Raw genomic sequence first — 922,746 nt, 5'->3', positions numbered from 1 at the left:
CCTGGATAGGCGGTGCAGCGATATACCAGATGATAAGGGTATGGAGTCCTTCGTTGCCTGAAATTGATGCGTCCGCCTTATTCCCACAGGCTGTACCATTCATATGCTTTTTAGGTTTCTGGGCTTTGAATATGTTCATTGTTTATTTAGGTGTTGAAAGCATTAGAAAACTGTTGGTGTTCAAAGCCATCTTTTTACCCGTGGCCGCATTAGCTTTATTATTTTGGGCTATTAATGCATCCAATGGATTAGGCCCTATTCTACAACAACCATCCAGGTTTACTACGGCGGCACAGTTCGCTGATTTTTTCTTTCCGGCACTAACGGGAATGGTTGGGTTTTGGGCAACCCTTTCGCTTAATATTCCTGATTTTACCCGCTATGCCAAAAGCCAGCAGGCGCAAATAAAAGGTCAGGCCATTGGCTTGCCACCCTCTATGACGCTTTTTGCGTTTATTGGCGTGGTGGTTACATCGGCCACAACTATTATTTATGGCAATACCATTTGGGACCCTGTTGTACTGGCCGGCAGGTTCGAGAATAAAATTCTTGTAAGCCTGGCCATGATCGCTGTGGCTATTTCAACACTTGCTACTAATATTGCTGCAAATATTGTTAGTCCGGCCAATGATTTTGCCAACCTGGCGCCTTCCAAGATCTCGTTTCGCAAAGGTGGTTATATAACCGGCGTATTAGGAATACTCATTTTTCCCTGGAAGCTGATCGCCGATCCTACGGGTTATATTTTTACATGGCTTATTGCTTATTCAAGTTTGTTAGGCCCGGTTGGTGGTATTATGATCGCCGATTATTATTTTATTCGCAAGCAACAACTTTCAACTGCCGATCTGTATAAGGTAAGCGGGCAATACACTTTTAAGAACGGCTTTAATTATCGCGCCATCATTGCCTTGTTGTTAGGCATAGTGCCTAATATTCCGGGTTTTCTCACTACTATTAAAGTGATGCCGGCAGATAGTGTGCCTGGCTGGATCTCACATTTATATAACTATGCCTGGTTTGTTGGCTTCTTTATTTCCGGATTTACTTACCTGCTCATGATGCGTAAGTATAAGCCGCTGGTATCTGATTCTCTCACTGCAAAAGAAGAAACATTTCATGTCGCTATTGATTAAAAACGGACGGATCATAACTGCCGACGCCGATTTCACTGCCGATATTTATGTGGAAGGTGAAACCATACAGACTATAGGAAAAAACCTGAACGTAGAAGCAGAAACTGAAATAGATGCTTCGGGCAAACTGGTTTTCCCGGGTGGTATTGACCCCCATGTGCACCTCGATATGCCATTTATGGGCACATTCTCAAGCGACAATTACGAAACAGGCACCCGCGCTGCTTTGTTTGGCGGCACCACTATGGTCATTGATTTTATTCTGCAAAAGCAGGGTAATTCATTGCAGAGTGCCCTGGATGAATGGCGCTCACGAAGTGACAATAACTGTGTAGGTGATTACAGCTTTCATATGGCTGTCACCGATTTTAATGATAACACGCGTGCCGAAATAAAAAAGATGATAGAGCAGGAAGGCATTGTTTCCTTTAAAACCTTTATGGCATATAAAGGCGCGCTGATGATCGACGACCGGCAAATGATTGGCCTTATGGAAGAAGTAAAGGCAAATGGCGGTCTGATAAATGTACACGCCACCAATGGCGATATGATCGATTACCTGGTAGCAAAACATCGTGCCGAAAAGAAATTATCGCCTTTGTATCATTATTTGTCGCAGCCCGAGATAACGGAGGCCGAAGCTTCAGAGCGATTTGTTGATATGACCTGGTACACCGGTTGCCCCGGTTATATAGTACACCTTACCTGTGAAGGCGCGCTGAATGCGGTGCGTAATGCAACCCGGCGCAATCAGAAAGTGTTTGTTGAAACCTGTATTCAATACCTGATCCTCGACGCCTCTTTATATGAAAAAGATTTTGATGGCGCTAAATGGGTGATGAGCCCGCCGTTACGTCAGCCAAAAGATCAGGAAACATTATGGGCCGGCATTAACCAGGGTCTGGTGCAGGTAGTGGCAACAGACCATTGTCCGTTTAAGTGGGAGCAAAAGCTGATGGGTAAAGATGATTTTTCAAAAATTCCCAACGGGCATCCGGCTATTGAGAACCGGATGGAGTTATTATTCAGTGAGGGTGTGCATAAGGGAAAGATCAGTTTGAATAAGTATGTAGAAGTAGCCTGTACCAACCCCGCAAAAATATTTGGCATGTTTCCCCGCAAGGGAACACTGGCGCCGGGCAGCGATGCCGATATCGTGATCTTTGATCCCAATGAAGAACATGAGCTGTCGGCCGCTACGCATCATATGAATGTTGATTATTCGGCGTATGAAGGCTGGCCCATTACCGGAAAAGTAAAAACAGTTGTGCTGCGCGGAAAAGTTGCAATAGATAATGAACAGTGTTTTATTGAGAAAGGATATGGGAAATTCATTAAGCGTAACAAAGTTCAACAAAAAATATAATACCAAAAATCTCAAATCATAAGATCCAAGAACCAAATAAAATACAAAAACTCAATACCAAAACCTATGTCAAGAATAACAAAATCGGGTTTAATACAAATGAGTTTGCCAAAGACAGAAGGGGAGGGCACAATAGAAGAGATAAAGGAAGCGATGGTGCAAAAGCATATTCCATATATTGAACGGGCTGGTGAGCAGGGCGTGCAAATACTTTGCCTGCAGGAGATCTTTAATACGCCGTATTTCTGTCCGGGCCAGGATAGGGCCTGGTACGAATCGGCTGAAACAGTACCGGGGCCAACAACGGAACGTATGGCTGAATACGCTAAAAAATACAATATGGTGATGATTGTTCCTGTATATGAAAAGGAACAGGCCGGTGTGTTATATAATACCGCAGCTGTGATAGACGCCGACGGAACCTATCTTGGAAAATACCGTAAGAACCATATACCACATACATCGGGCTTTTGGGAGAAGTTTTTCTTTAAACCAGGTAATTTGGGTTATCCCGTCTTTCAAACCAAATATGCAAAAATAGGTGTGTATATCTGTTATGACCGGCATTTTCCCGATGGGGCCAGAGTACTGGGTTTGAATGGTGCAGAGATCGTTTATAATCCCTCTGCCACCGTTGCAGGTTTATCGCAATACCTATGGAAGCTGGAGCAACCGGCTCATGCTGCTGCAAATGGATATTTTATGGGTTGTATAAATCGTGTAGGTGAGGAGAAGCCCTGGAACCTGGGTAAGTTTTATGGTTCCAGTTATTTTGTTGATCCGCGCGGACAAATATTTGCGCAGGCTTCAGAAGATAATGATGAACTGCTGGTGGCCGAGTTTAATCTCGACATGATTGAAGAGGTAAGGAGTATTTGGCAGTTTTACAGAGACAGGAGACCTGAGACATATGGGAAGTTGGTTGAGTTATAATGATACTGTTACAAGTTGCAGGTTGCATGTTGCAGGGCGCTAAGTGCGGCGGGCTGAAAGGTATCGGGTTTTGCGATTATCGGAACCCCTGAAACCTGAAACTTGTAACCTGCAACCTGAATCTTGCGACCCGAAATTGAAACTGAAATCTGGAATAAAACATGTCTATCAAAAACAACCGGTTAACGGCTGAACAATACGATCAAAATTTCAGCGATATTCACCCACCGTTCGATAGTAGAGAATCGGCGCTGGTTGAAGCCAATCGTTGTTTGTTTTGTTATGACGCCCCCTGTACTAAAAGTTGTCCTACCAGCATAAACATACCCAAGTTCATCAAGCAGATCAGTACAGATAATGTAAAAGGATCGGCACACACTATTTTTGTTTCTAACATTATGGGGGCTGGTTGTTCGCGGGTTTGTCCGGTTGAGAAATTATGCGAAGGCGCCTGTGTATATAATTTGTTGGAAGAACCACCCATACCTATTGCCCGCCTGCAGCGCTATTCAACCGAACAGGCTATGGAAAAGAAGTGGAAGCTGTTTGAGCGCAAGCCTTCAATTGGTAAACGTGTGGCAATAGTAGGAGCAGGGCCGGCCGGATTGAGTTGTGCGCATGTATTAAGCCGCGAAGGTGTTGATGTAACTATTTATGAAAAAGAAAGCAAGGGCGGTGGTTTAATGACATATGGTATTGCTGCTTACAAGGTAACACCGCGGTTTTGTGAAGATGAAGTGAATTACATAACATCGCTGGGTGGCATTGATATTAAATACAACCAGGAGTTGGGTAAGAATATATCTCTCCAGGAATTGAAGAATAATTATGATGCGGTATTCCTGGGGTTTGGTGTTGGGCTGGCCCGGCAACTGGATATTCAGGGTGAAGAACTAATGGGTGTTGTGGATGCCATTAAATTCATTTATAACATACGTGCCGGTGTATACGAAGAGGTGCCTGTAGGTGATAAGGTAGTGGTAATAGGAATGGGTATGACGGCCATCGATGCCGCCACACAAGCCAAACGCTTAGGCGCCAAAGACGTTACCCTGGTGTATCGTAGAACACAGGAAGAAATGCCTTGTACTGAAGAAGAATTGAATATTGCCAAACTGGATGGGTGCCGCGTTATTTGGCTGGCGGCGCCGGCAGTATTAAATGGTGCAAATGGAAAAGTAACACATCTTGTATGCAACCTGATGCAATTGGGCGAACCAGATGTGAGCGGTCGCCGGTCGCCCATAGAAACAGGGGAGACGTTTACATTGGATGTTGATATGGTGATAAAAGCGGCCGGACAAATTCCTTTTTCTGAATTGGTAAACAACAGCCAACTGCAGCATTCAAATGGAAAGATCGTTGCGCAAAAGGATGGCGCTACCAATATAGCCGGTGTTTTTGCCGGCGGCGATTGTGTGAATGGTGGAAAAGAAGTTGTTGATGCTGTACAGGCAGGTAAGGATAGTGCGGCTTCTATTCTTAAATATTTAGGTTTATAAACGTAGCAACTAAAAACTTTTTTATGGCAGATATATCTGCGAACTTCCTCGGCATAAAATCACCAAATCCGTTTTGGCTGGCAAGTGCCCCGCCAACCGATAAAAAGATCAATGTGCTGCGGGCCTTTGAAGCCGGCTGGGGTGGAGTGGTATGGAAAACATTGGGTAGCCAGGTGAAGAATGTATCGAGCCGTTATTCTGCTGTGAACTATAATGGCTCCAAGGTAATGGGGCTTAATAATATTGAACTCATCAGCGACCGGCCATTGGAACTTAACCTGCGCGAAATAAAAGAGTGTATTAAGTTATTCCCCGATAGAGCCATGATCGTTTCGCTGATGGCCGATAATACCCGCGAGAAATGGCATGAGCTTATAGCGCAGGTAGAAGATACCGGTGCACATGGGCTGGAACTGAATTTCGGTTGTCCGCACGGAATGACCGAACGCGGTATGGGGGCAGTGGTAGGGCAGGACCCTGAAATAGCCCGCCTGGTAGTGGAATGGGTTATGGAAAAAGCAACCATTCCTGTTATTACCAAACTTACACCCAATGTACATTCGGTGGTGCCAACTGGTAAGGCTGCTGTTGAAGCCGGCTCCAATGCCCTTTCATTAATAAATACCATACAATCGGTTACAGGTATCGACCTCGATACCTTTGTTCCTAATCCATACGTGGCGGGTAAATCTGTATTTGGCGGCTATTGCGGTCCGGCCGTAAAACCCATTGCGCTAAAAATGCTGGCTACTATTAGTCAGGACCCCGTTACAGCTAAAGTACCGGTATCGGGTATTGGTGGTGTAAGTACCTGGAAAGATGCGGTTGAATTTATGCTCTTAGGTGCTACTACCGTACAGGTATGTACGGCAGCAATGAAACATGGTTTTCGGATTGTGGAAGATATGTGCGAAGGCCTGAACAACTGGATGGATGAAAAAGGATTTAAGGCCATCGATGATTTTATAGGTAAATCGGTGCCGCATCTTACGCATTGGGAAGAACTGGATATTAATTATCATATTGTTGCCAATATAGATCAAACAAAATGTATCCACTGCGGGCTGTGTTATATTGCCTGTGAAGATGGATCGCATCAATCGATCAACCTCATTTATGGTAAGCCATACAATACATATACCATTAAAGAAGATGAATGTGTAGGTTGTAATTTATGCAAGCTTATTTGTCCGGTTGATGATTGCATTACCATGGTTGAGCAACGCAAAGGACCCGATTATGTAAACTGGTTAGAGTTTCAAAAACGCGGCCTGCCATTGAACGATCACTAAGATATATACGAAGGAACTTATGTGAATAAAAATATTTCCCACCGGGGCAACCTTTTTATTGGCCCGTACTTGCTAAACAAGGTAAATTAGTATTGTCATAACGCACAAGTAAAAATCAGAAAGGCCCACTCCCTGTAAAGGCTATTTGTACCACTCAGATCAATTTATTGAATAGGAAAAGTATGCTGTTCCTGTAAAAGGAGCATCGGTGATCTTTTGCTTTCACTCAAAGCACAAAGCACCGAAACGGGTTTGTATTGCACTACCAAACTGAACAACTCAATAACTAATAAACTTTAACTATGAAACAAATCGTTTACACTTTATTTCTAAGCATTCTTCTGCAAACGGCATTAGCTCAAACTCCCCCGGCAACCTGGCAGGAGCATTGGTTTGAACACAATCAGCTGCTTAATCGTAAGTTCTTTGATAATGATGTAGCTGTGTATTACGACAATGATGTTAGCAGTTCCGTTACCTGGCCTTATACATATATGGGTGATGTGTGGCGTTATACAAAAAATGTGTATGGCAGCTTTGGTACCGACCCGCACCTGTTCGCTATTTTTCATACCAATAAATACAGTGGCGGCCATCCCTCTACTTATTTCGATGCCAGCCACGACAACCGTAATGTAATTGATGTAGGCGCCGGCCCCTGGACAAGTGGTACCGGTGGCGATCTTGATATAACCACACATGAAGTGGCGCATATTGTAGAAGGCGCCAGCAAAGGCATTCATGGTTCGCCCGCATTTCCCATTTGGGGCGATAGCAAATGGGCCGAGATCTTTATTTATGATGTATACCTGGGGTTGGGCAAAACAAGTGAAGCAACCCGCTGGTATAACCAACTGCAAAATACAACCGATAATTTTCCGGTGGCCGGCACCCATTGGTTCCGCGATTGGTTCTACCCAATATATCACAATTATGGCGGCACGCAGGTGTTGAACCGTTTCTTTCAATACTTAGCTCAGTATTTTCCTAAAAGCGGTAACAGCTATAGCCGCGATATGAACTGGGGCGAATTCATTCATTTCTGGAGTGGCGCTGCCGGGATAAGCCTGAAACCATTAGCTACGGCAGCTTTTGGCTGGACCACCACCTTTGAAACACAATTCAACCAGGCACGTAATGATTTTCCTTTCGCATATGGTACCGGAGTAGTAAGTGTGTATAAAAATTGTAATTATGGCGGCTATGTATCTGCTCTCGGTGTTGGTAATTATACATTAAACCAATTACAGAACATGGGCGTGTTGAATGATGATATTTCATCGGTAAAAGTGAACAGCGGTTACCAGGTGCAATTGTATTGGGACGATAATTTCGGCGGTACTGTGCTTACCCTTACTGCCGACAATAGTTGCCTGGTGGCCAATGGATGGAATGATAAAGCTTCTTCGTTAAAAATATCAGCAGCAAGCGCTGCTACCGCAAGGTCTGCAACGGAGGTGCCTGTTAATAAAGAACTGCTTATTTATCCCAACCCGGTTGCACATGAATTACGGTTCAATACTTCACAACCGTTGGCCGGAGCAACCATTAAGGTGCTTGATGTAACAGGCAGAGAAGTATTAACCACAAGGTATACGTCGAACAGTATTGATGTGCGACGATTAACCGCAGGGGTTTATACCCTGATGGTAATAAACAATGATAAGCGTGTAGTAAAAAGGTTTGTGAAACAATAACAGTTACAATTATGAAATACATAATAAACGTTTGCCTGCTCATATGTTTAACTCAATCATTACTGGCTAATTCAGGAATTTACGCTGGTGGTCCTGTATACAAGAACCGGAGTTATTCAATAAGTGAGTTAAAAGGTTCGGGTTATACATGTGTAGTAGTATGGACCATTCACATAGATGCCAGTGGTAATTTTAATTTTAATGCCGAGTTCCCATTGGTGCAGAACGGCGCTTATGTAGGTGCGTCAGCTTATCCCAATTTTGCCGGTGATATTGCGTCATTGAAATCGGCGCCCACCAGCATAAACCGGGTTGAGTTTTGTTTAAGCGCCTGGGGCTCTTCTACCTTTGCCAACATACGGAACCTCATCAATTCGCAAGGCACTGGCTCTACCAGTATTCTCTATCGCAATTTTCAGGCATTGAAAAATACCTTTCCGGCACTTGATGCTATTGGGTTCGACGATGAAAGCACTTACGATGTAACATCGGCCACAGCCCTGGCAGTAATGCTTAGTGATCTGGGCTTTAAGGTATCGTTGGTGCCGTATACGGCTTCTTCCTTTTGGACAGGCGTTGCCACCAATACCAATAATCAACGCCCCGGTACCGTTGACCGGGTTGATCTGCAATGCTATGCTGGTGGGGCAGGCAACAATCCCTGTAACTGGAATTTCGGCAGCATACCGGTGTATGCCGGTTTGTGGGATGCTGAAAAAACAACCAGCCAGGTGCAAAGCCAGTTAACTACCTGGAAGAACAATTGCGGGGTTGACGGTGGTTTTATGTGGTTGTACGATGACTTTGATAATACTACCGGCACAGAGGCATATGCTGCCGCTATCAATAAGGTATTTGGCGGTGGGGCCGTAAATACTGCGGCTGCCCGGTTCTTTAAAGATTGTAATTATACAGGGTATGCGGTTAGCCTGGCCGCTGGCAGCTACACGCTTACCAAACTGCGGTCATATGGTATTTTAAATGATGATATCTCCTCACTGACGGTAGAAAGCGGTTATTCGGTTACCTTATACTGGGACGACAATTACGCCGGAAGCACCCTTGGCAAAACAACCAGTGACGCCTGTTTGGTTGATGATGGCTGGAACGATAAGGTGTCTTCCCTGGTGATAGGTTCCGCAACAGCGCGGGTACAAACTACCACCGAAAGGATCTCGAACCAGCCGGGGCAGCAGGAGATCAAATTCTTTGAAGCGCAGGGGCTGGCCGGTGTTCCGATACGGATATACGATATTACGGGGCGGCAGGTGTTGCAGCTTAGGCCGGGTTCGAACCGGATTGATATTTCTTCTTTAAGGCCCGGCGTGTATATATTGGCTTATGCGAAGGATGGCCACCAGGTTGTACAAAAGTTTGTTAAGTGAGTAAATGAAAGGTCTGGAATTTAAGAATATGAAGTAGGATGTAAGAAGTAGGAAATACAAAGGCGGAAGTAGGAGGGTTCAAAATTAGGGATCTTCTTACTTCCTACTTCTTACCTCTTACTTCGGTATTTTATCCCCCGTTACAATTTTTTTCAGGCATTTGCTTTTAAAAAAGCGGGGGATAAAGTACTTTACAACCATGGCGCCAATATCAAAAGGTACTTTTAACAACCGGCAATGGCTTTTGATCCTCATCCTTTTTGCCATGATGTCGGTTATTTCGTTTTTTATTTTCCGGCATGCGTTTGCGTTCAGGCATGTGCAAATTGACGTATTGGTAGCCGCTACCAGCCTTTCACTTTTCTTCTTTTTTATTCTGCTGGTAACCATGCAAGGCTTTAAAGCCGTTGATATTTATGAAGATCAGCTTACTATAAAATGGCGTTTTTCTGTTCGTATGGTCAATAAGGACGATATAACCGCGTTTTCAGAAACTACCCGCAAACAGATCAATTATTTAATTCTTAAAACATCGGCTGAAGATGTGGTGTTGCCCGAACCGCTGATCAACAATTATGCTGACCTCGTACAGCAATTGCTAAAATGGAAAATAAAACGCAAGTTCGATCTGCCCATTACTCGCCATTCAAAATATGAGAACAGAGGGGTGGGGGTGTTGCTGATGGTAGCAGGCGCTTTTCTGTTTGGTTTTACCATCAAATCAATCATCTTACCTGAATTTTCGATAGACGGAAGCAAGTTGATAACCTTAACCGGCCGTTTGAGCATGCCGCCGGAAATAAAAGGACCTACCAACAGGAATGCATATAGTTATATGCAATTGTATTTGCTGGAATATCCCGGTATTAACTTTCATATAGATGGTGTGGGTTTTAATTCTATCAGTCAAAATAAATTGAAAGAAGCAACAAAGGGAACACCGGTTGAAGTGAGCATTCTTAAACATGAATACGCGGTAAAGATCACAAAAACCGAAGTACCGGGTTATTTTGAAAAACACTACGAGTGGACAACCATCTACACCTATAGCCTTACCATGAATGGTGAACAATTATTAACGGTTGACAGGTATAACGATAGCAAACATTCGCTTGATAACAGCAGCAAAAAATGGAGTGTGCTTATTGCCATTGTGGCCCTTTCTATGTTTGCCTATGGTTTTATATTATACCGCCAGCGGAATAAAATACCAGTAACCGCACCCGTAGTGGAAGCGCCGGTAAAACCAGTGCCCAATAAAGTGTGATGTTCTTCAATACTGAACAGCAGTTGTATCAAAATCGCTATGTTGAATCCTGTTATAAGCCTGAAACAGGAGTAAATTATTTAGCGCCTGGTAACAAGTGTGCGGGCATTGGAATATCTACACTCAACTCATCGGGTTGCGGATCGCGGCGAATGGTTTCAATAGGAATAATGCCCGACCAAATGGGTAATGGTTTGTCTTCCGCTTCATCATTGGGCATACCTGTGCGTATTTTTGCAGAGGCTTCATCAATATCAAAAGCGATCACAGTTGTTTTCTTCACTTCATTTTCTTTCATCGGCCGCAGGTAATCCCAGCTGTTAGGTACTATTTTATTAGTAAGCCATTCCAGTACATCGAATTTCAATTGTGGTTCTTCAATTTTAACGCCTTGTGAAAAAAGTACCACCGAGCGGTAATTTACCGAATGAGAAAAGGCCGATTTGGCAACCACCAGGGCATCGAGCAGCGTTACCGAAATGCAAACGGGTATGCCTTTTTCCAATTCCCAAATAAAATGACTGCCCACCGAACCGTGGATGTACAATTTGTTCTCATATCGCACAAAAGCGGTGGGAATTGAAAATGGTTTGTTTTCATATACATAACTAATTGTGCAGAAAAGCGCTTCGTCTAAAATGGGGTAAATGGTCTCTTTATCATAATGCGCTCTTTTGGCCGACCTGCTGGGAATAAGATGAGATTGTGGAGCCATGGTTGCTTGGTTTTTTTACAAAATTGTACCTTTATTGGATGGGGATAATCATCCGGTTTTTATAAAGCCGGTAGTCCACTTTTTACCATGCAGGCACTTTCAACCCTTATTTCGATAGATAAAGACAGTATACAACCTGTATACCTACAGATTGCCAACCAGTTAATGGTATTTATAAAAGAAGGCAATTTACAGGCAGGGCATCGCCTGCCCAGCACACGCCAAATGGCCAACTGGGTGCAGGTGCATCGCAAAACTGTAATTCAGGCTTATGATGAACTGCTGGCCCAGGGCTGGCTCGAAAGCCGTACCGGCAGCGGTACTTATGTTGCCAAACACTTACCGGAAATACATCCGCGCAGTTTGCTGAAGGGGGCTACCAAACCCATTAACCCAGCGCATGTAGCCGGGTTTGAGTTTGATGCGGCACCGCATCTTGAAAAACCGACAGTATGGTCGAAGCACAAATACCATTTGGATGATGGGTTTCCCGATTCGCGGCTTGCGCCTTTGGAAGAACTGGCGCGCGCATACCGCAGTCAACTGCTTACCGGCAATCCTTATGTTCGTTTAGGTTATGGCGATACATTGGGCTCGCTGTGGTTGCGCCAGGTACTGGCCGATTATTTGAACGATACCCGCGGGTTAAAGGTAACGGCAGAGAATATCATAATTACCCGTGGTACGGTGATGGGTTTGTATCTTTCGTGTACCGCTTTTTTACAACCAGGCGATATTGCAGTAGTAGGGGAGTTGAATTACAACGGCGCCAATATGAATTTTTTGCAGGCTGGCACCCAACTTATAAAAATACCGGTTGATGAGCATGGCATTGTTGTAGAAGCGCTGGCAGATATTTGCCGCAAACAGCGGGTACGTATGGTGTATGTGACCTCGCATCATTTCTACCCAACAACTACAGCTTTAAGGGCCGACCGCCGCATTGAACTACTTCGGTTGGCCGAGCAGTTTGGCTTTATCATCTTCGAAGATGATTATGATTACGATTTTCATTACCTCAGCAAGCCGCTGTTGCCATTGGCCAGTGCCGATAAAGCGGGTATGGTGTTGTATTGTGGTTCTTTTACAAAAAGTATTTCACCGGCTTTTCGGGTAGGCTATTTGGTGGCTTCGGAAAATGTGATCCGTCACCTGGGGCAATTGCGTCGCATCATTGACCGGCAGGGTGATAATATGTTAGAAAATGCCATTGCCGAGTTGTTGCAGAATGGTATTATACAGCGATACCTGCGAAAGAGTATGCGTACCTACCGCCAGCGGCGCGATGTGTTTTGTGAGTTGTTAAAGAATGAACTCAGCGAGCATATACAATTTCAGGTGCCGGTGGGTGGTATGGCAGTGTGGACACATTTTGATCCATCGATTGATTTAAACATCCTTGCTCAAAAGGCCCTGAAGTATGATCTGTTCTTTTCGCCCGGCTATAGAAATGATGACGTGTTGCCGGTACTGAATGCTACGCGATTAGGATTTGCGTCTTCAACGCCTGATGAGTTAGAAGATTGTGTTGAAATTTTGCGGAGGGTATTAAAGGACTGTGGTTATTGAGTTATTCAGTTATTCAGTTGTTCAGTTCATAGTTCTCAGTTCTCAGTTCTCAGTTCTCAGTTTTTAGTTTTTCCGCCTGCGCTGACGCTTAGCGGCGAACAGCCTGATAAAAACTGATCCCGCCAAAGGTGGGATCAGTCATGTAATTTATCAATAAGTTGTATTCTACCTCTATCAACTCTATCACCATTATCAACATATCAACCATTAACCATTACTCAATCTGTTGCACATAGGTAACTTGTCAACGTGTTAACCTGTCAACTCGTCAACCTTCATCTACTCTTCCCACGGCGACTTATACTCCTTCTTAAACTTCTCGTGCACCTGGCTGATGGCTACAGAATCTTTTTTCAGGTAGGCATCATAATAAGGCACAACCAACTGTGTAGTCTTTGCAGAAGGGTACTTTTCTTTCAAATACGACCAGGTGGTGTTGAAATATTCTGATAACTGAATGGCAGCAGGACCAGTGCTATCGCTGATATAATCAGCCACAGGAGTGTTATCCATACCTTCCATTACTGTGTACAACATGTACCTGGCCTGGTTAGCCGCCTCTTTTGCATACAGGAATCTGGTGTTCTCAATTGATTTGGAAAAGTTCTCCCACCAAATAGCTCGCTCTGCCAGTTCTTTTGCTTCAATGGTTAAGCCGGCATCATTCTCAAATCCGCTTATCTGTTCTTTACCTAATTGCGTAATGTATTGCTTCATGGGTGCAGAAACGTACTTGCCAAAGTTCGTTGCAGTAAATTGCTGATCGGGGTCAATAAATATCTGGCCTTCTGACGAGGCAAGGAAAAAGCCATTTTGATCAAGTGCCTTTTTGCGGGCTATTTGTTTTTGCGAAAGCTTATAAGGTTTACCGTTCTCATCTTTTTCATACAGGATCTGCTCATAGTTTAATGAGTCGGCTTCCATATGTTCGTATGTATATATTGCCAGCCGTTGGTGAAACTGTTTGAAAATATACAATGCGGTATCGCAAACTTCGGCAGGCTGGTTTTTGAAAAAGCTTTTAAAAGTATCCACTGCCTGCATGCTCATCTCAACTAACTGGGTATCGAGCCCGTCAACATAGCGGTCGTATTGCAACAAAACGGGGTTGCCGTATTGAAATAATGGTGGTTTGTTGGTAGCATTGGCCGATTTTTTAGGAGCATCTTTTACGGGGTCCTTTGCATCGGGCCCGCCACAACCAAAACAAACAACTGCCAGCAGCAGTGCGCAAACTGTTTTTTTCATTGGGATGGGGTAAATATTTGGCGTGAAGATAATAAAGGAAATTTCAAAATGGAATATTTGTTAATAGGTGACTAAATGGCTTGTTTTATGCAGTAATTGATTTGGGCTATGAAAAAGCTATGCTTTAACCATTAATGCCATATGGCAGGTGTAATATTCAAGTACAGCAAATTCGGTTAAGCATATAATACAGCAGATGTGATTGTATTGATCCTGAACAATTCGGTTATACCGGAAAATAAATAGAAGTATTTAGCTGTGTAAAAAATATAAACATTTTAATAATTACACACATCCATATTTGTTAGTCTTGCAATTATTAAATTAATTTCGCATGCAAACCGAAAGGCGTTGATATGTTGTTAAAACGCGATTAACATTACTTCTGCCTGTTGATTCTTTCACCCTTAGAATACTTGTATTGCCGGTCGTTTGTGGCAACCCTATACTAGCCCTGAACCGGTTTATTTAATCCCTGGTGTAGTCTATTCTTTTTTTATTTACAGTATACACATTACTACCATTGATATTTATCAAATGGTAAGCAGGGTTTTAATTGCCTTAATAAATTATTGAAGTGTAGCTATGGAAAATGCAAAGTTGAACACAATTGCTATTATAGATGATCATTTGATGTTACGCCAGGCAATGTCGTTACGGTTGACATTACTGGGGTATAAAGTGGTACTTGATGCAGAGAACGGGAAAGACTTCCTTGAACAATTGCCTAAATTACCTGCACCGCCCGATGTTGTTTTGCTCGATATCAATATGCCGGTGATGGATGGATTTGAAACGGCTGCTAACTTAAAAAAGGACTGGCCTCAAATAAAGATCGTTTTTTTCTCCATGCATAATAGTAAAGCGTTTATAAGTAAAGCCAAACAAATTGGTGCAGATGGTTTTCTTTCAAAAGATGCTACCGTTGATCAATTGAAAAAAGCGTTAGTAGTAGCATTGGAGGGTAGGTAACCTTATCGTTTTAAAAAGATGAATATGGCGCCTATCAGTGTGAGCACGATCACCACCTGGCGGTACAGATCGTCTTTTATGCGGGCCACCAGTTTTATACCGCACCAGAAACCGAGTACCAGAAATGGCACCAGTGCCAGATCAGTTAACAGGGAGCTGGTGGTAATGTTCTTCCAGTAAAATACCTGAAAGGGTAGTTTAAACAGGTTGATGATAAGAAAGATCCAGGCGCCGGTGCCAATAAAATCATTCTTGGGCAAACGCATGGCCAAAAAATAGATATTGGAAAATGCGCCGGCCAGGTTGCCCAACATGGTGGTAAACCCCGAAACAAGACCCATACCTGCTGTAAATAATTTGTTGCCCGGCACCACCATTGTTTTGCGGAACTCTATTATAAGTATGATCACCACGGTGAGCACAATGATGGTGGCCATTACTTTTCTGAAAATGGCTTCATTCAGATCTTTTCCCACAAACACCCCCACCAGAATGCCAATGACCATCCATGGCATCAGCTTTATTACATGCGGCCATTGTGCATGGCGATGGTAATATTTTACGGCCAGAATATCGGCCACACATAACAAAGGCAGCACAATACCGGTTGAGGCCTTTCCGCCAAACACAATGGTCATTATGGTTACGTTCAGCATATCGATGCCTTTAAGCCCGGCTTTTGAAAGTCCGATAATAAAAGCCGACAGCGCTATCAGTATCAGGCTGGTGAAGGAGTACGCATCAAACAATCCCATGTGTGATTGGTATAATTATAAAAAAAGCCAAATATAACAATCGCCCCCCTTATTATAAACATTTCACTACCCTCATTGTGGTGGGGGGTGAGTATATTCATAGAAGGCAGCAAACGTGAAACGTGAAACGGCAAACGTGAAAGCTCAATGCTCTGCCTCATAACTAAATTCGGTCCCACTAAATCAGCCATCAGCTTGAACTTCTGGCAGCGCAAGATCAGGTATTAGTTAGAAAATTCGCGAGCTATTTCACGTTTCACGTTTGCCGTTTCACGACAGATTAACCAACACAACAAAAACTAACATCATATGAATATTGTTTCTTTTCAATTTCAAAACCAATAAATTTTATCAAATGAATCGGAAACTAACGATTGCGCTGGCATGCCTTGCCGTATCGCTTACCAATTGTAAAAAAGACAAATCTGTACCTGAGCCTGAAGTTCAGGCTGCGTGGTCGAGCAGCGCCCAATGGGGTACCTGGACTAACGGTGGTTATACGCTGTACAATAATATTTGGGGCAGCGGAGCAGGTTCACAAACCATTTGGGCAAACAGCTATAGCAATTGGGGCATATGGGCCAACCACCCCAACACCGGTGGAATAAAAAGTTACCCCAACAGTACCCGTAATGTGAACCGCGTGCTTGGTTCGCTAAACTCACTTACCAGCAGCATTGGCGTTTCTTCACCCGCCGGCGGTGCCTGGACGTCGGCTTTTGATATTTGGGACAATAACCACCAGCATGAAATTATGCTTTGGATGAACTACACCAGCAACAGTGATGGTTCGGGCAACATTAAACCCATTTCGTACAACTGGAATGCTGCGGGCAACCCGGTACCGGTATTCACCAATTTATCGGTAGGTGGGGCTACCTGGAATGTTTTCCGTGGCAGCAACGGATCAAATAATGTGTATTCGTTCCTGCGCACTACCAAAACCAACAACACCACTGTTGATATACGGGCCATTGCCAACTGGATCAGGAACCAGGGCTGGTTTGGCAATATCACCATTGGCGATGTGCAGTTCGGGTACGAGATCACCTCGAGCTATGGAAACAATGGGGCCGGACTACAATGGACCACCAACAGCTATTCTGTAAGCTTTAACTAATGTGTTCGATGTATAAGAACTGGTTCATACTTATTGCAGCCATAACGCTTTCGCCGGCGTGTAAAAAGGAAACAAATATCGAACGCGATATCAAAGAATCCATGCTGGCAGCAGTAAATACATTGCGACAATCGGGTTGCATCTGCGGTTCTTCCCAAATGCCGCCGGTAAAGCCATTGGTGTGGAATGACAGGTTGGCTGCTGCTGCGTTGGCGCATGCCCGCGATATGAATGCTAACAATTATTTCAGCCATATATCGCCGGGCGGTACATCGCCCATACAACGCGCTATTGTAAAAGGGTATACCGGTAAGTATGTGCTGGAGAATATTGCCAAAGGGTATTCATCAATAGAACCATTGATGCAGGCCTGGCTACAAAGTGAAGAACATTGTAAAGCCATGATGGATAGTTTGCAAACCGAAATGGGTGCGGCCAATGTGAATACTTATTGGGTGCAGGAGTTTGGGCACTAACGTGCAGTTGACGAGTTAACGAGTTGACGAAGTTAAGCAACCTATGTTTTTCTTTTCTGTTTGCTGTATGAAAAAAGCCTCCCGGTTTATTGGGAGGCTTTCCTTTATTATTGTTTTACGATCTTAATCGGTTGCTTGCTGGCAGTAATAAGGAAATAAGTGCCTGCTGGCAAACCGGTCATATTAATTGATTCCCTTACATTATTAATAGTGAACTGGCGCAACACATTGCCTTGCATATTCACCAAACGGGCTTGTGTACCTAATAGCGCTGCATTCTTTAGCTCAACTGTAATATTACCTATGGCAGGGTTAGGGTGTACCGAAACCTGGGCCGTTACACCACATGTTTTTGATACAGCAACCGATCTTGAATATACAGCCTGACCATCCTGTGCAATTTCTTTCAGCTTGAAATAATTGGTACCCTGGGTTAGCCCTGTATAGTTATATGAATAGGTGGTTGCTGAGGTGGCTTTTACTGTGCCAACTGTTTTCCAATTGCTGCCATTCGGGGACCATAAAATTTCAACCTGGTGATTGCTGGCATCGCCGGCAGTTTGCCATTGCAAACGGGCCGTATTACAATCGGTGCTGCCTGCTTCAAAAGAAGCAAAGTTAACAGGGAGGGTTACTGAAAGGTATGATTGTACTGTACCATCGTTGCCCACAGACCAGCCATACATGCCGTTAACAAAGTATACACTGTTTATTGAACTGTTGTAGTTACTGTATTGTTGCGTCCAGGTTGTGCCGCCATTGGTAGTAAATAATATGGTACCATTGTTCCCTACTATCCAGCCGGTGGTAGCTGAAATAAAATGTACTTCCATGTAACGTTGGTTGTCTACAGGGTCTGGGCCACTCTGGTCGGTCCAGGTGGTGCCGCCATCGGTTGTTTTACGAATGGTACCGCTGTTGCCAACTGCCCAGCCGGTATTGGCATCAACAAAATAAATGCCATATAAAGTTTGTCCGCTGGTTGATTGTGCGGTCCAGGTGGCGCCGCCATCAGTTGTTTTGCGAATGGTGCCATTTTGCCCAACTACCCAGCCTGTATTGTTATTTACGAATTGGATGTCATAGATATCGCGGTTTGTGATGCCTATATCCTGTTGAACCCAGGTGTTTCCGCCATTGGTAGTTCTTATTACAATACCATCGTTACCGGCTATCCAGCCTCTTGTAGAACTGATAAAGAATACACTGCGGAAGGTCACATCATCATCATCATCATCGAGGTCATTATCCTGATCGTTCCAATCGTTGCCGCCATCGGTGGTATATACAATAGTGCCATCGGAACCTACGGCCCAGCCATGCGTAGCATCAGCAAAATAAACGCTGTTTAGGTTTTCTCCATTTGCTCCGCTGGTTTGTGAGTTCCAGTTAATACCTCCATTGGAAGTGTTACGAATTACGCCGTCGTTACCTACCATCCAACCGGTTGTTGAACTGGTAAAGAAGATGTCGTTCATTTGCCGGTCGCTGTTGCTTTGTTGTTCGTTCCAGGTAAAGCTGCCCGAGTTGCCGGTTTTTATAAGCACCCCATTATTACCAATTGCATAGCCGGTATTGAAGTTGGCGAAGAACACGCCATATAATGTTTGGTTAGTAGCGCTTGTTTGTATGCCCCAGGTAGCGCCGCCATCGATGGTAGAAAGAATAGTGCCGCCCTGGCCAACAGCATAACCCGTGTTGGCATTGGTAAAGTAAATACTGTAAAGGTCGTCGTTGGTATTGGTGGTTTGTTGTGTCCAGGTGGTGCCGCCATTTGTTGTTTTCAGAATAACACCATTATCGCCCGATACCCATAGTGTATTACTATTAAGCATAAAAATGCTCAATAATCTTTCATCGGTAGGCGTGCCCTGAATATTCCAGTTGTTGCCGCCATCGGTAGTTTTGGCAAGCATATCGTCTTCACCAACCACCCAGCCAATAGCGTTGGAATAGAATTTTACATCGTGTAATCGCTGGTCATAAGGACTGGGGCGGCTTGTCCAGCTATTACCATCGAGGGTTCTGCGAATGGTTCCTTCTTCACCAACTGCCCAGCCTGTACTTGAGTTGAGAAAGTAACAGGCATTAAAGTCAAGGTTGTCTACGGTTTGAATGGTCCAGTTGGCGCCGCCATTGGTAGTTTTAAGAATACGGCCTGTATTTCCAACAACAAAGCCGTTGTTATTATCTACAAAGAATACGCTGTTTAATTGTTGGGTGGTTAAGCCGGCGCCCTGGGTGTTCCAGTTGTTGCCACCGTCGGTGGTTTTACGAATAAGACCGCTTTGACCTACAAACCATCCCATATTGGGGCTTCTAAAAAATACGCCTTTGAGGTTTGTGGTGCCAGCGCCGCTGGCTATGGGTTGCCATTGGGCTAATGAAGCTGAGGTCATTAATAAGGTTGTAAACAGGGCATAGAACGCCCTGCATTTTACGAAAAGAGCTGTTTTCATAACGGTTGGGTACTAGGAATTACGGTTTCAAATTAGGGATACAGGGTATAAAAGTAAGTGTTTTTCCGCAGCTACGCTAAGGTAATACCCTTGATAGTTTTGCAAAATATTGATTTGTAATTAAATAGGAGAAAGTAAATGTTTAAACGGTTCCCGTTTTAGAATTTATTCCATTTATGGGTGGGAAAAGGGTGGCGGGGTTTTATAGATAAAGAACGAATAATTCAATTACAAGTCTTTTGAATTGAAAAAAAGGAACTGTTTGTTCAATTGGAGGTTCTCTTAATTAAAACGAAGGAATTGTTTTTTCAATTAGAAGTTCTTTCAATTGAAAAAGAAGAACAGTTCTTTCAATTGGGAGCCCAATCAATTAAAAAGAATGTACAGATTTTTCAATTGCATGCGCATCCAATTAAAAAGAATGTGCAGTTTTTTCAATAAGATGCGCTTCCAATTAAAAAGAATGAGGAATTTTTTCAATTAGAAGTTCTTTCAATTGAAAAATAATTACATTCTTTTCAATTGAATAAGCTTCCCTTTAATGCAAATGAATTGATTTTTAGGTAGTTGATTAATTCGAGGCTGGCGATTAATTACGGCGGACAGGGGAATGGCCTAAAAAGAAAAAAGGTCCTCTGTAGAAACAGCCGACCTCTAACGATTGCTTGCCATATGAAAAAAAAGGTAAAATCTCTTTTGGGTGAAGCTTTCTGCTTCGTGGTAGCTTTCTTCTTCGGCCGCCGTAGGTGGCTTTTTCTCTCTTCACTTACCGTGCTACCGTTGTTGATGATGTAAAAGTACATTGCGCCGGGTTCACGGCATAACCATGTTTTACGCGATTTTATTATGCCAAACCTTATATTGAATTGTTAAAACCCGCTACCAGACTGCGTTTCAAGAGGTAAGTGCTATGATCTTTAACCGTGTTGGGCAGGATAGGGCAGGACAGATGCAGTTCTTAGTTTTTAGTTCTTAGTTCACAGTTCACAGTTCACAGTTCGCAGTTCGCAGTTCGCAGTTTGTTTATTGATGACCCACGATTGTTTATACTAACAGTAATATGCAACGAAATTATAACTGGCTTAATAAAAAAATAGATCCGGACAGAAACTGCCGGATCTATCGTCGCACAAAAAACTACAGAGGATAAGAACGTTCTTTGTGCTGTTTGATGCCTAAAAAAAACTGATGCCTAAAAAATATACTTGAAATACCAATTGCATCGGGTGAACACTTGACAACCTCACCCGACCGAACTGATACTAATATACGAAGAAGATATATATTCAGTTACCATTCGCTTAGTTTATGAAGTTTTTTTGATTAATGTCAATTCTCTGAAACCTGCCTGGAGCTTAATGTTGCAAAGATATAAGTGTAAACATTAGTATAGTTGGTTGTGCTAAACCGTGTTATCTAATTAAAGTGTATAAACATCGCAAACCCCTATTGAAAACTAAACCTCAATCAAGTATTTATTGATAAGTTAAAACTATGACGGTCGTCATGGTTTGGGATGTTTATTTGACATATCTTAATGTAAGCATATCAACTTCCTCTTCTAAGATATCCTTCGAAATTCCCACTTCTAGTAGCTGTTAAAAAATTCGTTATGACATTACAAACTAAAAATGGGTATCCCGAAGTTGTATTGGCCTCGCAATGTGAATCCGCTACGTTTTATACTACCGCAGATTGGTTAAGGCATGAAATAGGCATTTCGTTTTGCAATAAAGAAAAGCAGGACAATATGATCTACTGGCAATTTTATTTTGGAACAGGCATCGCTGTGCTGAAGTATGACCCATCAACAGGCATCTCTGTTTGTCCTGCAGGCTTTGGAAAAGCAACTGTTGAAGAAAAAGCTGCTTTTAAAATGCTTTCTGATACGATGGCCTATGGCCAATATGCTAATTTGATAATTTGCTAATGTGCAAATGAAAATACTATGTCTGTTTACGTTATCCAATCAGCACATTATCTCATTATCACATTAGCTAATTATTTCTCTTTACACCGTATGCCATAAATCACTCAACGGTATCATTTTAAAAACCTTCTGTACCTACGTATATTTAAAATATATATTATATTTGTTAAGCGGTTGATTGGAAATAGGCAACTAACGTTAACACACGATTTTTTAATCCTCATTGGTTGCGCCTATCCGTTGATTTTCCCTGAAAACCAATCATTAATCAATATGTCCTTGTAACATGCAGTGTTACCTGCTGCGGTCCTGAAATTCTCTGAAAACACTAGAAACCAGTTTGTAACCCATTTATTCCGTCGCCGGTCTTATATCGCCATGACCATTTTAAAACTTACCAAAATGAAAAGACTGCTTGCTGTAGAAAATAACAAGGAAAGCCATAACGTAATGGAAAGCATTCACCATTATGATAATGGCACCAGTACTTACTCTCGTAAACAGCCCGACAAGCTGATGAATTCATTTAATCAAACTGCCAACCTGCAGAAGTTTAAAAAGAAGCAGGTAATATATGCAGAGGGTAATCATCCATCGCAGCTTTTCTACATAAAAAAAGGTATTGTAAAAACATACAAATGTAATTCTGAAGGTAAGGAACTTATAACCGGTATTTATGGCGAAGGTGAGTTTCTCGGTTACGTGGCCCTGCTTGAAGAAACCGTATACCGAGACGTTGCCGTTGCTGTTGAATATGCCGAGCTGGCGGTTATTCCCAAAGATGAGTTTGACTATTTAATGGAAAGCGACTGGCAGGTGGCCCGGCAATTTATCAATATGCTTGCCAAGGATATATCAGAAAAAGAGAAGTTGTTGGTGGGGCTTGCCTATAATTCACTTCGCAAGAAAGTAGCCGAAGCATTGATCTTTTTAAGTAAGAAATATAAAGATGCCATCAAGATCAGCCGCGATAACCTGGCCGCCATTGCAGGAACTGCTACCGAGTCGTTGATAAGAACACTGGGCGAGTTCAGGCAGGAAAAGCTGATTGAGATAAGCGAAGGCTATATTACCATAGTGAATGAAGCAAAGCTAAAGACAATGTTGAATTGACTTATTGTTTTTTTTGTTAGAACGGGACAAGAATCGGAGCGGGTGCAGCCGCTTCGAGTGGAATGAGTCCTCCCGATACAACGGGAGGGCTTTTTTTATTTACCCTATCGGAATACTAATAGCGATCTCTGTACCCTTGCCAATGCCCGTATCAATAAAGCAGGTAGCATTTAATAGCAAACACCGGTTGGTGATGTTCTTAAGGCCATTACTGTCGGGGTAGGTGCTCGACATATCGAAACCAATACCGTTATCGCGGATCTTTAGAATGATTTGTGTGGTAGTAAAAATTATGGAGGCGTTTACCACTGTAGCGCGGGCATGTTTTATAATGTTCTGGGTTATCTCCTGCAGTATTCGAATAACAATGGCTTGTTTGGTGTTTTCCATATCGGGTATTTCACCATCCATATTCAATTCCACTTTAAAGGCGCCCGTTTTTTCTATTTCATGGAACAGCTCCTTTATTTTGTCGGCCATTTTTCCACTATGCTCCGGATCGTTCTTCATAACCCGCGATAAGCCACGCAGGTCAATAATAGTTTTGCTTATCAATTTAGTGGCGTCTTCTAATTTTGAAGCAGCGGCTGCTTCATCTTTTAAATTAATGGTTCGCAGGTGCAGGTTGGCGAGGGCTAATGTTTGTCCAACATTGTCGTGAATTTCTTCCGAAATATCGTGCAGGGTTTGAACCTGTATTTGGGTTTCTCTTTCGCGTTGCTTTTCACGTTCGCTCCAAAAACGGTATATAAGTGCTACGGTTATTATAAAGGTCTCTGTTATAATGCCGAGATGAAAGGTAGTGGGCGGAAACAGGAACGACAAGGTGCTGGGGTAGAACAATCGCTGTACCGAACCAAACATAAATATAAACGATCCGGTAAGAATGAACCAGGCGCTTTTTTGTCCTTTGTAGATACAGTAAATACAATCGATGATGATAAAACAAATAGCCAACAGGGTGCTGATGCGTGCCCAGTTAAAAACAGCGGTTTCAATACGGTAATTGGTGCCTATATAAAAAATTACAGCATGTACGGCTGCACTGATCACTACGTTCATTTTTAAAATGGTTGAAAAACGGTACAGTCGTTTGTTGTGCGAGAGTACCGGTTTTAAGAACCGTTGTGCCACATGCATCAATACGGCTATGGCCAAAGCGCCAATGGTCATATATGGAGTAAGGCGGAAGGCCAATTCAGAATCAAGCCACAGGAATTGCTGATCGAGCAAATCGTTTTTCATTACCACAAGGAATAAAAGGAAAATATACAACGCATACCACAGGTGCAATTTTTCCTTAAGTGAGAAAAATAAAGAGATATTCAACACAAAAAATAAGATCAGTAAACCTACAATGATGCCAAATACAAAATAGATCTTGTTCTCAAACATCTTCAGCTCTCTGGGGTTTAACAGGGCAAAGCCAAAATACTTGTAGGCATTGCTGGCATCTATACTCAGGTACAGGGTGTCAATGCTGCCGGCTGCTGCATCGAACGGAAATACGTGATGCGTAAATTGGTACGTGCGGTCTTCAAACCGGTACTTCAACCCGGTATGTGCTACCTTTTGCCATTGCCCCGCTTTTTTCTGGTACAAACCACCTTCATACAATCCGAACGGGGCCATTAGCAACATAAGGCGCCGGGCTTCGGGCTGCCGGTTTTGTACAATGATCCTAAGCCAGTAATAGTACGGGTCGTACTTAAATTCGAGTACGGGCTGGTTATCTGCTTTTGTGAATGTGTCTTTCGATCGTAATACCGAGTCGATGGTTATTGGCGAAGTACTTCGCAAAAAGCAGGTTTGTGATGTTATAGGAAAATGAAGGTCCCGGTCGCAAATGCCGGCGTCAATTATTTGCGACAAGCCAGGCACTGCGGTGCCTGTTAATGCAATGAACAGAAGCACACGGATGGTTATGCGCATAGCTTATTGAATGATCTCGGTGGCCTTGTTCTGATGATCGGGCTGGTTATGTTGTTGTTCTTTCAGCCTGTCTTTGGCCAGTTGTTCGTATACTTTTTTTCTTACCATATTTATGCTGCCCAGGGGTGTATGTTCGGGTATGGCATTACCGGGTGAAAAACTTATTCGCTTATCTTCCTCCATTCTTGCTTCGTTATCTATTTCCTGCCTGGGCAGGGTAATGGTTGCTACTTTGTAAAAAGGCGTTTTCCAGGCTACGGTAGCGTCGTCTATTGGTTCTTTTTCGTTATTTGTTTGAAACTGTACAAACAGCGCAAAGGATATTTCTTCTTTCGGTTGTTTGAGGTCCTGTATCAACCGTTGCCGTAAAAAGTTGCGGGCAGCTTTTCGGGGCATCGTGCTGGTAATGGTCTTAAGCGGTCTTACGTGCCATTTAATGGCTTTTTTATCACCGAATAAATAGGGCGTACCTGAGTAATACACTTCTTCCAGCACATTCGGTGTTTTAATAAATGTACGGAAAAACCTGAAGGCGCCCCCAAAACCGGTAAATAAAAGTATGAGACCGCTAATGAGCTTTTCGAACCAGCTTCCCAGGGCAAGTTTTATTGCGGTAAGTTGCTGGTTGGCGTTGGCTGTGCCAAATATGGGGCTGGTGGTTAGTATAATATCCTGCGGCTGGCCTTTATCGTTCGCATCTAACACTTTTATGGCCATTCCCCGCACACCTCTTTTTTTGTCTTTGGTAATGTTGGGGCTGGCGTTTGAAAAACGGATCCAGGCATTGAAGGTCTTTTCTTCTTTAAATAAGCCAACCCTCAGCTCGGGCCTCAGGTCTTTATTAACTGTGAGGGTGGCTTTTACAAGGCCAATTGTCTTTGTATGGAATGCTTTTTTCATTGGTTGGTTCCCATACTTTTTTTTCAAAATGCCTCTAATGTAAACGATCACTTTCTGACTAACATCGTTCAAATTCGCCATAGGGCATCCACTTGTCATTTCTTCAGGAATCATAAGTTGGGATTTGGTTTTAATTATGAGATCAGCTGGCCCCATTGGCCATACTGTATTTGACTATATATTTTAATGCTTTCATTCCCGGCATAAAGAAGTAAGCGCCGCCTACAACCGTAGTAAATTCCGGAATGTTCTTATAGCGGTTCCTTGTCATTTCCTGTGGCGTGGTGAACTCGTGGCAATCTGGTTGCTCTGGTGTTGGGCGGGGCGACATAATGGGGTCTACTTCATTATGCAATGCAGCAAATGATGACGTATTGGCCCAAACGTTCTGCACAAATTCAAACTGGCGCGCAATATCCGATACCAGGCACATAAAATGAATGCCACGCACCGCATTTTCATTTTCTATACCAATACTGGTTGTTACGGGTTTCTTTGTTGTATTGTTACAGGCATGACTGCCGTTTAAGCTATGATGATGTATTATGTTGTCGATATTGAAATCTTTATCAACTGGTTCACCATATATACGGCCCCGGCGAAGCATGCGGTGTTTTTTCGACAGATCGAGCGAATCTTTTGGGTTACGGCCGGCATGTATATGATCGCGGGGATTGGCTCGCCTTATATGCGCGCCTAACGGGCACATTAAACCGTCTTTGTCTGTATCGGCATAAGTAAAGTCGTTCAATGTAGCATCGGTTACCGGGCAGCCAGAACCTGGCGCCTGTACCAGTGGGCGCCCATCGGGCCAGCGGCCAACCATTTTGGCGCCCAGCTTTACAGCCTGTTCCGTTTTACTTGCTGCTATTTCTTTTGTATGGGTGTACATGTACTCCCAAAATGCCTCAACAAATTGTTCAATTTGCCTGAACACGAGGTAGGTGCCATTCTTCCCCAGATCGTTTTTTTCCGGATCTGCAGGATGCGCATCCATGCCCTCGCTGATGGTGTTCCTGTCAACGAACGGACTGGGTGAAAAGCTGTTGTATTCGTTTTCGTAACCTAAGATGAACTCACCCGGGTTTATATGTGTGCGTTTATCTTCCACTTCATTTTCTTTACTAAACCCTTTAATGGTAGGTTGCGAAATGCCGTCCATAAAACCAAAATGTTCTCGCGGGTTGTCGGGATTGTATTCGTAGGTGCTGGCTAAATAAACGATCTCCACGCCCTGGTGGTGATTAGTGAAGATGTTGGTGGTGAGTTCCTCGAGCGCATGTTTGTTTTTTGCATAAACCATCAGCAAAACATCAACAGGTTTATTCTCATTCCCCCAGTGCCAGTTGCTGGGATGGTTTTTGCCCCGGTCGCCCAGCATCATAGGCCGTTCTTCCGGTTCTGCGCTTTCAATTCCCTCACCACCCGACATCTTCGTGTTTTGGTCCCGTTTTTTATCAGCTCCTTGTCGAAAGCTCATTCCTTCTATAAACTCCCTGGAAAAAGTATTGAGGATATCGTCATTTAATAGCCGGGCAATCCCTGATCTGGTAAATGCGATATTCACAGCCTCTTCCTTTTTTAGTTTTTCACCGGTCGTTATATGATTGACCGCGAGGAAATCGAAATATTTGGTAGCTGCTGCTACATCGGTTATTTTTAAAAGTATATAAGTGGCGGCGGTAAGGGTTTTATATCCTCTTACAATAAGCCCCTGCATATCGGAGGTTTGAAGGCCCATGGTATTTTCGTTTATTGATGAATGTTTATAGTAGTTTTAGCCATTCCCTGGCATCCTCTTCTGTCATCCATTTAAACAACCCGTTCCTTATTTTCCGGTTCTTGTTTATAATATCGGCTGTAAGCAATTTTTCATGTGCATACCAAAGTTCAGTTACATGCTGGCCGGTATGTACTGCATGCATATACCCTTCGGGGTCGCTGATGATCCCTTTTGTTTTAAACATCCATTTGGCATCGGGAAAACCCTGGCCATGGGTGAACATAAAGTTTACGCCTTTGGCTGTATCACCGACTATAAAATCGCGCACATAGAAATCGGTGGTGTTTGAAAAACAGGACAGAAAGACCAACCTCTTTTTGTTATCGATCACCAGCCAACGAATGTTGCTTACCGTTGGGATCTTTGATGTGATAGAGCTGACCAGCCCCAACACACGTAAGATAAATGCATACAAATGCGGGCGCAGAAAACCTCTTTTCAATGGGGCCGCTGCAGTCATTTCATTAAGCACAGGGTTAAGCTGGGTGGCCGCCAGTTCCTTGATCCGGCTGTCGGGTGGCCGGGTAGCCGTTTTGGTTTTCAGGGTCATGAGGTTGCCAAGTACGATGCCAATGAAAACGAGGGGTATACATCCTGATAAACAAAGGGTAAGGTTATATTTATAACCAAACAACGCCGCAATGGTAAGAACGAGTGGGGCCACTAACGCGCCAACCAATGCAAGACCGGTAATTTTAAGCAGTTGATAGGTAATATACACCCGTACAATTTCCAACCATTCGCGCCAGTTCTTTTTACATGGTTTCAATGCCCAGGCATATTTATCGCCGCAGGCCATAATATGCCGCTGAATAAGTTTCCTTATTTGCATGGCCGAAAGACCCTTAAAGGCACCCTGCGTTTGCGCACTGTCTATATAATCTTCGATCTCGTTCTTTAAAGCCTTTTCATTTTGGGTATCCTGCTTTGAAATAAAATTGCATCTTGAGTTGAAGTTGGAATGATAACTATGTTTTTTTAAGAATGCATATATTTCATCGTCGGGGGCATCATAACCACCATTAAAGTTTTTACAAAACATCAAAAGCTTTAACAGAATGTTTTTGTTGGTGGCTATCAGATCGCGTAAATGTGTTTTTAACGGACCGCAATATGTAGTAGCCAGCACAAAAGTGGGCGGCAGTTTTTCGGTTTTATAATATTGTTCCGGTAGTACAACGCCCGATACAAACAGGGTTGTTTGTGATAGCTCAAAGTTGGCGGCGCCAGGGCCGTTATTGTTGTGCAAGAACTTAAGCATATTGCTTAAACTTTTGACTTCTGGCCCTTCTTTGATGGGGAAAGCTGCAGTGAAGCCTCCATGGATCCTGTGCATATAAAAGGCATTTATTAAGGAATAAACTGGTTAAGCCTATTGATCAACCTGGGTGATCAGATCTGTGCACGTTTCCAAAAGGGTGAATTAAATAAAAGGATCATTCAATTTGAGCAATGCCATTTCTAAGTGCAAACAGCACCAGTCCAACCCTGCTTTTTAATCCCAGTTCTGCAAACAGTTCATCACGGTAGCCATCGATGGTCCTTGGGCTAAGGTTCATATGTTCAGCAATTTCTTTATAGGTCATTTCTGTACAGATCAGTTTCAGGAAATGAATGTCTTTGGGTTTCAGGTTATGCTCTTTGAGTACATCAGTATCTGCTGAAAGTTTTGCCGTGTGTATGAGGTTGCCGGTAACATGTTCTGAGTAATGATAACCGGTTGTTGAAACCGCATCGATGGCTGCTTTTAACTCAGATGGTTTAATGTCTTTCAAAATATAACCCTGGGCGCCGTTCCTGAGCATTTTGATGATCGATCGTTCATCGTCGCGCATGCTTAGCGCAATGACATTGATAAGCGGATAGTTTTTCTTTAGCCATAAGGTTGTTTCAAACCCATTCATTTCGGGCATGTTAATGTCCATGAGTACCAGGTCGGGCAATTCGCGGCCATCAATTTCATTAACCAGCTGCCGCCCGTTGTCGCACTCATAAAGTACCTGGTACCCAAGGTCGGCCACAATACCTGCCAAACCGCTTCGCAACAGTGCATGGTCGTCAACAAGCACAACTTTTATCATTAGGTAACATTTAATTCGTGAACAATATTATTTCATGCTGTAAAGAAAATGGGGGGTGAAAACACGGTATTTTACACAATAAAAAACCATCCCGAAAATTATCGAGATGGTTGCAAAATATGTAGTGCACTGATTCTGTTGGGTTTCTTAGCTTAATCCCAGTGCTTTTGATTTTATAGTGGCAATTTCATATTTAACGCTGATGCCTCTTTTGGTATCGGGTATTTTATGGGTTGCTTTTGAGTTGGGTTTAATAGCGTGAAAATCTTCATATTTAACTTCGTGCACACTGCCGTTTGCTTTTATGTACATGATCTTGACCCGCACTTTGTCGATAGGATAGTCTGAGGCATTGTTCACACTGATCTCTAAATTGGAAATACCGCCCAATCCTCTGCGATCGTACTCATTGCTACCGGCATATACATACATTTTAATGTTTTTCCTGATCTCCTTTTTTTCTGATGATTCACTGCCTGTAGTTGCCGTTTGTTTACCTGATTTGTTATCGTTGGCATTGGATTCGTCCTGACGCACGATGGCAGCCATTACGCCCAGTACAATTACGAAGGGAATAAGAATGATCCAACGAAGGGAGGAGGAAGGCTTTTTGGGCCCTGCGGTATCAGTAGGTTTTTTCATAATGTCGGATTTTATCAGGGATAACAACGCTTACAAGCCGCTAAAATAAAAAACGTGCGCCACTCCTCCAAGGTGTGGCGCACATAAGATGGAAAATAAATATTATGCTACAACTAAATTATTTATTTGGCCTGCCAGCTCTACTGTCAACTCTGCCAGCCTGTTAGAGATGCCCACCCCATTGTCGTACCAGGAAACGATTTTTACCAGTTTATTAATAGAACGGGTCAATGTGCCATCTACGATAGATGAGTGGGTATTTCCCAGTATATCGGCCGGTTTTCAGAAGCGGAAGAAGTTTCTTCTTTCGTTTCGGAAGCGGGCTTGTCGGTTTTGCCGACTGTAACATCGTCAACTTTTTTATTCACTTTCTCCTTTGATTTATCGAGTATCTTTTTGCCAAACTGAGCCTGTATTGTACCTGTGATGACCAGGAAGCTGATAAGCAGAAGTAGGTGTCGCATATAGAAACGATTTTTAAATAAAGCATATGGGGACAGCTTAAGTGTAATAGGAAAAAGCCAGGATCAGATATGCGAATATGATAGGGAGGAGGAATTGTAATCGTATTATAAATTTACCATTATTCTATATATGCTGCGGGTTTATTTAGCTGATATAGGTCAATGAGGGATTGGTTAAAGCCCTCCCGGTAATTGGGGAGGGCTGTTGGCTATTTAACCGGCATTATCAATATTTTTAGATTTTACCATTTCAGAAAAGCCGCGGGCGGCAGCTGTAAACTCAGAGGGTAGTAAAACGATGGTTGAGGTGTTGTTGTCGATCCCAATTTCAGATAACATTTGCAGTCTTCTTAGTTCAAGTGCAATGGGGCTGCCTTCCATTTCTTTTGCACCCTGGGTTAATTTAAGGGATGCTTCCAGTTCGGCTTCCGCTTTTACAATACGGGCTCTTTTTTCTCTTATCGCTTCTGCTTCTCTTGCCATGGCTCTTTGCATGCCTTCGGGAATTTCAACATCTTTCATTTCTACCATTTCTATTTGTATGCCCCAGGGTTCGGTAATCGTATCAACAATTTGTTGAAGTTTACCATTGATTTGTTCCCGTTCTTTTAAAACTTCGTCGAGGGAGTGTTGACCAATGATATTTCGCAAAGCAGTGACCGAAAACTGATACACAGCTTTGTGAAAATCGGCCACCTTGATAATTGCTTTTTCGGGATCGGTTACCCTAAACCACAGAACAGCATTCACTTTTATGGTTACACTATCTTTTGTAATGGTTTCCTGTTGCTCAAGATCAACGGTTTTTGTACGCATGTCGATCGTTTTCCTTTTGTCGACAAAAGGAATTATCCAATACAAACCAGGGCCTTTAATACCGTGAAACCTGCCAAGCCTGAAAAGGATTGCCCGTTCAAATTCCTTGGCAATACAAAGTCCGAGAATAACAAAAAGGAGCACAAGTGCTCCAATAACAGGAAGTGTCATTGTTTTATATTTTAAAGTATGTTAATTCAGATCAATGCAAGCAAAACGCTGAAGTAAGGGGGTATACAGAGGTAAGAACACTTGGGTGTAGATACGTCTCTGATTTGTTAGTATAACAACGCCGAAAAATATTACAGGCTTGCAAAAAAATATTACCGGTGCGGTTAGCCTGTTTAAAGGAGTGGACCAGTTAAGATAATTTTATATATTGCTAAAGATTCCCCCCTAAACCCGAAATTTTGTAAAGCCCATGTTCCGTACTGCTTCGTTTCATGAATTTACCACCAGAGCCTATATGGCGCCCCCCGAATTTCATGGTTATATAAAACACATTGGAGAATTTGAAGGAATTCCTCTGCATCAAACTTTGCGGTTTCATAGGAGGAATATAAATAGGAGGTAGGCTGTTTGAGATGTCAAACAGCCTTTACTTTTGTGCTCTAACTGGTGTTATTTCAAAATATATTTAAACCATCTGCCGGCTGCTTTTCTTATGTCATTGCAGTTGGGTTCCTTGTCAGTGGCCCAGGCGATAATTCCATCGGGACGTATAAGTGCTGCAGTTATACCTAAGCGTTCTTTTATACTGCCTGAAATATATTTTAACTGGTTACCGTATTCATCGGCCAATGCTTTAATGGAAGCATTCATAGTAAGATCAAGTAGTATTCCTTTACCATCGTGCATTAATTCGCCAAGTGGTGTACCGTTCTCAAATTCAAAATTAGGAACACTATGGCCAATCAGTGGGTGATGGCCATCGAGATTGTAATGCGTGTGAATGCCCCACACCCGGCCGGCAATATAAGTGGCGCCATCGCGTGTATTTATAAGGTCGCGAACAATGGCATTTAACGCCCGGGCATCCGGGCCCGGTTTCATAATGGCCACCTGTGCGCGTGACCAATTTAATACCTCGGCACCAATAGGGTGCCGCTCTGATTGATAAGTATCCAACAAGCCTTCCGGCGCTGTCGCATGAATGGTTGCGGCGAGTTTCCAGCCGAGGTTCATGGCATCGCCTAAACCAAGGTTAAGCCCCTGGCCACCCAATGGAGAATGAATATGTGCGGCGTCGCCGGCTAAAAGTATACGTCTATTGCGGTAGGTCGTGGCCTGACGTGCGCGATCCGTCCAGGTAGTGGCAAGATGCAAGGCGCTGATGGTAACATCGGTGCCCGAAATGCGGCGTAGTACTTCCTGCACGTGTTCACGCGTAATGGGTTCTTCAGAACTATGAAAGGCCCCGCCATCAAAATCCTGGATCATTATATAGCCGGGTTGCGATTGCAGGTACATACCTGTTGGTGTAAGATTACGGCCTGGCTTAAGTTTTTCGGGATCGGCAATAGTAACCTGAGTAGAATAACCAGTGAATTCAGGTTCTGTTCCTGCAAACTCAAAACCGCCTGTTTTGCGAACAACACTGCGGCTACCATCGCAGCCTACGAGCCATTTACCTTTAAAAGACCTGTCGCCTAACTGAACAGTTACTTCATCCGCTGTTTGATGCACGTTAGTAATGGCCTGTCCACGTGTGATCACTACGCCCAGGGCTTCAGCGCGGCGGGTGAGCACTGTTTCAATTTCTTTCATTTCAGACATCAGGCTGGTTTCGGTAGAACCGGGCAGTCGATACGCCCATTGTGTGGTGTCAATATTGTCTTCGTAGAGTGGAATGCCGGCAAAATGCCCTGCCTGTTTGCGTTGTGCCTGAGCTATTGTTGAGTGCGGGCTTTTAAGACGTTTATGAAGTTCCAGTTCCTGTAACAAACCACGACGGTAAAGCGCTTCAATAGAAGGAGCCGAGAGGCCGCGGATACCGAAAGGAAATTGTTTTAATGGGGAGTGGGGGCTTTCTGCCTTTTCAATTATCAGCACTGAGCATTTGGCCAGGGCCAGTTCACAGGCGAGAAACAGGCCTACGGGACCGGCCCCCGAAATAATTACATCGTGAATAAGGTGATTTTGTGTTGCTTTCATAAAGTAATGATTGAAACACAAAATTCCGGAATGCTGTTGCTTTAAGCTTGTATAAACGCGACAAATTCGCTGCTTGCGGCTTGTTTCGCTTTTTTCGCTTTTCGCGCAAATGCCGCCGGTGTGGTGCCGCTGTAGCGTTTGAATTCCCTGCTAAGGTGGGGTTGATCGGTGTAGCCCAACTCATGGGCCAGGCCGGCAATATTGGTATCGGGAGTAAGCCATAATTGGTTTCGAACCTGTTCAAAACGCATCAGGGCTGATACGTCTTTAACGGTATGGCCGGAAGATTGTTTGAAGTTTCTTTCCAATGTACGAACTGTTGCATGAGCCGCTGCTGCCACCTGGCTTACGGGTATGGAACCATTTGCCTTAAGCATAGCAACACCTGCTTTATAAAGCATACTATCAACCGCAATGTGCGACCGTGCATTTAGGAAATACTGTTTTACCAGGGCTATTGCTTCAGTTATGTTACCTACATGAATGAGATTATTTAACTCAGTGTGAAGCTTGGCAATAGGGTGCTCAAAGATGTGCACACCATCTTTACCCGATGGTAAATTAAGCAGGTCGAATACCGTCCAGGGAAAGCACCTGATAGCAATGATCTCTAAAAAGTTTGTTGAGTAAAAAGTGACAGGTTGGTTGAGCAAGCCCATCATAAACGGTGATGGCAATGGTTGTAAAGTACCATTATATATAGTGCTACAGGGGCTGCCGAAATGAAAAATGATCTCAGCATAGCCATCGGGGAGAACCTCAAGGCTCGATTGTTGAGCGCCATAGTTCTTCTTATCGTACCAAAAGCATTTTATGGTATCGCGCAATTCTTCGGGTGGTTCAAATTCCTGATGCATTTATCTTATTAAAATTTTGCCGGGTCTGCCACTGTTCTTTACTGATCGAGTATTCAAAATTTAACCGGGTTGGTTCGCCAAAGTAGGCAACTTCCTGTTCCCCTATTTTTTCAGCACCCAAACGCCCGATGGCAATTTGCGATCGAACATTATTGGCTCCGATATGGAAATGTACGTTTGGCACAAATTGGAAAATGTGGTCCAGCATTAGCTTTTTTACTGAATGATTAATACCGGTTCCCCAATATTTTGTGGCATAAAAGGTATAGCCTATGAATATTTGCCTTTTTTGACCATCGTAATCGTAAAACCTGGTGCTGCCAATGGTAATTCCGGTTTCTTTTTCAACGATCTTAAATGCACCATGGCTTTGCATTGCGCCATCAAAAAATGTCTGAAATATGTCTTTTTGCCAACGGTCTTTATTGGGGTGCTGTTCCCATATTTTAGGGTCTGAAGCGGCGGCATATAGCTCATCAAAATCAGTTTCCTTTAATGGGTAAAGCACAACTTTTTCGTTTTGCAATATAGGCTGAATATTAAGATCCATGTAAGTTAGGTTTTATTAATTGCAAATTTAATCTGTTAGTGAAATATGCATGTAGACCGATAGCTAAAAGGTGGGTAGTCCGGTTTGAAAACAACATACAAGTAATTGAAAACATACATCTGGTTTTTTTATTTCGAAAGGGATATATACTTTTATAGGCAAATAGCAGTGCGTAGGAATAAAACCATACAACTAAAAGCAATCTTTTTATTAATAATATTTAGTTTAAATAATATTATCGGATTTGCTTGTGCTATAGGGATGGATATGGGGTTTAATTCAAAGCACCATCATGAAAAGCCGCATGCCCATAACGGAAAAGCCCATCACCACCATAAGGGAACGCATGCTCACACTACTAAGTCCCGGCATCATCATAATGAGATAAAAGTAAGTGGTGCGGCTGAAAAGGAAAATTGTTGTACTGATGAGGCTACCCAGCTTTCCAAATCAGACAAATTACTTGTTACAGTAGTTAATTCAGGCATTGAAATGCCGGTAGCATTAATTGCACTTCACTTTTTATACTTATCATATTTCTCTTCTTTTAAGCCTGAGAGTAAGAAAATTCAGGAGGTTCGACCCTATGTTGTCAACTCATGTGGGATACGTGTGTCTATTCAGTCCTTCCAAATTTGATTTTGAACCCGTTCGATAGTTTTTTCGCTATACAGCCCATTGTTGTATAGCCGGCAATGATTTATACATACTATAAAAAATAAAACAAATGAAATATTTCTTATTAATAGCCGCCTTCAATACCATTATTTTAATAGCCTGCAACAATGCCAATAGTACTACATCAAAATCAGAGAACAATGTAGAAACAAAAAAGGAAACACCGGTGCAGGAAACAAATACAACTACACCTGTGAAGGACATTCTAACCGGTTATATTCAATTGAAGAATGCGTTGATTGCTGATAACGGTAGCGATGCGGCTGCCGCAGGTAATTCAATGGTAGGTGCTTTTCAAAAATTTGACAAATCTATTCTTGCAGGCAACCAGAAAAAAACATATGAGGATGTGGAAGACGACGCCAGGGAACATGCAGAACATATTGGTAAGAATGGTGGTAATATTACGCATCAGCGCGAACACTTTGACATGTTAAGCAAGGATGTATATGAGTTGGTAAAAGCATTTAATGCAGGACAAGCATTGTATCAGGATTCCTGTCCTATGTATAATGGCGGAAAAGGTGCTACCTGGTTAAGCGAGACAAAGGAAATTAAAAATCCTTATTTCGGCAAAAAGATGCCATCATGTGGCATGGTAACAGAAGAACTAAAATAAACGACAAGCCATGAGCCTGATAAAAAAGATACTATTAGGGTTTCTCATAGTGATGATGGCCATTCAGTTTATACAACCTGCCCGTAATAAAAACGGGCAGGTTATGCCAACAGATATTTCAAAAACGGTTAATGTGCCAGGGAATGTGTTGGCTGTTTTTAAAACTGCCTGTTACGATTGTCACAGCAATAATACGCGCTATCCATGGTACGTGAATATACAACCGGTGGGGTGGATGCTGGCCCATCACGTAAAGGAAGGAAAAGAAGAATTGAATTTTAGCGAATTCGGATCTTACTCTGCAAGGAGGCAGATCAGTAAGTTGAGGTCAATTGAGAACAGTATTCGTGATGGTTCCATGCCATTGGGTTCTTACACTATCATTCACAGAAACGCACAGTTGACAAAAGAAGAAAAAGCTTTGATCATAAACTGGGCGAGGCTGGCAAAAGATAGCCTTTTTAACAGAAAATAAAAGCCCGTGATTGTATGTTGTAAAAAAAATAGCGTATAATAGCGGAGGGTATCCAAATTCACCTACTATGAAAATTAAACTTGTATTACTGTGTGTTATCTTTTCTAAGATCACCCTCTGTCAAACCATAGCAGACGTAAAAAAACAACTAGACGAAAAAGATTTCTCGCAATTCAAACAAAGTGTAGAGAAGCTTAAGTCGGATCATTGCGCCCCCGCTGAAGGAATTACAACCCGTGAAATTTTGAAAGGATATAATGAAGTAGTTACCAGTGTCGTAATATTTATACCAACTCCGAATGGGAAATATGAGGGGAATTGCGAGGATTACCAGGTAAACCTGGTTACAAAAGATAATCTGATAATTAAGTATTCACTTTATGCAAAACACCATAACGACAATTACAAGAAATTCGAATTACTGAAAAGCTATTCAAATGATACCGAAGTAAAAGCTTTTCAGGAACTATATGAAAAGGCATTTTATAGAAAGTTAAGTATGAAAGAACTCTTCGATATTTCGATAACTTATGGTGAACATTGCGGGTTTGCCGGTATAAGCCCGGAGGGCAGGGATATATTAAACAAATATGTTACTACAGGAAATCGTAACAAGTTGTTTTACTGGCTTACTTCGCCAAGTTTCGAAAGAAAATTGTACGCGTATGAAGGTTTTAAAGCATTAGAAAGTAAAGGGTATAAATTAAACCAAAAAGAAAGTGCAATTGTAAATTATCTTAAAAATTTCAAAGGTACTGTTAGGATTTGCAATGGATGCCTTTATAGTAATGCGGAGTTTTCCGGAATGATCGATCAACTTGATGGGAAGGGGTTTGGTACTGTTTTAAAAGATTAACTGTTGAAACGGAAAAAATATGAAAGACTTTGAGCAAATTAACTTTAGACTTCTTGAATCTGATAACATACATGTAGAATTGGCGAAGACCGATATCTAACATCCTATGTTTTATAATTACTCATTAACAATGAAAATGTATATCTTAATAAAAGAGAGTGTTCCAAATAAATTAGTACCTGTAATTGCTGCACATGCCTCTTTAGCTTGTTACAAAAAGTTTGAAACAGATAGTGATTTGGAAAAATGGATCAACTCAATATTTAAAAAAGTTGTGTGTAAAGTAAATAATATCGAGTTTGAAAATTCAAAAACAGAGCCTAAAAACCTGACACTAACAGAAAGTGCATTGAATAATGAAGAGGTGTGTATAGTATTTTGCCCAAGAAATGAATACTCAAAACAATTTAAATATTTCAGAATGTGGACGCCTAACGTAGAATAGCGAAAACAAATGTTGTCCCTACCGTTTTCCTGATATTTCTAACTTAGCGTTTTTTAAATCAGTAATAAATTGGGAATTATTCATCCAAAACTTAATCAAATTCCACCCAATAATCCTCGATGCTTCATTATCGCTTGGATAGTGAATGCCCATCAATTCTCTTGACCATTGAACCTCGGCAGCAACTTTTAAAAACGCCGCTCTTTTTTCTGGAAAAAGCTCACTAAAAATAAATGCCTCTGTATACGCCCAAAGTGAATGACCGCTGGGAAAAGAGGGTGAATTGATTCGGGTCAATGGTTTCAATGCAGGCTCTAAATGGTAAGGCCGGGGTCTTTTGAAGTGTTGTTTCAGCCGGAACTCAGTAACTCGTATATCCTGAATACAGTTCATTAACAAAGTGGTAGTTGCCGGATAATCCGCATAATCATATTTTTTACCCAATGCGGTATTTAGAATGTAATACAGTTGCTGTCTGTTCTCGACATAATCAGGATCTGTAGGATTAACAATGTTAGGCCAGGAACCAATATTTGCAATGTATTCAGCCCGATCAGTCTCCTGTTTAGTACGGTTGTTTTGAAGGTTAAGTAAGTAATCGAGATCGCCTCTTGTTTGATCGGAACTATTTGCCGGAAGCGTTATTAATCCAGATAACTTTGCTTCGTCCTGCGGAGACAGATAAACGGTTCTCCATAAAGCATTCCCCAAGGCTCCTTTACTATATTCAGCCCAGGGATATTGAATTGTATCAAGAGCCTGGCGTTCCTTAGTTGGTAGTGTGCTTTTTTCTTTTAATGGCTTATAGGTAATGCTAATAGGTTCTAATGCCTGGAGCTTTTGGGCATTTAGTCCTCCGGCTATCAATGAAAGAACCATGTATAAAAAAAGAAATCTGCGGTTTGTTTTAATCGCTTTCATATCAATATGCTTTTTTGATACGACGGAGCATTTAAAAAAAAGACACAGATTTTGTTAATTTATTTTTTGCAACAGTTAGATGGATTGCATTCTATTATGTTGCCATATTTATCAAAGTCGTAACTACAGCATTGCATAATAATATCCCTTAATTTCTCCTTAGCCCGTTGTACACGCACTTTTGCATTACTTAACGATATGCCGGCCTTTTCTGCGTAATCTTTAAGTTTCATGTTTTCCAACTCTGTTGCAACCAAGGCATCCCTATATATGTCAGGTAAGGACTCAATCATAGGTCGCAAGCAGCAATCTGCCAGTTGAAGGGATTGATCTTTTATAACATCATCACCGGGAATTCCATTCTCTGTTATATCAGTATAAGCGACCGGCTTAGATTTCCTGAAATGATCAATAACCGTATTGTTAGTTAACGTCACCAGGTAGGCTGCCATGTTATCTGCTTGTTCAACCTTATTAATATTGAGCAAAATCTTTAAATAAACTTCCTGCATAATATCATGACAATCGTCGTGGTGTGCAATCTTTTTACAAACAATATTATGTAATTGTCTGCCAAATGTTTGATAAATGAAGGTTAAGGTTGTTACCATATTTATGCCAGAAGTACTATTACTTCATATCTTTTAGTAAGGAGAACGCATATAAAATTTCTGTTGCTATCTGTTTGCAACGTTCGTTGTACACTTCGTCCTGGTTTGGTTTGCCATCTGCCTTTTTAGGGTCTTCGTATGGTATAGCTATTTTGGTATTTGCGCCCTGAACAATAGGACATGTTTCATCTGCATGCGTACAGGTCATTATTGCGGCAAAATTGGTAGTAGGATTTGGTGCATCCATATATTTCTTTGAAAACAGGGTTACTGCAGGCTCGTCGGTCGCATATTTTACATCATATTTAGGATTAGAACCTTCTGATTGTTTTGTAATTGAAAAACCGGCAGCTATCAATGCTTTAATTGCATTCGGATTGAAGGTTGTTGCTTCCGTACCTCCTGAGTAGCTGGATATACCTTTAACCCCATAATAACTGGCAGCTGCATAGGCCCACAGTTGACCCATATGGCTTCTTCTACTATTATGGGTACAGATGAAAATTAAATTGGCTTTCTTTTCTTCGCCCAATTTAGTGTGCACGAACAATGCTATTTTCTTCAGGTGTTCTTTTCTGTCAGCCGGAATTTTATCGAAATCCTTAATAGCACTTTCAATGTATTCATTAAGAACTGGGGTTAAATTGTTATCCATAGTGTGTCTTTTAGGTAAAAAGGAACAAAGCAGAAAAAATCCTACTAATACAATTATTGGCTTCATTTGCTAATGTTATGGAGTTGATTAAGATCGTTAAATTGTTTTTAGTTCAGTAGGATTAACATTCATGGCTTCAAATTTTTTTGTCATAAAGACTTTTTCATGACTATAGCACTGACCGGACAAACACTGCTGAACTCCGTGGATTGCTTTATTGCGTCAGGCACTTCAGTACGTTCAACCCGTTGATAGTTCTTTGTATCAAACCAGGTCGATGCCGTTTCAGTCAGCAGGTATATGGAGTGGACATTTAAACCGGTAGCGTGTTTCTCCAGGGCTTGAACCAGCGCGGCGGCAATCTTTTGATTACGATAATCTTTATGAACTATCATAGAACGCAATAAACCCAAAGGCGGGTAATGTTCCAATCCGATTGCCCCAACTACGACATCATTTATTATCGCAACAAAAAAATGATCAAGATTACCAGGCAAATCATCTACCGGTAACTTTTCAGTTTTAAGTAGTTCAATGATAGCATACCGATAAGATTGATTTGCCTGGATAATTTTCATGGCTATATTTTTATTAGTTATTAATTGCAGCAATCTGGACCACAGCAGGATTTTGCAGCTTGTGGTTTATCTGCATACACCGTAATGCTATAAATACCTGTATTGCTGTCTCTGAATTGCTTAACTTCTTCAGCTGATAAATAATTTAAAAGTATATCGTCTGGTATATGAATGGCTTTTTCCTTCTGAAGCGTAATGTTTTCAAATCCGTTTTCTTTGATCAGCTTCAGGTATTGCTGCTTTTGAATAGCGCCAGATACGCATCCTGCATACATTTCTGCGGCCTGCTGAATGTTTGCGGGTAAAATGCCTTCCAGTACTATATCAGAAATACTAAAATGACCACCTGCTTTTAATACCCTGAATATTTCTTTAAAAACATTGTCTTTATTAGGAACCAGGTTGAGAACGCAATTACTTACTATGACATCGGCTATATTGGAAGTAACCGGCATATTCTCAATGTCGCCCTGTCTGAACTCTACGTTATGAAAGCCCAACTTTTCGGTGTTCTCCCTGGCTTTGGCAATCATAGCAGGTGTAAAATCAATACCAATAACCTTTCCGGTTTCGCCGGTTTCTGCTCTTGCTACAAAAGCATCATTACCAGCGCCAGAACCAAGATCAATTACAACGTCCCCCTTTTTTATTTTCGCAAATTGGGTAGGTAATCCGCAGCCCAATCCTAAATCGGCGTCTGGATTATACCCTTCCAGTTTACTATAATCGTCGTTCATAATGTTATATACATCTGTTGAACAACAGCCAGAACCGCAGCAGGACGATTGGTTGGTTTCTTTATCCTGAAGAGCGATCTCACTATACTTCTGTTTAACTATATCTTTCAGATCTTGATCAGTTGTCATAAAAAGTGTTTATTGTTTTATTGCAATATTGCGATTAATGAGAGCAAAAAAATATTAACAGCAGTTATCCTTGTTTTTATAAGCCACAAAGAAGGTATCAAAAGCTTCTTTGTATTGTTTCCAAACTTTTGGATCAATACAGTAGCAAACACTTGTACCTTCAATGGTTCCCTGGATCAAACCAGCATTTTTGAGTTCCTTTAAATGTTGGGAAATGGTTGCCTGGGCAAGTCCCAGTTCGTCTACCAAATCACCACAAACACAAGCCTCAGCCTTTATTAAACTTTGAATGATGGCTATGCGAGCAGGATGAGCCAACGCCTTCATCATTTGCGCCAACTTGTTCTGCTTATCGGTAAATATTTCTGATTTTGTAAGTCCCATATCTATCGCAATATTACGATTATTCTGGGATCTCCAAAAATTATTTTTAATAAAGGCCCACAAATTTGGGAGCCTTTACAAGATTACAAGAAAAAAGCCCCGTAAGGTCAATTACGGGGCTCTTGAAATAAATGCCTTCGTTGAATACCTTTCGGATTGTTATGAGCCCGAAAGGCAAAGCACCGCATGCCTGTTGCGATTTATAAAAGGCGTTACCCGGTTTACCTGAAACTGTTGTGTTTTCAGGAACCAGAATTCGGGTACCACCTTGTTATTATCTGAAACATATTCAAGATGGAATGTTTTGACGGCTGTTCTGATCTCCACAGATGACTGCGGGCCATTTATTCGGTGCGATGTATGGATCAGGACCTTTTCTGTAAGAAAGGTAGTGTTATCTGCTGTGGTAACAAGAAAACCGTTTTTTGAGTACCGGAGGTTAATGATCTCACGGCTGTTCAACTGGCGGGCAGCCAACGGAAGATCGTTAAATACACCCGATACATGTGAAGGCGTTGTTCCCTCATCGTGTATGATAATCATTTCGGCATTTACCATTTTTTGTGATGCCAGCGCCAATGACGGTGATGCCAACAGCGCAGGAAACAATAAACCGGTGTTATATAAAAAATCGCGACGGCGCATATGAAATGTTTAGTCTGTTTAAAGTAAAAGGCATTGTCACACCCGGAGTATGACAATGCTGTTTTTTATTTTACTAATTTATACGTGTGAACCTGTCCATTAAATTGTACAGTAAGAACATAGATCCCCCGAACAAGGTTGCCAACTCCGGTAAAAGGAATTATAAATTGTCCTTTCGGAACGTTCACATATTCGGTTTTCAACACCTGTCCTCTAATATCACTAACCCTGATGGCAACGCGTGCCGCTTCAGGTAATTGTATCGTCACCTTTAACTGGCTTGTAAATGGATTGGGGGTTACATTCACAATAGGTGAAGTGGATGTTTGTAATGGGATCGATACGATATTGCTGTATTCCGACTCGCCGGTTGTACTTATTATTTTAAGGCGGTAATAAATCCGTGACGTGTTTAACAGGGCAGCGTTTTGATCGATCAGGCTGTAATGCTGAATACCAGTTCCGTTATTACCGGTTACTTTACCGATGGTTGTAAACGTTTGTCCATCGGTACTTCTTTCTACCTCGAAATAATCGTTGTGCATTTCGCCTTCTGTGCGCCATTGTATATGCGCATTGCTATTGTTTAACGAGGCGGTGAAGGAAATTAAATTAACTGGTAATGCGCCGAGTGCTGTTTGTACAATAAATCCGCTAAAGCCGGTAACGTCAAACGTTATTTCCCAGCGGCTGGCTGTTGAATTCCACACAATATTTGCATCTGCAGGATCAATAACCATTACTCCCGCAGTATAAGAACCGGGTAATCCTGTTCCGTTATTGCTGCTGCCTGAATATTTTCCAATGCGTAAATTGGTTTTACCGAGATTGTCGGTTGGCCCTGTAGGTAAATTGAGGGTACTGCCGGGGGCGGCATTGAACGCATCAAATTCAGCCTGCGTAAAGTATAGCGTAACGGTTCCTGTTGCTGTAGATGTGTTTGTTGCAGGTGTAATTTCATAATGCCTTGCAACAAAAGGCTGGCTGGCATATGTAGGAACGGCGCCTTCGATCCAAACGCGGCTGGTTACATTGCCGCTAACTGCACTGGCTCCTGAAGGAACTATTTTGGAAATCAGCGCACAGGAATTGAAGAATACGTTGTTGCCGGTACTTACAGATTGAGTAGATGAAACGCTGCTGGCTGCTAATGTACTGGCATTGGCAGTAAGCAATGCGGCATTGCTGTTCACAGAGCCGCAGGTGTTAGAAATAATTGCTCTGTAATAACGTCCGCTCAAACCTGTATTATCGGAGATGGTAAGGCTCGCTGTATTTACACCACTGTACACGCCTGTGTTGGTAAGGGTTACAGGTGTAGTAAATGAGGCATTCGTACTTTCCTGCCATTGATATGATAAGGTGCCAGCGCCTGATGCGGTTACATTGAAAACAGCCGGGGAACCACTGCAGGTTGTTGAATTTCCGGGAGCAACTGAAACGGCTACCGGATTAATAAACGTATATGTTAAGTGGTTCGATGTACTGCCGATAGCAAAGGCGGTGTTTTGAAGCGTCCAGTTGCTGTTGGTATTTACAGTGGTGTACAAACCTGATGTGCTACAGGCCGAAGCATTGGAGGTCAATTTGCCATTATCCAATTCGGCTGTACCGCTTGAAGCTGTGGGAAGTGTTGCCTGTGATAATAAAATAGCGGTGGTGCCATTGCTTAAACCGGGAGGAACATTACTTTGATTAGGGCCGGTGTTTGATGCACCATCCCAGGTGGCATAAGTAGTAACGTTAGCTTCAATATTGGCATGAATGGCCGTAATAAAACGGCGGGTTGCATTATTAAAGGCGCCCGCTGGCCCGGCTGCAGGCCCGGTTTGGTAGGCGAGTATCTGATCACCGGCGGTAGCGATCTCCATATAGTCGGCGCCACTTTCGGTAGTTACCGAACCGGCAGCGGTAGTACCATTTTCGCTTGTATAAGCAGCCCAGCTTACTACGGGATCCACAAAACTACTGATAAAATAAATTTCCGTTCCAAATGCAATGCCTCCGGCAGGGACTGTCCATTTTATAGTACCCTCCGTAGAAGCAATAAAATCGTTGGTGGTGGTGCTCCAGCCTCTGTCGGTAAAATAAATAACCGTACCGGCTGCCAGTCCGCCGCTTTTTAATACAACGATGGAGAATCGGTCTTCCCAATTTGTTGTACCGCCAAACGCAGAATTGGTCATGTCCAGATCGCTTTGATAACTTGCAAAGGCAATATCTCCGGCTGATAGGTTATTTTGCGCCCGGGCACCGGCTGCCGTAAATAAAAGGATAGGCAGGCAGAAAGTTATGATTTTGTAAATCTTTTTCATCTATAAGGTTTTATTAGTGCTAATAGGTTTAGATACATAGATAGGTGTTTTGCCAGGCAGAAAATGCAGCATCGGGTACCTGAGCCATCATCTCCTTCCAGTCCATGCTCACATCTTCAACAGTTTCTTCGATTTCTATATTCAAATCATCCGTGGCGTTTACCAGGTAAGCCGGACCAGTAACCGCATAATTGTCATTTATCCGCAGGTTACCCCTGGGGCTTTGCAGTGGCTGCCGTTGTAAGTGAGCAACAGCTTCCATTACCGAAGCGCCGGCGGCCAGTTGTTGTAAATAGTGGTTTACGAGTAATGCCGTTTCCCATCCTTGTAACGAGAAGAGGTTGGCCTCCCTGTTAAATTGTTTTTTGTGACAGGCGATGAAATCTTGGTTCTGTAAGTTTGGTAACGTTGGCGTCCACCCCAAATACCCTTTAATATGTTTTACAAAGGGTTTAACCCCGGCAAAGTCACCCGGTGTGTTATCGAACAGCATCGGCGAGCCAAACAATTGCAGGTTGTGTTGTTGTTGCAAAGGAGCTATCTGTTCGTAAAAAGAACGGGCCATATCGCCGCTATAGAGGCAAAGCAATGTATTTATTGCCGGGTTGTTTTCGATGAAAGCAGCCAGGGACTTAATATTGAATGTTTCCTTCGAAAAAGGGCTTATAAAGTTGAAGCATATTTCGCCCCCGCCCATTTCATGCGCATTTACCATGGCATGGCAATGCTGGTAACCAGCATCATAAAACGAAGTGGCCATTATGGCTTTTTTGTGTTCCGGTGAACGGCTGCATAATTGCCCTGTCATAAATGAATACAGGCTGTCGTTCAATGAATGAAACAGGGTGTTGGTAAAATTGTCTGATGAGCCCGGATAGTTTGCGCCTGCATTGGTGATCACCAATAACTTTCCGGCTGCTGCAAATAGGGGAGAAAGTCTTTTGGCGATGTTGTCGCCTGCATAGGCGATCACTACATCAACATCATCGGTTAACAAAAATTTTTCTGCCTGTTTGTAAATATCATTTTCATTGAGGCCATACCCAATGGGAAAATTATGCAGCGCCAGGTCGTTCATGCCATTATTTTTAAAATACGAACGAATGCCCTGACTAAAATCTATTCCAATGGAGGGATACAATGTTGATCCCGGTAAAAGCATTCCGATAGCCGGCATAATGTTTTGGTTGGGTGCTCAGGTATTTATTTTATGGACGCGGGGGGTAAATACCTTGCATACAAATAATATAGTTCAATGCCAGAACGGGTTGCATATTGTTTATAGCCTGCGAAGCTCCTGTTGCAGATACGCTCAGGTTGTGCTGCATGGCGGGCATTACACTTCCGTTCGTAGAGGTTGCATACATATCTGTGCCAGGCAGTCTGGCGGGATAATTGTTGTGAGGCGTATCGCTGTTTCCTGCACCTGTATAGCATAGCATGTTAATGGCTCCTGATACGGCATGATTATGTGCAGGAAGATTATTGGCTAAAAGGGTAATGGTTTCAGAGCCGCCCAATTCACCAATCGGGTGTGGCGTTAACCCGGGCCCTTGTCCCTGCCCGATAGCAACCCGGCCTCTTAGATCGGGTAGAGCAAACGTAGTTTGTCCATTGCCCCCATACATAGTGCCTAACAGCGAAAATAAAGCTGTATTCTGGGATATAGAAAGCAGTTGACCCTGGCAAAATGCCCAGCCGCGTGGCGCAAAGTTGCCGGCAAATAATCTTATTTCTGCAAGTATATCTTCATCCATGATAGTAGTTGTTAATTTGGTGTTGGATAAATACCTTCCAGGCAAATTATATATGATATAGCAAGGTAGGGTTGCATATTGTTAACAGGCACGGGTGATGGAGTTCCTGCGGCGCCTGTTGTCAGGTTAAAAGAGGCGTTAGCCATCTGGGTATCGGCAACGGTTGAATAAATATTTTCGCCGTTAACTGCAGGAAAATTATTCAGGGGCGAAACCTTCCGGCCATCTTCACCAGAAACATACACTCCTGCGGTACCTGTAATAGCGTGGGTATGAGAAATATTGTTGCCGGTAAGCGTATTTGCTTCGGTTCCGCCTGTTTGGCCTAATAGATAATTGGGAAGGCCGGGACCCTGGCCCGGATTAATAGGCGCGCGACCACGAAGATCGGGTAATGCAAAGGTTGATTGTCCGTCACCACCATATATAGTACCTAATAAGGTAAATACGGTATCGTATTCGGCTATTGATAACAGCTGGCCATTGCAAAAAGCCCAGCCAACAGGGGCAAAGTTCCCGCCGAACATGCGGATCTCTCCTATATATGGCATAATGATATTTTTAAGTAGTAATATTAATTGCGTGAAGGAAAAATTCCAGTTAAACAAATAATGTAATTGACGCCCTGATATGGCATCATGTTATTGATTGCAGAAGAACCGCCTGCATTTGCAAGAAGGTTCACATTAATCGGTTTCATGGTAACATTATCGTGTTGCCCGCCGAATCTTGTGCTGCCATCATTGGCAAAATAATTGTTGTTGGGCATTTCGTTAACTGCCGCATTATTGGTAGTAAGCATACTAATAGTACCGGTAATTGAATGGGTATGCTGCGGAAGTTGGTTGGCTAATAATACAGTAGAGGGACTGCCTGTTTGCTGGCCTAAGATATAATTTGATAAACCGGGCCCTGCACCTGCACCAATAGCCGATCTTCCCCGCAGATCCGGCAGGGCAAAAGTAGTGGAACCATTACCGCCATACGTGGTTCCCAGTATGGCAAATAATGCCTGATTTATATTGATGGCTAGAATCTGGCCATTGCAAAAGGCCCAGTTCTTGGGTGCAAAATTGGGTGCGAATAAACGAATTTCGCCTATGAATCCTTCCATAAGAACAGGTTGTTTTGGCTGTTTATTAGAAATGGTTACAAATGTATACTTTTATTTTCTCATGTTTATTAGTTATGCGTAACCGTTACCAGTTCAGCTGTCAAATTATGCGTAAAAATAGTCATATTGCTTTTTTTACTATGGATTTTGAGGGTGAACAACAGGAATTTGTATGTGAATGGCGCCGTTTCGATGATGGACAACCGACCCCGATAAATACCCAGAAACCATAGGCGTGAAAAGAAGGCCAGAAACAAGTGGACTAAATAATCTTTAAGTTATCGATTCAGACGCCGGTAATCCATAGGAGTTAATCCGGACGCTTTTTTAAAAAACTTGTTAAAATGCGTTGGTTCGGAAAAGTGCAGCTTATAGGAGATCGTAGAAATATACTCATGTGTGTATTTCAGTAAATATTTCGCTTCATCGTAAAAAAACGGTTGACAAGGTATTGATGCAGCCTCTTTCTATCATACCAATTGGGAAATGTATTTTAAGCCAGGTTTTTTATTTGATTATTATCTGAATTCAAAAGACAGGGCGTCTGCCCCGGTGATGGCAACTGACTAATTGCTTCCGTTTGGTTTTTCGGCCTGTACCAGATCAGTAGTAGTATGCCCCATCAAGTATGCAACGGTTGCATTATCAACATTTTTATCCTGCAATAAAACAGAGAAGCTCAAACGCGCACAGGACCAGGTTATATGCTTTTCTATTCCCGCAGCCTTAATCCAACCATCCAACACTTTGTTTGAGCTATCAGCATCGGGTAAAAGAAACACCTTGGTGGGCTGCTTAGCTAAATATAAATGCGGCACGAACTTCTTCATTAAAGCTAGGCGTACCCAGTAAGGATAAATAATCCTCAACCTCGGCAATCTCTTTTAGTTTTGTCGATGGTTTAGATTTCGCTTTAATTTCCTCTATAGGTTTCTTTTGAAAATACCCATCACTCCTGCTGCACTAATTACTTCTTTAAATCGAGCAAAGTAATTAAGGGGCGTTAACCCGTTATATTTATCTAAAAGATATTGACTAAAGCGTTTGCCGTTCCTATTGCCTGCTGTTCTAAAGTTGACTGGCTCTTTTTTACATCCAGGAGTTTTAATGCCTCCTTATTATGGTTCTTTTGTATTTGATCTTTGGGATGGGCATATATGAATATACCAGTTGAAGGGCGTTGTCCTTTGCCACGACCATAATCATGGTGGAAAAATAGTTTATCGCCTTTTCTGTTAGGGACTTTTAAAAAATTCATAGGGTAGAGATTTTAGAGGTGATAAAATTGAAGCTCAAGGAATATGCCATGCCAATAATATCTGTCAGTTTGTAATCTACCGTTTGGCTGCACATGGTAAGAAGGGTAGAAGCTGGAAAAACGGGGAAGAAAGAAATTTTGTTAAAAAGGTGTGCAAGCCTTGTGCAACCTGCCATTCCGGCTAAAAGTTGACAGTCAAAAATGCTTGTTATTTTGCCTGTCAAACTGCTTGTCAATTGGACCTTTTGGAGGCCTTTTTTAGGGGTTTTTGAGGTGATTTTTAAGGCCGTTTTTAGCCATCGGTTCAAGTCGCATTCAAGTTTTGGGCGACTAAAAGTGCTTGTCATTCTGCTTGTCATTTGCTTGTCAAAAATGGTGGCAGTAAGCGGAAAAAAGTGACAGTTATTTGACAAGCGCCTAAAGAAAAATGTCTGTAAATCAATGACTTACAGACCTTTTAGTGTGCCCCACGTAAGAGAATTATCGAACCAAGAGAAAGAGGATTTAAGTCTTATTTTTAAACTTAAATTTTTGATAGTTAATTAAATAAGAATCGGCTTGTTGACTTCATACTATTGTCTACCGTCTATGAAAAAGGGTTAAAATACCCTTTTATATTGCTTCAACTTTCAGTAATCTCGATGCCAGTATTGAGAAATCCTTTCAATGATTTATGGGGTAGTGGAACGAACTGCTGGCAATATGATTTGTTGTATTTGCACCATAATAATGAAAAAGGCGAATGCTACTATTTTGATTATCAATGCTATTTTTTTAGGCTAACAGTGTTTAATGGAATATATCTAAGCGTTAAGCGCAATTGATTCAGATATCTAATTCGCTGAGGGATCTTATGTAATAAACTACTGCCGACCTTATTAAAGCTTATCGACACAATTATCCTGAGTAATTTATTTAAAGAAGAATTATGCGGAAACTAACTGTAATAATTTATTTTTTATCTGTGTTTCTTTGCGGATGCACAAACAATCAAAGCTCCAAAGTTCTTTTTCATATTGACTCCTTAAAGTCCAAAACACAGCAATCTGCGCTATATCTTTCATATTTCTACAAAGATACCCTAAGGCCTTTAGCCATTTATAAAATTAATGAGAGTCTTGTTTACCGCTTAAACGTTAAGCCGTTATCTTTTTTTCGGGATAGAAGAGGGAACGATTCTTTAGTTAGTCAATTACTACTTGATAGTACGAACAATGGTGGTAAAACTTGGTCAAATCCAATTGAGATATTCAAAGTCCGACAAGACGTTTATAATAGAGATTTACAATTTCATTTCGGTGAAAGTAGCAATAATAATTTCGTGGGGAATTTTTTTATTGGCCGAGACTTCACTAAATACATCTTCTTAGATGATATATCAGGAAATAAGATTTACATAGTCAAAGGTGATCAAATAAAAGTGCTAAATCCAAATGAGGGTGAAAGAATTGTAGACACATATTTTGACCAGAATGCAAATGGTTTTGCTTTTATAAGCCAAAAAAGGGGAGGGCTTATGAGTTTAGTACGTCCAAAACTATACTACAATTGGCATAATGATTACCATTCCAAAAAACATATGCTGTCCCTTGATTCAAATTACAATGACTATCTTTTTAGCTTTTCAAAAGACACTTTATATATGGTGTCGGTCATCAGTCAAAATTCCGAGTACGCCGGCTCAAGAGGTTTCTTAGTGCAAAAGATAGATACTGCCGGCAATATTGTCGAGACCGACTCATTGCCAAATAAATGGATGGCAAGTATTACGGACAGCTGGCTTTTCGAAATAAACGAGAAATACCATTTGATAGGTGACGTTGTTAACTTCGACGACTCTTTAGCTAAAGAACAGCAGGTAATTTTTTCATCGGATAATTTCGGTAAAAGTTGGTCTACGGTAGTTATTACAAACGATAAAGAATCGGAACCCTTAAAACATGATCTATTCTTATTATCTGCTGGTTATTCCAAAAAAGATAATTTAGTTATTTCTGATCATTTTGGCTCAATCGCATTAATGCGAGGTTTTGATGGTAATATAAATACTTTTTCAGATTCGACTGTATATTCGGATTCTATCCAAAAACTAGATATTATTCAAGTCGCAAATGCACCCTATTTAATGGGGGGTAAAGAAAATGATACGCTTGATCGATATCATTATGTCTTTAACTCTAAGATTCTAAGTTCATCATCTTTTGGAAAATTGACTTACTACAAGATCGATGAAAGTTTTAATGATATTGAAGTAACCATTTTTTTTACAAAAGGTACAGTTCCCGATAATAGATTTAATTTTCGGTTATACAATTTAATGGATGGTTCTCCTAAACAGATAAATGTTCGTTTTCAACCAGTAAATGTTGATTCCACAGAATGGAAATGTTCTTTTTCTCCCTCTGCAATTGGACTAACTGAGGGAGAATTATACCAATTTCAGTTATATTTTGCCAACCATACTAGAGAAGAACGCTATAATCTGCCTAAAAGAAAATACACTCCTATAAGGTTTTATTCAAAACATCAATTGCTATTAAATATTTTAATAGGGTTAGGCGCAGTTCTCTTTTGTTTATTTCTACTTTTTCTCTTTGCACCATACGTGTTATACAAGATTTATAAGAAAACTTATATATTGGAAGGTATTGCATCTGTTAATAGCACCTCAGAGAAAGTAATTAGCGTGATAAATAAGATAACAATCGTTCCGCTTTTTGTACTTCAACCCAGGATAGCGGATACATGGGCAAAACGACACCGAAAAGCATTGATTGAAAGTTTTCAAAACCAAAAGACCGTCCAAATACATAATTCTTATGTTCCTATACCTGTTAGGCTACATTCACCAAATGGGGAACTGATTAAGGAGCCAAGCCCGAAATCACTATCAAAGCTTTTTAAGGGCAGCCGCCTTTGTTTAGAAGTTATCGGACCTGGTGGCGTTGGCAAAACTACATTGGCGGTGCAAATTGGATTATGGACTTCGCAATCATTCAATACCGGCGAATTTGGAAATCACCTTTGGCTACCTGTTTTGATTGAAGAGGAAACAAATGATGTATTTGCAACCATCAAAGGAATAATCAACACATATACGAATGATGAAGTTAATGATGAGTTTCTGCGCTACCTTCTACGCAAGCAGCGTATTTTAGTTATTGTGGATGCTTTGTCAGAACGCTCTTCCGAAATGCAGCTGTATATTCGAACGATCTACAGAAAAACTCCAGTTAACGCAATGGTGCTTACTTCACGAAAGTCGATCGATGTCTATACAGGAGAAAATATTCTTCTTTACCCTCAAAAAATGGACTTTGTAAAAGTTGCTGAATATGTTAAGACAGTTTTGTATAATAGGAAAGAAAAAGTTTTCGAGCAAGAGGCTAATAAGTCTAAGATATCTGATAAGATAGTTTCACTTTTTAAAATAGATAACAAAGACAAAGAAGTACCTATACTGGCAGTTTTGCCAGTATTAGTAATGCGCAGAGCTATTTTATTAGCAGAAGAGTCAGGGGATGTCAGTATTGAATTTATTATCAAAAATCTTCCTTCTTCCATTCCTGAAATTTTTATTGATTACATCACAAGTGTAAATCCAAAATCAGGTGACAATATCTATAGTGATGAGCACGTCTTGGCGTTTTGCAAAAAAATAGCGATCATTTGCTTGGGTAAGGATTTTAGGCCTACGGATTTTTTAAAAAGTTCTGTTGATACCATTCCTGTAACAGAGACAGGAACAATAATCGACCGCTTAATAGAAAATGGAATTCTACTTCCCATGAAGCGGTTTGGAGATGACTATTTACTTCGATTTACCCTTGATCCAATTGCAGAATATTTGGCTGGAATCACTAAGGCGAAGGAATGCGGAAGTGACGCTGATAAATGGAATGAATTACTTAGTGAAATTGAAGCAAAAAATGCATTAGAGTTCAAAGCAGCATTGGAGATTGTTCAAGTTACATACGCTGAAAGGTTTGGCTGGTGGAACAAACATGCGGGTAAAGATATTTAAGAGACCTCATATTGTGCCTAATAGTGCATTGGCAATATGACGGGGCGATGAATAATTAAATTTACTCATCTTGAACCCGAAGACTAATAGTAGCGCAACATGGAGTTTGTGCTATGCTGGCTTATAAATATTACACTTTGATACCTGTATCAGGAATCGAACCACATAAACGCTTCCTTTACAAGAACTTAAAACATTCAGTCAATAAAAGCGAAATTAACTTAAACTAAAAAAGCCTCAAGTTCAACAACTTAAGGCTTTTTATTCTTGGGTGCCCAGAACAAGATTCGAACTTGCACGCCGTTTCCAGCACCACCACCTCAAAGTGGCTTGTCTACCAGTTTCAACATCTGGGCACTTTTAATTGGGGTGCAAATCTAATTGATTTGCTGATAAATAGAAAGTTTTTCTGAAAAATGCTTTTTTTAGGCATGTTTTTCCTTTAAAACGATCCTGAAAGTAGTGCCTTTTCCCAGCTCAGACTGCTTCACAAACAATTGTCCCTTGTGGTATTGCTCAATAATTCGTTTAGAAAGACTTAGCCCCAGCCCCCAGCCACGTTTTTTTGTGGTGAACCCCGGTTTGAATACCTTGCTGATATTCTGTTTGGCAATGCCCTTGCCGGTATCGGTAACATCAATAAAGGTTTCACCTTCCTGTTGCCAGATGTTGAGGGTAATAGAACCCTTGCCCTCCATGGCATCGAGCGCATTTTTCAGCAGATTTTCAATAACCCAGTCGAACAGGGGCGGGGAGAGCATGGTATAGATCTCATTAATATTACGGGTATTCAGCACAAACTGCACTTTACCCGGGGCGCGTTTGCGAATATATTCTACCATGCTTGATACCTGGGCAACTATATTATGCTTTTCAAGATGCGGTGTGCTGCCGATCTTACCAAACCGGTCGCTCACCAGTTTCAACCGGTCCACATCCTTCTCCATTTCATGAACGATCTTTTCACCCGGATTGGCATCCTTCAAAATTTCTACCCAACCCTGTAGCGACGTTAATGGCGTGCCCAACTGATGCGCTGTTTCCTTCGCCATTCCTGCCCAAACCTGGTTTTGTGATGATCGAAAACTGGTTGTAAGCGCCAGGATAGTAATTATAATAAACATACTTACTATAAACAACTGCACAAGCGGGTAGTACCTTACCTGGTTTAACAAGGAGGTATGACCGTAATTATAAAGATTCTTTTCTTCTGGCTTTAGCGGATCGACCCATTCTATTGTAGGATTTTGCGAGCGGAACTCCAGTAATTTTTTTTGAATATAATTGGTATCACTGGCAACACTGGCCGAATCGAGATTTACATGATCGAGGATATGCCCCTTTTCATCAGTAACAATAATGGGTACGGTTTTATTTTCCGCAATAATGATACTTACCAGTTTATCGCTAAGGCCGGTAGTATCATATAATAACAGTTTTGTTGCCTCTACCCATTCTTCTACTTTCTGACGTTCTTCACGGGCAATTTTACGGGCAAGGTATTGCGAATAAAATATAGTTCCGCTTACAATAGCTATGGCAATGAGGGCTAATCCGGTTCTCCAGTTAAAAAGCGGTTGAATCATTCAACTAATTTATAAAAACCGTTCCTTTGCATCCTTTATTTCGTTGAATTATTTTTACACTGCATGGCAGCACCACTTGTATCGATTGTGATCCTGAACTGGAACGGACAGAAATTTCTACAGCAATTTTTGCCGTCGGTTTTGGCTACTACCTATAATAATAAGGAAGTGGTGGTTGTTGATAATGCCTCAACCGATGATTCGGTGAAGTATTTACAGCAACACTGGCCAACAGTGCGAATAATTCAAAACAAGGGCAATTATGGTTTTGCGCAAGGATATAATGAGGGTTTAAAGCAAATTCAGGCCGACTATTACGTGTTGCTGAACTCCGATGTTGAGGTTACGCCCAACTGGCTTGAGGCAATGGTTGCGCTTCTTGAAAAAGACCGAAGCATTGCAGTCTGCCAGCCCAAGATCAAACAATACGAAAATAGGGAGTTGTTTGAATATGCCGGGGCGGCAGGTGGCTGGCTCGATTACCTGGGGTATCCCTTTGCCCGGGGACGTATTTTTGATGTTTGCGAAAAAGATGAAGGTCAGTATGATACGGCGGAGCCAATTTTTTGGGCCAGTGGCGCCGCTATGTTCGTAAAGGCGAATGTGTATCATGCACTGGGCGGATTGGATGAATACTTTTTCGCTCACCAGGAGGAAATTGATTTTTGCTGGCGGGTGCAATTAGCAGGGTATCAGGTGTATGCTTGTCCTCAATCGGTTGTATATCATGTAGGCGGGGGAACTTTGCCAAAGGGCAATGCACGCAAGGTGTTTTTGAATTTCAGGAACAATTTGGTGATGATGGCAAAAAATCTACCGAGGTGGGAGGCAATATGGAAGATAAGTTATCGTTTTTGGCTAGATTATGTTTCTGCCTTTAAATCATTGCTTTCGGGACAGAAGACCTATTACCGGTCGGTGATGAAGGCGCATGGCGAATTTTTAAAGTGGTTGTTTGTTACGAGGGAGAAAGGATTGTTTCGGCCAAAAAAGAAAGGAAAGCTGCATGGATATATGCACAAAAGCGTTGTATGGAGTTATTTTGTAAAAGGAAAAAAGACTTTTACAGAAATTGTTGATAAGAAAAGGTGAATTTTTAGATTGAACTATTATTTTTGCACTGCAATCAAATGAGTTATGGCAACACTGGAAAAACATCCCCTCGATAAAGATTTTAAACGTAGCTGGGTAAATTCATCCGTATTTTTGTTTTACCTGCAAGTATTTTGTGTTCTGGCGTTTGTACTGGGCGGCTGCTACAGTTTATATACGCATAGATATAAAGGGAAGCCGAAGGTGGAAGTACCTGCGAATACCCAATACACACCGCAGTACAAATAAGTAGAAAAAAATTCGAAAAAAATTTGCTCGGTATCACAGAAATCCTATCTTTGCACTCCCAACACGAACAACGCTAATCACAAGAAGATCAGCGGGTTAAAGAAGGAAAAAAGTTCTTTTCAAAATAATTGATCGCCTTTAAAAAAGGCGGTTATATGCGGAAGTAGCTCAGTTGGTAGAGCGCAACCTTGCCAAGGTTGAGGTCGCGGGTTCGAGCCTCGTCTTCCGCTCAAAGATTCCATCCAAAAGGTGGAATTTTTTGTTTCGAATAGATCCTAAGGTTATGTACCGGGATCAGGTATTTGGTGTAGATTTAAGATACGGTATACCCGGGTGGTGGAACTGGTAGACACGCAGGACTTAAAATCCTGTTCCCCGCAACGGGAGTGTGGGTTCAACTCCCATCCCGGGTACTGTTAAAGGTTAGAAGCCTCTCGATATTTCGAGGGGCTTTTTTCATTAACTTAGCCCAATCACAAAACCCATCCAATGTTCAAAAACCTGTTTCAAGGCCTGGCGCACGCGAAATTAATTCGTGCGATCAAAGACGATAATTACAAGAACTGGGAACGTCACTTTGATAACTACAATAATGAAAACAGCAAAAAAGCCGATCCGGTTAAAATGCAATCGTTCGGATTGGAAATTTATGAAAAGAACCTGCAGAATGTAATTGAGGATTATGCTATTACCGATGGTGAAAAAGAAACACTAAAGAAAATAAAAGAATACTTTCAGCTGGCTGATGCCGATATCAATGCTATTAAAAGCAAATACGCCAAAACCGCCCTTACCAATCTTTCGAAACAAAAACTGGCCGATAACCATTTGTCGGAAGAAGAGCTGCAAGAGATCGGACTGTTTGCAAAAGAATTGAATATTTCGGATGAAGAAGTAAAACGAATAAATCATAAGAATGCTGCCGAGTTATATGAGATTGCAGTTAAAGATGTGCTTTCCGATAAAATGGTAACGCTCGATGAGCAGCAGGCGTTGAAAAAAATGGCGCAACAACTGGGCATCAATATGCGTGAAGCCAATATTGATAAAAAGCTGCGCGAAGAATATTATTACCTCACCTTATTAAATGCACTTGAGCAGGGATATTTGCCTGAATGCAAACCAGCCTCTATTGTAACACAAAACGACGAAGTGGCTTATTGGGAAATTAGTTCAAACCTGGTGTTTGCCAGAAATAATGTTTCTCAACATTTAACCCAAAGCAGCCCTGTGCGTTTAAAGGTTGGAAAAGGTATAGCCTACCAATTAGGATCGAGTAGAAATACACCCATTAGAGAAGAAGTGTTTTCCAATCAGCCGGGCGTATTTGCAGTTACCAATAAAGGCGTTGTATTTTCAGCCAGTCAGCATTCGTTCTCTATACCCTATACTCAATTGCATTCTTTTGATACCTATGCCGACGGTATAGGTTTGCAAAAGAACAATACAGAGTTGCTTTTGCAATTTTACGATAAGCAAATGTCTGAGGTAATATTTAAGGTGTTAACCAATGCCATCAATAAAAATACCTAAAAAGCAAGGTAAAACAGTACGCTATTTTGTAAATAGCGTACTATGATATTCACCGGTTTTATTATCTATCAGTTTTATTGCAAAGGCTCCTTTTGGTAAATCACTTACGTTTAGTTTTAACCGGCTGCCGGCATCATTCACTTTTTGTTTTTTCAATACCGCGCCAGCCATATTAACGAGCAATATTTCTTTATTCAGAAGATCATTGCCTGGTAGACTTACATATACATAATCCTGAGCTGGGTTGGGGGTAACCGTAATGTTATAAGTTTGTTCATTGGTTTTAATGCCTATGATCCTGGAATAAGAACCTTTATTAGCCGATTCAACCGATTTAATACGATAATATAGTACAGCGCCTTTCTTGTCGTTATCGGTAAACTGATATTTTACAGTTGTTGCACCTGAAGCTGTTTTGAAAGGGACCGTAGCAATCTTGCTGAAATTATTACCACCTGTGCTTTTTTCAATTTCAAAATATTCGGCTACGTCAGTGTTGGTTTCCCATTCAATAACATTACCGCTTTCAGTTTGCCAACCCTTGAACGATAAAATTTCCAATGGAAGTATAACGGAAATATTCTCTGCAATGCCTGCATCAGGAACACCGCCAAAGGGAACTGCCTTACCGTAAAAGTCTTTAACAATGCCGATGTTCTGGCCAAAATCAACAGCAGCTGAAGCTGGCTGCAGATCATAGTCCCATGAAACAGGGTTACTTGAAGAAACAATGTCTTTAAACAATGATATTCCTGGTTGAAGATTTTTTTCTGATACATCCATTGTATATCCCAGGCTTCCGCCAACCATATGGAACAGGTTATTCTGGTGAACAAGTTGGGGACCATTAAATGGTTGTACGTTGGGATCTGTTATGTTGATAGGGGTTGAAAGCCAGAAGATATTATTCTTCATCGTCAATACATTTGAAACAGAAGGCGTAGATGCGATGCCAATCAAATTTCTTACATCTGACAAACGATGCGGGTGTGTTTCTACAATGTTGTTATTAAGAAATTGCAGATTGCCTACATTGACGCCATAACCGTTGTTGGTATTGATCCAGAATACATGCCCATTGTTGATCAAAAGATTGTAGGCAATTGTATTATTGAGCGCCCATGCACCTGATGCGCTGCCAAATTCCATAAAACCCAGGTTTTCACTTGCGGTGTTATACATGATCTTGTTATTACTAACAGCGCCATACATTTCTATAGCGCCGCCATCTATTTGGTAGTCGTAGCTGTTGCCATAACAATCATGGATCTGATTATAGGTAATGGTATTATCTGAACCGCCCACCATTATACCCATGGCGCCGAAATCGTCCCATTCAACATCAGGTGTATTGAGAATGATGCGTAAGTTACGGATGGTGCAATTGGTAATGGTGTTGTTATTACTTTGATCGATAGATACTCCGGAACCCAGCTTTGTAATGGTAAGGTTTTTTATGACATTGTTGCTTCCTTTATAGATGTACACGCCATAGCCTACATTAGCTGTTAATGTATGATCTGCATCGGGCATGGTAGCGTCAGTAAGCTCAAAGCCGTCGATCACAATATTATTGCACTGGTTCAACCTGATATGTACCCGGTCATAAATGTTCGACTCGGTATAGCGAGCGGGGTCGTACTGAAATACAGGTGCATTGCCTGTACCATAGGGCATTAGCACAATAGGTGCACCATTACTGCCAGAACTGTTTAATGAAAGTGTGCCGGTAAAATACTGTCCACGTTTGAAGAAAATTGTATCGCCGGGTGAGTAATAATTAATGGCCCAGGGAATGTCTGCTATCGATTTCCAGGGATTATTTGATGTTCCCTGATTTGATCCGGTTGAGGAAGGATCTACATAATAGTTAGTTGCACGTACGCTAAGGTTAGCCAATACAAATAGCATGGCCAGGCACAAGGACATTGTGGTTTTCATCAGATTAAATAGGTTTTCTTAGGTCTTGAATTATTGGTAAAACAAAACTAGGAATTTCAGCAGGAAGTGCGCGTTAAATAAATGTACCACCTACAAGTTTATGCTTAGAAATTTCCAACTGCGACTATTTAGTGATTTAAAAAAAATGGGGAATTTGCAAGGTGACTATAGCGCATAAGGAACCCTGTTGAAACGTTATTTTTTAGCTACCTTCTTTTTTACAGTACTTCCGGTTTTCCAGCCATTATAATAGGTACAAACTTTCTTCATTAAACAAATGGGGCATTGCGGTTTTGGGCGGCAGATCTCCCGCCCCAGAAACGACATAGCCATGCCGGCATCCCATTCTTTTTTGGGAAGTATTTCCATCAATTCCTTTTCAATCTTTTCGGGAGTTGTTGTATTGACAATTCCTAATCTATTGGCAACGCGAATGGTGTGCAGATCAACAATAACTCCTTCAGGCGATGCTTTGGCGCCCCGCCTGATCACATTGGCCGATTTGCGGCCGATGCCCGGCAATTCAACCAGCGAGTCAATATCAAGTGGAATATTACTGTCGTTTTTTATCGCTTTTGCCGTTTTTACCAACCACTGCGCTTTATGTCTGAAGTTCCTGATCTTACTTATATAAGGGAACAACAACTCCGCTTCTGCTTTGGCGAGGGCCCGCATATTAGGGAATGCTTTAAAGAATTCAGGAGCTATTAAGTTCACCACATGATCAGTTGACTGTGCCGATAAAACCACCATTACTATCCATTGATAAAGATTGGCAGCCTCAAGCGGATGTTGGGTGTTTTTATATTTCTTCAGCAATGGCTTTACGGCAGCAGGCCAGTCGATGGTTGGCTGTTTCATATGGAAGTAAAATGAAATATAAATTTAATTAAATTATATCGTAATTGATTGCTATGGTTTTAGATAGGTTTATGTAACAAATAGCTGGCAAATGACACTAATTCGGCAAAATTGGAGTTTTGCTTATTAACCCCTAACCCCTTGAATAATGAAAAAGCTATTGGGCCTTATTGCATCTTTTCTTGTTTGCTCGCTCGTTGTGAAGGCACAAAATCGTATGGATTTTGCGAAAGTGAATGGTCTTCTTGAGCCTGCGGAAATTAGTATTGGCGATAAATTATATAGCTATAAAAGAATTTCCCCTGCGAAGCTGAAAGAAATGCGTACCTGGGAAGCGGGTGACTATTTGCTGAATGAGCAATATAAAAAGTTAAGTAGGGATATTGATCATTTATGGACCTGTCTTTCTATGGTGGCCCAGGATAACTCCCGTTCTGTACAGGAGTCAATGTTAATGAACTTCAGAAATATCCTGGACGATTTTAAACAGCGTTATCCCCGGTTTGAAGCACGTACTTATGAAATGATCTATTGGGAAGCCTTAAGACAAATGGGTACTGCACAGGAGAATGAAGACATTGAGGAGATCAAAAACAAAAAAAGAGAAGCGGCCGAACGACAATATGAGATCGAAAAAGCAAAAAGGGAAGAAGGCGATGCGGAGAAGGCGGTTGTTGATGAAAAAGTAAAAGACAGCCTGGATGCCATTACCATGTATACGGTTGAAGAAAATGGAACGGAGTACGAAGTTGGCTATGAGAAAGAGCTTGCAGAGCAAAAAAACTATAAGTATCACCAAAAATTACACGATTACCTGTGCCGGTTTTTGGGATTCAAATATTACTGGGTGTTAAATATTCCGAAGGCTTTAATGACAGCAGAAACATTTAATCTTGAAAGCGCTGAATTGGGCGATAATAGCCTTGTAATAAAAATGGGCCCCAGCCTGAGGCTTGAACATTTGTACGGAAAATTTACAATCAATGCGAAACTGAATAAAGAGGGGAGAGTAACGTCAATGGTCATTACCGGAAACAAGGCAAGTCTTACCTACCTGTTCCTGTGGTTCTGGCCCCCTGGACCAGGATTGTCAAATACGGCTAAGCTGAACGAAAGTGGTGTTTATATAAAAGGAATGTTTATTGAAGACGTAGTACTGAACAGAGGCGCATCAACAATTACCATCAGACCGTCTACTTCTATAAAAATGGCAGGTTCATCCTTAGGTAGTTCCACAAAATCAGGTAAATCCACCACCGCAAAACCAAAAAGTTCAACTGCTTCCGGCTCTAAGCAAAAAAAGGTTGCGGGAGCGTCTTCCGGGTTCTAAAGAATTCAGAAGCCAGCACTAAGTAATAAAAAAGCAGGACCCGGAAAATGAATTCCGGTGTCCTGCTCACCCTTTCATGAAAATTGCCAGTCTATCTTGCGTAAATCCTAGCTAGTTTACACAGCGTGTACGGGAGTGAATCCATCTTCGCTTTCGGCGGGTACGAATTCCTCAACCATTAATTCGTCTATAGTCTTTTGTTGTTTTTTGTTTTTTCTGCGTGTGGTCCAATGATCGAAGATGGCGTAGATCACGGGCACAATGATCAGGGTTAGGAACAGCGAACTGATCAAACCACCGATAATTACCCAGGCCAGTCCATTCTTCCATTCTGCACCCGGGCCCGTTGCAATAGCTATGGGTAACATCCCAAACACCATCGCAATGGTTGTCATAAGGATTGGACGAAGCCTTGCATGGTTTGCCTGTATCAAAGCGTTGAAAGTGTTTTCACCTGCTTGTTTCCGGTGATTGGTAAAGTCAACGATCATGATGGCGTTTTTACAAACCAACCCGATCAACATGATAATACCAAGGATGGTAAAGATGTTCAATGAGTTGTTGGTTAAACCCAGTGCCAGCAATGCACCAATGAACGATAACGGTACAGAGAACAATACCACCAGTGGCATTACAAAGCTGTCGTACAACAGTACCATTACCAGGTACACCAGTAAGATGGCTGCGAGCAATGCCACACCAAGAGTACCAAAACCTTCCGACTGGTTTTCCATATCACCACCCCATACATAACTTACACCAGCGGGTTTTCTTATTTTTTCAAAGGCTTTCTGCCACTCGCCGGCAACAGTACCCGAAGGGCGGCCAACGGTTTGTCCCTGAACAGTTACAGAAGGGCTTTTATCTCTTCTTTCCAGCAAGCTGGGGCCAGAAGATTCGACGATATTGGCGAACTGTGACAATTTGATACGTTGACCCTGATCATTGGTAAACTCCAGGTTACGTACATCGTCGATGTTCGATCTGTTGAAGCTGTTATACCGGATGTTGATGTCGTATTCATATTCACCGGCCCTGAATTTACCATCGGTATTGCCGTTAAAGGCGGTTTGCATGGTTAAACCAACGGTTTGCAGGCTCAGACCCAGACTGGCCATTTTATCGCGGTCAACCTTAACGTTGATCTCAGGGTTACCCGCTTCAACGGTGAGTTTTGTTTCAGTTGCGCCTCTTATTTTTTTCAATTCTTCATGAGCGGCATTGGCAAATACCATGGCGCTATCTAAATCGGGCGCCATTACTATCAACGCCAGGGGCGCCTGGTCGGCCGTACCTAACATACCTATTGGTGTTGTTTTTACCTTAACACCTACCAGCACATTTTGTAATTCTCGTTTTATTTTAGCGGCGTACACATACGAATCATCAGCGCGCTCTTTTTGATCAACCAGCCTAACCCTGATCTCCGATTTATAAGCGGTTGACTGACTACCGGCAAAACCTTCACTAGTTTGACCAACAGCCGTTACCTGGCTTACGATCTCTGGCTTTTTGCTTAAATAAGCTTCGGCTTTTTGTGTAACCTGGTTGGTTTGTTCAATAGAAGCGTCTTTAGGTAGTTCCATTTGTACCAGGAATTCGCCACGGTCGCTCTTTGCAAAGAACTCACCACCAATGTAACCACCACCAAGCATATACAGTGAGCCAACAAACATTACTAATACAATAGCCAGCGTAATACGTTTATGTTTCAATGACCATTTTAAGATTCCGGTGATCCAGTGTGTGAAAGAGGTAAGTCCTTTTTCAAAACCCAGGATAATTCTACCAAAGATCGATTTGTTGCTAAGATGTTCCAGTTTACCAAAGCGCGATGACAACCAGGGCACAATGGTAAACGATGATAACAATGATAACAGCGTTGCAATAATTACGGTTACGCAGAACTGTTTAATGATATTCGATACCAGGCCGGTACTTAAGGCAATTGGTAAGAACACCACCACAATTACCATGGTAATGGCGGTTACGGTAAACCCAATTTCCTTGGTGGCTTCGAATGCTGCGCGTACGCGGTTCTTACCCATTTCCATATGGCGGTAAATATTCTCCAGAACCACAATGGCGTCATCCACAAGTATACCAACCACCAGCGACAGACCCAGCAAACTCATCAGGTTCAATGTATAGCCCAACAGCGCCATACCAATAAAGGTTGCTATCAGTGAGGCAGGAATAGACACCATTACGATGAGCGAGTTCCTTATGCTATGCAGGAAGAACAACATCACAAATGCCACCAGTACTACCGCCAGCAACAGGTCATGTACTACTGAATCGGCAGCTTCGAGGGTGAACACGGTACTATCGTTGGCAATTTCAAGTTTCAAACCATTGGCTGCATATTGTTGCTCCAGTGAGGCAACCCGTTTTTTGATCTCATCTGCAACCGCTACTGCGTTGGCATCGCTTTGCTTTACGATCTGAACGGCGATCGCGTTCTTTTGGTCGACCCTTGAAATTTTCTCTACTTCTTTTTGCGAATCCTGTACATCGGCTACATCACCCAACCGAACGGCTATGCCATTCTTTGAGGTAAGTACCAGGTTACGCATTTCTTCTACGTTCTTGTATTTACCCGATAACCGCACCAGAATGCTTTGCTCACGGGTTTGTACATTGCCGGTAGGGAAATCGAGGTTACTGCTAAGAATGATCTGTTGTACCTGAGGTACTGATAAACCATAGCCTTTCAGTTTCTCGGCATCAAGGCTTACCTGTATCTCTCTTTCCTGACCACCCACCAGGGTTACCTGCGCCACACCATTTACACGGGAAAGAGCCGGACTGATGCGTTTGTCGATCAGATCGAAAAATTGTGCTTCATCCATTTTGGCTGAGGCAGAGAAGGTAAGAATAGGAAGATCGCTTAATGAGAATTTATTCAAAGAAGGCGGATCAACATCTTCGGGAAGATCTTTCAGAATAGCATTGATCTTACGCTGCGCATCGTTCAATGCATAATCTGCATCGGCGCCGCTGTTTAGCGAAATGGTTACCAATGAAATACTTTCATAAGATTTCGATTCCAGCTTTTTAATGTTTTCAAGGGAGGCTACGGCATCTTCAATTTTTTTGGTAACCGTATTTTCCACTTCCGCAGGCGACGCACCGGGGTAAACCGTTGTAATGGTCACCGCGTTACTGTCGAACTTCGGTATCAGTTCATAGCCCAATAGAGAGTAACTAAACAAACCACCCAATGTGAGGATCGTAAACAATACGATCACCATGGAAGGCCGTTTTATGGATATTTCAGCTAATTTCATTTATAATAATTTTACATTGATGGTTGTACGGGCGCTTATCGAATGATGCTTACTTTGCTGCCGTCAACAAGATTGATCTGTCCGCTGGTAATTACAAAAGCACCTTCCGTAAGTCCGTTCAGCACTTCTACTTTTTCACCCAGTACGCGGCCGGGGGTAACGGTTTTTAATTTAGCTACATCGCCTTCGGCTACAAATACCTGTTTGTTGTTCACACTACCCACAAAGGCAGTACGTGGTATCATGATCACTGATGACTGATTAGGGAAGTCGAAAACGGCGGTTCCATACATGCCTGCTCTCAACTGGTTGGCTGCATTGTTGGTGATAGTGATCTCTACAGGGAAGTTCAATGCTTCATCGGCTTTAGGGGCAATGAAATTGATCTTGCCTGTGAAAGTTTTTTCAGGGAACACGCTTGCTTTCACCTGTACCTGTTTACCAACGCTCAGGTAGGGGATCTGTGCTTCGTTCACCGTAACGTTCAGTTTAAGGGTTGAAACATTTACGATATCGAATAAAGCGGTGCCGGGTGAAACCACGCTACCGGGTTCAATATGACGTTTGTTTACAATACCGCTGATGGTAGCGCGAATATTTGCATCGCCCAGGTTGATCTTTGATTGCTCCAGTTTGGTTTTTTCATTTTGTACTTTTAACCGGGCATTATCGAGTTGTTGTTGGGTAACACCGCCTGTTTTAAAGGCATTCTCATATCTTTCCAGATCGGTTTGAGCACTTTGATAATTGGCTTCTGCATTGTGCAAGTCAACCGATAACTGATCAACGCGAATGGTGGCAACACTTTGTCCATTATGTACATAGCTACCTTCATCAACCAGCACATTTACTACACGGCCCGCTTTTTCTGAAGACAGTTTCAATTCCTGTGCAGGTGCAAAGTTGCCGTTGGCAATTACATCGAGGTCGGGTACTGCACGCTTTACGGTATCTATGCGTACTGAAACAGATGCATTTGTTTGGGCTACGATCTTGGTTTTTTCTTCCGATTTCTTTTTGTTGTTCGAGAGTACTTTAGCAATAGCTCCTAAAGAGACTATGATTACTACGATTGTTACAATGATCTTAGCGATCTTCTTCATTGTATGTTAGTTTAAGAGTGATTTTAAATTTCCCTGTGCTTTTATCAGTTGAATCTCTGCTATTCTATAATCGAGCAAAGCAGCGGTATAGTTGTTTTGTGCAGTGGTAAGCGAATTTTCCGCATCAAGCAGGTCGGTCAGTGGCGCCAATCCCTGTGTATAGTTGTTCTGCGTATTGGTATACACCTCTTCTGCCAGAGCAACGTTTGTTTTCTGATTGTTCAGGGTTATGATGCTGTTGCCAAGCTGTGTTTTCGCATTTTGATAGGCGAGGTTCAGCGATAGTTCGGTGTTCTTTATATCTGCCTGTAATTTTCTGATGTCAATATCGGCCTGGCGCACTTTTGAGCGGGTTGAAAATCCATTGAAGATCGGGATCTTCAGGTTCAGCCCTACCGATGCATAGTCGAACCAGTTAGCACCGGTACCTATAGGGAATTTATTGCTCATGCCCATGTAACCGTAATTACCCGAAAGCGATAATGATGGATAGTATGCTGCGTTGGTGGCATCCTTTTGTAACACCAGCAGTTCTTCCTGTTTCTTCAACACCTGGTAGTCTGTTAACTTTTTTACATCAGGCGTATTGTCCATCATGGCCAATTGAGGTTTAATGCCATCCAGTGCCGACGTTGGAACGGTGATGGCTGTTTCAATAGGAACGCCCATGTAAAACTTCAACGTGTTTTCCTGCAGTTGAACGGCGTTGCTCAATTGTGAACGTTGAGCCTGCAGATTGCTCAGGTTTACTTTACTTCTGTCAACGTCGATCTTTTTAGCCAGGCCATTCTTAAATTGGCCTTCTATTACATTAAATATCCGGGACGTAGTGGCAATATTGCTATCGATAACTACCAGCTGCTGGCGTTGAACCAATACCTGGTAATATTGTGTGGCCACTTTTTCAATTACCTGTTCATCGGTAAGACCGCTTACCAGTTGGTAATACTGTTGGGTGGTTTTTGCTGCCTTCAAACCGGTGAATACCGATTTATCGAACAAAGTTTGTGAAAGCGATACCGAGGCACTACTGTTCCATTTTTGTCCAAACGCTACCAGCATTGTTTTGCCAGGTTGGCCTGCTAACTCGCCTGGTATGGCGCTTAATTGAAGAATAGGATTAAAGGTAATACCGGCGTTGCCATTTATTTGCGGCAGCGCCTGTGACCGGGCCTGGTCAATTTTATTCTGGCTGTTCTCTTCATCCAGTTTGGCCTTAATTGCTTCCGATTTGTTTTTCAAAGCTTGTTGTAATGCTTCTTTTAGGGTAAGCGGCGCTGTTTGAGCGTTTGCCAGCGATATCATACTTACTCCGGCCACAAGCAAAACCAAACGTTGAACAAGGGTTCGAAGCGATTGATTGTGTTTCATTAACTATGTATTTAATTGAGCTGTTTGATTAAAGTGATTCGTTCTATTCCACATGCGCCATCCTGTTAGGCAAACTGTATTGTTTTAATTCATTTTCAAGAAGGGGAATAGCTTCCGGTGCTATAATGCCATACAGGAACAGATATGTTGCCTGCCTGAACACTTCATCTTTTGAATAGTCGTTCACCAGTTCGGCAGCGAATTCAAAATCTCTTTTTCTATGTTGTAGTAAAATGGTAACTACCAGCTTTGGGTGCAGGCTGCCGCGAAATACACCTTCCACAATTCCCTGTTCAAGTACGCGCAGCAACAGTTGCTCTGTGATGGTATTGAGTGCTGTAGTGAGGGTTTGATATTCTGCCGGGTAATGTTTTTGCAGGTCTGTAAAAAATACCACACTGGTTTTTTTGCAGAAATCAACATTGGCTGCCATAAACCCAAGCACTCGTTGCAGGTTGTGTGCTTTATCATGTTCGACTCTTTCCATGGCGTGGTTGTAGTCGTTGGCCACCAGTTGGCAAACCTGCTGAACCAGGTGCTGGCGCGAAGTAAAGAACCGGTAAAGGGTCTTTTTCGAGATCGCCAGTCGCGACGCAATTTCATCCATCGTGTAGAGCTGTATGCCCTGCGTGGTGAATAAGCGGTAAGCTGTTTCTAATATGATTAATTCAGTCATTAAATTTTCGACCAATTTGGTTTGTTGGTCAAAGGTAATGTGACTTTTCGACCAAATTGTAAAAATGGTCGAATTAAATTGTTAAAGGAATGTGAAAGCGCTGCGGGTAAGCGTAGGAAATGCCGGCATTTATAGATGAGAAATAGGTTCAATTTGTTGAAATCCAATGTTTATTGAAATTAAACATCTGAAACGCCCGTTTTTTCTGGCGTTTCTGTTTTACCAGAATAAGTAGTAGCGAAGGATTACGTATATTTGTATAAACACGTTTAAATCGACCAAAAATGTCGAATAGTCAAGATTTGAAAGATCCGTTTAAGGAAGATATACTAAATGGCGCCCGGGAATTGTTTGAAAGATTTGGGTTTAAAAAGACCACCATGGAGGATATTGCCCGCCAGGTAGGTAAGTCGAAAAGCGCCCTGTATTATTATTATAAAACGAAGGAAGAGATCTTTGAGGCGGTCATATTACGTGATATAGCTACAACCGAAGCATTGGTAGCCGAAGCAGTAAAAAAAGAAGAATCGGCCACCAGCAAATTCAGGGTATTGTTCACCACCCTGCTTGAAGGGGTAAAACAAAAATCCAATCAGTTTTCCGTTTTCAAATCGGAGCTGCATGAAACCCATTTTTTGTTCGATAGTATTGTTAAGAAACGCGACCTATACATCGAAGAAATGATAAAAGACATTCTTATATTGGGCATCAGCCAACGCGAAGTAAAAATGTTGAACAATGCAGAAATGAGTTTGTGGGCAACCATGACCAACATAACAGTGAAGGCTACTGCCCACAAACTTTTTCTGGAAGACGACTTTAATTTAACCAGCAGCCAACTTGTATTTATGGCTGATTGTTTATTTAACGGCTTAAAGGCTTAATCATCCATCTTAATTAACGTCTCACCAAACATGCTCGTAAACGGGCAGGCGTTCTGTTATAGCCGATTCCTTCCAAATATAGCCCCTCGTATCAGTGCTATTATTAATGTAAAGACTGCCGACCCCACAACTGCCCAAACGATAGGGAAAGTTTTTCCGCCTACATGAATGGCAAATATTTCGGGCAAGCCAAATTTTCCCGCTATCCATAAACCAATATATGCGCCAATAAACCCTACCACAATGGAAACCAGGCAACCGCCCAGGTCGTACCCGGCAAGTGATTGACCAACTGCCCCGCAAATGGCGGCAATAACAAGAAGTATTAATAACTCTGTGAGTGTCATAGTGGAATATGTTTTTCAATGTTTATTGTTGCAATTTAAATGCCGGGTTCGGGTTCATTGCAATTTTGCCGAGTTCAGCTGTACGCCAATTAATTTGTATCCATTATCGGTACGTAAGAATTCAAAATGGTCCTGCGTCAATCTTTTTTTGTTATTATAGCTGATAACGAACCTCTTCACAGGGTAGCGATCGTTTTTCGGTTGACCGCAGTTGCCAAAATACTTTTTGTATTCAGCTGTTTCGTAAATGTAGGGGTTAAGGCTTTCGTCAACGATATAGTAATCACATTTGGTTGAATTAAGAGCAAGCAATATCTTTTTTATTGTTTCAAAGTTTTTCTCAGCGAAACGGGTTTTGGGTATGGGTGTGGCTATGCCAAATGATGCCCCGCAGGTAACCAATGGCGCGCGTTTGGAGTACGCCTGGGATGGAAGATTTGGCTGGCCATATACAAGTTTTACCGATCAGTCGAAGGGGGGCAACCAGCCCCATATGATCACTTTCGATATGGGTATAACAGCCAGGCTAAGCCGGGTGTGGATACGACCGTACCCCGAAGGCAGCAGGTGGTATTATCTCACTACCATGAAGCGCTTTGAGTTGTATGGTTCAACCAATCCAACTTCCGATGGATCGCTTGATAATAGCTGGACGTTACTTGGTACCTACGAAGTCGTAAAGCCATCGAACCAGCCGTACGGAACTGATAATGCATTAGACCAGGCTACGGCCACTGCCGGTTTTAATTTTGAAATGCCCCTTACGGCTCCGAGGGTACGGTACATTCGTGTTCGCTGCCTGGAGAATTTTGCAGGCGGTACTGCACAAAGTATAAATGAGATAAGTGTTTATGGCGATCCCCGATAAACAAAAAATAAAATAATTATGAAAAAGCTAATTCAATATATAAACAGGCGCATGCTTACCGTATTGCTGCTATTCACGATGCTCACTGTTGTTTCCTGTTCCAAATGGGATGAATATAAAAAGTATACGCCCGGTGGTGAAATTATATATCCCGGCACGCTCGATTCCTTAAAGGTATTATCAGGTAAAGAAAGGGTTCGTATTTCTGGTCTATTAACTGCCGATCCTAAAGTGGCGACTGTTAAGGTGCTCTGGAACACCAATAAAGATTCGCTGGTGTATGATATAAAAAGAAGTGTAACGGGAAATAAGTTTGAACAAACAATTCCCCTGCCCGAAAGCGTTATCACATTTACCGTTTATACATATGACCTCGAAGGCATCAGGTCGGTGCCGGTATATGTGGTGGGCAGGTCATATGGCGACATTTATCGCAAATCGTTGACAAACCGTTACCTTACTTCTGTTACTTATACATCTGCCAGCGATAGCACAACAATTAATTGGGATGCTGCTTTGGCAACCACTTTATATACAGAGGTGTTGTATCCTAAAAATCCTTCGGGTAATATGGTTAAGATAGATGTGCCTGTTAAGGATATGAAGACCGGTTTAAATGGTTTTGATTTTCAGAAAGCGAAATTCTCTTATCGCACATTTTACCGGCCCGACTCAACCTGTATTGATACGTTTGCCACCCAATACATTACACGTTAATGGTTGATGAATACTATATAGTCGATTGTTATGTACATGGGGCCGCCAAGCGGCCCCATTTGTATTAATCAGAAAAAGCTGTATTTTTGCACTCAATTCAAAACAAGGTAAACCTTGTGTTATGTAATCGCTCCCACATATCATCCCTTTCTATTTGATGCTCTTCACTAAGAGTGTTACCGATTTTCTTTTAATCTTACTCACGTATTACTTTGTTTATGCAATCAGAGAAATACGGTCGCACATATCATTATCCCTTTTCGCCGGGAACAACCAGCGATGACAGGATCAATTTTGATTACTGGAGCGACCTTCAACAAATAAAAACGGTAGTACATACCGAAAAGCTCGATGGTGAAAATAACTGTTTGAGCAAATGGGGCGTATTTGCACGTTCGCATGCAGCGCCCACCACCTCGCCCTGGACTGCCACGTTGCGCGAATTTTGGCAGCGGGTAAAGAATGACCTGGGCGATCTGGAAATTTTTTTAGAGAACCTGTATGCCGTTCATTCCATCAGGTACCAACAACTCGATCATCATTTTTATGTATTTGCTGTTCGGGAACAGGGTCGCTGGTTAAGTTGGGAAGAAGTGAAATTCTATGCAGCTATGCTCGATCTGCCAACAGTACCGCAGATTGAAATAGAGCCTACACCCCACGACCGGCATTTGTTCGAGCAAAAGATAATGAACGTTGTTGGTACGGCCGGTGCGTTCGATCCGGTTGATACGGCTACCGGAAAACCCTGTACGCTGGAAGGTATAGTAAGCCGGAATGCAGCTGCTTTTCACCGCGAGGAATTTGCACACAATGTATTTAAATGGGTGCGCAAAGGGCATGTAAAAACAAACGAGCACTGGACGCGGAACTGGAAACGTGCTGGTTTAAAATACGAAGGAGGGCAGTATGTGGACTTTAACAATCAATAAAGACTGGGATAGTTTGCAGGCTCAGTTCAGTTGGGTACGTGATATGGAAACTGTTCCGCAAGACCCTGTGCATCATGCCGAAGGGAACGTGGCCGTTCATACGCGCATGGTGCTGGAGGCCTTGCAGCAACTGGAAGGATATAAAAACCTGCCGGCACAGGAACAGGAGATACTATGGGCGGCTGCATTGTTACACGATGTAGAAAAGCGGTCCACTACCGTACATGAACCTGATGGAAGCATTACCTCAAAGGGGCATTCGAAAAAAGGTGCTATGACTGCACGGCAGCTCTTATACACCGAACTGCGGGCGCCATTTCATATTCGGGAACAAATAGTGCAACTGGTGCGGCTGCATGGACAACCCATTTGGGCCATTGAAAGGCGGGATCCGGCAAGAACGGTTATAGAGGCTGCGTTGGTAGTTGATACGAAGCTACTTTCCCTGCTGGCAAGGGCCGATGCATTGGGAAGGGTATGTAACGACCAGCAGGAACTTTTATATCGTATAGATCTGTTTGAGGCTTTGTGCCAGGAACATGACTGTTGGGGAAAGACAAAGGCGTTTAAAACGCCACATGCCCAGTTCCATTATTTTAATAAAGAGAATAGCTCACCGGGGTTTGTTCCTTTTGATGAATTTGGTTCTACGGTCATTATACTTTGCGGATTACCTGGTTCGGGCAAGGATACGTATGTACGGCAGTATTATACCGATTGGCCTGTTATTAATCTGGATGAAATTCGCCGGGCAAATAAAATTGCCCCCACCGATAAAAGCGGTAATGGTACCGTGGTGCAACTGGCAAAAGAACAGGCCAGGGAACATTTACGCAAAAAGCGACATTTTGTTTGGAACGCCACCAATATAACCAGGCAAATGCGGTCGCAATTGATTGACCTGTTTATTACTTATAAGGCCTATGTAAAAATTGTGTATATAGAAGTACCTTATAATAAATTGCATGTGCAGAATAAAAACCGCGAAGCGGTTGTGCCGAAAAATGCAGTAGATAAACTGGTTGGCAAACTGGAAGTGCCCGCGCCCTGGGAAGCGCATGAAGTGGTTTACTTTATCAAAGACTGATGTTTATTGAACGCCTCCGTTTTTAGGGGGCGTTCTTATTTCCGGTACAAACTCAGTTCCATTGGGGCGGCGAACCCTTTCAATCACAAAAATGTATTTGATATGTTTGAACGGCACCCACAGATCATCGTAACCCGCAGCCGGGTTATAGCTGTGAAGGCAAAGCTGGTCAACACCGGTATTTTCGTCGGCAGTTTTTATTTGAGAAGGGCTTTTCAGCAAACAAAACCGTTCGCCATTGTATTCAATTATAAACACCATGGGCCGGTGCAATGGTATTTTGGCAATGTCATTTACGGTTAACAAGCGGCCAAGGGTAAGACTGCCGCCAGGAATGGCGCCCGGTGTGTTATCGTTCATGCTATCGCCCTGGTTGGGGAACCAGTAGTATTGCTCACCCGGTATTTTATCCGGTGCATCTATATAGTATTTAGGTTTGCCCAATGTAGCCTCCAGCTCCTGCAATCCTTTGTTGTTACTATTTTCCATGCACACCTGTTTGTAATATAAAGATACGATTCCTCTTTTTTTTAGAAGAAGTTACCTGTAAGCTTTATATACATTACGTATATAACAAAGAACGACAACACCAAACTGATCCACCTGGTCCTTTTAGTTTTGTAATCTATGTTCTTACTTTTCTGCGCCTGAACAAAATTATACACGGTGAGTCCCAAAAACAGCGTTCCGCCAATGGCAACAACGGTCTTATTCAGGGATACGTTCACTGTTATCAATAATGCCATGGAAGCAAGACCTAACAACGCCTGCCATTTTAGTTGATCGGCTGCTTTACCCTTTGATACAAGCGGTTTTATTTTCTCCAACGCAATTTCCAGTTGTTCCGGGTTTTCAATTTGTTTTGGCACTATAATAAGATCGCGGGCTTTTTCACCTTTTATGTAAAAGCCGCCTTTTTTGCGTTTAATTATTTCCTGAACCTCACTTATATAAATGGAGATGGTAGGGGTGTTTAATTGTTCCCGCGCAATGAGGTTATCAGAGATGGTCAATTCATAGCTATCAAGTGTCTTTTTCGTTTTTTTCAGCATCCGGTTAAGTCCAAACCCAAGAATTGCAATAAAGATCACAATGGGCAAGTAGGTAGCGAGGTCAATAAGCTGCATTGAATGATCAGGAACATACCCGGGTGTTACATCATTCCTCCGGTTCATGGTACTGGTGTAAAGAGAGGTACCCGTAAAAACAGCACCTATTACGAAACCGGGAATACTAAAAAGCAAGATCTTCTTTCTGATCTCTTTAAATCCGTTGGGTTTTATTTTGAATGTTAACATAAGTCCAGTACGGTTTGGTTACAGCGAATTTAATCGGAATTTATAGATTTCTGTAATTCAGCTAAAAAACGTAAAAGAGGAATAATAATTTACATATAACAGTTATTTTTTGCGTAAACGAATAATACATCAAAAAAATAGAATATTCCATTTTTAACCGTTGCCAGGCTAACTAATTTGCCATACGCGATTGCATTGCTATTTACTGCTACATTATAGCTCTGCCGCCCCACTGTACGAATCAATTTCACATTTATTGTTTATAACTCAACCTGGAGGTTGTTCCGGCTATATGCTTGTTTTTAAGCCGGGAATGCGCCTTCGTGGCTTTTTCATTTTACTGTTCCATAAAACCATTTAAAACTAACGTATGCGTTGCTGTTTACGAACAAGGAAGTGTGTGCGCACTTCAATTCCGTTCCTTTTATTTATTTGCTGCTTTTTCAATGCTTCGGCCCAAACCCCTGTAATTAAGATCGACCTGAACCAAACCGGCCGGCCCGATGCTGAGGTACTTGAACCGGGTTATACCGGCTGGGCTTTGCCTGCTACTACAGTTGATACCGCAACTCTTTCATTAAGCAATGGTGTTACCATAAAGCTCATCAGGAAAGGGCCATATGGCGATAAACTAAACACCAACTGGTATAAAGCTGGTATACAAACGCCCTATTTCGCCTGTTTGGTGTGCGATGGGGTACGTGTAAATAATGGCACCAATGGCGCCCAGATAGAAATGCGCATCAGCGGTCTTCCTGCCGGTACGCATAGCATACTTACGTATCATAATAATGTCGATAATCTGGCGGCCGGTACATACGCACCAATTGATGTGTATTTAGATGGCGCCATGAAATACGATAACCTTATGCCTACTGTTCGTTCAACGGTTACCTCCGACGTACCAACCGCCTATGTGTTTGCCAATGCGGTGCCCGGGCAGGATGTGGTGATGTTGTTTGTAGCCGATACAACAACCGGCGCCACGCATAAAAACTTTATGCTTAATGGTATAGAGATCAATGTAGGTAATCCGTTGTACCAGGCAAAGTTGCCATACCCTGCACATGGCGATGAACATGTTGATGCTGATAATGGCACGTTGAATATGAGCTGGACGAATGCAGCCAGTGCCGTGGCCAGCCATGTTTATATAGGTATCGATTCTGCTTCTGTTGCTAATGCAACACCAGCTTCATCGCTTTACAAAGGCCGCATTACTTCAACTGCTTATACAGCAACTGCACAATACAGTATGAACAGTTACTACTGGCGAATAGACCAGGAGGATGTGAATGGCAATGTAACCAAGGGAAATATCTGGTATTACCGTCCACGCCAACTGGCATTCAGAGATGCAGAAGGTTATGGCCGTTTTGCACGTGGCGGCCGTGGAGGTAAAGTGGTGCATGTTACCAACCTCAACGATAATGGCCCCGGTAGTTTGCGCGAAGCCGTTACCAATGATATTGGCCCCCGTACCATTGTATTTGATGTATCGGGTATCATTACACTTAACTCAAGATTGACCGTTGGTCAGAATTATATCACCATTGCCGGGCAAACCGCTCCGGGCAAGGGCATTTGTATAAGGAACAATCCGTTTGGTACCGGTGCTAAAGATATTGTGATGCGCCATTTGCGCGTACGGGTGGGGGCGCCTGTTACCACAGATGGTATGGGTAATGTAGGTGATTTTAGTATCGTTGACAACTGTTCCATTAGCTGGACGATCGATGAAGCCTTCAGTTCAAGAAATGCCAAAAATGTTACACTGCAACGAACGCTTATCTCAGAAGCGTTGAATGTGGCCGGGCATCAGAACTATCCTGCGGGTACGGCACATGGTTATGCGGCAACTATTGGTGGTTATATTGGCAGCTTCCACCACAATTTGCTGGCGCATTGCGAAGGCCGCAACTGGAGTATGGGCGGTGGCCTCGATGGCAATGGCTATTATTCAGGTAAGCTCGACATCCGTAACAACGTTGTATATAACTGGGGCGGTCGCACTACCGATGGCGGCGCCCATGAAGTGAACTTTGTAAACAACTATTACAAACCAGGTGCTGCTTCCCGTAAGTTTGTTGCACTAACGGCCGATCATGAAGGAGTAGGCCTGGGTACCCAGCGGTATTATTGCGAGGGTAATGTAATGCCTGGTTATTTCGATGAAAGTACACAATCGCTTGGGCGCAACGAAACCTGGGCCAGCGGGGAAGCCGTGCATTATCCAAGCTTTGTAGCGGCGCCTTTCTTCGACTCATATGTAGCAACACAAACCGCAAAAGACGCATACAAACGGGTGCTTTCAAATGTGGGAAGTAACCAGCCGGTATTTGATGATCATGACGTTCGCATTATAATTGAAACATTGAATGGAACAGTCACTTATTATGGAAGCTACAAGGGTACGCCTGGTTTGGTTGATAAAGTAAGCGATGTAGGCGGCTGGGAAGATTATCCCGAACTGCACCGTGCCGCAGAATTCGATACCGACGGTGATGGCCTGCCCAATTGGTGGGAAACACTTAAAGGATTAAATGCAAACTCCGCTGCCAATGATTTTTCCGATGCCAATAACGATGCCGACCTGGATGGCTTTACCCAGCTCGATGATTACCTCGACTGGATGGGTGGACCGCATTACTTTATTCTCCCCGGAACCGCATTTTCACTCGATCTTAAACTGCTGGCCCGCGGTTATACCAATAGCCCGATGTTTACAACCGGCAATGCGGTAAATGGTTTTGTAATGGCCGATCCCCTAACACCCGGCACCGTACTGTTTACTCCAACTGCCAACGGACTGGCCGCATTTGATTTTACCGTTACCGATGCAGAAGGCGCTACCATGACGCGCACGGTGAATTTGCGGGTAACGCCTGATGCCGCACTGCCTATATCACTGGTAAATTTTAAAGCAAAAAGAAAAGATGCTGCAACGGTTGCTGTAACCTGGGAAACCGTGCAGGAAGAGCACAATGATTATTTTGAAGTACAACGCACCTTCGCACCCGGAGCTCCTTTTGTTACTATAGCCAAAGTTGATAGTAAAGCAACGAATGGCAGCAGTTCTGAAAAACTGGAGTATGCAATGCAGGACCAGAACGATCATACCGGCGTAACCTATTATCGCCTGGTGCAAAAAGATCTGGATGGCAAGTCAGCTGTTTCTGAAATAAGAACGGTGAACGGTAGCGATGCTACGCCACAGGTCAAAGTATGGCCGGTACCGTCAAAAGGAAAATTCAATGTATTACTTACCAATGCCGGGGCACTTACTGTTGTGCGGGTATACCATGTTGATGGAAAAATGATAGGTAAGGAAGAAACGCTGGCAAGTGGTGTAATTAAACAATTCAGTATTGCAACATCAGGAACTTATTTTATTAAAGGAATAAATAAAATAACCGGGGAGGTTCTCTTTACAAATAAAGTAGTTATAGAGTAACCTTTTTGGGTTTCAACGTATTTAATTCTGTGCATTTATAGATGGTTCACACTTTTAGGCAATTACGGGACGGTCATTTTTGGCTGTCCCTTTTTTATTAACCTTTTGGCTGCCATTGCCCGGTTTCATTATCTTTGATCGAAAGTTCTGTAGCCCCGTACCCGCCAAATTATGGGTATGATGACACTAACTGTTTCTGAAAATATTTTGAGAATGGTTCTCGGCCTGGGTGTTCTGCAAGGAATGCTATTGGCTGCGCTTATCTTCTTTCACCCCCGGGGCGATAAATCGGTTAACTTATTTCTGGCCTGTTTTATCATGAGCGTTTCTGCAGTAATGTCGTTGCCGATCATTGTTCATTTTGTTGGCTGGCAAAATAGTTTTTTTGTACAGTCACTTCCCCTTCTCCCTGGTCCTTTTTTATATCTCTACATTCGAAGTTTTAAAGAAACGATCACTTTTCGAAAGGCCTGGCCGCATTTTATAATATGTGTTTTGTGGGTGATACCAACCTACTTTAATCTTTTAAAGTATTCAAAGCTTTATCCCGATGCCGGAATGGTGCCCATTGGTGTGTTGGGTAGCCCTACTACTATACTACTTGTAATGGGGCGGCCTGTTTTACAGGTAGTGTATTATTTCATGGCCCGCAGTCAGTTAATTTCTTATCAACGGTCTATACGCCAGCTCTTTTCCGAAACAAGCCGCATCGATCTTAACTGGGCCCGGTATCTTGTGAATGGGTTCCTGGTTTTAATTGGGGTATTTTTTGTGGCCTTTCCGCTCATGTTTGTTTTTCCTAACCACATCAGCCTGATACTGCTTATTAATATGTCGGTAGGTGCTCCTTATATATATGTAGCTACCTGGCTGGGTATAAAACAGTATACGGTTTGGCAGGTTCAACCTGGTGTAAACAAGGAAGCTACCGAGGCAACCATACAGCAAGCGGCTGATATTGAAATAAATGGCTCAAACGGTAAAAAGCCCAAACCCGCCAAAACCGTACAAAGCGATGACCGTATGGAGGTACTTGTAAAGAAGATCATTGTTTTAATGGAAGAAGAAAAGCTATACCAGGAGGCGGAACTAACCCTTCAACAGGTGGCCGGTAAACTGCAGGTACCTGCTTACCAGGTTTCGCAGGCGCTGAATGAAGGCATGATGAAAAGTTTTTATGAGGTGGTAAACAACTACCGGGTTGAAGATGCCAAGCGCTTGCTGCTCGATGAAAAAAGCAGTAACCATACCATTCTTTCCATTGGGTTCGAAGCGGGGTTCAATTCTAAAACCACATTCAATACCGTCTTTAAGAAATTTACGGGTCTTACGCCTACCGAGTTTCGCGAAAAGCAAACTTCCCTCACTACAGCGTCCTGATCTGTTCATTTTTTGCAGCCGAACCGTTCGGATTTATTAATCGGAACGGCGTTCGGAGAAATCACTGCTTACTGATCGTCAACTACTTATTGGTTCCAACTTTTAAATAACGAAATACGAACAGGTATATGCTGTTCGCATTGGCCAAACGGAACCGTATCGCCTTTTGTACGTCGCAATTTTGACTTGTCAATCAAATTTTATTAAAAAGTCAAAACCAATTTTATGAGCAAAAGGCGGAGATGGTTAACCAGTTTGCCGGTATTATTACTGATCGGCGTTCTGCGAAGCGAGGCACAATCGCCAACCACATCCATTGATATTAAACAGGCCATTGATATGGCGCTGGCTAACAATTATTCTTTAAAGGCCGACAGCCTTAATAACCCAATAGCAGGTTATGGCGTTCGCGTTGCAAAGGCAGCCTGGTTACCTCAGCTAAATTTTAGCAGCAAAGCCGAGTATAATGCCGCGCTGCCATCTCAAATGTTACCCGGTAAGTTTATCGGCGAACCCGATAAAGACCTTATCCCCGTTCAATTTGGAACACGCTATTCAACAGGTGCCAGTATTGAAGCTACCCAAACCCTTATTAGCAAAGCGGCCAGGTTGCAGGTTGATGCCGCTGAAATGAATACCGGTATTGCAGAAACAAAACACCTGCTTAGCCGCGAGGAGCTGGTGTATCAGGTGGCCACGGCCTATTATGATCTGCTGGCTACCACAGAAAAGATCAATACCACAAATAAGGATTACAAAAACATCCGCGAAATTGAAAGCATTGCCAAAGCCCAATATGAAAGCGGGGTGCTGAAACGCATCGATTTTGAATCGTTACAGATCAACGCCGCCAACATTCAATCACAGTTAGATCAATGGCAAACAAAGTACGATCAGCAGTTGGTATATTTTAAATACCTGTTGGGCGTACCAGCCAATGCCACCGTTACCATTACCAATGAGCTCGCCGGCGGACCTCAATCATTACAAAGTGGCGGCACCCGTTTGTATGAGCGTGAAGATGTACACCTGTACCGCCAGTTGATCGCTTCAAAAGAACTGGAGTTGAAAATGATAAGGGCTGAAAAATTGCCAACGGTAAATGCATTCGCCCGGTTCAATTATCAATCGCAGTACAATAAAATGAGCGATGCGCTGAAAGGCGATTATGGTTATAAAAGCTCAACGATTGGTATCACTACTTCCATTCCCCTGTTCGATGGCCATAGAAGAAAGAACCGGTTAAACATAGCGCAGGTAGAATTACAACAATTGCAATTCCGTAATGAACAGCAGCAGCAACTGGCAAATATGGAATGGGTATCGGCCAGCGAAACGCTTCAGAATAATCGCAAACAAGTGCTCATAACACAACAGAACCTTGAGCTGGCAGAAAAAGTATTCACCTCCCGCAAAGCGCTGTATACCGAAGGCATAACCACGCTCATTGAATTGCTCGATGCCGAAAGAGAGTTAAGCCAGTCGCGAAACTTATATACCCAGGCGCAAATAAATGTACAAACCAGCCTGGTAAATGCTCATAAAGCAAACGGAACATTATTAACTGAATACAGAAATTCATTATAACATGAAAAAGAAGATCATTCAAATAACAGTAGTTGTATTAATTGCCGGTAGCATTGGTGTGGTGCTGGCGAATAACAAAGCAAAGATCGATCTGGCTGCACAACCGGTTAAAGACAATGCGGTGATACCGGTAAAAGCTGCCATTGTAAAAGTTGATTCATTCAATACCGCTTTTACTATTAATGGAACTACAGCGCCCGCTAAAGAAGTAAAGATAGCATCGGAAGTACAGGGCAAGCTGGTTGGGTTATATATAAAGAATGGTGATGTAGTGCGTAAAGGACAGGTAATTGCACAACTCGATGCGGCTGTGCTGCATGCACAACTGGGCAGTATTGAATCGTCGCTGGCAAAAGCAATGCTCGATATTAACCGGTACACAAAGTTGATAGAAATGGGCGGTGCCACATCTATGCAACTGGAAAGTGTAAAACTGCAATACGCATCGTTACTGGCGCAGAAAAAAGAAATGCTGCAACAGATAGCACACATGCAAATTAGTTCGCCCTTTACCGGTAAAATAGAGAACGTAACAGTAGAAGCCGGCTCTTATGTTTCATTTGGTACCGTTCTGGCTCAACTGATAGACAATGCTTCATTGAAGATAAATATTTACCTGAGTGAACAGGAAGCCGTAAAGGTAAAGACAGGGCAGGCAGTAACAGTGAACAGCGTTGTATTAAATGCACCACAACCTGCCCAAGTAAGTATGATCAGTGATAAAGCAGATGCTGCCGGAAAATTTTTAACCGAGATCGATCTGCCCAATAATGGTAAAGAAAAGCTGAAAGCAGGTATTCTGGCCGATGTCACTTTCTCTGGTGGTATTGCCGAAACCGGTTTGTCAGTTCCTGTAAGCGCTTTGCTGGCAGGTACAAAACAGGCAACTGTATACGTAGTAATTAATAATAAGGTGCAACAGCGGGTTATTAAAACCGGAAAGATAACACCTGCAAAAGTACAGGTGCTCGAAGGATTACAGACCGGCGACCAGGTGGTTACCTCCGGCCAGTTGAACCTCGAAAACGGAAAGGCAGTGAAAGCTGAACAGTAAACGCAAGCTGCAAGCTTTAAGCTGTAAGCAAATACAAATACAGCCGAAAGCCAAAGGCCTAAAGCTGAACGCAAATACAAATACAGCTGAACGCTAAAGGCTGAGCAGTATGACTGCTGAATATAAACGCAAGTCTCAAGCTTACAGCCCTCGTCAACTCGTTCCCGATTGCATCGGGATTAACTCGTCAACCAACAACATATGTCATTAACAGAACTATCAATAAAACGACCCACACTCATCGTAGTAATATTCACGGTGCTGGGTCTTATAGGAATAGTAAGCTATTTCTCTATCGGGTACGAACTGCTGCCCAAGATGTCGAAACAAATAATAACCATAAGCACCTCATACCCGGGTGCTGCTCCTTCCGAAGTAGAGAACTCGGTAACGAAGGAGATAGAAGATGCGGTTTCTTCATTGGAGAAACTGGATAATATAAAATCAAAATCGCTCGAAGGCCAGTCGAATGTGATCATCGAGTTCAAGGCCGATGTAGATATCGATCAGGCGATGCAGGATGCGCAACGAAAGGTAAATGCCATCGCTTCGCGTTTGCCCGATGATGCAAAAGATCCGGTGGTATCAAAGTTTTCGGTAGATGAAGCGCCGATCATGAAAATGTCGATAGCCGCCAAAACCGACAACCGCGCATTGTACGATGTGGTAAAACAAAGGATCGTGCCTTTATTGTCGAAACTGGAAGGCGTGGCCAACGTAGGTATAATGGGTGGTGAAGAACGCCAGGTGCGCGTTAATATCGATCGTAAGAAACTGGAACTATATGCGCTGGATGTGCAACAGGTATTAAAAGCAATTGAAACTTCCAATCTCGATTTTCCTGCGGGTTCAGTTAAAAATACCCGGGGTGAAACCACCATTCGCCTGGCCGGCAAATTTAAAAAGCCTGAAGATATAGAAGATGTGGTGATCGCCAATCGCGATGGAAGGGCCATTCACCTCAATGATGTAGCTGTTGTTATCGATGGCGTTAAAGAAACCGAGACGGTAAGCCGCTACAACGCCAATACCGCCATAGGTTTACTGGTATACAAACAAACCGATGCCAATGCGGTAGAGGTAAGCAGGCAAATGCATGAAGAGATCGAAAAGCTGGAAAAGGAATATGCCGCTGATGAATTAAAGTTTGCCATTGCACAGGACTCGTCGGAGTTTACCATGAAAGCTGCCGAAGCTGTTAATCACGATCTGATGCTGGCAATTGTATTGGTGGCCCTGGTGATGCTGGTGTTTTTGCACAGTATGCGCAATGCGGTAATTGTAATGATCGCCATTCCGGCATCGTTGGTTTCTACATTCATTGGTATACATCTGTTTGGGTTTACTTTCAATCTTATGACCCTGTTGGCCCTGTCGTTGGTAGCGGGCATATTGGTCGATGACAGCATCGTTGTATTGGAGAACATTCAACGGCATATGGAAATGGGGAAGGACAAGCGAAAAGCAGCCCTGGATGGAAGAAATGAGATCGGTTTTACGGCCATGTCAATTACCCTTGTTGATGTGGTTGTGTTCCTGCCTATAACAATGGTTGATGGTATGATAGCCGATATCCTTCGTCAGTTCTCCATGGTTGTGGTGGTATCAACCCTTATGAGTCTTTTTGTTTGTTTTACGTTGACGCCATTGCTGGTTTCGCGCTTTGGTAAGTTAACACATCCCAATAAAAAGAAACCGGGCGGGCGTATTATTCTTTGGGTAGAGCAACGCATTAACCGTCTTACCGAAAGTTATACTGTGTTGTTGAAGTGGAGCCTGGCCCATAAACGTTGGGTATTGATCACTACGCTGGCATTACTGGTTGGTTCTTTTTCACTGGTTGGCGGTGGTTTTATAGGCAATGAATTTGTGAATATGGGCGATCGTGGTGAACTGGTGGTGAAGGTTGAATTACCTAAAGATGCCACTATTGAACAAACCAATTTGAAAACGCAGGAAGTAGAGCGGTACATTCTTTCAAAACCCGAAGTGGTAAATGTGTTTTCTTCTATGGGTAAAAACGATAACCAGTTTGCGGCGCAGGGCGAAAGGCATTTGGCCGAAGTAAGTGTGAAACTGGTTGATAAAAGCGAACGTCCATTTAGTACAGAGCAGTTCTCGCAGGTGATAAAAAAGGAATTGCAGGAAAAGATCACGGGCGCCAAGATCAGGATCGCTAACGTAGATATTATGGGTAGCACCAGCGAAGCGCCTATACAGGTAGTGTTAAGCGGTAGTAATGTAAACCAGTTGTTATCCTTTGCCGATACGGTGTTGCAAAAGATAAAATCGGTTCCCGGTGCTGCCGATGCAAAGATCTCTATTGAAAATGATAAACCTGAGGTTAGTATCCGCATCGATAAAAACAAAATGATGGCGCTGGGTCTGCGAATGGACCAGGTTGGAAATACCATAAAGCTGGCATTCAGTGGTAACAGTGATGCCCAGTTATCGGAAGGACAGTATGACTATGATATCACGGTTAAGCTCGATGCATTTGATAGGGGCTCGGTAAATGACCTGCAACAGTTATCATTTGTAAATACAACCGGTGAGGTGATCAGGCTCAACCAGTTTGCTGCTATAGAAAAAACAATCGGTCCGGCCAAGCTAGAGCGTAAAGATCGTATCAGTTCTGTAACGGTTTCAAGTGAAGTGAGTGGCCGCCCGCAGGGTACGGTAGGTGCTGAAATAAAAGCAGCGATAGAAAAAGATCCGTTGCCTGCCGGTGTATCAATAGAGTATGAGGGTAACATGAAACAACAGGCCGAAGCTTTTGGAAGTATGGGTTATGCCCTGATCGCCTCTATCATTTTCGTATACCTCATCATGGTGGCATTGTACAATTCCTATATCTATCCGTTTGTGGTATTGTTCTCTATTCCTGTTGCCATTGTAGGTGCATTGCTGGCGCTGGCATTGGCCATGCAGTCGCTCAATATTTTCTCACTGCTTGGTATTATCATGCTCATAGGGCTGGTTGCAAAAAATGCGATCCTGCTGGTTGATTGCGCCAACCAATTAAAACAACAGGGGTATAAAACAGTAGATGCCCTGATAGAATCAGGCCGCACCAGGTTACGTCCCATTCTAATGACAACCATCGCTATGGTAATTGGTATGCTGCCGCTGGCGTTGGCTAGTGGGGCAGGGGCCGAATGGAAAAATGGTATGGCCTGGGCGCTTATTGGCGGGTTAACCAGCTCTATGTTGCTTACGCTGGTAGTAGTGCCCGTTATTTATGTTATCGTTGACAAAATAGTAAGCAGGTTCAATAAAAAGGCGGCTGCGGTTCAGCCATCACCGGTGCTTATTAATGCTTAATATTTAAAATTAGTATATGGAGGTTTTAGTTGCTTTACCAATAATTGCGCTGCCATTTTTCTTTCCCCTTGTAACGGGTTTAATGGCAAAGACCGTGGGTAGAAAATTCTGGTTATGGTTTTGGCTGGGCTTACCGCTGCCGTTTGTTGCCTGTGTTATACTGCTTTGTTTGCCAGTGCGCCAGCGTAATGAAGACAATGAGTTCAGGATCCATTAAAACTTGTTATCATGAAAGTTCTTTTCGGCGAAAATATAAACGAGGTATTGTTGCTGCATGAAAAGCGCAGAACGTTTATTTTGATCATATTGTTTGCTGTGGGTATTGGTTATCGCTTTCTCGATCTGTTTGTGTTGAAGACAACAGAGTCCGGTACGCCAAATGTTGATCTCAATTTAACCTGGTTATTCCCGGTAACGATACTACTTTTCGAGGTAGTATCGTTCATTGTTATTAGCAAACATTTGCGATCGAACCGTAAACACATACCATTGGGCGCACGGTATGTAAATACTGTTATTGAAGTGTGTTTGCCTTCATGTATGATCTTTATCATTGCAAAACAGTATCCGCAATTCAATGTGCTCAATTCACCTGTGGTGTATATCTACTTTGTTTTTATTATTCTTTCCACCTTGCGGTTGAATTTCTGGTTATCATTTTTCTGTGGTGTGTTTTCAGCGGCATCCTACTTTACGTTCAGTTATTTTTTGTATGAACACTTTTATGCTTCAGATGGAGTAAAGGTAGCCATACTGGTATTTTCAGGTATTGCGGCAGGGCTGGTTGCTCAACAGATAAGAAGTGGTATAAATAAATTACTGGTAGAAGTGGAAAAGCGGCATCTGGCCGAACATCTTTTTGGCCAGCAGATCTCTATGGAAATAGCCGAAAAGATGCTGGAGAATAATGGCGCCATCGAAAGCAAACGCATGCAGGTGGCAGTGATGTTTGTCGATATCCGCAACTTTACCCAATATGCTTCTGATAGAAGTCCCGAAGAGATTGTGCAATACCAGAATGATTTTTTTAAGATCGTGATCGATACGGTTACAAAGAACAACGGCATCATCAACCAGTTTTTGGGTGACGGTTGTATGGTTACATTTGGCGCGCCGGTAAAACTGGGAAACCCATCGCAGCACGCAGTGGCGGCAGCAGTTATGTTGTTGCACGAGCTTAACAGGTTATTACCTGCAACCCGGGTGGGTATTGGTATACATGCCGGTGAGGCGGTAACGGGTAATATTGGTACTGCTCAACGCCGGCAGTATTCTATAACCGGAAGTGTGGTGATACTGGCATCGCGTATAGAACAATTGAATAAACAGTTTGGATCGCAGTTACTGGTTTCGGAGGAGGTGATACAATCAATAGAAGGTGATCAAACCGCAGTCGATTCTTTTGGTTATGTAGCGCTTAAAGGCTGGCATAAACCGGTGGGGGTGTATAAGCTGGCGTAATGGAACAAAGGCTTATACAGCAGATTATTAATTTAATAACACAGAAAGGGGTTTTGCCAGCCAGAATCGCTTTCCCGATGTATAAGTTCAAATTCCTGTGCATCGAAACGCATCCCTTTTCCCTGGTCGAGAATCAGTTTGTGCGTTTTGTTACCAGATGTTGTAAGCTTGAGAATGTTGGTGGTGGGCAGGGCAAAGCCTGAGTGGGGAAAGAAATTCTTTTCTCCCCGGGGACCTGCAATAACCCCTTCGCGTAAATGCGCCTTTACCGTGTCCCAGTTTTTTTTCAGGGCATGTGGTAATATTTCTTTCCAGATAAGGCCGGCCTCATAACCAAGCAGTGAATAGATATTGGCGGGTTGTTTGGCTAAATTTTCAAACCTTTTTACAAATAGTTGGTTGGGCTTACTTTCTGCTTCGCGTATCCATTGCTGCGCAGTGTAAAGCTCCAGGTCAATATGTTTTATATCGGCAATGATATCTTCGTAGGCCATGGTTTCCTGAACCAGCAACGGTATCTTTTTATGGAAGCCACTGCCTAACCATTTTTTAAGGAATACAATACCCCGGTTGCCACTAAAGATGGCGTGTACATAAGGCGGTGGGTCTTTGGCCAGCCGGTCGAAAAAGCCGCTCAGTTCCATACGGTTGGGGTCGTTGGGGTCGAAGGGAACTACCGTTACCTGCATTTGTGTGCCGCCGGCTGCGCCTACGCCCTGTTGAAAAGTGCTGTTCAAATGATAACCGGCTTCATAAACGGGCATAATAATATGACCGCCGTTGCCATACGTTTTTTGCGCCCAGTAACCCAATGCATATTGTGATTGCCATAACTGGTGCGATGCATAAAAAATATCGGGGTGCAGCATGGGGAAGTAAGGCACATGTTCGCCCATATCGAAAAAGAAAGCCGGTTTTCGCTCGCGGTCTATTAGGGGAGTCATATCGGGAATGGCTTTATAGCTGATCAAGCCCGATATAACATCAACCCGGTTGAAGAAAAGCAGCTTGCGCGCTGCAGTTTCTGTATCGCTCGTACTGCCCAGGTTGGTATATTCCTGCACAAACTGTATGGTGCGTTGACGCACCGGATCAAGTTCCATACCCAGCAGCCAGCCCGTGAACAGGTGCTGCGCATAGTACGGATAGGTGCTTGAGTAGGGGGTGAGGAAACCAACGGTAAGGGGGGCGGTCATGCGCTTATAATGATTGTACGGTTAAAGATCGATTTTAGGGTCTGCTTGGAAAAATGCCCTGTACGGCAATGATATAGTTCATGCCCACATACGGTGGCATAATTGAAAAGGGCTGACCTTCGCCGGTAGTGTCTGTTGTTAAGGTGCCACTCACCTGGCTCGATGCCAGGGTTGTGCTATTGTCCTGGGGTGCATACCCTTTAATAGGAGTAGCGCCGGGGCCGCTGCCTATTAAAGGCAGTACAGCAGGCACCAGGGTATTACCAGGAATGTTTGTAGTACCAGCGGTTGTGCTTGCCGATTGTGCTACTGTTAATCCATTACCATTGGCTGTGTGGCTATGCGCAGGAATATTAGTAATGAGCAGGGTAGTGGTTGCGGCACCTGAAGTTTCGCCTACGTTGATATTGGGTAAACCGGTACCCTGACCAGCACCAATAGGAAAACGGCCACGCAGGTCGGGCAGTGCGAAAGTGGTTGAACCATTTCCGCCATAGGTAGCTCCCAATAAAGAGAACAGCGCGGTATTTTGGGCTACTGACAATACCTGGCCGTGGCAAAACATCCAGTGTCTTGGTGCGAAATTACTGGCGAACATTAGAATCGCGCCTAATAATGGTTGATCCATGCTAAAAAATTAAGGTATGAATAACAGGGTTTAACAAATATGCTGAATGCATCAGGCCGAGTGCCGGATGCGACAGTATATATACTTTGGGGTTATGAATAAAAGTTTGGGAATTGAATGGTTGTGCCATGCTGCCGGGCCGACATAGTCGCCAGCGTTCCTATTACACTGTTGGTTGCAGCTACGCATACTGGTGGGTGCCCGGTAGCAGGCTGTTGCACGGTTTTCACAAAATCGTTCAACATCAGGGCTACGTTTTCCTGACCAGGCGCCTGTTTATATTGGGCAAGGCTGTTAATCAGGTAAGGATGATTGTCACCCAGATCAAGGCGAACTGCATTTCCACCGGTTACGTTTACCCATTCCCAAATATCCTTCCAGCTACCGCCGGTTGCCTGTAACCAAAATCCGGTTGAAATGTGTTGCTCTGTATTGAAATTGGATTGTAATAAAACCGATTGACCATTGCTGGTTTCCAGGCAAATGGTGCTTGCCAAACCGGAGGTTACAAACTGATAAGAGGTTTTGGTTTTGGGATTCACTTTCGTAATAACACAATCCTGCTGATGCTGTTGTATACGCATAGAAGTATATCGATTCGCTGAAGATATACCTAACAAATTAGCGGTGGCAGTTGCGGGGTAAACAGGGTAGGGAGTAGCACCCTGCTCTGCCTGTAGTGGCGAATAGCCTGCACCGGCATGAATGGTTTTCAGCTCGCCCAGCTTACCTTCCGTTATCATGCAGGTAATAGCCATCAGATCGCGGCGATAGCTTTGCTCATCGAGCGTTACATATTGTTTACCGGTTTGTTTACTGGTGTTTACAATATCCCAATGTTCTTCAATAGTGCTGCCCATAATGGGGCCACAGGCTACGTGTTTGCCGGCCAGTAAGGCGGCTTTGGCTATTTCGTAATGTATATGCCAGGGTGTGGCAATAATCACGGCATCTACATCGGTGCGGGCAAGCAGCTTTTTATAGTCTGCCGAACCCTCATTATAAAAAGCAGGTAACGCAATACCTGCTTTATTAAAGATTTGTTTTATTTGTTGAATGGCCGCAGCATCGTGCTCGCAAATGGCGCTTACATAAATTTCTTTATGTTGTAATGCTGCCTGCAGGTATTGCTGTCCCCACGCACCGGCGCCAATAAGCGCTATACGTAGCCGTGAACCATTTGATGCGGTTAACCACGATGGAAATAATGTAATAGTCGGTACCAGAATTGCGGCATTCTTAATGAATTGCCGGCGGGCAGTAGTTGTTGGTTTGGGGTTCAAAAGTCAGGTTATTAATTAAAAAAGAAGCAAATATAAAAGAGATATTTTATTGTGTCATACTATCACGTGAATTTGTGGTTAAGAATTTGAATTTTTTGTTGCTTCTGGTACTTCGTTCTTTACACCTCATTCATATTAAACGGCAATTTTCGTATTCGCTTTCCTGTTAAATCATAAATAGCATTACACAATGCAGGCGCAAAGGGAGGCAGCCCCGGTTCGCCCACACCACCCGGTTTTTCTTCGTTTTCCATTATGTAAATTTCAATATCCGGCACATCGTTTATACGTGGCATACGGTATTGATGAAAATTTGTTTCAACAGCTTTTCCATCGGCAAAATTGGTAGCATGTATTGTGGCTGCGCCCAACGCCATAACAATGCTGCCTTCAACCTGTGCTTTTATAATATCGGGATTCACATACCAGCCGCAATCCATAACGGCTACTATACGATCGATCTTTAATTTGCCATCGGCCTGTTTCGATACTTTTACCGCTTCGCCCACAATGCTTTTAAAACATTCGGTAAGGGCCAGGCCCCAACCCGAATTTTTACCCTTTGTTTTCCAACCGGTTATTTCTTCCAGTTTATCAAGAATGGCCAGGTGGCGTTCATCGCGCAGGTGTACGCGTCTGAAATCGATGGGGTCTTTTTCGGCTGCCAATGCCAGTTCGTCAATAAAACTTTCATAGGCAAATGCGTTGGTCGATGAATATACCGAACGCCACCACATAACAGGAATAGTTGATTCGGTAGGAACATCTGAAAAACTATAATGATCAATTGAATTGAAATATGGTTCGGGCAATCCTTCGGTGGTGCTGTCGTTAAAACTGCTTTTATCGGCGCCCGGATTTTGGTGGCCCATATTCTGCGCAGCCATCTTTGTTTGAAAGGCGGCAATGCGGCCGTTGTTCAACCCGGCTTTGCATTCATACATAGCGCCGGGCCTGAAAGGCCCCTGTGTTAAATCATCTTCACGCGTCCATACTACCTGAACAGGGGCTTTTATTTCCTTACTTATCAGCGCCGCTTCGGTGGTATAATCGGTAAACGCCTTGCGGCCAAAACCGCCGCCTAAAAAGGTCATATGCACGGTTATATTATCTATGGGCATTTTCAACCGGTCGGCCAGGTCGCGTTGTATCCAATCGGGCCCCTGAATGGGGCCCCATATTTCACAGGTATTATCTTTTACATCGGCTACACAGTTCAGTGGTTCCATACAGGCGTGTGCTTCATAGGGCGTTTCATAAATGGCCTCTACTTTTTTTGAAGCTTTGGCAAAGGTTGCTTCAAAATTGCCGCCGGTACGTTGCGAAAGACCCGGCTTTTTCAGGTCTTCTTTCATGCGGTTGAACAATGCGGCGGTATCCAGGTGTTCGAAACCGGTGATATCCCATTCTACTTTCAATGCTTTACGGGCCTGCATGGCGGCCCAGGTATTATCCGCAATAATGGCTATACCTTCCCTAACAGTATTGAACACCGGCATTTGCACTTTGATAACGTGTTTCACCCCGGGCATGTTCTTTACGGCGCTGTCGTCATAACTTTTTACTTTACCTAAAAAGTGCGGACTGCGTTCTACCACGGCATATAGCATTCCCGGTAATTTTTTATCGAGACCAAATTCTGCTTTACCATATACTTTGGCCGGCGTATCCTGCCGGGGCAAAGGTTTACCTATAATGGTGTAATCTTTTCTTGCTTTTAATGTTACCTGTTTGGGCGGCGTAAGTTTTGCGGCTTCTTCTACCAGTTCGCCATAGCCGAGCTTTTTGTTGCTGGTGCGGTGAATGACCTCGCCGTTCTTTGCATAACATTCTTCTTTTGGTACGCCCCATTTTTTAGCGGCTGCTTCAATAAGCATTTCGCGGGCAGTAGCGCCGGTCCTTAATAAATGTTTATAGGCGCCACGAACGGTACTACTGCCACCGGTGATTTGACTGCCACCGTACTTGCTTTGATGGCCCGGGCCAAATACGATCGATACCTGGTCGAGCGACACTTCCAGTTCTTCAGCTATCATTTGCGGCACTGCCTGAAAAGCACCCTGACCCATTTCGGCGCGGTGATTTACAAGCGATACTTTACCTGTTTTATCAATAGTAATAAATGCGTTTAATGCAATGCCCAGGTTGTTGGCAGTTGCTGCTGTAACAATGGAGGCATCTTCAGCTGCCAGTGCAGGAAAATAAAATCCTATGGTAAGCGCTGCGCCGGTAAAACTGCTTAGTTTAAGAAAGGCGCGGCGGTTGATTGAATTTGATGGTTGCATAACACAGATTGGTTAACTTTTAAAAACTTTTTGCCGGTGGTTGTTTCATCATGGCGGCGGCTTTATGAATGGCTTTGCGAATGCGCGGGTAAGTTCCGCAGCGGCAAATATTGCCCAGCATGGCCAGGTCAATATCGCGATCGGTTGGGTTGGGATTGCGTTTCAGCAATGCCGCGGCCGACATGATCTGTCCGGTTTGGCAATACCCGCATTGCGGCACCTGTTCTGCTATCCAGGCCTGTTGTACGGCATTGGAGTTATCGGTGCTTAACCCTTCAATGGTGGTTATTTTTTGATTGCCAACTGCCGAAACGGGCATGGAGCAGGAGCGAATGGCATTACCATTTAAATGCACGGTGCAGGCGCCGCATTGCGCCATGCCGCAACCATATTTTGTGCCGGTTAAATTCAACAGATCGCGCAGCACCCATAACAGGGGCATTTTGGGATCAGCTTCTACTGCGTAGGAACCGCCGTTTATACTGAGTTTGTAGGAAGCCATAAAAAAGGGTGATTTTAAAGTGGGTATTAAGTTACGACGGCGCCGGTACGGCTTCCTAATAATTTATTCTAATTGTGATCAAAATCAGTCCAACGCCGTTGGTCGAATTTGCGTTAAATTATGTGTACCAACTGTTGTAACTTTAATGAAGAAGTTGTAGTAAAAAGAATTTTATATGAAAGAAATACAGGCCATTATACAGGCCTTTGAGGAGGCGCAACAAAAGGGAAAGCAAACGGCACTGGCCACAGTGGTGCATGTGCAGGGCTCATCGTACCGGCGGCCCGGCGCACGTATGCTCATTACCCAGGACGGACAACTGACCGGCGCCATCAGTGGCGGTTGCCTGGAAGGCGATGCTTTACGCAAGGCCCTGCTGGTGATGGAACGGCAGCAGCCCATGCTGGTAACCTACGATACAACCGATGAGGATGATGCCAAACTGGGTGTTGGCCTTGGGTGCGAAGGCATTATTCATATTGTTATAGAACCTATATTACCGGCGCAGACCAATAATCCCATACAATTATTAAAGACCATCAGCAGCCAACGGCAACACGCCGTGCTGGTAATGCTTTTTTCACTAAACGACCGGCGCGAAGTGCAGCCCGGTACCTGTTTATTGCAATTGCCTGGTGAAACTATAACGGCCCGCATGAACAGCGATGCATTGCAACAGGCACTCACCACCGATGCCCGCACCGCTTTTATAAACCAGGTGTCGGCCACCAAAACATACATTGCAGAAAACAAACAATACACGGCGTTTATTGAATTGATAAAACCTGCCGTTTCACTGGTGATCATTGGCGCAGGCAATGATGCCATACCGGTGGCGCAAATGTCGCATTTACTCGGCTGGCAGGTAACGGTAGCCGATGGACGGCCGGCTTATGCAACAGCAGCACGCTTTCCTACAGCCAACCAGGTGCTGGTTGCAAAATCAGATGCGGTGCTGCCGCAGATCACTGTTGATGCGCAAACTGTTTTTGTGTTAATGACGCATAATTATAATTACGATCTTAAAATATTTCGTCAGTTGCTTACGCAACGTATTACCTATATTGGTATGCTGGGACCACGTAAAAAACTGGTGCGGATGTTGGATGAATTAAAGGCCGAAGGTATTGAACCAACACCCGAACAATTGACCGCGGTATATGGACCTGTTGGCTTAAATATAGGCGCCGAAAATGCGGAAGAGATCGCCCTGGCCATTGTTTCAGAAATAAAGGCAGTGATTGCCGGCCGCAATGGCGAATCGTTACGCAATAGTGCCGATACCATTCATCCGCGGGTGGAAAAGGAGATTGAGGAGGTGAAAGTTAGTTAACGAGTTGACGAGTTGAATAGTTGAAGAGTGTGTTTTGCCGGTTGATTTATCGATTTCAGTTAGCCATTTGGTGATTTGAGTAGTCTGTTTTTCGAATTCTATAATGCTTTTATCAAATTTAGAAGTGCTTTTGCTGATTTTAGTAGTCTATCGCCTGATTTCAGTTGCTCATTTGACAAATTCAGTAGAACATTTAGCAAAAGTAGTAGTGCACTCAGCACTTTTTATATAGAATTCGCTCAATTGCTTATAGAATTCTGTACATGTTTAATAGAATTTAGCGAATTGCTTTTAGAAAACTGCAAATGTTTAATAGAATTCGGCGAATTGCTTATAGAAAATAACGAATGAGTAATAGAATTCGCTCAACTGCTTATAGAATATTGCAAATGTTCAATAGAATTCAACGAATGGTTTATAGAAAATGACGAATGATTTATAGAATTCGCTCAACTGCTTATAGAATATTGCAAATGTTCAATAGAATTCAGCGAATGGTTTATAGAAAATGACGAATGAGCGATAGAAATTGCAAAATGATTTATAGAAAGGGGGTGAAAAATGATCACGGTCAGGTTTTGGTTGAGTGAAGAATGAGAATTTAGTGGTTTAGTTGAAGAGGAAAAGCCCCATGAACCAAAAACTGAGAACTAAGAACTTGAAATTGATTCTTAAAAAGAGTTAGACAATAACTAATACAATGCAAAGTTCAAGTACCATTTACCATACCGACATTATCATTCTCGCCGCAGGCGCCTCTACCCGCCTCGGGCGGCCCAAACAATTGCTGCCCTGGCAGGGTAAAACATTGTTGCAACATGCGGTAGAAACGGCGCTTACCATTACCACGCAACCGGTAGTAGTCACCGGTTGTAATGCCGATCAGCTGGCAGCGGGGATTGATCATACCCAGGTGCATGTTGTTTTCAATCCTGAGTGGGAGCAGGGCATTGCCTCCTCTATAAGGTGCGGTTTGCAGGCGCTGCTCAACCGCACGCCGTCGCCCGACCAGGTGATCTTTATGGTTTGCGATCAGCCCTATGTTTCACCCGGTTTGCTGCTCGATCTCATCAATGAACGGCAAAAAAGCCATAAGTCGATAATCGCCAGCTCCTATGCCGGCACGCTGGGCATTCCAGCCCTGTTCTCTGCAACCCATTTCGCACAACTGCTTGATTTGCAGGGCGACACAGGGGCGAGGAAGATAATACAGGGGGCTCCTGAGGAAGTGGCTTCAGTGCCTTTTAAGGGAGGGGAATTGGATATTGATACAGAAATGGAATATAACAGGTTGATAAGTTGATAGAGTTTATAAAGTTGATAAAGGTAAAACAGCCATTAAAGTTATTAGTCTGCAATTACTTAGACTTTTCGAATTGAGGACCTTTATCAACACTATCAACTTGTCAACTTATCAACTTTAAGCTAACTTTACGGATAATGATACTTGATCAGTTTAACAGGGTGCACGACTATTTGCGGATTTCATTGACCGACAATTGTAATTTTCGCTGTTTCTATTGTATGCCGGAAGAGGAGTATGAGTTTACGCCCGCTTCAAAACTGATGCAGGCAAACGAAATTGAGGCAATAGCGAAAACATTTGTGAGCATGGGGGTGAAAAAGATCCGCCTTACCGGTGGCGAACCGTTGGTACGGAAAGATGCCGCTGACATCATACTGGCCCTGTCGAAACTGCCCGTTACATTAACGCTCACTACCAACGGCGCCCGCCTGCATGAATTTATGCCAACCTTAAAACAGGCAGGCATCACTTCACTCAATGTTAGCTTAGATACCTTACAGGCCGATAAATTTCAACTCATCACCCGCCGCGATCAGTTCCAACGGGTGTACGATAATATTCAACTGTTGCTCCAAAACGACATTCGCGCCAAAGTGAATGTGGTAGTAATGAAAGATTTCAACGATCATGAGATCAATGATTTTGTTGCCTGGACAAAGAACAGCCCCGTTCATGTTCGCTTTATTGAGTTCATGCCGTTTCAGGGCAACCGGTGGACGAGCAACAAAGTACTCACCTGGCAACAAATATTACAAATAGTAGGAGCAGAGTATTCCATTCTCCCATTAAAAGGAGAACCAAACGACACTGCTAAAAAATACCTGGTTCCGGGCCACGCCGGCACTTTTGCTGTTATCAGTACTATGAGCGCACCTTTTTGCAGTACCTGCAACCGCATGCGCCTGACCGCAGATGGCAAAATGAAAAATTGTCTTTTTTCACAGGAAGAAACCGATCTGCTTACCACTTTACGCAATGGGGGCGATATTGCTCCGTTGATCCGCCAAAGTATTCATGCCAAGAAGAAAGAACTGGGCGGACAGCTCACGACCGACTTTGAGCACCTGGAAGCCAGTGCTATTCAAAACCGTAGCATGATCACCATCGGAGGTTAATACCAGCAACATGATTTCTGTAACAGAAGCAAAAAATATGATCCGCGCCAATGCCACTGCATTGACGCCGGTTACCATTCCATTACAACAGGCCGTAGGCCGCGTGCTGGCCGCCGATGTAACGGCTTTCACTGATATTCCTGCATTTGAACAATCGGCCATGGACGGCTATGCCTTATCGTTTGCCGGTTATGAATTGCATAAAACCCTTACCATACAGGGCGAAGTGCCTGCAGGCGCTCCTGAATCATTGGTATTACAGGCTAACCAGGCAATACGCATCTTTACCGGCGCACCTGTACCTGCCGGTGCCGATACGGTTGTGATGCAGGAAAAGGTAGAAGTGAAGAATGGCCAGCTGCATATTGCAGATGATCAGTTGAAACCAGGCCTCAACGTGCGGCTAATTGGTTCTGAAATAAAAGCCGGTGAGCTCATGCTGGCTAAAGGCGATAAACTAACGCCGGCGGCTGTGGGTTTTTTGGCAACTACCGGTGTATCGGAAGTGTTGGTGTATCCTACACCGGTAATGAGCATTATAGTTACCGGCAATGAGTTGCAGCAACCGGGCAAGGCCTTGTTGCACGGACAGGTATATGAATGCAATTCCTTTCAGTTGCGTGCTGCTTTGCAGTTATTACAAATTGTAGAGGTGCCGGTGTTTGAAGCAAAGGACGATTTGCAGGTAGTAAAGGATACTTTGAAATACGCATTAGACAATAGTGATGTAGTGTTACTGACGGGTGGTGTAAGCGTAGGTAATTATGATTTTGTACCCGAAGCGGCGGCTGCCTGTGGCGTAGTCACCCTGTTTCATAAATTAAAACAACGGCCGGGTAAACCTTTGTTTGTTGGTACCAAAGGAAAAAAATGGGTGTTTGGTTTACCGGGCAACCCCTCATCGGTGCTTACCTGTTTTTACGAATATGTAATACCTGCGCTGGAACAGTTGATGCAATTGAAACCGGTGGTGCCCGGCATAAAAGTACCACTGTCAAAAGCCTGGTCAAAAACGGCTGCGCTCACTTTCTTCTTAAAGGGATATTATGATGGGCAAACCGTTGCGCCGCTCGATTCGCAGGAATCGTACCGGCTAAGGTCTTTTGCCATGGCTAACTGTTTGGTGGTTTTGCCCGAAGAAAAAATGGAATATGCAGTTGGGGAAGAAGTAGAGGTTCATTTGATCTCATAATTCTGAGTTCTCAGTTCTCTGTTTTTAGTTCTTAGTTTTAAGTTATTCAGTTGTTCAGTTATTGAGTTTTGAAATTTGAGATTTGTATTTTATTTGGAACTTGAGATTTGGAATTTGAGATTTTTTTATTTGGAACTTGAGATTTGGAATTTGGGATTTAGCCAGGTAACAGATGGTACATATACCCTTTTATAGGAATTAAGTAAATTTGTAGTAATAAATCATATTGTATGGCCGTACAGGTAATTGTGTTTGGACAGCTAACAGATATTATGGGACATAATCCCGTAACCATTGATAGTGCTGCAGATACCAGCGATTTGATTGAACAATTGAATCAACGATATCCCGCGCTGGTGAATAAGCCATACATCATTGCCGTTGACAAGCAAATTGTAACGGGGCATACCACATTATCGGGCAACAATACGGTGGCTTTATTGCCACCATTCGCCGGTGGGTAAATAAGTACATACAAAAAAAAGTTACTCATGATCACAGAACGCAAACCAAAGAACATATTCACCCAGGGGCCTATTGCACCTTCGTTTATTGCCGATAGCATACAAAAGCACAATACAAAAACAAATATTGGCGGGCATAGCATTTTTCTGGGGCAGGTGCGTGCCGATGTAATAGAGGGCAATACGGTAAAGGCAATAGAGTATACCGCCTATGAGGAAATGGCGCTGGAAAAAATGCATGTGATACGGGAAGAGATCTTTGCCAAATATCCACTTGTATGTATGCATGTGCATCATAGCTTAGGTAAAATTGCCGCCGGTGAAATTTGTTTGTTTGTGTTCACCTCATCGGCACACCGAAAAGCAGCTATTGAAGCTTGTAATGAAATAGTTGAAAGGCTGAAGGCGGAGCTTCCCATTTGGGGGAAAGAGGTTTTCGAAGATGAAAGTTATCAATGGAAAGAGAATAAGTAGTTAACAAGTTAACAAGTTGACGAGTTGACGAGTGAACACTAATAACAACAGATCGATTACAAAGAATGAATAGTATTACTAATAAAGTCTCCAGTTTACGCCAGGCAACAGCTACTGCTATAGTTAAGGTAAGCAAGCAGGAAACCATTGAAGCCATACAACAACGCAAAGTGCCCAAGGGCGATGTGTTTGAGTTTAGCCGTGCGGCAGGTTTGCTGGCCATAAAAAAAACAAGTGATGTAATTCCCGATTGTCATCCTTTACCGGTAGAATATGCAGCTGTAAGCCATGCTATCGATGGGTTAAATATAGTTGTAACGGTAGAGGTACATACAATCTATAAAACGGGTGTTGAAGTGGAAGCCATGCATGGTGCATCGGTAACTGCTTTAACCATGTACGATATGCTGAAACCAATTGATAAAGAAATTGAGATCAGCACTATAAAACTCCTGAATAAAAAAGGCGGCAAAACCGACTTTAAGGATTCATTGATCAGGAACTTTCTTTGTGCCGTTGTTGTTTGCAGCGATAGTATTTCCGCTGGTGATAAAGAAGACCGCGCCGGTAAAGTGATCCTGAATAAACTAAAACAGTTCAACCTCAACGCCGGTTTGTATAAGATCATCCCCGATGAAATAGATGCTATTCAGTCAACCGTAAAACAACTGGTAAGCGAAAAATACAACCTCATTTTATTTACCGGTGGCACCGGTTTAAGTCCCCGCGATGTAACACCTGAAGCCATCGGTCCATTACTCGATCGTACCGTGCCCGGTATTATGGAAGCGGCACGCCAGTATGGCCAGCAACGCACACCGTACGCCATGTTATCGCGTGGTATTGCCGGCTTTGTTGAGAACACGCTGGTGATCACCCTGCCCGGTTCAACCAAAGGCACCGAAGAATCGATGGATGCCTTGTTCCCTTACATCTTTCATATTTTTAAAGTAGCCGAAGGCATGCGGCACGATTGATCAATAGTCAATAGGAAATGGGCAATATGAAATATTCAATTGGCAAACAGTCAGCGTGCTTAAAATTCGGGAACCATTGCTAATTGCCAATTGTCAATTGCCTATTGGTTTAGATATTCCTGCCAATTACCTGTTGTCAATTGCCCATTTATATATAGCTGCCCGCAAAAACTGGCAGATGTTTTTAAATAACACCACTGTTAGAATATAAATTGGCTTCCATTTTCAGTATTTACGTATCTTTTGCAGGTATGCATACTCGAAATTTAGGCCTATGAGAATAGTTTCACTTGTATTCGTTATTGTTATCATGATCGCAACAGGGCTCGCCGCCCAGCCCGTTTATAAACTCACGGGGCAGGTTGTTGGTAATGAAGAAAAACAACTACCACTGGCAACGGTTGCGTTGCTCGGTAAGGATAATAAACAGGTGATTGTTGCTTCGGCCGATAGCAGCGGCTATTTTTATTTTTCTTACAGTATACCAGGTACTTACTCTTTATTGATAAGCCACACAGGTTATAAGACATACAGCTCCGAAGTGTTTTCGCTAAGCTCCAAAGATTTTGGTAAAATAAAGCTGCTGGTAGCCGGTAAGGAGTTGGAACAGATAGTGGTACGGGCAAAACCCAATTTAATAGAACTGAATGGCAACAACATCGTATACAATGTAAGTAAAAGCATCGATGCGCAGGGAATAAGTGCGCTGGAGGCACTGAAAAAGGCGCCGGGCATTTCGGTAAACAATGATAATAATATTATGCTCAATGGCAGGGGCGGGGCTTTAATTACCATTGATGGCAAACAAACCTATCTCTCCGGCAAAGAAATAGCAGATCTGTTAAAAACAATGCCGGCTGCTGAAATCAAATCAATAGAAATAATAAACAGTCCAACCGCTAAATATGACGCTGCGGGTACTGCCGGCATCATCAATATAAAAACATTGAAGTCGCAGGTAAAAGGTTTTAATGCTACTGTAACTACCGGCCTGGCCTATGGCGTTTCAACTAAACAAAATCTTGATGTTGCATTTAATTACCGCAGAAACAAATACAATATTTACGGTGCTTACAACCATTATTTAGGGAACTATAATTATATATACGGGTCAAACAGGTTGCAGAACAATAAGGGCTACAACAGTGCTACCGATGATACCGATAAAAGAAAAAAAATGGGCGGCCGTATTGGCCTCGATTACAACCTTGACAAAAAGAATACGATCGGTATTTTATTAAATTCCAATTTTGTTTTTGGCGGTGGTATAACCGATACCCGTACTAATATTTCGGCTCCCGACTCAGGTCTTGTGCAAAAGCTTACCGCGGTTAATGATTATTATTTTCAGCAAACCAGCCGTTATAATGCAAATGTGAACTACAGGTATGAAGACGCTTCGGGCAAAATGTTCAACTTTGATGCTGATTATGGGTATTTTAAAAAAGACAACAGTAATCTTCAGTCAAATATTTATACCGATAAAGGCGATCAAATATTAGATCAGAATTTATATCGTTCATTGAACGGCATCCGCATCAACCTAAAAGCGTTTAAGTTTGATTATACCACCCCGTTGGCAAAGGGAACATTTGAGGCCGGGGCCAAATATTCAGGGATCAGGTCCGATAACAATGCCGGTTTTTATCATGTGCTGGCTGGTAAGGATAGTCTCGATGATCGCCGCTCAAATACCTTCCGGTTCAATGAACAAATAAGCAGTGGTTATATAAACTATAAAAAGGAAATAGGTAAGTGGGTTATACAGGGTGGTGTGCGGGTCGAAAACACTTCGGCCAACGGCACCTTGCGTTTTACAACGAATGGTAAAGATTCTGTACAAGCAATTGATCGCAACTACAGCAACCTGTTCCCTTCTTTTAGTGTTTCGGTAAGGCCACGGCAAAACCATAGTTTTTCTTTGTCGTATTCAAGACGTATCGACCGGCCGGCCTACCAGGACCTGAATCCTTTTGTATACTTATTGGATGAGCTTTCTTTTTGGCAGGGCAATCCGTTTTTGCAACCACAACTAAGCCATCGCGCATCATTGCAATATGTTTTCAAAAGTGCAACAATTATTAGTTTGAACTATGCCCATACCAGTCAGTATAGCAGCAGGATCACAGATACTCTCAACGTTACAAAAATTGTAATGATACCCAGGAACCTGGGTGTGCAGCAAAGTTTTTCATTAACAGCTACCCAAAATGTAACGCCGGCAAAATGGTGGGACATTACTTTTAACGGCACCCTGTTCCATATTTACAACAAAGTATCTTTTGATAGTTATAGACACCTGCAGTTAAAACAGCTGGCTGCCAGAATTAATTTGCAGCAACGGTTTAAATTACCTTATGGCTTCACTGCTGAACTTTCGGGCTATGTGAATACAAAACGTTTAACAGGAGCCAATGAAGTTTACAGGGGAACAAGCCAGGTTGATGTCGGCTTGCAAAGGTCTTTCCTGAAGAACAAAGCAATAGTACGGTTGGCAGTTAATGATATATATAAAGGTACCAAAGCCTGGTCGATACAACGCTTTGATGGTTTTAGCATGGAAAGCTACAGCTATTGGGAAACAAGGCAGATAAGAATAAACTTCACCTATAAATTTTCCGACAACAGCAATGTGAAAGGGCCGCGCAGCAGAAGTTCAGCGCTTGAAAATGAGAACGGAAGGATAAAACAATAGGCAATAGGCAATGAGCAATATGCAAACAATTGGGGTGTTCAACATTGGTAAGCCCTTGCCAATTGTCTATTGTCAATTGCCAATTGATTCCCTTTGTAGAAAAAAGGCCACAATTTACTCCCTCAGGCAATATAGGTAACGCTTGTACCCCCAAGTTGGGTGGTATAGTATTTTGATGCTTAATGCTATTCAATAATACTATCCACTTAAAATTATACTTATGCACACCAATCGCGACAAATTAATGAGCGCAGCTACCTGTCAAAGGGTGGCTTCCGTAGCTGGAGGAATTATGTTAATAGGCAGTGCATTTAACCGAAATTCTTCCAATCGTTTTTTAAAAGCTGCTGTAGGTTGTTTCCTTGCCTATAAAGGCATCGCCGGCAAACGTACATTCGGTGAAATGTATCAGTCTATTGAAAAAGTAGCAGCGGGCCGGTCACTCAACATCAGGGTGTCAATGGTGGTAAATAAGCCACGGGAAGAAGTGTATGCTATGTGGCGCAACTTATCGAACCTGCCTTTGTTTATGCGGCATTTACAACGGGTAGAAGAACAGGATGAACTGTACTCCAACTGGGTAATGGAATTGCCTGGTAAGGTAGGCACTATACAATGGCATGCAGAGATCGTAAAAGAAAGAGAAGGTGAAATGATCGCCTGGCAAAGCCTTCCCGGCTCATCTATCGATAATGCCGGTAAAGTAGGTTTTCGCGATTCATTGGGCGGCCAAGGTACAACAGTTGATGTTGTTTTAACATATCATGCACCGTTAGGAAGGGCCGGAGAACAGGTTGCCCGGTTATTTACACCTGTATTTAAAAGAATGTTAGAAGAAGAGATAAGAGGGTTTAAGGATTTTGTTGAAACGAACAGTATGGTCAATGTACCGGGCTCTATGCAAGGTTATAATTCCTAAATTCCAATCTCAAATCACAAGAACCAAATCACAAGAACCAAATAAAATTCAAAAGCCAAATTCCAAATCGAAAAGTTTTTGAGATTTGGAATTTGGCTTTTACTTGAGATTTATTTGGAGCTTGGTGCTTGAGATTTGGAATTTATTTTTTGGATCTTGGAACTTGAGATTTGGAATTTAATTCGGAACATACTCTTTCAGGTGCACAGAGTCTTCAAAGAAAGAAGTAAGTATCATTATATCTTCTGGCCCGCACATCATCATCTTTTGTTTATCATACACCGGCGCAACAACTACGGGTGGGGCCGCTACCGGTAACATATTATGCAGGTTTTCCAACAACTGTTTTTCGCTTACTATATTGATATCAGCTGGTTCATTGCTTTGTTTAGGCCAAATGTTATTATACATTTCTTCCTCATATGTTTTACCAGAAAGGAAAACAATAGGCACTAATTTATTTACCTGCCTTATCTTATTTGCCAGTAAAAAATTGGTCCGGGCAGCCGACTGATTATTGTCCAACAACACCAGGTCGGGATTTTTATCAGCGTAATATTGCCATGCGTCAGCCGTATTCATACAGTACCAAACCCTGTAGCCAGCCTGTTGTAATACGCGTTTTACAAATAGGCCCAATACCAAATTATCTTCTGCCAGTAATATAGTCACCATTTTCATAAACTGTTATAATGACGTTTGCATACAATGATTAATTGTGTTGAATAACAAATAATTTTAAGTACGGTTCCCTCATATAAAGGGAAACCCGTACTTATATAAGTTATTTAACATTACTGTAAGATATATCCTTGAAGTAGCTTACCAGGCCCTCCATATTCGACTGCAACACAATTGTTTTGTTATTGTTCGATAGTTCTATAAAATAAGTGTCAATATCGTCAAACGGATTGCCATACAATACCATATTACTTTCGTTGTATTCATTGTCGTCGAACATAATTACCTGTTGCGGCGAATAGCCTTTGTAGTGTTTCTCTATATAAGTGCGGGCTGCCTTGGGAAGTGTATTATAATCTACAGGTGTTGTAGTGCCTATTAGCTCATTATCAAAATCATAAAAGGCTTTCATCTCTTTTCCATCTAATGTAAAAGAAGCCTCTTCAAATCCTGCTTTTTTCCAGCTTACATTGGTTGCATTGGGGAAATCGGTTTGAAAATGTTGTTCGGTAATATAATTAGGTGTAATGGCTGATTTCTCTCGTCTTATGATGCGGTTCTCTTCCCGTTGCTCTTTACTTACTTTGTGGCCTGTAAATGAAATTGGTTCATTCAATGAGATCAGTTCTTGTGAGAACGCGGTTGTTGTGGTAAATACCAACACACTGCCGATAATTAATACGTTTTTCATATCGTATATTTTTTGCGTGAAAAGTTTATTATCTACGATATGACGACAATTTTGTTCAAAGTTTACTTCATAAATTCTCGTTAACAGTAGAATAACTGGTGTTAATAAATCGCAAAAGGAGTGCCGTAGCACTCCTTTAATAAGGTAATTAGCCCCTTTAATCGGGTATGTAAGAGGTTCTATCTATAAATGATCAAGGTGCGGCATCAAATGCTTGCGCATCGCATTCGGATACGCTTCTGCATTATTGCTATAAAGGATCTTAACAAGATCGGCATGTGTTACCGAACCAACCGAAGTATGATCAAGTTTTGATTCATATTCTACTACATATTCAAATACCGGCATTAAAATGTCCTGAAAACGTTTTAATGTTTCATTGCCGGCCATTTCATATAAAGTAGAGTGGAAGTCAACCTCACAACGTATGCGTTCAATTTGAGTAGTGGCTTTATTCTCGCGCTCAACAATGGCATCCAGCTTTTTCAGGTGCTCATCCGATTTACGTCGAAACAAAAGATCGCCCAAACCTACCTCCAGTACCAAACGCAATTCAAACAATTGCTTGCGAACATGTTCGTCGAGTATAGTAGGGTGAATGATCAATTCAAGTCCCTTCATTACATCGGGTTGCGTAAGTATCATACCACGCTTTTTGCGCGACTCAATCATTCCCAGCATCCGCAAACGGCTCAAAGCCTCCCGTACCACATTTCTGCTTACGCCCAATGCCTGAGCAATTTCAGTTTCTTTCGGAATAGGGTCTCCCGGTTTAATAGAACGCTTAATGATGTACTCACGCAGGTGGTTCTCCACCTGGTCGGCCATCGTAGTATAAGCGATAGGCTTCAGTTTAAAAAGGTCTTTTTCTAAGCTCATATGTTCAAAAGTAATAAAAATTAGGCGAATATGTAATACTTAATAAGAGTGGCTTTTTTAGGTCGAAAATGACGGGCTATAAAGCGATCATATAGTGAATTTTATTTACACAATCGATTGCGTAACATAGGGCAGAAACGGCTTTTACGGATGTGGTCCGGGACTAAATCCACTACTCCCGCGCTCGGTGCTTTAGATACTTAAACTATTGAAAATACGCACACTGTACGGTTTTTTGAGAAGAGAATATTGTACAGCTCCTGCTCGCCTCATATTGCGTAGAACAGCTACAAAGTTATCATGGCCAAATTGCCGCCCAAATTTATTTGGATTAAATGAGGATAGTTCTATATTTGTATTATGTAGTACATAACTACGTATTGCAAAACTAACGATAAGCCATTTATGAAAATTCTTCTTACCTGGTTCCTCATTGGCTGCTGGTTACTGATTAGTGCCGTTGGCTTTGGGCAAACCAATACGACAGTTTCGGGTACCGTAACAACGGCCGCCACTTCAGAAAAATTAAGTAATGTAACAGTTACCGTAAAAGGCACCAGCCGGGCCACTGTTACCGACAACAACGGGCGGTTTGTGTTAAAAGTGAACTCGTTGAACGATACCCTGGTTTTTTCTTACATAGGTACGCAACCAAAGGAAGTGGCCATTAACGGCCAAAACATGCTGAATGTATCGCTCAATACCGAAGCCATTGCAATGACCGATGTGGTAGTGGTGGGATACATGACGCAAACAAGGAATAAAACAGCGGCAGCTGTATCAAAGCTGGCTGCCGAAGAAATGGTAAACACCCCAAACCCAAACCCGGTGCAGGCCATTCAGGGAAAACTGGCCGGTGTTTCGGTGCCTATTGTAAATGGGCAACCGGGCAGCGGGGCCAATAATATTTTAATACGTGGCGGTACCAAGCTCAATTCATATGGTACCGGTTTGGGTACAAGCGATGGCAAAGCCAATAGCAATGTCGATGTATCGGACCCGCTGGTGGTGATAGATGGGGTGTTTCGCTCAATGAATGATATTAACCCCGATGATATTGAATCGTTGCAGGTAATGAAAGATGCCGCTTCCACAGCTGCTTACGGCGCCCGGGGCGCAAATGGCGTAATTGTCATTAAGACCCGGGGCGGAAAGTTTGGTGCAAAACCAACCATAACTTTTAACTATCGCCGTAACTGGGACACTCAGATGCGTGATTATGATTATTTAAGCGCTAAAGATTATCTCACCCTGGCCCGCACTACCGTAAAAAATACCGCCGATGCCCTTAATAAAGATAACCTGTTGAATAAGGGCGGTTTTTCTGCAGGCACAACGGTGTTCACAACAAAAGGACAGTACAGCAACTCAATTAACCTTACCGCGCTGTATGATAACATAGTTGCTGTTGAAGGTCAGGCATACGTCGATGACCTGCTTACTAAAGGATGGCAGGTAATGGATGATCCTATAAACCCGGGCACCAAACTGTTGTATGCTGATAATAATTATCAGGATATGTTATGGAATACCGGTATTTCAGACAACTATAACGCAAGTGTAAATGGTGGTGGTGAAAGTGCCAACTATAACCTGTCCATGGGTTATGTAAACCAGCAGGGTATTTTTGTTGGCACCAATTATAAACGGTATAACGTACTGGGCAATTTCGGGTTTAAAGTTACCAGCAATTTCAAGCTCGATGCCATGGTAAACTATCAGAATGTAATACCTAACTATGTTGAGTCATATACCAATGATCTTGTACGCGCTACCCGCATAACGCCGCTCATTCGCATTTTCCGCGACGATGGTACGCCCACCTTTGGCGAAGTAACATCTACCCGCAATCGTTTTCATACGCTTAAATACGACGATACCCGGGTGAATACCGAACGCATTATAAGTCGTTTGGCCGGGGATGTAACTATTGTAAAAGGACTTCATTTCAGACCGGCTGTTTCTTATGTGATGGATGATAACCGCAGCATGCTGTTCAGAAAAGCCTATCCTGGCTCAATACAGTTATCAACAAGCCGTCAGAAGTCTGAGAACACCACCAATATGCGGCAGTTGATGATTGACCAGATCTTACAATATGACCATTCTTTTGGTAATCATAACCTTAGTGTACTGGCAGGTTTTAACTATACCCGCTACCAGGAGAATGTTGTAAAAATTGGATCGCAACGTGCAACAAACGATTACATATATACTATTGAAGAACCAACAACGGCGCTGGTAAACGATCAGCTGGTTACCAATGTGACCGAGTTCAGTACCAGTTTGGAAGACAAACGTTCTGCCAGTTATTTTGGTCAGTTCAGTTACGATTATGATAGCAGGTACCTGTTGAGCGGTTCACTGCGGTATGATGGGTTCTCTTATTTTGCGCCCGGTAATAAATACGCCCTGTTCCCGGCTTTATCAATAGGCTGGAACCTGCACAATGAATCTTTTTGGAATAGTAAATATGTAAGCACCTTAAAATTACGGGCAAGTGTGGGCAGTGCAGGTTTGAATGACCTTAAAGTAGGGGATACCTATGGAAGTTATTCCGGTACAACCTATGCGCAAACAAGCGGTATCGTACGCGAAAACCTGGCTAACCGTAATCTCATTTGGGAAACTACACAAACCACCGATCTGGCTATTGATGCAGGATTTCTGCAAAACCGTATTATGTTAACGGTCGACTACTACAATAAGTTAACCAAAAACAGACTGGCTTCACGTCCATTACCATTGGAAGGGCCATTCCCAACAATGGTATACAACAACGGATCATTGCGTAACAGGGGTGTTGAAGTAGAACTATCAGCCACTGTTTTAAAATACAAGGCATTTACATGGAAAACCAATTTCTCGTTTGCATTGAACCGTACCCTTGTTGTTGACCTGCCGGATAATGGCCGCGATAAGAACCGCCAGAACGGAGGTGTTATATATGATCAAGGTTCAAAGAGTGAAATAGAAGTAGGTGGTATTGCTGAAGGTGAAAGGCCTTACAGTTTGTATGCATTCAAAGTAGATGGTGTTTTTTCAACCGACGCCGAAGCGGCTGCCTGGAATAAAAAAGACCTGATGGCTTCACCTTCAGGGCAAACCGTAGGCAAACGTGCCGGTGATTACATTTGGGCCGATTTAAATGATGATAACATTATTGATAGCCGCGATATGGTGTTCATGGGCTACAGGGCGCCCGACAAAATAGGAGGTATGCAAAATACCTTCACCTATAAGAACCTCACATTACGTTTTGCCATGGACTATGCCCTGGGGCATGTGATCAGTAATGGCGCATTGGCCAGATCGTTAGGCCAGGGCAGGGCCTTTAATGAAGGAGCTCCTGCAGAAGCCCTGGGTAATGATATTTGGAAACAACCAGGTGATGTAGGAAAGAAATACGCCCGCTTCTCTTTTGCCGATTATGATTTTGGTCAACGCAATTATATTCGCCAGGTTACTACAGTAGGTACCAACAACTCGTATGGTGTTGATGTAAGCACTATGTTCGAGAAAGGCGATTTTCTTGCCTTCCGCGAAATTTACCTGGGCTATGAATTACCGAAAGAGCTGGTGAAAAAAGCACGTATTGCCGGACTGAATATATTCGGTAGCATATATAATATAGGATACTTAACTAAATACAAAGGTGTGAACCCCGAAACCTATAGCGGTTTTGATGCTATTGGTTATCCGCGTCCCCGCCAGTTTTCTTTAGGCGCTTCAGTGCGGTTCAGGTAAACCTATTCATAACGATTGTAATAACAGAATATGAAAAAAACATTTCTTCTGATTATAGGCTGCTGGTTGCTGTTGGTGCAAACCGGTTGCGAGAAATTGCTGGAAACAAAAACAGAATCATCGATCACCGATGATGAGTATTTTAAAACTGAAAGTGATTTTGAACCATATGTAGTGGGTATTTACATGTACCTGCGCGGATCTGCAAAAATAGGCCCGCAGAATATTACCGGCATAGCAAACAGTTTAACCTACGGTACCGAAAGAAGTGAGGAACTGGTATCTGCACTTAACTCACGTTTTACGCAGGCCTGGACACACAACCTGTCGCCAACCTCCGGCACTTTCGACTACACCAACTGGTATAAGGCCATTGGTAACTGTAACCTGTTATTGTCGAAGATCGAAGATTTTCCTTTTACCACCGAAAGCACAAAGAAAAGAGTGATGGCAGAAGCCTATAGTTTACGTGCTTATATTTATTTCAGCCTTATTCGAATTATTGGCGACACACCATTGATGCTCGATGCCATCAGCGATGAGAACATACCTAAGCTGCCCCGTTCAAAGGCCGTTGATGTAATGAAACAGATCATTGCCGACCTGGATAAAGCAATCGGTTTGTACCCCGCAAAAACAATCTCAAGCCGGTATCGCTTTTCGTATGCAAGCGCCCAGGCATTGAAAGCAGATGCCAAATTGTGGAGCGCAAAAGTACTGGGTGGTGGCGATAATGATTTTAATGATGCCATAACTGCATTGGCCGAAGTAGAAAAAACAACCGGCGTTAGCTTACGCTCCGACTTTAAGGAAGTGACCACTACCCGTGCCAATAGCGAGATCATACTTGCCGCCTTTTTCAATCGCGATGAAAGCGGTGCTAATTACGGGCTCAATGCACTGCCTTATCTTACCGGTATTACAGGTGCAAGCAATCTCGACAGTTTGCCATATTGCCAAACTACTTCAAATGGTCAGGGCGCATATCAAATAAGTGCCAAATCAAAAGCTTTATACCCCACTGGCGATAAACGTATTCCCTTTACCTGGGTTACCGAACGCCAGGGGTCAACGCTTAAGATCTCATGGATCACCAAGCTGCCCGGAAATAAATACACCGACGACCGGGTTTCGGACAATGATGTAATTCTGTACCGGTTGGGTGAAATATATCTGATGGCAGCTGAAGCCTACGCTGGTATAAGCAATACCACAAAAGCAATTGAATACCTGAACAAAACCCGTGTGCGCGCAGGTATAGGCAATTATGCCGGCGTTGCCGATAAAGCAAGTGTTGAAAAAGAAATACTCGATGAGCGTGGCCGTGAATTGTTCTTTGAGAACAAACGCTGGTACGATCTGGTTCGGTTTCATAAAGGTGGTACTATTGATATATACACCTATGTGCCCAACCTGGTAGGAAAAACCACACCATTGTATTGGCCCCTCGCTGCAAATGTGCTTGCGAATAACGATCAGTTAAAACAAACAGACGGATATTAAGAATAATGTGATAATTAGCTAATATGCTAATGTGCTAATGAGAACAGCCAATACAAAAACGATAATGAAACCATTATTAGCATCTGAGATTAGGGGCAATTGGGGCACATTGTTATTACCCATTAATAACGATGACAGTATTAATTACCATAACCTGGAAGATGAAATAGATACCCTTATCACCATGCAGGTGAATGGGATTTACTCAAATGGCACGGCCGGTGAGTTTTATAATCAAACCGAAGAAGAGTTTGATACTATCAATACCATGCTGGCCGAAAAATGTAATGCGGCCGGTATGCCTTTTCAGATCGGCGCCTGCCATACCAGTCCGGTTATGGCGCGCGAACGGGTAAAACGTGCCGCTGCATTACAACCGGGAGCTATACAGGTTATTCTGCCCGACTGGTCGGTACCGTCCATGCGTGATGTGATCAACTACCTGAAAGAGTTAAGCGCAGTAGCAGGGCCGGTGGGCCTGGTTTTATATAATCCTCCTCATGCCAAAAAGCGATTGATACCCGAAGAATTTCACCAACTGAAAGAAGCCGGTATCAACCTCGTTGGTTGTAAAGTTGGCGGTGGTGATGCTGAGTGGTATATAGCCATGAAAAAATATGCGCCCGGTATTTCGGTTTTTGTACCGGGCCATCATTTGGCAACAGGTATAAGTTTAGGGGCGCATGGTGCCTATTCAAACGTTGCCTGTTTGCACCCTGCGGCAGCACAGCAGTGGTACGAACTAATGCTTACAGATATGCCACGTGCATTGAACCTGGAGCGTTGGATCCAGTTGTTCATGAGCCAGCATATTGCGCCTTATATCACTACTAAGGGCTACACCAATCAGGCTGCAGATAAATTACTGGCAGCTATTGGTGGGTGGGCGAATGTGGGTACCCGTTTGCGCTGGCCTTACTGTGGCATCAATGAAAGCGAGGTGGCCAGCCTGCGCTCCATTGCCCATGAAATGATGTCTGAGTTTTTTATTTTAAGTGAAGTAAATACTTATAGATAGGAACTGACTATGCAAAGAATACTTCTTTTACTCATTGTTTTGGTTACGCTTACATGGCTACCGTTTCCCGTTCGTGCACAGGAACAAAAGCCCGATACCCTTGCGCTCTTTGTATCTGGCACGGACGGTTATAAAAGCTATCGCATACCCGCCATGGTAACAACAAACAACGGCACGCTGCTGGCTTTTTGCGAAGGCAGAAAGAATAATGCCGCCGATGCCGGTGATATAGATATATTATTGAAACGCTCAACCGATGGTGGCCGCACCTGGAGCGCCCAACAGGTTATTTGGGACGATAGTATCAATACCTGTGGTAATCCGTGTCCTGTTGTGGATGCCGTAACCGGCACCATATGTTTATTAATGACCCACAACTTAGGCGGCGACAAAGAAAGTGATATCATAAAAAAGCTCAGTCGCAGCACCCGTACCGTATGGATAAGCCGTAGCACCAATGATGGTGTTACCTTTAGTGCCCCTGAAGAAATAACAGCCACTACTAAAAAGAAGGAGTGGGGTTGGTATGCTACCGGGCCGGGCATTGGCATTCAAATAAAGAACGGGCCCAATAAAGGCCGGCTGGTGGTCCCCTGCGATTTTAGTTACGACGACTCAACCACTATTCCAAAGCAGGGCCACCCGAACATGGGCTCACATAGCATTTACAGCGACGATCATGGCGCTACCTGGAAACTGGGCGGCACCATTACACCAAAGATGAATGAATGCCAGGTGGTAGAAGTGGCCGATGGCAATGGTACCCTGCTCATGAATATGCGCTCGTACTTTCAGCGCAATTGTCGCGCTCATGCCATTAGTTATGATGGCGGCATTAGCTGGACGGGCCCTGTTGACCAGCCTGTATTGGTTGAACCCGTTTGCCAGGCAAGCATACTTCGATACGCATGGCCGGGCAAAAAGTCAAAGAGTTGTATGCTGTTCCTGAACCCGGCATCGGCCAAACGTATTAATATGACCATTAGGGCAAGCTTTGATGAAGGCCAAACCTGGCCGGTTATCCGTACCCTTTATACAGGCCCATCGGCCTATTCAAGCATGGCGTTATTGGCCAATGGCATTATTGGTTGTTTGTACGAAGCTGGAACAAAGAACCCATATGAAACTATCATTTTTCAAAAACTGACAGCGAAAGAATTGTTGAAACAGTAATAAATCAATATAAATGAACACACCTAGTCACATTAGCGGATTGTTAGCTGCTCCTTTTACACCTATGTATCCTGATGGAACTATCAATTTCAGTAAAGTACCCGATGTTGTAAACCTGTTAATTGATAATAAAGTGAAGGGTATGTTTGTGTGCGGAAGCACAGGTGAAGGTCCGTCCCTTACCACTGAAGAAAGAAAACAACTGGCCGAAGCATTTGTAAAAGCTGCCGGTAAGCGGCTGCTTGTTTTTGTGCATGTAGGGCACAACAGTATTACCGAAGCACGCCAGCTGGCAGAACATGCACAACAAATAGGCGCCGATTGTATTTCTGCAACACCTTCCACTTATTTTAAGGTTGATTCAGTTGATCTGTTGGTACAATGCCTGCAGGAGATTGCCAAAGGTGCACCTTCATTACCGCTGTATTATTATAATATTCCGGCGTTAACGGGCATCAGTTTGGATATGGTGAAATTGCTTGAGAAAGCAGGGGAGGCCATTCCTTCATTCGCTGGTATAAAATATACCGCACCGCTGATCCACGACTACCAGGCTTGTGTTAACTTCAGTAATAATAAATACGATATTCTATACGGTACCGATGAAATGTTGTTGGGTGCATTGGCAACCGGCGCCCGGGGCTTTATTGGCAGCACGTATAATTTTGTAGCGCCATTGTACAATGCTTTAATGGAAGAATTTAAAAAAGGCAATGTAAAAGAAGCACAACGTTTGCAATATATTTCAGTAGAAATGGTGCGGGTGATTGTAAAATATGGCGGTTTAAGAGCGCAAAAAGCCATGATGAAACTAATTGGGCTCGACTGTGGCAATGTGCGTTATCCGCTAAGTCCCTTCAAAGAGCATGAATACAAATTGCTTGAAGCCGATTTGAGAAGTGTTGGTTTCTTTGATTGGATTTGTAAGCCGAGTGCAGTGAGTGTTGTATCTTAAATTGTCAGTGGTGAGTGGTGAGTTGTCAGTGGTGAGTGGGCTCGCTATATTTTAGCACGCTGAACAATAGCGAGGCTCGCGAATGCTCAGTTTTCCGAAGGTTCGGAGGCTCACTCACCACTCACCATTCACGTAACGAAAATGCAATATGAAAAAAGGATTTCTCTATCTATATATATTCCTGCTAAGCATAACCAGCTTCGGCAACGACTCCACCAAACCCTACCTAAACTGGTCGCAGCTGCCGGCCATACCCGATGAAACAGGATTTGCCGGTTCATTTGCAGGCGTATCGAATGGCGCCCTGCTGGTAGCCGGTGGTTCAAACTTTGGTAAAGGCGGCACACCCTGGAATGGTGGTGCTAAAAGCTGGTACGATAAAATATTTGTACTGGAGCAGGCCAATGGCCAATGGAAAGAAGCGGGTAAGTTACCACATCCGCTTGCTTATGGTGTATCATGCACCTGGCAGGATGGAGTGATCATTGCGGGGGGCAGTGATGCTACGCAACATTATAGCGATGTATTGATGCTGCGTTATAAGAACGGGAAAATTGAAACAGAAAAACTTCCTTCATTACCAACGCCTATTGCCAATTCGTGTGGCATTGTCATCGGTTCTAAGCTATATATTGCGGGTGGAATAAGATCACCCACCGCACCCCAGGCAGAGAAGAACTTCTGGGTGCTTGATCTGGCGCAACCTGCCACCCAACGTGCATGGGTATCACCCGGCGCATGGCCTGGTGAAGGCCGAATGTTTGCAGTAGCCGGCACACAGGAAGGCGCTTTCTATTTAATAAGTGGCGCTGCTATTTCAAAACAGCCTGGCGATAGCGCAGTGCATAGAACATTTTTAAAAGATGCTTATAAATATACCGCCGGTAAAGGCTGGGCGCGTATTGCCGATCTACCACAATCAGTAGCAGCGGCGCCATCACCTGCATTTACAACAGGGCAAACGCATTTGCTGGTGTTGGGTGGCGATAATGGTAAATACTTCGATCAGAATGCCACGCTACAACAAAAACATCCTGGCTTTTCACCCGAAGTATTAATGTACAACTCTATAACAGATTCATGGAGCACAATAGGTAAATTGATAACCGAAAAACTGGCAGATGCAGCTGGCAACCCCAATGCCAGTACCTGGGCGCCGGTTACCACTACCAGTGTTGTCTGGAACGGTAACCTGGTGTTGCCAGGAGGCGAAGTACGTCCTGGTACCCGCACCAACCGCGTATTGATGGCAACACCGGTGCAACCGCCGGGCGGCTTTCGTATACTCGACTGGACCATTGTAGGCATTTACTTCTTATTGGTAATAGCCATCAGCGTTATAGTATCGCGCAACATGCAACGTACTACCAGCGGCTTCTTTTTGGGCGGAGGTAAAATTCCCTGGTGGGCTGCGGGCCTTAGTATCTTCGGTTCTAAACTAAGTGCTTTAACTTTTATCGCTATTCCTGCCAAAGCATATGCCACCGATTGGGTGTATCTTCTCAACAACGTAATGATCGTTGTAGTAGCACCAATAGTAGTGTATTTCTATCTGCCTTATTTCCGCAAACTAAAGCTGACCAGTGTATATGAATACTTAAACATCCGGTTCAACCGCAATGTAAAATGGCTGGGCAGTTTAACCTTTGTACTGTTTCAGGTAAGCCGTTTAGGTATTGTTATTTATTTACCCGCACTGGTATTAAGTGCTGTTACCGGTATAGATATCTTTCTTTGTATCATTGGCACCAGTGTTATCACTACTGCGTATAGCGTATCGGGTGGTATTGAAGCCGTAGTATGGACAGAAGTAATGCAGGTAGGCGTGTTGTTGGGCGGTGCATTGGCAACCTTGTTCTTTATTGCCAACTCCATGAATGGCGGTTTTGGGCAATTGTATTCCGAAGCCATGGCGCACGATAAATTTCGGCTGGCCATTTTAGACTGGACCATTACCGAACCGGTATTATGGGTAGTGTTTGTTGGCGGGTTCTTAACACAACTGGTAACTTACTCAAGCGATCAGGTTGTGGTGCAACGTTACCTTACAACTTCTACTGAACAGGAGGCCAAAAAATCAATTTACACCAACGCCATACTGGTAATACCGGCATCGCTTATCTTCTTTAGCGTGGGTACAGCTTTATGGGTTTATTACAAACATCATCCGGCGGCACTGAATCCACATGGCCGTACCGACGATGTGTTTCCGTGGTATATAAGTAATCAATTGCCATCGGGTTTGGCGGGGCTGGTAATTGCCGGGTTGTTTGCTGCAACCATGTCAACCATCAGCAGCAGTATGAATTCTATCGCCACTGTAATTACTACCGATTTTTATACCAGTGTAAAACCTGCAAGCAGCGATAAACAGCGTTTTGTATTTGCCCGCTGGACCACCGTATTGTTGGGCGCCCTTGGTTGTTTAATTGCTATTTACATGGTATACCTGCGCAACGCTTCTATCTGGGACCAGTACATAAAGATCATCGGTTTGTTTGGTGGTTGCCTGGCTGGTATGTTTGTGGCAGGTATTTTCTTCCCACGCATTCACAGCGTGGGTATCATTACCGGGTTTATTGTGAGTGCTGTTTGTTTGTACTTTATACAGGCGGCCGGCATCATCAATTTCTTTTTGTACCCCGCAGCAGCGGTGCTTATATGTGTGCTGGTAGCATACATTACCAGTATACTGGTGAAGCCCCAAAATAAATAATACATTTATTCGTATATGTATTATGGCAGACTACGCACATATCGATAGCAAAGAGAAGGCGCAACGCGCATACGCAAATAAAGAACTGGTAAAGCTACATTTAATGCCGCTCGATTGGGGTGGTGAAGATGTGGCGCTGAATATTATATATATTCCTGAATTTGTAGTGGAGCAAAAAGCAGCAATAGATGGAATGATAGAAAGTTTTCTTACCGCCGGTTTAAGTATCACTTATTCCTGCCGGCCCCAATATAAAGGCAACAGCTTTATTCCCGGCTCGCTTGTTATTAGCTATAGCGGCGATATGGAAGATACCCGAACGATAGAGATATGGTAATTGAATAGGCTAGTGGTAAATAGCGAGTGGCGAGTAGGTCTCCTACTCGCCACTCGCTATATTTCAGACATCTCTATATTTAAATTTCCATCTCTCTGGCTGTTCCCACTAGCCATTCACCAATAACCACTAGCCTGTTTAAAATTTATAACTATACTCGATTTTACCAATAAGCATCTTATTCTTACTATAACACTCATCTTTTACTTTCAGTCCTTTTTCATCATACCTGTAGATCCACTTTTGGTAATCGGCGCCGCCGGCGGTGGTTACCAGCATCATGGCCGTACGGCCGGCATCATCATATTCGAAAATATAATCAGGTAATAATCTTTTAGCGCGGGTGTTATATCTCACCACATCGGTTAAGCGGTTTTTATCATCGTAGTAATAATAAAAAACCGATTGCTCACTGCCGTCATGAACACTTCTTTCTTCACCAATATTTCCTTTTTCATCGAGCTTAAAGCTCACCACCGTGGTATCGGTTGTGTTCTTTACTTTCAGCATCCTTTCGGGTTTACCGGTTTTGTTATAAAACCACAGGTGTTGCTCCCGGGTACTGTAACCACCAGGCGAAAACGACATATTAGTAATACCAGCTATTTGATTGTTGGCATCATAGCTATATTGAATGATCACCTTGTTGCCATCGGTGGTATCTATACTTTGTGTCAACTGTCCCTTGTCGTTAAAATAGTGGGTGATCTCATCCTTACCGCTAAGGCTATTTGAAGTTTCGGTAGTGATGGTGGCAAAGTTACCCGCTACAGCCTGTGCACTGTTAAACCCCTCAATGAGTTGGTTATTACCATCGAAGCTGGTCATTTTTACGGTTTTCACTTTATTGGCCTGGTAAACTGCTCTTTTTTTAGCAATTTCTCCAGTCATCACCAGGTCATTATAGTAGTGTTGACTATATGCCGTATGAGCAATAAAACTAATAACTATGGATAACCCCAAGATTTTGGTCATATTATAAACAGCTTATTTTTTTAGCGCTTTAGTAACGAATAATTTGATCCAATAATACAACCTAACAGTGAATTTTTCGATAAAATAACCTGTTTCCTTATTTTTAGTTAAAATTTACTGCTTTGTCACATAGTAAAGAACGTCACGAGAAAATCTGCCTGAATTGTAATGCAAATGTGGTTGGACGCTACTGTCATGTGTGTGGTCAGGAAAATATTGAGCCAAAAGAAACAGTATGGAGTCTGATCAGTCACTTTTTTTACGACATTACCCACTTTGATGGTAAGTTCTTCAGCACCACTAAATTCCTTATTACCCGTCCCGGATTTTTACCCAAAGAATACATTGAAGGCCGGCGCGCCCGTTACCTTCACCCCATACGGATGTACGTTTTCTCCTCGGCCCTGTTTTTTATATTTTTTTATTCCTTATTCCATATTCCTGTGAATGACGGCGGCGAGAAGGATAGAATATTAATTAAAAAAGCCAAACAGGCAAAGTCCATCATTGATTCGGCCCGCCGGGATGCAATGTTAAAAGCTACAGGTAGTCAGGATTCAGCTATTATTGACCGGGCTTTTGGTATTGCTGCTTTACCCTACGTTAAAACAATAGATTCTATAAACGATTGGGAGGTGAGGACCGATACCGCAGGTACTACCGAAAAGTTCAAGGCAAAGTACATGAGAAAAAGGGAGAAGCGCATGGCGACAGAGGATGTCGAAGAAGATTATAATATCAATATTGTTGGGGGCGATAGAAAATATACTTCTATTCAGCAATACGATTCGGTACAAAAGGCCCTGCCAAAAAACGAACGCGATAATTGGCTGGAACGCCTCATCAGACACCGCGAAATAGAACTGAACAAGCGGTATGAGGGCAATCCAAAGGCCATGGTGAAAGACCTGATCGAAAAATTCATACATACTTTCCCTTACCTGCTGTTTGTATCGCTGCCCCTGTACGCCTGGTATTTAAGGTTATTGTACCGGAAACAAAAACTGCAGTTCCCGTACGTTACACACGGAATATTTTTAATATACCTGTATATCTTTACCTTCATTGATCTAACGTTGTATTTTATTTTAAACAAAGTACACGAATCGATGGACTGGGGCTGGATGGCCTGGATAGAAACAGCGGTATTGTTATATGGCGTATATTATGCCTATAAGGCCATGCGTAAGTTTTATGGGCAGAAGAGGGGAAAAACAATCCTTAAATTCATAATACTGAACTTCTGCGCCTTCTGGTCCATCATTTTGCTTTTTACAGTGTTCTTTTTATTTGCAGCGTTTAAATTTTAACAAATTTGGTGATATATGGCACAACAACAAGCGGTGGCGGATGCATTCATTCGCCTGGTTGGTATTATGGACGATCTGCGGGAAAAATGTCCCTGGGATAAAAAACAAACAGAGCAAACCTTACGGCCTTTAACTATTGAAGAAACGTACGAACTGGCCGATGCCATTACCGATAAAGACTGGAAGGGGATAAAGGAAGAACTGGGCGACCTGATGTTGCATTTGGTGTTTTATGCTAAAATAGGCGCTGAACAACAGCAGTTTACCCTCGAAGAGGCCATTCATGGCGTTTGTGAGAAACTGATCCACCGTCACCCGCATATTTATGGCGATGTGGTGGTGAACAATGAAGAAGATGTAAAGCAGAACTGGGAAAAGCTAAAGCTAAAAGAAGGAAAGAAATCGGTGCTGAGCGGCGTGCCCGTATCATTACCAGCCGTTGTAAAAGCCACCCGCCTGCAGGAAAAAGCCAAACAGGTTGGCTTTGAATGGGACAACCGCGAACAGGTTTGGGATAAAGTAACTGAAGAAACCCAGGAACTGCATGAAGCGGTGGCTGCCAATGAGCCCGATAAAATAGAGGAGGAGTTCGGCGACCTTATGTTTTCACTGATCAATTATGCACGATTTTTGCAGATAGATGCCGAGAACGCACTCGAAAGAACGAATAAGAAGTTTATTTCCCGGTTTACTCGTATGGAACAGGCGGCATCACAACAGGGTAAACTCCTGGCCGATATAACCCTGCAGGAAATGGATGACATCTGGAACGAGATAAAAAAACAAAACCCCGATACTTGAAGAATTTGCAGCACAAATTATTGAACAGGTATACCTATACATTGTTGGCTGCCATAAGCCTGTTCACCTTTGCTTATATTTTGAATAAGTACGTTACCAATGTTACCTCACCACGGTATTTTGCACGCCTTATTCAAAACAGAATTCAGAAGCTGGAGAAAGACTTTCAACAAACCACCAGCGATACAACCTTAATGGGTTCGCTCGTTGATCAAACATATAGTGAACCTACGCTGCAAAAATTGCTCGATAATAGAAAAGGGTATGGGTTATACATCTATGATGAAACCGATATGTCGATAGATGTATCGCCGGCCCTGCTTTTCTGGAATACACAATTAATACACCCCATTAAACAGGTTCCCAACGATACGGCAAACAGCCGTATGGAACGACTGTCGAACGGACTGTATATACGCGAAGACAGTACGCGCAGTAAGCTGGAGCGGTTGTCGAACGGATTGTATGTGCATACCTCGCGGGTTTTATTAATGCGTAATGACCGCCGTCTGGTGGCCGATGCATTGATACCCGTTATGCGCAAATGGCAATTCAATGTAGAGACCGAGAACCTGCAAAAAGAGTTTGTGGGCCTTAAGAATGCCACCCGGCAGGTTGATATTTCAAACACGGTAACCGATTTCCCCGTAAAAAGTGTTACGGGCGAAGTGTTGTTCTACCTGCAGCAAAATACCATGTATGGCCGGCCGCATAATATCTGGGTGATCTTTTTTGTTATAGCCGGTTTTTCTTTTCTCTTTCTATTCCTGCACCAGCTGGCCGACTACATTTGCCGCACGCAGGGTAATTGGTATGGCTTTGCTTTATTGGCTGGTACAGTAGGCGCCATGCGATTGATCGTGTATGGTTTTCCCGATATACTGGCGTTGCGCCAGTTTGAATTGTTCGACCCCGCTATTTATGGTTCCAGTTATGTGTTAAGCTCCCTGGGCGACCTGCTCATTAATGCCCTGTTGCTATGCTGGATCATTATTTTTATAAACCGGCGTATAAATATCTCGGCTATACGCCAGTATGCCGAGCCCTGGCAAAACTGGCTGGTGCTTACAGCTTCTATAGGTGTTCTGGTGATCATCACCTTTATGTATGCCGGCATTTTGCAAACCATGGTATCTGATGCCAAGATCTCTTTTAACGTTACCAACTTCTTTAGTTTAATAGCCTCACCATATAGTTTTGTTGGGTTTGTGGTGCTGGCCACGCTGGCGCTTAGCTATTTCTTCATGTCGCAGATACTACTTACTGTGGCGGGGAAAATGGTAGGCGACCGCAATTATTTTATGTTCATTATTGCCGCTGCGGCCGGGTTAATGATCCTGACCTTCACAGGCAATAATAGCATAGTAGAATTGAACCTGTATGTATTGCCCTGGCTGCTGGCGTTTATGTGGTTGATGCAACAACGCATTTTTGCGGGGTTGAACTTCAGGTTGAATGTATCGGAAGTGCTGTTCTGGTTATTTGTTTTCTCTTTATCTATGTCGGCCGTTATCATTTTTGAGAACGGTAAAATTGAACTGCTCGACCGTAAACGTTTTGCCGAAAAGCTGGCACTACAAGCAGACCCTACCAGTGAGCACCTGCTGAGTGTTGACCTTGCTTATATCGACAGCAATTTTGTGGTGCATAATATGGACCGGTTAAGCAATTCGAAATTAAACGGCATCCTAAAAGACAGCATTGTACGAAAAAGCATTCAGCTCAACTATAAATATAACATCAGGATCTTCACGTTCGACTCCACCGATACGCCGTTGTATAATGAAGAGCAGGCTTCGTACGATACGTTAAATACCATCTTTCAGATCCAGGGTAAAAAAACAGCTATCCCGGGCATGCGCTTTTATGAACAGTCATTCGACAGGTTCTCTTACATCTTTAAACGGGAGGCCCGCATCGGAAAACAAAAGCTGGGTTCATTATTTGTACTGGCCGATCCCCGGCGAAATAAGAATGAGGCACTCACGCCGGAGTTGTTCAGGCAAAACAGTGTTTTACTGCCCGAGCAGTATTCCTCGGTATATTCATATGCCATTTACGATAGTACGCGTAACCTTATACAGAATTATAACGATTACGCTTTTCCCACCCATTTGGCCAACTGGCTTATACCAACAAACGAATTTGAACGCCGCCGTAATGAGAGTTTTGAAGAATTATGGTACCGGCCTTCGTCAGATAAGGTAGTGATCATTGCCCGCAAGCGCAATTCGTTCATTGAAGCTATTACGTTGTTCGCTTATTTGTTCAGCACCTTCCTGTTTCTGCTGGCCTTTTACCGGGTAAGCTCAATGATCATCCGCAGCCGTTTTCACTGGCCGGTATTGAAACAGTATATGCAATTAAGCATCAGGTCGCAGATACATAGTACCATTCTTATGGTGAGTTTGTTGTCGTTCGTTGTAATAGGGGTGGCAACCATTCTGTTCTTTATAAACCGGTATCAGCGTAATAACCAGGACAGGCTTACCCGCGCCATGCAGATCATGGTGAACCAGGTACAGGCGCATATAAACCAAAATCATCCATCAGGTTCCGATTCATTGTTTTACGAACCGGTGTTCAATGAGCGCATGGAACAGTTGATACATGAGATTTCTGAAGTACATGGTATGGATGTGAACCTGTACGACACAATAGGCGATTTAAGGGTACTCAGCAACCCGGATATGAATATTTATAGAAGCGGTGTATTAAGTACAAAAATGAACCCGCTGGCTTATTATAGATTGTACAACCTGCAACAGGTGCAAACGGTTACCAATGAACAGGTGGGCCGGCTCGATTACCTGAGTGTTTATTCTCCAATAAGGGATGAACGCGGTCATGCCGTTGCATTCTTAAATATACCATCGTATACCACACAAACGGAGTTGAAGCAGGAGATCTCGAACTTCGTTGTAACTGTTATCAACCTGAACGCATTCATATTTTTAATAGCGGGTGGTATAGCATTGTTGATCACAAACCGCATCACCAAATCGTTTACCATCATTAGCCAGAAGATGCGGGAAGTAGGCCTGCGAAAAATGAATGAAGCCATTGAATGGAAACGCGATGATGAAATAGGCGTGCTGGTGAAGGAGTATAACAAGATGGTGGAGAAACTCGATGAAAGTGCCGAAGCATTGGCTAAGAGCGAGCGTGAGGGCGCCTGGCGGCAAATGGCCCGGCAGGTAGCGCATGAGATCAAGAACCCGCTTACGCCCATGAAGCTAAGCATTCAGTATTTGCAAAAAGCCATTGATAATAATTCAACCGATGTTAAAAAGCTTACTACCAGTGTGGCCCGTACGCTGGTTGAGCAAATAGATCACCTGTCGAAAATAGCTTCCGACTTTTCGCAATTTGCCAATATTGGTAATCCCAAGAACGAGGTGTTCGATTTGCATGAAATGCTGCAATCGCTGGCATCGCTGTACAATACCGGCGGCAACCTCGATTTTGAATGGAAACCGGTTGATAACAAAGTGCTGTTGTTTGCCGACCGTACCCAATTGAACCGCCTGTTCACCAACCTGCTGCAAAATGCGGTGGAAGCCTGCGCTAACCGCGACCAGCGCATTATACGAATGAATGAACAGTTGAATGGGGAGTTTATTACGGTAAGTGTAACAGATAATGGCGAGGGTATACCCGAACAAACACAGTCGCGCATTTTTACGCCAAACTTTACTACTAAAACATCAGGAACGGGGCTTGGCCTGGCAATGAGTAAAGGTATTGTTGAACAGGCTAAAGGGGAGATTTGGTTTGTGACCAAGGAAGGGGTTGGTACTACGTTCTATGTGAAAATCCCTTTGTTGAGAGTTAGCTCTTAGTTTTAAGTTTTTAGTTCACAGTTTACAAATAAAGCTCAAAGTGCGTAGCACTTTGAGCTTTATAATGTTTAGAATTGATAGGTTATTAAAAAGTAGGGTTACTCGAATATAAAAAACTAAGATCTGTGAACTTGTTTTCTATATTCCTCTGGCTTTTCTTCTATCAGCCAGGTAAGTTTCAAACTCAATCAAACTGAAACTACTTAAGTTCTGCTGTTTCGTTAATCCACCTTTTTGTGCAGCCAATACGCCATAACGGCAATCGTAACCCTCAATGGAGTGCGCATCGGGGTCAATGGAAATAAGTACACCTTTTTCAATGGCATAGTCAATCCAACGCCAGTCCATATCAAGGCGGCGGGGGTGCGCATTCAGTTCAATCACCACCTTGTTTTCCAAACAGGCGTCAATAACACTCACATGGTCAACCGGGTAACCAGGGCGGCTTAACAACAGGCGGCCTGTCATATGACCCAATATAGTAGTATGGGGGTTACGAATGGCATTCAGTAACCGCATCATGGCTTTTTCTTCGGTCATTTTCAGGTTAGAGTGTACCGAGGCTATTACCAGATCGAAGGTAGAGAGCACGTTGTTGCTATAATCGAGGGCGCCATCGCCTAAAATATCACATTCAATACTTTTAAATATTTTAAATGGCTTTAGCTTTTCATTCAGCTCGTCGATGTAGCGATGTTGTTCGCGAATACGTTCTTCGGTGAGGCCATTGGCATATGCCGCGCTTTTACTGTGATCGCTTATAACCAGGTATTCATAACCCTGATCAATACAGGCTTTTGCCATTTCTTCCACCGTATGCACGCCATCGCTCCATTGGCTGTGGCTGTGAATAATACCCTTTATGTCGCCAGGTTGTATCAGGTTAACCGGATTGTTCTTTACCGTAGTAAGCACCTTTGCCTTTTCTCGCAGGGCGGGGGCAATGGCTGGTAATTGCAATGCGGTGAATATCTCTTCTTCCGATTGATAGGCGGCGCCACTGTTCCAACCAGGCAAAGCTGCACAGGCAGTAACAAACTCTTCACTGCCACTGGTTTGAAAAAGAACGGAATAGAATGATTCGGGTGTAGCGCGATAGAATTTCAACAATACATTCTCGGGGCCCATTACGCTAAAAATATCTTCCAGTGTTTCCTGTGTAGTGTAATTGTTGGCGCCCAGGAAAGCAAGCAATTCGGTATCGGTGGCTGTTGTTACCCATTCTAACCGGTCAATGATCTCAATCTGGCGTCTGAACTGGCCCGTAAGAGCAAACAGTTTATCGGGGAATTGCTTTTTCAGGGTTGCGTCAATTACCACTGCATAGGCTTCTGTTTCAGCGTACAGGTGGCTGCCCTGGTTCTTCATATAAAATTCAATGGACTCCTGTACGTTCTGTTGTGTTTTTTGTCCGAACCCTTTGTATAATAACAAACGGTTCTCATTACAGGCGTACAACAGTTCCCCAACCGATTCAACGCCTATTTCTTTCCAAATGGTGGCTATTTTTTTAGGGCCCAGTCCTTTTATGTTCATCATCTCCAGCACACCGGGCGGGGTTTTGGATACTATTTCTTCAAGGGCGCCCAGTTTACCGGTGCGGAGTATTTCAATTACTTTTTTGGCAACGGAATCGCCAATGCCTTTTACCGTTACCAGTTTATCTTCAGGCATTTCTGCCAGTGGTGTGGTTACTTTTTCAATAGCAAAGGCAGCGCTGGAATAGGTACGCGCCCTGAACGAATTTTCCCCATGCATTTCCATCAGTTTGGCCAGCAGGGAAAATTGGTCGGCAATGAAGTAGTTGTCGATCATAGTTGGTGATTCTTATTAGAACTGGGGGCTAAATTAAGGAAATAGTGGTGAGTTGTGAGTGGTGAGTGGATTCCCGGATTTCCAGGACCCTGATAATTTGCGGGCTTTGGCCTATAGCTGGTGAGTTGTGAGTGGTGAGTGAATCTCCGAGTTTTCAAAATGCCGAGCATTCGTGAACCTCGCTTTGTTCAGCGTGCTAAAATATAGCGAGGCCACTCACCACTGACCACTCACCACTGACCACTCACCGCTCACCATCAGCCTATCATACCACTTAATATTTTAAAGTTTTTCACAATGAGTCCCCCTAACAGTTTAAGTTCGTCTGGAGATAAATATGATAATTTATGAGCAATGCCAATGGCGCTGTCAATTTCGATAACTGAACCTCTGGCCATCTCATAATACCGGCTCCTTTCTCTTTTCGATTTCCTAGAACAACCTTCCGAAACATTCAGATGCACTGATAAGGCTGCTCTTCTTATTTGTTGAACCATCGAAAACCTTTCGTCAACGGGAAATGTTTTGGTTATTCTATAACATTCCAGAACCAGTTCCTGCGAAAATCGGAATACATCCAATTTTGTATGGGCAAGTTGTAAAAACATATGATTGGTTTAAGGTTAATGTGTGAGTTGTAAGTGGTGAGTGGTGAGTGGATTTCCGAATTCCCAGGAACTCTGATAATTTGCGGGCTTCGTCCTATAGCTGATGAGTTGTGAGTAGGTTTCCGAATTTTCAAAGAAACCGACTATTCGCGAGCCTCGCATTTGTTTAGAAAGCCAAAAAAATCGCGAGCCCACTCACCATTCACCACTCACCATTCACCACTCACCATTGACCACTCACCATCAGAATTCAATCACTAAATCATCTTGTTCAACGAACACTCCCTCTATAAGAGCCACATTCCTAACCTCCCCCTCACCAGGAGCTACAATGGTCGATTCCATCTTCATGGCCTCAATTACAAACAGGGGCGTGTTCTTTTGCACTTTGTCGCCGGCCTTTACCAGTATTTTTGAAAGCTTGCCCTGCAGCGGTGCGCCAATTTCATTGGCGGCGCTTACTTTGCGATGTGAGGGCTTTGTTGATGTAAAGCTTCTGTCCTTTACAAAAATGGAACGGGTTTGTCCGTTCAGTTTAAAAATTATTTGTTTATAACCATTCTCATCAACCCCGCTCATATGCAGGAATTTTATCAAAATGCTTTTGCCGGGCGCCAGCTCTATCAGCGTTTCTTCGTTTGGCTTCAGCCCATAAAAGAAAACAGGGGAGGGCACATAATACACTTCGCCAAACGTGCTTTTAAATTGATGGTACTCATCAAACACCTTGGGGTAAAAAAGGGATGACAGCAGATCGAGCTGTGTATATTGTTTGCCATATTTGGCTTCAAACTTTTCCCAGGCGGCAGGGAGGTTCAGCGGTTGTAAATGCGCGTTGGGCCTGTCGGTAAACGGCTTTTCGTTTTTGAGGATCACTTTTTGTAAGGCTTCGGGAAACCCGCCCGGGGTTTGACCAAGATCGCCCCGGAACAACCCAATTACCGAATCGGGGAATGAAATGCTTTCGCCTTTTTCAAAAATATCCTGTTCGGTATAGTCGTTGGCCGTCATAAACAGCGCCATATCGCCCACTACTTTCGATGAAGGCGTTACTTTTACAATATCGCCAAACAGTTTATTCACTACCACATAGTTCTTCTTGATATTCGTGAACTGATCTTCCAGCCCAAGCGAACGCGCCTGCGGGCGCAGGTTACTGTATTGTCCGCCCGGTATTTCATGATCAAACACTTCGGCAGTGCCCGCCTTTAATTGCGATTCGAATGGATAATAAATTTCCCGTACATCTTCCCAGTAATTCGATAGCTCATTCAGCTTATGCAGGTTTATGGGTAATTCGCGCGGGTGGCCCTTCATCATGGCCACAATGCTATTGAAATTGGGTTGGGAGGTAAGGCCGCTCATGGATGCCAGTGCTACGTCAATAACGTCAACACCGGCCTCTATGGCTTTTAAATAAGTGGCTGCCTGTATAGAGGAGGTATCGTGTGTATGCAGGTGAATGGGAATGTTGATCGATTTCTTTAACTCACTAACCAGTATGCCGGCCTGCATGGGTTTTAATAATCCGGCCATATCTTTTATTGCAAGAATATGTGCGCCCGCATCTTCAAGGCGTTTGGCCAGGTCGAGATAGTATTGCAGGTTGAACTTGTGATTGCGGTGCGGATCAAGGAAGTCGCCGGTATAACAAATACAGGCTTCGGCAAGGCCGCCTGTTCTTTCCCGAACGGCATTAATACTTACCTGCATACCCTCCAGCCAGTTGAGCGAGTCGAAAATGCGAAAGATATCGATGCCGTTCTTCCAGCTTTCTTCAATAAATGTTTCTACCAGGTTATCGGGGTAGGCAGTATAGCCTACTGCGTTAGACCCGCGAATAAGCATCTGGAACAAAATATTGGGTATGCGTTCACGCATCAGCTGCAATCGCTGCCAGGGGCATTCATGTAAAAAGCGCAGGGCTACGTCGAAGGTGGCGCCACCCCACATTTCAAGGGAGAATATTTCCGGGTGGTTCTTAGCTACCGTTTCAGCTACCTTCAACATATCGGTGGTGCGTACCCGCGTTGCCAGCAGCGACTGATGCGCATCGCGAAAGGTAGTATCGGTATATTGAATGCGGCCGTTGTTTTTCAGCCAGTCAATGAATTTATCGCGACCCAGCTCGGTAAGCCGGTCTTTGGAGCCTTTGGTAATTTCCTGTTGCACGGCGTCGGGCACAACGGGTGTGCGAAAGGTTATGTTTGGATTGATCTCTGCTATATAGGGATTACCGTTCACAATGATCTCGGCCAGGTATTGCAGGGCCTTGGTGCCCCGGTCCATGCGTGGTTCAAAATGAAACAGCTCGGCATGATTGTCTATAAAGTCAACGGTGGCAAGGCCATTTTGAAAGGTAGTATGTTGTAAAACGTTTTCAAGAAAAGGGATGTTGGTCTTTACACCACGAATACGAAACTCCTTTAATGTACGTACCAGTCTATCGCAGGTTTCGGCAAGGTTACGCCCGCTGGCAGTGATCTTAACCAGTAATGAATCAAAGAAGGGGGAAATGCTAACGCCGGGGTAGGAGCTTCCTTCATCTAACCGTATACCCGGGCCGCCGGCATTGCGATAGGCTATAAGAGTGCCGAAATCGGGTTTGAAATTATTGGAAGGGTCTTCTGTTGTTACCCGGCATTGAATGGCAACGCCGGAGATCTGTAACTGCTCCTGCGATTTAATATTGATGGGAGCGTCGGTAAGCGCATAGCCTTGTGCTACCAGCAGCTGGCTTTTTACAATGTCGATGCCGGTTATTTCTTCTGTTACGGTATGTTCAACCTGTATGCGAGGGTTCACTTCAATAAAATAGATGTTCTCGGCTTTATCAACCAAAAATTCAACCGTGCCCGCGTTGTTATAGCTTACCTGTTTGCAAATGCGAATGGCATACTCGTGTAGTTTTTGCCGGGTTTCGTGTTTTAAAGAAATGGCAGGCGCTACTTCAACTACTTTTTGAAAGCGGCGTTGAACAGAGCAATCGCGTTCGAACAGGTGAATGATATTGCCATGATGATCGCCCAGTATTTGCACTTCAATATGTTTGGGCGATTCAATAAACTTTTCAAAGAACACGGTATCGTTGCCAAATGCTGTTTTGGCTTCATTACGGGCCTCCAGAACCGTTTTTTCAAGATCTTCCTCATTGCGTACCACCCGCATGCCTCTGCCACCACCGCCGGCTGCAGCTTTAATGATGATGGGGTAACCAATACGGCGTGCTTCCTGTAATGCAATGTGGGGCGATTGAATATTGGCCTTACTGTCTTCTATCATTGGCACACCGGCTTGTTTGGCTACTTTCTTGGCGGCAATTTTATCGCCCAGTTGCTCCATTATGTAAGCAGTGGGGCCAACAAAGGCAATCTTTTCTTCGGCACATCGCTGGGCAAAGCGGGCGTTTTCTGACAGGAAACCATAACCGGGGTGAATGGCATCTGCCTTTTCGCGTTTGGCAACGCGAATGATCTCTTCAATATCGAGGTAAGGCTTTAAAGGATCATCATTCTTACCAATTTGGTAGGCTTCATCGGCTTTGTAACGATGCAGTGAATACCGGTCTTCAAAAGTGTAAACGGCAATGGTCTTAATATTTAATTCAGTAGCAGCACGCAGTACCCTGATAGCAATTTCGCCACGGTTGGCAACAAGGATCTTTTTAAACATGACAAGCAGTTGTAGTTTTTTGTTTTTTATTTCGAGAAATCAATTAGCAATAAGCAATGGGCAATAGGCAAAGTCAATAGCTTAAGCACCAATGTGCATTTGCCTATTGCTTATTGTCAATTGCCTGGTGGCTACATGTGACTGTAATAACGGTGCCAGGGTGGTTGGAGGTAACAGGGTTTTAGATAGGCTTATCAAAAAAAATCAGAGATGGGAATGCTATGAATGCGGATGTAAAAGTAAGGCATCAATGGCAATCGGCAATCGTGAATTGATAACATGCCAACTATGCGGTATAATTAGTTAATAGTAGCCCGGGTAACATGTTGCGTTTGTTATGACGGCTTGTAATGCAGTGTGGGAGCGGGTTTCAGCAGATTGGTAAAGTAAGGGTGTTAAAGATGCAGGATTGGTGCTGCGTTGAGGTGTTAAGTAGGTAAGGTTAGGCGTTTGGTATAGCTATAATTAAAAAGTCCTCCCGAAACCGGAAGGACTTGATATTTTTTGCTTTCCAAGAAGCCGAAGTTATTTCTTCTTTGCAGCTTTCTTTTTCTTTGGAGCAGCTTTCTTTACAGCTTTCTTAGCGGCTTTCTTTGCAGCTTTTTTCTTAGTTGCCATGTTTTTGTGAATTTAACGGTTAGTAAAAAATAGAATTTAACTGATGTAAAAATAAAAACTAATTTCAAACCGCCAAAACTTTTTTCACTTTTTGTGAAAAAAAATCACTATACACTTAACATGCTTATGCAACCGTAGCTACGCTGATGATCGTTTTATCACCTTTGGTCTTTCTGAATTCAACAACGCCATCAGTTAAAGCAAAGATGGTGTAGTCTCTTCCGATACCAACATTTTTTCCGGGATGATACACAGTACCGCGTTGACGAACGATGATGTTACCTGCAATAGCAGACTGACCACCGTAGATTTTAACGCCAAGGCGTTTGCTCTGTGAGTCGCGACCGTTCTTTACACTGCCTTCCCCTTTTTTATGTGCCATGGTAGATTGTTTGAAAAATGTTTTAGAATAATACTTTATTTGAAATCACAAATCTCAAATCTCAAGCTCCAAATAAAATTCAAAAGTCAAATATCAAATCCCGGTTTAACCAATTCACAACTTGTCTGAATTTGGATCTTGGGATTTGTGATTTGGAATTTTATTATGCGATAGCCGTTACTTTGATCTTAGTGTAGTGTGTGCGATGACCGTGCTTCTTGCGGAAACCTTTTCTTCTTTTCATTTTAAAAGCGATTACTTTATCGCCTTGTACCTGGTCGAGGATCTCAGCCTTTACAGCACCTTTTACTGCACTGCCTACTGACAGTTTACCTGAATCATCTAACAGGAGAATTTCTGAAAATTCCACTTTGTCTCCGGCTTTGCCGTCCACACGCGGTACAAATAAAGTTTGGTCCTTTTGAACCTTAAATTGTTGTCCGGCGATTTTAACTATTGCAAACATAGGTTTCCAAAATTAGGAGTGCAAAGGTAAGGGTTTGAAGTAGATTAAGAAGTCTTTAACGGCATTTTTTTTACAATTTCACCCTAAAAATGCCCGATTTTTAGGCAAAATAATGAGAAATGTTGATTGTGAAGTATTTATAATAGTAGCCACATTCGCCAATGATGGTGCCTATATATAATATAAGAGGCTGGTGCCGGTTAACGGGCTCCGGTTGCCTGGTTTGCGGCGCTCAGGGGTTTCAGGTTACAGGTTTCAGGTTACACGGTTCGCGGCGGCCCCCTCCCCAGCCCTCCCCCAACGGGGGAGGGAGAATATATCACGGCCAGTTACTGGTAACCTGGCCTACATCAGTGAATTAAAAACTGAGAACTAAGAACTGGTGCCCGGAAACCGGTAACTTGTAACACACAACTATTTCTACGTAGTTGCCCTTATTCTAATCGTTTTTTAACAGAACGAACTCCGAACAATCACACTTTGAATGAGTTAATAATAGCTTTACAGCATTAAACCTAAATCAGTCTTTGCGCATTTCACTAATTGACGTAGGTTTGTTTTTCCTAACGATGGAATACGGGATTCAATGAAAATAAAATCGTTTCTGGCAAAACCATTTGCCCATTACGTATATAAAGGCATTAAAAAAGGCATGACCACCGCAGTAGCCGACCAGGAAAACATCCTGAAAGAGCTACTCAAAATAGGTAAGGCTACTGAATTTGGTAAAGATCACCATTTACAGGATGTTAATGTGCATGAGGAATATGTTCAGGCCGTACCTGTACGCGACTATGAACAGTTTAAGCCCTATATTGAGAAAATAAAGGAAGGCAAACACAACGTATTGTGGAAAGGCCTGCCTATATACCTGGCTAAAACCTCAGGCACTACCAGTGGTGTAAAGTATATTCCCATTAGTAAAGACAGTATCGATAACCATATAAACACGGCACGCAATGCCCTGTTGTGTTACATTGCCGAATCGGGCAATACCAACTTTACTGAGGGTAAAATGATCTTCTTATCGGGTTCGCCCGAGTTAACGCGCGTTGGTGGTATACCTACAGGCCGTTTAAGCGGTATCGTAAACCATCATGTGCCCAGTTACCTGCGCAGTAATCAATTGCCTTCCTACGAAACCAATTGTATTGAAGAGTGGGAAACCAAACTCGATAAAATTGTTGCCGAGACCATAAATCAGGATATGACGCTTATTAGCGGCATTCCACCATGGACGCAAATGTATTTCGATCGCCTTATTGAGAAGAGTGGTAAAAAGATCAAAGATCTGTTTCCTAACTTCTCGGTACTGGTGCATGGCGGCGTAAACTTTGAGCCTTATAAGAACAAGCTGATGGAAAGCATTGGTGGTAAAATAGCCACTATTGAAACATTCCCTGCTTCGGAAGGCTTTATGGCATTTCAGGATTCACAGGATGCCGAAGGTTTATTGCTGAACACCAACAGCGGAATATTCTTTGAGTTTATTCCTGCCGGTGAAATATTCAATGCCAACCCAACCCGTTTATCGTTGAAAGATGTGAAGGTAGGCGAGAACTACGCTTTGATCATTAACAATAATGCCGGTTTGTGGGGTTATAATATTGGCGATACGGTTAAGTTTGTTTCAACCAACCCATACAGGCTGGTAGTAACAGGCCGCATCAAACATTTTATTTCGGCATTTGGCGAACACGTAATAGGCGAGGAGGTAGAGCATAGTCTTATTAAAGCGGCCGAAGAAGAAGGAGTGCATATTACCGAGTTTACCGTAGCGCCCATGATAAACCAGGGAAAAGGCAAATCATACCACGAATGGTTTATTGAGTTTGAGAACAAACCCAATAACCTCGAACGTTTTGCTGAGAAGGTTGACATAAACCTGCGCAAAAAGAACATTTATTACAACGACCTCATTACAGGAAATATATTGTTACCATTGCATATTCGCCCGGTTAAAAAGAATGGGTTCATTGATTATATGAAGTCCATTGGTAAATTAGGCGGTCAAAATAAAGTGCCCCGGTTAAGCAATGACCGTAATATAGCATCGGCACTTGAAAAATATGTAGAGTAGTTTTAACGTTAAGGCTGTCTGATTAAGCTTACTTAACAAATTATTGAAACCGGAACATGTCGAACAGTTTTCCAAACAGGCGTATAGCAATATTTGGCTCAACAGGCTCAATTGGCTGTCAGGCGTTGGAAGTGATAGCCGCCAATCCCGATAAATTTACTGCTGAAGTACTCACTGCTTTCAGTAATGAGGAGTTATTGATAAAGCAGGCATTGCAGTTCAACCCCAATATTGTTGTCATTGGCGATGATAGAAAATATCCCATTGTAAAAGAAGCTTTATCACACACCGATGTAAAAGTATTTGCAGGCGAGAAAGCCCTGGAAGATGTGGCTGGCATGGATTGTTACGACATGATGCTGGCTGCCATTGTAGGGTTTGCCGGCTTACGCCCTACGCTATGCGCGCTGGAAGCCGGTAAAGCCATTGCGCTTGCCAATAAAGAAACGTTGGTAGTGGCTGGCGATATCGTAATGCAAAAGGCCATCGAAAAACGTGTGCCTGTTATTCCCGTAGATTCAGAACATTCAGCAATATTCCAGTGTCTTGTAGGCGAAACCCGCAACAAGATCGAGAAAGTTATATTAACTGCCAGTGGCGGGCCTTTCCTTGGAAAAAAGCCCAATTACCTGGTGAATGTAAAGCGCGATCATGCGCTGCAACATCCCAACTGGCAAATGGGCGCCAAGATCACCATTGACTCAGCCACCCTTATGAACAAAGGACTTGAGATGATTGAGGCCAAATGGTTGTTCGACCTGGCGCCCGATCAGGTACAGGTACTTGTTCACCCCCAAAGTATTATACATAGCCTTGTACAGTTTGAAGATGGCAGCATTAAAGCCCAAATGGGTTTGCCCGATATGAAACTGCCTATTCAGTATGCCTTGGCTTTTCCGCACCGTATACCCAACCAGTTTCCCCGGTATAATTTTAGAACGCCCAGCCAGCTTACATTTGAGGAACCCGATACCAAAACCTTCCGCAATTTGGTACTGGCTACTGAAGCCCTGTTTAAGGGTGGAAACCAGCCATGTGTGTTAAACGCGGCCAATGAAATTGCCGTATTTGCATTTTTGCGTAATCGGGTTGGCTTTTTAGATATGACCGACCTCATAGAGCGTACCCTGCAACACGTGCCGTTTATTGAGAAACCCACGTTGGAGGAATATTTTGAAAGCGATGGGGAGGCCCGTAACTTCGCTGCCTCGCTGCTTAAACTCTAGGCAAAAGCTAAAAGCTGAAAGCCAAAAGCTGCAATCAATTTTTTGGCAAAATGTATTTGCTTTAAGCTTTAGGCTTTGACCTTTAGGCTGTCTTTCGGTTAATAATTCCGGAAATTTTGTGAGCGGTTAACCGAATTGCGGGATTATTCGATATTTTGAGCGTATTTTAAAATAAACACACCGCGTATTTAGCGTTAATATGATCACATTGTTAGCAATAGATTGGGCAGTAGTAGGTATAAAAGCCGGACAATTAATATTATGCTTATCCATACTTGTTGTACTACATGAGATGGGCCACTTTCTGCCCGCCAAATGGTTTAAATGTAGGGTTGAAAAATTTTATCTGTTCTTCGATCCCTGGTTCTCCATTGCAAAAAAGAAGATTGGCGATACCGTATATGGTATCGGCTGGCTGCCGTTGGGTGGTTATGTAAAGATCTCGGGCATGATAGATGAAAGCATGGATAAGGATGCAATGAAATTACCACCCCAGCCCTGGGAGTTCCGCAGTAAGAAACCCTGGCAACGCCTTATCATTATGATAGGTGGGGTTACGGTAAACCTTATACTAGGCTTCTTTTTATTTGCCATGATCCTTTGGCATTGGGGCGAAGAATACCTGCCTGCAAAAAATGCCACCTATGGCGTTTATGTAGATAGCCTGGGTAAAAGCATTGGTTTGCGCGATGGCGATAAAATTGTTGCGGTAAATGGCAAAGAGGTAGAGAACTTCAGCCGCCTGAGCACCGATATTATCTTAAACGAAGCCAAAACCATTCAGGTTACACGTAATGGGCAGAATTTAGATATACCAGTACCGGAAGGTACCATCAGTCAGCTTATTAAACGTAAAGGTGATCCGCTGGCTTATCCTAAATTCCCGGCTGTGGTTGATAGTGTGAATAAGGATGCCAAATTCACTTCGGGCAGTTTGCAAAAAGACGATCAGATCATTGGCCTGAATGGTATGCCTGTAGGCTCTTTCTTTGAGTTGAGCGATCTTAAAAAGAATATGAAGAACCAGGAAGTAGCTTTAACCGTGTTGCGTAATAAAGCAGATACGGCACTGGTTAAAGTAAAACTCGATGGTAATGCAAGCATTGGTTTCTTCTTCCGTCAGCCCCAAAAATTCCTCACATTCGCAGTAAAGAAATACAACTTCTTTGAATCATTACCTGCAGGCGTGGCCAAAGGCTGGAGCATGCTGGTGATGAACGTTCAAAACTTCAAACTGCTGTTTACCAGCAAGGAAGTAAAAGCAAGCGAATCGCTCGGAAGCTTTTTAACCATTGGTAACATGTTTGGTGCCGAGTGGGATTGGGAGCGTTTTTGGTCAATGACCGCGCTGTTGAGCATTGTGCTGGCGTTTATGAACATTTTACCAATACCAGCCCTCGATGGCGGCCACGTATTGTTCACGTTGTATGAGATCATTACCGGTCGCAAACCAAGTGATAAATTCATGGAGTATGCGCAAATGGCGGGTATGATCTTATTGCTGGGTGTAATGGCTTATGCACTGGGCCTCGACTTCTGGCGATATTTATTCAAGTAGAAATAAAGAATAGAATTTATAGCATAACCCCGCAATAGCGGGGTTATTTTTTGCCTGTTACTCACTCTATAAATATGGGTCCCAGGTATAAGCTGTTCGACCGGGTTAGCCTGTTGGCCGAAACAAATGCTATATACACGTGAAGCGTTCTGTTTAAACCCCGCTGCACATTTACTGTATCGCTGCCATTCATGCGCAACTGGCCGGCTAATCTGGTGTACGCATACCCACCTTCAATATCATAGGCAAGGAGCATCACCTGATCGTACCTGTTAGCAAATTCAATATCATTGGCATCCCAGGTAAACTGAAGTTCTTTATTTGTATTCAGCGTAACATTTATATGCTGCGGCAAAGACAATTCACCGAAGCTAACTTTCACTAATGCCGGGTTGATGGTTAATTCGGGCGCACTACCTTCAAAAGCATTCTTTAATAAGTAAGATTTGGCGGCAATAAACCCCTCTATGGTATCGGAATAGCCTTTAAATCCTTCCCGCACAAATTCTGTTACCGGCTTAAGCCAGGCATGGGCCATGGCCCATTTTTTACGATTGGCCATCTCTTTTGGGGTTGGCGGTACGGTGCGTTCGCCGGGGGCCGACTTTACATATGGTTTTCCTTTCCAGGAAGAGATAACGAGGTTGCCCACTTTACCGTTGATTGGCCCCAGCGAGCCGAATTGAATACGTCCCATAGCAGTGAGTTTTTGTTAACTAAATATAGTATTTAAATTATATTCAAGAAAATATCAAACTATGACAGTAATCAGGGAAAACAAACACCAAACAAAGGAAATATTCTTGTGTAGTCTTTGTTTGGTCTTTGTTAGGTCTTAGTTTGGTCTTTGTTAGAATATATTTAAAAGGCAGGGGAAAGTAAGGCAGACACCGTGATATGTTATTGAAAAACCGGGAAATAGCATTAATTTTGCCAGTTCTCAGCTGTTTTAACATCAACTGAAATGGGGGTGTATGGTTTTGACAGCGTAGATCTTTGAAGGTGTAAGCATGTCGTGCGTTGGATAATTAGCACGTAAATCTGAATATTCAAAACACAAATGGCAACAATACGTATGCCATGGCTGCCTAATCAGTGATTAAGTAGTCATTAGGGCCGCCGGGCAGGTTGTTCTGTTACCACGCCCCGCCGCCGACTTAAAAACAAAACAGGATGCTGCGACTGTAGGCTGTGCCGGTTGCTTAAGACTATTCAGCTAAGGAAGTAATTGGTGTGTCCGGTTCCTGCTACTTCCCGACAAATAATGCCGGAATAAACATGTAGAAAGCTTTTGGAGAATATGTTTGGACACCGGTTCGAATCCGGTCACCTCCACACTTTATTAAGCCGCTGACAATCAGCGGCTTTTTTGTTTATAGCTCACCGGACGATCGAATCATTTCAAGCAAAGGCTGAATATTGATACATTACTTTCATTCACTTTTGTTACGGAATGCATTAGCTTATTAGATAGCTTAATAATGAAAAGTGAGGTGGGTCGATTTAGCCGGACAGTTAAGTCTCTTAGTTAATAAATATGCTCCAGTAGTAGAACTCATGTTATCAGATCAGATTTCAACGGCTATCGGCTTGATTTCAACTGTGTATACAGGTTGTTCTTAGGGTGAAAATGTGTTTTCCAACAGCCACATTTGCTTTTATTTAAGAGTAGCTCACTTAAGGTTATAAAAATTCATGAGTTAATTTGAAACGATTGTTTCAAAATGTTTATCTTTGTACTGATATGGCCAGAAATGTTGAATTTAACGAAGCAGTTGCGATCCAGAAAGCAATGGAAGTTTTTTGGAAGAAGGGGTATAACGGCACTTCGCTCCGTGACCTAACCGATGCCATGCAGATTAACAGCAGCAGCCTTTACAATACCATCGGTGATAAGCACGAACTTTTTGTACGTTGTGTGCAGCATTATACCGACCTGCGAAAACTGGATTGGGAAAAGCGCCTGAAAAGTAAAAAGTCACCGCTTGCTATCTTGGTAGACTATATCCATGAAGCGGTGGGTATTATAATAAATGGTAAAGACAGTTGTATGGCCGTTAAAAGCGCATTTGAAGTGGCTACCAATGACCAGCGCGTAAAACAAATCCTTGTGGCCGACGATCAGCGATCATATCAATTTTTGCATGACCTGATCAGCAAGGCAATGGATCAAGGTGAGATACGTGCCGAAGAGGATCCCGCATTGCTTGCCGATTACTTTAACAGCACCTGGACGGGTTGGTATGAAAGCTATATCCTTCACAAAGACCCAATGAAGATCAGGCGTATGGCAGAGTATTTTATTAAACAATTATCAAAATAAATTTTTTAACCTTTTCTGAAACATTTGTTTCAGAATAATTCTTCTAAAACATGACAACACAAAATTTAAAAGGTAAAATAGCATTAGTAACTGGCGGCACCAAAGGGATCGGCAAAGCCATAGCCGATGAATTGGCGAATGCAGGTGCGCACGTCATTGTCAGTGCGAGAACAAAACCGCAAGAAACCCCACATCATTTTATTGCAGCGGACCTTACCAATGCCGGTGATGTAACCCAGCTTGCCAAAGAAATTGAAGATACTTTAGGAGGTATTGATATCCTGATCAATAATGTAGGTGGGCTGACTACGCCGGGTGGTGGGCACAGTACACTAAGCGATGCGCATTGGCAGCAGGAATTAGACCTGAACCTCATTTCTGCCATTCGCCTAGACAGGACCTTGCTGCCAAAAATGATAGAAAAGCAAAGCGGTGTAATCATCCACATTTCTTCGGTCGCTGGAAAACAAGCATTATGGAACCTGAATTTAGCTTACGCCGTCTCCAAAGCGGCGCTGAACAGTTACAGTAAAGCGTTGGCCACCGAGCTGGCCAGTAAGGGAGTGCGCGTATTAACCGTAGCGCCTGGCGCGACCAAAACAGGTCCCATGGTAAAATTCGTGGAAGATTATGCCGCCTCTGCTGGTATAAGCCCAGAGGAAGGCATGAAACAATTGATGGCGCAGATCGGCGGCATTCCAATGGGCCGGATGGCAGAGCCGATAGAAGTTGCCCAGCTTGTCCATTTCCTGGTTTCACCTTCTGCCGCTTACCTTACCGGAACTATCTACGCCATAGATGGCGGATCTTTGCCGGTTGTCAATTAAACGTAAAAGTGAATATTGCTTTGTACGAAAGCCTTTAAGTGATTAGGTCTTGTGCTGTAGAGCTGTTCAAGATTCATAATGTTTATGCTGAACAAGTTGTTTTAAGCATATTTAATTGATTGAATAAAAGACAAAAAAGAGAATAGGGGTTCGATTGAACTCCGGTCACCTCCACTAAATTGCAAAACCCGCTCTGGTAGCGGGTTTTTGCGTTTAAGGAAAACAGATTGTTCTTTCCAAGATGTTTTATGTCTTTGGAATGAACTGCTTTCAGGTTTGAATCCGGCAGGATTGCTTTGATATGAATGTGGGCATGAAAATGATCCTATTCTATATTAATCTTTGCTCCAGAAAACCTTTCCATACGACAAATCCCTTTTGGGCAGCAGTATAGTCATGCATGATCCTGCTAAAATTTTGATGATCTTTGTTAAGATAATCCTGTTTGCCTGTATTCTTGATTTCATTTAGCACTTCTTCGATTTCACTTAAACCGTTTCGCAAGGCATCCATTGTTTTTTCGAAATGCCATATATAAGTGGCTTCTTCGCTATTTAGCGTCTCCCATACGATATGGTATTTCTTGTCGCCCTGTAATAGAAACAAGAATGAAAAAGGCTGTAATACAAATCTTATTTTCAGTACCGATGAAAGGTGTTGTGTTGCAAGGTATTTAAGATGGTGATAATGTTTTGAATCTTTTACGCTTAAGATATCATCAATTAAATCCTTGTCGGATTTAAACATTTTTCTTAGTGATGGTTGATCTAGCAATGTGTCGGTCGTATGGATGATTGAGCTTTCGTTGTATTGTCCTTTAAAAAGCAGGATTCTCTTTTTTACAAATTCAAAACGAACGCTATCGATAATACCACTGTTAATTTTATTGATGTCTTCAGAGGAGGCAATTGCAGATAATACTTGATTTTCATTGTAACGAATTTCAATTTTCGTGACGATCAATTTCTTCTTCAGAATTTTTATAAAGTAGTCTTTGATTGCTTCAAACTCGGGTCGTATATCAGAGTTTTCAATCTGAAATTTGATGTCCTGACCAAGTTCTTCAATAAACATGGTAAATACTACACAGGCATTTGAAAATTGAATCTTTGAAATGGGTACTTTCATGATTTTTTGAATTACCCATTCAGCCGGTTTCGTTACTGGTTTAAAAATATGTTGCGGAACATTGTCGCTAGATTCCTCTGGTATTTTAGTTGTTGAAGTAATTCTCTTTAGTTCAACAGCGTGCAATAGCCTGGCTGTATCGAGAGATCGGAAGCTTATTTTATCAATAGGCTGGAATTGCAGAGAAATTTGATTACTGTTGCTGAATTCCGGATTGGCTGCATAGTCTATTATTTCTGCTCTGATTTCGCTATTTTCCTCATCATAATTCAATACTCGTATTTTCCATGCTACCTCTGTTTTAAATCTTTCTACTTGTATAGGAAGATCAAGTTGATCTATCCCCAATATAGTGGCATCCGTATTTATAAAAACTTTGTCCTCATTGAAAATAAGCATCAATTCATCTATTCGATGTATTGCTCCTGTTTGTAATAGTTTTTGATAGTACCGGCTTCTTTGTTTGAATAGTTTTTCTAAATAATCCACATGTATGTCCTGGTAATCATAAATAACCGGAACGGCTTCCATGCGTTGAACCCGGCCAAGATATTGAATCATTTTTCCCTCAAATGAAAATGGATATGCCAACACTAAACAATCAAGACTTGGTATATCTGTACCTTCACCCAAAAATTGTCCAGTAGAAATTAGTACCTGAAAATTCCCGGAGTTGATTTGACTGAACTTGGTTTTCTTTACCGATTCAGGATCGTCACCTGAAATGGTAATAACCTCAAATTTAGTTTTGAGGTATTGGTAGAGTGTTTGGATATGTGCTTTCCGTTCAGTTAATACCAGGACTTTTTTCCCGGTATTTACTTCGCTTATGATATCATCTATAATAAGGCGGTTTCTTGATGAATCGTGAATAAGTATCTGGAGCAATGTTTCTGCTTTATCAGTCTTATAATCGAATGGAACCAATAGTTCCGTTTCCCGGATTATTACCGAAACTTTTTTGGAAGCAGCGTTGCTTTGGGTGGGTAATTTCATTTCATGAATTACGTCCCCGATATGAATGAATATTAACTTCTCATCATTATTTTTTCTGATGGGGGTCGCTGTTAATCCATACAAGTAATAACATTGGAAATTTGATATCACTTGTCTGAATGTTTTTGCAGGAACGTGATGACATTCGTCAATAATAATGGTTCCAAAGGATTTAAAAATATCATTAGATGCATTTATACCTGCAAAGCTTTGGATCATGGCAACAGTAATATGTGTTCCTATTTTCTGTTGTCCTTGCGTAATTTTGCCAACGAAAGGTGCTGCGATTCCTAAAAACGACTGAATCCTTTCAACCCATTGATCAAAAAGCTGTTTTCGGTGTACAATTATTAGTGCTGGCTGTTCTTTTTGAGCTATAATAGATAATCCAATGACGGTTTTTCCCGAACCTGGTGGTGCCACAATAACTCCCATTTCTATTTTAGTCGTTGTATCAATCGCCGCTTTCTGATAATCATACAATAATCCTTTAAATGAATATTTTACTTCATTAAGTTTTTTTCGTTCGTCATTTAAGTGATAAGGAATACGCTTTTCTTTGCAGTACAGAAGTAGTTCTCTAACAAATCCTCTTGGAATAAAAATATAACCATCCCGTTCTTCAAGCATTCTGAAGTACGTTTCTGTGCCAAACGTATTTTTACCCAGCTTCTTTTTTATGATATATTCAGCATTGACGAAGTTGAGACTATTTCTTAAAAAATTTACCAGATCTGGACTTAAATGTGCTCGCGGAATTTTTATATTGTTGTTTAACGTGATTTGCAGGTCTGCTGAATTTGATGAAACCGTTTGTATATGTTTATGATCTGAGCCTGTTAATGAATTGTATATCTGTTCTAACTGCAGAATATCCACTTTCTTTATAGTTCGCAAAAATGACCGTTGGTCTGGATAAGGCATATAACTATCCGGATCTATAAAACAGGAATTATTATTATCCACAGCTTTTTTTTGCAATGGTAATGCAATCAGATTGCCGATTCCCTTGCCGGAATGTGAATCCTGGTTAGGAAAAAGCCGATCATAATTAGAGTTTTTATCGAAAGGAGAAATTATGCCCGTTGATTCAAGAATGTGAAGCATGATCTTTCTGCTTTTAAATGCAGGATAGCTATTTTCAAAAAACATCCATACGTGGGCGCCTCGCCCGCTTCGGGAACGTTCAAGATATACAGGTAGCTTATATCTTTCACAGGCATCCATAAATAGCTTCACTTCATCCTGCCAGCTTATTTTTCCAGTTTCGGATTCATCGAAATCAGCTGCTATGAACCACGAATAATTATTTGGTAAAAGCGGATAAAGACCAATCACTTCCTTGCCTGACAAGTGATTCAATAATCTTAATTCAGTTAACTGTGAATAGGACTTATTGGGAAAGTCCTTAAGCGTACCGCCATTTGCTTTATGAATGGCAAATTCATCCCAATTCAAATCATAAGCTGGCATATAACCACTTCGGCCATCTCTTTCCCAACGAATAGCAAACACATCTTGTCTACCTTTGAAAAGAGACATGAAAACATTCAATAATTCATTTGACAATGGTGTCATCATTATTTAGATCGTAAATGCTTTTCGGCTAAATTTAATGTAAACTATCTATTTGCTATTAAGTTGTTATTATTGCTTGTTAAGTTTTTGATTTTTAATCGATTAAATGCTGTTTTGTTTGTTTTAGCCGATTTTTCTTATTATTGCCTAAATGATCTCAGATGAAATCCGTCAAAAACTTCAAAATATCGTTAGAGGAGATGTCCTTGAAGGGCAAGAAGATCATTGCACAGCAATCAGAAATCTCATTTGCCAAAGCTTTGGCTCAAATCCAACTATTAAAAAGGAATTCGAAAGTCGCTCAATTGTCAAAGAAGAACAGGCTCGCTTCATAAAAGCTTGCGCTGAAGATAAAGGACTTTGGATGCAATCCTTGCCAGCAGGTTCTCAATATCTGACGGAGGGAGGATAGTCTAAAATTTATCTGGCCCCAGATCAATTGCATGTTATTTAAAATAATGATGCGGTGTACTATGCCACTTGGCTTGAATACTTTAACAGCCTGGTAATATATAATCTGTTGTTTCCAAATACTGCTTATGAACTTGTCGGTTTTACTGTGGGAAAAGAAGAAGAACTTCGAGCTGTAGTTCTCCAACGTTTCATTGAAGGGGAACAAGCTGACCTGGCCGACATCAAAGATCATTTAATTTTTAATGGATTTGCACACACCAAGCGCCAGGACTACTTTAATACGGAGTTTGGATTGATATTAGAAGATATGCATGATGAAAATGTGATAGCCAGAAATGATGTACTCTTCTTTATTGATACTGTCTTTTATATCACCGAAAGAAAGTAAATCTCATGAAACGATTGGTATTGTAGAAATTTTATCTATCAAATGCTTTTCAATATTCATACGCTTAAGAAATTCCTTTAATTGGTTCGACAATCTGCCGGCGGACTCCACGAAATTGAAGCCTCTGAATTTTCAGGGGCTTTTTTGTTTATAGCTGGGGGGAAATCGAACCTATGTCGATCGTTCTAATAAAAATTATTAGCTTACACGCCATGAAAAAAAATATTGATGTAGTAACCCGTCTTCGTACAACACTGCCTGTTTCACCTCCTGCACTCACCGCAACACAACCCGACCACTTTGATGATCTTCGGAATGTTCCTGGCGGCCAGGCGAATTTTATCAGGGGCATTGATATCTCGCATCATAATGACATTACCGATTGGACTGCAATAAAAAAAGCTAATGTACAGTTCGTGTATATAAAGATCTCTGAAGGCGTAGGTACCCCCGATGAAAAGGCGAAAGCGAATGCGCTTGCTGCCAAAGAAAATGGCCTGCAAATAGGGTATTATCATTTTGGAAGACCCGATAAAAAGAATGACAACACCATTGAGCTTGATGCTACCGCCGAAGCCGCAGAAGTTAAAATCCTGCTCACAGACCTACCAGCTGCCGATCTACCTCTAATGCTTGATCTGGAAGATACCGCTGGTTTTGATTCGTCATTGGCACCCAAAGAATACCTGATATGGGTTGAAACATTCCTGAGTTTTTTCTTAGATCCTGCTAATCCTTCAACAAATCCATTGATCTATAGCAGAAAAGAATACCTGGAAAGAAAATTACCACCCACTCATACACTGGGCACCCGGTATAAATTATGGCTGTCAAGGTATACAGACGATCAAAGCAAAGCAATACCAGCCAAAGGTTGGAACAAATGGCACATCTGGCAATTTTCTGAGAAAGGTGTTTTGGGTACCAACGGCAATCTTGACCTGAACTTAAAAAGGGTCACTGATTGAAAGCTGCTTAAAACACCTCGCGCAACGAAAGATAAATACCGGTAAAGTTTTTGCTTATTCCAACATCTACACAGATATGGTAGGGGAGGTTTTATTGAATTTTTATCCGCAAGCCTGTGTAATGTTTATAGGGTGTTAGTAACGTTTAGTAATAATATTGTAACTTATAGGTTAGAAAAATAAGATCAAGTATAATCTTGATCTGGTGTACGCCATCTGGGTGGTTCTAACGAACTGCCCCTTTTTATGCCTTAAACGCATATTTTGTCGGACAATAGTGATTTTGAATTGTAAAATTTTCTCTTTTATTTAGCGCCTGCTAAAGCAGTTGGGTTAACAGGTTAAAAAGTTGATTCCTTAAAAAGGAAAGACAGGGACCTGTTGACCATTCGATATGTCATTAAAAACAAAAATAGATTCCGTACCTATGAAAAAGCATTTTCTGCTCGCCGTTTCGTGTATAGCGCTTGGATCTGTTTCCCAGGGTCAGCAAACTGTCCTGGAAACCAACAAAAGAAACAATGAATTAATAGAGCCCGCCAGGTTCAAAACTGTATTTCCCTTTTCTTTTACGGAAGGCAGCCAGATAACCGTCACTACTTATTGGGGTAAAGAACGCAAACCTGTACAATTAATATTCGATAATGCGGCGCCCACCTCAGTAGATTCCTACACCAAAAGCAACTTAGCGGATGTACAAGAGACTGGTGAAGGTGATAAAGACCGTTTAATGCCTACCGGCCAGAAGATAACCACTCATTTTTTAGTAGCGCCCAATGTCCAGTTTGGAGATATCAATGTCAGGAACGTAGCATTCCTTTCTACGCCCTATGTTCGTAAAACAGCTTCGGGCCTGCTGGGCAGAAATATCCTGAAGAAAGGGGTATGGAAAATTGACTTTGAGAATAAGATGATCACTTTTGCCAATAGCATCGACTCCATCGGGCCGTTAGATAAAACGGATGAATTACCGGTGAAATTCGACTATTTCGACCGGATTACTGTAAAGATGACAATGGAGAAAAAGATGACTGATGTTTTTGAAGTTGACTTTGGATACAACGGTGCTGTTACTTTGCCTTACAAACAGTTCTCCAAACTGGCGAAGGATGGTTATGTACAAAAAGCGTCAGGCACCGCTACCACTGCTGCCGGTGCAGTAGAAACCAACTATTATATGCTGAAACATGGCGTTCTGACCTTTAAAGATGAGACTTATCTCGACTTCACCATTACTTCTTCTGATGTAATCAAAGACAATTTACTGGGCTTGGGCTTTTTCTCCCAGTTCAAGTATGTGATCATCGATTATGTAAATAAGGCGCTCTACCTGTCACGTGAAAAAGTGGCCAGTTATTATAAAACCAAATTGTAATTGAATCAATCAATAGGCAATTAATTAATATTGTCCGACAAAAATCGGATTAGCTGTAAACCGGAGATCCATAAGGTAATACAGTATAAAATCAATTTATCCGCTATAATTTCATGAATTACCCTACAATATCATTTTTGACTTTATTTTTTGTAGCCTGTTCAACGCCCTATAAAAAGGAAAATAAAAAGATTCAGGAAGACACTGTCTCTATAAATGTAGCTCCCCAGGCAAATAATGCCATTGAAGCAAAATGGCTAACTTATATTGACACTATAAATATGGGTTTCGTGGTTAGTTATAAGTATCCCAAAAACTATGTGTCAGAACATTTTGAAAATGCAGAGTGTATCGGAAAGCAAATTAAACCTATAGATGACGGACCAATGAATACAATGGACTGTAGCATGTGGATGGACGACATAGCAGATGGTAATCTTAGACCAATTGACACTCTTATTCAATATTCGATGGATCAGCTTCATCAAAGTGTTCAGCAATCAAAGGACTCTATCATAATTGCAGATGTAAAAGGCCTTAGCGTATTATTGACTGGTAAAAGCGACAAAAAGAAAGTTTTAAAACAAATGATATACTTTACTAAGTACAACACATTTTTTGAACTTATTAACGACAGCCTTTCAGAACAAGATTTTCAGATGTTCATAAACAGCCTGAAAATCGAAAAAGTGAACTTAATTCAGTAATATTACTTGTATCAGTAAGCCATTCGCTGTACTTTTCCGGCTTAATCCTGTTCTATGAACGAAACTCGTTTTTCCTGGTTAAAAGTATTACCCCTTATTTTCCTTACTGCCCTGGTAACTGCGGGCATTCAAATGTACCACGATCTGTATTACGACTTTAATGCCGGAGCTACCCAATTCGACGGGCTGCAATTCCTGGTCTTCCTTATAAAAAATGCAGTTTTATGGGCTGCTATAGGGCTGGCTTTTCAAGCAGTAAAACCCGCAACCATCGCTTTGGGCGTTTCCCTGGTTATGTATTTTACCGATTTCTTCCTGAATAAGTATTATATCCCGGAGGGATCAGTGGTATTGACCAACCTGCATGCCTTGTTTTTCAATACCGAATTTTTACCAGCGCTGGTATTCGCTTTCATCTGTTTCAAAAAACAGGGTCTCCGGTACTTTTGGCCTGTGTGGGTATTCGCTGTTATTACATCACTGCTGTTTTTTGGCAGTGCTTACCTCGACCGTTCACCTTATAATATATTGTTTCGCTTTATTCGACTGGATGACCTGTTCAGCGTACCTACCGGCGAAAATACGCACCGCGTTTTGAATGTACTAACGTATGTATCTCACCCGGCTATGCAATGTGGTACATATATACTTTATGCAACATGTTATATGGCTGCCATAAACAGAAGTGGCTGGGACCAATTATTTCGCATCGATCTTTCTAACAACTATACCAAACCGGCCGCTCTTATTATTTTCTACGCCTTGCGTTTTCTTATTAACCTGCTGATAGTTGGTTTATTCTCCCATCCGGCAGTCTTTTTATTTCAGAAATACGAGGGGCATTTTAATGGCCATTACGTGTTCATAATGATCCTGGGTATTGTTGGCGCACTGGCTTTTCTGGTGGCCGTAACCCTATATTACCGAAAATTTCTGTTAGAATATTTTAGCAGCAACCAGATAAAGATCTCCTGGTTATATTGGATCGTCAACCTCCCTATTGTGGGCATGCTGGCGTTTCCCTTCGTGTTTCTGTTTGCCCAAACTATTTCAAAGGTGGAAGACAGGACCCGTTTCTTTTATTACGAAGCTCAGCAGGAACAGAAGGAAGGCCCCATCATGTTCATAATGCTGTTATTGAGTTTCATAGGTATGTTGATAGGGGAAGGCTTAGATGTGCTCTACTCATCCTGGACAGTGTGGCTAATTGATTCAGCCATACTGGTAATGTATTGCGTTTCAGTCAGGGGCTATTATTTCCTTCTGGGTACGGGCTGGGTGGCCATGTTGCTTTATTCTGGAATATTAGCAGTGTCAGCCCTGAAGGGTGAAAATTACTTTGGCTCAGCATCGCCTTTTACCAGCAGCAATGCGCCCATGTGGATTACAAGCGCTTTTACTTTCGTACAGTTTGTTGTAATGCTGCCTATCTTCCATATAGAAGTGATCAAAACAGAACAAACCCCCGAAGTAATTGATGAAGCTGAAGGAGAGGCGGAAATGGGTTCGATAGAATTCCCCCCGACTACATGAAATTTAAGCCTCTGATTTTTCAGGGGCTTTTTTGTTACAGCCAAGAAACTAATTGAGCGAATGCCGGCACTCATTATCTTTGTACCACTTAGGCAAACAATATGACATACGAAGAACTGGTAAAAAAGCATCCTGGCTCCCTGGTGGAGAAGATCGTGACAGAAGTATTAAGCAAAGATTCCGTTGAGGTTCACTTTGAAGAGGAGGTGGACGAACAGTGGGCTGTAATAAAAGTGCATATATATGAGGAAGACAAGGAGATGGCGCTCCGGTTACTTTCTGATAACAGATGGATATTGCAGTTCGGATATTACGATGACGAAGATGAATTCATTGAGCTGCTTCAGCCGCTTACTCAGCAGGAAATAGACCTGATTCCCAAAGGGCTTCAAAAGGTTATGCTCAAGGTGGTTGTAAGTGAAGAAGGCATGCGGCTTCCAGGAAATTTTTTGTCCAGGTAGAACTGAGGCGAACGAAAAAAACACTCAGTTTTTTAAGTATCTATTAAAAAACGGTAGCATTTCAGTATATAATCTTCCTTCAAAACCGCCGAGTTTGTTACCGTGGGTACCTAAGTATTCTTCTGCGAAATGATTGATGCCATACGCTTCCAACTTTTTGCTTAGCTCTATGCAGGTGGTGGAAATAAAAGGAATTTCATCATCTCTGCCCCAATCAAGTTTTAGCGCTGTTAGTCTTTTCAGAGCTGCAAGGTGTGTATCGATCATGTTATAAGGGAAGTTAGCTTCCCATTTTTTTAGAATATCAACATTTACTACCATGCTGTCCCCTACATAATGTACAGGTAAATCGATATAAAAAGGCGGTTTCTTTTCATTCGGGGTAAAAGCCCTTGCTAAAACCGTAAATAGAAATGCATAAAAATCTTTGTTGGTTGCAAAATAAGCCCAGGGTAAACTGTCGAAACGGTTAAACAGCTCTTTCTCGTTTTTCGTTTGTTGTATGGTTTTAAAGCCGGGGCTGCCAATATTAAAATAAGGCCCCCAATTTAAGCCGCCGGGGCTCAATGCATATACAGCGCTAAATATATCACTGTACAGCATTCCAATTTTAAGTGCCCCATGTCCACCCATTGAATGCCCCGACAGCCCTCTGCTCCTTCGATCGGCTATTGTTCGAAATTTATTATCTATAAAGTGAACAACATCTTTTGCAATATAATCGGCCCACTTTCCGGTTAATGATGAATTGGTATAAACACTTCCCATGAAACGTGTATAACTGTTTGGCAATACTAATATCATAGGGTTCATTTGGCCCGTAGCAATAGCCGAATCAAATAAATCCTGTAAACGAAATTCAGCCATACAAATACTATCATCTATGGGAAAGCCATGCAGGAAATATATTACCGGGTAACGTTTTTTACTATTGTCGTAACCCGGGGGCAGGTAAATGGTAAGCCTGCGTATACTGTCTTCGCCACCGCGATTACCTTTGATAGACACAGCCAGGAATGTTTCAGTTATAACTTTTCCCCTGGGAATCACTTGTGCAATACCTCTGTGTAGAACAAAGAGACAAAGAATAAGTAAGTATTTCATATGCTGGTATATTCGGAGGGCAGCAAGTATCAATTTATTACTTTTTAAACAATAATTCAAAAAGGTTGCTTTATATCAGTTTTTTATATGTACACCAATTGAACGGGATGTATTATTTTACAGATAATAACCTTGCCATTTATGTACCAACGTTCATTCCTATCCGTTGTCGTCATTGTAATCCTTCTTGCCTTTCAACCTGCCAAACTACGGTTCCGGGTACTGGCGCTGGCAGAAAATGGTGGCCATCATATAGCCTATTCAAAAGCAGCGAAGGTTTGGCTCAATAAGCTGGCGGCCGATAGCAATTTTGCGATCGATTATATTGATAATACCGATAAAATAGATAGCGCTTACCTGTCAACGTATAAGCTGTTCATACAACTCGATTATCCGCCTTATGCCTGGAAACCTGCTGCGGTTAAAGCATTTGAACAATATATAAATGAGGGTAGGGGAGGATGGATAGGTTTTCACCACGCCAGTTTGCTGGGAGAATTTGATGGTTATAAGCTCTGGCCCTGGTTTTACCAGTTTATGGGACAGGTTCTTTTCAAAGACTACATAGCTACATTTGCAGCTGGTGATGTACATGTGGAAGATAGCACGCATCCTGTTTTAAAAGGTGTACCTGCGGTTTTTACAGTGAAAACAGAAGAGTGGTATACCTATGATAAAAGCCCACGCCCTAATGTGCATGTGCTGGCCAATGTAAATGAACGATCTTATGTTCCTGCTTCTAATAAAACAATGGGCGATCATCCTGTTATTTGGACCAACCCTGCATGCAAGGCAAAGAATGTTTACATCTTTATGGGGCACTCACCCGATCTTTTTGAAAATGCTGCTTACCTCACTCTTTTCAGAAATGCGATCTTCTGGGCTGCACAATAAAAAACTTCCCGGCACCTATGCAACGCCGCCTTCATTGAAAGGAAGTAATCCTGCCCCGGGTTTACCAACGATCGGTTGATCCTGCACCGCCGGCGCTACCGCCACCAAAATCAAAACCTTTTTCAGGTTCAACCGGTGTTGCCTGGTTAAAGGTTTCCGTTACTATCAACGATTCAAGATTAAGCAGTCCTTTTAGTTTGGGATCGTTTGGTTCGGCATGTGTAAACCCATGTTTGGGTGGTGTAAGATATTTGGTAATGAAATACGCCAACAAGATCATAATAGTACCGCCTACGCTCAAAGCAATTTCAAGCGGAGCAACATGATGATAGTAGCGAACGGTGAACACAATAGCTGCAACCAGTATTAAACCTGTTCGCAGTAAAATAACATCCCGCTTCTGTAATCCTTTAAGTATATATACAAGGGGAAGTAAAGCAGTGATCACCCAGAATATCCAGCCGCCGGGTATAGATTCGCCCTCTTTCAACTGAAGATCAAACATGCTGTTACTAACTTCTCTCACTACAAAATAATTGCCGGCAACGTACAGTATGATCAGCGCCAGTATTTCAATAAATGTAAAGCAGGGCTTATAATGTCTTAACCTGTAGCTTTTCTTACTTTTTCTTACTGACAGGTATATAAAAAGTGAGAGTGCCATAAGTAAAAAGGGCATCACGTATTTTGCAACATCACCCAGCCTCATAAACCCAAAAAATACAATGCTAAGGAAAGAAAGTAATGCAATACCTGCCATAAGTACGTTCCCGAATCGTAGCAGGAAATAAAACGCGGGTATGAAAACCAGGATCGATTGACCTAAATTGGATGAAACAGGGTCTGCTATTAAGTTAACACCGGCTATAATGAACCCAAGACTAAATAACATCAGACCATCGTCAATACCTGATCGAAAATGTTTTTTATCGTGAATAATAAACTCCAACCCGCCGTAGACCAATAGCCCATAAATAATAGTCATTACTCCAAACCCTTTATCTGAACTGTTCAGGATCATCAGGCAAAATAGGCCATAACCCATAAGAGAAATTACTGCTATAAGCAGAAGTAGTCCTATTCTTATAAATAAATTGGGTGAGTATAGGTTTACCGGATATTTAGCTTGAATACCGGCCACCTCTTCTTTTGAAATAAGATCATTTTGCAAGGCGGTTTTCACCTCCTCCTGTATTAAAAGATTGTCGAGAGATGTATGGTTATAGGCTATCATTATGCTTTAATTTTTTGTTCATCCTAATGAGGAATACAGCTACCCCGGTGGCGGAGAAAATATAATAGAACAGTAAAAGGAATACAAGCCCCATGTCCAAGCCCCTGTCTATAAACATTAATATTCTGGTAATTACATAACTAATGCCTATATACCCGTATATAGTTAGCATCAACAAAAAATAAAAGGAATCGGTTGATAACGCCTGTTTGTAGAAATAGAATACAATGGCTGCCAGGGGCAACAACCAAAGCAAATAGAAGTCATCAAAGACAAACATTCCGGCCAGGCATGCAATGAACAATATATTCATACCGAAGTTGGTATACGTAAAGGCGAAGTGTGCTTTTATGTCTTTCTGTTTGCTGCCCCACGCTATAACTGCAAGCGCCACACCCAAAAGTAATCCGGAGAAAATGATCTCAGGTTCTGCAAAATTATTTGCATGCAGTATATTAAGTGGGGTTATAGCAATACCAGCCCAGGCGGCAAGATTGGTTATTGCCATACTTAAAATACCCAAATGGTCGAAATAATAAGCACAAAAGAACAAAATAACCATAGGGATGAATGTAGCCAAACCGTATGCTGTCCCAAACACAGTGTATTGCACCTGCAGGTAGGTGATAAAGGTTATTAGCGTAAGGCATCCTAATAGGAGAATATAATCGAAAAAGGAATTAGGGGCAGGCACTCTGGTTTTTGCAAAGGGAAGCTTTTTTCGTTCACAATAAAAGAAGCATCCTATGCAAATAAGTCCTATTGCTGTGAGTATAACCTGGTGCCCGATGGTATCGATATTTTTATAGATCAGTATTCCCAGGCCACCTGTTAGCAATAGAATACCGAGATATAAGATCGTTTTCAGTTCCCAATGCAGGGAAAAAAGACCGGAGCGAGCCTTTTGTTTTACTTTTTGAAGAGACCCTTCTGATATCAGGCCTTCCTGTTGTAGTTGTTCAAATAATGGAATGTTCACATGTAAGGGGTTTGGTCAACAACGTAATATATTGTTTTTTATTGATAACGGTTACAAAAGAAAGCGGCTACAAATGCGAGTTTGTAGCCGCTTCTAATAATTCTATCATTGAGTTATTTCGCTGTTAACGCCTGCCCTTCAAAAGCAATACCTGCCCAGCCATTGGCCATAAACTGTCTGATGTTCTGGTGATCGGTTCCAACCGGCGTATTTAATACTGCCCGGTAATGTTCTGCAAATAAGTAAAGGGTATCTTCCTTGCTCAGGTTATTCAACTGCGCAAAAGAAAATACTTTAGCGCTGCCCTGGTTTTGTGTGGCTTCATTGTATACCTCCCCATTTTTAAAGGCAGTAGGTTGATGTGTGTAATACGTTTCTATAAATTCGATCACCTCTTTAAATGTGATGGTATTTGCTTTTAGCTTCGCTATCAAACTGGTCAGTTGCTCTTTCATTGAATTATCCTGATTTAATGCCGCAAAAATAGCCATTTATTGTATGTAAATGCTATTGGCAGTGGCAGGCGTATTCCCATCGGTAAGTTTAAACTCCACACCGTTTTTCCACCATGTTGCAATATAATTATCAGGCACTGTCCATGAATAACCAGCTATATAAACATCGTTTCCCCATACAAAAATGGCATTGGCTACCGAACTCTTTTTTTCTGAAGCAAGTATAGTGGGTAACCCGTTTTTCCAGTACATGGCATGGGAATAGTTGTCGATGTTTTGGTATCCTGCAATATGAATATCGTTTTTGGTAACATAAATACCCCTGGCTTCAGAGCCGCTTATTGAATCGGGAGTAAGGAAGGTAGCCTCACCGTTTTTCCAGAAAATAGCGGTTGAACCGGTAGCGGTTACCTGATAACCCGAAACATATACGTCGTTGTTAGAGGCGAATATGCCAGTGGTAATGGGATAACAAAATCTACCATTTGAGGCTTTATATATCAGCCCTTTTAACAGATCGTTGCGCACCCCATTCTTCCAGTACATTGCAGTATACTCAATATAATGGCTGCCGCCTGCCACGTACACATCGTTGCCGGTAACATGCATGGCACTTACGTAATCGGCATATGTGTTCACCGCGTTGCCATTGTTGAGTAAACCTATACCGCACTGACCGCCGGATAAGGTTTGAGGAAGGCCATTCTTCCATAACGTGGCCACATTACCCGATTTAGGGTATAAGACCGTTGGCGTTGTGTATGGCACATGCGAGGTATCGTTTATGAACCTGCAGGTGCCGGCAACATATACATCATTGTTAGATACAAAAAGAGTATTGACAACTGCATCACCGGTTGAATCGGGTAGAACAACAGTTTCATCGTTTCGCCAGTATACCGGTAATGAACTGTTTGTAGTTGTATTTCTGATCTTATTACCTATAACATATACATTGTTTCCCGAAGCGAATATAGAAGGAGTACCAATGCCATAAATAAACCGCGACTGTTTGTATAAAAAGTGAGGCTCGCCGTTTTTCCAATACATCAGTGAATCACCAACTTTTCCGAGAATATATACATTTACATTCGACGCGTGGCCATCATCCTTACCGGAGTGTTTTTTGCAGGCCGCAAGCGATATTACCAGGCCCCAGGTTATTAATATGAAATATATGCCCTTCATTGGCTAACAGCCTACCCTTACCAAATATACAACTAGGAAATGTTAACGAATTTAAAATTGAAACATTGAGGATAATCGTTATGTTTATTGTAATAAAAACGAAAAGGGCATCTAACCCGGCAGGAGTAGATGCCCTCTTCTCTATAGATCTGTCGGGTTCTTATTATTCTTTTATAAAGCGTTCGGTATAGCTGCCGGCGCTGCTAACTACCTGCACTACATATATTCCCTGAGCCAGTGTATTGGCTGGTACCGTGTATTGGTTAACACCAGTTTGAGCCGATAAGCTGCTTTGATAAACGAGGCTTCCTTTGCTATTGAATATGCGAACGCTTAGGTTTTCAACACTATTGGCATTGCATGTAAGCGTAAAGGATGACTTAACCGGGTTGGGGTATATTGACACTGTTGCGTTTGGCTGTTGCATGTTCACGTGTGCAATATTGCCAAGTGTTGAAGTTCCGTCTGCATCAACCTGTTTTACCCTGTAATAATTCAAGGCCGATAATGGTGAATTATCATTCAATTCATAATCAAAACGGGCAGAACCATTCTGTGCAGCAACAGTTCCAACCAGTTGGTCGAAAGTGCTGTTGTTTGCCGAACGCCATATTTCAAAATAGCTGATCTTTTCTGATGCAGTGGTAGCCCATTTCAGTTTTACGGTGGTTCCGTTTTTGTAAGCAGTTAACGGTAGCAATTGTGACGAAAGTACTGCGGTAATTGTTACCTGTGTGCTGTTAGCGCTTACATTTCCGCAAAGCGTTGTCGGGTTATATAACAATGCGTTTCTGAATGCTGTATACGTTCCACCCACATAAGCGTTTAGCGAAGCAGCAATAGCATTTGAATAAGAAAGCCCGTAAACCGAATAAGTTGTACCAACCGGGTAGTTCGTTGCATTGCTAAGGTCTGAGCTGGCATCAAAAGCCTTAATTAGACCGGTAGCATTGTCAACGATCACATAGGTATAACTAAATCCTGCACCGGGTCCTGCTGCTCCGGAAAGCAGTGTGCCGGGGCCGCTTACGCTAACTGAAAAGGCGCTTGGCAGCGTTGGACTGCCTGTATCGAATGTACCAACCGCCATGGTATAGGTTTGGCCTACTGTTAACGTAGCTGTATAGTTATGTGGGAAGTTTGCGCTGCTTGGCGGATTGAACCAACCACTGGAATTAATGAAGCCGGTACATGGGCTGGCAGGTACAAAGTTACCCGTGTACAGGTTAAAAATATTGTATGCGCTGCCTGAACCGTAGCTAAATGTATAAGAACCGGTTGCAGTTGGCGTAAACTGAAAGGTTTGGTATTGGAATACATTGCTAAATTGCGAACATGTACCTGTGCTTGTGTTGTACAGGGTAAGATTGGCGCTGGGGTTGGCAGCAGTAATTGAACCACTAATAGTAACAGGTGAGCCGAATACAGGTGAAAGGCTTAAGTCCAGTACCGAATTACCTGCTACACCGGTTACCGATGCACCAGGCGTAATGGTTGCACCATTGGCTATACAAGTACTGGTGATGGTAATAGCTGCTGCATTTACGTTAAAGAAAATATTTCCGCGCGCTTTTACCATTATACGGCCGGTAGTTGTTGGCAGGTTTGGAATGATGATGTTTTCAGTACCATCGTTGGCAGTATTTTTTGCGAGGGTATCGGTAAAGGTTACGCCTCCATCTGTAGACAATATAATGTCAACATTTGAACAGCTTACAGGTGCAGCAGTGGTATTTGCTACGTTCCAGCTGATGGTTGCCGTATTGCTGCCGTTTGCAGTCCAGCTCGATGCTGTAGTTTGCGAAGTAACTGTGAAAGCGCCTCCGGAAGCATTGGTATTCACCACTACTGATTCTTGTGCGGTACAGCCGCCACCGCTTGCTGCATCACGTACCAATACCATAAAATTCAGCGCCCGGTTTACACTTGGCAACACTTCATATGGGGTGGCACTGCCACTTATTATAGCTGCCAGATTGGGAAATACCCGTGTGCTGCTTGTTGTATATGGAAATGAACGAAAGAGCGGTCCTATGGCTTTGGAAGAGGAAGGTAGGAATGAAGATGTATCTGCATCCATTTGCTCCCAGTTGTAGTATAATGTGTTATGATTTGCATCTGCACCTGTTGCAGTAAGCATAAATGGTGTTGATACAGGAATGGTATATGAGGTGCCCGGTACTGTTACTGTAGGGGCCGTATTGCTCAATGTACTAATGGTGCCACAGGTGGCAAAATTTATGGCATAATTCATCATCTGCAATATACTGCCGCCATGAAAGTACAGGTCGCTATAGGTTTGGTAAGCGGTTCCGGAACAAACGCCTGCATAGGCCATAATGGTAGAACCGCCGCCTGGCTCCCACGACGTAGGCACATTTTCATTACCACCACAGCCGCCGGTGATAGAGGACATGGTATGCTGTACATCGAATTGGTGTGCCATTTCATGGGCAACTGTATTTACAAAAATGGGTCCTTGCGGGCCGGCGGTAGGATTAGCGCCATTGCCAAAACTAAGACCTGCAGCTGCCATGCCCTTCCAGGGGTTATAACAGGTAGACTGCAAAGCGGCCACACCGCCATTCCAGCCATTATGAAATACAATACCCAAATCGTAACCGCCGCTTGTGTACACGGCGTTCATAGTATTGTGGTTATCGGTCAATGCACCACCGGCGCCGCCGCCGGTATTATAAGGATCGGTAGTTGCATCGGTATAAACAGTGCTGCTATTACTTACCAGTGTAAAGGTAATGGCTGCATCACGCTGATATATAGTGTTAACATCATTTACCGTTATGCCTATATAGTTAAGCGCCTGCGTCTGATTGCCTGCCCACGCTGTATATTCACCGGTGGCAGCAACAGCTAACCGGTAAGTACGTAACTGGCAATCGCCAACCGCCGTTTGAATACGGCTGCCGGAATTGTTTCTGCGTGCTGCAACTAATTCTTTCGTACCACACGCTACTGGTAAGGTAAAAGGAATGTCTTTTACATAATGAACCATATGTACATCCGGGTAGTCGGGACTAACAGGATAGATATATGCAGTTCCTTTTTCTGTAAAAATTAAACCGGTAACACCTTGCGCTGTTACGCTAAGGCGGCCTTGTAAACCACGGGTAACCGGGTCTTTTAATTCGTAGGTCTTAAAACCGGTCATTTGTTTTGCAAGTGCATCAGATAAAATTGGCGATTCGGTAAATGCACTTGATATAGATTGATTGGCAATTGGCAAAGGCACTGAGATACGAACCGGCGACAGGGTGGAACGTGTGCCTGGCTTTACCAATGGCGCCTGGTTTTGCAAAAGTTGTAGCTGGCTTCTGTTTAGTTTCACCAGTTCATAGCTGGTGGGCAGTTGCGAAACTGCAGAACGGCCATTCAGGAAAGTCTTTAAGTTATCTTTGGATACCGGGGACCAAAGGCCATCTTGTGCTGTAGCATGCAAGATAGGCAGAAGGGTTGCTAACGACAGCAGCAGTCTTCGCATAGAATATGGACGTTTAATGAAATTTTAACCTAAACGAATTAACAAGACATCTATTGTAATATTTTAGAATATGTTTAAGCCAATGACGATTTTAATGTCACATTTACCTGTTATTCGGTATGTATAGTGAATTGCCTCGTGTTGTGTAGTTGCCATACAAGCAAAATGTCGATAGATAAGGACGGGTTTATACAGATCTTCAATGGTAAAAACCTTAATAATTGGATAGGGGATTCAACCTATTGGCAGGTAGATGATAGTATATTTACAATTCCAAGACCGTTTCTATATGATGAAGTATAAAACAGCGATTGCATGCCTCTGTTTATTATTTATAACCTTTCAATCTTTTGCGCAGCATAAGCTCAATTGGAAAAAGCTTTCTGTGTTGGTATATACCAAAAACGGAAAAGGATATGTGCATGCCAATATTCCCGCAGCTGTAAATTGTATTCAACAACTTGGCCGGCAATATGGTTTTCGGGTCGATACTTCGAGCAGTGTTTCTGTTATGACTGAAGAAAATTTAAAGCAATACAGCCTGCTTATTTTTACCAGCACCAATAACGATGTGTTTGATACCGACGTACAACGCCTGGCATTCAGACGTTATATAGAAGCAGGCGGTGGTTTGGTTGGAATACATTCTGTATTGGGTACAGAACGCAATTGGAAATGGTTTAAGATGATGCTGGGCGGTTCCTTTGTGTGGCATCCGAAGTTTCAAAAACTTACAGTAAAAACAATCGATGCGCATCATACTTCTATAAAGGGCCTGCCAAAAGAATGGGTAAAAGAAGATGAATTATATTTTGCCAAAGATCTGTATCCGGGGCCAAAGGTGTTAATGGCTTTTGATATTACCTCTTTAAACACTTCCGATACTGCACAAAACGCACTTGTAAAACAACATGCCGGTGGTTATGTAGAATTGTACCCTGCTGTTTGGACTTATGATTATGATGGCGGTTATACCTGGTGCACGGTGCTGGGGCATGATATAAAAGATTACAGCAATCCTGTATTTACCCAACATATACTGCAGGGTATACGCTATATAGCCGAACGAGTTGGAACAATTGATTATAAAAAGGCGTATGCTGTTAAATACGATGAGCCGCTTCAATATTAATCTTTGGCATATTGAAGAACATGAAGAAAAGAACGATCATTCATTATTTACCGGTTTATGGTTGCATGGCAACCGGTATCATATATGCCGCAATAGGTGTAATTGCCATTCTTTCTTTTTTAAAGGTGCGATATGGCGGTGCCGATGAAGCCAGTATGATGGCTATTTTGGCTGAGTATGTAGTGGGCAAAATAGTTATTTACATGATCTTGCTGGGTACGCTTTGTTATATTGTATGGCGGTTTTATGAAGCCATCACCGATCCGTATGAGTATGGTGGCAATTTTAAAGGCGGTATTAAAAGGGTGGGTATTGCATTAAGTACTATTGCCGATGTGCTGATTGTTTATGCAGCGGTACGTGTTTTGTTGGGCATCAGCCATTTTCAATCCAATGGCCAGCCACAGGAAGAACGCGCCATGGTGCATAGCATGCTAAAACATCAGGGCCAGTGGCCGGTTATAGCAATCGGCCTGGTGTACGTATGCACAGCCATTATTCAGCAATGGTATGGCATTACCAGGGGGTACAGGGAAAGAGTGGATATAGAACGTTTTTCAGTGATCTTTCGTCATGTGGTTCATATACTTGCCTGGGTAGGTTATGCAGCCAGGGGCATCATCCTCGGCATTATTGGTTTTTTCTTTTTAAAGGCCGGCATAAAAGAGAACGCCCAATATATAGTGAACACCGATAAAGCTTTTGACTTTATCGGTGACCACGTAGGGCATGTATATTTCATTCTTGTTGCCATTGCAACAACCTGCTACGGAGTTTTCATGTTTATACAGGGAATAGCATATGACACAGATAAAGACTGACGTTAAAGACTGACGTTGTTAATTTGTAGGCACCGTCCATTTGTAATCACGCATATAGCTGTAAAGCTCATCTATTTTGCCTTTATTTTTTGAGATCCATTTTTTAACGTCCTTTTCATCAGCAGACGTGCACATAATATAGCAGGCAGTTTCAAGGTAACCATTATCTTTCAGGCTCTTAAAAAAAGGAATATAAAAACTAGTATAGAAGCCTGTTTGGTTGCTATCCTTTCTTTCGCTTATAATGCCGATGATCATGCTTAGTTTTTCACTCAGCTTTTCTGCCACATTCTTTTTACTGTTCTTTTTATCAAAGTCAAGAGCAGCTAACATAGACATAGCTACTTCGGTAGAACGAAAATCATCTTCCATTTTTACTGTACTATCAACCAGTTTGGACGGCAATGAAATAGTAATATTTTTTTCATCTTTTTTCTCAACGTTTGAACCTGCTAAATTTAATAACTGTGGAAGTGCACGTGCCGCCCGTTGTCCTTCCGGTTCAATCATCAAAAATGCACTCAGGCTCATCATAGCGGCTATTTTATTTGAAGAAGACATAAGCAGGCCCAGGTACAAATGTGAGGTGGTATGCGAAGGGTTCAGGCTAACTGCTTTTTTAAGATCAGCTATAGCGTTATCGGTTTGTTTGTAGATGTTTTCAGTAACCGCACGGTTAAAATACAACAGGTAATGGTTGGGATATTTATTTATTCCTTCGGAATATACTTTAATAGCTTCTTCGGGCTTTTTCAAATGGTCTAACGCGGTACCGTAATTAATGTAGGTGCCTTTGTTAAATTCATTATCAGGAAAGCGTTTAAGGATGTCCTTGCACAGATCAGCGCATTCCTGGTAGCTGCCCTGTTGCATAAGCGAAAATGTTTTTTCATAAAGCACCTCGGTATTGTCGGGTTCTTGTTTTAAGATCTCATCATATATTTTGATGGCGCCGGCATAATCGCCTTTGTCGTGTAAGGCAATACCTTTTTTCAACAATGCTGTTGGGTTATCGCCCACCTGGGCAAGGGTTGTAAAAAAGAAGAACAGGGGTAATAAAATAGCTCCAAGGGTTCGCATGGTTCGTTTGTTTGGTTTGGTATGCGAACGGCGAAAACGACATTTTAGTATATTTCTGAATATGTTATTCCACACCCTTCACTTTCATCTCCAGCACATATATTGCCTCTGAGGCCGTTATAAATAATGTATTGCGTTTTTTACCGCCGAAAGCTACGTTGGCTGTCCATTTTTCGGGAATGGGAATATGAGTTATCTGTTGGCCGTGGCTGTTAAAAACAGTAACGCCTTTACCGGTAAGGTATACATTGCCTTTATTGTCGAGCGTAATACCATCGGAGCCCATATTTACAAATAGTTGCGCCTGGCTTAACGTTCCGTTTTTGTTGATGGCATAACGGTACGTTTTATTGCCTTTAATATCGGCTACGTACAGGTATTTGCCATCGGGCGTACCCACAATACCATTGGGACGCTGCAGGCTGTCAACCACAGCTACAGGTGTTTTACTTCCACGGGTAAGCACATACACTTTTTCAGCTTCCAGCTCGGGTTTGGTCCGTGCCCACCATTTGCGTTGATAATATGGGTCAGTGAAATAGATATCACCACGGGGCGATACCCACAGGTCGTTAGGTCCGTTTAGCTTTTTATTATTCAGGTCGTTTATCAGCACCGTTATTTTTTTGTGTTTGTCTATTGACCAAAGCTGCATTTGTTCATCGGCACAGGAAAGCAGGTTGCCTTTTTTGTCGAAGTATAAGCCGTTCGATCGGCCGGCGCTATCGAGAAAAAGCGTTAGGCTACCATTGGTGTTATAGATCCAGATCTTATTATTAGGCTGATCGGTAAAATAAATATTACCTGCTTTGTCAGTTGCCGGGCCTTCGGTGAATTTAAATTCGCGGGATATCAATTGTGGCGTAGCGCCATCTGCAATGATGCCGGTATCGGTTTGTGCCTTTAGCACAAGCTGGGAACAACAAATAATTGCAAGTATGAATGAGGTGCGAAGATGATTGTTCATATGACAAGTTTATAGCGGCTCATGGCCCGAATGTCGGAAAAAATAACAATTAGCAATAATTTATGAAAATAAGGGGAGATGCTTTTACGTTGGTATGGCAATTTTCGGTTTTTTACCCGCACCTTTATACTAACCTTAAAACCCATGCACAAAAGAATTGCTGAGATCCAATCGTACCTGCAGCATAATGACCATTCGTTAGCAGTAAGAAGGATTTTGGATGCCTCCCTCGATACGGCGGATTTGTCGTTACTGAAAGAAGCCATACAGGTTAGCCAGTTGTACCGCCAGTATAAAGAAGCGGGTTTACCACCGTCATTCTTTGAAACGGCCAATACCCTGCTTAATAAGATAAACAATGTAACAGAACGCTTTACCGAAAGTACCAGGTTGCTGGTAACGGCTACGGAGATCGGTAAAACTTATGGCTCGGGCAATTTCAGTCTGAAGCCCATTAGCTTACAGGTTAAAACCGGCGATGTGCTTGGCATAGTGGGAGAGAATGGTAATGGAAAAACAACCTTGTTACGTTGTATGGCCGGGCAGCTGGCCCTCGATTCGGGTGAGTTACATTTCCCCCAGTTACAAAACCCCGATCATTACGAAATAAAACACCAGCTGGCTTTTATTCCGCAACGGATACCCAAGTGGTATGGCCAGTTAAAAGACAATCTGCATTTTTCGGCTGCTATTTCAGGCGTAAAAGGTGAAGAGAATACGGTGATGGTCGATTTTATGCTGGAGCGGCTCGATCTTACACCATATGCACACCTTACCTGGAACCAGATAAGCAGTGGTTACCGTACGCGGTTCGAAATAGCCCGTATCTTGTTACAGAAACCCAAGCTGCTTATCCTCGATGAGCCGTTGGCCAATCTCGATATCAATGCCCAGCAAAGTATTCTTACCGATCTGCGGTTCATGGCAAAATCGGTGCACAACCCCATGGGTATCTTGCTAAGCTCGCAGCAATTACATGAAGTGGAAAAGATCGCCGATACGGTACTGCTCATAAAAAAAGGTTCCTGTTTGTTCAGAACAGGCGAACAGGAGAAAACAGCCACTGCCTTTGTGATAGAATTGGAAACAACAGCCAACAGAGACCAGTTGCTTACCGTGCTGGCTGCCCAGGGTGAGCTGCAGTTTAATGGTGGATTTTACACTATTAACTCCGCTACATTACCGGCACAGGAAATATTAACAAAACTGGTAACCGCCGGTATTCCCATTTCCTATTTCCGCGACATTACCCATTCTACAAAACGATTTATTTAATATTACTACCCATGAATATAAAAAGACCCCTGATGCCAGGGTTTCTTAAAAGAGTTGACCAAAAACTATTGCTGAACAAACCTGGTATTTGGAGCACGCGCATCCATTTGGTAGTGTACTATGGTATATTATTTCTTCTTGTACTGGGGGTAATTTGCTTTTTGGAACCCAATGATCCCAGGGCCAATTCCACCACAGAGCCCTGGGTTGGATTTGTTTCATTGATTGCCGGTATTGGTTTTATTGTTTGGATGATCTATTTACTACGGTTCAATGTGTTTAAGAAGTATGGCATTATACATCCTTTGCATGCACTGGTAACGTTCTTTTTATATTTTATTTCCACAGGCATCATTGTAAGTTTTGGCTATGTTCATCCAATAGTGGAAACGGCGAAGGCGAACATGGCATACAGTACCAAAGAAATAGTTGATGATGTAAATAATATCAACATAAAGATCTATCAACTTGAGTATAATCAGTTTCAGGGTAAATGGGACTATGATACGGTGGAGCTGGTAAAAAAAGATACTGCTGTTGCAGCCCCGGTGTATGATGATGCTCAAACATTTGTTGATACCATAGCTGCGCCAGTGGAAGCGGTATCGCGGAATGAGTACGATCACTACCAGTATGATTCAACCGGGTTTAGTAATAAGATCAATGCTGCCGACAGCCTTATTAAATTAAAGGACTCGTTGTACCTGGTATATCAAACGCCGCAATTGCAATTTCTTGATCCCTATTTATATAATGTAGGTATTAAAGAGCATTTGTTAAGCGATTTTGAATTGTTCAGAAAAGTACATGGGCATCGGTCTACATTGGCACAGCAGGATACTATTTATAAGGAATTAAGTTTGCTGCTTAAGAAATATGAATATCCTGTGTATGCCAGTTATCCGACGGTGGAGGTGGGAACCAGTGATTCGCGTTGGGAAATAATTCAAAAGAAATACCGGCTTCCAGGTATAGAAAGCAGCATTTCGCATGTGCTTAAAAAGAAATACCGCTGGAACGGTAATGATCTGCAGGTTTACATCCGCATATTTTATTACCTCACCCTGGGCTTTACTTTATTGATCTTTATATTCAGGCATACTACTGTACGTACATTTTTCCTGAGTATACTGGCTGGTGTATTAATAACAATATTCACCGTATTGATACTTTCTTTTGCCAGGGCCGAGGCCATTCAGGTTTTAGTTTGTTTGAGCGCATATGTGGTCTTGTTTTTATTTTTGGCATCAACGGTATTCTGGGCCAAAAAGAGAAGCGCCATAAGCGGTATTGCGCTTAATATCTTTACATTAATAGTAGCAGCAGTTCCAATATCTTTACTTGCTTTGTATTATGAGTACAGGCATCGCCAGTTACGTCTCAATAACATTTACGACGTTGAACCATTCGATTTAGAGAAATATGCAATTTATGCAGAAGTGGGCGGCTCTGTATTATTGCTGGTTTTAATATCAACTTATTTAAGCAAAGCATACCGCCGCTGGTATGCGTTACCCGAAAATTAATCCAAACTCATGAAAGGTATTTTAACAGTTCCAATGTTTGCAGCCTCTGTGTTTTTAATTTCCAGCTGCGGAAACCAGGCATCCGTAAATAAAGATGATAAGACTATTCTTGCCGAAGAACATACCAGTGCGGCACCAGCGAATAACCAGGATAGTATTGATTTAACCAAACTGGTGCGTGCAGTTTATAAATGGGAGGATACGGAAGGCCAGGGCAATGATTTTGATCCTAAAGAAGTGGAGGGCGATTCGTTGTACCGGGGAATTGACTGGGAGGCGTACAACAAGCGGGTTAAAAAGCTTAAAGCAACCAATTATTTCGATCAACGTTTCTTTGATGGTCATAAGCAAATAGCCCAGTATCTTGATACGGCATTGAAAAGCGGAAGAGAAGAATGGCCTAAAGACGAGATCCCTTCATTTGGGTATGATCAAAGCCCCTGGTGTAATTGTCAGGATGCACCTTATGAAAATGCCTGGGACTCTATTACCGTTACGAACCTGAAGATAGATAATGGACAAGCCGATTTTAGCTGGACATGGGGTAATACTTCCTCCTATAAGACAAAAGCCGTGAAAGAAAATGGTGCCTGGAAGATCAGTTATCTGGAAGGGTTTAAGCCGGAGAACTTTAGATCAAAACCATGATGTTGAATGAATAAGTTTGTAGAAGCAATTTTGAAGACTGTGATACCGGTAGTGCTTGCAACGGCAATACCGGTATATATTTTTTGGATACAGGTAAAACCACAAGACAATATTGAATATGAGTGTGGGGTTGGCCTGCCAAATGCTAGCGATTTCTTATTTTTCTTTTATGCAGTAGCTGCGGTGGGGATAATTTATCAATTATCACTAGGGAAATTTCTACGGCATAAAATTAAAACCGGTAAGGCGGTAGAGTTGATAATTGATGTTGTTGCTTTTGCCACTTTGTTTGCGCTACTTTTCTCTTGTTATTATTTAGTGATGGATAGTGAACTGTTGGCAATAGAGGGAATGATGACAGGAATTATATTTGGTTTGCTGCATGAAGCTTTAATTTCAATTTTCAAAAAACTATATGAATACAGTAGAATTATTGGCAAAACAAACCGATGATGCATATAGCTGGACGAACAAATTATTGCATTCAATTCCACCGCAGAAATGGGATGTTTTGCCAGAGGTGGCCGGAACAACGGTGACCTGGCAGGCAGGCCATCTCATCATGAGCCATTACTTTCATTCAGTTATGGTGATCGTTGGCCACCTGAAAGATGTATTTCCCGTTGTGCCGTTGCAACAGTACGATAAGCTGTTCACCAATGCAGACCCTAAAGATTCTATAGGCGTTACAAAACCACAGGAGCTGCACGATAAACTGATGTTTATTCAAAAAAGATCAATAGAGGTTATCAGTTCGCTTACTGATGCCGATCTGGAGCAACCGCTTGTTCCTTCGCCAACGCCGCATCCCATTGCAAAAACAAAATACGAAGCGCTCGACTGGAACATTAAACACACCATGTACCATTGCGGGCAAATTGGAATGATAAAGCGAATTGTAGACCAGCGTTACGATTTCGGATTACGTAAAGGAAGTTAAGGGGGATGACCTAGCCCCGGTATTTCTCAATTTGAAATGATTTAGCCATTCGCAAATAGAAAATATCAGTAATGAGTTTGTTCAGGTGATTTACCTCCCTGAACAACTCATTTACTCTTTTTCTTCTGTCTTCTTCTGTAAAAAGATTTTCGTCGATGCTTACTTCGTCGCGTATAAGTTGTTTAAGCCCTTCAATATAATGTGTCTTTTGTTTTGATATATCGTACGGTCTTTCAAAAAACTCCGGGGTATGGTTATACCAGTAAACAGCAAACTCGGCATAGCCTTCTATCCGGGCATATTGATGGCCAAAATAAGTTCCACCATAATTTAACCGCCCAAAAATGTGGTTCAATGTTCGGTACACGTCGAGCAGCTTTTTTCTTCTTACTGCATATTTAGCAATGCCCTGTTTGTTCTTAAGGAACCAGGCATATAAAATATAATATCGGTCCTGGCCCTGTTCAGAGCCAAACGTAATAGTCTTATCATTACCAAGTGAATCAATCAGGTTGACCCATATTTTGCCGCTGGCAAATGTTGAATCGGGATTGGTCACTTCAGGTGAATACAGTTCAGGAAAATTATCAATGATGTCATTGAATTGTTCCCGTGAATAAATGATTGTATCACCATACGATGTACGTATATAAACCGTATCCTTATCGATATGGTATTTATTCCGTTCAACTTTTGATGCAGGTAGTGCAATTTTAGTTTTAACCGGTTGTTTGGTTGTATCAACCGGCGAAGTATTTTGCGGGGCTAATGGTTTATGTTTACAGCCGAATAACAGTATTACGGTTAAACAAAGGAGGGGCTTCATATATTTGGCGGGCGTGTTTGCACTAAAATACGACGCCTATTTTGTATATTTCGCCCGTTTTTGAATAGAAGCTACATTGGCTAAACATTGCCGGTAATTTTAACGTTCCATTAATAAATATTTAAGACGACAGTAATACAAAAGAGAATGAACGACAGTACCATAAATAGTTTACGGGAAGCCCTGAAACATTCGCCCGGCAATACGCCCCTGAGGATGCTGCTGGCCGATACCCTGCTGGCGATGAACCGGTTGGAGGAAGCCGAAGCGGAATATACGCAGGTGTTGAAATATGCAAACGATACAATGGCCAAGATCGGGTTGGCAAAAGTGTTCTTCCACAAGGGTAATTATTCAGCCTGTAACGTGATACTGGAAGAATTTATAGAACATCACAGTGCCAATATCGATGCCCTTACATTATACGCAAAAGGGTTATTGAAAGAAAACTCAATAGCCAAGGCCATTGAAACATATAAAAGGGTTTTATCAATCGACCCTAATTTTTATGATGAAGAGCTCGACAGCCAGCTTAGGGTAAAAGGCGGCCGCCCCACCAGCGAACCCGAAGAAGACGAAGAAATGTATGACAGCCGTTTTCTGCAAAAGCCTTCCATCAACTTCAGCGATGTGGGTGGTATGGACGCAGTGAAAAAAGAGATCGAATTAAAGATCATAAAGCCGTTGATGCATCCTGAATTGTACAAGGCTTATGGCAAAAAGATCGGCGGCGGTATCTTATTGTATGGCCCGCCCGGCTGCGGTAAAACCTTTTTGGCAAAAGCAACGGCCGGACAGGTGAACGCCAAATTCATTAGCGTTGGCTTGAATGATATTCTCGATATGTGGATCGGTAACAGCGAAAAGAACCTGCATGAGATCTTTGAGCTGGCCCGGTACAACACACCCTGTATTTTATTCATTGATGAAATAGATGCATTGGGCGCCAGCAGAAGCGATATGAAACAATCTGCCGGCCGGCATTTGATCAATCAATTCTTACAGGAGCTGGATGGTATCGACAAAAGCAATGAAGGTGTGCTCATCATTGGCGCTACCAATACACCCTGGAACCTTGACCCTGCGTTTAGAAGACCGGGCCGGTTCGACAGGATCGTTTTTGTTCCACCGCCAGATGAAACCACCCGCCAATCGATACTGCAATTAAAGTTGAAGAATAAACCAACTGATGCTATCGATTATTCGCAGCTGGCTAAAAAAACAGAACACTATTCGGGCGCCGATATAGATGCCATCATCGATATCGCCATTGAATTGAAATTAGAATCCTCTTTCGCAGACGGCGTTCCAAAGCCAATTGAAACAAAAGATCTGCTGAATGCGGTAAAAAAACATAAAGCCAGTACACAGGAATGGTTCACTACGGCAAAGAATTTTGCCATGTTCGCCAACGACTCCGGTTTGTACGATGATATTCTATCCTATTTAAAAATAAAAAAGTGACATGACGGAGCACAGTCTTTCGAAAGTTGGCATTCTCATTCAGCAAAAAAAATACGACGCAGCAGAGAAGATCCTGCGGCAGTTACTGGCACAGGAACCCACTAACATTCACTACCTGGCATTGCTGGCAGAACTGAATCTTCAACAGGATAGAATAGATAAAGCAGAAAGCATTATCGAAGATGCCATTGGGCTTTCACCCGATACCGCTCATTTATACTTTATGAAATCGAGGATCGATATTCAGAAAGACAAGTATGATGATGCGGAAAAAAGTATTCAGCAATCTATTTCGCTTGACCCATACACCGCCGATTATTTTGCCTGGTTTGCCAATATTAAATTAGCCCGCAAGCAATATGAGGAATCATTAAACCTGGCCAACCAGGCATTGGAAATTGATCCCGAAGACCTGCTGGCATTGAATGTGCGAAGCACGGTATTGATAAAACTAAATAGAAAGGAAGAATCTTTTCAAACCATAGAAGGTGCATTAAGACAGGACCCCAACAATGCATATACCCATGCCAACTATGGCTGGGGATTGTTGGAAAAAGGCGATCATAAAAAAGCGCTGAAGCATTTTAAAGAAGCGTTGAAGAACAATCCCAATTACGACTATGCGCAAAAGGGAATGATAGAGGCGCTAAAAGCAAAATACCTTATTTACAGGTTGTTTTTAAGATATGCTTTTTGGATAGGTAACCTGTCGGCCAAATACCAGTGGGGTGTTATCCTGGGGCTTTATTTTGGCACCCGGGCATTAAATCAATTGTCTAAATCGAACCCTGCCCTTGAACCTTTTTTATTTCCGATAATAATTGCGCTAACGATCTTTGCATTTTCAACCTGGGTAATACGGCCATTGAGTAATTTATTCCTGCGGTTCAATCCGTATGGTAAATTCATGCTCAACAAACAGGAGAAAATAAGCTCCAACTTTGTAGCAATAAGCCTGGCCATTTTGGTAGGCGGTTTAATAGCGTATGCGTTATTGGGTGATGAACGATATCTTTTCGTTGCGGCTTATGGGTTTGTTATGATGATACCGCTTGGGGTAATGTTTATGCCTGCAAAGTATAATGCGTTTATGATCTATACCATTGCCATGGCGGTGATAGGGCTTGGTGCTCTAGGTGCTGCATTTAACGGTAACCTGGCATTGTTCGAGAACCTGGCAACGGTATTCCTGATTGGTTTTGTTGCCTTCCAGTTTATTGCCAACTTTTTGGTAATAAGAAGTAATAATAGATAATTTTATTTTAGGAGAAAGTACTTACCCCCCCCGCATTGCGGGGGTATTTTTTTAATATTTTGATCAGCAATAATACTTAACAGACTACTATACCGTTATGGGGGTTGCCGGTTGCATTTCCGGTTTAACGTTTAACCCCTAACCACACCTTTGTATGAAACGGTATTTGTTTTCTGCATTGACAACCCTTGTCATTGCAAGTTCCTGTCAAAAAGAAGGCTCAATTGATAATCCTGACGGTACAACGCCTACGATCCCTGGTAATCCATCAAACCCATCTACATCTACGCTTACCATCAGCCGGCCGGCTATGGAGGTAGGCACTATTGCCGGTTTTGTTGATACATTCACTGTTCAGTCGGGCATCGATTGGGCAATCACACTTTCTGCAGGTGCTGAAACCTGGTTGAAGTTAGATACATTGAAAGGAGGTTCGGGTGCCACGGTTGTTAAGCTATCGGTAATAGCCGATAATACAAGCGCAACGAAAACAGGTACTATAACCATATCGCCTGTAGGTTCATCTACTGTAACGCCAAAGGTTATAACAGTTAACCAACAGCTTTATACCATGCTTTGGCAAAAGGCATTTACTGCCGGCACTTACAGTTCCATCGAGAGTGTAATGGTGGATACCGATGGTGGTTATGTATTTTCCGGATCTTGCCAGGTTCCGGGAGCAAGCCTTGGCAAATGCTGGGTATTTAAAACGGATGCCAATGGTAACAAGGTATGGGAGACGCTTGCCAATGCAATGGGCTTTCTTTTTTCAATTACAAAAACGCCGGATGGCGGATATATAGCAACGGGAAATAGAAATGTTCTCAACGCCCAGGGTGCTTATATTGGTTCTGATTTAAGCGTTATCAAACTGAATGCGGATGGTAGTATAGCCTGGGAAAAGTTTTTTGGCGGTTCGGGTAATAAGGTTTTAAATACTGCTGATGGCGGCTATCTGATAGCAGGTATAGCCGGGCAGGATATTTTATTGTTTAAGTTAGACGCCAGCGGCCAGGAGGTATGGAAAAAAACATTTGGTGGTTCTGCTTATGACGGGAATGGTACCTTAACCACAACCGCCGATGGTGGTTATTTGCTTGCGGGATATTCAAGCAGCAATGATGGCGATATCAGCGGTGGACACGGAAGTGCTGATGTGGTTGTATTCAAGCTAGATGCCAGCGGCAATAAGATCTGGACCAAATTATATGGCGGCTCACAAAGTGATGGTGCTGACGACATCATTGCAACAAAAGATGGCGGCAGCATTTTAATTGGCAGTACTAAAAGTAACGATGGCGATGCAAATGGCCTGCATGGCAGTGATGATGATGTATGGGTGTTGAAATTAGATAACAATGGTCAAAAAACGTGGCAGGCTACTTTAGGCAGTGGTCGCTGGGATGAAGGATATTCAATAACTCAATTAGCTGATGGCGGTTATATAGCTTTAGGATTTTCTAATGGCAGTGACGGTGATGTTACCGGTAATCATGGCGATAAAGATCTTTGGGCTGTAAAGCTAACCAATACTGGTAAAAAATTATGGCAACGCTCCTTTGGCGGTCCGGGCCAAGAGTTGCCAGGCGCAGTTGTTTCTTCCGCTGATGGCAGTTTTGTAATTGCCGGATATGCCTCAGCCGATGGCGGTGATGTAACAGGCATCAACGGCATTTCAAAAGGCTGGGTTGTAAAATGTAAATAATAAAAAATAATGGTAGTAAGGCTCTCCAACACAATGGGGAGCCTTACTATTTTTATTTAAAGAATCCCGCACGGTAAGCCTCCAGGTAAAGCTGATGATCAGTTTTTACCTGGCTGGCATATTGTAAGGCATAATTGATGATAGGTTCTACCCACGAACCATTCCGCCCAAATTCAATCAACTCATCGGAGACAGCAGCCCCCTGCCGGCCCGAACTTCTTAAATGGGCCGAGGCTGCCACCAGGGCCATGTTACTCAATACATCTTCAATATGGTTGTACCTGTTTTCCAGTGCAGCAAAGTTTATTTTATCGGCCGTGGGCTGCATCTCTTTTAGTACGTATGATTCATTTTTAAATATGCCAACACCCAATAATGCGGGTGAAATGTTTTGCATTCGTTCCTGAATGGCCACTATGCGTTCAGCTTCTGATGACCATTGGGGTTGTTTAACAGATAGCTGTGATTGCAATACAGGTTGTTGGGCATGTTTCATATCGAGCAACAGGTATTTACGTTCACCGTTTACCCGTTCCAGTAAAAAAAGGTAACGCTTTTGGCCAATGCTGCCTGTACCGGCTAACCGAAACCCGGCATCTATTACCTGAAACTGGTGTTGATGCGCGCTGTTATGCATCCAGGTAAAAGCGAAGTCACATAAGGCCGATCTTAACGATCTGTCTAATTTGAAAAGCCGCTCGTTATCTATATAAAGAGCCAGTTGTCCGTCTTTTTTAATAGTGCGTTCTTTTACCAGTTCTTTTTGCCTGCGTTCGCTCACTTTTAGTAAAAAGCTGCGTACAATGCCGCTGGCGGTTTGCGGTTCAATATACCGGCTCCGGCCTTTGGCTAATACCGCTGAATATGTCTTAAGAAAGTGGAGCGCCATGTTTTTAGCCGCTGTATTGGTGGCGCCCATTACAACAAGCGCAACAACAATACTTGTTGCCATTCGGGTAAGGTCAAAGGCTACAGGGGCCAGCAGGGATTCATCAAAATCGTTGATGTCGAAGTAAACCAGCCTGTTATCACCTTTGTAACTGCCAAAATTCTCAATATGCAGATCACCGCAGATCCAGGCGAGCGGCGATGCAGGCAACGGGTTTACATGCAGCAGATCATCGTAAAATACATGGGCTGTGCCCCGGTAAAAGGTAAATGCATCTTTGGCCATTGCCCGGTATTTGAAGGCGGTATATTGGGGCTGGCGATTACTGTTAAATTGTTTTATTCGTTCGGCTACAGATGGCAATAGGTATTTTTTAATGGGTAGTTAACGCAGGTTTTGTGTGGTTTTTTGGGTTTACATTTGAATATTAAGTTAAACAAAAAGTAACAGTTATGAAAAAGATCCTGGTTATTCTTTGTATGTTATTTGCCTGTACAGGTATTGGCTTTGCCCAAACCGCGCCGGCTAAAAAAGATGTTGCTAAAAAAGAAACTAAAAAAGCACCGGCTAAAGATGCAACTGCCGGTCCCGTAAAAAAAGATGGAACGCCCGATATGCGTTACAAAAAGAATCAGGCTGCAGCCGATACTACTGTTAAGCACAAGAAAAAAGACGGAACCCCCGACAAACGGTTTAAAGAAAATAAGAAAAGTTAATGCCTGTGGTATAAAGTATGAACAGAAAGGCGCTCTAAATTATTGGGGCGCTTTTCTGCATTACAAACAAATGCCGGCCAACATTGTTATAAACCCACAATCAGCCACCCATGAGCAACATCCTGCGTAAACAAATAGAACAAATAGTACCATTAACCGATGAAGAATATGAGCTGGTGCTTTCGCATTTCTCATCCATAAAATTTAAAAAGCATCAGAATATCATCAGGGAAGGGGAGTATGTGCATAATGAATATTTTCTGCTCAGTGGCCTAATGAAAGCATCGCATATAAATCCCGAAGGCAAAGAGCACATTATTCAATTCGCCATGCAGGAATGGTGGATCACCGATCCCAAGGCTTATCATGATAAAACCCCTGCCAAATTGCAGGTTGATTGTCTTGAAGATTGCGATACCCTCTTTATTACTTTAGAGAACCGCGAAAAACTTTGCCGGGAACTGCGTAAGATGGAATACTTCTTTAGAAAGAAAACAACTGCTGATCTTATCGAACTTCAACATAGAACATTATGCCTTATAAGCGGTACAGCAAAAGACCGCTATGAAAACCTTCTAACCCAATACCCCGGGTTGTTTCAACGTGTTCCCAAATCCCTCATCGCATCTTACCTGGGTGTAACCCGCGAAACGCTTAGCCGCCTGACAGGCGCGTGATGTTTATCACACCAAATACGTGATATATGTCCTTTATAGCCTTTTGCCGGTTTGTGAGTTTTGTGATAACAAAATTCACAAAAAATGGAATACAGGAATTTAGGAAGATCAGGATTAAAAGTACCAGTATTAAGTTTAGGCACAGGCACCTTTGCCGGCACCAATGAATTCTTTAAGCGTTGGGGCGATACCGATGCCAAAGAAGCTTCGCGCCTCGTTGATATTTCACTGGAAAGAGGCATTAATTTTTTTGATACGGCCAATGTGTATTCACAGGGGGCATCAGAAGAAGTGTTGGGCCAAGTCATAAAGGGCCGGCGCAATAAAGTGATCATTGCTACTAAGGCAACATACAGCATGGGCGAACATCCCAACGATAGAGGCAGCAGCCGGTACCACCTTATAAAAGAAGCCGAAGACAGTTTGAAACGCCTGGGTACCGATTATATTGATGTGTTCTTTATGCATGGCCCCGATGATGAAACGCCCGTAGAAGAAACCCTGCGAACATTAGACTACCTGGTTACTAGCGGCAAGGTGCGGTATATTGGCGCTTCAAACTTTACTGCCTGGCAGCTGATGAAATCGCTGGCTGTTTCGGAAAGGAATAACCTGGAGAAGTACATTATTTACCAGGGATATTATTCGCTCATAGGGCGCGATTATGAGCAGGAATTGATGCCTATGTTGCAAGACCAGGGACTGGGCCTTATGGTTTGGAGCCCGCTGGGCTGGGGTAGGTTAACTGGCAAGATCAAACGTGATAGCCCATTGCCAGAGGGCAGAATAAAAGCGGGCGGACTGGTTGGTGCGCCCCCGGTAGCCGATGAACTTTTGTACAACGTAGTTGATGTGTTAGTACAAATAGCGGGAGAAACAGGTAAAACCGTTTCGCAGATCGCCATCAACTGGCTGCTGCAAAATAAAACGGTATCAAATATTGTAATAGGCGCCCGTAATGAAAAACAATTGTTGGAGAATATTGAAGCCACAGGCTGGAACTTATTGCCTGAGCACTTATTGAAACTGGATGCAGTAAGCGAACAGGTGCCTATTTATCCGCATTGGGTTGGAAAACGCTAGGCTATTTTTTTTATAACCGGTTAATGCAATTTTAATTGATATTTTTGGTTTTATTTTTGTTAGTTCAGAAAAGAAACAATATCTATTATGAAGAAAGTCTTACTTGTTATTTGTTTATTAGTTGCATTTACCGGTTATAATTTTGCGCAAAATCCCCACGCTAAAAAAGAAGTAGCTAAAAATCAGGGTGCTTTTAAAAAGAACCAGGCGCCGGCTGGCGATACTACAAAACGTTGGAAAAAAGATGGCGCAGGCGATAAGAAATGGAAAAATAACGGGGCTGCCGGTGATACTGCAAAACATTGGAAGAAAGATGGTGCAGCTGATAAGAAATGGAAAGGCAATGCTGCTGCCGGTGACACTGCAAAGCATTGGAAAAAAGACGGCGGGGCCGACAAAAAATGGAAAGCCAATGCAGCTGCCGGCGACACTGCAAAACGTTGGAAGAAAGACGGTGCAGTTGAAAAGAAATGGAAAGCAAATGCCGTCGCCGGTGATACCGCAAAGCATTGGAAAAAAGACGGTGCAGCCGACAAGAAATGGAAAGGCAATCCTGCTCCGGCTGGCGACACTACCAAGCGTTGGAAAAAAGATGGCGAACCCAAAAAATGGAAAGCTAATGCAGCTCCGGCCGGCGATACCACAAAACGCTGGAAGAAAGATGTAGCTGCTGATAACAAACGTTGGAAAGCCAACCAGGCACCTGCCGGTGATACTACAAAACGTTTGAAAAAAGATGGTATACCCGACAAGCGCTTTAAAGAAAATAAAAAGAAAGCCGCTTAAAAAATGATTGACTGTACTGCATTTGCTAAACACCTACCTTCATGCAAATGAAAAGCATGAAAAAGTTATCATACCTGTTAACAATAGCAGCCTGTATGCTGGGTGGTGTAGCAGTTGCACAAAAAAAGTCAAAGGGATTTGTATCGCTGTTCGACGGCAAAACGCTTAATGACTGGAAGGTGGGCGATAATGCAGCATCTTTTACTGTAGATAGCGGAATGATCATAGCCCATGGTGATGTAGCACACCTTTTTTACGATGGCAAGGTAGGTGATCATAACTTCACCAATTTCCATTTTAAAGCTGAGGTAAAAACAACACCCGGCTCCAATTCAGGCATTTATTTTCATACCGCTTTTCAGCAGGGCGGCTGGCCTTCGAAAGGCTATGAAGTTCAGGTGAACAACTCACATACCGACTGGCGCCGTACAGGCAGCCTGTATGCGGTGCAGGATGTAAAAGAGGTTTTTGTAAAAGATAATGAGTGGTACACCGAAGAGATCATTGTACAGGGTAAAAAGGTGACCACTAAAATTAACGGTAAAACAGTGGTTGAATATACCGAGCCTGATAATGTAAAACGTAGCGATGATATGAAAGGCCGCGTACTTTCAAGTGGCACGTTCGCTTTACAGGGGCACGATCCCAATAGTAAAGTGTATTACAGGAACATCCAGGTGAAGATATTGCCTTAATAAAGGGCTCAATCTCAATGTAAAACGCTCAGCACGTGACTCGTGTTGGGCGTTTTGCGTTAATGATTTGGCAGCAAAACAAAAAAGTGTGTTGCACAGCAGTCTTGCTGCGTAACTATGTTCTTCTGGTGCGTGATTACAGCCAACTGGTGCTAACCTCTCAGCTAAAGTGCATGATCCCGTTCATCAGGTGCTACGCTTCCTGCTATAAGTGTCACACTGTTGTGAACAACTGCAGCACTTAATAATAAAATCACGCAGCAAAACAGGTAAGTGTCGCAGCAAAACACCTTTGTGCCGCACCAATGAAGTGGAGCTGCGCACTTATGCCATAAAGTTGCGCAGCAGGTGTCTAAAGTGTTGCAGTAATGGGGCGGGTTACGCAGTTAGCAAGGGAAGTCACTCACCGGGGCAGAAAAGTCACCCACTGCCGTTGCAAAATGAGGCAGCAAGAGCTTCAAGTGTTGAAAAGAAGCATTCGGGTTACATATTTATACTCCTGCGTTTTTATGCACCCCTCGTTTAATATCCTTCATTGACCGTTTTGTATTGTATGTTCACCGTTTCGCATTGCGTGTTACACCTAATTGTTATATTTTTAGCGCTTCTGTAAATTAAAAAAGTACTTTTCTATTTCTATGGTTAATAGGTTTTTCCTGTTTGTGGCAAGCTGCCTGTTGGTAGTTACATTGTATTCATGTCGTCACTCAAAAAAAGTAACAGTTACAACAACAGCTGTTCCGCCAAAAGGAATTGTTGAGCCCGAAAGGCAGGGGCCAAAAGCGGCAACAGAGTTCAGGGCAGCATGGGTAGCAACAGTAGCCAATATTAACTGGCCGGGTAAAAGAGGTTCTTCAACAGAACAGCAAAAAAAGGAAGCCATTCAACTCCTCGATTTTTTAAAGGCGCATAATTTCAATGCCGTGATCTTCCAGGTACGGCCACAGGCCGATGCTTTGTATGAAAGCAAGCTGGAACCCTGGTCATACTTTCTTACCGGTAAACAAGGCAAAGCGCCATCACCTTTTTATGATCCTTTACAATTTTGGATTGAAGCCGCGCACGATCGCGGGCTCGAACTGCATGTATGGTTAAACCCATACAGGGCACATTCGCCTGCCGGCGGTGAAGTGTCGGAAAACTCGATGGTGAAAAAAAGAAGTGACCTTGTAGTGAAATTAAAAGACGGTCACTGGTGGTTCGATCCATCATTAAAAGGCACCAGCGAACATGCCAATGCAGTAGTGATGGATATTGTTAAACGATACGATATAGATGGAGTGCATTTTGATGATTATTTCTATCCGTATCCTTCATATAACGGTAATGCAGATTTCCCCGATTCGGCAAGCTGGACTGCTTATGTTAGCAGTGGTGGTAACCTTAGCCGGGGCGACTGGCGCCGCAACAGCGTAAATGAACTTATTCAACAGGTATATACAAACATTAAGGCCGAGAAGCCACATGTGAAATTCGGATTGAGTCCCTTTGGCACCTGGCGACCCGGGTATCCTTCCATTGCAGAAGGGCTCGATCAGTACAATCAATTGTACGCCGATGCACGCCTTTGGTTGAATCAGGGCTGGATAGATTATTTTACGCCTCAATTATACTGGAAAATAAATAGTTCAACCCTCAGCTTTCCTATTTTACTTGGCTGGTGGATAAATGAAAATAAAATGGACCGCCATTTATGGCCGGGTATAAGTGTTGGTGGCGATACAACTGCCACAAATGCAACAGAAGTAGTAAACCAGATCATGATCAGCAGAGGCATGTTGCCTAAAAGCAATGGCGATGTACATTGGAGTATTGGTTCGCTTATAAAGGATGCAACCCTGGCTAAAGCTGTTATCAATGGGCCGTATAAAAAACAGGCCCTGGTGCCTTCCAGCACCTGGCTTGATAAAGAGGCGCCCGAACCGCCCCACATTACTGCTGTAACTGTAGATGACTCTTTAAGAATTAATTGGACACACCCCAATGAAAGCGACGTGTTTCATTATGTAGTATATTATCAGTATGCCGATAAATGGAATTACATTATCCTCAATCGTAATGATCGCACTTTGTCATTAGGTCTTGCTTCAGGAAAGAATAAGTTAAATGGTATTGCTGTTACTGCCGTTGATCGTACTGGTAATGAGAGTGTGTTGGAGGTGAGTAGTAAGTGGTAGGTTGACGAGTTGACTAGTTGAAAAGTTGATAGAGGCGATAAAGTTGATAAAGGGCTGCCGCGCTTTGAGATTAATAACTGATCTTACGCCGCTCGAATTTTATTGCCGATTGCCGACGATTGCCGCCTCACGATTACAGAGGCGAGCTTCAAAATTGAACAGCCGTTTCACGTTTCACGATTCGCCGATTCACGGTCCTCCTGGGTCAGTTCTTTTAGTTTAGCAACTAATTCACTACTGACCCCATCAGGATGCGATTCAATAAACTCCTGTAACCGGAGATCGTTGTTCATGGCGAGATAGCAGGCAAAATTATCGGTGATGATCTCGTTGCTGTTTTCAGTAAGCAGTTTGTCGATGAATTTTTTGTTATCAGCTATATCAAGCTGCTCGGCAATGTACTTATCGATCTTTAAAATAAGGTCGAGAAAGAAATCAACGGTGGCGCCATAAATATTCTGAAAACGGAAATCGTATTTGGTAGGTCCGTAAATATATTCATTGCGACCGGTCTTATTTGTTTTGATCCATTTTTTTAATTTTTTGGAACCAACGTAGGGCAGTATTTCCAACCCAACGCTACTGCCCGCCATATTGCTACGGCTGCTCCAAAAATTGATCTCTACAAAAAGGTCGCGCGATTCAATTTTAACCTTAGGACGGCTTCTGGTGTACTTATAACCTTTCTGTTGGTAATAGTAACCAATGGCCTGACAAAATTCATCGAAGATCTCACCAGGCGGGGTGGTTTCATTTTGATTTGTAAGGATGCTATTTTCAGTCCAGAATGTTGTCATAAACTAACCGGAACCGTTTTGATTTCGATAGTAATTTACCGATTATTATTACTTCAATTGTACTTGTAACGATTTTAGTGCGCCGCTTGTTCACAAGAAAATGCAATTGAGTGATGATTAAGCAGATACAAATTAAATAAGTAGCACGATATTGATTGAGATCATTCAAAAATGTGCCGCCGGGGAATAATTTTTTGGGGTATGATGACGGTCATTGTTTCTGCTTTATACAAATAGTAAATTTATATCAGATTAATCAAAAGGCGATCGGTTAAGCAGGAAGATAGAAAAACTGTTTCAAATTGTTTGTAAAGAGGCAAGAACGGGAGCAGAAAACTATATTCCGGAAAGCAGAATAAATCTGTTATCTTAACCCGAAAACCTGAATTTGGTTAAGCAAACGCTGATAGCATAAAGCAAGCTACCAACGTTAGACGGGGGCGGTTCGTTAAGACGAACCGCTCTTTTTTTTCACACACCGCCTGCGGCGGGTGTGAAAAAAAAGAATGACGAATGTTGAATTACGAATGTAAAATGAAGAAGTAATTGAGCGGCCCCTTTCACGTTTCATCCGCCAGCTGGCGGACCGTTTCACGATAGCGGCCATAAACTTCGGCAACCATTGCCGATTCACGATTGACGATTGCCGGCATCCTACTTAATAATAATCTTAATCGTCCTCATAGGCACCACAATAGAATTAATGTTGTTATTCAACGCATGATTCAGATCATTCAACGATTTCTCCAATAAGAACGTTTGGATCATTACCCTGAAATCGCTTCTGTCAGTTGGAACAAACTGGCTGCCTGCTACCGCATCGAGATATGCCTTCATAAAAAAGCCACCCATATAATGCGCCCACAACCTTAAAAAAGGCGTATACTTCGGTCGGTTCTCATCCAAAATATGATGGTTCTCCTGAAATCCTTCATATGCAGCATTATGCAGCGAGCGCAGCATGGTGGCTACATCATGCAGGGGCGATCTTTTCAACCGCCTTTCACTGTACGGCCGCAACGGATCGCCACCATAACCCTGAATGGCAATGTCCTTCCCTGTTAGCAATACCTGGCTTAAGGTATAAAACCCATGGATCCTTATTTTTAGTACATCCAGCTTTTTGGTGTAGATCTTTTTAAATACGTTCAATACATCGTCACGATGTTTTAGTAATTCCTCTGCTTCTGCCTGCAGTTCCTGTGGCAATTTGTTAAGGCTCCTTTTCAGGTTCTGAAATACTTCCCGTACCAGCGATACCATGGCCGAAAACAGGGAACGTTGATAGTGGAGTGAAAATTCTTCTGGTTTAAAATCCTTGATCTCTTTACCCGCTGCCAGCGCCAAATGCATTTGTCCGGTTCGGGTGCCTATCAGCTTTGCCTGTTCGGCTGCACGGCTTCCTAATAAATCTTTAAGTTCATTGGGCAACTCTTCAAAAGACGCTGGTTCGGTAAGGCTGCCCTGCATTTCCCAGGTGGGCAGGTTATCCTGGTTCAACGCCAGAATTCTTTCAATGTAATTGTACACGCGTTCCTTCATATAACTGTAGCCGCTGCCGTGGTTTTCAACCATTACCTGTAACATGCCTGTGGTGATCATGCCTTTGTCGGTGCTCCATTCAATAGCGCCCAAAAAGGCGGGTACATATTCATATTTTACCGTTTCGCTAAGGAAATGGGTTATTTCTGTATCGGGATTTACAAAATAATCAACCCGCCGGTAAATGGTCAAAAAGAAATTGTTATCATATGTAATGGAACCATTGTACCGGTCACCCTCAAACTTTTTTGATTTTATGTCTTCGTGTTGTGCCGCGTAATTGGTCAATGCACTGTTGTTATGAAACCATATGAGGTTATTGTCGCCATCGGTAAGTGATTCATTGCGCACCAGGTTATGTAAAAGCCATTGTTGAAAAGTGGTTACGAACAATGCATCGCACAAAATACCTTCCTGCTCACCCATATGAATATAGGCAATAATGGATTGCGGAAAACTATTTGCCAGTTTGCGGGCAACCGGGTCTTGTGCAAAAGTTACCATCAGTTGGTACATTTCGGGCAGTCCGCTTTCATAGGTTACTTCAATCAGTAATATTAAGGCGTTCGCCGTTGAATCAACGTGAACATAATTTATGACCTCCATATTGTGCACCTGACGCGCCCGGCCGGTAAACCATTTGCATTGTTTAAGATAGCCGGGTAGTACGGCATTCTCCAGCTCGGCCCTGGTTGATTTATTTGCAACAACATCCTGCAGTTTATTTACCGTCAACAACGGAATAGCCTTCTTATCATCAATTTCAGGATGCGCTTTTTCGAGCGAGAACCATAACCATGTATGCGGACCAAGCGTAAAGAAATAGGTTTCGGCCTTACCTACAGCCGGGAATTTATTCCTGCTCATCAGTTCTATCAACGCATAGCCTTTATAACCTTCCAGCGGCACTTCCGATACCTGTGCAAACTTCGACAGGTTTACAACGATCAACAGCGTTTCTTCTTCATACCTGCGTAAAAAGGCCAGCACTTTCGGGTTGTCGACATTTAAAAAAGTAAGATCGCCACGGCCAAATGCTTTGTGTTTCTTTCGCATGTTTATCATGCGTTTCATAAACCAGAAAAGCGATGAGGTATTACGGCGCTGCATTTCTACATTCACCGACTCGTAATGATATTCAGGATCGAGTATTAGCGGCAGATATAGTTGGTGCGGGTTGGCATGTGAGAACCCGGCATTACGGTCGGGCGACCATTGCATAGGGGTACGTACGCCGTCGCGGTCACCTAAATAAAAATTATCGCCCATGCCAATTTCATCGCCGTAATAAATTACAGGTGTGCCGGGCAGTGAGAACAACAGCGAATTGAGCAGCTCTATTTTCTCGCGGTTATTTTCCATCAATGGCGCCAGCCGGTGACGAATACCGAGGTTTATACGCGCCTTGGGGTCCTTTGCATACACTTTGTACATATAGTCGCGCTCTTCATCGGTAACCATTTCAAGCGTAAGTTCATCATGGTTACGCAAAAAGATGGCCCATTGGCAGTTGGGTGGTATAGTAGGGGTTTGATCAAAAATATCGGTAATAGGGTAGCGGTCTTCCATTTGTAATGCCATGAACATGCGGGGCATTACAGGGAAGTGATAGTTCATATGGCATTCATCACCGTCGCCAAAATACGAAGCTGAATCTTCGGGCCACATATTGGCTTCGGCCAGTAGAACGGTGCCGGGAAACTTCTCGTCTACATGCGCGCGTAAGCGTTTCAGAAAGGCATGCGTTTCGGGCAGGTTCTCGCCATTGGTGCTTTCGCGTTCGTACAAATACGGCACGGCATCGAGCCTGAAACCATCAACCCCCATTTTACACCAGAAATCAATGATGTTGAATACTTCTTTTTGCACCTGTGGGTTGTCGTAATTGAGATCGGGCTGGTGGTGAAAAAAGCGGTGCCAGTAATATTGTTGCGCAACGGGGTCCCAGGTCCAGTTGCTGGCTTCAAAGTCCTGAAATATGATGCGTACGTCTTTATATTGAGTAGGGTCGTCGGTCCATACATAGAAATTTCTTTCGGGTGACCCTTTTGGGGCATTACGGGCCCGTTGAAACCAGGGATGCTGGTCAGAGGTATGGTTTATGACCAGCTCGGTAATGATCTTCAGGTTGCGCTGATGGGCCTCATCGAGCAGTGTTTTCAGCTGCGCAATATTGCCATAGGTTGGGTTTATTTTATAATAGTCGGCAATATCGTAGCCATCATCGCGCAGGGGCGAGGGGTAAAAGGGCAATAGCCAAATGGTATTTACACCCAGTTCCTGCAGGTAATCGAGTTTTTCGAGCAGGCCGCCAAAGTCACCAATACCATCGCCATTGCTGTCGCAAAATGCTTTTATATGCAGTTCGTAAATAATGGCGTCTTTATACCAATGCAGCTTATCGTTGAAAATGTGTTTTTTATTTTCCATATACCCCGGGTTGTGTGTAACCAATATCTCACATAATTATTATGCCAGATTGGGGTTAGAAGGCGTGCTGCGGAGTAGTTTTGATTAATATCAAATGTGTGTTAATTTTTTTCGCCGTGTATACCTGAAAGTTGTAAATTAGCCCACCCTTTACAAATGAGCATATAGTAGAGGTGTCTATAATATATTGGAAAGGCATTCTGATTGGTAAGCCGAGCCGTTATTGGCAAAACTTGCACGTTTGGTTTTTACACCAGGCGGGTATTAAATGAATCATGGTATGGCCTTTATTCCACAAATCTCCGTTACTGCTCAAAAAACTAAAGTTACCAGAACACATGTAAGGTCTAAAGCACTTCCCTGTTTCAGTAAGATACAGGACGAAACCAGGCCATTTTTTATACAATGGCATATTAGTGCAATAGATGTTTCCAGAATTATGTCAATAAGTTATGACGACGCGCGGCAGAAGATGCAGCAAATGCGTAGTTATTATGGTAAGCAACAACGTGCGCTTATTACCATAGAAGAATTTTGTACATATACCAATATTGAGAAAAGTTATGTGCACATGCATGTGGTATCGCGCAAAATGGAAATTGAGATGATCAAAACGCTCAGGATCTCAAACTTAAAGGAACTGAGAACAGTTAACTGTGAATTATGAACTAGTTGAACAACATTTGTGATTCACGGCTTTGCAGTGAAGTTTCCCACTCCAACAACATATCAAGCGTTGCTTCTATATTGATGATCATTTTTTCTGTGCAGGTGATCAGGGTATCGAGGTAATAAGATACGTGCGACATAACCGTAACGCGGTTCTTATTTTCTGTCTGCTCCGATTCTTTTTGAAGCAACAGATGAAAGTACTGATAGTACTCGCCCACCTGGTACAGGAAGTCTTCAATAATACGGTGCATGGTAGCCACTTCTTCACTGTCAACCGACTGGTTAACGGCAAAGCTGGTTTCATTAAAATAGCAGGCATTTAAATTACCCATTAATAATTCCTGTCCATTCATGTCGTACTCATCCAACAACTCCTGGAAGGACGTGAGCAATTCAATTAGGTGTTTATAGTATTGCGCAGTGAAAGGTTCCGCACTGGCGTGGTTGCTTAGTTCCTGATGGGTGTCTTTTACAAAAGCTGTTAAGCGGGCTGCATCTCTTATATCATTTAAGGTAAGCTTTGTAAGAAGGCGGTGAATGATGGCGTTATCAAACAATTGTTCGTTAAGCGATTTACCTAAGGCATTTACTTCTGTATCGTTCATGCGGCTGTAGGTGCTTAAAACGAGCTGTTGAACCGGTTTTTCTTCAGCACAGAATGTCACGGGTTGTTCCTGTCTGAATTGCTTAGTGAAGCTTGCATTGAAAGGATAGCTGGACATAACAGTGATTTTTTTAGTGAAGAGAAGTAAACCACATCACAATAATACAACTGCTGCACTGCGGTTTGCAAGTATATCAACTTGTAATCCATCTGATTACTGGTTAAAGTACATGCTCCTAATCATTATTATGTATGACGTAGGGGTTATGGGTAGGTTTAATGGAGGGAACCGACTGAACTTTGTTCGGGCGGGCGGGCATTTGTGTATATATAACGGTTAAAAGGGAAAAGTTATTGAATGAAGCAGGTCAAATTGTTGTAGCTAATTGACTTATAGCAATGAATTACCCACTCGCCTTATTGCGGCCGTCACAACAATGTGTGATCATCGTCATTGTTAAAGTTTTGTAAGGACGTTACATTTGGTTATACGCTGAATTAAACACCAAACTATATCTAAAGTATAGCCATGAAATTTACCACCGCCGATATTTCAGCCCGACAAACCTTTCGCAACATTGCCGCTCTGCATATCAGCAGTACCGAGTTTGAGACCAACGGGTTTATTCCGCCGCGGTTTACCTGCGATGGGGCCAATGTTAATCCGCCGATAGATATTTATGATATTCCGCCCACGGCCAAAAGCCTGGCGCTTATAATGGATGACCCCGATGCGCCCATACGCGCCTGGGTGCACTGGCTGGCCTGGAACATTCCGGTGTCTTCGCACATAAAGGAGGATATATTATTTAAAGAGCAGGGAATCAATGATTTTAGAGAGAATAAATATGGAGGCCCCTGCCCGCCATACGGCATTCACCGCTATTATTTTAAGGTGTATGCGCTGGATGCGCCGCTTACGCTTTCACCCGATACCAACCGGAATACACTGGAGAAGGCGATGGAGGGACATGTGTTGGCATATGGGGAGTTGGTGGGTCGCTATAAAAGAAGGTAAATTAACTAGTTAAATAAATGGTTTAGTAGTACTAAGTTTTAGGGTTATGGAAGGTTAGTTTTACAGGGTTCACCTTCAGGGTTGCGGGGAGACTGGTTTAATAGGTTTAAACTGGTTTCTTCGCGGCCTTTTTTGGCTCGTTTATATGCAGGCTCGCTATCGTGAAACGTGAAACGGCAAACGTGAAAGGGGCCTCCGAATTTCCAGACTCGCTTTTCGTGAATCGGCAATGGTGAGCGGCAACAGCTCGGCCAATACTTTTGAATCCCGAAAAGAACTGTGAACTATGAACTGAATAACTGAACAACTTCTAACCTACATTCTCATAAGTTACCAGCTAAACAGAAGCCTTCTTAACAGTAACAACTACAGCTTTTGAAACAGGCGTGTTACTTTTTTTGGCCACACTATTCACAGGAACTAACACATTGGCTTCTGGAAAATAGGTGGCCGTACATTTAACCGGAATAGGGTAGGGCACAACAATAAATTTATGGGCTACCCGCTCAACCCCGCCATGATGATTGTAAATGTCTACCACATCTCCCTGCTTTAGTTCACGCTCATTCATATCCTGCTGGTTCATGAGTATTACCCGCCGTTCTTTATAAATACCACGGTAACGATCGTTCAAACCATAAATAGTGGTGTTGAACTGGTCGTGGCTGCGAATGGTCATCATCAATAATTCATTAGCGTGCAATTTTATGGTAGTGATGGGCGCAATATTGAAATGCGCTTTTTTACTTACCGTATTGAATGAACCTTCGCGGTTACAATTAGGCAAATAAAAACCGCCTGGTTCGCGAACCCGTTTATTGTAATCGCTAAACCCGGCAATAGTGCGCTCAATATCGGTACGTATATGATCGTAGTGTTGTAAATATTTATCCCAGTTTACCTGGCTGCTATTACCCAGGGTGGCTTTGGCCAACCGGCAAACGATCACCGGTTCGCTTAACAACTGGTCCGATACGGGTTGCAAAACCCCTTTCGATAATTGAATTACGCCCATGGAGTTTTCGCACGATACAATTTGTTCTTCGCCATTAAGCATGTCTTTATCGCTACGGCCCAGACAGGGAAGAATAAGCGCTTCTTTACCATGCACCAGGTGACTGCGGTTAAGCTTGGTTGATACATGTACGGTTAACGAACATTTACTTAATGCTGTAGCTGTGTAATTGGTATCGGGTGTGGCCGATAAAAAGTTTCCACCCATGGCAATAAACACCGTTGCTTTGCCGCCATGCATGGCTTTAATGGCTTCTACCACATCGTACCCATGATGTTGCGGTGGCTGAAAATTAAAATTGCCGGCTATATTGTTCAGGAACTGCTGACTGGGTTTTTCATATATTCCCATGGTACGGTCGCCCTGTACATTGCTATGCCCACGTACGGGGCAGGTGCCTGCGCCCGGTTTACCAATGCTGCCTTTCAGCAACAACAGGTTCACAATTTCTTTAATGGTATCAACGGCGTTCACATGCTGTGTAAGCCCCATAGCCCAACAGGCAATAATGCGGGTTTTGTTCTTTAACAGCTCTGCTACTTCCGTTATTTGGGCAATAGAAATGCCGCAAGCTTGTGATAAATGTTCCAGGTTCTGCTGTTGCAGATCGCTGATGTATTCGTGGAAGCCTTCGGTATTTTGCTTTATAAATTCATAGTCGAGCACTTTACCGGGTTGCTGTTGTTCGTATTGCCATAACAGGTAGGCAATGGCTTTTATTAACGCCATATCGCCGTTAATGGTTATGGGCAGAAAGATATCGGTAAGATGCGTATCCATTCCCAACAAGCCTTTAAGCTGTTGTGGATTGTTGAAACCCATAAGTCCGCTTTCGGGTAATGGGTTCACTGCAATGATGCGGGCGCCGTTGGCTTTTGCTTTTTGCAAAGCGGTTAACATACGGGGATGATTGGTGCCGGGGTTTTGACCCAGTATGATGATCACCTCAGTTTCATAAAAATCTTCCAGCTTTACCGAACCTTTGCCAATACCCAGCGATTCGCCCAGGGCTACGCCACTGCTTTCATGACACATATTACTGCAATCGGGCAGGTTATTGGTACCATATTCACGTACAAAAAGTTGGTATAGAAACGCGGCTTCATTACTTGTTCTGCCCGAGGTATAAAAAATAGCTTCATCGGGGGACGACAGTTTATTTAATGCTGAACCTATTTTATGAAAGGCGTCGTCCCAGCTGATGGGTTGGTAATGGGTACCGCCGGCAGGTAAAAACATAGGCTGGGCAATACGGCCTTTGCGGCCAATTTCATAATCGGTAAGTGCGGCTAACTCCTGCACTGCATGTTGTGCAAAGAATTCGGTTGTTAATTTCTTTAAGGTAGCTTCTTCAGCAATGGCCTTAGCGCCGTTTTCGCAATACTCACCCAGTGATGAGCGATCATCATCAGGATCGGGCCAGGCGCAACCGGGACAATCGAAACCATCTTTTTTATTCATGTGGTTCAGGGCTTTAAAGCCGCGGGCAACACCGGCTTCGCCAACCACCTGTTTTACGGTTTCAATAATGGCTGGAATACCGGCTGCCGATTTCTTCACTTCACCCACCTGTAAACCGGTAAATTTTTCCGGGTTTTCAGCACCGGGAATATGATTGTCGCTCATTGTTTTTTTACTAAAAGTTGTTTTAAAAAACGGGCCTTTAATGTCTTAGGTCTACTTACTTCTCAAACTTTTATCCTGCCCGCCCCACTATACACATTAAATCTATCCGCTCTAAGAAACCCTATCAACGTAATATCATGCTCCGTGGCCAGCTCCACTGCCAAACTACTTGGCGCGCCTACAGCAGCAATAATGCGAATACCGGCCATTACGGCTTTTTGTATCAATTCAAAACCGGCCCGGCCGCTCAATAACAAAATATGTTGGTGCAGGGGGAGTAACCTGTTTTGCAATGCGACGCCAATTACTTTATCAACCGCATTATGGCGGCCCACATCTTCACGCAACAGCAGGCAATTACCCTGTACATCAAAAAGGGCGGCGGCATGCAAACCACCGGTAGTTTCAAAAACTACCTGTTGTTGCTGAATAGTGTTTTGCAAACCGTAAAATAAAGCGGGAGGCACTACCAGTTCCCCTGTTTGTTTGGCAAAAACCGATACCGTTTTAATGGCATCTATGCTGGTTTTACCACAAACGCCGCAGCTGGAAGTTGTGTAAGAGTTCCGTTCAGTTTGCTGCAATTTCGGCACCACTCCTTTAGCCAGGCCCACCAGCACGGTATTTTGCCGGGGTAGAATATGCTGTATTTGATCAATATGTTCAACAATGCCTTCGCTAAACAAAAAACCGGCAGCCAGTTCGGCATCATTGCCCGGGGTACGCATGGTAACGGAAATGTTTTTTTGCACAAACCCCGTGGCATCCTGCCAGGCCAGCTGTATCTCAAGCGGTTCTTCCACCGCCAGCTCATCATCCACCTCCATTTGCCCGTTGGCATTGATCTTTTTTATTCTAATATGGGCCACTGATTGTTGCATTGTGTAAAGTTAGTGAAAAGGCTAGTGGTAAGTGGTAAATGGCTAGTGGGCCAACAATCGGCAATCGGCAATCGGCAATCGGCAATCGGCAATCGGCAATCGGCAATCGGCAATCGGCAATAAAATTCAGGCGGCGCAAGATCAGTAATTAATCCCAAAGCGCGTCAGCTCTGTATTCCCACTAGCCACTCACTACTTCCCGCTTGCCTTTTTCTGCATTCCCTTTATCACCTTTATCAACTATATCACCTTTTCAACTACAACTAGTCAACTCGTTAACCAGTTAACTCGTCAACTATCCCCTTTTTGTAAAAAAAATATAAACGTAAAATTGACATATATGCCTATTTTACTTAGTTTCACGGTCCCAAAGGTTCCTCCAGAACCCATTTTTCTTTTTTAATAAAATTAACGATTACCATGCTGCCAGTTCTCGCTGTTGCTATAAACTACCAATTTGTTACATTTATTAATTATTCATCTTAAAGCTCTTACATGAAACGCTTTGCTTTGCTTTTTGCTTGTTCAACGCTGATCGCTGCTCGTTCGCTTGCCCAAAACAACCTTGTATTTAAAGTAGATGATGCAAAAACTACCATAAACAAGAATATTTATGGTCATTTTGCCGAGCATTTAGGCCATTGTGTGTATGGTGGCTTTTATGTGGGAGAAGGAAACACAACTATCCCCAATAGTAATGGGGTACGCAATGATGTTATAGATGCGCTCAAAAAATTAAAGATCGCCAATCTGCGCTGGCCCGGCGGTTGTTTTGCCGACACCTACCATTGGAAAGATGGTATTGGCCCCAAAGACAAACGTCCATCCATGGTGAATGCCTGGTGGGGTGGCGTTACCGAAGACAATAGCTTTGGTACACACGATTTTTTAAATATGTGTGAGCTTATTGGCACCGAACCCTACCTGGCGGGTAATGTGGGTAGTGGTACCGTACAGGAACTCATCGACTGGGTGCAATACGTAAGTTTTGAGGGCAAAAGCCCTATGAGCGACCTGCGCCGTCAAAACGGCCGCGAAAAACCCTGGAAGGTGAAGTTTTGGGGCGTTGGTAATGAGGCCTGGGGTTGCGGTGGCAATATGAAACCCGAGTATTACTCCGATGTATACCGTAAGTATGCTACGTTCATGACCGGCTGGTCGAACGAAACAAAGATCTTTCGCATAGCTTCGGGCGCCAATTCAAAAGATTATAACTGGACAGAAGTGCTTATGAAAAACATTCCGTTAAACATGTTAGGCGGTTTGGCATTGCATCACTATTCTGTTATAAACTGGAATAAAAAGGGACCGGCTGTTGATTTTAGTGAAGAGCAATATTTTGCTACCATGAAGCAGGCGCTGTTTATGGATTCGCTGGTGACAAAACATTCAGCCATCATGGACAAATACGATCCTAAAAAACAGGTAGCCCTGGTAGTGGATGAGTGGGGTGGCTGGTACGATGTAGAGGCTGGTACCAATCCCGGTTTCCTGTATCAGCAAAACACCATGCGCGACGCTATGATCGCCGGCGCTACACTTAACATTTTCCATAACCATGCCGACAGGGTGCGTATGGCCAACCTGGCGCAAACCATTAACGTGTTACAAGCGGTAATTTTAACCAAGGACGAAAAAATGATCCTGACGCCTACCTATCATGTAATGGAAATGTACAATGTACATCAGGATGCTAAACTGATCCCTCTTACCATCAAGAGCAACGATTATGTGTTTGGTAAAGAAAAATTACCGGCTGTTTCAGCTTCTGCCAGTAAAGATTCAACCGGACTGGTGCATATTTCATTGGTAAATATCGATCCCAAAGCCACGCAAGACATTTCAATTGACCTGCAGGGTGGTAATTTGAAAACCGTTACCGGCCGCATACTGGCAAGCGCCAAATTGCAGGACTATAACAGTTTTGAAACCCCTGCTAAAATAAAACCAGCTCCTTTCACCGGGGCTGCACTTAAAGGTAAATCGCTTAGTGTGAAAATGCCCCCATTCTCAGTAGTAGTGCTTGAGTTAAAATAGTGTGTTTAGCAGAAAAAAATACCAGATATTTGACAAATTTTCAAAAAACCATTTGTTAACTCACTAAAGGATTACCATATGAACAGATTGATTTGCCACGTTGCCCTGCTGTCCCTTATCACCGGCATGGTTGCATGCGGCGGCGAAAACCAACAAACTTCACAAGAAAATTCTGAAACAATGATCAAAGCAGGTGTAACTACAAAAGATTGGGGTGAAACAGATGGAAAAAAAGTGCAGTTGTTTACCCTTACCAATAAGAACGGTGTAACTGTAGGCATCACCAATTATGGTGGTATTGTTACTTCATGGGTTACCCCCGATAAACATGGTAACAAATCGAGTGTGGTAGTAGGTATGGAATCGCTTGACGAATACCTGAAAAAGCCACCTTATTTTGGCGCGCTCATTGGCCGTTATGGTAATCGTATTGGCGATGCCAAATTCAAACTCGATGGCAAAACGTATACGCTGGCGGCTAACAATGGAAAAAATAACCTGCATGGCGGTAACAAAGGATTCGATAAAGTGGTTTGGGATGCAGCCCCTGCGGCCGATAGCAGCTCTTCACTTACTTTAACTTATTTGAGCAAGGATGGTGAAGAAGGTTTCCCCGGCAACCTGAAAGTAACTGTTGTGTATACTTTAACTGATGCCGATGAACTGAATATCGAGTACACTGCAGAAACTGATAAAGCTACCCCGGTTAACTTAACCAACCATAGTTATTTTAACCTTACCGGCAGCACCGAAAACACTATTTTGAACCACACCCTGCAAATAAACGGCGATCATTTTACACCGGTTGATACTACGCTTATTCCAACCGGTGAGATCAAAGCAGTTGCTGGTACACCGTTCGATTTTACTACACCGCATACCATTGGCGCCCGTATTGATTCTGTGCCTGGTGGTGCTCCCGGTGGTTACGATCATAACTATGTGTTGAACCGTAAAGACAGCACTTTGCAACTGGTAGCTACTTTGTCAGACACTACCAGCGGCCGTAAGCTGGAAGTATATACCACTGAGCCTGGCATTCAATTCTACAGCGGTAACTTCCTCGATGGTAAATTTAGCAGCGGCGGCAAACCGGTGAATTTTCGTACAGCATTGTGTCTCGAAACACAACACTTCCCCGATTCACCTAACAAGCCAAAGTTCCCTTCTACCATTTTACAACCGGGTCAAAAATACCATACTGTAACAAAGTATAAAGTTTCGTTACAGTAAGAGAAGAATAAATTAAATGATAGGGCGGGTCCCCCTTCAAGGGAGGCCCGACCTTTTTTTTACCTCTGTACTGGTGGCAAGGCCGTTATTTAGCGTATTCTAATACATGAAGCATACGCCCGCATTTAAAATTGGTTTGTTTGGGATTGGACTGGATACTTACTGGCCGCAATTTGAAGGTTTAAAAGAACGCCTCGAAGGCTACCTGAACGACGTACATACCCGCATTGCCGAACTGCACCCCCATATTGTGAACGCCGGTTTGGTTGATACTGCCGATAAAGCGTTTGAAGCCGGTCACCGCTTTAGGACCGAAGGCGTTAATATAATTTTCCTCTACGTAACTACCTATGCACTGTCATCGACTGTATTGCCTGTTGTGCAACAGGCCAAAGTACCAGTGATTGTGCTCAACCTGTCGCCCGAAGCTGCTATCAATTATACCACCTTCAATAAAATGAACGACCGTACCCGCATGACGGGTGAATGGCTGGCCTGGTGTTCTGCCTGCCCGGTTCCTGAAATAGCAAATGTGTTCCTGCGTACCGGTGTGCAATTTTACCAGGTAACGGGTATGTTGCGTAATGATGTGGAATGTTGGAAAGAAATACTGGAATGGGTAGAAGCTGCTAAAGTAGCACACACCATGGCCTTTAACCGTCTGGGCTGTATGGGACATTATTACAGCGGAATGTTAGATATATATTCAGACCTCACGCAACAATACCGCTTCTTTGGCGGGCATATTGAGTTGATAGAAGTGGACGAACTGGCTGCCTTACGTCGTGAGGTAACCGATGAGGAAATTGAAGGCCGCGTGCAATTGTTTCATGCTAAGTTTGATGTACAGTCAGATTGTTCAGAAGCTGAACTAAAACGCGCTGCCCGCACATCCGTTGCGCTTGATCGTTTAACGGCCCAATACCAGTTAGGCTCCATGGCGTATTATTACAAAGGCACAGGGAACCATGAAAATGAAGATGCCATCAGCTCTATTATTCTTGGTAATTCACTGCTTACCGCCAATGGTATTCCGGTGGCGGGCGAGTATGAGATCAAGAATGCACAGGCAATGAAGATCATGGATAGTTTTGGCGCCGGCGGCTCATTTACCGAATACTATGCTATGGATTTTAATGAAGATGTGGTGCTGATGGGCCACGATGGTCCCGGCCATATTGCTATTGCAGAAGGAAAAACAAAAGTGCGCCCCCTGTATGTGTATCATGGTAAAGTAGGGCGCGGACTGTCGGTAGAAATGTCTGTAAAGAATGGCCCTGTTACTTTATTATCGGTTGTGCAACAGGGAAATGGTAAGCTTATGCTGTTGACAGCTGAAGCTGATTCCGTTGCCGGCCCTATATTGGAAATTGGTAATACCAACAGCAGATATAAATTCTCCATTGGCGCCCGCCGCTTTGTGAACGACTGGAACAGCCATGGCCCCGCGCATCATTGTGCGGTAGGGGTGGGGCACATAGTTTCTAAAATAAAGAAGCTTGGTTTACTACTAGGAATGGAAGTGGTGCAGGTTTGTTAGTTACCGGGTGCCGGTTTCCAGTTGCCGGGCTTTATGTGCGGCATGCTGATAACTTATCAGGAACTCCGCTAATCGGATCCCTGGCAACCGGTACCTGGTAACTGGTAACCCGTTATTATTTGATAGCAACAATCTCCCAACCAGCAGGTTTCTTCAAAAGATGAATTCCTATATCATGCTCATACTTCACCAGGTCAAGCTCAAATACCTCATCACCAAAGCGCAGGTTAGAGATCTTTACCTGTTTTATATAATCCGGGAATACAGGTTTATATAATGTGAGTTTCTTATTATGGCCATCAAAAGAAATACGCAGGCATGCCTGTAATAACAGGAACACGGCGGCTACCGACCATGCCTGGGGCGAACAGGCAACCGGGTAGGCGGTGGGTGATTCGCCGCGCCGGAATGGAAATCCACAAAACAATTCAGGCAGCCGTTGTTGTTCTATGAATAATGATGCATCAAACAGTCCCTGCATTATACGTAACGATTGGTCCATTAATCCGTAACGGGCCAGGCCATAAGCGCAAATGGCAGTATCATGCGGCCATACCGAGCCGTTATGGTACGACATAGGATTATACCGTGCCTCTCTCGCCGACAGGGTACGAATGCCCCAGCCATTGAACATATCATCTCGCATAAGCACTTCGGCGGTCTTATGCGCCCTTTCTGGAAGCACAATGCCTGAGTATAATAAGTGCCCGATGTTTGATGATACAACCCGGCAGGGCTTTTTATTGCCATCCAGCGCCAGCACGTAAGCACCTAATTCATCATCCCAAAAAACTTCGTTGAAGTGCTGCTTCAATTCGGCAGCTTCTTTTACTAACTGTTCAGCCATTTCTTTATGACCTAAGCGGTGTGCTATATAAGCGGCTTCATTTTTAGCGTCGTATACATAGCCTTGTACTTCGCACAGGGCAATAGGGAAATTGGCCAGGTCGCCGTTCTTGTGTGAAATAGAGTCATGCGAATCTTTCCAACCCTGGTTGGCCAAACCACTTTCTGCCTTGCGCTGGTATTCAACAAACCCATCGCCATCGGCATCGCCATAGGTCTTTATCCATTCCAGCGCCCGCAAAATATTATTCCATATTTCTTTTATGGTGTCCAGGTCATCTGTGCGTTTTAAATAATTCCCTGCCAGTACAATGAATAGCGGCGTAGTATCAATGCTGCCATAATACAGTTTAAAAGGAATTTCACCTGTCTCGGCCATTTCGCCCGATCGAATTTCGTGTAAGATCTTTCCGGGTTCTGAATCCTGTAAAGGTTTTACCTCGGTGGCCTGTCGTGCGGCCTGATACAACAATACGCCCCTGGCAATATCGGGCGCTACCCATAATGTTTCCAATGCAGTAAAGGTGCCATCGCGGCCAAATACGGTATTGTACCAGGGAACACCCGCGTAAGGATAACTGCCATAAGGTGTTTGTACAAGTAGCGATAATAAGTCGTTTTTTGAGCGGTTGATCCAGTTATTGAATTGTTCGTTGTCGGTAAAGATCTCGGCAATCATTTCCCGGCTTTTGTCCATGCCTGTCTTTAGCTTGTTATAGGCTGCGGTGTATGGTTCAAACTCAACCGGGTTTTCTTTTACAGTAAAAATCGAAGTACAGTTTATGGTAAATCCTTTCTGGGGCGCGATCTTGATTTTATAATGTACTTTGTTTTCTTTTGCCGCAGCAGGTGCAGGATCAAAATGCAGATTGGTTTGCCGTTCAGTACCATCGAGCCCTTTATAGGATAACGTTATCTGGTTTTTAGCAGTAATAACAGGTATCTGTTGTTTACCGCGTTGTTTTCTTTCCATACCCCGCACTTCAAATATATCTCTGAAGTCGGCATCAAATGTGATCTCCAGTTCTGTTTCGTACGTATGCGAACCATAATTGAACAGCACGATCAGTTCATGACAAATACCGTTCTGCAAAAACTTACTGCGTGAAATGTGCAAGGTGCCTTTGGGAATTACAATGTCTTTGTCGTTACTGATATCGGGATTGGTAAGGTCAACCGATAACATTTCGTTTTCGTTTTTGATATTCGAGCTCAGCAACATGGGGCGGTAATGATTTATCTCCAGTTCCATATCGCTCAGGAAGCGGGTGCCCTGGTGATAAATGCCCTGTACACAGATGCCAAATTGTTTAATATCGCCCCAGCGGTCGAAGATGCCAAAAGTATCGCCATAATTCAGGGTAAGTACACGATCATCGGCATACGAAGATGATGCCAGGATGTAATACTTATCATCATGTAGTTTTACCAGGGTGTCATGCTTTTTCATAAACCGAATTTTTGAGTTCCGAAAGCTATTTTCTAAACGCTGGTGTTAAGTGTATTGCTCTGGCTGATTGTTTTGGTAATGTTCGTTCATACAAACGCATATAGTTTTGGGCCATTACTATATCGCTGAATCTTTTTTCGAAAATGGCCCGGCATTCTTCCCGGCTTATTAAATGAATGTTGCGCAACGCTTCCACTGCTTTATCCATATTATTTACAATAAAACCGGTTTTCCCATGTTCAATGACCTCCGGTACCGACCCATGCGCATAAGCGATAATGGGAGTGCCACAGGCCATGGCTTCTATAAGCACCATGCCAAATGGTTCGGGCCAGTCAATTGGGAATAACAGTGCTTTTGCATTCGCCAGCAACGGACCTTTTTCCTTTTCGCCTATTTCGCTCAGGTATTCAACATGTGGTTCATCGAGCAGGTGACGGATCTCCTTATCAAAATAGTGTTCATCGGCTTTATCAACTTTAGCTGCGATCTTTATTTTCATGCCGGCGCGTCGTGCTATTTCTATGGCCCTGTCGGCCCGTTTTTCGGGTGAGAACCTGCCCAGGAATACCACATAATCGCCTTCGCCGTTACCGGGTTTGTACAAATCGAGTGGTAAACCATGATAAACGGTAGCCACCCAGTTGGCCATGGGTAACGGTTTACGTTGAGCGTTGGAAATAGAGATCACCGGCACGTCATTGAACTTTTGATACAATGGTTTTAGTTCCGGTATATCGAGCCGCCCGTGCAATGTGGTTAAGGTTTTTTTAGTGCAATAACGGGTAACGGGAAAATGTAAATAATCGGTATGGAAATGTAACAGGTCAAATTCGTTTGAGCGGTCCATCACTTCCTGTAATTGTAGAATATTCCCGGCCATTTGATCAACGCAATTGCTCAATCGCAATGATGTAGGGCTAACTGATATTAATTTTGCTTTTGTAACAGAGTCGCCGGATGCAAATAAAGTTACATCATTACCCAATTTAACCAATGCATCGGTTAAATAAGCTACTACGCGCTCTGTGCCACCGTAAAATTTGGGTGGAACTGATTCAATAAGCGGTGCTATTTGTGCAATTCTCAACATAACCAATAATTTCTGTTTAATGAATCATTTTAAAAAAAGGATGTTGAGGCAAGTATAGGGATGGGAATGAATTACCCCGGTGGGGTAAGTTACCTAGGTGTACGCAATTTAAATACCAGGCTGAATAAAGAATGTCGAATGGTGAATGTAGAATGTTGAAGTTAAGACAGGGAAATTAAAAATGAAGAATGAAAAATGAGAAATGAAAAAGTAAATACAGGAATATTGAATGTCGAATAACGAATTTTCAATGTAGAAGTTAAAATACATAACCAAAAACTAAGAACTGTATTTCCTTGTCAACTTGTTAACATGTCAACTTTTAAGATGCTTATTTCTGAAATCTCCAGGCGTCATACCCACCTTCTCTTTAAATAGTTTTGAAAAATAGAAATTACTTTCAAAATTCAATTCAAAAGCAATCTCTTTAACTGATTTATTGGTATTAGTAAGCAGTTCTTTCGCTTTGTGTATTTTTAACTGTATCTGAAACTGTCCGGGTGCGAGACCGGTATAGGCTTTAAATATTTTTCTGAACCTTGAATAACTGATCTGTAGTTCCTGCGCCACATCTTCAGGAGAAAAGTGTTGATCGATGTTTGACCGGAACAACAATCGTGCTTTATTTACAATGGCATCAATGTCTTGTCCGCTGAATTTTTCCTGTTGCGATAAAGAATAAATATAACCAAGTAAATGTAGAACGGCGCCGGCGATCAGCGGCTGATAACCTGCTTTTTCTTCTTTTGTTTTATCAATGATCTCTTCAAACAGGTTTAATAATGGTTCATGATAACCAACAGGAATTACAGGGTTGGCGGGTGTAAAGAATTTTTTGCTAAGCAGGTTGTTTACAATATTGCCATTGAACCCTACCCAGTATTCATTCCAGCCTGTTTTTTTATCGGGTTTGTAACGATGCCGTTCGTTAGGAAATAAAAATAATATGGAGCCTTCGGCAATGGTTTGTTTGCCACCGCTTTTCGATTCAAAAATGCCACCGCCTTTTGTTATATAAATTACCTGGAACTCGTGTAATACACGGCCTTTTTCCCAATTGAAGTAATGATGTTCGGGATGCGTTGTATAAGGGTAGGGCGAGCCGGCATCAATTTTTGTACAACCGGTATTCAGCACACTCAGTCCCCAGCTTTCATCCGCCTCACTAACCGGCAGGTATTTATAGTAGTTCACCATATGGCTGCATTAATGTCAAAAAGTACAATGCAAATATCAAATCAGGTAAAAAGCCAGCGCAATAATAACAATAATTTTAATGGCTTCAATGATTGTAAACCATTTGATATGAATGTGAATACCTCAGACAGCTGCCTGATTGAGCTATGGCGCACCGGTAATGAAAAGGCCTATCGTACTTTATTCGAGAAGTATTTTTACAGGTTGTATAATTATACGTTGAAGCTGATACCCGATAAAAATGTTTCAGAAGAAATAGTGATGGACGTTATGCTGGCCGTTTGGCAAAAGAAAGATATGTTGAACAGCAACCTGTCGTTATCGGCGTATTTATACCGGTGTGTAAAGAACCGGCTTATTGATCATTTGCGTAAACAGCATGTACCAACGATTTCGTTAGATCAAACTGCGGTAGAGCCGCCTTCCTCATTTGTAACTGATAGCCGTTTATTACATAAAGAACTGGAAGGTTTGTATAGGACCTCATTGAACCGGCTGCCGCCGCAAAAGAAACGCATCTTTACTATGAGCAGGGAAGAAGGCAGTTCGTACAAGGAAATTGCCGATAGGCTGCGCTTATCGAAAAACACCGTAGAGAACCATATGGTAGCGGCGATACGGTTAATGAAGGAGAGTATGCGTGTAACGAACTAATACAAGTTGTTCAGTTTGTGAGTTATTCAGTTGGGGGTAAAAGAACAATGAACAGTGAACTATGAACTTCGAACTGAACAACTGAACAACTCAATAACTGAGAAAGCTTATTAGAACGGCACAGTTAGTTATTTTATACAATAGTCACTTCAATTCCACGACTTTCCAACTGAGTAACAAAGTGCTCCGAAATACCACTATCCGTAATTATCTGATCAATTTCCTCTAACCCACATATGCGGCCAAAGCCGCGTTTACCAAACTTGGTAGAGTCAACAAGTACTATTACTTTTTGCGATACCTCAATCATTTGGCGGTTAAGGTGTGCTTCCGTTACACTGGTAGTGGTAAGACCAAACTCCAGGTCAATACCATCAACCCCTAAGAATAATTTACTGCAAAAGAAATCGGTGAGTATTTTTTGCGCATAGGGGCCGGTTACTGATGATGAACTCTTTCGCAGAATGCCACCCAGCTGCATGATCTCTATATCGGGGTGTTTTATTAATTCTTGCGCCACCTGCAAAGAAGCGGTGATAACAGTAAGATTCAATTTCGGCGGCATGTTCTTCGCCAGCGCCAGTACCGTAGTACCTGAGGCGATAATGATGGAGTCGTTATCGGCGATCAGTTGTGCCGCGGTAGACCCGATCTTCATTTTTTCGGCCGATTGTAATTTCTCCTTTTCATTTACCGGCCGGTCAACCGTATACGGGTTATTGATGGTGGCCCCACCATGTGTGCGGAATAAAAGGTTTTTATCCTCCAAAAGTTTCAGATCCTTTCGAATTGTAACAGATGAAACATCCAGCTCTTTACAAAGCTCCAGTACGTTAACGAAGCTTTCCTTCGTCAGTTTGTTCAGTATGAATTGGTGGCGTTCGGTTTGTGAGATCATAATGGCACAACAAATTAAATGAAAATTTGGCAGATAGAGAGAGTGAAAGTTTGGGAAATCTTTGGTTCTCAGGTGTTCCGGGGTAGGTTGTCGAGTTAATCCCGATGAAGACGAGACAAGCGCTGCCTCGCTTCACAATTCCTTCCATAGGTACCCGGGTGCCGTTTGGGTTTTGTTTGTGTATCCTTCGGCAATTGTTCGGGTTTACCTGGGAGAAGCCCGAAGAATGCCGAAGAAACCCCGAAGAAAATTCAACTAAATCTGTCAGCAAATCCGAAGACTATTCGAAAATTTTTCCGTTGTCTTATAATTCAATCCTTCATAAAACGCGACAAAAGCGTCAAAAAGGGACGTAAGTTGGTATAAGTTGGCCTAAGTTGCCCTAAGTTGGTAAACAAGGAGAGCGTTATTTTTTGTTGAAGTATGTTTGCCATGGAAACCGGTATCAACATTCTTTGACATAGTTGAATTGTCTATAGCTCCTGGTTATCGTAGCCAGAAGCTACAGGCTGTAAAAAGGCAGATTAAGTCCTCGAAGGGGCCTGGTACTTTGTTTGTGGCCGGCTCCTACGAGGCTTTTAAACCCTTACATTCGTCCGTAGGCCCGGGACTGCTATCTGACTTCCAATTAAACCCCAAAAATGAAACCTGGCCGCTCCAAAATGAAACCTGAGTTAAATTATCAACCACTCTAGTACCTGCACTCACTCCAGAGCGTCAATTATGGGGCTGAAGCCCTGATGTTCAACCTCAGAAGAGAGAAGTTTACCCATTAACCGTGCAAAAAGGTGCACCTTGGGTAATTGTGATGATGCTAAAAAGGGTTTTGCAATCTTTCGAAACATTTTAATTCACGGTTTCAAATTGTTTCACTATTATTGCTACTGAAATAAATTGAAATAAAACGAAAGTTTTCGATACAGAATGGAAGCAGGAACCGTACAGAGTCGTAACGCCTTGATTAACAGGCTTGATACTCAAAAAGAATGGGATCTGATTGTGATTGGCGGCGGCGCAACCGGTTTAGGTATTGCCCTCGAATCAGTAAGCAGAGGATATAGTGTTTTGCTTGTTGAGCAGGCCGATTTTGCAAAAGGCACCTCAAGCCGCAGTACCAAACTGGTGCATGGCGGTGTAAGGTACCTGGCGCAGGGCGATGTTCAACTGGTGCGCGAAGCCAGCATAGAACGTGGACTGCTTTGGCGCAATGCCCCGCACCTGGTAAAGAACCAAACATTTATCATTCCTATTTATACCTGGTTCGACCGGTTGAAATATACCATCGGGCTTAAATTATACGATTGGATCTCGGGCCGGCTGAGCCTGGGCTCTTCTGTTTTTATTCCCCGGTCAAAAGCTTTGCAAAAACTGCCCAATATAAAATCGGAAGGTTTGGTGGGCGGTGTGTTGTATCACGATGGTCAGTTCGATGACTCGCGCCTGGCCATCAACCTGGTGCAAACAATTATTGAACATGGCGGTGTTGCACTCAACTATGTAAAAGTAACGGGGTTGGCAAAAGACAATGGCCAGCATATCTCAGGTGTGCAGTTGAAAGATGCAGAAACCGGTAAAACATATTTCTGCAAAGCAAAAGCAGTAGTGAATGCAACCGGTGTATTTGTTGATGAGATCTTGCAAATGGATAATCCTACCGGAACAAAAAGTATAACCGCCAGCCAGGGTGTACACCTGGTGCTTGATAAAAAATTCTACCCGGCCAATGATGCATTGATGATACCTGCTACCAGTGATGGACGGGTGTTGTTTGCCGTACCCTGGCATAACAAAGTAGTGGTGGGCACTACCGATACACCGGTGAGTGAAGCTTCGTTGGAGCCGCATGCGCTGGAAAAAGAAATTGCATTCATTCTTGAAAATGCAAGCCGCTATTTTGTAGAGCAACCGAAAAGAAGCGATGTATTGAGTGTTTTTGCCGGCTTGCGTCCGCTGGCAGCGCCGCAAAAAGATAATGCAAAAACAAAAGAAATTTCGCGCAGCCATAAGATCATGGTAACGCCTTCGCATCTCTTTACCATCCTTGGTGGTAAATGGACCACCTTCCGCAAAATGGGTGAAGATATGGTTGACCGGGTTGAGAAAGAATTACAATGGCCGCATAAGAAAACAGCTACCCGCCATTTGGCCATTCATGGCTCCATTGCCAATGTTGATTTAAACGATCCGTTGTATTTCTATGGCAGCGACCAGCCAAAAGTAAAAGCGTTGATGAATGGTCATTCAAACGAATGGCTTAGTAAAAGTTTACAAATACATGAAGCGCAGGTGATATGGGCCGTACAACATGAAATGGCAAGAACGGTTGAAGATGTGTTGTCGCGCCGAACAAGGGCTCTGCTGCTCGATGCAAAAGAAAGTATTCGCATGGCCGAATCAGTGGCCATCATTATGGCGAAAGAGTTGCGGAAAGACGAAAGTTGGATAAAGGAGCAGGTATCCTCGTTTACGAAGTTGGCCGAGGGGTATATATTGAGGTAGAGTTGACGAGTTAACAAGTTAACGGGTTGACAAGGAAAATGCAAACGTTTGCTTAATTCAATTGTCCACGTACTTGCAACTGGTGGCGGAGTGTTGCCGTCATAAGGGCTGATAAAATTAGAAAACTAAAGCTGTTATTGATCTAAGCGTGAGGTTGCGCTGTCGTGAACTATTTCACGTTTGCCGTTTCACGTTTCACGATTAAAGTAATCTGTATAATGAAAAGACGCAAATTCATTGCCTCGCTTGGTTGGCTTACTGCAGGATGGGCATTTTCGCCTTTGGCATCTGCAAAAACATTCGTACCCGTTGAAAGGAAAGTAAAAGGCGCCGTACTTTCTAAAGGCAAAGGTTTGCCGGGAGTAGTGGTGAGTGATGGTTTTACCGTAGTGCAAACCGATAAGTCGGGAAAATACCAACTGGAAATACATCCCAATGCCATAGCCGTTTTTGTTTCTACCCCCGCCGGCTATGCGTTCAATCATGAAAAAGGACTTTCACGCCATTACCGCATGGTAGAGGATATCAGCAAACGCAAGGGCTTCAATTTTGAACTTGAACCGCTGAATGTAGACGATACCAATCACCAATTTATTATATGGGCCGATCCGCAGGTGAAATCGGAGAAAGATGTTGATCGTATGATGGCCGAATCGGTACCTGATGTTCAAAAGTTTGTAGCGGCGGCCAATGGCGCTTTGTTGCATGGCATAACGGTAGGCGATATTGTATGGGATAACCATGCATTGTTCCCAAGTTATAATACGGCTGTTGAAAAGATGGGCATTCCTTTCTTCCAGTGTATTGGTAACCACGATATGGATTATAACCAGGGCGGTGATGACAAATCTGACGATACCTTTCAAAAACACTATGGTCCTACCTGGTACTCTTTTAACCGGGGAAAGGTGCACTATGTAGTGCTCGATGATGTGCGTTACCTGGGTAAAGACCGTGAGTACGATGGTTATATTTCGGAAGAACAATTGGAATGGTTGCAAAAAGACCTGGCCTTTGTTCCTAACGACAGCCTCGTTATTGTATGTCTGCACATTCCGGTGCACAACGAGGTAAAAAATAATGATGCATTGTATGCGGTGCTGAAAGGACGCAATGTACATATCATGTCGGGCCATACGCATTACCATCGCAATGTAATAAAGAACGATATATTTGAACATAACCATGGCACGGTATGCGGCGCCTGGTGGACGGGCCCCATCTGTGGCGATGGAACACCATCGGGTTATGGTGTATATTCGGTAAAAGGAACTGAGTTGAGTTGGTATTATCAGTCAACCGGCAGAGAAGCCGATCATCAGGTAAGCATCTATGTGAATGACAATGATGCTGCCAGCAAAAAGCTGCAGGTGAATGTTTGGAACTACGATCCTGCCTGGAAACTGGAGTGCTGGGTTGATGGCGCTAAACACGATGCGCTGAAACGGGAAAAAGGTTTCGATGCCATGGCGGTGCTGCTGTATGAGGGCCCGCAATTGCCCAAACCGCGCGGTTTTGCCGAGCCAAAGAAGACAGATCATATTTTCAATTCAGTAATACCGGCTACTGCGAAAAATATAAAAGTGGTGGCTACCGACAGATTCGGAAAAGTATTTACATCAGAATATAATGCGTAGATATTATGTTCTACATATATTTACGGCCAAATAACAGCACATATGAAAAAAATGCTTGGAATTGTTTCCTGCACATTCATGATCTCTTTGACTGGCCTTGCACAGGAAGCTGCAAAAATTGATAGTGCCATTCGTCCTGCAGCATATAAGTTAAGAACAGGATTATTTAAAAGCTATCCCAATTCAAAAGACGATATCATTTTTCTGGGCAATAGTATTACCCAGGGTGTTGACTGGGCCGAGCTGTTACAAAACAAGAATGCCCGTAACCGTGGTATCTCGGGCGATATTACTTATGGCGTACTGGAAAGGTTGAACGAAGTAACCGAAGGACAGCCGGCCAAAGTATTTGTTCTCATCGGAATTAACGATATTGAGCATAATATCCCTGATACCCTTATTGTAAATAATTATCGCCGCATCATCAGGCGAATAAAAGTGGAGTCGCCAAAAACAAAGATCTATTTTCATACCCTGTTACCTGTGAATAACGAGTTCACGCAATTCAAAAAGCATTATAACAAAGACGAACATATTTTATTTGTAAATACAGAGCTGAAGAAAATTGCCGCCGAGGAAAAAATTACGCTGATAGATCTGCATCCGCATTTTCTCGATGCATTGAATAAGTTAGATAAAAAGTATACATTCGATGGATTGCATCTGAATGCCGAGGGGTATAAAGTGTGGGCGGGAATTCTGAAGCCATATTTGTAAATTGAAAATTTGAACTGACCTATTAAGAAAGCCCCTCCCCCACCGGGGGAGGGGTTTGGGGAGGGGGCCAAATGCCAGTTTTACAAGAAGCTCAATTTTACTAACGATTAATAAACAGTACACATGCCTCAATACATCCTATCATTCGACCAGGGAACAACCAGTTCACGGGCTATCATCTTCGATCAGTCTGGCTCAATAATATCAATTGCACAAAAAGAGTTCACACAATTATATCCGCAACCGGGCTGGGTTGAGCATGATGCCAGCGAAATATGGGCTACCCAATTAGCCGTTGCTGTTGAAGCTGTAAGCAAAGCGGGGTTGAAGGCAACCGATATTGCTGCCATTGGTATCACTAATCAGCGCGAAACAACCGTAGTGTGGGATAGAGAAACCGGCGTACCCGTGCATAATGCCATTGTTTGGCAAGACCGGCGTACTGCTTCTTTTTGTGATGAATTAAAAGCAAGGTCAGGTAGCCTGATACAGGAAAAAACGGGTCTTATTGTAGATGCCTATTTTTCTGCTACCAAAATCCGCTGGATCCTCGATAACGTAGAAGGCGCCCGTAAAAAAGCGCAGGAAGGAAAACTGGCTTTTGGCACCATCGATACCTGGCTGGTTTGGAAACTTACCGGCGGTAAAGTGCATGCAACAGATATCTCCAATGCTTCGCGTACCATGCTGTTCAATATTCATACCTGCGCATGGGACCAGGAACTGCTTAAGTTAATAGATGTACCTGCTAATATGTTACCCGAAGTACGTTCATCGAGCGAAGTGTACGGGCAAACGGATGCTCAGATACTCGCTGCGCAAATACCCATTGCCGGTATAGCCGGTGATCAGCAGGCTGCCTTATTTGGGCAAATGTGTACAGAGCCAGGTATGGTGAAAAATACTTATGGCACCGGTTGCTTTATGTTAATGAATATTGGCGATAAACCTATTTTGTCGAAGAACAACCTGGTGACCACTATTGCCTGGAAGATAGATGGTAAAGTGCAGTACGCGTTGGAAGGCAGCATCTTTATTGGTGGCGCAGTAGTGCAATGGTTGCGCGATGGCTTACATATTATTCAAAACTCATCGGAAGTAGAAGCACTGGCCAATCAGGTAGCTGATAACGGTGGCGTTTACCTGGTGCCTGCATTTGCCGGGCTGGGTGCTCCATACTGGAACCAACATGCCCGTGGTACTATTGTGGGTATTACCCGTGGTACTACATCGGCGCATATTGCACGCGCGGCAATTGAAAGCATTGCATTGCAAACCATGGATGTTCTTACTGCTATGCAGGCCGATGCCGGTTCGCCCATAAAAGAATTGCGTGTCGATGGCGGTGCCACAGCCAATGATCTGATGTTGCAAATTCAGGCCAATGTATTACAGGCAACAGTTATTCGTCCGGATATCACTGAAACAACTGCTATTGGTGCAGCTTACCTGGCTGGTTTGGCTGTAGGCTACTGGAAGAACATAGACGAAATAAAAAAACAATGGAAGCTCAATAAAAGCTTTTCACCCGATAGCAACAATGCCACTCAATTAACAAAAGGCTGGCTGAAAGCAATAAGGGCCGCGAAAGCGTGGGCAGAGGAATAATGTGCTAATGAGATAATGTGCTAATGAAAAGGCAAGATGCCTGAGACTCGTTAACTCGTCAATTGTTACTCGTCAATTTAGCTCCCTTCATCAGCAAAGTTTCAAAGAATCCCATATCTATAAACCAAGAATAATTTAACCTAAATAACGATTGTATGAGTCCATTCACAGCCGAACTCATCGGCACTATGTTTTTGATCTTACTGGGGGCTGGTGTTGTAGCGAACGTGATCTTGAAAGGAACCAAAGGCAATGCCGGCGGCTGGATGGTGATCACCACCGGTTGGGCGTTGGCTGTATTTGTAGGTGTGGTAATTGCAGGGCCATACAGCGGCGCGCATTTGAATCCCGCCGTATCTATAGGACTGGCCATTGCGGGTAAATTTCAATGGAGCGAAGTGCCCATGTATATTCTGGCGCAACTGGTAGGGGCTATGCTGGGCGCATTTCTGGCATGGTGTATTTATAGAGATCACTTTAACGAAACAACCGATCCTGATACACAGCTTGCAGTATTCAGTACGGGGCCGGCCATCCGAAACACAACATTCAACGTGTTGAGTGAGGTGATAGGAACTTTCGTTCTTCTCTTTGTAGTTTTCTATTTCACCGAAGCTGAGATCAAGAACCCGCAATCACCTATCGGATTAGGTTCATTAGGAGCAATACCTGTAGCTTTCCTGGTATGGGCCATTGGCCTTTCACTGGGCGGAACAACCGGTTATGCTATTAACCCAGCGCGTGATCTGGGTCCGCGTATTATGCATTCTATTTTGCCAATAAAACATAAAGGCAGCAGCAACTGGAAATATGCCTGGATACCTATAATCGGTCCTATCATTGGCGCAGGCATTGCTGCTTTGTTGTATTTGCTTTTGAACTATTTAAAGACACAATAATGAAACGTATTTTGGTATTATCTGTGATTGCAGGTTTTGTGGCCTGTACTGCCTCTAAGAAGTTATCGGTGCCGCAAAATTATCCGGTCTTTTATAAAGAAGGACATCGTGGTACCCGTGGGTTGATGCCCGAGAATACCATTCCGGCCATGAAAAAAGGCGTTGAAGTGGGCGCCAACTGTATTGAGGTGGATGTGTATTTGACCAAAGATGGAAAAGTGCTTATCTCTCATGATCCATTTGTAAATGTTGCCCACTCAGTGTATGCCGATGGCAGTGAAATAGCCAAGGCAGATGCTAAAAAATATGTATGGCATCAGATGAATTATGAAGACACTAAAAAATTTGACGTAGGTTCAAAACCATATGCCGGCTGGCCGCAACAAAAACAGGTAAAAACAGGCCTGCCGCTGTTGGGCGAACTTATTGATTCAGTAGAAGCATATGTAACTGCCAATAATTTGCCCAAGCCTATTTATAATATTGAATTAAAGACCTCGCTTAAGTTCGATACGCTGAAATACAATGCGGCGCCGGCCGAGGTGGTTGATGCGGTGTTGGCGGATGTAAAGCCAAGAAATATTGGCAACCGTTTTTATATACAGTCATTTGATGTGCGTCCGCTGCAGTACGTTCACAAAAAGTACCCCGATATTGTGATCGGTTATTTAACGGCTGGCAAAAATCTCGATAGCAACCTGAAAAGCCTGGGCTTTATGCCGCATATTTACAGTCCGGAGTTTAACCTGGTGAACAAGGCGATGGCCGATTTTTGTCACAGCAAAGATGTAAAGCTGGTTCCCTGGACGGTAAATGATAAAGAGAAAATGAAGAGCCTGATAGCTGATGGAGTTGATGGAATTATTACTGATTATCCGAATTATTTTGCAGAAATAGGTAAGTAGTTAAAAAGTTAAATAGTTTATAAAGGTGGGTCGCTTCCTGGCGACTCACCTTTTTCTTTCCCTGCGCTAATTACATATATGCCTCGCGGTACACTATATTGCGGTTGAATAGCCAAAAAATATATTAAACTTAAGGGCATGAAATGTAGCTTACGTAGGGTAATAAAAGGTATTTCGGCAGTTTCCGGTTTTCTATTGTTTCAATCAGGTTCAATGGCGCAAAGTTTTACCAGCCTGGTGAACCCATATATTGGTACGGCGGGTCATGCGCATGTGTTCCTTGGCGCCAGCGTACCGTTTGGCGCAGTGCAGTTGGGCCCCGATAACGTATTCAGGGGCTGGGATTGGTGCTCGGGCTATAATTATACCGACAGCATTATAAAAGGTTTTTCTCACACGCATTTGAGTGGTACCGGCATGCCCGACCTGGGCGATGTGCTTATAATGCCTTTTATCGGCGAAATAAAAACAGGCAGTGTAACAAAGGAAACGCCAACAGCGGGCCCTTCTTCTCTGTTTTCGCATAAAAATGAAAAAGTAAAACCCGGATATTATGCGGTTTCCCTGGATGATTATAAGATACAGGTTCAGTTAACTGCTACCGAACGGGTAGGGTTTCATCAATATAATTTTTCCTATTCCAAAGACGCTCATATTCTCGTCGACCTGAAAGAAGGCATCGGTGATAAAGCTATTGAGACCCATCTTGAAAAAATAAATGACAGCACTCTCTACGGCTATCGCTTTTCTAAAGGCTGGGCGCCCAACCAGCAATTGTATTTTGCCATCAGGCTGTCGTTACCAATGAAACAATTGGAGTTATACAACAATACGCAAAAGCTGGAAGGGCAATCTGCAAAGGGCGATGGTATAAAGGGTATAATAAACCTGGCAGATGACGATCATTTTGTGCAGCTTAAGGTAGGTATCTCGCCGGTAAGTGCAGAAAACGCCCTGGCGAATATCAATGCCGAAATACCGCATTGGAATTTTGAAAAAGTGAAAAACGAAGCCAACGCCAAATGGAACCGTGAATTAGGTAAGATTACCATCAATACAAAAGATACAACGGCTAAGAAGATCTTTTATACATCGCTGTTTCATACGATGATAGATCCCGCTTTATTTAACGATGCCAATGGCGAATACCGTGGCGCCGATAAAGAAGTGCATAAGGGAACTTTTAATAACTATACCATCCTTTCTTTGTGGGATACCTATCGCGCCCTGAACCCTCTGTACACCATCACGCAGCCAAACAGGGTGAATGATATGATAAGCACCATGCTGAACATTTACAAACAGCAGGGTAAATTGCCCATCTGGCACCTGGCCGGTAATGAAACCAACCTGATGCCCGGCATGAGTAGTGTACAGATCGTTGCTGAAGCTTATTTAAAAGGCTATCGTGGTTTTGATACCGCGCTTGCTTTTGAAGCGGTAAAGAACACGTCGTTGCGCGATGAGTTTGGACTGAGTTATGTAAAATCACTTGGTTATATTCCGCATAACAAAATGCAGGAGTCGGTGGCCAAGGCCATGGAATATTGCATCAGCGATGGCAGCATTGCATTGATGGCAAAGAAAATGGGTAAGAAAGAAGATGCTGACCTGTTTGCAAAACGTGCTTTATACTACCGCAACTACTTCGACAGCACTACTAAATTCTTTCGTGGTAAAAATGAACAGGGCGAATGGAACACAGAGTTCGGTCCGGGCCGTACCAGCCACCCCTGGATAGATGATTATTGCGAAGGTAATGCCTGGCAATACACCTGGCTGGTTCCGCAGGATGTAGAAGGACTGATAAAATTGTTGGGTGGCGATGAAGCCTTCGTCAATCGCCTCGATACCTTCTTTAAACTGAAAATAGAATTCGATTCCAATTCGCCGCCCGATATCTCAGGTATGATCGGTCAATATGCACATGGTAATGAACCGGGGCATCATACAACTTATTTATATTCTTACGCCGGCCAGCAATGGAGAACGGCAGAGAGGGTGCGCTATATTCTGAAAAACCTATACGAAAATACGCCCGAGGGCATCAGTGGTAATGAAGACTGTGGTCAAATGTCGGCCTGGTATATCTTTTCTTCATTAGGCTTTTACCCGGTTCACCCGGCAAGTGGTGCTTATGTTTTGGGCAGTCCGTTGTTCGATAACGCAACCATTCAACTGCCTGGTAAGAAAACGTTTTCGTTAAAAGTAGAACAGAACAGTGAAAAGAATATCTATATTCAACGCGTAATTCTAAATGGCAAACCCTGGCCCAATTCCTATATTACCCACCAGCAGATAATGCAGGGTGGTACAATGACGATTGTTATGGGAAGCAAGCCGAATCTGAAGTTTGGGCACCTGCCTGCGAGCAGGCCCAAATCAGGATTTTAAAGTAAGTTGACTTGTTAACCAGTTAACGAGTTAACTGGTTAACAAATACAACATATGAAAAAACTAAGCTTCTTTTTAGTTCTAACGACCATTACAACCACATTATTCGCTCAAAAGAAAGTCCTCGATATAACAAAGTTCGGCGCTGTAGGCGATGGTAACACAAACAACACAGTAGCCATTCAAAAAGCAATTGATAGCGCGGCTGCTGCGGGCGGTGGCCTGGTGTTGATACCTACCGGTAAATTCGTTACCGGTGTTATTAATTTAAAATCGGGTGTTGAACTGCATGTATCAGCCAATGCATTTTTGTTGGGAAGCACCAAACGTACCGATTATGGCGGTGTGCGTGCATCGGCTTTAATAGTGGCCGACAAGCAGGATCATATTTCTATAACCGGCACAGGTACCATCGACGGAAGAGGTAGGGAAGTAGTAGCCGATGTTGACCGCATGCTAAAAGAAGGCACCCTGCAAGATCCGCAATGGCAAACGGTAAATCCATGGGGACAGAAACGTTCGGCCGAGTTTAATCGTCCGCACCTGCTTACGTTCAAAAACTGCGATCATGTAACCATCACCGGTGTATTGTTTAAAGACGCTGCCTGCTGGGTACAAACCTATCGCGAATGTACCAATCTCACCATCGATAGCATACGGGTTCAAAGCACAGCTTATTATAATAACGATGGTATAGATATCGACGACTGCCGCAATGTAAAAGTTACCCGTTGTAATGTAAATGCCGATGATGATGGCATTTGTTTAAAATCGGGCAATGCCAATACGTTTTGTGAGAACATCGAGATCAGCGATTGCGTGGTGCGCTCCAGCGCCAGCGCCCTGAAGTTTGGTACTGCTTCGCATGGAGGATTTAAGAACATTAAAGTAAGCAATGTAAAAATATACGATACCTACCGCTCGGCCATTGCGCTTGAATCGGTTGATGGCGGCACACTTGAAAATGTAACAATCGAAAATATAAAAGCCACCAACACCGGTAATGCTATCTTCATCCGTCTTGGCCATCGCAAAACCGAAGCTGCCATAGGTGTAGTGCGCAATATTCATATCACTAACGTTAAAGTAGAGGTGCCGGCCGGTAAACCCGATAAGGGGTATGAAATGGAGGGCCCGGTAGTGCCTTATCCGCACAATGTATTTCCCGCTTCTATAACCGGTTTACCCGGTCACCCGGTTGAAAATGTAGTGCTGGAAAATATTAAAGTTACTTATGAAGGTGGTGGCAGCAAACAGGTGGCGCATTTTAGGCTCGACTCGCTGCCAAAGGTACCCGAAAACGCAGGAGACTATCCCGAGTTCTCTATGTTTGGCGAATTACCCTGCTGGGGCCTGTATGTACGCCATGCCACCGGTATTCAGTTGAAGAATGTAAAACTGGAATATAAGAAACCCGATTTCAGACCGGCGGTGATCTTTGATGATGTAAAGCAATTGCAGATCGATAATCTGGATATACCTACGGCGCAATCGGCCCCGGTGATCGTGCTTAAAGATGTGCCTCAGCCATCGCTCCCTACAGTAAAACTCCCCTTCGAAAAAAACAAGGCCATCATGATCTGGAAGTGACCGAATAGCTTACCTAATACAATGAGCAGCAAATAGATACACTTCCCTGCGGGTTAAATTTGGTAGTCTACCCCTCATGCAGGAAATTGCAGCCCTATTTATACCCGGCAATTCGGGAAGGAGGATTCTCTCAGGCTTCTATTGTACTTGGTAAACTAAAATTATTATGAGCATTCTTTCAAAATTTTCATTGGCAGGCAAAACCGCATTGGTTACAGGTTGCAAAAGAGGCATCGGTAAATCAATAGCCGTTGCGCTGGCCGAGGCGGGCGCCGACATCATTGGCGTATCGGCCAGTTTAGAATTGACCGGCAGTAAAGTTCAGCAGGAAGTAGAAGCTACCGGCCGTTCTTTTAAAGCCTATCAGGCCGATTTTAACGATCGCAAAGCCATTTATTCTTTTATCGACAAAGTAAAAGGTGAATGTGCACCGGTTGATATCTTATTCTGCAATGCCGGCACTATTATGCGTAAACCTGCTGCCGAGCATCCTGACGAATACTGGGATGAAGTGATCAATGTAAACCTTAACGCCCAGTTTATTTTAAGCCGCGAATTTGGCCGCGATATGATTGCGCGTGGAAGTGGTAAAGTGATCTTCACTGCCTCTTTATTGAGCTTCCAGGGTGGCATTACCGTACCAGGTTATGCTGCCAGTAAAGGTGCTATTGCCCGGTTAACCATGGCCCTTTCAAATGAGTGGGCTGCCAAAGGTGTTCAGGTGAATGCCATTGCGCCTGGTTATATTTCAACCGATAATACCGAAGCATTGCGTAATGATCCTGAGCGTGCGAAATCGATCCTGTCGCGCATACCAGCCGGCCGTTGGGGCGAAGGCGAAGATATGATGGGCGCCGCAGTATATCTGGCGTCACCTGCATCTAATTATGTTACCGGTACTATCATCACTGTAGATGGTGGCTGGATGGGGAGATAGCACAATGTGATAATTTGCTAATGTGCTAATGTGATAATGAATACAGTTGACGAGTTAACTGGTTAACGAGTTGACAAGGCAGTTGAAAAGGTGATAGAGTTGATACAGGTGATAAAGGTAATACAGGGGCTACTGTGCTTTGAGATTAATAACTGATCTTGCGCCGCCTGAATTTTATTGCCGATTGCCGATTCACGATTGCCGTTTCACTTTTTACGACACCGAGGTTATAAAGGCCAACGAAAATTTAGTTATAAATAAAGCCCCTCCCCCACCGGGGGAGGGGTTTGGGGAGGGGGCCAAACATACATTTAACCACAAAGACTAATTAAACAAACATGGATAACCGTTTAGCAATAAGTCCGAATGAAGCAAAGCAAATGGATACGGCTGCTTTGCGTAAGGCTTTTTTAATAGATACATTATTCGAAGCAGACACTGTTCAGCTTACCCTGTCGCACTACGACCGGTATATTGCCGGCGGTGTTATGCCTGTATCAAAAGCAGTGGCCCTGCCTAACCCCGAAAAATTGAAAGCAAAATTCTTTCTCGAAAGAAGAGAGTTAGGCATCATCAATGTAGGTGGCAAAGGTACCATCACTGCCGATGGACAAACCTACGAGCTGGATTATAAAGAAGCATTATATATTGGCATGGGCACAAAAGATGTGCAGTTTACTTCTGCCGATGCAAGCAAACCCGCCAAATTCTATATCAATGCAGCGCCCGCTCACCATACTTACCCCACTAAAAAGATCTCAAAGGCAAATGCCGAGGTGGTAGAGTTGGGTAGCCCTGCTACAGCCAATCACCGCGTGATCAACAAACTGATCGTTGCCAGCGTATTGGAAGTTTGCCAGTTGCAAATGGGAATGACGGAGTTGAAAAGCGGCAGCGTATGGAATACCATGCCAGCGCATACCCACGACCGCCGTATGGAAGTGTATTTCTATTTTGAAGTACCCCAGGGACAGAGCGTATGCCATTTTATGGGCGAACCACAGGAAACCCGTCATATTTGGATGCAGAACGAACAGGCGGTGATATCTCCCAACTGGAGCATTCACTCAGGCGCCGGTACCAGCAACTATACCTTTATATGGGGTATGGCCGGTGAAAACCTCGATTATGGCGATATGGACCATTGCGCCATCACTGAATTGAGATAATACATTACACTGTATAAACATTGACAATGTGCCATTCTGGTTTAGGCCGGGATGGCACATTTGTTTATACATTGCCCATTATGACTGAAGCATTTAGAAAATTATTTTTTAAAGGTTGTAAATACATTTATATTTAGTGAGTGCTATTCCAAAACGATTGACTGCCAATAATGATCCAGACTGCAATTCATACCGACAACCTTTGTTGGGAACGCCTGCTTAAAGGCGATAAAGAAGCTCTGTATGAGCTTTATACAAAATACTATCATACCTTATTATTTATTGGTTTAAAGAACATTCACGATAGCGATCTCGTGAAAGATGTTATACAGCAACAGTTCCTGTACCTGTGGGAAAAGCGTAATACGCTGATGGAGGCTAAAAACGTACGCAGTTATATTATTATCTCCTTTTTACGCCGGCTTACCAGCGACTGGGTAAAGGCGCGCAAAAGAGTTAACCTCGAAGTGGCTTATAGTAAAAAGGAAGAGGAGGGGTTTGAAACGTCGTATGAAGAAACGCTGATCATTAAAGACGATCATGAAGCGGTAAGTAAAAACCTGATGGCTGTCATTAATGAGTTGCCGGCCAGGCAACGCGAGCTTATTATACTTAAATTCTATGAAGGCTTGAGCTACGATGCCATTACGCAAAGAACGGGACTTACCCACCGCACCGTATATAATAAAATACACGAAGCATTATATAAAATAAAACAACGCCTGGTGCAGCCCGCCGTTGTATCGGGCATACAATCATTTTTTCTGCTATGTATGGCCTCTTTTATTTTATAACCTGGAGAATTAACAGAAAATCAAACCTTTGGGGAGGGTAATCATTTTATTAGGGTAAGCTCTGTTAACTTGTCAACTCGTCAACTTGTTAACTCGTCAACTTTTTCCCACTTCTGAAAAATATTTTGAAAACAACGGGTAAAAATGATGGGCTCGGTACTCTGCTTATAAAAGAGCGGACATGCAACATAAGTACCGGACAGTTGAAGACCTGTTAAAAGAGGAATCCTTCATAAATTATTGTCTCAGGAAAAATGAGCAGGACGTTCATTACTGGGAAAAATATCTTGCTGAAAACCCCGGTAAAAAAGAACTGATAGCTGAAGCGGTACAGGAATATCGGTTGTTGTTCACCGCTTTAGCCCAAGCCGACTTTGAAGAGCAATTAAGCGCATTAAAGAAAAAACTTGCTGGTAGCGACAGTGCACCGGTCATTGAATTAAATACGGCAAGCCGGGCACGCACACCTTTTTACCGGCGCTTTTCTTCCATAGCGGTAGCTGCAATGGCCGTACTGGTTATTGGTTTTTATTTTATTCGAAAAATACCACCTACACCAACATCCCAAAACCGATCTGTACAGTATACTTGTAAACCCGGCGAACGAAAAAGTTTTCAGTTTCCCGATGGCACCCAGGTCATCCTGAACGCAGGCAGCGAAATATATCTGAACGACCAATACGCTAAAAACACCCGCGAAGTATTTCTGAAAGGCGAAGCATTTTTTGAAGTACAGCATAATGCTGAAGTTCCTTTTATTGTACATACGGCCAGTATGGATGTAAAAGCGCTGGGTACAGCCTTTAATGTGAAATCATATAACAATGAGGGTAGGACCGAAGCGGTGCTGGTACGCGGACTGGTTGAAGTGACATTGAAAAAAGATAATAACCGTAAGTTGTTACTACATCCCGATGAAAAAGTGATGTGGAGGGATGATAAAGCAGGTAGTGAAGCTGAAGCATCGCACCCGGCGGCAAACAGCACGGCGGTAGTAAAACCGGTAAAGAAAAACGATAATGGCGATGTAAAAGAAATAGCCTGGGTACAAAACAACCTGGCGTTTGAAGACGAAGCTTTTGAAGAAATAGCGTATCAGCTAAACCGGTGGTACAATGTGAACATCCAATTTGAATCGAGCGATATAAAGCAATATCACTTTACAGCTACATTTAAAAGGGAAAAGATAGAGCAGGTGCTTGAGATATTACGGGCATCGAAGCGGTTTAATTATAGAATTGAGGGTGAAGGAAGTATTGTGGTGTACAGGTGATGGAGTAAGAAGTAGGAGATAAGAAGTAAGAAGTTGACGAGTTAACTGGTTAACAAGTTAACAAGGGGTTGAAAAGGTGATAAAGGTGATAGAGTTGATAAAGGAAATACAGTTTACAAGTAGGCTGGAAAAGATGTAAAAGAGAGACGAGGGCTGGATATTTATATGAGGTGCGATGTTCGCGAGCTTCCTACTTCATATTTCATACTTCTTACTTCGGCCGCTTAATAACAGAGTACTTTCTTGAAAAAAGGAATTTTAAATATCTCAAAATAACGCTAAATAAATAGGGGAATGCGGCAACATTCCCCTGCTTAAAGCCGAAACAGGTTAACGTCGATGTATTGCCTGTTTCCATTATTCATCTTTAAACATTCTAAAGGTATGAAAAAATTTCATCCGCCAAAGGTGGATACCTTGACGGCATTAGACAAAGCTGTAAGGATTATGAAACTAACGACTGCTTTACTTATTATTGGTTGCCTGCATGTATCGGCGAAGGGACTTTCACAGGAAGAAAAAGTTACCTTGTCGTTGAAAAATGCATCTATACCACAATTGTTTAAAAGCATTGAAAAAGTAACCGATTACCGGTTTGCATACAGCAACGATATTTTGCCGCGCGATTTCCTGGTATCCATTTCTGTAAAAGAAACACCGGTGTCATCGGTGCTGAAAACAGCTCTTTATGAAACAGGGTTAAAGTTCAACCTCGTTAACAATGAGGTGATCATTATTTCGAAAGATATCAGCGGCATTGCCAGCATTACGGTAAGCGGCATTGTTACCAACGAAACGGGTATGCCCTTGCCAGACGTATCGGTTTATGTAAAAGGTAATAATTCAATAGGTACCATCACCAACGAAAAAGGTTTCTTTAAGCTGGAAGTACCACAGGATGCCACCACGCTGGTGTTCTCATCGGTCGATATGCAACTCACGGAAGTGTCTGTTGATGGCCGAACGGAGATCAACGTTTCATTAAAAAGAAATGTGAGCGAACAGGAAGAAGTGGTGGTGATCGGTTATGGTACACAGCGTAAAAAAGACCTTACCGGTTCCATTAGTACCATTGACCCAAAGGTGTTGAACAAGATGCCCACCAATGATATATTGAAAGCCATGCAGGGTCAGGTAGCCGGTGTAAGCGTTACCAGTGGCGGCCAACCCGGCGCAGCACCTGCCATTAAGATACGCGGTATAGGAAATTTCTCCAATAACAATCCCTTATATATCATTGATGGCGTACAGGCCCCGGTGAACGACCTGGTAATTGCTGATGTGGAAACGATACAAATATTAAAAGACGGTTCTGCCGCAGCCATCTATGGTTCACGTGCCGCCAACGGGGTTATCATCATTACCACCAAACGTGGTAAGTCGGGAAAATTTAAACTTGATTATAGTGGCTATTATGGCAGCCAGAATATTGTAAAGAGGTATGATGTAGCCAACAGCCAGGAATACCAGATGCTGGTAAATGAAGCCAGCGCTAATGTAGAGCCTGTGCCACCAGCTGTAAAACCTGCTAACGATCCTTCTTCGGCATTATTTGTAAAAAATGTAAATACCAACTGGCAGGAAGAAGCCTTTAAAACAGGAAAGATACAGGAGCATACCGTAGGTATTTCAGGTGGAAGTGATGCAGCTAAATATTATGTATCTGTCAACTACTTCGATCATACCGGAACGGTAGCGGGAAAGGGACCTACCTATCAGCGCTATTCTTTCCGTATAAATACCGATTTCAAACAGGGGCGTTTCAAGTTTGGCGAGTCGTTCAATTATTCAAAGATCGATCAACGGTTCATGACCTTTTTACATACCGGTAATATTCTGGGTTATATTGTAAATGCCATTCCCACCTTACCGGTTTATGATACGACCACCCGCGATGGCTTTAGCAGCGCCAGTCAAACCATACATGGTTCATATACGGCCAATCCCATTGGGTTTAACAATGTGCTGGATAGCAAAACCGAACGTTTCCGTTTTATTGGTAATGCCTATGGTGAATATGAGTTCATCAAAGGCCTGAAGTATAAGTTGAGCCTGGGTTACGAAAGAACAGACTGGCGTGATTTTTATTTTGAGCCCATTCATGACCTGGGTTGGTTTTATGTGAACAACATCGCCAAATTAAGCGACTGGCGAGGTTCGGGCAATACCGGTACCATTGAAAATACATTGACCTTCGATAGGTTAATGGGACGGCATTCCATTAATGCCATGGTGGGCCAATCTACTTTGGAAGGAAATTTGTCGCGTACCTTTTCACATGCCGAAGGATTTACCCAGCCTTATTTACCGGTATTGAGCAATGGTACCTCGGGTATAACCGCAACCGGTGATTTGTATAAAAGCCGGCTCTCATCTTATTTCGGCCGGGTAAACTATATCTACGACGATAAATATTTATTAACGGCTACCATTCGCCGCGACGGTTCATCGAGGTTTGCACCACAAAATCGCTGGGGAAATTTTCCGTCGGTGGCTTTAGCCTGGAAACTGCATAATGAACAGTGGCTTCAAGCAGCCTTGCCTTCGTTTATAAACCAGCTAAAGCTACGTGCTTCTTATGGTGAACTGGGTAACCAGGAAATAGGCGATTATCAATACCAGGCCTTTATTAATTCCTATGCACATGCTGTGTTTGGCGATCAAAATCAAAATCTTGATCAACTGGCCCTGGGTGCTACACAAACAACTTTTGCGGTGCCTGATATAAAATGGGAAACCATGATAAGCCGTAACATCGGCATAGATATAGAGCTCTTTAAAAAACTCACTTTCTCTGCTGAATATTATCATAATACCGGCAAAGACATCCTTCTGCGAGTGCAAATACCAGGTTCAACTGGCGTATATCCTGGTGAATCACCATTCGTAAATGGCGCTTCCATTCAGAACGCTGGTTTTGAATTTCAGTTGGGTTACAACGATAAAAAAGGCGCTTTCAATTATAATATCAACGCCAATATTTCAACCCTTAAAAATAAAGTGTTGTCATTGGGTTATGGCGACAATCCCATTTATGGTTATGGTAATTTAACCAAAACAGAAGTGGGTCGCGAAGTAGGGGAGTTGTATGGCTGGGTGATCGATGGCATTTTTCAGTCACAGGCAGAAATTGATGCGCTGAATGCTAAGTCACCCATTAAACGTTACCAGGAAGAGCTGACGCGCCCGGGCGATTACCGTTTTAGGGATATTAATGGTCGCGATAAAGATGGTAAGCTCACAGGAGGTCCTGATGGTAAGATAGATGATGACGACCGTACGTATCTAGGCAAAGCAATTCCAAAATTGTATTATGGGTTCAATGCCTCTGCATCGTACAAGCAATTCGATCTGTCGATAGTAGGTTCAGGGGTGTCGGGAAATAAGATCTTTAACAGTATTCGTGCCGGTATTGAAAGTGGCGCAGGCTGGGATAACTATGGCACCAAACTGTTAGATCGCTGGACACCTACGCACACCAATACCGACGTGCCTCGCGTAGTAATAGCAGATCCCAATAAAAATGGTCGTGCTTCTGCCCGCTGGCTCGAGAACGGCAGCTTCTTCCGCATTACTTCTTTACAGGTAGGTTATACTTTGCCGAAAGACCTGTTAGATAGAGCGCACCTGTCGAATGTTAGAATATACGTTACTGCACAAAACCTGATCACCTTTACAAAATACACCGGGTTTGATCCTGATTTTGCCAATAACAATGGTTTGTTCGACCGGGCCATTGATAACGGATCATACCCCAACAGGCCATTTACCGCTAATGAAGCAGGTGGATTACCCAATCCGCGCTCGTTCCTTTTTGGTTTGCAGTTAGGATTGTAAAACTTAGAAAGCAGCCCCCATCCACCGGAGGGGGGTGGGGGAGGCCAAGAGTAACTAACAAAAACGAAGACAATGAAAATCAAAAAAATATTATTTACAGTTGCGGTGGCTGTTTCAGGTATTTCCTGTGGAAAAGATTACCTGGACCTTACCAACCCAAATCAACAGACCACCGCTACTTTCTGGAAAACCGATAATGATGCTGTAATGGCGGTAAATGCCGTGTATCAATCGTTGTATTATGATGGTACCTTTATGCGCTTTGCACAATGTGCGCTCGACTTGCGGGGCGACGACATGATGAGCCCCAGCCCATGGGATGTATTGTCGAACACCGGCTCTTTTAAATTGTTCAACAATACCATTATGCAGCAATGGTTGTGGATCGCCTTTTATGGAGGCGTTACCCGGTCAAACTTTGTTTTGTCGAACATTGACAAAATGAGTTTTAAAGACCAGAACCTGCGTAACCGGTTAAAAGGAGAAGCGCTTTTTTTGCGTGGCCTCAACTATTATTATCTGGTTACTTTCTTCAACAATATACCACTGATAACAAAGTTCTATGAGAACTCCTCAGAGTATTTCCCTTCACAGGTAACACCTGAAGAGGTTTGGACACAGGTGTACAGTGATTTTGATGAAGCATCGAAACTGTTACCGGCTTCTTATAGCGGCGTCGATTTGGGCCGGGCCACCAAAGGGGCAGCGCTGGCTTTCCTGGGAAAGAGTTATTTGTTCAACAAGAAATATGACCTGGCTTCAGCCAAATTCAAAGAAGTGATGAACATAAGCGGCTACGACCTGGTAGCCAATTATGGCGACAACTTCACCGAAGCCGGTGAAAATAACAAAGAATCTATTTTTGAAATTCAGTTCAGCCGCGATGCTGGTGGTATAACCTTAGGCTGGATAAGCTCACCCGGAGCCGACTGGAGCAAAACCACCGCACGCGCCATTACGTTTGCACCGGCGCCTTTTGGCTGGAACGACGCTGCGCCCACACAATGGATAGTAGATGAATTTAAAAAAGAAAAAACTAAAACCGGCGACGATGATCCGCGACTGAAAGCGACCGTGTATTATAATTATCCCGGTTGCAAATTGTACGGCCAGTCATTTCAAACCGTATATGCTGCCGACCTGAACAAAATAGGCGTAAAGAAATATGGCAATGGCGATGGCTCTGTGCCCGATGAAAAAGACTGGCGTTCGGGCATCAATGAACGGTTGATGCGTTTTTCGGATGTGTTGCTGATGTATGCCGAATGCCAGAACGAACTGGAGAACAGAGCTGAATGTGCCAAACAAATACAACGCGTACGTAACCGGGCCAACCTGCCCGACAGGGAAGCGGAATTTGCCGCCCTAACACAGGCTGATATGCGGGAACGCATTGCCCATGAGCGCGCATTGGAATTTGCCCTCGAAGGGCATCGCTTCGATGATATTCGCCGTTGGGGCTGGCTGCTGAACCCCACCAAACTCACAGAGCTCAAAGCCCATGATCCTGAGTTTAATAGCTATGTGCCAGGCCGCGAGTTCTTTTCTATTCCACAGGCAGAAATTGATGTGAACAAGAATCTGAAACAGAATTCGGGCTATTAAAATCTACGACACCGTTTTCGGGGGCAGGTCCCCTTTTCAAGGGACTTGCCCTGATAACAGGGTGAGCTCGCCTGAAAGGCGAACCCACCCGCGCTTCGCGAATTTGTCCAATTCCCAATAAATATTTATAATTGTGTTGATGACATTTCACTTACGATTGCTGATTTTAGTGGTAATGATCATGTTGGCCGGGTGTCAGAAAAAGAAAGACGATGCCACGGTTGAACCTGATCCAGTAACCCCGCCATCTGCAGCATTCGATATCAATTCCATTACAGATACCTACGCGTCCATAGCACCTTTTGCTTACTACACCCAATGGGGGCCTCACAATGTGCACGACCCGTCGATAGTGAAAAGCGGCGAATATTTTTATTGTTTTAGTACCGATGCGGGCTATGGCGTAAACAATTTAAAACCCGGTATTCAAATAAGAAAGTCGAAAGACCTTATACAATGGCAGTTTGTAGGCTGGGCTTTCAATGGCTTGCCCACGCTGGGCGCCAATTATATTACACAAACCGGTGGTACGCCCTTTCAATCGCTATGGGCGCCTTATGTAATGAAGGTGAACAATCAATACAGGTTATATTATTCGCTTTCGAGCCCCGTATTGCGGTTGAGTGCCATTGGGCTGGCAACGGCTACATCGCCCGAGGGCCCCTGGACTGAGCAGGGGCTGGTAGTAACTTCAAAAAATGATTTTCCTGTTGTGCAAACCAATGCCATTGACCCAACGGTGGTGATCACCCCACAGGGTGAACACTGGATGTATTATGGTTCGGCCTTCGATGGCATTTATGTATTGAAGCTGAATGCTGCTACCGGTTTGGCGGCCAGCAGCGGTGATAAGGGAAAACGCATTGCGCAGCGCGGCTTTACCAACAATGTGGTAAATGGGAATATAGAAGGGCCTGAAGTCATTTACAACAGTGCACAAAACAAATACTACCTGTTTATATCGTACGACTGGCTCGAAACAAAATACAATGTACGGGTGGGGCGGTCAAACTCACCACAGGGGCCGTTCCTCGATTACAATGGAAAGGATATGAACACGGAAGAAGATAATATTCCTATGATCATAGCTCCGTACCAGTTCCAGGGACATGGCGGCTGGCAGGGGGTAGCGCATTGCGCGGTCTTTGAAGAAGGCGGGCAGTATTATATGGCGCATCAGGGCAGGCCATCGGTTGATAAATATTTTATGGACCTGCATGTGCGTAAAATGTTCTGGACCACAGATGGCTGGCCGGTTGTAAGCCCACAACGATATGCCAACGTTTCGCAAAACAGCATTGCGCAAACCGAGCTGGCGGGCGATTGGGAACAGATCGTATTGGGGTACAAAGTAGTGCCTGGTTATCAGGCCGAACAGGTGAGCGCCGATCTACAGGTGGCCACTACCATTACACTGAATGCCGACGGAAAGATCAATGGCAGCGCCGCCAATACCTGGACCTTTAACACGCCGTGGCTGGAATTAAAATGGAACGATGGAGCATATACCGATAAGGTGCATGTTTCAAGAGAACGTGATTGGGAGAATAAGAAAAGCAGTACTTTGGTGTTTACGGGATTGAATAATGTGGGCACGGCCATTTGGGGGAAGAGGAAGTAAGTGACGAGTTAACAAGTTAACATGTTAACGAGGAGTTCCCTGTTTCACGACACAAAAAACTAAGAATAATAATAGATGAAAAAACGATTTGCAATTGTCTTACTGGCTATGTCAACAATGGGCATGCCTGTATTTTCGCAAAACCACACACTTATTGTAAAAGCTGCTCAACCAACAGCAGATATTCAACCCACTATGTGGGGCGTATTCTTTGAAGATATCAACCTGGGTGCAGATGGCGGTATTTATGCTGAACTGGTAAAGAACCGCTCGTTTGAATTCTTCAAACCTTTAATGGGTTGGACGGTGAACCGCAAAAAGTTTGTGGAAGGCGAAATGCTGGTGATCAACCGCACCAATGAAGATACCCGTAACCCGCGCTTTCTGCGTGTTACCATGAACAACGCCGCCAAAGGCGATCTTGGGTTGACCAATGAAGGCTTTCGCGGTATGGGCATCAAAAAAGGGCTACGGTACGATTTCTCAATTATGTATCGTCAATCTGATGCACATACGAAATTACATCTTGAACTTATAGACACACTGAAGAACGTAATTGGCGATACCGTGCTGTCGCTGACCGAAGCTGGCGACAACTGGCACAAAGCGGCGGTAAGCTTTCATGCCCGGGAAACCGTATTGAAAGGCAAATTGAATATCTGGTTCGAAGGTAATGGCATTGTAGACCTGGATATGATCTCCCTGTTTCCCGGTGATACCTGGAAGAACCGCCCCGGTGGTATGCGGGCCGATATGATACAATTACTGGCCGATATGAAACCAGGCTTTGTTCGTTTCCCCGGCGGTTGTATTGTTGAAGGTTTCGATCTTTCGAACCGCTATCGCTGGAAGAATACCGTAGGCCCCATAGAAGAAAGACAGTTGATGATAAATCGTTGGAATATTGAGTTCCCACATCGTAATGCCCCCGATTATTTCCAAACCTTTGGTCTTGGTTTCTTTGAATACTTTCAGCTGTGCGATGATATTGGCGCCGAACCGCTGCCTATTCTGAACTGCGGTATGGCCTGCCAGTTCAACTCAGCCGAATTAGTGCCAATGAATGCGCTCGATCCGTATATACAGGATGCGCTCGACCTGGTTGAATTTGCCAATGGTGATGCAAACACCAAATGGGGTAAGGTTCGTGCCGATATGGGCCATCCGGCGCCATTCAATTTGAAAATGATGGGTATTGGTAATGAGAACTGGGGACCACAATACATTGAGCGGTTGAAAGCATTTCAGGCCGCCATCAAAGCCAAATATCCCAACATCAAACTAATCTGTAGTTCTGGCACCGATCCCAATGGCGAACGTTTTGATTATCTGAATGGCGAACTGCGTAAGATGAATGCAGACTTTATAGATGAACATTATTATCGCAAGCCCGAGTTCTTTTTTCAAAATGCAAGAAGATATGACAGCTATCCCCGCAACGGTTCAAAAGTGTTCGGCGGTGAATACGCATCACACGTTGATAAAACTGCCGGCGGCACCCGCAACACCTGGCTGGCTGCCATTTCAGAAGCGGCCTTTATGACCGGGCTCGAGCGTAATGCCGATGTGGTTCAAATGGCTTCATATGCACCACTGTTTGCACATATCGATGGCTGGCAATGGGCGCCCGATCTTATTTGGGTGAACAACCTGCAATCGTATGGCACGCCGGATTACTATGTACAAAAATTATTCTCTCTTAACAAAGGTTCCAAAGTAGTACCCATTACATTGGACAATGATGTAGTAGCGGGGCAGGACAGCCTTTATGCTTCGGCCTGTATTGATGCTGCTACCAAAGAACTCATCATTAAAGTGGTGAATGCATCTGACAAACCACAGGTTAATACGCTTCAATTGGAAGGCGTAAAAAAGCTCGCCGCCAAAGGAAAGTTGACCGTGATGCAATCAGACCTCACCGCATTGAATTCATTCGACAGTCCAACCAACGTAGCGCCTGTTGAATCAACAATTGCAATAAAAGGTAAAAAAATACAACTCAATAGTTCACCTTATTCATTCAGCGTGCTGCGGGTAAAGTTGGAATGACGTTTTTTAAAACCATTCAAAACTTGCCAAAATGAAAAATAGAATACCTTATCTGCTTGTATTGGGTATGCTGTTAATGATGCAACCTGAACGGGCAAAAGCGCTTGGTGGCGCTTATCAGTCACATGACCCATCAACACTCATAAAAGATGGAAGCAAATACTGGATGTTCACCACAGGTAACGGCATTTATGCCGCTTATTCAACCAACCTGTTTCAATGGACATCCGGGCCCAAAACAGTATTTCCCATTGGAACCTGGCCTTCGTGGATCAACTCGTATGTGCCAGGTTTCGGTGGTAACTTCTGGGCGCCCGATTGCGTATATATGAATGGGAAGTATTACATGTATTACTCCTGTTCAACCTTTGGCTCATCTGTATCTGCTATTGGCGTAGCCACCTCGCCAACACTCGATCAAAACTCTTCTTCTTACGTATGGACCGATCTGGGAAGAGTAGTTTCTTCTTCTGCATCTTCTGATATCAATGCTATTGATCCCTCTATATTCAAGAACTCAGATGGCAAAGTGTATATGTCATATGGTTCATGGCATGGGGGTATTGGCGTTGTTGAAATTGACCCTGCTACGGGAAAAATTAAAAGCGGCGCATCGGTTACCTGTGTTGCCGGTGGCAGCGGCGCCGATTGGGAAGCGCCCTGCATTATAAAGAATGGCAGTTATTATTACCTTTTTGCCAACCGCGGCACTTGTTGCAATGGTACCAGCAGTACCTATTACATTGTAATGGGTCGTTCTACAAGTCCTACAGGGCCATATACAGACAAGAACGGTACCGATATGAAGAGCGGTGGAGGCTCCGTAGCATTGGGCTCATCAGGAAAGTATATTGGTCCGGGCCATTTTGGTTTGCTTACCGAGAACGGATCGAACTTTGTTTCGATGCATTATTACGATGGTAACGATAATGGTAATCCCAAGTTGGATATTGCCAATATGGGCTTTAGCGGTGGCTGGCCTTTTATTACCAGGGACTGGATAGCTGCAGGGTTATACCGCGTAACAAATAAGAACAGTAACCTGGTTTGGGATGCATGGGGTTGTACCGGTGCATCGGGCCAGGGAATTGCGCAGGGCACCTGGGCCAACCTGAGTTGTCAAAAATGGACGCTTACACCTGTTGGTGATGGTTATTACCGCATTACCAATTCGTTGGGCGGGTTGAGCGCCGATGTAATTAATTGCGGAACGGCAGCAGGTACATTGATGCAACTGTATTCCTGGTTGAATAATAATTGTCAGAGGTTTAAGATAGAAAGGCTGGGCGATGGCTCGTCGCATATTCTTACGCCGGCATCCGGTGCAAGGGTTGTAAGTGTAGCCGGTTCATCAACTACTGCCGGCACCCGGTTGTCTTTGCAGGACTTTTCTGATTGTAATTGCCAGAAATGGTTGATAGCTACCACTACTGCCCGGGAAGCAGTAACCGATGCGCCATTGATAACCGAAGAGCGAAAGCAGCAGGGCATTTATCCCAACCCGGTGTATAAAGGTGCATTGTTGAATATAAGTATTGGTTCGCCAGGTAAATATATAACAACAAATATATTCTCCACCGATGGTAAACTGGTGTATACCAACCGGCAGCTTTCCTCAAACGTAATACAAGTGCCGGCGCCACAGCTGGCAGGTGTGTATATGTTGCGGGTGTTGAGTGATGATAAGATCATAACACAAAAACTGGTTGTTGAGTAAATGTTAACCGTGTCACGGTTTGAAACCGTGGCACGGTTACTATAATAGAAACTGATGAAAGATTTATACAATTGCCTTCTTACCTTTTTATTCCCGGCAATGGTAGCTGCACAGACCATACCGGCGCATGATCCTGTTATGATAAAGCAGGATAGCGTATATTATATGTTTTGCACGGGTATGGGTATTACTACATGGTCGTCGGTTAACCGGGTTGACTGGAAAAAGGAAAAACCGGTATTTGACAAACCGGCCGATTGGGTGTTAAAAGAACTGCCTGCTTTTAAGGGACATACCTGGGCGCCCGATATTAGTTATCATAACGGACAGTATTATTTGTATTATTCTGTTTCTGCATTTGGGAAGAATACTTCCTGTATTGGGGTAGCTACCAATAAAACCCTGCATCCATCATCACCCGACTATCGTTGGGTAGATCATGGAAAACTGATACAATCGGTGCCCAACCGCGATGACTGGAATGCGATAGATCCGAACCTGTTCATAGATGAGGACAATACATCCTGGTTAACGTTTGGATCGTTTTGGGATGGTATTAAACTGGTAAAACTCAACAATGATTTAGTTTCCGTGGCGCATCGGGAAGAATGGTATAACCTGGCCAGCAGACGAAATGGTAATAATGCCATTGAGGCACCATTTCTTTTTAAGAAGGGAAAGTATTATTATTTGTTTGTGTCGGTTGATTTTTGTTGCAAGGGTGCAAAGAGTGATTATAAGGTAATGACAGGCCGTAGTGAAAAAATAACCGGTCCGTATGTTGACAAAAATAATGTGCCCATGATGCAGGGTGGCGGTTCGTTGGTAATTGCCGGCGATACTACCAATTGGTTTGCTGTGGGACATAACTCAGTATATACTTTCGAGGGGAAGAATTATATAGTGTATCATGGCTATGATGCGAAAGATAATGGGAAGTCGAAGCTAATCGTGAAGGAACTTTATTGGGATAATGATAATTGGCCAACTTTAGATAAAGAAATAGGAGGTAAGAAGTAAGATGCACGAAGAACCCGAATTTTGAGGCTCGAAAATAAAGCTCTTCCTACATCTTACTTCCTACATCTTACTTCAGTTTATTTCCAAACAAAAGGCAGATACCAGTCTTTATTCATAAGTTTTCTCCTTGCCTCACTTGCAGCGCCAGATGAAACTCCTGAGTTCTTCAATTTGTTATAAACTTTGTCTGCAATAAATGAGGGATCGTTTCTGCGCATGGCTACACGCAACAGATCGGGCCAGCGGGTTCCTTCAAACCCATCTTCCAAAGCGCTTTCATTAATAAGCCCGGTTTCAATAGAGCCAATGCTATCGGCACTGTTTACCAGGTAGTCTACTATGTTAGCTCTTGACCTGATACCAATATTGCGGTACCAGTCGGCCCGGTAATAGGGTACACCGGAGTTACCGCTGTTACGGGCGTCGAATTGAAAAGCAGGTTCAGGGTCCTTTAAGGTATTTTGATATTCAGTTACGTTGCTGGTGGGGGCGGGGAAGGCGCCACCTATACCTGAATTAAATAAACCCCAGGCAAGTCGCGAACGGCCGGCGCGGTTAGCGGCTTCAGCAAAACGCAGGTGTAAATGCGTTTGGCGGAACAGGAACCATTTGCTTTCTTTTTGCAACACGTTTAACGGCAAATTGGTACTGTTGTTAATATAGTTGTACAGGTATTTCATTACAACGGGCTGTCCGTTAATAAACTTCCACGACAACTGGCCGCGTGCATCATAGGGCGCACCTGGTATAGCAGGTACAGTATTGGTGGCTGCCGAAGGCTTTTGCTGTTCGTTGTTCCACATATCAATAGCCGTTTGCGATGGTTGCACCAGGTAGCTGCCACCAATAGGCGAAAACAGTTTCACGAATGGATTTTCGGGTTTGAAATTGTCGTCGAATGGAATAGCCCATACCCACTCTCTTCTAAACCCTTCAGAACTCATGGTTTGTTCAAACATAATACGCCATTGCGAAGTAGTTACCAATGTGCTTACGTCGCCGCCACGGGAATAGGTAATATAATGGTCAATATCGCCATTGCTATCCCAACCGAGTTTGTACATGGAATAGTAAGAGCCGTTAACGGTTCCCACTGTACCGGTTTCCATTACTGCCCGGTACCATTTGGCTGCTTCTACGTAATTGCCTTTCCACAGGTAAAGGTCGCCCAGTAATACTTTTTTGTTTATGAACCATTTGTTTGTTGGGTAGCCGTCTACTGTTACATTCAAATTAGTACCCGTGGGGTATTCGTCTTTATATGTAACGCTTGTAGAAAAGCTGATCAAACTATCAATCAGTGTATTGAACGACAGGCGCGGGAATTTGGATGCATCATTTACATCATTGATATTTTCAAGCGCATCGGTTACATAAGGCACTTCGCCATAATGAATGCCAAGCTGCAGGTACAAAAATGAACAAAGGAAGGCCACATCGGCATAGCGTTGCTGAAATTCCGCATCCTTCAATTTATTTTGGTCGCGCATTATTTTGAAGTGCTTCAATACGTCGTTACAATTGATGATCACTTCGTAAAATGGCCGGGGATTGGCGTAGGGGTTACCTTCAGTAACAGTATGGCTACTTAACTGCCTCAGGTTTTCATCGGCGTTCAGGGTGCAATCGAGCATATCGGCTCGCAGTTCGTTCAGCAATACATACCGTTCGGCCAACCCAACAAATTTCCCATATATGCCAATAACAGCCGCATCGGCATCGTACACGGTACGATACATGTCGCTTTCGTCCAGTTCATCTTCCGGCTTAACATCCAGGATCTTTGAACAGGAGGCCAGGCTTACCATAGCAATGGCCATCAGTGTTATAGGTTTTATAAAAAACATCTTCATGCTGCTAGAGTATATTGTAAGTTTATTTTTTTTCATACCGCTTATTGTCACTATTATAATCCAATTCGAACACCCATGGTAACACTTCTGAACAATGGATCAAGTCCGGTGTCGATGCCTTGTACAAATAAACTTGAGCCGGCACTGAATTCAGGATCATAGCCTTTGTATTTGGTTAGGGTAAACAGGTTGTAACCGCTTACATACACGGTAGCGTTATGTACCATGGCATTTTTAATAGGTATATAGTACTGCAGTGAAATGCTACGCAGGCGGAAGTAAGAGCCATCTTCTATCCAGCGGTTGCTGAAGCGGCTATTGCCCATTGGATCGCCCCAGGTTGTTTTAGGCGTATTGGTTACCTGGCCATTGGTGCGCCATCTGTTATTTACACTGATAAGCTGGTTCTCGGCGCCGTTTTCAGCCTCGAGGCGGTAACGGAGATAGTTGTATACATCATTGCCTTTGCTGAAGGTGAACAGGGTATTTAATTCAAACCGTTTGTATATAACCCGGTTGGTAATACCACCGGTAAAGGTTGGGTTGGGATTGCCGATCACCTGACGGTCGGCTTCATCAATTACTTTGTTATTGTCCTGGTCGAGGAATATTACATCGCCGGCCTTGAAAGAAGTATAAGAACCATCGTAATTCTTTTTTTGCAAACCCGCTGCTGCTGCATCGGCATCGTTAGCAAATACGCCTTGTGCAACATAACCATAGAATTGGTTAGCTGGCTGCCCATTGGCAGTTAAAATAGAAGCGCCGGCATAGTTGGTAATGAATTGACCGTTTGGTACCGTACCGATCTTGTTCTTGTAAGTACTAAATATAGCACCCAGGTCCCATTTAAGCGATGGTTTATTTAATATTCGGTAGTTGGCGCTTACTTCAATACCGGTATTTTTCATACTGCCGTTGTTGGTGAGGGTGGTACTAAAACCGGTTGTTGTGCCCAACTCTTCATAAGTAAGCATATTGGTTGTGCGCGATTGAAACACATCAACGGTTAGGCCGGCGCGTTCGTTCAGGAATGCCACATCTATACCGCCATTTAATTTGTGTACCGTTTCCCATTGTAAAGTGGGGTTGGCAATACCGTTGCGTACAAGCCCCTCCATACCCAGCAGGTTTTGTGTGGCATAAGTTTGGCGGCCGCTATAGTTACCAATATCATCGTTACCCGAAATGCTGTAAGTAGCACGTAGCTTTAAGAGGTTGATGGCAGAATGAGCCATAAAATTTTCAGAAGACACCAGCCAGGCAGCGCCGATAGATGGCATTACCGCCATAGGATAAGCGCCCAGTTTTATACCATCTGCCTGTTTGCCAAAACGGGATGATGCATCCATGGCCATGTTAAAGCTGAGGAAATATTTGTCCTGGTAATTGTACTCAGCATTTACGTAGGTATTGATCCAATTCCATACGCCAATGCCGCCGCCCACCTGGCGTAATGCATTCACCCCATTCTGTACATTTACAAGGTCGTCGGTGGCTGAGTTAAAGCCAAATGCAAAATCCTGTTCGGCGCGGTTGTGTTGAAAGCGGATGCCGGCCATAGCGCTGAATTTATGTACCTGGTTAAAGCTTCGGTTGTATTCAAGTCGTGAATCGTTGTATAAGCTGAAAAGGCGTTTTACCTGCGTACCCATCCGGTTGTTGGCTACCGCATTGCTTAGCGTGTCTTTGGCAACACCTACAGATGGAACAAAAACATTCTCGCGTATTTTATCAACTACAACACCCATCATGGTGCTGGCTGTTAAATATGCAGGCAGTTTGTATTTGAAGCCTACCGTTCCCATAAAGCGGTAGTATTTGTTGTAGGCCTTCATTTTATTGATGATGGCGGCCGGGTTGCTTATACCCAAAGGATCAACATCGGCCAGGTTGGGGCTTTCAACGCCTTTGCTGTCTACATCATGATCGTGCAAAAAAGGTGATTTTACCAGAGATAAAAATACCGGAGCTGTTTTATCGGCCATGCCCTGGTCTTTCATATTCTGTTCGTTATAGGTTAGCGAAAGGTTGGCAAAACCGGTGAACTTTTTAGTGAAGTTGAACTCGGCATTGAAACGCATGTTAAAGCGACTAAGGTCGGTTGCGTTTATGATACCCTGGTTCTTCATATAGCCAACGCTTAAACCGTACATGGCAATGTTATCGCCACCGGTAACTTTTAAAAAGTAATTGTTGGCCAGGCTGTTTTGAAATACCTTCTTTTGCCAGTTAGTATTAAAATGATACATGCTGTAAGTAGCAGCTGAAGGATCATCATTCATATAGGGCAGGGCAGCTATTTCACTGCTGTTTAAACCCTTGCTTTGTAAAAGGTCCGAAAGGTATGTACGATAGTCGGCGGCATTCATCACCGGCAATTCTTTTGGCGCCTGGTTAAAACCGGTAAAGGCTGCAAAGTCAATTTTGGTAGCCTGTGATCTTGGACGTGAAGTGGTGATGATGATAGCACCGTTAGCGCCTTTTGTACCATAGATAGAAGAGGCATCACGTAATACCGTAATGTTGTCTACATCTTTCAGATCGATGAGCGAGAACGGGTTGGTATAGTTGTTTGCAATGATGCTTTTCCCGTATTCATTGGCATCGTACAGTAAATTATCAACAACAATGAGTGGCTTGTTGGTAGCGTATAACGAATTATACCCACGCATGAACAAGTTGGCGCCGGCGCCCTGTAAACCTGAGCGGCGTATGACGTTCAACCCGGCAATGCGGCCTTGCAGCAACGCGTCGGCTGTTTCGGTTGGCAGCGCCATACCATTTACATTGTGCGTACCCACAGAAGCGGTAAGGTTTCGCTTTATATGTATGCCGGTGGGTGTATTAATTGTTTCGTGTATTGATTCATGCGACTCATCGAGCAACGCAACAGTTATTTCTTTTTTTCCCTGCAGGGGTACAAACCGTTGGTCGTACCCTTCACCACTGATCTGTACAGTGGAATTGTAAGAAGGCACCGATAAACTAAAATGCCCGTTATCATCGGTAATGGCGGCCGAGAAATTTTCTACCTGTACCCTGATGCCCGGAGCGGCCTTTTTAGTAACAGCATCGGTTATTCGGCCTGTTATGGCAACTCCTTTAACCGTGCGGGAAATTAAGATGGTGTCGTTGGCTGCAGGGGCGTCTTTTATGGTAGGGTTTTGCTGGGCCGCTGCAATACTGGTAGCACAAATAAACAGCGAAACAGGCAATAGGTGTTTTACTTTGAGCATCGTTTTGGTATATAGTTGCTGATTCATGTTTCACTATTTAAAATACGGTTCAAGCCTTATATAATCACATACCAGGGGATTGGTTGCCGCTGTTGTATTGGCTGCCCCCACCAGGTACACATTCAGTGTGTTTTTAAACGAATCAACCTTAACCTCGCCAATATATACTTCGCTGTAAATATTCGGCGATACGGTGGTGTAAGCAAGCGCTGTAGATGTAGGTACACCGAAAGCAAGCTTTTGGGTGAATGAAGCGGTTTGAAAATCGTTCAATGCCACCCAGTAAGCTTTATAACTCATACTTGGTACATCGGAAATGCGATAGTTTATGGCAAAAGAAGATACCCCATGGCCGTACACCAATACATCCCTGAAATCGCGTTTCGTAAGCGTATCATAGCGGTCGCGGAAGTAAGTATTGCTTCTTTTATCAACGCTGGTACCGGAATAGTTTTCGCCCTGTATTACAAACTGCTGAAGTTTATTTGCCAGCGGAACTGCCATTTTGTTCATGATATATACAATACCGTTGCTGGTTGTAATGCTTTGCACAATAGACGATCTGTCTATAGGAACTTTTACATTCGACTTCGATAAAAGGGTATCGGGCAAATCGGCCTGCGTATACACTCCTTCAAAAGCAAAGTCCTTTACAATATGCCATTGGGCAATGCTGGCAGTTGATATTGAATCAACAGATGTGAAATACGGACTGAACTTTTTTGTTTCTGAATTCCAGGCGGTATCAACCAGCACAAAAAGCGTGTATTGTTTGCTTTCATCATTCAGGTTGTACACGTTTCGCCAGAACCTGTTGGTCATAACCGAATCGGTACCTGCCTGGTAAATAGGAGCACCCGTAGTAGGGTTCACGCCGGTTTGTATGGCATTTGACGTGTCATATACATTCATGAAAAGCGATAACAGGTAATTCTTTTGGGCCGAAGGAATGGCGCTGTTAGTGCTCAATGTTTCCCAACTGTTGTTAAGGGCTGGCAGCATTTTGTTTATCACTTGCAGCACGCCATTTTTTGCCCGCAGATCGGCGCGTTTAATATCGACGTTTTCGATTGTTGTGCCGAATATGTTATGATATTTACCATTTACCATGGCAATTCGCTGTGTGGCCGAAGTTGTGCTGGTGAGGTAAGCCTGGTTACAAATATGATTGCCTATGAACTTGTTTAATTTTGCTGTATCATTTACGATCGCTGCATCCAACCCGGCCAGTGCCGCGTTATCGGGTGCATATACTGTATAGGTTTTGGATGAGGCGAGTAATTTATCGTAACCGCTTTTTGAAAGCAGTTCGGCAAACCTGCTGAGCGATGTATCGGTACTTATTTTATCAAACAGGGTACTGGTAAGCGAATCGTCAGTGATGGCATTGTGATCGTCCCACTTTTTGCAGCCTGTGAGCCCTATAGAAGCAAGCGCACCTGCAAAAAGAATTGTATATACACGTTTACGCATTATGTCTTTTTTATAGTTCATGCTTGTCTGTTCAGTTTTCTGCCTTTTATTCCTATTGATAGATTTTAGTACCGTCTATCTTAAACTTCGGCCATACCTGGTTGTCGTCTAATGGAATAAAATGTATCATATCGAGGTAATCGTTATTTTGGGTACCCGACAGGTTCGTTATGCGAATTGTTTGGCGCTGGGTAGTTGGAAACTCATAGGTGCCTACCAACCGGCCGGCATAGTTTGAGTCAGTGTTATATGCTCTTACCTCTGTGTATTGTTTCCAGCCAATGGCTTCCAGTTCGGCATCGCTGCCCTTTGGCCGCAGGTCGGTAAAGTTTACAGTGCGGGGCATAACTTCACCGTTTACCGAAACCTGGCACAACATGTTAGAGCTGCTTGATTGTTTGCTGCGTGAATAACACATCCATATTTTGTATTTGCCTTTGACAATGGGCGGTGTGGTCATTTCCCAGTAGGGAGGACGGGCGGGCAAGCCCAACGGCAATTGGTTCACATCGTTGTTCACTGCATATCTTGTAACGCTGGAGGTAGTGCTATAGCTATAAGTGAAAATGTTGGTGCTTGCCAGCGAGCCCCAGCCCCAGGTAATTTCTTTAAATGGCTGATCGGCTTCGTTTATACGTGTCCATGTATAGCTTTGTTTCTTATAGTAAGCTGGCAGCTTTAAGATCTCAGGGAAGGTTGATACATCCCAGTATAGGGCTGCTGGTTTACGATACTTTACTGTAAAGTGAGCTTTAGCATCGTGCCAAACACCATTTGTAGCCGCGTTATCGCTGATGGCGCGGTTGATGGTAACACCCGTTTCAATTACACCGTTAAACTCAACCTGGTTAAGCACTACATTCTGGTTTATCAGTTCAACAGAGATCACTTCCTGCGGCTCCATGGTACTATGAGAAGGTGCATTGATGATATCGCCCAGGAATTTTACACCTGATAGAATGTGATAAGCGATGTACATATGCAAACTGTCGTTGGTATTGGTGGGGCTGCTTGTTTTGCTGTACTTCTTTTTCAGATCGGCGTAACTGTTGATACCACTATCGGCCAATGCTGCATTGCTTTCGGCCATTACGGTCATCCAGCGTTTGGTAGTGTCGGGGTCAACAGTATTCAATAAAGTATAAAAATCCGTTTCTTTAAGCGCCTGAACAAAAATTGAGTACTCAGGTCTTGCTTCCAGTTGCTGCGCAATGGTAAAGGTAGACGGCTCCAGTACATTGTTCAATTGGTGTATATAACCATTTCCTACTTTAATGTTCGATTGTGTTACAAGCGACTGGCGGTTGATGGTATAGCTCGATGTGCCGCTTTCGTTCGATACACCGGTTACAAGGAACTGACCGAACATGGTGGGTACCGGCAGTTTGCCATCTTTAAAAGAGGCGGTGGTAATGGTATCGGTAAGCAGGTGAAACTTCACCATGTTTTTCAACCTGGTTAAATCGGCTGCTTCAACACTGGCTGCGCCAATTTTGGCAAGCCATTTCGTTACACCGCTATTGGTAGGTGCAAAACAGGTGTATGCACCATAAGCGTTTAAAAAGTCGGAGGTTTCGGTACGGTCGAGTATTTGTTTGAATAATGAAAATGAGTCGGGATATTTTTCAAGGTATCCGGTAATGTTTACATCGCTGGTAGTACTTGCGCCATAGTCTACTTTTTTGCAGGCAACAAAGTACGCAAGCGCAGGAACCATAAACCCGCAAACAAGTAACTTCAAAATATTTTTATTGTTCATAGTAATGAGGTTAATTATTTATAGAAGGGGTTTTGTTCCAGTAATTTGTTGGTTTGCATTTCGGTAAGGTTAATAGGCATGTAGTGCGAGTTCCGGTCCTTTAATTTGTTAAGGGCAGCTTGTTGCCTGTCTTGCGGAATACTGATGATGGCCATATCCATCAGGTATTGGATGTTTTGATAATTGTTTCGTTTGGCATTGCGTAAAACATCGAACCAGCGTTTGCCTTCAAAGGCAAATTCGCGTTGGCGTTCCTGTAAAATGAATTTTTCCATGGCCGCCTGGCTATTGGGATCGGGGCTTCCGTTGAAGTCGAAGGCATGCGCCCTGGTCCTGATCTGGTTGACAAGGTCGGCTGCCGTTTGCGGATCGTTCAACTGGTTAAGGGCTTCGGCTTTCATTAACAGAATGTCGGCATAGCGATAAAAGATCCAGTGTGCATACGACTGGCCAACTGAACGCAGACTGCTGGCTGCGCTGTTCGCTCCAATGTATTTCCATATAGTAAGATCGCTGGCGCGGAGGGAATTGCCTTCGCCCCGCAGATCAACCAGCGGAGTGGCGTTTACGTGGTCTACACCAAATACATCTTCCATCAGGTTCGATGCGGCGCCCCAGCGGCGGGTAGCCAACAGGTGCATATTGTAAAAGGGATTCAGTTTTTGCGCATCGAACTGTAATTCAAAAATGCCTTCGTTCGAATTGCCTTTGTAATACAACTCGTTGAACAGATCGAAGTCGCCGCCTATTAAACCGAACTTTCCTGAGTTGATCACTTTGTTGCATTCAGCTACGCATTCGGTGTATTTCTCCATCCACAGGTATACATCGGCGAGAATGGTGTTCGCTGTATATTTTGTAACGCGGCCTTTATCGGTGTTTTTATTTCCATAGGTAGTTGGCAAATTGCCTTCTGCTTCTTTCAGGTCGGCCACTACCTGCAGTAATACACTGTCTGATGGCGATTTGGGCATAGGAGCAATATTTTCATCGCTGAGGGTGGCTGCCAGTTTTAAAGGCACATCCCTGAACACCCTTGCCAGGTAAAAATACATGAGTGCCCTAACGGTGCGTGCTTCACCAAGAGCCTGGTTCAAATGTTCCTGAGTAAAGGTGTTGTCGCTTTTAAGTACACCGGGCGCCAGATCAATTACCGTATTGCAATAGTTTATGGTTTGGTAAAGGGAGCTCCACCGGCTGTACGTGTTGGTAGAAAGAATGTTCAGGTTTACAATGTCGTATTCTGAAGCACTGGTGCCTACGCCGGGAGCAACCATATCGGTCCTTCCTTCGCCCCAAATAAAGAGGTACTCAGCTAATGGCAGGTCGGTGTTGCTTCCCAACATAGATGCGTAAATGCCGGTAACGGCTGCATCTACCTGTTCTTTTGTTTTCCAGTAATCATCCCGCACGAGTCCGTTTTGCGGTTTAAGGGAGAGCCATTTTTTGCACGATGCCGAGCCTGCCAGTAACATCAGCAAAAAAGCGTATGTCGTTAATTTCTTCATTTAAAGCAGTCGTTTATATTCAGTGTTATTATTTCTTTTTGCAATTGCATTCCATTATTTAAAACCCTGCCACCAGGCCAATCGTAAACACTTTTGTAGGTGGTGTCATACTGTCATCGAAGGCTAACCGAAACGGATCAGATCCGGAAGCGCTGATCTCAGGGTCCTGCCCCGTGTATTTAGTAACAGTGAAAAGGTTTTCGGCAGTTACATAAGCGCTGAGGCTTTTCATTTTGAATTTCGACAACACTTTGTTATCTACAGTATACCTAAGGGTTACCGTACGAAAACGCAGGTAAGAAGCATCTTCTACATAACGATCGCTACCCAGCCAGTTGTAACCGCCGCCTATCAGTGCGCGGGGAATGTCGGTTACATCGCCTTCCTTGCGCCAGCGGCGAAGGGTAGCGGTGCTTTGGTTATCGAAGTAGTACATGTTGGTAGAGTTCATTTTGGTACGGTTAATAACATCGAAATCGTACCTGAAGCTGAAGAAGGTCGATAGTTTGAGTTTGTTCTTCCAGGTAATGGATGGACCAAAACCACCGGTTAATTTGGGGTTGCTGTTACCAAGGTAAACCACGTCCATATAGTTGATGTTACCATCGTGGTTCACATCTTCATACATGGCGTCTCCGGGTTGAAAGATGTAGTCGATATTGGGATAGTTAAAGCGCATGTAAATAACCTGTCCGTTGGGACCCGCAATGGGTTTACCATTGTTGCCCTGCGCCAGGGTTGCATTTTTATCGGCATATACACCTTTGTATTTATAACCGTAGAAAGAGCCGAACGGGTGATCGGGTTGTATCAAACGCAGGTAGTCGCCTAATTTGGTTACATCGCCTTTGCTGTTAGGATAGTATTCAGATAAAGAGCGAATGATATTGTCGTTGTGAGCTACGTTAAAGTCGAACGAAACGCTTAGGTCTTTGGTTTTGTAAGGAGTTGTCCATACGCCTACTTCCCAACCCTGGTTATCCATAGTACCAATGTTCATGTTCACACTGCTGTAACCGGTAAAGGAGGCAATGGCCAAACCATTCATGTAAAGGTCTTTTGTTCTGTTGCGGTATACTTCGGCATCAACTCGTACACGACCGCCGAACATTGATAAGTTAGCACCTATATTGGTACCATTAATCGTTTGCCATCTCAGGTTTTTCAATTCCATGCTGGCAGGGTATACGGCACTTTGTCCCTGATAACCCCAGCTATAGGTTGAATAGTTACTGTAGAATGTATAATCGTATTTAGGGGCTACACCACTTTTTCCGTAACTGGCACGAAAGCTCAGGTCGTCGATCTGTTTTATGCTGTGCATAAAATTCTCACCTGATACGCGCCAGCGAAGTGAGACCGATGGAAATAAGCCATAGCGATAATTTGGACCAAAGCGGGAGTTGCCATCGCCACGTAATGCGGCATTGAGCATGTATTTGTCTTTAAACCCGTACTGAGCATCTACTACGGCGCCAATGGTGCGGGTTTGTGAAGTGCCTGAATATGACATCAGGTCCGAGTTCTGCGTTCTGGAAGCAATGGAAGGGTCAACTAGTAACGAAGAAGCGGTATTCGATGTAATAGATTCCTGGTTTACTACTTTCTGATCTTCTGTGAAAGTAGTTAAGGAACTGATGAAACTGTGATCGGGATTTTTGAATTGTGGGGTATAAGCCAGTTGGATCTTAGTGTTCACTATAAACTGGTCCATATCGCCATCGTATGCCCGGTTCACTACTGTTTCGGTACTGTTACGGCCGGTTGCTATCTGGGGCAGAAAACTGTTGTTCTTGGTATTGTTGATATCGAACTGTACATCGAAAGAAGTTCTGAGTACCGATTTAATGATATCGTAGTTCACCTGAAAGCGTGGCATCACCCGGTCGCTAAGCACGCCATATTTTGCCTGTGTAGCCATAGCTACTGGGTTGTATATACGGCTAAATGTTCCCTGCACGTTTGAAAAAGGGGAGAAGTAGTTAGGCGTAATGTTCCCCTGCTCATCATATTCAAACACGCTTTGGTTGGGCATTTTGGCATAGGCCACGGCACGTATTCCGCTTTCGGCGTTGTTGGCATTGTTGCCTAGGTAACTTCTGTCCTGGTCGCTATGCGTATAAGAAATACTGGTGAATATTTTGATCTTTTCAGAGATGTTATAATCCAGGTTAATGCGCGATGTAAGGCGTTTAAAACCTGTTCCCAGGGTAACACCTGTTTGGTTAAAATAATCTACCGAAGCATAATAACGGGCTTTTTCACCACCGCCTACCATACTTAGCGAATGGTTTTGCAAGGTGCCGGTCTTTGTGATCTCATCGATCCAGTTGGTATTGTTGCTGTAGTTATTGTACCAGTAAGGATCATTGGGATCGTAATTAAACTCACGTACTGATGTGGGAAGCGGTGAACCGATGCGGTTCATATAACCTTCCGGAATCATCGTTGAATACTGGTTACCATTTAACAACGGAATGGCCTTTGGTATTTGCGAAACCGAACCTTTGAATGTATAAGAGATGCTGGGTTTGCCAACGGTACCGCGTTTAGTAGTAATAAGCAATACGCCGTTTGCGGCGCGTGAACCCCACATAGCAGTAGCGGCTGCATCTTTCAATACGGTGATGTCTTTAATATCGGCCGGCGAAATGTTCAATAATTGCGCATAGCCCTGTTCGTCGGCAGAACCAAAGTTGAAGTCGCTGGGAATTTCTGTTTCAATGGGCATACCATCTACAACTATCAAGGGATTACCGTTGCTGCTGATGGTACTTACGCCACGGATACGGATGTTCATGGCGGCGCCGGGGTCGCCACTGCTGGCGGTAATATCTACACCGGCCAAACGGCCTTGCAGGGCCTGATCGATACTTGCGGCCTGCATTTCTTCCATTTCCTTTGCAGTTATTTTAGAAGCTGCAAGTGTTGAGTTACGTTCATTAACACCCAAGATACCGTTGTCGGTTTTTTTACCGGCTACTACTATTACTTCACCCATATCGCTGGAGCCATCTTCCATTTGAAAATTTATGGTGGTACGGCTGCCAATGCTTTGCGATGTGGTTTTAAAACCTATAGATGAAACAGAGAGTTTATTTTTGGGATTGGTTATCCGCAGCACAAAATTGCCTTCTATGTCGGTAGAGGTACCTTTTATGACCCGGCCATCTTTATCCACCTCGGTTACAGAGGCTCCCAGTATGGGTTCTTTTGCCTTTTTGTCGATCACCTTTCCCTTTACCACAACTTTACTGTCTCCGCCTTCGGCATTCTGCGCGGTGGTGTTCAATGCCATCAAAACGGCAAACATCATTAAGCAGGCGATCGTTTTATATAATTTCAACATAGTGATCAATATTACAAGTGGGTTATTCGGTATATTTTAAGTAATTGTCGATTAAGTGGAACACACAGCGGTTACTGAGATTATTGCTGTTACCCAGGATCACATTTGCCGTTCTGTTATTCATATCGGTCAGTATCATGTTATTTACCGTGTTGTTGTTCACGAAGACCTTGGTGGCGTCGCCGGCGTTGGTCTTGAACAGTGTTTCGTAAGAACCACCGTCCATGCCATTGGTGGCAACAGATTTTTTGTTCAGGATATGATAATAGATGAATTTTTCTATCTTAAATTTTTCAGTGGCATCGGTGGGATTGGTGTTGGCTGGTAATAAGCCATCGGCCACTGCTTTATTGATGGCGTTATTATCGGGAATAAAGAATGTATAGAACGCACCTGATGCTACGTTTAAGATATCGCCGGTAGAAGCCGTATAATTCGACCAGTTCTTGAAATACTGCCAGAAGTTGTAGTACTGTGAACTGGGGGCGGTGGCCAGTTTCTCGAGGTGTTTTGAAACCGGTAATTCGCTGAAATTAAGTATACGATCTATATAGTGTACGGTACCATTCTTTGTTGTTTTGGAGGTTTTTACATTGGCCACATTGCCTTCATCTCCGTTGCCTGCGGCATATACGGTTTGCCCATTGTAGCGAATAAATTCGCTGCCATAGGTGCCCAGTACGCCCGAGCCGGCTGTACTGGTTACATCAGTAGCAGGAACTACGTGCAGATTCAACACCCGTAGTAAACGCACCAGCACAGATGAACCTGTTATAGTTGCGCCTCCGCCTGGCGGTGTATAACGCCATTGATAGTTGGGGTTATTATCAACCAATGAGTCCTTGTAACCTGCTTCGATCAACGCTTTATTGCTTACCAGGAAAAGGGTATACTTCTGTTTTACATTAGATATTATATATTTCAGCTCCTGGTTCAGCAGGCTTGTCATCATAGAGTATTCGGGATCGAGGTAGGCCTTTCCATATACACTGCTGAATACGTTTGCTTCCTGCACTTTGTTGGTGCCATAGAACATACCGTTACTCAGTACCTTTTTATCAACTACATCTGTAGCCGGATCGAAGCGGGCTTCTTCGCCCTGGAAATTATACGTGGTACTGAATTGGGATGGCCACACCGCCGTTTGAAACATATGGGCGTTGATAAAGTCACTGATGATGTTCAATGGCAGGTCGTTTATCGAACTATAATGTTCAAGCAATACATTTTTCCTGTAGTTCTCCATGGCGGTGTTGTTGGGAACAAACATGGTATAGCTGTTCCACTGGCCATCGTTATCCTGGTTTTTCAAAAAGTTTTCGTTGTTGGGCGAATAAGCCAGGGTGCTGCTGAATACTTTGGTGTAAATAGACGCCTGGCTACCGTGTACATTATTATAATTGGTAGTTACGGTATTGTTGAGTGTATACTGGATCAAAAATTTGTCGAACAGGGCCCTGAACTCGCTATATTCAGGTTTATCTGCCAGGTATTGATCGATACTGGGCAGGGCGGTGATCACTTTGTTTACAGTGTGAATGATGCCGTTCTCTGCAGCAATGTCTTTTTCAACAACAGCTGCATCAACAACATTGAAGCCGGTATAAGTAGAAGTGGGATAGAAATAATTGTAGTCGGCTGCGGTAAGGCCTTTGGCCGTCATGAAATTATTTACAAAATACGGGATGTATTTATTGTTGTTATCGGCATCCACATAATAAGTGCTTCCATTGTTATTCCTGTTACTGGCAATTAATTTAAGCGCTTTGCCGGTTGTATCGGCACCATCATATACACCTGTGTAATAGGCGGTACGTCGTCTAAAGGCGCTGTTTACCAGCCAGCCGGTTGAACCTTGTCCGTCGCCAATGCGTTCCTGTTTAAAAGCATTGTACACCAGGCAGTAAGTCACAATTTTTCTACAGGCTGCGCTGTCGAGCTGATCAATTCCACTGATGTTGTTCTCTTTGAAATAAGTTTGGAAAGCAGAATCGGTGGGGGCGAAAAAGGTCCAGTAACCAGCAGCGCCCAATGTGTTTTTGTAACCGGCTTTATCGATACAGGCAAGCAGGTTTGTAAAATTTCCACGGGATTCAAGTTGCTGGTAAATGGGGGCTTCTAAGCTATCGGGTCTGCCGTAATATTCGTCCCATTCTTTTTTGCGGCAATTACCAAATAATACACTAATAAATACAAGTAATAAAAGCGTCTGTCGTGATTTGAACATGGCAAGAGATTGTTTTGTCTTTATATGAAAGCCAGATGCAAACGAATTGTATATAGGGCCCGCCTGGGTCTATTGTGCAATTGATTTAAATGCTTTTAAAGGCTGGTGAAACTCCGGTAAATAGTAAATGAACTGAAAATGAAGGGAAAGTATAAGGCATAGCTATCACTGTAGAGGTGACAGCTGTAATAAGATAGTACAGCATGGCAAGTCAGTTTTCGTTTTGGTTGTTAGCAGTAGCAGTAATTAATATAAAATTAAAATTTAAGACGCTAAAACTATCATGAGGCATCCTGCTTGGGATGGCATATTCTATGCAATCGTTCCCGGAATTGTTATTGTGACGTTTAAAAGTAAAAAATCCATCTTTTAAATATATGGGCAGCAGATCGTTGTGTTTTTTTGTCTACGATATTATTGCCCTTCAGATACTTCTACAGGATTGTAAAAATTGTAGCACACCACATCGCTATCGGGTTTAAACTGTTTCTACTTGTTACTAATTCATTATTAACAGGATGGGACAGGACGACTGTTGCAACATGCGATCCTAATTTTAAGCCACCTAAAAGACGATTGTTAACTATTTAAAGTGTGCATATGAGAGTTCAGCAACTGTTGCCTAAGGGTATTTGGCTAGTACCAGTTTTCCTTCTCTTTACTTTTTTCAACGCAACATCACAAAACGAGACCGGTAGTATTGGAATTACCGGAAAAATCACCGACGAAAAGGGCAATGGAGTGCCCGGCGCCACCGTGGAGGTTAAAGGCACAACCAGAAGTGCCAGCGCCAAAGAAGATGGTTCCTTTTCTATTAATGTAGTTACGGGCAAAGAAACCCTGGTTATTTCATCTGTAGGTTTCGAAAAAAAGGAGTTTCCTTTAAACGGCGAAACCACGGTTACCATTCAACTAACCAGTTCAAAGAACACTACACTCGATGATGTGGTGGTAATTGGTTATGGTACACAAAAAAAGCGGAACATTACGGCTGCCACTGCAACATTTGATGCCAGCAAGCTCGATGAGCGCCCGGTAACAAGGGTCGACCAGGCGCTGGTTGGTCAAATGGCTGGCGTGGCTGTTAAACAAACCAGCGGTGCGCTGGGCAAAGGCCTCAGTGTACAGGTGCGTGGTACCGGTTCTATTACAGCAGGTAATGAGCCCCTGTATGTAATTGACGGATTCCCATTAGCTACAGCTTCGCCAAATGCATCGGGTAATTATGCCAACGGTAACCCGCTCGACAATATCAATCCCAATGATATTGAAAACATTCAGGTATTAAAAGATGCCGCCGCGGCAGCCATTTATGGTTCCCGGGCCTCTAATGGGGTTGTACTCATTACCACCAAACGAGGTAAAACGGGTAAGGCAAAAATTGATGTGAACAGTAATATCGGTTTTACTGAACGTACCCGAAAGCTTGATATGCTGAGCGCACCGGAATGGATCGACCGCTTTACTGAAATGGTGAATGCAAAATATGTGGCCGATTATGGCAGCCAGGGCGCAACCGCCAGCGACAATAACGCCAAACGTCGTCAGATCTTAAAACTGGGCAGCACCGCCTACAACGCCACTTATATGACCGATGAGCGTTGGGCCGACCCGGAACATAAAGGGTTACGGTTTATCGACTGGCAAGATGAGATCTTTCGCAAGGGCTTAACACAAAACCACCAGATCTCTGCCAGTGGTGGCAGTGAATTTGTTCGCTATTATGTTTCAGGCAATTTCACCCGGCAGGAAGGCATGGTGATAAACAATGATTTCACCAGTTATTCGGCCCGTGCCAATGTTGAGGTGAATGCAAGTAAGAAACTGAAATTCGGGTTAAATATCGCGCCTACTTATTCTATAATAAACGATCCGGGTATAGAAGGCAAGGATAACATCCTTCACCAGGTATTGAGTATGAGCCCCGTTCAGGAAGATTCCATGGGGCTTGAGCCAAATGTTGGCATGAATGATCAATACCGGTGGAGTACTTCAACTAACAGCCCATATGCTAAATTAAAGAACATACTGGGTAGAACAGCACGTTTCCGTACTGTTACCTCCGTTTTTGGCGAATACCAGATCATTCCGGGTATGACATTCAAAACAACGGTCAACCTCGATAATATAGACTACGACAGTAAAAGTTATACGCCTTATAAAGTAGCCAGCAGTCTTGCTACCCGTTTATCGCAGGCAACACTGCAATCGAGTGGATCATATAACAGTTACAAGAAGCAAACTTTTGTAAATGAGAATACCATCAATTACACTAAGACCATCGATAAGCATGATATTTCTGCGGTGGCTGGTTTCTCGTATAATTCAGAAAAGCTCGATAACCAGGAAATAAAATCCAATGGTGGGTTCAGAAATGATGTAACTACTTTAAATAGTGCTAATGGCTATACCAGCACTACTACTGAAACAAAGAATATCCTGTTGTCGTATTTAGCCCGTGTGCAATATGCGTTTGATGGTAAATACATGTTCTCGGCCAGTATACGTCGTGATGGATCGAGCCGTTTTGGGAATACCTCCAAATGGGGTTGGTTCCCCAGTGCTTCAATAGGCTGGCGTGTTTCGGATGAGAGTTTCATGCGCGACATTTCTTTTATCAACGAGTTGAAATTGCGTGCAAGCTGGGGTAAAGCAGGTAACTATCAAATCCCCGATTATGCTACCATTCCAACGCTTTCTGCTTATAACTATTCATTGAATGGCGGGTATGTTATTGGGCAGGCTACCGGCCCTATCGGGCAGGTGACCAACGGTGCTATTTCAAACCCCAACCTTACCTGGGAAAAATCACAAACCTATGATGCGGGTTTTGATGTAACTGTGTTAAACAACCGCCTGAGTGCATCGTTTGATATTTATACCAGAAAGAGCACGGCGTTATTGTTGAATGTGCCTATTCCGTGGACAACCGGATTTTCTACATACCTCGACAATGTGGGTTCTACCCGTAATAAAGGTTGGGAAGTAGAGCTTTCATCACGCAATATCATTAAGGGGCCGGTACAGTGGACCACCTCTTTTAACCTGAGCCACAACAGCAACAAAGTGCTGGCGCTGGGTGAGGGTCAGTCACAGATCATTATCCCTACTTCACTGGCAGGTGCGCAACACTCTATTTTACGCGTGGGTGATCCATTGTATAGCATCTATGTAGTTAAACAGATTGGCATTCTTACCCAGGAGGATGTAAATAATCCAAAAGTGGGTAAATACGGACCCGAAACAGTGGGTGATCCCAAATATGAAGATTTCAATGGGGACGAAACTATTGACCTGAACGACCGTCAGATCGTAGCGCATCCCAATCCGGATTATGTATATGGTATGACCAACACCGTTCGGTACAAAGGATTTGATTTTTCTGTACTGGTGCAGGGGCAACATGGCGGATCTATTTATTCGTTATTGGGCCGCGCATTGGGTAGAACAGGCCAGGGTACAGTTGATAACGCGCTGGGCTTTTTCCGCGACCGCTGGCGTTCACCCGACAACCCAGGTGCAGGTAAAGTAGGTAAAGCCTATTCTACCTTTGGACAGATAGCCAATACCGATTGGTTGTATTCCTCCAATTACTGGCGTGTAAGAATGATAAGCCTGGGTTATGATCTGAACCGGATAATAAAAGCAAAGAAGGTATTGCAGAATGCACGTGTATACGTTACTGCTGAAAACTTCTTTGGCCACGATAAATACAAAGGTGGTTTAAACCCCGAAGCGAACAATACCGACCTGAGTGGTAGTACTTCGTATCCTGAACCAGGCGATTATGGTGGATTGCCTTTACCAAAATCGTTGATCCTGGGTGTAAACATTACTTTTTAATTCAGTTAATTGAGTCTATATGAAAAAAATAGTTGGTTATTCATTGATCGCCGCCGTGGGGTTGTTGAGCGCATGTGACAAGAAGCTGGATCAAAACCCTATTTCACAACAAGCCACATCAACTTTTTATGTTAATCAGAATGATTTTATTCAGGGAATAAACGCAGCCTATAGCGGATTAAAGACCTGGCCCGACAGAATGTTGAATCTTTCTGAAACCCGGTCAGATAATTTATATGCTGTTTCGGATGGCGGTGTACGTGAATGGGAAGGTATTAACAGTTTTCATAAAACCATAGCCGGTAATTCGTATGTAACAGAAGCGTGGTCGGGTAATTACTCCAGCATATTTAAAGTAAACACCTTCCTGGAGAACCTTAGCCTTAAAGGCGCCGATGTTATTCCAAATGCGGCATTACGGACAAGGTTAGAGGCAGAAGCCAGATTCCTGCGTGGGTTTTATTATTTCGACCTGGTTAGATGGTTTGGCCAGGTGCCATTGGTTGACAAAACATTAACGCCGGCAGAAGCATTACAAACGGGCAGGGCTGCTGTAAATGATGTATACAGCCTTATACTTTCCGATCTGAAGTTTGCAGCCGACAGTTTGCCCGAGTCATACGCTGCTGCCGATAAAGGAAGGGCCACAAAATATGCCGCCAAAGGAATACTGGCACTGGTATATATGACCCGTTCGGGCCCAACCTATGGCATCAAAGGTCCGGGTTTGGGTGTTGACGAATGGGGACAGGCGCTTACTTTACTCAATGAGATCATTAACAGTAAAAAGTATACTTTCGGCGCTGTCTACAACGACATCTTTGCTTACGATAAAGAAAATAATGGCGAAGTGGTTTTTGATGTACAGTATAACACAGGCTCTACGCCGGTGGTAGGTGCTACTTTCCCCTGGCTGCTGGTACCTGATAACTGGTTCACAAGTTCAGCTATTGGTAAAACGGCACAGGGTGGTCTTACCATCAGACCTGTTTCAAATGACCTGCTGAGCGCTTATACAACGGGAGATACACGGAAGGCCTTTTCTATACAAACCGGGTATACCTATAGCGGCGGCACCGAAACCCGGTCATTCTTTAAAAAATATGTTGATGTAAGTAAAACGCCTGCTAACCGGCTCGACTGGCCGATCAACTTTATAGCGCTGCGTTATACCGATGTATTGATGCTGAAAGCAGAATGTATTTTGCATAACGCTCCGGGAACACAGGCCGAAGTAGACGCTATAGTGAACCAGGTAAGGAGCCGTGCCGGGTTAGCGCCTGTTGCCAATGTAACATTGTCACAATTGATGGAAGAAAGAAGAAAAGAGTTTGCCGCAGAAGGCACCCGCTGGCACGATCTTGTGCGTAGTAATCTGGTAGAAACTGTAATGCAAGCCTGGATCACCAAGGAAGATGTTGCCAAAGCAATGCAACCTTTTCAAACGAATTACATCTTATATCCGGTACCACAATCGGAACTGGATGTTAAACCGGGCTTGTACGAACAGAACTTAGGATATAACTGATCGAATGTTGTGATAGTGTAAAAAAGAAAAGGATACATTGACGTCAGATAGAAAAAAGTCCGGAAGACCTTACTCCAGTTGTAATTGTCTTCCGGACTTTTTTAATAAGCTACTATATGAAAAAAAAATTGTTAACGATCTTATTGCTGGCATCTGTTGCGACCTCCGCACAACCTGTATTAGAAACCGGCTCACAAAAGCCCATGCCCGAAAGCTGGATCGATGCTTCTACCAATCACACTATTGTTCGGCTCTCAAACAAACCTGGCCGAAATTCCAGTTTCTACTTTCACAACAGTCCGTTCGTTGGAAATAAAATGGTATTCTACAGCACCGATAGCGCCAGTGGCCGCCAGTTGTATACCGTTGATCTTACTACTAAAAAAATTGAACAGCTTACACACCAGGGTTCACCCATGAACGGGGAAATTGTAAGCGCCAAAGGACATAACGTTTACTACCAGATAAAAGACAGTGTTTTTGTAACCAACATAGATACAAAACAAACCCAGCTGGTGTTTGTATTCCCCGACAATTTCAAAGCAAGCATTACAACTGTAAATGCCAACGAAACCCTGCTGGCCGGGGCACGCAGTACCGATGCCGAAAAGGAGATCTTTAAACAAAACCCTGCCAAGCACGATTACTTTCAAAAAATTTACGAGGCCCGTTTACCCCGTACCCTGTTTGTTATTGACCTTAATAGCAAACAACTGAAACCATTGTTTACCGATAGCGCCTGGCTGAACCATGTGCAGTTTTCATCAACCGATCCCAATTTGTTGATGTTCTGTCACGAAGGTCCCTGGCACAAAGTAAACCGCATTTGGACAATTGATGTGCGCAACCCAGCTAAAGACAATGCAAGGCTGATGCATAAACGTACCATGGATATGGAGATTGCCGGTCATGAGTGGTTTGCGCCTGATGGCAACACCATTTGGTTCGATTTGCAACAACCCCGTGGCAGTACCTTCTATGTGGCCGGTGTTAATGTAAAAACGCTTGAAGAGAAAAAATACCAGCTGCAACGCAATGAGTGGAGTATTCACTATACCAATACGCCCGATCAGAAATTATTTGCCGGTGATGGAGGCGATCCCAGACAGGTGGCAAAAGCCCCTGACGGCAGATGGATCTATTTGTTTAAACCCGAGGGCGATCATTTCAAAGCAGAAAAACTGGTGAACATGCGACACCACGACTATAAGTTAGAACCCAACGTACATTTCTCTCCTGATAAAAAATGGGTCATTTTCAGAGCCAACTTTGAAGGAGTAGAGCAGGTGTATGCTGTTAAGCTAACAAGTTGACGAGTTAACAAGTTAACAAGGAAGTTGAAAAGTTGATATAGGTGATGGAGTTGATAAAGGAAATACAGTTCACAGTTCTTAGTTCTCAGTTCTTAGTTCTTTAAATTCGGAGCTCGCGATTAGCCGTTACAGTTTCGAGTTTCGAGTTGCTATAATGGCGTGCATTCTGTATTTGCTTAAAGCTTATGGCTTATAGCTTACCGCCTGTATTTTGTATTCGCTTTCGGCTTTTAGCTTTCGGCTTTCAACTGTATTTTTCACGTTTGCCGTTTCACGAAAAAGAACCACCAGATGAAAAAAGGATTCATTTATTCAATCATATTATTAGGAGTATTAAAAAGTCAAGCCCAGATCAAATGGCCGGAAGTGAACGAAGTTACCAAACCATGGACACGTTGGTGGTGGCTGGGAAGCGCAGTAAATAACAAAGACCTGACTGCTAATATGGAGCAGTATGCTGCTGCAGGTTTAGGCGGCTTGGAAATAACACCTATTTATGGTGTTGCCGGTTACGAAGATCAGTTTATAGATTATTTATCACCCAAATGGATGCAGGTGTTTGCTCATACGCTGCAGGAAGCCAAACGGCTAAATATGCAGATAGATATGGCAACGGGTAGCGGCTGGCCCTTTGGCGGCGGCCCCTTAATTGGTGATGAAGATGCCTGTAAGAATTTTGTATACAAGACCTGGTCTGTAAAAGCGGGTGAAACAGTAAAAGAACCAATCGCTTTTGAACAACAATCTTACATTGATGCCATTGGCAATACCCTGGGAGTTACATATGATAAAGATGTAAGTAAATTAAAAGAACCTGTATTTGCCAATGCAAACCTGCAGGCACTGGCAATAGATCAACTGAAATATAAAAAGAACCTGCCGTTACAGGTAGTGATGGCCTATGGTGATAACGGCCAGGCCATCGATATTACCAAAATGGTTGATGCCAAAGGCAATTTGAACTGGACAGCACCGGCCGGTAACTACACGGTGTACGCGCTGTTCATGGGCTGGCATGGTAAAATGGTTGAACGGGCAGCACCCGGTGCAGAAGGCAATGCCATTGATCACTTTTCTGAAGCTGCCATAAAAAAATACCTCAGCCGTTTTGATAAAGCATTTGCAGGCGCTAACCTAAGTCAGCTACGGGGCTTCTTTAATGATTCTTATGAAGTAGATGATGCCCGCGGGCAAAGTAATTATACACCCGGGTTATTTGAGGAATTAAAACGCCGCCGGGGATACGACCTTAAACTGTTTCTGCCACAGCTGCTGTCAAAACAACGTGATGAAACCAGTGTACGCATCCTATACGATTACCGGCAAACCATTGCCGATCTGTTGCTGGAGAAGTTCACCATTACCTGGCATAAATGGGCGCAGGCAAAAGGAAAGATAGTACGTAATCAGTCGCACGGATCACCGGCCAATACGCTTGATTGTTATGGCGTGGTTGATATTCCCGAAACGGAAGGTACCGAATTATTACGTTTTAAATTTGCGGCCTCTGCTGCACACATTCTTGGTAAGCCATTGGCTTCGGCCGAAGCGGCCACCTGGTTGAACGAACATTTTAAATCGAACCTGGGCGATGTAAAGAATGTGATAGACAAATATTTTATCGGCGGGGTAAACCATATTGTATATCATGGAACCAGTTATTCACCCATCAACGACCCATGGCCGGGTTGGTTATTTTATGCGGCCGTGCATTTTCAACCAGTAAACCCGTTCTGGAAAGATTTCGGCACACTGAATAGTTATATAACCCGCTGCCAATCGTTCCTGCAGCATGGTAAACCCGATAACGATATTCTGTTGTATTATCCGTTCAGTGATCATAACTCAGAACCCGGCCGCGACCTGTTGCATCATTATGATGGGATGAAAGGTTTTGAGCATACCGATTTTAACGAGGCGGCCTCAGCACTTCTGCAAAAAGGATATGCGTTTGATTTTATCTCAGATAATCAATTACAAAAAGTAACTGCAAACGGCTCGTTGTTGCAAGCACCCGGCGGCACATACCGCACTATTGTGCTGGCCAATGTAAAATACCTTCCCCTGCCCACATTGCAAAAGCTGGCTGCATTGGCAAAGAGCGGCGCCAGGATCATTGTTTATAAGAACTTCCCTGGCGGTGTGCCGGGTTATGGTGAACTGCAAACAAGACAAAAGCAATTCACCGGTATTACCGCCTCACTGAAGTTTGTAGCGGATGGAGGAGTACAAAAAGCAATGACAGGCAATGGTGCTTTTATAAAAGGGGATAACCTCAGTGAATTATTAAAAGCAGGTAATGTAGAAGCGGAACCTATGTATGGTATGGGGTTGCAATGTATTCGCAGAAATATTGCCGGTGGCAATTATTATTTTATCAGCAATACATCGGGCAAGGTAATTACTGAATGGGTGCCATTGAATAGAAAAGCAGTCAGTGCTATTCACTTCGATGCCATGACGCGAAAAAGCGGTATTGCCCGCACCCGTTTAGTGAACGATAAAATGGAAGTATATGTACAGCTTCAGCCCGGTGAGAGCTGTATACTGCAAACCGCCGGCACGCTGTTAAAAGGCGATGCCTATACTTATTATACAGGAATCGGCGAAGGCCGTGAAATAAAAGGTACCTGGAACCTGAAGTACTTGAGCGGTGGTCCTGTATTACCAAAAGAAACTACCGTTACTACCCTGGGTAGCTGGACAGAATTACCCGATACTGCAAATAAAATATTTGCCGGTACTGTGCAGTACAGTATTCATTTTGCAAAACCGGCCGGAACGGACCCGGCATATGAGCTCGACCTTGGCAAAGTGGCCTGGAGTGCGGAAGTATTGCTAAATGGAAAATCAATTGCTACGTTGCTGGGGCCGGTATACCGGGTAACGATACCTGCCGGTGATTTGAAAGCAGAAAACCTGTTGGAGATAAAAGTAAGCAATGGCATGACCAACCGCATTATCGATCTTGAAAAGCGGGGCGTGCCCTGGAAGAAGTTCTATAATACCAACTTCCCGGCAAGGCTTGCTGAAAACTGTGGGACTAATGGCTTATTCACTGCTGCAGCCTGGCAACCCGAAATATCGGGATTGTTAGGACCAGTAATTATAGCTCCGCTAAGCACCAAATAACAAATCCCAAATCACAAGTCATTTATTTAAGTATATTGGAGCTATTAAACATTCTAGTATGATAAAAAAACTGATCTGTCTTGTTATGATCTTAGCGATCATAAACGGAACCATGGCACAAAGTAAAGAAGAGGCTGCCGTAAACGCTGCCGTTGAAAATCTTAAAAAAGCCATGATAGATGGTGATAAAGGAGCACTTGAAAAAATCACTTCCGACAAATTAAGCTATGGGCATAGCAGTGGCCGGGTAGAGGATAGAGCAACATTCGTTGATAATATAGTTACCGGTAAATCAGACTTTGTAACTATTGAGCTTACAAACCAAACGGTATCTGTATCGGGCGATGTAGCCATTGTGCGTCATACATTATCAGCCACTACCAACGATAATGGTAACCCCGGTAATGTGAAATTGAATATTATGCTGATATTTCAAAAGCAGAAAGGACAGTGGAAGTTGCTGGCGCGGCAGGCGGTTAAGGTTGCTAGTTAAGTTGACGAGTTGATACAGGTGATAGAGTTGATAGAGGATCTCTGTGCCGCAGCCTGATTAATAGTTGACAGGTTTGTATTTTAAAAGTTTATAAAGGCCAACGAAAAACTGAGCTATAAGGAAAGCCCCTCCCGCTGCTGGGGCCCAGAGGTGGGAGCCGTTTCGCGTTTTACGATAGCGAGGCCTGGAGTTTCGGACATCATTGCCGATTGCCGATTCACGATTGCCGGTTTTGAGGCACGGGTTTAGGCCTCTCACGTTTGCCGTTTCACGTTTTACGATATATTGACTATGAAAAAATGGATATTAGTTTTAGCAGGAAGTATTGTTTTTGTAAGCGGCATTGCCCAGGGGCAAATTGACCGCGAAAAACTGGTGCGCAGGCATACTGTTCATGTGCAGAAGGCAGATCCTTTGACATCTTTGACAGTTGGTAACGGACAGTTTGCTTTTACAGCCGATGTAACCGGTTTACAAAGCTTTCCGGCCTTCTATCAAAAAGGCGTTCCTTTGGGAACACAATCTGAATGGGGCTGGCACAGCTTTCCCAATAAAGACAATTACAGGCGGGAAGAAACGCTTAAAGAATATGAACTGGAAGGAAAGAAAATTACCTATTGTGTGCAGGTAAAAGAACCTGAGCACAGCCGTAAGGCAGTAGATTATTTTCGCCAGAACCCGCATCGTTTACAACTGGGCCAAATAGGATTCGAGATCAAAAAAAAGGATGGAAGCATTGCTGCTATAGAAGATATCCAAAACATAGATCAACATCTTGATATGTGGACCGGTGAGTTGACAAGCAAATTCACTGTAGAAGATGTTCCGGTAACTGTAATAACCTATGCGCATCAGGAGCACGATGCTATAGCAGTAAAGATCAACTCAACTTTGTTGGGTGAAAAACGTATTGCCATTCGCTTGCATTTCCTATATCCGAATGGAGAGTTCAAAGATGTAGGAACGTTTGAAGGTGATGGCTCAAAGCATAAGTCAGAGCTATACAACCCAACCATATTCGGTGGCAGTATTCGCAGAACGCTGGATACTACAACCTATTTTGTACAGTACAACTTTAACAGCGCTTCCTCTGTACAAATGCGTCGTCAGCACGATTGTATTATTCAGCCATCGGCTGGCACAACAAGCTATGAAGCTTCTTTTTCTTTTACTCCCACTTCACAAAAGAACGCACCCTCTTTTGCAGAAACAAAAATTAACAGCAGCACCCAATGGAATAAATTCTGGAAAACTGGTGGCGCCATAGATCTTTCAGGCAGCACCAATAAACGTGCTGAAGAACTGGAAAGAAGGATCGTGTTATCGCAATACCTTACTAAAGTACAATGTGCATCGGCTTATCCGCCACAGGAAACCGGACTTACTTTTAACAGCTGGTTTGGTAAACCGCATTTGGAAATGCATTGGTGGCACGCCGTACATTATGCATTATGGGGCAGAACAGAATTGATGGAGAAAAGCCTTGATTGGTATTTCAGCGTTGCCAAAGGCGCCAAAGCCCTTGCCAAACGCCAGGGTTTTGATGGATTGCGTTGGCAAAAGATGACCGATCACGATGGGGAAGAAGCTCCCTCATCTGTAGGGGCCTTTCTTATTTGGCAGCAACCGCATTTGATCTATATGGCGGAATTGGCGTATCGCGCCAAAAACGACAAAAAGATCCTAAGCAAGTATAAAGACCTCGTTTTTGGTACGGCCAATTTCATGGCCTCTTTTCCAACATACGATTCTGTAGGTAAAAGATATAACCTGGGTAAAGGATTGATACCGGCGCAGGAATGTTTTGAAGCAGTAAAAACATTCAACCCAACCTATGAGCTTGCTTACTGGCAATGGGCATTGACCGTAGCACAGCAATGGCGCGTGCGTTTAGGATTACCACGCGAAAAGAAATGGGATGCTATTTTAAAAGGCCTCTCGCCCTGGCCACAAGCCAATGGTGTATACCTTGCTACCGAAAGCACACCCGATTGTTATACCAATGAACGATACATTACAGATCACCCGGCTGTATTAGGTGCGTATAGCTCGCTGCCTTCCTGTAACCGGCTCGATACAACGGTAATGAAAAACACCTATGATCTTATTTTGAAAGTATGGAAGTGGGAAACAACCTGGGGTTGGGATTTTCCTTTGATGGCAATGACCGCCACCCGCTTACATATGCCCGATAAAGCCATTGACGCATTGTTTATGCCTGTACAAACTAACACTTACCTGGTAAATGGTCACAACTATCAGGACGACAGGCTCACCATTTACTTACCCGGTAATGGTGGTTTGCTAAGCGCCGTTGCCATGATGTGTGCCGGTTATGATAATAATAAAATGCAGACGCCGGGTTTTCCTAAAGATGGAAGCTGGAATGTAAAGTGGGAAGGGTTAAAACCGATTTTCTAAGTGTGATTAGTATAAAATTTGAACTTAGTTAATAATAGATGCTGTTACCAGTTACCGGTTACCAGTTTCAGGTTTCAAGTTACAGGGACCCGGCAACAGGTAACCGGTGCCCTGTAACCTGTACCTTGTAACCTGTAACGCTTGCAGAACATCAGTAAGCAGCATATAGTCAACAAGTATTGTCTTTTACAATGTACTGATGCATACATGTAGACCAACAATGTACCACAAGTCTTTATACTTAATTGCTTTACTTTCTATTATCATTCCTGCCCAAATCAATGGGCAATTGGCAATGAGCAACAGGCAAAACCAGGTTGCCAAAGAACCATTGCGTTCGGAAAATCAACGTGCTATTCATTATCAACCCGAAGGGTCAGACTTTGTTGCCATCAATGGAAAGATGCGGTTTAACCGCGCATTGTATGGCAACAATACCGGTTTTAGAATAGAAGCCGGCGACCTGCCTGAGTTTGCCTTATACATGCCGGGTATGGGTGGTAATTTTAAGTTCGGCTTGATCGCAGGCAATAAAAGCAAGTGGTTAACAAACGCAAACTATATCAAGGCCACTTACCGTGCAGGGTCCATGATATATGAAGTAAAAGATTCACTGTTGGGAAAGGGTTCCATGCAAATTACAGTACTTGCCCTGGCAGATACCGAAGGCATGATCGTTAAAACGCAGTTCGTGAACGTTACTTCAAAAGTAGCATTGTGCTGGGTGTATGGCGGTGCCTCCGGTAAAAAGTTCTCCCGCGATGGCGATATTGGCGCCGATCCGGAATCATCCTTCTACCTACAACCCGGTTATTGTAAAGACAACAACTATTCCATCAGTAAAAACAGTTTTCATTTACTGTATGGAACCAATAAACAGCTCTCAGGCATCGTTCCGCCGGCATCTGTTATCAAATTAACAGATGCTAATAAACAGGATGATCCCCTGCAGTTATATCAAAGCGATTCATCTGCAACCCCGGCCATTGCGGGCAAATTGAATGTCGCAAATGGCGTTCAATACTTTTTAATACAGCCAGGCGATTCTGTTGCAGCTACCTACAATAAGCTGGCGCAAACCTTCACTGATGCGGAAGCGGCAAGAAAGAAACTCGCCACCCGTATAAAGATCGTTACACCCGATAGCTGGATAAATAACTTAGGTGGCGCTTTAAGTGTTGCTGCCGATGGTATCTGGGAATCGCCAACGTATATGCATGGCGCTGTGGCCTGGCGTATGCGATTACCCGCCTGGCGCGGCGCTTATGTGGCCGATGCTTTAGGCTGGCACGACAGAGCGCGTACCCACTTCAGCAGTTATGCTTTATCGCAGGTAACAACACCTGCTACCGGGCCGGTGGTATTTGATACCGCTTTACACCTGGCAAGGCAACAGGAAAAAATGGGCACCTCCATGTTCAGCAGTGGTTACATTTGCCGTAATCCCAATGGCGATCTGCGGCCACACCATTACGATATGAACCTGGTGTTCATAGATCAGTTGCTGACACATTTCTACTACACCGGCGATTCGGCTTATATAAAACAACAGTGGCCTGTTATACAAAGACATTTAGCCTGGGAAAAAAGAAATTATGATGCCGATAACGATGGGTTGTACGATGCGTATTGTTGCATTTGGGCCAGCGATGCCCTGCAATACAGTGGCGGCGGGGTAACACATTCTTCGGCCTATAATTACCGCGCCAATGCGGTAGCGGCGCAACTGGCGCCTATTGCGGGTGAAGATCCTACGCCATACCAGGAAGAAGCTACTAAAATATTCAATGCAGTGAACCACCAGTTATGGATACCAGAACTGGGTTGGTATGCAGAATACAAAGATGCACTGGGTGAGAAGTTACTACATCCTGCTGCGGGGTTATGGACCATCTATCATGCTATTGATGAAAAATTACCCGATGGTTTTAAAGCTTACCAGGCACTGCGGTATGTAGATAAATACATTCCACATATTCCGGTACAGGCAAAAGGGTTACGCGACTCCAGTCATTTTCTGTTAAGTACTACCAACTGGCAGCCATACACCTGGTCGTTAAACAATGTGGTGCTGGCAGAAAATCTGCATACTTCCCTTGCATACTGGCAAGGCAACCGTTCAGAAGAAGCCTACCGGTTATGGAAAAGTGCATTGGTAGAAAGTATGTATTTGTCGGCAAGCCCTGGCGGGTTTGAACAACTTTCTTATTACGATGCCATTCGGGGTGAGTTGTATCGCGATTTTGCCGATCCCATTGGAATGGCTGCCCGTTCTTTAACAGAAGGTTTATTTGGCATTCTGCCCGATGCATTAAAAGATACGCTTACTATAAAACCAGGCTGGCCTGCTGCCTGGAATACAGCTTCTATTACCACACCAGATATTACAGTAGATTTCAAACGTACTACTGCCAGCGATCAATATATAATAAAACAGGCTTTCCCGCACACCATGAATTTGCGCCTGCAATTACGCGCATGGCGCGATGCAATAGGATCTATTACTGTGAACGGACAACCCGTTGCCTGGCATAGCATCAATGAATCGGTAGGGGAGCCGGTGATTGAACTGCCAACTGGTAAAGCTAAACAATATACCATCGTTATTAAATGGGCCGGCGTACCGGTTCAACCCATGCGATACGATAGCGTATTGGCAACGGGCACGCAAATAACCGCAGCTACGCCTGCCGGTTTTATTCAATCAATTTACGATCCACAGCAGGTGTTGCAAAACATTATGCTTACAAGTAACCAGGTGCAGGCAACTATACAAGGTACGCCGGGACATAAGACTGCATTTATTCAATTGCGCCAGGGTGAAATGGTATGGTGGTTCCCGCTTGGTTTTGAAGTAAAGAAACCTCTTGATATTCTTTTACCACCCGATGCGGCAGAACCCAACCTGAAGTTTAAAATAAAAAACAATGGTGATACCGTTACCGCCCGCATCATAGTTAATACGCAATTGTTTGTTCAGGCAATGCCATTACCCGCAAAGTCAACCACCGGTACCTTAAGTATCCCTGCTAAATACCTGGTGCCTGGCAGTAACCTTATTCGTATCGAATGGGGCGAAGGGCCGTATGTTGATACTACATTGTTGAACTGGCAGCTAACTGCTGCTTCAGATAGTAAGTTTGAAAAGATAGATTGTTCAAAATACTTTAACGACAAGGTGACGAATATATTTAAACAGTCGTATTTGTCGCCCCGGCCCACAGCGCCCACTTTACAATTACCAGTGCAGGGTATTGGCAACTGGTGCTATCCGTTGGTGCAGCCGGTAATTGATGATGCAGGTTTGCGCAAGGCAGCTGTAAATAATGAATATTTGCTGCCTCAGAATATTCCGTTTACAACACCTTCCGATACACTCGCCAGAAATATCATCTTCACCTCAAAATGGGATAACTATCCCGATTCTGCTGTTATACCATTGACAGGTTTTGCTAAACATGCATATTATTTATTAGCAGGTTCAACCAATACAATGCAAACGAGATTGATAAATGGTGAGTTGCATGTACATTATAAAGATGGCACCATTGATACACTGGCGTTGGTGAACCCACAGAACTGGTGGCCCATTGAGCAGGATTATTTTATTGATGGTCTTGCCTTTACGACAGATGCGCCAAGACCGCTGCGGGTACAACTTAAAACAGGTAAAACATACACAACTCCGCAGGAGTATACAACATTAAAAGGTTATTCAAACCAAGCCGTTGAAGGCGGCGCCGCTACTATACTCGATATGCCGCTTAACCCGGGTAAAGAGCTTGAGAGCATAAGGCTTTATACATTCGCCAATGATGTGGTGATTGGGTTAATGGGTATTACCCTTACCAGATAGCATTCTAATATTTTTTTAATCTCATGCCACTTTTTAAAATTTTCCGCCGTCTTTGAACGCACGGCTGCGATTACTTATGACTAAAAGTTATCATGTCATAAATAATAGCGAACCAGAACACAATAAAAAAGATTGCATGCGGATTGTTACCCTATTTATTCTGTTTATTCTTACTGCTCAATTTGTTACCGCTCAAAATAAGGTCAGCGGCAGGGTAGTGGATGCCATGAACCGGCTTCCCTTACCCGATGCCACTGTTACTATTATGAACCCCGTTGACTCTGCTGCAATGGGTTTTGCTGTTGTTGGTAAAACCGGTTTGTTCGAAATAAAAAATTTGAAAAAGGGTAATTATGTGTTAGGTGTTACGTTCACAGGTTACAGCGCTTTTAAGAAAGACCTGAATATTACCGAAACACAATTCACCATTGACCTCGATACTATTTTCCTGTCGCTCGATACGAATATGCTTGGCAGTGTGGTAGTACAGGCGCCGCCTATTTCTATAAAGAAAGATACCATTGAGTTCAGGGCCAGTTCATTTAAAACAAAACCCAATGCTACGGTTGAAGAACTGCTTAAGAAATTACCGGGTGTTGAAGTAGATAAAGAGGGGAACATTACTTCGCAGGGTGAAGAGATCACAAAGATATATGTTGATGGAAAAGAGTTTTTCCTTAATGATCCCAAGCTGGCAACCAAGAACCTTTCGTCGGATATGGTGGAAGCTGTGCAGGTGTTTGACGATATGAGCGACCAGGCCAAGTTCACCAAGATAGATGATGGCAGCCGTAAAAAGACGATCAATATCAGGCTAAAAAAAGATCGTAAGAAAGGCGTATTCGGTCGCACCGCAGCATCGCTGGGTAGCAGTGAACGTTATGAGGCCAGCGCATCTTTAAATGCATTTAATAACCAACGCCAGGTATCTATACTTGGTGGTGCTAATAATATTAACCGTTTAGGATTTACCAATAACGACCTTATTAGTGCCATGGGTGGTATGGCCGGTGGTGGCGGTGGCAATAATCGTGGCGGTGGTGTTCGTCGTGGCGGCGGTAACAATAGTGCACCTGCAGCAGCCAGCGGTAATACCAAATCGTGGAGTGCGGGTATTAATTTCCGTAATGAATGGGGGCCAAAGTTCGATTTCAATGGAAGCTATTTTGTGAATCAGACTGATAATGGTAATTATAGCGAGACCTATCGCCAGAATTTTATAAAGAGCGACTCTACTACATTCGTTAATTCAACCTCAAATTCAACCAATACCAACGTAAACCATCGTTTTGGTTTCAGGCTCGAATACCTGGTAGACAGTATGAACTCATTGCTGATAACCCCTTCGCTTAATTTGCAACAGGGCTGGTCGGCCAATGATAATACTTCTGTTACCCGGGCCACCAATCCCTGGCTCGATTATAAAGCAAGAGAGGGATCAAGTCATTCATTGAGCAACCGCGACGGACAAAGCCTTAATAACGACTTCCTTTTCCGCCACCGTTTTCGTAAGCCGGGTCGTACGTTCACGCTGGGTTGGACCACCGCATTGAATAACAGCAATGGGCATGGCGTAAATTACTCGCCTTTTCATTTTTTTGATTCCACTGGTAAAGAATATCGTTTCGATAATCGTGATCAACGTAACGATCAGCTTACCCGTTCATTCAACAATACTATAAGTACATCGGTTACAGAAATGCTCGATTCGAGCATGGTGTGGGAAATGAACTATGCCTATACTATCAATAAAAGCAACAGCGATAGAGATACATACGATTATAATGCGGTAACAGATAGTTATGACAGCGTAAATAAAGCGCAAACCCAATATTTTGAAAATTTGTTTACCGCCAGCAGGCTAGGTACCAACTTCAGGGTAAAACATCAGAAGTATGATTACCAGTTTGGCGGCGCTGTTAACTTTGCTGCACTGGAGAATTTGAGCAACCGCGCTACTTCTGGTAAAGACAGCACTATGCGGCAAACGTATACCAACTTCTTTCCCAACGCTTCTTTTAATTTCAACCCGAAGCCGCGCAAGAACATCCGTCTTAATTATCGGGGAAGCACCCGTGCTCCGGGTATTGCGCAGTTGCAGGATGTGCTTGATGTAAGTAACCGGTTAAACTATCGTACCGGTAATCCCGATCTGAAACAGGAGTTTACACATAATATAAACCTTACTTACAGTACGTTCAATCTTACCAACTTCCTGTATATTAATATAAGTGCAGGCGCCAGTTTAATAAGTAATAAGATCGTTAACAGCACCGGTATATATGAGACCGAAAAGGATGTGTTATTAACCAAACCGGTAAACCTGAATGGTGCGCAAACGTATAATATGTCGGGTACTGTTGGTATACCGCTTAAGAAAGTTACCACCGGCCGCCGCAGCCCTGTAAACCTGAACCTTACAACCACTGCAAGGTATAATCGGGATGTAAGCCAGCGGTTCGATACTGTTTGGTATAATTATACCAGCGGACTTGGCGAGCGGGTTTCGTTTAATTACTTCATACAGGATAAGCTCGATCTGCAGGCTATTGCCAATTTTAATTATAACGATGCCAGGTATACTTTGAATAAAATGCAGAACTATAAATACTTTGATCAGCACTATTCAATTGATATAACGTATACGCTGTTCAAAAAGATAATGATCAATAACGACTTTGATTATTATATCAATACAGGTAGGGCAGATGGTTTTAACCAGAACATTCCTTTGTGGAATGCGTATGTTTCGTGCCTGCTGTTCAAAAAGCAAAATGGTGAGTTACGTATTACTGGTGTTGACCTCCTGAATCAGAACAGAAGCATAGTACGTACAGCAAGCGAGTCGTATATTGAAGATTCATACACCCGCGTGTTGCAGCGATTCTTCCTGGTTAGCTTTATGTATAACTTCAGAAGTTTTGGAAAAGGAATGTTCCCTGGTCGTGAAAACAGGGAACGTGGTGGAAGAAGATTATCTTCTTAATCTTTTGCCAGGCGTAATGTTAAAGATGTTTCGCTACCGGTAAGTTGTACAAAATATAATCCCGGTGGCAATTGTACAGGCAGGTTATACCGCACAGCAGCGGTGCCTGCCTTTACTTTTGTAACATATACCTGCTGCCCCGATTGATTGTATACTGATAGTGATGTATACGAATGTTTCTTTGGTAATTGCAGGTAAAAATAAGCTGATACCGGGTTGGGGTAAATGGCGGTTTTGTCGGTAATTATCTCTGGCTTGGTTATCTCTGGCCCGGTGACTAAAGTAGTGTTGTAAAGAACATTTGCAGCTGAACCACAGCTTGCGTTGGTGCCGGCGGGCGCCAGGTTATAATTGGTGCAGGGGCTGCAGGTATAGGCGGAAGGATGGCTAACCCATGAAGCAGCGCCTTCGGCCGTCCATTTAAGTTGTGAGGCATTCCCTAAAGACGACAACCAGCCGTTGACAGCAAATTGACTCATACCGCCATGTACAACCAGGTAAGAAGCACCAGTACCGGTCTCTAAAAAGAAACCGTTTCTGTTAATGTTAAAGGAAGAGCATAATTCTATTAATGACCCGGTGCCTATTTTTACACGTGTGTTAGTTGAATTAGCGGTCCAGGCGCCGGTTACTTTCATTATTCCAAAATCATTCACTGCAAGGTTTATTTCACCCTGCCAAAAGGAACCGGTAATATCAAGATAGCCACCATTACAAACTATTATATTATCAATGGTAGAAGTAGGCGTAGCATTATCGCCGGTGAGTGTACCGGTAATAATTAGCCTGGCGCCAAACTTTACCTGAATAACACCGGTTCTTTTAAGAGTAACACTACCAATGGTAACGGTACCGCCTCCTATAACGAGGGTGCCATCGATGGCATACGTATTACTGCTTAGATCCTGTGAGGCAGAAATGCAGTAGGTAGATCCGGCTGCAAGGGTTGATGATGTAGTTGGTAATGCTATGGCGCCTGAAGGGCAACCAAGCGGGCATTGTGCCGATGCATAACTGCATGCAAATACGGCTATGCAAAAGAATAAACTATGAATATATTTCATAGGAACGGATGCTTTGAGGGTGTATGATTGAAACGAAAATAACCTTCTGTTTTAAGTTCGCCAATAGCAAAACTCCGAATTGAAGATTATGGTTATATGAATGTCAGTTGATAATAACCATTATAATGTATGCCGGTGAAGCGTATTACATTACAGGTTAGTGAAAGTGGTAATGAGTGAAGTTGACGAGTGATTAATAAAACCTTCCAATTATCCTGTTATCTACAATCAATCTTTTTATTTCAGTAGCATCTATAGGTCCCTGTTTGCCATAAACGATCTTACCTCCTGGTTCTACCAAAATAGTGTAAGGTAACGCGCCCTGCCATTTAGGGTCTATGGCCTCAATGAGTTTGTATTTATCATCGGTATTAAACAGGTAATTGGTATTGGACGCCTGTTGTTGTTGCAAAAACTTCAGCACCTTTTCCTTTTTTGTGGGGTCGTCGGCACTGATGCTGATAAACTCAAAATCGCGGCGGCGGTACATACGGTTAATAGAGATGAAGTCGGGAAATTCGGTAACACAGGGACCACACCAGGTTGCCCAAATGTTGATGAGGCGCAGTTTATCGGTAGGGTTCTTTATTAATTCTTTTAGCCCTGCTTCATCAATAGTATTTACGGAAACAGGTTCTTTTGCCCATTCTTCAAACCCTTTTTTTACAAGTGATGTTTTTTCGGCCCATTTAACTGAACAGCCGAATACTTTGGTTGTGGCCACCGGTACTGGTTTATTTTGTAGTAAGGCTTCTATAGCATCACGGGTATTTAACTCCGTAGGTGTTTTGGATGGCTTTTCAACATTATCAATACGGCCCTGGTAGCGAAGGGTGCGTGCTTTATCGAATATAAACACATGAGGAGTGGCCACAGGGCCATAGGCTTTAGCCGTAATCTGCGCATCGCCATCGTATAAATAAGGAAAGTTATATTTCTTTTGTTTGGCCCGTAGTTTCATTTCATTGAACGAGTCGCTCATATCGGTATAACCCAATTCATCTAACCGTACCGATTTAGGATCATTAGGACTGATTGCTACTACCGCTACGTTTTTGGCGCTATAGTCTTTTGCAAGCTGAATAATGCGATCTTCATAAGCCTGCGCAGTGGGGCAATGATTACAGGTAAATATAATTACTACAATACCTGAATTCTTAAATGAAGCCAGGCTATAAGTTTTACCATCTGTTCCGGGCAATTTAAAATCGGGTGCAGGCGAGCCTATAGCGAGTGTTTTGTGCTCGTTGCTTTGCGTGTGGGCCGCTATGGCAGGCAGGAGGAGGATAAAGAGTAGGAACTTTTTCATAGTAGCAATTTCCTATAATGTACGATTTTTTGGGCAGAGTAAACTGAAGGAGTTGACGAGTTGACTTGTTAACGAGTTAACTCGTCAACTCGTGAACTAATTAACTCACCTCGGGCCTAAATAACTCTTCTTAGCACCTCCAAAATCAACAACGATCTTTTGCAACACAATACCCGCATCAATGGCCCATATTTTAAGGGTGTGATGACCTGCTTTAGGTAATGTATGTGTTGATGTACTGATGCGAATATTATTACTAACCGATTGCGCCCAGGCCTGGTCTGAATAATCGGTATGAATATTAACAAGCCGGGGTGCTTCGTCGTCTATAGAAATGGCATATTGCAATCCGGTTGACTCATTAAAGGGCAGGGTAGGGGAACAATACACCATTACCTTGGCAGCACCGGAATCAGTTGTATAAATGTTATACTCAAGATGGGCGTTTGTTTTATTGAATGTCGGTGTTCGGCTAAATGGCGGAAGAAAGGTAACGCCGTTACCGGTGTGGCCAATGTAATTGATCGTACTCCATTGAACATCTTTTTCATTAATGGCTTTGGTATACCGGCTTGCGTCAATTGAAATATAACCATCGCCTTCAACATTAGTAAGAGAAGTATAGGCTGGTACTATAAATTTTTCAATAGTGGCATATACAGTCACGTCTTTTGTACCAGGTATGCTAATGGTGATGGATACCTGGTTTTTTCCTTCAGGAATATTGGCCCATTTCGCCTGTAACCAAATACGTTGTTCTTTCTCAATACTACCATTTATTGATGAAAGCTGCAACCACGCTGTATCTGCTTTTATTGTATAATTGAATGGCGCGGTACCGCGGTTAAACAGATCGATATAATGTTTTTCAGTACGATAATTATTGAATGCGGGTAATACGGCTTTTTTTGTTTCATTGGGCCATACTTCCTCTGACCCTTCAATAGCAATGCCGGGTAGCGATTGCGTACCCGGAGTAATGGTTTTAACCGCAGGCATTACATTAACCGGTGGTTGTTGCCAGTACGTGTAACCAATATGTGTTTGGTCCATCATATGGTTCCATTTGCCTTTTGCCAATTCTAAATTGTATTGTTTTGTGAGCAGCGAATCGGCAATAAAGAGTTCCTTCACTTTTGCAGCCAGGTCATTGGTGGCAGCACGACCCTGTTTTGCATACAAATGATTTCTTCCTGTGGTAACATACATTTCATTCAGGTTGGCGCTGGCTTTTATGGGAAACAATACCAATTGATAAAATGCATCCTTATATTCAATAGGTAACAGGTTATATAATTTTTCAGCAAGCAAGACCAAGGCATTGTAATCGTGTACCACTTTTTCGGCTTCCTGGTAATTGATCAAACTATACGTATTGGGCGACAGGAGTTCAGGTTTTCGGCGGCTGTTATATTGAGTGTATTTTGAAAGCAGGTAACCGATCTCTCCTGCATACAAATCACCAAATTGTTGCGCAGCCCACTGTTTGGTGTATTCCTGCGTACGATCGGTAGTATATTGAGAAGGGCTCCAGGCTTGATCGAGAAAAAAGGAAATAGGCAGCTCCATTGGTTTAAGATCACCAACGTTCACGATCCAGATGCGATCAACCCCATATGCATGGGCCAGGTTCATTTGTTCCCAAATACGTGGAAGGTTGTTGGTGTTTATCCATTTGTAGTTGCGCGGACCGCCTACATAATCAAAATGATAATAGATGCCATACCCACCGCTGCGCGCCGGTGCATTGCGTTCAGGCAGTTTGCGAATATTGCCCCAGTTATCGTCGCACAAAAGCAAGGTAATATCATCGGGCACCCGCATGCCTTTATCATAATAGTCCTGTACTTCTTTATACAAAGCCCATAACTGCGGTGTGGCGGTAGCATCTTTACCGGTTACATTGGCAATGATGTTGCGTTGATCGGCCACAATTCTTTCAAGTAATGAAATGTTGCTTTGTTCGCTCATGGGTTCATCGCCATCGCCCCGCATACCTACGGTTACAATACTTTCGTACGATCGCTTGCGGCGCATGCCTGTTTCCCAAAATTGTTTTAACCGTGCTTCATTGCTATCGTAATTCCATTTGCCTTTACCATAACGCCGCCATTCATCGTGCGCACGCAGCATGGGCTCGTGGTGACTGGTGCCAATAACAATTCCATATTGATCGGCCACTACGGCATTTAGCGAATCGTCATCATAAAAAGCATTACCCCACATAGCCGGCCACAGGTAGTTAGCCTTACAGCGAAGCAACAGCTCAAATACTTTTTCATAAAACAAATGATTGAAGCCGCCGAAGGTGGCCTTGCTCCATTGTGATAAAGCAGGCGCTTCATCGTTAAGGAAAATGCCGCGATAGGTTACACCGGGCTGCTGATATTGTTTAATGCTATTCTTGTACCAGCATTCTTTTTTAGTTTTTACGGGTACATCGGCCCACCAGTACCAGGGCGATACGCCCAGTTGTTTACTCAATTCAAAAACAGCATATGCCGTACCGCGTTTATCATTTCCTGCAATTACAAGTGCATTGTCGATGCCAGGGTAGGGTGTTGGAATTACCGTTATTTGAAAAGCTTCCCATTTGCCTTGTATGCTGTCTGCCGATAATTTATTGGTTTGAACCAGTTGCTTTATGATTCCACTTTGATCAAGCGAACCGATGATAATGATGTTTTTGGTCTTTTGCGGAAGGGTGTGTGAAACGGCTGGTTTTTTACCCGTCACTTTCTCCAGGTCGGTTTGCAACAGGGCGGCGGCTTTTTGCACCAGCCAATGATCTGTAGCATCTACATATATAGGTGTAGCCTTTTTGTTGGCCACTATTGGAAAGGCGCCCGGTTCATTTTTGGTGACAATAGATTCTTGGGCAAGGAGAGAACTGGTTGAGAACCACGTTAATAATGTCAGGAGTATCTTTTTCATATGCAACAGGAAGGTTCGTTTTTCTCGAAAAACAGTACCCTTTCCTCGAGATTTAATATCGTTTCCTCGAAAAACAGCACCATTTTCTCGAGATTTAATACCGGTTTCTCGAGATTTGGAACCACTTTCTCGTGGCGCGGAACCAGTTTCCCGAGGAGAGCTATCGCTTCCTCGAGAAATAGGACCATTTTCTTTTCTTAAAACCCAATAGAATTACCACCATCAACCGGTAATACCACACCAGTGATGTATTTTGAAGCATCGGTTGCCAGGAATAAAGCGGCATCGCCGATATCGGATGGAGTGCCCATAACACCCATTGGGGTGCGGCCCAGCGCCTTGTTCTTTCGTTCGGCGTCTGCATTAAATGCTTTTGATGTCATGTCGGTGGCAATAAAACCAGGCGCAATACAATTGATGCGAATACCTTGGGGCGATAGTTCGGTTGCCATAGCCCGCGTCATACCTTCAATAGCAGTTTTGGATGCTGAATAGGCAATCACTTTGGGAATTCCATATTGTGCAGCCATGGAGCTGATGTTCACAATGCTTCCTTTTTTATTCGGAAGCATAGTCTTAACCACTTCGCGGCTCAATGCAAATACGCCTACTAAATTTGTTTGTATTACTTTTTGAAAATCTTCATTGGTTACCTCGGTAAATTCTTTCTTCATATTGATACCGGCATTGTTCACCAAAATATCGATATGGCCAAATTGGGTAATCACTTCATTAACGAGGTTGGGAATGGCATCCAGGTCGCTAAGGTCGGCAACCATAGGTACACATAAAGAGCCCAGCTTTTGTTTAGCCTGGTGCAGTTTTTCAGGGTCGCGGCCAACGATCACCGTTGTGATGTTGTTTTGAACGAATTTTTCTGTAATAGCCAGGCCAATGCCTGAACCACCTCCGGTTACGATCGCTACTGTTTGGTTGTCGGTGTTCATTTATTCTATGTTTATAGATCTTGAATTTAAACTTTTGTGTTTCATAGGAATGATCGGCAATCGGCAATAAGTTTCGGGCGGTGCAAGGTCGTAAATAATCTGAACACTCTCTAGGCCACTCACCACTCACCATTCACGAAGTTTTTAATTCGGTGCATACGGAAAACTCAAGCCCATATAATATTCCAACGTTCTATCCGGCTTCTCGTACCCTGCCGGTATCGGTTTCCCGGAAAAGGTTTGAAAATACAACAAACAGGCATTGCGCCACCACACGGCTTCCTGTTCCTGAATATTCAATAACTGTTGTATTTGTACAAACCGTTCTTCATCAATATAACTCCTGAGTTTGCTCCAGCTGCGTTGCATCCAACGAACGGAATCAACACCATTGTAATATTTCTCGCACAAAGCTTCCCACAATGTTTTGCCCGATTGCATTTTATGATTCCAGGATACATGATGGAACCATAATAACATGTTCTCGGGACAGGTGTTTATATTCTCAAACTGCTTACGGACCGCAGGTTGATATTGGGCCAGTGCATTGCTGCCGCTGGTGGTACGGTTAAATCCTATGCCAATTGAGTCGGCCTTGTGAAAATACACCGGGTTCCAGTCGGCCCGCGGCGCTTTGTTATACCAGGGAGCGGGGCCGTAGTGATGCCCGTACCCCATTATATGGTGCAGCCCTAAAGGCGTCATGTAATTAACTATTATTTCGCGTGAGGCCAGCATGAGTTGTTGAACGGTATCAACAAACGCTTTTTTGTTTGAAAATGTTTGTCGTATCCATTCATTGGCTATTTGGGCAGAAGTAAGCGTATGGTCCCAGGCGAGGCGGCCAAGGGTATACCAGTTGGCCTGTCCAAAGGGGTGACCCGTCCAGTTAATATCGCTGCCAATATTGGCAACGCCGGCCATACCCGAAAGTACATGTGCATCAGCGGTACCATCGATGATCTGCGCAACATTTCCGCCATTATTTTTAGAATGTGTATCTGCATTCAGTACTTCTTTAAACAACGGCGCTTCATATACCAGGTGCGTAGCAAAACCCAGGTATTCCTGGGTAAGCTGGTACTCCATCATTAGCGGTGTTTGGCCCATAGCGCCAAACAAAGGATGAAAGGGTTCGCGTGGTTGAAAATCAATGGGGCCATTTTTTACCTGGATCAATACATTTTTTCTGAACTGGCCATCGAGTGGTTTGAATTCACTATATGCCTGTTTGAATCTGTCCTCTGGCGATTCGCTGCTATACACAAATGCGCGCCACATTACAATGCCGCCATGAGGCGCTACTGCATCGGCCAGCATATTGGCGCCATCGGCATGGGTGCGTTGGTAATTCTGCGGACCGGGTTGACCTTCTGAATTGGCTTTTACCAAAAAGCCGCCGAAGTCGGGAATGATACGATAAATTTCATCGGCTTTATCTTTCCACCATTTTTTTACTTCTTCATTTAACGGGTCGGCCGTTTTTAGTTTACCAATTTCAACCGGGGCGCTAAAGCGGGCAGTGAGGTAAACTTTTATATTGTATTGGCGAAAGATGCCGGCCAGCGCAGCTACTTTTTGTAACCAGGGCTCGGTCAATATCATGGCATTGGCGTTCACGTTGGTAAGCACCGTACCGTTTATACCAATAGATGCATTGGCGCGCGCATAATCATAATACCGTTGATCGAGATAACCGGGTAAACGTTGCCAATCCCATATAGAGCCACCGGCATAGCCACGTTCAACAGTGCGATTGAGATTATCCCAATGGTTGAGAATGCGCAAGTCTATTCTGGGTGCACTTATGATGTTCAGTTGTTGAATAGATTGTTGTGTTTGCAGCAACCGTAAGAAATGAAAAGCGCCGTATAAAACGCCGGCTTCTTTGTTGCCGGCAATCAGCGTTATGTTCTTTCCTTCATGTTTAATGGTGCGAATAATAAAACCATCATTGCCCAACCGTGCCAGTACAGTATCACTCACCAACGTTTTAATAAATGGTAAATGTGAAGGCAGTCCCATCATAACCGTACCATTGATGACCGACATTTGTAAGGGCACTTTTTTACCAAGAAGTCCTGAAAGCCCTTTCTGTAATTCCTGATGAGCCGCAATAAGCTGGCCGTTATCAGACGGGCAACTTATACTCGAGATCTGCTGGCGATATTGTTGTAAAAAGGTTGGGTTATCAATTACATTATATCGAAGCCATAAATTATAACCATTTTCTGCAAATATCGAATTGAACAATATAATGCCAATAATGACAGCTATCCATTTTTTCATATGGGATTTTCAGTTGACAGGTTGACAAGTTAACATGTTGACAAGGCATTGCCGATTGCCCCCGATGAAATCGGGGATTGCCGGCTTTATTCGCTATCCGATTTTATTTTCACGGAAGACGCCCTGATGATAAGTTCTGACCGTAATAATATTGTATTAGTAGTATCGATGCTGTTAACGCCATTTAAATGATTGATAAGGCTGGCGGCTGCCATTTCACCCATTTTATAACCGGGATAATTAATGGTAGTAAGGTTAGGTTCAATTACCGTTGATACCGGGTCGTTGTTAAAACCGGCAAAAGCAATATCGTGTGGAATGCGAATGCCTGCTTTTTTGAGGCCCAGCATACAGCCTACGGCACAATTATCGTTCGCAGCAAAAACGGCATCGGGTAATGGGTTCATTTGCAAAATGGCGGCGGCGGCTTGTGTACCTGCTTCCTGGCTCAGATTGTTGATGAGTATATATTTTTCATCAAACGGAATCTGGTGATCGGCCAATGCCTGTTTGTAACCAGCCAGCCTGTCGATATACACATTTCGTTTTGGTGTGGCTGTAATATGTACAATGCGACTGCAGCCCTGGGCAATTAAATGACTGGTTGCTTCATAGGCGCCTTTGCGATTATCGATCAATACACTGGTACATTCAGGATGATCGGTTACGCGATCGAAAAATATAAGCGGAATGTTCTTTTTTATAAATTGGTCGAAGTGCGAAATGTCTTCGGTATCGTAAGCAAGGGAAACCAGCATGCCATCAACCCGGTTATTGAACATGGTTTTTGCACTGGCCACTTCTTTACCCGCCGACTCTGACGATTGGCTGATAATAAGGGTATACCCTTCATTGTTGGCAACACTTTCAATACCGGCAATTACGGTACTCATGAAGTAACTATTGAGCCTCGGAACAATAACACCAATGGTGTATGTACGCTGTTCGCGGAGGTTGCGCGCAAAATGATTATAACGATACCCCATTTCCTCAGCAAGATCAAAGATCTTCTTTTTGGTTTTTTTGCTTACAACAGGGTCGTCTTTCAGCGCCCGGCTAACCGTGGCTATAGAGACGTTTAGTTTACGGGCGAGGTCGTAAATCGTTACTTCTTTTGGTTTACTCATACAATCGCTTACATATGTGATAGTAAAGGTAAAAGAAAATTTTTTTTAAAAAAACAATGTAATCGGTTACATTGATTCATTTTTATGGCTAAATTAGTGTCGTTAATTGTTAACAAGTTGATTATCAGTATTGATTAGCGTGTTGAAAATGTTGGGAAGTTGGAGTTGAAGAGAAGTTACCAGTTACCGGGTTCCGGTTTCCGGGAAATACAGAAAACTGTTACAAGTTTCAGGTTTCAAGTTGCAGGGAAATACATAGCCTAAAACTTACACTGTGAACTGTACGGTTAGAAAAGAAGTTACCAGTTACCGGGTTCCGGTTTCAGAAAACTGTTGCAGGTTACATGTTTCAAGTTTCAGGGAACTACATAGACTAAAACACTGTGAACTGTGAACAATGAACTGTGAACTGTTACGGAAAATCGGTGGCCCCGGAATATAGACCCCGGCAACAGGTAACAGTAACTTAGAATGAGTATCTTAAATTAAATCAAAAAACTAACCTGCAACCTGGAACCTGCAACATGAAACATAAACTATGATCCGCATATTTGCCATATTAATTTCAATTTTCTTATACACTACCATCGTTGCTCAAATACGTCTCCCTCGCTTGATCAGCGACAACATGGTGTTGCAGCGTAATGCCAAATTAACCATTTGGGGTTGGGCCGCTGTGGGTGAAAAGGTAAGTGTACTTTTTAATAATAATACTTACTCCGCAACTGCCGGCGCCGACAGCACCTGGCGGGTGACGCTTTCTGCGCAAAAGTCGGGCGGGCCGTACGATATGGAGATCAGAGGCAGTAATCAAATAACTATAAAGAATATTTTGATTGGTGATGTGTGGGTGTGTTCGGGGCAATCGAATATGGAGCTGCCCATGGAACGGGTAAAGGAGAAATACGCAGCAGTAATAGCTCAATCAACCAACCCGGCCATCAGACAGTTTAATGTAGCTACCACTTTTGAGTTTCAAAAAGCAAGAACAGATTTTGAGTCGGGTAGCTGGGTGGCAGCTAATCCACAAACCGTTTTACAGTTTACAGCGGTGGGTTATTTCTTTGCCAAAAGCCTGTATGAAAAAAATAAAATACCCATTGGTTTAATAAAAGCCAGTGTAGGCGGTTCGCCCGCCGAAGCCTGGTTAAATGCCGATGCTTTAAAACCGTTTCCCAAACACCTGGAGGTATTGGCTAAATACAAACGAGATGGTTATATAGACAGTATTAGAAATGCGGAACGGCAGTTTCGCGATAACTGGTATCAAACCATTTGGGCGAATGATAAAGGATTACATGAATCAAAACCCTGGTACAACCCCACCTATGATGTTAGCAGTTGGGCTACTATGCCCATACCTGGTTATTGGGATGAGCACGGTTTAAAAGCAAATGGAGTGGTTTGGTTTAGAAAAGATATTGAAGTGCCTGCTTCTATGACTGGTAAACCGGTGAAATTATTATTGGGTAGAATTGTTGACCAGGACTCGGTATTTGTAAATGGCCGCTTTGCGGGAACGGTTGGCTATCAGTATCCCCCACGGCGATATGAATTACCAGCGGGCATGTTACAACCCGGTAAGAATACAATTGTAGTAAGAGTGATAAATAGTGTTGGCCGCGGTGGATTTATTGCCGACAAACCTTATCAATTGGTATCAGACAATGAAGTGATCGATCTTACCGGTGAATGGCGTTTTGCATTGGGAACAACAGCGCCGCCATTACCCCCGCAAACTTTTTTTCAATACCAGCCAACAGGTTTGTTCAATGCAATGATAGCACCTATGTTGAACTATAGTATAAAAGGCGTTATCTGGTACCAGGGCGAAAGTAATGCGGGCCGGCCTGTAGAGTATCGTACTTTATTTCCGGCTGTAATAACTACCTGGCGGCAGCAATGGAAACAGGGCAATTTTCCATTCCTGTTTGTTCAGCTGGCTAATTATATGCAAACAAAAGAGGTGCCCGGTGAAAGCAGTTGGGCTATGACCCGTGAAGCGCAATTAAAAACATTGTCATTACCCAATACCGGCATGGCCGTAATAAGTGATATAGGTGAATGGAATGATATTCATCCGTTGAATAAAGAAGATGTAGGTAAACGGCTGGCGCTTTGGGCGCAAAGAAATGATGGCGATAATAAAGTAGTGTATTCCGGTCCGCTATTAGCGTCATCGAAGATCATGGGCAATAAAATAATTCTTACGTTCAGCAACACCGGCAGCGGTTTAATTGCGAAAGGCGGTGGTGAGTTGAAATATTTTGCCATTGCAGGCGACGATAAAAAATTTGTATGGGCAAAGGCTGCCATTGAGGGTAAAAATGTAATTGTATGGAGCGATAAGGTGCCGCAACCCGTAGCCGTTCGTTATGCCTGGGCCGATAATCCGGAAGGTGCTAACTTGTATAATAAAGAAAGTTTACCGGCCTCGCCATTTAGGACAGATAGTTGGTAACCTGTATTAACTTCAACATTCAACATTCAATATTCGACATTCAATATTTTACTATGGAATATACAATGCGTTGGTTTGGGCCAAATGATCCCGTTCCTTTACAACATATACGGCAGGCAGGATGTACAGGTGTTGTTACTGCACTGCACCATATACCTGTTGGTGATGTATGGACTATAGAAGAGATCAACAAGCGTAAGGCAATGATTGAAGCGGCCGGCATGAGCTGGACGGTCATTGAAAGCCTGCCGGTGCATGAAGATATTAAGAAGCAAACCGGCAACTATCAACAGTACATAGCAAACTATAAGCAAAGCATGCGTAATGTGGCTGCCTGCGGACTGAAAGTGATCACCTATAATTTCATGCCCATACTCGATTGGGTACGTACAGATATCGATTATGAAATGCCCGACGGCAGTAAGGCCCTTTTCTTCGAAAGGCTGGCCTTTGTTGCCTTTGATGTATTTATGCTTGAAAGGCCGGGCGCAGAAAAAGAATATACAAAAGAAGAGCTCGATGAAGCAAGGGTATACCTCAATACCATAAAGCCACAAAAAAAGGAAACGCTGTATCGCAATGCGCTGCTGGGTTTACCGGGTAGTGATGTACCATTTACCAAAGAACAGGTGCTGGCTGCTTTAACCACCTATCATCATATTGATGCTCAAAAGCTGAAAGCCCATTTGATCTACTTTTTACAACAGGTAGTACCGGTAGCAGAGGAGTGTGGTTTGCAAATGGCCATACACCCCGATGATCCGCCATACCCTGTATTGGGATTGCCGCGTATTATGAGTACCGAGCAGGATGTAAAAGATATGTTGCAGGCGGTGCCTTCAAAAGCAAATGGATTGTGTTATTGTACAGGTTCGTTGGGTGTTAGGCCCGATAACGATCTGCCAGGTATGGTACAACGTTACGGCGATCATATACATTTTATACATCTGCGTAGCACTAAGCGAGACGGGCAGGGTAATTTTTATGAGGCCGATCATCTTACCGGTGATGTAGATATGTATGCCGTAATAAAAGAACTGGTGCTGGTAATGCAACGGAGAGGTATTACGCTGCCTATGCGGCCCGATCATGGCCACCAGATGCTCGATGATCTAAAAAAGACTACCTATCCCGGTTATAGTGCCATTGGACGTTTGCGCGGGCTGGCAGAATTACGTGGACTTGAATTGGGAATTGTAAGAAGTTTGAAAGCATAGCTTCAATATTTATTCAGATTTAGACTGTAGCTTATACCTGGCGTGAAAACCTATGGCATAATTTTTTAATGCTTTTTTAGGTTACCAATATTCACACCATTTGTATATGTATGGGCTGCAGATATAGATATGGTACTTTATGGTTGCTGCTGTTATCGTTAACCATTACTACCCAGGCACAAAAGGATATATGGAGAAGAATGGATAGCCTGAGCAGACTGCCTCCGCCACTAAAAAGAGAGAACAAGGACAGTATAAGGAAGGAATTCTACAATCAAAAAACAAGGATAACATTCCCCGTTTACTTTGGTTTATTGGCGCATGATCTAAAACAACAGGTCACTTCGCCTTTTCATGCAAAACCACGTTTATGGTACCGTACAGCAGCAGTTGTAGCTGCCACCGGTGCTGTATTGTTGCTTGACGTTCCCATAAGTAAAAACGCAGTGGACTGGCGGCAGAAAAGTACTACGCTGGTAAATACCAGTAAGTATGTTACCCGCTTTGGCGGGCCCTATGAAGTATATACGCTGGCAGCCCTGGGCGTATATGGCTGGGCGTTCAAGAATGAAAAGATAAAGACCACCACCTTGCTGGCAACACAGGCATATATAACTTCTGCAGTGATCTTTGAGGCTGCCAAGTTTTTATCGGGCCGGCAAAGGCCATATTATTATAATCCTGAAACAAATTCAAATAGCCCCACCTGGCATGGCCCGTTCTATCAGTTTAAAAAAGATGCGAACGGTAATAAACCCAATAGCTATTCTTATACATCATTCCCTTCAGGACATACAACCCTTGCCTTTGCTGCTGCAACGGTATATGCTATGGAGTATAGCGACCGGCCGCTTGTGAAGATAGCAGCTTATAGCGCTGCATCTGTTATTGGTTTAAGCCGTATAACAGAAAATAAACACTGGGCTTCAGATGTGTTAATTGGTGGTGTCCTTGGCCATTTAATTGGCCGTCAGGTGGTAAATAATTATCACCGCTATGCAAAATTAAAATCTGAACAAGCCGCCACTGCCAAAAATAAGAATACGCTTACGTTTGTTCCACAATATCAGTTTGGACGGTGGTTACCTGGAGTAGTGTATAGATTTAATTAGGTGAACCTGTATTAAAATGAACTATTGTGATTCTAACTATTCAACTTCTTTCCTGTACTTCTTATACATCTGTAACGAAACAGCAACGCTATTACCAACCGGTTCAACCGGAAACGCCTTCTGCATTTTCACCCATTTCCATTCCCAATCCTTAATGGTTGCCTCAAATTGCTTTAGATCGGGCTCGGCGCCGGTGCGTAAAGATTGCTGCAACATGGCAAAGAATTGTTGCCAGCGTGGTTTGTAGAAATCATTCAGCAATCCGCTCCATTGGCGGTTTGAGTATTCATGCAGGGGACTATTAGCATCGCCCCACAAAGTGATAAGGTCACGGGCGTTCTGCTCATACAATGCTTTTTCTGCAGGCGTGGTGCCATGGCTGCGGGCGGTAGATAACCAGGGGCCCAGCATAAAATCTTTACGGGTGGCAAGCAATACATCCATATCACTTATGAGTTGTATAAATGCTTTGCTGTATTTATTAAAGGCAGCAGTATCTTTTTCTTTATAAGCAGCTACCCATTTCTTTTGTAACGGTCCGGCATAGTTGGCCAGTACCTGGCGGGTTATGTCAACCAGATCGTATTGGAAGCCATCGGTATTTATGCCTTTGCCGGCCGACTGTATAAACAGGTCCCAGGCCGGTAATAATGCGCGGCGATCGTAATTGAGTTTGGTTCGTGTCCAAATGGTAGTGGAGTCAAACGTTGGGCGGCCGGTAACAATTGATTCGGCGCCATCACGTATTTCTTTCCCATTGTAAACTGTTTGCCGTAGTACCTGCCAGGCATTCACCAGGTCGGTGCTGTTGGCAGCGTAACGGTTCAACACATATTTGGGTATCCAGGCATCCAGTGCAATAGGTTCTGTTTGCCAGGTGTGTTGTGTCATTAGTTCATACATCACGGGGTTTTGTTCAATGGCTTCCATGGTTAACCCAATGCCCCACATTTTGCCCGATGTTTTATCGTTCAATGCATCGGCCGGGCCGGTAGCTATGCCGTCCATACGGCCAAAGAGGTTTACATTGCCACCAAAATTGTGCAACATATTCCAGATCCACGGCTTGTCGTAAAATGCGTTTGTACGTTTCCATACAGGTTCTATTTCTGCGGCCAGGTCGAGCAACAACATTTTATCGCCGGGCACTGCTTTTAGCAATGCTTCTATTTGTGGCGCTTTCCAGAATTTTCTATCGCTATAAAATAACCAGCCTTGCATTACCCAGGTGGCGGCGGTATCGGCCTGCTTCATTCCCTCATAAATACGTGCGCTTAGGGCCGATAAAAAAGTTGGGTCATCTGAAGGCGGTTCGTTCTCATTAAAGGTATCTGCTGAATACAGGTGATCGGTACCAAATAACTGTGTTTGTTTTTGCAGGAACTTCTTTCCAATTTCTGCGAACAATGGATCTTCCGAATCGAGAATATAGGTGTCGGCAAAACCATTCGTCCAGTTGGTGGCTTTTAGTTTGGCGTTGGGGTATTTCTTTTTAAAAGCTGGTGGTACGTGACCCGTAAAGGCAGGTAATACAGGTTTCATACCCAGTTCTCTTTCGCGTTGCAATATCTTTTCCTGAAGTACTTTATGACTTTTCATCCAGCTCAATGGCAGCGGGCCTCCCCAGGCGTCGAGGTTACCCATCCAAAACCAGCCAAAGTATGCCGGGCCGCTAAAGAAGTCTTTCAGCTCCTCATCGCTAAAGCCCATTTCTTTATATACAACGTACCAGGTATATTCTTCACCAGTAATGGCCAGCGGCATGTTGATACCATGCAGGGCCATCCAGTCAATTTCTTTTTGCCACCGGTCCCAGTCCCACCAGCTCATACTGTAATTGAAGGTGCAATAATTAAGATAATAGCGATAGGTGTATGGAGTAGCCTTGTGTACTTTTTCTTTTACCACCGGAAGGCTGGCGGGAAGATTAAGGTTAGTGCCATTCCAGGTTATTTGGCAGTGAGCGTATTCGGTAAGATAATGATATAAAGCAGAGGCTACAGAGGTGCCATTATTGCCACGCAATACAATTTTACCGGAGCGGCTTTCTACTTCAAAAATGTCTTTATCGTTTTCGGCTGCAATTGATTCTACAATAAAATGGGTAGCGTTTTTGGGCAATATGCGCTGAATAAGCGCTTTGGAGGCCTGGGTGTTTAGTTGGGCGGCAATCGTAAAGGGCAGCAGCATTATCATTAGGAGCATAAAGCTGTAGGGCCTGGCAATTCTTTCTCGTTTTAGCATAGCTTGTTTGCGGTTGTCATACCAAATGGGTTACGCGCGTCAAGGTATAACCAATTTTACTCCCCGCCAAAATGCAAGCTTAAACATTAACGAAACCGGTTTCGTAGCTGTGAATTCCGCAATCCACAATTCTTTCCCCATTTTGATGTGTAGAAGTTTGCCGAATATAGGGGAGAGAAGTAGGAGGTAAGAGGTAGGAAGTAGGAAATAAGAAGTAGGACTTCTGAATTTATACGAAGAGCCCGAATGTCGGGCTCTTCGTACTTCGTACCGCTTACTTCTGCATCTTATTGGTATAATGATGCACTTAATAGAAAGTATTCTAACAAGGAAAAAATACTAATGTTGCAAGTGATAGCGCATTCTGCTTTCCAGTTTATCCAGGTTTTTATCTTTCATCACAGTAAATGAAAACTTCTTACCTGTTTTAGAGGCTGCACGAACTACTGCATCGATCACATCTTTGATAGATAATCTATCATTGCTCTTAAATTCAACATTCCCGGATTCGGCTTTGGTGCCCGCTGCAACCAGTGATTCCTGCTTCATTTCAGCATATAAGTTGTTATAATCAGTTGCGTTTGCATTATGTAATTCAACCCGGGCAGTAAATGTGCTCATATAATTATTTTAATGGTTTGAAATAAATGATCTCTAATCACTGTAGTGTTAAAAGATGTTTATGATATTATTAATTATCTGTATTAAAAAGCTAGTTCATATTTACTGAATATCCATGTTTTGTTTAACGGCCACTACTATTAAAAAAGCGTGCCAATGTCAGTAAAAGTGGATATCATAACAAAGAGCTTACAAGCAAAAGTTATTGAGTTATTCAGTTAGTAAGTTATTGTAATCAACTGACCAACTGAATAACTTACGAACTGAATAACTGAAAATTATTACTAAGAACTAAGAAGGCTTTCGGCTTTTGGTTTTAAGGTTACTTCAGTTATTTCATCTCCAACCTCTGGCCCGTTGGCTGCTAGTTCACTGCCTTCTTTCTTCGATTTGAATATGGGCCACATAAATTGTGCATACCATTCTTCTTCTTTATAATGCTTTAGTCCATACGATTTTGGGTATTGACGGGTTATGATACCTGTTTTAAAGATCACATCCCACAAAAAGAACATATTACCAAAGTTGCCTTTATAATGACCTACACCATCATCGGTAGTATCGGCATGATGTGCATGATGGGTGGCGGGTGTTGATATAAGCCGCTCCAGCACCCAGCCAATAGGTTTTAACCATTTGATGGTATAAAAAGGTTTATCCCACGGAATGCTTGAATGTGCACCGGTGGTGATCAATGATTTTATGCCAGTAACAAACAGCGCAGAATAACCAAGTCCCAGGTAGGTAAGTGAAGTAGTTAAATAGATCTGCGAAAAGAAGATGGTATAAATAATATTCTGCCTGCTGGCCATGGCCATACCCATATATGGCGCTGAATGATGCGTACGATGAAAACGCCATAAGAACGGCAACTGGTGATGTAAGCGGTGGTACCAGTACTGGGTTAAGTCATCGGCAATGGCAATTATAAAAAAGCCCCACCAGAAAGGTATCCAGGCAAAGGCATTTTTACCGTCAGGTAAAATAACCGGTAATATCAATAAGCCAAAATAAGCAATGAGCGGGCGGATGAGGATCTTAGGCGCTATAAAACTTACTATATCCAGGATCCGTTCGTTTTTGGTCCATTTGTTTTCGTATAAACCTGCTGCAAATTCAATAACACCCAATACAACCATAATAAGCGGCAGACCCCAGGTGCTTAGGTTCTTGAAGATCGCTTCGAGGAAATGTGGCATTTTGAAAGGTAGTGCTGCATCGCCATGATGTTGCCACGGATGGCTGCCCGTAAAATAAAATGTAAGGAACATCAGTGTGGCAGGCAATGCGTAAATAAAAACACTGATCAACGCATCGCGTGATATCTTTTGCGCAAGTGTTGGTGTTTGTTTCATATTAAATTATTTGATTAATGTTGAATTATATAGTTACTGGCCAGCCAGATGCCTCCGGCAATAATGAGCAGTGGTATCAAAAAGATCAAAATGCCAACGGCGATCTTCTTTGATAGGATAATAAAATCTCCTGTTGTCATAGTAAATGGTTTATGGTAATGAATTATGTGTAACAGTCACTTTGTTCAACTGACCGGTGAATACGAATGGCGATTTATACACGGGCGCCACCGGTGAACCATTGTCTTTACCAACGTCGAGCCCTTCATCGTAAGGGATGATGGTGGCATCGGCCTTTGTAATAGCGCGTTCAGCGATCTTTATGTCGTTTACATAAATGGATTCGGTACCGGCATTATCAGTAGCGTTTTGAGCGCGTACATAATTAAGATCGTAACGTAATGTGGCTTTGCCTTTTGGTAATGACTGGGTTGTTTCAAAATATACCAGCTTGCCATTGTTATTATGGGCCACTTTTAATTTTCCTTGCTGAACAAAAAAGCTGAAACCGGTAAAGCGGCCGCCAACAGCGAGCAGCACGCCTTCGGTATTATCATTGGCGATCTCTACATCGGCTGCTATACTAAATGAATGTTGATACAATACCGGGGCCGAACGTGTAGGCAGTTGCGTAACACCAGGATACAGTATAGCCTGGCGCCGAACATCGAAGGGGCCCCTGGTTAACTTTTGAAAGCTGCGTGCAGTGGTGTCGCCAAGCAAAGGATACAGGTTGTATTTTTGTGCTTCTCTTTCGAACAATGCCTGTAGTTCTTTTAATTTATCGGGCTCACTGGCAGCAAGGTTTTTCTGTTCGTTAAAATCTTCATTAAGGTTGTATAATTCCCATTTATCATTGGCGAAAGAAGTTCCGGTTTGGTGGTATACCTCCGCTTTCCAGCCATCTTTATAAATGGCGCGGCTGCCACTGATCTCATAATATTGTATATGATGTTGACCGGCTGCTTTGGCATCGGTAAGGGTATAAGCAAGGCTTACTCCTTCCAACGGCTCCTGTTTGTAACCATTGATCACTTCGGGAACGGTAAGGTGCGCAATATCTATAGCCGTAGGCGTTACGCTGTTGATATGCGAGTATTGGGTGCGGATGCCTTTTTCTTTAATACCATTGGGGTAGAAAAGAATTAACGGGTTGCGGGTGCCGCCTTCGCTATTGGCATCCTGTTTTAAATAACGGAATGGCGTATTGGCTGCCTGCGCCCAGCCGGCCGGGTAATTAGGACCCGTTTTGGAAGAACCAATATCGTCGTACAGTTTTGCGATCTCCTGAATACGGTCTTCATATTTTTCGGAGAAGAGGCTGCCATCGATATACTCATTAATACCATAAGCATGCCCCGTTAAACCGCCTTCCTTACTGGCGCCATTGTCGCCAATGATGAGCACTACCAATGTGTTGTTAAGCTGGTTGATGTTTTTAAGAAAGCTGATCAAACGGCCAATTTCATAATCGGTGTGCGATAGAAAGCCGGCATATGCTTCAAAGAAACGGGCAAACACCTTCTTCTCAATAGCACTAAGCGAATCCCATGCTTTTACGCCGGTATTACGTACGGGCAGTGTTGTATTGGCGGGAACAATACCCAGTTTCTTTTGACGGGCCAGCACTTCTTCGCGGTATTTATCCCAGCCACCATCAAAACGGCCTTTGTATTTATCGATCCATTGTTTATCTACCTGGTGCGGACCATGCGTTGCACCGGGAGTGAGATACAGCAGGAAAGGTTTTTCAGGTGCGGCAGATTTTTGACTGGCAATGTATTCAATAGCTTTATCAACCAGAACGGTTGTGAGGTGTTTGCCTTGCAGGTCGGGTTCAATTTTAGAAGTATTCTCCCACAGCATGGGTGTATACTGATCGGTTTCACCAGCCATAAAGCCATAGAACTTATCGAACCCGCGGCCTGTGGGCCAACGGTTGAACGGGCCCGCGCCGGTTAGGTCGGGTGTAGGGGTTACATGCCATTTACCAACAGCGAATGTGTTATAACCATTCTCCCGTGCTATTTCTGCAATGGTGGCTTTTTCAAACGGCATATAGCCATTATGACCGGGTGCATCAACTGCCAGATCAACAACCGTGTTTACGTTTACTGAATGATGATTACGGCCGGTTAATAGTGATGCGCGGGTAGGGGAGCATATAGCTGTTGTATGAAAGTTAGTGTATCTTATTCCGTTATTGGCCAGGCTGTCGAATGTTGGGGTTTCAACCAAACCGCCAAAGGTGCTGCTGGCGCCAAAGCCAACATCATCCAACAGAATGTAAACAATATTAGGTGCATTCTTTGAAGCCGCCGGGTTGAATGGTTTATTACCCGGTGTTGTTTCTGCCAGTGTTTTACCTGCTTTACCGGCAAATGGTTGTGCGGGACTATGCTGGGCAAGAACTTGAAATGTTATTGATGATGTTAATAATCCTATGAAAATATGTTTCTGCATTTTGAAAATTGTTTTTTAAATCGGCAATCGTGAATCGTGAATCGGCAATTGGCCCCCTCCCCAGTCAACTCGTCAACTGTATTCCATTATCACATTAGCTAATTATCACATTAGCACATTATGCTACCTATCCCACCAAAGACGCGGCGACTGGTACGTAGACCCTGCCGGTGTATTCTTATTTAACGAAGTTTCATTTTGTGGATAAGGAATACGGCGTGGGATCTGTCCGTTCGGATTGGCGCTGTGTGTTGCATTTTGTGCAAGCGGAATAGCCGGATAACCGGTGCGCCGGTAATCGTTCCATACTTCGGGTTGCAGAAACAACGCAATGTATTTTTGGGTAATGATGGTTTCAATATCATTGGCTGCTGTGCCGGTAAGTGTTGCTTTTGCAGCTATATAATCGGTTTGCTTTTGTGGCGTAGCATAAGGGTCGCTGCTGTTGCTGATCACTTTACTGAACGAGGCCCGTACGGCAGCTTCCAATGCCGTTTGTGCTTTGGGGTCAGCGGCGTTTAATAATATGCGGGCTTCGGCTTCCAGAAACTTTGCTTCTGAATAGCTGACCAGTATAACCGGAGCAGTTGCAACGCCATAAAAAGAACCAATACGTGAATAAGCGCCCGGTACACCGGCTACGCTTCCCTGGTAGGTGGTGCTGCCGGTAGGATAGTTAGTAGCAAAATAGGCACGACGCGGATCAACATAAGTACCCTCTGCTTTGGTATTGGCATCGGTGACTTTATTACCATTTAACAGGTTTACAAATGAAGCGCCTAAACCTATCCAACCCGGGCGATTTGTGTTTTGCTGATAAAAAGGATTGGCGTTGGTTGTAGAAGAACCAAATACCACCTGCGCATCGGTAATGTTGCTTTGTATACCACGCCAGGTTGAACCATTGTACAGGTACGACAATACCTTTTGCGCCGCATCGGTAGCATTTACTTTGCTCAGGTGAATGGCATAACGTGCTTTGAGGGTATATGCCGTAGCTATCCAACTGCTTATAACGCCTTTGAATATTACATCATCGCCCGATGGAGTGGCGCCCAGGTTGGCCGATACCGGTTGCGACAATTCCGTAATTGCCGAATCGAGCTGCGATTGTAAGGCAGGGTAAATGTCTTCCTGGTTATCATATACCGGGTTGGTAATGCCGTTGCCATACAAGGCTTCTTTGAATGGAACATTCCCAAAAATATCGGTCAATGTACCATACGAGAAAGCTGTTAACACTCTTGCAATACCACTATAATATGGCAACTGCTGTGTGCTGGCTGTTTGTTGAATGATCTTCAGGTTGGTAAGCACATTGGTATAATACGTTAACCAGGTGGTGTTAAAATACCCGGGCGATGTTGTGTAATTATCAAATGGCGCGGCATCGCCATTGGCGCCTGATGCCTGCTGTGTATATATATTGGTAAGCAACCCGGCATTGATGCCGGTTGTAAAACCTAACGATACTTCGGCGCCGGTCAATACCGCGCTTAATGATACGTCTGAAGAAGCGTTGGGATTAATATTGGTCTTGCTCAGGTTGCACGATGTTATTGACACCAGCCAGCTGCCAATAAAACCAATTTTTACAAGATGATTAAAACGTATGTTCATCATGATCATATTTTTCCTTTTAGAAAGTAATGTTTAATGCCACCCCCACGCTGTGGGTATTGGGTGTTGTCCAGAAGTCGATACCAGAGAAGTTGGAAAGACCATTACGCGTGCCCAGGTCTGGGTCCATACCGGTGTAGTTAGTGCTTAATATAAAGTTACGGGCGGTAAGGGTAATACTGGCTGCTGAGATCCTGGCCGGCTTAATAAGTTTGGCCGGCAGTTCATACGTAAGGTTAACATCTTTCAACTTTAACCAGTACAGGTCTTTTTCAACATACAGCCCTTGCACGCTGAATGTTTTACGATACCATGCTTGCGACAAAACCGCCTGAATGGTATTGGGTTCACCCTTGCTGGCAGTAACGCCATCGAACACGGTGGTAGAGCCGCGGTCAACAGTGCTGGCGTCAACGCCATTAAACACCATTTGTAAACGGGGAGCATTGAAGATATCGAACCCAAATCGACCATCTAATAAAAAGGAAAGGGTAAAGGGGCCCGATTTGAATTCATTTCTCAAGCCTATATTGAAATCAGGATTGGGATCGCCTATTTTGGTGAATTCGGTATTCACTACCGGGTAACCATAATTGCTGCTGCTGGCATCATCGTCAATCACTACTTTTCCATCGGCTGTTCTTTTTACATCTATGCCATAAAACACACCATATGGATCACCGGCCTGGCCGCGGGCTTCCATCCAAATGCCACCAAGGCTTACATTGGTAATGGCATCGGTGATATAGTTCACTTTGCTTATGTTCTTACTAAAAATGGCAGTTGCGCTCCAGGTAATTTTTTTCTTTTTCAAAAAGTATTGTTGCAACGTGGCTTCTATACCGTGGTTGGTTATACTACCTGCATTAATGAGCGTGTATTGTGCACCTGTAGAACCTGGTAATGAAACCGGAATGATCTGGTCTTTACTGGTATTGTTATAATACACCGCATCGAGTATGGTGCGGCTGTTCAGGAAATGTAATTCTGTGCCCAGTTCGTAGGTGTTTATTCTTTCAGGTTTCAGGTTGGCATTTCCAATGGTAGTGCTATAGCTAAGTCCCTGCTGGCCATTGAACGGAAAGCTGAGACCACTTTGTATCCACCCGCCTGTGCTTGTGGTGGTATAATAAGTGTTCAAAGAATATGGGTCGGCATCATTACCTACCTGGGCATAAGTGGCGCGCACTTTACCAAAGTTCAATGCACCACCATTCAGGTGTAATGCATCGGTAAAAATGAAACTGGTACCTATAGATGGATAAAAGAAGGAATTCTTTCCTTTGGCTAATGTGCTCGTCCACTCATTGCGCCCGGTAAGCTCCAGGTATAACCATTTCTGATAATCGAGTTTGATGTCGGCATAACCCGCCACCAGTTTCTTTTTAATGGTTTGGTTAACGGCTTGCACGGAGGCTGCATTTCCTATATTAAAGTTACCGGCAATGGTCAACCCATCGCCCCGGGTATTCACCTGGTTCTTGTAAGAGTTGTAATAGTTGTAACCTGCTATCAGGTTCAGGTCAATATCATTGGTAAGGCGGTGTTGCGATGAAAGCAATACATCGAGGTTATTATCGCGGCGGTAAAAGTTTACATCGTTAATGGTACCGGTGGCAACACCTGAGGTACCGCGGCTCCAGGCGCCTTTTCTTACATCGGTATAATTATCCAAACCATATCGTGCGGTTGCTTTCAGCCAGCTGTTAATGTCATAATTGGCTTCGGCAAAAGTGATAAAGCGGTTCAGCTGATCGTTCTGGGGGTTCATGTTTAACGACCAGTATGGATTGTCCCATCCAATTCCATTGGCGTAGGAGCGGCTGTCGCCCCAGGGTTTGGCCGAAGTGGCAGGCAATTTATATGATTCGGCATGCCGCCACGGTTCATTGTATCCATTGGTAATGTCAAAGTTTACGGCCGAATTAATAAGGGCGCGCATTACATTGGTATTAAAACCACCCATCAGGGCGCGGTTGTTGGCGCCATCCTGTATATAATTCAAACCACCCGATAATTTTAATTTATCGTTCACCGTGTAATCGCCATTAAAGCGGAATGTATGACGGTAAAAATCTGTGGTGGGAATAATACCGGTTTGTTTAAGATTGCCATATGAGAAATAATAACCGGCATTTCCGGTATTACCATATAAGCTGATGTTGTTGTCGGTAGTATAACCGTTCACAAAAAAATTATCGACGTTGTTATAGCGGTTAACAGGTATGCCATTGGAGAGCACGCTGCTTTTGCCGACAATTACGCCATTTTTGTCGAAGTTGCTTGCCTGATTGCTATAGGTAAGCGTATCGAGCAGGGCGCCCCAGTTCTCATCGGAGCCGGTAACGCCAGGCAAAATATAACTACCACCTAAGCCATTACTAAATTGTGTTTGGCGGGGCTGTGTGCGGCGATTGATTTTGTCAACGGTAAAAGAACCATTATAGGTAACCGATATTTTTTTATTGGTAAGTGCGCTGCCGCGTTTTGTATTTATCACCACAGCTCCATTTGATGCCCTGATGCCATATAAGGCTGCTGCGGCAGGGCCTTTTAGCACCGTAATGCTGGCAATATCGGCGCTATTGATATCAATGGCGCGATTTGAAGGTGTAGCCAGCGAAACGCTGTTGGTGATGGAGGGAAGAATGTCCTGTATGGAATTATCAACAGGAATACCATCCAGAATAAACAGGGGAGCGTTGTTACCAAGCAATGAGCTATTGCCGCGGATCTTTACAGAAGAAGAACCGCCAGGTGAGCCGCCCGAATTGTTAATTTGCACACCGGCTATTTTTCCGCTAAGCGCCGCTACGACATTTGCTTCGCGGGCCTGCACCAGTTCTTTACCCTTTACTTCTGAAAGGCTATAACTAAGCGCCTTGGCCGAACGTTTGATGCCCACAGCTGTTACTACCACTTCATCGAGGTGTGCATTTTTTTCATAGAGGGTTATTTCGGAATATTTTTCTGAAACAGTAATTACACGGGTAGCATAACCCACATAGCTGATCTCTAATGTTACCGGTAAGCGTTGGCCGGTAAGAAAGTCAAATTCGCCTTTGTTGCCCGTTAATACCTGATGGGTAGTGCCGGCAATATGTACGGTGGCTCCGGTTAATGGTGTGCGGCTTTTTTCGTCGAGCACCTTGCCGCTGAAGGTGATGTTCTGTACTGGCCCTTTTTGTACTTTTTCAGGAACTGAATCCCGCGAGGTTTGTGCCAGTGCGGTGTTAAAAAAAGCAGTTTGAAGAACGAAGATTGGTAAGTAGTACACCTTCTTCATTATCTTTGTTTTGGTGAATAAAAAAAGAGATCATCCCAGCTGGTAATAGCCGGTTTGGTGAAATCATTAAGCGTTTTATTTGCCAGGCCGGAGCTGCTGTAACAGTTTCCGGCCATTTTTTTCCCGTCTTGTCATGCCCCTTTCTTCAGGCGCATGTTCGAGTGAACAATGTCATCACGATGTATTCTGAAACATTATATTATTTATTTGAAGTGAAGTGTTGGTGTTAACCAAAATTGGTATAGTAACATGAACAGGCAATGCAACCGCGGGGTTATCAGCAGCAGAAGATAATACAACAACAACAGACATGTATGGTATGCTTCGCTATATGCATTACAAATTATTAAGTGCCGGTAAAAGCACAGTTTCCGGAATAGGGTTCCGGTTATACCAATAGAAATTAATTGATGCTACAAGATTACGCCGTTTTTATAAGTCTACCAAAATAGTAGGTATTTATTTTGAAAGAAGTATCCATCTCGTTTAGATGTCACATCTTACAAGTTGTAAAGCGTTGTGGTTATAAGTCGTGAAACGGCAAACGTGAGAAAACTGCCGGCAATCGTGAATCGGCAATCGGCAATGGTTGTCGAAGTTCATGGCCTCGCTTAAACGTGAAACATGCAGACTCCACCTACAAACTGAACAACTGAATAACTACTCAAGTACCAACGCTAAGATTGCAAACGCATCAATAACTAGCAAAGCAATACTAATATCATTTCTTTTGCCGGTGATGAATTTAATAGCCGTCCAGCTAAGGAAACCCCATATAATGCCTTGCGTTATACTATAAGAGAAGGGAATAATGACCATAGCGAGGAAGGCGGGAATGGCTTCATCTAATTGTGTCCAGTTAATTTTTGTAACGGGTTGAACCATAAATTCACCTACCAGCACCAGGGCTGGTGCAGTAGCAATGGCGGGCACCATCGATAACAGGGGCGCTAAAAATAAAAAGGGTAAAAATAATAGCGCGCCGATAATGGCCGTGAGCCCGGTTCTACCCCCCTCTTTAATACCCACTGCCGATTCAATATATGCTGTACCTGGGCTTGAACCCACCAGTCCGGCAATAGTGGTAGCCACGGCATCGGTTACCAATGCCCGTTTTATATTGCGCGGTTCGCCATTTTCATCGAGCAGGTTGGCGGCTTCCGATAAGCCAACCAATGTTGACAGGCTATCGAACATATCGGTAAATACAAAGGCAAAGATCGCGGGTACTACACTCCATTTAAGGGAGTTTACCAGGTCGAGTTTTAATACAAGACTGAAGTCTGGCGCGGCTATCAATCCCTTCCAGCCAATTAATGGCGGTGCACCTGTAGCCCACAAGCGGCCCAGGGGAATGGCAGCAACTGTGGTGAATATGATGCCAATCAAAATAGCGCCTTTTACATGCCTGGTTACCAGTACGGCAGTAAATAACAAACCCGCCAAAAACGTCAACAGCGCAGGTTGTAGTTTTCCAATGCCTACAATGGTGGCCGGGTTATGCACAATAAAACCGGCATTTACAAAACCAATAAGTGTGATAAATAAACCAATACCTGCGGCAATGGCGTAACGCAAAGGGCGGGGTATAGCGCGTACAATATATGTTCGGATATTAAAGGCCGAGAGGATTAAAAAAATAACTCCGCTCCAGAACACGGCGCCCAATGCTACCGGCCAGGGAACCTTCATACCAATTACTGCCGAAAAAGTAAAAAAGGCATTGAGACCCATACCGGGCGCTACCAGCACCGGGTTCTTGGCATACCAGCCCATCATTAGGCTGCTGAAAAATGCCACAAGCACAGTAGCCGTTAACACCCCGCTAAAGGGCATACCGGCCTGGCTCAGCACCGATGGGTTTACCACAATAATATAAGAGGTAGCCAGGAACGACGAAATACCGGCGATGATCTCGGTTGAACGGCTGCTGTTGTGCTGGCGCAGGTCGGCTGAAAACATGCTGAAACGGGTTAAGGGCTGAAGATAAGCAAAAGCTGTATAGGGTTTGGTACCATCTTTCTTATGGCCTGGTTCGTCTTAAAAACGTACGATTAACGTATAAAAAGAGTACCAAGTACGTTAAAACCACGGACTTGGTACGGACTTGGTACGGACTTAGTACGGACTTGGTACGAAGTTGACCATAACAAAATACGAAGCAAAAGCCTGCCCGACCCCGGTAAAAACGAACAAGTCCCCTGCCGCCAGCCGGCAAAAGGGGACTCGTGAAAGTAGTCGTCTTAGGGTCTGTAATTAATAGCCGGGGTTTTGCTCCAGGTTTACGTTCAGTTTTCTTTCTGAAGTTGGAATAGGGAATATTCTTCTACGGGTATCTTTATTCATACCAGGCGTGTAGCCAGATGTAGCTACATCGCCGGGGATAGGATATTCTGTTTCAAATTTGTCGAAACGAATAAGGTCGTTCCGGCGCCAGTTTTCCCAATACAACTCACGGGCGCGCTCATTTAAGAGCATATCCAAATCTACGGTTGTCGCTAATGGCGCTTTTGCCCGGGCGCGTACTTTATTTAATAGAACCAGGGCGGTTTGTGCTTCTCCGTTCACTGTTGTTGCTGCAGCGCCGCGAACAATAGCTTCGGCTTTCATTAAATAAATATCGGCCAATCTGAAAATGGGCATATCGTTACCGCTCATACGGGTAGCAGCGGTAGTTGCCCTGTCGGGGTAGTATTTAATAGAACGTACACCCATGCAACGGGCCAGGTAATCGTTACCAACATCAAAAGGTTTTTTACCGGTCATTTTGATGTCTTTGGTGATCTCCAGTTGCCATACGGTATCGCCTTTAGGGCCGGTATAGCTGGCATCGAGATCGGTTTTAGGTAGCTTTATGGTAAACGGTGTACTATCGAGGTTATATTGTTTACCTATTAACCAGGTTGCATTTCTATCGTCACCGGGTAAATTAAAGAGGTTATAAAATTCGCCGGTAGCACTCATTGAAATACTCAGGTTATTAGGTACACCATACTTAGGCCACAGGTAAGCCATAATACCATGGCGGGTAAACTGGTTACCATCGAGCAACAGCGGATCGTAAGGAATGGCAAAAATAGTTTCTGTAGTGGCCGGGCCATTGTCCGGAGCAAATACATCGGCATAAACAGGATCGAGTGAATAACGCTTTGATGCAATTACACTATCGCACATGGCTACCGTTTCATTGTTTCTTTCGGCACCGGTATACACTTTTGCATTGAGGTACATTTTGGCCAGTAAGGCATACACCATTCCCTGGGTTGGGTGGCCATAGGTTGCAATAGGGTTGGTTGCATTTTTTACCGGCAGGTTCTTTACGATGGCTTTCAATTCTTTTTCTATAAACTGAAACACTTCGGCCCTCGGTTTCGTTTTTGGAAGGTCTTTCACAGGAAAAGTGTCAACAATAGGTACATTGCCGTAAATATCCATCATAAAGTAATAGAACAGGGCGCGCATGGCTTTTACTTCTGCCACTGAGCTTATACGTGATGGATCCGTTTCGGCCATTGTTGAATTGGCAATATTACTCAATACGCGGTTGCAGGTATTGATGGCGCCAAAGCCCCATTCCCAAACATCTTTTACATTCACGTGGTCTGGTGTATAGGTATGATTGTGGTGTTGGCGGTACTGGCCTCCATCGTCGTAGTTACCATCGCGGCCGGGGAGTATCAGCTCATCGGTGGTAAGCTCCTGCATTCTAAAATATTCAATGGCATATTTGCTGGCCAGCTGAGTATATATGGGCCCAATAAGCGCCTGAAAGTCGCCAGCGGTTTTAGGAAAGTTGTTCTCTGTATATTGCGATTCGGGTGTAACATCCAGTTTGGTACACGCACCTGCTATTGTTGTGATAGCTGCTAATGCGATCAATATCTTCTTCATACTGGTAATTTTATTTTTGATATCGTTTACTTGATTATATTAAAATGTATTTGGCTAGAACATAAAGTTGGCGCCAATGATGAACGATCTTGTTTTTGGATAGAAGTTCTTGGCATCTATACCTGGCTGCGTGCCGGTGATGCTGATCTCAGGATCGATACCACGATAATTGGTTATAGTAAACAGGTTGCTGGTTGAAAGATAAAAGCGCATTTTGTTTATGCCTTTGATCTTTGTTTTCAGCGAATAGCCCAGGGTGGCATTATCCATGCGGATGTAAGTGCCATCTTCCAGGAAACGGTCTGATGTGAGGTAGGCCACATTGTCTTTGTATGCTTCACCCAGTGTAAATGTTGGAATGTTCAGCGTTTTTGAATCGGCCGGGTTGTTTAACTGGGCCAGGGTGTTGTTCAGGACCTTGTTACCGGTTACACCTCTTAAGAAGAAGTTCAGGTCAAAATTCTTATAGGTAAAGCTGTTGTTCCAGCCAAAGATCAGTTTCGGCTGTGCGTTTCCGGCAATCATGAGGTCTGAGGTTGATGGCTGGCTGGCAATTACTTTTCCATCGGCAGTAAGGAAGGTACTTACACCCTGATCGTTTTTACCTACATAATGCCACAGGCTGAAGGTTCCCAGCGGCTGGCCTTCCATAATAACCTGGCTCCATACGTTTGTTTGTCCTTTACCACCCAGGTAAGAGGTTGGTATAGATGTTAACGCAGGGAATTTATCATTCGAAAGCGAAGTTACTTCGTTCTTATTATGCGCCAGGTTGGCCGAGGTGGTCCAGGTAAAACCTTTTGTTGAAACAGGCGTTGCGGTAAGGGTAAGTTCAATACCGGTATTTTTTACTTTACCCACGTTGGCGGTCATGGTGTTTACAAAGAACTGAGCGGTTGGTACGGGGTAATTATAAATCAGGTCAGACGTATTTTTAATGTAATAGTCAATAGAACCGCTCACTTTGTTATTCAGTATGGCGAAGTCGAGACCCAGGTTGGTCATGGCTGTACTTTCCCATTTAAGATCGGCATTTTCATTTTGCACGGGTAATAAGCCGGTTTGGTAATTGCCATTCAGGTAGAACTTCCCACTTTGGCCATATCGTACAATAGAAGTAAATGCATCAAAACCCTGTGAGTTACCCGAAACACCGTAACCGGCCCTTAACTTCAGCTCATTGAAGATCTTTTGATCGGCCATGAATGCTTCCTGTGTAATGCGCCAGCCGGCAGATACGGCAGGGAAATAACCCCAGCGATTGTTCTTACCAAAAGCCGATGATCCATCTTTACGTAACGAAGCCTGGAATAAATATTTATCGGCAAACTGGTAATTAACACGGCCATAAAAAGAGATCAACCGAAGGGTAGAAATAATGGCGTTATCAAATCTTACATTACCAACCGTATAAGGGTTACTTACTGCAAAGTTGTAATATGTAAGCAGGTCGTTGGTATAGCCCTGTGTTGAAATTCCAAAGCCATCGCCAATACGGTCCTGTTGGAACGAATAACCACCCAGTAATTTAATATTGTGCTGGCCGAATGACTGGTCGTAGTTGAAATAAGATTCAACCACCTGTTTGGTGTTCTCAAAGTTGCTGCGGTATGCGCGGCCGCTGGCGCCTACTGCCTGACCCGACAGGGCACCATAATAAATATCGCGAATGGTTGCTTCTTTTTGGCCTGAAATGCTAAGGGTATAGATCAACCCTTTCACGATCTTTACTTCGGCCAAACCGGTCAACAATGTTTTTTCTTCCTTGCTTTTTAATGTATTATTGGCAAGAATACCTACCGGGTTTAAATATCCGCCGCGGCTGAAATCTTCTGTGAATGTACCATCGGGGCGACGAATGTTTACTGTTGGCATATAGGTAAGCATGTTGTTGAACAGGGCGCCCTGGTCAACATCATTGTGTTTGGTGGTGCTGTTGGTTAATGAAATACCCAGTTTCAGGCGTTCATTAAAGAACTTGCTTTCGAGGTTACCCCGGGCAACAACACGTTTCAATCTCGAGTTCTTAACTATACCCTGGTTATCGAAATAGTTTAAGCTGGCGCCATATAACGTACTGCCCTGCGAACCGTTGATGGCTATATTATGGTTATGCGAAACACCGGTAGGGCGCATTACTTCTTTTTGCCAGTTTACATTAGCGCCGCTATCGTTGTATTGCGACATTAACGTTTGCCCGTTTCGCGACAGATAATCTTTTAGTTCACCGGCGCTCAGCATGTCTATTTCGTTTGACACTTTTTCAAAGGCCACATATGGGTTATAGGTCAATATATTCTGGCCTTGTTTTGCCCGGCGGGTAGTGATCATAATAACACCGTTGGCGGCACGTGAACCATAAATGGCGGTTGAAGAAGCATCTTTCAATACATCAATTGAAACGATATCGGTTGGCGCTACCAGCTCCAGCGCAGCGCCGGGTACACCATCAATAACATAAAAGGGCTCATTGGCGCCATCGCGCAAAGTAGAGGGGCCGCGCAGAATTACATCGGGCTTTTTGTTGGGGTCACCGCTGTGAGCAACGTTCAAGCCAGGCACTTTACCTTGCAGTAATTGAGTTGGTGAACCTGTTACCACCTGGTTAAAGTTTTCGTTGCTGATGCTGGTAACCGCACCGGTGATGGTCTTTTTGCTTGAACGGCCATAACCGGTTACCACTACATCGCTCAATTGTTTTGAGGCGAGCGTAAGTGTAATTTTTAAGGTTGTTTGGTTGCCAACCGAAACTTCTTTGTTGCCATAACCAATGGAAGAAAACAGCAGGATGGCTTTGTTTGAAGGAACGGTTATGGTGAAGTTTCCTTCTGCATCGGTCATTACCGAATTGTTACTGCCCTGTACGCTTACGCTTACATTGGCCAGTGGTGCTTTATTATCATCTGTAACTTTTCCTTTAATTGTTTTGTCTTGTTGCTGAAAGGCCAGTGCTGGTACAGCAAGTAAAAGTAACCATGCAGTTAGTAGTGATAAAGATGTTTTTTGGGCAAGCGAAAAACAAAAAAAACGCATGATTTTTTTTCTCATGATTAAATGTTTGGTGTTACAAGATTCGGGTCAGTGAACCTTTATAAATTTAATTTTTAAAATGCTGGCACAGCTCCGTTAAGGATAGGTAAGGGTGGTGCATTAAAATTTTGGAAAGATTGCAAAGGGAAACTTTCGGTGTTACCAGAATGTGAAGGGTGTGTTATGTTATTGGTACTGTTTTGCAAAAGTATTTTAGCGTAGTGGTTGGGGTGAGTATAAAGTTGACAGGTTAACAGGTTGACAAGTTAACAAGGAGGTTGAAAAGTTTATAGAGATGATAGAGTTGATAGCGGTAATACAGTTAATAGGTAGGTTGCAGGAAAACGCACAGGGGAGGGGATTAAAAGGTTGATAGACGTGATAGAGGAAAAAGCGAGTGGTGAGTGGCGAGTAGGGGAAAGGCAAATAGGATTTGCAAATTTCAGAAGGCAAAAAACTTGCAGGGCGTTTTGTAATTTAAGCCCCACTAGCCATTTACCATTTGCCACTAGCCGTTCCCGGCTTCGCCGGGAACTTGTGCCAGGCGGAATCCCCAGGTATCACCTGAGGTTCCGCTGGTCTTGTAATGTTTGCGTAGGTACAAACTTAGGCCGAAATACCAAAACCGGGTTACGAATGAGGGAAAACAAATTATTAATTCCGAAATAGTATTTCTACTTATATGCAACAGCTATTATAAATCATACCTTTGGTTTATCGGTTATGGTCCTGTATGAAATGTGCAAATCCCGCCTGTTGCGCCATCCCCGTCCTAATATTATATTATAATGAAAACGCTGAAAGACCATATAAATCGCACTATTTCGGCTACGGAAAGTGAATTGGAGCATATGGTTCAGTTGTTTCAGCCGCTCACCCTCGAAAAAGAAAGTCACCTGATAAAAGTTGGTCAGTATTGTGATAACTATTATTTTGTAGAAAAGGGATCGCTGCGTATTTATACGATGGTGGATAACCTGGTTGTGACCAACTGGTTTGCTTTTGAAGGAAACTTTTTTACCGATCTTGAAAGTTATACCTATCAGTGCCAGGCCAAGTTCAATATACAAGCCGTTGAAAATTGTGATATATTATATATCTCAAGAACTAATATGAATGCTTTGCTGCAGCAACATCCTGCCTGGGGCGAGTTGGTTCGCAAAACCTGGGAGCAGGCATTTATAAGGCTCGCGCAAATAGTGCTTACGGTTCAAACCATAAATGCCAAGGGCCGGTATAATAATTTGTTCAGTCAAATGGACCTTATGCAAAAGCAGCAGCCGGTACAACCACAACCCAATACCAATATTGTTTCCGTAATGGGCATTACCGATTTGCCTGTAACTGAGAAATAATAACCGGGTATCTGCGATGTAGCTATAATTTTTACTTTTAATTTGAATAACGATTGCTTATGTTACAATTGCGAATGCTGGTAATTGCCATTCTTCTTTTTGTTTTTCCCGCTCATAGTCAAAGTCCCAAATCTGTTCAGGTTGATGTATGTATATATGGCGCCACTTCAGCTGGCATCATAGCCGCGTATACAGCTAAGAAGTTACACCAGACCGTTCTGGTAGTTGAACCCGGTAAACATATTGGTGGCTTAACCTCGGGCGGACTTGGTTTTACAGATATTGGAAATAAATATGCGGTAACAGGGTTGGGCCTCGATTTTTACCGCAGGGTAGGGAAGCGGTATGGTAAGTTTGAGTCCTGGATCTTTGAACCCCATGTCGCAAAAGACGTTTTTATGCAATATATAAAAGCGGCCAAGGTTGATGTGGCGCTGGGGCATACGCTTACAGGTGTAAGAAGTGAATTTGGTTATATAAAAGAGCTTGATCTGGAATATGTTAATGAAGAAGGGAAGATAACAACCAAACGGATAGCCGCGAAAATGTTCATCGACTGCTCATACGAAGGCGACCTTATGGCAAAGGCAGCCGTTTCGTATACGGTGGGGCGTGAATCGAACAGTTGGTACAATGAAACCATCAATGGCGTGCAAATGCGCGAACATCACCAGTTTCCCGATGGGGTTGATCCATATAAAGTGCCTGGTAAACCCGAAAGCGGTTTATTGTGGGGTATTGCCGATGGTGCTTTACTTCCTGCCGGTTCGGCCGACACCAAGGTGCAGGCTTATAATTACAGGATCTGTTTAACCGATGAACCTGCTAACCGCATTGATATCACCCGCCCCGAAGGATACGACTCCACCAAATATGAATTGCTGCTGCGCCTGCTTGAGAAAAAGCCGGCGGCCAGGTTGAGCGCCCTTATGAAACTTGATCGCATGCCCAATCATAAAACCGATGTCAATAACAACGGCGCTTTTTCAACCGATATGATCGGGATGAATTATGGCTATCCTGACGGCAATGCCGAAAAAAGGAAAGATATTATACAACAACATGAAACATATGTAAAAGGCTTATTGTATTTTATTGGGCACGATGCCCGCATGCCCGAAAACCTGCGTAAAGAAATGCTTACCTGGGGTTATCCCAAAGATGAGTATACCGACAATAAAAATTTCTCCCCGCAATTGTATGTGCGCGAAGCGCGCAGAATGATCAGCGCCTATGTAATGACGGAGGCCAATTGCCTGGGTAAAGAAGTGGTGACCGATGGCGTTGGTATGGCTGCATATACTATGGATAGCCACAATACGCAACGTATTGTAGTGAACGGTATGGTGAAGAACGAAGGCGATGTGCAAATAGGTGGTTTTGGTCCATATCCCATTTCGTACCGTTCTATTGTTCCGCGGGCAAAAGAATGTAAGAACCTGTTGGTGCCAGTTTGTTTATCGGCCAGCCATATTGCTTATGGTTCTATTCGAATGGAACCGGTGTTTATGGTGCTGGCACAAGCGGCAGCTACTGCGGCTTCCATGGCCATTCAGGCAAAACAGGATGTGCAGGACATAAATGTGCAACAACTACAACAAACGCTTAAAACAAATCCGCTGGCCGATGGCAGCATACCTGAAATAGTGGTTGATAATTCCAATGCCAACCAGGTAACTATAAAAGGAAACTGGACCACCAAAGAGCATATGGGTTATGGCCCTTCGGTACTTACGGCCGAGGAGCCATCTGCTGAAGATCGTTCGGTACAATACAAACCGGTTATTGAAAAAGCCGGCACCTACCAGGTATATACTTATATGTTGCCTAATTATAAAAAACTGGCTTCACAAACAACGGTCACTGTTTTTGATGGCAGTAAAGAAACAAAAGTAACACTGAAGCGGGCCGATATTCAGGTGCAGGGACAAACCTCTGGTGAGTGGGTGTTGATTGGTAAATATAAATTACAAACCGGCGCCGATGCACATATAACAATACATGCAGCTGGCGCCGATGGAGCCGTGGTGGCAGATGCGGTGCTACTGGTGCCGGAGGCAAAATAAATTATAGGAATTATTGGAGGGCCCATTCCGTAACAAGGATGGGCTTTTTTATTAATGATTATATATAAGGTCTGCTCTTCTTTCCTCATATTCTGCATTCGTTATTATACCCTTCTCTTTTTGGTCTAATAACTTTATCATCTCATCCAGCTTGTTTATTCCCGGGGGCATTGCCTGATCGGGTGTAGTGATGTTTTGCCGCGAGTGATCGGGTTGCTTAAACATTAGGGTGAGAATGATCAGCAAAAGTGCGGTGAGCGAAAGCCAGAATCCATAGCCAGAGGATAACATTCCCAATGCGGCTCCCGGAATACCTATCAATATGAGCCAGCGTTGCTTTTGCGGTATCGACAAATTCATACGTACATGGTTTTATGTATGAAGAAATGGTAGTTAGTTTGGTACAACCATGGGTACGCACTATCAGCTTTTTGTCAGCCGATTCAATATAATGGGCAACCTGTAAAAGTAATTAAGTCGAGTTCTTTCTATAGCGGTTATTAACAGAGGTGTATTTTGCTAAAATGAGACGCTCAGGTTAAGTTACAAAAAATTACTGAAAGAAAAAGGTTAAGAATAAATATTAAAGTCGCTGTCGTTTTTATGACTTCTGTTAGTGAAATAAAAAGATAAAATAACGCCAAGCAAAATAACGCCGGTGATAATGGAATAAGCTATTGGATGCATAATGCCTTCTTTTTGTGTGTCTTTTGAATTAATGTGGCAGCTATGACTGGTTAGACGGTTAACCGGCTTCAATATTGTTAGCTCAACGAAAGTTTTTTTGTTAACGCAAAAAAAACGGAGCGGGTGGCATGTTTCCCGCTCCGTAATGACGGACTGTGACCTAATGACTGTTCATTTCATGCCATACTTTACTCTTAGCGTTTTATCAGTTTCTTCGTAATAGTTTCTTTTCCGTTATTGATCTTAATTAAATATACCCCGGTTTGCAGGCTGGCAATATTTATATGCTGACCGCTTAAAATATTGGGGGCAGTGTATACAAGCGTACCATTCAGGTTAAAGATCTTCACCTCAAATCGATCGCCTATATTACCATATTGCACCACCATTTCATTGTTAACCGGGTTGGGTAATATTTTCAGACTGGCTGAATATTCGGTAAACGGATAAACAATTCCTGCATCACCTCCGTTAGCACTCATTGTAGCTGCGGCTCCCTGACGAATCACTACAGAGCTTGTCCAGTCGTTTAAGTTTACTGTAGTGCCACCCGAAAGACCTACGCTAACCAGGCAGGCAAAATTGCCTTTGAACAAATAAGCCGGACCGGTAAAATTGTCATCACGATACAGAATGGCCTCATAACCACTGTTCACCTTTAATGAAGAGATATCGTCGTTGATAGCACCCTTCACTATCAACTGGTTTACCGTATAGCTGCCAACAGGTAAAGTGATGGCATAACCACCGTAGTTACAATCTTTGTAAACTGTAGCGCCAGATGGGTTGCTTACGGCCACGGTGATCTGTGTGGTAGCTTGTCCGCCCCGGTCATCAATGGCCACTGCTTTAATTGCATAGGTGCCGCCGCCAACATTTGCCCAGGTAAATGAATATGGGCTGCTTGCATCTTCGCCCAGTTTGGTAGTACCATTATAGAACTCCACTTTACTTACAGCGCCATCGGCATCGGAAGCCGTTGCATTGATGGTAATGCTTGCGGGAGATGCAAATGAGCTGCCGTTTGCAGGTGAGGTAATGCTGATCGCCGGCAATTTATTTGTTACCGAACGAATACGCAGAGAAGCTGTTGAGTCATTCCAGCCACTACTTACCAGGCAGGCTACATCGGCTGTATAACCTGCATAGCTGCCGGTAAAGTTGTCGTTCTTGTACAACACTACTTCGTAACCTGAAGTTATTTTAATAGAAGAAATGTCTTTATTGGTAATGCCCTTGGCCGTTAGCTGCGCAATGGTATAGGTACCTTCATTAAGGCCAACGGCAAATGAACCGGTGTAATTACAATCTTTATAAAAGATAGCAATACCAGTTGGGTTTGGATTGGAACCGCCGGTTATAGAACCGGTAATAGTGTACGTACCCAGTGATCCGTAATTTGAGTAACCGGTTGTTTTGGGGTCTCCTGAACCCGTGCCGGTAATTGAAACATAATAAGTGCCTGCTGCAAGCGTACTGCTTAAGCTGGCGTTCAACGTAGTTGGGTTAGAAGAGGTGACAGCTGTTCCTGCGTTATTGTATAACGTTACTAAAATGTCGAGATTGGGTGCATAAGCATTGGGATTGAATGTAAGATTGAGCGTACCGCCCGTAGTGGTGAATGAAAACATATCAATATCACCGGTACGTTCTATAATACCTCCTTTGTTTACATTACCCGATGCATCAACGCCAAGTGTGCTGGCGGCTGATATGATATTGCCATAATCATCGGCACGGTAACCAACGCCATAGGTAGTGCTTGAGATCATTGCCAGGTCGTCTTGCGTAGTGCTGGGATTGGTATATTCGCCCTTGCTCCATTGTACCAGCGATTTGTAATAACCTACACCCATAACAGGCGCCCAGGTTCCCTGGCCCTGATAATATTCTTCATCGGGTGTTGTTCTGCCGTCGTGCGAAAGACCAAAGGTGTGGCCTACTTCATGCGAACCGGCTTCGCCGGCTGCTTTGGCGCCACTGTTAAATACCCAACAAGGCGTTTCATCATTCCATTTAAAAGAACCTAAATAAGCCACCCCGCCGGCTCCCGGGGCAGCCGTATTTGTAGGCGTAAAAATGCAACGCATTCTTTTCGTTTTTGGGTACGTGTTAAAAACGGCCTCACTGGTAGTTACATTCAGGTGAAATGGACGGTAATCTTCGCTGATCATTTTCCATACATTTTCCTTGTCTGCATCTGATAAATTAGCCGGGGCTGCAGTAATAGGATTACCGTTGTTCCAGCCAGTGCCTGAAACATATTGCCCGTCGAAATCGAGCAACACACAACCATTGCCACCGGGGTAGCTTTGCAGATCGGTAACTGCTGCTGCTGCATTGGCCGCAGCGGCATCGGTTGCGCCTTCCTCGTTAGATGTAACGTTTGCTTTGGTGTAGTCTACACAAACCACATTGTTAATGTCTGTTTCCTCTACATATACAGCTCCATTATCGTCTGAAGTGTATTTGTATGCCTTTTTGCTGCTATTCAACAAAACATGTCCGTACACTGATTTGCCTTCAATAGTCAGGTAGAATGATGAGTTGAGAACATTTTCAATACTACCAGCCAACTGTTCAGCGCCTGTTCCTAACGACCGGCGAAAGCTTACAGCAACAGGTAGGGTAACATTGGAAGAAAGCTTTAACTGCAAATTGCCTAAGCGATTGGACTTTTGGGTGGCAGTTATTTGTTTACGAAAATTACTGAGCACATTGGTGCTGTTGCCGATGGGATAACGTTTGTCTTTGTCCTGACCGTAGGTTACGGATGTGAGTACGCACAGGCCTACCAGCAGGTACAGATTTAATTTGCGCATGATGCATGATTAAGATGAGGAATATATAAAATAAAAAACCTGTCAGGCAAAAACCATTTACAGCATACATAATTGTAATATGTATGCGCGGTTTAGAACCTGACAGGGTTATTATCTACTTAACTAATGTGATCGTGAAACTACTATTTGATAAACTGGCGGGTGATCTTCTTATCGCCTTTGATATATTCAAGTGTGTATACACCTGATCTCAGAGCCGATACATTGATCTGGTTGCTTGCTGCACGGGCAGTTACAACCTGTTTGCCAGAGATATCATAGATCCTGATAGTGCCACCAGCTAAAGATTCGCCACCCGTTGATATGTTCAATGTCTGCTGCACGGGATTCGGGTAAATGGTGAATGCTTTTCCTGATTGAATGGAGTTATCGATCAAATTTGAAACCATTTCGTTCGTTGTGGAAATCTTAGCTCCACTTGGTGGGGTTATGCGAACCCAGTTCAGGTTCCAGCCACCGGCCTGCGCGTATACACCAAAGTTGTAAGTGCCGGCAGTGATGGAAACGTTATGCGAAACGGTGGTCCAGTTTTGCCAGCCACCTGTTGATGGAATGGCTACCTGGCCAAGTTGAATAGAACCTGCATTCAGGTCGCATGAAACAACGCCACCGCCGCTGAGGCTGGCTACACGGTATTCCACTTTGTACGTTCCGGTAACAGGGAAGTTGATGTTATAGAATGCCATCCAGTCGGTAGCATCTATCCAGCCTACGTTTGAACCGCCACCTGCATCGGTAGTTGCTTCTGTTTGTACACCGGCCATGCTGTTATAGTTCTCGGCCTGAATAACAATTGGGTTACCGGGCGTTGGCGGATTGGTGCCGCCTCTTTGAAGAACTACCTCATGAATAGCAGATAATAATGAATTAGGATTGCCGGCATTGAAGTCGCCCGACAGTTCCCAGATCATGATACCGTTACCCTGATCGAATGCCAGGTTGGTTTTGTTTTTAATGGTAGTGATACCATTGTAACCAACACCATTATAAGTGTCGGAATAGGGATTGGCGCCACGGTTTACGAGTTGCGCAAAAGTTTCCCAGCTGGGACGTCCATAGAATGGCACACCCAGTACGCATTTTTCTTTGGGTAAACCACGATTGCGCCAGTAGTTCATTGAGTTTTGCGCATACGTGTAAGTTGAATGGTCGTAGTTGTTGTAATCATAAGCCATCAGGTTTAAGAAGTCAACCACGTTGAATACAGCGTTGAGAATGCTGCCGCCGTTTTCACCAACTACGGCTGCCGTAAGCAGTTTGCCACGGTTGTGCATTTCGGTCGACAATTGCGTCATTAACGCCACGTAGTTGTTGGCAGAAGCGCCATTGTCGGGATATTCCCAGTCAATATCAACACCATCTAAACCATACTGGTTTACAAAGCCAATGATGTTGTTTACAAAGGCGGTGCGGTAGCTGGCGTTAGCAGCAAATTGTTCAAAGCCGCTGTCGTTACCATCGTTCCAGCCACCTACAGAGATCAATACCTTTACACCGTTTTGATGTGCTTTGGTAACAAGGCTCGATAGTTTGCCTGGATTGTCGTTCCCATACAAACCACCGGTAGCGGTTGGCAGTATGAACGCATAGTTAATGTGGGTGAGCTTGTTATACTGTACAGTATTAACATCACCAGCCCATGATGGCATATAGCCAATCACTTTGAATTGCGCCGCGGCGCGTTGCCCTGAGGCGAGTAACAGAGAGAATAGAAGAACTTTTGCTAGATTTTTAATCATAGAACACTTGTTTTTACAGGTTAGCGTATCTTATTTAATGAACTCCTTGGTGATTTTCGTTGAACCTTTGGTGAATTGGAGGGTGTATACTCCAGGAGCGAGTTTAGATACATCGAGCTTGTTGCTGGCAGGGCGTGCAGTTATAACCTGACGGCCATTGATATCGAAGATGCGGATGAGGCCACCGGTCAATGATTCGCCGCTCAGGATGTTCAATTGCTGTTGAACAGGGTTAGGATAAATGGTAAATCCTTTATTCGCCTGTAGCGAGTTATCGATGAGTGTGTTTACCAGCCCGGTAGTAGTTGCGGTTTTCGCTGTGCTCAATGGCGTAAAGCGGATCCAGTTCAGGTTCCAGCCACCGGCTACAGCAAAAATGCCCGGGTTATAAGTGCCTGCAGTGATATTTACGTTGTGGGAAATGGTGGTCCAGTTTTGCCAGCCACCGGTAGAAGGTACATCCAGTTGACCTAATACGATAGCACCAGCGTTCAGGTCTAACGACAAGCGACCACCGCCGCTTAAGCTGGCTACACGGTATTCAACTTTATAGGTACCGGAAGTTGGGAAGGTAATAGCGCCATAAGCCATCCAGTCGTTAGCATCTATCCAGCCTACATTGGTACCGCCGCCGGCATCGGTCGTAGCTTCGGTTTGCACACCGCTCATGTTGGTATAGCTTTCAGCCTGTATGGTTTGGCCGGTTGGGTTTGGATTGGTGCCACCGCCATCTTGATACACACGAACATAATCAACATACATTTTTGCAGGGAAACCGTTCAGGTCTATGTTAAAGCCAGGCCAGTTACCACCAACAGCCATGTTCAATAAAATGAACTGGTTGTTATGGAACTCACTGGTACCGTTGATGCCGCCGCCGATATACATTTCGTGGAACTTGGCGCCATCGAGGAACCAACGGATATAGTTGGCATCCCACTCAATACTGTATACATGGTAGTCGGTTACGGTGCAGGCGGTATTGCCACCGTAAGAAGCGTAGTTATTATTATGATCTCTCCAGTGTGGAGTGCCATAAGTTCTGTTCTCGGCATTAATATGCTCCATGATGTCTATCTCGCCACAGTCGGGCCAGCCAACGGTAGATATATTATCGCCCAGCATCCAGAATGCGGGCCAAATGCCGGAGAATGCAGGCATTTTTATACGGGCTTCTATTTTGCCGTACTTCCACGACTTCTTGCCCTGCGTTTTCATTCTTGCTGAAGTGTAATTATAGCCGCCGAATGATTCGCGTTTGGCGGTAATAACCAGTTGACCGTTTTCGATGGTAGCATTTTCGCGGCGGTAGTACTCAAGCTCATTGTTGCCCCAGCCGCTGCTGCCATTGCCGGTTTCAAAAACCCAGTCGGCGCCAATGCTGTTGGTAAATTCATCCTGCCATACAAGTTGCCAGTTTTGGGCCTGGGTATTTTTTTGTAGAGTGGTTAGCGCACCCAATAATAAACATGTGGGTAAAAACTTTTTCATAAAGGAAATGGTTTGGTGTTTATAAAATGTCGTGAATCGGCAAACGGCAATCGGCAATGGACCACTACATGCGTAATGAACTACTGATGCCAGTTTCGCTTAGCACGGTTTACGCAATAGAAATACTTTGCATAACGCCTATAGCGAAATGCATAACACATGTGTGTGAAAACACACACGATCGCGATGCGGTATATGGTTATTTGCAACGATAACCTAATACGGCCATGCCACCCGGCAAAGGGCAGCCGAAAAAATAAAAAGGGGAAAAAATGGCTATTCTATACAGTAGGGAAGCGGATATAAGATCCACTTTAGTGCTAAGGGATGCTGCTTCAACTTACATTACTACTAACAGTCAAGTGATTTCTACAGAAGAAGGTATTGGCAAAAATCACTCCAATTAACTCATATCGCTAAAACGTTTTGGAGTATCAAAGCTAAACATGATTATCATGATGAAAAAGAGTAAAATTACTCGATAATGAAGCTGCGGGAAAGAGTTTATTCACACCGTTAGTAGTGCTACTATATTAATATAGTACTTATGTGTTGCGTAACAAATGGTATGTTTATTGTTTGCAATGATTAACCTATATATTCTATTATGATTATCAACTATACTATAACGGAGACCAATATTGTGGAAAAAAATAAAACTGTTTTCGTAAGCAAATAACTGCAAACGGCTTTTACTTTGCAGCTGCTTCTACAACTATATTACTGCATATACTAATTACCTTCTTCAAAAGCTGAACGCTTAACGCTAAAGGCTTAACGCTTGAGCCCTAACACTTGAGCATTCTTTCCTGCTTTCAGCCTCAGCTGGAGCATCCGCATGTGGTGTTCCGTGTTTTGCATTTGTTCAGCATTCAAATCCTTCTTTGAGTCCTTAACGATTGGTTCAATTGAATCAATGCTTTGCTATGCGCTACATCCGGTTAAACGGGTGAAGCAGGCGAAGCTATGCGTTTACAGTTTACGTTCATTATTGAGCGTTAAGTCTTTGGTGCAATTGGTTTTGAGCTTTAACATTCGGGGTGAAGCGTTCGGCCTTAAGCGTTCAGCGTTAAGCTGCCATTAGTATGAAGATCTTAATTTATTCAAGAGTGTTTTTTATAAAGTGTATGTATTGTTAATCATTAAAATTTCCTTTACAGTATGAAAGCTTTGTCTACTCATCGTAAAAGGCGCTCCTGGCGTTTTTTGCAGTATGTTCAAATGGCTGTTTTATTCTGTTTGTTCTCCACCGGTTACGCGCAGGTTAGTCCTTCGGTACCGGCAACAACAGCCCAACACACCAAACAGGTGATCGGTTACATTACACAATGGGACGCCTGGAAAGAAGTGGCGAACGTTGTTCCCAAAGGTGGTTTCAATCATTTGAATGTCGATTATTCGCAGTACACCATTCTGAACTTTTCGTTCTTTGGCGTAGCCCAGGATGGTTCATTGCATAGTGGCGATTTTCGTAATAAGAACATTTACCAGGTAGGAGCCGTGCAGGCGCCTGCAGCGTTGCTGAATGAAGACATCTACAGCAGCTGGGACCTGTACCTGTTGTACGGTGAACTGGAAACATTGTATTACATCTCCGATGGCAGTTACGCTTACAACCAGGGCTATCGTAACGAAGGCGCCGGCTGGAAGAATGTAAACACTGGCAAGACCGGTAACTTTCCATTGGCTATACACAAACAGGGCGGCCAGCCCGGCCTGATAGAACTGGCACATTCAAAAGGCGTAAAAGTAATGGCGTCTATCGGTGGATGGAGCATGTGTAAGCACTATCCTGAAGTTGCTGCCGATGCAGGCAAACGTGCCAAATTTGTTGCCGGTTGTAAAGAACTGATCGCAATGGGTTTTGATGGTATTGATTTCGACTGGGAATATCCTAACGATCCCGGTATGAATATCGAGCATTATGGTCAGGCTGACTTCAACAATTTTGCTACACTGCTGGAAGAAGTGCGTGCCGCAATTGGCACCAGCAAGTTGATCACTTCCTGCTTCTCTGCTGTGCCGGCAAAATTACAGGGGTTCAACTGGCCACGTTTGAATGCCGTGCTCAACTACATAGACATGATGACGTATGATTACAATGGAGGCTGGAGCAACAAGGCAGGCCATAACGCACCATTGTACGATTATCCCGGTATGGAATACCAGGGCTTTTCATTGAATGGTACTGTGCAGGGGCTGCGTAACCTGGGCGTTAATATGAGCAAGGTTACACTTGGTGCCCCTTTTTACGGAAGAGGCGTGGTTACCAGCGGTACTGCTGCTGTTAACGCAGCTACAGTAAAACGTGCCGAAACCGTTCAACCCGATGGTCCAATTCAAACCTGTGCAGATTATACAAACTGGCAAAAAGACCTGTGGGATGGCACACCTTCTTACAGCTATATTTTGTCAACTACCGGTAGTGGTTCCGGCTGGACAGAATACTGGGATGATAATGCAAAAGTTCCTTATAAAACAAAAGGAAATTATTTCCTGAGCTATGATAACGAAAGGTCAATTGAAGCAAAAGCCCAGTTCATAAAAGATCAGGGCCTGGCTGGTGTTATCGTATGGCAGGTGTATGGTGATATGACCGATATGACCAGCAGCACCTCTGGAACAAAACTGATCTTTTGTGCAAACACCAAATCAAAACTGGTGAACAAGATCAACCAGGTGTTTGCCAATGGCAGCACGGGTGGTAACGTGTCGCCAACAGTATCTATCACTGCGCCTACCAATAACAGTACTTACACTGCGCCGGCCAGCATTACATTAACTGCAAACGCATCAGATGCCGATGGCACCATTTCAAAAGTAGAGTTCTTTAATGGCGCTACAAGTCTCGGTTCAAAAACATCAGCACCATATACTGTTACCTGGAGCAATGTATCGGCAGGCAGCTATTCAATAACTGCAGTAGCAACCGATAATGCCGGTGCAACAACTACCTCATCGGCAGTAGCCGTAACCGTTAATGGCACCAACCCTGGTAACACTGGCGGAAAGGTAATGGTAGGGTATTGGCATAATTGGGGTACCACTTCAGGCACACCGCCTTATATTCGTTTACGCGATGTGAACCCCAAGTATAATGTAATTCAAATTGCCTTTGGTGTTACAGGAGGCGATCAGGCTACAGTTACCTTTACCCCAGAAGGCACTACAGTAGCTGATTTCAAAGCAGATATTGCCACGCTGCAATCGCAGGGCAGAAAAGTACTGTTATCGCTGGGTGGTGAGAATGGTATTCTGCAACTGAATACGGCTACAGCTAAAACTTTATTTGTGAATTCAATGAAGTCGTTGCTGGATGCCTATAACTTCGATGGATTTGATATTGACCTCGAAGGCGGTTCAAACCTCACACTCAACAGTGGTGATAATAACTTTATGAGCCCCACTACACCAAAAGTAGTGAACCTCATTGCTGCTGCCAAAGAGATCATCAGTTACCGCAAAGGCCAGGGTAAAGATTGCTGGTTGACCATGGCGCCGGAAACGTATTATGTTCAGGCGGCTTATGCAACCACCTATTCACCATTGGTAGGCGCTTACCTCCCATTGATCTACGGCCTGCGTAATGAACTTACATTTATTCATCCACAGTTATACAATACCGGTTCAATGACGGGTTTGGATAACAAACAATACTCTTCAAGCACTTCTGATTTTATAGTTGCTATGACAGAAATGTTGTTGACTGGTTTCCCTGTAGCCGGTACCAGCCAAACCTTCCCTGCATTACGTGAAGACCAAGTTGCCTTTGGTTTACCTGCTCAGCCTTCAGCTGCAGGTTCAGGTTACACAACACCAGCGAATGTGAAGAAAGCATTGGATTACCTGATGAAAGGGACCTCATATGGTGGCGGTTATGTAATGAGAAAATCAAGTGGCGGTTATCCCGGGCTGAGAGGTATCATGACCTGGAGTGTTAACTGGGATAAAGCAAACGGCGATGAATTCGCTACCAACTACTATCCATACTTCTTTGGAAGTACACCTGGCAACCAGTCGCCAACAGTAAACATTACTTCACCTGCTAATAATGCAACATTCACTTCACCAGCTAATGTAACCATTACTGCAAGCGCCAGCGATGCCGATGGAAGTGTTACAAAAGTGGAGTTCTATAATGGCGGCACCAAACTGGGTGAAGCCACAGCAGCGCCATACAGCTATACCTGGAGCAATGTGGCAAACGGCACATATACCCTTACAGCAAAAGCAACCGATAATGGTGGCGCAGTAAGCACATCGGGTGCAATTACTATAACAGTAGGCACTGGTACCGGTACTGGTTGTAATGGTATTGAAGCCTGGACCTCAACAGGCGTTTACCTGGCCGGAAAACAAGTAGTGTATAATAATAAGATCTACGAAGCTAAATGGTGGACACAAAACGAACGCCCTGATCTGAATGTTGGCGATGGTAAAGTTTGGAAATACATCAGCGATTGCACAGGCACTGGTACTAACCAGGCGCCCGTTGTAACGCTTACTTCACCTGCTTCAGGTGCAACGTTCTCTGCTCCTGCTACTGTTACTATTGCTGCAACTGCAAGCGATGCAGACGGTACTGTAAGCAAAGTAGGTTTCTATAATGGAGCTACTTTATTAACTGAAGTAACTTCTTCTCCTTATAGCTATACCTGGAGCAATGTTGCGGCTGGTACATATGCCATCACGGCAAAAGCAACCGATAACAGCGGTGCGGTTACTACTTCATCAGCTGCAACCATTACAGTTGGCGGCGGTGGAAACACAGGTAATTGCGCTGGTGTTGCTGAATACCAACCTTACCCCAAAATATACAATGCAGGTGATAAGGTAACTTATAATGGTAACCTGTACGAAAGTTTGTCGAATTCATTGTACAACGTAACACCGGGTACTGCCGACTGGTGGTGGAAACCATTGGGTGCATGTGGTGCTGCTACAAGAACAACTGCGGCAACCAATGCGGCAACAACTGCAGGTAGTGCAGCTGTTGTGCCAAACCCAATTTCAGGTAGCACAGCGCAGGTATTGAAATATGCCGAAGCCGGCGATCAATTGGTTATTGATGTACAAAGCTCACGTGGTAATGTGGTAAGCAGCCAGTCTTATACTGCTTCAAGCACAGGTATAAGCACTATTACCATTCCAACCGCTAAGCTAACTCAGGGAATCTGGATCGTTCGCATCACTAATAAGAAAACCGGTAATGTGAGCACAACCCGGTTGGTGAAATTATAGCGCTAAAGCACAAGGGCCAAGGCACAAGGTACAAGGTGCAAGGCACAAGGGCCAGGATCCAATATCCAAAATTAAAGGCACAAGCATTACGCTTGTGCCTTTCTTATGTCCTGAACCTTGTATCTTGATTCTTACTCCTGTTCGTCTTTCATGTTACTTACCAGGTAAGTTATCAGTGCGCCAAATAAAGCGATAAGTGCAATTGACCAGCGCAGGTTAAAGGCTTCTGCTATAAAACCTACTGTAGGCGGAACGATCAAAAAGCCAAAATACCCAATGGTAGAAACGCCTGCAATGGCAGGGCCGCCACTCATATGTTTTACTTTCCCCGCCATACTAAATACCATAGGCACTACACAGCTTACGCCGAAACCAGTCATCATAAAACCAATAGCAGTAGTAATAGTGTAGGGGAGGGCCGCTGCCAATAATAAGCCACCCAAAATAAGCAGGCCACTGTATTTCAGCATAGCCTTTACGCCAATTTTATTGGCCATTTTATCGCCGGCAAAACGGCCAAGCATCATAGCCACCATATAAACCGCATAACCAGCCGAAGCCATTCCTTTGGAGGCGTGCACCGCTTTTTTCAAATAGATGGCGCTCCAGTCGTACATGGTACCTTCAATGGCCATGGAAGCAAAACAAATAAAACCAAATTTCAGCAAGGCCTTTTCCGGCATTCTGAATTTTGATTTTTCCAACCGCTCATGCGGTTTCGGTTGCTGGTGCACTGTATCTTTAAAGAAAAGGAAGCAACAACTGGTTAAAAGAATACATACGGCCAGAAAATGCCATGAAGGTGGTATACTTGCCGAAACCGCTAAAGAGCCAATACTGGCTGCGGCAAAACCGGCCACACTCCATATACCATGAAAGGTGGCAATGATAGAACGGTCGTATAAGGCCTGCACACCTATTGATTGTGCATTGGCAGAAATATTGAACAGGTTACGGGATGAACCAAAGAAGAATAACAGAATGATCAGTTGCCAGGTTTCCTGGGCAAAACCTACCAGGCATAACATGATGTTGAACATTACTGCGCCGCCCATCATAATATATCGGCTGCTGAACCGGCGTAATAAATAACCTGTTACCGGTAATGTGCACATTAATCCGGCCGGGAATGCGAATAAAACGCCGCCTAGCTGTCCTTCACTTAAATGTAAATTCTGTTGAACGGTGGGTATACGCGAGGCCCAGGAAGAAAACCCGAATCCTGATACAAAAAAGAAAACGGCAGTTGCTATGCGGGCGCGCCGTGGAGAAGCGTTGGTCATAATAGGAATAAACGAGAATAATTTAATCAATCAATTTTTAAGAGTCTGTTGCAGGTTACAGGTTGCAGGTTTCAGGGAATACAAAAAATAAGTGCTCTGGAACTTGTAACATGGAACAACGGTTTTCGCATTTGTTGCAGGTTGCATGTTGCAGGGAATACAGGAAATAAAGGCCCTGGAACCTGTAACGTGAAACCTGTAACGGCTTTAAGCAGTAGCCGCAATCACCATCTGCCGGTCGAACATAACCTGTTTGCGGAAGCCGGTGGGGCTAATGCCTTTGTACTTTTTAAAGATGCGGTTTAAATGGCTTTCATCGGTAAAATGTAATTCAAAGGCAATCTCGTTAATTCGCATATTGCTGTGCAGCAATCTTGTTTCTACCAGTTTTAATTTGTAGTTGGTAATATAATTCTGTAAGGTTTCCCCGGTATGCTTTTTAAAATACTCGCTGAGATAATTTACCGAGATCTGGAAGGTGCTGGCAATTAACTCGGCCTTTAATAACTCGGGTTTATAAATATTGGCCTGTACATAATGAATGATCTTCAACGTGGTTTCATCGTTGTTTGAATCAAACGTCATTTTCTTTGGTACTTTAATATACAGGTTGCGTGCTACAATCGATAATACCGTATTCACCATTTGTTGAATGATCTCCTGGTGATAGGGGTCTTTATTGATATGTTCTTTTATTAAACCATCAATTAATGCTTTCACTAAAACCCGGTCGTTCATTCCTTTTAGAATACAGCCTGGCGAATGCGTGGTATTATGAAAAATGAACTCCAGCTTTTTTATCCATTCGCTTTGCTGGCTGGTTGCCTGTTCATTTTGTGATTTGAAATAAATATCATTAAAGCGGATCAGGAAAAACTTGGTAGTTGTTCTTACCGTCAGTTTATGTGAGTCTTGTGGAGTAAGTAAGAACAAATGTCCGTTACGATATTCAAACTTGTTCTTATTAATGCAGTGTGTGCCGCTACCATCAATAATATAACACAGTTCAAAGAAGTTGTGCTTGTGTGCCGGTTTAAGACATTCGTCTGTTTCTTTATATACTATCTCAAAAGGCTGGTGGAGGTTCTCCGTGTTCATGCCTGTAAAAGTACAGAAATAACCCAAAATTGTACAAGGGAAAATTGAAGACCTATTTGCATTTTTACATTCCTATTATAAATTGAATTGCCAACTACATTGATTACCTGCCTAAAGAACAAGGGGCAAACATACTGTCTTCTACTACGATGCTGCCATTAAAAATAGATTAAAAGGTGAATGAGCACATATCACCGTTAACGATCAATTAACAACCAAACATGGTCTTACGCGAAAGAAATTACAGGTCGCATTTTCTAATTACAGCGAGAACCCAAAAAAGTACTATGCGTGTTATTGCAGTACCTGTATTGGCAATGTTGTTGTTTGCATTCGACAACCGGGTCAATGCACAATCATCACAACCATTATTATTATCAGATGCAATTAATTCCGGATTAAAAAATTATCAAAGCATAAAGGCAAAGCGCAATTATCTTAGTGCGTCTTCTGCTATGGTGCAAAATACCCGCAATGAATATTTGCCCAATATCATTGCTTCGGTACAACAGGATTATGGTACCATCAACGGTTCGTATGGTCCATTAGCGGCAGTAGGTATACCGGGTGTATCATCGAGCGGCCCTACAACCAGTTCTCAAAATTGGAATTCTTCATTTGGTTCATTGTACTTTATAAATTCCAACTGGGAGTTCTTTACGTTTGGCCGGCTAAAATCAAAGATCAGTTTAGCAAGTGCACAGGTGCAAAAAGATTCGGCAGACCTTATGCAGGAGCAATTTGTTCATAGCGTAAAAATTGCCGGCGCTTACCTGAACCTGCTTACTACACAACGACTGGTGCAAAATGCACAAGCTAATCTCGACAGGACCATGTTTGTGCAACAGGCAGTTACTGCGCGCACCCGTTCGGGTTTAAATGCAGGCGTTGATAGTTCCATTGCTAATGCAGAAGTATCACGCGCCAGGTTGGTGCTTATAGATGCAAAAAACAGCGAACTGCAGGTGCGTAACCAGCTGGCACAGTTGCTAAACGTGCCGCCGGCTGCGTTTAGCTTAGACACTTCTTTTATTAATACTATACCCGGCGAGGTGAGAACCAATACGTCGATTACGCAAAACCCGCAGGTGAAATTTTACCAATCGCGTATTAACCAGAGTGATGTGGCAACGGCGTATCTTAAAAGAAGCATTTTGCCGGGTGTGAACCTGTTTGGTATTATTCAAACAAGGGGTTCTGGTTTCGATTATTCGTATAACCCGGCAACCAATCCCAAATACTCGCATGATTATTTTGAAGGTATAAAGCCAACCCGCACCAACTATGTGGCCGGTTTGTCTATAGCCTGGAATATTACCAGCATTGCGAAGATCAGGCACCAGGTTAAAGCACAACAATTTATTACAGAAGCATACAAAAGTGAATATGACCAGGTTACCACACAATTGCAAGACCAATTGATACTGGCCGATCAGCGCATCGACAACAGTTTGCAAAGTTTGCATGAGGTGCCGCAACAGTACCAGGCGGCTGCCGATGCCTTTTTGCAAAAAAGTGTTTTGTATAAAAATGGTTTAACCAACATCGTTGATCTGCAACAGGCGCTGTTTGCGCTGAACCGGGCAGAAACCGACAGGAGTGTGGCCTATATCAATGTATGGCAGTCGTTGTTGTTGAAATCGGCTGCAAGTGGTGATTTCGATCTGTTCATCAAACAAGTTAAGTAAGAGGAAAATAATTTATGAATCTGATTAGATTAGCATTACGGAAACCTATAACGATACTGGTATTGGTAGCGGGGTTGTGCTTTTTTGGAATTAGTGCGGTGAAAAAGATCAAGATCGACATCTTCCCGGCGCTCGATCTGCCAGTAATTTATCTCTCGCATCCTTTTGGTGGTTATACCCCTACCCAAATGGAAGCTTTCTTTGGTAAGAACTATGTGAACCTGTTATTATATGTATCCGGTGTAAAAAGCATCGAAACAAAAAATATACAAGGTCTAACGTTAATGAAGCTTTCTTTTTACCCCGGCACCAACATGGCGCAGGCCGCTGCCGAGGTAAGTGCGTTCAGTAATCGTGCGCAGGCGATCTTTCCCAATGGCTCGCAGCCGCCGTTTATCCTGCGCTTCGACGCCTCTACGCTGCCGGTAGGGCAGCTGGTACTGGCCAGTAAAACCCGCAGCAATAACGAACTGATGGACCTGGCGAACGTGTATGTGCGTTCTTCCTTTACTTCTATTCCCGGTTTGGTTTCACCCGCGCCATTTGGCGGTAACGTTCGTACGGTGGTGATAAAGGCCGACCCTGAATTAATGCGGGCGCATAACTTAACACCCGATCAACTGGTGCAGGCCATTCGCATCAACAACCAAACAACCCCTTCGGGTAACGTACGGGTGGGCGATGTAAACTATATAACTCCTGTAAATACACTAATAAAGACCATCAAAGATTTTGAGAACATTCCTTTATTTAAGGGAGGCGTTCAAAACCTGTACCTGCGTGATGTAGCAAGTGTTGAAGATGGCGCCGATATTACTGCAGGTTACGCGCTGGTAAACGGAAAACGCTCGGTGTACCTGCCTATTACCAAAAGCGCTGATGCCAGTACCTGGGAAGTGGTGCAAAACCTTAAAAAGGCGATCCCTAAATTCCAGGCGCAGTTACCAGATGATGTATCACTGTCGTATGAATTCGACCAATCGGTATATGTAATAAACGCGGTAAAGAGTTTGATCTCTGAAGGCGCTATTGGCGCTATTCTTACCGGCCTGATGGTATTGTTATTCCTGGGTGATGCACGCGGCGCATTGATAGTGATCTTAACAATTCCTGCGTCCATCATTTCGGGCGTGTTGTTCCTGTCGCTGTTTGGGCAAACCATCAATATCATGACCTTAAGCGGTCTGTCACTGGCAATTGGTATCCTGGTCGATGAAAGTACGGTGACCATTGAAAATATACACCAGCACTTTGCCATGGGTAAGCCCAAAGCGCTGGCCATATGGGATGCGTGTAAGGAGATCGCATTTCCCAAGTTGCTTATCCTTTTGTGTATTTTGGCGGTTTTTGCGCCTGCGTTTACCATGAAAGGTATACCGGGTTCCTTGTTTCTGCCGCTGGCGTTGGCCATTGCCTTCTCCATGATCACTTCCTATTTTCTTGCACAAACCTTTGTACCGATCCTGGCTAACTGGATCATGAAAATAAATCCGCATCACATTCATACAGCCAGGGAAGTACAGGCAATGAAAAACCTGGAAGGTGATACCTGGGACCAAAAGAAAGTGCTGCTGGAGAGAGATGAAAAGAAATTGTCGCGGTTTGAAAAATTACGCAACCGGTTCCTGCGCTTCCTGGAACGAATATTACCGTACCGTAAACCGGTAGTGATAGCATATATAGTATTGGTGAGTGGTGCAGCGGTATTATTACTTTCGAACATTGGCCGCGACGTATTGCCAAGGACCGACTCGGGACAATTCATGTTACGCTTACGTGCCCCCGAGGGTACCCGTATAGAACGTACGGAAGGTATTATGGTAAAAGCGCTCAATGCCCTGGATTCTATTGTTGGTAAAAAGAACATTTCCGTTTCATCGGCCTATATAGGACAGCATCCGGCGTTGTTTAGTACCAGCCCTATTTACCTGTTCATGAGCGGGCCACATGAGGCTGTTGTACAGGTACAGCTGGAGGAAGATTTTGAAGAAAGCGTTGAGGAAGTGAAAGAAAAGATCAGGGCTAAGTTAAGCAAGCTGATGCCGGATATAAAATTGTCATTCGAACCTATACAATTAACCGATAAGATCTTAAGCCAGGGCTCGCCCACACCGGTTGAGATCAGGCTTTCGGGCAGAAACAAAAAATTAAATGAACAGTACGCTGGCAAACTGATCGCGAAACTGAAGGAGATCCCATATATGCGCGATGTACAGTTGGGCCAGAGTACCAGGTACCCTGCTATCAATATCAATATCGATAGAACAAGGGCTTCGCAACTGGGTGTTGATGTAACAGATATCTCCCGGTCGCTGATCGCTTCAACCTCATCTTCGCGTTATACCGATAAGAATATCTGGGTTGATGAAAAATCGAACCTGAGTTATAGCGTACAGGTGTTGGTGCCTGAAAATAAAATGACCAGCGTAAGCGCCATTGGCGAAATACCCATTCTGAGCAATTCACCCCGGCCGGTGTTAAGCGATGTAGCTACTATTACACCTGATACTACGTATGGTGAGAACGACAACGTGGGCGCTATTCCTATGTTGAGCGTTACAGCTAACCTGAACAATACCGATTTGGGTACAGCAACAAGGGATGTTCAAAAAGTGATTCAATCACTTGGTGAATTACCACGCGGGTTAACCGTTGAGCCTAAGGGGTTGAGTGAAGTGCTTACCGAAACATTAGACAGCCTGCAGAACGGTTTGTTGGTTGCTATTGTGGTGATCTTCCTGATGCTGGCAGCTAACTTCCAGTCGTTCAAAGTATCGGCGGTGATCTTAGCCACCATACCGGCGGTAATATTAGGATCGCTCATCATGTTAAAGCTAACCGGTTCTACCCTTAACCTGCAATCGTATATGGGTATCATTATGTCGGTGGGGGTATCTATTGCCAACTCGGTACTGTTGATCACTAATGCAGAACATTTGCGCTTGCATAATGGCAATGCATGGGAGAGTGCCCGCGAAGCTGCGGCGCTGCGGTTACGCCCGATATTGATGACCACCATTGCGATGGTGGCCGGTATGATACCAATGGCCTCTGGTTTGGGTGAAGGCGGTGATCAGGCTTCGCCACTGGGCCGTGCCGTTATTGGCGGTTTGATCGCTTCTACTTTTGCAGCCTTATTTATTCTGCCCATGGTATTTGCCTGGGTGCAGGGTAAAGCTTCTACGCAGTCGGTTTCTTTGGATCCTACTGATAAAGAGAGTAAGTTTTATGAAGCGTGAAACGTGAAACGGCAAACAGTCGTGAAACGGCAAACGTGAAACGTGAAAGTCCTATACCCGGGACTCAGAATTAGCAGTCGGCAATCTAAAAAGTTTTGAGTGCTGCAAGGTCGCAAGCAAATCTCAAGGTTCGCGAGTCTTTTCACGTTTGCCGTTTCACGTTTCACGACTTGACAAGCGGTAAAACAAAATAAATTATAAACGGTTTTAGATATACTAATTTGTTCGAACATCATAGAAAACAGCATATGCAACTGAGAAATTTAATACATAACGTTTATTCGTTCACCCCTAGCCGACTGGTAAAAGGAAGCACGGGCTTCATGTTGATAGGCGCCGGCTTGCTTGGTTTGTTACAAAGCTGTAACTCTTCAAACGGCGAAACGCCTGTTAAAGAGGCTGCCCCCGTGGTAGCCACTACAGAAGTAGTGACCCTTCAAAAAGGCATGCTTTCTTCTTCCCTTCAAATCCCTGGTGAGCTGCTTGCTTTTCAACAGGTTGACCTGTATGCAAAAGAGAACAGCTTTGTACGGAAGTTGTTTGTAGATGTTGGTTCTGAAGTAAAGGCCGGGCAACTGCTGGTTTCTATGGAAGCGCCTGAGCTGGGTTCACTGGAAGCGGCAGCACAGTCGAGATTAAAATCGCAGGAAGCATTATACATTGCCAGCAAGTCGAATTACGAACGTTTGCTGGAGACCAGCAAAACACCTGGTACCATTTCACAAAACGATCTGGACCAGGCCATGGCAAAAAAGAATTCTGATTTTGCACAATGGGATGCGGCCAAAGCGCAATCGCGCGAAGTAGCCAACAGAAAAGCATATCTGGAAGTAAGAGCGCCTTTTAATGGCGTCATTACCGCACGTAACGCCAACCCCGGCGCTTATGTAGGCCCTTCAGGTAAGGGTTCTGAGTTCCCTTTGTTCACATTACAGGAGCAAAAGAAATTGCGTTTGGTGATCTACGTGCCCGAAGCGTACACCGGTTATTTGAACCAACAGGACAAAGTGAAGTTTACGGTAAATGCATTTCCAAACGAAAAATTCACTGCCCAGGTAAAAAGGCTGGCCGGTGCGCTTGATCTTCGCCTGCGTTCTCAACGTATTGAAATGGACGTAACCAATGACAACAAAAAACTGTTGCCAGGCATGGTGTCGAATGTGATCATTCCTTTATCAACCAAGGATAGTACGTTCATTTTACCCAAATCGGCTATTGTAAGCTCGCAGGAAAGAGTATTTGTAGTTAAGGTAGTAAACAACAAAGCGGTGTGGGTAGATGTTAAAAAAGGACGCGAGAACGATGGTAAAGTAGAAGTGTTTGGTGAACTGAGTGCCGGCGATACAATTGTTAAAGTTGGTAGTGAGGAAGTAAGAGATGGTTCTACTTTGAACATTAAGCAATAATTGTTGTTATTATATACGTCACAGGTTACAGTTCATTGTATAAATTTTAGTTTAGTTGGTTATTTCATGGCAGGTCTTAGTTTTTAAGGTAGGTTTAGTTAGACGAATTAGATTTTGTGTAGAATGAAAAAAAGCAAAAAAGCCTTCCCGACACATCTGGAAGGCTTTTCTTTTAATTTCTTAGTGCCTGCTGCAATTAATTATGAGTTTGCACTAAGGACCTTGTCAACTCGTTAACCTGTTAACTTTTCAACTTTATTCTCTCATGTAACTGTTGTAAAAATTAAGCATTGCTTTCATCGGCATACGTTCCATAGCCATTCACCAAAATACCCAATGCGCCCGATGGTGCTTCAATAGCATACACAGCGGCTTCATCGGCCGGGTCGCTGGGCCCTTCAAATCTGTATATCTCTACTATTTCAAAATCTTCGTGGCTCAGTTGAGTATCCAGTTGATCGCAGGCCAGGCGGTTGCCCCTGATATTGAAATCGAGTGTGTAACCGCGCTTTTTCAGATCGGCAACTGCTTCGGTGATGGTGTCGTATGCGTACATAACTTTAAGGTTTTGATTATATTTTGATAACCCGAGCTCCCACGGGTTAACGGGGATGACTCGGGTTGATCAAAGTTATTATTTATTGAAGATTATTTCACTCACCACATCGATCTCATCCTGGCTAATGGTATGACCCATGCCTTTGTATATCTTCTTTGTCACCGCTGCGTTCATGCCGGTAAGAATATCAGCTGATGCATTTACTCTTTCCACGGGTACGTGTGGGTCGGGATCACTGGTACCGATAAAAACGGGCGTTCCGGCAAAATCTCCATTGTAATTTTCATTATATATTTTATCGCCAATCAATCCGCCGGTGAAGGCTACCACACCACCATAGCGGGTGGCATTGCGGGTAACAAATTCCAACGTTAAACAGGCGCCCTGTGAAAATCCCAGGAAATAAATATTCTCTGGTTTTATGCCACTGGCTTCTACTTCAGCTACAGTATCCTTCACCAGGGCCAGTGCGCCCGACAGGTATGGTTCGTTATCTTTTGGCGCTGCCAGAAAAGAATACGGGTACCAGGTATTATTAGTGGCCTGGGGTGCAAACAGGGCAAAGTCTTTAACCGGCAAATAAGTCGCGAGCCCCAGAATATCTTCCGCACTGCCGCCTCGTCCATGTAACATTACCAATGCTTTTGTCGCTTCGCCTGTTTGCTTTCCAGTCCGTATAATTTGTTTTGTATGCATAGTTACTGTATCAGTTTGGGTAACACCTTTTCAATAGTAGCCCTTTCAGCTTCGTACTGAGCGGGCAGTTTTAAACTGGTACCCAGTGTATTCACATCTTCATCAACTGCAAAACCGGGGTTATCGGTAGCCAGTTCAAACAACACACCACCTGGTTCGCGGAAGTACAATGAGAAGAAGTAATTCCGGTCAATTTTAGGTGTTATATTATAACCTGCACTTGCAATTTTATCGTGGAAGTGCATCAATATTTCATCATTCTTTACTCGGAAGGCTACGTGGTGATTGGTACCACCGGCAACCAGTCCGTGCGTTACTTCTGGTTCTTCAACCAGGTCAACGATAGCGGCATTTTCTACGGTATCCGTTACAAATCGGTAGCGGTTACCATCCTGCTGCAATAATTTGTAACCGAAGATATCGGTAAGAATGCTGGCAGTAGGTTTAATGTTCCGCAACGTGAGCACAATGCTGTGAAAGCCTTTTAAGGCAACATCTTTATTGATCTCACTGGTTTCCCAGGGAGTACGGGTATCTTCAACTTTAGGTTCTATCAGTTGTATGCGTAAACCGTCCGGGTCTTCAAAGCGAAGGATCTGTTCGCCGAACTGTTCGTCAATTTGTCCAAAACGTACCTGGTATTTTTCGAAGTGTTTGGTCCAAAAGTCGAGACTGCCTTTGGGAACCGCATAACCAATGTCGGTAGCCATACCGGTTCCAACACGTCCGGGTTTTACATGGGTCCAGGGGAAGAAGGTAAGAATGGTGCCAGGAGTACCATTTTCATTACCATAGTAGAAGTGATAGGTACCCGGGTCGTCGAAATTCACCGTTTTCTTTACCAGTCTTAATCCGAGTGCTTTAGTATAAAAGTCGTAGTTGCGTTGGGCTTCGCCGGCTATAGCCGTAATGTGATGTATGCCCAAAATTTTATCTTCCATAGTTGTAAATTCTAATGAGTTTCAGGTTTCAGGTTTCAAGTTCCAGGGTAACCCGGAACTTGAAACTCGAAACATTTATGAGGCTTGTTTTACCAACTGAATTTCAGCATTCAGCTTAATATCGTCGCCTACTACCACATTACCAGCTTCAGTCACTGCGCTCCATGTTAAGCCAAACTCTTTTCTGCTTATTTTACCGGTTACAGTAAAACCAGCTTTTGTTTGTCCGTAAGGGTCAACTACCACACCACCTGCTTCTACATTCAGGGCAACTGGTTTGGTGATACCTTTAATTGTCAAATCGCCGTGTAATTTGCCTTCATCGCCCTGAACATCCAGTTTAGTGCCTTTAAAAGTGATCTGGTTATGATTGGCGGCGCTGAAAAAGTCATCAGATTTAAGGTGACCGTCTCTTTGCTCGTTGTTAGTGTCTATTGATGATACATCGATAGTTACATCTATTTTACCGGGCTGACTGAAATCGCTGCCTGCAGTTTCAGCAGTTACGTCAAACTTTTTGAATTGTCCCGATACGGTACTGATCATCAGGTGTTTTACTTTAAAAGTGATTTCAGAGTGCATTGAATCGAGGGTCCATTTAACTTGTGACATTGTTTTGATATTTTTTGGTTGTTATTATTTATTGACTCCACAAATTTCGCCCGAAAACAGGGGCCGGAGAATAGTGATATAATGGAATCTGTTGTACATTTTATGGAAAGGCTAGTGGCGAGTGGTAAATGGCTAGTGGGGAAAGGCGTAAATGCATAAAAGCCAGCGGGATATACCTACTGGCTTTTGTAAATTTTTGAATGCTGCTAAATATTTTGAATTGCGAATTTGAGTCCCACTAGCCACTCGCTACTTACCACTAGCTGAGCTTTAACAATTGCAGATCACAATGCACTTTTACCTCATCGCTTAATAATAATCCATTCTTATCGAACAGCTGGTTCCAGGTGATATTGAAATCCTTCCTGTTCAGTACGGTATCCATTTCGAATGCCGCTTTGGTATTACCCATTGGGTCGGCGCACATACCTAAAAAAGTAGCATTGAAAGTATAGGGATGCTCTATGTTTTTAACAGTTAAGATGCCGTTCACGGTTATGTTCTTTTCCTGCATGGTAACCGAGGTTGAGCGGAACTGGATAACAGGATATTGTTTGGCATCGAAGAAATCGGGCGAACGTAAATGATTGTCGCGCTCTTCATTGCCGGTGGTCAGCGAGTGCGCATATATAGTAAGCTGAATGGCACTGTTCTCAAAACCATCACAACCACTTACCAAGGTGCCTTCAAACTCCCTGAACCAGCCCGATACCGATGTGATCAACAGGTATTTGGCATCGAACCTGATGGTTGAGTGAATGGGGTCAATGGCCCAGGTTGCTTGTTTATCTAATGTGTTCATAAAAATTCAATGTGTAAAGTAACAGAAAATCATTTCCCCGGTCAATTGATGATCAACGGATGTTGATGTACAATTCATGGATAAGGCGGGAATGTGCGGCTGAGTACGTAGCCTATAGTTGTTTGGTTAGTTTATCTATCATTATATGTAGATACTTAAGTTCTTGCCGGTCACGATTTGGCCGGTCGAGCAGGGTACCTGCTACGATCACCATTTCGAGGTCGGGTACTACAACGATCAATTGACCCATGGCGCCGCTGGCAAAATACATCTGGTGGCCATTGGTTGTTCTTCGCCACCAAAAATAACCATATCCATTGGCATTGGGAAGTATGTCCCAGTAATTGAGCCGCGCCTGTAGTGCGGTTGATTCCTCTATCCAGCGCTGTGGTATAACCTGCTTATTGCCCACCTTACCTTTATTCAAATACAACAAGCCAAAACGCATCATGTCTTGTGCGGTGAGGTAACTTTCAGAGCAACCCTCGTTGCGGCCCATAGGATCTACATCCCAACGTAAGCTTGTAATACCAGCCGGATCGAACAGGTTTTTCTGCGCAAATGACCTTGTGTTCGTATGCGTTGCTTTATCCAGTGCTGCCGAAACTATAGATGTGGCCGGGCTGCAATACACAAATTTTGTTCCCGGGGTATCTATAAATTCCAGTTCGAGTGCAAACTTCACCGGGTCGCTTGAATTGATAAAGGCGCCTACCAATGGGCCAAAGTCGCTCCATTGAAACCCCGGTTGCATGGTAAGCAGGTGTTTTAACGTAAGGGTATTTCTAACAGAATCATTATATTTTTTATACTCCGAATACCATACAGGTCCATTGGGTGATACACTACGCTGTTTATTATATTCCGGAAAGAATTTCATTACCGGCGTATTTACACTGGGTATTAGTTTTTTTTCAATGGCAATACCTGTAAGTGCCGATACCACGCTTTTAGTGATTGATTTAATATTGTACCAGAAATCGGGCTTTGCGCCATTGAAATAATGTTCATATACAATGCCTCGTTTGCGCCAAACCATAAAAGCACCCAATGCCTTGCTGCTGTCTTCCAGTTCTTTGGTAAAAGAATCGAGGAACCCGGCTTTAAAACCTGCAGAATCAGGAGAAAAGGTTTTTAAGGGTTGAGGAACAAACTGCGCAAATGAGAAATTAAAAACAAACAGACTAATAAACAGAATGGTTAAGCGGATCATGGTATGTTGTTGGTAGATGAGAACTAAGCACTTTGATTTTTAGCTCTGAAATCGCTAAAGCTTTCACCCGAAGCATTTTTGAAATACTTACTAAAATGCGCCGTATCATCGAACCCCAGCTGGTAGGCGATCTCTTTCATAGTAACACTTGAATACACGGCCTGGCGTTTTGCTTCCAGAATGATGCGTTGTTGTATGTGATGACTGGCAGGGGAACCGGTTATTTTCTTTACTACTTCATTGAGGTGGTTGGGCGTAACGGCCAGCTCTTCGGCATAATCGGTAACCATCTTCTTTGTGGTATAATGTTTTTCTACCAGGGCAAAGAATTGTTTTACCAGGTCGATACTTTTCGATTGGGCTTCACTTTCTTTAGGCCGTTCAAACTGGCGGGTAAGGTATATAAGGAAGATCTTTAGAAAACCGCGCAGGATCTCTGCACGCAGTATAAAAAAGTTATTGAACTCTTTCAGCATTTTTGCAACGGCATCGCCCATTTCAACACTCATTTCCTCACTCACTTTTATTACCGGCGAATTGGAAAAAGTGTAGAAAAGACCGGTATTGAACAGCAGGTCGTAGTTCTCTTCGGCCACACCCAAAAATTCGGCCATGAACGAGATCACATAACCTTCTACTTCGCCCGTTGTGTTCAGTTGATGCACCTGTCCCGGGGTAATACAATATACCGTATTATCTTCCAGTTCATATTTCTCCAGGTCAATCAGGTGGGTACCCGATCCTTTTTTTACCCAGATGATGACAAAATAATTATGGCGGTGTGGAATGGAATTTTGCTGGAACCGGTTCTGCGCTATCCATTCCATGGTGTGAATTTCGAAAGGTACATTCACTACCGACTTACTCAATTCCAGTAAAGGATTATTAACGGCCATGGTTATTCTTTGAAAAGGGCAGAATGGTAAATGATTTTGTTGGTCAATCGGCAATCGGCAATCGGCAATCGGCAATCGGCAATCGGCAATCGGCAATAATTTGGAGATGCAAGGTCGTAAATAAATCTGAACATTCGCGAGGCCACTCACCACTCACCACTCGTCATTCACCATTCACCTACTCGCTGATCAATAAACTATTGGCAACCTTAAAACTTACGATCACCGATTTTTTCCCCTTCAGCACCAGGGTAAAATTCTTATCAAATTCTTCCACTTCTTTCACCTTAATAGAGTCGCCCAGGGAAAGACCAATTTTATCAAGGTAATTCAGAAATGCCGATGAGTGGTCGGTAACACCCGTGAACTTACCCTGACTGCCTGGCAATAAAGACGCCAGCAATACCGATTTGCTGATGGCAAATACGCCTTTGGCATCGGGAATGGGGTCGCCATGCGGATCGGTTTTAGGAAAATCGAGATAGGCATCCAGTTTATCTATCAGCTCCAGGCTATGGATGTGTTCCAGCTGTTCGGCAATATCATGCACCTCATCCCACCGGAAGCCCAGTTTGTCAACCAGGAAAACTTCCCACAGGCGGTGTTTGCGAATAATGCCGATGGCGGCTACTCTGCCTTTTTCAGTAAGCTTAAACCCTTTCGATTTTTGATAGGCCACCAGCTTCTTGTTACTCATCTTTTTTAGCATGTCGGTAACAGATGCCATGTGTATACCTAAAACCTGCGCCAGGGCCGAGGTGGCCACCATTTCACCATTGGCTTCCTGCAATTTATATATGGCTTTCAGATAATTCTCTTCTGCTGATGAATGCACGGTGCTTTCAATTTCCGGCAAATTAAAGAAAGATGCACAAAAGCTATAATATTAGGCTAGCCTAATATTTATTATTTTGTTAATCTAATTAATTATTTTTGGGCAACTTTAACTCTTGTATATGGCAAAGAAATGGGTGGTAATGGGTTCACTTATCACGATTATTGTAGCTGCGCTGGCCTGCGAAAAAATGTTGCCGAAGGCGCCGGCCGATGATGAGATCCTTGATGGTCCCGTTGAGGGCCTAACCGGCGAACAGCATCAAATGTTCCTTAGGGGCGATATTGCATTCAACGACGATGTGTTTACAAAGGAAAACGGCCTTGGCCCCCTGTTTGTTTCTACTTCCTGTGGCAGTTGCCATGCCGGTGACGGTAAGGGACATCCGTTCACCACGCTTACCCGGTTCGGACAAAGCGATAGTACCGGTAACCATTTCTTACACCAGGGCGGGCCGCAGTTACAAAACCGCGCCGTTCCTTCTTTTATGCCGGAACAGATACCGCCCGGCGCTACCTTTTCAAAATTTACACCGCCTGCCAATACTGGTCTTGGTTTTTTAGATGCAGTGCCCGACAATACCTTATTATCAATGGCCGACGAGCACGATGCCGATGGCGATGGTGTATCCGGGCGTGTAAATTGGATAACGCTGCCTGCGTATATTACCTATCGCCCCGGCACCGTGGAGAAGAACAATAAATACATTGGCCGCTTTGGTAAGAAAGCGGCGGTATACGACCTGATGCAACAAACCGCCAATGCCTATAACCAGGATATGGGTATTGTTTCGTCTTACGAACCGTATGATTCGTATTTGCACGAAGACCTTGACCCCGAGGTAACCAATCAGAAGGTGCTTGATTTGGTGTTTTACTTAAGAACGCTAAAAGCGCCGATACAACGTAACCAGAACGATGCCGAAGTGATCAATGGAAAGCAACTATTCATTAATGTTGGCTGTGCCAAATGCCATACCCCCGAATTAAAAACCGGCGACTATTCCATTGCGGCGCTGGCCAATAAAACCTTTCAACCATATACCGATCTGTTGCTGCACGATATGGGTAGTGGATTGAACGACGGCTACACCGAAGGTTCGGCGCATGCTGAAGACTGGCGTACACCGGCATTATGGGGACTGGGACTTTCAAAACGTTCGCAGGGCAAACAGTACTTTTTATTACATGATGGCCGTGCCACCACTATTGAACAGGCCATTACAGCGCATGGGGGAGAAGGGCAGGGTAGCAATAACCGCTTTCAACAATTATCGGCCAGTGACAAAGCGCAACTGATAAAATTCCTTGAATCATTGTAAACCAAAAACATAAATGAACCGCCGACAATTTATTGCAAAAAGTTGTGCAGCATGCCTGGGCACTGCGACTGTATCGGCCATGGTGTCGTCATGCGCATCAACCCGCTATACCAGTGGCACCATGGGTAAAGATGGATTGACGATAAGCATGGATGAATTCAAAATAAAAAAACAGGGCCAAATGGCTTATCATCCGTTCATTATTGTAAGGAACGAGAGCCTGCAATATCCCATATACGTATATCGCTTTGGCGAAACCGAATACAGCGCTTTATGGATGCGTTGTGCGCACCAGGGTGCAGAGCTGCAGGCCGCAGGCGATCAGTTGCATTGCCCGGCGCATGGCAGCGAGTTCAGTAATACCGGAAAAGTTACCAACGGTCCGGCCGATAAGGACCTGCGCAGCTTTCCCGTTACGGTAAACAATAATGAATTATTTATTGACCTCAGAAAACCATGAAGAAATATTACCTGCTTATAGTAGCTGTTTGCCTTGCCAACACATTGCTTGCGCAAATTGATCCTTCCTTGTTACGGCGCACGCCCAAAGATACCAGTGGCACTCAAATGAATATGGATGCCATTTACAACCGCCCCTTTTTGCAAATGGGCAAATTGCCGGTGGCCGTTGGGGGGTATGTTGAAGCCAACTACCAATACCTGAAACAGGATGGTATTAGTGAAGGCCACCAGTTTCAAATGCGGCGGCTGACATTGTTTGTTTCTTCTTCTATTTATAAAAGAATAAAATTCCTGAGTGAAATAGAATTTGAAGATGGCACCAAGGAGATCAACATAGAATTTGCGTCGGTTGATTTTGAGTTCTCCCCATTGCTAAATTTTCGCGGTGGGGTAGTAATGAACCCTATAGGCGCCTTTAACCAAAACCACGATGGTCCTAAATGGGAGTTTATCGACCGGCCCATATCGGCCACGCAAATGTTGCCCGCCACGTGGAGCAATGTTGGGTTTGGTGTATTTGGAAAGAAGTATGCCAAGGACTGGGTATATGCGTATGAGGCTTATCTTACCAATGGGTTCGACGATCAGATCATCAATAATGCAGATGGCAAAACGTTTTTACCCGCTTCCAAAACAAACCCCGAACGATTTGAAGAAAGTTTTAATGGCAGTCCGCTCTTTACTGGTAAAGTAGCAGTAAAGAACCGCAAGATAGGGGAGATAGGTTTGTCGTACATGGGTGGTATTTATAATAAGTATGAAGACGATGGGCTGGTGCTTGATAAAAAACGACAGCTGAATGTGTTTGCGGTTGATTTTAATACCACGCTGCCAAAAACAAATACATTTATCAATGGTGAATGGGCCTGGGTGCATGTTGATGTACCCGATACTTATACCGAACAATTTGGCCGTAAACAACAGGGCGGTTATGTAGATATTGTACAGCCGGTAATTAAAAAGCCCATGATGGGTTTTGAAAATGCAGTGCTGAACCTGGCGCTACGGCTGGAGTATGTTGACTGGAACAAAGGCACATTCAAATCAACCGGTGGTAATATTTCCGATGATGTGTTTGCCATTGTACCGGCTGTTAGCTTTCGCCCAACGGCGCAAACGGTTATTCGATTTAATTATCGCCGTCATACACAACACGACCTGCTGGGTAACCCACCGGCTAAACTGGGTGGGTTTCAGTTCGGGTTCTCTACGTATTTTTAATTGACGGAATCGCCCCTTGAGATTGTCGCAATATGCCCCCGCAAAAATGGGTTTTCAGCAGTAGGTTTGTATGGTAAAACATTACAAAACAAATCAACTAAATTATATGCGTCCACTAGTATCATTTATGCATGTTTCGCTGGATGGTTTTGTTACTGGCCCTAATGGAGAAATGAACTGGATAAAAGTAGATGATGAGATCTTCGATTATGCCGGAGAACGTACCAGTAAGTCAGATACTGCATTATATGGCCGGGTTACCTGGGAAATGATGGAGGGGTATTGGCCAACCGCTGCCGATAAACCCAATGCCTCAAAACACGACATTGAACATTCTACCTGGTATAATAAGGTTGATAAGGTGGTGCTGTCGAAAACTATGGAGGGCAAACAACTGCCCAATACCATTGTGATAAGTGATGATATAGAGCACCGCGTAAAAGCATTGAAGCAACAGGCCGGAAAAGAGATCATCATTTTTGGCAGCCCCGGCGCCGTGCATTCACTGTTGGAATATAACTTAATAGATGAGTTTTGGGTATTTGTAAATCCCATATTGGTGGGCAAAGGCACACCCTTGTTTAAAAATGTTCAGCAGATAACGAAGTTGCAGTTGGTTGGTAGTAAGGCTTTTTCGTGTGGGGTAGTTTGTCTTCACTATAAGAAGGCTTAAATCCACCTGGCTAACCTTCTAAGGCTATCTATGTTGTATACAGGCGCAAATACATCCACGAAAGGCATTGCGGCTTTCATGCCTGCCGCTTCGGGGCGGTAGGCGGCATAGCCGGCCAATGGGTTTAACCAAATAACTTTTTTTGCCCTGGCATGAATTTGATGCATGCTTTGTTGAAGCATTTCGATATTACCGGTATCCCAGCCATCGCTAAGAATAATTACAACGGTTTTTGAATCGATGAGTTTGTTGCTATGCTCATTAACGAACGTATTGAGCGATTCACCGATGCGGGTGCCACTGTTCCAACCGGCGTTTTCGCGGCTCAGTAATTCCAGCGCTTCCCCAAAAAGTTTTTGCTTTAACATAGGAGTAATGCGTTGCAGCGTGGTGCTGAAGATAAACGTTTCCATACGAAGGTATACCTGTTGAAAGGCATACATAAATTGTAACAGGAAGGCGGAATACAGTTCCATTGATTTACTTACATCGCAAAGCATCAGCAGTTTTACCCGGTTGCGTTTGGGCCGGCGATGTATGATATCTATAAGTTCACCACCACGGCGCAGGTTCTTGCGTAAGGTTTGCCGAAGATCGGGCAGGTCTATTTTATTTGAGGCTTCGTACCTGCGGTTGGCTTTGGCGGCCAGCCGCCGCGAGAGGCTGCGAATGTATTTCATCAGTTCAGCCACTTCATGGTCGGGCACGGCAGAAAAGTCTTTTTGCGACAGGGATTCCTGGGCGCTATAGCTGGCGGTTTCTTCCGTTTCTTTTTTCTGATTGCCTTTTAGCCAGGCGCTGAGTGACGCAAATTGCGCTTGTGGCGTTGGTGGTTTTTTCTTTTCTTTCTTTTTTGCATCCAGCTGTTTATCGAGCCGTTTCCAGTACTGGCGAAACAATTCATCAAAATCATCGAGGTTACGCTTGCTTCGGCAAATGATCATCTTTAACAACAAAAAGAATGATTCATGGCTGGTATAATTGAAATGCTGCAACGATTGCAGCATCATTGTTTCTTCTTCTATACCTACTGTAAAATCATTCTGCCGGAGATATCTGCAGAATTGAACTATGTTTTGTGGCAATGAAGTTAGCCTATGCATAATTGTTTGTTAGCAGGTTGTAGGTAAGCGAAGTATGAGGTAGGAAATACGAAGTACGAGTCTTGCGAATTCGGGCATGTCTTACTTCTTACATCCTACTTCTTTTACTTTATATCAAACAAGCTAAATTTTAGTAATAACTCCCGTTCGCTCCAACAACTCCTCTAACGACATCTGCACTTGTCTCGTATCCTGCCATTCCTTCAACACCACACCCAGCGTTTGTTCAATGATGGTTTTATCGAGGTGGTCGATGTGCAGGGCCGAGAGGGCCATGGCCCAGTCGAGCGTTTCGGCAAGGCCGGGTGTTTTTTCCAGTTTCATTTTTCGCAACTCCTGCATAAAGCGGGTGATCTGTTCACCGAGCTTTGCATCTATACCCGGCACTTTATTTTTTACGATCAGCCATTCTTTATCAAAATCAGGATAATCGATATACAAATACAAACAACGCCGCCGCAGGGCTTCGCTTAGTTCGCGGGTGCGGTTACCGGTGAGAATGACCTGGGGAATGTGGGTGGCTTTAATAGTACCAATTTCAGGAATGGTGATCTGCCAGTCGCTCAATACTTCCAGCAGAAAGCTTTCAAATTCTTCATCACTTCTGTCTACTTCATCTATCAGCAGCACCGGTTTTTTTGAGTGGGTAATGGCCTGCAACAGGGGGCGCTTCATAAGAAAGGGTTCACTGAAAATAGTGCGTTCCTTTTCATCAATGGAATGCGTATCGTGCTCCGTCATTTTTAAATGAAGCAGCTGGCGCTGGTAATTCCATTCGTACAAGGCATGGGTAGCATCGAGCCCCTCGTAGCATTGCAGCCGAATAAGATCGGTTTGCAGGGCGTTGGCCATTACCTTGGCGATCTCGGTTTTACCTACACCGGCCGGCCCTTCAATAAGCAGGGGCTTTTGTAGTTGTAGCGACAGAAATACCGACATAGCGATTGCTTTATCAGTAATATACCCCTGTTGTTGAAGCATTTGTTGTATATCGGTGAGCTGGGGAGTCAAAAGAATTAGTTTGTAGTTTGAGGTTTATAGTTTGTTGTTGCTGGCGCGTTTTGGAGTTCCTCACTAATCACAGTCTTCTGATAATTCGGGATTTCGGGTTACTGAAATTAATGAGCGTTCTCGAATAAAAGAACTACAAACCACAAACAATAAACCACAAACTGTATTTCAGTGTCTTTCACTTTACTTCAAGTAAAGCCTTTCTTAAAAAAACCTTCGCCAAATGCCTTCTATACGGAACCGATGCGTAATGATCACCCAGTACATCTACGTTTTGTAAAGCGGCATCCAGCGCCGCAGTCAGGTTTTCATCATTGATAGGTTTTCCGCTGAGGGCCTGTTCGGCGCCGGTATCGCGAAAGGCATTTTCTCCAACACCGGTAAATGCGATGTTGGTTTTTCCATCGGCAAAACGAACAACTGCACAACCTACCAGGGCATAGCGCGATGCGGGTTGGGCAAACTTCTGGTAAGTGCCTTTTGTTCCATCGGCAGGCAAAGGAATACGCACTGCGGTAATGATCTCGTTTGGTTGCAGGGCGGTTGAGAACAATCCGGTAAAGAACTCAGTTGCTTTTATTCCTCTGCGTCCGCTGCTGCCCTGTACTTCAATGGTTGCATCGGCGGCCAGTATCAACGCGGGCCAGTCGGCCGATGGGTCGGCATGTGCAATGCTGCCGCCAATGGTACCATAATTACGCACCTGTATATCACCGATGGTTGATGCGCCTTCAGTGAAAAAAGGCAGATGCGTTCTTATGAGGTTATGATACATAATATCGGCATGGGTAGCGGCTGCGCCAATCACTATTTCGCCATCTTCTTCCTTAATATCTTTTAACGCGGTAATGCCGCCAATATCTACCAACTTACCGGGGCGGCTTAGCCGAAGCTTCAACGCAGGTATCAGGCTATGGCCACCGGCCAGTATTTTGGTATCGTCGTTTGATAAAGCGGCAATGGCTTCATCAACGGTTGTTACTTTTTCGTATTCGAATGTTGCTGGAATCATATTATCTTCTAATTAGATTGTGTACTAATTTTTATGTTTAGTGTTTGTAGTTGGCAGTCGTGAAACGGCAAACGTGAAACGTGAAAGGATTTCCGAATTTGGTGACTCGCTTCTGCGGCAATCGTGAATCGGCAATCGGCAATAAAGCCTTGCTCGCGAGGCTCGCCATACTAGTTAACTCGTCAACAAGTCAACTCGTCAACTATTCATAGCATTCCATACCCTCTCACTAGTCAACGGCATCCTAATATCCTTAACCTGATGCCCTCCACTCCAAAGCGCATCGATGACGGCATTTACAATGGCCGGGGCAGAACCGATGGTACCTGCTTCACCAGCGCCTTTTACACCCAGCGGGTTGTGCGGGCAAGGCGTTACCTGGCTGGCGGTTTCAAACATTGGCAGATCGTCGGCACGCGGCATGCAGTAATCCATATACGAAGCATTGGTAAGCTGACCGTTTTCATCGTATTCGGCGCCTTCAAACAAAGCCTGGCCAATACCTTGCACCACACCACCATGGATCTGTCCTTCCACGATCATGGGGTTTATTACATTGCCCACATCATCAACGGCAACAAAACGCTTTATCGACACCTTGCCGGTTTCCTTATCAACCTCTACCACGGCAATATGACATCCGAATGGATAGGTGAAATTGGCAGGATCATAAAAACTGCTGAAATCGAGCCCCGGCTCCAGGTCCTTCGGATATACATGCGGTACATAGGCCGTGAGCGCTACTTCGCCGAACCCAACCGATTTATCGGTACCTTTTACGGTAAACCTGCCCGAGGCAAATTCAATATCATCGGCGCTGGCTTCGAGTTTATGAGCGGCTATTTTCTTTCCCTTTTCAATTATTTTTTCGATGCTTTTTATAATGGCGCTGCCACCAACGGCCAGGCTGCGGCTCCCATAGGTGCCCATACCAAAGGCTACGCTGTCGCTATCGCCATGCACAATTTCAACATCATCGAGGTTGATGCCCAGTTTATCGGCCACAACCTGTGCAAAGGTGGTTTCATGACCCTGCCCATGTGAATGGGCGCCGGTGTACACGCTTACCTTACCGGTTGGCTGTACACGAACATGTCCCGATTCGAAGAGACCCGCCCGGCAACCAAGCGCCCCTACGATCGCAGACGGCGCAATACCACAGGCTTCTATATACGTTGAAAAGCCAACACCTACCAGTTTGCCATTATTGGCGGCTTCCTGTTGCTGGCGGCGTACGTCGGCATAGCCCAACATTTCTAAGCCCTTTTTTAAAACCCCTTCATAATTGCCGCTGTCATATTGCAGCGCTACCTGCGTTTGATAACCGGGTTGCTGTACTCCATCGAATGGCGGAATGAAGTTTTTGAAACGAAGTTCTGCAGGGTCTGCCTTCATTTCAAGTGCCGCCAGATCGAGCAGCCGTTCCAGTAAGTATGTGGCTTCGGGGCGGCCGGCGCCACGATAGGCGTCAACAGGTGTTGTATTGGTGAATACAGCTGTTACATCAACATTTATTTTGGGCGTAGTATACAATCCTTGTAGCAGGGTGCCATGCAAATAAGTGGGCACGCAGCTGCTGAAGGTTGATAAATAGGCACCCAGGTTGGCATAGGTCTTTACCCGCAGGGCAACGATCTTTCCTTCGGCATCAAAACCCATTTCAGCTTTGGTAACATGATCGCGGCCATGGGCATCGAGTAAAAAGCTTTCGGTCCTTTCGGATGTCCATTTAACGGGGCGGCCAATTTGTTTACTGCACCAGGTAAGCAATGCTTCTTCGGTATAGTGAAAGATCTTGCTGCCAAAACCACCGCCAACATCGGGACTTATAACCCGTACTTTATGTTCGGGAATACCCAGTACAAATGCGCACATCAGTAAACGGATGAGGTGTGGGTTTTGCGAGCTGGTATATAAAGTATATTTCTCACTAACAGGGTCGTACGAACTGTTATAACTGCGTGGTTCTATGGCGTTGGGCACCAGTCGCTGGTTCACAAATTCGAGTGTGGTAACGTGGGCGGCCTGGTCCATAGCAGCGTTCACTTCTTCAATGGGGTTGCCCAGCGTCCAGTCGAAACTTTTATTATTGGGCACATCATCATGCACCAATGGGGCGCCGGGCTGAACTGCTTTGGCGGCGTCGATAACGCAGGGCAGTTCTTCCATTTCAACCGTTACCGCTTCGGCGGCGTCGGTAGCCTGTTCTTTTGTTTCTGCAATAACAATGGCAATGGCATCGCCCACATGGCGGGCCTTATCGGCAACAAGCAAAGGGTGCTTGGGCTCTTTCATAGTATCGCCATTTTTGAAATTCACCTGCCAGCCGCAGGGAACGCCATTTGTGTTAGCCAGGTCGGCGCCGGTATAAATGGCTATCACGCCGGGCATTTCTTTGGCGGCGCTGGTATCAACGCTCAGGATCTTTGCGTGGGCGTACTGGCTTCTTACAAATACGGCATATGTTTGATGTGGTAATATAATATCATCGGTATAATTACCATGGCCGGTAATGAACCGTTTATCTTCAACCCGTTTAACGGCTCGGCCGATTAGTCCGTTGGTACTCATATGTTGAATTAAGAATGTTTAATGATAGATTGAATGATTGATGATCATAGGAGGCTTTTCGTGAAACGTGAGACGGCAAACGTGAAAGGGCTCGCGAGTTTTGAGATTTATATGCGATCTTGCGTTACCCGAAATTTATAGCCGGTTGCCGACGCTAATTATGAGTTCCGGATATAGGACTTTCACGTTTCACGTTTGCCGTTTCACGATTGCCGGCTGGTCTCAATGCACCACTGCATGTTCCTTCAATTTCTCAGCCGCATATAATACAGATTTAACTATATTATGATACCCCGTACACCTGCAAAAGTTTCCCTCCAGCGCATGGCGAATATCATTTTCAGTTGGCTGCGGATTGTGTTGCAGCAGGTCGGCGGCGGTCATTATCATACCGGGTGTGCAGAAGCCGCATTGCAATCCGTGGCATTCTTTAAATCCTTCCTGTAGTGGATGCAGATCGCCGTTGTGCGATAAACCTTCAATTGTTGTTATTTGGCAGCCATTGGCCTGTACGGCCAGCATGGTGCAGCATTTGGTGGCTTTGCCATTTACGTGAATGGTGCAGGCGCCGCAGCTGCTGGTATCGCAACCCACATGCGTGCCTGTTAGGCGAAGCACATCGCGCAGGTAGTGAACCAGTAAAAGCCTTGGCTCAACCATGTGACTGTATTGTACACCATTGACTGTTACTTGTATTCTGGTGTTCATTGAGTATAGTTTAATATGTTTTGAACAATATGATTATTAAGGCGCAGGTTCTTTGTCGAGTTCTTTTTCCAGGTTTGAAAAAAATTGTTTGGCGAGCGTGTTCGACACCCCACCCATAACCCGGTTCCCCAATGAAGCCAGCATGCCGGTTAATTTTACATCGCCATCAAATATGATCTCGGTATCGTTATCGCCCACCGGCGTAAGGTTAATGGCAATAGCGGCATTGGCATTGCCAATTTTGCTGTTCTGTTGTGTTTTTATGGTAAATGCACTTGGTTCCTGCAGATCGTCGAGTTGCAGGTTGCCGGTAAAGGAACCGCTTACCGGACCCAGTTTTATATCGAGAATGGATTTATAGGTATGATCGCCTGTTTGCTCGAGCCGGGAAACGCCGGGCACTATATGTGCGAGGGTATCCTTATTCATTAGAATAGCCCAAACCCTGGTGGGCGCTGCATGTAATACATGTTTCCCTGCTAGCTGCATATGGCATAGTATTAATGGTGGCAGGGAACGGAGAAGAAGGCAATCGTTTTTTTCCTCCTTTAAGTTAAGGAAAAATTAATTGGGCAAGAAATAATGTTGCGGGGTGCAGCGTTGTGGGGCCTATGAATTTAATTTTACGTTTCTTTTTTTCCCTTGCATTTTTTGTATTTGGGGCAGCAGGCGTTTTGCATGCCCAAACCACCTGGACGGGCAGTATCAGCACCGATTGGAGAACAGACGGTAACTGGACTGCCGGTGTACCCACAGATGTCAGTGATGTAGTAATTCCCGATGTAACAAACGACCCGGTCATTAGTACGGCAACTGCGCTTGCGTTTTCGATACAGGTGCACAATGGCGCTGTGTTAACCATTGCTGCTGCTGGTATTTTAACCATTAATACCACCGCTTCTGATGCATTATGGAACATGGGAACCGTGGAAAACAATGGTATTATCACCATAGGAAATTTGTCGGGATCAAGCACATATGGTATCAATAATGAATCTATTATTAATAATAATGCGGGCGGCCAAATTAATATAGACAGTACCTCTATAATGGCAATTATGAATACCGGTACCTTCTCCAACACTGGTAATATTACCCTGGGTGCAAATAACAGCCCGGGGGGTGCGGGTCTTCAAAATAGTGGGTTATTTTTAAATAATGACAATGGCCACATCAATATTGACCGTACAACCGGGGCGGCATTTGTTAATGATGCAGGTACCTTCTACAATTTTGGAAACATTACCATAGGCGCCAATTATGAGTGCCAGTCGGGGATGGCAAACCTGGGTACTTTCGGTAATACAGCGACCGGTCATATTGTGGTTGACCGGGTAGGTAGTATTGGTATATTAAATAACAGCGGCACATTCACCAATGCAGGTAATATAGACCTCGGCGGAATTGCCAGTGCCGGATATTACGGCCTTTTTAATATGAGTACTTTTGAAAATGTGGCGGCGGGCCGGTTGAATATTGATTCGGTTGTACTCAGTGGAATTTACAATGGTAACGGCAGCACCTTCAACAATTTTAGCCTCATCAATATAGGGACAAACTTTACTATAGGCATCAATGGTATTAATAATGAAGGCGACTTCAATAATACCGGTCAAATAAGTATTGAGCGTGTAGGAACCGGGATCGAAACCGTACAAAACGCTTTCAATAATAACGGTAACATTACCATTGGCGTGTTGTCGAATGTAATGTACATGGTATCTTCAGGCGGCGGCGGTATTTTAAACAACAATACGGGCGGTGTGATAAAAGGAGTGGGTAGCATTTCTTCCATAAATGTTGTGATGTTGGTGGTGTGGTGTCTCCGGGAGGTCCTACCGGTAAAATAGTTTTTGATACAGATAAAGATTTTGCCACCAGTAAGCTGTTAATGGAATTAAATGGAACCGGAACACCCGGTACAAACTTCGATGTGGTAGAAGTGCAGGGTGCCGCAACAATGGGTGGCGATTTGATAATAACTACACCCGGTTTTACACCATCGCCGGGTCAATCGTTTGTGATCCTTTCAGCAACTTCCGTAACAGGTACATTTGCATCGGTAACCTGGCCTGCAGGCGTTACGGGTACTGTAGCTTATGGGGCAACTACTGTTACGCTGAATGTACTTTCGGTACTGCCGCTTACGCTGCTTGAATTTTCAGCTAATGCCACTGGTAATAGAACCGCATTGCAATGGAAAACGGCCGATGAAGTAAATACGGCTGCGTTTGAGGTTGAACGCAGTACCAATGGTGTTAATTATAGAACCATCGGTACCGTTAAGGCTATTGGCCGCGATGCCAACAATTATTCTTTAATTGATGAAGCGCCTGTAGCGGGTAACAATTACTACCGTCTTAAAATGAAAGACCTTGATGGTAAGTTCACATTAAGCCAGGTGATAACGGTGAAGCATGGTGCTAAAGATGGTTTACAGCTGGCGCCGGTGCCGGCCCGCAGTTATGTTACGGTGCAGCTTAAAGATCAGTCGCTGTTGAACCAGCGCGCACAGGTTTATAACAGTGCTGGTCATATGATAACCGAAGTAATGCTTACCAATGGCACCCGCATCAATACGACAGGTTGGGCAGCAGGCTTGTATATTATAAAAACAAATACTGCTTCTTACCAGTTTATGAAGCAATAGAAAGGTAGATCACACTGAAGCGAAGTGCCCCCAATAAGTTAGACACTTATGGGGGCATTTTTTATGGATAAAAGAATAAAAAAATAAATTCATTCACCCTTATTTCACTCTTACCCCTAGTGCGTTTGTCCGGCACACACTAAGAGCTATTGCCTAGTTCGCCGAAGCAACCGGGTTTGTATATCAGAAATGTGCTCTGCGCGCAGTTATATTTGCATCAGAAACGAAACAAGAAACAAATAATCCGAGTTACTATCGAAAACCAAAAAAATCAATAACCTAACATGAAAACTTCAATCCGCACCACCGCTAATTTCATCCGTAACAATCAACGTATTCTTGCAGCAGCCTTATTAATGGCCTCATTTGCATCTTGTCAAAAAGGAGTAATAGAACCAGCCGCTCCTGCTTACGACGAAAGCGCCATGAACGCTAAAGTTTCAGCAAAAGCAACAGGTAACTTTGTATGGAGCGACAACCTGGAAGGCAGCACCTTCTTCAGTACCGTACCAAGCGTGCAAACTTCCGCTTCTTATTCCATCACCACGGTAACAAACCCCGTGTATCAGGGTTCTAAAGCCGCCCGTTTTGAATTAAGGGATACTGATGCCGAAAATCATAGCGGTACAAGATCTGAAATTTCATTCGACGACCCAACAAACCTCAACCGCTGGTATTCTTACGCGCTGTATGTACCCTCAGCTTATTATAAAGCCGATGCCGAAGATGAGATCATCACGCAATGGCACCAGGGTGGCAGCTTAACGCCGGCGCTTTGCCTTCGTGTTAAATCTGACAAACTTTATATCAGAATAATGGGCACCACATGGGTTGAACTGGGTAACTGGGATAAAGATGCATGGCATGCTTATGTAATGCACGTTAAACACTCTTCAGGTTCTGATGGCTTAATTGAGATCTGGAAAGATGGTGTACAGATCATGAACCGCTCAGGCGCCAATATGTATAAAGTAGAAGGCGATCTGCATAACCCAAGTGTTAAAATGGGGATCTACAAATCTGACTGGAATGGCAGCGGAACCACTGCAACCAATATAAGAGTTCTTTATTTAGATGATATTAAGATCGGTAATGAGAACGCTACTTATGCCGACATGGTGCCTGCTAAAAATGCAACAACAACTACAACTACCCCAACAACAACCGCAGCCATTACCGACTTTAAGCTGGTAAATGCTGAAACAGAAAAAGATGTACAGTCTATAACAAATGGTGCTACCATCAGCTTAAGCAAGCTACAACTGTCAAAATCAAACATCCGCGCGGTTGTTTCAGGCGCAACAAGTGTAGAGTTTGAATTGAGCGGTAAACAAAGCAAAGCCTCTACCGATGATGCAGCTCCGTTTGCACTGCATGGCGATGATGGCGATGGTAACTACTTCTATGGTAACTGGAACCCACCTGCACTCGGTACTTATACGCTGAAAGCTACTCCGTACTCAGGTACAACTGCAGGAACACCTAAAACCATTACGTTCACTATTGTGAAATAAAAGGCAATTTTTAATCATACTTATAAAACGGTCTGGCGGGTAGCCGGGCCGTTTTTATCGTTTATGGGTACAGTAAATATTTCTTCCTCATTTGTTTGTATTGCGACAAACCCGGCTCCCAGCTGTCGCGGATCTGTTGAGCGGTTTTTCCTTCTATGATCTGTTTTTTGAATTCTGCAGTGCCCGACAGATAATCAATATTCCCAATTTGTTTGCTGATAGAACGGTCGAAGAAACGCTCCTTTTGGGGATATGCATTATACAATTCAATTACCCATTCAATATGAACCCTTTTGCTTTTGCGCAGGTTGGCAACGTCGTATTTACGAAGATCGAGCCCATAACAAACCTCGTTCATATACAGCGGTGATTCTGCCATACCGGGAATACTTGTTGGCGTATATGAAAATGCATATTTATCTTTTAATGCCGGTGCGCCCAAAACGGTGAAGGGGAACTGGGTGCCGCGGCCATGGTTCAAGGCAATACCTTCAAACAAACAGGTTGAAGGGTAAAGCATAATACTTTGCTGGGTATTTAAATTGGGTGAGGGTTTTATTGGCAGCACATACTCCATATCGTGGCGGTAATTTTTTACCGGAATGATGGTGATCTTACATTTCCGTTTTTCGGGCAGCCAGCCTTCGCCATTGATCATTTTGGCAAATTCGCCAATGGTCATACCATGTGCAATAGGAATTGGGAACTGGCCAATGCCCGATTTGTATTTCATATCGAGTATAGGACCATCAACCAGGTAACCATTGGGGTTGGGCCTATCGAGGATCAGCAGCTCTTTATTGTTCTCTGCACAGGCTTCCATAACATCGCGCAGAATATTGATATAGGTATAAAAACGGCAGCCCACATCCTGAATGTCGTAGATCATAATATCAACATCGGCCAGATCTTCTTTCGAAGGTTTTCTTTTACTGCCATATAACGAGATTATGGGAATACCTGTAGCGGCATCGGTTTCATCAGATACATGTACGCCGGCGCTGGCTTTGCCTCTAAAGCCATGTTCGGGACCAAAAGCTTTTACGAATTTGATACCACGGTTCATCAGGCTGTCAACCAGGTGTTTTTGGCCAATAACAGAAGTAGGGTTGGCTAAAATGCCTACTCGTTTATTCTTCAGTAAGGGAAGATATTTTTCTGTTTGCTCGGCGCCGGTAATTATTTGGTGAGTGGGCGGTTCGTTTTTCGGAGTTCCCGTTTCTGTCTTCAGCATTAAGCCCAAAATCAATACTAATGAACAATAGATCTTCATGTTTGAATAGTTGGTGATTGAATAGTAATCTCCCGTTCTTTTTTGATCAGATAACGCTAAGATAGCTCCTTCGGGGTTACGTGATTGCGCATTCAACAGTTTTTTTGCTTTTGCGTTGCCGGCATTCCTGTTTCTGCCAAATGGGGCAACAATACCGTTCAATGTATGGTTGAGCGTAGCAAAAACACGCAGTAACCATTGAGGTGCATCGTGGTTAGTGGGATTATTTATGACGCAAATCATCGGTTAAAAGCGGCATGCGGCTTTGTTAAAGAGCAGGTTTGTTTTGTTGTGGGGGCCGGAAGAATCAATCGGGTGGTGATGGAGTGCGTTATAGCCCTGATATCGTTTATTGTCAGGGTAGTATGGTTTTGTATTTGGTCAATATCATTTCTGATCTGGGTAATATTAATTTAGATCAGGCAAATATTAAACATTGTTAGGTCAAAATCAATTTAGATCAGCATGAAATTGAATTTTAAAACAAAAAATCAAATTGATAAATGTGATAATTGATTTTTGATATCGATTCATTGGATTTTTATCGCTTACATTGAATACTGGAAGGGCGATGTTGATTACTGTATGTGTAATATTATATTAGGTCAGGATGATATTGTTTTGTGTTAGCGTAATATGATTTCTTTTCACCTAAATATGAATTTTGATTACCCTGATATAAATTTTGATTTCGAAATATTGATTAAGGGAGTGCGAATATTAAATTCTAAATAAAAAATAGTTCAAATGATGGTCATCGAAAATCATTTCTTCCGTTGCATACAATGATTTTAGGGTAATTTGAAATAATGTTGGCCTCATATAAATTCAGCGAATGCTCATATCTATTGAAGTAAACGAGATGATTGTTTTTGCAATGGCAAATCATCATTGAAATCGGCTGATGATACTGTATAGGCCGGGAAGGATTATCATACCGCCTTATAGTTGACGTAGGACTATTTTCAGGAAAACAGGGCAATTTATAAGGGTAAATTCACTGACGACGGTCATTCTTTTCGCGACATTTTACGACATTATACGACAAAAGACGACACTTTTGAAGGTGCCTGATTGAAATAGCATTTTACCATTCTATCTTTGATCTGTCAATGTGAACGATACGAGTGAGGCGGTTTTGCAATCAATTAAGGGTAGTAAATAACGTTATAAAACACTGACCGTCGTCATGGGCACTAAGTAGTTCTACCTAGGAAATGTTGCCAAGTGTTGCCAAGTGTTGCCAAAATTTGGAAATCGCCTGCCGGCCACCGTATATTCGAAGTGCAATCGATAACCGGTATCGAAAATGCACAACCGGTCACAAGACATGTCTGCTAATTAGCTAAGTACTCATATCCGTTCTGTGAAAATCAGAATGTTTGCATTCCGGTCTTTCTGTTCACTATAATCTTACGGTCATAGTATTCGGATCCTGCAGCAAGGGCAGGGATCGCAACACATTCATGCCTTTACTGTTCATTTTATTGGCCAATGAAATTGGTAAGGGCCTGTTAATAGCGCGTTTTAAACAAATTTAATCACGTTTTAAAAATTATGTTATGAACACAATAGTTAGTTCATTTAACTATGGCCGCGATGGCGACCTGGTGAACGATAGCGGAAAGGTTATACAGGATTTAACCAAAAATGTAGCCCTGTTTCCTGATCCCAATCCTACAGTTGCTGAATTAATAAAGGCAACTGAGGAATATAAGGTTGCATTGTATAATGCAAAAGGTAAGGATACTGTACTGGTATCTATTAAGAACGACAAGCGAGCTGTTTTGCGCGCCATGTTAGCACAGGAAGCCGAATATGTAAAGTCGGTTGCTAATGGTGACAGAACGATGCTGTTAGCCAGCGGTTTTACTTTGGCAAGGTCGAAAGGCGAAGTAGCCACACTGAAACCGATTGAAAAGTTGATGGTTAACACAGAAACGCCCGAGCAGGCTGTGCTGCGTGTTACAAGAGTAAAAGGCGCCAAGGCATACGTTTACCAGTACACTACAAGCGCAGATGGCAGCGGAAGCCAATGGGTATCGAAAACTGTTACCGAGCCTTTATGCGTATTGTCGGGCTTACAGCCTGGCGTAAAGCACTCGTTTCGCGTAATAGCCATAGGCCCGGGCGATCAGGCGGTATACTCGCCCATCGTATCACGATTTATTCAGTAAACAATTGCTGAGTGGAATTGTGATAGTGGTAAAGCATACCTGTCGCAACAAAGGGTAGCAATACTCTTGCTCAAGCGTCCCGATTTTGTCGGGACGCTTTTTTAATTGCTATATTTGACCCTGTCAAAAAGAAACTATGCCCGCACAGGATTCCATTGATGTATTGATCAGTTATTTTAACCAGATGATCGCCTTGTCGAAAGATGAAAAGGAGTTGGTGAAGCAGAAATTTCATCACCGGTTGTACCGCAAGCGGCAATATGTATTACAGGAAGGTGATATATGCACCAATATGAACTTTGTGGTGCGTGGTTGCCTACGCATGTACAAAATAGACGACCAGGGCAATACCCATATTTTGCGGTTTGCTGCTGAAAATAACTGGATCAACGACCTCGGCAGTTTTCATGGCATCCATCCTTCCGCTTTAAATATCGATGCATTGGAAGACACCGTGGTGTTACAAATTACCCGCGACGATCTTATTACTTTATATACCGATGCGCAAAAATTTCACCGCATCTTCAGGGTGTTGATTGAAAATAGCTATGTAAGATTACAGCAACGTCTGCTGCAAAATTTCAGCTCTACGGCCGAAGAACGTTATAAGTCGTTCCTCGATAATTACCCCGATCTTTCAAACCGCCTGGCACAGGTGCAGATAGCCGCTTATTTAGGCATTACACCCGAATTCTTAAGCCGGTTAAGGAACCGGCTAAGCAAACCGCCAAAGTCAAAATCTTAAACCAGATCAATACTTTTTCTTAAACCAGGTCATTGGGGACAGTATCCATTTGTGATGAAATTTGTGTCATCAATTGAAACTATTAAATCAACTTAGTTATGACACAAACAGCATCAAATTTGAAGATCGCAGTTATAGGTTTAGGAAACATTGGACAGGTAGTAGCTACCAACCTGGTAAAAGGAAATCGCCCGGTAATTGTTGCGGGCAGAACATTGTCAAAAGCCCAGGAATTCGCAGGCAAGCTGGGCAAGCTGGCACGGGTATTAACTATTGACGAAGCAATCAAAGAGGCCGATATTGTTGTATTGTCGATATGGTTCAGCACTATTAAAGAATTCTTAGTTCAGTATGCAGAAGCACTACAGGGAAAGATCATCATCGATCCATCGAACCCTATTGCACCAGACGGAAAAGGCGGATTTGCTAAAATAATAGGTGAGCAGGAATCTGCGGGGCAAATAATAGCTGGCTTGTTACCCAAAGGTGCAAAACTCGCAAAAGTGTTAGGTACCCTGGGTGCAGCTACCTTGGCCAATGCAGCCCATCAGCAACCAGCGCAGGTACTTTTTTATGCAACAGACGATACCAGCATTAATGAAGCTATTGAATCATTGATACTCGACAGTGGATTTGCACCGTTTCGCGTAGGAGCGCTCGATCAGTCGATACGTATTGAAGTGTTTGGCGATCTGCATGAGTTTGGCGCATTGGGTAAAACGGTTACGCTGGAAGAGGCGAAAGAGAAGGTAGGGGAGAAGGTAGCGCTTTAGTAGGGAAATATAAGTAAAGCGTCCTGGTGTAGCCGGGGCGTTTTTTTATTTATACAGGTATAAGAATTGCCTTACATTGTATTAGTGGAAAAAAAGCCATTATATACCATTGGCCACGGCAGCCGTGAGGCAGACAGTTTTTTAGCCTTGTTGCAGGCATTTGGCATTGAGTATTTGATAGATGTTCGCTCGCAGCCATTTTCAAGGTTCCATCTCCAGTTCAACCAGCGTACCCTGAAGCTGTTTTTAGAAGAAAACGGTATCAGGTATGTTTTTATGGGCGATGAATTGGGCGGGCGGCCAAAGGATGCGTCCTGTTATGATAGCGAAGGGCGCATCGATTATGAAAAAGTGAAAACCAAAGACTATTTTAAAAAAGGCATCGAGCGTCTAAAAACGGCCTATCAAAAAGATCTGAATGTAGCCATCATGTGTAGCGAAAGAGATCCTGCACATTGTCATAGAACGAAACTGATTGCCGAGGTTTTGGTTGCGGACGATATCACCGTTAAGCATATTGATGAAACAGGAAAAATTAAAGAGCATGCGGTGGTGATGAAAGAAATAAAGAAAGGGCCACAGCCGGGCGATTTGTTTGGGTAATTTTATGTGTATTCGGTGTACGAGTTACGTTAAATTATCGAACATCCTTCATAAAAATACGATATATCGTAACTTGTTTTTCTTTTCTCTTTTTATAACAGTTTCATAATCACTCATATAAAGGATGGCACTTTTGTTGACTATCCTATACCAAATAATGTAAAGATTATGAAACCGTCTCCAAGCTTATTATCACCCGACAATCACGCTCTTGTATTAATTGACTTTGAAGGCCAGATGGGCTTTGCCACTAAAAGTATTGCACTAAGCGAACTCAGAACAAATACAGCGATAATCGCCGGCGCCTCCAAAATTTTCAACGTACCAACTGTTGTAACTACTGTTACAGAGCAAACATTTTCAGGTCCCGTGTTCCCGGAAATTGAAGAATTTTACCCGCATGAAACTTCCGGTTATATAGATCGTACCAGTATGAATACATGGGAAGATGAAGCTGCCTATAATGCCATTGTTGCTAAAGGGAAAAAGAAGCTGGTAATGGCCGGCCTGTGGACGAGTGTATGTATTGTGTTTCCTGCTCTTTCTGCATTGGAGGAAGGTTACACCGTGTATGTAATTACCGATGCCTGCGGTGATGTAAGTACTGAGGCGCATGAACGCTCTATACAACGAATGGTACAGGCAGGTGTAATACCAATCACATCTATTCAGTACCTGCTGGAATTGCAAAGAGATTGGTCGCGGCAGGAAAGTTATGTAGCTGTAACTAACCTGATCAAAAAATATGGCGGCTCATATGGTATCGGAATTCACTATGCACATAACATGCTGAAACACTAAATGCAAAACTTAAACTACTGTTATGAGAAAAGCAGATATGGTCCTGTACAATGGTAAGATCCATACAGTTGATCCGAATATTCCGTTTGCTACAGCCGTCGCTATACAGGATGGAAAATTTATCGCTGTGGGTGATGATGCCGCTATTTACAATAATTATTATGGCGAAGGAACTACCGGTATTGACCTGAAAGGAAAGCGTACCATTCCGGGGTTGATCGATTCCCATACGCACCTTATACGCGGTGGGTTGAATTATAACCTCGAACTCCGCTGGGACGGCGTTCCCTCATTGGCAGATGCGCTACGGATGTTGAAGGACCAGGTGGCCATAACGCCTTCTCCCCAATGGGTGCGCGTGGTAGGTGGATGGACTGAACATCAGTTTGCAGAAAAAAGAATGCCTACACTCGATGAGCTCAATGAGATAGCGCCCGATACCCCTGTTTTTATTATGCACCTCTATGATCGCGCTTTATTAAACCGGGCGGCTATTCGTGCGGTGGGTTTTACAAAAGACACTCCGGCGCCACCGGGCGGGCAAATTCAAAAGAACACCCATGGCGAACCTACCGGTTTAATACTGGCAAGCCCAAATGCGCTTATTCTGTATTCTACTCTGGCAAAGGGACCAAAGCTTCCTTTCGAACATCAGGTAAACTCAACCCGCCATTTTATGACCGAGTTAAATAGATTTGGAATTACCAGTGTAATAGATGCCGGCGGCGGCTTTCAAAATTATCCCGATGACTATCAGGTCGTCAATGAATTGAATGAAAGAAAACAACTCACTGTGAGGATCGCTTATAATTTATTTACCCAACGACCGAAACAGGAACTGGAAGATTTTAAACACTGGACGCAATCGGTAAAATTGCACCAGGGTGATAATATGTACCGTCACAATGGCGCTGGTGAAATGCTGGTCTTTTCTGCTGCAGACTTTGAAGATTTTGTGCAGCCGCGTCCCGATCTACCTGAAATTATGGAAGAAGAGTTGGAGAGAGTGGTTCGGTTATTAGTGGAGCATCGCTGGCCTTTTCGGTTACATGCTACCTATAATGAAAGTATTACCCGCTTTCTACATGTTTTTGAAAAAGTGAACAGGGATATTCCTTTCGATGGGTTACCCTGGATCTTTGATCATGCAGAAACGATCGATGAGCGGAATATCGATCGGGTAAAAGCGCTCGGCGGCGGAATAGCCATACAAAGCCGCATGGCTTTTCAGGGAGAATATTTTTCGAACAGATACGGCGCAACAGCAGCAGCACATACACCACCTGTGAAACGTATGCTGCAGGCCGGTGTTCCTGTGGGCGCAGGTACCGATGCTACCCGGGTTAGTAGTTACAACCCCTGGGTTGCGTTGTATTGGTTGTCGGCAGGTAAAACAGTTGGTGGATTGCAGCTATATGGAGACGCGAACAAACTGAGCAGGGAAACGGCAATGGAGCTGTTTACCAGGGGAAGCGCCTGGTTCTCTTCTGAACAGGATGTAAAAGGGGCCATTAAAGCCGGACAACTGGCCGATCTGGCTGTACTCGATTCCGATTATTTCGAGGTAGGGGATGAGGCCATCAAGTCTATTGAATCGGTGCTCACCATTGTTGGCGGAAAGATAGTATATGCAAAAGAAGAATTTGCTGACTATGCCCCGCCTGCCATCCCTGTTCTGCCCGATTGGTCGCCGGTAAGCCGCCATGGTGGATATTATTCTGCGACAAAAACGCAAAAACCGGGAACAACAGGTAATAAGGGCTTTAGCGATGGATCTTCAGTTACAGCTCATGTGCATTGTTGCGCCGGAAGCTGTAATATTCATGGTCACGACCATGACAGTGCACGACTGAGCAATGTTCCCATAAACAATTACACCGCTTTTTGGGGTGCTTTGGGATGTTCCTGTTTTGCATTTTAAAGGATGTTACAAACATAAAACGAAGAAACATGATAGAGCAACAGCATAGTATTAACTGGGTTACATTTTTGCTTGCCTGGGTCGCAGGCTTTTGCGATACCGCCACATTTGTTGCAGGAGATAACATTTTTTCGGCGCATGTTACCGGAAACTTCATCGTGTTTGCAGCCCAGGTTGTTACAGAAACTAATAGTATGTCTTCCTGGCTCAAGCTGCTCACTTTCCCTGTTTTTGTTGTGGCAGTTATGATGGGTGGCTGGCTGGCCGAAAGATCGCAGCGTAAATACAGGATATTGTATACGGAAGGTATAATTTTGATATTTGTCGGAATAGCCGCTTTTTTACTTCCGATGATAAAAGGAATTGATGAAAAAGCGATTGTTTATTTTGCCGTTTTGGTTTCAGTGTTGGGCATGGGTTTACAAAATGCATTTGGAAAATTATATGCAAAAGAAACGTTCGGTCCAACTACCATGATGACCGGAAATGTAACGCAGGCTTCATTGGATATGGGCAATTTGATACGTAAAGGAATAACCGGAGATGGGTTGTCATGGGCGAGTTTTAAAAAACAATTAATTACTATCGGAGGATTCCTGGCCGGTTGCGTTATCGGTGCAATGTTATCAAAATGGCTCGGGTTAAGTGCTATTATCGTACCAGGGGTAGCTATCGTAATTTGTTACTTACAGGGAGAATCCGCCGAATTTGCTGTAAAAAAATGATTTGCTTTATCAATAAGATTATAAACCTTCAACAAAAACGTGACTATGAATTTTCACCGGTTTAATAAAGAAGACAGAGGCATCAAGGATATTGGTTGGTTAAAAAGCAATTTTTATTTCAGTTTCAGTGATTACTACCATCCCTTAAAAAGTGCATTCGGTACCCTGGTAGCTTTCAACGACGATTTTGTTGAGCCGGGAAAGGGGTTTGGCGTTCACCCGCATATTAACATGGAGATCATTTCCATTTTATTAAAAGGGAAAATGAATCATAAAGATTCCATGGGATACAGCACGGTTATAGAACCCGGTGGTGTTCAGATCATGAGTGCAGGAAGTGGTTTACGGCATGAAGAATATAATATTGGCAACGAGGATGTAAATTTCCTGCAGATCTGGATACAGCCTAAACAACAAAATATAATACCCCGGTATCAACAGAGAAGTTTTCCGGCAGAAGGCAGGAAGAATAAGTTAACTACCATTGTTTCGGGTGAAGAAGGATTAAAACATTGTTGGATCAACCAGAACGCCCGTTTAATATTAGGATGGTTTGATCAGAATGAGATAGTTCGGCATAATTTCAATAAAGAAAATACATGTGTGTTCGTATTTGTAATAAGCGGACACATCGGTATTAATAACATTCCGGTATCAACCCGCGATGCATTGGGCATTTGGGATGCCAGTCACATTGAGATAACATGCAGGGAAGAAAGCGAATTCCTGATCATTGAAACACCTGTAAATCAAAAGTAGCCAGGAAGGTAAGGAGCACTATTCGCCGGCGCCGTTCCGGTCAATAAAGTGCTCTTTTTTTATTCCCAGTTTTTGCATTTTGGATATCAGGGTAGTAGAGGGCAATTCCAGTTTCGCCGCAGCGCCATTAGGACCTGAGATTTTTCCCCGCGACATTTTTATAGCTTTCAGAATATATTCCCGCTCAATGTCGGCCAATGGTCGAATATGGAATTCACCTGAATTGGCTGTTAATGCACTGTGTCTTTTTTCGGGAAGCTGAACTTCTTTGATGGTGGTTGAATTGGTGAGCAAAACTGTACGTTCAATGAGATGCTCCAACTCGCGGATATTACCAGGCCAGGAATAGTTCATTAATTTTTCAAGCGCCTTATGCGATATATTAACTATATTCTTTCCCGAATTTCTGGCAAAGCGTTCAATAAAATAGGAAACCAGGGCTGGAATATCCTCCGTTCGTTTGCGTAACGGTGGTAACGAAATGGGAAAAACATTCAGCCGGTAAAACAGGTCATTGCGGAACCGGTTAGCTGCTACTTCTTTTTCGAGGTCCCTGTTCGTAGCAGCGATAATGCGAACATTCACTTTAATGGTTGCTCTGCCGCCGATACGTTCAATTTCTTTTTCCTGGATGGCCCGAAGTAATTTTGACTGTAATTCGAGTGGCAGCTCACCTATTTCGTCAAGAAAAATCGTACTGTTATTGGCTAGTTCAAACTTTCCGATCCGACGCTCCAGTGCGCCGGTGAAACTGCCCTTCTCATGACCAAACAGCTCACTTTCGATCAGGTTTGCAGGCATAGCTGCACAATTCACTTTAACCATTAATTTTTCTTTGCGGGGCGATGCTTCATGCAATGCTCTTGCTACCAGTTCTTTGCCCGTACCTGTTTCCCCCAACACCAAAACGGTGGCGTCTGAAGCGGCAACCTGCGAAATGAGGCGATATACTTTTTGTATTTCTATTGATCCCCCAATCAGATTAGCGAAGCCATTATTCGATCTTTGTTCTTCCAAAAGAAGAAAATTTTCTTTTTCCAGTTGCTGTTTATATTGGTTAATTTCTTCCAGCTGCCGCTCTATCTTTTCATTTGCCAGCACATTACAGATACCGGTTCCCAACAGATCAGCCATTCCTGCGAATAAACCAAACTGGCTGTTTAAAAAAGACAATGGTTTTTCTGCATACAAAAACAAAACTCCTTTATGCTCGTTTCCATTGATAATTCTTACAAGCATTAACTCTTCGATGCCCATTTGCTGCCAATGAAGAATATAAGATGGCGTATTGTTGCGCTTAACAAGATCTGTTATTTTAAAAACCAAAGGAATTGTGGAGGAAAGAGCAACATCAAAAATGCCGTCGTTCACCGGATTATTTTCCCCAGGCATTGTGTTGCTGCCCAAAAAAGGAAAGTGGGTTTGTTTGTCGTCATGCAAAAGGCAAAGCGTGTAAAAGGCGCCTTTAAAGAGAGCAAGTATCTCTTCATCAATGATATTCTCTAAATCCTGCCGATTGCGTGCCGCCGCAATACGGCTGGCCAGGCAAAGTAATGTCGCCTGTTCGTTTTCCTTTTGTCGCAATGCTTCCAACACCTTTTGTGCCGCCGTATCAGATGACTCTATGGAGTTTGATGCAGAGGTTAAACTGTTTTTATCCATACTGAAATTACGAAGTTACATAAATACTTATTAGGGATGGTTTTTTGTGGTTGATCATAATTTTATGATATAGCGTAACCCCTGAAAATTTTAATAGCCTGCATAATAGTGATAATCAATTCTATGTATCCGGGCACAGCCTTTGGATACAGTGCTGTGAAGTTATTACGCTTATGAGTTCCAAAACAATCCTCAGTTTGATTTTAATTGATACGCCGAAAGAACCGGCACGACCCCGGATGGGTACTGTTCAAATACGGTTGTATATGATCGTTTTATTATGATCTATGAAATATACATCGATCGCCTTTATTTGTCAATTGACCTGGCCTTAACTGAAACGTATTTTTGTATAGTCAATTCAAACAATAGAATATATAATAATTAAAAAAGCAAACATGAAAAAGATGATCAAAGCAATCTCTGCAATCTTTACTGTTCTATTATTTTCGGCCTCTGCCGACGCACAAAAACCATCGCCACGTTTACTATCACCAACAAACCACACATTGGTATTGATCGATTACGAAGGTCAGATGGCCTTTGCTACAAAGAGCATTGCCATTGGCGAATTGCGTGATAACGTAGGCCTCGTAGCCGGTGGTTCAAAGATCTTCAATGTGCCTACCGTTGTAACAACTGTTGCTGAAAAAAGCTTCAGTGGACCTGTTTTCCCTGAGATCACTGAGTTCTACCCCGAAACGAAAAACTACATTGATAGAACAACGATGAATACCTGGGAAGATGTGAAAGCGCATGATGCCATAGTTGCCAAAGGAAAAAAGAAAATTGTAATGGGTGGTTTGTGGTCAGAGGTTTGTATTGTAGGCCCTGCTTTATCAGCCCTTTCAGAAGGTTATGAAGTATACGTTATTACAGACGCATCAGGTGGTGTTAGTAACGAAGCGCACGCAATGGCTATGCAGCGTTTAATACAGGCAGGAGTGCAGCCCATCACCGCAACTCAATACGTTCTTGAATTACAAAGGGACTGGGCACGTCAGGAAACTTATGCAGCGGTTACATCTCTTTTCAAAAAATATGGCAGTGCTTATGGTTTGGGTATTCAATATGCGCATGATATGTTGAAGCACTAAAGACAGGTTTTCGGAAGGTTGAGATAATGTAGGAAGGGCAGGGGGCAAAATCCTGACCCTTCTCTTTAAAACAATTAGAATATGAAAAAGATTCTGACGCTGTTAATTTTATTGGCTGTATTTCTGTCGGTACATGCACAAAAAGATGCAACACTTATCATTCACAACGCAAAGGTCATTACGCTGGATGATGCATTGCCGCAGGCGCAGGCTGTTGCCATCTCAAACGACAAGGTGCTTGCAACAGGAACCGATGCGGAAATGTTGAAATATAAATTGGCAACTACCAAAATAATAAATGCAAACGGACGTACCGTAATTCCCGGATTGTACGACTCTCACCTGCATGTTATTCGTGCAGGCAGGTTCTATAATACAGAATTGAGATGGGATGGCGTAAAAACACTCAAAAGGGCTTTGCAAATGTTGAAAGAACAGGCTGCAAGAACACCTAAAGGGCAATGGGTGAGGGTAGTAGGAGGCTGGAACGAACACCAGTTTTTAGAGAAGCGGCTTCCTACTTTAGAGGAAATAAACGCGGCTACAGGTAATACGCCGGCGTTTATTCTTTATTTATACGGGCATGCCTACCTGAACAAAGCTGGTTTGAAAACATTAAACATTAATGAAAATACACCTAATCCGAATGGAGGTTTAATACAAAAAGATGCTAATGGGCAACCGACCGGATTGCTGATCGCAGAACCCAATGCTTTCATCTTATATTCCACATTGGCTAAGCTGCCGGAACTAACACCAGCGGAGAAAATGAATTCAACCCGGCTCTTTATAACTGAAATGAATAGATTGGGAGTAACCAGCGTGATGGATGCCGGCGGCGGTTTTCAAAACTTTCCTGATGATTATTATATTACTGATTCTCTTGTTAAACTCGGTCAGTTAAACATCCGGTTGCCTTATTATCTGTTTGCCCAAAAGCCGGGCACAGAATTGGCCGACTATCAAAAATGGATAGGTATGGTAGATATTGACCACCAACACGGCGAAGGACCCGAACAGACATATTTTATTGAAGGTGGCGGAGAAAACCTGGTTGCATCCGGTGCTGATTTTGAAAACTTCAATAAACCGAGACCCGAGTTGTCACCCGCTATGGAAAAGCAATTGAAAGATGTGATTACCCTGTTGGTGAAAAACCATTGGCCTTTTCGTTTACATGCTACCTATGATGAAACAATAACCAGGTTCCTGAATGTTATTGAAGAGGTGAACAGGGAGTTGCCATTAAATGGTTTGCCCTGGTTGTTCGATCATGCGGAAACGGTTTCTGAAGAAAATCTGAAACGTATTAAGGCGTTGAATGGTGGCATTTCAATTCAGCATCGAATGGCTTTCCAGGGCGAAAACTTCGTAGCCCGATATGGAAAACAGGCAGCTCAGAACACGCCGCCCATTCGCAAAATGCTTGATATGGGTATTAAAGTAGGCGCGGGTACCGATGGAACGCGGGTGGCAAGTTATAACCCATGGATTGCCTTGTACTGGCTTACAACCGGAAAAACGGTAGGTGGAAATAATTATACCGGCAATGAAAATAAGCTCGACCGCATCTCTGCTTTGAAATTATACACACAAGGCAGCGCAAGCCTTATCAATCAGGATAAAGACAGAGGAACGCTTAAAAAAGGATATTTGGCCGATCTGGTGATTATAAGTGATGATTATCTGAAAACAGAAGCAGAAAAATTAAAGGATATTCACTCGTTAATGACCGTTATGAATGGTAAAATAGTTTATGGTGAGGGCGAATTTAAATCAGTTGCGCCTGCAGTTCCGAATGCTATTCCGGGCTGGTCACCTGTAAATTATTATGGGGGATATCAGTATAAGTAACGAATATTCTCTGAGAAGAGCTTTCCTGCACAGATACTTTTCAATTACATGGTATGAAAGATTTGATCAAAAGATTAACGAATACATTTCCCGATGCAACGGTATTTCATTTATCTGTTTTAATATTAAGGTTTGCCATTTCATTGGAGATTATGTTAGCCCATGGTTTAAAGAAACTTGGAGTAGGCGTTGCAGTGGCAGAACAGGTTCCCAATCCGTTGCATTTACCGGAAATGCTAAATGAAGGATTTGCTATTGCTGGTAACCTTGTTTTTCCGGTATTTGTGATCCTGGGATTGTTCACAAGACTGGCAATACTTCCCATTTTAGCTATAACGCTTACAGGATATTTTGTAGTTCACTGGCACGACAGCATTCTTGAGCGGGATACACCTTTTATGTATAGCATGGTGTACCTGTTTATACTTTTTATAGGGCCGGGAAAATATTCAATTGATTACCGGATCTATAAATCATTGAATTAAGCTTTTACAATTGGTAGCTTTATTATTATTTGAAAAAGACCAGGGATGAAACACTTATTATTTTCGATGTGCTTGTTTTTTTTCCTGCATGCAAATAGCCAGCAATTGCCGCAATTTAAAACGTTGCGATACGACGAGGATTATAGTGTACTGAAAAGTGATACAACTGCATCGTTCTACAGGAATATAAAATATCTGTCCTTATCCGCACAAGGTAATACATATCTTAGCATTGGCGGAGAAGTGAGATATCAATACTTTAATATCAGGAACGAGGATTGGGGAGATGCGCCCAAAGATGATGATGGTTTTCTGTTTTCGCGTTTTCTGTTGCATACAGACCTTCATGCAGGAAAAAATTTCCGGTTGTTTGGTCAGTTGCAGGGAAGTATGGCAAACGGAAAAGCATCGGGAACAAGTGCGGTTGACGAAAACCCATTAGATCTGCACCAGGCGTTTTTTGATATAAACACCAATTCTAAAAATGCAATACTCCGGGTTGGCCGACAGGAACTTTCGTATGGTTCCCAAAGATTGATATCAGTAAGGGAATTGCCCAACAATCGCCAGTCCTTTGATGCTGTAAGGTCAATTTTCAGCCTGGGATCATTGAGATTAGATGCCTTTTATGGACGTTATGTTACGGCGAAGAAGGAAATTTTCGATGACGTTTCAAACAGGGATATCAATATATGGGGAGCTTACCTGGTTAAGAACAAGGTCCCTATACTTAAAAATGTTGACCTGTATTATTTAGGCTTAAGTAAGACAAAGGCAGCTTTTGAGGACAGCACAGGAAAAGAGCGCCGGCACAGTGTTGGTGCAAGAGTATGGGGGGCTGATGCCGGTTGGAAATATGATCTGGAAGGTGTTTATCAATTTGGAAAGTTTGTGGGGAAAGCCATTTCCGCCTGGACGCTTTCTGCCAATACAAGTTATAAGTTTACCAGGGCAAGCCTTCAACCCGAGATCGGGATCAAAACGGAGGTCATTTCCGGCGACAGGCAAAGGGGCGATGGCAGGCTTCAAACATTCAATCCATTATTTCCAAGGGGCGCCTATTTTGGACTGGCTGCGTTGATAGGGCCGTCTAACCTGTTTGATATACATCCGTCGATAGCTTTTGAATTGATAGATGATAAATTAACCTGGACAGTAGACCATGATGTTTTTTGGCGATATAGTACACAGGATGGTATTTATGCGCCCAACGTTTCAATTATCCATACTTCGGGCAATTCAAAAAATAAGTTTATTGGACACCAACTGGCCACAGATGTAACCTTTACGCCCAATCAATACTTTTTACTAAGGGTAGAAGCTACCTGGTTTAAAGCCGGCGCATATCTAAAGGATGTAAGTCCCGGAAAAGATATTCTTTTTGGCGGAGCAACTTTGCAGGTTAAATTTTGATCAACGTTTTATTGACCGACATTGTTTTGATAACAAAAAGGCCGTCCGCCACCTGGTGGATGGTTTTTTGTTTGTTTAATAAACACAAAGCAATTTCGCTAATACAAAAATAATTTCAAACAGGTAAGCCGGATATATGAAGTGATGTCGGATATAAAATGACAGACCTGTTATTTATGGGTTGATGTTCTTTCTTGTTTAAGTTTGCCGGGTTTACGATAAACTAATTTCGAAGTTTTTTTCTTTGGTTCTTCCCCATGGTTCACAAATGGCATTTCCCTCTTTCTAAATTCTTCATCGTTTTCAACTTCGTGTAATCGTTGTTTTTCAACCAGTTTGAGCCAATGAGTGGCAGGGATAATATTATCTGAATGTAGTTCAAGTCTTACTGCAACGTAATCTGGAGGGAACCGGTGCCCATTGATCAACTGGCTTAGCAATGTATCCTCTATACTGATCTCTGCTGCAAACTCTTTTCTTTTCTTTTCCAGTAGTTCAATATACATTTTTAGAAAATAACCAAATGTATGCTCAGGGTTGAATGTGTCTTCTTGTAAGGCATCCGTAATTCGAGATCTTATACCGTGAGTCCGGAGACTGAATTTAGTTTCATCGGTCATTGTAGCCCGGCTTTTTTTACGTGCCTCGGCTAATTGTTCGGCTGCTTCCTTCTTTTGTTTGGCCGTAAGCTTAACGGGGAACACAAATCCATCTACCAGTTCCTCAGGTGTGAATCTTTTTCTAAGTTTCTTATAGCTCATGGGAAATATTCATTTAATAGTTTATTTAATGAGGCATACTCTAAAAATAATTGCCGACCATTCCAGGCCATGTAATACTTCTGCTTGTAATGATTTAATAATGTTGTTTTGGGTACTAATGAAACGCATGCTTCTTCATGATATTTTTTACCTGCTAAATCGCATGCAAACGCAATCATACATCCGGCAATCCTTTCATACTTTTTCTTTCTGCCCTGGTTTTCTAATGAACTGGCTAACAGCTTAATTTCTATCCTTTTTTCTTCTGGATAATCTATAAGCGCCATCACACCTAAAATGTCTTTTTCACCTTCAATGGTCAGCTTATAAATTGTAGTACTTTTCTTAAGTGATTTCCAGTTAAATGAATACTGTTTTTTAGTCAAAAGGGCAAAATCTGAAGGCTCTACGGTCTTAATAATGGCTTCTTTGCGTACGCCGCTGCATACCTCAATTATATACATAAAGGTAATAAAAAGTTTACAAAAAATGTAAAGAATTAAGTAGCGTGTGTTACTTCAATCTCCGTTCAAACGAAGCCATGTAGATACTTTAGCAGGTAGTTTGATGTCTGGTGAACATAGTGTGCGACATCCTGTTAAAGATACGAGGATGATGGTATATCTGTAAAGAAAATGACCACGATCATTATCCATTATAACATGAATGTTATTCCATTTATTTCCGTAGTATTACGTTTCTGTTAGGGTGGTACTACTGGTGCTTGTTACACTTTATTCATTCATCTTTGTTTTACCACTCCTGTAATCTCTTCCTGGTTAATGGCAACTTATTGTAGCAGCTAATTCGTTTAACCCACTTCCCGGTTTTAGGTCCCAACCATTTTATTTAACCCGGTTGCATCACAACAGCTGTCATGTTTCATCATCATTGTCAATAACCAACAAATTTCAATTATGCTTACAGAAGAAAGTATCTCCCTGGCGCACACGTTTTCCCTTACCACCTCATTGAACAGTAAATGGACCGAATCGCCCATTGACCCCGCTACCTCCATTATGGACAGCATCTGGAACGGCGCCGGCGAATTTCAATTCCCCAATGGCTGGGTATATGCCAAGAACGACGCAAAGTTCCTGTATCTCGTGCTCGATGTGCTTGCCGACACCGGTAATGATTTGGGTACCGGTGATTATTACTGGCTTAGTTTTGATGTAGATGAAAACCGTGGCATCTCAGCCAACAAAGATGTGAACTACGGCTTGTATCCCGGTAACCCTAATAAAATGGGTATTCAAAAATACCTGGGGCCCGGTGTATGGACAGGCATCTCAGAACCACCCGAATCAAAAAGCCGTATTGAGTTTGGGCCTTCACCAAAGTCTGCTACGCCGCATCGTATCTGGAAATTCAAAATTGCATTGACAGAAATAAATGCCAGCCTTTTCTCATTGCTGGGTTTACCTTTTACTTATTTTGGTTTCCGTGTACATAGTACCAATCCGGCACTTACCATTGATTACCCGGCCAACTTCTATCAGAATTTTTCTAACCTTACCAAATTATACTTTGCGCGTAAACCAGCGCCAAATCCATCTTTGATGGGTGCTATCATTGGTACGGTGGGTTTGATCCCTACTTCTTCATCTGTACTGAACGCAGCTACAGGTAGAGCAACCACCACCGCCGGTTATTATGTTGAAGCCCACAATGCCGCTTTCGGAGGTGTACTGAATTTTATCGCCAACTCGGTGAACCTGAATGCGCTCATTGGTATTGGCGCTAATAAATACCGCATCATGCATGCAACACCGGGCAGCGCTACCTTTTTGCCATTGGTGTCTGCGTGGACAAATTACCGTTGGACGGGCGCTAACTATATACCCATATCTTTTGGCGCCGATGTTAACAAACAATATACATTGGTAAATCCGGCCGAAGAATATTCTATCGATGATCTGTTGATCCAGTTCTCTACGTATGGTATGGATACTGGTATACACAGGTTTAAAGTAGAGTTCTTTAAGGCAGATGGTGTTACCCCGGTTGCTTCTGCAGCACAAGTGCTGTCATTGTATATTGATAATAATGTGCCTACCGTAAACATAAACAGCATAAAACATGGCGCTGTTGAAGTGTCTGCATGTGCTATTGAACAAATAGGTGCGGGTACCGATGGTCTTACTTTCAATGTAACTGCCAACGATCCCGAAGGCAATTTGCGTGCATGGAGCTTTAGTGCCACTTATGGCGAAAATCAGTCTACGGCTATTTACAGCCAGGCTTATGAAACGGCTGTTCCGCCAGGCACCAACTGGGCCGGCGTACTGAACTTTGCAGTTCCTACTGTGCCGGCTAATTGGAGGCCGCCCCTGCAATGCGCGTATAGCTTTACTATACAGGCCTGGGCCCGCACAACCAATGGCTATGGGTATATTGGCCATTCTTCCTACTTCCGTAATTTAACTTTGCTTGTTTAAGTATAAAAAGCAGATAGGGTAAGCCCCGTCCCAAATAGTGGATGGGGCTTTTTTGTGTCACCACTCACTATTCACCATTGACCGCACCAACCGTTCGTCTGTGATATTTACCAGTTATACAGATTGCTATAAAAAAGTTACGCACGCAAGGGATACTTTGCGCGTTCTTATGCGTCTTTATAAGATTGTATGATTGTTTTTGTATAACCGCTGAACATTGAGCCTGCTTAACTACATGATCTTGCTCAGTTTTCAGCTTAAGTAAACCCACGTATCAATATGCATTTAAACAAGGTTTTTGGCCTTTTACTGCTCACTTCGGTAGCCTGCGAAAGCATGGCGCAGAACAAATACCAGTGGAAACAGGCCTCCGCTGGTGGTTACACCTACAAATATGTAACCAACGATCCCATTCAAAGCAGGTTCTACACCCTTAAAAATGGGTTATCTGTTATTTTAACAGTTAATCACAAAGAACCGCGCATCGTTTACCGCATGGCGGTGCGTACCGGTAGCAATAACGATCCTAAAGATCATACCGGACTGGCCCACTACCTCGAGCACCTGTTGTTTAAGGGTACCGATAAATACGGTACGCTCGACTGGTCGAAAGAAAAACCTTATATAGATAAGATCTATGCCCTTTACGAACAATATGGCGCTACCACCGACCCCGCCAAGCGTAAAGAGATCTATAAAACCATCGACAGTATTTCTGGTGTTGCTTCAAAGTTTGCCATTGCCAATGAGTACGACAAACTCATGAGCAACCTGGGTTCACAAAAGACCAATGCCCATACCTGGGTTGAGGAAACTGTGTACGAAGAAGATATACCTGCCAATGCTATCGATAAATTCCTTTCTATTCAGGCAGAACGTTTCCGTAGCCCCGTGTTCCGTTTATTTCATACCGAGCTGGAAGCTGTTTATGAAGAAAAGAACCGCATGCTCGATAATGATGGCGCCAAAGTACAGGAAGCCATGTTCTCAGGTTTGTTCCCAACACATAACTATGGCCAGCAATCAACCATTGGTACTGTTGAACATTTGAAGAACCCCTCACTGGTTGCTATCAGGAATTATTACAATAAGTATTATGTACCCAATAACATGGGTATCATTTTGTCGGGCGATTTTGATCCCGATGTAATTATCAAAAAGGTAGAGCAGGCTTTTGCATACATGCAAAGCAAACCGGTGCAGGAATATAAAACTGCTCCTGAAAAACCGATCACTACACCTATAGTAAAAGAGGTGTTTGGGCCCAGTGCCGAAAACATGCGCATCTGTTTCCGTACGCCTGCTGCCAGCGCGCACGACGCTATGGTGCTTGACCTGGCTTCTTCAATTTTGTCGAATGGTAAAGCCGGTCTCCTTGACCTTAACCTCAACAAACAACAAAAATTACAGGGCTCCCAGGCCGGTTTACAACAGTATAAAGATTACGGCATGTTCCTGATGGTGGGTACACCTAAACAGGGACAAAAGTTGGAAGATGTTAAGGACCTGCTGATGGCCCAGTTGGAATTGTTGAGAAAAGGGGAGTTTGATGAATCGATGATCAAAGCCATTGTGGCCAATACAAAACTGGCCCTGTTGCAAAGCCTCGATAACAGTACTTCAAGCGCTCAACAATTAATGGATGCCTTTATCAAGAACCGTGGCCAGCAATGGGATAAAGACGTATCGTACATCGATGATATGGCCCGGGTAACAAAGGCCGAGCTGGTAGCTGCCGTTAATAAATACCTGGGTGAGAACAGTTATGTGCTCATTTATAAAAGAAAAGGTGAGGATAAGAACATTGCAAAAGTAGAAAAGCCTGCTATTACACCTATTGAAACCAATGCCGGCAAATCATCTGACTATGTAAAGAAAATGGAAGCCATTACCGTAAGCGATATTCAACCCCTGTGGCTCGATTACGATAAGGATATTGCGCTTTCAAAGACCGGAATTGCCGATGTATTACATGTGCAGAATAAAACAAACGACCTGTTCAGCCTGTATTATCAGTTCGACATGGGCACCTGGAACACAAAACAGTTATCACTGGCCGCCCAGTACCTGCAGTTCCTGAGCACCGATAAATACTCAGCTGAGCAGATCAGTAAAATGTTTTACAACATTGCCTGTAACTTCAGCATCAGCACTTCGGCAGAATTAACTACAGTTACCGTTAGTGGTTTGCAGGAGAATTTCGAAAAAGCGGTTGGTTTATTTGAAGAAATACTTGCCAATTGCAAACCCGATGAAGGTGCGTTAACGGCGTTAAAGTCGCGCCTGATGAAAGCGCGCGCCAACGCCAAAACCGACAAACAAAGCATTATGCAGGGCATGGTTTCCTATGCCCGGTATGGCGCAAAGAACCCTTTCAATTCTTCGTTGACCGATGCTGAGATCAGCCAGTTGAAAGCAGATGACCTGGTGAATATCTTACATAGTTTAATGAAGTACAAACACCGCATCATGTATTACGGTCCGCTTACCGATGCGGCGTTTAAAACGAATATTGCCAAACTGCATACCCTGCCTGCTTCATTCACCGAATATCCCGCAAAAGTTACTTACACACCTGCAGTGCAATCGAACACCCAGTTGTTGTTTACCAACTACGATATGGTGCAAAGTGAAATTGCCTGGGTAAGAAACGATGTAGGGTACGATGCCAATAAAGAAGCGGTGGTAAATGTGTTCAATAACTATTTTGGCGGTGGTATGGGCTCAGTAGTGTTCCAAACCATTCGTGAATCAAAAGCGTTGGCTTATTCAACCTATGCCTCTTACAACACGCCTGCTAAAAAGGAAAATCCTTTCTATATGATGGCGTATGTAGGTTGCCAGGCCGATAAAATGAACGAGGCCATCAAAGGCATGAATGAATTACTCACCGATCTGCCTGCTTCGGAACAACGTTTTGAACTGGCAAGAACTGGTTTCAAAAAAGACCTGGAAACACAGCGTATTACCAAAGAAGGTATCATTGCATCATATTTGTCGGCACAGCAAAAAGGTTGGAAAGGCGATTTCCGCAAGGAACTATATGCTGCACTGGCCAGTTTGAAATTGCAGGATATTCAAAACATGCACAAAGAAAAGATCAGCGGTAAATCATATACGTACTGTGTGGTAGCTTCTGATAAAAAAATAAAACTCGACGACCTGAAAGCGATTGGCGAAGTGAAGCAGTTGAGTTTGGAGGAGTTGTTTGGTTACTAGTTGACTGGTTGACTGGTTGACGAGTTAACAAGGTTATGGGCGGGTTCCTTTTTATGAGGAGCTCGCCTTTTTTATTGGGCAATCGTGAAAGTTGAAACGGCAAACATCCGCCTAATTTCGAGGCTCGCGTCTTGTCGGTGATCGGCAAAAAAAATTGAAGTGGACCTTGGAAATTTGCGAACCCTTTCACGTTTGCCGTTTCACGTTTCACGACTCGCGAAGCCACTCACCAAACAAATATATTCTACAAAATTTTTAAGTTAATAACTTTTTACAGGTACGTTAGAAATATTACAACTGGCAAGACGTTTGTATAAGAAGCATCGCACTTGTCTTTTCTGTAGGGCGTACAAGTAAAAATGGCAGATGTGAGTAGAAAATATTGATGGTATAACATAATTTTGTTCGCTTATAACGATAAACTACCCTATAAAAGCAAGAATTAATCAGAACTATGAAAAAAACGTGTGTAATTTTAAGTGCATTGTTCCTTTCTTTTGCGGCTATTGCTCAAGGTCCACAGTACGAAGTAACGGCATTGAAGTATGCATCTTTATCGCATGATTCCACTGCTAAATCAAGCACCACCGACAGTGTAAGCATCGATTTCATGATCTGGCTGATAAAAGGAAATGGTAAGACCGTTTTAATGGATGCCGGCTATTTGTACAGTGTTGAAGCGGCCAAAGATTTCGATATGATCGATGACCTGCGCCCCGATTCGGTTCTTCAAAAACTGACAGTTCGTCCGGAAGAAGTTACCGATATCATTTTAAGCTATCCTCACCTCAATCATATTAACAGCGTTGACATGTTTCCCAATGCCAGGGTATGGGTGCAAAAAGACGATTATAACTATTTCACTACAACTGCCTGGCAAAAAGGTGGCGAAAACAGCGAGTTCAACAGACGGGAAGTAAAAAAACTAATCGACCTAAAGACCGAAGGCAAAGTGGTGTTGGAAGAAGGGTATAATAAAGAAATTATTGAAGGTGTCAGAATATTCCCCGGTTCACGCAAACCGGTATTGCCACAATATGTATTGGTAAGAACGCGCCTGGGTAATATGGCCCTGGCCTCAGATAACGTTTGGATCTACTATAACTCTAACTTCGTAACACCGGCGCCTTCTTTCAAAACATTCGATGCCAATGGCTATGTAAAGGCCATGCAGCGTATGCAAATGCTGGTGACCGATGAAAAGCTGGTTACCCAGCCCGGTTATGATGCGGCCACTTTCTCAAAGTTCAGACCCATTACCGAAGGGGTTATCAGGTTAAAATAGCAACCAATTAAAAATATTTATAGTGCAAAGGTGCTGACGCTAACAGGTGTCAGCACCTTTTTAATGTAAAATGAGGAATGAAAAATTAGGAATTAGAAATGAAAAAGTAAATACAGTTCCGAATTGCAGCTTTTGTATTTGCTTTCAGCCTTAGGCTTTAGGCCTTCAGCTGTATTGGTATTTGCTTGCAGCTTGTGGCTTGAAGCCTGGAGCCTGAATTCCCGGAAATAAGGGTGTTTTAACGGTACCCCGGGCCCCCGGTTTTACGTAAATTTAATGGAAGAGTTATACCATTAATTTCCAACTAAATGTGTTGTTATGCCATATTTCGGCATTCTAACGGCGGCCAACCCGGAAGGGGATCTGCAATTTGTAAAACAGGAGTTCCAAAAGCTCCATGAATACTTCGACCCCATAGCAGATACTATAAACACCATCATCAACTATAATGCAACGGAACAGGCGGTTTTTGAAACATTTCTTTCCAAAGCAGATATCAGGTTATTTCATTTCTCAGGTCATGCCGGCAGCGGCAAAATGCTAATGGACGATGGCGAGCTTTCGCATGGGAACATTCTGGCTGCCATGATACGTTATGCCAAACACCTGAAGCTGGTATTCCTGAATGGCTGCGCCACCCACGACCTGGTTGATAAGTTCCTCGAATACGGCGCCAGTGTGGTTATTGCTACAAAAGCGCCCGTATACGATAAAATAGCCTGCGATTTCAGCGCTTATTTTTATGAGGCACTATGTGCCCGCAAGCTCGGCATAGGCCAGGCATTTGATTTTGCAAAACAAAATATAAAGGATGGCATAAAGGCCAGGTTGCAGCAGAACTTTCCGCCCCAACAACCAACGGAAAGCAATGAAGCATACGATAAACGAATTGAAGAAACGGGCGAATACAACAAAGCTATTGAAGTATTTGATAAAGCCGAAACGGCCCGCTCCATTGTAAAACCGGGTAAGGAACGTACAGGTGTGTTTGAATGGGCCATTTATCACAGTGAAGATGTGAGCCCTGCCCAACGCACGGCCAATGAGAACTGGAAGCTGGTTGATGAAACTGAGCTGTCGCCCATCGATCATATAGAACCTTCGTTCGATTTTCTTATCAGCCTGGGCCAGGCCGTTATAGACCTAAAGGCCGATCTGCCAAATACCGATCCGCATTTTGGCATCTTCACCGAAATTGCCAATCAACACAAACAGGCCCTTAGCTGGAACGCGGCCGGTACCAATCACCTCATCGACTATTTGTACAACCTGTTGCTGGCACCGCATGCTTCGCCCGTGCGCGATATGATCAATTATTCAAAAGACAACCGGGCGCAGCTTGAATACCCTATAAGCAACAACAAAACCATTCTTTTTAACCTGCTTACCTACCAGGTTGATCTATACCAGAAATTTATAAGAACGGCAATTGAGATCATGATGTCTGATTTTATGGAAACGGTCATTATGGTTAGTCAAAGCGGGCGTGAAGACCTTGGTAAACTGTTTAACCAGGCACTGCATAAAAATAATTTAGCAGTGCCCTTAAAGCAATTGGTAGATGGGCAAAAGAACCTGAACGATATCAGGTTCGATATTGATATGATGCGCAACATTGTGGCCTTTCTTACTGAGGGAAGAAGCAAGTTATCGAACGACGATAAAAAATCGTTCCGGCAATTTGTGGGCGAGTACAATGGCAATAATTACGTATCGGGTATTGATGTAGCGCTTAGTAACAGCATACATGAAGTGGCTGTTGCCATCATCAATAAGTTTACGGCAAAGACCATTGAACAGTCGTCGCTTGAAACACTGCAATGTTATTGCGACAGAATGGAATCGGCGCTTATTTCGCTGTTCTCTATTCACAGATACCTGATGCTGTATGAGATCATTACCGTTGGTAAAGTAGAGGCCTACCGGCGACGAGACAGAAGGTACCGTTCTATTTGTCACGATATTTTTACCGTTAGCGGACTGTTGCCTTCAACCGAAACCACTACGTACGGTGAGAACTTTGCCGAGAATTACAGCGTGCTGATCGTTACCCACCGCAAGAATTTCCTCGACTACCTAAGTCTTTCGCCATTTGTGATCAATGTAGGCCTGTTCTTTGAACAGGATACGTTGCTGTACTTCTTCAATGGCATGCAGGGAAATTATATGGAGTACACAGATGCAGAAGGGAAGGGTACCATACAGATCAATATTACCAGTACCTCCGATGCGGTGCTCAACATCAGGGATACCACCTTTTTAAAATTCTCGCCGGAGATTGCCGGTGCATCTAACCGGGAATTAAGGATGCAGGCCCGGCAACGGTTTGCGCGCGTACGCGACCAGTTTAAAAAGATCACGTTACTGTACCTGCTTTTAACAAGAGACAAAAAACCAAAAGCTGCCCCACTCGTATGAGTTCATCAGCATCAAACATAAATCCATTTCTTTTTCTGCAACCTTACGGGTTGAACGATCATTATAAACTAATGGGTAGGGAAGAGGAGGCCCAGGCCTTGCTGGCATTGTTGAAATGGAAAGAGATCATAGTTGTTTTTGGTAAATCGGGCGTAGGCAAAACCAGCTTTATCAACAATACGCTTTCGGCCCGCATTAACCGGGTAAACTGGCTGCCTATACGAATAACCAGGTTGCTGAATATAAACCATTCACTAAAACAAGGTATTCAATATGCGCTAGAGGAAGAAAGCCTTGATAATATTCACAACAAAGACCTTGCTACCGATACGCTTGCCTTTAACGAAACATCGTTTGCCAGTGAAGATGCAGTGCAGCTAATGAAAGCGCTGTATATTAAATGGAACCGGCCCATTTACCTCATCATAGATCAGTTGGAAGAACTGTTCCTCGTGGGCGAAAAAGACGAACAAACCGCATTTTTGGAAACCCTGCAAGACCTGATGGATACGCCGGGTATACAAAAGAAGATCATTCTTGTTTTGCGCGAAGAGCACCTGGGATACATACAGGAAGTAGAGCGTATACTGTATGGCGTTTTTCAGGATGCCATGGCAGTAAGAGATATAAAGAAGAATGATGCCCACGATATTTTTCATAACCTGCTTACTACAACCAATCCCGATCTTGAACCACAGCTATCCGGCTTTGCGCAAAAGATCTCTTCTGATGCAATCAGGAGTCGCATTATTGATAGTTGCAGCAATGGCGATTCATTCAATGCCCAAAAGCTACAGATCCTGTTATTTTTATTGTGGGAAGAAATACAGGCGGATGGAAAAACGGAAGCTGTGGGCGCTGTAGACCTGGAAGTGGAACGCTTATGCGCTTCGCCCGACCCGCTTAAAGATTATCTGGACACAACGGTGAATATTGAGCTGGCCAATGGGGCACGACTTAAGAAAGCGCCCTATTGGTTCTTATTGTACAACGCCATTTCCGACGCCAATACAAAGAAGCCGGTTGCACTTCGCCGATTTGAAGAGTTGATGTGGCAAAGCCTGGGGTACAATGAAAATGGCAATGGTACTGTTAGAAAGCAAAAAGACCTGCAGATAACTACCGATGATGTACGCACCTGGTGCGATAATATGGTTGATAAACGAATACTGCAATGCTTTTCAATTACTGAACCCGATGGCGCAAAAGAATGCTATTTTCAGCTACGCCACGATACATTGGTTGAGCCAATAAAAAAGCTATACACGGGTTTACCCCTCCGGTTCCCCAAAAAATTATCGCCGCATAAACTGGCGCAGAACCCCTATATGGGTTTACGGCAATACGACTATGACAGTATTGCCAATAAAGCAAATACCTATGCGGGTTTGGGAAGAAAGAGCTTTCCGGCCCTGCCCGTGCTGTATGGCAGGGAAACCGTGATAAGCGAGTATGTAGAGTTTTTAAAAAAGGCCGAGAATAAATACCTGGTAGTGGTGGGCGATTCGGGTACCGGTAAATCGAGCCTGGTTAAAGGTGGTTTATTGCCAGCCATGCAGCAGGCAGGTTTTGGGACTTCAACTATGCAGCCAGGCGCCGACCTCGATGCTTTTACCAAAGAATTGCAGACGCTTTTTAACAAACACCTGGGTGTGTTGCCCACAGGCGCCAGTGTAAATCATTGCCTGTATATTGATCAGTTTGAAGAATGTTACACGTTTCGCGAAGCTACCCTTGATGAGAAAAACAGGTTCGAACGTTTTCTTCAATTTTTAACCAGTGAAATAGACCAGCGGGGCGGCAACTTTAAACTGGTGGTATCTATAAGGCACGACTATGCGCACGAATTTGATCGCAACATCAGCCAATGGCGTAAGTATAAAAAACTGTTACGGTATCCCAACCAGGATGAGATCTTCGATATTATAGTGGGGCCGGCATTTGAACGCGGTATTGGTTTTCAACCAGCGAGTTTGCCCGAGATAGTGGCTGCAGATGCCATAAACACCAGTTACTTTTTGCCACTGCTGTCGTTCACCATGGAAACATTGTACAAGCAGCAGGTGCTCGATGTGCTTAATATACAACGTGAGTACAGCCAACTGAACCTCACTTTAGATGGATATAGAAAAGTAGGGGAGATCGTAAAATGCCTGCAAAACGAATTTACCAATGTTTACCTGCAACTACCGGAAGCCGACAAACGTTATTTTCTTGAAATAATGGCCCGGATGATCATCATCAAAGACACCATTCCCAAGGCAAGGCCATTACCTGTTGCCAGTTTATATTATGTAGAATCGTGCAAGGCCGACCGCGTGCAACAGGTACTCATCAATTTCATTCCCCGTTTTTTCAGGGAGAAAGATATTATCGTAGACAATTGTGTGACCCGTTGTTATGAACCCATACACGATTCATTGCTGATTTACTGTGATGAAATAAGGCAAATTGTGAACAAGGTACAGGAGCCGGGCGCACAAATGTACCTGCAGCCAAAAATTGAAGCCGCGGTTAAAGATTGGAAAGGCAACCGCAGCACCGCTTATGATATACTGCACGAAAGCCTCGATGAACCCATGCATGCCGACAATAAATTGCTTGAAATAATTCATAAACGCCACAGGGAACTGGAACCTCTTTTTGAACTGGTACTGGATGATGGCAGCCCCTCGCCCAATAACTGGCTTTTTAAAGATGAATTCGAACTGGTAAAAGCAGGAAAAGCCTATGCCAGCGAATTGCGACACCAGGAAGAATCGGCTATGGCCCAAAAGCTGCGTGAACTGGAGTTGGAGCGCAGTCAACAGCAATTGTTACAAAAGAAGCTGAAAGCAGAACATGACCTGGCGTTGGCTGAAAAAGAAAAAAAGGAACAGGAACTGGCGCTTGCCGAAAAAGAAAAAAAAGAACATGAGTTGCTGGCCCAAACTTATAAAACAAAAGGTTTATCGGAGCGTCGAAAAAAATGGCTGTTTATATTATGGTCATTGATACTAACATTGACTATAGCCGGCTACTTTTGGTATGATAGTGTTAGAACAGAAAATGAAAATAAGGCCATCTTAATTGATCAAACAAAGGATTCGCTGGCAGAAAGCAAAAAAGATGCAATGAGAAAGGCAAGATATAATGCTGAACTTGCGCGGGAAAAAAGATTGACCGAATTGAAAAACGATTCGCTTAATATGTTAAATAAGCAGAATGTTGAACTATTGACAAAGCTTAACAAAAATGCAAAAGAACTGGAAAAGGCCAATAATGAACTGAAAAAGAAACGTGATTATTTAGTGAAACAGTCAGTTGGAAAAGACACGCTTATTGAAAAATATAAAAAAGATTACAACGACCTTAAGGCCGCGCAAAGTAAAGTTGATAGCGTAAAAAATTAAGCAAGTGCAGGCGCTGCAGATTTAATGGCCTGCTTTTTCAAACTTTCTATTAATTGAATAAATTTTAAACCTATCGATTGAAACCCGTCGATATTCGGATGTATTTCATCGTACCATTGGTCTATATCGCCTTCTTTAAATAAGACCGTATTACGCACATCGATGTAATAAACGCTCTCGGGAAACTGTTGCACCACCTGGCTCAACTGCGTATTGAATTCATCCATTATATACTTTATAACCGTGTGTCGATCGGCGGTATCGGCAATGCCCTTTTCTATCATATACCTGCCCAGCCAGCCTTTATTTGTGTAATCGAGATGAACGGGATAATCGTAGCCATGCACAATTGTTTTCATATTAGGAAACTGGGTTTGCAGCAACCCAAACATAGAGGTATAAATATCCATTAGTTTCGAGATCTGAAAGCCAAAGGTCTCTTTAAGGAACTCTTTTCCATTGGTGCTGCCACGCAGGCCTTTATCATATGGTTGGTCAACAAGAAAATCCCTGAATTGAGAACCAAGGATATCATTACCGCCACCGCTTATAAGAAAGAAAGCGGGTTTTGTTTCAGTGAGCACATCTAAATAATAATCACCGCGTTTTTTATCGCCACTAAAATAATTTGCCAGCGTATCGGCCGCGGCAGCCACACATCGTATGGCATATACTTTCGACAGATGATCGATAATATCATATACCAGCGGATGCTGAAACCAGCTATCACCTTCAGAAACGATCACCGTTCTTTCAGGGAAGCGGCGGGTAATATCTTTATAATAGTTGTTCCGTTTTTTCCGCGACCACCAGTTGGCCAGATCTATGATCACGTTCTTTCTGTTCACTCCTTCATCGCCTGGTTCCTGGATAACAATTTCGGGCTTTAATTGAATATCCTGGTCAAAGGGGCCGGTGCCGGTAGAAGTGAAATATAAACCTTCGGCAAAAGGCGCCATCTGGCTGTCTTGCAACATTTCTTCCAGTAAAGACGCAGGTATATTATTATATGAAGGGTTGGTGCTTATCATATCAACGGTGGTAATAAACCAGCCATCCAGTGCGGCCGAATGGCCAATGGTGCCTTTGCGCAAATTCCTTGACCCCAGTCCACGCATTTGACCCGGCATGGGTGGTTCGGGCAATGGCTCCAATTTTATAGAATATACTTCAAATGGTTTTGTGCTAACAATGATCTTAAAGCGTTCAGTGTATTGTTGATAGTTAAAGTACCGGGCCTGTGTATAGAATTGTACCGGTAAAACAGCATTGCCTTCCACATTCAGTTCAACCTGGTCGCCGGCATTTAAATGATAGGGCGCAGGCTCAAGCAGGAAGGTGTCAGAAGCATAATTGATATCGAGGTAAAGAATAGCAACATACAGATCAACCGACGACTTATTGGTTAAACGAACCTTTAGGTTGGTATAAAAACTGTCGCCATCTTCATTCCACTGTTCTATCTTTATTTCGGCACGTTCATCTTTTTGTTGCAGCACCTGGTATTCCTGCGAATTGAAAGCGTACTCGATGGTCAATGCCTGTGCCGCATCTGTATTGGCTGTTTTCGAAAGTTCCTCTATAAATTTCCACCTGGCCAGGTGTTGCAATTGGGAGATCAGTTCTTCAAAATCGGGCCCTGCCACCACGGTGCTTATAGGCCGGTATTTGTCATTGGTACGGGTAAGGTAATACATGCCCACCAGGTGTTGTAATGAAAAGTCGGCATCGGTACTTTTCTCCACCAGTTCAATTTTGCAGGTAGTGATGTTGCTGATGGCGTTCATTAAAGCTGCAACGTCTTTAGGCATGCCATTATTCAGGGCGGTATGCAATCGAATGGTCTTTAATGCCAGCCGGTTTATGTTGGTAGTATAGGTGGCCTGGGTATTGGCTTCGCCGTTTAGGGTTAGAATGGCATGATCTATTTCAAGTTGATCGACCACAGCCGGCAGTTGAACCGTTCTATCTTCATTAAATAAGGTAAGCTCCAGATCTTTTTGCAGCCCATGGATCTCGCCGCGGTTCAGCACCCAGCCTTTTTTTGAATTATAAAAAACGCTGGCCTTATCATCGGCCAGTACGCCATTCACATTTAAAAAAGAATTGTTTTTAAGTTCATCAACGGCAGCGGGGGTATATAACCTGGGTTTTTGCAAATAAGCATACTTCATGCTAATGCTAATGCGGTTGAATAGCATTTGGTTCGAAAGACCGCCATTGGTAACGTTCAGGGTATCGATCAGGTGTTTTGTAAAAATGCCTTCCCCGCCTATTTCATACGCCGACTCATTTGATTCTGAAGCGGAGAACAAAATATGGTTGCCTTCGGGCAATGCAGCCGTTACACCTTTGGACTTTACATCTTCGGGCTGAAGACCGTTATGAAAAATAAACTGCTCCCATTTTCTTTGGCTAAAAGCATACGGGCCGCTGGTCTTTTTTACCACCGGAGCTAAAAAGTTAGCCTGAACAATTTCCGCATTGCGGGTCATATCGCCCGAATGGCAGCAGTCGATAATGATGGTAATATTCGATTTATTTTGGGCCAGTTGGTTAATAAGGTAACGCAACTCCTTATCGGCAATAAGTGAATTTTCAACCGTTTGCGGAGTATAATAAGCCACCAGCGATTCCAGCTTTTTATCTGTTTCTGTTGTAAAACATTCGTGGGCGTACTCCTGGGTGCCATGGCCCGAAAAGTAAAAGAGTGTTGAATCTTCGGCTGTGGCCTGTGCCAGGTGGGTTTGAAAGGCATCGCATATGGCCTGCTTGGTGGCCTCGCTATCGTATAATTCTTTTATGTGAAGCTGGTCTTCGCGGTAGTTGGTTTCCAGGTACTTCTTTATCTTTTTGGCATCGTTTACACAACCATTGAGTTTGGGAAAATAAACCCGGTTATTGTCGAGTAATATTTCCTGGTTATAATCGATAATGCCCACCAGCAGGGCGTATATTTTTTTTGCCATAGTCCTATTAATTTAAAGGATTTCAGGCTGGCCAAAAACCGTGGAAACACCTTTTTTTGGGTGGGGGGAAAGTAGTAATAGGCAGGGCTATATATTTTTTAAAAGAATGCAACCTTAAAGAAACAGGTCTCGTCTGGTAAAATAAGCATGCCTTTGGGCATGTGTGGATTTACAAAGCAATCGAAAATCTCATAAGCAGTTAGTTTTGGTGAGCAGGTGTTTCTACACCTGCTATTTTTTTTAATGGATCGATCCTGTTTCTATAACCTGGCAACCCCATGCCTCCTCAACATCCCTGATAAACTCTTTATTTGGAATATTATAGCTGTAATTGGTCAATTCGGGATACGACTTGCCAAAATCAATGATCACGGCTGTGCGCCAGTAACCTTTGAACTTTGGGTCCATTACCAGGCTTGGGAACACAGGTTTTATTGCAACCTCTGGCGGTGTTGTGGTTAATGTGCTGTGATAAGCCTCCATGTGTGTAAACAGTTCATCATAATGCAGATACGTTTCTAACTGGGTTGCTCCTTCATACGGTGGCTTTATAACTTTAATTTCCCATGATTGATCGCCCGAGTGTATTCTATAGTCGAGCCCAACCACAAATACCAGGTTATAAAAGTATCTGAGGTTATCTCCAAAGTGATCAGGGCCCATTACTTTGGTAAGTGCATTACCGTCTTTCAGGTAGGGGTATTTAATGCCAAAACCCTGACCAAATATCAATGCATGTAACGGGGCCGCTACAAGCGACTGGCTTTGGACATTCAAATTATAGATCTCGGGTGCCCCGGCTTTTAGTTTCCATTTTTCCAGCACGGCATCCATTCTTTTTATAACCCCGCTTGTAGGCACAAACGAAGGATTTTCAGGTATCAGGTAATGGCGATATTCTACGCCCATATATTAATTAAATTGAAGGTAAGAACGCTATGATGGTCAATATAGTTTATTAGTGTGGTAATTAAACACACTTGAAAGTTTGGAATGGTATTGGCTGAGAGGAAATTGTTTTAACCATACCCATTGATATGACTATTTCTACACGGAAAGGCCTGATCCTCTTATCTGTTCTTTTTTTTATATTACCCATTGTTACCTACGCACAGGTAGGTATGCCGGTAGCTGTTCGCCCTTGTGGTACCGACAGGCTATTGACGCAATTAAGAAAAGACCCCGCCTTTGTGGCAAGAGAGAAAGCTATAAATCAGGCCCTTGCCCAAAAGCATTACACACGCGCATCCGCTGCACCGCCCGCTGTTGTTACATTACCTGTTGTAGTGCATATTATAAACGAAAATCCTAATGCTTATACCGATGCGGCCGTTATACAGGCAATTCAATCACTTAATGACGCTTATAGCGCTTCCGGCACATTTACCGGTGGACGCACCGATACGAGAATTCAATTTTGTTTAGCTAAAACCGCCCCTGATGGTGGCCGCACTACAGGCATCGTGCGAACGCATTCCTTTCTCTCCGACTTCGATTACGATATGGAAGCCGATGAACTTATTGCATTAGGTGCGTGGGACCGAAAACGTTACATCAACATATGGCTGGTTTCTAACATCCGTTCTGAATATATGCAGGACTTTAGCTGCGGCACCTGGACGCGCCTTACCATGGGCGGTTATGCCGGCGCCGGTGGCGATGTGGTGGTGTCTGGCCTTGGGGTTGACCTGGTAGCACATGAAATGGGCCATTACCTTAGCCTTGCACATACTTTTGCCGCCCGTGATTGCAGGAACGATGACTGCTTAACCGACGGAGATATGGTGTGCGACACCCCGCCCGAACGAACTATTCAAGGCGGTGGGTGTACTGCGCCACAGAACTCCTGCGATACCGATTCCCTCTCGGGCTTCACTACCGATGTAGATGACCTGCCGGATAATTTTATGGACTATGGCTCGGGCGCAGGTTGCATTATGGGCTTTACACCCGGCCAGGCAGAAAGAATGCAGAACTTTATTGCAACGGCATTACCACTGATGGTGAACAGTACGGTTTGTAACGACCCCTGTGGCGCTGCAGTAAGTGCAGCGTTTACAAGGAATATCGATTATCCCGTAACAGGCGATGCGGTGGTGCTTACTGCTGCTGCCACTGCCGGCCTAACCCTGCAATGGCTGGTTGATGGTACACCGGTTGGAACCGGGCCAACGTATACCTTTACAGTGACTGCCAAGAAAACATACCAGTTGGAATTACGGGTAACCGACAACGCAAGTGGCTGTAAGGCTACGGTTACCGATGCCTTTCAGGTAAGCTGTGGTGTGGTAGCCAGGTTCTACCCAAGTAAACGAAAGATCGCTTCAAAGGAAAATATAGAGACCGACCACGTTGTATTTACCAATCGCAGTCGTAATGCTACTGCCTGGAAATGGCTGATGAGCAACGATAAGGGCATGGCAGAACAGGTGGTAAGCACCGATGAGCAACTGGACCATATCTTTAAAGTTCCGGGCACTTACAAAGTAAGATTGTATGCTACCAATGGTGCTTGTGAAGATACAACCAACCCTGTGACAATTGTGGTAGACGATCCTACTGCCGATGGGGTAATACATGTTGAAAGTGTAACTTGTTATAACCAGGATAAAGTGCGCGTACAGTTATGGTTCGAGAACAGGGGATATGTTACCATCCCTAAAGGCACACCGGTATCTTTTTACGATGCCGACCCCCGTACCGGTACAGGAAACAAACTTGGAAATTCTTACCTGTTGCCAGTTGACCTGCCGGGTAAATGTGCCTCCTATAAGTATACAACCACCGTAGATGTAGGACGTGCTTATTTAGATACCCTGGTATCGGTAATGTGCGACAATGGCACTACCATGCCGCTGGCATTACCCAATACCGGTTTGCCCGAGCAATCGTACAATAACAATATAAATATTAAAAAGGGCTTTATGTTTCGTGCAGCTCTTAACCCAAAGGAATATACGTTAAAACCTGCCGACCAGGTAACGCTGGAGCCTGTTGTTACCAATGGTAGCGCTATTACTTCGGCAACATGGGCGCCATCACCATATCTTAATTGTATTAATTGCACAAGTACTACGTTCACTGCATTGTACCGGCAGGATACGCTGGCTACCGTAAGCGTGCGTGCCTACACGAACAATGGTTGTTATAGCGATGATACGGCTAAGGTACATATCCCTGTTGTAGACGATTATACGGTAAAGCTGAACAACCTGGAATGTTCAGGCACCGATAACCTGCATGTAGCGTTCTCCCTATGCAATGCATATACGCAGGGAAATATACCTGCCTCATTACAGGTTGATTTTTACGACCGTTCACCCAACGACCCCGCAGCGGTTAAACTGGGCAATAGTTTTCTTACACCGGGCGCCTCTGCTGCTGTTTGCAGCGATTATGAGCATTCTATTCAGCGTACTACAACTGGCAATGTGTTTGCAGTAGTGAATAAAGACCGGCAGGCATTTCCGGTAACAAGCGGGTTGAATGAAATTGTATATGACAATAATATTGCCGGCCAAACGTATACAACACCTGTATTAACGGTTCTTCCCAATGATACTACTGTATTCCGCAAAGACCCGTTCAGCTTGTATTATAATGTAACTGGTTTTACGCCGGTATCGGTACTTTGGAATAACAGTAGTGCTTATACATTAAGTTGTACCAATTGTGCCAGTCCGGTAGCGACCATGCTCGATAGCAGTATGGTGAGCATGCAAGTGACCAACAAGTATGGTTGTGTATTAAAAGGGGAGGAGTACGTGCATATCTTTCCACCAGATATGACTGTAGAAATGTTGTCGGCAGAATGTTATGACGATACGCACATTCAGGTGAAGTTTCGTGTGTGTATGGGTAATGGGTACGATACGGTTTACAAACAAATACCCGTATCGTTTTATAACGGAACGCCGGGCGATGGCCAAACGGTATTGTTATCACCCGGTTATTACACGCCGGCTGCGGCCTTAGGCCCTTGTCTTGAATTTACCCATATAGTAACTGCTCCGGGCAGCAGTGAGGTAGTAGCGGTGATAAATGAGCAAAAGGAAGGCGCATTTAATGAGACCAATTATACCAATAACCAAAGCAATCTGAAGTATGATGCCTTTACCATAACAGCCACACCAAACATAATTACGCTGGCAAGGCCTGGAAATGTAACGTTGCAAACAGCAATAAGTGGCGGTACGGCCGGCTCGTATTTATGGGAACCCGCGTCAGGACTTTCCTGCACAAACTGTGCTGAACCGGTTGCAACAGCATCCTCTTCGATGAAGTATCTGGTAACAGCCACCAATAGTCATTATTGTAAGGATACGGCCAATATACTCATTCAAACTTTTGTAAAAACCGGGGTGGCTATGCCCAATGCCTTTTCGCCAAATGGAGATGGTAGAAATGATGTCTTTTATGTAATGGGCGGACTGGATATACGAAAGGTAAAGAACCTGTCGGTATTTAACCGGTACGGACAAAAGCTGTTTGAATCACTTAATTCGCCGGCAAACGATCGCAAATTTGGTTGGGATGGCCGGGTGAATGGCAAACGGGTTGAGTTTGATACCTATGTATATTTTGCAGCTGTGGAATACATCGACGGAACCGTGCAAACTTTTAAAGGAACTATAATTGTGACGCCCTGATTATAAAAACAAACCGCTCCGATTTTTCGGAGCGGTTGATTATAAAGAAACTCTTTTTAAATTGCTGGTGAGTTCGTTGAATAATTCCCTGTACTGTTCCGGAACAAGATTGGGATCTATGTGCACACTTTTACCGTTTGCTTCCAGTATATAACTTTTTGCATCCCTGGTCATACCTTTCGACTTCCCTTTTATTTCAATGGCTGAAAGAAATGCAGCCAACTCTTTATCAGATATAGCTGATTCAATTACAGCTTCTTTATATATAGGGACTAGTCCGCCCGAAACACTCAGTTTTATTTTCATGATCACACTTTTGCTTCTTTCCAGCCCTGTTGTGTGGCTTTATGTTCTTTTGAACCAGCGCCAAACAGCGTGGCGGCCTTTTTGATAGTTAAAGCTTTAAATTGCTCAAAGGTTGCATCTGTTTTCAATGCTCTGTCGCACATTGCTTCATACCAGATGCGACCGGCTTTTTCCCATGAAAACCCGCCTATATTAAAAGCCGTAACATAAAAGGCAAAGTTAGGAATTCCTGAGTTGTAATGTACGCCACCGCCATCTATTGAAACAGGCAGGTGTTTAAAATGGTCCATGGTAGCCGGTTGCGGATCGGTCCCTAATTCAGGGTGGTTGACGAATGCTGTGCCAGGTGCTTTCAAACTCCTCAATGCATACTGGTTGCCCAGTAACACATTTTCACCAATAAGCCAGTTGGATTTTATAACATCCTGTTTCATCATTCTTTGTTTTATCATAATACCAAACACATCTGAAAGCGATTCATTGAGGGCGCCGCTCTGGTTTATGTATTCGAGGTTCGATTCAAATTGAGTAACACCATGGGTAAGTTCATGACCTATGATATCGATATCGGAAGTAAAACTTCCAAAAATCTTTGCATCACCGTCGCCATACAGCATTGCTTCGCCATCCCAAAAGGCATTGTCCATATCTTCCTGTGTTTTACCATAATGTATATAATGCTTAAGCAATAGACCCATTTTGTTCAGGGAGTTGCGGCCGAACACTTCATAATAAAAATCCCAGGTGCCTTTGCCCGCCTTGATCACATTTTTTGCATCCTTATCGAGCTTACCGTTCTCAACTTTGCCGTTCTTCCACAATAACGTAGCCAATGCCGTATCGGTATTGTGATGTATATCGTACACCTCCATGTTAAGGCTTGGCTTTTTGGCCGCTTTAGCCTCCTTAGGTATCATCAGGTTGGCGTATGTTTTTATATGGCTGGTTATGAACTCGCGCTTGGCCCTTATTTTAGAAGAAAACTTTTGGCTTTCCAGGGCCGATTTGGCTTCGTCAGTATCATCGTTTGTCATTAATCGATCATTGATATAAGGTGGAATGATACACCTTACCCTATCGTGTCGTGAGTGATTAGTGCACATAAAAGTTAAGTTTAAGAGAGTAATTATTTAATATGCGGTATCGATATTACAGAAAAGGAAAGTGTGAATACCGGGTGTTTTTCCCGTATTCATCATTAAGGGTGGCGTATTAACAATAAAGGGTGTTTTCACGGTGGGGGAGTAGGCTATTGCTGATATTCGCAAAACTGAAAAACAAAAGGGTTGCCATCGGGAAGGCCTACTATAGCTGAACCTGTTTTTAAGTTAGAAATGTCCCAGTCTTCAATTACTTTCATTGGAGAAACACTATCTGCGAATTTTCCGAATGAATCTGAGTATGAGAACCTCTTTTGCGCAAAACCGTATCTGTTTTGTATGAACTCTCTTGACTTGATGTCATCGATATGGAACGAAAAAACTGTTCTTATTCCCGATAACAAACTTTGTCCCAGGTCCTCGCCGTACTGGTGGTAAACTTGTGGAATGTTTTGAACACCGATTATAAATTTGGCTCCCTGGCTTCGCCCGAAGTTCACTCCATTGTCGAGATACTTTAAATTGGGAAGCAGGCTAAACTCGTCGATAAAGAACCAAACGTTGCCTTTGGGGACTTCTCGTTTAGAACTGCTTAAAGTTTCTTTTATAGCAAGGTCAAATAAGAGACGGTAAATGGGTGTCAATACATTACCAACTGAAATGTCGTATTCTAAAAAGATGGTGTGCCCGCCTTTTTGTCTTACTAACTCTCTTATTGAAAGATTGCCTTTTTTGCGAAAGTCACCAATAAAAATTTCTCCTAAAAGTTGATTTAATTCTGCAATAACGCCATCTGCCTGGGCAGAAGCTTCTTTTGAAATGTAGCTGTTGATCTTGTTTTGCTTATAAACTTCAAAGAACTGCTGTATTTCTTTTCTGCCCGAGGCTTCAAAAAAATCGATCAGATCTTCATTATTCTGAACATCTTTAGTTTGTTTTGTTGCTACTACTTTTAGGAATGTTGCAAGAATGTCCTTGGCAGCTTGAGGAAAGAAGGGCGAGCTTGAGTCTTTTATCTTGTCAGCGAAAAGGTTGGTTGCTATTTCAAGGGAATTTTCAATAATGCTTTGTTGTGTTTTGTCAATAGTTAGTTCTGAGAAAATATTCCAGTAATCATTTGAACCTTTGAATTTGGAACTATCATTACTAATGACAATATCACCTTCTTTAAAAAACTGATGGTAGAAATCTCCTTTTGTATCGAAGATGATCATTAGATCATTTTCCGTCAATTGACTTTTTATTTGCGATACGATCTGCGAAATAGCATTGGTTTTTCCGGTTCCAATATTGCCTAAAAATAAAAGGTGTTTACTGAACAAAGTATCATCGAGGTGCAGCGCCAATTGGTTACCGTTGAAATCTTTGCCATTGACCTTGCAACGTGTATTTGAGGCAGGAAGGCTTAATTTACTTCCGTCATTAATTAGCTCTAAGCCTAAAAGATGTTTTACATTGTTTGGTAGTTGGCTCATGGTTTATCTTTTTTGTCCATCGTCTTGCGATTGAGTATTTGCTGTTTTCACTTCTGATTGCGATTGTTGATTTTTTGACGTTTCGCCGGATCTTTGTTGCTCAGTATTTGCCTGTTGTTGAATTTTGCTTTTCGTTTCAGCCTGTTCTCTCTTGTCAAATTCTTTTATTTCCGTTTCGTGTTTTGTATCCAATGCTTTTTGTTGGTCCCTGAATTTTGCCGCCATTTCCGGTGTTTGCCCGCCCTGACCTTTTATTTCTGCAACCTGGTCATTGGTTAATTTTGTTTTCTCGCTCCATTGTCTGTCGAACATTTCTTTTCTTTGTTTATCAAATTCCGGGTTTAGTTCAACTCTTTCAGACTTCGTTTCCTGAGCTTTCATAAATTTTGAGATCCTGGGATCATTATCATTGTTATTATCCATTTTTTTTGTGTTTGGGTTTGAGGAATTTTGATTAGGAGCTTCATTATTTTGTATTTGCTGGCCAACATATTTCCCGCCTCCTTCAACAATACTTTCTACTTTGAAAGGTATTTTAGATGTTACCTCCCATTGAGGAACTCCACTTCCTGGAGGATATTGTATATCATAGTGTATATTGGGATTATGCTCTTTTTTGGGAATAACTTTAATTAAACGGTCTTCTGACATTGCCTCTTGCGCTTTTGTCAGCAAAACGTCTTTATTATAACCTTCTAATGGAACGTATTTATGCCCTGCTACCTGACTGTATCCTCTTGTTTCAAATTCACCTTTTTGTGGTACCCGTTCCGCAATTAAAAAAATGGCTCCTTCAGAAAGTCGTCCTTCCTGAAAGCCAAGCCTTCTTTCTATTTCAGGTAAAGTTTGATGTAATAAAAACTTTTCAGACGTTACAAAACCTTTCATTTCAATTTTGTCGCCAACATTCATTCGCGTCCATATTTATTATTTCTTTTTCCATTTCTCAATGGCATTTTCACCAATGTTTTGAATATCCAAAACAACTGCACCAATTTCCTTAAACACTAATTCACTGTCTTGCGCGGGTAAGGCTTCCAAAGCTTTTGATGCAACAGAATTACTGCCGCCAAAAGGCGATAACCCGGCAATATATACTACATTACCACTGCCTCCCTTTGAGTTGATCACCAATGAAAATGCCTCTTTTTTACAATTGGTATAAAACCAGTAAACGCCTCCGGCAAATATTAATAAGGCAAGAAAGCTTCCCACGCCACCAGAATCCATTGCAAATGATAGAAGTGTTTTAACCAGTCCTGCTACACCAATAGAAAGGACGATCCCAATTATTAGCATAAGGATGTTAAACGAGTTGCCTTTGTAAATTTTTATTTCCGAAACATCACTGATGGCAACTTCACTATGTATCACACTATATCCATTCATTCCTTTTCCAAGTGCCTGAAACAACAATCTTTTGTTTGTTACCTCAAGAAAGCCATTTGCCTTTAATCCAAAGACCCTCGAATTAAATTGTGTACACTGATATGATTTGATTGATACTTCTCCTTCGCATGGAGTAACGCTTTGTCCTAAAATCATGGTTTTTTGTTTTGGATTGTTTAATAAAAATTGAAAGAGTTTAAGTAAGGCTCATAATAGCAGAGAATGTTATTATTTTTCAGGCTATCTATATTACAAAGATTTATTAGGATAAAACTGGGTGTTTTTCACGTATTTTATTGGGGAGTGTACAATGTGATAGGGTTGTGTGTACGCAATGGTTGTAAACAAAAAAGCTTCCGATGTATCGGAAGCTTTATGTTCGGTTGTTTTATTCCACGCTCAGCTTTCGCATTACCGTGCCACCAAGGTGAAACAGTAGAATGGTTATGCATATGTATTTGATTATGGTAAACATGTTACGGATTAATAACCGACTAAGATCACTTGCAGGTGGGTGAGCGTTAGATAATTGACGATGGTCAATTTCTTAAATTCCCTGGTAGCGAGATATAGAGCGTAGTTAGGCAGGGACGCCAAGGATTGAAGACTTGTAGCAAAAAGGTCATTGAAAAGCGCCGATTTCCATTGCAAGCCTGTCAGACCAGAAAATAACTCGCTTTATAATACTGTTTACATTCTTTTTAATTGGTAAAAATAAGGGTGTTTTTCTGGTTGTCCACATCGACGCGAAAAGCTACCTTCCGCTTGGAATTCCACTTCAAAGATGGTTTAATCATTCTCTGTCATTAAATCGTCTCATGGTAATTTGAAATTATTTAGATGAAAGACGAAATGACTGCCTTTACCCCCTTTGAATACTGGAAGTGAAAGTTTTGGCATGCCTTTGGAAAACCTGGAGCGCTAACCGCTTTTTCTAAACAAAACATAATGAATGGAAATCATACTAACCAGCGAACAAAGAGAAAGGGTCGTTAGTGTACTCCTGCAGGCATTTGACCCCAATCACTTACAAGCGATGCTTACGCTGAAAACGGGCATTCGACTTTACGAGGAAATGAGCGTGTTGCGTGGGCTTAAGCCGATCGTGATTGATCTGGTCACTCTCGCTGAAGGGGACGGATGGTTAGATAAACTGCTGCTGTCAGCTAACGAGTATCGCCAGGGGCAAAATTTAAAACTAAAAGCGCTCGTGGAAGAACTTCACTTGAAGCCGCCTCCCAAAGAGGCAAAGGAAACTGTACCTGTTTTGGACCAGTCGGATACTGATCGGTTGGAAAAGATCGTTCGCAAACGGGCACCACTTCTTCCTTTTGCCGAGTTTGCTGCTAAGCTGGCAGCTATTGGTAACCAGATGTGCCGGATTGAATATCCTGCCGGCGAGCCGCAGGGAACGGGCTGGCTTGTAGCACCAAACCTGGTGCTCACTGCCTACCATGTCATCGAAGACGTGCACAAAGAAGAGAATGGTTTGGAACCAGCAGACATTACCTGCCGTTTTGATTACGATGGCATTCAACGACCCACGGGTAACCGTACCTGTAAACTGGCAAATGACTGGCTGCTCGCATCCAGCCCCTACTCGCAGGCTGACCTTAAAGCCACCAGCGCTGTGCCTAAGGAGAATGAGCTGGATTTCGCCTTGCTGCAACTGAATGAACGGGTAGGAGAGGATACTATGTCAGGTGAACAGCAACGGGGTTGGATACAGGTATCAGAGAAGGCCCCTGTTCTAATGAAAGATGATTTCGTTGTTATACCCCAGCATCCGCAAGGCCGTACATTAGAGCTTGCATTCGGTGAAGTATTGCAGTACAACAAGCCGGCTAACCGGGTACAATATGATGCTACTACAGACCATGGTTCTTCAGGTGCTTCCTGCTTCGATATTTTCCTGGTACCCTTCGCTCTGCACCATGCTGCCGGCCCTTCAGATTCCCTGGAGTATAACCAGGCAGTACCACTTAAGCAGATCATCAAATACCTTAAAGAACAACAAACACCCATACCCGCTTTCTGGACAAAATAAAATGACAACCACATGACACCTCGCGACAATTTTCAATCGGCCCTGAAAATTTTCAATATTGATCAATTGAAATCGGTCGTCGAGTCTGCGCTTGGTGAACCGTTAACTAACTTCACGCAGATCGGAAGCACTCCTGTCACCATCTTTAATTTGCTCGAACAATTGGAGCTGGAAGATAACAAGCTGAAAATGTTTTTAAAATTCCTAAGTAAAAACTCAGGCGCCCGCCTTAAAGACGCCGCAAACATCTATTACCAACACTTTTTTAATATCGTCATTGAAGTAGATGATCCTTACACGGAACTTGTTGTGTACAATGATGCTTTTGTCGATCGGCAGGAACTGCGGGAAAAGTTGCGTTACTTCTTCAATTCAGAAACCCACTTTCTCCTCGGCACCAAAGGGCCGCGCTACAGCGGCCGTTCTCATTGCTCTTCCTTCATACGGTTTGTGGCCCGGGAGGAGGACATTGATCCTATCGTCTTAGATTTGGCTAAATACAACCTGGAACAATTGATCAGGGAACTGATAGATCAAATGTATCTCCCATTTATTGAATTCAGAGATCGCTTGTCGCAGGCAAGCACACAAGGGAAGGGATTTATTGCCGCCTTCAAAGGCATCATGCGTAAAGATGAATCGCTCAGGCAAAAGCGCTGGTGCCTGGTATTTGACCACCACGATCGAACAGAGGTGGACCCCGAAGTAAAGGCATTTGTAGAGGAATTCATGCTGGAGATCGCTATGCGTAACATGCCGGCTGACAATATTTTTATCATCCTCCTGGGACAAGGGGATTGGGCTGTATTTCCTGCTAATTATAATTTCCATGTACTTGACGTGCCAGCCCCTCAACTCGTTCCCTCAGATGTGGAGCGCTACCTGCAATCACTGGCAAAAAAATTCGATCAACCGCTTGACCCGGCGGAACTTCTGCGCAGGAAAGACGAAGTGCTTAAAGACATTCACTTAAATGAACTAAGCGGTATCACTACAATGTGTAACCGGCTCCGAAAATATACTACTCCCTGATTATGGCAGTAAACACTACTTCGGAACAGGCGCTCCGCGAGATGGAGCAGTTCCTCAAAGATACCTCTGATGAGGGGCAGCAGAACCCCTTCCTGCTGTCTGCAGCAGTGCTCATCAGTTTCGAACCGGAAAACCTGGTTCCCTTTACCAGGGCTGATGACACTCCTGAAATGGGATGGAATGATTTCTTCCTGTATTGCGATCCGGTAAAAAGGGTCGCCACGGGCAATTGGTGGCAACTTCGTCCGCTGGTGAGGCAGCAGGCCCTGCAGCAGCTTGGCTCACGCGAAGGGTTCCGGCAGGCATTGGCGGTTAATCCTGATCGTGCAAAAGAGCCGTTGCAGCTACTCTATGAGCAGGTACTGACTGGAGCGCCCATTGATGTAGAACGATTGCAGCGGGAAGAGCTCGTATCCCTGTCGTATATGATGGAATGGTTAAAGTATTTGCCCTCACCTGAACTGGCCGTATTGCAACAGGAAGTGCAAAAAGCCATTCCTATGGCTGACCTTCTGGTACCTTTATATAAATTGGCCGGAACACAGTTTGTAGGCCGCCGGTCACAGCTCAATGCAATGGCCGAATACGTAGGCATACTGCCGCAGCCAACAGATTTTTTCTCTTCCACCAGGCGCTTCTTTCGTAATGCGCTCAATGATCTGGGTGACCACCCTCCTTTGCTTATTCATGGACCGGGCGGCATCGGAAAATCTACGCTTATCGCTAAATTTATTCTCAACAATGCAGGTCATCGAAATGATAACCTTCCATTCGCATATCTTGATACAGACCGTACAATTATTGAACCCCGCCGGCCGCAAACCTATTTCATAGAGGCTGCCCGTCAGTTAATGCTTCAATGCCCCGAACAACAGGAGGAACTGCTAAACATCAAAGAGGCTTTGACCAAATCCCTCCAGAGAGAAGATCAATTTGAATCAGCAAAAGGCGGCTACGTGGGCGGCGCCATGGCTCTTGAGTTCGGTAGGGTTATCTCCCGCATTAAAACGCCTGTGCTCATTGTGATCGATACCTTCGAGGAGGTGCAATTCCTGGGCAAAGAAGTGGTAAATGGTGTTTGGAGCTTGTTGATGAATGCCCAAAGTGCCGCCCCCAACCTTCGTATCATTGTAGGAGGCAGGGTAATAGTGGAAAACCGCCCGGTACAGGAACTGCCATTAAAGGAGCTGGATCAGGAAGAAGCGGTGGAACTCATTGGAGGTGAATTGGAAAAAGTTATTGAGCCGAGTGAAGTGAAAGCAATAGCGGGAGATATCATTAATGTGGCAGGGCTAAACCCTATGAGTTTACGCCTGGCCCTCACCATAGTACAGGAGCAGGGCATACATAACCTCAAAAAAGTATCTACCCGAAATTGGTTTATGCAGCGCGTGCGTACTGAAGTGGTGCAGGCTCGGTTATACGGTCGCATTCTAAATCATATTCACAACGATGAAGTAAGGCAGTTGGCCTTCCCGGGCCTGGTTGTAAGGCGTATTACCGCTGATATCATTCTTCAGGTGCTGGCCGGCCCCTGTAATTTGGATATAACTACTCCTGAAGAAGCAGCGGACCTGCTGGACCTTCTGGCAGACGAAGGCGCCCTGGTATCGCGTGATCTTACAGATGGGGCTTTATACCACCGGCAGGATGTTCGCCGGGTAATGCTAAAAGATCTTAAAGAGCAGGTAAATACTACCGTAATTAAAGCCATTCACAAAAACGCGGTGAATTTTTACAATACTTACTCAGACCCCATTTCACGGGCAGAAGAGATCTACCACCGGTTGGCCCTAGGTGAAGAACCGGCCGCCATAGAGAAAAGATGGATGCCAGGCATAGAGAACCGCTTGCGCAATGCCCTAGAAGAATTACCGCAGCAGGGTTTATTATGGTTGTCGGCTAAACTCGGCGTAACCCTTGATGAAAACATGCTAAAAACCGCTGGTCTCGAAGACTGGGAAAATATAACCGCTGTTTCTGCAGGGTATTCGCTGCAAACCGGCAATACGCAGCAGGCATTGGAGGCCATAAGACAAAGGAATGACAGATCACCCAACAGCCCCTTATACCGCCTGGAACTGGAAGCTTTGAGGTCACTGAGTTTATACCAGGAAGCTGCCTTCCTCGTAGATGAAATGTTGGCCTCTTTCCCCCAAGCCACAGAACCTTCTATACGAAGTGAAATAAATCTGCAGGCAGCCTTTGCTAAAGAAGCGTTGGGGCTGAACGAAGAAGCCATCCGGTATGTAAAGCAGGCCTCCGTAGAACTACCGCCGGAGCCGAACAAGGACGGTATACGCACCCTCGTCACGCATATGCGCTTGCTTCGAAAGATGGGCGATCGTAAGGACAATGAGCGAAAACTCCTGGTAGCGCAAGCTATCCAATGGCTCGCCAATAAAGAATTGTTAGCCTCGCTCAGGGAATATCCTGCATTGTTCAGAGAAATAGTGGCCGAATTGGGCAAGGTTATGCCCCAGCTTTTGGAAAATGCCATCGACTGGTTAGGGATAGAGTTGCGCAACGATCAGCAGGTGGGAACACTTTCCCAGGCATTGGTAGACTGGAATACGCAATTGCAAAAAGAGGCTGACACCAAAGTAGGTGAACTGCAACTCCGGGCTGGACTGGATGATGACCTACTGCCCACCTGGTTCAATTACATAAAAAAATCCAATGCCACGCGATTGACCAGTAACATTCAACACTGGCGCAAGGAACTATATGTGAATGATATTGATAGAAAAGGGAAAGGGATAGTTGATTTCGATAAGGCCCTGGTTGACATCTTCCGAAACAATGTGGACATTTCTATTAATAAGGACCTGTTGCAAGGTGGTTCGGGGTATGGGTTCACTACTTTCAAATAAATAACACAACAGCGACGCCATAAAACTGTTTCTAAAGAAATTACCTTTAAGAAGAAAGAAAAGCTTCTTCTTAAAGGTAATAAAATTATTAGCAAAACTAAGCGCCGGGTCTCTTGATCCAATCGAACGATTTCTTTTCTATTTTTTCCAAAGCAGGTTTGGCTGCCTTGGCAGTACTACCGATATTTTCATCGAGCCATTTCATAACGGAAGCCGGGATGTTTTTTCTCAAGGGATCGTCCAGATCAAAATAAAGTGCGTACAATTCTGCAAAGAACTCAAAATGTGACATCGCCGCATAACTGCTGGGCATCTTGCCGATCATGGAAAGCGCCGATTCATTCACTACGCAAAGCGTGCCATACCAGAAATTGATAAAAAATGCTTTTCCCTGAAAACGGTACCAGGTTGCATAATTTTCATACCAATAATTGCCGGATTGGGCAAAAGCCAGTCGTGGGCCAAAATCCTGCCGGTTCCAGGGATGGTTGTTTGGAGCATGAATAACGGCCGTGCTCTCCCATACGCCACCGGGTCCAACAGCCTCGGTAAGATAAGAACGTATCTCGGCCTGCTGCAAAGGAGTGCAATTGTCCCAACCGCCCATTAAGGATACCCATTCATTGATGTCTGCATTGGAAGTACCGAACATTTGCCAGCCAAATTCTGTAGTCAGCCACCGGTTCACAAGGGCAGTGTTCTTTTCGTGAACGGCATGTCCTATTTCATGTCGTACTACATCTTCAAAACTTTCCTGGTCAGGCAATTCATCTGACCCTATCTCTATATCATTCGTAGAAGGATCATAAGTGCCTCCACCGCCGTCGATCAATTGTAATTGACGGATATACGAATTGCCTTCGATATGTGTTTCCGGCAGATCCCTGAATAATTTCCAAAGCGTTGCAATATCTTCGGGATCATTGTTCTTAGCCCAGTCATCTTCCAGGTCCTTGTCAAAACGGATCTCAAAAAGAGTGTCCTGTACCGCATCCAACCCTTTTTTTCTGGCATAGTTGAACAAGGTGGTAAGATCCTTCTTGGCCCACGCAGGAAGGTGACTTCCCCGCGGTATTTGGGTAAGCATACTTTTGAAAGGAGTAGAACTGGTATCAATATCCTTTCCCTTTGTTATCTCCTCGGCAAAGCTCTTCAGGCGGTCAAGGGCGGAAGGTTGGGGCGACCATCTCCACATATTCACCCAGTGATCGTTTTCCAACTCAAACAGGTTTGAGTCAGGATGAGCATACCTGACCCATTTTCTGATAGTAGCGTCATCATTTATAAAATTATCGGCTACGCCCCTGGGAATGCCTAAGTTGAATTTTTTATCTCCATGGTCGAACGAGGCGATGAACTCGATTGAGTTACCAGTGATAGCGTCAAGGCTGATCCTTACCCTCGGTTGCTGAATGAGGAACGGGTGTTCATATGCCAGTAATACTTTGAGCAATTCCACTTTCCTGTCATCAAGATTATAATCGATTGCAATGATCTTTTCTCTTAGTTCCCCTAATCCAAACACCACTCTTAAGGTTCTGTCTGAACCCTTCGATAAGTTGCCAGGTACTTGCGCTACTTCTTTATCGAGGGCCGCAGAGGCTTGCTTCCACGTATGCCTCTCCGAAACTGGTTTTACCTTGATGAAAATATTATTGCCGAGATCTGTATAGGAAAACTCTTTCTCTACAGTAAAGGTTTTTTTACAGTTGGGACAGGTTACTCTATGGAATTTTCCATCGATGATCTTCTGCTTTAGCTCTGGTGTTCGCTGTACATTAATGCCTCTTGCCAGGGGAGCCACAAAAGATTGCTGGCAGGTACACTTTACTGTGTAAGGATGATAAACAGCCATATTTTATTTTTTTAAGATGGTGATCCCCAAAATGGAGAAATGGATAAAAAAGGACAATTTTTCTCTGTAGTCAACTATCTTTTCGATATTGTCAATATCGGCAGGTAGCCTATCCTTGGGCTGCAGGTTGTTTTTTAAACCAAAAGCATAGCTGCTATAACCCCCACCAATTCCTAACCGGAATGAATGTTTATAACTTACCATCAGCCCGCCGGAAAAAGAGCCTAGCACATTCTTTTGAGGTACGCTATAGCCCAGACCAACGCCCCAGGAGCCTTCCTTATACTTGCCAAAAGAACCTATGTTATACAACAACATGGCGCCAATCCTGAATTTGAAACCGTTGGCCTTTTGTTCGGTAATGAACCCGTCTTTGACGCCATACTCAGGAACACCGGATGCATAGGTAAGGCTGGCCATGGGAATCAATTCCAAAACTTTTCTTTCATATTCGGGGATGATGACGCATATAAGTTTATCGATTTCCATGCGATGCTTCTCGTCATCACCATCTTTCTTCTTTACGATCAGTCGGATCTTTTGGTTCTTATCAGTAACTGGTATTAAATATCGCTGTACCGCCTCAGCACTGATGGATTTCTTTACTTCATTGATGGCAGACACGATCTGTTGGTTTAACAAGGGAAGGGCTTTGCTTAATAGCTCTTTTAATTTTGCACTGTCAGCTGTATTCATACCGGTATAGAGGCTAATGTCATCCACTGCTTTTTGGGCATCAGCGTTCAGTTCTTCCAAAAGTTTTTTACTATTAAAACGTCCCCGGTCGGCAGGAATACCTTTGATCGCTTTTTGAGTAAGTCTGTACCCGGCATCTGAGGAGAATGCAAATGCCTGCGATTTACTTTCTGGCTCATCTGCCTGCCTTATAGCCTCTTTGGCTATGTTGATATCCGCCTCCAGTAACCTCATAGTTTGGAGGTAGGTAGCATAGCCGGTTGCACCTGCAGGATTGCCGGGTAAGAATGATTTGGGTGTGCCGGGAGCAGGGGCTGGGGGCGGAACGAGCGCGGGAATGGCATTTAGGGCGCCTAACAGATCGGAGATGTCTGGGGACTCATCCTTGATCTCAAATTCATCAATTTTAATATTGTACGTGTAATGAAGCGGATCAGGGTTAAGAACGACGATCTCGATCTGTGTGCCCTTCTCCCGGATAAAAACGGTTGAATCTCTCCAACTGGAAATAGTCGCATTTTTTTCCTTAAGAAATAGGACCGATTGGTTGGAGGTGCCGTGGTAAATGGTGATGTCTTCTTGTGAAAAAGCGGTTATGCTGAAGTAAATGCATAGGCAAACACTAAAAAATATTTTTTTCATTTATAAGCAATTGAATGGTTAATCTTTTCTTCCTCCTAATGCCACTGCTACCGATCCCGCCAGTACGCCGAGCAGTGTCTTAACCAGGTCGGGTATCAATACCATTTTTTCGTTGGGAATATTTTTGATCATGCCGATGATATAAAAAAGCAGGGCCAGCACCAGACTGATAATATAAAACCAACACGCTATGATCTGTATTTTTTGAGCAGAGTCAGTCGTTTTCTCTAGGTTAATGCCTTCCAGTGCGGAGGAACTGGAGCTGGGTCTTAGACTTGGCCTCAAACGTAGAAATTTCGGTGGAGGTAAAACTTTTGCCGTAGCCTTATTCCCTTCCAATCCACCAGGCTTCGGAACTACTGGCTGTGGAGGTGTAAACGTGGCTCCTAATACAGCTCCAAGGTTGGTAGACAAAACACCGCCGATCAATACCACCGCTGTTACCAGAAAACTATTTATAGCAGTTTGCTGTTGCAGGGAAAGTATACCGGCGTATACAATGGAGAATGCATAGAGCAAACCAGCAAGCGCTACAAGAAAGATCATCAGCTTTTTCATATAAATGTTTACATAAAATTCAACACTTTCTTCATGTAGAAAAACCGGAAAAAGACCTTTGTTATTTTGAGATTAATGCTTTATATGTAGTGCTCACCCGACTAAAGTCGGGATGCTCTGCCACTGAGCTATATAATTTTTTTTTTGAAATCTATTCACGGATATACTTTAGGATTTCATCTTCTTTAACTGTAATTCGCTTTTCTTCGCTGCTTCTAAAGAATCGAACTCCTCCGGGTACAGGAGCTCCATGGTACTCCAGAACTATTGCCTAGGATTCGGAGGCCATTGCGTTAGTTTGCACAAATGAAGGTTTTGCCACGGAGTTTGCATATTACAGTTGGCGGGTGCTGAGGAATAGTTTAATAAGCCCTTACTGTTTCTTCAAAGCAATCAGCCTGCAAGCGCATGGGCCGTTTATTGGCTATTTCTTTGATTGTAAATTATGATCTCTTCGATAATCGCAAAGTTGGTGTTTAAGTTCAAGGACGATCATAAAAAAATAGGTAAAAACGGAAATGCAGCCCTTATTTCCTTAGCTAAATTCAAAAGGCCCCACAAAAGCTTTGACTATAAAAAAAAGCAGCTCTTTCAAGCTGCTTCTGTGTCCCCGCAGAGACTCGAACTCTGGACCCATTGATTAAGAGTCAATTGCTCTACCAACTGAGCTACGGAGACGGAGGATTGCAAAAATAAGGGGTTAATTTATTCCATCCAACATTAACACCCGTAAAAATGCAAAAAATACTATTTTAACTGCCTGATTTGCAGGATAAACGAACCACAATGCACACATTAGGTGTTTTCGAAAGCGAAATCCCGCGCATTTATTCTATAGTTCAGATATCCCAAAGCAAAAGCAGGGTGTTCCGTAATTTCCGCCAGTGTAATATTGGTATTCCTATCTTTGCCGCCACTAATTTCGAACCCTTTAAAGCCTAACAAGTGCACTTATTTGACTCCATTATATCGTCTATTCTCAGGTTTAAGTATAAAAAGGTGACTGCTATGCTTGCCGACCCGCTTGGCTGTCAGGAACGACTGATGCAATCATTTGTAGAAGAAGCAAAACACACCGCTTTTGGTAAAGACCACGATTTCGATAATATAAGGTCGTATGAAGATTTTAAAGCCCGGGTGCCACTGCGCAATTATGAACAATTACTGCCCTATATAGAAAGAATAAAGGCTGGTGAAAAAGATATTTTATGGAAGGGCCGGCCGGCATACTTTGGTAAAACCTCCGGTACTACCAGTAAAACAAAATACATTCCGGTAACGGAAGACTCGCTTAATAATCATATTGGGGCCGGACAATATTCCGCCCTCAATTATGCCTGTAAGTACAATAAAGTGGCATTCGTAAAAGGGAAATCATTGTTCTTTTCCGACGGACATTTCTTCGAAGATATCAATGGCATTAAAACAGCGCCTATTTCTACTATAGGCAACAGTCGTGTGCCCTGGTGGTACAAATGGTTACGGTTACCCTCAGATGAAATAAACGCCATTCCCGATTATAAGGAACGGATAGGAGCAATGATCGATCTGGCAGGGAAAAATGATATCCGTATCATTGTTGCTATGCCGGTTTGGTTGTTGGTTTTTTTAAGAGGACTGAAAGAAAAAACAGGAAATGACTTTAAACAACTGTTCCCCAACTTCCAGTTGCTTATTCTGAGCGGTATGGATTATGAACCCTTTTTGCCCGAGATAAAGAAATACATCGATATGCCATTTGATGTATATGAAACCTATCCTTCTACCGAAGGGTTGCTGGCTTACCAGGATTGTTTGGAAGAACGAGGCATGCAACTGATCCTGAATAATGGCATCTTCTTCGAATTTGTTCCTGTAAATGAAGTGTTCAACGAGAATCCCAAAAGGGTTTCATTGAACGAGGTAGAAACAGGCATTAGCTATGCCATGGTATTGAATACCAATGCGGGGTTGTGGGGCTATATTAACGGCGATACGGTAAGATTTAAAACGGTATTCCCGCATCGTATAGAGATCACAGGAAGAATAGCTCAATATATTTCTGCATTTGGTGAACACGTAACTGTTGAAGAAACAGAAAAGTCGATAGCAGAAACCGCGAACGAATGTAATGCTACCATTGTTGAATATACCGTTGCCCCCAACATCAAAGATGATGGAACGTTGCCTTATCACGAATGGTTCATAGAGTTTGGTGAAATGCCTAAGGATATGGCTGATTTTGCTGCCCGCCTCGATAAAAAGATCTGTGAGCGAAATTTCTCTTATAAAGATGTTGTTACACATAAAGCCATTGAACCACTGAAGATCACCCTGGTGCCAAAAGGCGGGTTTGAAGAATTCCTCAGGGTTGCCGGTAAAACCGGTTTGCAACAAAAAGTTCCCCATGCAAGAAACGATTACCAGTTTGCCGCACAATTAAAACAGGCGTTATCATTATAGCTCTGTAGCTGATCTTATTCAAACCGGGAATAAGTAATGGTTTTCGGTTTAAGTAGTTCTGCGATCTTCATCATCTCTGCCCAGGCTTTGGTAGAAATGCCGGTAAATATTCCCTTTTGGGTTGTATACTTTACGTCATAGATATAATCGTCAAAACCAAAATCGGAATATAGTGTAACTGTGCTGTCGCGGAAGATCGTTTTTAATGAAGCGGAGGATTTACGCTCAGAAGAATAAATGAGGGGTTTCGTTCTGAGAATGCCAAATTCACGGTCTTTGTATTCAATATCATAACCAAGGTCTATAAGCAATTTTCCCATACGGGTGAATACCCCGGTTGTGTCGTCAAAATGCAAAATTATCCGGTTACTGCTTTTTAAAACAGGTTCTGTAGTTTCCTGTGCTGTGCAGGTAATTATGCTCAATGCAAAGATGCATAACAGTTGTAAATTTTTTTTCATAGTAATAACTGGTTTAAAATGATGCAGGAAAGGTAAAAACGGGCGTTTAAAAAGTTTGGTTAAAACAGGCGCCGGCCAGCTAAAAGGAATGTTAATACCTGCTGTATGCGCTGTTCTATCGAAAAAATTATAATGTATGGCGGGTGTTTGTTATCTTTACAACACCAGACAAAAGGCGTTAGGTCGAAGAAGACCTGATGCCTTTTTTTGTTTTTGTATGATAATAAACAAGCTATTAAATTATTGTATTGCAGCTATATGGTTAGTAAACGGCCTTTTTTGCAAGGTGTTGAACCTGGTGCCCCGGCATCAGCAGATTGTTGCAAGGATCTTAGGTGAGCAATATGCAACTGTGTTTACAAAGGCCATTGGGTTTGCAGAAATTGGTATGGCTGCCTGGGTTGTAGCAGCACTGTGGCCGCGGTTAAATGCTGTTACCCAAATTGTAATTATTGCAGTTATGAATGTGCTGGAATTTATACTTGTGCCCGATCTGCTTTTGTGGGGAAGGCTAAATTTACTATTTGCCTGCATGTTCATACTTGTTATATGGTATAACACGTTTTATCTCAAATTAAAACCGGCGCACCAGTAACCATGCTCTCTTTTCTTAAAGATCATCCCTTTGCTGTAGAAGCTTTTTTTGAAAGCTCTCTCGTTTTCACCTATGCCATTCCAAAAGAACAAATACAACCGATGGTCCCTGCATGCCTGCAGTTAGATACATTCAATGATAAATGGGCTTTCATTGCAGTGGCAATGGTTCAAACAAAAGCATTACGGCCAAAAGGGTTTCCAAAAATATTAGGGAATGATTTTTTCCTCATCGGTTACCGCGTTTTTGTGCGGTATACCACCCGGGCGGGCAAACGATTACGTGGTTTGTATATTTTGAAGTCGGAAACCGATAAAAAGAAAATGCAGATAATGGGGAATACATTTACCCATTATAATTATACCACTACCGATATAAATCAAAAACGCCTGCATAACATAACAGAGATAAGTTCTAATAAGTCGGGATTTAAAGTATGTATAGAAGATGGAGAAGAGGGGCAGGTGGCTTTACCTGCCGGTTCTCCTTTTGCCGACTGGAAGGAAGCCCGTCGTTTTGCCGGACCGCTGCCATTTACTTTTACTGTTAATGAAAATAAACAGCAAGTATTGATCATTGAAGGCGTGCGCGAGAACTGGACACCCGCACCCGTAAAAGTTATTGATTGTAATTTTTCATTTTTAGAAAAGATGAAGCTTCAGGATAGCAGGCTGGCAAATGCATTTATCATTCGCAACATTCCCTATTATTGGAAAAAAGGAAAAGTAGAACAATGGAAGTAAAAAGAAGGCCATTTCAGGGCGTATTGAATATCTTAAGTTTTAACCGTCATTTTTATGTGGCGGGGCTTGGTATATTAACGTTGCTTTTTGCCGCATATGTTTATTTTGAATGGCCTGCATTTGCTTTTAAATTAATTGTAATTGCCTTTTTATATGGATTAATAATGCCCCTCATCGTTTCGGCCTGGGTATACGATTTTTCGGGTTATTATAATTTTCATTGGTTAAAACCATTGGTCAGTAATGATGATAACGTAGCACACATCGTTAATATAAATGCTGGTTTTGATGAAACGAGTTTTATCATCAAACAACGGTTCCCCGGTGCAGAGCTAAAAGTATTTGACTTCTATAATGCACAGCAACATACCGAACCGGCTATAGTAAGAGCACGTAAAGTGAGTTTGGTTTATCCCAATACAAGAACAATAGCTTCCAATGCTATACCTGTTGAAGATAAAAGCGTAAATCTTGTTTTTCTTTTATCGGCGGCGCATGAAATAAGATCGCATGCTGAAAAGATCTTGTTTCTGAAAGAATGTTATCGCATTTGTAAACCCGGCGCACAAGTGATTATGGTAGAACATTTGCGCGATTTCCCAAACTTTGTGGCTTTCTCAGTGGGGTTCACGCATTTTTTCTCACGGGCTACCTGGAAAGACGCTTTTAAACAGGCAGGGTTTTCTTCTTTCAGTGAAACAAAATTCACTCCCTTTATGAGCGTATTCAGTTGTACCCCTTAACTCTTTTATTTAAATGGAAATACACTTTAAGATAATCGGTATCCTGTTAATAACCCTGGCCTTGCTGCATTTTTACTTCCCAAAATATTTTAGTTGGAAGCAGGATTTAGGTAAATTGACTTTAATAAACCGGCAGATCATGTATGTGCATTCGTTCTTTATTGCATTTGCCGTGTTTTTGGTTGGCTTACTTTGCCTCACCTCTGCCAGTGAACTGATAGAAACACCATTGGGTAAACGAATATCATTGGGCATAGGCATCTTTTGGGGCGCACGATTAATTATTCAATTCTTTGGATATTCCTCAAAGCTTTGGAAGGGAAAAACGTTTGAAACTACAGTGCATATAACGCTGGCCCTGTTCTGGACATACCTTACGATTATATTTATATTGCCTTATTTATATTAGAACGTAACTGTCAAATAAAACCTTAACGCCTTTATGTTCAACTTTAAAAAACTCTTTGGAAAAGGAAAACAGGAGCAACCTAAAGTAAATACTCCTGTACCCGATACAATTGCTGAAACGCCACAAGCAGGTTCCGAAGTGTTACCGTTAATAGCGCCTGAAAATAGTCCCTGGAACATACCGTTGCTCGATCTACGGCCCATAACGCTTTCCATGCTCTCATCATCGAAAGACCCGCAAATGGCTACCAATGCGGTATCGTATGGTGGTGAAGATGGTACCGTGTTTTGGGGGCAACAACCTTTATATGACAAAACAATCACAACCAACCTGGTTATTCCAATAGATGGTTATCTGGCGCCCGGCGTTTTGTTTATTCCGGATACAATGGAACATAAATGGGCCATTTTTTATACTGGCGAAAATTTGATCTTTGTTCGCAGCTGGACGCGCCGCGTGCATGTTATTGCAAAGACCATTCAGGAAAATGATCAACTGATCATAAAAAGTATAACTGGTGAATTCATGGGCGATGAAGACCCTGCATTTACAAAGGCAGTGCTGAATTACCTGGTCATAAGTCACGGTATTAATGAAGTAGTGCCTGCCCCTTTACTTAAAGAGCTGGGACCAAACTCAAAGGAAGCCGGCCTTTGGGCATTTTCAATGTTTGGAAATATGGCGCAGGTTGGCACCTTTGATTTGAATTTCATTCCAGTTACCAATGGTAAACTTAGGTCACACTCCCTGTTACATATAGCAGTTGCCCGGGGCGATATAGATGGAATTGAAAAGCATATAAGTGCCGGCATCCATAAAAATACACTTGCTCAGGATGGGTTGGCCCCATTGCATTGGGCGGTGGCCGGTCCTTTTGAAGCTATGGAAAAATTATTGGCGCTTGGTGCCGATCCCAACGTTGCTTCATTGGAAGGAGCTACGCCTGTTATGAATGCAGTACAATCAAATAACATCGATAAGGTGAACCTGTTGTTACAATCGGGCGCTACAATTAACCACCGCGATGACCGTGGTTTTACGGCTTTGCATCGAGCTGCAGAAATGGGGCACATTGATATCTTGAAAGTATTGCTGGCGCATGGCGCCGATAGGTTAATTGAAGCTGAAGGTGGCCATACTGCATTATCGCTTGCCCAAACACAGAATAACGCAGCCATCATTGAGCTGTTATCATAATCAGATATAGAACCTTTTAACCCTACAATTTTAATAGATGAACTTTTTAAATAGATTTTTCAAAAGATCAAATGACCAGGTAACCTGTCCCAGATGCCTTGGTAAGGGCCATGTTGATGAAAATGATATTAAAAGATTAAAGAAAGAAATGCAATGGTTACCCGGCAATTGTGCTTACTGCAATGGTTTGAAAACAGTTGCTGCCGACATGGTGAATACAGTACCGGTAGATCTTACTTACCTCACTACAGAACTGTCGGCCACTGAAAGAAGGAAATTAAAAAGCAATGATCAGAATGCTATGCAACGGGCGAGTGATTTTGATGCTTACATAAATGAGTTCGTTGAGCAGGTTGTTCAATTGTATTTTGTAGAAAATTTAGAGGTTGAGGAAATAGCCGAGCAACTACTGCAACCTAAACCAGTTTCTCCTGGCGAAAATAGCGAGTATCTGCAGGCAAAAACTGAATTGATGGACTATATAGCAAAGATCATTGCACTGAAGAAGAATGGTAATTAATTTGTTGATAAGCCCCTTCACCGGGGCTTTTTCATTTCATTGATCTCAATAAAAAGGAAAATGGGTATCAATATGATTCTTATTAACAATGCATAATTATTATAAATATTGTTTATACCTTAGGGCCTGATTTGTGTCCCTTCTAATCAACCTGATTTTTTAAGAATAGATTCGCTCCCTCATTAATCCATCATTCTTGCCAGCACATCCGTATTAAGATTAATCGTTTCAGGGAAAGTGTATATCACTAATTTCTCCAATCTCCGCATTGAGTAGTGTTAAACAGAGCTGCTTCTTTACAGTATTGCTGTTTGCAAAAAGCACAGGCATTTTATTGTTGAACAGGATCGGCAAGTCATGGCTGTAATGCTATGAAGTGTCGAACAGGTATACCATTGTCTATCTGTTAAACCGATACTATATGTCGTATGATGAAAATGGAAGTTCCCAATATATAATTTACTATATACAACCTGTTGCGCGGGCTCCTGACACCGTTGGAAAGTAATATTCTGCATCAGTACTATTTTTTAACATCAAAAAGTGTTACTTATGAATCATCAACTACTAACGCGCATTATCAGAAACTTGTTATTGCTTCTTGTGCTCAGTTTTTCTATGACGGCTCTTTTTGCCCAAACGATTACTGTTGATGGAGACCCCAAAGACTGGCCTGCAGTATTAAATGGCAGCAACGCCGCTGCCAAAACATTTTTACACGACTCTACCAATTCAAATGATGATCAGTTTACACAGGGCAGCCAGGATGATAACATACTTCCTACTAAATGGCATTGGAATAGAGGTAGTACTAATGATAAGGGCGACATTCAAAACACCGCTGTGGCCCTTATTGGCTCAACGCTGTATTTCTGTGGCGACCGCACTGCCATAAACGGTACCGCCCAGATCGGTTTCTGGTTCTTTTTAAATGATGTGTTCCCAAAACCCGACGGTACATTTAATGGCGACCATAAGGCGGCTAACCTGAGCGCTACCCCGCCGGAGTATGGCGACCTGCTGATACTAAGTAATTTCGTTAATGGTGGCGGTACTGTAGACATTAAAATATATACGTTTCTCGGGTACAGTGGTGGCAAGGCCACTTTTCAATTACTTACAACATCCACTGCTCCGGCAGCTGCGATGGTTAACAGCGCACCAAAAGATGTACCGGACACTGTTGTAACAAAATGGAGTTATCAATCAAAAGGCGGTCCTGTTGGCCTTTATGTTACCGGTTCTTTTTTTGAAGGAAGCGTTGACCTCACCAGGTTGGGTAATTTATGTTTCCAACAATTCTTAATGGAAACCCGGAACTCCGCTGAATTAAGCGCTTCGCAACAAGATATGGCAACTGGCGATTTCGACGTGCTTCCGTCGGTTGACCTTAATGCAACCCTTACAACAGGTTTAACAAAGAGTAATACATCTACAGCAGCCTGTCCGGAACTTTATATTCTCGATGCGCTTCAAATAAAGACTGCCAATGTTGTAGCAACAACAACAGCACAAACCACTACCTTTACGTTTACTTATTCAAGCGGTGGTACTGTGCCTACTACAGAGGCAACTTTCACACCTAATGGGAAGAACGGTACTTTTGAAGTCAAAAGTGCTAATGCTTTCGGTAAAACGTACAGGATCATAGCAACGGCATCAAACGGACTGAACTGCGATGACAAGGATACCATTTGTATTAACGTAACAGGTTCCGCTCCGCCATGTACGGTAACGGGTCCAAACCCGGTTTGTCCAAAGAGTGTTAATACATACATTTATAATCCTGATGGACAACCTGGAGCCGATGCGCTGCCGACAGGCTTCACAGCCGCATGGACGTTGGAAAACAATACTAACAATGCTATTCCGGGAACAACAACCAACACTAATTCGTTTAACGTAACCGCAGCTACGGCATGTAATACTGAATACACCGTTAAACTTGCATTGACTTCTGCAAGCGGTTTTGGTAATACAACCTGCTCGTTGAAAGTTGATGTAAAAGTGAATTCAGTGCTTACACTTTCCGATCCGGATGATAAGAATATTGCATGTGGTGCATCTACCAACCCATTGAATACCGGAACAGCCAGTGCACCAAATAATGGCTGTGGTGTTAAGCTAATGTATATTGATACAGTATACAGAACATGGGTTGCTATTGATGCCTGTGGTAATAAAAAAGAAACAAAACAGGTTATCAGAATCGATACCTGTGTAGTGTCAAATACGCTTCCTGCAAGACAAAGTACTCAGGAAACAATTACATCAGCGCCGGTTACTCTTACCAGTCCAACTACTAAACAACCGGTAAAAACGCTCAACAAGAGCATGCCTGTAGTTGATCCTAAGACTACTGCTGTACCAATAAGCACAGAGTTGCAGGTAAAGGCCTACCCCAATCCTTTCAGTAATACGGTAAACTTCCGCTTTGTTTCACCAATAAGTGGCCGTGCTGTTCTTGAAGTGTTCAATATACAGGGACAACGCGTGGGAATTGCTTTTGATGGAAAGATAGATGCCGGTATTTCAAAAACCGTACAATTCAGCACACGTTTAAGTAATCAGTCACTTATTTACAAACTTAAAGTAGGAGACAGATCAGTTAGAGGTTCAATATTGGAATTAAAGAAGTAAACGTTCCCTGAGGATTTAGAAATAAAAAGAGCTGCTTCGTAAGGGGCAGCTCTTTTTTACGCTTTAATTAATTACAAACAGTTCATAAGCAACGGAACTCAAAAAGGCATAGTCGATCCAAATAAATCCTGCATCACCCCAGCTGGTGCCCCATGAATTCATTGCTTTGAAAGCATGTTTTGAATCATCATAACCAACAATAGCAAGGGCATGTCCTATAATACCCGCTCCTTGTGAATTCCAAATGTAACCCGGGCCTGCGCTGTAAAAATTATTATCGATAACCACTACAGAAGCCAAAGGATGTTTTGCTGCAAGGGAGCTTTTTATCGCCGTTGTATCGGTACCATAAATTATAGAATAAGAACCTATTTTATATTTGGCTGCTTCAGTATTCTGGCTTGTACCAGGCTGCAGGCTGCAACCATTTGCACTGCTATAAGGCATGGTTTGCCAGGTGCAAACACCTTTGTTTGCCATTAATCCAAATGCATCGTACATAGAGGATGAACCGCAACCGCCCACTTCTATCTGATTAAAGATATATTCGGGACTAAAAATATTGCTGGCATTGCTGTAACTGGTTGCATTAGTTCTATAATACTGTTCAATAGACCTTACCGAAGCTGCAGCCCATGCAACGCATGAACCTTCACTGCCCTGGTTGCCGGGAGTTGGCGTTAATAATATATAACTGGCAGGCAGGGTAGCAGGGGGTATTACTGTTGTAGGAGGAGGTGTAATGGTTGTGGTATCTGAAGGTGGGTTGGTGGGGCTGGTAGGTGTTCTCTTTCTTGCACCTTGCTGCTGCTGATAAAACTCCGAAGACATAACAACAGGCAGCTTAGCCAGTTTGGTTGGATCACTAAATGTAACACCTGAGAATTTTGCAGTGGGTTCGGAGTTACTACTGTTTTCAACGGGAGCGGAATCTTTTTTCTGGCAGGCTGTATACATAATTGACAGCCCCAGTGCGGGTAACAGCACCTTCCATAGTTGTACTGACATAGTTTTTCAAAGTTTATTTTGGGTTTCATAAATACTTTCCCTTTCTGTGTATTTACACAGAACACAATAGTGCATTACCATTAGTAATGGAAGGAACTGGTTGCCAGTAAATGATCGGGGGAAAAATAAGCCGGACTAATGATTCTTAGAATGATCTTCTGGTAGTGTAACCGGATTTTTTCTTTGATCTATAACGAGGAATAAGGCGACATAATTGGCGCTATTGGCGCAATCATTATGCCATAAATGATTTTCTATAGTAATGTGTAAATTGATCAAATTATTGAGTGCTATATCATTACATTTTAGAAAACTAATACAGCTATGGAAATAGTCGATAAGCAGGAAGAAGTAGCTATCTGATTACAAACCGCTATTTTTATGCACTGATCTGTAGATAAAGCATTAAAAACTAAGCGGATGAAATCGATAAGAAGAAGACATTTTCCCCGGTCCTTATGCACTTGCATTGTAGTATTATTTATTAGCCATGTGCAGGCTCAAACCACCAAACCATCGCTGATCCCTTACCCGGCTTCACTTACAACCGGCCAGGGTGAATTCATTATTACACCCGGTACAGGCATAGTGTATGACACAAAAGATGGGTTTAATGAGGCATTGGCAGCATTATCAGGCTTTATTCCATCTGGTAAATCGTTACCCAGGCCATCAACTAAAGTGATCGAGCTACAGAAAGATGCTGCTATTACCTCGCCCGAAGGTTATACTATTGCTATTACAGAACAAAAGGCATTACTGAAAGCCGGCACGCCTGCCGGCATGTTCCGCGCAGTACAAACCATAAGACAATTGTTATCGCCCGAAATTGAAAAGAAAGGGGGAGCTGTACAAAGCCTTCGTTTGCCAGCGCTCACCATTACAGATGAACCTGCATACGCCTGGCGTGGCATTCACCTCGATGTATCGCGTCACTTCTTTGCTATTTCATATATAGAAAAGCTCATCGATGCCATGGCTTTGTATAAGCTCAACAAACTACATCTTCATCTTACCGATGACCAGGGCTGGCGTGTTGAAATAAAGAAGTACCCACAGCTTACCGAACAGGGCGCCTGGCGCACTTTCGATAAAAATGATTCGTTCTGTATAAGCAAACAGAAAGAAAACCCCGATATGGCCATAGAGCCAAAGCACATCATTCAACGCAATGGAAAAACATTATACGGCGGATTTTATACCCAGCAACAGTTGAAAGACCTGGTTAAATATGCAGCCGCCCGCTATATAGATATTATTCCCGAAGTTGATATGCCAGGCCATATGATGGCTGCCATACATGCCTTTCCCGAGCTCAGTTGCGAAGGCGGCAGCAAATGGGGCGAACTGTTTTCAACGCCTGTTTGTCCCTGCAAAGAAAGCACGTTTGAATTTGCGCAAAACATCTTTACCGAGATCATGGACATCTTCCCTTCGGAGTTCATTCACCTGGGCGCCGATGAGGTTGACCGCAAAACCTGGGCGCAAAACGGGCTTTGTAAAGAACTAATGCAAAAAGAGGGGTTGAAAGATGTTGCCGAACTGCAAAGCTATTTTGTAAAAAGAATGGAAAAGTTCTTTCATTCAAAAGGAAGAAAACTAATTGGCTGGGACGAAATACTGGAAGGTGGAATAAGCCCAACGGCCAATGTAATGTACTGGCGAAGCTGGGTGCCCGATGCACCGGTTACTGCCGCCCGTAATGGCAATAAAGTTATTATGAGCCCGGGTAACCCATTGTATTTCGATAACCTGCCCGATGCCCATTCCATCTCGAATATATATCATTTTAGTGTAGTGCCCGAAAAACTCACTGCACAGGAAGCTACATTCATTATAGGGGCGCAGGCCAATTTGTGGACGGAACGCGTGCCTTCAGAGAACCGCGCCGATTATTTATATTTTCCCCGTATGCTTTCACTGGCCGAACGGGTTTGGAGCAAACAACTTGATTTCAATTCATTTCAACAACGGCTGCCGGCCCATTACAATCGTTTAGAAGTATTAGGCATTCATTACCGCCTGCCCGACCTGCAGGGCTTTGCCGAAAACAATGTGTTTACCGACCAGGCCGTACTGGATATAAAAAAGCCCTTGCCCAACCTGGTAATTCGATATACTACCAATGGAAGCCTGCCGGTAGCCACATCTCCAACGTTAAGCAAACCACTTGTAATAAAACAACCCGGTACCATAAAGCTGGCTGCTTTTACACCAGGCGGTTTACGGGGCGATATTTATTCGCTCAACTATAAAAAAGAAAAATATCTGGAGCCGGTTATGGTTGCAAATGCTGCAGGCGGGTTAAAAGCCAGCTTCTATAAAAAGTATTTCCTTAATACCATTGGTATGAAGGACAAACAACCCGATAGCCAGTTTGTTGCAGCAAACGCCGCTGTGCCGGTTGGTGTTTCAGCACCATCATTTGGCATGCAATACACCGGGTATATCAATATTCCTGAAACCGGTATTTATAGTTTTTACCTGCTGGTTGATGATGGCGGTGTTTTATATATTGGCGATAAAGAAGTAGTAAATAACGATGGCCAACATGCGCCATTGGAAAAATCGGGACAAATAGCCCTCAGAAAAGGCTTACATCCCTTTAAGCTCAACTTTATTGAAGGCGGCGGCGGTTTTACTTTACAATTAAAATACAGTAAAGGCGCCGGTGCGCCCATAACCATCCCCGATAGTTTCTTCAAACACTAATTGTATTCGCAAAAATAAATGTGCCCCCGCCATTGGCGAAGGGCACATTTATTTTTTTCTGTTTTACACTAAAACTTAGTTGGGAACTTCTACTGTTCCAGCTTAATTTCACCAATATCGGTTGCCTGACCGTCTGCAACTGTAACACCATCTTTCGCGGCATTTTTATAAGGCGGTTTGGCTTCAATAATTACACGATAGGTACCTGGTTTGGCATCGGTAATTTCGAATGTTCCTTTATTGATCTCGGCTTTTAATGTATCAGTAGATGATAAAGCCCATGCTCTAACAGCAGCATCAGCCGGATTCACCGAACCTTTCACTGATCCTGTTCTAACTGCATTAAAAGCAAATAATCCGGCGGCAGCAAATGCAATAGCTGCCATGCTCATCTTGGCATTCTTCATAACTCAACAATTATAGGTTTAACAAAAATGGTTTCTAACACTTCAATATCTAACAAGAACTTCTTCTAATATTAGTAGGGAATGAATTAAGATCTGGTACTGGAGATGTGTTTATTCGTAGACAAGTACTATGCCAGAACAATCAACCAGTTATAAGAAATTATTTTAACATTTTTAGTGCTGGCGGTGGCATAATTATTTAAAAAACACCTGTAGAATTTAATCAACATACAACTAAAAAACAGTAGAAAAACAGTATTTAGGTGTTTATACCAGCCAATAGTGACTAAATGATCGTTTACCGATAAAACGGGGTCACCCATCTATTTTTAAATTCGAAAACCAACATTTTTTATGGATATTACGTATGTAATCGTACGAACGACCTAATATGAAGAGAAAAACTTTACTAAGTCTGATACCCTGTCTTGTATGTTTACTGGTTACTTTAACCCCTGCCAGGGCGCAAGACAGATGCGGATCAATGGAAGTGTTGACGAATAATTTACAAAAGGACCCTTCCCTTAAAGCAAAATTTGAGGCCCAAAAACTACGCGTAAAGCAGGATATCCTCAATAGAAAACTTAAACTTCAGCAGGCAAGGGTAGAAGCCACTACTGTTTACATTCCAATTGTTTTTCACATAGTGCTGCAAAACCCCAATGTTGTTACCGACGCCCAAATACAGGCACAGGTTGATCGGTTGAACCTGGATTATTCAGGAACAAATGCCGATTCAACGAAGATCCCTTCTTTTTTCAAGCCGTTATATGCTAAAACAATTATTCAGTTTAAACTGGCACAACGTAACCCAAACAATGAATCGCATACCGGTATTGAAAGGGTAGTCACTACAAGAGATAATTTCGACCTCAACGATGCCCGGGTTAAATACGCTGCATCTGGTGGCGCCGATGCCTGGGATAATACCCGGTTCTTTAATGTATGGATCACCAATCTGTCGCAAAACTATCTGGGCTATGCCACATTCCCGGGTGGCGGTTTACCGGCAGAAGATGGTGTTGTAGTAACGCCTAATTCTTTGCCCGGAGCTATAGGCGCTTATGGTTTGGGCCGTACATTAGTGCATGAAACGGGTCATTTCTTTAACCTGTTGCACATTTGGGGCGATGATGCTGGTTGCGCCGGCTCCGATGATATTGACGATACACCCAACCAGGGTAACTATACCTCAGGCTGTCCTTCCGGTTCATCGCCCAGAACCGATAATTGTACCACCGGGGGCAATGGCATCATGTATGAGAACTTCATGGATTATACCGACGATGCCTGTATGGTAATGTTCACCCTCGACCAAAAGGACCGCATGGAAACCGCATTGAATGTATACCGTGTTTCGCTAATGACCTCCAATGGTGCCGACCCTGTAGTGGCCTATAACCTCGATGCCGCGGCCAAAAGCATTAACACGCCATTGCAGCGTTTATGCAGCCCTAATTTTTCACCGGTGATCACATTACGCAACACGGGCGCTCAAACCTTAACGGCGGTTACCATACTTGCCAGTATCGATAATGGCGCTGTATCAACTACAAACTGGACGGGCTCATTGGCCTCACTGAAGGAAACGAATGTAACATTGAACCAGTTCACCGTTCAAACTGAAGGTGTTCATACATTAAATGTAGTAATAACAAATGCCAATGGCACGCCCGATGAGAATGTCGCAAACGACGCCATTACATTGAGCTTTCTTTATAATCAGCCACTTTCACCACCGGTAACGCAAAGTTTTGAAGGCGTTGCTTTTCCGCCGGCCGGCTGGGACCTTATAAATGCCGACCAAAGCATTACCTGGGAAAGAGTGACCGGTGTTGGCAAAACCGGTAACGCAGCTGCTGGTATACGGAACTTCGACTATGTGGCCAATGGCCGTGTAGATTACCTGCGCTTACCTGTAGTAAGCCTAGCCAATGTTGATTCGGCCTTTATGACCTTTCAGCTTGCGGCAGCAGTGGTAACCGATCCTAAAACCACCGGAAACCATTTCGATACACTGCAAGTGCTGGTAAGTAAAGATTGTGGCGCCACCTATACCAGCCTGTACAAAAAAGCAGGCAGCGATCTTATTACCCATAGCGAGCCCCTTTCTACTGCTTTTAAACCAACGGCCGATGAATGGCGTAAAGATTCGGTGAACCTTACGTCTTACATTAATACCGGACAAATTTTACTGGCTTTTGCCAATACCACCGGTCACGAGAATAATATTTATATCGATGATGTTAATGTATACAGTGTAGCCATAAATCCGGTACTAAAAACAAAAGGATTTATGATAACGCCCAACCCAACTACCGATAGGATCAATGTTCAGTTCTTCCCCCACGCAGCATATGTAAAAGGTATTAATATTTTTAACAGTACCGGTCAGCGGGTTGCTTCGCTGATAATAAATGCCTCAGGCAGCACCAGCTATGGCTTCGATATGAGCAGGTACGCCAGTGGCGTATACATGGTACAGGTAGTGTTGGGTGATAAAGTGGTTACACAAAAAGTGATAAAAAGATAGTTACCAGTTACCGGGTTCCGGTTACCAGGTGCCGGCACCCGGTAACTGGTAACCGGAACTATATCTTCCTAACTTCCATGTTCCCGTTATTCAGTACTACAGCATTATTAATACAGGAAGGCAGGTCCTTACTATAATGACTTACATACAGCAACGTAGTATTGAACGTTTTGCAAAGCTGGTCTATCAAAAGCTTAAAATAACTTATCTGCTCTTCATCGAGTCCCTGGCAGGGTTCATCTAATATAAGCAATGGCGGGTTTTTTACCAGCGCCCGTGCCAGTAACACCATACGTTGCTGACCCAGCGATAATTGAAAAAGAGGCCGGTGTTGTACAGCCTGTAATTGTAATAAAGCTATCCACGATTGTACCTGCTCTTTTTGTTGGGTAGTCATTATTTTAAACAATCCAATGGTATCGAACAAACCAGAGGCAATTACATCAAAACAGGAGGTGCCCCGGTCGAAGTATAAATGCAGTTCGGGCGAAACAAAACCAATACGTCGTTTAATATCCCAAATGCTTTCACCGCTTCCCCGTCGTTTATCAAACAGGTACAGCTCGTTGGCATAGGCTTGCGGGTTATCGGCCGTTACCAGGCTAAGCAGGGTGCTTTTACCAGCGCCGTTGGGCCCTGAAATGCTCCAGCATTCGCCTTTCTTTACTTCCCAGTTTATCTTATTCAGAATTACTTTTTCACCATATTGAATGGTTACGTTCACCATTTTTACTGCTGTATCAAAATGGTTACTATCACCCGATGATCTTAATTTATTAATGATCTCGGCCGGTAGCGTGGGGGCAGTACTTGTGGTGGCAATGGCTGCATCCTGCCTTTCACCTGCTTTCATCAACTTTCCGTTTTCCAGTACGGCCACATGGGTAATACATTCCGGCAGGTCTAGCGGTGGCGTAATAAGTATAATGGTAATGCCGCTGGCCGCAATAGAATCGATGATGCGGTGCAGGGTTTGCCGGCCTTCCACATCGAGCCCCACAAACGGGTTATCCATAATAAGCACGGCGGGGTCAAGGAACAGGGCCTTGGCCAGTTGCAGGCGTTTATTTTCTCCATTCGAAAGCTGTATCAGTGGCTCCTGCAGCACGTGGGTGAGGTGCAATTGTTCTATCCAATTTGTATTGGGTGCAGCATCAATTAACGGCTGCAATTCTTCCTGAACCGTAATGGTGTCCTCCGAATCGGATGAATTATATCGCTGCTGATAATAGAAATCGCTTGTATTTGAGCGGTTTTTGAAATGATGTTGCTGTTCAATAAGCAGTATACGATTGGCGTGGCTATGCTGCGGCAAATGCCAGGTAACTGAACCGCCATGGAATAGCCGGCCCGAAATGGCCTGGGCCAGGGTGGTTTTGCCACTGCCCGATTTACCCACGATTGCCCATTGTTCGCCGGGCTGAATGGTAAGATTGATGTTTTTTATAATATCAATGTTGTTCAGGGTCACCGAAACATCGGTTAGTTGGGCCAATGCTATACTCATATGGATCAAATTATGGAATCGACTGCAACTTAAGTATTTATGCCGTTGAAAATAATGGTAGGCGAGTAGCCGGCTGTATTTTAACCGCTATTAAATAAAGGATAACTGCCAGTGCTCCCTCAGTTATACCAGGTATGCAGGCAGAACTAATAATAGCTCGTATAGCGATATTACCATGTTGATTTACAATTGTTAGCAACATATACCATAGATATTCCCACTCTAATAAGAGAGGGGATATATATGGGTTATCTACGGAATATATACGGGATATCTAGGGAATATCTCTTTTTTTGCTATGTAATAAAGTAGGTGTTACCCATAATTATTCGTGGGCTAACCGGCGTTTGGCACCTGGGTGCATAGTCGTATGGTTTGGCAGGGAATTTTTGTCACGCAGAAAGTAGGGCGGGTGTAAAATTTTTCCGGTTGTTTTTTGTAACGAGTAAATTATATTTGTTTTTAGTTAATAATCAATAATTTATGCGGCCGGGAAGATCCTTTTTCCAAAGTTTCGTTAAGGTGCCGGGCGCTGATTTTTTCCTTTTTCCACATTAGTTAATAATTCTGTCAAAAAACGATATCCGTCATTTGGCTATATTTGCCCGTTCAGGCGTTTTTGGTGTACGTTTTGCACACAGGGTGCGGCTGTTCCGAATATTCCGGTTCTCAACTGGATAATAGCGTGAAAATGAATAATGTATAAACGGGTGGCCGATCGTGGACAAAAACTAAAAACCGGCTGAATAGCGAATAAAGCGCTGAAGGGAGTGACACAACGGAAGCTGAAAGTAGTACTTAAGCTGGTGATATAATAGAAAATAAGCATTTGAGGTGTAAGGACTCAAACTATACTCAAAACTCAGAACTTAGAAGAATCCGTATAAACATGGCAAAGACAGAAAAAGACAACTTGTTTGATTATACCGAAGACTCGATACGATCGCTCGACTGGCGTGAGCATATTCGCCTGCGTCCGGGTATGTATATCGGTAAGCTGGGCGATGGTTCAAGCCCCGATGACGGTATTTACGTTTTGATCAAGGAAGTGATTGATAACTGTATTGACGAGTATACCATGGGTCATGGTAAACAGGTTGATATTGATATCAGTGAAAAATCGGTTACTGTACGTGACTATGGTCGTGGTATTCCGCTGGGTAAAGTGGTAGAGGTGGTGAGCAAGATAAATACCGGCGCCAAATACGACAGCAAGGCATTCCAAAAAAGCGTTGGTTTGAACGGGGTAGGTACCAAAGCGGTGAACGCCCTGAGTACCTATTTTAAAGTGACCGCTTTTCGCGAAGGCAAGGAAAAAACGGCCGAGTTTGAGCGCGGTGTTCTTACCAAAGAACATAAAGAAAATAAAACAACTGAAAGTAATGGTACGCTGGTTACTTTCATTCCCGATGAAACGGTATTCAAGAACTTTCATTACATACATGAATACCTCGAGAGCCAGATCTGGAACTACTGTTACCTCAACGCCGGGTTAACCATTAACTTCAACGGCAAGAAGTTCGTTAGTAAAAATGGTTTGCTCGATCTGTTGCAGCGTAAAACAAACGAAGATGAACTGCGCTATCCCATCATTCACCTTAAAGGCGAAGATATTGAGGTAGCCCTCACCCACGAGAACCAGTATGGTGAAGAATACTATTCATTTGTAAACGGTCAGTATACAACCCAGGGTGGTACCCACCTCGCAGCCTTCCGTGAGGCGGTGGTGAAAACCCTGCGCGATTTTTATAAAAAAGATTACGACGCGGCCGACATTCGCGCCAGCATTTGTGCGGCGGTTTCGGTGCGTGTGCAGGAACCCGTTTTTGAATCGCAAACAAAAACCAAACTGGGTTCACAGGTAGTGTATGAAGGCGGCCCCTCCATGCGCAACTTTGTAGGCGAGTTTATGTCGAAAGAACTGGACAACTATTTGCACCGTAACTCAACGGTAGCCGATGCGTTGAAGAAAAGAATTGAGCAAAGCGAGCGCGAGCGTAAAGAACTGGCCGGTATTAAAAAGCTGGCGAATGAGCGCGCTAAGAAGGCCAATCTGCACAATCGCAAATTGCGCGATTGTCGTTACCACCTGAACGATGAGCCAACCGGCAAGGATAAAGAAACCATAATTGAAAAGCAAAAGGAGAGCACCATCTTCATTACCGAGGGTGACTCTGCAAGCGGTTCCATAACCAAATCGCGCAACGTTGAAACGCAAGCCGTATTCAGTTTGCGCGGTAAGCCTTTGAACTGTTTTGCTTTAACAAAGAAAGTGGTGTACGAGAATGAAGAGTTCAACCTGTTACAACACGCTTTAAATATTGAAGAAGGGTACGAAGGACTGCGTTACAATAATATTGTAATTGCTACCGATGCCGATGTGGATGGTATGCACATCCGTTTGTTGATGATGACCTTCTTCCTGCAGTTCTTCCCCGACCTGGTAAAGAACGGTCACGTTTATATTCTGGAAACGCCACTGTTTCGTGTACGCGATAAAAAACAAACCTTTTATTGCTACGATGAGGTAGAAAAACAGGCGGCTATCAAAAAGCTGGGCGGCAAACCCGAGATCACCCGTTTTAAAGGATTGGGAGAAATTTCACCTGAAGAGTTTGCACGGTTTATTGGTCCGGAAATGCGCAAATTACCAGTGATCATTGAGCAGGGCGAGCACGTACAGCAATTGTTGGAATACTACATGGGTAAGAACACCCAGGAGCGCCAGGAGTTCATTATCGATAACCTGCGCGTAGAGCTTGATTTGGTAGATGAGACGGAGGAGAAGAAAGCTTAATGGTAAATAACTATCGATAGAGGTCTTATGTATGAGTTACAGGTTACAAGTTTCAGGTTACAGGGAAATACAAAATACAGTTACCGGTTACCGGGGAATACAAAATACCGGGTGCCGGGAAGGAAAACTGAAAACAGCAGGTCGCCTCGAATTAAAGCCCTGCAACTTGTACCTTGAAACCTGTAACAGATATTTAGAAGTTACAATGCTTTTTATTTAGTAGAAAGATTAAAAGGATCGCCATGATTCACATAGTTTTTAACGAACCCGACGTAGAAGTATTAAAGAAAGCCATTGAGCTGGATGAAACATTACAGGGTGATGTTATTCAAATAAAAGACGATTACGCGGTTGGACCGATAAAAGATATTTACAGCGACGAAGGCATTGAAGCCCGCAAACAATGGTGGCGCGAAGTACTGGCCGGTACCGAAATACAAATGACAATAGATACCGGTGAAGTAGATGATATGAAGACCGTTGTTGACCTCATTGTTCAACTGGCCATGAACCCCGATGAGAAGGTTTACATTTGGGCGGCACAAAATAAACATGATGTAAGCGGTTATTACTGGCTTATGAGCCAGTTAAAAGATTTTCAGGGAAGATTATACATCCTGTACCTGAATAACCTGCCATTCATTAATGAAAAAGGGCTGATCTTTTATCCCGAATGGTTAAGCCATATTCCACCAAAGGAATTTTTAAAAGCCAAAAAACTGGCCCGCCCCATTACGCTGAGTGAGTTTGAAGTTGACCCCGATGAGTGGACACGCCTGCAGAACGAAGAAAAAGGCGTTCGCTTACTGGAAGGTGGTAAAAAGCTGGGACAAAAAGATTACGACTTTTACGACGAGGAATTAAAGAAATACATTACCAACGATTGGCAAAAGGCCAGCAAGATCATCAATAACTTTCTTAACAAAAGCAAACAAACTACGGGCGACGCCTATATGCTGTGGCGCCTGAAGCAATTGTTGGCTGGTGGTAACTACGATGTGCAGGGAGAGTTAAAGGGAATGAAAGATTTTGAAGTAAAAGCTAAATCGGCCCAGGCTGCTGCCGTAACGGAAGAAGCCCCGCAATAAAGTTAACAGGTTGAAAAGTTGACAAGTTAACACGACTTGTCGTGGTAAGCCAAAGAACTAAAAACCAAGAACTAAGAACTAATAGATGGCAAAGAGCAAAGACAATAGTTTTTTACAGCAACACAACGATTCGGGCGTAACCGGTCAATACAAAACCTGGTTCCTTGATTATGCCTCGTATGTGATCCTTGAAAGAGCCGTGCCGGCCGTTGAAGATGGTTTAAAACCTGTGCAACGCCGTATCCTCTACGCTATGAAAGAAATGGATGATGGCCGTTTTAACAAAGTGGCCAACATCATTGGGCAAAGTATGCAATACCACCCGCATGGCGACGCCAGTATTGGTGATGCATTGGTTAACATGGGACAAAAAGACCTGTTAATTGAAACGCAGGGTAACTGGGGCGATGTGCGTACCGGTGATGATGCTGCTGCTCCCCGTTATATTGAAGCAAGGCTAAGCCGCTTTGCATTGGATGTTGCCTTTAACGCCAAAACCACCGAATGGGCTGTTAGCTACGACGGTCGTAAGAACGAGCCGGTAACGCTGCCCATGAAGTTCCCTTTACTGCTGGCGCATGGCGCTGAAGGTATTGCGGTAGGTTTGGCCACCAAAATATTACCACACAACTTTTGTGAAATATTAGAAGCCGCCATTAAATACCTGCGCGGAAAGAAATTCGAGTTGTATCCCGATTTTCAAACCGCCGGTATGATTGACGTTACCAATTACAATGAAGGTAAACGGGGCGGTAAAGTACGTGTACGTGCACGTATTGAAGAAGTTGATAAAAAAACACTGGCTATTCGCGACGTTCCATACGGCGTTACTACTACCGCGCTTATGGACTCCATTGTGAAAGCAAACGACCAGGGTAAGATCAAGATCAAAAAGGTGACCGATAACACGGCTGCTGATGTAGAAGTACTGATTGACCTGGCGCCTGGTATTTCGCCCGATATTACCATCGATGCGTTGTATGCCTTCACCGATTGCGAAGTGAGCATTTCGCCCAACGCCTGCGTTATCGTTGATAAAAAGCCAACCTTCATTGGTGTAAATGAACTGTTGCGCATTTCTGCGGAAAACACCAAAGAGCTGTTGAAGCGCGAGCTTGAAATAAAGCTGGCCGAACTGCAGGAGAAATGGCATTACACGTCATTGGAAAAGATCTTCTTCGAAGAAAAGATCTATAAAGAACTGGAAAAACGGTACGCTACCTGGGAGAAAGTGCTGGATGGCATTCAGGAAGCATTTAAACCTTTCCGCAAACAGCTTCGCCGCGATATTACGCGCGAGGATGTTGTAAAGCTTACCGAAAAACCGGTCCGCCGCATTTACAAACTCGATATTGAAGAGCTGGATGCACAAATAAAAGGGCTCGATAAAGAAATAAAACAGGTAAAGCACGACCTGAACAACCTGGTTGATTTTGCCGTTGCTTATTACGAGAACCTGTTACAGAAATATGGTAAAGGCCGTGAGCGTAAAACCGAGATCAAACTGTTTGAAGCCATTCAGGCAAAACAGGTTGCTATTGCCAATACCAAAATATATGTGAACCGTGCCGATGGTTTTATTGGTAGCGGTTTAAAGAAAGATGAATTTGTTGCCGATTGTTCTTCACTCGATGATATCATTGCATTTACCCGTTCCGGTAAAATGAAAATAGTGAAGGTGAGTGATAAAGCCTTTATAGGTAAAGACATCATTCACGTTGCTGTGTTCCAGAAGAACGACGAGCGTACCACATACAATATGATCTATGTGGATTCAAAAACAGGTGTTACTTACGCCAAACGTTTTAACGTAACCGGTATTACCCGCGATAAAGAATACGATCTTACCAATAAAGGTTCGGAAAAAAGTAAAGTGCATTACTTCAGCGCGAACCCTAATGGCGAAGCAGAGGTAGTGAAGGTTATTCTGGACCCCAACAGTACGGCTCGTAAAAAAGAATTTGATTTCTATTTTGAAGAGCTGGAGATCAAGGCCCGCCAGAGTTTGGGTAACCAGGTTACCAAGTTCAGGGTAAAAGCAGTGAAATTTAAAGAAGCCGGTAAATCAACCCTCGGTGGCAGAAAGTTCTGGTTCGATGATCAGTTTGGTCGTTTAAGTAATGAAGCGAAAGGACAATACCTCGGTAGCTTCCAGTCTGAAGACAAGATACTGGTAGTGTACAGCGATGGTAACTACGAGATCACCGACCAGGAACTGACGCAGAAGTTCGATATTGAGAAAGTGATGAAGATAGAGAAGTTCGATCCCGAAAAAGTGGTTACTGCCATTTACCTCGATAACGATAAACAGCAGTTCAATGCAAAACGTTTCAAGATCGAAACCTCTACCTTGCGTAATAAGTTCATGCTGATAAAAGAAGGCGATGGCAACTATCTGGCTGCCGTAACCACACATCCTGAGCCGGTTGTTCAAATAAAAACGGGCCGGGGCGCACAGGTTCGCACACAGAAGATCAAGATCGCCGAAATGGTAGAAGTGATGGGCTGGAAAACAGTGGGTACCAAACTGGCCGACTTTAGCAAGAGCACCGAATTTGAATGGATTATGAAAGAACAAAAAGAAGATCCGGAGCAACCGGAATTGTTCTAGTAGTAAAATGATAATAAAAATCCCGCGACAAAGTCGCGGGATTTTTATTTGTATTCCATTAGCACATTAGCAAATTATCACATTAGCTAATTGGTATTTAGTGTCTGGATATTCGTTTTTTGATCCTTACTGTGGCATTTTGCGTATAAGAGCTGGAAAGAAATACTTCGAACCGCGAAATACCGTCGGTAACAACCATCAATGCCGTATTGGGTGGAATTTTACCGAGGTTCTCGGCAAAAAGGCTTACTTCATTTACATCTTTGCTGTTATCGAGTGTAAGATAAAGGTTTAAAGCGCGGGCGGTTAACTCCTGATGAGCCAATACGGGTTTACCATTGAGGAAAACGGTAACCGTATCGCCATCTATTTCGCCGTTATCGTACAGGCTGATGCGAATAGAGTCGCTGGTAATTTCCAGGTCTTTTATATAAATGATCTTTCTGCGGGTAAATTGTGCCAGCAGGTTTCTTTCGTTGTAATTAATAGCGCTATCGGTGATCTTTTCCGGCGCAATAGACATAGTGGTGGGGGTGGGGCTTCCGGTTACTACAGGTGCAGCGGTAGCGCTGCTTACCACCACATCTTCCCGTTGCGGCATCCAGAATTTTTTACCTACAATGCTGCTGCTAAGCATGCTATCGAGGTTTTTGGTGGCCACGTCCATAGTGAAGCTTGCCCGCATTTCGGGACAGGTATATTTGTATTTATCTATTGTAACAAATGAACCGCTCATAGAGCTTTTAACCTGGCTTACCCGCAATATGCCTTCAAAGGTCATCATACATTCGGCGCCGTTTTGGGCCGAAGAAGATTGATAAAAGATCATGGGAAGGCCTTTGATACGTACGGCCCTGGTTTCCTGGTTATAAGAGCCGCGAACAAAAAAGCTTTGGTAGGTATCTTTAAAGTAATAGCCAAAAACACCTTCTACTTCATTGCCTCTTTGTTTTAATACCAGTTCGGTGAGATAGTTGTTGTACATCCCCTGAACCACAACATCTGCCTTACCATACCAGGAACCCGATATAGATTGGGAAAAAACAAACCTTCCGGTTAGTACTAACGAGAGAACCAAAATAATGCGTAGCATATGTTAATTTAAGTAGAAAAATCAAGCCATGCAATTAATTGCATAATCCCTTAATATGAACTGAACCCGTTAAGTTTAACAATTTGGGCACTTAACGCTTTGTACGGCTTATGGCTTGTTTTCGGGTGGGTGTTTTTCAAGGGGATGGAGTACGGTAAGTACAAAAATATATCGCAGTTTCCAATTCTCAGAGTAATTGGCCCCTCTGTGGAAAATATATTTTTTCTAATGAGTTAGTGTTTTTGTAAAAAGGTCGCAATCAGCAGAGTAGGGAGCTGTTTTGGGTGAATGGTCAATGGTGAATAACTGCAAAGGCAATCGTGAAACGTGAAACGGCAAACGTGAAAGGAATACAGCCGAAAGCTGTAAGCCAAAAGCCTAAAGCAAATACAGAATACAGCACCCAGCCTAAAGCGAGGCCTGCAAAAAATAGCGGGTTCCGAAATAAAGAACTATGAACTGAGAACTGAACAACTGAACAACTCATACAAGTCAACAAGTTACCCGGTTAACCAAATAACTTACTTAATATACCTTTTTAACTCACGATCATTATCCCGTTGCTTAATCGTCTCACGCTTATCATATTGTTTCTTACCCTTGCCCAAACCGATCTCTATTTTGATCAGTCTTTTGTCATTGAAGAAAATGCGCAGGGGAATAATAGTGTAGCCTTTTTCTTTGATCTTGGCTTCCAGTTTTGCCAGTTCTCTTTTTTTCAGCAGTAGTTTTCTGTCTCGCAGCGGATCGTGGTTATTAGTTGTGCCGTGTGAGTATTCAGAAATATGCATGCTTTTGAGCCAAAGCTCGCCTTTATTGAAAATGCAATAACTATCGTTAAAGCTGGCGCGGCCGTCGCGTAATGATTTAACCTCGGTCCCAAGCAATACCATACCCGCATCGTATTTATCGTCGATGAAATAATCATGGTAAGCCGAGCGGTTCTTGATATCAGCCATAAAAAACGAAGTAGGAGGTAGGAAGTATGAAGTAAGAAGTATGGTGCAAGTAGTCAAATAACTGAAATGTAGGGTTCTTCCTACATCTTACATCATACGTCTTACTTCTGTTCCTATTATGAATATCTTTTAATTTTTGAATAAAGAAAGTACTGTTGCCAATTTCTCTTTCAGTTCCTTCCGCGGTACAATAAAATCAAGGAAGCCATGCTCCAGCAGGAACTCGCTTCGTTGAAATCCTTCTGGAAGGTCTTTTTTAATGGTTTCCTTAATTACGCGCGGGCCGGCAAAGCCTATCAGGGCGCCAGGTTCGGCAATATTAAGGTCGCCAAGCATTCCAAACGAGGCCGAAATACCACCAAACGAGGGGTCGGTCTGTAAGGAGATATAAGGAATTTTTTTATCTGTAAGCTGCGATAATTTACCCGATACCTTGGCCAGCTGCATTAGTGAGAAAGCGCTTTCCATCATACGGGCGCCACCAGATTTACAAATAATCATCATCGGTATGTTCTCTTCGATACAAACATCGATGGCACGGGCAATACGCTCACCCATTACGCTACCGAGCGATCCGCCAATGAACTCAAAGTCCATACAGCCAACCATCAGCGGAAGTCCTTTAATATTACCCTTACCAATGCGAATGGAATCGGTGATATCTGTTTTTGCCCAGATCTCATCGAGCCTTTTGCCATAGTTCTTCAGATCGGTGAAGTGCAGGAAATCTTTTGAACGAATGTTCTCGAACAACACATCGTATTTGTTGTCGTCGAAAAGAATTTCAAAATATTCGGCACTGCCAATACGGTGATGGTGATTGCACTTAGGACAAACAAATAAGCTTTCCCGAAGTTCGGTCATGGTACATATATAGCCACATTCGGGGCATTTGCTCCATAAACCTTCGGGTGTTTCTTTTTTTTCAGCGGTACTGGTTGTGATACCTTTCTTAATGCGTTTGAACCAGCTTCTTTTGGTCTCTTCACCACCGGTACCATCTTCGCCTGCTAAGTTGGCTTCAAAATCCTCTTCCTGTTTCATTAAGTAGATTTAAAGGGGCTAAAGATAGGCATTTTCACATAATGAGCTCGAAACTCAATCAATTACAGCCTCAGAACGTATAAACCCGCTAAGTATTTTAATCTATCCAAAAATCATTAATCTGATGTTTTTGCGTTATAGGGCACGTGCTTTTGCAACAAAATTTTAACAGGGTGTTGATTTTTAACCTTGCTGCGTTAAATTTGCGGCAAATTTCAGGGCCGGGTACGGCTGTGAAATTCCAAAAGCTCTTTGTTCGGCAACCTATCTTATTCATGCAGGTATGCATTTATATTCCGTAGAAAAAATATAATAATACCTGTGCCCTTAACATTTTTTCAGATGAATCGTCCCTGGCAAAAATTTCATTATTGATTTTAGGGCAATGAAGTTTTACCGGGACAAGATCATTGTTTGCTGGCAGGCATTCAAGTAAGATCTTCAAATGCAATTAATTCATTTTCGCATGAAATGGTCTGAGTTCTTCACGTCTTCGGTAGGTAAAAAGTTCGTAATGGCATTTACCGGATTGTTCCTGATCTCCTTTCTGATCGTACACGTAGGGATCAACGCCTGTATCTTCGCTGATATGGTTGATCCTGATGACAACGGTGAAATGTTCAACAAAGCTGCTCATTTTATGGGCGCGTCTTATGTGATCCGTTTAATGGAAATTGGTCTTTTCGCTGGAATCATTCTTCACATTGTACAGGGCTATATGCTCGAAGCGCAAAACCGCAGCCGCCGCAAAGAAGGTTATGCAGTAAGCATGGGCAGCAAAGGAAGCGCCTGGTACAAAAAATCAATGGGCTTACTGGGTACATTGATCCTCCTCTTTTTAATCGTTCACATTGCCCACTTCTGGGTTCCTTCACGCATCACTTACGAAACAACATTGAGCGAAGTCTCTTACAATGGTAACGCGATGCACGATGTTTTCAGCAAGATGGTGGAAGTGTTTCAAAATGGGTATGTGGTAATTTTATATATTCTGGGTTGTTTCTCGCTTGCCTGGCACCTGCTTCACGGTTTCCAAAGCTCTTTCAGGACCGTAGGTGTTCACAACAAAAAATGGTTAGCGCTGGTACAAAGCGTGGGCATCGGTTTCTCAATTATAGTTCCTTTGATCTTTGCTTTAATGCCCATCAGCATTTTCTTTGGCTGGGTAACTAATAGTTAACCAGCACCGCTATCAACCATCTCCACATTAATTTTAAAAAAAGAAACTCTAGATATGCTTAATTCAAGAATTCCCGCAGGGCAGTTAGATCTGAAGTGGACCGATTATAAGGGACATTGTAAACTGGTAAACCCCGCTAATAAACGCAAGCTGGAAATTATTATAATAGGAACCGGACTGGCCGGTGCTTCTGCAGCTGCTACACTAGGCGAACTGGGATATAAAGTAAAAGCATTTTGTTTTCAGGATTCACCCCGTCGTGCACACTCAATTGCCGCACAGGGTGGTATCAATGCTGCAAAAAACTATCAAAACGACGGTGATTCAGTTTTCCGTTTGTTCTACGATACTATTAAAGGTGGCGACTACCGTGCCCGCGAGGCCAACGTTCACCGCCTGGCCGAAGTGAGCGCTAATATTATTGACCAATGCGTGGCGCAGGGTGTTCCCTTTGCCCGCGAATATGGCGGCTTGCTCAGCAACCGTTCATTTGGTGGTACACAGGTACAACGTACTTTCTACGCTGCAGGCCAAACCGGTCAGCAGTTGTTGATTGGCGCTTACCAGCAATTGGAAAGACAGGTTTCACTTGGTAATGTTACCATGTATACCCGTCACGAAATGCTGGATATTGTGATGGTGAAAGATGATAAAGGTGTTGATAAATGCCGTGGTGTCATCGTTCGTAACCTTATTACCGGTGAACTGGAAAGACATTTCGGACACGCCGTGTTGTTATGTTCGGGTGGCTATGGCAACGTATTTTATTTAAGTACCAACGCCATGGGTAGCAACGTAACTGCTGCCTGGAAAGCACACCGCAAAGGCGCTTATTTTGGTAATCCCTGCTATACTCAAATTCACCCAACCTGTATTCCGGTAAGTGGTGACCACCAGTCGAAACTTACGCTGATGTCAGAATCACTGCGTAACGACGGCCGCATTTGGGTACCCAAAAAACAGGGCGATAACCGCAAACCCAGCGACATCCCCGAAGAAGAAAGAGATTATTACCTCGAAAGAAGATATCCTGCCTTCGGTAACCTGGTACCACGCGACGTGGCCAGCCGTGCCGCCAAAGAGCGTTGCGATGCCGGTTATGGCGTAGGTTCTTCAAAACAGGCCGTTTACCTCGATTATGCAGCTGCCATTGTACGCTATGGTAAAATTGAATGCGGTAAGCTGGGTATCGATAATCCTTCGGCTGAAGTTATTCGCAAACATGGCGTCGATGTAGTAAAAGAGAAATACGGTAACCTTTTCGATATGTATGAAAAGATCACCGGTGAAAACCCATATGAAGTACCAATGCGTATTTACCCTGCGGTACACTATACCATGGGTGGTTTGTGGGTCGATTATGAACTGATGACCTCAATTCCTGGTTTATATGCACTGGGTGAAGCTAACTTCAGCGACCACGGCGCCAACCGTTTGGGTGCTTCTGCACTGATGCAGGGCCTGGCCGATGGTTACTTTGTAATTCCTTATACCATTGGTAATTACCTGGCCGATGAAATTGCTACCAAGCCTATTTCATTAGATCACCCTGCGTTTGTTGAAACAGAAAAAGCTGTTCGCGACCGCATCGAAAAACTGATGAGCATTAAAGGAACACAATCAGTTGAAAGTTTGCATAAACGCCTTGGCAAGATCATGTGGGATAAATGTGGTATGGCCCGTAACGAGCAAGGTTTGAAAGAAGCTATCGTTGAAATTCAACAACTGAAAAAAGAATTCTGGAGCGATGTACGCATCCCCGGCGGCATCAATGAAATGAACCCCGAGCTTGACAAAGCCAACCGGGTTGCCGATTTCATTGAGCTGGGTGAGCTTATGTGTAAAGATGCACTTAACCGCAAAGAAAGCTGTGGTGGCCACTTCCGCGAAGAGTCACAAACAGATGAAGGCGAAGCGCAACGTGATGATGTAAATTTCAAGTATGTTTCTGCCTGGGAATTCAAAGGCGAAAGCGAATGGCAGTTACACAAAGAAGAGTTGAATTTTGAAGTTGCAAAACCAACTCAGCGTAGCTATAAATAATATTTTCAAATCTAATTAACACGATTATAATGGAGCACTATACAATGAACCTTACGCTGAAAGTCTGGAGACAGAAAAGCAGTAAAGAAAAGGGAAGTTTTGAGACTTATAAGGTAAGTGATATTTCCTCTGAGATGTCGTTTTTGGAGATGATAGATGTGCTGAATGAACGACTGATAAATGAAGGTAAAGAACCAATTGCATTCGACCACGACTGCCGCGAAGGTATTTGTGGCGCATGTTCTATGTACATAAATGGCCGCCCGCATGGTCCGTGGACAGCCAACACAACCTGCCAGTTGCACATGCGTGCCTACAAAGATGGCGATACCATCGTAGTAGAACCCTGGCGCGCCAACAGCTTCCCTGTAATTAAAGACCTGGTGGTAGACCGTGGTGCTTTCGATCGCATCATTGCTGCCGGTGGTTTTATTTCAGCCAATACAGGTAATGCCGTTGATGCCAACGCAACACCCATTGAAAAGGATAAAGCTGATGCCGCTTTCGCTGCTGCCGCCTGTATTGGTTGCGGCGCCTGCGTAGCTGCCTGTAAAAACAGCTCGGCTATGTTGTTCCTTTCTGCCAAAGTATCGCACCTGGCCTTATTGCCACAGGGCGGTCCTGAGCGCAAATCGCGTGTATTGAACATGGTTCAGCAAATGGATAAAGAAGGTTTCGGTGCATGTACTTTCACCGAGGCTTGTGAAGCCGTTTGTCCTAAAGAGATCTCCGTTACAAATATCTCCCGTCTTAATAAAGAGTATTTGATCGCCGGTTTAACCGAAGAGAAATAAGTTGAAAGATTAAATATGTAACAGGGTTGGTAAGGTAAACTTATCAACCCTTTTTTTTTGCTGGCAGCCTGTCAACTTTATTAAGTAATTTGGTGCAAATCAATTCTATATAACCATCATTATGACCGCACTCCAACGCAAAGACCTGTTCCTGCTGGCTTTTTTGTACCTGGTGGTACTGCTGATATTTTATCCTCTTTTTTATACTGAATACGTATATACTGATGAAGCTGTTCAGCTCTGGAATTACAGACCGGACAGCGGATTTATTATGTTTGCCATTCAGGGAAGGTGGATCACTGAGCTGTTGATAGGGAAGTCATTTAAGGCGGCCAACTCGATACATGATATAACCAATATAAGGATCTTTGCACTTGCCATGTGGATTTTGTGTGTACCGGTGTGGTATGTGATCATAAAACGCATTACGGCTAATGGCGCCGGTTACGGCTACCTGCCTTTTTTTACCTGTCTTTACCTTGTAACCAGTTTACAGTTTTCAATCACCGTGCAATGGGCCTCCTGTATAGAGTTACCCATTGCCAATACTGCCGGTTTAGTATCGGGCGCCATTCTGTACAGGGCAATAATGGATAAGGAAAGATGGCTGGCAGTGCCATTTTTAGCAGCACTGGGTGCCACCCTTGCCGCCATGATCTCGCTATCGTCGTACCAAAGCGGGTTTGGATGCTTTTTGATTCCCTTTCTGTTTCATTATGTAAGCGCACATACAACAGGAAAAGATGTGGTATTTATAAAAGGACTGGCCTTTTATTTTTTGATGTATGCGGTTTACTTTGTGGTGTTCAAGATCTATTTAACCATTAATCATATACCGGGCGATGCCCGTACAGGTGTTTCGCTTAACCCAATTAAGATCATCTGGTTTTTGTGGCAACCGTTAAAACGGGCATTTTGGTTTAACCTTGTTATAAATAACGACAACATACTTGGCCTGGTTATGTATTTTGTGTTGCTTGCAGGCTGGGTAGCGCTTGCGTTTATCAGGTTCGGAAAAATGAACAGGATGCTGGCTGTGAAATATGTTGCTGCAGCATCGCTGGTTTATCTGGTAGCTTATGTTCCGGGGCTGGTAGTAAAGGAAAATTATTCTTCGAACAGAACGCTGCTTGCTGTTGATATGTGTGTATGGTTGGCCTGTGCCGAAATGGTAATGTATATAGTGAAAAGCGTACCGGTTCGCCGGGTGGCAGGCTTTGTTGTTGCTGCCGTTTTATGTATCGCAGGCTGGTATAATTTCAACAAAGTATTCCTGCAACCCATACATGAAGAATATACAAGCGTTAAGGGGTACATTCTACAACATTATAACAACAATATTACTACCATTCACTTCATTCAGCCAACGGAAGATGCTTTTAGAAAGAAGTACCATATTGCATTTTCTATGGATGAATTTGGCGTGCCGTCTACATTTTTTGACTGGGTGCCCGAGGCATTAACCAAACTACTGGTATACGAAAAAACAGGCAACAGGGAAGTGGCCAACAGCCTAATTGTAAAGTACTGGGAAAATGAAGAAAGCTACAAAGCCTCGGGCGAGCAGGTAACCACCAACACGTTGTTGGTAAATATGCCAGAACTAATATCTGGCGACAGTAATATCGCTAACCATTAACTGCCAACCCTTTTACGAAATTAGAAATGCATTAGAGCGCTGTTAACTTTAGATTAGTTTCCTTAAAATTCCCTTAACGTAGTAGGGGTGGTAGCAATTTTCTGGTTTTACTTATGCAACTAATATTGTTTAACCAGAAAGGCCTTCAGTTAAAACAACCATTAACTGAAATAGGTGTGTATTGCCATAAGGCTTGCTATATATGGTACGTAAAGACTTCTACTTACTAGGGATTCTCTGGCTGCTTGTGCTTTGTATATTCCTGCCTCTTTTTAATAGCACCTACATTTTTACCGACGAAGCAACAGAGCTCTGGCAATATCATACTATTCCCAATTTACAATTGTTTACCGATGATGGCCGCTTGTTAGCAGAACAAATGCACAGCTGGTTATTTAAAAACATCGATACCATAAGTGAGGTAACCCGGCTTCGTGTGATCTCCCTTTTGGGTTGGTTGCTTTGTTTGCCGGTTTGGTATTCGGTTATTAAGCGGTTGGTTGCCAATGTGCCTGCTTATGAGTACCTGCCATTTTTTACCTGTGTATACCTGGTTACCAGTTTACCTTTTATTGTATCGGTTCAATGGGCTTCCTGTATGCAGTTCTTTATAGCCGACACTATTGCATTATTATCAGGTGCTATTGCCTTAAAAGGCATTCAGGAGAATAAACCAGGTAAACGAATATTGGCAGGTTTAGTTTCCGCGGTGCTGGCCGTGGCGTCTTTATTTTTTTACCAGAGTGCCTATGCCTGTTTTCTGATCCCGTTCCTGATTCATTTTCTTAATCCATTCACAACCAGAAAAGACAGGGTGTTGGTTTTGGGTATGGCATTTCATCTGGTTATTTATGGGGTGTATTTCCTGTTGTATAAACTAACCTTTAGTATTTTCGATAACATACATGAACCAAACCGCAACACATTTTATCTGCACCCACAGAAACTGATGTTCTTTCTTACCAGGCCTTTGGAAAGAAGCTTCCGGTTCACACTGCTTACAAATGAAGACAGCCCCATTTCTAAAGTGTATTATCCATTAATGCTGTTGGCGCTGGTGGTGCTTGCCTTTATCAGGTTCGGTATTCAAAAATGGCAGCTTGCTGTTAAATACCTGGCCGTCGTTGGTAGTTTCTGGGTAATATCGTACCTGCCGCCTTTGTTAATAAAAGAAGGCTTTGCTTCTAACAGAACATTGATGGCATTGAACCTTTGTGTGTTCATTGTTTGTTTAGATATGGCTTTGTTCTTTATAAAGAACAAAAAAGTGTTACAAATTGCGGGAGTTGCTATGATATGCTTTTTTGCCTTGTGCGCCCGTTATAACTTTCAACAGGTTTTCCTTCGCCCCATCGAAGATGAAACTGCAGCCATTAAAACATATTTCAAACAGCATTTCAATAGTAGCATACAAACCATTCATTTTATTCGGCCTTCAGAAGATCTTGTGGCCGAAAAATATAAAGTTAACCGTTCAATGGATGAGCTGGGCGTTTCGTCAACTTTCAGGGATTGGGTACCGGAACCCCTGTCAAAACAGCTTATTTATGAGATTACCGGAAACCGGCAGCAGGCTGAGGGGGTGGCTGTTAAGCAATGGGCCGGCAAAGAAGCCTACATAAATTCCCATGAAGTGCTGAACAGCAGCATTTTACTGGTTGATGTTCCTGCCATTTTAAATTCGGTGAAATAGTGAATACTTTTTAACGAAACCCACAAATACGTAATTCCTAATTCCCCATTGTTTGTTGTACCTTTGCCGCTTCTAAAAATTTTTGCGCACGTATGATAACAGTGAATAATGTGACCCTATCGTTTGGAAAACGGGTATTATTCGATGAGGTAAACCTTTCCTTCAGTAAAGGCAATTGCTATGGTGTAATTGGCGCCAATGGAGCGGGTAAGTCTACTTTTTTGAAGATCTTATCGGGTGAAATTGAGCCTAATAAAGGCACGGTTGATATTACACCTGGCGAACGTATGGCTGTATTAAATCAGAACCATTTCCAGTTCGATGAATATACAGTATTGAATACGGTATTGATGGGCTATAAAAAGCTGTGGGAGGTAATGCATGAGCGCGACGCCATTTACGCAAAGGCCGATTTTACCGAAGAAGACGGTATTCGCGCCGGTGAACTGGAAGGTGAGTTTGGCGAAATGGGTGGGTACACCGCTGAAAGCGATGCTGCCACCTTGCTTAGCGAGCTGGGTGTTAAAGAAGATGTGCAACAGTCATTAATGAAAGATATCAGTGGGGCAATGAAGGTGCGGGTGCTGTTGGCACAGGCATTGTTCGGTAACCCCGATATTCTCATTCTCGATGAGCCTACCAACAACCTCGATGTGGTAACCATCTCCTGGCTCGAGAACTTCCTGGCCGAATACGAGAGCATCGTAATTGTTGTATCGCACGACCGTCACTTTCTCGATGCTGTGTGTACACACGTTGCCGACGTTGACCGTCAAAAGATCAAGATCTATACCGGTAACTATACCTTCTGGTACGAAAGTAGCCAGTTGGCTGCCCGTCAGGCAGGGGATAAGAACAAGAAGATGGAAGAAAAGCGCAAAGACCTTATGGAGTTCATTGCCCGCTTTAGCGCCAACGCCTCTAAATCAAAACAGGCTACTTCGCGTAAGAAAGCCCTGGAGAAACTGGTTATTGAAGACATTACCCCTTCAAACAGAAAATACCCCGGTATCATTTTCAAGCAACAACGTGAAGTTGGTAACCAGATCCTGAACATTGAAAAGCTTTCTAAATCAGTAGAAGGTAAAGTGCTTTTCAAAGACATCAGCTTTACCGTGAACAAAGGCGATAAAATTGCCATTGTTGCCGATGACCACATGGCCATTACCGCTTTCTTTGAGATCATCAATGGCGAAATTGCTGCCGACGGCGGTAAATTCGAATGGGGTGGAACCGTTACAAAAGCTTACTTGCCCAACGATAACTCGAAATACTTTGCAGAACAGGGTAACCTGAACCTTATGGACTGGTTGCGCCAGTACGTGCCACCGCATGTAACTGATGTAGATGAGCCGTTCCTGCGTGGCTTTTTGGGTAAAATGCTGTTCGCTGGTGATGAGATCATGAAGAAAACAAACGTGTTGAGTGGAGGTGAAAAAGTGCGTTGTATGGTTAGCCGTATGATGCTGCAAGACCCCAACGTGGTGATCCTCGATGAGCCTACCAACCACCTCGACCTGGAGTCTATTCAATCGTTCAACGAAAGCATGACGAACTTTACCGGTATTGTATTACTGTCTTCGCATGACCATACCTTTATGCAAACAGTAGCCAATCGTATCATTGAGCTTACGCCTAATGGCGCCATAGATAAGCTAATGACCTTCGATGAATACCTGGAGAAAAAGCAAGCCAATAAATTACAAATGGCTTAGTCATTATACCCAACATACTTATAACCCCGCTACGGTAAAACCATAGCGGGGTTTTTTATTTTGATAACAGAAGTAGTAACAAATTATTATTTATATTGCTACAAGCATCACTAGGAATCAGAATCAGAATCAGAATCAGAATCAGACAACCAATACTATAACTTGCCATTATGGGTTCAACTGGCTGGGATAACTTCTGGAAAGGTGAAAGGAAATCCTTCTATGCAGTCATGAAAATGGCTACCCGCTATTTTGTTCTCAATATTGAAAAAATATATCATTTAAAGCCAGCCGACGAAATATTCGATTATGGCTGTGGGCCCGGTTTTGTAGCCGATTCGCTGGCCCCCAAAAAGATACGTATAACCGGGGCTGATATAAATGAGTTCTTTATAGAAGAATGCCGCAGAAACCATCCTGATTCGCTATTTACCGTAATAACTACCGATACTACTATCAATAAGAAAATACTGGAAGAACAGTTGAGCGGAAAGCGATTTGATTATATTCTGTTCTTAAGTGTTACGCAATATCTCAAAAGTGTAAGCGAGCTGGAAGATATTATAAAATTATTGAGTGTTTATATGAAGGAGCAGGGGATGATAATAGTGTCTGATGTGCTTGATGAGAACACTAACAATAAGAAAGACGTACTTACGCTGCTGATTCATTGTATAAAAAAGGGCCGCATAGGGGCCTTTATAGGTTTTATATATTACCTGTTGTTCTCTGATTACCGCACTATTTCAAAACAGGTAAAGCTGCTGCGTGTATCCGAACAGGCCATGCGCGACCTGGCCACCCGCAACAACCTCAGCTGCGAAAAGGTACATGGCCTCACGCTACAAAAGACCCGTTCAAATTATATTTTGAGCTTTACGCCTGTAAAATGATCGATTCAAGCTACTTACACATCGATAAAATGCCAGTTCATGCAATAAATGCTAACTTTAAGCGCTATTGAGGATCAGCGAGGCTACCAAACCAACGTCTTTTCAAAAGAAAACGTAATACCCTCTCTTGAAAAGATAGCTTAAAATCAAACTAAAGGTTGTTGATCGGGAGAAACCTGATACTGTGCATTTGTTTATCTGTAGGCTGGCTGCTGGCCGCTGCCCAGAATCCGCATCCGGCTTCATTGCCGGGGTCGAACCTGCGCAAAAAAATGATCTCAGCAAAACAGTCTTCCATTCTTCTTGATAGTATGAGCATTGTGCCCGGCACCATTTTCATAGCCGGTATTCCCGATAGTTTATACGACATTGATTTTGTAAACGCCCGTCTTACCTGGAAGAAGTTGCCCCCCATGGATAGCGTTGTGGTGCGCTTCCGGGTGTTTAGGACCAGGCTGAATGCTGCCGTAAGCAGAATGCAGTACGACAGCATTATGAATAATTTCATGGGGCAGCCTTTTGTGCCCGACTATGCAGGGGTAGGGGGCGGCGATAACTTCTTCAATTTTGGTAACATCAATTACAATGGTAGTTTTGGCCGCGGCATTTCATTTGGAAATAGCCAGGATGCCGTGTTTACCAGTAACCTTAACTTACAACTAAGCGGCTACCTGGCCGATAGCATTGAGATAGTGGCTGCCATTACCGATAACAATCTTCCGGTTCAGCCCGATGGCACCACCCAACAGTTGAATGAGTTTGACCGCATCTTTTTACAGTTTAGAAAAAAGACCTGGCAGCTCAGTTTGGGCGATATTGACATTCGCCAGCAACAAAGCTATTTCCTCAACTTTTACAAACGTCTGCAGGGGGTAGCTTTTGAAACCACTACGGCCATTACCGATAGCATTTCAAACCGCACCATGGTAAGCGGCTCTATTGCAAAAGGTAAATTTACCCGTAACATACTTGCAATACAGGAAGGCAACCAGGGCCCTTACCGTTTACAGGGGGCCAACAACGAATTCTATTTTGTGGTATTGGCCAATACCGAAAGGGTATACATCGATGGCGTTTTAATGCAACGTGGAGAAGACAGGGATTATGTGATCAACTACAATACCGCCGAAATTTCCTTTACCCCAAAACAAATGGTGACCAAGGATAAACGGATAGTGGTAGAATTTGAATATGCCGATCGCAATTACCTGAACTCAAATATTTACCTCACCAACGAAACCAATTTCAATGAAAAGGTAAAAGTGCGGCTGGGCTATTTTAGTAATTCCGATGCCAAAAGCTCACCCATTAACCAAAACCTCGATGCGGGACAAAAGGAATTTTTAAGGAACCTGGGCGATAGCATTACCCAGGCTTATTATCCATATTCAACCATAGATACGTTCTCAATAGGCCGTATCATGTATAAAAAAATAGATACGGTATATAATGGTGGTTCCCGCGATTCCATTTTTGTTTACTCAACCAACGCCGATAGCGCCCGGTATACTTTATCGTTTATTGAAGTGGGCGTAAACAATGGAAATTATATTCCCGATCTCAATGGCGCCAATGGTAAAGTGTACCGTTGGGTGGAACCTGTAAATGGCATAAAGCAGGGAAGTTATGAACCTGCTGTATACCTGGTAACACCTAAAAAGCAACAGGTTGCCAACCTGGGGGTAGAGTATAACATTTCGAAGAATACCGTGGTGAACGCCGAAGTGGCCATGAGCAATTATGATGTGAACACTTTTTCTTCCATCGATAAAGGCAACGACCGTGGTTATGCCAGTAAAGTTGATTTTAAGAACACCATGCCCTTTAAAGGTTCAAGGAAAGGATTGAACCTAACCACCAACATAGGTCATGAATATGTTGATGCACGCTTTAAACCATTGGAGCGGCTGCGTAATATTGAGTTTACCCGCGACTGGGGTTTACCGTTACTGCTTACCATACCCGAACATGAAAATATTATTACCGGCGGTGTTCAGTTGGCCGATAAAAACAGCAACTCATTACGCTACCAGTTTACTGAATATAATCGTGGTACCACTTTTACGGGTATACGGCACAACGTTACCCATGTACAGAATATAGGTGGTTGGTTGTTTGATAACCAGTTCACCTTATCGAACATTGATGCTACCAGCGATAAAGGTTATTTCTGGCGGCCAACGATAAATGTATCGCGGCTGTTTAAAAAACTGAAGAATTATTCCATCGGTGGCGCCTATGCGGTAGAACATAATGCCATTCGTAACAAGTTCTCCGATAGTATGGCAACGCAAAGCTTTTCGTTTACCAATGCATCGGCCTTTTTAAAGAGTGACCAATCAAAACCCAACCGCTGGGGTGTAACCTGGTTCACACGTACCAATTCATATCCTTTGGGTACTGCGTTGGTAAAAGCCGACAGAAGCCAGAACATAACATTAACGGGCGAAATAACCAAAGATCCCCGTCATCAGTTCCGTTTAACCAGTACCTATCGTAAACTGCAGATATTGGAAAGCGCATTGAACAGCCAAATGGCCGATGAAAGTTTATTGGGCCGTGCAGAATACCAGGTAAATCTTGTGAAAGGATTAATTAGCGGCAACCTGTTGTACGAAGTGGGAGCGGGGCAGGAACAAAAGCGTGACTATTCATACCTTGAAGTACCGGCAGGCCAGGGTGAGTTTACCTGGATAGATTATAACAGTGACGGTATTCAACAGTTAAATGAATTTGAGATAGCCCTGTTTCAGGACCAGGCCAAGTTCATTCGCATTTTTACCCCAACCAACCAGTATGTAAAAGCCAGTTACAATACCTTCAACTATAGCGTTAATATAAATCCCCGCGCAGCTATTAATTTAACTGAGGCCAACAACCTGCGTAAGTTCATTGCAAAGATCAACCTGCAATCATCATTGCAGATAAGTAAAAAAGAGGTGGCGGATGACCTGGTGCAGTTCAATCCGTTTAAGGCCCCGTTGAACGATACATCGTTAATTACATTGACATCTATATTTGTAAATACCTTTTCGTTTAACCGCTTTAGTCCTAAATGGGGTTTTGATGTTACCAATGCCCGTAATGGAAATAAATCGTTGCTTACCTATGGTTATGAAAGCCGCAAGCTCGATGACTGGACGGTTCGTACGCGTTGGAACATTACCCGCAAGTTTGCGTTGGAAATGACGGGCCGCACCGGCATCAATCAACTTATTACATCGAACCCCAAGTTCGATAACCGCAATTTCAAGATCAATCAATATTCAGGTGAGCCAAATTTAACTTTTACCAAAGGGAGTAATTTTAGAACGAGCGTTGGTTATAAATACAGCGAAAAAGAAAATGTGCAGGGCAGCAAGGAAAGATCGCAGTCCAACTCGTTGATCACCGATGTGAAGTATAATATTCTGCAAAGCACTTCTATTATGACGAAGTTCACTTATTCGAACATAAGTTTTTCCTCGCTTGATAGTGTACCTAATACTAATTCTTCATCATCGTATATCATTCTGGAAGGATTGCAACCCGGTAAGAACTTTTTATGGACACTCGATCTTACCAAAAGGCTTTCGAATAATTTGGAGTTCAGTATGCAGTATGAGGGCCGTAAGCCCGGTGCCTCGCGAATAGTACATATAGGAAGGGCGTCGATACGGGCGATGTTGTAGGATGCAGTTTTTAGTTTTTAGTTTTTAGTTCTGGCGACAACACTTCTCCTGTAATTCCTCGTCAACAAGTTAACTCGTTAACTTGCATTCCCACTAGCCACTTCTCACTTACTACTTGCCTTTCCCCTTGTCAATTAATCTCTATCAACTCCATCAACTTTTCAACTCCTGTATTTCCCGATGTTTTGTTGCATTCGCTATACTGCAAAAAAAAATCCCCCGATATGAATCGAGGGACTTTTTAATATTGTATCAGCAGTGATTATCCGAAGATGCCACCTTTTTTCAGTGAACGGGTAGCTTCGCCGATCTTGAAACCATTGTGGTATACTTCGATCTTGTAGTTACCTTGTTTGAAAGCGCTGTTTTGTTTCCAGGCAAATTCTACGTGTTTAGATTTACCTTGTTCGAAATCAACAGGAACTTTTGCAGTGAAAAGTTTTTCGCCTTCTTCACGAGTAGTGAATTTACCAGAACCTAAAGCTTCTACAGCGATTGGTTGGCCATCAGGACCAGTGATGCAAACGTATACATCAGTAGAACCTGTTTGAGCGATACGGTTAGCAACATCCATTGCGATAACCAGTTTGTCAACTTTCTTTGCAGAAGTAGTTTCTGACTCTTTGCCACCTTTTTTCTCGTTAACAGGAGTTACAGAGATGTTAGATGCGTTGAGTGTAGAAGCGATATCTACTTTACCAGCCAGCTCATCTTTTTGAGCAGTAGTAGTAGTAAGATCTGCTGTCAGCTTTTCTTTGTCTGCTGTTAACTGAGTTTTTTCAGTAGTCAGCGTTTGATTTTCCTGAGTTAAACGGGCAACTTCAGCTTCCAGGTTAGCGATCTTGTCGTTCAGTTCGCCGATCAAAGCTTGCGCTTTTTTCTTTTCACCTTCAGACAAACGTTGTTTTTTCAGGATGCTTCCGATCTGTCCTTTCAGCTTTGTGATTTCGCTGGTTTTGTCGTTTACTTTTCCTTCCAGTTCGTTGTTATAACCGGTTAAAGAATCCAAACGGGTTAAAGCGGCATCAAAGCTTTTTTGTAACTCATTCTTTGAAGAATCTACAGCCACATATTGTGTTTGCAGTTGAGTGATCTTTTGATCAGACTTGTTTTTGTCCCATAAAAAGTATCCCCATGTACCCAGTATACCTACGGCTAATAAACCGATGATCAGGTTCTTTGAATCACGTTTTGGGGGTGCACCTTGGGGGCTAGCTGATGGATAATTGGTTGTACTCATAATAAGTGTATGTTTATTTTGAAAGGTTATGAAATCGGGTTCAGTATTCTTTTGAATTATTGGGTTAGTTACTCAGTTACTGGGTTTCGCATATGGGTTTTTCCAAAACCGTGCCAGAATTTTATAAATAGCGCTTCCACAAGTGCGGCAAGAACGCTGAAGGTTAGTATTGTATTGTGTTACAGTTGTTCATAATTCGTTATATGTCACAGCTTTTTTTGTGGTAATATTGCAAAGTTTAAACCACGATAATCGTATACATGTCTGTAGAAAAAATTATATCCGACTGGAAGAAAAAGCTGTTTAAACCTGTTTATTGGCTTGAAGGCGAAGAGGACTATTTTATCGATAAAATTGTGCATTATGCCGAGCATAACATTTTAACGGAGTCTGAAGCCGGATTTAATTTAACGGTGTTCTATGGTAGAGATGCCGACTGGACACAAGTAATAAACGCATGTAAGCGATACCCTATGTTCGCAGAACGACAGGTAGTTTTACTAAAGGAAGCGCAACATATGCGTGATATCGACAAATTGGAATCGTATATTTCGCAGCCTTTATCATCAACAATTTTTGTGGTATCGTACAAAGAAAAGAAAGTAGACGGCCGTACACAGCTGGCAAAACTGCTTAAAACAAAAGCAGAATTGTTTACTACAAAAAAAATGTACGATAATGCATTACCCGACTGGACCAATGAACTGGTAAAAAGTAAAGGGTATACTATTTCACAAAAAGGCGTGTTGTTACTGGTTGATCATATAGGTAATGACCTTAGCCGCATTGATAATGAAATAGACAAAATGCTGGTGAACCTTGGCACCCGCACCAACATTACTGAAGATGATATTGAAAAATATGTTGGGGTAAGCAAGGAATACAATCCTTTTGAACTGCAATCGGCCATGGCGGCAAAAGACCTGCCCAAAGCCATGCGTATTATTCAATATTTTGAAGCAAATCCCAAGGCAGCACCTATACAATTGGTATTACCTACATTATACAACCTGTTCAGTAAAACGTATATGATCTTTGGTCAAAGCGCCAAAGACGACAAAACCATTGCTGCCAACATTGGTGTAAATGCATGGTTTGTTAAAGACTATTTACTGGTTGCCCGCAATTATGGATATAACGGTGTTGAAAAAGCGTTGTTGTTATTGCATCATTACAACCTGCGTAGTATAGGTGTTAATGATATAGGTTCTTCAGATGCTTCTTTACTAAAAGAAATGGTTGTGAAGATGGTGAATTAGTTCGTAAGTTATTCAGTTATTGAGTTTGTAAGTTAACTCCGAACTGAACAACTGAATAACTGAACAACTACATTATTCACCTAATACCTTCAGGCTATCAACTTTGTCTTTAGCCAGTTGTTCAACCAAAGCATCGAGCCCATTGAACTTAACCTCGCTGCGTAAATATTTTTTTATGTATACCCGTAGGGTTGCGCCATAAATATCTTCGCTGAAGTCAAAGATGTTTACTTCAATAACGCGATCGGTGCCGCCAATGGTTGGGCGAATGCCAATGCTCATCATACCTTTCAGCCGGGGGTATTCTATAAGAGCAGGAGCATATACATCTGAACGTTGACTACTAACTTTAGGATCATCTTTTCTGTTTCTTATTTCCAGTTCAACTGCATAAATGCCATTACCGGGAATAAGCTTCTCCAAATTTTCAATACGCAAATTGGCGGTAGGGTAACCCAGTGTGCGCCCCAGCTTATTACCATCTACAACAGTGCCTTCAAAAAAGAAATCGTAGCCCAGCAGGGTATTGGCCACATCGGTATTGCCATGTAAAACGGCTTCGCGAATGCGGGTTGAGCTTACGGTATTGTCGTTTATAACGTGGGCGGGTATTTCCATCAGGTTAAAGCCAAGCTTAGTGCTGTAGGCTTCCAGCAGCTTATAATCGCCCAGTCGGTTGCGGCCAAAGCGATGGTCGTAACCTATGATAACTGTGTGTGGATGGAATTTCTCAACCAGGAATTTTTCGATATACGCTTCAGGGCTTTGTTGCGAAAAATCATCGGTAAAAGGTACTACCACCAGGTGATCGATGCCGTTTTTATGCAGCAGCTCAATTTTTTCGTCGATGGTATTAATGAGGTGAATGGCCGGCTGGCCGCTAACGATCACTTTTCGGGGGTGGGGGTGAAAAGTAATGATAACAGTTTCGCCGCCAATACGCACGGCTTCCCGTTTTAGCTGCTCCAAAATGCTTTTGTGGCCGGTATGCACCCCATCAAATGTGCCTATCGTAACTACAGCCTTTTTAAAGGCCGGAATGGTTTCTGTTGAAAAGTAAACTTTCATAAATGCGGTGCGAAAATACAATACGAAGTTCTAAGTTTTAGGTTTTAAGTTTTAAGTCCCGTTTTTTGCGCAGGCTCAAGCCAATCCGGTGCCTCAAAACGAATCGGGAACTAAGAACTAAGAACTTAGAACTTTTATTACCTTTGCCCCTTCAAATTAAAAAATGAGTTTATATTCACAACGGGGTGTTTCTGCCCAGAAAGAAGAAGTTCATAAGGCTACGGAAAAACTCGATAAAGGCTTGTATCCCCATGCCTTCTGCAAAATATACCCCGATTTTCTTACCGGTAATAACGATTGGGTGAATGTAATGCACGCCGACGGCGCCGGCACAAAAAGCATTCTGGCTTATTTGTACTGGAAAGAAACCGGCGACCTGAACGTATGGAAAGGTATTGCCCAGGACGCCGTGGTTATGAACCTCGACGACCTGTTATGTGTGGGTATAACTGATAATTTGTTGTTTTCCTCAACCATCGACCGCAATAAATTACTGGTAACCGGCGACGTGCTGGAAACCGTGATCAACGGTACCCAGGAGTTGTTCGATGAACTAAAAAAATTCAATGTAAACATCCATTACCTCGGTGGCGAAACGGCCGATGTAGGCGATGTAGTACGCACCATTGCTGTTAACGGTACCATGACGGCCCGCTGGCCAAAGAACCGCCTGGTGACCAATGAAAAAATTCAGGCCGGTGACGTAATTGTTGGGTTTAGCAGTTTTGGGCAAACCGTTTATGAAACCGAATACAACAGCGGTATTGGCAGCAATGGGTTAACCAGCGCCCGCCACGATGTATTAAGCAAGTTTTACGCTCAGGAATATAAAGAATCATACGAGAACGGCCTTGCCGATAACGTAGTATATATAGGACCCCACCGCCTTACCGATACGGTAGGTGCCGAAAAACATCAGGTCGGCAAATTGTTATTATCGCCCACCCGTACGTATGCGCCATTATTGAATGAGTTCTTTGAGAATTACTTTGAAGCCATTCATGGTCTTATTCATTGCAGCGGGGGCGGACAAACAAAATGTATGAAATACCTGCCCGGTAATTTCAGGGTTATTAAGGATAATCTGTTTGAACCGCCTGTTATCTTCCAGATAATTCAAAAAGCATCTGGTTCAAACAATCGCGAAATGTACCAGGTGTTCAATATGGGCCACCGTCTTGAACTGTTTACCGATGCGGCTTCTGCCCCGCTGTTCATCGATGCAGCTAAAAAACTGGGTATAGAAGCACAGATCGTTGGCCGCGTTGAAGCAAGCGATAAAAAAGAACTGATCCTTAAAGTAGGCGACGAAGAGATCGTTTATTAATAAAACAGCCTAAAGCTAAAAGCCCAAAGCCTAAAGCCAAATGCAGAAAATGCAGGCTGTAGACTTTGGGCTTTTGCGATTTATGAATATCCGAATTTGCTAAAGAACTTCTATCCCCGCATCTCTATAAGGTTTCAAAATAGGATCATCGGGTGGCAGTTCGGTAATGAGCATATGTATTTTACTAATATCACAAATATGTATTGGCTGCAGGCTGTTTATCTTTTCGGCAATGCTAAGGCATACCACTTTTTGCGACGATTCAACCATGGCTTTTTTCAACTGCACCACATCCCAGTCGCTATCGGTAATGCCATCTTTCAGGCTAATGGCATTTACCCCTAAAAAACACAGATCGGCGCGTATTCTTTTTATTTGCGTAATGGCTTCGCCGCCGGTAGTTATTTTGGAATTTTTAGATACTTTATCGCCAATGGCAATAACATCAACCGATGGGTGCTGCATATATTCCAAAATAGCAGGAATACTGGGCGAAACAAATGTTGCCTTTAACCGGGGCGGTAATGCTTTTGCCAGTTCAATAATGGTGGTGCCACCGGTTGTAAGCACAAACATGCCGTCATGTATAAGCGATGCGGCTTTACGGGCTATGGTCTTTTTGTGATCGTGCGAGTATATATGACTGGTTGAATAATGCACCTGGCTAAACGAATGTGATAATGCGCCGCCATGGACCTTTATGATCTTCCCCTCATCGGCCAGTTCCTGCAGGTCGCGCCGAATGGTATCTTCCGATACATTCATATCCCTGCTCAGGTTCGATGACATCACTTTATTGTGCAGGTTCACCTGGTGTAAAATGTAAGCTTGTCGTTCTTTCTTTAACATGATGATTGAAGGGTAAAATTTCCGCTTGCTGGTTTTTGCCGGTTTTTATTTAAGCGGGAAAGCTAGATAAAATCCTGTATAAAATTTGTAAAAATTTATACGAAACTTTCAAGAAATGCAGTGTGTACAGAAGGTGCAATTAAAAAGACCATTTGCAAAGGGGCAAATGGTCCAAAAAAATTATATATCAAATTCTTTATTTAAGTAGTGAGAACCCGCTTTGGCTCAATCACCCATTGTACTTTGAAAAAGTAAGGTGTTGATTTTGGGTTAAGTCCCGACAGATCGGGTTTCTTTTCCCATGATCTTATAATTTCTTTCTGCAAAACATTATTAATTTCTTCTTTTGAAATGGGGGTGGCAGCCACTGCCGGGTCAGGAGCATAGCCAACAACGGTGATCTTCTTTATTTGGCTGGCCGCTGCCGGCGACTGGTCGTACAGTTTCAGATTATCGATATTGCCATTGGCATCAACAGAGAGTGAAAAGTATACAACCCCTTCGCTGTTATTGGTAAGCACCTGATTAGGGTAACGGGTTGCACGACAAAAATGACGTGATAATGTTTGTGTAACAGGGTCTGTGGGGTCGAACCCTGGTGCTTCCATCGCTGGCTTGGGTACCTCCTGGTAAAAGATAGCCGGCCGTTGATAGGTAACCATTTTTTTATGGCTTCGTTCCGCAGCTCTTTCCAACGCCTTCATCATATTTTGTTCAAAAGCCGGGTCGGTAGTAACATTGGCTGTTTGAGTTACTATGTTGGTGGTAGCTGGTGTTTTAACGGCCGACACAGGTTCGGCTACCGGCGCGCTTTCAGCATTTACTGGCGTGTTGTTTCTGGAGCTGGCAATGCCTTCCAGTATCTTTTTGGCAACGGCTTCCTGGTTACTGCTCTTGCTAATAAATGCCAGGTCTTTTTCATTGGTCATATAACCACATTCAATCAACATGGCGGCACAGGGCGTTTTATCGAGCACCCATATTCCCATGTTAGTGCGTTGCTTAAGGGTAGTATTAGTTGTATAAAGTTTGCTTAACTCCTGCAAAACAGCCGAACCATATTGTCTTGAAAGTGGGGAGTGGCTGGTTTCATTTCTCGAAACAAATACTTCAAAGCCCGAAAAATCATTTTTCATTTCTTTGCCATTACCGGCTGCGGATATATGTATAGCTACAAACAGGTCGGCTTTAGCCTGTTCTGCAATTGCTACCCGGGCTCTTAATCCGTCATGGACCACGGTAGTATTACCTGGTAAATTGTCGTCGGTACGGGTCATTACCACCTTTATGTTATAAGCAGGGGCAAGCGCCTGTATCTTTTTACATATCTGTAGCGCCAAACCTTTTTCCGTAAGGTTATTTACAGTAACCCCGGGATCAATGCCGCCGTGGCCCGCATCAATTACTACGGTCAATGGGGGGGTAGCATCACCGGTGTAAAAAACAGTTCTGCCCGAATTATTAGTGCGTTGTGCATACAGGGCAATGGTGCAAAAAAGAAGTGCTAACAGGGGGAGGGCCATCAGGCGGCTGCCGTAACTGTACCTGGCCGAATGGTTGTTGGTGATCATGGCTATACGTCGTTTAATATGGTTTTGAAAAAAGTAATTGCTAATGGATGCATGATTGGCTTTAAGGGTTTGCATTACAAGCAATTCAGCATAAGCGTAGCGGTCGTTGTTAGAGATGGCATATTGATCGGCCAGGAATTCATGAATGGCCTTTAGTTCTTTTTTTAGGATATGAAAGAAAGGGTTGAACCAGAAAAAGGCGGTTACTACTTCCGTTAAAATAATATCGGTTGAATGTTTTTGCTGAACATGGAAGAGCTCATGGCGAAAGATCTGTTGCCCGTCGTGGCTGTTAAAGGGCAGCTCGTGGTTCCAGAAAATTGATCTGAAAAAGGAGAAAGGCGTACCGGGCTCGCTGGTGGTAAAGAATTTGAGTCCGCTAACCCGTTCATAAGGATACTTTTTCGAAATTCTTCTTATATATAATAACGACTTAACCAGCGTGAAAAGAAGCACGGCTATACCTAACGCATAAAACAGGTACAAGGCATTTTCAAACGTAAACAACTTTGTGAGCCGGCCGGGGGCTGTTGCCAGCTCATCACCCTCACCATAATTTACGGTAAGCACCTCAATGGTTTGATAAACCGCCTGGTTTACAGCATTTTGCGATTCGTTTAAAACCGGGATCCTTAGAAATGGCAATACTACCGATACCAATAAAGTAACCTGCAGGTAAAAACGGTTGTAATGGTGAAAGCGCTTGTTGCGTAAAAAGAGCCAGTAATAGCCCAGCAAAATGCCAGAGCATAGCATTACTTTTCCCAGGTACAGCAAAAAGGTCATTGGTTATTGTTTTTGGCGTTTTTGATTTGGTTGAGCAGTGCTTCAAGGTCTTCCTGGCTCAATTTGTTTTCGTTTACGAAATGCGAGAGCAGTTTTGCGGGCGAACCTTCAAAATAACCCTTCACCAGCTGGTTGATGCTCTTCTTACCGTAATCGGTTTTACTCACCGCCGGTTTGTACAGGTTGTTGCGCCCCATGGTTTCAAAATGAACAAAGCCTTTGTCGATCAATATTTTAAGAATAGTGGCCACTGTATTTGAGTGGGGTTTGGGCTCAGGCATTTTTTCAAGAATGTCTTTCAGGAAGCCTTGTTTTAGCTGCCATAATATTTGCATCACCTGTTCTTCGGCTTTTGTAAGGGACTTCATTATAACTAATGATTTAGTTGTTTAATCGAATGTATAACTAATTATTTAGTTTTCTAGCGTTACACTTGATTTTTTACAAGATTTTTTCGATTTTGGTTACGCCGGGTGTTTGTGACGTACTAAATAATAGGGGCTAGTGGGGTACATGGGCATAATTAATCGTTTAATAGTGGAAAATATGTATCCGTTTATAGCTAAAAATCAATTATTGTCTTTTGTGGGGTCGATTTTATCCACAAAAGCTATGAGGTTTGAAGATTGAGTGTTACTTTTGCAGACAGTACCGGATGGATTAACACGTTATTAGCACCTGACTTGCAACCTCCCCCGAACATAGTCAGTCTTGCAAATGTTAGTATAGTACCCTTGATCAAATAAACAGAAAGGCGATTTATTATCGACGATTAAAGTCATTTTTATAAAGTAGATATGAGACAGCTCAAAATTGCAACGCAGATTACGAATCGAGATTCGCAGGCAGTAGAAAAGTATCTTCAGGAAATTTCCAAAATTCCGATGATCACTCCCGAAGAGGAAACAGTACTTGCCCAGCGTATCAAGATGGGTGATCAAAAGGCATTGGATAAATTAGTGCAGGCCAACTTGCGTTTCGTGGTATCTGTGGCTAAGCAGTACCAGCACCAGGGTCTTTCTCTTAGCGATCTGATCAACGAGGGTAACCTCGGTTTGATAAAAGCGGCCCAGCGTTTCGATGAAACCAAGGGTTTTAAATTCATTTCATACGCCGTATGGTGGATCCGCCAGTCCATTTTACAAGCGTTGGCAGAGCAGGGCAGATTAGTCCGCCTGCCTCAAAACAAAATTGGCACCTACAACAAGGCTAATAAAGCGTACATGGCTTTTGAACAGGAGCATGAACGTGAGCCAAGTACTGAAGAGCTCGCAGAGTTACTTGAAATGAGCGAAACTGAGATCAACAACATTTTCCAAAGCAATACCCGTCACACCTCGTTGGATGCTCCGGTTCACGAAGCTGAAGATGTGGCTATGGGCGACCTGCTGGAAGGTGGCGACGATACGGACGACGATGTAATGAAAGATTCATTACGTAACGAGATCCGCCGCGTGCTGAAATCATTAAGCCCCCGCGAAGCTGAGATCGTAAACGCTTACTTTGGTTTAGATGGCGAAAATGGTGTAACCATTGAGCAAATTGGTCAGAAATACGATCTTACCAAAGAGCGTATTCGCCAAATCAAAGAAAGAGCGATCAAACGTCTGCAAAAAGCCCGCTACAGCAATGCTTTAAAAGCTTATTTAGGTTAGTGTAAGTACTATAAAGAAACGGAAACCCCGGTTGGTTAATCACCTTCCGGGGTTTTTTGTTTTTATCCCCTTGCCTTAATACTATGTTTCCTGGTGTTTATGTGGTATTTAAAAAAACATTAAACTATGACCTGGATCAGATAAAGCTAAGACGTAACAAAGGAAATATTCTTATCTAGTCTTTGTTTGGTCTTTGTTATGTCTTTGTTTGGTCTTTATTTGACCATAATTTAAATGCACTTAAACCTTGTTCTGAGATCATATTCATATGATAGCGAACTTTACTATATCTGGATCGTTTTTTGAATGCTGAAGAGGCGCATATGATGAGGTGTATTGCATTAGTAGTCATTACCTTGGGGATGGTATTTTCTTCCTGCGAAAAAACAATTACGTTCAGGCCCAACGAATCGGAGCCTGTGGTAGTTGTGGAGGCTACTATTGAGAACGGCCAGGCGCCTGTGGTAATACTTTCCCAAAGCCTTAATTACTTTAGCCAGATAAACACCGAACTGGTGGCTAACTCTTTCATTCGCAATGCCGAGGTTATTATTTCAAACGGTTCAAGAACCCATAAACTAAAAGAATATAGAGCACCGGTGGCCAATGGTTACACGGTTTATTATTATTCCATTGACTCTGCGAGTTTAAACACGGCCTTTAATGGCGAATTTGGCAAGAGCTATTATTTATCGGTAAAGACCGGTGAAAAAGAATACACGGCCACTACCACTATTCCCATCCCGGCTAAGAAGCTCGATTCGCTTTGGTGGGAAGATGCGCCCAACAATCCCAACCCCGAGAAGGTGATCGTGATGGGCCGCTTTGTTGACCCACCCGGACTGGGAAACTATTCCCGGTATTTTACTTCGGTTGATGGGCTGCCTTTTTTGCCCGGTTTTACATCGGTTTTAGACGATCAGTTAACAGATGGCGTTACCTACAACCTGCAGGTTGAAAAAGGGGTGAACCGTAACAATGATGTGAACCTGGCCGAGTATGCTTTTTTTGATAAAGGCGATTCGGTAGTAGTTAAGTATTGTAATATTGATAAGGCCACTTTCGATTTTTGGCGCACCATGGAGTACAGTTATTCAAACATTGGCAACCCGTTTGCCTCGCCCAATAAGGTAATCAGTAATATACATGGGGGCGGGTTGGGGTACTTTGGCGGCTATGCGGCGGAGTATAAAACTATAGTTATCCCTCAATAGAAGTCTCTGCTTATTCACACGTAATTCAGGTAACCTGCCTTTATATTTTTCGTAACTCATTTTCAGGTAAATTTGTCATCTTTTCTTTAGAAATAGGGAGAATTACAGAATTATGGAAAGCGAAAAAATACATTGCCTGATTATTGGGAGCGGACCGGCAGGATATACCGCCGCTATTTATGCTGCGAGAGCAAACATGAAACCCGTATTATACCAGGGTATTCAACCCGGCGGTCAGTTAACAATTACTACTGAGGTTGAAAACTATCCCGGTTATCCGGAAGGCGTTCAGGGGCCTGAAATGATGGTTGATTTTGAAAAACAAGCTGCCCGTATGGGTGCCGATATTCGTTTTGGCCTGGCTACAAAAGTTGATTTTTCAGCGCCTCCTTTTAAGGTTTGGATCGATGAAGAAAAACTGGTGGAAGCCGATTCGGTGATCATTGCTACAGGCGCATCGGCCAAATGGCTGGGCCTCCCAAGTGAGGAGCGCCTTAATGGCTTTGGTGTAAGTGCCTGTGCCGTATGTGACGGGTTCTTTTTCCGTGGCAAAGAAGTGGCTATTGTAGGCGCCGGTGATACCGCAGCCGAAGAAGCATTGTACCTGTCGAAGTTGTGTACCAATGTGCACATGTTCATTCGCCGTGGCGAAATGCGCGCTTCAAAAGTAATGCAGGACAGAGTGCTGAAACAGCCAAATATTAAGGTTTACTGGAATACGGCAACCGATGAAATCATTGGTGAGAATAAGGTAGAATCGGTTCGTATAAAAAATACAAGCACCGGTGAGTTACAAACTATTCCTATCAGCGGATTTTTTGTGGCCATTGGTCATCAGCCTAATTCCGACATCTTTAAAGGATGGCTCGATATGGATGAGGCAGGTTACCTGAAAACCATTCCAGGTACGTCAAAAACGAATATTGAAGGCGTTTTTGCTGCTGGTGATGTGCAGGATAAAATTTACCGCCAGGCTGTTACTGCTGCAGGTAGTGGTTGTATGGCCGCGCTGGATGCCGAACGTTATTTATCGGCCAAAGGAATAGTATAAGGCTGAATAGGGCTGAAAGCAATACAAATACAGCCGAAAGCCAATGGCGATTAGAACGCTGAACACCTAATGCGAGCTTCTTACTTCAGAGGCCAGCTTTGAGTGTTCAGCGTTCAGCTTTTAGCGTATTTTGCATTAGAAGTGCAGTTTACCATTTCGGTAACCTGCTTTAGGCTTTAAGCTTTTGGCTTTAAGCCTTTTTGTGGCATTGTTTTAGCAAAACAAAAACTAGGTATGGTTGTTATTGAACTAAATCAGGTTAAGCTGCATGCAATTCATGGTATTTACGAAGGAGAACAGCTAACCGGCAGTAATTATGAAGTGAGTGTACAGGTTACTTACGAAGAAGGTGACAGTACATTTGATGATTTAAAAAATACGATCAATTACGTTGAAATACTCGATATTGTAAAGCAACGTATGCGTATTCCAACGGGTCTTTTAGAAAAGGTGGCAGATGATATAATTCGTGCAATCAGACTGCAATATCCATTTTGTACAGAAATACGATTTTCTATATATAAATTAGATGCCCCTGTAGAGAATTTTCAGGGGAAAATAGGCGTTACATTGTATAAGAAGTTTTGATGGGTAAATTAGGAAGTACAATAGGGCTCGTGCTTTTGTTGATCCTGCCATTCGAAAACATTGCGCAGGACATCAACTCGCTGTTGAAGGATGCGCAACAGCTGGAGAGCTCATTTAAAGAACCCGAAGCTTTGCAAAAGTATCTCGATGTGGTTCGTGCCCAGCCTACCAACCTCACCGCACTCATTAAAATAAGCGAATTATACAGCATATTGGGAAAGCACCAGGGCTCCAAAGACAAAATGAAGGAGTATTACCTCAATGCCCGTACGTATGCTCAAAAGGCGTTACAGGTAAACGCAAACAGTTCCGATGCTAATGTAGTTATGGCTATTGCCATGGGCCGTATGGCGCTGGCCTCATCGGGCGATGAGAAGATAAAAGCGGTGAAAGACATTAAGATCTATTCTGAAAAAAGCGTTCAGCTCGATCCCAATAATTTCAAAGGCTGGCATGTGCTGGGCAAATGGCATTATGAAGTAAGTGACCTCAACTCCGTTGAAAAATGGCTGGTAAAAGTTGCTTACGAAGCACTGCCAAAAGCCAGTCTCGATGAGGCAATCAAATTCTTTGAAAAAAGCCGTACGCTCAATCCTTCGTTTTTATTGAACTACCTCGAACTGGCCAAGTGCTGGCATCGTAAACACAATGATAAAAAGGCCCGTGAGTTTCTGGAGGCCATGCTTAAAATGCCGAATAAGATCGGTGAAGACGTGAGTATTAAAGTCAAAGGCAAAAAATTACTGGAGGATTACAAATAACGGCCTGTTCGTAAGTTATTCAGTTAGGAGGAACCTTTTGCATCTACAGAATGCTGGCAATTGCTTGCAATCTCGTATATAAATTCTTTGAACTGTGAACTATGAACTGAAAACTAAGAACTGAACAACTCAATAACTAAATAACTTTGCCTTTCCACTTCCCACTACGTATATACAAAAACGAAGGCACAAACAAACAACTCCAATACAACCACTCACTCATCCAGCCATAGGTGATAGATAAATTGTATTTATCAAGCGCCAGGTAAATGTACACGCAGTAAAACAACAGGGCAAACATTTCTATTAGTAACGATACCCGGCTGTTGGCCGATCCGGTAACGGCATTAAGGTATACCACGGCAAACGACATTACCAAAATGGCTATAGAAAGTACACGCACCACAGGCACCGCCTGCTCAACAAACTCGCCCGACTGCCCATATATTGAGAATAAAAAGGCAGGGAACAGGTTAATGAAAATAGCTATCACCAATGCAGAGCCAAAGGAGAGCCGCAGTATTTTCGATATAAGCACACCAACCTGGTGTTGCCGGCCCTGCCCAATAATATTGCTTACCATAGCATTGGTAGTAGAACCAAATGCCCAGGTTACAATACCTGCCAACCCCAAAATATTACGCATGGTATTGGAAACCGCCAGGGCTATTTCGCCCCGCGCATCAATGAGCAAAAAGAAATATTCCCAGCTTAAAAGACTGATGCCATGTTGAAAGATCAGTGGGGTAGACATGGTAAAAATAAGCCGTGAATTATAGCCGTCCCACCTGAAGTTCTTAAATAAATGCAGCTCGCTGCTGATGCCTTTTTTCATAATTACCGCGTACACCACCAGCAGTCCAACAATTTCGGCAATAATAGATGCAACGGCAGCTCCGTTCAACCCCATTTGCGGAAAACCGGCATGGCCAAAGATCAACAGGTAATCGAGCAGAATATTCGTAGCCGCTTCAGCAAGAGCGCCGCCCATCAGGTATTTGCTTTGATTGGTTCCAACCAACAGTGCATTGCGCATTTGGTAAACAAACAAAAAGGGAAGTCCCCAAATACGAATGCGGCAAAATGAAATGGCCTGCTGCAGCCGGTCGGCATCAGTTATAAAATACCCGAACAGGCGAGGGGTAATGGTGTAAGTGAGCAAAATGCCCAGCATTGAAATGGAAAGCCCTATAAAAACCGCCTGACTAAACAGTTTACCGATCTCCTCGGGCCTGTTTTCACCGGCCCGGCGGGCAATAAGGGCCTGCAATCCATTGTTGAGACCATAGCCAATGGCCGAAAAAATAAGGTAATACACACCGGTAATGCCGGCAATGGCAAGCGCCTGTTTATTAAAATGCCCTAAAAAAATATTATTGGTAACAAAATTGATCTGTGGTATTAAAATAGCAAAGCTGATCGGGAGTGCCATTTTAATGATCTGCCGGTTTGAAAGTTCTACCTGGAATGCTGTATTTTTAGATAAGGCGGTCATAAAGGAAGGCAAAGGTAAGTTTCAAGTTTCATGTTACAAGTTGCACGGCTTAAATCATCTGGTAACCGGTGCCTGGTAACTGTATTCACCTGAAACCTGTAACCTGAAACCTGTAACTTGAAACTTTTTACGTAACATTGCAACTTTTGTATTATTATGCTTAAGGCCAACTTTGATATTGTTCCCGAAATGAGAGACGCTGAAGAGCTTCGAAACAGCCAATTGCTGATAGAAGTAGGAGATAAAATGTTCAGCTATGTCATTTACAATAAAGACAACCGGCGTTTTGTGGGGCTTCGGCAGTATAACCTCGATTATACGCCTGGCAAAACAATGCTCGAGAACGTGTTGGAGATTATAACCAACGACGAGCTGTTGCAGGACTCGTTCAAAGAGGCTTTCATAATTTACAATTATACCGATAGCAACTTTTTACCCGAAAAGGTTTTTCATATTGAACTCAATCAGCCGGTTACCGAGGTAATTTATGGTAATGCCAAAAAAGGACTGCTGTTGAGCGAAAAGGTGATCGGGTATAAGATGTACAACATTTACCGGGTTCCCCGCGATATACATGCATTGCTGCAGCGCAAATTTGCCAGCGGTAATTACTGGCACTATTATACGCTGTTACTGAACGACACGCAAATGCATACATCGGACAACGAACAGGTTATAAAAATGGTGATGCGGGCCGATCAGTTTCTGGTAGCTGTTTTCAATGGCGAAAAGATACAACTGGTGCAATCTTATGCCTATCAAACGCCCGATGATGTATCGTACTATCTGCTGGCTATTTGTAACCGCTTTAATATAAACCAGGATAAAGTAACGCTTATTGTTTCAGGTTTGCTCGATGAGCAATCGCGTCTGTACCAGGAGCTGCTGAAATATTTTTTACAGGTACAGTGGGACCGCATGCCCGATTCTGTAAAAATGGATGCAGCGTTCAGGGCTTATCCTGATCATTACTTTTCACCGCTTTTGAAAATGGCATTATGCGTATAATTGGAGGAGAGCACGGAGGCAGAAAAATTAATCCGCCAGGTAAAATGCCGCATACCCGGCCCACCACGGATATTGCCAAGGAAGGACTGTTTAATATTATTCAAAATAATCTTGATATAACTGCCTTACATACCCTCGATCTGTTTGGCGGAACCGGAAGCATCAGCTACGAGCTTCAATCGCGCGGGGCTGTCGAAAGCACCATTGTGGAGAAGGATACTGCGATGTATGAGTTCATAAAAAAAACAGCCGCTACTTTAAAGCTGGAGAACTTTAACGTGGTAAAGATGGATGTGTTCAAATTCATAGAACAGTGTACCAGCAAGTTTGATTTTATTTTTGCCGGTCCGCCCTATGCGTTGGGCACCATCGATGAGTTGCCAAAACTGATTGCCGAAAAGCAATTATTAAAGCCCGGCGGCTGGTTTGTACTGGAGCATACGCCCCGAAATGAGTACAAAGACTATCCCCTGTATGTTACGGAGCGGAATTATGGAACTACGATCTTTAGCATCTTTGTTAATAAAGAAGAAACTGCTGGTTAGCAGGAAGAAATTTAGGGATTTAGGGATTTCGTGATTTTGCGATTTGTTAGAAGGCGGCATTAAAAGAAATCTCAAAATCCCAAAATCTCAAAATCAGAAATTGCCTTATGGCCCCAATATTCATCACCGGGATAGGAACTGGCATTGGTAAGACCTTGGTCTCTGCCATTCTCACCAAAGCCCTGGAAGCCGATTACTGGAAACCGGTGCAGGCAGGGTTTGAAGATGGCACCGATAGCGAGTGGGTGAGCAACTGGTTGCAGCAAACCGGTTCGGTTGTACACCCCGAAGTGTACCGGCTGAAAAAACCGGCATCGCCACATATTGCAGCCCGCGAAGAAGGCATAACTATAGATATTTCAAAGATTTGTGAGCAAATTCCCAAAAATGATCGTACCTTACTCATTGAAGGTGCAGGTGGAATACTGGTACCATTGAACGAGTCACAATTTGTGGCCGACCTGATAAAAGCAATGGGCGCCAAAGTAATTTTGGTAAGCCGTAATTACCTGGGGAGCATAAATCACTCATTATTGACGGCGCGCGTTTGTCGCGAAATGCAAATTCCGGTGATAGGCTGGGTGTTTAATGACCAATACCTCGATTACGAAGAAGAGATTGTAAAATGGAGCAACTTTCCCAGGATAGCGTCAATTCCCTGGACAGATAATATAAACGGGACATTTATCAACTCTCAGGCAGCTGCTATAAAAAAGCAGCTGAAAGATATACTATGATAAAAAGAACCGTTAGAAAAGAGTATTTGAAACTTAGAATGGATATTCCGGAAGATGAGCTGCAACAACTCACCGCATCGATCGCTTCCGGCTTCAGGAAAATTAAACTCCCTCCGGTAAATAATCTGTTGTCGTATAATCCGCTGGCAAGCCGGCATGAGTTCGACGTGAGTGTATGTGAGGATATTCTCAAAGAGCAGAACATGATGATGCGGGTGGCATGGCCCAAAATTCATGTTGACCTGCTCGATATGGAAGCTGTACTGGTTGAAAAAGATGGTTTGTTCATCAAGAACAAATTCAACATACTGGAGCCTATTGGCGGCGCTACTGTTCCACCCCAAAAACTCGACCTTATATTTGTGCCCCTGGTAGCATTCGACAAACGCGGGTACCGGGTAGGGTACGGTAAAGGTTATTACGACCGGTACCTTTCCCAATGCCGGCCCGAGAGCATTAAGGTAGGGTTTTCGTTTTTCGACGCGGTAGATTACCTTGAGGACATCGACGAATTTGATGTACCTTTAAATTTTTGCATTACACCGCATCGTATTTATGAATTTTAATGCTCCGTTGCTGCGACCCTTCCGCATATTGTTGTTCCCTTTTTCCCTGTTATATGGTGCAGCGATATGGATACGTAACCGATTGTACGACAAAGGAATACTTCGATCCACCGGGTTTAATCTGCCAATCATTTGCATAGGAAACCTGTCTGTAGGCGGTACCGGAAAATCGCCCATGGTTGAATGGCTGGTAAAATACTTGCATAAGGATATGAAGGTGGCCGTGTTGAGCCGTGGGTACAAACGCCGCACAAAAGGGTATGCCCTGGCCGGCGAAAACACTACCGCCCTGGATATTGGTGACGAACCGATGCAATTCCATCAAAAATTTCCCGATGTAAGCATTGCAGTAGGCGAGGAAAGAATTGTGGCCATTCCGCAGTTGCTGCACGACAGGCCCGAAACCAAAGTGGTGATCCTCGATGATGCATTTCAGCACCGGGCTATAAAAGCTGGATTGAACATCGTGCTTACCAATTACGATAACCTCTTCACCCGCGACTGGGTATTACCGAGTGGCGACTTGCGCGATGAACGAAAATCGTACAAGCGGGCACACGTAATAGTGGTGACCAAATGCCCCGCTACCCTAACCGAGGAAGAAAAACAAAAAATTAAACAGGAAATTAAACCGCTGCCACACCAGCAGCTGTTCTTTACAACGATACGCTATGGATTGCCTTACCACATTATTACCAAACAGGAACTTTCGCTGCATACCAGCACCGAAGTGTTACTGGTAAGTGGCATTGCAAACCCGCTGCCGTTGAAAAAGTATTTACAGGATGCTACAAAAGCCTACTACGAATTATCGTACAGCGATCACCACATCTTTTCCATCGACGACTGGAAGGATATTGTGAACAGGTTTAAGAACATCCCAACACAGAATAAAATTATACTTACTACTGAAAAGGATGCCGTTCGCCTTATAAAATTTGGACAAACCTTGCAAGATTACCCCTTATATGTAATACCCATTGAAATCCAATTCCTTTTTAATGAAGGGCATCAGTTTACTGATATTATCAGTAAATTCATTACTGATTTCAGTATCACGAATTAAAATGTTTGAATGAGCAAGAAACAGGCAAAGAAGAAAAAGAAAAAAGGAACTTCTTCGCAGAATACGCTAAAAGGCGTTTTAGATATTACCCGGTCAGGCATCGGGTATGTAATAGTTGAGAACCTTCCTAATGATATACTGGTACGTCCCAACGATTTTAACACCGCATTGCATGGCGACACCGTTCGCGTGCAGGTATTTGGTGGCGCTAAAAAAAGCGGCCGTCAGCAGGGTGCTGTTGTAGACGTATTGCAACGTAAACAAACTGAGTTCCTTGGTAAAATTGAAATAGGCAAAAGCGCCGCATTCTTTACTGCCGATACCGAAAAGCCAATGCCGGATATCTTCATTCCCGAAACGGCATTGAATGGCGCAAAAGACAACGATCGCGTAATAGTGCGCATTACCGAATGGGAAAAACAAAAAAAGCCGGTTGGTACTGTAGTGCAGGTGATGGATGCCGGTAATGAAGGCGATATGGCCATGAAGGAAATTCTGATGGAAAACGGATTTCCATTGTTCTTCCCCGAGAATGTATTTGAAGAAGCCGCACGTATACCCGATACTATTTCGCAGGACGAGATAAATAAAAGAAAAGATTGTCGCGATATACTCACCTTTACCATTGACCCTGTTGATGCAAAGGATTTTGATGATGCCATAAGCATTCGCTTACTTAAAAACGGTTTGTACGAAATAGGTGTGCACATTGCCGATGTAAGCCATTATGTGGAACCCGATACGGCGTTGGATAAAGAAGCGTACGACCGGGCTACATCGGTATACCTGCCCGACAGGGTAGCACCAATGTTGCCAGAACATATCTCAAACGTGCTGTGCTCTTTGCGCCCGCGTGAAGATAAACTCACTTTCAGCGCTATATTTCAAATAACCGATACAGGAGAAATAAAACAATACTGGCTGGGTAAAACGGTGATCCATAGTAACCACCGCTTTACTTATGAAGAAGTGCAGGAGATCATTGAAAAAGGCGAGGGGTTATACCTCGATGAAATATTACTGTTGAATAAACTGGCCCAGCAGTTCCGTTCACAACGGTTTAGAAAAGGCGCCATTAACTTCTCCTCACAGGAAGTACGCTTTAAACTCGATGAAACCGGAAAGCCTATAGGCATACTGGTGAAAGAAAGTAAGGAAGCGCACCAGCTTATTGAAGAGTTTATGTTGCTGGCCAACCGGGTGGTGGCCGAGAATGTAGGCCGGGTAAAGGTGAACAAAAAAGATCTTCCTTTCCCATATCGCGTGCACGATACGCCCGATGAAATGAAACTAATGCCGTTTGTTGAATTTGCCCGCCGCTATGGCCATACGTTCGATACAAAAACGCCGGAAGGCATTGCAGAATCGTTCAACCAGATGTTGAAAGATGTGCAGGGTAAACCCGAGCAGCATGTGCTGGAGCAGCTGGGTATACGCACCATGGCAAAGGCCATTTATACAACCGAGAACATCGGTCACTATGGATTGGGCTTTAAACACTATTGTCACTTTACATCACCCATACGCCGTTATCCGGATGTGTTGGTGCATCGTATATTGCATGCCGTGCTACTGGGCAATGTAGAGCCGGAGAAAAAGCTGGAAGCGAAATGTAAACATTGTAGTGAGAAAGAACGTTCGGCTATGGAAGCAGAACGCGCCGCCAATAAGTACAAACAGGTTGAGTACATGAAAGAATTTCTGGGCGACGAGTTTGAAGGAGTGATAAGCGGTGTGGCTTCCTTTGGATTTTGGGTAGAAACTATTGAACATAAATGCGAAGGGTTGGTAAGCATAAACAGTTTGATGGAGTATGATGAATTCCGTCATATTGAAAGTGATTACAGCTTAGTGGGTATGCGCAGTGGCCGTAAGTTTGCGATGGGCGATAAAGTGCGCATTAAAGTGGTAGCCGCTAATTTAACCAAACGCCAGTTGGATTATGAGTGGGTTATTACTTCTGCTTTGAAAGAAGGAGGCGCTGAAATTAGAAAGGGTAAGAAACCAATTCCTCCAACAGCACCCATTCCAAAACATAAAAGTAAAGGACCAAGGAAGAAGAAGTAAGTTAACGAGTTGACGAGTTAACGAGGAGTTGAAAAGTTGATGGAGGTGATAGAATTCATAAAGAAAATTGACCTAATAAATGGCCTCCCCCCTTCCGGGGGAGGTCTGGAGGGGGCCTAAGCCTGTCCCTTTGAAAACGAATACAAAAAAGTATAACAATTACGGTATCGCATGCATAGTTTCGAAGACCTTTCTAAACAATTCGCACAATATTTCAATGTAAGACACTTTCCTGCTGAACCTGCCACCCTATACGATGCCGATGAATATTTCCTGAGCCTGGGTGGCAAACGGGTACGCCCGGTGAGTTGTTTAATGGGCAATGAGTTATTCGATGAAATAAGCAAGGACGCCTGGCCGGTGGCCACAGCCATAGAGCTGTTTCACAACTTCACCCTTATACACGACGATATAATGGATAAGGCGCCGCTACGCCGCAACCAACCCACTGTACATGCAAAGTATGGCGAGTCAACTGCATTGCTGGCGGGCGATGTAATGCTTATTGTAGCGTATGATTACCTCAATAAAATAAGCAACGATTATCTTCACCAGGTGGTTGCGCTGTTTAACAAAACCGCTAAAGAAGTGTGCGAAGGACAGCAACTGGATATGGATTTTGAAAAGCAGGAGGTGGTGAAAATGGATGAGTACCTGCGCATGATAGAATTAAAAACATCGGTATTACTGGCTGCCAGTTTACAGTTGGGTGCTATTCTTGGCGGAGCCTCGCAAAATAATCAGGGTCATATATACGCTTTTGGCCGCAACCTGGGCATAGCGTTTCAAATACAAGACGATTACCTCGATTGCTATGGCGATCCGGCCAAGTTTGGTAAACAACCCGGTGGCGATATCATTGCCAATAAAAAAACCTTTTTAATGATCAAAGCGCTGGAATCGGCTAACCCCGCCCAGTTGAAAGAATTAAAACGGTTAATGCAGGAAAACCCTGCCGATAAAGTTGCCCGTGTATTATCAGTCTTTGATGATTGTGGGGTTAATAAATGGGCCGCCGGTCTCAAAGAAAAATATATGAACGAAGCATTTGAGCACCTGGAAGAAATGGCGGTGGTATCGGTGCGTAAGGAACCGCTGCGGCAATTGGCGCACTTTCTGGTACAGAGGGAACATTAAGTTATTTAGAGATTTTGAGATTTAGAGATTTTGCGATTTGTCGAAAGGCAACACATAAAGAAATCTCGAAATCTCTAAATCGCAAAATCAGAAATTGCATTTACTATACTAACAATCATTCGGTTTTTTTACGGAATATTCATAATTTTCGCGCCTAAAACCCACTGCCAGTATGCCAAATTCTTTGTTTCGCACAAAAAAAATAGAATCTATCCTAAAAGAAGGAAGCGATGACAGTCATGGTAGTGGTGGGTTAAAGCGGGTGTTGAATGTGCGGGACCTTACCTTTTTTGGTATTGCCGCCATTATTGGCGCGGGCAGCTTTAGTAGCTTAGGCGATGCCTGCTTTAAAGGCGGCCCCGGTGTGGTGATCTTATTTATTATGTGCGGTATCGCTTGTGCGTTTACCGCATTTTGTTATTCAGAGTTTGCCAGCCGTATTCCCGTTGCCGGAAGCGCTTATACATATGCTTATGCCTCGTTTGGTGAGTTGTTTGCCTGGATCATTGGCTGGGCCCTCATTATGGAATATTCAATCGGCAATATTTATGTGGCCTTTTCATGGAGCGATTATTTCACTTCATTTCTGCATAAGATAAATGTACATATTCCCGATTTTCTTACCTGTAGTTACCAGGAAGCGAAAAAAACGTTCCTTAATTATTCTTCCCAAACGGCCGCTGAACAAATTGAGTTCGTAAAGAACCAAAGCAATGCCGAGTTGATAAATGCCTGGAATAACAGTCCGGTAGCAGGTTCATTAAAAATAATCTTCGACCTGCCTGCCCTCATCATCAATGTACTTATTACAACATTGGTGTATATAGGCATAAAAGAATCGCGCAATTTCAGCAATGCCATGGTGATACTAAAGCTGGCCGTGGTTGCGCTGGTGATCATTGTAGGTGCTTATTATATTGACCCTGCTAACTGGTTGCCGGTTAATGATGCAGGCGTAAAATCATTTATGCCCAACGGCTTTGGTGGTGTAATGGCAGCGGTATCGGGTGTATTCTTTGCCTATATTGGTTTTGATGCGGTGAGTGTACTGGCCGAGGAAAGTAAGAACCCGCAACGCGATCTGCCCCGGGGTATGACCTATTCATTGGTGATCTGTACCATTGTATATATTCTGCTGGCGCTTGTGCTTACCGGTGTGGTAAACTATAAACAATTTGAGAACGTAGGCGACCCATTGGCAAAGATCTTTGAAGTAAAGAATGTAGGTTGGATGCAGTTGCTGGTATCGGTTTGTGCGGTAATAGCCATGACGAGTGTGTTACTGGTGTTTCAAATGGGGCAACCCCGTATTTGGATGAGCATGAGCCGCGATGGATTATTACCACCCGTTTTTCAACGCATTCATAAAAAATACAACACGCCATCTTTTTCAACCATAGTTACCGGTTTGGTAGTGGGATTGCCCATTTTGTTTACCGATAAATCGTTTGTACTTGACTTTACCAGTATAGCTACCCTGTTTGCTTTTGTGCTGGTATGCGGTGGCGTATTGCTTATACCAAGAAAAGAAAAAGTGGAAGGCCGTTTCAATATGCCTTTTATCAATGCACAGTTTATATTTCCGGCATTGATACTGACAGCCGTATTAATACTGGCTAACTGGGCGCCAGGTTATTTTCCCGACATGTTCAATTATGATTTTTCGGCCAATGCCGATTATGTTGAAAAGAAAGTAACGTTTATGGACCTGGCCATTCCTAAAATCTCATTGATCATCTTCTGGCTATCGGCCATCATATTGGCCATTATGGCCTTTGTTAAAAAATATTCCCTGATACCATTGATGGGTGTAACCACCTGTTTATACCTGTTAACCGGTATGACAAAAAGCAACTGGGCCTGGTTCCTGGGCTGGTTGGGTTTAGGGCTTATCATTTACATTTTCTATGGATACAGAAGAAGCAAGCTCGCCAAAGCCTGATGATCTCCGTTCTATTTGGGACCAACTAACGGGCAGGTATTGTAACGACAGTGAACTTATTACCCGGTTTTACCTGGAGATAGAAAGAAAGTATACATCGGGCCGCCGGCATTACCATAACCTGTATCATATAGCGGCGTTGCTGCGCTATTGCGAACAATTTGCGCATGCGTTGAACGACCCGGATGTGGTAGCGTTTGCCGTTTTCTATCACGATATCATTTACAATGTTCTGCGAAAAGACAATGAGCCCCGCAGTGCCCGGTTGGCAGTGAAGCGGCTGCAGGCATTACAGGTGCCTGCCGAAAAAATTGCACAGGTTAAATTGTATATAGAAGCTACACAAACTCATGCCATTACTACGGCTGTAACCCATACAGGCGATCTGCAATTATTCCTTGATTTTGATATGAGTATTCTGGCGGCCGATTGGGAAGCGTATGAAACATATACCAGTCAGGTGCGTAAAGAATATCGTATTTACCCCGATAAATTGTATTACCCGGGGCGGAAACAGTTTCTGCAGCACTGTTTGCAAACGGAACATATATTTCAGACTGAGATTTTCAGGGAACGGTATGAGGAGAGGGCTAAGGAGAATATTGCAAAGGAATTGGCCTGGATCGTAAAACGTGAAACGTGAAACGGCAAACATCAGCGCAGCCTTCAGCGGCAATCGGCGATCCCTCAACTGCGCTCAGGATTTTCGAGCGATGCAAACTCATAAGTGAATCTGGGAATTGGGAGCCCTTCACACGTTTGCCGTTTTACGAAAGGAAACTGGTACCCAGGAATCTGAATTAAGAACTTAGCACTAAAAACTAAGAACTATTTACCTTTGCACCGAAATTACCCCGGCGGTAAAATACCCCGGATCAACAGAATATAAATAAGTTCCCATGAAATTTGAGGTTGGCGATAAGGTTGTGATCAATAAAACCAACGAAGAAGGCGAGGTGATAGATATCATTAACGACAAAATGGTAATGATTGAAGTGCGGGGCGTAAAGTTTCCTGCTTATGTCGATCAGCTTGATTTTCCGTACTTTAAACGTTTTACAGAGAAAAAGTTATTTCCGCAAAAGAAAGAAAAAACGTTTATCGACGACGTGCCGCGGGAGAAAAAGAAACTCACCCAACGCGTGGTTGATGGTGTTTGGCTTACCTACATTCCCCTGTCTGTTAGCGATGAGTTTGGCGACGATATAGTGACCGAATTAAAGGTACACCTGGTAAACCGTACCGAAGAGGGATTCAGGTTCACTTATAAGCTGAACTACCAGGGCGAAACTAATTTTGAGCTTACAAATCTGCAGATACATCCTTTTGAAGACATTTATCTGCACGATGTACCGTTCGAGAACCTGAATGATAGTCCGGTTTTTAACTTTGAGTTTTCGTTGCTTACACCCAATAAATACAAGGCCGATTTTTACGAAGCTTCGCTGAAATTAAAGCCCAAACAGGTTTTCACCCGTATTGAAGAAGTGCGTAAAAAAGGGGAGGCTACCTTCTCTTATAAATTGTTCGATAACTACCCAAGCCGGCCGTATGAAGAGAAAAAAGCATCGGGGCTCGATTTAAGCAGTCTGAAAAATGCCGGGTTCAAAATGTACGAGGCTTCCAAAACCAGGCAGCACCTGGAGCCGGCGAAAACAGAGATCGACCTGCATATTGAAGAGCTGGCGCACGATTGGGAGTCGATGACCAATTTGGAAATAATAACTTTGCAATTACAAACCTTTGAAAAGTATTTCGATCTGGCACAGGCCCATCACTTGCCTTTTCTTATTGTAATTCATGGTGTGGGTACTGGCAAGTTGCGCGATGAGATCCATGAAATACTCAAGGTACGCAAAGGGGTAAAAAGCTTTGCCAACCGCTATCATCCGGCTTACGGGTATGGTGCAACGGAGATCTATTTTCAGTATTAATAGCCCATTTTTGAAAATATTTATGGCTATCATGGTTTTCATGATGGCCATTTTTATTTGACAAACGCTCAATTGTTAAGTAAAAGACTGTCAATCTGTCAAATAGAATGGCCAGCCCGCCGCCAATTCATTACCTTTGCGGCAACTACAAACCGGGCTATCGCCTTTTCGTAAGAAGGGGAGGAAAGTCTGGACAGCATAGGGCAATGTACCGGTGAAGAGCCGGGTCTTTTCTGCAAAGAAGGGAACAGACAGTGCCACAGAAAATTACAGCCTTCGTCCCCACCTTTGGTTGGGACTTGTCCAATTAAGTTTGGAGGGTGATGGTGAAAACGTGGGGTAAGGGCCCACGGCTTTGCCGGGCAACCGGCAGGGCGGGTAAACCTTGCATGCTGAAATGCCATGTATACCAGCGTTGAAGAGCGGCTCGTTCGAATTCTCCCGGTACTATCGGGAGGTACGTTGGGTGGGTAGGCAGAACGATTTGGTCAGTAATGGCCAAACAAGATAAATGATAGCCTCCCGATTCCGATCGGGATACAGAATCCGGCTTACAGGTTTGTAGTTATTTTTTTGGTCACTTATCCCCATTCGTAATATTTTACTCATTGAAAATAATGGCCATAGCAACTGAATGATTGCCGGCAGCTAATACCGGCACCATATTTGGCATTTAGCCACTGCTTCCAATTAGATCCTCTGTATATATCTATCGTAATTCCCCATAACGCTTAATCGTAGGGCCTGATTTTAACCGTAAATAATCGCCTTATGAGGAACATTGCATTCTTACTGGGATGCTGCCTGGTAGCATTTCTTGCAGGTCTTTTAATTTACTTCTACAATAAGCCAACACGTAATGTAGCCGCTGAAACCGGCATCTCTATCACCGCAGCAGAACTATATGCGCAGTTCAATACCGATCATTTACAAGCCAATGAAGTTTATTTAAATAAAGTACTTCAGGTGAGCGGGCAGGTTCTCTCTATTAAAAATACCCCTTATGCGGCGCCGGTAGTTATTTTAAACACCGGTAACCCCGAATGTGGCATTGCCTGTTTGCTAAATCATTTGGTAGCGCCAACTGCACATCCGGTAAAACCTGGTGAAACAATCATCATTAAAGGGATTTGTACCGGATATGTTAATCACGTTGTACTATCGAATAGTAGTTTGGTTAATTAGCAAATTATCACATTATCACATTATGCTATTTTATTCGAACAGCCATACCTACTTGTATATGGCTCGTTTTCCAATTATACCTTTCATCTACATCATTAACGTCTGTTAACCCTTTATTATAACGGGCATAAAAACCAACTTTATCAAGGTTTACCTGAACACCTATGTTAGCGCTTACTTCAGAATTTTTAAAAGCCTTGCGATCGTTCTTCAACAGGTCCTCATCATCATAGATCAAATAGCTGTATTGCGGACCGGCCAAAATGCTGATCGTTTTGTTGAGGTTATAACGCACCAGTAAAGGAACACTAATAGTAGCCAGGTTTACTTTATCACCTGCACCTGTGCGGCCATAGTTATTGTAATAGGTTAAAAAGTCACCGTCTTTTTTATATACCGACCAGGAGTATAATAACTCAGGTTGTATAGCCCAATGTTTATTAAAGTTATATTCGGCAAAACCGCCCGCCTGAAAACCGAGTGAGAACTTATTCTTTAAACCATTTCCTTTGATTGTTGAATAGTTGACATCTAACTTGGGACCAAAATGCCATGTTTGTGCATTTGCTGTTGCACATAATAACAGGGCGAACGCTACCATTGTATATTTCATCTTGCTGGATTTGTTAAAGGGTTGGCTTATCATTACGCCAAATGTATTTATCGGGTGTTCATTTCAAAAGTTATAATCTATCAACGCCGGTAAATAATAGACAAAAAAGCAGATTGTTGCGATAGTAACCATATTTCAATGCCCACTTAACGAGTGATTAACTATTGTTATTAATAACCTTTTAATGCCTGTTTGTTTCTGTTATATAAATATGGATATAACGTTGTGCTTAAAACGAAATTAAGATCAACGAAATTTATTTTTATTGCTGCAGGCAGCAGTCAACAACCTGAACGAACACGTGCGTGGGTTGAACCATGAGGTCCATACCATTTTTGAATTCTTACATGTAGTTGAGGTGTGCCACGTTTTTGCTCACCGCGCGAACGTGAACGTGGCACACCTTGCTTATTGCATATTGGCAATTTATCCATACATTTACTTCAAGGGATAGATTGCTTGTACCATGAATCATTTACCAGTTGTAGATTTAACAATTATAGCCGTATATTTCGCCGCCATGATAGCGGTGGGCATATTTTTGAGCAGAAAGAATAAAGGGGCCGATCAATATACCGTAGCCTCCGGTGCTATACCGGGTTGGGCATTGGGCATGTCGTTTTACGCTACATTTTTAAGCGCCATTACTTTTTTGGGCGACCCCGGTAAATCATTTGGCGCCAACTGGAATTCTTTTGTTTTCAGCCTGTCGATGCCATTTGCCGCATTTATTGCTTCAAAATTCTTTGTTCCATTTTATCGTAACAGTGAAGCCATTAGCGCTTATACCCATCTGGAAGAACGCTTTGGCCCCTGGGCGCGTACCTATGCCATGATCTGTTTTGTGCTTATACAGCTGGCGCGCATGGGCACCATTTTCTATTCCATTGCATTGACCTTAAAAGCGCTCACCGGGTACTCTATGCCGGCCATTATGATCACCACCGGTATTTGTATTATCGTTTACACCATGATGGGCGGAATGAAAGCGGTGATCTGGACCGAAGTGGTACAAGCCGTTATAAAAACCCTCGGTGCTTTATTGATACTGTACCTGATCGTTTCGCAACTCGATGGTGGTTTCGATTATATCATCGATACCGGCAAGGCCCATGACAAATTCAGCCTGGGAAGTTTTAAGGTATCGGGGTTTTCTATGTCAACCTTTTGGGTGATCTTTCTCTATGGTTTTTTTATCAACCTCAATAATTTCGGTATCGATCAAAATTATATTCAACGTTACCATACCGCGCGCAACAGCCGCGATGCCAGCAGAAGTATATGGATGTGCGTGTTGTTCTATGTGCCGGTGAGTATGTTGTTCTTTTTTATTGGTACTTCTTTGTATGCCTTTTATCAACAGCACCCCGACCGCATATTGCCTTTGCTTGAACAAGTGGCGGCAGAAAGGGGCGGGCGTAATCCAGCATATCTTAGCCCGGCCGATTATGGCGACCGTGTACTGCCCTTCTTTATGCGTAATGAAGTGCCCCGTGGTTTACTGGGATTGATCATTGCCGCTATTTTATCGGCAGCTATGAGCACTATGAGCAGTGGCATGAACAGCTCGGCCACCGTTTTTTTAAAAGACATTTACCTGCGGTATTTCAATAAAGAGGCATCGCCCAAAGCGCAGATGCGGGTATTGTATGTGGCAACGGGTGTTATGGGTGTAATGGCCATTAGTTTTGGCATTGGTATGATTGGCGTAAAAAGTTTGCTCGACGCCTGGTGGAAGCTGGCCGGTATTTTTTCGGGCGGTATTCTGGGATTGTTTTTACTGGGACTGCTGGCGCGAAAAGCAAAAAATATTGAAGCGGTTATTGCCGTCATCATTGGCGTGCTGGTGATCATTTGGATCACTTTTAGCCGCCAGTTGCCCGATAATTACGCCTGGCTGCGTACCAATTTACATGCAAACATGACCATCGTCATAGGCACCTTAACTATATTCCTGACAGGCAAGTTTTTAGCCGGACTAAGAAAAAGCAGCCATTAGATCTTCATTCTCAATGCTATATTAAATAATGTATTTTCTTCGATAATTGTCTGTAAAACAATATTTACTTTTTAATTTTAAAGGGCGTAATGGTCCGAATTTTTAATAACAACAATCAAAATAAACCTGATGGAAAAAAGATTTGTTCCGGTAATGATAACACCGTTCAACCTGAAGGCAAAGATTGATTTCGATATGGTTGAACGGCTGATCGATTTTTACCTGGCGGCCGGAGTAAGTGGTTTTTTTGCCAACTGCCTCAGTAGTGAAATGTACAGTATTAGTGAAGATGAGCGGTTGGAGCTTACCAATCATATTGTGCGCTATGTGAACGGCCGGGTGCCGGTGGTGGCCACTGGTTCATTTGGGCTTACCATTGAAGATAAAGCCGAGTTTAGTAAAAAGATCTATGATACGGGCATCGATGCGGTGGTATTGATCACCGGGCACTTTGCTAATGTTGATGATAGCGATGATGTGCTGTTAAAGCGCTTCGACAAAATGTTCTCGCTAACACCAAACATTCCTATGGGCACATACGAATGCCCGGCGCCGTACAAGCGTATTTTGTCGGCCAATGTGTTTAAGACCTTATTGTCGAGCGGCAGGCTGAAATACCATAAGGATACCAGCATTGACCTTCAGAAAGTAAAAGAGAAACTGGAAATTGCCAGTGCGCCCGGTTTTGATTTTTTTGATGCGCATACGCCTAATGCTATGTACAGTTTGCAAATGGGTGCACGCGGTATGTCGAGCATCAGTGGTAATTTTTATCCTGAAGTGTTGGTATGGATGTGCAACAATGCCACCAACCCGGCGAAGAAAGCCGATGTTGAATGGCTGCAATCGGAACTTACAAGGGTTGATCCGCTGATACACCAGGCATATCCTATGAGCGCCAAATATTTTCTGCAATTGCGCGGTTTGCCGGTACGTACCATTAGCCGGGCATATGTGCAGGAATTAACACCCGATCAAAAGAATGTGCTTAAAGGTATTTACGACAGTTTTACGCAGTGGTGCAACCGGTTAGGAATTGACCCGGTAAATACGCGGGAGATTATGGAGCCTAAGATCCATCCCGATCCGGCGATCTAGTAGGAAGTAGGAGGTAAGAAGTAGGAAGTAAGAAGAGTCTGAATGTTGTGACGGCCGATTAAATGCGAAGAGCGCGAAGCGCGATTATAAAATAATAAAAAAGAAGTAGGAAGCAGGAAGTGCGTGAATTTCGAACTTCTTGCTTCCTACTTCTTACTTCATAAAGCTACGACCACAAAAGCTTCTATCTAAGAAACTCATTCTAAGAAACACTAGCGTTTCTTATAGTAATCTTTCTTCGCCTGAAGAATGGCTTTATCTCTTTCGATCTTCAGATCGTGCACTGCGTGTCTTCTTTCTTTACGGCTCAGGCTTTCATCATGACGTGCCGCCCATATGCGGTCTTTGTAATCAGTTTGAATATCCTGTATTTCAAGATCGAGTTTGGAAGGACGCGCCGGTCTGCCATAGTAATAACCCGGAGGGTAAGCATACCAGGGATTATAATAATAAGGCGAGTAAGGTCCCCAGCCTCCATATCCTAATCCTACACCTACTGCTACATGTGTTCGTGGGTAATAACGTGGCACTGCGCGTATCACCTTTTGGGCCGATGCATGGAATGTAAGACCCAATGCACAGATTAAAATTAATGATACCGTTTTCATCTTCTTACGTTTTAATTTCATCTATAAGACGTCAAAAAGACCGCCAGGTTGAAAACGAAAAATCAATCATAACGTTTCAATAACAAATTGAGCCCTAAATAACTATGATTGTGAGAGTTAATTCCTGCCAAAAAAGAAAAGATTTAAGTTTTCCTTAATGCGTCTTTATGCATACTTTTATCGTCTATCAAATTAATAGAATTTGTATAGTATGAACGATCAGCACTTAAGTGGCAAATGGATTGGATCCTATACCTATGGCGATGAATATGACGAACCCGTTAGAGGAAAAACGGTTGCGTTCGAATTGGACCTTACGATTGTAAATGGTTCATTAAAAGGAGAATGTACAGATGGCGAGGCTACACCCCATTTTGAAAGGCCAGCCATCGTTGAAGGCGCGGTGCTTAACAATACCATCAATTTTATAAAACGTTACCCTTATTACTGGCAGCACGAAAAAGGCAGTCAGCGCTTTTTGCCAAAATTACCTTCCCAGGAGGTCAGTTATTCGGGCCGGCTGGTCAACAACCAGTTTGAAGGAGAGTGGGAGGTCGTTACCCTTTTGGCTGATGCACAGGGCGAACAGATCTCTTATAAGGGATTTGGCAAGTGGACAATGAAAAAGGTTGACGAGTTAACTTGTTAACCAGTTAACCCGTCAACTTGTTAACTATAATCTATTTCTTTTTCGCTATAGCTGCATTAATAGGCGCCCTGTCGATATATTGGATCATTTCATCAATTTTATCCTCACTATTGAAATGCATGTCTATATGTACCCAAAAGGTGAGTGATTCATTGTTCTTATACGTTGCTTTTACCTGGTGCCAGTTCAATAACCACGTTCCCTTACTTTCAACACTTTGCGGCTCATTAACAGTAAGAGGCAGCCAAATGTCATTAGATGCTTCAACAGATTGAACAACATTAGCCCGGCGATCTTTCCAGTATTTTACTACCTCTGCTTTACCTGAAAGGCTGTCGCCTGCCGACCAGCGGAATTTTATGTTCTCTGCAAAACTATTGGCCCAGCCATCTATATCGCCTGCGGTAAACATGGCCCAGGCCTTCTTACCCATATCAACATACCGTTGATCGGCAAAAGACACTGGTGACGGGCTTTTGGTCGATTCACCGGCAACTACTGCCTGTGTTGTTTTCCCGGGTTCGTCTTTACAGGCAGCAAGCATAATAAGGCAGCAGGATGCTAACAGTACTTTTTTCATAAATCAATTGTTTACAGGTTAAAAAAATGGGTAGGAAATTTTTTGAGCGGGATTAAAAAAGATGAGGTATATCCTAAATGTAAGGGATAAGCTGTTTGAACAGAATGTTTTATGATCAAGATCAGGAAAATTTGCGTCTGCACATACTAAAATAAAAAGGAGCAGGGGTTGCATTTCCCTTTTTAGATCATTAAATTCACATACATAGATCCAAACCTGGAAACCCAAACCCCCCTACCATATGAAACTCCACACACATCTTACCATTTGCGTATGGTTTGCATTGGCAGCCTGCTCTTCAGCCGATAAAACCAAATTGTCGGCCATCGGCGGCAATTATGCAGTTGATGGAACACCACCTTCAGACACAGCTTTTACCAAACAGCCCGCAGGTACTATTCTTAACTTTTTAAAATGGTACCGCAGCAATGTTAAACAGATCAAACAAATTGAGTTGGTGCGTCATTCAACCAATCCTGATTCTTCAACGTATTATGTTGTAAATGCAGACGGTTCTGAACAATACCTCGATGCATTACAGAAGAGCGGTTTTGTTACCGATAATTACATTGCCAAATGGCGTGAGTATTTCAGAAAATGTAACGACAAGCTAAGGAAATCACCCGCTACCGAAATGCCGGTCAAGGGCCTCGACTTCGACCTGGTGATGTTGTCGAAAGATTATGAAGAAGATCTTGGTCGCATTGAAAGATCAACGGTTGAATGGCAAAACGTCGTAAACGACGTAGGCACCGTTACGGTTGGTTTACCCGCCACATCGGGCCGGTTGAAGTACAAGATCGCAAAGCAGGACGGAAAGTGGCTTATAGACGATATTAAGGACCTGCGCAGTTCGTTAGACCAGGCACAGAATGATTAAGAGAGCCTAAAGCCTAAAGCTTAAAGCGGAAGGCGAATACAGTTGAAGGCTAAACGCACAAGAGGCAATCTTCTCACGAAGACTGCCTCTTGTGTTATTGCATTTTGTATTTTGCCTTAAGCTTTAGGCTTTTTGCTTTCGCCTGTATTTATGCTTCCGCCTCTACATACGAACTCACCGGTTCGCAGGTACATATCAGGTTCCTGTCACCATACGTGTTGTTAACCCTGGCTACATTGGGCCAGAATTTGTTCTCACGAACGTAAGGTAATGGGAAGGCTGCCTGCTCGCGCGTATACGGGTGGTTCCAGTTTGAATTGATAACCACGTGTTGTGTATGCGGTGCGTTCTTCAGTTGATTATCTTTTTTATCGGCTTTGCCTTCTTCTATAGCACGGATCTCTTCACGAATGCTTAACATAGCATCACAGAAGCGATCGAGCTCCGATTTGTCTTCGCTTTCGGTAGGCTCAATCATAATGGTGCCTGGTACCGGAAAGCTAAGCGTAGGTGCGTGAAAGCCATAGTCCATTAAACGTTTGGCCACATCTTCCGCTTCAATTTCTGCGCTCTTCTTGAATGGACGCAGGTCAACAATAAATTCGTGCGCACACTCGCCATTGTGGTTGGTGTACAGAATATCATATTGCCCTTCAAGGCGCGACCGCATATAGTTTGCATTCAAAATAGCATATTCAGTGGCTTTACGAACACCTTCTGCACCAAGCATTCTGATATATGCATAACTGATAAGTAAGATAGAAGCAGAACCATAAGGGGCCGCACTTACTGCATGCTGAACATTTATTGGCGTGCCGTTACCGATCGCTGAGTGCACGTTACCGAGTGATACGTGACCGGGCAGGAACCTGGCCAAATGCTCTTTTACACAAATGGGGCCCATGCCAGGACCGCCACCGCCGTGCGGAATGGCAAATGTTTTATGCAGGTTCAGGTGACAAACGTCGGCACCAATTAAACCAGGAGCGGTTAACCCTACCTGTGCGTTCATGTTGGCGCCATCCATGTATACCTGTCCGCCGTGTTGGTGAACTATTTGGGTGATCTCTTTTACTGTTTCTTCATAAACACCATACGTACTGGGGTAGGTGATCATAATACCTGCCAGGTTTGCGCTGTGCTGTTCAGCTTTCGCTTTCAGGTCTTCTACATCAATGTACCCATTCTCCAGTGCTTTAACCACCACTACCTTCATGCCCACCATTACTGCGCTGGCAGGGTTGGTGCCATGTGCGCTGATAGGAATAAGCATTACGTTACGGTGTGCTTCGTTGCGGCTGGCGTGGTATGCGCGTATTACCAGCAAACCGGCGTACTCACCTTGTGCACCACTGTTAGGCTGCAGGCTGCAGGCGTCAAACGCAGTGATCTCACACAGGTATTGGCTCAGTTCATCGGTGATCTGTTTGTAGCCTTCTGTTTGGCTTATTGGCGCAAATGGGTGCATTTTGCTCCAGTGCTGCCAGCTTAAAGGTATCATTTCGCTGGCGGCGTTCAACTTCATGGTACAGCTACCGAGGGAGATCATTGATGTGTTCAACGACAGGTCTCTGTTCTCGAGCTGTTTTATATAACGCATCATTTCTGTTTCGCTGTGGTGGCTGTTAAACACCGGGTGCGTTAAGAAATGGCTGGTACGTGTTAATGAATTTGGAATGTTGTAAAGAACGGCATCTTCACTTACGCCAAAACCGGCAACGCTGTGGTCGTTTGGCTGATCGAGCAGCAACAACACATCGAGCACATCGCTGAGGGTAGTGGTTTCATCGAGTGAAATACCTACCAGGTTATCGCCATAGTAGCGGAAGTTGATCTGTGCGCTTTCTGCTTTTGTACGAATAACTTCGGCATTAGGCACTTTGAATACGATGGTATCGAAGAAGTTCTTATGCAACAGTTCAAAACCTTCAGCTTCCAGCTCTTCGGCCAGGGCATTGGTAAGAACGGTTACTCTTTTAGCAATGTTCTTCAAACCATCGGGACCATGATACACTGCGTACATGGCAGCCATATTAGCCAGAAGCGCCTGTGCAGTACAGATGTTGCTGGTAGCTTTTTCGCGTTTAATATGCTGTTCGCGGGTTTGCAGGGCCATACGCAATGCGCGGTTGTTTTGCGCATCGATACTTACGCCAATGATACGGCCGGGAATGCTGCGTTTGAAATCTTCTTTAGCTGAGAAGAAAGCAGCGTGGGGTCCGCCAAAGCCCAAAGGAACACCAAAGCGTTGGGCCGAACCGAAGGCCACATCGGCGCCCAGTTCACCGGGTGGTGTTAACAGGGTAAGGGCCAGCAGATCGGTAGCCATGGCTACATAAGCGCCTGTCTGGTGCACTTTGTTTATAAAATCGCGATAGTCTTCAACTGCGCCTTTGTCGTTCGGGTATTGCACCAACGCGCCAAAGTATTGCTCATTGATATCTGCAGTACGGTAATCGCCAAACACTACTTCAATGCCCACAGGAACACCGCGGGTTACCAATACGTCTTTTGTTTGGGGGAAGGTATCGTTGTCAACAAAGAATTTAGGGCGGCTGATGTGGTCATGGTCCTTGTTCAGGGTGTTAAAGAACATGGTCATGGCTTCGGCAGCGGCGGTAGCTTCATCGAGCAGCGAAGCATTGGTAAGCGGTAAAGCGGTAAGGTCGCTTACCATGGTTTGAAAGTTCAGCAGGCTCTCTAACCGGCCTTGTGAAATTTCGGCCTGGTAGGGAGTGTACTGGGTGTACCAGCCTGGATTTTCAAAGATGTTACGCAAAATAACGCTGGGCGTAATGGTATCATAGTAACCCTGCCCAATGTAGTTCTTGTAAACCTTATTTTTCAGGGAAATGTCCTTGATCAGTTGCAGGTACTCATATTCACTGATAGAGGGCGGAATATTCAGCGCGCCTTCCATACGGATACCGCCTGGAACTGTTTTATCGATCAGCGCATCGAGGCTGCTTTCGCCAATGGCTTTCAGCATTTGGCGGGTTTCAGATTCGGTAGGTCCAATGTGGCGACGGATGAATTCAGTATTCTGTTGTTCAAAAAGATTCATAATCCCGTTTATGTTTGTAGTTTTTGTGCTTATTCTATTATAAGGCCGCAAAGTTAATATTAAACTGTCAGACTAACGCCTGTTACGAACTGTTGGTGAATTGAATGGGGATAAGGCCATAATTAGCTAATGTGATAAGTGGCTAATGTGCTAATGGAAATACAAAAGTATGTCTGTGTTTTATAGTAATGATATTTTTGTAATACATTAATAATCAGCCGGTCAGCATATATAAAACAAACAATTCCTTATCTTGTTGTATGCACCCGACTAACTGTTTGAATTGCGGTTCCAACCTCGGTTCCGGCTATAAGTTTTGCGCTGGCTGTGGGCAAAAAGCGGCAACCCACCGCCTGAACTTTCATGAGATCGTACACGATGCGCTGCATTACATCACCCATGCCGATAAGGGTATTTTTTACCTCATAGGGCAGCTGGCCCGGCGGCCGGGAACAGTGGCCAGAGAGTACATCGATGGCCGGCGCACCAAATATTTCAAACCTATTAATTTCTTCCTGATCGTAGGTACCATACTGGTATTTATGACCACCACTTTTCATATTGTTGATTTTGCCAGGGTGAAAAATATAGAAACGGCTGCCGCCCGGGTTACGGACCCTGCTAAAAAACAATACATGTATGCTGTAGCTAAAAGGGCAGGGCATGTGAGCCAGTTCATGGGCAAATATTCCAATGTTGCCAATATGCTGGCCACACCTTTCTTTGCCTTTATTTTATACCTGTTCTATAGAAAGCAACGGTATACGTTCATCGAGCACCTGGTAGCTTCTATGTATTTTATTTCGTTTTCCATGCTGTGTTATTCGCTGCTGATAGTGCCCTGGCTGGGTAAACTGGCTACTTCAAGATCGTCGTGGGTAGTATTGCTTATTTATTTCACATTCGAAATGGTGTACCGGGGCCTTGCCTATTACCATTTCATTGGTAAAAAGGGCTTTTGGCATGCACTGAAGGCAATAGGTGTTTCTATGCTTACTATACTTATATGGGTGCTTAGCTCTCTTGTGTTGGTTGAGCGGTATATTATGACCGGCTTTGGTTTCTGGTAGGTTCGATCACTTAACTATAACAACCGGTTCCTCCTGCAGGGACTGGCCATCTTCTTCGGCCCGCATTTCTTCGCTTGTTAGGCGGCTGCCATCATGGCTCCAGCCCGGAGGGCCAAACAGATAGTTCCATTTTTCTTTAAAGCTCAGGTCTTTACGGGCTACGTCTTTCCACATTTGTGTCCATTCGTGAAAAACGATGGTAAGCGGTGTTTCCTTTTCTATGGGTTTTGTTAACCCGTACCTGATAGGCTGGTATTCTGTTTCAGGAAGCTCGGGTTGAAAGGTGCCAAACATTTTATCCCAAATGATAAGGAACATACCCATGTTCTTATCGAGGTACTTGGGGTTGCTGGCATGGTGCACCCGGTGATGGCTTGGCGTTACCAAAAAGTACTCGAACCAGCCCATTTTATGAATGAGTTTGGTATGTACAAATATTCCCCAGATCTGTGTGGCAGAATACATGAACAAAATATCAATAGGTTTAAAACCCATTAATGCCAGGGGAATGAAATAGATAAAGCGGTATAACGGTTGAAATACCGAAGAGCGGAAGCCAACCGTGAAGTTGAAATTCTCTGATGAGTGATGAGTAACATGCACGGCCCAAAAAAGCCTTACCTCATGATCGAAGCGGTGCAGCCAGTAATACAGAAAATCTTCGAGTAATAATAACATTACCCAATACACTACCACATGGCTGAAAGAAAGAATATGATGACGATAGAAGTAATCGAGTATAACCACATACACACCACGGAACAGCAGGTCGAGGGCAGCATTAAGCAGCATCAGGTATACATTTACTGCGGTATCCTTCCACCCATATAATTTTCGGTGATGATAATTACTAAGCAGCAGTTCAAGCCCTATAATGAGCATATAAACAGGCGTACTTACCAGGATCAATATTTGTTCTAGCAGGGCATTCATTCAGTGCCGCAAAAATAAACTTTGTGTTGCAATATCTTGGCGTATAATCCCATGTATTTTATTGTATATAATGGAAATTATCCTGTTTTTTTTATGTTAATATCTGTCGTATATGCCTGTTTAACGCTACTATTTTTAATATGTTCCTGCCTGCGCATTTCATCACTGGTCATACTATGCCCATCATGGCTCCAGCCCGGGGCGCCAAACACATACCTTAATTTTTGCTTAAAACCGATATCCTTTCGGCGAAGGTCTTTTATAATAGCTGCCCATTCGTGAAAGATAAGTGTGGGAACGGAATTGTTTTCGAGCGGGTGGGTAATACCATAACGTATAGGTTCATATTCCTGTGGTGGCAGCTCCTGTTGAAAGGTGCCAAAGAGTTTATCCCAGAATATGAATACGGTGCCCATGTTCTTATCGAGGTATTTGGGGTTGCTTGCATGATGTACCCGGTGGTGCGATGGAGTTACAAAAATATATTCGAGCCAGCCCAGCTTTTTTACTTTTTCTGTATGGGTCAATATGGCCCACACCTGGGTTATTGAATACATAAAAAAGATATCTATAGGACGAAAGCCAGCCAGCGCAATGGGAATGAAAAATAGAAAACTATAGAATGGTTCCAACACGCCGCTGCGAAAACCTACGGTAAAATTGAAGTGAGTAGAAGTGTGGTGATTTACATGCACGGCCCAAAAGAAGCGGCATTCATGACCAAGCCGGTGCAGCCAGTAATGCATCATATCGGTGAACAATAAGAGTATTACCCAATAGGTAATGGAATATGACCAGCTGGTAAAACTATATTTAAAGAAAAATGTTATCACAATCAGGCTTACGCCCCGCATTACCAGGTCGGTAAGGCCGGTTAAAAGGCTTAAAAGGAAGTTGTGAATGGTATCTTTCCAATTATAAGACTTAACGCCTTCAAGATGGCTGATCAGCAGTTCGGCCCCAATGACCAAAACATACAGCGGCGTTGAAAAAAGCAATACTATTTGTTCGTACAATGCGCGCATGGGAATTAAAGTTCAAAAACCAAACCATTGTGTCGGGGATAAGTTAACTTGCAGGGGGAAAGAAAAGCTCCCAAAAAAGCTCGCCGTTCAGACGGCGCTGAGCAGAAATAAAATCAAAAGCATTTGTTAAATAATGGCAGCACACCGAGATAATATGGTTGAAGGAATTGAGGAGGGCAACTGGCAAAAGAAAAGTGCTGAGCACCAGAAACAGTATAAGAACCTGCTAAAACGGGCCGACCGGAACAAAGTGTTGAAAAAATTGCCCGATTTACACGAGGAGGCGTTTTCAAAGGTCGACTGTTTGCAATGCGCCAACTGTTGTAAGAACTATTCACCGCGTTTTAAAACGCCTGATATAAAACGCATCAGTAAACACCTTAGAATGAAAGAAAGTGTGTTTATTGAAACGTATTTGCGGTTAGATGAAGAAGGTGATTATGTAGTTAAACAATCGCCCTGTGCTTTCCTGGGGGCCGATAATTATTGCAGTATTTATGAGGTTCGCCCGTCAGATTGTGAACGGTACCCATATACCGATGAAGATGTGATATTGAAAAGGCCGAATCTGACGTTGAAGAATAGTACGTTTTGTCCGGCAGTATACTATGTGTTGGAAAGATTGTTGAAGGCCGATGTGTAGGTTAGAATAAACAGTATTCCCGGTTGCTGCCATTGAAGTTAACCAACCAACTACGCGCCCACGCATGTCGCATTTACCAACCCTGATACAGGACCTTGCTCTTATACTGGCCATTGCCGGAGTAACCACACTGCTGTTTAAGAAACTAAAACAACCGGTGGTGCTTGGCTATATTTTGGCCGGTTTGCTTGTGGGTCCCAATTTTTCGCTCCTGCCTTCGATCTCCGACCTGGAAGGTGTTAAGGTATGGGCCGACATCGGCGTTATTTTTTTACTGTTTAGTTTGGGACTGGAATTCAGTTTTAAAAAGCTGGTAAAAATCGGCGGCACGGCCGGCGTCACCGGTATATTCGAGATCTCGGCAATGGTGGCCCTGGGATATTTAACCGGCAAGCTGCTGGGCTGGCCCACCATGGATTGTATTTTTCTGGGTGGTATCATAGCCATTTCTTCAACCACCATCATTATTCGCGCATTTGACGAACTGAATGTAAAAACAAAAAAGTTTGCCGGGCTGGTAATGGGTGTATTGGTAATAGAGGACCTGATGGCTGTATTGCTAATGGTGTTGCTTTCAACGTTAGCGGTAAGCCGTGAGTTTGCTGGTGGTGAAATGTTGTTCTCTGTTTTTAAGCTGGTGTTCTTTTTAGTTATCTGGTTTGTGTCGGGCATTTTTATAGTACCCGGATTGCTGAAATGGGGCCGAAAGTTGTTGAATGATGAAACCATGTTGGTTATTTCGCTGGGACTTTGTTTACTGATGGTGGTGTTTGCCACGTATGTGGGTTTCTCTGCACCCCTGGGGGCTTTTATAATGGGTTCTATATTGGCCGAAACGCCACAGGCCGAAAAAATAGAGCACCTGGTACAACCGGTGAAGAATTTATTCGGCGCTATCTTCTTTGTATCGGTAGGTTTATTGATTGAGCCCGACCTCATCATACAATACATATGGCCCGTACTTATACTTTCATTGGTAGTGATAATAGGTAAAACAGTGAATGTATCATTGGGGGCGTTGTTATCGGGTCAGCCTTTAAAACAATCTATACAGGCGGGCATGAGCCTTGCGCAAATAGGGGAGTTCTCGTTTATTATTGCCACCCTGGGTTTGGGTTTGCAGGTAACAAGCGATTATTTATATCCTATAGCTGTTGGGGTTTCGGTGATCACTACTTTTACCACACCCTATATGATCAAACTGGCTAATCCATTCTATAACTGGCTGGCGCCCCGCCTGCCTTTAAAATGGAAAACGGCCATCAATCAATATAGCGCCGGTGCACAAATCATTCAGGCCGAAAGCGACTGGCACATCGTATTGCGGTCGTATTTGCTGGTAATGGCCACCAATTCGGTAATAGCGCTTTCCATTATATTCTTATCAACCACTTATTTATTACCAATTTTACAGGCCAGCATTTCGGGTAATATATGGCCTGGTATAATAGCTTTTGTAATAACGCTGGCGGCTACTGCACCATTCTTTTGGGGACTGGCCATTCGCCGCCTGCATTCACTGGCTTATAGAAACCTGTGGCTCGATAAAAAGTATAATCACGGTCCGCTGGTAATGCTGGAGGTAGTGCGCAACCTTTTGCTGGTGGTGCTGGTTGGGTTTATGGTCGACAGGTTGTTCAATACGCTTATTGCCCTGGTGGCCATATTGCCGGTGATAGTTGTTGTATTGTTTGTTTTTGCCCGGCGGTTAAATTCGTTTTATGCCCGTATTGAAAAACGCTTTCTTACCAATCTTAATCAGCGTGAGCAAATGCCATCGGGCGGCAATAGTGATCTGTCGCCCTGGGATGCACACATGGCCTATTTTACCATGCCGGCCGAATCAACGGTGGTAGGCAAAACATTACAGCAGCTGGCCTGGCGCGAACATTTTGGTATCAATATCGCCTATATAGAACGAGGTTCAATAATTATTACCGCACCGGCCCGCAGCGATGTGTTATATCCCTTCGATAAAATAGCTGTAATTGGTACCGATGTTCAGTTGGAACAATTTCGCATGGTAATTGAAACGGCTACGCTGCCTTCGCAAAATGGGGAAGAAGAAATTACGCTCAACAAGATCATTGTTGATGAGCATACTGCCTTACGCGGAAAAACCATTCGGGCATCGGGCATACGCGAAATGACCAATGGCGTAGTGGTGGGTATAGAGCGTAATGGTAAGCGTATTTTGAACCCCGATTCCACAACCATTTTTGAATGGGATGATATAGTATGGATCGTTGGCGACCGCAAAAAGATTGAAGAAGTAAAAGAGCTGGGAATAAGGTAACGAGTATCATTTTTTTGGGTAGGTAATAAGATTATCTTTAAAGTAAATTAATTGCTATGCCAAAATTCGTTATCGAAAGAGAGATGCCCAATGTTGGTAATCTTACCCAGGAACAACTACAGGAAGCGGCCCAAACATCGTGTAATGTGTTAATGGAAATGGGGCCGCAAATACAATGGATACACAGCTATGTCACCGATAATAAGATCTACTGTATTTATAATGCAACCGATGAAGCTGCTATAAAAAAACATGCAGAATCTGCCGGGTTTCCTGCCGATAAAATAAGTAAGGTGAAAGCTATTATTGATCCTACTACTGCAGAAGCTACTGTGTAGCAGAAGCCTTACTAACCATTTTTTCTTCTTTTTTTACCTGGGGAATTGCCTTAGGCTTTATTGTATTGTTTGCATGGTTAACATGCGAATGGTTATTCTTTTCTATTGTAGCTACCGGTGCAACATAATTCCTGCCCATTTTATATGCCACATATAACATACTTATTGTTACAAAGAATTGTATAACGGTAAGTGAGTTGGATACTACATGCATGGCCGGACTAACGGCCTTTTTCATATTAAGTTCATTCATGGCCGAAAGGGAAGGGAAAACCGAAGAGCCACCGAAGTAAACCATTTCAGAAATGATGACCTGTTTGTTGATGGTGGCTAATAGCAGAATAAGTATAGAACCTGCTATGAGCATAATGATGTTCGATGCCTTGCGTTTGAACTGGTGTCTGATCTCTTTTACAAGGAAAATAAAGAATGCGAAAAACACAAAAAGCGGCAACACAATTTTCCAGGAAGAAATGGTAAAGTAGGTTTCGTGCAGGCGAATATCGAAATGATTTCCGAGGAAGGTCCAGCCAAAAACAAAGATGGCGACCAATACGGTAGCGTTGAGGATAACGCCTAACCAAATGAGTTCAAAGAATAACGGCTTAAATTTTTGCATAGGTTAAATCAGGCTTACGCTAAATATACAAAAACCATGCGTCATTTCAGTGAGGGCTGCACAAGCCATGCTCTCGGTAATCGTTTACCCTATTAATCAAACTCTTACAGGATTATTGTAAGTTAGCTGCACAACGATTTTTAATTGAATAAGGATTTTTTATAATGACGCCCGGGGATGCCTCTATTATTGCCTTTAAGTTTGTTGACTGGGAAAACGGAAACCTTTCCTCACGTGATGATTATAAGTATGGGGTGGGAGAAATGACCGAATATAGCCATTTCTATTATTTTGATTTTATGATACTTAATCCGGATGGAGGAAATTACACAGGCTTGCCATTAGCTGGTGCACCAGGGTTTGTTGTTTCAAAAAAAGATGGCCATGCAAAGGTTATTTCCTTTGGCGAAATGGCAAGTCTGGATGAGGAGGAAGAAAGGATAGATACAGTGTATGAATTATTGATTTCTATTAAAGAAAACAAAGTTGATTTATCCAAAGTAAAAATAGCCTATAACCTGACTTCAAAACAATTGTTGTTGCTTGTAAGAACGGTACAACAAGAGTCATTTAACCGGTTAAGGGCTAGAGATATTCTTCAAGAAATAGTAAAGAAAGATACATTTGGGTCTTAACCAAACAAATCACTACTCAAATACCTGTCGCCCCGGTCGCAAACGATAAACACAATTACGCCCTCTTTTATTTCTTTGGCCAGCCTGAACGCAGCAGAAGCTGCGCCGCCACTGCTCATGCCGGCAAATATGCCTTCTACTTTTGCCAGCTGCCTGGCCGTAATGGTTGCATCCTGTTGCGATACATCGATGACACGGTCTACCCGGCTGGGATCGAAGATCTTAGGCAAATATTCCTTGGGCCAGCGGCGAATACCGGGGATAGATGATTCTTCCGTTGGCTGACAGCCTACAATTTGAATATCGGGGTTCTTTTCTTTAAAAAACATAGAACAACCCATAATGGTACCGGTAGTGCCCATGGAGCTAACAAAATGGGTAATGGTTTGATTGGTGTCGCGCCATATTTCCGGACCTGTAGTTTTATAATGCGCTTTGTAATTATCGGGGTTCGCAAACTGGTTTAAAATTATGGCTTCACCCGCCGCCGCTTTTTCTTCGGCATAATCGCGGCATTTTTCAATGCTATCGAGCAGCGTTACCCTGGCGCCGAAGGCTTCCATGGTAAGCGTTCTTTCGCGGGTTGATGTGGAAGGCATTACCAGTTCTATATCGAGGTTGAACAACCTGGCCACCATCGCCAGCGCTATACCTGTATTACCGCTTGTAGCTTCAATAAGTTTTGATCCTGGTTGTATGTCGCCCCGCTCCAGTGCAGATTTGATCATATTCAACGCCGGCCTGTCTTTCACACTGCCGCCCGGGTTATTCCCTTCGAGCTTTGCATATATGGTCACATTCGGGTTTGGGTTGAGCTGTTTGATCTCTACCATGGGGGTATTGCCTACCAGGTCTATAATGCTTGCCATTGTAATAATTTATCAGGAAGTTGAAATTACCACTTTTATAATTCCCATGGCGGTGGTGGTAAAAGATTAATTCTATCGCCGTGATAGATTATATTGTTCCACAACCTGCTATGTAAAAGTTTAAGTTATATAAGTGCTAATGCCAATACAATTGAAAAATGGGGTTAGTTCACCGGTGCATCTTAATTTTTCATTAGAATTTAATCTGCCGGCGGGTAGCAGCGTGTTAGACATTTGCCGTACATATAGGCAATATCTGTTAATTTTGCGCTCAATTTAGCCTTTTGCAGATCATCAAATCGTTATAGAATGTCAACTGATTCCGGTACCACTGATCTTTCGAGTCCCTTTGTAGCAGTTCGTATAAAAGAGTTTCGCCTGTACATAATTCAACGGTTCTTTTTTATTATGGCCATGCGTATGATTGCCACCGTGGTTGGTTGGAAAATGTACGAGATCACCAGGAACCCGCTGGCCATTGCATTTATCGGATTGTCAGAAGCCATTCCGGCCATTTCATTGGCTTTGTATTCGGGTCACGTTGTTGATAAAAGCGATAAGCGCACCTTGCTGTTCAGGACCATCTTACTCTATTTCCTGAGCTCATCGGCGCTCATGTATGTAACGTTACATAATACCGAACTTAGCCTTGGCAAACATTTTGTTCAGTATGCCGTTTACCTCATCATTTTTTGTACAGGTATTATCCGCGCTTTTTCGGGTCCGGCAACAAGTTCAATAATGGCGCAAATTGTGCCTAAAAATATTCTGCCCAATGCCGTTACCTGGAGCTCAAGCACCTGGTTATCGGCTTCTGTATTAGGACATGCTTCGGCCGGTTTTTTGGTTGCCTATGCCGGTTATACAGGCACATTTATTTTGATCATGATATACATAGCCATTGCGGCTTTTTGTGTATTTCAAATAGAACGCAAACCTATTGTGCATACCAATAAAGGCCAGGCCACCTGGGAAAGTGTGAAAGAAGGTTTACGTTATGTTTTTACCACCAAAGAATTACTGGGCGCTATTACGCTCGATATGTTCGCCGTATTGTTTGGCGGCGCCGTGGCCATGCTGCCCTTCTTTGCCGGTGATATTTTACATGCCGGACCTATTGGTTTTGGCTGGTTGAATGCGGCGGCCGATATTGGTTCTTTCAGTGTTATTCTCACCCTTACCTTCCGTCCGCTGAAGAAAAAGCAGGGACTGGTACTGTTATGTGTGGTGGCGGGCTTTGGTCTAAGTATTATAACCTTCGGCTTATCTAAACTTTATATTCTTTCCTTTTTTGCCTTGTTGTGCAGCGGTGTAATGGATGGTATTAGTGTTGTGGTAAGAGGTACCATTCTGCAATTAAAGACCCCCGATAATATGAGGGGAAGGGTATCTTCGGTAAATAGTATGTTCATCAACTCTTCCAATGAAATTGGCTATTTCGAAAGTGGTGTAGCTGCCAAGTTAATGGGCATTGTGCCCTCGGTGATCTTTGGCGGCGCCATGACCCTGCTGGTAGTTACTGTGATGTGGTTTAAAGCGCCGAGCTTACGGAAGTTCGAATATTGAATGTAGAATGTCGAATGTCCAATGTCGAAGTGTATTTACTTCAACATTCAATATTGAAAATTCGGCATTCGATATTTACTTTAGGGTAACGTAAAGTAATGCTGTCCCTGCTCATATTCCTGGTCAAGCGCATCGATGATCACCTGCAGGTGTTTGGGATTGCTGAGGAAATCGGCATTGCTGGCATCAACAAACAATGTTTTTATGTTGTGTTGTTTTATGTAATGCGTATAGGTTTGCTGTATGTTCAGCAGGTATTCGTCGGGTATTTGTTGTTCGTATGAGCGATTGCGTTTCCTGATATTCTTTTGGAGGCGGTCAACCGGCGCATGCAGGTAAATAAGCAGTTCTGGCTGCACCAGTTGCTGATGAATGATCTCAAACAATTTTTGATACAACCTGTATTCTTCTTCGGGCAGATTTATTTTAGCAAACAGCAAACATTTGGTGAACAAATAATCGGTAATGGTAATGCTTTGGAACAGATCATTGGTGTGGATCAGTTCTTTTAGTTGTTTATAGCGTTCGGCCATAAAGAACAGTTCCAGCGGAAATGCATACTGCTGCGGGTTCTCATAGAATTTGGGCAGAAAAGGATTATCGGCAAATTCTTCCAGTATCAACCGGGCATTATAATGCTTCGACAGCAAATGCGCCAGCGTGGTTTTACCTGCACCGATGTTTCCTTCTATTGTTATAAAGTGATATTTCATTGTAATTGATCATAAATCTTCTAAAGCAAAGTTTCGGTGGATAAGTCGGCAATTGGCAATCGTAAATCGGCAATGGTACCCGAATTTTCATGCCTCGCTATCGTAAAACGTGAAACGGTAAACGTGAAAGCGTTTCCGAAGTTCGGGACTCGCGATTTTTCCCCGCAATCGCGAATCGTGAATCGGCAATAAAGCCCTGCTCGCGAGGCTCGCACTTTCCTTGTTAACTCGTCAACTTTTCAACTGCCTTGATCAACCCAGTCCCGTTTTACTAAAATTGACAACCGGTAATTCATCCTTACACTCCAACAATAATTCCTCAAGCGTTTTTCCCAATACCGGATGTATCATCTCTGGCGCTAATTCAACCAACGGCACCAGTGCAAAACGGCGGTTCTGCATTTGCGGGTGTGGGATGGTCAAATGCGGCTCGTTTATCACATCTTCATTATAAAACATAATATCGATGTCAATTACCCGAGGACCGAATTTTTCCGTTCTGTGCCGGCCCATTTCTTCTTCAACCGATAAAACCGTAACTATTAGCTCCCGGGCGCTTAACCGGCTCGTTAATAATAGCGCCTGGTTCAAAAAAGCAGGCTGGTCGGTTTTTCCCCATGCCGCAGTTTCGTACACCGCCGATTGTTGTATTACCGGCCCAACTGCTGCCGATAAAAGGGAAATTGCCTGGTGCAGATTTTGCAACCGGTCGCCCATATTGCCGCCTATCAGTAAAAAGACTTTATTCATATATTGCATACCATCGAAGGGTCAAATATCTTTGAATTTCGTTTAAAATAAATTTGTTAATGAAGAGCTTTTTTAAAATATTCCTGGCTTCTTTTCTGGCATTGGTTGTTTTGTGTGTAATTATCTTCTTCATTTTGATGGGCGTTATAGGCGGTTTAACAGCTGAAGAAAAAGAAAGAACGGGCGGCCAGGCGGTGCTGGTGGTTGACCTGTCGCGTAATTACCCCGAAATTGGTGTAGAAAATCCACTCGCCCGGTTTACCGGCAAAGATGGTGAGAATATGCCTTCATTATACGATGTTGTTAGAATGATAAAATATGCTAAAACCGATACCGCGGTGAAAGGCATTTATATCAAATGCGCCAGTAACGCCAACAGTGGGGGTAGCAGCCAGGAGATCCGCAATGCCATCATTGATTTTAAAAGATCAGGCAAATTTGTATACGCATATGGCGATGTTATTTCCCAGAGTGGTTACTCAGTAGGAAATATTGCCGATAAAATTTATTGCAATCCCAAAGGTGGGGTCGACTGGCGCGGTTATGCCATTCAACTTGCCTTTGTAAAAGGATTATTGCAAAAGCTCGAAATAGAACCCCAGATCTTTTATGCCGGTAAGTTTAAAAGCGCCACCGAGCCTTTTCGCGAAACACAAATGACCGATGCCAACCGCCTGCAGTTATCGGTTTTAATTGGCGATATGTATGGCCGGTTATTACAGCAAACCGCCGAAGCGCGTAAACTCGATACTGCCACACTGCATCAATATGCCAATGAATACCGTATTCAATATGCCGCCGACGCAGTGAAATACGGGCTCATTGACGGGCTCAAATACGACGATGAAGTGCGGGAGGAAATTGCAAAAAAGCTGGGTGGGGTAAAACTCGACAAACTCAATTTTATTGGTTTACCGAAATATGCCAAAGCAATAGATTTCAGACGCGATGGTAAAGACAAGATAGCTGTAATTTTTGCTCAGGGCGATATTGTTGATGGCAAAGGCGATCGTGATATGATCGGCAGCGTAACCTATCGTGATCTTATTCGCAGGGCCCGCCTCGATAAAAATATTAAAGCCATTGTCATTCGCATCAATTCGGGCGGCGGCAGCGCGCTGGCCAGCGAAAACATTTGGCGCGAGCTTACGCTTACCCGTAAAGACAAACCTGTGGTGGTAAGTTTTGGCGATGTGGCTGCTTCGGGTGCGTATTATTTGTCGTGCAATGCCGATAGTATTTTTGCGCAAACCAATACCATTACGGGATCAATAGGCGTGTTCACCCTGTTGCCGAACATGCAAAAATTCTTCAATAACAAACTGGGCATTACGTTCGATGGCGTTAAAACGGCGTCACAGGCCGATATGATCAATGCCACCAAACCATTGACGCCCGCGCAAAGGATATTTTTACAAAGCAGTGTCGACTCTGTATATATGACCTTTAAGGGAAGAGTGGCAGATGGCCGTAAAAAAGACATCAATTACATCGATAGCATAGGGCAGGGCCGTGTTTGGAGCGGTTCCCGCGCGTTGGAACTAGGCCTTGTTGACAGGCTGGGCGGTCTTGAAGATGCCATTGCCTGTGCAGCCCGTATGGCTAAAACAAGCGATTACCGTTTGAGGGAGTATCCCGAACCGCATAATGTGCTGGAAATGATCTTCGGCGGTTATGAAAAAGACGCTACCCAATCGGCCATGCAAAAAGAGCTGGGCGAAGATGGCATGAAAACCTACCAAACCATAAAACGCGTGAAACAAATGGTGGGGGTTACCCAGGCGAGAATGCCTTTTGAGATGACCTTCGAATAGTGGATGAATTGAACAGAAGGCGTAAGTTGAAAAGGATATAGCATTAATAAAGTTGATAAAGAAAAATTGACCTAATAAGTGGCCTCCCCAAACCGGGGGAAGGTCGGGAGGGGGCCAGGGGCCGCGGCTAGGGTAGAGCTTGTTTCACGTTTGCCGTTTCGCTACCACTTCGCGCAGGAGTATTGCCGATTGCCGACTGCCGATTGCCGTTTTTTTCAACTAGCTTTGCCGCCAAATTTTTGAAACAATCTATGTCTGGTCAATACAACCAATGGACGGCCATGTGGGCTATTTGCAAGGCCACCATGCGGGCAATTTTTAAAAGTCCCCAGGCCATTTTCTTTAGCCTGTTCTTCCCAATAGTGCTGATAATGGTCTTTGGCGCATTGGCCGGCGGTGGTGGCGGAAAAGCCTATGATATTGCCTTTGACGCTAAAAGCGATACCCTCAATAGCATATACTACTTTATTAAATCGAACAACCTGTTCGATGTACATGAGGGTAGTGAGGAAGAATTGCTCGACCGGTTGAAAAAAGGGCGCATCACTGCCATGATCGATGTGCGCAAACTTCCTCCAAATGCAATGGGCGGGCAATATGAAATTCACTTAAAAACAACTTCTGCCGGTCAACGTGAGCTGCCGGGCGTACAGGACTTATTAGAAACCATCATTAATAAGACCACAGCCAGTTCGGTGGTAAATAAAACAGCCACAGTTACGGTTGAACAAATACCCGGGCGCCGCTATCGCATGATCGATTTTTATTTACCCGGTATGCTGGGTTTCTCGCTCATAGGCTCGGCTGTATTTGGGGTAGCGTTTGTGTTTTTTACCCTGCGCGAAACGCTGGTGTTAAAACGGATGTTTGCCACCCCGGTAAAGAAAACATTTATTGTGTTGGGTGAAAGCCTGGCGCGGGTGATGTTCCAGCTAAGCACTTCTATTGTCCTGATCTTATTCGGCACCATCTTTTATCATTTCACCCTGGCCCATGGCTTTGTAACCTTTCTCGAGCTGCTGGTGCTGAGTTTCCTGGGTATTGCGGTGTTTATGGGTTTTGGGTTTATCATTAGCAGCATAGCCAAGAACCAGCATGTGATACCTATCTATGCCAACCTGTTTATGTTTCCCCAATATTTTTTATCGGGCACCTTTTTCCCAAAGGGATTGTTGCCCGAAAGTTTACAGGCCATCATCAATTACCTGCCATTAACTGCATTGAACGACGCCATGCGTAAAGTATCGTTCGAAGGCATGCATTTGTTGGGCGTAGGCAAAGAGATCACCATTCTTATAGTATGGTGTTTGGTAGGCTACAGTTTATTGATCAGAATATTTAAATGGGAATAGGGAGGTGAGGTTAAAGGCTAAAGCCCAAGGCCGAAAGCAAATACAGAATACAGCTGAACGCCCAACGCGAGCTTTGCGGATTCTCTTGAGTACCGAATAAAAGAACTTTAAACTAAGAACTAAAAACTAGGAACTAAGTATGCGTTTTGTGAAACTGGCCATTATCAGTGCTGTTGTTTTATTTATAGTTATTTTCCTTTTTTCCCTCATTATTCCTTCTACGGTAAGGGTATCGCGGGCCATAGACATTTCGGCGCCAAAAGATAGCCTGGTGGCCCGGCTGGCCGATTTGCGCGAGTGGAAGCAATGGAATATAATGGCCAACAATCCCGAGCTTGGTAATGAACAATTCGCTGAAAGTACCATTACCAGTGAGCATATGACCATTACCAAAACGGCACAGGCAGGCGATACCCTGCTTACCGACTGGAAACAGCCGAATGCGCGGGTACTTAACAGTGGGTTTACCTGGTACGGTAATGATGGGCAATTGGTGCTGCAATGGTATTTTGATATAAAATTACGCTGGTACCCCTGGGAAAAATTTGGTAGCATAGTTTTTGATAAGCAATTGGGGCCGCCTATGGAGAAATCGCTGGGTAACCTGAAAAAGTTGCTGGAGAAGAATCCATAAAGGCTTATTTTTCATTCCTAAAAATGTTAACGTATGAAGAAAGTATTGCTTTTGTCAGCCATAGCGTTTGTTACTTTAGGTATAAAGGCACAGGACGATAAATCAAAAAGACCCAGTCCGCCAGCCAAAGTAACCGAAACAATCAGTAATGGTACCGTTATCACCATCGATTATAGCCAGCCTGCGGTAAAAGGCCGTGAAATTGGAAAGGAGATTGCGCCTTATGGTAAAGTATGGCGTACCGGTGCTAATGAGGCTACTACATTTGAAGTAAGCAAAGATGTAAAGGTAGAAGGCAAATCACTACCTGCCGGTAAATATGGCTTGTTTACCATTCCAAATAAAGAAGAATGGGTGGTTATCTTCAACAAAACCCCCAATCAGTGGGGAGCATACAAATATGCTGAGTCTGATGATGTATTACGTGTAAAAGTAAAACCCACAAAAGCGCCACAGTTCACCGAGCGTATGACGTTCAACGTTGATAAAAGCGGTAAAGTGTCATTGCTGTGGGGTAATGAAGAAGTAGATTTTTCGGTTAAATAAGGTTATATAAGAGTAAAGTAGCAAGAAGCTTCCCGATGCATCGGGAGGCTTTTTGCTTTTATACAGTTCATAGTTTATAGTTCTTAGTTCATTGTTCACTGGTAGCCGGTTGAAGGCCCTGTCCCCCTGACGCCTCCCCCTGAGGGGGGAGGGGATTTTTCTTAGCACGTTTTTCCTTGCCTTTATCAACCCCATCAACTTATCAACTCGCTACTTTTTCAACTTGCCTTGTAGGCCTGTATTCCATTATCTAATTATCACATTAGCACATTATCTCATTGTTTTCTGCACAGTTGTGCCGGAAAGGGAAGTATTACTAAATACTATAATTTTATTCCTGCATAAAGCAGCAATAACGCGCTATTTGTTTTGGTAATTTGCGTTTTAATGCTGAATTTGGTGTTAACTAACTGTTACGCGATATGCTTTATACCATCAGAAAGGCGATAGATTTGCTCGGAATCGATCATTCAGCAGGTTTCTTCAACCATCCTGTTTTTTCTATCCAACTAAGAGTTCACCAGTTAATCCAGCCTCTTCAAATCATTATTTGAATCAGCTAACCAACCGTTAGCCTGTTACTTCTCCGTCCCTACCGTTATAACTAACCGAAATAAAGTACACGCTATAAACCTGTCCTACAACCCAATTCTTGGCACTTAATTATTAATTCGAAACAAAAGGATTATGACGAAACTTTTAACATCGAATAGCCGGCCGGTAAAAGCAGTTAGCTTATTACTGTTGTGCCAGCTGATCGTGAGCCTGACCCTTGCACAGGTTCGCGTTAGTGGAAAGGTTACCAATGCCGATAACCAGCCGTTACCGGGTATTTCTGTTACTATTAAGAATACGACTTATGGTTCAGCAACTGAACCTTCTGGCAATTACGCTATTACTGCGCCGCTAAAACCGGGCAGCTATTCGTTGGAATTTACAGGGGTAGGTTTTAAAACCACTACCCAAAGCCTTACCGTTGGCAGTGCCGATGCTTATACCGTAAGTGTAACGCTGGTTGATGATGCCATGGGGCTCGATGAAGTAATTGTAACGGGTACTTCACAGGGAACTACCCGTAAACAACTTGGTAGTTATATCAGTACCATTAAAGCCGATCAGTTGAACAAAGGCGCTACCGGTAATGTGCTCGCAGCATTACAAGGTAAAACAGCGGGTGCGCAGATCATTCAAAACTCAGGTGATCCCGGCGGTGGTATTTCTGTACGGCTTCGCGGCATTAGTTCTGTATACGGTTCTTCTGAGCCATTATACATTATTGATGGTGTTATAGTAAACAATTCAACCAACCGGGTTACCAATACCCAGGCTAGTTACGATGCGCCTAACGTTGCCGTAAACAATACAACGGGTAACCTTTTTGTTGGAAGCACAGGCCAGAACCGGTTGGCAGATCTTAACCCCGCCGATATTGAACGTATTGAAGTATTGAATGGCGCTGCCGCTTCTGCTATTTATGGTTCAAGAGCAAATACGGGAGTTGTGCAAATATTTACCAAACGTGGAAGTACCGGTGCGCCCATCATTAATTTTTCCAGCAGTATAATGACCAGCCACCTGCGCAAAAAACTCGATGTGAATCAGTCGCCGGTGAAGTTTGGCGGCCCTCCCGACGGGCCCAATGCTTTTACCCACGATCTTATTGCTACTATAAATAATGTACTGCCCACCAATACAACGCCTGTAACCCGGTACGATTACCAGGATTATATATTCCAAACAGGCCTGGGAACCGACAATAACGTTTCGGTAAGCGGTGGGAAAGACAAAACCAAATATTACACCTCGGCTTCTTATTTCTATAATGAAGGCATTATAAAGAACACCGATTTTAAACGCTTCAGCTTTAGGTTGAACCTCGATCAGGAACTGGCCAAATGGGCCAACCTCAGCGTTGGGTTGAATTATATAAACAGTGCCGGTAATGAAAAACCCGATGGTAACTCCTTTTTCTCACCCATGAACTCGGTAACCATCATTGGTAATTTCCATAACATTTGGGAACGTGATGCATTGGGCAACTTAAAAGCAGTGGGCGAGCGGCTGCGCGTGAACCCCGTATCGGTTATTGAAGACTTTAAACAAAAGCAGGAAACAAACCGCTTAATTGCCAGTACCTCATTAAAAGTGAGACCGGCAAAAGGTCTCACATTTGACTATACCCTGGGTATTGACAATTACGCTCAGCGCGGTACTACCTTTATGCCGCCCTATGCTTATTTCGTAAGTACGGCTTATTATGGTGGTTATAACCCCGGGAATCCGCCAACTATCCCGCCGTTTATCGACGCTTCGCAGAATGGGTACGCAAGTGCCGCCGTCAATAACTTTTTTCAAATAAACCATGAAGTAAATGGAACCTACCAGACCAATATAACCGACGACTGGGCGTCTACCACTCAGGTAGGTTACTCTTTACAATATGAAAAGAACGGGTATACTTTATCACATGGTCGGGGGCTTGCTCCTTTTGTTGAAACCGTAAATGGCGCAAGCACCATAATACCGGGCGCCGACAGCCGCTCAGAGATCTCTATTTCGGGTGAATACCTGCAACAAAATTTTAAATTCAAGAACCAGTTATTTCTTACCGGTGCAGTACGCGTAGACGGCTCTTCGGCATTTGGTAAAGATGAACGCAACCAGGTTTATTTTAAAGGAAGCGGCAGTTATATTCTTTCTGAAACCGATTTCTGGAGCAAACTGCCATTAGCAAAATGGTGGAATGTAGCCAAGTTGCGTATGGCTTATGGCGAATCGGGCAACATGACGGGCATAGGCGCTTACGACCGGTTCAATGCGTACAGCTCACTGCCTTATTTGGGAAGGACCGCGTTGGTATCGAGCGGTACTTTAGCCAACGCCAATGTAAAACCCGAAAGACAAAAGGAACTGGAAATGGGTACCGACCTTTCATTCTTTGCTAACCGGCTTAACCTGCAATTCAACTATTATATCAAAAAGGTTGATGACCTGTTGATCAGACGTGATATAGCGCCCACCAACGGCTTCTCTACTTTGCTCGATAACTATGGTGCACTTGAAAATAAAGGTTTGGAAGTGGTGTTGTCAGGAACACCCGTAAAGAACAAAGACCTGACCTGGGATGTAACGGCCATTTTCAACCGTAACCGTAACAAAGCCGTTAAGATAGGCACCAACGCTATTTCCTTAATTGGAGTTTCTGGTTCACCTATTTATGTGGCCGAGAACTACCCGGTAGGTGTGTTTTACGGTGCATTTTTCGCCAAGGATGCCAATGGTAATGATCTAAAGAATGCTTCAGGTTTCCCACTTGCTGAAAAAGGCGTACAAAATGCCGGTTTCGATAGCTATACACCGCAACGTGATGCCAATGGATTGCCAAGCGGCGCTAATTTGCAAAAAGTAATTGGCGATCCAAATCCTGATTATACTGCTTCACTGGTAAATGAAGTAGGTTATAAAAAGTTCGGCTTACGGGTGCAGTTTGATGCAGTACAGGGTGTTGATGTATGGAATGCTGATTTTAGAACAAGACAGGGTGTAGGGAATGGTAAAGTAGCTGAACAGGAACAAATGGGTTTATTGCCCCGTGGCTGGGTTAACAGCGTATACCAGATAGAGCAATGGCGTATTGACGATGGTTCGTTTGTGAAGCTGCGTGAGATCAGCTTAAGTTACCGTTTCGGTAAAGTGAAATTCTTCAATGATCTCACCATAAGCGCCAGCGGCCGTAACCTGATATCATGGGATGATTATAAAGGATATGACCCGGAAGTAAATGCGGGCGGACAAAGTACCATAGTACGTGCGGTTGATTTTGGCGCCGTGCCTATTCCCCGTACATTCAGTTTCAGCATAGCCGCTAAATTCTAATACCACAAATTTGATATTATGAAGCTAAATACGATAAAATATACGATCTGTGTTTCCCTGGCTGCTGTAATGATGATGACGGTGGCCTGTAAAAAAGATTATGCCGATCCGAACCGGGCTATCCAGGAAAATGTATTGAAATCGCCCGCGGGATTAACGGGCATTGTGGTTGGCCTGCAAAGGGTTTATACATATCAACGCGCCAGCTCGGTGTATAATATGATCACTACCGATGGTTTTTTAACCAACCAGCTAACGAACCTCAACCAGGGCAATACCGCTGAATACCAGCTTTGGCAGGGCGGCGAGTTTGTGAACCCGCTTAATAATAGTATTGTATTGTCGCTATGGACCAACTGTAACAAGGTAATATACGATGCAAATAACGTATTGAAGTATGCGCCGGAATTAAGCGACAGGAATTATGCCAGCGGCCTCATTGCCTATGCCAGTATTTTCAAAGCGCTGGCGCTAACCAATCTCGCCATGTTTTACGAACAGGTGCCCGATACTGCGGGAGTGGGGCTTAATTCAACCTTCATTTCAAATACACTGGCACTCAATAAAGCACTGGATGTGGTAAATAATGCACTGGCTGTAATAAATGCCAATGCCATAAGTTCCGCATTCCTTTCGGCTATTCCCGCCGGTATAAGTATTCCTAATACGCTGCAGGCGTTAAGAGCGCGTTTGTCGTTATATACAGGCAATTATACACAGGCGCTGGCAGCAGCCAATGCGGTTGATCTTTCAGTAAAATCAACTTTCAATTTTGAACCTACATCGCTCAATCCGATCTATGAAATAGCAACTTCAACCAAGAACGTTTTCCAGCCTGTAGATTCCACTATGGGCCTGCCCAAAGCATTGGAGCCCGACCTCACTGATAAACGCACACCGTTCTATATTGCGCTCGGTGCTACCGGCACACGGTATCTCCTGAGCGGTTTTTTTGCAACCACTACCGGCTCAATACCAGTTTACCTGCCCGGTGAAATAATACTTACAAAAGCGGAAGCTTATGCGCGTATGACAACACCCGACCTGGTGAATGCGCAAATAGAATTGAATAAAGTTATAACCAAACAGCCCGCTAACGATCCCTTTGGTGTAGGGGCGGGTTTACCGGCTGATAATACTGCTTATAATCAGGCGCAGTTACTGGAACAGATCTATCGTCATCGTGCTATAGAAATGTATTTGTCGGGTTTTAGGTTGATCGATAACCGGCGGTTTAATCGCCCGGCCAGTGAGCGTAAGCGTAGTTATTTACCTTATCCCAATCAGGAGCGTAATAACAACTCCAATACGCCCGATGATCCAAAGTTTTAATGTCGGTTAATACATGGTTTTAGTTTAAGGAGCCTCCCGATGTATCGGGAGGCTTTTTGTTGTAAGTTCTGTAGCTTTGCACCCTATGACAATTTCCACCATCGGAATGTTGGCTGCTGCGCTTACCACAGCCGCTTATATTCCCCAGGCATATAAAACCATTAAAACCAGGTCAACCAAAGACCTGTCGCTTGTTACCTTTACAATGCTTTTTGTGGGAACCATACTTTGGTTCATATATGGGTTGTATATTCACGATACGCCTTTGATGTTGGCCAACGGAATTACAGCCACATTGTCTGGCATAATATTTTTTTTAAAGATTAGCTCTGGCGGAAAAAAACGACGGAGATAAAACCATACTATGCAAATTAGAGAAGCCCTTTTAACCGATATACCGCAAATGTCAACGGTACGACTGGCTGTTAAAGAAAATGCCCTCTCAAACCCCGCACTGGTAACCGAACAGGATTATGTTGATTTTTTATCGCAACGCGGCAAAGGATGGGTGTGTGAAGAAAATGGCCAACTGATTGGCTTTGCCATTGGCGACCTGGAGAAACACAATGTTTGGGCCTTGTTTGTGTTGCCGGGATACGAAGGGCAGGGCATTGGCCGTGAGCTGTTGATCACCCTGCTCGACTGGTATTATGGCGAAACAAGAGAAACCATTTGGCTAAGTACAGCAGCCGACACCCGCGCCGCCCAATTTTACCGCAGCTTTGGTTTTACCGAAACCGGTAAAATGCCCAATGGCGAATTAAAGTTTGAATTAACAGCCGATGATTGGGGTGTTTAAGTAATTTACAAAATGGTGTGCGTTGTAGTTACGCACACCTTCATCTCCTCCGTGAAATTCCCTCAAAGTGGTATTTGTTTGCTTCTTCGCAAGAATTAATTTTGGTCCACTGTCTTTTTCTATTCTATCTGATTGGCGTTAATTCGAAAACAGTTGTGCATGCCAGGTAGAAAAGAAATTTATTATTCCTCCCGACAACTATTTTGATTTCCAAAGTTTGCTTTTTAATCTAATCTCTTTGAAGATCATCATGTTCGTACCACACTAATGATTTATCTATTTAAAGAGATACAATGCAATCTGAAAAAAAATCTGGCAACCAGCCTCACTCAGGTGGCGCTGCGCAGTCACAGCATTCCTTGTTAAGCACCGGCGGAGGTAAAACCAAATCAAATGCTATAGAGATCCCTTCTGTTTCCTTACCAAAAGGTGGCGGCGCCTTAAAAGGTATCGATGAAAAATTTTCGGTGAATGCAGTCAATGGCACCGCCGGTTTTTCAATTCCATTACCCGTTTCTCCGGCAAGAGGTGTTACGCCTTCTTTATCCCTTGGTTATAATTCAGGTGGCGGCAATGGTATCTTTGGTTTGGGTTGGAACCACAGTCTGGCTTCCATAAAAAGAAAGACCGATAAACAGTTGCCGCAATACTTCGATGCCGAAGAGTCGGATATATTTCTTTTCTCTGAAATGGAAGACCTGGTGCCGGAGTTTGACCGGAACGATGATGGCACATTTAAGAAAAACGGTGACGGGTACGTGATAAAAGAAAGAGATTCAGCCGACAACCTGTATACACGACGCTTTTACAAACCCCGCACAGAAGGAGCTTTTGCCCGTATAGAACGCTGGTTGGCAAAAGATGGAAGCGAAATTAAATGGCGGGTAATAAGCAAAGAAAATATAATCACCTTATTTGGATGGTCAGCCAATAGCAGGTTGAGTGAACCGGGCAATGCACAAAAAGTATATGAGTGGTTACCCGAATTTGTTTTTGACGACAAAGGCAACTGTTGCAAATACATATATAGGAAAGAAGATGAAGCAGGTATCGATTCGTCGTTAATACATAATAAGAACCGCCTCCAAAGCGGTGCCATTACATATGCAAGCCTGTATCTTGAAAAAGCATTGTATGGGAACAAAACGCCGTATAAACAATTCGGTGATGTATTGCCGGCGAATGGCGATTTTTTGTTTGAAACCGTTTTTGATTATGGCACCTTACAAAGTACCGATTCACCCGATACACTGAATGAATGGGATTACCGGCCCGATGCATTTTCTGAATACAAAGCGGGTTTTGAAATAAGGACCACCCGTCTTTGCAAAAGGGTACTGTTGTTTCACCATTTCACTGGGGCAAGTGAATACGATGGCCTGGTAAATTCACTGAATTTTGAATATAATACTTCAAAGGAACAAGGCTTTACTTTTCTTCAATCCATAACCAGTGTGGGGTATATAAAGAAAGCTGATGGAACCTACAGTGCCAAAAGGTTACCTGCTGTAGAATTTGAATACCAACAACACGAATGGAGCAGCAACATAAGAACAGTTTCTACAGAAGCAATGGTCAATGCGCCGGCTGGTATTGAACAACCGCCTTATCAGTTCACCGATCTGTTTAATGAAGGGCTATCGGGTATATTATCTGAACAGGCAGGCGGGTGGTTTTACAAACATAACCTGGGCGTTAGAAAATCAGCTGTCACCGGTGAGGAAGCATTGTTGTTTGAAAACGCAAAACTGGTCTCGCCCAAACCCTCATTCCAGGGACTGGGCTCACAAATGCAGTTGGCCGATCTGGATGCCGATGGTGGTAAACAGTTGGTGAATTATAACACTTCGCCAACAGGATTTTTTGAATTAAACGATGATAACGAATGGCTGCCTTTTCTGCATTTCAGGCAATTGCCCAACATCAACTTTAACGACCCCTATTCCCACATGATCGATTTGAACGGGGATGGAAAACCGGAGTTGCTGGTTAGTGAAGATAATTCGTTTACCTGGTACGAATCAGCGGGACGGGATGGTTTTGCCGCAGCAAAGAAAACAATAAAACCGGGTGATGAAGAAGCGGGTGCACAGGTGGTGTTTGCCGATGAAAAGCAAACTATTTTCCTGGCCGATATGTCGGGCGATGGCCTCACCGATATTGTACGTATCCGTAACGGCGAAGTGTGTTACTGGCCCAACCTCGGTTATGGAAGGTTTGGAAAAAAAGTAGCCATGGATGGTGCGCCGCAGTTCGATCAGCCCGATGCATTTAACCCCGCATTCATCAGGCTCACAGATATCGATGGCTCCGGCACGGCAGATCTCATTTACCTGGGAAAAAATACTTTCAGCTGCTGGATGAACCTGAACGGTAACCGGTTTGCTGCAACTCCTTTTGAAATTGAAGCTTTCCCTGAAATTCACTCAGCTGCTAAAATAACCGTCACCGATCTATTGGGCAATGGGGTTGCCTGTATTGTATGGAGCAGCCCGCTAACAAAAGATGCCAATGCGGCTTTACAATACATTGACCTGATGAACAGCAAAAAGCCTCACATCCTGGTTGGGTATAAGAACAATATGGGTAAAGAGGTTTCCCTTGAATATACCCCCTCTACAAAATTTTATATTGATGATAAACTGGCCGGCAATCAGTGGATAACAAAATTGCATTTCCCTGTTCATTGCGTATCCAAAAGCATCATGGAAGATAAGATCACCGGTCATAAGTTCACTTCAACTTTCAAATACCATCATGGCTATTATGATCATGCCGAAAGAGAGTTCAGGGGTTTTGGCATGGTAGAACAAACCGATGCCGAAACATTTGAACATTGGGTAACATCGGGCGCCACCAATATAACCGATGCCACTTTACACCAGGAGCCGGTTATTACAAAGAACTGGTATCATACCGGCGCGTTTTTACGCAATGATACCATATTGGCGCATTTCGAACATGATTACTGGTATAATGAAATGGCGCGCCAGGGCTTTCCGGTAACGCACCATGAAAAGCAACTGGATGATGCCAGAATTGTACCGGGCAAAGGCATCGCCGCATCGTACCTCGATCATCTGAGCGCCGAAGAATATCAGCAGGCAATGCGTGCCTGCAAAAGCATGGCATTGCGGTCGGAAGTTTTTGCACACGATGCCATCAAATTTGGCAATACAACAGATGCCATTAAAAAACAACTTACTCCCTATAACGTTGCTTCGCATAACTGTGTTATTGAATTACTGCAGCCAAAAGGTACAAACCGGTATGCGGTATTTATTGTAAAGGAGAGCGAAGCCATTACCTACAGTTATGAAAGAGATACCCAAGACCCGCGTATTGCCCATACCCTCAATATCAGCCTCGATGAATATGGGAATATTCTTGAATCGGCTTCGGTTGTATACCCACGGCTAATTGCCGATGCTACACTGCCTGCCGAAACGCAGTCCGCTCAAAATACAACTTCAATTAGTTACACGCTTATCAATTATACCGGCGATGTATTTAGTGATACAAGCAACCGGCAACGCCTGCCTGCCGAAACAAAGACCTTCGAATTAAAAGGCGTTACAAAAACCGGAACTTATTACGATATACAGAACTTTGAGAACATTCTCCTTAATGTAAAGTCTGACGCCGCTTTGTATCACGAAATAAACAAACTGCCCGCCGCAGGCAAAGCATTACGCCGGTTAATAGAACATGCAAAAACCCTGTATTATAAAAATGATCTTACGGGGGCATTACCACTATACGCCCTGGAATCAAAAGCCATAAGTTTTGAAAATTACCAGCTGGCGTATACGCCCGAATTGCTGCAAGATATATATGGCGCAAAGGTGAATGCGGCCCTGATGACGGAAGGAAAATTTACCCATAGTAAGGATATACTGAACAACGACGATGTAAACTGGTGGGTACGTTCCGGCACCATGCAGTATATAGAAGGTACGGAAACATTTACCGATGCGCAGAACCGGTTTTATATGCCTGTTTCCTATACCGGGCCCTTTGGTGCAATAAGCAAAGTAAAGTATTACGGGTCTTACTTTTTAATGATCGGAGAAACGGAAGATGCGCTTGCCAATAAAAATACCGTGCTGGCCTTCAATTTTCGCACGCTGGCGCCAAAGAGCACGAAAGATGCCAATGATAATATTTCGGAAGTGCTGCAGGATGAGTTGGGTTTGGTAAAAGCAATGGCTGTATTGGGTAAGGGAAATCAGGCCGATGACCTTACCGGCCTGCAGGAACATACCGAAGCAGCCGAAGCCACTTTAATACAAAATTTCTTTAACCCACCGGTTACTCCGCAGGGTATTACCAATTCGGTGGCATTGATGAATACCGGGCTACAGCTATTGCAAAACGCTACCAACCGCTTTATATACGATCTTGATGTATATAAAAATACCGGCAAACCGGTTGTTACAGCTGCTGTCGTACGTGAAACGCATAACAGGGATGAACAGGGCAACCTTAATCCACAAACTAAACTACAGGTAAGCTTTGAATATGCATCCGGCTCGGGCGCAGTGGTAATGAAAAAAGTGCAGGCTGAGCCCGGTGTTGCGAAGCGCGTAAGGGTAATGCCCGGCAACACTGTTTTGATAGATGAAATTGATACCACGCCGCTGTTGCGCTGGATAGGCAATGGTAAAACCATTGTTAATAATAAAGGCAATGCCGTAAAACAATATGAGCCTTACTTTTCCATCAGCAATCAATATGAAGATGTTAAGGAGTTGGTTGAAACCGGCGTAACGCCCGTTATGTATTATGATGCGGCCGGGCGGCTGGTACGCACCGATATGCCGGATGGAAGTTTTGTAAAAGTGGTATTTAATAACTGGAAACAGCTAAGCTGGGATGCCAATGATACGGTAAAAGAAAGCGACTGGTATAAAAAGCGTACCGATAACACCCGGCCCGATTTTATTACCGATACAAAAGAACAGCAGGCGGCAGTTAAAGCAGCGTTACATGCCGGCACACCCGGCCAATTGCACCTTGACTCGCAGGGAAGACCAGTATTTTCGGTTGAACACAATAAAAATATAACCACGCTGGCCGATGAGTTTTATAAAACACGTATCAACCTGGATATTGAAGGCAATCTGCATGAAGTAACAGATGCCCGCAATAATACAGTTATGGAGTTTAAGTATGATATGCTTGGAAATAAAGTATATCAAAAAAGTATGGATACGGGCCGGCGCTGGCTGCTTACCAACATATTGGGAAATTCGTTACGCACATGGGATGATCGTAACCATGAGTTTCAGTTTGAATACGACATCCTGCATCGCCCCCTGCAAAGCATTGTAAAAGGAGGCGATGGCAGTACACCGCTCAATCATATTTTCGACAGGATCTTTTATGGTGAAGCGCAACCTAACCCCCAAGTGAAGAATCTGCGTGGACAGGTTTACAGGCGTTATGATACCGGCGGTTCACTGGAGATGACAGACGGCTATGACTTTAAAGGCAAACCGGTTTTAACCAAAAGAAAATTGTTCAACAAGTATAAGGAGGTGGCCAACTGGACAAACCCTAACATGCTGACTGACCTTGAAGCCGATGAATTTGTCTTTACCACTACTACAGATGCCTTAGGACGAATTACCAAACAAATAGCCCCCGATGGCAGCATTATAACACCTTCGTATAATGAGGCCGGTTTGCTGAATGCAGAAACCGTGCAGCATATAGATCCTGCCGAAACGGTAACCTACATAAAGAATATCGACTACAACGAAAAAGGACAGCGCAGCAAAATTGTTTACGGCAATGATGTAACTACCCGGTTATACTACGATAAAGATACATTCCGGTTAAAACGCCTCGAAAGTAAAAGAATGAATAATGATCCTTTACAGGATTGGTATTACACCTTTGACCCGGTTGGTAATATAACTCACATTGAAGATAAGAATATCCCGATAGCGTTTTTTGATAATCAGAAAGTAACCGGCATTTCAGAATATTCATATGATGCAATTTACCGCCTCATTGAAGCAAACGGCCGGGAAAATAATGTTGCCGTTACGTTTAATAACCAGGATAACTGGAACGACAACTATTTTATGCAGGATTTCAACGCAGGAGATCCTGTTGCAATGCGGAACTATATGCAAAAATACCAGTATGATGAGGTAGGCAATATTGTTAAAATGGAGCACACGTCAATTGGTAATAATTGGATAAGAAATTATAATTATAACCTGAACAATAACCGGCTGCTAAGTACACAGGTTGGAACAAATACATACAACTATGATTATCACCCGCAGCATGGTTTTACCACGGCAATGCCACATCTCGAAGAATTGGGCTGGAACTTTAAAGAGGAATTAGTAAGAACGATCAGTCAGAAAAGAAATGATGGCGGCACCCCTGAAATAACATACTACCAGTATGATGGAAGCGGACGGCGCATCAGAAAAATTACAGAGAACCAGGCAGCGCCAGGCGTTTCTCCTTCAAAAAAGGAAGAAAGGATCTATATCGCGGGTTACGAATTATATAAAAAACACAGCGGAACGCACAGTGGTTTACAGCGCGTAAGTCTTAGTTTATTGGACGGAGGTCAGCGTTTTGTAACAGTTGAAACGCGAAATAATGTTGATGATGGAACTGAAAAAAAACTGATCCGGTATTCGCTGACCAATTATTTGGGCTCTGTAGCAATGGAGCTCAATGAGACTGCTGAAATAATCAATTACGAAGAGTTTCATCCATTTGGTACCACCGCATTTGAAGCAAAAAGTAAAACAATAAAAGCTGCAGCCAAACGATACCGGTATACAGGTATGGAAAGAGATGAAGAAACAGGGCTGGAATATCACGGTGCAAGATACTATGAACCATGGTTAGGCAGGTGGTTAAATGCAGATCCCGGCGGTATGATCGATGGCGTGAATGTTTATTGTTACAGTAGGAATGCGCCATTAAATAAAGTAGATAAAAATGGTATGCAAAGCAGTGAACCTTCTAACTGGAACAGGTTTGTGGGTGGGTTAAGAATGGTAGGCGGCGGGTTTGAAATGGTTGCAGGTGCAGGTTTATTTTCAGCTGGTGTTGCTACATCTGAGTTTGGTATTGGCCTGGCGGGAATAGCTGGTGGGGCTGTTGTTGTTGGGCATGGTGCCGATACTGCCGGCACCGGGCTTGCCATGTTGATCTCGGGCCGTGATATTGATACGCTTACTTCACAAGGTCTACAGGAAGCAGGTTTAACCAGAACACAGGCAAATTTAGCAGACGCAGGTATTGGTATTGTAGGTACGCTCGGGGCAAGTGCCGCTACCAAAGCGCCAGGTCTGGCTGCAGAAGGTATTCGCCTCTCAGAACCCTCTATTACTGTTTCCCATGCAGCCGGTGCCCCTTCAGCAGCCGGACTTACCAACCCAATGGGATATGCGATTGGCCATACACGGGTTGGAGTTACCCTGGGCGATGGTTCGGCAACGGTTTGGTCGCATTTAACGGTACCTGCTACCGGCCGTGCAACGATGTCGGGAGGAACGCTGGTGGAGAGCGGTAATGCACTGATCTCAACCGGTGAAAATCTTGCACCAAAATTTGCATCAATGGCAACCGTTCCGGTTACTGCAGAAGAAGCAAATGCAGCCCTTACGGCAATGAGAGCGGCCGCTCCTGAAGCTGTACCGTTGGTTACTGAAGGCGCGGCAACCGTTACCACCTCCAGCGGCGTTGTACTTACTGCAGCTGAAGCCTCTAAATTAGGTGAGGCAGGAGTTACAGTAGGAAGCGCCGGCAATTATGCATTATTTACCAATGACTGCGCGTCGTATGGGTCTACACTTTTGCAAAGCGGTGGTGTGGCTGCTTCCGGTACAACGCCAAGTACTTTATTCCTCAGTGCAGCTCTCAGATCAGAAGCACCGTTAACAACCATTCTAACATCGCCGTTGGTTTCTAATTCTTCAGCCATGATCAGTACCGTTGCTCATGGAGCAGATGCAGCAGCAACAACCGTTTCTGCGATAAGCAGCGGTGACAGTTCTGCCTCTTCAGGAATGCCCAACGCAGCGAATTTTGCTTCCTATGATGCATTTTCAGCAGCTGTTCGGGGACCCTACTCACAGGATGCTATAATGGAAGCATGGGCATCAGTTCATGGATGGGTTTCCAATTAAGCTGAAAAAATAATAACAAAACACTTTTTAATTCTTATAAACACGAATCAATAACCAACTGAAAGAAATCTCTTTTCAGAAAACTGTAAAATATGGCAATCACTGCAAATAAGATCAACATAGTGCGCGGCACCATCACCGATGGAAATAAACGGCCGTTGGCCGGGCTCAAAGTGCAGCTTCATGATGTGGATATGCGCAACTGGCAACAGTTGGCCGAAACAATTACCAACGCCGATGGCAGGTATGAAATGGCGTGGACACCCGAGCAGCTCAGCGGGCCCGAAGTAAAGACTGCCGATATCGCCATCAGGGTACTGAGCGCAACAGCAGGTACGGAGTTGTATAAGTCCTCCATGGATGAGGTACGGTTCAATGCCCGCGAACGCGAAGAGATCAATATCACTATTGCACAACCGCTGCCAAAAGAAAGAATTGAATTCGACAGCCTGCTTAAAGAGGTGCAATACCTGGCCGAAAAAGTTCCGGTTGAAGAACTGCAGGAAAACAAAGAGAACCGCGACGTTACTTTTTTATCAAATGAACTGGAAGTGCCGGCCGAAAGGATCGAGTACCTGGCGGTAGCCCATCGGTTGCATAAATTATCGGAAGCCGATGCTTCGTTCTTTTATGCCTTGTTCCGTAAGAACACCCTGCTCAATAATGATCTTGTAAAAAACGGGAACGCCCGTTTGCGCATAGGCATCGATGACGACGATCGCCTGCTGCTGCTGGATGCATCGCTGTTGGATAAAAATAAAATTGAAGAGGATATTAAACAGGCGGTCAAAGAAATGATCGTTAACACAGAAGTCCTCAAAAACCTGCCAAGGAATATTGAAATACTTGCGCGGTACAGGAAAGAAGCCGAAGCTTATTACCAACAGGAACATCCGCAAAAAGTGGCAGCCCTGGTAACCGGTATGCTCAATCCCAAAAAGATGGCGGAAGTAAACCAGCTTTTTAAAGAGAACATCAACACCCTGAATGTTTTTTTTGAGAAAATTACCGATCCCGCTTTTTTTGTCAATGGTAAAACCGACAATATAAAGGGCGATGATTATAATAAATTGTTTGATGATATAAAGAAAGCGGTGCCCGCTATTATTAAAGATAATAACATAAAAAGGGAAAAGGACATCAGCAGGCTGGCCCGTTTCAATAAAGCGCGTTGGGTAGAAGAGATCAATAAAACCAACCCGGCATTGAAAGACAACCCGTTGGTAAGCACCTATGCTTCTGCTATTGTACGGAGGTTCGAAAGTGCATTTCCTACTGCTGCCTTTACCGCCCAGTTGGAACGTTCTACCGAAACCGTTCTGGAAAACCAAAATGAGATCGTTGGCTTTTTAAATCAACATGAAGATTTTGACCTGGTAAAAAGTAATATTGATCTTTTTTTGAAAGAGAAAGATGGGGCAAAAAAGGCTGCTGTAATAAGCAATGAATTGAAATCGGTACAGCGGGTGTTTAAACTCATACCGCACTATGGCAAAACAATGGGCCTGCGCAAAGAGAACATGAGCTCTGCTTTCCAGATCGCTTCCGTTGGCGAAAAACATTTTATAAATGAAGTGGCTCCCAAAGCCGGGTTGTCTGAAGCCGAAGCAAAACAAGTGTATCAAAAAGCAGCTACCCGGCAAACCGCGGCCATGATGCTGATCGGTGATCTTACCGATGCCATGAGCGTACTGAAGATCGATTCTTTCGAAACCGCTGCGCTCGCACAAAAGATAGAAGCAGTAAGTAAAGATTTTCCCAATCTGAAAACGCTTTTCAAACTCGTGGATTCATGCGAGGTAGAGCATTGCCGTTCGGTATACAGCCCCGCCGCCTACCTGGTCGAGATCTTACAGTTCCTCGACAAGCGGGCCGTAACAACCGGCAATGCGAAATCGGTATTATTTAACCGCAGACCCGATTTGGGCGACATTGACCTGGGTTGCGAAAATGCCAATACACCGGTAAAGTATGTAGACCTGGTATGTGAGATCCTGGAAGAAGCCATTGCACCAGACCCGGGCATCGATTATACCGGCAACCTTACCGATGGCGCCGATCCGTCGGATGGAAAGATCTCCGCTGGTTTATTAAGCGCTTTAACCGCGGCTAAATTGCCTGTAACAGCAAAAGCATTGGTGCATGAAACGGAAGTGAGTTTGGGTTCGGCGCTAACGCTGCCGCATTATTTGCGCGATGAAAAGCTGGTTTGTAAAATTGTAAACACCGGTGGCAACAACTATAAAGTATACCGGTTACGCCAAACCATGTCTTCTGCCGAAGAACTGGATGCTGCTCCTGAATATGTAAATGCAGAGGCATACAACAAGCTTCGCACTAAAAACTATGCCTTTACACTGCCTTTCGATCTGCCGCATACAGAAGCAAAGGCCTACTTCGACCGGTTTGGGATCAGCCGCGCCGAATTGATGAAAGCATTTCAGCTGGCTGCTGGCCCAACAGAAGAAGCCATTGCCGCCGAATATGCCGGTATTACCGATGGCGAAAAACAACTTATCGTTAACACGCCGCTTGTAAATGATAACGCTGCCCAACAGGCATTCTGGAATGTGCCTGCACCCGGTGATGTAGTTAGTTATTTAAAACAAGTGGACCATTTTCTCGATAAAACCGGTCTTTCGTTTAAAGATACCGCGCTGTTAATAAAGTTGCGCTTTATCAAAAAGAATAAAGACCTGTTTATTTATAATACCGATCTTTCCTGTGATACGGCCACCAAAGAAATAAAGAACGTCGACCTGGATGTGTTCGACCGCATGCATCGCTTCCTGCGGCTGAAGAAAAAAACAGGGTGGGGGCTCGATGTATTGGATGAGGTCATCAGTCAACCTAAACTGGGTAAGGAAAATTTGAATGACGATTGTATAAAGGTGATTGCGGCGTTGAAAAAAATAATAGCAAAAACAGGACTGAAGATAGAAGAACTGATCTGTTGTTACGGCGCCATTCCTCATACGCTATTACCCTTTAAGAAAACCACGCTGTATGATGGCATCTTTCAGAATAAAGCCAGGAACGGCGCTACAGAACCGGCGTTGTTGGCAGAAAATGTAACGGCCAATGAAGCAGCTGTAACTAAAAAACAGTTAACGGAAGTGAAAGCGGCCGTAAGTACCTGCATCGGCATCAAAGAAACTGATTTCGATAAACTGCTTCCTGCGCTGCCCAATGGCGATATCAGCTTTCAAAATCTCAGCAGCCTGTATGCGCTGGCCCGGTTGATAAAGAAGCTGAAATTAAAAACGGAGGATTATTTTATACTTACCGGTCTAACAGGTATTAATGTATTGAACTCGCCCCTGGATACCGTTAATTTCATTGACGCAGTTGAAAAGGCGGGCAAGCTGAATTTACAGCCGGCCGACATGCGGTTTATGCTGCGGCATGAGGCTGTTAATTTAACCGAAAGGGAAATGAAACCAGAAAAGATCAAATCCCTGCTGGAGTCGCTACAGTCGGCCTATCAGAAATCGTTTAACGATAACAGGTCGTTATACAATAATGATCTCACTGCGGAAGCGCAAAAAGAAGCATTGCGGGCCCAACTGTCGCGGTTAAGCATCCTCACCGAAACCGACGTAAACATCATCCTGAATTTTGTTGACAGGAACTGGAAATTCACCTGGATAGATGACAAGTTCATTGCCCATAATGGAACAACTGATGTGCATGCCAGCACCTTTATTGATGATAAAAAGATAGCTGCGCTTTTTGATGTAACACTGATAAAAAATTCCTTAAATGCACTGGCAACAGCAGTGGCCCCGAATCTTGAAGCGAAACAAAAAGACTTTATCAAAGCCTGGCTCGATGCACTGTCTGCTTACCAGTTTAAAACCGAAAAACCGGTTATATGTACAACCGCTATTGCGGCTGCATTTAAAGCCAATACGGCCCTTGCGGATATTGTATTGAAAAATGCAAAACTAAAACAAGTAGCGCCGGGCACCGATGTGTTGCAGGACCTGTTGCTGACGGATACTTTAATTGATACCGCCGCCATTACCATTGCGCACCCGCTGCCGGTTTTACCTGCTGTAACCGAAGGTACGTTTGCCAACCAATATGCAGCGTTGCGTTTGCTGCATAAGTTGTTCCAGCTGGTATCGGCTTTCCAGATCAGCAATGAACAAACGGAATGGTTTCTCAGAAACAATAAAACCTATAACTGGTTCCAGTTAGATGCCATTCCATTTGCCGCAGCGCAAACACCGGTTGCCTATACGTTATACCAGCAGTTCTCGGCCATAGTGGATCTAATGCAGTCATTGCCCGAGGCCATCAATCCCGCCGATCCCGAACGCCCGGTAACGTTCTTCAGCGTTATGGAGCTTACGCAAACGGCCGTTATGCAGGATGCCTTTATGCAGGCGCTTGCATTACTTACAGGTTATGAGAAAGAAGACCTGAAAGCCATTGACGGTTACTTCTTTACCACGTTCGATAAGCTCAATTATACCAGTGAACCAAACCTCACGCGTTTGCTTGATTGCGCTGATAAGATGCGGAAATTAAGCGCCACCGTTTCACAGATCACCAATTATATAAAGCCGGTGTTGAACGCAGCTGATGTGGCAATTCTTCGCACCAATTTGAAAACACGGTACGATGAAACCACCTGGCTCGATACGCTGAAAGAGATCATGGATAGAATAAGGCCGCAAAAAAGAAATGCCCTGGTTACGTATTTGCTGGCCACCAATGCCGATATAAAAGACGAGAACGACCTGTATGAATATTTCCTGGTTGATGTGGAAATGGGTTCCTGCATGCCATCATCGCGCATCGTGCTGGCGCATAACAGCGTGCAGCTTTTCGTACAGCGGTGCCTGATGGGATTGGAGCCGGACGCCATTGCTGATATTGATAAAGACCCATCGTGGAATCAATGGAAGTGGATGAAGAACTACCGGGTATGGGAAGCGAACCGCAAAATATTCCTGTATCCCGAAAACTGGTACGATGTAACGTTGGCCGATGATAAATCATTCCTGCTGAGTGACCTCATCAATGAACTGCAGCAAAATGAGCTCACTAACGATACGGCGGAAGGGGCACTCAGGAATTACCTGGAGAAACTGGATAATATCGCGTTCCTCGAAGTGAAAGCCACCTGGTACGACGTGCCTTCGCGCACCATGCATGTATTTGCCCGCACCAAGGGCGGCGATCCTGCTATTTACTATTACCGGAAATTTGAAAAGGAAAAAGAATGGACCGCCTGGGAAAAAGTAGAGCTCGATATTCAGGGCGACCAGGTGCTGGCCTTTATAAGAAATAACCGTCTGCACCTGGCCTGGCTGGTATTTAGTGAAGAAGCCAAACCCGATCAAAAATCAAAAGTGCCTTCTGCCGCCGACCAGGGCACTGAAGTAGATCCCGACAAGCCGGAAAAGAAATTGATCATTCAGCTTGCCATAAGTGAATACAGCAATAAAAAATGGCAACCGAAGCGGGTATCGCGCGATAGCATAGCCACACCGGGTACCTATACGGCCGATTACAGTTTGCTGAAAAAAGAGATCTATAACCTCATATACGTTGATAAGGTTGATCAGATCTATATTTTCAGCGATGTGGATGGCTACTATGTTAAGAACGGCGTATTTGATATAGCCGGCTGCAAGGGCTATCCGGAAAAAGTGTTTGAAGGGAACGAATACCTGCCCGACTTCTTACCCGACTTTAAAGACACCCTGCTTACTACCCAGCGGTATAACGAAGAAAATGTGTGGACAGCGCCCGATGATCTGTCGGTAAAGAACGGCGCGCATCCATTCACCTATCTGCAACTGTTAAACGCTACACCCGGAAAGAACACTTTCATGCCCGGGCGGTTCAGGATCAGTTATCCGCACCAGATGACCGCGCTCGATCTGGTAAGCATGTTATTCCAGCTTTTCCAGATCCTGATGAACGCGCAAACCAAAACATCGGCCAATCACTATAACGACCGCATGTGGAAAATTCCGCTGGGCACCCTGTTGCCTTACTTTATGGAAGACAGCTGGCATTCTTATGTCATCATTCCCGGGTTCTATAAAGAAGAAATACACCGGAACGGACAGGATGTGGTTACAGGCCTCAATGATTCGCAAACGAGAACGGCCGGTGATGTATTTCAGCTGATGGATGATATTGTAAACTGGTTTAAAAAGATGATGCAGCAGTTTACTGAAAAACCACCTGCCGATATGCAGGAAGCCATCAAGATCATTGTTAGCGATGCCGATTTTCAGGCCATCGTTCAGGAACTCACCCATTACAAAGCGTTGCATCCATGGCTTGAGAAACTGATCGGTAAAACTGGCGATGATGAATTTGATAAAGACCTGGAAAAATTACTGGCTAAGAACGGATTGGCATATGGAGAGCAATTTAAGAATATGTACCATCCGCTGGTATGCGCCATCAAAACCATCTTATATAAAGATGGAGTGCCGGGGTTGATGAAACGCGATACACAGCTGATGTTCAACAAAGCGTTTAACTTTAAAACGCATTATCAGCCGAATGAGCTGGCCGTGGTAAAAGCGGGTTATAAACAAAAGGACGGAACAACCGAATACAGTTTCCCCATAGAAGACATTGACTTCAGCAGCGATGGAAGCTACAGTTTATATAACTGGGATATATTCTTCCGGGCGCCGTTACACATAGCCGGTAACTTAACAAGGAACCAACGCTTCGAAGAAGCATTGACCTGGTACCATTATATGTTCAACCCAACCGGCGCGCTTTCCGGCACCGGAGTGCAAAAGTATTGGGTCACCAAGCCGTTTTATTTGAACCAGGAAGCCGATTATATCGCACAGCGGATAGATTCCTTAATGTTATCTGTGGCCGATAAAAACACGCCGGACCTTAAAGACCTGGAATTTGCCATCGATCAGTGGCGCAACAAACCTTTCCGTCCGGATGTGGTGGCCAGGCGGCGGCCGGTTGCCTACCAGAAAGCATTATTGATGAAGTACATCGATAACCTGATGGAATGGGGCGATTATTTATTCAGACAGGACACCATGGAAACAGTTGCCCAGGCTACGCAGATGTATGTACTGGCCGATAAACTGTTGGGACCCAAACCACGCGTGGTGCCTGCCGTGGTAAAAGCGCCTTATGAAACTTACAACCAGATAGAAGCAAAACTCGATCATTTCGGCAATGCCCTGCTGGAGTTGGAGAACTTTTTGCCCGATGTATCTGTGCTGCCTGAAGGTGGCGCTGAATTGCCTTCACCATCGGTTACACTTTCCATGCTGTATTTCGGTATTCCGCAGAATGAAAAAATGATCGAGATCTGGGATAGGGTAGCAGACAGGTTGTATAAAATAAGGCATTGCCAGAATATCGATGGCATAGAACGCAGCCTGGCATTATTTGCGCCGCCAATCGATCCTGGTATGCTGGTAAAAGCGGCTGCAAGTGGTTTAGATATTTCGGCTATTCTTGGCGGAATGAATGCGCCGGTGCCGTTCTATCGCTTCAATGTCATTTCTCAAAAAGCCACCGAGCTGGCGATGGAAGTGAGAACGCTGGGCAGCTCACTGTTACAGGCCCTCGAAAAGAAAGATGCGGAAAGCATTGCCCTGTTACGAAGTGAGCTGGAGTTGAAAGTGCTGAATGCGGTAAAGGATATAAAGAAACTGCAGATCAGTGAATCGAAAGAACAGATAGAGGTGCTTCAACGCACTAAAAAGGTAACGCAGGAAAGACAAAAGTTTTATAAATCTGTTCAAAAGATCAGCAGTTTTGAACAATTGAACCTCGATAAATTAAAAGAATCGAACGATTACCAGGTGAGTGCCCAGGTAGTAAGGACCATTGCCGGCGCTTTGCGGCTGATACCTGAATTTCATGTGGGCGCCGAGGGTTTTGGCGGTTCGCCAACCGTGGTAATGCAGCTGGGTGGTTCGGCCATATCGGGCGCTACCAACATAGCTGCGGATATTTTAAGCTTACTGGGCTCTATTGCTTCTTATGAAGCAGGCCGTGCAGGTACGCTGGGTGGTTATGAACGCCGGTTCGAGGACTGGAAATTGCAGGAAAGGCTGGCCAGCAAAGAACTGGACTCTATAGACAAACAAATAGCCGCTGCACAAATAAGGAAGAGCATAGCGGAAACAGACCTGAAGAACCATGAATTGCAGATAGATAATGCAAAGAAAACGGATGACTTCATGCGGTCGAAATTCACCAATAAAGAATTGTACGACTGGATGCTTGCACAGATCAGCGGGGTATACTTTAAATCGTACCAGCTGGCCCATGATGTTGCGAAAAAAGCCGAACGGAGCTATCGCTTTGAATTAGGGAATACCGATACGTTTATTGCATATGGTTATTGGGACAGCATGAAAAAAGGATTGCAGGCGGCAGATAACCTGATACATGACATCAAGAGAATGGAAACTTCTTACCTCGACAAGAACAAACGGGAATACGAAGTAACCAAACATGTATCGCTGGCATTGCTCGACCCGCTGGCGCTGGTAAAACTGCGGGCAACCGGGGTTTGCGATTTCGAAATACCCGAAGCGTTATATGATATGGACCATCCGGGACAATATTTCAGAAGAATAAAATCGGTAAGCATCAGTTTGCCATGTATTGCCGGGCCATACACGTCGGTAAGTTCCAAATTATCATTGATAAAGAACAAATACCGAAAAATTGCAAGTCTCAACAATGTAGCAGGTACCGGGTATGCCGAAGATACGGGCAATGATGAACGTTTTGTTTATAATGTGGGCGCCATACAATCAATTGCCACCAGCAATGCACAAAACGACAGTGGTATTTTTGAATTGAATTTCAGGGATGAGCGATACCTGCCATTTGAAGGTACGGGCGCCATCAGCAGCTGGCGGCTTGAGCTGCCTGCCGAATTACGGCAGTTTGATTATAATACCATTGCAGATGTGATCTTACATGTAAAATACACAGCACGCGAAGGTGGGGCCGCAGTAGGCGCTGAAGCTACATCGACTCTAAGTACAAGGCTTTCAGAAATTAAACAGGCCCTGAGTGAAACCGGGTTACATGTAGCGGTAAATATGAAATACGAAATGCCCAATGAATGGCATTTGCTAAAACAAAACGGGCAGGTAGATGTAACCATCGCTAAGTCGGCATTACCTTATATGGTGCAAACTATAAATACGGCTGCTATAGACCATGTAGTATTTATTGCGAAAGTAAAGGGTGATCCTGATCCATTTACTATAAAGATCAATAATGCAGATAAACCGCTTGCACAAATAACGGATTGGCACCTGTGCAAAGGCGTTGTAAGCGGGATTGTGCTCGATACTGCATTTCCATTAAAAGTAGATGCCGGGCTGGCAGACCTGGAAGAGTTGATGATGGTGGTTAATTATGTTTTTTAAAACATAGAATAAAAAAGGCGAGGTTGCATCGGAAATGGTGCAACCTCGTTTTGTTTTTTTCAGATCCCCCTAATATTCTTTACGATCTTTCTGGCATCTGCATTAATTTCATGAATTTGGCCGGTGGGACTAATATAGTATCCGCAGAAATACAAACCGTCTTTGCCAAAATACTGTTGGCGGTTAGCGCTTACCTGCAGATCTTCAAAACGATTTCTGTCTACTTCAATAATATTTATTTCATCCTTACTATAGCCAATACACGCAATAATGGCATCGAAGGGTTGTGTTTGGCCTTGTTTAAAATGGACCATATTGCCCTCAATAAATTCAATATCTCCTACAATTTTGATCTTGCCTTTACGGATCAGTTGAATGGTGCCAATGTCAAGTATCGGCGACTTGCCTTCCCGCTGAACCTGTTCCAGCGGTCCATAAGGCTTTTTTTTCAGCCCTAATTTGGTTATGTCACCTATAAGGGCATTTGCCAAAGGTGCGCTCAATAGATCGGCTATACGAGGCGGCAGCCAATTCAGTAATAAACTGAATTCCAGTACAGGCACACCCAAAACATCGCGCGGAACTATATTTACGGCAGAACGAACAGACATGAAAGGTGTTGCGCCCTGTTCAAACAGATCGATCGCAATTTCACAGGCAGAGTTGCCAAAACCAATTACCAACACTTTTTGGTTGGCAAAGTCCTTACCCGTTTTGTAGGCAGCGCTATGCATTATTTTTCCAGGAAAAGTTTCCATTCCCTGTAACTCAACAGGTTTAGGTTTGCCGAACGGGCCGGTAGCCATTACTAAAAATTTCGACTGAAATATTCCATTGGTAGTTTGGGTGATCCAGTAGTCGCCTTCTTTTTTTATAAACGTAGCAGTTGTATTAAAAACCGGTTTAATATTGAATGCCTGTTGATAGTCGTTTAAATAATCAATAACCTGTTGGCGGCTGGGGTAGCGGGGTATATTTTTACCGAACTTCTTATATGGTAATTGTGATATTCGTTTGTTGGTATGCAGGTGCAGCCGATGATAGTGATTATGCCAGGCGCTGGCTACCCGGGCATGCTTTTCAATAATAACATATTCAATTCCCTGCCGTTGCAAACAGGCAGCAGTTGCCAGCCCCGAAATACCGGCTCCCACAATAAGGACGTTGGTTTGAGTTAATGGTAACATGCATCAATATTTACCTTTATGAATTTAGGTCAATATTTCTACAACGCCCATATTTTTGCTTAATAACCTGGAAATAGTTTGGGACTGAACATATCTGTTAGTTTTTATTTTCTGCAGACCACAGCGTGAGTTCCTGGTAATGTTTCATTTCCTGAATTTGATTATAAAAAGGCTTTACAAGATTAAAGAAGGGCATAAAATCAGCACTTTTTCTAAATCCATTCAGGTGATCGTTTTCCGAGGTCCAATGAATAATTATTACATAATGGGTAGGCTCCTCGGTGCCTTTATTTATGGTATAGGAGAGACAATACTTAGATCTCCTGAGGAATTCACCTGCCGCATCGTAGGCCTTTTCAAATTGTGCCTGTTGATTTTGAGGGATATTGTAACGAATAACTTCAACTGAATATTTACTTTTTTCCATTACTTTAGAATTAGATTGTGCATTACTTTTTGAAATGAATAGGATAATTGCGAGGACGGAGCAAACAAACTTGTTCATTTTCGGTTATTATTAATTTTTTCAAAAGTAACACAGCTCATATTACCTTAAAATAACTTACCAAAAAGTAGGTCACTCAGAATGATACAATTAAATGATAAAAAATACACATGTCCGATTGATTTTTCTCTCAGCTTCATTGACGGAAAGTGGAAAATTTTAATCTTATCACACCTGCATTACTGTAGCAACAGGAGTTATAGCGATTTTTGTAATAATCTGCCAGGTGTTTCTGAGAAAATGCTTAGCCAACAGTTAAAAGAACTGGAACGGGATAAGTTGATAATTAAAACTATTTTATCAAAGAAGCCGTATAGAGTTGAATATGCATTAACTGAATTTGGCAAAACCCTTACGCCGCTTTACCAGTTTCTTAGTGACTGGGGTATACAATATTTGAAACAAAACGGAATTGATTACATAAAAGATCAGCATTTATATAAGTAACTATGAACCATCATAAGAGATAAGAAACATTTTTACGAAATGGAAAATACACTGACGGAATAATAGTTTCTCTGCCGATCACGAATATTTCCTTCATTTTCATCTACTCATTTATCCCGGTTGTCTACTCACGGCAATTCTCGCCACGCAGGCTGTTGAACTTTGTGTTGCAAAACAGAAGTTATGGCAGCTTTAAAATACTACGCGCTTGTTGTTTGCATTTGTTCAGCAAATTATTGTTTGGCACAGGCAACTATAAAAGGTACAGTCACCAATAACCGCAGGCATCCTTTGGCCGATGCCAGTGTTTATGTCAAAGGCACGGCAACTGCGGTAACTACCGATTCAACCGGCCATTTTGTATTTACTGTAAAGGCGAAAAGTACGCTGGTAATTGTGGCGTCTTTTATAGGGTTTAAAGAAACGGAAAAACAAATTGAGATAAACGATACCCTGGTTGAAATAAATTTTGTGTTACAGCCCGAAGAAAGGTCTCTGGAGCCTGTTGTTGTTTCGGCAGGGAGTTTTGAAGCCAGCGACAAAGCAAAAGGAGCTTCCTTAACACCCATGGATGCCATGACCGTTGCCGGCAATGGCGGCGATATTGCCAACGCGTTACGTTCACTACCCGGCACGCAACAGATCGGTGATAAAGAAGGTTTGTTTGTACGTGGCGGAACAAGTGAAGAAGCAAAACAATTTGTAGATGGCACTTTACTGAAAAGCCCAAACTATGGCAGTGTGCCGGGAATTATGCAACCGGCCCGGTTGAACCCATTTTTATTCAAAGGCATATTGTTCAACACAGGAGCATACTCCGCTTTATATGGCCAGGCATTAAGCAGCGCTTTGATCCTGGAAACCATTGACCTGCCCGACAAATCATCTGCCAGTTTGCATATTTTCCCCATGTCTGTAGGTGCAGGGGTTCAAAATCTGGCACGAAATAAAAAAAGCAGTTACGGCATCAATACGAATTACGGCAGCTACGCTTTGTATAACAGCGTGGTAAAGCAACACCCTGATTTCTTTCATGCGCCTGAATATATTGAAACAGACGCCAATTTTCGCATCAAAACCAGCAAAACAGGCATGCTGAAATTTTATACCAATTATGGTTACAATCGCACGGGCATGCGCAATGCGAATATTGATAGTAGTGAGCTCGCATCGTCGTTTGAAACAAAAGGGCGTAACCTGTATGCCAATTTATCTTATCACGAACTATTATCACCCCGCTGGAAGATCGATGCCGGGTTTGCATACAATTACAACAAACAGCGTATAATTAATAAACTGGAAGACCGAAATGGCAGCCAACTGGTGGTTCCATATTATCCGTTCAATAAACAGAATAACACACTTAATTCCCGTTCCAACTTTTTGCAGGCCAGAATGGTGTTTACAAAAACGCTTACTCATAACCAGGCTTTGCGCTTTGGCGCTGAGCATTTTCATAACGGGGACGATTATTGTTTAAATGATACTTTAACAACGTTGAAAGATGAACTTACCGCAATTTTTGCAGAAACTGATGTATACATATCTGGGAGCATTGCTGCCAAAATCGGTGTGCGGGCAGAAAATGATGCGCTGTTACACAAAATGAACTGGGCCCCACGCATAAGTTTTGCATACCGGTTTAATGATGGGGCACAGGTGAATATCGCTTACGGCGTTTTTTATCAAAAGCCTGAGCTGGTTCATCTTGTTCAGAACCGTGCACTCTCATTCACGCAGGCAACACATTATATCATCAACTACCAGAAAAAAGCAAACAACCGTTTATTAAGGGTTGAAGCATACTACAAAAAATATAAAGACCTGGTGACCACAATACCGGTTACTGCAAACGATGGGAGCGGTTTTGCAAAAGGCGTTGAATTATTTTTTCGTGATAAAAGAACATTTAAAAATTTTGATTACTGGATCACCTATACCTGGCTCCATACAAAAAGGAAGTTCCTTAATTATCCGTATGCCCTGCAGCCCAATTTTGCAACGCCGCATACTGCATCGCTTGCTGTAAAGAGGTTTTTTCAGGACATCAACCTAAGTGCGAATGTTTCTTACACACTGGCCACGGGCCGTCCTTACTACAATATACAATATGATGTGGCCGGCAAGCCTGTGGTGCTTGATAAGGGAACTGCGGCCATGTATAATCAAATGAATGTAAGTTTTGCTTATTTATTCAATCTGTTCAAAAAATGGAAGAATAAAGATTTTTCGGGTATTGGCTTCGGCGTCAATAATGTGTTTGCAACAAAGCAGGTCTTTGGGTATAACTACAGTTACAACCGGCTAAACAAAATGCCCATCACACAACCGGCCCCACGCAGCTATTACATCGGGTTGTTTATGTCGTTTGGGATTGACCGGCGCGATGATTTTATTAATGAAAAATTATGACAATGATATTATTAACCAAAAAAATAAAAAATGAAAAGGATATTTTTATTGATCATGGCTATGAGCCTTGTATATGTTACGGCTCATGCACAGGATGCCTATTCACAACAAATGCAAACTGCAGTTACAAAACTTGATAATGCAAAAACCGTTAAAGATTATCAGTTACTGGCAGACAATTTTTTACGTATTGCAGATGGGCAAAAGGATCAATGGCTTCCTTACTATTACGCCGCTTTTTGCAATGCGAAAATAGGTTGGTTAAAGCAAAACGACGACCCCGATAATATTGAACCATTTGCCAACAAGGCAGCCGGTGAAATAAAAAAAGCAGGAATGCTCATTGATACGGCAAAACAGAAAAAAGAATTGGCTGAGTTGTATTGTATTCATATGATGCTGAACCAGGCGCGGGTATTTATCAATCCGCAAACTTATGGACGGGAATATGGCCCTACAGCCTTTAATTACTTGCAAATGGCAAAACAGGCAGATCCTGATAATCCGCGCATGCTTTACCTGCTTGGCTGGCAAAAGTTTGCAACGCCAAAAATGTGGGGCGGCGATAAGGCACAGGCAAAGCAGTTACTAACAAACGCAAAACAAAAGTTGGCCGGTGAGCCATCCGCAGGGCTTGCCCCGCATTGGGGGAAGAAGGAAGTGGAGGAAATTCTTGAACAATTAAAATAAAAACTAAAGCGGCCATCTCATTATTTTGAGTTGGCCGCTTAAATACTTTCGAATGGGACGATCAGTAGCCGTAAGTAAAATGATATACTGCATATCCATTGATCAGCCTGCCAAAAACAAATTTCCTGACGAACCAGGGAAGTCTTATTAAACCCAAATCATGTATAGCTTGCGGCATGCCGGTCACTGATCTTTTCTTATATCCTTTTGCAATGAATACGCGATCCGGTTCATCGGCGATGTCTTTAAAGACCGCTCCACTTTCGCTGAGCTTTCTATGAATTTCACCGCTGAACTTCTCAAAAAATCCTTTATTCATGAGGTCGCAAAAAAGTACATGTTTTGGGAAAAGCGTTGTTAAGGTAGTTAGTAATTCGTTTCGTTGTTCATTAGTGAGATACATAAGTACGCCTTCTATAATAAAGATCACATAAGGCCTTTCCCTGTAAGGTTGCAGCTTATCGGCCAGTTTCTCTTTTTCAAAATCTATAGGTATTCTCTCAAGCGGATTTTTACATTCATTGATGGGCAGCTTATTATTTTTGTGTGCAATAATCGCTTCTTCATCTATTTCTATCCATTTTCCGCCATCCAATCTATAAGCACGGCTGTCGAGCCCCGCCCCAATTAAAATGATGGTTGCATCGGGATGATCGGTCAGTTCATTTTTTATAAATGAATCAATGAGATAATGCCTTGCCGTATTGCCTGCATTTGGCCTGGTGAATTGTTTAAACGCTGACCAATAGGCAATTCCATCTTCACCAAGTAGGCGCTTTGCATAATGATCACCAATAAGTGGTTTAGCAGATTCGGCATCCTGCATACGAACACCACCGCAGTAATAAGCGGTTTTTGATACTGCTTTCATAATCGTTAGTTTTATACTCTAAGGTACAACTTCATATAATTACCTGGCTTATGGATATTATCCCTATGCGTTATATGCTTCGGTCCTATTTGCTTACATTTGATGAAACAAAAATATTTTAATGACACAATACGCAAAAGGTGAATTTGAGGTCAAACTCGTTCCTCAAACCGATGAACGAGACATCCCCCTTTTAGGACGATTAACCATCGACAAGGTTTTTTATGGCGATATAGCAGGAACCAGTAAGGGGCAAATGCTTAGTGCAAAAACAGCAGTCCCTGCGTCTGCAGGTTATGTAGCGATCGAGCGCGTAGAAGCAACTTTAAATGGCAAACAGGGTTCTTTTGTGTTACAACATAATGCAACTATGAATAAAGGCGAACCCATGATGAATATTATTATTGTACCTGATTCGGGAACAGATGAATTGACCGGCATAGCTGGTAAATTGAACATCATCATAAAAGATAAGAAGCATTTTTACGAAATGGAATATACACTGCCTGATTAGATCTTATGCGCACCTCCAAATACGCCTTCTTCATTTATTACTTTGAATAAATATTTACGTATCATAGGAACCGTTACATTTTATGAATTTGGAATCAAAAAGGCCTTCAGATCTAATGACCTGAAGGTTTCTTAGTATTACTAAGAAACCAGGAGCGGTGCACGGTCATCAATAATATTTTTTATTATTTTTATCTGATTTTCTCTACCATAGCTGGTAAAAGCATACAAAAATGAGCAATTATAACTTTCAAACAATTGACTGGGATTTAATTCCTGCAACTGAGCATTTGGGCACCACTGGTATAGCTGTTTGGAGAACCTTGCAGTTAGAAGGATTGCGTATTCGAAGAGTTGAGTACTCAATGGGATACCTGGCTGATCATTGGTGCAAAAAAGGGCATATAGTTCATTGCCTCGAAGGAGAATTTGTTAGTGAATTGGATAATGGCCAAAACTTCAGGCTTAGCCAGGGAATGACATACATAGTATCAGATGACCTTAGTAGTCACCGGTCGTTTACAGAAAACGGGGTGAAACTTTTAATAATTGATGGTGATTTTCTAAAGCCCGGCAAATAAGTACCTTTCACAGGCATATCGTAGCTGTATCCGGAAACTAATTTAAAAGGTTATCCCTGAACTTAATTGGAGAAACACCTACCTCTTTTTTAAATAAACGCGAGAAATAAGTGGGATTGTCAGCTGTAAGCCGGCAGTGGTTTACCACTGTTTTGAAGTGCAAGTGAAGATAAGCAATAATAAAAGTATGTATGAAAAATTTATGGATGCCGATGAAAAAAACGGATGAATGTGTTTTTATAACATCAGCCAGATCTTAATCATTCATTCGGTGCTGGCTGATGTTATTTTGAATATCCACTACCACCTTATTGAATACTCACCTTTATAATGTTATTGATAGCTGGTAACGTCGTTAATGCATTGGGGTTAGGTACCATTTGTATAGGCTTTGATTCGTTAAGCGGAGTGCCCGCCAGGTTAAACTGGGTAATGCCTGCGCCAGGGAATTGATTCACGGCTGTACCATTATCATACAAACCAACAGAAGATGACAGATCTCCTTTTTGCGTAGCGTCCAAATCATTTCCTGAAGTGGCAAAGAACCAGTCGTTCGAAAATCCATACATGGTGGCAATGGCAATTCTATCACCTTCCATTACTGTTAACATTTGCGAAACCTTACCGCCGTCGGCGCCATCGATACGGGGAAGCAGTACAGTATTTTTAGCATCCTTCAACACATATACGGCTTTTACGCCTGATTTCGATTTCAAAGCTGCTGCCAGTATATCGGCATTGCCTTTTTGCGCAAGGTCTTTCAACCCTTCGCCCCGGTCATTTTCACCCGTTTTAAAAAAGGGATTTTCCATGCCGTTATACACCACCACTAAAACCGGCGACAGGGGGGTAAAGATGCCGGTTTTGCTCATCAGGTATGTATTGAGCACTGAGTTATCACCTGCTTCTGCAATATTTGTCAATCCGTTAGCGGTAGGCTTGCCGGCTGAGTAAATAGCCTCAGGTAACAGTTGATTGCCGCCTGCTACATAAGAAATGGTCCACACGCCAGGGCTGAAGGGTGTTTCGTTGGCGGTGCCGCCCGATTTGTTAGTGATCGTAAGGGTGAATACAGAATTACCATCATAAGCAAGTGATAACTGCATTAGTTGCGATGCAGGCAGGTAGGTATTGCCATAATCATCGGTACCATTTACCTCTTTGATATTTTTTACCGAGCTTTCTGCTGTACCCGGATGGACCACTGCCGATCCTGGTACCTGGTTTATACGCGTGCCATTGTCCCATAGTTTTATTTGTGCAGAAACATCGCCTGTAATGGGTGAACCATCATCGTTATACAATTTGATACCAGGGTTGGCTGGTGCAAAGAACAGGTCATTGCTCCACCCGTACATCGTAGCAAAGGTTAACCGCTGGTTTTTGGCAGCGGAAAAAGTAAACGAGGTTGATTGCCCCGGTAAGATAACCGGCGGTGCTCCTTTTCCCTGAAAGGTACCGGTTTCAACCAGCGGTTTACTGTTCAGCACATTTTCAATGGTAATGGTTTGTGATTGGCCGGGAGTATGATCTTTATCTTTTTTGCAGGAGGCAAGCAGCCCTACAGCGGCAAATAACGTACAGGTTTTTAATAAGTTGTATTTCATTTGTGGTGTATTTTAGTAACACAAAGCAAATGAAAGAGTATCCCACAGGTATTGCAGAATTGTAACAAAAGTATCACAATGAACATTCGTGTATTTTATTTTGCAACTTTGTTATAACGCATTATGGATAACAAAACAGTTTTGATCATTGAAGATGATCCCGACATTGTTGAACTACTAAAAATTCATCTCCACGATCTGGGGTGCAGGGTAACAGCGGAAAGTGATGGATTAAAAGGATTGGCTTCCTCAAAGGAGGGTAATTTCAATCTTATTATACTGGATATTACTCTGCCGGGGTTGAATGGAGTGGAGATATGCAGAAAAATAAGGCAAACAGACCGGCATACGCCTATTCTGATGCTTACTGCCAGAAGTGAGGAGATCGATAAAGTGATTGGTTTGGAAACCGGCGCGGATGATTACCTCACTAAACCCTTCGGCATTCGTGAGTTTATTGCCCGGGTAAAAGTTATTTTCCGCAGAAGCGAAGAGTTTGCTTTAGAACCTGCTACCGGAATAACAACTTCCATAATAAGTTTTAGCGGATTGGAAATAGACCTTGATAAACGGAGGGTAACGCTCAATAACAACCGTATAGATATTTCACCCAAAGAATTTGAGTTGCTCACTTTGCTTGCATCGAATCCCGGGAAAAGCTACAGCCGTAAACGATTGCTCAATTTGGTGTGGGGGTATGATTTTGAAGGCTATGAACATACGGTTAACAGCCACATCAACCGGTTACGGGCAAAAATTGAAGAAGATGTGTCGAACCCTAAATTTATTTTAACTGCCTGGGGCGTTGGCTACAGGTTTAATGAGGAACTATAACATGTCGGTACGAACAATAAACGGGAATCGGCTTTTCTGGAAGATCACAACTGTATTCACATGCCTGTTAATTGTGCTGGGCATTGTGTTTGTGATCATTGCCTCAACATTTTCGAGGTCGTACTACACGTCCGCCCACCAGGAATTGTATGGTAATATTGCCCAACATCTGGCAACGTTTACACAACCTTTTAAAGATGGTAAACCCGATACCAGTGTAACGCATGATATTATTCATTCAACGATGGTTGCTAATCCCAGTGTGGAAGTGTATTTGCTTGATACCGCCGGTAATATCAAAGACTATGTTGTACCGGATAAAACTGTTCAAATGCACCAGGTAAATATTAACCTGGTGAAAAAGTGGATTGCGGCCTCCGGCAAACAACGGCCAATGGGCGATAATCCCAAACAACCAGGCGAACCAAGTATTTTTTCTGCCGCTCCGGTATATGAAAAGGGCAGGTTAGTGGGATATGTATATGCCGTGCTGGCCAGTGAAAAACAAAAGGCCATTCTACAAGCGTTAGATAACAACTTGTACTTACGCCTTGCCAGCATTATGTTTTATGCAGCTTTGGTTGTAGCGTTCATTGTAGGTATTGTTACTTTTTTTCTGATCACAGATAGTATTTGCCGTATAGCAGGAGTGGTTAAACGATTTAAAGAAGGCGACTACACGGCCCGCATAGAAGGGTATGCTAAAGGCAACCTGGGTATGCTTACCACTACCTTTAATGACATGGCCGATGTTATTGTTGATAATATTGATAAAATATCGGCTACCGACAAATTCAGACAGGAACTTATAGCAAATATTTCGCACGACTTGCGCACCCCTTTGTCAATTATGCAGGGATATGTAGAAACGCTGATGATAAAAAAAGACCAGCTTTTGCCTCAGGATAAAGAAAAATACCTGGCTATTGTATATGACAGCAATCGTAAGCTGTCATTGCTGGTTGATCAACTTTTTCAGTATGCGAAACTGGAGGCCAATTTAATAAAGCCGGAGAAGGAAGCATTTCATATTTCGGAACTGGCTGCCGATATCATGATGAGCTATCAATTGAAAGCAGATGAAAAGGGAATTACACTCAATTTGGAGGCTCCTGATAACTTATCACTTGTATTTGCAGATCTTTCACTCACCGATCGGGTGCTTCAAAACCTTTTAGATAATGCCTTTAAATTTACCCCCGCAGGCGGCGCAATCACTATTGTTTTGATTGAAGCCAATGCCGGCGTAAAGGTAAGCATAACCGATACCGGCATTGGTATTTCTCCTGAGGAGCTTACTCATATTTTTGAGCGTTACAAACAAATACATCCACGGTCTTCAGGCAAGGGGATGGGCATTGGCCTGGCTATTGTAAAAAAGATCCTGGAGCTTCACCAGGCCACCATTGAAGCTTTTAGTGAACCGGGAAAAGGAACTACGTTTGTGTTTGAGTTGCAAAGGGCATGAAGTATGTGAAATGTAAAAGGTAAAGAATATTAATTGTTTCCAATATAGAACTATTACTTAATTACTGTATTCGTTTTTACGACCGCCTATTGTCATTTTAAAAATTCTTCTTCTGTCATTTCGTTATTTAAAAACACTCCTGTATTACTCCCTGTTGATACTGCATATGGTACAGAACGAAGAGGATTAGTACTGTCTCCACAGGCGAATATATTATCCACTGTTGTTTTCTGAGATGTATCTACTTTGATAAGTCCTTGTTCTGTCAATTCACAACCCAATAATTCGGGGATTTTACAATGTTGTTCAAAAGGAGGTCTTGAATAAATAATTTGTAATTGAAAAATTGAATTGTCTGCAAAAATTATTTCTTCCATTACACCTTCTTTGTGTTTTAATGAGGTAATTTCCTTTTCAACTATTGAAATATTGTGTCTTTTGATTTCATCGGTCTGCTCCTGTGTCAATTGAGATTTTCCATTGGTAAATATGGTTAAATCCTTGGTCCAGTTACTAATGAGCCGAGCCAAATGAAATGCACCATATCCATTTGCCAGAACCCCTGTTTTTTCATTCTTTACTTCATATCCGTGGCAATATGGACAATGAATTACTGTAGTTCCCCAACATTCAGAAAATCCCTTAATGTTTGGTATAATGTCTTTTAAGCCTGTTGCAAAAATGAGTTTTTTAGCTGAAAACACTTTTCCTGACTGAGTTGAAATCTCAAAGCCTTTATCGGTTTTAGTTCCATTAACGGCAAGGTCAGTTAAGAATTTTACTGTGTCGTATTTCAACACTTGTTTTTTTGCTTTTTCCGCAATAACGCTTGGTTTTTCTCCGTCTTGCGTAATGAAGTTATGTGAATGAGGTGTTTGTCGGTTACAAGGCAACCCGCTGTCAATGATTAAAACGTTTCTTAATGCTCGTCCCAAAGCCATTGCTGCCGAAAGTCCTGCATAGCTTCCGCCAACTATGATTACGTCAAAGTTTTTGTTATCTGTCATTTCGTTAAAATTTGAATATGTTGTTAATGGAAAAGGAAAGCTAAAACTGATAAAGCAAGTACTTTTTCATACACGCTTATTTTGCTGTTTTTACACTTTTATGTATTGCATTTTCAAACATTGGATAGGCGTAATTATTAAGGAATAGTACCATTCCTGCCATTTTTCCTACAATGTTTCGGAACTTTGGTTTTTTGGCATTTGTCACCTCAATAATTTTCTTCACTATTACTGATGGATCGTCACCCTCTGCCATACCATTCTTGATATACTTATTTACTTGCCCTTTATAGTTCTTGTATTCTGCTATATTCCCATCAATAGCAATCATATTTGTGCCAAGATTTGTTTTTGCCCACATTGGCTCTACCATACTAACATTGATATTAAATTGACTTACCTCAAAACGCAATGTTTTAAAATAACCTTCTAAGGCATGTTTGGATGCAGCATACATTGACTTCATAGGTATTGTTATAAGCCCCATCATTGAGCTCACTGTAATAATTTGACCAAATTTTTGTTTCCTGAAATAAGGTAAAATTGCTTTTGTTACATTTACTGTCCCCCAAAAATTAGTGTCAAATTGAAGTTTCCCTGCCTCTGTTGAAGTTTCCTCTGCTAATCCAGTGAGCATATAACCTGCATTATTAACCAAAATATCTAATTGATTTACGGTTTCAAAAAGTCGCTTTGTAAATTCTTTTATAGAATTTTCATCCGTAATATCTAAAGCCAATACTTTGAAGGGAACAGTGGCTTGTAGTTTTTCTGGATTTCGACTTGTACCAATTACATTATAACCTTGTTGATGTAAATTGTTTGCTAACATCAAACCGAAGCCTGAAGATGCGCCTGTTATTAAAATTGTTTTTTTCATTTTGTTTTAATTTTATGAATGATTATATATTTTCAATGGAAGGCGGAATAAGCTTATACATTACCGGCGTTACAATTCTTGAAAGAATTGTTGAACTGATTAATCCACCAATCAACACAATCGCTAATGGAGAAATAAGTGGATTGGGATTCCAGGCAAGAGGAATTAATCCGCAAATAGCTGTTATGGACGTAAGCACAACCGGTAAAAAACGGGTTTCTCCTGCTATCTTAATGGCGCTATCAATGCTATGTCCTTCAGTTCGCAACTGGTTGGTGAAATCAACGAGTAACAGCGAGTTCTTGACTTGTATGCCAGACAAGCCAATGAAACCAATAATAGAAACCATTGACATCGGATGGCCGGTGATCAATAGCATTACCACACCTCCCAGAATTCCTAATGGAATAATAGATAATACAATGATGATACCTTTAAACGTTTTAAATTGTAGTAACAGAACTCCAATAAAAAGGAACGTACTTAACAGGATAACTGACAAAAAGTTTCCACCCAGTGTATCACCTTCCGATTCCGCTTCACCGGATAGCTTGTAATAGTAACCAGGCGGCATTTTAAGTTTGTTCAGTTGCGGAACAATATCCTTTAAAACATCATTTGCCAATACATTTTCTTTGGTAAGTGAGGTGACCTTTGCGAAACGCGATTTATTAAAATGATTTATTGCCGTAGGCGATTTTTCAAAAGAAATGATTGCAATCTGATTAACCAATACAGGAACACCTTGTATGTTGTTTACGTACAGATTTTTGAATGCATCTAAATTTGAAAATTTATCTTTGGGAAGTGTCAGTACAACATTGCGGGCATCGCCTCTGTCATCTATATAATCACCAACAGTTAATCCTGCTACCGCCATTCGAATTACCTTATCAACATCGCTTGTAAGCACACCCAATGTGCGGGCTTTTTCTTTGTTTATTTCTATTTTAACGTCAGACTTGTAGGTGTTTAATTCGTTATTGATGTAAATAGTACCTGGGTTGTTGCGTAAAATATCCTCCACTTTAAAGGAAAGCTTGCGCAGCGTGTCTGGGTCTTCACCAAAAACCCTTACAACTATGTTTGCTTCTATCGGGGGGCCTTGTTCAAAATCTTTAACTTCAATTTTAGCATAAGGAAAATCCTTAAACTTTTCTCTTAGCTGCTTTACTAACTCTACTTTAGAGGCAGGACTTGCCTCATCATCCATCTGTACAAAAATCTGGGCAAAGTCGGGCTTTACGTCCTGTTGATGTACATTATAATATATCTGGGGGTTGCCTTTACCAATATTGCTTGTATAATACACAATTTCTTTGTGTTGCTTCAATTCATTTTCTACGAGCTTGGTTACACGACCACTTTCAGGAATATCAGCCTGCAGCGGCATTTTGATATTGATAAGAAACATTGGCTTTTCAGAGGTTGGAAAGAGTTTGAATCCCGCTTTTGTAAATAAGAAAAAGGCGAGAGCACTAAGTATTAATGATATTCCAATGGTTATTTTAGGATATTTTAAAGCTCGTGGCATAATACCGCGATAACTGTAGGTGAGAAATTTTTGCAGTTGCTTCAGGAAAAAATTGCCTTCTCCATGTGTATGCGTTTTCAATATCCGGCTTCCCATGAAAGGAACAAGTGTTAAGGCCACAATCATTGATGCCAATACACTGGTGATAACAGCCATAGGCAGGCTGCGCATAAATTCACCGGCTGCGTCAGGCAGGAAAGCAAGTGGTAAGAACGCAATTACCAAAGTGGCTGTACATCCCACTACTGCAACACCTATCTGTTTTGTGCCTTTTAGAATAGCATCCATTCGTGAATGTCCTTCCCTTAGCCATCTTTCTATATTTTCCACAACTACAATACTATCATCCACTAACAATCCCAAAGCCACAACAAGTCCAACAATACTTAGCTGGTTTAATGAAAACCCTAATAAATTCATTGCGATAAGTCCTAATGCTAAAGAAAGCGGAATAGAGATCATCACAATGAGCGATGCCCTGAATCCTAATGGCAATAAGGTAATGACTACTAAAAGAATTGCTAAACCAAAATCAAATCCGAGATGTCCCAAACGTTGCGACACCATGGTAGCCTGGTCAAAAGTTTTGACCAGCTGAATATTAGCAGGCAATCCTTTGGAAAATTCATCCAATACCGGCAGAAATTCTCCCTGCACTTTCGCAATATTAACATCGTCTTTCATTGCAGCTGTAACCAGTACACAACGATGCCCGTTTACGCGTGTAATGTGGTTGACCATTTCGTTTTTATAACTTACTTCAGCCACATCTTTCAAATAAATAATTTTTCCGTTGGCATTGTAGATGACGGTATTGGCAACATCCTCAACGTTCTTAAGCTTGCCGCTGGTCTTTACATTAAAAATCTTGCTGTCCAGGTTGATGCTTCCACCAGGAATGTCTGCCGCTTCGCTTTGTAAACTGCCTGCAACTACGTTGAGCGGAATCTTCAGTTGCGCCAGTTTGTCCAATTGTATATCAACACGGATCTCCTGTTCGGGCATTCCGAAATATTTAACTTCTTTGAGGTTTGTTATTTTCTCCAGGCGGGTTTTTAGTATATCAGCCTGGTCTCTCAACAATTTATCGGAAGCGATATCCGAAACCAATGCAATCTGTAAAATTTTTACATCGGAAGAAGAGATCTTTTCTGTTTTGATCAGGTAGATATCCTTGGGAAGTTCACTGTTTTTCAAAGCATTTATCTCTGTAGATATTTCCTGGTACTTATTGTTAATATCAACACCATATTTGAATTTCACCTGGATCGCTGCCACACCATCTTCAACTGTGGTAAGCATTTTGTCAATATTTTCCAGCCCGTAAATTTTGTTTTCAATGGGCTTGGCCACTTGCTCTTCCATGTCTTTAGGACTTGTGCCCGGATATATTACAGTTATGAGATACTCCGGTGGATGTATAGTTGGATCTTCCGAACGGGGCATTGTAAACAAAGTGAGTACACCAACCACTGCAAACAGCAGGAATATAATGAGGGTGAACTGATAGTTTTTAACGGCAAAGTTTGTGATCTTCATATCTGTTAGTATTACCGGATGATTTTTATTGTAGATTTTTCGTTGAGATAGGCGCTATTAGAAATAACGATCTCGTTTATCCCATCAAGTCCTTCTTTTAAATACACCTGTTGATTGTCAACCTTTGCAATAGTTACCGGAATTTTCCTGACCTTATTGGCCCCGTCAAGTGTAAATACGAATGCCTTGTCGCCATCGGCTTCTACCAGGGAACCGTATGGGATCACCTTTACAGTTTCGTCATAATTGGTAGCTATTTCCGCCTTGCCAAACATGCCCACTGCTGGTTTTATATCCTTTAATTTCAATTTCAATTCTATTTGAAAGGAGCCAAGTGAACGGTCTGCCGTTTGTGACTTCCGAAACACGAAAGCTTCAATTTTTTTATCTGCATATCCATCCAGGGTTACTGTGGCGGTTTGCCCCGGGCTTATGAGTGCCCACTCGCGGTCGGTTACACCAACTTTAAGTAGATAATTATTGTTTCGTTGCGTTTCGTTAATAGCAAGCACCGGCATACCGGGCGCTATTACTTCTCCTTCGCTGGCGAGTTTCTGGCTTACAAAACCATCAGAAGCGGCATATATTTTCGAATAATGTTCATTAAAGGCAACAGCCTCCTTTGCTTTTTGAGCAATATCCAGGGCTGTCTTGGTATTTTGCAACTGCTCTAATGTAAAAACGCTGTCTTTGTAAAGATTAGCTGCCCGTTCATAATCACGCTGTGCCTTCTCTACATTTAAACTGGACTGCGTTACGCCAGCAGCAATTTCTGTTGAATTGAGTGTAGCGAGCAGCTGACCTTTTCGAAAAAACTGACCTTCTTCTACCAAAACACGGCTAATTACGCCGCCTATCTTGAATGAATATTTGGCTTCGTTTTCTGTGCTTACCAGTCCTGTAGCATTTATCTTTTTGGGTAATGCCAATGCAGATACGGAAGAGATCTTTACGGGGATAACATCTGCTACTTCAAAGGCTATTTTTGCCTTCTCATCATGCTTGCAGGAATATAAAAACAATATTGCTGCGGCAAGGGGGAGTAATTGTATCTTTTTCATTATTGTTCTTTTTTTGTTTATTGAATGATGAAACTTGCATTGGCGCGTTCTATTTCTGCCTGCTTTACAAATATGTCGTAGCGTGAAATATTTGCCTGAAGTTGGGCAGATACGAGTTGGTTTTGTGCATCCAGCAGTTCTATGTACAATGCAATGCCCTCTTTGTACAGCCGCAATTCATCATTATAGTATTTTTCAGAAGAAGCCACTTGTGAAACAGCGGAATTGTAATTTATAAGCGCGGTGTTGAATGAATTAGTAGCCATGCTAACCTGTAATCTCAGTTGCTGTTCGATATTGCTTGTCTGCGATGCAATCACTTTAGCATCCGCCTCCACCTGTTTTACTTTGTATTTATTTTTGCCTCCTGAAAAAATATCCCAGCCAAGTGAAATCCCGAAGAAATAATAAGGCGATTTGTCATTTACTTTAAAATCAAAAGCCTGCGACCCTAAATCAAGAAAGGAATTTAGTTTTGGTATTTTGTAGGAATTTGCCAGACCAATAAGGTTCTTATTGATTGCGGCTGCTGTATTTAACTTTAATAATTCTTCTCTTTTATTTACAGCAGTATCATCTGCAACATGTGGGTCAGGAATATTAGTTATTGAATCAATAAGTATGGGAGTGGTCAGCGGTTGGTTGATTAAAAAATTAAAAAAATTTCTGGCATTATCACGGTTTATCATGGCAGTGTTCAGTTGTGCAGTAATCTTTGTTACTTCATTATTGCTTCTTACTACTGCCGTGCGGTTTACTTTTTGGTTATTAAAAAGAGAAGTGTTTATCCTTTCGTTTTCTTTTGCCAGTGCAAGGGCATTTTCATAAATACCGATGGCTGTCGTTGCCTGTAAATAATTATAATAAGCAACTTTGATTTCTTTTACAAGCTCCCGTTTGTAGATGTCTGTTTCTATCTTTTGCAGATCATACTGCTGTTTTTTTATTTTTTTATTGTAAGCTATTTCTGCATTGATGATCGGATAAGTGGTATGTAGTTTTACATCGTAAAAATTATTTGGGTTCAGCAGTACACTTTGGTTTTGTACTTGTGGAAAATTATTAGTAGCTGTAAGTTGGTTAAGCGTTTTGTAAACGGGATTCATTAAATCTCCCACCGGAATATCCACAGTGCGTCCGCCGCCTGCAAGGGTATAGGTTCCATTAAACTCAACATTGGGGAGAAATAATGATTTAGCTTCTTTTAAAGCCCATAGGCTTTTATCAAGTAAAAATTGATGCTGGTGGATTGTTTCATTATTACTCAGACCCGCGTTGATATACTGCTCCAGGTGTGTTTGTGCGTAAGCGCTTCCAACGCATAATAATAGTAAAAGAAATGCGAGAAATTTTTTCATGATTTTGATTTTAATGAACCATATAAATTAAATGAACAATGTTCATTTGGAATGCAAAGAAAATGATTAGAATTGTTACATGATTTTGCTTTTAATGAACTGTGTAAACTAAATGAACAATGTTCATTATTTAGGCAAAAAAAATTATAGATTACTTATGATTATTAAAAACTCATCGTACGCATCTGTTACGATATTTTCAGGGTTTTTAATATTCACGTTTTTCGTACGGGAACCTATTTCCAGGCTGCACATGCCATGTATACAACTCCATATCAGAAAACACAACGGTTCCAGTTTATGCCCTTTAAAATGCCCATTATCCATACACTGTTGTACGGTAGTCTTTAACAAATCAAAGCTTGCTTTCCCTTCATCCCACTCATCTTTTTGGATTGTTTCCAGGAACTCCATAGGTGCTTTAAGGGTAAACATCAGATCGTACATTTCCGGGTTATCCAGGCCAAAACTGATATACACTTTGCCCATTGCCTTTAGCCGTTCCATTGGGTCTTTTACATTAATTAATACTTTCAACTGGCCACGGAGGTCAACGAAACTCTGTGTGTGCAGCGCATGGAGTATTTCATTCTTATCCCTGAAATAAACATATACTGTACCGATGCTGTAGTCTATTGAATCGGCGATATTTCTGATAGTTGTTTGTCCGATGCCTTTTTCAACAAACAACTTACGGGCAGCTTTTAAAATAAGCGCCCTCAGTTCTTCCTTCTCTCTTGCTTTTCTTTCTGTAGTACCCATAAAATCAATTTCAGTACAAAGAAAATGAACAATGTTCATTTTTCAAAATAAATTTTATTTTGCTTTTGACATTTGTAGTTGATTAATGTTGGTTGCTGAGTTTTTTAAGATGGAGACGATAAGAATTGCGTCAGCCGGGGTGTGGGTTGAGCCAATTGCGTGTCTGAACACCATTCAGAGGGTGACAAAAATAAACAAGCAGTATTTCGGCTGCCATGTCCAATTGGGTCGGGCCGGCTGGACAAGTGGACTCAAAATGATTCGATTTTCGTTCAGGACGGAAACAGGAGATGAAAAACAGATCAGGCATTGCGAATCAGTACTTTGTTTGCGCATATGTTCGGCAAGTTTGGCCTTTAATTTCCGGATTATTTCTTTTATTCGTTTCGCACTGAAATACGTTTTTTAGTTTGGCATGGCAAATAAGTTTGTATGATACGAGGTTGCATCGGTAAAGGTGCAATCTCTTATTGTTTTTGGAGAGATAGTTTAAAATAGGTGCCTTATAATTTATTTTTTCCCTTTTTAGATTATTTTTTGAATAGTTAGATTAAAATAAGGATCAGTTAGTATAGAAATGGCGCCAGTTAGTTTTAAATAGAAAAAGTTAGTTTAAAAAATTGGCCAGTTAGTATAAAACAGGTATTAATTAGATTAGAATATGGTGCTGTTAGTCTTAAATAGCTAAAACTTAAATTATTTTCTCTCAACATAGATTAAATTCAGGTGCTTTTGATATAAGATCGGAGATAGTAGGTTTATGTTACATCATTCATAGGTAGTCTTTGTAATTGTTAATGCAGAACCGTGACATTGTTAGAATAAAACCGGCGCCAGTAAATTTAGAATGAGGAAATGTTGGTATAAATTTCAGAAACCTAACTCTTTTGCTTACATTTTAATTTGAATGGATTTTCTTAGACGTATTGGTCAATTAGCCTTAGGTTAACAGATTCAGTGCCTGACGCACATCGTCTAAAGGAATGCCAGTATGGTTACAAAATTCTGTTACCGAAACCTTTTGCCTGGGCTTTTTTCCAAGTGCTGCCCGGATTTCCTTCATGATTGCAGAAGCTGTGCCTCTTTTTCTATTGATGACAATCATTACATACTTGATCTCCATTACTGTTATTGGTATCCGCTTGTACATGGGAAGTATACCTTCTTCTTGCAAGCGTCTATGTTCTGCAACTCTTTTTCGTATACTCTTAACTATTTCATTGATCCTTTTTTCACTGAAATAACTTTTTACATTGGTGGCTTCTTCTTTTGCTGGCATGGCAAATGAGTTTGTATGATGTGTTGTGCCAATAGCGGCGGTGATGTACAAATCAGGTTGCCTTTCAGGGTTTTTTTTATTGTATAGTACCTAATATACAACTTAAATGAATAGATGTAACGCGGGTAGGCAGTTTATTGATAATGATCATTTGTTTGTTGCCGTTATAGTTTAATTGGAATGTGTGTTATTGTACACGAAGTTGTGTTTTTATCTTAAAAATGGCACTAAATATATGATGATCGTCAGTTTTTTGAACAAGTAAATATACAATTATGTACGATTTTGTTCAATAATGTTCAATTTTGAAAGCCCCCTGATTGAAACTGCATTTTCTCCCCATATCTTTGTTATGAACAAATGAACAACATGTATAACCGAAAAGATGTGTACTGGCAATTGATAAAGTTCATTATCGTTCCCGCTCCACAACACAACTAGCAACTTGCAATTGGAAACCGTTGCAGCTGCAAACCGGAGAACCGGAAACCAGGATGCGATGGCGCGAAATGTCTTTCTCTTGTAAATAGTACGATGTATTCAACAACTGAGGTATTCAATGCCTTCATTTGTAACGCACTTTATTGGCCAATAAACGCGTACGGCTTTGGTTTGCCCACGACTCATCGGGGCAGGTAGCAGGTATTTATTTTTTTCACCATTAAAACGTAAACAAATGGCAGATAGAATTACATACGGTCATAAATTATTCGGTCATAGTGAACTGATCACTTTCGGGTACCGAATTACCGGAATAATAAAGTCAAGTTCCAATTTTCCCGACGCGCCTGCGGAAATTGCTGAACTGGAAAAAACACTTCCTGAGTACCAGGATGTGCACAGTAAAGGAAATAAAGGCGATAAAGTAACGAGTTTCAAATTAAAGGCTTTCCGGGCCAAAACACTCGGTTTATTAGCTGCGCTGGCCGAATACGTAACCGCAAAAGCTAATGGCGACCCTGTAATAATGGCCAGCAGCGGTTTTGAAATGAACAAGGCAAGAGGTTCAAGATTTATGAAGCCCATTGAACAACTCAATGTAATCATTGAAAAACCAAATGAAGCAGTTACCCAGGTTAAAAGAGTGGCCGGCGCCAAAGCGTATGCTCACCAGTATACAACAGATCCGCTCACAAGCGAAAGTATATGGGTGACTAAGATTACAACCAGCCCCAGTTACACCTTTACCGGTCTAAAATCGAGAGAGAAGTACTGGTTCCAGGTGATAGCTGTTGGAGTAAATGACCGGCAAACGGCTGCAACTCCGGTTTCAAAGGTTATTCAATAGATCAGTGAATAACAAACATATCGCAATTGATCATCAGCCCCGACGGTAAACCGTCGGGGTCGTTTTTTATACGTGTTAAATATTTTTTAAAAAAACTTTCCTCCCCATGGGGTAAAAATTTTCAGCACCTCGTTTTCTCAGTAAGGACCCAATGCATTGACCTGCCATAATTAGCCTTTGAATGTGAACGCCATGAAGAACAAGCCATTAAACCGGTAACCAAACTAGTCTATCTTTTAACTTGATCTAAATGAGAAAATTACACCTGTTATTTGTGGCGGCATTGCTATGCAATGATATGGTCATTGCCCAGGATACCGACGCCGGCAGCTCAACCACCAAGTCACCCGTAAGCCGTTACTCAGAGCCGCTTACAACCGTGCTGAAAAAAATTCACCAGCAATACAATATCAACTGTTTGTATGAAGAAAAGGTAGTGAGTGGTAAGTATATATTATTTACCAGGGAAATGCAGAAGGAGAAAGATCCCGAACGGTTGTTACACAACCTGCTGACGCCACTCAACCTCGATGTGGTTAAACTCGATGATAAGAACTACAGCATCATCTCACTTAAAAAAAATGTAGTTACAGTTACACCGGTTGAAAATATTTCTTCTTCATTGCCGGTATCTCAAATAGTAACACCAGTTGCTGCTTACACAAATTACAAACCCGCTGCGGCGCCCGCCGACACCATTATAAGAGGCCGTATTGTTGATGAAAAGGGCGAGCCTTTGGCTGGTACTTCGGTAATGATAAAAGGATCTAAAATAGGTACAACTACCGATAAGGTTGGGATGTTCACCATGAAAGTTTCTTCAAATGCGAAGACATTGATCATTGAGCATGTTGGTTTTAAAAGCGCTGAAGTACCTATCGATATACATAACTCCCTAACCATAAAAATGGCCATCTCGAACAAGGCCATGGATGATGTAATAGTGACCGGTTTGTATACCCGTAAAGTAGAAAGCTTTACGGGGGCTGCTTCTGTTTTTACCGGTGCACAATTGAAAACAATCGGTAACCAAAACATCATTCAAAGTTTAAAAACACTCGATCCCGCTTTTCTTGTAATAGACAATAATTTGCTGGGTTCAAACCCCAACGCATTGCCTAATCTTGAGATCAGGGGAAAGACAAGTGTGGTAGGTATTAGGGATGCCAATGCACAGGACCCCAACCAACCATTGTTCATACTAGATGGATTTGAAACAGACTTACGCACGGTGCTTGATCTTGATATGAACAGGGTGGCCAATGTTACCATTCTGAAAGATGCAGCCTCTACTGCCCTGTACGGCTCGCGCGCATCGAATGGAGTGGTAGTAATTGAAACAAAAAGACCGAAAGAAGGTAAGCTAAACCTTGCGTTTACTTATGATAATACGATCTCAATGCCAGATCTGCATGACTACAATTTAATGAATGCAGCGGAGAAACTGGAGTTCGAGCGCCTGTCGGGAAAGTATATCTCACTTCCAGCTAATGTATACACTCCATCGACGCAGGTTGCCCTCGATAAACAATACAATGAAAAATTGAATAATGTATTGAGCGGGGTTAATACCTACTGGATGAATGAGCCCTTGCAGGTTGGCTGGAACAACAATTTCTCGCTATATGTTGATGGTGGCGATAGGAACGTTACATATGGAATAGGCGCCAAATATGGAAAGGTGAATGGGGTAATGAAGGGGTCGGGCCGTAATGTGGGCAACGCCAATATTGATCTTGCGTACAGGAACAGGCTGTTTAATATAACGAGTAAGTTTTTCATGTCAACATACACGGCCAATGAATCAACTTATGGTTCATTCTCTAATTTTTCCCGGGCTAACCCATATTATCCCAAATCGGATGAATTTAAGTACCTGGAGCAAACTTTTAATCAGGCAGGTGATACCAATTGGGTCATAAATCCATTGTATGAGGCCGCGCTTGGTAATACGAATGAAGAAAAAAACATCAGCTTGCGTGAGCAACTAGCTATGAGCTATATGCCGATGCCTACACTCAAAGTTGAAGCACGCGGTTCGTTCACGAAAACAACAACCGAATCGGAAATATTTACTTCACCCAGAAGTTACCTGTTCGATAACGAAGAAGTTACAAAACGAGGATCGTACAAACATGCACGCAAAGATTATTTTGTTTATGAAACCTACTTACAGGCCAGTTATGGAAAGATATTTAACAAGATACATGAGCTGAATATAGTGCCCGGTTTCAAGGTGGGGGCCAGAAAGACCATCAATGATAATTATACCGCTATTGGTTTTGCCGACGGTATCATCACTTCTCCGGCATTTGCTTCTGCTTATCCAACAACCGGTAAACCTGCTTACTCAAGAGAAATTATTCGTGAAGTAAGCGCCTTTGTAAATGCGCATTACGGGTTTAGATCAAAATACCTCGCCGATTTCAACTACCGCAAAGACGGGTCATCTATATTTGGCGCGAACCGCCGCTATACCGATACCTGGACGGTTGGCCTGGCCTGGAACCTGCATAACGAAAGGTTGTTCGCACAATATCCCTGGTTCAACCAATTCAAAATACGGACCAGCATCGGAAACCCGGGCAACCAGAATTTTACAGGAGACAACTCCTACACTTCATTCAATTATAATACTGATATCATTAACCGTTTTGGCGTGGGTGCGCTGGTCGACAAATGGGGCAATCCCAATCTGAAATGGCAAAAGACGCTTGAGAAAAATATTGGCGCCGACATCAGCATGTTCAAAAACAAGTTGTCAATAAAGGTAAGCTGGTATAATAAGGTAACAGACCCACTGGTAGTTACTGTTAACAATTCGGCTTCTACCGGTGATACACTCTTTACTACCAACATGGGTACACAGATCACAAAGGGCTTCGAGTTTCAGGCATCTACTGCTATTATCAATATTCCCAACAAACGTATTTACTGGCGTTTTAATGTTCAGGGTACTACAATTAAAGCCAGGTACGACAAATTTGGCCCCAAGCTAAACGATCTGAACAAGCAGAACGAGGCCAATAAGAGCCTGGAACGGTATTTCGATGGGGGCAGTCCCGAAGACCTGTGGGCGGTTCGTTCATTGGGAATCGATCCTGCAATTGGGAAGGAAGTATTTCTTACCAAAGCCGGTGAACCCAGTTTTGTTTACAACCCCGATGATGTTGTAGTGGTGGGTAACTCAAGACCCGATGTGGTGGGCGTAATAGGCACCAGCTTTCAATATGGCGGCCTTTCTGTGAACCTGAATATGCGTTATAGCCTTGGCGGTGATCAGTTCAATGATGCGCTGTTCAACAAAGTAGAGAACATTACCACTGACGGTTTAATGCAAAACCAGGATAGAAGAGCGTTGTACGATCGTTGGAAAAAGCCAGGCGATAATACTTCTTTCAAGAGAATTCAGTTGAATGATGGCTGGTTAGGATTAGGCCAGTCTGCTGCAGACCCAACGGTTCCTTCCTCACGCTTTGTGCAAAGAGACAATTTCATTACCGGAGAATCTATCAATGTAAGCTATCAGTTGAATAACGAATGGATATCAAAATTCGGCTTGAGCAATATGACGGTTTCAGGATATATGAATGATATTTTCCGGATTGCTTCCATCAAGGATGAGCGCGGCATCGATTACCCGTTTGCACGTAGTGTGTCTTTTTCCCTGAGAGCGAATTTCTAACATAACCAGAATTACCAAACAATGAAACAAGCAACATATATTATATTGATAGCAGTATTTGCCGGGCTGGGTTCCTGTAAAAAATTCCTGGATGTTAAACCGGAAGACAGTGTGGAGGAGGAGATCTTATATAGTTCGCAAGCAGGTTTCCAAACAAACCTGAACGGAATTTATCTGGCCCTTGCCGACAAGGACCTGTATGGCGGCCAATTGACCATGGAAATGGTAGATGTGCTGGCTCAGCGGTATAATTGTATTTCAGCAACCCCCACGAGTAAATACAATGCGCTGGCTGCGTACGATTATTCGGCATTAAAAGTACAACCCAAAATAACCGCCGTGTGGAATGGGTTATACCGACTCATTGCCAACGTAAATAACCTTCTTGAAAAAGCTGATGAACATAAAGAACTGTTTAGCGGGATTAACTATGAATTGATAAAAGGCGAAGCGTTGGCGTTGAGGGCCTTCCTGCATTTTGATGTATTACGCCTGTTCGGGCCACTTTATAAGGTTGACTCAACAACTTCAAAACGCATTCCCTATTATACTTCCAGAACAACCACCGCTGGTGATTATTTAACAGGATTGGAAGTGATCAATAAGATTGTTGCCGATCTTAAAGAAGCCGAAGATTATCTTAAAGCAGATCCCATCATTACCAATGGTACCAGTGGCAATAGCTCAGCCCTGTTCACTACGGCGCGGCATCTGCGAATGAACTACTATGCAGTAAAATTATTGCAGGCCCGCGTTAATTTGTATGCTAACAGAAAGGTAGACGCACTCGATGCGGCCAAAGTAGTGATTGAAAAGCAGCCTGCATGGTTTCGTTTTATTACTTCCGATGAAGTGAAAGCGCCCAAAAAACCAGACCGTATTTTCTCTTCTGAACTGGTATTTGCTGCTCAGGACATTGACCTTTATTCAAAATATGAGGATTATTTCATACCTACACAGGTAGATTCGAATTTTCTGGCGCCGGTTCAAACCAAACTCGACAAGGTATATGAAGCAAGTGAAAATGATTACCGGTATCTTGCTCAAACCTGGGTTGTGCCCTCAGACGGGGCAAAATCAGTTAAGTGTTTTTATAAATATGCCCCTATAACTGATACTGCCAGCCGAAAATATTCCATTCCATTAATGCGGGTTACCGAGGCATACCTGATCGCAGCAGAGGCTTCAACAGTTACAGCCGACAAATTTCAATACCTGAATACGGTGCGGGCTGCGCGGAACCTTACGGCCCTTGCAACTACCGTAAACTTCGCCACGGAGCTTACCAAGGAATATCAAAAGGAGTTTTTTGGGGAGGGACAATTATTCTACTACTATAAGCGGAATAACACTGCAAAGATCGAAAATGGATCTGTAACCGGAAATATCGACATGAATCCAAGCACGTATTGCCTTCCACTGCCCCGTAGCGAAACCTCTTCACGCAACTAAACTACCAGCAATGAAAAAAATAATTTATTACCTGTACATAGCAGCGAGTGCTTTGGTGCTGTACTCCTGTGAAAAAAATATACCTGGTTATTCGGGTGAAAGTAATATCTATTTCAGCAATACTGCTGATTCAAGTAAAATAACCTTCGCATATGATATGACGGGCAAAAAAGATAGTATCATTCAGGTGAAGGTGTTATCGTCGGGGCCTGTTGCGTCTGTCGACAGAGAATTTAAAGTAAAGTTTTTTAAGTATGACACCTTTTTGATGGCCAGACCGGATACTGATTTTGTATTGCCTGACAATAATTTTGTTATAAAGGCCGGACAGGTATCTGCCTTGCTTACATTTAAACTTTTGCGTACGCCAGAAATGTTGAAAAAGACATTTTACATTAACATGTTGCTGGAGCCAAATGAAAATTTCAACACTAATTACTCCTGGGATTGGGTCAATTTAACCAATAAAACAACACGTCAGGTGCTGATGTATACCATCAGGTTCGATGATGTGCTGGCGCAACCCAAGGCCTGGATCACAGGATCATTGGGGACCTTTAGCCGAAAAAAGATATATGCACTATGCGCATTTTTTGATCTTGAGCTTCCCATTTGGAACATAACAGGCGCTGGTGGTATTGCTGCAGGTACTATGATCAACTATGGCAAGATTTTTCAACGTTATCTCAATGATGAAAGGGACAACGGCAATGTCATACTTGACGAAGATGGCTCACCCATGGTGATGGGCCCCAATTCACAATAATCTTAATCAGTTAAAAAAGCACAATGAATCATCGTTTTAAATATATAAAGGCATATATACTGTGCGCATTGATCTGTGTAGCCGTAAGCAGCTGTTTCAAAGACAAAGGAAATTACAATTACAACGAGATAACAACGGTAAGCATTGATTCCTTTGGCAACAAGGCTGCATACTATTTAGATTCTTTGATCATATCGCCTAAAATAAACGTATCGCCAGACCCTGCCCTTTTAGATGATACCAGCAGGTATTCTTTTTTGTGGACTGCAGCCGTTAGCAACCGCGTAGCAGCAAAGGGTGATGTACCCCTTCTTACTCTGGGCACCAGTAAAAACCTTAGGATAAAGCTTACCATGCGTCCGGAAAAGTATACCCTTTATTTCAAAATTTTAGATAAGCTGACCAGCAATGTTTACTATATGCAATGCATCCTTAATGTTGCCACAACTACCCAGGAAGGCTGGTTGCTGTTAACTGATGTCAATAATGAGGCGCGGTTAGACATGGTATCTTTTTTACCAGCCCCATTATCGGATACGTTGATTTTGACTAATCTGCTGAAAAATAACAATATGCCAACAGTGCATGGGCCAAGGGATATTGCTTATACGGCTGCTAACCAGGGCAACTGGGTTTACTTTACCGGCGTTGATGGCGGCCACAAACTGGATGCGGATGTTTTTTACTGGCAGTCTAACTATAATTTGAAATACGAATGTCTTTTTGAATACGGCGCCAATTTTACGCCGGGTTATGTACGCAATTCCGATGGCGGCGGCAGCTACCTGTTATACTATGGAAATAATTTTTATTATCAGAATCAGGTGCTGGCGGCAGGGTACGGATTACCACTTAACCGGGTAGCCGGAGAAAACTTTGATTTTAATGCCTCGCCATATATTGGTAAACCCATTCCTATGAGTAATCCAGGCGTTATTTTCGATCGTACAAAAGGACGATTTTTAAGGCTGAATATTAATCTTAATGGTTCAACGAGCTGTGTGGAGTTTCCGCAATTACCCATCACTGATCCTAACTATAAATTCAATTACAAAACAACTATGGAGCTGAAGTTTATGGTTACCAACCAGAACAGCTTAATTACATATGCTGTTTTGAAAGACCCGGCCACCCAAAAGGTGTGGGTTTATAGCATGACGGTCACCTCAACTGGCGTTGTACAAAACTTTGCCAAAGAAATATCAGGAACTGATATTCAAAATGCTGAACAATTTGCCGTTAGCCCCGAGTTTGGTTACCTGTTTTACAATGTTGGCGGCAAAGTATATGAAGTTGACTACGATAACCCCTCTGTTAGTAAACTGGCTATTGATCTGGGTAATAAGAAAATCACACTATTAAAATTTCACCAGTTCATATTGTATTCGCTTGAAAAATATTCGGCTATAGCAAAACGATTGCTGGTTGCCACTTATGATCCATCATTACCGGCAGAAAGTTGTGGTACGCTTAATCAGTATAGCGTACCCGGCCTGGTAGGTACACCCGTTTTAACAGGTTCATGGCCTGGCGTGGGTAAGATCGTTAGCTTAACATATCGTGAAAGACCCAAAGATCAGTAATGGTCCTTAACGCAGCAGAACTTTTGTTTTTATATATTTTCTCATGTGACCCCTATGCATCTCTAAAACCCACCACGGCAAACGCCGGGTGGGTTTACCTACACCTATGAATGAATGATATGAACCGCCTTGTTGTTTTGATATGGTTATGCTGCTGTTCCTTTGCAGTTTCTTTTGCCCAGGATGCAAAAGGCCTGCCCCTTGCATCTTCCTGGAACAACCTGCTTAAACGTGCTGCCGACAATAACAAACCCATCTTTATACATGTATCTGCACAATGGTGCGCCTTCTGCGTTAAGATGGATAAAGAAACCTTTGCCGATCAGGAAGTTCTCTCCGGCCTCTCTCAATATTTCATTGCCGCCGCCGCCGATGTCGATAGTGGCACCCTGGGCCGTTTCATTGCCATGAAATATGCCATCCGCTCATTTCCCGCCTATCTTGTTCTAAACAGCAATGGATACCTGCTTATGCAGGACTTTGGTTTTAAAAAGAAAGAAGACTTCTTTACACTTATACAACAGGCCCGAAAAGCGGCCACACATCCGGTTACAAAAGGTTATTCAAATCAGTTGGAACCGAATTTGTACCAAACATTTTACAAGGACATGTATGAACCCAATAAAAAACATTATTGTCCTGAAGAAGTGGCTGCCTTCCTCAATACCCAACAAGATCTTTTCACTGAATCCAACTGGGTAATTATGTCGGTTTGCAAACTTACGCCGGCCTACAATGATCTCTTTATAAGTAAAATTGAAAAATATGCCGGCCTGTATGGCTGGGTGCCGGTAAGGAAAAAGCTGTCGGCCGTATGCAATGATAAAATACTGGCTGCCGCCAAAACTGCCAATGAAAAAGAACTGCAATATATAATGGGTTTGGTGAAACAGTATTTTGAACCAGTTGAGGCCGAACCCGAGCTGGCCAAACATATGCAGACGTTCTACCTGAATTCGCATCAGTACACCAAATTATTACAGCTGCTTGAACATGGAACGGTTGCTGCAATACATGCCCCCATGTTTGTTTACAATATTACGGTGCAAAAAGATGTAGACGATGATGAGTTGTCGCGCGCCGAAACGCTTATGCGCACTCTGGTAGCGCAGGACGCCTCGTATAACAACCTCACCGTGCTTGCACATGTATTATACATTCGTAATAAAAGCACCGAAGCCCTTTCCATTACCGAAAAAGCCCTTGGGGTGCCCGATGTTTCTGATCCTTCTTTTGCGGAGGGGTTGAGGAGGAGTATTCTTGATATAGGGATCTTATAGTTGCCGGTTACCGGTTTCCTGTTGCCGGGGAATGCAAATACAGGTTGCAGGTTTCAGGGTAGTCCGATGAAAAACTGTTACCGGTTACCGGTTACCAGTTACCAGTTACCAGTTACCGGGAAATACAAATACAGGTTTCAGGTTTCAGGTTGCAAGGAATACAGGTTTCGGTTTAGGAAGCTTGCAATTAATTTTGTGACTCAACGTTGAAGGCCCTGTAACCTGAAACTTGTAACCTGTAACCCACTTCTTCATGCCAGTAACCATCTTACATAGAATGATTATTCTTTATATTACCTCCCTCTCCAATTATTTTTTGACCAGGTATGCAACGGAACAGATGCAGTAATTGTCAACCACAGTACAAGAAATGGATTATAACAGGCTGGTAAAAGATTGTTTGAAGGGGCTGCCGGAAGCCCAACGACAGCTCTACGAGCATTTTGCTGAGAGTATGTTAGGGGTGTGCTATCGCTATACCAAGTCTGTTACCGATGCAGAAGATGTTTTGCAGGAAGGGTTTATAAAAATATTCCGCAACCTGCACCAGTTTAAGTTTGAAGGAGAGCTGGGTGGCTGGATTCGCCGGATCATGGTGAATACAGCTTTAAACTATCTCAAAAAGAACAGCCGCTACCAAACCGAACTATCCTTTACAGAAACGACGCTGCACCCGGTGTCAGATGATAACCCGGAAGTGACATTGCAAGCCAAAGACCTGGCAGAACTTATTCGCCAATTACCGGCTGGTTATCAAACTGTATTTAACCTGCATGCTGTTGAAGGCTTTTCACATGTAGAAATCGGAAAAATGCTTGGTATTAACGAAGGAACTTCCCGGTCACAATATGCCCGTGCGCGAGCATTATTGATCAGCTGGTTAAAAAAAACAGGTGTTGAAATAAAAAAGGAATCGTATGTCCGACCATGATTTTGAGAAACAGGTACAGCAAAAGCTGGGTGAGCTCAAGCTTCGCCCTTCTGATGCCGTATGGATGGAGGTGGAGAAAAATATCCGCGATAAAAAACGCCGTCGCCGCTTTTTGTGGTTATGGAGCGCCGCCCTGCTGGTTACATTAACCACCAGCGGCATTATATTATATCATTATAATACCCGCCGTACAATCACCATTGGTGAAACCACGGCCCAAACAACACCGGGCACTTTACCATCTTCTGCCAATTCAATTTCAAATTCTAATACTAATTCAACAACCAATACTGTATCGCCTAATTCTACTAATACTCAAGCATCGATCGGCAATCGTGAATCGGCAATCGGCAATGAGCCTGGTGAAATACCACCTGCGGAAGCAACTGCATCTGCCGGCAATCGGTCCCGCCTGAAAGCGGAAGCAATCGGCAATGAATCCGGCAACGCAACAATGCCGAATAAAGTAGCGATCTTGCCAACCTCCCCCTCCACCGGAGAGCTTGTCCCGACTGGCCGGGAGGGCCGGGGGAAGGCCACTACCACTCCTTTAACCACAAGGAATAATATTACAACAACAATAAAGCATAACAATAAGAACAAAAAGAAAACATCACCGAAAACAGAAGAAGCTGGTGAGGTTCATCCTGTAGATCAGCTGGTTCTTACAGATGTTGAGCCTGCCTCGCAATCCGATGTGCTGAGCACAACCATTCCTGCACTGGCAGCCCATAATGTAGATTCCATTACCACCAATAAAGCTACCACTGAGCCATTCAACAATATATCATTGAATGCCCTGTTGCCCGATTCGGCTACAAGCGCCAATGCAATAGCAGCCATGCCCATTCAACGCAAAAAAGCTTCTGTATGGCATTGGGGGGTAAAAGCAGATGCAGGTTATTCCCGCATTTCAGTTAGTAAACTATTTCAGTTAAAAGGATTGCTGGGCACGCAAAAATCATATGCCGAAGACCTGGCAAACCGAAGCTACAGTACCCCCGCTGCTGGTAACAACCAGTTCCTGAATGTTGCGGCTGGGGTTACACCAGTAAAGGTGGCTTCTCCTATTCAACCTGATTTTTCAACTTCGTTTGGCGTATTTATACAACGTACTATATCGCCGCGGCTTAAAGTATCGGTTGGGTTAGAGTACTCCTATATGAGCGTAAATACCAATGTAGGTAAAGCATTCGATGCACCCATAACAGTTAATATAGGCGCCAATACGCTTAAAGTAGTTGACAAGTATTTTGAAAGTCCGGGTTATGTTGATACCCTCCGTGGCACCTATGCCAGTATTCAGGGGCAGGGCAACGGACTGGTATATTACAGTCAGAAAAAACGCTATCGCTTTCATTATATAGAAGTTCCTGTACTGCTGTACTGGCAAATAAATAAAGGCAGAAGAATGCCGCCGATTGTATTTGAAGGTGGTGTGTCTATTGGCCGCATGTTCTCGGCCGATGCATTGCATTACGAAGGCGTAAAAGGCGTTTATTATGAGGATAATAGTCTTTTCAATAAAACGCAATTCAACTTTGTTACCGGTTTAAGCGTAGGTCTGTTGCAAAAAAGCAAACACCCTATTTGGATTGGACCCGATCTTCGGTATTCTCTCAACGGTCTGGTTAAGAAAGATATTTCAAAAGGACAATATATTTGGTCTACCGGTATCAGCTTTAAAATGTTGCTGGGCCGACTGTAAATTATTTTCTCCAAAATTTCGGTTGAAGGCAACGGTTGTTTCATGCGGTTTGTCAGTTAATAAAACGCTAAACTTATGAAACGGCAAACATTGCTGGTGTTACAGTTGATGATGACTGTAATACTGACCGTCTCTTTGTCTGGTTGCGATAAAGAGAAAACAACAAAAACCTATACCTTTTATACACCGGTTTATAAATTACTTCCCGAAGTGCGCAATGAGATGAAAAGCCGTCCGGCACGCGCATTGAAAAATCCCGGAAAGATCTACATTAATGGCAATTACATTTTCCTGAACGAGATCAATGAAGGTATTCATGTGATAGATAACAGTCAGCCTGCATCGCCAAAGAATATCGGTTTCATACCAATTCCTGGTAATGAAGATCTGGCGGCGCAGGGTAATATATTGTTTGCCGATTCATACAGCGATCTGGTAACGTTCGATATCAGCGATCCCCTAAATATAAAGGCTATTAATTTTGCCGATAATGCATTCCCTTACCGCAGCATTTATTATGGTTATACAGGCCCCAGGCCTAATAATGATTCCGTTAAAGTAACGGTAGACTGGATCCGCCATGATACAACAGTGCCATACAACCGTAATCCGGGCCCTGTGTATTATGATTTTCTTAGCTCTTCTTCTTATGCTGCTGCCCAGCCTTCAAAAAGCAGTGTTGGTATGGGTGGTTCTATGGCGCGCATCACTTTGTTGAACAATTATTTATATACGGTATCAACAAATGAACTGTATGCGTTCAATATTGCCAATCCCCGGGCACCTAAGTTTGTAAACAAAACGGTGATAGCCAATAACCAGGTTATTGAGACCATCTATCCATTTAAAAACAAATTATTCATAGGGGCTACACAGGGCATGTTCATCTATGACGTTTCAACACCCGGCAGTCCGGTTAGGCAGGGTCAGTTTACCCATGCCCGTAGCTGCGACCCTGTTATAGCAGATGATACAAAGGCCTGGGTTACGCTACGCTCAGGTACGCCCTGTGGCAATACGTTGAATCAGCTGGAAGTGGTTGATATTACAAATCTTGCAAGTCCTTCTTTAATAAAAGCATATCCTCTTACCAATCCCTTTGGTTTGGGTAAAGAAGGAAATGTGTTATTTATATGTGACGGAAAAGACGGCGTTAAAGTGTATGACGCTACCGATGCCAACAATCTTACGCTGCTAAAAAAGATAGATGGTATGGAAACCTATGATGTAATTGCCTTTAACAGCAGGGCATTGGTAGTGGCTAAAGATGGTTTATACCAGTTTGATTATTCCAATGTCAATAACATTCGTTTGTTAAGTAAAATAGGTTTGAACCCGAAAGTAGAATAAAATCCGGTTATGCAAAAAACACTACTGCTACTATTCGTATTTGTTACCGGGTCAATTTATACAGCCAGTGCACAGGAAGCAAAACAGGAACAGCCGGCCAAAAAAGGCTGTTCCTGTTCTTTCAGCTCTATCAATCAGGCTGGGGTGTTGAACGGTGCCAAAGGAGCTTATCTCACATTGCAATCTATTAACGGTATTAAATATAAAACCTGGTTTGCGGGAGTGGGCGTAGGGTTCGATGGTTACTATCGTTCGGGTTTTCCGGTGTTCCTCGATGTGCGAAAAGATCTGCTGAAGAAAAAGCAAACCCCGTTCCTGTATGCCGATGTTGGGTATCATTTTTTGCGCGATAAAAAAGACAAATTAAATGAATGGTACGAGAATACGTATAACGATGGCAGCATGTATACTGATGTTGGCATAGGATATAGGTTTGGTTTTTTTGGAAAGGACCGCTGGGTTATCAGCGCCGGTTATAGCTATAAATATGTAAAGTACGATTACAGGTATATCTGGGAGTGCCCTACAGCACGCTGTAACGACAGCTATATAACGGTAAAGAGCTACCTGCACCGGTATAGCATGAAGCTGGGTTTTCAGTTTTGAATACAGCTGAAAGCCCAAAGCAAATACAGAATACAGCTATAAGCTGTAAGCTGCAAGCTATAAGCGAATACAGCTTCGCAGACCAGGTACTAAACAACCTGTAAACTATCTGTAAACATGTCGCACTGAAACCCTCTGTCAACTCTATCACCTGTATCAACCTTTAAACTATTGATCTAGCTGCTGCACAGAAACCCTTGTTAACCCGTCAACTTGTTAACTTAATAAACTTTACATTTCTCTGTATACCCTGGAATTTAGCCCGCTTTAAAGGTGAGTGACGGAAGATCTGTTTAAACGCGTCTTCTGTAAGTGATTCCCATTCTTTGGTAGTGAAGTTGAGAATTTCAGGTATGGGCGTAAAACCCGCTTCGCTTGTAGGTTTGGCGAAGCGGTTCCAGGGGCATACATCCTGGCAAACATCGCAGCCAAACATCCAGTCGGCAAACTGTCCTTTTTTATCATCGGGCAGCAGCAGGTCTTTTAATTCGATGGTATAATAAGAAATACACTGGCTGCCATTGATCACTTTGCCTTCGGTAATGGCGCCGGTAGGGCAGGCTTCTATACACTTGCGACAGCTGCCGCAATAATCTTTGGCAATAGGATCGTCGTACTCCAGCTCGAGGTCAACAATGAGAGTGGCAATAAAAAAGAAAGAACCTTGTTGTTTGTTTATCAGGTTTCCGTTCTTGCCTATCCAGCCCAGTCCGCTTTTATGCGCCCAGCTGCGTTCCAGTACCGGGGCCGAATCAACGAAGCCGCGGCCCTGTACTTCGCCAATATGTTCGTTGATAAGCGCCAGTAAGGTGTGTAGTTTTTTCTTTATCACTTCATGATAATCATTCCCCCAAGCATATTTTGAAATATTGGGTGTGCCTTCCTGTTGGGTTTGTTGCGGATAGTAGTTCATCAGCACCGTGATCACCGAACGGGCGCCAGGCACCAGTTTGGTAGGGTCTATACGCAGATCGAAATAATTCTCCATGTATTGCATGTTGCCATGCAGGCCCTTGTTCAGCCATTGCTCAAGCCGCCGCGCATCTTCATCGAGTTGTTGGGCGCGGGCGATGCCGCAGAAATCAAAACCAAGTTCTCTTATGAATCTTTTGATCTGTTGGGTATGTTGTATCGTGTAGTTGATTGTTCTTAGTTTTTAGTTCTTAGTTCATTGTTCATAGTTCACAGTTCAGTGTTCTGAGTGGTTCAGTTATTCAGTTGTAAGTTTTGTAAGGCTTCCATCGCTACGCCTTTCCTCGTTAACCAGTCAACTTGTTAACTCTTCAACTCCTTGTCAACCTGTTAACTTGTCAACCTGTTAACCCTGTATTCCATTTCTCATTCCTCATTTAATATCCTGTTCTCATCCGGCAAATACGCTTCCTGCTCCTGAATACGAAACTTCTTCCTGAAACCCGATGGGGTAAGCTGTTTAAGTTTCAAAAATTGTTTATTGAAATTGGCCAGGGTATTGAACCCGCTTTCGTAACTTATCTCCAGCACTGATTTTTGCGTATCTATCAGCAGCTTGCAGGCATGACCTATTCGTACTTCATTCAAGAAATCGACATAGGTCTTTTTGGTACATTTTTTAAAATAGCTGCAAAAGGCCGGAACACTCATTCCGGCGGTAGCCGCCACATCGCTCAGGGCAATGCTTTCCTGAAAATTATCGATGGTGAACTGGAAGATCCTGTCTATACGATCTTTGTTCTTTGCCTGAAAGGTACTTACCTCTTGTGTGCTTACGGTTTCATATTCATGGGTGGTAGCAATAAGCTGCAGGCATTCGCATAACCTGATGATGCGGGCGAAACCCTGTAAATGTTCCAGTTCGGCTAAAAGGGGCTTTAATTGTTGCCGGGTGGCGCCCTGTATTTTCAACCCCTGCAAGGCCACGGAAAACAGTTTAAGAATGTTCTTGCTTTCGGGCAGCTGTATAAAGCCCGGTCCCCAAAAGTCATCGGTAAACTGAACCACAACGGCTGCCGTAATAAGGTCTTTATGGGCTTTTTGAAAGGTATGGGGCAGGTTGCTGCCCAGGAAAAACACATCATCGGTTTTGAACTCACCTATATAATTACCAATAAAGGCCGAGCCTTCGCCCTCAAGAAACAGGATCAGCTCATATTCAATATGCTGATGCCAGGGCACTTCAAAATGCGGCGTGCGGTAGGTGCGCGCCACAAACGAGGTGTTTTGGGAAAGCGGTAGCTTTTCAACAAGTGGTTTCATGCCTTTGGGTTCAAATGAACACTATATTAAGCAAAAATAAACATATCGCTTATCAATTATATTAAAATAGTTTAGGTTTTCGAAAATAAAGTGGTAGGCTATTTTATTAATATCCAATAATTTCGATTCTTCGATAAAGGTTTTTGGTTAACAAGGCAGCAGGTGTAGGGCGTAGAATCAGATCTCACTCGAGCTTGCTGCCTAATTTAAAATCACAAATTTCAAATCACAAGAACCAAAGAAATCTCAAATTTCAATTCACAAACCCCAAATAATAAATACAAGATCTCAAATTTCAGGACCTTTGTCATTTGATCTATCTCTTGGAATTTGGCTTTTGGTATTTCTTTTTTGGATCTTGGAATTTGGATCTTGGAATTTAATTACTGCCATATGCTACTCCTCGGAATTGATGTAGGTACCTCTTCTATTAAAGTTTCTGTCGTTGATGCCCAAACCCAGCAATGCAAAGCATCAGCTCAATATCCCGAAACAGAATCGCCCATTATATCGCCCCAGCCAGGTTGGGCCGAGCAATCGCCTGAAATGTGGTGGGACCATGTGCAGCAGGCTATTAAAAAAGCCCATGCAAGCAAAGCATACAACCCGGCCGATATTGGTGCTATTGGTATTTCGTATCAAATGCATGGCCTTGTAATGGTTGATGAGAACCAACAGGCATTACGCAATTCAATTATCTGGTGCGATAGCCGTGCAGTTGAAATTGGTGATAAAGCATTCAAAGCGATTGGTAAAAAAACAGCACTTTCACATTTACTGAATTCACCCGGCAATTTCACCGCGTCAAAACTGGCCTGGGTAAAAGAAGAAGAACCCGATACCTATGAAAAGGCGGTTAAGATCATGCTGCCCGGCGATTTCATTGCTATGAAAATGACGGGTGAAATAACCACCAGCATTTCTGCCCTGTCGGAAGGTATTTTCTGGGACTTCAAAAAAGACCGCATCAGCAAAGATGTGATGGAGCATTTTGATTTTAACGACAAGCTGATACCCAGGGTGCAGGATGTATTTTCAGACCATGGCCGCCTGAAAGAAAGCATTGCCGCTTCTTTATCATTGACCGCCGGTATACCGGTTACTTATAAAGCCGGCGACCAGCCCAATAATGCGCTGTCGTTAAATGTGCTGGAACCCGGTGAAGTGGCTGCAACCGCCGGCACCTCGGGTGTTATTTATGGCGTAAGCGATGAGCTAACGTATGATCCTGAATCGAGGGTGAATACTTTTGCACACGTAAACTATACTACCGACGAAAAGCGGTTGGGCGTACTGTTATGTATCAATGGTACAGGTATTTTGAACCGCTGGGTTAAAAATATTTTCACGCCCGCCATCAGCTATCAGCAAATGAATGCGGAGGCGGCAAAAGTGCCCATTGGCGCCGATGGCTTACGCGTATTACCGTTTGGCAATGGCGCCGAGCGCATGTTGAACAACCAGATCATTGGCGTGCATTTTCATCACATTGACCTTAACCTGCATTCACAGGCGCATTTGTTCCGCGCCGCACAGGAGGGTATTGCCTGCGCATTCCGGTACGGGCTGGATATTATGCGCGAGAACGGCATGAACCCACAGGTGATAAGAGCGGGCAAGGCCAACCTCTTCCTCAGCGATCTGTTTGTAGAAGCATTTGTAAATACCACCCACGTACCGGTTGAATTGTATAACTGCGATGGCAGCGTAGGCGCCGCCCTTGGCGCTGGTATAGGTGCGGGCGTTTATAAAACACCGAAAGAAGCTTTCACGCAATCCAAACCACTGACGGTTATTGAGCCATCGAAGAAGAAAGAGTATAAGGTGGTGTATGAGGAATGGAAGGAGTTGTTGGATAATGTGCTAATGTGATAATGGGAGGCAGTTAACAAGTTGACGAGTTAACAAGTTAACAAGGAGTTGAAAAGCAGATAATTGAGCGGCCCTTTCACGTTTCACGTTTGCCGTTTCACGCTGAGCTTATTAATAAACAAAAATATTCTCTCAAATAATAACAATCTTAGATCATGAACATAATCACTGGCGACAAAGAATTCTTCAAAGGTATTGGTAGCATCAAGTATGAAGGCGTGGAGAGCGACAACCCACTGGCCTTTAAATGGTATGATGCAAACAAGGTAGTAGCTGGCAAAACCATGCAGGAGCATTTGCGCTTTGCCGTTTGTTACTGGCATACCTTCTGTAACACCGGCGCCGATCCATTCGGCCCCGGTACAAAACATTTCCCCTGGGATGTGAACGCCGATGCTGTAGGCCGTGCAAAAGATAAAATGGATGCCGCATTTGAGTTTATCACCAAACTGGGCGTTCCTTACTATTGTTTTCACGATGTTGACCTGGTTGATGAAGGCGCTAACATAAAAGAATATGAAAGCCGTTTGCAAGCCATCGTTGACTATGCAAAACAAAAACAAAATGCCAGCGGTGTAAAACTGTTGTGGGGAACAGCGAACGTATTCAGTAACCCACGTTATATGAACGGCGCTTCAACCAACCCCGATTTTGCTGCTGTAGCCTACGCCGGCACGCAGGTAAAAAATGCATTGGACGCTACCATTGCACTGGGTGGTGAGAACTATGTGTTCTGGGGTGGCCGCGAAGGTTACATGAGCCTGCTGAACACCAATATGAAACGTGAACTCGATCACCTGGCCCGTTTCCTCACTATGGCGCGCGATTACGCCCGCAAACAGGGTTTCAAAGGCGTGTTCTTTATTGAACCCAAACCTTGCGAGCCTACCAAACACCAATACGATTTCGATAGCGCAACCGTAATTGGCTTCCTGCGTCATTACGGTCTCGATAAAGACTTTAAACTGAATATTGAAGTAAACCATGCTACACTGGCGGGTCATACTTTCCAGCACGAATTACAGGTGGCTGCCGATGCCGGCATGTTAGGTAGCATCGATGCCAACCGTGGCGACGATCAGAATGGCTGGGATACCGATCAGTTCCCTGTTGATCTGAATGAGCTGGTTGAAAGCATGCTCATCATCCTGGAAAATGGTGGCTTTGCAGGTGGTGGTGTGAACTTCGATGCAAAAACGCGTCGTAACTCAACCGACCTCGAAGATATCTTTATTGCCCACATTGGTGGTATGGACAATTTTGCCCGCGCCCTGGTGGTTGCCGATAAGGTTATGCAAAAATCGCCTTACCTCAAATTCCGTAAAGACCGCTATGCTTCTTTCGACAGTGGTAAAGGAAAAGATTTTGAAGGCGGTTTATTGAAACTCGAAGACCTGCGCGATTTTGCCATTGCCAATGGTGAACCTAAAATGATCAGTGGCAAGCAGGAGTGGTTGGAGAATATTATAAATCAGTACATTTAGTATAGAGGAATATTTGAGGATATAGTAATGTGAAGTAAGAGGTAGGATGTAGGAAGTAGGATGTAAGAAGTAAGAGATTGGATTAGTCTGAAATTTCTTTTGAATTTCGATAATCGGAGTCTTCATACTTCATACATCTTACTTCCTATTTCATTTTCAGGGGTTCACTAAACAAACCTTTGCCAAAAAAGGTGACTTATAATAACGATTGTCAAACTAAACACTTGCCATATGCATTTTCTTGGACCCATCGATTGGTTATTCATAGGCCTGTACATGGTGGTGATTGCCGCCATCTCAATTTGGTCTATTAAAAAAGCAAAAGATTCGCCGTCTGATTATTTTCTGGCCAACCGTAACCTTGGCTGGTTTGTAATTGGCGCCTCCATTCTGGCCTCCAACGTAGGCTCCGAACATATTGTGGGCCTGGCTGGTACAGCCGCCAGCAGCGGTGTGGTAATGGGCCATTATGAATTACACTCCTGGATCATTCTCACACTCGGTTGGGTATTTGTGCCCTTCTACATGCGAAGCATGGTATACACTATGCCCGAGTTCCTCGAACGCCGTTTCAATGCCGAAGCACGTTGGTTGTTATCTATTATTCAGCTTATAAGTTATGTAATAGCTAAAGCGGCCGTAACCATTTATGCCGGTGCGTTGGTGTTCAATTCCCTGCTTGGTGTCGACTTCTGGACGGGCGCCATCATTCTGGTAGTTGTTACCGGAGTGTATACCATTTTCGGTGGTTTGCATGCGGTAATGTATACTGAGGCCATACAGGCTATTGTATTGCTACTGGGTTCGGCCGTATTGTTGTTTATTGGTTTAGATAAAGTTGGCGGTTGGGGAACGTTGATGGAATCGTTGCCAAAGGAAAAGCTGAATATGTTCCCGCCGTTAAGTGATCCTAATTTTCCCTGGGCCGGTATTTTATTTGCGTCGCCGATAGTGGGGTTATGGTACTGGTGTACCGATCAGCATATTGTGCAGCGTTGTTTGGCGGCGCGTAATGAAAAAGAGGCGAGAAGAGGTACCATCTTTGCGGCCTACTTAAAGCTGATGCCGTTCTTTATATTCATGATACCGGGCTTGATTGCCTATGTATTACATAAGCAAGGCAAGTTAGAAATGACTGACGCTGATGTGGCATTTCCTACACTGGTAAAAGAGATCATGCCGGTTGGTTTGCGCGGTTTGCTGGCAGGTGGGTTGCTGGCTGCGCTTATGAGCTCGCTGGCATCGGTATATAATGCCTGCTCTACCTTGTTTACAATGGATATTTACCAGAAAATGAAACCTGAGGCTGAAAGCCGGGAGCTGGTACGTGTTGGCCGTATTGCTACTGGTGTGGTTGTACTGTTGGGCATGATCTGGATCCCGTTGATGAAAAATATTTCAAAAGGCTTGTATAGTTATTTGCAAAGCGTACAGTCGTACCTGGCGCCGCCTATTGCCGCTGCCTTTTTGCTGGGGGTATTTTCAAAACGTATCAATGCAAAGGGCGCTTACACAGCCATGGTAGTAGGTTTTATTATAGGTATATTAAAGCTGGTATTTGAATTATTGCAGAAGTCCCTTGGGCCGGGTTTGTTGTACGATTTTGCCACCATGAACTTCTTATACTTCTGTATTGCGCTGTTTGTATTTTCGGTGGTGTTGATGATCGTTGTAAGCCTCGCTTCGCCTGCACCCGATGAAGCGCATTTAGAGGGCCTCACCTTTGCTACTACGGTAGCTGAAGATAAAAAAGCTTCCCGTGCAAGCTGGAATCAAAAAGATGTGTTGTTAACGCTGCTTGTACTGGTGTTTATCATTGCCGTATTTATGTACTTCTCGCCATTGGGTATTGCGAAGTAAGTGGCAGTTAAATTATATTGCATGTGCCATCCTTCTGGGTGGCATTTTTTTTACTTACTGGTTGTGTTTGGCTAAAATAATACAGGTGTAGCTTTTGTATTTGCTTCCATCACTTTTAACAAAACCGATACCTATATCATAAAGTGAAGTATCCAATTTAGTAATACCCAGCAAATGATTGCGGTTGCTTTTGTTGGTATCATTCTTATCGATGATCAACGATTTAACGGCCTCTATACCCAATTCATCACCTGAGCTGATAGATTCATAATAACTTAAGCTATTATAACCGCTTTGATCAATAAAACGATTGATGCTATAACCTTCGGGCGTAAGATGGCCGAAATAGTTGCGTTTGGCCATATCCATTGCTTTTGCTTCGGCTACTCTGGCCAGTGTATCGTTCCAACGCAAAGGACCTTTGGTAATGGGCAATTGGCCATTCAGTTGTAGTTCCTGGTAGTATTTTTCAGGGTTGCTTCTGATGGTGTTTATCAATTGAAACGCCTGTTGTGCTTCATCTTTTAATATAAAGGGATTGTTGTTGTACAGGAACGATAGCAATAGCATCGCCACTGGTACCATGTATGATATCACTTTCATAAGAGTACGGTCTGGTTACGGAATATATTTCTGTTATCTTAAATATAAGCAATCCTGTTCGGTTTTGCAATAGCCCCTAAACCAGAATGCATTGATTTAACATTGCGTAAGCCTTTATCAACTAACTCACTTTTCGTGGTAAAAACCCTCTTCACCTGTAGCAAGCGATTGAATAGTAATATCATTATTACTGCCCAGCAGGTCGCCGGAGCTCATAACTATAACTGCAACAGGCACATCGCGTTTTAAAATGGTATCACCGTTAAAGCTAAAATTCTTGTTATCAAACTGCAGCTTGTCGCCCAGGCGATAGCCGCCACCATAAAGCCATTGGTGGTCTTTAATATGTTCGGGGCTTAGTGTAGTGCAGTGGGGTAGAAGGGGGATACAAAGGATGGATAGGATGGAGAGCGTTTTCATAAGTAAAGACGTTTGGTTACAATATTAAAAGCAAGAACCGGGCCGGTTGAATGGTGAGTGATAGTCGCTATTGGTAATAGGTGGTTTTGCGTATTTAAGATAATTGTAATGTCAGTTGTTCCTGTGGGTTGCCGATAGCAACTATTTTGGATGCACCAATAACTAACTGTATGAAAAACCGCTACACATCATATGTATCTGCAAGTATTCTTGCAATACTGATAACCGCCGGTTTGGCCAATGCCCAAAATACCATTACGGTAAGCGGGGCAGGTACAAGTGCTGTAAATGGTACTTATACTTATGCAGGCACCTTAAACAGCAGGCCCTATTATACATATGGCGTCTATACGACTAAGTTAAAAGTGTTTAATACTATGGGAGCTGAAGTAACTACGCTGATCAATAAAAAACTGGAGGCTGGTAATTATACCGTTTTATTTGATGGCGCCTCATTGCCGGCTGGCGTATATCATTATACGTTGCAATATGGAAAAGAAAAACTATCAGGCACTATGTTGCTGAAGTAAATATATTGGGTTAACCCAAAAGATAAGGACTGATGATGAACAACTGGGTGTTCCGGGAAACCGGGCGCCCTTTTTGTTAATGTGATAATTAGCTAATGAGATAATGTGATAATGAAATACAAGGCTACAATTGCCTTTTCATTATCACATTATCGAATTATCACATTATAAAATTATTTGCAGCCTCCGCCAATTGCTTCATCTACAGCCGCTTTAAACTGAATGGCAAGATCTTTCTTTTGTTCGTTCACTAACGACTTGGCAAAAATGATGGCAGCGTAATTGCGGCATTTGTCAATATACGGCCAGGTGCCAAACAAACCCGGGCTGCTTACCACAGTACTGTTGCCATTGGCGTCTTCTTCCTGTATCCATTCGCCTAAACCATAATGAAATCCTTCGGCAATTTTGGGAACAAACTTCACCGGCAGGTTGGTAAACTGTGGTTTCTGCATTTCTTCAATAGATTTTGCACTCAGGATCTGTTTGCCTTCAAACATCCCTTTGTTCAGGATCATTGACAAAAAGTTTATATAATCGTTGGCTGTACTGCGGGCGCCGCCACTGGGGTTGGGCGCATTTCCGTTTTCATTCACAAAGGAGGTGAACTTCATTTTCAGGGGGCGCAGTAATTTGTCCTGTATAAGGCGGTCGAATGGTTTTTTACTAACTACCTCAAGTACCCGGGCGGCAATATTGAGCCCAATACCACCATAGTGAAATTCGGTGCCGGCATTGTTTGAAATTTCTTTGGCGGCAAGGGCGTTCACTTCTTCTTCAAGGTTAATGTATTTGCTGCGTTGAAGAGCTTTTACAAGCAGGCTTTTTTCTGTTTCAATACCAGTAGTATGCGCCATGCACATGCGAATGGTAATATAACTTTTCATGTATTTGTCAAAAATGGGCAGGTATTTACTAACCGGGTCGTCAAGTTCTATTTTGCCTTCATCAACAAACATCATTACCAGGGCTGCTGTTAGCCATTTACTGCAACTGGCAATAGGGGCCTGGGTCTTTGCATTGAATTCGCCCAGCTCTTTGGAGTGTATCACCTTACCATCTTTATAAATAAGGGCTACCACATCATTGCCCAGCAATTTCTGGTTCTTTTGAAGCAAGGCATCGGCCTGGGTAAAATCGCTTTGGGCAAAGGAAAACTGAAAGAATAACAGGAATGCGGATAAAATACTGCAACTGAGGCAGATGGGGTTTAATTTTAATGACATAAATGCATGAATTTAGGCCTGGATTATGATTTGCAGGGAATATACCGTTATTGAAAAAAATAAAACCGGTTGAACCGGATCACATATTTGTACGTTCAGTAATATAAAAGGGTTGGTGAACCAGCTATTAATTACGAGAACTGTATTTAATTATCACATTAGCAAATTATCACATTAACTAATTAATACGCTATTATGAACTTAGGAAATTTTACAATAAAGGCTGCAGAAGCTTTTCAACAGGCACAACAATTAGCGTTTAATTCACAAAGTCCGAATATTGAAACGGAGCATGTGCTAAAAGCGTTGCTCGACCAGGAAGATTCACCGGTTGAATATCTTTTAAAAAAGAACAATGTAACCGTTAATCTCCTCGAAAACAAATTACAGGAGCAAATAAATAAACTGCCTAAAACAAATGGTGATGCTGCGCAAATGGTTAGCCGGGAAACCAACAACGTAATCCTGCGCGCCGGCGCCGCATTAAAGGAGTTTGGCGATGAATTCATAACGCCCGAACACCTGCTGCTGGCCATTGTTCAGGGCAACGATTCAACCGCGCGTTTGCTGAAAGAAGCCGGTTTAAGTGAAAAAGGATTGGTGGCAGCTGTAAGGGAATTACGTAAAGGCGAAACCGTAAACTCACAAACACAGGCAACGCAATTTAACGCCCTTAATAAATATGCCCGCAATTTAAACGACCTGGCCCGCGGTGGCAAGCTCGACCCGGTAATTGGTCGCGATGAAGAGATCCGCAGAACACTGCATATCCTGAGCCGCCGTACAAAGAACAACCCGATCCTTGTAGGTGAGCCGGGCGTTGGTAAAACGGCCATTGCCGAAGGTATTGCACATAGAATTGTAAATGGCGACGTACCCGATAACCTGAAAACAAAAGTTATTTACGCGCTCGATATGGGGCAATTGATTGCCGGCGCTAAATACAAAGGGGAGTTTGAGGAAAGGCTGAAAGGCGTAGTGAAAGAAGTGACCGACAGCAATGGCGAGATCATTTTATTCATCGATGAAATTCATACCCTGGTAGGGGCCGGTGGCGGCGAAGGCGCCATGGATGCGGCGAATATTCTTAAACCCGCACTGGCGCGTGGTGAACTGCGTGCCGTAGGCGCCACTACCTTAAATGAATACCAGAAATTTTTTGAAAAAGATAAAGCTCTTGAACGCAGGTTCCAGAAAGTAATGATAGATGAACCATCGGTTGAGGATGCAATATCTATTCTGCGTGGGTTGAAAGACCGTTACGAAACGCACCACCATGTGCGCATTAAGGATGAAGCCATTATTGCGGCAGTGGAATTATCGAGCCGGTACATTACCGACAGGCATTTGCCCGATAAAGCCATTGACCTTATAGATGAAGCAGCGGCGAAATTGCGGCTCGAAATGAATTCCATGCCGGAAGAGCTGGACCATTTGGTACGACAAATACGTCAGCTGGAGATAGAACGCGAGGCTATTAAACGTGAGAATGATGAAGACAAACTGAAGGCACTGAATACCGAAATAGCCAACCTGAGTGTTGAACGCGATACGTTAAAAGCAAAATGGCAGGAAGAAAAAGAGCTGGTTGATAAAGTGCAGGATGCCAAGGCACAGGTTGAACATTTGAAAATTCAGGCCGAACAGGCTGAACGTAATGGCGATTATGGTACAGTTGCTGAAATACGCTATGGCAAGATCAAAGAACAGGAACAGTTAATAAATGACTATTCGCAGCAGCTGAATGCCATTAGTGAGAACAAACGGTTGATGAAGGAAGAAGTGGATGCAGAAGATATTGCCGAAACAATAGCAAAGTCTACAGGTATTCCGGTGAGCCGCATGTTGCAGAGTGATAAAGAGAAATTATTGCAGCTGGAAGAAAAACTGCACGAGCGCGTTGTGGGTCAGGATGAGGCGATAACAGCCGTAGCCGATGCTATTCGCAGAAGCAGAGCGGGATTGCACGATCCCAAAAAGCCCATCGGTTCATTTATTTTTCTGGGAACAACAGGTGTTGGTAAAACAGAGCTGGCAAAGGCCCTGGCCGAGTACCTGTTCGATGATGAAAGTATGATGACCCGCATAGATATGAGTGAGTACCAGGAAAAACATACCGTGAGCCGCCTGGTGGGCGCTCCTCCCGGTTATGTAGGATATGAAGAAGGCGGACAACTTACCGAGGCTGTTCGTCGTAAACCATATAGTGTGGTGTTGCTCGATGAAATTGAAAAGGCACACCCCGATGTTTGGAATGTGTTGTTACAGGTACTCGACGATGGTCGCCTTACCGATGCCAAAGGCCGTGTGGTGAATTTTAAGAACACCATCATTATTATGACCAGCAATATTGGTAGCCATCTTATACAGGATGCGTTTGAAGATGTTAAAGAACAGGATGTAGAAAAGGCAACGGAAAGGGCTAAGGTTGAAGTGATGAACCTGCTAAGGCAAACCATAAGACCCGAGTTCCTGAACCGGGTCGATGAAGTGATCATGTTCCAGCCATTGTTGAAAAAACAGATCATTGGAATTGTGCAGATCCAGTTGAACAGTTTGAAAAAACAGGTGGCTGAAAATGGTATCGATCTGCGGTTCAGCGATTATGCACTCGAATACCTGGCAGAGCAGGGATTTGATATGCAGTTTGGCGCCCGGCCGTTGAAAAGGCTCATCCAGAAAGAGATCGTTAATCCATTGAGTAAAAAAATACTTGCAGCAGATATTGATAAAAGCAAACCCGTTATGGTCGACGTATTTGATGGAGTGGTAGTGTTCAGAAATGAAACCCCCGAGAAGGTGAAGTAAGAAGAATTAAGGACTTGTTAAAAGAAAGGAAAGTTAGGCCGGTTAAAAACCAAATGGAAGGTACAATGTTATATAAGATGTGAGTGAGTTAGATCTTGTGAGCACGAGCCTGTCAGGCATGGAACGGGGCACTTGATTTTGGGGAAAAGGCCTGACAGGTTTTGATAGGATAGGAAATTGATGATGTATGAACTTGAACCAGGGCCACTCTGCTGATAAGTAGAGTGGCCCTTTTCAATTTTGTAATAACCGCTAAAACAAAATGAAAGAGGAGTATATATGCCAATTAAGAATGATAAGAACAAAGAGATCATTTCAACCAAGGGACTATGGGCCGGCGACCCCCATGCGCCGGTAAGTATGGTCTTTTATGGTGATTATGAGAGTGAGGAATGTGCCAAAGTACACCGGGTAATGATGAAACTGTTAGAGTCGCATGGCAAGAAGGTAAGACTTAATTACCGGCATTTTCCTATGACGCAAATACATCAGCATGCACATAAGGCGGCCGAAGCGGCTGTTGCTGCTGCCCAGGAAGGCAAATTCTGGGAAATGCATAACCTGTTGTATGCGCACAATCGTAGGTTGGGCGCCATTAGTTTACGGGAATACGCCCGGGAAGTGGGAGTAACCAGTAAGAACTTTCTGCCCGACCTGGTAGAAAGTAAATACGGCTGGACGGTTCGTACCGATCTGTTGGAGGCGCTTGACAAAGGCATTAGAAGCGTACCAACCCTGTATATTAATGGTGAAGTGTATGATGGAAGGCTGAGTCAGCCCGAAATATCGAAGGCTATAGATTCAGCATGTAGTGAGGTAAAACGGAAGCGGGCATAAAAGGTCGAAAGTATATATCGGGGGTGTTGTTTTTACAACACCCTTTTTAGTACCTGATTATTGACGAGGGCCGCCATTTTACCCAAAAACGCCATAAAACAGGGGCACTTTTAAAAAAAAATAAAATTTTTTTTTGTTTTTTTTGATTTTAGGTTGAGGTATTAGAAAATGATGAATTTTTCGGTTTTTGTTGTTTTAAATGAATTCTACATAAATAAGTAAGATGTTATTTGGCCTAATGTTGAAATTTTTGATTCTGTTTATGTGAATTAGTGAATATGTAAATTTGTTTAATGTATTAGCTTTAGGGGGTGTTTTGCGGTATGTTGCGCGCTAACGTTTGTTCATTTCAAATTAAAAAAGAAACTTTGGTTAACGATTAAAACAATAACGATTGCCTGTTCATAGATGCTCCCCGCCAGGGAGCTTTTTTTATGCCCATACATAAAAAAGAAGGCAGTGTAGAAACACCGCCCTGAATGAATGAATGATTGCTTGCCATATGAAAAACAGCAGTTACGGGTGGATTCGAACCACCGTGGGAGGGTTTGCGGTCCTCCGCCTTTCCTTCTCGGCCACGTAACTCATTTATTACTAGTGGCTAGTGGTAAGTGGCTAGTAGGGTTTAAATTCGCGACTCACGGTTTCCTTTTACCGCCTGTATTCCCACTTGCCACTCGCCATTTACTACTCGCCTGTGTAAACCCAACGCAGATACCAGTTACGGATGTTCTCGAAATACCAGGTGAATAAGATGGCTGCAGCCGGTATTAGCAATATGCTGTACCACCAGCTTGAATATGCTATCATAACCCCAATGGTAACGGTAAGCAGCCGCAGGAACTCGAGGTATACCACCCATTGCTTTTGTTCCATAATTGCCCCGCAATTGATGAGCGTAAGCAATAAGGCAATGGTAATAAGCACCTGTTGATGTGCAGGCAGATATCTGTCAAAGAGAATAAATACAAACAGTAAAACCAGGCTTAACACAACTTGCCATACCACATAACGGTTCAGTGGCTTATCAACCGGTACATCATTTTTCTGCACCAGCAGTTTTTCCTCTGCATGCTCGCGAAATTGGGGGTCTATAAGGTCGGGCCGGCCAAAGATCAGTTTCAATTTATTGAGGGTTCCTTTGGTTTTCCGTGCTGCCAAAAACAGCTCGGCAAGGAAGTGAAAGTGCTGCCACAAAAAACTATAACTTTTCAACGGGTGGGTTAGTCCATATTCGATCTTCACATCATCTTCCTCTTTTTGAAATGTACCAAACAGTTTATCCCATATAATGAACACATCGCCATAGTTCTTATCGAGGTACTTTTCATTGCTTGCATGATGCACCCGGTGGTGCGAAGGCGTAACCAGAATATATTCCAGCAGGCCCAGTTTTCCTATGAGCTGGGTATGTATAAAGAATGGGTACAACCCATGCACCAGTAAAAGACTGGTTATCATAGAAGCCGGAAAACCCAGTATAGGAAGTATTGCCCAAAAACCCGTACGCACAAAAGCCTGGAATACGGTTATACGGGCCGATACGGTATAATTAAAATCTTCACTTTGATGATGCACTACATGCACTGCCCAAAACAAATTGATCTCATGCGCCAGCCGGTGATACCAATACCACAGAAAATCGGTACATAGCAACAGGATGATCCATAATAAAATGCCCGGTTCAATATGAAACAACCCAAAGTTTTTTTGCAGGTAGTCATAGATGAAAAAGAACAAGCCGGTTACCCATACATCGAGCAGGCGCTCTGCAATTCCAACGCTGATATTTGCTATGGAATGGTGCAGATTAAAAACGGGCTTTTTCTTTTGCCGGGCAATAAAGAACTCCAGTGCCATAAAAATCAGAAAGAAAGGCACTGCCAATGCAAGCAGATTCAATTTCATAACCTGTAAAGATTGGTGCGGATATTTGCTTTATTGTTTAGGATCAAGTTTAATGAGCTGATATTGTGAAGCATCCGTGATACGGATCTTCTTTTGTTTATATATTGGATGTTCAATTACAAGTGTCACTGGCAGGTCCTGCCAGGTTGAAATAGTAAAGGTGCCGTTGCTTTTTGACAGGGCTTCTTCTTCCCCTGAGGTTATATAGATATAAACATTTTCAATTGTTTTGTCGGTAGCGCTGTTCTTAACAGTTCCTGCTATTGTATGCGGCCGGTCGGGATAGATCTCTGACGTATGTAAAATAAATGCCGGTAACGCAATAAGCAAACTGCGATGTGTGCGGTTCATACTGCAATATTTTGATGTTTGGAAAAGGTATACTACTGCTTTTTTATACCAGTCAACATCGCTCTTTTGAATTATACAATTGCATGATGGTTAAATCTACCACAATGATAGGGTATTTATTTAAGTCTACAAAAAAGGTGGACTAAAAATTTATAAAAAGGGGAAACATCGCTAATCGGGTTTAGACCGGCGCCTTTGCGAAAGGTTTAATCAGGACGGGCTGTTTTTTTGAAAAAAGTGATGATTTTCCCAATGAAAGCGGGTGTACGTATACGAGGTAATTGGGTTGGGTAAATGCAAACATTTATACTTGTGTGTTTTGGTTACACAGGCATGGTAATTGTTAAACCTCTGTTGAAATGTTTTTGATTAAAACAAAACAAGCAAATCATGAAATCAATGGGAAACCTGTTTAAGTATGTAATGGTTGTTGCCGCCGGAGCAATCATTTTTTTTGCCTGCTCTAAAGATAAGTCAGACAATACAACTGTGCCTGCAGGTAAGCAATCTTTGGATCTTTATTTAACCGACGGACCTACTGATTATTTCGACAAGGTATTGATCGATATTAAATCGGTAAAGGTGTTGGTTGATACCTGCGATAAAACGCGCAGCCGTCGGGATTGGGACAGTACTAAAAAATGTTATATCTGGGATTCGCTGGCTGTAGCGCCAGGTGTATACGATCTGTTGTCTTTACGTAATGGCGTTGATACCTTGTTGGGCAATGGTTTGGTAACCGATGGTACTGTTCGTAAAATAGTTATCACGCTTGGTACAAATAATTCTATTGTTAAGGATAGCGTTAACTACCCGCTTAACCTTTTCAATAATCAAACTACTATTACCATTAAACTGTATGGTCATGAGTGGGATAATTATTCAAGCGGTCACTACCGTTTGTGGCTCGATTTTGATTGCGGCCGTTCTATCGTTCGCCTGCGTAATAACGAGTTCTATCTGTCGCCGTTCATTCGCGCATTTATTATTAAAGAATCAGGTGCTGTAAAAGGTATTATTAAACCGGTAGATGCAAAACCCATTATTTCAATTTTAAGTGGCACCGATACCGCTTATGCATTCCCATGGAAAGATGGCCGCTTTAAAGTGCGTGGCCTTGAGTCTGGAACATATTCTGTATATGTTAATGCCGGTAATGGTTATAAGGATACTACCATCAGTAATGTTTCGGTAACTGTTGGTAAAGAAACCGATCTGGGCACCATTACGCTACATAAATAGTTATTTCGAAAAACCCATAAATAGACCCTGGCGACTATGTTTGCCGGGGTTTTTTGTGGGCTTGAGGTAAGGAAATACAGGGGTTGACAGGTTAACAGGTTGACAAGTTAACAAGGAAGTTGAAAAGGTGATGAAGGTGATAATGTTGATAGAGGGAATACAGTTAATGAGTTAAGTTGACGAGGAAAAAGGCGAGCGAAGCGAGACCTTATGAAACTTACAACTGAACAACTGAATAACTCAAAACAGTGAACTGAGAACTAAAAACTAAGAACTGACCATAAACGTGAACTCGCCTGATAGGTATCAGTTTCTTGTAAGAATTCTTTAGTAACTTTGCGGCTTCAATTTATTTATGCTGCTTTATAAAGAATTTACGTTCGATTCAGCCCATTTTTTACCTAATGTGCCCGATGGGCATAAATGTAAGAACATTCATGGCCATACCTATCGTTTACGTGTGTGGCTAAAAGGCAAGCCCGATCCCCAATTCGGCTGGATCATTGATTTTGCGGAATTAAAGAAGATCATAAAACCGGTAGTAACTCAATTAGATCATAAGCTGATGAACGATATACCTGGTTTGGAAAACCCTACCTGCGAGTTAATTGCAGTATGGATCTGGGACCAGCTAAAGCCAGCCCTGCCCGCCATGCACCGTATTGAATTGCATGAAACGCCTACCTCAGGAGTAATCTATGAGGGGGAATAGAATGAGTGTACCTCAAAAGAATATGAAGTAAGAAGTAGGAGGTAAAAATAGAGAGCGAGGCTCAAAATTCGGGTTCTTCATACTTCATATTTCCTACTTCGTACTTCGGCCGTCAGGCCTGGTGTTTGCTGAAGAAATTGTCGAGCGAAATAGGCCCGCCTCCTTCTATCAGGAACACTATAAGTAATAATAGTATGATGAATGCAAATGGCAGTTCGAATGAGCCAAATGCATCCCGTTGGGTATTAACGAATATAATGGCGCCCATTAGTATGGGTATTTGCAACAACACAGCCCAGCGGGTCAATAGCCCAATGATTATTAAAAAGCCTCCCAACAGGTGCGACCAGGTAATGAAGATCACCATCCAGTCGGCCCGGTTGGCAACAAGGCTGCCCCTTACCAGGTCTTCAAGTGTTTGTGTATTTACCAGGAAAAAAATGCCTTTAAAGAAGAGACAGATACCTAACGCAACGCGCACCACAACCAGCCAACGGGGATGATGTGCGAGGCTCCACCGGTTAATTTGTTGAAGCGTACCCATGGCGTAACATTTAAAAGAATTAAGATCTGTTCTATAAAGTTACACTGGTTTGTTTATAACGCACCGGTTGAGGCATTAAAATTCGAAATGTCAAAGCATTGCTAAAACGGGTCAACTTCCAAAATATATTCACATATAATAGCGTTGTTATCAAATTACCCGATCTTTACTCTTTCCGTAGAGCAACGTATGAATCATCAAAATAAGGCCTGGTGGCCTTCTGTTAAAAAATCAATTACCATGAAGAAATCTGCCCTTATTTGGACAGGTGCACTATCTGTACTTTCTCTTTCTACACTATCATTTAGCATGTGCAAACCCGGCGGTGCAAAAGCTGAAACGGTTCAAACCGCAGGCGAGGAAAAGGCCGGGGTGAAAAGTGACACTGACGCTGTAAAACCTTCACTTCCACCACTTGATACGGCTTTATTTCATGCAATGCTCAACAGGAACGCCAATGGCGATTCAAGCGGTAAATGGCCGGTAAAAGGCGCTTATCCATTACCTGGCGCCATTCTTCCTTTTAAACGTGTTGTGTCGTATTACGGTAATTTCTATTCAAAGAAAATGGGTGTACTGGGTGAATACCCCGAAGATGTGGTTATTGAAAAATTAGGTAATGAAGTTAAAAAATGGAAGGCTGCGGATACGGCTGTTGATGTTATTCCGGCCATTCACTATATAGCGCTTACTGCACAGGGCAGCCCTGGCGATGATGGCAAATACCGTTTGCGTATGCCTGCTGCTCATATTGAAAGGGCTATTAATATGGCCAATAAAATGAACGCCATTGTGTTCCTTGATATACAGGTTGCTTTAAGTACGCTCGAAGAAGAAGTGCCAAAGCTTGAAAAATGGTTGAAGTTGCCAAACGTTCATTTTGGAATCGACCCAGAGTTTTCTATGAAGACCGGCAAAAAGCCTGGTTCCGTTATTGGCACCTTTGATGCTGCAGACATCAATTGGACTTCTAATTACCTGGCCAAACTGGTTAAAACCTATAACCTGCCGCCCAAAATACTGGTTGTGCACCGTTTTACCCAGGCTATGGTAACCAACTATAAAAACATCAAATTACAACCTGAAGTTCAGGTAGTTATGGATATGGATGGTTGGGGACACCAGGCTCGTAAGTTCAACACCTACAAACAGTTCGTTTACAAAGAGCCTGTACAGTTCACCGGCTTTAAGATCTTCTACAAGAACGACTTGCGCGAGGCTAACAGCCACGTATTGCAACCAGCTGAAGTATTGAAATTAAAACCTCAACCGATCTATATTCAGTATCAGTAATAAGGGTTGAGAATAATATAATAAAGAGCCCCGACGGTTGCCGTCGGGGCTTCTTTATGATATAAAGTGTGATATGTTTTAGTCTACTTTCGTGATCTTCACTACGTTGGTAGGAATATGCAGGTGAATTGGCGTACTACCCGTATTTACCACCACATCGCCGGTTTTAAGGAAACCTCTTTCTTTCAGGATCTTGATCTGGTCGAACATGATATCATCCAGGCTTTCTTCTTCATCATAGAAGAAGGCGCGAACACCCCAGCTTAAGCTAAGCTGATTTACCAGTGTTTTTTCTTTTGTGAAGATGTACAGTGGTGAATATGGGCGGTAGCTGCTGAGCACAAAGGCGGTATAACCACTTTGCGTCATACCTATCAGCGCCTCGGCTCTGGTATCTTTTGCCAGTTTACAGCCATTATAGATGATAGCATCACTCAGGAAAGAAGGCGAGTGCGGCAAAGGTTTCAGGTCTTCTTCGCGGTTATAGCGGTATTCGGTACGTTCTACTTCCACAATGATCTTGCGCATGGTTTCAACAACCAGGGCCGGGTGTTTACCGGTAGCGGTTTCGCCACTCAGCATCACCGCATCGGCGCCTTCCAATACAGCGTTGGCCACGTCGGTGATCTCACTGCGGTTAGGTTTTACGCGGTCGATCATACTTTCCATCATCTGTGTAGCCACAATAACCGGTTTGGCGCGGTGGATACATTTACGAATGATGTCGCGTTGAGCCATTGGTACTTTTTCAACCGGCAACTCAACACCCAGGTCGCCACGGGCCACCATTACGCCATCCGATTCGAGGATGATATTGCGCAGGTCAACCAGGGCTGAAGGCATTTCTATTTTGGCAATAACTTTCGATTTGCTGTTGGCTTCTGCCAGTCTTCTTTTAAGGTCAATGATATCTTCTGCTTTACGAACGAACGAAAGCGCTACCCAGTCAACTTTTTGACCAATGATAAAATCGAGGTCAATAAGGTCTTTTTCGGTTAAAGCGGGCAGTGATATTTTTGTATCGGGCAGGTTAACACCTTTTTTAGGTAAAAGCATACCGCCGTAGGTAACTTGTACTTTTACATCACCGGCTTTGGTAATTTCGGTTACAACTACTTCCAGTTTGCCATCGTCGATCATGATCTTGTTGCCCACTTCTACGTCTTCGTGCAGGTTAGGGTAACTAACATAGATCTTTTCTTTGGTGCCTACTACTTTTTCTTTTGAAGTAAAGGTGAGAATGTCGCCTGGCTCAATAAGCAGGGCGCCGTTCTCTATTTCACCAACACGTAATTTGGGACCTTGCAGGTCGGCCAGTATTGAAATGTTATAAGGCTCTTTAGAGTTGATAGCACGGATATGCTCAATGATCTGTGCTTTGTTTTCGTGGGTGCCGTGAGAAAAGTTGAGGCGGAAAATATTAACCCCTGCTTTTACCAGTTCAAGCAGTTTTTCGTATGTGTCACAGGCAGGGCCTACTGTAGCAACAATTTTGGTTCTGTGTATAGTATGCTGAATGCCTGCTTCCTTATCCATTTCATTATGCAGGTACTTGGTTAAATCTCTTGCCATTGTATTAATTTCTTGTTTCTAAAATTCAGGTTTAACGATGCAGGTCCTTTGCTTAGTATTTGTCAATTCAATTAGCTTGCCAGGATCTTTACGATCTTGATCCACTCTTCGCTGATCTTTTGTTTCGATTTCACCGCTCTTTCAAGCAGGGTGTAATGCATACGGTTGTTTAAGATACCCACCATTACATTATGCCGGCCTTCGAGCAGCGATTCTACAGCGGCATAACCCATACGGCTGGCAATAAGCCTGTCTAAACAGGTAGGAGAACCACCCCGTTGAATGTGTCCCAGGATACAAACCCTGGTATCCATGAAAGGAAGGCGTTCTTTCACCACTTTGGCCACCTCATTGGCGCCGCCAAATTCATCACCCTCGGCGACAACCACCATGTTCACGAGTTTTTTACGGCGCTCTTTTTCCTGAAGCGACCCAACCAGCTCTTCAATATCTGTTTTACGTTCAGGGATCAGTATGTGTTCAGCGCCAGTGGCAATACCACTGTGCAGGGCAATATAACCGGCATCACGGCCCATTACTTCAATAATGAACAAACGGTCGTGCGCATCGGCTGTATCGCGAATTTTATCGATAGATTCTACCGCTGTATTTACAGCTGTATCAAAGCCAATGGTAAAGTCGGTACCGGCAATGTCTTTGTCGATGGTGCCAGGTAAGCCAATACAGGGGATGTCGAATTCGCGGCTAAAGATATCGGCGCCTCTGAAAGAACCGTCGCCACCAATGATCACTAAACCATCAATGCCCAGTTTTTTGAGGTTTTGATACGCTTTCTGACGACCTTCGGGTTGGAAGAATTCCTTGCAGCGGGCTGTTTTTAAGATAGTTCCACCTCTTTGAATAATGTTGGCCACACTGCGCGAATGCATGGGTACTATATCATTTTCAATGATCCCGCTATAACCGCGCATGATACCAAACACATCAAGTCCATAATAATTTCCGGTTCTCACAACTGCCCGTATGGCGGCGTTCATACCCGGAGAATCACCTCCCGAGGTAAGGACACCGATTTTAGTCACCTTTTTTGCCATGAATAAAATCTGTTTTATTTAATAATCTTGCGAATCTGCAAAAGGAAAATCGTTAACGGCTGTCTAATCATTTTTTGAAAGGCGGCCCAAAAATAAGGTTTTGTTTTGATACACGTGTTAAGTACACATTGACTCGAAAAAACACTAAAATTGCTTTGTAAAACGATGATTTTTTTGCGAAACACTATTTTTTTTAACCAATATTGCTTTTTTGTTAAGGATAAAGGTTTAGTTGAACAGGTTGCAGGTTAACGCGTAATGCGGGTTCAAGATAATGAATGTGGTAGAAAGTATTGTGCTTAACTTTTTGAGCAGCCGGGTTTTTAGTAAGATATTTTACGCCTGAAAGAAAACGAAATATAATAAAGGGATATGAAACTGAAAGTACTTATTACCGGAGCAAATGGATTATTGGGGCAGCACTTAACTAAGTTATTACTCGACAAAAATTATCAGGTAGTGGCCACAAGCCGCGGCGAATCACGATTGCCATTTGAACCTTCTGATAATTATACCTATCATTCAATGGACATTGCGAATGCGTTTGATACGTATGCTGTCATGAACCGTGAGAAGCCCGATGTGGTAGTACATGCGGCAGCCATGACAAACGTTGATGACTGTGAATTGCAACCTGAACAATGTGAACGAATCAACGTACAGGGCACTGCACAAATACTTACTGATGCTGAAACTTTTAGCAGTCACTTCATCTTTATATCAACCGATTTTGTATTTGATGGCGAGCAGGGAAATTACAAAGAGGAAGATGACGCTTTACCCATCAGCTTGTATGGGTTTTCAAAATTGCAGGCCGAAAGCATGGTGCAAACAAGCGACATACCGTTTGCTATAGTACGCACCTGCCTGGTGTATGGTAATTTATTAAAAGGTACACGAAGCAATATTGTTAGCTGGGTAAAGGAAAGTCTTGAACACGGCAAAACTATTCAGGTAGTAAGCGATCAACTTCGTACACCTACATATGTTGAAGATCTGGCAAAAGGTATTGCGCTTATTATTGAAAAGAAGGCTATCGGCATTTACCATATTTCAGGAAAAGACTGGTTAACGCCTTATGATATTGCACTTAAAACGGCTGCCAAATTCAACCTCGATGCCGGTAAAATTGTAAAGGTGGATGCTTCTACATTTAAACAACCCGGCCGCCGGCCAATGAAAACGGGGTTTGTTATAGAGAAGGCGAGGAGGGAGCTAGGCTACGAGCCTATTTCCTTTGAAGAAGGATTAGAAAAACTAAGGAGCTAATTGGGTACTAGTTACAGGTTCCAGGTTACAGGTTACAGGTTTCAAGGTCTGGAAATTTGTGAAGCTAACCTGTCATCAGCATTCCGCAATTGATAACCCTGCAACCTGTAACTTGTAACCGGCTACTACTTCTTTGACTAATGGGCCTTCTCTTAAAGGAATATCTCTGCTAGCATGCAACGTGCACTGCCACCACCATTGGTTTCAATAGTAGTTAATGGCGCATGCAGTATACGGTTATAACCTTCCAGTTTTTCTATTTGCTCAGGACGTAGTGATGCATATGCCTGGCTCGACATGACCAACAATTTTTCACCCGATCTGTTTTGCACCTGTAACATGTTGCCGGCAAACTGGCCCATTTGTTCAAGACTGATATTCACCAATTCTTTACCGGTTTTACCTATTGTTTCCTGCATCATTTGAAATTCTGCATGATAGGGGAGTGAATCGAGGCAAACAACTACGTACCTGTCGGCAACGCACATCATAACGTTGGTGTGATAAATATCCTTTGCATTGTAATCAACTGCAGTGAACAATACGGGCCGGTAACCCATTTGTTTGCAAAAATCATCCAATACAAGTTTATTAGTTCGGGGCGAAAGACAGGCATAGGCTATTTTATGATCGCGATCGAGCACCATACTGCCGGTGCCTTCCAAATACAGCTGGTCTTTTTCATAACCGGTAAAATCGATTGTATCGGTTATGTTGAACTTTTGCTTCAGTTGTTCAATAACGGCTGGTTTACGTTCCTGCCGCCGGTTTTCGGCAAACATGGGATACAGGCAAATAATGCCATTGCTGTGGAACGAGATCCAGTTATTGGGGAAAATAGAGTCGGGGGTATGTGGTTCCGGCGAATCATCGATAACGGTTACATCAATATCATTCGAGCGAAGCAGGGTTACGAAATTGTCAAACTCCATTTGTGCTTTTTCCTGTGCGGCCGTATCGGCGCCTTCTACCTGAAACGCATTGTTCACGGCCGTTTGGGCATTGAACCCAAAATGTACCGGCCTTATCATCAATATGTGCGATGTTGTTTGCATAAAATTGTGTGAAGTGTGTTAATCAATATCGTCTCTGAGCAATGGCATGCTCATACAATGGAAACCACCCCGGGCTCGTGAGAGCTCTGCTGATGGTATTAATATAAGCGTGTTCTCTATATCATCGGGTGTCACTTCTTCCTTTTCTAACTGATCGAGCAGGTCTTTAACATGCACTATGTTAAAACCGGCTTCACGAAAAGCTTCTACTGTTTTATCGTTACGGTCGTACCCCAGCACCACGCCTTCTTTTAAGGCAAGCAGGTTACAGCTATCGGTCCATTGTTCGCGGGTATCGAAGGGGAACTTGTTATTTCCGCTATAAATGAACTTTACTTTTTCTTTGCAATCAAGGTCGTTCTCACTGATATCTGTAAGCAATTCTTCCAGGTTATCGAAGAATACGGGGTTCTCAGGATCCTTTTTCTTAAATTGAATGATCTTGATCTTATCTTCTTTTTTAAGGCCGCCTTCCAAAATTCGTTCTACAGGGTCGGCGCCTTCGTGTTTCATTACCTTTTTGCTGAATGCGCCCAGCATCACCCACATGTTGCGCTTTACCTGTGTAAAGATGGTATCGATGTGCATGTAGTCGCGCCGGCGTGGTATTTTTATCGCCGTTATTTTTTTAACGATGTTCCTTTCAAACAGCATATTCACTACCTGGCGGGCAGCTTCCATAGTAGTGCGTTCGCTTATGCCAATGAGTAAGTGGTCCTTATGTACCACCATTACATCACCGCCTTCAAGCGTTACTTTCTTTTCATCATTATCGCGTGGTAAAAGAAAGTGATGGGCCGTGTCTGGTATTTCCAGAATGTTATCGCGATACGTTTCAAATAACGGATGGTTAAAGAATATATATTTGGCCAGCAGTGCTTCGCGCAGGCGGGCTATTTTCGCCGGTTTGTTTAGTAATACGTATTCATTGATCACAATGCCGATATCGCGGGTGAAAATAAAGTTGGGAATGGGGGGAAATATCAGCCGGTCGTCTTCAATAGTGCCGCTGATGATGACCTTTGATAGTTTAACAGGCGATAACGACAGCAGCTCGTTTTGGGTGGCGTATGAGCAGCCTTCAACCGCACAAACCGATGCAATAAGTTTTAGTTTTATTTCCTGGTCTTCCAACACATCGGCCAGCAGCCATTCCAGCTCAACTACTTTATCACTTTTGTAGAAGTCTTTCTTTTCAGGTTTATAAAAATCCCTGTTGTTTTCGGGCGCGTCTACCTGTTGCAAACGGCCTTTTATTTTTTGTGGATCTAAAAAGTATAATAAGACCTTTGTGTAATGATCATACTCTTTTTTACGCATGGTTTCAAGGTGTACAATATCTTCAAACAACCAGTCCTGTGCTTTTGAGGGCACCACTTTACCCAAACCACTATCGGGACTATGTACTAACAATCGTCGCAGCCGGCCAATTTCTGATGTTACCTGAACTATTTTTTTGTCTTTACGGGACATAACTATTTAATTTTTATAACAATGAGCAGTGAATCAAAAATAGGGAATAAGGTTTAACAGGCCTTATCGGGTAAATGATGAATATTGAATGACCAATGATGAATGTTGAATGAAAGAAAAAGAAGATGGATGTTTTTTTGATTAAATCTTATACCCGGTGTATTTACTTCATAATTCAACATTTGCCATTCGACCTTCAATATTTTCTTTCGCTATGATTGCAGTCATAAGCAATAGGTAAGGCATGATAGAATTTTGGATAAAAATATATCATGCTTAAATATAAAGACCATACGTTGGCGGCGATCGTATCGGACAGGCATCAGGCGGCGGCCGTTTTTGAAAAATACCATCTCGATTTTTGTTGTAAAGGAAAACGTACACTGCAACAGGCATGTATAGAAAAGAATATACCTGTTGAACCTGTTCTGGAAGAATTGCATCAGGTATTTGAGCCTGGGTTTACTGTGGAAGATCAGTTATTAAGCACCATGTCGGTTTCAGAACTCACAGATTATATTGTTCTCAAACATCATGTATTTGTTAAACATGCCATGCCTGTAATTTATCAGCATTTGTATCGCGTGGCTACAAAACATGGCGACCGTTTCCCTTATATGCAACAGATATTTAATTTGTTTGCCAGCCTTCAACTGGAAATGGATAGCCATATGCAAAGGAAGAAACTGTGCTATTTCCCCGTATAAAGGAGGTTGATAAAGCTTTAAAGCAGATTAATAGCCTTCCAATTGGGAGTACGGCTTATATTAGTCAACCTGTTCATATGATGGAAATGGAGCATGAAGAGGCCGGAGCGTTAATGGCGCAAATATGCAACCTGACAAATGATTACACGCCACCAGCCAATGCATGCACTACCCCCAAAAAAATAACACGAACAAGTGTTAGTTTTTTGTCATGAATTCTATTATCTTGCGGCCAATTATTAAATTCGTTGTATGCAATTCCAACTTACCGAAGAACATTTAATGATACAGAAGGCTGCCCGCGATTTTGCCCAAAACGAGTGTTTGCCAGGGGTTATAGAACGCGATGAACAGCAGAAATTTCCCAGGGAGCAGATCTTGAAACTGGCCGAACTGGGCTTTATGGGTATGATGGTGAGCCCCGACTATGGTGGCGCCGGCATGGACACAATAAGTTATGTGCTGGCCATGGAAGAGATAAGTAAGATAGATGCCAGTGTAAGCGTAAGTATGAGTGTTAATAATAGTCTTGTTTGCTGGGGGCTCGAAAAGTTTGGTTCAGAAGATCAAAAAAGAAAGTACCTGGTTGACCTGGCGCAGGGCCGCAAGAACGGTGAGTTGCATATAGGTGCTTTCCTGTTAAGTGAACCCGAAGCGGGCAGCGATGCTACTTCACAACGCACCACAGCAGAAGATAAAGGCGACTACTATTTGTTGAATGGAATTAAGAACTGGATCACGAATGGCTCGTCTGCATCCATTTACCTGGTAATTGCCCAAACAGATGTTTCGAAGGGAAGCAAAGGCATCAATGTATTTATTGTAGAAAAAAGCTGGCCCGGCGTTACCGTTGGCGCCAAGGAAAATAAACTGGGTATTAGGGGAAGTGACACCCATTCAATAACATTTACCGATGTAAAAGTGCCAAAGGAGAACCGAATAGGCGGCGACGGGTTTGGGTTTACTTTTGCCATGAAGACCCTGGCCGGTGGGCGTATTGGTATTGCCTCGCAGGCATTGGGTATAGCCAGCGGCGCTTATGAGCTGGCATTGAAATATTCAAAAGAAAGAAAGGCCTTTGGTAAAGAGATCATGCATCACCAGGCTATACAGTTTAAACTGGCCGATATGGCTACCCGCATTGAGTGCGCCCGGTTATTGTGTTTGAAAGCTGCATGGGAAAAAGATCAACACCTCGATTATACCTTAAGTTCATCAATGGCCAAAGTATATTCAAGCGAAACAGCCATGTGGGTAACCGTGGAAGCGGTACAGGTACATGGTGGCTATGGATATGTAAAGGAATACCATGTTGAACGACTTATGCGCGATGCCAAGATCACCCAGATCTATGAAGGCACCAGCGAAGTTCAGCGTATTGTAATTAGCCGGTCGATATTGAAGTAGCAAAGTTGTGCATATATGTTACTAGCTACGATTAGTAGTTAACTAGGATATCTAATTAACTACTAAATTTATTTTGATGATAGATGATAGGTATGAATGTCACTTTGAGTTAGAGGCCAAAAGATTTAGATTTTTTAGTGAAGGCCCGAAAGGAAAAATAGAAAAGATAGTTTACTATTCCCAAACACGAAGAGAGAACATCTATAATTTAGGTTTTGGTGATTATAATGGATCAATTAACGACTTTGATGATCAGATAATCACTAACAACGGCGACAGTCGAAAGGTGTTGGCGACCGTTGCAAGATCTTTATATACGTTTACTGATCGTTATCCCGATGCTTCAATAATTGCGACCGGGAGCACCCTGGCAAGAACAAGGCTATATCGAATGGGCATCACCAATAACCTTGGATTAATTGAGAAGGATTTTCATGTTTGGGGATTTATGGGAAAGGAGTTTGTTAAATTTGAGAAGAATGCGGCTTATGAAGCGTTTTTGGTAAAGCGAAAGAAAATAAATAAATTTGATATATGAAGGATGAGAAAGCTAAAATAGAATTTCAATTTCCTCCTAGTCTGGATCCTACTCGAGATAAATACGATCCTGAGCTTGACGAGCTACGGGCTAAAATGGAAGAGAACCCTAAACACATTGCTCGTGCAAATGAAATTCTGGACAAGTACCCCGTTCCTCAATGGATTTTAGATTTATAAAAACCATTAGTTAAGATTTCTCCTTTCTTATCCTCCCTTCATTCTATTCTTTCTTTTTATTTCCCTCGCACTCACTAATCATAAAGCATTAAAAGCTTTTCCCATGTACCTTTGCCGCGGCATAATGTTTTGTTTGTATAACAAACTAAATAGAAATACTGATGGCGGTAAATACAAAAGCATATCTGGAAATTAATAAGCAGCTTCAATCAACGCAAACGACCCTGGTAGCGGTTTCTAAAACCAAACCAGCCAGTGATATTCAGGAACTATACGACCTGGGACAACAGGATTTTGGCGAGAACTATGTTCAGGAATTAGCCGAAAAACAGTTACTACTACCCAACGACATCCGCTGGCATTTTATCGGTCACCTGCAATCGAACAAAGTAAAATACATTGCCCCCTTTGTGCATTTGATCCACGGAGTAGATAGCTACAAATTACTTCTTGAAATTGATAAACAGGCCCGCAAATTCGATCGGGTAATTCATTGCCTGTTACAGGTGCATGTTGCCCAGGAAGAAACCAAATTCGGTTTTAACGAGATCGAATTGATGGATGTGATGGATGCCATTCATAAGTATAAACTCTTAAATGAACTGAAAAACGTGGAGGTATCGGGGTTAATGGGCATGGCTTCGTTCACAGATGACCTTGAGCAGGTGCGAAAAGAGTTTAAGTACCTGAAATTACTGTTCGATGGTTGTTCTGCATTACCATGGAATAGTCAATTTACTACCTTATCAATGGGAATGAGCGGTGATTTTCAACTAGCCATTGAAGAGGGAAGTACGATGGTGCGTATCGGCAGCCTTTTATTCGGCGCCCGCTGATTTTTGCTTATCGGTTTTTAACGCTAATTCGTCGGGCTTTTAGATTCAAACATCGAAAGGATTATGAACCCGGCTTTCTACGGTATATCTTTGATCTACATAATTAAATAGTGTTTTTCATAGGTTATTGATTAATGGTAAAGGGCTGTTTCTACAGCTCTTTTTTCTTTTCTACCCCTTCCTGCCTTCCCAACAGGCATTTCGTCAAGTAAATAGTGCGGAAAGTGTAACAGGTTATCCCATCCCAATTTTGTATATTTAATTTGATGTATGAACACCGCCGGTTTTATACAACGTTATCACCTGCTGCATTGGCTTGCCTGGGGATTGCTGTTCTTTGGATGGCATTTTTTCCGGTTCCAGGATTATCCGGCCGCAAAAGGATGGTACATCACTTTTATTAAAGTAGCCGATCTGGCCCTGATGGTTTACCTCACCAATTACCTGCTTATTCCCCGGCTGTTGTATAAGAAGAGATATGTTCTGTTTATACTATTGTTTGCAGCACTTGTGTTTTCATTCAGTATTGGTAAAATGTATGTTGAGGGTGCGGTGTTAAACACATCCTTCGATATTTGGGACCGTTTTAAAGTACGGGTATACGACAATGTGATCCCGCACTTCTTACTGGTAAGCACTGGCGCCGCCATTAAATTGCTGGCCGACTATGCACGCGCGCAACGCCGCCTGGGCGAAATGGCTAAAGAAAAGGCGGAAACGGAACTGAACTTTTTAAAGTCGCAGATCAATCCGCATTTCCTGTTCAATTCATTGAACACTATTTATTTTTTGATCGATAAACAGAACACAGCGGCGCGCACCACTTTATTGCAAATGGCCGACCTGCTGCGATATCAACTGTACGAATGCAACAGCCATACTATTGAAATAGAAAAGGAAGTGAATTACCTGCAGGATTACATACGGTTACAGGAGCTACGAAAAGATAATCAATATGAGGTTGGCATTGAAGTAGGTGAGGAGGTTAAAGGGTTCCGTATAACGCCTTTGTTGCTGATACCATTTGTGGAAAATGCGTTCAAGCATATTTCACATTATAGCCATGAAAAAAATTTTATCAGGGTAAAGCTGCAAAGGCAAAACGGCACCCTTATTTTTATTGTTGAAAATTCAAAAGACGATCACCAGCGAAGCACAGAACCCGAGGGGGGGATAGGACTGGCAAATGTTAAACGCAGACTGGAATTGTTGTATCCGGGAAAACATGGTTTACAGATTAAGAACGATCGGCATATCTTTAAAGTTGAACTCAATTTACATTTATCATGATACTCCGTTGTGTTATCATAGATGATGAGCCCATAGCCCGCAAAGGGTTGAAGGAATATATGCAGGATGCATCCTTTCTGCATTTGGCCGGAGAGTTCGATAATCCTTTAAAAGCCGCCGATCTGCTGGCGCATGAAAAAATAGACCTGTTGTTCCTTGACATTCAAATGCCCAAAATGACGGGTTTGGAATTTTTGAAAACACTTGCGCACCCGCCAATGGTGATATTTACCACGGCATATCCGCAGTATGCGGTAGAAGGTTTCGAATGGAATGCGATCGATTATTTGGTAAAACCATTTTCATTTGAACGTTTCTGGAAGGCTGTTTCAAAAGCACACAGTATGCAGGAGGTAATAAGCCAGCCGGCAACATCTACAGCCGAACCCGATTACTTTTATATAAAAACAGATAACAAACTGGTGAAGGTGTTGTATGATGATATCCTTTTTGTAGAGGCGTTGCAAAATTATGTGGCAGTATATACAACAGGTAAAAAGTATATCACCTATTTAACCTTTCACAGCATAGAGACGCATTTACCCGCTTCACGGTTCATTAAAACCCATAAATCGTATATAGTGGCAGCTAATAAGGTTGAGAGCATTGAAGGGAATGATATAGCCATTGGTTCGTATCATGTGCCGATTAGCCGTACCGAGCGGGAAACGGTTTTGCAGCAATTGATACAAAACAGACTGTTGCGGCGATGATTTGAACCTGCGTTTAATTATTTTCTTTTAAATATTGTTCAATAGTTGATAATCCCAGTTTTTTTCTTCTCTTATTTATGCGGCCGGGATGTTTTACAGGTAACAGGATGTACTTATTGGTTTTTTCATCCAGCGTTAGCTGTGTACCGTATATCTGTTTTTTACCTTCCGATGTCATTATCCTATCTAGTAAGTAGCCATAAAAATCAGGACTGCTTTGGTGGTTCTTTATTGATCTTTTTAAAAGAGGAAGGTACTTTTTTTGCGTGGCTGAGTCCGCATGTTGAATTACCAGGAAAACAGTCAGGTTCCCTTTGCTTCCAACATCATCAATGCCAGGCCAGCCAAATTTGTCAATGATCTTTATTATTCTATCAAGGTTGATGGTGTCATAGTGCATAACGCTATCACTTAACAGTGACATCAACTTCTGATCTTTAGATCCAGATTTATATAAAGAATCCAGCTTAAGCCTGTGTAACTGGTCAGTTTCGTATATGTAATTGAGTTCCTTTACCAGGTCAATACCGTTTATTTTCATTTTTTCAGCATAATTGTCATTTACTTTGTTTATGACTGCTATCCACCTGGTGTCTTTGTGAATTTTTCTAAAGCCGCTGTCTGTAAGTAATTTGTCATATTCAATAAAGCCATTGTCGGCGGCTTTCTGTAGCATATTGAATGCTTTGCCGGTGTTGCCAGCTTCGGCATAGGAACGTGCGCAATAAACGAAATCAATTAGATCGGGCTTTCTTGTTTTAAATGCTTTTTCATAAAATTCGGCAGCCCCGGTAAAGTTTGATGCCACAAGCAACGAGTCGGCTTTCTTTATCAGTTGCAGATACCGCCACTGACCAATGGTCTTTAATGTTGAAAATAGTAGAACTACACCCATGCATAAGATCTTCATTCCTGTCAAATGTTAGGAGTTGAAAGTATAGACTTAAGTGTTAGGGTGATTGTAAAGTTGTTATATTCACGTGACCAATGGAGAAATTTTATAACACGTTCATTTACATGGTATGTTGTATTATCACAACATTATTTCTTGTAGAAAACGTAATATAGGGTTACCTTTTTCCGTTTTTTGTATAAATTTGCATAGGTATTCAATCGATCTTTTTAACTCCTACCATCCAACGCTGCTTGTCTTCGCTTGTTAATCAACAGCTTGCCTACATTTCTAAACGATTCGCTTTTCATATTATTAATTTTTGTATCTAAAAAACAAAAGAATATGAAAACAATCATGCACAAAGCCTTTTCTTACGTAAAGAAAACCGCTGTTCTATTGCTGGTAGTTATGGTAACCCTTACTGCTTCAGCTAATGTTCCTGACACAACTTTGGAAGAGGGTGAAAACGCCGCTGTATCATGCCTGAAATTGGAAGAAGGCCAGGTTTACTTTAATGTAAAGTTTGAGAACGCCGATGGTGGCCGTTTCGACATCCTGGTAAATGATGTTAATGGCGATAACCTGTATCATGCTGCTTTTACCGGTAAAAACTTCAACAGAGTATTCAGAGCTCCGGTTGAAAATGGTAAACTGGTGATCATCATCCGTGACGGTAAAGACAAGATCAGCCACAAATTTGAGCTGTCTACCGAATCAAAGATGGTACAACAGATCCTGGTTAAAAGAATGTAGTAGCTGACGCTTTTGCGCAGTATGGCTACTGATCAGGTCTTATTTGTACGCGAGCATTGTTTTGTCATACCTGCCCATAAGTTTCATTCCGGTCAATCGGAATGAAACTCCGCCGCCAGGGGCGTTGCGCCCCAAAAATTATTCCCGTCCCTGCGATAACTGTCACTTGTTCCGGCCATTAGATGCCAGATTTACGTTAAATTTGCCAAATTCAATTCATTGAGTTATGGCAGAGATCAACACTCCGGAAGAAAAAAGTCTGAATTTTATAGAAGAGATCATAGAAGAGGATCTGAAGCAGGGCAAGTATAAATCAATTGTTACCCGTTTCCCTCCCGAGCCCAATGGCTACCTGCATATTGGTCATGCTTCAAGCATTTGTTTAAACTTCGGGCTTACTAAAAAGTACCCTGGTTATACCAATCTCAGGTTCGATGATACCAACCCCACCACTGAGGATACCGAGTATGTGGAAAGTATCAAGGATGATGTTCGCTGGCTGGGTTTTGAATTTAAGAATGAATTATACGCCTCCGATTACTTCGACCAGATGTATGAATTCGCCATCGTTCTTATTAAAAAGGGACTGGCGTATGTCGACGACTCCACTTCGGAGCAAATAGCGCTCATGAAAGGTACGCCTACCGAACCGGGTAAGGACAGTCCTTTCCGCACCCGCACTGTTGAAGAAAACCTCGACCTGTTTGCCCGCATGAAGAACGGTGAATTTCCTGATGGTTCCCGTACCCTGCGTGCTAAAATAGATATGTCGCATGTAAACATGCTGATGCGCGACCCCGTGTTGTATCGTATTAAACATGCGCACCACCACCGCACTGGCGACAAATGGTGCATTTACCCCATGTACGATATGGCGCATGGTCAAAGCGATTCTATTGAGCATGTTACCCATTCAATTTGTACACTTGAGTTTGTTCCTCACCGTGAACTGTACGACTGGCTGATCGCCAACCTGGAGATCTATCCATCGCATCAATATGAGTTTGCCCGCCGTAATATAAACTACACTGTTACCAGCAAAAGAAAACTGCTGCAACTGGTGAATGAAAAGTTTGTAAGCGGTTGGGACGATCCCCGCATGCCAACCATTTCGGGGTTACGTCGTGCAGGTTATACCCCCGAAAGTATTCGCGAGTTTTGCGACCGTATTGGTATTGCCAAACGCGAGAATATGATCGATGTGTCGTTGCTTGAATTTTGTGTTCGTGAACATTTGAACAAGATCGCACTGCGTCGCATGGTGGTATTCGATCCGGTGAAGGTGGTGCTTACCAACTATCCGGCCGACGGCTCGGTTGAAATGTTTACAAGTGAAAACAATCCGGAAGACCCCAATGGTGGAGTTCGCGAAGTGCCTTTTAGCCGTGAATTGTACATAGAGCGTGAAGACTTTATGGAGAACCCGCCTAAAAAGTTCTTCCGTCTGGCACCAGGGCAAATGGTACGCCTGAAAAGTGCTTATATCATCAAGTGCGATGAAGTGATAAAAGACAGCAATGGTAAAATAACTGAATTGCATTGCACCTATTTGCCCGAAAGCAAGAGCGGCGCCGACACCTCAGGAATTCATGTAAAAGGAACCTTGCATTGGGTTAGCGTGGCACAGGCTATCAGCGTTGAAGTACGCCTGTACGACCGCCTGTTCAGGGTAGAAGACCCCAGCAGTGAAGAAGGTGATTTCAAGGATTATATCAATCCTAATTCATTACAAACGATCACTACTGCATATGCTGAGCCTGCATTGAAGAACCTTCGTTTTGCCGATCGTTGCCAGTTCTTACGCAAAGGCTATTTCTGTTTAGATAAAGATACTTCTGAAGAGAAAATGGTGTTTAACAGAACGGTTACGCTGAAAGATACGTGGGCGAAGGAGGCGAAGAAGGGTTAACAAGTAGACGAGTTGACAGAGAGTTGAAAAGTTGATAGAGGTGATGGAGTTGATAAAGGGTTTCTGTGCAACAGGTTGATTAATTGTTGACGAGTTGAAATACATTTGGCGGGGATATTTAATATCCCCGTTTTTTTTAAAAATAGTCTGTTTGGTTTAAAGTTCAGTTGGCACTTCTGAGAAAACATAAAAATAATCACCTATCAAAGTATATCTTTTATGTTTGTCCCTGACCATAATGTTAACTAATTGAACGAAGTTGCCATACGTCGATTCTTCAGATAAATATACTCCTACTACCTGGGTAGTATCGCTGTAGAATTTTAGTTTTAATGCTTCCCGGGCAAAGAGCGCAAGCTTCTTTTCATTTACATCATTGTGTTCTCCGAGATAAATCGTGTGTATTTTTTTGCCTTTTAAAACGTCTCTTACAACAGAGTAGGTGTAGCCTGAATGGCTGGGTAATTGAGAATCGTCTTTGGGTAAAATAAATCTGAGCACCGTATATTCTTTTATAGACGGTTGATAAATATAAAGCAAAACCGGCAACACCAACAGGCTTATCATACCGGGCGTATAAAATAATTTAGGGCGTTTCATTTGAAAAATAAGATGTAAGAAGGTCGAAATTCCATAATTTCATACTTCCTACTTCTTACATCTTACTTCGGTTTCTTACAACGCAAAAACCTTATGTTACCACTCAACATTACTAATACCTCACTTCTTCACCTTCGCATAATCAAACACCAAATTGCAAAAAGCCTTTACCCCAACATCCAGCCGGCTATCATCTATATAAAAATCAGGAGTATGATGTGGTGGTGCTTTTGATTTATCGGCGCCTTTGGGCATGCCGCCGAAGTATATAAAAAACACGGGCGCTTTCTCGCCATAATAAGAGAAATCTTCAGAACCGGTTACCCATTCGCGTTCTCTCACATTTTCTTTTCCCGCTGTTCTTTCGAGTGTTGGTACCATTAGCTTTACCAGTGAAGGGTCATTGTAAGTTACCAGCGTTTTGGTGTCGATGGTCACTTCTGCTGTTGCACCCATGGCCTCAGCAATGGTAGTGGCTATTTTGCGTATACGCTCATGCGTTTCTTTTTGCATTTTGCTATCCAATGCGCGTATGGTGCCCTGTAACACTGCTTCCTCAGGTATAATATTAGGGCGAACGCCGCTATGGAATTTTCCTACTGTAATAACCACCGGCGCTTTTGTAAGTTCCGATTGCCGGCTTACAATAGTTTGCAGCGCATTTACAATTTCGGTTCCCACCACAATAGGATCTATGCCTTTCCAGGGTTGTGAACCATGGCTTTGTTTACCTTTTATGTTTATGGTGAACCAGTCGGAGGAAGCCATAAAGGCGCCTGGTTTATATTCGAACGAACCAGCCTCAATGTCCGATTCAATATGCATTCCAAATACAGCATCCACTTTAGGATTATCCATACAACCTTCTTTCACCATCAGCGAAGCACCGCCTTCTTCATTCCCGGGCGGACCTTCTTCTGCCGGTTGAAAAAAGAACTTCACCGTACCGGGCACATCTTTTTTCATAGATGATAATACCTCGGCTGCACCCATCAGCATGGCCACATGGCTATCGTGACCGCAGGCATGCATTACCGAAACGGTATCGCCCATGTATTCGCTTCTTACTGTTGATTTAAAAGGAATATCAACCCGTTCTTTAACGGGAAGGGCATCCATATCGGCACGTAAGGCAACAACAGGGCCTGGCTGCCCGCCCCGCAGTATGGCCACTACACCTGTTTTTGCTATGCCGGTTTGTACTTCGAGGCCCAGCTTTTTCAAATAAGCAGCCACATATTCAGCTGTTTTGTATTCCCGGTTAGATAGTTCGGGATGCTGGTGAAAATAACGCCGCCATTCAATTACCTGGGGCAAAATGGCTGCCGCCTTTTGATCTATGGCCGGGCCGGCGGTTTTGGCTGGCTTACTTTGTTGCGCCTGTATGGTAATGAAAAATAGTGAAAATAGAATAGGTAGCAGTATCCATCTCATTGGTTGTTTTGGCTGCATGTAGTATTTATTTTGCTGAATGTAGAAAAAATTTATGAGTTGGAATCCTGACTAAACATATGATTTATAATCTACTTTATATAGCACTTATCTTGTTTATAATACGTTGATGCACACACATGTAATAAGCATATATATTTACCGTTTAATAAGTGTATTAATCCCTTAAACTGTCCCGAGATGCCCGTCCCTGTATTGAAAACAGCCACCGCCAATGGCCGATCGGTAAGATCATTTCCAATTGGTAAGTATGTGTGCAGTGTATTATTGCATTCGTTAATAGTTCTTCCCTGTCTGTCGCAAGCGATAGGCATCTGGAGATTCAATGGAGCGTTAACAGGAACAGGCGGGGCTTACAACACAGCTTCCACAGCCGATTTCAGTGCAGGCATTCCTACCAGGGCATTTAATAGTGGCATGGAATATTTTGGCGAAAATGGCTGGCCCGCCGGCGCACTTGATCCCAACGCATATTTGCAATTCAGTGTAACGCCCAATACCGGTTACCAGGTTGATATTTCAAGCATCGTATTACGCATCAGGCGCAGTAATACCGGGTCGCCTGCAGGGTCAGGACCGACATCGTGGAGCCTGCGTTCAAGTGTAGACGGGTATGCTTCAGATATTGCTTCTAATAGTCTTTCCTATAATTACGCACTTTTTACGGTTACTCCCGGCAGTAGTTTTTTGAACCGGTATACAACTGTTACTTTTCGGTTATATGGCTATAACATGCTTGTAAACAGTGGAGGCATCAGCCGGTTAGTTGTAGACAGTATCGCTATTAATGGCATTGGGGAAGTATTACCGGTGAATTTTACAGGCATAAAGGCATTTCGTACTGCGAACGATGTAACGGTAAAATGGCAAATGAACAATGTGCTGGAAGGCACCAGGTTCAACGTTCAGCGCTCAACAAATGGTGTTGATTATACCACGCTGAACAATATTACCGAAAGCGAATACAAAACCACCAACGCATATAACTATCTCGATGATCATGTGCCGGTTGGCTCACAGCTTTTATATTACCGTATACAGGGCGTGTTACCGTCTGGAAAAACTATTTTATCGTCCATAGTAAAGATCAGCAGCGAGGCCACTATACAGGCGCTGATCGATTATACCGCAGTACAAGGGCAATCGCTGTTAACTGCATTACAAACACCTGAAAAGGGGCGTTACACCCTTTCTATAATTAGCCTTAATGGCGCCATACTGCAACAACGCTCCATTGAGGTGGAAGCGGGTATTAATGTAATTACACTGCCTTTAAATGCATTGGTGCACGGTACTTATGTTGTTCGCCTAACAAATAATATGTTAGTGGATAGCCGGAAGTTTGTTTGGTAGTTACTTATACTCACCAAACACCTCTCTCAAAGTATCGGCAATTTCACCCAGCGTACATTTATGTTCAACGGCTTCAATAACGGTTGGCATAATGTTTTCGCCGCCGGTGGCTTTGTCTGAAAGGTCTTGCAACACCTGGTCGCATTTGGCGGGGTTGCGGTTGTTGCGCAGCTGCGCCAGCTTTTGGCTTTGCACCTGGCGAATGGAATCATCTATTTTAAAGACGGGCGTAGTATCTTTTTCTGTTGTTTGGAATTTGTTTACCCCAACAATGATCTTCTCACCGCTTTCAATTTTGCGTTGATAATCGTAAGAACTGCGGGCAATGGCATCCTGTATAAATCCTTCTTCAATGGCCGACACACTGCCACCCATAGCATCGATGGTGGCAATAAGCTCATAAGCTTTTTGTTCTATTTCATTAGTGAGCGCTTCAACGTAGTAAGAACCGGCGAGCGGGTCAACGGTATCGGCTGCGCCGCTTTCAAAAGCCACTATTTGCTGGGTGCGTAAGGCGATACGCGCCGCTTCTTCCGTTGGCAGGCTTAATGCTTCGTCGAAGCCATTGGTATGTAATGACTGGGTTCCGCCCAAAACCGCCGCAAGCGATTGTACGGTTACCCGGGCAATATTGTTTTGCGGTTGTTGCGCCGTTAAGGTGCTGCCGCCGGTTTGGGTATGAAAACGCAGCATCATGGCCCTGGGGTCGGTAGCACCCAGTTCTTTCATTATGCTGGCCCACATGCGGCGGGCTGCCCTGAATTTGGCTATTTCTTCAAACAGGTTGTTGTGGGAATTAAAGAAGAATGAAAGACGGCGGCCAAATACGTTAATATCAAGCCCTTTATCAAGCGCCGCTTTTACATATGCTTTACCATTGCTTAAGGTAAAAGCTATTTCCTGAACGGCCGTACTGCCAGCTTCGCGTATATGGTATCCCGAAATAGAAATGGTATTCCATTTAGGCAGCTCTTTGCTGCACCATTCAAAAATATCGGTAATGATGCGCATAGAAGGCTGGGGTGGATAGATATATGTACCCCGTGCAGCATATTCTTTTAAAATATCGTTTTGAATGGTGCCGGCAATTTTTCGAAGATCGGCGCCTTGTTTTTTAGCCAGCGCCACGTAAAAGGCGAGCAGAATATAGGCAGTGGCATTGATGGTCATTGAAGTAGACACCTCTTCCAGCTTAATACCACTGAACAGGGTTTGCATGTCTTCAATACTGTCGATGGCAACACCCACTTTGCCTACTTCACCTTCGGCCAGCGGATGATCGCTGTCGTACCCAATTTGCGTGGGCAGGTCGAAGGCCACGCTTAAACCCATTACGCCTTGCGATAACAGATAGTGATACCGTTTATTACTTTCTTCCGCAGTACTGAACCCGGCGTATTGGCGCATGGTCCAAAGTTTACCGCGGTACATATCTTCCTGCACACCCCGGGTAAAGGGGAAAGCCCCGGGCATTTCAATCTGGCTGGCAAAAGGTACATCGGCAGGGGTGTACACTTCTTTTATTTCAATGGCGCTATCGGTATATATCTTTTTATCTGGCATATCTTTTTTTAGAAGTATGAAGTATGATGTACGAAGTACGAAGCCTGTGCTTCGAATTCAGCAGTAATGTACAAAATTGAAGCTCTTCTTATTTCTTACCTCTTACTTCATTTTCTTTTTTGGAACATCCTAAACCATTAGTTTCTTGGCTTCATAGCTCAACACATCTGCTACTATATTATGCAGCGATGCTTTAGGGTTCTGCATCAGCATTTCGAGAATGGCCCGGCTAAGGTCCTGGCCGGTTGATTCGGCTGGTAAAAATGAAGCAATCTGGTTGATGATCAATAAGTTTTGATCTTTCAGGTTGCGAACCGCTTCCCATGATTCGTGGGTTACATATATCTGCTGGGTAACATTATATTCAAATTCCTGACGTATTTGCTGGGTTAACAACAGCTGCATATCCTTAGCGCTCAGTCCGGTGGCATTGGTACGGCTGATAAGGTTGGGTAAAGCAATACGATCTACCAGTAACATTAAACGCTCATAAGCCTGTAATTGCAGGGGTTGGGTAGCGTGGGGAGCAGGCGGGGCCGATTTTAATTTTTCGTGCTGGTCGAGCAATTCTTTTGCTTCTTTACGTTGTTTCCAAAATAAATAAGCCAGCGCGCCGCCGAGGACAAGGGCAATTACAATGGAAATTGTCATTTGCGTGGGCGTCAGTTCCAGTAAATACATTAAATAGGTTTTAGGTGAGCAAAAATACAGTTTGTGGATATAACTTCTTAGTTGTTGCTAATAAGTTGCTTAAACGCAGAACTAACACAACTAGTATAAAATACAAACTGTTACCGGTTACCAGGTTCCGGGTTCCTGGGCGGCCTCGCTATATTCCGTTGCAGGTTTCAGGTTACACGGTTCGCGGCGTTTCCCTGAAACCTGCAACTTGTAACCTGTAACTGCAACATTATAGGGAACATGTTGTTATAAGTACCAGGTGACTGGCAACCGGTAACCGGCAACCAGTTCGGTTTTTATTGTAAATTTGCAATATAAATGATTTGAGTATGGATATGACAATGGCCGTTCCTGTGAGTTTTACTGCTGGTGCCCTGGCTGAGATCAGCCGTTTAATGAGTGCCCCGGACTTTGATACAACCAAGTTTTTACGGGTTGGGGTAAAAGGGGGTGGATGTTCCGGCCTTTCTTATGTATTGGGTTTCGATGACAAACAGCCCGATGATGTGGACTTCGATTTTGAAGGACAAGCATTTATCATGAATAAAATGCATGGCATTTACCTGATGGGGATGCAAATTGACTGGGAAAACGGACTGAACGCCCGTGGCTTCACGTTCAATAACCCCAATGCCAGCAAAACCTGCGGTTGCGGTACTTCTTTTGCCGTATAAGTAGAAAAAGTTATATTTGATTGCTTCAAAGGATTATTTCCAGCCAAATAAGTTACACCTGCATTTTTGTACCTGCTTATTGTATCAATTACGGGATAATCAGTGATGCGCATGTTGAATGGGTATGAGTATTTTTTACCATTAAAAATTTTAAGCATGCGCACTTTAATGAAGGTTACAATGGATGTAGTTGCTTCAAACAAAGCAATTATGGATGGCTCTTTGCCCAAAATGATGCAGGCAACCATGGAAAAATTAAAACCGGAAGCAAGTTATTTTACTGCCATGGATGGTTGCCGCACCTGCATCCTGGTGTTCGATTTGAAAGACCCTTCAGAAATTCCGGGTATTTGCGAACCCTTCTTTATGAATATGAATGCTAAAGTAGAATTGAGCCCGGTTATGAATGCCGATGATCTGAAAAAAGGACTTGATTCCCTCCAGGGTATGTTAAAGGAAATTGCAAGTAACTAGTTTAATAAGCTTATTTTATGCAAAGTCCCCCAACGCATTGGGGGACTTTCACTTTATATCAGGAATTCATTATTTTCATACAATCATGGTTCATGAGAATACCTTCAGGCAACTGGCGCTTTCTTTTGCGGATGCGGAAGAACAACCGCACTTTGAAAAAACTTCGTTCAGGGTAAAGAAAAAGATCTTTGCCACGCACGCAGCCGGCAGCCATATTATTTGCGTAAAACTGTCGGCGGTTGACCAGTCGGTTTTTTGTGCATTCGACAAAACCATTATTTATCCCGTAGATAACAAATGGGGCAAACAGGGTTGGACCCTTGCTGATCTAAACAAGATCAGGAAACCGATGCTGATAGATTTGTTAACTACGGCCTATAATGAAGTTCGGAAAAGAGCTAGCTAACCGACGCATTAAACCGGAAACCCACACCATGAATGGTTTCGAGAATAATATTAGGATCGGCTTTGAAATATTTCCGCAATTTGGTCATAAACACATCCATACTTCTGCCAAGGAAATAGTCGTCTTTGCCCCACACGTTCAACAACACTTCATCCCGTTTTAAAATATGATTGGCATGCTCACACAGGAATTTGAGCAGGTCTGCTTCTTTTTGGGTGAGCGTAAAGGTATCGCTTGCCGTATGCAGTTTCAGGTCGGTATAAGAGAACTTCATTTGCCCAATACTGTATTCCTGTACCTGTTCGGCATGCAGCTTGCGGGTGCGGCGAATGAACACTTCCATACGCAACAGTAGCTCCTGCATACTGAAGGGTTTGGTAATGTAATCATCTGCACCGGTAAGAAACCCTTTTATTTTATCTTCCTCCATTGATTTGGCGGTAAGGAATAAAATGGGCACCATATCGCTCAACTGGCGAATTTTGCGCGCAACGGTGAACCCGTCTTTATTGGGCATCATCACGTCGAGCAAACATATATCGTACTGCGTTTTATCAAACTTTTCAATAGCGGTTTGTCCGTCGGGGCATAATACCACATCGTAACCTGCGTCTTGCAGATTGTCCTTTATCACATATCCTAACGACAGATCGTCCTCGGCTAATAATACTTTCGCTTTTTTTGTTACCATAGATCAGCTGTTTAAGGTTGCTGGAAGAATAAGCCTGAACTCGGTGCCAATGCCGGGCAGGCTATTTATCTTAATAGTGCCATGATGGGCATCGATGATCCTTTTTACAAAGTTAAGGCCCAAACCAAAACCTTTTACATTATGTACATCGCCGGTAGGCACCCGGTAAAATTTTTTGAACAGTCGTTTCTGGTACTTCTTTTCAATACCAATGCCGTTGTCTTTTACTGAAATATAAATGTTCCCATCTTCATGGCCGGTAGAAACGATGATGTGTGGCTTAACCGAAAACTTAAGCGCGTTCTCCAGCAGGTTAACAATAGCCAGCTCAAGGTGCCCTCGATCGGCAAATAGCTCAATGTTCTGTTCTTCATCGATGGGAATATCCACATCGGCCTTTTTTTCATCGATGAGGGGTTGCATTTTGGCAACGGCCTGTTCTATAAGATCTTTAACCGGCACCAGTTTTTTCTGTATGGGCAGGTTTGTTTTGTCGGACCGTGCTATTTGCAACAACCGCTCTACCTGGTCTTGCAGGTGTTGCGTTTGATTTTCAACGATGGTTGCGTATTTGCGTAACCGCTCAGGTTGTGAAGTGATCTTTTCCTGCAGCAATACTTCTGCCGAGATCTTCATTACAGCCAGTGGCGTTTTGAACTCGTGGGTGAAGTTGTTCACAAAATCTTTTTGTATTTCGGCGAGGAACCGTTGGCGGTAAAAGAAGAACAGGATTACGGCCAATCCGCAAAGCACTACAAACAAGGTAGAGCTACTGAAGAACCAGAAATTCATTTGTTGTAAAACATATTTATTGCGGTGCGGAAAGTACAGCAATATATAGTTGAAGTTACGGTTATGAACCGGCAGGTTGATCTGTTCTACCTCGTAACGCGAAGCTGCTGCTGTAATGTATTTTGTAAGCCTGTAGCCCGATTTACCGGCAGAATAATAAGCAATGTGCACATCGGTGAGCACATCAAAATCATTCAGCTCATGTTGCAGGTAAGATGCAACAGAATCTTCTGAGTAGGGATTATCTACACGGAATAAAAAGTAATCGGTACGGGGGTGTTCTATTAGGTCCTGCAAATGTTCCGACCGGGTGTCAACCAGGTCAAGGTCTTCGTATAAGCCTCTGATGCTTTTAACAACGTTCATGTTGAACGTTTTTTGTTCGAACGAATACACTTTGTTAAGCCAGAACAACTGCACAACGATGATCAGCGTTATTAAAACGCTGGCCAGTAGAACCAGCCATCTTAGTGTTGATGAACGCATAAAATCTGATAAACTCCTGTAGGCAAATTTGCTACCCATTACTCGTACTTTTTTTGTAATCTGGTTAACTGCTCGTTAAGGAAAGGTACAACAACTGATACACCGGGCAAAGGCCCCATGGGTTTGTTAATCACCAGTTAAGCAGCGCTTAAAATTTCTCCCGGCCTGCACATTTAAATACTTTCACACTGTCAAAATCGATGGGCGTATTGCAGCAGAGATTTTGAAATACTTCGCTCAGGATCAATTGACAAGACGTACTAATAAATCCACTTAACACTAAAAATATAAATACCAATGAAAAAAGTAATATTGTTGTCTGGTTTATTAATGAGCCTGGGCTTGATTACGATGGCGCAAACACACCAAACACATCATCCTAAAAAAGATACCACGTCGTCAAAACCAGCGCATGTAAAGGAGCCTAAAAAGGCTACTGATACAACACACCACAAAATGCATAAAAAACATTAAAATAGGTCGGTTTCTTTAGGGTTTAAAACGTCGCTCCGGGTGGGCGGCGTTTTTGTTTTCAGCCCAGCCCCCTAAAGGGGGAGCCAGTTATTCAGTTCTTAGTTTTCAGTTCATAGTTCTTTAAGTGCAGCCTCGACACTAATTGCGGGTCTCAAACTTGTTAACTCGTCAACTCCTTCTTCATTTCTGATTTCCATTGTGCTTCTCTCTAATGATCGACTGTAACAGCTTTATTTGCTCAGCCTGTGATTCAATTAATTGTTTAAACTGTTCCTGTATCAGCAGATCAACTTTTTGGTGCAACGTTCTGATCTCTATCTCTGCTTTCAGGTTCACCACATAATCGTTCTCGTTGCGTTTACGGTCTTTTTCTTCCTGGCGGTTCTGGCTCATCATGATTACGGGTGCCTGAATGGCGGCCAAACATGATAGCAGCAGGTTCAGCAATATAAAAGGGTAGGGGTCGAACCGGTTGCGGCCGGTAAAGATCAGGTTAATGGCTATCCAAACGGCCAGTACGATAACGAACCAGGAAATGAATTTCCAGCTGCCGCCAAAACGCGCTACCCGGTCGGCCAGCCGCTGGCCCATAGTGAGTTGTTCTTCCTTAGGTTCGCAAATGCTTTGTAACAACAGTTTTTCCTGCTCAATGGATTGCAAAACGATCTCGTTCAATTTCTTCTGGTGGTCGTTTTCGGTATTCAGCAGTTCGTTTATGTATTTTGTTCTTGTAGAGTGCATATTTTTCATATTAATAAGTTTAAAGTTACATCACACAGCAATTTCTCCCACCCGTTTCCTGACCTTCTCCCGATCTTGTCCAGGACTTCTTCCGAACTTCTCCCGGTTTTTCCCACGTTTCATAGGAGAACCCGGGAGAAGTTCGGGAGAAAGGTGGCAGAAGTATGCCTCGAGGTCAGAACAAGGTCGGGAGCCAGGCAGGTGAATTAAACAAAAGAGCAATTGATCATTGTCAATTGCTCCCGTGCCTCATCAACTCGTCAACAGGTTAACTCGTTAACCTGGCTCTGCCTCTATTTCGCTATTACGAGGCTATTTGCGCTTTCCGTTTGCTTAACACTTCCAGTGCGTTTCAGTACGCCCCAGCCCTGTAATTCGCCTTTAATGGCTTTCAGGAATGCTTTGAATAATACTGTAAGCATTAACCAGCGATAGATAAGCCGTTGCGGCAACAACCATAATAACCGCGATTTCTTTTCCCCTTCAAAATGAAAGGCCAGCACCGATACCGCGGCATCAACCAGCATAAACAATCCATAATAAGCCAGAATATGCCCGGCATTGCCTGTAAGTATGCCTATGAGCATAAAGAAATCTGCTGCCGGCGCAAAGGCTGGTATTATAAACTGGAACAGTAAGATGTTGGGGAATGCAACGCGCCCCAACGCTTTATACTGTTTATTGAACAGCACATCGTGGTGTTTCCAAAATGTTTGCATTACGCCAAAGCTCCATCTGAACCGTTGTTTAATGAACATTTTTATCGATTCGGGTGCTTCGGTAAACGCCAGCGCTTCGGGTTCGTTGGCAATGACATAACCCTGCCTTAGTATTCGTACCGACAGATCACAATCTTCGGCCAGGGTATCGGTGGTAAAACCGCCTGCATCTTCAATAGCCTGTTTCCGAAAGGCGCCAATAGCGCCGGGTACAACGGTTATGGCATTCAGCCAGGCAAATGCATTACGGTCGAAGTTCTGGCTGGTAATATATTCAATACTTTGCCAGCGGGTTAGCATGTTTACCAGGTTTCCAACCTTCACATTTCCTGCTACGGCGCCGACATTTGAGGTCACCATATGCCTCATCATCTTTGGAATAGCATCCGCATGCAAATGCGTATCGGCATCTATACAAACCACATATTCCGCCCGCGATTCTTTTATTCCAAAGTTCAAAGCCGATGCTTTGCCGCCATTGGGTTTGGTAAACACTTTTACCCGCAGATGGTTATGAAATGCATTGTACACTTTTTCGTATGTATCATCTTTACTGCCATCATCCACAAAAATGATCTCGGTATTAGGCCAGTTGGTCTTTAATAAATTGTTTACCGAGGTAACGGCATTCACGGCTTCGTTATATGCGGGCACTATGATAGAGACCAATGGAAAATCGGTTAATGGTGGCCATATGGTTGCCTTTTCTTTGCGTCGTTGGCGCATGGCCAGCCAGGCCATATATATCAATCGTGCAATTGACAATACAATAAACGAAACAAATAAAAAGAACAACACCTTACCAGCCCAGTAACCCGATGCGGCCAGCAAATAGTTAAACTGTACCAGGTAATACCCTTTGCCTTTAGGCACCGCAGGCATCAGTTCTGATTTCTGTTTGCCTAACAGGTTTGAAATGGTAGTGAACTCGTAGCCCTGTTTTTTATAATACTCTATAATGCGGGGCAGGGCGGCAATTGTAGCGGCCCGGGTTTCGCCACCGGCATCGTGTAACAATATAACGTTGCCGCCTAAACCGGCAGCAGTAAGTTCCTGTTTGCGATGGATGGTACGCGCTACAATACTGTCGGCCGAAATGCCAGGTTCCCAGTCGAGCGGGTCAACCGATTCACCTACATCGAGATAGTTTTTTGTACGGGCTATAGCTACAGGCAACAGCTCTTCCATTTTCTCCGGTTCTGAGTCGGCGTTATACGGCGCCCTGAATAATATGGTTGAGTGACCGGTAATACATTCCAATAACAGGCGGGTGCTTTCCATTTCAAGCACGGCCCGTTTGGGTGAGATCTCTGCAATATTAGGGTGTGTAAAGGAGTGGTTGCCCAGTTCGTACCCTTCGCGGTACATGCGTTTTATGAGTGGAATATTTTTTTCGGCATTAATACCCACTACAAAAAAAGCGGCCGGTACATTTTCTTTTTTCAGAATATCCAGCACCTGGGGTGTCCAGGTAGGGTCGGGACCGTCATCAAATGTCAGCACCAGTTTTTTAGGGTCGGTTTGTCCATATTTTCTTACCACAAACATACTGGGCAGGCTGTCGTAATGTTCTTCGCTGATGAGCATTTCAGTGCTGTCTATTTCGGGTCTTATTTTACCATCAACAGGGGTTGAAAGAATATCCAGCACTTCGCCTTCGCCTATATAATCTACATCGTTGCTCGATTGTACCGTGGTTATAGTATTGAAATCAAATTTGGCAAGCGCTGCTTTTTGCATATCCTGGTTATAGAATTTCCAGGTGCGACTGTCTTCACTGCCCAGGCGCCATAAAGCGGTTCCGGCCAGGCCATATTCAGTGGCAAAGCGCAAGCTGTTGAAGGTGGTGGCCGCATCCATAAAGTACACTTCATGGGGCTTGTCGTTATCGTCGTAATAACTATAATGCAGGTTATAGGAGTCGTTGTCGAAATCGATCTTTCCTTCCGATTCGCGGGCGGTTGACAATGCCTGTTGATAAGTGATGGTGGTTGCCTGGCCATGTTGCGGCCAGTCGTAACCATAGGCTGCCAGCCCAAGTACCAGTTTGTTACTTGGTATTTTGCGGGCCACTTTATCAACGGCGGCTTCAATCCATTGCTGGTGAGCTATTGGGCCCGGACCAGTATTCTCAGCATTTTGGTCATAGGCCATTAAGAATATATAGTCGTTATACTTTGCCAGTTGTTCAAAATTGTAATCGGTATTAAAGGGCATTATGTCCTGCGTTACCAGCAGGCCCTTTTCATGCAGGCGGGTGTACAATTCTTTTTGAAAGGCAATCAACGGTTCGTCGGTATTTTCCTTTAATTCTTCAAGGTCTACGTTCACACCTGCGAAATGGTTCTTTTGCAATATGTTTATTACGTCGGTAATTAAACGTTCTTTTTTTGCAGGGTTGGTAAGAATGCGATGAACCGGTTCGCCCAGGAATTGTGTTTTGTAGTTATTTGAAAGCATGGGCATAATGGGTACGCCGCTTTTTTTCATTACGGCCAGGGCCCGGGCATCAACCTGTGTATAGATGGTATCGGCCTTTGGGTCAATGAACATCCATTCGGGGATCACCAGGTTCAGGTTGTTGATGTTGCGTTGCAGGGAGAAGAACGATTGCGGGTCCCAGTCAACGTAGAAGGCGGAGCGGATCCCCCTCTCGGCCTCCTGGCCTCCCCCCGTCCCCCCTCCGGTGGAGAGGGGCACCTTATTAACTATGCCTTCCTTCTTCTCCTTATTGGTAATATATTTCTGAAACCCTGGCGCCAGCTTTTTAAACGATTCGTTGCTTTTGGCATCGGGTTGCCAGTTTGCTGCAGGTGTTACATGGGTGTTGAAGCGGGGCAGGGCAGGTGTGTATACCTGTTGCAGGGCTACAATTAAAATGGTGATGGAAACAATTACTGCCAGTAATATAAAAAGGCCGGTCCATTTAAACCGGTTCCACCGGGTTGAAGAAGTTGTTTGAAAGATTTGCATACATGTCGGTTGTAAGAGTATGAATGCAAAGTTGGCCCATGGATAAATGGAGGGGAGTTAATGGGTGGTTATATGGGTGGGGTGTTGGTTAACCGATGGTTATTTTGAAGGGAGTAGGTTAATGGGTGGTTAAGAGAGAAGTTGATAGAGTTGATGGAGGTGATAGAGTTGATAAAGGCCATTATTTCCGGACTCATAATTAAATTCGGAAAGGCTAAATGCGCGACAGCCCCTCTATCAACTGTATCAACTATATCAACTTTTCAACCCCACAAGCCGGCCTTAAAAACAAAAAGCCCCCCGGTTTACCGGAGGGCTTCTTTATAAGAATCATTTCGTTACGCCTTCTTCGCCAATGCCGGCTTTGTAGCCGCAGCATCCGCTTTTTTAGGAGCTGCAGGCTCGCCCAGTGGCTTGTCTTTGGCAAAGTCGATGAGGATCGGCGCTGCTACAAAGATTGAAGAGTAAGTACCGGTAATAACACCTATCAACATCGCAAACGCGAAACCTTTTGTTACCTCGCCGCCTACCAGGAACAGGATCAGGATGGTGAGGAACACTGTGAGCGACGTCATTACTGTACGGCTCAGGGTGTCGTTGATCGCTTTATTAAGAATGGTTGTTTTATCGGCGTTGTGCATTGTATGACTGTATTCGCGAATACGGTCGTACACGATCACGGTATCGTTCATTGAGAAACCGATAACGGTAAGGATGGCCGCAATAAAGTGCTGGTCAATTTCCAGCGGGAAGGGCACCACATCTTTCAGGAACGAGAACACCGCCAGGGTAACCAATACGTCGTGCAACAGCGCCACGATGGTACCTACTGAATATCTCCAGTCGCGGAAACGGATAAAGATATATACAGCGATGATCAGCATTGACCAGAATGTAGCCCATTGTGCACCAGCTTTCAGGTCATCGGAAATGGTTGGGTTAACCTTGTTGCTACCTTCCAGCAAACGAGTGTCGAAATCCTGTTTAGTAGTACCTGCAGGCAGGTAAGGTTTCAACCCATTATATAATATACCTTGTACAGCTGAATCAACACCTAAACCGGTTTCATTTACGCGGTAGTCGGTAGTGATGTTCAGTTTGTCGGTTCCGCCATATGTTTTAATAACAGGGGCAGTACCAAAGGTTTTTTCAAGTGCATTACGAACTTCTTCTTCATTTACAGTTTTACCAAAGTTCACTACATAGCTTCTACCGCCGCTGAACTCAACGCCGTATCTGAAACCATGGAAGAACGAAGCCACACCCAGCAACAGTACAACTGCAGAGATACCGTAAGCTACCTTGCGGTACTGGATGAACTTGTACGCTGCATGTTTGAAGATGCGTTTTGATAAAGTAGTAAAGTAGTTGAAGTGCCTGTTCTTGTTGGTATAGAAATCAGTGATCAGGCGTGATACCAGGATACCACAGAACAACGATAACAGGATACCGAGGATCTGGGTGGTAGCGAAACCTAATACAGGGCCTAAACCGTAAATGAACAGGATGATGGCGGTTAACAGGGTGGTGATGTGCGCATCGAGTACCGGAGGTAATGAGCGCAGGTAACCTGTTTTTACTGCCTGAGCGTAAGTGTTGCCTTTTGACAGCTCTTCTTTAATACGCTCAAAGATGATTACGTTGGTATCTACCGCCAAACCAATGGTTAACACCAAACCGGCAATACCGGGCGCTGTTAAGGTGGCATTCAGGGCGCTCAATACGCCAATGGTAAATAACAAGTTCAGTATCAGGGCGATGTTGGCAACAATACCACCGGTATTGTAATAAACCAGCATCAGTGCGAATATTACGAGGAATGAAATACCGAAGGCCATGATACCGCCATTTACAGCCGCTTCACCAAGGGTAGGACCTACCACTTGTTCCTGAACGATAACTGCAGGGGCTTCGAGTTTACCAGCTTTTAAGATGTTGGCCAGGTCATTGGCTTCTTCGATCACTATCTGCTGGTTCTTTCCGCCGGAACCCATGGTGATACGTGAGTTACCACCATCGATCTTTTGAATTACGTTAGGAGCGCTGTAAACGATGTCGTCCAGAACGATGGCGATGGGTTTGCCTACATTCTTTTCGGTCATACGGGCCCATGTTTTACCACCGCCGGGGTTCATTTCCATTGAAACCGCCACTTCGTTGGTAACCTGGTCAAACTCCTGGCGGGCGTCTTCGATTGCATCGCCTTCCAGTTCTGCTTTATCTCTTCCGGGAACGGTTTTAATTGCATACAGTCGCAGGAAGTTGCTCAGTTTGCCATCTTCGTCACGCTCTTGTTTGCCCCACAGGAACTTAAGGTTAGCAGGGAAACTGTTGCGTACTGCAGGAATGCTCAGGTACCGGTTCACAGTACTTGTGTCGGCCAGCAGCGATACACCCAGTGAAGGGCTGTAGCTTACTTTGCCGGTTTGAGGGTCCTGTTGAGGAGGCAGGAATTTTATTTTGCTGGCCAGAATGTTACGGCTGGCGGCAGAAGTGTCTTTTGTAACAACACCGTTTGAGTCGGTTTTGCTAACAGCCAGGAAATCGTCGAGGGCTTTTGAACCGTTCATTACTGAAGGTGAAAGCTCTTCGAGGGTGTACACTTCCCAGAACTGAAGGTTAGCTGTTGATTGCAGGTATTTACGAACCCTTTCAGGATCGCTGGCGCCTGCCAGTTCAACAGTGATAATACCTTTGTTCTCATCCAGACTGATGTTAGGCTGGGCAACACCGAATTTGTCGATACGTTTGCGCAACACCTGGAAAGTTTGCTTCATGGCAGCATTGGCCTGATCGTGGATGTAGCCTAAAACTCTGCTGTCAGTGGCATCTCCGGGCAGTTTGTTGTTTGAATTAGCGAACAGGGGAGCCAGTTTAACACCTGGGTTCTGTTGGCTGTAAGCAGCGGCAAACAGATCGATGAAGTTCTGATCACTGGTGAGTTTTCTTTTCTGAGCTTCTGAAACAGCTCTTAATAACTGCGGATCTTTTGGATTGTTAGCCAGGCCTTTAATGAGGCCATCGAGGGCTACGTCCATTGTTACGTTAATACCGCCTTGCAGGTCGAGACCCAACAACAGTTCGCTTTCTTTCGCTTTCTGGTAGGTTTGACCCCACCAGGTAATTTTTTTGTCTCTAGATGCAGTCAGCAAGCTATCGAGATAAGAATCGCGAGCGTTGTCCACGGTGTCCTTGTAATAGGCCCGGGCTTCAGTGTTGGTGGGGTACTTCTGGGCAGGAGTAAGGGGATAGGTCCGTTTCACATAGGCATCTGCTTTTTTACCCTGTTCCTTTTCGTGCTGGTTAACAAACCAGGTAAACGAAAGCTGGTATAAAGAGATCAGGATCAACAGACCTGCAAAAATGCTAACCAGTGCTCTCATTGGATTGTGTCGTTTATTTTTTTAGAGTTGGCAAAGATAGTGTTTTCGGTCAGAAACAATAGGGTTAAGGGTTACAAGTTACTGCGCTTGTGCCGAATTAACGCAGATTCCGGGTCGAAAGGTGTGTTTCGGATGTAAAAAGCCAATAAATGGGGAGAAAGGACTATGTCACGGTGTATAAATAGTTCATTTTTGGGCCTGAAAATGAGGTGTAGCAGCCCGAATTTTGCGATTTATACAAGATTTTTGCCATGAAAGCCCTGTAACCTGCAACCTGTAACCTGTAACAGCCTTCAATTTTTCAATTGTCAAATTTTTGGAGCAGCGCATTTTTCAAACCGGCACATTAGCGCTTTTGGTGTACTTTTGCGCCACAAAAAATTCTATCAACCAATTATTAGTATGCAACTTTCATCACGTTTACAGTTATTTAACGAGCCTGAAACTCTGAAGATGGCTAAGTTAGGCCGTGAATTACGCGCCAAAGGAATTGATGTGATCGACCTGAGCCTGGGCGAACCTGATTTCGATACGCCAACGCATATTAAAGAAGCTGCCAAGAAGGCAATTGATGATAACTATAGCCATTACACTCCTGTAGCTGGTTATCCCGATTTGCGCGAAGCGGTTTGCACCAAGCTGAAGCGTGATAACAACCTGGATTATAAACCTGAAAATATTATTGCTTCAACCGGCGCCAAGCACAGCCTGGCCAATGCCGTATTTGCCACTGTAAGTAAAGGCGATGAAGTGATCATTCCTACACCTTACTGGGTAACTTATTCCGAAATTGTGAAACTGGGCGAAGGTGTGGTGAAACTGGTACCTACTTCTATTGAGAACAAGTACAAACTCACACCTGCCGAATTGGAAGCAGCTATCAGCGACAAAACCCGTTTGTTTATTTTCTCTTCTCCCTGTAACCCCAGCGGTAGCGTTTACAGCAAAGCTGAGTTGGAAGGGCTGGCCAAAGTATTCGCAAAATATCCCAATTGTTATATCCTGTCTGACGAAATTTATGAGTACATCAATTTCGTAGGCAAACACGAGAGCATCGCTCAGTTCACCGAACTGAAAGATCGCGTAATCGTATTGAACGGTTTAAGTAAAGGTTTTGCAATGACCGGTTACCGCTTAGGTTACCTGGCTGCACACCCCGATGTGATAAAGGCTTGTGAGAAATTACAAGGCCAGTTCACCAGCGGTACATGTAGCATTACACAACGTGCTGCCGTTACTGCATTAACTACCGACATTGCTCCTTCTTTGGAAATGACCAAAGAGTTCGAACGTCGTAAAAAACGTGTTATCGAACTGATGAAGGCAATCCCCGGATTGACATTCCCAGAGCCAGATGGCGCTTTCTATGTTTTCCCAACTGTTACTGCATTCTTTGGTAAAAGCGATGGTGAAGAAACAATTAAGGATGCCGATGACCTGTGTATGTACCTGCTGAACAAAGCACACGTAAGTACTGTTACCGGCCGCGCCTTTGGTGAGCCTACCGCTATTCGTATCTCTTTTGCCAACAGCATGGAGAAGATCGAAGAAGCATGGAAGCGTATTGCTACTGCTTTGGCGAAGCTGAAGTAAGTTGATGGGTTGACTGGTTAACGAGTTAACAAGGACAACATAATAAATGATATATAAGACCCCGATGGTGTAATGCCGTCGGGGTTTTTGTTTTGGTGAGTGGGAAGTGTCACCACGACAATTCCCGTCACCGATCAACGCGAAGCCGTTGGGCATGCTGTTCGCGCAGCGTATCTGTATTCTGCCGTGGCCGATGTAGCTGCGTTAACGGGTGATGAAAAACTGCTGCTGGCCATCGATTCCATTTGGCAAAATGTAGTTACCAAAAAGATCTATGTGCAGGGCGGGCTCGGCGCCATCCCCTCCGGCGAACGCTTTGGTGAAAACTATGAATTACCCAATGCCACCGCCTATAACGAAACCTGCGCCGCCATTGCCGGTGTTTACTGGAATTACCGCATGTTCCTGTTACACGGCGATTCAAAATATATAGATGTGCTGGAAAAGCAGTTGTACAACGGCCTCATAAGTGGGGTAGGGCTCGATGGCAAATCGTTCTTCTACACCAATGCCATGCAGATCAAAAACAACTTTCATCATCATAGTATGGAGCCGGAGCGTTCCGGCTGGTTCGATTGCAGCTGCTGCCCCACCAACATCAGCCGTATGATACCTTCAATTCCTGGTTATGTATACGCACAAACAAAAAATGCAGTATATGTAAACCTGTTTGTTTCGGGTAAGGCCACCTTGCAGGTACATGGTAAACCGGTAAGCATTATTCAGGAGAACAATTATCCCTGGGATGGCGGGCTTAGCTTTACCGTAACGCCGCAAAAAAACGATGACTTTAGTTTGCTGGTACGTATTCCGGGATGGGCCCGCAATGAGGCCATTCCTTCCAACCTGTATACGTTCACAGGTAGCCAGCAGGGGAAAGTAACCATTACTATAAATGGTCAGCCGGTTAGCTACATCACCGAAAAAGGCTATGCCGTTATAAAACGCACCTGGAAGAAAGGCGATGTGCTGAAAGTTGATCTGCCAATGGATGTTCGCCGCGTAGTGGCCAATGAAAAAGTAAAGGACGATATAGGTAAAGTGGCCCTGCAGCGCGGTCCACTCATTTATTGTGCCGAATGGGCCGATAACAATGGCCGTGCGGCCAATATCCTTATGCCTTCCGATGCTGTTTTTGAGGCGCGGTTTCAACCCGATCTGTTAAATGGGGTAGAAGTGCTGCAAAGCGAAGTGCCGGTGATCTCCATTGATGAAAAAGCGCAAACGGTAAATACCAGCCGAAAAACGGTTACGGCCATCCCGTACTACGCCTGGGCCAACAGAGGAAAAGGGGAGATGATGGTGTGGTTTCCGGAAAAGTTTAAAGATGTAGATATAAATCCCTAGTTGACGAGTTAACAAGGCTAAAATGAAAGCCCTTTGGTTGTACCAGAGGGCTTTCATTTTATTATGGCTACTTAACTGCTGTAGCTTCCAGTTCAATTTTTAATGTTTCAAAAAGAGCCGGTACTTCATACAGGGTAGTGGCCTGTTTAATGTTATGCTGGCCTATCCAGTTCTGCAAAATGTCAAAGCAGGGCCAAAGCTCGGCCGATGAAGTGGTGAGTACATTTAACCGTACAATATTGCTGCATTCGTAACCGGCTTCTCTTATCACCTGTTCCAGGTTTTGAATGGCCAGCAGCAGTTGGGTCCTCATATCTGCATTACTTGATGTTCCGTCAGCATGTACTGCAGCCTGTCCTGCACAATAGAGCGTGGATGTTACATTCTTTACTTCAACAGCCTGTACATAATTACGGATATCCTGCCATTGCCAGGGATTGATGATCTTTTTTTCCATTGTTTTTGCTTTTAATTTTTACAATGTAAAATTGGAAAGAACACCACAATTTGCCCCCGATCTACATCACAAGTTTGGCGTGATGTAGATCACGCTAAGAAGTTAGGCGGCTGAGGGTTTCGCGGGTAACACCCAGATAAGAAGCCAGCAGGGTTTTATTTACCCGTTGCATAAGGGCGGGGTATTGCTTTAGTAACTGCTCGTACCGTTCCGCTGCGCTGGAGGTGAGGAGTGACAGCAAACGGCGTTGTAATGCGATATATCCTGAATGCGATTTTTTAAGAAAGAAATGCTCCATTTTCGGCATGGCGGCAAACAATTTCTGATTGTCTTCCAGGGTAATGCAAAACACGCTGGTGTCTTCAAGACAATCGAGCGACATGGTGGCGTTTGTTTTGGTCAAATAAGCGTGGTCATCACTTACCCACCAGTCTTCCATGGCAAAAAGCAAAATATGCTCTTTATCATCGGTACTTGTATGCGACAACTTTAGTAAGCCCGATACTACAAAATAGGTATGGTTAACGGCATCGCCCTGTTGAATAAGGAACTGGTGCTTTTTATATTTTCTAAACGTAAAATGAGAAAGCACAAATGCAAACTCTTCATCCGTTAGTGAAATTAATTTTTCAAAATGCTCCCTAAGTTTTTCCTGCATGTTCCTGGTATTGATATGATAGCCCGAAATTAATAGACAATAGGCAATAGGCAAGGGGCGCCCGATTTTCGGAGATCTTGCCCATTGGTTCTTATTGGCATAGAATTTATTTAGATAAATAAGTACCAGATCATTCTTCCAATCTTTAAAAGCTCGCAAATGAAAAACGGAACGATTAAATCAGTGATCAATTTAAATTGGTTTAGCGTAGCGCCGGGCATATGGGGACTACGCGATGGCTTTGTAAACGCCTATTTCATACATAACGCTGTTGAGAAAAAATGGGTGCTGATAGATACCGGGCTCAAACGCTCTGCTGCCAAAATAAAGGAACTGGCCGATAATCTTTTCTGGCCCGATTCAAAGCCGGCCGCCATTATTTTAACCCATGGCCATTTCGATCATGTGGGTTCTGCCCTTGAACTGGCGCATGAATGGGATGTGCCGGTGTTTACCCATTTAATGGAATTGCCTTACCTCACAGGACTTTCGGCTTATCCGCCTGCCGACCCCTGGGCTGGTGGTGGATTAATGTCGGTTGTTTCGCCTGCATTCCCATCGGGCCCGTTCAATATCAGTGAACATATTCAACTGTTGCCGCAGGATGGCAGTCTGCCATTTTTGCCCGACTGGAAATACATTCATACCCCTGGTCATTCGCCAGGTCACATCAGTTTGTTTAGAAGAAGGGACCGGGTGCTGCTGGCCGGCGATGCATTTGTTACCACCCGCCAGGAATCGGTATGGTCGGTAATGATGCAAACCCGTAAACTCACGGGGCCGCCACGGTATTTTACCTACGATTGGAATGCTGCGGCCAGATCGGTAAAAACGCTGGCCGATCTGGAGCCTGAAGTGGTTGCTACAGGTCATGGTCAGGTTATGAAGGGTGAACAAATGCGGAAAATGCTCCACAAACTGGCAGATAACTTTTATGAAGTGGCAGTACCTGCTCATGGGCGATATACCCGCGAACCGGCTATTACCGATGAAGGTGGTGTAACCTATCTTCCAAAACCGGTGAACAAAATAGCGCCTGCGGTGGCTATTGCTGCGGGAGTAGCAGTGTTAGGGTTGACGGCGTGGTTGTTATTGCGAAAGAAGAATAAAACACAGTTTGGTTAATTTATAAGTTGACGAGTTAACTGGTTACGAGTTAACTCGTCAACTGCTTGTATATCTATTTAGAACCAAGTTCCAATAATGTATTATGCAACTTAATAACCTGCGGAATAATAGCCTGTTGCTCATCATTATAAATTACAAAATCGCATAACCGCATTTTAATAACATCCTGTATTTGTTTTTCAATGCGGGCAAGCACCTGGTCGCGGGTTAAACCATCGCGTTTCATGGCGCGCAGTATACGTAAAGGAACGGGTGCTGTAACCCCAATGATATAATCGTATTGATCTTGTGTACCGCTTTCAAAAATAATGGCGGCTTCCTTAATGGCATAGGGAGTTGTTTGCCGGCGCATCCAGTTTTCCGAATCGCGAATGGTGGCGGGATGCACCAGGCTATTCATTAATTCCAGTTTTTGTTTGTTGTTGAATACCTGGCCGCCAATATAGGCACGGTCGAGCTGGTTGTTTTTGTAAGCAGAAGCGCCAAAATGCTCTATGATCTGTTTGCGAACTTCTTCATCTTCGTTCATTACCCGCCGGGCTGCCTCATCGGCATAGTACACAGGAATGCCAAGCACTTCAAATACTTTAGCTACAGTACTTTTACCACTGCCAATGCCGCCGGTTATGCCGATCTTTAAAGTCATAGGTGAGCAAGTTAGTACAAAAGTTTATTTATAGGTTTTCGAAGAAGCTGTTTCCTGTTACCGGTTTCCGGTTTCCGGGAAATACAAAATACAGTTGCAGGTTTCAGGGTTCAGGTTGCAGATAATGCAGCTCATGCTTCGCTATAACTTTGCATTTTCGCGAAGCTTTTATATTGTCTGCAAGCTGCACTTAATGCCCGGTAACCGGCAACGGGTAACCGGTACCAACAAAAAAGCCTCCGGTTTAACCGAAGGCCTGTAGTATTGTTTTTTTCCCTTTAAAGGAGTAATTACTTAGCTGGTGTAGCAGCAGCAGTCTTATTTACATTAGCGGTCATCTCTAAAGAGATTGCGCTTTTTTCTATTTTCATGTAGCTGCCAGGGCTGGTTTCCACGTCAATGGTGCCATCCTCATTCAATTTATTTACACGGCCATGAATACCGGCAATGGTAACGATCTTATCGCCTTTTTGTAAATTTTCCTGGAACTGTTTGGCTTGTTTGGCCTTTTTAGCTTGCGGACGGATCATAAATAACCAGAATACGAGGATCATACCTACTAAAAGGATCAACTGCATGTATCCGGCGCCACCACCTTGAGCCTGCAATAAATAAACTAAAGAAGTCATTGTTATGTGAATTTGAATATTTGAAAAAATTTAAAATATTGAACTAAAGTACGAAATGTGATAATTTGATAATTCGATAATTTGATAATGCCTTTGTGCGGCCGTCTGAATAATCGCGAGCCTCTGTATTTCATTATCACATTATCTCATTATCACATTAGCTAATTATTTCTTCACCACTTCTACATCAAAGTGCACTGTATGACTTTGCGTGCCTTTGGTATTAGCATCTACATAAATATCCTTGCTGTTTTTTCCGGGGCGGCCTTCGCTGTTAAAGCTGGCCTTTATGGTTCCTTCGGCGCCTGGTGCTATCGGCTCCTTGGGCGGTTCAGCGGCCGTACAACCACAACCTGGTTTTACGCTACGGATAATCAAGGGTTTATCGCCGGTGTTTTTAAACCTGAACGATACATCCAGCTTTTGCCCTTCATTGATCTTTCCATAATCCTTGCTGGTTGAATCAATCCATTCAATTGTCGTGAATTTGGAGCTGTCAAACGCTTCTTTGGGAATAACATGGCTGCTGCCATTACCCGCAGGCGTTTTGTCGGCATAATCGCAACCAATGAAGGTGGCTGCAGCTATCAGGGCCAAAAAGTATTTCATCAAGGAATAAAATTTTTGCAAATCTAATTAAAGCAACCCAATCAGGAAGGTTTATTCGCCGATTGCTGTGCTTGTGCCGAATTGGGCGAAAACGCCACTTTATTCATCTGGTTATCACGCACAAGATCTTTATGTATATTATCCAGAATACCATTCACAAACTGACCGCTTTGCTGGGTGCTGTACTCCTTGGCCAGGTCAATGTATTCATTGATGGTAACTTTTGGAGGAATGGTCTCAAAGAAGAGGAATTCGCAAACGCCCATCCGCATAAGGATCATATCGAGTGAAGCGATACGGTCGGGGTCCCAGTTCTTAAGTTTTGGTTTAATATATTGTAACGCCAGTTCCTTCTTTTCGAGGGTGGTTTGCAGCAGGTTCTTGGCAAATTGCCATTTTTCCTTGCTTAACAGCTCCTGAAAGTTGTAGACGCTGGGTTTGTTCATGAAATTTTGCATCAGTACCACCACCATATCAGCATCATCGTCCCAGTTGCTGAAATACTCTTCTATATAGCTGGTGAAGGTTTCATTGGGCAGTAACAGTGTATCCCAAATGTATTCAAGGATCTCTTTCTCATCTTTCTTATCTCTTCCCTGAACGGCTATGTATTGCTGGTATTTTTCTGAGTCAACCAGTTCCTGGTAAATTTTCTTTAGCAGGTCGGCGTCGATGAGCATTTCTGGTTTATCGTCCTTTACAGCTTGTTTGTAAGAGGGGTGATCGAGGATCTTCCATAACAGCTCGTTGCCGGCTAGTTTGATGTTAACGTTAAGGTCTTCTTTTGTTGGCAGGTGTTTGGAAGCGCGGTTGCGGGCGTCGGTTTCCGCATATCGGGCCACTTCGGTAAGAAAATGGATCAAATAAATAAAAAGCTGCCGGGTTTGATCAAAGTGTTTCTGTAGGATCTTCACAGTATCAACTGGCTTTGTAGGCACTTCACCTCCTGATTCTGCGATCTGACTTTCTACAGAATAGATGGTTTGCATAACTTTCACACGAATGTTTCTTCTACTGATCATCTTGCAAGAACTTGTTTTTGAGCGCACAAAGCTATACGATTTTAAGGGTACCCCCAAAATCGTGTTTATGATCTTTCTTATAATATGCATTTCTTGTTCAACGACAACATCCTGTGACCGAATGGGTTGGGTGCTGCTAAAATGTCACATTAAAAAGTTGACCTTGTCGGTTTTCATTCCGGTTTTCTGCCATACTATACCAAAAACGCTGAAAAAATGACCTTTAGGAAAGGATTGGTATAAAATTCGTTTACTTTTGCCGCCCCGGCTTTTTGGCAGAGGGCCCCCACAAAACATCATCAAAAATTTAAAAACAAATACACTATGGCTAAGAAAGTAGATGCTATTAACGTTACCCCGCTTCATGATAGGGTAATTGTTAGACCAGCTAAAGCGGAAGAGAAAACCGCCGGTGGTATCATTATCCCGGATACTGCTAAAGAAAAGCCTCAACGTGGTACGGTTGTAGCTGCAGGTCCTGGCAAAAAAGATGAGCCAGTAACTGTAAAAGTAGGTGATACAGTTCTGTATGGCAAATATGCAGGTACTGAGATCTCTATCGAAGGAGATGACCTGCTGATCATGCGCGAAAGCGATATCTTAGCTATTGTTTAATCAATAAGCTAACCTGCAAAGACAAATTATATAAATAAGTAAATACTCAAATTACGAGATATGGCAAAACAACTTTTCTTCGATATCGATGCCCGCAACAAAATGAAAAAGGGTGTTGATACACTGGCCAATGCTGTTAAAGTGACTTTAGGTCCCAAAGGCCGTAATGTGGTTCTGGAGAAAAAATTCGGTGCTCCTGCAGTTACAAAAGATGGTGTTACCGTAGCTAAAGAAATTGAACTGGAAGATCCCATTGAAAATATGGGTGCTCAAATGGTTAAAGAAGTAGCTTCTAAAACTGCTGATATTGCAGGTGATGGTACTACTACTGCTACCGTTCTGGCACAGTCTATCATCGGCGAAGGTTTGAAGAACGTTGCCGCTGGTGCAAACCCAATGGACCTGAAACGTGGTATCGACAAAGCTGTTGAAGTTGTTGTTGAGAACCTGGCTGGTCAATCACAAACCGTTGGTATCAACAGCAAACAAATTCAACAGGTTGCTTCTATTTCTGCCAACAACGACGAAGCAATTGGTAAACTGATCGCTGAAGCTTTCTCTAAAGTAGGTAAAGAAGGTGTTATCACTGTAGAAGAAGCTAAAGGTACCGATACAACTGTTGATGTTGTAGAAGGTATGCAATTCGATCGTGGTTATACTTCAGCATACTTCGTTACCAACAGCGAAAAAATGCATGCTGAACTGGATAACCCATACATCCTGATCTACGACAAAAAGATCAGCGCCATGAAAGATATTCTGCACATTTTGGAAAAGGTAGCTCAAAGCGGCCGTCCTTTATTGATCATTGCAGAAGAACTGGAAGGTGAAGCACTTGCTACACTCGTAGTTAACAAACTGCGTGGTACCCTGAAGGTGGCTGCTGTTAAAGCTCCTGGCTTTGGCGACCGTCGCAAAGAAATGCTGCAGGATATCGCTGTACTTACTAAAGGTATCGTTATCAGCGAAGAGCAAGGTTACAAACTGGAAGGTGCCGACCTTACTTACTTAGGTCAGGCTGCTTCTATCACTATCGATAAAGACAACACTACTATCGTAGGTGGTAAAGGTAAAAAAGACGATATCAACGCCCGCGTTAACCAAATCAAAGCGCAGATCGAAGTAACTACTTCTGATTACGATAAAGAAAAATTACAAGAGCGTTTGGCTAAATTAAGCGGTGGTGTAGCTGTATTGTACGTAGGTGCTGCTACCGAAGTTGAAATGAAAGAGAAGAAAGACCGCGTTGACGATGCCCTGCACGCTACACGCGCTGCTGTTGAAGAAGGTATCGTTCCTGGTGGTGGTGTTGCTTACATTCGTGCTATCGCCGGTTTGAATAAACTGAAAGGTATCAACGAAGATGAGAACACAGGTATCGCTATCGTAAAACGCGCTATCGAAGAACCGCTGAGACAAATCGTTGCTAACTGCGGTCTCGAAGGTAGCATCGTTGTACAAAAAGTAAAAGAAGGTGAGAACGATTACGGTTTCAACGCACGCGCTGAGAAATATGAAAACCTGCTCCGCGCCGGTGTAATCGATCCTACTAAAGTTACCCGTATTGCATTGGAAAACGCCGCTTCTATTGCCGGTATGGTACTCACTACTGAGTGCGTAATTGCCGACAAACCTAAGAAAGAAGAACCCCATGTACATGGCGGTGGCGCTCCTGGTATGGGTGGCATGGATTATTAAGAAATATGAAGTAAGAAGTAGGAGGTATGAAAATGCCGACTGCGCTTACCTCGCGATATTATCCCCCCGGTTGTACCGGGGGGATTTTTTTTGTCTTCCCCTTTAACACTCCTTTAGTAAACAACCTGTTTCCAAAGCCATCTATTACAGTATAAAAACAATGGAGGAAACAGTATATGAAACAGATTTTTACCCTTATCGCAGTAATGTTTAGTATTACTTCTTTTGCTGCTCCTGGTCCTAAAAATGCTAAAATATCAATTTCAAATAACGATCGTTCAAACATACAGGTTAAGATCGATGGTAAAATGTACGACCTTAACAATACCTTCGTAATGGACAATGTTCGTGCCGGCCGCCACGCCATCACCATTTACAAAACCGAGAATGTAGGTTTTAGAAAAAGAACCACCCAGATCTATAACAACACCATGTTTGTATCAAACGGCCAGTTTATAAGCATTGACATTAACCGTTTTGGTAAAGTAATTTCTAAAACTACTGACATGAATAAATTTGATCGTGATGATCGTTACGATAACAGGAATAATAATTACGGAAGACACTAATTAATTTAATTATATGATAAGGCCGCTTCTTTTACGGGAGCGGCCTTTTATTGCAGTCTGGTCTTCAATTGACAATTGCCCATTGCCTGTTGCCCATTGGCTTTTTATTCGTAACTTATACGCAATCAAACCTGCTGCCATGAAACACATTGCCTGGTGTTTGTTGTTGCTGTGCCAGTGCGCTCTGGGTCAAATACCAAAAGAAGAAGAGCTGAACACTATAACCGGAAATCCTTATTTATTTAAAGAGTGGAACGATGGGGTAGTGCGCTTTACCAGTGGCCGCACCATGAACCAGTTTAAGCTGAAGTTCGATTGTTTAAAGAATTCCCTGCTGCTGCAATTTCAGGGCAATGCATTTGCCACAGAAAGCAAAGTGCAGGAATTTGTAATGTATCCCAAAAAGAAAGACTCGCTGCTGTTCCGCCGTGGTTTTCCGGCCACCGAAAAAACTACCGATCAAACCTATTTTCATGTATTGATACAGGGAAAGGTATCGCTGTTACGCCTCATTGCCCGCAATATTATCGAAGAAAAACAGCTTGTTTCCGTAAATGGGCGCGTTGACCGGCGTTTGGAGGAAATAGAACAGTACTACATGCTTCAGAACAATCAAATGATACTATTGCCAGCCAATTCAAAAGACCTGCCCGAAGTGTTTGGCGATAAAAAAGAGGCAATTGCCCAGTTCATTGCCGCCAAACAGCTGAGGATGCATGATGCTACCGACTTTGTTGAAGTAGTTAATAAGTATAATGAGTTGCTTAAGGAGTGAGCAAAGTTGCTCATTTGCTCACTCTTGTCCGTGATCAACTCCTTAGGCCATCATCATTTCTGAAACAGGGGCATGCGTAATAACACTAGGTTCTTTAACAATATCGGTTTCCCTCAAATCAAAATTGCTCAATGCAGGATGCGATAACACTGATTGTACCAATGGGCTTTGCTTAAATGTTGAAAGCGCTTCTTCATCCTTAAAAAGATAAACGGCGCCACCTTCCTGTTTTTCCTCATCTATTAACCATATTTTCCATTCGCAACCGGGCACTTTTGCAAATTCTCCGGCAACGGAAAGAAGAAGCTCTCTGAACTCAGCATGAGGTAAATTGTAGTTGAATTTTGTAATTAAGATTTTATGTGTCATAGCTATTTTTTATTATAAAGTTGAAAAACTTCATTATTATAAACAATGACGGTGAATAGCTTTGACATGTTTATTTGATTTTGAACCGTTGTAATTTGCAACGCACCAAATGTTGATTGCAATATCTCATTGCTGGGTGGTTTTTATCCATCGTAAGCCTGCAATGCGTTAAAAGCTGGTTGCAGCGCTTCTTTGCAGCGCTGCAACGATCAACCTTTGTAAATATTTACCGGTTCTTGTAAACTTTCAGAGATTTTTTACAACTATTCCTGTTTTTGAAAAAAAAAGCCGGGTTTGTTACAACTATTGAGTTTTTTTGTAAGCCTTCAGTATTTCCTTCCAATTTTTTAGGATTCTTTCAAGCTTTTCTTATTTCCTGTAAGAAGTTAGAGATTCCTGTAAATAATCGGGGATTCCTGTAAGCTTTTCTGTTTTCTTTAAATCTTTTGACGTTTCCTGTAAGGAATGGCGGATACTTGTAAGGTTTTAGGAATTCCCGAACGGAAAAGCGAATTCCTTTAATCTTTTAGCATTTCTTGTAGGGAAAAGCAAATTCCTGTAGGGTTTTAAAGATTCCCGTAAGGAATTGTTTTTTATTAGAAAGATCCGGCTCAGAAGTGATAAAAAAGTAATATTTTTTGCAAATCACCTTGTTACACCGTCTGTAAAATAAAAAAAGGTGTTCCGCCGGTTGGCGAACACCCCTTATAACAGTAATGCCTTGAGCCTGTGGTCTCAAAGATTACCCTCTTACGGATGTAAAACGGGTTAAAAAGGGAGCGGGTAGCACTTAATATGACGCAAAATTTCGCATGCGCGTTGTATGCAGGTGCAAAATGTTAACAAGTTGACGGGTTAGCATTTTGACGAGAATTAAAATGCCAGGCCGTTTATAGTTCCCCTTTAGGTTTTAAAAAACAGGCTAATCCAGCACTTTGATCTTAATATTCTTCCACCGAACTTTAATGCCACCGCCGGAATGTATTTGCAAGGCTATAAAACCTTCCCCTTTACCTATCTTTTCATCTTTTAAAGTGATCATCTGATGCCCATTTAACCAGGTGGTTATTTCATCATTGATCATGCTGATCTTCATAGTGTTCCATTCGCCCATCTTTAACCATTTTTCGTCTTCGGCCTTGGGTTGAATAAGCCAGCCGCGGCCATAGCTTTCGTAAATACCACCGGTATGTGCATTGGATGGGGCCACTTCAACCTGCCAGCCGCTGATCTTTACACCCTCAATACCCGAACGAATAAACACCCCGCTATTGCCGTTTGCTTCCTGTTTGAACTGCACCGTGAGCTCGAAATTTTTATACTTTTCATTGGTGCTTAAATAACCATACTCTTTATCGGGACCGCTTTCACAAATCAGTTCGCCTTTTTCTACATACCATTTTTCTGTGCCGTGGATCGTCCACCCCGTAAGATCTTTACCATTGAAAAGCGATTTTTTCTTTTGGGCCGAAAGGCCAATCGTTAGCAGAATACATGCTGAAAATAACAGTAATTGTTTCATGCGTTTAAATTACATAAAAAAGCCACTCCGCTGTGGGCGGAATGGCTTTTTTATGAGTTCACGAGTTAACTCAATTATGCTATTGTCAGTTCTTTTATTAGTTGCGAATGCGCAGGGTAGGAGGCCATAAGCTCTGCCTGTTTCGCCAGTTCAAAATCGGCAAAGTCGAAACCCGGGGAAACGGTGCATCCCACTAATGCATATTCGCCACCGGGCGCCAGCCGTGCAGCAAACCAGTTGCCTGCGGCTATTACACACTGAAAGCTTTCATTATTATCGGGGTCGCAACCCAGGCGGTGTTCTGTCAGGCTGCCTTGTTTATCTATTTCATAAACGATCAACGCATCGCCATAATAGAAATGCCATACTTCATCGCTTTTTATTTTATGAAAAGCAGAGAACTGTTGCCGTTGCAGTAAGAAGTAAATGCTGGTGCAGAAGTTTCGTTCACCCCCGAACGTAGAAGGAAGTGCCTGCAAAGGCGCCATAACCGGGCTCCGGTATATTTCCCTGAAAGCACCACCTTCTATATGGGTAGTTAGTTGTAGTTTATTTATCCAGTACTCAGCGGTTCTATTACTCATTTTTTAATTCTTCTTTACAAGTCGCTGCCTAAAGGCTAAGGCTAAAAGCGAAAAGCAATACAATACATTTTGAATCAGGCTTCCTGTATTTGCTTTCAGCTTTAGGCTTTCGGCTTTTAGCTTTTTGTTATGGCCGAAATAGTTTCCGGTTTTAAGGTAGCTGCTATTCAATAATGATCTGCTTATCACGGGCACCCCAATACCAATAACGCAACGAGTCTTTTATACGGGTGGTATCGGCCGGCGTGCCCGGCAAAGAAATAACAATTTTGAATAAAGTAGAGTCGGTAGTTTCGAGCTGCACCTTAGGTTTAAGCCGGTTCAACATACCTATTGCTGTTGTTTTTGACTTAGTGGTTTGCAGTACATACTTATACATTTTTTGAGGCCCGGTGGCAACAGGGGCTGTAGCGGTAGCGGCTGGTGCACCTGAAACAGTGGTTGCTTTTGTAGTATCTGCGCCATTTACATCATTAAGTAATACACTGTCTTTATTGATAACATTCTCCAGCGCTTTTTTAGGATCATTCAGGTTCGACAGGTATTCTGATGTTTGTTGTTGTGTATCCTCAGCATTACCAGAAGAAGCGGCTGTTTCTGTTTTGCGATCTTTTACTTTTGAAGAGAAGAGGCTGTAACCACCCCATACAATGATGCCAATACCAACTATAACGCCCATGATGATGGCAATACGGCGGATCTGCGAATTTCTTGCTTCATTGGGATCTTCATCAAAAACCGATTTCTTTTTGGGCCTGTCTTCCAGGTGGTCTGCATTCGTTAATGTGGGCGGCGACTCAAGGCGTTGTACAACAGGCTGGCCTGGTGTAAACTCGTATACTCCTTCGCGGTTCTTTTGTAAAGTGCCTATGCCTTCAATGTGAAAGGGCTTGCCAATGTTCAGCATCAGCTTGCCATCGGCTACAAATGTCTCCAGGTCCGACTCTGCCAATGGCCTTATCTTGCCGGTGTGCTTTCTGATAAAATCAATCAGTTCTTCATCGGGCTTGGTAATGCTTTTTTGAGCATAAGAGATGTGGTCAAGCAGATCACGCGAGCCTTTATCTATATTTTGTACATCTAAAGCAATATCAAGGTAAAAGGTTCCTATACCAGGTAAGTTCAGTCTCTTATTCTGGTAAAAATATTGCGCTACTAAAACAGAAATTTTCAAGAGATTAAGGATTTTTGGTGTAAGTTAAGTATTTATTTGACTGTACCACAATACACTACAAGGTAAGTTATTACTTTTGCTGGAAGTTTATTTGTTTGTGGATTAATTTATTAGGCATGCTTACTGAAACACAAAAGGCGTTTTTGAAGTACTGGGAGGAGAACCGGTTACGGGAAAAAAAGATCAATAAACAACTATTACTGGGGCTTCCTATAGGAATGCTGTTTGCAATTCCCGTATTAATTATATTGTTTTCCGGTAAATTCTGGTACCAGCGCGCCAATATGGAGGCCAATAGCCAGAGCAGTCCGGTCGTACTAATAATTGCTATAATATGTATTGCTGTATTTGTGGCTTTATTTTACAAACGCCATCAGTGGGACCAGCGGGAGCAGCATTATCTTGAGCTGAAGGCGCAGGAGCAGGAGCAGGAAGAAGCTGCAAGGCAACAAGGTAACGAGCAATAGACAATAAAAATGCAGGCTGAGCAGTTATTGATTTTTGCCAATTAACACAACCTGTCTGTGACCCTAAAGAATGCAGCAATCTTCTATAAATCATTGTCTCTTAAACAGTACCTGGGGTAATCATAAACAAATCAATTTCTAATGAGAAATCTTGTTTGGGGTTTTCTGTGCTTTGTCCTTTTTTATAGCTGTAAAAAAGACTCGGGTTGCGGTTACAATGAGCAAAATATTGTAGCGCCGGCGAGCGAGCAACAGGCCGTACAATCATATCTTACTACTAATAATATTACTTCTGCTTCAAAAGATTCAAGCGGATTGTATTATGAGATCGTTAATGCAGGGGAGGGCGATGGTTCGCCTAACCTTTGTTCGCAGGTATCTTTAACCTATACCGGCAAACTTATCAGTGGTACCGTTTTTGAGCAAAAAAGTACGGCATTTACCCTCGGTTCTTCTATCGAAGGATTACGAAAGGGCCTTCTTCTTATTAGAAAAGGCGGCTATATGAGGTTGTACATTCCGCCCACCCTCGCCTATGGCTCCAAAGAAATAAAGGACGAAAGCGGAAAAGTGATCATTCCGGCCAATTCTATCCTGGTGTTTGATGTTGCACTTACTTCATTTTATTAGCTTAACTATAAACTAACACCCGTTCTTCATACATTTGCAAAAATGTATACAATTTGCCACACGAAGCAATTTCCGTATTTGACATCTTCAAGATAGGTGTAGGTCCATCCAGCTCCCATACCCTTGGCCCCTGGCGTGCCGCCCAGCTATTTTTACAATCCCTAGAACAAAAGCACCAGCTTTTACAGGTAACCGGCCTGCAGGTACTGCTATATGGTTCGCTTGCAAAAACCGGCAAGGGCCACGGTACCGATCTGGCCGTGCTCATGGGCCTTAGTGGAGAAGACCCCGTAACCTGTGAGGTAGAACTGCTCGATGAAAAAGTACGGCGCATTCGCGACACCAAAAAGCTATTGTTACATGGCAAACATCAAATTGATTTCGACCCTGCCCGGGATGTTGAATTCCTGTTCACCGAATCGCTGCCCTATCATCCCAATGCATTGACTTTTGCCATCACGCTGGTGAATGGCGAACAGCATGCCGCAACCTACTATTCTGTTGGCGGTGGGTTTGTTCAGCAGGAAAATGAAAAGGCGGCCGCAGCCGCATCGGTACAATTACCCTTCCCGGTTGATACTGCCGATGATCTGTTGCACTGGTGCCGTAAAACCGGTTTAAGCATTAGCGAAGTGGTAATGGAGAACGAGAACAGCTGGCGCAATGAAGATTCTACCCGCCAGGGTGTATTAAAAATATGGCAGGTGATGAAGGAGTGTATGTACCGGGGATGCCATAGCCAGGGTGTGTTGCCCGGCGGCTTACAGGTAAAACGCAGGGCCGCAGACCTTAATAAAAAACTTTTGCAGGGCAAAACTTATAACGATTATGACTCTTGGATAAAGGCCATTCGTGCCGGCGGAAACGATTTTAAATACATTCTCGACTGGGTGAGTTGTTTTGCCCTGTCCATCAATGAAGAAAATGCTTCTTTTGGCCGGGTGGTAACGGCGCCAACCAATGGAGCGGCTGGGGTTATTCCCGCCGTATTACATTACCTGGTGGTGTTTTGCGACGGATATAATAATGACAAGATCATACAGTTCATGCTTACTGCTTCTGAAATAGGCAGCATCTTTAAAAAGGGCGCTACCATCTCTGCCGCTATGGGCGGGTGCCAGGCTGAAATTGGCGTGTCGTCGGCCATGGCCGCTGCGGGGCTAACCGAAGTATTGGGTGGCAGTCAACGCCAAACCCTTATGGCTGCTGAAATTGCTATGGAGCATCACCTGGGTTTAACCTGCGATCCTATTGGGGGGCTTGTTCAAATACCCTGTATTGAAAGAAATACCATGGGTGCTATAAAAGCCATTACTGCATCGCAACTGGCGCAACAAAGCACGCCCGATTTTGCCAAGGTATCGCTCGATACCGTTATCAAAACCATGTGGGACACGGCCATTGATATGAGCCATAAATATAAAGAAACTGCTGAAGGCGGATTGGCGGTGCATATACCGTTAAGTCTTCCGGAATGCTGAAAAGACGGCAAGCATCGCGAGTGTACAGTCGTGAAACGGCAAACGGCAAACGTGAAACGTAAAAGCCCGGTAACTGATTATCAGTTACCGGGCCTCCTTGTATTACTTGTCAACTTGTTAACTCGTCAACTCGTCAACTTTTTCTTAATTCATATTCGGATTCACATCTATCTGCGCAATATCCAAATCACTGTAATCGTGTAATACGTTATACAGCGTATCGCGTTCAACCGGTTTTCTATGGGCCTGCTTAATTAGTGTAACCAGTTGGGCTGTACTCATAGCCGGGTTTTGTTCTTCACTACCGGCCATTGAATATATTTTAGTACTGTCGTCGATGGTGCCATCGATATCATTTACACCAAACGATAAAGTAAGCTGTGCATTATGTCTGCCCAGCATTGGCCAATAGGCTTTCAGGTGCGGAAAGTTATCCATATACAACCTGGCAATGGCATACATACGCATATCTTCAATCACACTCGACTCAGGCACATTGCTCATGTCATTTTGTTTATTGCGGAATTTCAGCGGAATAAAGGTGTTGAACCCGCCGGTTTTATCCTGCAACTTGCGCAGGCGCTCCATGTGATCTATGCGGTGTTTGAAGGCTTCAATATGACCATACAGCATGGTGGCATTGCTATGCATGCCTAAGTTGTGTGCAGCTTCATGAATGCCCAGCCAGCCTTCGGCATCCACCTTATCGGCACAGATCTTTTCCCTTATTTCGGGGGCAAAGATCTCGGCGCCACCACCGGGTAATGAATCAAGACCGGCTTCATGCAGGTACTTCATACCTTCTGCAGCGGTTTTCTTTGCCTTGCGGAACATATAATCGAGCTCAACGGGTGTAAAGCCTTTGATATGCAGTTCGGGCCGGTGCGCTTTTATTTTGCGCAGCAGATCGGCAAAGAATTCAAGGTTCAGTTTGGGGTGAACGCCGCCAACAATATGCACTTCGGTAACCGGTTTGCCATCATAGCTTTTTACTATGTCGAGCATTTGATCGGTGGTTAGTTCCCAGCCTTCTTCGCGGTGTGCATACAGGCGCGAATATGAGCAAAAGGCACAGGCAAACACACACACGTTGGTGGGTTCTATATGAAAATTCCTGTTGAAATAGGTAGTATCGCCATGGAGCCGCTCACGAACAAAATTGGCCAGGGCGCCTACATACGGCAGACTGCCTTTTTCAAATAATAACAATCCATCTTCGGGAGAAATACGTTGCTTGTTTACTATTTTTTCGCCAATAATGCGGAGGGCCGGGTCTTGTTCTGCTGCTATAACCTGCTGAATGTTAGTACTCATTTGATAGGGATTTTCTCGTCCTTTCTTACTTGTAACAAAAAATCGGGTGTAAAGTTACGGGAAAACGCGAAACCTGCACTTGATTAAGGTCAGTGCGGGCAAAGCCAACGGATATGAATGCCTGAACCTTGTTTCTTGTATCTTAATTAATTATCTTCCCATATTCTTAAACTTTTATCAATAAAAAAGAAAATACATTGAGTATCAGGTTTCGTCTTATTATTATGAACTTCCTGGAGTTCTTTGTTTGGGGATCATGGCTTATTTCCCTTGGCGCGTATATGTCGAACGTGCTGCATTTTACCGGCGGACAGGTGGGTAGTATTTACGGCACCATGGGTATTGCCTCTATTTTTACACCTGCCTTGTTTGGTATTGTGGCTGACCGTTGGTTGAATGCTGAAAGGGTATTTGGTATTGCCCATATTATAGGGGCCTTGTTATTATTGTGGGCTTCCAGGGTAACCGATTATCCCACCCTTTATATGATCATGTTGCTCAATTCATTTATGTTTATGCCTACCATTGGGTTAAATAACACCGTATCATATATCGTGCTGGAAAAAAAGGGACTTAACATAGTAAAAGATTTTCCGCCTATAAGAGTATGGGGCACCATTGGCTTTATTGCCGCCATGTGGATGGTTGACCTGTGTGGTTTTAATTTAAGCCCGTTGCAGTTGTACATCAGCGCCGGGGCAGGGCTGCTGCTGGGAGTGTATGCTTTTACCATGCCCGGTTGCCCGCCTGTTAAATCGGCTGTAAAGAAAAGCCTGGCCAGCTCCCTGGGGCTCGATGCTTTTGTGTTGTTTAAAAGAAAGAAGATGATCATCTTTTTCCTTTTTGCCATGTTGCTGGGCGCTGCGTTACAGATAACGAATACCTTCGGTTCTTCCTTTCTTACCGATTTTAGTAAAAGCTATCCCGACGCTTTTGGCGTAAAGCATTCTAATGTGTTAATTTCTATTTCGCAGATCTCCGAAACGCTGTTCATTCTTACCATTCCTTTCTTTTTAAGAAGGTTTGGTATTAAACAGGTAATGTTGATGAGCATCTTTGCCTGGGTATTTCGTTTTGCCCTGTTTGCCATTGGTGATCCCGGCAGTGGGCTGTGGTTGCTTATTCTTTCAATGATCGTTTATGGAATGGCGTTCGATTTCTTCAATATTTCCGGATCATTGTTTGTTGAAAGGGAAGCCGATATCAGGATCAGGGCAAGTGCGCAGGGGTTGTTTATGTTAATGACCAATGGTATAGGGGCGTTTCTGGGAAATTACCTCAGTGGCCTTGTGGTAGATCATTTCACTGTTAACGGAGAAAAAGACTGGCAGGCCATTTGGTTCAGTTTTGCCGGTTATGCATTGTTGCTGGGTATTATATTCCCATTGGTATTTAAGTATAAACATAAAGAAACCGGTGAGTTGGTTGTGGGGCACTAAAAAAGCTTACATAAAAATAAAAAAAGCGTCCCGACTCGTCGGGACGCTTTTTTTATAAAGAGATGTGTTTTTATCTTTTGATCCTGAAGTTGCCATTTATTGGCATTGAAGAAGAACTATCTTTAACATTACCTGCAAAACTACCGCTGATGTAGCCGCTGCCTGCGGCGCCAAATTCGGTTATCTTTAGGTTCATAGTTCCATCTTTCGAATAATAAGTTTTTCCCTGCCCAATGTTTAAAGACGTTACTGGCACAGTGCCGGTATCGCTGGCTGTGAATGATAAGCCAACATAGTCGTTATTGCTTTTTCGCAGGGCCCAAATGGTATATTTATTACTGCTTACACTTTTGGTAATTGAGTCGGCAGGTAGCGCATAGGAGGTGGTATTATAAATACCTAGGGTATAGTTTAGGTATTGGCTTATTGAATTGCCGCAGGCTTCTATTTTTCCCACGTTAACAACACCTGATGAAACTGCAACCGTAACAGGTGTTCCCGATTGATTGGTAGCTATATCGTACGGCGTTATAACAGCCGTTGTATAGAGGTTGTTGCAACGGCTTACACCGAAACTCAATTTACCAGTTTTAATAAGCGTACGGTAGTGAACATTATCAAGGTATATATCTGCAAAGCCATTGGTTATATCGTTGCCATTGCAGTTAACAACCTGGCCGGAAAAGCTGACAAAGGTTGGGGCGCCGGTGACAATTGACAAGGTGCCCCAGTCGGCTGCACTATTGAATGGTCCAATTTCTTTTACGTATATAGGCGTGTTACATTTTCCATATACTCTCACCTGCAAAACTTTGTTTTTGGGTACTTTACCACCTACCCAACCGGTGCTGTCTGTGTAACCGCCACCAAAAGAAGAAATGGTGTCGCCTTTTGTATTCAGCATTACCCTTGCCTTATAAAGTGGCTTTCCGTTCTCATCTTTAAACCGGGCTTGAAAATCAACCACACCATACGGGTAATCGCAATTCCAGAATGAGAAATGCCCCACGGTACCAACATAATTGTTACCCTGTTTGGTGGCAATGCCTTCTTCTTTCCACAAACCGGTGGTATCGTTAAAGCTCCATAAAGGAATAGTAGCCGGTGCATCGGCCAGCAATTCCGGGGCTATAGGGAAGGTAAGGGTGGCTGTCTTTCCTGCGGCCAACTGTAACTTTTCGCCGCTGGCGCCGGTAAGCTCAACTGCCATCATCCCAAACGACTGCAAACCGGTTTCCTCATTAGTGGTTGTAATACCACGCAATGTACCGGGCATAATTTCAGTGAAGTTGGCGGCGATAGGGTTTAAAAAAGATGTGCTTACCGACACGGTTCCGGTATATGCGACGTTACCCGCTGTGTTTACAAAACTGTTGCCGGTAAAAACAACGCTTCCACCACCCTGTACGGTAATATTACCACCCGTGGCCCCACTAACGGTGCCCGATACTTTCTTTTTAATCAATTGCACGGTTATATAATTCTGTGCATCGGCATTCACTGTTATAGTACGGCTTCCAGGAAAATAATCGCTTTTATCAACTTTAATAAAGCCGGCATTTTTATCCAAACTGGCCGCGCTGATACTGAAATCACCATTAATATCGGTGGTAGTTGTTACCGAACCGGCCTTTACTATAGCACCGCTCACCGGCAGGTTACTATCGTCTGTTACATGGCCCGAAATACCTGCTGTAACATATTCAATGGGTTTGTTTGTGTTTGTATTATCCGGTTCATCTGCACCACTATCGTTCGACTTTTGGCAACTGAAAAAAAGGAGGAGGGATGCTAACAGGAGAGTGCACCCAAACGAAAGGACCGTTTTCATGGAATGATGAATTTAAAGTTTAAGGTGCCGAAAGATATATTAACTTACTTGTATGTAAAAGCGATGTAAAGAAGGAAAAAAGATCGCTAAAGGAAATTGCTTAGTGATCCTTAAAAAAGAAAACCCCGCCAGGGGCGGGGTGTATGCTATAATCGTTTGAGGTTTATTGTTTTTTCACCCTAAAGCTCATACTAACCGGTGCGGTAGCAATGGAGTCGGTCAATGTGCCGGTAAAATTACCAGCCATATAACCGCCGCTGCCGGCTGTAAACTCGGTAAGGTTCAACGTTATGGAGCTTTGGGGGAACCAGTATTTATTACTTTCTGCAATGTATATCGAACCTAAAGGAACGCTGCCTGTTGCGGTGGCCGAAAAGTTAAGGTAAACCTGGTCGCCGCTGCCGCTGCCCTTACGGAATGCATATATGGTGTAACTGCTACCGTTTTTAGAAGAAAAAACAGAGTCAGCGGGCACTATATAGCTTTTAGATACACTGTTCAATGTATAATTCAGGAACTCGGTAAGCGTTGTACCGCAAGCGCTTAACGAGCCTGCATTAACTGTAGCAGAGTTTATTTGTAAGGATGAAGCCGTACCGCTCTGGTTACCGCCCAGGTCATAAGCCTGTACCGTTGCGGTGGCAGGCCCACTGCTGCAACGGCTAATGGTTATATTAAAACTACCATTGGTAACAACTGCATGTGTATGCATACTGTCGAGGTAAATATCAACAAACCCATTGGTAACAGGAGCTAATGAACAGTTTGTGACCGTACCCGAGATGGTAACCGATCCCGTGGCCGGATTGCTAACTGTTAACGTACCCAGATCGGCGTTTGAACTGAAAGGACCAATATCTTTTGTGAGTACCACCGTATTACATTTGTTGTAAATGGTTAACTGCAATACTTTGCCTTTAGGTATTAAACCACCTACCCAGCCTGTTGAATCGGTAATACCAGAGCCGTAGGTTGTGTACTTATCGGTAGTAACGCTTATAACCACACGGCCGTTGGCAAATATATTTCCGTTCTGGTCTTTTACGATGGCATTAAAGTTAACCACGCCATAGGGGTAATCGCAATTCCAAAAAGAGAAGTGGGTTACTGTACCTACATAGTTGTTACCCAGTTTGGTGGCAGTGCCTTCTTCTTTCCATAAACCGGTAGTATCGTTAAAGCTCCATAAAGGAATGGTGAGTGGAGCATCTTTCAATAACTCAGCAGGAATGGGGAAGGTAAGTGTAGCTGTTTTACCTGTGGCCAGTTGCAGTTTTTCACCACCGGCGCCGGTAAGCTCCACCGCCATCATACCAAATGATTGTAAACCGGTTTCTTCATTAGCGGCTGTAATACCACGTAAGGCGCCGGGCATAATTTCATTGAAGTTGGGAGCGGTAGGGTTTAAAAAGAATGTGCTTACCGAAACGGTTCCGGTATAAGCCGCGTTGCCGGCTGTATTTACAAAGCTGTTGCCGCCAAATACAATGTTACCGCCGCCCTGTACGGTAATGTTACCACCAGTGCTGCCACTAACGGTACCCGACACTTTCTTTTTAATAAGTTCTATTGAAACGTTATTAACCGCATTGGCATTTACGATAATGGTACGGCTGCCCTGAAAAAAGCCGTCCTTTTCTACTTTAATTAAGCCTGCGTGCTTATCGAGACTAACATTGGTTATACGAAATTTTCCATCGATATCGGATGTGGCGGTCAGTGAGCCGGCCTTTACAAGAGCGCCGCTTACGGGTTGTTTGTTATCATCGAGAATGCGGCCGGCTATGCTGGCTATTACAAACTCTTTTTGTTCGCCGCCGCCACCGGTTGGTGGTGGTGTTGTTGTGAGGTCGCCGGTTGCTGCCTTCTGACAGCTTATGGCAATAATTAATGCAGCTACAATGGTCAAAAAGCCAAAGGAGATTATTGATTTCATGGCAGTACCAGGTTTGGGATTTAATTGTACTGCAAGATAGTTAAAGTAACCGGTAGGTTAAACGCAGAATATAAAAAGGTGAGCCACCCCAATTGCAACCGGGATGGCTCACCTTATACTCTTGATAAGTTATTCGTTTACATAAGCGCTTTGATCTTCTTTTCTATAGTGCTTTTGGGGTGACCGCCTATCAGTTTGTCAACTACCTTTCCGTTTTTGATAAACAACAGGGTAGGGATGGAAGTAACGCCATATTCAATGGTAGTGTTGGGGCATTTATCAACATTCACTTTGCCAATGTTCACTTTGCCGTTATATTCTTTGGCCAGTTGTTCCACTACCGGGCCTATTTTGCGGCATGGACCGCACCATTCTGCCCAAAAATCAACCACCGTTAATTTATTCGATTTGAGTGCTTTGCTTTCAAAATTGGCGTCGGTAAATTCAATAGCGCCACCGCCTTTTATCTCTTTTATGTCGGGCGTTCTAAAACCATTGATGATAAAAATGCCGGCTGTAATAACGGCTATATGCAAAAGAAAAGAAGCTGCTTTCATGTACATTTTTAAATGGTTATACAAATGAGTTTGTAAGATATGTAAAGATGGGAATATGAACCAGCCCGATTTTATAGTATGGTGTTAAAAAAGCCCCAACGGTACACCGTCAGGGCTTTCAGAACATTTATAGTAAGATGTTAATTAGATGTGTTGTTCAATCTTCTTAACGAAGTTGCTTTTAGGTTGAGCGCCTACCAGCTTATCTACCACTTTACCACCTTTAATGAAAAGGATAGCGGGGATAGAAGTTACGCCATAGTTAATAGATAACTGTGGGTTATGGTCAACGTTCACTTTACCAACATTCACTTTACCATCGTATTCTTTCGATAATTCTTCAATAACCGGCCCAATTGCACGGCAAGGACCACACCACTCAGCCCAAAAATCTACTACTGTTAATTTATCTGAGTCGAGGACTTTGTCCTGGAAGTTTGTGTCTGTGAATTCTAAAGCCATAAAGTATATATTTTAAAAGTGTAAAGTTAATTGTTTAAGGTCCAAGGTGCAAGGCGTAAGGACTTTTCTCTTGTGCCTTATGCCTTATATCCTGTGCCTTATTCTTCGAATTCTGTGCCACGCCATCAAATTACCTTTCCTGTCAGTATCCTTATAATTCCTTTAACAGAACTTATTGAATTTACGCGTTTTATGGCCTTATGCGGTGACAACCTGTACATCCATTTCGGGGTGGCCCTGTAAATAAGCAGCCAATTCGTCATTCATTTGAATACCCGCTTCCAGTGTTTGCAAACTTACCTTGCACATAGCCTTATAGTCCTTGATATTGAACTTCAGCAATGAGCTGCCCGGGAAGGTTTTCATGTTCTTTTCAAAGAAACGGATCAGGTCTTCGCTGATATGCCGCGCTTCAACATCTATTATAACCTGTTTGGTGAGGTTTTGTTTAATACCCTCCAACAAACTGATGCGTTCTATTTTAAATTCAAACTCGGTTTTATTAAAACGGGGTTTAAATGCACCGGTTAGGAATAGGTTTTTACCTTTTTCGAGGTAATTGGTAAAGCGCATATAATCGTCGCTCCACAGCATAAACTCGCTTTTACCGCTGTAATCCTCTATCCAGAACGAACCAAACTGGCGGCCGGTACGGGTAACCCGGTGCTGGGCATCGGTAACCAGGCCGGCAAGGCGGAAGCTGCGGCCGGGATTGGCCTGCAATGCCAGAGTGTCTTTAATTTCATTGAACTCGGCCAGGGTGGTAATGCCGTAATGTTTCATTTCGAACCGGAAGTTATCGAGCGGGTGACCGCTCATGAACATACCGGTAACCTCTTTTTCGTAGTTCAGCAATTCGGTAAGCGGCCATACCTCGCACGGTGGTATTTTGGGTGGCGGTATTTCCATTACCTCGGTAAGTCCGCCAAAAAGCGTATTGCTGGTATTTACGTTCTGTGCCTGGTAAACGTTGCCAAAACGTACGATCTTTTCAAGACCGGTACTGGTATCATTCGGTGGTGTAAAGAAGTACTGGGCGCGGTGCAGATCGGTAAAGCAATCGAAAGCGCCGGCGTACACCAAACTTTCCAGGGTTTTCTTGTTCACGGTACGCTGGTTCACCCGTTTTATCATATCGAAAACAGATTGATAAGGGCCGTTCTTTTCGCGTTCTTCAATAAGGCTTTCCACTGCAGCTTCACCCACACCTTTCAACCCGCCCAAACCAAAACGTATGTGCCCTTTCTTATTTACCGAGAAACCTTTTTTCGATTCATTTACATCGGGGCCATGACATTCCAGGCCCATACGTTTACACTCTTCCATAAAGAAGGTGATCTTTTCTATGTTACCGGCGTTGTTTAATACCGCGGCCATGTACTCACTGGGGTAGTGGGCTTTTAAGTAGGCTGTTTGATACGCCACATAAGCGTAACAGGTAGAGTGCGATTTGTTGAAGGCGTATTGGGCAAACGCTTCCCAGTCGGTCCAGATCTTTTCAAGTTTATCAACCGGGTGGCCTTTTTCAGAAGCGCCTTTTACGAACTGGGCCTTCATTTTGTCAAGTACCGCTTTTTGCTTTTTACCCATCGCCTTACGCAGTACGTCGGCATCTCCTTTACTAAACCCGGCCAGCTTTTGCGCCAGCAACATCACCTGCTCCTGATATACGGTAATACCATACGACTCCTGCAGGTATTCCTCCATTTCGGGAAGGTCATAGGTAATGGGCTCACGGCCATGTTTACGATCAATAAAGTTGGGAATGTATGCAAGCGGACCCGGGCGGTACAAGGCGTTCATGGCAATAAGGTCGGCAAACTGGTCGGCCTTAAGATCGCGCAGGTATTTTTGCATCCCCGGACTTTCGAACTGGAACGTACCAACGGTTTCAGCTCTTTGGTATAATTCAAATGTTTTGGGATCGTCGAGTGGTATGGTTTCAATGTCAAGGTCAATACCATGGTTTTCCTTGATCATGCGCAGGGCGTTCTTGATGATGGTAAGGGTCTTAAGACCCAGGAAGTCCATCTTGATAACGCCGGCATCTTCAATGATACTACCTTCAAACTGGGTAACCCACAGGCTTGAGTCCTTGGCGGTACTCACCGGAATAAGATCGGTAAGGTCTCTGGGGGCAATGATGATACCCGCAGCGTGGATACCGGTGTTACGTACCGAACCTTCGAGCCTTTCTGCTTCGTGAAGAACGGTGGCGGTAAGGCCCTGGCCGTTGTATATTTCACGAAGCTTTTTAATGATCTCTATTTCATCGGGGCCAATGCCTTCTTTTTCTTCCAGCGATTTTTCGCCTTCCTTGGCATTCAGTGGCGCATGCAATACCCGGCCTAATTCAATACCCGGTTTTTCGGGCACCATTTTAGCCAGGGCGTTCGATTCAACCAATGGCAGATCGAGCACACGGGCCACGTCTTTAATACTACTTTTGGCGGCCATGGTACCATAGGTAATGATCTGCGCCACCTGGTTGGTACCATATTTTTCAACTACATAATCAATTACTTTTTGGCGGCCTTCATCATCGAAGTCCGTATCAATATCCGGCATCGACTTACGGTCGGGGTTCAAAAAGCGCTCAAACAGCAGGTTGTATTTAATGGGGTCAATATTGGTGATGCCGGTGCAATAGGCCACGGCACTACCTGCCGCCGAACCACGGCCCGGTCCAATGAATACGCCCCGTTGCCGCCCTACTTTAATGAAATCGCTCACAATAAGAAAGTAACCGGCAAAACCCATGGTTTTGATGGTGAACAGTTCAAAGTCGAGGCGCTCCTGTATTTCAGGTGTAATATCAATGTAGCGTTCTTTGGCGCCTTCGTAGGTAAGGTGCTTCAGATATTCCCACTGGTTAAGGTTACTGTCTTCGGTAAGCTGAAACTCTTTGGGCAATGGGAAGGCCGGAAGAAGAATGTCTTTTTTCAGGTTCAGCAGTTCAACCCGGTCAACGATCATATTGGTATTATCGATGCTTTCGGGAATATCGCTGAACAGCTTCTTCATTTCCTCCTGCGTTTTTAAGTAAAACTGGTCGTTGGGAAATTTGAAGCGGCGGTCTTTAACTGCGGTGTCGTCGTTTACAAAATCATCGAAGCCCGGCGTGCTTTTCTTTTCGCCGGTGTTTATACATAACAGGATGTCGTGGGCGTTGTAATCGTCCTGATCGGTATAGTGACTGTCATTGGTTGCAATAACAGGTACGTTGTATTTTTTTGAGAACTTCAGCAGGGTTTGGTTAATGATCTCCTGCTCTTTTATGTTGTGGCGTTGTATTTCTATGAAATAGTCTTCGCCAAACAGATCGAGCCAGTATTTGAATTCTTCCTCGGCTTTTTCTTCCCCATCGTGCAAAATGGTTTGCGGCACATAGGCGCCAATACAGCAGGTGGTAGCAATTAACCCTTCTTTATATTGTTCAATGAGTTTTTTATCAATACGGGGGTATTTGCTGTACATACCTTCTATATAACCAAGACTGGTTAATTTAACCAGGTTTTGGTAACCCGTTTTATTCTTTGCCAGCAGTACCTGGTGGTAGCGTTCGTCTTTTACTTCTTTTGAGAACACTTTGCGGGTGCGGTCTTCCACCACATAAAATTCGCAACCTACAATGGGTTTTACTTTCAGGCTGCCATCTTCATTTTTGTGTTTATATGCTTCGGCCACAAATTCAAAGGCGCCAAACATATTACCGTGGTCGGTAATGGCAAGGGCGGGCATACCGTCCTTGATGGCTTTTTTATACAATGCTGGTATAGATGCCGCGCCATCGAGCAACGAAAACTGCGTATGAACGTGAAGATGAGAGAATTTACACATGTGTTCCTTCTAATGAATATGTTTGATTAGTTGATTGTTTTCTGTTGTTGGCTGGATGAAGTAAGAAGCAGGAGGTAAGAAGTAAGAAGAGGTTGACTTCTCTTCTCCCTGTCTTTTTCGGTCCTCAGACCTCGCACTTCGTACTTCTTATTTCTTACTTCGGTTTCTTAAAGACCGGGGTTTTGATTTATTCACTTAATGTCCTCATTTCCAATAATAAACTCCATCCAATAAAAACACGAAATTGTGATATAAAGTTCTTTAATCAATAGTGAAGCGGAGAAAATTTTATGAACAGGGTTTGTGAATAAAATATTACCAAAATTGATGGCATTCTTCTAATGTGGAATTAATGCATTACTGGCAATGTATTTGCTATTTTTACAGCCTTGCTGGCAATAGTTAGTGCCAAAACGGCGTTGACGGTGGACAGCTAATTAAATTTCCAGGCCTGTGAAGTATCTGATTATCATTATATCCGTCCTGATGATGCATGCCCTTCCGGCGGCAGCAAATCATCCGTTCCCTGGCAGGGCAGCGGCCGATACGGCTGTGTTCCCCCTCGATGGACCCGAATTTTTGGACCATATTGTTGCCGGTGCCGAAGAAGAAGACGAAGAAGGCGAAGACGACCTTACCCAGGATAAAAAGAAGAAAAGCGCTAAAAGCGGTTCCTCCACCACTACCACCAAAAGCAAAAGAGTAACCAGCCCCACCCAAAAGCTGGCCGCACTTACCCCCGATGAGGAGAATACCATAAAAGACCTTTCGAACAAAAAAAGCACCAAAGCCATTGGTATTGAGCTTAGTGCGCCATTACAATTCAAATATGCCATTTTGCTCGATATGCCGGTTGAGACCATCAACGACAACAAATTGCTCGAACTGATCGAAAGCTGGTATGGAACAAAATACAAATATGGCGGCCAAACCCGCGACGGGGTCGATTGCAGTGGTTTTGCCAAAGCCTTTATGAGCTCTTATTACGATATTACGCTCACCCGCAGCTCGGCCGATCAGTACAAACAATGCGAAACCAAGGTAAAAAAGAAGAAATTAAAACAGGGCGACCTGGTGTTCTTTAAAACCAACGGCAGCCGGGGCGGTATTACCCACGTAGGCGTTTACCTCTGCAATAATAAATTTGTTCATGCCGCCACCAGCAGCGGGGTTATGATCAGCGATCTGGATGAAGATTACTACAAAGCCAGGTTTGTAGGTGGGGGGAGAGTTCTATAACGAAAGAAACCTGTTACAAAGTAACAGGTCTCCGGTTCGAGTTTTTCAGAATAATTTATTGATTACAGTAAAAGTTCAGGGGTTTAAGGGGTTGCTTCAAAAGGTATTGGATCTTCTTATAGGGAATTACACTTTTCTACTTTCACGTTTGCCGTTTCACGTTTCACGATGGTAATTCGCGAGTCATGCAATTACTTATTACGCCGCCATTGAGAGCGTAATAACCGTTCCTTCGTGCTTCTGGTTATAGATATTGATACTTCCACCCACACTGCGGGCAGCAGCTAATACTTCAGAAAAACCATGGGCTACGGTGCTGTAAAAATTAGCGCCATTATTCTTAACGCGGATCTGAATGCCTTTGGGTTGCTTTACCGCTTCAATTCTAATGCAAACGTGGCATGAGCTTGAAATGGCGTTGTTCAACAGGTTGCCTATAATAAAGGCTAACACTTGTTTATCGGCATGAAGCTCAAATGCTTCATTAACGTCATTTACAATAAAACTTTTCTTATTAACTGCCAGCGGAATAAAACTCAGCATAAGCTGGTCAACAAGTTTGTGAAGAGATACGGCTGGGGTAAATGAACTGAGGGTTTCGGTAACTACTGGTGTCGGGTTGATCGTTAATGACAAGCTGCTCATAAAAAGGAATGTTAATGATGAACAAAAGGATATTAGACAAACAGAGTTCAAAAGGGATACGAACTAAAAACGGATTTTTCGCTACGGACCGGGCTTTCCAAAAAGTACTTATCTAATTTTCATTGGGTACCAACTTTACCAAGAACTCCGGCATTGCTTGCTGTGCTAATGCTGGATCAAAGTAACGACGCAAAACAGGCGATTCGATCAACGAAGGCATTGTTATAGTAAAAAATAGACTAAAGCATAAATTGCCACTAAAGGTTTCTATTTAAAAACGCACTGTTTCGACTTGCAATCGATTACAACAATCGATTGCGTTAAATGATTTTTTTACACTTAATGGGGTGTAACTGACAATTATTGTTAAAAATGTGTGAATGCTATTGGGGAAATATTAAGTGACTAAAAGACGATTAAACTGTTAATCTGACTGAGTTGATAGACAATACAGGTTAATTTTTATTTCCTATTTTTCTATACGAAGACGCTTCTTAATTGTATCCCATACAGGTAATACATCGGGCGAAAGTTTCAGATACAAAACACCTGTAGCAAACAAAGTAATGAACACAATGCTGCGAAGGAAGATGTAACCCAGGCCCTGAAAATTTCTAAACAACAAATAGCAAATGAAATAACAGCCTGCGCCTAAGAGAAGCGTATACAGCGATTTTATCGTAAACGGTTGCATGTTGAACTTTTTCCACAGGAAAAAGTACCGGATGCAATTGTAAATGGTAATGGAAATAAGACCGGCAACGGCTGTACCAGTGGTTTGAAAATTTTTGGTGAGAATATAATTCAATGGAATGGTGAGCAGCAATAATACAATGCCGCTTATGAATTCCACTTTCCAGAAAGTGCTGGTGCCAATGATCTGTGCATTTACACCGGTTCCCATATCAATTACCTTGGTAATACCAATGAACAGAAAAATAATACGGGCATCCAGATAATCAGGTTTTAAATGAAAGGTAATTACGCCATCGGTAAAGTTCATCCATATCAATAAAAAAATGGCTGTGGCAAATATGAGCTGGTTGATACTGCTGCGCTGGTAAATGCGATTGATCTTGTCGTAGTCCTTATCTTTCCACCCCTGCGCCAGTATGGGAATGGCGGCCGAAACAATAGCGCGTTGCGGGGCAAATACCAGGCTCGACATATTTTGCGCCAGTGAATAAACACCTGCATTGGCCATCCCGTTTTTTAACACTGCGGCTATCACCAGCGTATCGAACACCCCCGCTATGTTGAACACCAGGGTTCCAAACCAAATAAAGAACACGGCGCCCACAATTTTCTTAAAGAACTTTTTAGTAACGCGGCTTCTGGTAAAAGTAAGGTGGATCTTCTTGGTGGCAATCAAATACCCCAGCAGCGAAAGTGCTATGGCGATGTAGGTGAATGCATATATTTTAATGAACAGATCAAAGTCTTTTATGACCTTCAGGAATAAAAGCACAATAAGGATGGTGGCAAAAAGCCTGAGCAGAACTTCCTTTAGAAAATTAGTGAGCACCGATTTGCGTAACTGCCAGGCAAATGCTTCGAGTATCGAAAATACCGACAACCCAAATCCAAAAGGGAAAAGCCAGTTGTAATAATAAATGACCTCGGGTGAGTTGGCCGAATATTTAAGAATTACAAAGTCTTTGAATACTATGCCGCTAATAACAACGAACATAAAAGCTGTCATGCTGGTTACCAGCGCCAGCGTTATCATGTCGTTCTTGTTCGGCGGCAGGTTGTCGTTATAGTAAGGGTAAAATTTGTAGATGTAATAAGTAATACCAACATTCGAGAACGAGAACATAAGGGTGGCAAAAGCCTGAAAAGCCTGTATAAGCCCGTATTGCTCTGTAGAAAATCCTCTTGTATACAGGTATGTATTCAACAGGCCCAGCGCAAATCCGATATACACAAAAATGGACGAAATAATACTTTGCCGCCTTATACTCATTTAGCTCACTTTCTTCGCTGTTATATAAAAATTCTTATCAACCGTAAAGTTACCTGTATTATTGCCTGAGATAATGGTCCATTCCTGGTTAGCGCGGATCCATTTTTCTTCATTGCCCAGCTTCACTTTAACCGGCATTGCAAATCCTTTTACGCAATTGGTGAACCTGAAACGCAGGTCCTTGCCTTTTATTGAATATTCAAGCACCGGTATTTGCGTGGTGCGAAGATATTGATCAAATACTTTCGAAAGATCGATGCCCGACTGGCGGCTCATATACTCTTCCACTTCTTTTGTGGTAACAGTTTTATGATAATAGGTTTTGTTCAGTCCGCGTAAAATGGCGCGGAAGGTAGAATCGTTGTTGATGATCTGTCTGATGGTGTGCAACAGGTTACCGCCTTTGTAATACATATCACCGCTGCCTTCCTGGTTCACGCCATAGTGGCCAATAATGGGAATATCGTTTTGGATCAATGCACGGGTGCCTACACAATAATCATTGCCGGCTTCTACGCCGTATTCACACGTGGTGAACAGCGTTTCGGAATAATTGGTAAAGCCTTCATGCACCCACATATCGGCAATATCATTGGTGGTAATGTTGTTGGCAAACCATTCGTGGCCGCTTTCATGCACAATGATAAAATCCCATTTTTTGCCCCAGCCGCTCGAGGAAAGGTCGCGGCCCAGGTAGCCATTTTGAAAACCGTTGCCATAGGCCACCGCGCTTTGGTGTTCCATACCCAGGTGCGGGGTTTCAACCAGTTTATAGCTGTCTTCATAAAAAGGGTAGGGGCCAAACCAGTACTCAAAACATTTAAGCATTTTAGGTACCTGGGTGAACTGCTTTTGGGCTTTTGGCAGGTCATAGTCAAGCACCCAGTAATCGCAATCCAGTTTGCCCTTTTCACCGGCAAAATCTTCGTGCCAGGTTACATATTTACCAATGTATGGAATGATATTATAGTTATTGATGGGGTTTTTAACCTGCCAGGTATAAGTGGCGGTTCCGTTATCGGTGGTTTTATTTTCCAACCGGCCATTACCTACAGCAACCAGTGTATCGGGTACGGTAATGCTAAGGCTGGCGCCGTTATCGGGCTCATCGCTCTGGTGATCTTTACAGGGGTACCAAACACTGGCGCCCAGGCCCTGGCAGGCCACGGTCATCCAGGGACGGCCCTTGCTATCCTTGCCCCAGATCCAACCGCCATCCCAGGGGGCGCGAACGGCTTCGCGGGGTTTACCATGATAGATCACTTCAAGCGTTTGCTCCGATTTTACCGGTACCTGTGGTATGGTAACAAACCAGGCATTTCCATCATGCTGAACGGCCAGGTTTCTCATATTGCTGTTTTTTGCCACCAGGCTTACCAGGTTCACTTCATCGATGATCATAGGTTCCTGCAGGTCGAGCTGTAGTTTCTCCCCTGCCTTTAGCACCGATATGGTAATGCGGTTTTTGCCCTGAATGGTTTTGGTAGTATAATCGGGGGTAACCTGTATATCGTACCGTAAAACGTTCCACCAGGCCCGCTCAGGCGTAATGGTGCCGCGTAATGTATCCTGATGCGTGAACTGTTTTTTATCGCTCAACGGTTGCGCGGCACAGGAAGACGCTATAAAAATGAGAAATGAGAAATTTAAAATGAGAAATGAAAATTTGCGGGGCATGGTATGTATAGTGAATTGTTTTGTTAGGATCACAATGTATGATTTAAATTAGCAAATACGCAAATGTGGGTATTAGCGGTACGTTGTATAATTTGCTAAATTTCACATTTGTATTCATGTATGAAAGTTAAAGTTATATTTTTTGCGGTCTTTTTCGGCGCTATTTTGTTCAGTGCATGTGGCAGTCGTACCAGCGGTAATAAACAGGTGTTCCACTATAATGAGGCCACCGGTATTGCCACCCTCGACCCGGCTGGCGCCAAAAACCAAAGCATCATTTGGGCGGTACACCAGTTGTACAACACGCTGGTTGAAACCGATGATAACCTTATGATCGTTCCTTCGCTGGCCTACAGCTGGGATGTATCGGCTGACCGCAAAGTATATACGTTTCATTTACGCCCCGGTGTTTTCTTTCACGATAACGAAGCTTTTCCGCAGGGAAAAGGCCGCCGCCTAACCGCTTTTGATGTAGAATACAGCTTTAACCGCATTATTGACCCCACTACCGCCAGCAGCGGCGCCTGGATCTTCAACGACCGTGTTGACGACGACCACGGCTTTAAAGCACTGGACGATTCTACTTTTCAATTGACCTTAAAAGTACCGTTTGCACCCATTTTAGGACTGCTGAGCATGCAATACTGCTCAATAGTACCCAAAGAAGTAGTGGCAAAATATGGCGCTGATTTTCGCAGTCATCCCTGCGGTACGGGTCCGTTCAAATTCAGGGCCTGGGAAGAAGGGCAGGCGATGATATTACAAAAGAATGAGAACTATTTTGAGCATGACAGCACTGGTAAAAGGTTGCCTTACCTCGATGGGTTAAAGATCACTTTTTACGACAGCAAGGCCACCGAGTTCCTGTTATTTCAACAGGGTAAACTCGATTTCATCAACGATATCGATCCTTCCTTTAAAGATGAGATCCTTACAAAAAAAGGACAGTTGCGTAAAGACTGGCAGGGTAAGATCATACTTTCAAAACACAGCTACCTGAATACCGAATACCTTGGTATCTTAATGGATAAAGACAATCCGCTGTTGCAAAATTCGCCATTACGAATAAAACAAATACGGCAGGCTATTAATTGCGGGTTCGACAGGCGCAAGATGATCATGTACCTGTACAATTCCAAAGGTATGCCGGCAGAAAGCGGGTTTATTCCGGCCGGGCTGCCTTCATTCGATAGCAGTGTTGTAAAAGGCTATAAGTACGACCCCGTACGTGCCAGGGAATTGTTGAGGATGGCCGGTTTTCCCGATGGGGAAGGACTGCCAGAAATAAAGTTGCTTACCATTCCTATTTACAGCGACATTGCCAGCTTTATTGCCCGGCAGTTAGAGGAGGTGGGAATAAAAGTTCAGGTAGATGTGATACCTAAAAGCCTGTTGCTGGAGCATACTGCCAAATCGGAAGCCTTGTTCTTTAGAGGAAGCTGGATCGCCGATTTTCCCGAAGCGGAGAATTACCTGAGCGTTTTTTATGGAAACAATCCGGCCCCGCCTAATTATACCCGTTATAATAATCCGCAGTTCGATGCCCTGTACGATAAGGCCATGGTAACCGAGAACGATAGCCTGCGTTACAAATTATACCAGCAAATGGACCAGATGGTGATCGACGATGCGCCCGTAGTACCATTGTGGTACGATGAGGTGATTAGATTAGTACGTCCTAATGTGAAAAATTTCCATGCTAACGGGCTTAACTTACTTGAGTTAAGACATACATACTTAGATAAATAGTTAACACGTTGACAAGTTAACAAGGTTGTATCCCTTGTCAACTTGTCAACGTGTTAACCTGTCAACTAGTGTTTCAGTTTACTCTTAAACACCTTCTTAAACTTCTCTACCTTAGGACGAATTACAATGTTACAATAAGGCTCCGCCCCATTCAGATTGTAATAATCCTGGTGATAATCTTCTGCCGCATAGAATTTAGTAAAGGGCGAAATTTCAGTTACGATCGGATTGTTAAATGCGCCGCTTTTATCTAATTCAGCTTTGTATTTTTCGGCTTTCTCTTTTTGTTCGTTGTTGTGATAAAATACCACGCTGCGGTATTGGGGGCCAACATCATTACCCTGGCGGTTGAGCGTAGTTGGGTCATGTGTTTGCCAGAATACTTCAAGCAGCTCATCAAAGGTGATCTTTGAAGGATCGTATACCACTTGTAATACTTCGGCATGACCGGTAGTGCCGGTACATACTTCTTTGTAAGTTGGGTTGTTTACATGTCCGCCGCTATAACCCGACGTTGCCGAAACAACACCTTCCAATTGCTGAAAGATAGCTTCAGTACACCAAAAGCAACCGGTGCCAAAGGTGGCAGTATCGGTAGCGGTGTTTACAGAACCATTTGTGTTTGTTGTCATATTCTTACTTATATCCTTTTTTACTTTTTGTTTTTGAGCACAGGACACCAGGGTAGCCAGGGTTACCAGTGCACCGGTAAAGAACAGCTTCATGCCATGTAGTTTTAACAGTTGTATCATTGTATTGTTATTTAAAAGAACACACTATATACGCCCGGTGTGCTACCGTAGATGTTAATAAAAACAAAATTAGCTAATTTGATAATGTGCTAATATGCTAATGGAAAGGCAGAATGCGAAAAAGTCCCACCATATTGGCAGGACTTTGTAACTATACCTTGGATATTCAAATACTAATGTGATAATTAGCTAATGTGCTAATATGCTAATGAAAAGACAGTAAAAACAGCACATTAGCACATTATCTCATTAGCACATTGACTTTATCTTCTACGTCTTCTTACTGTTGTAGTAGTACGGGTGAATTTTCTGCCGCGCGGTCCCCTTACAGTGGTTGTTTTACGGGTAACGCGGTAATTATTTACAGCCACGCGATGGCGGTTACTTACCGTTACAGAAGTAACACGCATGGGATGGTAAATACGGGGCGCTACTACTACCCGGCGGGTGGTAACTACTGCATAATGTGCGCGGTAGCGGTACCTGAACGGGCGGTAAACCGTGTAGGCCATTGGGCGCCAGGGGCGGTACCAAACCGGGCGTGCACGCCAGCTAAAGGGCGACACCCATATTACATAGGAAGGGGCGTATACGTAACGAACACAAGGCCAGCCCCAAACGTTTACAACAATACCATTGGCCGAATAGTCGGTGTTCGGTCCTTTGGCCATCATAGAGAACCCTTCATTAAAGGCATTTCCATCGTTTTCTTCGGGCTCAACAATGGTTTCTTCACCAAAAATATCTCCATCGCCAACGATCTCTATAACGGCGTTTTCAGGACCCGTTTTTTCCAGTTCAATAACGGCTATGTCCTGGCTTTCGGTTTCAGACACCAGGGCCTGCAGTACAAAGATCTGCACGTCGTTCTCCCGTTTGCTCACCACCTTAATATAGTCGGTGTTGCCGTCTTCGTTGAGGTCGAGGTTATTTACTTTACTATCTTCTATGTTGAGCAATTTTTCAAATTCTTCGGGAGAGCCGGCTTTTTTAAACAGGTCGAGGGCGCCTTGCAGGCTAAAATTGTCGCCGGGTAAAGAGGTAGTGTCGGGTGTTTGGTCCTGGGCGTTAACTTTTAAGGTGCTTGTAGTTAAAAGAAAAAGCACTCCGGGTAAAAGATGCTTCATTTTCATTCAATTGATTTGGTTTTTCAGACGGGTTATTGGGAAGAAGGTTTAAAAGAGGTAAACAGGTAAATTGATATATCATATTTTATAAATATAATAAAAACTACTTGTAGAATTAAATGCAGTGAAGTATTATTACGCGGTTATATTTGATTAGTATGAAAAAGATTGAGAACTGGTTGCTTTTACCCATTTTGGTTTTAATATTTTGCAGTATTTCAAAATATGGTGATACAACTACCGATATACAGTTATGCGATACCTACTATGTAATGAATAATAATATTATTACCGGCTGGTTCCTGGCATGGCTGCTCATTGTATTTTTTTTGTTTAAACTCATTAGGCGCCGGCACCAGTTTGTACATACAAAATTTGCTGCAGCGTATATAATACTTACCGTTTTGTTTTTCGGTATCTCGTGGGGAAGCGGATTTTTTGGCGGCGGTTCACCCGCCGGTTACTCAGATAGTCAGATAGATAAATTAATATTCTACGACAGGCTGCGAGAGCTAACAGCCTTTGGCCTGGTTTTGACGCAGGTTATTTTTGTGATATATTTTATTGTTCAACTGCTGAAAAAGCCTGTAATTCCGCCCACATTACCCACAACCAAAAAACTATAGTACCTTTGCCGGTTCGAGAGGAGTTATTATATGAAGTTTTTTCCTGAATCGGCGTTAACACAACTGGAGTTTGATAAAGTAAAAGCATTGCTGGAAGAGCATTGTAAAACGGAGTATGCGAAAACCAAATCGCAGGAATTGCGCATTCACACCCGCAAAGAATTTATTGAACTGGAGTTACAACAAAGCCACGAATACAAATTATTGATTGAGCACAGCATGTATTTCCCTAATGATTACGTGCTGAATTTAGCCAGGGAGTTGCGATTACTTGGCATTCCCGGAGGTATGCTTACCGGCGAACAGTTTATGCAGGTTCGTAAGCTGGCCGAAAGCATGCAGAACATTTTTCGCTGGTTCGATAACGACCGGCGATTGGCGTACCCCGCCCTGTTAAAGGTGATCGACGACACCTATTACGAAAAGGTGATCATTGAACTGATCGATGATGTGCTGATGGAAAATGGTGAAGTAAAGGATACTGCATCAGAAGAGCTCGCACGCATTAGAACAACCCTGTACCGGCGCCGTACCGAACTGCGCCGCCTGTTCGATAAGATCGTTCAAAAGCTAAGCAAAGCAGGGTATACCGCCGATATTGACGAAGCGTTCCTGAATGGCCGCCGGGTGGTAGCCATTGTTGCAGAACAAAAACGCCAGGTGAAAGGAATTTTGCATGGAGAAAGCGATACCCGCCGTACCTCGTTCATTGAACCGGAAGAAACCATTGAACTGAACAATGATATTTTTTCCCTGGAAAATGAAGAGCGGCGCGAAGTATATCGTATTCTGCAACAACTAACGGCCCGCCTGGCCATGTATGCGCCATTGCTAAAGACCTGGCACCAAATATTGGGTGAATTTGATTTTATAAGGGCCAAAGCCCGGCTGGCGCTGGATATGAACGGCGCTTACCCGTTGTTAAACGATAAAGCGCATGTGCATTTGGTAAAGGCCTATCACCCATTGTTATTCCTGTACAACCAGAAGGCGAAAAAGCCTACCATTCCTACCGATCTGACGCTGGATGAAAAAAATCGCATCCTGGTTATTTCCGGTCCAAACGCGGGTGGCAAAACCGTTACTATGAAAACGGTAGGGTTGTTACAGCTGATGATACAAAGCGGTTTGCTGGTGCCGGTGCATCCCACATCTATCTTTGGTATTTTCAAGCAGCTGATGATCCATATCGGCGATACACAAAGTATAGAATTCGACCTCAGTACCTACAGCTCGCACCTGTTGCACATGAAGCATTTTATTGAAAATGCCAATGGAAAAACCATGTTCTTCATCGATGAGCTGGGTAGCGGTAGTGATCCCCATTTGGGTGGCGCCTTTGCCGAGGTGATCATGGAAGAACTGGGGCATAAACATGCTATGGGCATTGTTACCACGCACTATCTTAACCTGAAAGTGATGGCCAACAAAACACCTGGTATTATCAACGGTGCTATGCAATTCGACGAAAGCAATCTATTGCCGCTTTATAAGCTCACCATTGGAAAACCAGGTAGCTCGTATACCTTTTCCATTGCCGAGCGTATTGGTCTCGATGCGCGGTTAATAAACCGTGCGCGCAAACTGGTTGATGAAGATCATTTCAAGCTCGACAAACTGTTGAACCGCACCGAGCAGGACCTGCGTGAAATTGAGAAGAAGGAAAAGGAACTGTCGAAGCTGATAAAGGAGAATGAGAAGCTGCATAAGGAAATGCAGCAGACCATTAACCAGGAGCGGCATCGCCAGCAGGTAGAGGTATTGAAACACCAGAACCGTATAACCGAAGATCGCATAGCCTTTCTGAAAGATATGGAACGCAAGCTGAAACAGTTAGTGTTCGACTGGAAGAAAGCCGAATCGCAGGACGATAAGAAGGAGCTGATAAAACAAATGCATGCGTTGTTGTTCAAACAACACCAGAAGCAAACAACCGAAAAGGTGAAAAAGAAGCTCAATTCGAAATACGATGAAGTAGGCGGCGAAGTACAGGTTGGTGATAAAGTGCTGATGAAGAAGAACCACCAGGTAGGGGAGGTAAAAGAGTTGCGCGGTAAGAAGGCGGTAGTGCAGTTAGGCTTAATGCCTATTACTGTGTCGGTTGATGATATTGTGGTGGTTACTGAGAAGGCGGAAGAGTGAGTTAACAAGTTGACGAGTTGACAAGTTGACGAGTTGACGAGTTGACAAGGGAGTTGAAAAGTCGTTTCACGTTTGCCGTTTTAGGCAGCGAGTTTCGCATAATCAGCGGCCATTGCCGATTGCCGATTCATGATTGCCGTTTCACGAACCTGATCACAACAAGACACTCAATAATGTAAAAAGCTCCCTTAATTAAATAAGGGAGCTTTTTTAATGCCTTTTCTGCCCGCTTACAAACTGGAGTGCAGGTAGTCTTTTAACTGACTAATGGTTTCCTGTTGCGACAGGATTGTTTCTTTTACCACATCATTGATGGAAAGAATACCGGTTACCTGGTTTTCGTCGAAGACGGGCAGGTAACGAATGTTTTTGTCCGACATTAACTGCATGCAGTAGTCGATAGAATCGTTTGCAGTAACCCGTGGCAGGTCTGAGCTCATTATTTCCGTTACCGTGGTGTCGGTAGATGATTTTCCTTTCAGTACAACCTTGCGCGAGTAGTCACGTTCAGTAACAATGCCCAGATAGTGGCCATCTTCTAATACCATTACAGAGCCGATGTTTTGATCGGCCATGATGTGCAATGCTTCCAATACGGTAGTATTGGGTGAAACGGTAGTAATATGGCTTCCTTTACGAAGCAGTACATCTGCCACTTTTTTATTCATACGGAGCAATGTTTTGGTGAACAATCATTTATCGGAAATTACAAAAAAAGGTATGGAAAACCAAGGCCTGGCGGGCTTTTTATGGGCTCCCAGCCTTAATTTCTACCAAATTAAAGCGCTTATGGCAGAAATTATATGACGGAAGTCAGCTATTTGATTAATTTCATTATTGATAATAAACCAGCATAAAGCCTTTAATTATCAATGAAATGAGTGTTTATGATAACAAAACCAACAGACAGGCAAACTTACGAGGGCGAAATTGCCACATACTGGTTTGAGGATGGCATCCTTGTTTCAATATCGAAAAGCCCCCAACGAACGGTGGAAAATATTAAGTCCAATGTGAAACTGGTGAAGGAAATAACAAATAACAAACCAGTGCCATTACTCATCTATTTGTCGAACTCTCCGGTGCCCGACAAGGAAACCAGAAAATATTCAACTGAACAACTGCCGGTAATTTATTCTGCCATGGCCATGGTGTCAAAACCCGGACTGGCAAAATTTATAATGAATATATTATTTGCTTTAAAGAAGCCGCCGATCCCTATTAAAAGCTTTACAGATGATAAGGAAGCGAAGAAGTGGTTAATGGCGTATTTGTGAGAAATAGAACCTTCTTTTACTATTGAAGTGTTTTCGCGGAGCTTTAATAATTTACAGGATGGATATGTTTACATAAAACACTTTTTTGAACAACCGGTATTCGATACAACTACATTTAAAAAAGAAACTACCTGGTTCCAAAATAATCTGCAGCATTTCGTAACTCAGGATTTTAAATATGAGTTAACGGCTAAATCGCTAAGAAAATATTGGTTGTCAACCAGGGGATTCAATATTTTATTACCAACCATCTTCCTGATGGTTTTTGTAGCGATAGTGCGTAACGCAATACCACTTTTGTGGCCTGGAATAATACTCATTTGGGCGATGGTGTCACCTTTAAGACTTTTCTTCAAATACTACAAGCATGTAAAAAACAAAATTCTCATTATGTCAAAAGCGAACAACACCTTTTATTTTGGTTCGGTTGACAATATGGTTAAATATGATAAGAAAGATATTTTAAAATGTACAATTTTAAAAAGCAACAGTTCGAGAAGTGTATATAAAGGGTACGCTGTGATCAAAATAGAATTCAATAATGGAACAATACTTACCATTCCCAATTTGTTGATAGATCATAGGGCATTGGAAGATAAGTTGTTTCAGTGTCGCAGAGTCCGTAAGGATGAGACTTCCTATTTATAGACGTACTTCGTATTCTTTAAAAGGATTTATTGTAACACCTTTAAGGCCGGCTTTTTCTATCGCGTTCTTTACCTGCTCATTCACTAATAGGGTATTACTAATGCCTTGTAAAACATCGTAGTCATGCACATGGGCTATAACGGATGGTTCCAGCAGAATATTTTCTTTAAAATACTCGGTGCGGGTTTGATTGAATGCTTCAAAATCAGCAAAACCACCATGCTGGGTTTTTACAATCTCGTTTGTTTTTAAATGTCTGAATCTGTAATCAGACTTACTGAAATTAGTATTGGTAATGAAAGTGGAATGAATATGCAGCAAATGATATTTATTGCTGCGTGCATCAGGTTCGTGCAGCTTCATATGAATGGGATAATACTTGTGTGGTGGTATTGTAAACTGCTCCAGCACCGCTTTCAATTTTTCGCTTATGATAACCTGGCTACCAGGGCCGGAAGGTCTGAATGATTTATAAGTGATATCGTCAGCCCAGTAAACCAGGTCGGCGGCAAAGGGTATTGCTTTTCGTTGCGACAGGTCGCCTTGTCTGTTTATGAGGAACATAGTGATCGGCTCTGCGAGGGTCAGTACTTCATCGGTGGTGAATACGTCTAAAATATATTTATTATGAGTGTCTTTAATAAAGTGTGCCTGCCATTCCCAGTTGGTACGGTTGTCAATAGTTATACTATAGAACATAGTAAGGTTTTAAATCACCAAAATAGCTAAATTTGCGATCATTGGAAAGATGCCAGAGAGGTTGAATGGGACGGTCTCGAAAACCGTTATACGGGCAACTGTATCGGGGGTTCGAATCCCCCTCTTTCCGCTTTGTGTACAAAAAGGGGATTTTTTCCCCTTTTTGTATTTTGGGTATCATCTAAAACCCTTGTCAGGCAAGCGATGTGGTGAAATACCTGATTTGTTTGGGTGGTTCGAAATGCCTGTTTTTCCATATCATACACTACTCCCGTAGGAAATATCAATTTTTGGATTCTTTCTTTAGAGGCGAAACTGCTGGAAGTTCATATGGTATTGAGTTTTGACGAAAATGTCATCGCTTCATTCAGCTTAATTTCCAGGTTCGAAACGCTTACAGGAGTTTTGGGCATTACTTGCAAAATTTTATCCCTTTCCTCCACATATTTCGGATAGAATTTTTGAAAGGTTTCTTCGCTGATCTGTTCCTTTACAAAGTACTTTTCTTCCAATGTCCTGCTTTTGCAAATACTTTTGTTGCACTAAACCTTCGGTAGCCTGTCAGGCTGCCTATCCGAAAGAACGTTTGTAGCTTTTGATTTCAACAAAAAATCAATTGTTATGCGCACTACAAAACGTTCTTCGGAGGGAGCTACGCTGGTAGCCCAGGCATGTTAGTGGCTGCCTTTTTACTGTCTATTGAATATACATTGCTCCAATTCTTTGAACACCGACATGTCTTCTGTCACGTATTGTGATAATGTCAGCTTAAATGTCTCTTGGTTAATACTTGTTGTTATGCCGCAGAAATTTTTAATATGCTTTGTATTGTCTTTAATATTTTGGTCAGTAATATTTATTACGAATTTATCATATTCCGTTTCATTAAAGGTCAGGCCATGTTTATTACAGTATGCTTTTAAAACTTCTTTGTCGAATAGATAATTTTCAATCTCCCAACGCTTCATTATTCTGAAATGCTGTGGATTATTTTGAAGATAAACTTGGCGATCGTTCTCGGTAGTTAGTTTTCCAGATGAAACATCTCTGTCTTTTAAGACAAATATTTGGATATCTGAAAACACTTTAGTTAAAATCGCTAGAGCTATTTCACTTCGCTGATCAAGTTCAGTGTTACCACCACTTGAAATAAATAAAGTGTCGTGATACTTTTCGCCAAAAATATTGTTGAACACTTTTGCGTCAAAACCCTTTTCTTCTCCATTTTGGCCAGGTCTATCTTTTCCTTCGCAATAAATAATACGTCTTGGGCTCACTAACCCTGTCAGATCATCCAATGCCGTTTCGAAGATTTCCTTCCACTTTGCAAGTGTCTTTTTGATTGGTTTGAGAACCTGTACCGACGATGCCCAATTGATTCCTTTTTTAAACTGGATTATTTGACAGTCATCTTTTAGTTCATCTTGCAATGCTCTTAAAAATCCAATGCTATGTGTGGCAATCCAAATTTGGCAATTTGGTTTTATTAATTTATTTATTTCTAAGAGAAGTTTCTTTTGAATTGATGTATTAATGTGTAATTCCGGCTCATCAATAAGAAAAACCGTATTATCATATTTATCTTGTCGTAAGTACAAATCCAATAGAATGTCTACAACTTCTTTTTCACCTGAAGAAAGTACGTTAAACTCAAACTCTTTAGGGTGGTCACTTTTTTTAAAATATAAAGTACCTTGATTAGCCTCGATGTCCCCAATACTAACTATTTCAAGGTCGAGACAGTTACGAAGCGATGAATTTAAGTCACCTATAATTTTTGCTTTCGCTTCGCTGGGTTTACAGTCAGTTTGATTTAAATATTTGTTATATTTAATATAAAGGCGCCTGTAGTTTTCAACCATTTTGTCATCGAGGTCTGATGTGGCTGTTGCACCATAACTATTTAAACTTATTTCTGAAGTAGCTTGTGATTGCGTTACTTTCAAATGGCTATTGTAACGATAGGGACTGCGGAACGAAAATACAGTCTGACCCTTACCAACTTGTTCATTTTGTTGTCTAACCGTAGGAAAGTCACCTGTTGTAAATTGAATAGTAATGTTTTGCCAATTGTAGTTTGGCGCTTGATTCATCGAGTGGTAATGGTGGTCTTTTTGCTCTTGATTACCAATCTTTCCATGGGCGTTAGCGATATAGAGAAATCCGTCTATTACACTGCTTTTCCCACAGCCATTAGGCCCTACTAATGCAACAATTCTTTTGGGATCATCCCCAAGGTCTATTGTTAGATCATGAAATCGCTTATATCCATTTTTTAACTGTATTTTCTTGATCTTCATTTTTTCGTTCTTATATTAGGGTTGCCACTAACGTTCGGGGCTTTGCGAAGTACGGGTATTAGAATTCCGTCAGTTCGCTTGGCCGTAACTTTTTAATTACTACGACCAAAGTACAAAAGTTGATTAGAATTACCAATGCAGGCGGTATTCTGTCGTCCGTATTTTGCAAAAGCCTTATTGCACTAAACCTTCGGTAGCCTGTCAGGCTGCCTATCCTAAAGAACATTTGGTTGGAAAGTAGAGTTTGCAAGGGCCATGCTAACAGGTTTGATAAAATAATGTCGGACGGCTTCAGAAGATTTTCATCGGATTTGGATAAATATTTTTGAAAAGTTTATCGGTAATAATGAAAAAGAGGTGTATTGATGAAGTGAACCCTCTTTTATTCGGATACCTGATGGAAACAGGACGCGATTCTCAGGACCTTCGTCTATTTTTGATACCTCCCTTTTAATTTGCAGGGGTGCTATCCCCAAAAGCACTACCTAGCGAAATTGTGAGTAAACCTTTGATAATACATCAGCTTGTTTACTGCCATTTGAACGCAAATATTTGTCTGTCAACTGTTTAAGCGGGTATGCACGCCTAAAGAACGCCCTTCGATGGCGGCATAATGGAAAAATTATTTTTTGGGCAAAAAAAGGAAGCAAATCGCTTCCTTTTTTTAAACTTGCAACTCGGGGAAAATTAACTCCAAAATATTGGCGATTTTGTCTAAATCGTCGTAAAGTCCCGGGGAACGACAGGTATAAAAACTCATCTGCCGATCGAAGGAATATTTCATTTTGGTGTTATGGCTCGATTATAGATCCTTTCCAGTTATGAGGCAGCAGCTCTTTGATTCTGCTCGCAGGGAAGGTAGGCATAGCAGTAAGCACATACTTGAGCCAATCATAAGCATTAACATCATGCAGCTTGCAGGTGGCTAGCAGTGAGTATATAATCGCAGCATTTTGTGCAGCATCATGTGATCCTGCAAAAAGGAAGTTGTTTCGACCTAAGGCGATGGGCCGTATGGCGTTCTCGATAAGATTAGTATCCATTAGTAGCATACCGTCATGCAGGAACATACCGAGTTGCTTCTCTCTTTCAGAAAAGTAAGCCAGTGCTTTGCCTATCGGGCTTCGCAATGTTGTTAACATGGGTATCTGTTCCTTTATCCAGCCAGCCAATTCGTCAAAGATTGGGACAGATTTCTCCTGACGTATTTTAAATCGTTGATCGAAACTGAGGTTTTGTTCTTTACAGTAACTTTCTATGCCGTATAGCTTACTATACAGCATCAATGCATGTTCTGCTCGGGTTTTATCAGTCAATTTGGCTTCATGGAATTTTCTTCTGGCGTGTGCATTACAGCAGATATGGGTTACACCTGGTTGGCTCCCAAAATGCTTATAGACATTAAAGCCGTCACTATGTAGATAGCCTTGATAGTTCTGTAATACTGGTCTGGCATCTTTGTTTCCTCTCCCTTTATGATATTCGAAGAAGACCAACCGATCCACAGGATTGCAATAGCTCCACATCCAATCCAGATGTGATTTTTTACCCTTTACTTTCTCGCTATCAAGAACATCTATTCTTGTTTCATCGGCCATCATGTAACCACAGGCTGGCTTAACGATATTTTGCCGCAGGGCGTCATAAATAGCAGTAAGACTGCGACAGGTGCCGTTGATCCAATCACCTATTGTATTCTCAGATAGGATGATCCCGCTTTGCGCAAACTTCTGCATTTGCCGGTGGATGGGCATGTGCCACAGGAACTTCTCTGTTGTTACGTGAGCTTTAAGTGAAGGAGCAGCCAGGCTTTTATCCTTTTCTTCAGGCAGGCTGGCTATGAAGAACTCGGTAGAACCGTTTGGAGTGCTGCGCTTATACTTGTATCTGCGATAAACGGTTGCAAACAAACGGGCCGGATCGTATTCCAGTTGTTCCGTTTCTATTGTATCAAAATGCTCGGCATCTTCCGGGAGATTTTCAGGATGCATATCGATATACTTGCGCTCAATGTGGGCAGGTATTTCGTTTCGCCCTGGGTGCTTCTTCTTTTCAGACTTTAATTTTGTGTAAGATTCTATCTTTTGACCATCGTTGATATTGCATACTTCTACGACGTCAGTATTGATACCTAATTGAAGTTGGCCAGGTATAATAGCGGAAGATTTTTCACTGCTGCGGCTGTAAACCAGTTTGGTTAACTGCTGATACTGGTATTCGATCAGCTCTAATTTTTGAAGTCGTTTGTCTTTTTCCTTAATGATGTTCAGTAGGGAAGCATTTTCTTCTCTTTGTAGCTTAACTTCTACTATCAGCTGTTCTACAGCATTTTTGAGTGGAGTAATTTCATTTTTCAGTTGTTGTATAACTTCATCCTTTTGCTCAATGATGGCATCGAACTGCATGCTTCGGAATAGCAGTTGCTGGTATTTATCCTGTAATGCCTGATGTTCTGGTGTAATAAGCAAAAGATACGTTGTTGATGATTGCTTATATTTAAACAAGCATACAACTACGTATGACTATCGTAGGTACCAATTTAGTTTTTCACATATGTGAGTTACTCAGGCCTGAGCGCCTAGCAATGGTTCATATTTACCAGCTTTAATATAACCACCGTCTTCCAGGGTCATGCCGCTGAGCATGGACATGATTTGCTCTGTACTCATTTTATAACCTACCTGGTCACTGGTAATGGCTGGCAATACAAAAGAGCCTTCGTCAAGCCTTCTGTAAAATATGCTGAAGCCTTTCTTTTCATACACCAGCACCTTTATCATAGTACGATTACGGTTCAAAAATATAAACACGTCTCCGTTGACGATATCTCTATCAAGCTCTGTTCGTACTAATGCGGCCAGGCTGTCAAATGATTTAGACATCTTTACCGGCTTGCGATATAAATAATAATTCACGGTTTCCTGAACCGAAAACAACTTACTCATGATAGCAGCGTTTTTAGATATTCGACTGGCACTTCTTTATAAATACGGAGACTGCCTATTTCGGCAAAAAGAGCAGGTTGATTAGTAGTCGTATCGCACTGGAGTAATTCTATTTTGGCAAACCCTGCCGCCGCAGCTTGGCTTCTTTTACGCCGCTTTACCTTCCGACCGCGATACTTTTCGGTCCACCGATAAAAGTTCTTTTCACTAATGCCAATTGCTTCGCAGTATGCCTTTATTGTTAGGCCGCTTTGCGCCTGATCGTTCAGGCATTTCTCTATTTGTTCTGCTGATCTGTATGTGCGCTTCTTTATATACGACTCTTGTTGGATTTGTTCCATATTGAACCATTTTAAAAGAGCGTAAAGCTATACCTTAATAGAATCTTTTAGGATGGGTAGTTCCTCGGGCGTTTACAAAAAAGATAAGAATGATCTAACTACATCTAAAATAGACAAAGCCCCGAAAACGGGGCTTTGTGCTTTATGAGGCTTATGTTATTTGTTTGAATTATTCGTCAGATTAGAAACAACGATTAAGTGACGTTGGAATCCAAATCCACGATCCTGTCTCAACGGCTGATAATCGAAATAATTATCAGGTATACCTTGAAAGCTTCCAGTTTCGTAAGCCATAATCGTCAGTTTTTCACTCGTAGATGCCTCCAAACCTCTTGTTTCATCGGTGAAAGTCATTATCACGGTGTCTTTTATAGTTTTGCCATTTACTGAATTAACTTTTAAAAGCGTCATGCCCGTGTAATATTTCAGGTATAAATCGTTACCTGAAAAAAACTCCGCTTCCAGTTTAGCTATTGTTCCAAATGGTATACCTAATCGCGGTTTGATGACAAAAGTGTCTATTTCAATATAGGGGTTTAATATTGTACGCTTTTGGGAGTTTGCTTTTAGTGCCACAAAGGATAAAAGGATTATTAATAGTCGTCGCATTTGAATTTGATGAGTTGAAGACAAATTTAAAGGTTTAAATTTGGTAATATTATGTTTTCTATTATACGCTACAGTTATCCGTTACAACTAATCTATTTCTTCGTAGAATTACCTCTCTTTCCGCCTTCGCCCGCCGAAGCTTTAGCTAGGCGGGCCTCGCTGCAATTCTCGAGTACCCTAATTGCCGGCAGGCTTCAGCGGACGCAGCCCTTTTCTAATCCCTCTTTAAATTTCTATTCGCATTTCTAACAAATTGGGTTTAAAACCAGCTTTCAAATATGAGTTTTTGGCTATTTTGTTTTCGTCATAAACCTCCAATCGTACTTCTGTTAAATTCTGACTTTTTGCCCAATCAATAAGTCCATGCAAAATTTTTTGATTTATTCCCTGTCCGCGAAAATCAGGTTTTACATACATAAAACCCAGATACGCATATTCACTGTGCTTTTGATATGGCTTAGCTGTTAGGATTTTTGCGTAACCTGAACCCACAATTTCATTATCAATTACTGCAACTAATACTTCGGCATTCTTATTTTTAATCAGTTCGATTAGTGAATTTCACCTTCTTTTAAAGTATTGTCAAATGGTCTTTCAGCTTCTATTATCCCTTTTTCAAAACTTAGCAATATTGAAATTTCAGTTTCAACAGCCTTACGAATCTCTATTGTCATTTGGTGTTCAGAGTTTAATTTGGTCTATGATTTGCCCTCAAATTAGCAACTTTCGGTTAGCTCGTCCAATCATAATTCAAAAAGTAAAATTTCTGGTTGTATTTTATAACAAACCTATCATCATAAAATGTTTTTATCCTGTAAAGTTCTTCAATACTATCAATAAAGATGCTATCAATCAATTCAAAAAAGTCACGAATGAGATCTTTATCTTTAACCATATCTTTCTCTTCATTGTAATACAATTTTTCGGTTATAAAGGTCATTAGTTCGTTCTCATATTTGCTAATTTCCAATTGTTCAAATTTGTAATGCTGGTTATCTTTCAAATTTTCAGGAATAATTGCAGATAAGTTTAAAGTTTTTTCGAAGTGGAAATGATTTCTATAAGAACTTCCTTTATTGTTTTTGTTTATGTAGTGATTGGCAAAGGTCAAAAAACCTTTAATTAAGGTAAGTTTATAATTCTCATTTAATACTGTTTCTACATAATGATTTGTAAGTTTATATTCTTTCTCAAGGTAAAAATTATGAAGTTTCGATTTTATCCAAATACTATCGATTTTAATATCATGATATCTTTCAAATTGTTTAGCGAACGGTAGAAAATTTCTGTGAACATAAAATTCTTTGTCATAGTTAAGTTTAGGATAATTATCATATTCACTTAGGTCTGTATCTGTAATTTCAAGGTTTTTGTCAAAAGGCTCAATTATTTCCAGCTCTCTATCTGCAATTAGATATATTTTAGATTTATCATCCCAAACGCCATATGCCAATACTAAATGTTCGGAAATGAAAAAATCGTCTTCTTCGGTATCTGAAATATTTTTAAATTTTACTTTCACAGTTTGTTTTGTTTAGCTAACGGTAATGCAAATGCAATATTAATGATGGTTTTTATCAATTGCTGTTTAAACAGAATTGTAAGAGCTATATACAGGGCCTTTTTAAGTTTTCTCTTCATTTGGATGGATGTTCAAAAAAATTACCGCTTCTATGATACGCTACTTTCAGTAGAAAACGTTTTTTGTAAGTTATTATTTGATATAGCCTTTTTTTTGAATACATTTCTGAAGGCGTCATCCATGGAATCGCTCATTTTGCAGGTGGCTTATCGCCGCTAAAAGAATCTCTGAACATTTTCCACCCTTTTGCTGTCTTCTTCCATAAGACAAGATGTTTACCTTCACTTTTAAGTTTACCATCTGCAAAATAAGTACGACCTGTTCCTTCTTCCACAACGTATTCATCTCCTAAACCATATACTGCCAGGGTAATAAAATCGCCGCTTCTTAATCCATTGTTATACCCGGAGCGGAAAAACGCTGCGATCTTTTCTTTGCCACACATTTTAGGTGTATTCCCTCCCATAAGGCACGCATCATCTGTGTAGCGGTCAAGAAAAATGACGGAATCGTTTTTCTCAAACGAAGAAAAGTAAATGGCATTACTGGCGGCTATAGAGGCTTTTGCGTCTTCCAGTGAACTTTTCATGCCGTTGATCTTGGGTTTAGCGCAGCCCATATAAAAAGCCATTAAAAACATCAATGCAGTCGATATTTTTAAATTAAATTTCAGTTTCATATTCATGATTTTAACGTGGGTAAACGAAGTACATATATTTTGAACTATTAAAATTGTACAAAAACGAACCGGAATGGTAATGGCACCTCAAATATTTTACCCTTCTGATGTCTTAAAACCATACATAAAACACTATTGGGTGTTATATGCATCTAAAAGTTTATCAAATGTTGTATTGTTTCCATCAGGGTTCATGGAGTTTGCCATAAATATTTCTGAAGGCAGTGCAACTATTCATCTTGGCAATCGCATATCAAAAATGCCGAAACTTGAAATACTGGGTCATTTAAATATTCCAACCACGGAAACTATTTCAGCAGGAACAACCGTTTTGATAACTCGTTTTTACCCACATGCCGCTTCAATTTTTCTTCCCAATCCTGCAGGTGACTTCACCAATAACTCAACTGATTTAAATAATGTACTCAATGATAATTTATCAGGGTTTTATCATCAATTGATGGAGCAGCCATCATTGCAGCAAAAAATAAAACTGCTTGAGGCATTTCTAATTCAGCGCTTGATGAATACAAATAAGAAGCTTGATACTGCAAGACTTGTTGAACAACTATGCAAAACTATTCAGGCTGGAGGCTCCGCTTTTAATCTGCAAAAATTAGCGGCGAGGTATCAAATCTCTGAACGCTACATTCAAAAAATATTTCTTGATTATGTAGGCATAACGCCCCATGGTTTATTTTCTGTACAAAGATTTACCAGAAGTTTGCAGTTAGTTCGAGCAGCTTCCTCTTCTTTAACAGATATTGGATACGAATGCGGTTATTATGACCAGGCCCATTTCATTAGGGAGTTTAAATCATACGCCGGTTTAACACCCTTACAAGTAATGAAGGACTGCCAAAAAGAATGGTAAAAAAATGCTCCAGTGTTTCGGGAAATTTATGTCCGTTGCAATAACAGTTGAAAGGGTTTCAGAATGAAGCTTCCATCGTCCCCGGCACCTGCTGCGCCATATTCAATAAGATGGTTATAAATTGATTCATTGGGGTAGATATCCCATGTCTTTGTCCTATCCGTACAACTGCTCCGTTTCTGGCATCTATTTCCATTGGCCGGCCTGCAATGCGATCTGCATGCAGGGAGTTAATTGAATTTGACGGGTTGTTCACGTATTTGTATATTAGTTTCTCTTCCAGCGTTTCATCCAGGTTAGCGCCTTCTGCTTTTGCTACTGCAATACATTCACGTATCAGCGCTCGTACAATGTCTATCCATTCTTCCTGCTCACGTAAATTTAACGGCTTCAGGGTGATCGCGGGTATGGCACCTGTGCAGTTTAACGTAAGCTTATCCCAGGCATGAGATAAAAAATCGGCTGTTGTTTGCACATTCAGCTTCGTTTGTTGAAATAACTTAACAAATGCTTTTCCGTTATTAGTGTCAGGTACTGTAATTTCACCATTACTACTTTGCCAGATGTGTGCCGGTGCTTTTCTTTGAGCAGAAAGGCTTACTATAACCGGTAGTAATTGCTCTTTAGGTACATACGGCATAAATCGCTCTACATGCTCTACGCCATTCTGCAATATGGCAACAACAGTGTGTGGCCCTACAAGCCGCTGTAGCCATTTTGCTGTTGGCTCAACGTCATAAGCTTTGGTGGCAATAAGCACCCAGTCGGCTACCCGAACCTGCTCCGGCGAAGTGAAAATTTCAGGCTTTACAATAATCGAACCATAGGGGGTATCTACAGTTAACTCAGTAAAGGTTGTTCTTGTGCAAATACTTACTGTATTAACCTTATCCTGGGCAAGCCAGGCTGCAACTGTTCCGCCAATTGATCCGGGTCCTATTATTGTTATAGATGGCATAAAGGCACTGTTTTAGCTTATTGCCTGGTAAGATACGGCTTCTTCAGCGGTAAATCTTTTTTTGAAAGTAAATGCCAATGGTGTTTCGCCGTTCTTACGCAGGTAATTCAGTTTTTCAATAGCCTCATTCACCGAAGGCTTATGACCTGCAGCAACATACCATAATACCATATGCATTTCGGGCATTTTCTCGAACCATTCTTTGCGCCTTTTAAAAATTTCAACATGTGCACTCTGATAAACATACTGAAACAAGGCCTCAGTATTTTTCCAACCGACATATTCACAATAATCATGTCATCGTCGTACACCTTTATCGATGTGGCATTGTTGCTGTCGTCTTTGAGTCGCCATACAAATCCCTCGCTGTTTTCGGCCAGTGCATTGATACGATCTAAATTGGCTACAAATTCGGCCATTACAGGGCTGTCGATAGGACCCAGTATTTTGCCAATATTTACCTGTGCTAAATGAAATTCCATTTTACTGTTTTAATTTAGGGTACGAAAATAACTGAAGCAAAAGCATGAAACAACAAGTAACGAAAAGGTTACCGGCTAAAAAGTCAACAAGCGAGATCCCGCTGCACCAATGCTCGGTGATTGCCACTTTGAAACTTTTTGCTACCAAGTGGAAGCCCTGTATAATTTGCTATTTGTCAAAGAGATCAATGCGCTACAATGAACTGTACCGCATCATTCCAAACATAAGCAGGAAAATGCTTTCAGAACATCTGAAAGAACTGGAGAATGACGCATTGATTGTACGTTGTCAATGCGATAGGAAAAACCAACGGGTAGAATATAGTTTGTCGGAGAAAGGCGTTTCTTTATTACCGCTTTTAGAGCATTTACAGGATTGGGGTTTAACCAATATAAAAAATGTGTTATCTATTCAGGAAATGGTTGCTATTACTTTGTCGTAATACACCTGTTGGCTGAAAAGTTATCTCGGTGTCATTTCTCTTGCAAATGCATTGTTCACATGAAGTCTCGAGATCCATACTTTAGAATTGTTTGGATTCACTTCAACTGATGATAACGTTCCACCACACCGCACGTTTTTACCAATAAGCGCTGACGGGTTTATTGGGTCGGAATATTTGAAATACTCAAAGCAAAGAATATTTGTCTTTTGGTTGTTAGCGGTTATTGTCATGCCTTGCAACTGTCCGTCGTTTGTTACAAATTGTAAAGAGTTATACCCTTTAGACGAACTATCAATACAAGGGTGCGCAGACATAACAAGCCTTTGTCCAACAAACTTGTTGGCATTTTTCAGGAGGTCAGCATGTGTCATTTGATCAAGTGACACCATTCCCGCTGCTGAAAATATATTCATGTAGGTAACAATACCCCGTAAATCAGAACTATCATTTTGAGTTGAGCTTAATAGCTGACTTGTCTTTTCAAAAGCACCTTTGAAGTCTTCTTTTTGTAAGAACGGAATAACTGATTTAAAGTCGTCATAAGTTATTACTTGTTCATAAGAAGTTAATGCCGCGAATAAAGGAAACAGAAGTGTCAGTATATATTTCATAATAATGGAAAATTTAAAAAATATTTAAAGAAGAGGATAAACTATGCATTCCGGGGATCTCATCCTGCTCCCAGTTTTTTCAAATATCCAAAATGCGATCTGATTGCCCTGGGTATGCTTTTCTCATGATAGGGTAATTTATGTTTTATGGCTTTTTCCCTTATAAGAGGCGTTATATGAGTATATAACGTATGCTGCATATTAGGAAATAAGTGGTGTGCGGTATGTGAATTAAAGCCGCCAAAAATAAAATTGGCCAACTTACTTTCAGGATGATAATCTAATGATACCGCCAATTGATGTTCGTAGTAATTATAAGGTAGTTCCCCGTTCTCATTCACTTCCGGAAATTCTGTTTCAAGGCATAAATGGGAAATGATCAACGTTAATACAAAGAACAGGGAGATGATAAAGTGCATGGCAATAAATGCGATCATTATTTGTTGAAAGGTTGCAGTCGTAAATAGGGCAGGCAGTACAATGAGAAACGTTAGATAAAGTAATTTCAAAATGATAAGCTCAGCAATAAATGCCAACGAATGCGTTTGATCTTTAAGGTTCGCCAAATTCTTCTTACCCAAATAAATAAAGTCTTTTACAAAGATCCAGTGAAGCGTATATACCAGGTACAGGAATACTGCATAAATGTGTTGGTATTGCTGGTATTTTCTTAATTTATGATGTGGCGACAGGCGCATAAACGGGTTGTCGTCAATATCTGCATCGCAACCATCAACGTTTGGGAATATATGGTGCGAAGCTATATGCCTTTTGTGCCACAACCGCGAGTTTACACCTTGTGAATTGAATACACAGTAGAAAACTATTTTATTTACCCTTTTGTTTTTACTGAACGTGTTATGAACGCAATCGTGCGCGCAATTAAAGGCAAGTAAGATTCCTGTCAATCCAAATAAAACATAGCTGGATATAAGTAGATATATATTCGCACCAACAAAGGGTATGTATATGCAAATATAGAGCGCAATATACAGCAGGGAGTAACCTGCAAATTTGATCAGCATTTCATTTCTTGCTCTGCTCAGGATGGTTGGGTTCAACAATTCTGCAACTTCTTTTTTTAGTTCCGGGTAAAAAGACGATGCATTTTTTTTGAATTTTATTTTCGTATGGTTGGTTGGGTTCATTGGGGTTTTGTAGTGTTCGGTTTCGAGATTACAAAAAAAGATGAACTTTAAAAAGGTGTTCTTTTATCTGGATAAAATGCCGCATCTGGTTTAATGGTAATCTGCGCCTGGTTGGTGTATAAATAATGTTAATAATCAATGTATTATATCGGGTTTGTTTTTCAGCGTTTGGCCTACACCGGAATTGTTAATTTTTGCTGCTTTTTTATTTTTTCAAAAGGATGTAATAAAAAGCATCTGGCATCTACATATTAGCGAAAGAAAAACAATCCTAAACTTTTACGCTATGAATCAAGATTACAGCAGCCACTACAACGAAAATGACTTTTGGGCAAAGGTAAAAAAGCACGCTAAGAAAGCCGGCGCTAAAGTATTGCAACCTGCCTTTGAATTATACTATTCTTTTAAAGCAGAAGAAACGCCAACCTGGGCAAAAGGAGTTGCAATAGCCGCCCTGGGTTATTTTATACTGCCGGTTGATGCGGTACCTGATTTTATTCCCGGTGCCGGACTTCTTGATGACATAGCAACAATGGGTATAGCCATTACTTCAATAGGCCGTTATGTTACCGATGATATCAGAAAAAGAGCAGCAGAGTCTGCAACCAAATTTCTGGGTTAAACCCTTTAGCTAAACAGGAGGCTCATTAAAAAGCCTCCTTATAAATATTATAGCCTAACCTTATATTTTTGTTACCAACTGCTTCGCACTATTCTCTTCCGGCCAAAATAATTGAATTTTGTACCTTTATTAATATTCGTTACGATCACAAATAAGGTATTATCTTTCATTCCGTGGCAGCAGTAATATACAATGAACAGGAACTTCTGGTTCGGCTAAAACAGGGCGACGAATCGGCTTTTACCGCATTGTACAGCACCTACTGGAAGCCGCTTTATTTTCTGGCATATAAGCATTTACAATCATCGCAAACGGCAGAAGAAATAGTGCAGGAAGTGTTCCTTACCCTTTGGGAAAAAAGAGCAATACTTACCATTCACTCGCCCGGCATATACCTGGCAGCCATGATCAGGTATACGGTATATCGCCATATTGCCCGGGAAAAGAAATATCCCGTTAAACATACCGATGCCGCAGCACCCTCGCAATTATTGAGCGAAGAAGCTTCTCAAACGATTGACCATAAACTACTGTTCGATATGGTGGCCAAACTGTCGGCGCGCCTGCCCGAAAAATGCCGCATGGTATTTATCAACAATAAATTGCTCGACCAGCCAATACAACAGATTGCCGAACAAATGAATATTTCTACCCGAACAGCAGAGGCACATCTTTCCAAAGCATTGAAGATCATGCGTAGTAACCTTGGCAATGTGTCTTCATTCTTCTTCATCTTCTAGTACCGAAACCCCTTTCAAAATTTTTTTTTGACCGGCTACGTATAAACTGCGGCATTTTGACTCTTTATATGTAAAGCCTTTTTTGCCATTCATTATGGTACCGGAAAATATAAAAGAAATTGCCCGCAAATTTTTCAGTGGCACGGCTACCGAAGAGGAAACGAACCTGCTGCATCAATGGTATGATGCCTGGGTTGATGATGAAACTATTATACAAGCAAACACGGAAGATCCTGCTATAATTGAAGCCCGCATGCTATCCCGTATGCTGGAGCACATCCGTGAAAACAATACTTCACCTGCCACCGTTGTTACCCTGCCTGAACGCAGGTGGTGGAAAGGTGTGGTGGCTGCAGCTGTGATCATGGCGTTAGGTTTCAGCCTATTCCTTTATATAAAGAAGTATGATCACAAAACCGATGGCCCGCTCGCAGCCCAAGATACCATACCAGGCATTAGACCTGGCATTGATAAGGCCCTGCTTATTCTCGCCGATGGGCGCCAGGTGGTGTTAGACACAACTGCTACAGGCATTGTTTCAAAACAGGGCAATACCACCGTTATTAATGGCAATGGTCAATTATCCTATGATGGTGCTGGTAGCCGGCAGGAAGAAAATACGTATTACAATACAGTTAAAACAGGAATCGGCAATCAATACCAGCTTGTGTTGCCAGATGGTTCGCATGTATGGCTGAATGCAGCGTCAGCGCTTCGTTTTCCTACCAGGTTTAACGGAAAAGAGAGGGTAGTGGAACTAACCGGTGAAGGGTATTTTGAAGTAGCGAAAAATGCGTCAATGCCTTTTCATGTGCAGGTGAATAATATGGATGTAGAAGTAGTCGGCACCCACTTTAACATCAACGCCTATGATGATGAGGATGCAATTAAAACAACATTGCTGGAAGGATCGGTGAAAGTTCAATCGGCAATCGGCAATCGGCAATCGGCAATCTTAAAACCCGGCAGGCAGGCAGTATTCATTGCCGATTCACAATTCACGATTGCCGACGTTGACGTAGAGCAGGTAGTAGCCTGGAAGAATGGTTTCTTTCAGTTTACCGATGCGCCCATCACCACAGTAATGCGGCAGGTGGCCCGTTGGTATAATGTAGATGTAGCATACCAGGGCAATGTTCAGCAGGAAATATTCAGCGGTACCATACCACGCTCGGCCGGCATTACACAGTTGATAAAAATATTGGAGTTAACCAAAACAGTTAAGGTAAGTATCGAAGGAAGAAAACTTATGATAGCGCCATACTAATCACTTTACTATAAACATCAATAGCCTCATCCATTGAAATTAGGTTTGGCTGAATAAAAAACCGGAGGTGTTAGCGGCACCCCCGGCAATGAGTTCGGGCAAACCCTGTATTGAACAACCGTATTAAAATTGATCACTTAACAAGAAAACCCAAACAACACAAAGGTATGCAACTACATGCTTTTGGCAAAGGCCGTATTAAAACGGCATTTGTCAATCACCAAACATTGCTTGCAATGAAGCTAACTGCTATTTTCCTGTTTCTGGCCTTTCTTCATGCAGGCGCAAACACATTTGCGCAAAAGGTTACTTTGTCTGAACGAAATGCACCGCTGCGGCAGGTGTTTAAAGCTATTGAAAAGCAAACAGGCTACAATTTCTTTTTTAACAACCGCACCCTGCAAGGCACAAAGAAGGTTGACATTAATGTAAAAGAGACATCTATTCAGCATGCGCTGGATATTTGTTTCAGGGATCAGCCGCTTACCTATGTTATTCAGGACAAGGTGATCATTGTAAGCGCAAAAGAAGAAGCGCCCGTTATAAAACAATTGCCCGATTTTAGGCTGGTTGACATTACCGGAAAGATCACCGATGCTGAAGGAAATCCTTTGCAGGGCGTATCGGTATTTATAAAAGGAAAAGCCAGGGGCACTACCACTAACGGCGAAGGCAGGTTCACCCTCAATGGGGTAGAGGAAAACGCCGTTCTGCAAATTTCTTATGTAGGGTATGCCACACAATTACTACCGGTAAATAACAAAACCACTATTAACATAACGCTGCTGAAAGAAAACCGGTTAGAAGAAATGGTGGTGGTTTCCTATGGTACACAAAAACGAAGGGAAATTGTTGGCGCTGTGGCAGAACTAAAGGCCAGCGATATGAAGGACCAACCAGTAGGCACTTTTGCCGAAAAGTTGCAGGGGAAACTGCCCGGTGTTCAGTTAGGGCAAACCAATGGCCGCCCGGGCCAGGGTATGGACTTCCGTATTCGCGGCGCCGCTTCCATTTCGGCTGGTAATAGTCCGCTTGTCGTTATTGACGGTTTGCCGGTGACGGGTAATACGGATGGTATTAATAATATCAACCCCGATGAAATAGAAAGCTTCACCGTGCTTAAAGACGCGGCTGCTGCGTCTTTATATGGCTCACGTGCAGCCAATGGCGTAATAATGATCACCACCAAAAAAGGAAAAGCCGGCGCATTGAGAATTTATTTCAATGCCTATACCGGTGTGGCTGCTGCTATGAAAAACCTTACACCCGAGGTGATGAATGCCACCGAGCTGGCCACCTATATGAAAGGGTTTTATGAAGATAAAATAGCTTATGAAGGGTATACCGGTGGTGTACCCGCCGAATACCAGAACCCAGAACAATATGGCGCTGGTACCGATTGGTATTCGCTGCTGTTACGCAAGGCGCCTGTTCAAAGCTATAGCTTATCCCTAACCGCCGGAAGTGAAAAAGCAACGCTGGGTGTAGTAGCCGGCTATTTTAACCAGGATGGTATTTTGAAAAACTCCGGCTATAAACGTTTTTCTTTGCGCATCAATGGCGAGTTTAATATTAATAAGTTCTTCAAGTTGGGGGCCAGCCTGGCGCCCAGTGTGCAGTTGGAGCACAACAACCGGCAGAGCAACAGCTTCAATTTCGATGGGCAACGCCAGATCGTTGCCAGCACGCTCATGATGCCGCCAATGGCTTCACCTTATAATCCTGATGGCTCGCTTACACTTGGCTATGCAGGTGGTTTTTCCAATCTTTTTACCTGGGCCAATCCGCTAAGGCAAACACTCGAAGTAAATGACGATTATACCCGCTTCCGCTTACTCTCTTCTATATATGCAGAAATTAAGTTCCTCAATAATTTCACATTCAAATCGGCCCTGTACGGCGATATTGGTAATTTAACAAATAAGAAGTTTATACCTTCCACTTCGTTCGGCGGCTTCAACAATGTACCCATCGACAATGCGCCGCCGGGCAACAAATCGGCCTATGGCGAAGCAAATACCATCAACAACTATTCCTGGATCAATGAAAACCTGCTTACCTGGCAAAGGACAATTGCCAATGATCATTCGTTAAAAGTGCTGGCAGGCTTTACCGCACAGCGGGCCAACGATTATACCACTACAATGGTTGGGCGCGATTATCCCGATAATAAGATACCTTACATCAATGCTGCTACGAGGATCACTGCCTCTTCAGCTTCTCAGGCGTGGTCTTTATTATCATACCTCGGTAGCATCGATTACAGTTATAAAGGAAAGTACCTGTTGCGTGGTTCTATTCGTCGTGATGGTTCATCGCGGTTTGGCTACGATAACCGGTATGGAACATTCCCTTCTGCCGGTATCGGCTGGCTGGTGAGTGATGAATCGTTCATGAAGGATCTGCGGGCGGTCAGTTTATTCAAGGTACGCGCCAGCTATGGACTTACCGGTAACAATGAGATCGGTAACTATACCGCCATTCCATTGATAAGCTCATCCAATTATGTTTTCGGCAACAACCTGGCGCCCGGTACAGCGCAAAGCACCCTCGGGAACTCGTTGCTTAGCTGGGAAAAACAAAAGCAACTCGATATAGGGGCCGACTTCGGTTTTTTTAACGATCGTATTTTGTTTACCTATGACTACTATCATAAATATACCGATGGACTTTTGTATATGATAAACGTTCCCCGCTCTTCGGGTTTCATCAGTCTTCAATCAAACATTGGTACCATTAAGTCATGGGGACATGAATTTTCCGTAACCTCCAGGAACTCGGTCGGAAAATTTGAATGGACCTCCAACCTTAATATTTCTTTCGATAGAAATCTTGTTACCAAACTGGGGGTGAACAACGAGCCCATTGCCGCTAAACCCTCTGTAGCGCTCTCTGAATTTACCGACTGGCGTACCGCTGTAGGACAACCGCTTGGACAATTCTATGGATACGTTTTTGATGGCGTATATATGAACCAGGCTGAATTTGACAAAGGCCCCAAGCATACCACGTCGAAGGTGGGAACGGTGCGCATGAAAGACCTTAATGATGATAATGTGATCGATGCCGCCAACGACCGTACCTGGATCGGCAATCCCAACCCCGATTTCATTTTCGGTGTTACCAATAACTTCAGGTACCAGGGTTTCGATCTCGGTATTGTAATATCGGGCACCTATGGCAATGAATTAAAGAACAGCATGGAAGAAAGCCTGTACAATATGGATGGCGTATTTAATGGTCCAAAGGAATTATTGCAACGCTGGCGTTCCGAAGCCGATCCCGGCAATGGCAGAATACAACGCACCCTGGCCAATTCAACGGTATTGGCGCGCTCAGATAATTCTATGTTCATTCACAATGCATCGCACCTTACCATCAACAACATTACACTGGGGTATACGGTCAAAAAAACGGGTTATTTCAGGTACCTGCGCAATTTGCGGGTATACGCGGGCGTGCAGAATGCTTACATCTTTACCAGCTATCCCGGTAATCCCGAAACAAGCTATAACGGCCTCAATGGTATTTCACAAGGCGATGATATTGGTGCTTACCCCGCGGCAAGAACATTTACATTCGGGCTTAACGTAGGATTTTAATGTACGCAATAAAGCAAATAACAAATGAAAAGGACAATACTATATATATTCATCCTCATTGGCGGCCTGGCTTCCTGTAAGAAATTCCTGGTGGAAACACCCCGCACGGCGCAGAACTCTATTGATTATTTCAAGAACGAAAATGATTTCAAGCTGGCCGTTAATGGCGCATATGCCGCATTGCGCGACATCTATAGCTCCAAAACTTCCTGGGTAATGGGCGAAATGCGCAGCGATAATACCTATTATGATTACAAACCTTCCGATGCAGCGCTGGCAGTTACGCAAAGAAATGACGTGTCTAATTTCCTGAACGATAAATTCAATGCACAAACAAACGATAAATGGAGCAAGGCCTATGTGGTGATCTCGCGAGTAAATGCCATTCTTGACCAGATAGACGGCGTTAGTTTTTCAGAAAAAAGCAAACGACTTATAACCGGGCAATCGCGTTTCTTACGGGCGCTGGCCTATTTTGAACTGGTAAAATATTATGGTGGCGTACCGTTGTACACGCACCTCATCAATAATCCCAAAGATATCTATGTAAAAAGATCGGGTGTGCAGGAAGTGTATGATGTTATCATTGCCGATGCAAAAGATGCCATTGAAAAGCTCGATGCGCCGGTTTTTCCGCAAACAGGTGTAGCTACCAAAGGCGCGGCCCTTACCTTGCTGGCCGATGTATACATTAATCAAAAGAAGTTTCCTGAAGCAGAACCGTTGCTGAAACAGGTAATGCAACTGGGCTATGCTCTTATGAGCAGTTATGCCGATGTATTTAGCACTACGCTTAAGAATAATAGTGAATCAATTTTCGAAATACAATACAACGCGGGACTGGCTACGCCACAGCCAAGTAATTTCATTTACAATTTTATTCCCCGTATGTCAAACTCAACCGGCGTAACGGGTGTAAATCAAAATACCATTACCGATCTCGGTGGCTTTAACACACCTACACAGGACCTCATAAATAGTTTTGAAACCGGTGACACCCGTTTGAATGCATCTATTGCCATTGCAGAAGGCAGTTGGAATGCCTCCAATGATTTTGTACCTGCCTCAAATACCGCAGGCGCATCTGTAAAGAACATTGTTGGCTATACACCGCCGGCGGGAAAAGTTGGCCGGCCATTTCCACGAAAATTCCTGCATGCCCACACGCTGCCTAATCAAACCAATGATAACTGGCCGGTATATCGCTATGCCGAAGTATTGCTGCTGCTGGCCGAAGCATTGAATGAACAAAACAAACCGGCCGAAGCATTGCCCTTGTTAAATAAGGTGCGTGACCGTGCATTCGGTGCAGGCGTTTCACCCATTGCCACAACCGATCAGGCAACGCTGCGCAATATCATCCTGCATGAAAGAAGGGTAGAGCTGGCATTTGAAAATAAAAGGTGGATAGACCTGGTGCGAACCGGCAACGCAGTAACGGTAATGACTGCCTATGGCATTGCGATGAAGGCAAAGTACAGTTATTTGCCGTCCAATGCTTTCACCGTAACAAACAACAGCCTGCTGTTCCCTATTCCATTTTCTGAAATGGAACTGAACACGCAGCTTGAACAAAATCCGGGCTACTAACATTCATTAAAATCGTACAGATAATGATCAGGATAATCGCATGGCTATGCCTGTGGGCACTGCCTGCCTGTGGTAAAAAAAATGGTGGAGATACGCCGCCGGGACCGCCACCTGTTGACACAACAGGCACAAAGAACGATACTCTTACAGGATTGATAGCTGCTACCAATAACTCAACTAAAAGTATAGAAGTGTATGATGCCGGTGTAAAAGACTGGAGCAAACCAGAAGCGTTAAAGTATACCTGGCGGCCTGCTGTTGCCAGTGGCTTTAGCACCGCAGAAACCAATGGCTTTGGCGGTGGGTCAGATATTCGCTTGCGCCGGGTACATGCCTGGGGCGACAGCACCTTTATATCGTTGACCGATACGCGGATGGCTGCTGTGATCAGCTGGCCGGGCGCGGTAAGAAGATGGTCGCTGCCTATAGATGGCAATCTGCATGCAGCAGAAATACTACCGAATGGCAATGTTGCGCTGGCCGCTTCAGATGGCAACTGGGTAAGGGTGTACAGCGCTTCACAGGGACCTAACAATGCCAACTTTGTACAGTATGATCTCAACGCTGCCCATGCCGCCCTGTGGGACCCAACTTACAACCTGCTTTGGGTAACGGGCCAGGACCCTGTAACGGCTGCGCACATACTCACGGCGCTTGAAATAAGCGGTACGGCGGCAGCGCCGGTATTAAAAGAGGTAACGGCGTATAGAAGTGTGTTGCCTACTGCCTGGGGGCACGATGTAGCGCCTTATTATGGCGATGTGAACCGTTTGTGGGTAAGCACTAACGGCGGTGTTTATGTGTATAATAAGACCAGCAAAACATTTGTAGTGGCGCCCGGCGGCAGCAACCGCACCTTTGTGAAAGCGGTAGGTAATACGGGCGCCAATGGATTGCTGGTGCAAACCCGGGCCGATGCCAATAAATCGCCCACACCGGCTGTAGCCTGTGGGCTCAATGGCTGGGCCACCAGCACCGTAGATGTTTATACGCCATCCGGCACGTTGTACACCACCCGTGTGGCAGCCGGCGCCTGTTTTTACAAAGCGCGGGTATTAATTGCACAGTATCAATAAACATAACCTTATTCAATAAACTTTTTGTCATGCAATCAAGACGGCATTTTATAAAACAATCCTCCCTGGCAGGCATTGCGCTTATAGGGCGAGGCAAATGGGTTAGCACCCGTGAAAACAATTTCAGCTATCTGTCCCCGTACTACAAACTGGAGCTGGCAGCTGCAGGCCCGCAATTGCTCTTTTTTTCGACAGACAATTTAGGTCAGGGGCAATTGAGCAATAGCCCGGTATTGAAACAAAAGGTTGCCAATACCGTTGCTTACAACAGTAGTATCAAAAAGAATACGATCAGTTATTATACAGGCGATCATAAAGCAGCGCCGGCCTGGGAAATCAGCTGCGATAAAAAAAGTTTTACGGTACAAACAGTTTGGAAAGAAGGCGCACCCATTGCTATGTTCGATCTTTCTTTTGCCCAGCGGTTAAATCATTGTACGTTACTGGGCGCCATGCCCGGGCAGCAACAGGTGCAGTTTCCCTGTGTGTTGCATTTTCCGGGTATGGGTACTTTTCGTATACATTGCAATCAACCCGGTGTTGCCCTGGGCTATGATGCATATCGTTTTCATGGGCCAAATGAAAAAGGCGAACCCTATATCAGGCTTTCGCTGCCGGGCGCATCGGCCGGTAATCCCCGCATTAGTTATCAGTTTGAATCAGTGGCCATATTTCCCGAACTGCCCGGTATACGGCAGGATGCACGCTTTGATGGGTTCCGGAAGAACTTTATCAATATTTTTCAACTGAACCCACGCATACAAACACTGGCCAATAACAGCGCCAGCGACGCCTGTGCTTTCACCATGTACCTGTATGCAGAAATGGCGCGCAAAACGCCGGCGCTTACGCCGAAACTAACGGCCATGGACCTGGTAAGATCATCCCTTGAACAATACCTGGCTGGCATGAAGGCCTACGGACAGGTTGGTTACAAGGGCGGTTATGGCTGGCAAAGCGAATTCGATTCCTGCGACAGCGCGCCCTCGTTGATCATGAGTGCCTGTTATTACATCATTGATACGAAAAACCTGGCCTGGGCCGGCAAGCATTATGAAGCTATAAAGGCCTGGGCCATTACTATGATCGATACCGATCGTAATAAAGATGGCCTTATTGAATACGGCTACTCAGGCAATGCCGGCAGCTGGACCGGCACATTTAAACGGCCGGCCAACTGGTGGGATACTATCGGCTTTGGTCACGATGATGCGTATTCCAATATTCTGGCTTACCGCGCCATAACGTTGCTGGCTACGGTAGCTGAACAACTCAACAATAAAAAGGATGAGGAATTCTTTACTGCCTTTGCTACAAAACTAAAGGCAGCTTTTTATCCGGCGTTTTATAACTCCGCCACTGGTGTGCTGGCAGGTTGGCGAAGCAAAGATGGTCAGCTGCATGATTATTATTTCCTGTTTGTAAACAGTATGGCCATTACCTACGACCTGGTAGATGCAGCTACAGGCCGCAAACTGATGCAGGTATTATTGCAGAAGATGAAAGAAGTGAATTACACCCGGTTCGACCTGGGCCTGCCCGGTAATTTAATTCCTATAACAGATGCAGATTATACCCACCATGACGCACGCTGGGGCTATCAGCATTTTCAGGTATATGAGAACGGCGGCGCTACCGGTTGCTATGCCTACTTTACCATACATGCGCTTTTTAAATTAGGTATGCGCCAGGAAGCGGAAGCCATCCTCTTTCCCATGTTGGAAAGCTATACCCGCAATGGTTTTCAGGGGCAATGCCCCGGCAGTGAAATGACCCGCGACTGGAAAACGTGGAGCGGCGAATGCTGGGGGTACGAAGGGTTCCTGGTTGATAATTACCTGCCATTCCTGGCAGTCTTTGACCGGGAGAACAGATCATAAAACAAATAACATGTTAAAGAAACTTTCGATCTTATTATTTATTTACGGTTGTTATTTTACGGTAGCAGGTCAACAGGAAGCGCCTAAGTTATCAACGCCAGGTTCATACACCTGGGTTTGGTTGCCCGATCCGCAAACGTACCAGAAGTTCGGCCGCAATCAACCGCTTTTTGAGACCATGATTCAATGGATAAAGGACCAGCGTCAAAAACTCAACATTCAACTCGTATTCTGTACCGGCGATCTTGTTGAGCAGAATAATATTCTGCAGCCAGACAGTGTTAATGGCGATCAAACCAGTTTGGAGCAATGGCGGGCTGTGTCCAATGCTTTCAATAAACTAAATGGTGTTCTTCCTTACATTTTGTGTACCGGCAATCATGATTACGGTATTAAAAGTGCAGAGAACAGGTATTCACAATTCAATAGTTATTTTCCGCCGCAGGGTAACCCTCTCATGTCGTCATTGCTGGTTGAAATGGCGCCCAATGCCGCCGGGGTTAAAACGCTGGAGAATGCCTGTTACGAATGGCGATCGCCCACGGGGCAGTTATTCCTGTTGTTCTCGCTGGAGTTTGCACCACGCGCAGCTATACTTGCCTGGACAAAACAAGTAGCAGCGCGGCCGGTTTACAGAGATCATATAGCCATTGTTATCACCCATAGTTATCTCAATTCTACCGGCGAAAGGATAGAAAAAGAAAATTACGCGGTGGCCGATGCCAGTTATGGTGAAACCATTTATAAAGAGGTTATAAAGCCCTCAGGTAACATCCGTTTTGTTTTTAGCGGGCATATTGGTAACAGTGATGAGCACCGCGACCAGGTAGGTTATCGCCTCGATACCAATGTGGCCAAAAAAGAAATACACCAGGTGGTGTTCAATGCACAGCGCGAAGGCGGTGGCTGGCATGGCAATGGGGGAGATGGCTGGTTGCGGATACTTGAATTTTTGCCCGATAAAAGAACTATAAAAGTATATACCTTTTCTCCGTTCTTTTATATTTCACCGGCTACCCGCCACCTTGCCTGGCGCCGTGAATCCTACGATCAGTTTGAACTTCGATATTAAACCAGGAGCAGGTTAGTTCTTAACCTGCTCCTGGTTTTTTCAAAAATGCCAGTCTGGCTTATTGTCAGTTAGTGTCACCACTTTATTGGTTTAGTTTCTTTTAATTTTTCGGCATAAAAGTCAAGCGCTTCCTTCGCTGTTTCAAAAAATTGTCCCCCCATTGGTTCATTATTGTATGAAACATAAAATTTGCCAACAGTATCCGGTATTTTGTCGCTATACATAGTCGGTATTATGTTAGTGTAAAGTGGCCAGGTTTCTTTAATGTCTTTGTCAATACTGAACCTTAACCAATAATGGCTTGTAAACGGATAATAATTTGCAAATGCCGGGTGTCTTTTGGCTTCGTTCAATAGCTCATAATATCTTTCTTTCCATTCAGGAAATTTCCAGAATTGGGTGTCGTTGAAAAACATATTCTTCACTTTTGTCCAGGCCCTGTCAATTTCGGGGTTAGCATTTCTGAAGTCAAAATCTGTATACAATTCAAGTTCAGCAAACGCTTTTTTGATTGTTGCGATATCGTGTTGTTTGTCTACCCAAAGGTCTAATACGGTTGCTACACTATCGAGGTTAGTGAATAAACCCCTTGCAAAACAGTTCTCATATTTTTGTTTTTTTGTCCTTTCAAATAACACCAGGAAAAAACTTGTTTCTGTTGCACCCAATTCTATCCTGAAACTTCTGCCTGGTTTACCGTAAAAAGAATATTGGTCAGGAAATGTTCCGTCAACGCATGAAGCCAGCTGAATAGAAGAGTTTAGGCTGTTCAACCTTTTTTGTATTTCATTAGATAGATGCACTGTCTGTTGTTTAAGCTTGCTGACAACAATATAACAATAAACAATTGTATAAACTGTTATTTTTACTTATTGCAGAAATCTGTAATGTCCATTTCTGACGCTCTCCTGTCTCTCAGTCTTTTCCAAACATCATTATTTTTGCTGTAACAAACCCGTTAAGCATTGTATGAAAAGAATAGCGTTTATAGTACCACCAGCTGTAGAAATACTCGATCTGGCCGGGCCTGTACAGGTGTTTACCGAAGCCAGGTACAATGGCTTCGAAGCGGAGCTTGAATTTTATTGTTTGGAAGAAACCAGCGTTAGTTCATCGGGGCTTCCGTTTGGTAAGGTAAGCCACTTTAGTGAAGCTACCCTGGCCCACGGCGATTATCTGTTTGTGCCGGGTATGAATTATGAATATGTTAGTAGCATTGCTTTTAAAACACAGCATACGTTCTTTAAATGGTTGAAACAATGTTCCGATAATGGTACGTTTATTTGTTCGGTTTGTAATGGAGCCTTTGCGTTAGGTTACGCGGGCCTGTTGAAAAACACCGAATGCACTACCCATTGGCGAAGAATAGAAGCGCTACAGCAAACCTTTCCCGAGGCACAGGTACTAACCGATATTTTATTCAAGAAAAGCAACAATGTATATACCAGCGCGGGCATCAGCGCCGGTATCGATCTTTCGCTGGCTATACTGGAAGAGTTGAAGGACGCCTTGTTTACGCATAAGGTGGCGCGTGGGCTGGTTGTATACCACCGCAGAAGCCACAACCATACACAGCAAAGTGTTTACCTCGATTATCGTAATCATATCAATCCAAACATACATTTGGTACAGGATCATCTTATAGAGCATTTGGCAGAAGAGAACTCCATTGCTTACCTGGCGAAGATGGTTGCGATGAGCCCAAGGAACCTGAGCCGGGTGTTTAAAGAAAAGACCGGCACCACCATACTTGAATATGTAACGCTTTTAAGACTGGAGCTGGCAAGGACGATGCTTAACAATCCAAATTATACGATTGAATATATAGCAGCGCGCTGCGGATTTAAAACCGCCCGGCAGCTGCAGCGCATTTTAAAAAACAATTCCCGACGCACATGAAAAACTTCCTGCTTTTACTGCTTCTTAATAGTGTTGTTAACTGTTATTGTCAAAAAAATCCCTGGAAGATAGCACCGCCAGAAGCGCAGGGTATGAGCTCGCTTACCCTCGCAAATGGTATCAAAGCGTTACAACAGGCCGGTACCAATATCCATAGCCTTTTGATCATCAGGAACAATCAGGTGGTGCTCGATGCGGCCTTTTATCCTTACAGGCAACAGTACGCCCATGATCTGGCTTCGGTTACCAAAAGTGTTATGTCGCTCCTTATAGGCATTGCCATTGACAAAGGATTTATTACAAGTGAGCAGGATGCGGTAATGAAATATTTTCCAGAGTATACCATAAAGAACGATACGCTTAAGCTGCTTACAATAAAAGACCTGTTGAGCATGGCATCGGGTTTTCAATGCAGTTGGGCCCATGGGGAAAAAGAACTGGAGCAAATGCAACAGCAGGTAGACTGGGCCGGGTTTATGTTTGCGCTTCCTTTCTCATCAAAACCGGGTGAAAGATTTTCTTACTGCAGCGGTAACTTTTACCTGCTTGCAGAAATATTGCAAAGGGCCACGAAAATGAAGTGCCATGAATTCGCAAAGAAGTACCTGTTCAATGTACTACAGTTTGGTACTACGTATTGGGATGAGAACAAACAAGGCGTCAACCATGGCTGGGGCGATCTGTATATGCGTCCTTATGATTTAGCTAAGCTTGGTTCTTTAATATTGAACAATGGTAAATGGAACGGCAAACAGGTTGTTGCTTCTACATGGCTACAAAAGATTCAACCCCAGTATTTTGTGCACAAGACAGAATCGTATGGGTATGGCTGGTGGCTCGATAGTGAGAACCCACATGAAATACAGGCTATGGGTAGGGGCGGGCAGCGCATGTTTGTGCTGAAAGATAAAAATACGATCATCGTAGCCACTGGCGGCGGATTTGACGCCGGTGATATGGACAACCTGGTGGTGAATGCCCTGGCAGACTATAAACCTAAGGAAAACCATTATGCTGAGTTGCAGCAGCTCGTTAAACAGCTACAACTGCCCGACACAGGTAGCGCCAGGAAAAACAATTTTTCAGCAGCTATGCTCAATAAAACCTATAGGTTCGAAAAAAATGACCTTGAGATAACTGCTTTCCGGTTCGAAAAGGGAAGTAATGACTATTATCTTATTCTCGACCTTGAAGATGGCGGCAAACAAAGAATGGCAATGGGCATGGGTAACCGGTATGTAATAGGTCAGGAACATTTGTTCGGTTTACCCGTTGCACTCAGGAGTTACTGGGAAAATAACAAACTTCATGTTGAATATAACAGCCTCTCCAGCATCAATCTGTATAAATTTACCTTTGTATTTAATAACGGTAGTGTTGACTTTAATGCAGAGGATATAACCAATAAGCGAAAGGTATCTTTAAAAGCACGCTAAAATTACCTTAAATATATTAGGGCTTACCATTTCCCATACACAATTATTTATCTTCAGGAAAGAACATCCGAAAATCGGGTTTCAGCTAACAAATGAATTCTTATGAAGAAATTGCTTTGTGTTCTATTTCTGGCATTTTATTTTGTTGGGGGCAATGGTCAGTCTGTTTCGGAAAAGCTTGACAAGTATTTAAGCCGGCCGGGCGTATTTAATGGCACTGCACTTGTTGTTTATAAAAATAATGTAATACTTTATAAGGGATATGGGTACAAGAATGTACGTGAGCATACCCTTAACGATACTGCAACACTTTACAGAATAGGTTCAACAACAAAACCATTTACTGCCACTGTTATCTTGCATCTTGCAGAATGCGGATTAATAAAACTACATGATCCATTATCCAAATATATTCCTGATTTTCCCCGGGGCGATAGCATTACAATTGATGCATTGCTTACCCATCGTTCAGGTATAAAGGACTATCTGGAAGTACCTGCTATACAGAATTTACCCGATTCAGCACCTCCGGTTTCAATTGGGGAATTGATCTCCTGGTTTAAAAATGAACGGGCTACAATAAAAAAGGGTGATCAATTTACCTATTCCAACTCAAATTACATTTTACTGGCTTATATCATTGAAAAGATGACCCAAAAAAAATATGAGACCGTGGTGCGGGAACTTATTTTTGAGCCACTGCAAATGACCAATTCGGGGTTTGATTTTAAAAATCTGAAAACTGCTGATAAATCAGTTGGTCACCGCAACGTTGGAAAAAAAATAGTGGTAGAAGATTTTGACTCAACCTATGCACCTGGTTGCGGTTCTATGTATTCTTCTGCAATGGACCTGTACAAATGGTATAAGGGGTTGTACGCTAAAAAAATAATTACTGATTCCACACGGGAAAACGCATTTCAGCCGCGCAACTGGTTATACGGTTATGGGTGGTTCAGTTTTTCTTCTTACGGAAGAAAATGTATTTCTCATCCCGGCGGTGTGCCTGGTTTCGTTACTGAGTTCAAGTTCTATCCAGATGATGATCTGTGCATCGTTATGCTTAATAATAGCAGTATAGGTAAAGTGGAAGCAGATAAAGTGGCCTCTATCGTTTTACAAAAGCGGTTTAAAAGGTCTGCAATGTAACCCGATCAATGTATTATATAACGGCCGTTAAAGCCTTAGCCTTTCTTTTTCTTCCTCATTGCCTGCGCTCCGGTTCCTTTTGGCCTTTACCTGGTCGTTACCAAAAGTTCGGGTAAGGGTAAGCTTTACGGCCGGGCGGGTAAAGATCAATTCTGCGCTTGTGATCAGGTTTTTATCTGGCTGATTGATCTCTGGTTTATATACCATCGTATTGAAAATATTGCTGAAGTTGAGCCGTAACGTCGTTTTTATACTGGCCAGTTTTTTCTGAATACCGGCATCGAGCGAGCCAACCGGAGGGAACCGGTATACACCAAATAAACCGCCCGAGTTGTAAAAACCAGAGAGCGATAACGAAAAGTCTTTGGGTAGGGTAAACACCTGCTGGCCCGACAAATTCAAATTCTTATTCTCGAGGCGTAATGGCTGTTCATTATACCAGCCGTTGATCTGCTGAAAACTTCCATTTAAATTCAGCTGCATAGTCCACCACTTGGTTACGGTAAAGGGTAGCGACAAACTGATGGTCACCATTTTTCTGTTATCCTGGTTTTCGGCAGCCAGTGTTTCTTTATTATTAATAGAGTCTAGCTTGGGCGAAAAATTGGTGATGGGGTCGGCTTCATAGCTGAACGACATAGAGAGTATTTTCTTTTTCCAGGTATAGTTCAGGTTTATATTATCACCTATAGAAGGCTGTAAGCCCGGGTTGCCCGAAAAATAAGTATTGGGGTCCATAAAAATTACAAAAGGAGCCAGGTTCCAGAATGTAGGCCTGGTTATTCTTCGGCTATAGGAAAAACCGGCCGAATTGTTCTCATCTATTGTATGAGTGAAAAAGAAGCTTGGGAACAATCTTCCATAATGCCTGTCTACAATGTCCTTTTCTTTTTCTGTTCCCAGGTTCGAATTGGTATGTTCATACCGCAAACCAAGTTTCATTTTGGTTTTGGCGCTTACCGTCCAGCTTAATGATGAATAAGCCGCAGAAATATTTTCATTCAACTTCCAGTTAGCACTAAGCGCTTCGTCGATGGTCCAGTTGTTCTGCTGCAACCTGTCTATACGCACTTCGTTTGTAAAACGCGAGATGGTGAATTTAGCGCCGGCTTCCCATTGTAACTTTTTATTCAAATTCTTACTATAGTCAAGTGCTGCAATCCAAAGATCAATAGGGGTGGTCTTACTGCTCTTCATATCTTCCTCTTTCAAAAACATACCTTTACTATCAAAGTACCTATTGTCATAGTCAACGGGGTTTTCATCGTTATAATGCATATAGTCAAGGTTCACCAGCAGCTTATTGCCTTCCTTATACGTTTGTTGCAGGTTCGCATTAATATCCACACTGGCAGTTGAATGAAATTCATGTATAAAAAGGTTCACCAGCGTATCGGGCAGCTCGTTGATGTAGTTCTTTGAATTATTATCGGCATCCATTATCCAGCGGCGATTGTAAATTGTTACCAGGGCGCCCACGATTGTTTTTTTATTGAGCTCGTAATCAAAACCTAATTTGCCATCGTGAACGTCTGTCATTGGCCGCCTGTTCGATATGGAAGAATTCTCCAGGAATTTACCCTCGTTGGAAACTGCATGGTAAAATGAAAAGAACTGTTTGGTGTGATCAACATTATACGAATAATCGCCATACAGGTTGAACCGGTTTTTGCGGTGGTTGAAATTAATGGAACCAAGTCCAATGATGCCCCGGCTATAGCCGCCAGTAAGTGAATAAGAGCCGTTGGTGCCGTATTGCGTATTTCTTTTTATAACAATGTTTATATAACCTGCATTGCCTTCAGCATCCAGCGAGGCGGGTGGGGTGGTGATGAGTTCAATTTTTTCTATTTTGTCGGCAGACATGCCTTCGAGCATGGGCACCAGCGACGATATCGGTATGCGGTTAATTCTTCCATTCATCATTACTACAACGCCATCTTTACCATTAATGGCAATGGAATTATTTTGCCGGTCAACTATTACCCCGGGCGAACGTTCGAGTATGTCGAGCGCAGTAGAGCCCGAGGCGGTAATGTTTCCGGCAACATTGATTACCAGCCGGTCGATGGTTTGCTCAATAAGCGGTTTGCGCGCAGCGATGGTAACGTTTGATAATTTTTCTTCTTTTTGCGAAAGCCTTAGCGGCGGCAATTCAATATGATCGTTATTGGCAACAAAAACATTAGAAGAAACCTGCCTATAGCCAATAAAAGTAGATGTAACGAGGTAGCTGCCGGAAGCTACTTTGTCGAAGCTGAATCGTCCTTCCTGGGTGGTCATCATACCTTTGATCAGCGACGAATCGCCCGATCTTAATAACATTACGCTTGCATTGACCAGCGGTTCACCACTGGTATTTAATACCCGGCCTTTTACCCTCGACTGTGCAGCAACAATATAACTCAACAGGCAACAGAAAAAAGTGATGGCAACAGGCGCACCTTTCAAAGCAGATAGTTTGTAAGCCATAACCCGGCGATTTACAGGTTAATAAATAGCGGCGTTCACAGAGAGTATAAAAAAGGCTTCAATAAGGAAGGGAGTGTATAGACGGGAGCCCAAATGTATAAAAAAGTAAGATGCGATTTGTGTAAAGGGGGAATTTGTTTTTTCAGGATAAGAAGGGGGCTTGTTTGTATTATAACCGCTGTAAAAAAGTACATCTGTAATGTCTACAATGGGTAAGGGTCTTTATTAGTGCGCGTCTTCACCAGTTTGCTGTTTTTCAATAATACTTAGTACGCCATTGCGTTCCATATAAACCCTTTCAATTTTTTCCAGATCTTCGGTTAATGCCGACTCCCGAATGCCCTGAATTATATTCTCTTTACACACCTGCGCTTTCTTCATGTTTTTTTCTATAAACTGTCCATCTTTAAAAAGTAATATTTTTTCTCCTTCCAGTATTTTGCTTATGGCTTCGTGGCGGGAAATAAGCATGCCGAGTAAGCGATGAATAACTACAATTACAATGCAACAACAAATAATTGGTAAAAATGGTGAAGCTCCAACTACTGCTCTGCTTAAAATAGCGCCCAATAGAATAGTTACAATATTATCAAGGGGCGTATGTAAACCAAATGATCGCCTGCCCGAAACACGAATAAGCAGCAAAGCAATTAAAAAGATGGTTAAGCCACGAACACTCATTTGAAGCGCCGTAAGCTCTTTTCCTTCTCCAAATAATTGAATAAGCCAATCCATAGATAAACTGCTTCAAAAAATGCACCATAGGCCAGGAAAGATTTTTGCAGTGATCAATAAAAATATATGCAGACTATTGAAGTGGTTATTGAATCGCCAAGAGCTACGCAGGCTAAGTTCAAATTCGATCCTAAAGAGAAGATTTTCAAGTTAAAACGGCTTCTTCCATTAGGGATGGTCTTCCCGTATGATTTTGGGTTCATATCGGGAACAGCAGGAGAGGATGGTGATCCCCTTGATGCGCTAGTACTTTCAGAATTTGCCAGCTTTACCGGAGCACATCTTTCCTGCCGTATTATCGGTGCATTGAAGGCGGAACAACAAGAAAAGGGAGAGAAAGCTGTTCGTAATGACCGGTACTTTTGTGTGCCAACCGGTTCTATAACTTATGCGCTTATTGAAACGATCGATCAGTTAGGTAAGGAGCATAATGGTCAGCTGGAAGAGTTTTTTATTAATTATAATAAGGTTGATGGAAAGATTTTTTCTGCGCTTGGCATAGTTGAACCGGAAAAGGCATTAAAAATGATAAAGAAAGCACTTGACTAATGCTGCTATGCCAGCGGCACTCTTTCGGCCCGCAGGTTGAGTGGAAAGTTTACGACTCCACCATCCATAACTGGTTTTACCCATGCTGAACGCAGGATGTCCTTAGGCTGATCCCAGTATCACCGCTATTTAAAGCGCATTTTCTAAATGTAGTCATTCCTGAAAGGTGTTTTTGGTACGCAGTGTGACGTGCCTTGCCTGGATATTAAAAGGCATAAGTTTTGTCTGTTAATTAATATTATTGCTAATTTTATTACATGGCTGAAGCTTTTGCACCATTTCGCATACAAAGGACCATAGGTAAGCTTACCTTCTATATGATGGAAGGTAGGAACTTTGTGCGCAAAAAAAGCAGCCTTACAAGAAGGAAAGTGCTTTATTCTCCAGCGTTTGAAAACACCCGTCATAATGCTTCAGTGATGGGGCAGGCATCAAAAATAGGATCTTACCTGTACAATTCATTACCTGTTTACTGGCGGCAATCGTGGATGTACCGCTCATTTACCGGTGAAGCATATACTATGCTTAAAAAAGGTATCGGAATATGTGAGGTTCGACAGTTTTTATGGGAGCGTTATATAAAACAAATCATTGATAAAAAAAGAGATGCACAGTCATCAGTTTCAGAGCAAACAGCATCAAAGCGGGCATACATAAAACAGGATACTAACTACTGGCAAACCAAAACCAGCAAGAGCATACAACGCAAGGTCCATAAGGAACAACAGCAACAATATTCGGATCTACTGGCCGAAGCGTCAGCAATAGCATCGGAGTTATATCGTGAATTACCGCCACAAAGCCGCAGCCGGTGCTTTTACCAGGAATTGAACGGGTGGGCAATGAAGTGGTTAAAAGAACAGGAAAAAGATGATGTAGTGGAAGTAGTGATGACGCGCACGCAAAAAAAGAAATGCTCTCATATTGGTCGAGTCTTTCATGCAGACCGGGTGTTTTATTTTTTACCTCCGCTTAAACGCCAATACCCTCATACAGTAATGTCTTTAGCCCCACATATAATTCAGCAAACCGTCCAGCTGTAAATATTTTGCGATCATATCTGCTTTGAGGTTATTAAATTATCTGCAGGCGGGAAAATATGTCCCATTTAAATTTTGAAAGGGCGTTCACATTCAGCATCAATAAACAGTTGTTTTATATGGTGGTTGCTTGTGTTATTCAATTTATATTATTATTTCTGCTTCTGTTTCCTTTCCTTCATTTCTTGGGCATCCTCATTTTTTCAAGGTTTATAACGTACTTGCACAAGTTAAAAATAATTCACTGCGAGATTTAATGGGTTCTTAATTGTGACTAATTGCGACTATTTATGACAAAGGCGCAAAAAGCGCTAAAAAGAAACAAAATGGCCAAAATGGCCAAAACGGCCAAAATGGCCAGGGGTTATCTGAAGCCTTCCTAACATTGTTGTGCAATTGCAAAACATCATGATGGAGGCTTCAACGGGATGTGCCTATTAAACAAACCGCCTTTTCATTAACTTTTAAAGCCTTTTATTATGGCTAAGCAAGATGGGATCATTCCATTGAAAGGAACGATCGATAACCTCACTTTTTTAAAAACACAGGACGGCTACCAGGCACGTAAGAAAAATACCGTTGTAAAAGGTCGCATGGCCACAGACGAAAGGTATGAGCGCGTGCGGGAAACAATGGCACTGTTTACTTCAGCGGCAAATGCAGCCAAACTATTGCGTGTTCCATTGCGTCCAATTGCAAAAAATGCTTCAGACGGCAGGGTAACAAGCCGTCTTTCAAAAACAATGCAGGCGGTGATAAAAGCCGACGTAACCAATCCACGTGGTAAAAAGAACGTGCTTGATGGTGAAACGGAATTGCTCACCGGTTTTGAATTCAATTTGAAAGGGAAGCTTAGTTCTACTTTTTTTCCCACTTATGAAGCAACAATCGATCGCGCAACGGGTAATGCAGTAGTAAAGCTGCCAGCGTTTGTTTCCAAAACAATGATAGCATCACCTGCCGAAGCAACCCATTATCAACTGAATGTGGCCGGGTTGGAAGTAGACTTTGAAAAAGGTACTACTGTATCCCAATTCAAAAGATCAGAACAAATGGCGTTGACCGAAACAGAGCAGGCTGCATTTGAACTGGGCGTAACCCTAACGCCAAACAGTGCGCATCCTTTATTCCTGGTACTGGGCATCAACTTCTTCATAGAAGACGTTGGTGGTAATAAACCTTTAAAAAATAAAGCGTTTAATGCCCTTGCCATCATTAAAGTAAGCGGTGTGTAACAAACCCCATTGCTGACCTTTTAAAGAAAGCAGTATGGATGATGCTTCATTTACTCCCGCATCAAAAGCCGGTACTGCAGGTGGCATACTTACTATTATTCTGGTAAACATCAATTCCGGTGAGATACTCAAAACCATAGCACTGGCAGCTATAGGCGCTGTAGTGAGCTTTACGGTATCAATATTTCTGAAGTGGATGATTCGCCAGGTGAAGAAAAGCTAGCCTCAATGCTCCGGTAAGTAAACCGGCCCCGGCGATAGCGTCGGGGCCATTTTTAAAACCTTCAAATTATTTGTATGGAACTTCGTTTGTTGCGAGCTCAATTCCCGCATAGTATGATGGGGCAGCTCTTTATGAATAATCAATTGCTTTGCATTTATATAGGCGCAAACAACCAAAAGGGATGGACGCCGATTGCCGGCCTGCCCGATGGCCAGTATCATTTGCACAAGCCGGTCAACGAAAATAAACCTTATAGTATTCAGGTTACCAGCGCTGAAAGCCGCAGGCAGTTACGTATGAGCCTTGCCAGACTGTCAAAGGAAGAGCTGGCCGGTTATGATAAAGAGGCGCCACTTTATGTTAGCTGGACAAACGGTCAGCAACAGATGACCGACCTGGCGCGGCAAAACATTGATAAAGTAATTGCTGCAATTGATATGGGTGAAGAAGTACATCTTACAATCTCTTCCCAATACTTAGGATAATATTCAGCTTGCCATTATGAAATCCAATATCGTTTCCAAATCAAGTTTTGTATACTCCTGAAGATCGGGATAGGTAACGGGCCCGCTTATCGGTATCTCAAGTACTATTCGTATATCATTCAATATACTACGTGCGTCTTCTGGCGAGTAGTCAAATATATATTCAATGTCTTTAGGAAGGATATAAAATCGCCACTCAATTCTTTTAGGACTAAATGGCATAATAGATTCATTGTATTCGTATATTCTGTCGTTTTCCTTTACATAATCCGGCATGTCGTACCAGTCGCGTGTTTGAAAAAAAGCCTTCCATTCTTCTCTTTGGTCTAATTTGCCGTATATTTCTGAATATATGTCCAGCTTATCCATGAGCGTGTTTTGTAGTTGTTATAGTTGGTAATTAGCTTTCCATTATGAAACTATGCATAACGTCATAAGGAAATGGGCACTGATCACAAAAATCTTTGATCGTTACTGGTGCTCCTTTAGGTAGCCCTAAACTTTCACGTACTTCTTGCAGCATCCGGCGGGCGGTACGATCTGAACATCCTACTGCATTTTCAATGTCACTGGTGAAAATAACCAGGCGCATGTCCCGCTTGTAAAATACCAGCCGTTCCGGCTCGTGTGCATCCCGGTATAAATGGGCATCATTCTCTACCGAATTGGGAAGATCATAAAAGTCACGTGTTATTAAATACGTCTTAAGGCGTTCCTCAAAAGTTGGATAGGGGCGTGGCGGGTAAAAGGGCGGTACAAATGGTTTTGGTTCTTCAGGCATATGCTTTAGTTGTGTAATTAATACAAATAATAAAGGCCGGCCCCGCTTCTTGCATCATTCTAATCTAACTCAATTGCAGCTACTGCTTTCGTTAAGGCGTCTATATTTTGTTGCTCAAACGCAGCTAGCTTTTTTTGCATTGCAACTTTTTCTTCAGCAGGAATGTTTGGATTTTGAAGAGCGTTTTCAATGTCTGTACGTAATTTTGATTTTAGTTCTTTAGTTTTTCTCCTTTTTAAATATTTATCAACACTTTTTGTTAGCCATTTCCAAAAAACAGAAAGCCCTACTGCAGTCGAAGGCGCGATTATAATCATCCAAGATTTATATATATTAGCGTCTGAAAGGTTATTAGCGAGTAAAAGAAGAAGTGTTCCGCCACCGGCACCTGCTACACCTGCTTGTAAATTTGTATTATTTTTAGAGGTTTTATTTTCCATTTCCAACCTCCTTATTTTGTGTTAGTGCATCTAATGTTTGTTTAAGTGTCTCAAAATCCTTTTCATTGTAGGGATTGATAGTGATTTCTTTACCATCTTTATTAGTAATTTTTATGGTAACATTATTTTTCTTTTCCTTACCAGAGCAGAAAAATTTAGATATAATACTTATTAGCGAAGTTAAAGATGCTATAGTAGCTGCAATAGTTACAATTTCCATTTGGATGCTTTTTGTCAGATGGAAAAGTATCCGCAAAGGCCCAACTGTTCCGGAATGCTAGTAATGAGTTTTGCGGCATATTTTTAGTTGCCCAAATCTTTCTTGATTTGGAATGTCGACTTTTCTTTTTGATTTATATTAAGATTTCTCTTTTAATCACTATGATTGTAACCAATTATATATAACATGGGATTTCAAACCAGCAAACAATAGCAACGATATTACCAATATTTTAGGTTACAAAAACAGGTGTTTTTCACGTTTTTTATCGTCCTTATTTTATTAATATTAAACGAGACTGCTCAAACAAGCGACTAAATTTTTCCACTACTAACTCGCGTGTAACGAATATGACCGATAGTTTGTTTCAAACGTTGAAAGTGTAAAATGGTGGGATAAATATAATGTGCATCATCTAAGCCATTTGGCAAAGCTCTTTAAATGCTCACCACGCCATTTTTTACCCGAAAAGCCACTTTGATACCTCTAATACATTATTGGCGTTGTTATGATGTCCGCCTAACACAGTGCCATATTTTTCAAACCTTTAGTCTTATCTTTATTTCTCCTGCATTTGATACACCTGAGCCGGTAATTGCTCTCTCTGATTAGCAAGCTGTAAACAATATTTGATCATAGCTTTAATTATGTATTGTATGAATTACAACTTGAATTTGAAATACGATGGAATGTTGAATTTGAATCTTAGTAATCGGCCAGGTGAATATTTTAATACTCATTTCGCGGATATTATTTACACAACAGAGGAGGAAGCAATAAAGGCTGAGGATGCAGGCTATGATTATGAAGGTACAAAGATTGGATTCATCCAACTTTTACATTACAACCAGGCTTTGGCAAAAGTCAAGGGTGTAAACATGTCTAAGGTAAAATATATTGCACTGCAGCGTGGTTTCAAAGCATTGTGGGAATTGGATTATACCAATATTAGTCAGGAAACTATTGATGATGTAGGGGAGGTTAGTAATCCCAATATTTTGGTGATTAGTCGTGTGGGCATATCAGCTGCCTGGAGAAATAAGGGTATAGGCGAACAGGCATTGAAAGGTCTTGTTACCCAAATGATAGGCAAATGCGGGTATATCGTTATTTTATATGGTAACCCGGCACAGTGTGAAGATAAAGGCGATTATGATTCAATATATGAAAGCCAGGGCGTGGAGTTAGCTGGTTTGGAAAAGGATTCCGAAAAGGCCCAATATAAATTAAATGCTTTCTTTCAGCGATGTGGTTTCCGGGCATTTAAAGATTTCGATGATGTTTTTATTTGCAATGTTGATCGCTTCCCGGTTAACAATTTTTAAATTATCTTTCTTTTTCTGATTCTTCCACAAACAACAAAAAAGCCCCGAAACGTAAAGAAAAGACATCACCACGCCAGGAACATTTTCAGATTATAAAGACTAAATTGTATAAACTTTTGCTTTTCTATTTTGAAGCATGAAGTCTACTACATGAAATACAAAACCGGGCTGCGAAAAAAAATACAAACAGTTTGGATAATAACGCTATGCTGGACAGCTTTCGGCTGCGTTTCTTTTCTCAGCCAATATTTCTTTATTTATGACTTGCTTACATTAAAAAGACTATCGGGTTCATTTCCCTTCTGGGGTGAATTTACAGGTTCTATCATTTTTGCACTACTCGGCGGTTTAGTAGCGGGATACGTTTTGGTATTCAAAATGGGTTCACGTTACAGGAGAAAGTCATTTGCTTTCGGGGTTATCAATTCAGGGCTCCTGTTTATCATTACCTACATGGGTCTCGCTGTCATTGGATTGCTTATCATTGATGTCGTTTATTTTTCGTTTCACATGCCATTTTCTATTGCCTTGTCAAAGTCAATTGATAATGTACTTTTCAACATCTTTTCTCCTTCTTTTTTTATTAATGTTTTTTTATTTGGCTTTTTAGTTTCCTGTACGCAGTTCATGCTCCAGGTGAACGATAAGTTTGGTCCCGGTATATTATGGAAGTTCATTACCGGCGAGTATTATCATCCACGACAGGAAGAAAGGATATTTATGTTCCTCGATCTGAGGTCTTCAACAACTATTGCTGAAAAGATGAGCAGCAAAAAATTTTTTGTGCTGCTAAAAGAGATCTATAATGATATGACAGAACCAATCTTAAACAGCCAGGGTGAAATATACCAGTATGTTGGTGATGAAGTGGTGGTAAGCTGGCCGGTTGAGAAAGGACTGGCAGGCAATAATTGTCTGTTATGCTTCTTCGGCATTCAGCGTGCAATAGAAGAAAGAAAAGAGCACTATATCCGTGAATATGACCTGCTGCCTTCTTTTAAGGCCGGTCTGCATATTGGAGAGGCAACTGTTGGTGAGATAGGCGTTATAAAAAAGGATATTGTTTATTCAGGAGATGTACTGAATACTACTTCCCGGATAGAGGGACAGTGTAATAATTTTAATGTTAATATTCTCTTATCTGCTGAACTACTTGAACGGATGCAGCTAAATAATGAATATCAGCAGACTGCTTTGGGAGAGATCTCTCTGAAGGGAAAACAGGAAATGGTTTTGCTCTATACTATTAAAGATAAAACGTCATATCCGCAATAACTTTATATTCCAGTCTACCTGGCGGCAATTGTGCCAATGTTTTTTTGGGGTAGTGTTCATGGAAATTTGATTTATTGTTTTTATATTGCGCCATGTTAATATCATAACGGACACTAACATGTTAAATTAACGATTTAGAAATATATACCAGATAAAGGCAATTCTCTCCGCTGTTAAATACAAATACCTTCCTTTTTTATAGCATGTAAGCTTTTGGTGTAAGCCGTTATTTTTTAGAAGATCAATTCATTTTCCTGAAAACCTGTTTGCAGCAATAAAATACTGCCGGAAACACATGCGCATACACTAAAAAAACATTTAAATCAATCAGCCGCTGTTAGCGGATGGATGATAACAGTAGACCTATTTTTTTAAATCAAAACAAACCTTTAATTGTATGAAAAAAAAGAGACAAAGTTTATTGTCCTGCCTCATGGCTATGGTATTACCTGCAGTGGGTTTTAGCCAGGTAACACAAACGGAAATGACTTTTCAGCCAGATGGCTGCCGTGGTAAAGATGCCTATGTAGAAATGGTCAATGGAGTACCTGCCTATGCATCAAACAACTATGGTTCATCGAGCCAGTTATTGGCAATGGCCTGGACATTCAATGGAATAGGCGGAACAACCGGCTTCCTCAGAACATTTATCGATTTTACCGATCTGCAATTTATTCCCCAGGGTACAACCGTTAACTATGCCTATCTTTCGCTCTATGGCGTGCCAACATCTACCGCCAATGATTTAGGAAGCTATGGCAGCAATGCCTGTTATGTTCAACGGGTAACATCTGCATGGGATGAGTCAACAGTAACCTGGAATAACCAGCCTTCAACAACAACCACCAATCAGATTACCTTACCCGGTTCAAATGGTGTACAGTGGAATTACCATGTTATTGATTTGAACATTACCGCCTTGTTACAGGATATTATTAACCTGCCGCCTGCTCAACGTTATGGCTTATGCATACGCCTGCAAACCGAAGTGTATTATCGCTCTATGTTATTTACCAGTAGCGAAAATACAGACGCTACCAGGCGTCCCAAACTGCGCATTGGCCTGAACTATTGTTCTGCATCCGCTGCACGGGAATCACTCGATCACCGGGAATCACCAAAACACCCACCTACAGAGGAAGGTGATAGGTTAGATGTAAGCGGTGCATCAGATAACGAACTGAAAGCTATTGTAAAAACCAACCTGTCTTCCAATCAGATCTCAGTAAATTACGATTTGCCCCAGGATGGTAAAGCTATTCTGGAGATCGTTTCTGTCGACGGCGCCTTGCTGAAATCTGTTGAAGTGGATGGTACTAAAGGTAAACATAACAAAACCATCATTCTCGATGCCCCCTTGTTAAAAAACAAGATGGCCGTGCTGGTAATTAAACAGGGAAATAACAAAACTTCCAGCATGTTTCTGATTGCTCAATAACCGGTATTAATAAAAACTACATGCAGCTGCCTTCAAACGAAGGCAGCTTTCATGCCTGGGCGCTGTTCATCTACTGTTAGTGATTTATCATTTACCATCGGGCAGGTTTAACAATGATTCTCCATCTGTATGGCATAAATCACGTTGCCGGAAACAGATAATTTGAACATCTTTCCTTTTACAGCAGGAAGAACCAGTTTCCATGTTTTTCCCTTGTCCGATGTCATGTAAACGCCGTCGGTATGACCACAAAAGAAGTTTTCACCCACCTGGATAATTGAAGTTTTGTACTCAAAGACTGTAGGGGCAGCTTCTTTAGGATGCCAAACGGAGTCATTGCCTTGTGCCGAATTGCCGGCATTTATAGGTTGCAGGGGTGAGTCAATAATAATTTGCGTTTGGAGGCCGGCATCAATGGGCTGCCAGGTTTTTCCGCCGTCGTAGGATGTTCGCACTCTCCTGGTCTTGGCCGCTGTGCTGTAGTTGATAGCAGCGAACCCACCTTTGATGCGTTCTACATCGATGCCCACGCCGCCCTCACTGATCACCAGATCCCAGTTTTCACCTCCATCGGTCGATCTAATGATCCCTCTGTTGGAAGTGGCCACCATAACACCATCCAACTCTGCCACTTTCCCTAACAGGCCCCAGGCATGTACATTTTTCCATGTTTTTCCATTGTTTGTGGATTTTAAAAGACCTTCGTCGGTGCCAATGAAAAGGGTGCCTCCGGTAGTTTCAAAAACAGTGCGTACTTTTTTCTCCTTCAAATCTGTGAATACCGGCAACCAATCATTTGTTCCGTTTAGTTTTTGTAAAATGGGGCTATAGTAATTGTATGCAAATATCCCGGTCTTGCCAGGGGCAATGTTGCTATGTTTGTCAGGGAAAACATCTTTGGTCCAAAAAGGAGCAGTGGCATTTGTGTTGCTGTGGTATATCCAGTTTCCATCGGTTAAATAGAGTCCATTATCATCTGCGAATAAAACATTTCTGCCAATACCATAGTCATCCTTCACAGGTTCGGGCAGCCCGTTACTAATGTCCTGCCAGGTTTGTCCGCTATCGGCAGATCTAAACACGATGTTTGCAGTTCCGGTGCTATCTGTATGTCGGGTATGGAGACTATCCGTGAGATGAGATGTCTTTGGGATTTCTGCCGACTGTTTACAGGAAAAGAGAAATGGGAAAAGGAGAAAAAAGGCAAGTTTAAAGGTTTTCATGACTGTAATTAATTTGGTGAAACAGTGCAGTAAAGGTATTTGGCGTCAACTTTCCTGAAGGTTTTTAGGAGTAAAAAGTTGTAAAAGATGCGTAAAACGTATGTAAAACCACCTAAACTGGGGGTTAATGGTTATTTTGCACACATGAAGCCATTTATATTGTTTGGATCTTCAGTCATGATAATTATTATTTTGATCTCTGCTGTTGCGGTTATCAATAAAGAACATGAAATTCCTGAGAATCATTTAGAAGTTGTATTACGTGATTTAGGGCACCAGCTTTTGCTTTCCGCCAAAGATTCCACCTCCCGGGTGCTTCCGGTTAAGAAGTTAAGTGAAAATAAATACCAGATCTCCTTTCAAAATAATGTTGGTTTTGTTTCAGATACCCTCATCAACCTGGTGCAACGGGTATTTCAGAAAAACGCGCCGGCAACCGACTATATCGTGAACCTGAAGAATTGTAAGCAAAAAGAAACTGTTTTTGCATTCGAAATAAATAACCAAAAAGGCAATCTAACACCTTGCCGGCATCGCAAGCTGGAGGTGAGTTGTTATTCTATCGAGATTGAATTGTTGAAGGCGAATCCCTTTAATTCCCTATGGTTATTACTATTGATTATTCCTTTGGGTGTTGTTGGTTTTTACATGAAAGACAAGTTTCGGAAAAAAGAAGAGAAAGGATCAATTATAGATAATGATGATTATATACAATTGGGAAGTTTTAGATTTTATACAGATAAAAATATTCTTGAAATTGAGCATAAAAATATTACGCTTTCTGAAAATGAAACTAAAGCACTTAAAATATTTGCAGAAAATATAAATCAGATCGTAGAAAGGGAAAAACTGATGAAAGAGATTTGGGAAGATAAAGGCATAGTGGTCATCAGTAGAAATGTTGATGTATTGGTATCTAAATTACGTAAGAAATTAAGCGACGATAACTCCATTAAATTTATTAACGTACACGGCAGGGGTTACAAATTTACTATTGAGTAAAGACTACATAGCGCCCCGCTAATTAAATTATACGCCCCTCCATTTTAATTCAAACGATGTTTAATTTTCATGCATAAACGCATACAATACACGGCGATGAGGGCCAGGTTCATTCCGTAATAAAACTTGTCGTAAATTACATTCAATACACCTTACCATGAATGATCAACCCGCATTAGACCAACACCGGGCCATCTTCCTGGCTACCATCGACTTTATACTACAACATGCAACCGGCCGGGTAATCGTTGATAACCATGATTCCCTTGCTGAATATTATGAAAATTTTCGATTGAAAGGGGAGAAGCAATATCAGGCTGGTAACCTGATAGGGTTACAACGGGTGATGCGGGAATTAAACGTGATGCCACAACTGGCGAGGGACGATAATTATATAACATTCATTATAGAACGTACTGGTTACGATGCGGAAACAATAAAGCAAATAATTCCAGCCGCCTTGCCGGATGAAAATAAGGGAGTAATTATAAACCCTTCGGATGTTACTCACAAAATGCTGACTGAAGTTTATTCGCCCGACAATAAACGTAAAATAATTGTTCGCGAAACTAACATATTCAACCATTCCATAACCACCTATCTCGATCTGCAATTCGAACGTTCCGGTGGCGCCAGCGTTTATAGCGTAGAAGGCGCCAACATCGACATTAACGTTTACTGGAAAGACAATAATACCGTCATCATTGAAACCAGGAAAGAGTATGTTGCCAAATCAAAACACGCCGAACAATATCAAAGCTTTGACGATGTGGTGAATGTGGAATATGTTTTACGTTAATAAGCCCCGCCATCCTGGCTGGTAATTTCACATATAAATACTGCTTTGAATACCAAACGGAGGCGATTAAGCGTTATGGTAATTTCCTCCAAATGGAGGATGTACCCTTAAAAACTTATTATCTTATGTTAGGAGGTTCAGAGATGCTGGTGATCAGCGCAATCATTGGCGGTATCATTGGCTATTTCAAAAGAAACAAAAGACAACGGAACGGCGCACTGGCTGGCATTATATTAGGATTTGTTGGCGCTATCGTTGTTACATTAGTGCTTTCCAAATTCGTATTTGGATCTATTTTTCTCATCCCGGTGTATGCAATTGCAGGCGCGTTGCTGTTCATTTATGGCTGGGCAAAATTGCAGAATTAATAAACTATTTTATTTACTATCGAAAGCCGGTAAGTCAAACTGCCGGTTTTTGTTTTTATTTCCCTACTGAAACCCTGCCATGCGATGTAAACGGGCGGGGTTATATATATATCCGCCTTTTAATACAGTAATTACGTCTCTGATATTACTGATATTTTGCAAAGGGTTGCCATTGGTGATAATAATGTCTGCACGTTTGCCCGGAGAAATTGAACCGGAGCTTTTTTCCATATTCATAACACGCGCAGGCACAATAGTAGCCGTTTGTAACGCCTGCATAGGGGTTAATCCGCTTTCTACATACAATTCCATTTCTCTGAAAATGCTAAGTCCCGGAAAGCCCATATCTGTACCTGCAACAATAGCTATACTGTCGGTGTATAAATGATACACGATCTCAGTAGCTACCCTGTATAATACAAACGGAACAGCACTGCAGTCTTTCACTATAAATGCCACCGAATTTAAAATCAACTTAAGGAACTACCCGGCCGGCATCTATTTGTTAAAAACAGCCGATGGAAAGGTAGCAAGGATCGTTAAGAAATAAATTACTTATAATCTTTTGATGTGACCTGGGAGCCTTCAGATCTTCGGATTTGAAGGCTACTTACTGGGCATAGAATCTTTCCGTACAGCATTTAATTTTTCATTTAACTTAAGGTACACCGGGTCCTTTGGTCTCAGTTGCTTTTCTTTTATTTGATAATAGTGCAATAGACCAAACTGAATGTGAAAAGAAACATAGAACCGGTCATCTTTGTTTTTCATGCTGTTTAGTGCGTTTATAAAAAGATCACTATTGCAAATAAATGCCTCACCCATGGCAAGGTCGCGGGTTTCTGCTTCCACAATGCCATCAACCGGTACCGTTTCTACCAATTTCCTTATCAAAAGCGTATCACCTGTTTTACAAATGTAGTTGGAAAAAATATCCAGAATGGGTTCATAAACGCGGTCCCTGTGTTCGTCAAGTTTATTGATGGTAACAAAATACCCTACACTATCCCTGGTTTCATATGCCCTGTTGAAATCGGTCCCTAATTTTTTATGGGTTGTAAAAATGTTTAATAACATTTTTTGCTGTGTAGTAATGGAGAGTTCCTCTACCAACTGTATCTGGCTTTTATGTATGTATCCCAATATTGATTTGATCGTGCGTATATGCCTCCAGTCAGCAGTGCCAGGCTCACAGTAGAAGAATTCATCGTCCTTGATAGTCGCCACCGTTTGAGAAGTGTTATTTGCAGTGCTATACACATTAACTACCGGGCCTGCATTCCGAAGTTGGGCTAACTTTAAATTTTGCGCCATGATCATGGGACCAGGTAATAGGATAATTATAACGGTTATCCATGTTTTTAAATGGACTATCATATAGATAAAGATATTCCATTTACCCCGTTGATCAATTCATATTTTTTAAAGCTAAATGTAAATTAGGATCTATAGAATGTATGGGCGCCGCAATACCCGGACTGTCTGCCAGATCAATGTGTATATAAAATTCTCCTGCATATACTCCCCAGATAACCATCTTTGTATTTCGTGTTGAAAGCATTATTTCGGGCACCAGTTCATTTAACAAACCATCCCAGAATGCTTCTTCCAGTTCCTCAATAGCAGAGCTGTCATTATTGCTACTGTTTTTTCTATAGAGGGTCCGCTGTGAAAGAGAGGTGGTAGTAAATATCAAAACTTCCTGACGAGCATTTTCCATAATTTCTTTTTAAATGTGATTATGCTATCTCTCTTTTTCTCTTATAGGAGGATACAATCTCCAGCACCAAAATGCTGAATACATGTTGAATTGTTTCATCTGTCGATTGCACTTTTTCTTCCCAACCTGTTTTCTTTTGAAGTAGCCACAACAATACCGTAACCGATGCTGCCGTTAAAGTATCAAGAATAAAAACAGGATTGTTCGAAGCGATCAATGTTATAGTCTCCAGGTATTTTATGGGCAAATTACCGGCAGTTGCAAAATGAGGTGCAAAGCAAAAAACTTTAAAATGGCAATCTTCGCTAAAACTTAATAGCTGGAGGGGCACCTGGGGAACCTTGTAAAGGAGCATCCCTTTGGAAAGTACGTATGTTCCCATGTTGTGCAAAAGGGTAACTTCGCCTTTTTCAATGTATAGGATTGCAGCATCATCTGTTGCGGCAACGGTCATGTGAGGAAAAAGTTTTATCTCCGCAGAATCTACTATTGAAAAATTGTTGTTATTTTCCACAGTTTCTGTTTGTAACTCTGAATCCGATTGATGTTTGGCGTTCATTTATATTGGTTTTTGGGAAGATGCAATGAGCTGATAGCCTGGAACGACTTATCTTATTTTCAATACGCTTAATTCTTTTAGCATAGATCCAGAAAACGATTGCTATCAGCAGCGTCGCTGTAAGAACAATTATGAGAAGGAGCCAGTTTTTTTTCTTCATGGAATTACAGGCGGCCGCCATTTTATTACAAGACGAATTTACCTGCAGGGGAGGGGGGAATCCAAATTTGGCGACAGACAATAGTCTGACAGCGACTGGACAAAAATTGGACATCTGTCGTAAGCCCCTTTAAGAGAAGGGGTTAAGCACTCGCTGATTATATTTTGGTCAGAAACGTTTCCGTGTCCAAGTCATCATTCAGTTGCAACCGCTTGCGCAAACGTTGCCTTATTTTATAAACGCTATCAGTAGAAATGCCGAGCATGGACGCCATTTGTTTTGTGGTCAGATGCAAACGGATGAGCGATGCCATCCGCTTCTCGGCTAAAGTAATGTCGGGTACCATTTCTTTGAGTTTTAAAAAAAAGCCCGGATATATTTTTTCGAATAGTGTCTTAAATTTTTCCCAGTCTTCTTCAGTAAGTATCGTTTGCCGGCTTAACTCGCTGGCAAGCTGTTGCTGTTCATCAGTAAGTGCTTTGGTTGCTACCTGCTGTTCCAGCTGTTCTATAACCCTTGATTTTTCAATAATGCTTTGGGTAAACATATCCAATTGCTCTTTTGCCGAGGTTAGTTCTTTTTCGGCAGCAACCCTTTGCTGAAAAGCCAATTGATGCTGAAACCTCGATTTTAAACGCTGGCGATTGATTATAAGTAAACCCACAATGGCAACAAGAACAATTGCGGCTATAATATAGTTACGCTCCTGTATTTCAACGTTTTTTTCTTTTTGAAGATCACGGATCGCAGAAACGTTCGACTGATTGTCTAGTCTAAGCCGGGCAATTTCCAAACGGCTGTTTGCAACGGCACGTTCTATAGAATCGTGAATGTTATTGTATAATTGTGAGTAGTGATAAAAGCTGTCGCTGTTGCCCAGTACACGATATACATCGGCCGTGGCATAATACACGTCCTGAAGGAAATGGGGCACCGGTTGAGGCTGTTGTTGCAGCATTCGCAGCGCCTCCTTTACCTGTAACAATGCGCTGTCTTTTTTACCCTGCATTAAATTGAGTCTCGCTATCATTTGCAACGCATGGGCCGCATTGGCAATTTCGTCATACTGTTTACTGGTGCGGTAATCGAATTCAAGTAATGGTTTAGCGATATCGTATTTTTTTTGTGAGAAATAGGTATACCCTTTGTTCCCCGAAATAATTCCTTTCCAAACTTCAGAATTTAATGCATTTGCCATTTGCATGGCAACATCAAAATAATGAAATGCAGAATCAGAGTTGCCCATTTTTCGCCAGCAAAGTGCTATTGTATTCCAACGGCTCATTGTATTTATTCTTGCATTACGGGAAGTGTCTTTTTCATTTTTAATAGATCGGCGAATGTAATAGATACTTTTGTCAAGGTCACGGGTAAGATAAAAAAGCTCTCCCAAAAACTGGTATTTGTGCGATTCGGCTGTTATTCCTTTTTTATCAAGAATTTCAACCGCATTTAAACAATACATTGTCGACAGTTCAATTTGATTACAGAAAAACATCGTTTCTCCATACCACCAGCTCAGCGTTGCAATGAGGTAATCGTCATTTATTGTATAAGCCTGTTGCAATGCAGGCTTTATTAGTTGTGTTATGAGGTCCTTTGCCGCCGTGTTCCGTATCTTCCATAACATAGTTGCCCGTAGGTATTTTATTCGCACCTGGAAATACGGGCCTGCCGAAACACCTTTATTTTCAAGTTCATTTAAAGTGCGGAAAACAAGGGCAGAGTCTGTACGCTCCAATATAGTCACGATCTCATTATAGTTTTTGTTTAGCGTATCATCATCTGCATCTAAGACCTTTACCCATGTTTTTAACGGCAAAGTCTGGTTTTGTGAAATTGCAGGAACATTTTGTAGAAGAAAGACAAATGATATGAATAGCAGGTATGGTGTTTGGGTTATAAGCATCATTTGCTGTTATTAAATCTATATAGCAAATTTATAGCAATAGTTATTATCCCCATTATTATATGCTCTTTTGACCATAAAAAATGCCCCCAAAGTGTTTATCTTTTTTGGGGGCATAAGCTGTTGCTATAGAGCTTTTACCGTTTGATACTCAGATTGCGTCTTACACTTCTGTTGCTCATAATGATCTCTACAAAATATAATCCGCTTGCCAGGTCGCTTATATTCACTTTTACGTTGCTTACCCTGTTGTAATACCGGTTTGTTCTTAACCTGCCCAATACATCATATATTTTTATAGCGATCGATATTAAAAAATTAATGCCCTTTTTTCTTGCTACGCAGATCAACTGCGGAGACCGTTCCCGAGATCATGCCATATGGTTGTATTATGGCCGGCGACTGGGAAAATGATGCGCCCTGGCGTAAAAAATTTAAGTGATCATATTGCTGCCCGTAAACCACTCACAGATGATGTAAAGTATTTGAAGAAAATTCTTTGCGAAGTTATTATTCTTAACGGGCGGTGAAACTTCTGCATGTAAGCCCATAGTTTCCATGGCCTCACAAATAAATTTATTATTTGTGTGAAAGCCAGTGCTGCTTTTTTCCGACGCAACATGATCAATTAAATTAAAAAAAAAGGATTGTAATTTATCTCTGTCTTTCGTATAAAAATAAAGGTCTTTCAACTCAATCTCATTGTCGAAAGTATTGAACCAGGCACAACTCAGAAGTTGGTTGTTTTCGGCCCATGTATAACAAAACTGGCCGGTTTCAAGACGGCGCATGGCGTCTGCAAGAAATTCCCACCGCGTAATGCCGGTTTCTTTACTGCCTGTATATTTCATCAAATGATCGAGGTTGTTCTTTTGCAATGAGATCTTTACATCCGGTCTAAAAGTTTGTGCCTTTAATTCATATCGCTTTTGAAGCGTATTGCTCCTGAGTTTTTTCGAAATTTTTTTTAATACTGTCTTTATATTGCTATTTTTCAGCAGGTAAAAGTATTTCTTCAACTTAAGTTCAGCAGTCATAGGTCTTATTCCGGCGGTAATAAGTTTAACCTGCACCCACTTTTTTATTCGCTTTTTTATGCGGTAAGTGAACTGCCTGCTGATCACCAGTTCATGCACTTCATCGTGCATGTTGGCCAATTTATCTTTGTAGGAGTCATAGCCCGGGGTAAGATCTAAATATTGCATTTGTTCTTCTCTTAGCTTTTTTGCTAAAAATGAAAAATGTAAAAGACCGGGCGAGTAGGACCTGGCTTTAAACGGGGAATGACAGGTAAATCCGGAAAGATGCAACCAGCCTTTTCCGGCTATGGCAATCACTGCCGCAAAAATTTCTCCGTTAACTTTCAGGATGGTTGCGTGAAGTAATTGTAAACGAAACAGTTCAAGCAAAAATTCCTTTTTTACAGGATCGTCCTTAAAGATCTGTTTATTAAACAGCGCCCCAAACCTAAAGTCATAGAGAACCGTTAGTTCGTTTAAATGGTTTTTAAAACTTTCAGGATCTGTTATGGGTTCAAGCCGAACTTCACCTAATCTTTTCAACCGGTTTAACTTGTTTTTGAACTGCTTACTTTCTAATAATTTAGCATGGTCGGGTTCGCTTAATTTTATCAGGGGCCTCGAGTGCAATTGTACTATACTATAGCTGCGCCACTTGTTATTATCCTTTACCCAGTTTAACGGAGTTTGGGGCGGCAAATACCTGAAGGAGATCGGATTGCCCGGAAATTGTTTTATCAGTTTGCCAAGTGCTTCCCTAATGAACAGTTCGCCATAAACAGGTATGGCCAACCATGTCTGGTATTCCGCATCATAATGTCCTGCGCCTGTTATTCTATTGCTATTTTTATGTTTATCGCTTTCCTGAGTATGTAATAGAACCACCGGCAGCACACCTATGAGGTGGCCATTTACTTCACCCTTAACCAGTATAGGAAGATGTTTCTTTTGGTAAACCTGGTACCATGCTGTTATATATAACCTGTTTTGAAAAATGGTAGCCCATGGGCAGGCTTCAAAGAGCCTGTCAATGTTTTTTTGAAATTCCGGGTTTAATAAAAGGTCAATTACAGCAGCACCGGTCAACAACTCAATTGAGTAGGAAGACTCAGGAGTGATGTTAGTTTCGATTGTGTCTTTTAATGCTACATCCATTGAACTCTCCTTTGTTTTCAAGTATCGGGCCCATTCATTTGAACGGCCGCAGCAAATGATTTTAAATAAATTAAATTACCTGTTGGTGCAGGTCGGCTTTTTACCGCGAGTACTGGTCAATAAGCATGGACCACCATAAGCAGATGTAGCTAAGAAGAGTACTAATTTAATGCTGAGATATTAATATTAAAGTTAATAAAATAAAATGATTTCTGTAAATTTTGCAGTGCCCGAAGAGGAAAACGGTAATAAGTACAACGCAAAACGTAAAGCATCCATTGAATACTTCGGAAAATAACCCCACCTTACACCCTCCAATTTATTACTCACATTTTTAAATAAACAAAAATGAACAGGTTTACAGTTAAAGACGGCACAGAGATCTATTTCAAAGATTTTGGTACAGGTCAACCTATTTTCTTTCACCATGGCTGGCCATTATCTTCAGATGATTGGGACGCTCAAATGATGTTCTTCCTCGATAAAGGTTTCAGGGTAATAGCGCATGACCGAAGGGGGCATGGCCGGTCAACTCAAACCTATAAAGGGAACGACATGGACACCTATGCTGCAGATGTGGCCGAGCTCACTACCTATTTAAACCTGAAAGATGCCATTCATGTAGGTCACTCAACCGGTGGCGGTGAAGCCATAAGGTATGCGGCTAAGTTTGGTAAAGGCAGGGTGGCAAAAGTAGTGCTCATTAGTGCCATTACTCCTTATATGATCAAGGACGCCAATAACCCCGAGGGCGTGCCGCTTGCTGTATTTGATGATATTCGCCATAATACATTACATAACAGGCAACAGTTTTATCACGATATCACATTCCCGTTCTTTGGATATAACAGGGAAGGGGCCGATGTGAAAAAAGGAATTCAGGACAACTGGTGGCGGCAGGGTATGATGGGCGGCATAAAAGCTCACTATGATTGTATTAAAGTGTTTTCTGAAACCGACTTTACCGAAGACCTTAAAAGCGTTGATGTACCCGTGTTAGTACTTCATGGCGAAGACGACCAGATAGTGCCTTACGCAACCACCGCCGTAAAAGCGCATCAACTTTTGAAAAATGGAAAGCTGATCCTGTACCCGGGTTTTCCTCATGGCATGCCTACCACCGAAGCAGCAACCATTAATAAGGATATTTTGCAGTTTATCAATTCCTAAAGACTTCACTCATAAAAAAAGGGATCGTTTAACCGCGATCCTTTTTTTATTTTATACAGTGAACGCTTACATTTTTTGCTTAACAATTTACGTATAAGAAAAATAAGTTAATGCAACTGGTGCCATCGGCAAAGCAGGCTTTTGTTGAAAATGTGGGGCATGTTGCTGAATGCAATTTGTTATATTTGCTTGTGTTCGAAAACTTCCGCAACTATATTAATAAATATTCAACAACTCCCTTAACCGATGAGCAGTTTGGGGTAGTGCGTTCCTGCTTTCGCCCCAAAACTGTAAGAAAAAGACAGTATTTTCTTCAGGAAGGGGAAGTATGTAAATATTTCGGTTTTATTGTAAAAGGCGCCATGCGTCAGTACAGTGTAGATGATAAAGGAGTTGAACATATTGTTGGTCTTTCCATTGAGAACTGGTGGGTTGGTGACCGCGAGAGTTGGGTGATGCTTACCCCATCAACCTATAATATCGATGCCTGGGAAGATACAGAATTGCTGGTTGTAACAAAGGCTGATACAGTACAAATTGTACAGCAGATCCCGTCGATCAATGAAATGGTTCGCAAAATGGATGAAATGCATTCTATTGCCATTCAGAAAAGAATTAATGCTTCTGTAAGCCTCCCGGCCGATAAAAGATATACTGATTTTGTAAACAGCTACCCCAGCCTGGTGCAGCGCTTTCCCCAGCACCTCATCGCCTCCTATCTTGGCATTACAAAAGAAACATTAAGCCGTGTTCGCAAACGGGCGCTGGGAAAGTAACATTGACATATGTCAACCTTTTTTGTTACCAAACATCATCGTTTTAGGGGTGTGAATGATCGCATTTTTGTAATGCAAATCAATTCCACACTAGTAAAAAGTCGGAAGTGGTTGAATAAATTAAATTATAGCAGGTGTGCCCCCAATACAAATAGGGCGCTCTTTAATTAGAAAATATGCAAAAGAAAATTAGTTTTTCAGCACAGGGACGCAGGGCAGATATTGGTGAAATGCTCATTTACAGAATTCTGCCCAACCGCTATGCCGATGCGGTGGGTCCTTTTGTTTTTCTCGACCACCTTGCTCCTGTAAAACATGAGGCCAATAAACCCAAAATGAAAGCGGGAACAGGTGCGCATCCGCATAGAGGAATTGCTACACTCACTTATATACTCAATGGAGAAGGCGAGCATTTTGACAGTCGTGGGTATCATGGAAAGGTTTTTTCGGGCGGCGTTCAATGGATGAAAGCAGGCAATGGAATTATTCACGATGAAACAATGAACCCCGACTCTCAAACCGGTAGTCCATACATGCACGGCTTTCAGTTCTGGATAAATCTTCCGGCAAACATTAAAAAGGAAAGCCCGGAATATCTTTCTGTTAAAGCCAGTGAAGTTCCCCAAATGCAATTGCCTGCAGACAGCGGTTGGCTGAAGGTGATTGTGGGATCGTATGATAAACTTGTTTCAAACGTTCCCGGTTACACTAAACAGTATTTGTACCATATTCATTTGTACGAAGGAAAACAATTTTCCCTGCCAACAGAAAAAGGGCTTGAGTATGCTATATTTCTTCCACAACAGGATGTAACTATTAACAACACAGGTTTTATTGCCGGCGATTTTATTGAATTTGACCGGGAAGATGGAACAATAGAAATTACCAACACCTCAAAAAGCGCTGCCGACATTATTTTATTTGGCGGCGAAAAATACACCGAACCAATTGTTGCGCAAGGCCCCTTTGTGATGAATACGCAGCAGGAAATTGCTCAGGCGTACAACGATTTTCATTCAGGTAAATATGGAAAGATCAGCTATGCCAGATAAGAAACCCGTATCCGGTACTAATTTCTATCTTTGCAACGGCTATTTTACAAATGAATAGAAACGTATGAAGAAAATAGGATTTTTATCATTCGGGCATTGGTCTAATCATCCAGCCTATAAAACCCGTACGGCGAGTGATACGTTACTTCAATCTATTGATTTGGCCGTTGCTGCCGAAGAGATCGGTTTAGATGGTGCGTATTTTCGGGTACATCATTTTGCAGCACAGTTGGCGTCTCCATTTCCTTTGCTTGCTGCCATTGGCGCAAAAACAAGCAAAATAGAAATTGGAACGGGCGTTATTGACATGCGTTATGAAAATCCACTTTATATGGTGGAAGATGCCGGTGCCGCCGACCTTATTTCGCAAGGACGGTTACAACTGGGCATCAGCAGAGGTTCGCCGGAACAGGTAATTGATGGGTGGCGTTATTTTGGGTATGAACCGGCAGAAGGGGAAACCGACGCCGATATGGGGCGCAGGAAAGCATTGCAATTTTTAGATAAACTCAAAGGTGTTGGGTTTGCACAGCCAAATCCACGTCCAATGTTTCCCAATCCACCAGGCTTATTACGGCTGGAGCCCCATTCCGAGGGTCTGCGTGATCGTATTTGGTGGGGCGCAGCCTCTAATGCTACAGCTGTTTGGGCAGCCGAAAACGGAATGCACCTCCAAAGCTCTACCCTTAAATTCGACGAAGGCGGCAAACCATTTCATATACAACAGGCCGAACAGATAAGGTTGTACAAAGATGCATGGAAAAAAGCCGGGCATCAGCGCGAGTCAAGGGTTTCGGTGAGCCGGTCCATCTTTCCTATAATAACTCAACAGGACAAATATTTCTTTGGCCAGGAAGCCAGGGGCACCGATAGCATTGGTTATATTGAAGAAGACACACGCGCTATCTTCGGAAGAAGTTATGCCGGGGAACCGGAGCAACTGATCAGGGAGTTGGCACAGGACGAAGCCATTCAGGAAGCTGATACGCTTCTTTTAACCATACCCAACACGTTAGGCGTTGATTACAATATCCACATCCTGTCGTCTTTTCTAAAACATGTAGCGCCCGGTTTAGGTTGGCGTTAAAATTATAGTATTAATAGAAAAACCGCGCCTGGCGCGGTTTTTCTATTAAGCTTATTTTACAAGAACTTTAAACGTTTTCTTTATGTCTGCACCTTCAATATTGATGAAATAGGCGCCACTGTTCCATTTGCTTGTTTCCAACTGCCAGCTGGTGCCATTCATTATTGCAGTACCAATAACCTGACCTGCCATATTCACAATCTTAATTCTGTGAGGATTGATCGAACTTCCTGGTATGGAAATACGTATCGGTTCTCCTTTTGTTAGCACAGTAGGCTGAAGAGTAACATTAGTATGGTTTTCCTGCCGGATCTTAATGAAATGGCTGTATCTATAATCACCATCACGGTCTATCATTTTTAAATGATAGTATGCTGTGTTACCAGCTGAGTTTGCGTTGGAATGAATAAATTCATAGGTGCCGGTAGATTGGTTATTGGAATAAACTTTTCCAATGGTTGTAAATCCTATAGAGTCAAGAATTGAATATTCAATTTCATACCGGTCAAAGTTTTCCTGATTTTCTACTTTCCATTTAAGTACAGTATTATTGTTATCATCCACTTTTGCTGCAAAGCTTATGAGGTCAACCGGCAAAGAGGTTAGAGACCATGACATATTGCCGATTGCTATTGCCTGTAAAGCCGGGTTTGCCAGAGCTGATGGATGATTATCGTAACGCACCGTAACCCGTGTTACTCCTTGTGCTCCGAAATTTATTTCCGCTGTTCCCTGCTGGCTATTATTTGCAGTGCTGTTAGTGCCTGCATTTCCGCCAACGCCTGATGTTGTATTCGCATACGCTGAATTTCCAGAGATAGTGAGATAGTTGCCGGCAGGGTTCACTGCAGTTATAGTTTTAGGCAATACAGCTGCTGCTCCGTTTAAACCTGTTACCGTTACCCGATCAAAATAAGATGTAGAGGTAGCGCTGGCTTTATCAATATCACCAACCCGGAAAACCAGATGGTAGATCGGTTGTGAAAAATTGTAAACTACATCTACATACGCTGTATTAGACGTCCAGTCTACATCAATTTCCAGCGCGTCAGTAGAACCAGCCAGAAGAAAAAAGTTTGATCGGCCATTGTTATTATTAACAGCAGGCGCATTTACTCCGTTTGTTACCTGCTGATATGTGCCCGCTTGTGAATTGGTAATGCTAACCGATACATTGACTCCAGACCCGCTTACATTGTTAGCTGTTCTGGAAACGGCCCCGTCTGCCCATGTAGGAGAAAAAGACGAGCTCCAATCAAGCGTTTGAGCGGTAACAGAGCTTATGAAAAATAAAAAGAATAACGGTAATGCAAATAGAAGTTTTTTGTTCATAGAAATAATAAGGTATAATTGTTTCATAGGGTGAATTATTACAATTGCGAGCGCAATGAACAAGCATTATGCCATGAAATTTATATACTCCAACATTTTTGATTCCTGGGCCAGGCGGTTGTTTGTAGATTGATTTATATTTTGCAACACCAGTGAATTAAAAAATATATAATCTGGATGTTATATCTTGTTGATTTTGATGTACTTCCAAAATCTGGATGTTTTTTCCCGAAACGGGACGGGCGGGAAAATAAAGTTAGGTTTTTGTTTAGGGGAAGCCGGGTTGATTTTGACTATTGGGAAGCAGAAGCCATAAATTTTATTTAACGATGAAGAATGCCAGCCTGTTCTCTGTTTTAATACTTCTTTCCATTGCCAGTTTTTCTCAAGCCAACTTATCGGCTTTTCCTTTATCATCGGTCCGTTTGTTGAATAGTCCATTTAAAGAGGCAGAACAAACCGATTTGCAGTATATGTTGCAACTCGATGCCGATCGTTTGCTTGCTCCCTTTTTAAAGGAAGCCGGCATTGCTCCCCTGAAAGAGAATTATGGCAATTGGGAAAATATCGGCCTTGATGGTCATACCGGTGGGCATTACTTATCGGCGCTTGCCAACATGTATGCTGCCACCGGCAATACAGAAGTATTGCGGCGTCTGAATTATATGATCAACTGGCTCGACTCGTGCCAGCGAAAAGCCGGAAATGGATATGTAAGCGGCGTACCTGGTGGAAAAGCGTTGTGGAATGAAATGGCAGAAGGAAAAATACAAGCAGGCAGTTTTTCATTGGCCAACAGGTGGGTGCCGCTTTATAATATGCATAAATTATATGCAGGACTGCGCGATGCATACCTGATTGCAGGCAATGAAAAAGCAAAAGCAATTCTCATTAAACTGTCCGATTGGTTTATTTCCATCACCAAAAATCTTTCCGATGATCAAATGCAGCAAATACTCAAGAGCGAACAGGGCGGCATTAATGAAGTGTTTGCCGATGTAGCAGCAATAACGGGAGATAATAAGTATTTGGTAATGGCCCGAAAGCTTTCTCATAAAGCCATATTGAACCCGCTTTTGCAGAATAAAGATTCATTGAATGGTTTGCATGCCAATACACAAATACCCAAAGTGATCGGTTATAAACGCATTGCCGAGCTCGACGGAGATACCGCATGGGCAAAGGCCGCTGAATTTTTTTGGAACACGGTTGTTAAACACCGTACCGTTTCCATTGGTGGTAACAGTGTTCGTGAGCATTTTAACGCAGCAAATGATTTTTCTTCCATGATCGATGATGTGCAGGGGCCCGAAAGCTGTAATACGTACAATATGCTGCGACTGACAGAGAAGTTGTTTCTTTCGAACCCCAAAACTGCTTATATCGATTATTATGAAAGAGCGGTATTCAATCATATATTATCTTCCCAGCGCCCAACGGGCGGTTTTGTTTATTTCACGCCTATGCGGCCGCAACATTACCGGGTGTATTCACAGCCCCAGGAATGTTTTTGGTGCTGTGTGGGCACCGGCCTTGAAAATCATGGTAAATATGGCGAACTGATCTATGCGCATAATGATAAGGACCTTTTTGTAAACCTGTTTATTGCATCAAAACTCGATTGGAAGGAAAAAGGCATTTCATTGGTGCAGCAAACAAATTTTCCCGCTCAGGAAACATCCTTACTTAAGATTACGCTCAACCAGCCACAAACATTCAACGTTCATGTAAGGTATCCTTCATGGGTTACGAACGGACAAATGCAAATAAGTGTGAATGGACGTAAATGGGCGGCAACAAAAGATGAGAACGGTTTTGTTGTTATAAACAGAACATGGAAAACAGGCGATGAGATCTCTATCCGCCTGCCTATGCATGGCGCAATGGAGTATTTACCAGATGGTTCACCATGGGCTTCATTTGTGTATGGGCCTGTTGTTCTGGCTGCAAAAACCGATACTTCAAACCTTATTGGGTTAGTGGCCGATGGAAGCAGAATGGGACATGTAGCCGGTGGACCGCGTTATTCAATTGATAAAGCACCCGTGATCGTTACTGCTCAAAGCAATCCTGCTTTACAATTAAAGCCGGTGAAAAATAAGCCGCTTAACTTCACCATGACTGATTTGATCGCTCAGTCTGATTATAAAAATCTAACACTGCAGCCTTTCTCCTCTATTCATGATGCCCGTTACATGATTTACTGGCGGGTGACAGACGAAAAAGGGTTGAAACAATTACAGCAAAAATTAGCGGAAGAAGAAAAGCAAAAGCTTGAACTCGAAAACAGTACAGTTGATCAGGTGGCGCCGGGCGAACAACAATCGGAGGTGGATCATCAGTTTAAAGGAGATATAACAGAGACCGGAACATTTAAAGATAAACATTGGCGCAATGCAAACGGCTGGTTTAGTTACCAGTTAAAGAATAGTCAACATACAGGTAAGAAGTTGCGGGTCATGTATTACGGGGCCGATAAAGGCAGCTTTGATGTTTTTATAAATGGAGCTTTATTAAAAAAGGAAGAGCAGGATGGCACAAAAGGGAATTCCTTTTTTAATGTTGATTATATTATCCCTGATAATTATTTAAATACGCAAGCTGAATATGTTGAGGTGAAGTTTTCTGCAACAGCAAATTCAAAGACGCCCAGGGTGTTTTATGTGCGGTTAATGAAATGATTGTAGCAGATATTCTTTGGCAGTTAAAAACAAATGTCTAAATTACATGTAATGTTATTTTAGTGATCTTGAATAACTGCCAACCCTGGGTATATGGATTACAAACTGCTTGCCGATAACGTATTGCTTAAGCTATTGAAAATAAGCGACGAACTTGCTTATAAAGAGCTTTATTTACGCTATTGGCGAAAGCTGTACCATTCTGCAGTAAGCAAAACGAATAGTAAAGAAGTAGCTGAAGACATTGTTCAAAGTGTTTTCACCGATCTTTGGGACCGCCGAGAAATACACCAGATAAACTGTATTGCCGCCTACTTGGAAACTGCAGTAAAATACCAGATAATCAATTACATCAAATCGGCCATTTCAAAACGCACGCAATACGCGGGTTTTGGTGAACTACAAAAAAGCGAGGATGAATCTGCCGATCTGCCCTTGCTGATGCAGGAACTGAACATGGCTATTGATAAAGCCATCAGTCAGTTGCCGCAAAAAACGCAAACGATCTTCCGTTTAAGCCGTTTTGAAAAACAATCAAATAAAGAGATCTCCCGCATCATGGACCTTTCTGAAAAGGCCGTGGAATATCATATTACGCAATCCCTGAAATCACTACGCTTTTTTTTGCGCGACTTTATTCTCGTTGATTTTATATTGCTGTTGTTTGAGAATATCATTAATTAAGCCCCTTCACTAAAAATAATTGCCATTTCTTTTAGGGTAAAGCTTTCTTGCTTTTACTATTATAGTATAAGCGCCAAAACAGTTGTAATGGACCAAAAAGCTTTCCGCCAGTTATTGAAAAGGTACCTGGATAATTCCTGTACAGATGATGAAAGAAAGATCATTGACCAATGGTACGAACTGTTGGACAACGAAAATGTTGACCTCTCCGAACGGGAGATGGATGAAATGGAAAGCCGTCTTTGGAACAAGTTACAAACAGCATCAAAAGAAAAAGCTGTTGTAATACCCATCAAAAAAGGAAGCGGCTTTCCCTGGAAATATGCCGCTGCTGCCTGTTTGCTGGGCCTGATAATAACCAGTGGTATTGTGTGGTTCAAAAGTAATGGGAATGCGCCCGCAGCCATAACACTAGTAGAAGCAAAGGTAACCGCGGGATTTCAGGAGCAAACCAATACCGGCAGTACACCCAAAGATATTCAACTGGAAGACGGCACCGTGGTGAGCATTTATCCCGGTTCCAAATTAGCCTTCCCACCACATTTCACTGCCGCAAAAAGAGAAGTATATCTGGAAGGCGAAGCTTTTTTCAAAGTGAGCAAAAATGCTAACCGGCCCTTTTTTGTTTATAATAATAATATAGTTACCCAGGTGCTGGGCACCAGCTTTGATATTCGTGGAAAGAATGGCCAGGTGGAAGTGGCCGTAAAAACAGGCCGGGTAGCTGTATATGAAAATAAGGAGCAGATAACGCTCAATGAAGTGCAGCAAAAATCGAATGGCGTTATTATTACTCCCAACCAAAAAGTTACCTACTATCAGGAAGAGCGGCATTTTGTTACCTCTATAGTTGACCAGCCGATACCTGTTGCTGATAAACCCAAAAAAGAGGAAGCGAATTTTGTATATAATGAAACGCCGTTGTACAAAGTGCTGACCGACCTGCAGGATACTTATGAACTGGAAATAGTACTTGAAAACGATAAGATCAGGAATTGCGAGTTCACCGGCGACCTCACCGGGCAAAACCTGTTCAATAAACTGGAAGGCATTTGCCTGGTATTTAATGCCACCTACGAAATAAAGGGCACCAAAATATTATTAAAAGCAGCCAAAGAATGTCCTTAAAACTGATTGCTTATTTATAACCAAAAAAACTGCCATATGAGTCGTTATCCCACTTAGAAGTCTGTAAAAATAAAGCCAGCAATATTCGCGGTATTGCCGGCCTTAACGTCTACCGCCAAAGGCGGCGGAAGGGTTTTGCCCGCTCTTAATCGTTCACGTTCAAAACCATCACAATTTATGGAAAATAACTTACTTATTGCTTTAACCCGGTTAGCAATGAGATTGATGATCATTTACATACTAGTTGCTTTTACTGTCTTTTCAACATATGCTGTTCCTGTGCATGGGCAGGAAGCGCTGAACAGGAAAGTTACCATTGCTGTTAACAATACCGAACTAAAAGCCGTATTGGAAAAAGTACAAACAGCAGTGGATGCCAAATTTGTATTTAGCCCAACAATTATAAACGTAAAAAGAAAACTGAGCTTTTCTGTTCAGGACAAAACGCTGGCCGAGTTCCTGCAAACGATCATAGGTCCTTTAGGCATTAAATACAAAGCCGTTGGCAACCTCATCATTTTGTTCGATGCAAGAGAGAAGGAATTTGATAATGGTAATGGAGCGGTGGTTATTGTTGGTGGAACTGAGGAAAAGAAACCTGTAAACCGCGAGATCTCAGGTGTGGTGCTTGATGAGAAAAAGGCACCGGTTATAGGGGCTTCTGTATTTATTCAGGGTACTACTATCGGTACGGTTACAGATATGAATGGGAAATTTCGCCTATCGGTGCCAGATGAGAACGTGACACTTGAAATTTCTTATGTAGGGTTTCAAACCCAGACGTTAGATGTGAACGCCAACACCGCTTCGGTGAACATTACCATGACGGCCAGTGCCAATGGAATGAGTGAAGTGATTGTAATTGGTTACGGTACCCAAAAGCGCGGCGATGTTACCAGTTCGGTGGCCTCGGTAAAAGCGGCCAATTTTGTTAAAGGCTCAGTGCGCGATGCCGGTCAGCTGATACAAGGAAAAGTAGCGGGATTAACCGTTGTAAACCCCAGCGGCGATCCAACCGGTTCTACCCAAATTATCTTAAGAGGTCAGTCAACCCTGATGGGTGTGAACCAGAACCCATTGGTGTTAATAGATGGTGTGCCCGGCGATCTGCGCATGATAACACCACAGGATATTGAGTCGGTTGATGTACTGAAAGACGGTTCTGCGGCAGCCATCTATGGTACCCGTGGTACCAACGGTGTAATTTTCATTACCACAAAAAGGGCAAATGGCAATAACAAAACATCGGTTGATTACGGTGTGTTCACCAGCGTTCAAACCATTGCACGCAAGCTGGATATGTCAACCGCTGCAGATGTGCGTGCACAAATAGCTTCCGGGCTGCGTAAGAACGAGTTGATCGATCATGGCGCCAGCACCGATTGGCTGAAAGAAATAACAAGAACGCCATTCTCGCAGGACCATAACCTAACCATTCGCGGCGGCAACTCCACCACCAATTACCTCGCGAGCCTGAACTATGATGATGCACAGGGTTTATTCCTGAAATCATACAACCAGTTATTTAGCGGCCGGTTCGATATGAACCATAACATGTTCAACAACAAACTTAAATTGAACGTGAATGCGTTTAGCTCAAGCCGCAAATTAAATGGCTTCAATACCGGCGATTACCTGCAGGCTTTGCGGCAAAACCCTATGGCGCCCGTAAAAGATACTGCCGGAAACTGGTTCCAGGAGCTAACCAAATTTGAATATCAAAGCCCGGTATCGGACCTGATGGAAAGCAAGGGACAAACCAATGAAGGGCTTTCCAGGTTTAATGGTTCAATTGCCTTTCTTCCGTTTAAAGGATTGAAATTATCGGCTTTGTTCTCTTACTCAAAATGGATGCAGGAATATGGCTACGCCGAAACAAAAAAGCATGCTTCCACATTAAGGGATAACCGCAATGGCTATGCCCGCGAAGGTGGCAAGGAATCAATTGACCGGTTGACTGAATTAACTGCTGAATATTCAAAGTCATTGTCAAAACACAATATCACTTTGTTGGGCGGTTACAGTTACCAGGAAAATGATTACAACGAACATTATATGGAGAACTGGGATTTTCCTACAGATATCTTCGACTGGCATAATATAGGGTTGGGAAGGGCCATCAGCAGTGGTGATTATGTAAACCTTATCAAGACTTACCGGACAGAGACCAATTTGATAGGCATGTTCGGCAGGCTGACCTATAATTATGATCAGAAGTATTTATTTATGGCAAGCATTCGCCGCGAAACAGCCAGCCAGTTATGGGGCACTAATAACAAGTGGGGAACATTCCCTGCCGTTTCTGCCGGTTGGCGCATTAGCCGCGAAGCGTTTATGCTTAACCAGAACCTCATTAATGACCTGAAATTAAGAGCAGGTTATGGTGTTACCGGTTCGCAGCCATCTGATCTGTTCCGTGGTGTTGCCTTGCTTGGTTACAGTGGTTTTGTTCTATCGAACGGGGCCTGGATCCAAACCCTGGTGCCCACACAAAACGCCAACCCCGATCTGAAATGGGAAGAAAAGCGCGAAACAAACATTGGTCTCGACTTCAGCATGCTGAATAACAGGATCAGCGGTAGCATCGATCTGTACAATCGCCAGATCCATAACCTGCTTTACCTGTTCGAAGTGCCCAGCCCGCCCAATTTATACAATCGCACACTGGCCAATGTAGGTACGCTGGAAAATAAGGGTCTTGAAGTATCGCTGAATTTTGTTCCTGTACAGAAGAAAGATTTTCAATGGAACACGACCTTTAATTTCTCTACCAACTCCAATAAGCTGAAAAATCTTTCCAATGATCTGTATAAAACATCAACAGACTATGTTCGGGTAGGGGCTATTTTCCCACCCATTCAAACCTTTTCGCACCTGTTAAAGGTGGGCGGTTCTGTAGGTGATTTTTATGGTTACAAAGTGGTGGATATTGGCAATGATCAATCTGACGTAGCCAACTACGGCCAGTGGACCTATGAAGGAAAAGATGGCAAGCCTGTAAATTATTCTGCTTTCGGCCATTCGTTTGAAGATAAAAAAGTAATTGGTAACGGCTTACCCAAATACTATCTGTCATGGAACAATAACTTCACCTATAAGAACTGGGACCTGGCCATTACACAAAGAGGCGCATTCAAATTTCAGGTGGCCAACCTGCAGCGTATGATGTTCGAGAACCCTACCCAGGCGCAATACAATTTATTAAAGAATGCATATGATCCCATATACGGAAAAACACAATTAAAATCGCCGGTAGAATTCAACAGCTATTATATTGAGAATGGCGATTTCTGGAAGATAGACAACATAACGCTGGGGTATAATTTGAAAACTACTGGAAAATATATCAGATCAGCAAGATTCTATATTGCCTCGTTGAACACATTTATTATTACAGGTTATAAAGGTATAGACCCCGAGGTTAGCTTACGCAACGGAACTTCTACTGCGCAATCGGGTGTGGTACAGGTGCCCACTTCAGGGCTTGACCCGGGAATGGATTCGCCGTCCAAATATCCAACCACCCGTTCTTTCAGTGTTGGGCTTAACGTTACCTTCTAACCTTTAATTAATGACGCAATGAAAAAGATAAATCAGAATATATTGGCTGGTATCATTACCGGTTTCGTGGGTGTCCTGTTGTTGACCGGCTGTACAAAATTGAAAGACGAAAATTATAACCAGATCGTTTCAAGCGATTTTGTTCCTACCGGTAGCGACCTGCCGGCGCTGGCCGGCGCCGCTTATGTTGACTGGCGGGGTCTGCTTTTGCAATGGAATACGGTTTACCGCGCCCAGGAAGTGTCGGGAGATGAAATGCTTACGCCGGCAAGACCGAACGGTTGGGTAGATGGGGGTGTTTATCGCCGCATTCATGAACATAAATGGACAACCGATGATGATATTGTGATCAATATCTGGACAAGGGCCTACCAGGGTGTTACAAATTGTAACCGCATCATTTACCAGGTACAATCGGGCGCTATTCCTGTTGCAGCCAAAGACACGGCTTCACTAGTGGCAGAAATGAAATTGTTGCGTGCATCTTACTATTGGATCCTGTGCGATATATACGGCAACGTTCCTATCGTTGATCGCTTCGATGTGCCGGCCGGATATTTGCCTAAGCAGAACACCCGGAAAGAAGTGTATGATTTTATTGTAAACGATCTACTGGCCAACATTCCGCGCGTGACCAGCGATGTAAGTACTGCCACCTATGGCAAGTTCAATAAATGGGCAGGACTTACCTTACTGGCGAAAATGTATCTGAATGCAGAAGTGTATACGGGTACATCACAATGGGACAAGTGCGTAGCTGTTTGCGATACCATCATCAATTTTGCAACAAGTTCTTCGAAGATAGGCCTGGAGGCCAGTCAAAAGAGTGTATTTGTAACAAACAATGAAAATTCGAAAGAGATCATTTTCGCCCTGCCTTTCGATTCAAAATATGTGAACGACTGGAATTCTTTTGATGTACATATGCAAACACTGCAACCGGAAAATCAAAAAACATACAACCTGCAATTCTCTCCCTGGGGTGGTGTATGTGCGGTGCCGCAATTCATAAACACCTTTGATCCTGAAGACAGCCGCCTGCTGGATAATTACATCAGAGGACAACAATATACCGCAACAGGTGACAGCATTATGGGCACTATGGGCGCTTTTGTAGGAAAGCCGCTGGCCTATCGTAACGTTGTGCCGGGTGTTGACCAATCAGAAGAAGTGGATGGGTACCGGTTGGGCAAATTCGAAATAGCCATGAAGGCTACCAACCGCCTCAGTAATGACTGGCCGCTTTTCCGTTATGCCGATGTGTTGATGATGAAGGCCGAGTGTTTATTACGATTGGGAAGCGCAGATGCCGCCGCAACTATTGTAACGCAGGTGCGGCAGCGGGCCTTTAAATTAAATCCGGCCAAAGCGATTGTAACAGGCGCGCAGTTGTTGGGTGGAAGCAGTTATGATTATGGTTTGCGCAATCACCTGATGACAACCACTGAAGGTGGCGGAGATATTGTGTATGGTCGTTTTCTCGATGAACTGGGTTGGGAATTCAACCAGGAAGCCCGCCGCAGAACAGACATGATAAGGTTTGGTGTGTTTACCAGAAAATCGTGGTTATCGCACATGCCCAACGGAGCTTACCGCAACCTGTATCCTATTCCTAAAACGGAGATGGATAAGAATACGAATTTGAAGCCGAATCCAGGGTATTAATGAAATGAAGTAAGAGGTAAGAAGTAGGAGGTAAGAAAAACAGAAGATCTGAATTTAATCAGCCATCTCGAATATCAGGTTCTTCATACTTCTTACTTCCTACTTCTTATTTCTTTATATAAACAATGACAACTCACAATGAATAATAAAGGAATTATTTTATTGCCCCTGCTACTGTTTAGCCTACATACATCCTTCTCACAAGTTTACCAGCGAACATCAAATGGTATTAAAGCAAGAATACAGGCAATTGATGTGGAGGTGCAATTTTATTCGCCACAAATAGTACGTATTATAAAATTGCCTATAGGCACAACTACAAAACAGAAAAGCCTTTCGGTCATTGCTTCGCCACAAAAGTTGGCGCTCACAATTGCCGATCAAAAAAATGAATGGGTAATAAGCAGCCAGGCATTACAGGTAAAGCTCAACCGCAAAACAGCAGCTATTCAGTTTTATGCTTCGCCCAAAAATTTATTATTACAGGAAAAAGAAGACGGAACTCATTTCTCACCTTCCGCTGATCCTAAAAGCTATGAAGTTGTACAGGCATTTCAACTGGAAGCCGGTGAATCTGTTTATGGGTTAGGTCAGCATCAAAGCGGTATTATGGACCATCGCGGCCAACAGGTATTGCTGAAGCAAAACAATATGCAGATCGCTGTTCCTTTTTTTCAATCAGTAAAAGGGTATGGTGTATTGTGGGATAATTATTCAACCACCCATTTTAAAGACGATGCTGCTGGAACTTCTTTTAAATCGGAAGTAGGGGAGGGCATAGATTATTATTTTATACAGGGCGGCAATGCCGATAAAGTGATTGCCGGTTATCGCCACCTCACGGGGCAGGCGCCGCTGTTCCCGCGCTGGACGCTTGGTTACTGGCAAAGCCGCGAGCGGTATAAAAGCCAGTATGAAACCAATGAAGTAGTGCGCAGGTACAGGCAACTGCATGTTCCTTTAGATGGCATTGTGCAGGACTGGCAATACTGGGGCGAAGATGAAAGCTATTGGAACTCTACCGAGTTTGGCAATCCCCGTTTTCCCGAACCAAAAAAGATGGTGGATAGTGTGCATGATCAAAACGCGCACGTTATCATTTCTGTATGGCCCTCGTTTGGTAATAAAACAAAAATACACGACGTGTTCAAACAACAGAACATGTTATATGGCGATTATGTTACCTGGCCCATCAATACGAATGTACAGGTGTATGATGCATTCAATCCGCACGCCCGCGATATTTACTGGCAGTACATGAATAAAAATATTTTCTCCATAGGCATCGATGGCTGGTGGCTCGATTCAACCGAACCAGATCATTTCAAGGATAAAGAAAGCGATGAAGCCCATAACACTTTTCTCGGCGCTTATAGAAAAGTGCGGAATGCATTCCCGTTAATTCATACCGGCGGTGTATATAAACATCAGCGGGAAACCACCTCAGAAAAAAGAGTTTTTATTTTGGCAAGGTCGGCATTTAGCGGTCAGCAGCGGTTTGGCACCATGATGTGGTCGGGCGATGTAGGCTCGGCATGGGACGTTTTTCGCAAACAGATCTCCGGCGGGCTTAATTTATCATTATCCGGACTACCTTACTGGAACAGCGATATTGGCGGCTTCTTTTCTGGAGGAAAGTATCCTAAAGGTGTAAACGATCCCGCCTTCAGGGAGTTGTATGTACGCTGGCTGCAGTTTGGAACATTCTGCCCTATGATGCGTTCGCATGGAACTGATACGCCCAGGGAGATTTATCAGTTTGGCGCCAAAGGCGACTGGGCCTATGATGCCATAGAAAAATTTATTAACCTGCGATACCGGTTCCTCCCTTATAATTATTCCAATGCCTGGCAGGTTACTTCACATGCCGGTACTATGATGCGTGCCCTGGTGATGGATTTTCCGGCCGATAAAAAAGTATGGAACATCGATAATGAATATATGTTTGGGAAATCGGTATTGGTTTGCCCCGTAACCGATTCTATGTATACCAGCAGGGCGAATGGCAACACCATTGTTGATGTTAATACCATCAAAAAACAAAAGCTGTATTTGCCTGCGGGAACCCGTTGGTTCGATTTCTGGACAGGTGAAAAATTAGCCGGCGGTCAGGAAGTGGAGAGAGAAACACCTGTTGATCTTATGCCTTTATATATTAAGGCCGGCTCAATTGTTCCCATGGGGCCGTTTCAGCAATATACAAACGAAAAAAAGAAAGATACACTTGAGATAAGGATCTATGAAGGGGCTGATGGCCATTTCACGTTGTATAACGATGAAGGCGACAATTATAATTATGAAAAAGGAAAATATGCAATCATCGACCTGGTATGGAACGATAAAGCCCGAACGTTGACGATCAAAGATCGAAAGGGAAGTTATGCGGGAATGGGTGATCAGGTTACTTTCAATATTGTATTGGTAAACGACAAAAATGGATTTGGCATAGATGCGCCAGCGAAATATGACAAGGTAATTCGCTATACAGGTAAAGCAATTGTAAATCAACTTCAGTGATATAGAACGCAGAAGCCCCAACGGTACCGCCGGGGCTTCTGCATTATTGTAGGTACATTTTATACTTTATAGTACTGCTCCCATCCCTTTCTTGGCGGTGGTCCCATCAACAGCTCGTTGGCTTTCTTACTGCTGGTGATCACTTTCTTGTTTCTATCGAACACAATTTTTTCACCTGTCCATTGTGCCAACACGCCTAAGCAAAATACCTGGCTTAGCGGGCCTGCAATCGAAAATGGTGAGCGTGTTTTTTCTTCACCCTTACAGGCTTTTAAAAAGTTTGCAAAGTGATTGGATGGGCTTTTAGGCACCTCCGGTAGCTTCGATTGCATTTCCTTTGCCTTTGCTTCGGGAATAATGGATAATATACTTCCATGCGAACCACCTTTAAAGGTCAGGTCGTTGCTGTAAATGATCTTGCCAGGGTTCAATTTGGCGGGCTTGATAGCGCCGTTACTGGGCGGTGGAATATTGGGATCTAACCCCTGTACACCATAACCTTCTGGTATTGGCGGCAGGTTATCGATACCATCGTACCATTTTATTTCAACCGGCGGAATGTTGCCACGTTTGGGGAATTTAAAAGATAGTGTGGTTGAGGTGGGGTAGAAGAAATTGTTATGCCCATCTAATTTCACCGGATCAACTTCGTAGGGTAGGCCAAGGTCCAAAAACTCATGTGCTGTATCAAGAATATGCGCACCCCAATCGCCCAACGCACCCATTCCAAAATCAAACCAGCAGCGCCATTGTCCGTTCACAAAATCTTTGTTGTATGTATGGCCTTGTGTTTGCATTTGCCATACATCCCAATCGAGTGTTGAAGGAATGTTTTCTGCTGCCGGAAATGAAGTGATATTTGTATTCCAGCCATGCCAGCGGCGTGGCGAGTTCATGTGTGCAGTAATGGCCGTTACATCTTTAATGATACCTGCTTCCTTCCAGGCTTTGAACTGGAAATAGTTGGCGTCTGAGTGTCCCTGGTTGCCCATTTGAGTAACCACTTTGGGATTTTTGGCTGCAGCCTTCATCATCAGCTCCACTTCATTAAATGTACGGGCCATGGGTTTTTCTACATATACATGTTTGCCCAAACTTATAGCCATCATGGTAATGGGAAAGTGCGAAAAGTCGGGCGTGCCAATTGAAACAGCTTCAATCTGGTTACCCATCTTATCAAACATTTGTCTAAAGTCTTTAAAGCGCGGTACGTTGGGAAACTGTTTTAATATATCCTGCGTGTGCGGAGCTTCCATATCTACGTCACAGAGCGCCACAATATTGGCCAAACCCGTATTATAGAGGGCCTTAATAATTTCTGCACCCCGATTGCCAATACCTATACAGGCAAGATTTACTTTTTCACCGGCCTTTTGTTTACCGTTTGCTAATAAAAACCCGGGCGTAGCAGCCGCAGCGGTTGCTAATAGCGCCTGGGTTAAAAATTTCCTTCTTGAATAATTGTGATCAGACATATGACAAAATTGTTTGCTAAAAACCTGTAAAAGTATAATAAGCCATGTTCCAAAAATTCAATTATTTTAACATCTTTGAACCCTATTTTGGCTGCGGGGCTACCCTTATTTTTTATTAAAACTGCAGAAAAGGAAATTTTGAATTGTGTTGAAGGGGGTTGCATGGTCTTCGGTTATGCATTTAACCCGGTCAAAAGAAACTTCAAATATGGCCGACATCGATGCCGCTGAATATTGCTTTATTTCTAAGCCACTACATTTTTTTGGTCCGTTTTCAGAAAACGTACCCAGTATAAGATGGCCACCTTTCTTTATTGCACCTTCAGCAATGGAAACATATTTGTAAATGCTATCTTCGGTTGTTAAGAAATGAAAAGCAGCCCTGTCGTGCCACAAATCAAATTGTACCTGTGGTGCAAATTCAGTAATGTCTGAAACGATCCAGTTAACTTTTGATGCTCTGGTACCCAATCTTTGCTTTGCTTTCTCTATTGCATTGGAAGAAATGTCTAAAACATAAATGTTCCTGAAGCCTTTGTCAAGAAGAGCATCTGCAAAGTGACTATCACCGCCCCCAATGTCAATAATATGTGCATCGGGGGATAAGTTACATTGTTCTACAAACGCTATTGACGTTTTCGGATAAATTTGAAACCAGCTTACTTCTTCGGGGACTTTTGTATTATAAACATTTTCCCAATGTTGTTTAGAGGTATTCATGATTGCTAAGTTACAATATGTTTGTATTGAAATTAAATGACATACTTGTCGAGATAAAATGAGGATATTCTTTTTCCAATTTTAATTTATAAATTGGCTTCATCAGACATCTTGGTGATGGAATATGAATTGCATACCTGGCCACAGCAAGAGTTCCCCGTGTTAAACCGAAGCTTACATGAAAATCAATACCTGCGCTTATATTTCGCTGGCGATTTACTCTTTAGTAATATACATAGCCTGTAGTAAGAAGGTACACCCAGACGATAATAACAACGTAATTGATTCCTCAAACCCAACTGATTCAACAAAATCGCCACTAACAGATTCTACTTTCGACACAAATTTATCTGTAAATTCCTCATCCTGTCCCAGTGCGCCCAATTACGGCGACAGTATTGTTTATTTAAAACCCAAAAACAACGGTGATTTCTTTGTAGTTCCTACAAACAACGCAGGGGTTGACGGAACTTATTTCTCCTGGCCCGAGGGGCTTAAAATAAACCGGAACACCGGCGCTATTAATCTTTCTCAAAGTGAAACCGGCGTTCGGTATAATATCGCATTTATTAAAAAGGGCGCCACCGATACCTGCGTTAGCCAGCTAATTGTGGGTGGTTTAACGTATTTAGATGCCATCTATGTTCTCGAACAGGGCGATACCCTGGCAAAGCCAATATTCAATGCCGATCCCTTTGGGGCTTCCGGCTGTGATGCCAGCGACGATTCCGATTATCCCGATAACAACGGAAACGGCAATAATAAATGTTCATTCGATGATGATTCTCTTGGCCAGCGGGCCAACGACCAAAAGCTAAGGGTACGTACTAAAAGTGGCATCATCAATTTAAAAAGATCTGTAGAAGATGGACTGTTCGGTAAAAATCCGAAAAACGGTGACGCTAAAAAGGTGCAGATCAGGTACAAGTTGAATGATGCCAGTCAGAAGGCAGATCAAAAAATATCGGTGCAGCTGGTTTATTACGATAATGTATCGAATATTCCCGGTGCTATGCAAAAGGAAATTGATGGTAAACGTGCCAATATGTTCAACTACAAAATAATTAAGGGCAGACCCAGGCCACCATTGATAATTATTGCCGGGCTCAAAAAGTAATTGTTTTGATTGAATCCATCCTCCCCATTTGATATGGTTTAAAAATTGCATATATTTAAAGTAGATAAATTGCTTTGATGTTTAACTTTCCAATCTCCTTGTACCAGTTACGGACTACAACATATTCTGACTAATTACCCATAGGAACGTTTGTTCTAAAATGACCCTATACATCATAGATAGTGGCAGCAATGACTCCGAATTATGTTTTGGAGGGGAAGTGTTTTATCAGTGGAACTCTGGTCCCTTGTGGCCGGGGTTCCTTGTTTTTAAGGAAAAATCGTCTTAATGTAAGGGGTTGCACTTACTTACATATAAGTATTATTTGTTTTGTAATTGGCTTCATTTTTGTACATTAAATTAAATTGTAATAAGGCCCCGTTTTTAATTCAATATTCTATGTAGAAACCTCTTTCATCAACCTAAAGGATGATGACTTTCCTCAAAGCATTTTCTCAAAAAAATAGTTAGATAATATTGTTATAGGCTATAATGTTCAAATTGAAGATTGGCCTGTTTCGCCTTGGTTATAATTAGCGGTCAATGCCATCTATCAATAACTTATTGCATTGATTAATGCCTGATAAAAACGTCGCAATAAGCGGCGTTTTATTGTAATCACATGCAATACTTTATTTCAAGACCACTATGACCAAAACAGTATATGACCCTTTTGGAACTGCGATCGTACTCGTAAATAGTTTAGCTCAGATAATTGTTGTACCAGAATCAACTGTATGTATAGATGCAACAGAAGTAATAATGAAACCGGTAATGATGTTTGAAACCAAAGATGGGGTTGAAAAAATTTATGTGAGAACTGTTGATTGGGATAACCTGGTACTTGTGAGCGCAAAAAAAGCCGGAGAAAATTTCATATCGGATAACTATCTTCTAAATCCACCTATTGAACATATTTTCGAACTTATGAAAAGTTGCAGGCAGATAAAATAGCTCAATCTGTAGCATTTTTAAAATTTATTATTTCCTCCACAATTTTTCGAAATTCCTCCATTGAAAAAGGTTTCACAAAGTATCTGAATGCGCCGCCGTCATATGCGGTTTTAATAGCTGCCGGACTGGTGCCTGTTGACAATATGGCCACTGGAATATGATGTAGGTTTGCTTCGCTCTTTATAGTAAGTAAACAGGTTTGTCCATCTATTTTAGGCATATTCATATCCAATACAATAATGTCTGGCAGTTCGTCTTCATCGCCGGTTTTCAGGTACTCCAATAATTCTGCGCAGGTTGTAAACCAGGTTAGCTTTATTGACTTATCAAATTCTTCAAGGGTCCTTGCGAAAATATAATAGTCGTCCGGGTCATCTTCGGCTAAGCAAATATGTTTTTTCGCCAATGACATATGCCTACGGAAAATGCAAATCATATTCCATTAGATCATTATGTAATTGGGGATTTAGCATTATACTGTTTGGGCAATAACACGAAAATTACGTGGTATATAAATTGCAATTATCCTTATGGTTTTTCATAGGATATTGGATTAAACGGGGCTTTATTTCCATCTAGCCCCATTTTTTATTATAGGCATTATATGTGGAGCAATGTCCACATGCTTTTATCAATATGTTTGCAATAAAAAAAGTCGCCGAATTTGCGCCGACGACTTTCAAGGGTAGGGATTAAAAACGAGCCAATCAGGCTTACAACTTTATCCAAAACTTTATTAAATTATCATAGTGCACCTCAGCCAAATGGTAACTGGGAGGTATTTCATCGCCCCAACTGCAATAGGTGGCCACCCTGGTGCCAATGGGCATTTTTTCCAGTTGATTGTATAGGTAAATGCTGTAATAGTTATACAATTCGTTTGAATACACAATCTCGTTGTCTATTTTATCGGTGCCGTCGAGGTTTTCAAAGAAAGAATTGTAAAAATAAAAATGGTCGTATTCATGCAGGTTTAGCTGGGTAAAGTTCCGGTGAATAAAGTGCACGTTTTTAAAACCGAGTTTTTTTCGCGCCGCTTCTGCATATTCTATCAGATTTCTTCGTTGCTCAACTCCAAAAAAGGAGACTGACGGTTTATAAGAGGCGCCGGCTAAGCAGAATTTTCCTACCCCGCTGCCGATATCGAGTATTTTCACTGTATCGTTGGGTGCGAGAAAAGAAACAACTTTTTGGGCAATGTATAACGGAGACCAATGTATACGGGCCTTCGCTCTTATTGGTTCAGGATAGAGCTGATGTAATTGTTCGTCAGTAATAAACCAGTCTTTCATTGGTTACAATACTTTTATCCAGAATTTTAATAATGTATCAACTTTCGAATCTACTACATGATAATCGGGAGGCATTTTATTATTCAGGCAATGAAAAGTTGCAACCCTTGTTCCTGCGGGCATGCTATTGAGTTTTTTATATAACTGCTTGTGATAATAGTTAAATAAAAAGGTTGAATGGGTTATGTTTTCATCGATCTTATCATTGACCATCAGATTTTCATAAAAGGAATTAAAGAAATAAAAATGGTCGTATTGGCTAAAATCCAGGTCAGTAATATTGGAATGGATGAAATGAACATTTTGCAATCCCAGGGTTTTGGTGGCTTTCTGCGCATGACCTATAAGATCTTTACGTTGTTCAACGCCATAAAATGTAGCATACGGTTTATAATACGCACCGGCCACACAAAATTTCCCTACGCCACTGCCAATGTCCAGCACCTTAACCCCGGGGTGTGTTACAAGAAACGGTGCTACCATTTGGGTAATTGGTAAAGGTGTCCAATGTCTGGGAGCCAGGGCCTGAATAGATTTGGGATATAATTTGTTTAATTGTTCATCTGTACTAAACCAATGATCTATTGTTTTTGGGTAAGTTAGGGCCGTGTTCATAATGCAAAATTACCCTGTTGACCTTCAGTTAGCGGTGAACCTTATCACTTCAAAAAGTGACTTTTATCAATTTTCAGGAGCTTATGTTTAGCGGAGGTTACTTATAATTGGCAATATGAATAAGCTGGTTAACATCAAGCACTATGATCTTGCGGCCTTTTGTTTCTACTATACCGGCCTCTTTAAATTCGGTAAGAATCCGAACGGCGTTTTCCCGTGCAGTACCAGCAATACTTGCCAGGTCATCGCGGCTGATATTTATTTCTACCGGCATGCCTGGTTGAAAATTGACTTTGTATTTTTCTCTCAATACGATCAATTGTAAAGCCAGCCTTTCCCTTGCCGGTTTTTGGGCAATTACTGAAATGCCATTGGTTAAAACAGCAAATTCATGGCTTAAGGTTTTTAGTAAGCGCTTACTCAATACTGCGGACTGTTGCAGGGTATTAAGAAAATCTTCTTTGGGAATAAAGGCAATTCTGCTTTTTTCCAATGCAGAGGCTGAATCGGGATAGCGGTCTTCGGCAAGAATAGCATGGTAGCCAATTAATTCTCCCGGGTTGGCCACATAAATGATATGTTCCCTTCCTTCATTGTCTACTTTATATTTTTTTACTTTTCCTTCAACAATATAAAAAATACCTGCGGGGTAGGCTGCTTCCCTGAAAACGATCTCACCTTTTGAATACAACTGCTCCGTTTTATGTGCGGTCAGTAATGCAAAATCTTCTGATGGTAAATCCTTTAATATGGATTCACTTTTAAAGTCCCATTTGTCTATTGGAAAAATGCCGTGTATGCTCATGAATGGCCACAAATTTACATTTTTCCCTGCCCATTCCCGGTTTTATCTAACGCCGCCCGTAAGCCCTTTGCCAGCTGTTCTACAGGGCCTACGCCCCAATAATGTAAAAAGAAGGTCCTTGGCTTTTCATACACCATGTGGTTATGAACAGCTACTACTTCAATGCCATTTTCAACCAATGCCTTTATTACCGGTTCTACTTCATTATCAAGCATAGTAAAGTCGCCGCATACAGCCGCTTTTTGTGGAGTACCCTGCCAGGCTGCCCAGGTATTAAAACCTAAGAACGTACTTACGGGTATGCCATGTTCCTGCAATTTAATATCGGGCCGGCCAATCGTATACTTGTATACTCCTTTTGCCATTTCACCTTTGGCGCCGATGATAGAATCGAGGCTGGCAATATTGATCGTATTGGCAACGCTGTCGGCTTTGCCTTCTTTGGGGTCCTTGCCACGGCTCGCTTTTACCTTTTCAAAAATGGCTTTTACATTAGCGGCCAGTTTATCTACAGTGCCCTTACCATCAATATGCATATACATTACATTGGGATGGTTGCGTACAAAGTGGTTATGAATGGCGCTCACCATCAACCCTTGTTTTATCACTTCCTGTTGTACAGGTTTAAGATCGTTTTCTGTTACGATTATATCGCCCATTACCATAGCGGTATCGCCACAGGGGGTAAATGCGGCCCAGCTTCCTAATCCCATGGGAGGTATTATTTTAAACCCGTCAACAACTATCTTAAGATCGTTTTGCGGCACCGTTATCTTGTATTCACCGTTTTTTGCAACACCTTTCATGCCGGTGATCTGTTCAATCTTTGCAATATCCAGTTTACTGGTTCCGGGCTGGCAGGAAATGGTATCGATCTTTGATTCGCCTTTGATAATAACGTTTTCACTTGCAGTTGGATTATTGCAGGCAATAAGGCATACCATACCAGCAGCTAAAAATGCGTTGTGTTTCATTGGTAGTATTTCGGTTGTGAGTGATCATTCATTCGTTTGCTAAGCTATAAATAAATGTTGTGGAAATTCTGCTGTTAACAATTGCTTTTACAGGCTTTTTATCAGTAACCCAAGCAGTGCTGCAACAACGATAATGACCGGTTCGGGTATCTTTTTAAATTTTAATAAAACAAGGATCGTTACTACGGCGATAGCACAGGAGATAACATCGGTCAATTGCCTTTTTGCCAACACCAGTACCGCGCCGGCGATGGCGCCAACAGCGGCTGCTGTAACCCCATCAACAAACGCTTTTATGCCCGGGTGTTTGCCATACTTTTTAAAATAAGGTGCTGGTATTACCGTAAATAAATAACAGGGGAGGAACGTGGCTAAAGCGGCAACACAGGCGCCGGGAAAACCTGCTACCAGGTAACCTATAAAACCAACTGTAATGACCACCGGCCCCGGGGTGATCATGGCCACAGCAACAGCATCGAGGAACTGCTGTTCACTTAACCATTGGTATTCTTTTACAACGCCGCCATATAAAAACGGAACAATGGCCAGGCCACTGCCAAAAACAAAGGCGCCGGCCTTGAAAAAGAACCAGCCAATTTGAGTAAGCTTTTCGTTTGCCCAAACAGCGCCAATCTGTAATAATACGGGCATCAGGAAAATAGAGTTTACCGATCTGCGTATTTTAAATGGGGACCTCTGAAACCATACCAGTACACCAGCCAAAAGAATGAGCCAGAGATTTTCCGTTTCTGTAATAAAGGTTGTAATGGCCAGCAACACAGCAATGGCCCATAATAACCATTCTTTACCAAGGCTTTTTTTAGACAGCTTATAACTGCTGATGGCAATGATACCGATCACAGCCGCGCCAATGCCGTAAAAAACAGCCTGCATCCAGGGAAGGCCGCCTGCTTTTACATAGGCATAACCAAGGGCTAACACCATTACGAAAGAAGGCAGTACAAATGCCAAACCCGCAAGGGTGGCGCCTATAATTCTGTAATGCACATAACCCAGGTATATGGAGAGTTGAGCTGCCAACGGACCTGGCGCCAGTTGTGCAAGCGCCAGTCCTTCCCTGTAATCTTCTTCCGTTATCCACTTACGTTGTTCTACCAGGTCGCGGTGCATATAGCCTACCAACGCTACGGGACCACCGAAGCCAATGGTGCCCAGCTTCAGAAAGTACATAGTCAGTTGCCGCAAAGTGTAGGTGGGTGTTTCCATTGTATAAATTTCTATAAGCACACTATCAAAATGCAATTCCAAACTGAAAACCTATTGTAAACGTGGCATCATGATTATTGCCAAAACGGAAGGGAAGCGGTACAGCAACAAAATAGCCGCTGTTCTTATTTTTCTTTACGATCTTATTTATTACAGGGGTAAAGCCGTAGCGACCGCCGGTTTCAAATGCTGCGCGGCCGGCAAACGTCCACCCATGGCCTAATGCTACCAGCACACCGGGATGAAACAGAAAGTTATTCATTTTACTGCCGGTTGAATCTGCTTTTATTAAAGGAACAAACTCTGCTGAAAAGCCTATTTTTTTACTTTTCCAGATGTTAATACCGGTAGGCATTCCCACTATGTAATAATCTTTAAAATTGGTTACTGTTTCATTCTTGCTAAAAGTAACAATGGGATGAAGGATACCTACATACCCTGCTATCTTAGGATAAGTTTCTGTAGGTTGCTGAGCCATGCTGTTATAAAAAGCCGATAAAAACAGTAGAGTGACGAAACATGTCTTTAAAGCCGTTTTTGTCATAAAGTGCAGTCAGTTTCCGGCAATATTACCGAACGCCGATTTTTATAAATTGTATATAAATGCACTCCTTGTACAAAAGTTACTTTTTTTGCAAATTTTTTCGGTATTCAGAGGGGGTTTGCCCGGTGTGTTTTTTAAATATACGGTTAAAATGGCTTTGGTCCGAAAAGCCGGTGAGGTAAGCAATTTCTGTAAGCGAATAAGTTCTATTGGCCATTAGTTCAATGGCTTTGTCCATCCGTTGCTTTTGAATGTACTCCCCAAAAGACATATTTTCAAAATACTTCGAAAACTCGCGCGACAGGTGGGAAGGGGTAACATCGAGCCCTTTAGATAATTCTTTCAAACTCAAATTCGTATCAATATGGTCCTGAATGATCTCTTTTAGTTCCTGTGCCCAGGCAGGCACTTTTTTCTTTGATCCGGGTTTGTGTTTTAAATATTTGTTCAACACCGATACCAGCAAATGCTCGAATGGCTGCTGCGTGTGTTTTATATTTTGCAAATGTTTTGCCCAGCTATATAATGCATCATATATTAACATGCCTTTCTCCAGCAGTTCGTGGTCGTTGGTAAAGTTATAAGCCAGTCCTGCCGAAATAGCCCATAAGCCAGATGACTGGGTGGCAAAATCGTGGCGGTCGGTATCTGCACCACGTACTATTGGAGCCATGGCCAGTACGGCCTCATCTTTTATTTTATATTCTTTTATGAGGGTATCAAAAGTGCAAAATTCACCTTCATGGGTAAATTTTACATTGGGTACGTCAAAAGGAATGGCGTTAAGCCGTTCAGCTTCAGCCATTACCTCATTAAAGGGAACATAAATAAATTCGGCATCCTTATCAATAAACTGCTTTATAAGCCAGGGGCAGGCAATGCGGTCAATTTTGGGACGCTCGCGGGTTATCCATTTCATAACCTGTAATTTATTGATTTTAGATGCGTGACCAAAAGACAAAACCCCGGCGCCGGCTTTTACTGCCGGCATACCGGGGTGTTTGTGAACAAAGCTTAATCTTAATAATCCATTCCGCCCATGGCTGGCGCAGGTGCTGCCGCTGGCTCTTTTTTAGGTTTGTCGAATACCACGCATTCTGTAGTAAGCAGCATAGCAGCTACGGAGGCTGCATGTTCCAGGGCTACACGCGATACCTTGGTAGGGTCTATTACCCCGGCTGCCAACAGGTTCTCATATTGTTCGGTGCGTGCATTGAAACCGTAATCATCCTTGTTTTGTTTTATGGTTTGTACCACCACGCTGCCTTCGAGCCCGCAGTTGTGAACAATTTGGCGTAGCGGTTCTTCCACTGCACGTTTAATAATAGCGATACCTGTTGATTCGTCTTCGTTTTTGCCCTGCAGTGTTTCAAGCGCCTGGGTGGCCCTGATGTAGGCAACACCGCCACCGGGCACTATACCTTCTTCTATGGCTGCACGGGTAGCATGTAAGGCATCATCAACCCTGTCTTTCTTCTCTTTCATTTCCACTTCTGTTGCTGCGCCTACATACAGTACTGCAACACCACCGGCGAGCCGCGCTAATCTTTCCTGCAATTTTTCTTTATCATAGTCAGATGTAGTAGCTGCCAGTTGGGCTTTTATCTGGTTAATACGGCCGGTGATGGCATCTTTTTCGCCATGGCCGCCAACTATCGTTGTGTTGTCTTTATCTATTGTTACCGTTTCTGCTGAACCCAGGTGTGTCAGTTCTGCATTTTCAAGTGTGTAACCCTGTTCTTCGCTAATGACAGTGCCTTTGGTGAGTACTGCAATGTCTTGCAAAATTTCTTTACGGCGATCGCCAAAAGCCGGCGCTTTTACCGCTGCCACTTTCAGTGTGCCGCGTAGTTTATTTACTACCAGTGTGGCCAGTGCTTCACCATCGAGGTCTTCTGCAATGATCAACAGCGGACGGCCTGTTTTGGCAGTTTTTTCAAGCAGTCCGAGTATATCCTTCATGGCAGAAATTTTCTTATCGTATATGAGGATATATGGCTGTTGTAACTCAGCCTGCATTTTTTCGGTATTTGTAACAAAGTACGGCGAAATATAACCTCTGTCGAACTGCATACCTTCTACCACCTCAACACTGGTGTCGGTGCCTTTAGCTTCTTCAACAGTGATCACACCTTCGCGGCCCACCTTGCCAAAAGCTTTTGCTATAAGCTCTCCAATGGCTTCATCATTATTGGCTGAAATAGTAGCTACCTGGCGGATCTTGTTCTCGTTGGTGCCTATGGTTTGCGATTGTTCGCGCAAACTGTTTACAATGGCCTCTACACCTTTCTCTATTCCTCGTTTAAGGTCCATAGGGTTGGCGCCTGCAGCCACATTCTTCAGGCCTTCATGTATTATAGCCTGTGCCAGCACGGTAGCAGTAGTGGTACCATCTCCGGCAAGGTCGGCTGTTTTGGAAGCAACTTCTTTTACCATTTGGGCGCCCATGTTTTCCATAGGGTCTTCCAATTCAATTTCCTTAGCTACGCTAACACCGTCCTTGGTCACAGCCGGTGCGCCGAATTTCTTTTCTATTACTACATTACGGCCCTTTGGACCAAGTGTTACTTTTACAGCGTTGGCTAAAATATCAACGCCTTTCTTCATCTGGTTCCTGGCTGTTACATCAAAAAACAATTGCTTTGACATAGCTCATTTGATTTTTTAGCGGTTGTAATAAAAAATGATTAATTGTTTTGAATAATTAAATAATAGCGAGGATGTCAGATTCCCGCATGATAAGCAGTTGTTGCCCGTCATACTGAAATTCTGTGCCTGAATACTTCCCGTAAAGCACCTGGTCGCCTTTCTTTACCGTAACAGGCTCGTCTTTTTTGCCGGGCCCCACAGCCACTACAAGGCCGCGTTGGGGTTTTTCTTTTGCTGTGTCGGGAATAATAATACCACCTGCAGTTTTTTCAGTGGCGGGTTCGGGTTTCACAATTACCCGGTCGTGTAACGGAGTGGCTTTTACATTTTCTGCCATAATTTGTGATTTTGAATTGGTTAAAAACAAAGTCATTTTATTGGGCCATATAAAGCCTTTAATGAAATCTGGCAGATCAAGTAGTATGCCATTGGGTGTTGTATGAATAAAAATGAAAATTTTGCAGGACTTTTTTTCAGTATAACAGACACTTTGTAATATTAGCGAATGGCTATTGAAAAACCGAGGGTTACAAACTTGTTTGGTTCTTCATACAGAATGGAAGAACCCGCGGCGAGATCAATTTGAATGTTATCTTTTATTTTGTAGCTCACCCCAATGTCTATATTATGAAACGGATCTTTGTGTGATTGGAATTGAGAAAAGTAACCTGCAAACAACTCCGCTTTTTCGGTTGCTTTATAATGAATGGAGCCGTTGACCAGCCAGTTAATAGCTGAGCTAAAAGCTTCCTGTTGAAACCCGGTATTATATTCTATTTTCCATTTGGACCCTGCCTTATGTAAAAAAGCAGCAACAACAGAAGGCGATCTTCGCCATCCTCCTTTGGTATTAAAACTTGTGTAAGGGAGCTGCAGGTAAGCAATAAGGGTAATATCGGGTAGCCATGAATGGTGCTGCAGCAAAGCTGCCTTTATACGAACTGCCAGCGGATAGGTGCTTTGTACCGTTTCTTCAATATACCTGTCCCGCTCGCGGCCCTGTTCCAAAAGAAGGCCCACCTCCAGTATCTTTGATATACCGTAACGGATCAGGGTCCTATTGATCCATGCGCTGCGCCCGGTATCGAAATTATTATATAATATACCCGTTTCTAATTGTAACTGCCCTTTGTTAACCACATGTGTTTCTTCGGTTTGGTCGGGCCGGTCGCTATTCATTTCCTTTTCCTGACCATATGAGTGAAACGCACACCCACAAAGTACCAGCAATACAATGATGAAATTTTTCCTCATAATTTACGTATCATTCAGGCTGCAGCCTCTTCCTTCGGAATAATGGAAATAGTGCCATCCAGTTCCAGTACCGCATATTTTATTTGTTCCATACGTTCAAGGCCATGCAGGTTACGGGCTGCTTCGAGTATGTCTTCCTCACTTACCCGCGATTTAAGGGCCCGTTGCGGCAACAGTTTTCCATTGGCTGCTACTATGAGCGGCGACCCTTCTGTTACCTGCTCAAATCCTTTCCATCTTTGCTTTATCAGGGAGAAAAGCAGGTCAATACCTACCAGTGTTGTAATAAGAATGATAGAGGTGGTAAGCGAATAATCTTCTCCTACCAGCGCCTGTTGGGTAACCTCGCTGATAATAAGAAGCAGAATGAACTCAAACGGAGTGGTTTGAGCCAGGGTCCGCTTTCCACTTAGCCTGAATACAAGCATCAGGAACAGGTATATTACTATGCCTCTTATAACCGGGTTCATTATGGATATATTTGGTGATCGATTTTGAAAGGGGTTTCATTCACTTTTAAAATAGAGGTTACGCTGCCAGGCTTTTTGGCCATAAGGTTACAATGAATGCTGGCTGTTCCCAAAGCATTAAAAAAATACGTAGTTATGCCATTGATGGTAGTGTTACCTGATGGCAATGGAGTTATGGATTTTACATCAATATATTCCAGGTACTCCTGTGGTATTTCCAGCCTGATGGTGTCTTTTGCCGCATCAATATTAAATGTCATCTCAGCTTCCCCCTCATATCGGAGGAAACGTTCATATTTTACACTATGCCCATTTTGAGATATGGTTTTACGACTTAATGGACCTGTACCAAAGAGTCCCAAAAGCGCCAGCACCAGCCCTATATAAAGAATTGCCCAGCCAATTTTCTGAATGCTCCATCCTTTTTTGTGCTGTTTGATATTTTCGTTCAGCTGCAGATTGTGGCGAACGGTTTCTACCGATTTATTACTTTCCGACATAGGAAGTACTGTTGGTTAAACTACAGTTTCAATTTGCTTGCCAGGCGGCTGGTAAAGTTTTTGCCCTGTTGTGAAAAAGCAGTAATGGATTCTACTTTCCATGTTTTTGATCTTAAACGGATATTTATAGGGGATGGGCCGCATTTATTCTTGCTGGAAATTGTTTTTCGTACGGTCATAATGTATGCGTATACAATATTCCTGTTACGGGTGCTTGGAAAACGAGGTATGGGCCAATTATCTACCCTTGAGCTCGCAATCATTATTTGTTTTGGGTCTGCGGTAGGTGACCCCATGATCGGTTCAGAAATGCCTATTGTTTATGGGGTTATAGCTATTACTACAGTGGCCTTATTACAAATAAGTCTTGAAAGGGTCATCAATCGTCATAAACCATTGGAGAAAATTATGGAAGGTGAGCCGAACCTTATTGTTGACAATGGAATAGTTATAATGGACGCTTTGAAGAAAGAGAATTTGTCGCATGAAGATCTTTTTCGTGTTCTTAGGGGAAAAGATGTTCAGCAACTGGGAGAAATCAATAAAGCGTTTTTCGAAACTTCAGGCCAAATAACGGTTTGGTTTCATTCGCCTAAAAAAGTTCGTAAAGGGCTATCCATTATGCCGGAAAATGAAATTCCACCATCCGCCATATTTACTGCCGGACAGGTGGCAGAAGCAGCCTGTGATTATAGTTGCATGTATTGCGGCCATACCGTTCAGTTAACAACCGGTATGAATGTAGAGAACTGCCCTAATTGCTGCAATGATAAATGGCTTCAGAACAGTGCGTGTTAATAAGCTGTTGTTAATACTATCAATTCATTTTCAACTGTATTAAATGAAAACCTGTTGCCGGAAATTGTGCCTGCCTTCTTGCCATTGCGCATCAGGTGTACTGTTTTACCGGGCCATGGGTTTTCCATAACGCAGGTACGGCCTTTTTCGCTGTGGACATTTACATACTCAATACGTCCGTTTTGCAAATGGCTGCTGATCACAAAGGCGCCATAAGCACGCAGTTTGTTGAAACTGGCATCTTTTGTATGGTCCCAGTTAGGAAAGATGCGTATTACACCTTCATAACTTTGCAGCAGCATTTCATTAATGGTCATGGGAACAGCTGATAATGTTTCAATGCCGCCGCCGCCCTGTGTTATCCAACCGTTGGGCAAACTTTGTACAGCAATCCGGTCTTTAAGTTGTTGCAAAATATCATTGGCATCATAACCAACACGAACAGCGGCAGGGAAACAGGTCTCAATTCCATTATTCAACGTATTGCCCCATTCGCCTGTGTGTTGCATGCGGTCTTTCCAGTGCGCTACATCGCTAAGCAATATTTTATTGAATACACTGTCTGTTACCGGTCCGCAAACACCGCCTGGCAGTATAAGCCCGTGAATAGAAACTCTTGCCAACCCCATTGGTTTGTTTAACCATTCAGCGGGGCTTCGCTCCACGGGCTGCAGGCTCAGCCTGTTCCCGCTTTCACGAACAGGGAATGCACTCAGGCGGGTTACAATATCCTGCCATTTTTCCCGGCGGGGTATATCCTTTTTTAAGAATGTGCTTACTTCAATAATTCCTTTGAATAACATTTTTACCAGTCCCAATGAGAGCGTGGAATTGAAATCGCCTAACAGCTGCCGCCACTGGCCGTTATTACGCAGGTTGGGCATTACCTCGCCATAATGGTCCATATAAATAACATAACGGCCGTTCTCCAGCTTCAGGTAATCTTCCCAAAAATCGGCGCATGCTAACAGGTAAGGGTAAATGCGTTGGGCATAATCAGTATCATAGGTGCTGTAAAAACGCATTAACATATTGCCTACGCCAAACACCGCGTTTATTTTCTGGCCAAGAAATTTATAACCGCTGTCAATAGTGTTTTCTGTAGTGCCGTAGCGCAGCTGCATTTCTTCGGGTGTAAGCGGCCAGCGTGTGGTGCACAAACCTTTGGGGCCAATGCCCACGGGATAATAAATACCTTTTACGTTCAGCAGTTGCCTGGCATGTTCTTTACCTTTCTCCATATAATCGAGCAACGGTTGATCGTAATTGTTGGTGAGCTCAATGTGATTTGATGAATAGGCTGCCCAATATGGCGCCTGGTAATTATAGTTAAGATGGTAATCGCCACCCCAGGCCGATGAATCTTTTGTTATAAAAGGCCCCCAAATGCCGGGTGCAAATTTATTGCCGCGGGAACTGCATGCAAGTAAGTACTGCGATGTGTAGTAATATTTTTCTATTAACGGATCATTTATCTGTATCGTTGAGCTTTCCCAAAATGTGCGCCACCATTGCACATGCGCTGCATACATGTTTTGTATAACTGCAATGTTTAATGATTGCGCTTCTTTAATGGCATCTTCCTTCCAGTTTGTACGATCGTTATTGGTATAAATGGTAACAGCGATGATGGTTTTTTTACCGGGGGCCAGGGTTATTGTTTTATTATCTGGGTTGTTGTTTCCCAATACGCGCATAGCCAGTGCAACATGACAGGGCCATTGGAGCAATGGCGTGTTTTCAAAAGAGCGTGTTGCCCACATAACATTTCCTGTTACGCCTTCATGGTTTATAGCGGTATTACCTGTAGCTGCCCATAATGCAGGTTGTATGGTGCAGGCTTTGTTTGCCGTTAATTCAATGACCACTGTATTGTTTGTGGCTGCTACCCAACTATCAACGGTTAATTGTAGACCGGCTTTTTTAAATACCGCATGAATAACAGCTTTATCGGGTAACTGTTCTGCATAATAATCGGCTCCTTTCAATGCATCTATAGTAAGCTCGAGCCCGCCGGGTAAGGCTATGCCGCCACCGGGATAAACGGGATAAGCCCGCCAGAAATCATTTTTTCCAAAATACAATTGCAATTTGCCGGGTCCGCCGCCAAAGGTTAAACCAATATCTCCGTTACCGGTGAGCGGTGCATCGGGTGTTTTGGCAGTAGGCGTGTTTGCGGGCGGTGCATTAAATATAGTTGTATACCGGGCGGTGTATATAGGTTGGGCAGGCGTTTCCCCTGCAATAAATAAAAGCGTAATAAAAAACAGGATGGTCGCTTTCAATGTAAATTTTATTTCTAAAGTACGGGTATTGGTGCATTGCCGTGTTATTGCTATCGGCAAAACAGTAAGCTGAGTTTACAAGGATGGTGACGATAGCGGTCACCATCCTTTATTAAAACCTAATGCAACGGTTCCAGGTGATTGTGTACGGTCCATTTTCCAATTTCATCGCCCATCTTCTGGCCGGCAACACAGGCAAAGCGGAAGTGTATACCAACCATAACTCTTGAATCGGCGTTTTCGTCGGCAGCTTCTTTAAACGTATCAAAGCTTCTTACAGCTCCTGCAGGAACAGCGGTAGTGCTTGTCATTGCGAAAGGAGCATGAGGGCCAAAAAAATAAGCCAATACGGTTGCCGAAGCATTTGCTAATACGCAGTGGCCTGAGGGATAATCCGGGATCGGCGGTGTTGGCAATAAAGGTTCCCAGTCGGCATCGGGACTGGTGTTGTTATTACCATCTGTAGCGGCTGCCCGAATTGCGGTGTAAGGTCTCCAGAAATTATAAAAATACTTGTCATTCAGGAAGGAAGTATAGCCGTCGGCCAGGGCCATATTCAGCAGTGCAAACATCCGTGCGGTTGCGTACAAACCGATCCGTTCACTCGTTGCCCGAATACGTGCAATCCTGTTCCAGCCGATATCGGCAAATTCAAACCACCATGCCGCATAAGCGCTTTGATCGGTTGTACGGGCGGTGCTGTTGAGTTCACCTACCAGCTTTACTTCATTAAAATCTCTGGTGTAAGTGGCGCTGGTTAATGAGGGTGGGGGCGCGCTACGGAACTGGTCATGCGTTTCAAGCGAAAACAATTGCATGGTTGCCCAAAAAACGCCAAACTGGAAGTTGTTCGGGGGCACTGCTACATAAACGCCGGGAACAGTAGAAGGGGGAACGTCTGAGATAGGATTTTGATCTGAGCCATCTCCTGCGCGTAAAGCCAGGATGGCATTGGCAGATGCAATACCGAGCGCAATGCCCATTGTTTTAGCAGATCCGTCAGAAATGTTTGCAAGTGATTCAGCCAGCTTTGCATCCAGCGTAGTCGCATGATCGGGCCACAATGCCTTCAATACAGTATGAGCTGCACTGGCAACTGCGGCAAAAGGATCAGCGAAAGGACTACTGCCATTGTAGGTATAATGTTCGTAAACCGGCACAATGGCATTCAGCGCATCATGTATGGCAATGTGCACCATGGCATGGCTGCGTGAAGCTAAGAGTGGATTTTCCGCAGCACCACCAACGGCTTCATATGCAATGTTGCTCCATTCAATTATTGAGTTATTGGGAAGAATATCAAGGTAAGGCCGGTTGCTGCCCACCAGCTTTTTTTTCCACTTCCATATATCGTCATTATCAGAAGGAATATTTTTTTTACAGGATATAGTAATGATGGAAAAAAATAATCCTAAGATTATCCACTGGGTTGGTCGGTTCATAAAAGATCAATTAGTGGTTGAGAAATGGAGATTACTGTTGGCGCGGAAAAAGCCCAAAACAGCAGAATCGGATAATCATTCGGTCGTTTTCTTGAGAGCAGTAAAAATAAATTTTGAAAGAACGGGCGGGCTTCGCCCAGGCTGAGAGTGTATTATCACTTCTGTTCCATCATGAAAGATAAACCACCTTCCCCAAAGTAAACCTGGCCTCACAAATAGCAGTTATAATTAAAGCTACCAAAATATCATGTAGAAATAATTGAAAGATGAGAAGGATCAGTCAAAATCGTTTAATAAATAGCCAACATCTGATGTTGCTGACTGCTTTTTTATTTATTAGTTGCAGTATATTTCTCTTAATAAATAATGTTTACGCTCATGACCCGATATCTGTTTTTGATCTTTTCATTTTTCGCTGTGCAGTCACTCAGCGCCCAGACGCCGGATACTGCCAAAGATGCACGTATGAAATGGTGGCGCGAAGCGCGCTTTGGTATGTTTATTCATTGGGGCGTATATGCACAATGGGCCGGCGTGTATCATGGCCATAACCAGGCAAGGGGTGGGGCAGAATGGATCATGAATAGAAGCAAGATCCCTGTGGCTGAGTACCAGGAGAAAGCAAAAAGTTTTAACCCGGTTAAATACGATGCCGATGCATGGGTGAAAATGGCAAAAGATGCCGGAATGAAATACATCGTGATCACCGCCAAACACCACGACGGCTTTGCATTGTTTGATTCAAAAGCCAGCAAATGGGATATTGCCGATGCAACGGCTTATGGTAAAGATCTTTTAAAACCATTGGCCGCAGCCTGCAAAAAATATGGTGTTAAGTTAGGGTTCTATTATTCACAGGCGCAAGACTGGAACAATGCCGGTGGCTCAGCAGCAAGAAAGGAAATGAGAGAAGGCTGGGCTAACCCTGATTCTTCTAAAATTGATTCCTATACAAAAGAACACGGTGGTCATTGGGACCCCGCACAGGAAACCAGGTCCTTTGCTCAGTATATTGATGAGGTAGCTGTGCCGCAGGTAAAAGAACTGATGACCAATTATGGCGATGTGGCCGTGCTTTGGTGGGATACGCCAACCAATATGACCGACGACGCTGCACTTAAATTACAGGCAGTATTGAAGCTGCAGCCCGGCATCATTACCAATGATCGTTTAAAGCGCCCCAATTTTCCGGGCGACACCAAAACGCCTGAACAAAAGATCCCCAGCCTAAGCGAACTCGATGGCAAAGATTGGGAAACCTGTATGACAATGAACGGAAGCTGGGGTTTTAAAAGCTGGGACGATAAATGGAAGTCGAACGAAACACTGTTACGTAACCTGGTTGATATTGCATCGAAAGGTGGAAACTATTTATTGAATATTGGTCCTAAGGACGATGGCGCTTTTCCACAGGAAAGTATTGACCGCCTGCGCGCCATTGGCGCCTGGATGAAAATAAACGGCGAAGCGATCTATGCTACCAAGGCAAGCCCGCTGGCACCATTACCATGGGGACGGGTTACAAGAAAGGAAACAGCCACTGCCACTACACTTTATATAACTGTTTTCGAATGGCCAAAAGACGGCAGGCTGATAATACCAGGGTTGAAAAATAAAGTGGTATCTGCCAAACTACTGGCTGGTGGCAAAGTTAAAGCGAAGGCTCAGGATGAAAACCTTGTTATAGAAGTACCAGCTACTGCGCCCGATGCAACTGCCTCTGTAATAAAAGTAGAGTTGAAAGGCAGGGTGGCTAACGTAAATAGTGCTCCCAGATCAACTATGAAAACAGGAGAGCTTGATTAGAACATAACCTGCATTTTAGTATATATTTATTTAATAGGCGTCCCGATGCATCGGGACGCCTATTCTTTTTAAAAAAACATCATTTTGACCAATTTTGACACCATTTAGGCCTTTACATACCTGCTCCTTTTTTTCAAATTTGCTGTGTAAAATAATTATCTCACCAATTGAATTCATATGGCTTTGAGAGACCACCAGGTATTCTTTGAAAGTACAAATGAGATCCTTTCAGAACTTTTGCTGAAAGTTGAGAATGATCAGGTAAGGCATTACAGGTTGCGTTGCTTTGTAGGTAAATCAATTCGCTATGCATTGCTTAATAAAGCAGCGGTGCTCCATTGTTTTAAACAGCAACAACAACCTTTAAATAAGGCGGCTGGCGAATTTGCCACAGTAATTATTAAGCGGCATTTCGATCTGTTTGTTAAGTTGGTTGAAAAGGAATATTTTAAAATACCTCATAGCGCCGAATTTCGGTTACGAATGAACCTTTGTTATAATGCCGGTTTTGGTTTAATGAACCAGTTGCTGGTGTACGATAAATTGAAGACAAATGCACAGGACGATAATACCTACACCATAAAACGTTTAACTGATCATATCTGTGGTGTGTTGGAGAAAGATGTAAGGATATACGATCTAAAATAGTTTATATACGATCTTGCAGCGACTGGCGGTATTGTTTAGGCGATACGCCGGTATGCCGTTTGAAGAATTTCCCAAAAAACGACTGGTCGCTGAAGTGTAGCTCATTGGCTATTTCCTGAATGCTTAGTTCGGGATTGTCTAACAACAACCTGGCTTCCAGCAATACAAAATCATCTATGATCTCACCTGCGGTTTTACCAGATGTTTCTTTAACTGTTTTTGAAAGATGCTTGGCAGTAACGTTCAATGAACGGGCGTAGCTCTCCAGGTTTCGCTGGCTTTTGAACTGCGATTTTACCAATTGGGTGAAATTAATTAACAGGTTTTCCTTTCTCGACCGGCCCAGGCTTACCGGTTGCGCATACTTCTTACTTAATGCAGCCATTTCATACAGGAAAATATAAAAGGCGTGATGTAAAAGTTTACTGCCATATGGATGCGTTAGGGCATCTTCGCTTCTGTTATGCAATTCCTGAATTTGTTTGTGAACGAGTACGCTGTCCTGTGGTTCCAGTTTCCAGTGTGGTAAATATTTCAGGGAGAAGTATTCCATCAGGTCTACTTCCATCTTCAGCATTCCAAAATTTGCCAGAAAATCAAGTGTAAAATTTACTATTGAAATGCTGCTGTCTGGTGTGGCCGACACAATTTTTTTTGTTGCGTCGGGGTTTATCAGTAACAGGCTGCCTGCAGTGCCATGGATCTCTTCGAGGTTGATAGCAAGTATCATTTCACCTGCTTCTATCATTATCAGGGAAAGAAAGTCGGAGCGAAAGTTAAATTTGAACAGGTCAATATCAGGTAATAACAATTCCATATTTACATCTGCAGAAAACCCGGCTACCGGCGATTTTCTTAGTGGCATTTTTTCAGCCAGTTCAGCATGTTTGTAAATAAGGGTCTTGGGTTTTTTGGGTGTCATTCGTTATAGGTTATGTGCAGATCCTATGCTCAAAGTTATAGTCTTTCCCGGGAATCATAATATTGCAATTGCGCCTTTTTGACCAGAAATGACGGATTTCGAACCTTTGAACCTGCGCTTCTGCTTTTCATTTTTGCGGTGTCTAAAAATTAAGACTTTACCTGTCTCTTGCGGGCAGGGCAATTGTAAAAAATGGAACAGCTCAATCTTTTTCGTACCACCCTGGCCGCATCCCTTATTGGTGGTACCTTCTTACTAAGCCAATGCGGCGAACCCAATAAGAAGACAGAAGAGGCCGCGCCTCTTAAAGTAAGTGTACAACCGGTTCAGGTAACCAGTCGTATTGTTAAACTAACTTATTCGGGAAGCATAGAACCGGAAACTTCCGCGGAAGTGGGCTTTGCGGTGCCCGGTATAGTTAACCAGGTAGCTGTTGAGGAAGGTCAGTTGGTTCATAAGGGACAGCTGCTGGCAGCCATTGATGCTACTGAATATAACAATGCGCTTACCATTGCCAATGCTGGTTTGGAACAGGCAAAGGATATGTATCGCCGCCTTGAGGACCTTTACAAAAAGGGTAGTTTACCTGAGAAGGATTTTATTGATATAAAAACCAAAGTAGCACAGGCTGAAGCAAACAGATCGATCAATGCAAAACACATAACCGACAGTCGGCTGGTGTCGCCTTTGTCGGGTATAATAACTACTAAACGGGCTGTTGAAGGAAGTACTGCCGGCCCCGGCATTCCTGCTTTCACCATTATAAAAACAGATGTTGTATATGCGCAGCTGTCTATTCCCGAAAGCGAAATAGGAGAGTTGCAACAGGGTATGGATGCTGTGGTGTTTATTCCAACACTTAACGATTCGGTAAAAGGCAGGGTAGTGATCATAAACCCACAGGCAGAAAAAACCTCAAGAACATATACAGTTAAAATACGGCTGAACAATGCCGGCCAGCGCCTGTTACCCGGCATGATCGTAAACGTTTCGTTGAGCAGGTCGCAGGCAAGGGAAATAACTGTTGTTCCTGCTACGGCGGTATTTAAAGATGCAGATGAACTAACGTATGTGTATATCGCAGGAGAAGGCAGGAAGGCCATACGCCGCCGGGTAACCACGGGGTTATTGAGTGGCAGCCAGGAAGTGATCATCGATGCCGGTTTGGGTAAGGGAGATGTCATTATTACGGAGGGCATTACTAACCTTAAAGATGGTAGCGCCATCAGCTATTGATCAAACTGTTAACAGAAAAAAATGAAGAAACGAAAGATCAGTTTTATAGAGGCTGCTATGCGGTATCGCCAGGTTACCATTGTTGTAATCGTACTGCTGCTGCTTTTCGGTACTTATTCCCTGCTCAATATGCCTCGCGCCGAAGATCCGAAGATCGATACGCCGCTGGCTATGGTATATGCTTTTTATCCCGGCGCCGATGAACTGCAAATGGAAAAGCAGGTCACCGACAAAATAGAACAGTACCTGTTCTCATTTGAGGAAGTGAATAAGCAAAAAACAAAATCGCAAACAAAAGAAGGGCAGGTATTTATTACCGTTGAATTGCATACCAGTGTTAAAGACCGGAAAAAATTCTGGACAACCCTGCAACACGGACTTAATACCGAGTTGCGTTCGAAAATTCCTGCAGGCGTTGTTGGGCCGGTAGTGAACAGCAACTTCGGCGATGTGAGTGCCCAAATTATTTCCCTGTCTTCTTCAACCCGCAGTTATGCAGAGCTCGATCAATACCTCGATAAAATGGAGGACGCCCTGAAAACGATACCGGAAGTATCGAAGATCAATCGATCGGGCGGGCAGCGGCAACAGATCTATGTTACCGTTAAAGATCAGCAAATGCGGCAATATGGTTTCGACATCGGCGCCATTATGTATGCGTTGCAAAAGGCAAATGTTACCGGGTACTCAGGTGAGCTCACCATGAAGAATAATGTGGTGCCGGTATTTACCAATAGTCAGTATAAGTCGGAAGAAGATATAGCCGAACAGATCATCTATACAACACCCGCAGGTACGGTAGTGCGATTGAAAGATGTGGCCGATATAGAGCGCAGGTACGAAGAGGAATCTTCTTTTATCCGGATAGGAAATAACAAAGTGGTGTTGGTTTCAACTGAAATGCAGCCTGGGAACAATATCGTTGCATTTGGTCATAAGGTAGAAGAGAAGCTGGCCGAATTACAAAAAAACTTTCCGTCGGATATCAAGATCGATATGATCGTTAATCAACCCGAAGTTGTGAAGGAAAGCATCAATCACTTTATGGTTGAATTTGGCATGGCCATCGCCTCTGTTATTATTGTAGTGATGCTGCTGTTGCCAATACGGATGGCAATCGTTTCTTCGGTGGCTGCTCCTTTGGCCATCCTCATCACTTTTGGTGTAATGAATATTATTGGGGTTGAGCTGCATCAGGTATCGCTGGCCGCCCTCATCATTGTATTGGGAATGGTGGTTGATAATGCAATTGTGGTAGTTGACAATTACATTGAAAAGCTCGATGAAGGAATAACGCCCTGGACGGCAGCATGGCAGGCTGCCAAACAGCTTTCATTGCCCATATTCACGGCTACACTGGCCATCATCTTCGCATTTGCTCCGTTGGCTTTCTTTATGAATGGCATTGCGAAAGACTTTATGGCCTCACTGCCTGTAACCGTAGCTGTGGCGCTCATCGCATCCATGGCAGTAGCCCTGTTCCTTACGCCTTATATGTGTTATGTGTTTATTAAAAAGGGACTGAAACACCAGATAAGTAAAAGGCCTGCAAAAAAATCTTTGCTCGACAGGCTGCAGAACGTGTTCAATGTGGGTGTTGAATTTTGTTTTCGCTGGCCAACGTTTACCATTATCAGCGCCCTGGTGTGTGTGCTGCTGGCTTTTGTGATCGGCGGTAAAGTAGAGCAGGAATTTTTTCCTACCAGTGAGCGTAACCAGTTTAATGTGGAAGTATGGTTGCCAAGCGGAACTTCTTTGGAACAAACACAAAAAACGGTAAAGGGAGTAGAAGAGATATTGATGAAAGATAAACGCGTGGTAAGCACGGCCAGTTTTATTGGCACCAGTTCGCCCAGGTTTCAAACAACCTATGCACCTGAACCACCGAGAAAGAATTTTGCCCAGCTGTTTATTACTACCGTTAGTAATACCGCTACCGATGAAATTGTTAAAGAATATCGCCCTCGCTTTGAAGGTTTTGTGAAAGACGGTTATATCCGGTTCCGCCAGTTGAGTTTTCAGGAAGGATCGCCTGTGGCTGTGCGTATAATAGGTACTGATATGAACAACCAGAAGCGGGTGGCGCAACAGGTACAGGAAATACTCAGGAACTCAAAAGGCCCTAACTGGGTGCATACTGATTATGATAATGAATACCTGGGTATTAGTTTGCGCATAAAAGAAGATGTAGCGTCGCGACTCGGCGTTTCGCACCAGGCCATCACACAAACGCTGGGCGCCGGGCTTAAAGGATATGCAGTTTCACAAATATGGGAAGGAGATAAACCTGTAGATATTTATGTAAGGCTGGCTGCCGATGACCGGAAAGATTTTGCTGACCTTGGGAATTTATACCTCAGCACATCATTTGGCTCAAAGGTACCCTTAAAAGAAGTTGCTGACCTTATGCCCAGCTGGCACACGGGTGTTATTGCCCACCGGAATGGATTGCGCACACTAACGGTACTGGCTGAGGCACAAAATGGCATGCGCGCATCTACGATACTAAAAGAAGTAAAGCCGCAAATAGCGCAACTGAAACTTCCCGAAGGAATAACCATTGCTTATGGCGGCGATGAGGAGTCGAGCGGAGAAAATATGCCGGGCATGATGACGGCGTTAAGCGTAAGTTTGATCCTCATCTTTATAACACTGTTGTTCCAGTTTAAAAATCTAGGAAAAACATTGATCATCCTGGCCACCTTCCCGCTTAGTTTGTTGGGGGCCTTCCTGGGATTATATGTTACCGGAAACCCCATGGGTATGACAGCCTTTATGGGCGTCATTAGTTTAATAGGTATAGTGGTACGTAATGGTATCATACTTGTTGATTATGCCGATGAATTAGTGCTCGATCATAAATACACCATAAAGGCGGCAGCTGTGGCAGCAGCTAAAAGAAGAATGCGCCCGATCTTTCTAACCTCTGCAGCCGCCGCAGTGGGCGTAATTCCAATGATATTGGGAAAGTCGCCGCTGTGGGCGCCGCTGGGAAGTGTGCTGGCATTTGGTCTTATTGTTTCCATGATACTTACATTGTTCACCGTACCTGTATTGTATTACAAATTCATAAAGCCATTACCTGAGCCGGAAGCTGAACCTGATGCAGAAGTGGAAATTCAATACAAACCGGAACATCACTAAAACAAGTAGGAATGCAATTAAAAATATATAGCCGGTTACTGGCGATAGTAGCCGCAATTGTAATGTCGTGGTCGGCAACCGCGCAGGTGCTTACACTCGATGAGTGCCTGAAGAAGGCGCAGGAAAATAATAAGAAACTAAAGGTGGCGCAATACCAGGTTGATGCGGCAAAAGCGGCCAGCGATGCCGCTAAACTAAACAACCGGCCATCAATAGATGGTTCTGTAATGGGGATCTATCTTGGTAACCCGCTCGGTAAGCTGTTGCCTGCAGTGCAGGGAAGTGCCGGTATAACTATTACCCAGCCTCTTTATGCCGGTGGTAAAATAAAACTGGGTAAAGAAGCAGCAGAAAAGGTAGTGGAATTATATAATGACCAAAAGGTGCTTACAGAGACCGAAGTGCACCTGGCTGTTGAAACCGCATATTGGCAAATAGTAAGAATGAAAGCACAGGTGGTACTGGCCAACAAATACATTGAGCTATTGAAGGGTTTGCAAAAAGATTTGAAGAATTCGTACGAGGCAGGACTTTCATATAAGAACGACCTGTTACGGGTGGAAGTAAATTTAAACGAATCGGAATTGAACAAAACGAAAGCGAACGACGGCCTGTTGATGTCGAAATTGCAACTGGCACAACTGATAGGTGCAACCGGTGATGCCGGGTTTGAGATCGCAGATTCGGTAATGGCTGAAGTTGAAAACTTACCACAACACACTTTAGACAGTATTGCCGTAAGACCGGAAATTGCTGTGCTGCAAAAAGGCATTGAAGTAGAACACGTTCAAACAAAACTGATAAAAGCCCAAATGAAACCAACCCTTGGCGCCTCGTTAAGTGCATTGGGGGCTGGTGGTAAACAGGTGAATTTTACCAATGGAAAAGATCTGCTGTTCACAAATTACGGGCTCATTAGTTTATCGGTGCCTTTGTTCGACTGGGGAAAAAATGGTAAGAAGGTAAAAGAGCAATCTCTGAAAATAAAAGCACAGGAAACCCGGTTAGAGGAAACCAAAGAACTGATTGCACTGGAAGTGCAACAGGCATTACTGGCCCTCAATCAATCTGTAAAGAATATCCGGCTTTCCACACTCTCATTGCAGCAGGCTGAAGAAAATTTACGGTTGGCCAACGACAGGTTCAAGGCAGGGACTATTGTAGCCAAGGATGTGCAGGAAGCACAGGCCATTTGGCAACAGGCCAACACGAATATTATAAATGCAAAAGTGGAATATAAGATCAATGAAGCCCGGTACAAAAAGGCAACAGGCAGGCTGAGCTAAACAGGCAGGATAAGTAACAAGGATCATTGGGTTACCGGTTATCTGTAACGTAAGACATGGCAAAAGGGTTAAAGCATGGTTTAATAGACACTACGTTATAAGATACCGGTACCCGATTTTTCTCAGCCTTGAGCCTCTATTTCGGCTATATTACTCATTTTCCGGTCTACCAACGCAAGTTTTGCTTTCCATAACTCATTTTTGGAATGTCCCAGAGCATTATGTGAATTGTCCAACTCATTTTCCGTGCTCCCCAACGCAGGTTTTGCTTCCCATAACTCAATATCTGAGTTCCCAGAGCAATATGTGAGGTGTCCAACTCTTTTTCCGGGTTCCCCAACGCAAGTTTTGACTTCCATAACTCTTTTTCTGAATGCACCGGAGCAAAATGCACTGCAAGCAACTTTGTTTTTGACTACTTTGTTCAAGTGTTGCTTTCATGAAGCAATTTGATGCTTTCAGTAAATAATTTTGCCCGTTCATGACTTTGTTTTGGGTGCTCACTACTCTTTTTCGTTCGTCCCCAACTCAATATAATGCCTCGCTAAGTTTGTATTACCCTTCCATGAATCAGTTTGATGCTGTCGGTAATCAGGTGGATGCCCCCACAACTCAGGTTCATGCCTCCTTAATTAGTTTTGTGGCGCCAAAAGTTATTTTCTGGCTTCAGCAACTTGTTTTTGACCGTCCCCGAAAAATTGAAGGCCATCATCAAACGAATTGAAGCTATCACCAACTCATTTTTAGGGTCCATTGATCAAAATAGGGCGGTCATGAATCAAGTTTAGTGGTCCACAACTCAAGTTTACCCATGCATGAAGTTAGTATTGAGGTAAACTTGCTCTGGTGAACGCGAAAGTAAGTTAGTGAAGGTAAAAAATGAGTTATGGCCACTTAAAAATAACTCGGGCGAGGTGAAAACAACTTTGTTGAGGTCAAAACTGAGTTGGTGGCATGAAAAAATAACTTATGATGTGAAACATTTTGCTAAACCTTTCAAATAATGAGCAAATGGAGGCGTTCGCCTGAAGGCGGGGCATGGTAAAATGAGATTGGTGGACTTTTTGACGGTCGGTTTTATATAAAACAAAGTCTTTTTAGTGCAATGAAAGCGCAAAGAGTTAATGATAAATTTGGACAAACGCCGGGAAAAATTTTCCTGGTTGAGAAAATGATTGCAAACGGTTGCCAACTGCTTTTATATGAAAAGGATTTTTCAAAAGCATGCCTGCTTTGTGGTGTTCTTTCTTGCCTGGCACACCTCCTTTGCCGGCTATCCGGTGAGTGCTTACCTGGGGATTGATCAGGGCTTGTCGAACAATTTTGTAAGATGCATTTACCAGGATAAAAATGGTTTTATGTGGTTTGGCACCTACGATGGACTAAACCGATATGATGGATATGAATTCAAGATCTTCAGAAATAATTTCAAAAACAACCGGACCCTAATTAACAACTGGATCAATGCCATCAGTGAAGATGCAAAGGGCGATTTGTGGATAGGCACAAGGCAGGGCGCATGTGTTTATCAAAGCCTGTCGAACAATTTTTCTTTTCTTTATTATTATAACATCCAAAAAAACGCAGAACAGCTAAACTCGGTCATTAACGATATTGAAGCAGACCAGCAAAGCAATATGTTTATTGCTACAGCCGACAAAGGCCTGCTCTTTTTTCCAAAAGGCGAACACGTTGCTTATAGAGTACCGTTAGAGAACGATGTTAATTCTCCTTATCGTGTTACTACAATCAAAGCGGCCAATAAGAACATCTGGTTATTTGTCGCCAATAAAGGCTTGTATGTCTATGATTATAAATCCAAAAAAGCAAAACTGGTAAACGCAGCCATTAGGTCGGCCAATTGTATTGAAGCGACAAATGGTTATTTGTGGATAGGCACGAATGAGGGTTTGTTCCGGTACAACATCGCTTCTAATTCCTTCGATGGTGTTTATAATGAAGCAAATAAAAAACTAAACTACAATACTGTTGCAGCCGTTACTGTAAATAAAAGCAATGAATTGTGGATCGCAACAAATGGTGGTGGTGTGGTTATCTTAAATACAGAAAGCGGTGATGCACAGATTTTATCGAATACAAGAGCGCCTAATTCCTTATCGAGCAATGCTGTGTATTCTATTTGGATCGACGGGCAATCAAGAAAATGGATTGGCACTTTAAGAGGCGGCATCAATGTCATTGATCCAAATAAAGAGCGTTTTCAAAATATTGTATCAAATCCAGCCACAACCAACACGCTTATCAGCAATCATATTTTATCGTTTTACGAAGCTCCCAACAGTGATTTATGGATTGGGACGGATGGTGGCGGCCTGAGTATCTGGAACAGGAAATTGAACTCGTTTACGAATTACCGTCATGACAGTGGGAACCCTTATTCACTAAGCGATAATTTTGTTACCGACATTCAATCCGATTTTCAAAACAACCTGTGGGTAACCACTTATCGTGGCGGAGTAAACCGTTTTAACAACGGGAAGTTTGAACACTTCAACTGTATTGACCCTAAGAATACTTCACTCACTTTTCATCCTATAGGTCCCAATCTTCTTGAAGATGGGGAACAAAATTTTTGGCTAAGCACACAGCAATACGGGCTGTTCAAATTGAACAGGCAGAAAAAGGTTTTTGAATTGTTTGATGACAGGCTGAAGGACCTGTATGTATTGAAGGAAGACAGGAATAAGGTTTTTTGGGGCGGTGGCATAGATCACCTGGTGCAAATTGATAAAGCCGGCAAAAAACATGTTTCTTATTCCATTGGTAAACCGGTTAGCGTTATAATGGAAGACCGCACCGGCAATTTTTGGGTGGGTACGGAAGGAGGGGGATTGCTGCTGTTCGACAGAAAGCAGGGAAAGATCATTGCCCGGTACACCACAGACGAAGGTCTTTGCAGCAATTCCATATTAACCATTTTGGAAGATGCAGAAGGTAATTTGTGGATGAGCACTTTTAATGGCATTGCCAAATTCAATCCTAAAAACAAGACATTCAAGAACTATTATCAGGGTGATGGGTTGCAAAGCAACCAGTTTAACTATCATGCGGCATTAAAATTACGATCCGGCGAATTTGCTTTTGGCGGTATTAAGGGATTTTCTTTATTCCGCCCTGAAAGCATTACCACTGTCAACGGCAATCCGAAGATCTTTGTAACAGATGTGAAAGTTGCCAATACTTCTATTGAAAAGTATCCTTCGCTTGAGCTAAGAACGGATTCCAATCGTATAGAGCGCATAAAGATCCCCTATAATAAAGCCGTTCTTTCATTTGAATTTGCAGCGCTCGAATATTCGGCGCCTGATAAAATTCAATATGCTTATTACATGCAGGGGTCCGATAAAGACTGGAACTATTGCGGCAATACGCGAAAAGTAGTTTACAGCCATCTTTCGGAAGGCGCATACACTTTCCGGGTAAAAAACACCAATGCCGAAGGCCAATGGAATGTTGAAGAGGTGGAGATTGAAATTATAGTGCTGCCGCCCTGGTACAGAACCTGGTGGGCGTATTTTGTTTATACAGTGATGATTGGCGCCGCCGTTTATTTTTACTTTCAATACCGTGCTAAACAAACCAGACTGCAATACGAAGTAAAGATCGCCAGGCTTAATACAGAAAATGAGCGCTCTGAAAAGGAAAGGAGCCTTGCCGAATTAGCAGTGGAGAAAGCCGAACTGGAAAAAGAACGGGCGGAAAGAGAAAGAGAACATGCCGAGTTGGAAAAAGAACGGATCCTGAATGAACGGGAAAGAGAGATCAACGAAAAGAAAATTTCTTTTTTCACCAACATCTCTCATGAATTCAGAACACCGTTAACATTAATCATTAACCCGGTTAAAGAACTGTTAGAGAAGAATTCCAGTGAACAGAAAGAAAAAGGGGAGCTGAATATCGTTTACCGAAACGCCAGGCGAATGCTCAGTCTTGTTGACCAGTTGCTTTTATTCAGGAAGGCAGAGAGCGGTTTGGACAAGATAAAACCATCCAGGCTTAACCTTCACGATCTGGCGTACGAAGTGTACCTGTGTTTTATTCAACAGGCAAAAACGCAGCGCATAAATTATGTTTTTGATTGCGCCAATAAAGATCATGAGATCTATGCAGACCGGGAAAAGCTGGAGATAATCTTATATAACCTTCTTTCCAATGCATTGAAATATACATCTGCTGAAGGCAGTATCAGACTTTCAATTGAAGAAGGACCAGAGGATATTATAATCAAAGTGCAGGACAATGGTGCAGGCATTCCATTCGAAACAGGAGAAAAGCTTTTCGATAAATTTTATAAAGCCGAAAGAACAAAAACGAGTTCAAAAGCAGGTTTCGGCATCGGGCTTTTCCTTGTAAAACATTTTACAGAACAGCACGAGGGAACCATTTCCTACGAAAGCGAAGAAGGACAGGGAACAACTTTTACATTAAAGCTTCAAAAAGGTAAAGCGCATTTTGGTGCAGATGTTATTATTTCAGAAACAGAAGCTGCACCACAACTACTCGATGTACTGAAAGAGGAAACTGAAACCGGGGAAGATAATACAAATGAAGAACCGTTAACGGAACTGGTTTCTGAAAAGCAATCTATTCTTATTATAGATGATGATGAATCGATCAGGCAATACCTGGTTCGCCTGTTTAAAGACACGTATAAAATATACCAGGCAGAAAACGGCGAAGCTGGTTTGGTTATGGCTCAAAAGTATTTCCCCGGCCTCATCATTTCCGACATTCACATGAAGGAAATGAACGGGATTGAGCTTTGCAAGGCGCTTAAAGAAAATGAACAGTTAAGCCATGTGCCGGTTATCTTATTAACCGGCGCTACGTCCGACGAACTGAAACTACAGGGAGTGGAAGGTGGTGCAGATGATTATATTGTAAAACCTTTCGACAGCAAACTGCTCATTGCACGGGTCACCACGCTTTTAAAAAATCGCAATACGCTCCAGAAGTATTTTTACAACGAGATAACCCTCAATAAAAACGATTTTAAGGTTTCTTCCGAATACAGGGAGTTTTTGCACAAATGCATTTCCATTGTTGAAAGCCATTTAATGGACAAAAACTTTACGGTTCAAACATTATTGAACGAAATGGGCATGAGCCATTCGAGCCTGCTGCGTAAAGTAAAATCGGTTTCCGGCCAGCCGGTAAATATTTTTATCCGGTCTATCCGCCTCAGGAAAGCCGCTGAGCTTTTTATAAAAACCGACTACAGTATTAAGGAAACCGCCTACAAAGTAGGCATAGGAGATATTAAATACTTCCGCGAGCAGTTTAACAAGCTTTTCGGCATGAACCCTTCAGACTATGTAAAAAAGTACCGCCAGGTTCATGGAAAGCAGTACACTGTTGACAAGGAATCACTCAATCCCGAGGGCTAATTGGCGTCTCCACCCCCCTTATTGGGAGTTTACCCCCCTCCTGAATTTCCCTCAATATCTGTATTACCACGCTAGCTTTACGCTTATCCAAAACATCACTATTAACTGATAGGGTAAAAGCGGTTTATGCCCTAACAGGATTCTTTTGCTTAAAAAATTGCCATTATGAAAAGAAAACTAACTGCCGGAGGTTTGCCACCTTCCCGTTTTAAAAGGCTGCCATATTATAAAGTCAACCTGGTTTTCGTGACTATTATGCTGCTTGTATTTTCTTCTGCCAGGGCACAGGTTGCCGAAACAAAGGCCGGTCAAAAACCCGATTCTGTTATTGAGATCCCCAAATCCCCTGCGGCTGTTCCAATTCTTTTTGGAGAACAGGCAAAAAGCAGGTCACTGCAGTCTGTTGCCACAGTTTATACCAATCAATTGACCACTACGCCGAGTCCTCAATTTTTACAGGCATTACCCGGCCGCATACCTGGTTTGAATATTACGTTTAGCAGTGGCGGACCTGGCCTGGATGGTAACGGAATGAGTTTCAATATCCGTGGGGCAAGAGCGCAAATCATTTTGATAGATGGTGTTGAAAGGGGCTATCAATCCATTGATCCGGAACAGATAGAATCTATAAGCGTATTAAAAGATGCACTATCGACCGTGATGTTGGGCCAGCGTTCCTCGTACGGAATAATTTCTATCAGAACAAAAAAAGGCGATGTTGGTAAGCCCCGTATTTCATTTACCGCTCAATCGGGCTTTGAAACGCCAACAGCTGTTCCCAAACCCCTGCCGGCCTGGCAATATGCCACTTTGTATAATGAGGCCAGGCAAAACGATGCCGGAACAACGCCGGTTATTCCTCAATATACACAGGCCCAGATTGATGCATACCAAAATCATACAGACCCATATAGTTACCCTGATGTGAACTGGTACACTACCGTTTTAAAAAACAGGGCCGGCGTACATCGTTATAACCTTAATATACAGGGTAGTGGAAAAGGGTTCAGGTATTTTGTTGACCTGGACAATATAAAAGAAAAAGGGATCATTAAAACCAGCGATGATAATAAATACAACACAAACGCTCAACTTGACCGGTATGCTTTGCGTTCGAATGTGGGCGTAGATGTAACACCTGTAACTTTTGTGCAATTGAACCTCTTCGGTCGTTTTCAACGGTATAACCAGCCCGGTGGCGGTGTGTCTGGCATTTTTTCGTCCTTATTAAATACGCCGCAATTGGCTTACCCTGTTTTCAATCCTGATGGTACATTGGGTGGCAGCGATAAATACCAGGGCAATACCAATATATGGGGGCAAGCCGTTGCCAGGGGATACCAGTTCCAGGATGTAAGAGATATTGCGGTTGATCTGGAGGTTACTCAAAAATTGGATGTGTTTACAAGAGGCCTTGTGCTGAAGGCAAAAGCTTCCAACAACAATACGGTTTATTATACCACAACACGTTCCAAGAATTTTGAAGTTTACCAGTATCTGAATAACGGGTACACCAAGTATGGTTCTACGACTGAGCAAACAACTGCGGGTGCTGCAAATGACAGATATCGCATGGTGTATTTGGAAGGGTCGCTCGGTTATGACAGAACTTTTAAAAAGCACGCCATTTCAATACTTACAGTTGCCAACCAGCAAAACAGGCTGGCATTCAGTTCTACCAATCTTCCGGAAAAATATACGGCTTATTCGGGTAAATTGAACTATTGTTTTAATGAAAAATATACAGGAGAAGGCGCTGTTAGCTATGGTGGGTACAACTGGCTTGAACCATCAAAACGTTGGGCAACTTATTGGGCAGGAGGCATTGGCTGGAATCTGCATAAAGAAACGTTCATCAACCACAACCTTCCTTTTATCAGCAACCTGAAGCTAAGAGCCACGTATGGATTGACCGGTCAGGCAAATGCCGGGTACTTTACGTATATACAAACCTATTTTAACGCCAATGGTTATTGGTTTGGCTCCGGCTCTTCGCTCGACAAAGCCTCAGGAGAAAACGCTATTGCCAATACAGGTCTTGTTCCCGAAAAAGCAAAAAAGCTTGATGCCGGAATTGACCTTGGACTCTGGCACAACAAGCTGACAATAACTGCCGACTATTTCTTCAATAAGTTCTATGACCTGGTAGCTGCACCTACCATGACAACTGCGATATTTGGCGCAGGCTATCCGAATAAAAATTATCAGCGGTTCAACTATTGGGGCACAGATATTTCCGTTACCTGGCAACAAAGCATAAAGAAATTTACCTGGTTCGCCTCAGTAAATTTTTCGCTGGTGCAATCGAAAGTGGTTTACAATGCAGAATTGCCCAAAAATTACGACTACCAGGTTACGACAGGCAAACCCGTGGGGCTGCAATATGGTTATACGGCCGTTGGCTTGTTTAAATCTTACGATGAAATTAACGATGCTGCTACCGCAGTACTGCCTTCATCTCCCAAATCTTCTTTAAGGCCCGGTGACATCCGTTATCTTGATCGCAATGGTGATGGCCAGATCACGATCGACGACCAGGGGCCCATTGGTAATGCAAAACCTACTATCTATTATGGCCTTCATACCGGTTTCAGTTTTAAAGGTTTTGATCTTTCCCTGCTTGTTCAGGGTACGTTTAACCGCCGGAGTTATTTCAACGGCGATTTCATGAACGGTTTTGGCAACAATGGGCAAAATAACGCCTATGAATATAACCTGGGCCGCTTTACAGCAGAAACGGCAGAAACAGCACAACAGCCCAGGTTGTGGTTGGGAAACAATACAAATAATACCCAAACATCTTCCTTTTGGTTGAAGAACAATGATTTTGTGCGCCTCAAAAACGTAGAGCTGGGATATACATTTCCGGAAAAATTATCTCGCAAAATTGGCCTTCCTTCCATACGTTTCTTTGCCAATGGGCTGAACCTGCTTACGTGGGCCGAAATTTTTGACATGAGAAAAGACCTGGACCCAGAGGCCTGGGGTTCTGCTTATCCTGTTATGAAGATTGTCAATTTTGGTATCAATATTAAATTTTAACGATAATGCATAGTTGTATGAAAAAGCATTTGAGCTTGCTCGGTGTTATCTTAACTGCATTCATTTTTACAATATCATCCTGTAAAAAAGCTTTTGAAGACAAACCGCTTGAGCTGTTTACTATAGATTATATTTTCGATGAGAAGGACCCTACAGGAGCCCAGGCATATTGGTGGGTCGGCAACATATATGGGAAAATTCCTACCGGGTATAACCGGATGCTGGGCAGTTCAAGTTGGGCTTTCAATAGCTCACCGAGGACCAATACTTCACTGGTGCCATTGGAATGTTTTTCAGATGATGCTGTTCCCAGTGGCGACGGAAATGAGGGATGGAATGTCATTCGCGGCGGATACAGTCCTGTTGTACCATTTGATGATAACTGGGGCAATAGTTACAGTGCCATAAGGGCAGCGAACATTTATTTAAACAATTATCAGCGGGTTCCCTGGGCCGATTCATCACGTAAAATATGGCTCACCAACGAGGCCCGGGCGCTCAGGGCTTATTTTTATTACGAACTCATCAGGCGGTATGGTGGTGTTCCCCTGGTAGGTGATAAAGTTTATGAACCCAATGATCCTGAATTATTGAATTTAAAACGCAACAGCTTTGAAGAGTGCGTCAATTATATTGTATCAGAACTTGATATAGCTAAAGACAGCCTTCGTTCCGATGTTCCTCTAAGCGGCAGAACAACCGATGCCGACTTTGGAAGAATGCGTAAAAGTATTGTGATGGCTATTAAGGCCAAGGTATTGCTGTTGGCCGCAAGCCCCCTGTTTAATCCTTCATCAACTCCTGATAAGTTATATACCGGGTATGCCACTTACAGTGCGGAAAGATGGAAAGCCGCCGCCGATGCGGCGAAAGCGGTAATGGACCTGGGCATTTATGACCTTGAACCTAACCGTTATACGCTGGTATTGCAGCGGGCGAATAAAGAACACATTTTTTTCAGGATGAGTGATCCCCGTAACGATAATGGATATGCCTATTACATGTCTCCGCCCGGCTATAAGCCAGCCAATCGAAATAGTGAAGGCCGGGTAAGCCCAACACAGGAATTTGTCGATGCTTTTCCGATGAAGAACGGCAAGGCAATTACGGATCCTTCTTCCGGTTACAATCCATTAAACCCTTATGCCGGCCGCGATCCCCGTTTGGAACAAACTGTGTTTTATAATGGCGCTAAATGGCTGCAAAGACCGATAGAAACTTTTGAAGGAGGCAAAGACAAACCGAATGATGCTACGCTGGCTCCTGTGCAAACACAAACAGGCTATTACGCCAAAAAGTTTTGCGCAAACGATAGCAGCAGCGCCAATTATACAACCACTTTTGTCCGGGATGGTGGCTTTATTCCACCATGGAGCATCATCAGGTATGCAGACATTCTTTTAATATATGCCGAGGCAAAGAATGAATATTCAGGGCCTGATGCTTCTGTAAATGCGGCTGTTGAGAAAATTCGCCAGCGGGCCGGTCTTTCACCCTATGCGCTGCCTTTGGGATTGTCGAAAGATCAGATGCGCGATGTTGTGCGGAACGAACGGCGCGTTGAGTTGGCATTTGAAGAACAAAGGTTTTGGGACATCCGCAGGTGGAAGATCGCGAAATCGGTTTACGGAACTACACTGCACGGAGTAACCATAACCAAAAATGCGAGTGGTACATTCAACTATTCTCCGAAGAATGTTACCACGCCTTATTTCACAGATGCCATGTATTTATTACCTATTGCCATAAAAGAAACGCAGGTAAATCAGGGGCTTGAACAAAATCCCGGGTACTGAACCTTTTTGATCTAATAAACGACATACAATGAAAATAAAGATATTTATATTGATGTGGTTTTCGCTGCTGTCAACTGCTGTATGGTCTCAAAACACAACTATAAGAGGGCGTATAGTAAATGATAGAAATGAAGCAGTAAGCGGAGCTACTATTTCGGAGCCGGGCAACGAAAAGAATTCAAGCCTCTCTGATGAACAGGGAAATTTCGTTATCTCGTTAAAGAGCGGTAAGAAACTGATGATTGCCAATGTAGGGTATCAACCTCAAACCGTTTCTGTGGTTGCGGGAACTCCAATGCTGATAAGGCTTGTGACTGATGTGAAGGGATTGGAAGACGTGATAGTAATTGGTTATGGCCGTCAAAAAAGGATCACAAGTACCGGGGCGGTCAGCTCAGTAAAGGGTGAAGAGATCAGGACGCTTCCTACGGCAAGCATTCAAAATACGCTTGTTGGCCGGTTACCCGGTTTTTTCAGCCAGCAAAGAAGTGGTCAGCCGGGATCTGATGCTGCCGACTTTTTTATCAGGGGAGTTAACTCTATCAATGGAGGAGATAACAACAAACCCCTGATCATTGTAGATGACATTGAGTACGATTACAACCAGCTTTCACAGCTCAACGTAAACGAAGTGGAGTCCGTCACCATTCTAAAAGATGCGGCTACCACATCCATTTATGGATTAAAGGGCGCCAACGGGGTTTTGGTTGTTACTACTAACAGGGGGCGTATCGGAAAGCCACGGATCAATATTACGGCTGAAGGCGGCATTAATAAAGTGATCAGGATGCCGACCTTCCTTGATGCGTATACTACTGCCTTGCTTCGAAATGAAGCAACTATAAATGATGCATATGGTCAGTCGCAAACACCTGTGCTTCCTTTTACTGCCGACGATTTGCAAAAGTTTAAAGACGGCTCCGATCCTTATGGTCATCCGAATGTTAACTGGGCCGATGTTTTATTTAATAAAACATCTACGCAATCCCGTTACAATGTGGATATATCAGGAGGAAGTTCTTTTGTAAAATATTTTACATCGTTAGGTTATTTTTCTCAGAATGGTATTTTAAAAGAGTTCGAGCCTGTGGGCGACTATGTGAACACCAATTATTTCTACCGGCGCTTTAATTACCGCTCAAATTTGGATATCACCCCCACAAAAACGTTAAAGATCCGGTTCGATGTCAATGGCCGCTTTGAAACAGTTAACAACCCAAGTGGCGCTTTCGAAGGAGCCGGGCTTTTTCATGAATTGAATTCATTTCGTTACACGGCTCCCTATGCCATGCCGGTAGTAAATCCGGATGGCAGTTATGGCTATGCATCTTATGCGGGCGCCGTAACTAATAACGGCGCCATTAACCCGGTTTTTCGCCTGGGTAACGGAGGTTACATAAGAAAGTTCAATAATAACTATAACATTGTTGTAGGTGCAGACCAGAAGCTTGATTTTATAACTTCAGGCTTATCTGCTAAAGTAAATATTTCCTATGCCGGCAATAATAATGAGGGCCGCAACCTTAACCGTAGCGGATTGCCCGCTTATAAATATAACCCTGTTACGAACGCTTATGCAATAAGGGACCAGAATCAATACCGTATGCTGCCATATTCAATCGCGGTTCCGGCCGGCGCCTTTAATTCTAAAACTATTGTTCAGGCGTCTCTCAATTATGATCGCACGTTTGGCAGTCATCATGTCACCGGGCTTTTGTTGGTAAATCAGAATAATTATATCGATGGCGCAAAAGTTCCTATGAATTACCGCGGTACTACTGCCCGCCTGGATTATGATTTTAAGCGTAAATACCTCTTTGGTGTTACAGTTGCCCGTAATGGCAATGACCTGTTCAGCGAAGACAAGCGGTATGGAATATTTCCTGCAGTTTCCTGGGGATATAACCTTTCTGAAGAGAAGTTCTTCAAGAACCTGTTCCCATTTTTTGATCTGTTTAAGATCAGGGGTTCTTTTGGTTTTGTAGGGTCTGATGTCAGTTATCTTAAAGAACCACCTGTAACGCCTGTTATCCAATATGCCACAACAGGTTCAAATTACTATGGTAATACGACAGTAGAAGGCGCCTTCGTAAATCCTGATATTACCTGGGAAAAAGAAAGGAAAACCGACCTGGGGTTGGAAGTGAACATGTTTCAGGGCAGAGTTATATTAAGTGGTAGCTATTTTTATAATTTCCGTTATGACCAGTTGATCGAGCAAGGGGATGTTCCTTTGTTAATTGGACAGAATCTTCCAAAAAAGAATATTGGTAAATCGGAGAACAGAGGCTTTGACGGCGTGATCACCTACAAGAATAGCCATGGCAGGATCAATTATTCGATCAGCGCCAATGCTTCTTATGCTGTAAACCGGATCGTTTACGTAAGTGAGGCGCCGGATTATCCCTACCAGGCAAAAACAGGAACCGGGCTGGGGTTAACATTAGGATATCATAGCCTTGGATTTTACCAGATGGATGATTTTGATGCGAACGGAAAAGTAAATAAGGGCGTTGCTGCCCCGGTTTGGAGTGTTATACAACCGGGCGACCTGAAATATGCTGATATGAACGGAGATGGCGTTATCACCGATGCCGATAAAACCTGGTTGTCGAAACCCAATTTACCCACCACCAATTTGGGCGCTGAATTTACCATTGGCTACAAAGGATTCACATTACGGGCATTGCTGCAGGGTGCCTATGGTTATGCAGTGCAGGTAAAAGAGGAAGGCGCCGGTGATGCTTTCCTTAGCAATTTACGTCCATGGAACCTGGAGCGCTGGACACCGGCAACAGCAGCTACTGCCACTTATCCACGCATTGGCCTGAACACTAACATAAACAATATGTCCGGGCAAACGGTCTCTGATTTTTGGTTTGCCAATACCTGGTATGTGAGGTTAAAGTCGCTGGAGCTGTCTTACCAGATTCCCGGCAGCTGGTTAAAAGGTACCAGGGTAGTACAGAATGCGCGAGTGTATGTTGCCGGCTATAACCTGGCGAATATCCAGGACATGGGTAAGTTTCAGCAGGACGCTGAAATTGCAAGTGGCAACGGTAGTGCCTATCCCAACACGGCAAACTTCAACTTTGGATTGCAACTAGGCTTTTAACGCTAAAAAATTACTTATGACCACGCATAAAATATATTGGAGCATCTTATTTGCCGGGCTGGTTACAGCTACCTGTTTTATCACTGCATGCAAAAAAGATTTTCTTGACCAAAAACCTTTATCAGCTATTGATGAAACAGCGGCCTTTGGCGATAGCACCAGGTCGTTGGGAATCATCAATAATCTTTATTCCAACCTGGGAATTTCATTTAACCCCAGAAGATTCAATCAAACAGGGCTGGACGCTGCCTGCGATGAATCGGAACCGCTCGGCGATCCTACCTTTTACACGTATAAAATTTCAAGTGGCGGTGTTAACGCGAATAATGCCGACAAAGGTCTGTGGACAACCACCTTCGTTATGGTTAGGGCCGCGAATATCTTTTTGAAAAACAAAGACAACATTCCCGTATCGAATGCAACGAGAGACTACTGGACAGGCCAGGTTCGGTTTTTTAGAGCATGGTATCTGTTCACGCTGTTAAAACATTATGGCGGCATACCATTAATTGGCGACAAAATATTTGCCGAAAATGAAAAAATAGACGTGGCACGAAGCTCATTTGAAACCTCTATTAAATATTTGACCGATGAACTGGATGCGGCCGCCGCATCACTTCCCGTGTCATACCGGCCGGGAGAACCAAACCAGCTGAGAGTGACAAAGGGCAGCGCCCTGGCAGTAAAAGCACGGATGCTTTTATACGCAGCCAGTCCACTGTTCAATAGTGGGCCAAGAGCAGATGATCCTGAACATCTGCTCACCTTTCCCGGTGCTGATCCTGAACGCTGGAAGCAGGCTTCTGATGCGGCAAAAGCGGTAATTAACCTGGGTGTTTACAGTTTATATACCACATCTGCTACGCCTCTTTATACGCTCTTTTTGCAAAACACACCTCAACCGGAGCATATTCTCGCTTATTGGCAGCCTGCTGTTACTTCCAATAATTTTTATATTGAAGCCAGCGCCAATCCTACTTCCAGGGGAGGTATGAACGGGTGGCAGGGTGTAAAGTATTTTCCAACGCAGGAGTTAGTAGATGAATTTGAAATGATCAACGGGTTACGTATAACAGACCCCGCTTCAGGTTATGCCGGCATAGGCAACAATATGTATAAGAACAGGGACCCCAGGCTCACTTATACAGTTAACTATAATGGTTCCATTCGCAATATGGGCTCATTTGGCGACCAGCCGGTCAATACCTATACGGGTGTAATTCCAACAGGGAATGCAGCGGCAACCAGTGCCAGCCTCGACGGCATGTATACACCTACAGGTACATTAACGGGTTATTTCAGGTACAAGATGTGTAATGGCGCTGTTGGCGAACTGTATCGTCCCTGGGTAGTGATGCGTTATGCCGAAGTTTTGTTAAATGCAGCCGAAGCAACGAATGAATACTTTGGTGCAACCGCTGAAGTGTATGACTGGTTAAAGATGATACGCAGCCGTGCAGGCATCATCGCGGGCGCCAACGGATTGTACGGTTTGAAGGCAGGTATGACGAAAGAAGAAATGCGGGAAGCCATTCGGCATGAGCGCCGGGTGGAGCTGGCTTTTGAGGAACATCGATTTTGGGATGTGCGCCGCTGGAAGATCGCTCCGCAGACGGAAAATGGAGAAACACACGGAATGGAAATTACAAGAGCTGCGAACGGTAGTTTTTCGTACAGGGTGATAGTTATACGAAAGCACGTATTTACCGATGCCATGTATTTCTGGCCTATACCTCAAAGTGAGCTCACCAAATCGCCTGCTTTACAACAAAACCCGGGCTACTGAGTTTTAAGTTTTTAGTTCTAAGTTGTTTAATGTTCAGGTTCAAAATTATATTCACACTCGCCAACTTTCAAACTCAATAACTAACTAAAAACTAAGAACTGAGAACTTTTTTATAACAAACTGAATCACTTTTATGAAGATATTGACAACTATATTTATTGTATCAGCCATTGCGGTAGCCTGTACCAAAGGAGGAAAGCAGGAAAGGATCGGTGGCGACCAATACACCATTACTTCAACTGCAAGCAGCAAACAAATGGTGCCTGCAATTGATAATACTTCCACAGGAACTTTCACGGGTTTTTATGATGAGCGATCGAACATCCTGAGCTTCACCATAACATGGAATGATCTGTGGCAAACAACCAGCAACGACACCATTACTTCGGTAAACTTTTACGGTCCGGCCGGCGCTGCCACAAACGGTGCCTTAGTGCGTTCGCTGCCCTTTATTAGTACAAATAATGCAGCGAGCGCCAATTTTGGCCTGGCCGGTATAAGAGGATTTACGATAAGCGAACAGGCCGACTTTCTTGAAGGGGCCTATTACTTTACCATAAATACTAAAAAGTATCCCAACGGTATCATCAGAGGACAGTTGGAAGCAATAAAACAATAAACCTATTAATTTGACTTGTAAGCTTATGCAAAAGATTCTATCGCTGATCTTTTTTCTTTGCTCTTATGGTTTTAAAACAACTGCGCAACAACTTATTACTTATCCTCCACCGCAGGCAGTTGTTTACTCCATGCATAATGATGATTACACTGTGAAAGTACGCAAGCCCGGAGGCGAATGGCAGGACCTGTATGAATACAATGTAAAAGTGGATCTTGATAAGCCACAGGATGCGTCCATGGTGTATTTCGATTTTTCGGGAACTGTTGAAGTGTATGTTCGAAAAAACAACGGTAATGTACAGTCGGTTAAAATTCGCCCATCTTCTTATGAAATAAAACCGGTACTAATTGGTAACAGTATCACTTTCACTTTAAATGATCCTAAAAAAATTTCAATAGAGTTTGATGGTGATAAATTACACAATCTGCATTTATTTGCCAATTCCATTGAAACATCCCGTCCCGACCCCAACGATCCTAATGTGGTGTATTTTGGGCCGGGTGTTCACCTGCCGAAAGACCTGCCGGGTGATGCGTTCAACATTGGCTCAGGTAAAACGGTTTACATTGCCGGCGGTGCTATTGTAAGAGGAAAGTTGTTGTGCGACAGAGTGCAAAATGTGCGCATCATTGGAAGGGGTATCATCGACCAGCCGCAAAGAGGAATAGAGATCAGGCACGCAAGCAATATAAGCATAGATGGTGTGATTGTAGTGAATCCCAAACACTATACGGTTTTTGCCGGCGGATCGGATCACATTACCATCCGCAATTTAAAATCATTCAGTGCTAATCCCTGGAGCGATGGGCTCGATTTTATGAGTTGTAGTGACGTTACGGTTGATGACGTGTTCATGCGCAACTCTGATGATTGCATTGCCGTGTATGCGCATCGCTGGGAATTTTATGGCGATGCAAAAAATTATTCAGTCACTAATTCCATTCTTTGGGCCGATGTAGCGCATACCGTCAATATCGGCGTTCACGGAAACACCGAAAAAACAGGTGAGGTCATCGAGAATTTACTATTTAAGAACATCGAGGTGCTGGAGCTCGATGAAGACGATCCGTCTGCCGAGGGTTGCATGGCCATTCAGGCAGCCGATATGAACCTGGTACGTAACGTTCGCTTTGAAGATATACGGGTTGATGATTTTCAGGAAGGAAAACTTCTCCAGTTAACTGTAGCGTTCTTTCAAAAATACAATGCTGCCCCCGGCCGGGGTGTGGAAAATATTTATTTCAAGAACATAAGTTATAACGGCATTAATAATTCTCCGTCGATCATTAGTGGTTTAGACAAGGACCATCTTGTGCAGGGAGTGACATTCGAAAACCTTCGCATCAATGGAAAACTGATAAATAGTGTGGAAGAGGCAAATATTAAAGTGGGGGAGTTTGCAAAAAACATAACGTTTAAAAATTCTATCAGATGAAATACCTGTTATTTTTCGTGTTGTTCTTTTACAGTATTACAGCAACAGCACAAACCTTTGTTCATCCCGGCGGCTTGCATACGCAGGTCGATTTAGACCGCATGAAAACACAGGTGGCGGCAAAAGCGCATCCCTGGATAGATAGCTGGAACGCTTTGATCGCTCATCCCAAAGCACAAAACACCTACACCGCAGCAGCACAGGCCAACATGGGTGTGAGCCGTCAACGTGCTTCTGCCGATGCAGTGGCTGCTTATCTCAATGCATTGCGTTGGTATATTTCTGGCGATACTTCTTATGCCGCCTGCTCACGAAAGATCCTAAACGCCTGGGCCTATGCAGTGAACCAGGTGCCGGCTGGTCAGGACATACCCGGCTTAATGGGAATAGCAGTGTATGAGTTTGCTGTGGCCGCAGAGGTACTGCGACTTTATCCCAATTGGTCATCAGCGGATTTCAATCAATTCAAAAGTATGATGACCACATACCTGTACCCCAATTGCCATGATTTTTTAACCCGTCACAACAATACCTGTATTACGCATTACTGGGCTAACTGGGACATTTGTAACATAACAGCCATTTTAAGTATTGGTGTTTTGTGCGATGATACCAGCAAGTACAACGAGGCAATTACTTATTTTAAATCCGGTGCAGGCAACGGCAATATCACAAAGGCAATTCCTTTTTTACATGCGGGAGGGTTGGCCCAGTGGCAGGAAACGGGCCGCGACCAGGAGCATGCGCTGTTAGGCGTTGGCATGCTGGGAAGCTTTTGCCAGATAGCATGGAACCAGGGACTGGATATGTATGGTTATGACAACAACCGCCTGCTGGCAGGCGCTGAATATACAGCCAAATACAATCTTTGGAAAGATGTTCCCTATACCACCTACAACAACTGTGATAACGTTCAGAACTATTGGGCTTCTGAACAAAACGCTTTTGGAAGAGGACGACTACAGCGACCCATTTGGGAAATGATCTATAACCATTACGTGGTAAGAAAGGGCCTGAGCGCTCCCTATGTAAAAGCCATGGCAGAGATCAACCGACCCGAAGGATTTGAGCATGATGATAACCTTGGATTTGGTACGCTTTGTTATACACTTAATGCAGCTGCCTCACCTTATCCTGCATCACCAGCTCCATCCAAACCCACAGGATTAAAGGCCACACCCAGCGTAGGAAAAGTTTGGTTAAGATGGCTTCCTGTTGCCACTGCAAATGGATATAATGTACTGCGTTCAACAACAAGCGGTGGACCATATACTACCATAGCAACTTATAAAGGCACTTACCCTTTATATGAAGATACAAGCGTAATCAACGGTACTACGTATTATTATATGGTATCTGCAATTAACCAGGCAGGAACCAGTAGTAATTCGGCACAGGCAAATGCTACACCAACAGCTGCCGGTGCATTACCTGCAGGCTGGGCTCATCAGGATATTGGAAGTGTTGCCACGGCTGGCAGCGGACGTTATGCGAATGTGAGTAATGGAACTTTTGTAGTGAGTGGTTCAGGTGCCGGCATTGGCGGCGCCGCAGATGGTTTGAGCTATGTGTATAAAGCTGTAACCGGTGATGCAACCATCACTGCAAGGGTTGCCGCCAATACATGGGCTGGTGGTGGTGCACAAAAAACGGGTATCATGATGCGCGAATCGCTTTCTGCCAATGCCATTGCTTTTAGTATGACATCAGGAGATGGCGGTGTTCGCGAAGCAAGATGCGGGCGCCGAACTACTACGGGTGGCTCAATGAGTTTTGAAACAGGTAATGCATATACCCGTGCTCCCGGCTGGTTTCGTTTGCAAAGAGCAGGTAATACGATAACTGCTTATCAGTCTACTGATGGAATAAAATGGTTTACTGTTGGTTCTCCTGTTACCGTCTCAATGGCCGGCACCTATTATGTTGGGTTAGCTGTTTCATCGAACAGTTCCAAGGTAAACACTGCTACATATGATAGTGTAACCGTGAGCAGCGCAGCCATTGTACACCGAAGAAATCATTAAACAATTGCCATATGAAAAAGAACTACTTTTTTATCCTTCTTTTATTGATGGTCACTGTTTGCAAGCCAGTGCGATCACAAACCTTTACACATCCGGGTATTCCTCTTTCCGGTTCAGACCTGAGCACTTTGAAGGCGCATGTGCAGGCCGGTGATTATCCCTGGAAACAGGCTTATGATATTCTGGCCGCCGATGGTAAGTCGCAATTGACATACCAAATGCAGGGGCCATTTGACTCGGTTGCCCGTAATATCAATTATAACCTTAACCAGTGGAGAAGCGATATGGCCGCTTCGTTTAACCTGGCTCTGATGTGGTATTTTACAGGTAATGAGGCCTACGCTGCAAAGGCAAGGGATATTTTAGTGGCATGGGCAAATAAGCAAACCGGATTCGGGGGACAGGAAGCAAATCTTGATTTAGGCGATTACGCTTATGCATTTGGCGGTGCCGCCTCCATCCTTCGGGGAACGTGGAGTGGTTGGACAGCCGCCAATACCGCAGATGTAAAAAAACTATTTAATAACGTATACTGGAAGGCGTCAGGTTGCGCTGGTTATGCTTTAGGGCCGGCAAATAAAGGCACGTTGAGTATTGCCGCAGGCGCCGCAGTCGCCGCATTTTCCGACGATCCGGCAAAAGTGGCACATGTAATTGAGCTAATGAGATATATTGGTTCCACCGGATTTAAAAATACGCTGCCCAGCGGAGAACATGGTGAAAGCGGAAGAGACCAGGGCCATTCTCATGGTATGTGGAGCTCCATTGCTTTTGCCGCAGAAGTGTTGTGGAAGCAGGGGCTGGACCTTTATTCCGAACTGGATAACCGGCTCCTTGCTTTAGGAGAATATTTTGCCAAAAGAAACAATGGTGAGTCCATTAGGTTCATCCCTTTCGGTACTACCGACTGGTATTATTTAACCGATCCCCCCGGGGTGTGGGATGGAGGAAGATGGGGCTTGACCCTGTTACATGGCGCCTATATCGTCCGTAAAAAGCTAAATCCCTATTATATCTCAAAGCGACTAACAGACATACCAAGGCGATTTGATCCGGTATATACCTGGTTTTACAAGTCAGAAGACAATTCAACGGCGGTTGTACCACCGCAAACACAGATCGTTCCTGAGCCTGGAAAAGTGGGCACAGGAGGTTTAACCGATCTGGATATTGGAGCAACATCCCTGGCAGGCAACAGTTCCTATAGCAATAATGTATGGACAGTAACCGGAGGCGGAACCGAAATATTGACACATGCTGCAGATGGATTACACTTCGTTTACAAAGAAGTGACAGGGAACTGTTCTATCATAGCGAAAGTGGAAACGGTTGGCGGAACTGCCCTTAATGCAAGGGCAGGCCTGATGCTGCGTTCCGATTTAACAGCTACATCTGCACAAAGGGCATGGATCGCCATTAAATCGGGTAAGCGGGCAGAAAGTTTTATGCATGGATGGACGGAGATGAGGGGCGGTTCTAACTGGGAAAAACCTGAAAGAACAATCCCGAAGGATGCTTATTGGATTAAGATAGACAGGGTAGGAGATGTGATCGCAACGTACTACTCACCAGATGGCGTAAGCTGGGCTGCTGAATGTCAGGGAAGGTATGCAGGCTTTACCGGCAAGGCCTATATTGGCCTGGCTGTTTGCTCAAACGCCAATGGTGCTCCAATGACGGCTACCTTTAGTAATGTATCCGTTACAGGAGGAGAGGGAGGAATTGTTCTCACGCCGGAAGCTCCACATTCTGTATATACATACGCCGGCGATAACCAGGTACAGATTCGATGGCTGTCTTCGTTTGGCGCCGTGAGCTATACGCTGAAACGGGCAAACTCCGAAAGTGGACCTTACTCCACAATTGCGTCTAACCTTTCTGGTAACAGTTTTTTGGATAACAATGTAATGAATGGGCAAACGTATTATTATACGGTTTGTGCTGTAAATGCTGCGGGCACAAGCGCCGATGCTCCTGCCGATGGCGGCACACCAAAAGCTCCTTATGTTGCACAAACTTTACAAGAGGGTCTTTACCGTATTTTGGTAACACATAGCAATAAAGCGGTGGAGGTAAAAAATGGTTCAACTGCCGATGGTGCATTAGTAGCACAAAACACCTATTCGTTTTTAAGTAGTCAGCATTGGATAATCAGCCCCATATCGGGCACTGATTATAAGATAACTAATTTACTCAGTGGAAAAGTTATGGATGTAGTGGGTAATGCAATAACGGATGGGGCAAAAATTGAACAACGAAATTACGCTAATAACGATGAAGCCCAGGTTTGGACTATTAAAGACCGGGAAAATGGAACCTACAATATTGTAGGAAAACAAAGTCAGAAATCACTTGATGTTCCAGGCTCAAATACGGCAGACGGTGTTGCAATGGACATTTCCAGATGGACGGATGGGCCAAATCAGATCTTTAGAATAGAACCTGTTACCGCATCGGAAATAGACTCCACTTACCAGAAAAAGTTGGCTGAAGCAATACGACTACGCGATACCACCGCCGTAAGTACATCAAATGAGCTGGGTAAATTCCCCGTAGCGGCTAAAGCGCAATTAAATGATAGCATTATATATGTTCAGTCATCATACAGTGCGCAATCTACAGTCATTGACATCAGTGGCTATGTTACTATACTGGAAAATGCCATCAAACGGTATAAAGCGTCTATGTATTACGGCGCCAATACGCTGGCTGATGGCAATTACTATATTAAGCCGCTGAACAGTGATTTATTATGGACTAAAAATAATACCAACACACCCTTATTTGAAGGCGTGAATACCGACCCCTTTCTTCAGGTTTGGAATGTTACAAAGCAGGGCAACGGCAGGTACAAAATTACCTGTCTTAGCGCACCGGCATCCTTTAGCAATTATATTAATGAGAGCGCAGTGTTTGGCCGCAGTGTGTCTCCTTACCAGGACGTTTGGAATTCAATGAATATCTACTTCGACGGCACCTCGTATGCGGTTCAGCGGGCTCAAACTGCCGGTAACGGTTACTGGTATGTAAGCGATAACAAAATACTTACTATAGGCGGAAGTGATAATGATCCGGTTCCATATAGCTTTCCTTTACGTTTTGTGCCTGTGGAAAATGTTCCGGCAAACCTGATAGTTGCAGCTGGCGATGCTAAGAACATCCTGGAATGGACCCCCAGTCATAATCTTACTTATAATGTAAAGCGTTCCACAACGCCAGGCGGGCCTTATACTACTATTGCACACCTGGGCGCCACAAGGTTTATCGACAGTACTGTGAGCAATGGAACTAACTATTATTACGTAGTTGCTTCGGTAGATAGCGTTGGGGAAGTGTTTTCAAGCACAGAGGTAGCGGCATTGCCGAATGTTGGGCAGATGACTTACCTTAAATTTGATGAATCAAACGGAACTCGTACTATTGATAGCTGGGGAGCTATGCACGGTACATTAGCAGCAACAGCAACCCGCAGTGCCGGTAAATATGCCAATTCACTTAAACTGGATGGTACGGCTACCGCCTATGCTACGTTGCCAACCGGAATAGTAAGCTCTTTATCTGATTTTACTATTTCAACCTGGGTAAAAATGGATACACTTGCAAACTGGATGCGGGTATTTGATTTTGGAAACAGTACCACGCAATATATGTTCCTTACAGTTCAGGCAGGAACTACTACTGTAAATGGCGTAAGATCATCAATAGTTCGTTATGCCATTAAAAACGGCGGCACAGAGTTAAACGTAAGTGCACCCTATGCCTTCCCGTTGGGCACATGGGTACAGCTGGCGGTAACCCAATCTGGCAATACCGCCCGCCTGTATATAAACGGATCTTTGGTATCAACGAATACAGCGCTCAATATTAAGCCTTCGCAACTTACCGCTACGGGTACTACTACCGGAACAACCTTAAACTACCTGGGTAAATCTCAATTTAATGATCCGATCTTTAATGGTTCCATTGATGAATTCAAAATTTATAAAAGGGCTTTAAGCGACGCGGAGATCGATGACCAAAAACCAGTAATTACCGCACCTGCCAATCAGGTCTTCTGTTACGATCAGTCTGGCTCTTACAGTGTACCTTTATTAACTGCCTCCGATAATTGTGGCATTGCTTCTATAAATTATAGTATAAGCGGGGCTGCTGTAAGAAATGGGAACGGAGCAGATGCCAGTGGTTCATTCAATACCGGGCAATCGACCGTTACCTGGACGGTAGCCGACATTCATGGTAATATGGATACAGCTACAACTACTATAATAGTAAATGGTGCAATGAATGCAAACATTCCTGATGTGTATGCCATGAACCCTGTAGTAGATGCTAAGAATACCATTTACATTGGCTATGGCCCAACATTGCTTACGGTAACTGCTAATGCCACAGGTGGTACGGCGCCTTATACATATTCATGGAGCAACGGAGCAACCACTCAATCCATTAATGTAAATGCGGCAGGTACTTATTCTGTAACGGTAACAGACAGTAAAGGATGTTCAACTACAGCAGCCATTATTATCCATACACTTGATGTAAGATGCGGCAACAACAACGATAAGGTGATGATCTGTCATAACAACAAAACCATTTGTGTTGCATCTTCTTCCATTCAGGAACATTTAAACCATGGCGATCACCTCGGTGATTGTGCTGCATCGGTTGCCCGCATTGGCACAGAAAATGAATCGACGGAAATAAGCAGCGGAAAAATTATTGTTTATCCAAATCCTGTTAACGAAGAGTGGAATATTCAGGTAAGTGGTGTTGAAGCAGGTTCTGTTGTAAAAATGTACAATCAGAACGGAGCGCTGGTAAAAAGTTTGTTGGTAAAAAGTACATCCGAAGCTATTCCGGTTCGCGGTTTACCTGCAGGTATGTATTATTTACAAATAAAGACCCGCGGAGTGCTCATTACTAAAAAGATCGTAAAGCTATAACATAAATGAAACGTAGAACATTAATAAAGGGAATGGCAGCCTCGCTGCCGTCCCTTTGGTTATCTCATGCTTTAGGCAATGATATTTTGCAGACAGCTTATTCGGGCGAACCCATTGCAAAAGGCCCATTCAATCCCACATGGGAATCCTTACAGCATTATAAAACACCCGATTGGTTTCGTGATGCAAAATTTGGTATGTGGGCGCACTGGGGGCCGCAATGTGAGCCCGAAGCCGGCGATTGGTATGCAAGAGCAATGTACCAGGAAGGTTCGCGACAATATAAAATACATCTTGAAAAATACGGTCATCCTTCGAAGTTTGGATTCAAGGATGTGATCAATGAGTGGAAGGCAAAGAACTGGAACCCCGAAGAACTGGTGAGTTTGTATAAAAGCGCGGGTGCAAAATATTTTATGGCCATGGCCAACCACCACGACAATTTTGATATGTATGATAGTAAGTACCAAAAGAATTGGAATGCAACTAACATTGGCCCTAAAAAAGATATCATCGGTGGTTGGGCAAAGGCAGCAAAAAATAATGGACTTCCATTTGGGGTAAGTGTGCATGCTTCACATGCATGGCGCTGGTACGAGTCGGCGCAACGTTCAGATAAGAATGGCCAATATGCAGGTATTCCGTATGATGGCAATTTGACTAAAGCAGATGGCAAGGGAAAATGGTGGCATGGGTTAGATCCCCAGGAACTGTATGCACAAAACCATCCATTGAGTGAAAACAGTTGGAATGATGGCGCCATTCACAGGCAGTGGGAATGGGGTAATGGCGTTTATCAACCAGATAAAGCCTATATTGAAAAATTTTACAACCGCACAATTGACCTTATCAACAAGTACGATCCTGATGTAGTTTATTTCGATGATTCGCAACTTCCATTCTGGCCTGTTAGCGATGCCGGTTTGCGCATTGCCGCTCATATGTACAACAAGAGCATTAAAGATCATGGAGAGCTTCGGGCGGTGATCAACGGAAAAATTTTGGATGAGAACCAGCGCAAAGCCATGGTGTGGGATATTGAGAGAGGACAAGCTAACGAAATTCAACCGCTGCCCTGGCAAACCGATACCTGCATTGGCGGTTGGCACTATGAGCGTGGCATATACGAACGAAATGGTTACAAAACAGCAAAGACAGTTATTCAAACGTTGGTTGATGTAGTAAGCAAGAATGGGAATTTAATGCTAAACATCCCGGTGCGGGGCAATGGCACCATTGATGAAAAAGAAAGAAAGATCGTTGAAGAAACAGGAGCATGGATGAAAGCAAACAGTGAAAGCATTTATGGCACCCGGCCCTGGACAGTTTTTGGCGAAGGGCCTGCACAACAAGCCGCGGCGAAGCTCAGTGCACAGGGGTTTAATGAAGGAAAGGGAAAGCCGTTTACCCATGAAGACATTCGATTTGCTACAAAAGGCGATGTGCTGTATGCAACTGCAATGGGCTGGCCTGAAGATAATAAACTGGTGATCAAAAGTCTGGCAAAGAACAGCCAGTACTTTCAGCAGGAAATTCAAAAGGTGGAATGGGGACCCACAAAACAGTCTCTTGTTTTCGAAAGAAACGAAAATGGTTTGATCGTTTATTTACCGGAAAAACCTTCCGATGAATTGAACTTTGCAAACGTGATAAAAATCCTTTCATAGTCTTGTATTATGATGAGAACATTTTTAAACTGTGTTTTATTCCTTATTGCTTGTTCTGCAAACGCCCAAAGCGCAAATCCATTCGGCAATGCCCTGGTCCCTGATATGATCGCCGATGCCAGCATCCAGCAGATCAATGGAACTTTTTATTGTTATGCAACAACAGACGGTTATGATAAACATCTGGAAACATCTGGCCCGCCGGTTGTTTGGAAATCGAAAGATTTTGTGCACTGGAGTTTTTCAGGTTCTTATTTCCCTTCTGCAGTTGGGCAAAAATACTGGGCGCCCAGTAAAGCTGTTGAAGCGAATGGCAAATACTACATCTATCCAACGGTGAATGGTTTTATGTATCCGGCTGTTGGCGATTCTCCTGAGGGGCCTTTTAAACTGGCAAAAGGCGTTGACAGTTTTTCTTTGCCTTTTACTTCAGCAACGCTGTTACAATCAAAAAATCCTAAAGGTCCTGCCGGTATAGATGCAGAGGTTTTTGTTGACGATGATGGGCAGTCATATGTTTTCTGGCAGCGCCGGTTTGCGGCTAAGCTGAACCGCGATATGGTTTCTGTTGATACTGGTTCTGTTACACAAATTTCTACAAAGCGACAGGGTTATTCTGAAGGCCCCATCTTTTTCAAACGAAAAGGAATTTATTATTACCTGTACACCCTGGGTGGTGATGAAAAATACCAATATGCTTACGGAATGAGCAGGACATCGCCGCTAGGCCCATTCGAATTCCCTGAGAAAGATATTATAGCCACTACCAATTATGAACGGCAGATCTTTGGTCCCGGTCATGGTTGTGTGTTCAACGTGCCCGGCACAGATGATCATTATTTTGCTTACCTGGAATTTGGCCGAAGAAGCACTAACCGGCAAACCTATGTAAACAAGCTTGAATTTAACGAGGATGGAACCATTCGCCCGGTTGATCTAACGCTTAATGGGGTAGGTACACTTCGTTCTGTACCGCATGAAAAAAGGATCAGGGTTGTAAATTCAATAGCATCAAGCATTCGCTCCGATCTGATCATTAAACGAAATCAGGATTCTTTATTTAAAAGAACCGAATCTTTTTCTTCGCAGTTTGCTTTCGATGACGCAAACGGCTCAAGGTGGATGGCTGCAGATGGCGATTCAGCCTCATGGCTGATCGCAGATCTGGGAAAGCCGCAATATCTCAAACGCAGTGAGCTGTATTTCGTTCGTCCCACTGCGGGGCATACTTATGTAGTTGAGTATTCGCTAAATGGTGAAGCCTGGAAGCGTTGCGAAGCACATGGGCAGGTAATTATGCAATCGCCACACAAGAACAATTTGAATATTAAGGCCCGCTATTTACGGGTTAAAATTTTAAGTGGTGTAAGGGGTATTTGGGAGTGGCATATTTATTAAAAACCAAACGATAATTATTTTCAGATGATTCGTCTCAGATTTTTATCGCTGCTGTTTTGCTGGCAATTGGCAGGTATATGTTCAAAGGCCCAAATGAATGGCAACTGGGGCGACCAGGAAAACGGAACATATGTGAACCCTGTTCTACCTGCCGATTACAGCGACCTCGATGCCATACGTGTAGGTGACGATTATTACGCCATATCTTCTACCATGCAATTTTCACCGGGCATGGTAGTGCTTCATTCCAAAGATCTCATAAACTGGGAAATTACCGGTCATGTGGTTGATGATCTTACACGCATTAGTCCACAATTGAACTGGGACCGCATGAATTGTTATGGCAAAGGCATCTGGGCAGGCTCCATCAGGTATTATAAAAACAGGTTCTGGGTATATTTCGGTACACCCGATGATGGTTTTTTTATGAGTTCTGCGGCCAATCCAGCAGGGCCCTGGGAACCCCTTCATCATTTATGGAAGACAAGCGGATGGGATGATTGTTGTTCGTTTTGTGATGACGATGGACAGCTCTATTTTATTGCTACCAATTTTGCGCATGATCCTAAAACAAATAAGAAGTACAATATTCATTTATTTAAAATGATGCCTGATGGAAGAAGCCTTATCATGGAGTCTGATTCCATCCTACATCAATCTCCCGGAAGCGAAGCCAATAAACTTTATAAGATCAATGGATTGTATTACCACTATTTCAGCGAAGTAAAACCAGAAGGCCGGGTGATCATGATGGAACGTTCGAAAAACCTATACGGTCCGTGGGAGATCAGGCAATTAAATCATGTTGATAAAAAACTTGATAGAGAACCCAACCAGGGTGGATTACTGCAAACGCCAACGGGCAAGTGGTACTTTCTCACCCACCATGGTAGTGGCAGTTGGGAAGGACGCCCTGCCAGTTTGTTGCCTGTTCACTGGGTTGATGGTTGGCCGGTCATCGGCGAGCCTGGTACAGACACAATAGGTCACATGGTTTGGACTGGTACAAACCCTATAACCTATAAACGAAAACTTTCCATTCAAAGCAGCGATGAGTTCAATTCCGGAAAACTACATGTTCAATGGGAATGGAACTATCAACCACGGTTCGGCAAATGGTCATTGACAGAGCGAAAGGGTTTTTTGAGGTTGCATGCTTTCAGGCCCATTCAATCAAGCAATGAAAAAAATATTATACTGCGGGCAGGAAATACACTCACGCAACGCAGCATGCGTACGCCTACCAATAAAGTAACAGTACAAATCGATATCAGCCATATGGCTAACGGCCAATTCAGCGGATTGACGCATTTTTCAACCACCAGCCATAGCTTATTGGGTCTAAAACAGGAAAATGGAATGCGCAGTTTGGTTTATTCTTTCAATGGAAAAGATACTACGGTTGTCACCGTTACCGGAAAGTCAATCTGGCTTCGCTCAACCTGGGATGCCAATGGAATAAGCCGTTATGCTTTTAGTACAGACGGAAGATTGTATCAAACACTTGAAAGTACCTTTCAACTCACCTGGGGCAGCTACCGGGGAGACCGTATCGGCATTTTTAATTACAATACTAAAGAAGATAAGGGCTACGTGGATGTAGACTGGTTTCGATATGATTATGACAAGTGAGAAGGAAAAGTAAACAAAGTCGGGGGATACCTTACTTAATTAATTCAATAATCGTTAAAAAAATATTGTTCAATAAATCATGAAGCTAAGATTGCTTTTTCTCTTAACACTGGTGCCTGCTTTTTCATTTGCGCAATCATATGAAAAATACAGTTTGCAAAAAGATCATCTTTCTATTCAACTTTCAGCAGGCGTATTGAATATTACTCCTTTGTCGGATAAAACAATACGAGTGCAGTGGAATAAAGGAATGAAAGAAGAAAGGGAATTTGTTTTGATCAATAAACTTCCTGTTCCCGCTTTTCAATTTTCAGAAACTTCATCTAAACTGAAACTAAGTACAAAAGCAATTACTGTTTTGTTTGACAAACATACAGGAGCAATTGATTACATTGATAAGGAAGGAAAAATTTTTTTAAGTGAAAAAGCAGGGAGCAGAAAGCTTATACCTGATTCCATAATGGGGCAATCCTGTTTTGTTGCAGAGCAAAGTTTCGATTCTCCTTCTGATGAATATTTGTTTGGATTAGGACAATTCCAGGACGGTCATTACAATTTGAAAAACGTTGCAAGAAAATTAATCCAGGTAAATACGCAGATTTCCATTCCTTTTATCTATTCCAACAGAGGCTTTGGAATTTTGTGGCATCAGTATGGTGTTACCTATTTCAACCCTGCTGACAATAATATCATTCTTTCAAAACTAAACAATTCATCAACAGAAAATAAAGAAGCAGAAGTAACAACATCAGCAGGCACTCAAAAAGTTTCGCAGCAACAATCAGTATATGAGGGACATATTTCTGTGTCCTCAGACGGTGCGTATTCATTCATGCTTGATTTAGGCAACATGGATAACAGGCATTTGGTTTTGATTGATGGCAATACAGTTATTGATCAATCAAATTTCTGGCTTCCGCCGGCTGTAAGTAATACCGTGAAATTAAAGGCAGGCGAACATAGTGTGCGGGTAGTTTGCAAATCATCCAACATACCAAAATTATCATGGAAGAAAATTGATAATGCCACAACATTCCGGTCGCCTAATGCGAAAGGTCTTGACTATATTGTGTTCTATGGAAAGAATGCAGATGAAGTGATCAGCACATACAGAAACCTTTCAGGCAATGTTCCGATGCTTCCTTTGTGGGCTTATGGCTTCTGGCAATGCCGTGAACGTTACACTTCCGGTCAGCATCTTGTACAAACAATAGAAGAATTCAGAAAAAGAAATCTGCCCGTGGATGTAATTGTGCAGGACTGGCAATACTGGGGCAAACATGGCTGGGGCATTTCTAAGTTTGATGAATCGCATTACCCTGAACCTGCTAAGTTCATAAAACAGTTACACAATTTGAATGCGCATTTTTCTATTTCTGTTTGGGAGAACCTTGATAAGACATCGGAAGTAGCGAAAGAATATATTGCAAAAGATTTGTACTTACCCGGTAGTCCATGGATTGATATTTTTAAACCGGAAACTCAAAAAATACACTGGAATACCATAAACAAAAATCTTTTTGGGCTGGGTGTGGATTCATGGTGGATGGATGCCACCGAACCGGAAAACGATGCGCTGGCAGGTAAACAAACTTATTTTGGACCTGGCGATTTTTACAGGCTCACTTATCCTCTTTTTGTAAGCAAAACAGTGTATGAAGGACAGCGGGAAACGAATGACCAGAAGAGAGTAGCCATACTTACACGTTCAGCTTTTGCCGGGCAACAACGCTTTGGAACCATTAATTGGTCGGGTGATATTGGTTGGGATTGGGATGTATATAAAAGACAAATTGTAGCAGGACTGAACTATTCATTAACTGGCATGCCTTACTGGACAACAGATATTGGTGGTTTCTTCCGTCCCGGCCGCACACAATACACCGATCCGGAATATCACGATATTCTTACCCGCTGGTTTCAATGGAGCACATTCAATACCATTTTCCGTATGCATGGCTATCAAACAGAGACAGAGCCCTGGAAATTTGGCGATACAGTAATGAACAATATGAGAAGGATGATGGACCTGCGCTATCGTTTGATGCCTTATATCTATTCGGAAGGGTGGCAGATCTCGAAAAATGGCTCAACCATGACCCGTCCAATGGTAATGGATTTTAATAATGACCCTGCTGCTATTGCGCAATCTTATCAATATATGTTTGGTAAATCTTTTTTGGTTGCGCCAATTACAAAGCCTGGTATTATTGAATGGAGTGTTTACTTGCCAAAATCAACTAAATGGTACGACTTCTGGACGGGCAAAAAATTCACCGGTGGACAAACCGTAAAAACAGATGCGCCGCAAGACAGGATCCCTGTTTTTGTAAAAGCAGGCGCTATTGTTCCAATGGGAAAATTCCTGCAGTACACTTCTGAAAAGCCAATGGATACGCTTGAGATCAGGATCTATCCCGGAGCAGATGGATATTTTACATTGTACAGTGATGAAGGTGATAACTATAATTATGAGAAAGGAAAATATACAGAAATATCTTTTAAATGGAACGAACAACAGCAAATAGTGATCATCGATAAGCAACATGGGAGTTATGCAGGCGCATTGAAAAAGCATGTGTTTAATATTGTTTGGGTAAATGAATCAAAAGGATATGGAACAGCTATTTCACCTAAAGCAAAATTGGTGGTTTATAAGGGCGAGAAAATGATCGTTGCCAAATAATGAAATCGCATAACCATCAGAACTATATGGGCCGCCTGGTGGTTGAAAATGGCAGCATTAAACTGATCCGCGAGGCACCAATAGGCACTTTGCAACATTTTCCACCCCATCCTGAAACAATCTGACACTATGGTGCAACCCTAATGGCATAACATTTGACCCCTGAACGGATTCACCAACAAATAAAATCCGCTCACATGAAACAATGTTATCCTAAGAAGCTTTTATTGTTCTTATTGTTGTACATAATGTCAGCAAAACTAAACGGGCAAACATTTGGGAATGTAGCCTTTGGAGGAGGCGGTTTTGTAACAGGGATCGTAAGTCATAAAACATCAGGCGATGTTTACTGTCGCACCGATGTTGGAGGCGCTTACCGTTGGGATGCTGCAAGTTCAAAATGGATTCCTTTGCTCGATTGGAATTCTGAGGATGAAACAACATACCAGGGAATAGAAGCGCTGGCGCTGGATCCACAAAATGCAAATAATCTATATCTGTTTGCCGGAACTGATTATTTTAATGGTGGAAAAACAGCGATCTTAAAATCCACAGATAAGGGAAATACATTTACTATCGTGGACGTAACTTCAAAATTTAAGACTCACGGAAATGCTTTGGGAAGGGGTAATGGCGAACGTCTGGCTGTGGATCCTAATAACAGCAACATCCTTTTTTGCGGAACAAAAGCAAACGGTTTATGGAAAAGTACCGATGGAGGATTAAACTGGACACTGGCCTGGAGCGGAGTAACAACTACAACCAATGGAAACGGAATCTGCTTTGTAGTGTTTGATCCTTCCAGTGCTTCGGGAGGCGTTACCCAAACTATTTATATAGGAGTATCCCGAACAGGAGACAATAATATATATAAAAGTACGGATGGCGGCAGCACGTTCACTGCAATTACGCCTGATAATTCATTTATGCCCCACAGGGCTGTTTTATCTTCTGATAATTCTACTTTATATATCTCAATGGCGAATGAACAGGGTCCATCAAACGGCAGCAGCGGCAGAGTTTACAAACTGGCTACTGCTACCGGAACCTGGACCAACATTACACCCAATGGGAATAATTACCCTTATGGCGGGGTGAGTGTTGATCCGACAAATAAAAACAGGGTTATTGTTTCGACGGTTAACGTCTGGAATAACAACCAGTTTTGCAACAACGTATGGGGGGATTTTATTTTCTTATCTACCGACGGAGGAAGTACGTGGACCTCAAAGTTGACGTGCACAAGCACCCTGAACACAAATGGCATTGGCTGGATTGCTCCATATGGGATACATTGGGCAGATTGCATTGACTTTGATCCGAAAAATACGGCAAGGGTAAGGGTTATGTCGGGGAATGGACTTTTTACCTCCGATGATATTAATGCAACCAACGTTTCCTGGAAATTTGATGTAAAAGGACTGGAAGAAACGGTACCCCTCGACGCTATAAGCATTCCCGGTGGTCCTTTTATAATTGGAGTAGGAGACCAGGCCGGAGCATTGTACACTGATATTTATGCCTATCCAACCAGGAATATGACTCCCGCGGCCAGTTCCAACAGTGGCCTGGCATATGCCGCAAACAACACCAGTAAAGTGGTAAGGGTTACAGATAAAATATATTACTCTACCGATCAGGGAGCAACCTTCCCAACATCGGCGTCTATTAATGGTTCTTATGGGAAAATCGCATTGTCGGCAGATGGGAATACAACGCTACATTGTCCCGGGGGCTCAAGTACCACTTATTATTCAACCAATAATGGAGGAACCTGGACAAGTACAGGAGTTACTAATGTTCAGGATGCTTATCCAATAGCAGATCACGTTAATACCAATAAATTTTATATTTATAATCCTGGCACAGGACAACTCTTGGTAAGTACCAACAAAGGTGTAAGTTTTACCGCCTCAGCATCTAACCCGGGTCAATGGGGATCAGGACGAGCAAGTGCTGTTCCGGATAATGAAGGACATGTATGGGTAGCTTTAAACGGGAGCGGATTGAAATACACCACGAACAATGGAACTTCATGGACAACTGTTCCCAACGTTACTTATTGCAAAGCCATTGGATTTGGTAAAGCTGCAACGGGAGCTACTTATCCCGCCGCCTACATTTGGGGAACCGTTAGCGGAGTTAAAGGTATTTTCCGTTCTACAGACCAGGACGCTTCCTGGATACGAATAAATGACGATGCCCATGAATGGGGAGGCGTGGGGAACGGTAATTTTGTAATGGGCGATATGAACGTCTATGGCCGGGCGTATATGGCTACAGTAGGACGAGGTCTGGTTGTTGTTGAATCAGGAGGGTTGGTGCTGCCCATGCAATTTACACATCTATCGGTATCGCAACGGCCGGTATCACAAAAAGTGTATGCAGATGTGAAGTGGCAAACAACTGCAGACGCTGGTATTATCGGGTATGTTGTGGAAAGAAGCCTGGATGCGGTTCATTGGCAGGAAGTATATAATACCACCGCAAACGGGCAGAATGGTTATACATACAGCGAAGATGTTACTGATTTAAGTGGTACCATACGCTACCGTATCAGGGAGATTAATAACAGTGGTAATGGCAGCTATAGTTCCGTAGTTACGCTGCGATTATCAGCTGTTACCCGAACAACCATTTCTGTAAGGCCCAATCCGGTCATAAATAAGGTTATTAATTTGTATCTGAATAGTGAGGCAAAACAACAGGTAGTGGTGCGGGTGGTTGACCTGCTTGGGCAAGCCCTTTATACCAGTGCTGTTGTGCCTGTAGAAACAGGAGAGAATGTAATAAATATACCAGCAGATCAGTTTCCCCATAGCAATATTTGTTTTGCGGAAGTGTTGCATGCAGCCAGTGGATCAAAGATCGCCACCATAAAAATAATTTTCTGATCGCTGAGACTAAGGTTGGGCCGCTGCTTGTACTGATTGCGTAAACTTTTTCACAAGAATATTTCGAACGCAAAAGAGGGCGTCTCAAAAGTAATTTTTGGGGCGCCTTTTTCATTTTCAGTTTTTAGGGCGGGTTTATCCACAAGATCACTGTATAACTAAAGTCTTTAAAGGTTTAGTAATAGGCCGTTGTCGTATTGTTTTTAAGGGTATGGCACGAGGCAAAACATTAACTGTTGTATTTAAAAGCAACTTCCAAAACCAGGCGATGTTACTTCCGCCTGATTTAAATGAGATGATTGCTGCTAACCATCCGGTGCGGATAGTAAACGAAGTGTTGGAAAAAGTGGATATAAGTGAGTTAATCAAACTATATAAACCAGGTGGCACCAGTAGTTATCACCCCCGCATGCTGCTCAAAGTGCTGGTATACGGATATATCAATAATATTTACAGTAGCCGCAAAATTGAAGAAGCGGTATCACAGAATATAAACTTCATGTGGTTGGCCGGCATGAGCACGCCAGATCACAATACCATCAACCGCTTTCGTGGACAACGACTTCAGAAGACGTTACAGCCGATATTCACTCAGGTTGTCTTATTGTTATGCGAAGAAGGATTATTGAGTATCAAAGATTTATACACTGATGGCACTAAGATAGAAGCCAACGCCAACAAGTATACGTTTGTATGGGGCAATACAATTAAACATAATAGAGAGAAAATAAAGCAGCAATTAAATGAATTGTGGCAGTATGCCAAGTCTGTTGCAGCCTCAGAATTAGATGATACAGATCCATCGGGCTTTGATAAAATTGACTCAGAAAGTGTTACTCGGACCGTAGATGCGATTAATGCTGCGCTTAAGGATAAGAAAATAGCCAAAGACAAGAGGCAAAAATTAAACTATGCCAAAAAGAACTGGCCAGCCAACCTGGATAAATATGAAGAGCAGGAAAAAATAATGGGCGAACAAAGAAACAGTTATAGCAAAACAGATAAGGATGCAACCTTCATGCGCATGAAAGAAGACCATATGAAAAATGGTCAGTTAAAACCAGCCTATAACGTCCAGATCAGTACTAATAATCAATACATAGCCTCTTATAGTATCCATCAAAACACTACTGATACTAACACGCTGATTGACCACCTTAACGAACACATAAACAACTTCAAACAAAAGCCCAATAACATTACCGCCGATGCTGGTTATGGAAGTGAAGAAAATTATCAATGGCTGGAAAAAAAGCGCATCACAGCATATGTTAAGTATAACCAGTTCGACCGGATGCAGAATGAAACCATTCGCAACAAAAATCCATTTACAGTAGATAAGTTGACCTATGATGAACGGAACAATCAATACATTTGCCCGATAGGTGAACCAATGAAACATATTGGTTGGACGATAGAAGAAACAAAAGCAGGATATCCACGAGTGATAGATAAATACAAAGCTTCAAACTGTGAAGGTTGTTTTTTACATGGAGCCTGTCATCAGCAAAAAGGTGATCGCATAATAGAAGTCAGCTTAAATAATCAACGCCTCAAACAAAAAGCAGAAAAACGATTAAAGAGTAAACGGGGTATCCAAAAACGAAAACAGCGTTGCTTCGATACTGAACCTGTGTTTGCAAATATTAAATATAATCATAATTTTAAACGCTTTATGCTACGAGGCAAAGAAAAGGTAGCAGTTGAAACCGGTCTACTGGCACTCGCACACAACTTAAGGAAGAAGGCGGCTTAAAAAAGCCAACAAAACACTTCGCACTTTTAAAGATTATCTTCCTAAAACATCTTCTTCTAAGAAATCTTACTTCAATTCTATTACGCTGTATACATCGCCATAAAACAGAAAAAGGCGCCTCTTACTTTTGAGACGCCTTCTTGTTGCCGGCAACTTCATCGGCTGTGCCTATTCGCTGTATTGCGGTAGTGGAGGCCAGGTCATTTGCGAGATGCGGAATTAACATTTGCAGGGTAAAGAGATGTCCTTTTAAAAAATAACTCGGCTAGTCGAAAACAAACTTTGTTGAGGTCAAAACTGAGTTGATGGCATGAAAAATAACTCACGATGTCAGGCATTTTGCAAAACCTTTCAAATAATGAGTTGGAGTAACAGGTAAATTGTGGGGCCGCTAATAAGAAAACCTCTCCGGGAAGATCGGAGAAGCTTACTTATTTGTCACTTAGCGTAAGAAAGTGTGTTCTACTTCAAGATACTCTTAATTCTTTATTTGTTCCAGGATGACTTTCATTTCTTCGACTTCCTTTTGTAATAAGTTCATTTTCTTATTCTCGTCACTTAACTGCTTAATCTGCTTTTCCTGCTCAATCACGTACAGTGTTAACTCTTCAATCTTTTTCAGTAATGTGGCTTGATTATCGCCCACATCTATTCCGTTCTTTTCTACTTCTGCTGCTGAGGGAACTTCAGGTAGATGATGATGTATTTTAATGAATTGTTCTACTTCGTTGAGCGGTCGCAGGCGGTAGTTTGCATTGAATACATAATCAGACCAAGGTAGGGCTTTTACGACTACTTTTGTAAAGATGGCATTGCCGGCAACTGCCATCTTAAATCCATTTGTTTCGTGGCATCCAATGGCTATATTTCCATCTTTATCCATTCTAAGTCCAGACTCTGTGCCTGACCAGGGTGCAAGTAGAAATCCGAAATCTATATTGCCATTCACGTTTCCATAGATTATACCTGCATCGCCTTCCTGTGTAATGGGATTGTATGCTGTAGCGAATAATGAACCACTATGAATTTTTACCATTTTCTGATCATTATGCAATATCCGGATGCCATCAATTATAGCGTCAGTTTTCATATCTAATCTATATGAAGGCTGAGTGGCAAGGCCTAAACTGCCACTCGGCGACCAATATTGAGCATTAGCAGTTGTAGTGAAAAAAACAAAAATAATAGCATAAAAAATGAACGAGAATCTCATAAAAAGTTGTGTTTATAAAAATATGGAATCGATCGCTAAAAAAGCTCCAGCCGATCTGCACCGTATTAGTCATAGGAAGGTAAGTCGGCCAAAAGCATCAGGTATTTTTCCGTCTGTACAATCAACTAAACTTTTGGGTTAGCTTGTGCACGATAACTAATTTGTAGGCCGGTAAATTTGTAATAATTGGGGTTGGTTGTAGCATGAACAAGTGTTGAGCTTAGGGTTTATGCGCTCGAAGTTAGGAAAGATTGGAATAGTCCAAAAGGAATTAAAGTGGCTTTTTAATAACTGTGACAAAATAGCCTAATTTGTTTTAATTGCACGTTTGTCAGTGATAAAGGTACATGTGCCAAAGTTGTGACTAACAGTTTGTAATGCAAAATAAGTTCTGGTATATATTTGCGGCCAGAGTTAAGCCCCTAAACGTAAAGGTTAGAAATGCCTAATGAGCTTCCGCCTCCTGTATGACAGGTGTTATGCATATTATCCCATTTACATTGTTGGCGGCATAATAATTTAATACTAATATATGTATATGTTCAAGGTAATAATAGTAGTCATATTAGAAACGACTCTGTTTCAAATCGCATCGTTCGCGCAAACGAATAATAGTGTAGGAGCAAGTTCGCCAACGGAAAGGTTAAATAACGCAATCAAAGCCCTGGCTGATTCTAATCACTGTTCAAATGCTTCAGCCCGGCAATATTTGTATAATGACGGATTTCGGAACCTATGGATGGGTTTTCGCGATAGTACTGATTTTCATATTGCAAATGAAAAAGCTAATGGTAATATACATTTGAGATCGAATAGTGGTAGAGTATATATTGAATCTAGTTATGACAACAATAATATCGGGGGCACACTAATGTTAACACACCCAGGTAAGACAAATGTAGGTCAGAACAAAGATTGGGCTATATATAATATGAAGGACCAATACGGTAATGGCCTTCAATTCTGGGGGTATGGTTCAGGTAATGCGGGGAAAGTGTTAACACTTGGAGACAATGGCAATGTAAGCATAGGAAATATAATTCCTGATAGTGTTTATAAGCTACAGATCGCCGGAATTGTTAAAGCAGCAGAGTATAAAGCTAATGTTACAACGATTAGCTGGCCAGATTACGTATTTGATCCCGTCTACAGGTTGCCATCCCTTGCTGATGTAGAAAGCTATCTGAAGCAAAATCATCACCTATCAGAAGTTCCATCAGCGGAAACTGTTAAAAAAGATGGTATAAACCTTGGTGAAAACCAGGCTGTTTTGTTGAAGAAGATAGAGGAATTGACGTTGTATGTGATTGAACAAAATAAAAAGCTGGAAGAACAAAATAAAAAACTGGCACTACTGGAAGAAAAAATAATTGAATTAACGAATAAAAATAAATAGCGAATGTGTTACTGGCTATTATAGAAAAGTTTCGCCAGCCACCTGTGCGCTGGCGTTTAGTAATCACAACGAACGCAGCAAAATAATCCACAAATCCCTCCGAAGTGTCGGGGGGATTTCTGCTTTTAGCTGGCTTTTACCAACACGAAAATTGCCTGAATCTACACGTCTATTGCAAAAAAATGCACGAGTATAAAATGTGACTAACAGAAAGGGGTAATGTATATATTGTAGTATATATTTGTGTGACGATAACCCAAAACCCGTAGGCCTCTAAGTTAGGAATACCGAATAGCGCCCGCTATTTGCATAATCAAGCTTTATGTCCATCCTGGTTTTGCTTATGCTGCTTGCTCTAATAGTATTCACAATCAATTAAGTGTAATCGTTATGAAACAAAATAAGAAGCTGGAAGAACAAAACGAAAAGTTGGCACTACTGGAGAAAAAATTAATCGACTTAATGGATAAGAATAAATAATAGCGATTGATTTATAAGATCAATATTGATATCTGCACAGAACAAAAGACTTTCTGTTGACGGTATTATTGACATTCCCTCGTCTTATTTCTCAAAAATTGAACACAAATACACGGGCCTGGAAGACCGGGTAACCAATCAAACGAAAGTATTCAAGTAATGGCTAAAAAAATACAATGGCGTCTTTTGACGACCGCTCTTGCAGGGATGTTGTTTTTTAGCAACAGTAATGCGCAGAATATAGGCATCAGCAACCAGGTAACCATTTCATCACCAACAGCCGCCGCCCTAGCGAAGTATGGCGATATTCCGGTGAGTTATCATACCGGTACCCCTGCTATCAATATTCCACTTTATAATATTAAATCGGGCTCGCTGCAAATGCCGGTCAGTTTAAGTTACCATGCATCGGGTTTAAAGGTGCAGGAACAAGCCAGCTGGGTCGGCGCAGGATGGGTATTGAATGCAGGTGGCGTAATTACCCGCAGTGTTATGGGAGCACCCGACGACAAGGGCATACTCGCCGCCTATACGAAGTATGGCTATTACAGCGAATATGGTTATTACAGTTATTTATACTCATTTGGTGGTGGTGCCTGCAATAATTTAGAGTGCCCCGATCCTGCTATGACACATCCTGCCGATGATGCCGGTATTGCCAAAGGAATAAAAGATGGAGAACCTGATCTGTACTTCTATAATTTTAATGGATATACCGGTAAATTTTATTTCAGCGACGACAGAACGCCCGTTCTCGTTCCTGAAAGTGATCTGAAAATAGAAGTTAATTTTCCTGTAGGCAGTACACCGGATTTTTATGGCATTCATGGATTTACCATAACCACTTCCGATGGCACAAAATATATTTTCGGAGACAATACTTCGGGCGATGGAAACATCAATGCCATTGAAACCACTACGTTTACCAGCGCTAAAAGTTTTTGGACCGGCCAGGGCTCTACTTCATCGTGGTTCTTAAATAAAGTAGTTTCGGCCGATGGCCTTTCTTCGATTACCCTTACTTATCAGAAAGAACAATACAGCTATTATACATTATCTACTTTCCCTAAGTCAAATGCGCAAACGCAAACCGCCGGGGCGTTTGACTGGGCCTATGATTACGATATTGTAAAGAATTTTATTGATGGCGTACGACTCAATAAGATCATTTTCCAGAACGGAGAAATGGACCTGAATCCTGGAACTACCCGTACCGATTTGAGCGGCTACCAGGACAAATCGTGGTACGATAGTCCCGACGATGCCGCCCACGCTTACCTCACTGCCAAAACACTTGGTTCCATTTCAATACAATCTCCCGACCTGTGTAAAACGTTCAACTTTAATTACAGTTACTTTTTCGACGGGGCCGGTTTAAGTAACCTGCTTTGTTATAATAGCTTCACCAGTATCTGTAACAATATTCAGTCAGATAAATACCGGCTGAAGCTCGAGAGCGTTCAGGAAACAGCCTGCGATGAGTCTGTATCAGTTCCGCCCTATACCTTCAATTATTATGGAGAAACCGTAGCGCGCAAACTAAGTTTTGGAATCGACCATTGGGGTTTTTATAACGGCGCCGATAACAACAGAACGCTCATTCCTACCTATACCTTGAAAACGGGTAACGAATTGCTGACTGTTGATGGAGCAGAAAGGGATTCACACTGGCCTGCTATGCGCGGCGGGGCATTGCAGAAGATCACTTATCCCACAGGAGGCACTACACAGTTCGATTATGAGCCGCATAAAGTAGCTGTAAATTATGTGAAATATGATAAAGTTCCCCGTGGTGGGCCAAATGGCGGGTACGACGGCCACAACGGATGGCTTGGTGATGGAGGCAGCAACCCATTCGCCGTTATGATGACATTTACCGGCAATCCCTACGAAATGAGCATATACAATTCTTCTGAGGGTGGTAGTGCACGGCTCGATATCTATAACGGAAGTTACCTCCTCGAGAGCCTTTTCGTAGACGTGGGTCAGCAAAAAACAAAAACCATTCAAATAACGCCCGGCACCTACCAGGTAGTAATTACCAAACTGAATGCTTCAGGGGGTAACGGCGCATCGAGCAGTTTTTATGAATGGGTGCCAACCCCGGTCAATACTCAGGCTATAGTAGGCGGTCTGCGTATAAAAACAGTTACCAGTAACGACGCAATGAATTCGCCGGATGTGGTTACCAATTATACCTATGGACCTTCATCAACCGGTATTTTATACAGCAAACCTGTTTATCTGCAGTTGCTACGAAACGACCTGTTTAAAATAGTAGGCAACAGTTTTTTTACCTCCGGTCCCGGCAATGTGTGTAGTCGAAATGGTTGCCTGTTCTGTGATGGCGTTAAAACGTTGCCTTATTTTATTTCTCCCACAAGCATTCGTCCCATGGAAACCACCCAGGGAAATCATATCGGGTATTATGAAGTAAAGGCTGCTCAGCCAGGTAATGGTTTCAGCGTTTTCAGGTATTATGGATCTAATGTCTGGGACAACCAGATTTCAGATGTGTGTACAAGGTTTCTTAATACAGGTGAATGTACTTCCACTATTCCCAGTTACCCGCAAGGGCCGCTGCCTTTTGAGCCCATGCGGGGTGAACTGAAATACGAAGGGCATTATAACGAAAACGGACAGATCGTAGCTGATAAATCCTGTTTCCCGCAATTTCAGCAGGATGCTATTGAAACACCGGGCACTATTGTTAAGAACGTCGCCTACCTGGCATTCCCGGACCGCGGATTTGGCTATTCTATCACCGATGATCCCGGAGGCGGGGACGGTGAGTTTTCTCTATTCCCAAGCAGTGATCCATTTGCGGTTAGTTATGTAAGTGCTGTGTGGGGTACAGATTATGTATTGAAGTCGTACCGCAGGGTAATGGATTCTGTTATTTCAACGAAGTATAACCTGAACGACGGCAACAGCATTTCAACTACAAACGTTTCGTATTATAACAGTAATTATCACAACCAGCTAAGCAGGGCAGTAACCTATATCTCTGGCGGCGGAATCGTTTCAACAATTTATAAATATGCCTCAGACTTCCGCCTGCAGGGCTGCGAAGCATTATCAACAGGCATTCAAACCTGGAACGATGCATCCTACAACAATCTTGTTGCATTTTATAATACGGTTAATACCTGCACCAGTGCAAATAATGTGAACTGCCGCTATGCGGCGTATCAGTTATACAGATGGCGGCAATACCAGGCGAGAAGCAGTTATATACAAACGCGCAGAAGCAATTTTACTGATGCTTCCAATAATTTCAATACTTGTCACCAGAGTGCAGAAAATTCCGCCGATGGCAACCTTAAGCCCATCCTTGCTCTACAGGATATTCATCAAAACCCGCTGATTGAACAAGCTGAGTACAGGAACGGAAAACTGCTCCACGCCGCTTTTACCAAATACGATTTTGTAAGCAATCCGGGCGGTAAGCTATACCCTGTTAAAACACAACAGATCAGCTTAGCCTCACCTTCCACTACTTTTTCAGCAGCAACGGTATCGGGTTCAGGTCTTGCCAAAGACAGCAGGTACCTCGATGAATCAAATTATATTTTCAGCGGTGGCAACCTTAATCAGGTTGTATCGCGTAACGGGGTAACACAAACTTACCTGTGGGATGTTCTGCATACCACACCGATTGCCAAAGCAACAAATGCACAGCTTTCTGAAGTGGCTTATACCAGTTTTGAAAATGGCCAAAATGAAGGTAACTGGACCATTTCCGATGGTTCGCGCAACACAAGCAATAAAATTACCGGTCAGAAATCGTATGACCTCATTGGCGGAAAAACAATTGTTGCCAGCCCCGCTGTCGGTAAACAATATATTGTTTCCTACTGGGCAACCGGAGCAATAAATGTGTCGGCCAATGGAACAGCTGTTCCTGCCAGCAATACAGGGTTGACTAAAAACAGCTGGACGTATTATGAACATGTATTGCCCAACACTACGTCATCTGTATCGATAACGGGTACTGGCGCATCTATTGATGAGTTAAGACTGTACCCCAACGATGCTGAAATTGAAACTTACTGTTATTTGCCATTGACAGGTATTATTACCAGTTGTGATAGAGATAGCCGCATTGCGCGTTACGAATACGATGGCCTGGGCAGGTTAATTGTTATCAGGGACCAGGATGGCAATATTATAAAAACTGTAAAATACCATTTCAAGCAATAAAATGCTTTAATGCTTCAAAACGTCATATTGAAAGTAGACTAAAAAATAGCTCCTATGCTTACTGCTTTAAGTAGATCGATACTGCATAAATATATGCCGGCATTCCTGTTTGTTGTAGTGGTGTTTTCAGGTCTTGCCGCAAAAGGCCAGTGTTACCCGAATTATTCTGTGAACAAGCTATACCCATCGGGCGCTTTGTGTTCACCACAAAATATAGTGATTGAGGCGCGGTACAACGCTACACCCGGGGAATATCTATATGGCGAATTTCATTGGTATCACTCTTCGTCAGACGCTACGCCGTTTCAAACCTCCTATATAGCGAGCGATGAAATATTGTACGGGCAGATAAGCTTTTATGCCACTGATGGCGCAGAGGTATGGGTTAGTTATTACGATTATAATACAGGTTGCGAATCGTCGCGGCAGCTCTATACGGCCAGCTTCCTTACCCTGCCGGTTATATCACAAACTTATGCGCGTTTTTGTGGTATGGACAATGTGGCGCGGATGCAGGTTACCTGCAACGTCAGCGGAGTTTCTTATTATCTGTATCAATTAATAAATGGTAATTATCAGATAGTTGGCTACAGTAGCAACGGTTATTTTGAGATAGAAGATTTCAATATGACCGTTCAGGACAATTATTATGTAAAACCAATTCAGCCTGGTGGTTGTTCAGTGAACTATTATCATCTTTATTTTGACAGTCCCAGCCCGAACCCGCCTACTATAACCAGCAACACTGCAGGGTGTGAAGGAACTGGTATTGAATTATCGGCAAGTGGCAGTACCTGGATCTATCAATGGTACGATGGTAGCGGCAATGTGTTGTACGAGGGACCGCGATATATCACGCCGGCTTCGCTTGGAGCCGGACAATATTCTTACCAGGTAAGTGCGCTTAGTTATGGAGGGTGCATTAGCAATCCTGCTACCTTTACAATTACAGTAAATCCCAAACCGGTAAGCGGAACTATTTTGGCAAGTGCTGCAACTGTATATGTTGACCAGCCGGTAACTATTGCCAGCCAGAGTGGAACCGGTGAGCCGCATTATTGGGCCAGCAGCGATGGCGGGGCCAACTGGAATGTTTTCCAGGATGCGCATGCAGGCGAATATTCCTTTACTTATGCATCTAATACCGTTGGTACATACCGTTTTCATTTGCGTAATAAAACCAGCTGCGGCTTTTGCTGGGATGTAGCAGGGGGCTGTACCGATTTCCCATATGTAGATGTGAATGTAATCCCTTATCCTGCCATACAGATAGGCGCTATATCGCCCGCCTATCAGATCATTACCTATAATACCACAGCAGCAACGTTATCGGTAAACGGGGTTAGCGGCGGAGATGGCACCTATACCTACCAGTGGGAGCGTTCAGAGACCCCTGCTTTTGCCAACCCGGCACTTATTGGAGCCGCGACAGGCGCTACCTATACACCTTCCGGTTTAACATCGGGCGGTTACTATCGATTAGTAGTAACAAGCCATGGTGTAAAAGCCTATAGCCAGGTGGCCCGGGTAGATGTATATCCTAAATTAGAACCTAATTCAATTTTGCCCTACAAATATACCGTTCCAGCCGGATCAACACCGGGTAAATTAACGGCAGGGCCGGCCACTGGAGGCGGATGCAATAGTAACTACCAATACCAATGGCAGATCTCGAATGACGGCGTTACGTTTACAGATATTGCCGGTGTGAATGCGCAGGGGTTGACCTATGAACCCAATCCGGTTACAACTACTACTTATTTCAGGCGACGCGTACACTGCGGTACTGAAGATGCCTATACAAACGTTTGCACCATAAACATTGGCGTTATCGATGTTGAAAATCTTAATTACATCCGTACCAGATCTTTCGTTCGTAGCGGTGTAACCGATCCGCAAGCCGCAGCCGGTATAGTGCCTATTGCAGAAGTAAAGCAGGTGACCGATTATTTCGACGGCCTTGGCCGCCTTATGCAAACAGTTTCCATGCAAGCCGGTAAAAACGAGCAGGACCTGGTTGTGCCGGTTACCTATGACCAATACGGCCGGCAACCCATCAGTTGGTTGCCCTATGTTGCATCGGCCAGTAATGGAAATTATAAACCCAATGCTTTGGGCGATTTAAATGGTTTTCATAAAGTGATAAATGGCAATGAGTCTTTTTATTATGGCAAAACAATTTTTGAACCTTCGCCATTGAACCGGGTGCAAAAAGTTGCAGCAGCAGGTGATAACTGGGCAGGCAGCGACAGGGGCGTTGAAAATCAATATAGGATCAACACCGCCGTCGATGATGTAAAAATCTGGAGCGTAAAGGATGTAACCGACGACTGGGGAACCTATAATATCGATGGGGTATATCCCGAAGGAGAACTGTTTAAAATCATAACCGTAGATGAAAAGGGCCACCAGGTAATAGAGCTTCGTAATAAGGAAGACAAACTTATATTGAAAAAAGTACAGCTAACGGCTGCTGCCGATGACGGCCGGGGCAGTGGCTACCCAGGCTGGCTAAGTACCTATTACATTTATGACGATTTTAATTCGCTCAGGGCTGTTATTCAACCGGCTGGAGTCGACCTGCTCACCCAAAACAACTGGGATATCACGTCGTTGAATGGAAATATTTTAAATGAACAATGTTTCAGGTATCTATACGACGAACGCAAACGGGTCATCCGTAAAAAAGATCCGGGAAGCGGCGAAATAGCTATGGTCTATGATATTCGCGACCGCCTGGTATTTACCCAGGATGCGAATCAGCGCCCCAATAATCAATGGCTGGGTATATTATACGATACCCGCAATCGCCAGGTAATAACCGGATTAATGACCTGGACAGGTTTGCCTGCTTCATTACAACAAACTGTTACTTCTCAAACATCGAATGGCCTGCCGTATGATCTGCCTTTACAGGACCCGAACACCGAGGGCATTTACCAGGCAACGAATAGTATTACGCTTAATGAGGGTTTTACAACAGCTACCGATAAGAATTTTACCGCAGAAATAGTAAGTGCCGGAACAACAACCAGTAGCGCGAATGTAAACAATCCAATTCCCAACGGAGCAGGATTTACTCTTCTTACTCAAACAGGGTACGATACGTATGCTACCATTCCATCAGCAAGCGGTGTTACCGGCGATCTGGATGCCACTTACACCGGCAGTAATTATCTGAATACTGCATATAACAGTTTTCCCTATGCCGATCCTGTAATACAAAGCAGGCAGACCAACGGGCGCGTTACGTGGACGCAGGCAAAAGTGTTGGGTACAGCCAGTCAGTATCTGTATACTGTAAACATATACGATGAAAAGGGAAGAGTGATACAGGCGAAAAGCACTAACCTCACAGGTGGAACGGATATTATTACCAATCAATACACCTTCAGTGATCAGCCGCTTGTTTCTGTACAAAAACAGCAGAAAGCAGGCAGCGCCAATGCCCAAACCCATATCGTTGTTACAAAAATAACCTATAACAACCTGGCACAGGAAACCGCTGTTACAAGATCAGTGAACAGTACCATAAACAATGTAGCAGTAAATAAACCAGATCTGGAAATTGTAACCAATGAGTATGATGAGCTGGGCCGCCTCAAGATAAAGAATATAGGTAAAAAGAAAGATGCCAGCGGTACTGGTTACACAACCGATCCTGTTCAAACGCTTACTTATGATTACAATATCAGGAACTGGATATTGGGCGTTAACCGCAATTACCTGGGAGTGGAAGGACAAACAAATGACGGTATTCTTTTCGGATACGAATTGGGTTATGATAAAACTGTTAATAAAGCAGGGCAGGCCTTTAACAAAAGCGAATACAATGGAAACATAACCGGTATAATGTGGAAGAGCGATGGCGATGACATAAGGCGTAAATATGACTTTACCTATGATGCAGCCAACCGCCTGTTACGTGGTGATTTCATACAGCAAAATGCCGACGATCATCTATGGAATAATCTAAAAGTAAACTACAATATAAAAATGGGCGATGGCATACATGCCGACCAGGCCTATGACGCCAATGGTAACATAAAACGAATGCAGCAATGGGGATTGAAGGTTACCACCAGCCCTCAGATTGACGATATGTTGTACAGTTATTACAGGAATGGTAATAAATTAAGCGCCATAGCAGAGCAGGGGGCAGCTGCCACCGATCATAAGCTGGGCGATTTTACCGACAACAATACCACTGGTAACGACTATGGGTACGATGCAAATGGTAATATGGTCACCGATAAAAATAAACGCATCAACGGACAGGCCACAGATGTAACCAATGCAGGCGCTATTACTTATAATTATATGAACTTGCCGCAACAGATTGCGGTGCATGACGCTAATAATATCGATAAAGGCATTATTAAATATGTGTATGATGCTTTAGGTAATAAGCTGCAGAAAATTGTTACTGAAAAGAATGTGACGATAACTTATGATAATAGTCCTTTTACAGGCGATGTTACTACTACCACCACCTATTTAGGCGGGTTTGTATATGAAAGTAAAGCGTATAACCATGCTGACTTAACAGGCCTGCAGTATACCGACAAACTGCAGTTTGAGAGTAATGGTGATGGCCGCCTGCGCTATCTTGAAGCGTCGGCAACAAAGCAGGCACATTACGAGTATGACTATTTTATAAAAGATCACCTGGGTAATGTACGCATGGTGCTTACTGAAGAACAAAAGCAGGATATTTATCCCGCTGCTACGCTCGAAGGAAACCCTGACAATGCTAACGATGCGGTTTATACTGAAAAGCAGTTTTATAATATAGATCAGGATAAAATAGTAGATAAATCGGTGGCAACCGGTATAACTGATTATAAAAACAAAAATGGCGGTCCTGCGGCTACAGATCAACCGGTTAATACTAATTGTTACAGCGACGTGACGGCCAATAGTCACAAACTGTATAGGTTAAAAGCCGATGGTGGAGTAGGTGTAACGGGATTGGGTATAACCCTTAAGGTAATGAGTGGCGACAAAATAGATATTTATGGAAAGTCGTATTATTTCGATAACAATACCAATGGCGCTAATTACAATGTGCCGGTAATCGATCTGCTAACCGGGTTGTTGGGAGCACCTACAGGGGCAACTGCCGGTAAAGCAGTATCTGCCCAAACCCTCAACGGTACAACAGATATCTATAATGGGTTGAATGGGTTTCTTACGAACCCTAACCGCGGAAGTGGAGGAACAAAGCCCAGGGCATATGTTAATTGGATCCTGTTTGATGAGAATTTTAAATATGTAAACGGCAGTTTTCAAAGAGTAGATCAACCCAATCAGGTGGAAGATCGTATCCTGCCCGATATTCCGGTCACAAAAAATGGATATCTTTACGTGTATGTAAGCAATGAAAGCCCGGTGCCGGTTTATTTCGACAACCTGCAGGTGATCCATTCACACGGGGCGCTGGAGGAAGAAACACATTATTATCCATTTGGATTGGTAATGATGGGGATTAGTAGTAAGGCAGCTGGTAATTTGGATAATAAATTCAAGTTTAATGGAATTGAGCTTAATAATGACTTAGGGATTGAACAATATGATGCATTTTACAGAAATTATAATCCACAGATTGGAAGATGGTATCAAACGGACCCAAAGCCGACTGATATGGAGAGTTTGTACGCTGGAATGGGGAACAATCCAATTGTAAAAAATGATTTATTGGGTGATACCAGTATTTTTCACAGTTCAGCCGGAGAACAAATACAACGAATTGATGATGGAAGTAAAAAAAACACCGTAACGGTAATACCAGAGGACCGACAAAAAGGATTCAATCTTATTGTCAATTCAAGTGGTGTAAAAGACTTTTATAAAGATGCCAATGGTAAATTTGATAAGAGCGCATTTGCGGCAGCTCTTCGAGGAATTGGTATTACTTACGATTACAATAGCTATTTTACATACTTTGACAAGAATTCCAAGGATTTATATACCGACGATACATATGAGACAATTGATAATAAGGGTCCTTTGTATCTTGAACACATGTCAAGCGTTAAAATAGTCGATGGTAATATGGGAATAGTTCCCGGGACTGACAATCCAGGTGGCCCCTTCTTAAGTTCAACAAGTGGTCAAGGTGATGGATTTATACACCTCCATCCAAACGAAGGCAGGAAATTTATGGGGCCAGTTGGAGAATGGAGGGCTGAGTTTAGATCATTAAAAGGAAAACCTTCGCTTGGAGACGTCACAGGTGACATTAGTAATTCGGCACAAAGTGCCGGTACGGCAAAGTTTGATATTGTAGTCAACAAAACTACTGTTTATCTTTATCGTCATGGTGCTGTCGTTATATCAATTTCTAGAAATGGAACAAGTAGTAAAAACCCTGATTCAATAAAATGACAAAATATATATATAGTTTATTGTTTATGATTGGGAGCTTCTCCAATTGTACAGGAAAGAAACAAGGTAAAGTCAACAAAAATGATCAAATATCTAGTCTTGATAGTATAAAATGGTTTATGTATGCATTAAACAATTACGGTAAAATACAAGCTAAAGACAGTTTTTCCCGGAATGTTGAAATGCCAGTTGTTTCTTTCGATATTAAACTGTCATCTCAATATAATAGCAATGATACCGTAGCTTATGGATTTGAGTTTGTTAAAGCAGGGTATCATAGTGTTTGGGTGGACAAGACTATACCAGTTATGGGCATCGGTCTCTATGGCGGCAATAAATATTTTCTAGATTTTCCGCATATATCACCTGATTTTGCCGGGCACCCAGATTCTATACGGTTGTATATGGAAGGAGCAGATAAATCTTTCCGGAATTATTTACAGACTTATAAAGGAGACATTGCACCTTGGCTGAAAGAACAAATAGAGAAAAGACAGATAAAACGATAGCAGATAGAGATAACCTTCAGTCATGGTACTGATAACTTTTAGTAAGTGAACAGTTGGGAAAAATGAAAAATGTTTTTGTTAATTTGTCTACCTAGGACATGTTAATACAGGAAGTTTTTTTTGAAAAAGGCAGGATTAGTTGAGTAGGTAGTATAAAATTCTTTGTGTAACTGTTATTAAGTAACTGTATTAGGGGGGCGGCGCAAAAATTGGCCCCGCTTTTTTATTACCTTTAATACAGATTTATGGACAAAGAACAATCAAAAATCCCCAAGGACTTTTTTAAGCAATTCAAGAGCAAGGAAGACTTTCAATCTTTTTTTAGCGAACTCTACAAGCAGGGTGTTGAAGAGATGCTCAAAGGTGAGCTTGATGAACACCTCGGCTATGAGAAACACAGCAAAGAAGGCCACAACACCAGCAACAGCCGTAATGGCTCCTATCCCAAAAAAGTAAAGACAGAAACGTTAGGTGACCTGGTATTGAATATCCCCCGGGATCGTAAAAGCGATTTTGAGCCACAAATCATTCCCAAAGGCCAGCGCATGAGCGATAAGCTGGAGGAAGCCGTCATTGGCATGTATAGCCGCGGCATGACTACTTCCGACATAAGCGAGCAGGTTAGGCAAGTATATGGGGTTGATGTTAGTGAGGGAACCGTTTCCAATGTCACCAATAAGGTTATTGAGCATGTAAAAGAATGGCAGAACAGGCCACTAGAGCAGGTTTACTTTACCGTTTGGATGGACGGTATTGTACTGAAAGTAAAACAGAATAATAAATACATCAACAAGTGCATTACCTGGTCATTGGCCTTAGAAAGGTGGCCTCAAGGAGATTCTAGGTATGTGGATGGCTGAAACGGAATCAGCCTCCTTTTGGATGAGCGTATTAACTGACCTGAAAGCACGGGGCGTAGAGGATATCCTGATTGCCTGCACCGATAACCTCAAAGGCTTTACCGACGCTATTAAGGGCGTCTTCCCGCAAACGGTTACCCAACTTTGCATTGTGCACCAGATCCGCAATAGCTGCAAATACGTGGTCAGGAAAGATCGCAAGGTATTTTGTGCCGACCTGAAAGAAGTTTATGCTGCTCCTAATAGGGATGTTGCTGAGCATGCTCTGGCTGGCTTTGCGTAAACGCCCGAGTAACTACCCATCCCAAAAGATGCTATTAAGGTATAGCTTTACGCTCTTTGAAAATGGTTCAATATGGAACAAATCCAACAAGAGTCGTATAAAAAGAAGCGCACATACCGATCAGCAGAACAAATAGAGAAATGCCTGAACGACCAGGCGCAAAGCGGCCTAACAATAAAGGCATACTGCGAGGCAAATGGCATTAATGAAAAGAACTTTTATCGGTGGACCGAAAAGTATCGCGGTCGGAAGGTAAAGCGGCGTAAAAGAAGCCAAGCTGCTGCGGCAGGGTTTGCCAAAATAGAATTACTCCAGTGCGATACGACTAATAACCAACCTGCTCTTTTTGCCGAAATAGGCAGTCTCCGTATTTATAAAGAAGTGCCAGTCGAATATCTAAAAGCGCTGCTATCATGAGTAAGTTGTTTTCGGTTCAGGAGACCGTGAATTATTATTTATATCGCAGGCCGGTAAAGATGTCTAAGTCATTCGATAGCCTCGCGGCATTAGTACGAACAGAGCTGGATAGAGATATCGTTAACGGAGACGTGTTTATATTTTTGAACCGTAATCGAACTATGATAAAGGTGCTGGTGTATGAAAAGAAAGGCTTCAGTAAATTTTACAGAAGGCTTGACGAAGGCTCTTTTGTATTGCCAGCCATTACCAGTGACCAGGTAGGTTATAAAATGAGTACTGAGCAAATCATGTCCATGCTCAGTGGCATGACCCTGGAAGCCGGCGGTTATATTAAAGCTGGTAAATATGAGCCATTGCTAGGCGCTCAGGCCTGAGTAACTCACATATGTGAAAAACTAAATTGATACCTACAATAGTCAAACGTAGTTGTATGCTTGTTTCTATATAAGCAATCATCAACAACGTATCTTTTGCTTATTACACCGGAACATCAGGCATTACAGGATAAATACCAGCAGCTGCTATTGAGAAGCATGCAGTTCGATGCCATCATTAAGCAAAAAGATGAAGTTATACAGCAACTGAAAAATGAAATTACTCCACTCAAAAATGCTGTAGAACAACTGATAGCAGAAGTTAAGCTACAAAGAGAAGAAAATGCCTCCCTGCTAAATATCATTAAGGAAAAAGATAAACGGCTTCAAAAGTTGGAACTGATCGAATACCAGTATCAGCAGTTAACCAAATTGGTCTACAGTCGCAGCAGTGAAAGATCTTCTGTTATTATGCCTGGTCAACTTCAATTAGGAATAAATGCCGACATTGTAGAGGTATGCAATATCAACGATGGTCAAAAGGTAGAGTCCTATACAAAATTAAAATCTGAAAAGAAGAAGCATCCAGGCCGAAATGAAATACCCACTCACATTGAGCGGAAGTATATTGATATGTATCCTGATAATCTTCCCCAGGACGCAGAGCACTTTGATACAATAGAAACAGAACAATTAGAATACGATCCTGCTCGGTTGTTTGCAACCGTTTATCGCAGGTTTAAGTATAAGCGTAGCACACCAAACGGTTCTACCGAGTTCTTCATAGCCAGCCTGCCTGAAGAAAAGGATAAAAGCCTGGCTGCTCCTTCACTTAAAGCTCACGTAACAACAGAAAAGTTCCTGTGGCACATGCCCATCCACCGGCAAATGCAGAAGTTTGCTCAGAGCGGGATCATTCTATCTGAGAATACAATAGGTGACTGGATCAACGGCACCTGTCGCAGCCTTACTGCCATCTATGACGCCCTGCGGGAAAATATCATTAAGCCTGCTTGTGGTTACATGATGGCCGATGAAACAGTGTGCCTTGAAGCAACCTTAAAAAGGTTGTATGCTGTAAGATCGATGGTGGCAGATCCACCGTAGGCGATGACAGACATAGCCTACAAACCACCTTTTGGTGCTTGCATTGAAAGATGCAGGTACTGAACGAAAAGGAAAAAGCAGAGAAAATCTGTTAGGTATGATTTGATGAGCTGAACGAAAGTGAACTGTTATTTAAAGCATCGATATAGCCGATCTTGTCGAAATCATGCAACATGTTTCTTGGATGAGAATAAAACTTAGTGACTGTAATCTGATGTTGACTAAGTGACAAGCGGTGCATAGACAGCAGGACATCAAATCGGGCGATCTTACGGAACAAGGGAACTTGCATAAGTATGCAAAGGGAAATGTTCAAGCGGAACTACCGCAAGGCAGAATACCAAGGACTTGTGCAGGGGCGGACTAAGTTGTAGTACTGTTGAAACCTTTGTAATGAAGGTGGAGGGAAGGGCTTAGCCGATTCAGTTTTTAATAACCAACAACTGTAACAAGGATGATTGATTATTACGAAACAAAGCAGCACCCGATAACTAAGAAAATGGTATTGGATGCTTACAAGGTTGTAAGGGCGAACAAAGGAAGTGCAGGAGTAGACGATGAAAGCTTAGACGAGTTTGCAACAAATGCTACGGGCAATCTTTATAAGCTATGGAATCGTTTAACATCTGGCAGCTACCACCCGCCTGCGGTTAAAGAGGTCGCCATTCCTAAAAGATCAAAGGGCATTCGGTATTTAGGTATTCCCTCAGTGTCTGATCGCATCGCACAGCAAGTGGTAAAAAGCTACATCGAACCGAAAATTGAAATTCATTTCCATGAAAATAGTTACGGTTATCGTCCCAGGAAAAGTGCACATCACGCACTTCGACAGACGACGGTTAATTGCAGCTATTATGGTTGGGCAGTGGATCTAGATATCAAAAGTTTCTTTGATAGTATTGATCATGAATTGTTGATGAAGGCGATTAGGTGTTTTGTTAATGACAAATGGGTGTTGATGTACATTGAAAGATGGTTGAAGGCAGGAGTATCTCGTGACGGAGTAATCTACGCCAGAGAAAAAGGAACGCCGCAGGGGGGAGTCATTAGTCCTATTCTTGCTAACGTGTTCATGCATTTTGTCTTTGACAAATGGATGGAAAAGAATCATCCGAATATGCCTTTTGAAAGATACTGTGATGATGCAATCATACATTGTACAACAGAGAGGCAGGCATCATTTATTAAATCAGTTGTTGCAAAGAGACTAGCTCAGTGCAAACTCGAATTGAATGATGCGAAAACTCACATTGTCTATTGCAGAAATCATGTGCATCGCGAATATTATCCGAATACTCGGGCAAAGTTTGACTTTTTGGGATACACTTTCAGGCCAATCCGATTTAAATCACAAGAACAATGGAAGTTTTCTTTTCTACCGTGTATGAGCGAAAGTTCAAAGAACGAAGTCAGAATAACATTACGAAAACTAATTGTTCGAGGGATGAGATACTCCATTGAGCAAATTGCAGAAGTTCTGAATCCAAAGATCCGTGGATGGTATCAATACTATCATAAGTTCACAACATGGACTACGAGAGGTTTATGGTATTGGCTCAATCAGAAGCTGGCGAACTGGATAAAGAATTATCGAAGGACCAGTATTAAGAAAGCAAGAGACTTAATGGTGCGGATGTATGAAACACGACCTCATTTATTTGCGCACTGGGTAAATGTTCGACCATATCGCTAGTAATGCTGAATCGGAAGAGCCGTATGAGTGGAGACGCTCAAGTACGGTTCTGTGAGAGGCTTGGGCTGAAATGCCCTTGCCTACTCGACAGAATAGATGTTCTTGATAGCGAAAAGGTAAAGGGTAAAAAATCACATCTGGGTTGGATGTGGAGCTATTGCAATCCAGTGGATCGGTTGGTCTTCTTCGAATATCATAAAGGGAGAGGAAACAAAGATGCCAGACCAGTATTACAGAACTATAAAGGCTATCTACATAGTGACGGGTTTAGCGTTTATAAGCATTTTGGAAGCCAATCAGGCGTAACCCACATCTGCTGTAATGCACACGCCAGAAGAAAGTTCCATGAAGCTAAGTTAACTGATAGATCCAGAGCAGAACACGCCTTAATGCTATATAGCAGCCTATACGGCATCGAAAGCTACTGCAAAGAACAAAATCTTAGCTTCGATCAACGATTTAAAATACGCCAAGAGAAATCCGTCCCAATCTTTGATGAGTTGGCTGGCTGGGTAAAGGAACAGATACCCAGGTTAACAACATTACGAAGTCCGATAGGCAAAGCACTGGCTTACTTTTCTGAAAGAGAGAAGCAACTCGGCATGTTCCTGCATGACGGTATGCTACTAATGGATACTAATCTTATCGAGAACGCCATACGGCCCATCGCCTTAGGTCGAAACAACTTCCTTTTTGCAGGATCACATGATGCTGCACAAAATGCTGCGATTATATACTCACTGCTAGCCACCTGCAAGCTGCATGACGTTAATGCTTATGATTGGCTCAAGTATGTGCTTACTGCTATGCCTACCTTCCCTGCGAGCAGAATAAAAGAGCTGCTGCCTCATAACTGGAAAGGATCTACAATCGAGCTATAACATCCAAATGAATACTCCTTCGATCGGCAGATGAGTTTTATACCTGTCGTTCCCCGGGCCTTTACGGCTTTGCTGCTAAATGGGAACAAAAATACAAGCATGCGATCCTGTCATGGAAAACCAACTGGGATAATCTGACCAGCTATTTTGATTTTCCAATGGAGATCCGGAAAATCATTTATACCACCAATACGATCGAAAATGTGAACCGGGCATCAGGAAGTACATAAAAACCAAAGTACAATTTGTTGATGATATGGCTGCGCAAAAAGCGGTTTACCTGGCGCTCATGAACATTGAAAAGAAGTGGAATGCTACCCTCCATAATTGGGGGCTTATTCTTCATCAGTTCTTAACTATCTTTGAAAACAGATGCCGCCTCTAATGCAGTTACTTGCGCCTATTTACACAAAGTGTTTTATACTCTCGTTGAGTAAGGCATTAAACAGTCAAGTACATGCGTTTACTTTTTCAATAAATTAGTATTCGAATATTCTGCCCATCCAATCCTCGAAAAATGTTATTATTATTAAAGAACTCGTATTGACTTTATACACTTTTTACTATTTGACTATAATGTTAATATCAACTAGCGAGCGTATTTTGTCATTATCATATTATTGTTTTAAACGCTTTTAATAACGAGACTGTATATTGACTGGGCGACTAAGATTTAAATTTGTGAAAATGCTTTTGGTATTACCCTTTAATGAAATCACTCTCATGATCCAAATGCTTCCGAAGGTTGCTGTTATTATTTGAAACCTAAACCATTTTTTAGAAAAAATGATAAATTTGAAATCACCGGTTTTATTGTGTCAAATGAAGCAAAAATGAGTAAGAAACTCCGTTTTTAATCGACTATTTCTGTACAACTCTTTGAGTAAAGATTGATTATCATTGCATTATTGGGATCAAGGCTTTAAGTTCCATTTCGGTTAAATTTAGCTTAGCTATTCGGGTTCCGGATATTCTTTAACTGAGCATTTTTACGTTTTTGACTTATCTGGTGAAAGGCATATTCGTTATAGGACTGAGATTTCGTAATCATATTCCAAATAATGACAGCCAAATTTCTGGCAATAGCAGTAATGTCATACCTCCTTCGCCAAAATCATAATGACCCTGTCCATATTTTGCTGTGCCGCCCAGGCCAGTATGTGTCATAATATTCTATGACAAAATTCAGGAAAGGTACTGGTCTGTACTTAGCCGAATTAAGGTATTACTTTGCCGAAATGAGGTTTTGCAGGTATTTTTAATGCGGGCTTGGAATTGGCTAAACCATCATACTGCTGATGTACTCATTGGAACAGCCCAAACCTTGCTACTAGCGAGTGGCCCTGTTGGTTGGGGTATTGATTTGACTTATTTTGTGGCAGATTTGGTTTCTTCAAAAATAGGTAAACAATGAGTATGAACACCGTCGAATTAACAAACGCAGAGCTGTTTAAAGATCTTACCACAGTTGTAGTGGGAAAACGGTTTTTCGATTTGCATAACGATTATGACTGTATAGATATTGAATATAAACTGGAAACAAAGTCATTGGCGTTTTTGTTTGAAGCCTGTAGGACTGGTATAGTTGAAAGGCACCTGTATCTATTGTTTGAAAATGTTACTTGTTCTACTTTCAAGCTTTTTTTTAAGAGAATCGTTGAGAGCAGCACGCTAAATAGCTTTTATAGAGGAAGGTTTATAAAGGACGATACCCTGTTCGATCATGCCCCAGATGGCGAAGCGTATTTTTATTTAGAATTTGAGGAAGGAGATTCTTTTGAATTATTTTCCAGCAAGGTTGTCCTGTTCGAAAAAGAAAGCCTAACCAGTCATGAGTGATTTTAGTAAAATGCAGATCCTTAAACGATGGTATTGTAAGAAGATTCAAAGATGATAATGCCCCCAACCGGTACTTTTAGGGTAATCTTAAAATTCGGTTCGGGACTCGCCTCATTATAGAGTCTATTGGAAAAGTAAAATCAATTTATATGTTGTCTGGAAGTATCCTAATCAGTTGTTCATTTTTATTGGTTCTAAGTTGTGCATCAAGTAGTGGGAATGAAACCAATACTGGTGGCGTTAAAAAAGACTCATTGGAAAAGACGATTGTTGAATTTAATGCATCAAGAGCATGCGATTCAACTAAACTACCGGAAACTGCATTTTCTGTTCAGGATGATAGTTTCATAGCAGGAACGCTTGAAAATGAATTGACTTGTAAGCATATTGATAATAAGTTTAAAGACGTTCAGCGGGCGTATAAAATTTCAAAGAATAAGTTTGCCGAAGGAGTGTTTGATACGGTGGTTACCTATAAGGCAGGCTGTGATACGGTATCTTATTTATCCGCAAAGCAAAATTGTTTTCCATTGTATTTGAGTATCCAGTCTGAGCGCATGGCATTAGAAAAGGGAACAATTAAAATAGGGTTAGATAAGGCAAAATTTGCAGAGCGGTTTAAGTTAGGGAAAGAACCTGGCGATGTAATAAAGATCACTGAGCTTGAATCGGCCAACGAGTTGATTTTTATATTTAGCAACAAAAAGCTGGTCCGTATTATATATAATAATCTGTACGTCGATTAAGCAATCGACGACGTCCAAAATGTAACTGGCACTCGACCGAAATTTGTACCTTACAACTAAGAGAGCTAAACGATCAGTAAAATGAATTCTAAACAGGTCAATTTTTTTCTGGCTCTGGAAGATTTACCCAGGGTAATTGCTTTTATAAATGAAAACGGTGGATCGATATATAAAGAGTATGCCGATACGAAAGATAAACCAGTCAGGTATAATCCCCTGATCAACGAGGATAGCATCTACCAGGTTTATGTTTGCAAGGAGTGGGGAACCACGATTCTATCGTTTATATATTTGGAAAATAGAAAGGAATATTATATTGAGATTGGTAAGAGTAACTGCATTCAGTTTTCTATCGGAGGATTTTATTCTTATAGTAACAAAGAGTTGCATAGGAGCAGATTTTATTTTGTTACTAAATATTATGAAGGTGATGAGCTTGTAAAGAAAGATGAGGAATTCCTTACCTGGGCTGACGATGTTCTAAAGAAGTTCAAAAAAAAGTTCCTGAGGAAGGCAAAGGAGCTGCCAAATACTTATGTGACAGCAAATTTCATTGAATGGGTAAAAAAGACGGAAGCAACAATGACGTCTGACGGAACAAAATTTGTGATTAAATAAAGTGCTGTCGCAGCTGGAATAAAATTAGAGAGCCGCAGAGTCCACTGCGGCTTTGTTATAAATCAGCATCCTAACTACCCACAGCATCCGTGAAAACACCTCAATTATCTGTTGTTTTTCACCGCTAACAACTGCTCGCTTTATCAACTCCTATAACTACATTTAATAAATACAAAGGCTAACCGCTTCAACAAGATAAAAATGAAAGAAAATAAAATATTAAAAATAAAATTATGAAAATAACATTCGATGTTATGAGCAGTATTAAAAAGAATATTTAAATTCGAAAACCTTTATAACCTAAACCAAAACCTTTTCTTATGCCATCATCTACATTGCACTGCACCAGGCGCTGCGCGCACGTTCCACTTGCCTCCACTTTTTCTTTCGACCACATTTAGTGACTGTAACATTATTATAAGTTCGTAAACCAATATGGGTGCGAAAAATACTGACCATATCAGTAATGGGCTGCTTTACGTGTGCCTGTTCAAACGCGTATGCCAACAACTGCGATACCATTCCTGTTCGTGAACGCATGCAGGCTGTACAAATATCCGGTGTAAGTAACCGGTACGATGTGTTTTATATTGGTGTGCCTGAAGCAAACATGGCCGGTGATAAGTTGGCAATATTAAAACATGATTCCCAGGTTACAGCCACGCGGGTACCACTACTTAAGGTGACTGGTAATATATTATATGATGTAAACTACCGCTCCCGTATCGATACTCCTTATGCCGAAAACGACGTGTATCAGCATACGCTTCAAACAAGGCTCGATCTGGTATATAAAGAACAATACCCATTAAGGTTGTATGTAACCACCCGCTTCAGCAATTCATCGTTATTTAGAAAATATACTGATCTTAATTTCCAGTTCAACCAGCCGGAGTTTAAACGAAACATAAAACAAAGGGCCTTGAATTCGATACAGTCGTATCTCGCGTCCAGATCAGGAAAACTGGATTCGCTGAAGCGGTTGATCGATACAAAGAAACTGGCTATTGGAGATCTCAGACAGTCTTTGCAGGCGCCAAACCTTACGCAAAAGATCGTTGAAGAGAAGGAAAAAGAACTATTAAAGAATAAAACAAAAGAGGAAACAGTAAAGGTAAGTGAGTATAAAGACAGTATTGCCGTTAAAAAACAACAACTAGATAGTTTGCTTGCCGACCTGGAAGCAGCTGAAAACCTATATAGCAAATTAAAGCTGAAAGATGAGCTCGATCTTGCAGCGATAAAAAAACAAATAGAGGGTGAAGGAGATATCCATGCGCTTGCCGGACAATTACATCAGTTAAATATACCCGATACCGTACTGCCAAAAGGCTATAAAACATTGTACAGTTTACAGTCGCTTAGTATTGGCAGAAGTACAGCCGACTATACTGAACTTTCTGTAAAGAATGTGAGCATTGCCGGTATACAGGTAGAATACAATCCCCGTTACTATTATGCGCTGGCCATTGGTAAAGTTGATTACCGGTTCAGGGATTATATTGTTCCCAATGCCGTACGTTCGAACCAGTATGTGGCATTGGCGCGGTTTGGAAAGGGAATGAAAAATGGCAATCACCTTATTTTTACTTACTATACCGGAAAGCGCCAGTTCTTTAACGCTTCCATAGCTTCTCAGCCAGGCAGTAGTATTCCCGAATATAAACTGGCTGGTATAACGCTTGAAGGGCTTTATCGCATAAATAGAAATATTACTCTTATTGGCGAGGTTGCCAAGTCAACCATGCCGTATTACAGTGTCGACAGCTTACAACGAAAAAGCTGGATGAATTCCGTTACCCGGTTCAGTGAACGAAGCAACGAAGCATTTGCGGTTAATTTGTTGTCTTATTTTCCAAGCACCCGTACCCGGTTTACCGGTAACTTTCGGTATACGGGCGCCAATTTTCAATCGTTCAGCACATTTACTACAGGGGCTTCGCAATTAAGATGGCTGGCCAGGCTTGAACAACCGCTGTTTAAAAAGCAGCTCACCATTGTATCATCCCTGCAGCAAAACGATTATAACAATACTTTTTTAACTACCGCATATAAAAGTTCATCGCTGCTGGCAAGCTTTCAGGCAACGGCAAGAATAAAGAAATGGCCGGTGCTCTCTGCAGGGTATTATCCTTCTTATCAGCTTACAAAAACAGGTGATGATCAATACGCCGAAACAAGGTATTATATCATGACGGGCAGTGTTGGCTATTATTACAATATAAACGAAACACAACTAAGCACATACGCAGTATACAGCCGGTTCTATAACAAAATGATCGATTCGGGTTTTGTGTATTATAATTCAAAGAATCTTTTACTCAGTCAGAACGTAGCCTTCAGTAAGGTTTCGTTCATGCTGAACGCTTCAGTTAGCACCAGCCCCGATTACGATATGTTCACCCTTGAAAATAATGTGCAGGTAGCTGTTAGCAGCATGCTGTCGGTTAGTGCAGGTGCAAAAATGATACAATATAGTTTGTTGCCGCAAAAGCAATGGGGATACAATGCCGGACTTACCCTGAGAATTCCACGGCTGGGTGATATTCAACTAATGACTGATAAAGGCTTTTTACCAGGCGTAAACAGGCAACTGGCCGAAAACAGGGTGGGAAGGCTTACCTATTATAAAACTTTTTAAAAACAGGAACATATATGTACAGACGATCATTATCTGTAATGCTATTGGTTCTGTTGTTTGCTTCAGCCAAAGCGCAGCTGTCGGTTTCGGTACAGGAACCGCCAGCCGGCATTGTGCAGAAAAAACAACTATGGAATCTCGCGCTGGTCTATTCCGGTAACGATCCGGTTAGTGTGATGATCGGGCTCACGCTGGTTGATATCACCGGCAACCAGCCTGTGCTTACGGCCTATACACGGCCGCTTACGCTCACCAAAGGAGTAAAGCAGATCAAAGCATCTGATATTGAACCGGTAGACTACCAGTATTTTTCGCCTGCGTTCGGCAGGCTGGGCGATGCCTTGCTCCCTATTGGAAATTTTCAGGCCTGTTACACGGTTTATACAAATGGTAAAATAGAAAGACAGGTATTATCGGAAAATTGCATTCCTGTAGAAGTACAACCGTTGAGCCCGCCCCAGCTTACAATGCCAACTGATTCAGCTGCTATACAACAACCATGGCCGCAGTTCAGCTGGTTGCCGCCTGCGCCGGTCACTTTGTTCAATGACCTGAACTATGATCTGTTGGTTACGGAAGTAAGAGGTGATCAAACTGCAGGTGCGGCCATACAGGAAAATATGCCGGTTTACAACATGCGCCGGTTAACCACGCTTGTAAATAACTATCCTTCCTCTGCAAAGCGGCTCGATACCGGCAAAGTATATGCATGGCGGGTGATAGCTAAGAATGGCGAAACCAATGCGGCGCAAAGTGAGGTATGGACATTCCGCGTGTTGCCTGAAAAACCGGAAAGGCCAACTCCCTTCAGCGGATCATATATAGAAGTAAAGCCGGGGAACGATCATGCCTCAACGGTAATCGTTTCCGATAATATGCTTGGCATCAGGTACTACTCATATGATAGTAACCATGAGTCGGAAATACGCTTCCTTGATGAGAAAGGCGAAGTGGTAAAAGAAATAAAAAGAACAATTGAATATGGTAACAATCTGATGGTGTTCAAACTAGACAACGCATTCAAAAAGGACGTTACCTATTTTATTGATATTACCGATGTGCAGATGTCGCACTACCGGGCATCCTTTAGAGTTTCAAATTAAAATACAAACCCGTTTTTATACCGTTATATGATTTCACAGTTAGCCAGTTATCATTGCAGGAAGATCGCCGGGTTCTTTACATTTCTATTTCTGTTATCAATTGTACTGCCGGCGCGGGCGGCCTATGCTCCCGTTTATTCATGGAAACATGGGGCAGCAGGCACATACATTCCATTCCCTGTTCATAGCGCTGTTAAAAGAGTGGGTGCGCCTGTTGTTATTAATAAAAAGCAGCGCAATTTTATCGGCGGTCCCAGCCAGCCCGAAATGTCTTCATTCAGATCGGTAAGTGCCGATAAACTCGTAAATCTTTTTACCGGTGATTTCAATTATAATATTCCGTTGCTCGATGTAGGCGGATACCCGGTAAACATTTATTACAACGGCGGTGTATCGCCCGAACAGGAAGCCAGCTGGGTAGGACTGGGCTGGAATATCAACCCCGGAAATATCAACCGGAATATGCGGGGTGTACCAGATGATTTTAATGGTAACGATACACTGGAACAAACGCAAAAAATGAAGGCCAATAAAACCTGGGGACTTGGTATTGGCGGTGATGCGGAATGGTTAGGCATCAAAATACCTGTAAGTCTTGAAGTGGGCGTTGCTTTTAATAACTACCTCGGGCCTTCGCTTAGTGCAGGTGTGCGGGGAAGCACATCTTTATTTAATGTGGCCATGTCGGGTGGAAGTGAAAAATTTGCTGCCAACCTTGGCGCATCCCTGAACTATGGTTTGGAGGTGAACTCAAGATCGGGCACTTCTTTCTCTGGTAAAGTATCGCTTGGCGCCGGAGCGATATCCAATTATAACCGGTTGTCTGTAGGTGCAGGATTATCGACCGACTACAATTCCCGAACGGGAATAAAAGCATTACAGCTTAGCGAACAGGTGCATCTCTTCAGCGATGCGGAACGTAGTAACCTTATGTCAACGGGCAACCTGTCGAAAGGAGTTGGAGGTATGTATGCTACCACCATCAGCTTTGCAAAGCCTTCCTATTTCCCTTCTATACGTATGCCGCAAACCAATACGGCCTGGTCGGCGCGGTTGCAGATAGGTGGTGGGGCCTTTGGACTGGCCTATGACGTTGAGGCCGAAGTGTACGGACAAAAATCAGAAGTTTCAGCGGCCAATGCCTTGCAGAAAAAGCCTATGGTGGGATTTCTGTATTATCAGAATGCGGTTAACAATCCGGGTTGTGTAATGGATTTTACCCGCTATAACGATCGCGAAGTAACGCCAAATACGCCGGTTGTTTCGGTGCCGCAGTATACCTATGATGTTTTTTCCATTCAGGGTGAAGGTACCGGTGGCAACATCAGGGCGTACCGCAATGACCTTGGGTATGTAAGGGATAACATTACTACATCAAAAGATAAGAACTTCAGCATTGGCGGCGATATAGATGTACCGGGGCATTACGGCGCCAACGTCAATACTATTAAAACGCCATCTACAGTTGGGGAATGGAACAATGGGAACAGGCTTCGCAACACCATCGCATTTACCCAGCCCGATAAAACGTATGAGAATGTTTATTTCCGCAATCCCGGTGAAGCCTGCGTTACAGATCCTGCGCGTTTTGCACAGGTAGGTGGCACCAGCCTTGTAAGATATGCATTGGGTGGTTCGGGACAGTCGCCTACGGTTGAACCACTGTTGCAGACTTTTGATGCCGCCGGAAACCGGCAGTCAACAGTCATCGATCTGCGGCCGCAATCTTCTATAAAAGAGCGGAACAAGCGAACACAGGTGATCAGTTTTCTAACAGCAGCGGAAGCAAGGGTAGTTGGGCTCGATAAAATGATCAAAAGTTATAACAACCAGATCTTCCTCGATGCCACTGCCCGCACATTGCTTTATGACTCCATACAGCGTGTAGGCGGGTACCGTAAGTCGCACCATTTGTCACAGATCAATGTAACGGAAAGCAATGGTAAAAGATATGTATACGGTATTCCGGTTTACAATCTGGTACAAAAAGATTTTACATTTTCTGTAGATAATTCCTACTCCGGTATTCCCGACCAGATAACAATAAATAATGCAACACAGGCTTCTGCCGGTTCGCCATTGCTGAACGATAATTCAACCCGCGATGGGTATGTGCAAATTACCAGAACGCCCGCTTATGCACACTCATTTTTGTTATCGGGTATTTTGTCGCCCGATTATGTTGATATAACAGGTAATGGTATAACCGAAGATGACCTGGGCGACGCCGTTAAATTCAACTATACAAGGATCAGGGAAGGAAACGATACGGTGTATAAATGGCATACCCCGCAATCGGCAGGCAATACAGCCCATTTCAATGCAGGCCTGCGGTCAGAGGTAAAAGACGATAAGGCCATGTTTACACACGGTGAACGGGAATCATGGTACTTACAGTCGGTTGAATCAAAAACCATGATCGCCCTGTTTTATGTTTCTAACCGGGCAGATGCCAAAGGTTCTTCCAGTGAATTAGGTGGCGTTAACGCCAGTAATGTAATTAAGAAACTCGACAGTATTGCCCTGTATAATAAGGCAGATCTGAAAACGAACGGGCTGGCGAAAGCAAAACCCATTAAAACCGTTCACCTGGAATATAATTACCAGCTTTGTAAGAGCACACCAGATAATACATCGGGTGCAACAGGCAATAACGGCAAACTCACTTTGCAAAGTATATATTTTACGTATAGCGGTAAAACAAGAGCGTTCAAAAACAAGTACAGCTTTTCCTATTCTTCAACCGGAACAGATAACACGAACGATAACCCGAATTATGCCGTAAATGCTGCCGACCGTTGGGGAACTTACAAACCGGCAGGCATGAACCCGGGTAGTATGAAAAACAGCGACTACCCTTACAGTATACAGCCTTCGGGCAGCACCGCCACTATTAACAACAATGCCGCGGCCTGGATGCTAAAGAAAATTGTACTGCCTTCGGGCGGGCAAATTGAAGTGAATTACGAAAGCGACGATTACGCATACGTTCAAAATAAAAGGGCTGCTGTAATGATGCCCGTGACCGGGTTTGGCAGCACATCATCATTCAGCGCAGCCAGCAACAGGTTGTATCCATTTGTATATCCCACACCTGTTGAAAACGATTATGTATTTATGCAGGTGCCGGAAACCTGTAACACTGCAATGGATGTGTATAATAAATATTTGCAGGGGCTTGCGCAGCTTGCGTTTAAAATATGGGTACTAATGCCGAAAGGCGCAGAGTATGTTCCCTGTTATGCCAGCTTTGGTGCAACGCCTAATGTAGACTATGGTGTAGATGCCGGCAATAAAAATATCATTTGGGTAAAAATGAAACGGCTGGGTGGTAAAAGCCCGCTGTCAATGACAACACTGGAATATTTGCGTCAGCAATTGCCGGGGCAGGCGTTTGAAGGATACGATGTATCGGGCGAACCGCCGCTGCGCCAGGTAGGCGATATGCTTGTTGGTATGTTGAAAAGCCTGCGTGATGCTTTTACCGACCCGGTGAATGCTTTCCGCAAAGATGGAAAAGCCATGGTAACTGATCTGTCTAAGTGCTTTGTGCGGCTGAATGATGCCGACGGGCGTAAATACGGCGGCGGGTACAGGGTACGATCGGTTTTGCTTAGGAACAACTGGGATTCTATGACCCGGCAATATGCGGCTTCTTATGGACAGAAATATGATTATACTATAACAGAAAATTTTGGCGGCGCTGTTCGCAATATCAGCAGCGGCGTAGCTTCTTATGAGCCTTCTATCGGCAATGAAGAAAATCCCTGGCAATCCATTGTACAGGTGGAAGATGATCTGCCGTTGGGCCCAACTTCTTACGGAGCGGTGGAAATGCCTGTGCTGGATGCCTTTTTCCCTTCACCGGTTGTGGGGTACAGTAAGGTTACGGTTACCTCCCTTAAAACAAACACCGATGCTGCAAAAAGATCGAGGAGTGGAGTAGGCAGGCAGGTGACTGAATTTTATACGGCTAAGGATTTTCCCGTGTATTACAGTTATACGCCTTTCGATTCAGCCAGTGTAAAGGAATTTCACCAGGCTTCTACAACCAATTTTTTCAATAAATACGGGTACGATCTTAAAGCGCAATCGCAGGGCTTTCTGGTGGCCACCAATGATATGCATGGCAAAATGCGATCGCAATCGTCCTATGCAGAGAACGATACGGCAACGCGCATAAACTATACAGAGAACTTTTACCGCAATACGGGCGCCAATGGGCTGAACGATCAGTTCACTTTCATTAGCAGGGAAAACAGCGGTACTGCGTCTTCAGGTAATCTGGGAATAGATGTTGAACTGATGACAGATACCCGCGAGTTTTCGGTAAAGGGAACAAGCCGGGAATACCAGGGGCAGGTGGACTGGTTCTACTTTGCCATGTTTAGTTTTATGATCCCTACCTTATGGAAAATAAACGGTGTTACTGAAAATACATACCGCGCAGTTACTGCAACGAAAGTGATCAGCTACCACGCGGTGCTCGACAGCGTGGTGATAATTGACAAGGGCAGCCAGGTTAGTACAAAGAATGTGGCCTATGATGCACAAACCGGTGAAGTACTGGTAACGCGTACCAATAATGAATTTAACAGGGCGATCTACAATACTTCGTATCCCGCTTACTGGGCTTACAGCGGTATGGGGCTTGCCTATAAGAATATTGATGCCCGGTATTCGGGTGTCGACTTCGTTGATGGAAAGATCACCACGCCCGGCTTTGACTTTTCGGTTTTTGAGAGTGGCGACGAATTGTTCATCATCGATACCGGCAGTGCTACTACCTGCCCGGCCCCTTCTTCCAATGCCGTAAAATTGATCTGGGCCTTTAATAAAAACAAGAACACCTCTTCGCTTACCGATCCTTCTCCGGCGTTTATTTTCATTGATGAAACCGGCAAGCTTTATAATAGAAGAGGTGTTCAATTCCGCATTATCCGCAGCGGCCGCCGCAATATGCTAGAGGCCCGGGTAGCCGCTATAACCGGAATGGTGAATCCGCTTGCCAGCGGAAAACTGTCATTTGATGCAGCAAAGCAGATCAATGCATCGGCTGTGGAGTTCAGCGAGAAATGGCAAACAGAGAACGATGTAATAGGGCGGTACCGGCTGGAGATCGATCCCACTACCTGCACTTTCCGGGAGGTGGGAGATCCGAATGGTTACCTCGAAAAAAATATCAATCCTTATCGCAAGGGACTGTTGGGAAATTTCAGAACGTACCGCGACATGGTGTTTTACGATAGCAGAATGGAATATGACACTACTGCCAACACAAATATTGCAGAGAACGGGTTGCTGAAGAACTTTAAGCTTTACTGGAGTTTTAATACCAGCAATAACCTGGTGCCTGATGTAAGCAATAGCCAATGGGTATGGAACAACCGGTCAACGAGGTTCAATGCAAAAGGACTGGAACTGGAAACGCAGAACGCATTGGGTATTTATACCGCTGCACAATATGGATATCATAAAACATTACCGGTTGCCATAACTGCTAACAGCCGGTATAACGAAATGGCATTTGAGGGTTTTGAAGATAGTGTTTATGCCGAAGCGTTGAATCCGTATTCGGCCGCAGCGTATGCGAAGAAATTCATTGATTTTACCGGCATAGCCAATGCCAGCGTTATACCAGACAATACTGTTGTAAACGCGCATTCGGGAAAATATATGATGGCTGTAAATGCCAACAGCACTGCCGCAAAACAGTTTGCAGTGCAGGCGGGCGTTCCCACAGATTTCACGTATACTTTCGGCCGGGTTACACCAAGCAGTCTTTTCGAAAGGGGAATGAATACCGAGATCGTAGCGGAGTCGCCCTCTGGTTTGTTCAGTGGCAATCCGGCTACGCTATCTGCTACCGGCGATTTGGGTATGAACCTGACGATACGCCCCACATTATCTACAGTTCCGCTAAACATACTAACTGCCGAGGGCTATGTGTATTCAGTTAAAATGTCGCAGTATTTTGAGATCACCCGCGAAGGGGTATATCATTTTGGTACCAATACCGGCTCTTCAATATATCCTAATTATATTACAGGTCTTACGCTTACTTCAGTACCCAGTGGAAATTATGTAAGCTTTAATTTTCTGGGTATTATTTCGCCGGCTACAAATGTTAACTGGGACCATTATTCTGCCTGTTTGCCTAAAGGAATATACCACATCACCTTTAACGCAGTAGGTAACTATCCGCCCACTAACCAGGAACCCCTGCCTTACGATCCATTTCCAACCGTTGATTACAGGCTCGAATTTTTTGATAATCCGGCAAACCCGGTGCCCGATGGCATCAGCCTTCTTCCGGGTTATAGATCACTCAGTACGCAAAATTCCTGTGCTTATGATATAGGCACTCCTGCAACCCAGGATATGTATCATGCGGGCTTCACCGTACCTGCCGGTAAAAAAATGATCTTCAGCGCCTGGGTGCGCGAAACCTGCGGCGACCCGGCCAACGGCGTTCCCTGTAAACAGTATACTTACCAGAACAATCAGGTGCAGCTAAAATTTCCGAATACAACCGGCGCAGATGTAACGCTGGTCCCCATTGGCCCCATTATAGATGGCTGGCAGCGGGTGGAAGGTGAGTTTACTGCACCTGCTGGCGCAACCAGTATGACGCTGAACCTGGTCAATAACGGAGCCGGTCAGTTGTATGTAGATGATGTCCGCATGCATCCTTTCAATGCCAATATGAAAAGCTATGTGTACGACCCCGTGAACCTCCGGCTGGTGGCCGAGCTCGATGCTAATAATTATGCGAGTTTTTATGAGTATGATGAAGAAGGAACGCTGGTAAGAACAAAAGTGGAAACACGTGAGGGCATTAAAACAGTTACGGAAACAAGAAGTGCATTACAGAAGGTGGTTAAGTAGTGAATGGTGAGTTGTGAATGGTGAGTGGTGAGTGGATTGCTGAAGTTTGGGACTCACGACCTGATTGCTTGCAGGTTGATTAATAAGCAAAACTTATTTGAAGTAAATATGAACAGAATTATAATAATACTAATGGCTATCATGTTGCTAATTACTGCAACAGCACACGCACAACGCAGGAAGAAGAATGACGATACGCTCACTGTTTACCGCGAGTTTGCCACACTTGGGCGGTGGTACCTGCAGCAGCCTTTGCAAGTGAACGTACACTTTGGCTACCGGTGTACGCCTGCTTATGCCGGTAATGATAGTGTGGATACGGATATGCAGCTGTACTATGGAGGAAATGATTTTTATATGCAGGCCGAAGGCATGGAACAGATCGTCAATGACTCGGTAGTGGTGATGGTTAACAATGAAACGAGAATGATAAACCTGTTTCCCAATGACGGACAGGCGTTCAAAAAATTTCATGAAACAATGGCCCTGTTCGTACCTGATTCTTCGCTGCAAAAACTGGCGCAACTGTATGTGGCAAATAGGAATGATGAAGGGCAGGGGGCCAGGCGCATCATATTACAAAGCCGTACCAGCGTAACCGGTACCGATCATTTAAAAGAGATCATAAGTATAACGTATGATGCAACAACCCATCGGCCGCTTGCCTATCATCATATAACCAGAAGCCTGGCGCCTGTTGATTCTCTGGTGTACAGCCGGCTGGCTGAAAACAGCGCCTATAACGGGCGATTGATAAGTACCAAAGTGAACCATCACAATTTGTTCCTGGTAGTAAAAGAAAAGATAACCGATTGCAGGTTCACGAATATCAGTCACGGTATACAAGGGCCGCCTGCCCGTGAGCACGACCGGGTACTGCGGGGAGAAAACGGTGAGTACGGGGGCGCAAAAGGATTTGAAAATTATCTGGTGACCACTAATAACCAATAAAAGATTTTTATGTCAATGTTATGCGAACCCGCAAAGGTGTTTAATTATGGCTACCGCTGTATTGTATTGGTGGTATTGCTATTAATAGGCGTAAAGGGATATACACAATCACCACTTACCTGTAGCATCAGTCCTGCTGTGCAAAACATTAAGGCGGGCAATACGGCCGCAACAATTACTTCTACGGTTAGTGGCGGGTCGGGCGTCTACACTTATCAATGGCAAACATCTCTTACCAGGGGAATCAGATGGACGAATGCCGGTACTGCTTCTACCCTTGATCCCGGTATTGTAGGTATCGCAGCAGAATACTACCGGCTAATCGTCAGCAGCAATGGCGTCAGCGACACCAGCAATACGGCTATCGTAAATTCATGCCCATCGGTCCCAACCCCCGGCGGCACCATTACGGGCCCCAATACCTGTGTGGTGGGCTCAACCATTAATCTTGTAAGCAGCCTTGCTGCGGGTGGAACATGGAGCTCTGGCAATACAGCGGTTGCAAAAGTTGATGCCAACGGCGTGGTAAGCGGCGAAGCCGCAGGCACTGCCACCATCAGTTATACGGTTGGTAGCTGCGCTATGACCGTTGCGAAATCAACCATCAATGTTATTCCTCTCAACACCTATGTACAGGGGCTTGGCAAAGGCATCGACGATCCCGTGATCACCGACACCATCTCCATGGTGCCGAACACAGTTAAAATACTCGAATTTAAACAGGACACCGGCAGGTCTTTGGCCCATAGCTTAAAAAACGTGCTGGCACTACGTGTGATAGAAGAAACAAACAAATACATTCCTGGCGATTTTTCCGCTACCGCTGTGCTGAAAGTAGAGTATGGTCATTCTGCGGCGCAGATCTACCAGGTAGATTCAATAAAGCTACATGTTAACTACACGGCTAATGCAGGTAGTAAATATAATGCGCTGAGCTATTTCACTTTTAAAAATGTGGAATATACCCGTGTTACCGTATTGCGTGCGGTAACGCCTGCAACCGTCAACGGCACAAGTTTCGATACCAAACAGGTGCTGTTGCTTACCAATACGCTGGCGGGAACACGTTATTACCAGTTAAGCGATAATAAAAGACCGGTCCTTAGTTATACCAGTCCGGCAACCAGCCCAAAGCCCGATGCATTGCCAGTTAGCTGGACCCTGCCGGTGTATACCCAAAACAATGCCGTACAACTGGAATGGGCATGGCTCGAAGACCAGATGCAAAGCAGTTATATCAATAACAATGTTTTTGATACTGCTTTACTCTTTAGAACAGGCGCCACCCGCATAGATCTTCAGGGGGCGGCAGTAGCGGGAGCGTACGGTATTCCGTTATTATACGATGGGACCGGTAAGTTGTATATGCGGGTGAGGGCCGTTAATTTAATGCCCGGCGGAAGCCGTAGCGACGGGCCATGGAGCTACGTGAAAACCTATGCCTTTAGCGGGCATAACGACAGTTTGAACTGGCAATCAACCACAACTTATTCCGAAGATGGAAAGCGAAAGACCATTATCCAGTATTACGATGGTTCGCTGCGTGCCCGCCAAACGGTAACAAAAGATAACACAACCGGTCAAACGATAGTAGCAGAAACAATGTATGATATGGAAGGCCGGCGGGCTGTACAAATACTGCCTGCCCCCGGTATCAATAACATCATTGCCTATAATAAGAACCTGAATAAGTTCAATGGTCAGAACGACAATACCAATCCGGCCGATTATTTTGATTTTACGACCACCGCACTGGGCAATTATGCCACTACTGCCCTGAATGACAGTTTTGGAACGGCAAAATATTATAGTGCACGAAACCCGGAAGCGGGCGCCGGTTATCATAAGAACATTCCGGTATCCAATGGATATCCCTACACCGTTACCAGGTATATGCCCGACGGAACAGGCCGCATTATGCGGCAAAGTGGCGTGGGCGATTCGCTCAGGATGGCAGGCGGTCATGAGACGCGGTATTATTATGGTACGCCGGCGCAGGAAGAGCTCGATGCGCTTTTTGGTACCGAAGTGGGTAATTACACGCATTACTTTAAGAACATGGTGCGCGATGCTAATGGGCAAATGAACATTAGTTATGTAGATATGCATGCACGTACGATAGCTACCGCCCTGGCGGGCGATGCAACACCCAACCTGCAGGCACTGGCCATCAGCGATACCAACGTGTACAAGAACCAGGCAGGCTCTTCGGTTACCCGCAATCTGCTTACCAAAGAATCCAACATTGTAAAAGGCAATGGTATTGAATCTGTCAATACCATTCTGGTGCCTTTAAGTAATACGAGTTATGCGTTTAGTTACAAGCTTAACAAACAAACCGTCACGCTGCCTACCTGTACCGGTGGTACGGTAAACTATACCTGCAAATTTGATCTGCAGATAGCTGTTACCGATGAAAGCGGTGATAATAATCCTGTTATATACACGTACACGGGCATCGATACCATTAACTTCAGCCAAACAATACTACTTAGCGCCGGTTCGTACAGCGTGCGCAAAACGCTTACCATTAACCAGGATTCGCTGGCGCTGTTCTTGAGCCGTTACAATACAAATGGGGTAGGGCTTTGCACAACACAACAAGACCTTATTGCAAGCATCGTAAAAGATGATGAAAAGGCCTCGGGCTGCGGTACAGCCAGTACAACGTTAACCAGTAGCAGTTGTGCAGCTGCGCTCGGTAATTATACCACTTATCTTTCCAATTATGCTGCCGGTATTGGCAAAACAGTTGCCCAGCTTACCGCCGCCCAGGTAAACGATATCAGGAACCAGTATATAAGCGATTCTGCTTTCTGTGTTTCGCTGAACCCAAACAGATCGCGAACATTGGAAACCACCCGTCAGCAAATGTTAAGTGATATGGTGCCTTACAGCGGGCAGTATGCAACAGATGCAGGATCGGGCACTATGTATAACAAATACAATATTTTCTCTATCACCGACGCTACAAAGCAACCTTATTATAGATATCCGAAGAATGAAGCCGGCGACAACTATTATACGGCCCAGGGTAATATCGATGCGTCGGTGCCTGCTTCAAGACTGAAAACGATGACGAAGGAAACCTATGAAGCGGAGTTTACTCAGTCATGGGCGGCATCGTTGCTGTCTTATCATCCTGAATCTGCAAAACTGAAATTTGCCGAGAACTCGCTCCGCAGCAGTTTCAATTTCATCGACAGTATTCAACAACTTACATCGCCTATAGAGCCGGTTACTACAGATCCTTTCTTTGCCATTGCTACGCTGGCAGCAAAAAAAGACAGCATCAAAAAATACAGCACCACGGGGTGGCCGGCCGCCGGCGGGTACAGTATGTGGCAAATAGCCTACGGCGAAGCCTTTGGTTGTAAAGCATTAAATGCCAGCCAGCGTAATTTCTGCTACAACGCAATGCCCAAACAATTAACGGCTACGGGCACTGCAATAAACCCCGGCAGCGGCGTAGTTACGTTAACCGCGGCCATGCAAACGCAGGCCTGGAATATGTACAAGGGAATGTACACGCAGGTGCGCGGCAATATGGTGAATCAATACATTAATTTACAGCCTAACGTTACCGATACAACCGATAATCGTGCGTTATTCACCCAGGGTTTCAGAATTTACTTCCCATACAACGACGTGCAGGCTGCGCAAAGCAGCGGCTGGGCCAGCTGGTATCCGAACGACCAGGGCAATATTCCAACAGTGAACCTGAAAGACTCCGTTGCGCTTTATGGCAGCCGGTGCGACAGTTATATTAATGCCTGGCGGCAGGCCCTGTTGAATTGCACGGCGCTGGCAGGTAAAGATGCAACCACCCGCGAAACCATTCTCAATACCATTACAACCAGAATGGTGCAGGTGTGCAAATATGGCACTGATGGCGCCAATCCTTACGGATCATCAACCGTAGCGCCCGCTTACAGGAACGCCACCGACACCAGCTTTGAACAAATAGTGAACTCGGTGTTCAGCAGTAATGGTATCAGCATTACTGCATATTGTCATCCCTATGGCATTCAGTGGCCCGGGCCTTATGGTAAAAATCCGGTGATCACAAAACAAAGCATAGGCGCTGTAGATACCTGTACCTGCAGTCAGTGGACAAAACTAAAAACACAAATAAGTGCCGCCGGTTATAATGTGAATTCACTGACCAGTATTAACCAGTACTTATTAAACAAATATCGCGATACCATCACTGCAGCATTGTACAACGGCTTGCTGCAATGCGGTGTGCCTTACCTGTATAATTGCAAGGATACTGTTTCAAACCCCACAGCCCGTGCTTCTTATCTGAAGTGTGATACCATGTATTCATGGCCGCTGGCCAGTGTACAACCCAGGCCGGTGTTCCTGAATTGTGGTTTCGACAGCAGCAGTTATCGTTGTTACAGCTGTAGCGAGTTTGTGAACCTTGACGCGTCGTTCTACGCCATTTTTAAAAAACATCCGGTATTCACCGGCGTGGTGCCCGACACTATGATCGTTTGGAACAACCTGTTTGCGCAGTATGTAAACTTTAAAACAGGGTTGCAACATAACTGGCCCTATTATGCAACGCAATTCAATGCTTCCAAATGTGGCATTGGAGGCATCGGCGGCACAGCGACTGCGTTATCTATTTGCCTTGAACGTACACCGCTTAATGATACTACGGGTCTTGGTCAGGTTGTTTCTCCCTGCCAGGCGGTACGTATACGCGCCACATTGAAAGCAATGGCACAGTATGAATACCTGCAGCAGCAGGCGATGGCGGCTTTCAATACAGCATACCGGGCAAAATGCATGTCGGCAACAGAAAGCTTTACTGTGAATTATGCGTTGAAAGAATACCATTACACACTGTATTACTATGACCTGGCCGGAAACCTCGTTAAAACGGTGCCGCCCAAAGGAGTAAGGCCTAATTATACATCCACCTTCTTAAGTAGTGTAAAAACTGAGCGGCAAAAGATGGAGAGTGGAGCATCTTATTCCGTAACGGTGCCGCAGCACAGCCTGGTAACCAGGTATTGCTATAACAGCCTGAACCTGGTGGTGCTGCAAAGATCGCCCGATGGAGGTAAAAGCAGTTATTGGTACGATAGGTTGGGAAGAATGGCCGTGAGCCAGAATGCCCGGCAGGCAGTGCAGGGTAAGGTATACAGTTATACAAAATATGATTCATTGAACCGAATAACAGAAGTGGGGCAAATAACCGGTGGCAGCGTTATCACTGATGCCGTGTCAAAGAATGAAAGCAGTTTACAAAGCTGGTACACCAGTGCAAATAACTCCCGAAACCAGGTAACACAAACTATATACGATATAAGGTACGCTGCATTTACGGGTTCGCTGGCGCCGGTAATACAACAAAACCTGCGAAACCAAGTAAGCTATATGCTGTTATGGAACAATGCAACAGATAACTATCCGGCTTCAGGCACTTATTACACTTATGATATACATGGTAATGTAGACACCCTGTTGCAGGATTTTGGCAATAGTGCAGGAGTGGGCAATCCCATGAACTTAAATCAAAGCGGTAACCGGTTTAAGAAGATCGTATACGATTATGATCTCATATCGGGTAACGTTAACCAGGTAAGTTACCAGCCGGGGCAGGCAGATGGTTATTACCAACGGTACAGTTATGATGCGGAAAACAGGTTAACAGATGTATTCAGCGGCAGGGACAGTGTGATGTTGATGTTGTTCCCCGAAAGGGAAGCGCATTATGACTATTACAAACATGGGCCGTTGGCGCGCACTACACTGGCACAATTGCTGGTGCAAAAGCAGGATTATGCGTACACGCTGCAGGGCTGGCTGAAAGGCGTGAACCCGGCCATGGGCGGCACCCTGGCCAATGGTACCGATACAACGGAGGCTTATCCGGTTGCGCAGGACGTGTATGGGTTTAGTTTGCATTATTTCAGGAACGATTATAAGGCCATCGGCTATACACCACAGTCAACCTCCGTTTTAGGTGCACTGGGTAACAATGCAGCATCGTTGTTCAATGGCAATATTGCCGCTATGGCAGTGAATATTCCGAAGCTGGGGGCCAGCAGGGTGTATAATTATCATTACGATCAGTTGAACCGTTTGGTGGCAATGGATGCGTATAGCGGACTGAATGCACAGGCAGGAACGTTTACGCCTGTAAATATCAGCGACTACCGCGAAAGGGCAAGTTATGATCCTAATGGGAACATTCTTACCTACACAAGGTACAGCGATGCCGCAAGAAAGGGTCCAATGGATAGTTTAAAATATTTCTATAAGGCAAATACGAATCAGTTACACAAGGTGGTTGATGAAGCTGCTGATACATCCGCTGCTTATTACAGCAAGTATAATGATATTAAGAAAGGACAAATTGACAACAACTACCGGTACGATGAAATAGGCAACCTGGTTAAAGACAGTATAGAAGGGCTTACCAATGTTACCTGGAATGTGTATGGTAAAATTGCCAGCATAACAAAGTCGGGTGGTGTTATACGATATGTATATAACGCCAGTGCCGAACGGATAATGGCGCAAACGCCAACGGATACTATCATCTATGTACGTGATGCCAGTGGTAATGTATTGAGTGTTTATCGCAAACCTGCCAGCGGCAGCCTTGCGCAAACAGAATTGCATTTGTATGGCAGCAGCCGGTTGGGAATGGCAACCCAACACGTAGTGCCGGATACCGCAGTGGTGTTATCGGGTGGTTTTGCAGGCGGCATAAAGAGTATATTTACAAGAGGAGAGAAGATCTTTGAATTAACAAATCATTTAAGCAATGTGCTGGCAACGGTTAGTGATAGGAGAATGCAGCACAACAGCAGCGGTACGGTAGATTATTATCTGGCCGATGTGATGAGTGCTAATGATTACTATCCGTTTGGGATGCTGATGCCGGGGAGGAAGTACACATCTTCTAATTATCGCTATGGATTTAATGGACAGGAAAAGTCAGATGAAATTGGCGGTCCTGGAAATCATAACACCGCGCCGTTTTGGGAATATGATACAAGAACAGGTCGAAGATGGAATTTAGATCCACGGCCTAATATTTCCATAAGTGCATATGCTGGATTGGCCAATAATCCAATTTGGTTTAATGATCTGTTAGGCGATACTACCATGTTTTATGACATGAGGAATAATTTAATAGAGCAAGTAAATGATCGGGGACGTTTATCAAGAATTAAAATAGATAGAAAGTTATATGAAAGTTACGGTACAGGTTTGATAAAAAAGTTAATGCCCAATGTGTTAGATAATAAGGAAAGAACAAAGGAAAATGATCAATTATTGGCAAATGCTTTTGTAATTGGGATTAGACAATATGCACTTTCTGCAGAAAGAAGTAGCAGGCAAAATTTGATAGCATTTGAAACGGGTGAAATTAATATGCGTTATACTGGTGATTTGGTAGCGGCAAGAGATATGATAGGTATCGTAAAATCGGATCATACGGATTATGGAGTTAGGGGTACATTAACTATTAATTCTGTATTTGATGATGGCACCAGTTTACCTGTTCAGCAGTTTGATGCTACCAGCGGCCCCTGGGGTAATGGCCCAACGCCAAATGGATCGTATAATGCAAATGCCTTTACTCCTCGATTACGGCAAGATGGTATGTATATATATGGAGCTCCGGGATGGAAAGTATGGCTGAGTGATAACGAGACATTAAACAGAACTGCCTTGCGAATACATCCTGACACAAATAGTGAAGGTACAGCAGGGTGTATAGGAGTAAGAGAAGATGCCGCAACATTAATACGGTTAGGGAATTATTTGGAGAATTATTTCCGTACTCACCGAAACTTTACGCTCACTGTGGATGTTACTAATAATCCTAATTATAATAATGTAGGCAATAGCTCTATCGGTCAATGATTGTGAAACAATAGATCATTTATAACATAGGGGCCATGTTAATCAAAGGAAAACCTGTTGCCGGATAGTATGTCTGATCCCGGCCATAGGTTTTCCTTAACGCAGGTGCAGCCTTTTAGCCCTGATGTTTACTCTTTATTTTCTTTATAAAGTACCATGCCGGCATGGTATAAGATGCCGTTGCGAAATTCACCATCGGCGGTAAATCCTGTATCATCTTTATAGTCAATGTGGTTGCCCGTTACTTTATAACTTCCCTGATAGGCGCTTTTGCGACTGCCGCGGTCCTCGTCGTACCTGTTATCAGGTAGTAATTCATGACGAATATGTCTGTCTGCAGTGACCCATACACCGATATACGCTTTCGTTTCTTCTATTGTTTTTTCCTGTTCATTTTTCATGATGATTTGTTTTATTACACAAAGCTAATTTCCAATTAGGGCAGGTGGGCTGCCATATTGAAACAGATCGTTGCGTAATTCAAACAATTCAACTTTTTTTATTCATGTATTAAAATTTTTCTACAACAGCAACCCCCGCAATGATCAACAGCATGCCAAGGCCGCGCCAAATGTTTATAGGGTGTTGCGCTGCAACCAGAATCTTAAAGTGATCGAGCAATACGGAGATCATTACCTGTCCGGCTACTACAAGCCCGAACGTAAGGGCCATGCCTAACTTTGGAAGCGCCAGCATACTTGCCGTAATAAAAAATGCACCAATTATACCGCCGCCCAAAACCGAAATAAGTGTACTGCCCTTAAGCAGTTGCCAGGAGAATGTTTCTTTTGTGAAGGGAACATACAGAGCCATGGTGATTGCCCCTACTATAAAACAGATCATGGAGGCGTAAATGGGGCTTGCCATTGATTTTGCCAGTTTTGCATTGAGGCCACCTTGTAAAGGCAATAAGGCGCCACATAAGAAGACCAGAAGAAGCCAGGCTGTTTTCATGGTTATGTTTTTTAAAAAGATGATTCATTTTACATTGAAAATCCCTTTTTGAAGTTGGTAAAGTTTATGCCGGAACAATTCTTAAAATACTTACTGAAATGAGCAGGGTCCCCAAATCCCAGATCATAAGCTGTCTCCTTTAAAGTATAACCTTCATGAAGGACCCTGCGTTTCGCCTCCAAAACAATGCGCTGCTGTATGTGATGGCTGGCTGTGTGGCCCGACAAATTTTTAACCACACCGTTCAGATAGCTTGGCGATACTCCTAAGATCTCAGCATATTCTTTCACCATCTTTTTTGAAGCGTAATGTTTCTCCAGTCTTGCAAGGAACAGATTTACCAGATCTGATCTCCGTGACCAGTAATTTCCCTGGCGTTCCTGCTGTAATTGCCGGCACAAATAAATCAGGAATATCTTCAGGTATCCCTTCAGAATATCTGAACGCAGATCCAGCACACTATTAAATTCCTGTATCATGTTGTCTGCGAAAGATACCATTGAGGTTATTGCATCACCCCAAATATGGATGATTGGAATAAAGTCATTGCGGTTAAAATGAGAAGGGTGAAATAACCCAGCCAATGTGATCTCAGTTAAGTCAACGAAATCTTTCGCAAAAGAGATCATATAGCCCCTTGCATCTTCATCAACTCCCATGGAAAAAAGCTGGCCGGGTTTTACATAAAGAACCACGTTCTCATTAATAAGAAGCTTATTTGTGTCAATACTTATTTCTACAACGCCCTTTATTATCCAAATAATGAGGTACATGTCGTCGAAAAAAAGTGGCGCTTCTCCTTCTTTATTTCTTTCAAGAAGCGATTGAATGGAATGAATATGGAATGGCGCCGGCCCGGGGAGCTGACTGTTTTGTTTTAATATGCGGCTGATTTTCATTTTTATAAGTTTTGATATTACTGGTCAGCCAAGGGTTTCTCTTTTAATTTTTTTATTTCTTCTTCCAGTTGTGAAATGTATTCGCTTTGTGAAGCGAAAGCTTTATTGATTTCCTCAATGGAATAACGGGGTGTGATGTGTTGCTGACAATTCCAATCGTAGGCATCTACATCAAATACCATCATTCTTTCAGGACGAAATTGATATCCTTCCAGGTCAAGTTGTGCATAAAGCACAGGATCTTCTTCCAGCTCGATGATCCTGGCTTTAGCATACAATTTCAATCTTGTTCTTGTGGGATAATCAATCATGATCAACGCCACGTTGTTATTGTTGGCAATGTTACCCACCGTAATATATTGGGCATTCCCTTTATAATCAATAAAGCCCAGGCGCTTTGTGTCCAGTACTTTAATAAATCCCTTGGGGCCGCCCCGATGTTGTATATACGGATAGCCATTTTCTCCAATGGAGGCCATATAAAAACTATCCCGGCTCGAGATAAAAACAATTTCATTTTCCGTAAGGCCATCCACATAGCTTCTTTTCTCCAAACGGGCATAGCTTTTACGGCTACCCAATTTTTCCTGCATATCCCTGACCGCATCTGTAAATGCTAATGATGCATAATTCATTGCCTTTTTTTATTTGGTTGTTCCCGGTTTATTGATCTTTGTTGTCAGGTCCTCATATTGGGCCAACACATCATCCCATAGTGTATCGCCGCACTCATCTGGTATAACAATTACGTTTCACATGCCTACTTTTCTGTCTAAAAAATCCTTGATGGTTGCCGCAATTTCATCGCCAAAGCTTTCCAATGCAAAGTGCCCGGTTGGATATAAATGAAATTCGAGGTTCTTAACATCCTTTTTAAATGCTTCTGCACCAACACCAGGGAAAATATAATCGTCCTTGCCGTAAACGATCAGCATCTCCGGGTTTTTTGTACGCAGGTATTCCTGCCATTTGGGATATTGTTTTACGTTGTTTTGGTAGTCGTAAAACAGCGCTATCTGTATGTCGTCGTTTTCAGGACGTTGCAGGTGCCGGAGATCTATTTCCCAGTTGTCGGGTGATATAGCGTTTGCATCCGGAACATTATGTGTGTATTGCCATTTCAATCCTTCGGGTGCATGAAAAGCCTGGCAGGCCTTAATGGCATCCTTATCGTTCCTGTTTTTCCAAAGCGCCTTGATGGGATCCCAAAACGTTTCCAATCCTTCTTCATAGCAACAGCCGTTCTGTACAATGATGCTCTCTATCCTGTCGGGATATTTCGAGGCGATCGTCCAACCAATGGGAGCGCCGTAATCCATCAGGTACAGGCTGAATTTTTCGATACCCAGGTGCTTCAGTAATTCCTCTATGATGCGGGCATAGTTTGCGAAACTGTATTCAAAACCGGCCATGGGTGGTTGTTCGCTTCTGCCATAACCCGGGTAATCGGGAGCGATCAAATGGTATTTGTCCGAAAGATCATTGATCAGGTTGCGGAACATGTGTGAAGAAGTTGGATAGCCGTGTAACAACAGCAACACCGGAGCATTGGCAGGGCCTGCTTCCCTGTAAAAGATATCGATGCCGCTGATCTTCGCGAAGTGATAATGCGTTTTGTTTTTCATTGTGTTTGTTTTATAATGGTATTGTTTTATCTATTTTAGATCACCTTTAAACGTGCCCTCATCAACCTGTTTAAGGAACGTAATGAGCGCGTTGAAATAGGCTAACTGATCGTCGTACATTGCCATATGGCTCCCTTCCGTACAAAGGAATGTTCTGCTGTTGGGAATGAGTTGTCCCTCTCTATGCATGTCGTCGGGATTCATTTCATCTTTCATACCGCCCAATACCAGCACAGGGATATTTATCTCCGGTAGTTTGTCCCAGAATATCCAGTTCTTAAAACTCCCTGTTACATGAAATTCGTCAACGCCCTGCATTTGGGTATAGATGTTCAAATTGGCTTTTTTGAATGCGCGGGTTAACGGTTCCGGCCATTGCTCTAAAGGCATCCGGCATACTACCTGCGTATATAATTTGTTCATCAAAAGATCAGTGTATTGTGGTGAACTATAGGCGCCAATTTTGTCAAGGGAATCATAAACGGTGATATCCCTTGCCGTAAAAAACTTTTTCTTTAGTGTTTCTGCATAAGTTATAAAATCATGCATGCCGGCAGTCATATTGGAGAATACGGCTCCTTTTACATGCGACTGGTATTTATATAAATACTCCATTGCCAGCAGCGTTCCCCATGAATGACCCACGATATAAAATTGATCCAATCCCAATCCTTTCCTTACCTGCTCAACTTCTTCCACGTAACGTGGAATATTCCATAACGACGTGTCGGTAGGTACATCTGAATTGCCACAGCCCAATTGATCGTAATAATAGATCTCCATACCTTCTTTGGGAAGAAAGTCTTCGAAGCATTCCATATAATCGTGAGTGAAACCTGGTCCGCCATGTAGAAGCAATACCTTTATTTTGCCCTCGCCAACCTTTTTGGTCCAAACTTTATATTTTCCATCAACGCTTATTAATTTACTTCCACCGGTTTTGATACTGTCTTTTCCTGCTGTACCAGATGGTGGTGGGTTGTGTGATGATTGGCAGGCGACCAGCGAAATAAAAACTAACGACAATAATGCTTTCATAAATCTCTTTTGTTCACATCAAAGCTCAGTGCAATAGTTTGATTTCTAAAATCACTGTATTAATCGTTGTGATTAAAAAAGTAATAGTTGTGTTGTTGACTATTAAAATTATATCCGGAACTATCAATCAGGTTATTTCTCCAATCGCGGCCTGGTTGTCAATTTTGACTCTTAAATATTTTTGTAACATCATTAATGCAAACATCATGAAAGTAAAAAAATCACTATTATTAATATCGGGGGCGATATTGATATGTATGAGCCTTTCCGTTATTTCTTTTACGGAGGCACCTCAGCAGCCAATTTCTTCCGGCAAGGAAGAAAAACCAACGATCGTACTGGTCCATGGCGCCTTTGCCGATGGTTCGTCATGGAACAAGGTGATACCGATTTTGCAGGAAAAAGGATACAAGACCATAGCGGTGCAAAATCCACTTACATCTTTAAACGATGATGTGGCGTTTGTTGAACGGGCCATAGCTGAAGCACCCGGAAAAGTAATACTTGTGGGGCATTCATGGGGCGGCGTGGTCATTACTCAGGCCGGTAACAATGAAAAAGTAAAGTCATTGGTGTATGTAGCTGCTTACGCTCCAGATGAGGGACAGAGTGTTGAAAGTATCAGCAACGATGCACACGGTGTGAGAAAGATACCCAATGTGCCGGGGTTGGCAGAGCCCATCGTAACTGATGGTTACATCAGACTTAAAGAGGAAACGATAATCAAACATTTCGCACAGGACCTTCCACAGAAGGAGGCCAAAGTACTTGCTGCCGGGCAGGGGCGTTTTCACGTTAGTACCATAAGCGCCAAAGTTTCCAATCCGGCGTGGAAAAACAAACCAAGTTATTTTATCGTATCAGACAATGATCAAATGATTTCACCACAATTAGAGAGAGAGATGGCAAAGAACATTCGTGCTACCACTTACCATATCCCTGCGAGTCACGTGGTTATGCTGTCAAAACCTGCGATAGTGGCCGAAGTGATCCTTAGAGCTGCCCAAACTGAATAAGGTGATGATATCGCTATTCAAATGGAGGGTCTTTGATAGGGGTTTGCAGAAAATTCAATAAAGGTTCAAATGCGGGCTCTTTTAAGTGATCTTTAAAGATGTCGTTTCAGCTTTAGATGTCAGTCCCATTCTTTATTTAAGCACCAACGGCTTTTGCCTCGGTGCTTTTTTTATTCTTTTTGTAAAAAGTATGGCTGCCCCATCGTTCTATGGAAATTGACAAGATTACCAGGGGGAAAAATAAGCCCGGTAATAGTGGTCCGTATTTTTTTAATAATAGAATGGCTAAATAGGCAGATCTTTTTATCTTAAGAAACCAGGTTAACCGTAGTTTTGATCTGTATATTCAATTGTTTCTAAATATATGCTAACTTTTAAGTAGCTACTATTATGAAGAAAAAAGTGCTCATTGTGGAAGATGAATTTATTGTAGCCAATAATTTGCAGCAGGTGTTACTGCGGTCTGGCTATGATGTAAGTGGGATTGCAGCCTCAGCTGAAGAAGCAGAAGCTTGCCTGCAAAAGAGCAGGCCCGATATTGTATTGCTTGACATCAGGTTACAAGGGGAGCGCTCGGGTATCGATATTGCCAGGAAATTAAGATCTGAAAACATTGCGTTTGTCTATTTGTCGGCCAATTCGGGCCAAAAAGTATTGGAAGAGGCAAAGATGACCGAGCCTTACGGATTTTTGGTTAAGCCATTCAGGAAAAAAGACTTACTGGTAATGTTGGATATTGCGTGGTACCGTCATGCACATAGCCTTGAAACAAAAACAAACCAGGAAATACTTTTACACAAACAGATAACGGAAGTTGGCAATGAGATCTCGGATAGCCGGCAAAAGTTATTGAAGATCGCCGGCATCATACAATCTTATATACCATTCGATCTTATAACATCGGGACTTAGACCACTCAATACTGTGCAATTCAATGATAAAGGGTATTTACGTATAGGGTTCGATGAATACCAGTATATTGGCGAAGAAGAACTTTTAACGATAACTAATATAACGAGAACGGCGCTGTCTGTAATTCTTGCAAACAGCCATGCAGATATAGACCCTATCATCTACGACAATGAATTGGCCAGTGAAAAGCCGAATGTTCCGTCTCTTCAAAAAACTTTGATCGAAACATTCAATTTGCGATCATACCTGGTTTTTCCTGTTGTACTAAGCAATGGATTATCGTTCCACTACTTTTTCTATAGCCGTCAACGGAATATATACACCAATAATCACATTGACTTATTAAACCATTTGAGAACGAGTTTGACAGAAGCAGCTGAAAAAATGAACTATGGTGGAAATATGGCCACTTCAACCCAGGCTCAGGTTTCTTCTGTAAGAAAGATCCAGGGCGAAACGGTGAACTATCCGGAATTCCGGAGTATCATCGGTAACCATCATCTTTTGTTGGGCGCGTTGGACCAGGCTGCACAGGTGGCTTCTTACAATACATCGGTTTTAATTCTGGGGGAAAGTGGAACTGGTAAAGAAAAGCTGGCTCAAGCCATTCATTTATTGTCGCCAAGAAAAAATGCACCCTACATAAAAGTGAATTGCGCGGCCATTCCTGTTACGCTAATAGAGTCGGAATTGTTTGGTCATGAAAAAGGCGCATTTACCGGCGCTACAGAAAAAAGAAAAGGCAGGTTTGAGCAAGCAGATGGCGGAACTATTTTTTTAGATGAGATCGGTGAACTTTCGCCAGAGATGCAGGTGAAAATTCTACGCTTTTTACAGGAGAAGGAAATACAAAGTATAGGCGGAAGCTCAATTATAAAAGTGAATGTTCGTATAGTTGCCGCCACTAACCGGAATCTTGAGAAAGCGGTGGCTGCGGGGAACTTCCGGCTCGATCTGTATTACCGGCTTAATGTTTTTCCTATTACACTACCGTCGTTGCGCGAACGTAGAAGTGATATAAATGAACTGGCCATTTATTTTGCAGAAAAGTTCTGCAGGGAATTCAATAAACCATTCCATGGCATTGCTGCCCCAATGATGGAAGAGATGATGGCTTATGACTGGCCGGGAAACATAAGGGAACTCGAAAATGTTATTGAGCAGTCGGCTATTCTTAATGACGGCCGCTCGAAATTGGAGTTGAAACGAAAGCTAACAGACAAAACAGCATTGGCCACGAAGGTTATTAAAACGCTTGAAGATGTGAAGACCGTTCAGGCAGAAACAGAAAGAGAATATATTATTTCAATGCTCAAAAAAGCAGACGGCCGTATCCGTGGGGTAAATGGTGCTGCAGAGCTAATGAATATTAAACCTACAACGCTGGAATCAAAAATGGCAAAGCTGAATATAAGGCGGGAAGATATTTGAATGATGCCCGAAGCTAAAATATGCAACTCCGAAAATTTAGGAGTTATCTATGGTCAACTCCGAATTTTTCGGAGTGTTGTGTATTTATTCTTTCCCTTTCTCCTTCTACAAATTTTCGAACTGATTACTTTTCAGTGACTTTCGCACGCTGATTTTAATTATTATGTTATTTGCCGGCAAATGGCATTTAAATGGCTTAATGTAAAGACACAAGTATAGTCAATATAAAAACCTTAAGCCATGTTGAATCTGGAATGGTTCAGGACCTTTAAAGCAGTTTATGAGACGGGAAACCTGTCTACGGCGGCACAGTTGCTCTTTATTTCACAGCCCGGCGTGAGCGTTCATCTAAACTCTTTGGAAGCTTATACCGGATACCGTTTGTTTGAAAGGGTAACAAAGAAGATGGTACCTACCGAGCGGGGCACTATCCTGTATAATTGTATAATAGACCCTATAAACAAATTGGAGGCGGCAGAGGAATTGTTCCATAGGAATTCCAAAGTAGAGAAGCCGACCCTTGGAGTAGGCATGGGGTTCGAGATCTTTAAATACACCCTCGAAGCGCACCTGGCGCAATTGCCTTTTAACCTGGTGTTACGATTTGGCGAGTATCATCAAATACTGCATGAACTTGACACGGGAAAGCTTGATCTGATATTGACTCCGCAAAGAGGACAACAGCGCAACCTGGAATATATACCGTTTACAAAGGAACGTATCGTTTTGATCTGTGGCAGTGAAACAGATACAGAACAATTTGATAAACTTGTATTGGCCGATGAAAGAATGGCAATCAGGCAATGGCTGAAAGAGCAGATCTGGTACACTACGGCGGCCGACATGGAACACCTGCGACGTTTTTGGATGGCAAATTTCGATTGCCTGCCAGATCTTAAACCCAACTATATTGTTCCTTATTTCTCTTCTATTCTACGTTGTTTAAGTAATGGCAAAGGCTTCGCAGTGATACCCGATTTTCTTGCCAAAAAAGAAATTGCGCTTAAATCAGTAAAGCTGGCCTGGGAGGGAAGTCCACACGTAGAAAATATCCTGCATTTCGGCAAACGGAAAAAGTCGGCATATTCCAATGAGATCAGGCAACTGGAACAAATATTGACCAGTAACTGGTTTTAATGACAATTACCTGTCTGCGCACGTATCTTGCATTCTTAAACTGCATTCTCATGCGCCTCCTGTTATTCCTTATCATCACCTTAGCAGTTGGTTCGGCTGCTGCCCAGGATTTCACTCAGGGCCAGGCCGACTCACTCAGGCAGGTGCTGGCCAAAACCAACAATGTACATACTCGAATTAAAACATTGATACACCTTGCCGAGTACCACATTTGGAAGAAGGGTGAATTGGCAATAGACCTCGACAGTGCCAATACCTGTTTAACCGAGGCTGAAAGGCTAAATAGAACGGTGCAGTCGACAGCACTGGCCGGCCATCATTTGCTCATGAAAGGGTTTATGCTAACGGAGAAAGGTAAAAGAAAAGAAGGTCAAACAGCCGTTGAGCAATCTATTCCCTTATTGCAAAAAAGCAATAGCCAACGTTTGCTGGGTCTTGCTTATTTCGAGCTACAGGCCTATTTCGATTATTCACATGCTGAGCAACGCAAGGAGCGCATACGCATTACAGGGCTTGCTGTACTGGCTTTTCACCAGGCAGGTGATAAACTGCTGGAAGGGTGGGCGCTTACTACGCTTGGCGATCTCTATAGCATACAGGAAGAATATGCAGAATCAAATGGATATCTTTTGCAGGCTGTGACTGTGTATAATGCCATTGGCCATAAGAAATTGCAGGATGTATATGAACTCCTTGGCAGGAATTGTAATAATCAGGGCGATTATAAGCATGCGTTCGAATATGCATTACTTGCATTGAAAGCTGTAAAGGCAACCAACGATTCAACTATGCAGGTGGCTACTATTAACAACCTGCTTGGCTCGTTATACAGAAGTGCCAGCCGGGTAGAGATCGGTATCGGTTATTACCAGGAAGGGCTGGCTGTTGCTTTGCGGCATAACGATGGCGCCAATGCATTACTAATGGTGTATATCCTTGGCCGTACTTACCTCGACGTTAATCAACCCCGCAAAGCCCTCGATCTGTTAAATGCGCTTCCCAAAGGCTTGCTCGACTCTTCCAATGCCAAGGTAAATGCCTTGTTGGGAATGATATACATGGGAGCGTACCATGCTGAGAAGCAACTAAAAAAAGCGCATAAATATTCCGTCATCCTGGAGAAGCTGACAGAAGGGAACACATTGGCTGCGGAATGGGCCAACCAGGTTTGTATAGCATTGGTAAGGTATTATTTGAAAGAACATGATATTGCCAAAGCGCGCCTGTACCTGAATAAATGTATGGCCGTATCACTGTTGCCCACCTCTCCCGAGTGGGTTTCGCGGTATGATATCAGTTATAGGGTTGATTCGGCCGAAGGAAATTATAAGGCTGCTTTTTACGATCTGCTCAAATACAAAACGCTGAACGATTCATTGCACGATGATGTTAAGACCCGCCAGTTCCAGCAGTTGGACGTAGAATTCGAAACCTCCAAGAAGGCGGATTCCATTTCTTTGCTTACGCAAAAGACAAACCTTCAGTCTACCAACCTGCGCCAGGCCCACCTGATCCGCAACATCACTATGGTAGGTATTATACTCGCCCTTGCTGTTATTGGTTTGCTTTACCGGCAATACCAGCTTAAGCAGCGGAACAATAAAACTATGGCCGTGAAAAATGAGCGCCTTGAACACCTCGTCACGGAAAAGGAGTGGTTGCTACAGGAAGTGAACCACCGCGTTAAAAATAATTTGCAGACCATCGTAAGCCTTCTTGAACTACAGTCAGATTCCCTTACTGGTGATGCACATTTTGCGTTACAAACCAGCCAGAACAGGATATACGCCACGTCTCTCCTTTATCAAAAACTTTACAGAACAGAGAACCTGTCTTCCGTTAATATGAAAGTGTATCTCACCGAACTTGTGCAATATTTGCAGGAAGCACTTGGTAATACCACCTCTGTGGCTGTTACAATGAATATTGAACCTATTGAGCTCGATGTTTCGCAGGGAGTGCCCCTTGGACTGATGGTAAATGAAATAATCACTAATTCATTCAAGTATGCATTTGATAAAACTATTCCGTACCCCGAAATTGATGTAGCCTTTTCAATCAGCCAGGGTATAGCCAGTCTTATCATCAAAGACAATGGAACAGGCTTTCCAGATGCTGACGAAAACAATTTTGGCATGGGTTTAAAACTGGTGAAGGGGCTGGCAGAAAGTATAAAAGGAGAAACAAGCATAGTTGCAAGCAACGGTACCGTTGTACAGGTAAGGTTCCTGCCGCAAGGTTCACTCGCATCGGGAATGCACTATTAAAAAACAAACCGTATCTATTAAATATGTAAATGAAAGATCAGGGTTGAAGGGATAGTTTTGCGCATCAATAAAAATAATTGACCCCCATAAATGAAAAAAGCATATTTCCTTTCAGTAGTGCTAACGCTTACACTCATGCAACTGTTTGCTCAAAACAGTTACGTTATTACTATGCCCGATAGCGTAAAGCTTCATGTAAATGAATATGGCGAAGGAATGCCGGTGGTATTATTGGGTGGTGGCCCTGGCTTTAATCCCAATTACCTTGTACCCATTTGCCAGCAAATGCCTGGTTACCGTTTTATCATTCCACACCAACGTGGCTCAGGTAAATCCATAATGAATAAAGTTGATTCAATAAACATGTCTACAAACAAACATGTAGAAGACCTGGAAGCGTTAAGAATTCATTTGAAATTGTCAAAGTTGATCATTGCCGGGCATTCATGGGGCGGCATGCTGGGCTTCGCTTACGCAGCTAAATATCCTGAAAAAGTTGACCGGTTGATTTTGCTGGGGTCGGGGGGCATTAGTTCTAAATTCTTCGCTTATTTCAATTCCAATATCAATATGCGTCTTCACAAAGAAGATAAAGAAGAAGGAAAAAATGCCACTGGTATTTTAGCTCATATGATACGTATTTGGCCGGGATACTTTTACAGTCGGGAACGGGCGGTCGCTACAAGAAATCTATTTGATAGTACCTTTACCAACCCCAATTATTCAGATGTTTCTAAGTTTGCCCTGAAGAGTTATATAGCCACAGAAACTACCAGAATTAAAAATATAAGAAAATATAAGAACCCGGTTATTGTTATCCAGGGAAGGCAGGATCCTGTAGGTGAATCTACAGTTTACGAAACCAAAGATATCTTGCCGCAAACCCAAATCAATTTTATTGAAAAATGCGGACATCTACCCTGGCTTGAAGAGGATAAAGCGGTCACTGAATTTTACCGTCTTTTGCGTTCAGCTTTGGAGAAAAACGTACGATAAATGAAGTGCCCCCAATACATTACGGGGGCATTTTTTTAGTTCATGGTCTGCGGTGAGAGGCACCTCATTTTTGTTTCAGCATCATTTTCAATCTAAACATCTGGATGGTAAGTCCGGTTAAGTACAATACCAACAACACCTTTAATGAGTTTTGTACAATGGGCGATGTAGGGCCGTCGGCAAGTGGGTGCCCTATTGGCAAACGCGATAAAGTTTCATTTACTGCCGGCACCAGGGAAAGGAAAACAGTGGTAGATGTACAAAATAGCACAACGTATTGAGAGATGGGGTTCTTCTTCTTACCTAACAACCAGGCTACTCCCAATAATAAAAGTATTAAAATAGCAAGTGCATGACCCGGATTAAAGTGCCCGCTGCTGGAAAGTCCAAAAGAAGAAACGCAGGCAATAACTGTTAATATACCATACTGTTTTCCCAATTTTGAAAATGGGTTTATAGCTCCGTCTTTTGATAAACTAACTGCTGCAACTAACAGGGCAACAACTGAAATAACTGTATGTGCAATACCTAAGATGCTCATAAATTGTATTTGTTTGAGCATCAAAAGTCTTTTTAAAATTCAGATCAAATTTTCACTTAAGTGAAAAACCAGCCGATTTTTTATAGCGCAGTGGAGCTGATGCGGTAAGCGCATCTTCTTGCGCCGGATAATAAATGTTCGGTCCTTTCTACACTATATTCTTTACCCAGCAGTTGCCTGAAATTATTCAGTTCTGCATTACAAAATCCCTGGCATTCGGTTGCCGCTGCACAAATGGGGCAGTGATTTTCTATCAGCAAATACGAGTCGCCATCCCGGCTCCATTCTGCCATATAACCTTCCTGTTCTCTTATTGCGGCAAGTGCAGCTACGCGTTCAGGTAAAGTATGAGCGGCCTCCATGGCCTGCTTATAGCGTTGATAGGTCTGCTGCTCGCGGTCCTTTATCAATGTATCCAGCGCATCATTACCCAACAGGTTTTTAACGGATTGTAATAACTGTACGGTAAGATCAGCATGGGTATTGGGGAATTTTTCAATTCCCTTATCTGTTAGGAGATAAGATGTATTGGGACGGCCAACACCGCTGCTTTTAATAACCGTATCAACAAGCCCCAGTTCGGCCAGTTTTACCAAATGCTGCCGGGCGCCTTCCTTGGTCATCGAAAGCGCTTCCGCAATTACAGCAGCAGACGCTTCGCCCCGCTGTTTCAATAAAAACAAGATCCTGTCAGATGCACTTTGTTTCATATTTGTCTTCCTCTGATGACAAAATTAAATAAATAAAACAACTATTTGCTTGTTTTATTAAAATGCTTTGTAGATTGCCAACTAATTACTTGGTAAATTAATATTATGAAGCACACATTGCCGGCATTACCATATGCTTATGAAGCATTGGAGCCACATTTCGACCAGGAAACCATGCGTATACATCATCAGCGCCACCACCAGGCATACATCGATAACCTTAATAAAGCACTGGACGGAACCGATGCTGCATTAAAACCACTGGAACAGATCCTTGCTAAGATCAGTGAGTATTCAGTGGCTGTACGCAACAATGCGGGTGGTCATTATAACCACTCTCTGTTTTGGTTAACGCTTTCGCCCAATCCTAAAACTGCCCCCGAAGGTAAACTGGCCCAGGCCATCAATGAAACCTTTGGCAGTTTAGAGGAGCTGAAGGAACTGATAAAAAAGACGGGACTTGGCCAGTTTGGCTCTGGCTGGGTTTGGCTTTTTGTAAAATACAACGGATCGCTTGGCGTGGCTGGTACGCCCAACCAGGATAATCCGCTTATGGATGTAAACCTTACCAACCGCGGTATTCCGGTTATGGGCATCGACGTTTGGGAACATGCTTACTACCTGAAATATCAGAATAAGCGTGCTGATTTCATAGATGCTTTTTGGAAGGTGGTTGACTGGGATGTGATAAGCCAGAACTATGAGAAGGCATTGAACAGTGTAGGCAAATAATTGAACTAAGAATGAAAGCAATGATCTTTAACGGAGCGCTGGAACGGCGTCCGCATTCAACGGCAGGGCGACTGTGTGAACACGTTGCCAATAAGCTTAGCGCCAGGGGGGTAGAAAGTATGGAGTTCAATATTGCCGAATCGGGCATTCCGCTTTTTGATGTAACCATGAACAAAGTTCCGGCAGGCGCTGAACTGATGAACCGTATGTTTCGGGAAGCCGATGTGCATATTTGGTTGGCGCCACTCTATCATGGTAGTATACCCGGCGTTATGAAGAATTGCCTCGATTGGCTCGAACTAAGCGCAAAAGAAGCAACGCCCTACCTTACAGGAAAAACTATTGCGTTGGTTTGCTGGGCCGATGGGGTACAGGCCATGCAGGGAATAAATGCCATGGACGCAGTGGCTAAAGCACTCCGCGCCTGGACGCTGCCTTATAGTCTCCCCATTCAGCGGCCCGAGCTTTTTGATGAGCAGGGGAACGTTAGCGCAAAATATGAGCAGCGATTCGATCTTCTTTTACAACTGTTGGTAAAAGGAAAGCCGCTTCCGGCCCTATTTTGATATGGTAGTCAATAAGTCTTTGTAAGGATTAAATGGCCTGGGATATCCCAGGCTATCTAATTTAAGCTGCATAAAATGAAGATGGGTGGGTGATCTTTTCTTGTATGCATTCAAACCACTTCGCCCAACCTGCGCAATTACCTGACCCGGCTTAACTATGTCGCACAAATGAACTAAAATTTCACTATTGTGCGCATAGTAAAAAAAGCTGTTGGTTGATGGTTGATAAATGTAAATATATTTACCGCCGCGCAAATTACTAGATGTGTCCCAGCTTGATGCTGCTGCAACCACAATACCGTCTGTCATTGACAGCACGTTTACCGGTTTTTTGGTTTTATCATCAAGACAGTCCTGGTTTTTATCATTGATAAAAATATCATGTGCCGGATGTCCGCCATGTTTGTTGCCATCAAAAAAATCGTATCCCGATGCAAAGTATCCTTCTCCTTTTGTTCCACCGATAGCTTTGTGATCATAGTTCTGAAGTGGAAATGTGCAGGTTGTTTTGGGATAATCTCGACCGCCGTGTTCATAATAGTATTTTCTTATCAGGGGCATCAGCTCCTGTATTCTTTTTAACGCCTCCTTTTTTGAAATTAAGCCATCACGAACTTTAGTATTTAGAGAATTATAATCTGTACAAACGTCATTCAATGACAGTTTGGGAGAAGGATTGTTTACCTGATTCAGACAAATTGAAAACATTGCAATGGAGAAAAGCCAAAACTTAGTCATAGTTCTTTATAGATTCGATATTTGTTTTTGGGATTTGAAGTTAGCCCAAATTTCTTATCAGGCTAAACTGATTTTATTTAGAAATACCTGTTCGCTCAATTTATACTAAAGCGCACCTGGATCTGTTTAAAGGGATGGCTTAGCCGGCGACTGATGAAAACCGAAGAAAATGGTGATAAAATGATTCGAAGCACTACTACTGCAGTTCAAACCTCTTTTTAATCAATTGGCCCGAATTGACAGGTGTCCGTTATAGCCGGTGATTATTTTCGCGGCACAAATACAAAATGAAATGAAAAGTTTGTCCCTTGCACTTGTAGTATGCTTTCTGTTCGCTCAAAACCATTTATTCGCACAATCATCAAACAGCGCCGGTTTTACCGATGTGAATGGCGTTAATTTCCTGAATGCCGGCATTGGGCTTGGAACTTATGGCCTGTATGGAACCGGCGGCTTACCGGTAACTGCTTCGTTTGAACACGGCTTTAGCAAAAACATAAGCGCTGGTATTGGTTTTGGCTTTGTACAACGCAAATATTATCACGATTGGAAATACACCTATCTTATGTTTCAGGTAAGAGGTTCATACCATTTTAGCGAATTGCTTGATCTTGATAATCCAAAACTGGATGTGTATGGTGGCACCGGACTTATATACAGGCACTATAAGTTAAAATATGATGAAAGAGGTACTACCTATGATTATAAATCTTCGGGCGGCTCGGTTACCATTGATCTGCATGCCGGTGGTCGCTATATGTTTAACGATCATATAGGGGGGTATGCCGAAGTAGGATATGGTATTTCTCCTTTACAACTCGGTGTATCGTTTAAATTCTAAACAGGTTCTCTAAAATACCGCAAAAATAAAGGGCTGTCTCAAAATAATTTTTGGGCGGCCCTTTTCATTTTCGGTATAGCCGGTAGCATTAATGTAACCCACATATACATATGTATTATCAATTTAAAGCATGGGACAAATCAACAAAAAGTTGAACAGTTTATACTGCGCCTATTCTTTTATTTTGAACTGCCATCTTCCTGCTTATTCACCACTAACGATTGCTTTATGAGAGAAGAATTATTTATTACAGCTGGTGCGGCCATTGCAATACTTGCGGCTGCCTGCTTAAAGACCCACTCCGACAGTCTTACAACTGTTAATGAACTAATACCCAAACAAACAAGAGTTGCGACGGCAGATGCCGCCCCGCCATTAGGTACCCTGGTAGATAGCGCCGTTTATCGTATCCGCGGTTTATCATCATTACCCGGTGGCCCGGTAGTTGAAGTTACCGGCAACTCCACCGCCGATGCTGCCAAAATTCAGCAATGGTCGTGGTTTCCCAATAACGGGCAAAAATGGAAACTTATAAAAACCGACGCCACTTACTATAAGCTGGTGAATGTAACCAGTAACAAATGCCTGCAATCGCCCTCCGTCACTTCCGGTGATATTTTAACACAGGGTACCGATAATGCGACTGATGCGCAACGTTGGTCAATCAGCTATTCTGGTAGCAGCAATGTATTTTCCCTGGTAAATAAAGCCACAGGAATGAAAATGGTAGTAGATCCTGATGATAGTACGCCGGGCAGAAAGATAAGGCAGGTAAGCAGCGTAACAGGCACGCAGGACCTTTTTGAATTCCGCAATCTCAATTTCCAGAACCCGTTGGTCAATGCCAGCCGGCCCGATCCGTACGTTGCACAAAAAGACGGATACTATTATTTCCTTTCTACCAAGGGCAACAGGATCACCATTACAAAAACGCCCTCCATGTCGTTATTGGCGGCCATGACAGAAAAGACGGTTTGGACGCCACCTGCCGGTACAGATCATTCCTCGAATATCTGGGCGCCCGAATTACATTTCCTCTCTGGCAAGTGGTATATTTATTTTGCTGCTAACGATGGCGGTGATGATAGTCACCGCATGTTTGTACTGGAGAATCCCAATACCGATCCTACCACCGGAACATGGACGTACAAAGGAAAAATATTCGATTCAAGTGATCAGTGGGCCATCGATGGTTCGGTACTTACCATTGGCTCTCAAAATTATTTCATCTGGTCGGGTTGGGAAAATGTAGCTACTAAATACAAACAATATATTTACCTGGCCACCATGTCGAACCCCTGGACGATCAGCGGTGCCCGTGTTAAAATATCTTCACCTACCAATACCTGGGAGAAATGGGAACCTAATTCCCAGGGCGCCGGTGTTAACGAAGGCCCCATTATGCTGCAAAAAGATGCCAACAGCCCGGTATTCATAATATACTCCGCCAGCCGTTACAGCAGCGACAATTACTGCCTGGCGCAAATACAATTAAAAAGCGGCGGCAATCCCACTGTAGCCGCCGACTGGATCAATAAAAAGCAGGTGTTTGTAAGAAACGATGCCAACTCGGTTTACGGACCAGGGCACAACGGCTTTTTTACCAGTAGTTATACCGATGGTAACGGTGCATTGCATACGGAGAACTGGTTTGTATACCATGCACGTAGCGTAGCTGCCACTACCAATGGAGCCCGGTCGCCAAGAATGCAGAAGCTAACCTGGAATGCAGATGGATCGCCAAACTTTGGTACCGCTGCGGCTACAGGTGTAAATACGGCCATTCCTATAGGCGACTGATCACAAACTCTTAGCTATCACCTTAAGTCTGTTTCTTAATGTTTACAATAATTTTTAAACGGAAGTTTGAAAGCTTCAATGGGCTTCTTTTGCCTGTACTTTTTGCTGTTTTGCTTTTCGGTTGTAAAAAAGGCTATGACAAGTATTGGTCTAAAGAGAATCCCAAAACCGGCTTTATATACGACAAAGTAAAAAACGATCCCAATTTCACCACCTTCGCTGCCGGTTTAGAGCGGGCCGACCTGGTAAAGTATGTGAATGTGTCAGGTTTGTATACGGTGTTTGCTCCCACCAATGAGGCCTTTGAAAAGTATTTCCAGAAAATGGGATACAGCTCTATCAACGACGTTCCTGTGAACACGTTATTCTTTATTCTCAGCTACCACATAGCCAATAATATGTGGTATTACTATGATTTCAGGACCCGGTTTATTACTTCGCAAAAAGTTACTTATATAACAAGGAACAACAAGTTCCTGAATATAGATGTATCTGCCACCGACGTTTTTAAAGTAAATGGAATTTCTGTTATCAGCAGCCTGCAGGACCTGGATGCAGAAAATGGCGTGATCCATGGAATTGGTGAAGTGTTGGTACCGCTGCCAAATGCTGAGCAACTCTTAGCTGCAGAATTTTCGAACAGTACGTTTTACCGCATGATGCAAAATTTGGCCAGTAAGCAATACGACCGCTTCAATAGTTACGATAGCGACCGCGATGGCAAAATTGATTCGGTATTCTATACTTATTATCCGCTGTTGCCAGCTATTAACACATCACTTGAATATGTTTCCAATTCAGCGCCTGAAAGCCAGGGTGGCGATCCCGTGTTCACAACGTTTTTGATACCCGATAATGATGTAATGAATACTATACTGGCTCCGGTACTTCCCGGATTTGAGAATGATGTTAAAAAGCTGCCAAGGTTATATGTACAGGCATTTCTTGAATCATATTTTATAAAGGATAGCATTGTATTATCGCAGGACCTTATAGCACGCCCCAAAGTGCTGATGTCTGTTAATGGAGAAATAGTGCCTGCTCTTTCCGCCGATAAATTGGTGACCAAAGACAAGCGGGCCAGCAATGGAGTGGTGCATGTTATCAATACTTCGTTTCCCCCGTCAGACAAATTGAAAAGCGCCATTGGCGGCATTATGACCAATCCCGAGTTTACCGATTTTGTGGAAGCCATACAATCGGCGAACTTATTGGCCGCCTATACGGCCACTTCAAAAGCCGCTACCTTTTTTGCGCCCACCAATGTGGCTTTTGCCAATGCAGGCATTAACGTAAGAAAAAAGACGCTGAACGGTGTGCAGCTCACGGATGCGCAGTTTATCAATATTGTAAAACACCATGTAATAAGTTCCAATAACGCCCGAAGTGCATTAACAGGATCTAAAACTACCGATTATGCCAACAATTCACTTGCTTTTACAACGGCCAATAATATAGTATCGGTTAAAAGCAGTGGCGGTATAGTGGCAGAAGTAGGTGCTGAATACCGCGGTGCAGCAGGCGTTACCAACGGTTACGTGTACAGGATTGAAACCGTGTTGATGCCTGCGTCATACTGATAAAGCCCTAAACTTTTGCCTTTATGAAGAAACAAATGCACATTACCTACAGGTTCTTTTTTCTGCTTACGCTCATCGCTTTCCCCTGGCATGAGCTTATAGCCCAAAGCAGCGCACCCATCGTTATTAAAGGAAAGATCACCGAATCGCCTTCAGGCGCCGGACTGCCGAGTGTTACGCTGGTTGAATTAAATGAAAACAACCGGCAGATCAATGCAACAGCCTCCGATGCCAACGGAAACTATACCATCCGCATCTCCAGTACAAAACATCAATTGCGGTTTTCCTACATAGGCTTTGAAACGCAAACGTTGGCTGTAAACGACAAAACGGTCATTAACGTACAGCTAAAGCCGAAGAAAAAGGAAGAAATGGATGAGGTGATCGTGATCTCCAATATAAAAGATAATATTCAAACCGGTTTTGGGTCAATGCGGGCCCGCGATAAAGTAGGCGCCATCACCTCACTAAAAGCCGATGTGCTGGCCGAACAACCGGCTACATCCATCGATCAAATGATACAGGGCCGGGCAGCGGGTGTTATGGTCATCAATGGCTCAGGCGACCCCGGTAGCGGTGTCGATATCCGCATTCGCGGCGCAGGTTCTATGTCGGCAGGCAATAGTCCTTTATATGTAATAGATGGCGTGCCTATTATTTCAACGCCGTTCGAGAATGCCGCAAACTTCGACCCCGCCAATACCAACTTCAGCCAGGTGGCACAGGTAAACCCCATTGCCGATTTAAACCCCAATGATATTGAACGCATCGATTTTTTGAAAGATGCCAATGCCACTGCCATCTATGGCGCCCGCGCGGCTAACGGTGTTATTGTTATAACCACCAAACGCGGCAAAATGCGGGCGGCAAATATTTCACTCAATACACAGTTCAGCATGCAGCAGGCACCGCCTGATATTCCTGTGCTGGATGGCCCCAGTTATAAGGTAATGCGATTGGAAGGAGAGCAAAACAGGAATAACATCAACCCCAATAACTCCGATCTCCGGTTACTGGTTGATGATCCTACACTGCCTACTTATCAATACTTTCAAAACAACACCAACTGGATAAAAGAGATCAGGCAAACCGGTTTTTCCCAAATGTATAACCTGTCGGTAGGCGGTGGCGGCGAAACCATGCGCTACAACTTTAGTACCTCCTATAGTAATAGGACCGGTTCGTTCAAAAATACAGGTAACGACAGGTACACCGGAAGGTTTAACCTCGATTACAATGTGTCTGATAAACTGCGGTTTGGCGCAAACGTTTCTTTTGCCCGCAGTAAGGTGAGTAACTATGCTAACTATGGCTATGGTAATCCGTACCTTAATTCGCTTACCCGCTCCACCGCTTTACCGGTGTACGATATAGATGCCGATGGCAACATCCTGCCCAGTTATGCTGCCCTGCCAGGTTTTCATAACGAAGGCGACAATCCGGTTGCACAGGCATTGCTGGTAACCAACGATGCCTTTAGTACCAACCTGAAACCGAATGTATATGGCGAGTTAGACATTTTAAAGGGTTTGAAATTCAGAAGTAATGCTTCACTTGATTTTGTGGGTGAAAAAGGCTTTTTGTTTTTGCCACCCGAAGCAACAGGCGAAGTGTTTACCCATAGGAATTTTAACCGGTTAGACTCACGCGAATTTGAGCGCATGCAAATGATCGTAGATAACCTGCTCACCTATTCGCGCGCCGTACTTAAAAATTCAAAACTCTCCTTTTTAATAGGGAATACGTTCAATAAATTCAATTCAAACGAACTGCGCATTTATGCCAACGGCACTGCCTCTGATCAGTTGCAGGTGCTCAATGCAGCTGCCAATACCAGACAGTTAAAATCATCGCGGCAAACAGAGACCATTGTATCGGTATTTGGTAAGGCCGACTTCATATACAATGATAAATACGGTGTAAATGTTACCGTTCGCCGTGATGGCTCATCAAAATTCGGCGCAGGAAATAAATATGCCAACTTTCCTTCAGCCGGCGTTTTCTGGCGTCTTTCAAGTGAACCATTTCTTGAACATGTAAAAGCCATTTCCGATCTGAAACTTCGTTTTGCCTGGGGGCAGAATGGGAACAGCGGCATTCCCAATTATGCGTTCATCAGCACCTTTACTTCGGGCGATAATTATAGCGGTTTAAACGGGGTGAGTTTAAGATCGCCGGCATTGAATAACCTTCGCTGGGAAACAAATGAAACCATCAACCTTGGTCTTGATATGGAATTGTTTAAAAGCCGGCTCACCATTACCACCGAAGCCTATGTGCGCACTACCAAAGATCTGTTGTACAGGTATACCATTCCCTCCTCCTCAGGGCTCGAAACAGGCGATAAGTCTGTAAGCAATCCAACGGTACTGGGCAACCTGGGTAATATAGAGAATAAAGGCGTTGAGCTCGATATCAGTTACGATGCCATAAAAGGGAAAAAGCCCGGTTCATTCAGATGGAACGTGTCATTTAACCTGGGCCTCAACCGCAACAAAGTAACCAGCTTACCAGGCGGTACCATTACCACGCCCGATGCCGCTTACCGCAACTTTACCTCACAGGTGAAGGAGGGTGATCCGCTGGGTACTTACTATGGGTTGATCTTTAATGGCGTTTATGCAAGAGATATGGATGCGGCGGTACATGATATAAACGGCAATGTAGTGTACGAACTGGATGGTGTTACACCACGCCTTATGCGCATTGGCAGTGAAACCGGTGATGTATACAAGGGCGGTGATGCCATTTACGAAGATTTTAACCACGATGGTATCATTAACAACCAGGACCGTGTGAAAATAGGCGATGCCAATGCTTTGTTTTTTGGCGGCCTCAATAACTCGTTCGATTATAAAAATTTTGGCCTCCGCTTTTTTATTCAGTACCAGTACGGAAATGACGTTATTAACGGAATGCGCTTTGAGCTGGAGAACATGATGTACACCAATAACGCTGCTACTTCGGTACTGAAAAGATGGCGCAAACAAGGCGATATAACTGATATGCCAAGGGCGCTTCGTAACGATAACCGCAACAATATGGCCAGTACCCGGTGGGTAGAAGATGGTTCTTATGCGCGGATTAAATATGTTACCATCAGTTACAGGCTTAACAAATCGCTGTTGGCGAAACTTAAAAAGATCAAAGACCTGAGTACATTTTTTACAACCACCAATGTATTTACCTGGACCAACTACACCGGCGCCGATCCCGAAATTGGTTTGGGCAGCAGTCCGAGTTTTATTGGTGTGGACAGGGGCCTTACACCACAATCAAAATCCTATACCCTTGGCATCAATATCAAATTTTAAGTGATGAACAAATTAAATAGCATATCATATAGGTTGCAGATAACCGGCATGCTGGTATTGATGCTGGTACTGTTTGTTGGGTGTACAAAATTCCTGGAGCAGGACCCGGAAGACTCGTTAACGGAACAGGAGTTCTTCCGCAGCGAAGAAGATGCCAATGCAGCCATCGTTTCGGTATACGATCAGTTACAGGATTGTGTAGAAAAGTTTTTGGTATGGGGTGAAGCAAGGGCTGACCTCGTTTCGCCCATCACCCGTAAAAACGACCAAACCTGGTTGTATGAACTTACTTACCCCAACGATCTTTGGGCGCTCAGGTGGGGCGATGTATACCAGGTAATTGGTTCGGCCAATACGGTAATTGCCAAGGTGCCGCCGATCACTAAACTCGATAGCCGGCTTACACAACAGGAAAGTGATATCATCGTTGCCGAAGCGCATTTCTTACGGGCGCTGGCTTACTTTTATTTGGTTAGAACTTTTGGCGATGTGCCGTTGGTGCTGGAACCGCCACTTCATGATGAAGTTAATTTTAAAGTACCCAAGTCAACCGCGGAAGAGGTGCTTGCTGCCATTGAAACGGACCTTCAGGCAGCAGAGCAAAATGTACCGGTTCAATATGAAACCAATCTTAAAACAAGAGGCCGCGCTACCAAAGGTGCCGTGTATGCATTGCTGGCCGATGTTTACTTATGGCAGGCCAAGTACCGGGAAGCTGCTATTGCTGCCAAAAAAGTAATAGACAATAAAGCGCTTTATAGTTTAGTGCCCGGCGCCAACTGGTTCGATATATTTTCTCTTCGCAATTCAACAGAAGGGATTTTTGAAGTGCAGTTCGATTACCTGTTGCGGGAAACAAACAGCCTGGGTTATGCTTCGGAACGTTTTATAGTTAACCCCAATCATTTAAAGTTGTACGAAGATGCCAATGCGCCCGACGAAGTACGTGGGTTGGAGGCAAGCTATAATTCAAATACAAACGGACGAACGTACTGGAAATATGTTGGTCTTAGCACCCTGGACCTGCGTCGCTCGGCCGACGATGCCAACTTCATTATTTACCGGTTGGCCGATGTAATGTTGATGCGGGCCGAAGCCCTTAGTCACCTCGAAGATGCCGATAAAGCCGAAGCTGTTGAACTCATCAATGCAGTACGTTCCCGTGCTAATTTGCCCATCTACGACATTAACCTTATAAGCACCGATACCAATTCACTTGTTGATCTTATTTTATTGGAACGGTCGCTGGAGCTGGCCATGGAAGGTAAACGCTGGTACGACCTTGTACGAATTGGCAAAAATGGAAGACCTGAATTGCTTATTGATAAAATAGTAACAAGCCGGCTGGTGTCGGAGCGGGCGTTGGCAAAAGCGCGGGTGGCCGATCCGCGGTCATGGTTCCTGCCCATTCATATAAATGAGCTGGCTGCCAATCCCAACCTCTCACAAAATCCCTTCTATAAATAAGTATAGCCATGAAATTTTTAAATCACATACTCCTGGTTATCCTCGTGAGTGTAGCGGCCGGTTGCAACAAACATGAAGATACTTCCTACCAGGAAAAGGACCGGTTGTACCAAATGATGGATATGCTGCGGGCCGATACCTCGCTCAGTATAACCGTAGAAGCGCTTGACAAAGCCCGGTTGAGCGGAACGCTCAATACATACGGGCCGTTTACCCTTTTTGCACCCGATAACAACGCCTTCAGAAGTTACCTGAAGAATGTAGGGAAAGCAGGTATAGCCGATTTTACCAGTGAAGAAATTACCACGCTGATGGTATATCACATTTTGGGCGCCCGTTTGCGGTCGGCCGATTTTATTCCCGGTCCGCAGTCTGTGAGTACCGGCCGGGGCGATTATATAGCGCTTGATATTTCAAAAGGTACAAAAACACAAGCGCTGGCTAACGGCAAAGCCCGGTTGTATGAAACCGATATAGAATACAGCAATGGTTTGGTGCACAAGATGGATGCCGTTCTCGATCCACCCATCCTTACCATTGGTGCTTTTTTGCAGCAAAATCCGCAATACAGTGTGCTTAAGGGCGGATTACAACGGGCAGGGTTAATGGATACACTGCTGGCGCTAAACAATGCACAGGGTGAAAAGATAAGGCTTACCCTTTTCGCCGAAACGAATGAGGTGTTGGCAGCCGCCGGTATCACCACGTTCGACAATATGCCCATCGATGAGTTAAAAGACCTGATGTTGTATCACCTGGTGCCCGGCAGTTCATTTACGGCACAGTATGCCGGGTTAACAGCTGCTGTTGCGGCAATAGGCGTTGTAGAACGTTGGGATAATACCTTAAGTACGTTGTCGCCTGATAGTCATATTTATTACGATATGGCTGGTCAAAAACCGGTGAACAGTGCCATCGACTTTAGGGGTTCAGATATCCTGATGAAGAACGGGGTATTACATAACCTCGATAAACATATGGTGTTTAGTTCGGCCGTTCCCAGAACGCAGATCACGCATGTGTTTACCGAAAACGTGAATTACCTGTATGGCGTTGCTGGTATATCACCAACGGCGCCGCCCATCTTCAGTACGGCCGCTGGCAGGTTCCGGTATTTTGCCGAAACCAGTCATCCCCGTGCCGGCGCAACGGTATTATATATTGAGCCGGATTCAAAAGATGATTCATTGATATCGATTGTAAAGAATGTAAGGAAGGGTAAGTATAAAATTTCCATCAACTATAAGAACGGCAACCGGGGCGATCTGCAATTGATGTATGGGAATGATAAAATAGGGCCCGTTAAAAATTACGGCGCCGGTACCACCTTTTATCAGAATATGGAACTGGGCATCTATGAATTTACAACCGGTGGCGATAAGCGATTCAAATTTGTATCACAGGCTTCTAAACTGGCGGCTGTTGTATTGGATGTGATGATCTTAACACCCGTCAATTGAATCAATGCACTTTTTAACGATTGTATATGTTTAAAATAAACCCCCATTCAGCGGTTGTTGCTGTATGTATACTAAGCCTGCTTTGCCTGAGCAACAAGGTGAATGCACAAAAGAAAAAGGCCGATGAAATAAAGCCTGATGTAAATCCAATTCTTATTCCAATACCATCGTCGGAACCCAAAGTAGAATTAGGGTATCTGCGGGTTAAAAAAAGCAATGTGTCTGCTGCGGTATCGGTGGTAGGCGAAAAAAGCATCGATGAATTAATGGCTGTTTCAATTGATGCGCTGCTGCAGGGACAGGCTGCGGGTATGCAGGTTACCAATGTGTCGGGTGCGCCGGGTTCGGGGGCATTAACAACCATTAGGGGCGCATCAACTTTACATGCAGGCACATTGCCTTTATATATCGTGGATGGCATACCGGTAAAAACATACCGGTTTATAAATCCTTTGGGAAGGAATGTAGACAATAATCCGCTGGCCGATATCAACCCCGGCGACATTGCATCTATAACAGTTTTAAAAGATGCGCAGGCCACTGCACTCTATGGAATGCGGGGCGCCAACGGTGTTGTTGTTGTGACCACCACAGGCGGCACCGCCGGAAAAACCTACCTCGATTTTTCGGCCTATAGCGGTATTATAAGCGCGCCCAAACAGCTTGCTGTTTTAAATGCTGACGAATATCGTGACTACATAATCGAAAAGGAAACGGCACGCGGGTTAAGCCAAAGCGAAATTACAAATGGGGTAGGGCGCTACCTGCTGATGATGACCCCGGAGAACCAGTTACAACGCTACAATAACAACACCAAATGGCAGAATGAGGTATTGGGAAATGGAGCTATCAATAATTACCACCTTAGGCTTAGGGGTGGCGATGCGGTTGCCAAATATTCACTGAGCGTTGGTTATACCAACCAGGCCGGCGCCATTGATAATTCAAAGTATGAGCGCTTTACTGCCCGCTTTAACCTCGATTATAAAGTGAACCGGCGGTTAACCATTTTAAATACCATTGCCTATTCACATGGCGCGCGGAACGTGGTGGATGAAGGAAATGTTCCTGAAACCAATCCGCTTTACCTGGCAACGCTGAAAAGCCCGGTGTTAACGGTTTGGAGCCAGGATGCCGAAGGTACTAACCTGAGTTCGGTAGACAGTGCCGATTATGCAGGCAAGAACAATCCCTATGCGGTGGTGAATAAGATGAAGAATATAAATAGTTCAAACCGAATTATGGCCGGCATTACCGGACAATATATTTTATCTCCGTTTCTCACCATAAGCTCAGGCATATACGCCGATTACATTCGGTTAAATGAAACCAGGTTCAGACCGGGTGCAGGTTTTATGCCCGAAGAAGAGATCATTCGCTCGGCATCGGAAAATAACAGCAACGAGCTTATGCTGTTAAATGAGAACAGTCTTCAGTATAACAGGACCTTTGAAAAACATTCGCTCAATGTTTTTGTGGGCAATGCAGTTCAAACTACTTCGCAACGTAATGAATTTGCCATGGCCATCAACTCTCCTTCCGATGAATTTACGAGTATCAGCGCCACCGATCCGCAACTGATAGATTCTATTTCCAGCTATGAACCCGATTGGCGGCTTATGAGTTTCTTTACGGGCGCCAATTACGCCTATAAAGAAAGATACTTATTGGGAGCTAATATACGGGCAGACGGATCATCGCGGTTTGCCAAAGGAAAACAATGGGGTTATTTCCCTTCGGTATCTGCCGGCTGGCGAATAAGTGCAGAACCCTTCTTTAAAGCCAAAAAGATCATAAACGAGCTGAAACTAAGAGTTAGCTATGGACTTACCGGAAACCAGGAAGTAGGGTATAATGGCGCATACAATGCGCTTGTACCTGCCATTTATAAAAACCAGCCGGGTGTACGCCTGGGCGCTTTAGGCAATCCTGATTTTACCTGGGAAAAAACACGCCAGTTCAATGCAGGTATCGATGTGTTGTTATTGAAGCGCATTTCCTTCACTGCCGATTTTTATATAAAGAACACAAACGACCTGTTGAATTATAGAAAGCTGGCCGGCACCACGGGCTTTGATAGTTATGTGGTCAATGATGGATCGGTTAAAAATACCGGGGTAGAACTAACGGTATCAGGTAAAGTACTGAAGAAAAAATTGGGCTGGCAAACCCAGTTAACCGTCGCGTTCAACAAAAACAAAATAACCAGCTATCCGCAGGGCGAAGACCCTACAGAGAATTATGGCTACTACCAAACCTCCGCTGCGCCTGGGAGTGCTATAGGCGCCTTTTGGGGGTATAATGCTTTAGGTGTTTATAGCTCAACAGACGAAGTGCAGGTGAAGAATGGTGTCAACAATGTACATCCGTTTCAGGGCGGTGATATTGTTTTTGAAGATGTAGATCAGAATGGTGTTATTGACGAAGGCGATATGAAGGTGATAGGGAACAGCAATCCCGACTTCTTTGGCGGCTTTTCAAACACTTTTTCCTACAAAAATTTCGACCTGAATATTTTCGTTGATTTTGCATTGGGAAGGGAAGTGTACAATGCGCAACGCGCCTCTTTGGAAGCAATGACCAATTACGATAACCAGTCGGTAAAAATAAATGATCGCTGGCGTAGTAACGGCGATGTAAGCACTATGCCCCGGTTTTTACACAACGACCCGGTAGGCAACACGCGGTTCTCGAGCCGTTGGATAGAAAATGGTTCCTATTTACGGGCCAAAGCAATTACAATAGGATATAATATTCCAACAAAAGAAACCCGTAAGGCCTTTAAGAACGCAAGAATTCTTTTAACCGCACAAAATCTGTTCTCTGTTACTAAATACAAAGGGTATGGGGCCGAGGTGGGCAGCATTACCAACCCGGTTACTTATAGCATCGATTACGGAAACGTTCCGCAGTTAAGGGCTTTTGTAGCAGGCATACAGGTAGGGTTTTAATATTGGCATCAGCATTTTTTCAATTGAAAGCAGTTATATGAAAACATATTTGTTATTGGTTGGGTTGGCTTTAATAATGCTCGCAGGCCAATCGTGCAACAAATTCCTTGATGTTAAACCAAAAGATATAGTAATAGATAAAGACTTTTTTAAAGACTTTTACGATGCAGATTATGCGCTTAGGGGTGCTTATGCCGGTTTGCAGCCATTGATTGAATCTATGTTTGTAACCGGTGAAATGCGGGCCGACTTTGTAAAACCGGGACCGGGCGTTGACACAAATTTGCTGGAGCTGGCGGAACATCGCGTTACTGCCACTAATAAGTATACGAACTGGAAGGTGTATTACGATCTTATTAATCGCGCCAATTACCTCATTAAGTATATTCCGCGGGTACCGAATGATGCTATTAATTTTACCGAAGATAATGCCCGCCAGTATGTAGGTGAAGCTTTATTTCTGCGGGCGTTTGCCTATTTTTACCTGGTAAGAAACTTCAGCCACGTACCGTTGGTGTTAACCCCAACAGACAGCATCCAAAATATAGAATATTTACCGCCCTCGCCTGAGAATGTGATCTTAGATACACTGGAAGCCAATTTAACTGCGGCGCTTACTATGGTAAAAGATGTGATCTTAATAAGGCAACCCAATTTAAACCTGGCCGAAAGTCCCGATGGCCGCCGTACAAGAGGCGTTACCGGAAATGTGAACTGCCTGCTGGCCGATATTTACCTGTGGCGGCATAAGTATGAGCCCGCTAATGCAGCTATTCAGAAAATATATAACCTGGGTAAACATAATCTGTATGGCAGTGCAGCCGCAGCTAACTTCTTTGATATCTTCTATGCAACCGATCATGTGTCGGAACCTATTTTTCACATCAACTTCAATTATAATTTCAGGGAAACGCATCCCATGATGATGCTTACTTCCGATGATGCGGCATGGGGCGGAAAATATATGATTGCACCCGCCGATAATATAGCGGGCTATTGGGACAATAAATTGGTACAATCGGGCGACACGCTTCGTTTAGTGGGTGATGTGCGTGGCTTTGGCGCTGCCTGGGTGGGCACCAGGCCTTATTATAATGACTTTTATAGTGGAAATAAAGTGATTTGGAAATACCTGGGCCTTGGCAGGATATTACCATCGAAACTGGCCATTATGCCGCCTATAAGACAGCCATATAGAAGTGATGCTATATGGCAGGGCTATCGCTTTGCAGAAGTGATATTGATGAAAGCGGAGGCTTTAAATAGAATGGGCGATAAGGCCGGCGCCATTACACAGGTGAACAGGATCAGATCGCGATACGGCGCAATTGATGTTATTCCCGTTACCGTAAATTCAACCACAGAGCAAATAGAAGATTATATTTTTAAAGAACGGGCAAGAGAACTGGCTTTTGAAGGAAAGCGCTGGTTCGATCTGTTAAGACTGGCAAGGCGCGGCCGCCCTGAAATACTTAAAGAGGCTATTAAAACGCGTATGGGTATTGTAAGGTATAATGCGCTGAACATGGAGAGCAAATTAGCTGATGCTGCCAATTGGTATTTACCATTTAATGCCGAAGAAGTTAAACTGAATCCATACCTGAGATGACAGTTACAAACCGGCAATGGCGGCGGCTGGCATCAGTTTGCTCACTAAGTAAATCCACCAACCGGGGATTTGACTACTTTTTTCAATTTGATGCTTTACCAAATCAGGAATAGGCCTCTCCAAATTGGTTTATAGCCTCTCCCAATCGGGTAACAGCCTTCACCAACCGGGTTTTTGACTCTCCCAGTCAAATTAAAGCCTTCACCAGTCAGGTAATAGCCTTTCCCGATCGGGTAATAGCCTTTCCCGATCGGATAATAGCCTTTCCCAATCAGGTAATAGCCTTCGCCAATCAGGTAATAGCCTCTCCCAACCGGGTAATAGCCTCTCCCGATCGGGTAATAGTGTTTACCGATCAGGTAATAGCCTCTCCCAGTCTGGTAATAGCCTTTCCCAATCGGGTAATAGCCTTTCCCAATCGGGTAATAGCCTTCACCCAATGAGGTAATAGCCTTTACCATTCGGGTAACTGCCTTTACCCAATCGGGTAAAGCCTGTACCCAACTTGTTTAGTGAAAAACTGAGTTGGGCGAGGCCCAATGCCGGGTTGGAAGGTTCAAATTCCGAATTGGCGTAATGAAAAACTGAGCAGGTAATGTCAAAAACTGAGTTGGCTAAGTGAAATTCTGAGTTGGTAACGTCAAATATTGAGTTGGGGATATCAAATACTTTATTCAGTCCGCAAACTTTTTACGGGATTGGTAATGGCTGCTTTGATAGCCTGAAAACTTACTGTGAATAACGTTATTATTAAAGCTCCCAATACGGCTACGGCAAAGATCCACCAACTCATATCTGTTCTATATTGATATTTCTGCAACCAGTTATTCATAAAATAATAAGCAACAGGAATGGCAATACAGCAGGATAAAATAACCAATACAACAAAATCCTTTGAAAGCAGCTGCCATAAGTTGAAAACGGATGCGCCTATAACTTTTCTTATACCTATTTCCTTTGTACGTTGTTCTGCCGTAAAGGAAGCCAGACCAAACAAACCCAGGCAGGAAATCAGTATGGCAAGAATTGCAAAAAAGCCAGCCAATTTGCCAATGCGTTCTTCAACAGCAAATTGTTGGGCATATGCTTCATCTGCGAACTGGTATTCGAACGGACTGGAAGGATTCATTTTGTTAAAAACGCCTTTGATCTTCGACAATGCATCCGACACAGAAGCAGTTGGTGCAATTCGAACTAAAATTTTGTTTACCCATCCGTATTCAAGATGAAAAATAGTTGGGTGGGTATTTTCATATGCCGACTCCATCACCATGTCTTTAGCAATGCCAATGATCAAGTGGGCCTTCCCGTTCCAGTTAATAGTTTTTCCCAGCGGGTTTTGTATTCCGGTAAGTTTTACGGCAGATTCGTTTAATACAAAAGCACTGGTATCTGAGAAATTTCTCGAAAAATCTCTGCCGGCTGTTATTTGCCAGCCAACGGTTTTGCCATAATCATGCGTAACGGCAATGGTGCCAAAAATAGGGCTGGATCCAGGATCTTTTCCGCTCCACTCGAACCCCGTATTATTAGACCAGATATCGGTTGTGGTACTATTCGCCTCAGCCATATCTGCCACCGTACCGGTTTGCAAAAGTTCATTACGCAAACCATTATAATTTTTAAAAAGATCGGGGGTATTCATATCGATTGTGATCAACCCCTTTCTTGAATAGCCAACCGGTCTGTTTTTTGTAAATCGTACCTGCTGAAAAACGATCACTGTGCCAATGATCAGTGCAATAGATACGGTAAACTGTAATATGATAAGTGTTTGGCGCGGAAGTAAAGAAAAGCCACCCACCCTGAAACTACCCTTCAAAACTTTTATGGTCTTCAACCCTGATAAGTATAATGCAGGATAACTACCAGCCAATAAACCAGTAACAAAAGCAAACCCTACGGTAGATAACCAAAATACAGGGTTAGTAGTTGGTACCGAAATATTTTTACCGGCTAATACATTAAAGAAAGGTATAGTAACAAACACCAATATCAGAGAGATAAACATCGCAATAAATGTCAGCAGCAACGATTCGCAGAGGAACTGGCCGATCAATTGCTGTTTCAATGATCCAATGGCTTTGCGGATACCGATCTCCTTTGCCCGTTTTTCACTACGCGCGGTACTCAGGTTCATAAAATTTATACAGGCCAGCACCAATACAAAAATGCCTATCATTACAAAAAGCCAGATATATTGTATCCTTCCGCCACTCACTTTACCATTCTCGAACTCATTGTATAAATGCCATTTATCCATCGGGTGCACCAAAAGCTCTTCTTTCCATTCTTTAATATGTGGTTTAAGCAGGTCTTTTATGTTCGTAGTGGCCTGGGTAAAATCAATATGGTTGTTTAGTTCTACAAATAACTGGCTGCCATGATTTTTCCATTGCTCAGTTCGGGTATTGGCCCCGTTAGCAGCATTATTCCATGAAAGCAGGAATTTTGTTTCGTTCAAAGTGGTGTTAGTAGGAAGGTCCTGGTATACGGCGCCCACTTTCATCTCGGCTTTACCATCTACACGCACTGTTTTGCCAACAGGGTCATCATCACCGAAAAGTGCTTTTGCCACCGATTGCGACAGGATAAGACTTGATGGATCGGTGAGTGCATTTATGTTACCGCGTATGTTCAAACTTAAGATGGCCGGCAGGTCGGTTTCGGCCCACATGCCGCTTCGCGAAATTTTCTTTTCGCCCACAGCCAGGATATGAGGTGTGTTCCACGAAGAAAGCGCTACCCGCTTAAAGTCATTGGCAAAATTAGTTCGCAATGCATTTCCTAACGGCACTACTATTGATGCATCTGTTTCATATTTATTGTTAAAAGCCTGACTAACGAAAACCTGTCCAACGCGGGAATGGTTTTTATGATAGCGATCGAAAGATATTTCATCATAGATCCACAGGCCAATAAGTAAAGCCACCGCCATACCTACTGCAAGTCCTGCAATATTAATAGTTGAATAGCCGATGTTTTTAACCAAATTTCTCCATGCTATTTTGAAATAGGCTTTTATCATGATCTGCTATTTTAACATGATATATATTCGAATTCCTGCAAACCAGCACCCAGAAAATATAGGTTTGGCTATCAATAGATTAAGAAAAGCTTTTTAAGTCCTACTGTACGGTTTTGTTACAATCTTGTACGGAAATATTACATGCATAAAACCTTTTAATCAATTCGGTGATCGATCATGAAAGATAGAATTGAATGGTGCCGTTTTATTTATCAAACCAGGTATTTGCGATCATTTGGATCGTTTTTTCGGTAAGAGGTTTTTCAAGGTAGTCAATCACTCCTTTATACGTAAACGCCTTTGCTTTGTCCTCTGCTCTTGTTGAGGATGTAAGCATCACGATCTTTGCCTGTTTGCATACATTCATTTTGGTAATATTATCCAGAAAGTCAAAGCCATCCATCCGCGGCATGCGGATGTCGAGAAAAATAATATCCGGGCAATTATTCTGTCTTATCCATTCATAGGCAATAAGCCCGTCGCTGGCCATCTCTATTTCATTGGCAATAGCCAGATTTTTAAAAGCCAGTTCCGTAAGGAAGTTAGTAGCGTCATCATCGTCTACCAGTAAAACTTTATTGAAGTGGTGCATTGTTAAGATAAATTTTAAATGTTGTTCCTTTGTCTACTACACTATCAATGTATATTCTTCCGCCATATGATTCAACTATTGAATGGATCATATGTAATCCGATACCGGTACCTTCTATATCCGGATGAAAACGTTGAAACAGTCCGAATAATTTATCTTTGAAACGGTCCATGTCAATGCCCATGCCATTATCTTTCACTTCCAGCACAACGAAGTTTTCTTCACGGGTAGCTGTAATGTCAATGATCGCAGGTTTTCCCTCCTGTTTGTATTTGATGGCATTGGTTAGCAGGTTCTGAAAAATGCTTTTGAGGTGTACCGGCGGGAAGTTTACATGCCGGCACTGTGTGAAGTCTGCATTAATAACAACCTGGTCGGCTTTGTGGTCGAGTATTCTTAATCTTACTTCTTCCAGCGCTTCGCTCAGATCTATTTTTTCTCTTTCTATCCTGAGTGTTTTTCTGAATGCAATTATTTCATTGAGCGCATTGATAGTTTTTTGAATTTGCAACACAGAGTTTACGGCCAGGTTAAAAATATTCCGGTGCTCCGGTTTTATGGCATCCTTATCCTGCATGAGTGTTAACAGACCGCGTAAACTGGTAATAGGCGATTTCATATCGTGCGAGCTGATGTAGGCGAACTCTTCCAGTTCCCGGTTCTTGCGCTCAAGGCTCGTTGAATAGGTTTTCAGGGCTGCATTGGTCTCTTTGAGGAAACTATCCATTTTTTCAATTTGCTCCAGCATAGCATTAAAGCTGCCTCCCAGTATGCCTATTTCATCACTTCCAATATTCCCTACACGCAATGAATAATTTCCGGTTTTTGCTACCGCTTTTGTTTTTGATACCAGTCTTAATAATCGGTAAACAATGGAGCGTTGAAGGAAAATGGAAATGAGGAGCGAGGCCATAATGGCAGTAAGTAAAACAAGACCCGCTACCTGTATATAACCTGTAACAATTTTATTCAGGTCCTTTAACTGTGCATTTAATATAAGGGTACCTAAGAATTCATTATCCTGGTATAATTTATAGTTTATCGTCAATTTTTCTGCTCCATTGGCGGGCAGTGCCATGGCGTGTTTGGCAAATAGTTTCCCATTCTTGTCGAGCAGAATAGCTTCTGATATGTCAGGTTCTTTGTTCAGCTTGCTGAGGATCTGGGTGGCGGCATCCTGGTCAAAAAAGACGAGTGTAGAGATCGCATTTTCACCTACAATTCTTGCCAGGGAAAATAATTTCCGTTTGCCGGATTCTTTAAACGTTCTGATATCATTCAATACAAAGAAGATGCAACATATCAGCACAACGATAAAGGCTGTTGTTGTTTGAATTAAGATCAGTTTGTTTTTTATTGATAAATTCTTAAACCAGGTCATGTTATTTTATAATGATCGCAAGTTTTAATAATTGTGAGCTGGCCGTTAGTCCGGCCGCATTTAACGCTTTTACATTGGCTTCAAATTTCAGTTTTTGTTTTACGGTAACGAAATTGATAGCCGTGCCCTGTTCGGCATAACCATTCTTTTCGCTGATGATCAATGTACCTTTTCCGGAGGTTTTACCTAAAATATCCTCTAACGGAAAATTGCAATTACGGGAAATGAACAGGATATGGCAAAGACTGATATCAGCAGGTTTGGTAAAATGCCTGATGGTTATTTTTTTGTTGTCAACCGTTTCTGTTTTTACAATTTCAGCCAGCGGGTCGTTGATAGATGATTCCCCAATGATGCCTATGATAAATTCATTTTCATTTGCCGGCTCATTCCATTCAATATACTTTGTGAAATTATAAATGAAGGCGGCCTTAAGATTGTATTCCTTTGCCTGCTCTTGCAGCAATCCGGTAAAAGAGCAGGTGATGAAAAAGGTCAATGCTAAAGAGCTCAGTTTTTTATGTTGCCTGTTTTTAGATGAAAGCGGTCTGTAGTTTCTCATTGATTTGATATTGAAATGATCATCTGTGCTACCATTCAAAATGGGCTCCGCCAAATACCATTAATGCCGGCGAGTCGGCTTTATAGAATTCCCGCGATCCATTATTGAAGCAGTTCCTGCCGGTAAGGGTGAGGGTTAGCTTATTGGTAACAAGCCAGGATATGGCGGCATTCAGCATTAATTTCCCTTCGATGTTCTCAATACCTCTTATGCCATCGTTGTAAGTGAGGTTGCTGCTGTGCAGTTCTGTATGGCTGGTATAGAACCAGGGATTCAGATTGATATTTAATTTGCGGCCGGTATTCCAGTTTATGTAGGCGCCGCCATAACACGATGGAGTAGCGGTATGTTTCATTTTTGTTCCAATGCCTGAATATATATTGTACAGGGCCGGGTTATAGTTGTTGGCGGGCAGTGGTGGTGCTTGCGGACTAAAGGCGTATGCCGAGTAATCATATAACATGGTTTTTTGCAGGGTGATAAAGGGCTTTAATTGCAAGGAGCCTGCAATAATATTGGCTGCAAATGTTCCGCCCCATTGCTTTGCATAAACGGTTATGTTGTTAAGATCAAGTAATCCATGAAATCCAACAGGGCCGGTAGCATTGAATGTTCCGTTTTCAAAAATGGTATAGGAGAAGTTCCGGGTTTTTGTGGTGGACAGTTCAATGTCAAATTTTATATTTTCTGTTAATTGCAACCGGTAGCCAGCCTCGAACAGGGTTGATGAAAGCAGCTTTATGTTCTTGTTCCCTCTTATTTCAAGCAGGTAAGTTTGATTGGTTGGCAGAATGCCTGTAAGGTCGAGGTTGGAAAACAGATCAATAATTAATGGTGCCCTGTTGGCCTTTGAATGTACTACCCGTATTAAATGCCGGTCATCGATCTTATAGGTGGCCGCCAGTTGGTAAGAGAAATAGGTTTTATCGGGATAATTGAATTTATCGGCCCTGCCGCCGGCCACCAGGCGAAGTTTTTGGTCCAGTAATTTATAATCGGCCCGCAGGGAAACTCCTTTTGTAATGGATTCTGCCCGGCCGCTCCAAAAACCTTCTTTAATGTCTGTATTTACATATTTGCTGTCATCATACACAGCCCGGCGATAAATGAGGGCGGGCGTGAGCGTTAGATTCCTGATCTTTGAGATTTTATATTCAAGCACCGCATCGAGCGTGTTAAATTTCCATCTCCAGATGGTTGGGCCAACAACGGGCGCCTGTGTTCCGTTGAGGTAAGATACCTGTACCATGCAGTTATTTATATTACCCTTGATATTGGCATACCTGGTATCTGAATTGGCCGTGGTTAAATTAGCAGCATATGTATCGGCACCAAATGCCTTTTGTACTTCTGAATGCTGGGCGCCCAAAGCTGCTGCAAACTGTATTTTATCTGTAGGATCATAATTAACAGATCCATTCAAAGCATATTTTCGCATAGCTAAGTTGGGGTGGGGGTATCTTTCCCTGACGCTTCCCGTTGGGTCAATTTTTACCGTCCTAACTGAATCCAGTGGCACATACTGGTTGGTGAATTCATCATAATAAGAGGTTTGGGTCCTGTGCCTGTTTTGAAAGTTACCCGATATAACGGCGCTTATTTTATTTTTAAAGTTATAGCCGGCAGCGGCGTTTGCGATTGCCGAATGGTAGCTGCCATAGCGGGCATTGGCAACCGCGTACAATCCTTCTTTTGCCAGGCGCCGGGTAAGAATGTTGATCACGCCCGAAACAGCATTAGGCCCATATAAGGCGGCTGAAGGTCCTCTTACGACCTCAATTTTTTCAACATCATTAATATCTACCGGCAGGGTTTCCCAGAAAGTGCCCCCATGTAAATAATTATATACGGGATAATTGTCGATCATCACCAGGGTGGTGGAGCTGGTAAAAAAAATTAAACTGGCATTGGGCGGTATATTATCAAGCCCCCGAAGATGGATATCATAATTGCCGTTTGTTTGTTCACGTACAATTACCCCGGGAACCAGTCGCAATGCCTCCATGATCGATGTGCATCCGGCCCGTTTTATCTGTTCTTTCGTTATTACTGTTGAGGATAGTGGGGCTTCAAATGTTGGTTCCGGTGATTTTGAAGCCGAATAGATTGGAATATTCATCAGGCTCTCAATAGATAAGTGCAACAGTAGTGCTACAGAGTCTTTTTTCTGGGCATTTCCCTGCAGGGAAATAGCAAGCATGTATAATGCTAAAGCAGCTATCTTTTTCATTCTGTGGCCGTACCCGGTATTTAGAGGCTTACTGGAGTTGTTAATTGAGGTGAGTGGTAGCTATCATTTGCACTTTTTCAACAGTTAATGGCTTTTCAAGGTAATCGACGACCAGCTTGTAGCTAAAAGCCCTCAATTTATCTTCCGGCCGAATTGAGCTGGTAAGCATTACCACTTTTACATTCTTTGATGGCTTGAGGCTTCTTAATTTATCCAGAAAATCGAATCCGTCGAGCCCGGGCATTTTAATATCCAGGAAGATCACATCCGGACAGTCGTCCTGAGTGATCATTTTCAGGGCCCTAAGTACATTTTCGGCCGTTTCTATCTTTTGGGCTGCATGTAAGCCTTCCAGCAATTCTTTTGACAAATAATTGGCTGCGGCATCATCATCTACCAGTAATATTTTATTGAGTTGGTGAAATTCTACCGGAGGTTTCATAAGCTTTTATTTTGCGTTAATAGAAAAGGAGCAAGCCTGAAGAAAGCGTTCATGAGCACAACATTACAGTCTCGCAGGCTTTTAGTTAGTTTAGCTTATTAATCAGATGAGCAGGTATGTATAGTTGCCCTAATCTTAACCAGGAAAGCAGAGAGTTGCAGGTATAAACAAAAGGTCTATCCTAAGATAAGATAATTCTATTTAATATCCTCAGAAAGCCGGCGTAGCCTTTAAAAACGGGGTTATTTTCACGTTTTTAAAGGCTCTTGGTTAGCGTATTTGTTACAGTAAGTGAGGGCCCGTTACCGGTACAACATCAATTTAGCTGAATTTAAAAACTGCCAGCACAATGATTCCCCAGAACAGAAGGAGTTGAGCCGTATAAAAAATAGTCATTGGCGGAATAGTCGTTTTGATTACAGTAGCGCTTTCAGGGCTTTTTTCTATAAAAGCAGCATTTAACTTTTTTAACTGCCTGTTACCTATTAATATTTCATTAAGTGGAAGTAGCAGAATAAGTACCAGTTTAAGTTGAAGCCACAGCATTTGCATAAAAACACCGTGGGTGATGAACATAAGGCCTGTTCCGGAAAGGATCAACAAAATGCCGCCTATTCCCTTTACAGGGGCCAGGGTCGTCAAAAGCTTCAAAAGACCTGTTGATCCTTCATCTTGTTTTTTAAGCTTTTTTATAAATGCGCGAAAAGTGACGAAGGCCGCCACGGTGGTTCCGGCCATCAGGGCCAGGCCGCAAAGGTGTAAAACCAGCAAAAGTTGTCGTACGGTTTGTGTGTACATCAGGTGTTTTTTGTATTGTAACACAAAGCTCGCTCATGAAAAACGGCTGGTGATGCACCCAGGTTAATTAATTCTTTTCGGTCAAACTTTTTCTTTTATAAAAAAAAGGACCACCTGGCAGCGGTCCCTTTTATTTTATACAGTACAATACTACTGCTTAAAAAACTCCACATCATCAAAACTGCAATACGCATTGTTCCCACTGGTTTGAAAGCCTATTGTACACATGCCATTGGTAACATTGATATTGGTGATCTGTAATTTTTTCCAGTTGGCATCTATAGGAATGTTTAAATTAACCTGGCTGCCACCAAAGTCTTTTGCGAAAAGATAATTGGTTACCATTGTATACGGACTGCGCACCCATGCCTGAAAAGTGTACAGTCCATTGGTGAGGCCGGTTATGGTTTGACTGGTTGATACATTATAGGCGGTGGATTTCCAATGGGTAAGCCTGTAGGTACCAGTATGCGAATTGGTTTCGGTATAGTTCGCATCGGGATTGCTGCCGCCGGTTACCCAGCCGGTAGCAGATGTAACGGCTGCAGTATCTACTTCAAATCCCGGGTTCTTTACATAAGAAAAGCCATCCATACCAAGGGTGGGTCGTTTGTAAGTGGCATCAAAGGTACTTTTGTTCGTTGGTGGATGGTTATAGGCCTCAGGTTCCCAGTAATACACACCGAGGCCATGGTTGTTGGGAATACTGTCTACATAATTTAGCAGCGTCTCGATCATTGTTCGGGTTGTTTTTGGGTCCGACTGGTAATACCCGCATTCTGCAACAAGTATAGGTTTGTTATAGGTGCTTTCGAGGTTTAGCATATTGGCATAACTGTTACTCATTACGGTGCTGTAGTTCACCGTTGGGTAAACCGACATAGCTATCACATCAAAAGCGGCGCCATTTGCCAGCAGCCCATCGAGCACATATTTACAATTGGTATTATCATACCCTCTTGAAAAATGTACCACCACTTTTATATTACTGTTGAACGCTTTTACAGCATTATATCCTGCTTTGAACAAAGCGGCGTAATTGGCCATGCTATCGGGCAATTTGCCTGTTGGCCATAACATGCCATAATCTGTTTCGTTGCCCACCTGTACCATGTTGGGCGTTACGCCATATGCCTGTAAGGAATCAAGACAGGCGGTAGTATGCGCGGCCACTGCCAATGCCAGTGCGCTTAATGAATAGCCTGCCCAGGCGGCTGGTTTGTTCTGTTGTTTGGGATCGGCCCAGGAGTCGCTGTAGTGAAAATCGATAAGCACCTGCATACCTGCATTTTTTGCGCGTACCGCTTTGGCAACTACGTCTTTTATGCCATTGTAATAATTGGGTGATGCCGGGTTTACCCATACCCGTAATCGAATGGCATTTATGTTCCGTTCTTTAAGAATGGTGAACAGGTCCTGTTGGTCGGTTGTGTTAAAGAAAGTGTTACCGTTCTTTTCCATTTCTGTAAGAAAGCCCACATCGGCCCCTCTTAAAAATGAAAAACTGGTGTTTGTTGCTGCTGCAATTTTAGCGGTACCGGTTTTATTACTGTCATCTGTTTCCGGCACCCCATTTTTTTTACAACCTGCAATCGATAATAGGCACAGGCATGCGCCTGCAAGCATGCCGCCAGGCACGCTGAAGTTTGTTTTTTTCATATAGCATTCGAATTGGTGAGCAGAGTATGACCGCTACGTTACCACTGCGCCAATGGCTTCAACGAAGACTTTTGAACGGCAATGTTCTCTTCTCCGGGAACCATTATAACCTCCAGCGTTTTAGCGGTGTTTGCGGGAACGGTTACTTCAAAACCAATGATGGTTGTCCCCAGGTTCAGCGCATCGTAACTGTGTGGTGGGTCGGTAGGGTAGGTCTTAAATACAACACCGGGTAAACCATTTACAAACAAGGTGAGCTTTTGACCTTTGGTGGTTAACCCGGCCTGGTTGCCATTTATAGCAGTAACGGTGGCTGGGGTTAGCATGGCCCAGCGAATAACACAGGCCGTATCGCCGGTCTCTATTTCATCCCTTACAATAACATATTGTTTGTTTATAATAGCAATGCCCCGCAGGGCCTTTTGAAGGTCCTTGTTGTATATCGAAGTCAGGTCTAAAACAGTGTTTGTATTCAATGGGTCGGTACTGTTCTTTACAACCGTGGCATTGCCTTTTACATTTTGCAACTGGCCATTAACGGTGAGGGTGCTATGCGAGTAGTTGCTATAACGGAACACTTCCCAGCGTTGTGAGTTTTGGGCCATGTTCCATATGTCGAGACCTACTGATTCAAGGGTATTGTATTGTTGCATGCCAAGGTCGGCCGACCAGCGAACGCCATTGGCATCCATTACAAACGAGCCTGCATCCATATGGCCATGGCTTACTGATGGCGAACCGCCTTTAACGCCAACATATATTTCTTTGCCACCCCACCAGCTGGTACGCATCATTGCTACTTCATTACCGCCTTTTCCGTTCCATATTTTTTGCGCCGGTTCTTTTATATCTTTTACCGATACACCGTTTGCCCATAACATAACTGCAGGCAGTAAGCGGTTACTCTTTACATTGAATTTTGAGGTTTGCAGGTATTTCTTTTCTATATACAATAATGAAGGGTCTTTTAGTTTATCGGCAAACCAAAACATGGCGGGTTGCAATCCCTCTATACCGCCACAGTCGGAATAACTAAAGGGCTGGCCCGATGGACCAATAAGGTTTTCATAGAACGAGGCGGTTTGCATAAAGCCCGGCTGGCTGTTTAAATTAAAATCGGTACCGAAGATCTTTTCAAGCACATTGTTGAACAATACATTGAACGAAGTGCCATAACCCCAGTAGCTATAGCCTTCTTTGTAATTGCCATCGGGTGCATATTCCTTCATAGGGATGGTGATGCTTTTAATGGCCCTTTCGATCAATGCTACTGATGCGGCAGGTTGGTTTTCATAAACCGCCAGCGCGCCAAATGTAATACCGGCATTACATACCTGGTTCCAGTTGTTGCTGCCACGCAGCCAGCCATTGTATTTAGCCTCCTGCGAAGGGGTGAGCCCTTTTTCAATAATAGCTTTACTGATCACTTCACGCGATTTTGCCGGGAGGTCATTGTACAGCCAGTCATAACCAATTGAAACGGCCATGGTCATTTCGGCTACATCTAAAAAATGACTGGGATTCCAGTCGGTGAACTTTGAAACGGTTAGCAGCTCTTCTTCACCGCGGGCAAGAAATTTCTTTTTATGGGTAAGCCGGTAAGCATAAGACAGAAAAAAGATACGGCGCAGGCTTTCCCGTGAAACCTGTAACAGCCTGCGGCCAATAAGGGCACGTTGTAAAGGTTCCAGCGAAAGTATGGCTTCACTTTCTTCTATAATGCTGTTGTGCACTTTTTCCCAGGTGGTGTCTTTTTTTACCATTTGGGCAATGCGCTCTTCTTCATTTTTCAGGAACAACAGCCGTGGGTGTGCGGTGATCCTGTTCGTGTCGATCTGCGCCCGGCCAATGGCTGCCAGGGTAAGGAGTATAAATAAAAGCGTATATTGTTTAAGGTGCTTCATGTGGCGTTACTTTTTGTTAATGAGATCCCTGTACCTGCATAATGCTTCAAGATAGTAATAATCGGCATATACAAGCGGCACATCTATTTCGCTGCCATGTGGAATACTGCCAACGGAATGTTTTAAAATGAAATTGCCATTGGCGCCTTCTTTTGCCCGGTATACTGCACTGCCTAACGAATGTAAGATCTGCACCCCGCCTTGTTTGTATTTTTCTCCGTTTTTGTCAATCATGGTCGACAATTCCATTAAGGCCGAAGCGGTAATAGCGGCAGCGCTGGCGTCCCTGAACTTGGCGGGTGTTTCGGGTGCATGCGATTTAATGGATGGCGTATAACCGGGGTTGTTGGCATAAAAGTCCCAGTAAGCGATCTTGTCCTGTGGCAACTCTTTATTGTCGAGATAAAAATCGGCCATTTTGCGGGCAATGGTAAGATAACGCTTGTCGCCGGTTTCGCGGTAGGCCATGGTAAAACCATAAATGCCCCACGACTGGCCGCGGGCCCATACCGAATTGTTTGAATAGCCTTGTGCTGTTTCCCTTGTCAATACCGCGCCGGTAGTAGAGTCGTAACATACTACATGATAACAACTGTAATCGGGGCGCAGTTGGTTCTTTATCACTTTTTCTATATGCGAAAGGGCAATGTTCTTATAGGTTGGGTCACCCGTGGCTTTTGAGGCAAAGAACAATAACTCCAGGTTCATCATATTGTCAATGATCACGGGGAAATTATAACGTCCTTTGGCATCCCAGGAACCAAATCCATTCCACGATTTAATACTGCCGGTCTTGGGGCTGAACCGTGAACTTAAAGATTGAGCCGCCTTTATCAGTATGTTCTTATATGCTTCATTGCCGGTTAGCCGGTAGGCGTTGCCATAACTGCAATACATCATAAAACCCAGATCATGATGTTGCGTATAGGTTTGCAGCGATTGCAGCTTTTCCGTCCATTTTACAGCCTCGCCTTTGATAGCCTCATCTTTTGTGGCATCATATAAATACCATAAGGAGCCGGGAAAGAAACCGGATGTCCATTCGTATTTATCTGTTAATACCAGTTTACCCTGTTTATCGATGGAGCGCGGAAAGGTCTCATTTTGCGTATTGGCTTCTGCCAGCATGTTCTTTAATTGAACTTTGGCAAAAGAAAAGTTTTCGGTAACGAACATGTTTTCATCCCGCGGTGGTACGTACGATACGCACAAAACAACGGCTGCTACAGAAACGTAAAGTAATGTTCTCATTATTTTTATTGAACGGTGATGGTAATGGTTTTTGCCTCCTGCTCATTTTCCTCCAGGCTTACCCTGCCTCCATAGAATGTTGCTTCGTAGGTACCGGGTGTGGTATAGCGATAGGTAAAATGAACATCATCGATGCTTTGCGAGGCTATTTTTACAACGGTGCCCACATCGGGTGTTACCTTTTTTAAATCAATAGGCCCAATGATGGCCCATCCCTCTGCAACCGCCGTTGCAAAGGGTGCAGAATCGGCGCCGGTTATAACCAAAGAGGTAGAACCAATGATCCAGTTGTAAATATTTTTTACCCGGTAGTTTACAAAACCGGGGCTATAGGTTTGTACGCCATAACTTAAATAGGCCACGCTGCCGGCGTTATGGTTGGCTATTTCATACGAGGTGCCATCGGTAAGTATATTCTTTATTGAAAAGGAATCGATGGTCCATTTGTTTTGAACACTGCCTGGTTGGGCCGTATACCTAAACGCAACATATACTGGTTTTGATGCATTGGCAAAATCACTCAGATCGATATTTCCGGATGTTGTGACCGTACCTGTCGACAGGCTGGCCCTCCCGGTTATATCGTTCCAGGTTGCAGCACCAATACGATTGATGGTAGTGGCGGTATCACCTACAGCCACACCCTCAAAATTATCAGAAACAAAAAGGTTAAGGGAATTGGGTTGTGAACCATTGGCCCGTAACGACCTGAACCGTAACACAGGCGTGCCATCGGCCGAGGCCCTGTTGGCATAATTGAAACGTTTACCGGTTTCACCTGAGTAAAAGCTGATCATATCGGGATTTCCCGAAAAATTGAAACGCACCGTATCGCCTTTATTAACAGTTGTATTCTCTGCTGTTACCTCAAATGTATTGTTACCCCGGCTGAGTTGTTTTGAACAGGCCGATAGCACCAGGGCCGGTATTATGAGTGCGTATAGTATTTTATGCGGCATTGTCGTTGTTTGAATTTGTAAGAGATTAATTAAGATGTTACCAGCCGGGATTTTGTTCCATGGCTTTATTGATATTGATCTCTAATGATGGTATGGGCAGCAGCAGGAATTTTGTGCTGGCGGAGGCCGTCATAAAGCCCAATGTCCAACGGCTTTTATTGGTGGCCGAAGCATTGGAGTTGTTGATCTCCGTTGTCATGTTCGCAAGTACGGTATTGAACGTTCCCCAGCGAATAAGATCGGCCTTGCGTAAACCTTCATAGCATAGTTCACGGGCACGCTCATCCATAATAGCCTGCCTGAACTGTATTTGTGATATACCCGAAGCAAGGTCTGCTGTTGCGCTGGTGGCATTGGTTGGTACCTTGTATCCACGGCGGCGTACCTGGTTTATGGCGTTGTATGCTTTTGCGGTGGCGCCGTTCACTTCATTCTCCGCCTCGGCCTGCATCAGCAGCACATCGGCATAACGCAATATGGGAAAATTGGTGCCATTGTAGTATTGTTGTTTAGGCGGCGCAAGCTTTTCATAATATCTTCTCCATTTACCCATTTCGCGGCCTATGATATTGCTGGCAGAAGCATTAACACGGGTGGCTGAAGTAGCGGTACTGGTAAAAGAGAAGGGGCATATATTCCAGTCTCTGCGTGCATCGCCGGCGCCATACAAGTTATACAGGCGTAACGATGTTTTTATGTTGGAACCTGCATAGCCGGTATCCAGATTGTTGCAGCCCAGGTTCATGGTGCCTAATTTGCTGGCTTCAAAATAAGCCGTGTTGTTATCGTTCATGTAAAAATCCGCTTCCCAAATACATTCTTTAATGTCGTATACATCGCGCGATTCGTTGATGAAGATCTGGCTGTAGGCCGAATTGGTTAATGTAGCATCGTATGTGGTTAGCAGTGCATGTTCATTACCGGCCACCACTTTATCGGCCCATTGTAATGCGTCCTTATACTTTTCGGTGTCGTTCAATGGGTAACCGGCCATCTTCAAACATACCCTTGCCAGTATACCCTGCACGGCTGTTTTTGTTATGCGGCTGGTATTACCTACAGTGGTTATGGTATTCACTTTTGACTCTGCATCTTTCATATCGGTCAATATTTGGTCGTACACTTCTTTCATTGGTGTGCGTGGAATATTAACCGTGTTTACATCTGTGTTAGGCGTTATTTTCAGGGGCACATCGCCATAATTGGTAACCAGCAAAAAATAGTAATAAGCACGCAGAAACAGGGCTTCACCTAAGATCACATTACGCCTTGTGTCATCCATGGCCGGTTTATCGATGTTCGCTATGAGCAGGTTGGCCCTTTCAATACCAATATAACATTGCTGCCATATACCTGTTACATAGGGGTTGGTATAATCATATTGATAAAACATGGGCGCCGAATAGGCATTGGAGCTATAGTTGTAAAAACCTTCGTCGGTGCATATACCCATCTGGTACCAAAGGCCGCTGCCATACAGGTATTCGTTGCCCAATACATCGTACACACCAGTGAGCGCCAGGTTCAGTTCGGCTTCGCTTGAATAATAATTGGTAACATCAACAAAATCGGTTGGCTTTTTATTCAGCACTTTGTTACATGAGCCAAGTATGCTTATGGTTATGAAGTATATCAGCAATTTTTTCATATCGCAAGTTCTTTTAATTGTTAGAAAGAAATAGAGGCGCCAAGGGTTACAACACGTGGACGTGGGTATGGACTGTAATCAAAACCCGGGGTCAATACCGAATTGAATACACTTACCTCAGGGTCTATGCCCGTGTATTTAGTCCAGGTGGCCAGGTTTTGTGCAGAGGCATATACGCGCAGCGCTTTTAGTTTCATACGCTGTAACAGTTTTGATGGCAGGTTGTACCCTAGCGATACTGTTTTTAAGCGAAGAAAAGAACCGTCTTCAATTACCCTTGAGTTTGCGCCGGTTGGTGTGGTGGGGCCGGCGCCGCCAAAGCCTGCACGAAACAAAGTAGATGATTGGTTGTCGGGTGTCCATCTGTCCTGAAAGCTGGCAAACTGGTTGAGGTTCGAACGACCAAACAGATTTCCTTCAAAGATGTACCGGTTGCCATTGATGATGTCGTTACCATATGACCACTGGAAGAAAACATTCAGATCAAAATTCTTATAAGTAAAATCGTTGTTGAAACCGCCGGTATGGATAGGTAATCCGCGGCCAATGATGGCGTAATCGTTGGGATCAACTACCAGGTCGCCATTCAGGTCTTTGAACTTTATATCGCCGGGTTGTATCTCAGGGCGCTGCCGGCCATTGGTGGTGATATTGTCTTTAAGAATATAATTGCCTGCGGTGGTTTTGTTGAAATCGCTGTATTGATAAACCCCGTCCCATACATACCCATACATCAAACCCAGGGCATTGCCTGTTTGGGCTATATACGCAGGAATGTTGCGGAAATAATAATCGAATGGAGCATAAGCCGGCATTGAAGTTTGCGACTCGGTTAGTGAGAGCAGTTTGTTTTGATTGAACGAGATATTGAAACTGCTTTTCCACAAAAAGTCTTTGTTCTTTACATTAACAGTGCTTAACGTTAATTCCAGACCCTGGTTCTGAACACTGCCTATATTTCTCAACGCATTGCTATAGCCGGTTGACAAAGGCAGGTTTGCATAGATCAACAGGTCATTTGTTCTTTTTCGATATACATCTGCAGTGAGGTTGATCCTGTTATTGAGGAACCCGAGATCGGCGCCGAGATTTATTTGATCGGTAGTTTCCCATTTCAATTTTTCGTTACCGTATGTTGACACATAAGCGCCGGGTATTGTTACGTTGCCAAACGTATAAGCCTGTGGCTGGTTACTTACCGAGATGGCGGAGCGATTCCCAAAATCAGCTATCCTGTTGTTTCCGGTAACGCCATAGGTAATACGTAGCTTACCTTCTGACAACGCCCGGAAGCCCTGCATAAATTTCTCCTGTTTGAACCGCCAGGCCAGGGCAGCGGATGGAAAATAACCCCAGTGTTTCTCTTCGGAGAATTTGGATGAACCATCTGCGCGGAAGGACATTGTTAATAAATATCTTGATTTGAATTTATAATCAACCCGGCCCAGGAACGACATCAGGCCCCATGATGACGAAGCGGCTGTAACGATCTCGGGTTTGCCTTCATTTAAACCGCTAATGCCCAGCGACGGCCTTTCCAAATTGGTGGCGCTGCTGCCGTACGAAGAAGTTTTATTACCGGATTCCGTAATACCCGCCACCACGGTAAACTGGTTATTACGATTGATAGATTTATTATAAGTAAGTGTGTTTTCATTTACCCAGGTACTGTTCTTATAAAAGATAACCGAGCCGTTGGCGCCCTTGGTAGCGCCTACAAAAGTGCGTTTATTGCCAAATACGGTAAATGAATCATTAAACTGGTTTACCTGTGTTATGTTATTATTGATGCTACCTGTTATTCTCAATTTTAAATTGGGCAGTATGGCGTATTCTGCATACCCATTGGTGATGATATTAGTACCAAGGTTTTCGCGCAGCAAATGTTGTTGGTTCAAAATGGGGTTTATGCGGGCATCGAGATTGGGATCAATACCGGGATCGAATAGTTCATCCTGGATACTTTGCCCTTCGGCCAAACTAAAGTTGCGATAGCCCCAAACACTGTAGAGCGCAGCCGTTGTTGAACTTCCGTTCGATACAGTGGAAGGGGAAATACCGCTTTGTTTTAAATGGCTATAATTTATGTATACCCCTGCTTTTAATTTGGGGTTGATGGTTTGATCGAGCGATAAAGTGCCCTGGTATCTTTTGTAACCTGAATTAATAATGGTGCCATCCTGATCGAAGATGTTACCGCTAAGATAATATTTGGTATAAGCGTTGCCGCCGGTAACCGCCATATTATAGTTTTGCATGGTAGCCGATCTGAACAATTGTTTTTGCCAGTCTACTTCCTCTACTGTTTTATAATATTCGAGCGTTTTTCCATTGGTCAAATAAAGAGGGGCGGCGGCTGAGTAGTCTTTATCGAGTTGGTATTTTACAAACTCATAAGGGCTCATCAGCTCCATGGTCTTAATATTATTTTGCGTGCCAACCGATGCATTGAAGGTGATCACCGGCGGACCGGTCTTTCCTTTTTTTGTGGTAATTATTATAACCCCATTAGCTCCCCGGGCGCCATAGATAGCCGTAGCGGAAGCATCTTTAAGCACCTCCATAGATTCAATGTCCTGTGGGTTAATGATGTTGTTGTTGGGGTTTTCAATGGGGAAACCATCTATTACATATAGGGGCGAGTTATCCTGTGTTACCGAGTTGGCGCCCCTGATGGTGATATTAACGGTTGAACCGGGTTGCCCATCTACAGACGAAACGTTTACGCCGGCTACCCGCCCGGCCAGGGCTTCGTCAAAAGCGCGCACCGGCGCTTTTTGCATATTCTCAACAGGCGCTTTTGCAACGGCACCTGTCAAATCGTCTTTCTTAATGGTGCCATAACCAATGATGATAACATCATTCAGTCCGGCTATTTTGTTAACAAGAGTGATGGCGTAGTTGGTGCGGTCGTCTATTTTTAACTGTAACTCTTCATGACCTACCGATGTAAAAGTGACTAGGTCGCCTTTTGAAGCGTTTATACGAAAACGCCCCAGTGAATCTGTTTGGGTTTTGGCGTTTTTGACGTTTGATTGAATACTGATATTAGGCAGGGGGGCGCCTGAACTATCCCTTACGGTACCGGAAACCGGCTGTTGCGCCCAAAGGACCGATGGTAAACAAACAATAAGCAGTAATGGAATGAGTATTCTTTTGGCTATACTGTACGGGCTGTTTTGCGGCGTCATAATAACAATCGTTTGGTAAAAGCAATCTGGTGAAAAAGTTTGGTTCTCGTGCTTACACAAAAATGGTGCGTTCAGAGAGAAATCCGGGGTGAAAAAATCGACAAAATGGGGCAGTTTTTTGAAAATTAGGGTTAGATTTACCTTCATCGTGCGCATTCCGTCATTCCTCAGACAATATGGTGTAGTGAAATTGCTGCTGGCAATTTTTATTTTTGCAATACCTGAAACGTACGGGCAAAAAATATTCTTTGCCCACCTAAACGCTGAAGATGGATTGTCACAAAATTCAGTGCTTGCCATTGCGCAAGACCACCAGGGATTTATTTGGTTTGGCACCCGCTCGGGGTTGAACCGCTACGATTCAAAAAGATTTGTAACCTACAGAGCAAATGCTGCACAAAATGGCAGTATCTCCAGCAATTATATTTTATCGTTACTGGCCGATAGTCAAAAGAACCTTTGGGTGGGTACCCGTAATGGAGTGAACAGGTATCGGCCCGAAGATGATAGTTTTGAAAAGATCAGTTTTGAAAAAGAACCCGGCAAGGAAGTTTATATCAATTATTTGTTCGAAGACGGTAAAAAGAGAATTTGGGCAACTACCAGCAATAGTGTTTATATTATTAATGATACAAAAAAGCCGGTGCTTAGTGTATTTGCTCCAATGGCAGGTTGGCAGTTAGGTATTGTATATGTTGTTTTCGAAGACAGTAAAAGCAATATCTGGATAGGCGCTGCAAACGGCCTGTTCAAATTGACTGCCGATGGAAACATCACCTCCTACAGCAACCGTCTTGCCGATCATAGCGTTACAAGTATTGCTGAAGATAAAAACAAACAACTGTGGATTGGCACGGTAAGTGGCGGTTTGCATTTGTACAACAGAGAGAAAGACGAGTTCAAACATTTTAAACATAGCGGCGCCGCTTCACTCATCAATGATCATATTCGTAAATTGTTACCCGATGATAGGGACCACCTTTGGATAGGCACGCAGGAAGGCCTGAGTGTTTTGGATATAAACACCTTCCGCTTCGAAAACTTTACCAACGAACCGGGAAAGCAGGAGAGTTTAAGCCAGAACTCCATCCACAGTTTGTTTATGGATAGGGCCGGCACAGTGTGGGTGGGAACCTTTTTTGGCGGTGTAAACAGTTATTCACCGTACTTCAACCACTTTTCTATTTATAATAATAACTCCGATTCGTTCAGGCTTAATAATAATGTGATCAGTTCAATTGTTGAAGATCATAAAGGAAATATAATGATAGGCACCGAAGGGGGTGGGGTAAATTATTGTGATGCCAGAACAGGAAAGGTTGCCTATTTCACCAATGATGCGGCCCGGCCCAACAGCCTGGGTTCGAACCTGGTGAAAGTTATTTATAAAGACAGGCAAAATGACATTTGGATAGGTACACATGGCGGCGGGCTTAACCGCGTAAAGTATGAAAGCAGTGGTATCTCGTTCACCCGTTATTCGTATGATGCCATCCATGGCGATGCATCCGGGCTCGAGATCTCGAGCATCGTGCAGGACCATCGGGGCCTTTTGTGGGTAGGCACAGAAAGAAAAGGAGTAAAGCCTTTTATAAAAGCAGGCGATAAACTGGTAGCGGATACCGGTTTTGATAAAGCGCTGCAACCGGTAAGAACTGCTTCCGTAGGCTGCCTGTTAGAAGTTTCTTCAAAGGCTTTATGGATAGGCACTACAGATGGCGTATATGAATTAAACGGCCAGGTGTTAAAAAAAATAACCGGTACCAATGGTGTTACCGTCAATTGCATTTTTGAAGATGCAGCAAAAAACATCTGGCTGGGCACAGCCAACAACGGTTTGGTTTGTTTTGATATAAATGGAAAGAAGCTGAATAATTACACCGTTAAAGATGGCCTTTCGCAAGACAATGTATTAGGCATTCTACAGGACAGGCAGGGAAATTTATGGATAAGCACAGGGAACGGACTGGTGAAAATGAATACAGACAGATCGTTTCAAACCATTAACCGGCACGATGGACTGGCGGGAAATACTTTTAATAATAACAGTTATTACAAGGACGCAGCAGGGCGAATGTTCTTTGGCGGCTACGATGGGTTAATAAGTTTTAATCCCGATGAAATAAAAGAGAACAAACAACCGGGTACCGTATATATTACAGGTATTCATTTACCTGGTAATGATAACAGGAATATTTTACAACAAAAACGTTTGGTGCTCGATCATAGTCAAAATGTTTTTACCCTTGATTTTGCGTTGTTGAGTTATATAAAACCAGGTAAGAACGGTTATGCGTACAAGCTGGATGGGTACGATGAAACGTGGAAGTATACCACCGAACCTTCGGCCGTTTATACAAACGTACCGCCGGGTGAATATACTTTTTGGTGTAAGGGTAGTAATAATGATGGCGTATGGGGCGAACCGGTGTCATTAAAACTCAGGATCACACCGCCGTTTTGGAAAACATGGTGGGCATATTCTATATATGCGGTTTTATTTGCCGCACTTGTATTTTTTATTACCTACCATTTTTATCTGCGTGCTTTGTATAAAAGGAATAACGAGCTTACACAAATGAAGCTTGACTTTTTTACCAATATTTCGCATGAAATAAGAACGCATTTGTCGCTTATTATGGCGCCGGCCGAAAAGTTGATCCGGGCCGATGAAACCAGGCCGCACAGTACGCAGGAGGTTCAAACCATAAAAAACAATTCGGAAAGTTTATTACAACTGGTGAATGAATTGATGGATTTCAGAAGGGCCGAAACAGGGCATTTACCATTACATGTAACAGAAAATGATGTGGTGAGTTTTGTGAACCAGGTGTATACCTCGTTCACTGAAATAGCAAGCGTTAAAGATATTACAGCAAAATTCAATGCCTCCACCCAGGAGATGGCCGTGTGGTTTGATAAGGAGCAAATGCAAAAAGTGTTGTATAACCTGTTGTCGAATGCTTTTAAGTTTACGCCGGATGGTGGGTTTATTGAGGTAACCTTACAGCAGCAAACAGAATCGGTTATTATACAGGTAACAAACAATGGTAAGGGTATAGCTAAAGAAAACCTTGATAAGCTATTTGATAACTACTTTCAGGAAAATGATTATGGCCAGCGCAACACCGGTTATGGAATAGGGCTGGCGTTATCAAAAAGCATAGTGGAGCTACATAAGGGTAGTATTCGGGTAAGTAGTCAAAAAAGAGCGCACGAGGAAGATCACCTCACTATTTTTTCGGTAGAATTACTGAAAGGAAATAAACACTATACCAGCGAACAGCTTGCCACATATGCGAAGCCGGAGCCGGCTCTCCATTTTTCACAAACCCGAATGCCGTTACCATCCAGTGAAGAGCCGCTGCAAAATGAAGAGGCTGGCAGCAAAAGAACATTACTGATAGTAGAAGATAACCAAAGCATCCGCACATTTATAAAAGAGGTTTTACAGAACGAATATTTCATTTTGGAAAGCACCGATGGGCAGGCAGGGTGGGAGCTGGCAGCAGAACATATTCCTGATCTCATTATCAGTGATATTATGATGCCGGTGATGGATGGGCTTGCATTTTGTGATAAGTTAAAAACAGATCTCAGAACAAGTCATATCCCTGTTATACTGCTTACCGCCAAAACCTCGGTGGCTAACCAGGTGAGTGGCTTACAGGCCGGGGCCGATGTTTACCTTACCAAACCTTTCAGCATAGAAGTACTGGAGTTGCAGGTGCATAATCTGTTGGCGGCAAAAGAACGGATCAGAAAACAGTACGCCACCTTGTTGTCGTTGCCCGGGAAGGAGACGGTTGCAAAGGAAACCGAAGAACTAAAACCCGCACTGCATCCACTGGATGAAGCGTTTTTGAATGAGCTTATCAGGCTGGTAGAAGAACATCTTGATAACGCTGATTTTGGCGTGGCCATGTTGTCGAAGCTGGTTGGTATGAGCCAGCCGGTGTTACTTAAAAAGATAAAGGCAATAACCGGTATGAGCGCCAATGATTTTGTGAAATCACTCCGGTTGAAAAAGGCCTGCCGGCTTCTTTTGGAAAACCGCTATACCGTATATGAAGTAGCTTATATGGTAGGCTATGAGAATAGCAAATATTTCAGCCGTGAGTTTAAAAAGGAATTTGGGAAAACGCCTACTGAGTATGCGGCAAACGAAAAATTTTTGTAAGTAAACATCAAGAAGACCTGCCGATTAAGGCGGGTCTTTTCTTAACGTTAAGGCTTATCTGAAAAACAGATTCAATGTATTGGCATATATAAATGGTGAAACTTCAGGCGCTGTTACGTTATAAAAAAAAAGTATGCGGGCGCCTTACAACGAGCAAATTGAGTTTTACCCTTACATCGCAAACAAAACAATTTGTGCAAGTTATGCACAGGATGGCGCAGGATGATTATAGGACCGGGATAAGATAACTTAGGTATGCTTAGGATTACTTCGTAACTTAAACATCCTAACTGCCATTTATGAATCAAACGATTGCCTACGGGCGAAATGTCCTGCTCATTTCGCTTATAAGTCTATTTGCCATCTCCTCAATGGCACAAAACAATTTCCCGGTAACCGGTAAAATAACTGACAACGCAGGTGCGCCATTACAAGGTGTTACAGTTCAGGTGAAGGGGAGTATGATAGCCACCTCTACAGGTAAAGAAGGAACATTCTCCATTAACGCCCCCTCGGGCAAATCTGTCCTTGTATTTAGTTCCGTTGGCTATGCTTCTAAAGAAGTACCAATTGACAACAAATCGCAGGTGGATGTAAGTTTAGTTTCTGCCGATAACACTATGGACCAGGTAGTGGTTATTGGTTATGGCGCGGTAAAAAAGCGCGATGTAACCGGCGCTGTTACCGGCATTGGTGAAAAGGATATAAAGTCGCGCCCCGTGGCAGATGCCTTGCAGGCGATGCAGGGAAAGGTTGCCGGGGTTGACATTACTTCATCAGAGCGCCCCGGTACAGTAGGCACTGTTAACATCCGTGGTGTACGTTCAATTTCCGCATCTAATTCACCGCTGTATGTGGTTGATGGAATTCCTCTTATGACCGGTGGTATTGAATATTTGAATCCTGTAGATATTGAATCCATTGATGTACTGAAAGATGCATCAGCAACAGCTATCTATGGTTCGCGAGGCGCCAATGGGGTAGTGATCGTTACTACCAAACAGGGCAAGAGTGGTAAAACATCTTTGAATTTGAACCTGTCTACCACTGCTGAAAAGCTCATCAATAGAATGGAAATGATGAACGCGGAAGAATATATCACCTTCCGTCGCTGGGCAAGATATTATGCAAACCCTTCACAAAATCCACGCGGTGATCAACCAGATATCAATAAGGATAAAGAGTATTTTCTTGCAACTGCCGACCCCGCGGCCTGGGCAAATATTGAAAAAGGCTGGGTTGGCGGAAAATGGGACGGATCTCTGGTGCCTACTACCGACTGGATTGGAATGGTAACCCAGAATGGATTGACAAAGAACCTTAATTTAAGCGCCAGTGGCGGAAGTGAAAAAGCAAAAGCGTATGCTTCGTTTGGTTATTTAGACAATACGGGTACACAAAAAGGACAGAGTTATAAAAGATATAATGTAAACTTAAATGTTGATGTAAGCGCTACCAAATGGTTCTCATTTGGTACCAACCTTACGGTTGCTTACAGTGTGCAGGAATACGGACAATCCAAAACCGGCGCTACAACAACCTCCTCGTCTACCGGCCTGGTTGAAAGTGCCAGGGCGCTGTTCCCTTATGCGGTGCCTTATGATGCAAACGGCAACAGGGTCATTAATCCGGGCGGTGATATAGCCTTTAAAAATGTGGCTGAAGAATGGACGTTGAACCAGGACCAGCGAAGGACCCTGCGCGCTTTTGCCAGTGTTTACGGACAGATGGATTTTGGAAGCATTTATTCTCCCCTGAAAGGTTTGAAATATCGGGTGAACTTCGGGCCCGACTTCAGCACCTACCAGGATGGAACCTACATAGACGGAAATTCCGTGATCAGCACAGGTACCAGCTCTGCTTCGCTTACAAAGGCGCAAACGTTGTCATACACACTCGATCATTTGATCTATTATAATAAGAGCATTGGCGAGCATGATTTTGGGGTTACATTACTGGGCAGCCAAACCAAATTCAAAACAGACAGTAGTTACATTGGTGCAAACGGGATCAATTTTGCAAGTCAGCGATGGAATGCTTTATCAAAGAGCAATATTCCCGCTGCAAACCTCATAGGGTACACTTCAGGTCTTACAGAAAGTCAATTGCAGTCTTTTATGGCCCGCGTCAACTATAGCTATATGGGTAAGTATATGCTTACGGCATCGGCCCGCAGGGATGGCGCCTCACAGCTTGCCGAAGGTCATAAATATAGCTGGTTCCCTTCACTGGCCATTGCGTGGAAAATGAATGATGAAGAATTTTTGAAGACCACCGCCTGGCTGAATGACCTTAAATTGAGATTTGGTGTGGGCGTTACCGGTAACTCTGCCATCAGCCCCTACCAAACCCAGGGCGGCATCACCCCTCTTTTTTATCCATATATAACAACGATAACAGCCGGGGCCACACCATCAAGTGTTTTTGCCAACAGGGACCTTGGCTGGGAAAAAACAACCCAATATAATGTGGGGCTCGACTTTGCAGTGCTGGACAGAAGGATCTTTGGTAGTTTGGATGTATATACCTCAAATACAAAAGATCTGCTGTTACTAATGAATATTCCTACTGTTACCGGCTATCCTACCACCTATGCCAATGTGGGTGAAACCAGCAACAAAGGGATCGACCTGAGTTTGACAGCAACTCCTGTAAAGACAAAGGATTTTACCTGGACGGCCAACGCCAGTATCTCCTGGCAAAAAGATAAAATTGTTACGCTGGCCAACGGAAAACAGGATGATATAAATAACACCTTGTTCATAGGTCAGCCCATCAATGTGATCTACAATTTCCAGAACGGCGGCATCTGGCATGTTGGAGATTCGGCGGAATACAAGCCGTTTAATGTTCCTAATGTCATTTTCGGACCCGGAAATGCCAGACCTGTTGATATTAACGGTGATAAAAAGATAGATCCCAATAATGACCGGGTGGTTATTGGTAATACAAGACCACGATGGGTAGTGGGTTTAACCAATAACATCACCTACAAAAATTTCGAATTTTCCATCTTCCTGTATGGCCGTTTGAAATACCTGTATAACACAGGCGGCGAATCGCAGGTTGCACGTAGTACGCAACGGAAAATAAACTATTATACCGAGAATAATACGAATTCAGAATATCAAAAACCTATTTATTCCACGGCTACCGGCGACAATTACTCTGTTGTGTTAGGTTATAAAGATGCTTCATTTATCAAGATCCGGAATATCTCTTTGGGATACAGTCTTGGCAGCAAAGCGTTGAAAGCTACCTCCCTTTCTAATTTGAAAATATATGCACAGGTGGTGAATCCGGGTTTTGTGTTTTCCAAGATCGACTTTCTTGATATGGACGTAGCTACCACTACACCTGCCTTTAATGGTGCTACCTACAACAGGGGTATAACTTTTGGGCTTAACGTAACCTTTTAACCACAACCTCAACGTTAAAAAATCAGACAATGAAAATAGTAAAGCTAATAGTCAATATATCCATCTTCTCGGGTTTGGTAGTGATGGCTTCGTGCAAAAAAGATTTCCTGGATGAGGAACTTAAAACCGCAAGAAATCCGGAATTTTTTAAAACCGATGAGGGTATTATCCAACTTGTTTCTGGTACTTATTACCAGGTATTCGATCTTCCATTTGCTACCGAATGGCCCTTTTGCACGCAAAACTATGGCGTGGATGAGTTTATGACCGGTGGCGACGTTTCTAATGGCGTATGGAACAATTATGATGGCGGCTTCAGGTCTACTGTTGTCATAAATAACGCAAATACCCAACTGCCGAATCAGCAATGGGATAATTTGTATATCGGTATAGGCGATGCAAACCTCATCATAGCCAATGCCACCGCCAGTGCTTCTACTTCCGATGCCATTAAAAAAGTGGCTTTGGGCGAAGGGTATTTTTTAAGAGCATACTGCTACCTGCGGCTGGTATCGCAATATGGCGGTGTACCGCTGAAAACCGAACCCAGTACAACAGAAACGGGCTTCCAACGGGAGTTCACAAGAGCAACGCCTGAAGAAGTTTGCAAACAGATCGTTGATGATCTTAAACAGGCATATAATCTTTTACCCAATACAAACGCACCCGCCAAGATCACAAAAGATGCGGCAGCCCACTACCTCGCAAGAACATACCTGTTCCGTGCCAGCGAGATCAATGATTCATGGAACGCATCTACCAAAGCAGCCGATCTTGCTGCTATAGTTCCCTTGTGCGATGAGGTAATTTCTCACCATCCGCTTACAACCAACTTTGCCGACCTTTGGAAATATACCGGTCCAGACGGTGCAAATGAAAAACTGCCAGAGCTGATCCTTTCTGCACAATTCACTGCAGACGTTTCAACGAGCGGCTCAAATCAACAACATCTGTACTGGGCATCGCGCTATGACGACATTTTGCAAATGCAGCGTGATGTTACCGGCGACCGGCCGTTCAGCCGTTTGCAAACCACTTATTATATGTACAGGGTGTACGACCTGGTCAACGACTCCAGGTTCTGGAAAAGCTTTAGAACAAAAGGCCGGGTGAATAAGGCCGCAGGTAATTATTATGTCAACGGCGATCTGGGTATACTTTATGTTATCAATCAACCGGGCGATACCCGCTTTACCCGTGTTGTGGTGAACGATAGTGTTACTTATTCCAAAACAGGCAAAACAATTCCAAACGTATATGTTGCCTTTCCTGCAGGCAGAACAACAAACGGCGCATTGGATAAAGATCCCAGGTTCCCTTCGCTTAGCAAACATATGGACGGTTCAAGGATAGGTTTTAATGAAGTGCGGGGATTGCGCGACCTTACCCTTGCCCGCTCTGCAGAAACTTATTTAATGGCGGCTGAGGCTAAGATCAGGTTGGCAAAAGCAGGTACCGGTTCGTATACCGATGCATTGCCTTATATTAATGCAGTGCGCACCCGCGCGCAGTTTGTAAGTGGGGAAGACCGCGCCGCTTATTACGATGGGGGCGGAGCCCTGGCCGCATCCACATCGGGACAAAACCCTAATATCAATTCTTTTATTGCAGAGAACTCGTATTATGAATCGAATAATATTCCGGTAACCACAGCAGCTTCAGCCAGCCTGGCTATTACCGATATCAATTCGCTTCCAGCCAGCGATGAGTATGTGATCTCTACATTAAAAGTAGCTGGCACCTACGACAGAATGCTGGCGCTTATTTTAAATGAACGTTCACGTGAACTGGCCGGTGAGTATAAACGCTGGGAAGACCTGTCGAGAACAAAAACACTGGTTGACCGGGTAAAGGCATTTAACCCGAAAGCTGCAGATAATGTAAGGGATTTTCATTTGCTGCGGCCCATTCCGCAAACACACCTCGATGGTATACAAATAAATGGCCGGGCTTTAACTGCCGATGAAAAGCAGGCGCAGCAGAACCCTGGGTATTGAGGACTGAATCTTTATAAAACAAAAAAAGACCGTCAGGTTGTGGCGGTCTTTTTTTGTTTTTACTGTTATTAGATTTCACCTTTTACCTCTTCTTTTGCATTACTATTCTTTTCCTCTGTTGTATTTATCATACTTTCAAGATCCCTTCCCAACTCCTGTTCAAGTTCTTCAACGGTTGGCATTTCGGCTTTTAATTGCGTAGGCATTAATTCATATTCGGCTACTCCCAGGGGCGTTTGAATACCCTGAAGAGAATATTTAACTACCATATCGTTGGGTGTTTTGCAAAGCAATACGCCAATAGTGGGATTGTGAAGCGGCAATTTTATTTTATCATCGATGATGTTAACATAGAAATTTAACTTACCTGCGTACTCTGATTTAAAATCGCTGACCTTAAGTTCAAATACTACGAAACAATTAAGGTTATAGTTGAAGAAAAGAAGGTCTAAAGCAAACTCATCTTCCTGCACTTTTACATTAAACTGGTTACCTACATAGGCAAACCCTTTTCCCAATTCAAGCAAAAATCGTTGAATGTGCTTTGTTAAAGCCCTTTCAAGATCGCGTTCATGTATGGGGCCTTCAATATCGAGGAAGTCGAAGATGTAGGGATTTTTCAATGTTAACCGGGCCAGTTCAGCCTGATTTTCCGAAAGCCTCATATCGAAATTGGTAGTTATTGCATTTCCTTTGCGTTCATGCAGTTTAGTTTCAATGTTAATTTTAAGCATGTTTGCAGTCCAGCCATTTCTGATGGTCTCTTTGATATAAAAAATACGTTCAGCTAATGTTTTTACTCTATCAAGAATGATGGTGTGGTGTGTCCAGGGAATTTGTAAGAGTAATGACTGGTTTTGTTCAATGTTTTGATTTCCATTAAATTGTAATTCCGCAATCGCTGATTGCGGAATTGGGCGATCTTCCCTTTGACCAACTGTAGGTAATTGTGCAACCGACGGTTGCGTAAATGGAAAAAATGGCCAGGCTACGGCAAAAGTTTGCATATACTCCAGGTTCCGTTGAGATAAACCTTTCATATTGGGGAATTTTGCTCTTAGGTCGTTGGCTAATTTTTCAATTATCTTTTTACCCCAACTGGCTTTTTCTTTTTGTTCAACGATCGTTCTGCCTATTTTCCAATAGGTGGTCAATAATTCGGTATTAGCTACGCTAATTACCTTTTGGCGGGAGCCATTAATTGTTTCAACTAATTGCTTAAATACAACATGATAGTTTTGATCAACTTCAACCATAACAAGTAATTTTTAGTTTTTTAAAAACTGTAAATAAAAGGTGGTAACAATGGCTGGCGAAGTAGGTGTGTGTTTGGGATGCGAAGCGGAATAGTTGTATGTTTATTACCCTGCACAATGTACGAAAATTGAGTATTGCGTGATCGTGAGAGAAAATGTTTTGATCAAAATCAAGTTTGGTAAACCGCAAAGCAAAATAGTGTACATAAAAAAAGACCCCGACGGTACCGTCGGGGATCTATTCTCTCATTTGACCATAAATCGAAACTTCTTAATTGATCGTTACCGGCCTTCTGTAGGCGCCTGAAAAAATATCTACCTCATACTCATCGGTAATATTGTCAAGTATCTGGATCTCGAATTTTCGGTTGCCGGGTGCTGTGTTGTTCAGCAGTTTTATATAAACAGTATCTGTAGCCTGTATGGCTTGTGGAAATACCATTGTATAAGTGGTGTCGGATGATTGAATGATATTACCATTTTTATCAACCACATTGAAATCAACGCCGCGTACGGCGGCAGGTGTAACACCGGAAGTGCTTACCGCATATTTTGCCACCGCATCGTAGTTGCGTGTATAAGCTGAATAGAATTGTACAGGCAGCTTTAATAAAGCGGTTTGTGACCTTGTTGCTGTTACAGCTGAGTTGTTGTTCGGCACAAACACTGCATAATAATGATGCTCGTATTCGGCCTTTCCTCTGAGATAATCCCTCTTTTCGCAAGCTATCAACACAAGCAACAGTAACGAACTGAATAAGCTATATTTTAAGTATTTCATTTTATTTCTCTTTGAGGTTATTTCCAATTAGGGTTCTGCGTAACAGCATTGCCGCTGGTTGTAATTTCGTTTACGGGAACAGGATATAAATAATCGCGGTTTGCCTGGAACCTGCGTGTGTCGGCGGGTTCTGCTATTACCATATTGTTGCTGTTCAGCTTTATTGTACCCGGACCAGAAAGTTGCCATTCGGTTGCCACAAATTTTGAACCCAGTAACTCCTGTGGCAGAACAGTTTCAGCGGTTTTCCATCTTATGAGGTCGTCGTAACGGAATCCTTCCAGAGCAAGCTCTACCGTTCTTTCACGTCTGATCTCTTCGCGCATCGACAGGTTGTTGGTAGTTACAAAAGCATTGCTGAGCTTAGGCGCAAACTTTGCCCGGGTGCGCAGGGCGTTTACCGTAAGGTTCAGGTCGGCATCGCTGATGCTTCCGTTCAGTTCATATTTTGCTTCGGCTAAAATGAGCAGTATTTCGGCATAACGCATCAATAACCTGTCGGTGGTACCGCTGTTATTAATTTGCCAGTCTTCTTTATTCCATCCTTTTTTTGTATAATAACCCGTACGTGATCCCAGGTTTACGTTAGGCACCAGAGGGGTCTCTTTATAGGATTTTTCTCCACCTCTGTATATAGTTAAGGTAAGGCGGGGATCCCTGTTTTCGAAAATGGTATTGTAAGAAGGCTCGTTTGTTTCAGGAACAAATAAAGGCGAAGGGGTAGCAACCGGTGTATTATCGGTATTGAATGCAGGCAACCCATCGGTATACAAATACTGGTGAATAAGATTGCGCGTTATTGCGTTACGACCGTTCTCCAAATCGCGCGAATAGTTATGGCCAAGTATTACATTCGTAGCGCTTACACCAAAGGGTTTTATAAAGATAGCTTCCTTGTTGGCCTGGCCTTCGCCAAAATGCACAAATAAACTGTCGTACGTAGGAAAAAGCGAATGGCCCTGGGCCGTTACCTGATTTGCTGAACTGATGGCGGTTTGCAGGTGAGTTTCCCAGTCGGCTTCACCGCGGAATTTAAGGCGGGTGCCTTCATATAAACCTATTCTTGCTTTCAAACCCCAGGCGGTACTTTTCATAACCCGGCCCCATTGTGTAGGGGATAATGTAGCACGATCGGGTAACCAGGTAGCTGCATAATCAAGATCTTCATATATCGCTTTCATTACTTCGGCTCTTGGGTTGCGTCCCATCAGCAACTCGGGCGCATCTTTATCAAGCGTATGTAGTATCAGGGGAACATCGCCATATTTTTGCACCAGCAAAAAATAAGCATAGGCCCTGAAGAACCTGGCTTCGGCAAAATACCTGTTTTTTACAATGTCGGTAGCTTTTGCTTTACCACCTTTTTCCAGAATGTTATTGGCTGTACGAATATCTCTATATCGAAAATTCCATTCATCGCTTGTATTGGGTATCGTCCAGGCGCCGGTACTTGTGAGGTTAGCAGTCTGGTTAACGTTATCGTCGGCACGGCTATCGAGCCAGTTGGCCTGCAGGGTTTCGTACAACCGGTTACATGCAGTAATGAGGTCAGCTTCAGAATTCCAGTATTGGTCGTCGGGAAGATCTGATTCTGGTTTTATGTCAAGTTTATTACAGCAGGTTAATAATATGCTTGCTGCGAGTATAGCTATTGATAGATTGAATTTTTTCATTGTCTTCTTTTTTTAGAAACCGGCATTAACGCCAAAGGATACTGTTCTGTAAAAAGGATACGAGGTAGCATCTACGTTATTGCCAACTTCAGGATCAAACACACTCAGTACTTTGGTGCTTTCCCACAGATCCTGGCCCGAGATGTATACCTGAAGGTTGCGAATGAATTTTTTATTTACGGGAACTGTATAGCCGAGTTGAATATTTTTCAAACGCAGGTAGCTGCCATCCTGTGCCCAGCGGTCACTTGGTTTAAAGTTATGCGCATCGGTCTGGTACATTCTGGGGAAGAAGGCATTGGGGTTATCGGGTGTCCATCTATCCATATGAATGGTCCATGGCATATCGGCTGTTCCAAACATAGGCGACAGGGTTTCTTCTTTAATAAGGAATTTTCTTTTTGCAGCACCCTGAAAGAAGGCTGAGAAATCGAAGCCTTTCCAGCTAAAGCCAAAATCAAATCCGTAAGAATATCGGGCGTTGGTGGTACCCAGGTAAACCAGGTCGCCCGGGCTCTGGGGGGTGCCGCCGCCGATACCAATTTCGCGGTTACCATCCTTGTCAACATATTTCATATCGCCGGGTGCGAGTTTGTCAAAATATTGCGTGGTGAATCCCGACTTGTAATTATCAAGGTCTTCTTTGCTTTGAATTAAACCGGCTGTTTGGTAACCCCACACGGTATTGAGTGCATAGCCCTGCATATATTTTACCACACCACCGTTACCTATGGAATTTTTACCATCGTATTTCAACACCTTATTTTGGTTATCAGAAATATTGAAGCCTAACCTGTATTCCACATCTCCTATATGATCTTTCCATTTAACTTCAAGCTCAGTACCCCAGCTTTTCATTTCACCTACATTATAAGCGGGTGTGCCTATACCTATAATGTTTGGCAGGTTAAGGTAAGCTAGCATGTCCTTGTTCTTCTTTACATAGTAGTCTGCTGTAATGGTCAATCTGTTATCCAAAAGCCCCAGGTCAATACCAATATTCGATTGCTGTACAGTTTCCCAGGTCACATCTGGCGATTCCAGTGTATCCTGATAAATATATTGTGAACGCACATCGTTCAACACAAGCGCAGGTGTTGTGACGTTATTGGTATTTGTTAATCCGCTTACTAACAGTGGCATATAGGGGTACAAACCAAGCGGTGAACCGTTACCTAACTGTCCCCACGAACCGCGGACCTTAAAATTCTGAACGAAAGGTACATTGTCTTTAAAGAAATCTTCTTCGCTTACGCGCCAGGCGGCAGAGAAAGATGGGAATACCTGCCAGCGGTGTTTAGGCGCAAGTCTTGAACTTCCATCATAGCGGTAAGAAGCTTCGAGCAAATATTTACCGGCAAAATTGTAATTGAACCGGCCGAATAAGGATGCAAGGGCCCATTTCTCTATTTTTTGCGAACTTCTTACAGTTAACGGGTCGGCATAGCTGAGGCTAAAGAAATCATTGTTGGCCATGTTCTGACCAATTGAATTCATTTCGTCTTTTCTAAACTCTTCGTAAGAGCCACCCTGCATGATGGTGAACTCGTGTTTATTGAGTTTTAACTTGTAAGTAAGAAAGCTTTGCAGATTGTTCTGGAAAGATTTATTCTTTGTAACAGAGATTGAATTGGGCACGTTTACCTGGGCCCGGGTTAAAGTGGGGGTACGGCCATACCAGGTAATGCTTCTGCTATCTTTTTCTGCATTGTAGTCGCCCTGGTTTCGCCAGCCAATTACATCGAGGGTTAAACCGGGCACCACATTTTTTACCTGCAAACCAAGGCGGGTGGTGAAGGCGCCATAGATCCTTTTATCGAGACCGCCATTTTTTTCAATATCAACCGGGTTTATCTGCAGGTCGCCATTGTAAGGCTGACCGGTGGTATCTTCTACCGGTGTATACAAACTCTGGCGGGTGCGGCTGCGGTACAGGCGGTTGATGATCTGCTCGGTACCATAGGCATTTTCGCGGATCTTCGTGCTAATATAGCCGGTGGTCAGTTTCAATGAAATATATTTACTCAGCTCGGCATTAACATTCAGCTTCAGGTTTATTCTGGTATTGTCATCGGGTCCAAAACGCAATACACCATCGCGTTTGTAATAAGCGCCGGTAAACAGGTAATTCAATTTTGATTCGCCACCACCTACAGAAAGCGAATGATTCTGTTGGTGGTTGTATTTATCCATCCCTTCTTTTATCCAGTTATTGTTATCGAAATATTCCCAACGGTCGGCATTCGGGTTAGGGCGAACATTCATGTTGGGGTTCATTAACCATTCAAAATTCTCTGGAGTATATTCGCCTGAACCGGTAGCATTGATCCTGCTTTCTTCGATCAGCGTTTGTTCGTCCCATGAATTAAGGCGTTGGGGTTGACGTGCTGTTATATTAACACCATAATTACTGCTGAATGTTACACTTGTTTTTCCGGCTTTTGCCTGTTTGGTGGTAACCAAAATAACACCGGCAGCAGCGCGGGCGCCGTAAATAGCTGAAGCGCTGGCATCTTTCAACACCGAAATAGATTCCACATCACTGGGGTCAATCAGGTTCAGGTCCTGCTCCATACCATCAACCAGCACAAGGGCGTTGGCGTCGTTGGCCGAAGTAAACCCGCGAATTCGGATGCTGTAGCCTTCGCTACCAGGTTTACCCGAACCCCTTACCACGCCAACGCCAGGCATTATACCCTGCAGGGCGCCTGTTACGTTTGCAACGGGTCTGTTGGCGAGGTCTTTACCGGTAACCTGGGCTACCGAACCGCTCAGGTTCACTTTCTTTTGGGTGCCGTAACCAACCACCACCACGTTGTCGAGCATGGCATTGGTTTCCTGCATCGAAACATTGATCACAGTGCGGTCGCCCACTTTTTCTTCAACGTTTTGAAAGCTGGTGTAAGAAAATACCAGGGTGGCGCCCGGGTCGGCTACCAGGGCATATTTGCCCTCCTTGTTGCTGATAGTACCAAAACCGGCGCCTTTGATCTGGACGTTTACGCCAGCCAGCGGCGCCCCTTTAGGATCGGTTATAGTTCCTTCAATATGTTTTGATTGTGCCTGGGCAGTCGCCGCCAGGAACAGCCATCCAAGAAGGAATGTTAATGACAGCACATTTTTGGCCGGCCATTTTATATGACCAGCGATCGTTTGAATTCTCATAAACAACAATCTTTTTTTTGTGAAGTGACGCAGGGCATTGCGCAGCCCTTTTTTGGAAACAACAGGATTGATTGATCAGGAAATGAGGCCTTACCATAGAAATAATACTGCAGAAAACGAATAGCAGGAAGCCTGCGCTTACCGGTTTGGAATAGGTAAGGGCGGTAAAGTGGTAGTCCCGGATATGGCAGTTGCTTGGTCGTAGTCATGGCAGCTTTCTTGAAATTTCCTGTAACAAAGTTGGTCAGTAATAGTGGCCAGATCAAGAAAAGGACTACGTCAAAACTGCTACATCAGTAAATATGGTAATTGAAATTCAATTTGTTGTGTTGTAATTGTTAATATGTACCTACTCAAAGCCCTGAAAGTACAGGATGGTTGGAGAGAGAAGCGGTTTGGGGTGAGGAGAGGGGCGTGGTTCGTGACTTTTAAATGCGCCTCAAACGTTTGCAATCGATAATAAACGCTTACATACCGGTTAAAACAAAACTATGTAGGAATTTTGGGTCGGGCAAAATGGGAGCTTGTGAAAACGCGATTAATAATACTATTATGGCCAATAGAATTAAAAAAACGTTTAAACTTAATGTGCTCGGATTATTTAAATGGGAAAGTGAAAACTGGACAGTAAAAGAAGTGGCTTTCATTCTGGCCATGATCATGGCATTTATACTGTTGGTGATCGGTTTGCTAAAGCTTTTGCAATCCCAAATTTAACTGGAGCCTCCGCTATTAGAAAGAGCTTAAATACTCTTTTTCCGGGTTCTCCAACGCAAGTTTTGCTTTCCATAATTCATTATCTGAATTCACCAGAGCAATATGTGAGTTGCCCAACTCTTTTTCCGGGTCCACCAACGCAAGTTCAGCTTCCCATAACTCATTTTCTGAATGTCCCGGAGCAATAGTTGAGTTGTCCAACTCTTTTTCCGGGTCCGCCAACGCAAGTTTTGATTCCCATAACTCTTTTTCTGAATGTACCAGAGCATATGCCTATGCCAGCAACTTTGGTTTTGACTACTTTTTTCAAGTTGATGCTTCATGAATCAATTTGATGCATTGCATAAATGGTTTTGCCCGTTCATAATTTTGTTTTGGGTGCTCACTACTCTTTTTCGTACGTCCCCAACACAATATTATGCCTCACTAAGTTTGTTTTGCACTTCCATGAATCAATTGATGCTTTAGGTAATCAGGTTCATGCTTCCACAAATCAGGTTCATGCCTCCATTAATTAGTTTTGTGGCTCCGAAAGTTATTTTCTTGCATCAGCAACTTGTTTTTGACCGTCCCCGAACAATTGAAGGCCATCATCAATCGATTTAAAGCTATCACTAATCAATTTTAGGTGACCATTGATCAAAATAGGGTGTGCATGAATCAAGTTTAGAGGTCCACAACTCAAGTTTACCCTTGCATGAAGTTAGTATTGAGGTAAACTTGCTCTGTGAACGCCGAAAGTAAGTTAGTGAAGGTAAAAAATGAGTTATGGTCACTTAATAATAACCTTGGCAAGGCAAAACAAACTTTGTGGAGGTAAAAACTAAGTTGGCGGCGTGAAAAAATAACTTATGAAGTCAAACATTTGGCAAAAGCTTTCATTCACTGAGTTAGTGAAGGCTATAAGTTGAACAAAGCTTTCAAGCAATGAGTTGGTGCAGGGTGTATCACACGCAGACCTCTCAAAAACAGGGTTGGGTAAGGTGAACGAAGTGTTCTAAGCGCCCGGCCTGTAGCGCTGCACCAGTTTCATGTCCTAGTCACTGGGATTTTGCTGTAACATTCTGTCAATAGCCTGTTCTCTTATTTCGGGTACATACCTGATCAGGAATTCCAGGTCATCAGTCCCAACGCCATGCATGTGATTGTAGATAATTAGTTTGTGCAAAGGATGCTAATAAGCAATTTAATGAGTTATTAAAGACGCTAATAATAAATACAAGAAGTAAATTAGTGTACAGATCTCTGATATAGTAGTCTGAGGTTGCTGCAGCTGCGGAGCCCGAAAGTTAAAAAGAAAGAGTTTTGATTTAAAACAAATTGAAAGATGACAAATAATAAAACCTTTTTTGCTCCGCAACTTTTTATCCCGAGCGGTGTTTCAGATATTTCATTTTATTTAAATGCATTTGGAGCAGTTGAAATTAAACAGTGGAGAAACGATGATGGTAGCGTTCATGTTGCTGAACTTTCTATTGACGGAACAATTTTTCATTTGCACGAGGAACGGCCGGCGAAGGGACAACTTGAACCACATAAAATAAAAGGTGTAACAACCCTTATAGGTCTTTTTGTTGACGATGTGGATGCAGTAATGAATAAGGCATTGGAAGCCGGAGCAACACTTTTAAGTCCTGCTCAGGACTACGATTATGGTTACCGGCAAGGAAATATTCAAGACCCATTCGGACATCAATGGATGATTGAAATGAAAATATAAAAATAGTTATTCAATCTTCACTTGATAGTCTTGAGAAAATGAAATAAAACGAAAAGTTAGCGGCATCCTAAATAACCAGAGAATGATACGCTTTGGTCGAAGACCCTGTACATTTGTTCCCTGAAATTATTCTTCCTATGGGACAATTCAAGCAGTTCGACTTAAAGAAATTCGGGGTGGCTGAACTTAACGGGGCTACCGATGGTTATGACCCGGAGCTGTACAAGGAATATGTAAAGGTATTCTTTATTAAAAGAGGCGGTAATATACAAGTCGATTTCAACAAATATCAGCTGGAGCAGGATGCCCTGTTCTTCATAAGCTCAAACCAGTGGTACCAACTGCAGGAATCTACAGGGCTATTGCTCTATTATAACCGCGATTTTTACTGCGTGGAATTGCATGACAGCGAAGTGTCGTGCGACGGTATCCTTTTTCATAACGCCTTTGACGTTCCTGTCGTGTACCTCGATGCCGCCCAGTCGCTCGAGATCCAGCGCATTCTGAACGATATCAGGTCTGAACTCTCCGGTCATGAAAATACAATGGAAGAAATGATCCGTGTACTGCTAAAACAGATCATTATCAAATCTACCCGTATCTGGAAACAAGCAAATCATGCCGAAGCGGAAAGTACCGGCGACCTGGAGTTCGCCCGCAGATTCAGCCAACTGGTGGAATGGAATTATACAACCAAACATGCCGTTGCCGATTATGCCGAGCTGTTAAATATGACCCCCAAGGCCCTTAGTAAACGGCTCGCCAAACACAGTTCCATTACGCCAAACGACATCATCAAGAACCGTATTATGCTGGAAGCCAAGCGTCTATTGGCGCATACTACCTTAAGTGTCAAAGAAATAGGATACAAGTTAGGGTATGAGGACCCTAACTATTTTATTCGCCTGTTCACCAACCTTGCCGGACTTGCACCGCAACAATTCCGTAAATCGTACCAGCATTCGGGGGAGTAAGCGGGGAAAAAAGTGCAGTGATTGGAGGAAATCGTGCATTGTCCTGCCTCTGCAACCTGGGTACATTTGTAATAGCAAATTGAATTAAAAATCTAAAAGATACAATTATGGCATTTGCATTTACAGACGCGAATTTTAAACGGGAAGTATTGGAGCATGATCAGTTAACAGTAGTGGATTTTTGGGCTGAATGGTGCGGGCCCTGTCGCGCTATAAAGCCTGTAGTGGATGAACTGGCGAAAGAGTTCGAAGGAAAGGTAAAGGTTGGTAAACTGGATGTAGATAACAACCCCGAAGTGAGCGTAAACTATGGCATCACTTCTATTCCTGCCATCCTGTTCATCAAAGGTGGCCAGGTAGTTGACAAGCATGTAGGCGCCGCTCCAAAATCAGTGCTGCTTAAAAAGATTCAGGCTCATATGTAAGCGTTACAGTTAGCAGGAGAAATATTTGCAGAAAGCCGCATCAATGTATTGAGGCGGCTTTTTCGTGTTATGTACTTTATGTGCTTTCCCCGAAATGCAAAATATACATCCTGGCTGAAGTCTCAAATACATATTCTTCTCCCATTAAGTCGCCCCAATGCCAGATCCCGTATTCTGGTAACAATTTGTAAAGTATGACCTCACTTTCAAATTGGTTGAAAAAATCTTTCAATAAAAAATTTACCAGGTATTCGGAAAGCGGATATCCATTTCTTCCATGAATTGAAGTTAATACAGCATCACAGGTCCACACACTTATTAGCTTTGGTAATGTGGTTATCCAGTTAGCAATTGGAGATAATTGAATGTCATCTAACATTTTTTCAAATCGTTCCGCTTCAATAAAGTATTTGTCATAATATGGTTTGTTACTTATTATGTAGTTTTTAAGGTTCGACAATACATCCAGGTTATTATTTTTATCAATAGAAATAAACTGGTTAAACCCACCTAAATTATGTGTTAGTATATCTTTTACTCTGGATGTGGCTTCTAAAAATCCATTGATATATTCAATTCGTTGTTCTCTTTTGATGGTTGACATGCCGGATGTTATTTGTATGTTTTGACAAAGAAAATACGATAGTGCGCATCTTAACTGCGCAGTAAAACGATGCAGCAAGAAATAGATACCACCTATCGGTTATTGTAACCGACATGCTTGTTTACTACCTTTACGTCTCTAATCTGATCCGGTCCGGTAAACCCGGGTGATATGTGGGGGCAGCAGGATGCAGAATGGATAAGTGCACCTGACGGACCAGATATTTATGTAGGTGTAGTATCATATTTGTGGCTATTTGGACAAAATGTTAATTCCCAAAAACACAAAAGCCCCGTAGCTACGGGGCTTTTGTGTTTAGCGCTCTGCATAAAACCTGGAATATTATTGTTTCAAAAATTGCTGGATCTTTTGCGTGTTTTTTCCTTTTATGATCAAATAGTAATTGCCGGCCGGCAGGGTTTGAATGTTCACAGAAAAGTTGGTATTACCATACATGGTTTTGTTTTGTTGGTACAGGATATGACCGGTGACATCGGATATTTGCAGGGTAATCGTTTCATGCGCGTCTAACTCTATATTCAAAATGTTTTTTGCCGGGTTGGGATATACCTGTAAGCCCTGTGTACTATTTTCTCTTCTTAACGCAATGATACGGCTATAGGTAAATTGTCCGTCCTGGTCTTTTATTTTCAAACGATAATAACTTTTTACAGTTAGCGGATGTAAATCAGTGAATGAATAATTGTTTATCAGGTTGTATCCGTTGTTTACAGCTATTGAACCAATGGTTTCGAATTTTTTTCCATTTGTGCTTCTTTCTATTTCAAAACCCGCCATGCTTTGTTCTCTGGTGGTTTGCCATTGCAGCAGCACTGAAGAACTGTTATCAACGGCATCGAAATGCAGCAGTGAAAGTGGCAGGGTAATATCGGGACTGAGATGTAAAATATAAGTATCCTCACTGGTAGCCGAAGTAAGGTCCTGTGTTCCTGTGCCGGGGTCAAAATCAACGGTGCCATCAAAAGTACCTAAAAGATATATGTTGTTGGCGTTTGCTACTGTTATAGCATTTGCTGCATCATAGGATGTGCTTCCTATATTGGCCGACCATGCATAGCTGCCTGCAGTAGTTAATTTTACAACAAAAATATCGGCATCGCCTGCAGATACGAGATCGTGTGTGGCGCCGCCGGGATCAACATCCATGGTTCCCTCAAAAACGCCAGTAGTATAAACATTACCAGCAGCATCTATTGATATACCACTGGCATAATCGTCGTTACTTTCGCCCATTCTGGTAGCCCATACGTAGTTTCCGGAAGCATCTAATTTTGAAATGTAAATATCTTCCTGGCCTGTTGAAGTGAGGTCCTGTGTTCCTGTGCCAGGGTCAAAATCAACTGTTCCTTCAAAAGAACCCGTTGAATAAACAGCACCAGAAGCATCTACAGCTATGCCTGTAGGAAATACATCGGCAGTGCCGCCCAAACTTTTGGCCCATTCAAAGTCGCCCGAAGAATTCAGTTTTAAGATATAGGCATCGGTACTGCCTGAGAGTGTTAACATATTTGTGCCCGGGCCCGGGTCAAAATCTGCATCACCCCTGAATCCACCTGTTGTATATACATTGCCAATAGCATCTACCGCAATACTTACTCCCCGGTTACCATTGGTATTGCTGCTGGTTATACTTTTTGCCCATACATAATTACCGTTTGCATCTATTTTCGAAATAAAAATATCACGGCCGAATGCCGTTAGGTTTTGCACACCTGCGCCAGGGTCAAAATCAACGGTACCTGAAAAATCACCGGTCGTATACGCATTGCCCGCGGCATCAACTGCCATGGCCCAGGCCGTAGCGTTATTATTGCCCACCATACTTTTAGCCCATACGAAGTTGCCCGATGCATCCAGTTTTAAAATAAAAATACCGTACCGGTTAAGCGTAGCGCTCATGGGCTGGGTAGCCGGTCCTGGATCAAAATCAACCGTACCGCTAAAATATCCCGATACATACACATTACCCGAAGCATCCAGGCCAATTTCCGTACCCCCATCAGTGCGGGTATCGCCTATTCTTTTTGCCCACAGCAGATCGCCGGTAAGGCTCCGTTTGGTAATAAAGATATCGGCAGAACCTGCTGAAGTGAGGATCTGCGTTCCTGTACCCGGATCGAAATCTGCATCGGTGACAAAAGAACCTGTAGTATATACGTTGCCGGAAGCATCCACGACTACGTCTGAAGGAGCCAGTTGACCAGTACTGGTTGAACTTTTTACCCAGCTAAACATTGATTGGGCATTGGAAATGGAAAAAGTAATAAGTAAAAAAAACAGGAATGTAAAATTTTTCATGGGAAGGATTAGACTGAATAGGTGTTTAAATAATGATATTCCTTTACGGATCTATTGAAAAAGGAGTAGTAACGTTAATGCCCCATGTTTATTGCACTGTTTTTACCGTTTCCACCGTTTGTGGGTCCATAGCCAGCCGTATGGTTCTTCTTTGATATTTTCTGTGAGTAGATCAGCATAGATCTTTGTTATTTCGCCTACATGCATAGAAGATGCTTCGGAGCAAACAGGTACGCAGGTGATCTTGTAATTTCCTTTCGAGAGCATTGTAATATGCAGGTAAACAACAGCCGATTGGCTTATTTGTGCCAGCTTCTCCATACCTGAAAAAATGTATGACTTTTGGTTTAGCAACTCAAATTTGTATTTCTCGTCTTGTATACGTGGGCATTGATCTGCCAGGAACAGGTATACTGCAGGTATTGATCTTTTATTCAGCATATGACGCACTACCGATGTGTCTGGTATCAGCTGCATGCCAAAACGCGATCGAAGTTTTATCATCAGCCTGTTCATTACTCCCCACCGCAAGGGCTTATATATGGCATACATGCGGTGGGGAAGTTTGTAAGGCATAAAATTCAACATCTCCCAATTGCCGCAATGCCCCAGGCAGGCAATAACATTTCGTCCGGCACTCACATGCCTGTCAACCAGTTCCAGGTTTTCGAATATGATCTTTTTTTCGAGAACTGCTGCCGGCAACGAGATGCTTTTTGTGATCTCGGCAAAATAGTCGGCAAAGCAGCCGTAGAACTTCTTCACCATACAATGAATTTCTGCATATCGCTTATCGGGAAAGGAACGTGCCATGTTTTGTATGACAACAGTTTTCCTGTATCCAAAAATATAATAGGTAAAGAAAAATGCACAGGACGCTATTACATAAAGCAACGACATCGGGATCATACTTGCTGCATAAGCAAGCGCATACAAGACCCTGTATGCAATGGTTTGTGTCATCTTTTTCATGGTCACCAATTAAAAGCTGATCTTTAAACCCACCGATGCATAAAGTGATGCCTGGAAATAATATTCTTTATCCTGGAACATGCTTTTAAGCTTTCTGTCTGTTATTCCTGCAGGTCGCCAGGCGTTAATTCCCACGGTAACGGGGATAGATAATTTATTCCCAAGTTTTAATTCCGGACGCAATCCTGCTACTAAATAAGCATGGGAGAAGATCTTTTTCTTTCCATGCTGCTCCAGCAATGCGGTTTGCCCATTCATTTCGGCAATGAGATGTAAACCCAGGTTTTTATTGACATCATATCCTGCAGAGACTTCCAGTCCTTTGATCATGGATACCTTAACGGTGTATTTACTTTGTGTTTTCCAGTTGAGATAAACTGCAGGAAACAACATTGGGAAACCAAAGGAATTATTTATTGCAAGTCCACCACCGAGGTCAAGATTGGGTCTTAAGTGCCGGATAAATATAACACCAGCACTACCTAATATATTTTCAATACCCATTTTGGAAAAGTTGGTACCCGGCATGTAAATTCCTCCTCCAATAGTGGCCATCATTGACCATTTATCATTTAATGGTTTCAGGTGATTCAGGCTTACGCCCAAATTCAATATTTCATCAATCACCAAAGACTCAGTAAAATCTTTATTGTTGAGCTTTACATAAGCGCCACCCACATTTAATGACCATTTTGTTGGGCGATCATTATCATTAAACTTTACAGACAACGGAATATTTACAGCACCCTGGTAAACCATTGCCGAACCTTTACTGTTTCCCACTCTTTCGTTTGTTTCACCATCCGACATACGATAGCCTGATCGTCCAAAATATTCAGTTTTAAAAACAAACTGGGCGTTTGCACGTAAGCCGGCAGCAATCAGAAATGCGGAAAAGAATAGTTTCTTATTGGTTTTACAAAAATTCATTTTCTTTTTTATTGTTTGTACAAAGGAAATATGAACAGTGTAAAACTGAAAGTCATAAACTACCGGCTTAAGGATCGGCTGGATAAAATGCAGTATAAAGGGAATGAAAATTATTCCGGAATTCCGTCCATCCATTTCAGGAAGTCGGGTACACGTATGCGGCTTACCACCACTTCATGAGGGCATTCTGGTGAAAAAGAAAGCTTCAGCCGGCTGTTAAAGTATTTAGCTACATTTTCGATGGCTTTTACATTTCCGATACAATTACGCGATACGCGGAAAAACAAATGATTATCCAATTGTTGTTCCAGCTGGTCTAATGTATAATTGATGATGTACCTTTTGTTATTGAAGGTATGCAGGAACACTACTTTTTCTTCGCTATAAAAGTGAGCTATATCACCTGTTTCTATATAATGATAATTTTCCCCTTTTGATATCAGAAACCGGTTTTTCGTTTTCACGGGTACTATCTGCGCAAGAAGCATAGCATTTGATTTATGGGCGTTGCTGTGAAAGAAGTTCTCATATTTACTTAATGCTTTTTCCAATTCCTTTTCATCGAAGGGTTTTAATAAATAATCAATACTGTTTAGCTTAAATGCTTTGATGGCATGTTCATCGTAAGCAGTAGTAAATATAACAGGTGTAGTAACCTGCACGTGGTTGAAGATCTCGAAGCAGGTGCCATCGGCAAGACGGATATCCATAAGGATCAAATCAACTTCAGCTGTTTTCAGAAACCCGATTGTATCAATAACGGTATTAGTTCGTTTCACCAGCGAATAACCGGGACGTAAGTCCGTCATCATACGTTTTAACTCCTCGTATGCAAACCGCTCATCTTCTACTATCAGATACTTCATGATTCAATATATGGTACTTTCACAATAAAAAGGTGATCACTATGTTCAACAATAAGATGTTTGGCATATAATGTATACTGCTTCGCGAGATATTTCAAACCGATGCCACCTTTTTCCACATCGTTCGATAGCTGGATATTGTTTTCTACTGTCAAAAATTCTTTATCAATCGTAATTACTATTTCCAATAACCTGTTCTCCGTTGCAATATTGTGTTTGAAGGCGTTCTCCAATAACAATTGCAGGGTCAGCGGAATAATGCTGCTCTTTTCGGGATCAGCTATTTTGTTTACCGTAAAAGTAAAAGAGTTTTCAAATCGCATCTTCATCAAAAATATATATGAGTTCAATGCTTCCAGTTCTTCTGCAACGGAAACTACCGGTTGCCGGTTAAGCGAAAGTACATACCGGTAGGTTTTTGAGAGTGCTTTCGTGAACTTATTAGCATTCTCCGGATTTATATAAATTAAGGAAGACAATACATTCAATGAATTAAACAGAAAATGTGGGTTGATCTGCGATCTTAATGTTTCATGCTGGAATAATAATGCTTCACGTTTTGCTTTTTCTGAATCGGCTATGGCCTTTTGTTCAGACCGGAAATAATAGATCAATTCAAAGATCAGGAGAATGGGTAAATTGGTTACCATTCCTAATGCAAATTTAACAGGGAAAGATGGCAGCCCTTCTTCGGGAATAAGAAGTATTTTGTAGATGAAATAATTGAATAATGCCAGTAGGATAATGCAAATTACAATCTGCCCCAAGACACCGGCAAGGATACGGTAGAATATACTTTTAGAATAGGGCAAATATCTGTTCAGAAAAAGTAATAACGCATAATCTGCTATACACATAGTAAGCACTACCAGGTAATGCGCAGAAAACTGGATATGAAAACGACTCCACAATTCTTCCTTCATCAGCATGTTACTGAAAAGCATTTGGCATAAAGCATAAACCAATGAGGAGAAGAAAAAAATAAGAATATGTTTTACATAGTATCTTTTAGTGAGAACCATGTTTCAAAAGTAGCCCTTACATAGAAATGTATAACAGATCGCATGGTATTTTTCCGATGAACTTCATTGTTTGAGGGATGAATTTAAGGTTTATACCAACGGCTGGCTCTTTTCCAGGCCGCTTCAATTTTCTTCTTTATAGCCTGTGCTTTTTTATCATCGTCTTGCACCAGGCCAACCAATATGAGATTATCGGGGCCCGAGTATTCCCAATCCTGCCGGCCTTTTCGCTGGGCGTATACTTTAGCTCCATCGTCACCGGCATACAACACCAGGTTCAGGTCGTGCCCCACTGAGATCTGATTGAGCCCAACCATATAACGATAGCGGCTAACAGATGAATCGATAAATGTATTGATCTGTGTAATAGTAAGCGAATCGCCCAGGATATGGAACAAGCTATCCAGTATAAATTGGGGGCTATCATCAGTACCCATCGAGGGCTTTTTATAGGCTACCAGTTCATTCAGTGCATTCACGAAACGTTTCTCGTCTTTGGCACGTGTTTGTGCATTCAATGTAATGCTATGCATGATAAAAAGAGCTACAAGCAATAGTATTCCTTTGGTTTGGGTTGCAGGGTTGATCAAACTACAGGTTTTAGTAGTATGGAAAATAATAATTATGTTTTATAAACATCGATTATAAGGCATAATTTTTTCTGTTAAAATTATTTAGTAGTTACACTACCAGGATTTATAGCGTCATACATACTTAATCTCCGCTCAGGAAAGCAGGAACTTTAATAATCGCTGTCATTTATTTTAAATAATAATAACCGCATGTTCGTATTGAACAATGCAACTGAACCCTATTACTATGGCTATACAGGAGTATTATATTGGAAAGCCTTATCCATTAGGCGCCACATGGGACGGTAACGGAGTGAATTTTGCCCTTTACACAGAGAATGCTGAGGGAGTTGATCTTTGTCTGTTTAATTCCCTTGAAGATGATGTAGAAACAATAAAAATACGTTTTAAAGAACGCACCCATCATGTCTGGCATATGTATGTAACCGGTATTGCGCCGGGGCAGTTATATGGATACCGGGTGGCGGGGCCGTATAAACCGGAAGAAGGGCATCGGTTCAATGCCTATAAATTATTAATTGATCCATATGCAAAAGCAATTGCAGGCCCCCTTCAATGGCACAATGCCCTGTTTGGATATGAGATCGGGCATGAAAATGAGGACCTGAGCTTTAATACTACCGATAGTGCTCCATATATTCCCAAATCGGTAGTTGTAGATGATCGTTTCGATTGGGGCAACGATAAACCCCTTAGTATACCATACCACGAAACCATCATTTATGAAGCTCATGTTAAAAGCCTTACCAACCTGCATCCCGGGTTGCCCGAAGATATAAGGGGCACCTACAAGGCAATTGGCCATCCGGTGGTCATCGATTACCTTAAAAACCTTGGCATAACAACAATCGAGCTGATGCCGATCCACCATTTTATTGAAGACAGGCATTTGAAAGAAAAAGGCCTTACCAACTATTGGGGTTACAATACCATTGGTTTTTTCGCGCCTGATTCACGGTATGCTGCCTCTGGTATTCTGGGGCAGCAGGTGAATGAATTCAAAGAAATGGTAAGGGCATTGCATGATGCCGGAATAGAGGTCATTCTCGATGTAGTATATAATCATACAGCAGAAGGAAATCATTTCGGCCCTACTTTGTGTTTCCGGGGAATAGACAACGCTTCATATTATCGCTTAACGGAAGACAAGCGGTATTATATGGATTATACAGGCACAGGTAATACACTGAATACCCGTTTACCTTATGTATTACAGTTGATCATGGACAGTCTGCGCTATTGGATACAGGAAATGCATGTAGATGGTTTTCGGTTCGATCTGGCAGCTACTCTTGCCCGCGAACTACATGAAGTGAGCAAGCTGGGCGCTTTCTTTGATATCATTCATCAGGACCCGGTGATCTCGCGTGTTAAATTGATTGCAGAACCCTGGGATCTTGGCGAAGGAGGTTACCAGGTGGGGAAATTCCCTGTTGGATGGGCCGAATGGAATGGATTGTACCGCGATTGCATAAGAGATTACTGGCGGGGTGCAGAAAGCAGACTGGCTGAATTTGCCAAACGAATAACCGGCAGTGCCGACTTGTATAAGAACGATTACAGAAATCCCGGAGCCAGTATCAATTTTATAACAGCACACGACGGTTTTACAATGGAAGACCTGGTAAGCTTTAATGAAAAACATAATGAGGCAAATAAAGAGAATAATAATGATGGTGAGAACGAGAACCATTCCTGTAATTATGGAATTGAAGGACCTACAAAAGATCTTGGGATACTTGAGACCAGAAGCCGGCAAAAACGTAACCTTTTCACCACGCTGTTATTATCCCAGGGAGTGCCCATGTTGCTCAGCGGCGATGAAATGGGTAACTCGCAGTTCGGCAATAATAATGCGTATTGCCAGGATAACGAGATTAGCTGGATAAAGTGGAATGAGAAAGATGAGGAACTGGTCTCATTTGTGAGACAGTTGATTTGGTTCCGCAAATCACACCCGGCCTTTAGCCGCCGGCGGTGGTTTCAGGAACAACCCATTCGTGGTATTGGCGTCGAAGACATTGCCTGGTTCACTCCCGATGGCAATGAAATGAAAGATCAACAATGGAATGAAGGATACGCCAAATCGTTAGGTTTATACCTAAATGGTCTTGGTTTGCGTTGCCTCGATGAAAAGGGTCGAAAGCTTACTGATAAAGATTTTTACCTTTTGTTTAATGCTCACAATGAAGTGATCGAATTTACGCTGCCATCCGAAAAATTTGGCAGTAAGTGGTTTAAGGTCCTCGATACAGCTACTGACAAAGAAATGTGTGAACCCGAAAATGAACTTATGCCCTGCGGCAAATACCTGGTTCAGGGAAGAAGTTTGGTTTTATTACAAGGTGAGCATATTTCTTCTGAAACCAATCCGCCAGATACGTTGCCCGAAATAAGTAATCCCTAATAAGACCGATCATGGCCATAAGATCTGATACGTTTAACCACCAAATTATGATTGCATGGCATACCCTTTGAACATTTATTTTAACAAGGCAACTCTAAAAACGCAGGAGGCAGCTACTTCTTAAAGATCAATGCAGGCTATTGGGGAACATATTACACAAACAAAACGATATCAAAATGTTTTCAATTAGCACATTCCCAGTAACAAAGAGCCCTTGTGGCGCTATGTTTCAAAATCAATAATCATTAAAACCCGAATATATGTTGCCAATAATAGGAATAATAGTGATCATAGGTGTAATTGTTTTTGTCATCGTGGCTGGCAATAAGAAAAGGAAAGGGCAAAATTTAGGGGAAAACAAACCACGATAACAAGCTTAAAAATTTAGGCATGGCGTTAACCCAAATTTCTTATGAATTCTTCCAGGTCATCTTCTTTTCCCAATCCTAATTTCTGTTTCAATCTGTATTTATTCATTCTGACACTTTTGGGTTCTATACTTAGTAACCTTGCTATGTCCGAGTTGTTTCGTTTAAGGAGTATGTAAGAACAATATTTTAAGTCGAGATCAGTAAGTTTATTACCTGCCTTCTGCTGTAGCTTTCTATAAAAGTCAGGATGGATCTCCTTAAGGTCAACTACTACTTCTTCAAAATCATTGTCGAGGTGGTTTTCCTCTCTCAGCAGCCTGTTTATTTCTACATCTTTATTAGCCCCGTTTTTGTTCAGGTTTAAGTGTTCTCTAAAACCTTTCAAAATTTTATTCTTTTGTTCTACATGCAATCTTCCTGCTATTACTTCCTTATGTAGAATTTCTTTTTGAGCAAGTATGGCCTGCTGTTCGGTGTGAAGGTGGGCAGCCTCTTCGGCTTTGAGTTTTAACTGCTCTTCCTGAAGCTTTGCACGTAGCTCCACATTGCGCTTTTCGGCTTCGAGAACCAGGTTTTCTTCAATTTTGAACTGGGCCAGTAAACTCGATTCTTCTTTTTCCTTTTTAAGAAGTAGTTCCCGTTGCAACGAGTAACGCAGCCTGAAGTGGTACGAACGGAACATAAATACCAGTACCACCAACAGCGCAATTCCAACCCCTGCGTACAGGTATTTTTGAAGACGTTGCAAGCCTTCTTTCTCTTTCAAAAAAAGTATTTCCTGCTCCTTTTCCTTAGCCTGATACTGTGCTTCCAGCTTCTTGCCTGTATTATTCTGTTCTTCATCAAACACCTTTTTATAGTCGGCCAGGTATGCTTTATAATATTCGAGCGCCTGGTTATAGTCTTTACGACGCTCTGCCAGTTCGGCCAGATCGCGGTACACATTAGAACGAACATAATAGTCGGGAACAGGATCGCCTGCAAACAGGGTTAGCGCCTGCAGCAGATAGGTTTCCGCCTGGTTGAAATTGCCGTTGCGTTTGGCATCTTCATTCATGAGTCCGAAGGCTGCTGCCTGTAGTCGTTTGTCATTATCTTTTACAGCGTAGTTAAATGCAAGCGTAGCATAGTGGCGAAGCGAATCTGTAGTTTGGCTGGATACAGGGAAATGCCGGTTATAGGCGTCGGCGAGGTTAATGCATGGTATGGTAACCAGTTGTACCATGTGCATATACGGCTCGTGTTGCATGTATACCAAAACCGATCGGCGGTAGGCATTTATGGTTGAGTCTAACAGTGTCTTGTCTTTTTCGCCGGTTTTAAGATACCGGTCGTGAACGGCAGAACCTATTGCCTGCCATGATTCACAAATGTTATTAGGGTTGCTGCTTTTTTGTGCCGCATCTAAGGCCAGCAGTGCGTATTGCCCTTCTTTATCAATATCTTTCCATGTGGCGAATGCACCGTATATTCCATAATAAATGGAGGCCTTTAATTCCCAGTCATTTTCACTTTTAATATATTCCAGGGCTTTCAACATTGCATTCAGTTTCTCTTTCTCCCTGCCTTCGAGGCTAAGGGTGCGACCTTTTTGGAACCATGCCCATGCTTTGGCTTTAGCATCTTTGGTTTTTTCGGCATACCACAGGCTGCTGTCCAGGTCCCGGCCTGCCTTTTCCATTTCACGCACCTTGAGATAAACGTTCTCCCTTCCTAAATAAGCATATACTTTATAACGCGCATCGTTTTCGCCGCGGGCAAGGTCTACCGCTTTTTGTGAAAGTCTTAATGCTTCTTTTTGATCGTAATGCCGCACAACAATGGCCAGTTTGCTTAAAGCAACGATCCTTTCACCATCGCCCGATTGGGGATTGGTTATTATACTGTATAAACTATCGGTATACCGGTTTTGAGCCGTGGTGCGGGCAAATGTTGACAGAAATATAATGATGATGGTGAGAATACGGAATACCCGAAGTTCACCACTCCATACAAATTTTTTAACCCGGTGTCCATTGGGGAATGGATTGGCTTTAAAATAGATCCGGTTATTCTGATTGGTCATAGTTATAAAATATATTAAACATCACCAGGTTTGCGGTAAAATACCCAATCGCCCTGTTTTTGTTGCAACACTTCATAAGTGACTACAAACATATATTTTTTTAAGAACGATCTTACTCTTTGTAGACACATTGTAGACGCTTTTAACGGCGGCCTGTAGACGGTTTGTACGCGCAATTATTTGGCGTGGCCTCAGGCTGTTTTCACCTTTGTTGGGTTCTTTTTTTATAAAAATCAATAAAACAACAATGGACAAAAAAACACAATCGATCGTCGCTTACATCACAATTATTGGCTTTATCATTGCGCTGTTGCAATACAATAAAGAAAAAGACCCCGCCGTTCGTTTCCATCTTAAACAGTCCCTCGGGGTTATGATCCTCGGTGTACTGCTCACTGTTGCTATAACTATTGTAGTTATGGTGGTACCTGCACTGGGTTTTTTAAGTTTTGTAAATCTGGCTGTTTTGTTACTTTGGATACTGGGAATTATTAACGCCTCCAACAACGCCCAAAAACAATTACCGGTTATTGGCGCTTTGGCCGAGGCTAAACTGAACTTTATATAGAAATACCCGGCTGCTGCCCTTTACCCGTAAGTAATGGCAAAGCAGCCGGAAAAATTGAAAAGGAATGAAAGATATTAATAAGCACATTTACAAGCTGAGCGAACACGACCAAAAATATTACCGTGAAAACGGCCTGCACGAAGATTTTATGGAGTTTGATAAAGAGATCAAATAATTATTCCGTAACCCATGAACCTATTACAGCAACTCGAACAGCAGTTCCAATTTCATTATCCAACACTTTATCATCAACTATATGCCGATGGCATGCTTAATTGGGGAACGGCCGGCCCGAACTGGATCACACAACAATATCCGGAACTGCGCAAGAACCCACCGCTGCTGCTTTTTGCCAACGAGTTTGAACTAATGAGTTTTGATGATATAGAAAGTCAACTCAGTGAATTTGCCGATCCCGATTACTGGATGGATATCAGGGCGGATCTTCACTTTATTCCATTTGCAAAAAATGGCGCCGGCGATATGTATTGCTTTTTACCGCAAGAAGAGGGAAGCAACGAGATCCCTGTAGTGTTTCTCTGGCACGATGCCAATAGGGCAGTGTACAAAGCCAAAAACTTAACCGATTTTATTTTTCGTAGTATGCTGGAGGCCGTTGCCGACGTGGAGGAAGCGGAAGATGGTTTGTTGCAGCAGGAAAATTTCGCAGATAACCTTCACCATTTTCTGAAAACCCATGGACAGTATTTAAGCCGGCAGCAACAAGAGATCATAACGGATATCTATACCAGGGGGCATGCAGAATGGCCGTTGATCAGCGAAGATGAGCTATCGTCATTGTTGCAAAAAGAAATAAGCTGGGAGCGCCTGGATGACGAATTTCACTATCAAAACGGATAACATGATGAACATACCTCCGCTTATTCTGCAGTTTATGCAAAACGAAACGATCGCCGGCTCTATGCTGTTGCCTTTTCATTATCCCAAGCCGGAGAATTGGCAGGGTTACCAGAGCTGCTTCCGCTATCACGGCATCACTGGTGAAGACCTTACCTCAACGGAAGCGGGCAAATGGCAACCCGGCTGGTACGTGATTGCGCTCAACGGTCTTGACGATCCTTTTTTTGTAGACCTGAACGAAGAGGAGGCCGGCTTTCCGGTGTACTATGCACAACTAGGAGCTGGTGTTTGGGCGCCACTGACCGCAGCGGAAGATATTACCACGTTCGGCGTGCTGCTCACAGGCCTTGCAACATTGACGAATGATAGTGAAGCCAGCAGGCAGTATATACAGGAGTTCGCAAGTAACGCCGATAACGCTTTCTGGAAGGAAGTATGTGAAGCCCTGATTGAAGAACCAGGGGTAGTCCCTGCATTCAGCCCATGTGCAGCCATTAATGTTTTAATTGCCTGCCAATGGTATGTCTTTTGCAAAAGTTAATGTAATTCGTCTTCCTTCAACGTACCATGAAACTTCAATTAAACCGCTTTATAAACCGACGTACATGGCAACCAGGCAAAAGGCAAACGCAAGTGATGACCTACAGTTGGTTATAGACAGTGCTTTAGATGTAGTACAGGTTTTTCGGGCAGTAAGAGATGAAAAGAACAACATCATTGACTTTATTTGGATCGCCAATAACAAACAAGCTGTTGAACTGGTTGGCGAGGTGATCGGAAAAAGCTTAATGGAACAAAATCCCGGTGTTGTCCGCGCCGGCATCTTTGATCGCATGGTGCAGGTAACACAAACCGGCGTTCCCCAACGGTATGAACAAAACTATTCTTTCGAGCAGTTCAGATCTCAATGGTTTTATCAGTCCATTGTAAAATATGGCGACGGTGTATTATCAACCACCCGGGACATAACCGCCTTAAAAATGGCCGAACAGCAGATCATAAGAAGCAACAATCTGTTGCAATCAGTCTTTAACTCATCCCTGAACGCAATAACAGTTTTGGATGCTGTGAGAAATGAAAAGGGGGACATCATTGATTTTAAATACGTGTTGACCAACACCCTGGCAAAGAGAACGGAAAATGGCGATCCATTTGGTGAACTCTACCTTCAACGGCATCCGGGCATGGCCAATTCTGACGATTTTAAAAATTTGATAATTGTTACCGAAACCAGTGAGCCAATAGAATGGATCAATTACTATGGCGATAAAGGGCATAATCACTGGTATCATATTAAAGCGGTTAAAATTGGTGATGGCGTTGCAGTAACGGCAGATGATATCACCGAACAAAAAATGACGGAGCAGGAAATGCTGCGCATAAAAGACGCTTTGGCCCAACGCGCAACTGATAAATACCATCGGATCATTGAATCCATGGATGAAGGGTTTTGCATTATTGAAGTCATATTTAATGAGAGAAAAAAAGCGGTTGATTATCGTTTTCTGGAAGTAAACCCTGTTTTCGAACAGCATACCGGAATAGTTGATGTTGTTGGCAAAACCATGAGAGAAGTGGCAACTGACATTGAGGAGGATTGGTTTGAAATATTTGGGAATGTTGCTACAACCGGTAATCCATCCCGGTTTCAACACGATGCCAAACCATTGAACCGACGGTATGATGTGTATGCTTTTCGCATCGATGACCCTGAGGAACATCACGTTGCTGTTTTATTTAATGACGTGTCTGTGCGGAAATATGAGGTTGGTAATTAATGAATGTGTAGGTGTGTTTTTTGTCTTAAATTTATATACTCCTTAGTACCTGAAGCGAACTGTTAAATTATATTTTATGCGCTCAATGTGGAAAGGGTCGGTAGGGTTCGGATTGGTGAACATACCGGTTAAAATGTATGTTGCCGCCGAAGAAAGCAACATCTCTTTTGTACAACTCGACAAAAAAACTCGCAGCCGGGTGAAATATAAAAAAGTAAGCGAGTTAACGGGGAAGGAATTACAAACGGAAGATATTGTAAAAGCCTATGAGATAGGTGGAGATTATGTAATTGTAGAAGATGCTGATTTTCAAAAAGCGGCGCCTGAAAAGATCGATCATTTGGAAATTGCCCAGTTTGTAAATGAAAAAGAGATCGATGCTGTTTTCTTCGAAAGACCATATTACCTCGAACCTGATAAAAACGGCGCAAAGGCTTACGCGCTGTTACGGGATGCGTTATTGAAAGAACATAAGGCGGCGTTAGGGCAACTCGTATATCATAATAAAGAATGGGTATGTTTACTAAAGCCACTAAGCAAAGTATTGGTTTTGCACAGATTACGTTTCTCTGATGAAATTCGGAGTACAGCCGGGCTCGACATCCCGGATACGGCTATAAAGCCGGAAGAGCTCAAAATGGCCAGTATGTTAATAGCCCAACTTACCAGGCCCTTCAAGCCGGAGGATTATACCGACACCTATTCTCAAAAACTTTTGCAGGTGATTGAAGCCAAAGCGCGGGGAAAGAGTACTGGTAAGCCACTCAAGGTAGTGCACAATGCAACAACCAGCGATTTAATGGAGAAATTAAAAGCAAGTCTGAAAACAAAATCTGCAAACCGAAAGGCATCTTAGTTGCTTTACAAAGACCTAATTATTCTATTGTTTGTCGTCAGGTTGCCAATCCCATTTCGGCACTTCCCTTAACGGGTGCAATTCGGGATCTGAGTTAGCGTTTGAGTTTTGTTTTGCTACATGTGAGCCAAAGTCAACATGCGATTTAAGTGCGTCGCGAAATGGTTTGTCTGCAGGAAGTTCTGCTTTATCGGCGGCTTCCATGTATAAATCTACAAAACGTTGCCGTTGTTCCTCTGTAATTTTAAATCCCCTGTGTACATCTATCAAATGCATGAAGCCTCCCATTTCTCTTGTAAATCTGTTTGGGCCGCCGAATGTTTCAGCAGTGAAAGCTGTAAATTTTTCTATATGTCCCGGTTGCTCTTCATGTCCAAATAATGGTTGCAGTATTGGGTCTGCAAGGCATGAAAGATAGAATATCTCAACGTGTTTATATATTGCATTCCAGCCACCTGCATGTTCGTAAAGTGTTTCGTTGTTTTTTTCTTCGTTGCTCATAAGTTTGAAAGTTTCATCTAACAACGATAATACGTTAATTCCTTCTTTTTCGAAAAAGAATTACCGCCCAAACTATCATGCGGGGGTATACTAAACTATCTCAAAAAAAGCTTAAATTTATCAGAATGCTTCCAAATGAAAAACATAAGTAAACTATGACTAATAAGATCAGCCGCAAAAAGTTTGTGACCGATACAGTAAAAGCAACTTTTGGCACCGCCATCTCTTTAAGCCTTCCCTCCATCGTTCCATCCTCGGTTTTTGGAAAAAATGCACCCAGCAATCGTATCAACGTTGCTTCCATCGGTTGCGGAAGAATTTCTGTTATCCACGACATGACTTCCATTGCCCGCTATAGCGGCGCACGCATTATTGCCGTTTGTGATTTAGACAAGAACCGCGCCGACGCCGGTGTACAGGCGGTAAAGAATAATTATAAAAGAGCAGAAAAAGAAAATGGCGGGCTCACCGGCGATTGGGAAATAAAAGTATATTACGATTACCGTGAGTTATTGTTGAACAAAGACATCGATGCCGTACATATTAGTTTGCCCGATCACCAGCATGCACTGGTAGGCGTTCATGCCGTACGCGCAGGTAAAGATGTGTATTTGCAAAAGCCGGCTTCGTTAACCGTTGAAGAAGGCCGCATTTTATGCGATGAAGTAAAAAAGAGCGGGCGCATTTTACAAATGGGCAGTCAGCAAAAATCAATTGATCCCTGGCCGCAGTTTAAAAAAGCCTGCGAGCTTGTTCGCAATGGGCGTATTGGCCAATTGAAAACAGTTGAAGTTGGTTTGCCCGGCGACCCTGGTGGCGGTAATGCAACCCAAATGGTTGTTCCTGCAACCCTCAATTACGATGCCTGGCTGGGCCCAACACCCGATGTATATTATACCGAAGACCGCGTGCATGCGCTTGATGCAAGTTTTAAAGGTATTGTAAGCCGCCCGGGCTGGCTGCGTTGCGAACAATTTGGAGCAGGAATGATAACAGGGTGGGGCGCTCATCACATCGATACGGCGCATTGGGCTATGGGTATGGAACACAGCGGACCAATTGAGGTATGGGGCACGGGAAAATTCCCCACTGATGATCCCGGTTATAAAGGACTGTGGGATGTGCATGGCATTTTTCGCACCGAAGCCATGTATGCCAATGGCGTACATATGATCGTCTCCAATGAATTGCCCAACGGGGTAAAGTTTATTGGTACCGATGGATGGATCTGGGTAACACGTGGTAGTTACCGGGTAACCGACAGTGATCCCATTGCCGATAAAGATGGCGTTAAACCCATTGATGCAAGCAACCCGAAAATACTACAATCGGTGATTGGCAATAGTGAAATTCATTTGTACCACAGCGCACAACAGCATGCTAACTGGTTAGATTGTGTGAAGAGCCGCAAAGAACCGGTGGCGCCGGCCGAAGTGGGGCATAGGTCGTGCACAACTTGTTTATTGCATCACATAGCCATGAAGCTGAAGCGAAAGATCTATTGGGACCCACAGAAAGAAGCTTTTACAAATAACGATAAAGAGGCCACCGCCATGCTGTCGAAACCCCGAAGAAAGGGATATGATTTTAATGGGTGAGCGGCACAGGTAGGTACGTGACGGACTTTTCATGATGCAGGTTTAATCTTTATTATAGTTAACTTTAAGTATGATCACCATAGACGCCTGCCAGCCTTTTTTTGACTACATGCGTAAGTCTGTTGAACTGGATGCTGAAACCATGCAGTTAATAGCTGATCATTCATACGAGATAACACATCCACAAAAACACTTCATTCTGCAGGAAGGCAGCGCCTGCGATAAGGTTTATTTCGTTGTATCGGGAACGGCAAGATCTTACTACACTGATTTTTCCGGCAAAACAATAACCTGGTCATTTCATTTTAATAATGCGGCAAGCATTAGTAAAAATCTGTTTGCCGTTGATTACCGCGCTTTTTTAACCAGTGAGCCATCTTCTGTTGCTATAGAAACATTGAGTGAAATGAAGGCGCTGGTATTTCCTAAAGCACAAGTGAATTATCTGATAGAGAGATCATTTCTTTATGAAAGATGGATGCGCAAATTAAACGAGAACGCATTTCTTCATATGTACGAAAGGGCATTTACCCTGCTTACGTTGGCTGCTGCAGAAAGATATAACAAATTGCTAAAAGAAGAGTCACACCTATTGCAAATGTTCTCAAGCCATTACATTGCTTCCTACCTTGGCATTGCGCCCCAGTCTTTAAGCCGCATCAGAGGTCAACATTAACATTCCATTTATTGGTTTTATTCACAAATGTGAATGCTATTGCTGTTTAACAAGCTGAATTTTGACATCAAATCAAAGTCAGAATGAAAAAGGCAATTATTATCACGGCAATTATTACCGCTTACCGCAACCTGATCTACTTTAATGAAGTACCAAAAGGCGGACACTTTGCAGCCTGGGAACAACCACAATTATTTACCCGGGAAATGCGCGCCGCATTTAAATCACTCAGATAAAATATTTTTTTGACCAATAATATACCGATCGGTATAAAATAGCGACAAGCATAATATTTAAAATTTTAAAAAGTAAAACAATGTCAATCACAACAACAACAACACAATCAGACAAAGTGTATTACACCGGTAAAACACACACAACAGGCGGACGTAATGGTAAGTCTCAAAGTTCAGATGGTAACCTCGATATCAAACTGGCCAAACCCGGTAGCAATGGCACAGGTACAAACCCCGAACAATTATTTGCAGCAGGCTGGTCGGCATGTTTTGAAGGCGCCATGGAAAAAGCAGCGCAAAGAATTGGTTTAAAGCTGCCAGAAGATACGTTCATAGATGCAGAAGTGGACCTTTGTGTTGATGCAGGAGAATTTTGGTTACAGGCCCGTTTGAATATTGGTTTGCCCGGAATACACAAAGCTATTGCCCAGCAGGTTGTAGAAACAGCCCATACCATTTGTCCTTATTCAAAAGCCATCACCGGCAATGTGCATGTTGAGTTCAATATTCTTTAATTGATGCAACAGCAGAACTGACGGCAGGTGTTAAAAAGAATTAATACCTTTAAGTAACACACTGCTGCAGTTCATACATATCTACGTACTTCTCACATACAATCCGATCTCAACTTACCCGCTTGGCATTTAACTATTAAAAAATTAAAAACATGGAAAAGTTTAAGAACAATCCCCGCCATACCATCAGGGCTGCTGCTGTACAAATAAGCCCTGTACTATATAGCCGCGAGGGAACAACACAAAAAGTGGTAAACAAGATCCGTGAGCTGGGCAAACAAGGTGTTCAGTTTGCCACCTTCCCCGAAACCATTATCCCTTACTATCCTTATTTTTCGTTTGTGCAAACACCCTATCAACTGGTTGCAGGGAATGAGCATCTGAAACTACTCGACCAGGCGGTGACTGTTCCTTCAGCTACTACCGATGCAATTGCCGAGGCCTGTAGAGAAGCCGGCGTGGTAGTATCTATTGGGGTTAATGAACGTGATGGAGGAACTATATACAATACCCAGTTATTATTTGATGCAGATGGTACCCTTTTACAACACCGGCGTAAAACAACACCTACTTATCATGAACGGATGGTTTGGGGCCAGGGCGATGGTTCAGGATTACAGGCTGTTGACAGCCAGGTTGGGCGTATTGGGCAACTTGCGTGCTGGGAGCATTATAACCCGCTGGCAAGGTATGCTATGATGGCCGATGGTGAGCAGATACATTCTGCTATGTATCCCGGTTCTATTTTTGGCGATCTGTTCAGTCAGCAAACAGAAGTAAATGTTCGGCAGCATGCATTGGAGTCGGCCTGTTTTGTGGTATGTGCCACTGCGTGGCTCGATGCCGATCAGCAGGCCCAGATCATGAATGATACCGGCAGCCCATTAGGACCTATTTCAGGAGGTTGTTTTACCGCCATCATTGCACCTGACGGATCGATCATAGGCCAGCCACTTAAAAGCGGTGAAGGCATTGTTATTGCCGATCTTGATTTTAAACTAATTGATAAACGCAAACAATTGATGGACTCACGTGGTCACTACAGCCGGCCCGAATTGTTGAGTTTGTTAATTGACAAAACACCTACAGCACAGGTCCATGAACGCAGCGTACAACAACCTGTTCAACCTGTAGCCAAACCTGCTGAAGAATTTATCACTTCACTTGTAAACTCCTGATAAATGCAAGTAAACCAGCAAGCCATAGAAATTCGGGTGCGAAGGATAAGTATCGTATCACACAGACCTTTTAATGAAGTTGTACAAAGGCTTTCTAACGCAGTAGGCCATCCTGATATGAAGGCATTTCATAAAGGAATTATGGAGGCAGATAATGAAGCAGAGTTGGAGCAGTTGGTGCAAAACGCAACAGGCGCCGGTGAACTGATGGAGTTCTATCGTTTCGATTCAGGTGAAGTGCTTAGTAAAGGACAAGGTGAGCAAAAAACAAAACTGATGCGCTTTCTTATCGGCAATCCGGTAATCATGAGCAAAATGGCCAGAACGGTTCCCGAAGCAGCGGCCTATGCACCGGTGACCATTCTGGTGCATGAACGCGAAGATGGCGTTTATTTATCATACGACTTAATGGAAAGCCTGTTGGCAACATATGGTGGCTCATCGGCGCTGGAGGTGGCAAAACAACTGGACCTAAAGATAGAGCAGTTGCTGGAGACGGCGGCGGGGTAATTCAACATTTCATCAGAATCGGCCAGCACTTTCGTAGATTGAATAAACCAGATCTATGGAGATTAGTAAGAAATTGATAGAAATAGAAAAAATCGTGGAAGAGCTGTTCCTGGTAAATGATAAACCTTATCTCTTATATCATAACATAAACCATACACGCAATGTAGTAAAGCGGGTGCAGGAAATTGCGGGCGTTTATTCATTGAATGAAGAAGAACTTTTTATATTACAGGCGGCCGCCTGGTTTCACGATACGGGCCATTTATTTAGCAATATGGCGCAGCATGAAGAAATGAGTGTACAGATCATGCGCATTTATTTAGGCGATAAACTGGAGGAGCAAATGCTGAATAATATTGCTAACTGTATAATGGTTACGAACATTGCCGTAAAACCTGTTTCGCTTATTGAAATGATCATTTGTGATGCCGATACGTATCATTTTGGTACCACGGAGTTTCATCAAACAGATCCCGTGGTTTGGCAGGAAATGGAGAAAAGACTGGGAAAGACCATTGAACGGAAAGTTGAAAAATCTTTACACCTTTTGCAAATACATTCATTTTATACCCATCACTGCCAAACCCTGTTGCATAAGGGAAAGCAGGAAAATATTGAATGGTTGAAACAAAAGATAGCTACAGCGTAGTGATAAAATAGAATAAAAGGTTTTGCCAACAGAATGGCAAAACCTTTTTTAAATTTAAAGAAACCTAACCTACTATCTTACTATCGTAAACGTTATGGTTTGCGAAGTGCCGGCGCTTCCTGATGCATAATCGGAAGTGTAGGGCGTTGCTTTCAATGTATAAGTGCCCGTTTCGGGTGGGTACCAGTTGCCATAGTAAAAGTTGCCATACCCATTGTCGCCATGTAAGGCAAAAGGCGCCCTGCTATCGGTATATGTTTTTGATTGTTCACCGCTTAGTTCAAATTTAACACTGCCAGGTTCGGTAGATGATGTAATTGCCCGAATGTTTACTTTAGTCAGATCAAGCGCTGAGAGGCTTATGGTTTGTCCGTTTGTGATCGTCATTACATCTTTTTCAGTGGCAGCGTCAACCAGCTTAAAGCCAGTAATGCTTACACCAGTGGTTGATGAAGTGCCGCCGGAAGCAGGTGGAGGATTATTGGGTACGGGCACCATATCTTCATATGTAGCGTATTCATTACCAATTTTAATGTCATCATAATAAATTACTCTGGTAGAGGTTTCTGTGGTACTGCTGCCATTCCATGCCGATTTGTAAATGCCCAGTTTCAGGCTTGGGTTATGGTCGCCATAGTCCTCCAGTTTATACATATTTGCACCTGAGCGGTCCATTAGCTTAACGCCGTTACGCCACAGCTCAATTAAACCTGTTGAACCCGTAGAGTGTTTAACGTGTAGTACATAAGACGTCCATTTGTCTTTTTCAAAAGCGCCGAGGTCATTCCATACACCCAGTATTCTTATATAAATACGATCTTCTCTTACCCGCAGGCAAAGGGCCGGCGTTTCGCCATTCCCCTGGTGAAACTGTATTAAACAATCATCCTCGTCATCCCATTTGAACTGGGCCGACGGGGCAAACAGGGCAAATGAATACCAGCGGTTTAAATTGGTGGCCGGCTGAAAGCTTATTTCTGCTCTTGTGCCGCCGTTAGTTTCACTATCACCTGACCTTAACTCAAACCGGGCCGATTTTGTGCCCTCGAAAACATTGCTGGTCGTTCTTGTAATTCCATAGGAGGTAGAGGTTTGTACACTAACATTCAGGAACCACAGGAGGCCTTCAAGGTCATCGGCCCAAAGAAGATTACTTAATAACCTTGTTGAAACGGTGGCATTCAATGCGTTTTCATCTGTAACGGATTCTGTGGATTGATTACTGATCTCCTTGTTGCAGGATACAAGTAAAGCTACTACTAAGCAGGCTACCAGCGAGCGCTGGTTGTACCGAAAGAAAGTGTTTGTCATTAGTTTTTCATTTGAGGTTATTAATCGATAGAGTATTTTCATGTCGCATCACAAGTGTTGTGACACGTTACGATCATTTGAAATAAATGTCATTTAGTGACCAGATAGACCGTTGTAAAATGACCTATTTGGCCCGGTGAATTATGTATAAAGTTTTGCCGTACCGGGGAAACTCAGTAATGAAGGAACGAAGGCTTGCCGGTCGTTTAATGTGTGTAACCGTTATTGTGTAACAATAACAGCTATGGGGATCGATCAATATTGACGTCCCGGGTTTATTTCTTACGTTAGGTAGGGGGAGTTTGGTTAGGTTGCTAAGGATAATATTGTTCAAATATAAAGAAGAGGAATCCATATGGAAAAGAAAAAAGCGTATACAGGTATGAAAACACCCGTTTTGATGTAACGGGTAAATACTACCGATTTGCAGGCATTCCCGCAAAACCCGGCAAAATGCTTTTTTACAAATAGAGTATTTCGTTAATGCCTACGGTTATGCCCCCCGGGGATGCCGGGGGCGATTTTATTTCCAGCTTGATCAGGATCATGTTTCTGAAAGCCTGGCCGGCATTTGATTTTTAAAAGCGCATATGCATCCAGGAGAAATGTAATAACTTTAGTAAAAGGCGTTTTCTTCATTCCGGAATTATTCCATCCTATTTGATCCGGCCTTATTTCAGTTACACAATATCGTTATCATTAAATCTTTTTTTATTATGAACCGATTAAACCTTACAATAATAGTCCTTGGACTACTAACGCTTGCTGCCTGTAAAAAAGGTATTAAAACAGAAGATGCATCATTACCTGCCGGTACTACCGCTAAAGCGGTAGAAGAATGTGTGCCAAATATGTACAGTCTTACAGTTGATTCTGTTACCGGCGCTTCTTATATTTTTAAAGTATCGGGGTCGCCCAGCGCCGGCCCTATTACCGTTGCGCCTTATGCGGTAGGCGGTGGTACCAATCAATTGCTCATAGGAGGAACAACCCCAATTTTGCGGGCCAGTGGTTTATCGTATGATCCAACCACCGGTATTTTTTATGGTACCACCGGTATTACAGGGTCTATACCCAATGCCATATTTAAATTTACCAACCCTAATTTTGTAAGTATAATACCTACCGTAAATACCTGTGGTCTTGTGCTCGACTTAAGCGATGTGGAAAGAGACCAGACAACCGGCGTTTATTATGCTATCAATAGGGGTACGGTAGCTCCCAATAATACGATCGTTAAATTGGGACTGCCTGTTAATGGAAACATTACCTGTTTGCCCAATCCATTGCCGGTATCGTTGAAGGCACGTGGGTTAACGTTTAACTGTAACGGCATGTTATATGTAATGCACACCAATTGGGCCAACGGAACCATTGTTTTCGTTGATAAAATAACAGGGGCAACAGGAGCCGCTTACGCTTATCCGGGCCCCATTACATCGGCGCCGGCAGTTCCCATTCCCGATCTGGGTTTGCATTTTGATTGCGCCTGCATTGGCCGGTTTATCACTGCCAGTTTTAACAGAATTACCGCGCCCCTTGTTACCGATGGACTGCCGGGTGGACTGGGTGGACCCGTTTACAATGGGGTAGTAGGGTTCCTGAAGCCTACGGTAGATTTCGCCCGTCCATAATATGGCCATAGAGAATTTTCCGGAATGAGGGCGCCTTTTAATTGAACAATGCCGTGGTTTGATTGGTTTCTTTCAAAAAGATCAATACATCGAATAACCGGGTAAGTGAGATGTCGTAATAGTCGCTTGCTTTATCATCTTCTTTGCCATAACCCAATAGCTTCAACGGACGTTGCTTATTGAAATCATCTTTTTCTGCCGGGGTTAACCGCGAAAAATCAAGATAGAAGTTGCCTGTTGTATTAGTCATTAATAGTTCATTCCACGAGCCGGTTTTACTTGTGTGCAGTATACCTCTGAACAGCGAATCGGTAAAATTATGATCGTCGTTGATAAAGCGGTTTTTCATAAAGGAATAACTGCCTTGCCCACCGCTCATTCCTATGGCCAGATAATCGGCAGGAAACTTTTTCTGCACCGTTGCGCCCATTAGTCCAAGCTCGTTATCCAACCAGGCGTATTTGGCAATATGCCCGCTGTGCGCCCATACAACGATCTTTGCATTGGGGTCGGCTGCATAATAGTTGATCCGGTTGCCCATGATCTCATCACGCGATACGGTTTCCTTTTTTATGACCCGGTCGTAATAAACATAATTGGTTTTCGCATGAAAAAGCAGTTCGCTTAATAATGGGTCCTGCATCTTTTGTGCTGCGCATAAAGAATCGATGCGGTTCAGCAGGCACCAGGTGGCGTGGCCAAACTTCATTTGTTTCGGCAGGGTATCGGGTTTTAATTTCGGAAAGCGGGTGTAGAACTCTTTGATCGAAAGCGTTTGCCTGTACAGGAACTCTTCACACATATTGTTCAGGTTTTCATTACCGTACCTGGCAACCGTTTTTATAAGCGCCTGAGGAAGAAGTTCGAATTGGCTATCATCGCACCCGGCCAGCCGCACTGATTTATTCTTATAGGAATACTTCCTGAGCCATTGTAAGAACGACCGCATTTGTTTTGACTGGTAAATGCTGAAAAGGTGGCGCCGCATCAGCGTATCTATGGGTTCGGTATATAATGCCGCCTGCATGGCCATCATATCTTCATGTGGGTTTTCAAGGATCACCATATTGAACCCTTTCTCTTTTATCAATCGTTGGGTAATGGCGGCCCTTAATGCATAAAATTCAGCGGTGCCGTGGGTGTCTTCGCCCAGGGCCACAATACGTTTATTACCAATAACAGCCATCAGGCTATCGAGGTAGCAGCCATTTTTAAAATTGATGGCTGTTTTGCATTTTTCAATGGGCAACAATGGCTGGCTGTTTGCGTATAGGGCAATCAGTATGAACAGAATAATGAAGAGTGGTCGCATATGTTATGTTTTTGATAGGTCAAAGAACACGCCTTTGAGTAGCCGGGGCAATGGTTGGTCCATGAAGCCGGGCGGTTTTTCGACCTATTGAACGGCCCATTATTTTGTCGATAAAAAAGCGGTTTCGTCGAAACCATTTTCGATATTTAGGAAGTTAACTGACCTTGTACCTGGTAAATTTTGCGCATGAAGGAAACCGCCATACAAACGGAAAAAAGCAGCTTCCCCCTTATTTATGAGGTAATGGTATGGGTGTTATACACGGCCCTGTATAAATACGCCTATTACCTGGGCATGTTTAATGCACCCCGCACGTATGATAATTTTCCGCATATACAAATAATGTTATATGCTTTGGCTATGACGCTGTATGTAATTCCTTTTTACCGGTGGCTGGCGCCGGCCTTACTGAATAAGAAGAAGTATGGCTGGTTCATTGTGCTTACCATGCTCTGGTTCCTTTTCATTCCGAAGATTGGGAATGTTTGTGTAAGTTATATTTTCATGAACAGTAATGGCCCCGGTTATTACAAGACATTTTATATAGGCTGGCATAAGCTTCATAAAATACATGTTGTGCAATTATTGCGGGGGTGGGATTTTCAGGTACTCTTAACCGATCTCATTGCGTTTACATCTGTGGCCATAACACGTTATGCATTTGATAATGAAAGAAAGAAACGGCTGCTTGAGAAAGATGTTTTTCGCCTGCAACTCGATGCGTTAAATGCACAGCTAAATCCGCATTTCCTGTTCAATACATTGAACAGTATTTATGGAATGAGCCTCACCGGCAGTAAGGACACGCCGCAATATGTTTTACGCCTGGCCGAGATGATGCGATACACTTTATACGATTGCCGGCAAGATAAAGTTGACCTTGAAAAGGACCTTGCATTCACCGAAAATTATGTGGCCATTGAAAAGAAAAGGTATCCTTTGTCTGATATTAGTTTTACTGTTTCAAATAGCAATACGGGTGTATTGATAGCTCCCTTGTTGGTGACACCTTTTATTGAGAATAGTTTTAAACATGGCGCTCACCGGCTCAATGACCGGGGTTTTATACATGCTCATTTAACGGTTGATGAGAATAAATTGCATTTCGTGGTGGAGAACGATATTATGATCGCCGCAGCGCCGGCTGCGGACAGCGGGGGCGTTGGTCTTGAAAATGTAAAAAGGCGACTGCAAATGTATTATCCTGAAAAACACCACCTTGAAATTGCAAATAACGGCACTACCTTTAAGGTAGATCTTACTATTTTACTCAAATAGCACACCATGATCAAATGCCTTATCGTTGATGATGAACAAATAGCGCAGCAGATCGTTGAACAATACATAATGCAAACACCAGAGCTAACGCTTGTAGCCAAATGCCGTAATGCATTGGAAGCTTTTGCCAAACTGGAGCAGCATTCCATTGATCTTATTTTTCTGGATATAGAAATGCCATTGGTAAATGGCCTTAGTTTTTTGCAAACCCTCACAAAGGCGCCCAAAGTGATCTTTACCACTGCGTATCCAAATTATGCGGTACAGGCTTTTGATTTGGATGTAGTTGATTACCTGTTGAAACCTTTTTCGTATGAGCGATTTTTGAAAGCAGTAAATAAAGTTAAAGAACCAGCTGTTATAGCTACAGAGAATAATGACGATGGCCATTTATTGGTGAAAGAGAAAGGTGGGTTGATAAAGGTGCCTTATAACCAGATCATTTTTATAAAAGCTTCAAAAGACTATGTAAAGATAGTAACCAACAACCAGCAGTACCTGGCCAGTTATACCATGAAGAACCTGGAAACCCTATTGCCGCCCCATAAATTTGTGCGGATCCACAAATCTTACATTGCAGGTCTGCGACATGTAAAAATGATAAAGACTGATGAGGTGGTAATGGAAGGCAGCCATGTTTTGCCTTTAAGTATTAATTATAAAGAAGATCTGTTGGCATTGTTCAGGTCGTAGCCGGCGTAACCTATTAACAACTCACTGGCAACACTTATTATCACGGTCACTGTTTATACCTGTTAATACATAACCTTTATCTGTTTCTACAAAATCAAGTGTGAATGATATGGCAGGAATATATTTGGGTGTTTTTCCCAATGTCATTGAATAAACTATATGCTTTTTTTTCTTAGCGATGGTATGACCGTTAAGTATTGTTGTTGCAATAGGATTGTTGGTGGATTCGTAAGAAGAAAATGAAGTCACGTCGCCGGGATCCAGTGTTAAGATATATTCCCTCCTAAATATTTTCTGAAAACATGCCTCATCAAACGCTTCAATTGGGCGAACGAAATCGCAAAGAGTTATCCTTGTGAGCGACCAGTTTTTAAATTGTTGCAGGTCGCCGCTTTTTATAATGGGAAGGAAGGTTTTTTCCCAAAAGGTCATGAACTTTTTTTCTTCTTCAGCGGGAGTGAACCTGCCAAGCACAACATCCTTAACATCAATGGGCCCAGCAGGCTGTGTTGGCACGAACAGATCACTTAAAGGCCCTTCTTTTTTTATCCTGAAAAGGTCTTCAATGTAGTTTCCATAGATGGCAATGGCTTTATCTCCCTCTATTTTATAGTATGGTTCGGGATAATAGATCTCCTCTGTTGTACCGTTGTCGTAAACTTTTTTAGTTGGGTAGGAAACCTCGTTTTTAAAATCAATTATTTCAGGTTTTACCTTGGGAGTGTTATGGTACGTATAATCATGAGTAGCATAACTGCCCGCCCAGCGGCCGCTTTTTGTTTTGTATACATCGTACGACATGTATTTTTCGAGGTAATACTTTCCACTGTCTTCCGATACGAACAAAAGCGCATGTTGGTATTTTGCGAACGGCGGCCAGCCATAATGATCGTACACCTTGAATTCTATATAATTGTTGTCGTATTTGCCATAAACTCTTTGCAACACTTTATACCAGGCGGTAAATTTGTTATCTAAAGAATAACGGCCTGTATCGGGTTCGTGTTTTACTTCAATTTTTTCACCAACAAAAACAAAGAGTTTATTATTTCTTTCAATTTCGTTGGTACTATCTTTTGCTATAAGAGGTTCCTTGTTAGCGGGAGCGGCGCAGCTTGAAATATAAATTACAAAGTAAATGAGTATGGCAGGCTTCACAAATGGGGAGTTTGGTTACCAATGAGACAGGTTTTCCAGCTTTTTCCATAACAGGAAAAACAATAGTCCTGCAGGGAGCAGGACTATTGGCAATAAACACTGTTGTATAACACGTAAATGAACTGGAATTAAATATATAAATATTCTGGCAGGCATTGGGGCCAATTTGATATTCGCGTTGATTTGGCGAATAACCGTGCAGTTTTGGCAATAGGCGTGTAAGGGGAAGGGAAATATTGCCTGCAACGAAGGCTTGCTTGCCTGTAAATGACTTTTGAATGCCGAAAAAAGAACGTTTCAGGCTGGCAAAGGACCATGTTTTACCTGGAATGGGGTTTTGCTTTGTCTGCAATGGACCTTATTTTACCTGCAATGACCGTTGTTTGTTGAAATTTGATCATTGCAACTGTACAATGGATCGTTGCAGGATGAAAATGGGCTTATTGCAAGTGAATTATATGCCGTTGCAAGAGGGCATTGGTCATCTTGCACCTGGCAATGATCATAATGTAACTGAATTTTTACCATTGCAGGCTGCATTCGGATCATTGCAATTGCGCAATGGTCATTGCAGGCCATACAATGACCGTTGTTTGCCTGCAATGAATCATTGCTGGTTGTATTCTGGTCGTTGCAAGCGGCAGTGAGACGTTGAGCCAACTGCAATGATGATGTAGCAGCCTGCAAATATTGAAAGAGCAACCAACAACGAACCAATTTTAGCTTGCAATAATGCCGTTGCAAGTGAGATATGACGAAAAAACATCTTGCAACGATTCTGTTGCAACTAGCAACGGTCATGTTGCAACGAGCAACGGTCCTGTTGCAACAAACAACGATGAAATTGCAAACAGAGCCCTTTAGCAAAACGATTTGGCTATTTGTTTTTATCCCGCGAAATAAAATACCGGCTCATAGCGCCGGCCGCTTCTGCCAGCGTATAATGACGCGCTACCAGCATTTCAAGCGAGCTACTTCTCCATTTCCTGTTTTAATAGTTTTTCAATTTCTTTTCCGCTGCTTGGCCGGGGCGCATCGGGGTTTACGATGTTTCCTTGTTTGTCAATCAATATAAACTTTGGAATTGCGTTCGCATAATAGGCTTGTTGTATAGTATTCCCTTTGTCAAAGAGTTGGGTCCAGGTTGGTTTGTCGTCTTCCACCGCTTTTTCCCATTTCTCTATTTCATCAGATACTGCTATACTTAGGAATACAATGCGGTCATCGTTCTTATATTTTTCGTACAGGGCTTTAAGTTTTGGTGTTTCGGCACGGCAGGGGCTGCACCAGCTTGCCCAAACATCGAGATATACCACTTTGCCTTTATAATCGGCCAAACTATGCATGTTACCTGTAATACTTTGCAGGGTAAAAGATGGGGCCGGCATACCCGGCTTAATAGTAGACAGGGAGATCTCCTGTTCACTAAGGCGGTTGTAAAGCGATCTTTTGAGATCTGCACTAATCAAACCCGCAATAAAAGGCCGCAGTTGTTTTCTTTTTACTTCAAGTTCGTTAGGTGAAGCACAGGCGCCGATCATGTTCCTGAGTTTCCTATGCAGCGCATATTCTTTGATTAACCCTTTAAACTCTTTATTTATTTTTTCCAGCACATAAAATTCATTATTGCAAAGCCCGGGGTCCTTTTTACAATCGACGTCAACGAGGTAATTGCAGTAGTCGATGCACATAAAGGTCCTATAGTGGCTCGATAGCATATAGTCATTTCTGAAAATATTATTAATGACCTGATAGTCGAAATTGTCTTTTAAAAATCTGGTCGTTTTTTCATTATCATAACTAAACCAGTCGATAATGAAAAGGAGCTTTGATAATTTTGTGAACATCAATTCGTAACCGGTCACCTGTCTGAAAAAATCAAAATTCCTATCCCCAATTGTTTTTTTGCTGAATATCGCGCTGGCTACAGAGGCGTATAACCGGGTTTCTTCGATAAATGTGGTCAGCATAACACTGTCACTCATGCTTTTTATATCCGCATTCCGCATCTTTTCAATGGATGTACAAAATATGGAGTCTGCCGCAAAACGGTATGCATTGCATTCAGCGCCTATGCCGGCTATCTTTTTTGTTTTTTGAAAGGCAAGCATGCCGCATTCGTTGGCCGTAAGCGTGAGGTTGAAACCCGGAGCCACATTCAAGCCGGTTGTATGGTTTTTGGCAAATTCAACAGCTGCCTCAACCGGCGCTTTTACTTTCCAGGTTTTTAAATAGAAATTACCGTTCGTGTCGAGGGGAATGGTATCGGTATAGCGCTTGCTATTCAGGTCTTCAAAAGACATTACGATAAATTTGTTCTTGCAATCGGAGCATTGTCCTTTGAGGATAAAGGGCTGCGTTTTTCTTTTTTGTTGGGCTGCTGCTGATATGAATATCAGCAGCAGTAATGGCGTTAGTGCAATCTTCATGGTTACAATTTATGATCTATAACTCTTTCTCAAGTTCTCCTTTTTTCGCAGCATCCGAAAGTTGCATTAAGGTTTTGGTCATTTTTATTTTATTCTTTTCATTTTCACAATAGGTAAGCAATAGTTTTAACGCATTCAGTTCAACGGCTTTTACATCTTTTGCCGAGCTCTGGTTTTCAGTGCAATATTTTGCCATACAGGCCATAAATATTACCAGCAATTCGCTGTTCTCATGTATTAGCTTACTTGCCAGTTTATCGAGATTGAAATTATAATCGGGAGTGCCCGACATCCATTTAAACAGGAACTTTACCGACGCAACACGATCGTCGTTCTTTTTATCGTAGGGTACCGATAAAATGTAGTTTGCCGCCTGGGTAGCAGTAGGTTCTGCTACTTTGTAATCAGCCATTTCTTCAAGCGTAATAGATTCATAATCGGGTAATGATTGGGAAAAACTTTTGTTTAAACAGACTACCAATAATGACAGCAGGAACAGATTTTTCATTTTTATGGTTTATGGCGCTAAAAATAGATAGTTCAATTGCGAAAGATTGCTAAAATTGGTAAGCGTGCTGTTTTGGCGGATATCTGTGCAGTTTAGCCAATCGGCGTGAAAAAAGCCCTTACTGGTTGGGTTTGATAAATGAAAAGTACTATATGATGCACCAATATTTTGTTCGCCGGCGTTTTTGACGCAATTTTGCACCCGAATGGTGCAGATAGGTAATATACAACTCCCTGATTTCCCGTTGCTGCTGGCGCCCATGGAAGACGTGAGCGACCCGCCTTTTCGCGTGGTATGCAAAGCCAACGGGGCCGACCTGGTATTTACAGAATTCATTTCCAGCGAAGGACTTATTCGCGACGCCATCAGGTGCCGCAGAAAGCTTGATATTTTTGATGAGGAACGCCCCACCGGTATACAGCTGTTTGGCGGCGATGAAGCACGTTTGGCCCTGGCTGCCAAAATAGTTGATGTTACCCAGCCCGAATTGCTCGATATTAATTTTGGTTGCCCCGTTAAAGGCATTGTGGCGCAAGGAGCCGGTTCTGGCGTTTTACGCGACATTAATTTAATGGTACGCCTTACCGAAGCCTGTGTAAAATCGACCAGTTTACCAGTAACTGTAAAGACCCGGCTTGGGTGGGACGATGACTCCAAAAATATTGAAGAGGTGGCCGAGCGGCTGCAGGATGTTGGTATTAAAGCGCTCACCATTCATGGCCGCACCCGCTGCCAATTATATAAAGGCGAGGCCGACTGGAGCCTGATAGCCAAAGTAAAGAACAACCCGCGTATACATATTCCCATTTTTGGTAACGGTGATATCAACAGCGCACAAAAAGCGCTGGAGTATAAGAATCGTTATGGTGTTGATGGCATTATGGTTGGCCGTGCCGCCATTGGCTATCCCTGGATCTTCCGCGAAATACGTCATTACCTGCAAACCGGTGAGCAATTGCCTGCACCAACTGTTGGCGAGCGCGTAGCTGTTTGTAAAGAACAACTACGTAAGAGCCTGCAATGGAAAGGTCCTGTTGCCGGTGTTTACTCCATGCGCAAACAATACTTTCAATACCTGAAAGGATTGCCAGGCATCAAAGACTTCCGCACACAACTGGTAACTTCAACCGAACCTGAAGTTATATATGCGGTGCTCGATGAAATACTGGTGCGGTATAACGGTTTTGAAATGGAAAGAACGCCTATTGAGTTGGTGAACTATCATGAGAACTGCCCGTTGTAGGGTAAGTACAACCTTTCAACTCCTCGTTAACTCGTCAACTTGTTAACTCGTTAACCAATTTGACTTGCGTGACTAAATAAGAAAGACCTAACTGTACCACAATAACAAACTTATTTCCATTTAACCTACCTTTGATTCCGGTTATTGGTTACTGTATGACGTGTTCATATAGTATTAAAAGGGAATCCGGTGTGAATCCGGAACTGTTCCCGCAGCTGTAAAAGGCTTCACATAAGTGAAACAGTTTATACTACTACAATACCACTGTTGCGATAACATCGCAATGGGAAGGTGAGTAAACTGGGCCTTGAGTCAGAAGACCTGCCATAGCCATTTTTTTCGCAGCTTTCGTGGAAAAAGCCTGTGAGAACAGTTGCTGCGCTTTGGCGTAAGAGTCTTCCTGTTTTTACATTTCTTTTCCCCGCTATTTTATTAGTAACGCTGCGTTATTGATCAAATACCATTTTTAACCATTTAAATTTTATTTGTATGAAGAAACAAGTTCTACAATTTGTTTGTCTGCTGGTGCTATT

At 43.1% G+C, this 922,746-nt stretch carries 696 protein-coding genes, 6 tRNA genes, 2 other RNA genes, 1 pseudogene and 1 riboswitch (2 of these 706 cut by a window edge); of the genes and pseudogenes, 395 read left to right on the top strand and 310 right to left on the bottom strand.

All coding sequences use genetic code 11. The features are described 5' to 3' along the window. The 8 genes from GGD38_RS05080 to GGD38_RS05045 form a co-directional block, all read left to right on the top strand. Positions 1–1,136 carry the 3' portion of an NCS1 family nucleobase:cation symporter-1 gene (locus tag GGD38_RS05080; protein WP_375299103.1) on the top strand. 349 nt of this gene lie to the left of the window's left edge, so the window shows 1,136 of its 1,485 coding nt (coding positions 350–1,485); its start codon lies off the left edge, out of view; its stop codon occupies positions 1,134–1,136. Further along, complete coding sequence (hydA, locus tag GGD38_RS05075; protein ID WP_375299104.1) at positions 1,120–2,502, top strand: dihydropyrimidinase; 1,383 nt, start codon at positions 1,120–1,122, stop codon at positions 2,500–2,502. Before GGD38_RS05080 ends, hydA begins: the two co-directional genes overlap by 17 nt. Positions 2,503–2,568: 66 nt before the next feature. Further along, positions 2,569–3,435, top strand: a complete 867-nt coding sequence (locus GGD38_RS05070) for a nitrilase-related carbon-nitrogen hydrolase (protein ID WP_375303777.1) — start codon at positions 2,569–2,571, stop codon at positions 3,433–3,435. Between the two features lie 161 nt (positions 3,436–3,596). Next, entirely contained in the window at positions 3,597–4,937 is a 1,341-nt protein-coding gene (locus GGD38_RS05065; protein WP_375299106.1) for an NAD(P)-dependent oxidoreductase, read from the top strand. 23 nt (positions 4,938–4,960) lie between these two features. Beyond that, a complete protein-coding gene (gene preA / locus GGD38_RS05060) occupies positions 4,961–6,229 on the top strand; it encodes an NAD-dependent dihydropyrimidine dehydrogenase subunit PreA (RefSeq protein ID WP_375299107.1) in 1,269 nt (422 codons plus the stop codon). Between the two features lie 302 nt (positions 6,230–6,531). Then, positions 6,532–7,926 carry a T9SS type A sorting domain-containing protein gene (locus GGD38_RS05055; RefSeq protein ID WP_375299108.1) on the top strand — a complete coding sequence of 465 codons (1,395 nt, stop codon included), beginning with the start codon at positions 6,532–6,534 and terminating at the stop codon, positions 7,924–7,926. Between the two features lie 11 nt (positions 7,927–7,937). Continuing rightward, entirely contained in the window at positions 7,938–9,311 is a 1,374-nt protein-coding gene (locus tag GGD38_RS05050) for a T9SS type A sorting domain-containing protein (RefSeq protein WP_375299109.1), read from the top strand. Positions 9,312–9,510: 199 nt separating this feature from the next. Then, positions 9,511–10,578: a hypothetical protein gene (locus tag GGD38_RS05045; protein WP_375299110.1), complete on the top strand. Its 1,068-nt coding sequence runs from the start codon at positions 9,511–9,513 to the stop codon at positions 10,576–10,578. A 76-nt stretch (positions 10,579–10,654) separates the two neighbouring features. Here GGD38_RS05045 and GGD38_RS05040 read toward each other — a convergent pair whose 3' ends face one another. Further along, positions 10,655–11,293, bottom strand: a complete 639-nt coding sequence (locus GGD38_RS05040) for a pyridoxamine 5'-phosphate oxidase family protein (protein ID WP_375299111.1) — start codon at positions 11,291–11,293, stop codon at positions 10,655–10,657. Positions 11,294–11,380: 87 nt separating this feature from the next. On the opposite strand from GGD38_RS05040, the gene GGD38_RS05035 reads away from it, so the two are divergent. Then, a complete protein-coding gene (locus tag GGD38_RS05035; protein WP_375299112.1) occupies positions 11,381–12,862 on the top strand; it encodes a PLP-dependent aminotransferase family protein in 1,482 nt (493 codons plus the stop codon). Positions 12,863–13,141: 279 nt separating this feature from the next. Here GGD38_RS05035 and GGD38_RS05030 read toward each other — a convergent pair whose 3' ends face one another. Beyond that, complete coding sequence (locus tag GGD38_RS05030; protein WP_375299113.1) at positions 13,142–14,110, bottom strand: hypothetical protein; 969 nt, start codon at positions 14,108–14,110, stop codon at positions 13,142–13,144. A 585-nt stretch (positions 14,111–14,695) separates the two neighbouring features. Here GGD38_RS05030 and GGD38_RS05025 point away from each other — a divergent pair. After that, positions 14,696–15,082 (top strand): response regulator transcription factor, encoded by a 387-nt coding sequence (locus GGD38_RS05025; RefSeq protein WP_375299114.1) that lies wholly within the window; start codon positions 14,696–14,698, stop codon positions 15,080–15,082. A gap of 2 nt (positions 15,083–15,084) precedes the next feature. Here GGD38_RS05025 and GGD38_RS05020 read toward each other — a convergent pair whose 3' ends face one another. Continuing rightward, the gene (locus tag GGD38_RS05020) at positions 15,085–15,837 is read right to left on the bottom strand and encodes a sulfite exporter TauE/SafE family protein (RefSeq protein WP_375299115.1); all 753 of its coding nucleotides are present in this window, start codon (positions 15,835–15,837) and stop codon (positions 15,085–15,087) included. A 355-nt stretch (positions 15,838–16,192) separates the two neighbouring features. On the opposite strand from GGD38_RS05020, the gene GGD38_RS05015 reads away from it, so the two are divergent. Then, entirely contained in the window at positions 16,193–16,957 is a 765-nt protein-coding gene (locus GGD38_RS05015) for a hypothetical protein (RefSeq protein ID WP_375299116.1), read from the top strand. Next, positions 16,957–17,433 (top strand): CAP domain-containing protein, encoded by a 477-nt coding sequence (locus tag GGD38_RS05010; RefSeq protein WP_375299117.1) that lies wholly within the window; start codon positions 16,957–16,959, stop codon positions 17,431–17,433. Before GGD38_RS05015 ends, GGD38_RS05010 begins: the two co-directional genes overlap by 1 nt. A gap of 107 nt (positions 17,434–17,540) precedes the next feature. Here GGD38_RS05010 and GGD38_RS05005 read toward each other — a convergent pair whose 3' ends face one another. After that, positions 17,541–19,892, bottom strand: a complete 2,352-nt coding sequence (locus tag GGD38_RS05005; RefSeq protein ID WP_375299118.1) for a YCF48-related protein — start codon at positions 19,890–19,892, stop codon at positions 17,541–17,543. A gap of 1,612 nt (positions 19,893–21,504) precedes the next feature. Here GGD38_RS05005 and GGD38_RS05000 point away from each other — a divergent pair. Together GGD38_RS05000 and GGD38_RS04995 are read left to right on the top strand one after the other, a co-directional pair. Beyond that, the gene (locus tag GGD38_RS05000) at positions 21,505–21,822 is read left to right on the top strand and encodes a hypothetical protein (RefSeq protein WP_375299119.1); all 318 of its coding nucleotides are present in this window, start codon (positions 21,505–21,507) and stop codon (positions 21,820–21,822) included. Between the two features lie 402 nt (positions 21,823–22,224). Continuing rightward, the gene (locus GGD38_RS04995) at positions 22,225–22,935 is read left to right on the top strand and encodes a Crp/Fnr family transcriptional regulator (RefSeq protein ID WP_375299120.1); all 711 of its coding nucleotides are present in this window, start codon (positions 22,225–22,227) and stop codon (positions 22,933–22,935) included. A 99-nt stretch (positions 22,936–23,034) separates the two neighbouring features. Here the strand turns inward: GGD38_RS04995 and GGD38_RS04990 are convergent, their stop codons facing one another. From GGD38_RS04990 to GGD38_RS04940, 11 genes are all read right to left on the bottom strand, one after another. Continuing rightward, on the bottom strand, positions 23,035–24,867 hold the full coding sequence (locus GGD38_RS04990; protein ID WP_375299121.1) for a 7TM diverse intracellular signaling domain-containing protein: 1,833 nt from the start codon (positions 24,865–24,867) through the stop codon (positions 23,035–23,037). 3 nt (positions 24,868–24,870) lie between these two features. Beyond that, the gene (locus GGD38_RS04985) at positions 24,871–25,881 is read right to left on the bottom strand and encodes a hypothetical protein (RefSeq protein WP_375299122.1); all 1,011 of its coding nucleotides are present in this window, start codon (positions 25,879–25,881) and stop codon (positions 24,871–24,873) included. A 28-nt stretch (positions 25,882–25,909) separates the two neighbouring features. Further along, a complete protein-coding gene (locus tag GGD38_RS04980; RefSeq protein ID WP_375299123.1) occupies positions 25,910–27,508 on the bottom strand; it encodes a Dyp-type peroxidase in 1,599 nt (532 codons plus the stop codon). A 25-nt stretch (positions 27,509–27,533) separates the two neighbouring features. Continuing rightward, positions 27,534–28,811: a hypothetical protein gene (locus GGD38_RS04975; protein ID WP_375299124.1), complete on the bottom strand. Its 1,278-nt coding sequence runs from the start codon at positions 28,809–28,811 to the stop codon at positions 27,534–27,536. A gap of 175 nt (positions 28,812–28,986) precedes the next feature. Then, complete coding sequence (locus GGD38_RS04970) at positions 28,987–29,631, bottom strand: response regulator (protein ID WP_375299125.1); 645 nt, start codon at positions 29,629–29,631, stop codon at positions 28,987–28,989. A gap of 147 nt (positions 29,632–29,778) precedes the next feature. Further along, on the bottom strand, positions 29,779–30,273 hold the full coding sequence (locus GGD38_RS04965) for a hypothetical protein (protein WP_375299126.1): 495 nt from the start codon (positions 30,271–30,273) through the stop codon (positions 29,779–29,781). Positions 30,274–30,512: 239 nt separating this feature from the next. Next, positions 30,513–30,737, bottom strand: coding sequence for a hypothetical protein (locus tag GGD38_RS04960; RefSeq protein WP_375299127.1), 225 nt, complete (start codon positions 30,735–30,737; stop codon positions 30,513–30,515). A gap of 213 nt (positions 30,738–30,950) precedes the next feature. Then, positions 30,951–31,724: an SPFH domain-containing protein gene (locus GGD38_RS04955; RefSeq protein WP_375299128.1), complete on the bottom strand. Its 774-nt coding sequence runs from the start codon at positions 31,722–31,724 to the stop codon at positions 30,951–30,953. Between the two features lie 450 nt (positions 31,725–32,174). Then, positions 32,175–33,707, bottom strand: coding sequence for an FAD-dependent monooxygenase (locus GGD38_RS04950; protein ID WP_375299129.1), 1,533 nt, complete (start codon positions 33,705–33,707; stop codon positions 32,175–32,177). Positions 33,708–33,748: 41 nt separating this feature from the next. Beyond that, positions 33,749–34,564 (bottom strand): helix-turn-helix domain-containing protein, encoded by an 816-nt coding sequence (locus GGD38_RS04945; protein WP_375299130.1) that lies wholly within the window; start codon positions 34,562–34,564, stop codon positions 33,749–33,751. Then, the gene (locus GGD38_RS04940) at positions 34,548–35,114 is read right to left on the bottom strand and encodes a GNAT family N-acetyltransferase (RefSeq protein ID WP_375299131.1); all 567 of its coding nucleotides are present in this window, start codon (positions 35,112–35,114) and stop codon (positions 34,548–34,550) included. Before GGD38_RS04940 ends, GGD38_RS04945 begins: the two co-directional genes overlap by 17 nt. Before the next feature lie 105 nt (positions 35,115–35,219). On the opposite strand from GGD38_RS04940, the gene GGD38_RS04935 reads away from it, so the two are divergent. The 5 genes from GGD38_RS04935 (at position 35,220) to GGD38_RS04915 (ending at position 38,187) form a co-directional block, all read left to right on the top strand. Then, positions 35,220–35,753, top strand: coding sequence for a hypothetical protein (locus tag GGD38_RS04935; protein ID WP_375299132.1), 534 nt, complete (start codon positions 35,220–35,222; stop codon positions 35,751–35,753). 88 nt (positions 35,754–35,841) lie between these two features. Next, positions 35,842–36,411, top strand: coding sequence for a DUF3347 domain-containing protein (locus GGD38_RS04930; RefSeq protein WP_375299133.1), 570 nt, complete (start codon positions 35,842–35,844; stop codon positions 36,409–36,411). A gap of 10 nt (positions 36,412–36,421) precedes the next feature. Then, the gene (locus GGD38_RS04925) at positions 36,422–36,886 is read left to right on the top strand and encodes a heme-binding domain-containing protein (RefSeq protein WP_375299134.1); all 465 of its coding nucleotides are present in this window, start codon (positions 36,422–36,424) and stop codon (positions 36,884–36,886) included. A gap of 67 nt (positions 36,887–36,953) precedes the next feature. Further along, positions 36,954–37,742 (top strand): hypothetical protein, encoded by a 789-nt coding sequence (locus GGD38_RS04920; RefSeq protein WP_375299135.1) that lies wholly within the window; start codon positions 36,954–36,956, stop codon positions 37,740–37,742. 130 nt (positions 37,743–37,872) lie between these two features. Beyond that, complete coding sequence (locus tag GGD38_RS04915) at positions 37,873–38,187, top strand: peptidyl-tRNA hydrolase (protein ID WP_375299136.1); 315 nt, start codon at positions 37,873–37,875, stop codon at positions 38,185–38,187. An 18-nt stretch (positions 38,188–38,205) separates the two neighbouring features. Here the strand turns inward: GGD38_RS04915 and GGD38_RS04910 are convergent, their stop codons facing one another. The 15 genes from GGD38_RS04910 to GGD38_RS04840 all read right to left on the bottom strand — a co-directional run bounded on the left by GGD38_RS04910 (position 38,206) and on the right by GGD38_RS04840 (position 49,291). Beyond that, complete coding sequence (locus GGD38_RS04910) at positions 38,206–39,108, bottom strand: phosphatase PAP2 family protein (protein ID WP_375299137.1); 903 nt, start codon at positions 39,106–39,108, stop codon at positions 38,206–38,208. Between the two features lie 59 nt (positions 39,109–39,167). Then, on the bottom strand, positions 39,168–39,719 hold the full coding sequence (locus GGD38_RS04905; protein ID WP_375299138.1) for a sigma-70 family RNA polymerase sigma factor: 552 nt from the start codon (positions 39,717–39,719) through the stop codon (positions 39,168–39,170). A gap of 19 nt (positions 39,720–39,738) precedes the next feature. Then, the gene (locus tag GGD38_RS04900; RefSeq protein ID WP_375299139.1) at positions 39,739–40,374 is read right to left on the bottom strand and encodes a protein-tyrosine-phosphatase; all 636 of its coding nucleotides are present in this window, start codon (positions 40,372–40,374) and stop codon (positions 39,739–39,741) included. A gap of 149 nt (positions 40,375–40,523) precedes the next feature. Further along, positions 40,524–40,952, bottom strand: a complete 429-nt coding sequence (gene arsN2 / locus GGD38_RS04895; RefSeq protein ID WP_375299140.1) for an arsenic resistance N-acetyltransferase ArsN2 — start codon at positions 40,950–40,952, stop codon at positions 40,524–40,526. A gap of 20 nt (positions 40,953–40,972) precedes the next feature. Then, the gene (locus GGD38_RS04890; RefSeq protein ID WP_375299141.1) at positions 40,973–41,818 is read right to left on the bottom strand and encodes an arsenite methyltransferase; all 846 of its coding nucleotides are present in this window, start codon (positions 41,816–41,818) and stop codon (positions 40,973–40,975) included. Positions 41,819–41,872: 54 nt separating this feature from the next. Further along, positions 41,873–42,202 (bottom strand): ArsR/SmtB family transcription factor, encoded by a 330-nt coding sequence (locus tag GGD38_RS04885; protein WP_375299142.1) that lies wholly within the window; start codon positions 42,200–42,202, stop codon positions 41,873–41,875. Positions 42,203–42,361: 159 nt separating this feature from the next. Continuing rightward, complete coding sequence (locus tag GGD38_RS04880) at positions 42,362–42,847, bottom strand: hypothetical protein (RefSeq protein WP_375299143.1); 486 nt, start codon at positions 42,845–42,847, stop codon at positions 42,362–42,364. Positions 42,848–42,912: 65 nt separating this feature from the next. After that, positions 42,913–45,162, bottom strand: a complete 2,250-nt coding sequence (locus GGD38_RS04875; RefSeq protein ID WP_375299144.1) for a T9SS type A sorting domain-containing protein — start codon at positions 45,160–45,162, stop codon at positions 42,913–42,915. A gap of 28 nt (positions 45,163–45,190) precedes the next feature. Further along, a complete protein-coding gene (locus GGD38_RS04870; RefSeq protein WP_375299145.1) occupies positions 45,191–46,339 on the bottom strand; it encodes an ABC transporter substrate-binding protein in 1,149 nt (382 codons plus the stop codon). 31 nt (positions 46,340–46,370) lie between these two features. Continuing rightward, entirely contained in the window at positions 46,371–46,919 is a 549-nt protein-coding gene (locus tag GGD38_RS04865; RefSeq protein ID WP_375299146.1) for a phage tail protein, read from the bottom strand. An 11-nt stretch (positions 46,920–46,930) separates the two neighbouring features. Next, positions 46,931–47,470 (bottom strand): phage tail protein, encoded by a 540-nt coding sequence (locus tag GGD38_RS04860; RefSeq protein ID WP_375299147.1) that lies wholly within the window; start codon positions 47,468–47,470, stop codon positions 46,931–46,933. Between the two features lie 23 nt (positions 47,471–47,493). Continuing rightward, positions 47,494–48,033 (bottom strand): phage tail protein, encoded by a 540-nt coding sequence (locus GGD38_RS04855; protein WP_375299148.1) that lies wholly within the window; start codon positions 48,031–48,033, stop codon positions 47,494–47,496. A gap of 278 nt (positions 48,034–48,311) precedes the next feature. Next, complete coding sequence (locus GGD38_RS04850; RefSeq protein ID WP_375303716.1) at positions 48,312–48,485, bottom strand: helix-turn-helix domain-containing protein; 174 nt, start codon at positions 48,483–48,485, stop codon at positions 48,312–48,314. A 114-nt stretch (positions 48,486–48,599) separates the two neighbouring features. Beyond that, positions 48,600–48,863, bottom strand: coding sequence for a hypothetical protein (locus GGD38_RS04845; RefSeq protein ID WP_375299149.1), 264 nt, complete (start codon positions 48,861–48,863; stop codon positions 48,600–48,602). Between the two features lie 191 nt (positions 48,864–49,054). Further along, a complete protein-coding gene (locus tag GGD38_RS04840; protein ID WP_375299150.1) occupies positions 49,055–49,291 on the bottom strand; it encodes a hypothetical protein in 237 nt (78 codons plus the stop codon). Positions 49,292–50,219: 928 nt separating this feature from the next. On the opposite strand from GGD38_RS04840, the gene GGD38_RS04835 reads away from it, so the two are divergent. Continuing rightward, a complete protein-coding gene (locus tag GGD38_RS04835; RefSeq protein ID WP_375299151.1) occupies positions 50,220–53,315 on the top strand; it encodes an NB-ARC domain-containing protein in 3,096 nt (1,031 codons plus the stop codon). 272 nt (positions 53,316–53,587) lie between these two features. Here GGD38_RS04835 and GGD38_RS04830 read toward each other — a convergent pair. After that, positions 53,588–53,671, bottom strand: a tRNA-Leu gene (locus GGD38_RS04830). 69 nt (positions 53,672–53,740) lie between these two features. Then, on the bottom strand, positions 53,741–54,901 hold the full coding sequence (locus tag GGD38_RS04825) for a PAS domain-containing sensor histidine kinase (protein ID WP_375299152.1): 1,161 nt from the start codon (positions 54,899–54,901) through the stop codon (positions 53,741–53,743). A gap of 63 nt (positions 54,902–54,964) precedes the next feature. On the opposite strand from GGD38_RS04825, the gene GGD38_RS04820 reads away from it, so the two are divergent. From GGD38_RS04820 to GGD38_RS04800, 5 genes are all read left to right on the top strand, one after another. After that, positions 54,965–55,993 carry a glycosyltransferase family 2 protein gene (locus tag GGD38_RS04820; protein WP_375299153.1) on the top strand — a complete coding sequence of 343 codons (1,029 nt, stop codon included), beginning with the start codon at positions 54,965–54,967 and terminating at the stop codon, positions 55,991–55,993. 45 nt (positions 55,994–56,038) lie between these two features. Next, positions 56,039–56,242 (top strand): hypothetical protein, encoded by a 204-nt coding sequence (locus tag GGD38_RS04815; protein WP_375299154.1) that lies wholly within the window; start codon positions 56,039–56,041, stop codon positions 56,240–56,242. A gap of 157 nt (positions 56,243–56,399) precedes the next feature. Continuing rightward, positions 56,400–56,472, top strand: a tRNA-Gly gene (locus GGD38_RS04810). Between the two features lie 97 nt (positions 56,473–56,569). Continuing rightward, positions 56,570–56,655 (top strand) — tRNA-Leu (locus tag GGD38_RS04805). 76 nt (positions 56,656–56,731) lie between these two features. Further along, positions 56,732–57,775, top strand: coding sequence for a hypothetical protein (locus tag GGD38_RS04800; RefSeq protein ID WP_375299155.1), 1,044 nt, complete (start codon positions 56,732–56,734; stop codon positions 57,773–57,775). Positions 57,776–57,796: 21 nt separating this feature from the next. Here the strand turns inward: GGD38_RS04800 and GGD38_RS04795 are convergent, their stop codons facing one another. After that, positions 57,797–59,716, bottom strand: a complete 1,920-nt coding sequence (locus GGD38_RS04795; protein ID WP_375299156.1) for a right-handed parallel beta-helix repeat-containing protein — start codon at positions 59,714–59,716, stop codon at positions 57,797–57,799. Between the two features lie 195 nt (positions 59,717–59,911). After that, on the bottom strand, positions 59,912–60,577 hold the full coding sequence (nth, locus tag GGD38_RS04790; RefSeq protein ID WP_375299157.1) for an endonuclease III domain-containing protein: 666 nt from the start codon (positions 60,575–60,577) through the stop codon (positions 59,912–59,914). 148 nt (positions 60,578–60,725) lie between these two features. Between nth and GGD38_RS04785 the strand changes: the two genes are divergently transcribed. Then, positions 60,726–61,907 carry a hypothetical protein gene (locus GGD38_RS04785; protein WP_375299158.1) on the top strand — a complete coding sequence of 394 codons (1,182 nt, stop codon included), beginning with the start codon at positions 60,726–60,728 and terminating at the stop codon, positions 61,905–61,907. Positions 61,908–62,023: 116 nt separating this feature from the next. Here the strand turns inward: GGD38_RS04785 and GGD38_RS04780 are convergent, their stop codons facing one another. Genes GGD38_RS04780 through GGD38_RS04765 form a run of 4 tightly spaced genes read right to left on the bottom strand, consistent with a single transcriptional unit; the run spans position 62,024 to position 68,347 of the window. Next, positions 62,024–65,197: an efflux RND transporter permease subunit gene (locus GGD38_RS04780; RefSeq protein ID WP_375299159.1), complete on the bottom strand. Its 3,174-nt coding sequence runs from the start codon at positions 65,195–65,197 to the stop codon at positions 62,024–62,026. Positions 65,198–65,232: 35 nt separating this feature from the next. Continuing rightward, complete coding sequence (locus GGD38_RS04775; protein ID WP_375299160.1) at positions 65,233–66,300, bottom strand: efflux RND transporter periplasmic adaptor subunit; 1,068 nt, start codon at positions 66,298–66,300, stop codon at positions 65,233–65,235. Positions 66,301–66,306: 6 nt separating this feature from the next. Then, entirely contained in the window at positions 66,307–67,671 is a 1,365-nt protein-coding gene (locus tag GGD38_RS04770) for a TolC family protein (protein WP_375299161.1), read from the bottom strand. A 43-nt stretch (positions 67,672–67,714) separates the two neighbouring features. After that, the gene (locus GGD38_RS04765; RefSeq protein WP_375299162.1) at positions 67,715–68,347 is read right to left on the bottom strand and encodes a TetR/AcrR family transcriptional regulator; all 633 of its coding nucleotides are present in this window, start codon (positions 68,345–68,347) and stop codon (positions 67,715–67,717) included. Positions 68,348–68,631: 284 nt separating this feature from the next. Here GGD38_RS04765 and GGD38_RS04760 point away from each other — a divergent pair, with 284 nt between their 5' ends. Next, the gene (locus tag GGD38_RS04760) at positions 68,632–69,231 is read left to right on the top strand and encodes a TetR/AcrR family transcriptional regulator (RefSeq protein WP_375299163.1); all 600 of its coding nucleotides are present in this window, start codon (positions 68,632–68,634) and stop codon (positions 69,229–69,231) included. A gap of 56 nt (positions 69,232–69,287) precedes the next feature. Here GGD38_RS04760 and GGD38_RS04755 read toward each other — a convergent pair whose 3' ends face one another. Further along, positions 69,288–69,578 (bottom strand): GlsB/YeaQ/YmgE family stress response membrane protein, encoded by a 291-nt coding sequence (locus GGD38_RS04755; protein ID WP_375299164.1) that lies wholly within the window; start codon positions 69,576–69,578, stop codon positions 69,288–69,290. Between the two features lie 361 nt (positions 69,579–69,939). On the opposite strand from GGD38_RS04755, the gene GGD38_RS04750 reads away from it, so the two are divergent. The 4 genes from GGD38_RS04750 to GGD38_RS04735 all read left to right on the top strand — a co-directional run bounded on the left by GGD38_RS04750 (position 69,940) and on the right by GGD38_RS04735 (position 73,182). Continuing rightward, positions 69,940–70,446: a DUF5000 domain-containing lipoprotein gene (locus GGD38_RS04750; protein WP_375299165.1), complete on the top strand. Its 507-nt coding sequence runs from the start codon at positions 69,940–69,942 to the stop codon at positions 70,444–70,446. 18 nt (positions 70,447–70,464) lie between these two features. Further along, entirely contained in the window at positions 70,465–71,163 is a 699-nt protein-coding gene (locus tag GGD38_RS04745; protein WP_375299166.1) for a DUF4998 domain-containing protein, read from the top strand. Between the two features lie 218 nt (positions 71,164–71,381). Then, entirely contained in the window at positions 71,382–72,095 is a 714-nt protein-coding gene (locus GGD38_RS04740) for an RNA ligase family protein (protein ID WP_375299167.1), read from the top strand. Then, complete coding sequence (locus GGD38_RS04735) at positions 72,073–73,182, top strand: AAA family ATPase (RefSeq protein WP_375299168.1); 1,110 nt, start codon at positions 72,073–72,075, stop codon at positions 73,180–73,182. The genes GGD38_RS04740 and GGD38_RS04735 overlap by 23 nt, the downstream gene beginning before the upstream one ends. Before the next feature lie 3 nt (positions 73,183–73,185). On the opposite strand, the gene GGD38_RS04730 is transcribed toward GGD38_RS04735, so the two are convergent. Both GGD38_RS04730 and GGD38_RS04725 read right to left on the bottom strand, forming a co-directional pair. Next, entirely contained in the window at positions 73,186–73,671 is a 486-nt protein-coding gene (locus tag GGD38_RS04730; RefSeq protein ID WP_375299169.1) for a hypothetical protein, read from the bottom strand. A gap of 41 nt (positions 73,672–73,712) precedes the next feature. Next, positions 73,713–74,480, bottom strand: a complete 768-nt coding sequence (locus GGD38_RS04725) for a hypothetical protein (protein WP_375299170.1) — start codon at positions 74,478–74,480, stop codon at positions 73,713–73,715. A gap of 400 nt (positions 74,481–74,880) precedes the next feature. On the opposite strand from GGD38_RS04725, the gene GGD38_RS04720 reads away from it, so the two are divergent. The 7 genes from GGD38_RS04720 (at position 74,881) to GGD38_RS04690 (ending at position 86,740) form a co-directional block, all read left to right on the top strand. Continuing rightward, positions 74,881–77,934 carry a hypothetical protein gene (locus GGD38_RS04720; RefSeq protein ID WP_375299171.1) on the top strand — a complete coding sequence of 1,018 codons (3,054 nt, stop codon included), beginning with the start codon at positions 74,881–74,883 and terminating at the stop codon, positions 77,932–77,934. Between the two features lie 177 nt (positions 77,935–78,111). After that, on the top strand, positions 78,112–79,314 hold the full coding sequence (locus GGD38_RS04715) for a helix-turn-helix domain-containing protein (protein WP_375299172.1): 1,203 nt from the start codon (positions 78,112–78,114) through the stop codon (positions 79,312–79,314). A 225-nt stretch (positions 79,315–79,539) separates the two neighbouring features. Then, positions 79,540–80,901, top strand: a complete 1,362-nt coding sequence (locus GGD38_RS04710) for a TolC family protein (RefSeq protein WP_375299173.1) — start codon at positions 79,540–79,542, stop codon at positions 80,899–80,901. Between the two features lies 1 nt (position 80,902). Further along, positions 80,903–81,955, top strand: coding sequence for an efflux RND transporter periplasmic adaptor subunit (locus tag GGD38_RS04705; protein ID WP_375299174.1), 1,053 nt, complete (start codon positions 80,903–80,905; stop codon positions 81,953–81,955). Positions 81,956–82,156: 201 nt separating this feature from the next. Continuing rightward, entirely contained in the window at positions 82,157–85,279 is a 3,123-nt protein-coding gene (locus tag GGD38_RS04700; protein ID WP_375299175.1) for an efflux RND transporter permease subunit, read from the top strand. 16 nt (positions 85,280–85,295) lie between these two features. Further along, complete coding sequence (locus tag GGD38_RS04695; RefSeq protein WP_375299176.1) at positions 85,296–85,496, top strand: hypothetical protein; 201 nt, start codon at positions 85,296–85,298, stop codon at positions 85,494–85,496. Between the two features lie 11 nt (positions 85,497–85,507). Then, complete coding sequence (locus tag GGD38_RS04690; protein ID WP_375299177.1) at positions 85,508–86,740, top strand: adenylate/guanylate cyclase domain-containing protein; 1,233 nt, start codon at positions 85,508–85,510, stop codon at positions 86,738–86,740. A 32-nt stretch (positions 86,741–86,772) separates the two neighbouring features. Here the strand turns inward: GGD38_RS04690 and GGD38_RS04685 are convergent, their stop codons facing one another. The 5 genes from GGD38_RS04685 to GGD38_RS04665 form a co-directional block, all read right to left on the bottom strand. Further along, complete coding sequence (locus tag GGD38_RS04685; RefSeq protein WP_375299178.1) at positions 86,773–87,936, bottom strand: ABC transporter substrate-binding protein; 1,164 nt, start codon at positions 87,934–87,936, stop codon at positions 86,773–86,775. Between the two features lie 34 nt (positions 87,937–87,970). Continuing rightward, positions 87,971–88,564, bottom strand: a complete 594-nt coding sequence (locus tag GGD38_RS04680) for a phage tail protein (protein ID WP_375299179.1) — start codon at positions 88,562–88,564, stop codon at positions 87,971–87,973. A gap of 92 nt (positions 88,565–88,656) precedes the next feature. Next, the gene (locus GGD38_RS04675; protein ID WP_375299180.1) at positions 88,657–89,847 is read right to left on the bottom strand and encodes a Gfo/Idh/MocA family protein; all 1,191 of its coding nucleotides are present in this window, start codon (positions 89,845–89,847) and stop codon (positions 88,657–88,659) included. A 119-nt stretch (positions 89,848–89,966) separates the two neighbouring features. Next, positions 89,967–92,132, bottom strand: a complete 2,166-nt coding sequence (locus GGD38_RS04670; RefSeq protein WP_375299181.1) for a molybdopterin cofactor-binding domain-containing protein — start codon at positions 92,130–92,132, stop codon at positions 89,967–89,969. Positions 92,133–92,151: 19 nt separating this feature from the next. Beyond that, entirely contained in the window at positions 92,152–92,634 is a 483-nt protein-coding gene (locus GGD38_RS04665; protein WP_375299182.1) for a (2Fe-2S)-binding protein, read from the bottom strand. A gap of 175 nt (positions 92,635–92,809) precedes the next feature. On the opposite strand from GGD38_RS04665, the gene GGD38_RS04660 reads away from it, so the two are divergent. From GGD38_RS04660 to GGD38_RS04615, 10 genes are all read left to right on the top strand, one after another. Then, positions 92,810–93,967, top strand: a complete 1,158-nt coding sequence (locus tag GGD38_RS04660) for an XdhC family protein (protein ID WP_375299183.1) — start codon at positions 92,810–92,812, stop codon at positions 93,965–93,967. A 700-nt stretch (positions 93,968–94,667) separates the two neighbouring features. After that, positions 94,668–95,270, top strand: coding sequence for an NTP transferase domain-containing protein (locus GGD38_RS04655; protein ID WP_375299184.1), 603 nt, complete (start codon positions 94,668–94,670; stop codon positions 95,268–95,270). A 137-nt stretch (positions 95,271–95,407) separates the two neighbouring features. Next, on the top strand, positions 95,408–96,388 hold the full coding sequence (moaA, locus tag GGD38_RS04650) for a GTP 3',8-cyclase MoaA (protein ID WP_375299185.1): 981 nt from the start codon (positions 95,408–95,410) through the stop codon (positions 96,386–96,388). A 10-nt stretch (positions 96,389–96,398) separates the two neighbouring features. Then, positions 96,399–97,580: a gephyrin-like molybdotransferase Glp gene (gene glp / locus GGD38_RS04645; RefSeq protein WP_375299186.1), complete on the top strand. Its 1,182-nt coding sequence runs from the start codon at positions 96,399–96,401 to the stop codon at positions 97,578–97,580. A gap of 230 nt (positions 97,581–97,810) precedes the next feature. Continuing rightward, positions 97,811–98,044: a MoaD/ThiS family protein gene (locus tag GGD38_RS04640; protein WP_375299187.1), complete on the top strand. Its 234-nt coding sequence runs from the start codon at positions 97,811–97,813 to the stop codon at positions 98,042–98,044. A 27-nt stretch (positions 98,045–98,071) separates the two neighbouring features. After that, the gene (locus GGD38_RS04635; protein WP_375299188.1) at positions 98,072–98,518 is read left to right on the top strand and encodes a molybdenum cofactor biosynthesis protein MoaE; all 447 of its coding nucleotides are present in this window, start codon (positions 98,072–98,074) and stop codon (positions 98,516–98,518) included. A 65-nt stretch (positions 98,519–98,583) separates the two neighbouring features. Beyond that, positions 98,584–99,495 (top strand): bifunctional molybdenum cofactor biosynthesis protein MoaC/MoaB, encoded by a 912-nt coding sequence (gene moaCB, locus GGD38_RS04630; RefSeq protein ID WP_375299189.1) that lies wholly within the window; start codon positions 98,584–98,586, stop codon positions 99,493–99,495. Positions 99,496–99,550: 55 nt separating this feature from the next. Next, a complete protein-coding gene (locus tag GGD38_RS04625; protein WP_375299190.1) occupies positions 99,551–99,706 on the top strand; it encodes a hypothetical protein in 156 nt (51 codons plus the stop codon). Between the two features lie 63 nt (positions 99,707–99,769). After that, positions 99,770–102,190 (top strand): TonB-dependent receptor domain-containing protein, encoded by a 2,421-nt coding sequence (locus GGD38_RS04620; protein ID WP_375299191.1) that lies wholly within the window; start codon positions 99,770–99,772, stop codon positions 102,188–102,190. 220 nt (positions 102,191–102,410) lie between these two features. Continuing rightward, the gene (locus GGD38_RS04615; protein WP_375299192.1) at positions 102,411–103,109 is read left to right on the top strand and encodes an SRPBCC family protein; all 699 of its coding nucleotides are present in this window, start codon (positions 102,411–102,413) and stop codon (positions 103,107–103,109) included. A gap of 177 nt (positions 103,110–103,286) precedes the next feature. On the opposite strand, the gene GGD38_RS04610 is transcribed toward GGD38_RS04615, so the two are convergent. From GGD38_RS04610 to GGD38_RS04600, 3 genes are all read right to left on the bottom strand, one after another. Further along, the gene (locus GGD38_RS04610; protein WP_375299193.1) at positions 103,287–103,790 is read right to left on the bottom strand and encodes a response regulator transcription factor; all 504 of its coding nucleotides are present in this window, start codon (positions 103,788–103,790) and stop codon (positions 103,287–103,289) included. Between the two features lie 103 nt (positions 103,791–103,893). After that, complete coding sequence (locus tag GGD38_RS04605) at positions 103,894–104,481, bottom strand: hypothetical protein (RefSeq protein ID WP_375299194.1); 588 nt, start codon at positions 104,479–104,481, stop codon at positions 103,894–103,896. A gap of 183 nt (positions 104,482–104,664) precedes the next feature. Continuing rightward, complete coding sequence (locus GGD38_RS04600) at positions 104,665–105,360, bottom strand: FadR/GntR family transcriptional regulator (protein ID WP_375299195.1); 696 nt, start codon at positions 105,358–105,360, stop codon at positions 104,665–104,667. A gap of 405 nt (positions 105,361–105,765) precedes the next feature. On the opposite strand from GGD38_RS04600, the gene GGD38_RS04595 reads away from it, so the two are divergent. From GGD38_RS04595 to GGD38_RS04565, 7 genes are all read left to right on the top strand, one after another. Further along, positions 105,766–109,107, top strand: coding sequence for a SusC/RagA family TonB-linked outer membrane protein (locus GGD38_RS04595; RefSeq protein ID WP_375299196.1), 3,342 nt, complete (start codon positions 105,766–105,768; stop codon positions 109,105–109,107). A gap of 30 nt (positions 109,108–109,137) precedes the next feature. Next, on the top strand, positions 109,138–110,610 hold the full coding sequence (locus GGD38_RS04590) for a RagB/SusD family nutrient uptake outer membrane protein (RefSeq protein WP_375299197.1): 1,473 nt from the start codon (positions 109,138–109,140) through the stop codon (positions 110,608–110,610). Positions 110,611–110,674: 64 nt separating this feature from the next. Then, positions 110,675–111,628, top strand: coding sequence for a dihydrodipicolinate synthase family protein (locus tag GGD38_RS04585; protein ID WP_375299198.1), 954 nt, complete (start codon positions 110,675–110,677; stop codon positions 111,626–111,628). A 9-nt stretch (positions 111,629–111,637) separates the two neighbouring features. Beyond that, positions 111,638–112,801 (top strand): exo-alpha-sialidase, encoded by a 1,164-nt coding sequence (locus GGD38_RS04580; RefSeq protein ID WP_375299199.1) that lies wholly within the window; start codon positions 111,638–111,640, stop codon positions 112,799–112,801. 13 nt (positions 112,802–112,814) lie between these two features. Next, entirely contained in the window at positions 112,815–113,756 is a 942-nt protein-coding gene (locus GGD38_RS04575) for a dihydrodipicolinate synthase family protein (protein WP_375299200.1), read from the top strand. A gap of 148 nt (positions 113,757–113,904) precedes the next feature. Then, positions 113,905–116,472: a sodium/solute symporter gene (locus GGD38_RS04570; RefSeq protein ID WP_375299201.1), complete on the top strand. Its 2,568-nt coding sequence runs from the start codon at positions 113,905–113,907 to the stop codon at positions 116,470–116,472. A 22-nt stretch (positions 116,473–116,494) separates the two neighbouring features. Beyond that, a complete protein-coding gene (locus tag GGD38_RS04565; RefSeq protein WP_375299202.1) occupies positions 116,495–116,809 on the top strand; it encodes a hypothetical protein in 315 nt (104 codons plus the stop codon). 138 nt (positions 116,810–116,947) lie between these two features. Here the strand turns inward: GGD38_RS04565 and GGD38_RS04560 are convergent, their stop codons facing one another. Next, complete coding sequence (locus GGD38_RS04560) at positions 116,948–117,784, bottom strand: hypothetical protein (protein WP_375299203.1); 837 nt, start codon at positions 117,782–117,784, stop codon at positions 116,948–116,950. A gap of 122 nt (positions 117,785–117,906) precedes the next feature. Between GGD38_RS04560 and GGD38_RS04555 the strand changes: the two genes are divergently transcribed. From GGD38_RS04555 to GGD38_RS04545, 3 genes are read left to right on the top strand one after another with little or no spacing between them, the layout of a single operon-like run. Next, entirely contained in the window at positions 117,907–119,094 is a 1,188-nt protein-coding gene (locus tag GGD38_RS04555; RefSeq protein WP_375299204.1) for a DUF3667 domain-containing protein, read from the top strand. 15 nt (positions 119,095–119,109) lie between these two features. Next, positions 119,110–119,895 (top strand): nucleoside triphosphate pyrophosphohydrolase, encoded by a 786-nt coding sequence (gene mazG / locus GGD38_RS04550; RefSeq protein ID WP_375299205.1) that lies wholly within the window; start codon positions 119,110–119,112, stop codon positions 119,893–119,895. Further along, positions 119,892–123,737, top strand: coding sequence for a PAS domain-containing sensor histidine kinase (locus GGD38_RS04545; RefSeq protein WP_375299206.1), 3,846 nt, complete (start codon positions 119,892–119,894; stop codon positions 123,735–123,737). Before mazG ends, GGD38_RS04545 begins: the two co-directional genes overlap by 4 nt. Positions 123,738–123,875: 138 nt before the next feature. On the opposite strand, the gene GGD38_RS04540 is transcribed toward GGD38_RS04545, so the two are convergent. The 5 genes from GGD38_RS04540 to rplU all read right to left on the bottom strand — a co-directional run bounded on the left by GGD38_RS04540 (position 123,876) and on the right by rplU (position 131,298). After that, positions 123,876–125,552: a helix-hairpin-helix domain-containing protein gene (locus GGD38_RS04540; RefSeq protein ID WP_375299207.1), complete on the bottom strand. Its 1,677-nt coding sequence runs from the start codon at positions 125,550–125,552 to the stop codon at positions 123,876–123,878. Between the two features lie 257 nt (positions 125,553–125,809). Then, complete coding sequence (locus GGD38_RS04535) at positions 125,810–126,160, bottom strand: four helix bundle protein (protein WP_375299208.1); 351 nt, start codon at positions 126,158–126,160, stop codon at positions 125,810–125,812. 243 nt (positions 126,161–126,403) lie between these two features. Further along, a complete protein-coding gene (locus tag GGD38_RS04530) occupies positions 126,404–129,832 on the bottom strand; it encodes a pyruvate carboxylase (protein WP_375299209.1) in 3,429 nt (1,142 codons plus the stop codon). A gap of 742 nt (positions 129,833–130,574) precedes the next feature. Further along, a complete protein-coding gene (rpmA, locus tag GGD38_RS04525) occupies positions 130,575–130,832 on the bottom strand; it encodes a 50S ribosomal protein L27 (RefSeq protein WP_375299210.1) in 258 nt (85 codons plus the stop codon). Positions 130,833–130,995: 163 nt separating this feature from the next. Beyond that, complete coding sequence (rplU, locus tag GGD38_RS04520) at positions 130,996–131,298, bottom strand: 50S ribosomal protein L21 (protein WP_375299211.1); 303 nt, start codon at positions 131,296–131,298, stop codon at positions 130,996–130,998. A gap of 586 nt (positions 131,299–131,884) precedes the next feature. Between rplU and GGD38_RS04515 the strand changes: the two genes are divergently transcribed. The 3 genes from GGD38_RS04515 to rseP all read left to right on the top strand — a co-directional run bounded on the left by GGD38_RS04515 (position 131,885) and on the right by rseP (position 136,162). Next, a complete protein-coding gene (locus GGD38_RS04515; RefSeq protein WP_375299212.1) occupies positions 131,885–133,378 on the top strand; it encodes a GH3 auxin-responsive promoter family protein in 1,494 nt (497 codons plus the stop codon). Between the two features lie 56 nt (positions 133,379–133,434). Beyond that, positions 133,435–134,604, top strand: a complete 1,170-nt coding sequence (locus GGD38_RS04510; protein ID WP_375299213.1) for a 1-deoxy-D-xylulose-5-phosphate reductoisomerase — start codon at positions 133,435–133,437, stop codon at positions 134,602–134,604. A gap of 199 nt (positions 134,605–134,803) precedes the next feature. Then, positions 134,804–136,162 carry an RIP metalloprotease RseP gene (rseP, locus tag GGD38_RS04505; RefSeq protein ID WP_375299214.1) on the top strand — a complete coding sequence of 453 codons (1,359 nt, stop codon included), beginning with the start codon at positions 134,804–134,806 and terminating at the stop codon, positions 136,160–136,162. A 61-nt stretch (positions 136,163–136,223) separates the two neighbouring features. On the opposite strand, the gene GGD38_RS04500 is transcribed toward rseP, so the two are convergent. Further along, on the bottom strand, positions 136,224–136,859 hold the full coding sequence (locus tag GGD38_RS04500) for a DUF6266 family protein (protein ID WP_375299215.1): 636 nt from the start codon (positions 136,857–136,859) through the stop codon (positions 136,224–136,226). Positions 136,860–137,128: 269 nt separating this feature from the next. On the opposite strand from GGD38_RS04500, the gene ssrA reads away from it, so the two are divergent. From ssrA to GGD38_RS04485, 3 genes are all read left to right on the top strand, one after another. Further along, positions 137,129–137,500: a transfer-messenger RNA gene (gene ssrA / locus GGD38_RS04495) on the top strand. 406 nt (positions 137,501–137,906) lie between these two features. Further along, positions 137,907–138,485: a TetR/AcrR family transcriptional regulator gene (locus GGD38_RS04490; protein WP_375299216.1), complete on the top strand. Its 579-nt coding sequence runs from the start codon at positions 137,907–137,909 to the stop codon at positions 138,483–138,485. 50 nt (positions 138,486–138,535) lie between these two features. Beyond that, the gene (locus tag GGD38_RS04485; RefSeq protein WP_375299217.1) at positions 138,536–139,312 is read left to right on the top strand and encodes an SDR family oxidoreductase; all 777 of its coding nucleotides are present in this window, start codon (positions 138,536–138,538) and stop codon (positions 139,310–139,312) included. 330 nt (positions 139,313–139,642) lie between these two features. Here the strand turns inward: GGD38_RS04485 and GGD38_RS04480 are convergent, their stop codons facing one another. Next, a complete protein-coding gene (locus tag GGD38_RS04480; protein WP_375299218.1) occupies positions 139,643–143,017 on the bottom strand; it encodes a DEAD/DEAH box helicase family protein in 3,375 nt (1,124 codons plus the stop codon). Positions 143,018–143,165: 148 nt separating this feature from the next. Between GGD38_RS04480 and GGD38_RS04475 the strand changes: the two genes are divergently transcribed. The 7 genes from GGD38_RS04475 to GGD38_RS04445 all read left to right on the top strand — a co-directional run bounded on the left by GGD38_RS04475 (position 143,166) and on the right by GGD38_RS04445 (position 148,860). Continuing rightward, positions 143,166–143,426, top strand: a complete 261-nt coding sequence (locus GGD38_RS04475) for a hypothetical protein (protein ID WP_375299219.1) — start codon at positions 143,166–143,168, stop codon at positions 143,424–143,426. 54 nt (positions 143,427–143,480) lie between these two features. Beyond that, positions 143,481–143,816, top strand: a complete 336-nt coding sequence (locus GGD38_RS04470; RefSeq protein ID WP_375299220.1) for a hypothetical protein — start codon at positions 143,481–143,483, stop codon at positions 143,814–143,816. Positions 143,817–144,028: 212 nt separating this feature from the next. After that, the gene (locus tag GGD38_RS04465) at positions 144,029–144,784 is read left to right on the top strand and encodes a glycoside hydrolase family 25 protein (RefSeq protein WP_375299221.1); all 756 of its coding nucleotides are present in this window, start codon (positions 144,029–144,031) and stop codon (positions 144,782–144,784) included. Between the two features lie 427 nt (positions 144,785–145,211). Continuing rightward, positions 145,212–146,159 (top strand): hypothetical protein, encoded by a 948-nt coding sequence (locus GGD38_RS04460; protein ID WP_375299222.1) that lies wholly within the window; start codon positions 145,212–145,214, stop codon positions 146,157–146,159. Between the two features lie 113 nt (positions 146,160–146,272). Continuing rightward, positions 146,273–146,866 (top strand): hypothetical protein, encoded by a 594-nt coding sequence (locus GGD38_RS04455; RefSeq protein WP_375299223.1) that lies wholly within the window; start codon positions 146,273–146,275, stop codon positions 146,864–146,866. A gap of 54 nt (positions 146,867–146,920) precedes the next feature. After that, positions 146,921–148,399, top strand: a complete 1,479-nt coding sequence (locus tag GGD38_RS04450; protein ID WP_375299224.1) for a hypothetical protein — start codon at positions 146,921–146,923, stop codon at positions 148,397–148,399. 101 nt (positions 148,400–148,500) lie between these two features. Continuing rightward, complete coding sequence (locus tag GGD38_RS04445) at positions 148,501–148,860, top strand: hypothetical protein (RefSeq protein WP_375299225.1); 360 nt, start codon at positions 148,501–148,503, stop codon at positions 148,858–148,860. A 24-nt stretch (positions 148,861–148,884) separates the two neighbouring features. Here the strand turns inward: GGD38_RS04445 and GGD38_RS04440 are convergent, their stop codons facing one another. Beyond that, complete coding sequence (locus tag GGD38_RS04440) at positions 148,885–149,964, bottom strand: alpha/beta hydrolase (protein ID WP_375299226.1); 1,080 nt, start codon at positions 149,962–149,964, stop codon at positions 148,885–148,887. Positions 149,965–150,105: 141 nt separating this feature from the next. On the opposite strand from GGD38_RS04440, the gene GGD38_RS04435 reads away from it, so the two are divergent. After that, on the top strand, positions 150,106–150,858 hold the full coding sequence (locus GGD38_RS04435) for a ThuA domain-containing protein (protein ID WP_375299227.1): 753 nt from the start codon (positions 150,106–150,108) through the stop codon (positions 150,856–150,858). A 61-nt stretch (positions 150,859–150,919) separates the two neighbouring features. Here the strand turns inward: GGD38_RS04435 and GGD38_RS04430 are convergent, their stop codons facing one another. The 5 genes from GGD38_RS04430 to GGD38_RS04410 all read right to left on the bottom strand — a co-directional run bounded on the left by GGD38_RS04430 (position 150,920) and on the right by GGD38_RS04410 (position 158,213). Then, complete coding sequence (locus GGD38_RS04430; RefSeq protein WP_375299228.1) at positions 150,920–152,092, bottom strand: hypothetical protein; 1,173 nt, start codon at positions 152,090–152,092, stop codon at positions 150,920–150,922. After that, positions 152,079–153,071, bottom strand: coding sequence for a DUF2157 domain-containing protein (locus tag GGD38_RS04425; RefSeq protein WP_375299229.1), 993 nt, complete (start codon positions 153,069–153,071; stop codon positions 152,079–152,081). The genes GGD38_RS04430 and GGD38_RS04425 overlap by 14 nt, the downstream gene beginning before the upstream one ends. A gap of 113 nt (positions 153,072–153,184) precedes the next feature. After that, the gene (locus GGD38_RS04420) at positions 153,185–153,526 is read right to left on the bottom strand and encodes a HopJ type III effector protein (protein WP_375299230.1); all 342 of its coding nucleotides are present in this window, start codon (positions 153,524–153,526) and stop codon (positions 153,185–153,187) included. Positions 153,527–153,562: 36 nt separating this feature from the next. Next, the gene (locus tag GGD38_RS04415) at positions 153,563–154,714 is read right to left on the bottom strand and encodes a hypothetical protein (protein ID WP_375299231.1); all 1,152 of its coding nucleotides are present in this window, start codon (positions 154,712–154,714) and stop codon (positions 153,563–153,565) included. Between the two features lie 163 nt (positions 154,715–154,877). Next, a complete protein-coding gene (locus GGD38_RS04410; RefSeq protein ID WP_375299232.1) occupies positions 154,878–158,213 on the bottom strand; it encodes a reprolysin-like metallopeptidase in 3,336 nt (1,111 codons plus the stop codon). A gap of 289 nt (positions 158,214–158,502) precedes the next feature. On the opposite strand from GGD38_RS04410, the gene GGD38_RS04405 reads away from it, so the two are divergent. Then, entirely contained in the window at positions 158,503–159,345 is an 843-nt protein-coding gene (locus tag GGD38_RS04405; protein ID WP_375299233.1) for a ThuA domain-containing protein, read from the top strand. Positions 159,346–159,365: 20 nt separating this feature from the next. Further along, positions 159,366–160,166 carry a DUF1206 domain-containing protein gene (locus GGD38_RS04400; RefSeq protein WP_375299234.1) on the top strand — a complete coding sequence of 267 codons (801 nt, stop codon included), beginning with the start codon at positions 159,366–159,368 and terminating at the stop codon, positions 160,164–160,166. A gap of 18 nt (positions 160,167–160,184) precedes the next feature. Here the strand turns inward: GGD38_RS04400 and GGD38_RS04395 are convergent, their stop codons facing one another. Both GGD38_RS04395 and GGD38_RS04390 read right to left on the bottom strand, forming a co-directional pair. Continuing rightward, positions 160,185–161,246, bottom strand: a complete 1,062-nt coding sequence (locus tag GGD38_RS04395) for a tetratricopeptide repeat protein (protein ID WP_375299235.1) — start codon at positions 161,244–161,246, stop codon at positions 160,185–160,187. Between the two features lie 64 nt (positions 161,247–161,310). Beyond that, the gene (locus tag GGD38_RS04390; RefSeq protein ID WP_375299236.1) at positions 161,311–162,213 is read right to left on the bottom strand and encodes an SMP-30/gluconolactonase/LRE family protein; all 903 of its coding nucleotides are present in this window, start codon (positions 162,211–162,213) and stop codon (positions 161,311–161,313) included. Between the two features lie 144 nt (positions 162,214–162,357). Here GGD38_RS04390 and GGD38_RS04385 point away from each other — a divergent pair, with 144 nt between their 5' ends. Genes GGD38_RS04385 through GGD38_RS04365 form a run of 5 tightly spaced genes read left to right on the top strand, consistent with a single transcriptional unit; the run spans position 162,358 to position 166,602 of the window. Next, positions 162,358–163,488 carry an ATP-binding cassette domain-containing protein gene (locus tag GGD38_RS04385; RefSeq protein ID WP_375299237.1) on the top strand — a complete coding sequence of 377 codons (1,131 nt, stop codon included), beginning with the start codon at positions 162,358–162,360 and terminating at the stop codon, positions 163,486–163,488. 32 nt (positions 163,489–163,520) lie between these two features. Beyond that, on the top strand, positions 163,521–165,014 hold the full coding sequence (locus tag GGD38_RS04380; RefSeq protein ID WP_375299238.1) for a hypothetical protein: 1,494 nt from the start codon (positions 163,521–163,523) through the stop codon (positions 165,012–165,014). 9 nt (positions 165,015–165,023) lie between these two features. After that, the gene (locus GGD38_RS04375; RefSeq protein WP_375299239.1) at positions 165,024–165,662 is read left to right on the top strand and encodes a hypothetical protein; all 639 of its coding nucleotides are present in this window, start codon (positions 165,024–165,026) and stop codon (positions 165,660–165,662) included. Positions 165,663–165,668: 6 nt separating this feature from the next. Next, a complete protein-coding gene (locus GGD38_RS04370; protein ID WP_375299240.1) occupies positions 165,669–166,115 on the top strand; it encodes a hypothetical protein in 447 nt (148 codons plus the stop codon). Then, entirely contained in the window at positions 166,078–166,602 is a 525-nt protein-coding gene (locus GGD38_RS04365) for a DinB family protein (protein ID WP_375299241.1), read from the top strand. Before GGD38_RS04370 ends, GGD38_RS04365 begins: the two co-directional genes overlap by 38 nt. A gap of 10 nt (positions 166,603–166,612) precedes the next feature. Here GGD38_RS04365 and GGD38_RS04360 read toward each other — a convergent pair whose 3' ends face one another. Further along, a complete protein-coding gene (locus GGD38_RS04360; protein ID WP_375299242.1) occupies positions 166,613–167,428 on the bottom strand; it encodes a hypothetical protein in 816 nt (271 codons plus the stop codon). Positions 167,429–167,575: 147 nt separating this feature from the next. Between GGD38_RS04360 and GGD38_RS04355 the strand changes: the two genes are divergently transcribed. The 3 genes from GGD38_RS04355 (at position 167,576) to GGD38_RS04345 (ending at position 171,852) form a co-directional block, all read left to right on the top strand. Beyond that, positions 167,576–168,892: an AAA family ATPase gene (locus GGD38_RS04355; RefSeq protein ID WP_375299243.1), complete on the top strand. Its 1,317-nt coding sequence runs from the start codon at positions 167,576–167,578 to the stop codon at positions 168,890–168,892. A 1-nt stretch (position 168,893) separates the two neighbouring features. Continuing rightward, entirely contained in the window at positions 168,894–170,147 is a 1,254-nt protein-coding gene (locus tag GGD38_RS04350) for a tetratricopeptide repeat protein (protein ID WP_375299244.1), read from the top strand. Positions 170,148–170,301: 154 nt separating this feature from the next. Next, positions 170,302–171,852 carry a BACON domain-containing protein gene (locus GGD38_RS04345; RefSeq protein ID WP_375299245.1) on the top strand — a complete coding sequence of 517 codons (1,551 nt, stop codon included), beginning with the start codon at positions 170,302–170,304 and terminating at the stop codon, positions 171,850–171,852. 52 nt (positions 171,853–171,904) lie between these two features. On the opposite strand, the gene GGD38_RS04340 is transcribed toward GGD38_RS04345, so the two are convergent. Further along, positions 171,905–173,104 carry a DUF2252 domain-containing protein gene (locus GGD38_RS04340; RefSeq protein WP_375299246.1) on the bottom strand — a complete coding sequence of 400 codons (1,200 nt, stop codon included), beginning with the start codon at positions 173,102–173,104 and terminating at the stop codon, positions 171,905–171,907. A gap of 89 nt (positions 173,105–173,193) precedes the next feature. Between GGD38_RS04340 and GGD38_RS04335 the strand changes: the two genes are divergently transcribed. From GGD38_RS04335 to GGD38_RS04310, 6 genes are all read left to right on the top strand, one after another. After that, a complete protein-coding gene (locus GGD38_RS04335; protein WP_375299247.1) occupies positions 173,194–173,457 on the top strand; it encodes a hypothetical protein in 264 nt (87 codons plus the stop codon). A gap of 110 nt (positions 173,458–173,567) precedes the next feature. Continuing rightward, entirely contained in the window at positions 173,568–174,134 is a 567-nt protein-coding gene (locus GGD38_RS04330) for a Crp/Fnr family transcriptional regulator (protein WP_375299248.1), read from the top strand. Positions 174,135–174,218: 84 nt separating this feature from the next. Further along, positions 174,219–175,217, top strand: a complete 999-nt coding sequence (locus tag GGD38_RS04325) for an aldo/keto reductase (RefSeq protein WP_375299249.1) — start codon at positions 174,219–174,221, stop codon at positions 175,215–175,217. Positions 175,218–175,304: 87 nt separating this feature from the next. Beyond that, a complete protein-coding gene (locus tag GGD38_RS04320) occupies positions 175,305–176,003 on the top strand; it encodes a hypothetical protein (RefSeq protein WP_375299250.1) in 699 nt (232 codons plus the stop codon). A 56-nt stretch (positions 176,004–176,059) separates the two neighbouring features. Beyond that, positions 176,060–176,698 (top strand): DUF1080 domain-containing protein, encoded by a 639-nt coding sequence (locus GGD38_RS04315; RefSeq protein ID WP_375299251.1) that lies wholly within the window; start codon positions 176,060–176,062, stop codon positions 176,696–176,698. A gap of 638 nt (positions 176,699–177,336) precedes the next feature. Next, a complete protein-coding gene (locus tag GGD38_RS04310; RefSeq protein ID WP_375299252.1) occupies positions 177,337–178,875 on the top strand; it encodes a glycoside hydrolase family 10 protein in 1,539 nt (512 codons plus the stop codon). Positions 178,876–179,042: 167 nt separating this feature from the next. On the opposite strand, the gene GGD38_RS04305 is transcribed toward GGD38_RS04310, so the two are convergent. Both GGD38_RS04305 and treS read right to left on the bottom strand, forming a co-directional pair. After that, positions 179,043–179,672 carry a hypothetical protein gene (locus GGD38_RS04305; protein ID WP_375299253.1) on the bottom strand — a complete coding sequence of 210 codons (630 nt, stop codon included), beginning with the start codon at positions 179,670–179,672 and terminating at the stop codon, positions 179,043–179,045. Between the two features lie 654 nt (positions 179,673–180,326). Beyond that, positions 180,327–183,644 (bottom strand): maltose alpha-D-glucosyltransferase, encoded by a 3,318-nt coding sequence (gene treS / locus GGD38_RS04300; protein ID WP_375299254.1) that lies wholly within the window; start codon positions 183,642–183,644, stop codon positions 180,327–180,329. Between the two features lie 439 nt (positions 183,645–184,083). On the opposite strand from treS, the gene GGD38_RS04295 reads away from it, so the two are divergent. Then, entirely contained in the window at positions 184,084–184,311 is a 228-nt protein-coding gene (locus tag GGD38_RS04295) for a hypothetical protein (protein WP_375299255.1), read from the top strand. A gap of 1 nt (position 184,312) precedes the next feature. On the opposite strand, the gene GGD38_RS04290 is transcribed toward GGD38_RS04295, so the two are convergent. Beyond that, the gene (locus tag GGD38_RS04290) at positions 184,313–185,038 is read right to left on the bottom strand and encodes a hypothetical protein (RefSeq protein ID WP_375299256.1); all 726 of its coding nucleotides are present in this window, start codon (positions 185,036–185,038) and stop codon (positions 184,313–184,315) included. Positions 185,039–185,449: 411 nt separating this feature from the next. Between GGD38_RS04290 and GGD38_RS04285 the strand changes: the two genes are divergently transcribed. Next, positions 185,450–185,938 carry a YbhB/YbcL family Raf kinase inhibitor-like protein gene (locus GGD38_RS04285; RefSeq protein ID WP_375299257.1) on the top strand — a complete coding sequence of 163 codons (489 nt, stop codon included), beginning with the start codon at positions 185,450–185,452 and terminating at the stop codon, positions 185,936–185,938. Positions 185,939–186,275: 337 nt separating this feature from the next. Here the strand turns inward: GGD38_RS04285 and GGD38_RS04280 are convergent, their stop codons facing one another. Both GGD38_RS04280 and fdhD read right to left on the bottom strand, forming a co-directional pair. Continuing rightward, positions 186,276–188,579 (bottom strand): FdhF/YdeP family oxidoreductase, encoded by a 2,304-nt coding sequence (locus GGD38_RS04280; RefSeq protein WP_375299258.1) that lies wholly within the window; start codon positions 188,577–188,579, stop codon positions 186,276–186,278. Positions 188,580–188,641: 62 nt separating this feature from the next. Then, positions 188,642–189,460 (bottom strand): formate dehydrogenase accessory sulfurtransferase FdhD, encoded by an 819-nt coding sequence (gene fdhD / locus GGD38_RS04275; protein ID WP_375299259.1) that lies wholly within the window; start codon positions 189,458–189,460, stop codon positions 188,642–188,644. A 495-nt stretch (positions 189,461–189,955) separates the two neighbouring features. Between fdhD and GGD38_RS04270 the strand changes: the two genes are divergently transcribed. From GGD38_RS04270 to GGD38_RS04260, 3 genes are all read left to right on the top strand, one after another. Further along, a complete protein-coding gene (locus tag GGD38_RS04270; protein WP_375299260.1) occupies positions 189,956–191,497 on the top strand; it encodes an alpha-N-arabinofuranosidase in 1,542 nt (513 codons plus the stop codon). Between the two features lie 78 nt (positions 191,498–191,575). Further along, the gene (locus GGD38_RS04265) at positions 191,576–192,730 is read left to right on the top strand and encodes an aldose epimerase family protein (RefSeq protein WP_375299261.1); all 1,155 of its coding nucleotides are present in this window, start codon (positions 191,576–191,578) and stop codon (positions 192,728–192,730) included. A gap of 106 nt (positions 192,731–192,836) precedes the next feature. Continuing rightward, the gene (locus GGD38_RS04260) at positions 192,837–194,270 is read left to right on the top strand and encodes an arabinose isomerase (RefSeq protein ID WP_375299262.1); all 1,434 of its coding nucleotides are present in this window, start codon (positions 192,837–192,839) and stop codon (positions 194,268–194,270) included. 115 nt (positions 194,271–194,385) lie between these two features. Here GGD38_RS04260 and GGD38_RS04255 read toward each other — a convergent pair whose 3' ends face one another. From GGD38_RS04255 to GGD38_RS04245, 3 genes are all read right to left on the bottom strand, one after another. Next, entirely contained in the window at positions 194,386–196,566 is a 2,181-nt protein-coding gene (locus GGD38_RS04255) for a glycogen debranching N-terminal domain-containing protein (RefSeq protein WP_375299263.1), read from the bottom strand. A 25-nt stretch (positions 196,567–196,591) separates the two neighbouring features. Continuing rightward, positions 196,592–197,659: a glycosyltransferase family 4 protein gene (locus GGD38_RS04250; RefSeq protein WP_375299264.1), complete on the bottom strand. Its 1,068-nt coding sequence runs from the start codon at positions 197,657–197,659 to the stop codon at positions 196,592–196,594. Positions 197,660–197,974: 315 nt separating this feature from the next. Then, positions 197,975–198,856, bottom strand: coding sequence for an AraC family transcriptional regulator (locus tag GGD38_RS04245; RefSeq protein ID WP_375299265.1), 882 nt, complete (start codon positions 198,854–198,856; stop codon positions 197,975–197,977). 27 nt (positions 198,857–198,883) lie between these two features. Between GGD38_RS04245 and GGD38_RS04240 the strand changes: the two genes are divergently transcribed. Continuing rightward, positions 198,884–199,510: an RNA polymerase sigma-70 factor gene (locus tag GGD38_RS04240; protein ID WP_375299266.1), complete on the top strand. Its 627-nt coding sequence runs from the start codon at positions 198,884–198,886 to the stop codon at positions 199,508–199,510. Between the two features lie 133 nt (positions 199,511–199,643). On the opposite strand, the gene GGD38_RS04235 is transcribed toward GGD38_RS04240, so the two are convergent. Next, complete coding sequence (locus tag GGD38_RS04235) at positions 199,644–200,408, bottom strand: DeoR/GlpR family DNA-binding transcription regulator (protein ID WP_375299267.1); 765 nt, start codon at positions 200,406–200,408, stop codon at positions 199,644–199,646. A gap of 924 nt (positions 200,409–201,332) precedes the next feature. Between GGD38_RS04235 and GGD38_RS04230 the strand changes: the two genes are divergently transcribed. The 18 genes from GGD38_RS04230 to GGD38_RS04145 all read left to right on the top strand — a co-directional run bounded on the left by GGD38_RS04230 (position 201,333) and on the right by GGD38_RS04145 (position 228,679). After that, positions 201,333–202,907: a glycerol-3-phosphate dehydrogenase/oxidase gene (locus GGD38_RS04230; RefSeq protein ID WP_375299268.1), complete on the top strand. Its 1,575-nt coding sequence runs from the start codon at positions 201,333–201,335 to the stop codon at positions 202,905–202,907. A gap of 218 nt (positions 202,908–203,125) precedes the next feature. Further along, on the top strand, positions 203,126–204,544 hold the full coding sequence (locus GGD38_RS04225) for a calcineurin-like phosphoesterase C-terminal domain-containing protein (protein ID WP_375299269.1): 1,419 nt from the start codon (positions 203,126–203,128) through the stop codon (positions 204,542–204,544). Between the two features lie 42 nt (positions 204,545–204,586). Then, a complete protein-coding gene (locus GGD38_RS04220) occupies positions 204,587–205,261 on the top strand; it encodes a GDSL-type esterase/lipase family protein (protein WP_375299270.1) in 675 nt (224 codons plus the stop codon). A gap of 123 nt (positions 205,262–205,384) precedes the next feature. After that, positions 205,385–206,869 (top strand): glycerol kinase GlpK, encoded by a 1,485-nt coding sequence (gene glpK, locus GGD38_RS04215; protein WP_375299271.1) that lies wholly within the window; start codon positions 205,385–205,387, stop codon positions 206,867–206,869. Positions 206,870–207,024: 155 nt separating this feature from the next. After that, positions 207,025–207,768: an MIP/aquaporin family protein gene (locus tag GGD38_RS04210; RefSeq protein ID WP_375299272.1), complete on the top strand. Its 744-nt coding sequence runs from the start codon at positions 207,025–207,027 to the stop codon at positions 207,766–207,768. Further along, positions 207,768–208,673, top strand: coding sequence for a glycerophosphodiester phosphodiesterase family protein (locus tag GGD38_RS04205; protein ID WP_375299273.1), 906 nt, complete (start codon positions 207,768–207,770; stop codon positions 208,671–208,673). The genes GGD38_RS04210 and GGD38_RS04205 overlap by 1 nt, the downstream gene beginning before the upstream one ends. A gap of 138 nt (positions 208,674–208,811) precedes the next feature. Continuing rightward, on the top strand, positions 208,812–211,067 hold the full coding sequence (locus GGD38_RS04200) for a GH92 family glycosyl hydrolase (protein ID WP_375299274.1): 2,256 nt from the start codon (positions 208,812–208,814) through the stop codon (positions 211,065–211,067). Between the two features lie 54 nt (positions 211,068–211,121). Beyond that, on the top strand, positions 211,122–212,657 hold the full coding sequence (locus GGD38_RS04195) for a glycoside hydrolase family 28 protein (RefSeq protein ID WP_375299275.1): 1,536 nt from the start codon (positions 211,122–211,124) through the stop codon (positions 212,655–212,657). A gap of 166 nt (positions 212,658–212,823) precedes the next feature. Continuing rightward, on the top strand, positions 212,824–213,594 hold the full coding sequence (locus GGD38_RS04190; protein WP_375299276.1) for an SDR family NAD(P)-dependent oxidoreductase: 771 nt from the start codon (positions 212,824–212,826) through the stop codon (positions 213,592–213,594). Positions 213,595–213,932: 338 nt separating this feature from the next. Further along, positions 213,933–214,763: a 5-dehydro-4-deoxy-D-glucuronate isomerase gene (gene kduI, locus GGD38_RS04185; protein ID WP_375299277.1), complete on the top strand. Its 831-nt coding sequence runs from the start codon at positions 213,933–213,935 to the stop codon at positions 214,761–214,763. Between the two features lie 170 nt (positions 214,764–214,933). Beyond that, positions 214,934–215,557 carry an RNA polymerase sigma factor gene (locus tag GGD38_RS04180; RefSeq protein ID WP_375299278.1) on the top strand — a complete coding sequence of 208 codons (624 nt, stop codon included), beginning with the start codon at positions 214,934–214,936 and terminating at the stop codon, positions 215,555–215,557. Between the two features lie 181 nt (positions 215,558–215,738). After that, the gene (locus GGD38_RS04175) at positions 215,739–216,830 is read left to right on the top strand and encodes a FecR family protein (protein ID WP_375299279.1); all 1,092 of its coding nucleotides are present in this window, start codon (positions 215,739–215,741) and stop codon (positions 216,828–216,830) included. Between the two features lie 447 nt (positions 216,831–217,277). Next, a complete protein-coding gene (locus GGD38_RS04170) occupies positions 217,278–220,667 on the top strand; it encodes a SusC/RagA family TonB-linked outer membrane protein (protein WP_375299280.1) in 3,390 nt (1,129 codons plus the stop codon). Positions 220,668–220,739: 72 nt separating this feature from the next. Beyond that, entirely contained in the window at positions 220,740–222,272 is a 1,533-nt protein-coding gene (locus tag GGD38_RS04165) for a RagB/SusD family nutrient uptake outer membrane protein (protein WP_375299281.1), read from the top strand. A 139-nt stretch (positions 222,273–222,411) separates the two neighbouring features. Beyond that, the gene (locus GGD38_RS04160; protein ID WP_375299282.1) at positions 222,412–223,893 is read left to right on the top strand and encodes an arabinan endo-1,5-alpha-L-arabinosidase; all 1,482 of its coding nucleotides are present in this window, start codon (positions 222,412–222,414) and stop codon (positions 223,891–223,893) included. Positions 223,894–223,968: 75 nt separating this feature from the next. Beyond that, complete coding sequence (locus tag GGD38_RS04155; RefSeq protein WP_375299283.1) at positions 223,969–225,942, top strand: alpha-L-arabinofuranosidase C-terminal domain-containing protein; 1,974 nt, start codon at positions 223,969–223,971, stop codon at positions 225,940–225,942. Between the two features lie 31 nt (positions 225,943–225,973). Beyond that, positions 225,974–227,659 carry a family 43 glycosylhydrolase gene (locus GGD38_RS04150; RefSeq protein ID WP_375299284.1) on the top strand — a complete coding sequence of 562 codons (1,686 nt, stop codon included), beginning with the start codon at positions 225,974–225,976 and terminating at the stop codon, positions 227,657–227,659. A gap of 54 nt (positions 227,660–227,713) precedes the next feature. After that, the gene (locus GGD38_RS04145; protein WP_375299285.1) at positions 227,714–228,679 is read left to right on the top strand and encodes an arabinan endo-1,5-alpha-L-arabinosidase; all 966 of its coding nucleotides are present in this window, start codon (positions 227,714–227,716) and stop codon (positions 228,677–228,679) included. 77 nt (positions 228,680–228,756) lie between these two features. Here GGD38_RS04145 and GGD38_RS04140 read toward each other — a convergent pair whose 3' ends face one another. Genes GGD38_RS04140 through GGD38_RS04110 form a run of 7 tightly spaced genes read right to left on the bottom strand, consistent with a single transcriptional unit; the run spans position 228,757 to position 244,087 of the window. Then, a complete protein-coding gene (locus GGD38_RS04140) occupies positions 228,757–230,532 on the bottom strand; it encodes a RagB/SusD family protein (RefSeq protein WP_375299286.1) in 1,776 nt (591 codons plus the stop codon). A gap of 53 nt (positions 230,533–230,585) precedes the next feature. Further along, positions 230,586–233,798 carry a SusC/RagA family TonB-linked outer membrane protein gene (locus GGD38_RS04135; protein WP_375299287.1) on the bottom strand — a complete coding sequence of 1,071 codons (3,213 nt, stop codon included), beginning with the start codon at positions 233,796–233,798 and terminating at the stop codon, positions 230,586–230,588. A 6-nt stretch (positions 233,799–233,804) separates the two neighbouring features. Then, positions 233,805–235,244, bottom strand: coding sequence for a fasciclin domain-containing protein (locus GGD38_RS04130; protein WP_375299288.1), 1,440 nt, complete (start codon positions 235,242–235,244; stop codon positions 233,805–233,807). Positions 235,245–235,296: 52 nt separating this feature from the next. Beyond that, the gene (locus GGD38_RS04125) at positions 235,297–237,003 is read right to left on the bottom strand and encodes a fasciclin domain-containing protein (protein WP_375299289.1); all 1,707 of its coding nucleotides are present in this window, start codon (positions 237,001–237,003) and stop codon (positions 235,297–235,299) included. Between the two features lie 14 nt (positions 237,004–237,017). After that, positions 237,018–238,511: a RagB/SusD family nutrient uptake outer membrane protein gene (locus GGD38_RS04120; RefSeq protein ID WP_375299290.1), complete on the bottom strand. Its 1,494-nt coding sequence runs from the start codon at positions 238,509–238,511 to the stop codon at positions 237,018–237,020. Positions 238,512–238,569: 58 nt separating this feature from the next. Continuing rightward, complete coding sequence (locus tag GGD38_RS04115) at positions 238,570–241,860, bottom strand: SusC/RagA family TonB-linked outer membrane protein (protein WP_375299291.1); 3,291 nt, start codon at positions 241,858–241,860, stop codon at positions 238,570–238,572. A gap of 22 nt (positions 241,861–241,882) precedes the next feature. Then, positions 241,883–244,087 (bottom strand): fasciclin domain-containing protein, encoded by a 2,205-nt coding sequence (locus GGD38_RS04110; protein ID WP_375299292.1) that lies wholly within the window; start codon positions 244,085–244,087, stop codon positions 241,883–241,885. A gap of 600 nt (positions 244,088–244,687) precedes the next feature. Here GGD38_RS04110 and GGD38_RS04105 point away from each other — a divergent pair. From GGD38_RS04105 to GGD38_RS04070, 8 genes are all read left to right on the top strand, one after another. Then, positions 244,688–247,930, top strand: a complete 3,243-nt coding sequence (locus GGD38_RS04105) for a SusC/RagA family TonB-linked outer membrane protein (protein ID WP_375299293.1) — start codon at positions 244,688–244,690, stop codon at positions 247,928–247,930. Positions 247,931–247,949: 19 nt separating this feature from the next. Beyond that, a complete protein-coding gene (locus GGD38_RS04100; RefSeq protein ID WP_375299294.1) occupies positions 247,950–249,458 on the top strand; it encodes a RagB/SusD family nutrient uptake outer membrane protein in 1,509 nt (502 codons plus the stop codon). Positions 249,459–249,574: 116 nt separating this feature from the next. After that, entirely contained in the window at positions 249,575–250,771 is a 1,197-nt protein-coding gene (locus GGD38_RS04095; protein ID WP_375299295.1) for an oligogalacturonate lyase family protein, read from the top strand. Positions 250,772–251,062: 291 nt separating this feature from the next. After that, a complete protein-coding gene (locus GGD38_RS04090; RefSeq protein ID WP_375299296.1) occupies positions 251,063–253,903 on the top strand; it encodes a glycosyl hydrolase in 2,841 nt (946 codons plus the stop codon). 58 nt (positions 253,904–253,961) lie between these two features. After that, positions 253,962–254,396 carry a nuclear transport factor 2 family protein gene (locus GGD38_RS04085; RefSeq protein WP_375299297.1) on the top strand — a complete coding sequence of 145 codons (435 nt, stop codon included), beginning with the start codon at positions 253,962–253,964 and terminating at the stop codon, positions 254,394–254,396. Positions 254,397–254,687: 291 nt separating this feature from the next. Beyond that, positions 254,688–256,817, top strand: coding sequence for a hypothetical protein (locus GGD38_RS04080; RefSeq protein WP_375299298.1), 2,130 nt, complete (start codon positions 254,688–254,690; stop codon positions 256,815–256,817). Between the two features lie 295 nt (positions 256,818–257,112). Beyond that, positions 257,113–260,673 carry a DUF4450 domain-containing protein gene (locus tag GGD38_RS04075; protein ID WP_375299299.1) on the top strand — a complete coding sequence of 1,187 codons (3,561 nt, stop codon included), beginning with the start codon at positions 257,113–257,115 and terminating at the stop codon, positions 260,671–260,673. Positions 260,674–260,809: 136 nt separating this feature from the next. Beyond that, entirely contained in the window at positions 260,810–263,659 is a 2,850-nt protein-coding gene (locus GGD38_RS04070) for a TonB-dependent receptor domain-containing protein (protein ID WP_375299300.1), read from the top strand. On the opposite strand, the gene GGD38_RS04065 is transcribed toward GGD38_RS04070, so the two are convergent. From GGD38_RS04065 to GGD38_RS04040, 6 genes are all read right to left on the bottom strand, one after another. Beyond that, positions 263,656–264,723 (bottom strand): T9SS type A sorting domain-containing protein, encoded by a 1,068-nt coding sequence (locus GGD38_RS04065; RefSeq protein ID WP_375299301.1) that lies wholly within the window; start codon positions 264,721–264,723, stop codon positions 263,656–263,658. The genes GGD38_RS04070 and GGD38_RS04065 overlap by 4 nt on opposite strands. A gap of 193 nt (positions 264,724–264,916) precedes the next feature. Continuing rightward, positions 264,917–266,032: a redoxin family protein gene (locus GGD38_RS04060; RefSeq protein ID WP_375299302.1), complete on the bottom strand. Its 1,116-nt coding sequence runs from the start codon at positions 266,030–266,032 to the stop codon at positions 264,917–264,919. A 105-nt stretch (positions 266,033–266,137) separates the two neighbouring features. Continuing rightward, positions 266,138–268,966, bottom strand: a complete 2,829-nt coding sequence (locus tag GGD38_RS04055) for a glycosyl hydrolase 115 family protein (RefSeq protein WP_375299303.1) — start codon at positions 268,964–268,966, stop codon at positions 266,138–266,140. A 197-nt stretch (positions 268,967–269,163) separates the two neighbouring features. Next, positions 269,164–269,913, bottom strand: coding sequence for an SDR family NAD(P)-dependent oxidoreductase (locus tag GGD38_RS04050; protein WP_375299304.1), 750 nt, complete (start codon positions 269,911–269,913; stop codon positions 269,164–269,166). 144 nt (positions 269,914–270,057) lie between these two features. Beyond that, a complete protein-coding gene (locus GGD38_RS04045) occupies positions 270,058–272,202 on the bottom strand; it encodes an alpha-glucuronidase family glycosyl hydrolase (RefSeq protein ID WP_375299305.1) in 2,145 nt (714 codons plus the stop codon). Between the two features lie 86 nt (positions 272,203–272,288). Further along, positions 272,289–273,329, bottom strand: a complete 1,041-nt coding sequence (locus GGD38_RS04040; RefSeq protein ID WP_375299306.1) for a LacI family DNA-binding transcriptional regulator — start codon at positions 273,327–273,329, stop codon at positions 272,289–272,291. A gap of 538 nt (positions 273,330–273,867) precedes the next feature. On the opposite strand from GGD38_RS04040, the gene GGD38_RS04035 reads away from it, so the two are divergent. From GGD38_RS04035 to GGD38_RS04025, 3 genes are all read left to right on the top strand, one after another. Further along, positions 273,868–275,790 (top strand): sialate O-acetylesterase, encoded by a 1,923-nt coding sequence (locus tag GGD38_RS04035; RefSeq protein ID WP_375299307.1) that lies wholly within the window; start codon positions 273,868–273,870, stop codon positions 275,788–275,790. Positions 275,791–275,843: 53 nt separating this feature from the next. Further along, positions 275,844–277,007 (top strand): mannonate dehydratase, encoded by a 1,164-nt coding sequence (uxuA, locus tag GGD38_RS04030; protein ID WP_375299308.1) that lies wholly within the window; start codon positions 275,844–275,846, stop codon positions 277,005–277,007. 110 nt (positions 277,008–277,117) lie between these two features. Next, a complete protein-coding gene (locus GGD38_RS04025) occupies positions 277,118–278,119 on the top strand; it encodes a phosphatase PAP2 family protein (protein WP_375299309.1) in 1,002 nt (333 codons plus the stop codon). A gap of 36 nt (positions 278,120–278,155) precedes the next feature. Here the strand turns inward: GGD38_RS04025 and GGD38_RS04020 are convergent, their stop codons facing one another. The 10 genes from GGD38_RS04020 to GGD38_RS03975 all read right to left on the bottom strand — a co-directional run bounded on the left by GGD38_RS04020 (position 278,156) and on the right by GGD38_RS03975 (position 296,647). Further along, positions 278,156–280,363: an alpha-N-acetylglucosaminidase gene (locus GGD38_RS04020; RefSeq protein ID WP_375303776.1), complete on the bottom strand. Its 2,208-nt coding sequence runs from the start codon at positions 280,361–280,363 to the stop codon at positions 278,156–278,158. A gap of 339 nt (positions 280,364–280,702) precedes the next feature. Then, positions 280,703–280,984, bottom strand: a complete 282-nt coding sequence (locus GGD38_RS04015; protein ID WP_375299312.1) for a hypothetical protein — start codon at positions 280,982–280,984, stop codon at positions 280,703–280,705. Between the two features lie 284 nt (positions 280,985–281,268). Then, positions 281,269–282,339 carry a sterol desaturase family protein gene (locus GGD38_RS04010; protein ID WP_375299313.1) on the bottom strand — a complete coding sequence of 357 codons (1,071 nt, stop codon included), beginning with the start codon at positions 282,337–282,339 and terminating at the stop codon, positions 281,269–281,271. 14 nt (positions 282,340–282,353) lie between these two features. Further along, positions 282,354–282,479, bottom strand: coding sequence for a hypothetical protein (locus tag GGD38_RS04005; RefSeq protein ID WP_375299314.1), 126 nt, complete (start codon positions 282,477–282,479; stop codon positions 282,354–282,356). Between the two features lie 10 nt (positions 282,480–282,489). Continuing rightward, on the bottom strand, positions 282,490–284,802 hold the full coding sequence (locus tag GGD38_RS04000) for an arylsulfatase (protein WP_375299315.1): 2,313 nt from the start codon (positions 284,800–284,802) through the stop codon (positions 282,490–282,492). Between the two features lie 123 nt (positions 284,803–284,925). Further along, positions 284,926–286,425, bottom strand: a complete 1,500-nt coding sequence (locus tag GGD38_RS03995) for a SusD/RagB family nutrient-binding outer membrane lipoprotein (protein ID WP_375299316.1) — start codon at positions 286,423–286,425, stop codon at positions 284,926–284,928. Between the two features lie 16 nt (positions 286,426–286,441). Further along, complete coding sequence (locus tag GGD38_RS03990; protein WP_375299317.1) at positions 286,442–289,708, bottom strand: SusC/RagA family TonB-linked outer membrane protein; 3,267 nt, start codon at positions 289,706–289,708, stop codon at positions 286,442–286,444. 660 nt (positions 289,709–290,368) lie between these two features. Further along, positions 290,369–291,670: an NCS2 family permease gene (locus GGD38_RS03985; RefSeq protein ID WP_375299318.1), complete on the bottom strand. Its 1,302-nt coding sequence runs from the start codon at positions 291,668–291,670 to the stop codon at positions 290,369–290,371. Between the two features lie 294 nt (positions 291,671–291,964). Further along, on the bottom strand, positions 291,965–293,599 hold the full coding sequence (locus GGD38_RS03980; protein ID WP_375299319.1) for a RagB/SusD family nutrient uptake outer membrane protein: 1,635 nt from the start codon (positions 293,597–293,599) through the stop codon (positions 291,965–291,967). Between the two features lie 54 nt (positions 293,600–293,653). Then, positions 293,654–296,647: a SusC/RagA family TonB-linked outer membrane protein gene (locus tag GGD38_RS03975; RefSeq protein WP_375299320.1), complete on the bottom strand. Its 2,994-nt coding sequence runs from the start codon at positions 296,645–296,647 to the stop codon at positions 293,654–293,656. Between the two features lie 770 nt (positions 296,648–297,417). Between GGD38_RS03975 and GGD38_RS03970 the strand changes: the two genes are divergently transcribed. Next, a complete protein-coding gene (locus tag GGD38_RS03970) occupies positions 297,418–297,984 on the top strand; it encodes a Crp/Fnr family transcriptional regulator (RefSeq protein ID WP_375299321.1) in 567 nt (188 codons plus the stop codon). A 59-nt stretch (positions 297,985–298,043) separates the two neighbouring features. Further along, positions 298,044–300,050 carry an FAD-dependent oxidoreductase gene (locus GGD38_RS03965; RefSeq protein WP_375299322.1) on the top strand — a complete coding sequence of 669 codons (2,007 nt, stop codon included), beginning with the start codon at positions 298,044–298,046 and terminating at the stop codon, positions 300,048–300,050. Positions 300,051–300,101: 51 nt separating this feature from the next. Here GGD38_RS03965 and GGD38_RS03960 read toward each other — a convergent pair whose 3' ends face one another. The 4 genes from GGD38_RS03960 to GGD38_RS03945 form a co-directional block, all read right to left on the bottom strand. Then, on the bottom strand, positions 300,102–300,410 hold the full coding sequence (locus GGD38_RS03960; protein WP_375299323.1) for an SHOCT domain-containing protein: 309 nt from the start codon (positions 300,408–300,410) through the stop codon (positions 300,102–300,104). A gap of 521 nt (positions 300,411–300,931) precedes the next feature. After that, complete coding sequence (locus GGD38_RS03955; protein WP_375299324.1) at positions 300,932–303,559, bottom strand: Ig-like domain-containing protein; 2,628 nt, start codon at positions 303,557–303,559, stop codon at positions 300,932–300,934. Positions 303,560–303,702: 143 nt separating this feature from the next. After that, positions 303,703–305,319: a glycosyl hydrolase family 18 protein gene (locus GGD38_RS03950; RefSeq protein ID WP_375299325.1), complete on the bottom strand. Its 1,617-nt coding sequence runs from the start codon at positions 305,317–305,319 to the stop codon at positions 303,703–303,705. A gap of 30 nt (positions 305,320–305,349) precedes the next feature. After that, entirely contained in the window at positions 305,350–306,810 is a 1,461-nt protein-coding gene (locus tag GGD38_RS03945; protein WP_375299326.1) for a carbohydrate-binding protein, read from the bottom strand. A gap of 1,161 nt (positions 306,811–307,971) precedes the next feature. Between GGD38_RS03945 and GGD38_RS03940 the strand changes: the two genes are divergently transcribed. Further along, positions 307,972–312,051: a glycosyl hydrolase family 18 protein gene (locus GGD38_RS03940; protein WP_375299327.1), complete on the top strand. Its 4,080-nt coding sequence runs from the start codon at positions 307,972–307,974 to the stop codon at positions 312,049–312,051. Between the two features lie 131 nt (positions 312,052–312,182). Here GGD38_RS03940 and GGD38_RS03935 read toward each other — a convergent pair whose 3' ends face one another. Continuing rightward, the gene (locus GGD38_RS03935) at positions 312,183–313,334 is read right to left on the bottom strand and encodes an MFS transporter (protein ID WP_375303775.1); all 1,152 of its coding nucleotides are present in this window, start codon (positions 313,332–313,334) and stop codon (positions 312,183–312,185) included. Between the two features lie 207 nt (positions 313,335–313,541). Then, on the bottom strand, positions 313,542–314,432 hold the full coding sequence (locus GGD38_RS03930) for an AraC family transcriptional regulator (protein WP_375299329.1): 891 nt from the start codon (positions 314,430–314,432) through the stop codon (positions 313,542–313,544). 287 nt (positions 314,433–314,719) lie between these two features. Here GGD38_RS03930 and GGD38_RS03925 point away from each other — a divergent pair, with 287 nt between their 5' ends. The 3 genes from GGD38_RS03925 (at position 314,720) to GGD38_RS03915 (ending at position 320,765) form a co-directional block, all read left to right on the top strand. After that, positions 314,720–316,120, top strand: coding sequence for a TolC family protein (locus GGD38_RS03925; protein ID WP_375299330.1), 1,401 nt, complete (start codon positions 314,720–314,722; stop codon positions 316,118–316,120). A 14-nt stretch (positions 316,121–316,134) separates the two neighbouring features. Next, positions 316,135–319,359, top strand: coding sequence for an efflux RND transporter permease subunit (locus GGD38_RS03920; RefSeq protein WP_375299331.1), 3,225 nt, complete (start codon positions 316,135–316,137; stop codon positions 319,357–319,359). 248 nt (positions 319,360–319,607) lie between these two features. Continuing rightward, positions 319,608–320,765, top strand: a complete 1,158-nt coding sequence (locus tag GGD38_RS03915; protein ID WP_375299332.1) for an efflux RND transporter periplasmic adaptor subunit — start codon at positions 319,608–319,610, stop codon at positions 320,763–320,765. Positions 320,766–321,048: 283 nt separating this feature from the next. Here the strand turns inward: GGD38_RS03915 and GGD38_RS03910 are convergent, their stop codons facing one another. The 8 genes from GGD38_RS03910 to GGD38_RS03875 form a co-directional block, all read right to left on the bottom strand. Next, on the bottom strand, positions 321,049–321,321 hold the full coding sequence (locus tag GGD38_RS03910) for a phosphoribosylpyrophosphate synthetase (protein ID WP_375299333.1): 273 nt from the start codon (positions 321,319–321,321) through the stop codon (positions 321,049–321,051). A gap of 78 nt (positions 321,322–321,399) precedes the next feature. Continuing rightward, entirely contained in the window at positions 321,400–322,020 is a 621-nt protein-coding gene (locus GGD38_RS03905; RefSeq protein ID WP_375299334.1) for an alpha/beta hydrolase, read from the bottom strand. A 2-nt stretch (positions 322,021–322,022) separates the two neighbouring features. Continuing rightward, entirely contained in the window at positions 322,023–322,961 is a 939-nt protein-coding gene (locus GGD38_RS03900; RefSeq protein ID WP_375299335.1) for a ring-cleaving dioxygenase, read from the bottom strand. Positions 322,962–323,036: 75 nt separating this feature from the next. After that, positions 323,037–323,573: a YceI family protein gene (locus GGD38_RS03895; RefSeq protein ID WP_375299336.1), complete on the bottom strand. Its 537-nt coding sequence runs from the start codon at positions 323,571–323,573 to the stop codon at positions 323,037–323,039. A 259-nt stretch (positions 323,574–323,832) separates the two neighbouring features. After that, positions 323,833–324,375: a YceI family protein gene (locus tag GGD38_RS03890; protein WP_375299337.1), complete on the bottom strand. Its 543-nt coding sequence runs from the start codon at positions 324,373–324,375 to the stop codon at positions 323,833–323,835. A gap of 112 nt (positions 324,376–324,487) precedes the next feature. Further along, positions 324,488–325,588, bottom strand: coding sequence for a serine hydrolase domain-containing protein (locus GGD38_RS03885; RefSeq protein ID WP_375299338.1), 1,101 nt, complete (start codon positions 325,586–325,588; stop codon positions 324,488–324,490). A gap of 23 nt (positions 325,589–325,611) precedes the next feature. Beyond that, entirely contained in the window at positions 325,612–326,484 is an 873-nt protein-coding gene (locus tag GGD38_RS03880; protein ID WP_375299339.1) for a helix-turn-helix transcriptional regulator, read from the bottom strand. 178 nt (positions 326,485–326,662) lie between these two features. Further along, positions 326,663–327,319, bottom strand: coding sequence for a metal-dependent transcriptional regulator (locus GGD38_RS03875; protein WP_375299340.1), 657 nt, complete (start codon positions 327,317–327,319; stop codon positions 326,663–326,665). A gap of 121 nt (positions 327,320–327,440) precedes the next feature. On the opposite strand from GGD38_RS03875, the gene GGD38_RS03870 reads away from it, so the two are divergent. The 4 genes from GGD38_RS03870 to GGD38_RS03855 all read left to right on the top strand — a co-directional run bounded on the left by GGD38_RS03870 (position 327,441) and on the right by GGD38_RS03855 (position 330,996). Then, positions 327,441–328,640, top strand: a complete 1,200-nt coding sequence (locus GGD38_RS03870) for a di-heme oxidoredictase family protein (RefSeq protein ID WP_375299341.1) — start codon at positions 327,441–327,443, stop codon at positions 328,638–328,640. Between the two features lie 13 nt (positions 328,641–328,653). After that, positions 328,654–329,100 (top strand): ubiquinol-cytochrome c reductase iron-sulfur subunit, encoded by a 447-nt coding sequence (locus GGD38_RS03865; RefSeq protein WP_375299342.1) that lies wholly within the window; start codon positions 328,654–328,656, stop codon positions 329,098–329,100. After that, positions 329,097–330,323, top strand: coding sequence for a hypothetical protein (locus GGD38_RS03860; protein WP_375299343.1), 1,227 nt, complete (start codon positions 329,097–329,099; stop codon positions 330,321–330,323). Before GGD38_RS03865 ends, GGD38_RS03860 begins: the two co-directional genes overlap by 4 nt. A gap of 106 nt (positions 330,324–330,429) precedes the next feature. Beyond that, complete coding sequence (locus GGD38_RS03855; protein ID WP_375299344.1) at positions 330,430–330,996, top strand: dihydrofolate reductase family protein; 567 nt, start codon at positions 330,430–330,432, stop codon at positions 330,994–330,996. On the opposite strand, the gene GGD38_RS03850 is transcribed toward GGD38_RS03855, so the two are convergent. From GGD38_RS03850 to GGD38_RS03825, 6 genes are all read right to left on the bottom strand, one after another. Next, positions 330,993–332,099, bottom strand: a complete 1,107-nt coding sequence (locus GGD38_RS03850) for a VWA domain-containing protein (RefSeq protein WP_375299345.1) — start codon at positions 332,097–332,099, stop codon at positions 330,993–330,995. The genes GGD38_RS03855 and GGD38_RS03850 overlap by 4 nt on opposite strands. Before the next feature lie 123 nt (positions 332,100–332,222). Next, positions 332,223–333,110 carry an AAA family ATPase gene (locus tag GGD38_RS03845; protein WP_375299346.1) on the bottom strand — a complete coding sequence of 296 codons (888 nt, stop codon included), beginning with the start codon at positions 333,108–333,110 and terminating at the stop codon, positions 332,223–332,225. 178 nt (positions 333,111–333,288) lie between these two features. Then, the gene (locus GGD38_RS03840) at positions 333,289–334,122 is read right to left on the bottom strand and encodes an FAD binding domain-containing protein (RefSeq protein WP_375299347.1); all 834 of its coding nucleotides are present in this window, start codon (positions 334,120–334,122) and stop codon (positions 333,289–333,291) included. 198 nt (positions 334,123–334,320) lie between these two features. After that, complete coding sequence (locus GGD38_RS03835; RefSeq protein WP_375299348.1) at positions 334,321–336,693, bottom strand: xanthine dehydrogenase family protein molybdopterin-binding subunit; 2,373 nt, start codon at positions 336,691–336,693, stop codon at positions 334,321–334,323. Positions 336,694–336,915: 222 nt separating this feature from the next. Beyond that, entirely contained in the window at positions 336,916–337,401 is a 486-nt protein-coding gene (locus GGD38_RS03830; protein ID WP_375299349.1) for a (2Fe-2S)-binding protein, read from the bottom strand. A 36-nt stretch (positions 337,402–337,437) separates the two neighbouring features. Then, a complete protein-coding gene (locus tag GGD38_RS03825) occupies positions 337,438–337,890 on the bottom strand; it encodes a CoxG family protein (RefSeq protein WP_375299350.1) in 453 nt (150 codons plus the stop codon). Positions 337,891–338,012: 122 nt separating this feature from the next. Here GGD38_RS03825 and GGD38_RS03820 point away from each other — a divergent pair, with 122 nt between their 5' ends. The 3 genes from GGD38_RS03820 to GGD38_RS03810 all read left to right on the top strand — a co-directional run bounded on the left by GGD38_RS03820 (position 338,013) and on the right by GGD38_RS03810 (position 341,565). After that, on the top strand, positions 338,013–339,251 hold the full coding sequence (locus tag GGD38_RS03820) for a hypothetical protein (RefSeq protein ID WP_375299351.1): 1,239 nt from the start codon (positions 338,013–338,015) through the stop codon (positions 339,249–339,251). Next, entirely contained in the window at positions 339,218–340,051 is an 834-nt protein-coding gene (locus tag GGD38_RS03815) for a T9SS type A sorting domain-containing protein (RefSeq protein WP_375299352.1), read from the top strand. Before GGD38_RS03820 ends, GGD38_RS03815 begins: the two co-directional genes overlap by 34 nt. A gap of 284 nt (positions 340,052–340,335) precedes the next feature. Then, complete coding sequence (locus GGD38_RS03810; RefSeq protein WP_375299353.1) at positions 340,336–341,565, top strand: polysaccharide lyase; 1,230 nt, start codon at positions 340,336–340,338, stop codon at positions 341,563–341,565. Between the two features lie 61 nt (positions 341,566–341,626). Here the strand turns inward: GGD38_RS03810 and GGD38_RS03805 are convergent, their stop codons facing one another. Further along, complete coding sequence (locus GGD38_RS03805; RefSeq protein ID WP_375299354.1) at positions 341,627–343,081, bottom strand: exo-beta-N-acetylmuramidase NamZ domain-containing protein; 1,455 nt, start codon at positions 343,079–343,081, stop codon at positions 341,627–341,629. A gap of 1,319 nt (positions 343,082–344,400) precedes the next feature. On the opposite strand from GGD38_RS03805, the gene GGD38_RS03800 reads away from it, so the two are divergent. From GGD38_RS03800 to GGD38_RS03765, 8 genes are all read left to right on the top strand, one after another. Next, positions 344,401–345,015, top strand: coding sequence for a fibronectin type III domain-containing protein (locus tag GGD38_RS03800; protein WP_375299355.1), 615 nt, complete (start codon positions 344,401–344,403; stop codon positions 345,013–345,015). Positions 345,016–345,151: 136 nt separating this feature from the next. Then, the gene (locus GGD38_RS03795; protein WP_375299356.1) at positions 345,152–345,760 is read left to right on the top strand and encodes a Crp/Fnr family transcriptional regulator; all 609 of its coding nucleotides are present in this window, start codon (positions 345,152–345,154) and stop codon (positions 345,758–345,760) included. Positions 345,761–345,858: 98 nt separating this feature from the next. Further along, positions 345,859–346,533: an NADPH-dependent F420 reductase gene (locus tag GGD38_RS03790; protein WP_375299357.1), complete on the top strand. Its 675-nt coding sequence runs from the start codon at positions 345,859–345,861 to the stop codon at positions 346,531–346,533. A gap of 84 nt (positions 346,534–346,617) precedes the next feature. Then, a complete protein-coding gene (locus tag GGD38_RS03785) occupies positions 346,618–347,136 on the top strand; it encodes a DUF488 family protein (RefSeq protein ID WP_375299358.1) in 519 nt (172 codons plus the stop codon). Positions 347,137–347,304: 168 nt separating this feature from the next. Continuing rightward, positions 347,305–347,937: an isochorismatase family protein gene (locus GGD38_RS03780; protein WP_375299359.1), complete on the top strand. Its 633-nt coding sequence runs from the start codon at positions 347,305–347,307 to the stop codon at positions 347,935–347,937. A 22-nt stretch (positions 347,938–347,959) separates the two neighbouring features. Beyond that, positions 347,960–349,858, top strand: a complete 1,899-nt coding sequence (locus GGD38_RS03775; protein ID WP_375299360.1) for an amidohydrolase — start codon at positions 347,960–347,962, stop codon at positions 349,856–349,858. A gap of 29 nt (positions 349,859–349,887) precedes the next feature. Then, positions 349,888–350,583 carry a YoaK family protein gene (locus GGD38_RS03770; RefSeq protein ID WP_375299361.1) on the top strand — a complete coding sequence of 232 codons (696 nt, stop codon included), beginning with the start codon at positions 349,888–349,890 and terminating at the stop codon, positions 350,581–350,583. A gap of 45 nt (positions 350,584–350,628) precedes the next feature. Beyond that, entirely contained in the window at positions 350,629–351,342 is a 714-nt protein-coding gene (locus GGD38_RS03765) for a pirin family protein (protein WP_375299362.1), read from the top strand. 18 nt (positions 351,343–351,360) lie between these two features. Here GGD38_RS03765 and GGD38_RS03760 read toward each other — a convergent pair whose 3' ends face one another. After that, entirely contained in the window at positions 351,361–353,004 is a 1,644-nt protein-coding gene (locus GGD38_RS03760) for a sigma-54 interaction domain-containing protein (protein ID WP_375299363.1), read from the bottom strand. Positions 353,005–353,402: 398 nt separating this feature from the next. Between GGD38_RS03760 and GGD38_RS03755 the strand changes: the two genes are divergently transcribed. The 4 genes from GGD38_RS03755 to GGD38_RS03740 all read left to right on the top strand — a co-directional run bounded on the left by GGD38_RS03755 (position 353,403) and on the right by GGD38_RS03740 (position 357,853). Further along, complete coding sequence (locus tag GGD38_RS03755; protein WP_375299364.1) at positions 353,403–354,101, top strand: hydrolase; 699 nt, start codon at positions 353,403–353,405, stop codon at positions 354,099–354,101. An 81-nt stretch (positions 354,102–354,182) separates the two neighbouring features. Further along, positions 354,183–355,955, top strand: coding sequence for an amidohydrolase (locus GGD38_RS03750; protein ID WP_375299365.1), 1,773 nt, complete (start codon positions 354,183–354,185; stop codon positions 355,953–355,955). Positions 355,956–356,008: 53 nt separating this feature from the next. Then, positions 356,009–356,440 carry a DoxX family protein gene (locus GGD38_RS03745; RefSeq protein ID WP_375299366.1) on the top strand — a complete coding sequence of 144 codons (432 nt, stop codon included), beginning with the start codon at positions 356,009–356,011 and terminating at the stop codon, positions 356,438–356,440. A gap of 45 nt (positions 356,441–356,485) precedes the next feature. Beyond that, on the top strand, positions 356,486–357,853 hold the full coding sequence (locus tag GGD38_RS03740; RefSeq protein WP_375299367.1) for an alginate export family protein: 1,368 nt from the start codon (positions 356,486–356,488) through the stop codon (positions 357,851–357,853). Between the two features lie 170 nt (positions 357,854–358,023). Here the strand turns inward: GGD38_RS03740 and GGD38_RS03735 are convergent, their stop codons facing one another. Then, entirely contained in the window at positions 358,024–358,614 is a 591-nt protein-coding gene (locus tag GGD38_RS03735; protein WP_375299368.1) for a hypothetical protein, read from the bottom strand. Next, the gene (locus tag GGD38_RS03730; RefSeq protein ID WP_375299369.1) at positions 358,611–359,078 is read right to left on the bottom strand and encodes a hypothetical protein; all 468 of its coding nucleotides are present in this window, start codon (positions 359,076–359,078) and stop codon (positions 358,611–358,613) included. The genes GGD38_RS03735 and GGD38_RS03730 overlap by 4 nt, the downstream gene beginning before the upstream one ends. A gap of 453 nt (positions 359,079–359,531) precedes the next feature. Between GGD38_RS03730 and GGD38_RS03725 the strand changes: the two genes are divergently transcribed. From GGD38_RS03725 to GGD38_RS03705, 5 genes are all read left to right on the top strand, one after another. After that, a complete protein-coding gene (locus tag GGD38_RS03725; RefSeq protein WP_375299370.1) occupies positions 359,532–361,055 on the top strand; it encodes a hypothetical protein in 1,524 nt (507 codons plus the stop codon). A gap of 279 nt (positions 361,056–361,334) precedes the next feature. Next, positions 361,335–364,274, top strand: a complete 2,940-nt coding sequence (locus tag GGD38_RS03720; protein WP_375299371.1) for a M16 family metallopeptidase — start codon at positions 361,335–361,337, stop codon at positions 364,272–364,274. Positions 364,275–364,728: 454 nt separating this feature from the next. Beyond that, positions 364,729–365,559, top strand: a complete 831-nt coding sequence (locus GGD38_RS03715; protein WP_375299372.1) for an N-acyl homoserine lactonase family protein — start codon at positions 364,729–364,731, stop codon at positions 365,557–365,559. A 318-nt stretch (positions 365,560–365,877) separates the two neighbouring features. Beyond that, positions 365,878–367,977: a CHAT domain-containing protein gene (locus GGD38_RS03710; RefSeq protein ID WP_375299373.1), complete on the top strand. Its 2,100-nt coding sequence runs from the start codon at positions 365,878–365,880 to the stop codon at positions 367,975–367,977. Beyond that, complete coding sequence (locus GGD38_RS03705; protein WP_375299374.1) at positions 367,974–371,369, top strand: hypothetical protein; 3,396 nt, start codon at positions 367,974–367,976, stop codon at positions 371,367–371,369. The genes GGD38_RS03710 and GGD38_RS03705 overlap by 4 nt, the downstream gene beginning before the upstream one ends. Here the strand turns inward: GGD38_RS03705 and GGD38_RS03700 are convergent. Both GGD38_RS03700 and GGD38_RS03695 read right to left on the bottom strand, forming a co-directional pair. Continuing rightward, positions 371,366–374,338 carry a caspase domain-containing protein gene (locus GGD38_RS03700; protein WP_375299375.1) on the bottom strand — a complete coding sequence of 991 codons (2,973 nt, stop codon included), beginning with the start codon at positions 374,336–374,338 and terminating at the stop codon, positions 371,366–371,368. The two genes, GGD38_RS03705 and GGD38_RS03700, sit on opposite strands and share 4 nt — an antisense overlap. 240 nt (positions 374,339–374,578) lie before the next feature. Next, complete coding sequence (locus GGD38_RS03695; protein ID WP_375299376.1) at positions 374,579–375,247, bottom strand: hypothetical protein; 669 nt, start codon at positions 375,245–375,247, stop codon at positions 374,579–374,581. Between the two features lie 128 nt (positions 375,248–375,375). Between GGD38_RS03695 and GGD38_RS03690 the strand changes: the two genes are divergently transcribed. Continuing rightward, positions 375,376–378,987: a T9SS type B sorting domain-containing protein gene (locus GGD38_RS03690; RefSeq protein WP_375299377.1), complete on the top strand. Its 3,612-nt coding sequence runs from the start codon at positions 375,376–375,378 to the stop codon at positions 378,985–378,987. Between the two features lie 39 nt (positions 378,988–379,026). Here GGD38_RS03690 and GGD38_RS03685 read toward each other — a convergent pair whose 3' ends face one another. The 5 genes from GGD38_RS03685 to GGD38_RS03665 all read right to left on the bottom strand — a co-directional run bounded on the left by GGD38_RS03685 (position 379,027) and on the right by GGD38_RS03665 (position 383,413). After that, positions 379,027–379,293 (bottom strand): hypothetical protein, encoded by a 267-nt coding sequence (locus GGD38_RS03685; RefSeq protein WP_375299378.1) that lies wholly within the window; start codon positions 379,291–379,293, stop codon positions 379,027–379,029. 2 nt (positions 379,294–379,295) lie between these two features. Further along, complete coding sequence (locus GGD38_RS03680) at positions 379,296–380,327, bottom strand: M4 family metallopeptidase (RefSeq protein ID WP_375299379.1); 1,032 nt, start codon at positions 380,325–380,327, stop codon at positions 379,296–379,298. Between the two features lie 215 nt (positions 380,328–380,542). Further along, on the bottom strand, positions 380,543–381,868 hold the full coding sequence (locus GGD38_RS03675) for a type IV secretory system conjugative DNA transfer family protein (RefSeq protein ID WP_375299380.1): 1,326 nt from the start codon (positions 381,866–381,868) through the stop codon (positions 380,543–380,545). Positions 381,869–381,871: 3 nt separating this feature from the next. Beyond that, positions 381,872–382,780 carry a hypothetical protein gene (locus GGD38_RS03670; protein WP_375299381.1) on the bottom strand — a complete coding sequence of 303 codons (909 nt, stop codon included), beginning with the start codon at positions 382,778–382,780 and terminating at the stop codon, positions 381,872–381,874. Between the two features lie 15 nt (positions 382,781–382,795). Next, positions 382,796–383,413 carry a hypothetical protein gene (locus tag GGD38_RS03665; RefSeq protein WP_375299382.1) on the bottom strand — a complete coding sequence of 206 codons (618 nt, stop codon included), beginning with the start codon at positions 383,411–383,413 and terminating at the stop codon, positions 382,796–382,798. A gap of 796 nt (positions 383,414–384,209) precedes the next feature. On the opposite strand from GGD38_RS03665, the gene GGD38_RS03660 reads away from it, so the two are divergent. Genes GGD38_RS03660 through GGD38_RS03650 form a run of 3 tightly spaced genes read left to right on the top strand, consistent with a single transcriptional unit; the run spans position 384,210 to position 389,209 of the window. Next, positions 384,210–385,304 carry a trypsin-like peptidase domain-containing protein gene (locus GGD38_RS03660; protein ID WP_375299383.1) on the top strand — a complete coding sequence of 365 codons (1,095 nt, stop codon included), beginning with the start codon at positions 384,210–384,212 and terminating at the stop codon, positions 385,302–385,304. Positions 385,305–385,316: 12 nt separating this feature from the next. Next, the gene (locus GGD38_RS03655) at positions 385,317–386,336 is read left to right on the top strand and encodes a hypothetical protein (protein ID WP_375299384.1); all 1,020 of its coding nucleotides are present in this window, start codon (positions 385,317–385,319) and stop codon (positions 386,334–386,336) included. 2 nt (positions 386,337–386,338) lie between these two features. Next, positions 386,339–389,209 carry a hypothetical protein gene (locus GGD38_RS03650; RefSeq protein WP_375299385.1) on the top strand — a complete coding sequence of 957 codons (2,871 nt, stop codon included), beginning with the start codon at positions 386,339–386,341 and terminating at the stop codon, positions 389,207–389,209. Positions 389,210–389,306: 97 nt separating this feature from the next. Here GGD38_RS03650 and GGD38_RS03645 read toward each other — a convergent pair whose 3' ends face one another. The 4 genes from GGD38_RS03645 to GGD38_RS03630 all read right to left on the bottom strand — a co-directional run bounded on the left by GGD38_RS03645 (position 389,307) and on the right by GGD38_RS03630 (position 393,638). Then, the gene (locus tag GGD38_RS03645) at positions 389,307–391,064 is read right to left on the bottom strand and encodes a CpXC domain-containing protein (RefSeq protein ID WP_375299386.1); all 1,758 of its coding nucleotides are present in this window, start codon (positions 391,062–391,064) and stop codon (positions 389,307–389,309) included. Positions 391,065–391,067: 3 nt separating this feature from the next. Beyond that, positions 391,068–392,402 carry a hypothetical protein gene (locus GGD38_RS03640; protein ID WP_375299387.1) on the bottom strand — a complete coding sequence of 445 codons (1,335 nt, stop codon included), beginning with the start codon at positions 392,400–392,402 and terminating at the stop codon, positions 391,068–391,070. Between the two features lie 18 nt (positions 392,403–392,420). Further along, entirely contained in the window at positions 392,421–392,960 is a 540-nt protein-coding gene (locus tag GGD38_RS03635; RefSeq protein WP_375299388.1) for a hypothetical protein, read from the bottom strand. A 605-nt stretch (positions 392,961–393,565) separates the two neighbouring features. After that, positions 393,566–393,638: transfer RNA gene (locus GGD38_RS03630), tRNA-Lys, on the bottom strand. Between the two features lie 267 nt (positions 393,639–393,905). Here GGD38_RS03630 and GGD38_RS03625 point away from each other — a divergent pair. Further along, positions 393,906–395,402, top strand: a complete 1,497-nt coding sequence (locus GGD38_RS03625; protein ID WP_375299389.1) for a GH3 auxin-responsive promoter family protein — start codon at positions 393,906–393,908, stop codon at positions 395,400–395,402. A 14-nt stretch (positions 395,403–395,416) separates the two neighbouring features. Here the strand turns inward: GGD38_RS03625 and GGD38_RS03620 are convergent, their stop codons facing one another. Then, positions 395,417–395,863 carry a hypothetical protein gene (locus GGD38_RS03620; RefSeq protein ID WP_375299390.1) on the bottom strand — a complete coding sequence of 149 codons (447 nt, stop codon included), beginning with the start codon at positions 395,861–395,863 and terminating at the stop codon, positions 395,417–395,419. 217 nt (positions 395,864–396,080) lie between these two features. Between GGD38_RS03620 and GGD38_RS03615 the strand changes: the two genes are divergently transcribed. The 7 genes from GGD38_RS03615 (at position 396,081) to GGD38_RS03585 (ending at position 402,710) form a co-directional block, all read left to right on the top strand. After that, positions 396,081–396,458 (top strand): DoxX-like family protein, encoded by a 378-nt coding sequence (locus GGD38_RS03615; protein ID WP_375303774.1) that lies wholly within the window; start codon positions 396,081–396,083, stop codon positions 396,456–396,458. Positions 396,459–396,460: 2 nt separating this feature from the next. Beyond that, entirely contained in the window at positions 396,461–397,201 is a 741-nt protein-coding gene (locus GGD38_RS03610; RefSeq protein ID WP_375299392.1) for a DUF2071 domain-containing protein, read from the top strand. Continuing rightward, on the top strand, positions 397,192–397,944 hold the full coding sequence (locus GGD38_RS03605) for a class I SAM-dependent methyltransferase (RefSeq protein ID WP_375299393.1): 753 nt from the start codon (positions 397,192–397,194) through the stop codon (positions 397,942–397,944). Before GGD38_RS03610 ends, GGD38_RS03605 begins: the two co-directional genes overlap by 10 nt. Positions 397,945–397,957: 13 nt before the next feature. Then, positions 397,958–398,353 (top strand): hypothetical protein, encoded by a 396-nt coding sequence (locus GGD38_RS03600; protein WP_375299394.1) that lies wholly within the window; start codon positions 397,958–397,960, stop codon positions 398,351–398,353. Between the two features lie 33 nt (positions 398,354–398,386). Beyond that, on the top strand, positions 398,387–399,550 hold the full coding sequence (locus tag GGD38_RS03595) for an ankyrin repeat domain-containing protein (RefSeq protein WP_375299395.1): 1,164 nt from the start codon (positions 398,387–398,389) through the stop codon (positions 399,548–399,550). Between the two features lie 37 nt (positions 399,551–399,587). Beyond that, the gene (locus GGD38_RS03590; RefSeq protein WP_375299396.1) at positions 399,588–400,070 is read left to right on the top strand and encodes a hypothetical protein; all 483 of its coding nucleotides are present in this window, start codon (positions 399,588–399,590) and stop codon (positions 400,068–400,070) included. Positions 400,071–400,622: 552 nt separating this feature from the next. Then, positions 400,623–402,710 carry a hypothetical protein gene (locus GGD38_RS03585; protein ID WP_375299397.1) on the top strand — a complete coding sequence of 696 codons (2,088 nt, stop codon included), beginning with the start codon at positions 400,623–400,625 and terminating at the stop codon, positions 402,708–402,710. Positions 402,711–402,773: 63 nt separating this feature from the next. Here GGD38_RS03585 and GGD38_RS03580 read toward each other — a convergent pair whose 3' ends face one another. Next, on the bottom strand, positions 402,774–403,718 hold the full coding sequence (locus GGD38_RS03580; RefSeq protein WP_375299398.1) for a C1 family peptidase: 945 nt from the start codon (positions 403,716–403,718) through the stop codon (positions 402,774–402,776). A gap of 420 nt (positions 403,719–404,138) precedes the next feature. Between GGD38_RS03580 and GGD38_RS03575 the strand changes: the two genes are divergently transcribed. Next, positions 404,139–406,430 (top strand): family 20 glycosylhydrolase, encoded by a 2,292-nt coding sequence (locus tag GGD38_RS03575; protein WP_375299399.1) that lies wholly within the window; start codon positions 404,139–404,141, stop codon positions 406,428–406,430. A gap of 89 nt (positions 406,431–406,519) precedes the next feature. On the opposite strand, the gene GGD38_RS03570 is transcribed toward GGD38_RS03575, so the two are convergent. Beyond that, on the bottom strand, positions 406,520–406,837 hold the full coding sequence (locus tag GGD38_RS03570) for a carboxypeptidase regulatory-like domain-containing protein (RefSeq protein WP_375299400.1): 318 nt from the start codon (positions 406,835–406,837) through the stop codon (positions 406,520–406,522). A 391-nt stretch (positions 406,838–407,228) separates the two neighbouring features. Between GGD38_RS03570 and GGD38_RS03565 the strand changes: the two genes are divergently transcribed. Further along, positions 407,229–409,370, top strand: a complete 2,142-nt coding sequence (locus GGD38_RS03565) for a M43 family zinc metalloprotease (RefSeq protein WP_375299401.1) — start codon at positions 407,229–407,231, stop codon at positions 409,368–409,370. 58 nt (positions 409,371–409,428) lie between these two features. Here the strand turns inward: GGD38_RS03565 and GGD38_RS03560 are convergent, their stop codons facing one another. Beyond that, on the bottom strand, positions 409,429–410,877 hold the full coding sequence (locus tag GGD38_RS03560; protein ID WP_375299402.1) for an ATP-binding cassette domain-containing protein: 1,449 nt from the start codon (positions 410,875–410,877) through the stop codon (positions 409,429–409,431). Positions 410,878–411,766: 889 nt separating this feature from the next. On the opposite strand from GGD38_RS03560, the gene GGD38_RS03555 reads away from it, so the two are divergent. From GGD38_RS03555 to GGD38_RS03545, 3 genes are all read left to right on the top strand, one after another. Beyond that, positions 411,767–413,674: a DNA topoisomerase IV subunit B gene (locus tag GGD38_RS03555; RefSeq protein WP_375299403.1), complete on the top strand. Its 1,908-nt coding sequence runs from the start codon at positions 411,767–411,769 to the stop codon at positions 413,672–413,674. A 242-nt stretch (positions 413,675–413,916) separates the two neighbouring features. Further along, on the top strand, positions 413,917–414,762 hold the full coding sequence (locus tag GGD38_RS03550) for a DUF1835 domain-containing protein (RefSeq protein ID WP_375299404.1): 846 nt from the start codon (positions 413,917–413,919) through the stop codon (positions 414,760–414,762). 85 nt (positions 414,763–414,847) lie between these two features. Further along, complete coding sequence (locus GGD38_RS03545; protein ID WP_375299405.1) at positions 414,848–417,373, top strand: DNA gyrase/topoisomerase IV subunit A; 2,526 nt, start codon at positions 414,848–414,850, stop codon at positions 417,371–417,373. 97 nt (positions 417,374–417,470) lie between these two features. On the opposite strand, the gene GGD38_RS03540 is transcribed toward GGD38_RS03545, so the two are convergent. The 3 genes from GGD38_RS03540 to accD form a co-directional block, all read right to left on the bottom strand. Then, positions 417,471–418,466, bottom strand: a complete 996-nt coding sequence (locus GGD38_RS03540; protein ID WP_375299406.1) for a hypothetical protein — start codon at positions 418,464–418,466, stop codon at positions 417,471–417,473. A 521-nt stretch (positions 418,467–418,987) separates the two neighbouring features. Next, on the bottom strand, positions 418,988–419,425 hold the full coding sequence (smpB, locus tag GGD38_RS03535; protein ID WP_375299407.1) for an SsrA-binding protein SmpB: 438 nt from the start codon (positions 419,423–419,425) through the stop codon (positions 418,988–418,990). Between the two features lie 129 nt (positions 419,426–419,554). After that, the gene (gene accD, locus GGD38_RS03530; RefSeq protein ID WP_375299408.1) at positions 419,555–420,469 is read right to left on the bottom strand and encodes an acetyl-CoA carboxylase, carboxyltransferase subunit beta; all 915 of its coding nucleotides are present in this window, start codon (positions 420,467–420,469) and stop codon (positions 419,555–419,557) included. A gap of 466 nt (positions 420,470–420,935) precedes the next feature. Here accD and GGD38_RS03525 point away from each other — a divergent pair, with 466 nt between their 5' ends. The 8 genes from GGD38_RS03525 (at position 420,936) to GGD38_RS03490 (ending at position 434,097) form a co-directional block, all read left to right on the top strand. After that, a complete protein-coding gene (locus GGD38_RS03525; RefSeq protein ID WP_375299409.1) occupies positions 420,936–421,649 on the top strand; it encodes a succinate dehydrogenase cytochrome b subunit in 714 nt (237 codons plus the stop codon). Between the two features lie 54 nt (positions 421,650–421,703). Then, positions 421,704–423,692, top strand: a complete 1,989-nt coding sequence (locus tag GGD38_RS03520) for a fumarate reductase/succinate dehydrogenase flavoprotein subunit (protein WP_375299410.1) — start codon at positions 421,704–421,706, stop codon at positions 423,690–423,692. A gap of 29 nt (positions 423,693–423,721) precedes the next feature. Then, positions 423,722–424,486: a succinate dehydrogenase/fumarate reductase iron-sulfur subunit gene (locus GGD38_RS03515; protein WP_375299411.1), complete on the top strand. Its 765-nt coding sequence runs from the start codon at positions 423,722–423,724 to the stop codon at positions 424,484–424,486. Positions 424,487–424,607: 121 nt separating this feature from the next. Then, on the top strand, positions 424,608–426,125 hold the full coding sequence (locus GGD38_RS03510) for a hypothetical protein (RefSeq protein ID WP_375299412.1): 1,518 nt from the start codon (positions 424,608–424,610) through the stop codon (positions 426,123–426,125). Positions 426,126–426,327: 202 nt separating this feature from the next. Continuing rightward, positions 426,328–427,818: a glucosyltransferase domain-containing protein gene (locus GGD38_RS03505; RefSeq protein ID WP_375299413.1), complete on the top strand. Its 1,491-nt coding sequence runs from the start codon at positions 426,328–426,330 to the stop codon at positions 427,816–427,818. A gap of 92 nt (positions 427,819–427,910) precedes the next feature. Continuing rightward, the gene (locus GGD38_RS03500; RefSeq protein ID WP_375299414.1) at positions 427,911–429,533 is read left to right on the top strand and encodes an ABC-F family ATP-binding cassette domain-containing protein; all 1,623 of its coding nucleotides are present in this window, start codon (positions 427,911–427,913) and stop codon (positions 429,531–429,533) included. Positions 429,534–429,703: 170 nt separating this feature from the next. Next, the gene (locus GGD38_RS03495; protein ID WP_375299415.1) at positions 429,704–430,426 is read left to right on the top strand and encodes a class I SAM-dependent methyltransferase; all 723 of its coding nucleotides are present in this window, start codon (positions 429,704–429,706) and stop codon (positions 430,424–430,426) included. Between the two features lie 161 nt (positions 430,427–430,587). Next, the gene (locus GGD38_RS03490) at positions 430,588–434,097 is read left to right on the top strand and encodes a hypothetical protein (protein WP_375299416.1); all 3,510 of its coding nucleotides are present in this window, start codon (positions 430,588–430,590) and stop codon (positions 434,095–434,097) included. A 262-nt stretch (positions 434,098–434,359) separates the two neighbouring features. Here the strand turns inward: GGD38_RS03490 and GGD38_RS03485 are convergent, their stop codons facing one another. Next, on the bottom strand, positions 434,360–435,337 hold the full coding sequence (locus tag GGD38_RS03485; RefSeq protein ID WP_375299417.1) for a hypothetical protein: 978 nt from the start codon (positions 435,335–435,337) through the stop codon (positions 434,360–434,362). A gap of 260 nt (positions 435,338–435,597) precedes the next feature. Here GGD38_RS03485 and holA point away from each other — a divergent pair, with 260 nt between their 5' ends. Further along, a complete protein-coding gene (gene holA / locus GGD38_RS03480) occupies positions 435,598–436,596 on the top strand; it encodes a DNA polymerase III subunit delta (protein WP_375299418.1) in 999 nt (332 codons plus the stop codon). 72 nt (positions 436,597–436,668) lie between these two features. Here the strand turns inward: holA and GGD38_RS03475 are convergent, their stop codons facing one another. Continuing rightward, complete coding sequence (locus tag GGD38_RS03475; protein WP_375299419.1) at positions 436,669–437,664, bottom strand: bifunctional riboflavin kinase/FAD synthetase; 996 nt, start codon at positions 437,662–437,664, stop codon at positions 436,669–436,671. 163 nt (positions 437,665–437,827) lie between these two features. Between GGD38_RS03475 and GGD38_RS03470 the strand changes: the two genes are divergently transcribed. Beyond that, a complete protein-coding gene (locus GGD38_RS03470; protein ID WP_375299420.1) occupies positions 437,828–438,991 on the top strand; it encodes an AIR synthase related protein in 1,164 nt (387 codons plus the stop codon). A 99-nt stretch (positions 438,992–439,090) separates the two neighbouring features. On the opposite strand, the gene GGD38_RS03465 is transcribed toward GGD38_RS03470, so the two are convergent. The 3 genes from GGD38_RS03465 to GGD38_RS03455 all read right to left on the bottom strand — a co-directional run bounded on the left by GGD38_RS03465 (position 439,091) and on the right by GGD38_RS03455 (position 442,565). Beyond that, positions 439,091–439,840: a DeoR/GlpR family DNA-binding transcription regulator gene (locus tag GGD38_RS03465; protein WP_375299421.1), complete on the bottom strand. Its 750-nt coding sequence runs from the start codon at positions 439,838–439,840 to the stop codon at positions 439,091–439,093. A gap of 200 nt (positions 439,841–440,040) precedes the next feature. After that, on the bottom strand, positions 440,041–442,197 hold the full coding sequence (locus GGD38_RS03460; RefSeq protein WP_375299422.1) for an N-acetylmuramoyl-L-alanine amidase: 2,157 nt from the start codon (positions 442,195–442,197) through the stop codon (positions 440,041–440,043). Beyond that, on the bottom strand, positions 442,194–442,565 hold the full coding sequence (locus GGD38_RS03455; protein WP_375299423.1) for a BlaI/MecI/CopY family transcriptional regulator: 372 nt from the start codon (positions 442,563–442,565) through the stop codon (positions 442,194–442,196). The genes GGD38_RS03460 and GGD38_RS03455 overlap by 4 nt, the downstream gene beginning before the upstream one ends. Positions 442,566–442,994: 429 nt before the next feature. Between GGD38_RS03455 and GGD38_RS03450 the strand changes: the two genes are divergently transcribed. From GGD38_RS03450 to GGD38_RS03430, 5 genes are all read left to right on the top strand, one after another. Further along, positions 442,995–443,852, top strand: coding sequence for an RNA polymerase sigma factor RpoD/SigA (locus GGD38_RS03450; RefSeq protein WP_014217201.1), 858 nt, complete (start codon positions 442,995–442,997; stop codon positions 443,850–443,852). 323 nt (positions 443,853–444,175) lie between these two features. Next, positions 444,176–445,066, top strand: coding sequence for a DUF4249 family protein (locus GGD38_RS03445; protein ID WP_375299424.1), 891 nt, complete (start codon positions 444,176–444,178; stop codon positions 445,064–445,066). Positions 445,067–445,178: 112 nt separating this feature from the next. Then, positions 445,179–446,117: a thioredoxin-disulfide reductase gene (gene trxB, locus GGD38_RS03440; protein WP_375299425.1), complete on the top strand. Its 939-nt coding sequence runs from the start codon at positions 445,179–445,181 to the stop codon at positions 446,115–446,117. A 234-nt stretch (positions 446,118–446,351) separates the two neighbouring features. Next, the gene (locus tag GGD38_RS03435; protein ID WP_375299426.1) at positions 446,352–446,705 is read left to right on the top strand and encodes a dihydroneopterin aldolase; all 354 of its coding nucleotides are present in this window, start codon (positions 446,352–446,354) and stop codon (positions 446,703–446,705) included. After that, a complete protein-coding gene (locus GGD38_RS03430; protein WP_375299427.1) occupies positions 446,705–447,466 on the top strand; it encodes a hypothetical protein in 762 nt (253 codons plus the stop codon). Before GGD38_RS03435 ends, GGD38_RS03430 begins: the two co-directional genes overlap by 1 nt. Before the next feature lie 136 nt (positions 447,467–447,602). Here the strand turns inward: GGD38_RS03430 and GGD38_RS03425 are convergent, their stop codons facing one another. Continuing rightward, entirely contained in the window at positions 447,603–448,961 is a 1,359-nt protein-coding gene (locus tag GGD38_RS03425) for an MATE family efflux transporter (RefSeq protein WP_375299428.1), read from the bottom strand. A gap of 156 nt (positions 448,962–449,117) precedes the next feature. Here GGD38_RS03425 and GGD38_RS03420 point away from each other — a divergent pair, with 156 nt between their 5' ends. The 12 genes from GGD38_RS03420 (at position 449,118) to GGD38_RS03365 (ending at position 461,148) form a co-directional block, all read left to right on the top strand. After that, positions 449,118–449,969 (top strand): DUF3822 family protein, encoded by an 852-nt coding sequence (locus GGD38_RS03420; RefSeq protein WP_375299429.1) that lies wholly within the window; start codon positions 449,118–449,120, stop codon positions 449,967–449,969. Next, positions 449,960–450,514 (top strand): RsmD family RNA methyltransferase, encoded by a 555-nt coding sequence (locus tag GGD38_RS03415; protein WP_375299430.1) that lies wholly within the window; start codon positions 449,960–449,962, stop codon positions 450,512–450,514. Before GGD38_RS03420 ends, GGD38_RS03415 begins: the two co-directional genes overlap by 10 nt. Before the next feature lie 107 nt (positions 450,515–450,621). Then, positions 450,622–451,251: a dethiobiotin synthase gene (bioD, locus tag GGD38_RS03410; protein ID WP_375299431.1), complete on the top strand. Its 630-nt coding sequence runs from the start codon at positions 450,622–450,624 to the stop codon at positions 451,249–451,251. Beyond that, positions 451,248–451,817, top strand: a complete 570-nt coding sequence (locus GGD38_RS03405) for a 5-formyltetrahydrofolate cyclo-ligase (RefSeq protein WP_375299432.1) — start codon at positions 451,248–451,250, stop codon at positions 451,815–451,817. Before bioD ends, GGD38_RS03405 begins: the two co-directional genes overlap by 4 nt. Continuing rightward, the gene (gene lpxK, locus GGD38_RS03400) at positions 451,807–452,883 is read left to right on the top strand and encodes a tetraacyldisaccharide 4'-kinase (RefSeq protein WP_375299433.1); all 1,077 of its coding nucleotides are present in this window, start codon (positions 451,807–451,809) and stop codon (positions 452,881–452,883) included. Before GGD38_RS03405 ends, lpxK begins: the two co-directional genes overlap by 11 nt. A 9-nt stretch (positions 452,884–452,892) precedes the next feature. Continuing rightward, the gene (rnr, locus tag GGD38_RS03395) at positions 452,893–454,950 is read left to right on the top strand and encodes a ribonuclease R (protein WP_375299434.1); all 2,058 of its coding nucleotides are present in this window, start codon (positions 452,893–452,895) and stop codon (positions 454,948–454,950) included. A 171-nt stretch (positions 454,951–455,121) separates the two neighbouring features. Beyond that, positions 455,122–456,087 carry a polyprenyl synthetase family protein gene (locus tag GGD38_RS03390; RefSeq protein ID WP_375299435.1) on the top strand — a complete coding sequence of 322 codons (966 nt, stop codon included), beginning with the start codon at positions 455,122–455,124 and terminating at the stop codon, positions 456,085–456,087. A gap of 172 nt (positions 456,088–456,259) precedes the next feature. Beyond that, positions 456,260–458,029, top strand: a complete 1,770-nt coding sequence (locus GGD38_RS03385; protein WP_375299436.1) for an APC family permease — start codon at positions 456,260–456,262, stop codon at positions 458,027–458,029. Next, positions 457,995–458,672: a hypothetical protein gene (locus tag GGD38_RS03380; RefSeq protein ID WP_375299437.1), complete on the top strand. Its 678-nt coding sequence runs from the start codon at positions 457,995–457,997 to the stop codon at positions 458,670–458,672. Before GGD38_RS03385 ends, GGD38_RS03380 begins: the two co-directional genes overlap by 35 nt. 256 nt (positions 458,673–458,928) lie before the next feature. Beyond that, positions 458,929–459,963, top strand: coding sequence for a Smr/MutS family protein (locus GGD38_RS03375; RefSeq protein WP_375299438.1), 1,035 nt, complete (start codon positions 458,929–458,931; stop codon positions 459,961–459,963). Positions 459,964–460,107: 144 nt separating this feature from the next. After that, an RNA gene (rnpB, locus tag GGD38_RS03370) (RNase P RNA component class A) lies at positions 460,108–460,533 on the top strand. Between the two features lie 201 nt (positions 460,534–460,734). Further along, complete coding sequence (locus GGD38_RS03365) at positions 460,735–461,148, top strand: hypothetical protein (RefSeq protein WP_375299439.1); 414 nt, start codon at positions 460,735–460,737, stop codon at positions 461,146–461,148. Between the two features lie 25 nt (positions 461,149–461,173). On the opposite strand, the gene GGD38_RS03360 is transcribed toward GGD38_RS03365, so the two are convergent. Further along, complete coding sequence (locus GGD38_RS03360) at positions 461,174–461,761, bottom strand: porin family protein (protein ID WP_375299440.1); 588 nt, start codon at positions 461,759–461,761, stop codon at positions 461,174–461,176. A 466-nt stretch (positions 461,762–462,227) separates the two neighbouring features. On the opposite strand from GGD38_RS03360, the gene GGD38_RS03355 reads away from it, so the two are divergent. Both GGD38_RS03355 and GGD38_RS03350 read left to right on the top strand, forming a co-directional pair. Further along, a complete protein-coding gene (locus GGD38_RS03355; RefSeq protein WP_375299441.1) occupies positions 462,228–463,760 on the top strand; it encodes a sodium:solute symporter in 1,533 nt (510 codons plus the stop codon). Between the two features lie 129 nt (positions 463,761–463,889). Next, positions 463,890–464,858, top strand: coding sequence for a dihydrodipicolinate synthase family protein (locus GGD38_RS03350; RefSeq protein WP_375299442.1), 969 nt, complete (start codon positions 463,890–463,892; stop codon positions 464,856–464,858). A 212-nt stretch (positions 464,859–465,070) separates the two neighbouring features. On the opposite strand, the gene GGD38_RS03345 is transcribed toward GGD38_RS03350, so the two are convergent. Beyond that, the gene (locus tag GGD38_RS03345; protein WP_375299443.1) at positions 465,071–465,466 is read right to left on the bottom strand and encodes a hypothetical protein; all 396 of its coding nucleotides are present in this window, start codon (positions 465,464–465,466) and stop codon (positions 465,071–465,073) included. A gap of 211 nt (positions 465,467–465,677) precedes the next feature. Here GGD38_RS03345 and GGD38_RS03340 point away from each other — a divergent pair, with 211 nt between their 5' ends. Beyond that, positions 465,678–466,115, top strand: a complete 438-nt coding sequence (locus GGD38_RS03340; protein WP_375299444.1) for a hypothetical protein — start codon at positions 465,678–465,680, stop codon at positions 466,113–466,115. A 31-nt stretch (positions 466,116–466,146) separates the two neighbouring features. Here GGD38_RS03340 and GGD38_RS03335 read toward each other — a convergent pair whose 3' ends face one another. Further along, the gene (locus tag GGD38_RS03335) at positions 466,147–466,695 is read right to left on the bottom strand and encodes a nuclear transport factor 2 family protein (protein ID WP_375299445.1); all 549 of its coding nucleotides are present in this window, start codon (positions 466,693–466,695) and stop codon (positions 466,147–466,149) included. 241 nt (positions 466,696–466,936) lie between these two features. On the opposite strand from GGD38_RS03335, the gene GGD38_RS03330 reads away from it, so the two are divergent. Next, a complete protein-coding gene (locus tag GGD38_RS03330) occupies positions 466,937–467,575 on the top strand; it encodes a hypothetical protein (RefSeq protein WP_375299446.1) in 639 nt (212 codons plus the stop codon). A gap of 148 nt (positions 467,576–467,723) precedes the next feature. Here GGD38_RS03330 and gcvP read toward each other — a convergent pair whose 3' ends face one another. Continuing rightward, a complete protein-coding gene (gene gcvP / locus GGD38_RS03325) occupies positions 467,724–470,639 on the bottom strand; it encodes an aminomethyl-transferring glycine dehydrogenase (RefSeq protein WP_375299447.1) in 2,916 nt (971 codons plus the stop codon). Between the two features lie 260 nt (positions 470,640–470,899). Here gcvP and GGD38_RS03320 point away from each other — a divergent pair, with 260 nt between their 5' ends. Beyond that, a complete protein-coding gene (locus GGD38_RS03320) occupies positions 470,900–471,709 on the top strand; it encodes a DUF3667 domain-containing protein (RefSeq protein ID WP_375299448.1) in 810 nt (269 codons plus the stop codon). A gap of 6 nt (positions 471,710–471,715) precedes the next feature. Here the strand turns inward: GGD38_RS03320 and GGD38_RS03315 are convergent, their stop codons facing one another. Next, positions 471,716–472,642, bottom strand: a complete 927-nt coding sequence (locus GGD38_RS03315) for a sterol desaturase family protein (RefSeq protein ID WP_375299449.1) — start codon at positions 472,640–472,642, stop codon at positions 471,716–471,718. A 77-nt stretch (positions 472,643–472,719) separates the two neighbouring features. Next, complete coding sequence (locus GGD38_RS03310) at positions 472,720–473,667, bottom strand: sterol desaturase family protein (protein ID WP_375299450.1); 948 nt, start codon at positions 473,665–473,667, stop codon at positions 472,720–472,722. A gap of 133 nt (positions 473,668–473,800) precedes the next feature. On the opposite strand from GGD38_RS03310, the gene GGD38_RS03305 reads away from it, so the two are divergent. The 3 genes from GGD38_RS03305 to GGD38_RS03295 all read left to right on the top strand — a co-directional run bounded on the left by GGD38_RS03305 (position 473,801) and on the right by GGD38_RS03295 (position 476,944). Then, positions 473,801–474,310: a YkgJ family cysteine cluster protein gene (locus GGD38_RS03305; protein ID WP_375299451.1), complete on the top strand. Its 510-nt coding sequence runs from the start codon at positions 473,801–473,803 to the stop codon at positions 474,308–474,310. A 64-nt stretch (positions 474,311–474,374) separates the two neighbouring features. Beyond that, a complete protein-coding gene (locus tag GGD38_RS03300) occupies positions 474,375–476,606 on the top strand; it encodes a cation:proton antiporter (protein WP_375299452.1) in 2,232 nt (743 codons plus the stop codon). Between the two features lie 56 nt (positions 476,607–476,662). Then, positions 476,663–476,944 carry a DUF4242 domain-containing protein gene (locus GGD38_RS03295; RefSeq protein ID WP_375299453.1) on the top strand — a complete coding sequence of 94 codons (282 nt, stop codon included), beginning with the start codon at positions 476,663–476,665 and terminating at the stop codon, positions 476,942–476,944. Here GGD38_RS03295 and GGD38_RS03290 read toward each other — a convergent pair. Further along, on the bottom strand, positions 476,934–477,563 hold the full coding sequence (locus GGD38_RS03290; RefSeq protein WP_375299454.1) for a hypothetical protein: 630 nt from the start codon (positions 477,561–477,563) through the stop codon (positions 476,934–476,936). The genes GGD38_RS03295 and GGD38_RS03290 overlap by 11 nt on opposite strands. A gap of 164 nt (positions 477,564–477,727) precedes the next feature. Between GGD38_RS03290 and GGD38_RS03285 the strand changes: the two genes are divergently transcribed. Further along, a complete protein-coding gene (locus GGD38_RS03285) occupies positions 477,728–478,198 on the top strand; it encodes a hypothetical protein (protein ID WP_375299455.1) in 471 nt (156 codons plus the stop codon). Here GGD38_RS03285 and cysM read toward each other — a convergent pair. Next, on the bottom strand, positions 478,195–479,067 hold the full coding sequence (gene cysM, locus GGD38_RS03280; protein WP_375299456.1) for a cysteine synthase CysM: 873 nt from the start codon (positions 479,065–479,067) through the stop codon (positions 478,195–478,197). The genes GGD38_RS03285 and cysM overlap by 4 nt on opposite strands. 309 nt (positions 479,068–479,376) lie before the next feature. Here cysM and GGD38_RS03275 point away from each other — a divergent pair, with 309 nt between their 5' ends. Further along, positions 479,377–480,633: an MFS transporter gene (locus GGD38_RS03275; RefSeq protein WP_375299457.1), complete on the top strand. Its 1,257-nt coding sequence runs from the start codon at positions 479,377–479,379 to the stop codon at positions 480,631–480,633. Between the two features lie 80 nt (positions 480,634–480,713). Here GGD38_RS03275 and GGD38_RS03270 read toward each other — a convergent pair whose 3' ends face one another. Together GGD38_RS03270 and folK are read right to left on the bottom strand one after the other, a co-directional pair. Continuing rightward, positions 480,714–481,346, bottom strand: a complete 633-nt coding sequence (locus GGD38_RS03270; protein ID WP_375299458.1) for a deoxynucleoside kinase — start codon at positions 481,344–481,346, stop codon at positions 480,714–480,716. Between the two features lie 252 nt (positions 481,347–481,598). Then, positions 481,599–482,096, bottom strand: coding sequence for a 2-amino-4-hydroxy-6-hydroxymethyldihydropteridine diphosphokinase (gene folK, locus GGD38_RS03265; RefSeq protein ID WP_375299459.1), 498 nt, complete (start codon positions 482,094–482,096; stop codon positions 481,599–481,601). Positions 482,097–482,155: 59 nt separating this feature from the next. Here folK and sppA point away from each other — a divergent pair, with 59 nt between their 5' ends. The 10 genes from sppA (at position 482,156) to GGD38_RS03215 (ending at position 510,027) form a co-directional block, all read left to right on the top strand. After that, complete coding sequence (gene sppA, locus GGD38_RS03260; protein ID WP_375299460.1) at positions 482,156–483,910, top strand: signal peptide peptidase SppA; 1,755 nt, start codon at positions 482,156–482,158, stop codon at positions 483,908–483,910. A 251-nt stretch (positions 483,911–484,161) separates the two neighbouring features. Then, positions 484,162–485,262 (top strand): ABC transporter permease, encoded by a 1,101-nt coding sequence (locus tag GGD38_RS03255; protein ID WP_375299461.1) that lies wholly within the window; start codon positions 484,162–484,164, stop codon positions 485,260–485,262. A gap of 139 nt (positions 485,263–485,401) precedes the next feature. Continuing rightward, the gene (locus tag GGD38_RS03250) at positions 485,402–485,896 is read left to right on the top strand and encodes a hypothetical protein (protein ID WP_375299462.1); all 495 of its coding nucleotides are present in this window, start codon (positions 485,402–485,404) and stop codon (positions 485,894–485,896) included. Positions 485,897–485,929: 33 nt separating this feature from the next. Then, complete coding sequence (locus GGD38_RS03245) at positions 485,930–486,442, top strand: DUF2911 domain-containing protein (protein ID WP_375299463.1); 513 nt, start codon at positions 485,930–485,932, stop codon at positions 486,440–486,442. A 687-nt stretch (positions 486,443–487,129) separates the two neighbouring features. Then, entirely contained in the window at positions 487,130–490,318 is a 3,189-nt protein-coding gene (locus GGD38_RS03240; RefSeq protein WP_375299464.1) for a SusC/RagA family TonB-linked outer membrane protein, read from the top strand. Between the two features lie 18 nt (positions 490,319–490,336). Continuing rightward, positions 490,337–491,650, top strand: a complete 1,314-nt coding sequence (locus GGD38_RS03235) for a RagB/SusD family nutrient uptake outer membrane protein (protein WP_375299465.1) — start codon at positions 490,337–490,339, stop codon at positions 491,648–491,650. An 85-nt stretch (positions 491,651–491,735) separates the two neighbouring features. After that, positions 491,736–492,005 (top strand): SemiSWEET family sugar transporter, encoded by a 270-nt coding sequence (locus tag GGD38_RS03230; RefSeq protein WP_375299466.1) that lies wholly within the window; start codon positions 491,736–491,738, stop codon positions 492,003–492,005. Between the two features lie 9 nt (positions 492,006–492,014). Continuing rightward, positions 492,015–492,449, top strand: coding sequence for a GNAT family N-acetyltransferase (locus GGD38_RS03225; RefSeq protein ID WP_375299467.1), 435 nt, complete (start codon positions 492,015–492,017; stop codon positions 492,447–492,449). A 293-nt stretch (positions 492,450–492,742) separates the two neighbouring features. Further along, positions 492,743–500,617, top strand: a complete 7,875-nt coding sequence (locus tag GGD38_RS03220; RefSeq protein ID WP_375299468.1) for a SpvB/TcaC N-terminal domain-containing protein — start codon at positions 492,743–492,745, stop codon at positions 500,615–500,617. A gap of 92 nt (positions 500,618–500,709) precedes the next feature. Further along, positions 500,710–510,027: a neuraminidase-like domain-containing protein gene (locus GGD38_RS03215; protein WP_375299469.1), complete on the top strand. Its 9,318-nt coding sequence runs from the start codon at positions 500,710–500,712 to the stop codon at positions 510,025–510,027. A 59-nt stretch (positions 510,028–510,086) separates the two neighbouring features. Here the strand turns inward: GGD38_RS03215 and GGD38_RS03210 are convergent, their stop codons facing one another. Together GGD38_RS03210 and GGD38_RS03205 are read right to left on the bottom strand one after the other, a co-directional pair. Continuing rightward, on the bottom strand, positions 510,087–511,214 hold the full coding sequence (locus tag GGD38_RS03210; protein ID WP_375299470.1) for a flavin-containing monooxygenase: 1,128 nt from the start codon (positions 511,212–511,214) through the stop codon (positions 510,087–510,089). A gap of 97 nt (positions 511,215–511,311) precedes the next feature. Continuing rightward, positions 511,312–511,641, bottom strand: coding sequence for an antibiotic biosynthesis monooxygenase family protein (locus GGD38_RS03205; protein ID WP_375299471.1), 330 nt, complete (start codon positions 511,639–511,641; stop codon positions 511,312–511,314). A 159-nt stretch (positions 511,642–511,800) separates the two neighbouring features. Here GGD38_RS03205 and GGD38_RS03200 point away from each other — a divergent pair, with 159 nt between their 5' ends. The 3 genes from GGD38_RS03200 (at position 511,801) to GGD38_RS03190 (ending at position 515,268) form a co-directional block, all read left to right on the top strand. Further along, positions 511,801–512,166 (top strand): winged helix-turn-helix transcriptional regulator, encoded by a 366-nt coding sequence (locus GGD38_RS03200; RefSeq protein ID WP_375299472.1) that lies wholly within the window; start codon positions 511,801–511,803, stop codon positions 512,164–512,166. Positions 512,167–512,349: 183 nt separating this feature from the next. Continuing rightward, positions 512,350–514,578, top strand: a complete 2,229-nt coding sequence (locus GGD38_RS03195) for a carboxypeptidase-like regulatory domain-containing protein (protein WP_375299473.1) — start codon at positions 512,350–512,352, stop codon at positions 514,576–514,578. Positions 514,579–514,608: 30 nt separating this feature from the next. Next, on the top strand, positions 514,609–515,268 hold the full coding sequence (locus tag GGD38_RS03190) for a hypothetical protein (protein WP_375299474.1): 660 nt from the start codon (positions 514,609–514,611) through the stop codon (positions 515,266–515,268). Positions 515,269–515,329: 61 nt separating this feature from the next. Here GGD38_RS03190 and GGD38_RS03185 read toward each other — a convergent pair whose 3' ends face one another. Beyond that, positions 515,330–516,139, bottom strand: a complete 810-nt coding sequence (locus tag GGD38_RS03185; protein ID WP_375299475.1) for a class I SAM-dependent methyltransferase — start codon at positions 516,137–516,139, stop codon at positions 515,330–515,332. Between the two features lie 121 nt (positions 516,140–516,260). On the opposite strand from GGD38_RS03185, the gene GGD38_RS03180 reads away from it, so the two are divergent. Then, entirely contained in the window at positions 516,261–516,653 is a 393-nt protein-coding gene (locus GGD38_RS03180; RefSeq protein WP_375299476.1) for a DUF3224 domain-containing protein, read from the top strand. 232 nt (positions 516,654–516,885) lie between these two features. Further along, positions 516,886–517,233 (top strand): DHCW motif cupin fold protein, encoded by a 348-nt coding sequence (locus tag GGD38_RS03175; protein WP_375299477.1) that lies wholly within the window; start codon positions 516,886–516,888, stop codon positions 517,231–517,233. Positions 517,234–517,541: 308 nt separating this feature from the next. Here GGD38_RS03175 and GGD38_RS03170 read toward each other — a convergent pair whose 3' ends face one another. Continuing rightward, entirely contained in the window at positions 517,542–518,840 is a 1,299-nt protein-coding gene (locus tag GGD38_RS03170; RefSeq protein WP_375299478.1) for a spondin domain-containing protein, read from the bottom strand. Between the two features lie 123 nt (positions 518,841–518,963). Here GGD38_RS03170 and GGD38_RS03165 point away from each other — a divergent pair, with 123 nt between their 5' ends. Both GGD38_RS03165 and GGD38_RS03160 read left to right on the top strand, forming a co-directional pair. Continuing rightward, positions 518,964–519,674 carry a response regulator transcription factor gene (locus tag GGD38_RS03165; RefSeq protein WP_375299479.1) on the top strand — a complete coding sequence of 237 codons (711 nt, stop codon included), beginning with the start codon at positions 518,964–518,966 and terminating at the stop codon, positions 519,672–519,674. A 1-nt stretch (position 519,675) separates the two neighbouring features. After that, on the top strand, positions 519,676–521,142 hold the full coding sequence (locus tag GGD38_RS03160; RefSeq protein ID WP_375299480.1) for an ATP-binding protein: 1,467 nt from the start codon (positions 519,676–519,678) through the stop codon (positions 521,140–521,142). A gap of 92 nt (positions 521,143–521,234) precedes the next feature. On the opposite strand, the gene GGD38_RS03155 is transcribed toward GGD38_RS03160, so the two are convergent. From GGD38_RS03155 to GGD38_RS03125, 7 genes are all read right to left on the bottom strand, one after another. Next, entirely contained in the window at positions 521,235–522,149 is a 915-nt protein-coding gene (locus tag GGD38_RS03155) for an NAD(P)/FAD-dependent oxidoreductase (RefSeq protein WP_375299481.1), read from the bottom strand. Between the two features lie 76 nt (positions 522,150–522,225). After that, on the bottom strand, positions 522,226–523,029 hold the full coding sequence (locus GGD38_RS03150) for an SDR family oxidoreductase (protein WP_375299482.1): 804 nt from the start codon (positions 523,027–523,029) through the stop codon (positions 522,226–522,228). Positions 523,030–523,051: 22 nt separating this feature from the next. Beyond that, entirely contained in the window at positions 523,052–526,102 is a 3,051-nt protein-coding gene (locus tag GGD38_RS03145) for an efflux RND transporter permease subunit (RefSeq protein ID WP_375299483.1), read from the bottom strand. Between the two features lie 11 nt (positions 526,103–526,113). Then, the gene (locus tag GGD38_RS03140) at positions 526,114–527,163 is read right to left on the bottom strand and encodes an efflux RND transporter periplasmic adaptor subunit (RefSeq protein WP_375299484.1); all 1,050 of its coding nucleotides are present in this window, start codon (positions 527,161–527,163) and stop codon (positions 526,114–526,116) included. Positions 527,164–527,180: 17 nt separating this feature from the next. Further along, positions 527,181–528,521: a TolC family protein gene (locus GGD38_RS03135; RefSeq protein ID WP_375299485.1), complete on the bottom strand. Its 1,341-nt coding sequence runs from the start codon at positions 528,519–528,521 to the stop codon at positions 527,181–527,183. Positions 528,522–528,665: 144 nt separating this feature from the next. Next, a complete protein-coding gene (locus tag GGD38_RS03130; RefSeq protein WP_375299486.1) occupies positions 528,666–529,322 on the bottom strand; it encodes a TetR/AcrR family transcriptional regulator in 657 nt (218 codons plus the stop codon). Between the two features lie 901 nt (positions 529,323–530,223). After that, positions 530,224–530,562 carry a hypothetical protein gene (locus GGD38_RS03125; RefSeq protein ID WP_375299487.1) on the bottom strand — a complete coding sequence of 113 codons (339 nt, stop codon included), beginning with the start codon at positions 530,560–530,562 and terminating at the stop codon, positions 530,224–530,226. A gap of 676 nt (positions 530,563–531,238) precedes the next feature. On the opposite strand from GGD38_RS03125, the gene GGD38_RS03120 reads away from it, so the two are divergent. The 10 genes from GGD38_RS03120 to GGD38_RS03075 all read left to right on the top strand — a co-directional run bounded on the left by GGD38_RS03120 (position 531,239) and on the right by GGD38_RS03075 (position 545,211). Then, entirely contained in the window at positions 531,239–531,850 is a 612-nt protein-coding gene (locus GGD38_RS03120) for a fibronectin type III domain-containing protein (protein WP_375299488.1), read from the top strand. 250 nt (positions 531,851–532,100) lie between these two features. Continuing rightward, positions 532,101–535,535: a SusC/RagA family TonB-linked outer membrane protein gene (locus GGD38_RS03115; protein ID WP_375299489.1), complete on the top strand. Its 3,435-nt coding sequence runs from the start codon at positions 532,101–532,103 to the stop codon at positions 535,533–535,535. Positions 535,536–535,556: 21 nt separating this feature from the next. Then, positions 535,557–536,987, top strand: coding sequence for a RagB/SusD family nutrient uptake outer membrane protein (locus GGD38_RS03110; RefSeq protein ID WP_375299490.1), 1,431 nt, complete (start codon positions 535,557–535,559; stop codon positions 536,985–536,987). A gap of 10 nt (positions 536,988–536,997) precedes the next feature. Then, positions 536,998–537,753: a DUF4843 domain-containing protein gene (locus GGD38_RS03105; RefSeq protein WP_375299491.1), complete on the top strand. Its 756-nt coding sequence runs from the start codon at positions 536,998–537,000 to the stop codon at positions 537,751–537,753. Positions 537,754–537,776: 23 nt separating this feature from the next. Continuing rightward, entirely contained in the window at positions 537,777–539,336 is a 1,560-nt protein-coding gene (locus tag GGD38_RS03100) for a PKD-like family lipoprotein (RefSeq protein ID WP_375299492.1), read from the top strand. A 119-nt stretch (positions 539,337–539,455) separates the two neighbouring features. After that, on the top strand, positions 539,456–540,616 hold the full coding sequence (locus GGD38_RS03095) for a thioredoxin family protein (protein ID WP_375303773.1): 1,161 nt from the start codon (positions 539,456–539,458) through the stop codon (positions 540,614–540,616). Between the two features lie 370 nt (positions 540,617–540,986). Beyond that, positions 540,987–541,547 carry an RNA polymerase sigma factor gene (locus GGD38_RS03090; RefSeq protein ID WP_375299495.1) on the top strand — a complete coding sequence of 187 codons (561 nt, stop codon included), beginning with the start codon at positions 540,987–540,989 and terminating at the stop codon, positions 541,545–541,547. After that, positions 541,534–543,255, top strand: coding sequence for an outer membrane beta-barrel protein (locus GGD38_RS03085; RefSeq protein ID WP_375299496.1), 1,722 nt, complete (start codon positions 541,534–541,536; stop codon positions 543,253–543,255). Before GGD38_RS03090 ends, GGD38_RS03085 begins: the two co-directional genes overlap by 14 nt. 75 nt (positions 543,256–543,330) lie before the next feature. Beyond that, positions 543,331–544,605, top strand: coding sequence for an LVIVD repeat-containing protein (locus GGD38_RS03080; protein ID WP_375299497.1), 1,275 nt, complete (start codon positions 543,331–543,333; stop codon positions 544,603–544,605). A gap of 9 nt (positions 544,606–544,614) precedes the next feature. Continuing rightward, positions 544,615–545,211, top strand: coding sequence for a hypothetical protein (locus tag GGD38_RS03075; protein ID WP_375299498.1), 597 nt, complete (start codon positions 544,615–544,617; stop codon positions 545,209–545,211). Between the two features lie 208 nt (positions 545,212–545,419). Here GGD38_RS03075 and queG read toward each other — a convergent pair whose 3' ends face one another. Further along, on the bottom strand, positions 545,420–546,313 hold the full coding sequence (gene queG, locus GGD38_RS03070; RefSeq protein WP_375303810.1) for a tRNA epoxyqueuosine(34) reductase QueG: 894 nt from the start codon (positions 546,311–546,313) through the stop codon (positions 545,420–545,422). 236 nt (positions 546,314–546,549) lie between these two features. Then, positions 546,550–547,446: an AraC family transcriptional regulator gene (locus tag GGD38_RS03065; RefSeq protein WP_375299499.1), complete on the bottom strand. Its 897-nt coding sequence runs from the start codon at positions 547,444–547,446 to the stop codon at positions 546,550–546,552. A gap of 393 nt (positions 547,447–547,839) precedes the next feature. On the opposite strand from GGD38_RS03065, the gene GGD38_RS03060 reads away from it, so the two are divergent. From GGD38_RS03060 to GGD38_RS03050, 3 genes are all read left to right on the top strand, one after another. Next, complete coding sequence (locus GGD38_RS03060) at positions 547,840–549,318, top strand: xylulokinase (RefSeq protein ID WP_375299500.1); 1,479 nt, start codon at positions 547,840–547,842, stop codon at positions 549,316–549,318. A gap of 155 nt (positions 549,319–549,473) precedes the next feature. After that, a complete protein-coding gene (gene xylA, locus GGD38_RS03055) occupies positions 549,474–550,802 on the top strand; it encodes a xylose isomerase (protein WP_375299501.1) in 1,329 nt (442 codons plus the stop codon). 231 nt (positions 550,803–551,033) lie between these two features. Then, entirely contained in the window at positions 551,034–552,662 is a 1,629-nt protein-coding gene (locus GGD38_RS03050; RefSeq protein WP_375299502.1) for a sodium:solute symporter, read from the top strand. A 54-nt stretch (positions 552,663–552,716) separates the two neighbouring features. On the opposite strand, the gene GGD38_RS03045 is transcribed toward GGD38_RS03050, so the two are convergent. Both GGD38_RS03045 and GGD38_RS03040 read right to left on the bottom strand, forming a co-directional pair. Then, a complete protein-coding gene (locus tag GGD38_RS03045; RefSeq protein ID WP_375299503.1) occupies positions 552,717–553,265 on the bottom strand; it encodes a CAP domain-containing protein in 549 nt (182 codons plus the stop codon). A gap of 126 nt (positions 553,266–553,391) precedes the next feature. Then, the gene (locus GGD38_RS03040; protein WP_375299504.1) at positions 553,392–553,685 is read right to left on the bottom strand and encodes a hypothetical protein; all 294 of its coding nucleotides are present in this window, start codon (positions 553,683–553,685) and stop codon (positions 553,392–553,394) included. A gap of 170 nt (positions 553,686–553,855) precedes the next feature. Between GGD38_RS03040 and GGD38_RS03035 the strand changes: the two genes are divergently transcribed. After that, positions 553,856–554,215: a hypothetical protein gene (locus GGD38_RS03035; protein ID WP_375299505.1), complete on the top strand. Its 360-nt coding sequence runs from the start codon at positions 553,856–553,858 to the stop codon at positions 554,213–554,215. A 173-nt stretch (positions 554,216–554,388) separates the two neighbouring features. Here GGD38_RS03035 and GGD38_RS03030 read toward each other — a convergent pair whose 3' ends face one another. Further along, positions 554,389–555,441 carry a serine hydrolase domain-containing protein gene (locus GGD38_RS03030; protein WP_375299506.1) on the bottom strand — a complete coding sequence of 351 codons (1,053 nt, stop codon included), beginning with the start codon at positions 555,439–555,441 and terminating at the stop codon, positions 554,389–554,391. 195 nt (positions 555,442–555,636) lie between these two features. On the opposite strand from GGD38_RS03030, the gene clpB reads away from it, so the two are divergent. Continuing rightward, the gene (gene clpB / locus GGD38_RS03025; RefSeq protein ID WP_375299507.1) at positions 555,637–558,249 is read left to right on the top strand and encodes an ATP-dependent chaperone ClpB; all 2,613 of its coding nucleotides are present in this window, start codon (positions 555,637–555,639) and stop codon (positions 558,247–558,249) included. A 279-nt stretch (positions 558,250–558,528) separates the two neighbouring features. Further along, complete coding sequence (locus GGD38_RS03020; RefSeq protein WP_375299508.1) at positions 558,529–559,086, top strand: DsbA family protein; 558 nt, start codon at positions 558,529–558,531, stop codon at positions 559,084–559,086. Positions 559,087–559,599: 513 nt separating this feature from the next. On the opposite strand, the gene GGD38_RS03015 is transcribed toward GGD38_RS03020, so the two are convergent. The 3 genes from GGD38_RS03015 to GGD38_RS03005 all read right to left on the bottom strand — a co-directional run bounded on the left by GGD38_RS03015 (position 559,600) and on the right by GGD38_RS03005 (position 561,345). Continuing rightward, a tRNA-Cys gene (locus tag GGD38_RS03015) sits at positions 559,600–559,671 on the bottom strand. Positions 559,672–559,773: 102 nt separating this feature from the next. Next, entirely contained in the window at positions 559,774–560,994 is a 1,221-nt protein-coding gene (locus GGD38_RS03010) for a sterol desaturase family protein (protein WP_375299509.1), read from the bottom strand. Positions 560,995–561,024: 30 nt separating this feature from the next. Continuing rightward, positions 561,025–561,345: a carboxypeptidase-like regulatory domain-containing protein gene (locus GGD38_RS03005; RefSeq protein ID WP_375299510.1), complete on the bottom strand. Its 321-nt coding sequence runs from the start codon at positions 561,343–561,345 to the stop codon at positions 561,025–561,027. Positions 561,346–561,735: 390 nt separating this feature from the next. Between GGD38_RS03005 and GGD38_RS03000 the strand changes: the two genes are divergently transcribed. Continuing rightward, complete coding sequence (locus tag GGD38_RS03000; RefSeq protein ID WP_375299511.1) at positions 561,736–562,587, top strand: DUF4382 domain-containing protein; 852 nt, start codon at positions 561,736–561,738, stop codon at positions 562,585–562,587. A 355-nt stretch (positions 562,588–562,942) separates the two neighbouring features. Continuing rightward, the gene (gene queD / locus GGD38_RS02995) at positions 562,943–563,299 is read left to right on the top strand and encodes a 6-carboxytetrahydropterin synthase QueD (protein WP_375299512.1); all 357 of its coding nucleotides are present in this window, start codon (positions 562,943–562,945) and stop codon (positions 563,297–563,299) included. Positions 563,300–563,411: 112 nt separating this feature from the next. Here the strand turns inward: queD and GGD38_RS02990 are convergent, their stop codons facing one another. Further along, a complete protein-coding gene (locus tag GGD38_RS02990) occupies positions 563,412–563,843 on the bottom strand; it encodes a DoxX family protein (protein ID WP_375303772.1) in 432 nt (143 codons plus the stop codon). Between the two features lie 240 nt (positions 563,844–564,083). Here GGD38_RS02990 and GGD38_RS02985 point away from each other — a divergent pair, with 240 nt between their 5' ends. Further along, positions 564,084–565,136, top strand: coding sequence for a hypothetical protein (locus GGD38_RS02985; protein WP_375299514.1), 1,053 nt, complete (start codon positions 564,084–564,086; stop codon positions 565,134–565,136). A gap of 78 nt (positions 565,137–565,214) precedes the next feature. Here the strand turns inward: GGD38_RS02985 and pyk are convergent, their stop codons facing one another. Together pyk and pfkA are read right to left on the bottom strand one after the other, a co-directional pair. Next, positions 565,215–566,708, bottom strand: coding sequence for a pyruvate kinase (pyk, locus tag GGD38_RS02980; protein ID WP_375299515.1), 1,494 nt, complete (start codon positions 566,706–566,708; stop codon positions 565,215–565,217). A gap of 71 nt (positions 566,709–566,779) precedes the next feature. After that, on the bottom strand, positions 566,780–567,763 hold the full coding sequence (gene pfkA, locus GGD38_RS02975) for a 6-phosphofructokinase (protein WP_375299516.1): 984 nt from the start codon (positions 567,761–567,763) through the stop codon (positions 566,780–566,782). 372 nt (positions 567,764–568,135) lie between these two features. Here pfkA and GGD38_RS02970 point away from each other — a divergent pair, with 372 nt between their 5' ends. Then, complete coding sequence (locus tag GGD38_RS02970) at positions 568,136–569,032, top strand: SDR family oxidoreductase (protein ID WP_375299517.1); 897 nt, start codon at positions 568,136–568,138, stop codon at positions 569,030–569,032. Positions 569,033–569,184: 152 nt separating this feature from the next. On the opposite strand, the gene ctlX is transcribed toward GGD38_RS02970, so the two are convergent. Further along, positions 569,185–570,087, bottom strand: a complete 903-nt coding sequence (gene ctlX, locus GGD38_RS02965) for a citrulline utilization hydrolase CtlX (RefSeq protein ID WP_375299518.1) — start codon at positions 570,085–570,087, stop codon at positions 569,185–569,187. An 18-nt stretch (positions 570,088–570,105) separates the two neighbouring features. Next, entirely contained in the window at positions 570,106–571,560 is a 1,455-nt protein-coding gene (locus GGD38_RS02960; RefSeq protein WP_375299519.1) for an arginine deiminase family protein, read from the bottom strand. 272 nt (positions 571,561–571,832) lie between these two features. On the opposite strand from GGD38_RS02960, the gene GGD38_RS02955 reads away from it, so the two are divergent. The 7 genes from GGD38_RS02955 to GGD38_RS02925 all read left to right on the top strand — a co-directional run bounded on the left by GGD38_RS02955 (position 571,833) and on the right by GGD38_RS02925 (position 577,230). After that, complete coding sequence (locus GGD38_RS02955; RefSeq protein WP_375299520.1) at positions 571,833–572,267, top strand: DUF542 domain-containing protein; 435 nt, start codon at positions 571,833–571,835, stop codon at positions 572,265–572,267. Between the two features lie 252 nt (positions 572,268–572,519). After that, complete coding sequence (locus tag GGD38_RS02950) at positions 572,520–573,674, top strand: acyl-CoA dehydrogenase family protein (protein WP_375299521.1); 1,155 nt, start codon at positions 572,520–572,522, stop codon at positions 573,672–573,674. 76 nt (positions 573,675–573,750) lie between these two features. Next, the gene (locus GGD38_RS02945; RefSeq protein WP_375299522.1) at positions 573,751–574,212 is read left to right on the top strand and encodes a hypothetical protein; all 462 of its coding nucleotides are present in this window, start codon (positions 573,751–573,753) and stop codon (positions 574,210–574,212) included. Further along, positions 574,209–574,391 carry a hypothetical protein gene (locus tag GGD38_RS02940; protein WP_375299523.1) on the top strand — a complete coding sequence of 61 codons (183 nt, stop codon included), beginning with the start codon at positions 574,209–574,211 and terminating at the stop codon, positions 574,389–574,391. The genes GGD38_RS02945 and GGD38_RS02940 overlap by 4 nt, the downstream gene beginning before the upstream one ends. 161 nt (positions 574,392–574,552) lie before the next feature. Further along, positions 574,553–575,227 carry a YggS family pyridoxal phosphate-dependent enzyme gene (locus GGD38_RS02935; protein WP_375299524.1) on the top strand — a complete coding sequence of 225 codons (675 nt, stop codon included), beginning with the start codon at positions 574,553–574,555 and terminating at the stop codon, positions 575,225–575,227. Between the two features lie 270 nt (positions 575,228–575,497). Further along, positions 575,498–576,517 (top strand): sensor histidine kinase, encoded by a 1,020-nt coding sequence (locus tag GGD38_RS02930; protein ID WP_375299525.1) that lies wholly within the window; start codon positions 575,498–575,500, stop codon positions 576,515–576,517. Further along, positions 576,514–577,230: a LytR/AlgR family response regulator transcription factor gene (locus tag GGD38_RS02925; protein ID WP_375299526.1), complete on the top strand. Its 717-nt coding sequence runs from the start codon at positions 576,514–576,516 to the stop codon at positions 577,228–577,230. Before GGD38_RS02930 ends, GGD38_RS02925 begins: the two co-directional genes overlap by 4 nt. A gap of 13 nt (positions 577,231–577,243) precedes the next feature. On the opposite strand, the gene GGD38_RS02920 is transcribed toward GGD38_RS02925, so the two are convergent. Next, positions 577,244–578,140 (bottom strand): DUF6624 domain-containing protein, encoded by an 897-nt coding sequence (locus GGD38_RS02920; protein ID WP_375299527.1) that lies wholly within the window; start codon positions 578,138–578,140, stop codon positions 577,244–577,246. 327 nt (positions 578,141–578,467) lie between these two features. Here GGD38_RS02920 and GGD38_RS02915 point away from each other — a divergent pair, with 327 nt between their 5' ends. After that, on the top strand, positions 578,468–578,878 hold the full coding sequence (locus GGD38_RS02915; protein WP_375299528.1) for a hypothetical protein: 411 nt from the start codon (positions 578,468–578,470) through the stop codon (positions 578,876–578,878). A gap of 226 nt (positions 578,879–579,104) precedes the next feature. Beyond that, positions 579,105–580,787 (top strand): glutamine--tRNA ligase/YqeY domain fusion protein, encoded by a 1,683-nt coding sequence (locus GGD38_RS02910; protein ID WP_375299529.1) that lies wholly within the window; start codon positions 579,105–579,107, stop codon positions 580,785–580,787. Positions 580,788–580,943: 156 nt separating this feature from the next. On the opposite strand, the gene GGD38_RS02905 is transcribed toward GGD38_RS02910, so the two are convergent. Next, a complete protein-coding gene (locus GGD38_RS02905; protein WP_375299530.1) occupies positions 580,944–581,354 on the bottom strand; it encodes a hypothetical protein in 411 nt (136 codons plus the stop codon). 153 nt (positions 581,355–581,507) lie between these two features. Next, on the bottom strand, positions 581,508–582,839 hold the full coding sequence (locus tag GGD38_RS02900; RefSeq protein ID WP_375303771.1) for an amidohydrolase: 1,332 nt from the start codon (positions 582,837–582,839) through the stop codon (positions 581,508–581,510). Positions 582,840–583,019: 180 nt separating this feature from the next. Here GGD38_RS02900 and GGD38_RS02895 point away from each other — a divergent pair, with 180 nt between their 5' ends. Then, positions 583,020–584,192: a T9SS type A sorting domain-containing protein gene (locus GGD38_RS02895; protein ID WP_375299532.1), complete on the top strand. Its 1,173-nt coding sequence runs from the start codon at positions 583,020–583,022 to the stop codon at positions 584,190–584,192. On the opposite strand, the gene GGD38_RS02890 is transcribed toward GGD38_RS02895, so the two are convergent. Then, on the bottom strand, positions 584,193–585,755 hold the full coding sequence (locus GGD38_RS02890; protein WP_375299533.1) for a methylmalonyl-CoA mutase: 1,563 nt from the start codon (positions 585,753–585,755) through the stop codon (positions 584,193–584,195). Between the two features lie 129 nt (positions 585,756–585,884). After that, the gene (locus GGD38_RS02885; protein WP_375299534.1) at positions 585,885–586,436 is read right to left on the bottom strand and encodes a hypothetical protein; all 552 of its coding nucleotides are present in this window, start codon (positions 586,434–586,436) and stop codon (positions 585,885–585,887) included. Positions 586,437–586,765: 329 nt separating this feature from the next. Between GGD38_RS02885 and GGD38_RS02880 the strand changes: the two genes are divergently transcribed. From GGD38_RS02880 to GGD38_RS02870, 3 genes are all read left to right on the top strand, one after another. Continuing rightward, positions 586,766–587,110, top strand: coding sequence for a HesB/IscA family protein (locus tag GGD38_RS02880; protein WP_375299535.1), 345 nt, complete (start codon positions 586,766–586,768; stop codon positions 587,108–587,110). Between the two features lie 156 nt (positions 587,111–587,266). Then, on the top strand, positions 587,267–587,584 hold the full coding sequence (locus tag GGD38_RS02875) for a hypothetical protein (protein ID WP_375299536.1): 318 nt from the start codon (positions 587,267–587,269) through the stop codon (positions 587,582–587,584). 85 nt (positions 587,585–587,669) lie between these two features. Further along, a complete protein-coding gene (locus tag GGD38_RS02870) occupies positions 587,670–587,990 on the top strand; it encodes an MmcQ/YjbR family DNA-binding protein (protein WP_375299537.1) in 321 nt (106 codons plus the stop codon). On the opposite strand, the gene GGD38_RS02865 is transcribed toward GGD38_RS02870, so the two are convergent. Together GGD38_RS02865 and GGD38_RS02860 are read right to left on the bottom strand one after the other, a co-directional pair. Continuing rightward, complete coding sequence (locus tag GGD38_RS02865; RefSeq protein WP_375299538.1) at positions 587,983–588,681, bottom strand: response regulator transcription factor; 699 nt, start codon at positions 588,679–588,681, stop codon at positions 587,983–587,985. The genes GGD38_RS02870 and GGD38_RS02865 overlap by 8 nt on opposite strands. Positions 588,682–588,684: 3 nt before the next feature. After that, positions 588,685–589,959 carry a sensor histidine kinase gene (locus GGD38_RS02860; RefSeq protein ID WP_375303770.1) on the bottom strand — a complete coding sequence of 425 codons (1,275 nt, stop codon included), beginning with the start codon at positions 589,957–589,959 and terminating at the stop codon, positions 588,685–588,687. Between the two features lie 297 nt (positions 589,960–590,256). Between GGD38_RS02860 and GGD38_RS02855 the strand changes: the two genes are divergently transcribed. Beyond that, a complete protein-coding gene (locus GGD38_RS02855) occupies positions 590,257–590,433 on the top strand; it encodes a hypothetical protein (RefSeq protein WP_375299540.1) in 177 nt (58 codons plus the stop codon). 180 nt (positions 590,434–590,613) lie between these two features. On the opposite strand, the gene GGD38_RS02850 is transcribed toward GGD38_RS02855, so the two are convergent. The 3 genes from GGD38_RS02850 to secDF all read right to left on the bottom strand — a co-directional run bounded on the left by GGD38_RS02850 (position 590,614) and on the right by secDF (position 598,249). Then, positions 590,614–591,183, bottom strand: a complete 570-nt coding sequence (locus GGD38_RS02850; protein ID WP_375299541.1) for a DUF1003 domain-containing protein — start codon at positions 591,181–591,183, stop codon at positions 590,614–590,616. 284 nt (positions 591,184–591,467) lie between these two features. Further along, positions 591,468–594,866 (bottom strand): glycosyltransferase, encoded by a 3,399-nt coding sequence (locus GGD38_RS02845; protein WP_375299542.1) that lies wholly within the window; start codon positions 594,864–594,866, stop codon positions 591,468–591,470. Between the two features lie 338 nt (positions 594,867–595,204). Then, entirely contained in the window at positions 595,205–598,249 is a 3,045-nt protein-coding gene (secDF, locus tag GGD38_RS02840; RefSeq protein WP_375299543.1) for a protein translocase subunit SecDF, read from the bottom strand. A gap of 453 nt (positions 598,250–598,702) precedes the next feature. Between secDF and GGD38_RS02835 the strand changes: the two genes are divergently transcribed. Beyond that, on the top strand, positions 598,703–599,842 hold the full coding sequence (locus tag GGD38_RS02835; RefSeq protein WP_375299544.1) for a pyridoxal phosphate-dependent aminotransferase: 1,140 nt from the start codon (positions 598,703–598,705) through the stop codon (positions 599,840–599,842). Between the two features lie 99 nt (positions 599,843–599,941). Further along, a complete protein-coding gene (locus GGD38_RS02830; RefSeq protein WP_375299545.1) occupies positions 599,942–601,189 on the top strand; it encodes a glycoside hydrolase family 127 protein in 1,248 nt (415 codons plus the stop codon). A 67-nt stretch (positions 601,190–601,256) separates the two neighbouring features. Here the strand turns inward: GGD38_RS02830 and GGD38_RS02825 are convergent, their stop codons facing one another. Then, the gene (locus GGD38_RS02825; protein ID WP_375299546.1) at positions 601,257–601,646 is read right to left on the bottom strand and encodes a RidA family protein; all 390 of its coding nucleotides are present in this window, start codon (positions 601,644–601,646) and stop codon (positions 601,257–601,259) included. A gap of 94 nt (positions 601,647–601,740) precedes the next feature. Further along, positions 601,741–602,304 carry a Crp/Fnr family transcriptional regulator gene (locus GGD38_RS02820; RefSeq protein WP_375299547.1) on the bottom strand — a complete coding sequence of 188 codons (564 nt, stop codon included), beginning with the start codon at positions 602,302–602,304 and terminating at the stop codon, positions 601,741–601,743. Positions 602,305–602,463: 159 nt separating this feature from the next. Between GGD38_RS02820 and GGD38_RS02815 the strand changes: the two genes are divergently transcribed. After that, positions 602,464–603,429 carry an MBL fold metallo-hydrolase gene (locus GGD38_RS02815; RefSeq protein ID WP_375299548.1) on the top strand — a complete coding sequence of 322 codons (966 nt, stop codon included), beginning with the start codon at positions 602,464–602,466 and terminating at the stop codon, positions 603,427–603,429. A gap of 55 nt (positions 603,430–603,484) precedes the next feature. On the opposite strand, the gene coaE is transcribed toward GGD38_RS02815, so the two are convergent. From coaE to nusB, 4 genes are all read right to left on the bottom strand, one after another. Continuing rightward, complete coding sequence (coaE, locus tag GGD38_RS02810) at positions 603,485–604,078, bottom strand: dephospho-CoA kinase (RefSeq protein ID WP_375299549.1); 594 nt, start codon at positions 604,076–604,078, stop codon at positions 603,485–603,487. 290 nt (positions 604,079–604,368) lie between these two features. Further along, the gene (gene yajC, locus GGD38_RS02805) at positions 604,369–604,707 is read right to left on the bottom strand and encodes a preprotein translocase subunit YajC (protein WP_375299550.1); all 339 of its coding nucleotides are present in this window, start codon (positions 604,705–604,707) and stop codon (positions 604,369–604,371) included. A gap of 165 nt (positions 604,708–604,872) precedes the next feature. After that, positions 604,873–605,316: a DUF1573 domain-containing protein gene (locus tag GGD38_RS02800; protein WP_375299551.1), complete on the bottom strand. Its 444-nt coding sequence runs from the start codon at positions 605,314–605,316 to the stop codon at positions 604,873–604,875. Between the two features lie 41 nt (positions 605,317–605,357). Then, positions 605,358–606,338 carry a transcription antitermination factor NusB gene (gene nusB, locus GGD38_RS02795; RefSeq protein WP_375299552.1) on the bottom strand — a complete coding sequence of 327 codons (981 nt, stop codon included), beginning with the start codon at positions 606,336–606,338 and terminating at the stop codon, positions 605,358–605,360. Between the two features lie 324 nt (positions 606,339–606,662). Between nusB and groES (GGD38_RS02790) the strand changes: the two genes are divergently transcribed. The 4 genes from groES (GGD38_RS02790) (at position 606,663) to GGD38_RS02775 (ending at position 609,995) form a co-directional block, all read left to right on the top strand. Further along, positions 606,663–606,953: a co-chaperone GroES gene (groES, locus tag GGD38_RS02790; RefSeq protein WP_132559568.1), complete on the top strand. Its 291-nt coding sequence runs from the start codon at positions 606,663–606,665 to the stop codon at positions 606,951–606,953. Between the two features lie 60 nt (positions 606,954–607,013). After that, positions 607,014–608,651 carry a chaperonin GroEL gene (gene groL / locus GGD38_RS02785; protein ID WP_375299553.1) on the top strand — a complete coding sequence of 546 codons (1,638 nt, stop codon included), beginning with the start codon at positions 607,014–607,016 and terminating at the stop codon, positions 608,649–608,651. Between the two features lie 176 nt (positions 608,652–608,827). Next, entirely contained in the window at positions 608,828–609,220 is a 393-nt protein-coding gene (locus tag GGD38_RS02780; protein WP_375299554.1) for a hypothetical protein, read from the top strand. A 139-nt stretch (positions 609,221–609,359) separates the two neighbouring features. Further along, positions 609,360–609,995, top strand: coding sequence for a hypothetical protein (locus tag GGD38_RS02775; RefSeq protein WP_375299555.1), 636 nt, complete (start codon positions 609,360–609,362; stop codon positions 609,993–609,995). A 42-nt stretch (positions 609,996–610,037) separates the two neighbouring features. Here the strand turns inward: GGD38_RS02775 and GGD38_RS02770 are convergent, their stop codons facing one another. The 4 genes from GGD38_RS02770 to GGD38_RS02755 form a co-directional block, all read right to left on the bottom strand. Beyond that, positions 610,038–610,364 (bottom strand): YdhR family protein, encoded by a 327-nt coding sequence (locus GGD38_RS02770; RefSeq protein ID WP_375299556.1) that lies wholly within the window; start codon positions 610,362–610,364, stop codon positions 610,038–610,040. 922 nt (positions 610,365–611,286) lie between these two features. Further along, entirely contained in the window at positions 611,287–611,886 is a 600-nt protein-coding gene (locus GGD38_RS02765) for a DUF1080 domain-containing protein (protein ID WP_375299557.1), read from the bottom strand. Positions 611,887–611,960: 74 nt separating this feature from the next. Then, a complete protein-coding gene (locus tag GGD38_RS02760; protein WP_375299558.1) occupies positions 611,961–612,470 on the bottom strand; it encodes a cupin domain-containing protein in 510 nt (169 codons plus the stop codon). 163 nt (positions 612,471–612,633) lie between these two features. After that, entirely contained in the window at positions 612,634–613,644 is a 1,011-nt protein-coding gene (locus GGD38_RS02755) for a hypothetical protein (RefSeq protein ID WP_375299559.1), read from the bottom strand. 116 nt (positions 613,645–613,760) lie between these two features. Between GGD38_RS02755 and GGD38_RS02750 the strand changes: the two genes are divergently transcribed. The 3 genes from GGD38_RS02750 to GGD38_RS02740 all read left to right on the top strand — a co-directional run bounded on the left by GGD38_RS02750 (position 613,761) and on the right by GGD38_RS02740 (position 616,222). Further along, positions 613,761–614,111 (top strand): hypothetical protein, encoded by a 351-nt coding sequence (locus GGD38_RS02750; protein WP_375299560.1) that lies wholly within the window; start codon positions 613,761–613,763, stop codon positions 614,109–614,111. 141 nt (positions 614,112–614,252) lie between these two features. Beyond that, a complete protein-coding gene (locus tag GGD38_RS02745; protein ID WP_375299561.1) occupies positions 614,253–614,741 on the top strand; it encodes an FKBP-type peptidyl-prolyl cis-trans isomerase in 489 nt (162 codons plus the stop codon). 53 nt (positions 614,742–614,794) lie between these two features. Beyond that, positions 614,795–616,222: an L-serine ammonia-lyase gene (locus GGD38_RS02740; RefSeq protein ID WP_375299562.1), complete on the top strand. Its 1,428-nt coding sequence runs from the start codon at positions 614,795–614,797 to the stop codon at positions 616,220–616,222. Between the two features lie 144 nt (positions 616,223–616,366). On the opposite strand, the gene mqnE is transcribed toward GGD38_RS02740, so the two are convergent. Beyond that, positions 616,367–617,536, bottom strand: a complete 1,170-nt coding sequence (gene mqnE / locus GGD38_RS02735) for an aminofutalosine synthase MqnE (protein WP_375299563.1) — start codon at positions 617,534–617,536, stop codon at positions 616,367–616,369. A gap of 197 nt (positions 617,537–617,733) precedes the next feature. Here mqnE and GGD38_RS02730 point away from each other — a divergent pair, with 197 nt between their 5' ends. Beyond that, a complete protein-coding gene (locus tag GGD38_RS02730) occupies positions 617,734–618,975 on the top strand; it encodes a nucleoside permease (RefSeq protein ID WP_375299564.1) in 1,242 nt (413 codons plus the stop codon). A 70-nt stretch (positions 618,976–619,045) separates the two neighbouring features. Here the strand turns inward: GGD38_RS02730 and GGD38_RS02725 are convergent, their stop codons facing one another. From GGD38_RS02725 to dnaE, 5 genes are all read right to left on the bottom strand, one after another. Further along, positions 619,046–620,806, bottom strand: a complete 1,761-nt coding sequence (locus GGD38_RS02725) for a hypothetical protein (protein WP_375299565.1) — start codon at positions 620,804–620,806, stop codon at positions 619,046–619,048. Between the two features lie 163 nt (positions 620,807–620,969). After that, positions 620,970–622,742 (bottom strand): carboxypeptidase-like regulatory domain-containing protein, encoded by a 1,773-nt coding sequence (locus tag GGD38_RS02720; RefSeq protein WP_375299566.1) that lies wholly within the window; start codon positions 622,740–622,742, stop codon positions 620,970–620,972. A gap of 137 nt (positions 622,743–622,879) precedes the next feature. After that, positions 622,880–623,305 carry a thioredoxin gene (gene trxA, locus GGD38_RS02715; protein WP_375299567.1) on the bottom strand — a complete coding sequence of 142 codons (426 nt, stop codon included), beginning with the start codon at positions 623,303–623,305 and terminating at the stop codon, positions 622,880–622,882. 138 nt (positions 623,306–623,443) lie between these two features. After that, positions 623,444–623,761, bottom strand: a complete 318-nt coding sequence (trxA, locus tag GGD38_RS02710; RefSeq protein ID WP_205513397.1) for a thioredoxin — start codon at positions 623,759–623,761, stop codon at positions 623,444–623,446. Positions 623,762–623,959: 198 nt separating this feature from the next. Next, positions 623,960–627,601 carry a DNA polymerase III subunit alpha gene (dnaE, locus tag GGD38_RS02705; RefSeq protein ID WP_375299568.1) on the bottom strand — a complete coding sequence of 1,214 codons (3,642 nt, stop codon included), beginning with the start codon at positions 627,599–627,601 and terminating at the stop codon, positions 623,960–623,962. Between the two features lie 453 nt (positions 627,602–628,054). Here dnaE and GGD38_RS02700 point away from each other — a divergent pair, with 453 nt between their 5' ends. Next, positions 628,055–628,840 carry a C40 family peptidase gene (locus GGD38_RS02700; RefSeq protein WP_375299569.1) on the top strand — a complete coding sequence of 262 codons (786 nt, stop codon included), beginning with the start codon at positions 628,055–628,057 and terminating at the stop codon, positions 628,838–628,840. 198 nt (positions 628,841–629,038) lie between these two features. Here the strand turns inward: GGD38_RS02700 and GGD38_RS02695 are convergent, their stop codons facing one another. From GGD38_RS02695 to GGD38_RS02685, 3 genes are all read right to left on the bottom strand, one after another. Next, positions 629,039–629,485 carry a sensor histidine kinase gene (locus GGD38_RS02695; protein WP_375299570.1) on the bottom strand — a complete coding sequence of 149 codons (447 nt, stop codon included), beginning with the start codon at positions 629,483–629,485 and terminating at the stop codon, positions 629,039–629,041. Between the two features lie 469 nt (positions 629,486–629,954). After that, positions 629,955–631,451, bottom strand: coding sequence for a lipopolysaccharide biosynthesis protein (locus GGD38_RS02690; protein ID WP_375299571.1), 1,497 nt, complete (start codon positions 631,449–631,451; stop codon positions 629,955–629,957). Further along, the gene (locus tag GGD38_RS02685) at positions 631,452–633,161 is read right to left on the bottom strand and encodes a M1 family metallopeptidase (protein ID WP_375299572.1); all 1,710 of its coding nucleotides are present in this window, start codon (positions 633,159–633,161) and stop codon (positions 631,452–631,454) included. Positions 633,162–633,248: 87 nt separating this feature from the next. Here GGD38_RS02685 and GGD38_RS02680 point away from each other — a divergent pair, with 87 nt between their 5' ends. Further along, positions 633,249–634,877 carry an ABC transporter substrate-binding protein gene (locus GGD38_RS02680; protein WP_375299573.1) on the top strand — a complete coding sequence of 543 codons (1,629 nt, stop codon included), beginning with the start codon at positions 633,249–633,251 and terminating at the stop codon, positions 634,875–634,877. 65 nt (positions 634,878–634,942) lie between these two features. Here GGD38_RS02680 and msrA read toward each other — a convergent pair whose 3' ends face one another. Continuing rightward, the gene (gene msrA / locus GGD38_RS02675; RefSeq protein ID WP_375299574.1) at positions 634,943–635,629 is read right to left on the bottom strand and encodes a peptide-methionine (S)-S-oxide reductase MsrA; all 687 of its coding nucleotides are present in this window, start codon (positions 635,627–635,629) and stop codon (positions 634,943–634,945) included. A gap of 263 nt (positions 635,630–635,892) precedes the next feature. Beyond that, the gene (locus GGD38_RS02670) at positions 635,893–636,756 is read right to left on the bottom strand and encodes a hypothetical protein (protein WP_375299575.1); all 864 of its coding nucleotides are present in this window, start codon (positions 636,754–636,756) and stop codon (positions 635,893–635,895) included. Between the two features lie 158 nt (positions 636,757–636,914). On the opposite strand from GGD38_RS02670, the gene GGD38_RS02665 reads away from it, so the two are divergent. After that, positions 636,915–637,382 carry a hypothetical protein gene (locus GGD38_RS02665; RefSeq protein WP_375299576.1) on the top strand — a complete coding sequence of 156 codons (468 nt, stop codon included), beginning with the start codon at positions 636,915–636,917 and terminating at the stop codon, positions 637,380–637,382. 30 nt (positions 637,383–637,412) lie between these two features. Further along, entirely contained in the window at positions 637,413–639,524 is a 2,112-nt protein-coding gene (locus tag GGD38_RS02660) for an endonuclease MutS2 (protein WP_375299577.1), read from the top strand. Positions 639,525–639,754: 230 nt separating this feature from the next. Here the strand turns inward: GGD38_RS02660 and GGD38_RS02655 are convergent, their stop codons facing one another. Next, positions 639,755–640,192: a CBS domain-containing protein gene (locus GGD38_RS02655; RefSeq protein ID WP_375299578.1), complete on the bottom strand. Its 438-nt coding sequence runs from the start codon at positions 640,190–640,192 to the stop codon at positions 639,755–639,757. A 219-nt stretch (positions 640,193–640,411) separates the two neighbouring features. On the opposite strand from GGD38_RS02655, the gene GGD38_RS02650 reads away from it, so the two are divergent. Next, positions 640,412–640,801 carry an STAS/SEC14 domain-containing protein gene (locus GGD38_RS02650; protein WP_375299579.1) on the top strand — a complete coding sequence of 130 codons (390 nt, stop codon included), beginning with the start codon at positions 640,412–640,414 and terminating at the stop codon, positions 640,799–640,801. Positions 640,802–641,191: 390 nt separating this feature from the next. Further along, entirely contained in the window at positions 641,192–641,449 is a 258-nt protein-coding gene (locus GGD38_RS02645) for a hypothetical protein (protein ID WP_375299580.1), read from the top strand. Here GGD38_RS02645 and GGD38_RS02640 read toward each other — a convergent pair. Then, positions 641,444–642,148: a hypothetical protein gene (locus GGD38_RS02640; protein WP_375299581.1), complete on the bottom strand. Its 705-nt coding sequence runs from the start codon at positions 642,146–642,148 to the stop codon at positions 641,444–641,446. The two genes, GGD38_RS02645 and GGD38_RS02640, sit on opposite strands and share 6 nt — an antisense overlap. 43 nt (positions 642,149–642,191) lie before the next feature. Here GGD38_RS02640 and GGD38_RS02635 point away from each other — a divergent pair. After that, positions 642,192–642,278: transfer RNA gene (locus tag GGD38_RS02635), tRNA-Ser, on the top strand. A 196-nt stretch (positions 642,279–642,474) separates the two neighbouring features. On the opposite strand, the gene GGD38_RS02630 is transcribed toward GGD38_RS02635, so the two are convergent. From GGD38_RS02630 to GGD38_RS02580, 11 genes are all read right to left on the bottom strand, one after another. Further along, the gene (locus tag GGD38_RS02630) at positions 642,475–642,660 is read right to left on the bottom strand and encodes a hypothetical protein (RefSeq protein ID WP_375299582.1); all 186 of its coding nucleotides are present in this window, start codon (positions 642,658–642,660) and stop codon (positions 642,475–642,477) included. Positions 642,661–642,837: 177 nt separating this feature from the next. Continuing rightward, positions 642,838–644,448, bottom strand: a complete 1,611-nt coding sequence (locus GGD38_RS02625; RefSeq protein WP_375299583.1) for an AAA family ATPase — start codon at positions 644,446–644,448, stop codon at positions 642,838–642,840. A 791-nt stretch (positions 644,449–645,239) separates the two neighbouring features. Continuing rightward, positions 645,240–646,916, bottom strand: a complete 1,677-nt coding sequence (locus GGD38_RS02620; RefSeq protein ID WP_375299584.1) for an IS66 family transposase — start codon at positions 646,914–646,916, stop codon at positions 645,240–645,242. Positions 646,917–647,012: 96 nt separating this feature from the next. Continuing rightward, positions 647,013–647,393, bottom strand: coding sequence for an IS66 family insertion sequence element accessory protein TnpB (gene tnpB, locus GGD38_RS02615; RefSeq protein ID WP_375299585.1), 381 nt, complete (start codon positions 647,391–647,393; stop codon positions 647,013–647,015). Further along, positions 647,390–647,734, bottom strand: coding sequence for a transposase (locus GGD38_RS02610; RefSeq protein ID WP_375299586.1), 345 nt, complete (start codon positions 647,732–647,734; stop codon positions 647,390–647,392). Before GGD38_RS02610 ends, tnpB (GGD38_RS02615) begins: the two co-directional genes overlap by 4 nt. A 156-nt stretch (positions 647,735–647,890) precedes the next feature. Further along, the gene (locus tag GGD38_RS02605; RefSeq protein ID WP_375299587.1) at positions 647,891–648,310 is read right to left on the bottom strand and encodes a hypothetical protein; all 420 of its coding nucleotides are present in this window, start codon (positions 648,308–648,310) and stop codon (positions 647,891–647,893) included. 258 nt (positions 648,311–648,568) lie between these two features. Next, positions 648,569–648,886 (bottom strand): GNAT family N-acetyltransferase, encoded by a 318-nt coding sequence (locus GGD38_RS02600; protein ID WP_375303809.1) that lies wholly within the window; start codon positions 648,884–648,886, stop codon positions 648,569–648,571. Positions 648,887–648,894: 8 nt separating this feature from the next. Continuing rightward, positions 648,895–649,017, bottom strand: coding sequence for a hypothetical protein (locus GGD38_RS02595; protein WP_375299588.1), 123 nt, complete (start codon positions 649,015–649,017; stop codon positions 648,895–648,897). A gap of 56 nt (positions 649,018–649,073) precedes the next feature. Further along, positions 649,074–649,865 (bottom strand): hypothetical protein, encoded by a 792-nt coding sequence (locus GGD38_RS02590; protein WP_375299589.1) that lies wholly within the window; start codon positions 649,863–649,865, stop codon positions 649,074–649,076. Beyond that, on the bottom strand, positions 649,862–649,984 hold the full coding sequence (locus GGD38_RS02585) for a hypothetical protein (RefSeq protein WP_375299590.1): 123 nt from the start codon (positions 649,982–649,984) through the stop codon (positions 649,862–649,864). Before GGD38_RS02585 ends, GGD38_RS02590 begins: the two co-directional genes overlap by 4 nt. 131 nt (positions 649,985–650,115) lie before the next feature. Further along, positions 650,116–650,604, bottom strand: coding sequence for a YybH family protein (locus GGD38_RS02580; RefSeq protein ID WP_375299591.1), 489 nt, complete (start codon positions 650,602–650,604; stop codon positions 650,116–650,118). 79 nt (positions 650,605–650,683) lie between these two features. On the opposite strand from GGD38_RS02580, the gene GGD38_RS02575 reads away from it, so the two are divergent. After that, positions 650,684–651,478 carry a helix-turn-helix domain-containing protein gene (locus GGD38_RS02575; protein WP_375303769.1) on the top strand — a complete coding sequence of 265 codons (795 nt, stop codon included), beginning with the start codon at positions 650,684–650,686 and terminating at the stop codon, positions 651,476–651,478. A gap of 58 nt (positions 651,479–651,536) precedes the next feature. Here GGD38_RS02575 and GGD38_RS02570 read toward each other — a convergent pair whose 3' ends face one another. Both GGD38_RS02570 and GGD38_RS02565 read right to left on the bottom strand, forming a co-directional pair. Beyond that, positions 651,537–652,436, bottom strand: coding sequence for a 2-dehydropantoate 2-reductase (locus tag GGD38_RS02570; RefSeq protein WP_375299593.1), 900 nt, complete (start codon positions 652,434–652,436; stop codon positions 651,537–651,539). A 12-nt stretch (positions 652,437–652,448) separates the two neighbouring features. Continuing rightward, positions 652,449–652,855 (bottom strand): annotated as a pseudogene (locus GGD38_RS02565) (DUF3291 domain-containing protein). A gap of 107 nt (positions 652,856–652,962) precedes the next feature. Here GGD38_RS02565 and GGD38_RS02560 point away from each other — a divergent pair. Continuing rightward, positions 652,963–653,361 (top strand): winged helix-turn-helix transcriptional regulator, encoded by a 399-nt coding sequence (locus GGD38_RS02560; protein ID WP_375299594.1) that lies wholly within the window; start codon positions 652,963–652,965, stop codon positions 653,359–653,361. A gap of 20 nt (positions 653,362–653,381) precedes the next feature. On the opposite strand, the gene GGD38_RS02555 is transcribed toward GGD38_RS02560, so the two are convergent. Further along, positions 653,382–653,975, bottom strand: a complete 594-nt coding sequence (locus GGD38_RS02555) for a hypothetical protein (protein WP_375299595.1) — start codon at positions 653,973–653,975, stop codon at positions 653,382–653,384. Between the two features lie 59 nt (positions 653,976–654,034). After that, positions 654,035–655,000, bottom strand: coding sequence for a fatty acid desaturase family protein (locus tag GGD38_RS02550; RefSeq protein WP_375303808.1), 966 nt, complete (start codon positions 654,998–655,000; stop codon positions 654,035–654,037). Between the two features lie 409 nt (positions 655,001–655,409). Between GGD38_RS02550 and GGD38_RS02545 the strand changes: the two genes are divergently transcribed. From GGD38_RS02545 to GGD38_RS02510, 8 genes are all read left to right on the top strand, one after another. Then, positions 655,410–655,745 (top strand): YkvA family protein, encoded by a 336-nt coding sequence (locus GGD38_RS02545; RefSeq protein WP_375299597.1) that lies wholly within the window; start codon positions 655,410–655,412, stop codon positions 655,743–655,745. Positions 655,746–655,918: 173 nt separating this feature from the next. Beyond that, on the top strand, positions 655,919–656,485 hold the full coding sequence (locus GGD38_RS02540) for an RNA polymerase sigma factor (RefSeq protein WP_375299598.1): 567 nt from the start codon (positions 655,919–655,921) through the stop codon (positions 656,483–656,485). 94 nt (positions 656,486–656,579) lie between these two features. Next, positions 656,580–657,752: a FecR family protein gene (locus GGD38_RS02535; protein WP_375299599.1), complete on the top strand. Its 1,173-nt coding sequence runs from the start codon at positions 656,580–656,582 to the stop codon at positions 657,750–657,752. Between the two features lie 167 nt (positions 657,753–657,919). Further along, on the top strand, positions 657,920–661,354 hold the full coding sequence (locus GGD38_RS02530; protein WP_375299600.1) for a TonB-dependent receptor: 3,435 nt from the start codon (positions 657,920–657,922) through the stop codon (positions 661,352–661,354). 24 nt (positions 661,355–661,378) lie between these two features. Continuing rightward, positions 661,379–662,944 carry a RagB/SusD family nutrient uptake outer membrane protein gene (locus GGD38_RS02525; protein WP_375299601.1) on the top strand — a complete coding sequence of 522 codons (1,566 nt, stop codon included), beginning with the start codon at positions 661,379–661,381 and terminating at the stop codon, positions 662,942–662,944. A 23-nt stretch (positions 662,945–662,967) separates the two neighbouring features. Further along, on the top strand, positions 662,968–664,020 hold the full coding sequence (locus tag GGD38_RS02520; protein WP_375299602.1) for a DUF6528 family protein: 1,053 nt from the start codon (positions 662,968–662,970) through the stop codon (positions 664,018–664,020). 29 nt (positions 664,021–664,049) lie between these two features. Then, on the top strand, positions 664,050–665,900 hold the full coding sequence (locus GGD38_RS02515; protein ID WP_375299603.1) for a hypothetical protein: 1,851 nt from the start codon (positions 664,050–664,052) through the stop codon (positions 665,898–665,900). 10 nt (positions 665,901–665,910) lie between these two features. After that, positions 665,911–666,972 (top strand): metallophosphoesterase, encoded by a 1,062-nt coding sequence (locus GGD38_RS02510; RefSeq protein ID WP_375299604.1) that lies wholly within the window; start codon positions 665,911–665,913, stop codon positions 666,970–666,972. 74 nt (positions 666,973–667,046) lie between these two features. Here the strand turns inward: GGD38_RS02510 and GGD38_RS02505 are convergent, their stop codons facing one another. Continuing rightward, entirely contained in the window at positions 667,047–667,775 is a 729-nt protein-coding gene (locus GGD38_RS02505; RefSeq protein WP_375299605.1) for a hypothetical protein, read from the bottom strand. A gap of 166 nt (positions 667,776–667,941) precedes the next feature. Between GGD38_RS02505 and GGD38_RS02500 the strand changes: the two genes are divergently transcribed. The 3 genes from GGD38_RS02500 to GGD38_RS02490 all read left to right on the top strand — a co-directional run bounded on the left by GGD38_RS02500 (position 667,942) and on the right by GGD38_RS02490 (position 671,456). After that, on the top strand, positions 667,942–668,871 hold the full coding sequence (locus GGD38_RS02500; protein WP_375299606.1) for a GlxA family transcriptional regulator: 930 nt from the start codon (positions 667,942–667,944) through the stop codon (positions 668,869–668,871). Next, positions 668,868–670,307 carry a serine hydrolase domain-containing protein gene (locus GGD38_RS02495; RefSeq protein ID WP_375299607.1) on the top strand — a complete coding sequence of 480 codons (1,440 nt, stop codon included), beginning with the start codon at positions 668,868–668,870 and terminating at the stop codon, positions 670,305–670,307. The genes GGD38_RS02500 and GGD38_RS02495 overlap by 4 nt, the downstream gene beginning before the upstream one ends. A gap of 102 nt (positions 670,308–670,409) precedes the next feature. Beyond that, positions 670,410–671,456, top strand: a complete 1,047-nt coding sequence (locus GGD38_RS02490; protein ID WP_375299608.1) for a serine hydrolase domain-containing protein — start codon at positions 670,410–670,412, stop codon at positions 671,454–671,456. Positions 671,457–671,483: 27 nt separating this feature from the next. Here GGD38_RS02490 and GGD38_RS02485 read toward each other — a convergent pair whose 3' ends face one another. Together GGD38_RS02485 and GGD38_RS02480 are read right to left on the bottom strand one after the other, a co-directional pair. After that, positions 671,484–673,928 (bottom strand): TonB-dependent receptor domain-containing protein, encoded by a 2,445-nt coding sequence (locus GGD38_RS02485; protein WP_375299609.1) that lies wholly within the window; start codon positions 673,926–673,928, stop codon positions 671,484–671,486. Between the two features lie 225 nt (positions 673,929–674,153). Further along, the gene (locus GGD38_RS02480) at positions 674,154–674,663 is read right to left on the bottom strand and encodes a DUF421 domain-containing protein (protein WP_375299610.1); all 510 of its coding nucleotides are present in this window, start codon (positions 674,661–674,663) and stop codon (positions 674,154–674,156) included. Positions 674,664–674,729: 66 nt separating this feature from the next. Here GGD38_RS02480 and GGD38_RS02475 point away from each other — a divergent pair, with 66 nt between their 5' ends. From GGD38_RS02475 to GGD38_RS02455, 5 genes are all read left to right on the top strand, one after another. Beyond that, positions 674,730–675,212, top strand: coding sequence for an inorganic diphosphatase (locus GGD38_RS02475; RefSeq protein WP_375299611.1), 483 nt, complete (start codon positions 674,730–674,732; stop codon positions 675,210–675,212). Positions 675,213–675,469: 257 nt separating this feature from the next. Next, positions 675,470–676,255: a hypothetical protein gene (locus tag GGD38_RS02470; protein ID WP_375299612.1), complete on the top strand. Its 786-nt coding sequence runs from the start codon at positions 675,470–675,472 to the stop codon at positions 676,253–676,255. A gap of 476 nt (positions 676,256–676,731) precedes the next feature. Next, positions 676,732–677,487 (top strand): hypothetical protein, encoded by a 756-nt coding sequence (locus GGD38_RS02465; protein ID WP_375299613.1) that lies wholly within the window; start codon positions 676,732–676,734, stop codon positions 677,485–677,487. A gap of 34 nt (positions 677,488–677,521) precedes the next feature. After that, the gene (locus tag GGD38_RS02460; RefSeq protein WP_375299614.1) at positions 677,522–677,710 is read left to right on the top strand and encodes a hypothetical protein; all 189 of its coding nucleotides are present in this window, start codon (positions 677,522–677,524) and stop codon (positions 677,708–677,710) included. A gap of 74 nt (positions 677,711–677,784) precedes the next feature. Beyond that, positions 677,785–678,195 (top strand): hypothetical protein, encoded by a 411-nt coding sequence (locus GGD38_RS02455; protein WP_375299615.1) that lies wholly within the window; start codon positions 677,785–677,787, stop codon positions 678,193–678,195. A 3-nt stretch (positions 678,196–678,198) separates the two neighbouring features. Here the strand turns inward: GGD38_RS02455 and GGD38_RS02450 are convergent, their stop codons facing one another. Genes GGD38_RS02450 through GGD38_RS02435 form a run of 4 tightly spaced genes read right to left on the bottom strand, consistent with a single transcriptional unit; the run spans position 678,199 to position 679,636 of the window. Further along, entirely contained in the window at positions 678,199–678,564 is a 366-nt protein-coding gene (locus GGD38_RS02450) for a hypothetical protein (RefSeq protein WP_375299616.1), read from the bottom strand. Between the two features lie 31 nt (positions 678,565–678,595). Continuing rightward, a complete protein-coding gene (locus tag GGD38_RS02445; protein WP_375299617.1) occupies positions 678,596–678,976 on the bottom strand; it encodes a hypothetical protein in 381 nt (126 codons plus the stop codon). A gap of 59 nt (positions 678,977–679,035) precedes the next feature. After that, positions 679,036–679,416 (bottom strand): hypothetical protein, encoded by a 381-nt coding sequence (locus GGD38_RS02440; protein ID WP_375299618.1) that lies wholly within the window; start codon positions 679,414–679,416, stop codon positions 679,036–679,038. Continuing rightward, positions 679,406–679,636, bottom strand: coding sequence for a hypothetical protein (locus GGD38_RS02435; RefSeq protein WP_375299619.1), 231 nt, complete (start codon positions 679,634–679,636; stop codon positions 679,406–679,408). The genes GGD38_RS02440 and GGD38_RS02435 overlap by 11 nt, the downstream gene beginning before the upstream one ends. A 656-nt stretch (positions 679,637–680,292) precedes the next feature. On the opposite strand from GGD38_RS02435, the gene GGD38_RS02430 reads away from it, so the two are divergent. From GGD38_RS02430 to GGD38_RS02420, 3 genes are all read left to right on the top strand, one after another. Further along, complete coding sequence (locus GGD38_RS02430; protein ID WP_375299620.1) at positions 680,293–680,961, top strand: hypothetical protein; 669 nt, start codon at positions 680,293–680,295, stop codon at positions 680,959–680,961. A 150-nt stretch (positions 680,962–681,111) separates the two neighbouring features. Then, a complete protein-coding gene (locus tag GGD38_RS02425) occupies positions 681,112–682,236 on the top strand; it encodes an adenylate/guanylate cyclase domain-containing protein (RefSeq protein ID WP_375299621.1) in 1,125 nt (374 codons plus the stop codon). 397 nt (positions 682,237–682,633) lie between these two features. Continuing rightward, the gene (locus GGD38_RS02420; protein ID WP_375299622.1) at positions 682,634–683,674 is read left to right on the top strand and encodes a DNRLRE domain-containing protein; all 1,041 of its coding nucleotides are present in this window, start codon (positions 682,634–682,636) and stop codon (positions 683,672–683,674) included. Positions 683,675–683,781: 107 nt separating this feature from the next. On the opposite strand, the gene GGD38_RS02415 is transcribed toward GGD38_RS02420, so the two are convergent. Next, positions 683,782–684,756: a hypothetical protein gene (locus GGD38_RS02415; protein ID WP_375299623.1), complete on the bottom strand. Its 975-nt coding sequence runs from the start codon at positions 684,754–684,756 to the stop codon at positions 683,782–683,784. Between the two features lie 228 nt (positions 684,757–684,984). On the opposite strand from GGD38_RS02415, the gene GGD38_RS02410 reads away from it, so the two are divergent. From GGD38_RS02410 to GGD38_RS02400, 3 genes are all read left to right on the top strand, one after another. Beyond that, positions 684,985–685,899 (top strand): helix-turn-helix domain-containing protein, encoded by a 915-nt coding sequence (locus GGD38_RS02410; RefSeq protein WP_375299624.1) that lies wholly within the window; start codon positions 684,985–684,987, stop codon positions 685,897–685,899. A 157-nt stretch (positions 685,900–686,056) separates the two neighbouring features. After that, on the top strand, positions 686,057–686,698 hold the full coding sequence (locus tag GGD38_RS02405; protein ID WP_375299625.1) for a hypothetical protein: 642 nt from the start codon (positions 686,057–686,059) through the stop codon (positions 686,696–686,698). Positions 686,699–686,823: 125 nt separating this feature from the next. Further along, complete coding sequence (locus GGD38_RS02400) at positions 686,824–687,066, top strand: DUF5518 domain-containing protein (protein ID WP_375299626.1); 243 nt, start codon at positions 686,824–686,826, stop codon at positions 687,064–687,066. A gap of 63 nt (positions 687,067–687,129) precedes the next feature. On the opposite strand, the gene GGD38_RS02395 is transcribed toward GGD38_RS02400, so the two are convergent. Next, the gene (locus GGD38_RS02395) at positions 687,130–687,513 is read right to left on the bottom strand and encodes an amidohydrolase family protein (protein ID WP_375299627.1); all 384 of its coding nucleotides are present in this window, start codon (positions 687,511–687,513) and stop codon (positions 687,130–687,132) included. On the opposite strand from GGD38_RS02395, the gene GGD38_RS02390 reads away from it, so the two are divergent. Further along, positions 687,461–687,616 (top strand): T9SS type A sorting domain-containing protein, encoded by a 156-nt coding sequence (locus GGD38_RS02390; protein ID WP_375303807.1) that lies wholly within the window; start codon positions 687,461–687,463, stop codon positions 687,614–687,616. The two genes, GGD38_RS02395 and GGD38_RS02390, sit on opposite strands and share 53 nt — an antisense overlap. A gap of 56 nt (positions 687,617–687,672) precedes the next feature. On the opposite strand, the gene GGD38_RS02385 is transcribed toward GGD38_RS02390, so the two are convergent. The 6 genes from GGD38_RS02385 to GGD38_RS02360 form a co-directional block, all read right to left on the bottom strand. Beyond that, a complete protein-coding gene (locus GGD38_RS02385; protein WP_375299628.1) occupies positions 687,673–688,443 on the bottom strand; it encodes a hypothetical protein in 771 nt (256 codons plus the stop codon). Between the two features lie 31 nt (positions 688,444–688,474). Then, positions 688,475–688,786, bottom strand: a complete 312-nt coding sequence (locus GGD38_RS02380; protein WP_375299629.1) for a hypothetical protein — start codon at positions 688,784–688,786, stop codon at positions 688,475–688,477. Positions 688,787–688,805: 19 nt separating this feature from the next. Then, positions 688,806–689,345, bottom strand: a complete 540-nt coding sequence (locus tag GGD38_RS02375) for a hypothetical protein (protein WP_375299630.1) — start codon at positions 689,343–689,345, stop codon at positions 688,806–688,808. Positions 689,346–689,662: 317 nt separating this feature from the next. Beyond that, positions 689,663–691,417, bottom strand: a complete 1,755-nt coding sequence (locus tag GGD38_RS02370) for a hypothetical protein (protein WP_375303768.1) — start codon at positions 691,415–691,417, stop codon at positions 689,663–689,665. A gap of 134 nt (positions 691,418–691,551) precedes the next feature. Further along, positions 691,552–691,764: a T9SS type A sorting domain-containing protein gene (locus GGD38_RS02365; RefSeq protein ID WP_375299632.1), complete on the bottom strand. Its 213-nt coding sequence runs from the start codon at positions 691,762–691,764 to the stop codon at positions 691,552–691,554. Positions 691,765–691,848: 84 nt separating this feature from the next. Further along, on the bottom strand, positions 691,849–693,588 hold the full coding sequence (locus tag GGD38_RS02360) for a GNAT family N-acetyltransferase (RefSeq protein WP_375299633.1): 1,740 nt from the start codon (positions 693,586–693,588) through the stop codon (positions 691,849–691,851). A 348-nt stretch (positions 693,589–693,936) separates the two neighbouring features. Between GGD38_RS02360 and GGD38_RS02355 the strand changes: the two genes are divergently transcribed. The 4 genes from GGD38_RS02355 to GGD38_RS02340 all read left to right on the top strand — a co-directional run bounded on the left by GGD38_RS02355 (position 693,937) and on the right by GGD38_RS02340 (position 697,673). Then, positions 693,937–694,758, top strand: coding sequence for an alpha/beta fold hydrolase (locus GGD38_RS02355; RefSeq protein WP_375299634.1), 822 nt, complete (start codon positions 693,937–693,939; stop codon positions 694,756–694,758). A 110-nt stretch (positions 694,759–694,868) separates the two neighbouring features. After that, positions 694,869–695,534, top strand: coding sequence for a Crp/Fnr family transcriptional regulator (locus GGD38_RS02350; RefSeq protein ID WP_375299635.1), 666 nt, complete (start codon positions 694,869–694,871; stop codon positions 695,532–695,534). A 176-nt stretch (positions 695,535–695,710) separates the two neighbouring features. Next, positions 695,711–696,586: a pirin family protein gene (locus GGD38_RS02345; protein WP_375299636.1), complete on the top strand. Its 876-nt coding sequence runs from the start codon at positions 695,711–695,713 to the stop codon at positions 696,584–696,586. Between the two features lie 64 nt (positions 696,587–696,650). Further along, on the top strand, positions 696,651–697,673 hold the full coding sequence (locus GGD38_RS02340) for an LLM class flavin-dependent oxidoreductase (protein WP_375299637.1): 1,023 nt from the start codon (positions 696,651–696,653) through the stop codon (positions 697,671–697,673). 51 nt (positions 697,674–697,724) lie between these two features. Here GGD38_RS02340 and GGD38_RS02335 read toward each other — a convergent pair whose 3' ends face one another. Continuing rightward, the gene (locus GGD38_RS02335; protein WP_375299638.1) at positions 697,725–699,032 is read right to left on the bottom strand and encodes a T9SS type A sorting domain-containing protein; all 1,308 of its coding nucleotides are present in this window, start codon (positions 699,030–699,032) and stop codon (positions 697,725–697,727) included. A 302-nt stretch (positions 699,033–699,334) separates the two neighbouring features. Between GGD38_RS02335 and GGD38_RS02330 the strand changes: the two genes are divergently transcribed. The 3 genes from GGD38_RS02330 to GGD38_RS02320 all read left to right on the top strand — a co-directional run bounded on the left by GGD38_RS02330 (position 699,335) and on the right by GGD38_RS02320 (position 703,498). Then, the gene (locus GGD38_RS02330) at positions 699,335–701,686 is read left to right on the top strand and encodes a beta-L-arabinofuranosidase domain-containing protein (RefSeq protein WP_375299639.1); all 2,352 of its coding nucleotides are present in this window, start codon (positions 699,335–699,337) and stop codon (positions 701,684–701,686) included. A gap of 93 nt (positions 701,687–701,779) precedes the next feature. Continuing rightward, positions 701,780–702,370 carry an RNA polymerase sigma-70 factor gene (locus GGD38_RS02325; RefSeq protein WP_375299640.1) on the top strand — a complete coding sequence of 197 codons (591 nt, stop codon included), beginning with the start codon at positions 701,780–701,782 and terminating at the stop codon, positions 702,368–702,370. An 87-nt stretch (positions 702,371–702,457) separates the two neighbouring features. Beyond that, entirely contained in the window at positions 702,458–703,498 is a 1,041-nt protein-coding gene (locus tag GGD38_RS02320; protein WP_375299641.1) for a FecR family protein, read from the top strand. A 53-nt stretch (positions 703,499–703,551) separates the two neighbouring features. Here GGD38_RS02320 and GGD38_RS02315 read toward each other — a convergent pair whose 3' ends face one another. Further along, positions 703,552–703,731, bottom strand: coding sequence for a hypothetical protein (locus tag GGD38_RS02315; RefSeq protein WP_375303767.1), 180 nt, complete (start codon positions 703,729–703,731; stop codon positions 703,552–703,554). Here GGD38_RS02315 and GGD38_RS02310 point away from each other — a divergent pair. The 3 genes from GGD38_RS02310 to GGD38_RS02300 all read left to right on the top strand — a co-directional run bounded on the left by GGD38_RS02310 (position 703,715) and on the right by GGD38_RS02300 (position 711,241). Then, positions 703,715–707,059, top strand: a complete 3,345-nt coding sequence (locus GGD38_RS02310; RefSeq protein WP_375303766.1) for a SusC/RagA family TonB-linked outer membrane protein — start codon at positions 703,715–703,717, stop codon at positions 707,057–707,059. The genes GGD38_RS02315 and GGD38_RS02310 overlap by 17 nt on opposite strands. Positions 707,060–707,077: 18 nt before the next feature. After that, a complete protein-coding gene (locus GGD38_RS02305) occupies positions 707,078–708,724 on the top strand; it encodes a RagB/SusD family nutrient uptake outer membrane protein (RefSeq protein ID WP_375299643.1) in 1,647 nt (548 codons plus the stop codon). Positions 708,725–708,862: 138 nt separating this feature from the next. Beyond that, on the top strand, positions 708,863–711,241 hold the full coding sequence (locus GGD38_RS02300; RefSeq protein WP_375299644.1) for a glycoside hydrolase family 31 protein: 2,379 nt from the start codon (positions 708,863–708,865) through the stop codon (positions 711,239–711,241). Positions 711,242–711,300: 59 nt separating this feature from the next. Here the strand turns inward: GGD38_RS02300 and GGD38_RS02295 are convergent, their stop codons facing one another. Continuing rightward, the gene (locus tag GGD38_RS02295; RefSeq protein ID WP_375299645.1) at positions 711,301–712,716 is read right to left on the bottom strand and encodes a Gfo/Idh/MocA family oxidoreductase; all 1,416 of its coding nucleotides are present in this window, start codon (positions 712,714–712,716) and stop codon (positions 711,301–711,303) included. Between the two features lie 105 nt (positions 712,717–712,821). Beyond that, positions 712,822–713,436, bottom strand: a complete 615-nt coding sequence (locus tag GGD38_RS02290; protein WP_375299646.1) for a class I SAM-dependent methyltransferase — start codon at positions 713,434–713,436, stop codon at positions 712,822–712,824. Positions 713,437–713,614: 178 nt separating this feature from the next. Between GGD38_RS02290 and GGD38_RS02285 the strand changes: the two genes are divergently transcribed. Together GGD38_RS02285 and GGD38_RS02280 are read left to right on the top strand one after the other, a co-directional pair. Further along, the gene (locus GGD38_RS02285; protein ID WP_375299647.1) at positions 713,615–714,553 is read left to right on the top strand and encodes a hypothetical protein; all 939 of its coding nucleotides are present in this window, start codon (positions 713,615–713,617) and stop codon (positions 714,551–714,553) included. A 648-nt stretch (positions 714,554–715,201) separates the two neighbouring features. Next, positions 715,202–715,507, top strand: coding sequence for a hypothetical protein (locus GGD38_RS02280; RefSeq protein WP_375299648.1), 306 nt, complete (start codon positions 715,202–715,204; stop codon positions 715,505–715,507). 1 nt (position 715,508) lies between these two features. On the opposite strand, the gene GGD38_RS02275 is transcribed toward GGD38_RS02280, so the two are convergent. The 13 genes from GGD38_RS02275 to GGD38_RS02215 all read right to left on the bottom strand — a co-directional run bounded on the left by GGD38_RS02275 (position 715,509) and on the right by GGD38_RS02215 (position 725,837). After that, the gene (locus tag GGD38_RS02275; protein ID WP_375299649.1) at positions 715,509–715,919 is read right to left on the bottom strand and encodes a response regulator; all 411 of its coding nucleotides are present in this window, start codon (positions 715,917–715,919) and stop codon (positions 715,509–715,511) included. A 301-nt stretch (positions 715,920–716,220) separates the two neighbouring features. Next, positions 716,221–716,799, bottom strand: coding sequence for a methyltransferase domain-containing protein (locus GGD38_RS02270; RefSeq protein ID WP_375299650.1), 579 nt, complete (start codon positions 716,797–716,799; stop codon positions 716,221–716,223). Positions 716,800–716,802: 3 nt separating this feature from the next. After that, on the bottom strand, positions 716,803–717,414 hold the full coding sequence (locus GGD38_RS02265) for a methyltransferase domain-containing protein (RefSeq protein ID WP_375299651.1): 612 nt from the start codon (positions 717,412–717,414) through the stop codon (positions 716,803–716,805). A 97-nt stretch (positions 717,415–717,511) separates the two neighbouring features. Then, positions 717,512–718,219 (bottom strand): Crp/Fnr family transcriptional regulator, encoded by a 708-nt coding sequence (locus tag GGD38_RS02260; RefSeq protein WP_375299652.1) that lies wholly within the window; start codon positions 718,217–718,219, stop codon positions 717,512–717,514. Between the two features lie 14 nt (positions 718,220–718,233). Then, a complete protein-coding gene (locus GGD38_RS02255) occupies positions 718,234–719,193 on the bottom strand; it encodes a DUF1259 domain-containing protein (protein ID WP_375299653.1) in 960 nt (319 codons plus the stop codon). Between the two features lie 87 nt (positions 719,194–719,280). Further along, entirely contained in the window at positions 719,281–720,420 is a 1,140-nt protein-coding gene (locus GGD38_RS02250; RefSeq protein WP_375299654.1) for a chromate transporter, read from the bottom strand. A gap of 25 nt (positions 720,421–720,445) precedes the next feature. Then, positions 720,446–720,898 (bottom strand): hypothetical protein, encoded by a 453-nt coding sequence (locus GGD38_RS02245; RefSeq protein WP_375299655.1) that lies wholly within the window; start codon positions 720,896–720,898, stop codon positions 720,446–720,448. A gap of 145 nt (positions 720,899–721,043) precedes the next feature. After that, on the bottom strand, positions 721,044–721,955 hold the full coding sequence (locus GGD38_RS02240) for a chromate resistance protein ChrB domain-containing protein (protein ID WP_375299656.1): 912 nt from the start codon (positions 721,953–721,955) through the stop codon (positions 721,044–721,046). Between the two features lie 29 nt (positions 721,956–721,984). Next, positions 721,985–723,613 (bottom strand): chaperonin GroEL, encoded by a 1,629-nt coding sequence (gene groL / locus GGD38_RS02235; protein WP_375299657.1) that lies wholly within the window; start codon positions 723,611–723,613, stop codon positions 721,985–721,987. 55 nt (positions 723,614–723,668) lie between these two features. Then, positions 723,669–723,950 (bottom strand): co-chaperone GroES, encoded by a 282-nt coding sequence (gene groES, locus GGD38_RS02230; RefSeq protein ID WP_375299658.1) that lies wholly within the window; start codon positions 723,948–723,950, stop codon positions 723,669–723,671. Positions 723,951–724,111: 161 nt separating this feature from the next. Then, positions 724,112–724,867, bottom strand: coding sequence for a transporter (locus GGD38_RS02225; RefSeq protein ID WP_375299659.1), 756 nt, complete (start codon positions 724,865–724,867; stop codon positions 724,112–724,114). A 14-nt stretch (positions 724,868–724,881) separates the two neighbouring features. Next, positions 724,882–725,337, bottom strand: coding sequence for a DUF421 domain-containing protein (locus GGD38_RS02220; RefSeq protein ID WP_375299660.1), 456 nt, complete (start codon positions 725,335–725,337; stop codon positions 724,882–724,884). Then, entirely contained in the window at positions 725,337–725,837 is a 501-nt protein-coding gene (locus GGD38_RS02215; RefSeq protein WP_375299661.1) for a hypothetical protein, read from the bottom strand. Before GGD38_RS02215 ends, GGD38_RS02220 begins: the two co-directional genes overlap by 1 nt. Before the next feature lie 84 nt (positions 725,838–725,921). Here GGD38_RS02215 and GGD38_RS02210 point away from each other — a divergent pair, with 84 nt between their 5' ends. Further along, complete coding sequence (locus GGD38_RS02210; protein WP_375299662.1) at positions 725,922–726,635, top strand: DUF421 domain-containing protein; 714 nt, start codon at positions 725,922–725,924, stop codon at positions 726,633–726,635. Here the strand turns inward: GGD38_RS02210 and GGD38_RS02205 are convergent. Continuing rightward, positions 726,632–728,920 (bottom strand): trehalose hydrolase, encoded by a 2,289-nt coding sequence (locus GGD38_RS02205; protein ID WP_375299663.1) that lies wholly within the window; start codon positions 728,918–728,920, stop codon positions 726,632–726,634. The genes GGD38_RS02210 and GGD38_RS02205 overlap by 4 nt on opposite strands. Before the next feature lie 119 nt (positions 728,921–729,039). Then, positions 729,040–730,362 (bottom strand): phosphatase PAP2 family protein, encoded by a 1,323-nt coding sequence (locus GGD38_RS02200; protein WP_375299664.1) that lies wholly within the window; start codon positions 730,360–730,362, stop codon positions 729,040–729,042. Positions 730,363–730,740: 378 nt separating this feature from the next. Between GGD38_RS02200 and GGD38_RS02195 the strand changes: the two genes are divergently transcribed. Both GGD38_RS02195 and GGD38_RS02190 read left to right on the top strand, forming a co-directional pair. Next, a complete protein-coding gene (locus GGD38_RS02195; protein WP_375299665.1) occupies positions 730,741–732,168 on the top strand; it encodes an alpha-L-fucosidase in 1,428 nt (475 codons plus the stop codon). A 177-nt stretch (positions 732,169–732,345) separates the two neighbouring features. Then, complete coding sequence (locus GGD38_RS02190) at positions 732,346–732,816, top strand: hypothetical protein (RefSeq protein ID WP_375299666.1); 471 nt, start codon at positions 732,346–732,348, stop codon at positions 732,814–732,816. A 1-nt stretch (position 732,817) separates the two neighbouring features. On the opposite strand, the gene GGD38_RS02185 is transcribed toward GGD38_RS02190, so the two are convergent. After that, positions 732,818–733,738 carry a helix-turn-helix domain-containing protein gene (locus tag GGD38_RS02185; protein ID WP_375299667.1) on the bottom strand — a complete coding sequence of 307 codons (921 nt, stop codon included), beginning with the start codon at positions 733,736–733,738 and terminating at the stop codon, positions 732,818–732,820. Between the two features lie 192 nt (positions 733,739–733,930). Between GGD38_RS02185 and GGD38_RS02180 the strand changes: the two genes are divergently transcribed. The 19 genes from GGD38_RS02180 to GGD38_RS02090 all read left to right on the top strand — a co-directional run bounded on the left by GGD38_RS02180 (position 733,931) and on the right by GGD38_RS02090 (position 775,608). Then, entirely contained in the window at positions 733,931–734,974 is a 1,044-nt protein-coding gene (locus GGD38_RS02180) for an efflux RND transporter periplasmic adaptor subunit (protein WP_375299668.1), read from the top strand. Positions 734,975–734,995: 21 nt separating this feature from the next. Further along, positions 734,996–738,118, top strand: coding sequence for an efflux RND transporter permease subunit (locus tag GGD38_RS02175; RefSeq protein ID WP_375299669.1), 3,123 nt, complete (start codon positions 734,996–734,998; stop codon positions 738,116–738,118). An 11-nt stretch (positions 738,119–738,129) separates the two neighbouring features. Further along, positions 738,130–739,404: a TolC family protein gene (locus GGD38_RS02170; RefSeq protein WP_375299670.1), complete on the top strand. Its 1,275-nt coding sequence runs from the start codon at positions 738,130–738,132 to the stop codon at positions 739,402–739,404. 1,202 nt (positions 739,405–740,606) lie between these two features. Continuing rightward, positions 740,607–744,812 (top strand): two-component regulator propeller domain-containing protein, encoded by a 4,206-nt coding sequence (locus GGD38_RS02165; protein ID WP_375299671.1) that lies wholly within the window; start codon positions 740,607–740,609, stop codon positions 744,810–744,812. A 165-nt stretch (positions 744,813–744,977) separates the two neighbouring features. After that, entirely contained in the window at positions 744,978–747,854 is a 2,877-nt protein-coding gene (locus GGD38_RS02160) for a SusC/RagA family TonB-linked outer membrane protein (protein ID WP_375299672.1), read from the top strand. A 17-nt stretch (positions 747,855–747,871) separates the two neighbouring features. Beyond that, positions 747,872–749,650: a RagB/SusD family nutrient uptake outer membrane protein gene (locus tag GGD38_RS02155; RefSeq protein ID WP_375299673.1), complete on the top strand. Its 1,779-nt coding sequence runs from the start codon at positions 747,872–747,874 to the stop codon at positions 749,648–749,650. 28 nt (positions 749,651–749,678) lie between these two features. Next, positions 749,679–752,765 (top strand): SusC/RagA family TonB-linked outer membrane protein, encoded by a 3,087-nt coding sequence (locus tag GGD38_RS02150; RefSeq protein ID WP_375299674.1) that lies wholly within the window; start codon positions 749,679–749,681, stop codon positions 752,763–752,765. Positions 752,766–752,781: 16 nt separating this feature from the next. After that, positions 752,782–754,551 (top strand): RagB/SusD family nutrient uptake outer membrane protein, encoded by a 1,770-nt coding sequence (locus tag GGD38_RS02145; protein WP_375299675.1) that lies wholly within the window; start codon positions 752,782–752,784, stop codon positions 754,549–754,551. A gap of 133 nt (positions 754,552–754,684) precedes the next feature. Then, complete coding sequence (locus tag GGD38_RS02140) at positions 754,685–755,170, top strand: CHRD domain-containing protein (RefSeq protein ID WP_375299676.1); 486 nt, start codon at positions 754,685–754,687, stop codon at positions 755,168–755,170. 25 nt (positions 755,171–755,195) lie between these two features. Continuing rightward, the gene (locus GGD38_RS02135; RefSeq protein ID WP_375299677.1) at positions 755,196–756,608 is read left to right on the top strand and encodes a glycosyl hydrolase family 28 protein; all 1,413 of its coding nucleotides are present in this window, start codon (positions 755,196–755,198) and stop codon (positions 756,606–756,608) included. Continuing rightward, complete coding sequence (locus GGD38_RS02130; RefSeq protein ID WP_375299678.1) at positions 756,605–758,632, top strand: alginate lyase family protein; 2,028 nt, start codon at positions 756,605–756,607, stop codon at positions 758,630–758,632. Before GGD38_RS02135 ends, GGD38_RS02130 begins: the two co-directional genes overlap by 4 nt. 11 nt (positions 758,633–758,643) lie before the next feature. Continuing rightward, positions 758,644–763,575 (top strand): RICIN domain-containing protein, encoded by a 4,932-nt coding sequence (locus GGD38_RS02125; RefSeq protein WP_375299679.1) that lies wholly within the window; start codon positions 758,644–758,646, stop codon positions 763,573–763,575. Positions 763,576–763,580: 5 nt separating this feature from the next. Further along, on the top strand, positions 763,581–765,242 hold the full coding sequence (locus tag GGD38_RS02120; protein WP_375299680.1) for an alpha-L-fucosidase: 1,662 nt from the start codon (positions 763,581–763,583) through the stop codon (positions 765,240–765,242). A gap of 9 nt (positions 765,243–765,251) precedes the next feature. After that, positions 765,252–766,640 (top strand): family 43 glycosylhydrolase, encoded by a 1,389-nt coding sequence (locus GGD38_RS02115; protein WP_375299681.1) that lies wholly within the window; start codon positions 765,252–765,254, stop codon positions 766,638–766,640. A 24-nt stretch (positions 766,641–766,664) separates the two neighbouring features. Beyond that, positions 766,665–768,272 (top strand): glycoside hydrolase 43 family protein, encoded by a 1,608-nt coding sequence (locus GGD38_RS02110; RefSeq protein WP_375299682.1) that lies wholly within the window; start codon positions 766,665–766,667, stop codon positions 768,270–768,272. Positions 768,273–768,351: 79 nt separating this feature from the next. Next, complete coding sequence (locus tag GGD38_RS02105; RefSeq protein ID WP_375299683.1) at positions 768,352–770,958, top strand: TIM-barrel domain-containing protein; 2,607 nt, start codon at positions 768,352–768,354, stop codon at positions 770,956–770,958. Next, positions 770,958–771,083 (top strand): hypothetical protein, encoded by a 126-nt coding sequence (locus GGD38_RS02100; protein ID WP_375299684.1) that lies wholly within the window; start codon positions 770,958–770,960, stop codon positions 771,081–771,083. The genes GGD38_RS02105 and GGD38_RS02100 overlap by 1 nt, the downstream gene beginning before the upstream one ends. Before the next feature lie 72 nt (positions 771,084–771,155). After that, the gene (locus GGD38_RS02095) at positions 771,156–773,852 is read left to right on the top strand and encodes a WD40/YVTN/BNR-like repeat-containing protein (protein ID WP_375299685.1); all 2,697 of its coding nucleotides are present in this window, start codon (positions 771,156–771,158) and stop codon (positions 773,850–773,852) included. A 211-nt stretch (positions 773,853–774,063) separates the two neighbouring features. Then, positions 774,064–775,608, top strand: coding sequence for an IS1182 family transposase (locus GGD38_RS02090; protein WP_375303720.1), 1,545 nt, complete (start codon positions 774,064–774,066; stop codon positions 775,606–775,608). Positions 775,609–776,086: 478 nt separating this feature from the next. On the opposite strand, the gene GGD38_RS02085 is transcribed toward GGD38_RS02090, so the two are convergent. Next, complete coding sequence (locus GGD38_RS02085) at positions 776,087–776,821, bottom strand: hypothetical protein (protein ID WP_375299686.1); 735 nt, start codon at positions 776,819–776,821, stop codon at positions 776,087–776,089. 538 nt (positions 776,822–777,359) lie between these two features. On the opposite strand from GGD38_RS02085, the gene GGD38_RS02080 reads away from it, so the two are divergent. The 12 genes from GGD38_RS02080 (at position 777,360) to GGD38_RS02025 (ending at position 795,584) form a co-directional block, all read left to right on the top strand. Then, positions 777,360–778,217 (top strand): hypothetical protein, encoded by an 858-nt coding sequence (locus GGD38_RS02080; RefSeq protein ID WP_375299687.1) that lies wholly within the window; start codon positions 777,360–777,362, stop codon positions 778,215–778,217. Between the two features lie 639 nt (positions 778,218–778,856). Then, complete coding sequence (locus tag GGD38_RS02075; protein ID WP_375299688.1) at positions 778,857–782,900, top strand: RHS repeat domain-containing protein; 4,044 nt, start codon at positions 778,857–778,859, stop codon at positions 782,898–782,900. 54 nt (positions 782,901–782,954) lie between these two features. After that, entirely contained in the window at positions 782,955–789,287 is a 6,333-nt protein-coding gene (locus GGD38_RS02070; RefSeq protein WP_375299689.1) for a DUF6443 domain-containing protein, read from the top strand. Further along, entirely contained in the window at positions 789,284–789,796 is a 513-nt protein-coding gene (locus GGD38_RS02065; RefSeq protein WP_375299690.1) for a hypothetical protein, read from the top strand. Before GGD38_RS02070 ends, GGD38_RS02065 begins: the two co-directional genes overlap by 4 nt. 245 nt (positions 789,797–790,041) lie before the next feature. Further along, the gene (locus GGD38_RS02060; RefSeq protein ID WP_375299691.1) at positions 790,042–790,656 is read left to right on the top strand and encodes a transposase; all 615 of its coding nucleotides are present in this window, start codon (positions 790,042–790,044) and stop codon (positions 790,654–790,656) included. Further along, entirely contained in the window at positions 790,649–790,939 is a 291-nt protein-coding gene (locus tag GGD38_RS02055; RefSeq protein ID WP_375299692.1) for a transposase, read from the top strand. Before GGD38_RS02060 ends, GGD38_RS02055 begins: the two co-directional genes overlap by 8 nt. Positions 790,940–791,011: 72 nt before the next feature. Continuing rightward, positions 791,012–791,356, top strand: a complete 345-nt coding sequence (locus tag GGD38_RS02050) for a transposase (RefSeq protein WP_375299693.1) — start codon at positions 791,012–791,014, stop codon at positions 791,354–791,356. After that, on the top strand, positions 791,353–791,733 hold the full coding sequence (gene tnpB / locus GGD38_RS02045) for an IS66 family insertion sequence element accessory protein TnpB (RefSeq protein ID WP_375299694.1): 381 nt from the start codon (positions 791,353–791,355) through the stop codon (positions 791,731–791,733). Before GGD38_RS02050 ends, tnpB (GGD38_RS02045) begins: the two co-directional genes overlap by 4 nt. A 159-nt stretch (positions 791,734–791,892) precedes the next feature. Beyond that, the gene (locus GGD38_RS02040) at positions 791,893–792,780 is read left to right on the top strand and encodes a transposase (RefSeq protein ID WP_375299695.1); all 888 of its coding nucleotides are present in this window, start codon (positions 791,893–791,895) and stop codon (positions 792,778–792,780) included. 454 nt (positions 792,781–793,234) lie between these two features. Continuing rightward, a complete protein-coding gene (ltrA, locus tag GGD38_RS02035) occupies positions 793,235–794,473 on the top strand; it encodes a group II intron reverse transcriptase/maturase (protein WP_375299696.1) in 1,239 nt (412 codons plus the stop codon). A gap of 23 nt (positions 794,474–794,496) precedes the next feature. After that, positions 794,497–795,354 carry an IS66 family transposase gene (locus tag GGD38_RS02030; RefSeq protein WP_375299697.1) on the top strand — a complete coding sequence of 286 codons (858 nt, stop codon included), beginning with the start codon at positions 794,497–794,499 and terminating at the stop codon, positions 795,352–795,354. Between the two features lie 11 nt (positions 795,355–795,365). Beyond that, entirely contained in the window at positions 795,366–795,584 is a 219-nt protein-coding gene (locus GGD38_RS02025) for a transposase (protein WP_375303806.1), read from the top strand. Here GGD38_RS02025 and GGD38_RS02020 read toward each other — a convergent pair. After that, positions 795,533–795,700, bottom strand: a complete 168-nt coding sequence (locus GGD38_RS02020) for a hypothetical protein (protein WP_375299698.1) — start codon at positions 795,698–795,700, stop codon at positions 795,533–795,535. The genes GGD38_RS02025 and GGD38_RS02020 overlap by 52 nt on opposite strands. A gap of 1,070 nt (positions 795,701–796,770) precedes the next feature. On the opposite strand from GGD38_RS02020, the gene GGD38_RS02015 reads away from it, so the two are divergent. From GGD38_RS02015 to GGD38_RS01980, 8 genes are all read left to right on the top strand, one after another. Further along, positions 796,771–797,193: a hypothetical protein gene (locus tag GGD38_RS02015; protein ID WP_375299699.1), complete on the top strand. Its 423-nt coding sequence runs from the start codon at positions 796,771–796,773 to the stop codon at positions 797,191–797,193. Between the two features lie 149 nt (positions 797,194–797,342). Continuing rightward, positions 797,343–797,939: a hypothetical protein gene (locus tag GGD38_RS02010; protein WP_375299700.1), complete on the top strand. Its 597-nt coding sequence runs from the start codon at positions 797,343–797,345 to the stop codon at positions 797,937–797,939. Positions 797,940–798,020: 81 nt separating this feature from the next. Continuing rightward, positions 798,021–798,557 carry a hypothetical protein gene (locus GGD38_RS02005; RefSeq protein ID WP_375299701.1) on the top strand — a complete coding sequence of 179 codons (537 nt, stop codon included), beginning with the start codon at positions 798,021–798,023 and terminating at the stop codon, positions 798,555–798,557. Between the two features lie 439 nt (positions 798,558–798,996). Continuing rightward, positions 798,997–801,198: a hypothetical protein gene (locus tag GGD38_RS02000; RefSeq protein WP_375299702.1), complete on the top strand. Its 2,202-nt coding sequence runs from the start codon at positions 798,997–798,999 to the stop codon at positions 801,196–801,198. Positions 801,199–801,212: 14 nt separating this feature from the next. Then, a complete protein-coding gene (locus GGD38_RS01995) occupies positions 801,213–802,301 on the top strand; it encodes a hypothetical protein (RefSeq protein WP_375303765.1) in 1,089 nt (362 codons plus the stop codon). Positions 802,302–802,328: 27 nt separating this feature from the next. Then, complete coding sequence (locus GGD38_RS01990; RefSeq protein ID WP_375299704.1) at positions 802,329–809,189, top strand: hypothetical protein; 6,861 nt, start codon at positions 802,329–802,331, stop codon at positions 809,187–809,189. A 108-nt stretch (positions 809,190–809,297) separates the two neighbouring features. Continuing rightward, positions 809,298–810,140 carry a hypothetical protein gene (locus GGD38_RS01985; protein ID WP_375299705.1) on the top strand — a complete coding sequence of 281 codons (843 nt, stop codon included), beginning with the start codon at positions 809,298–809,300 and terminating at the stop codon, positions 810,138–810,140. Between the two features lie 9 nt (positions 810,141–810,149). Continuing rightward, the gene (locus GGD38_RS01980) at positions 810,150–818,036 is read left to right on the top strand and encodes an Ig-like domain-containing protein (protein WP_375299706.1); all 7,887 of its coding nucleotides are present in this window, start codon (positions 810,150–810,152) and stop codon (positions 818,034–818,036) included. Positions 818,037–818,164: 128 nt separating this feature from the next. Here GGD38_RS01980 and GGD38_RS01975 read toward each other — a convergent pair whose 3' ends face one another. The 6 genes from GGD38_RS01975 to GGD38_RS01950 form a co-directional block, all read right to left on the bottom strand. Further along, positions 818,165–818,437 (bottom strand): Atu4866 domain-containing protein, encoded by a 273-nt coding sequence (locus tag GGD38_RS01975; protein ID WP_375299707.1) that lies wholly within the window; start codon positions 818,435–818,437, stop codon positions 818,165–818,167. A gap of 109 nt (positions 818,438–818,546) precedes the next feature. Beyond that, positions 818,547–818,990, bottom strand: a complete 444-nt coding sequence (locus GGD38_RS01970) for a DMT family transporter (protein ID WP_375299708.1) — start codon at positions 818,988–818,990, stop codon at positions 818,547–818,549. A 29-nt stretch (positions 818,991–819,019) separates the two neighbouring features. Beyond that, on the bottom strand, positions 819,020–819,889 hold the full coding sequence (locus tag GGD38_RS01965) for a helix-turn-helix domain-containing protein (RefSeq protein ID WP_375299709.1): 870 nt from the start codon (positions 819,887–819,889) through the stop codon (positions 819,020–819,022). 17 nt (positions 819,890–819,906) lie between these two features. Further along, positions 819,907–820,524, bottom strand: a complete 618-nt coding sequence (locus GGD38_RS01960) for a pyridoxamine 5'-phosphate oxidase family protein (RefSeq protein ID WP_375299710.1) — start codon at positions 820,522–820,524, stop codon at positions 819,907–819,909. A gap of 117 nt (positions 820,525–820,641) precedes the next feature. Further along, complete coding sequence (locus tag GGD38_RS01955) at positions 820,642–821,514, bottom strand: alpha/beta fold hydrolase (RefSeq protein ID WP_375299711.1); 873 nt, start codon at positions 821,512–821,514, stop codon at positions 820,642–820,644. 30 nt (positions 821,515–821,544) lie between these two features. Continuing rightward, on the bottom strand, positions 821,545–822,552 hold the full coding sequence (locus GGD38_RS01950; protein ID WP_375299712.1) for a proline iminopeptidase-family hydrolase: 1,008 nt from the start codon (positions 822,550–822,552) through the stop codon (positions 821,545–821,547). A gap of 38 nt (positions 822,553–822,590) precedes the next feature. On the opposite strand from GGD38_RS01950, the gene GGD38_RS01945 reads away from it, so the two are divergent. From GGD38_RS01945 to GGD38_RS01925, 5 genes are all read left to right on the top strand, one after another. After that, positions 822,591–823,568 carry an alpha/beta fold hydrolase gene (locus GGD38_RS01945; protein ID WP_375299713.1) on the top strand — a complete coding sequence of 326 codons (978 nt, stop codon included), beginning with the start codon at positions 822,591–822,593 and terminating at the stop codon, positions 823,566–823,568. Positions 823,569–823,958: 390 nt separating this feature from the next. Beyond that, positions 823,959–825,911, top strand: a complete 1,953-nt coding sequence (locus GGD38_RS01940) for a sigma 54-interacting transcriptional regulator (RefSeq protein ID WP_375299714.1) — start codon at positions 823,959–823,961, stop codon at positions 825,909–825,911. Between the two features lie 240 nt (positions 825,912–826,151). Further along, the gene (locus tag GGD38_RS01935; RefSeq protein ID WP_375299715.1) at positions 826,152–827,048 is read left to right on the top strand and encodes a LysR family transcriptional regulator; all 897 of its coding nucleotides are present in this window, start codon (positions 826,152–826,154) and stop codon (positions 827,046–827,048) included. 50 nt (positions 827,049–827,098) lie between these two features. Continuing rightward, positions 827,099–829,315 (top strand): histidine kinase dimerization/phosphoacceptor domain -containing protein, encoded by a 2,217-nt coding sequence (locus GGD38_RS01930; RefSeq protein ID WP_375299716.1) that lies wholly within the window; start codon positions 827,099–827,101, stop codon positions 829,313–829,315. A gap of 90 nt (positions 829,316–829,405) precedes the next feature. Then, entirely contained in the window at positions 829,406–830,311 is a 906-nt protein-coding gene (locus GGD38_RS01925) for an alpha/beta fold hydrolase (RefSeq protein ID WP_375299717.1), read from the top strand. A gap of 64 nt (positions 830,312–830,375) precedes the next feature. Here GGD38_RS01925 and GGD38_RS01920 read toward each other — a convergent pair whose 3' ends face one another. Continuing rightward, positions 830,376–830,852, bottom strand: coding sequence for a hypothetical protein (locus tag GGD38_RS01920; protein ID WP_375299718.1), 477 nt, complete (start codon positions 830,850–830,852; stop codon positions 830,376–830,378). Positions 830,853–830,932: 80 nt separating this feature from the next. Beyond that, a complete protein-coding gene (locus GGD38_RS01915; protein ID WP_375299719.1) occupies positions 830,933–831,562 on the bottom strand; it encodes a helix-turn-helix transcriptional regulator in 630 nt (209 codons plus the stop codon). 105 nt (positions 831,563–831,667) lie between these two features. Between GGD38_RS01915 and GGD38_RS01910 the strand changes: the two genes are divergently transcribed. Both GGD38_RS01910 and GGD38_RS01905 read left to right on the top strand, forming a co-directional pair. Next, positions 831,668–832,294 carry a superoxide dismutase gene (locus GGD38_RS01910; RefSeq protein WP_375299720.1) on the top strand — a complete coding sequence of 209 codons (627 nt, stop codon included), beginning with the start codon at positions 831,668–831,670 and terminating at the stop codon, positions 832,292–832,294. An 11-nt stretch (positions 832,295–832,305) separates the two neighbouring features. Beyond that, positions 832,306–832,860 (top strand): NADPH-dependent FMN reductase, encoded by a 555-nt coding sequence (locus GGD38_RS01905; RefSeq protein WP_375299721.1) that lies wholly within the window; start codon positions 832,306–832,308, stop codon positions 832,858–832,860. On the opposite strand, the gene GGD38_RS01900 is transcribed toward GGD38_RS01905, so the two are convergent. After that, complete coding sequence (locus GGD38_RS01900) at positions 832,852–833,421, bottom strand: M23 family metallopeptidase (protein ID WP_375299722.1); 570 nt, start codon at positions 833,419–833,421, stop codon at positions 832,852–832,854. The two genes, GGD38_RS01905 and GGD38_RS01900, sit on opposite strands and share 9 nt — an antisense overlap. Before the next feature lie 469 nt (positions 833,422–833,890). On the opposite strand from GGD38_RS01900, the gene GGD38_RS01895 reads away from it, so the two are divergent. The 8 genes from GGD38_RS01895 (at position 833,891) to GGD38_RS01860 (ending at position 848,620) form a co-directional block, all read left to right on the top strand. Next, a complete protein-coding gene (locus GGD38_RS01895; RefSeq protein ID WP_375299723.1) occupies positions 833,891–834,439 on the top strand; it encodes a hypothetical protein in 549 nt (182 codons plus the stop codon). A gap of 228 nt (positions 834,440–834,667) precedes the next feature. After that, entirely contained in the window at positions 834,668–836,239 is a 1,572-nt protein-coding gene (locus GGD38_RS01890; RefSeq protein ID WP_375299724.1) for a family 43 glycosylhydrolase, read from the top strand. Positions 836,240–836,277: 38 nt separating this feature from the next. Continuing rightward, positions 836,278–837,819 carry a fasciclin domain-containing protein gene (locus tag GGD38_RS01885; protein WP_375303764.1) on the top strand — a complete coding sequence of 514 codons (1,542 nt, stop codon included), beginning with the start codon at positions 836,278–836,280 and terminating at the stop codon, positions 837,817–837,819. Positions 837,820–837,842: 23 nt separating this feature from the next. Next, positions 837,843–841,133, top strand: coding sequence for a SusC/RagA family TonB-linked outer membrane protein (locus GGD38_RS01880; RefSeq protein WP_375303763.1), 3,291 nt, complete (start codon positions 837,843–837,845; stop codon positions 841,131–841,133). 3 nt (positions 841,134–841,136) lie between these two features. Beyond that, positions 841,137–842,600, top strand: coding sequence for a RagB/SusD family nutrient uptake outer membrane protein (locus GGD38_RS01875; RefSeq protein WP_375299727.1), 1,464 nt, complete (start codon positions 841,137–841,139; stop codon positions 842,598–842,600). Positions 842,601–842,608: 8 nt separating this feature from the next. Then, positions 842,609–844,060, top strand: coding sequence for a fasciclin domain-containing protein (locus GGD38_RS01870; RefSeq protein WP_375299728.1), 1,452 nt, complete (start codon positions 842,609–842,611; stop codon positions 844,058–844,060). A gap of 26 nt (positions 844,061–844,086) precedes the next feature. Next, positions 844,087–847,011 (top strand): SusC/RagA family TonB-linked outer membrane protein, encoded by a 2,925-nt coding sequence (locus tag GGD38_RS01865; protein WP_375299729.1) that lies wholly within the window; start codon positions 844,087–844,089, stop codon positions 847,009–847,011. A 37-nt stretch (positions 847,012–847,048) separates the two neighbouring features. Beyond that, positions 847,049–848,620, top strand: coding sequence for a RagB/SusD family nutrient uptake outer membrane protein (locus GGD38_RS01860; protein WP_375299730.1), 1,572 nt, complete (start codon positions 847,049–847,051; stop codon positions 848,618–848,620). 95 nt (positions 848,621–848,715) lie between these two features. Here GGD38_RS01860 and GGD38_RS01855 read toward each other — a convergent pair whose 3' ends face one another. The 14 genes from GGD38_RS01855 to GGD38_RS01790 all read right to left on the bottom strand — a co-directional run bounded on the left by GGD38_RS01855 (position 848,716) and on the right by GGD38_RS01790 (position 868,265). Beyond that, positions 848,716–849,081, bottom strand: a complete 366-nt coding sequence (locus GGD38_RS01855) for a hypothetical protein (RefSeq protein WP_375299731.1) — start codon at positions 849,079–849,081, stop codon at positions 848,716–848,718. Between the two features lie 209 nt (positions 849,082–849,290). Further along, positions 849,291–851,648: an ABC transporter permease gene (locus tag GGD38_RS01850; protein ID WP_375299732.1), complete on the bottom strand. Its 2,358-nt coding sequence runs from the start codon at positions 851,646–851,648 to the stop codon at positions 849,291–849,293. Positions 851,649–851,853: 205 nt separating this feature from the next. Next, the gene (locus GGD38_RS01845) at positions 851,854–852,240 is read right to left on the bottom strand and encodes a response regulator (protein WP_375299733.1); all 387 of its coding nucleotides are present in this window, start codon (positions 852,238–852,240) and stop codon (positions 851,854–851,856) included. Beyond that, a complete protein-coding gene (locus GGD38_RS01840) occupies positions 852,224–853,621 on the bottom strand; it encodes an ATP-binding protein (RefSeq protein ID WP_375299734.1) in 1,398 nt (465 codons plus the stop codon). The genes GGD38_RS01845 and GGD38_RS01840 overlap by 17 nt, the downstream gene beginning before the upstream one ends. 1 nt (position 853,622) lies before the next feature. Next, positions 853,623–854,183, bottom strand: a complete 561-nt coding sequence (locus GGD38_RS01835) for a YfiR family protein (protein WP_375299735.1) — start codon at positions 854,181–854,183, stop codon at positions 853,623–853,625. A 28-nt stretch (positions 854,184–854,211) separates the two neighbouring features. Then, complete coding sequence (locus tag GGD38_RS01830; RefSeq protein ID WP_375299736.1) at positions 854,212–856,413, bottom strand: TonB-dependent receptor plug domain-containing protein; 2,202 nt, start codon at positions 856,411–856,413, stop codon at positions 854,212–854,214. 40 nt (positions 856,414–856,453) lie between these two features. After that, entirely contained in the window at positions 856,454–856,855 is a 402-nt protein-coding gene (locus GGD38_RS01825; RefSeq protein WP_375299737.1) for a two-component system response regulator, read from the bottom strand. A gap of 321 nt (positions 856,856–857,176) precedes the next feature. Beyond that, positions 857,177–857,653: a hypothetical protein gene (locus GGD38_RS01820; protein WP_375299738.1), complete on the bottom strand. Its 477-nt coding sequence runs from the start codon at positions 857,651–857,653 to the stop codon at positions 857,177–857,179. A 150-nt stretch (positions 857,654–857,803) separates the two neighbouring features. Further along, complete coding sequence (locus tag GGD38_RS01815; protein WP_375299739.1) at positions 857,804–859,312, bottom strand: glycosyl hydrolase 53 family protein; 1,509 nt, start codon at positions 859,310–859,312, stop codon at positions 857,804–857,806. A 38-nt stretch (positions 859,313–859,350) separates the two neighbouring features. After that, the gene (locus GGD38_RS01810; protein WP_375299740.1) at positions 859,351–861,216 is read right to left on the bottom strand and encodes a heparinase II/III family protein; all 1,866 of its coding nucleotides are present in this window, start codon (positions 861,214–861,216) and stop codon (positions 859,351–859,353) included. Positions 861,217–861,222: 6 nt separating this feature from the next. Continuing rightward, positions 861,223–862,467, bottom strand: coding sequence for a glycoside hydrolase family 88 protein (locus GGD38_RS01805; RefSeq protein ID WP_375299741.1), 1,245 nt, complete (start codon positions 862,465–862,467; stop codon positions 861,223–861,225). Positions 862,468–862,472: 5 nt separating this feature from the next. After that, the gene (locus GGD38_RS01800) at positions 862,473–863,426 is read right to left on the bottom strand and encodes a DUF5017 domain-containing protein (protein WP_375299742.1); all 954 of its coding nucleotides are present in this window, start codon (positions 863,424–863,426) and stop codon (positions 862,473–862,475) included. Between the two features lie 37 nt (positions 863,427–863,463). Further along, positions 863,464–865,074 (bottom strand): RagB/SusD family nutrient uptake outer membrane protein, encoded by a 1,611-nt coding sequence (locus tag GGD38_RS01795; RefSeq protein ID WP_375299743.1) that lies wholly within the window; start codon positions 865,072–865,074, stop codon positions 863,464–863,466. Positions 865,075–865,094: 20 nt separating this feature from the next. Next, on the bottom strand, positions 865,095–868,265 hold the full coding sequence (locus tag GGD38_RS01790; protein ID WP_375299744.1) for a SusC/RagA family TonB-linked outer membrane protein: 3,171 nt from the start codon (positions 868,263–868,265) through the stop codon (positions 865,095–865,097). Between the two features lie 274 nt (positions 868,266–868,539). On the opposite strand from GGD38_RS01790, the gene GGD38_RS01785 reads away from it, so the two are divergent. The 3 genes from GGD38_RS01785 (at position 868,540) to GGD38_RS01775 (ending at position 877,861) form a co-directional block, all read left to right on the top strand. Further along, a complete protein-coding gene (locus GGD38_RS01785; RefSeq protein ID WP_375299745.1) occupies positions 868,540–872,445 on the top strand; it encodes a two-component regulator propeller domain-containing protein in 3,906 nt (1,301 codons plus the stop codon). A 299-nt stretch (positions 872,446–872,744) separates the two neighbouring features. Further along, complete coding sequence (locus tag GGD38_RS01780; RefSeq protein WP_375299746.1) at positions 872,745–875,864, top strand: SusC/RagA family TonB-linked outer membrane protein; 3,120 nt, start codon at positions 872,745–872,747, stop codon at positions 875,862–875,864. Positions 875,865–875,893: 29 nt separating this feature from the next. Continuing rightward, positions 875,894–877,861 carry a RagB/SusD family nutrient uptake outer membrane protein gene (locus GGD38_RS01775; protein WP_375299747.1) on the top strand — a complete coding sequence of 656 codons (1,968 nt, stop codon included), beginning with the start codon at positions 875,894–875,896 and terminating at the stop codon, positions 877,859–877,861. A gap of 68 nt (positions 877,862–877,929) precedes the next feature. Here the strand turns inward: GGD38_RS01775 and GGD38_RS01770 are convergent, their stop codons facing one another. The 4 genes from GGD38_RS01770 to GGD38_RS01755 form a co-directional block, all read right to left on the bottom strand. Then, a complete protein-coding gene (locus GGD38_RS01770; protein ID WP_375299748.1) occupies positions 877,930–879,117 on the bottom strand; it encodes a YhcG family protein in 1,188 nt (395 codons plus the stop codon). A 271-nt stretch (positions 879,118–879,388) separates the two neighbouring features. Continuing rightward, positions 879,389–879,898: a hypothetical protein gene (locus tag GGD38_RS01765; RefSeq protein WP_375299749.1), complete on the bottom strand. Its 510-nt coding sequence runs from the start codon at positions 879,896–879,898 to the stop codon at positions 879,389–879,391. Between the two features lie 17 nt (positions 879,899–879,915). Continuing rightward, positions 879,916–881,571, bottom strand: a complete 1,656-nt coding sequence (locus GGD38_RS01760) for a RagB/SusD family nutrient uptake outer membrane protein (protein WP_375299750.1) — start codon at positions 881,569–881,571, stop codon at positions 879,916–879,918. Positions 881,572–881,583: 12 nt separating this feature from the next. Continuing rightward, the gene (locus GGD38_RS01755; protein ID WP_375299751.1) at positions 881,584–884,736 is read right to left on the bottom strand and encodes a SusC/RagA family TonB-linked outer membrane protein; all 3,153 of its coding nucleotides are present in this window, start codon (positions 884,734–884,736) and stop codon (positions 881,584–881,586) included. A gap of 552 nt (positions 884,737–885,288) precedes the next feature. Between GGD38_RS01755 and GGD38_RS01750 the strand changes: the two genes are divergently transcribed. Beyond that, positions 885,289–885,453 (top strand): hypothetical protein, encoded by a 165-nt coding sequence (locus GGD38_RS01750; protein WP_375299752.1) that lies wholly within the window; start codon positions 885,289–885,291, stop codon positions 885,451–885,453. A gap of 15 nt (positions 885,454–885,468) precedes the next feature. Here GGD38_RS01750 and GGD38_RS01745 read toward each other — a convergent pair whose 3' ends face one another. Both GGD38_RS01745 and GGD38_RS01740 read right to left on the bottom strand, forming a co-directional pair. After that, positions 885,469–885,675 (bottom strand): hypothetical protein, encoded by a 207-nt coding sequence (locus GGD38_RS01745; RefSeq protein WP_375299753.1) that lies wholly within the window; start codon positions 885,673–885,675, stop codon positions 885,469–885,471. Between the two features lie 814 nt (positions 885,676–886,489). Next, positions 886,490–886,621 (bottom strand): hypothetical protein, encoded by a 132-nt coding sequence (locus tag GGD38_RS01740; RefSeq protein WP_375299754.1) that lies wholly within the window; start codon positions 886,619–886,621, stop codon positions 886,490–886,492. A gap of 159 nt (positions 886,622–886,780) precedes the next feature. Here GGD38_RS01740 and GGD38_RS01735 point away from each other — a divergent pair, with 159 nt between their 5' ends. From GGD38_RS01735 to trxA (GGD38_RS01725), 3 genes are all read left to right on the top strand, one after another. Then, positions 886,781–887,173, top strand: coding sequence for a VOC family protein (locus GGD38_RS01735; RefSeq protein WP_375299755.1), 393 nt, complete (start codon positions 886,781–886,783; stop codon positions 887,171–887,173). A 137-nt stretch (positions 887,174–887,310) separates the two neighbouring features. Next, complete coding sequence (locus tag GGD38_RS01730) at positions 887,311–888,147, top strand: helix-turn-helix domain-containing protein (protein WP_375299756.1); 837 nt, start codon at positions 887,311–887,313, stop codon at positions 888,145–888,147. Positions 888,148–888,254: 107 nt separating this feature from the next. Continuing rightward, on the top strand, positions 888,255–888,572 hold the full coding sequence (trxA, locus tag GGD38_RS01725; protein ID WP_375299757.1) for a thioredoxin: 318 nt from the start codon (positions 888,255–888,257) through the stop codon (positions 888,570–888,572). Between the two features lie 76 nt (positions 888,573–888,648). On the opposite strand, the gene GGD38_RS01720 is transcribed toward trxA (GGD38_RS01725), so the two are convergent. The 7 genes from GGD38_RS01720 to GGD38_RS01690 all read right to left on the bottom strand — a co-directional run bounded on the left by GGD38_RS01720 (position 888,649) and on the right by GGD38_RS01690 (position 895,875). Next, positions 888,649–889,176, bottom strand: coding sequence for a hypothetical protein (locus tag GGD38_RS01720; RefSeq protein WP_375299758.1), 528 nt, complete (start codon positions 889,174–889,176; stop codon positions 888,649–888,651). A 342-nt stretch (positions 889,177–889,518) separates the two neighbouring features. Further along, the gene (locus GGD38_RS01715; RefSeq protein WP_375299759.1) at positions 889,519–891,495 is read right to left on the bottom strand and encodes an SBBP repeat-containing protein; all 1,977 of its coding nucleotides are present in this window, start codon (positions 891,493–891,495) and stop codon (positions 889,519–889,521) included. A 102-nt stretch (positions 891,496–891,597) separates the two neighbouring features. After that, entirely contained in the window at positions 891,598–892,467 is an 870-nt protein-coding gene (locus GGD38_RS01710; protein WP_375299760.1) for a lysophospholipid acyltransferase family protein, read from the bottom strand. 9 nt (positions 892,468–892,476) lie between these two features. Beyond that, the gene (locus GGD38_RS01705; RefSeq protein WP_375299761.1) at positions 892,477–893,397 is read right to left on the bottom strand and encodes a DUF6268 family outer membrane beta-barrel protein; all 921 of its coding nucleotides are present in this window, start codon (positions 893,395–893,397) and stop codon (positions 892,477–892,479) included. A gap of 110 nt (positions 893,398–893,507) precedes the next feature. Then, the gene (locus GGD38_RS01700) at positions 893,508–894,263 is read right to left on the bottom strand and encodes a LytR/AlgR family response regulator transcription factor (protein WP_375299762.1); all 756 of its coding nucleotides are present in this window, start codon (positions 894,261–894,263) and stop codon (positions 893,508–893,510) included. Beyond that, positions 894,260–895,192: a sensor histidine kinase gene (locus GGD38_RS01695; protein ID WP_375299763.1), complete on the bottom strand. Its 933-nt coding sequence runs from the start codon at positions 895,190–895,192 to the stop codon at positions 894,260–894,262. Before GGD38_RS01695 ends, GGD38_RS01700 begins: the two co-directional genes overlap by 4 nt. A 176-nt stretch (positions 895,193–895,368) precedes the next feature. Then, positions 895,369–895,875 (bottom strand): hypothetical protein, encoded by a 507-nt coding sequence (locus GGD38_RS01690; RefSeq protein WP_375299764.1) that lies wholly within the window; start codon positions 895,873–895,875, stop codon positions 895,369–895,371. Positions 895,876–896,104: 229 nt separating this feature from the next. Between GGD38_RS01690 and glgX the strand changes: the two genes are divergently transcribed. Continuing rightward, the gene (glgX, locus tag GGD38_RS01685; protein WP_375299765.1) at positions 896,105–898,285 is read left to right on the top strand and encodes a glycogen debranching protein GlgX; all 2,181 of its coding nucleotides are present in this window, start codon (positions 896,105–896,107) and stop codon (positions 898,283–898,285) included. 396 nt (positions 898,286–898,681) lie between these two features. Here the strand turns inward: glgX and GGD38_RS01680 are convergent, their stop codons facing one another. Further along, positions 898,682–900,721: a transcriptional regulator gene (locus GGD38_RS01680; protein ID WP_375299766.1), complete on the bottom strand. Its 2,040-nt coding sequence runs from the start codon at positions 900,719–900,721 to the stop codon at positions 898,682–898,684. Between the two features lie 247 nt (positions 900,722–900,968). Here GGD38_RS01680 and GGD38_RS01675 point away from each other — a divergent pair, with 247 nt between their 5' ends. The 5 genes from GGD38_RS01675 (at position 900,969) to GGD38_RS01655 (ending at position 904,784) form a co-directional block, all read left to right on the top strand. Further along, positions 900,969–901,289, top strand: a complete 321-nt coding sequence (locus GGD38_RS01675) for a hypothetical protein (protein ID WP_375299767.1) — start codon at positions 900,969–900,971, stop codon at positions 901,287–901,289. A 189-nt stretch (positions 901,290–901,478) separates the two neighbouring features. Next, the gene (locus tag GGD38_RS01670) at positions 901,479–902,150 is read left to right on the top strand and encodes an SMI1/KNR4 family protein (RefSeq protein ID WP_375299768.1); all 672 of its coding nucleotides are present in this window, start codon (positions 901,479–901,481) and stop codon (positions 902,148–902,150) included. Between the two features lies 1 nt (position 902,151). Then, a complete protein-coding gene (locus GGD38_RS01665) occupies positions 902,152–902,691 on the top strand; it encodes a hypothetical protein (protein ID WP_375299769.1) in 540 nt (179 codons plus the stop codon). Positions 902,692–902,755: 64 nt separating this feature from the next. After that, complete coding sequence (locus GGD38_RS01660; RefSeq protein ID WP_375299770.1) at positions 902,756–903,928, top strand: PAS domain-containing protein; 1,173 nt, start codon at positions 902,756–902,758, stop codon at positions 903,926–903,928. Positions 903,929–904,004: 76 nt separating this feature from the next. Further along, entirely contained in the window at positions 904,005–904,784 is a 780-nt protein-coding gene (locus tag GGD38_RS01655; RefSeq protein ID WP_375299771.1) for a Ku protein, read from the top strand. Between the two features lie 24 nt (positions 904,785–904,808). Here GGD38_RS01655 and GGD38_RS01650 read toward each other — a convergent pair whose 3' ends face one another. Next, on the bottom strand, positions 904,809–905,285 hold the full coding sequence (locus GGD38_RS01650; protein ID WP_375299772.1) for a group II truncated hemoglobin: 477 nt from the start codon (positions 905,283–905,285) through the stop codon (positions 904,809–904,811). Positions 905,286–905,440: 155 nt separating this feature from the next. Here GGD38_RS01650 and GGD38_RS01645 point away from each other — a divergent pair, with 155 nt between their 5' ends. The 7 genes from GGD38_RS01645 to GGD38_RS01615 all read left to right on the top strand — a co-directional run bounded on the left by GGD38_RS01645 (position 905,441) and on the right by GGD38_RS01615 (position 910,647). Beyond that, positions 905,441–906,883: a Gfo/Idh/MocA family protein gene (locus tag GGD38_RS01645; protein ID WP_375299773.1), complete on the top strand. Its 1,443-nt coding sequence runs from the start codon at positions 905,441–905,443 to the stop codon at positions 906,881–906,883. 70 nt (positions 906,884–906,953) lie between these two features. Further along, positions 906,954–907,559 carry a Crp/Fnr family transcriptional regulator gene (locus GGD38_RS01640; protein WP_375299774.1) on the top strand — a complete coding sequence of 202 codons (606 nt, stop codon included), beginning with the start codon at positions 906,954–906,956 and terminating at the stop codon, positions 907,557–907,559. 83 nt (positions 907,560–907,642) lie between these two features. Next, entirely contained in the window at positions 907,643–907,795 is a 153-nt protein-coding gene (locus GGD38_RS01635; RefSeq protein ID WP_375299775.1) for a hypothetical protein, read from the top strand. A gap of 80 nt (positions 907,796–907,875) precedes the next feature. Continuing rightward, entirely contained in the window at positions 907,876–908,310 is a 435-nt protein-coding gene (locus GGD38_RS01630; protein WP_375299776.1) for an organic hydroperoxide resistance protein, read from the top strand. A 152-nt stretch (positions 908,311–908,462) separates the two neighbouring features. Next, a complete protein-coding gene (locus GGD38_RS01625) occupies positions 908,463–909,488 on the top strand; it encodes a nitrilase-related carbon-nitrogen hydrolase (RefSeq protein ID WP_375299777.1) in 1,026 nt (341 codons plus the stop codon). A gap of 3 nt (positions 909,489–909,491) precedes the next feature. Continuing rightward, positions 909,492–909,998 carry a DUF302 domain-containing protein gene (locus tag GGD38_RS01620; protein WP_375299778.1) on the top strand — a complete coding sequence of 169 codons (507 nt, stop codon included), beginning with the start codon at positions 909,492–909,494 and terminating at the stop codon, positions 909,996–909,998. 55 nt (positions 909,999–910,053) lie between these two features. Further along, complete coding sequence (locus GGD38_RS01615; RefSeq protein ID WP_375299779.1) at positions 910,054–910,647, top strand: HD domain-containing protein; 594 nt, start codon at positions 910,054–910,056, stop codon at positions 910,645–910,647. A 72-nt stretch (positions 910,648–910,719) separates the two neighbouring features. Here the strand turns inward: GGD38_RS01615 and GGD38_RS01610 are convergent, their stop codons facing one another. Further along, positions 910,720–911,958 carry a polysaccharide lyase gene (locus GGD38_RS01610; protein ID WP_375299780.1) on the bottom strand — a complete coding sequence of 413 codons (1,239 nt, stop codon included), beginning with the start codon at positions 911,956–911,958 and terminating at the stop codon, positions 910,720–910,722. A 716-nt stretch (positions 911,959–912,674) separates the two neighbouring features. On the opposite strand from GGD38_RS01610, the gene GGD38_RS01605 reads away from it, so the two are divergent. After that, positions 912,675–913,592 carry a hypothetical protein gene (locus GGD38_RS01605; RefSeq protein WP_375299781.1) on the top strand — a complete coding sequence of 306 codons (918 nt, stop codon included), beginning with the start codon at positions 912,675–912,677 and terminating at the stop codon, positions 913,590–913,592. Between the two features lie 37 nt (positions 913,593–913,629). Here GGD38_RS01605 and GGD38_RS01600 read toward each other — a convergent pair whose 3' ends face one another. Then, positions 913,630–914,904, bottom strand: a complete 1,275-nt coding sequence (locus GGD38_RS01600) for an erythromycin esterase family protein (RefSeq protein ID WP_375299782.1) — start codon at positions 914,902–914,904, stop codon at positions 913,630–913,632. 186 nt (positions 914,905–915,090) lie between these two features. Here GGD38_RS01600 and GGD38_RS01595 point away from each other — a divergent pair, with 186 nt between their 5' ends. Together GGD38_RS01595 and GGD38_RS01590 are read left to right on the top strand one after the other, a co-directional pair. Further along, positions 915,091–916,182 (top strand): sensor histidine kinase, encoded by a 1,092-nt coding sequence (locus GGD38_RS01595; RefSeq protein ID WP_375299783.1) that lies wholly within the window; start codon positions 915,091–915,093, stop codon positions 916,180–916,182. A gap of 6 nt (positions 916,183–916,188) precedes the next feature. Further along, positions 916,189–916,875 (top strand): LytR/AlgR family response regulator transcription factor, encoded by a 687-nt coding sequence (locus GGD38_RS01590; RefSeq protein WP_375299784.1) that lies wholly within the window; start codon positions 916,189–916,191, stop codon positions 916,873–916,875. Between the two features lie 21 nt (positions 916,876–916,896). On the opposite strand, the gene GGD38_RS01585 is transcribed toward GGD38_RS01590, so the two are convergent. From GGD38_RS01585 to GGD38_RS01570, 4 genes are all read right to left on the bottom strand, one after another. Next, entirely contained in the window at positions 916,897–918,033 is a 1,137-nt protein-coding gene (locus tag GGD38_RS01585; protein ID WP_375299785.1) for a hypothetical protein, read from the bottom strand. Then, the gene (locus GGD38_RS01580; RefSeq protein ID WP_375299786.1) at positions 917,972–918,385 is read right to left on the bottom strand and encodes a hypothetical protein; all 414 of its coding nucleotides are present in this window, start codon (positions 918,383–918,385) and stop codon (positions 917,972–917,974) included. Before GGD38_RS01580 ends, GGD38_RS01585 begins: the two co-directional genes overlap by 62 nt. A 619-nt stretch (positions 918,386–919,004) precedes the next feature. Further along, positions 919,005–920,462 (bottom strand): TlpA family protein disulfide reductase, encoded by a 1,458-nt coding sequence (locus tag GGD38_RS01575; RefSeq protein ID WP_375299787.1) that lies wholly within the window; start codon positions 920,460–920,462, stop codon positions 919,005–919,007. A 16-nt stretch (positions 920,463–920,478) separates the two neighbouring features. After that, positions 920,479–920,970, bottom strand: a complete 492-nt coding sequence (locus tag GGD38_RS01570; protein WP_375299788.1) for a hypothetical protein — start codon at positions 920,968–920,970, stop codon at positions 920,479–920,481. Between the two features lie 205 nt (positions 920,971–921,175). On the opposite strand from GGD38_RS01570, the gene dusB reads away from it, so the two are divergent. Then, positions 921,176–922,213, top strand: a complete 1,038-nt coding sequence (gene dusB, locus GGD38_RS01565) for a tRNA dihydrouridine synthase DusB (RefSeq protein ID WP_375299789.1) — start codon at positions 921,176–921,178, stop codon at positions 922,211–922,213. Between the two features lie 128 nt (positions 922,214–922,341). After that, positions 922,342–922,557: riboswitch (cobalamin riboswitch) on the top strand. 145 nt (positions 922,558–922,702) lie between these two features. Then, positions 922,703–922,746 carry the start of a DUF4465 domain-containing protein gene (locus GGD38_RS01560; protein WP_375299790.1) on the top strand. The gene runs 1,210 nt beyond the window's last position, so only the first 44 of its 1,254 coding nucleotides appear in the window; the start codon lies at positions 922,703–922,705; the stop codon falls past the right edge of the window.

The sequence above is a fragment of the Niastella sp. OAS944 genome (genome assembly GCA_024809215.1).
Lineage (GTDB): Bacteria > Bacteroidota > Bacteroidia > Chitinophagales > Chitinophagaceae > Niastella.
The sequence above is the reverse complement of the archived record's forward strand: the minus strand, read 5'-3'. Positions and strand labels throughout refer to the sequence as shown.

Excerpts from the sequence above, each read along its gene's own strand:
- hydA (WP_375299104.1), top strand. The coding sequence starts at position 1,120 with ATGTCGCTATTGATTAAAAACGGACGGATCATAACTGCCGACGCCGAT.
- GGD38_RS05070 (WP_375303777.1), top strand. The coding sequence starts at position 2,569 with ATGTCAAGAATAACAAAATCGGGTTTAATACAAATGAGTTTGCCAAAG.
- GGD38_RS05065 (WP_375299106.1), top strand. The coding sequence starts at position 3,597 with ATGTCTATCAAAAACAACCGGTTAACGGCTGAACAATACGATCAAAAT.
- preA (WP_375299107.1), top strand. The coding sequence starts at position 4,961 with ATGGCAGATATATCTGCGAACTTCCTCGGCATAAAATCACCAAATCCG.
- GGD38_RS05055 (WP_375299108.1), top strand. The coding sequence starts at position 6,532 with ATGAAACAAATCGTTTACACTTTATTTCTAAGCATTCTTCTGCAAACG.
- GGD38_RS05050 (WP_375299109.1), top strand. The coding sequence starts at position 7,938 with ATGAAATACATAATAAACGTTTGCCTGCTCATATGTTTAACTCAATCA.
- GGD38_RS05045 (WP_375299110.1), top strand. The coding sequence starts at position 9,511 with ATGGCGCCAATATCAAAAGGTACTTTTAACAACCGGCAATGGCTTTTG.
- GGD38_RS05040 (WP_375299111.1), bottom strand. The coding sequence starts at position 11,293 with ATGGCTCCACAATCTCATCTTATTCCCAGCAGGTCGGCCAAAAGAGCG.
- GGD38_RS05035 (WP_375299112.1), top strand. The coding sequence starts at position 11,381 with ATGCAGGCACTTTCAACCCTTATTTCGATAGATAAAGACAGTATACAA.
- GGD38_RS05030 (WP_375299113.1), bottom strand. The coding sequence starts at position 14,110 with ATGAAAAAAACAGTTTGCGCACTGCTGCTGGCAGTTGTTTGTTTTGGT.
- GGD38_RS05025 (WP_375299114.1), top strand. The coding sequence starts at position 14,696 with ATGGAAAATGCAAAGTTGAACACAATTGCTATTATAGATGATCATTTG.
- GGD38_RS05020 (WP_375299115.1), bottom strand. The coding sequence starts at position 15,837 with ATGGGATTGTTTGATGCGTACTCCTTCACCAGCCTGATACTGATAGCG.
- GGD38_RS05015 (WP_375299116.1), top strand. The coding sequence starts at position 16,193 with ATGAATCGGAAACTAACGATTGCGCTGGCATGCCTTGCCGTATCGCTT.
- GGD38_RS05010 (WP_375299117.1), top strand. The coding sequence starts at position 16,957 with ATGTGTTCGATGTATAAGAACTGGTTCATACTTATTGCAGCCATAACG.
- GGD38_RS05005 (WP_375299118.1), bottom strand. The coding sequence starts at position 19,892 with ATGAAAACAGCTCTTTTCGTAAAATGCAGGGCGTTCTATGCCCTGTTT.
- GGD38_RS05000 (WP_375299119.1), top strand. The coding sequence starts at position 21,505 with ATGACATTACAAACTAAAAATGGGTATCCCGAAGTTGTATTGGCCTCG.
- GGD38_RS04995 (WP_375299120.1), top strand. The coding sequence starts at position 22,225 with ATGAAAAGACTGCTTGCTGTAGAAAATAACAAGGAAAGCCATAACGTA.
- GGD38_RS04990 (WP_375299121.1), bottom strand. The coding sequence starts at position 24,867 with ATGCGCATAACCATCCGTGTGCTTCTGTTCATTGCATTAACAGGCACC.
- GGD38_RS04985 (WP_375299122.1), bottom strand. The coding sequence starts at position 25,881 with ATGATTCCTGAAGAAATGACAAGTGGATGCCCTATGGCGAATTTGAAC.
- GGD38_RS04980 (WP_375299123.1), bottom strand. The coding sequence starts at position 27,508 with ATGGGCCTTCAAACCTCCGATATGCAGGGGCTTATTGTAAGAGGATAT.
- GGD38_RS04975 (WP_375299124.1), bottom strand. The coding sequence starts at position 28,811 with ATGCTTAAGTTCTTGCACAACAATAACGGCCCTGGCGCCGCCAACTTT.
- GGD38_RS04970 (WP_375299125.1), bottom strand. The coding sequence starts at position 29,631 with ATGATAAAAGTTGTGCTTGTTGACGACCATGCACTGTTGCGAAGCGGT.
- GGD38_RS04965 (WP_375299126.1), bottom strand. The coding sequence starts at position 30,273 with ATGAAAAAACCTACTGATACCGCAGGGCCCAAAAAGCCTTCCTCCTCC.
- GGD38_RS04960 (WP_375299127.1), bottom strand. The coding sequence starts at position 30,737 with ATGCGACACCTACTTCTGCTTATCAGCTTCCTGGTCATCACAGGTACA.
- GGD38_RS04955 (WP_375299128.1), bottom strand. The coding sequence starts at position 31,724 with ATGACACTTCCTGTTATTGGAGCACTTGTGCTCCTTTTTGTTATTCTC.
- GGD38_RS04950 (WP_375299129.1), bottom strand. The coding sequence starts at position 33,707 with ATGAAAGCAACACAAAATCACCTTATTCACGATGTAATTATTTCGGGG.
- GGD38_RS04945 (WP_375299130.1), bottom strand. The coding sequence starts at position 34,564 with ATGCATCAGGAATTTGAACCACCCGAAGAATTGCGCGATACCATAAAA.
- GGD38_RS04940 (WP_375299131.1), bottom strand. The coding sequence starts at position 35,114 with ATGGATCTTAATATTCAGCCTATATTGCAAAACGAAAAAGTTGTGCTT.
- GGD38_RS04930 (WP_375299133.1), top strand. The coding sequence starts at position 35,842 with ATGAAATATTTCTTATTAATAGCCGCCTTCAATACCATTATTTTAATA.
- GGD38_RS04925 (WP_375299134.1), top strand. The coding sequence starts at position 36,422 with ATGAGCCTGATAAAAAAGATACTATTAGGGTTTCTCATAGTGATGATG.
- GGD38_RS04920 (WP_375299135.1), top strand. The coding sequence starts at position 36,954 with ATGAAAATTAAACTTGTATTACTGTGTGTTATCTTTTCTAAGATCACC.
- GGD38_RS04915 (WP_375299136.1), top strand. The coding sequence starts at position 37,873 with ATGAAAATGTATATCTTAATAAAAGAGAGTGTTCCAAATAAATTAGTA.
- GGD38_RS04910 (WP_375299137.1), bottom strand. The coding sequence starts at position 39,108 with ATGAAAGCGATTAAAACAAACCGCAGATTTCTTTTTTTATACATGGTT.
- GGD38_RS04905 (WP_375299138.1), bottom strand. The coding sequence starts at position 39,719 with ATGGTAACAACCTTAACCTTCATTTATCAAACATTTGGCAGACAATTA.
- GGD38_RS04900 (WP_375299139.1), bottom strand. The coding sequence starts at position 40,374 with ATGGATAACAATTTAACCCCAGTTCTTAATGAATACATTGAAAGTGCT.
- arsN2 (WP_375299140.1), bottom strand. The coding sequence starts at position 40,952 with ATGAAAATTATCCAGGCAAATCAATCTTATCGGTATGCTATCATTGAA.
- GGD38_RS04890 (WP_375299141.1), bottom strand. The coding sequence starts at position 41,818 with ATGACAACTGATCAAGATCTGAAAGATATAGTTAAACAGAAGTATAGT.
- GGD38_RS04885 (WP_375299142.1), bottom strand. The coding sequence starts at position 42,202 with ATGGGACTTACAAAATCAGAAATATTTACCGATAAGCAGAACAAGTTG.
- GGD38_RS04880 (WP_375299143.1), bottom strand. The coding sequence starts at position 42,847 with ATGCGCCGTCGCGATTTTTTATATAACACCGGTTTATTGTTTCCTGCG.
- GGD38_RS04875 (WP_375299144.1), bottom strand. The coding sequence starts at position 45,162 with ATGAAAAAGATTTACAAAATCATAACTTTCTGCCTGCCTATCCTTTTA.
- GGD38_RS04870 (WP_375299145.1), bottom strand. The coding sequence starts at position 46,339 with ATGCCGGCTATCGGAATGCTTTTACCGGGATCAACATTGTATCCCTCC.
- GGD38_RS04865 (WP_375299146.1), bottom strand. The coding sequence starts at position 46,919 with ATGGATGAAGATATACTTGCAGAAATAAGATTATTTGCCGGCAACTTT.
- GGD38_RS04860 (WP_375299147.1), bottom strand. The coding sequence starts at position 47,470 with ATGCCATATATAGGAGAGATCCGCATGTTCGGCGGGAACTTTGCCCCT.
- GGD38_RS04855 (WP_375299148.1), bottom strand. The coding sequence starts at position 48,033 with ATGGAAGGATTCATAGGCGAAATTCGTTTATTCGCACCCAATTTTGCA.
- GGD38_RS04845 (WP_375299149.1), bottom strand. The coding sequence starts at position 48,863 with ATGAAGAAGTTCGTGCCGCATTTATATTTAGCTAAGCAGCCCACCAAG.
- GGD38_RS04840 (WP_375299150.1), bottom strand. The coding sequence starts at position 49,291 with ATGAATTTTTTAAAAGTCCCTAACAGAAAAGGCGATAAACTATTTTTC.
- GGD38_RS04835 (WP_375299151.1), top strand. The coding sequence starts at position 50,220 with ATGCGGAAACTAACTGTAATAATTTATTTTTTATCTGTGTTTCTTTGC.
- GGD38_RS04825 (WP_375299152.1), bottom strand. The coding sequence starts at position 54,901 with ATGATTCAACCGCTTTTTAACTGGAGAACCGGATTAGCCCTCATTGCC.
- GGD38_RS04820 (WP_375299153.1), top strand. The coding sequence starts at position 54,965 with ATGGCAGCACCACTTGTATCGATTGTGATCCTGAACTGGAACGGACAG.
- GGD38_RS04815 (WP_375299154.1), top strand. The coding sequence starts at position 56,039 with ATGGCAACACTGGAAAAACATCCCCTCGATAAAGATTTTAAACGTAGC.
- GGD38_RS04800 (WP_375299155.1), top strand. The coding sequence starts at position 56,732 with ATGTTCAAAAACCTGTTTCAAGGCCTGGCGCACGCGAAATTAATTCGT.
- GGD38_RS04795 (WP_375299156.1), bottom strand. The coding sequence starts at position 59,716 with ATGAAAACCACAATGTCCTTGTGCCTGGCCATGCTATTTGTATTGGCT.
- nth (WP_375299157.1), bottom strand. The coding sequence starts at position 60,577 with ATGAAACAGCCAACCATCGACTGGCCTGCTGCCGTAAAGCCATTGCTG.
- GGD38_RS04785 (WP_375299158.1), top strand. The coding sequence starts at position 60,726 with ATGAAAAAGCTATTGGGCCTTATTGCATCTTTTCTTGTTTGCTCGCTC.
- GGD38_RS04780 (WP_375299159.1), bottom strand. The coding sequence starts at position 65,197 with ATGAAATTAGCTGAAATATCCATAAAACGGCCTTCCATGGTGATCGTA.
- GGD38_RS04775 (WP_375299160.1), bottom strand. The coding sequence starts at position 66,300 with ATGAAGAAGATCGCTAAGATCATTGTAACAATCGTAGTAATCATAGTC.
- GGD38_RS04770 (WP_375299161.1), bottom strand. The coding sequence starts at position 67,671 with ATGAAACACAATCAATCGCTTCGAACCCTTGTTCAACGTTTGGTTTTG.
- GGD38_RS04765 (WP_375299162.1), bottom strand. The coding sequence starts at position 68,347 with ATGACTGAATTAATCATATTAGAAACAGCTTACCGCTTATTCACCACG.
- GGD38_RS04760 (WP_375299163.1), top strand. The coding sequence starts at position 68,632 with ATGTCGAATAGTCAAGATTTGAAAGATCCGTTTAAGGAAGATATACTA.
- GGD38_RS04755 (WP_375299164.1), bottom strand. The coding sequence starts at position 69,578 with ATGACACTCACAGAGTTATTAATACTTCTTGTTATTGCCGCCATTTGC.
- GGD38_RS04750 (WP_375299165.1), top strand. The coding sequence starts at position 69,940 with ATGGGTGTGGCTATGCCAAATGATGCCCCGCAGGTAACCAATGGCGCG.
- GGD38_RS04745 (WP_375299166.1), top strand. The coding sequence starts at position 70,465 with ATGAAAAAGCTAATTCAATATATAAACAGGCGCATGCTTACCGTATTG.
- GGD38_RS04740 (WP_375299167.1), top strand. The coding sequence starts at position 71,382 with ATGCAATCAGAGAAATACGGTCGCACATATCATTATCCCTTTTCGCCG.
- GGD38_RS04735 (WP_375299168.1), top strand. The coding sequence starts at position 72,073 with ATGTGGACTTTAACAATCAATAAAGACTGGGATAGTTTGCAGGCTCAG.
- GGD38_RS04730 (WP_375299169.1), bottom strand. The coding sequence starts at position 73,671 with ATGGAAAATAGTAACAACAAAGGATTGCAGGAGCTGGAGGCTACATTG.
- GGD38_RS04725 (WP_375299170.1), bottom strand. The coding sequence starts at position 74,480 with ATGTTAACATTCAAAATAAAACCCAACGGATTTAAAGAGATCAGAAAG.
- GGD38_RS04715 (WP_375299172.1), top strand. The coding sequence starts at position 78,112 with ATGATGACACTAACTGTTTCTGAAAATATTTTGAGAATGGTTCTCGGC.
- GGD38_RS04710 (WP_375299173.1), top strand. The coding sequence starts at position 79,540 with ATGAGCAAAAGGCGGAGATGGTTAACCAGTTTGCCGGTATTATTACTG.
- GGD38_RS04705 (WP_375299174.1), top strand. The coding sequence starts at position 80,903 with ATGAAAAAGAAGATCATTCAAATAACAGTAGTTGTATTAATTGCCGGT.
- GGD38_RS04700 (WP_375299175.1), top strand. The coding sequence starts at position 82,157 with ATGTCATTAACAGAACTATCAATAAAACGACCCACACTCATCGTAGTA.
- GGD38_RS04695 (WP_375299176.1), top strand. The coding sequence starts at position 85,296 with ATGGAGGTTTTAGTTGCTTTACCAATAATTGCGCTGCCATTTTTCTTT.
- GGD38_RS04690 (WP_375299177.1), top strand. The coding sequence starts at position 85,508 with ATGAAAGTTCTTTTCGGCGAAAATATAAACGAGGTATTGTTGCTGCAT.
- GGD38_RS04685 (WP_375299178.1), bottom strand. The coding sequence starts at position 87,936 with ATGACCGCCCCCCTTACCGTTGGTTTCCTCACCCCCTACTCAAGCACC.
- GGD38_RS04680 (WP_375299179.1), bottom strand. The coding sequence starts at position 88,564 with ATGGATCAACCATTATTAGGCGCGATTCTAATGTTCGCCAGTAATTTC.
- GGD38_RS04670 (WP_375299181.1), bottom strand. The coding sequence starts at position 92,132 with ATGCAACCATCAAATTCAATCAACCGCCGCGCCTTTCTTAAACTAAGC.
- GGD38_RS04665 (WP_375299182.1), bottom strand. The coding sequence starts at position 92,634 with ATGGCTTCCTACAAACTCAGTATAAACGGCGGTTCCTACGCAGTAGAA.
- GGD38_RS04660 (WP_375299183.1), top strand. The coding sequence starts at position 92,810 with ATGAAAGAAATACAGGCCATTATACAGGCCTTTGAGGAGGCGCAACAA.
- GGD38_RS04655 (WP_375299184.1), top strand. The coding sequence starts at position 94,668 with ATGCAAAGTTCAAGTACCATTTACCATACCGACATTATCATTCTCGCC.
- moaA (WP_375299185.1), top strand. The coding sequence starts at position 95,408 with ATGATACTTGATCAGTTTAACAGGGTGCACGACTATTTGCGGATTTCA.
- glp (WP_375299186.1), top strand. The coding sequence starts at position 96,399 with ATGATTTCTGTAACAGAAGCAAAAAATATGATCCGCGCCAATGCCACT.
- GGD38_RS04640 (WP_375299187.1), top strand. The coding sequence starts at position 97,811 with ATGGCCGTACAGGTAATTGTGTTTGGACAGCTAACAGATATTATGGGA.
- GGD38_RS04635 (WP_375299188.1), top strand. The coding sequence starts at position 98,072 with ATGATCACAGAACGCAAACCAAAGAACATATTCACCCAGGGGCCTATT.
- moaCB (WP_375299189.1), top strand. The coding sequence starts at position 98,584 with ATGAATAGTATTACTAATAAAGTCTCCAGTTTACGCCAGGCAACAGCT.
- GGD38_RS04620 (WP_375299191.1), top strand. The coding sequence starts at position 99,770 with ATGAGAATAGTTTCACTTGTATTCGTTATTGTTATCATGATCGCAACA.
- GGD38_RS04615 (WP_375299192.1), top strand. The coding sequence starts at position 102,411 with ATGCACACCAATCGCGACAAATTAATGAGCGCAGCTACCTGTCAAAGG.
- GGD38_RS04610 (WP_375299193.1), bottom strand. The coding sequence starts at position 103,790 with ATGAAAATGGTGACTATATTACTGGCAGAAGATAATTTGGTATTGGGC.
- GGD38_RS04605 (WP_375299194.1), bottom strand. The coding sequence starts at position 104,481 with ATGAAAAACGTATTAATTATCGGCAGTGTGTTGGTATTTACCACAACA.
- GGD38_RS04600 (WP_375299195.1), bottom strand. The coding sequence starts at position 105,360 with ATGAGCTTAGAAAAAGACCTTTTTAAACTGAAGCCTATCGCTTATACT.
- GGD38_RS04595 (WP_375299196.1), top strand. The coding sequence starts at position 105,766 with ATGAAAATTCTTCTTACCTGGTTCCTCATTGGCTGCTGGTTACTGATT.
- GGD38_RS04590 (WP_375299197.1), top strand. The coding sequence starts at position 109,138 with ATGAAAAAAACATTTCTTCTGATTATAGGCTGCTGGTTGCTGTTGGTG.
- GGD38_RS04585 (WP_375299198.1), top strand. The coding sequence starts at position 110,675 with ATGAAACCATTATTAGCATCTGAGATTAGGGGCAATTGGGGCACATTG.
- GGD38_RS04580 (WP_375299199.1), top strand. The coding sequence starts at position 111,638 with ATGCAAAGAATACTTCTTTTACTCATTGTTTTGGTTACGCTTACATGG.
- GGD38_RS04575 (WP_375299200.1), top strand. The coding sequence starts at position 112,815 with ATGAACACACCTAGTCACATTAGCGGATTGTTAGCTGCTCCTTTTACA.
- GGD38_RS04570 (WP_375299201.1), top strand. The coding sequence starts at position 113,905 with ATGAAAAAAGGATTTCTCTATCTATATATATTCCTGCTAAGCATAACC.
- GGD38_RS04565 (WP_375299202.1), top strand. The coding sequence starts at position 116,495 with ATGGCAGACTACGCACATATCGATAGCAAAGAGAAGGCGCAACGCGCA.
- GGD38_RS04560 (WP_375299203.1), bottom strand. The coding sequence starts at position 117,784 with ATGACCAAAATCTTGGGGTTATCCATAGTTATTAGTTTTATTGCTCAT.
- mazG (WP_375299205.1), top strand. The coding sequence starts at position 119,110 with ATGGCACAACAACAAGCGGTGGCGGATGCATTCATTCGCCTGGTTGGT.
- GGD38_RS04540 (WP_375299207.1), bottom strand. The coding sequence starts at position 125,552 with ATGATCGACAACTACTTCATTGCCGACCAATTTTCCCTGCTGGCCAAA.
- GGD38_RS04535 (WP_375299208.1), bottom strand. The coding sequence starts at position 126,160 with ATGTTTTTACAACTTGCCCATACAAAATTGGATGTATTCCGATTTTCG.
- GGD38_RS04530 (WP_375299209.1), bottom strand. The coding sequence starts at position 129,832 with ATGTTTAAAAAGATCCTTGTTGCCAACCGTGGCGAAATTGCTATCAGG.
- rpmA (WP_375299210.1), bottom strand. The coding sequence starts at position 130,832 with ATGGCACATAAAAAAGGGGAAGGCAGTGTAAAGAACGGTCGCGACTCA.
- rplU (WP_375299211.1), bottom strand. The coding sequence starts at position 131,298 with ATGTTTGCAATAGTTAAAATCGCCGGACAACAATTTAAGGTTCAAAAG.
- GGD38_RS04515 (WP_375299212.1), top strand. The coding sequence starts at position 131,885 with ATGAAAATAAAATCGTTTCTGGCAAAACCATTTGCCCATTACGTATAT.
- GGD38_RS04510 (WP_375299213.1), top strand. The coding sequence starts at position 133,435 with ATGTCGAACAGTTTTCCAAACAGGCGTATAGCAATATTTGGCTCAACA.
- rseP (WP_375299214.1), top strand. The coding sequence starts at position 134,804 with ATGATCACATTGTTAGCAATAGATTGGGCAGTAGTAGGTATAAAAGCC.
- GGD38_RS04500 (WP_375299215.1), bottom strand. The coding sequence starts at position 136,859 with ATGGGACGTATTCAATTCGGCTCGCTGGGGCCAATCAACGGTAAAGTG.
- GGD38_RS04490 (WP_375299216.1), top strand. The coding sequence starts at position 137,907 with ATGGCCAGAAATGTTGAATTTAACGAAGCAGTTGCGATCCAGAAAGCA.
- GGD38_RS04485 (WP_375299217.1), top strand. The coding sequence starts at position 138,536 with ATGACAACACAAAATTTAAAAGGTAAAATAGCATTAGTAACTGGCGGC.
- GGD38_RS04480 (WP_375299218.1), bottom strand. The coding sequence starts at position 143,017 with ATGATGACACCATTGTCAAATGAATTATTGAATGTTTTCATGTCTCTT.
- GGD38_RS04475 (WP_375299219.1), top strand. The coding sequence starts at position 143,166 with ATGATCTCAGATGAAATCCGTCAAAAACTTCAAAATATCGTTAGAGGA.
- GGD38_RS04465 (WP_375299221.1), top strand. The coding sequence starts at position 144,029 with ATGAAAAAAAATATTGATGTAGTAACCCGTCTTCGTACAACACTGCCT.
- GGD38_RS04460 (WP_375299222.1), top strand. The coding sequence starts at position 145,212 with ATGAAAAAGCATTTTCTGCTCGCCGTTTCGTGTATAGCGCTTGGATCT.
- GGD38_RS04455 (WP_375299223.1), top strand. The coding sequence starts at position 146,273 with ATGAATTACCCTACAATATCATTTTTGACTTTATTTTTTGTAGCCTGT.
- GGD38_RS04450 (WP_375299224.1), top strand. The coding sequence starts at position 146,921 with ATGAACGAAACTCGTTTTTCCTGGTTAAAAGTATTACCCCTTATTTTC.
- GGD38_RS04445 (WP_375299225.1), top strand. The coding sequence starts at position 148,501 with ATGACATACGAAGAACTGGTAAAAAAGCATCCTGGCTCCCTGGTGGAG.
- GGD38_RS04440 (WP_375299226.1), bottom strand. The coding sequence starts at position 149,964 with ATGAAATACTTACTTATTCTTTGTCTCTTTGTTCTACACAGAGGTATT.
- GGD38_RS04435 (WP_375299227.1), top strand. The coding sequence starts at position 150,106 with ATGTACCAACGTTCATTCCTATCCGTTGTCGTCATTGTAATCCTTCTT.
- GGD38_RS04430 (WP_375299228.1), bottom strand. The coding sequence starts at position 152,092 with ATGATAGCCTATAACCATACATCTCTCGACAATCTTTTAATACAGGAG.
- GGD38_RS04420 (WP_375299230.1), bottom strand. The coding sequence starts at position 153,526 with ATGAAAGAGCAACTGACCAGTTTGATAGCGAAGCTAAAAGCAAATACC.
- GGD38_RS04415 (WP_375299231.1), bottom strand. The coding sequence starts at position 154,714 with ATGAAGGGCATATATTTCATATTAATAACCTGGGGCCTGGTAATATCG.
- GGD38_RS04410 (WP_375299232.1), bottom strand. The coding sequence starts at position 158,213 with ATGCGAAGACTGCTGCTGTCGTTAGCAACCCTTCTGCCTATCTTGCAT.
- GGD38_RS04405 (WP_375299233.1), top strand. The coding sequence starts at position 158,503 with ATGATGAAGTATAAAACAGCGATTGCATGCCTCTGTTTATTATTTATA.
- GGD38_RS04400 (WP_375299234.1), top strand. The coding sequence starts at position 159,366 with ATGAAGAAAAGAACGATCATTCATTATTTACCGGTTTATGGTTGCATG.
- GGD38_RS04395 (WP_375299235.1), bottom strand. The coding sequence starts at position 161,246 with ATGCGAACCCTTGGAGCTATTTTATTACCCCTGTTCTTCTTTTTTACA.
- GGD38_RS04390 (WP_375299236.1), bottom strand. The coding sequence starts at position 162,213 with ATGAACAATCATCTTCGCACCTCATTCATACTTGCAATTATTTGTTGT.
- GGD38_RS04385 (WP_375299237.1), top strand. The coding sequence starts at position 162,358 with ATGCACAAAAGAATTGCTGAGATCCAATCGTACCTGCAGCATAATGAC.
- GGD38_RS04380 (WP_375299238.1), top strand. The coding sequence starts at position 163,521 with ATGCCAGGGTTTCTTAAAAGAGTTGACCAAAAACTATTGCTGAACAAA.
- GGD38_RS04375 (WP_375299239.1), top strand. The coding sequence starts at position 165,024 with ATGAAAGGTATTTTAACAGTTCCAATGTTTGCAGCCTCTGTGTTTTTA.
- GGD38_RS04370 (WP_375299240.1), top strand. The coding sequence starts at position 165,669 with ATGAATAAGTTTGTAGAAGCAATTTTGAAGACTGTGATACCGGTAGTG.
- GGD38_RS04365 (WP_375299241.1), top strand. The coding sequence starts at position 166,078 with ATGAATACAGTAGAATTATTGGCAAAACAAACCGATGATGCATATAGC.
- GGD38_RS04360 (WP_375299242.1), bottom strand. The coding sequence starts at position 167,428 with ATGAAGCCCCTCCTTTGTTTAACCGTAATACTGTTATTCGGCTGTAAA.
- GGD38_RS04355 (WP_375299243.1), top strand. The coding sequence starts at position 167,576 with ATGAACGACAGTACCATAAATAGTTTACGGGAAGCCCTGAAACATTCG.
- GGD38_RS04350 (WP_375299244.1), top strand. The coding sequence starts at position 168,894 with ATGACGGAGCACAGTCTTTCGAAAGTTGGCATTCTCATTCAGCAAAAA.
- GGD38_RS04345 (WP_375299245.1), top strand. The coding sequence starts at position 170,302 with ATGAAACGGTATTTGTTTTCTGCATTGACAACCCTTGTCATTGCAAGT.
- GGD38_RS04335 (WP_375299247.1), top strand. The coding sequence starts at position 173,194 with ATGAAAAAGATCCTGGTTATTCTTTGTATGTTATTTGCCTGTACAGGT.
- GGD38_RS04330 (WP_375299248.1), top strand. The coding sequence starts at position 173,568 with ATGAGCAACATCCTGCGTAAACAAATAGAACAAATAGTACCATTAACC.
- GGD38_RS04325 (WP_375299249.1), top strand. The coding sequence starts at position 174,219 with ATGGAATACAGGAATTTAGGAAGATCAGGATTAAAAGTACCAGTATTA.
- GGD38_RS04320 (WP_375299250.1), top strand. The coding sequence starts at position 175,305 with ATGAAGAAAGTCTTACTTGTTATTTGTTTATTAGTTGCATTTACCGGT.
- GGD38_RS04315 (WP_375299251.1), top strand. The coding sequence starts at position 176,060 with ATGAAAAAGTTATCATACCTGTTAACAATAGCAGCCTGTATGCTGGGT.
- GGD38_RS04310 (WP_375299252.1), top strand. The coding sequence starts at position 177,337 with ATGGTTAATAGGTTTTTCCTGTTTGTGGCAAGCTGCCTGTTGGTAGTT.
- GGD38_RS04305 (WP_375299253.1), bottom strand. The coding sequence starts at position 179,672 with ATGACAACATTCTGGACTGAAAATAGCATCCTTACAAATCAAAATGAA.
- treS (WP_375299254.1), bottom strand. The coding sequence starts at position 183,644 with ATGGAAAATAAAAAACACATTTTCAACGATAAGCTGCATTGGTATAAA.
- GGD38_RS04295 (WP_375299255.1), top strand. The coding sequence starts at position 184,084 with ATGTCAATAAGTTATGACGACGCGCGGCAGAAGATGCAGCAAATGCGT.
- GGD38_RS04290 (WP_375299256.1), bottom strand. The coding sequence starts at position 185,038 with ATGTCCAGCTATCCTTTCAATGCAAGCTTCACTAAGCAATTCAGACAG.
- GGD38_RS04285 (WP_375299257.1), top strand. The coding sequence starts at position 185,450 with ATGAAATTTACCACCGCCGATATTTCAGCCCGACAAACCTTTCGCAAC.
- GGD38_RS04280 (WP_375299258.1), bottom strand. The coding sequence starts at position 188,579 with ATGAGCGACAATCATATTCCCGGTGCTGAAAACCCGGAAAAATTTACC.
- fdhD (WP_375299259.1), bottom strand. The coding sequence starts at position 189,460 with ATGCAACAATCAGTGGCCCATATTAGAATAAAAAAGATCAATGCCAAC.
- GGD38_RS04270 (WP_375299260.1), top strand. The coding sequence starts at position 189,956 with ATGAAACGCTTTGCTTTGCTTTTTGCTTGTTCAACGCTGATCGCTGCT.
- GGD38_RS04265 (WP_375299261.1), top strand. The coding sequence starts at position 191,576 with ATGAACAGATTGATTTGCCACGTTGCCCTGCTGTCCCTTATCACCGGC.
- GGD38_RS04260 (WP_375299262.1), top strand. The coding sequence starts at position 192,837 with ATGAAGCATACGCCCGCATTTAAAATTGGTTTGTTTGGGATTGGACTG.
- GGD38_RS04255 (WP_375299263.1), bottom strand. The coding sequence starts at position 196,566 with ATGAAAAAGCATGACACCCTGGTAAAACTACATGATGATAAGTATTAC.
- GGD38_RS04250 (WP_375299264.1), bottom strand. The coding sequence starts at position 197,659 with ATGTTGAGAATTGCACAAATAGCACCGCTTATTGAATCAGTTCCACCC.
- GGD38_RS04245 (WP_375299265.1), bottom strand. The coding sequence starts at position 198,856 with ATGGTGAACTACTATAAATACCTGCCGGTTAGTGAGGCGGATGAAAGC.
- GGD38_RS04240 (WP_375299266.1), top strand. The coding sequence starts at position 198,884 with ATGCAAATATCAAATCAGGTAAAAAGCCAGCGCAATAATAACAATAAT.
- GGD38_RS04235 (WP_375299267.1), bottom strand. The coding sequence starts at position 200,408 with ATGATCTCACAAACCGAACGCCACCAATTCATACTGAACAAACTGACG.
- GGD38_RS04230 (WP_375299268.1), top strand. The coding sequence starts at position 201,333 with ATGGAAGCAGGAACCGTACAGAGTCGTAACGCCTTGATTAACAGGCTT.
- GGD38_RS04225 (WP_375299269.1), top strand. The coding sequence starts at position 203,126 with ATGAAAAGACGCAAATTCATTGCCTCGCTTGGTTGGCTTACTGCAGGA.
- GGD38_RS04220 (WP_375299270.1), top strand. The coding sequence starts at position 204,587 with ATGAAAAAAATGCTTGGAATTGTTTCCTGCACATTCATGATCTCTTTG.
- glpK (WP_375299271.1), top strand. The coding sequence starts at position 205,385 with ATGCCTCAATACATCCTATCATTCGACCAGGGAACAACCAGTTCACGG.
- GGD38_RS04210 (WP_375299272.1), top strand. The coding sequence starts at position 207,025 with ATGAGTCCATTCACAGCCGAACTCATCGGCACTATGTTTTTGATCTTA.
- GGD38_RS04205 (WP_375299273.1), top strand. The coding sequence starts at position 207,768 with ATGAAACGTATTTTGGTATTATCTGTGATTGCAGGTTTTGTGGCCTGT.
- GGD38_RS04200 (WP_375299274.1), top strand. The coding sequence starts at position 208,812 with ATGAAATGTAGCTTACGTAGGGTAATAAAAGGTATTTCGGCAGTTTCC.
- GGD38_RS04195 (WP_375299275.1), top strand. The coding sequence starts at position 211,122 with ATGAAAAAACTAAGCTTCTTTTTAGTTCTAACGACCATTACAACCACA.
- GGD38_RS04190 (WP_375299276.1), top strand. The coding sequence starts at position 212,824 with ATGAGCATTCTTTCAAAATTTTCATTGGCAGGCAAAACCGCATTGGTT.
- kduI (WP_375299277.1), top strand. The coding sequence starts at position 213,933 with ATGGATAACCGTTTAGCAATAAGTCCGAATGAAGCAAAGCAAATGGAT.
- GGD38_RS04180 (WP_375299278.1), top strand. The coding sequence starts at position 214,934 with ATGATCCAGACTGCAATTCATACCGACAACCTTTGTTGGGAACGCCTG.
- GGD38_RS04175 (WP_375299279.1), top strand. The coding sequence starts at position 215,739 with ATGCAACATAAGTACCGGACAGTTGAAGACCTGTTAAAAGAGGAATCC.
- GGD38_RS04170 (WP_375299280.1), top strand. The coding sequence starts at position 217,278 with ATGAAACTAACGACTGCTTTACTTATTATTGGTTGCCTGCATGTATCG.
- GGD38_RS04165 (WP_375299281.1), top strand. The coding sequence starts at position 220,740 with ATGAAAATCAAAAAAATATTATTTACAGTTGCGGTGGCTGTTTCAGGT.
- GGD38_RS04160 (WP_375299282.1), top strand. The coding sequence starts at position 222,412 with ATGACATTTCACTTACGATTGCTGATTTTAGTGGTAATGATCATGTTG.
- GGD38_RS04155 (WP_375299283.1), top strand. The coding sequence starts at position 223,969 with ATGAAAAAACGATTTGCAATTGTCTTACTGGCTATGTCAACAATGGGC.
- GGD38_RS04150 (WP_375299284.1), top strand. The coding sequence starts at position 225,974 with ATGAAAAATAGAATACCTTATCTGCTTGTATTGGGTATGCTGTTAATG.
- GGD38_RS04145 (WP_375299285.1), top strand. The coding sequence starts at position 227,714 with ATGAAAGATTTATACAATTGCCTTCTTACCTTTTTATTCCCGGCAATG.
- GGD38_RS04140 (WP_375299286.1), bottom strand. The coding sequence starts at position 230,532 with ATGAAGATGTTTTTTATAAAACCTATAACACTGATGGCCATTGCTATG.
- GGD38_RS04135 (WP_375299287.1), bottom strand. The coding sequence starts at position 233,798 with ATGAATCAGCAACTATATACCAAAACGATGCTCAAAGTAAAACACCTA.
- GGD38_RS04130 (WP_375299288.1), bottom strand. The coding sequence starts at position 235,244 with ATGCGTAAACGTGTATATACAATTCTTTTTGCAGGTGCGCTTGCTTCT.
- GGD38_RS04125 (WP_375299289.1), bottom strand. The coding sequence starts at position 237,003 with ATGAACAATAAAAATATTTTGAAGTTACTTGTTTGCGGGTTTATGGTT.
- GGD38_RS04120 (WP_375299290.1), bottom strand. The coding sequence starts at position 238,511 with ATGAAGAAATTAACGACATACGCTTTTTTGCTGATGTTACTGGCAGGC.
- GGD38_RS04115 (WP_375299291.1), bottom strand. The coding sequence starts at position 241,860 with ATGTTGAAATTATATAAAACGATCGCCTGCTTAATGATGTTTGCCGTT.
- GGD38_RS04110 (WP_375299292.1), bottom strand. The coding sequence starts at position 244,087 with ATGTTCAAATCACGACAGACGCTTTTATTACTTGTATTTATTAGTGTA.
- GGD38_RS04105 (WP_375299293.1), top strand. The coding sequence starts at position 244,688 with ATGAGAGTTCAGCAACTGTTGCCTAAGGGTATTTGGCTAGTACCAGTT.
- GGD38_RS04100 (WP_375299294.1), top strand. The coding sequence starts at position 247,950 with ATGAAAAAAATAGTTGGTTATTCATTGATCGCCGCCGTGGGGTTGTTG.
- GGD38_RS04095 (WP_375299295.1), top strand. The coding sequence starts at position 249,575 with ATGAAAAAAAAATTGTTAACGATCTTATTGCTGGCATCTGTTGCGACC.
- GGD38_RS04090 (WP_375299296.1), top strand. The coding sequence starts at position 251,063 with ATGAAAAAAGGATTCATTTATTCAATCATATTATTAGGAGTATTAAAA.
- GGD38_RS04085 (WP_375299297.1), top strand. The coding sequence starts at position 253,962 with ATGATAAAAAAACTGATCTGTCTTGTTATGATCTTAGCGATCATAAAC.
- GGD38_RS04080 (WP_375299298.1), top strand. The coding sequence starts at position 254,688 with ATGAAAAAATGGATATTAGTTTTAGCAGGAAGTATTGTTTTTGTAAGC.
- GGD38_RS04075 (WP_375299299.1), top strand. The coding sequence starts at position 257,113 with ATGAGCAACAGGCAAAACCAGGTTGCCAAAGAACCATTGCGTTCGGAA.
- GGD38_RS04070 (WP_375299300.1), top strand. The coding sequence starts at position 260,810 with ATGCGGATTGTTACCCTATTTATTCTGTTTATTCTTACTGCTCAATTT.
- GGD38_RS04065 (WP_375299301.1), bottom strand. The coding sequence starts at position 264,723 with ATGAAATATATTCATAGTTTATTCTTTTGCATAGCCGTATTTGCATGC.
- GGD38_RS04060 (WP_375299302.1), bottom strand. The coding sequence starts at position 266,032 with ATGAAAAAGTTCCTACTCTTTATCCTCCTCCTGCCTGCCATAGCGGCC.
- GGD38_RS04055 (WP_375299303.1), bottom strand. The coding sequence starts at position 268,966 with ATGAAAAAGATACTCCTGACATTATTAACGTGGTTCTCAACCAGTTCT.
- GGD38_RS04050 (WP_375299304.1), bottom strand. The coding sequence starts at position 269,913 with ATGAACACCGACAACCAAACAGTAGCGATCGTAACCGGAGGTGGTTCA.
- GGD38_RS04045 (WP_375299305.1), bottom strand. The coding sequence starts at position 272,202 with ATGAAAAAATGGATAGCTGTCATTATTGGCATTATATTGTTCAATTCG.
- GGD38_RS04040 (WP_375299306.1), bottom strand. The coding sequence starts at position 273,329 with ATGAGTAAACCAAAAGAAGTAACGATTTACGACCTCGCCCGTAAACTA.
- GGD38_RS04035 (WP_375299307.1), top strand. The coding sequence starts at position 273,868 with ATGATCCGCATATTTGCCATATTAATTTCAATTTTCTTATACACTACC.
- uxuA (WP_375299308.1), top strand. The coding sequence starts at position 275,844 with ATGGAATATACAATGCGTTGGTTTGGGCCAAATGATCCCGTTCCTTTA.
- GGD38_RS04025 (WP_375299309.1), top strand. The coding sequence starts at position 277,118 with ATGGGCTGCAGATATAGATATGGTACTTTATGGTTGCTGCTGTTATCG.
- GGD38_RS04020 (WP_375303776.1), bottom strand. The coding sequence starts at position 280,363 with ATGCTAAAACGAGAAAGAATTGCCAGGCCCTACAGCTTTATGCTCCTA.
- GGD38_RS04015 (WP_375299312.1), bottom strand. The coding sequence starts at position 280,984 with ATGAGCACATTTACTGCCCGGGTTGAATTACATAATGCAAACGCAACT.
- GGD38_RS04010 (WP_375299313.1), bottom strand. The coding sequence starts at position 282,339 with ATGAAACAAACACCAACACTTGCGCAAAAGATATCACGCGATGCGTTG.
- GGD38_RS04005 (WP_375299314.1), bottom strand. The coding sequence starts at position 282,479 with ATGACAACAGGAGATTTTATTATCCTATCAAAGAAGATCGCCGTTGGC.
- GGD38_RS04000 (WP_375299315.1), bottom strand. The coding sequence starts at position 284,802 with ATGCAGAAACATATTTTCATAGGATTATTAACATCATCAATAACATTT.
- GGD38_RS03995 (WP_375299316.1), bottom strand. The coding sequence starts at position 286,425 with ATGATGAACATACGTTTTAATCATCTTGTAAAAATTGGTTTTATTGGC.
- GGD38_RS03990 (WP_375299317.1), bottom strand. The coding sequence starts at position 289,708 with ATGAAGAAGGTGTACTACTTACCAATCTTCGTTCTTCAAACTGCTTTT.
- GGD38_RS03985 (WP_375299318.1), bottom strand. The coding sequence starts at position 291,670 with ATGTTTTCAGCCGACCTGCGCCAGCACAACAGCAGCCGTTCAACCGAG.
- GGD38_RS03980 (WP_375299319.1), bottom strand. The coding sequence starts at position 293,599 with ATGAAGAAGATATTGATCGCATTAGCAGCTATCACAACAATAGCAGGT.
- GGD38_RS03975 (WP_375299320.1), bottom strand. The coding sequence starts at position 296,647 with ATGAGAAAAAAAATCATGCGTTTTTTTTGTTTTTCGCTTGCCCAAAAA.
- GGD38_RS03970 (WP_375299321.1), top strand. The coding sequence starts at position 297,418 with ATGAAAACGCTGAAAGACCATATAAATCGCACTATTTCGGCTACGGAA.
- GGD38_RS03965 (WP_375299322.1), top strand. The coding sequence starts at position 298,044 with ATGTTACAATTGCGAATGCTGGTAATTGCCATTCTTCTTTTTGTTTTT.
- GGD38_RS03960 (WP_375299323.1), bottom strand. The coding sequence starts at position 300,410 with ATGAATTTGTCGATACCGCAAAAGCAACGCTGGCTCATATTGATAGGT.
- GGD38_RS03955 (WP_375299324.1), bottom strand. The coding sequence starts at position 303,559 with ATGCGCAAATTAAATCTGTACCTGCTGGTAGGCCTGTGCGTACTCACA.
- GGD38_RS03950 (WP_375299325.1), bottom strand. The coding sequence starts at position 305,319 with ATGATTAAAAATCTAGCAAAAGTTCTTCTATTCTCTCTGTTACTCGCC.
- GGD38_RS03945 (WP_375299326.1), bottom strand. The coding sequence starts at position 306,810 with ATGAAAAAGTTTTTACCCACATGTTTATTATTGGGTGCGCTAACCACT.
- GGD38_RS03940 (WP_375299327.1), top strand. The coding sequence starts at position 307,972 with ATGAAAGCTTTGTCTACTCATCGTAAAAGGCGCTCCTGGCGTTTTTTG.
- GGD38_RS03935 (WP_375303775.1), bottom strand. The coding sequence starts at position 313,334 with ATGACCAACGCTTCTCCACGGCGCGCCCGCATAGCAACTGCCGTTTTC.
- GGD38_RS03930 (WP_375299329.1), bottom strand. The coding sequence starts at position 314,432 with ATGAACACGGAGAACCTCCACCAGCCTTTTGAGATAGTATATAAAGAA.
- GGD38_RS03925 (WP_375299330.1), top strand. The coding sequence starts at position 314,720 with ATGCGTGTTATTGCAGTACCTGTATTGGCAATGTTGTTGTTTGCATTC.
- GGD38_RS03920 (WP_375299331.1), top strand. The coding sequence starts at position 316,135 with ATGAATCTGATTAGATTAGCATTACGGAAACCTATAACGATACTGGTA.
- GGD38_RS03915 (WP_375299332.1), top strand. The coding sequence starts at position 319,608 with ATGCAACTGAGAAATTTAATACATAACGTTTATTCGTTCACCCCTAGC.
- GGD38_RS03910 (WP_375299333.1), bottom strand. The coding sequence starts at position 321,321 with ATGTACGCATACGACACCATCACCGAAGCAGTTGCCGATCTGAAAAAG.
- GGD38_RS03905 (WP_375299334.1), bottom strand. The coding sequence starts at position 322,020 with ATGCATACAAAACAAATTATACGGACTGGAAAGCAAACAGGCGAAGCG.
- GGD38_RS03900 (WP_375299335.1), bottom strand. The coding sequence starts at position 322,961 with ATGGAAGATAAAATTTTGGGCATACATCACATTACGGCTATAGCCGGC.
- GGD38_RS03895 (WP_375299336.1), bottom strand. The coding sequence starts at position 323,573 with ATGTCACAAGTTAAATGGACCCTCGATTCAATGCACTCTGAAATCACT.
- GGD38_RS03890 (WP_375299337.1), bottom strand. The coding sequence starts at position 324,375 with ATGAACACATTAGATAAACAAGCAACCTGGGCCATTGACCCCATTCAC.
- GGD38_RS03885 (WP_375299338.1), bottom strand. The coding sequence starts at position 325,588 with ATGATCCGCTTAACCATTCTGTTTATTAGTCTGTTTGTTTTTAATTTC.
- GGD38_RS03880 (WP_375299339.1), bottom strand. The coding sequence starts at position 326,484 with ATGGCCGTTAATAATCCTTTACTGGAATTGAGTAAGTCGGTAGTGAAT.
- GGD38_RS03870 (WP_375299341.1), top strand. The coding sequence starts at position 327,441 with ATGGCAAAGAAATGGGTGGTAATGGGTTCACTTATCACGATTATTGTA.
- GGD38_RS03865 (WP_375299342.1), top strand. The coding sequence starts at position 328,654 with ATGAACCGCCGACAATTTATTGCAAAAAGTTGTGCAGCATGCCTGGGC.
- GGD38_RS03860 (WP_375299343.1), top strand. The coding sequence starts at position 329,097 with ATGAAGAAATATTACCTGCTTATAGTAGCTGTTTGCCTTGCCAACACA.
- GGD38_RS03855 (WP_375299344.1), top strand. The coding sequence starts at position 330,430 with ATGCGTCCACTAGTATCATTTATGCATGTTTCGCTGGATGGTTTTGTT.
- GGD38_RS03850 (WP_375299345.1), bottom strand. The coding sequence starts at position 332,099 with ATGCATAGGCTAACTTCATTGCCACAAAACATAGTTCAATTCTGCAGA.
- GGD38_RS03840 (WP_375299347.1), bottom strand. The coding sequence starts at position 334,122 with ATGATTCCAGCAACATTCGAATACGAAAAAGTAACAACCGTTGATGAA.
- GGD38_RS03835 (WP_375299348.1), bottom strand. The coding sequence starts at position 336,693 with ATGAGTACCAACGGACTAATCGGCCGAGCCGTTAAACGGGTTGAAGAT.
- GGD38_RS03830 (WP_375299349.1), bottom strand. The coding sequence starts at position 337,401 with ATGAACACCAGAATACAAGTAACAGTCAATGGTGTACAATACAGTCAC.
- GGD38_RS03825 (WP_375299350.1), bottom strand. The coding sequence starts at position 337,890 with ATGCAGCTAGCAGGGAAACATGTATTACATGCAGCGCCCACCAGGGTT.
- GGD38_RS03820 (WP_375299351.1), top strand. The coding sequence starts at position 338,013 with ATGAATTTAATTTTACGTTTCTTTTTTTCCCTTGCATTTTTTGTATTT.
- GGD38_RS03810 (WP_375299353.1), top strand. The coding sequence starts at position 340,336 with ATGAAAACTTCAATCCGCACCACCGCTAATTTCATCCGTAACAATCAA.
- GGD38_RS03805 (WP_375299354.1), bottom strand. The coding sequence starts at position 343,081 with ATGATTTGCGTCATAAATAATCCCACTAACCACGATGCACCTCAATGG.
- GGD38_RS03800 (WP_375299355.1), top strand. The coding sequence starts at position 344,401 with ATGAACACAATAGTTAGTTCATTTAACTATGGCCGCGATGGCGACCTG.
- GGD38_RS03795 (WP_375299356.1), top strand. The coding sequence starts at position 345,152 with ATGCCCGCACAGGATTCCATTGATGTATTGATCAGTTATTTTAACCAG.
- GGD38_RS03790 (WP_375299357.1), top strand. The coding sequence starts at position 345,859 with ATGACACAAACAGCATCAAATTTGAAGATCGCAGTTATAGGTTTAGGA.
- GGD38_RS03780 (WP_375299359.1), top strand. The coding sequence starts at position 347,305 with ATGAAACCGTCTCCAAGCTTATTATCACCCGACAATCACGCTCTTGTA.
- GGD38_RS03775 (WP_375299360.1), top strand. The coding sequence starts at position 347,960 with ATGAGAAAAGCAGATATGGTCCTGTACAATGGTAAGATCCATACAGTT.
- GGD38_RS03770 (WP_375299361.1), top strand. The coding sequence starts at position 349,888 with ATGATAGAGCAACAGCATAGTATTAACTGGGTTACATTTTTGCTTGCC.
- GGD38_RS03765 (WP_375299362.1), top strand. The coding sequence starts at position 350,629 with ATGAATTTTCACCGGTTTAATAAAGAAGACAGAGGCATCAAGGATATT.
- GGD38_RS03760 (WP_375299363.1), bottom strand. The coding sequence starts at position 353,004 with ATGGATAAAAACAGTTTAACCTCTGCATCAAACTCCATAGAGTCATCT.
- GGD38_RS03755 (WP_375299364.1), top strand. The coding sequence starts at position 353,403 with ATGAAAAAGATGATCAAAGCAATCTCTGCAATCTTTACTGTTCTATTA.
- GGD38_RS03750 (WP_375299365.1), top strand. The coding sequence starts at position 354,183 with ATGAAAAAGATTCTGACGCTGTTAATTTTATTGGCTGTATTTCTGTCG.
- GGD38_RS03745 (WP_375299366.1), top strand. The coding sequence starts at position 356,009 with ATGAAAGATTTGATCAAAAGATTAACGAATACATTTCCCGATGCAACG.
- GGD38_RS03740 (WP_375299367.1), top strand. The coding sequence starts at position 356,486 with ATGAAACACTTATTATTTTCGATGTGCTTGTTTTTTTTCCTGCATGCA.
- GGD38_RS03735 (WP_375299368.1), bottom strand. The coding sequence starts at position 358,614 with ATGAGCTATAAGAAACTTAGAAAAAGATTCACACCTGAGGAACTGGTA.
- GGD38_RS03730 (WP_375299369.1), bottom strand. The coding sequence starts at position 359,078 with ATGTATATAATTGAGGTATGCAGCGGCGTACGCAAAGAAGCCATTATT.
- GGD38_RS03725 (WP_375299370.1), top strand. The coding sequence starts at position 359,532 with ATGCTTACAGAAGAAAGTATCTCCCTGGCGCACACGTTTTCCCTTACC.
- GGD38_RS03720 (WP_375299371.1), top strand. The coding sequence starts at position 361,335 with ATGCATTTAAACAAGGTTTTTGGCCTTTTACTGCTCACTTCGGTAGCC.
- GGD38_RS03715 (WP_375299372.1), top strand. The coding sequence starts at position 364,729 with ATGAAAAAAACGTGTGTAATTTTAAGTGCATTGTTCCTTTCTTTTGCG.
- GGD38_RS03710 (WP_375299373.1), top strand. The coding sequence starts at position 365,878 with ATGCCATATTTCGGCATTCTAACGGCGGCCAACCCGGAAGGGGATCTG.
- GGD38_RS03705 (WP_375299374.1), top strand. The coding sequence starts at position 367,974 with ATGAGTTCATCAGCATCAAACATAAATCCATTTCTTTTTCTGCAACCT.
- GGD38_RS03700 (WP_375299375.1), bottom strand. The coding sequence starts at position 374,338 with ATGGCAAAAAAAATATACGCCCTGCTGGTGGGCATTATCGATTATAAC.
- GGD38_RS03695 (WP_375299376.1), bottom strand. The coding sequence starts at position 375,247 with ATGGGCGTAGAATATCGCCATTACCTGATACCTGAAAATCCTTCGTTT.
- GGD38_RS03690 (WP_375299377.1), top strand. The coding sequence starts at position 375,376 with ATGACTATTTCTACACGGAAAGGCCTGATCCTCTTATCTGTTCTTTTT.
- GGD38_RS03685 (WP_375299378.1), bottom strand. The coding sequence starts at position 379,293 with ATGAAAATAAAACTGAGTGTTTCGGGCGGACTAGTCCCTATATATAAA.
- GGD38_RS03680 (WP_375299379.1), bottom strand. The coding sequence starts at position 380,327 with ATGACAAACGATGATACTGACGAAGCCAAATCGGCCCTGGAAAGCCAA.
- GGD38_RS03675 (WP_375299380.1), bottom strand. The coding sequence starts at position 381,868 with ATGAGCCAACTACCAAACAATGTAAAACATCTTTTAGGCTTAGAGCTA.
- GGD38_RS03670 (WP_375299381.1), bottom strand. The coding sequence starts at position 382,780 with ATGAATGTTGGCGACAAAATTGAAATGAAAGGTTTTGTAACGTCTGAA.
- GGD38_RS03665 (WP_375299382.1), bottom strand. The coding sequence starts at position 383,413 with ATGATTTTAGGACAAAGCGTTACTCCATGCGAAGGAGAAGTATCAATC.
- GGD38_RS03660 (WP_375299383.1), top strand. The coding sequence starts at position 384,210 with ATGGAAATCATACTAACCAGCGAACAAAGAGAAAGGGTCGTTAGTGTA.
- GGD38_RS03655 (WP_375299384.1), top strand. The coding sequence starts at position 385,317 with ATGACACCTCGCGACAATTTTCAATCGGCCCTGAAAATTTTCAATATT.
- GGD38_RS03650 (WP_375299385.1), top strand. The coding sequence starts at position 386,339 with ATGGCAGTAAACACTACTTCGGAACAGGCGCTCCGCGAGATGGAGCAG.
- GGD38_RS03645 (WP_375299386.1), bottom strand. The coding sequence starts at position 391,064 with ATGGCTGTTTATCATCCTTACACAGTAAAGTGTACCTGCCAGCAATCT.
- GGD38_RS03640 (WP_375299387.1), bottom strand. The coding sequence starts at position 392,402 with ATGAAAAAAATATTTTTTAGTGTTTGCCTATGCATTTACTTCAGCATA.
- GGD38_RS03635 (WP_375299388.1), bottom strand. The coding sequence starts at position 392,960 with ATGAAAAAGCTGATGATCTTTCTTGTAGCGCTTGCTGGTTTGCTCTAT.
- GGD38_RS03620 (WP_375299390.1), bottom strand. The coding sequence starts at position 395,863 with ATGAAAAAAAATTTACAACTGTTATGCATCTTTGCATTGAGCATAATT.
- GGD38_RS03615 (WP_375303774.1), top strand. The coding sequence starts at position 396,081 with ATGATAATAAACAAGCTATTAAATTATTGTATTGCAGCTATATGGTTA.
- GGD38_RS03610 (WP_375299392.1), top strand. The coding sequence starts at position 396,461 with ATGCTCTCTTTTCTTAAAGATCATCCCTTTGCTGTAGAAGCTTTTTTT.
- GGD38_RS03605 (WP_375299393.1), top strand. The coding sequence starts at position 397,192 with ATGGAAGTAAAAAGAAGGCCATTTCAGGGCGTATTGAATATCTTAAGT.
- GGD38_RS03600 (WP_375299394.1), top strand. The coding sequence starts at position 397,958 with ATGGAAATACACTTTAAGATAATCGGTATCCTGTTAATAACCCTGGCC.
- GGD38_RS03595 (WP_375299395.1), top strand. The coding sequence starts at position 398,387 with ATGTTCAACTTTAAAAAACTCTTTGGAAAAGGAAAACAGGAGCAACCT.
- GGD38_RS03590 (WP_375299396.1), top strand. The coding sequence starts at position 399,588 with ATGAACTTTTTAAATAGATTTTTCAAAAGATCAAATGACCAGGTAACC.
- GGD38_RS03585 (WP_375299397.1), top strand. The coding sequence starts at position 400,623 with ATGAATCATCAACTACTAACGCGCATTATCAGAAACTTGTTATTGCTT.
- GGD38_RS03580 (WP_375299398.1), bottom strand. The coding sequence starts at position 403,718 with ATGTCAGTACAACTATGGAAGGTGCTGTTACCCGCACTGGGGCTGTCA.
- GGD38_RS03575 (WP_375299399.1), top strand. The coding sequence starts at position 404,139 with ATGAAATCGATAAGAAGAAGACATTTTCCCCGGTCCTTATGCACTTGC.
- GGD38_RS03570 (WP_375299400.1), bottom strand. The coding sequence starts at position 406,837 with ATGAAGAATGCCAAGATGAGCATGGCAGCTATTGCATTTGCTGCCGCC.
- GGD38_RS03565 (WP_375299401.1), top strand. The coding sequence starts at position 407,229 with ATGAAGAGAAAAACTTTACTAAGTCTGATACCCTGTCTTGTATGTTTA.
- GGD38_RS03560 (WP_375299402.1), bottom strand. The coding sequence starts at position 410,877 with ATGAGTATAGCATTGGCCCAACTAACCGATGTTTCGGTGACCCTGAAC.
- GGD38_RS03555 (WP_375299403.1), top strand. The coding sequence starts at position 411,767 with ATGGCAAAGACAGAAAAAGACAACTTGTTTGATTATACCGAAGACTCG.
- GGD38_RS03550 (WP_375299404.1), top strand. The coding sequence starts at position 413,917 with ATGATTCACATAGTTTTTAACGAACCCGACGTAGAAGTATTAAAGAAA.
- GGD38_RS03545 (WP_375299405.1), top strand. The coding sequence starts at position 414,848 with ATGGCAAAGAGCAAAGACAATAGTTTTTTACAGCAACACAACGATTCG.
- GGD38_RS03540 (WP_375299406.1), bottom strand. The coding sequence starts at position 418,466 with ATGCTACGCATTATTTTGGTTCTCTCGTTAGTACTAACCGGAAGGTTT.
- smpB (WP_375299407.1), bottom strand. The coding sequence starts at position 419,425 with ATGGCTGATATCAAGAACCGCTCGGCTTACCATGATTATTTCATCGAC.
- accD (WP_375299408.1), bottom strand. The coding sequence starts at position 420,469 with ATGAAACAGGAAGAGGATTTTGAAGCCAACTTAGCAGGCGAAGATGGT.
- GGD38_RS03525 (WP_375299409.1), top strand. The coding sequence starts at position 420,936 with ATGAAATGGTCTGAGTTCTTCACGTCTTCGGTAGGTAAAAAGTTCGTA.
- GGD38_RS03520 (WP_375299410.1), top strand. The coding sequence starts at position 421,704 with ATGCTTAATTCAAGAATTCCCGCAGGGCAGTTAGATCTGAAGTGGACC.
- GGD38_RS03515 (WP_375299411.1), top strand. The coding sequence starts at position 423,722 with ATGGAGCACTATACAATGAACCTTACGCTGAAAGTCTGGAGACAGAAA.
- GGD38_RS03510 (WP_375299412.1), top strand. The coding sequence starts at position 424,608 with ATGACCGCACTCCAACGCAAAGACCTGTTCCTGCTGGCTTTTTTGTAC.
- GGD38_RS03505 (WP_375299413.1), top strand. The coding sequence starts at position 426,328 with ATGGTACGTAAAGACTTCTACTTACTAGGGATTCTCTGGCTGCTTGTG.
- GGD38_RS03500 (WP_375299414.1), top strand. The coding sequence starts at position 427,911 with ATGATAACAGTGAATAATGTGACCCTATCGTTTGGAAAACGGGTATTA.
- GGD38_RS03495 (WP_375299415.1), top strand. The coding sequence starts at position 429,704 with ATGGGTTCAACTGGCTGGGATAACTTCTGGAAAGGTGAAAGGAAATCC.
- GGD38_RS03485 (WP_375299417.1), bottom strand. The coding sequence starts at position 435,337 with ATGAGTACAACCAATTATCCATCAGCTAGCCCCCAAGGTGCACCCCCA.
- holA (WP_375299418.1), top strand. The coding sequence starts at position 435,598 with ATGTCTGTAGAAAAAATTATATCCGACTGGAAGAAAAAGCTGTTTAAA.
- GGD38_RS03475 (WP_375299419.1), bottom strand. The coding sequence starts at position 437,664 with ATGAAAGTTTACTTTTCAACAGAAACCATTCCGGCCTTTAAAAAGGCT.
- GGD38_RS03470 (WP_375299420.1), top strand. The coding sequence starts at position 437,828 with ATGAGTTTATATTCACAACGGGGTGTTTCTGCCCAGAAAGAAGAAGTT.
- GGD38_RS03465 (WP_375299421.1), bottom strand. The coding sequence starts at position 439,840 with ATGTTAAAGAAAGAACGACAAGCTTACATTTTACACCAGGTGAACCTG.
- GGD38_RS03460 (WP_375299422.1), bottom strand. The coding sequence starts at position 442,197 with ATGACCTTTTTGCTGTACCTGGGAAAAGTAATGCTATGCTCTGGCATT.
- GGD38_RS03455 (WP_375299423.1), bottom strand. The coding sequence starts at position 442,565 with ATGAAGTCCCTTACAAAAGCCGAAGAACAGGTGATGCAAATATTATGG.
- GGD38_RS03450 (WP_014217201.1), top strand. The coding sequence starts at position 442,995 with ATGAGACAGCTCAAAATTGCAACGCAGATTACGAATCGAGATTCGCAG.
- GGD38_RS03445 (WP_375299424.1), top strand. The coding sequence starts at position 444,176 with ATGATGAGGTGTATTGCATTAGTAGTCATTACCTTGGGGATGGTATTT.
- trxB (WP_375299425.1), top strand. The coding sequence starts at position 445,179 with ATGGAAAGCGAAAAAATACATTGCCTGATTATTGGGAGCGGACCGGCA.
- GGD38_RS03435 (WP_375299426.1), top strand. The coding sequence starts at position 446,352 with ATGGTTGTTATTGAACTAAATCAGGTTAAGCTGCATGCAATTCATGGT.
- GGD38_RS03430 (WP_375299427.1), top strand. The coding sequence starts at position 446,705 with ATGGGTAAATTAGGAAGTACAATAGGGCTCGTGCTTTTGTTGATCCTG.
- GGD38_RS03425 (WP_375299428.1), bottom strand. The coding sequence starts at position 448,961 with ATGACCGCCTTATCTAAAAATACAGCATTCCAGGTAGAACTTTCAAAC.
- GGD38_RS03420 (WP_375299429.1), top strand. The coding sequence starts at position 449,118 with ATGCTTAAGGCCAACTTTGATATTGTTCCCGAAATGAGAGACGCTGAA.
- GGD38_RS03415 (WP_375299430.1), top strand. The coding sequence starts at position 449,960 with ATGCGTATAATTGGAGGAGAGCACGGAGGCAGAAAAATTAATCCGCCA.
- bioD (WP_375299431.1), top strand. The coding sequence starts at position 450,622 with ATGGCCCCAATATTCATCACCGGGATAGGAACTGGCATTGGTAAGACC.
- GGD38_RS03405 (WP_375299432.1), top strand. The coding sequence starts at position 451,248 with ATGATAAAAAGAACCGTTAGAAAAGAGTATTTGAAACTTAGAATGGAT.
- lpxK (WP_375299433.1), top strand. The coding sequence starts at position 451,807 with ATGAATTTTAATGCTCCGTTGCTGCGACCCTTCCGCATATTGTTGTTC.
- rnr (WP_375299434.1), top strand. The coding sequence starts at position 452,893 with ATGAGCAAGAAACAGGCAAAGAAGAAAAAGAAAAAAGGAACTTCTTCG.
- GGD38_RS03390 (WP_375299435.1), top strand. The coding sequence starts at position 455,122 with ATGCATAGTTTCGAAGACCTTTCTAAACAATTCGCACAATATTTCAAT.
- GGD38_RS03385 (WP_375299436.1), top strand. The coding sequence starts at position 456,260 with ATGCCAAATTCTTTGTTTCGCACAAAAAAAATAGAATCTATCCTAAAA.
- GGD38_RS03380 (WP_375299437.1), top strand. The coding sequence starts at position 457,995 with ATGGATACAGAAGAAGCAAGCTCGCCAAAGCCTGATGATCTCCGTTCT.
- GGD38_RS03375 (WP_375299438.1), top strand. The coding sequence starts at position 458,929 with ATGAAATTTGAGGTTGGCGATAAGGTTGTGATCAATAAAACCAACGAA.
- GGD38_RS03365 (WP_375299439.1), top strand. The coding sequence starts at position 460,735 with ATGAGGAACATTGCATTCTTACTGGGATGCTGCCTGGTAGCATTTCTT.
- GGD38_RS03360 (WP_375299440.1), bottom strand. The coding sequence starts at position 461,761 with ATGAAATATACAATGGTAGCGTTCGCCCTGTTATTATGTGCAACAGCA.
- GGD38_RS03355 (WP_375299441.1), top strand. The coding sequence starts at position 462,228 with ATGAATCATTTACCAGTTGTAGATTTAACAATTATAGCCGTATATTTC.
- GGD38_RS03350 (WP_375299442.1), top strand. The coding sequence starts at position 463,890 with ATGGAAAAAAGATTTGTTCCGGTAATGATAACACCGTTCAACCTGAAG.
- GGD38_RS03345 (WP_375299443.1), bottom strand. The coding sequence starts at position 465,466 with ATGAAAACGGTATCATTAATTTTAATCTGTGCATTGGGTCTTACATTC.
- GGD38_RS03340 (WP_375299444.1), top strand. The coding sequence starts at position 465,678 with ATGAACGATCAGCACTTAAGTGGCAAATGGATTGGATCCTATACCTAT.
- GGD38_RS03335 (WP_375299445.1), bottom strand. The coding sequence starts at position 466,695 with ATGAAAAAAGTACTGTTAGCATCCTGCTGCCTTATTATGCTTGCTGCC.
- GGD38_RS03330 (WP_375299446.1), top strand. The coding sequence starts at position 466,937 with ATGAAACTCCACACACATCTTACCATTTGCGTATGGTTTGCATTGGCA.
- gcvP (WP_375299447.1), bottom strand. The coding sequence starts at position 470,639 with ATGAATCTTTTTGAACAACAGAATACTGAATTCATCCGTCGCCACATT.
- GGD38_RS03320 (WP_375299448.1), top strand. The coding sequence starts at position 470,900 with ATGCACCCGACTAACTGTTTGAATTGCGGTTCCAACCTCGGTTCCGGC.
- GGD38_RS03315 (WP_375299449.1), bottom strand. The coding sequence starts at position 472,642 with ATGAATGCCCTGCTAGAACAAATATTGATCCTGGTAAGTACGCCTGTT.
- GGD38_RS03310 (WP_375299450.1), bottom strand. The coding sequence starts at position 473,667 with ATGCGCGCATTGTACGAACAAATAGTATTGCTTTTTTCAACGCCGCTG.
- GGD38_RS03305 (WP_375299451.1), top strand. The coding sequence starts at position 473,801 with ATGGCAGCACACCGAGATAATATGGTTGAAGGAATTGAGGAGGGCAAC.
- GGD38_RS03300 (WP_375299452.1), top strand. The coding sequence starts at position 474,375 with ATGTCGCATTTACCAACCCTGATACAGGACCTTGCTCTTATACTGGCC.
- GGD38_RS03295 (WP_375299453.1), top strand. The coding sequence starts at position 476,663 with ATGCCAAAATTCGTTATCGAAAGAGAGATGCCCAATGTTGGTAATCTT.
- GGD38_RS03290 (WP_375299454.1), bottom strand. The coding sequence starts at position 477,563 with ATGCAAAAATTTAAGCCGTTATTCTTTGAACTCATTTGGTTAGGCGTT.
- GGD38_RS03285 (WP_375299455.1), top strand. The coding sequence starts at position 477,728 with ATGACGCCCGGGGATGCCTCTATTATTGCCTTTAAGTTTGTTGACTGG.
- cysM (WP_375299456.1), bottom strand. The coding sequence starts at position 479,067 with ATGGCAAGCATTATAGACCTGGTAGGCAATACCCCCATGGTAGAGATC.
- GGD38_RS03275 (WP_375299457.1), top strand. The coding sequence starts at position 479,377 with ATGTCAACTGATTCCGGTACCACTGATCTTTCGAGTCCCTTTGTAGCA.
- GGD38_RS03270 (WP_375299458.1), bottom strand. The coding sequence starts at position 481,346 with ATGAAATATCACTTTATAACAATAGAAGGAAACATCGGTGCAGGTAAA.
- folK (WP_375299459.1), bottom strand. The coding sequence starts at position 482,096 with ATGAATAAAGTCTTTTTACTGATAGGCGGCAATATGGGCGACCGGTTG.
- sppA (WP_375299460.1), top strand. The coding sequence starts at position 482,156 with ATGAAGAGCTTTTTTAAAATATTCCTGGCTTCTTTTCTGGCATTGGTT.
- GGD38_RS03255 (WP_375299461.1), top strand. The coding sequence starts at position 484,162 with ATGTCTGGTCAATACAACCAATGGACGGCCATGTGGGCTATTTGCAAG.
- GGD38_RS03250 (WP_375299462.1), top strand. The coding sequence starts at position 485,402 with ATGCGTTTTGTGAAACTGGCCATTATCAGTGCTGTTGTTTTATTTATA.
- GGD38_RS03245 (WP_375299463.1), top strand. The coding sequence starts at position 485,930 with ATGAAGAAAGTATTGCTTTTGTCAGCCATAGCGTTTGTTACTTTAGGT.
- GGD38_RS03240 (WP_375299464.1), top strand. The coding sequence starts at position 487,130 with ATGACGAAACTTTTAACATCGAATAGCCGGCCGGTAAAAGCAGTTAGC.
- GGD38_RS03235 (WP_375299465.1), top strand. The coding sequence starts at position 490,337 with ATGAAGCTAAATACGATAAAATATACGATCTGTGTTTCCCTGGCTGCT.
- GGD38_RS03230 (WP_375299466.1), top strand. The coding sequence starts at position 491,736 with ATGACAATTTCCACCATCGGAATGTTGGCTGCTGCGCTTACCACAGCC.
- GGD38_RS03225 (WP_375299467.1), top strand. The coding sequence starts at position 492,015 with ATGCAAATTAGAGAAGCCCTTTTAACCGATATACCGCAAATGTCAACG.
- GGD38_RS03220 (WP_375299468.1), top strand. The coding sequence starts at position 492,743 with ATGCAATCTGAAAAAAAATCTGGCAACCAGCCTCACTCAGGTGGCGCT.
- GGD38_RS03215 (WP_375299469.1), top strand. The coding sequence starts at position 500,710 with ATGGCAATCACTGCAAATAAGATCAACATAGTGCGCGGCACCATCACC.
- GGD38_RS03210 (WP_375299470.1), bottom strand. The coding sequence starts at position 511,214 with ATGTTACCATTAACTCAAACCAACGTCCTTATTGTGGGAGCCGGTATT.
- GGD38_RS03205 (WP_375299471.1), bottom strand. The coding sequence starts at position 511,641 with ATGGAAAAAAGTAAATATTCAGTTGAAGTTATTCGTTACAATATCCCT.
- GGD38_RS03200 (WP_375299472.1), top strand. The coding sequence starts at position 511,801 with ATGATACAATTAAATGATAAAAAATACACATGTCCGATTGATTTTTCT.
- GGD38_RS03195 (WP_375299473.1), top strand. The coding sequence starts at position 512,350 with ATGGCAGCTTTAAAATACTACGCGCTTGTTGTTTGCATTTGTTCAGCA.
- GGD38_RS03190 (WP_375299474.1), top strand. The coding sequence starts at position 514,609 with ATGAAAAGGATATTTTTATTGATCATGGCTATGAGCCTTGTATATGTT.
- GGD38_RS03185 (WP_375299475.1), bottom strand. The coding sequence starts at position 516,139 with ATGAAAGCAGTATCAAAAACCGCTTATTACTGCGGTGGTGTTCGTATG.
- GGD38_RS03180 (WP_375299476.1), top strand. The coding sequence starts at position 516,261 with ATGACACAATACGCAAAAGGTGAATTTGAGGTCAAACTCGTTCCTCAA.
- GGD38_RS03175 (WP_375299477.1), top strand. The coding sequence starts at position 516,886 with ATGAGCAATTATAACTTTCAAACAATTGACTGGGATTTAATTCCTGCA.
- GGD38_RS03170 (WP_375299478.1), bottom strand. The coding sequence starts at position 518,840 with ATGAAATACAACTTATTAAAAACCTGTACGTTATTTGCCGCTGTAGGG.
- GGD38_RS03165 (WP_375299479.1), top strand. The coding sequence starts at position 518,964 with ATGGATAACAAAACAGTTTTGATCATTGAAGATGATCCCGACATTGTT.
- GGD38_RS03160 (WP_375299480.1), top strand. The coding sequence starts at position 519,676 with ATGTCGGTACGAACAATAAACGGGAATCGGCTTTTCTGGAAGATCACA.
- GGD38_RS03155 (WP_375299481.1), bottom strand. The coding sequence starts at position 522,149 with ATGACAGATAACAAAAACTTTGACGTAATCATAGTTGGCGGAAGCTAT.
- GGD38_RS03150 (WP_375299482.1), bottom strand. The coding sequence starts at position 523,029 with ATGAAAAAAACAATTTTAATAACAGGCGCATCTTCAGGCTTCGGTTTG.
- GGD38_RS03145 (WP_375299483.1), bottom strand. The coding sequence starts at position 526,102 with ATGAAGATCACAAACTTTGCCGTTAAAAACTATCAGTTCACCCTCATT.
- GGD38_RS03140 (WP_375299484.1), bottom strand. The coding sequence starts at position 527,163 with ATGAAAAAGATACAATTACTCCCCCTTGCCGCAGCAATATTGTTTTTA.
- GGD38_RS03135 (WP_375299485.1), bottom strand. The coding sequence starts at position 528,521 with ATGAAAAAATTTCTCGCATTTCTTTTACTATTATTATGCGTTGGAAGC.
- GGD38_RS03130 (WP_375299486.1), bottom strand. The coding sequence starts at position 529,322 with ATGAACATTGTTCATTTTCTTTGTACTGAAATTGATTTTATGGGTACT.
- GGD38_RS03125 (WP_375299487.1), bottom strand. The coding sequence starts at position 530,562 with ATGCCAGCAAAAGAAGAAGCCACCAATGTAAAAAGTTATTTCAGTGAA.
- GGD38_RS03120 (WP_375299488.1), top strand. The coding sequence starts at position 531,239 with ATGGCAGATAGAATTACATACGGTCATAAATTATTCGGTCATAGTGAA.
- GGD38_RS03115 (WP_375299489.1), top strand. The coding sequence starts at position 532,101 with ATGAGAAAATTACACCTGTTATTTGTGGCGGCATTGCTATGCAATGAT.
- GGD38_RS03110 (WP_375299490.1), top strand. The coding sequence starts at position 535,557 with ATGAAACAAGCAACATATATTATATTGATAGCAGTATTTGCCGGGCTG.
- GGD38_RS03105 (WP_375299491.1), top strand. The coding sequence starts at position 536,998 with ATGAAAAAAATAATTTATTACCTGTACATAGCAGCGAGTGCTTTGGTG.
- GGD38_RS03100 (WP_375299492.1), top strand. The coding sequence starts at position 537,777 with ATGAATCATCGTTTTAAATATATAAAGGCATATATACTGTGCGCATTG.
- GGD38_RS03095 (WP_375303773.1), top strand. The coding sequence starts at position 539,456 with ATGAACCGCCTTGTTGTTTTGATATGGTTATGCTGCTGTTCCTTTGCA.
- GGD38_RS03090 (WP_375299495.1), top strand. The coding sequence starts at position 540,987 with ATGGATTATAACAGGCTGGTAAAAGATTGTTTGAAGGGGCTGCCGGAA.
- GGD38_RS03085 (WP_375299496.1), top strand. The coding sequence starts at position 541,534 with ATGTCCGACCATGATTTTGAGAAACAGGTACAGCAAAAGCTGGGTGAG.
- GGD38_RS03080 (WP_375299497.1), top strand. The coding sequence starts at position 543,331 with ATGAAACGGCAAACATTGCTGGTGTTACAGTTGATGATGACTGTAATA.
- GGD38_RS03075 (WP_375299498.1), top strand. The coding sequence starts at position 544,615 with ATGCAAAAAACACTACTGCTACTATTCGTATTTGTTACCGGGTCAATT.
- GGD38_RS03065 (WP_375299499.1), bottom strand. The coding sequence starts at position 547,446 with ATGAAACCACTTGTTGAAAAGCTACCGCTTTCCCAAAACACCTCGTTT.
- GGD38_RS03060 (WP_375299500.1), top strand. The coding sequence starts at position 547,840 with ATGCTACTCCTCGGAATTGATGTAGGTACCTCTTCTATTAAAGTTTCT.
- xylA (WP_375299501.1), top strand. The coding sequence starts at position 549,474 with ATGAACATAATCACTGGCGACAAAGAATTCTTCAAAGGTATTGGTAGC.
- GGD38_RS03050 (WP_375299502.1), top strand. The coding sequence starts at position 551,034 with ATGCATTTTCTTGGACCCATCGATTGGTTATTCATAGGCCTGTACATG.
- GGD38_RS03045 (WP_375299503.1), bottom strand. The coding sequence starts at position 553,265 with ATGAAAGTGATATCATACATGGTACCAGTGGCGATGCTATTGCTATCG.
- GGD38_RS03040 (WP_375299504.1), bottom strand. The coding sequence starts at position 553,685 with ATGAAAACGCTCTCCATCCTATCCATCCTTTGTATCCCCCTTCTACCC.
- GGD38_RS03035 (WP_375299505.1), top strand. The coding sequence starts at position 553,856 with ATGAAAAACCGCTACACATCATATGTATCTGCAAGTATTCTTGCAATA.
- GGD38_RS03030 (WP_375299506.1), bottom strand. The coding sequence starts at position 555,441 with ATGTCATTAAAATTAAACCCCATCTGCCTCAGTTGCAGTATTTTATCC.
- clpB (WP_375299507.1), top strand. The coding sequence starts at position 555,637 with ATGAACTTAGGAAATTTTACAATAAAGGCTGCAGAAGCTTTTCAACAG.
- GGD38_RS03020 (WP_375299508.1), top strand. The coding sequence starts at position 558,529 with ATGCCAATTAAGAATGATAAGAACAAAGAGATCATTTCAACCAAGGGA.
- GGD38_RS03010 (WP_375299509.1), bottom strand. The coding sequence starts at position 560,994 with ATGAAATTGAATCTGCTTGCATTGGCAGTGCCTTTCTTTCTGATTTTT.
- GGD38_RS03005 (WP_375299510.1), bottom strand. The coding sequence starts at position 561,345 with ATGAACCGCACACATCGCAGTTTGCTTATTGCGTTACCGGCATTTATT.
- GGD38_RS03000 (WP_375299511.1), top strand. The coding sequence starts at position 561,736 with ATGAAATCAATGGGAAACCTGTTTAAGTATGTAATGGTTGTTGCCGCC.
- queD (WP_375299512.1), top strand. The coding sequence starts at position 562,943 with ATGCTGCTTTATAAAGAATTTACGTTCGATTCAGCCCATTTTTTACCT.
- GGD38_RS02990 (WP_375303772.1), bottom strand. The coding sequence starts at position 563,843 with ATGGGTACGCTTCAACAAATTAACCGGTGGAGCCTCGCACATCATCCC.
- GGD38_RS02985 (WP_375299514.1), top strand. The coding sequence starts at position 564,084 with ATGAAGAAATCTGCCCTTATTTGGACAGGTGCACTATCTGTACTTTCT.
- pyk (WP_375299515.1), bottom strand. The coding sequence starts at position 566,708 with ATGGCAAGAGATTTAACCAAGTACCTGCATAATGAAATGGATAAGGAA.
- pfkA (WP_375299516.1), bottom strand. The coding sequence starts at position 567,763 with ATGGCAAAAAAGGTGACTAAAATCGGTGTCCTTACCTCGGGAGGTGAT.
- GGD38_RS02970 (WP_375299517.1), top strand. The coding sequence starts at position 568,136 with ATGAAACTGAAAGTACTTATTACCGGAGCAAATGGATTATTGGGGCAG.
- ctlX (WP_375299518.1), bottom strand. The coding sequence starts at position 570,087 with ATGCAAACAACATCGCACATATTGATGATAAGGCCGGTACATTTTGGG.
- GGD38_RS02960 (WP_375299519.1), bottom strand. The coding sequence starts at position 571,560 with ATGTCCCGTAAAGACAAAAAAATAGTTCAGGTAACATCAGAAATTGGC.
- GGD38_RS02955 (WP_375299520.1), top strand. The coding sequence starts at position 571,833 with ATGCTTAAATATAAAGACCATACGTTGGCGGCGATCGTATCGGACAGG.
- GGD38_RS02950 (WP_375299521.1), top strand. The coding sequence starts at position 572,520 with ATGCAATTCCAACTTACCGAAGAACATTTAATGATACAGAAGGCTGCC.
- GGD38_RS02945 (WP_375299522.1), top strand. The coding sequence starts at position 573,751 with ATGATAGATGATAGGTATGAATGTCACTTTGAGTTAGAGGCCAAAAGA.
- GGD38_RS02940 (WP_375299523.1), top strand. The coding sequence starts at position 574,209 with ATGAAGGATGAGAAAGCTAAAATAGAATTTCAATTTCCTCCTAGTCTG.
- GGD38_RS02935 (WP_375299524.1), top strand. The coding sequence starts at position 574,553 with ATGGCGGTAAATACAAAAGCATATCTGGAAATTAATAAGCAGCTTCAA.
- GGD38_RS02930 (WP_375299525.1), top strand. The coding sequence starts at position 575,498 with ATGAACACCGCCGGTTTTATACAACGTTATCACCTGCTGCATTGGCTT.
- GGD38_RS02925 (WP_375299526.1), top strand. The coding sequence starts at position 576,514 with ATGATACTCCGTTGTGTTATCATAGATGATGAGCCCATAGCCCGCAAA.
- GGD38_RS02920 (WP_375299527.1), bottom strand. The coding sequence starts at position 578,140 with ATGAAGATCTTATGCATGGGTGTAGTTCTACTATTTTCAACATTAAAG.
- GGD38_RS02915 (WP_375299528.1), top strand. The coding sequence starts at position 578,468 with ATGAAAACAATCATGCACAAAGCCTTTTCTTACGTAAAGAAAACCGCT.
- GGD38_RS02910 (WP_375299529.1), top strand. The coding sequence starts at position 579,105 with ATGGCAGAGATCAACACTCCGGAAGAAAAAAGTCTGAATTTTATAGAA.
- GGD38_RS02905 (WP_375299530.1), bottom strand. The coding sequence starts at position 581,354 with ATGATAAGCCTGTTGGTGTTGCCGGTTTTGCTTTATATTTATCAACCG.
- GGD38_RS02900 (WP_375303771.1), bottom strand. The coding sequence starts at position 582,839 with ATGCAGCCAAAACAACCAATGAGATGGATACTGCTACCTATTCTATTT.
- GGD38_RS02895 (WP_375299532.1), top strand. The coding sequence starts at position 583,020 with ATGCCCGTCCCTGTATTGAAAACAGCCACCGCCAATGGCCGATCGGTA.
- GGD38_RS02890 (WP_375299533.1), bottom strand. The coding sequence starts at position 585,755 with ATGCCAGATAAAAAGATATATACCGATAGCGCCATTGAAATAAAAGAA.
- GGD38_RS02885 (WP_375299534.1), bottom strand. The coding sequence starts at position 586,436 with ATGTATTTACTGGAACTGACGCCCACGCAAATGACAATTTCCATTGTA.
- GGD38_RS02880 (WP_375299535.1), top strand. The coding sequence starts at position 586,766 with ATGGATATGACAATGGCCGTTCCTGTGAGTTTTACTGCTGGTGCCCTG.
- GGD38_RS02875 (WP_375299536.1), top strand. The coding sequence starts at position 587,267 with ATGCGCACTTTAATGAAGGTTACAATGGATGTAGTTGCTTCAAACAAA.
- GGD38_RS02870 (WP_375299537.1), top strand. The coding sequence starts at position 587,670 with ATGGTTCATGAGAATACCTTCAGGCAACTGGCGCTTTCTTTTGCGGAT.
- GGD38_RS02865 (WP_375299538.1), bottom strand. The coding sequence starts at position 588,681 with ATGGTAACAAAAAAAGCGAAAGTATTATTAGCCGAGGACGATCTGTCG.
- GGD38_RS02860 (WP_375303770.1), bottom strand. The coding sequence starts at position 589,959 with ATGCGTTCATCAACACTAAGATGGCTGGTTCTACTGGCCAGCGTTTTA.
- GGD38_RS02855 (WP_375299540.1), top strand. The coding sequence starts at position 590,257 with ATGAAAAAAGTAATATTGTTGTCTGGTTTATTAATGAGCCTGGGCTTG.
- GGD38_RS02850 (WP_375299541.1), bottom strand. The coding sequence starts at position 591,183 with ATGAAAAATATGCACTCTACAAGAACAAAATACATAAACGAACTGCTG.
- GGD38_RS02845 (WP_375299542.1), bottom strand. The coding sequence starts at position 594,866 with ATGCAAATCTTTCAAACAACTTCTTCAACCCGGTGGAACCGGTTTAAA.
- secDF (WP_375299543.1), bottom strand. The coding sequence starts at position 598,249 with ATGAGAGCACTGGTTAGCATTTTTGCAGGTCTGTTGATCCTGATCTCT.
- GGD38_RS02835 (WP_375299544.1), top strand. The coding sequence starts at position 598,703 with ATGGCTAAGTTAGGCCGTGAATTACGCGCCAAAGGAATTGATGTGATC.
- GGD38_RS02825 (WP_375299546.1), bottom strand. The coding sequence starts at position 601,646 with ATGGAAAAAAAGATCATCAATCCCTGGCAATGGCAGGATATCCGTAAT.
- GGD38_RS02820 (WP_375299547.1), bottom strand. The coding sequence starts at position 602,304 with ATGCAGGAAAAACTTAGGGAGCATTTTGAAAAATTAATTTCACTAACG.
- GGD38_RS02815 (WP_375299548.1), top strand. The coding sequence starts at position 602,464 with ATGAAAAACGGAACGATTAAATCAGTGATCAATTTAAATTGGTTTAGC.
- coaE (WP_375299549.1), bottom strand. The coding sequence starts at position 604,078 with ATGACTTTAAAGATCGGCATAACCGGCGGCATTGGCAGTGGTAAAAGT.
- yajC (WP_375299550.1), bottom strand. The coding sequence starts at position 604,707 with ATGACTTCTTTAGTTTATTTATTGCAGGCTCAAGGTGGTGGCGCCGGA.
- GGD38_RS02800 (WP_375299551.1), bottom strand. The coding sequence starts at position 605,316 with ATGAAATACTTTTTGGCCCTGATAGCTGCAGCCACCTTCATTGGTTGC.
- nusB (WP_375299552.1), bottom strand. The coding sequence starts at position 606,338 with ATGATCAGTAGAAGAAACATTCGTGTGAAAGTTATGCAAACCATCTAT.
- groES (WP_132559568.1), top strand. The coding sequence starts at position 606,663 with ATGGCTAAGAAAGTAGATGCTATTAACGTTACCCCGCTTCATGATAGG.
- groL (WP_375299553.1), top strand. The coding sequence starts at position 607,014 with ATGGCAAAACAACTTTTCTTCGATATCGATGCCCGCAACAAAATGAAA.
- GGD38_RS02780 (WP_375299554.1), top strand. The coding sequence starts at position 608,828 with ATGAAACAGATTTTTACCCTTATCGCAGTAATGTTTAGTATTACTTCT.
- GGD38_RS02775 (WP_375299555.1), top strand. The coding sequence starts at position 609,360 with ATGAAACACATTGCCTGGTGTTTGTTGTTGCTGTGCCAGTGCGCTCTG.
- GGD38_RS02770 (WP_375299556.1), bottom strand. The coding sequence starts at position 610,364 with ATGACACATAAAATCTTAATTACAAAATTCAACTACAATTTACCTCAT.
- GGD38_RS02765 (WP_375299557.1), bottom strand. The coding sequence starts at position 611,886 with ATGAAACAATTACTGTTATTTTCAGCATGTATTCTGCTAACGATTGGC.
- GGD38_RS02760 (WP_375299558.1), bottom strand. The coding sequence starts at position 612,470 with ATGAGTAATAGAACCGCTGAGTACTGGATAAATAAACTACAACTAACT.
- GGD38_RS02750 (WP_375299560.1), top strand. The coding sequence starts at position 613,761 with ATGCTTACTGAAACACAAAAGGCGTTTTTGAAGTACTGGGAGGAGAAC.
- GGD38_RS02745 (WP_375299561.1), top strand. The coding sequence starts at position 614,253 with ATGAGAAATCTTGTTTGGGGTTTTCTGTGCTTTGTCCTTTTTTATAGC.
- mqnE (WP_375299563.1), bottom strand. The coding sequence starts at position 617,536 with ATGAGTACTAACATTCAGCAGGTTATAGCAGCAGAACAAGACCCGGCC.
- GGD38_RS02725 (WP_375299565.1), bottom strand. The coding sequence starts at position 620,806 with ATGAAAACGGTCCTTTCGTTTGGGTGCACTCTCCTGTTAGCATCCCTC.
- GGD38_RS02720 (WP_375299566.1), bottom strand. The coding sequence starts at position 622,742 with ATGAAATCAATAATCTCCTTTGGCTTTTTGACCATTGTAGCTGCATTA.
- trxA (WP_375299567.1), bottom strand. The coding sequence starts at position 623,305 with ATGTACATGAAAGCAGCTTCTTTTCTTTTGCATATAGCCGTTATTACA.
- trxA (WP_205513397.1), bottom strand. The coding sequence starts at position 623,761 with ATGGCTTTAGAATTCACAGACACAAACTTCCAGGACAAAGTCCTCGAC.
- dnaE (WP_375299568.1), bottom strand. The coding sequence starts at position 627,601 with ATGTGTAAATTCTCTCATCTTCACGTTCATACGCAGTTTTCGTTGCTC.
- GGD38_RS02695 (WP_375299570.1), bottom strand. The coding sequence starts at position 629,485 with ATGAGCAGCTTGTCATTAACGATCAACCCGACACCAGTAGTTACCGAA.
- GGD38_RS02690 (WP_375299571.1), bottom strand. The coding sequence starts at position 631,451 with ATGAGTATAAGGCGGCAAAGTATTATTTCGTCCATTTTTGTGTATATC.
- GGD38_RS02680 (WP_375299573.1), top strand. The coding sequence starts at position 633,249 with ATGAAAGTTAAAGTTATATTTTTTGCGGTCTTTTTCGGCGCTATTTTG.
- msrA (WP_375299574.1), bottom strand. The coding sequence starts at position 635,629 with ATGATACAACTGTTAAAACTACATGGCATGAAGCTGTTCTTTACCGGT.
- GGD38_RS02670 (WP_375299575.1), bottom strand. The coding sequence starts at position 636,756 with ATGAAGCATCTTTTACCCGGAGTGCTTTTTCTTTTAACTACAAGCACC.
- GGD38_RS02665 (WP_375299576.1), top strand. The coding sequence starts at position 636,915 with ATGAAAAAGATTGAGAACTGGTTGCTTTTACCCATTTTGGTTTTAATA.
- GGD38_RS02660 (WP_375299577.1), top strand. The coding sequence starts at position 637,413 with ATGAAGTTTTTTCCTGAATCGGCGTTAACACAACTGGAGTTTGATAAA.
- GGD38_RS02655 (WP_375299578.1), bottom strand. The coding sequence starts at position 640,192 with ATGAATAAAAAAGTGGCAGATGTACTGCTTCGTAAAGGAAGCCATATT.
- GGD38_RS02650 (WP_375299579.1), top strand. The coding sequence starts at position 640,412 with ATGATAACAAAACCAACAGACAGGCAAACTTACGAGGGCGAAATTGCC.
- GGD38_RS02645 (WP_375299580.1), top strand. The coding sequence starts at position 641,192 with ATGTCAAAAGCGAACAACACCTTTTATTTTGGTTCGGTTGACAATATG.
- GGD38_RS02640 (WP_375299581.1), bottom strand. The coding sequence starts at position 642,148 with ATGTTCTATAGTATAACTATTGACAACCGTACCAACTGGGAATGGCAG.
- GGD38_RS02625 (WP_375299583.1), bottom strand. The coding sequence starts at position 644,448 with ATGAAGATCAAGAAAATACAGTTAAAAAATGGATATAAGCGATTTCAT.
- tnpB (WP_375299585.1), bottom strand. The coding sequence starts at position 647,393 with ATGAGTAAGTTGTTTTCGGTTCAGGAAACCGTGAATTATTATTTATAT.
- GGD38_RS02610 (WP_375299586.1), bottom strand. The coding sequence starts at position 647,734 with ATGGAACAAATCCAACAAGAGTCGTATATAAAGAAGCGCACATACAGA.
- GGD38_RS02595 (WP_375299588.1), bottom strand. The coding sequence starts at position 649,017 with ATGACAATAGAGATTCGTAAGGCTGTTGAAACTGAAATTTCAATATTG.
- GGD38_RS02585 (WP_375299590.1), bottom strand. The coding sequence starts at position 649,984 with ATGAAGAGAAAACTTAAAAAGGCCCTGTATATAGCTCTTACAATTCTG.
- GGD38_RS02580 (WP_375299591.1), bottom strand. The coding sequence starts at position 650,604 with ATGAAACTGAAATTTAATTTAAAAATATCGACTGCATTGATGTTTTTA.
- GGD38_RS02575 (WP_375303769.1), top strand. The coding sequence starts at position 650,684 with ATGGCACCTCAAATATTTTACCCTTCTGATGTCTTAAAACCATACATA.
- GGD38_RS02570 (WP_375299593.1), bottom strand. The coding sequence starts at position 652,436 with ATGCCATCTATAACAATAATAGGACCCGGATCAATTGGCGGAACAGTT.
- GGD38_RS02560 (WP_375299594.1), top strand. The coding sequence starts at position 652,963 with ATGAAACAACAAGTAACGAAAAGGTTACCGGCTAAAAAGTCAACAAGC.
- GGD38_RS02555 (WP_375299595.1), bottom strand. The coding sequence starts at position 653,975 with ATGAAATATATACTGACACTTCTGTTTCCTTTATTCGCGGCATTAACT.
- GGD38_RS02550 (WP_375303808.1), bottom strand. The coding sequence starts at position 655,000 with ATGCTGATCAAATTTGCAGGTTACTCCCTGCTGTATATTGCGCTCTAT.
- GGD38_RS02545 (WP_375299597.1), top strand. The coding sequence starts at position 655,410 with ATGAATCAAGATTACAGCAGCCACTACAACGAAAATGACTTTTGGGCA.
- GGD38_RS02535 (WP_375299599.1), top strand. The coding sequence starts at position 656,580 with ATGGTACCGGAAAATATAAAAGAAATTGCCCGCAAATTTTTCAGTGGC.
- GGD38_RS02530 (WP_375299600.1), top strand. The coding sequence starts at position 657,920 with ATGCAACTACATGCTTTTGGCAAAGGCCGTATTAAAACGGCATTTGTC.
- GGD38_RS02525 (WP_375299601.1), top strand. The coding sequence starts at position 661,379 with ATGAAAAGGACAATACTATATATATTCATCCTCATTGGCGGCCTGGCT.
- GGD38_RS02520 (WP_375299602.1), top strand. The coding sequence starts at position 662,968 with ATGATCAGGATAATCGCATGGCTATGCCTGTGGGCACTGCCTGCCTGT.
- GGD38_RS02515 (WP_375299603.1), top strand. The coding sequence starts at position 664,050 with ATGCAATCAAGACGGCATTTTATAAAACAATCCTCCCTGGCAGGCATT.
- GGD38_RS02510 (WP_375299604.1), top strand. The coding sequence starts at position 665,911 with ATGTTAAAGAAACTTTCGATCTTATTATTTATTTACGGTTGTTATTTT.
- GGD38_RS02500 (WP_375299606.1), top strand. The coding sequence starts at position 667,942 with ATGAAAAGAATAGCGTTTATAGTACCACCAGCTGTAGAAATACTCGAT.
- GGD38_RS02495 (WP_375299607.1), top strand. The coding sequence starts at position 668,868 with ATGAAAAACTTCCTGCTTTTACTGCTTCTTAATAGTGTTGTTAACTGT.
- GGD38_RS02490 (WP_375299608.1), top strand. The coding sequence starts at position 670,410 with ATGAAGAAATTGCTTTGTGTTCTATTTCTGGCATTTTATTTTGTTGGG.
- GGD38_RS02485 (WP_375299609.1), bottom strand. The coding sequence starts at position 673,928 with ATGGCTTACAAACTATCTGCTTTGAAAGGTGCGCCTGTTGCCATCACT.
- GGD38_RS02480 (WP_375299610.1), bottom strand. The coding sequence starts at position 674,663 with ATGGATTGGCTTATTCAATTATTTGGAGAAGGAAAAGAGCTTACGGCG.
- GGD38_RS02475 (WP_375299611.1), top strand. The coding sequence starts at position 674,730 with ATGCAGACTATTGAAGTGGTTATTGAATCGCCAAGAGCTACGCAGGCT.
- GGD38_RS02470 (WP_375299612.1), top strand. The coding sequence starts at position 675,470 with ATGGCTGAAGCTTTTGCACCATTTCGCATACAAAGGACCATAGGTAAG.
- GGD38_RS02465 (WP_375299613.1), top strand. The coding sequence starts at position 676,732 with ATGGCTAAGCAAGATGGGATCATTCCATTGAAAGGAACGATCGATAAC.
- GGD38_RS02460 (WP_375299614.1), top strand. The coding sequence starts at position 677,522 with ATGGATGATGCTTCATTTACTCCCGCATCAAAAGCCGGTACTGCAGGT.
- GGD38_RS02455 (WP_375299615.1), top strand. The coding sequence starts at position 677,785 with ATGGAACTTCGTTTGTTGCGAGCTCAATTCCCGCATAGTATGATGGGG.
- GGD38_RS02450 (WP_375299616.1), bottom strand. The coding sequence starts at position 678,564 with ATGGATAAGCTGGACATATATTCAGAAATATACGGCAAATTAGACCAA.
- GGD38_RS02445 (WP_375299617.1), bottom strand. The coding sequence starts at position 678,976 with ATGCCTGAAGAACCAAAACCATTTGTACCGCCCTTTTACCCGCCACGC.
- GGD38_RS02440 (WP_375299618.1), bottom strand. The coding sequence starts at position 679,416 with ATGGAAAATAAAACCTCTAAAAATAATACAAATTTACAAGCAGGTGTA.
- GGD38_RS02435 (WP_375299619.1), bottom strand. The coding sequence starts at position 679,636 with ATGGAAATTGTAACTATTGCAGCTACTATAGCATCTTTAACTTCGCTA.
- GGD38_RS02430 (WP_375299620.1), top strand. The coding sequence starts at position 680,293 with ATGAATTACAACTTGAATTTGAAATACGATGGAATGTTGAATTTGAAT.
- GGD38_RS02425 (WP_375299621.1), top strand. The coding sequence starts at position 681,112 with ATGAAATACAAAACCGGGCTGCGAAAAAAAATACAAACAGTTTGGATA.
- GGD38_RS02420 (WP_375299622.1), top strand. The coding sequence starts at position 682,634 with ATGAAAAAAAAGAGACAAAGTTTATTGTCCTGCCTCATGGCTATGGTA.
- GGD38_RS02410 (WP_375299624.1), top strand. The coding sequence starts at position 684,985 with ATGCGTAAAACGTATGTAAAACCACCTAAACTGGGGGTTAATGGTTAT.
- GGD38_RS02405 (WP_375299625.1), top strand. The coding sequence starts at position 686,057 with ATGAATGATCAACCCGCATTAGACCAACACCGGGCCATCTTCCTGGCT.
- GGD38_RS02400 (WP_375299626.1), top strand. The coding sequence starts at position 686,824 with ATGTTAGGAGGTTCAGAGATGCTGGTGATCAGCGCAATCATTGGCGGT.
- GGD38_RS02385 (WP_375299628.1), bottom strand. The coding sequence starts at position 688,443 with ATGATAGTCCATTTAAAAACATGGATAACCGTTATAATTATCCTATTA.
- GGD38_RS02380 (WP_375299629.1), bottom strand. The coding sequence starts at position 688,786 with ATGGAAAATGCTCGTCAGGAAGTTTTGATATTTACTACCACCTCTCTT.
- GGD38_RS02375 (WP_375299630.1), bottom strand. The coding sequence starts at position 689,345 with ATGAACGCCAAACATCAATCGGATTCAGAGTTACAAACAGAAACTGTG.
- GGD38_RS02370 (WP_375303768.1), bottom strand. The coding sequence starts at position 691,417 with ATGATGCTTATAACCCAAACACCATACCTGCTATTCATATCATTTGTC.
- GGD38_RS02360 (WP_375299633.1), bottom strand. The coding sequence starts at position 693,588 with ATGGATGTAGCATTAAAAGACACAATCGAAACTAACATCACTCCTGAG.
- GGD38_RS02355 (WP_375299634.1), top strand. The coding sequence starts at position 693,937 with ATGAACAGGTTTACAGTTAAAGACGGCACAGAGATCTATTTCAAAGAT.
- GGD38_RS02350 (WP_375299635.1), top strand. The coding sequence starts at position 694,869 with ATGCAACTGGTGCCATCGGCAAAGCAGGCTTTTGTTGAAAATGTGGGG.
- GGD38_RS02345 (WP_375299636.1), top strand. The coding sequence starts at position 695,711 with ATGCAAAAGAAAATTAGTTTTTCAGCACAGGGACGCAGGGCAGATATT.
- GGD38_RS02340 (WP_375299637.1), top strand. The coding sequence starts at position 696,651 with ATGAAGAAAATAGGATTTTTATCATTCGGGCATTGGTCTAATCATCCA.
- GGD38_RS02335 (WP_375299638.1), bottom strand. The coding sequence starts at position 699,032 with ATGAAACAATTATACCTTATTATTTCTATGAACAAAAAACTTCTATTT.
- GGD38_RS02330 (WP_375299639.1), top strand. The coding sequence starts at position 699,335 with ATGAAGAATGCCAGCCTGTTCTCTGTTTTAATACTTCTTTCCATTGCC.
- GGD38_RS02325 (WP_375299640.1), top strand. The coding sequence starts at position 701,780 with ATGGATTACAAACTGCTTGCCGATAACGTATTGCTTAAGCTATTGAAA.
- GGD38_RS02320 (WP_375299641.1), top strand. The coding sequence starts at position 702,458 with ATGGACCAAAAAGCTTTCCGCCAGTTATTGAAAAGGTACCTGGATAAT.
- GGD38_RS02310 (WP_375303766.1), top strand. The coding sequence starts at position 703,715 with ATGAGATTGATGATCATTTACATACTAGTTGCTTTTACTGTCTTTTCA.
- GGD38_RS02315 (WP_375303767.1), bottom strand. The coding sequence starts at position 703,731 with ATGATCATCAATCTCATTGCTAACCGGGTTAAAGCAATAAGTAAGTTA.
- GGD38_RS02305 (WP_375299643.1), top strand. The coding sequence starts at position 707,078 with ATGAAAAAGATAAATCAGAATATATTGGCTGGTATCATTACCGGTTTC.
- GGD38_RS02300 (WP_375299644.1), top strand. The coding sequence starts at position 708,863 with ATGAATAATAAAGGAATTATTTTATTGCCCCTGCTACTGTTTAGCCTA.
- GGD38_RS02295 (WP_375299645.1), bottom strand. The coding sequence starts at position 712,716 with ATGTCTGATCACAATTATTCAAGAAGGAAATTTTTAACCCAGGCGCTA.
- GGD38_RS02290 (WP_375299646.1), bottom strand. The coding sequence starts at position 713,436 with ATGAATACCTCTAAACAACATTGGGAAAATGTTTATAATACAAAAGTC.
- GGD38_RS02285 (WP_375299647.1), top strand. The coding sequence starts at position 713,615 with ATGAAAATCAATACCTGCGCTTATATTTCGCTGGCGATTTACTCTTTA.
- GGD38_RS02280 (WP_375299648.1), top strand. The coding sequence starts at position 715,202 with ATGACCAAAACAGTATATGACCCTTTTGGAACTGCGATCGTACTCGTA.
- GGD38_RS02275 (WP_375299649.1), bottom strand. The coding sequence starts at position 715,919 with ATGTCATTGGCGAAAAAACATATTTGCTTAGCCGAAGATGACCCGGAC.
- GGD38_RS02270 (WP_375299650.1), bottom strand. The coding sequence starts at position 716,799 with ATGAAAGACTGGTTTATTACTGACGAACAATTACATCAGCTCTATCCT.
- GGD38_RS02265 (WP_375299651.1), bottom strand. The coding sequence starts at position 717,414 with ATGAACACGGCCCTAACTTACCCAAAAACAATAGATCATTGGTTTAGT.
- GGD38_RS02260 (WP_375299652.1), bottom strand. The coding sequence starts at position 718,219 with ATGAGCATACACGGCATTTTTCCAATAGACAAATGGGACTTTAAAAGT.
- GGD38_RS02255 (WP_375299653.1), bottom strand. The coding sequence starts at position 719,193 with ATGAAACACAACGCATTTTTAGCTGCTGGTATGGTATGCCTTATTGCC.
- GGD38_RS02250 (WP_375299654.1), bottom strand. The coding sequence starts at position 720,420 with ATGGAAACACCCACCTACACTTTGCGGCAACTGACTATGTACTTTCTG.
- GGD38_RS02245 (WP_375299655.1), bottom strand. The coding sequence starts at position 720,898 with ATGGCTCAGCAACCTACAGAAACTTATCCTAAGATAGCAGGGTATGTA.
- GGD38_RS02240 (WP_375299656.1), bottom strand. The coding sequence starts at position 721,955 with ATGCCGGCAGTAAAAGCCGGCGCCGGGGTTTTGTCTTTTGGTCACGCA.
- groL (WP_375299657.1), bottom strand. The coding sequence starts at position 723,613 with ATGTCAAAGCAATTGTTTTTTGATGTAACAGCCAGGAACCAGATGAAG.
- groES (WP_375299658.1), bottom strand. The coding sequence starts at position 723,950 with ATGGCAGAAAATGTAAAAGCCACTCCGTTACACGACCGGGTAATTGTG.
- GGD38_RS02225 (WP_375299659.1), bottom strand. The coding sequence starts at position 724,867 with ATGAGGAAAAATTTCATCATTGTATTGCTGGTACTTTGTGGGTGTGCG.
- GGD38_RS02220 (WP_375299660.1), bottom strand. The coding sequence starts at position 725,337 with ATGAACCCGGTTATAAGAGGCATAGTAATATACCTGTTCCTGATGCTT.
- GGD38_RS02215 (WP_375299661.1), bottom strand. The coding sequence starts at position 725,837 with ATGTCGGAAAGTAATAAATCGGTAGAAACCGTTCGCCACAATCTGCAG.
- GGD38_RS02210 (WP_375299662.1), top strand. The coding sequence starts at position 725,922 with ATGGATTCTACTTTCCATGTTTTTGATCTTAAACGGATATTTATAGGG.
- GGD38_RS02200 (WP_375299664.1), bottom strand. The coding sequence starts at position 730,362 with ATGAACCGACCAACCCAGTGGATAATCTTAGGATTATTTTTTTCCATC.
- GGD38_RS02195 (WP_375299665.1), top strand. The coding sequence starts at position 730,741 with ATGACCCGATATCTGTTTTTGATCTTTTCATTTTTCGCTGTGCAGTCA.
- GGD38_RS02190 (WP_375299666.1), top strand. The coding sequence starts at position 732,346 with ATGGCTTTGAGAGACCACCAGGTATTCTTTGAAAGTACAAATGAGATC.
- GGD38_RS02185 (WP_375299667.1), bottom strand. The coding sequence starts at position 733,738 with ATGACACCCAAAAAACCCAAGACCCTTATTTACAAACATGCTGAACTG.
- GGD38_RS02180 (WP_375299668.1), top strand. The coding sequence starts at position 733,931 with ATGGAACAGCTCAATCTTTTTCGTACCACCCTGGCCGCATCCCTTATT.
- GGD38_RS02175 (WP_375299669.1), top strand. The coding sequence starts at position 734,996 with ATGAAGAAACGAAAGATCAGTTTTATAGAGGCTGCTATGCGGTATCGC.
- GGD38_RS02170 (WP_375299670.1), top strand. The coding sequence starts at position 738,130 with ATGCAATTAAAAATATATAGCCGGTTACTGGCGATAGTAGCCGCAATT.
- GGD38_RS02165 (WP_375299671.1), top strand. The coding sequence starts at position 740,607 with ATGAAAAGGATTTTTCAAAAGCATGCCTGCTTTGTGGTGTTCTTTCTT.
- GGD38_RS02160 (WP_375299672.1), top strand. The coding sequence starts at position 744,978 with ATGAAAAGAAAACTAACTGCCGGAGGTTTGCCACCTTCCCGTTTTAAA.
- GGD38_RS02155 (WP_375299673.1), top strand. The coding sequence starts at position 747,872 with ATGAAAAAGCATTTGAGCTTGCTCGGTGTTATCTTAACTGCATTCATT.
- GGD38_RS02150 (WP_375299674.1), top strand. The coding sequence starts at position 749,679 with ATGAAAATAAAGATATTTATATTGATGTGGTTTTCGCTGCTGTCAACT.
- GGD38_RS02145 (WP_375299675.1), top strand. The coding sequence starts at position 752,782 with ATGACCACGCATAAAATATATTGGAGCATCTTATTTGCCGGGCTGGTT.
- GGD38_RS02140 (WP_375299676.1), top strand. The coding sequence starts at position 754,685 with ATGAAGATATTGACAACTATATTTATTGTATCAGCCATTGCGGTAGCC.
- GGD38_RS02135 (WP_375299677.1), top strand. The coding sequence starts at position 755,196 with ATGCAAAAGATTCTATCGCTGATCTTTTTTCTTTGCTCTTATGGTTTT.
- GGD38_RS02130 (WP_375299678.1), top strand. The coding sequence starts at position 756,605 with ATGAAATACCTGTTATTTTTCGTGTTGTTCTTTTACAGTATTACAGCA.
- GGD38_RS02125 (WP_375299679.1), top strand. The coding sequence starts at position 758,644 with ATGAAAAAGAACTACTTTTTTATCCTTCTTTTATTGATGGTCACTGTT.
- GGD38_RS02120 (WP_375299680.1), top strand. The coding sequence starts at position 763,581 with ATGAAACGTAGAACATTAATAAAGGGAATGGCAGCCTCGCTGCCGTCC.
- GGD38_RS02115 (WP_375299681.1), top strand. The coding sequence starts at position 765,252 with ATGATGAGAACATTTTTAAACTGTGTTTTATTCCTTATTGCTTGTTCT.
- GGD38_RS02110 (WP_375299682.1), top strand. The coding sequence starts at position 766,665 with ATGATTCGTCTCAGATTTTTATCGCTGCTGTTTTGCTGGCAATTGGCA.
- GGD38_RS02105 (WP_375299683.1), top strand. The coding sequence starts at position 768,352 with ATGAAGCTAAGATTGCTTTTTCTCTTAACACTGGTGCCTGCTTTTTCA.
- GGD38_RS02100 (WP_375299684.1), top strand. The coding sequence starts at position 770,958 with ATGAAATCGCATAACCATCAGAACTATATGGGCCGCCTGGTGGTTGAA.
- GGD38_RS02095 (WP_375299685.1), top strand. The coding sequence starts at position 771,156 with ATGAAACAATGTTATCCTAAGAAGCTTTTATTGTTCTTATTGTTGTAC.
- GGD38_RS02090 (WP_375303720.1), top strand. The coding sequence starts at position 774,064 with ATGGCACGAGGCAAAACATTAACTGTTGTATTTAAAAGCAACTTCCAA.
- GGD38_RS02085 (WP_375299686.1), bottom strand. The coding sequence starts at position 776,821 with ATGAGATTCTCGTTCATTTTTTATGCTATTATTTTTGTTTTTTTCACT.
- GGD38_RS02080 (WP_375299687.1), top strand. The coding sequence starts at position 777,360 with ATGTTCAAGGTAATAATAGTAGTCATATTAGAAACGACTCTGTTTCAA.
- GGD38_RS02075 (WP_375299688.1), top strand. The coding sequence starts at position 778,857 with ATGGCTAAAAAAATACAATGGCGTCTTTTGACGACCGCTCTTGCAGGG.
- GGD38_RS02070 (WP_375299689.1), top strand. The coding sequence starts at position 782,955 with ATGCTTACTGCTTTAAGTAGATCGATACTGCATAAATATATGCCGGCA.
- GGD38_RS02065 (WP_375299690.1), top strand. The coding sequence starts at position 789,284 with ATGACAAAATATATATATAGTTTATTGTTTATGATTGGGAGCTTCTCC.
- GGD38_RS02060 (WP_375299691.1), top strand. The coding sequence starts at position 790,042 with ATGGACAAAGAACAATCAAAAATCCCCAAGGACTTTTTTAAGCAATTC.
- GGD38_RS02055 (WP_375299692.1), top strand. The coding sequence starts at position 790,649 with ATGGCTGAAACGGAATCAGCCTCCTTTTGGATGAGCGTATTAACTGAC.
- GGD38_RS02050 (WP_375299693.1), top strand. The coding sequence starts at position 791,012 with ATGGAACAAATCCAACAAGAGTCGTATAAAAAGAAGCGCACATACCGA.
- tnpB (WP_375299694.1), top strand. The coding sequence starts at position 791,353 with ATGAGTAAGTTGTTTTCGGTTCAGGAGACCGTGAATTATTATTTATAT.
- GGD38_RS02040 (WP_375299695.1), top strand. The coding sequence starts at position 791,893 with ATGCAGTTCGATGCCATCATTAAGCAAAAAGATGAAGTTATACAGCAA.
- ltrA (WP_375299696.1), top strand. The coding sequence starts at position 793,235 with ATGATTGATTATTACGAAACAAAGCAGCACCCGATAACTAAGAAAATG.
- GGD38_RS02030 (WP_375299697.1), top strand. The coding sequence starts at position 794,497 with ATGAGTGGAGACGCTCAAGTACGGTTCTGTGAGAGGCTTGGGCTGAAA.
- GGD38_RS02020 (WP_375299698.1), bottom strand. The coding sequence starts at position 795,700 with ATGAAGAATAAGCCCCCAATTATGGAGGGTAGCATTCCACTTCTTTTC.
- GGD38_RS02015 (WP_375299699.1), top strand. The coding sequence starts at position 796,771 with ATGAACACCGTCGAATTAACAAACGCAGAGCTGTTTAAAGATCTTACC.
- GGD38_RS02010 (WP_375299700.1), top strand. The coding sequence starts at position 797,343 with ATGTTGTCTGGAAGTATCCTAATCAGTTGTTCATTTTTATTGGTTCTA.
- GGD38_RS02005 (WP_375299701.1), top strand. The coding sequence starts at position 798,021 with ATGAATTCTAAACAGGTCAATTTTTTTCTGGCTCTGGAAGATTTACCC.
- GGD38_RS01995 (WP_375303765.1), top strand. The coding sequence starts at position 801,213 with ATGTACAGACGATCATTATCTGTAATGCTATTGGTTCTGTTGTTTGCT.
- GGD38_RS01990 (WP_375299704.1), top strand. The coding sequence starts at position 802,329 with ATGATTTCACAGTTAGCCAGTTATCATTGCAGGAAGATCGCCGGGTTC.
- GGD38_RS01985 (WP_375299705.1), top strand. The coding sequence starts at position 809,298 with ATGAACAGAATTATAATAATACTAATGGCTATCATGTTGCTAATTACT.
- GGD38_RS01980 (WP_375299706.1), top strand. The coding sequence starts at position 810,150 with ATGTCAATGTTATGCGAACCCGCAAAGGTGTTTAATTATGGCTACCGC.
- GGD38_RS01975 (WP_375299707.1), bottom strand. The coding sequence starts at position 818,437 with ATGAAAAATGAACAGGAAAAAACAATAGAAGAAACGAAAGCGTATATC.
- GGD38_RS01970 (WP_375299708.1), bottom strand. The coding sequence starts at position 818,990 with ATGAAAACAGCCTGGCTTCTTCTGGTCTTCTTATGTGGCGCCTTATTG.
- GGD38_RS01965 (WP_375299709.1), bottom strand. The coding sequence starts at position 819,889 with ATGAAAATCAGCCGCATATTAAAACAAAACAGTCAGCTCCCCGGGCCG.
- GGD38_RS01960 (WP_375299710.1), bottom strand. The coding sequence starts at position 820,524 with ATGAATTATGCATCATTAGCATTTACAGATGCGGTCAGGGATATGCAG.
- GGD38_RS01955 (WP_375299711.1), bottom strand. The coding sequence starts at position 821,514 with ATGAAAAACAAAACGCATTATCACTTCGCGAAGATCAGCGGCATCGAT.
- GGD38_RS01950 (WP_375299712.1), bottom strand. The coding sequence starts at position 822,552 with ATGAAAGCATTATTGTCGTTAGTTTTTATTTCGCTGGTCGCCTGCCAA.
- GGD38_RS01940 (WP_375299714.1), top strand. The coding sequence starts at position 823,959 with ATGAAGAAAAAAGTGCTCATTGTGGAAGATGAATTTATTGTAGCCAAT.
- GGD38_RS01935 (WP_375299715.1), top strand. The coding sequence starts at position 826,152 with ATGTTGAATCTGGAATGGTTCAGGACCTTTAAAGCAGTTTATGAGACG.
- GGD38_RS01930 (WP_375299716.1), top strand. The coding sequence starts at position 827,099 with ATGCGCCTCCTGTTATTCCTTATCATCACCTTAGCAGTTGGTTCGGCT.
- GGD38_RS01925 (WP_375299717.1), top strand. The coding sequence starts at position 829,406 with ATGAAAAAAGCATATTTCCTTTCAGTAGTGCTAACGCTTACACTCATG.
- GGD38_RS01920 (WP_375299718.1), bottom strand. The coding sequence starts at position 830,852 with ATGAGCATCTTAGGTATTGCACATACAGTTATTTCAGTTGTTGCCCTG.
- GGD38_RS01915 (WP_375299719.1), bottom strand. The coding sequence starts at position 831,562 with ATGAAACAAAGTGCATCTGACAGGATCTTGTTTTTATTGAAACAGCGG.
- GGD38_RS01910 (WP_375299720.1), top strand. The coding sequence starts at position 831,668 with ATGAAGCACACATTGCCGGCATTACCATATGCTTATGAAGCATTGGAG.
- GGD38_RS01905 (WP_375299721.1), top strand. The coding sequence starts at position 832,306 with ATGAAAGCAATGATCTTTAACGGAGCGCTGGAACGGCGTCCGCATTCA.
- GGD38_RS01900 (WP_375299722.1), bottom strand. The coding sequence starts at position 833,421 with ATGCCCCTGATAAGAAAATACTATTATGAACACGGCGGTCGAGATTAT.
- GGD38_RS01895 (WP_375299723.1), top strand. The coding sequence starts at position 833,891 with ATGAAAAGTTTGTCCCTTGCACTTGTAGTATGCTTTCTGTTCGCTCAA.
- GGD38_RS01890 (WP_375299724.1), top strand. The coding sequence starts at position 834,668 with ATGAGAGAAGAATTATTTATTACAGCTGGTGCGGCCATTGCAATACTT.
- GGD38_RS01885 (WP_375303764.1), top strand. The coding sequence starts at position 836,278 with ATGTTTACAATAATTTTTAAACGGAAGTTTGAAAGCTTCAATGGGCTT.
- GGD38_RS01880 (WP_375303763.1), top strand. The coding sequence starts at position 837,843 with ATGAAGAAACAAATGCACATTACCTACAGGTTCTTTTTTCTGCTTACG.
- GGD38_RS01875 (WP_375299727.1), top strand. The coding sequence starts at position 841,137 with ATGAACAAATTAAATAGCATATCATATAGGTTGCAGATAACCGGCATG.
- GGD38_RS01870 (WP_375299728.1), top strand. The coding sequence starts at position 842,609 with ATGAAATTTTTAAATCACATACTCCTGGTTATCCTCGTGAGTGTAGCG.
- GGD38_RS01865 (WP_375299729.1), top strand. The coding sequence starts at position 844,087 with ATGTTTAAAATAAACCCCCATTCAGCGGTTGTTGCTGTATGTATACTA.
- GGD38_RS01860 (WP_375299730.1), top strand. The coding sequence starts at position 847,049 with ATGAAAACATATTTGTTATTGGTTGGGTTGGCTTTAATAATGCTCGCA.
- GGD38_RS01855 (WP_375299731.1), bottom strand. The coding sequence starts at position 849,081 with ATGGTAAAGGCTATTACCTCATTGGGTGAAGGCTATTACCCGATTGGG.
- GGD38_RS01850 (WP_375299732.1), bottom strand. The coding sequence starts at position 851,648 with ATGATAAAAGCCTATTTCAAAATAGCATGGAGAAATTTGGTTAAAAAC.
- GGD38_RS01845 (WP_375299733.1), bottom strand. The coding sequence starts at position 852,240 with ATGCACCACTTCAATAAAGTTTTACTGGTAGACGATGATGACGCTACT.
- GGD38_RS01840 (WP_375299734.1), bottom strand. The coding sequence starts at position 853,621 with ATGACCTGGTTTAAGAATTTATCAATAAAAAACAAACTGATCTTAATT.
- GGD38_RS01835 (WP_375299735.1), bottom strand. The coding sequence starts at position 854,183 with ATGAGAAACTACAGACCGCTTTCATCTAAAAACAGGCAACATAAAAAA.
- GGD38_RS01830 (WP_375299736.1), bottom strand. The coding sequence starts at position 856,413 with ATGAAAAAGATAGCTGCTTTAGCATTATACATGCTTGCTATTTCCCTG.
- GGD38_RS01825 (WP_375299737.1), bottom strand. The coding sequence starts at position 856,855 with ATGAAACCTCCGGTAGAATTTCACCAACTCAATAAAATATTACTGGTA.
- GGD38_RS01820 (WP_375299738.1), bottom strand. The coding sequence starts at position 857,653 with ATGTACACACAAACCGTACGACAACTTTTGCTGGTTTTACACCTTTGC.
- GGD38_RS01815 (WP_375299739.1), bottom strand. The coding sequence starts at position 859,312 with ATGAAAAAAACAAACTTCAGCGTGCCTGGCGGCATGCTTGCAGGCGCA.
- GGD38_RS01810 (WP_375299740.1), bottom strand. The coding sequence starts at position 861,216 with ATGAAGCACCTTAAACAATATACGCTTTTATTTATACTCCTTACCCTG.
- GGD38_RS01805 (WP_375299741.1), bottom strand. The coding sequence starts at position 862,467 with ATGAGAACATTACTTTACGTTTCTGTAGCAGCCGTTGTTTTGTGCGTA.
- GGD38_RS01800 (WP_375299742.1), bottom strand. The coding sequence starts at position 863,426 with ATGCCGCATAAAATACTATACGCACTCATAATACCGGCCCTGGTGCTA.
- GGD38_RS01795 (WP_375299743.1), bottom strand. The coding sequence starts at position 865,074 with ATGAAAAAATTGCTGATATACTTCATAACCATAAGCATACTTGGCTCA.
- GGD38_RS01790 (WP_375299744.1), bottom strand. The coding sequence starts at position 868,265 with ATGACGCCGCAAAACAGCCCGTACAGTATAGCCAAAAGAATACTCATT.
- GGD38_RS01780 (WP_375299746.1), top strand. The coding sequence starts at position 872,745 with ATGAATCAAACGATTGCCTACGGGCGAAATGTCCTGCTCATTTCGCTT.
- GGD38_RS01775 (WP_375299747.1), top strand. The coding sequence starts at position 875,894 with ATGAAAATAGTAAAGCTAATAGTCAATATATCCATCTTCTCGGGTTTG.
- GGD38_RS01770 (WP_375299748.1), bottom strand. The coding sequence starts at position 879,117 with ATGGTTGAAGTTGATCAAAACTATCATGTTGTATTTAAGCAATTAGTT.
- GGD38_RS01765 (WP_375299749.1), bottom strand. The coding sequence starts at position 879,898 with ATGAAATACTTAAAATATAGCTTATTCAGTTCGTTACTGTTGCTTGTG.
- GGD38_RS01760 (WP_375299750.1), bottom strand. The coding sequence starts at position 881,571 with ATGAAAAAATTCAATCTATCAATAGCTATACTCGCAGCAAGCATATTA.
- GGD38_RS01755 (WP_375299751.1), bottom strand. The coding sequence starts at position 884,736 with ATGAGAATTCAAACGATCGCTGGTCATATAAAATGGCCGGCCAAAAAT.
- GGD38_RS01750 (WP_375299752.1), top strand. The coding sequence starts at position 885,289 with ATGGCCAATAGAATTAAAAAAACGTTTAAACTTAATGTGCTCGGATTA.
- GGD38_RS01735 (WP_375299755.1), top strand. The coding sequence starts at position 886,781 with ATGACAAATAATAAAACCTTTTTTGCTCCGCAACTTTTTATCCCGAGC.
- GGD38_RS01730 (WP_375299756.1), top strand. The coding sequence starts at position 887,311 with ATGGGACAATTCAAGCAGTTCGACTTAAAGAAATTCGGGGTGGCTGAA.
- trxA (WP_375299757.1), top strand. The coding sequence starts at position 888,255 with ATGGCATTTGCATTTACAGACGCGAATTTTAAACGGGAAGTATTGGAG.
- GGD38_RS01720 (WP_375299758.1), bottom strand. The coding sequence starts at position 889,176 with ATGTCAACCATCAAAAGAGAACAACGAATTGAATATATCAATGGATTT.
- GGD38_RS01715 (WP_375299759.1), bottom strand. The coding sequence starts at position 891,495 with ATGAAAAATTTTACATTCCTGTTTTTTTTACTTATTACTTTTTCCATT.
- GGD38_RS01710 (WP_375299760.1), bottom strand. The coding sequence starts at position 892,467 with ATGAAAAAGATGACACAAACCATTGCATACAGGGTCTTGTATGCGCTT.
- GGD38_RS01705 (WP_375299761.1), bottom strand. The coding sequence starts at position 893,397 with ATGAATTTTTGTAAAACCAATAAGAAACTATTCTTTTCCGCATTTCTG.
- GGD38_RS01700 (WP_375299762.1), bottom strand. The coding sequence starts at position 894,263 with ATGAAGTATCTGATAGTAGAAGATGAGCGGTTTGCATACGAGGAGTTA.
- GGD38_RS01695 (WP_375299763.1), bottom strand. The coding sequence starts at position 895,192 with ATGCTGATGAAGGAAGAATTGTGGAGTCGTTTTCATATCCAGTTTTCT.
- glgX (WP_375299765.1), top strand. The coding sequence starts at position 896,105 with ATGGCTATACAGGAGTATTATATTGGAAAGCCTTATCCATTAGGCGCC.
- GGD38_RS01680 (WP_375299766.1), bottom strand. The coding sequence starts at position 900,721 with ATGACCAATCAGAATAACCGGATCTATTTTAAAGCCAATCCATTCCCC.
- GGD38_RS01675 (WP_375299767.1), top strand. The coding sequence starts at position 900,969 with ATGGACAAAAAAACACAATCGATCGTCGCTTACATCACAATTATTGGC.
- GGD38_RS01670 (WP_375299768.1), top strand. The coding sequence starts at position 901,479 with ATGAACCTATTACAGCAACTCGAACAGCAGTTCCAATTTCATTATCCA.
- GGD38_RS01665 (WP_375299769.1), top strand. The coding sequence starts at position 902,152 with ATGATGAACATACCTCCGCTTATTCTGCAGTTTATGCAAAACGAAACG.
- GGD38_RS01660 (WP_375299770.1), top strand. The coding sequence starts at position 902,756 with ATGGCAACCAGGCAAAAGGCAAACGCAAGTGATGACCTACAGTTGGTT.
- GGD38_RS01655 (WP_375299771.1), top strand. The coding sequence starts at position 904,005 with ATGCGCTCAATGTGGAAAGGGTCGGTAGGGTTCGGATTGGTGAACATA.
- GGD38_RS01650 (WP_375299772.1), bottom strand. The coding sequence starts at position 905,285 with ATGAGCAACGAAGAAAAAAACAACGAAACACTTTACGAACATGCAGGT.
- GGD38_RS01645 (WP_375299773.1), top strand. The coding sequence starts at position 905,441 with ATGACTAATAAGATCAGCCGCAAAAAGTTTGTGACCGATACAGTAAAA.
- GGD38_RS01640 (WP_375299774.1), top strand. The coding sequence starts at position 906,954 with ATGATCACCATAGACGCCTGCCAGCCTTTTTTTGACTACATGCGTAAG.
- GGD38_RS01635 (WP_375299775.1), top strand. The coding sequence starts at position 907,643 with ATGAAAAAGGCAATTATTATCACGGCAATTATTACCGCTTACCGCAAC.
- GGD38_RS01630 (WP_375299776.1), top strand. The coding sequence starts at position 907,876 with ATGTCAATCACAACAACAACAACACAATCAGACAAAGTGTATTACACC.
- GGD38_RS01625 (WP_375299777.1), top strand. The coding sequence starts at position 908,463 with ATGGAAAAGTTTAAGAACAATCCCCGCCATACCATCAGGGCTGCTGCT.
- GGD38_RS01620 (WP_375299778.1), top strand. The coding sequence starts at position 909,492 with ATGCAAGTAAACCAGCAAGCCATAGAAATTCGGGTGCGAAGGATAAGT.
- GGD38_RS01615 (WP_375299779.1), top strand. The coding sequence starts at position 910,054 with ATGGAGATTAGTAAGAAATTGATAGAAATAGAAAAAATCGTGGAAGAG.
- GGD38_RS01610 (WP_375299780.1), bottom strand. The coding sequence starts at position 911,958 with ATGACAAACACTTTCTTTCGGTACAACCAGCGCTCGCTGGTAGCCTGC.
- GGD38_RS01605 (WP_375299781.1), top strand. The coding sequence starts at position 912,675 with ATGAACCGATTAAACCTTACAATAATAGTCCTTGGACTACTAACGCTT.
- GGD38_RS01600 (WP_375299782.1), bottom strand. The coding sequence starts at position 914,904 with ATGCGACCACTCTTCATTATTCTGTTCATACTGATTGCCCTATACGCA.
- GGD38_RS01595 (WP_375299783.1), top strand. The coding sequence starts at position 915,091 with ATGAAGGAAACCGCCATACAAACGGAAAAAAGCAGCTTCCCCCTTATT.
- GGD38_RS01590 (WP_375299784.1), top strand. The coding sequence starts at position 916,189 with ATGATCAAATGCCTTATCGTTGATGATGAACAAATAGCGCAGCAGATC.
- GGD38_RS01575 (WP_375299787.1), bottom strand. The coding sequence starts at position 920,462 with ATGAAGATTGCACTAACGCCATTACTGCTGCTGATATTCATATCAGCA.
- GGD38_RS01570 (WP_375299788.1), bottom strand. The coding sequence starts at position 920,970 with ATGAAAAATCTGTTCCTGCTGTCATTATTGGTAGTCTGTTTAAACAAA.
- dusB (WP_375299789.1), top strand. The coding sequence starts at position 921,176 with ATGGTGCAGATAGGTAATATACAACTCCCTGATTTCCCGTTGCTGCTG.